The sequence below is a fragment of the Amycolatopsis nalaikhensis genome (assembly GCF_030264295.1).
GTDB lineage: Bacteria > Actinomycetota > Actinomycetes > Mycobacteriales > Pseudonocardiaceae > Amycolatopsis > Amycolatopsis nalaikhensis.
In genome coordinates this window covers 5,552,550-6,475,295 of record NZ_CP127173.1, presented here as the reverse complement: position 1 = coordinate 6,475,295, position 922,746 = coordinate 5,552,550, and the positions used below count along the sequence as shown (strand labels likewise).

816 protein-coding genes, 8 tRNA genes, 3 rRNA genes, 44 pseudogenes and 2 riboswitches (2 of these 873 running past the window's edge) are annotated in these 922,746 nt (G+C 70.7%); of the genes and pseudogenes, 363 read left to right on the top strand and 508 right to left on the bottom strand.

Annotation, left to right across the window (positions count from 1 at the left end):
• Together QP939_RS31715 and QP939_RS31710 are read left to right on the top strand one after the other, a co-directional pair.
• Positions 1-93, top strand: the end of a protein-coding gene (locus QP939_RS31715) for a hypothetical protein (protein WP_285449874.1). The gene continues 180 nt to the left of window position 1, outside the view; 93 of the gene's 273 nt are visible here — the last part of the coding sequence; its start codon lies off the left edge, out of view; it ends in the stop codon at positions 91-93.
• Between the two features lie 81 nt (positions 94-174).
• Entirely contained in the window at positions 175-1,185 is a 1,011-nt protein-coding gene (locus QP939_RS31710) for a pirin family protein (protein WP_285449872.1), read from the top strand.
• Here QP939_RS31710 and QP939_RS31705 read toward each other — a convergent pair.
• On the bottom strand, positions 1,159-1,908 hold the full coding sequence (locus QP939_RS31705) for an alpha/beta fold hydrolase (protein WP_285449871.1): 750 nt from the start codon (positions 1,906-1,908) through the stop codon (positions 1,159-1,161). The genes QP939_RS31710 and QP939_RS31705 overlap by 27 nt on opposite strands.
• A 418-nt stretch (positions 1,909-2,326) precedes the next feature.
• Positions 2,327-3,001 (bottom strand): GntR family transcriptional regulator, encoded by a 675-nt coding sequence (locus QP939_RS31700; protein ID WP_285449870.1) that lies wholly within the window; start codon positions 2,999-3,001, stop codon positions 2,327-2,329.
• A gap of 2 nt (positions 3,002-3,003) precedes the next feature.
• On the opposite strand from QP939_RS31700, the gene QP939_RS31695 reads away from it, so the two are divergent.
• A complete protein-coding gene (locus QP939_RS31695) occupies positions 3,004-4,665 on the top strand; it encodes a thiamine pyrophosphate-dependent enzyme (protein WP_285449869.1) in 1,662 nt (553 codons plus the stop codon).
• On the opposite strand, the gene QP939_RS31690 is transcribed toward QP939_RS31695, so the two are convergent.
• Together QP939_RS31690 and QP939_RS31685 are read right to left on the bottom strand one after the other, a co-directional pair.
• On the bottom strand, positions 4,662-6,041 hold the full coding sequence (locus tag QP939_RS31690) for a pyridoxal phosphate-dependent decarboxylase family protein (RefSeq protein WP_285449868.1): 1,380 nt from the start codon (positions 6,039-6,041) through the stop codon (positions 4,662-4,664). The two genes, QP939_RS31695 and QP939_RS31690, sit on opposite strands and share 4 nt — an antisense overlap.
• A 66-nt stretch (positions 6,042-6,107) precedes the next feature.
• Positions 6,108-7,004 carry a phosphatase PAP2 family protein gene (locus tag QP939_RS31685; protein WP_285449867.1) on the bottom strand — a complete coding sequence of 299 codons (897 nt, stop codon included), beginning with the start codon at positions 7,002-7,004 and terminating at the stop codon, positions 6,108-6,110.
• Positions 7,005-7,114: 110 nt separating this feature from the next.
• Here QP939_RS31685 and QP939_RS31680 point away from each other — a divergent pair, with 110 nt between their 5' ends.
• The 3 genes from QP939_RS31680 (at position 7,115) to QP939_RS31670 (ending at position 9,689) form a co-directional block, all read left to right on the top strand.
• Positions 7,115-7,804: a response regulator transcription factor gene (locus tag QP939_RS31680; protein ID WP_285449866.1), complete on the top strand. Its 690-nt coding sequence runs from the start codon at positions 7,115-7,117 to the stop codon at positions 7,802-7,804.
• Positions 7,805-7,866: 62 nt separating this feature from the next.
• Entirely contained in the window at positions 7,867-9,204 is a 1,338-nt protein-coding gene (locus QP939_RS31675) for a sensor histidine kinase (RefSeq protein ID WP_285459894.1), read from the top strand.
• Positions 9,201-9,689, top strand: a complete 489-nt coding sequence (locus QP939_RS31670; protein WP_285449863.1) for a hypothetical protein — start codon at positions 9,201-9,203, stop codon at positions 9,687-9,689. The genes QP939_RS31675 and QP939_RS31670 overlap by 4 nt, the downstream gene beginning before the upstream one ends.
• 24 nt (positions 9,690-9,713) lie before the next feature.
• On the opposite strand, the gene QP939_RS31665 is transcribed toward QP939_RS31670, so the two are convergent.
• On the bottom strand, positions 9,714-10,304 hold the full coding sequence (locus tag QP939_RS31665; protein WP_285449862.1) for an NADPH-dependent FMN reductase: 591 nt from the start codon (positions 10,302-10,304) through the stop codon (positions 9,714-9,716).
• A gap of 98 nt (positions 10,305-10,402) precedes the next feature.
• Between QP939_RS31665 and soxR the strand changes: the two genes are divergently transcribed.
• Entirely contained in the window at positions 10,403-10,882 is a 480-nt protein-coding gene (soxR, locus tag QP939_RS31660) for a redox-sensitive transcriptional activator SoxR (protein ID WP_285449861.1), read from the top strand.
• Here soxR and QP939_RS31655 read toward each other — a convergent pair.
• From QP939_RS31655 to QP939_RS31645, 3 genes are all read right to left on the bottom strand, one after another.
• Positions 10,870-11,385: a mycothiol transferase gene (locus tag QP939_RS31655; protein ID WP_285449860.1), complete on the bottom strand. Its 516-nt coding sequence runs from the start codon at positions 11,383-11,385 to the stop codon at positions 10,870-10,872. The two genes, soxR and QP939_RS31655, sit on opposite strands and share 13 nt — an antisense overlap.
• Positions 11,386-11,456: 71 nt before the next feature.
• Complete coding sequence (locus QP939_RS31650) at positions 11,457-11,981, bottom strand: hypothetical protein (protein ID WP_285449858.1); 525 nt, start codon at positions 11,979-11,981, stop codon at positions 11,457-11,459.
• 2 nt (positions 11,982-11,983) lie between these two features.
• Positions 11,984-12,682, bottom strand: a complete 699-nt coding sequence (locus tag QP939_RS31645; RefSeq protein ID WP_285449856.1) for a hypothetical protein — start codon at positions 12,680-12,682, stop codon at positions 11,984-11,986.
• Between the two features lie 254 nt (positions 12,683-12,936).
• Between QP939_RS31645 and QP939_RS31640 the strand changes: the two genes are divergently transcribed.
• Positions 12,937-13,677 (top strand): SDR family oxidoreductase, encoded by a 741-nt coding sequence (locus tag QP939_RS31640; protein ID WP_285449855.1) that lies wholly within the window; start codon positions 12,937-12,939, stop codon positions 13,675-13,677.
• 29 nt (positions 13,678-13,706) lie between these two features.
• Complete coding sequence (locus QP939_RS31635) at positions 13,707-14,600, top strand: SDR family oxidoreductase (RefSeq protein WP_285449854.1); 894 nt, start codon at positions 13,707-13,709, stop codon at positions 14,598-14,600.
• Between the two features lie 47 nt (positions 14,601-14,647).
• On the opposite strand, the gene QP939_RS31630 is transcribed toward QP939_RS31635, so the two are convergent.
• On the bottom strand, positions 14,648-15,085 hold the full coding sequence (locus tag QP939_RS31630; protein WP_285449853.1) for a DUF6314 family protein: 438 nt from the start codon (positions 15,083-15,085) through the stop codon (positions 14,648-14,650).
• Between the two features lie 66 nt (positions 15,086-15,151).
• Here QP939_RS31630 and recQ point away from each other — a divergent pair, with 66 nt between their 5' ends.
• Positions 15,152-16,987: a DNA helicase RecQ gene (recQ, locus tag QP939_RS31625; RefSeq protein ID WP_285449851.1), complete on the top strand. Its 1,836-nt coding sequence runs from the start codon at positions 15,152-15,154 to the stop codon at positions 16,985-16,987.
• 1 nt (position 16,988) lies between these two features.
• Here the strand turns inward: recQ and QP939_RS31620 are convergent, their stop codons facing one another.
• Positions 16,989-17,198 (bottom strand): antitoxin, encoded by a 210-nt coding sequence (locus tag QP939_RS31620; protein WP_414641901.1) that lies wholly within the window; start codon positions 17,196-17,198, stop codon positions 16,989-16,991.
• A gap of 173 nt (positions 17,199-17,371) precedes the next feature.
• Here QP939_RS31620 and add point away from each other — a divergent pair, with 173 nt between their 5' ends.
• Positions 17,372-18,346: an adenosine deaminase gene (add, locus tag QP939_RS31615; RefSeq protein ID WP_285449849.1), complete on the top strand. Its 975-nt coding sequence runs from the start codon at positions 17,372-17,374 to the stop codon at positions 18,344-18,346.
• Here add and QP939_RS31610 read toward each other — a convergent pair.
• Positions 18,324-19,691: a vWA domain-containing protein gene (locus tag QP939_RS31610; RefSeq protein ID WP_285449848.1), complete on the bottom strand. Its 1,368-nt coding sequence runs from the start codon at positions 19,689-19,691 to the stop codon at positions 18,324-18,326. The genes add and QP939_RS31610 overlap by 23 nt on opposite strands.
• Positions 19,688-20,569, bottom strand: coding sequence for an AAA family ATPase (locus QP939_RS31605; RefSeq protein ID WP_285449847.1), 882 nt, complete (start codon positions 20,567-20,569; stop codon positions 19,688-19,690). The genes QP939_RS31610 and QP939_RS31605 overlap by 4 nt, the downstream gene beginning before the upstream one ends.
• Before the next feature lie 63 nt (positions 20,570-20,632).
• Here QP939_RS31605 and mgrA point away from each other — a divergent pair, with 63 nt between their 5' ends.
• Complete coding sequence (mgrA, locus tag QP939_RS31600) at positions 20,633-21,661, top strand: L-glyceraldehyde 3-phosphate reductase (RefSeq protein WP_285449845.1); 1,029 nt, start codon at positions 20,633-20,635, stop codon at positions 21,659-21,661.
• Between the two features lie 71 nt (positions 21,662-21,732).
• Here mgrA and QP939_RS31595 read toward each other — a convergent pair whose 3' ends face one another.
• The 4 genes from QP939_RS31595 to sigC form a co-directional block, all read right to left on the bottom strand.
• Entirely contained in the window at positions 21,733-22,962 is a 1,230-nt protein-coding gene (locus QP939_RS31595) for an RsbRD N-terminal domain-containing protein (protein ID WP_285449844.1), read from the bottom strand.
• A gap of 138 nt (positions 22,963-23,100) precedes the next feature.
• Positions 23,101-23,556: a (2Fe-2S)-binding protein gene (locus QP939_RS31590; protein WP_285449843.1), complete on the bottom strand. Its 456-nt coding sequence runs from the start codon at positions 23,554-23,556 to the stop codon at positions 23,101-23,103.
• 11 nt (positions 23,557-23,567) lie between these two features.
• Positions 23,568-25,811: a xanthine dehydrogenase family protein molybdopterin-binding subunit gene (locus QP939_RS31585; protein ID WP_285449842.1), complete on the bottom strand. Its 2,244-nt coding sequence runs from the start codon at positions 25,809-25,811 to the stop codon at positions 23,568-23,570.
• 166 nt (positions 25,812-25,977) lie between these two features.
• Complete coding sequence (sigC, locus tag QP939_RS31580) at positions 25,978-26,523, bottom strand: RNA polymerase sigma factor SigC (RefSeq protein ID WP_285449841.1); 546 nt, start codon at positions 26,521-26,523, stop codon at positions 25,978-25,980.
• 16 nt (positions 26,524-26,539) lie between these two features.
• On the opposite strand from sigC, the gene QP939_RS31575 reads away from it, so the two are divergent.
• Positions 26,540-27,265, top strand: a complete 726-nt coding sequence (locus tag QP939_RS31575) for a zf-HC2 domain-containing protein (RefSeq protein ID WP_285449840.1) — start codon at positions 26,540-26,542, stop codon at positions 27,263-27,265.
• Positions 27,266-27,389: 124 nt separating this feature from the next.
• Here QP939_RS31575 and QP939_RS31570 read toward each other — a convergent pair whose 3' ends face one another.
• A complete protein-coding gene (locus QP939_RS31570) occupies positions 27,390-28,130 on the bottom strand; it encodes a DUF427 domain-containing protein (RefSeq protein WP_285449839.1) in 741 nt (246 codons plus the stop codon).
• A gap of 100 nt (positions 28,131-28,230) precedes the next feature.
• Between QP939_RS31570 and QP939_RS31565 the strand changes: the two genes are divergently transcribed.
• Entirely contained in the window at positions 28,231-29,430 is a 1,200-nt protein-coding gene (locus QP939_RS31565; protein WP_285449837.1) for an ROK family protein, read from the top strand.
• Here QP939_RS31565 and QP939_RS31560 read toward each other — a convergent pair.
• Positions 29,427-29,888: a pyridoxamine 5'-phosphate oxidase family protein gene (locus QP939_RS31560; RefSeq protein WP_285449835.1), complete on the bottom strand. Its 462-nt coding sequence runs from the start codon at positions 29,886-29,888 to the stop codon at positions 29,427-29,429. The genes QP939_RS31565 and QP939_RS31560 overlap by 4 nt on opposite strands.
• On the opposite strand from QP939_RS31560, the gene QP939_RS31555 reads away from it, so the two are divergent.
• Entirely contained in the window at positions 29,887-30,369 is a 483-nt protein-coding gene (locus QP939_RS31555; RefSeq protein WP_285449834.1) for a MarR family winged helix-turn-helix transcriptional regulator, read from the top strand. The two genes, QP939_RS31560 and QP939_RS31555, sit on opposite strands and share 2 nt — an antisense overlap.
• Here QP939_RS31555 and QP939_RS31550 read toward each other — a convergent pair.
• Positions 30,366-30,872, bottom strand: a complete 507-nt coding sequence (locus QP939_RS31550) for a PaaI family thioesterase (RefSeq protein WP_285449833.1) — start codon at positions 30,870-30,872, stop codon at positions 30,366-30,368. The genes QP939_RS31555 and QP939_RS31550 overlap by 4 nt on opposite strands.
• Before the next feature lie 131 nt (positions 30,873-31,003).
• Here QP939_RS31550 and QP939_RS31545 point away from each other — a divergent pair, with 131 nt between their 5' ends.
• The 3 genes from QP939_RS31545 to QP939_RS31535 are packed head-to-tail and all read left to right on the top strand — an operon-like array spanning position 31,004 to position 34,512.
• Complete coding sequence (locus QP939_RS31545) at positions 31,004-31,372, top strand: ArsR/SmtB family transcription factor (protein WP_285459893.1); 369 nt, start codon at positions 31,004-31,006, stop codon at positions 31,370-31,372.
• A 9-nt stretch (positions 31,373-31,381) separates the two neighbouring features.
• Complete coding sequence (locus QP939_RS31540; protein ID WP_285449832.1) at positions 31,382-32,113, top strand: HAD family hydrolase; 732 nt, start codon at positions 31,382-31,384, stop codon at positions 32,111-32,113.
• Positions 32,110-34,512: a glycoside hydrolase family 65 protein gene (locus QP939_RS31535; RefSeq protein ID WP_285449831.1), complete on the top strand. Its 2,403-nt coding sequence runs from the start codon at positions 32,110-32,112 to the stop codon at positions 34,510-34,512. Before QP939_RS31540 ends, QP939_RS31535 begins: the two co-directional genes overlap by 4 nt.
• Here QP939_RS31535 and QP939_RS31530 read toward each other — a convergent pair.
• Together QP939_RS31530 and QP939_RS31525 are read right to left on the bottom strand one after the other, a co-directional pair.
• A complete protein-coding gene (locus QP939_RS31530) occupies positions 34,493-34,681 on the bottom strand; it encodes a hypothetical protein (protein WP_285449830.1) in 189 nt (62 codons plus the stop codon). The two genes, QP939_RS31535 and QP939_RS31530, sit on opposite strands and share 20 nt — an antisense overlap.
• A 40-nt stretch (positions 34,682-34,721) precedes the next feature.
• A pseudogene (locus tag QP939_RS31525) lies at positions 34,722-35,661 on the bottom strand (Ppx/GppA phosphatase family protein).
• Positions 35,662-35,913: 252 nt separating this feature from the next.
• Between QP939_RS31525 and QP939_RS31520 the strand changes: the two are divergent.
• Positions 35,914-36,504 carry a class F sortase gene (locus QP939_RS31520; RefSeq protein ID WP_285449829.1) on the top strand — a complete coding sequence of 197 codons (591 nt, stop codon included), beginning with the start codon at positions 35,914-35,916 and terminating at the stop codon, positions 36,502-36,504.
• 205 nt (positions 36,505-36,709) lie between these two features.
• On the opposite strand, the gene QP939_RS31515 is transcribed toward QP939_RS31520, so the two are convergent.
• The 4 genes from QP939_RS31515 to QP939_RS31500 form a co-directional block, all read right to left on the bottom strand.
• The gene (locus tag QP939_RS31515) at positions 36,710-37,750 is read right to left on the bottom strand and encodes an LLM class F420-dependent oxidoreductase (RefSeq protein ID WP_285449827.1); all 1,041 of its coding nucleotides are present in this window, start codon (positions 37,748-37,750) and stop codon (positions 36,710-36,712) included.
• 87 nt (positions 37,751-37,837) lie between these two features.
• A complete protein-coding gene (locus QP939_RS31510; protein ID WP_285449825.1) occupies positions 37,838-38,764 on the bottom strand; it encodes a YihY/virulence factor BrkB family protein in 927 nt (308 codons plus the stop codon).
• A gap of 49 nt (positions 38,765-38,813) precedes the next feature.
• Entirely contained in the window at positions 38,814-40,025 is a 1,212-nt protein-coding gene (gene fahA, locus QP939_RS31505) for a fumarylacetoacetase (RefSeq protein WP_285449823.1), read from the bottom strand.
• Positions 40,026-40,104: 79 nt separating this feature from the next.
• Positions 40,105-45,069: a DUF885 domain-containing protein gene (locus tag QP939_RS31500; RefSeq protein ID WP_285449822.1), complete on the bottom strand. Its 4,965-nt coding sequence runs from the start codon at positions 45,067-45,069 to the stop codon at positions 40,105-40,107.
• Between the two features lie 134 nt (positions 45,070-45,203).
• Here QP939_RS31500 and QP939_RS31495 point away from each other — a divergent pair, with 134 nt between their 5' ends.
• Complete coding sequence (locus QP939_RS31495) at positions 45,204-46,265, top strand: AsnC family protein (RefSeq protein ID WP_285449821.1); 1,062 nt, start codon at positions 45,204-45,206, stop codon at positions 46,263-46,265.
• Here QP939_RS31495 and QP939_RS31490 read toward each other — a convergent pair.
• The 9 genes from QP939_RS31490 to ileS form a co-directional block, all read right to left on the bottom strand.
• The gene (locus tag QP939_RS31490) at positions 46,262-47,191 is read right to left on the bottom strand and encodes an RluA family pseudouridine synthase (protein WP_285449820.1); all 930 of its coding nucleotides are present in this window, start codon (positions 47,189-47,191) and stop codon (positions 46,262-46,264) included. The genes QP939_RS31495 and QP939_RS31490 overlap by 4 nt on opposite strands.
• Positions 47,188-47,835, bottom strand: a complete 648-nt coding sequence (gene lspA, locus QP939_RS31485) for a signal peptidase II (RefSeq protein ID WP_434219589.1) — start codon at positions 47,833-47,835, stop codon at positions 47,188-47,190. Before lspA ends, QP939_RS31490 begins: the two co-directional genes overlap by 4 nt.
• A 23-nt stretch (positions 47,836-47,858) precedes the next feature.
• Positions 47,859-48,446 carry a hypothetical protein gene (locus QP939_RS31480; RefSeq protein WP_285449819.1) on the bottom strand — a complete coding sequence of 196 codons (588 nt, stop codon included), beginning with the start codon at positions 48,444-48,446 and terminating at the stop codon, positions 47,859-47,861.
• 16 nt (positions 48,447-48,462) lie between these two features.
• Complete coding sequence (locus QP939_RS31475) at positions 48,463-49,851, bottom strand: aminotransferase class V-fold PLP-dependent enzyme (protein WP_285449818.1); 1,389 nt, start codon at positions 49,849-49,851, stop codon at positions 48,463-48,465.
• A gap of 39 nt (positions 49,852-49,890) precedes the next feature.
• Positions 49,891-50,005: riboswitch (SAM riboswitch) on the bottom strand.
• A 195-nt stretch (positions 50,006-50,200) separates the two neighbouring features.
• Positions 50,201-50,857, bottom strand: a complete 657-nt coding sequence (locus tag QP939_RS31470) for a M23 family metallopeptidase (RefSeq protein ID WP_285449817.1) — start codon at positions 50,855-50,857, stop codon at positions 50,201-50,203.
• Between the two features lie 110 nt (positions 50,858-50,967).
• Complete coding sequence (locus QP939_RS31465) at positions 50,968-52,446, bottom strand: potassium/proton antiporter (RefSeq protein WP_285449816.1); 1,479 nt, start codon at positions 52,444-52,446, stop codon at positions 50,968-50,970.
• 95 nt (positions 52,447-52,541) lie between these two features.
• The gene (locus QP939_RS31460) at positions 52,542-53,234 is read right to left on the bottom strand and encodes an ArsR/SmtB family transcription factor (RefSeq protein ID WP_285449815.1); all 693 of its coding nucleotides are present in this window, start codon (positions 53,232-53,234) and stop codon (positions 52,542-52,544) included.
• A 118-nt stretch (positions 53,235-53,352) separates the two neighbouring features.
• Positions 53,353-54,978, bottom strand: a complete 1,626-nt coding sequence (locus tag QP939_RS31455; protein ID WP_285449814.1) for a penicillin-binding transpeptidase domain-containing protein — start codon at positions 54,976-54,978, stop codon at positions 53,353-53,355.
• 82 nt (positions 54,979-55,060) lie between these two features.
• Positions 55,061-58,228, bottom strand: coding sequence for an isoleucine--tRNA ligase (gene ileS, locus QP939_RS31450; RefSeq protein WP_285449813.1), 3,168 nt, complete (start codon positions 58,226-58,228; stop codon positions 55,061-55,063).
• 373 nt (positions 58,229-58,601) lie between these two features.
• Between ileS and QP939_RS31445 the strand changes: the two genes are divergently transcribed.
• Together QP939_RS31445 and QP939_RS31440 are read left to right on the top strand one after the other, a co-directional pair.
• Complete coding sequence (locus tag QP939_RS31445; RefSeq protein ID WP_285449812.1) at positions 58,602-60,371, top strand: HSP90 family protein; 1,770 nt, start codon at positions 58,602-58,604, stop codon at positions 60,369-60,371.
• On the top strand, positions 60,368-63,073 hold the full coding sequence (locus QP939_RS31440) for a hypothetical protein (protein ID WP_285449811.1): 2,706 nt from the start codon (positions 60,368-60,370) through the stop codon (positions 63,071-63,073). Before QP939_RS31445 ends, QP939_RS31440 begins: the two co-directional genes overlap by 4 nt.
• Before the next feature lie 49 nt (positions 63,074-63,122).
• On the opposite strand, the gene QP939_RS31435 is transcribed toward QP939_RS31440, so the two are convergent.
• The gene (locus QP939_RS31435; protein WP_285449810.1) at positions 63,123-64,427 is read right to left on the bottom strand and encodes an MFS transporter; all 1,305 of its coding nucleotides are present in this window, start codon (positions 64,425-64,427) and stop codon (positions 63,123-63,125) included.
• 64 nt (positions 64,428-64,491) lie between these two features.
• Here QP939_RS31435 and QP939_RS31430 point away from each other — a divergent pair, with 64 nt between their 5' ends.
• Positions 64,492-65,238: an ArsR/SmtB family transcription factor gene (locus QP939_RS31430; protein WP_285449809.1), complete on the top strand. Its 747-nt coding sequence runs from the start codon at positions 64,492-64,494 to the stop codon at positions 65,236-65,238.
• On the opposite strand, the gene QP939_RS31425 is transcribed toward QP939_RS31430, so the two are convergent.
• The 11 genes from QP939_RS31425 to QP939_RS31375 form a co-directional block, all read right to left on the bottom strand.
• Positions 65,235-65,786, bottom strand: a complete 552-nt coding sequence (locus tag QP939_RS31425) for a hypothetical protein (protein ID WP_285449808.1) — start codon at positions 65,784-65,786, stop codon at positions 65,235-65,237. The genes QP939_RS31430 and QP939_RS31425 overlap by 4 nt on opposite strands.
• Positions 65,787-65,898: 112 nt before the next feature.
• Positions 65,899-66,747, bottom strand: a complete 849-nt coding sequence (gene wag31, locus QP939_RS31420) for a DivIVA-like cell division protein Wag31 (RefSeq protein WP_285449807.1) — start codon at positions 66,745-66,747, stop codon at positions 65,899-65,901.
• A 52-nt stretch (positions 66,748-66,799) separates the two neighbouring features.
• Complete coding sequence (locus QP939_RS31415; RefSeq protein ID WP_072477845.1) at positions 66,800-67,075, bottom strand: YggT family protein; 276 nt, start codon at positions 67,073-67,075, stop codon at positions 66,800-66,802.
• A gap of 115 nt (positions 67,076-67,190) precedes the next feature.
• On the bottom strand, positions 67,191-67,787 hold the full coding sequence (locus tag QP939_RS31410) for a cell division protein SepF (RefSeq protein ID WP_285449806.1): 597 nt from the start codon (positions 67,785-67,787) through the stop codon (positions 67,191-67,193).
• A 97-nt stretch (positions 67,788-67,884) separates the two neighbouring features.
• Positions 67,885-68,598, bottom strand: coding sequence for a YggS family pyridoxal phosphate-dependent enzyme (locus tag QP939_RS31405; protein ID WP_285449805.1), 714 nt, complete (start codon positions 68,596-68,598; stop codon positions 67,885-67,887).
• The gene (gene pgeF, locus QP939_RS31400; RefSeq protein WP_285449804.1) at positions 68,595-69,299 is read right to left on the bottom strand and encodes a peptidoglycan editing factor PgeF; all 705 of its coding nucleotides are present in this window, start codon (positions 69,297-69,299) and stop codon (positions 68,595-68,597) included. Before pgeF ends, QP939_RS31405 begins: the two co-directional genes overlap by 4 nt.
• A 273-nt stretch (positions 69,300-69,572) precedes the next feature.
• Entirely contained in the window at positions 69,573-70,880 is a 1,308-nt protein-coding gene (gene ftsZ / locus QP939_RS31395) for a cell division protein FtsZ (protein ID WP_285449803.1), read from the bottom strand.
• Between the two features lie 243 nt (positions 70,881-71,123).
• Complete coding sequence (locus QP939_RS31390; RefSeq protein WP_285459891.1) at positions 71,124-71,879, bottom strand: anti-sigma factor; 756 nt, start codon at positions 71,877-71,879, stop codon at positions 71,124-71,126.
• An 11-nt stretch (positions 71,880-71,890) separates the two neighbouring features.
• Positions 71,891-72,496: an ECF RNA polymerase sigma factor SigK gene (gene sigK / locus QP939_RS31385; protein WP_285449802.1), complete on the bottom strand. Its 606-nt coding sequence runs from the start codon at positions 72,494-72,496 to the stop codon at positions 71,891-71,893.
• Positions 72,489-73,223: a DUF1365 domain-containing protein gene (locus tag QP939_RS31380; protein WP_285449801.1), complete on the bottom strand. Its 735-nt coding sequence runs from the start codon at positions 73,221-73,223 to the stop codon at positions 72,489-72,491. Before QP939_RS31380 ends, sigK begins: the two co-directional genes overlap by 8 nt.
• Positions 73,217-74,485, bottom strand: coding sequence for an NAD(P)/FAD-dependent oxidoreductase (locus QP939_RS31375; protein ID WP_285449800.1), 1,269 nt, complete (start codon positions 74,483-74,485; stop codon positions 73,217-73,219). The genes QP939_RS31380 and QP939_RS31375 overlap by 7 nt, the downstream gene beginning before the upstream one ends.
• A gap of 82 nt (positions 74,486-74,567) precedes the next feature.
• Here QP939_RS31375 and QP939_RS31370 point away from each other — a divergent pair, with 82 nt between their 5' ends.
• Together QP939_RS31370 and QP939_RS31365 are read left to right on the top strand one after the other, a co-directional pair.
• Positions 74,568-75,833, top strand: a complete 1,266-nt coding sequence (locus QP939_RS31370) for an SAM-dependent methyltransferase (RefSeq protein ID WP_285449799.1) — start codon at positions 74,568-74,570, stop codon at positions 75,831-75,833.
• Positions 75,833-76,594 carry a DUF1295 domain-containing protein gene (locus QP939_RS31365; protein WP_285449798.1) on the top strand — a complete coding sequence of 254 codons (762 nt, stop codon included), beginning with the start codon at positions 75,833-75,835 and terminating at the stop codon, positions 76,592-76,594. The genes QP939_RS31370 and QP939_RS31365 overlap by 1 nt, the downstream gene beginning before the upstream one ends.
• On the opposite strand, the gene QP939_RS31360 is transcribed toward QP939_RS31365, so the two are convergent.
• Positions 76,581-77,081 (bottom strand): DinB family protein, encoded by a 501-nt coding sequence (locus tag QP939_RS31360; protein WP_285449797.1) that lies wholly within the window; start codon positions 77,079-77,081, stop codon positions 76,581-76,583. The genes QP939_RS31365 and QP939_RS31360 overlap by 14 nt on opposite strands.
• A 76-nt stretch (positions 77,082-77,157) precedes the next feature.
• Here QP939_RS31360 and QP939_RS31355 point away from each other — a divergent pair, with 76 nt between their 5' ends.
• Together QP939_RS31355 and QP939_RS31350 are read left to right on the top strand one after the other, a co-directional pair.
• Positions 77,158-77,616, top strand: a complete 459-nt coding sequence (locus tag QP939_RS31355; RefSeq protein WP_285449796.1) for a MarR family winged helix-turn-helix transcriptional regulator — start codon at positions 77,158-77,160, stop codon at positions 77,614-77,616.
• The gene (locus QP939_RS31350; protein WP_285449794.1) at positions 77,603-78,037 is read left to right on the top strand and encodes an OsmC family peroxiredoxin; all 435 of its coding nucleotides are present in this window, start codon (positions 77,603-77,605) and stop codon (positions 78,035-78,037) included. The genes QP939_RS31355 and QP939_RS31350 overlap by 14 nt, the downstream gene beginning before the upstream one ends.
• A gap of 53 nt (positions 78,038-78,090) precedes the next feature.
• Here QP939_RS31350 and QP939_RS31345 read toward each other — a convergent pair whose 3' ends face one another.
• The 5 genes from QP939_RS31345 to QP939_RS31325 form a co-directional block, all read right to left on the bottom strand.
• On the bottom strand, positions 78,091-78,279 hold the full coding sequence (locus tag QP939_RS31345; protein ID WP_285449793.1) for a hypothetical protein: 189 nt from the start codon (positions 78,277-78,279) through the stop codon (positions 78,091-78,093).
• Positions 78,280-78,587: 308 nt separating this feature from the next.
• The gene (locus tag QP939_RS31340) at positions 78,588-79,451 is read right to left on the bottom strand and encodes a helix-turn-helix domain-containing protein (protein WP_285449792.1); all 864 of its coding nucleotides are present in this window, start codon (positions 79,449-79,451) and stop codon (positions 78,588-78,590) included.
• Positions 79,414-79,938, bottom strand: a complete 525-nt coding sequence (locus QP939_RS31335; RefSeq protein WP_285449791.1) for a DUF6879 family protein — start codon at positions 79,936-79,938, stop codon at positions 79,414-79,416. The genes QP939_RS31340 and QP939_RS31335 overlap by 38 nt, the downstream gene beginning before the upstream one ends.
• Positions 79,922-80,116, bottom strand: coding sequence for a hypothetical protein (locus QP939_RS31330; protein ID WP_285449790.1), 195 nt, complete (start codon positions 80,114-80,116; stop codon positions 79,922-79,924). The genes QP939_RS31335 and QP939_RS31330 overlap by 17 nt, the downstream gene beginning before the upstream one ends.
• Before the next feature lie 76 nt (positions 80,117-80,192).
• Entirely contained in the window at positions 80,193-80,729 is a 537-nt protein-coding gene (locus tag QP939_RS31325; RefSeq protein ID WP_285449789.1) for a CGNR zinc finger domain-containing protein, read from the bottom strand.
• 73 nt (positions 80,730-80,802) lie between these two features.
• Between QP939_RS31325 and QP939_RS31320 the strand changes: the two genes are divergently transcribed.
• Positions 80,803-81,972 (top strand): MFS transporter, encoded by a 1,170-nt coding sequence (locus tag QP939_RS31320; RefSeq protein WP_285449788.1) that lies wholly within the window; start codon positions 80,803-80,805, stop codon positions 81,970-81,972.
• On the opposite strand, the gene QP939_RS31315 is transcribed toward QP939_RS31320, so the two are convergent.
• From QP939_RS31315 to mraZ, 13 genes are all read right to left on the bottom strand, one after another.
• Positions 81,969-82,793: an NAD(P)H-binding protein gene (locus tag QP939_RS31315; RefSeq protein WP_285449787.1), complete on the bottom strand. Its 825-nt coding sequence runs from the start codon at positions 82,791-82,793 to the stop codon at positions 81,969-81,971. The genes QP939_RS31320 and QP939_RS31315 overlap by 4 nt on opposite strands.
• 78 nt (positions 82,794-82,871) lie before the next feature.
• Positions 82,872-83,699, bottom strand: coding sequence for a cell division protein FtsQ/DivIB (locus tag QP939_RS31310; RefSeq protein ID WP_285449786.1), 828 nt, complete (start codon positions 83,697-83,699; stop codon positions 82,872-82,874).
• Positions 83,700-83,703: 4 nt separating this feature from the next.
• Positions 83,704-85,092, bottom strand: coding sequence for a UDP-N-acetylmuramate--L-alanine ligase (gene murC, locus QP939_RS31305; protein WP_285449784.1), 1,389 nt, complete (start codon positions 85,090-85,092; stop codon positions 83,704-83,706).
• A complete protein-coding gene (gene murG / locus QP939_RS31300) occupies positions 85,085-86,209 on the bottom strand; it encodes an undecaprenyldiphospho-muramoylpentapeptide beta-N-acetylglucosaminyltransferase (protein WP_285449782.1) in 1,125 nt (374 codons plus the stop codon). Before murG ends, murC begins: the two co-directional genes overlap by 8 nt.
• Positions 86,206-87,705, bottom strand: coding sequence for a putative lipid II flippase FtsW (gene ftsW / locus QP939_RS31295; protein ID WP_285449781.1), 1,500 nt, complete (start codon positions 87,703-87,705; stop codon positions 86,206-86,208). The genes murG and ftsW overlap by 4 nt, the downstream gene beginning before the upstream one ends.
• Entirely contained in the window at positions 87,692-89,098 is a 1,407-nt protein-coding gene (gene murD / locus QP939_RS31290; RefSeq protein WP_285449779.1) for a UDP-N-acetylmuramoyl-L-alanine--D-glutamate ligase, read from the bottom strand. The genes ftsW and murD overlap by 14 nt, the downstream gene beginning before the upstream one ends.
• A 2-nt stretch (positions 89,099-89,100) precedes the next feature.
• Complete coding sequence (gene mraY / locus QP939_RS31285) at positions 89,101-90,183, bottom strand: phospho-N-acetylmuramoyl-pentapeptide-transferase (RefSeq protein ID WP_285449778.1); 1,083 nt, start codon at positions 90,181-90,183, stop codon at positions 89,101-89,103.
• Positions 90,180-91,682 (bottom strand): UDP-N-acetylmuramoyl-tripeptide--D-alanyl-D-alanine ligase, encoded by a 1,503-nt coding sequence (locus tag QP939_RS31280; protein WP_285449776.1) that lies wholly within the window; start codon positions 91,680-91,682, stop codon positions 90,180-90,182. The genes mraY and QP939_RS31280 overlap by 4 nt, the downstream gene beginning before the upstream one ends.
• Positions 91,679-93,223, bottom strand: coding sequence for a UDP-N-acetylmuramoyl-L-alanyl-D-glutamate--2,6-diaminopimelate ligase (locus QP939_RS31275; RefSeq protein ID WP_285459890.1), 1,545 nt, complete (start codon positions 93,221-93,223; stop codon positions 91,679-91,681). The genes QP939_RS31280 and QP939_RS31275 overlap by 4 nt, the downstream gene beginning before the upstream one ends.
• Before the next feature lie 258 nt (positions 93,224-93,481).
• Positions 93,482-95,404 carry a peptidoglycan D,D-transpeptidase FtsI family protein gene (locus QP939_RS31270; protein WP_285449775.1) on the bottom strand — a complete coding sequence of 641 codons (1,923 nt, stop codon included), beginning with the start codon at positions 95,402-95,404 and terminating at the stop codon, positions 93,482-93,484.
• Positions 95,404-96,111, bottom strand: a complete 708-nt coding sequence (ftsL, locus tag QP939_RS31265; RefSeq protein ID WP_285449774.1) for a cell division protein FtsL — start codon at positions 96,109-96,111, stop codon at positions 95,404-95,406. Before ftsL ends, QP939_RS31270 begins: the two co-directional genes overlap by 1 nt.
• A complete protein-coding gene (gene rsmH, locus QP939_RS31260; protein ID WP_285449772.1) occupies positions 96,108-97,061 on the bottom strand; it encodes a 16S rRNA (cytosine(1402)-N(4))-methyltransferase RsmH in 954 nt (317 codons plus the stop codon). Before rsmH ends, ftsL begins: the two co-directional genes overlap by 4 nt.
• A 208-nt stretch (positions 97,062-97,269) precedes the next feature.
• Positions 97,270-97,701 (bottom strand): division/cell wall cluster transcriptional repressor MraZ, encoded by a 432-nt coding sequence (gene mraZ, locus QP939_RS31255; RefSeq protein WP_072482074.1) that lies wholly within the window; start codon positions 97,699-97,701, stop codon positions 97,270-97,272.
• A 512-nt stretch (positions 97,702-98,213) separates the two neighbouring features.
• Here mraZ and QP939_RS31250 point away from each other — a divergent pair.
• Positions 98,214-99,170 (top strand): hypothetical protein, encoded by a 957-nt coding sequence (locus QP939_RS31250; RefSeq protein ID WP_285449770.1) that lies wholly within the window; start codon positions 98,214-98,216, stop codon positions 99,168-99,170.
• Positions 99,171-99,233: 63 nt separating this feature from the next.
• Here QP939_RS31250 and QP939_RS31245 read toward each other — a convergent pair whose 3' ends face one another.
• The 4 genes and pseudogenes from QP939_RS31245 to QP939_RS31230 form a co-directional block, all read right to left on the bottom strand.
• Positions 99,234-99,989 carry an ESX secretion-associated protein EspG gene (locus QP939_RS31245; RefSeq protein ID WP_285449768.1) on the bottom strand — a complete coding sequence of 252 codons (756 nt, stop codon included), beginning with the start codon at positions 99,987-99,989 and terminating at the stop codon, positions 99,234-99,236.
• Entirely contained in the window at positions 99,986-100,543 is a 558-nt protein-coding gene (locus QP939_RS31240) for a PPE domain-containing protein (RefSeq protein ID WP_285449767.1), read from the bottom strand. Before QP939_RS31240 ends, QP939_RS31245 begins: the two co-directional genes overlap by 4 nt.
• Positions 100,544-100,558: 15 nt before the next feature.
• On the bottom strand, positions 100,559-101,110 hold the full coding sequence (locus QP939_RS31235) for a DUF3558 domain-containing protein (RefSeq protein ID WP_285449766.1): 552 nt from the start codon (positions 101,108-101,110) through the stop codon (positions 100,559-100,561).
• Positions 101,103-101,452: pseudogene (locus QP939_RS31230) on the bottom strand (hypothetical protein). Before QP939_RS31230 ends, QP939_RS31235 begins: the two are co-directional and overlap by 8 nt.
• Positions 101,453-101,758: 306 nt before the next feature.
• Here QP939_RS31230 and QP939_RS31225 point away from each other — a divergent pair.
• Genes QP939_RS31225 through QP939_RS31215 form a run of 3 tightly spaced genes read left to right on the top strand, consistent with a single transcriptional unit; the run spans position 101,759 to position 106,696 of the window.
• Positions 101,759-102,826, top strand: coding sequence for an AAA family ATPase (locus QP939_RS31225; protein ID WP_285449765.1), 1,068 nt, complete (start codon positions 101,759-101,761; stop codon positions 102,824-102,826).
• A 28-nt stretch (positions 102,827-102,854) separates the two neighbouring features.
• Positions 102,855-104,129: a DUF58 domain-containing protein gene (locus QP939_RS31220; protein ID WP_285449764.1), complete on the top strand. Its 1,275-nt coding sequence runs from the start codon at positions 102,855-102,857 to the stop codon at positions 104,127-104,129.
• Complete coding sequence (locus QP939_RS31215) at positions 104,126-106,696, top strand: transglutaminase TgpA family protein (protein WP_285449763.1); 2,571 nt, start codon at positions 104,126-104,128, stop codon at positions 106,694-106,696. Before QP939_RS31220 ends, QP939_RS31215 begins: the two co-directional genes overlap by 4 nt.
• 415 nt (positions 106,697-107,111) lie before the next feature.
• On the opposite strand, the gene QP939_RS31210 is transcribed toward QP939_RS31215, so the two are convergent.
• The 3 genes from QP939_RS31210 to QP939_RS31200 all read right to left on the bottom strand — a co-directional run bounded on the left by QP939_RS31210 (position 107,112) and on the right by QP939_RS31200 (position 109,798).
• Positions 107,112-107,516, bottom strand: a complete 405-nt coding sequence (locus QP939_RS31210; RefSeq protein ID WP_285449762.1) for an SCO2097 family morphological protein — start codon at positions 107,514-107,516, stop codon at positions 107,112-107,114.
• Between the two features lie 195 nt (positions 107,517-107,711).
• The gene (locus tag QP939_RS31205) at positions 107,712-108,926 is read right to left on the bottom strand and encodes a DNA polymerase IV (protein ID WP_285459889.1); all 1,215 of its coding nucleotides are present in this window, start codon (positions 108,924-108,926) and stop codon (positions 107,712-107,714) included.
• A 143-nt stretch (positions 108,927-109,069) separates the two neighbouring features.
• A complete protein-coding gene (locus QP939_RS31200) occupies positions 109,070-109,798 on the bottom strand; it encodes a methyltransferase domain-containing protein (protein WP_285449761.1) in 729 nt (242 codons plus the stop codon).
• 106 nt (positions 109,799-109,904) lie between these two features.
• Here QP939_RS31200 and QP939_RS31195 point away from each other — a divergent pair, with 106 nt between their 5' ends.
• The 4 genes and pseudogenes from QP939_RS31195 (at position 109,905) to QP939_RS31180 (ending at position 113,784) form a co-directional block, all read left to right on the top strand.
• Positions 109,905-110,798: a ParA family protein gene (locus QP939_RS31195; protein ID WP_285449760.1), complete on the top strand. Its 894-nt coding sequence runs from the start codon at positions 109,905-109,907 to the stop codon at positions 110,796-110,798.
• Positions 110,799-110,801: 3 nt separating this feature from the next.
• Positions 110,802-111,611, top strand: coding sequence for a DNA-formamidopyrimidine glycosylase family protein (locus tag QP939_RS31190; RefSeq protein WP_285449759.1), 810 nt, complete (start codon positions 110,802-110,804; stop codon positions 111,609-111,611).
• Positions 111,612-112,121: 510 nt separating this feature from the next.
• Entirely contained in the window at positions 112,122-112,682 is a 561-nt protein-coding gene (locus tag QP939_RS31185; RefSeq protein WP_285449758.1) for a GNAT family N-acetyltransferase, read from the top strand.
• Between the two features lie 65 nt (positions 112,683-112,747).
• Positions 112,748-113,784 (top strand): annotated as a pseudogene (locus QP939_RS31180) (quinone-dependent dihydroorotate dehydrogenase).
• Here the strand turns inward: QP939_RS31180 and QP939_RS31175 are convergent.
• The 8 genes and pseudogenes from QP939_RS31175 to QP939_RS31140 form a co-directional block, all read right to left on the bottom strand.
• Complete coding sequence (locus QP939_RS31175) at positions 113,756-115,162, bottom strand: allophanate hydrolase-related protein (protein ID WP_285449757.1); 1,407 nt, start codon at positions 115,160-115,162, stop codon at positions 113,756-113,758. The pseudogene QP939_RS31180 and the gene QP939_RS31175 sit on opposite strands and share 29 nt — an antisense overlap.
• A gap of 447 nt (positions 115,163-115,609) precedes the next feature.
• Positions 115,610-116,596, bottom strand: a complete 987-nt coding sequence (gene pspM, locus QP939_RS31170; protein WP_285449756.1) for a phage shock envelope stress response protein PspM — start codon at positions 116,594-116,596, stop codon at positions 115,610-115,612.
• A 31-nt stretch (positions 116,597-116,627) separates the two neighbouring features.
• Complete coding sequence (locus QP939_RS31165) at positions 116,628-117,470, bottom strand: PspA/IM30 family protein (protein WP_285449755.1); 843 nt, start codon at positions 117,468-117,470, stop codon at positions 116,628-116,630.
• Positions 117,471-117,703: 233 nt separating this feature from the next.
• Positions 117,704-118,162 (bottom strand): helix-turn-helix domain-containing protein, encoded by a 459-nt coding sequence (locus QP939_RS31160; protein WP_003066272.1) that lies wholly within the window; start codon positions 118,160-118,162, stop codon positions 117,704-117,706.
• Positions 118,163-118,261: 99 nt separating this feature from the next.
• Positions 118,262-118,813, bottom strand: coding sequence for a CinA family protein (locus QP939_RS31155; protein WP_285449754.1), 552 nt, complete (start codon positions 118,811-118,813; stop codon positions 118,262-118,264).
• Between the two features lie 67 nt (positions 118,814-118,880).
• Positions 118,881-119,522, bottom strand: coding sequence for a CDP-diacylglycerol--glycerol-3-phosphate 3-phosphatidyltransferase (pgsA, locus tag QP939_RS31150; RefSeq protein WP_285449752.1), 642 nt, complete (start codon positions 119,520-119,522; stop codon positions 118,881-118,883).
• A pseudogene (gene rimO / locus QP939_RS31145) lies at positions 119,519-120,957 on the bottom strand (30S ribosomal protein S12 methylthiotransferase RimO). Before rimO ends, pgsA begins: the two are co-directional and overlap by 4 nt.
• Positions 120,958-121,021: 64 nt before the next feature.
• Complete coding sequence (locus QP939_RS31140) at positions 121,022-123,721, bottom strand: AAA family ATPase (protein ID WP_285449751.1); 2,700 nt, start codon at positions 123,719-123,721, stop codon at positions 121,022-121,024.
• Between the two features lie 627 nt (positions 123,722-124,348).
• On the opposite strand from QP939_RS31140, the gene QP939_RS31135 reads away from it, so the two are divergent.
• A complete protein-coding gene (locus QP939_RS31135) occupies positions 124,349-124,870 on the top strand; it encodes an amino-acid N-acetyltransferase (RefSeq protein ID WP_285449750.1) in 522 nt (173 codons plus the stop codon).
• A gap of 32 nt (positions 124,871-124,902) precedes the next feature.
• Complete coding sequence (locus tag QP939_RS31130) at positions 124,903-125,403, top strand: phospholipase (protein ID WP_285449748.1); 501 nt, start codon at positions 124,903-124,905, stop codon at positions 125,401-125,403.
• Positions 125,404-125,553: 150 nt separating this feature from the next.
• On the opposite strand, the gene QP939_RS31125 is transcribed toward QP939_RS31130, so the two are convergent.
• Positions 125,554-125,745: a hypothetical protein gene (locus QP939_RS31125; RefSeq protein ID WP_285449747.1), complete on the bottom strand. Its 192-nt coding sequence runs from the start codon at positions 125,743-125,745 to the stop codon at positions 125,554-125,556.
• 91 nt (positions 125,746-125,836) lie between these two features.
• On the opposite strand from QP939_RS31125, the gene QP939_RS31120 reads away from it, so the two are divergent.
• The gene (locus QP939_RS31120) at positions 125,837-125,968 is read left to right on the top strand and encodes a hypothetical protein (RefSeq protein WP_285449746.1); all 132 of its coding nucleotides are present in this window, start codon (positions 125,837-125,839) and stop codon (positions 125,966-125,968) included.
• 51 nt (positions 125,969-126,019) lie between these two features.
• Here QP939_RS31120 and QP939_RS31115 read toward each other — a convergent pair.
• Positions 126,020-128,501: pseudogene (locus tag QP939_RS31115) on the bottom strand (DNA translocase FtsK).
• A 240-nt stretch (positions 128,502-128,741) separates the two neighbouring features.
• Here QP939_RS31115 and QP939_RS31110 point away from each other — a divergent pair.
• The 4 genes from QP939_RS31110 to QP939_RS31095 all read left to right on the top strand — a co-directional run bounded on the left by QP939_RS31110 (position 128,742) and on the right by QP939_RS31095 (position 132,653).
• Complete coding sequence (locus tag QP939_RS31110; protein ID WP_285449745.1) at positions 128,742-129,557, top strand: lysophospholipid acyltransferase family protein; 816 nt, start codon at positions 128,742-128,744, stop codon at positions 129,555-129,557.
• Positions 129,558-129,590: 33 nt separating this feature from the next.
• Entirely contained in the window at positions 129,591-130,205 is a 615-nt protein-coding gene (gene wrbA / locus QP939_RS31105) for an NAD(P)H:quinone oxidoreductase (protein ID WP_285449744.1), read from the top strand.
• A 49-nt stretch (positions 130,206-130,254) separates the two neighbouring features.
• The gene (locus QP939_RS31100) at positions 130,255-131,202 is read left to right on the top strand and encodes an EamA family transporter (RefSeq protein WP_285449743.1); all 948 of its coding nucleotides are present in this window, start codon (positions 130,255-130,257) and stop codon (positions 131,200-131,202) included.
• Between the two features lie 77 nt (positions 131,203-131,279).
• Positions 131,280-132,653, top strand: coding sequence for an amino acid permease (locus QP939_RS31095; RefSeq protein ID WP_285449742.1), 1,374 nt, complete (start codon positions 131,280-131,282; stop codon positions 132,651-132,653).
• Here QP939_RS31095 and QP939_RS31090 read toward each other — a convergent pair.
• The 8 genes and pseudogenes from QP939_RS31090 to thyX form a co-directional block, all read right to left on the bottom strand.
• Positions 132,607-134,235, bottom strand: coding sequence for a VWA domain-containing protein (locus QP939_RS31090; RefSeq protein WP_285449741.1), 1,629 nt, complete (start codon positions 134,233-134,235; stop codon positions 132,607-132,609). The two genes, QP939_RS31095 and QP939_RS31090, sit on opposite strands and share 47 nt — an antisense overlap.
• A gap of 154 nt (positions 134,236-134,389) precedes the next feature.
• Complete coding sequence (locus QP939_RS31085) at positions 134,390-136,087, bottom strand: ribonuclease J (protein WP_285449740.1); 1,698 nt, start codon at positions 136,085-136,087, stop codon at positions 134,390-134,392.
• Positions 136,084-137,118, bottom strand: coding sequence for a 4-hydroxy-tetrahydrodipicolinate synthase (gene dapA, locus QP939_RS31080; RefSeq protein WP_285459888.1), 1,035 nt, complete (start codon positions 137,116-137,118; stop codon positions 136,084-136,086). Before dapA ends, QP939_RS31085 begins: the two co-directional genes overlap by 4 nt.
• A 140-nt stretch (positions 137,119-137,258) precedes the next feature.
• Positions 137,259-138,735, bottom strand: a pseudogene (locus QP939_RS31075) (serine/threonine-protein kinase).
• A 78-nt stretch (positions 138,736-138,813) separates the two neighbouring features.
• Complete coding sequence (locus QP939_RS31070) at positions 138,814-139,248, bottom strand: hypothetical protein (RefSeq protein ID WP_285449739.1); 435 nt, start codon at positions 139,246-139,248, stop codon at positions 138,814-138,816.
• 4 nt (positions 139,249-139,252) lie between these two features.
• Entirely contained in the window at positions 139,253-140,494 is a 1,242-nt protein-coding gene (locus QP939_RS31065; RefSeq protein ID WP_285449737.1) for an Nramp family divalent metal transporter, read from the bottom strand.
• Between the two features lie 118 nt (positions 140,495-140,612).
• A complete protein-coding gene (locus tag QP939_RS31060) occupies positions 140,613-141,008 on the bottom strand; it encodes an ACT domain-containing protein (RefSeq protein ID WP_285449736.1) in 396 nt (131 codons plus the stop codon).
• Positions 141,008-141,760, bottom strand: coding sequence for an FAD-dependent thymidylate synthase (gene thyX, locus QP939_RS31055; protein ID WP_285449733.1), 753 nt, complete (start codon positions 141,758-141,760; stop codon positions 141,008-141,010). The genes QP939_RS31060 and thyX overlap by 1 nt, the downstream gene beginning before the upstream one ends.
• Before the next feature lie 122 nt (positions 141,761-141,882).
• Here thyX and QP939_RS31050 point away from each other — a divergent pair, with 122 nt between their 5' ends.
• Both QP939_RS31050 and QP939_RS31045 read left to right on the top strand, forming a co-directional pair.
• Positions 141,883-142,392 carry a toxin-antitoxin system HicB family antitoxin gene (locus QP939_RS31050; RefSeq protein WP_285449731.1) on the top strand — a complete coding sequence of 170 codons (510 nt, stop codon included), beginning with the start codon at positions 141,883-141,885 and terminating at the stop codon, positions 142,390-142,392.
• Between the two features lie 10 nt (positions 142,393-142,402).
• Positions 142,403-143,326: a DUF4097 family beta strand repeat-containing protein gene (locus QP939_RS31045; RefSeq protein ID WP_285449728.1), complete on the top strand. Its 924-nt coding sequence runs from the start codon at positions 142,403-142,405 to the stop codon at positions 143,324-143,326.
• 122 nt (positions 143,327-143,448) lie between these two features.
• Here the strand turns inward: QP939_RS31045 and QP939_RS31040 are convergent, their stop codons facing one another.
• The gene (locus QP939_RS31040) at positions 143,449-144,567 is read right to left on the bottom strand and encodes an FAD-dependent oxidoreductase (RefSeq protein ID WP_285449726.1); all 1,119 of its coding nucleotides are present in this window, start codon (positions 144,565-144,567) and stop codon (positions 143,449-143,451) included.
• A gap of 75 nt (positions 144,568-144,642) precedes the next feature.
• Between QP939_RS31040 and QP939_RS31035 the strand changes: the two genes are divergently transcribed.
• The gene (locus tag QP939_RS31035; RefSeq protein WP_285449724.1) at positions 144,643-145,296 is read left to right on the top strand and encodes a TetR/AcrR family transcriptional regulator; all 654 of its coding nucleotides are present in this window, start codon (positions 144,643-144,645) and stop codon (positions 145,294-145,296) included.
• On the opposite strand, the gene QP939_RS31030 is transcribed toward QP939_RS31035, so the two are convergent.
• On the bottom strand, positions 145,293-146,507 hold the full coding sequence (locus QP939_RS31030; protein ID WP_285449722.1) for a winged helix-turn-helix domain-containing protein: 1,215 nt from the start codon (positions 146,505-146,507) through the stop codon (positions 145,293-145,295). The genes QP939_RS31035 and QP939_RS31030 overlap by 4 nt on opposite strands.
• Positions 146,508-146,566: 59 nt before the next feature.
• Between QP939_RS31030 and QP939_RS31025 the strand changes: the two genes are divergently transcribed.
• Positions 146,567-147,124: a GNAT family N-acetyltransferase gene (locus tag QP939_RS31025; RefSeq protein WP_285449721.1), complete on the top strand. Its 558-nt coding sequence runs from the start codon at positions 146,567-146,569 to the stop codon at positions 147,122-147,124.
• A gap of 66 nt (positions 147,125-147,190) precedes the next feature.
• On the opposite strand, the pseudogene QP939_RS31020 reads toward QP939_RS31025, so the two are convergent.
• A pseudogene (locus QP939_RS31020) lies at positions 147,191-147,442 on the bottom strand (GtrA family protein); the annotation flags it as partial.
• Positions 147,443-147,738: 296 nt separating this feature from the next.
• Here QP939_RS31020 and QP939_RS31015 point away from each other — a divergent pair.
• Positions 147,739-148,257 (top strand): YqaA family protein, encoded by a 519-nt coding sequence (locus QP939_RS31015; protein ID WP_285449720.1) that lies wholly within the window; start codon positions 147,739-147,741, stop codon positions 148,255-148,257.
• Here QP939_RS31015 and QP939_RS31010 read toward each other — a convergent pair.
• The 14 genes from QP939_RS31010 to QP939_RS30945 form a co-directional block, all read right to left on the bottom strand.
• Positions 148,222-148,401 carry a DUF397 domain-containing protein gene (locus QP939_RS31010; protein ID WP_285449719.1) on the bottom strand — a complete coding sequence of 60 codons (180 nt, stop codon included), beginning with the start codon at positions 148,399-148,401 and terminating at the stop codon, positions 148,222-148,224. The genes QP939_RS31015 and QP939_RS31010 overlap by 36 nt on opposite strands.
• Positions 148,402-148,409: 8 nt before the next feature.
• Positions 148,410-149,243, bottom strand: coding sequence for a helix-turn-helix domain-containing protein (locus tag QP939_RS31005; RefSeq protein WP_285449717.1), 834 nt, complete (start codon positions 149,241-149,243; stop codon positions 148,410-148,412).
• A gap of 73 nt (positions 149,244-149,316) precedes the next feature.
• On the bottom strand, positions 149,317-149,763 hold the full coding sequence (locus QP939_RS31000) for a tetratricopeptide repeat protein (RefSeq protein WP_285449716.1): 447 nt from the start codon (positions 149,761-149,763) through the stop codon (positions 149,317-149,319).
• The gene (dapB, locus tag QP939_RS30995) at positions 149,760-150,500 is read right to left on the bottom strand and encodes a 4-hydroxy-tetrahydrodipicolinate reductase (protein ID WP_285449715.1); all 741 of its coding nucleotides are present in this window, start codon (positions 150,498-150,500) and stop codon (positions 149,760-149,762) included. Before dapB ends, QP939_RS31000 begins: the two co-directional genes overlap by 4 nt.
• Positions 150,497-151,861, bottom strand: coding sequence for a M16 family metallopeptidase (locus tag QP939_RS30990; protein ID WP_285449713.1), 1,365 nt, complete (start codon positions 151,859-151,861; stop codon positions 150,497-150,499). Before QP939_RS30990 ends, dapB begins: the two co-directional genes overlap by 4 nt.
• 134 nt (positions 151,862-151,995) lie before the next feature.
• Entirely contained in the window at positions 151,996-154,272 is a 2,277-nt protein-coding gene (locus QP939_RS30985) for a polyribonucleotide nucleotidyltransferase (RefSeq protein ID WP_285449712.1), read from the bottom strand.
• A 220-nt stretch (positions 154,273-154,492) separates the two neighbouring features.
• On the bottom strand, positions 154,493-154,762 hold the full coding sequence (rpsO, locus tag QP939_RS30980) for a 30S ribosomal protein S15 (protein ID WP_003084034.1): 270 nt from the start codon (positions 154,760-154,762) through the stop codon (positions 154,493-154,495).
• A gap of 130 nt (positions 154,763-154,892) precedes the next feature.
• Positions 154,893-155,396 carry an RNA 2',3'-cyclic phosphodiesterase gene (gene thpR, locus QP939_RS30975; RefSeq protein ID WP_285449711.1) on the bottom strand — a complete coding sequence of 168 codons (504 nt, stop codon included), beginning with the start codon at positions 155,394-155,396 and terminating at the stop codon, positions 154,893-154,895.
• Positions 155,396-155,869: a helix-turn-helix domain-containing protein gene (locus QP939_RS30970; protein WP_285449710.1), complete on the bottom strand. Its 474-nt coding sequence runs from the start codon at positions 155,867-155,869 to the stop codon at positions 155,396-155,398. Before QP939_RS30970 ends, thpR begins: the two co-directional genes overlap by 1 nt.
• 85 nt (positions 155,870-155,954) lie before the next feature.
• A complete protein-coding gene (locus QP939_RS30965) occupies positions 155,955-156,929 on the bottom strand; it encodes a bifunctional riboflavin kinase/FAD synthetase (RefSeq protein ID WP_285449709.1) in 975 nt (324 codons plus the stop codon).
• Between the two features lie 30 nt (positions 156,930-156,959).
• Positions 156,960-157,865: a tRNA pseudouridine(55) synthase TruB gene (gene truB / locus QP939_RS30960; protein ID WP_285449708.1), complete on the bottom strand. Its 906-nt coding sequence runs from the start codon at positions 157,863-157,865 to the stop codon at positions 156,960-156,962.
• A 148-nt stretch (positions 157,866-158,013) separates the two neighbouring features.
• Positions 158,014-159,339: an MFS transporter gene (locus QP939_RS30955; protein WP_285449707.1), complete on the bottom strand. Its 1,326-nt coding sequence runs from the start codon at positions 159,337-159,339 to the stop codon at positions 158,014-158,016.
• 258 nt (positions 159,340-159,597) lie between these two features.
• A complete protein-coding gene (locus tag QP939_RS30950) occupies positions 159,598-160,917 on the bottom strand; it encodes an MATE family efflux transporter (RefSeq protein WP_285459887.1) in 1,320 nt (439 codons plus the stop codon).
• Positions 160,918-160,999: 82 nt separating this feature from the next.
• Positions 161,000-161,989, bottom strand: coding sequence for a DHH family phosphoesterase (locus QP939_RS30945; protein WP_285449706.1), 990 nt, complete (start codon positions 161,987-161,989; stop codon positions 161,000-161,002).
• A gap of 25 nt (positions 161,990-162,014) precedes the next feature.
• Here QP939_RS30945 and QP939_RS30940 point away from each other — a divergent pair, with 25 nt between their 5' ends.
• The 3 genes from QP939_RS30940 to QP939_RS30930 are packed head-to-tail and all read left to right on the top strand — an operon-like array spanning position 162,015 to position 164,228.
• A complete protein-coding gene (locus QP939_RS30940; protein ID WP_285449705.1) occupies positions 162,015-163,046 on the top strand; it encodes a TRM11 family SAM-dependent methyltransferase in 1,032 nt (343 codons plus the stop codon).
• Positions 163,047-163,062: 16 nt separating this feature from the next.
• Positions 163,063-163,608 carry a TetR/AcrR family transcriptional regulator gene (locus QP939_RS30935; RefSeq protein WP_285449704.1) on the top strand — a complete coding sequence of 182 codons (546 nt, stop codon included), beginning with the start codon at positions 163,063-163,065 and terminating at the stop codon, positions 163,606-163,608.
• A complete protein-coding gene (locus QP939_RS30930; RefSeq protein WP_285449703.1) occupies positions 163,605-164,228 on the top strand; it encodes a class I SAM-dependent methyltransferase in 624 nt (207 codons plus the stop codon). The genes QP939_RS30935 and QP939_RS30930 overlap by 4 nt, the downstream gene beginning before the upstream one ends.
• Before the next feature lie 10 nt (positions 164,229-164,238).
• On the opposite strand, the gene QP939_RS30925 is transcribed toward QP939_RS30930, so the two are convergent.
• The 7 genes and pseudogenes from QP939_RS30925 to rimP form a co-directional block, all read right to left on the bottom strand.
• A complete protein-coding gene (locus QP939_RS30925; RefSeq protein WP_285449702.1) occupies positions 164,239-165,057 on the bottom strand; it encodes an alpha/beta hydrolase in 819 nt (272 codons plus the stop codon).
• A gap of 3 nt (positions 165,058-165,060) precedes the next feature.
• Positions 165,061-165,537 (bottom strand): 30S ribosome-binding factor RbfA, encoded by a 477-nt coding sequence (gene rbfA, locus QP939_RS30920; RefSeq protein ID WP_285449701.1) that lies wholly within the window; start codon positions 165,535-165,537, stop codon positions 165,061-165,063.
• Positions 165,538-165,555: 18 nt separating this feature from the next.
• Positions 165,556-165,848 (bottom strand): annotated as a pseudogene (locus QP939_RS30915) (DUF503 domain-containing protein).
• Between the two features lie 73 nt (positions 165,849-165,921).
• The gene (gene infB, locus QP939_RS30910) at positions 165,922-168,888 is read right to left on the bottom strand and encodes a translation initiation factor IF-2 (RefSeq protein WP_285449700.1); all 2,967 of its coding nucleotides are present in this window, start codon (positions 168,886-168,888) and stop codon (positions 165,922-165,924) included.
• Positions 168,889-168,966: 78 nt separating this feature from the next.
• A complete protein-coding gene (locus QP939_RS30905; RefSeq protein WP_285449699.1) occupies positions 168,967-169,284 on the bottom strand; it encodes a YlxR family protein in 318 nt (105 codons plus the stop codon).
• 77 nt (positions 169,285-169,361) lie between these two features.
• A complete protein-coding gene (gene nusA / locus QP939_RS30900; protein WP_285449698.1) occupies positions 169,362-170,408 on the bottom strand; it encodes a transcription termination factor NusA in 1,047 nt (348 codons plus the stop codon).
• Complete coding sequence (gene rimP, locus QP939_RS30895; protein ID WP_285449697.1) at positions 170,405-170,938, bottom strand: ribosome maturation factor RimP; 534 nt, start codon at positions 170,936-170,938, stop codon at positions 170,405-170,407. The genes nusA and rimP overlap by 4 nt, the downstream gene beginning before the upstream one ends.
• 109 nt (positions 170,939-171,047) lie before the next feature.
• Between rimP and QP939_RS30890 the strand changes: the two genes are divergently transcribed.
• Positions 171,048-171,983 (top strand): ferritin-like domain-containing protein, encoded by a 936-nt coding sequence (locus QP939_RS30890; RefSeq protein WP_285449696.1) that lies wholly within the window; start codon positions 171,048-171,050, stop codon positions 171,981-171,983.
• A 102-nt stretch (positions 171,984-172,085) separates the two neighbouring features.
• Here QP939_RS30890 and QP939_RS30885 read toward each other — a convergent pair whose 3' ends face one another.
• The 5 genes from QP939_RS30885 to QP939_RS30865 all read right to left on the bottom strand — a co-directional run bounded on the left by QP939_RS30885 (position 172,086) and on the right by QP939_RS30865 (position 176,795).
• The gene (locus tag QP939_RS30885) at positions 172,086-172,682 is read right to left on the bottom strand and encodes a hypothetical protein (protein WP_285459886.1); all 597 of its coding nucleotides are present in this window, start codon (positions 172,680-172,682) and stop codon (positions 172,086-172,088) included.
• 112 nt (positions 172,683-172,794) lie between these two features.
• Positions 172,795-173,808 carry an aminotransferase class V-fold PLP-dependent enzyme gene (locus tag QP939_RS30880; RefSeq protein ID WP_285449695.1) on the bottom strand — a complete coding sequence of 338 codons (1,014 nt, stop codon included), beginning with the start codon at positions 173,806-173,808 and terminating at the stop codon, positions 172,795-172,797.
• Between the two features lie 27 nt (positions 173,809-173,835).
• Positions 173,836-174,600, bottom strand: a complete 765-nt coding sequence (locus tag QP939_RS30875; RefSeq protein WP_285449694.1) for an isocitrate lyase/PEP mutase family protein — start codon at positions 174,598-174,600, stop codon at positions 173,836-173,838.
• 103 nt (positions 174,601-174,703) lie between these two features.
• Positions 174,704-175,363, bottom strand: coding sequence for a GOLPH3/VPS74 family protein (locus QP939_RS30870; protein WP_285449693.1), 660 nt, complete (start codon positions 175,361-175,363; stop codon positions 174,704-174,706).
• 1 nt (position 175,364) lies between these two features.
• Positions 175,365-176,795, bottom strand: a complete 1,431-nt coding sequence (locus QP939_RS30865) for an ArnT family glycosyltransferase (protein ID WP_434219588.1) — start codon at positions 176,793-176,795, stop codon at positions 175,365-175,367.
• A gap of 136 nt (positions 176,796-176,931) precedes the next feature.
• Here QP939_RS30865 and QP939_RS30860 point away from each other — a divergent pair.
• Together QP939_RS30860 and QP939_RS30855 are read left to right on the top strand one after the other, a co-directional pair.
• Positions 176,932-178,162: pseudogene (locus tag QP939_RS30860) on the top strand (sensor histidine kinase); the annotation flags it as partial.
• A 10-nt stretch (positions 178,163-178,172) separates the two neighbouring features.
• A complete protein-coding gene (locus QP939_RS30855; protein ID WP_414641775.1) occupies positions 178,173-178,790 on the top strand; it encodes a response regulator in 618 nt (205 codons plus the stop codon).
• Between the two features lie 150 nt (positions 178,791-178,940).
• Here the strand turns inward: QP939_RS30855 and QP939_RS30850 are convergent, their stop codons facing one another.
• From QP939_RS30850 to QP939_RS30840, 3 genes are read right to left on the bottom strand one after another with little or no spacing between them, the layout of a single operon-like run.
• A complete protein-coding gene (locus QP939_RS30850) occupies positions 178,941-179,312 on the bottom strand; it encodes a winged helix-turn-helix transcriptional regulator (protein ID WP_285449690.1) in 372 nt (123 codons plus the stop codon).
• Positions 179,313-179,352: 40 nt separating this feature from the next.
• Positions 179,353-179,928: a TetR/AcrR family transcriptional regulator gene (locus QP939_RS30845; RefSeq protein ID WP_352252766.1), complete on the bottom strand. Its 576-nt coding sequence runs from the start codon at positions 179,926-179,928 to the stop codon at positions 179,353-179,355.
• 57 nt (positions 179,929-179,985) lie between these two features.
• A complete protein-coding gene (locus QP939_RS30840) occupies positions 179,986-180,426 on the bottom strand; it encodes an SRPBCC family protein (protein ID WP_285449688.1) in 441 nt (146 codons plus the stop codon).
• Positions 180,427-180,449: 23 nt separating this feature from the next.
• On the opposite strand from QP939_RS30840, the gene QP939_RS30835 reads away from it, so the two are divergent.
• The 5 genes from QP939_RS30835 (at position 180,450) to QP939_RS30815 (ending at position 183,775) form a co-directional block, all read left to right on the top strand.
• Positions 180,450-180,995, top strand: a complete 546-nt coding sequence (locus tag QP939_RS30835; RefSeq protein WP_285449687.1) for a TetR/AcrR family transcriptional regulator — start codon at positions 180,450-180,452, stop codon at positions 180,993-180,995.
• 67 nt (positions 180,996-181,062) lie between these two features.
• Positions 181,063-181,467: a hypothetical protein gene (locus QP939_RS30830; protein ID WP_285449686.1), complete on the top strand. Its 405-nt coding sequence runs from the start codon at positions 181,063-181,065 to the stop codon at positions 181,465-181,467.
• Positions 181,464-181,646, top strand: coding sequence for a hypothetical protein (locus tag QP939_RS30825; protein ID WP_285449685.1), 183 nt, complete (start codon positions 181,464-181,466; stop codon positions 181,644-181,646). Before QP939_RS30830 ends, QP939_RS30825 begins: the two co-directional genes overlap by 4 nt.
• A gap of 45 nt (positions 181,647-181,691) precedes the next feature.
• Positions 181,692-182,378 (top strand): response regulator transcription factor, encoded by a 687-nt coding sequence (locus tag QP939_RS30820; protein ID WP_285449684.1) that lies wholly within the window; start codon positions 181,692-181,694, stop codon positions 182,376-182,378.
• Positions 182,375-183,775, top strand: a complete 1,401-nt coding sequence (locus QP939_RS30815; RefSeq protein WP_285449683.1) for a sensor histidine kinase — start codon at positions 182,375-182,377, stop codon at positions 183,773-183,775. The genes QP939_RS30820 and QP939_RS30815 overlap by 4 nt, the downstream gene beginning before the upstream one ends.
• Positions 183,776-183,829: 54 nt before the next feature.
• Here the strand turns inward: QP939_RS30815 and QP939_RS30810 are convergent, their stop codons facing one another.
• Complete coding sequence (locus QP939_RS30810; protein WP_285449682.1) at positions 183,830-184,786, bottom strand: hypothetical protein; 957 nt, start codon at positions 184,784-184,786, stop codon at positions 183,830-183,832.
• Positions 184,787-184,980: 194 nt separating this feature from the next.
• Between QP939_RS30810 and QP939_RS30805 the strand changes: the two genes are divergently transcribed.
• The 6 genes from QP939_RS30805 to QP939_RS30780 all read left to right on the top strand — a co-directional run bounded on the left by QP939_RS30805 (position 184,981) and on the right by QP939_RS30780 (position 190,773).
• Positions 184,981-185,886 (top strand): LysR family transcriptional regulator, encoded by a 906-nt coding sequence (locus QP939_RS30805; protein ID WP_285449681.1) that lies wholly within the window; start codon positions 184,981-184,983, stop codon positions 185,884-185,886.
• A gap of 110 nt (positions 185,887-185,996) precedes the next feature.
• Positions 185,997-187,145 (top strand): CaiB/BaiF CoA transferase family protein, encoded by a 1,149-nt coding sequence (locus QP939_RS30800; RefSeq protein WP_434219587.1) that lies wholly within the window; start codon positions 185,997-185,999, stop codon positions 187,143-187,145.
• A 47-nt stretch (positions 187,146-187,192) separates the two neighbouring features.
• On the top strand, positions 187,193-187,936 hold the full coding sequence (locus QP939_RS30795) for a crotonase/enoyl-CoA hydratase family protein (RefSeq protein WP_285449679.1): 744 nt from the start codon (positions 187,193-187,195) through the stop codon (positions 187,934-187,936).
• Positions 187,933-188,679: an acetoacetate decarboxylase gene (locus QP939_RS30790; protein ID WP_285449678.1), complete on the top strand. Its 747-nt coding sequence runs from the start codon at positions 187,933-187,935 to the stop codon at positions 188,677-188,679. Before QP939_RS30795 ends, QP939_RS30790 begins: the two co-directional genes overlap by 4 nt.
• Positions 188,676-189,581: a 3-hydroxyacyl-CoA dehydrogenase NAD-binding domain-containing protein gene (locus QP939_RS30785; protein WP_285449677.1), complete on the top strand. Its 906-nt coding sequence runs from the start codon at positions 188,676-188,678 to the stop codon at positions 189,579-189,581. Before QP939_RS30790 ends, QP939_RS30785 begins: the two co-directional genes overlap by 4 nt.
• 1 nt (position 189,582) lies before the next feature.
• On the top strand, positions 189,583-190,773 hold the full coding sequence (locus QP939_RS30780) for an acyl-CoA dehydrogenase family protein (protein ID WP_285449676.1): 1,191 nt from the start codon (positions 189,583-189,585) through the stop codon (positions 190,771-190,773).
• A gap of 5 nt (positions 190,774-190,778) precedes the next feature.
• Here QP939_RS30780 and QP939_RS30775 read toward each other — a convergent pair whose 3' ends face one another.
• Positions 190,779-191,975, bottom strand: a complete 1,197-nt coding sequence (locus QP939_RS30775) for an LCP family protein (RefSeq protein WP_285449675.1) — start codon at positions 191,973-191,975, stop codon at positions 190,779-190,781.
• Positions 191,976-192,180: 205 nt separating this feature from the next.
• On the bottom strand, positions 192,181-192,924 hold the full coding sequence (gene dprE2, locus QP939_RS30770) for a decaprenylphospho-beta-D-erythro-pentofuranosid-2-ulose 2-reductase (protein WP_285449674.1): 744 nt from the start codon (positions 192,922-192,924) through the stop codon (positions 192,181-192,183).
• Between the two features lie 40 nt (positions 192,925-192,964).
• Between dprE2 and QP939_RS30765 the strand changes: the two genes are divergently transcribed.
• A complete protein-coding gene (locus QP939_RS30765; protein ID WP_285449673.1) occupies positions 192,965-193,954 on the top strand; it encodes an RNA polymerase subunit sigma-70 in 990 nt (329 codons plus the stop codon).
• A 208-nt stretch (positions 193,955-194,162) separates the two neighbouring features.
• Here the strand turns inward: QP939_RS30765 and QP939_RS30760 are convergent, their stop codons facing one another.
• Entirely contained in the window at positions 194,163-194,426 is a 264-nt protein-coding gene (locus tag QP939_RS30760) for a WhiB family transcriptional regulator (RefSeq protein WP_285449672.1), read from the bottom strand.
• Positions 194,427-194,617: 191 nt separating this feature from the next.
• Positions 194,618-195,250, bottom strand: a complete 633-nt coding sequence (locus QP939_RS30755) for an endonuclease (protein WP_285449671.1) — start codon at positions 195,248-195,250, stop codon at positions 194,618-194,620.
• Between the two features lie 159 nt (positions 195,251-195,409).
• On the opposite strand from QP939_RS30755, the gene QP939_RS30750 reads away from it, so the two are divergent.
• The gene (locus QP939_RS30750; RefSeq protein WP_285449670.1) at positions 195,410-195,889 is read left to right on the top strand and encodes an RNA polymerase sigma factor; all 480 of its coding nucleotides are present in this window, start codon (positions 195,410-195,412) and stop codon (positions 195,887-195,889) included.
• A 5-nt stretch (positions 195,890-195,894) separates the two neighbouring features.
• Positions 195,895-196,632, top strand: coding sequence for a sigma-70 family RNA polymerase sigma factor (locus QP939_RS30745; RefSeq protein ID WP_285449669.1), 738 nt, complete (start codon positions 195,895-195,897; stop codon positions 196,630-196,632).
• Here QP939_RS30745 and QP939_RS30740 read toward each other — a convergent pair.
• A pseudogene (locus QP939_RS30740) lies at positions 196,633-197,467 on the bottom strand (LysR substrate-binding domain-containing protein). It abuts the gene before it with no gap.
• A gap of 96 nt (positions 197,468-197,563) precedes the next feature.
• Between QP939_RS30740 and QP939_RS30735 the strand changes: the two are divergent.
• Positions 197,564-198,541: a bile acid:sodium symporter family protein gene (locus QP939_RS30735; RefSeq protein ID WP_285449668.1), complete on the top strand. Its 978-nt coding sequence runs from the start codon at positions 197,564-197,566 to the stop codon at positions 198,539-198,541.
• 65 nt (positions 198,542-198,606) lie between these two features.
• Positions 198,607-199,128, top strand: a complete 522-nt coding sequence (locus QP939_RS30730) for a dihydrofolate reductase family protein (protein WP_285449667.1) — start codon at positions 198,607-198,609, stop codon at positions 199,126-199,128.
• Between the two features lies 1 nt (position 199,129).
• Here QP939_RS30730 and QP939_RS30725 read toward each other — a convergent pair whose 3' ends face one another.
• From QP939_RS30725 to QP939_RS30715, 3 genes are all read right to left on the bottom strand, one after another.
• On the bottom strand, positions 199,130-199,963 hold the full coding sequence (locus QP939_RS30725) for a hypothetical protein (protein ID WP_285449666.1): 834 nt from the start codon (positions 199,961-199,963) through the stop codon (positions 199,130-199,132).
• Between the two features lie 2 nt (positions 199,964-199,965).
• Entirely contained in the window at positions 199,966-200,106 is a 141-nt protein-coding gene (locus tag QP939_RS30720) for a hypothetical protein (RefSeq protein WP_285449665.1), read from the bottom strand.
• A gap of 132 nt (positions 200,107-200,238) precedes the next feature.
• Positions 200,239-200,511, bottom strand: coding sequence for a hypothetical protein (locus QP939_RS30715; RefSeq protein WP_285449664.1), 273 nt, complete (start codon positions 200,509-200,511; stop codon positions 200,239-200,241).
• 188 nt (positions 200,512-200,699) lie between these two features.
• On the opposite strand from QP939_RS30715, the gene QP939_RS30710 reads away from it, so the two are divergent.
• A tRNA-Ile gene (locus QP939_RS30710) sits at positions 200,700-200,773 on the top strand.
• Positions 200,774-200,871: 98 nt separating this feature from the next.
• Here the strand turns inward: QP939_RS30710 and QP939_RS30705 are convergent.
• The 3 genes from QP939_RS30705 to QP939_RS30695 are packed head-to-tail and all read right to left on the bottom strand — an operon-like array spanning position 200,872 to position 203,147.
• On the bottom strand, positions 200,872-201,453 hold the full coding sequence (locus tag QP939_RS30705) for a dihydrofolate reductase family protein (protein ID WP_285449663.1): 582 nt from the start codon (positions 201,451-201,453) through the stop codon (positions 200,872-200,874).
• A complete protein-coding gene (locus tag QP939_RS30700) occupies positions 201,450-202,241 on the bottom strand; it encodes a metalloregulator ArsR/SmtB family transcription factor (protein ID WP_285449662.1) in 792 nt (263 codons plus the stop codon). The genes QP939_RS30705 and QP939_RS30700 overlap by 4 nt, the downstream gene beginning before the upstream one ends.
• Positions 202,242-202,274: 33 nt before the next feature.
• Positions 202,275-203,147: a hypothetical protein gene (locus QP939_RS30695; RefSeq protein WP_285449661.1), complete on the bottom strand. Its 873-nt coding sequence runs from the start codon at positions 203,145-203,147 to the stop codon at positions 202,275-202,277.
• A gap of 271 nt (positions 203,148-203,418) precedes the next feature.
• On the opposite strand from QP939_RS30695, the gene QP939_RS30690 reads away from it, so the two are divergent.
• Entirely contained in the window at positions 203,419-204,555 is a 1,137-nt protein-coding gene (locus QP939_RS30690; protein WP_285449660.1) for a hypothetical protein, read from the top strand.
• Positions 204,556-204,713: 158 nt separating this feature from the next.
• Here QP939_RS30690 and QP939_RS30685 read toward each other — a convergent pair whose 3' ends face one another.
• Complete coding sequence (locus QP939_RS30685; RefSeq protein WP_285449659.1) at positions 204,714-205,229, bottom strand: hypothetical protein; 516 nt, start codon at positions 205,227-205,229, stop codon at positions 204,714-204,716.
• Between the two features lie 208 nt (positions 205,230-205,437).
• On the opposite strand from QP939_RS30685, the gene QP939_RS30680 reads away from it, so the two are divergent.
• Positions 205,438-205,728, top strand: a complete 291-nt coding sequence (locus QP939_RS30680; RefSeq protein ID WP_285449658.1) for an early set domain-containing protein — start codon at positions 205,438-205,440, stop codon at positions 205,726-205,728.
• Here QP939_RS30680 and QP939_RS30675 read toward each other — a convergent pair.
• Positions 205,725-206,402, bottom strand: coding sequence for a LysR substrate-binding domain-containing protein (locus QP939_RS30675; RefSeq protein ID WP_285449657.1), 678 nt, complete (start codon positions 206,400-206,402; stop codon positions 205,725-205,727). The two genes, QP939_RS30680 and QP939_RS30675, sit on opposite strands and share 4 nt — an antisense overlap.
• A 42-nt stretch (positions 206,403-206,444) precedes the next feature.
• Between QP939_RS30675 and QP939_RS30670 the strand changes: the two genes are divergently transcribed.
• Both QP939_RS30670 and kynU read left to right on the top strand, forming a co-directional pair.
• Entirely contained in the window at positions 206,445-206,816 is a 372-nt protein-coding gene (locus QP939_RS30670; protein WP_285459884.1) for a DUF5997 family protein, read from the top strand.
• The gene (kynU, locus tag QP939_RS30665) at positions 206,813-208,018 is read left to right on the top strand and encodes a kynureninase (protein WP_285459883.1); all 1,206 of its coding nucleotides are present in this window, start codon (positions 206,813-206,815) and stop codon (positions 208,016-208,018) included. The genes QP939_RS30670 and kynU overlap by 4 nt, the downstream gene beginning before the upstream one ends.
• Here the strand turns inward: kynU and QP939_RS30660 are convergent, their stop codons facing one another.
• A complete protein-coding gene (locus QP939_RS30660) occupies positions 208,019-209,041 on the bottom strand; it encodes an aldo/keto reductase (RefSeq protein ID WP_285449656.1) in 1,023 nt (340 codons plus the stop codon).
• Positions 209,042-209,147: 106 nt separating this feature from the next.
• Here QP939_RS30660 and QP939_RS30655 point away from each other — a divergent pair, with 106 nt between their 5' ends.
• The 4 genes and pseudogenes from QP939_RS30655 to QP939_RS30640 all read left to right on the top strand — a co-directional run bounded on the left by QP939_RS30655 (position 209,148) and on the right by QP939_RS30640 (position 211,024).
• Positions 209,148-209,711, top strand: coding sequence for a TetR/AcrR family transcriptional regulator (locus QP939_RS30655; RefSeq protein WP_285449655.1), 564 nt, complete (start codon positions 209,148-209,150; stop codon positions 209,709-209,711).
• 36 nt (positions 209,712-209,747) lie between these two features.
• A complete protein-coding gene (locus tag QP939_RS30650; RefSeq protein ID WP_285449654.1) occupies positions 209,748-210,188 on the top strand; it encodes a MarR family winged helix-turn-helix transcriptional regulator in 441 nt (146 codons plus the stop codon).
• Position 210,189: 1 nt separating this feature from the next.
• Positions 210,190-210,807 (top strand): annotated as a pseudogene (locus tag QP939_RS30645) (haloalkane dehalogenase); the annotation flags it as partial.
• A gap of 76 nt (positions 210,808-210,883) precedes the next feature.
• Positions 210,884-211,024 (top strand): hypothetical protein, encoded by a 141-nt coding sequence (locus tag QP939_RS30640; RefSeq protein WP_285449653.1) that lies wholly within the window; start codon positions 210,884-210,886, stop codon positions 211,022-211,024.
• Between the two features lie 2 nt (positions 211,025-211,026).
• Here QP939_RS30640 and QP939_RS30635 read toward each other — a convergent pair whose 3' ends face one another.
• Genes QP939_RS30635 through QP939_RS30620 form a run of 4 tightly spaced genes read right to left on the bottom strand, consistent with a single transcriptional unit; the run spans position 211,027 to position 214,397 of the window.
• Positions 211,027-211,653, bottom strand: coding sequence for a TetR/AcrR family transcriptional regulator (locus QP939_RS30635; RefSeq protein WP_285449652.1), 627 nt, complete (start codon positions 211,651-211,653; stop codon positions 211,027-211,029).
• A gap of 1 nt (position 211,654) precedes the next feature.
• Entirely contained in the window at positions 211,655-212,809 is a 1,155-nt protein-coding gene (locus tag QP939_RS30630; RefSeq protein ID WP_285449651.1) for an NAD(P)/FAD-dependent oxidoreductase, read from the bottom strand.
• Positions 212,806-212,994 (bottom strand): ferredoxin, encoded by a 189-nt coding sequence (locus QP939_RS30625; protein WP_285449650.1) that lies wholly within the window; start codon positions 212,992-212,994, stop codon positions 212,806-212,808. Before QP939_RS30625 ends, QP939_RS30630 begins: the two co-directional genes overlap by 4 nt.
• The gene (locus QP939_RS30620) at positions 212,994-214,397 is read right to left on the bottom strand and encodes a fatty acid desaturase (protein WP_285449649.1); all 1,404 of its coding nucleotides are present in this window, start codon (positions 214,395-214,397) and stop codon (positions 212,994-212,996) included. Before QP939_RS30620 ends, QP939_RS30625 begins: the two co-directional genes overlap by 1 nt.
• A gap of 674 nt (positions 214,398-215,071) precedes the next feature.
• Here QP939_RS30620 and QP939_RS30615 point away from each other — a divergent pair.
• From QP939_RS30615 to QP939_RS30585, 7 genes are all read left to right on the top strand, one after another.
• A complete protein-coding gene (locus tag QP939_RS30615) occupies positions 215,072-217,471 on the top strand; it encodes a sensor histidine kinase (protein WP_285449648.1) in 2,400 nt (799 codons plus the stop codon).
• A 54-nt stretch (positions 217,472-217,525) separates the two neighbouring features.
• The gene (locus QP939_RS30610; RefSeq protein ID WP_285449647.1) at positions 217,526-217,951 is read left to right on the top strand and encodes a roadblock/LC7 domain-containing protein; all 426 of its coding nucleotides are present in this window, start codon (positions 217,526-217,528) and stop codon (positions 217,949-217,951) included.
• Positions 217,948-218,319, top strand: a complete 372-nt coding sequence (locus tag QP939_RS30605; RefSeq protein WP_285449646.1) for a DUF742 domain-containing protein — start codon at positions 217,948-217,950, stop codon at positions 218,317-218,319. The genes QP939_RS30610 and QP939_RS30605 overlap by 4 nt, the downstream gene beginning before the upstream one ends.
• Complete coding sequence (locus tag QP939_RS30600; RefSeq protein WP_285449645.1) at positions 218,300-218,890, top strand: GTP-binding protein; 591 nt, start codon at positions 218,300-218,302, stop codon at positions 218,888-218,890. Before QP939_RS30605 ends, QP939_RS30600 begins: the two co-directional genes overlap by 20 nt.
• A gap of 296 nt (positions 218,891-219,186) precedes the next feature.
• Positions 219,187-220,146 carry a hypothetical protein gene (locus QP939_RS30595; protein WP_285449644.1) on the top strand — a complete coding sequence of 320 codons (960 nt, stop codon included), beginning with the start codon at positions 219,187-219,189 and terminating at the stop codon, positions 220,144-220,146.
• Positions 220,147-220,194: 48 nt separating this feature from the next.
• Positions 220,195-220,824, top strand: a complete 630-nt coding sequence (locus tag QP939_RS30590) for a hypothetical protein (RefSeq protein ID WP_285449643.1) — start codon at positions 220,195-220,197, stop codon at positions 220,822-220,824.
• Complete coding sequence (locus QP939_RS30585) at positions 220,821-221,618, top strand: hypothetical protein (protein WP_285449642.1); 798 nt, start codon at positions 220,821-220,823, stop codon at positions 221,616-221,618. The genes QP939_RS30590 and QP939_RS30585 overlap by 4 nt, the downstream gene beginning before the upstream one ends.
• Before the next feature lie 127 nt (positions 221,619-221,745).
• Here the strand turns inward: QP939_RS30585 and QP939_RS30580 are convergent, their stop codons facing one another.
• Entirely contained in the window at positions 221,746-222,060 is a 315-nt protein-coding gene (locus QP939_RS30580) for a hypothetical protein (RefSeq protein WP_285449641.1), read from the bottom strand.
• 41 nt (positions 222,061-222,101) lie between these two features.
• On the opposite strand from QP939_RS30580, the gene QP939_RS30575 reads away from it, so the two are divergent.
• Positions 222,102-223,261 (top strand): IS3 family transposase gene (locus QP939_RS30575; RefSeq protein ID WP_434219586.1). Its coding sequence is split into 2 segments (ribosomal slippage): positions 222,102-222,380 and positions 222,383-223,261, totalling 1,158 coding nucleotides; the frame shifts between segments, so codons are not numbered across the junction.
• Here the strand turns inward: QP939_RS30575 and QP939_RS30570 are convergent.
• The 3 genes from QP939_RS30570 to QP939_RS30560 form a co-directional block, all read right to left on the bottom strand.
• On the bottom strand, positions 223,237-224,169 hold the full coding sequence (locus tag QP939_RS30570; RefSeq protein WP_285449639.1) for a DDE-type integrase/transposase/recombinase: 933 nt from the start codon (positions 224,167-224,169) through the stop codon (positions 223,237-223,239). The genes QP939_RS30575 and QP939_RS30570 overlap by 25 nt on opposite strands.
• A 190-nt stretch (positions 224,170-224,359) precedes the next feature.
• A complete protein-coding gene (locus QP939_RS30565) occupies positions 224,360-226,693 on the bottom strand; it encodes an ATP-binding protein (protein WP_285449638.1) in 2,334 nt (777 codons plus the stop codon).
• A gap of 56 nt (positions 226,694-226,749) precedes the next feature.
• Positions 226,750-227,202: a hypothetical protein gene (locus QP939_RS30560; RefSeq protein WP_285449637.1), complete on the bottom strand. Its 453-nt coding sequence runs from the start codon at positions 227,200-227,202 to the stop codon at positions 226,750-226,752.
• 209 nt (positions 227,203-227,411) lie between these two features.
• On the opposite strand from QP939_RS30560, the gene QP939_RS30555 reads away from it, so the two are divergent.
• Entirely contained in the window at positions 227,412-228,383 is a 972-nt protein-coding gene (locus tag QP939_RS30555; RefSeq protein ID WP_285449636.1) for a tetratricopeptide repeat protein, read from the top strand.
• 451 nt (positions 228,384-228,834) lie between these two features.
• Here QP939_RS30555 and QP939_RS30550 read toward each other — a convergent pair whose 3' ends face one another.
• The 7 genes from QP939_RS30550 to QP939_RS30520 all read right to left on the bottom strand — a co-directional run bounded on the left by QP939_RS30550 (position 228,835) and on the right by QP939_RS30520 (position 238,857).
• The gene (locus QP939_RS30550) at positions 228,835-229,719 is read right to left on the bottom strand and encodes an RNA polymerase sigma-70 factor (RefSeq protein ID WP_285449635.1); all 885 of its coding nucleotides are present in this window, start codon (positions 229,717-229,719) and stop codon (positions 228,835-228,837) included.
• 13 nt (positions 229,720-229,732) lie between these two features.
• Entirely contained in the window at positions 229,733-230,116 is a 384-nt protein-coding gene (locus QP939_RS30545) for a DoxX family protein (RefSeq protein ID WP_285449634.1), read from the bottom strand.
• Positions 230,117-230,189: 73 nt separating this feature from the next.
• Positions 230,190-233,540, bottom strand: a complete 3,351-nt coding sequence (locus QP939_RS30540) for a TM0106 family RecB-like putative nuclease (protein WP_285449633.1) — start codon at positions 233,538-233,540, stop codon at positions 230,190-230,192.
• A 113-nt stretch (positions 233,541-233,653) separates the two neighbouring features.
• Positions 233,654-235,903, bottom strand: coding sequence for a glycoside hydrolase family 3 N-terminal domain-containing protein (locus tag QP939_RS30535; protein WP_285449632.1), 2,250 nt, complete (start codon positions 235,901-235,903; stop codon positions 233,654-233,656).
• Between the two features lie 80 nt (positions 235,904-235,983).
• Entirely contained in the window at positions 235,984-236,994 is a 1,011-nt protein-coding gene (locus tag QP939_RS30530) for a YdcF family protein (RefSeq protein WP_285449631.1), read from the bottom strand.
• A gap of 79 nt (positions 236,995-237,073) precedes the next feature.
• On the bottom strand, positions 237,074-237,718 hold the full coding sequence (locus QP939_RS30525; protein ID WP_285449630.1) for a response regulator: 645 nt from the start codon (positions 237,716-237,718) through the stop codon (positions 237,074-237,076).
• On the bottom strand, positions 237,709-238,857 hold the full coding sequence (locus tag QP939_RS30520) for a sensor histidine kinase (protein ID WP_285449629.1): 1,149 nt from the start codon (positions 238,855-238,857) through the stop codon (positions 237,709-237,711). Before QP939_RS30520 ends, QP939_RS30525 begins: the two co-directional genes overlap by 10 nt.
• Before the next feature lie 136 nt (positions 238,858-238,993).
• Here QP939_RS30520 and QP939_RS30515 point away from each other — a divergent pair, with 136 nt between their 5' ends.
• On the top strand, positions 238,994-239,653 hold the full coding sequence (locus QP939_RS30515) for a DedA family protein (RefSeq protein WP_285449628.1): 660 nt from the start codon (positions 238,994-238,996) through the stop codon (positions 239,651-239,653).
• Between the two features lie 77 nt (positions 239,654-239,730).
• Complete coding sequence (eno, locus tag QP939_RS30510; protein WP_285449627.1) at positions 239,731-241,023, top strand: phosphopyruvate hydratase; 1,293 nt, start codon at positions 239,731-239,733, stop codon at positions 241,021-241,023.
• Here the strand turns inward: eno and QP939_RS30505 are convergent.
• The gene (locus QP939_RS30505) at positions 240,998-241,657 is read right to left on the bottom strand and encodes a DNA alkylation repair protein (RefSeq protein WP_285449626.1); all 660 of its coding nucleotides are present in this window, start codon (positions 241,655-241,657) and stop codon (positions 240,998-241,000) included. The genes eno and QP939_RS30505 overlap by 26 nt on opposite strands.
• A 308-nt stretch (positions 241,658-241,965) precedes the next feature.
• On the opposite strand from QP939_RS30505, the gene QP939_RS30500 reads away from it, so the two are divergent.
• A complete protein-coding gene (locus QP939_RS30500; RefSeq protein ID WP_285449625.1) occupies positions 241,966-242,859 on the top strand; it encodes a TIGR03619 family F420-dependent LLM class oxidoreductase in 894 nt (297 codons plus the stop codon).
• 37 nt (positions 242,860-242,896) lie between these two features.
• Here QP939_RS30500 and QP939_RS30495 read toward each other — a convergent pair whose 3' ends face one another.
• From QP939_RS30495 to QP939_RS30455, 9 genes are all read right to left on the bottom strand, one after another.
• The gene (locus QP939_RS30495) at positions 242,897-245,701 is read right to left on the bottom strand and encodes an AbfB domain-containing protein (RefSeq protein ID WP_285449624.1); all 2,805 of its coding nucleotides are present in this window, start codon (positions 245,699-245,701) and stop codon (positions 242,897-242,899) included.
• A gap of 206 nt (positions 245,702-245,907) precedes the next feature.
• Entirely contained in the window at positions 245,908-246,243 is a 336-nt protein-coding gene (locus QP939_RS30490) for a cupin domain-containing protein (protein WP_285449623.1), read from the bottom strand.
• 74 nt (positions 246,244-246,317) lie between these two features.
• Entirely contained in the window at positions 246,318-247,526 is a 1,209-nt protein-coding gene (locus QP939_RS30485) for an MFS transporter (RefSeq protein ID WP_285449622.1), read from the bottom strand.
• Positions 247,527-247,651: 125 nt separating this feature from the next.
• Positions 247,652-248,404, bottom strand: coding sequence for a YwiC-like family protein (locus tag QP939_RS30480; RefSeq protein ID WP_285449621.1), 753 nt, complete (start codon positions 248,402-248,404; stop codon positions 247,652-247,654).
• Positions 248,401-248,799: a CBS domain-containing protein gene (locus QP939_RS30475; RefSeq protein WP_285449620.1), complete on the bottom strand. Its 399-nt coding sequence runs from the start codon at positions 248,797-248,799 to the stop codon at positions 248,401-248,403. Before QP939_RS30475 ends, QP939_RS30480 begins: the two co-directional genes overlap by 4 nt.
• Positions 248,792-249,538: a respiratory nitrate reductase subunit gamma gene (gene narI / locus QP939_RS30470; RefSeq protein ID WP_285449619.1), complete on the bottom strand. Its 747-nt coding sequence runs from the start codon at positions 249,536-249,538 to the stop codon at positions 248,792-248,794. The genes QP939_RS30475 and narI overlap by 8 nt, the downstream gene beginning before the upstream one ends.
• Entirely contained in the window at positions 249,535-250,161 is a 627-nt protein-coding gene (narJ, locus tag QP939_RS30465) for a nitrate reductase molybdenum cofactor assembly chaperone (RefSeq protein ID WP_285449618.1), read from the bottom strand. Before narJ ends, narI begins: the two co-directional genes overlap by 4 nt.
• Positions 250,158-251,720 (bottom strand): nitrate reductase subunit beta, encoded by a 1,563-nt coding sequence (gene narH, locus QP939_RS30460; protein WP_285449617.1) that lies wholly within the window; start codon positions 251,718-251,720, stop codon positions 250,158-250,160. The genes narJ and narH overlap by 4 nt, the downstream gene beginning before the upstream one ends.
• Before the next feature lies 1 nt (position 251,721).
• Positions 251,722-255,411 carry a nitrate reductase subunit alpha gene (locus QP939_RS30455; protein WP_285449616.1) on the bottom strand — a complete coding sequence of 1,230 codons (3,690 nt, stop codon included), beginning with the start codon at positions 255,409-255,411 and terminating at the stop codon, positions 251,722-251,724.
• 212 nt (positions 255,412-255,623) lie between these two features.
• On the opposite strand from QP939_RS30455, the gene QP939_RS30450 reads away from it, so the two are divergent.
• Positions 255,624-256,457 (top strand): hypothetical protein, encoded by an 834-nt coding sequence (locus QP939_RS30450; protein ID WP_285449615.1) that lies wholly within the window; start codon positions 255,624-255,626, stop codon positions 256,455-256,457.
• 1 nt (position 256,458) lies between these two features.
• Here QP939_RS30450 and QP939_RS30445 read toward each other — a convergent pair.
• Positions 256,459-256,533 (bottom strand) — tRNA-OTHER (locus QP939_RS30445).
• 24 nt (positions 256,534-256,557) lie between these two features.
• Here QP939_RS30445 and QP939_RS30440 point away from each other — a divergent pair.
• The 4 genes from QP939_RS30440 to QP939_RS30425 are packed head-to-tail and all read left to right on the top strand — an operon-like array spanning position 256,558 to position 259,691.
• On the top strand, positions 256,558-257,943 hold the full coding sequence (locus QP939_RS30440; protein ID WP_285449614.1) for a vWA domain-containing protein: 1,386 nt from the start codon (positions 256,558-256,560) through the stop codon (positions 257,941-257,943).
• Positions 257,940-258,860 (top strand): hypothetical protein, encoded by a 921-nt coding sequence (locus tag QP939_RS30435; RefSeq protein ID WP_285449613.1) that lies wholly within the window; start codon positions 257,940-257,942, stop codon positions 258,858-258,860. Before QP939_RS30440 ends, QP939_RS30435 begins: the two co-directional genes overlap by 4 nt.
• Positions 258,857-259,507, top strand: coding sequence for a hypothetical protein (locus QP939_RS30430; RefSeq protein WP_285449612.1), 651 nt, complete (start codon positions 258,857-258,859; stop codon positions 259,505-259,507). The genes QP939_RS30435 and QP939_RS30430 overlap by 4 nt, the downstream gene beginning before the upstream one ends.
• The gene (locus QP939_RS30425; RefSeq protein WP_285449611.1) at positions 259,464-259,691 is read left to right on the top strand and encodes a hypothetical protein; all 228 of its coding nucleotides are present in this window, start codon (positions 259,464-259,466) and stop codon (positions 259,689-259,691) included. The genes QP939_RS30430 and QP939_RS30425 overlap by 44 nt, the downstream gene beginning before the upstream one ends.
• Before the next feature lie 108 nt (positions 259,692-259,799).
• On the opposite strand, the gene QP939_RS30420 is transcribed toward QP939_RS30425, so the two are convergent.
• The 7 genes from QP939_RS30420 to QP939_RS30390 form a co-directional block, all read right to left on the bottom strand.
• Complete coding sequence (locus QP939_RS30420) at positions 259,800-260,909, bottom strand: leucine-rich repeat domain-containing protein (protein ID WP_285449610.1); 1,110 nt, start codon at positions 260,907-260,909, stop codon at positions 259,800-259,802.
• On the bottom strand, positions 260,906-262,231 hold the full coding sequence (locus QP939_RS30415) for an SDR family NAD(P)-dependent oxidoreductase (RefSeq protein WP_285449609.1): 1,326 nt from the start codon (positions 262,229-262,231) through the stop codon (positions 260,906-260,908). Before QP939_RS30415 ends, QP939_RS30420 begins: the two co-directional genes overlap by 4 nt.
• A gap of 51 nt (positions 262,232-262,282) precedes the next feature.
• Positions 262,283-262,356, bottom strand: a tRNA-Ser gene (locus QP939_RS30410).
• Positions 262,357-262,395: 39 nt separating this feature from the next.
• Complete coding sequence (locus tag QP939_RS30405) at positions 262,396-262,527, bottom strand: hypothetical protein (RefSeq protein WP_285449608.1); 132 nt, start codon at positions 262,525-262,527, stop codon at positions 262,396-262,398.
• Positions 262,517-262,978: a hypothetical protein gene (locus QP939_RS30400; RefSeq protein ID WP_285449607.1), complete on the bottom strand. Its 462-nt coding sequence runs from the start codon at positions 262,976-262,978 to the stop codon at positions 262,517-262,519. Before QP939_RS30400 ends, QP939_RS30405 begins: the two co-directional genes overlap by 11 nt.
• Positions 262,979-263,060: 82 nt before the next feature.
• Positions 263,061-263,138, bottom strand: a tRNA-Trp gene (locus QP939_RS30395).
• Entirely contained in the window at positions 263,126-264,394 is a 1,269-nt protein-coding gene (locus tag QP939_RS30390; protein ID WP_285449606.1) for a PHB depolymerase family esterase, read from the bottom strand. Before QP939_RS30390 ends, QP939_RS30395 begins: the two co-directional genes overlap by 13 nt.
• A 200-nt stretch (positions 264,395-264,594) precedes the next feature.
• On the opposite strand from QP939_RS30390, the gene QP939_RS30385 reads away from it, so the two are divergent.
• Positions 264,595-265,497, top strand: a complete 903-nt coding sequence (locus QP939_RS30385; protein ID WP_285449605.1) for an AraC family transcriptional regulator — start codon at positions 264,595-264,597, stop codon at positions 265,495-265,497.
• Positions 265,498-265,511: 14 nt separating this feature from the next.
• On the opposite strand, the gene QP939_RS30380 is transcribed toward QP939_RS30385, so the two are convergent.
• On the bottom strand, positions 265,512-266,540 hold the full coding sequence (locus QP939_RS30380) for an aldo/keto reductase (protein ID WP_285459882.1): 1,029 nt from the start codon (positions 266,538-266,540) through the stop codon (positions 265,512-265,514).
• Positions 266,541-266,772: 232 nt separating this feature from the next.
• On the opposite strand from QP939_RS30380, the gene QP939_RS30375 reads away from it, so the two are divergent.
• On the top strand, positions 266,773-268,188 hold the full coding sequence (locus QP939_RS30375) for an aldehyde dehydrogenase family protein (protein WP_285449604.1): 1,416 nt from the start codon (positions 266,773-266,775) through the stop codon (positions 268,186-268,188).
• 6 nt (positions 268,189-268,194) lie between these two features.
• On the opposite strand, the gene QP939_RS30365 is transcribed toward QP939_RS30375, so the two are convergent.
• Complete coding sequence (locus QP939_RS30365) at positions 268,195-271,122, bottom strand: type II toxin-antitoxin system Rv0910 family toxin (protein ID WP_352247734.1); 2,928 nt, start codon at positions 271,120-271,122, stop codon at positions 268,195-268,197.
• Between the two features lie 89 nt (positions 271,123-271,211).
• Between QP939_RS30365 and QP939_RS30360 the strand changes: the two genes are divergently transcribed.
• Positions 271,212-271,823, top strand: coding sequence for a TetR/AcrR family transcriptional regulator (locus tag QP939_RS30360; protein WP_285449603.1), 612 nt, complete (start codon positions 271,212-271,214; stop codon positions 271,821-271,823).
• Positions 271,824-271,829: 6 nt separating this feature from the next.
• On the opposite strand, the gene QP939_RS30355 is transcribed toward QP939_RS30360, so the two are convergent.
• From QP939_RS30355 to QP939_RS30335, 5 genes are read right to left on the bottom strand one after another with little or no spacing between them, the layout of a single operon-like run.
• A complete protein-coding gene (locus QP939_RS30355) occupies positions 271,830-272,723 on the bottom strand; it encodes a hydroxymethylglutaryl-CoA lyase (RefSeq protein WP_285449602.1) in 894 nt (297 codons plus the stop codon).
• On the bottom strand, positions 272,720-273,331 hold the full coding sequence (locus QP939_RS30350) for an isochorismatase family protein (protein WP_285449601.1): 612 nt from the start codon (positions 273,329-273,331) through the stop codon (positions 272,720-272,722). Before QP939_RS30350 ends, QP939_RS30355 begins: the two co-directional genes overlap by 4 nt.
• Positions 273,328-275,199 (bottom strand): hydantoinase B/oxoprolinase family protein, encoded by a 1,872-nt coding sequence (locus QP939_RS30345; RefSeq protein WP_285449600.1) that lies wholly within the window; start codon positions 275,197-275,199, stop codon positions 273,328-273,330. Before QP939_RS30345 ends, QP939_RS30350 begins: the two co-directional genes overlap by 4 nt.
• Position 275,200: 1 nt before the next feature.
• Positions 275,201-277,288, bottom strand: coding sequence for a hydantoinase/oxoprolinase family protein (locus tag QP939_RS30340; protein WP_285449599.1), 2,088 nt, complete (start codon positions 277,286-277,288; stop codon positions 275,201-275,203).
• Between the two features lie 10 nt (positions 277,289-277,298).
• Complete coding sequence (locus QP939_RS30335; protein WP_285449598.1) at positions 277,299-278,498, bottom strand: CaiB/BaiF CoA transferase family protein; 1,200 nt, start codon at positions 278,496-278,498, stop codon at positions 277,299-277,301.
• Positions 278,499-278,645: 147 nt separating this feature from the next.
• Between QP939_RS30335 and QP939_RS30330 the strand changes: the two genes are divergently transcribed.
• On the top strand, positions 278,646-279,314 hold the full coding sequence (locus QP939_RS30330) for a GntR family transcriptional regulator (protein ID WP_285449597.1): 669 nt from the start codon (positions 278,646-278,648) through the stop codon (positions 279,312-279,314).
• Between the two features lie 117 nt (positions 279,315-279,431).
• Here the strand turns inward: QP939_RS30330 and QP939_RS30325 are convergent.
• Positions 279,432-279,504: transfer RNA gene (locus QP939_RS30325), tRNA-Asn, on the bottom strand.
• A gap of 169 nt (positions 279,505-279,673) precedes the next feature.
• Between QP939_RS30325 and QP939_RS30320 the strand changes: the two genes are divergently transcribed.
• Positions 279,674-279,844 carry a hypothetical protein gene (locus QP939_RS30320; protein ID WP_166641722.1) on the top strand — a complete coding sequence of 57 codons (171 nt, stop codon included), beginning with the start codon at positions 279,674-279,676 and terminating at the stop codon, positions 279,842-279,844.
• Here the strand turns inward: QP939_RS30320 and QP939_RS30315 are convergent.
• From QP939_RS30315 to dnaG, 3 genes are read right to left on the bottom strand one after another with little or no spacing between them, the layout of a single operon-like run.
• Complete coding sequence (locus QP939_RS30315) at positions 279,841-280,602, bottom strand: trans-aconitate 2-methyltransferase (RefSeq protein ID WP_285449596.1); 762 nt, start codon at positions 280,600-280,602, stop codon at positions 279,841-279,843. The two genes, QP939_RS30320 and QP939_RS30315, sit on opposite strands and share 4 nt — an antisense overlap.
• A gap of 45 nt (positions 280,603-280,647) precedes the next feature.
• Positions 280,648-281,169 (bottom strand): hypothetical protein, encoded by a 522-nt coding sequence (locus QP939_RS30310; protein WP_285449595.1) that lies wholly within the window; start codon positions 281,167-281,169, stop codon positions 280,648-280,650.
• Between the two features lies 1 nt (position 281,170).
• Positions 281,171-283,096 carry a DNA primase gene (gene dnaG / locus QP939_RS30305; protein ID WP_285449594.1) on the bottom strand — a complete coding sequence of 642 codons (1,926 nt, stop codon included), beginning with the start codon at positions 283,094-283,096 and terminating at the stop codon, positions 281,171-281,173.
• Positions 283,097-283,128: 32 nt separating this feature from the next.
• On the opposite strand from dnaG, the gene QP939_RS30300 reads away from it, so the two are divergent.
• Positions 283,129-284,082, top strand: coding sequence for a sigma-70 family RNA polymerase sigma factor (locus QP939_RS30300; protein ID WP_285449593.1), 954 nt, complete (start codon positions 283,129-283,131; stop codon positions 284,080-284,082).
• Here QP939_RS30300 and QP939_RS30295 read toward each other — a convergent pair.
• The 3 genes from QP939_RS30295 to QP939_RS30285 form a co-directional block, all read right to left on the bottom strand.
• Positions 284,054-284,824 carry a hypothetical protein gene (locus tag QP939_RS30295; protein WP_285449592.1) on the bottom strand — a complete coding sequence of 257 codons (771 nt, stop codon included), beginning with the start codon at positions 284,822-284,824 and terminating at the stop codon, positions 284,054-284,056. The genes QP939_RS30300 and QP939_RS30295 overlap by 29 nt on opposite strands.
• Before the next feature lie 63 nt (positions 284,825-284,887).
• Entirely contained in the window at positions 284,888-285,454 is a 567-nt protein-coding gene (locus QP939_RS30290) for a carboxymuconolactone decarboxylase family protein (protein ID WP_285449591.1), read from the bottom strand.
• Between the two features lie 22 nt (positions 285,455-285,476).
• Positions 285,477-286,835, bottom strand: a complete 1,359-nt coding sequence (locus QP939_RS30285; protein WP_285449590.1) for an MFS transporter — start codon at positions 286,833-286,835, stop codon at positions 285,477-285,479.
• 24 nt (positions 286,836-286,859) lie between these two features.
• Between QP939_RS30285 and QP939_RS30280 the strand changes: the two genes are divergently transcribed.
• Positions 286,860-287,309, top strand: coding sequence for a MarR family winged helix-turn-helix transcriptional regulator (locus tag QP939_RS30280; protein ID WP_285449589.1), 450 nt, complete (start codon positions 286,860-286,862; stop codon positions 287,307-287,309).
• On the opposite strand, the gene QP939_RS30275 is transcribed toward QP939_RS30280, so the two are convergent.
• Positions 287,306-287,980 (bottom strand): carboxymuconolactone decarboxylase family protein, encoded by a 675-nt coding sequence (locus QP939_RS30275; protein WP_285449588.1) that lies wholly within the window; start codon positions 287,978-287,980, stop codon positions 287,306-287,308. The two genes, QP939_RS30280 and QP939_RS30275, sit on opposite strands and share 4 nt — an antisense overlap.
• Positions 287,981-288,080: 100 nt before the next feature.
• On the opposite strand from QP939_RS30275, the gene QP939_RS30270 reads away from it, so the two are divergent.
• The gene (locus tag QP939_RS30270; RefSeq protein ID WP_285449587.1) at positions 288,081-288,689 is read left to right on the top strand and encodes a TetR/AcrR family transcriptional regulator; all 609 of its coding nucleotides are present in this window, start codon (positions 288,081-288,083) and stop codon (positions 288,687-288,689) included.
• Here QP939_RS30270 and QP939_RS30265 read toward each other — a convergent pair.
• Entirely contained in the window at positions 288,679-289,323 is a 645-nt protein-coding gene (locus tag QP939_RS30265; protein WP_285449586.1) for a DUF6193 family natural product biosynthesis protein, read from the bottom strand. The genes QP939_RS30270 and QP939_RS30265 overlap by 11 nt on opposite strands.
• Positions 289,324-289,326: 3 nt before the next feature.
• The gene (locus QP939_RS30260) at positions 289,327-289,866 is read right to left on the bottom strand and encodes a DinB family protein (RefSeq protein WP_285449585.1); all 540 of its coding nucleotides are present in this window, start codon (positions 289,864-289,866) and stop codon (positions 289,327-289,329) included.
• Positions 289,867-289,915: 49 nt separating this feature from the next.
• Between QP939_RS30260 and QP939_RS30255 the strand changes: the two genes are divergently transcribed.
• On the top strand, positions 289,916-290,593 hold the full coding sequence (locus QP939_RS30255; protein ID WP_285449584.1) for an alpha/beta fold hydrolase: 678 nt from the start codon (positions 289,916-289,918) through the stop codon (positions 290,591-290,593).
• Between the two features lie 84 nt (positions 290,594-290,677).
• On the opposite strand, the gene QP939_RS30250 is transcribed toward QP939_RS30255, so the two are convergent.
• From QP939_RS30250 to QP939_RS30195, 12 genes and pseudogenes are all read right to left on the bottom strand, one after another.
• Positions 290,678-292,489: a glycosyl transferase gene (locus tag QP939_RS30250; RefSeq protein ID WP_434219585.1), complete on the bottom strand. Its 1,812-nt coding sequence runs from the start codon at positions 292,487-292,489 to the stop codon at positions 290,678-290,680.
• Positions 292,486-293,577: a serpin family protein gene (locus tag QP939_RS30245; protein WP_285449583.1), complete on the bottom strand. Its 1,092-nt coding sequence runs from the start codon at positions 293,575-293,577 to the stop codon at positions 292,486-292,488. Before QP939_RS30245 ends, QP939_RS30250 begins: the two co-directional genes overlap by 4 nt.
• Before the next feature lie 500 nt (positions 293,578-294,077).
• Positions 294,078-295,349, bottom strand: coding sequence for a deoxyguanosinetriphosphate triphosphohydrolase (locus tag QP939_RS30240; protein WP_285449582.1), 1,272 nt, complete (start codon positions 295,347-295,349; stop codon positions 294,078-294,080).
• 33 nt (positions 295,350-295,382) lie between these two features.
• On the bottom strand, positions 295,383-296,036 hold the full coding sequence (locus QP939_RS30235) for a YdcF family protein (RefSeq protein WP_285449581.1): 654 nt from the start codon (positions 296,034-296,036) through the stop codon (positions 295,383-295,385).
• 32 nt (positions 296,037-296,068) lie between these two features.
• Positions 296,069-296,674, bottom strand: coding sequence for a response regulator transcription factor (locus QP939_RS30230; protein WP_285449580.1), 606 nt, complete (start codon positions 296,672-296,674; stop codon positions 296,069-296,071).
• Positions 296,671-297,867, bottom strand: coding sequence for a sensor histidine kinase (locus tag QP939_RS30225; protein WP_285449579.1), 1,197 nt, complete (start codon positions 297,865-297,867; stop codon positions 296,671-296,673). Before QP939_RS30225 ends, QP939_RS30230 begins: the two co-directional genes overlap by 4 nt.
• 21 nt (positions 297,868-297,888) lie before the next feature.
• Positions 297,889-298,626 (bottom strand): ABC transporter permease, encoded by a 738-nt coding sequence (locus QP939_RS30220; RefSeq protein WP_285449578.1) that lies wholly within the window; start codon positions 298,624-298,626, stop codon positions 297,889-297,891.
• Positions 298,623-299,546 (bottom strand): ABC transporter ATP-binding protein, encoded by a 924-nt coding sequence (locus QP939_RS30215; RefSeq protein WP_285449577.1) that lies wholly within the window; start codon positions 299,544-299,546, stop codon positions 298,623-298,625. The genes QP939_RS30220 and QP939_RS30215 overlap by 4 nt, the downstream gene beginning before the upstream one ends.
• Before the next feature lie 94 nt (positions 299,547-299,640).
• Positions 299,641-301,029, bottom strand: coding sequence for a glycine--tRNA ligase (locus tag QP939_RS30210; protein ID WP_285449576.1), 1,389 nt, complete (start codon positions 301,027-301,029; stop codon positions 299,641-299,643).
• An 83-nt stretch (positions 301,030-301,112) separates the two neighbouring features.
• Positions 301,113-301,764, bottom strand: a pseudogene (locus QP939_RS30205) (class F sortase).
• A gap of 79 nt (positions 301,765-301,843) precedes the next feature.
• Positions 301,844-302,483 (bottom strand): annotated as a pseudogene (locus tag QP939_RS30200) (class F sortase).
• Complete coding sequence (locus tag QP939_RS30195) at positions 302,484-303,563, bottom strand: hypothetical protein (RefSeq protein WP_285449575.1); 1,080 nt, start codon at positions 303,561-303,563, stop codon at positions 302,484-302,486. It lies immediately after the preceding pseudogene.
• 266 nt (positions 303,564-303,829) lie between these two features.
• Here QP939_RS30195 and QP939_RS30190 point away from each other — a divergent pair, with 266 nt between their 5' ends.
• Entirely contained in the window at positions 303,830-304,198 is a 369-nt protein-coding gene (locus tag QP939_RS30190; RefSeq protein ID WP_285449574.1) for an ArsR/SmtB family transcription factor, read from the top strand.
• Positions 304,198-304,611 carry a Fur family transcriptional regulator gene (locus QP939_RS30185; RefSeq protein ID WP_285449573.1) on the top strand — a complete coding sequence of 138 codons (414 nt, stop codon included), beginning with the start codon at positions 304,198-304,200 and terminating at the stop codon, positions 304,609-304,611. Before QP939_RS30190 ends, QP939_RS30185 begins: the two co-directional genes overlap by 1 nt.
• Positions 304,612-304,787: 176 nt before the next feature.
• Here QP939_RS30185 and QP939_RS30180 read toward each other — a convergent pair whose 3' ends face one another.
• The 20 genes from QP939_RS30180 to QP939_RS30085 form a co-directional block, all read right to left on the bottom strand.
• A complete protein-coding gene (locus tag QP939_RS30180) occupies positions 304,788-305,513 on the bottom strand; it encodes a TIGR03943 family putative permease subunit (protein ID WP_285449572.1) in 726 nt (241 codons plus the stop codon).
• Entirely contained in the window at positions 305,510-306,505 is a 996-nt protein-coding gene (locus QP939_RS30175) for a permease (RefSeq protein WP_285449571.1), read from the bottom strand. The genes QP939_RS30180 and QP939_RS30175 overlap by 4 nt, the downstream gene beginning before the upstream one ends.
• A gap of 111 nt (positions 306,506-306,616) precedes the next feature.
• Positions 306,617-307,033 (bottom strand): YbjN domain-containing protein, encoded by a 417-nt coding sequence (locus QP939_RS30170; protein WP_285449570.1) that lies wholly within the window; start codon positions 307,031-307,033, stop codon positions 306,617-306,619.
• Positions 307,030-307,845 carry an isoprenyl transferase gene (locus QP939_RS30165; protein ID WP_285449569.1) on the bottom strand — a complete coding sequence of 272 codons (816 nt, stop codon included), beginning with the start codon at positions 307,843-307,845 and terminating at the stop codon, positions 307,030-307,032. Before QP939_RS30165 ends, QP939_RS30170 begins: the two co-directional genes overlap by 4 nt.
• Positions 307,846-307,885: 40 nt before the next feature.
• The gene (gene recO, locus QP939_RS30160) at positions 307,886-308,647 is read right to left on the bottom strand and encodes a DNA repair protein RecO (RefSeq protein ID WP_285449568.1); all 762 of its coding nucleotides are present in this window, start codon (positions 308,645-308,647) and stop codon (positions 307,886-307,888) included.
• Between the two features lie 49 nt (positions 308,648-308,696).
• Entirely contained in the window at positions 308,697-309,155 is a 459-nt protein-coding gene (locus tag QP939_RS30155; protein ID WP_285449567.1) for a CD225/dispanin family protein, read from the bottom strand.
• Positions 309,156-309,225: 70 nt separating this feature from the next.
• Complete coding sequence (locus QP939_RS30150; RefSeq protein WP_285449566.1) at positions 309,226-310,323, bottom strand: RDD family protein; 1,098 nt, start codon at positions 310,321-310,323, stop codon at positions 309,226-309,228.
• Between the two features lie 190 nt (positions 310,324-310,513).
• Complete coding sequence (locus QP939_RS30145) at positions 310,514-310,969, bottom strand: DUF2752 domain-containing protein (RefSeq protein ID WP_285449565.1); 456 nt, start codon at positions 310,967-310,969, stop codon at positions 310,514-310,516.
• On the bottom strand, positions 310,966-311,322 hold the full coding sequence (locus QP939_RS30140) for a CD225/dispanin family protein (protein WP_285449564.1): 357 nt from the start codon (positions 311,320-311,322) through the stop codon (positions 310,966-310,968). The genes QP939_RS30145 and QP939_RS30140 overlap by 4 nt, the downstream gene beginning before the upstream one ends.
• Positions 311,323-311,348: 26 nt before the next feature.
• The gene (locus QP939_RS30135) at positions 311,349-311,717 is read right to left on the bottom strand and encodes a CD225/dispanin family protein (RefSeq protein WP_285449563.1); all 369 of its coding nucleotides are present in this window, start codon (positions 311,715-311,717) and stop codon (positions 311,349-311,351) included.
• A gap of 178 nt (positions 311,718-311,895) precedes the next feature.
• Positions 311,896-312,792, bottom strand: coding sequence for a GTPase Era (gene era / locus QP939_RS30130; protein ID WP_285449562.1), 897 nt, complete (start codon positions 312,790-312,792; stop codon positions 311,896-311,898).
• On the bottom strand, positions 312,789-313,127 hold the full coding sequence (locus tag QP939_RS30125; protein ID WP_285449561.1) for a cytidine deaminase: 339 nt from the start codon (positions 313,125-313,127) through the stop codon (positions 312,789-312,791). Before QP939_RS30125 ends, era begins: the two co-directional genes overlap by 4 nt.
• Positions 313,120-314,466 (bottom strand): hemolysin family protein, encoded by a 1,347-nt coding sequence (locus tag QP939_RS30120; protein WP_285449560.1) that lies wholly within the window; start codon positions 314,464-314,466, stop codon positions 313,120-313,122. The genes QP939_RS30125 and QP939_RS30120 overlap by 8 nt, the downstream gene beginning before the upstream one ends.
• Positions 314,467-314,475: 9 nt before the next feature.
• Entirely contained in the window at positions 314,476-315,036 is a 561-nt protein-coding gene (gene ybeY, locus QP939_RS30115) for an rRNA maturation RNase YbeY (RefSeq protein ID WP_285449559.1), read from the bottom strand.
• Positions 315,033-316,100 (bottom strand): PhoH family protein, encoded by a 1,068-nt coding sequence (locus QP939_RS30110; protein ID WP_285449558.1) that lies wholly within the window; start codon positions 316,098-316,100, stop codon positions 315,033-315,035. Before QP939_RS30110 ends, ybeY begins: the two co-directional genes overlap by 4 nt.
• 81 nt (positions 316,101-316,181) lie before the next feature.
• Positions 316,182-316,544, bottom strand: coding sequence for a histidine triad nucleotide-binding protein (locus QP939_RS30105; RefSeq protein ID WP_285449557.1), 363 nt, complete (start codon positions 316,542-316,544; stop codon positions 316,182-316,184).
• A 358-nt stretch (positions 316,545-316,902) separates the two neighbouring features.
• Positions 316,903-317,655, bottom strand: coding sequence for a 16S rRNA (uracil(1498)-N(3))-methyltransferase (locus tag QP939_RS30100; protein ID WP_285449556.1), 753 nt, complete (start codon positions 317,653-317,655; stop codon positions 316,903-316,905).
• A 3-nt stretch (positions 317,656-317,658) separates the two neighbouring features.
• Positions 317,659-318,822: a molecular chaperone DnaJ gene (dnaJ, locus tag QP939_RS30095; protein WP_285449555.1), complete on the bottom strand. Its 1,164-nt coding sequence runs from the start codon at positions 318,820-318,822 to the stop codon at positions 317,659-317,661.
• Between the two features lie 31 nt (positions 318,823-318,853).
• A complete protein-coding gene (hrcA, locus tag QP939_RS30090; protein WP_285449554.1) occupies positions 318,854-319,879 on the bottom strand; it encodes a heat-inducible transcriptional repressor HrcA in 1,026 nt (341 codons plus the stop codon).
• Between the two features lie 164 nt (positions 319,880-320,043).
• A complete protein-coding gene (locus tag QP939_RS30085) occupies positions 320,044-321,564 on the bottom strand; it encodes a CoA-acylating methylmalonate-semialdehyde dehydrogenase (RefSeq protein ID WP_285449553.1) in 1,521 nt (506 codons plus the stop codon).
• A 139-nt stretch (positions 321,565-321,703) separates the two neighbouring features.
• Here QP939_RS30085 and QP939_RS30080 point away from each other — a divergent pair, with 139 nt between their 5' ends.
• Together QP939_RS30080 and QP939_RS30075 are read left to right on the top strand one after the other, a co-directional pair.
• Positions 321,704-323,338 carry a PucR family transcriptional regulator gene (locus tag QP939_RS30080; protein ID WP_285449552.1) on the top strand — a complete coding sequence of 545 codons (1,635 nt, stop codon included), beginning with the start codon at positions 321,704-321,706 and terminating at the stop codon, positions 323,336-323,338.
• Positions 323,339-323,396: 58 nt separating this feature from the next.
• Complete coding sequence (locus tag QP939_RS30075) at positions 323,397-323,729, top strand: SSI family serine proteinase inhibitor (RefSeq protein ID WP_285449551.1); 333 nt, start codon at positions 323,397-323,399, stop codon at positions 323,727-323,729.
• A 195-nt stretch (positions 323,730-323,924) separates the two neighbouring features.
• On the opposite strand, the gene QP939_RS30070 is transcribed toward QP939_RS30075, so the two are convergent.
• From QP939_RS30070 to QP939_RS30060, 3 genes are all read right to left on the bottom strand, one after another.
• A complete protein-coding gene (locus QP939_RS30070) occupies positions 323,925-325,352 on the bottom strand; it encodes a DUF4153 domain-containing protein (RefSeq protein ID WP_331659895.1) in 1,428 nt (475 codons plus the stop codon).
• A 375-nt stretch (positions 325,353-325,727) separates the two neighbouring features.
• Positions 325,728-326,714, bottom strand: a complete 987-nt coding sequence (locus tag QP939_RS30065) for a HAMP domain-containing sensor histidine kinase (RefSeq protein WP_285449549.1) — start codon at positions 326,712-326,714, stop codon at positions 325,728-325,730.
• A complete protein-coding gene (locus tag QP939_RS30060; RefSeq protein WP_414641745.1) occupies positions 326,711-327,385 on the bottom strand; it encodes a response regulator transcription factor in 675 nt (224 codons plus the stop codon). The genes QP939_RS30065 and QP939_RS30060 overlap by 4 nt, the downstream gene beginning before the upstream one ends.
• A gap of 241 nt (positions 327,386-327,626) precedes the next feature.
• Between QP939_RS30060 and QP939_RS30055 the strand changes: the two genes are divergently transcribed.
• The 6 genes from QP939_RS30055 (at position 327,627) to QP939_RS30030 (ending at position 334,954) form a co-directional block, all read left to right on the top strand.
• Positions 327,627-329,183 (top strand): NCS1 family nucleobase:cation symporter-1, encoded by a 1,557-nt coding sequence (locus QP939_RS30055; RefSeq protein ID WP_285449547.1) that lies wholly within the window; start codon positions 327,627-327,629, stop codon positions 329,181-329,183.
• A gap of 10 nt (positions 329,184-329,193) precedes the next feature.
• Positions 329,194-329,976 carry a nitrilase-related carbon-nitrogen hydrolase gene (locus QP939_RS30050; protein WP_285459879.1) on the top strand — a complete coding sequence of 261 codons (783 nt, stop codon included), beginning with the start codon at positions 329,194-329,196 and terminating at the stop codon, positions 329,974-329,976.
• The gene (gene hydA, locus QP939_RS30045) at positions 329,976-331,358 is read left to right on the top strand and encodes a dihydropyrimidinase (protein ID WP_285449546.1); all 1,383 of its coding nucleotides are present in this window, start codon (positions 329,976-329,978) and stop codon (positions 331,356-331,358) included. Before QP939_RS30050 ends, hydA begins: the two co-directional genes overlap by 1 nt.
• A 7-nt stretch (positions 331,359-331,365) precedes the next feature.
• Positions 331,366-332,364, top strand: a complete 999-nt coding sequence (locus QP939_RS30040; protein ID WP_285449545.1) for a TIGR03842 family LLM class F420-dependent oxidoreductase — start codon at positions 331,366-331,368, stop codon at positions 332,362-332,364.
• 177 nt (positions 332,365-332,541) lie between these two features.
• Positions 332,542-333,972: an alpha/beta hydrolase gene (locus QP939_RS30035; RefSeq protein ID WP_285449544.1), complete on the top strand. Its 1,431-nt coding sequence runs from the start codon at positions 332,542-332,544 to the stop codon at positions 333,970-333,972.
• A 43-nt stretch (positions 333,973-334,015) separates the two neighbouring features.
• Positions 334,016-334,954: a GNAT family N-acetyltransferase gene (locus tag QP939_RS30030; protein ID WP_285449543.1), complete on the top strand. Its 939-nt coding sequence runs from the start codon at positions 334,016-334,018 to the stop codon at positions 334,952-334,954.
• Positions 334,955-334,958: 4 nt separating this feature from the next.
• On the opposite strand, the gene QP939_RS30025 is transcribed toward QP939_RS30030, so the two are convergent.
• Positions 334,959-335,354, bottom strand: a complete 396-nt coding sequence (locus tag QP939_RS30025; RefSeq protein ID WP_285459878.1) for a RidA family protein — start codon at positions 335,352-335,354, stop codon at positions 334,959-334,961.
• Between the two features lie 90 nt (positions 335,355-335,444).
• Between QP939_RS30025 and QP939_RS30020 the strand changes: the two genes are divergently transcribed.
• Positions 335,445-336,422, top strand: a complete 978-nt coding sequence (locus QP939_RS30020) for a helix-turn-helix transcriptional regulator (RefSeq protein ID WP_285449542.1) — start codon at positions 335,445-335,447, stop codon at positions 336,420-336,422.
• Here QP939_RS30020 and QP939_RS30015 read toward each other — a convergent pair.
• Complete coding sequence (locus QP939_RS30015) at positions 336,386-337,615, bottom strand: styrene monooxygenase/indole monooxygenase family protein (RefSeq protein ID WP_285449541.1); 1,230 nt, start codon at positions 337,613-337,615, stop codon at positions 336,386-336,388. The genes QP939_RS30020 and QP939_RS30015 overlap by 37 nt on opposite strands.
• Before the next feature lie 93 nt (positions 337,616-337,708).
• Here QP939_RS30015 and QP939_RS30010 point away from each other — a divergent pair, with 93 nt between their 5' ends.
• Positions 337,709-338,245: a GNAT family N-acetyltransferase gene (locus QP939_RS30010; protein ID WP_285449540.1), complete on the top strand. Its 537-nt coding sequence runs from the start codon at positions 337,709-337,711 to the stop codon at positions 338,243-338,245.
• Positions 338,246-338,387: 142 nt separating this feature from the next.
• Positions 338,388-339,551, top strand: coding sequence for a type I restriction endonuclease (locus tag QP939_RS30005; RefSeq protein ID WP_285449539.1), 1,164 nt, complete (start codon positions 338,388-338,390; stop codon positions 339,549-339,551).
• On the opposite strand, the gene QP939_RS30000 is transcribed toward QP939_RS30005, so the two are convergent.
• Genes QP939_RS30000 through QP939_RS29985 form a run of 4 tightly spaced genes read right to left on the bottom strand, consistent with a single transcriptional unit; the run spans position 339,530 to position 342,381 of the window.
• On the bottom strand, positions 339,530-340,759 hold the full coding sequence (locus QP939_RS30000; RefSeq protein ID WP_285449538.1) for a serine hydrolase domain-containing protein: 1,230 nt from the start codon (positions 340,757-340,759) through the stop codon (positions 339,530-339,532). The genes QP939_RS30005 and QP939_RS30000 overlap by 22 nt on opposite strands.
• Positions 340,760-340,768: 9 nt before the next feature.
• Entirely contained in the window at positions 340,769-341,581 is an 813-nt protein-coding gene (locus tag QP939_RS29995) for a siderophore-interacting protein (protein ID WP_285449537.1), read from the bottom strand.
• Positions 341,582-341,605: 24 nt separating this feature from the next.
• A complete protein-coding gene (locus tag QP939_RS29990) occupies positions 341,606-342,025 on the bottom strand; it encodes a hypothetical protein (RefSeq protein ID WP_285449536.1) in 420 nt (139 codons plus the stop codon).
• Entirely contained in the window at positions 341,974-342,381 is a 408-nt protein-coding gene (locus tag QP939_RS29985; RefSeq protein WP_285449535.1) for an SgcJ/EcaC family oxidoreductase, read from the bottom strand. The genes QP939_RS29990 and QP939_RS29985 overlap by 52 nt, the downstream gene beginning before the upstream one ends.
• A gap of 171 nt (positions 342,382-342,552) precedes the next feature.
• On the opposite strand from QP939_RS29985, the gene QP939_RS29980 reads away from it, so the two are divergent.
• Positions 342,553-343,167, top strand: a complete 615-nt coding sequence (locus tag QP939_RS29980) for a TetR/AcrR family transcriptional regulator (protein ID WP_285459877.1) — start codon at positions 342,553-342,555, stop codon at positions 343,165-343,167.
• On the opposite strand, the gene QP939_RS29975 is transcribed toward QP939_RS29980, so the two are convergent.
• The 3 genes from QP939_RS29975 to QP939_RS29965 form a co-directional block, all read right to left on the bottom strand.
• The gene (locus QP939_RS29975) at positions 343,164-344,084 is read right to left on the bottom strand and encodes an NADP-dependent oxidoreductase (RefSeq protein ID WP_285449534.1); all 921 of its coding nucleotides are present in this window, start codon (positions 344,082-344,084) and stop codon (positions 343,164-343,166) included. The two genes, QP939_RS29980 and QP939_RS29975, sit on opposite strands and share 4 nt — an antisense overlap.
• A 61-nt stretch (positions 344,085-344,145) precedes the next feature.
• The gene (gene hemW / locus QP939_RS29970; RefSeq protein WP_285449533.1) at positions 344,146-345,345 is read right to left on the bottom strand and encodes a radical SAM family heme chaperone HemW; all 1,200 of its coding nucleotides are present in this window, start codon (positions 345,343-345,345) and stop codon (positions 344,146-344,148) included.
• A 14-nt stretch (positions 345,346-345,359) separates the two neighbouring features.
• On the bottom strand, positions 345,360-345,776 hold the full coding sequence (locus tag QP939_RS29965) for a VOC family protein (protein ID WP_285449532.1): 417 nt from the start codon (positions 345,774-345,776) through the stop codon (positions 345,360-345,362).
• Between the two features lie 76 nt (positions 345,777-345,852).
• Here QP939_RS29965 and QP939_RS29960 point away from each other — a divergent pair, with 76 nt between their 5' ends.
• From QP939_RS29960 to QP939_RS29915, 11 genes are all read left to right on the top strand, one after another.
• Positions 345,853-346,428: a TetR/AcrR family transcriptional regulator gene (locus tag QP939_RS29960; RefSeq protein WP_285449531.1), complete on the top strand. Its 576-nt coding sequence runs from the start codon at positions 345,853-345,855 to the stop codon at positions 346,426-346,428.
• A 37-nt stretch (positions 346,429-346,465) separates the two neighbouring features.
• A complete protein-coding gene (locus QP939_RS51945) occupies positions 346,466-346,576 on the top strand; it encodes a putative leader peptide (RefSeq protein WP_352252756.1) in 111 nt (36 codons plus the stop codon).
• A gap of 111 nt (positions 346,577-346,687) precedes the next feature.
• Entirely contained in the window at positions 346,688-348,382 is a 1,695-nt protein-coding gene (locus QP939_RS29955) for a nitrite/sulfite reductase (protein ID WP_285449530.1), read from the top strand.
• Positions 348,379-348,528 carry an Insertion element protein gene (locus QP939_RS29950; RefSeq protein ID WP_103348823.1) on the top strand — a complete coding sequence of 50 codons (150 nt, stop codon included), beginning with the start codon at positions 348,379-348,381 and terminating at the stop codon, positions 348,526-348,528. The genes QP939_RS29955 and QP939_RS29950 overlap by 4 nt, the downstream gene beginning before the upstream one ends.
• Positions 348,525-349,220 carry a phosphoadenylyl-sulfate reductase gene (locus tag QP939_RS29945; protein ID WP_285449529.1) on the top strand — a complete coding sequence of 232 codons (696 nt, stop codon included), beginning with the start codon at positions 348,525-348,527 and terminating at the stop codon, positions 349,218-349,220. The genes QP939_RS29950 and QP939_RS29945 overlap by 4 nt, the downstream gene beginning before the upstream one ends.
• Positions 349,221-349,231: 11 nt before the next feature.
• Positions 349,232-350,152, top strand: coding sequence for a sulfate adenylyltransferase subunit CysD (gene cysD, locus QP939_RS29940; protein ID WP_285449528.1), 921 nt, complete (start codon positions 349,232-349,234; stop codon positions 350,150-350,152).
• Positions 350,152-351,414 (top strand): sulfate adenylyltransferase subunit 1, encoded by a 1,263-nt coding sequence (locus QP939_RS29935; RefSeq protein ID WP_285449527.1) that lies wholly within the window; start codon positions 350,152-350,154, stop codon positions 351,412-351,414. Before cysD ends, QP939_RS29935 begins: the two co-directional genes overlap by 1 nt.
• A complete protein-coding gene (locus QP939_RS29930) occupies positions 351,411-352,148 on the top strand; it encodes a sirohydrochlorin chelatase (protein WP_285449526.1) in 738 nt (245 codons plus the stop codon). The genes QP939_RS29935 and QP939_RS29930 overlap by 4 nt, the downstream gene beginning before the upstream one ends.
• Before the next feature lie 670 nt (positions 352,149-352,818).
• A complete protein-coding gene (locus QP939_RS29925) occupies positions 352,819-353,448 on the top strand; it encodes a cyclase (protein WP_285449525.1) in 630 nt (209 codons plus the stop codon).
• Positions 353,449-353,494: 46 nt separating this feature from the next.
• The gene (locus QP939_RS29920) at positions 353,495-354,004 is read left to right on the top strand and encodes a DUF3291 domain-containing protein (RefSeq protein ID WP_285449524.1); all 510 of its coding nucleotides are present in this window, start codon (positions 353,495-353,497) and stop codon (positions 354,002-354,004) included.
• Positions 354,005-354,042: 38 nt separating this feature from the next.
• Positions 354,043-354,816, top strand: a complete 774-nt coding sequence (locus tag QP939_RS29915) for an enoyl-CoA hydratase family protein (RefSeq protein WP_285449523.1) — start codon at positions 354,043-354,045, stop codon at positions 354,814-354,816.
• A 91-nt stretch (positions 354,817-354,907) separates the two neighbouring features.
• Here the strand turns inward: QP939_RS29915 and QP939_RS29910 are convergent, their stop codons facing one another.
• Positions 354,908-356,176, bottom strand: a complete 1,269-nt coding sequence (locus QP939_RS29910; RefSeq protein WP_285449522.1) for an MFS transporter — start codon at positions 356,174-356,176, stop codon at positions 354,908-354,910.
• A gap of 102 nt (positions 356,177-356,278) precedes the next feature.
• Between QP939_RS29910 and QP939_RS29905 the strand changes: the two genes are divergently transcribed.
• Positions 356,279-357,256 (top strand): Lrp/AsnC family transcriptional regulator, encoded by a 978-nt coding sequence (locus QP939_RS29905; RefSeq protein ID WP_285449521.1) that lies wholly within the window; start codon positions 356,279-356,281, stop codon positions 357,254-357,256.
• Here the strand turns inward: QP939_RS29905 and QP939_RS29900 are convergent.
• From QP939_RS29900 to QP939_RS29890, 3 genes are read right to left on the bottom strand one after another with little or no spacing between them, the layout of a single operon-like run.
• Positions 357,231-357,599 (bottom strand): barstar family protein, encoded by a 369-nt coding sequence (locus QP939_RS29900; protein WP_285449520.1) that lies wholly within the window; start codon positions 357,597-357,599, stop codon positions 357,231-357,233. The genes QP939_RS29905 and QP939_RS29900 overlap by 26 nt on opposite strands.
• Positions 357,596-358,054: a guanyl-specific ribonuclease gene (locus tag QP939_RS29895; RefSeq protein WP_285449519.1), complete on the bottom strand. Its 459-nt coding sequence runs from the start codon at positions 358,052-358,054 to the stop codon at positions 357,596-357,598. The genes QP939_RS29900 and QP939_RS29895 overlap by 4 nt, the downstream gene beginning before the upstream one ends.
• A gap of 11 nt (positions 358,055-358,065) precedes the next feature.
• Positions 358,066-358,266, bottom strand: a complete 201-nt coding sequence (locus QP939_RS29890) for a hypothetical protein (RefSeq protein WP_086843106.1) — start codon at positions 358,264-358,266, stop codon at positions 358,066-358,068.
• Between the two features lie 58 nt (positions 358,267-358,324).
• Between QP939_RS29890 and QP939_RS29885 the strand changes: the two genes are divergently transcribed.
• From QP939_RS29885 to QP939_RS29875, 3 genes are all read left to right on the top strand, one after another.
• Positions 358,325-359,290 (top strand): quinone oxidoreductase family protein, encoded by a 966-nt coding sequence (locus tag QP939_RS29885; protein WP_285449518.1) that lies wholly within the window; start codon positions 358,325-358,327, stop codon positions 359,288-359,290.
• Between the two features lie 137 nt (positions 359,291-359,427).
• Positions 359,428-360,471 (top strand): alpha/beta hydrolase, encoded by a 1,044-nt coding sequence (locus QP939_RS29880; protein WP_285449517.1) that lies wholly within the window; start codon positions 359,428-359,430, stop codon positions 360,469-360,471.
• A gap of 93 nt (positions 360,472-360,564) precedes the next feature.
• On the top strand, positions 360,565-362,001 hold the full coding sequence (locus QP939_RS29875; protein WP_285449516.1) for an amino acid permease: 1,437 nt from the start codon (positions 360,565-360,567) through the stop codon (positions 361,999-362,001).
• Here QP939_RS29875 and QP939_RS29870 read toward each other — a convergent pair.
• The 3 genes from QP939_RS29870 to QP939_RS29860 are packed head-to-tail and all read right to left on the bottom strand — an operon-like array spanning position 361,998 to position 363,980.
• The gene (locus tag QP939_RS29870; protein WP_285449515.1) at positions 361,998-363,047 is read right to left on the bottom strand and encodes an NAD(P)H-dependent flavin oxidoreductase; all 1,050 of its coding nucleotides are present in this window, start codon (positions 363,045-363,047) and stop codon (positions 361,998-362,000) included. The two genes, QP939_RS29875 and QP939_RS29870, sit on opposite strands and share 4 nt — an antisense overlap.
• A gap of 16 nt (positions 363,048-363,063) precedes the next feature.
• Entirely contained in the window at positions 363,064-363,420 is a 357-nt protein-coding gene (locus QP939_RS29865) for a nuclear transport factor 2 family protein (protein WP_285449514.1), read from the bottom strand.
• A gap of 50 nt (positions 363,421-363,470) precedes the next feature.
• Positions 363,471-363,980: a MarR family winged helix-turn-helix transcriptional regulator gene (locus tag QP939_RS29860; RefSeq protein ID WP_285449513.1), complete on the bottom strand. Its 510-nt coding sequence runs from the start codon at positions 363,978-363,980 to the stop codon at positions 363,471-363,473.
• Between the two features lie 107 nt (positions 363,981-364,087).
• Here QP939_RS29860 and QP939_RS29855 point away from each other — a divergent pair, with 107 nt between their 5' ends.
• The 4 genes from QP939_RS29855 (at position 364,088) to QP939_RS29840 (ending at position 367,413) form a co-directional block, all read left to right on the top strand.
• On the top strand, positions 364,088-365,860 hold the full coding sequence (locus QP939_RS29855) for a beta-N-acetylhexosaminidase (RefSeq protein ID WP_285449512.1): 1,773 nt from the start codon (positions 364,088-364,090) through the stop codon (positions 365,858-365,860).
• A 299-nt stretch (positions 365,861-366,159) separates the two neighbouring features.
• A complete protein-coding gene (locus tag QP939_RS29850; RefSeq protein WP_285449511.1) occupies positions 366,160-366,330 on the top strand; it encodes a hypothetical protein in 171 nt (56 codons plus the stop codon).
• A gap of 40 nt (positions 366,331-366,370) precedes the next feature.
• The gene (locus tag QP939_RS29845; RefSeq protein WP_285449510.1) at positions 366,371-366,817 is read left to right on the top strand and encodes a pyridoxamine 5'-phosphate oxidase family protein; all 447 of its coding nucleotides are present in this window, start codon (positions 366,371-366,373) and stop codon (positions 366,815-366,817) included.
• 20 nt (positions 366,818-366,837) lie between these two features.
• Entirely contained in the window at positions 366,838-367,413 is a 576-nt protein-coding gene (locus QP939_RS29840) for a PH domain-containing protein (RefSeq protein ID WP_285449509.1), read from the top strand.
• 7 nt (positions 367,414-367,420) lie between these two features.
• Here QP939_RS29840 and QP939_RS29835 read toward each other — a convergent pair whose 3' ends face one another.
• Both QP939_RS29835 and lepA read right to left on the bottom strand, forming a co-directional pair.
• The gene (locus QP939_RS29835; RefSeq protein WP_285449508.1) at positions 367,421-367,990 is read right to left on the bottom strand and encodes a Uma2 family endonuclease; all 570 of its coding nucleotides are present in this window, start codon (positions 367,988-367,990) and stop codon (positions 367,421-367,423) included.
• A gap of 132 nt (positions 367,991-368,122) precedes the next feature.
• Positions 368,123-369,962: pseudogene (gene lepA / locus QP939_RS29830) on the bottom strand (translation elongation factor 4).
• Positions 369,963-370,077: 115 nt separating this feature from the next.
• Here lepA and QP939_RS29825 point away from each other — a divergent pair.
• Positions 370,078-370,698, top strand: a complete 621-nt coding sequence (locus QP939_RS29825) for a class I SAM-dependent methyltransferase (RefSeq protein WP_285449507.1) — start codon at positions 370,078-370,080, stop codon at positions 370,696-370,698.
• On the opposite strand, the gene QP939_RS29820 is transcribed toward QP939_RS29825, so the two are convergent.
• Together QP939_RS29820 and QP939_RS29815 are read right to left on the bottom strand one after the other, a co-directional pair.
• On the bottom strand, positions 370,695-371,069 hold the full coding sequence (locus QP939_RS29820) for a VOC family protein (protein WP_285449506.1): 375 nt from the start codon (positions 371,067-371,069) through the stop codon (positions 370,695-370,697). The genes QP939_RS29825 and QP939_RS29820 overlap by 4 nt on opposite strands.
• A gap of 23 nt (positions 371,070-371,092) precedes the next feature.
• On the bottom strand, positions 371,093-371,956 hold the full coding sequence (locus tag QP939_RS29815) for a DMT family transporter (protein WP_285449505.1): 864 nt from the start codon (positions 371,954-371,956) through the stop codon (positions 371,093-371,095).
• Positions 371,957-372,288: 332 nt separating this feature from the next.
• Here QP939_RS29815 and rpsT point away from each other — a divergent pair, with 332 nt between their 5' ends.
• Positions 372,289-372,549, top strand: a complete 261-nt coding sequence (gene rpsT / locus QP939_RS29810) for a 30S ribosomal protein S20 (protein ID WP_013228460.1) — start codon at positions 372,289-372,291, stop codon at positions 372,547-372,549.
• Positions 372,550-372,804: 255 nt separating this feature from the next.
• On the opposite strand, the gene holA is transcribed toward rpsT, so the two are convergent.
• Positions 372,805-373,785: a DNA polymerase III subunit delta gene (holA, locus tag QP939_RS29805; RefSeq protein WP_285449504.1), complete on the bottom strand. Its 981-nt coding sequence runs from the start codon at positions 373,783-373,785 to the stop codon at positions 372,805-372,807.
• Between the two features lie 146 nt (positions 373,786-373,931).
• A riboswitch (SAM riboswitch) is annotated at positions 373,932-374,065 on the top strand.
• A 13-nt stretch (positions 374,066-374,078) separates the two neighbouring features.
• Here holA and thrC point away from each other — a divergent pair.
• Positions 374,079-375,344, top strand: a complete 1,266-nt coding sequence (gene thrC / locus QP939_RS29800; protein ID WP_285449503.1) for a threonine synthase — start codon at positions 374,079-374,081, stop codon at positions 375,342-375,344.
• Positions 375,345-375,587: 243 nt separating this feature from the next.
• Here thrC and QP939_RS29795 read toward each other — a convergent pair whose 3' ends face one another.
• The 7 genes from QP939_RS29795 to nadD form a co-directional block, all read right to left on the bottom strand.
• Positions 375,588-377,969: a ComEC/Rec2 family competence protein gene (locus QP939_RS29795; protein WP_285449502.1), complete on the bottom strand. Its 2,382-nt coding sequence runs from the start codon at positions 377,967-377,969 to the stop codon at positions 375,588-375,590.
• A gap of 626 nt (positions 377,970-378,595) precedes the next feature.
• Positions 378,596-379,318 (bottom strand): ComEA family DNA-binding protein, encoded by a 723-nt coding sequence (locus QP939_RS29790; protein ID WP_285449501.1) that lies wholly within the window; start codon positions 379,316-379,318, stop codon positions 378,596-378,598.
• Between the two features lie 148 nt (positions 379,319-379,466).
• Positions 379,467-380,324 (bottom strand): DegV family protein, encoded by an 858-nt coding sequence (locus tag QP939_RS29785; protein ID WP_285449500.1) that lies wholly within the window; start codon positions 380,322-380,324, stop codon positions 379,467-379,469.
• A gap of 4 nt (positions 380,325-380,328) precedes the next feature.
• Positions 380,329-381,057, bottom strand: a complete 729-nt coding sequence (gene octT / locus QP939_RS29780) for a diglucosylglycerate octanoyltransferase (RefSeq protein WP_285449499.1) — start codon at positions 381,055-381,057, stop codon at positions 380,329-380,331.
• 3 nt (positions 381,058-381,060) lie between these two features.
• Positions 381,061-381,672, bottom strand: coding sequence for a histidine phosphatase family protein (locus QP939_RS29775; RefSeq protein ID WP_285449498.1), 612 nt, complete (start codon positions 381,670-381,672; stop codon positions 381,061-381,063).
• Entirely contained in the window at positions 381,669-382,064 is a 396-nt protein-coding gene (gene rsfS, locus QP939_RS29770; protein ID WP_125314748.1) for a ribosome silencing factor, read from the bottom strand. The genes QP939_RS29775 and rsfS overlap by 4 nt, the downstream gene beginning before the upstream one ends.
• 59 nt (positions 382,065-382,123) lie before the next feature.
• Positions 382,124-382,693: a nicotinate-nucleotide adenylyltransferase gene (gene nadD / locus QP939_RS29765; protein WP_239071095.1), complete on the bottom strand. Its 570-nt coding sequence runs from the start codon at positions 382,691-382,693 to the stop codon at positions 382,124-382,126.
• Between the two features lie 197 nt (positions 382,694-382,890).
• On the opposite strand from nadD, the gene QP939_RS29760 reads away from it, so the two are divergent.
• The 5 genes from QP939_RS29760 (at position 382,891) to QP939_RS29740 (ending at position 388,860) form a co-directional block, all read left to right on the top strand.
• Positions 382,891-385,002, top strand: a complete 2,112-nt coding sequence (locus tag QP939_RS29760) for a RecQ family ATP-dependent DNA helicase (protein WP_285449497.1) — start codon at positions 382,891-382,893, stop codon at positions 385,000-385,002.
• A 98-nt stretch (positions 385,003-385,100) separates the two neighbouring features.
• Positions 385,101-386,387, top strand: a complete 1,287-nt coding sequence (locus QP939_RS29755; protein WP_285449496.1) for an MFS transporter — start codon at positions 385,101-385,103, stop codon at positions 386,385-386,387.
• 69 nt (positions 386,388-386,456) lie between these two features.
• Positions 386,457-388,181 (top strand): arginine--tRNA ligase, encoded by a 1,725-nt coding sequence (argS, locus tag QP939_RS29750; RefSeq protein ID WP_285449495.1) that lies wholly within the window; start codon positions 386,457-386,459, stop codon positions 388,179-388,181.
• Positions 388,182-388,192: 11 nt separating this feature from the next.
• A complete protein-coding gene (locus QP939_RS29745; protein WP_285449494.1) occupies positions 388,193-388,579 on the top strand; it encodes a PPOX class F420-dependent oxidoreductase in 387 nt (128 codons plus the stop codon).
• Entirely contained in the window at positions 388,576-388,860 is a 285-nt protein-coding gene (locus QP939_RS29740; RefSeq protein ID WP_285449493.1) for a putative quinol monooxygenase, read from the top strand. Before QP939_RS29745 ends, QP939_RS29740 begins: the two co-directional genes overlap by 4 nt.
• A 13-nt stretch (positions 388,861-388,873) precedes the next feature.
• Here the strand turns inward: QP939_RS29740 and proB are convergent, their stop codons facing one another.
• The 5 genes and pseudogenes from proB to QP939_RS29715 all read right to left on the bottom strand — a co-directional run bounded on the left by proB (position 388,874) and on the right by QP939_RS29715 (position 395,260).
• Positions 388,874-389,983, bottom strand: a complete 1,110-nt coding sequence (proB, locus tag QP939_RS29735; protein WP_285449492.1) for a glutamate 5-kinase — start codon at positions 389,981-389,983, stop codon at positions 388,874-388,876.
• Positions 389,980-391,437 carry a GTPase ObgE gene (gene obgE, locus QP939_RS29730; protein ID WP_285449491.1) on the bottom strand — a complete coding sequence of 486 codons (1,458 nt, stop codon included), beginning with the start codon at positions 391,435-391,437 and terminating at the stop codon, positions 389,980-389,982. The genes proB and obgE overlap by 4 nt, the downstream gene beginning before the upstream one ends.
• 108 nt (positions 391,438-391,545) lie before the next feature.
• Positions 391,546-391,803 (bottom strand): 50S ribosomal protein L27, encoded by a 258-nt coding sequence (rpmA, locus tag QP939_RS29725; RefSeq protein WP_086846674.1) that lies wholly within the window; start codon positions 391,801-391,803, stop codon positions 391,546-391,548.
• Between the two features lie 40 nt (positions 391,804-391,843).
• Positions 391,844-392,158: a 50S ribosomal protein L21 gene (rplU, locus tag QP939_RS29720; RefSeq protein ID WP_125315034.1), complete on the bottom strand. Its 315-nt coding sequence runs from the start codon at positions 392,156-392,158 to the stop codon at positions 391,844-391,846.
• Between the two features lie 164 nt (positions 392,159-392,322).
• Positions 392,323-395,260 (bottom strand): annotated as a pseudogene (locus QP939_RS29715) (translation initiation factor IF-2 N-terminal domain-containing protein).
• A gap of 657 nt (positions 395,261-395,917) precedes the next feature.
• On the opposite strand from QP939_RS29715, the gene QP939_RS29710 reads away from it, so the two are divergent.
• Positions 395,918-397,345: a S8 family peptidase gene (locus QP939_RS29710; RefSeq protein ID WP_285449490.1), complete on the top strand. Its 1,428-nt coding sequence runs from the start codon at positions 395,918-395,920 to the stop codon at positions 397,343-397,345.
• On the opposite strand, the gene QP939_RS29705 is transcribed toward QP939_RS29710, so the two are convergent.
• The 7 genes and pseudogenes from QP939_RS29705 to QP939_RS29675 form a co-directional block, all read right to left on the bottom strand.
• Positions 397,342-398,163, bottom strand: a complete 822-nt coding sequence (locus tag QP939_RS29705; RefSeq protein WP_285449489.1) for an ABC transporter permease — start codon at positions 398,161-398,163, stop codon at positions 397,342-397,344. The two genes, QP939_RS29710 and QP939_RS29705, sit on opposite strands and share 4 nt — an antisense overlap.
• On the bottom strand, positions 398,163-398,963 hold the full coding sequence (locus QP939_RS29700) for an ABC transporter permease (RefSeq protein WP_285449488.1): 801 nt from the start codon (positions 398,961-398,963) through the stop codon (positions 398,163-398,165). The genes QP939_RS29705 and QP939_RS29700 overlap by 1 nt, the downstream gene beginning before the upstream one ends.
• A gap of 421 nt (positions 398,964-399,384) precedes the next feature.
• Complete coding sequence (locus tag QP939_RS29695; protein ID WP_285449487.1) at positions 399,385-400,329, bottom strand: ABC transporter ATP-binding protein; 945 nt, start codon at positions 400,327-400,329, stop codon at positions 399,385-399,387.
• Positions 400,330-400,370: 41 nt separating this feature from the next.
• Positions 400,371-403,670 carry a phosphodiester glycosidase family protein gene (locus QP939_RS29690; RefSeq protein ID WP_434219584.1) on the bottom strand — a complete coding sequence of 1,100 codons (3,300 nt, stop codon included), beginning with the start codon at positions 403,668-403,670 and terminating at the stop codon, positions 400,371-400,373.
• A gap of 105 nt (positions 403,671-403,775) precedes the next feature.
• Entirely contained in the window at positions 403,776-404,492 is a 717-nt protein-coding gene (locus QP939_RS29685) for a maleylpyruvate isomerase family mycothiol-dependent enzyme (RefSeq protein WP_285449486.1), read from the bottom strand.
• 52 nt (positions 404,493-404,544) lie between these two features.
• On the bottom strand, positions 404,545-404,955 hold the full coding sequence (gene ndk / locus QP939_RS29680; RefSeq protein ID WP_285449485.1) for a nucleoside-diphosphate kinase: 411 nt from the start codon (positions 404,953-404,955) through the stop codon (positions 404,545-404,547).
• A 264-nt stretch (positions 404,956-405,219) separates the two neighbouring features.
• Positions 405,220-406,017: pseudogene (locus QP939_RS29675) on the bottom strand (alkaline phosphatase D family protein); the annotation flags it as partial.
• Positions 406,018-406,428: 411 nt separating this feature from the next.
• Between QP939_RS29675 and QP939_RS29670 the strand changes: the two are divergent.
• Genes QP939_RS29670 through QP939_RS29660 form a run of 3 tightly spaced genes read left to right on the top strand, consistent with a single transcriptional unit; the run spans position 406,429 to position 407,535 of the window.
• Positions 406,429-406,728 carry a hypothetical protein gene (locus QP939_RS29670; RefSeq protein WP_285449484.1) on the top strand — a complete coding sequence of 100 codons (300 nt, stop codon included), beginning with the start codon at positions 406,429-406,431 and terminating at the stop codon, positions 406,726-406,728.
• A 45-nt stretch (positions 406,729-406,773) separates the two neighbouring features.
• Positions 406,774-407,052, top strand: a complete 279-nt coding sequence (locus tag QP939_RS29665; RefSeq protein ID WP_285449483.1) for a hypothetical protein — start codon at positions 406,774-406,776, stop codon at positions 407,050-407,052.
• A 36-nt stretch (positions 407,053-407,088) separates the two neighbouring features.
• A complete protein-coding gene (locus QP939_RS29660) occupies positions 407,089-407,535 on the top strand; it encodes a hypothetical protein (RefSeq protein WP_285449482.1) in 447 nt (148 codons plus the stop codon).
• A 142-nt stretch (positions 407,536-407,677) separates the two neighbouring features.
• Here QP939_RS29660 and QP939_RS29655 read toward each other — a convergent pair.
• Positions 407,678-408,454, bottom strand: a pseudogene (locus QP939_RS29655) (alkaline phosphatase D family protein); the annotation flags it as partial.
• A 124-nt stretch (positions 408,455-408,578) separates the two neighbouring features.
• Here QP939_RS29655 and QP939_RS29650 point away from each other — a divergent pair.
• The gene (locus QP939_RS29650; protein WP_285449480.1) at positions 408,579-410,936 is read left to right on the top strand and encodes a penicillin acylase family protein; all 2,358 of its coding nucleotides are present in this window, start codon (positions 408,579-408,581) and stop codon (positions 410,934-410,936) included.
• A gap of 21 nt (positions 410,937-410,957) precedes the next feature.
• On the opposite strand, the gene QP939_RS29645 is transcribed toward QP939_RS29650, so the two are convergent.
• Positions 410,958-411,527: a TetR family transcriptional regulator gene (locus QP939_RS29645; protein ID WP_285449479.1), complete on the bottom strand. Its 570-nt coding sequence runs from the start codon at positions 411,525-411,527 to the stop codon at positions 410,958-410,960.
• Between the two features lie 90 nt (positions 411,528-411,617).
• On the opposite strand from QP939_RS29645, the gene QP939_RS29640 reads away from it, so the two are divergent.
• A complete protein-coding gene (locus QP939_RS29640) occupies positions 411,618-412,511 on the top strand; it encodes an SDR family oxidoreductase (RefSeq protein ID WP_285449478.1) in 894 nt (297 codons plus the stop codon).
• Positions 412,512-412,514: 3 nt separating this feature from the next.
• On the opposite strand, the gene QP939_RS29635 is transcribed toward QP939_RS29640, so the two are convergent.
• Complete coding sequence (locus QP939_RS29635) at positions 412,515-412,874, bottom strand: DUF4233 domain-containing protein (RefSeq protein ID WP_285459875.1); 360 nt, start codon at positions 412,872-412,874, stop codon at positions 412,515-412,517.
• Between the two features lie 32 nt (positions 412,875-412,906).
• The gene (gene folC / locus QP939_RS29630; RefSeq protein ID WP_285449477.1) at positions 412,907-414,562 is read right to left on the bottom strand and encodes a bifunctional tetrahydrofolate synthase/dihydrofolate synthase; all 1,656 of its coding nucleotides are present in this window, start codon (positions 414,560-414,562) and stop codon (positions 412,907-412,909) included.
• Between the two features lie 73 nt (positions 414,563-414,635).
• Here folC and QP939_RS29625 point away from each other — a divergent pair, with 73 nt between their 5' ends.
• Both QP939_RS29625 and QP939_RS29620 read left to right on the top strand, forming a co-directional pair.
• Positions 414,636-415,271 carry a class I SAM-dependent methyltransferase gene (locus QP939_RS29625; protein WP_285449476.1) on the top strand — a complete coding sequence of 212 codons (636 nt, stop codon included), beginning with the start codon at positions 414,636-414,638 and terminating at the stop codon, positions 415,269-415,271.
• A gap of 69 nt (positions 415,272-415,340) precedes the next feature.
• Positions 415,341-416,204, top strand: coding sequence for an SGNH/GDSL hydrolase family protein (locus tag QP939_RS29620; protein WP_285449475.1), 864 nt, complete (start codon positions 415,341-415,343; stop codon positions 416,202-416,204).
• Between the two features lie 54 nt (positions 416,205-416,258).
• On the opposite strand, the gene QP939_RS29615 is transcribed toward QP939_RS29620, so the two are convergent.
• Entirely contained in the window at positions 416,259-417,050 is a 792-nt protein-coding gene (locus tag QP939_RS29615) for an alpha/beta fold hydrolase (RefSeq protein ID WP_285449474.1), read from the bottom strand.
• Entirely contained in the window at positions 417,047-417,808 is a 762-nt protein-coding gene (locus QP939_RS29610; RefSeq protein ID WP_285449473.1) for an alpha/beta fold hydrolase, read from the bottom strand. The genes QP939_RS29615 and QP939_RS29610 overlap by 4 nt, the downstream gene beginning before the upstream one ends.
• Positions 417,809-417,900: 92 nt before the next feature.
• Here QP939_RS29610 and QP939_RS29605 point away from each other — a divergent pair, with 92 nt between their 5' ends.
• On the top strand, positions 417,901-418,803 hold the full coding sequence (locus QP939_RS29605) for a LysR family transcriptional regulator (protein WP_285449472.1): 903 nt from the start codon (positions 417,901-417,903) through the stop codon (positions 418,801-418,803).
• A 38-nt stretch (positions 418,804-418,841) separates the two neighbouring features.
• On the opposite strand, the gene QP939_RS29600 is transcribed toward QP939_RS29605, so the two are convergent.
• Positions 418,842-421,463: a valine--tRNA ligase gene (locus tag QP939_RS29600; protein ID WP_285449471.1), complete on the bottom strand. Its 2,622-nt coding sequence runs from the start codon at positions 421,461-421,463 to the stop codon at positions 418,842-418,844.
• A 50-nt stretch (positions 421,464-421,513) separates the two neighbouring features.
• Here QP939_RS29600 and QP939_RS29595 point away from each other — a divergent pair, with 50 nt between their 5' ends.
• The 5 genes from QP939_RS29595 (at position 421,514) to QP939_RS29575 (ending at position 427,096) form a co-directional block, all read left to right on the top strand.
• Complete coding sequence (locus QP939_RS29595) at positions 421,514-421,813, top strand: hypothetical protein (RefSeq protein ID WP_285449470.1); 300 nt, start codon at positions 421,514-421,516, stop codon at positions 421,811-421,813.
• A gap of 52 nt (positions 421,814-421,865) precedes the next feature.
• The gene (locus tag QP939_RS29590; RefSeq protein ID WP_285449469.1) at positions 421,866-422,888 is read left to right on the top strand and encodes a hypothetical protein; all 1,023 of its coding nucleotides are present in this window, start codon (positions 421,866-421,868) and stop codon (positions 422,886-422,888) included.
• A gap of 47 nt (positions 422,889-422,935) precedes the next feature.
• Positions 422,936-423,373: a MarR family winged helix-turn-helix transcriptional regulator gene (locus QP939_RS29585; RefSeq protein ID WP_285449468.1), complete on the top strand. Its 438-nt coding sequence runs from the start codon at positions 422,936-422,938 to the stop codon at positions 423,371-423,373.
• Between the two features lie 64 nt (positions 423,374-423,437).
• Positions 423,438-424,739, top strand: a complete 1,302-nt coding sequence (locus QP939_RS29580) for an MFS transporter (RefSeq protein WP_285449467.1) — start codon at positions 423,438-423,440, stop codon at positions 424,737-424,739.
• A gap of 47 nt (positions 424,740-424,786) precedes the next feature.
• Positions 424,787-427,096 (top strand): FdhF/YdeP family oxidoreductase, encoded by a 2,310-nt coding sequence (locus tag QP939_RS29575; RefSeq protein ID WP_285449466.1) that lies wholly within the window; start codon positions 424,787-424,789, stop codon positions 427,094-427,096.
• Between the two features lie 69 nt (positions 427,097-427,165).
• Here QP939_RS29575 and QP939_RS29570 read toward each other — a convergent pair whose 3' ends face one another.
• The 4 genes from QP939_RS29570 to QP939_RS29555 all read right to left on the bottom strand — a co-directional run bounded on the left by QP939_RS29570 (position 427,166) and on the right by QP939_RS29555 (position 430,842).
• A complete protein-coding gene (locus QP939_RS29570) occupies positions 427,166-427,777 on the bottom strand; it encodes a hypothetical protein (RefSeq protein WP_285449465.1) in 612 nt (203 codons plus the stop codon).
• 242 nt (positions 427,778-428,019) lie between these two features.
• The gene (locus QP939_RS29565) at positions 428,020-429,423 is read right to left on the bottom strand and encodes an LCP family protein (RefSeq protein ID WP_285449464.1); all 1,404 of its coding nucleotides are present in this window, start codon (positions 429,421-429,423) and stop codon (positions 428,020-428,022) included.
• Between the two features lie 49 nt (positions 429,424-429,472).
• Positions 429,473-430,225 carry an SDR family NAD(P)-dependent oxidoreductase gene (locus QP939_RS29560; protein WP_285449463.1) on the bottom strand — a complete coding sequence of 251 codons (753 nt, stop codon included), beginning with the start codon at positions 430,223-430,225 and terminating at the stop codon, positions 429,473-429,475.
• A gap of 110 nt (positions 430,226-430,335) precedes the next feature.
• The gene (locus QP939_RS29555; RefSeq protein ID WP_285449462.1) at positions 430,336-430,842 is read right to left on the bottom strand and encodes an integrase core domain-containing protein; all 507 of its coding nucleotides are present in this window, start codon (positions 430,840-430,842) and stop codon (positions 430,336-430,338) included.
• A 215-nt stretch (positions 430,843-431,057) separates the two neighbouring features.
• Between QP939_RS29555 and QP939_RS29550 the strand changes: the two genes are divergently transcribed.
• A protein-coding gene (locus tag QP939_RS29550) for an IS3 family transposase (protein ID WP_434219583.1) occupies positions 431,058-432,277 on the top strand; the annotation gives its coding sequence in 2 pieces (ribosomal slippage) (positions 431,058-431,340 and positions 431,340-432,277; 1,221 coding nt in all).
• A gap of 24 nt (positions 432,278-432,301) precedes the next feature.
• Here the strand turns inward: QP939_RS29550 and QP939_RS29545 are convergent.
• The 3 genes from QP939_RS29545 to QP939_RS29535 all read right to left on the bottom strand — a co-directional run bounded on the left by QP939_RS29545 (position 432,302) and on the right by QP939_RS29535 (position 434,460).
• Entirely contained in the window at positions 432,302-432,802 is a 501-nt protein-coding gene (locus tag QP939_RS29545) for a helix-turn-helix domain-containing protein (RefSeq protein ID WP_285449460.1), read from the bottom strand.
• Positions 432,803-432,979: 177 nt separating this feature from the next.
• Positions 432,980-433,105, bottom strand: a complete 126-nt coding sequence (locus QP939_RS29540) for an MFS transporter small subunit (protein ID WP_285449459.1) — start codon at positions 433,103-433,105, stop codon at positions 432,980-432,982.
• The gene (locus QP939_RS29535; protein ID WP_285449458.1) at positions 433,105-434,460 is read right to left on the bottom strand and encodes an L-lactate MFS transporter; all 1,356 of its coding nucleotides are present in this window, start codon (positions 434,458-434,460) and stop codon (positions 433,105-433,107) included. Before QP939_RS29535 ends, QP939_RS29540 begins: the two co-directional genes overlap by 1 nt.
• Before the next feature lie 102 nt (positions 434,461-434,562).
• Here QP939_RS29535 and fdhD point away from each other — a divergent pair.
• A pseudogene (gene fdhD, locus QP939_RS29530) lies at positions 434,563-435,388 on the top strand (formate dehydrogenase accessory sulfurtransferase FdhD).
• On the opposite strand, the gene QP939_RS29525 reads toward fdhD, so the two are convergent.
• Positions 435,385-436,824, bottom strand: a complete 1,440-nt coding sequence (locus QP939_RS29525; RefSeq protein WP_285449457.1) for a carotenoid oxygenase family protein — start codon at positions 436,822-436,824, stop codon at positions 435,385-435,387. The pseudogene fdhD and the gene QP939_RS29525 sit on opposite strands and share 4 nt — an antisense overlap.
• A gap of 72 nt (positions 436,825-436,896) precedes the next feature.
• Here QP939_RS29525 and QP939_RS29520 point away from each other — a divergent pair, with 72 nt between their 5' ends.
• Complete coding sequence (locus QP939_RS29520) at positions 436,897-437,604, top strand: TetR/AcrR family transcriptional regulator (protein ID WP_285449456.1); 708 nt, start codon at positions 436,897-436,899, stop codon at positions 437,602-437,604.
• A 78-nt stretch (positions 437,605-437,682) separates the two neighbouring features.
• A complete protein-coding gene (locus tag QP939_RS29515; RefSeq protein ID WP_285449455.1) occupies positions 437,683-438,636 on the top strand; it encodes an alpha/beta hydrolase in 954 nt (317 codons plus the stop codon).
• Positions 438,637-438,700: 64 nt separating this feature from the next.
• Here QP939_RS29515 and QP939_RS29510 read toward each other — a convergent pair whose 3' ends face one another.
• The 7 genes from QP939_RS29510 to QP939_RS29480 all read right to left on the bottom strand — a co-directional run bounded on the left by QP939_RS29510 (position 438,701) and on the right by QP939_RS29480 (position 445,313).
• Positions 438,701-439,621 carry an anti-sigma factor RsbA family regulatory protein gene (locus tag QP939_RS29510; RefSeq protein ID WP_285449454.1) on the bottom strand — a complete coding sequence of 307 codons (921 nt, stop codon included), beginning with the start codon at positions 439,619-439,621 and terminating at the stop codon, positions 438,701-438,703.
• A gap of 53 nt (positions 439,622-439,674) precedes the next feature.
• Entirely contained in the window at positions 439,675-440,088 is a 414-nt protein-coding gene (locus QP939_RS29505) for a hypothetical protein (RefSeq protein WP_285449453.1), read from the bottom strand.
• Between the two features lie 50 nt (positions 440,089-440,138).
• On the bottom strand, positions 440,139-441,434 hold the full coding sequence (gene clpX, locus QP939_RS29500; protein ID WP_285449452.1) for an ATP-dependent Clp protease ATP-binding subunit ClpX: 1,296 nt from the start codon (positions 441,432-441,434) through the stop codon (positions 440,139-440,141).
• Between the two features lie 230 nt (positions 441,435-441,664).
• A complete protein-coding gene (locus QP939_RS29495) occupies positions 441,665-442,318 on the bottom strand; it encodes an ATP-dependent Clp protease proteolytic subunit (RefSeq protein WP_285449451.1) in 654 nt (217 codons plus the stop codon).
• A 25-nt stretch (positions 442,319-442,343) separates the two neighbouring features.
• Complete coding sequence (locus QP939_RS29490) at positions 442,344-442,949, bottom strand: ClpP family protease (protein ID WP_285449450.1); 606 nt, start codon at positions 442,947-442,949, stop codon at positions 442,344-442,346.
• Positions 442,950-443,087: 138 nt separating this feature from the next.
• Entirely contained in the window at positions 443,088-444,479 is a 1,392-nt protein-coding gene (gene tig / locus QP939_RS29485; protein WP_285449449.1) for a trigger factor, read from the bottom strand.
• 243 nt (positions 444,480-444,722) lie between these two features.
• Positions 444,723-445,313 (bottom strand): TetR/AcrR family transcriptional regulator, encoded by a 591-nt coding sequence (locus QP939_RS29480; RefSeq protein WP_285449448.1) that lies wholly within the window; start codon positions 445,311-445,313, stop codon positions 444,723-444,725.
• Positions 445,314-445,451: 138 nt separating this feature from the next.
• On the opposite strand from QP939_RS29480, the gene QP939_RS29475 reads away from it, so the two are divergent.
• The 3 genes from QP939_RS29475 (at position 445,452) to QP939_RS29465 (ending at position 449,718) form a co-directional block, all read left to right on the top strand.
• Complete coding sequence (locus tag QP939_RS29475) at positions 445,452-447,533, top strand: fatty acid desaturase (protein ID WP_285449447.1); 2,082 nt, start codon at positions 445,452-445,454, stop codon at positions 447,531-447,533.
• Positions 447,534-447,688: 155 nt separating this feature from the next.
• Entirely contained in the window at positions 447,689-448,579 is an 891-nt protein-coding gene (locus QP939_RS29470) for a transposase family protein (protein ID WP_285448834.1), read from the top strand.
• Between the two features lie 260 nt (positions 448,580-448,839).
• On the top strand, positions 448,840-449,718 hold the full coding sequence (locus QP939_RS29465; RefSeq protein ID WP_285449446.1) for a transposase family protein: 879 nt from the start codon (positions 448,840-448,842) through the stop codon (positions 449,716-449,718).
• Between the two features lie 82 nt (positions 449,719-449,800).
• Here the strand turns inward: QP939_RS29465 and QP939_RS52255 are convergent.
• Positions 449,801-450,320 (bottom strand): annotated as a pseudogene (locus tag QP939_RS52255) (hypothetical protein).
• Positions 450,321-450,497: 177 nt separating this feature from the next.
• Between QP939_RS52255 and QP939_RS29450 the strand changes: the two are divergent.
• From QP939_RS29450 to QP939_RS29440, 3 genes are all read left to right on the top strand, one after another.
• Positions 450,498-452,042, top strand: a complete 1,545-nt coding sequence (locus QP939_RS29450; RefSeq protein WP_285449443.1) for a sensor histidine kinase — start codon at positions 450,498-450,500, stop codon at positions 452,040-452,042.
• A gap of 4 nt (positions 452,043-452,046) precedes the next feature.
• A complete protein-coding gene (locus QP939_RS29445; RefSeq protein WP_285449442.1) occupies positions 452,047-453,909 on the top strand; it encodes a glycosyltransferase family 39 protein in 1,863 nt (620 codons plus the stop codon).
• 100 nt (positions 453,910-454,009) lie between these two features.
• Positions 454,010-454,570 carry a GNAT family N-acetyltransferase gene (locus tag QP939_RS29440; RefSeq protein WP_285449441.1) on the top strand — a complete coding sequence of 187 codons (561 nt, stop codon included), beginning with the start codon at positions 454,010-454,012 and terminating at the stop codon, positions 454,568-454,570.
• Between the two features lie 86 nt (positions 454,571-454,656).
• Here QP939_RS29440 and QP939_RS29435 read toward each other — a convergent pair whose 3' ends face one another.
• Both QP939_RS29435 and QP939_RS29430 read right to left on the bottom strand, forming a co-directional pair.
• Positions 454,657-455,697 (bottom strand): hypothetical protein, encoded by a 1,041-nt coding sequence (locus tag QP939_RS29435; protein ID WP_285449440.1) that lies wholly within the window; start codon positions 455,695-455,697, stop codon positions 454,657-454,659.
• Positions 455,694-456,764: a helix-turn-helix domain-containing protein gene (locus QP939_RS29430; RefSeq protein ID WP_285449439.1), complete on the bottom strand. Its 1,071-nt coding sequence runs from the start codon at positions 456,762-456,764 to the stop codon at positions 455,694-455,696. Before QP939_RS29430 ends, QP939_RS29435 begins: the two co-directional genes overlap by 4 nt.
• A 354-nt stretch (positions 456,765-457,118) precedes the next feature.
• Between QP939_RS29430 and QP939_RS29425 the strand changes: the two genes are divergently transcribed.
• Positions 457,119-457,388: a hypothetical protein gene (locus QP939_RS29425; RefSeq protein ID WP_285449438.1), complete on the top strand. Its 270-nt coding sequence runs from the start codon at positions 457,119-457,121 to the stop codon at positions 457,386-457,388.
• Complete coding sequence (locus QP939_RS29420; RefSeq protein WP_285449437.1) at positions 457,385-458,026, top strand: hypothetical protein; 642 nt, start codon at positions 457,385-457,387, stop codon at positions 458,024-458,026. The genes QP939_RS29425 and QP939_RS29420 overlap by 4 nt, the downstream gene beginning before the upstream one ends.
• Here QP939_RS29420 and QP939_RS29415 read toward each other — a convergent pair.
• Genes QP939_RS29415 through QP939_RS29405 form a run of 3 tightly spaced genes read right to left on the bottom strand, consistent with a single transcriptional unit; the run spans position 458,023 to position 460,356 of the window.
• Positions 458,023-459,075 carry a thiamine-phosphate kinase gene (locus QP939_RS29415; RefSeq protein WP_285449436.1) on the bottom strand — a complete coding sequence of 351 codons (1,053 nt, stop codon included), beginning with the start codon at positions 459,073-459,075 and terminating at the stop codon, positions 458,023-458,025. The two genes, QP939_RS29420 and QP939_RS29415, sit on opposite strands and share 4 nt — an antisense overlap.
• Positions 459,059-459,670 carry a dCTP deaminase gene (gene dcd / locus QP939_RS29410; RefSeq protein ID WP_285449435.1) on the bottom strand — a complete coding sequence of 204 codons (612 nt, stop codon included), beginning with the start codon at positions 459,668-459,670 and terminating at the stop codon, positions 459,059-459,061. The genes QP939_RS29415 and dcd overlap by 17 nt, the downstream gene beginning before the upstream one ends.
• Positions 459,652-460,356, bottom strand: coding sequence for a hypothetical protein (locus tag QP939_RS29405; RefSeq protein WP_285449434.1), 705 nt, complete (start codon positions 460,354-460,356; stop codon positions 459,652-459,654). The genes dcd and QP939_RS29405 overlap by 19 nt, the downstream gene beginning before the upstream one ends.
• Before the next feature lie 337 nt (positions 460,357-460,693).
• Between QP939_RS29405 and QP939_RS29400 the strand changes: the two genes are divergently transcribed.
• The 3 genes from QP939_RS29400 (at position 460,694) to QP939_RS29390 (ending at position 464,920) form a co-directional block, all read left to right on the top strand.
• Positions 460,694-461,737 carry a hypothetical protein gene (locus QP939_RS29400; RefSeq protein WP_285449433.1) on the top strand — a complete coding sequence of 348 codons (1,044 nt, stop codon included), beginning with the start codon at positions 460,694-460,696 and terminating at the stop codon, positions 461,735-461,737.
• 76 nt (positions 461,738-461,813) lie between these two features.
• Positions 461,814-463,070: a bifunctional glycosyltransferase family 2/GtrA family protein gene (locus QP939_RS29395; RefSeq protein ID WP_285449432.1), complete on the top strand. Its 1,257-nt coding sequence runs from the start codon at positions 461,814-461,816 to the stop codon at positions 463,068-463,070.
• Positions 463,070-464,920, top strand: coding sequence for an ArnT family glycosyltransferase (locus tag QP939_RS29390; protein ID WP_285449431.1), 1,851 nt, complete (start codon positions 463,070-463,072; stop codon positions 464,918-464,920). Before QP939_RS29395 ends, QP939_RS29390 begins: the two co-directional genes overlap by 1 nt.
• Before the next feature lie 36 nt (positions 464,921-464,956).
• On the opposite strand, the gene QP939_RS29385 is transcribed toward QP939_RS29390, so the two are convergent.
• The gene (locus QP939_RS29385; RefSeq protein ID WP_285449430.1) at positions 464,957-465,385 is read right to left on the bottom strand and encodes a nuclear transport factor 2 family protein; all 429 of its coding nucleotides are present in this window, start codon (positions 465,383-465,385) and stop codon (positions 464,957-464,959) included.
• A gap of 10 nt (positions 465,386-465,395) precedes the next feature.
• Positions 465,396-466,670: an IS701 family transposase gene (locus QP939_RS29380; protein WP_285459667.1), complete on the bottom strand. Its 1,275-nt coding sequence runs from the start codon at positions 466,668-466,670 to the stop codon at positions 465,396-465,398.
• A 230-nt stretch (positions 466,671-466,900) separates the two neighbouring features.
• On the opposite strand from QP939_RS29380, the gene QP939_RS29375 reads away from it, so the two are divergent.
• The 3 genes from QP939_RS29375 (at position 466,901) to QP939_RS29365 (ending at position 471,255) form a co-directional block, all read left to right on the top strand.
• The gene (locus QP939_RS29375; protein WP_285449429.1) at positions 466,901-467,605 is read left to right on the top strand and encodes a PP2C family protein-serine/threonine phosphatase; all 705 of its coding nucleotides are present in this window, start codon (positions 466,901-466,903) and stop codon (positions 467,603-467,605) included.
• A 118-nt stretch (positions 467,606-467,723) separates the two neighbouring features.
• Positions 467,724-469,697: a hypothetical protein gene (locus QP939_RS29370; RefSeq protein ID WP_285449428.1), complete on the top strand. Its 1,974-nt coding sequence runs from the start codon at positions 467,724-467,726 to the stop codon at positions 469,695-469,697.
• Between the two features lie 19 nt (positions 469,698-469,716).
• Positions 469,717-471,255, top strand: a complete 1,539-nt coding sequence (locus tag QP939_RS29365) for an ABC transporter substrate-binding protein (protein ID WP_285449427.1) — start codon at positions 469,717-469,719, stop codon at positions 471,253-471,255.
• Here the strand turns inward: QP939_RS29365 and QP939_RS29360 are convergent.
• The 9 genes from QP939_RS29360 to QP939_RS29320 form a co-directional block, all read right to left on the bottom strand.
• Positions 471,241-471,723: a DUF2127 domain-containing protein gene (locus QP939_RS29360; RefSeq protein WP_285449426.1), complete on the bottom strand. Its 483-nt coding sequence runs from the start codon at positions 471,721-471,723 to the stop codon at positions 471,241-471,243. The two genes, QP939_RS29365 and QP939_RS29360, sit on opposite strands and share 15 nt — an antisense overlap.
• Before the next feature lie 26 nt (positions 471,724-471,749).
• Positions 471,750-472,199: a hypothetical protein gene (locus QP939_RS29355; protein WP_285449425.1), complete on the bottom strand. Its 450-nt coding sequence runs from the start codon at positions 472,197-472,199 to the stop codon at positions 471,750-471,752.
• Positions 472,160-472,354, bottom strand: coding sequence for an HC3 family zinc finger protein (locus QP939_RS29350; protein WP_285449424.1), 195 nt, complete (start codon positions 472,352-472,354; stop codon positions 472,160-472,162). The genes QP939_RS29355 and QP939_RS29350 overlap by 40 nt, the downstream gene beginning before the upstream one ends.
• Before the next feature lie 95 nt (positions 472,355-472,449).
• Positions 472,450-474,798, bottom strand: coding sequence for a GH92 family glycosyl hydrolase (locus QP939_RS29345; RefSeq protein WP_285449423.1), 2,349 nt, complete (start codon positions 474,796-474,798; stop codon positions 472,450-472,452).
• Positions 474,799-474,977: 179 nt separating this feature from the next.
• A complete protein-coding gene (locus QP939_RS29340) occupies positions 474,978-475,931 on the bottom strand; it encodes a hypothetical protein (RefSeq protein WP_434219582.1) in 954 nt (317 codons plus the stop codon).
• Between the two features lie 204 nt (positions 475,932-476,135).
• Entirely contained in the window at positions 476,136-477,593 is a 1,458-nt protein-coding gene (locus tag QP939_RS29335) for an amidohydrolase (RefSeq protein WP_285449422.1), read from the bottom strand.
• 253 nt (positions 477,594-477,846) lie between these two features.
• Positions 477,847-479,409 carry an ABC transporter permease gene (locus QP939_RS29330; RefSeq protein ID WP_285449421.1) on the bottom strand — a complete coding sequence of 521 codons (1,563 nt, stop codon included), beginning with the start codon at positions 479,407-479,409 and terminating at the stop codon, positions 477,847-477,849.
• Positions 479,406-480,314, bottom strand: coding sequence for an ABC transporter ATP-binding protein (locus QP939_RS29325; protein WP_285449420.1), 909 nt, complete (start codon positions 480,312-480,314; stop codon positions 479,406-479,408). Before QP939_RS29325 ends, QP939_RS29330 begins: the two co-directional genes overlap by 4 nt.
• Positions 480,315-480,316: 2 nt before the next feature.
• A complete protein-coding gene (locus QP939_RS29320; protein ID WP_285449419.1) occupies positions 480,317-480,934 on the bottom strand; it encodes a TetR/AcrR family transcriptional regulator in 618 nt (205 codons plus the stop codon).
• A 330-nt stretch (positions 480,935-481,264) separates the two neighbouring features.
• Here QP939_RS29320 and QP939_RS29315 point away from each other — a divergent pair, with 330 nt between their 5' ends.
• Both QP939_RS29315 and QP939_RS29310 read left to right on the top strand, forming a co-directional pair.
• A complete protein-coding gene (locus tag QP939_RS29315) occupies positions 481,265-484,498 on the top strand; it encodes a S8 family serine peptidase (RefSeq protein WP_285449418.1) in 3,234 nt (1,077 codons plus the stop codon).
• 168 nt (positions 484,499-484,666) lie between these two features.
• On the top strand, positions 484,667-485,719 hold the full coding sequence (locus QP939_RS29310) for a glycoside hydrolase family 99 protein (protein WP_285449417.1): 1,053 nt from the start codon (positions 484,667-484,669) through the stop codon (positions 485,717-485,719).
• Between the two features lie 135 nt (positions 485,720-485,854).
• Here QP939_RS29310 and QP939_RS29305 read toward each other — a convergent pair whose 3' ends face one another.
• Positions 485,855-487,018 (bottom strand): ROK family transcriptional regulator, encoded by a 1,164-nt coding sequence (locus tag QP939_RS29305; protein WP_285449416.1) that lies wholly within the window; start codon positions 487,016-487,018, stop codon positions 485,855-485,857.
• A 96-nt stretch (positions 487,019-487,114) separates the two neighbouring features.
• On the opposite strand from QP939_RS29305, the gene xylA reads away from it, so the two are divergent.
• Together xylA and QP939_RS29295 are read left to right on the top strand one after the other, a co-directional pair.
• Complete coding sequence (gene xylA, locus QP939_RS29300) at positions 487,115-488,263, top strand: xylose isomerase (RefSeq protein WP_285449415.1); 1,149 nt, start codon at positions 487,115-487,117, stop codon at positions 488,261-488,263.
• Between the two features lie 99 nt (positions 488,264-488,362).
• Positions 488,363-488,668 carry a VOC family protein gene (locus QP939_RS29295; protein ID WP_352252752.1) on the top strand — a complete coding sequence of 102 codons (306 nt, stop codon included), beginning with the start codon at positions 488,363-488,365 and terminating at the stop codon, positions 488,666-488,668.
• Positions 488,669-488,717: 49 nt separating this feature from the next.
• Here the strand turns inward: QP939_RS29295 and QP939_RS29285 are convergent, their stop codons facing one another.
• The 10 genes and pseudogenes from QP939_RS29285 to QP939_RS29245 all read right to left on the bottom strand — a co-directional run bounded on the left by QP939_RS29285 (position 488,718) and on the right by QP939_RS29245 (position 501,573).
• The gene (locus QP939_RS29285) at positions 488,718-492,596 is read right to left on the bottom strand and encodes a carbohydrate-binding protein (RefSeq protein ID WP_352247684.1); all 3,879 of its coding nucleotides are present in this window, start codon (positions 492,594-492,596) and stop codon (positions 488,718-488,720) included.
• A gap of 174 nt (positions 492,597-492,770) precedes the next feature.
• Positions 492,771-494,141 carry an alkaline phosphatase family protein gene (locus QP939_RS29280; RefSeq protein ID WP_285449413.1) on the bottom strand — a complete coding sequence of 457 codons (1,371 nt, stop codon included), beginning with the start codon at positions 494,139-494,141 and terminating at the stop codon, positions 492,771-492,773.
• Positions 494,138-495,265, bottom strand: coding sequence for a metabolite traffic protein EboE (gene eboE / locus QP939_RS29275; protein ID WP_285449412.1), 1,128 nt, complete (start codon positions 495,263-495,265; stop codon positions 494,138-494,140). Before eboE ends, QP939_RS29280 begins: the two co-directional genes overlap by 4 nt.
• Complete coding sequence (locus tag QP939_RS29270; RefSeq protein WP_285449411.1) at positions 495,262-496,113, bottom strand: TatD family hydrolase; 852 nt, start codon at positions 496,111-496,113, stop codon at positions 495,262-495,264. The genes eboE and QP939_RS29270 overlap by 4 nt, the downstream gene beginning before the upstream one ends.
• The gene (locus tag QP939_RS51940) at positions 496,113-496,658 is read right to left on the bottom strand and encodes an EboA domain-containing protein (protein WP_352247681.1); all 546 of its coding nucleotides are present in this window, start codon (positions 496,656-496,658) and stop codon (positions 496,113-496,115) included. Before QP939_RS51940 ends, QP939_RS29270 begins: the two co-directional genes overlap by 1 nt.
• Positions 496,655-497,476, bottom strand: a complete 822-nt coding sequence (locus QP939_RS51935; RefSeq protein ID WP_352247679.1) for a sugar phosphate isomerase/epimerase family protein — start codon at positions 497,474-497,476, stop codon at positions 496,655-496,657. Before QP939_RS51935 ends, QP939_RS51940 begins: the two co-directional genes overlap by 4 nt.
• On the bottom strand, positions 497,473-498,312 hold the full coding sequence (locus QP939_RS29260; protein ID WP_414641675.1) for an SCO3242 family prenyltransferase: 840 nt from the start codon (positions 498,310-498,312) through the stop codon (positions 497,473-497,475). The genes QP939_RS51935 and QP939_RS29260 overlap by 4 nt, the downstream gene beginning before the upstream one ends.
• Complete coding sequence (locus tag QP939_RS29255; protein WP_285449410.1) at positions 498,297-499,406, bottom strand: inositol-3-phosphate synthase; 1,110 nt, start codon at positions 499,404-499,406, stop codon at positions 498,297-498,299. Before QP939_RS29255 ends, QP939_RS29260 begins: the two co-directional genes overlap by 16 nt.
• Positions 499,407-499,548: 142 nt before the next feature.
• Positions 499,549-500,741: pseudogene (locus tag QP939_RS29250) on the bottom strand (ROK family protein).
• A 373-nt stretch (positions 500,742-501,114) separates the two neighbouring features.
• Positions 501,115-501,573 carry a MarR family winged helix-turn-helix transcriptional regulator gene (locus QP939_RS29245; RefSeq protein WP_285449409.1) on the bottom strand — a complete coding sequence of 153 codons (459 nt, stop codon included), beginning with the start codon at positions 501,571-501,573 and terminating at the stop codon, positions 501,115-501,117.
• Between the two features lie 140 nt (positions 501,574-501,713).
• Here QP939_RS29245 and QP939_RS29240 point away from each other — a divergent pair, with 140 nt between their 5' ends.
• Together QP939_RS29240 and QP939_RS29235 are read left to right on the top strand one after the other, a co-directional pair.
• Complete coding sequence (locus QP939_RS29240; protein WP_285449408.1) at positions 501,714-502,898, top strand: MFS transporter; 1,185 nt, start codon at positions 501,714-501,716, stop codon at positions 502,896-502,898.
• A gap of 23 nt (positions 502,899-502,921) precedes the next feature.
• Positions 502,922-503,755, top strand: a complete 834-nt coding sequence (locus QP939_RS29235; protein ID WP_285449407.1) for an aldo/keto reductase — start codon at positions 502,922-502,924, stop codon at positions 503,753-503,755.
• A 53-nt stretch (positions 503,756-503,808) separates the two neighbouring features.
• On the opposite strand, the gene QP939_RS29230 is transcribed toward QP939_RS29235, so the two are convergent.
• The 4 genes from QP939_RS29230 to QP939_RS29215 all read right to left on the bottom strand — a co-directional run bounded on the left by QP939_RS29230 (position 503,809) and on the right by QP939_RS29215 (position 507,552).
• Positions 503,809-504,648 carry an SAM-dependent methyltransferase gene (locus QP939_RS29230; protein WP_285449406.1) on the bottom strand — a complete coding sequence of 280 codons (840 nt, stop codon included), beginning with the start codon at positions 504,646-504,648 and terminating at the stop codon, positions 503,809-503,811.
• 43 nt (positions 504,649-504,691) lie between these two features.
• On the bottom strand, positions 504,692-505,852 hold the full coding sequence (locus tag QP939_RS29225; protein ID WP_285449405.1) for a sialidase family protein: 1,161 nt from the start codon (positions 505,850-505,852) through the stop codon (positions 504,692-504,694).
• Between the two features lie 63 nt (positions 505,853-505,915).
• A complete protein-coding gene (locus QP939_RS29220) occupies positions 505,916-507,130 on the bottom strand; it encodes an alpha/beta fold hydrolase (protein ID WP_285449404.1) in 1,215 nt (404 codons plus the stop codon).
• Positions 507,127-507,552, bottom strand: coding sequence for a helix-turn-helix domain-containing protein (locus QP939_RS29215; RefSeq protein WP_285449403.1), 426 nt, complete (start codon positions 507,550-507,552; stop codon positions 507,127-507,129). Before QP939_RS29215 ends, QP939_RS29220 begins: the two co-directional genes overlap by 4 nt.
• A 158-nt stretch (positions 507,553-507,710) precedes the next feature.
• Between QP939_RS29215 and QP939_RS29210 the strand changes: the two genes are divergently transcribed.
• Positions 507,711-508,124: a hypothetical protein gene (locus QP939_RS29210; protein ID WP_285449402.1), complete on the top strand. Its 414-nt coding sequence runs from the start codon at positions 507,711-507,713 to the stop codon at positions 508,122-508,124.
• Positions 508,125-508,176: 52 nt separating this feature from the next.
• On the opposite strand, the gene QP939_RS29205 is transcribed toward QP939_RS29210, so the two are convergent.
• From QP939_RS29205 to QP939_RS29195, 3 genes are all read right to left on the bottom strand, one after another.
• Positions 508,177-508,344: a hypothetical protein gene (locus QP939_RS29205; protein WP_285449401.1), complete on the bottom strand. Its 168-nt coding sequence runs from the start codon at positions 508,342-508,344 to the stop codon at positions 508,177-508,179.
• 128 nt (positions 508,345-508,472) lie between these two features.
• On the bottom strand, positions 508,473-509,015 hold the full coding sequence (locus QP939_RS29200) for a type 1 glutamine amidotransferase domain-containing protein (protein WP_285449400.1): 543 nt from the start codon (positions 509,013-509,015) through the stop codon (positions 508,473-508,475).
• 49 nt (positions 509,016-509,064) lie between these two features.
• Entirely contained in the window at positions 509,065-510,618 is a 1,554-nt protein-coding gene (locus tag QP939_RS29195; protein WP_285449399.1) for a SpoIIE family protein phosphatase, read from the bottom strand.
• Between the two features lie 139 nt (positions 510,619-510,757).
• Between QP939_RS29195 and QP939_RS29190 the strand changes: the two genes are divergently transcribed.
• The gene (locus QP939_RS29190) at positions 510,758-515,440 is read left to right on the top strand and encodes a HAMP domain-containing protein (RefSeq protein WP_285459872.1); all 4,683 of its coding nucleotides are present in this window, start codon (positions 510,758-510,760) and stop codon (positions 515,438-515,440) included.
• Here the strand turns inward: QP939_RS29190 and QP939_RS29185 are convergent.
• Positions 515,392-515,465, bottom strand: a tRNA-Gly gene (locus QP939_RS29185). The genes QP939_RS29190 and QP939_RS29185 overlap by 49 nt on opposite strands.
• A gap of 79 nt (positions 515,466-515,544) precedes the next feature.
• Here QP939_RS29185 and QP939_RS29180 point away from each other — a divergent pair.
• The 8 genes from QP939_RS29180 (at position 515,545) to QP939_RS29145 (ending at position 520,487) form a co-directional block, all read left to right on the top strand.
• Positions 515,545-515,621, top strand: a tRNA-Pro gene (locus tag QP939_RS29180).
• Positions 515,622-515,720: 99 nt separating this feature from the next.
• The gene (locus QP939_RS29175; RefSeq protein ID WP_285449398.1) at positions 515,721-516,722 is read left to right on the top strand and encodes a tyrosine-type recombinase/integrase; all 1,002 of its coding nucleotides are present in this window, start codon (positions 515,721-515,723) and stop codon (positions 516,720-516,722) included.
• A gap of 180 nt (positions 516,723-516,902) precedes the next feature.
• A complete protein-coding gene (locus tag QP939_RS29170; RefSeq protein ID WP_285449397.1) occupies positions 516,903-517,256 on the top strand; it encodes a hypothetical protein in 354 nt (117 codons plus the stop codon).
• 262 nt (positions 517,257-517,518) lie between these two features.
• A complete protein-coding gene (locus tag QP939_RS51930; RefSeq protein WP_352247673.1) occupies positions 517,519-517,887 on the top strand; it encodes a NucA/NucB deoxyribonuclease domain-containing protein in 369 nt (122 codons plus the stop codon).
• Entirely contained in the window at positions 517,805-518,233 is a 429-nt protein-coding gene (locus tag QP939_RS29160; RefSeq protein WP_285449395.1) for a hypothetical protein, read from the top strand. The genes QP939_RS51930 and QP939_RS29160 overlap by 83 nt, the downstream gene beginning before the upstream one ends.
• 630 nt (positions 518,234-518,863) lie before the next feature.
• Entirely contained in the window at positions 518,864-519,985 is a 1,122-nt protein-coding gene (locus QP939_RS29155) for a competence protein CoiA family protein (protein ID WP_285449394.1), read from the top strand.
• Entirely contained in the window at positions 519,982-520,191 is a 210-nt protein-coding gene (locus QP939_RS29150) for a hypothetical protein (protein WP_285449393.1), read from the top strand. The genes QP939_RS29155 and QP939_RS29150 overlap by 4 nt, the downstream gene beginning before the upstream one ends.
• Positions 520,192-520,199: 8 nt before the next feature.
• Positions 520,200-520,487 (top strand): hypothetical protein, encoded by a 288-nt coding sequence (locus QP939_RS29145; protein ID WP_285449392.1) that lies wholly within the window; start codon positions 520,200-520,202, stop codon positions 520,485-520,487.
• A gap of 192 nt (positions 520,488-520,679) precedes the next feature.
• Here the strand turns inward: QP939_RS29145 and QP939_RS29140 are convergent, their stop codons facing one another.
• Positions 520,680-521,990, bottom strand: coding sequence for a TetR/AcrR family transcriptional regulator (locus QP939_RS29140; protein WP_285449391.1), 1,311 nt, complete (start codon positions 521,988-521,990; stop codon positions 520,680-520,682).
• Here QP939_RS29140 and QP939_RS29135 point away from each other — a divergent pair.
• From QP939_RS29135 to QP939_RS29095, 9 genes are all read left to right on the top strand, one after another.
• Positions 521,962-523,509 carry a Rieske 2Fe-2S domain-containing protein gene (locus QP939_RS29135; RefSeq protein ID WP_285449390.1) on the top strand — a complete coding sequence of 516 codons (1,548 nt, stop codon included), beginning with the start codon at positions 521,962-521,964 and terminating at the stop codon, positions 523,507-523,509. The two genes, QP939_RS29140 and QP939_RS29135, sit on opposite strands and share 29 nt — an antisense overlap.
• Positions 523,502-523,780, top strand: coding sequence for a hypothetical protein (locus tag QP939_RS29130; protein ID WP_285449389.1), 279 nt, complete (start codon positions 523,502-523,504; stop codon positions 523,778-523,780). Before QP939_RS29135 ends, QP939_RS29130 begins: the two co-directional genes overlap by 8 nt.
• Positions 523,781-524,167: 387 nt before the next feature.
• Positions 524,168-525,499 carry an MFS transporter gene (locus QP939_RS29125; RefSeq protein ID WP_285449388.1) on the top strand — a complete coding sequence of 444 codons (1,332 nt, stop codon included), beginning with the start codon at positions 524,168-524,170 and terminating at the stop codon, positions 525,497-525,499.
• 97 nt (positions 525,500-525,596) lie between these two features.
• A complete protein-coding gene (locus QP939_RS29120; RefSeq protein WP_285449387.1) occupies positions 525,597-526,583 on the top strand; it encodes a PDR/VanB family oxidoreductase in 987 nt (328 codons plus the stop codon).
• Positions 526,584-526,648: 65 nt separating this feature from the next.
• Positions 526,649-527,755 (top strand): NADH:flavin oxidoreductase/NADH oxidase, encoded by a 1,107-nt coding sequence (locus QP939_RS29115; RefSeq protein ID WP_285449386.1) that lies wholly within the window; start codon positions 526,649-526,651, stop codon positions 527,753-527,755.
• 210 nt (positions 527,756-527,965) lie between these two features.
• Positions 527,966-528,616: a GPR1/FUN34/YaaH family transporter gene (locus QP939_RS29110; RefSeq protein ID WP_285449385.1), complete on the top strand. Its 651-nt coding sequence runs from the start codon at positions 527,966-527,968 to the stop codon at positions 528,614-528,616.
• Positions 528,617-529,181: 565 nt separating this feature from the next.
• Positions 529,182-529,487: a hypothetical protein gene (locus QP939_RS29105; protein ID WP_285460046.1), complete on the top strand. Its 306-nt coding sequence runs from the start codon at positions 529,182-529,184 to the stop codon at positions 529,485-529,487.
• Between the two features lie 63 nt (positions 529,488-529,550).
• Positions 529,551-530,270, top strand: a complete 720-nt coding sequence (locus QP939_RS29100) for a 5-methylcytosine restriction system specificity protein McrC (RefSeq protein WP_285459871.1) — start codon at positions 529,551-529,553, stop codon at positions 530,268-530,270.
• A gap of 7 nt (positions 530,271-530,277) precedes the next feature.
• Entirely contained in the window at positions 530,278-530,460 is a 183-nt protein-coding gene (locus tag QP939_RS29095) for a hypothetical protein (RefSeq protein ID WP_285460045.1), read from the top strand.
• Here QP939_RS29095 and QP939_RS29090 read toward each other — a convergent pair.
• The 4 genes and pseudogenes from QP939_RS29090 to QP939_RS29075 form a co-directional block, all read right to left on the bottom strand.
• Positions 530,432-530,891 (bottom strand): annotated as a pseudogene (locus QP939_RS29090) (transposase); the annotation flags it as partial. The gene QP939_RS29095 and the pseudogene QP939_RS29090 sit on opposite strands and share 29 nt — an antisense overlap.
• A gap of 737 nt (positions 530,892-531,628) precedes the next feature.
• Positions 531,629-531,838, bottom strand: coding sequence for a hypothetical protein (locus tag QP939_RS29085; RefSeq protein ID WP_285449384.1), 210 nt, complete (start codon positions 531,836-531,838; stop codon positions 531,629-531,631).
• Positions 531,839-533,474: 1,636 nt separating this feature from the next.
• Complete coding sequence (locus tag QP939_RS29080; RefSeq protein ID WP_285449383.1) at positions 533,475-534,233, bottom strand: hypothetical protein; 759 nt, start codon at positions 534,231-534,233, stop codon at positions 533,475-533,477.
• A 486-nt stretch (positions 534,234-534,719) separates the two neighbouring features.
• Entirely contained in the window at positions 534,720-536,042 is a 1,323-nt protein-coding gene (locus QP939_RS29075) for a GH1 family beta-glucosidase (protein WP_285449382.1), read from the bottom strand.
• Between the two features lie 199 nt (positions 536,043-536,241).
• On the opposite strand from QP939_RS29075, the gene QP939_RS29070 reads away from it, so the two are divergent.
• On the top strand, positions 536,242-537,546 hold the full coding sequence (locus tag QP939_RS29070) for a D-arabinono-1,4-lactone oxidase (protein ID WP_285449381.1): 1,305 nt from the start codon (positions 536,242-536,244) through the stop codon (positions 537,544-537,546).
• A gap of 463 nt (positions 537,547-538,009) precedes the next feature.
• Here the strand turns inward: QP939_RS29070 and QP939_RS29065 are convergent, their stop codons facing one another.
• The 3 genes from QP939_RS29065 to QP939_RS29055 all read right to left on the bottom strand — a co-directional run bounded on the left by QP939_RS29065 (position 538,010) and on the right by QP939_RS29055 (position 542,437).
• Positions 538,010-538,171: a hypothetical protein gene (locus tag QP939_RS29065; protein ID WP_285449380.1), complete on the bottom strand. Its 162-nt coding sequence runs from the start codon at positions 538,169-538,171 to the stop codon at positions 538,010-538,012.
• A gap of 186 nt (positions 538,172-538,357) precedes the next feature.
• Entirely contained in the window at positions 538,358-540,760 is a 2,403-nt protein-coding gene (locus tag QP939_RS29060; protein WP_285449379.1) for a hypothetical protein, read from the bottom strand.
• A gap of 36 nt (positions 540,761-540,796) precedes the next feature.
• Entirely contained in the window at positions 540,797-542,437 is a 1,641-nt protein-coding gene (locus tag QP939_RS29055; protein WP_285449378.1) for a hypothetical protein, read from the bottom strand.
• Positions 542,438-543,108: 671 nt separating this feature from the next.
• Here QP939_RS29055 and QP939_RS29050 point away from each other — a divergent pair.
• Positions 543,109-543,309 carry a hypothetical protein gene (locus tag QP939_RS29050; RefSeq protein WP_285449377.1) on the top strand — a complete coding sequence of 67 codons (201 nt, stop codon included), beginning with the start codon at positions 543,109-543,111 and terminating at the stop codon, positions 543,307-543,309.
• A 252-nt stretch (positions 543,310-543,561) separates the two neighbouring features.
• On the opposite strand, the gene QP939_RS29045 is transcribed toward QP939_RS29050, so the two are convergent.
• The gene (locus QP939_RS29045; RefSeq protein WP_285449376.1) at positions 543,562-546,327 is read right to left on the bottom strand and encodes a penicillin acylase family protein; all 2,766 of its coding nucleotides are present in this window, start codon (positions 546,325-546,327) and stop codon (positions 543,562-543,564) included.
• A 1,095-nt stretch (positions 546,328-547,422) separates the two neighbouring features.
• Here QP939_RS29045 and QP939_RS29040 point away from each other — a divergent pair.
• Positions 547,423-548,106 carry an MgtC/SapB family protein gene (locus QP939_RS29040; RefSeq protein ID WP_434219581.1) on the top strand — a complete coding sequence of 228 codons (684 nt, stop codon included), beginning with the start codon at positions 547,423-547,425 and terminating at the stop codon, positions 548,104-548,106.
• A 235-nt stretch (positions 548,107-548,341) separates the two neighbouring features.
• Here QP939_RS29040 and QP939_RS29035 read toward each other — a convergent pair.
• The 8 genes and pseudogenes from QP939_RS29035 to QP939_RS29005 all read right to left on the bottom strand — a co-directional run.
• Positions 548,342-548,540, bottom strand: a pseudogene (locus QP939_RS29035) (IS701 family transposase); the annotation flags it as partial.
• Between the two features lie 441 nt (positions 548,541-548,981).
• A pseudogene (locus QP939_RS51925) lies at positions 548,982-549,200 on the bottom strand (transposase); the annotation flags it as partial.
• Positions 549,201-549,247: 47 nt separating this feature from the next.
• Positions 549,248-549,508, bottom strand: coding sequence for a hypothetical protein (locus tag QP939_RS29030; RefSeq protein ID WP_285449374.1), 261 nt, complete (start codon positions 549,506-549,508; stop codon positions 549,248-549,250).
• A gap of 611 nt (positions 549,509-550,119) precedes the next feature.
• Positions 550,120-551,379 carry an MFS transporter gene (locus QP939_RS29025; RefSeq protein ID WP_285449373.1) on the bottom strand — a complete coding sequence of 420 codons (1,260 nt, stop codon included), beginning with the start codon at positions 551,377-551,379 and terminating at the stop codon, positions 550,120-550,122.
• Positions 551,376-552,275, bottom strand: coding sequence for an endonuclease/exonuclease/phosphatase family protein (locus tag QP939_RS29020; RefSeq protein ID WP_285449372.1), 900 nt, complete (start codon positions 552,273-552,275; stop codon positions 551,376-551,378). Before QP939_RS29020 ends, QP939_RS29025 begins: the two co-directional genes overlap by 4 nt.
• 169 nt (positions 552,276-552,444) lie before the next feature.
• Positions 552,445-553,653, bottom strand: coding sequence for a sensor histidine kinase (locus tag QP939_RS29015; protein WP_285449371.1), 1,209 nt, complete (start codon positions 553,651-553,653; stop codon positions 552,445-552,447).
• 128 nt (positions 553,654-553,781) lie between these two features.
• Complete coding sequence (locus QP939_RS29010) at positions 553,782-555,119, bottom strand: glycoside hydrolase family 36 N-terminal domain-containing protein (protein ID WP_285449370.1); 1,338 nt, start codon at positions 555,117-555,119, stop codon at positions 553,782-553,784.
• 326 nt (positions 555,120-555,445) lie between these two features.
• A complete protein-coding gene (locus tag QP939_RS29005; RefSeq protein WP_285449369.1) occupies positions 555,446-557,161 on the bottom strand; it encodes an alpha/beta fold hydrolase in 1,716 nt (571 codons plus the stop codon).
• 431 nt (positions 557,162-557,592) lie between these two features.
• On the opposite strand from QP939_RS29005, the gene QP939_RS29000 reads away from it, so the two are divergent.
• From QP939_RS29000 to QP939_RS28970, 7 genes and pseudogenes are all read left to right on the top strand, one after another.
• Positions 557,593-558,729, top strand: coding sequence for a M48 family metalloprotease (locus QP939_RS29000; RefSeq protein WP_285449368.1), 1,137 nt, complete (start codon positions 557,593-557,595; stop codon positions 558,727-558,729).
• A 243-nt stretch (positions 558,730-558,972) separates the two neighbouring features.
• Positions 558,973-560,418: pseudogene (locus QP939_RS28995) on the top strand (M1 family metallopeptidase); the annotation flags it as partial.
• A gap of 6 nt (positions 560,419-560,424) precedes the next feature.
• Positions 560,425-561,102: an Ig-like domain-containing protein gene (locus tag QP939_RS28990; RefSeq protein ID WP_285459870.1), complete on the top strand. Its 678-nt coding sequence runs from the start codon at positions 560,425-560,427 to the stop codon at positions 561,100-561,102.
• 365 nt (positions 561,103-561,467) lie between these two features.
• A pseudogene (locus QP939_RS28985) lies at positions 561,468-562,254 on the top strand (IS5 family transposase).
• A 912-nt stretch (positions 562,255-563,166) separates the two neighbouring features.
• Complete coding sequence (locus QP939_RS28980; RefSeq protein WP_285449367.1) at positions 563,167-563,964, top strand: response regulator transcription factor; 798 nt, start codon at positions 563,167-563,169, stop codon at positions 563,962-563,964.
• Between the two features lie 43 nt (positions 563,965-564,007).
• Positions 564,008-564,379, top strand: a complete 372-nt coding sequence (locus QP939_RS28975; RefSeq protein WP_285449366.1) for a response regulator transcription factor — start codon at positions 564,008-564,010, stop codon at positions 564,377-564,379.
• Between the two features lie 309 nt (positions 564,380-564,688).
• Entirely contained in the window at positions 564,689-565,369 is a 681-nt protein-coding gene (locus QP939_RS28970; protein WP_285449365.1) for an HAD family hydrolase, read from the top strand.
• 84 nt (positions 565,370-565,453) lie between these two features.
• Here QP939_RS28970 and QP939_RS28965 read toward each other — a convergent pair whose 3' ends face one another.
• From QP939_RS28965 to QP939_RS28935, 7 genes are all read right to left on the bottom strand, one after another.
• Entirely contained in the window at positions 565,454-565,576 is a 123-nt protein-coding gene (locus tag QP939_RS28965; protein WP_285449364.1) for a hypothetical protein, read from the bottom strand.
• Between the two features lie 64 nt (positions 565,577-565,640).
• Positions 565,641-565,796 (bottom strand): hypothetical protein, encoded by a 156-nt coding sequence (locus QP939_RS28960; protein WP_285449363.1) that lies wholly within the window; start codon positions 565,794-565,796, stop codon positions 565,641-565,643.
• The gene (locus QP939_RS28955) at positions 565,793-566,515 is read right to left on the bottom strand and encodes a class E sortase (protein WP_285449362.1); all 723 of its coding nucleotides are present in this window, start codon (positions 566,513-566,515) and stop codon (positions 565,793-565,795) included. The genes QP939_RS28960 and QP939_RS28955 overlap by 4 nt, the downstream gene beginning before the upstream one ends.
• Positions 566,512-567,660, bottom strand: coding sequence for a non-hydrolyzing UDP-N-acetylglucosamine 2-epimerase (gene wecB, locus QP939_RS28950; RefSeq protein ID WP_285449361.1), 1,149 nt, complete (start codon positions 567,658-567,660; stop codon positions 566,512-566,514). The genes QP939_RS28955 and wecB overlap by 4 nt, the downstream gene beginning before the upstream one ends.
• A gap of 64 nt (positions 567,661-567,724) precedes the next feature.
• Positions 567,725-567,892, bottom strand: coding sequence for an LAVTG motif-containing sortase-dependent surface protein (locus QP939_RS28945; protein WP_285449360.1), 168 nt, complete (start codon positions 567,890-567,892; stop codon positions 567,725-567,727).
• 52 nt (positions 567,893-567,944) lie between these two features.
• Positions 567,945-569,309 (bottom strand): XrtP-associated glycosyltransferase, encoded by a 1,365-nt coding sequence (locus QP939_RS28940; RefSeq protein ID WP_285449359.1) that lies wholly within the window; start codon positions 569,307-569,309, stop codon positions 567,945-567,947.
• Between the two features lie 476 nt (positions 569,310-569,785).
• On the bottom strand, positions 569,786-570,985 hold the full coding sequence (locus tag QP939_RS28935) for an iron-containing alcohol dehydrogenase (protein WP_285449358.1): 1,200 nt from the start codon (positions 570,983-570,985) through the stop codon (positions 569,786-569,788).
• 947 nt (positions 570,986-571,932) lie between these two features.
• Here QP939_RS28935 and QP939_RS52250 point away from each other — a divergent pair.
• Positions 571,933-573,621 carry a response regulator gene (locus QP939_RS52250; RefSeq protein WP_434219580.1) on the top strand — a complete coding sequence of 563 codons (1,689 nt, stop codon included), beginning with the start codon at positions 571,933-571,935 and terminating at the stop codon, positions 573,619-573,621.
• A gap of 1,214 nt (positions 573,622-574,835) precedes the next feature.
• A complete protein-coding gene (locus QP939_RS28920) occupies positions 574,836-575,342 on the top strand; it encodes a Tn3 family transposase (RefSeq protein ID WP_285449357.1) in 507 nt (168 codons plus the stop codon).
• Positions 575,343-575,536: 194 nt separating this feature from the next.
• On the opposite strand, the gene QP939_RS28915 is transcribed toward QP939_RS28920, so the two are convergent.
• On the bottom strand, positions 575,537-575,860 hold the full coding sequence (locus tag QP939_RS28915) for a MoaF-related domain-containing protein (protein WP_285449356.1): 324 nt from the start codon (positions 575,858-575,860) through the stop codon (positions 575,537-575,539).
• A 30-nt stretch (positions 575,861-575,890) separates the two neighbouring features.
• On the bottom strand, positions 575,891-576,646 hold the full coding sequence (locus QP939_RS28910; protein WP_285449355.1) for a nuclear transport factor 2 family protein: 756 nt from the start codon (positions 576,644-576,646) through the stop codon (positions 575,891-575,893).
• A 226-nt stretch (positions 576,647-576,872) separates the two neighbouring features.
• Between QP939_RS28910 and QP939_RS28905 the strand changes: the two genes are divergently transcribed.
• From QP939_RS28905 to QP939_RS28895, 3 genes are all read left to right on the top strand, one after another.
• Positions 576,873-577,682 carry an AraC family transcriptional regulator gene (locus QP939_RS28905; protein ID WP_285449354.1) on the top strand — a complete coding sequence of 270 codons (810 nt, stop codon included), beginning with the start codon at positions 576,873-576,875 and terminating at the stop codon, positions 577,680-577,682.
• A gap of 629 nt (positions 577,683-578,311) precedes the next feature.
• Positions 578,312-578,617 (top strand): hypothetical protein, encoded by a 306-nt coding sequence (locus tag QP939_RS28900; protein ID WP_285449353.1) that lies wholly within the window; start codon positions 578,312-578,314, stop codon positions 578,615-578,617.
• Positions 578,611-579,015, top strand: a complete 405-nt coding sequence (locus tag QP939_RS28895; protein WP_285449352.1) for a class II glutamine amidotransferase domain-containing protein — start codon at positions 578,611-578,613, stop codon at positions 579,013-579,015. Before QP939_RS28900 ends, QP939_RS28895 begins: the two co-directional genes overlap by 7 nt.
• Before the next feature lie 165 nt (positions 579,016-579,180).
• Here the strand turns inward: QP939_RS28895 and QP939_RS28890 are convergent, their stop codons facing one another.
• Together QP939_RS28890 and QP939_RS28885 are read right to left on the bottom strand one after the other, a co-directional pair.
• Entirely contained in the window at positions 579,181-579,648 is a 468-nt protein-coding gene (locus tag QP939_RS28890) for a nitroreductase family deazaflavin-dependent oxidoreductase (protein ID WP_285459868.1), read from the bottom strand.
• A 90-nt stretch (positions 579,649-579,738) separates the two neighbouring features.
• Positions 579,739-581,013 (bottom strand): glycosyl hydrolase family 28-related protein, encoded by a 1,275-nt coding sequence (locus QP939_RS28885; protein WP_285449351.1) that lies wholly within the window; start codon positions 581,011-581,013, stop codon positions 579,739-579,741.
• Positions 581,014-581,502: 489 nt separating this feature from the next.
• Between QP939_RS28885 and QP939_RS28880 the strand changes: the two genes are divergently transcribed.
• Positions 581,503-582,006: a single-stranded DNA-binding protein gene (locus QP939_RS28880; RefSeq protein ID WP_285449265.1), complete on the top strand. Its 504-nt coding sequence runs from the start codon at positions 581,503-581,505 to the stop codon at positions 582,004-582,006.
• A 251-nt stretch (positions 582,007-582,257) separates the two neighbouring features.
• Positions 582,258-582,716, top strand: coding sequence for a hypothetical protein (locus QP939_RS28875; protein WP_285449350.1), 459 nt, complete (start codon positions 582,258-582,260; stop codon positions 582,714-582,716).
• A gap of 248 nt (positions 582,717-582,964) precedes the next feature.
• Here the strand turns inward: QP939_RS28875 and QP939_RS28870 are convergent, their stop codons facing one another.
• The 4 genes and pseudogenes from QP939_RS28870 to kdpF form a co-directional block, all read right to left on the bottom strand.
• Positions 582,965-583,387, bottom strand: coding sequence for a hypothetical protein (locus QP939_RS28870; protein WP_285449349.1), 423 nt, complete (start codon positions 583,385-583,387; stop codon positions 582,965-582,967).
• 345 nt (positions 583,388-583,732) lie between these two features.
• Positions 583,733-584,164, bottom strand: a complete 432-nt coding sequence (locus QP939_RS28865) for a hypothetical protein (RefSeq protein ID WP_285449348.1) — start codon at positions 584,162-584,164, stop codon at positions 583,733-583,735.
• A gap of 149 nt (positions 584,165-584,313) precedes the next feature.
• Positions 584,314-585,292: pseudogene (locus QP939_RS28860) on the bottom strand (potassium-transporting ATPase subunit KdpA); the annotation flags it as partial.
• Positions 585,292-585,393 (bottom strand): K(+)-transporting ATPase subunit F, encoded by a 102-nt coding sequence (kdpF, locus tag QP939_RS28855; protein ID WP_206794294.1) that lies wholly within the window; start codon positions 585,391-585,393, stop codon positions 585,292-585,294. The gene kdpF and the pseudogene QP939_RS28860, both read right to left, overlap by 1 nt.
• Before the next feature lie 492 nt (positions 585,394-585,885).
• Between kdpF and QP939_RS28850 the strand changes: the two genes are divergently transcribed.
• The 3 genes and pseudogenes from QP939_RS28850 to QP939_RS28840 all read left to right on the top strand — a co-directional run bounded on the left by QP939_RS28850 (position 585,886) and on the right by QP939_RS28840 (position 588,984).
• Positions 585,886-586,071: a hypothetical protein gene (locus tag QP939_RS28850; RefSeq protein WP_285449347.1), complete on the top strand. Its 186-nt coding sequence runs from the start codon at positions 585,886-585,888 to the stop codon at positions 586,069-586,071.
• A 466-nt stretch (positions 586,072-586,537) separates the two neighbouring features.
• A pseudogene (locus QP939_RS28845) lies at positions 586,538-588,546 on the top strand (APC family permease).
• Positions 588,547-588,729: 183 nt separating this feature from the next.
• Positions 588,730-588,984, top strand: a complete 255-nt coding sequence (locus QP939_RS28840; RefSeq protein WP_285449346.1) for a hypothetical protein — start codon at positions 588,730-588,732, stop codon at positions 588,982-588,984.
• 114 nt (positions 588,985-589,098) lie between these two features.
• On the opposite strand, the gene QP939_RS28835 is transcribed toward QP939_RS28840, so the two are convergent.
• The 7 genes and pseudogenes from QP939_RS28835 to QP939_RS28805 form a co-directional block, all read right to left on the bottom strand.
• On the bottom strand, positions 589,099-591,840 hold the full coding sequence (locus QP939_RS28835; protein ID WP_285449345.1) for a bifunctional YncE family protein/alkaline phosphatase family protein: 2,742 nt from the start codon (positions 591,838-591,840) through the stop codon (positions 589,099-589,101).
• A 7-nt stretch (positions 591,841-591,847) separates the two neighbouring features.
• A complete protein-coding gene (locus QP939_RS28830; RefSeq protein ID WP_285449344.1) occupies positions 591,848-593,197 on the bottom strand; it encodes an ABC transporter permease in 1,350 nt (449 codons plus the stop codon).
• Entirely contained in the window at positions 593,194-594,135 is a 942-nt protein-coding gene (locus tag QP939_RS28825) for an ABC transporter ATP-binding protein (RefSeq protein WP_285449343.1), read from the bottom strand. Before QP939_RS28825 ends, QP939_RS28830 begins: the two co-directional genes overlap by 4 nt.
• Positions 594,136-594,301: 166 nt before the next feature.
• Complete coding sequence (locus QP939_RS28820) at positions 594,302-595,369, bottom strand: ParB/Srx family N-terminal domain-containing protein (RefSeq protein WP_285449342.1); 1,068 nt, start codon at positions 595,367-595,369, stop codon at positions 594,302-594,304.
• Positions 595,370-595,614: 245 nt separating this feature from the next.
• Positions 595,615-595,953 (bottom strand): annotated as a pseudogene (locus QP939_RS28815) (arsenate reductase/protein-tyrosine-phosphatase family protein); the annotation flags it as partial.
• Positions 595,954-597,604: 1,651 nt separating this feature from the next.
• Entirely contained in the window at positions 597,605-599,713 is a 2,109-nt protein-coding gene (locus QP939_RS28810) for a hypothetical protein (RefSeq protein ID WP_285449341.1), read from the bottom strand.
• Between the two features lie 818 nt (positions 599,714-600,531).
• Positions 600,532-600,678 carry a hypothetical protein gene (locus QP939_RS28805; protein ID WP_285449340.1) on the bottom strand — a complete coding sequence of 49 codons (147 nt, stop codon included), beginning with the start codon at positions 600,676-600,678 and terminating at the stop codon, positions 600,532-600,534.
• A gap of 646 nt (positions 600,679-601,324) precedes the next feature.
• On the opposite strand from QP939_RS28805, the gene guaB reads away from it, so the two are divergent.
• On the top strand, positions 601,325-602,836 hold the full coding sequence (guaB, locus tag QP939_RS28800; protein ID WP_285449339.1) for an IMP dehydrogenase: 1,512 nt from the start codon (positions 601,325-601,327) through the stop codon (positions 602,834-602,836).
• Positions 602,837-603,030: 194 nt separating this feature from the next.
• Here the strand turns inward: guaB and QP939_RS28795 are convergent, their stop codons facing one another.
• The 4 genes from QP939_RS28795 to QP939_RS28775 all read right to left on the bottom strand — a co-directional run bounded on the left by QP939_RS28795 (position 603,031) and on the right by QP939_RS28775 (position 606,774).
• The gene (locus tag QP939_RS28795) at positions 603,031-603,459 is read right to left on the bottom strand and encodes a transposase (protein ID WP_285449338.1); all 429 of its coding nucleotides are present in this window, start codon (positions 603,457-603,459) and stop codon (positions 603,031-603,033) included.
• A 254-nt stretch (positions 603,460-603,713) separates the two neighbouring features.
• On the bottom strand, positions 603,714-604,202 hold the full coding sequence (locus tag QP939_RS28790; protein ID WP_285449337.1) for a Uma2 family endonuclease: 489 nt from the start codon (positions 604,200-604,202) through the stop codon (positions 603,714-603,716).
• 89 nt (positions 604,203-604,291) lie between these two features.
• Positions 604,292-605,302, bottom strand: coding sequence for a pentapeptide repeat-containing protein (locus QP939_RS28785; protein ID WP_285449336.1), 1,011 nt, complete (start codon positions 605,300-605,302; stop codon positions 604,292-604,294).
• Positions 605,303-606,099: 797 nt separating this feature from the next.
• Entirely contained in the window at positions 606,100-606,774 is a 675-nt protein-coding gene (locus tag QP939_RS28775) for a hypothetical protein (protein WP_285449335.1), read from the bottom strand.
• Between the two features lie 357 nt (positions 606,775-607,131).
• Here QP939_RS28775 and QP939_RS28770 point away from each other — a divergent pair, with 357 nt between their 5' ends.
• The 8 genes from QP939_RS28770 to QP939_RS51915 all read left to right on the top strand — a co-directional run bounded on the left by QP939_RS28770 (position 607,132) and on the right by QP939_RS51915 (position 615,660).
• Positions 607,132-607,776 (top strand): hypothetical protein, encoded by a 645-nt coding sequence (locus QP939_RS28770; protein WP_285449334.1) that lies wholly within the window; start codon positions 607,132-607,134, stop codon positions 607,774-607,776.
• Between the two features lie 176 nt (positions 607,777-607,952).
• The gene (locus tag QP939_RS28765; RefSeq protein WP_285449333.1) at positions 607,953-608,243 is read left to right on the top strand and encodes a hypothetical protein; all 291 of its coding nucleotides are present in this window, start codon (positions 607,953-607,955) and stop codon (positions 608,241-608,243) included.
• A gap of 650 nt (positions 608,244-608,893) precedes the next feature.
• Positions 608,894-609,199, top strand: coding sequence for a helix-turn-helix domain-containing protein (locus QP939_RS28760; RefSeq protein WP_285449332.1), 306 nt, complete (start codon positions 608,894-608,896; stop codon positions 609,197-609,199).
• A gap of 352 nt (positions 609,200-609,551) precedes the next feature.
• Positions 609,552-610,088 (top strand): hypothetical protein, encoded by a 537-nt coding sequence (locus tag QP939_RS28755; protein WP_285449331.1) that lies wholly within the window; start codon positions 609,552-609,554, stop codon positions 610,086-610,088.
• A gap of 1,040 nt (positions 610,089-611,128) precedes the next feature.
• Positions 611,129-612,247, top strand: a complete 1,119-nt coding sequence (locus QP939_RS28750; RefSeq protein ID WP_285449330.1) for an FG-GAP repeat domain-containing protein — start codon at positions 611,129-611,131, stop codon at positions 612,245-612,247.
• A gap of 78 nt (positions 612,248-612,325) precedes the next feature.
• A complete protein-coding gene (locus QP939_RS28745; RefSeq protein WP_285449329.1) occupies positions 612,326-613,669 on the top strand; it encodes a NucA/NucB deoxyribonuclease domain-containing protein in 1,344 nt (447 codons plus the stop codon).
• Positions 613,670-613,749: 80 nt separating this feature from the next.
• The gene (locus tag QP939_RS28740) at positions 613,750-614,199 is read left to right on the top strand and encodes a hypothetical protein (protein ID WP_285449328.1); all 450 of its coding nucleotides are present in this window, start codon (positions 613,750-613,752) and stop codon (positions 614,197-614,199) included.
• A gap of 951 nt (positions 614,200-615,150) precedes the next feature.
• Positions 615,151-615,660, top strand: a complete 510-nt coding sequence (locus QP939_RS51915) for a bifunctional DNA primase/polymerase (protein ID WP_352247649.1) — start codon at positions 615,151-615,153, stop codon at positions 615,658-615,660.
• A gap of 6 nt (positions 615,661-615,666) precedes the next feature.
• On the opposite strand, the gene QP939_RS28735 is transcribed toward QP939_RS51915, so the two are convergent.
• The 4 genes from QP939_RS28735 to QP939_RS28720 all read right to left on the bottom strand — a co-directional run bounded on the left by QP939_RS28735 (position 615,667) and on the right by QP939_RS28720 (position 619,668).
• Complete coding sequence (locus QP939_RS28735) at positions 615,667-616,044, bottom strand: hypothetical protein (protein WP_285448856.1); 378 nt, start codon at positions 616,042-616,044, stop codon at positions 615,667-615,669.
• Entirely contained in the window at positions 616,034-616,822 is a 789-nt protein-coding gene (gene istB, locus QP939_RS28730) for an IS21-like element helper ATPase IstB (RefSeq protein WP_285448855.1), read from the bottom strand. Before istB ends, QP939_RS28735 begins: the two co-directional genes overlap by 11 nt.
• A gap of 31 nt (positions 616,823-616,853) precedes the next feature.
• Positions 616,854-618,218 (bottom strand): Mu transposase domain-containing protein, encoded by a 1,365-nt coding sequence (locus QP939_RS28725; RefSeq protein ID WP_285449327.1) that lies wholly within the window; start codon positions 618,216-618,218, stop codon positions 616,854-616,856.
• A gap of 241 nt (positions 618,219-618,459) precedes the next feature.
• Positions 618,460-619,668, bottom strand: a complete 1,209-nt coding sequence (locus QP939_RS28720) for an IS110 family RNA-guided transposase (RefSeq protein ID WP_285449326.1) — start codon at positions 619,666-619,668, stop codon at positions 618,460-618,462.
• A gap of 224 nt (positions 619,669-619,892) precedes the next feature.
• Between QP939_RS28720 and QP939_RS28715 the strand changes: the two genes are divergently transcribed.
• Positions 619,893-620,111: a hypothetical protein gene (locus QP939_RS28715; protein WP_285449325.1), complete on the top strand. Its 219-nt coding sequence runs from the start codon at positions 619,893-619,895 to the stop codon at positions 620,109-620,111.
• Between the two features lie 133 nt (positions 620,112-620,244).
• Positions 620,245-620,502, top strand: coding sequence for a hypothetical protein (locus tag QP939_RS28710; RefSeq protein ID WP_285449324.1), 258 nt, complete (start codon positions 620,245-620,247; stop codon positions 620,500-620,502).
• Positions 620,503-620,850: 348 nt separating this feature from the next.
• Here QP939_RS28710 and QP939_RS28705 read toward each other — a convergent pair whose 3' ends face one another.
• The 13 genes and pseudogenes from QP939_RS28705 to QP939_RS28650 form a co-directional block, all read right to left on the bottom strand.
• Positions 620,851-622,047: a hypothetical protein gene (locus tag QP939_RS28705; protein WP_285449323.1), complete on the bottom strand. Its 1,197-nt coding sequence runs from the start codon at positions 622,045-622,047 to the stop codon at positions 620,851-620,853.
• Between the two features lie 34 nt (positions 622,048-622,081).
• Positions 622,082-623,323: a hypothetical protein gene (locus QP939_RS28700; protein WP_285449322.1), complete on the bottom strand. Its 1,242-nt coding sequence runs from the start codon at positions 623,321-623,323 to the stop codon at positions 622,082-622,084.
• Between the two features lie 4 nt (positions 623,324-623,327).
• Positions 623,328-623,942, bottom strand: a complete 615-nt coding sequence (locus QP939_RS28695) for a 3-hydroxyacyl-CoA dehydrogenase NAD-binding domain-containing protein (protein WP_285449321.1) — start codon at positions 623,940-623,942, stop codon at positions 623,328-623,330.
• Positions 623,903-624,040, bottom strand: coding sequence for a 3-hydroxyacyl-CoA dehydrogenase NAD-binding domain-containing protein (locus QP939_RS28690; protein ID WP_285459867.1), 138 nt, complete (start codon positions 624,038-624,040; stop codon positions 623,903-623,905). Before QP939_RS28690 ends, QP939_RS28695 begins: the two co-directional genes overlap by 40 nt.
• 25 nt (positions 624,041-624,065) lie before the next feature.
• Positions 624,066-625,201: pseudogene (locus QP939_RS28685) on the bottom strand (CaiB/BaiF CoA transferase family protein).
• Positions 625,198-626,634 carry an aldehyde dehydrogenase family protein gene (locus QP939_RS28680; protein WP_285449320.1) on the bottom strand — a complete coding sequence of 479 codons (1,437 nt, stop codon included), beginning with the start codon at positions 626,632-626,634 and terminating at the stop codon, positions 625,198-625,200. Before QP939_RS28680 ends, QP939_RS28685 begins: the two are co-directional and overlap by 4 nt.
• Entirely contained in the window at positions 626,631-627,725 is a 1,095-nt protein-coding gene (locus QP939_RS28675; RefSeq protein WP_285449319.1) for an alcohol dehydrogenase catalytic domain-containing protein, read from the bottom strand. The genes QP939_RS28680 and QP939_RS28675 overlap by 4 nt, the downstream gene beginning before the upstream one ends.
• A gap of 28 nt (positions 627,726-627,753) precedes the next feature.
• Positions 627,754-628,935, bottom strand: coding sequence for an acyl-CoA dehydrogenase family protein (locus tag QP939_RS28670; protein WP_285449318.1), 1,182 nt, complete (start codon positions 628,933-628,935; stop codon positions 627,754-627,756).
• A gap of 52 nt (positions 628,936-628,987) precedes the next feature.
• The gene (locus QP939_RS28665) at positions 628,988-630,778 is read right to left on the bottom strand and encodes a sigma-54-dependent Fis family transcriptional regulator (RefSeq protein ID WP_285449317.1); all 1,791 of its coding nucleotides are present in this window, start codon (positions 630,776-630,778) and stop codon (positions 628,988-628,990) included.
• Between the two features lie 194 nt (positions 630,779-630,972).
• Positions 630,973-631,236, bottom strand: coding sequence for an SRPBCC family protein (locus QP939_RS51910; RefSeq protein ID WP_352247645.1), 264 nt, complete (start codon positions 631,234-631,236; stop codon positions 630,973-630,975).
• Positions 631,230-631,508 carry an SRPBCC domain-containing protein gene (locus QP939_RS51905; RefSeq protein WP_352247643.1) on the bottom strand — a complete coding sequence of 93 codons (279 nt, stop codon included), beginning with the start codon at positions 631,506-631,508 and terminating at the stop codon, positions 631,230-631,232. Before QP939_RS51905 ends, QP939_RS51910 begins: the two co-directional genes overlap by 7 nt.
• Positions 631,505-632,560, bottom strand: coding sequence for an alcohol dehydrogenase catalytic domain-containing protein (locus tag QP939_RS28655; protein ID WP_285449316.1), 1,056 nt, complete (start codon positions 632,558-632,560; stop codon positions 631,505-631,507). Before QP939_RS28655 ends, QP939_RS51905 begins: the two co-directional genes overlap by 4 nt.
• Before the next feature lie 27 nt (positions 632,561-632,587).
• On the bottom strand, positions 632,588-632,878 hold the full coding sequence (locus tag QP939_RS28650) for a Rossmann-fold NAD(P)-binding domain-containing protein (RefSeq protein WP_285449315.1): 291 nt from the start codon (positions 632,876-632,878) through the stop codon (positions 632,588-632,590).
• Between QP939_RS28650 and QP939_RS51900 the strand changes: the two are divergent.
• The 6 genes and pseudogenes from QP939_RS51900 to QP939_RS28625 form a co-directional block, all read left to right on the top strand.
• Positions 632,768-633,769 (top strand): annotated as a pseudogene (locus QP939_RS51900) (xanthine dehydrogenase family protein molybdopterin-binding subunit); the annotation flags it as partial. The gene QP939_RS28650 and the pseudogene QP939_RS51900 sit on opposite strands and share 111 nt — an antisense overlap.
• Positions 633,708-634,298 carry a molybdopterin cofactor-binding domain-containing protein gene (locus QP939_RS51895; protein ID WP_352252745.1) on the top strand — a complete coding sequence of 197 codons (591 nt, stop codon included), beginning with the start codon at positions 633,708-633,710 and terminating at the stop codon, positions 634,296-634,298. The pseudogene QP939_RS51900 and the gene QP939_RS51895, both read left to right, overlap by 62 nt.
• A gap of 75 nt (positions 634,299-634,373) precedes the next feature.
• Positions 634,374-635,309 (top strand): annotated as a pseudogene (locus tag QP939_RS52245) (AAA family ATPase).
• Positions 635,306-636,466 (top strand): annotated as a pseudogene (locus QP939_RS52395) (vWA domain-containing protein). Before QP939_RS52245 ends, QP939_RS52395 begins: the two co-directional pseudogenes overlap by 4 nt.
• A 2-nt stretch (positions 636,467-636,468) precedes the next feature.
• A complete protein-coding gene (locus QP939_RS28630; protein WP_285449313.1) occupies positions 636,469-637,287 on the top strand; it encodes a DUF3500 domain-containing protein in 819 nt (272 codons plus the stop codon).
• The gene (locus QP939_RS28625; RefSeq protein ID WP_285459866.1) at positions 637,284-637,592 is read left to right on the top strand and encodes a DUF3500 domain-containing protein; all 309 of its coding nucleotides are present in this window, start codon (positions 637,284-637,286) and stop codon (positions 637,590-637,592) included. The genes QP939_RS28630 and QP939_RS28625 overlap by 4 nt, the downstream gene beginning before the upstream one ends.
• Before the next feature lie 51 nt (positions 637,593-637,643).
• Here the strand turns inward: QP939_RS28625 and QP939_RS28620 are convergent, their stop codons facing one another.
• The 3 genes from QP939_RS28620 to QP939_RS28610 all read right to left on the bottom strand — a co-directional run bounded on the left by QP939_RS28620 (position 637,644) and on the right by QP939_RS28610 (position 641,155).
• A complete protein-coding gene (locus QP939_RS28620; protein WP_285449312.1) occupies positions 637,644-639,287 on the bottom strand; it encodes a flavin-containing monooxygenase in 1,644 nt (547 codons plus the stop codon).
• Positions 639,288-639,377: 90 nt separating this feature from the next.
• The gene (locus tag QP939_RS28615) at positions 639,378-640,250 is read right to left on the bottom strand and encodes a crotonase/enoyl-CoA hydratase family protein (RefSeq protein WP_285449311.1); all 873 of its coding nucleotides are present in this window, start codon (positions 640,248-640,250) and stop codon (positions 639,378-639,380) included.
• Between the two features lie 5 nt (positions 640,251-640,255).
• The gene (locus tag QP939_RS28610; RefSeq protein WP_285449310.1) at positions 640,256-641,155 is read right to left on the bottom strand and encodes an SMP-30/gluconolactonase/LRE family protein; all 900 of its coding nucleotides are present in this window, start codon (positions 641,153-641,155) and stop codon (positions 640,256-640,258) included.
• 172 nt (positions 641,156-641,327) lie between these two features.
• On the opposite strand from QP939_RS28610, the gene QP939_RS28605 reads away from it, so the two are divergent.
• Positions 641,328-642,890 carry a long-chain fatty acid--CoA ligase gene (locus QP939_RS28605; RefSeq protein ID WP_285449309.1) on the top strand — a complete coding sequence of 521 codons (1,563 nt, stop codon included), beginning with the start codon at positions 641,328-641,330 and terminating at the stop codon, positions 642,888-642,890.
• On the opposite strand, the pseudogene QP939_RS28600 reads toward QP939_RS28605, so the two are convergent.
• The 7 genes and pseudogenes from QP939_RS28600 to QP939_RS28570 all read right to left on the bottom strand — a co-directional run bounded on the left by QP939_RS28600 (position 642,887) and on the right by QP939_RS28570 (position 649,779).
• Positions 642,887-643,845 (bottom strand): annotated as a pseudogene (locus QP939_RS28600) (IS481 family transposase). The gene QP939_RS28605 and the pseudogene QP939_RS28600 sit on opposite strands and share 4 nt — an antisense overlap.
• Before the next feature lie 533 nt (positions 643,846-644,378).
• Positions 644,379-645,554 (bottom strand): methyltransferase domain-containing protein, encoded by a 1,176-nt coding sequence (locus QP939_RS28595; RefSeq protein WP_285449308.1) that lies wholly within the window; start codon positions 645,552-645,554, stop codon positions 644,379-644,381.
• Positions 645,551-646,306 (bottom strand): MvdC/MvdD family ATP grasp protein, encoded by a 756-nt coding sequence (locus QP939_RS28590; RefSeq protein WP_285449307.1) that lies wholly within the window; start codon positions 646,304-646,306, stop codon positions 645,551-645,553. The genes QP939_RS28595 and QP939_RS28590 overlap by 4 nt, the downstream gene beginning before the upstream one ends.
• Before the next feature lie 41 nt (positions 646,307-646,347).
• Positions 646,348-646,809, bottom strand: coding sequence for an NUDIX hydrolase (locus QP939_RS28585; protein ID WP_285449306.1), 462 nt, complete (start codon positions 646,807-646,809; stop codon positions 646,348-646,350).
• A gap of 72 nt (positions 646,810-646,881) precedes the next feature.
• Complete coding sequence (gene tmk / locus QP939_RS28580; RefSeq protein WP_285449305.1) at positions 646,882-647,523, bottom strand: dTMP kinase; 642 nt, start codon at positions 647,521-647,523, stop codon at positions 646,882-646,884.
• The gene (locus QP939_RS28575) at positions 647,520-648,983 is read right to left on the bottom strand and encodes a B12-binding domain-containing radical SAM protein (RefSeq protein WP_285449304.1); all 1,464 of its coding nucleotides are present in this window, start codon (positions 648,981-648,983) and stop codon (positions 647,520-647,522) included. The genes tmk and QP939_RS28575 overlap by 4 nt, the downstream gene beginning before the upstream one ends.
• The gene (locus tag QP939_RS28570) at positions 648,961-649,779 is read right to left on the bottom strand and encodes a DNA glycosylase family protein (RefSeq protein WP_285449303.1); all 819 of its coding nucleotides are present in this window, start codon (positions 649,777-649,779) and stop codon (positions 648,961-648,963) included. The genes QP939_RS28575 and QP939_RS28570 overlap by 23 nt, the downstream gene beginning before the upstream one ends.
• 821 nt (positions 649,780-650,600) lie before the next feature.
• On the opposite strand from QP939_RS28570, the gene QP939_RS28565 reads away from it, so the two are divergent.
• Positions 650,601-652,079, top strand: a complete 1,479-nt coding sequence (locus QP939_RS28565; protein ID WP_285449302.1) for an NsdA family TPR-like regulatory protein — start codon at positions 650,601-650,603, stop codon at positions 652,077-652,079.
• Between the two features lie 13 nt (positions 652,080-652,092).
• Complete coding sequence (locus QP939_RS28560) at positions 652,093-652,464, top strand: hypothetical protein (RefSeq protein ID WP_285449301.1); 372 nt, start codon at positions 652,093-652,095, stop codon at positions 652,462-652,464.
• Positions 652,465-652,554: 90 nt separating this feature from the next.
• Here the strand turns inward: QP939_RS28560 and QP939_RS28555 are convergent, their stop codons facing one another.
• Both QP939_RS28555 and QP939_RS28550 read right to left on the bottom strand, forming a co-directional pair.
• On the bottom strand, positions 652,555-653,439 hold the full coding sequence (locus tag QP939_RS28555) for a phosphotransferase family protein (RefSeq protein WP_285449300.1): 885 nt from the start codon (positions 653,437-653,439) through the stop codon (positions 652,555-652,557).
• A gap of 13 nt (positions 653,440-653,452) precedes the next feature.
• The gene (locus tag QP939_RS28550; RefSeq protein ID WP_285449299.1) at positions 653,453-654,769 is read right to left on the bottom strand and encodes an NsdA family TPR-like regulatory protein; all 1,317 of its coding nucleotides are present in this window, start codon (positions 654,767-654,769) and stop codon (positions 653,453-653,455) included.
• 137 nt (positions 654,770-654,906) lie between these two features.
• Between QP939_RS28550 and QP939_RS28545 the strand changes: the two genes are divergently transcribed.
• From QP939_RS28545 to QP939_RS28510, 8 genes are all read left to right on the top strand, one after another.
• Positions 654,907-655,170, top strand: coding sequence for a hypothetical protein (locus QP939_RS28545; protein ID WP_285449298.1), 264 nt, complete (start codon positions 654,907-654,909; stop codon positions 655,168-655,170).
• The gene (locus QP939_RS28540; RefSeq protein ID WP_285449297.1) at positions 655,167-655,421 is read left to right on the top strand and encodes a hypothetical protein; all 255 of its coding nucleotides are present in this window, start codon (positions 655,167-655,169) and stop codon (positions 655,419-655,421) included. The genes QP939_RS28545 and QP939_RS28540 overlap by 4 nt, the downstream gene beginning before the upstream one ends.
• Before the next feature lie 73 nt (positions 655,422-655,494).
• Positions 655,495-656,382 (top strand): SAM-dependent methyltransferase, encoded by an 888-nt coding sequence (locus tag QP939_RS28535; RefSeq protein ID WP_285449296.1) that lies wholly within the window; start codon positions 655,495-655,497, stop codon positions 656,380-656,382.
• 273 nt (positions 656,383-656,655) lie between these two features.
• A complete protein-coding gene (locus QP939_RS28530; protein WP_285449295.1) occupies positions 656,656-657,423 on the top strand; it encodes a Scr1 family TA system antitoxin-like transcriptional regulator in 768 nt (255 codons plus the stop codon).
• Between the two features lie 1,006 nt (positions 657,424-658,429).
• Complete coding sequence (locus QP939_RS28525) at positions 658,430-658,825, top strand: helix-turn-helix domain-containing protein (protein ID WP_285449294.1); 396 nt, start codon at positions 658,430-658,432, stop codon at positions 658,823-658,825.
• A gap of 776 nt (positions 658,826-659,601) precedes the next feature.
• Positions 659,602-659,895, top strand: coding sequence for a hypothetical protein (locus tag QP939_RS28520; protein ID WP_285449293.1), 294 nt, complete (start codon positions 659,602-659,604; stop codon positions 659,893-659,895).
• A 38-nt stretch (positions 659,896-659,933) separates the two neighbouring features.
• On the top strand, positions 659,934-660,671 hold the full coding sequence (locus QP939_RS28515) for a hypothetical protein (protein ID WP_285449292.1): 738 nt from the start codon (positions 659,934-659,936) through the stop codon (positions 660,669-660,671).
• A gap of 103 nt (positions 660,672-660,774) precedes the next feature.
• Positions 660,775-660,993, top strand: coding sequence for a hypothetical protein (locus tag QP939_RS28510; RefSeq protein WP_285449291.1), 219 nt, complete (start codon positions 660,775-660,777; stop codon positions 660,991-660,993).
• 96 nt (positions 660,994-661,089) lie between these two features.
• On the opposite strand, the gene QP939_RS28505 is transcribed toward QP939_RS28510, so the two are convergent.
• Complete coding sequence (locus tag QP939_RS28505) at positions 661,090-664,143, bottom strand: AfsR/SARP family transcriptional regulator (RefSeq protein WP_285449290.1); 3,054 nt, start codon at positions 664,141-664,143, stop codon at positions 661,090-661,092.
• A 220-nt stretch (positions 664,144-664,363) separates the two neighbouring features.
• On the opposite strand from QP939_RS28505, the gene QP939_RS28500 reads away from it, so the two are divergent.
• Positions 664,364-665,593, top strand: a complete 1,230-nt coding sequence (locus QP939_RS28500; RefSeq protein ID WP_285449289.1) for a hypothetical protein — start codon at positions 664,364-664,366, stop codon at positions 665,591-665,593.
• Between the two features lie 215 nt (positions 665,594-665,808).
• Here QP939_RS28500 and QP939_RS28495 read toward each other — a convergent pair whose 3' ends face one another.
• Positions 665,809-668,097 (bottom strand): ATP-binding protein, encoded by a 2,289-nt coding sequence (locus tag QP939_RS28495; protein ID WP_285449288.1) that lies wholly within the window; start codon positions 668,095-668,097, stop codon positions 665,809-665,811.
• 2,145 nt (positions 668,098-670,242) lie between these two features.
• On the opposite strand from QP939_RS28495, the gene QP939_RS28490 reads away from it, so the two are divergent.
• From QP939_RS28490 to QP939_RS28480, 3 genes are all read left to right on the top strand, one after another.
• Complete coding sequence (locus tag QP939_RS28490; RefSeq protein ID WP_285449287.1) at positions 670,243-670,641, top strand: DUF7715 family protein; 399 nt, start codon at positions 670,243-670,245, stop codon at positions 670,639-670,641.
• Between the two features lie 41 nt (positions 670,642-670,682).
• Complete coding sequence (gene dprA, locus QP939_RS28485) at positions 670,683-671,657, top strand: DNA-processing protein DprA (RefSeq protein WP_285449286.1); 975 nt, start codon at positions 670,683-670,685, stop codon at positions 671,655-671,657.
• Between the two features lie 169 nt (positions 671,658-671,826).
• Positions 671,827-672,825: a DUF4192 family protein gene (locus QP939_RS28480; protein ID WP_285449285.1), complete on the top strand. Its 999-nt coding sequence runs from the start codon at positions 671,827-671,829 to the stop codon at positions 672,823-672,825.
• Between the two features lie 162 nt (positions 672,826-672,987).
• On the opposite strand, the gene QP939_RS28475 is transcribed toward QP939_RS28480, so the two are convergent.
• Positions 672,988-673,560: a hypothetical protein gene (locus tag QP939_RS28475; protein ID WP_285449284.1), complete on the bottom strand. Its 573-nt coding sequence runs from the start codon at positions 673,558-673,560 to the stop codon at positions 672,988-672,990.
• Positions 673,561-673,866: 306 nt separating this feature from the next.
• Here QP939_RS28475 and QP939_RS28470 point away from each other — a divergent pair, with 306 nt between their 5' ends.
• The 20 genes from QP939_RS28470 (at position 673,867) to QP939_RS28375 (ending at position 693,495) form a co-directional block, all read left to right on the top strand.
• Positions 673,867-674,055: a BTAD domain-containing putative transcriptional regulator gene (locus tag QP939_RS28470; protein WP_285449283.1), complete on the top strand. Its 189-nt coding sequence runs from the start codon at positions 673,867-673,869 to the stop codon at positions 674,053-674,055.
• A gap of 1,286 nt (positions 674,056-675,341) precedes the next feature.
• Positions 675,342-676,346, top strand: coding sequence for a DUF932 domain-containing protein (locus QP939_RS28465; RefSeq protein ID WP_285449282.1), 1,005 nt, complete (start codon positions 675,342-675,344; stop codon positions 676,344-676,346).
• A 400-nt stretch (positions 676,347-676,746) separates the two neighbouring features.
• On the top strand, positions 676,747-677,088 hold the full coding sequence (locus QP939_RS28460; protein WP_285449281.1) for a response regulator transcription factor: 342 nt from the start codon (positions 676,747-676,749) through the stop codon (positions 677,086-677,088).
• 22 nt (positions 677,089-677,110) lie between these two features.
• Entirely contained in the window at positions 677,111-677,851 is a 741-nt protein-coding gene (locus QP939_RS28455) for a PP2C family serine/threonine-protein phosphatase (RefSeq protein WP_285449280.1), read from the top strand.
• Between the two features lie 108 nt (positions 677,852-677,959).
• The gene (locus QP939_RS28450) at positions 677,960-678,721 is read left to right on the top strand and encodes a GP88 family protein (protein ID WP_285449279.1); all 762 of its coding nucleotides are present in this window, start codon (positions 677,960-677,962) and stop codon (positions 678,719-678,721) included.
• Between the two features lie 180 nt (positions 678,722-678,901).
• Positions 678,902-679,516, top strand: a complete 615-nt coding sequence (locus tag QP939_RS28445) for a hypothetical protein (RefSeq protein WP_285449278.1) — start codon at positions 678,902-678,904, stop codon at positions 679,514-679,516.
• Between the two features lie 86 nt (positions 679,517-679,602).
• On the top strand, positions 679,603-681,102 hold the full coding sequence (locus QP939_RS28440) for an ATP-binding protein (protein ID WP_285449277.1): 1,500 nt from the start codon (positions 679,603-679,605) through the stop codon (positions 681,100-681,102).
• A 377-nt stretch (positions 681,103-681,479) separates the two neighbouring features.
• On the top strand, positions 681,480-683,516 hold the full coding sequence (locus QP939_RS28435) for a ParB/RepB/Spo0J family partition protein (RefSeq protein WP_285449276.1): 2,037 nt from the start codon (positions 681,480-681,482) through the stop codon (positions 683,514-683,516).
• Between the two features lie 146 nt (positions 683,517-683,662).
• Positions 683,663-684,619: a PP2C family protein-serine/threonine phosphatase gene (locus QP939_RS28430; RefSeq protein ID WP_285449275.1), complete on the top strand. Its 957-nt coding sequence runs from the start codon at positions 683,663-683,665 to the stop codon at positions 684,617-684,619.
• Positions 684,616-685,596 carry a bifunctional DNA primase/polymerase gene (locus QP939_RS28425; protein ID WP_285449274.1) on the top strand — a complete coding sequence of 327 codons (981 nt, stop codon included), beginning with the start codon at positions 684,616-684,618 and terminating at the stop codon, positions 685,594-685,596. Before QP939_RS28430 ends, QP939_RS28425 begins: the two co-directional genes overlap by 4 nt.
• Before the next feature lie 16 nt (positions 685,597-685,612).
• A complete protein-coding gene (locus QP939_RS28420) occupies positions 685,613-686,323 on the top strand; it encodes a hypothetical protein (RefSeq protein ID WP_285449273.1) in 711 nt (236 codons plus the stop codon).
• 190 nt (positions 686,324-686,513) lie between these two features.
• Complete coding sequence (locus QP939_RS28415) at positions 686,514-687,116, top strand: hypothetical protein (RefSeq protein WP_285449272.1); 603 nt, start codon at positions 686,514-686,516, stop codon at positions 687,114-687,116.
• A gap of 11 nt (positions 687,117-687,127) precedes the next feature.
• A complete protein-coding gene (locus QP939_RS28410) occupies positions 687,128-688,141 on the top strand; it encodes a hypothetical protein (protein ID WP_285449271.1) in 1,014 nt (337 codons plus the stop codon).
• Entirely contained in the window at positions 688,134-688,379 is a 246-nt protein-coding gene (locus QP939_RS28405; RefSeq protein WP_285449270.1) for a hypothetical protein, read from the top strand. The genes QP939_RS28410 and QP939_RS28405 overlap by 8 nt, the downstream gene beginning before the upstream one ends.
• 170 nt (positions 688,380-688,549) lie before the next feature.
• Positions 688,550-688,966 (top strand): hypothetical protein, encoded by a 417-nt coding sequence (locus QP939_RS28400; RefSeq protein ID WP_285449269.1) that lies wholly within the window; start codon positions 688,550-688,552, stop codon positions 688,964-688,966.
• Positions 688,959-689,396, top strand: coding sequence for a hypothetical protein (locus QP939_RS28395; RefSeq protein WP_285449268.1), 438 nt, complete (start codon positions 688,959-688,961; stop codon positions 689,394-689,396). Before QP939_RS28400 ends, QP939_RS28395 begins: the two co-directional genes overlap by 8 nt.
• Before the next feature lie 112 nt (positions 689,397-689,508).
• Complete coding sequence (locus QP939_RS28390) at positions 689,509-690,540, top strand: DUF4192 domain-containing protein (protein WP_285449267.1); 1,032 nt, start codon at positions 689,509-689,511, stop codon at positions 690,538-690,540.
• 289 nt (positions 690,541-690,829) lie between these two features.
• Complete coding sequence (locus tag QP939_RS28385) at positions 690,830-691,873, top strand: DUF4192 domain-containing protein (RefSeq protein WP_285449266.1); 1,044 nt, start codon at positions 690,830-690,832, stop codon at positions 691,871-691,873.
• A 399-nt stretch (positions 691,874-692,272) separates the two neighbouring features.
• Positions 692,273-692,776: a single-stranded DNA-binding protein gene (locus QP939_RS28380; protein WP_285449265.1), complete on the top strand. Its 504-nt coding sequence runs from the start codon at positions 692,273-692,275 to the stop codon at positions 692,774-692,776.
• A 254-nt stretch (positions 692,777-693,030) separates the two neighbouring features.
• A complete protein-coding gene (locus QP939_RS28375; protein ID WP_285449264.1) occupies positions 693,031-693,495 on the top strand; it encodes a hypothetical protein in 465 nt (154 codons plus the stop codon).
• Between the two features lie 40 nt (positions 693,496-693,535).
• On the opposite strand, the gene QP939_RS28370 is transcribed toward QP939_RS28375, so the two are convergent.
• The gene (locus QP939_RS28370; protein ID WP_285449263.1) at positions 693,536-694,156 is read right to left on the bottom strand and encodes a hypothetical protein; all 621 of its coding nucleotides are present in this window, start codon (positions 694,154-694,156) and stop codon (positions 693,536-693,538) included.
• Between the two features lie 157 nt (positions 694,157-694,313).
• Between QP939_RS28370 and QP939_RS28365 the strand changes: the two genes are divergently transcribed.
• From QP939_RS28365 to mobF, 5 genes are all read left to right on the top strand, one after another.
• The gene (locus QP939_RS28365) at positions 694,314-694,769 is read left to right on the top strand and encodes a DUF6283 family protein (RefSeq protein WP_285449262.1); all 456 of its coding nucleotides are present in this window, start codon (positions 694,314-694,316) and stop codon (positions 694,767-694,769) included.
• A gap of 2 nt (positions 694,770-694,771) precedes the next feature.
• On the top strand, positions 694,772-695,593 hold the full coding sequence (locus tag QP939_RS28360; protein WP_285449261.1) for a DUF6283 family protein: 822 nt from the start codon (positions 694,772-694,774) through the stop codon (positions 695,591-695,593).
• Positions 695,594-696,382: 789 nt separating this feature from the next.
• Positions 696,383-697,576: a hypothetical protein gene (locus QP939_RS28355; protein WP_285449260.1), complete on the top strand. Its 1,194-nt coding sequence runs from the start codon at positions 696,383-696,385 to the stop codon at positions 697,574-697,576.
• Between the two features lie 71 nt (positions 697,577-697,647).
• Entirely contained in the window at positions 697,648-697,869 is a 222-nt protein-coding gene (locus tag QP939_RS28350; protein ID WP_285449259.1) for a hypothetical protein, read from the top strand.
• 1,224 nt (positions 697,870-699,093) lie between these two features.
• Positions 699,094-704,208: a MobF family relaxase gene (mobF, locus tag QP939_RS28345; RefSeq protein WP_285449258.1), complete on the top strand. Its 5,115-nt coding sequence runs from the start codon at positions 699,094-699,096 to the stop codon at positions 704,206-704,208.
• A 114-nt stretch (positions 704,209-704,322) separates the two neighbouring features.
• On the opposite strand, the gene QP939_RS28340 is transcribed toward mobF, so the two are convergent.
• Together QP939_RS28340 and QP939_RS52240 are read right to left on the bottom strand one after the other, a co-directional pair.
• Positions 704,323-704,757: a histone-like nucleoid-structuring protein Lsr2 gene (locus tag QP939_RS28340; protein ID WP_285449257.1), complete on the bottom strand. Its 435-nt coding sequence runs from the start codon at positions 704,755-704,757 to the stop codon at positions 704,323-704,325.
• Positions 704,758-704,845: 88 nt separating this feature from the next.
• Positions 704,846-705,007 carry a deazapurine DNA modification protein DpdA family protein gene (locus tag QP939_RS52240; RefSeq protein ID WP_434219682.1) on the bottom strand — a complete coding sequence of 54 codons (162 nt, stop codon included), beginning with the start codon at positions 705,005-705,007 and terminating at the stop codon, positions 704,846-704,848.
• Positions 705,008-705,238: 231 nt separating this feature from the next.
• Here QP939_RS52240 and QP939_RS28335 point away from each other — a divergent pair, with 231 nt between their 5' ends.
• From QP939_RS28335 to QP939_RS28325, 3 genes are all read left to right on the top strand, one after another.
• Positions 705,239-705,985, top strand: coding sequence for a site-specific integrase (locus QP939_RS28335; protein ID WP_285449256.1), 747 nt, complete (start codon positions 705,239-705,241; stop codon positions 705,983-705,985).
• Complete coding sequence (locus QP939_RS28330; RefSeq protein ID WP_285449255.1) at positions 705,982-706,449, top strand: tyrosine-type recombinase/integrase; 468 nt, start codon at positions 705,982-705,984, stop codon at positions 706,447-706,449. The genes QP939_RS28335 and QP939_RS28330 overlap by 4 nt, the downstream gene beginning before the upstream one ends.
• A 523-nt stretch (positions 706,450-706,972) precedes the next feature.
• Positions 706,973-707,653, top strand: a complete 681-nt coding sequence (locus QP939_RS28325) for a HEPN domain-containing protein (protein ID WP_285449254.1) — start codon at positions 706,973-706,975, stop codon at positions 707,651-707,653.
• Positions 707,654-707,872: 219 nt separating this feature from the next.
• Here QP939_RS28325 and QP939_RS52235 read toward each other — a convergent pair.
• Positions 707,873-708,094: pseudogene (locus QP939_RS52235) on the bottom strand (deazapurine DNA modification protein DpdA family protein); the annotation flags it as partial.
• A 14-nt stretch (positions 708,095-708,108) separates the two neighbouring features.
• Here QP939_RS52235 and QP939_RS28320 point away from each other — a divergent pair.
• Positions 708,109-708,576, top strand: a complete 468-nt coding sequence (locus QP939_RS28320) for a hypothetical protein (RefSeq protein WP_285449253.1) — start codon at positions 708,109-708,111, stop codon at positions 708,574-708,576.
• Positions 708,577-708,944: 368 nt separating this feature from the next.
• On the opposite strand, the gene QP939_RS28315 is transcribed toward QP939_RS28320, so the two are convergent.
• The 10 genes from QP939_RS28315 to QP939_RS28270 all read right to left on the bottom strand — a co-directional run bounded on the left by QP939_RS28315 (position 708,945) and on the right by QP939_RS28270 (position 720,229).
• The gene (locus QP939_RS28315) at positions 708,945-709,616 is read right to left on the bottom strand and encodes a hypothetical protein (RefSeq protein WP_285449252.1); all 672 of its coding nucleotides are present in this window, start codon (positions 709,614-709,616) and stop codon (positions 708,945-708,947) included.
• A gap of 27 nt (positions 709,617-709,643) precedes the next feature.
• Entirely contained in the window at positions 709,644-710,546 is a 903-nt protein-coding gene (locus tag QP939_RS28310; protein WP_285449251.1) for an IS5 family transposase, read from the bottom strand.
• Positions 710,547-710,603: 57 nt separating this feature from the next.
• Positions 710,604-712,514, bottom strand: a complete 1,911-nt coding sequence (locus tag QP939_RS28305; protein ID WP_285449250.1) for a type IV secretory system conjugative DNA transfer family protein — start codon at positions 712,512-712,514, stop codon at positions 710,604-710,606.
• 43 nt (positions 712,515-712,557) lie between these two features.
• A complete protein-coding gene (locus QP939_RS28300; protein ID WP_285449249.1) occupies positions 712,558-713,685 on the bottom strand; it encodes a C40 family peptidase in 1,128 nt (375 codons plus the stop codon).
• Positions 713,682-715,223, bottom strand: coding sequence for an ATP-binding protein (locus tag QP939_RS28295; RefSeq protein ID WP_285449248.1), 1,542 nt, complete (start codon positions 715,221-715,223; stop codon positions 713,682-713,684). The genes QP939_RS28300 and QP939_RS28295 overlap by 4 nt, the downstream gene beginning before the upstream one ends.
• A complete protein-coding gene (locus tag QP939_RS28290) occupies positions 715,220-716,728 on the bottom strand; it encodes an SCO6880 family protein (protein ID WP_285449247.1) in 1,509 nt (502 codons plus the stop codon). Before QP939_RS28290 ends, QP939_RS28295 begins: the two co-directional genes overlap by 4 nt.
• Positions 716,725-718,131 carry an ICP22 family protein gene (locus QP939_RS28285; RefSeq protein WP_285449246.1) on the bottom strand — a complete coding sequence of 469 codons (1,407 nt, stop codon included), beginning with the start codon at positions 718,129-718,131 and terminating at the stop codon, positions 716,725-716,727. The genes QP939_RS28290 and QP939_RS28285 overlap by 4 nt, the downstream gene beginning before the upstream one ends.
• The gene (locus QP939_RS28280) at positions 718,128-718,877 is read right to left on the bottom strand and encodes a hypothetical protein (protein ID WP_285449245.1); all 750 of its coding nucleotides are present in this window, start codon (positions 718,875-718,877) and stop codon (positions 718,128-718,130) included. The genes QP939_RS28285 and QP939_RS28280 overlap by 4 nt, the downstream gene beginning before the upstream one ends.
• A gap of 69 nt (positions 718,878-718,946) precedes the next feature.
• On the bottom strand, positions 718,947-719,237 hold the full coding sequence (locus QP939_RS28275) for a hypothetical protein (protein ID WP_285449244.1): 291 nt from the start codon (positions 719,235-719,237) through the stop codon (positions 718,947-718,949).
• A gap of 89 nt (positions 719,238-719,326) precedes the next feature.
• Positions 719,327-720,229, bottom strand: coding sequence for a P-loop NTPase family protein (locus QP939_RS28270; RefSeq protein ID WP_285449243.1), 903 nt, complete (start codon positions 720,227-720,229; stop codon positions 719,327-719,329).
• Positions 720,230-720,547: 318 nt separating this feature from the next.
• Here QP939_RS28270 and QP939_RS28265 point away from each other — a divergent pair, with 318 nt between their 5' ends.
• Positions 720,548-721,105: a hypothetical protein gene (locus QP939_RS28265; RefSeq protein ID WP_285449242.1), complete on the top strand. Its 558-nt coding sequence runs from the start codon at positions 720,548-720,550 to the stop codon at positions 721,103-721,105.
• A gap of 10 nt (positions 721,106-721,115) precedes the next feature.
• Here QP939_RS28265 and QP939_RS28260 read toward each other — a convergent pair whose 3' ends face one another.
• The gene (locus QP939_RS28260; RefSeq protein WP_285449241.1) at positions 721,116-722,327 is read right to left on the bottom strand and encodes a hypothetical protein; all 1,212 of its coding nucleotides are present in this window, start codon (positions 722,325-722,327) and stop codon (positions 721,116-721,118) included.
• A 200-nt stretch (positions 722,328-722,527) separates the two neighbouring features.
• Here QP939_RS28260 and QP939_RS28255 point away from each other — a divergent pair, with 200 nt between their 5' ends.
• Positions 722,528-722,962, top strand: coding sequence for a hypothetical protein (locus QP939_RS28255; RefSeq protein ID WP_285449240.1), 435 nt, complete (start codon positions 722,528-722,530; stop codon positions 722,960-722,962).
• 118 nt (positions 722,963-723,080) lie between these two features.
• Positions 723,081-724,316, top strand: coding sequence for a cytochrome P450 (locus QP939_RS28250; RefSeq protein WP_285449239.1), 1,236 nt, complete (start codon positions 723,081-723,083; stop codon positions 724,314-724,316).
• Here the strand turns inward: QP939_RS28250 and QP939_RS28245 are convergent.
• Together QP939_RS28245 and QP939_RS28240 are read right to left on the bottom strand one after the other, a co-directional pair.
• A complete protein-coding gene (locus QP939_RS28245) occupies positions 724,270-725,799 on the bottom strand; it encodes a LuxR family transcriptional regulator (protein WP_285459865.1) in 1,530 nt (509 codons plus the stop codon). The genes QP939_RS28250 and QP939_RS28245 overlap by 47 nt on opposite strands.
• A gap of 107 nt (positions 725,800-725,906) precedes the next feature.
• Positions 725,907-726,611 (bottom strand): NB-ARC domain-containing protein, encoded by a 705-nt coding sequence (locus QP939_RS28240; protein ID WP_285449238.1) that lies wholly within the window; start codon positions 726,609-726,611, stop codon positions 725,907-725,909.
• A gap of 709 nt (positions 726,612-727,320) precedes the next feature.
• Between QP939_RS28240 and QP939_RS28235 the strand changes: the two genes are divergently transcribed.
• The 9 genes from QP939_RS28235 (at position 727,321) to QP939_RS51880 (ending at position 736,370) form a co-directional block, all read left to right on the top strand.
• Entirely contained in the window at positions 727,321-729,318 is a 1,998-nt protein-coding gene (locus QP939_RS28235; protein WP_285449237.1) for a S53 family peptidase, read from the top strand.
• Positions 729,319-729,451: 133 nt separating this feature from the next.
• Positions 729,452-730,267 (top strand): L,D-transpeptidase family protein, encoded by an 816-nt coding sequence (locus QP939_RS28230; RefSeq protein WP_285449236.1) that lies wholly within the window; start codon positions 729,452-729,454, stop codon positions 730,265-730,267.
• Positions 730,268-730,300: 33 nt separating this feature from the next.
• Positions 730,301-731,053: a hypothetical protein gene (locus tag QP939_RS28225; RefSeq protein ID WP_285449235.1), complete on the top strand. Its 753-nt coding sequence runs from the start codon at positions 730,301-730,303 to the stop codon at positions 731,051-731,053.
• A gap of 145 nt (positions 731,054-731,198) precedes the next feature.
• Positions 731,199-732,305 carry a hypothetical protein gene (locus tag QP939_RS28220; protein ID WP_285449234.1) on the top strand — a complete coding sequence of 369 codons (1,107 nt, stop codon included), beginning with the start codon at positions 731,199-731,201 and terminating at the stop codon, positions 732,303-732,305.
• Positions 732,306-732,334: 29 nt separating this feature from the next.
• On the top strand, positions 732,335-732,808 hold the full coding sequence (locus tag QP939_RS28215) for a cupin domain-containing protein (RefSeq protein WP_285449233.1): 474 nt from the start codon (positions 732,335-732,337) through the stop codon (positions 732,806-732,808).
• Positions 732,809-732,908: 100 nt separating this feature from the next.
• A complete protein-coding gene (locus QP939_RS28210) occupies positions 732,909-733,112 on the top strand; it encodes a helix-turn-helix domain-containing protein (RefSeq protein ID WP_285449232.1) in 204 nt (67 codons plus the stop codon).
• Positions 733,106-734,215, top strand: coding sequence for a 3-oxoacyl-[acyl-carrier-protein] synthase III C-terminal domain-containing protein (locus QP939_RS28205; protein WP_285449231.1), 1,110 nt, complete (start codon positions 733,106-733,108; stop codon positions 734,213-734,215). The genes QP939_RS28210 and QP939_RS28205 overlap by 7 nt, the downstream gene beginning before the upstream one ends.
• A gap of 30 nt (positions 734,216-734,245) precedes the next feature.
• A complete protein-coding gene (locus tag QP939_RS28200; RefSeq protein ID WP_285449230.1) occupies positions 734,246-736,042 on the top strand; it encodes a hypothetical protein in 1,797 nt (598 codons plus the stop codon).
• Positions 736,026-736,370 (top strand): WhiB family transcriptional regulator, encoded by a 345-nt coding sequence (locus QP939_RS51880; protein ID WP_352247618.1) that lies wholly within the window; start codon positions 736,026-736,028, stop codon positions 736,368-736,370. The genes QP939_RS28200 and QP939_RS51880 overlap by 17 nt, the downstream gene beginning before the upstream one ends.
• Before the next feature lie 237 nt (positions 736,371-736,607).
• Here the strand turns inward: QP939_RS51880 and QP939_RS28195 are convergent, their stop codons facing one another.
• The 6 genes from QP939_RS28195 to QP939_RS28170 all read right to left on the bottom strand — a co-directional run bounded on the left by QP939_RS28195 (position 736,608) and on the right by QP939_RS28170 (position 741,406).
• A complete protein-coding gene (locus tag QP939_RS28195) occupies positions 736,608-736,859 on the bottom strand; it encodes a hypothetical protein (RefSeq protein WP_285449229.1) in 252 nt (83 codons plus the stop codon).
• A 175-nt stretch (positions 736,860-737,034) separates the two neighbouring features.
• Positions 737,035-738,624 (bottom strand): sialidase family protein, encoded by a 1,590-nt coding sequence (locus QP939_RS28190; protein WP_285449228.1) that lies wholly within the window; start codon positions 738,622-738,624, stop codon positions 737,035-737,037.
• A 244-nt stretch (positions 738,625-738,868) separates the two neighbouring features.
• Positions 738,869-739,003 carry a hypothetical protein gene (locus tag QP939_RS28185; protein ID WP_285449227.1) on the bottom strand — a complete coding sequence of 45 codons (135 nt, stop codon included), beginning with the start codon at positions 739,001-739,003 and terminating at the stop codon, positions 738,869-738,871.
• Positions 739,004-739,114: 111 nt separating this feature from the next.
• A complete protein-coding gene (locus tag QP939_RS28180) occupies positions 739,115-739,756 on the bottom strand; it encodes a maleylpyruvate isomerase family mycothiol-dependent enzyme (RefSeq protein WP_285449226.1) in 642 nt (213 codons plus the stop codon).
• Between the two features lie 52 nt (positions 739,757-739,808).
• Complete coding sequence (locus QP939_RS28175) at positions 739,809-740,612, bottom strand: alpha/beta fold hydrolase (protein ID WP_285449225.1); 804 nt, start codon at positions 740,610-740,612, stop codon at positions 739,809-739,811.
• Entirely contained in the window at positions 740,609-741,406 is a 798-nt protein-coding gene (locus tag QP939_RS28170; RefSeq protein ID WP_285449224.1) for an NAD(P)H-binding protein, read from the bottom strand. The genes QP939_RS28175 and QP939_RS28170 overlap by 4 nt, the downstream gene beginning before the upstream one ends.
• A gap of 67 nt (positions 741,407-741,473) precedes the next feature.
• On the opposite strand from QP939_RS28170, the gene QP939_RS28165 reads away from it, so the two are divergent.
• Entirely contained in the window at positions 741,474-741,845 is a 372-nt protein-coding gene (locus QP939_RS28165) for a winged helix-turn-helix transcriptional regulator (RefSeq protein ID WP_285449223.1), read from the top strand.
• 15 nt (positions 741,846-741,860) lie between these two features.
• On the opposite strand, the gene QP939_RS28160 is transcribed toward QP939_RS28165, so the two are convergent.
• The 3 genes and pseudogenes from QP939_RS28160 to QP939_RS28150 form a co-directional block, all read right to left on the bottom strand.
• Positions 741,861-743,423 carry a carbohydrate-binding protein gene (locus QP939_RS28160; RefSeq protein WP_285449222.1) on the bottom strand — a complete coding sequence of 521 codons (1,563 nt, stop codon included), beginning with the start codon at positions 743,421-743,423 and terminating at the stop codon, positions 741,861-741,863.
• 115 nt (positions 743,424-743,538) lie between these two features.
• Positions 743,539-743,984 (bottom strand): annotated as a pseudogene (locus tag QP939_RS28155) (nuclear transport factor 2 family protein).
• Between the two features lie 5 nt (positions 743,985-743,989).
• The gene (locus QP939_RS28150; RefSeq protein ID WP_285449221.1) at positions 743,990-744,865 is read right to left on the bottom strand and encodes a TIGR03619 family F420-dependent LLM class oxidoreductase; all 876 of its coding nucleotides are present in this window, start codon (positions 744,863-744,865) and stop codon (positions 743,990-743,992) included.
• 147 nt (positions 744,866-745,012) lie between these two features.
• On the opposite strand from QP939_RS28150, the gene QP939_RS28145 reads away from it, so the two are divergent.
• Positions 745,013-745,831 (top strand): hypothetical protein, encoded by an 819-nt coding sequence (locus tag QP939_RS28145; RefSeq protein WP_285449220.1) that lies wholly within the window; start codon positions 745,013-745,015, stop codon positions 745,829-745,831.
• A gap of 105 nt (positions 745,832-745,936) precedes the next feature.
• Here QP939_RS28145 and QP939_RS28140 read toward each other — a convergent pair whose 3' ends face one another.
• Positions 745,937-746,746: an Fpg/Nei family DNA glycosylase gene (locus QP939_RS28140; protein ID WP_285449219.1), complete on the bottom strand. Its 810-nt coding sequence runs from the start codon at positions 746,744-746,746 to the stop codon at positions 745,937-745,939.
• Entirely contained in the window at positions 746,746-747,219 is a 474-nt protein-coding gene (locus QP939_RS28135; RefSeq protein ID WP_125314872.1) for a ribose-5-phosphate isomerase, read from the bottom strand. Before QP939_RS28135 ends, QP939_RS28140 begins: the two co-directional genes overlap by 1 nt.
• 45 nt (positions 747,220-747,264) lie before the next feature.
• Here QP939_RS28135 and QP939_RS28130 point away from each other — a divergent pair, with 45 nt between their 5' ends.
• Together QP939_RS28130 and QP939_RS28125 are read left to right on the top strand one after the other, a co-directional pair.
• Entirely contained in the window at positions 747,265-747,987 is a 723-nt protein-coding gene (locus QP939_RS28130) for a 2-phosphosulfolactate phosphatase (protein WP_434219579.1), read from the top strand.
• A complete protein-coding gene (locus tag QP939_RS28125; protein ID WP_285449218.1) occupies positions 747,984-748,793 on the top strand; it encodes an MBL fold metallo-hydrolase in 810 nt (269 codons plus the stop codon). Before QP939_RS28130 ends, QP939_RS28125 begins: the two co-directional genes overlap by 4 nt.
• Here the strand turns inward: QP939_RS28125 and QP939_RS28120 are convergent.
• Positions 748,790-749,410: a mycothiol-dependent nitroreductase Rv2466c family protein gene (locus QP939_RS28120; RefSeq protein ID WP_285449217.1), complete on the bottom strand. Its 621-nt coding sequence runs from the start codon at positions 749,408-749,410 to the stop codon at positions 748,790-748,792. The two genes, QP939_RS28125 and QP939_RS28120, sit on opposite strands and share 4 nt — an antisense overlap.
• A 160-nt stretch (positions 749,411-749,570) precedes the next feature.
• On the opposite strand from QP939_RS28120, the pseudogene pepN reads away from it, so the two are divergent.
• A pseudogene (gene pepN / locus QP939_RS28115) lies at positions 749,571-752,139 on the top strand (aminopeptidase N).
• 114 nt (positions 752,140-752,253) lie between these two features.
• Here the strand turns inward: pepN and QP939_RS28110 are convergent.
• On the bottom strand, positions 752,254-752,742 hold the full coding sequence (locus tag QP939_RS28110; protein ID WP_285449216.1) for a DUF5130 family protein: 489 nt from the start codon (positions 752,740-752,742) through the stop codon (positions 752,254-752,256).
• Complete coding sequence (gene ctaJ / locus QP939_RS28105) at positions 752,729-752,983, bottom strand: aa3-type cytochrome oxidase subunit CtaJ (RefSeq protein ID WP_285449215.1); 255 nt, start codon at positions 752,981-752,983, stop codon at positions 752,729-752,731. Before ctaJ ends, QP939_RS28110 begins: the two co-directional genes overlap by 14 nt.
• A 278-nt stretch (positions 752,984-753,261) precedes the next feature.
• Between ctaJ and QP939_RS28100 the strand changes: the two genes are divergently transcribed.
• Positions 753,262-753,633 carry a hypothetical protein gene (locus QP939_RS28100; protein ID WP_285449214.1) on the top strand — a complete coding sequence of 124 codons (372 nt, stop codon included), beginning with the start codon at positions 753,262-753,264 and terminating at the stop codon, positions 753,631-753,633.
• Positions 753,634-753,964: 331 nt separating this feature from the next.
• Here QP939_RS28100 and QP939_RS28095 read toward each other — a convergent pair whose 3' ends face one another.
• A complete protein-coding gene (locus QP939_RS28095) occupies positions 753,965-754,462 on the bottom strand; it encodes an HNH endonuclease (protein ID WP_331663664.1) in 498 nt (165 codons plus the stop codon).
• Between the two features lie 357 nt (positions 754,463-754,819).
• On the opposite strand from QP939_RS28095, the gene QP939_RS28090 reads away from it, so the two are divergent.
• From QP939_RS28090 to QP939_RS28080, 3 genes are all read left to right on the top strand, one after another.
• Positions 754,820-755,806, top strand: coding sequence for a mechanosensitive ion channel family protein (locus QP939_RS28090; RefSeq protein ID WP_414641959.1), 987 nt, complete (start codon positions 754,820-754,822; stop codon positions 755,804-755,806).
• Between the two features lie 100 nt (positions 755,807-755,906).
• Positions 755,907-756,290, top strand: a complete 384-nt coding sequence (locus QP939_RS28085) for a globin (RefSeq protein WP_285459862.1) — start codon at positions 755,907-755,909, stop codon at positions 756,288-756,290.
• On the top strand, positions 756,287-757,837 hold the full coding sequence (locus QP939_RS28080) for a glycoside hydrolase family 13 protein (RefSeq protein ID WP_285449212.1): 1,551 nt from the start codon (positions 756,287-756,289) through the stop codon (positions 757,835-757,837). Before QP939_RS28085 ends, QP939_RS28080 begins: the two co-directional genes overlap by 4 nt.
• Here QP939_RS28080 and QP939_RS28075 read toward each other — a convergent pair.
• The 7 genes and pseudogenes from QP939_RS28075 to QP939_RS28045 all read right to left on the bottom strand — a co-directional run bounded on the left by QP939_RS28075 (position 757,834) and on the right by QP939_RS28045 (position 770,849).
• Positions 757,834-758,082 (bottom strand): hypothetical protein, encoded by a 249-nt coding sequence (locus tag QP939_RS28075; protein WP_285449211.1) that lies wholly within the window; start codon positions 758,080-758,082, stop codon positions 757,834-757,836. The genes QP939_RS28080 and QP939_RS28075 overlap by 4 nt on opposite strands.
• A 52-nt stretch (positions 758,083-758,134) precedes the next feature.
• Positions 758,135-758,771: pseudogene (locus tag QP939_RS28070) on the bottom strand (DUF8010 domain-containing protein).
• Positions 758,764-759,183 (bottom strand): acyl-CoA thioesterase, encoded by a 420-nt coding sequence (locus QP939_RS28065; protein WP_285449210.1) that lies wholly within the window; start codon positions 759,181-759,183, stop codon positions 758,764-758,766. The pseudogene QP939_RS28070 and the gene QP939_RS28065 overlap by 8 nt, the downstream one beginning before the upstream one ends.
• The gene (locus tag QP939_RS28060) at positions 759,180-764,168 is read right to left on the bottom strand and encodes an NAD-glutamate dehydrogenase (protein WP_285449209.1); all 4,989 of its coding nucleotides are present in this window, start codon (positions 764,166-764,168) and stop codon (positions 759,180-759,182) included. Before QP939_RS28060 ends, QP939_RS28065 begins: the two co-directional genes overlap by 4 nt.
• A 334-nt stretch (positions 764,169-764,502) precedes the next feature.
• Positions 764,503-767,004: a hypothetical protein gene (locus tag QP939_RS28055; RefSeq protein ID WP_285449208.1), complete on the bottom strand. Its 2,502-nt coding sequence runs from the start codon at positions 767,002-767,004 to the stop codon at positions 764,503-764,505.
• Positions 767,005-767,020: 16 nt separating this feature from the next.
• Complete coding sequence (gene ettA, locus QP939_RS28050) at positions 767,021-768,697, bottom strand: energy-dependent translational throttle protein EttA (protein ID WP_285449207.1); 1,677 nt, start codon at positions 768,695-768,697, stop codon at positions 767,021-767,023.
• Between the two features lie 130 nt (positions 768,698-768,827).
• A complete protein-coding gene (locus QP939_RS28045; RefSeq protein ID WP_285449206.1) occupies positions 768,828-770,849 on the bottom strand; it encodes a bifunctional copper resistance protein CopD/cytochrome c oxidase assembly protein in 2,022 nt (673 codons plus the stop codon).
• A gap of 56 nt (positions 770,850-770,905) precedes the next feature.
• On the opposite strand from QP939_RS28045, the gene QP939_RS28040 reads away from it, so the two are divergent.
• Positions 770,906-771,544 carry a histidine phosphatase family protein gene (locus QP939_RS28040; RefSeq protein ID WP_285449205.1) on the top strand — a complete coding sequence of 213 codons (639 nt, stop codon included), beginning with the start codon at positions 770,906-770,908 and terminating at the stop codon, positions 771,542-771,544.
• On the opposite strand, the gene QP939_RS28035 is transcribed toward QP939_RS28040, so the two are convergent.
• Both QP939_RS28035 and QP939_RS28030 read right to left on the bottom strand, forming a co-directional pair.
• Entirely contained in the window at positions 771,518-772,678 is a 1,161-nt protein-coding gene (locus QP939_RS28035; RefSeq protein WP_434219681.1) for a sensor histidine kinase, read from the bottom strand. The two genes, QP939_RS28040 and QP939_RS28035, sit on opposite strands and share 27 nt — an antisense overlap.
• A 123-nt stretch (positions 772,679-772,801) precedes the next feature.
• Complete coding sequence (locus QP939_RS28030; RefSeq protein ID WP_285449203.1) at positions 772,802-773,989, bottom strand: MFS transporter; 1,188 nt, start codon at positions 773,987-773,989, stop codon at positions 772,802-772,804.
• A gap of 75 nt (positions 773,990-774,064) precedes the next feature.
• Between QP939_RS28030 and QP939_RS28025 the strand changes: the two genes are divergently transcribed.
• The 4 genes from QP939_RS28025 (at position 774,065) to QP939_RS28010 (ending at position 778,186) form a co-directional block, all read left to right on the top strand.
• Positions 774,065-775,120: a LacI family DNA-binding transcriptional regulator gene (locus QP939_RS28025; protein ID WP_285449202.1), complete on the top strand. Its 1,056-nt coding sequence runs from the start codon at positions 774,065-774,067 to the stop codon at positions 775,118-775,120.
• A gap of 179 nt (positions 775,121-775,299) precedes the next feature.
• A complete protein-coding gene (locus QP939_RS28020) occupies positions 775,300-775,683 on the top strand; it encodes a peptidase inhibitor family I36 protein (protein ID WP_285449201.1) in 384 nt (127 codons plus the stop codon).
• A gap of 1,362 nt (positions 775,684-777,045) precedes the next feature.
• Positions 777,046-777,122: transfer RNA gene (locus QP939_RS28015), tRNA-Arg, on the top strand.
• A gap of 860 nt (positions 777,123-777,982) precedes the next feature.
• Positions 777,983-778,186: a hypothetical protein gene (locus tag QP939_RS28010; protein ID WP_285449200.1), complete on the top strand. Its 204-nt coding sequence runs from the start codon at positions 777,983-777,985 to the stop codon at positions 778,184-778,186.
• Between the two features lie 492 nt (positions 778,187-778,678).
• Here QP939_RS28010 and QP939_RS28005 read toward each other — a convergent pair whose 3' ends face one another.
• The 5 genes from QP939_RS28005 to QP939_RS27985 all read right to left on the bottom strand — a co-directional run bounded on the left by QP939_RS28005 (position 778,679) and on the right by QP939_RS27985 (position 785,258).
• On the bottom strand, positions 778,679-779,827 hold the full coding sequence (locus QP939_RS28005; RefSeq protein ID WP_285449199.1) for a nucleotide disphospho-sugar-binding domain-containing protein: 1,149 nt from the start codon (positions 779,825-779,827) through the stop codon (positions 778,679-778,681).
• Between the two features lie 19 nt (positions 779,828-779,846).
• A complete protein-coding gene (locus tag QP939_RS28000) occupies positions 779,847-780,863 on the bottom strand; it encodes an alcohol dehydrogenase catalytic domain-containing protein (RefSeq protein ID WP_285449198.1) in 1,017 nt (338 codons plus the stop codon).
• 87 nt (positions 780,864-780,950) lie between these two features.
• Positions 780,951-782,114, bottom strand: coding sequence for a DegT/DnrJ/EryC1/StrS family aminotransferase (locus QP939_RS27995; protein ID WP_285449197.1), 1,164 nt, complete (start codon positions 782,112-782,114; stop codon positions 780,951-780,953).
• A gap of 85 nt (positions 782,115-782,199) precedes the next feature.
• Complete coding sequence (locus QP939_RS27990; RefSeq protein ID WP_285449196.1) at positions 782,200-783,798, bottom strand: MFS transporter; 1,599 nt, start codon at positions 783,796-783,798, stop codon at positions 782,200-782,202.
• Positions 783,799-784,073: 275 nt separating this feature from the next.
• On the bottom strand, positions 784,074-785,258 hold the full coding sequence (locus QP939_RS27985; RefSeq protein ID WP_285449195.1) for an acyl-CoA dehydrogenase family protein: 1,185 nt from the start codon (positions 785,256-785,258) through the stop codon (positions 784,074-784,076).
• 582 nt (positions 785,259-785,840) lie between these two features.
• Between QP939_RS27985 and QP939_RS27980 the strand changes: the two genes are divergently transcribed.
• Positions 785,841-786,323 (top strand): hypothetical protein, encoded by a 483-nt coding sequence (locus tag QP939_RS27980; protein ID WP_285449194.1) that lies wholly within the window; start codon positions 785,841-785,843, stop codon positions 786,321-786,323.
• Positions 786,324-786,466: 143 nt separating this feature from the next.
• Here QP939_RS27980 and QP939_RS27975 read toward each other — a convergent pair whose 3' ends face one another.
• Complete coding sequence (locus QP939_RS27975) at positions 786,467-787,048, bottom strand: NUDIX domain-containing protein (RefSeq protein ID WP_285449193.1); 582 nt, start codon at positions 787,046-787,048, stop codon at positions 786,467-786,469.
• A gap of 205 nt (positions 787,049-787,253) precedes the next feature.
• On the opposite strand from QP939_RS27975, the gene QP939_RS27970 reads away from it, so the two are divergent.
• The 3 genes from QP939_RS27970 to QP939_RS27960 are packed head-to-tail and all read left to right on the top strand — an operon-like array spanning position 787,254 to position 790,880.
• A complete protein-coding gene (locus tag QP939_RS27970) occupies positions 787,254-788,648 on the top strand; it encodes a nucleotide sugar dehydrogenase (protein ID WP_285449192.1) in 1,395 nt (464 codons plus the stop codon).
• Positions 788,645-789,625, top strand: a complete 981-nt coding sequence (locus QP939_RS27965; protein WP_285449191.1) for an NAD-dependent epimerase/dehydratase family protein — start codon at positions 788,645-788,647, stop codon at positions 789,623-789,625. Before QP939_RS27970 ends, QP939_RS27965 begins: the two co-directional genes overlap by 4 nt.
• A gap of 7 nt (positions 789,626-789,632) precedes the next feature.
• Positions 789,633-790,880 (top strand): class I SAM-dependent methyltransferase, encoded by a 1,248-nt coding sequence (locus QP939_RS27960; protein WP_285449190.1) that lies wholly within the window; start codon positions 789,633-789,635, stop codon positions 790,878-790,880.
• Positions 790,881-791,082: 202 nt separating this feature from the next.
• Here the strand turns inward: QP939_RS27960 and QP939_RS27955 are convergent, their stop codons facing one another.
• Positions 791,083-792,537, bottom strand: coding sequence for a nucleotide disphospho-sugar-binding domain-containing protein (locus QP939_RS27955; protein ID WP_285449189.1), 1,455 nt, complete (start codon positions 792,535-792,537; stop codon positions 791,083-791,085).
• A gap of 198 nt (positions 792,538-792,735) precedes the next feature.
• Here QP939_RS27955 and QP939_RS27950 point away from each other — a divergent pair, with 198 nt between their 5' ends.
• The 3 genes from QP939_RS27950 to QP939_RS27940 all read left to right on the top strand — a co-directional run bounded on the left by QP939_RS27950 (position 792,736) and on the right by QP939_RS27940 (position 796,307).
• On the top strand, positions 792,736-793,404 hold the full coding sequence (locus QP939_RS27950; RefSeq protein ID WP_285449188.1) for an O-methyltransferase: 669 nt from the start codon (positions 792,736-792,738) through the stop codon (positions 793,402-793,404).
• 20 nt (positions 793,405-793,424) lie between these two features.
• The gene (locus QP939_RS27945; RefSeq protein WP_285449187.1) at positions 793,425-794,933 is read left to right on the top strand and encodes a 4-hydroxyphenylacetate 3-hydroxylase family protein; all 1,509 of its coding nucleotides are present in this window, start codon (positions 793,425-793,427) and stop codon (positions 794,931-794,933) included.
• Between the two features lie 144 nt (positions 794,934-795,077).
• Positions 795,078-796,307, top strand: coding sequence for a cytochrome P450 family protein (locus QP939_RS27940; RefSeq protein ID WP_285449186.1), 1,230 nt, complete (start codon positions 795,078-795,080; stop codon positions 796,305-796,307).
• A gap of 133 nt (positions 796,308-796,440) precedes the next feature.
• On the opposite strand, the gene QP939_RS27935 is transcribed toward QP939_RS27940, so the two are convergent.
• The 11 genes from QP939_RS27935 to QP939_RS27885 all read right to left on the bottom strand — a co-directional run bounded on the left by QP939_RS27935 (position 796,441) and on the right by QP939_RS27885 (position 809,671).
• Positions 796,441-797,169 carry a class I SAM-dependent methyltransferase gene (locus QP939_RS27935; RefSeq protein WP_285449185.1) on the bottom strand — a complete coding sequence of 243 codons (729 nt, stop codon included), beginning with the start codon at positions 797,167-797,169 and terminating at the stop codon, positions 796,441-796,443.
• A gap of 105 nt (positions 797,170-797,274) precedes the next feature.
• Positions 797,275-798,384 (bottom strand): hypothetical protein, encoded by a 1,110-nt coding sequence (locus QP939_RS27930; protein WP_285449184.1) that lies wholly within the window; start codon positions 798,382-798,384, stop codon positions 797,275-797,277.
• A gap of 21 nt (positions 798,385-798,405) precedes the next feature.
• Positions 798,406-799,635: an NAD(P)/FAD-dependent oxidoreductase gene (locus QP939_RS27925; RefSeq protein ID WP_285449183.1), complete on the bottom strand. Its 1,230-nt coding sequence runs from the start codon at positions 799,633-799,635 to the stop codon at positions 798,406-798,408.
• Between the two features lie 37 nt (positions 799,636-799,672).
• Positions 799,673-801,010 (bottom strand): condensation domain-containing protein, encoded by a 1,338-nt coding sequence (locus QP939_RS27920; RefSeq protein ID WP_285449182.1) that lies wholly within the window; start codon positions 801,008-801,010, stop codon positions 799,673-799,675.
• A gap of 31 nt (positions 801,011-801,041) precedes the next feature.
• Positions 801,042-802,094 carry a 4-hydroxyphenylpyruvate dioxygenase gene (gene hppD, locus QP939_RS27915; protein WP_285449181.1) on the bottom strand — a complete coding sequence of 351 codons (1,053 nt, stop codon included), beginning with the start codon at positions 802,092-802,094 and terminating at the stop codon, positions 801,042-801,044.
• Between the two features lie 55 nt (positions 802,095-802,149).
• The gene (locus QP939_RS27910) at positions 802,150-802,356 is read right to left on the bottom strand and encodes an MbtH family protein (protein WP_285449180.1); all 207 of its coding nucleotides are present in this window, start codon (positions 802,354-802,356) and stop codon (positions 802,150-802,152) included.
• A gap of 12 nt (positions 802,357-802,368) precedes the next feature.
• Entirely contained in the window at positions 802,369-803,952 is a 1,584-nt protein-coding gene (locus QP939_RS27905) for a non-ribosomal peptide synthetase (RefSeq protein ID WP_285459861.1), read from the bottom strand.
• Between the two features lie 255 nt (positions 803,953-804,207).
• Entirely contained in the window at positions 804,208-805,548 is a 1,341-nt protein-coding gene (locus tag QP939_RS27900; RefSeq protein ID WP_285449179.1) for an FAD-dependent oxidoreductase, read from the bottom strand.
• A 762-nt stretch (positions 805,549-806,310) separates the two neighbouring features.
• Positions 806,311-807,099, bottom strand: a complete 789-nt coding sequence (locus QP939_RS27895; RefSeq protein WP_285449178.1) for an SDR family NAD(P)-dependent oxidoreductase — start codon at positions 807,097-807,099, stop codon at positions 806,311-806,313.
• Positions 807,100-807,330: 231 nt separating this feature from the next.
• Positions 807,331-808,119, bottom strand: coding sequence for an SDR family NAD(P)-dependent oxidoreductase (locus QP939_RS27890; RefSeq protein ID WP_285449177.1), 789 nt, complete (start codon positions 808,117-808,119; stop codon positions 807,331-807,333).
• A gap of 94 nt (positions 808,120-808,213) precedes the next feature.
• Complete coding sequence (locus QP939_RS27885) at positions 808,214-809,671, bottom strand: sigma-70 family RNA polymerase sigma factor (RefSeq protein WP_352247601.1); 1,458 nt, start codon at positions 809,669-809,671, stop codon at positions 808,214-808,216.
• 400 nt (positions 809,672-810,071) lie between these two features.
• Between QP939_RS27885 and QP939_RS27880 the strand changes: the two genes are divergently transcribed.
• The 4 genes and pseudogenes from QP939_RS27880 to QP939_RS27865 all read left to right on the top strand — a co-directional run bounded on the left by QP939_RS27880 (position 810,072) and on the right by QP939_RS27865 (position 818,061).
• Positions 810,072-811,112, top strand: coding sequence for a methyltransferase (locus tag QP939_RS27880; protein ID WP_285449176.1), 1,041 nt, complete (start codon positions 810,072-810,074; stop codon positions 811,110-811,112).
• A gap of 97 nt (positions 811,113-811,209) precedes the next feature.
• Positions 811,210-812,580, top strand: a pseudogene (locus QP939_RS27875) (type I polyketide synthase); the annotation flags it as partial.
• A 118-nt stretch (positions 812,581-812,698) separates the two neighbouring features.
• Positions 812,699-816,406, top strand: a complete 3,708-nt coding sequence (locus tag QP939_RS27870) for an acyltransferase domain-containing protein (RefSeq protein ID WP_285449175.1) — start codon at positions 812,699-812,701, stop codon at positions 816,404-816,406.
• Entirely contained in the window at positions 816,403-818,061 is a 1,659-nt protein-coding gene (locus tag QP939_RS27865; protein WP_285449174.1) for a (2,3-dihydroxybenzoyl)adenylate synthase, read from the top strand. Before QP939_RS27870 ends, QP939_RS27865 begins: the two co-directional genes overlap by 4 nt.
• 587 nt (positions 818,062-818,648) lie before the next feature.
• Here the strand turns inward: QP939_RS27865 and tpx are convergent.
• Together tpx and QP939_RS27855 are read right to left on the bottom strand one after the other, a co-directional pair.
• The gene (gene tpx / locus QP939_RS27860; RefSeq protein WP_285449173.1) at positions 818,649-819,188 is read right to left on the bottom strand and encodes a thiol peroxidase; all 540 of its coding nucleotides are present in this window, start codon (positions 819,186-819,188) and stop codon (positions 818,649-818,651) included.
• A 10-nt stretch (positions 819,189-819,198) separates the two neighbouring features.
• Complete coding sequence (locus QP939_RS27855; RefSeq protein WP_285449172.1) at positions 819,199-819,654, bottom strand: SgcJ/EcaC family oxidoreductase; 456 nt, start codon at positions 819,652-819,654, stop codon at positions 819,199-819,201.
• A 204-nt stretch (positions 819,655-819,858) separates the two neighbouring features.
• Between QP939_RS27855 and QP939_RS27850 the strand changes: the two genes are divergently transcribed.
• From QP939_RS27850 to ligA, 3 genes are all read left to right on the top strand, one after another.
• Complete coding sequence (locus QP939_RS27850) at positions 819,859-820,326, top strand: SgcJ/EcaC family oxidoreductase (RefSeq protein WP_285449171.1); 468 nt, start codon at positions 819,859-819,861, stop codon at positions 820,324-820,326.
• 23 nt (positions 820,327-820,349) lie between these two features.
• Positions 820,350-820,826, top strand: coding sequence for an SgcJ/EcaC family oxidoreductase (locus QP939_RS27845; RefSeq protein WP_285449170.1), 477 nt, complete (start codon positions 820,350-820,352; stop codon positions 820,824-820,826).
• Positions 820,827-820,971: 145 nt separating this feature from the next.
• Positions 820,972-823,077, top strand: a complete 2,106-nt coding sequence (gene ligA / locus QP939_RS27840; protein ID WP_285449169.1) for an NAD-dependent DNA ligase LigA — start codon at positions 820,972-820,974, stop codon at positions 823,075-823,077.
• A gap of 71 nt (positions 823,078-823,148) precedes the next feature.
• On the opposite strand, the gene QP939_RS27835 is transcribed toward ligA, so the two are convergent.
• Positions 823,149-823,571 carry a neocarzinostatin apoprotein domain-containing protein gene (locus QP939_RS27835; protein WP_285449168.1) on the bottom strand — a complete coding sequence of 141 codons (423 nt, stop codon included), beginning with the start codon at positions 823,569-823,571 and terminating at the stop codon, positions 823,149-823,151.
• Positions 823,572-823,762: 191 nt separating this feature from the next.
• On the opposite strand from QP939_RS27835, the gene QP939_RS27830 reads away from it, so the two are divergent.
• Positions 823,763-825,139, top strand: coding sequence for a cation:proton antiporter (locus QP939_RS27830; protein ID WP_285449167.1), 1,377 nt, complete (start codon positions 823,763-823,765; stop codon positions 825,137-825,139).
• A gap of 45 nt (positions 825,140-825,184) precedes the next feature.
• Here the strand turns inward: QP939_RS27830 and QP939_RS27825 are convergent, their stop codons facing one another.
• From QP939_RS27825 to QP939_RS27800, 6 genes are all read right to left on the bottom strand, one after another.
• Complete coding sequence (locus tag QP939_RS27825) at positions 825,185-825,730, bottom strand: carboxymuconolactone decarboxylase family protein (RefSeq protein ID WP_285449166.1); 546 nt, start codon at positions 825,728-825,730, stop codon at positions 825,185-825,187.
• The gene (locus QP939_RS27820) at positions 825,702-826,160 is read right to left on the bottom strand and encodes a DUF6187 family protein (RefSeq protein WP_285449165.1); all 459 of its coding nucleotides are present in this window, start codon (positions 826,158-826,160) and stop codon (positions 825,702-825,704) included. Before QP939_RS27820 ends, QP939_RS27825 begins: the two co-directional genes overlap by 29 nt.
• Complete coding sequence (locus QP939_RS27815) at positions 826,153-827,493, bottom strand: FAD-dependent oxidoreductase (protein ID WP_285449164.1); 1,341 nt, start codon at positions 827,491-827,493, stop codon at positions 826,153-826,155. The genes QP939_RS27820 and QP939_RS27815 overlap by 8 nt, the downstream gene beginning before the upstream one ends.
• A 30-nt stretch (positions 827,494-827,523) precedes the next feature.
• Complete coding sequence (locus tag QP939_RS27810; protein ID WP_352252739.1) at positions 827,524-828,009, bottom strand: DUF6423 family protein; 486 nt, start codon at positions 828,007-828,009, stop codon at positions 827,524-827,526.
• A 254-nt stretch (positions 828,010-828,263) separates the two neighbouring features.
• Positions 828,264-828,602, bottom strand: a complete 339-nt coding sequence (locus tag QP939_RS27805; RefSeq protein WP_352247595.1) for a DUF6235 family protein — start codon at positions 828,600-828,602, stop codon at positions 828,264-828,266.
• 110 nt (positions 828,603-828,712) lie between these two features.
• Positions 828,713-828,871: a hypothetical protein gene (locus QP939_RS27800; RefSeq protein WP_285449161.1), complete on the bottom strand. Its 159-nt coding sequence runs from the start codon at positions 828,869-828,871 to the stop codon at positions 828,713-828,715.
• Positions 828,872-829,040: 169 nt separating this feature from the next.
• On the opposite strand from QP939_RS27800, the gene QP939_RS27795 reads away from it, so the two are divergent.
• Positions 829,041-829,232 (top strand): hypothetical protein, encoded by a 192-nt coding sequence (locus QP939_RS27795; RefSeq protein WP_285449160.1) that lies wholly within the window; start codon positions 829,041-829,043, stop codon positions 829,230-829,232.
• Between the two features lie 441 nt (positions 829,233-829,673).
• On the opposite strand, the gene QP939_RS27790 is transcribed toward QP939_RS27795, so the two are convergent.
• The 17 genes and pseudogenes from QP939_RS27790 to QP939_RS27710 form a co-directional block, all read right to left on the bottom strand.
• Positions 829,674-829,892 (bottom strand): acyl-CoA carboxylase epsilon subunit, encoded by a 219-nt coding sequence (locus QP939_RS27790; protein ID WP_285449159.1) that lies wholly within the window; start codon positions 829,890-829,892, stop codon positions 829,674-829,676.
• Positions 829,893-829,908: 16 nt separating this feature from the next.
• Complete coding sequence (locus QP939_RS27785) at positions 829,909-831,450, bottom strand: acyl-CoA carboxylase subunit beta (RefSeq protein WP_414641954.1); 1,542 nt, start codon at positions 831,448-831,450, stop codon at positions 829,909-829,911.
• 158 nt (positions 831,451-831,608) lie between these two features.
• Positions 831,609-831,812: a DUF6222 family protein gene (locus QP939_RS27780; RefSeq protein ID WP_285449157.1), complete on the bottom strand. Its 204-nt coding sequence runs from the start codon at positions 831,810-831,812 to the stop codon at positions 831,609-831,611.
• On the bottom strand, positions 831,809-832,867 hold the full coding sequence (locus QP939_RS27775) for an SDR family NAD(P)-dependent oxidoreductase (RefSeq protein ID WP_285449156.1): 1,059 nt from the start codon (positions 832,865-832,867) through the stop codon (positions 831,809-831,811). The genes QP939_RS27780 and QP939_RS27775 overlap by 4 nt, the downstream gene beginning before the upstream one ends.
• Before the next feature lie 26 nt (positions 832,868-832,893).
• Positions 832,894-833,466: a flavin reductase family protein gene (locus tag QP939_RS27770; protein WP_285449155.1), complete on the bottom strand. Its 573-nt coding sequence runs from the start codon at positions 833,464-833,466 to the stop codon at positions 832,894-832,896.
• Between the two features lies 1 nt (position 833,467).
• Positions 833,468-833,917, bottom strand: a complete 450-nt coding sequence (locus QP939_RS27765) for an acyl-CoA thioesterase (RefSeq protein ID WP_176171962.1) — start codon at positions 833,915-833,917, stop codon at positions 833,468-833,470.
• A 2-nt stretch (positions 833,918-833,919) separates the two neighbouring features.
• Positions 833,920-839,741, bottom strand: a pseudogene (locus QP939_RS27760) (type I polyketide synthase).
• 255 nt (positions 839,742-839,996) lie between these two features.
• Positions 839,997-840,791, bottom strand: coding sequence for a TIGR03084 family metal-binding protein (locus tag QP939_RS27755; RefSeq protein ID WP_285449154.1), 795 nt, complete (start codon positions 840,789-840,791; stop codon positions 839,997-839,999).
• 216 nt (positions 840,792-841,007) lie between these two features.
• Positions 841,008-842,078, bottom strand: a complete 1,071-nt coding sequence (locus QP939_RS27750) for a carboxymuconolactone decarboxylase family protein (protein WP_285449153.1) — start codon at positions 842,076-842,078, stop codon at positions 841,008-841,010.
• Between the two features lie 71 nt (positions 842,079-842,149).
• Positions 842,150-843,802, bottom strand: coding sequence for a GMC family oxidoreductase N-terminal domain-containing protein (locus QP939_RS27745; RefSeq protein WP_285449152.1), 1,653 nt, complete (start codon positions 843,800-843,802; stop codon positions 842,150-842,152).
• Positions 843,799-844,369 (bottom strand): annotated as a pseudogene (locus QP939_RS27740) (DUF5987 family protein). Before QP939_RS27740 ends, QP939_RS27745 begins: the two are co-directional and overlap by 4 nt.
• Positions 844,370-844,404: 35 nt before the next feature.
• Positions 844,405-845,790: a cytochrome P450 gene (locus QP939_RS27735; RefSeq protein ID WP_285449151.1), complete on the bottom strand. Its 1,386-nt coding sequence runs from the start codon at positions 845,788-845,790 to the stop codon at positions 844,405-844,407.
• Entirely contained in the window at positions 845,787-846,803 is a 1,017-nt protein-coding gene (locus QP939_RS27730; RefSeq protein WP_285449150.1) for an enediyne biosynthesis protein, read from the bottom strand. The genes QP939_RS27735 and QP939_RS27730 overlap by 4 nt, the downstream gene beginning before the upstream one ends.
• Before the next feature lie 4 nt (positions 846,804-846,807).
• On the bottom strand, positions 846,808-848,781 hold the full coding sequence (locus QP939_RS27725; RefSeq protein ID WP_285449149.1) for a CRTAC1 family protein: 1,974 nt from the start codon (positions 848,779-848,781) through the stop codon (positions 846,808-846,810).
• Entirely contained in the window at positions 848,778-849,761 is a 984-nt protein-coding gene (locus QP939_RS27720; RefSeq protein ID WP_285449148.1) for a DUF1702 family protein, read from the bottom strand. Before QP939_RS27720 ends, QP939_RS27725 begins: the two co-directional genes overlap by 4 nt.
• Positions 849,762-849,872: 111 nt before the next feature.
• On the bottom strand, positions 849,873-850,868 hold the full coding sequence (locus tag QP939_RS27715) for a DUF1702 family protein (RefSeq protein ID WP_285449147.1): 996 nt from the start codon (positions 850,866-850,868) through the stop codon (positions 849,873-849,875).
• Positions 850,869-850,896: 28 nt separating this feature from the next.
• A complete protein-coding gene (locus QP939_RS27710; RefSeq protein ID WP_285449146.1) occupies positions 850,897-851,817 on the bottom strand; it encodes a helix-turn-helix domain-containing protein in 921 nt (306 codons plus the stop codon).
• Between the two features lie 505 nt (positions 851,818-852,322).
• On the opposite strand from QP939_RS27710, the gene QP939_RS27705 reads away from it, so the two are divergent.
• From QP939_RS27705 to QP939_RS27695, 3 genes are all read left to right on the top strand, one after another.
• Positions 852,323-853,159 (top strand): AfsR/SARP family transcriptional regulator, encoded by an 837-nt coding sequence (locus QP939_RS27705; protein ID WP_285449145.1) that lies wholly within the window; start codon positions 852,323-852,325, stop codon positions 853,157-853,159.
• A 45-nt stretch (positions 853,160-853,204) separates the two neighbouring features.
• Positions 853,205-853,900, top strand: coding sequence for a winged helix-turn-helix transcriptional regulator (locus tag QP939_RS27700; protein ID WP_285449144.1), 696 nt, complete (start codon positions 853,205-853,207; stop codon positions 853,898-853,900).
• Between the two features lie 311 nt (positions 853,901-854,211).
• Positions 854,212-855,486, top strand: a complete 1,275-nt coding sequence (locus tag QP939_RS27695; protein WP_285459667.1) for an IS701 family transposase — start codon at positions 854,212-854,214, stop codon at positions 855,484-855,486.
• Positions 855,487-855,523: 37 nt separating this feature from the next.
• Here QP939_RS27695 and QP939_RS27690 read toward each other — a convergent pair whose 3' ends face one another.
• Both QP939_RS27690 and QP939_RS27685 read right to left on the bottom strand, forming a co-directional pair.
• Positions 855,524-856,717: an RNA polymerase sigma factor gene (locus QP939_RS27690; protein WP_285449143.1), complete on the bottom strand. Its 1,194-nt coding sequence runs from the start codon at positions 856,715-856,717 to the stop codon at positions 855,524-855,526.
• Positions 856,714-857,103 (bottom strand): YciI family protein, encoded by a 390-nt coding sequence (locus QP939_RS27685; RefSeq protein WP_285449142.1) that lies wholly within the window; start codon positions 857,101-857,103, stop codon positions 856,714-856,716. The genes QP939_RS27690 and QP939_RS27685 overlap by 4 nt, the downstream gene beginning before the upstream one ends.
• A gap of 128 nt (positions 857,104-857,231) precedes the next feature.
• On the opposite strand from QP939_RS27685, the gene QP939_RS27680 reads away from it, so the two are divergent.
• Entirely contained in the window at positions 857,232-857,933 is a 702-nt protein-coding gene (locus tag QP939_RS27680; RefSeq protein ID WP_285449141.1) for a maleylpyruvate isomerase family mycothiol-dependent enzyme, read from the top strand.
• A 3-nt stretch (positions 857,934-857,936) separates the two neighbouring features.
• Here QP939_RS27680 and QP939_RS27675 read toward each other — a convergent pair.
• Positions 857,937-858,558, bottom strand: a pseudogene (locus QP939_RS27675) (L-threonylcarbamoyladenylate synthase).
• A gap of 142 nt (positions 858,559-858,700) precedes the next feature.
• On the opposite strand from QP939_RS27675, the gene QP939_RS27670 reads away from it, so the two are divergent.
• The 3 genes and pseudogenes from QP939_RS27670 to QP939_RS27660 all read left to right on the top strand — a co-directional run bounded on the left by QP939_RS27670 (position 858,701) and on the right by QP939_RS27660 (position 861,756).
• Positions 858,701-859,216 carry a DUF899 family protein gene (locus QP939_RS27670; protein ID WP_285449140.1) on the top strand — a complete coding sequence of 172 codons (516 nt, stop codon included), beginning with the start codon at positions 858,701-858,703 and terminating at the stop codon, positions 859,214-859,216.
• Between the two features lie 103 nt (positions 859,217-859,319).
• Positions 859,320-860,135 (top strand): annotated as a pseudogene (locus tag QP939_RS51875) (histidine kinase); the annotation flags it as partial.
• Between the two features lie 442 nt (positions 860,136-860,577).
• Positions 860,578-861,756, top strand: coding sequence for a sensor histidine kinase (locus QP939_RS27660; RefSeq protein WP_285449139.1), 1,179 nt, complete (start codon positions 860,578-860,580; stop codon positions 861,754-861,756).
• Positions 861,757-861,901: 145 nt separating this feature from the next.
• On the opposite strand, the gene QP939_RS27655 is transcribed toward QP939_RS27660, so the two are convergent.
• Positions 861,902-862,507 (bottom strand): response regulator transcription factor, encoded by a 606-nt coding sequence (locus QP939_RS27655; protein WP_285449138.1) that lies wholly within the window; start codon positions 862,505-862,507, stop codon positions 861,902-861,904.
• A 324-nt stretch (positions 862,508-862,831) separates the two neighbouring features.
• Positions 862,832-863,023 (bottom strand): hypothetical protein, encoded by a 192-nt coding sequence (locus tag QP939_RS27650; RefSeq protein WP_285449137.1) that lies wholly within the window; start codon positions 863,021-863,023, stop codon positions 862,832-862,834.
• 479 nt (positions 863,024-863,502) lie between these two features.
• On the opposite strand from QP939_RS27650, the gene QP939_RS27645 reads away from it, so the two are divergent.
• Together QP939_RS27645 and QP939_RS27640 are read left to right on the top strand one after the other, a co-directional pair.
• Positions 863,503-864,255 (top strand): helix-turn-helix domain-containing protein, encoded by a 753-nt coding sequence (locus tag QP939_RS27645; protein WP_285449136.1) that lies wholly within the window; start codon positions 863,503-863,505, stop codon positions 864,253-864,255.
• 192 nt (positions 864,256-864,447) lie between these two features.
• Positions 864,448-865,053: a response regulator transcription factor gene (locus tag QP939_RS27640; protein ID WP_285449135.1), complete on the top strand. Its 606-nt coding sequence runs from the start codon at positions 864,448-864,450 to the stop codon at positions 865,051-865,053.
• On the opposite strand, the gene QP939_RS27635 is transcribed toward QP939_RS27640, so the two are convergent.
• The 3 genes from QP939_RS27635 to QP939_RS27625 all read right to left on the bottom strand — a co-directional run bounded on the left by QP939_RS27635 (position 865,022) and on the right by QP939_RS27625 (position 870,239).
• Entirely contained in the window at positions 865,022-866,287 is a 1,266-nt protein-coding gene (locus QP939_RS27635; RefSeq protein WP_285449134.1) for a sensor histidine kinase, read from the bottom strand. The genes QP939_RS27640 and QP939_RS27635 overlap by 32 nt on opposite strands.
• A 146-nt stretch (positions 866,288-866,433) precedes the next feature.
• Positions 866,434-867,870, bottom strand: a complete 1,437-nt coding sequence (locus QP939_RS27630; protein WP_285449133.1) for a SagB/ThcOx family dehydrogenase — start codon at positions 867,868-867,870, stop codon at positions 866,434-866,436.
• Positions 867,871-867,920: 50 nt separating this feature from the next.
• Positions 867,921-870,239: a TOMM precursor leader peptide-binding protein gene (locus QP939_RS27625; protein ID WP_285449132.1), complete on the bottom strand. Its 2,319-nt coding sequence runs from the start codon at positions 870,237-870,239 to the stop codon at positions 867,921-867,923.
• Between the two features lie 250 nt (positions 870,240-870,489).
• On the opposite strand from QP939_RS27625, the gene QP939_RS27620 reads away from it, so the two are divergent.
• The 3 genes from QP939_RS27620 (at position 870,490) to QP939_RS27610 (ending at position 873,245) form a co-directional block, all read left to right on the top strand.
• A complete protein-coding gene (locus tag QP939_RS27620; protein WP_285449131.1) occupies positions 870,490-871,179 on the top strand; it encodes a winged helix-turn-helix transcriptional regulator in 690 nt (229 codons plus the stop codon).
• 162 nt (positions 871,180-871,341) lie between these two features.
• Complete coding sequence (locus QP939_RS27615) at positions 871,342-871,914, top strand: hypothetical protein (protein ID WP_285449130.1); 573 nt, start codon at positions 871,342-871,344, stop codon at positions 871,912-871,914.
• Entirely contained in the window at positions 871,911-873,245 is a 1,335-nt protein-coding gene (locus tag QP939_RS27610) for a copper resistance CopC/CopD family protein (protein WP_285449129.1), read from the top strand. The genes QP939_RS27615 and QP939_RS27610 overlap by 4 nt, the downstream gene beginning before the upstream one ends.
• Before the next feature lie 51 nt (positions 873,246-873,296).
• On the opposite strand, the gene QP939_RS27605 is transcribed toward QP939_RS27610, so the two are convergent.
• Positions 873,297-873,956, bottom strand: coding sequence for a maleylpyruvate isomerase family mycothiol-dependent enzyme (locus tag QP939_RS27605; RefSeq protein ID WP_285449128.1), 660 nt, complete (start codon positions 873,954-873,956; stop codon positions 873,297-873,299).
• Between the two features lie 104 nt (positions 873,957-874,060).
• Between QP939_RS27605 and QP939_RS27600 the strand changes: the two genes are divergently transcribed.
• From QP939_RS27600 to QP939_RS27585, 4 genes are all read left to right on the top strand, one after another.
• Positions 874,061-874,780: an MgtC/SapB family protein gene (locus tag QP939_RS27600; RefSeq protein WP_285449127.1), complete on the top strand. Its 720-nt coding sequence runs from the start codon at positions 874,061-874,063 to the stop codon at positions 874,778-874,780.
• Between the two features lie 120 nt (positions 874,781-874,900).
• A complete protein-coding gene (locus QP939_RS27595; protein WP_285449126.1) occupies positions 874,901-875,956 on the top strand; it encodes a coiled-coil domain-containing protein in 1,056 nt (351 codons plus the stop codon).
• Between the two features lie 67 nt (positions 875,957-876,023).
• Positions 876,024-877,289: an ABC transporter substrate-binding protein gene (locus QP939_RS27590; RefSeq protein WP_285449125.1), complete on the top strand. Its 1,266-nt coding sequence runs from the start codon at positions 876,024-876,026 to the stop codon at positions 877,287-877,289.
• Positions 877,286-877,981: a CPBP family intramembrane glutamic endopeptidase gene (locus tag QP939_RS27585; protein WP_285449124.1), complete on the top strand. Its 696-nt coding sequence runs from the start codon at positions 877,286-877,288 to the stop codon at positions 877,979-877,981. Before QP939_RS27590 ends, QP939_RS27585 begins: the two co-directional genes overlap by 4 nt.
• 40 nt (positions 877,982-878,021) lie before the next feature.
• Here QP939_RS27585 and QP939_RS27580 read toward each other — a convergent pair whose 3' ends face one another.
• From QP939_RS27580 to QP939_RS27570, 3 genes and pseudogenes are all read right to left on the bottom strand, one after another.
• Positions 878,022-878,303: a metal-sensitive transcriptional regulator gene (locus tag QP939_RS27580; RefSeq protein WP_072477203.1), complete on the bottom strand. Its 282-nt coding sequence runs from the start codon at positions 878,301-878,303 to the stop codon at positions 878,022-878,024.
• A gap of 55 nt (positions 878,304-878,358) precedes the next feature.
• A pseudogene (locus QP939_RS27575) lies at positions 878,359-878,565 on the bottom strand (hypothetical protein); the annotation flags it as partial.
• A 162-nt stretch (positions 878,566-878,727) separates the two neighbouring features.
• Entirely contained in the window at positions 878,728-878,934 is a 207-nt protein-coding gene (locus QP939_RS27570; RefSeq protein WP_091316511.1) for a heavy-metal-associated domain-containing protein, read from the bottom strand.
• Positions 878,935-879,012: 78 nt separating this feature from the next.
• On the opposite strand from QP939_RS27570, the gene cobF reads away from it, so the two are divergent.
• Positions 879,013-879,777, top strand: a complete 765-nt coding sequence (gene cobF / locus QP939_RS27565) for a precorrin-6A synthase (deacetylating) (protein ID WP_285449121.1) — start codon at positions 879,013-879,015, stop codon at positions 879,775-879,777.
• A gap of 74 nt (positions 879,778-879,851) precedes the next feature.
• Here the strand turns inward: cobF and rrf are convergent.
• From rrf to QP939_RS27550, 3 genes are all read right to left on the bottom strand, one after another.
• Positions 879,852-879,968 (bottom strand): 5S ribosomal RNA (rrf, locus tag QP939_RS27560).
• Positions 879,969-880,033: 65 nt separating this feature from the next.
• Positions 880,034-883,154 (bottom strand): 23S ribosomal RNA (locus QP939_RS27555).
• A 310-nt stretch (positions 883,155-883,464) separates the two neighbouring features.
• Positions 883,465-884,982, bottom strand: a 16S ribosomal RNA gene (locus QP939_RS27550).
• Together the 16S, 23S and 5S rRNA genes form the textbook arrangement of a ribosomal RNA operon.
• Before the next feature lie 450 nt (positions 884,983-885,432).
• Between QP939_RS27550 and QP939_RS27545 the strand changes: the two genes are divergently transcribed.
• Together QP939_RS27545 and QP939_RS27540 are read left to right on the top strand one after the other, a co-directional pair.
• Positions 885,433-886,221, top strand: coding sequence for an alpha/beta fold hydrolase (locus tag QP939_RS27545; protein WP_285449120.1), 789 nt, complete (start codon positions 885,433-885,435; stop codon positions 886,219-886,221).
• On the top strand, positions 886,218-886,976 hold the full coding sequence (locus QP939_RS27540) for an SDR family oxidoreductase (RefSeq protein ID WP_285449119.1): 759 nt from the start codon (positions 886,218-886,220) through the stop codon (positions 886,974-886,976). Before QP939_RS27545 ends, QP939_RS27540 begins: the two co-directional genes overlap by 4 nt.
• Here the strand turns inward: QP939_RS27540 and QP939_RS27535 are convergent.
• Positions 886,961-888,508, bottom strand: coding sequence for an IS1634 family transposase (locus QP939_RS27535; protein ID WP_285459859.1), 1,548 nt, complete (start codon positions 888,506-888,508; stop codon positions 886,961-886,963). The genes QP939_RS27540 and QP939_RS27535 overlap by 16 nt on opposite strands.
• A gap of 153 nt (positions 888,509-888,661) precedes the next feature.
• Here QP939_RS27535 and QP939_RS27530 point away from each other — a divergent pair, with 153 nt between their 5' ends.
• From QP939_RS27530 to QP939_RS27510, 5 genes are all read left to right on the top strand, one after another.
• A complete protein-coding gene (locus tag QP939_RS27530; protein ID WP_285449117.1) occupies positions 888,662-891,259 on the top strand; it encodes a bifunctional FO biosynthesis protein CofGH in 2,598 nt (865 codons plus the stop codon).
• Between the two features lie 45 nt (positions 891,260-891,304).
• Positions 891,305-891,838 (top strand): DUF4232 domain-containing protein, encoded by a 534-nt coding sequence (locus tag QP939_RS27525; RefSeq protein ID WP_285449116.1) that lies wholly within the window; start codon positions 891,305-891,307, stop codon positions 891,836-891,838.
• Between the two features lie 87 nt (positions 891,839-891,925).
• The gene (locus QP939_RS27520; RefSeq protein WP_285449115.1) at positions 891,926-892,783 is read left to right on the top strand and encodes a HalD/BesD family halogenase; all 858 of its coding nucleotides are present in this window, start codon (positions 891,926-891,928) and stop codon (positions 892,781-892,783) included.
• Positions 892,784-892,850: 67 nt separating this feature from the next.
• Positions 892,851-893,675: a class I SAM-dependent methyltransferase gene (locus QP939_RS27515; RefSeq protein ID WP_285449114.1), complete on the top strand. Its 825-nt coding sequence runs from the start codon at positions 892,851-892,853 to the stop codon at positions 893,673-893,675.
• The gene (locus QP939_RS27510; protein WP_285449112.1) at positions 893,672-895,408 is read left to right on the top strand and encodes a choline/carnitine O-acyltransferase; all 1,737 of its coding nucleotides are present in this window, start codon (positions 893,672-893,674) and stop codon (positions 895,406-895,408) included. The genes QP939_RS27515 and QP939_RS27510 overlap by 4 nt, the downstream gene beginning before the upstream one ends.
• Positions 895,409-895,477: 69 nt before the next feature.
• Here the strand turns inward: QP939_RS27510 and QP939_RS27505 are convergent, their stop codons facing one another.
• Together QP939_RS27505 and QP939_RS27500 are read right to left on the bottom strand one after the other, a co-directional pair.
• The gene (locus tag QP939_RS27505) at positions 895,478-896,398 is read right to left on the bottom strand and encodes an alpha/beta hydrolase fold domain-containing protein (protein WP_285449111.1); all 921 of its coding nucleotides are present in this window, start codon (positions 896,396-896,398) and stop codon (positions 895,478-895,480) included.
• The gene (locus QP939_RS27500; protein WP_285449109.1) at positions 896,395-897,177 is read right to left on the bottom strand and encodes a class I SAM-dependent methyltransferase; all 783 of its coding nucleotides are present in this window, start codon (positions 897,175-897,177) and stop codon (positions 896,395-896,397) included. The genes QP939_RS27505 and QP939_RS27500 overlap by 4 nt, the downstream gene beginning before the upstream one ends.
• Before the next feature lie 207 nt (positions 897,178-897,384).
• Here QP939_RS27500 and QP939_RS27495 point away from each other — a divergent pair, with 207 nt between their 5' ends.
• The 6 genes from QP939_RS27495 to QP939_RS27470 all read left to right on the top strand — a co-directional run bounded on the left by QP939_RS27495 (position 897,385) and on the right by QP939_RS27470 (position 905,882).
• Positions 897,385-899,583 (top strand): discoidin domain-containing protein, encoded by a 2,199-nt coding sequence (locus QP939_RS27495; protein WP_285449108.1) that lies wholly within the window; start codon positions 897,385-897,387, stop codon positions 899,581-899,583.
• A gap of 85 nt (positions 899,584-899,668) precedes the next feature.
• Positions 899,669-900,676 carry a LacI family DNA-binding transcriptional regulator gene (locus tag QP939_RS27490; RefSeq protein WP_285449107.1) on the top strand — a complete coding sequence of 336 codons (1,008 nt, stop codon included), beginning with the start codon at positions 899,669-899,671 and terminating at the stop codon, positions 900,674-900,676.
• Positions 900,677-901,081: 405 nt separating this feature from the next.
• Positions 901,082-902,458 (top strand): ABC transporter substrate-binding protein, encoded by a 1,377-nt coding sequence (locus QP939_RS27485; RefSeq protein ID WP_285449106.1) that lies wholly within the window; start codon positions 901,082-901,084, stop codon positions 902,456-902,458.
• Positions 902,436-903,410, top strand: coding sequence for a carbohydrate ABC transporter permease (locus QP939_RS27480; RefSeq protein WP_285449104.1), 975 nt, complete (start codon positions 902,436-902,438; stop codon positions 903,408-903,410). The genes QP939_RS27485 and QP939_RS27480 overlap by 23 nt, the downstream gene beginning before the upstream one ends.
• Positions 903,407-904,276 (top strand): carbohydrate ABC transporter permease, encoded by an 870-nt coding sequence (locus tag QP939_RS27475; RefSeq protein ID WP_285449102.1) that lies wholly within the window; start codon positions 903,407-903,409, stop codon positions 904,274-904,276. The genes QP939_RS27480 and QP939_RS27475 overlap by 4 nt, the downstream gene beginning before the upstream one ends.
• A gap of 31 nt (positions 904,277-904,307) precedes the next feature.
• The gene (locus QP939_RS27470) at positions 904,308-905,882 is read left to right on the top strand and encodes a glycoside hydrolase family 13 protein (RefSeq protein WP_285449100.1); all 1,575 of its coding nucleotides are present in this window, start codon (positions 904,308-904,310) and stop codon (positions 905,880-905,882) included.
• Here QP939_RS27470 and QP939_RS27465 read toward each other — a convergent pair.
• Positions 905,879-907,213: an LVIVD repeat-containing protein gene (locus tag QP939_RS27465; protein WP_285449099.1), complete on the bottom strand. Its 1,335-nt coding sequence runs from the start codon at positions 907,211-907,213 to the stop codon at positions 905,879-905,881. The two genes, QP939_RS27470 and QP939_RS27465, sit on opposite strands and share 4 nt — an antisense overlap.
• Positions 907,214-907,316: 103 nt before the next feature.
• Between QP939_RS27465 and QP939_RS27460 the strand changes: the two genes are divergently transcribed.
• Entirely contained in the window at positions 907,317-908,756 is a 1,440-nt protein-coding gene (locus QP939_RS27460) for an ABC transporter substrate-binding protein (RefSeq protein WP_285449097.1), read from the top strand.
• Positions 908,757-908,769: 13 nt separating this feature from the next.
• Here QP939_RS27460 and QP939_RS27455 read toward each other — a convergent pair whose 3' ends face one another.
• Positions 908,770-909,648, bottom strand: a complete 879-nt coding sequence (locus tag QP939_RS27455) for a LysR family transcriptional regulator (RefSeq protein ID WP_285449096.1) — start codon at positions 909,646-909,648, stop codon at positions 908,770-908,772.
• A 71-nt stretch (positions 909,649-909,719) separates the two neighbouring features.
• Here QP939_RS27455 and QP939_RS27450 point away from each other — a divergent pair, with 71 nt between their 5' ends.
• Positions 909,720-910,727: an SDR family oxidoreductase gene (locus tag QP939_RS27450; protein WP_285449095.1), complete on the top strand. Its 1,008-nt coding sequence runs from the start codon at positions 909,720-909,722 to the stop codon at positions 910,725-910,727.
• Here the strand turns inward: QP939_RS27450 and QP939_RS27445 are convergent.
• Positions 910,724-911,458 (bottom strand): SDR family oxidoreductase, encoded by a 735-nt coding sequence (locus QP939_RS27445; protein ID WP_285449094.1) that lies wholly within the window; start codon positions 911,456-911,458, stop codon positions 910,724-910,726. The two genes, QP939_RS27450 and QP939_RS27445, sit on opposite strands and share 4 nt — an antisense overlap.
• Positions 911,459-911,479: 21 nt before the next feature.
• Between QP939_RS27445 and QP939_RS27440 the strand changes: the two genes are divergently transcribed.
• Complete coding sequence (locus QP939_RS27440) at positions 911,480-912,109, top strand: class I SAM-dependent methyltransferase (RefSeq protein WP_285449093.1); 630 nt, start codon at positions 911,480-911,482, stop codon at positions 912,107-912,109.
• Between the two features lie 43 nt (positions 912,110-912,152).
• Here QP939_RS27440 and QP939_RS27435 read toward each other — a convergent pair.
• The 3 genes and pseudogenes from QP939_RS27435 to QP939_RS27425 all read right to left on the bottom strand — a co-directional run bounded on the left by QP939_RS27435 (position 912,153) and on the right by QP939_RS27425 (position 915,706).
• Positions 912,153-914,058, bottom strand: a pseudogene (locus QP939_RS27435) (S8 family serine peptidase).
• Positions 914,059-914,194: 136 nt separating this feature from the next.
• Positions 914,195-915,091 carry an NADP-dependent oxidoreductase gene (locus QP939_RS27430; protein WP_285449092.1) on the bottom strand — a complete coding sequence of 299 codons (897 nt, stop codon included), beginning with the start codon at positions 915,089-915,091 and terminating at the stop codon, positions 914,195-914,197.
• Between the two features lie 42 nt (positions 915,092-915,133).
• Positions 915,134-915,706, bottom strand: a complete 573-nt coding sequence (locus QP939_RS27425) for a nucleotidyltransferase family protein (protein ID WP_285449091.1) — start codon at positions 915,704-915,706, stop codon at positions 915,134-915,136.
• 22 nt (positions 915,707-915,728) lie between these two features.
• Between QP939_RS27425 and QP939_RS27420 the strand changes: the two genes are divergently transcribed.
• Positions 915,729-916,169, top strand: a complete 441-nt coding sequence (locus QP939_RS27420; RefSeq protein ID WP_285449090.1) for a GNAT family N-acetyltransferase — start codon at positions 915,729-915,731, stop codon at positions 916,167-916,169.
• Here QP939_RS27420 and lpdA read toward each other — a convergent pair.
• From lpdA to QP939_RS27400, 4 genes are all read right to left on the bottom strand, one after another.
• A complete protein-coding gene (gene lpdA / locus QP939_RS27415; protein WP_285449089.1) occupies positions 916,159-917,550 on the bottom strand; it encodes a dihydrolipoyl dehydrogenase in 1,392 nt (463 codons plus the stop codon). The genes QP939_RS27420 and lpdA overlap by 11 nt on opposite strands.
• 48 nt (positions 917,551-917,598) lie before the next feature.
• Positions 917,599-918,462, bottom strand: a complete 864-nt coding sequence (locus tag QP939_RS27410) for an alpha/beta fold hydrolase (protein ID WP_285449088.1) — start codon at positions 918,460-918,462, stop codon at positions 917,599-917,601.
• Between the two features lie 31 nt (positions 918,463-918,493).
• Entirely contained in the window at positions 918,494-919,258 is a 765-nt protein-coding gene (locus QP939_RS27405) for a lysophospholipid acyltransferase family protein (RefSeq protein WP_285449086.1), read from the bottom strand.
• A gap of 78 nt (positions 919,259-919,336) precedes the next feature.
• A complete protein-coding gene (locus QP939_RS27400; RefSeq protein ID WP_285449085.1) occupies positions 919,337-919,741 on the bottom strand; it encodes a nitroreductase family deazaflavin-dependent oxidoreductase in 405 nt (134 codons plus the stop codon).
• Between the two features lie 217 nt (positions 919,742-919,958).
• Here QP939_RS27400 and QP939_RS27395 point away from each other — a divergent pair, with 217 nt between their 5' ends.
• The 3 genes from QP939_RS27395 to QP939_RS27385 all read left to right on the top strand — a co-directional run.
• Positions 919,959-920,999, top strand: a complete 1,041-nt coding sequence (locus QP939_RS27395; RefSeq protein WP_285449084.1) for a LacI family DNA-binding transcriptional regulator — start codon at positions 919,959-919,961, stop codon at positions 920,997-920,999.
• 80 nt (positions 921,000-921,079) lie between these two features.
• The gene (locus QP939_RS27390; protein ID WP_285449082.1) at positions 921,080-922,213 is read left to right on the top strand and encodes a DUF993 family protein; all 1,134 of its coding nucleotides are present in this window, start codon (positions 921,080-921,082) and stop codon (positions 922,211-922,213) included.
• 127 nt (positions 922,214-922,340) lie between these two features.
• A protein-coding gene (locus tag QP939_RS27385) for a sugar phosphate isomerase/epimerase family protein (protein WP_285449080.1) crosses the window boundary here: on the top strand, positions 922,341-922,746 show its 5' portion. The gene runs 407 nt beyond the window's last position; 406 of the gene's 813 nt are visible here — the first part of the coding sequence; its start codon is at positions 922,341-922,343; its stop codon lies off the right edge, out of view.

Here is a 922,746-nt window from a genome sequence, read left to right as displayed (position 1 = left end):
GCCCGCCCGGGACTGCCCGGCGAGCTGGTCCCGGCGGTCCTGACCGCCGAGGGCGAGGCGATCGTCACGGCGCGGCAGCAGGCAGCCGCCTGACCAGGCGGTGCGGTGTTTGACAACTCCAGACGAGAACGACCGCGGCGGGTCCCGGCCCGGACCACGACTACCGTGGCGGGTATGAGCAACACCGAGGCCGCCCCCGCCGAGCTCGCCTGCGGCGACCGGCCCACGGCCGCCGACCCCGAGCACCCGGCCGTCGAGGTCCTCACCCCGCGCGAGGTGCCGCTGGGCGGCCCGCGGGCGATGCGGGTCCGGCGGACCCTCCCCCAGCGGTCCCGGTCGCTGATCGGCGCCTGGTGCTTCGCCGACCACTACGGCCCGGACGAGGTCACCGGACCCGGCGCGATGGACGTCGCCCCGCACCCGCACACCGGCCTGCAGACGGTCAGCTGGCTGTTCGCCGGCGAGATCGAGCACCGCGACAGCCTGGGCACGCACGCGATGGTCCGCCCCGGCGAGCTGAACCTGATGACCGGCGGCCACGGCATCTGCCACTCCGAGGTCTCGACGGCGGCCACGAAGACGTTGCACGGCGTCCAGCTGTGGGTCGCGCTGCCGGAGCGCCACCGGCACACGGCCCGCGCGTTCGACCACTACGTACCTTCGGTGAACCGGATCGAAGGCGCCGAGATCCGCGTGTTCCTCGGCTCGCTGGCCGGGCGCACTTCCCCGATCCCGACGTACACCCCGCTGCTCGGCGCGGAGCTCGTGCTGGGCCCGGACGCCCACATGTCCCTCGGCGTCGACCCGCGCTTCGAGCACGGCGTGCTGGTCGACACCGGCGTCGTCGATGTCGCGGGCACCCGCGTCCGCGCGGCGGAGCTGGGCTACGTCGGCACGGGCGTGCGCTCGTTGACCTTGAGCAACCGCGGTTCGGCACCGGCCCGGTTCCTGCTGCTCGGCGGGACGCCGTTCGACGAAGAGATCCTGATGTGGTGGAACTTCGTCGGCCGGACGCACGAGGAGATCGCGGCGTTCCGCGAGGCGTGGCAGGCGGAGTCCGACCAGTTCGGCAGCGTCACGGGCTACGAGGGCACCCCGCAGCGGCTGCCCGCGCCGGCGCTGCCCGCGGTCCGCATCAAGCCGCGGCACAACCCGGGCTCAAGCCAGGAAGCCCGCCACGGCTGAGACGAACGCGGGCGCGTCGTCGAGCCAGGGGTAGTGCGCGGCCTCGGGCAGCACGACGGCGCGCCCGTCCGGGAAGAGCGCGGCGAACTCGGTCGCCACGACCGGGCTCGCGATCCAGTCCAGTTCGCCGGTCAGCACGAGCACCGGAACCGTGACCTCGGCGAGCGCGGCCAGGCTCGCCTCGGGTTCGAAGGCGCCCTCGGAGTTGTAGACGCGCGCGGCGGCGCCATTGCGCTGAGCGGACTCGGTGGCGTGGTGGTGCCGGGCGGCGGCGTCCCAGCGGCCGTAGTACATCGGCGCGACGGCGGCCCAGTCGGCACTGGTGGCTTTCTTGGCGACGATCGCGTCGTAGGCGGCGGCCGCGGACTCGAACCAGGGGGCACCGGCGCGCCGGGCCATGATCCGCCGCCGTTCCCCGACGGGCAGCGGAAACCCGACGGCCCGCGGGCTGGGCGTGACGAGCACGAGCCGCCGAAGCCGCCCGGGATACCGAGCGGCGTAGAGGACGGCCAGGCTCGCCCCGGCGGAGTGGCCGAGCAGGTCGAGCTGCTCGAGGCCGAGGTGCTTGCGCAGCGCCTCGACGTCCTCCACCTGCCGGTCGCACCGGTAGGTGGCGGGATCGCCGGGCGCCTCGGAGTCCCCGGTCCCGCGCAGGTCGAGCACGGCGAGCCGCCGCCGGGCGGCGAGGCCACCGAGGTCGCCGAGATAGGCGGAAGCCCGCATGGGCCCACCGGGAAGGCAGACAACGGGCGGTTCACCACCGGAGCCGGAGAGGTGCCAGGCGAGCGCGGTCCCGTCCGGCGCGGAGAAGATCGGCATCCCCGACCCTGACACTTCGCCGACGCACCAAGCAACCCTCACGCACCCAACCCGGGCCAAGCGCATCCCGCCGACGCGCACGGCCATCGCCCACCCGCACCGCCCCGGCCCGCGGCCATCACCCCCACCCGCACCGCGTCGCCCCCAGCCCGCGGTCATCACCCCCGCCCACACCGCCGCCGCCCCCAGCGCGCGGCCGTCGCCCCGCCCACACCGCCGTCGCCCCCGCCCGCACCGCCCGGCCCCCGGCCGTCGCCCCCCTCGCCCGCACCGCCGTCGTGAGTGTTTAGGGCGGTTCTAACCGCCCTGAACACTCACGACGTCACCGCTGCCGGGCGAGGTAAGCCTCCAGCGTCGCGAGCCGGTGTCCCCTCGCGAACCGCTCCACCTCGGCCGGATCACCCCCGCCCTCGATCAGGACCAGCAACCGCTCGTGTTCCTCCACCGACGCCGGGGCCCGCCCCGGCACGGACGAGAATGTGCTGTCGCGGACCGCGGCCAACCGGGTCCAGCAGCGCCGCACCAGGTCGACCAGGTTCGGGTTGGGGCAGGCGCTGAACAGCACCTCGTGGAACTCGGCGTTCAGCGCGGTGAACGTCAGCGGGTCGAACTCGGCGAGGCTACGGCGCATCCGGTCGTTGAGCGCGCGGGCCCGCGCCACCGCCTCCGGCGTCAGCAGCGGCGCGGCCAGCCCGGTGGCCGCGCCCTCGACGATCGCCACCGTCTCCATCGCGTGCCGGTACGCCGTAGGGTCGATCGCGACGACCCTGGCCCCGACGTTCCGCTCGAACTGGATCAGCTCCTCGGCCTCGAGCCGGCGCAGGGCCTCGCGGACCGGCACCGCGCTGACGTCGAGCTCGCGGCCGATCTGGTCGAGCACCAGCCGGTAGCCCGGCCCGTAGCTGCCGTCGAGGATCCTGGCCTTGATGGTCTCGTACGCCAGCTGGGACTTCGTGACCGGTCTTCCCGACGACGCGCTGATCATGTAGGAAACCATATATGGTCCAGCCGACGGACGACGCCCAGGAGGCCGTGCCGATGCCGATTCCCCCGCCCACCGCGGCCGACCTGATCGTCGACGGGCTGCGGGCCCACGGCGTCGACACCGTCTTCGGCCTGCCCGGCGTGCAGACCTACGACCTGTTCGACAGCCTCGCCCGGGCCGGCGACATCCGGGTGATCGGCGCCCGGCACGAGCAGACCGTGGCCTACATGGCCTTCGGCTACGCGCAGGCGACCGGACGGCCCGGCGTCTACACCGTGGTGCCGGGACCCGGCGTGCTCAACGCGTCGGCCGCGCTGCTCTCGGCGCACGGCGCGAGCGCCCCCGTGCTGTGCCTGACCAGCGAGATCCCGCGCGCTTACCTCGGCCGCGGGCTCGGGCACCTGCACGAGATGCCCGACCAGCTGGCCACCCTGCGCACCATCACGAAGTGGTCGGCGCTGGTCGAGCACCCGGCCGAAGTCCCGGACGCCTTGGCGACGGCGTTCCGGGAGGCGACCGGCGGCCGTCCGCGGCCGGTTTCGCTGGCGGTGCCGTGGGACGTGCTGGGCCTGCGCGCTCCCGCCGAGGTCGCCGGACCGCGGCCGCTCCCCCGCCCGGCCGTCGATCCCGGCGCCGTCGAGGAAGCCGCGAAGCTCCTGGACGGCGCGAAGCACCCGATGATCATGGTCGGCGGCGGCGCGCGGCACGCGGCCGCCGAGGTGCGGGCGCTGGCCGAACGGCTGCAGGCGCCGGTGGTGCCGTTCCGCGGCGGGCGCGGCATCGTGGGCGACGACCACCCGCTCGGCTTCACGTGCGTCGCCGGCTTCGAACGCTGGCCCGAGACGGACGTCGTCGTCGGCATCGGGTCGCGGATGGAACTGTCCTGGTTCCGCTGGCCCGACAAGCCGGCGGGCCTCAAGACGATCCTGCTCGACATCGACCCGCGGCAGGCGACGCGGCTCGAGGCGGACGTCGCGATCGTCGCCGACTCCGCCGACGCCACGGCGGCCCTGACCGCGGCCGTCGGTCCACAACGGACAGACCGGACGGCGGAGTTCACCGCGCTGAAGGCCGCCGTGGCCGAGCGGTTCGCCGACGTCGGGCCGGAACTGGAGTACCTGCGGGCGATCCGCGACGTGCTGCCCCGTGACGGCTTCTTCGTCGAGGAGATCTGCCAGGTCGGGTTCGCGTCCTACTTCGGGTTCGAGGTCTACTCGCCCCGCACCTTCGTCACCTGCGGCCACCAGGGCACGCTCGGCTTCGGCTACCCGACGGCGCTGGGCGTGCAGGCGGCCTTCCCCGGCCGTCCGGTGGTTTCGGTGACCGGCGACGGCGGCTTCATGTTCGCCGCGCAGGAGCTCGCCACGGCTGTCCAATACGGACTGAACGTGGTCGCGGTCGTGTTCGACAACGGCCACTACGGCAACGTCCACCTCGACCAGGAGCGGCTGTTCGAGGGCCGCGCGCTGGGCGGGCGGCTGCGGAACCCGGACTTCGCCCGCCTCGCCGAGACCTTCGGCGCGCTCGGCCTGACCGCGCGCACGCCGGACGACCTGCGCGGCGCGCTGGACAAGGCGTTCGCCTCCGGGCGCCCGGCGCTGGTGCACGTGCCGTGCGAGCTCGGTGTCGGCGCGTCGCCGTGGAAGTACCTGATGCCGAAGTCGGACCGGAGCTAGCCGAGGCGTTCCAGAGCGGCGAACACCCGCTCGACGTCGGCGGCGGTCGTCCGCCAGTTGCTGAACGCGGCACGCAGCGCGGGCCGTCCGTCGTACACCGTCGGCGTCAGGAACGTCGTGCCGTCCTCGGCGATCGCGCGGACGAGCGCGTCGATCCGCTCCTGGGTGGCGTCGGACGCCGGACTGAAGCAGACGACGTTGAGCCGCACCGGCGCGAGCAGCCGCCAGCGGGGCGAGGCGTCGAGCCGCGCGCCGAGGTCGCGGGCGAGCGCGACGCAGCGTTCGACGATCTCGCGGTGCCCGTCCCGGCCGTAGGCCACGAGGGAGAACCACGCCGGGAGCGCGCGCAGCCGTCGGGAGTTCTCCGGCGTCAGGTGCAGGAAGTCCGGGGTGTCGCCGATTTCGCCGAGGTAGGCGGCGTTGTTGCTGAACACGCGCAGCTGCAGGTCGCGGCGGCGGGTGAACTGGACGGCCGAGTCGTAGGGCACGTTGAGCCACTTGTGCAGGTCGACGACCACCGAGTCGGCCTGGTCGAGGTCCGCGGTCAGGGCGGCGTGTTCCGGTGCCAGCGCGGCGAACCCGCCGAACGCGGCGTCGACGTGCAGCCAGAAGTCGTAGCGCCGCTTGAGGGCGGCGATCGCGCGCAGGTCGTCGAAGTCGACGGTGTTCACCGTGCCCGCGTTCGCGACGACGATCGCCGGGCCGTCGAGGGCGGCCAGCGCCTCCTCGAGTTTCGCGACGTCGACCGCCTCACGGCCGGGCAGCACCGGCACCGTCCGCAGCGCGGAACGGCCCATCCCGAGGAACGACAACGCTTTCGAGACGCTCGAGTGCGGCGAGCCGGACAGCACGGTGACCGGTCCGAGCGCGGCGGCGCCGTCTCGCGAGACGGTCACCCCGGCCCGCTCGCCGAGCCACTCGCGGGCGATCGCGAGGCCGGTGACGGTGGACATCGTCGCGCCGGTGACGAACGCGCCGGAGAACTCCGCGCCGAGCCCGAACAGCTCGGCCAGCCAGCCGACGGTCTCGCGTTCCAGGTCCTGGGCCGAGGAGTCCATGCCGCTGGCGGGGTTCTGGTCGTGGGTGGCGGTGAGCCAGTCCCCGGCCAGCGCGGCGGGGGTCGCGCCCCCGGTGACGAACCCGAGGTAGCGGGGGCCCGCGCTGCCCGCGAAGGTGGGTTCCCACCGCTGCGCGAACTCCTCCAGCGCACCCCGGGCGCCGCTGCCTTCGAGCGGCAGCGGAGCCGGCACCCGGCCGGCGGGCGGAACGGCGGCCGCCCGTTCGGGCAGCCCGGCCAGCGTCTCACCGGCGTGTTTCCGGGCGGCGTCGAGCAGATCGGGCAGGGAGTTCAGGTCTTCGGCGAGCCTCGGGTGCATTCGCCCGACGCTAGGCGCCGTGAACCGCGCTGTCGCGGGCCAATCCCCCGAAACTGGCCCGCCGGCTCAGCGGCGCCGGAGCCGCCGGACGCGGCCCTCGGCCGGGTCGAACGTCACGCGGCGCAGGGGGCCGGTGAGCAGCAGCACCACCGTCATCGCCGAGAGGGCCGCCAGGACCATCGCCGCCACGAACTGGGCCGCGGCGGACGTCGCCGTCGCGAGCACCGCGAAGCCCGTCAGCACCAGGGCCGAAGGCGCCAGCAGGCCGCCCAGCACCGGCAGCGTCGGCACCCGGTCACCGTCGGGGCGGCGGGCGGACACCACCGCCGCCCCGGCGCAGGTGACCGCGGCGACCAGCAAGCAGCCGCCCACGGTGTCGCTCAACCGGTGCCAGCCCAGTGCCACGGCCGCGGCCGAGACCCAGGCGACGCCGATGCCGCCGGCCACCAGGACCTGCGGGCGGAACCGGCGGGGCAGGACGATCGCGAGCGCCACCAGCACGGCCATCGCCGCGCTGACGTGCCCGCTCGGGAAGCTGTTGTGGCTCGCGACACCGAAGCGGTCGCCGGTGCTCGGCCGATCCAGGACGTACAGCTTGAGCAGCTGCGCCACCACCAAAGGCGCGGTGAGCAGCAGCAGGGCCGTCACGCCCAGCGCGAACCGGCGCCGCACCAGGGAGATCACCACCAGGAGCACCGCGACCCCGCCGAGCAGGGCGACCAGGTCGACCTCCCGCAGCGGTGCCGCCCAGCCCACCACGTGCCCGGCGGACTGGGCACTGCGGACGACGCCGTTCTCGACGCCGCGGCCGGCCTCGGTGCGGACGAACAGCAAATAGGCCGCGACGAACGCCAGGGCGAACCCGGCCGCGCTCGCGGCGAGCACCGCGGTGCGGGACGAAGCCCGGGTCACGAGCGCGGGGCGGGCGGGCACGGGTCGCGGTTCGGAGGTGATCACTGCCATGTCCCCCAGCCTGGAGACGGCATTTCGAGATCCCGTCAGCGCGATGTCATGGTTTTGCTACAAGATCGGCCCGGGTCGCCATGACGTGCGCTTTTCCGAATAATGGCGCCGTGGCCGAGGTACTGGTGGTGGAAGACGACGCGGCGGTGCGGGAGGGACTGGAACTGGCCCTGCGCCGCCAGGGACACGTGGTGCACACGGCCGGATCGGGCGAGGCGGGCATCGAGGTGCTCGTGCGGCACCGGCCCGACCTCGTGGTGCTGGACCTGATGCTGCCGGGGATGGACGGCTTCGAAACCTGCCGCCGGATGCGGGCGTCGGGCCCGGTCCCGATCATCATGCTGACCGCGCGCAGCGACGACTTCGACGTCGTCGCCGGGCTCGAGGCGGGCGCGGACGACTACGTGGCCAAGCCGGTCGAACCGCGGGTCCTGGACGCGCGGATCCGGGCCGTGCTGCGCCGGGCGGTCGGCGAGCCGCCGTCCGGGCCGTCGGCTCCCGAGGAACGGCACGGTGACCTGGTGATCGACCGGGCCGGGCTCGAGGTGACCAAGCGCGGCGCCCCGGTGTCGCTGACCCCGACCGAGCTGAAGCTGCTGCTGGAGCTTTCGCGCACCCCCGGCCAGGTCTACAGCCGCCAGCAGATCCTCTCCGCGGTCTGGGACCACGACTACCTCGGCGACTCGCGGCTCGTCGACGCGTGCGTGCAGCGCCTGCGGGCGAAGATCGAGGACGTGCCGGCGAGGCCGGAGTACGTGCAGACCGTGCGGGGGTTCGGCTACCGGTTCGGCCGGTCGTGAAGAAGATCCCGTCGTGGCTGGCCGGGCTGCGCCCCCGGCTGGTCGCGGCTTTCGCGGTGATCATGATCCTCGGTGCCACCTCGGCGGCCGGCGCGAGCTACGTCTACGCGCGCAACGCCATCCTCAAGGGCATCCAGGACCAGACGATGCTGAAGCTGCGCGACCAGGTCGTCGCGTACCTGCCGACCGTGTCGCTGCCGCCGTCCCAGTCCACGATCGACGCGTTCGCGCTCGCGCTCAAGTCCAGCGAGGCCCTCGTCGTCTACCACGACCTGCACTCGACTTCGGGCATGCCGCTGGACGTCGTGCCCGCGGAGCTGCGCCACGCGGTGGCCACCAGCACGAACATCCAGTTCCAGCGGGTCGACGCGCAGGGGTACCCGATCTTTTTCGTCGGGATCCCGGTGCAGACCTCGTCGGGCCGGACCAGCGGCCTCGAGGTGTACGCGTCGGTGCCGCTGGACCAGCAGCAGGCGGCGATCGACGAGCTGGCCCGCACGGCCTGGCAGACGGCCGCGCTCACCCTGCCGTTCGCGGTGGCGCTGGGGCTGCTCGCGGCGCGGCAGGTGCTGCGCCCGGTGCGCGCGCTGAACACCGCGGCGAACCAGCTCGGCCGCGGCCGGCTCGACGTGCGGCTGCGGGCCAAGGGATCCGACGAGCTCGCCCAGCTGGTCACGACGTTCAACAACACGGCGGCGGAGCTGGAGCGCACGGTCGGCACGCTGCGCGCGATGGAGGCGGACGCGCGCCGGTTCGTCGCCGACGTCTCGCATGAGCTGCGGACGCCGCTGGCGGCGATGAACGCGGTCACCGACGTGCTCGACGAGGACGCCGAGCAGCTGCCGCCGGACACGGCCGTCGCGGCGCGGCTCGTGTCGGCCGAGACGCGGCGGCTGACCCGGCTGGTGCAGGACCTCATCGAGATCTCGCGCTTCGACGCGGGGCGGGCCGAGCTGCGCCGGGAGCGGCTGGACGTCGCCGCCGCGGTCACCGACAGCCTCGCGGCGCGGGGCTGGGAGGCCGGGGACGACCTGGTGACGGACCTGCCGCCGGGGATCACCGCGGCCCTCGACCGGCGGCGGCTGGACATCGTCGTGGCGAACCTGGTCGGCAACGCGGTGCGCCACGGCGCACCCCCGGTCGAGGTGGTCCTGCGGGCGGAGCGCGGCGATGTCGTGCTGACCGTCACCGACCACGGGCCGGGGATCCCCGAAGAGGTGCTGCCGCGGGTCTTCGACCGCTTCGCCAAGGCCGACACGGCACGCGCGCGGTCGGAAGGCAGCGGGCTCGGGCTGTCCATCGCGCGGGAGAACGCGCGGCTGCACGGCGGGGACATCGTCGCGGCCAACACCGGGACCGGCGCCCGGTTCGAGCTGCGCCTGCCGCGGGAGGTGTGGTGAAGAAACTGCTGGTCCTGGCCGTGCTGCTGGTGGTGAGCGCGTGCGGGGTCAAACCGACCGGCGTGGTGTCGGCCGGTCCGGCGCCGACGTTGCGGAGCCCGGGCGGCAGCGGCCGCGGCACCGATTTGATCCTCTACTTCGTCATCGACGGCCGGGTCGCCCCGGTGACGCGGCCGACCGGCACGGCCGTCGGCGTCAGCGCGGCGCTGTCGATCCTGCTGAGCGGGCCGTCGTCCGACGAGGCGGCCGAGGGGTACGCGACCATGCTGCCGCCGGAGCGCGGGCCGGTCGCCCTGAGCCCCGGCCCGCCCGCGATGATCAACGTCCCGTTCCCGCTGAAGCCGCTCCCGCCGCTCGCGGTGAACCAGCTGGTCTGCACCGCGTTCGCGGCATTGGCCGCCGAGGGCAGCTACGTCGTGGAAGGCGTCATCACGCTCTCCGGGACCGACACGCAGCTGCCCTCCCTGACCTGCCAGGCTTTCTGAGCGGGTCCGTCCACAACGGACGGATCAGCCGGGGTAGGGCCGGACCGCCTTGGCGTCGGCGAGCGCGCGGGCCCACCAGCCCAGCTGGTCGAGCATCGCCTTCGCCGCGACGCCGGCGCCGTCGTCCTTCGGGAGCCCGTCGGGGTCGAAGCGCGTGTGGGCGCCGTGGAAGCTGACCGTCTCGCGGATGGTCACCGCGTGCAGCTCGGCGAAGACCGCGCGCAGGTGCTCGACCGCGCGCAGGCCGCCGGAAATCCCGCCGTAGGAGACGAACCCGACCGGCTTGGCCGCCCACTCGGCGCGATGCCAGTCGATGGCGTTCTTGAGCGAGGCCGGGTAGCTGTGGTTGTACTCCGGGGTGACCACGACGAACGCGTCCGCGGCGGCGAGCTTCGACGTCACCTTCGCGACCTCGGCCACGACCGCGGCCGCCGGGGTGGCCCCGAACGCCGGCATCGCCAGCGGCAGGTCGGGTTCGGCCAGGTCGAGGACGTCGACCTCGAACCCGCCGTGCTCGCCCGCGACGCCGGCGAGCCAGTCCGCCACCACCGGGCCGAACCGTCCTTCCCGGACACTTCCCACGATCACCGCGACCCGCACGGGAGCTTCGGACACTCTTCCTCCTTGGCACAGCGGCGTTGTTGCCGTCCGGGCCAGGATGAGACTTCAAGCTCGCTTGAAGTCAAGCACGCGGCTGTGGTTGGCTGGACGGCATGGTGAACGCCACGGCACGGACGTTGCCCGAACTCACGGTGGGCGAGCTCTCCCGGCGCAGCGGGGTGCCCGCGTCGGCCCTGCGCTTCTACGAGGACGAAGGCCTCATCCGCAGCCGCCGCACGGCGGGCAACCAGCGCCGCTACTGCCGCGACGCGCTGCGGCGGGTGACGTTCATCCGGATGTCGCAGCGGGTGGGCATGCCGCTGTCGGCGATCAAAGAGGTGCTCGCGCTGCTGCCCGAAGACCGCACGCCGACCCGGGCCGACTGGGCCCGGATCTCGAAGTGCTGGAAGGACGACCTCAACGCGCGGATCCGCCGGATGGAACAGCTGCGCGACCAGCTCAGCGACTGCATCGGCTGCGGCTGCATGTCACTGGCCAAGTGCCGGCTGGCCAACCCGGCCGACCGGCTGGGCGCCGACGGGCCCGGCCCGCGCCGCCTGCCCGACCACCGCGGCGACGGCTACGAGGACTGACGTTCCAGCAGGCCGCGGACGTACATCGCCTGCCCGGCGTGCTGGATGTCGTCGTCGAGGACGCTGATCAGGCGCACCCCCAGCGAAACCGGCGGGTCCCACGCCTCGTCGACGATCCGGTCGAGCGACTGGCCGTCGAGGCCTTCGACGAACCGCAGGGTCTGTTCGTGCACGGCGTCGTAGTAGCCCGTGAGCAGATCGGGCTTGTCGACGCGGACCGCCGCGACGTCCTCCGGGCGGTGGCCGTACCCGGTGTCCCCCGCCGGGAACGGGAGGCCGAGGCGCGCCAGCCAGTCCTGGCCGGTCCACACCTGTTCGGTCCCGGCCACGTCGGCGACGTGGTCGTCCTGGACCCGGGTCAGGTGCCACACCAGCCAGGCGATCGAGTTGGCTTCCTCGTCCGGCCGGGCCCGGAGCTGCTCGGCGGTGAGTCCTTCCACCGCCGAGTGCACGGTTCCCCGGACCCGGCCGAAGCCGTCGGCGAGCAGATCGGCCACGTTCATCGGCTGCCTCCCGTTGCTGTCCCCGTTCACCGGCGAGCTACCCGATCATGCCCGTCGGCAAACGGGTCCCGCTAGCGCGGCAGCAGCTGGTCGAAGAACGAGCGGTAGCGCCGCAGCGCGATCCGCAGCTCCTCGGTGGCCGGTTCGCCCTGCTGCCACTGGGCTTCCAGTTCGCTCTTGTGCTCGGCGAACGTGGTGGCCAGTGCGCTGATGACGCCCGCGACGAGCTCGTCGGCCTGCTGGACGGCCCGCTTCGGGTCGTCGACGAAGCCGGTCTGGACGTTCTGCCAGCGGTCGCGGAAGCCGGTGACCTTCTCCTCGTCGATCAGCGGCGGCGTTTCGTCGCTGTCGTCCGGCCCGCGGCGAGCGGTGTCCTCCCGGCTGTCCGGGGAGGCCGAAGCGGAGGCCAGGTCGGCGGTGCTGAGGTTCCGGTCGCTGTCGTCGGCTTCGGCGCCCGGCTCGCCGAAGGTGGCCCGGTCCTGGCCGGGCACCTCGGCGGTCCCGCCGTCACGCAGGTCGTTCGCCTCACGCACGTCTTCGCGGCTCGTGACGTCCTCGTCGTGCTCGGCGCCGTGCCTCGTCAGGTGGTCGGTCATGGTCAGCGTCCTCCGTTCCACTCGGTGCGCGGCTGGGCGGCCGCCTGGTGCTCGGGCTGGTCGGCGGCACGCCGGTCGGCGCGGTCGGTGTGGTCGCGCGCGTCGCGGTCGTGGCCGTCGTGCCCGTTGCGGCGCTCGTGGTGGTCGTGGTCCCGGTCGTGGCGCTGCTCGTCGGCGCCGTCGGTCAGCAGGTCCTCGAACACGGTGCGGTAGCGCACCATCGCGTCGCGGAGGTCCTCAGTGGACGCTCCGTCGCGCTTCTTCTGCGTGTCGTGCGCGGTGCGGTAGTGCTCGAGGGTCTTGGCGTGGCGCACCGACAGGTCGGAGAGCTGCTGCTCGTACCCCTCGGTCGGGTAGCCGCGCTCGGCCATCAGGGCGACCAGGACCTGGTCGGCTTCGGAGACCGCGGCGGCCGGGTGGTCGACGAACTTTTCCTGCACCATGGCCCACTTCTGGGCGTACCGCTCGCGCGCCGACGGCGACAGCGGGCGGATGTCGAGCTCCTTGTGCCGGCGTTCGCGCTCGGCGAGCTCCCGCTGCGCGGCACGCGGGCTGTCCTTCTCTTCGACCATGCGGTCGTACTCCGGACCGAACCGCTGCCGCAGCCGTTTCCGTTGCATCTCCTGCGTCGCGAGCCAGATCACGGTGCCGAGCACCGCGACGGCCACGACGACGATCACGACGATCAGCCATGTGGGCATCGCACAAACTCCTTCAAGGATGTCGAGCCCCCCGATGCGTCCGGTGTTCCCGCGTCCGGGCCGCCGAAACCCGGCACACTGCCCTTGACCTCGCGATTCGGCCGACCGGCGGCGTCGGTGCGTCCGGATGCCGCCACCGGTGTAACGACGATAACAACTATCGACTAGCGCTGTTACCAGCGTAGTGCTATCGTTGGTAACAGCAAGACGGAAGCGGCGATACCACCGCCGCCCGACCAGGAAGAAGGATCCCGATGAGCAGCACCGACACCCGCGTCGCGATCGTCACCGGCGGCTCCCGCGGCATCGGCCGCCAGGTCGCCGAGCGCCTCGCCGCCGACGGCATGGCGGTCGTGGTCAACTACGCCGGCAACGAAAAGGAGGCCCAGGCCGCCGTCGACGCGATCACCGAGCGCGGGGGCCGCGCGATCGCCGTCCGCGCCGACGTGGCCGACCCCGCCGCCGTCGCGGAACTGTTCGACACCGCGGAGCGCACGTACGGCGGCGTGGACGTCGTCGCCCACCTCGCCGGCGTGATGAACGCGCCGACGCCGATCGCGGACACCGACTTCGAAGTTCTCGACCGCGTGCACCGCACCAACATCCGCGGCACGTTCGCGGTGGCCCAGCAGGCCGCGCGGCGGGTGCGCGAGGGCGGCGCGATCATCACCACCTCGACGTCGGTGCTCGGGCTGAACCTGCCCGGCTACGGCGTGTACAACGCGACCAAGGGCGCGGTCGAGGCGATCACCATGATCCTGGCGCGCGAGCTGCGCGGCCGCGACATCACGGTGAACACCGTGGCCCCCGGCCCGACGGCGACGGCCCTGTTCCTCGACGGCAAGGACGAGGAGACGATCGCCCGGATGGCCAAGCAGCCGCCGCTCGAGCGGCTCGGCAAGCCCGAGGACATCGCCGAGGTCGTCGCGTTCCTGGCCGGTCCGGCCCGCTGGGTCAACGGCCAGGTGCTGCGCGCCAACGGCGGCATCGTCTGACCCCCCACCACCGGCTCAGGAGCACTCCCATGTCGAAGATCATCGTCGTCACCGGCGCGTCCAGCGGGATCGGCGCCCTGTCCGCCCGGGCGCTGGCCCGCGCCGGGCACACCGTCTACGCGGGCATGCGCGACACCGGCGGGCGCAACGCACCGCAGGTCGAAGCCGCCGCCGCGTACGCCCGCGAACACGGCGCCGACCTCCGCTCGGTCGAGCTCGATGTGTCCAGCCAGGACTCGGTCGACGCGGCCATCGCGTCGATCGTCGCCGAGCACGGCCGGCTGGACGTCGTGGTGCACAACGCCGGGCACATGGCGCTGGGCCCGGCCGAGGCGTTCACGCCCGAGCAGCTCGCGCAGCTGTACGACACGAACGCGATCGGCACCCAGCGAGTCAACCGCGCCGCGCTGCCGCACTTGCGCGCCCAGCGCGACGGGCTGCTGGTGTGGGTGTCGAGCAGCAGCGTCCGCGGCGGCACCCCGCCGTACCTGGCACCGTACTTCGCGGCGAAGGCGGCGATGGACAGCCTCGCGGTGAGCTACGCGGCCGAGCTGGCCCGCTTCGGCATCGACACGACGATCATCGTGCCGGGCGCGTTCACCGCGGGCACGAACCACTTCCCGCACTCGGGTCACCCGGCCGACACGGCGGTCGAGGCGGCGTACGAGGAGCGGTACGCGGGCCTCAGCGACCAGGTCGGGCGCAAGCTGGCGGAGATCACGCCGCCGGACGCGGACGTCGCGAAGGTGGCCGAGGAGCTGGCGCGCGTGGTGGACCTGCCGAAGGGCGAGAGGCCGTTCCGGGTGCACATCGACCCGGCCGACGACGGCGGCTGGCTGGTCGCGGAGGTGGGTGACCGGATCCGCGCGGAGTTCCTGCGCCGGATCGACCTGGCCGACCTGCTCACCCCAGCGCGCGGCTGAGCGGACGACACCCGGGCACCTCAGCCCGGGCACGCGCCGCGCTCGGCTCAGCCCGATGCGCGGCTGAAGCGCGTCACGATCAGGTGATCCTTCGCCGGGCCGCGGACCGCCCACTCCTGCCGCCACCTCTGCGCGTCGAGCACGCGATAACTCCCGTGATAGAGATCAGCCCGACAGGGGTGGTCCGTCTCCCAGCACCCGGCGCGCAGGTCGAGCTCGTGGAAGAACCCGCCGTGGTCGAAGTGCACGTCAGCGCGCCCCGGCTCGGCCAGCCGGTAGTGCAGCGTGCGCATGACGGGACCCGTGTACCCGCCCAACCGCATCTCGCCCACCTCGCGGTACACGAGCACACCACCCTCTTCGGTGAAGGTGGCCGTCCCGGTCACCTCACCGACGGGCTCCCCCGCGGCGGTGAGGATTTCGCGGTCGAGCCGCCACTCACCGGCGAAATGCGCGGCGAGATCCAATACCGGGTAGCAGTCCATCGCCTCCAGTGTCGCACCCGCGAGGGCGGCCGGAAGTTGTCGGACCCCCGCTCTACACTCGGCCGCGTGGCAGACACCGACTTCGCGACCGTCTCCGACGCGCTGGAAACCCTCCGGCGCGTGTTCGGCTACGACAGCTTCCGCGGCGACCAGGCGGCGATCGTCGAGCACGTCATCGCCGGCGGCGACGCGCTCGTGCTGATGCCCACCGGCGGCGGGAAGTCCTTGTGCTACCAGATTCCCGCGCTGGTGCGGCCGGGTGTCGGCGTCGTCGTCTCGCCACTCATCGCGTTGATGCAAGACCAGGTCGACGCGCTGCGCAACGCCGGTGTCCGCGCCGGTTTCCTCAACTCCACGCAGGACTACGCCGCCCGCCAAGAGGTCGAGTCGGCCTTCCTGGCCGGCGAGCTCGACCTGCTCTACCTGGCGCCGGAACGGCTTTCGGTCGAATCCACCGTGCGGCTGCTCGACCGCGGCAAGATTTCGCTGTTCGCGATCGACGAAGCGCACTGCGTCGCCCAGTGGGGCCACGACTTCCGGCCCGACTACCTCCAGCTCTCCGCGCTGCACGAGCGCTGGCCGGACGTGCCGCGGATCGCGCTCACGGCCACCGCGACCGAAGCCACCCACAAGGAAATCTCCGCGCGCCTGCGGCTCGACGAAGCCCGCCACTTCGTCGCGAGCTTCGACCGGCCGAACATCCAGTACCGGATCGTCGGCAAGAACTCGCCGCAGCGGCAGCTGCTCGAACTGCTGCGCACCGAACACCAGGGTGACGCCGGGATCGTCTACTGCCTGTCCCGCAATTCGGTCGAGAAGACCGCGGAGTTCCTGGTGCAGAACGGAATTCCGGCGGTGCCGTACCACGCGGGCCTCGACGCGCGCACCCGCGCCAAGCACCAGTCGCGGTTCCTGCGGGAGGACGGCCTGATCGTCGTCGCGACGATCGCGTTCGGCATGGGCATCGACAAACCGGACGTCCGGTTCGTCGCGCACCTCGACCTGCCGAAGTCGGTCGAGGGCTACTACCAGGAGACCGGCCGCGCGGGGCGCGACGGCCTGCCGTCGACCGCCTGGCTCGCGTACGGGCTGCAGGACGTCGTGCAGCAGCGCAAGATGATCGACACCTCGGAAGGCGACGAGGCGCACCGGCGGCGGCAGGCCACCCACCTGAACGCCATGCTGGCCCTGTGCGAGACGGTGGAATGCCGCCGCGTGCAGATCCTCAACTACTTCGGGCAGAAGGCCGAGCCCTGCGGCAACTGCGACACGTGCCTGAACCCGCCGGAGACGTGGGACGGCACCATCCCGGCGCAGAAACTGCTCTCCACGGTGGTGCGGCTGCGCAACGAGCGGCGCCAGAAGTTCGGCGCCGGGCAGATCATCGACATCCTGCTCGGCAAGTCCACGCCGAAGGTCACGCAGTTCCAGCACGACACGCTCAAGACCTTCGGCATCGGCACCGAGCTGCGTGAGCCGGAGTGGCGGGCGGTGGTGCGGCAGCTGCTCGCCCAGGGCCTGCTCGCGGTCGAAGGCGACTACGGCTCGCTGGTGCTCACCGAGGCGAGCGCCGAGGTGCTCGGCGGCGGGCGTCAGGTGCTGCTGCGGCGCGAGCCCGAGCGGGCCGCCGCCGCGAAGGCCCGCGGCACGCGCAAGGCCGCCCCCACGGCGGACATGCCCGCGGAGGCGGCCCCGCTGTTCGAACGTCTGCGTGCCTGGCGGGCCGGCGTGGCGAAGGAACAGGGCGTGCCCGCGTACGTGATCTTCCACGACGCGACCCTGCGCCAGATCGCCACGCAACGGCCTTCTTCGCTGGCCGCGCTGGGCACGGTCAGCGGCGTCGGCGAGAACAAGCTCGCCAAGTACGGCGAGGGGGTCCTCGAAGTCCTGACGGCCGAATGACCTACCGGGCGGTACCCGGCCCCGGCTGCTGCCCCGTCACCGAGTTGACCTTGCGGACCGCGCCGGCGATCTGCTGGTGGTACTTGCCCTTGGTCTTGTCGTCGACGAACTTGGCCGCCTTGCCGACGGCCTGGTTCACCTTTTCGGGGTTCTTCTTCGCGTAGGCGCGGGCCGCGCCAGCGGCCCCGGCCAACATGGTCAGCTTGCGCATCAACGGCACGGTGGTCCTCCCTCATCGGGTTGCGGTCATCCTGACAACGCGGACGAACCACCCGGAGGTTCCCCGTGTGACGACGGCCAAACCTCGCTGCGCAGCGTGACGGGCCGTCACCGGGCCGGGAAAATGCCGCGCGAGCGCCCGTCGGCCGCCTTTAGGCTCGCCCCATGCGCGACCTGGCCGCCCTGCCGAAGGCCCACCTGCACGTCCACCTGGAGAGCACGATCCGGCCGGACACGCTACGGGAACTGGGCGAAGCCAACGGCGTCGACGTCCCCGGCGAGCCTCCGGTGTTCGACGGCTTCCGCGCGTTCGCGGACTACAACGCGCTCATCCGTTCGTGTCTGCGGCGGCCCGAAGACTTCGAGCGCATCGCGCGCGAATACTGCGAAGACGAAGCCGCCCAAGGGACGCGCTACGCCGAAGTCACGTTCACGGCGGCGTCGCACGGGGAACGCCTGGGCGACCTCGAAATGCCGCTCGAGTCCGTCCTCAAGGGACTGTCCGAAAGCGGCGGCCTGGAGTGGCGGCTGCTGCTCGACCACTCGCGACGTCGTTCGGTCGAACGCGCCGAGCGCACCCTCGACCTCGCCCTGAAGTACGACGAAGTCTTCGCGATCGGCATGGCGGGCGAAGAAAACCACTCGCTGCGACCGTTCGCGACGGTCTTCGAGAAGGCCCGCGCCGCCGGGATCCGCCTGCTGCACCACACAGGCGAGGACGCGGGGCCGGACAGCATCCGCGAAGCCCTGGAAGTTGGCCGCACCGAGCGGCTCGGGCACGGCATCCGCGTCCTCGAAGACCCCGTCCTGGTCCGGGAGGTCCGCGACCGCGGGCTCGCTCTGGAGGTGTGCCCGTCCTCGAACGTGACGCTGGGCCTGGTGCCGTCCTGGCCCGAGCACCCGCTCCCCCGGCTGGTCGAGGCGGGTCTGACGGTCACGATCAACACCGACGTCCCGTCGGTGACGGGCGCGGCTTTGGCCGAGGAGTACGCCCGCGTCCAGCGGACGTTCGGCTACGACGACGCGGCGATGGCGGACTTCGCGCGGGCGAGTGTGAAGGCGTCCTTCGCGCCCGAAGCGACGAAGGCGCGGCTGCTTCGCGAGATCGACGAGTGGCTCACACCGGCAGCAGGCGCGTGACCAACGTGGACAGCTGCTGCACCGTCCGGCACTCGTGCATCTCCACGACGTCGGCGTACTCCAGCGCCGCCGAGTCGCCGGTCGACCACAACGACCGCCGTTCCGGGTTCAGCCAGTAGACGTGCCGGGCGCGGGACTTGATCTCGCGGACCGCGTCGAGGTTGGGGTCGCCGCCGTTGGTGCGGGCGTCGCCGAGGATCAGGACCGACGTCCGCGGTCCGACCGCTTCCAGCCAGTTCTCGGTGAACTGGCGCAGCGAACCGCCGTAGTCGCTGTGGCCGTCCCAGCGCACCAGCGCCGCCTCCGCCAGCATGCGCGCGCCCAGGTGCTCCGGGTCGGCCGCGCCCGTGGTGACCAGGTGGGTGACCTCGTCCGCGCTGTCCACGAACGCGAACACGCGGATCTTGCTGAACTGGTCGCGCAGCGCCTGCACCAGCAGCATGGTGAAGTTCGCGAACCCCGCCACCGACCCGGAAAGGTCGCACAGCAGCACGATTTCCGGCCGCCCGGGCCGCCGGTGGCGGTAGGCCGGGCGCAGCGGCACCCCGCCGGTCGACAGCGAGCGGCGCAACGTGCGGCGCAGGTCGATCTGGCCGCGCGTCGTGCGCTTGCGACGGGCCGCCAGGCGCGTCGCAAGCTTGCGGGACAGCGGCTGGATGGTCCGCCGCAGCTCGGCCAGCTGGGTGCGGCTGGCGATCAGGAAGTCGACGCGGTCGGGCGAGGGCGCGATGGCGTGCTTGGCGACGCGCTCGCGGCCGCGGACCTCGGCCGCCCGGCGGCGCGCCTCGGTGCGGACCTGCCCGCGGAACCCTTCGACGCGGCGGCGGATCTCGTCGCGGTCGAGGCGGTCGGTGAACTCGCCGCGGGCGCCGCCGCCGCGGACCGCGGCCAGCACCCGCGCGATGAGCGTCTGCGGCTGGAGCCGCTCGAGCGTCTGGTGGGCCGAGAAGCCGCCGCCGGGGCCGGACGCCGAGCCGTACTGCCCCAGCATCTCCACCGCCAGCCCGGCCAGCTGCGCCATCGCCTGCTGGTCGCCGTCGGCCAGCGCGGCGGCCAGCTCCTCGCGCAGCTCCTCCAGCGTCGACGGCTGGTCTTCGCGGGCCCGCTCGGGCGCGCCGATCCCGGCCGGGAAGTACAGGTCGAAGGCGGCGTCGAACACCGCGCGTTGGCCACCGCGCCGGACGAGAGCCGCGGCGAGGCCTTCGCGGACGAGAGCACGGTCGTCGAGGCCGAGGACCTCCAGCGCCGCCGCGGCGTCGACCGTCTCGGCGGGGCCCGCCGGGATGCCCTGGGCCCGCAGTGCCTTGACGAACGACGCGAGCCGTTCCGGCACGCCGCCGGTCACGACGCGTCCAGGACCTGTTCGAGCTGGAGCCCGGCGCCCGCCTTGGCGATGTCGTCCTGGTGCTTGAGCACGACGCCGAGGCTCTCCCGCACGACGCGCTCGTCCAGCGTGGACGCGCCGAGGGCGAGCAGGGTGCGCGCCCAGTCGATGGTCTCCGCGACCGACGGCAGCTTGCGCAGGTCCATCGCGCGCAGCGCGGCGACGACCCGGACGACGGAGTCGGCGAGCGCGGCGTCGATGCCGGGGACCTTGAGCCGGACGATGTCGCGTTCGAGGTCTTCGTCCGGGAAGTCGATGTGCAGGAACAGGCACCGGCGGCGCAGCGCCTCGGACAGCTCGCGCGTGGCGTTGGAGGTGAGCACGGCGAACGGCGCCCGCGCGGCGGTGATCGTGCCCAGCTCCGGCACGGTGACCTGGAAGTCGCCGAGGACCTCCAGCAGCAGGCCCTCGACCTCCATGTCGGCCTTGTCGGTCTCGTCGATGAGCAGCACGGTCGGCTCGTCGGAGGAGATCGCGGTGAGCAGCGGGCGGCGGAGCAGGAACTCCTCGCCGAAGATGTCGGTGCGGGCCTGCTCCCACGTCTCGTCGCGGCCGGCGGTGATCCGCAGCAGCTGCTTCGCGTGGTTCCACTCGTACAGCGCGCGGGCCTCGTCGATGCCCTCGTAGCACTGCAGGCGCACCAGCCGCGAGCCGCTGACCTGGGCGACGGCCTTGGCGAGCTCGGTCTTGCCGACGCCGGCGGGGCCTTCGACCAGCACCGGCTTGCCGAGCCGGTCGGCGAGGAAGACGGTGGTCGCGACCGCCGTCGACGCCAGGTAGCCGGCGTCGGCCAGCTTCGCCGACACGTCGTCGACCGAGGTGAAGAATCCGGTGCCCACCACTGACCTCCTAAGCGGTCGCTCACCCGGAGCGTACCCGACGGGCGGGCTAGCATCGGCCGCGTGACCTACGTTGCGGCATCCGGCCGATACGACTCGATCCCCTACCGGCGCTGCGGGCGGTCCGGGCTGAAGCTGCCCGCGATCTCGCTCGGGCTGTGGCACAACTTCGGCCACGACCGGCCGCTGGAGACCCAGCGCGCCATCACGCGCCGCGCCTTCGACCTCGGCATCACGCACTTCGACCTGGCCAACAACTACGGCCCGCCGTACGGCTCGGCGGAGGAGAACTTCGGGCGCCTGCTGGCGACGGACTTCAAGCCGTACCGCGACGAGCTGGTGATCTCCACGAAGGCGGGCTACGACATGTGGCCGGGCCCGTACGGCGAGTGGGGTTCGCGCAAGTACCTGCTGTCCTCACTGGACCAGTCGCTCGGGCGGATGGGCCTGGACTACGTCGACATCTTCTACTCCCACCGGTTCGACCCCGAGACGCCGCTGGAGGAGACGGTCGGCGCGCTCGATTCGGCGGTCCGCGCCGGGAAAGCGCTGTACGTCGGGATTTCGTCCTACAGCTCGGAGCGCACGGCCGAAGCGGCGCGGCTGCTGCGTGAACTCGGCACGCCCTTGCTGATCCACCAGCCGTCGTACTCGATGCTGAACCGCTGGATCGAAGAGGACGGCCTGCTCGACACGCTCGAGCAGGCGGGCGCGGGCTGCATCGCGTTCTCCCCGCTGGCGCAGGGGCTGCTGACGGACAAGTACCTGAAGGGCGTCCCGGCGGACTCCCGCGCGGCGCAGGGCAAGTCCCTGGACCCGGACACGCTCGACGAGAACCGCCTGGGCCGGGTCCGGGCCCTCAACGACATCGCAGCCCGGCGCGGGCAGTCACTGGCGCAGCTGGCGTTGGCGTGGGCGTTGCGCGACAGCCGCGTGACGTCGGTGCTGATCGGCGCGAGCAGCGTCGGGCAGCTGGAGGACAACGTGGGCGCGCTGGGCAACCTGGAGTTCTCGTCGGAGGAGCTGACCGAGATCGACGGGCACGCGACGGACGCGGACATCAACCTCTGGAAGCGTTCCTCGGACGCCTGAGGTCCCGTACCGGTCGTGAGTGTTTAGGGCGGTTAGAACCGCCCTAAACACTCACGACGGGCCGAGGCGAGTCAGCGCGGGGCGGGGAGGTGGGCCGCCTCGGGGAACAAGTTCAGCGCCCTCAAAGCCGCGCCCAGCTCGGCGATGTCCGCCGGGTTCGTCAACGACCGGCCCAGTTCCTCCGTGATGCGCTTCAAGCGGTGGCGGATCGTGTTCGGGTGGCAGAACATCCGCTCCGACGTCAGCTTCGTCGACCCCTGGCAGTCGAACCACGCCCGCAGCGTCAGCAGGAGCACGTTCCGGTCGTCGCCAGGGAGGTCGAGGATCGGCTGGAGCACGTGGTGGGCCAGCTGGACCGATGCCTCCGGCGAGCTCGCCACCAGCCCGGCCAACGGCGACTCCGTGAACTGGACCAGCCCCGGCGTGCCCGGCGTCAGGCTGGACAGCGCCACCCGGGCCAGGTGCAGCGCACGGGCCGTGTTGCCCAGCCCCGTGAACACCGGGCTCATCCCGACGCGGCCTACGGGGTGTTCGCGGACCAGCTCGACGATCGCCGACGCCGCCGCCGGGTCGCGCAGGGATACCACGCCCACCTGGAGGTCCGGGGTCAGCCGCCAGGCCGACGCGTGGTGCAGCGCCCGCAGCCGCGCCTCGATCTGTGGCAGCGGCTCCAGGCCCAGCCGCGGGGTCTCCGCCGCGACCACCACGAACGTGCCGTCCAGGGACAGGTCGAGCACGCGGGCGATGTCCCACAGCGTGCCTTCGGTCGCGGACCCGCCCGCGAACAGCGCTTCGACCAGCGCCGAGCGGCGGTTCTGGTGCGCCACCATGACTTCCGCCGTCGTGTCGCGGTAGGACGTCGTCAGGGCCTCGGCCAGGTCGTCGATCAGCGCCCAGATCGCCGACGTCGCCGCGACGAGCCCGGCGAGGTCCTGCGACGACCCGCGCGCCGTCAGCTCGACGAACCGGTGCCACACCTCGGTGAGCCCGATCCGGTACGCGCGCAGCAGCTCCGGCAGGGGCGCGCCCTGCAAAGCCCGCGCCCGGCCGGTCGCGCTGGCCTGGGACAGATCGGGGACGTCCGAACCGCGCAGCGTGCGCATCACGTGCTCGAGGTTCACCCGCACCGAGTTGCGCAGCTCGGCGTGCGTGACGAACCGGGCGTCGGCGTAGACCGGCATCTCGGCGCGGATCTGCCGCACCGTGCTCTCGATGAGCTCGGGCAGCTTCCGCTCGACCTCGGCGGCCAGTGCCGCGACCGTCGGCGCGCGCCCGTCGGCCAAAAGCGCCTGGTAGTGCATGGTGCCCTCCGGTCCGGGCCTCTTCGTCGAAGCCCGAGACCGACATCTAACCCGAACGTGCCATCCACGTCCGGGTGAACTTTCTACAGGCGCCGCGGATGCGGAGGTTCTTTTGTAGAACCTCCGCATCCGCGTCGATCACATCTTGGCGGCCGCGCTCTTGATCGCCTCACGGATCCGGAAGTACGTGCCGCAGCGGCAGACGTTCTGGATGGCGTCGATCTCGGCGTCCGTCGGGTTCTTCGTCTTCTTCAGCAGGGCGACCGCCGCCATGATCTGGCCCGGCTGGCAGTAGCCGCACTGGGCGACGTCCTGCTCCAGCCAGGCCTCCTGGACCGGGTGCAGCTCGTCGCCGTCGGCCAGCCCTTCGATCGTGGTGACCTCGCGCCCGGCGCACTCCGAAACCGGCGTGACGCAGGGGTTGAACGCCTCGCCGTCGAGGTGGCTGGTGCAGGCCTTGCAGACGTTGATGCCGCAGCCGTACTTCGGCCCGCGGACCTTGAGCTTGTCGCGCAGCGCCCACAGCATGGGCAGGTCGGCCGGCGCGTCGACGGTGACGGTCTTCCCGTTCACCACGAAGGTGTAGTTCGGCATGGGGACTCTCCTCAGCGCGGGAACGGGTCGAAGTCGACCGGGAAGGTGATGGGGAAGCTGCGGGGTTTGATCCCGGTCGCCCTGGCGTAGGCGTTGGCGATCGCGCCGACCGGGGCGGGCACGCCGAGCTCGCCGGCTCCGCCGATGTCGGCGCCGTTGGCCGGCATGACGTGCACGGTGACGTCGGTCGGCGAGTTCTTCTGCCGCGCGTAGTGGAACTGCGAGTAGCTGCCCTCCAGCGGCAGGCCCTTGTCGATGTGCAGGCCGGCGGTGAGCGTCGTGGAGATCGCGTCGGTCAGGCCGCCGAGCATCTGCGCCTGGATGCCGCGCGGGTTCACCGGCTTGCCGACGTCGACCGCGATCGTCGCCTTGGTGACGCGCGGGTGCTTCGGGTCGCGCGCGTCCATCTCGACCAGGCAGGCCGTGTAGGACTTGTACTCGCCGTGCACGGCGATGCCCTGCGCGAACCCGGTGGGCATCTTCTTGCCCCACTCGCCGAGCTCCGCGACCTTGTCGAGCACCGCGCGCTGGCGTTCTTCCTTGATGAACTCGCGCCGGAACTGGTACGGGTCCTTGCCGAGCTTCTTCGCGATCTCGTCGACCATGATCTCCTCGGCGCCGCGGGTGTTCGCCGAGTAGACCGAGCGCCACGCGGAAGTGTGGAACTTCAGCGGCACCTCGTTGAGCAGCTGCGTGGTGACGCCGAAGTTGTACGGCGACTTCACGGTCAACAGGAAAACCGTCTGCGCGAAGCTCAGGTTGCCGCCGACAGGCAGCTTCGCCGCATACGCGGTGAGGATCTCGCCGAGGCCGTGGCTCCAGTCGGTTTCGACGCTGGCGACGCGGTGCTCGAACGTCAGCACCTGCCCGAGCGCCATGGTGGCGCGGATCCGGTGGAAGCTCGCCGCGCGGCCGCGGCCGTGGCGCATGTCGTCGATCCGGCTCCACATGAGACGGACCGGCTTCTTCATCGCCTTCGAGATGTGCGCGGCTTCGAGGGCGGCGTCGAAGAACAGGCGCCGCCCGAAGGACCCGCCGCCCTGCTGGACGTGCACGGTGACCTTGTTCTCCGGCAGCCCCAGCTCCTGGGCGATGGTCTGCTTGGCCACGATCGGCGACTTCAGCCCGGCCCAGATGGTCGCGCTGTCCTCCCGGACGTCGGCGACCGCGGAGTTCGACTCCATCGGCGCGTGGCTGGCGAAGGCGAAGTCGAACTCGCCGTCGACGTACTGCGTCAGCAGCGGCGGCACCACGAACGGCAGCGTGGCCGCGCGCAGCTTCTTCTTGATGGTCTCGTTGTCCTCGCCGTCGACCGTGCCGGGGCCCCAGGTGACGTCGAGGGCGTTCTTGCCGTCGAGGGCCTGGCCGAACGTCTCGGCCATCACCGCGACACCGGTCTTCACGACGGCGATGTCGATGATCCCGGGCATCGCGCGGACCGCGGCTTCGTTGTTGACCTTTTGCACCGTGCCGTTGATGGTCGGCGGGCTCCGCACCATGACCGGGTTCGCGCCGGGGATGTCGAGGTCGAGGGTGTAGACCTGCTTGCCGGTGACCATCGCGCGGGCGTCCTTGCGCGAGGTCGGCGTGCCGACCAGGGTCTGCGCGGACTCGGCTTTCGGCGCGATGGTCCCGGTGGTCAGGTCGGTCCGCGACGCCGGACCGGCGAGGTCGCCGTAGCCGGCGCTGCGGCCGTCGGGCGCCCACACCGCACCGTCGCGAGTGGACAGTCGCGACGCGTCGGTCCCCCACTGCGCCCCGGCCGCGGCGACCATCCGGGCGCGGGCGGTCGCGGCGGTGGCGCGGACCGGGTCGTACAGCGAGCGCATCGTGTTCGAGCCGCCGGTGAGCTGGTTGAACAGCAGCTCGGTGCGGGCGTCGGAGAGCACGACGTCGACGCGGTCGAGCGGCAGGTCCAGCTCTTCGGCGACGAGCATCGCGGTCGCCGTCGTGATGCCCTGGCCGACTTCGGCGCGCGGCAGCTGCAGCCGGGCCCGCCCGTCGGAAGTCATCTCGAGGACGAGCATCCCGGCGGTCGGCGCGCACGACAGCGTCAGCACGTCGCCGAGGTCGAGGATCTCCGCGGGCTGCGGCAGCGTCGGGACGACGGCCTCGGCGGTCGCCGGGGCCACCGCGTCGGCGGTGAGCTTCGTGGCGACGGTGAGCGTGGGCGCGGCGACGAGGAAGGTCAGGAAGCGGCGGCGGCCGACTTGCCCGGTTCCGGGGTCGGCGGGTTCGGTGGTGGGACTGGCCATCGGGAATCCCTTTGCAGGCGTGAGAGCGGGGTGCGCGTCACGCTAAGCAGGTGTTGTCAGGCCGTCAACGCGGCGTAGTCGTGTTCACCCATCTCTGTGACGAGGTGACAGTGGAAGCCGCCGAATGTGTGTGCCGCCACAGTGCCGGACGGCGTAACGGCTTGGTTCAGCCGGCGTCGGACCCGCGCTCGCGGCGGGCTTCGAGGAGGTCTTCGCGGGCTCGCGCGACCCGGGAGCGGACGGTGCCGACCGGGACACCGCAGACGTCGGCGGCCTCGGCGTAGGACAGGCCGAGCACCTGGGTCAGCACGAGCACCTCGCGCCGGTCCGGGTCGAGGCCGTCGAGGAGCACGCCGAGTTCGACGAGGTCTTCGAACCCGGTGGTGGCGCGGCCCTGGTCGACCGGGGCGTCCCAGTCGATCTTCGGCCGGGCCCCGGCGGCGCGGATCTGGTCGACGACCACCCGGCGCGCGATGGACAGCAGCCAGGTGCGCGACGACGAACGCCCGGCGAAGCGGCGAAGGCTGCCGAAGGCGCGAAGGTAGGTCTCCTGTGTCAGGTCGTCGGCCGACGCCGTGTCGGTGAGGTGGGCGAGGAAGCGCCAGACGTCGGCTTGCGTCGCGCGGACCCAGTCCTCCAGCGCGCGCCGGTCGCCGCGACCCGCTTCGAAGGCCAGCTTGGTGACGCGCTCGTCGTCCTCACCGCGAGTCATGGTCCGGAACTTAGCAGTGACCGGGAACCCCGGGGACCCGCCGTCCGACTGGTACGACATGAGGTGCGAGGAATGCCGCGAAGCGTTGTCAGCGCGCTTGGACGGCGAAGCCGAACCGGTTTCGCCCGACGAGCACCTGGCGTCGTGTGCGGCCTGCCGGGAGTGGTTCGCGGAGGCGGACCGGCTGCGGCGCGCGATGCTGCTGCGCCCGGCCCCGCCGGTCCCGGACCTCACGGCGTCGATCCTCGAGCGCACGCCCGCCCCCTCCGGTGAGGGGTGGGGACTGCGGATCGCGCTGGCGTTGGTGGCGATCGGCCAGCTGGGACTGGCGTTCGCGCAGCTGCTGGCCCCGGGACACGCGCTGCACCTCGACCACGAGAGCGGCGCGTGGAACCTGGCGGTGGGGATCGGGCTGCTCACGGCGGTTCTGCGCCCGAAGACGGCGGCCGGTCAGCTGCCGCTGCTGACCGGGTTCGTCGGGGTGCTGCTGGTGCTGTCGGCGGGTGACCTGGCGGCGGGGCAGGTGACGGTGTCCCGCCTGGCGACGCACGTGCTGGTGGTGCTGGGGCTGGCGTTGCTGTACGCGGTGCACCGCCGTCACCGCGACCGCGGCGCTCCCCGCCCGGCGGCCACGGCCGACGACGGCTCGGTCACCGCAGGATCCACTGTGGACGCCCCAGCACCGGAACGGCCGCGCCCGCGCGGCTTCCGCCGTCAAGCGAACGGCCACCACGCGGCTTGACCCCGCCGGTCCCAAGCGCCCCAATGTGGCCTTCGGTGCGTCAGACGCACCCAAGGCGGCCTTCGGTGCGTTGGACGCAACCAAGGCCGCCTTGGGGCGCTTGGTATAGGGCGTTATACGCGGCTCAGGCGAACTTCGTCTTCGGGCGCTCCTGGCGCACGCCGTCCACGTAGACGTCCACCTTCTCGTCGAGGAACGCCACCAGCCCCGCCGCGCGGGTGCTCTCCGGCAGCGGCGTCGGGTAGCTCCACGCCAGGTCCTCGTGCCCGTTCACGTCGAAGTGCTCGGCCGCGCCCTTGTACGGGCAGTGCGTCACCGTGTCGATCTTCTCGAGCAGGTCCATCCGGACGTCCACGCGGGGCAGGTAGTAGCGCGTCGGCAGGCCGGTCTCGAACAGCAGGTGCGGGCGGACCGAATCGGCCACCGTGACGCCGTCGACCTCGATCCGCACGTGCCGGGAGCTCGGCAGGATGTCGACGCGGACGCCGGGGTCGCGCGGGTGCGTGAAGATCTGCTCGTCCTCTTCGAACCAGTCGAAGGCGCCGAACTCGAAGCGGATGTGCCCGCGCAGCTCCTCGATCGGCGAATCCGGGTATTCCAGCGCGGCGTCCACCGCCTCCGCTCCGCCACCCTTTATCGTCGACAGAACACCTTCTCCGCGGCTCGGCGAGTGCGCCGTGCGGCCGGAGGGGGTGAGGAGGCCGCTCGTCACGTCCGCGCGCGGGATGTAGTACGTCGGGTAGTAGGGAACTTCCCAGACCAGGAGGGGGTGCACCGTGTCCGCGACGACCTGCCCGCCGAGGAACACCCGTACCCGCTTCGCGCCTTGTGCCACGCGGACCCGGCCGCGTACCGGAGTGCTCATGCCCCGGTCAACGGGTCCCGGAAGCGGCGTATTCCGGCGGAACCCGGGTGCGGGCGGCTAGCGTGGCAGGGAGCACGAACACGACAGGAGGCAGGCACGGGTGGCCGGCGTAGAAGCTCCCGCGGTCGGTACCCCCGCCGGGATGCGCAAGATCAACCAGCGGGCGGTCCTCGACCTGTTGCGCCGCAGCGGGCCGGCGACGCGGCCGCAGGTGGCGAAGGACACCGGGCTGTCGAAGCCGACGGTCAGCCAGGCGCTGCTGGCCCTCGAAGCCGCCGGGCTTGCGCGGCCGACCGGGCAGACGTCCACCGGCACCGGCCGCTCGGCCGTGCTGTACGAGGCCGACCCCACCGCGGGGTACGTGCTGGGCGTCGACATCGGCCGCGAGCACATCCGCGTCGCCGTGGCGGACCTCGGCGGCGCGATCGTGGCGCGCCGCGACGAGCGCAACACGGCGCGTTCCGGCGCGGCACTGGTGGCGGCGGTCGGCAAGATCGCGGCTTCGGCCGTCGCGGAGGCGCGGTTGACGGCGGACGACATCGTTGTCCGCGTCGTCGGCTCCCCCGGCGTCGCCGATCCCGCGAAGCGCTGCTTCCGGCACGCGCCGAACCTCCCGGGCTGGGGCCGCGCGGGCCTGATCGACGACCTCGAAGCGGCGCTCGGCCCGGACCTGATGGTGGAGAACGACGCGAACCTCACGGCGGTCGGCGAAGGCGAAAGCGGCGCCGCGCGCGAGGCGTCGGTGTTCGGCTGCATCACGATCGGCACGGGCGTCGGCATGGGCATGATGGTCGACGGCCGCGTCTTCCGCGGCGCGACCGGCGCCGCGGGCGAGATCGGCTACCTGCCCTACGGCCGCACGCGCGCGGCCGAGGAACCGACGACCCCACCGGCCCGCGGTCACCTCGAAGAGGCGACGGCGGCGCAGTCGGTGGTCCGCGGCGCGCGCGAACTCGGCTTGGGCACGGCGAAATCGGCCCGCGAGGTGTTCCGCTTGGCCCGCGAAGGCGACGAGCTGGCCCAGCAGGCGCTGGCGGCGGAGGCCGACCGGCTGGCGTACACGGTCGCCTCGGTGGCGGCGGTGATCGACCCGGAGCTGATCGTCCTCGGCGGTGGCATGGGGGCGGCCGCGGACCTGCTGCTGGAACCGATCGACCGCGCGCTGCGGGCGTTCACGCCGTTGGTGCCGAAGGTGGTCCAAGGCGAGCTCGGCGAGGACGCCGTGCTGACCGGGGCGATCAGCGTCGGGCTGCGGGCCGCGGAAGGCATGGTCTTCGAACGCCGGGTGGGTGCCGCCTAGGCCGCGCGCCAGGCTTCGCCGCCCGTCGACAGGCGCCACGGGGTCAGCCGCAACACCGTGATCTTCGGGTCGCGGTGGTCCTCGCCGCCCAGGATCTTCGGGTTGTAGCCCAACGGATCCGGCGTCGACGAGAACAGGTCCCACAGGTACCGGCGGCTCTCCTCGTCGTCCGCGAACTCCGCCCGGCACTCCGCCACGGCCACCTCGTGCCGCGGGTCCCAGTACGAACACGACACGTACGGCGACGCCGCCAGGTGCGCCACCTTCAGCGGCGTCGGCCGGGTGAACAGCCACCCGGTCAGGCCGTCCGGCCCCCGCTCCCAGATGGGGTGGACGACGCGCGACCGCGGCCGCCCGCGGCGGTCGACGGTCACCAGGCTGCACCAGACGATCCGGTGCGCCACGCGGACGAACGCTTCGGCCAGCTCCGCCGGAACTCTGCTAGATTCCACAACCATGGTTGTGCATCCTACGCCGGAGGGCCTCGACCTGTCACTCACCGCCCTCTTCGCGGGCTGGGCGACGACCGACGAGGTGCAGCGCCGCCTGGCCGGTCAGGGCTTCGGGGATCTCCGGTTCAACGACGGCGTCGTGATCCAGCACGTCCTCGCCGCCCCGCTGTCGATCACCGCGCTGGCCGAGCGCATGGGCGTCACGCAGCAGGCCGCGTCGAAAGCCGTCGCCGATCTCGAACGGCGGGGCCTGCTCAGGCGCGAACCCGACCCGGACGACGCCCGCACGAAGCTCCTGCACCTCACCGAGCACGCGAAGCACGCCGTCGAGGCCACTCGGCGACTGCGACGGGAACTGCAGGACGAACTGGAGACGGAATTCGGTGCCGACCGCGTCGACGACGCTCGCGCGCTGCTCGCGGCGATCATCGGCCGCTTCGGCGGGGGCGACGCGATCCGGGCCCGCCGCGTGCGGCCACCCCGCTAACGGACCGGCGTCAGCACGCACGTCCCCGACGCGGTCGCGAGCAGCTTGCCGTCGACGTCGCGGATCTCCCCTTCGGCGAACGCGATCCGCGAACCCTCCTTCACCACCCGGCCGGTGGCGCGGATCTCGCCGCGGCCCGCGTGGATCGCGCGCAGGTAGTTCACCTTCAGTTCCACCGACGAATACCCGACGCCCGCGGGCAGCGTCGTGTGCACCGCGCAACCGACCACGGAGTCCAGCATCGTCGCCGCGACGCCGCCGTGGACCATGCCGATCGGGTTGTACAGCGACTCGTCCGGCTCGCAGACCGCTTCGACCTCGCCGTGCTCGATGCGGACCCAGCGCATCCCGAAGTGCGCGGCGATCGGCGGGGCGGGGACGCGGCCCTCGGCGATCGCCGTCATGTACTCGATGCCGGGCATCGTGGCGCCGAGCCGGGCGGTCGGCAGCGGGTCCTCCCACGTGATGGTCTTCGAACGGACCTGGGCTGCGACGTCGGTCATCTCGGCTCCTCGGACTATGACAACTGTCTTAACGCCCAGGCTCGTCGGCGGCCGCGCGCGAGTCAAGCCGCGCGTGACCCAGGCCACCGGTGGTCCGCCGGCGACCGGGGTGGAATCATCCGGGGGTGGACATCGACCCCGGCCGCAAGCTCATCGACCCGGACCGGGTGGCCGCGGCGATCGACGGGCTGGGCGACCGCGCCGTCATCGACGAGTGGGCCCAGCGGTTCTCCGTAGTCGCCGACCCTTCGCGGCTCGCCTTGCTCGTCTCGATCCACTACGCGCGGGAGATCAGCGTCACCGACCTCGCGGCGGTCACCGGCATGACCGACACCGCCGTGTCGCAGGCCTTGCGGCTGCTGCGGGCGCACGGCCTGGTCACGACCCGGCGCGACGGGCGGGTCGTGCGCTACCGGCTCGCGGACGCGACCGTGCACGAACTCATCCATCGGGTGCGGCCGCACGCGGAACAGCCCGCGAAGGACGAGCAGGACCGGTAGCGTGCGGGCATGACGGGATTGCCCGAGACCATCACCGCCTGCCTGTTCGACCTCGACGGAGTGCTGACCGGGACAGCCGTCCTCCACCGCGAGGCCTGGAAGCGGACGTTCGACGAGTTCCTGCGCGCCCGCGACGGCGCCGCGTTCCGCGAGTTCACCGACCAGGACTACGCGACCTTCGTGGACGGCCGCCCGCGCGCCGACGGGGTCCGTGAATTCCTGCGCTCACGCGGGATCGAGCTGCCGGAAGGCACCCCCGACGACCCGCCGGACGCCGCCACCGTCAACGGCGTCGGCAACCGCAAGAACGACCTGGTCCTGAAGATCATCGACGAACGCGGCGTGAGCCCGTACCCCGGCTCGGTCCGCTACCTCGACGCGGTCAAGGCGGCCGGCCTGCGCGTCGCCGTCGTGACGTCGTCCGCGAACGGCGCCAAGGTGCTCGACGCCGGCGACCTGAGCAAGTACATCGAAGCCCGCGTCGACGGCATCGTGATCCGCGAACAGCACCTCAAAGGCAAGCCCGCGCCCGACTCCTTCCTGGCCGGCGCCGCCGCCCTCGGCGTCGAGCCCGCGCACGCGGCCGTGTTCGAGGACGCCCTCTCCGGCGTCCAGGCCGGGAAAGCGGGCGGCTTCGGGTACGTCGTGGGCGTGAACCGCGCCGACCAGGCCGCCGCGCTGAAGGCGCACGGGGCCGACATCGTCGTCGACGACCTCGCCGACCTCCTGGAGGACCGATGACCGGAGAACCGCACGGCTACGAGTGCGCGCCGTGGGAGCTGCGGTGGCGCGGCATGGACGTCGACGCACTGCAGCGCACCGAATCGGCGTTCGCCGTGTCCAACGGCCACATCGGCCTGCGCGGCACGCTCGAGGAGGCCGAGCCGCGCGGGCTGCCCGGCACCTACCTCAACGGCTTCTACGAGCAGCACGAACTGCCCTACGCCGAAGCCGGGTACGGCTACCCCGAAGAGGGCCAGACCGTCGTCAACGTGACCGACGGCAAGATCATCCGGCTGCTGGTCGAGGACGAGCCGCTGGACATGCGCTACGGCGCGGCCACCGCGCACGACCGCGTGCTCGACTTCCGCAAGGGCACGCTGAGCCGGACCACCGAGTGGTCGTCGCCGACCGGGCGGCGCGTCCGGGTGCGCACCGAGCGGCTGGTTTCCTTCACCCAGCGCGCGATCGCCGCGATCCGCTACGAGGTCGAGCCGCTCGACGAGGACCTGCAGCTGGTCGTGCAGTCCGACCTGCTGGCCAACGAACCGATCGAGTCCGACACCAGCGACCCGCGGGTGGCCGCCGCGCTGGAGGCGCCGCTGGTGGGCCAGTTCCACCGCGCGTCGGAGTACAACGCCGTGCTGGTGCACCAAACCCGCCGCTCCGGGCTGCGGATGGCCGCGGCGATGGACCACAAGATCGAGGTGGACGACGGGATCCGCGCCCGCATCCACGCCGAGGAGGACCTCGCGCGGCTCACCGTCGCCGTCGACGTGCCGAAGGGCGGGCGGCTGCGGATCACCAAGTTCCTCGCCTACGGCTGGTCGGCGCAGCGTTCGGTGCCCGCGCTGCGCTCGCAGGTCGAGGCCGCGCTCGCGGGCGCGCGCCAGACCGGCTGGAAGGGCCTGGTCACCGAGCAGCGCGAGTTCCTCGACGCCTTCTGGGCCACATCGGACATCGAGATCGACGGCGATCCCGAGCTGCAGCAAGCGGTTCGCTTCGCGCTCTTCCACCTCCTGCAGGCCGGGGCCCGCGGCGAAAGCCGGGCGATCGCGGGCAAGGGCCTGACCGGCCCCGGCTACGACGGGCACGCCTTCTGGGACACCGAGTCGTTCGTCCTGCCAGTGCTCACCTACACCATGCCGGACGCCGCGCGCGACGCCCTGCGCTGGCGGCACTCCACAATGGACAAAGCGCGGGAACGCGCGCACCAGCTGGGGTTGCGCGGCGCGGCGTTCCCGTGGCGCTCGATCAACGGCGCCGAGTGCTCGGCGTACTGGCCGGCGGGCACGGCGGCGTTCCACGTCAGCGCGGACATCGCCGACGCCGTCCTGCGCTACCTCAACGCGACCGGCGACGAGGAGTTCGAGCGCGACTACGGCGCCGAGCTGCTGCTGGAAACCGCGCGGCTGTGGGCGTCTTTGGGCCACCACGACCGGCACGGCGCGTTCCGCATCGACGGCGTCACCGGGCCCGACGAGTACTCGGCGGTGGCGGACAACAACGTCTACACGAACCTGATGGCGCGGCGGAACCTGCAGGCGGCGGCGGCATCGTGCGAGCGGCACCCGGACGTGGCGGCGCGGTTCGGCGTCGACGCGGTCGAGCTGGACTCGTGGCGCGCGGCCGCCGCGGCGATGTTCGTGCCCTACGACGCCGAGCTCGGCGTGCACCCGCAGTCGGAGGGCTTCCTCGACCACGACGAGTGGGACTACGCGGGCACCGACCTCGCGCACTACCCGCTGCTGCTGCACTTCCCGTACTTCGACCTGTACCGCAAGCAGGTCGTGAAGCAGGCGGACCTGGTGCTGGCGCTGCACCTGTGCGGCGACGCGTTCAGCCAGGAGGAGAAGGCGCGCGACTTCGCCTACTACGAAGCCAGGACCGTGCGGGACTCTTCGCTGTCGGCGGGGACGCAGTCGGTGATCGCGGCCGAGGTGGGCCACCTCGAGCTCGCCTACGACTACCTCGCCGAAGCCGCCCTGACCGACCTGCACGACGTGCACAACAACGTCCGCAACGGGCTGCACATGGCGTCGCTGGCCGGGGCGTGGCTGGGCACGGTGGCCGGGTTCGGCGGCCTGCGCGACCACGGCGGCGAGCTGTCGTTCACGCCGAGGCTGCCGCCGCAGCTGGAGCGGATCACCTTCCGCCTGATGTTCCGCGGCACCCGGTTCCAGGTCGAGATCGACCGCGACCAGGCGACCTACCACGTGCTGGACGGCGAGCCGCTGGAGCTGCTGAACCACGGCGAGCGCGTCACGATCACCACCGAGCCGCGGCGGTTCGAGATCCCGAAGATCGACGCGGGCGAGCCGCCGAAGCAGCCGCCGGGCCGCGCGCCGATGCGCCGGGACTCGGAGAAGGTGCGTCAGTACGCCGAATCGACCAACCCGCTCACTTCGGAAGGTCGCTGACGGCGTCCGCTTCGCGCCCGGGTGGGGCCGGTACCTCTTCGGTCCCGCCCGGGCTCACGTCCGGGTCCGGCGCGGTGGGCACGTCGTGGGTCAGCTTGCCGGGGGTCGGCAGCTTGGGGAGCTCTTCTTCGTCTTCGTCACGGCCGTGGATGCGCTGCTGCTCGCTCATGTCTTCCGGGATACCCGGTTTTCCCGGCCACGACCAGGGGTCAGGCCGCTTTCGAGGCGCGACGGACCGCCTTGTCCTGCAGCGTCAGGATCAGGCCGTCGCGGGTCGACCACGGGCAGATCGACACCTTGCCGCCCGCGACCGTCAGCAGCGCCTCCGCCACGATCGCGCCGGCGAGCGCCTGGTGGGCGCGGCTGCGGGAGATGCCGGGCAGCTCGGCCCGCTTCGACGGCGGCAGCGCGGCCAGCCGCGGGATCCACGCCCGCAGGTCGTCGAGCCGCAGCTCACGGCACTTCCCCGGACGGGCGCCGGCGAGCCGCGCGAGCTGCTGCAGCACCTTCGAGCAGCCGACGACGTGCGGGTCCTCGACGTCCGCGGCGCCCAGCGTGGTCGTGACGACGTCGAGCGCGTGCGCGCGCAGCGCCCTGACCTGCTTGTTCGAGACGCGCTCGGACGGCATCCAGTCCCGCGTCATCGAGCGGGCGCCCAGGGGCAGCGAGCGTGCGAAGGAGGCCTGCTCGCCGCAGCCCGCGGCGGAGCTCGACCGTCCCGCCGCCGATGTCGAGCACCAGCAGCGGGCCGGTGGCCGCGCCGTACCAGCGGCGGGCGGCGAGGTAGGCCAGCTCGGCTTCCTGGCGGCCGGAGAGGAACCGCAGCTCGACCCCGGTTTCGCCGGCGACGTACCGGACGACGTCGGCGGCGTTGGCCGCGTCGCGGATCGAGGACGTCGCCAAGGGGTAGACGCCGCTCACGCCGTGGCGGTAGGCCGTGGTCATCCCGGCGGCGACGGCGGCCGTGACGGCGGCGACGCCCCGGTCGGTCAGCCGGCCCTGGGTGTCGAGCTCGCGGTCGAGCCGCAGCCGCGTCTGGTGGTTCAGCACCGGCTCCCGCGGGGAACCCGCGACCGGGACGACGACCAGCCGGGCGCTGAACGACCCGACGTCCAGTACGCCCACCGCGGGCTCTTCGATCTTTCGCACTGCTCGGCGCACCTCATTTCCGCCTGGTGAATATCCCCAGTCCGACGGCCCGAAACCCGTAATCATGGCCGATCTCACGTCGCCGCGCCGGGCATTGACGGTATTGCGGCCCTCCGGGCGTGCCGTTCTGACGCGGAGGTCACAGTGCGATAACCCGATCGAGTGAACGAGGCGAGTATCGGACACGATTCGGTAACGCCCGCGGCCACGGCGCGATTAATCGGGCAAAGAAACCGGCGTGGAGCAGGGGAAATGATCGGACGCACCGAGCTCGCCCGGCCGGCCGCGGCGGTCCTCGCGGTCGTGGCCGGGCTCGGCTGCGTGCTGCTCGGGGTGACGTCGGTGGTCGCCCCGTCGGCATCGGTGACGCCCGGCGCGGAGGCCGCGGACCGGCCCGCCGCGGTCGGCAGCCCACCCGCCGCGCTGCTGGTCCCCGACCTGGGTCTGGCGGTGCGCCCGGTGGTCGAGCTCGGCCACATCGGCGGCCGCCGCGAGCAGCCCGGCACGGCGCTGGGCGTCGGCTGGTTCGCCGACGGTCCGGCACCCGGCGCACCGGGGGTGGCGGTGCTGTCGGGCCACGCGGGGTTCGGCTACGCGAGCGGGGCGTTCGCGCGGCTCAGCGCGCTGGAGCCGGGAGCCGCGGTGGTGGTGCGCACCGAGGACGGGCGCGAGGTCCGGTTCGTCGTCCGCCGGACGGCGTTCTTCCCGGCCGGCGAGCCGGACAGCACGCTGGTGGCACCGGAGGGCCCGGGGCCGCAGCTGAGGCTGATCACCAGCGACGGCACGTACGACGCCGCCGGGCTCAGCGGAACCCGGGTCGCGGTGTACGCGGTCCCCGCCTGACCCGCGCCCGCCAAGCGCCCCAAGGCCACATTGGTTGCGTCTGACGCACCGAAGGCCGCCTTGGGTGCGTCTCACGCACCGAAGGCCGCCTTCGTTGCGTCTCACGCACCGAAGGCCACATTGGGTGCGGCCCGCGCACCGAAGGCCGCCTTCGTTGCGTCCCACGCACCGAAGGCCACATTGGGGCGCTTGGGGCCCCGCCTGGTCAGCCGAGCAGTTCGCGCAGCTTCGACACCGCCGCCACCCTTGCCTCGCGGCCCGGGAGCAGCGGGTTGACCACCAGCGTCGTCGCGCCCGCCTCCTTGAACGCCGCCAGGCGCTCCTTCACGTACCCCGCCGGGCCGACCAAGGAAATCGCGCGCAGCAGGTCCAGCGGGACCGCGGCCGCCGCCTCCTCCTTCTTGCCGTCCAGGTAGAGGTCCTGGATCAGCTTCGCCTCCGCCTCGTAGCCGTAGCGGCGGGCGAGGTCGTTGTAGAAGTTCTTGCCCCGCGCGCCCATCCCGCCGATGTACAGCGCCAGGATCGGCCGCAGGTGGTCGAGCAGCGGCTCGACGTCGTCGCCGATCGCCAGTGCCGCCGACACGTACGTGTCCAGCTCGCCCAGCGACGCGTCCCGCTTCGCCTTGCCCTCCGCCAGGGACTCGCCCCACACGTCGGCGGCCTTCTCCGGGTGGAAGAAGATCGGCTGCCAGCCCTCCGCGATCTCCGCCGTGAGCGCCACGTTCTTCGGGCCGATCGCCGCCAGCAGCACCGGGATCCGCTCGCGCACCGGGTGGTTGATCAGCTTCAGCGGCTTGCCCAGCCCGGTGCCCTGCTCGGGTGGCAGCGGGATCGTGTAGTGCTTGCCCTCGTGCACCACGCGCTCGCGGCGCCACACCTGGCGGCACACCTCGACGATCTCGCGGGTGCGGCCCAGCGGCGCGTCGTACTTCACGCCGTGGAAGCCCTCGATCACCTGCGGGCCCGACGCACCGAGCCCGAGGATGAACCGCCCGTCCGAGACGAAGTCGAGGCCGGCCGCGGTCATCGCGGTGAGCGTCGGCGTGCGCGTGTAGATCTGGAAGATGCCGGACGCGAGCTGGACACGCTCGGTCTTCGCGGCGAGGTAGCCGAGCTGGCTCACGGCGTCGAACGAGTAGGCCTCGGGAACGAACGCGACGTCGAGCCCCACCTTCTCGAGTTCGACGATGTCCGCGACGCTGTCGGCGAAGCCTCCGGCGTAGTTGATCGCGGTCCCGATCCGCATGGCCACCTCCGTTGCTGAGCAAGCGCTTAGTCCCGGAATCCTAACGGGACCCGGCCGCCGTCACCGGGGTGATGTGTGACCCGCCACTCAACGGCCGGTCAGCGTCCGGACCACCAGTTCCGCCGACGCGCCGGCCCCGAGCGTCGTCCCGGCGTAGCGGACGTCGGCGCCGAGCGTGCCCGCCGGCGGCTCGTCCCGGACCGTGATCCACACCGCGACCATGAGCAGCCAGCGCACGATCAGGTACCCGAACAGCAGGACGCCGACCAGCGTGCCGAACGTCGCGACGGCCGGGGACCGCCCCACCAGGTGCAGGTAGAGGCCACCGGCCTGCTGGATCGCGCCGAGCCCGACGGCGGCGGCCCCGGCCGGGCGCAGCGTCGAGCGCAACGGCAGCGGCCGTCGCGGCAGCCGGGCCAGGCACCAGGCGATGACCAGCCAGTTCGCCGCGAGCCCGAGCAGCAGCGAGCCCGCGACGAGCAACACCTGCGCGAACCCGCCGTCGAGACCGGTCAGGTGCAGGAGCCAGGTGCCGACCGCGCCGGTGAGCGCCGCCAGTCCGAAGGAGACGGTCATCGCCAGCCCCACACCGACGAGCGCGAGGACGTCGGCGACGATGCCGCGGACGAGCGGGCGCGGGGTCCGTTCCTGGCCGAGCATGGCGGTGACGGCGTCGCGGACGTTGCTGATCCAGCTCCAGCCCGAGTAGGCGGCGACGGCCAGCGCGAGCAGCCCGATCCGGCCGCGTTCCCCGACGACGGTGTGCACGATGTCCGTGACCTGCCCGGCGACCTCGGGCGGCAGGGAGCCGTCGATGACGCGGTCGAGCTCGGCGGCGAGCAGCCGGTCACCGGCCAGCACGAACCCGGCGACCGAGACCGCGACCATGATCAGCGGGACGAGCGCGAGCAAGCTGAAGAACGTCACGGCGGCGGCGTAGTGGTCACCGTCGCGTTCCCGGTACGTCGTCAGGGTCGCGCCGACCCGCCGCCACGGTTTTCGCTGCGCCGTCATCGGCCCGACCCTCTCATCCGTCCGAGCCCCGCGCAGCCCGGGCGGGAAGTCACCCCGGGCTGGGCAGGACCTTCCCCCGCACTTCGCCGAAGCCGATCCGCGCGCCGCCCGGCCCGGGGGCGGTCCCGCTGATCACGACCTCGTCGCCGTCCTCCAGGAACGTGCGGGTCTGACCGTCCGGCAGCTCGAACGGTTCCCGGCCGCCCCAGGACAGTTCCAGCAGGGACCCCCGCTGGTCGCGTTCCGGCCCGGTGACGGTGCCCGAGGCATAGAGGTCGCCGGTGCGCAGGCTCGCGCCGTTGATGGTCAGGTGCGCGAGTTGCTGCGGCGCCGTCCAGTACTGCGTGGCAAAGGGCGGGCTGGAGACGAGGTGGCCGTTGAGCCGGATCTCCAGAGCGAGGTCCAAGCCCCAGTTTTCGGTGGTGCGCAGGTAGTCGAAGGGTTCGGGATCCTGCTTCGGGCCCTCGACGCGGGCGTGGTCGAGCGCGGCGAGCGGCACGATCCACGGCGACACGGACGTGGCGAACGACTTGGCGAGGAACGGCCCCAGCGGCTGCGACTCCCAGGCTTGGAGGTCGCGCGCCGACCAGTCGTTGACCAGGCAGACGCCGAAGACGTGGTCGGCGAAGTCCTCAGTGGACACCGGAGTGCCCACAGTGGACGGAGCACCGACGACGAACCCGACCTCCGCCTCGATGTCCAGCAGTCGCGAGGGACCGAACGAGGGAGCGTCGGCGCTGCGGGGTTTGCGTTGCCCGCGCGGGCGGACGACGGGGGTGCCGGACGCGAAGACGGTGCCCGCCCGGCCGTGGTAGCCGATGGGCAGGTGCTTCCAGTTCGGCGGCAGCTCGGCAGCGTCGGGCCGGAAGATCTCGCTGGCGTTGAGGGCGTGGTGCTCGCTGGAGTAGAAGTCGACGTAGTCGGCGACTTCGAAGGCGAGGTGGGTGGTCACCTCGCCTTGGGGCACCAGGTGTTTGCGGAGCTGGTCGGCGTAACGCGGCTCGGTCAGCCAGTCGCGGAGGCGCTCGCGGACTTCGCGCCAGGTACCCGGACTGGCGGCCAGGAGGGGGTTGAGCACGCCGGAGGTGAGCAGGGGCGCGAAGGCCGCGGCGGTTTCGGCCGCGGCGGCGGTCAGGTCGAGGACGTGCTCGCCGACCGGGACGCCGATCCGCCGCTCGGGCACCCCGCCGACGGAGAACGCGCCGTAGGGCAGGTTGTCCAGGCCGAACGGGGTGTCGTCGGCGAGTTCGAGCCAGGTCACGCTTGCTCCCTTTCCTGGTTGGATCGCGCCGCGACGCCGCCCGACGCCGCAGCACGGGCGAGGTCGAGCCGAGCCACCGTCACTCCCCCGCCAGCCGGGACTCCACCCACGCCGACACCACGTCCGCCAGTACCGGGAGCGGCAACGTTCCGCTGCCCAGCACCGTGTCGTGGAACTCGCGGATGTCGAACCGGTCGCCCAGCGCCCTCTCCGCCTCCGAGCGCAGCCGCTCGATCTCCAGCCTGCCCACCATGTAACTCAGCGCCTGGGCCGGGTGGCCCGCGTAGCGGTCGATCTCCGCCTCGATCTCGATCTGGGCCATCGGCGTGTTGTCGCGCAGGAACTCCACCGCGCGGCTTCGGCTCCAGCCCAGCGCGTGCATGCCCGTGTCCACCACCAGGCGGGCCGCGCGCATCGAGTCCTGGGTCAGCAACCCGAACCGGGACACGTCGTCCGAGTACAGCCCCATCTCGTCCGCGAGGCGCTCCGCGTACAGGCCCCAGCCCTCCGCGTACGCGGTGAACATGCCGATCCGGCGCAGCAGCGGAACACCGGTCAGCTGCTGTGCCAACGTCAGCTGGAAGTGGTGACCCGGCACCGCTTCGTGGAACGCCACCGCTTCGCCGAGCGTCCGCTGGCGCTGGTCGGCCTCGTGCGTGTTCGCGTAGTACGTGCCCGGCCGTGAGCCGTCGAGGGACGCGTCGATGTAGTACGCGATCGAGCCGCTCTCCGCCTCCGCCGCGGGGACCGGGGCCACCTCGCACCGCTGCTCCGGTACCCGGGAGAACCATTGCGGCGCAACGGCTTCCGCGCGGGCGATCGTCGTGCGGGCGGCCTCCAGCAGCTCCTCGCCGTCGCGCCAGCGCAACGCCGGGTCCGTGCGGATCCGCTCGAAGATCTCCGCGAGATCGGTCGTGCCGAACACCTTCGCGCCCAGCTCGCGGTACTCCCCCGCCAGCCGCTCGATGATCGCCAGCCCCGTGTCGTGCAGGTCCTGCGCCGTGCGCTCGGTCGTCGTCTCGGCGCGGATCAACGCCGCGTACCGCTCCGGCCCGCCCGGCAGGTCGCCGATGCCCGGCGACGTCTCCGGCCGCGACACCGGGACCACCTCCGAAGCCAGGAAGTCGCGGTACCGCGCGTACGCCGGGTACACGACCTCCGCCAGCAGCCGGTCGCGCTCCTCCTCGAGCCCGTGCAACGGCACCTTCAGCGGGTCGTTCTCCGGGTCGGCCAGGTACCGCTCGACGTACCCGACGCCGATGCGCGCCAGGAACTCCGGCGGCGTGAGGCCCTGGGCCAGCGCCGCCCGCTGCCGCTCGATCAGCTGGTCGAGGTACGTTCCGACGGCGGCGAGCCTGCTCAGGTAGCCGCGGGCCTTGGCCTCGTCGTCGATGATCGTCTGCGGCAGCAGCATCAGCAGTTCCAGGGCCGGCGCCGCCAGCCCGTCGCTCACCGCGATGTCGGCCCGGCCGGAGTCGAGCACGTCGATCAGCGTGCGCGCCTGCCAGATCACGACGTCGCGCGTGACGCGCTCGGCCGCCGTCAACGCCGACGCGTCGAGCGCCTCCGCGCGGCCGATGATCGCGGCCAGCCCCGCGCGGTGCCGGGCGATGGCCTCGGCGCTCTGGTCGGCGAGCCGGTCGTGCTCACCCGGCAGCCCGTACAGCGACCGGTACAGCGGCTGGGCCTCGAACATCAGCTCCAGGCACTCGTCGGCGAGGCGGTCGGGCGTGTCGGCCTGGCCCGCCACCCAGTCGTCGACGACCTTCGCCAGCGCGGACAGCGGCAGCATGCCGTGGCCCAGCACGACTTCGTGGAATCCGCGGATGTCGAACCGGTCGCCGAGCGCCCGCTCGGCCTCGGCCCGCAGCCGCTGGATCTCCAGCCGCCCGACCATGTAGCCCAGCGCCTGCCCCGGCCAGCCGACGTAGCGGTCGATCTCCGCTTCGATCTCCAGCCGCGCCATCGGCGTGTGCTCGACGAGGAAGTCGATCGCCCGCTGACGGCTCCACCCCAGCGCGTGCAGGCCGGTGTCGACGACCAGCCGCCCGGCCCGCATCGAGTCCTGCGTCAGCATGCCCAGGCGCGCGAGGTCGTCGGAGTACAGCCCCATCTCGTCGGCGAGCCGCTCGGCGTACAGCCCCCAGCCCTCGGCGTAGGCGTTGAACATGCCGATCCGCCGCAGCAGCGGGAGATCACGCAGCTCCTGCGCCAGGCTGAGCTGGAAGTGGTGCCCCGGCACGGCTTCGTGGAACGCGATCGCCTCGCTGGTGAACCGCGGCCGCTTGTCCGCCTCGTACGTGTTCGCGTAGTACGTGCCCGGCCGCGAACCGTCGAGCGACGGCTGGAGGTAGTACGCGATCGTGCCGCTCGCGGCGTCGGCCTCCGGCACCGGGGCCACCTGGCACTTCTCCGCCGGGATGCGCGAGAACCACTGCGGGGCAACGGCTTCCGCCCGCGCGACGACGTCGCGGGCCGCCGACAGCAGCTCCTCGCCGTCCCGCCAGCGCAGCGCCGGGTCGGTGCGCAGCCGCTCGAAGATCTCCGCGAGATCGGTGGTGCCGAACACCTTCTGCCCCAGCTCGCGGTACTCCGCCGCCAGGTTTTCGATGATCGCGAGGCCGGTTTCGTGCAGTTCCTGCGCCGTGCGCTCGGTCGTCGTCTCCGCGCGGATCAGCGCCGCGTACCGCTCGGCGCCGCCCGGCACGTGGCTGATCCCGGGCGCGGTGTCGGGCCGGCCGACCGGTTCCACCTCGGTGCGCAGGAATTCGCGGTAGCGCGCATAAGCCGGGTGGACGACGTCGGCGAGCAGGCGGTCCCGTTCGGCTTCGAACCCCTCGACGTCCACCGTGGCCGCGACCTTCAGCGGGTCTTCCGGGGCGGCCAGGTAGCGGTCGATGTACTCGACGCCGACGCGGGCGAGGTAGGCGGGCGGCACCAGGCCGTCGGCCAGGCTTTCCCGCTGGCGCACGGTCAGCGTCTCGAGGTACGGCTCGATCGCGGTGAGCCGGGCGAGGTAGCCGCGGGCCTTCTTCTCGTCGTCCAGCTGGTAGTACGGCAGGGCCAGGAGCAGCATCAGCGCGGGCGAAGTGAGCCCGTCGCTGACCGCGATGTCGGCCGACCGCGCGGCCAGCCGATCGGCCTCCACCTCGGCGGAGGCGATGACGACCTCGCGGGTCACCGTCTCCTCGGGGGTCAGGTCGTCCGTGGGCAACGCACGGGCGCGGGCGGCCAGCCCGCGGTAGGCGGCGAGGAACCGCTCCTGCGCTTCCCGCGACTGGTCGGCGAGCCGGTCGTGGTCCCCGGGCAGGCCCAGCAGCGACGGCCCCAGCGGGTCCTGCTCGAACGTCAGCTCGACGAGCTCGTCCGCCAGGCCGCCGACCGTGTCGCCGTGCCCGGCCACCCACTCGTCGACGACGGAGGCGAGCACCGACAGCGGCAGCGCGCCGCCGGCCAGCACGACGTCGTGGAACGCGCGCAGGTCGAACCGGGAGCCGAGGCGCTGCTCGGCGCGGGTGCGGATCCGCTGGATCTCCAGCCGCCCCACCATGTACGCCAGCGCCTGGCCCGGCCACGCGATGTAGCGGTCGATCTCGGACTCGACCTCGACGCGCGCCTCCGGCGTGTGCTCGAGCAGGTAGTCGACGGCCTGCTGGCGGCTCCAGCCGAACGCGTGCAGCCCGGTGTCGACGACCAGCCGGGCGGCCCGCATCGAGTCGCCGGTGAGCATCCCGAGCCGCGCGACGTCGTCGGAGTAGAGGCCCATCTCGTCGGCGAGGCGCTCGCTGTAGAGCCCCCAGCCCTCGGTGTAGGCGGTGAAGTTGCCGATGCGGCGCAGCAGCGGCAGGTCGGTGAGGCCCTGCGCGGTGCTCAGCTGGAAGTGGTGCCCCGGCACGGCTTCATGGAACGCGGTCGACTCGGCCGTGTGCCGGAACCGCTCGGTGGCCTCGTGGGTGTTCGCGAAGTAGATGCCCGGGCGGGAGCCGTCGGCGGCGGGCCGCAGGTAGTACGCCGCGGGCGCGCCGGGCGCGACCTCGGCCGGCACCGCCTCGACCGCGCACTCCTGCGGCGGGATGCGGTGGAACCACTTCGGGGCTTCGGCGGTGGCCCTGGCGACGGCCGTGCGCGCAGTGTCCAGCAGCTCGTCGCCGGTGGTCCAGCGCAGGGCCGGGTCGGTGCGCAGGCGCTCGAAGATCTCCGCGAGGTCGTCGGTGCCGAACACCTTCTGCCCCAGCTCGCGGTACTCGGCGGCGAGCGACTCGATGACGTCGAGGCCGGTCTGGTGCAGTTCGGCGGGGGTGAACTCCGTGGTCGTGTGGACGCGCGCGAGCCGCGCGTACGCCTCTTCGCCGCCGGGCAGCCACGACAGGCCCGGCCGGTCGGCGGGCCGCCCGTGCGGCTTCACCTCGGTGGCGAGGAACTCGCGGTACTCGGCGAAGGCCGGGCGGACGACGTCGGCCAGCAGCTCGTCGCGCCGTCGTTCGAACTCCTCGCTCGGCGCCGGCTGGCGGCGCAGCGGGTCGGCGGCCGGCTCGGCCAGGTAGCGGTCGAGGTGCGCGACCGCGGCGTCGACCAGGTGCGCCACCGGGACGAGCCCGGCCGCGATGCCCTCGGCGTGCCGCCGCGCGGCCTGCCGCAGGTACTCCGGGATCGCGGCCAGCCGCCCGAGCTGCGCCTCCGCGGTCTCCTCGTCGGCCACCGTCGTCATCGGCAGCGCCATGAGCAGCGACGCCGCGGGCGCGACCATGATGTCGGTGACCGTGAACTCGGTCATCCGCGAGTCGATCGACGCGATGCGGACCTCGGCCGAGGTGATCAGGACTTCGCGGGTGACGCGGTCTTCGGCGGACAGGTCACCGGTGTCCAGCGCGCGGGCCCGCTCGAGCAGCTCGACGAGCCGGGCGCGGAACGCCTGCTCGGCTTCGGCCGATTGGTCGGGCAGGCCGGGCTCCGCCGGGCGGACGCCCAGCAGGGCGGGCGTCAGCGGATCGGCGGCGAACAGCGCTTCGACGAACTCGCCGGCGAGTTCGGTGACCGCGGTCATGGGCAGGACCCCCAGCTTCGATGGTGTGCTCCCGGCCGACCCTAACGGAGACCACCGACAAGACCGGCGCGCATTTCGCCGGGGGCGGACGGCCTTCGGCACGACCGCGGCGGCGAACCGGTAGCGTGCTGCGGGTGGCCGTGACCGATCCCGTGGATGCCCGCCTGCTCGCCGCGCTCGCCGACCTCGGCAAGGCCGCGGTGCACGAGCTCGCGGCCAAGGTCGGCATGGACCCCCGCGAGGTCGCCTACCGGCTGGTCGCGCTCTCCGGCAGCGGGCTGCCGCTGCTCGTCGGCGTCGAGAGCGACCCGCAGGGGCTGCGGGCGGCGATCGCCGGCGTGCCGCCGTCGTGGGCGAACCGGCCGCCGCAGGCCCCGCCGTCGCAACCGGTCCCGCAGCAGCAGCCGATGCCGCCGGGCCCGCCGTCGGCTCCCCAGGGCGTGCCGTCCGGGCCGTACAACGTCCAGGGCGCCCCTTCCGGCCCGTACAACGTCCAGGGCGCGCCCTCGGGGCCGTACAACGTCCAAGGCGCGCCGTCCGGCCCGTACGCCGTGCAAGGCGCGCCTTCGGGGCCGTACAACGTGCAGGGCACGCCGTCCGGGCGGTACCCGGGCCCGCCGCCCCGCCCGCCGCAGCCGCCGCGCCCGCCCCAGCAGCAGTTCACGCCGCCGCCGGTGCCGCTCGACCCGGCGGTGAGCACGTGGGGCGTGCCGCAGACGGCGTCGTGGGCCCGCGGCGACGAACCCGCCCGGCCCGCCGCCGGGACCACCCCGGGCAAGCAGGGCAAGCTCGGCGAGGTCATGGAGACCCAGGGCCTGGAGGGCGAGCAGCTGACCGTGCAGCTCCTGGAGGTCCAGGACCCGGCGGACTACCTGTTCAGCGCGGCCGGATACCGGCTCGAAGACGGCGAGCGCGCGGTCGTCGTGCACACCGAGATCACCAACCGCGGGGCGATCCCGTTCGCGTCGCTGCCGGACAACTACCTCGAGCTGATCGGCGCCGACGGCACGGCGATCGGCAAGGCCCCGGTGTCGCTGACGTCGCGGCCGCCGCACAAGATCGGCGTCAAGCCGGGCGAGACGCTCGGCGGCCACACGGTGTACGTCCTGCCGGACGCGACCCGCGTGGTGTCGGTGCGCTGGAGCCCGCGGCCGGAGCCGGACGAGCGCACGCTGACCTGGTCGATCGAGGACTAGTAGCTCTCGTCGCGGAGGATTTCCAAGGCCTTCGCGAGGTCGTCCGGGTACTCCGACTCGAACTCGACCCACCGGCCGTCGGCCGGGTGCGCGAAGGCCAGCGTCTTCGCGTGCAGCCACTGGCGGCTCAGCCCGAGGTGGCGGGCCAGCACCGGGTCCGCGCCGTAGGTCAGGTCGCCGACGCAGGGGTGCCGCAGGGCCGAGAAGTGGACGCGGATCTGGTGCGTGCGCCCGGTTTCGAGCTTGATGTGCGCCAGCGACGCCGCGCGGAAGGCCTCGACGACCTCGTAGTGCGTGACGCTCGGCCGCCCGCCCTGGACCACCGCGAACTTGTAGTCGTGGCGCGGGTGGCGGTCGATCGGCGCGTCGATGGTGCCGCGCGTCGGGTCCGGGTGGCCCTGGACGATCGCGTGGTAGCCCTTGTCGACCGTGCGTTCCTTGAACGCGCGCTTGAGCACCGTGTACGCGTGCTCGCTCTTGGCCACCACCATCACGCCGGTGGTGCCCGCGTCGAGCCGGTGCACGACGCCCTGGCGCTCGGCCGCGCCCGACGTCGCGATGCGCAGGCCCGCCGCGGCGAGGCCGCCGACCACGGTCGGGCCGGTCCAGCCCGGGCTCGGGTGCACGGCGACGCCGACCGGCTTGGAGATCACGACGATGTCGTCGTCGTCGTGCAGGATCTGCATGCCTTCGACCGGCTGCGCGACGACCTCGACCGGGTTCGCCGGTTCCGGAAGCGTGATTTCCAGCAGACCACCGCCGGAGAGCCGGTCGGACTTGCCCGCGGGGCGGCCGTCGAGCAGCACGTCGCCGGACTCGGCGAGCTCGGCGACGACCGTGCGGGACAGCCCGAGCAACTTGGCGAGGCCGGCGTCGACCCGCATCCCGTCCAGCCCGTCGGGCACCGGGAGCATCCGCGAGCTCACGCCTGTTCCTCCTGCTCGACGGCCTTCTTCTTGTCCTTGGTCGACGTGCCGTCGTAGTCCTTGCCGAGCAGCGAGAGCAGCACGATGAGCGCGCCGCCGACGCAGATCGCCGAGTCGGCGATGTTGAAGATCGCGAAGCCCTTGCCGTTGGGGGCGAAAGCCGAGATGAAGTCGACGACGTGGCCCTGCAGGCCGCCGGGCGCGCGGAAGATGCGGTCGGTGAGGTTGCCGGTGGCGCCGGCGAGCACCAGGCCGAGGCCGATGGCCCAGCCGATCGAGCGCAGCCGCCGCGACAGCCAGATGATCGCGATGACGACGGCCAGCGCGACCAGCGCGAGCACCCACGTCATGCCGGTGGCCATCGAGAACGCGGCACCCGGGTTGCGGATCACCTGCAGGTAGATCAGCCCGCCGAGGATCTTGACCGGCTCCTTGCCCTCCAGGTTGGCGGTGACCAGGTTCTTCGTCACCAGGTCGATTGCCCAGAACACGATCGCGACGGCGAACACCCAGCCGACCCGCCGCTTCGGCAGCAGCGGCTTCGCCGGGACCTCCGGGCTTTCCGGCGCGTCCGCGGCGGGGTCGGGCGCCCTCTCTTCGGGGGCGGCGGCGTCGGGTTCGGAGTGGCTGGGCTCGGTGCTCACCGGTCCATTGTCCACGGCGCTGGTCAGTGCGTGTCGGCGGCGGTGTCCGGGCGGTGCCGCAGCAGGGCGGCGAAGGCCGCGGCGAGCAGCACGGCCGCCGACAGCAGCACGCCCACGAGGTCGGCCGAGAGCACGACGGCGACCACGGCGAACGCGACCGCGGTCAGCAGGACGAACACGCTGCGTTCGTACGCGGCGAGCGCCACCAGGCCGATCGTGGCCAGCAGCGGACCGCGCAAGCCGTCGCCGATGCGGAACTGCCAGGACCCGACGAGGTCGAGCAGCGGGACGGCGAGCAGCGCGCCGACCGTGCCGAGGACGTACCAGCCGATCCGGGCGGGCCGCCGGGTCACGCCGTACCAGACGGCCGTGCCCAGGATCGCGACGCCGAGCGCGACGAGCCACATGAGCTCGGAGGGCAGCGCCGGGTCGAAGACGTGGAAGTCGTCCGAGGCGCGGAATTCCAGCCTGGCGTAGTTCGGGCTGTAGTCCCCGAAGTCCCAGAGCCGCCGAGCCGGGCCGCGGGTCGACATCAGCCGCACCGACGCCGTGCCGAGCTGCGCGAACCCCAGCAGTGCCAGCGGAAACCAGAAACGCGGCCCTCTCCCCATCGGCCCAGGCTAGCGCTCAGCAGAAGGGCGGCAGCTCCCGCGGGTCCGCGACCGGCGCCCACCGGCCGTCGGCCTTCGCGTACTCCCAGCGGGCCCCGCGGGCGACGATCTGGCGCAGGGCCAGCACGACGCGGTCGACGTGCTCTTCGGTGCTGCCGAGGCCGAGGCTGACCCGGACGGCCTGCTGTCCCTCGCCGCCGGCGACGCCGATGAGCCGCTTGGCCGCGACGTGGGCGCAGAAGGCGCCGTCGCGCACGCCGATGCCGTATTCGGCGGAGAGCACGGCGGCGAGCCAGCCGGGGTCGAAGCCGTCGACGACGAAGCTGACCGTGCCGACGCGGTCGACCGGCGCGTCGAACAGCCGCAGCTCCGCGCAGCCCGGGATGCCTTCGAGGCCCTTGCGCAGCCGGGTGAGCAGGGCCTGTTCGTGCGCTTCGACCGCGTCCCAGCCGGCGGCGAGGGTCTCGCACGCGACGCCGAGGGCGTAGACGCCGACGGTGTTGGGCGAACCGGCTTCGTGGCGCTCGGGCCCCGTGTTCCAGACGACGGCGTCTTCGGTGACGAGCTTGGTCGCGCCACCGCCGGCGAGGTACGGCCGGGCGGCGCGCAGCCAGTCGGCGCGGCCGATCAGGGCCCCGGCGCCGAAGGGCGCGTAGAGCTTGTGCCCGGACAGGGCGACGTAGTCGACGTCGAGGTCCTTGATCGAGATCCGGCGGTGCGGGGCGAGCTGGGCCGCGTCGAGCGCGACGCGGGCGCCGTGCTTCCGCGCCACCGCGGCGATTTCGGCGACGGGGAGGAGTTCACCGGTCACATTGGACGCTCCGGTGACGACGACGAGCCGCGGCCCCTGCGGGCATCCGGCGAGCGCTTCGTCCACAGCGGACACCGCGGCGAGGCGGGTGCGCGGGGTCGGGATCCGCCGGACGTTCGGGCCCTGCCACGGAAGCAGGGCGGCGTGATGCTCAGTGTCGAACACCACGACGGAGGTGTGCCGCGGCAGGCTGCGGGCGAGCAGGTTGAAGGAATCGGTGGTGTTGCGGGTGAAGACGACGGTGTCGGTCCGCCGCGCGCCGACGAAGCGGCGGAGGGTGTCGCGGGTGCGTTCGTAGAGGCGGGTGGAGACCTGCGACGCGAAGCCCGCGCCGCGGTGCACGCTGGCGTACCAGGGAAGGAACTCGTCGACGGCGGTGCGGACGGCTTCCAGGCAGGGGGCGCTGGCGGCGTGGTCGAGATTGGCGTAGCCGATGGTGCCGCCGGTGACGAGGGGAACGCGGAGGGCGGCTCCGGCGACGGCGGGGATGGCTTGCGGGGCAACGGTTGCAGCGAGATGCGCGGCGGCGGGAATGCCTTGCGCGGCAACGGTTTCACCAGCAACAGCCACGGTACGATCGATGGCGAGAGTCATCGGGGTGCCTCCTCGGCAATCCGGGGGACCCCGGCGAGGGGCCCGCGCTTGCCCGTCGCACGGCGCGACCGGCCCGGTCTTCACCCGGGGCACCCCACCGCGGTAGGAGGGTTGCCGGCCAGCAAGCCGGGGCTTCGCGCTGGCACTCATGACCTGGCACCGAAGGTAACCGAGAACGTCTCCGGCGGCCAACCCCCGGCTCACATTCTGAGACACCGCTCACAGGCCGCCCACCGGCCGACGTGGGCTGAAGGGCCCTTTCCTGGCATGCGGTGCGAGGAATGGGCCCTTCACCGCATCAGACGAGACGAACGTCCCCTTCAGCCCACCGGGCCGCGCCCCGCCCGGCTCAGAGCTTCGCGCGGAAGTGGCCCGGCAGCTGCGTCACCGCGTTGTCGGTCACGTGCGTCGCCGTGCCCGTGTACTGCTCGGCTCCCGCCGCGAACCGCCAGCCGCCCAACGTCTTTCCGTCCACCGGCTCGCCCAGCGCCGCCGCCACCGTGGTCGAGACCTGGCCGATCGCCATGCCGTCCCAGTCGCCCGCCGTCGCGTCCGGGAGGGTCCAGAGCGTGAAGTGCACGTGGGCTCCCGTGCTGCTGCCGCCGCACGGGAGCGCGTTGCCCGTCGAACCGAGGACCGCGCCCGCCTCGACCTGCTCACCGTCGGTGACCTTGATGCCCTCCAGGTGGTAGTACCCCGTGCGCCAGCCGCCCGCGTGGTCGATCGTCACCCAGTCGCCGCCCGCGCAGTGCTGCAGGTGCACCGTGCCCGCCAGCGGCGCCCGCACCGTGCGGTCGGCCGGGCTGAAGTCGATCGCGTTCCGCACGCCGGTGCTGCCGTCGTCGGAGTGGATGCCCGCCGAGTAGACCTGCTGACCCGCCTCGAACGGCAGCGCCAGCGCCGGGAGCGGAGCCGCTTCGGCCGTCGCGGCCGGGGCGGTGAGCAGCCCGACGGCCGACGTGATCGCGGCGGTCAGACCCGCTCCGCGGACAAGCAGTTTCGTCACCGTGCGTACTCTTTTCACCCATTCGAACTAACCTGATCGAGCGCACGTTAGGCCAAAGGGTGGATCACAGGGAAGATCACCACCGAAATTCGTGCCGGAGATTCGCGTCGCTAGCGGCCGGACTCGCCCTTCCAGCGGGCCAGGCGCCCGGCCCGGTCCACCGCGCGGAGACGGCGCTCGACGGCGTCGCGGACGGCGGCCGTCGTGACCACCAGCAGCTGGTCGTGCTCCTGCAGCCGGCTCGTCTTCTGCGGCGTGAAGCCCGCGCCTTCGCGCACGACCAGGCTGACCGTCGCGCCCACCGGCAGCCGCAGCTCCGACAGGTACACGCCGTGCAGCTTCGACCCGGGCTGGATGCGGACCTGCAGCAGCTCGGCCCCCAGCTCGTCCAGCGGGGCGGCGTCGACCTCGATCTCGTGCGCCTCGGACTTCCGGGCCAGCCCGAGCCACCGGCCGAGCGGCCCGAGCGTCGCGCCCTGCAGCAGCGTCAGCACGATGACCAGCACGAACACCGCGTCGACCAGCCGTTGCGCGCCCGGCAGGCCCTGCGACAGCGGGATCATCGCGAGCACGATCGGCACCGCACCGCGCAGTCCGGCCCACGACAGGAACGCCTGTTCCCGCCACGGCAGCCGGAACGGCAGCATCGCCAGCACCACCGAGATCGGCCGGGCCAGCAGCAGCACGACGGCGCCCGCGACCAGCCCCGGCACCACCGCTTCGAGCAGCCTGCCCGGTGAGGCGAACAGGCCGAGCAGCACGAACAGCCCGATCTGCGCCAGCCAGCCCAGCCCCTCGGCGAACGAGAGCGTGTCCGACCGGTGCGGCAGCCGCGAGTTGCCGAGCACGAGCGCGGCGACGTACGTCGCGAGCAGCCCGGACGCGTGCAGCAGCTGCCCCGACGAGTAGGCCACGACGCACACCGCGACCGTGGCCAGCGGGTAGAGCCCGGTCGCCGGCAGCGCGGCCCGGCGCAGCGCGAGCCCGCCGAGCCAGCCGAAGCCCAGGCCGATCGCCAGGCCCGTCGCGAGCTCGTAGACGACCAGCAGTGGCAGTGTCCAGTCCACAGTGGCGCCTTCGGCGAGCACCACGACGGCGATGTACGCCGGCGCGTCGTTGATTCCCGACTCGAGTTCGAGCGCGCCCGTGAGCCGTTTACCGATGCCCGCCGAGCGCAGCACCGAGAACACCGCGGCCGCGTCGGTCGACGCGAGCACCGCGCCCCACAGCAACGCGAACCGCCAGTCGAGGCCCAGCAGCCAGTGCAGGGCCGCGCCGGTGACCGCGACACTCACCACGACGGCCACTGTGGACAGTGCGATTCCGGCGCCCAGCGCGGGTTTCACCGACGACCACCGCGTCGTCAGGCCACCTTCGGCGAGGATCATCACGAGCGCGGCGAGGCCGAGCGACTGCGTCAGCTCGGGGCTGTCGAAGCGGATACCGAAGCCGGCTTCGCCCAGCAGCACGCCGATCGCGAGGTAGAGCAGCAGCGACGGCAGGCCGAGCCGGATCGACACGCGCACGGCGAGCACGGAGGCGAGCAGCACGACGCCGCCGATGCCGAGCAGCACGGGGAGCTGGTCCATGCCGCCTCCCTCCGAGTGCCGTGGGCACTCAGAATAATGAGGCAGGGGGATTAACTCGTTCGTGTACCGCTGCGCCGAACCGGATACCGGATGTGTTAAGACGCGGAACCGACACCCAGCGCGTCGAGATCGACACCGAGCGCTGCGAACGGCTTCGCCGCCGTCGGACGGACCTTGACCGCGCGGTGCCCGTCGCGATCGACCCACCCCGCCTCGACGGCGCGCTCCAGCAGCGCCGCGGGCACGGCGCCGGCGAGGTGGTCGCGGCGCTCCGTCCAATCCAGACAGTCGCGCAGCAGCGGCCGCCGCCCGGCCGCGACCGGCACGCCGAGCTCGGCCAGCACCGCGCGGCCGCGGCCGGTGAGCGCCAGTCCGTCGGCGGTGTCGAGCAGGCCGGTCGCGAGCATGCCGTCCCGGACGGCGACACCGAGCACGCCGGCGAGGTGGTCGTAGCAGGTCCGCGCGAACCCGAGCCGCCGCACCCGCAGCGACGACTTCAGCCCCGTGACCGGCCGGTGCTCGGCGTGCTGGGCCAGGTGCTCGATCAGCTCGGCGACGCGCGGGTCGGCGATCCGGACGTAGCTGGCGCGGCCCTGCTTGACGCGGGCGACGAACCCGGCGTCGGTAAGCCGGGTGACGTGCTCGCTCGCGGTGGAGAGCGCGATCCCGGCCGCTTTCGCGAGCTCACCGACGGTCCAGGCCCGCCCGTCCAGCAGGGCGAGGCACATGGTGGCGCGGCTCGGGTCCGCGAGCACCGCGGCCACCTCGGCCAGCGCGATCGTCTCCATGCCCCCACGCTACGGCCCGGAGACTTCGCCCGCGGCCGAAGCGACGCGGAGCTTTCACGTGAAAGCTCCGACCTGGGGGCCGAGCTTTCACGTGAAAGCTCGGGCCGCGGCCGCGGCGTCAGAGGCTTTGGAGGAACTTCGCCGCCAGCTGGACCGCCGGGCCCGAGTCGTTCGAGTCCTCCAGGACCACGGAGAACGCCACGTTCCCCCGGTACCCGACGAACCAGCCGGTCGCGTCGGAGCCGTCGCCGAACTGGGCCGTACCCGTCTTGCCGAACACCGTGCCCGCGCCCGCCGCCGCGCGGCCCGTGCCGCTGGTCACCACCGCGCGCATCATCTTCCGCACCTCGGCGAGCACCGCTCCCGGCGGCGGTGAGTAGCCCTTGACCACCTGCGTCTCCAGGTCGTGCCACAACCGCGGCGTGACGGCCTTGCCGGACGCCACCGTCGCGGCCATCACCGCGCCGCCGAGGCAGCTCGCCTGGATCCGGCCCTGGCCGAACCCGTCCTCGACCTGCTCGTCCTTGCTCGCGGCGGGCTCGACCTTGCCCAGCTCGGTGTTGATGCCCGGGATCTCGTAGTCGGCATTGAGGCCCAGCTCGTCGGCGGCCTTCTTCAGCCCGTCCGCGGGCAGGCCGAGCGCGAGCTGCCCGAACGTCGTGTTGCAGGACCGCGCGAACGCCGTCTGCAAGGTGGTCGCGCCCAGCTCGAAGCCCTCGTTGCGGACGGTCCTGGTCCCGATCGTCGCGACGCCGGGGCAGTCGACCGGCGAACCCGCGTTCAGCCCGCTCTGCTGGACCGCGGCCACCGACGTCGCGATCTTGAACGACGAACCCGGCTCGTACAGCCCGTTGAGGGCCTTCGGCGTGTTCCCCGCGGCCGCGTTCTGGGCGACGGCCAGCAGGTCGCCCGACCCCGTGTCGACCGCGACGAGCATCGCCGACCCCCGGTAGCCGTCGACCGCGGCCTGCGCGGCGTTCTGCGCGGCCAGGCTCAGGCTCGACACCAGCGGCTTCGCCCCTTCGGCCGACGCCTTCCCGAACAGCGTCTCGACGCTCTTGCCGCTCGAGTCGACGCGGTCGACCGCGAACCCGCCGCCCGTCGCGGCCGTGACCTGGCCGGTGAGCGCCGAGCGCAGCAGCGGTGCCGGGTCGCCGTCGACCGGGCGCACACCGGAGGCTCCGCTGATGAGTAGCGGCTTGCCGTCGCGGTCGGCCACCGCCGTGCTGTCCTGGACCGCCGTGCTGACCACCAGCCGCTGCCCGGCCTCCAGCTTCGGGTGCAGCAGCGACGGCGCCCAGTGCACCAGCCACCGGTTCCCGCTCAGCGCCAGCTGGAAGGGCACGTCGTAGGTCCAGACCTTGCCCGGCTTCAGCGTCCAGGAGAGGCTGAACGTCCCGCCCGTCTGCTTCGCCCCGGCCGCGGTCGGCTGCAGCACCGTGAGCTTCGCGGTCACCGCCGACGGGTTCAGCGTGTTCCGGGCGTCCCGCAACGTCACCGCGGCGGCCGCGTTGTCGTCGGTCAGCTTGCCCGCCGCGTCGGGGTTGTTCTCCGAAAAGTCCTGCAGGTACTCGGTGATCGCCGAATGCGGGTCGAGGGCACCCGGGCTTTCGACGCTCGTGGCCCCGGCCTCCGCCGTCGGTGCCGCTCCCCCGCCGTTCAGCACGAAGAACGCCGCCACCACGACCACGACGACCAGCAGCGCGCCGCCGATCAGGATGCCCCGTCTCTTGGCAGGACTCATTTCCGCGTACCCCTCCCCCATGCACGCCACCGTCGTGAGTGGCGATTCGGGTTAGAACCCTAATCGCCACTCACGACGGTTGTCAGGCCTTCTCGACCGAGACCGTCACCTTGGTGCCGTCGCCGACCGTGCCGGCGAAGCCCTCGCCCGCCGACTCGTAGGACACCGACGTCGCCAGCGTCTCCGAGGCCAGGAACTCCTGGTGCCGCCGCGCCGCCTCGACGACGTCGGCGGGCGCGTCGACGGTCAGCGCGATCCGGTCGGCGACGTCCAGCCCGGCCTCGCGGCGGGCCTGCTGCACCACCCGGACCAGGTCGCGGACCAGGCCCTCGGCCGCCAGCTCCGGCGTCACCTCGGTGTCGATCAGCACCAGGCCGGACCCGCCGGGCAGCTCGGCCGCCGCGCCGCCGCCCTTGGCGACCAGCCGCCGCTCGAACTCGCCGTCCCGCAGCGTGATCCCGGCCGCGACGACGACGCCGCCCTGGAACGACCAGTCGCCCGCCTTGACCGCCTTGATCACCGTCTGGACGTCCTTGCCCAGCCGCGGCCCGGCGGCGCGGGCGTTGACCGCGACCTCGAACCCGCCGTGCGCGGCGACGTCGGTGGTCAGCTCGACCGCCTTGACGTTCACCTCGTCACGCAGGATGTCGGCGAACGGCGCCAGCGAAGAAGCGTCCTCGGCCGCGACGACCAGCGACGACAGCGGCAGCCGCACGCGCAGCTTGTTCGCCTTCCGCAGCGACAGCGCCGACGACGCCACCTGCCGGACCCGGTCCATCGCGGTGACCAGCGCCGCGTCCGCGGGCAGGTCGTTCGCGTTCGGCCAGTCGGTCAGGTGCACCGAGCGGCCGCCGGTGAGGCCGCGCCAGACCACCTCGGTGGTCAGCGGCAACAGCGGCGCCGCGACCCGCGACGTCACCTCGAGCACCGTGTGCAGCGTGTCGATCGCGTCCTGGTCGCCCGCCCAGAAGCGGTCGCGCGAGCGGCGGACGTACCAGTTCGTCAGGACCTCGAGGAAGTCCCGCACGGTCTGGCACGCGCCCGCGACGTCGTAGCTGTCCATCGCGTACTCGACGTCGGTGACCAGCTCGTGCGTCTTGGCCAGGACGTAGCGGTCGAGCACGTTCGGGGAATCCGTGCGCCACTTGCCCTCGACGCCTTCGGCGTTCGCGTACAGCGCGAGGAAGTAGTACGAGTTCCACAGCGGCAGCACGGCCTGGCGGACGGCGTCGCGGATGCCCTTGTCGGTGACGACCAGGTTGCCGCCGCGCAGGATCGGGCTCGCCATCAGGTACCAGCGCATGGCGTCGGAGCCGTCGCGCTCGAAGACCTCGTTGACGTCCGGGTAGTTGCGCAGCGACTTGGACATCTTCTGGCCGTCCGAGCCCAGCACGATGCCGTGCGAGACGCAGGTGCGGAACGCCGGCCGGTCGAACAGCGCCGTCGCGAGCACGTGCAGCAGGTAGAACCAGCCGCGGGTCTGCCCGATGTACTCGACGATGAAGTCGCTCGGGTAGTGGTGCTCGAACCAGTCAGCGTTCTCGAACGGGTAGTGCACCTGGGCGTAGGGCATCGAGCCGGAGTCGAACCAGACGTCGAGGACGTCCGGGACGCGGCGCATGGTCGACTTGCCGGTCGGGTCGTCCGGGTTCGGCCGGGTCAGCTCGTCGATGTAGGGCCGGTGCAGGTTGTCCAGCCGCACGCCGAAGTCCGCCTCCAGCTCGTCGAGCGAGCCGTAGACGTCGGTGCGCGGGTAGGCCGGGTCGTCCGACTGCCACACCGGGATCGGCGTGCCCCAGTAGCGGTTGCGCGAGACCGACCAGTCGCGCGCGTTCTCCAGCCACTTGCCGAACTGGCCGTCCTTGACGTTCTCCGGGTACCAGGTGATCTGCTGGTTCAGCTCGACCATCCGGTCCTTGAACTGCGTCACCGCGACGAACCACGACGACACCGCGCGGTAGATCAGCGGGTTGCGGCAACGCCAGCAGTGCGGGTACGGGTGGTCGTAGGTCTCGTGCCGCAGCAGCAAAGCGCCCTGCTGGGCCGCGGATCCCGTGCCGTTCTTGAGGTCGCGGATGATGTTCGGGTTGGCGTCGAACACCTGCTGGCCCGCGTAGTCCGGCACGGTCGCGTCGAACTTGCCCTGCGCGTCGACCGGCGTCACCGGGGCGATCCCGGCGGCGTCGGTGACGACCTTGTCCTCTTCACCGTAGGCGGGCGCGATGTGCACGACGCCGGTGCCGTCTTCGGTGGTGACGTAGTCGGCGGCCAGCACGCGGTGCGCGTTGTCGGCGCCCAGGAAGTACGGGAACGGCGGCGCGTAGCGGGTTCCGAGCAGCTCCGCACCCGTGTAGTGCGCGACGACCGTCGGCTCTTCGCCGAGCTCACGCGCGTACGCGGCGACGCGCGCTTCGGCGAGCAGGAACCGCTTGCCGGGGAAGTTCTCGCTCTCGACCACGACGTAGGCGACCTCGGGGTGCACCGCGGTCGCCATGTTGGACGGCAGCGTCCACGGCGTCGTCGTCCAGATCAGCAGGTAGGTGCCGTCGAGGTCGGAGCCGTTGCCCTTGAGCCGGAACCCGACCGTGACGGCCGGGTCCTGGCGGGTGGCGTAGACGTCGTCGTCCATCCGCAGCTCGTGGTTGGACAGCGGCGTCTCGTCGCGCCAGCAGTAGGGCAGGACGCGGTAGCCCTCGTAGACGAGTCCCTTGTCCCACAGGCGCTTGAACGCCCAGAGCACGGACTCCATGTACGTGACGTCGAGGGTCTTGTAGTCGTTGTCGAAGTCGACCCAGCGGGCCTGGCGGGTGACGTAGTCGCGCCACTCGTTCGTGTAGCGCAGCACGGACTCGCGCGAAGCCTCGTTGAACTTCGCGATGCCCATCTCTTCGATCTCGGCCTTCTCGGTGATCCCGAGCTGGCGCATGGCCTCGAGTTCGGCGGGCAGGCCGTGGGTGTCCCAGCCGAAGCGGCGCTCGACCTTGCGGCCCTTCATCGTCTGGTAGCGCGGCACCAGGTCCTTGACGTACCCGGTGAGCAGGTGGCCGTAGTGCGGCAGGCCGTTGGCGAACGGCGGTCCGTCGTAGAAGACGTACTCGTTGTCGCCGTGTTCGCCGGCCGGGCGCGCGTCGATGGTGGCCTGGAACGTCCGGTCCGTCTCCCAGTAGGCGAGGACCTGCTTCTCCAGCGCGGGGAAGGACGGCTGCGAAGGGACTCCTGCGCCGTCGTCAAGCTGGGCCTGGGGGTACATCCGGGTGCTCCTCGGTTCGTCGCTCGCGTACGGACGACCGGCTCCCGCACCGGTCACCCACACGGGGACGAGACACCTTCCGGCGTTCCGCGGTACCACCCCGCTTGCCCGTTCGCACGGGCCACTTCGTTCGACGGCTGTCACGGGCCGCACCCGTCCGGTTCTACTGAGAGCGGTGACGCTCGGTTCTTCCGGAGGCTCCCCGGTGATGCCGGATCGACGCCGTGTTGCCCTCCAGATTAACGGGCCCGCGCAACCGGGTTGTCACGAGGGCGGGCGGAAACGAAGGAGACCGCCGCGGCGATCACCCATTAGCATGCCTCAGCGCCGTAGAAGTCCTTCGCGGCCGGGAAACCACGGGGGAACATTCACGGTGAGCCGCACTTTCCAGGTGGATCTTCGCGGGGTCGTCGACCTGCTCAGCCGCCACCTCTATTCGAGCCCGCGCGTGTACGTGCGGGAGCTGATGCAGAACGCCGTCGACGCGGTGACCGCACGCCGCGCCGGCGACCCCGGCGCGCCCGCGGAGATCGCGCTCGAGGTGGGCGACGGGGTCCTGCGCGTGACCGACACCGGGATCGGCCTCACCGAGGCCCAGGTGCACGAGCTGCTCGCGACGATCGGCCGGAGCTCCAAGCGGGACGAACTGGGCTTCCAGCGGCACGAGTTCCTCGGCCAGTTCGGGATCGGGCTGCTGTCGGCGTTCCTCGTCGCCGACGAGGTGCGCGTCGTGACGCGCTCCGCGGGCGGCGGCCCGGCCGTCGCGTGGACGGGCCGCTCCGACGGCACCTACGCCATCGAACCCGGCGAACGGGACACCGCGGGCACGACGGTCACCCTCCACGCGCGGCCCGGCGCCGAGGAGTGGTTCGCGCCCGCCACCGTCGCCGAGCTGGCGACGCTCTACGGCTCGATGCTGCCGTTCGGGATCACCGTCGACGGCCGCCCGGTCACCACCCCGGTGCCGTGGGCGCGCGACGACCGCGCGCCGGGGCAGCGGCAGGCCGACCTCGTCGGCTACGCCCAGGACACCCTCGGCTTCACGCCGTTCGACGTCGTCGAGCTGGACGTGCCCGCCGCCGGGCTGACCGGCGTGGCCTACGTGCTGCCGTTCCCGGCCAGCCCGGCCGAGCACGGCGGCCACCGCGTCTACCTCAAGCGGATGCTGCTCGCGGAGAACGCGCCGGGGCTGCTGCCGGACTGGGCGTTCTTCGCCCGCTGCGTCGTCGACGCGGGCGAGCTGCGGCCGACGGCGGGCCGGGAAGCGCTTTACGACGACGGCCAGCTGGACGCCACGCGCGAGGCGCTCGGCGATCAGCTGCGCGGCTGGCTCACCGGGCTGGCGCGGACCGCGCCCGACCGGCTGAACCGCTTCCTCGGCATCCACCACCTCGGCGTCAAGGCCCTCGCCCTGCACGACGACGAGATGCTGCGGCTGGTCGATCAGTGGTGGCCGGTGGAGACCAACGTCGGCCGGATGACCATGGCCGAGTTCCGCGGCCGCTACGGGCTGCTGCGCTACTGCGCCACCACCGACGAGTTCCAGCAGCTGGCCGGGGTGGCGGCCGCGCAGGACATCGCCGTGATCAACGGCGGCTACACCTACGACAGCGAGCTGGCCGAGCGGATGCGGGCGCTCGAACCGGACCTGACCGTGACCCGGCTCGACCCGAGCGACCTCACCACGGCGTTCGCCGAGCTCGACAGCGCCACCGCGCTGGCCACCCGGCCGTTCGTCGCGGCCGCGCAACGCCACCTCGACCGGCTGGGCTGCGAGGTGGTGCTGCGGGAGTTCCAGCCGTCGAGCCTGCCGGTGCTGTACCTGCTGGACCGGGCCGCCGCGTTCGCCGGCGAGCTGAAGGCCACCAAGGACCAGGTCGACGAGCTGTGGGCGGGCGTGCTCTCGGCGTTCGAAAAGCCGGCCGACGACCGGCCGCAGCTGGTGCTCAACCACCGCAACCCGCTGGTGCGGCGGATCAGCCGGCTCGAGGACGACACGCTGCTCGGGCTGGCCGTCGAGTCGCTCTACGGCCAGGCGCTGCTGTTCGGCAGGCACCCGATCCGGCCGGCCGACGCCGCACTGCTGAACCGTTCGTTCCTCGGCCTGCTGGAGCAGGCCGTCCCCGAAGAGGAGACCCGATGACCGCGCCGGCCGCCGAAGCGCAGGAGCTGTGGGACCGGCTGTGGGCCACCGAGCGGCTGCCGCACGGCCGCGCCCGGATCGCCGCACTGGAGACCGTGCTCCGGGACGTCGACGCCCTCGGCGCGCCCGAGCTGCGGTACGCCGCCCGGATCTTCCTCACCCGCGCCTACCAGCAGGGCGGCGAGCCCGCGAAGGCGTTCGTGCCGTTCGCCTGGTGCCTCGCGGTGCACGACCGCGGCGAGGCCGACCCGCACTGGAACCACAACCTGCACTGGTTCTTCAAGTTCATGGTCTCGTCGATGACCTGCTTCCCGGAGATGCCGCTCGAGCGGACCCGGGCGGTGCTCGACGACATGGAACGCCGCTACCGCGCGGCGGGGTATTCGATGAACCCGGTGCACCAGTACCGCGCGATGCTCGCCCGGCACGTCGGTGACCGCGAAACCGCCGCCGAGCAGTACCGGCTGTGGTCGGCCGCGCCCCGCGGCGAGATGTCCGACTGCGTCGGCTGCGAGCCGGGCGACAAGGTCGCGCACCTGAGCTGGCTGGGCCGGCACGCCGACGCGGTCCAGGTCGCCGAGCCCGTGCTGGGCGGCGAATTCACCTGCGTCGAGCAGCCGCAGCACATCCTGACCGACCTGCTCCTCCCGTACGTCCACATCGGACGGTACGAGGACGCCGCCAAGGCGCACCGCCGCGCGTACCGGGCGATGCGGCACGACCCGGCGCAGCTGCAGGCCGTCGCCACCCACGTCGCGTTCTGCGCGCTGACCGGGAACCACGCCCGCGGCCTCGACCTCGTCGAGCGGCACCTCGGCTGGCTGGAGGCGCCGCCGACGCCGTACGCGGAGCAGGAGTTCGCCGCCGCGGCCGCGTTGACCTTGCGGCTGGTGGCCGAGAGCGGGCACGGCGCCGCCCCGGTCGGCGCGACCACGGTGGCCGCGCTGCGGGACGAGCTGAGCGAGCGCGCGCTGGCCGTGGCCGCCCGGTTCGACGCGCGCAACGGCACGGCCGAGCAGGGTGCCCGGATCCGCGCGCTGCTGGCCGCCGAACCGCTGGTCGAGCACCTGCCGCTGGCCGGGACCCCGGCGCCCGTCCCGGTGCCGGCGCCCGCCGTGTCCCTCCCGGAGTCCCCGGCGGAGCTGGCCGACCTGGCCGAGCGCGAGTCCCGGCTGGGCCGGTCGGCGGACGGGGTCTGGGCCCGGTTCGACGAGCTGTGCCCCGAGCCGTCGGGCGCGCTGCTGGCCCGGCGGGAGGCCGCGCGGGTGGACGCCGTGGTGAACACCGATCTGGAAGCGGCGAGCCGCGGGTTCGCGCGGGTGGCCGAGCTGTTCGCCGAAGCCGGGGACGCCGTCGAGGCGGAAGCCGCGCGGGGCAAGGAGATCCTGTTCTCGGCGCTGGGTTCGGACCGCCCGGACGCGATCGAGGAGCTCGAAGCGTCGGCGGCGCGGCTCGCGGCGATCGGCACCCCCGCCGACCACGCCCGCGCCCTGCTGCGGCTGGCGGTCCTCCACTTCGCCCGCCAGGACCTCGACGCCACCGCCGAGGTCTTGGCGCGGGCCGGTGACCCCGCACGGGCCACCCCCGAGCTGACGGGCATGTGGCTGCAACGCCGGGCGCTGGTGCTGGCGAACCAGCACGACCTGCCCGGGGCGATCGAGCTGACGGCGGAAGCGGCGGCGCGGTACGCGGAGGCCGGGTCGCCGGAGCGGGCGGCGAGCGCGCGGGTGCTGGGCGTCCGGTTCCGCGCCGGGCTCGGTGACCAGGAAGGCGCGCTCGCCGAGGCGGCCACGATCGACCCGGCCACCGATCTGGACGGCTGGGCCGGGCTGCACCAGCTGCGCGCGCACCTGGCCGCGAGCCTGGGCCGGCTCGAGGACGCCGCGGCCGCGTTCCGCGCCGCGGTCGACGGGTTCGACGCACTCGGCTCCGCCGCCGACGCCGCGCTGACCCGAGTCGACCTCGCGGCCGCGTACCTGGACCTGGACCGCCCGGAAGAGGCGGCCGAAGCCGTCGAGGACGCGGAAGCCGTGCTGGAGCGGATCGGGGCCACGCACAAGCTGGCGCGCGGGCGGTACCTGCTGGCGCAGGCGTACCGCGCGCTGGACCGGCCGGAGCAGGCGGTGGAGCTGCTCGCGGCGGTGACGGAGCTGTTCGCGGAAGCGGGCAACGAAGCCGCGGCGGGCCAGGCGGCCCAGACCCGCGCGGAGGCCCTCGACGGCCTCGACCGCGACGCCGAGGCGGCGGCCGGGTTCTCTTCGGCGGCGGACCGGTTCCACGCGGTCGGGCTGCCCGCGGATGAGCTGCGCAACCGGCGGCGGGCGGCGTTGTCGTGGCTGTGGGCGGCTTCGCCCGAGCGGGCCGAGGAGGCCATGGCGACGGCCGACGCGGTCACCGGCGAGGGGCCGGAGTTCGCCTGGGAGAAGGCGTTGACGGACTACGACGGTGCGCGGCTGCTGGCGAACCTGGAGCGTCCGGCGGAGGCGTTGCCGCGCGCGAAGGCGGCGGCCGAGGCGTTGCGGGAGATGGGGGCCGACGGCCCGGCCGTCGCCGCGGATGTCCTTTGTGGACGCCTGTTGCGCGACCTGGGCAAGGACGCGGACGCGCGGGAAGTGTTGACGGCGGCCCTGTCCCGGCTGCCCGACGAGGCCGAGGGCCAGCGCGCGGACATCGAGGCGTTGCTCGGGGAGCTAGCGGGCTGACGCGTCTCGAATGACTCATTCAGGACCTCCCAAGCCCTGAATGAGTCATTCAAGACGTTCGCACCGCCATCAGGGTCACGCCGAGCGCCACCAGCCACAACGCGCCCGCCACCCAGCCCACTTCGTGCAGGCCCGCCAAGAACCCGCCGCCCGGCTCGCCCACGAGCGCACCCAGCACCGCCACGCCCAGCGCTCCCCCGGCCTGGCGCGCCGTGTTGTTGATCCCGCTCGCCACGCCCGCCCGCTCCGGCGGGATCCCGCCCACGGCCGCCGTCACCACGGCCGTCGTCAGCAGGCCCATCCCGACGCCGAGTCCCAGCAACGTCGGCAGCAACGCCGCGTACCCGCTGTTTCCGTTGAGCAGCACCAGGTTCAGCATCCCTAGGGCGCCGAGCGCGAGCCCGGCCGCCATCAGCGGCCGCGGCCCGAAGCGGCCGGTCAACCGGCCCGCCACCGGTGCCAGTACCGACAGCGGCCCGAACAACGGCAGCACGGCGAGTCCCGCCGCCAGCGCCGACGCGTGCCGCACGCCCTGCAAGTACAGCGTCAGCACCAGGATCGCGCCGATCCCGACGAAGTTCATCGACGCCGCCACGAAGTTCGGGCTCGCCGTCCGCCGGGCGACGTCCAGCGGCAGCATCGGGTCCGGCGACCGCCGCTCCACCACCAGAAACGCCGCCAGCAACGCGATCGCGACCACCCCGGCCACGACGCTGCCGCCGATGACCGCGTAGACGCCGGCGCCGAGGGCGGGCACGGCCGTGGCGACCCCGGCGACGTCGACCCGCCGCCCGCGGACCCGGTCACCGCCGGGCACGAGCCACCGGGTCGCGACGGCGGCCGCCACGACCACCGGGACGTTCAGCCAAAACACTGGCCGCCAGCCCGCCGCCGAGACCACCGCGCCGCCCAGGACCGGGCCCGCCGACAGCGCCAGTGCCGACACCCCGGCCCAGATCCCGAGGGCCCGGGCCCGTTCGGCGGGCCGCGGGTAGGCGTTCGTGATCACCGCGAGCGTGCCCGGCAGCAGCAACGCCGCGCCCAGCCCCTGTCCGGCGCGGGCGGCGACCAGCCATGGTGCGGACGAGGCCAGCCCGCACACCGCCGACGCCGCGCCGAAGAGCCCGAAGCCCGCGAGGACGACCCGGCGGTGCCCGAAGACGTCGCCGAGTGCGCCGCCGGTGAGCAGGAACGCCGCCAGGACCACGGAATAGCCGTCGACCACCCACTGCTGCGCGGCGAGCCCGGCGTGCAGGCCCGCGCCGATCGCGGGCAGGGCCACGTTCACGACCGTGACGTCCAGCTGCACCAGGAACATGCCGGCGCACATGGTGACCAGGAGTGCGGATCGCATGTCCCCAGTGGACCGCGCGAACACTTCCGTTTGGCTGGAAGTGTGCCCGGGGCATCCTGAGAAGGTGAAAGGTGACGCCGACATCGCCCGCACGGCCGCGCTGTTCGCCGACCCGGCGCGGGTCCGCGTGCTGCTCGCGCTCGGCGACGGCCGCGCGCTGGCGGCGTCCGTGCTGGCCGCCGAGGCCCGGCTGTCCGCCCAGGGCGTCAGCGCGCACCTGGCGAAGCTGCGGGACGCCGGTCTGGTCGTGGCGGAGAAGTCGGGGCGGCACCGGTTCTACCGCCTGGCCGGGCCGGACACCGCCGAGCTGCTGGAGACGCTCGCGCGGTTCTCCCCGGCCCAGCCGGTGACGTCCCTGCGCGAGGGGACGCGCGCGGAGGCCTTGCGCACGGCCCGGACGTGCTACGACCACCTGGCCGGGCGGCTCGGGGTGGCCGTCACGGCGGCACTGCTGGCGCGAGGCGCGCTGGCCGGGGCGGCCGACACGCGAAGGCGCCCGGGCGACCGGATTTCGGCTCCGTTGAGCGAACATCCGTACACGCTCGGTGCCAACGCCGGTCCGGTCTTCGCCGCGCTGGGCGTGGACCTCGACGCGGCCGCGGCGGGGCGCCGTCCCCTGCTGAAGTTCTGCCTGGACTGGAGCGAGCAGCGCCACCACCTGGCGGGCGCGCTGGGGGCGGCGATGGCGACTCGGTTCATCGACGCCGGATGGGTCGAGCGGCGTGTCAAGGCCCACCGCGCGCTACGGCTCACCCCGGAAGGCGAACAGGCCCTGCGGACGCGGCTCGGGATCGGCGAACTCGCCGCCTAGCTGTGCGCGGCCACCAAGGTCGCGTCGGGGGCGCAGCGGGCACACGGGGTGAAGCCCAGCTGACGGGCTTCGCCGACGCCGATCGGGATGCGCTCGCGGCTGCCGAGCCAGGGGCACGTCGTCAGGTGGTAGCGCGGGTGCTCGTCGACGACCACGACTTCGTCCTCGAGGTCGGCCAGGACGGCGACGTCGGCCTCCGGCGTCTCTTCGACGCCGGGCTCGGGCTCGTCCGCCGGGGACGCGGCGGGCTCGGGCTCGGCTTCGGGCTCCGGTGTGTCGGCCGGGTCGCCCAGGTCACCCGCCGCCGGGATCAGGACGGTCTGTTCCGCGGGCTCGGGCTCTTCTTCGGCAGGGGTCTCGGACGGCTCCGGAGCGGCGACGGGAGCCGCGGCCCGGCGTCGGCGGCGCAGCCAGTCGAGCACCAGGAGCACCCCGGCGAGCACCGACAGGCCGATGGAAACCCACGCCCACAGCGAAGAAGCCGTGATCAACGCGGTGACGAGCAACCCCAGAGCCGCCAGTACCAGTACCAGCACGATGTAGAGCACGCTGAATTACAGCACGAACGGGTCGGGTTCGGAGACCGACCCGCCCACGTGCGGTACCGGATCGACTCCGAACCGTGGCACACCCCACGAGCGGGGTGTGCCACGGGCGAAATCAGCCTGCTTCGGCCCGCGGGCCGAACGAGTAGCCCTGGCCACCGCTGGACGAGCCGGAGGACGAACCCGAGCCGGACGAGGCCGACGCGGGGGCGGCGGAGCCGCGGTCGTCGAGCTCGCGCAGCTGGGACTCGAGGAACCCGCGCAGCCTCGTGCGGTACTCCCGCTCGATCGTGCGCAGCTCTTCGATCTTCTTGCCCAGCCCGCCCTTCTCGGCGTTGAGGCTGTTCATCGTCTCGGTGTACTTCCGCTGCGACTCGCGCTCCAGCGTCGTCGCCTTGTCGCGCGCCTGGCGCTCCAGCGTCTCGGCCCGGGTCCGCGCGTCGTTGAGCATCGTGTCGACGCGCGTGCGCGCCTCGTTCACCATCGAGTCGGACTTCGCCCGGGCGTCCGAGAGCAGCTGCTCGGACTTGGTGCGGGCCTCGGCCAGCATCCCGTCGGACTCGGTCTTCGCCTCGGCGGTGAGCCGGTCGGCCATCTCCTGGGCCAGGCCCAGGACCTTGGCCGCCTGCACGTTCGGCTCCGTGCTGTCGCCGACCATCGAGTGCGCCTGGGTCTGCTCCATGGCGGACTGGGGCGGCGGCACCGGCGCCAGCCGGCGCGACGGCTCTTCGCGCATCGGGGGCTGCGCGTTCTTGACACTGTCGAGCTCGCTACGAGTCGACTCGAGCTCGGCGTCGAGCTGCTCCATCTGCTGGCGCAGCTCGTTGTTGTCCTCGATCAAGCGGGCCAGCTCGGTCTCCACCAGGTCGAGGAACGCGTCCACCTCGTCCTCGTTGTAGCCCCTCTTGCCGATGGGCGGCTTGCTGAACGCGACGTTATGCACGTCAGCGGGGGTCAACGACATCAGATCACCTCACGCACTCCATGGCCTGCAGGGTCCACCCAAGTCTCCCCGATCAACTTGGAGTCGCCAGTTGCATCGCGAAGAACACAACCAACAGCAGCACCATAATCGACAAGTCCAGTCCGACGCCGCCGATCCGAACCATCGGAATGATTCGCCTGAACAGCCGAACCGGCGGGTCCGTCACTGTGTAGATGGTCTCGAGCGTCACCGCAACCCCTCCGGCCGGATGCCACTCACGCGCGAAGGTCCGGACGAGTTCGATCACGATCCGCGCCGTCAGCAGCAGCCAGAAGGCGAACAGCACGTACCAGACGACCAGCCACACAGCTTCCACGCACCTACTCTAACCGTGCGCCTCCTCGGAAGACGCAGTTGAGGGGGTCGACGCGGCATCGGGTCGACAAAATCACGTCTGCTTGCGCTCAGCGGTAAGCGCGACTTCAGCCGCGCAGGAACAATCCGCCCTCGGCAATCCGCCGACGGTCTTCCGCCGTCACGTCCACATCGGGCGGTGAGAGAAGGAACACCTTGTTGGTGACCTTGTCCATCGACCCGCGGAGCGCGAACGCCAGCCCGGCGGCGAAGTCGACGAGCCGCTTCGCGTCCGCGTTCTCCATCTCGGTGAGGTTGATGATCACCGGGATGCCTTCGCGGTAGTGCTCGCCGATGGCGCGCGCCTCCACGTAGCTCGTCGGGTGCAGCGTGGTGATCCGGCTGAGCGGGTCACGCAGCGGCGGCCGGGCGGGCTCGGTGACCGGGCGCAGGCGCGCCACGGGCTCCGGCTGCCGGTCGACGGCGAGCGCGCCGTGGACCGCGGGCTCCGCGCTGGCCACGGAGCGTGACCGGCTGCGGCTGACGGGCTCGTCGTACGTGTCGTCGACGTCGCGGTACCGTGAACGGGACGACCGCGGAGCCGGCTCCTCGTAGGAGTCGTAGTCGTCGTCGTAACCGCGCCGGTAGTCGTCCTCGGCGTCGTAGCCGTCGTCGTCTGCGGGCACCATCCCGAAGTAGGCCTTCAGCTTCTGCAGCGCGCTCATGCCTCTCCCTAGCCCTAGCCGCTCCCGCACTGACACCAGTCCACGCCGTCAGTGCCCCGCGCGGGCGACCACTAAACGTGACGGCCGCGCGAGCTCCCTACGGCGAGGCTAAACCGCGTCCACCGAGCAACGCGGTTCCGACACGCACACAGGTCGAGCCGTGCGTGATCGCCTGCTCGAGATCATGGCTCATCCCGGCGGAGACTTCTGCGGCATTCGGGTGATCTTTGCGGAGGGCCTCACCCGCGCGAGCGAGCCGTTCGAAGGCGGCCGCGGGGTCGGCGCCGAGCGGGGCGACGGCCATCAGGCCGCGAAGCCGCAGTTCACCCGTGTGAGTGACACGCTCGGCGAGGGCGCCCAGCTCGTCGAGGGGGCAGCCGCCGCGCTCGGGGTCGTCGTCGAGGCTCGCCTGGATCAGCACGTCGAGGGGTTCGTCACGTATCTGGGCGTCCCTCGCCGCACGGACCGCCTTCGCGAGCGCGTCGACGAGCCGGGCCGAATCCAGGGACTGCACCTCGTGTGCCCACCCGACCACGGACCGTGCCTTGTTGCGCTGCAACCGGCCGACCATGTGCCAGCGCAGCCCCGGGACCTCGGCGGCTTTCGGCCCGGCTTCCTGGTCGCGGTTCTCCCCCACGTCGGTGACGCCCAGCTCGGCCAGCAGCGCGACATCGGACGCGGGGAACGTCTTGGTGATCGCGATCAGCTTGACCTCGTCCCGCGCGCGCCCGGCGGCCCGGCACGCGGCGGCGATCCGCGCCTCGACCTCGGCGAGGTTCGCGGCCAGCTCGGCCTTGCGGTCCGTGCTCATGCCTCGATCCAGGTGATGCCGGCGATCCGCCCGGTGGTCCCGTCGCGGCGGTAGCTGAAGAGGGTCTTGTCCTCGTTCGTGCACCGCGGGTCGACGCCGATCTTGCCGACGCCGAGGTCGGCGAGCTGCCGCCAGAGCCCGGCGCGCAGGTCGAGGCCGGGCGTGCCCTTGCGGGTCTTGCAGGCGCTGCCCGGGACGTGCTTCTCGACGTCGGCGGCCATGTCGGCCGGGACCTCGTAGCAGTCACCGCAGATGGCCGGGCCCAGCAGCGCTTCGATGCGGCCGACCTCGGCACCCGCCTCCCGCATGGCCCGGATCGCGGCCGGGACGACGCCGACGCGCGCGCCGACCCGCCCGGCGTGCACGGCCGAGACCACCCCGGCCTCGGCGTCGGCCAGCAGGATCGGCACGCAGTCGGCGACGAGCACGACCAAAGCGACCCCTGGGGTCGCGGTCACCAGCGCGTCGGTCGCCTCCGCCGCCTTCGTCTCCGAACCGTCCACGATGGTCGCGGTCCGGCCGTGGACCTGCTCCATCCAGGCCAGCTTGTCCTCGGCCAGCCCCAGCTCGGACGCGAGGCGCTTGCGGTTGGCGAAGACGTTCCCCTCGTCGTCGCCGACGTGGTCGGCCAGGTTGAAGGTGTCGAAGGGCGGCCGCGACGCGCCACCCGCCCTGGTCGTGACGACCCGCCTCACTCGCATGCCTTCATCCTCCCAAACGCCGTGCAGGCCCCGCCCCGAGCGCCCCAATGTGGCCTTCGGTGCGTTGAATGGACACTGCGGCGCGCAGCGCCTCCGTTGAGGGTGGCGGTGGGGGCATGGGTGGAGCACCGAAGGCCGCCTTCGGTGCGTCAGACGCAACCAAGGCCGCCTTGGGGTGCTGGCCACTGGCCAACAAAACCCTCACCTGAACGCCGTGAAGGCCTCCTTCCCGGCCTGGGGAGCCGGTAAGGAGGCCTTCACGGACCGACTGCGCTAGCGCCGCATGAACGGCGGGACGTCGACCTCGTCGTCGGACGGGTCGTCGTGCACCGGCATCGCGCGGCCCGGCAGGCTGCCCTGGGTCGCGTTGGAACCGATCGGCGAGTAGCCGCGCGAACCGCCGCCCGGCTGCGGGAGCCCGCCCGACGGCTGGTTCCCGGAGGCCGAGGGCATCGGCGTGTGGGACCGCGGCGGCGCGACCGGGTAGCCGGAGCTGCCCGCCGGCGGCACCGGGGTGGCGCCCGACGGCGGCGTCGGCGGGTTCGCGACCTGCCCGGCCGAGGCCGACGCCGTGGTGGACCCCGACCGCGAGCCGGACCCGAACGTCGACGGGTCGAGCTTCTTGTGGGTCGGCGCGCCCGCGTCGAACCCGGCGGCGATCACCGTGACGCGGACCTCGTCGCCGAGGGAGTCGTCGATGATCGTGCCGAAGATGATGTTCGCGTCCGGGTGCGCGGACTCCTGGACCAGCGACGCGGCCTCGTTGATCTCGAACAGGCCCAGGTCGGAGCCACCGGCGATGGACAGCAGCGCGCCGTGGGCGCCGTCCATCGACGCCTCCAGCAGCGGCGAGTTGATCGCCTTCTCCGCGGCCTGGATGGCCCGGCCCTCTCCCCTGGCCGAGCCGATGCCCATCAGCGCGGAGCCCGCGCCGGACATGACGCTCTTGACGTCGGCGAAGTCGAGGTTGATCAGGCCCGGCGTGGTGATCAGGTCGGTGATGCCCTGGACACCGGACAGCAGCACCTCGTCCGCGGAGCGGAACGCGTCCATCAGCGACACGCCGATGTCGCCGAGCTGCAGCAGCCGGTCGTTCGGGATCACGATGAGCGTGTCGCACTCGTTGCGCAGCGCCTGAATGCCCTCTTCGGCCTGCTTGCCGCGGCGCTTGCCCTCGAAGGTGAACGGCCGGGTCACGACGCCGATGGTCAGCGCGCCCAGCTTGCGGGCGATCTGCGCCACGACGGGCGCGCCACCGGTCCCCGTGCCGCCGCCTTCACCGGCGGTCACGAACACCATGTCGGCGCCCTTGATGACCTCTTCGATCTCTTCGCGGTGGTCTTCGGCGGCCTTCTGGCCGACCTCGGGGGCGGCGCCCGCGCCGAGGCCGCGGGTCAGTTCGCGGCCGATGTCCAGCTTGACGTCGGCGTCGGACATGAGCAGTGCCTGCGCGTCGGTGTTCACCGCGATGAACTCGACACCCTTGAGGCCGACCTCGATCATGCGGTTCACGGCGTTCACGCCGCCACCGCCGATGCCGACCACCTTGATCACCGCAAGGTAGTTGTGCGGGGGCGTCATCGAAGTCCGCCTTCCTGATCGTTGTGCCCGTACAGCCCGCCGGCCGGTGATCGACTCTCAACCTCAACCCCAGATTGAGAGTTATGTCAACTGCCGACGTTAGGCAGGACGGTAGGCACCAGGCAGGCACTAATCCAGTAGGCACGCCGTGTGTCGCAAAGGTGTTTTGCCACAACACGTTCGGGCGCGCAAGAGCGGGGAGCCGAGATCGCCGCCTCGGCCCCGTCTGCTATGGCGCACCGCTCAGGCGGGCACGGGCATGCTCATGAGGACGTCCGAGGGTGCCCCGGTGGGCGAACCACCGGCCGGTTCGACGCTCACGGCGACGTGGTCGGCGGTCCCGACGCCGTCCGCGATGACCAGGGCGCCGTTGCCGGTCCCGGCGATCACGCCCGCCGAGCGCGGCGCGGCCGAGCCGGTGACCAGCCAGGCTTCGTACACCTTCCCGCCCGGCTGCGCCGGCAGGCCCGCGTCCATCACCATCACGCGGTTCAGCGTCCGCGAGAGGACCACGGTCACGCCGCCGCCGGTCGGTGCCTCGCCGTGCGCGGCCTTCGCGTCCGGGGCCGCCAGCAGCGCCGCCACCGGCTCGTACCGCTGGCGCGCCTGGTCGAGACGGCTCTGGGCGGCGTTCAGCTCCTGCTGCTGGGTCAGCGCGATCCCGCCGAACACGCCGCCCGCGGCGAGCCCGACGACGGCGGCCGCGGCGGACACTATCACCGCCCAGCGCGGCGCCCGGGCGGTGCGCCGGTGCCGCTCGGGCGAGCCCGGCCGCGTCCGCGGCGGCAGCTGGCGGGTGGCGTGCATGGCGGCCAGGACGCGGTCCTTGAACTCCGGCGGCGGCTCCTCGGCCATCGCGGCGCCCAGCCGGGCCGCGGTCGCGCGCAGTTCGGCGACCTCCTGGGCGCACGACTCGCACTGTTCGAGGTGGCGGGCGAACTCCGCGCGCTCGACGTCGTTGACCGCGTCGAGGGCGAAGGCGCCGGCCAGGGTGTGCATCTCGGGCGTGCTCAAGCGGTCACCCCCAGGCAGTCCCGCAGGCGGATCAGCCCGTCCCGCAGCCGCGTCTTGATGGTTCCCTGCGGCGTCGACAGCACTTCGGCCACCTCGCGATACGTATAGCCCTGGTAGTAGGCGAGCAGCACGGACTCGCGCTGCAGTTCGGTCAGGGAGGACAGGCACCGGCGCACCTGGGAGCGTTCGAGCCGCGCGGTGACGGACTCGGCGACCTCGTCGAACGGGCGGCCGCGGGCGGCCTCGAAGGTCGCCTTCTGCTCGCGCTCGGTGCTGGCGCGCGCCGAGCGGACGCGGTCGACCGCGCGGCGGTGCGCCAGGGTCATCGCCCAGTTGAGCGCCGAGCCCTTGTCCGGCGCGTACCGCGTCGCGGTGCGCCACAGCTCGACGAGCACCTCTTGGGCGACCTCTTCGGACTGGGCCGCGTCGCGCACGATCCGCCGGACGAGCCCGAAGATCGGCCCGGCGAACCGGTCGTAGAGCAGCTCGAAGGCGCGCTCGTCGCCTTTCGCGACGCGCACCATGAGCTCTTCGGCCGTCGGACCCGCCGGGGCTTCGGCGGGCACCGGTGCGAGGGGGCGCTGGCGGGCCTGCTCATCCATGCAGCTGTCCTCCGGCGTTCTGCGGGGTGCGCGGGGTGAGCGCGGCCTTCCGCAGCCACAACGCGACGCCGTGGCGGCGGATGAGCGCGGACACCCGCTGCGGGAGCAGGGGCCTGCCCAGCACGAGCCGGGCCAGCCACCGCGGGTTCACCGGGCGGCGAACTCCCCGCAGCGTAGCGACCAGCGGCGTCGTGCCGTCCTGGTGCAACGCCACGGTGAGGGCGAGCAGCGCCTCCGGCCGCGGCAGGTGCATCCGGTACTCGCCGTCCATGCGCTGGAACGGCGACACGTAGAACTCCTTGTCCGCGCGGGCGCGGCCGTCCTCGCCGGGGTGCAGCAGGTAGGCGTGGCGCCCGCCGTAGGTGTTGTGCACCTCGGCGACGACGCAGGCGAGCCGCCCGTCCGGGTCGTGGCACCAGTAGACGCTGATCGGGTTGAACACGTACCCGAGCACGCGCGCGGCGGCCAGCATGACGACCCGCCCGCCGCGCAGGTCGACGCCGCGCTCGGCGAGCCACGCGTCCAGCTTCTCCCGGATGCCGCGCGGGTCGCCCGCCGCGAAGTGGTCGCGGCTGTCGAACCGCGCGAACGGCCGCAGCCACCCCGGCAGCTCCGGGGGCGCGTCGAGGTCGACCAGCCACAGGTACACGCGGTGGGCGAAAGAACGCGGCGGGTCGATCCGGCGCACGTGCGCGACGGTGGCGTCGTAGAGCGCGTTCGTCACCACGTCACCCCCAGGCTTTCCGCGGCGCGGGCGCCCGAGGAACAGCCGTCCTCGTGGAAGCCCCAGCCGTGGTAGGCGCCCGCGTAGGCGAGGACGCCGTCGTTGAGCTCGGGCAAACGTCGTTGCGCCGCAACGGATTCCGGCGTGTAGACCGGATGCTCGTACTCCATCCGCGCGACGAGGTGTTCCTTCGCGGGACCGTCGCCCGGGTTGAGCGTGACGACGTAACCGGTCGGCTCGTCGAGCCGCATCAGGCGGTTCATGTCGTAGCTGACCTGGACCGCGCCGGTCGGCGCGCCGCAGACCGGCGCCCGGTAGTTCCACCCGGCGCGCGCGTCGGCCAGCGACGGCAGCACGCTCGTGTCGGTGTGCAGCCAGGCTTCGTTGGCGGAGTAGCGGAACGCGCCGAGCACCGCGCGCTCGGCTCGGGTGGGGTTGGCCAGCAGGGACAGGGCCTGGTCGGCGTGCGTCGCGACGACGACCTTGTCGACCCGGTACCGGGTGTCGGCGTCGTCGCGGACCTCGGCACCGCCCGCGGTCCGCAGCACCGACCGCACCGGCGTCGACAGGTGCACCGCCGTCAGCTGCTTCGCCGCGCGCTCGACGTACTCGCGGGAGCCGCCGGCGACGGTCCGCCAGGTCGGCGAGTCCTTCACCGAGAGCATGCCGTGGTTGCGGAGGAACTCGAACAGGTACCGCGCCGGGTACTTGAGGGTGTCGACGCGGTCGGCCGACCAGACCGTCGACACCAGCGGCAGCATGAAGTGGTCGACGAAGTAGCGGGGGTAGCCGCCGATGGCGAGGAACGCGCCGAGCGTGACGTCGCCGGCGTCGGTCGCCGCCAGCAGCCGTTTCGCGTGCCGGTGGAACCGCTTCACCTCGGCCAGCATCCGCAGGTAGCGCGGCCGCGCGAGGTTGCCGCGCTGGGCGAACAGCCCGGCCAGCCCCTTCGCGCCGGCGTACTGCAGGCCGCAGCCGTCGCAGCGGATGCTCATCGACATCTCGGTCTCGCGGGTGCGGACCCCGAGCTCGGCGAAGAGCTTCAGCAGGGTCGGGTAGGTGCGCTCGTTGTGGACGATGAAGCCGGAGTCGACACCGATGGTGCCGCCGTGCGAGCTCGGCACGTCGTGGGTGTGCGCGTGCCCGCCCAGGCGGTCGTCGGCTTCGAACAACAGCACCTCGTACTTGCGTTGCAGCAGATATGCCGCCGTCAGCCCGGCCACCCCGCTGCCGATGACGGCGATGCGTTCTCCCGTGATCTCCACACCGGTACTTCGCCGCCGCCCCGGGTCCGGATTGGCGGGGGGTCGCACCAATCCGCCGCGGGGGGCGGAGCGAATCCCGGACATGCCGAACAGCACCGCGCACCGCCTCGCCTCGTTCGCCGGAAACCTCCTCGGCGGGCAGCTCCCCGTCGGCCTCCGCACCTGGGACGGGACCCGCGCCGGGCCGGTGGACGCGCCCACCGTGGTCCTCCGCAACCGCCGCGCCCTGCGCCGCCTCCTCTACGCGCCCGGCGAGCTGGGGCTCGCCCGCGCCTACGTCACCGGTGACCTCGATGTCGAAGGAGACCTGGCGGACGGCTTCCGCCGGATCTGGTCCCTCACCCGCGCGGGTGAGCTCAGGCGGAGGAAGCTCGGCCCGCGCGAGTGGGCCGAAGCCGTCCGGCTGGCCGCCCGCCTCGGCGTCGTCGGCCTCCCGCCGAAGCCGCCCGCCGAAGAGGCCAGGCTGTCCGGGAAGCTGCACAGCCTGCGCCGTGACAAGTCCGCCATCGCCCACCACTACGACTCCGGCAACGCGCTGTTCCAGCTGCTGCTGGACGACTCGATGGCCTACTCCAGCGCGTACTTCACCGCGGAGTCGCAGAGCCTCGAACAAGCGCAGCACGACAAGCTCGAGCTGATCTGCCGCAAGCTCGGGCTGCGGCCGGGGATGCGGCTGCTCGACATCGGCTGCGGCTGGGGCTCGCTGCTGGTCCACGCGGCCAAGCACCACGGCGTCGAGGCCGTCGGCATCACGCTGTCGGCCGAGCAACTGCAGCACGTCCGCGGCCGCCTCGCCCAGCACGACCTCGAAGACCGCGTCGAGGTGCGGCGCCAGGACTACCGCGAGCTGCCGGACGCGCCGTTCGACGCGGTGGCGTCGATCGAGATGGGCGAGCACGTCGGCGAAGTCAACTACCCGGCGTACGCGGCGACGGTGCACCGCATGGTGAAACCGGGTGGGCGGGTGCTGCTCCAGCAGATGTCGCGCGGCGCGGTCGCCCCGGGCGGCGGCGCGTTCATCGAGCGGTACATCGCGCCGGACATGACGATGCGGCCGGTCGGCCGGACGCTGGACCACCTGGAGTCGGCCGGGCTGGAGGTCCGGGACGTGCACGCGATGCGCGAGCACTACGTGTGGACGGTCCGGGCCTGGGCGGCGACCCTGGAGCGGAACTGGGCCGAAGTCGTGGCGCTGATCGGTGAGACCGGCGCCCGCGTCTGGCGGCTGTACCTGGTGGGCGGGGCGCTGGCGTTCGAGGAGAACCGGATGGGCGTGGACCAGATCCTGGCGGTGCGGCCGGACGAGCACGGGGTCAGCGGCATGCCCGCGACGCGGGAGTGGTGCTGATGCCGCAGCTGCTCGTCACCGCGGCCGTCACGCTCGTGGCGATCGTCGTGACCTTCGGGATCGCGTTGGCCCGCAAGCGGTACGACACGATCGACACGTTCTGGGGGCTCGGGTTCGCGATCGTCGCGCTGGTCGCCTTCCCGTTCGGCGACGGCCCGCTGTCGCTGCGGCTCGTCGTGGTCCTGCTGACCGTCGTCTGGGGCGTGCGCCTGTCGCTGCACCTGCACCTGCGCAACCACAGGCTGCCCGAAGACCCGCGGTACGCGCGGATGGGGCACGGGCGGCTGAAGATGTTCCTGCGCGTGTACCTGTTCCAGGCCGTGGTGCTGTACTTCGTGTCGCTGCCGGTGCAGTTCGCGGTGGACGGCACGGGAATCGGCGTCCTGGGCTGGCTGGGCGTCGCGGTGTGGGTGGTCGGCTTCGCGTTCGAGGCGATCGGAGACGAGCAGCTGCGCCGGTTCAAGGCGGACCCCGCCAACCGCGGCCGGGTCCTCGACACGGGATTGTGGCGCTACACGCGGCACCCGAACTACTTCGGCGACGCGTGCGTGTGGTGGGGCCTGTACCTGCTGGCGTGCTCGACGTGGCCGGGCGCGGCGACGATCCTCTCCCCCGTGGCGATGACGTTCACCCTGGCCCGCGGGACGGGTAAACCCATGCTGGAGAAGGGAATGGCCCGCACGCGCCCGGCGTACGCGAACTACGTCGAGCGGACGAGCGGATTCTTCCCGTTGCCGCCGCGGCGCGTCATTCCCCGGTGAGGCCGTCGGTCAGCTCGCGCAGCAGATCGAGGTGACCGGTGTGCCGCGCGGTCTCCTCGATCATGTGCGTGAGGACCCAGCGGACGCTGAAGGTCTCGCCGTTGTGGGTGACCTGGTCGTCGAGATCCCGGTTCGCCACGATGTCCCGGCTGCGCTCGCACTGCCGCGCGTAGTCCTCGAGCAGCCGGGACAGCGGCGCGTCCGTGCGGAACTCGGCGTCCGGGTCTTCCTCGAGGCGCTCTTTCCAGGTGTCCTCCTCGCCGTCGACGACGACGGCGAACCAGAACCATTCGTTGAGCGTCAGGTGACCCACCAACCCGGCGACGGTGGTCAGCTCGCTCGGGAGGTGGACGCGCCGGGCTTGGTCGTCGGTGAGGCCGTGGGCCTTCCACGTGACGGTGGCGCGCAGGTAGTCGAGCTGGCTGGTGAGGATCTCGCGCTCGCCGCCGGTCAGCGGGACCTTCGGGCGCTCGGGTCGTCCGGTCATGGGCGGGACTCTGCCAGAGGGGTACGACACTTCCGATACCTTGCGCACGATGTAATCGTGGGCTAGGTTAGCGGTCGTGCCGGACGAGTTCCTCTTGGAAGAGCAAGCCTGCTTCGCGCTCTACGCGGCGTCGCGCGCGGTGACGGACACGTACCGTCCCCTGCTCGGCGAGCTGGGTCTCACGTACCCGCAGTACCTGGTGCTGCTGGTGCTGTGGGAGTCCGACGACCGGCCGGTCAAGGAGATCGGCGAGGCGCTGCACCTGGACTACGGCACGCTTTCCCCGCTGCTCAAACGACTCGAGGCCAACGGGCTGGTGACGCGGGCGAGGCTGCCCGCGGACGAACGCACGGTGGTGGTCAGCCTGACCGAGGAGGGCCGGGCGGTGCGCGAGCGCGCCGCGGGTGTCCCGTCGGCGATCGGCTGCGCGCTGGGCCTCGACGACACCGGGCGGCGCGAACTGATAGCGACCCTGCGGCGGCTGACGGCGTCGGCCACCGCCTACACACATGGAGGCCCTGATGCCCAGCCGTGACGCGACCACCCACTGGGTCGGCGGACTGCAGAACGGGAAGGGCGAGGTCACGCTGGACTCGTCCAACGCGGGTTCGTTCGCGGTGTCGTTCCCGACCCGCGCGGGCAACCCGGACGGCCAGACGAGCCCGGAGGAACTCATCGCGGCGGCGCATTCGTCGTGCCTGGCGATGAACCTGTCGGGCGTCCTGGAGGCGGCGAAGATCACGGCGGATTCGATCGACGTGAGCGCGGAGGTAACGCTCGGCCCGGCCGCGGGCGGCGGCTTCGAGATCAGCGGCATCGCGATCACGCTGCGCGCCACGGTGCCGGGCGTGACGGCCGAGCAGTTCGCGGAGTACGCGGAGACGGCAGAGAAGACGTGCCCGGTGTCGAAGGCCCTGGCGGGCACGACGATCACCCTGGACGCGGCGCTCAACTGACGCTCGCATTCAGGTGCGGCCCCCTCGGAGCAGCCGAGGGGGCCGTTCGCCGTTCACCCGGAGAACTTCGCCAGGTGTTCCGTCACCCAGGCGCGGCCGAACTCCGCGAGCACTGTGCCGGACCAGCGCCCGGCGATCCGGACGTCGGTCCACAGGGTCATCTTCGGGCCTTCGAGCGTCCCGTGGCCGACGTGGACGTTCGAGGCTCCTTCAGGCCAGCTGAAGACGAAGTGCGCATACATGTACATCCACACCCGGCGTCCAGACACGTCCCTGGCTTCGGTCGGCCCTTCGGCCGGGTATGGCGCACGGTAGAACATCTGTGTTCTACCGCCGAAGTGAAATTCCTCAGGCACGAATCCGGGGCACAGCAGCGGGTCAGTCTTCGACAATGGTGATCGTGCCGGTGCCATCGCAGCTTCCGCAGCCCTTTCCCTTGCAGTCGCCACAAGTGCGAGTGATGTTCTCCATTCTCCGACACTAGGACGACGCGATCAGCGCACGCCAGACCTACTCGCGAATGCGCATTGTTTCGCCAATGCCCGCCTGATCACAGCTCACGACGGAAGTCGTCTGCTGCCGATCGGAGAAATTCGACCGCTTCTTCACCCCGCAACGCCTTCGACCGGAAGAAATCGAACAATTCGAGGTGGTAGTCGATATCACGGGGATCCCTCATGGCGACACCGCCGGAGAAGAGCTCGACCGTGACCAACCGTTCGTCGTAGACGACGAAGATGTTCAAAGGCGCAGCGAAAACCTGCGCCGTCCGAGGGAGGATCGCCAAGTCGACCGCGTCGAGCGCAGCCGTCTCCGCCAGGTGCTCGAGCTGGCCGACCATCACTTCGAGCGGCGCTCGCCGCCACGTCACCGCCTGCTCGGTGAGGACGAAGAGAAAAGTCCGGCCGGAACCGGTCAGCGACGATTTCCAGCCCATGCGTACGTCGAGCATCTTCTCGACATCACGATCGGGTGCGCCTTTCACACTCGAGGCCAGTGCGTGCCGAGCGTAGTCGCGGGTTTGCAGGATCCCACTGGGAATGGCCGGAAGGAACTGGCGGACCACAGTCGACGCCTCTTGCAGCGCCTTGATCTCACGCTGGTGGTGCCAGCTCCCGGCACGCGCCGACGAACGCCAGGACGTGTACCCGACGTTCGCCACCCGCGCCAGGGACAACAGGCGTTCGGCGTCGTCGACCGGCACGCCCAAAGCTTGCACGATCTGCTCGACGTCGACCACGGACGGCAGGGTCTTGCCGGTTTCGATACGGCTGATCTTGGCCTGGCTCATCGCACACCGGACGGCCAGCCGTTCGCCGGACAAGCCCGCGGCGCGGCGCAGCTCCCTCAGCAACTCGGCGAGCGTCGCACGCTGTTCAGCCTGCAGCTCCGGTTCCAGCGGTCCAGTCGTCAAAAGGCACTCCGTGGCTCAAAGCGTTGTCCCGCCACGCACGGTATCGCCCGAGGTCCGCCTCCGCGGCCAGGTCACGACCGAGGAAGCTGCCGTCGGCCGCGAACCGCAGCCGGACTACGTGTTCGTCGTCGAAGAGCCAGAAGTCGTGGTCAGGGAGGTCGAGACAGCGGTCCGTGTCGTCGACGATCCAGTAGCGTTCACCCGCCTCGATGTTGTCCGGGATCCCCCAGGTCAGCAGGAAACGGGTGTAATCGGTCAACGGCCGCCTGACGATCTTCGCGCGAACCATCGAAGCGCCGGCCCCGGTCTTCATTCGGACCATGCGGCGCCACGGGGCGTCGACCACGGGCTTGGGTTCACCCGCCAGGAACTTCGAAAGCCGTTCCTGCTCCTCGGGGATCCGATACGTCTGCCGGAGTTCGAGGCGAAACGCGGACGCGGTGAAGTCCCGGAAGAGAGCGGCGATCCGCTCAGCGTCCGAGCTCACTCACGGCCTCCTCCAACAGAGCAAGCGGCAGCTCCACGGCCTGCTCCCCCGGCCCCACCCGAAGGCCCGCCTGGTCATCGACGGCCGTCCCGATGACGATGACACTCCCACGGTCGGTCAAGTGCACGGCCGGGCAGTTGTCGTATTCGCACCCGCCGGCGAGCTTCTTCAGTTCCATGCGAGGACGGTATCGACAGCGGAGGGTGCCATCAAGGACACGGAGAGTTCTAGTCGCGTGTTCGCATAACCGCGCGTCAGGACGCGCCCGCCTTGGCTCGATATGTCGACTTCTTCGCCTGGTTGCCGCAGATCTCCATCGAGCACCACCGCCGCGTGCCCGGCCTCGACGTGTCCAGGAACAGCGCGCCGCATTCAGGACCCGCGCACCGCCGGACCCGCGCGAACTCCGGCGACGTCACCAGATCCAGCGCGTCCCGAGCCAGCAACGACAACATCGCCGACGCAGGATCCGAAGCCTGCCAACGCAATTCGCCCGACGGTGTCAACGAAGGAGCAGGTACCGGCAGAGCCGCGAACTGGTTCAACCGCCGCCGCGTCGAGGGGCGGGCCGATGTCGTGAGCAGCTCGTGCACCGCCTCTCGCACCGCCCGGGCGTCGTCCGCCGATGCCGGGTGGACCGGCGTCGAGAACGGGCCCAGCTGGTCGATCCACGCTCCCCACGCCGCCGCGTCCGGGAGTTCCTCCAGCTCCGACGGCGTGCCTCGGTAGCGCAGCGTCCGGATGAAGTCGAGGCACAGCCTGCCCGCTCCCGCGCGGAATCTCTCCGTCATGCGGGTCACAGTACGCCGGAACCGGTTTGACTGGTACCGTCGGGAACCGATCAAACCGGTTCCAGGGGGCACGATGACCGACACGAGGCAACAGGCGCCACCCGGCTGGCTGGTGCTGCTGCTTGCCGTCTCTTGTGGACTGACCGTCGCCAACCTCTACTACGCCCAGCCGCTGCTCGCCGAGCTGCGCGGCACCTACGGCGTCGGCGAGGCCGCCGCCGGTGGGGTCGTCACCGCCACCCAGATCGGCTACGCCACCGGGATGTTGCTGCTCGTCCCGCTCGGTGACCGCCGGGAGAACCGCGGGCTCGTCGCCGCCCTGCTCGCGCTCGCCTGCGCCGGGCTGGTCGTCACCGGCGTCGCGCCCGGGTTCGTCGTGCTGCTCGTCGCGTCACTCGTCGTCGGGGCGGCGTCGGTCGTCGTGCAGATCCTCATCCCCTTCGCCGCCGACATCTCGCCCGACGCCATCCGCGGCCGGATCGTCGGACGCGTCGTCAGCGGCCTGCTCTTCGGCATCCTGCTTTCCCGCGTCGTCGCCAGCCTGCTGGCCGAGGTGACCAGCTGGCGTGTCGTCTTCCTCATCTCGGCCGCGGCGATGGCCGCGCTCGCCGTCGTGCTGCGCTTCATCCTGCCGCGCCGGGCGCCCAAAACGGACGTCCACTATGGACAGCTGTTGCGATCCACTTTGGCCATGTGGAAGAAACACCCCGCGTTGCGCCACCGTGCGCTTTACCAGTCGGCGATGTTCGGGGCGTTCAGCGCGTTCTGGACGACGATCGCGTTCGTGCTGACGGCGCCGCCGTTCAACTACACCCAGCTCGGCGTCGGCTTGTTCGCGCTGGCGGGCGCGGCCGGCGCCGCAGTGGCACCGCTGGCCGGGCGGTGGTCGGACCACGGCCACGGCCGGCGGCTCACCGCGGGCGCGTTCGCCCTGTGCGCGGCGGCGTTCGCGCTCGCCGGGTTCGGCGCGCACAGCGTCATCCTGCTGGCGATCGCGGCGATCGCGATCGACACGGCGGTGCAGGCGACGCTGGTGACCGGCCAGCACGTGATCTACCAGCTCGACCCGTCGGCGCGCGCCCGCGTCAACAGCGTGTACCTGGGCACGTTCTTCATCGGCGGCGCGATCGGCTCCCAGGCGGGGTCGATCGCCTACCACCTGGGCGGCTGGACGGCGGTCGTCGTCTTCGCGGGCGCGCTCCCGCTCATCGGACTGGCCGGGATGACGCGCACCGAGGTCTAAGCGAACACCTCGCGCCGCGCCGCGACCCACTCGGCGTACGTGGTTCCCGGGCGGCCGAGCAGCTCTTCGACGACCCCGGTCGGCACCTGCGGGTGCCGCAACGTTTCCTCGAAGCCGTCGAGCAGCCAGTCGACGGCCAGCTCGGGAACGCCGAAGCCGACCCACTGCGCGCGTTGCTCCGCGCGGGTCAGTTCGCGGAACCGGATTTCCTTGCCCAGCACCGTTTCCAAGGTTGCGACCTGCCCGCGGAGGCTGATCGCCTCCGGTCCACTGAGGACATACGTGGCGCCGACGTGCCCTTCGGTCGTGAGCAAGCGGGCCGCCACGGCGGCGATGTCGCCGAGGTCGATCGGGGTCTGGGTCGCGTCGCCGTAGGCCATCGCGACCTCGCCCGCGCGGACCATGTCCGCCCAGTCGAGGGTGTTGTTCATGAAGACGCCGGGGCGCAGGAAGGTCCAGGCAAAACCCGCCTCGCGGACGGCGGCCTCCACCGCGCCGTACTCGTTGCCGCTGGAGCCTTCGTGGCCGTCACCGACGCTGCTGCCCGACAGCGCCACGACCCGCTTGATGCCCGCGTCGATGGCCAGTTCGCAGAACCGCCGGACGGTCCGAGCCATCGGCGCGAGGTAGACCGCGTCGACGCCGTCGAGCGGCAGAGTGGACGGCCGCGCCAGCGACCCGACGACCACCTCGGCCTCCGGCGGCAGCTTCGCGCGTCCGGGATCAATCGTGAGGGCCCGCACCGAGGCCCCCGCCGCGAGCAGCTCGTCGACCACCAGCCGCCCGACGCTGCCGGTCGCCCCCGTCACCAGAACTGTCATCGAACACCCTCCTTGTTCTCGTATGCCGTACGAGACCGTACGGCATACGAGAACCCGAAGGCACTCGAATTGAAGACTTCAGGAGGTGATGGTCGGCAGCTCGGGCGCCGCGACGTCGTAGATCTTGCCCTCCTGGGTCAGCAGCGCCGCCAGGACCTTGGCCTTGCGGTCCGTCTGCTCCGCCGTCCCCCAGCGGACGATCTTGCCGCTCGACAACGTGAACTCGACACTCGCCGGGGTCTTCGCCGTCGCCGTCGTGACCTGCTTGAGCAGCTGCTCCGGGATCACCCCGAGCACCGCCGTCACCGCGCGCGTCACCGGGTCGTCCGCCGACACCTTCGGCAGCTTCAGCTCCGGCAGCCCCGCCGGCCGCGACGGGACCGTCTTGAACACCACGCCGCCGCCGTCGACCAGGTGGACTCCGTCACCTCCCGGGCCGCTGTCGAAGAACGCGATCGCCGTCCGCTCGGTCACCGTGATCTCGACCGTGTTCGGCCAGGACCTCGACACCTCGACCGTCGCGATGCCCGGCATCGCCGCCACCCGGTCGCGGATCTCGTCGGTGCTCAGCCGGATCATCGGTTTGTCGACCGGGACCGCCGCCACCGCGCGAATCTGGTCGGCCGGCACCGTGCGCGCGCCCGCGACCGAGACCTCCTTCGCGCCCAGCATCGAGCTGAAGAACAGCAGGTAGACCACCGCGACGACGGTCAGCACCGTGAGCAGCGCGACCCAGCGGCGGCGGATCTCCACCTGGCGGTTCGGCCGGTTGCGCGTCGCGGGGCGCGCGGCGCGGGTGCGGCGGCGCTCCTCTTCGGACCGCCGTCCTCGCCGTTCCCGCGCCAGGGCGGCGCGATCCCGTTCGTCCTCTTCGGACGGACGGCGGCGTTCCCGGGTCGGACTCATCGGCTCAGCGCTTGTCCAGCTCGGCGAGGATCTCCGGACCCAGCTGCGTCACGTCCCCGGCGCCCATCGTGACGACCAGGTCGCCGCCGCGCACCAGCCCGGCGACCAGCCCGGGGGCGACGTCGAACGCGGGCTCGTAGTGCACCGGCACCGTCACGCCGTCGGCGATCAACGCGCCGGTCACGCCCGGCTCCGGCTCTTCGCGAGCGCCGTAGACGTCCAGCACGACGACCTCGTCGGCCAAGGACAGCGCCGACGCGAACTCCGCCGAGAACATCTTCGTCCGCGAGTAAAGGTGCGGCTGGAACACGACGACGACCCGGCCGGACCCGGCCGCGGTCCGCACCGCGCGCAGCTGCGCCGCCACCTCGGTCGGGTGGTGGGCGTAGTCGTCGTAGACGCGGACGTCCGCCGCGCGGCCCTTGAACTCGAACCGGCGACGCACACCGCCGAACGCCGCGAGCCCCTCGGCCAGCTCAGCTGCCGGCGCGCCCAATTCGATCCCGGCCAGCAGCGCCGCGACCGCGTTCAACGCCATGTGCTCGCCCGGCACCGCGACCCGCACCGATAGCTCGGAGCCGTCCAGCAGGAGCCGCACGACGCCGCCGTCCGGCGCCGGGGCGTAGTCCAACACCCGGGCGTCCGTCGCCGTGCGGCCGTACCGGCGCACGCGCACACCCATCTCCTCGGCCTGCGACCCCAGTTCGTCGGCCGCCGCGTCGTCGGCGCAGACGATCAGCAGCCCGCCCGGCACGATCCGGCCGACGAAGTCGGTGAAGACCTTCGTGTAGGCCTCGGCCGTGCCGTGGTGGTCCAGGTGGTCCGGCTCGACGTTCGTCACGACCGCGACCGACGGCGAATACGTCAGGAACGAGCCGTCGCTCTCGTCGGCCTCGGCGACGAAGATGCCGCCCTCGCCGTGGTGGGCGTTGGCGCCGGATTCGTTGAGGTCGCCGCCGATCGCGAACGACGGGTCGAGGCGGCAGTGCTGCAGCGCGACCGTGAGCATCGACGTCGTCGACGTCTTGCCGTGCGTCCCGGCGATGCAGGCGACGCGGTGGCCTTCCATGAGCCCGGCCAGCGCCTGGGCCCGGTGCAGCACCGGGATGCCCGCCTCGCGCGCCGCGGCCAGCTCCGGGTTGGTCTCCTTGATCGCCGTCGAGACGACCACGGCCGACGGCGGCTCTGCCAACGCGGAAATGTTCGCCGCGCTCTGACCGACGAACAGCTCGGCGCCCTGGGCGCGCAGCGACAGCAGCGCGCGCGACTCCTTGGCGTCCGAGCCCGACACGAAAGCGCCGCGCGCCAGCAGAATCCGCGCGATGCCGGACATCCCGGCACCGCCGATCCCGATCAAGTGCGCCCGGCGCAGCTCTTCAGACAGTTCAGGCACCGGCGGCCTCCAAAACGATGCGGGCGAGGGTCTCGTCGGCTTCGCGGTGGCCCATGCCGACCGCGGCCGCGCCCATCTTCGCGACGCGGTCGGCGTCGGTGACCAGCGGGACGACCAGCTCGGCGACCTTGCCCGGGCTGAGGTCGCCGTCGGAGACCATCAGCGCGGCTCCGGCGTCGACCGCGGGCCGCGCGTTGGTGGCCTGCTCGCCGTTGCCGATCGGCAGCGGGACGAACACCGCGGGCAGCCCGACCGAGGTCACCTCGGCGACGGTCATCGCGCCCGAGCGGCAGATCGCGACGTCGGCCGCGGCGTAGGCCAGGTCCATCCGCTCCAGGTACGGCACCGGCACGTACGGCGGCTTGCCCGGGAACTCCTGCACGACCAGCGTGTTCTTCGGGCCGTGCGCGTGCAGGACGCCGACGCCGGCGTCCGCGAGGTCCTTCGCCGCGCCGGACACGGCCGCGTTGATCGACTGCGCGCCCTGCGATCCGCCGAACACCAGCAGCGTCGGCGCGTCCGGGTCCAGGCCGAAGAACTCGCGCGCCTCGGCCCGCAGCGCGGCCCGGTCGAGGGCCGTGATCGACCGCCGCAGCGGGATCCCGACGACCTCGGCCTTCGGCAGCGGCGTGCCGGGGACGGCGACCGCGACGCGTGCGGCGAACCGCGCACCCACCTTGTTCGCCAGGCCCGCCGACTTGTTGGCCTCGTGCACGACGATCGGGACGCGCCCGCGCGCGGCCAGGTAGGCGGGCAGGGCGACGTAGCCGCCGAAGCCGACGACGACGTCCGCGCCGACGCGCTCCAGCACTTCGCGGGTCTTGCGGACCGAGTCGCGGACCTTCAGCGGCAGCTTGACCAGTTCGGGTGTCGGCTTGCGGGGCAGCGGCACCGGCGGGATCAGCTCGAGGGGGTAGCCGCGGGCCGGGACGAGCTTGTTCTCCAGGCCGCGCTCGGTGCCCAGCGCGACGACCTTCGCGTCCGGGCGCAGCCGCATGACGGCGTCGGCCAGGGCGAGGGCGGGTTCGATGTGTCCTGCGGTGCCACCTCCGGCGACCACGACCACGGGCGCCTTGCCCGCAGCGGCTCGCTCGGTTCCCTTGACGGGCTTACTCACCAATGACCTCTCCGGTTCGCGGTACTCCGGGTACCACGGCTCGCTGTTGTCCGCGCGGCCCCGCCGCGAGACGTGGCCGTGCTCCGTGCCGCGCTGCGGCGCACCGGCTCGCGGACCGACCTGCGTCGTTCCTGCGCCGGGGCGGGCCGCGCCGCACGGGGCGCGGGCCTGGCCGCCTTCGCCCCGGCGCGCGCCGCTCCCTTGCGGGTGGCGGGCGGGCGGTACGGATCGGGCGCGGGCAGCCGCAGCAGGCGTCCGAATTTACCCGGCCCCTGTGTGCGCAGTGCGGCCACCGCCTCCGGTTCGTGCCGGGCGGCGTTCGCGAGCACCCCCATGATGAGCATGGTGATCACCAGCGACGTCCCGCCGTAGGAGATCAGCGGCAGCGTGACGCCGGTGACCGGCAGCAGGCCGACGACGTAGCCGATGTTGATGCCGGCCTGGGCGACCAGGAACACCGTCAGCGTGCCGGAGACGATCCGGATCCACGGGTCGATGTTGCGGGTGGCGATCCGCAGGCCGACGATGGCGACCCCGGCGAAGAGGGCGAGCACGACCACGCAGCCGATCAGCCCGAGCTCCTCGCCGATCAGGGCGAAGATGAAGTCGTTCTGCACGTTCGGCAGGTAGCCCCAGTTCGACGTGCCCTGGCCGAGGCCCTTGCCGAGGAACCCGCCGTCGGCCAGCGCCAGCTTGGCCTGGTTGGCCTGGAAGCCCTCGGCGCTCGTGTCGGCGTCCGGCGAGAGGAACGACATGACGCGGGCGAGCCGGTAGGGCGCGATGACGGCGAGCACCAGCACCCCGGCCAGGCCACCGGCGAGGATCACGCCGAAGAGCCGTTTCGGGGCGCCGGCGAACCACAGCAGGGCCAGCAGCACCACGGCGAGGGTGATCGTGCCGCCGAGGTCGGGCTGCAGCATGACCAGGGCGAACATCAGCAGCGCGATCGGTACCACCGGCACCAGCAGGTGCCGCCACTGGTGGATGACGTTGTACTTGATCACCAGGATGTGTGCGCCCCAGAAGGCCAGCGCCACCTTGGCCGCCTCGACCGGCTGGAAGGTGAAGTCGCCGAGCTTGAACCAGCCCTGCGAGCCGTTGACCGTCGAGCCGAGCGGGGTGAGCACGAGGACCAGCAGGCCGAGGCAGATCACCGTCGCGGTGGCCGACATCCGGCGGATCCGCTCCAGGTTGACCCGCAGGCCCAGCCAGAACACGACCGACCCGATCGCGACGAACACCAGGTGCTTGGTGAACAGCGAGTAGACCCCGCTGCCGGTCTTCGGGTTGTAGGAACCGACCGAGGACGCCGAAAGCACCATGACGATGCCGATGACGGTCAGCACGCCGGTCAGGGCGAGCACGAGGTGGAACGACGCCAGCGGACGCGAGAGCCACGCGGTCAGCGCGGTCCGGAAGGCGACGAAGCCGCTCTCCTTGCGCTCGCGGCGCGGCCGCTTGGGCGGCTTGTCGGTCTTGGGCTCAGTTACCGTCACTCGGCTCCCCCGCTGCGTCGTCGCGAAGGACGTGCACCGCCGCGGCGAACGCGTCGCCGCGCTCGCCGTAGTTGCGGAACATGTCCAACGACGCCGCGGCGGGTGCCAGCAGCACCACGTCACCAGGCCGGGCCATCGCGCTGGCCGCACTCACCGCCGCAGTCATGGGTTCATCGTCACCCGGACGGAGGCTGTTCACCGGGACATCCGGCGCGTGTCGCGCGACCGCGGCGGCGATCACGGGTGAATCGACCCCGAGTAGCACAACCCCGCGCAGGCGGCCAGCGATGCTGCTCACGAGTTCGTCGACCGAGGCGCCCTTGAGCTGGCCCCCGGCGATCCACACGATGCTCTCGTGCGCCCGCAGCGACCCGGCGGCCGCGTGCGGGTTGGTCGCCTTCGAGTCGTTGACGTACCGGACGCCGCGGATCTCGGCGACCTCGACCGCCCGGTGCGGGGCGGGCTGGTACTCGCGCAGGCCCTTCAGCACGGCCTCCGGCGAGACGCCGTGGGCACGGGCCAGCGCGGCCGCGGCCAGGGCGTTCGAGACGTTGTGCGGGCCCGCCGGGCGGACGTCGGCGAGGGTGGCCAGTTCTTCGGCGCTGGTCGCCGGGTCGGCGACGAAGGCGCGGTCGACCAGCAGGTCTTCGACCAGGCCGAGTTCCCCGGCGCGCGGGGTGTCGAGCTGGAAGCCGACGCGGCGGGCGCTCTCCGGCGCGTGCTCTTCGGCGATGCGCGTCGACCACTCGTCGTCGGCGTTGTGCACCGCCACCTTGGCCCGGGCGTAGACGCGGCCCTTCGCAGCGGCGTACTCGTCCATCGAGCCGTGCCAGTCGATGTGGTCTTCGGCGAGGTTGAGCACCACGGCCGCGTCCGGGGCCAGCGTCGAGGACCAGTGCAGTTGGAAGCTCGACAGCTCCACGGCCAGCACGTCGTAACCCGCACGGACCGCGTCGAGGGCCGCGTAGCCGATGTTCCCGCAGGCCACGGCGTTCGCCCCGGCCGACTTGAGGATCGATTCGAGCATGCCGACGGTGGTCGTCTTGCCGTTGGTGCCGGTGACCACCAGCCACGCGGGCGGGTGGTCGCGCAGCTGCCCGACGCGCCAGGCCAGCTCGACGTCGCCGATCACCTCGACACCCGCCTCGGCCGCGGCCACCAGCAACGGCGACGTCGGCCGCCAGCCGGGGCTGGTGACGACGAGAACTGTTCCTTCGGGCGGCTCGGTCAGCCCGGGCACCAGCTCGGCGCCCAGGCCGTCCAGCTCGGCCAGGCGCTCGGCGTTGCCGTCGGTGACGGTGACGCGTGCGCCGAGGTCGGTGAGCACGGGCACGATCGACTTCCCGGTGACCCCCGCACCGGCGACGAGAACGTGACGACCGGCGATGTCCAACGTCAGCCTCCGAAGCCCAGCTGCTCGCTGTAGAACAGGCCGAGACCGAACATGCAGCAGATCGCGGACAGCAGCCAGAACCGGATGATGACCGTGGTTTCCGCCCACCCGGCGAGTTCGAAGTGGTGGTGGAAGGGCGCCATCCGGAACAGCCTTCGCCGGGTCGTCCGGAAGACCGCGATTTGCGCGACCACCGAGATCATCTCGACCATGAACAGGCCGCCGATGACGATGGCGAGCAGCTCGGTGCGGGTCGTCATGGACAGCCCGGCGACCAGGCCGCCGAGGGCCAGCGAGCCGGTGTCGCCCATGAAGATCTTCGCCGGGGCCGCGTTCCACCAGAGGAACCCGACGCAGGCGCCGGTGGCCGCGGCGGCGACCACCGCCAGGTCGAGCGGGTCGCGGACGTCGTAGCAGGCGGGCGCCGGGCCGTTGGCGCAGTTGAGCCGCTCCTGCCAGAACGAGATGACGACGTAGGTCGCCAGCACCATCGCCGCCGAGCCGCCGGCCAGGCCGTCGAGGCCGTCGGTGAAGTTCACCGCGTTCGACCAGCCCGAGATGACGATGTAGCAGAAGATCACGAAGAACACCGCGGGGAAGGTGATCAGCGCGAGGTCGCGGACGTAGGAGAGGCTCTGCGACGCGGGCGTGATGCCCCGCGAGTCCGCGAAGTTCAGCGCGAGGACCGCGAACGCGACCGTGACGACCAGCTGGCCGACCAGCTTCGCGGTCTTGTTCAGCCCCAGGTTGCGCTGCTTGCGGATCTTGATGAAGTCGTCGAGGAACCCGACGATCCCCAGGCCCACCGCGAGCATCAGGACGAGCAGCCCGGAGGCCGTCGGCGCGCCGCTGCGGGAGTTGAACATCCAGTTGATCAGGTGTGCGGCGAAGTACCCGACGACCATCGCGACGATGATCGCCACGCCGCCCATGGTCGGGGTACCGCGCTTGGACTTGTGTCCCTGCGGGCCTTCCTCACGGATCTCCTGGCCGAAGCCCTGCCGGGAGAAGACCCGGATCAGGTAGGGCGTGAGCAGGATGGAGATCAGCAGGCCCGCCGCGGCCGCGATCAGGATGCTGATCACGCGTCACCACCGTTCGAGCGATTCTCGGAGTTGCCGGATTCCCGGGGTTCGAGCAGTGCTTCGGCGACCCGCCAGAGGCCGGCCGCCTTGGAGGCCTTGACCAGCACCACGTCCCCGGGACGGAGCTGATCATGCAGCAGGGCGACGGCGGCCTCGACGTCGGGTACCAGAGTCGACTCCTCGCCCCAGGAACCCTCCTGGTGCGCCCCCTGGTGCATGGCCGCCGCCTCGGGCCCGATCACGACGAGCTTGGCGATGTTGAGCCGCACGACGAGCCTGCCGATCTCGTCGTGCGCGGTGACCGCGTCCGCGCCGAGCTCGCCCATCACGCCGAGCACGGCCCACGACCGGCGGCCGGTCTCCCGCGTCATCGCGGCGAGGGCCTTGAGCCCGGCCCGCATCGACTCGGGGTTGGCGTTGAAGGAGTCGTTGAGGATGGTCACGCCGTCTTCGCGGGTGACGACCTCCATGCGCCGCGCGGACCGCCGTTCGAGCCCGGAGAGGCGCTGGGCGATCTCCTCGGTCGTCGCGCCCAGCTCGAGAGCGACCGCGGCCGCGGACAACGCGTTGCCGACGTGGTGCTCGCCGTGCAGCGGGAGCTTGACGTCGGCCTCCCCCGCCGGGGTGACCAGCCGGAAGGACGCGCGGGCCTGGTCGTCGACGGTGATGTTCTCCGCGCGGATCTGCGCGGACGGGCTTTCGCCGACGAACACCACGCGGGCCTTCGTGCGGCTCGCCATCGCGCTGACCAGCGGGTCGTCGGCGTTCAGGATCGCGACGCCGTCCTCGGGCAGGGCCTCGACCAGCTCGCCCTTGGTCTTCGCGATGCCTTCGCGCGAGCCGAACTCGCCGACGTGCGCGCTGCCGACGTTGAGCACCACGCCGATCCGCGGCGGGGCGATCTCGGCGAGGTGGGCGATGTGGCCGGGCCCGCGCGCGGACAACTCCAGCACCAGGTGCCGGGTTTCCGCCTCGGCGCGCAGGGCGGTCCAGGGGTGGCCCAGTTCGTTGTTGAACGACCCGGGCGGCGCGACCGTCGGGCCGAGCGGCTCGAGCAGCTGGGCGATGATGTCCTTCGTCGACGTCTTGCCGGAGGACCCGGTGACGCCGACGACGGTCAGGTTCCCCTCGGAGAGCCGCTGGACGACGTACCGGGCGAGCTTGGCCAGCGCGGCCAGCACGGCGGCGCCGGAGCCGTCCTTGTCGCCGGTCAGCGCGACCGACCGCTCGTGGGCCTCGCCCGCGGCCAGCGGCGGGACGACGATCGCGGGCGCGTCGACCTCGCGGGCGGCCAGCACGGCCACGGCGCCCGCCTCGACAGCCTGCGCGGCGAAGTCGTGGCCGTCGACCTTCTCCCCCGGCAGCGCGACGAACAGGCCGCCGGGCGTGAGCTTCCGGGTGTCGAACTCCACGGTGCCGGTCACCCGCGCGCCCGGGTCGGCGTGGTGCAGCCGGCCGCCGACGACGTCGGCGATCTCGGCCAGGCTGAGCACGATCACACACTCACCTCGAGTTTGTTGCGGATGGCCGCGGCCAGCTCGTCGCGGTCGGAGAACGGGTGCACGACGCCGCCTGCCTCCTGGCCGGACTCGTGTCCCTTGCCGGCGACGAAGACGATGTCGCCCGGCTCGGCGAGCGCGACGGCGTGCGCGATGGCTTCGCGGCGGTCGCCGATTTCGACGACCTCGCCGCCTTCGGCCGGGCCGACCGCGCGGGCGCCGGCCAGCATCGCGGCGCGGATCGCGGCCGGGTCTTCGGAGCGCGGGTTGTCGTCGGTGACGATCAGGACCTCGCTGCGCCGGGCCGCCGCCTCGCCCATCATCGGGCGCTTGGCGGTGTCGCGGTCTCCGCCGCAGCCGAGCACGGTGATGATCCGGCCCTCGGCGCGGGCCCGCAGCGCGTCCAGGCCCTGCGCGACCGCGGCCGGCTTGTGCGCGTAGTCGACGACGGCGGTGAACTCCTGGCCGACGTAGATCCGCTCCATCCGGCCCGGCACCTGCACCTGGGCGAGGCCGGTGACGATGTGTTCCAGCGACACGCCCGCGGTGCTCAGGATCGCGGCGGCCAGCACGGCGTTGGCGACGTTGAACTCGCCGGGCAGCGGGATCCGGGCGGGCGCGCTGAGGCCGTCCGGGCCGTGCAGCGTGAACGTCTGCTCGCCGTCCGGGGTGGCTTCGAGGTCCGTGGCCTTCCACGCGGCCTCGGTGCCGGGATCGGTGGTCACGGTGATCGTCTGCGGCGTGAGCAGCGCCTGGCCCCACGCGCTGTCGACCACGACGACCTCGGTGGTCGAGCGGCCGTCGAACAGCAGGGACTTCGCGGCGAAGTACTCCTGCATGTCCTTGTGGAAGTCCAGGTGGTCCTGGGAGAGGTTGGTGAATGCGCCGACCGCGAACCGGGTGCCGTTGACCCGGCCCAGCGCGAGCGCGTGGCTGGAGACCTCCATCGGCACGTGCGTGACACCGCGCTCGAGCATCACCGCGAGCAGCGCCTGCAGGTCGGGCGCCTCCGGCGTGGTGAAGCCGCTGACCAGGCGTTCGCCCGCGATGCGGGTCTCGACCGTGCCGATCAGGCCGGTGGTCAGGCCGGCGGCCTGCAACCCGGCGTCGACCAGGTAGGACGTCGTGGTCTTGCCGGACGTGCCGGTGACGCCGAGGACGGCCAACCGCAGGGATGGCTCGCCGTAGATCCAGGCGGCGATCTCGCCGAGGGCGGCGCGCGGGTCGGCGTGGACCAGGATCGGGACCCCGGCGTCGCGCAGGGCGGGCCGCTCGGCGCCTTCGGCGTCGGTCAGCACCGCGACGGCCCCGGCCGCGACCGCCTGGTCGCTGAAGTCGGCGCCGTGCGCGCGGGCGCCGGGCAGCGCCGCGAAGAGGTCGCCGGGCAGCACGTGCTGGGCCCGCAGGGTGGTGCCGGTGACGGTGAGGTCGGCGGCGTCGGGCGAGTCGGCGATCAGGCGCGCGTCCGCCCTGGCGAGCAGCGTCGCCAGCGGGACCGGGTCGATGCGCGCCGGGCGGGGCGGCGCGGGGACCGCTTTCACCGGGCTTTTCGGCACCTGGGAACTGGACGAGGACACGGACACGGCCAAGAGGCTACCGGCGGGCGGTTCCACCCCCCGCACGCGGTACGGCGATTGCGCGCGGTTCCGGCACATGTGCTAAGCCACCTCGCGCACTCCGTTGCCCCGCAAGGCTTTCCCGGGCACGACCAGCCGAAGTGGACGCTCCCTGGCAGAAAAGCCGGGAAGGCCTCCTTCCCGGCTTCCCGCGCCGGTAAGGAGGCCTTCACGGACTGTGGCCTACTGGACGACGAGCTGGACCTGCGGCGAAGGGCCGTCAGACAGCGGAATCTGGTACCGCTGCGTGAGGTACGAGGCGATGCTGTGGAACAGCGGGCCCGCGGAGTGCCCGACCGGCAGCGTCGTGTCCGGCGCGTCCAGCCGGATCCCCACCACGAACCGCGGGTGGTCGGCGGGCAGGATGCCGGCGAAGGTGATGTTGTACAAGTGGTCGCTGTAGGCCTTCGTCCGCGGGTCGACCTGCTGGCCGGTGCCGGTCTTGCCGGAGATCTGGTAGCCCTCGACGGCCGCCGTCGGGGCGGTGCCGCTCTGCTGGCCCTTCCCCTTCTGCGCGACCGCGCGCATCATGTCGCGCACCGTCTTGGCCGTCTGCGGGCTGACCACCTGGACGGACTTCGGCGCGGGCTCCGGCACGGTCGTCCCGTCCGGGTTGACCTTCGCCTTGACGATCCGGGGTTCGACGCGCAGGCCGTCGTTCGCGATCGCCTGGTACATCCCGGTCATCTGCAGGATGGTCATCGACAGGCCCTGCCCGATCGGCAGGTTGCCGAACGTGGTCGCCGACCACTGGCTGCGCGCGGGCACCACGCCCGCGCTCTCGCCGGGCAGGCCGACGCCGGTGCGCTGGCCGAGGCCGAACTTCTTGAGCAGCTCGGAGTAGTGCTCCTCGCCGATCTTCTGGGCCAGCAGCAGCGTGCCGATGTTGGACGACTTCGCGAAGACCCCGGTGGTGGTGAACGTCTGCGTGCCGTGGGTCCAGGCGTCGTGCACGGTCTTGTCCGCGATCTGCAGCGAGCCGGGCACCTGCAGCGTCGACTCCGGCGTCGCGATGCCCTCGTCGATCGCGCCGGTGGCGGTGACGATCTTGTTGACCGAGCCGGGTTCGAACGGCGTGGTGACCGCCGGGTTGGCGAGGTCCTCGTTGGTCCAGGTCGACTGATCGTTGGGGTCGAACGTCTTGTCGTTGGCCAGCGCGTAGACCTCGCCGGTCTTGGCGTCCATGACCACGGCCTGCCCGCCCTTGGCATGCGACTGCTGGACGTAGTCGGTCAGCTGGCGCTGCACCTCGTACTGCAGGTCGGAGTCGATGGTCAGCTCGAGGTCCGAACCGGGGACGGCGGCCTGCAGGTCGCGCTCGGTGCCCGGGATGACGACGTTGTCGCTGCCGTTCTTGGTGTTGACCAGCATCCGGCCCGGCGTGCCGGCCAGGTCGTTGTCGCGCAGCAGCTCCAGCCCGACCAGGCCGTGCAGGTTGTGCTTGGACACGTCCGGGTCGTCGGAGCGCCAGTTCGCGGCGCCGACGATGTTCGAGGCCAGGCTGCCGCCCGGGTACTCGCGCAGCGCGCGCTTCTCGACGCCGATCCAGGCGAAGTGCTTGACGATGTCGGCGGCGATCGACGGCTCGACGTTGTTCACCAGGTAGGTGAAGGACGCCTGCTTGTGGAACAGGTCGAGCAGCTGCTGCTCGGAGATCACGTTCGGCAGCTTGCCGGCGATGTACTTGGCGGCTTCGGCGGTCTCGCTGTCGAACGTCTTCTTCGTGCCGGGGTTCTTCGCGGCGAAGTCGTCCATGCTCTTGTGCAGCGCCTTGAGGTTCACCGATAGCGTGCGCACCTCGACGCTGAACGCCAGCTTGGCGCCGTTGCGGTCCACAATGGACCCGCGCTGGGCGGGGATGTCGATGGTCTGGGTGCGCTGCCGCTCGGCCGCGGCGGACAGCGCCCCGGCCTCGAACCACTGCACCTGCACCAGTTTCGCGCCCGCGACGAGCAGCACCGCGACCAGCAGCAGGCGCACGGCGGAGAACCGGCTGCGGTGCCCGCCGTTGCCCCGGCGCGCGGCCGCGCTGCGCGTGCCGGCGGCGTAGGTCCGCCGCGCGCTGCCCGCGGCGCGCGAACGGACCTGCCCCCGGCTCGAAGCCATCACTGCCCGGCCGCCGGCTGCTCGTCGGCGGGCACGGCGGGCTGGTCGCCCTCGATCGGCGCGCCCTGCTGGGACTGCGTGCCCGCGGCCGGCGCGGCCGGCGGCGCGACCGGCACCGCCGGCGTGTCCGGCTTGGCCTTCTTGGGCTCGCCGACGAGCGACGTCTTCCCGTCCGGGCCGACGACGATCCGCGCGGGGTCGCCACCGGGCACCATGCCCAGCTGCTGGGCCGCGGGGGCCAGCGAAGCGGGCGACTCGGCCTTGGCGACGTCGCGCTGCAGCTGTTCCTTCGTCTCGGCCAGGCTCGCGTTGGTGGTGCGCAGCTGCTCGAGCCGGTAGGAGTCGGCGATGGCCTGCGTGGTCAGCCAGAGCGTGGTCGCCACGCCGGCGGCCAGCAGCGCCATCATCATCAGCACGAACGACGCGCGCGACTTCGGCAGCCGCAGCTTCAGCTTCGGCTTGGGCTCGCCCGGCTCGGCCTTGGGCTGCGGACGCGGCTCGCGCTCCTTGAGCAGGTCGGCGCGCTGGGCGCGGCGCGCGTAGGCGCGTTCGGCCGCGGACGTGCGGCCCCGCGACGCCCGGCGCGGCGCGGCCTTGCCCGGCTGCGCCTGCGGTTCCGGCTCGACGGTGGTCGGGGTGCGGGCGGCCTCGCTGCGGGCCCGCGTCGCCGGCGCGGCCCGGCGGCGGGACTTCGCGGGAGCGGTCATCGCGGCTCTCCGATCCTCTCTGCGGCCCGCAGCCGCACCGAGGCGGCGCGCGGGTTCCGTTCGATCTCCTCTTCGCCGGCCTTCTCGGCGCCCCGGGTCAGGAGCTTCAGCTCCGGACCGTGCCCCGGCAGTTCCACCGGCAGCCCCTCCGGCGTGCGGGACTTCGCGAGCTCGGCCAGCGCCTGCTTGACCAACCGGTCTTCCAGCGACTGGTAGGACTCGACGACGATCCGGCCGTGCATGGCGAGCGCCCCCAGCGCGGCGGGCATGGCCCGGCGGAGCACCTCCAGCTCGCCGTTGACCTCGATCCGCAGCGCCTGGAAGGTCCGCTTGGCCGGGTGCCCGCCGGTGCGGCGGGTGGCGGCCGGGACGGCGTCGTAGAGCAGCTCGACCAGCCGCCCGCTGTTCGTGAAGGGTTCTTTTTCCCGGGCGGCCACGATCGCTTTGACGATCCGCTGCGCGAACCGTTCCTCGCCGTAGTCCCGCAGGATCCGGACGAGTTCGCCGGGCGCGTAGGTGTTGAGCACGTCGGCGGCGGTGAACCCGGTGGTCGGGTCCATCCGCATGTCCAGCGGCGAGTCCTTCGAGTAGGCGAAGCCGCGCTCGGCGCGGTCCAGCTGCATCGACGAGACGCCGAGGTCGAAGAGGATGCCGTCGGCGTGGCTCAGGCCGAGGCTTTCGAGCGCCTCCGGGAGTCCGTCGTAGACGGTGTGCACGAGGTCGACGCGGTCGCCGTGGCGGGCGAGGCGTTCTCGCGACTTCTCGAGCGCGGCGGGATCGCGGTCCAGCGCGACGAGGCGCAGCCGCGGGAACGCTTCGAGGAGGGCGTCGGAATGCCCGCCGAGCCCGACGGTGGCGTCCACGAGGACGCCGTCGCGGTCGGCGAACACGGGAGTGAACAGCTCGACGATGCGGTCGAGCAGCACCGGGACGTGCTCGGGTGCCGTCATGTTCCTCTCCCCCTTTCTCACTGGCCCGGGGGAAATATGGCGGATGCCGTCAGGTCCCTGTCCGCCCGCTGCCGACCTGGTACCGGGGAAGGTGCACCAGGGCTGTTGAGCGGACAGAGGCCTCACGGCATCCGGGTGGGCGCGCTCCCCGGGTGCGGGCGGCGAACCTCTTCGTCCCCCGACGACGAAGGTGCACCGCGCCACACGCCTAGAAGACGCCCGGCAGTACTTCCTCTCGAGCCTTCGCGTAGCTGTCTTCGTGCTCCTCCAGGTAGCCCTGCCACGCTTGGGCGTCCCAGATCTCCAGCCTGGTGATCGCCCCGATCACCACGCACTCCTTGCTGAGCCCCGCGTAGCGGCGGAGCTCGGGCGCGATGGTGATGCGCCCCTGGCCGTCCGGCCGTTGCTCGTCCGTGCCCGCGAACAGGTAGCGCTGGTAGGCCCGAACCGCCTCGTTGGTGAACGGGGCCTCGGCGACCTTGCGCGCCATCTGCTCGAACTCGGCGCGGGGGAAGACGAAGAGGCAGTGGTCCTGCCCCTTGGTGACCATCAGCCCACCCGCCAAGGCGTCACGGAACTTCGCGGGCAGCGCGAGCCGCCCTTTGTCGTCCAGCTTCGGGGTGTGGGTGCCGAGGAACACGGCCTCCACCTCCCTACCGTCTTGGGCGGCGAACCACTTCGGACGGCCACGGGGCTTCCCTTCCGCCCCACTGGCCACCACCGTACCCCACTTTTCACCACAGTCAACGCGACAAACGCCCGCCTCACTCCGTCGTGTTCGTTGTTTGCGCAGGTCAGCAGAGTGGGGGCCGGTGGGGGGTGCGGTGGGGCACCGTGGCCAAGATCCCCCGCGCCGGGGGCCGGAGCAACCTCAGCTGTTCCCCATGCGTCCGCATAACGGCCGCGAAGGAACCGGCCGGGGCTGCGGTGGGGCCGGGTGGGGGCCGTCGGTGGGGCCCGGTGGGGAGCCGAGTGGAGCCAAGTGGGGAGGTCTTGAATGAGTCATTCAGGACCTCCGAAGACCTGAATGACTCATTCAAGACCTTTGCCGGGGCGCGGGAGTTATCCACAGGGGTCGGCTTATGACCGTGAGTAGTCCACAGATCACCTAAAGCCCTGTTGGTGCGCCCGCTTCGACGCGACGATCGACGCGTGAGCAGACAAACGTGGGCACGCGACGCCGAGGCCCTGTTCGCCGCGAGCAGGCTGGGCGTGATCACCGTGGCGCGCCTGGAATCCCTCGGCGTACCGCAGCGGACGAGTTACCGGCGCTGCCGTCCCGGCCAGCCTTGGCAACGTCTACTCCCCGGTGTGGTTCTGCTGCGCACCGGCGAGCCGACACGTCGGCAGCTGGTCGAGGGCGCACTCCAGTACTGCGGTGACCAGGCGGTGGTCACGGGACTGGAGTCCTGCCGCCGCCAGGGGCTTCGACAGCCTGCGCAGCCCGGCGAACCGATCCACCTGCTCCTGCCCGCCCACCTCAAGACCGTGAGCAGCGGGTACGTCCTCGTCGAACGGACGACCCGCGTGCCCGCCGCGGTCCGGGTCGACGGCTTGCCGCTGGCCCCGGCGGTCCGATCGGTGCTCGACGAGTGCCGCCGGTCGACCGACCTCGGCAACGTCCGGGCGCTGCTGGCCCAAGCCGTGCAGCAACTGGCGATCGACCCGGCCGACCTGTCGACCGAGCTGGAGAACGGAAGCAGACGGGGCAGTGCGGTGCCGCGAGCAGCGCTGAGGGAAATCACCAGGGGCGCCCGGTCGGCCGCCGAAGCCGCGGCCATGAGGTTGTCGCGCCGTACGGGGCTGCCCGCGCCGGTGTGGAACTTCGAACTCCGCGACGAGCGAGGCCGGTACATCGCCACGCCGGATGCCTGGTGGGACGACGTGGCCCTGGCCTGGGAGATCGACTCCTACGAGTTCCACTTCGGGCAACCCGGCTACGCCGCGACCCTGGCCCGCAACAACCGGTACGCCGCCGCGGGTGTCGCCGTGGTGCAGACGGTGCCCAGCCAGGTCCGCTCGAACCCGGACGCGGTCGTCGCCGAGTTGGTCGCCGCCTACCGGGCCGCCGCGGTCCGCCCCCGTCCCCCGGTCCGGCTGGCGTCTTGAATGACTCATTCAGGTCTTGGGAGGTCTTGAATGACTCATTCAAGACGCGGGAGGCGGGTGCGGTCAGTCCTCCGGGGTCACCAACGAGGCGATGCGCGAAGCGAGACGCGCACTATCCACCGGAGTCACGTTCACCCAGTCCTCACCACCACGCCCCGGAGTCTTCGTCGCGCAGTAAGCCCCCACATCCGTGTCGAACCAAGTCAGCCCACCGACCCGCGAAACCCGCCCCGCCCCCACCCGGCGGCTCACGCTGAACTGCCCCGCGGCATAAACCGGCCGAGCCTGGATCGCCAGCACCTCCCGAAGCTGAGCGGAAGAAGCCGCCGAAGCAGCCCCACGCGACGAAAACACCGGATCCTCAACCGCACCTGCCAGAGCCGAAGCCGCGAGGCTCACCCCATAACCGGGCCCGGCCGTCAGCTCAGGCAGGACGTCGACCAGAGCGGTACACAGCTCTCCCGAGCGGATGGCGTCCAGGCCGATCGTCTGCTCCGGCTGCGTCGCCAGCACCCCGCCCCGCCCGCGCACCGCCGTCACCGCGCGGAACGGCGTCGACGCCGTCATGTCGGCCAGCGCCTCGCACGCCACGTACACCTCGGCCCCGGCGAGCAAATCCAGCCGCGAAGCCAATGCGGGTTCGAGCGCGGACCCGTCGTAAAGGCCGCGCGCGGCCAGGTTTTCGTACACCGCCTTGCGGACCTCGGCGCGCTCCTCCTCCGTGCCGCCGACGCTGCGCACGCTCAGGGGCTCCGGTGGCCGGTCGTGTCCGAAGTCCGTCCAGAGGATGTCGAACGCCGACGCCGAAACGCGGATCAAGCCCGCCCCAGCGTCGGCGGGTTCGGGAACGACTCGGCCGGCACGTGGCCGCGCAACGCCGCGTCGCGGGTCCGGAGCACATCGATCGCCTTCTGCCGCGCCGCTTCCGCCTCCGCGCGGCGGGCCGCCATCTCCTCGGCCAGTCCGGCGAGCACCAGCACGTTGCCCGACGAAGCCGCGTCGCGGATCATCGCCGCCGGGTCGTATTCCACCGGTGGGGGCATGTCCGCCCTCGCCCGCGCCGCCGCCTCCGCCTGCGCGCCCACCGACCGGCCCACCGACGCCGAGACGGCCGCCGAATGGGAAAGCCACTGCGCGGCCCGGCCGAGCGTCGCGCGGGCCGCGTCGCCCGCGTTGCCGCTCCAGTTCTCTCCGGACGACGCGATCAGCCCGGCCAGGTCGGCGGTCGACTCGTGCAGCTTCTTCGCCAGCTCGTCCCAGCGCGCGCCCGCCTCGCCCGCGGCGACCGGGTCGTTGTCCCGCTCGACCTCCGCGGCCATCGCCTCGTGGCTGTACGACTCGTACCGCGCGGTGGGCTCGGGGGGCTGGGACACGGGGCACCTCTCCGGTCAGGGCAGCTTGGGTTCGACCAGCCCGGCCACCGTGCCCGCGCGCAGGCACGCGAGCGGGGTGTCCGAGAAGCCGGAGTTGCTGACGTCGATCTGGACGCTGGCCGCGTCGCCCACCCCGAGCAGCACCGCGCAGGTGCCGTCGGCGGCCTTCTTGTCCGCGACCTTCAGCGCCGGGTGGGCGCCGACGGTGGTCTTCGTGGCCGTCTTCTTCGCGACTTCGAGGTCGGCCAGCCCGTCGGTCTCGCTGATGGTCACCGTGACGCCGAAGCTGCCGGGCACGGTCCAGTCGCACGCGCGGGCGCCGGCGATCTGCTTGGGCTTGCCGAGCACGCTCACCCCGGCGGCCGACCGGTCCTGCGGGCCGAGCAGCGTGCAGGGGTCGAGCGCCGCGAGGCCGGTCCAGGCGACGGGCGGCGGCGCGGCCGGGACAGTGGCCGTGGCATCAGCCGAGCCGTGGCCGGCCGCAGCCGGTTGCGCGGGCTGCTGCCCGCACCCGGCGACCAGGACGACGAGGGCGGGCGCCCAGAGGTACCGCACTCCCTCAGCCACCCGTGCAGTCGACGCCGTCCGCCGCCGTCTCGTCGGCGTGCTGGTACTTCGCCAGCGCCTCGCCGATGCGGTCCTTCAGCGTCTCGAGTCCTTGCCGAACGCCGTCAGCTGCTGCACGGCCGAACCGCGCCCGCCGATGCCGTACTCGGCCATGAACTTCCCGATCTCCCCCGCGTACCCGCCGCCGAGCGGCACGGTCCGGCCGAGCACCTTCGCTTCGCGGACCATCTCGCCGACGACGTCCTGCAGCGCGCCGAGCTTCGCGTACGCGTCCGTGGCCAGCTCGGGCGCGACCGCGAAGCCGCGGACGTCGAACGGCGGCTGCGTTCGCACCTCACTCATGAGCGGTTACGCCTCTCCGTAGCCGGGCGACCTCGAACCGCAGCATACGACAGAGCGGGGCGTCAGCGGGAGCACCCAGAATCGGGTGACAACACACCCGTTCGGGGTATCGTCCCTGCTTGCGCAGTGTCATCGACCGTCGTGCCGGGCGTGAGTTCACGGGCTTCGCGGGGTTCCGCCCCCAGGTTCGCCCGGGTTTGACACACTGGATGGAAGGCTGGTCGCTGCGCGCGGACAGCAGCGATGGGGGCCGTTCGGCCCGGCGGTGCGCACAGTGCGCGCGGCCATGCGCCACCAGGAGGTCGAGTGACGTCGAGAATCCAGTCTGCGGCGCCCGGATCGGGCGAGCAGGCATCCGGACGGCCGCCTTACCCGGCGGAGTCCTCGGGCAACGGCCGGGCGCACGGCCGGCCCGGCAGAGTGTCGCTGGACGAACTGCACGAGACCGCGCGGCGGATCGCCGCCAACGTCGAGCGGGTGCTGGTCGGCAAGCCCGACGTCATCCGGATCGCGCTGGTCACGCTGCTCGCCGAAGGCCACCTCCTGGTCGAGGACGTGCCCGGCGTCGGGAAGACGTCGCTGGCCAAGGCGCTCGCCCGGTCCATCGACTGCACGGTCAGCCGCATCCAGTTCACCCCGGACCTGCTGCCGAGCGACGTCACCGGCGTCTCGATCTACAACCGCCAGTCCGGCGAGTTCGACTTCCGCCCCGGCCCGGTGTTCGCGAACATCGTGGTGGGCGACGAGATCAACCGCGCTTCGCCCAAGACGCAGTCGGCGCTGCTGGAGTGCATGGAAGAGCACCAGGTCACCGTCGACACCGCCACCTACCGCCTCGACGCGCCGTTCATGGTGATCGCCACCCAGAACCCGATCGAGATGGAGGGCACCTACGCCCTGCCGGAGGCCCAGCGCGACCGATTCACCGCGCGGGTTTCCATCGGCTACCCGGACCAGCAGGCCGAGTTGGCGATGGTCGACGAGCACGCCGGCCACAACCCGCTCGAGGAGCTGCAGCCGGTGTCCGACGGGCAGACCGTGCACCGCCTGATCGAGACGGTCCGCCACGTGCACATCGCGCCGGAGGTCCGCCGGTACGCCGTCGACCTCGTCGCGGCGACCCGGCAGGTGCCGGAGATCCGGCTCGGCGCGTCCCCGCGGGCGACGCTGCACCTGGTCCGCGCGGCGCGGGCGCAGGCGGCGCTGTCCGGCCGCGACTACGTCGTGCCCGACGACCTGCACACGGTCGCGGTCCCGGTGCTGGCCCACCGCCTGGTGCTGACGACCGAGGCCCACGCGGCGCGCCGGTCGGCGACCGACGTCGTGCGCGCGGTGCTGCACCGGGTCCCGGTGCCGCAGGGCTCCCGGCCGTAGCCCGGCCGCCGAAGGGGAAGAGAACGGCATGCTGCGTGCCCTGTCCGGCTTGACCACCCGCGGCCGTTGCCTCCTGGCCGCGGGGCTCGCGGCCGCGGTGTGCTCGTTCGTGCTCAACGAACGCGACCTGCTGCGGGTCGCGGTGTTCGTGGTGGCGCTGCCGCTGCTGGTCGCCGTGTTCATCTCGGCGACGCGGCTGCGCATCGGCGCCACCCGCGCGCTGCACCCCCAGCGGGTGGCGGTCGGGGGCAACGGCGAAGTGCAGCTGGAGCTGTGGCGCAGCGGCCGGCTCCCGGCCGGCGAGATCCTGCTGGAGGACGGCGTCCCGTACGCGCTGGGTTCGCGGCCGCGGTTCGTCGTCGAGCGGCTCCCGCACGACCGGCGCGTCGCCCTGCGCTACCCGCTGCAGCCGGTGCTGCGCGGGATCCAGCAGGTGGGGCCGTTGCGCGCGACGATCACCGACCCGTTCGGGCTGTGCGAGTTCGAGCGCGAGCTGATCGCGCACTCGCGGCTGGTGGTGGTGCCCCGGGTGGTCCCGCTGTGGGGCCTGCCGAGCGGCGCGGGCATCGGCGTCGGCGACGACGGCACGGTCCGGCTGCACGCGGGCCAGGGCGAGCCGGACGTGATCGTCCGCCAGTACCGCCAGGGCGACGACCTGCGGAAGGTCCACTGGCGTTCGACGGCCCGCCGCGACGAGATCATGGTGCGCGTCGAGGAGCGGCCGTGGCGCGGCGGCACGACGGTGCTGCTCGACCACCGCGCGGCGGCCCACCACGGCAGCGGACCGGCGGCGAGCCTGGAGTGGGCGGTGTCGTTCGCGGCGTCGGCCGCGGTGCACCTGCGCCGGTCCGGGCACCGGGTCCGGCTGGTCAGCGAGCACGGCCTGACGCTCGCCGACACCCCCGGCGAGGGCGGCGACCACTACGACAACGTCGTGCTGGACGCGCTGGCCGCGCTGCAGCCGGCGCACCAGCGCGACATCACGCTGGCCGGCGACCCGGCCGAGGGCCAGGAGCTGATCGCGGTGCTGGGCACGGTGAGCACGGAGGCGGTGCACGAGCTGACCCAGTTCCGCCCGCGCGGAATCCGGAGTTTGGCGGTCCTGCTGGACACACCGACCTGGTCGGCCGGGGTGAGCGCCCCGGAGCAACGGGCGGCGGCGACGGAGGACTCGGCGGAGCTGCTGCGCGCGGCGGGCTGGGGAGTGGTGGTCGCGGGACCGGGATCGCCGATGCCGCAGGTGTGGGGCGAGCTGTGCCGCAGCGGCGCCCGGCGCGGCACGTTGATCGGCGGTCCGCGATGAGCACCACCGCCCCGCCGCGGCCGTCCGGTACCCCCGCGAAACGGCCGCCCTCCCAGCATCCCCTCTCCGCTTGGCGCGCCAGCCTGCTCGCCCCCGCCGCCGCCGGGGTCGCCACTCTCTGTGCCGCCACCTCCGTCACCAGCGTCGTCTCCGGGCTCGCCTGGTTCGGCTACCTCTTCGTCGCCGTTCTGCTGATCGCCGCCACCGGGCTCGCGCTGCGCTCGCTGCAGGTGCCGACCGTGCTCGTCGGGCTCGGGCAGCTGCTCGTGCTGCTCTTCCTCGTCACCGGCGCGTTCACCACGCACGGCATCCTGCTGGTCATCCCCGGCCCCGAGGCGTTCGGCGAGATCGGGAACACACTCTCGGCCGCCGCCGAGCAGATCCGGACCGGGTTGCCGCCCGTCGAAGGCAGCCAGCCGATCCTGTGCCTCGTCACCATCCTGATCGGCCTCGTCGCCGTCCTGGTCGACACGCTCACCGTCGCCGCCGCGGCGCCCGCCGCGACCGGGCTCGTGCTGCTCTGCGTCTACGCCGTGCCCGCCGCCTTGAGCGAGGAAATGCTGCCCTGGTGGACGTTCCTGCTCGGCGGGGCCGCGTTCGCCGGCCTGCTCGCCGTCGACGGCAACCACCGGCACCGCCGCTGGCGGACCCGGGAAGCGCCCGGGCGCAGCGGTAAGCCGGGCGTGCTGTCCGCACCGGTCGCCGTGGTGGCCGCGGCCATCGTGCTCGGCCTGTTCGGCGGAGCGATCACCTGGGTCGGCACCGTCGGGCGGATCCCGTTCGGCAGCGGCGGCGACGGCCCCGGCGCGGGGGCCGGCGGCTTCGGCATCCAGCCGTTCACCGAGCTGCGCGGCATGCTCGACCAGGGCTCGAACCGCGAGCTGTTCAAGGTCCGCGGCCTCGGCACCGACCGCCGGCTGATGCGCGCGATGACGCTGGACACCTACTACCCCAACAAGGGCTGGGGTCTGCACGACGAAGGCCGTTCGCAGCAGGGCGTCCCGGTCGGGCCGCAGCTGCCGCCCGCGCCGGGCGACGACGGCAGCGGCTCGGCCCGCCGGATCGACGTCGAGCCGACGAGCTGGCGCGACAACTGGCTGCCGGTGTACGGCGCGCCGCGGGTCATCGACGGCGCCGCCAACGGCTACCTCTACGACCAGGTCAGCGGCACCGTCTTCACCACCCGCAGCGAAGCCCCGCCGGCGTACACGGAATACGCGTCGCTGAAGGAGCCGACGGCCGCCGAGCTGCGCGTGACGCCGCGGGTCGACGACCTGCCGCCGCGCTACACGCAGATCGACCGGGTCGACGAGCGCGTCCGCGCGAAGACCGAGCAGCTCGTCTCGGGCGCGTCGAACGACTTCGACCGGGCCTCGGCGATCTGGCGGTACTTCACGGCGCAGAACGGGTTCGTCTACGACACGAAGACCGCGCCCGCCAACGACTCCGACGCCCTCGCCGACTTCATCCTCAACGGCAAGCGCGGCTTCTGCGAGCAGTTCGCGTCGGCGATGGCCGTGATGCTGCGGGTGGCGGGCATCCCGTCGCGGGTGGCGATCGGCTTCACGCCGGGCGTGCAGGTCAACGACTACCTGTCGATCAGCACCCAGGACGCGCACGCGTGGGTCGAGGCGTACTTCGGCGGCAAGGGCTGGGTGACGTTCGACCCGACGCCGCTGTCCGACGGCCGCGGCATCACCCCGTCGTACCTGCAGGCCGGCACCGAAAGCGGCAACCAGCCGGACGACACCCAGGTGGCGCCGAGCACGGTCCAGTCCAGCGCCCCGGCGACGGGCACGCCCCGCGACCCCGGGCAGAACCAGCCGCAGCAGGAAACGAAGGACGCGACCGGCGACGACGACTGGCTCGTCGACGCCATGGGCATCTTCGCGGCGCTGGGCGCGGTCGCGCTGATCGCCGGGATCGTGCTGCGCGACCGGCTCCGCCGCAGACGGCTCACCCCGCCGGTCCCGCCGAAGGACGAGCCGGGGCCGGGCGACCGCGGCGAGGGTGACCTGCTGGTGCGCGCGCCGGCCCCGACGGCGCTGCCCGCGTCCCGCCTCCAGACGCTGGCCAACTGGCTGCCACTGGTAGCGCTGGGACTCTGGATCGCGGCGGTCGGGTTCCTGGCGGCGAGCGTGGCGTGGTGGTTCGGGCTGATCGTGGTGATCGTGCTGGCCGGGCTGTCGGCCCCCGCGGCGGGCCGCGAGTTCGTCCGCCGGCGGCGGCTGCAGCGGATCGACCGGCACCAGCCCGGCGCGGCCGACGCGGCGTGGGCGGAGCTGCGCGCCGAGTGCGCCGACCGCGGGCTGCCGATCCCGACCAGCGACACGGTCCGGGTCGCGGGCCAGAAGCTGGCGGCGAAGCACCACCTGGACGACGAAGGACGCGAAGGCCTGCGAACGGTCATCGGCGTGCTCGAGCGCTCCTGGTACGGCGAAGAGGAAGCGGCTCAGCCGGAGCTGCCGCCCGCCTTCGAGGGGTTGCGACGCAGCCTGCGCCGCAACGCGCCGCTCTCCTGGCGGGGGAAGCTGTTCCCGAAGTCGGTGTTCCGCAACCGCGACTGAGCGAGGGGCCGGCGAGGGTCGGTACCCGGTTGGCACGGGCGGCCCAAGCCGGGCTCCCGCACCGCCGCCGAACCGGGCCCGGCACCCCGGCCTGCGTGGGCCGCCCAGCGGGCTCGCGCGCTGCGACCGGACCAGGCCCGGCACCGAGCCGACGCAGTCCGCCCAGCCAGGCTCGCCCAAACCGCCGCCGAACCAGGCCCAGCGCCCCGGCCGACGCGGTCCACCGAAATCAGCGCCGTCGCAAGTGCCAGCACCCCGCCTGATCACCGCGAACCCGGTTCCGCCCCGCCTCACCCGGGTGGGGGTCACCCACTGTCACCACCGGCGTCCAGGCCCTCACGACCTTCCCGAGCACACAAGAAGATCCGCGTCCCGCCCGAAGTGGGCAGGACGCGGATCTTGTGGTCTCGCGGCGCTACTGCTCCTCGAAGCGCTGGCGGAAGCGCTCCTCCATCCGCTGGGTGAAGGAACTCCGGCGACCCGCCTGCTTGCCTCCGCGCGAGCCCGGTCCACCGCCCTTGCCGTCCGCCTCGGCGCCGTGCCGAATCGATGTGACGGCCATCATGACCCCGAAGAACATCACGAGGAACCCGAGCACGCTGATCAGCGGGATGTCGGCCACCCGGAACTGCGGCACCACCACGCCCAGCACCAGCAGGGCCACGCCCACTACGAACAGGGCGATGCCCTGGATACGCCGTCGGCGAGCGGGGCGACGCAACCGGGTGCCACGCACCGTGGATGCGAACTTGGGGTCCTCGGCATAGAGCTCGCGCTCGATCTGATCGAGCAGCCGCTGCTCATGCTCGGAGAGTGGCATCTTTCCTCCTCCGGCACAGCTGTCGCGGGCGCCGGGCCGCGCAACGTCCTGGACCCAACAGCCAACCCCAGGCGGGGTGGCACTGTCCAGGATACGAGGCCCGCGCCCGCACGACTACCCGATCCCGCATCCAGAAGGAATCGAATTGGGCTAAATCCCGCACGACGAGGGTTGCGGACGGTCACCACCGCCCCCTCACGGCTCCCGCGGCGCCAGCAACGACGCCGGCCGCACCGCCGCGGACCCGAACTTCGACCGCGCGACATCGGCCGCGACCTCGGCATCTCGCCAGCGCGGCGCCGGTGAGTCGAACAGCAGCTGCTCCCCCGCCTCCCCCGTGTCCAGCCCCTCGACGCGCACGCCGATCAGCCGGACCGCGCCGGTCGGCGCGTGCTCCGTGAGCAACGCGACAGCGACCGCGTGGATCTCGCGGGCGACGTCGGTGGCCGAAACCAGCGTGCGGGCCCGGGTGATCGTGTGGAAGTCCGCGAACCGCACCTTGATCGAGACCGTGCGGCCGCGCACGCCTCGCGCCCGCAGCGTCCCGCCGACGCGCTCGGCCAGCCGCAGCAGCTCCCGGCCCAGCTCGGCGCGGTCGTGGCGGTCGACGTCGAAGGTGTGCTCGGCGCCGATCGACTTCTCCGGCGCGTCGGTGACCACCTGACGCTCGTCGACGCCGTGCGCGAGCCGGTACAGGTGCTCGCCGATGGCCGTGCCCAGCGACTTCTTCAGCCGTTCCGGCGGGAACGCGGCGACGTCGGCGATCGTGTCGAGGCCGAGCCGGCGCAGGTGCTCCTCCGTCCGCGCGCCGACGCCCCACAGCGCCGAGACCGGCAGCGGGTGCAGGAAGTCCAGCGTCTCCGCCGCGGGGACGACGACCATGCCGTCCGGTTTCGCCATGCCGGAGGCGAGCTTCGCGACGAACTTGACCTTCGCGACGCCGACCGAGCAGGTGATCCCGTGTTCGGCCGCGACGCGCTCGCGCAGCCGGGCGCCGAGCTCCGCCGGGGTGGCGTCCAGCCGCCGCAGCGCCCCGCTGACGTCCAGGAACGCCTCGTCGAGGCTCAGTGGTTCGACCAGCGGGGTGAGCTCGCGGAAGATGCCCATCACGCCGCGGGAGACCTCGCCGTAGAGCCCCGACGTCGGCGGGATGTTGATCAGGTGCGGGCAGAGCCGCTTGGCCGTGGCGAACGGCATCGCCGAGCGCACGCCGAACTTCCGCGCCGGGTAGTTGGCGGCGGCCACGACGGCGCGCGGCCCGCCGCCGGACACGACGACGGGTTTGTCGGCCAGTTCGGGCCGGGTCCGCAGCTCGACCGACACGAAGAACGCGTCCATGTCGACGTGCAGCAACCCGCACCCGGTGTCGTCCGGCAGCGGTTCCCCCGGCTGGACCTTGAACCGGCCCATCCCGCCCGGCAGCTCAGCGTTTCGCCCCACGCCGGGGACGCTACCGGCAGGGTCCGACAGTTCCGGCGCGCAGCGTCTTGAATGACTCATTCAGGTCTTCGGAGGTCCTGAATGACTCATTCAAGACCCGCGGAGACCAGCGCTCAGGCGGGCGGCCGGGCCACCGCGTGCAGGCGGCCCGCGATGTCGCGCAGGGCCGGCGACCCCGCCGCGGCGCGCTCGAACTCGGCCAGCTCGTCCTCGCGGACGTCGCCGGTGACCAGGTCGGCGATCACGCGGTCGCCCTGCAGCAGCGTCACGTCCAGGCCCGCGGCGACCAGCTGGGCGCGCAGGCCTTCGGCGTCGAAGCGGCGCAGCACGGTGTCGCCCGGCACGATGCCCTCGACGCTCTCGAGCAGCCGCCGGGCCTCGTCGACCCGGCCGGCCAGCGCGCGGTGCAGTACCGCCGCGTGCCGGTTCGCCACCAGCACCGACACCGCGCCGCCCGGGGCGACCGCCGTCGCCAGCGCGGTGAGCACGGCGGCGGGGTCGTCGACGATCTCCAGGAGACCGTGCGCCAGCACCAGGTCGGCCGAGCCGGCCTCGACGTACCGGCCGAGGGCGTCGGAGTCGTCCGCGACCACGGTGATCAGCTCGGAGACGCCCTCTTCCTCGGCGCGGCGCTGCAGCGTGGCCAAGGCGTTCGGGCTCGGCTCGACGACCGTCACCCGGCAGCCGGCCGCCGCGAACGGCACCGCCCAGCCGCCGCTGCCGCCGCCCACGTCGACGACGCGCGGGTGCTCGGTGCCCCGGGCGCGGGCGGCCTTCAGCTCGGCCTCGAGCACCCGGCGGACGGCACCCGAACCCCGGGCGGCCACGGTCTCCGTCTTCATGCCGGACAGGGTAGTGCCCGGCCCCGCAAGCCTCCCCGGCTCCTCCCTTCGAGTGAACGGCCCTTGCCCGGCGGCACCTCTCGCGCGCACCCGTAGGCTGGTCGTCGTGCACACGGTCGCCGTACTCAGCCTCAAGGGAGGCGTCGGCAAGACGACGGTCGCCCTCGGTATCGCGTCCGCCGCCCTGCGTAGGGGCACCCGGACGCTGGTCGTGGACCTCGACCCGCAGGGCAACGCCACGACCTCGCTCGACCCGCCGTACACCGACGCGACCCTCGCCGACGTGCTCGAAACGCCCACCCGGGCGATGCTGGAACGCGCCATCGCGCCGAGCGTCTGGAGCGAGGACGTCGACGTCCTCGTCGGCGCCGAAGAGCTGGAACTGCTCAACGACCCGGACGCCGACCCGGAACGGCTGGCGAACTTCTCGCGCGCGCTGGACGAGCTGCACCGCGAGCCGCTGCGCGAGACGCCGTACGAGCTGGTGATCCTGGACTGCCCGCCGTCGCTGGGCCGGCTGACGAAGTCGGCGCTGGTCGGCGCGGACAGCGCGCTGATCGTCACCGAGCCCACGATGTACGCCGTCGCCGGCGCGCACCGGGCGCTGGAAGCCATCGAGAAGATCCGCAAGGAGCTCAACCCGGACCTGCGCGCGATCGGCGTGCTGGTGAACAAGCTGCGCGTGCGGTCCTACGAGCACCAGTTCCGGATCGCCGAGCTGCGCGAGAACTTCGGCTCGCTGGTGATGCCGACGGCGATCACCGACCGGCTGGCGGTGCAGCAGGCCCAGGGCGCGTGCAGCCCGATCCACGAGTGGCACTCGCCCGGCGCGCAGGAGATCGCGCTGACGTTCAACATGGTGCTGGCGAAGATCCTGCGTTCCAACCGGGCCGGGCGGCACCGCATCGCGGGCGAGGAGCCCGAAGGCCCCGACTGGCCGGAGGGCCCGGCGCCGGAGACCCCCGAAGCCCCGGCCGAGGTGTCCGAATCGACGGGGTGAACCGTGCCCGAAGGTGACACCGTCTACCTCGTCGGCAAGCGCTTCGACCGGGCACTGGCGGGAAAGACGTTGCTGCGCGGCGAGTTCCGGGTGCCCCAACTGGCCACTGTGGACCTCGCCGGACGCGCCGTGCTCGGCGTCGGGACGGTGGGCAAGCACCTGTTCACCCGCTTCTCGGGCGACCTGACGCTGCATTCGCACCTGATGATGGACGGCATGTGGGACGTCTACCCGGCCGGGGCGAAGTGGCGCCGGCCCGGCCACCACGCCCGCGTGATCTTCACCGCGGCCGACGTCCAGGTGATCGGGTTCCGCGTGCACGACCTCAAACTCGTGGCCACCTCGAAGGAAACCGACCTGGTCGCCCACCTCGGCCCGGACCTGCTGGATCCACAGTGGACGGACGAGCACGCGGCCCGCGCGGCCGCCGCGCTGGCCGCCGATCCCGCACGGGAGCTGGGTCTCGCGCTGCTCGACCAGCGCGTGATGGCCGGGGTCGGGAACCTCTACAAGTGCGAGATCGCCTTCCTGCTCGGGGTGACGCCGTGGACCCCGGTGTCCGAAGTGGACGCCGGACGCACGGTCGCGCTCGCCCGGAAGCTGCTGCTGGCCAACGCGACGGCCGGGCGGTTCGAGCAGAGCACCACCGGTCACCTCGACCGCAACCGCAAGAACTGGGTGTACGAGCGCACCCGCCAGGGCTGCTTCCGCTGCGGTGGAAAGGTCCAGGTCCGCACGCAGGGCCACGACGTCCAGCGGCGCCCGACGTGGTTCTGCCCGACCGACCAGACCGGCCCGTACCCGCCGCGGTAGGCGGGGCGTTCGCGCTGCGCGAACACCCGGGCCGGACCGCCGGACAGCTTGCGGCACGCCGGATCCGCCCGCGGGGCGAGATCACACAAATGACGTTGCACGACACCGGGAACTTCACATAGCGTGGCGGTACACGAGAAAGGAGGTGGTCCTAAGTTGTATTCCAACAGGACTCGTGAGGTGGCTGTCCGCTAGCGGATGGCACGTGGAGGACTTTGAGCAGCGATACAACCGAGCCACCTTCGGCTCATCGCCTGCTTCACGTGGTGCCTGATAGCGAATACCAGGCAGTCACCGTGCCTCCGGGGTTCCCGAGCACCAGTCCGGCTCGGGCTCAGGCGTTTGACGGCGCCCGAGAGCCACCCCGGGGGCTCCCTTATTTCCGCGCGTTCGCGCAGGTCACGCCGCCCGCCGTCGCCGGACGACCGTCCGGCGATCCGACGCACGGGTTCGGCGATCGCGTTCCCCCGTTCCGTGTCCCGGACGGCTGAGAAAAGCTAGCCTGGCAGCATGCTCAGGCCCGACTACCCGATCACCACGGCTCGGCTGCTCCTGCGCCCGTTCACGCCCGACGACCTCGACGCGCTGAACTCCTTCCAGTCCCGTGCCGACGTCGCCCGCTACCTCTACTGGGGCCCGCGAAGCCGCGCCGAGTCGGCCGCCGCGCTGGCGAAACGGGTGCACAGCTCGACGTTGACGAAGGAAGGGCAGTTCCTGGCCGTGGCGGTCGAGCTGGCCGCGACCGGGCAGCTGATCGGCGACCTGAACCTGGAGTGGCTCAGCAGCGAGCATCGCCAAGGCGAGATCGGGTTCGTCTTCCACCCGGACCACCACGGCAAGGGCCTGGCCGCGGAGGCGACGACGGAGCTGCTGCGGCTGGGCTTCGAAGACCTGGGGCTGCACCGCATCATCGGCCGCTGCGACGGCCGCAACACCGCGTCCGCCGCGCTGATGGAACGCCTCGGGATGCGCCGGGAAGCGCACCTGAAGGAGAACGAGATCGTCAAGGGCGAGTGGACCGACGAGCTCATCTACGCGATGCTCGAAGACGAGTGGAAGGACCGCGCGTAGTGGTCACTTTCACGTGAAAGTGACGCTCCGGTAGCGCGTTCCGGGCGGTTTGGCAGCATGGGGACGTGCTCTTCGACAAGATCGTCCGCCCGACGCTGTACCGGCTGTCCTACCACGACCCCGAACTGGTGCACGAGCGCACGATCGCCGTCCTGGCCCGGCTGAGCAAGCTCGCGCCCGCGCTCGGCGGCGCGCTGCGGGTCGACGACCCGGTGACCGTGCTGGGCCTGCGGTTCCCCAACCGCGTCGGCCTGGCCGCCGGGATGGACAAGAACGGCCGCGCGCTGCCCGCGTGGGCCGCGCTGGGCTTCGGGTTCGTCGAGGTCGGCACGGTGACGCGGCTGGCGCAGCCGGGCAACCCGAAGCCGCGGCTGTTCAGCCTCCCCGCCAGCGACGCGGTGATCAACCGCATGGGCTTCAACAACGACGGCGCCGAAGCGCTCGCGGCCAAGCTCGCCCGCGACGGCAAACCCGGCGTCCCGCTGGGCATCAGCATCGGCAAGTCGAAAGTGACGCCGCTCGAAGAGGCCGTCGAGGACTACCGGTTCTCGCTGCGCGCACTGCACCCGTACGCCGACTACTTCGCGATCAACGTCAGTTCGCCGAACACGCCGGGGCTGCGGCAGCTGCAGGACCGCGCCGCGCTGGCCGAGCTGCTCGGCGAGCTGCGTTCGACGTCGCTGGAGCTGGCCGGGGACGGCGCGCCGACGCCGGTGCTGGTGAAGGTGGCGCCCGACCTGACCGACGACGCGCTCGCCGAGCTCCTGGAGGTCGCGCTGGAGCACGGCGTCGCCGGGATCATCGCCACGAACACGACGCTGTCGCGCGAGGGCATCGTGCCCGCGGAGAGCGGCCTGGCCGGACAGGGGGAGGACTGTCCGGCAGGCCGCTGACCACCCGCGCGGCGGAGGTCGTGCGGTTCGTGCACGACCACACCGGCGGGAGCATGCCGATCATCGGCGTCGGTGGGATCATGGGCCCGGACGACGCGCTCCGGCTGGTCGACGCGGGCGCGTCGCTCGTGCAGCTCTACACCGGGTTCGCGCTGCACGGGCCGGGCCTGGTGCGGCGGGTCAGCCGGGGCCTCGCAGCCCGGCGGTAGAGGTGAAGCGCACGTAGCCGCGCCAGGATTCGTAGCGGTCCAGACCGGGGCCCGCGGCCGCCGGGTCGCAGCGCACGGCCGTCGCGGTGGTGCCGTCGTCCAGCTCGACGCGGTCGAGGACGAACGGCGTCCCGAGCGTCTCGGCGAACCGCTCGAACGCCGCCGGCGACAGGCGCCAGCGTTCGCCGTCGAGGACGGTACCGCCGTCCAGGACGCCCGGCTGCGGCGGTTCGGTGTCCAGCAGCACCATCCGGTACCGCTCGGTGGTCCGGACCGGTCCGCCGAAGCGGGCACCGAGCTCGGTGAGGCGCGCGTTGAGCGGCTGGCCGCGCAGGTGCGCGCCGAACACGACGACGTCTTCGCCCGGTTCCGGGTAGGGCGTGATCGGCTCGTCCGTGCAGACGGCCGCGAGGTCGAGGGCGATCTGGTCCTCGAACGCCCGCGTCACGAAGGTGACACCGAAGGGGCGGCGGTCGCCCGGTAGCACCGGGACGGTGACCGCGGCGACGTCGAGCAGGTTCGCCAACGCCGTGCCGGCGGCCAGGCGGTGGCCCACGCCGGCGGGGTCGGCGAGGGCGTCGGCGATGTCCGGGTGGTCGGGCACGGTGGGCAGGAGGAGTGCGTCGAAGCCATCGAAGCCGTCTTCCGGGACGGAAACCGGGGTGAGGATGGCCCCCGCGGCCGTCAGCCGGGCGACGACACCGCGGAACGCGAGGGCGGCGGCTTCGCCGAGTTCCGGGTCGGCCGGGTAGGCGATCCGCGGGTGCTCGCCCGCGCCGAGGCGGACGTCGGCGGGCCAGGTCCGGTCGCCGCCGGTCATCACGCGGAGAGCGCGCTGCGCGGGGACGAGGCCGTTCGAGTACACGGAAACGTCGGTCGTCGGCAGGAGGCCGCGCGTCGGCCGCACCGCGGCGACGGCGTTCAGGGCCGCGGGGACGGCACCGCCGGTGCTGAGGGCCAGGTCGACGACACCGAGCGCGACGGCGACCGCGGCGCCGTCACCACCGACTTTGGTGCGGTCCCAGGCGGCGGAGATGGCGGCGGCGCCGGTCTTGCCGAGCACGACGGCGCCGGCCGAGGTCAGCCGGGCGACGACGGTGGCGGAGGTTTCGGGGACGCCGCGGCCGGAGGGCTGGCCGGCGACGTCGAGGACGTCCCGCACGGCGACGACCGTGCCGGCCAGCGGCAGGTTCTCCCCGGCTTTGACGCGCTCGTCGACGGCTTTCGCGTCGACGAGGACGTCTTCGACGGCGCGCAGGGTGGTCCAGAGTTCGGGACGGGCGGCCTCGGTGATGCGCTCGAAGGCCGAGATGACGCGCCCGGAGGCGGTGGGCTGGGTGGCCGGAACGGGGTCCGGGTCCGGCGGGAGCGTGTTCACGGGGCGTCCTTTCCTCGGCGGTCGAGAAAGTCCACTGTGTACGGTCGGCGCCGGCGAACCCTTCAGTGCACGGCGGGCGATACCACTGCATGCATGCCAAAAACGTTAGGTGGCGGACGTTTCCGTCGCCATCAGTTTCCGATTACGCGCGTGTTTCGGCACCGGGAGGTGAACAGGGGGCGTCGCCGGGGTGAAACGCACGATCACGCACGCCGCGTGACGAAGCGGTGGTGAGCTCGGTTCGCGGCACTCGAACGGCCGAGTTTGGACGGACCGGTGGCGGGGTAGTCACGCGGATTCGGGTGATGGGCGGCGAAATCGCGAGTTCCGGCGGCCGCGGGGTCGAGAAAGATCGCGCGGGCCATCGCCGACTTAGCCGCACGGCCCACACCGCGCGGGGCGAGCCCCGTCAACCGACCTCGCGCGACACCACCGCGGCCGCGCGGGTCAGGAAAGCTCGCGCAACGCCATCGCCAGCCCGGCGAGGCGGTCCGTGGCATCCGTCAGCGCCTGCTTGGACGTCACCAAGCCGTCGCCCGCCGCGGCCACCGTGTGGCCCGCCGCCGCCACCAGGCCTCGATATCCCTCGAGGCCGTCTTCGAGCTGCTCGCGCAGCTTGCCCACCGCCGCGTCCAGGGCTGCCTGCTCGCGGGCCGGGGCTGAATTGCGGCCGCGCTCGATCGCCTGGATGCGGGCCGCCAAGCCGCGCAACGCCGCGGCCGCTTCGTCCGCCGTCTGGCGGGCGTCCGCCACCGAGACCTCCGAAACCGGCGTCGTGCCCACCGAAGACGGCACCGAAAGCTGGCGCAGCAACTCCGTCAGCGATGCTTCGCACTCCGCGAGCCGTTCCATCGGCGCGCGGGCCGCCGATCCGGCGGGCGGCAGCGGCGGCGGACCCGCCGGTGCGGCCGGGATCGGGGTGCGCTTGAGCTCGTGCAGCTTCAGCCCGGTCCGGACGCTGAACGTGCCGAACACGACGGCCCCGGCGAACGCCATGATCGCCTGCGGCATCATCGGTGCGCCGGTGGCGCTCATCCAGCCGAGCCCGGCGGCCACCGTGAGCACGCCGCACAGGATCGTCAGCAGGATCCACAGCGTCAGCGCGCGCGACGTCCGGCGCTTGCGCCGCTCCAGCTTCGCCGCCGGGTGGTTCCAGCGGTCCCACTTGGCCCGCGCCTCGGCGAACGCCGGGACCTGACTGGCCATCGACGACAACGTGGCCGTCACGTCGGGACGCCGCACCGGCGGGCGTTGCAACGGGTTCGGGCGGGGCGGTGCGGGCTTCCCGCCGGCCTGGTCGGCCGGCGGGAAGTACTTCTGCACCTTCTGGAGCTTCTCCTGGGCGCGCACGGCGTAGTCGGGCAGCTTCTCGATGTGCTTCTCCAGCTTCGCACTGAACTCGCTGAAGTCGCGGCGCCTGCCCTGCTGCCCCATGCTCGCCCCCTCTTCGCCCGGGTTGCCCGCGTCAGGCCGGGTTCTTGCCCTGCTCGGCCTGCACGCGCGCCTGGATCTCGCGCTGGATGTCGGCCGAGCTGCTCGCCGGCTGCTGGGCCGCCTTGCCGCCGTCGGTCACCTGGGCGACCGAGTCGCCGCGCATGGACGCGCGGATCTGCTCGAGCCGCGAGTGGCCGGCCAGCTGCGTGGTGGACGCCTGGACCTCCATCATGCGCCCCTGGACCGAGTTCTGGGCGAGCTCCGCCTGCCCCAGCGCCGTGGTGTAGCGCTTCTCGATCTTGTCGCGGACCTCTTCCAGCGACGGCGTGTTGCCCGGCGCGGCCAGCTGGCTCATCTGGTTCAGCGAAGCGGAGACCTGCTCCTGCATCTTCGCCTGCTCCAGCTGCGAGAGCAGCTTCGTGCGCTCGGCCAGCTTCTGCTGCAGCATCTGCGAGTTGCGCTCGACGGCCTGCTTCGCCTGCGCCGCGGCCTGCAGCGACTGGTCGTGCAGCGTCTTCAGGTCCTCGATGTTCTGCTCGGCCGTGACGAGCTGCGTCGCGAAGCTCTCCGCGGCGTTCTCGAACTCGACGGCCTTCTGCTCGTCACCCTTCGAGCGCGCTTCGTCCGCGAGGACGAGCGCCTGCCGGGTCGAGGCCTGCAGCTTCTCGACGTCGCCGAGCTGCCGGTTGAGCTTCATCTCCAGCTGCCGCTGGTTGCCGATCACGGAGGCGGCCTGCTGCGTCAGCGCCTGGTGGTTGCGCTGCGCCTCCTCGATGGCCTGCTGGATCTGTACCTTCGGGTCGGCGTGCTCGTCGATCTTCGACGAGAACGCCGCCATCATGTACTTCCAGAACTTCACGAACGGGTTGGCCATCTCCTCCGCCTGCCTTCTTGCGTCCCACGGGCCTTGAGTAGTCCTCGGGGTGGGGCGTCGCTCCCCTGCTCATGCAACGCACCGACCCCGGCGTCGGGTTCCATCGTGTCAGGTCGGCCACATCCGTTCCAGGCGACCCGGCCGAATTCAGGGATCACCCCGATCACTACCCGTAGACAACGCCGACGGCCCCGGGCAGGTTGCCCGGGGCCGTGCAGTCGTGTGCGCTGGGTCTACGCGGCGATCGTCGAGGCCAGCTTGGGCTGGCCGATGGTCGTCCGCAATGTCGTGTTCATCCTCGGCGCCGGGGAAACCCGCAGGTCGGCGAGGTCGTTGCCGATCAGCTCGGACATCAGGCGACCGCCTTCGATGCCGGCCGCCGAGGCCTCCGCGCCCCGCTTCTCCCGGGGCGTGCCTTCCACGATCCGCTCGTCGACCGGTGCGACCTCGACGTTGTCGAGGGCCGAAACGTCCGCCGCCACGTTGTGCAGCAGTTCGCCGAGCGGAAGGTCCAGGGCCTGGCAGATGGACGCGAGCAGCTCGCTCGACGCCTCCTTCTGGCCCCGCTCCACCTCCGAGAGGTAGCCGAGGCTGACCCTGGCGGCGCGGGAGATGTCGCGCAGCGTACGACGCTGGTTGGTGCGGGCATGACGGAGCCGATCACCGATCGCCTCACGCAACAGCACGGTCATCACGCGCCTCCCTTCCGAACAAGTACCCCCTACGTTACCCAGAGCGGCGCCCCGGGCGCAGGAGTTGGTGAGTCCGTACGCCAAGGGCGAACGCCCGTTTCACGTCAGATGTTCCCCGAGCAGGGCAAACGCGGCGCGGACCGACTCGGTCCTGATCAAGTCGCGATCGCCGCTCAAGGCCAGCGTACGGACGGTGACAAACGAAGCTTCGCCTCGGGTCGGGGGCTCCGCCACCCGAGCCCCCGAAAGACGCGGTGTGCGTGTTCCCGGCCCGGCGAGCCCGACGTGCACGGTGCCCGGCTCGACGCCGTCCTGCGCCGACGGCCCGGCCACGCCGGTCAGGCCGAGGCCCCAGGTGGCACCGCACCGGTCGCGGGCACCCTCGGCGAGCTGGGCGGCGACCTCGGGGTGGACGGCGCCGTGCTCGGCCAGGAGGGCGGGGTCGACCCCGGCGAGGACGGTCTTCAGCTCGGTGGCGTACACCACGAGGCCGCCGCGCAGGACGGCGCTGGCCCCGGGGACGCGGGCGAGGGTGGCGCAGACGAGCCCGGCGGTGAGCGACTCGGCGGCGGCGACGGTCTCGCCGCGCGCGGTCAGGGCGGCGATGAGGGCGGCGGCCTGCTCGTCGCCCGGGGGTCGCGAATGACTCATCGCGGACGCCGGAGGTCCCGAATGAGTCATTCGCGACGCCTCGGCGAAGCAGAGGTATCCGTCACCGTCAGCTCCCGGTGACCCGGCGCCCGGCCGCGCGCAGCCGGATCGCCCGGATCAGGTAGTCCACGCCCGTCACCACGGTCAGCACCAGGGCCAGCCCCATCAGGGCCCACCGCACCGGGTCCGCGCCCACCGGGAGCGGCAGCAGGTACGCCACGATCGCCGCGATCTGGGCCATCGTCTTCGCCTTGCCGCCACGGCTCGCCGGGATCACGCCGTGGCGGATCACCCAGAAGCGCAGCAGCGTCACGCCGATCTCGCGGACCGCGATGACGATCGTCACCCACCAGCCCAGCTCGCCGAGCACGCTCAGCCCGACCAGCGCGGCACCCGTCAGCGCCTTGTCCGCGATCGGGTCGGCGATCTTGCCGAAGTCGGTGATCAGGCCGTACTTGCGGGCCACCCAGCCGTCGAGCTGGTCGGTCGCCGAGGCGATCGCGAACAGGCCCGTCGCGAGCGCGCGCCACGTCGTGTCGTGGCCGCCGTCGACGAACAGCGCCACCACGAACAGCGGCACCAGGACCAGGCGGGACAGCGTCAGGAGGTTCGCCAGGTTGAGCGTCGGGACCGGCGTGGCGACCGGGACCTGGGCCGGGCCTTCGCGGCTGGTGCCCTCGTCGGCGGCGTCGCTGGGGACCGCACTCACCGGTCGGCGTCCGGTGCCGCGCGGACGATCAGGTCCACGCCCGCCGAGTCGACGACCTCGCAGCGCAGGAAGTCGCCGACCTGCGTTTTTTCCGGCGCGTCGAGGATGACGCACTCTCCGTCGACCTCGGGCGCCTGGTGTGCGGCGCGGCCGGTGAGCTCCGCCGTCGTCGTCCAGCTCCACCAGCACGTCGACGAACGTGCCGATCCGGTCCTCGGCGCGCTGCGCGGTCAGCTCCTCGACCAGCGCCGAGATGCGCGTGACGCGCTTGGCCACCTCTTCGGGGTCGAGCTTGCCGTCGAAGGTCTCGGCTTCGGTGCCGTCCTCGTCGGAGTAGCCGAACACGCCGACCGCGTCGAGGCGCGCGCCCGTGAGGAACCGCTCGAGCTCGGCCAGGTCGTGCTCGGTCTCGCCGGGGAACCCGACGATCACGTTGGTCCGGATGCCCGCCTCGGGCGCGTACTCGCGGATCTGCTCGCACAGCGCCAGGAACGAATCCGTGGAGCCGAACCGGCGCATCCGGCGCAGCACCTGCTCGCTGGAGTGCTGGAACGACAGGTCGAAGTACTCGGCGACGCCCGGCGTGGTCGCGATCGCCTTGACCAGCTGCGGGCGCGTCTCGGCCGGCTGCAGGTAGGAGACGCGGACGCGCTCGATGCCGTCGATCTCGGCCAGCCGCGGCAGGAGCCGCTCCAGCGCGGTGGCGCCGTCGCGGCCGAAGTCCTTGCCGTAGGACGTCGAGTTCTCGCTGACCAGGAACAGCTCCTTGACGCCGTTCTCCGCCAGCCACATCGCCTCGGCGACGACCTCGTCGGGCTGCCGCGAGACGAACGAGCCGCGGAACGACGGGATCGCGCAGAACGAGCAGCGCCGGTCGCAGCCGGAGGCGATCTTCAGCGCGGCCACCGGCGAGTCGTCGAGGCGCGTGCGCAGCACCCGCGGGCCCCAGCCGTGCTGCGCGTGCCCCGGCACCTCCACGCTCTCCGCGGCGGCGGGCCGCTGCACCGGGCTGATCGGCAGCAGCTTGCGCCGGTCGCCGGGGGTGTGCGAGGCGATCTTGCGGCCCGCGACGACGTCGTCGAGCCGGTCGGAGAAGCTCGGCGTAGTGGTCGAAGCCCAGCACGGCGTCGGCCTCGGGCAGGCTGTCGGCGAGCTCGTGGCCGTAGCGCTCGGCCATGCAGCCGACCGCGACGACCTTCTTGCCCGTGTCCGACGCGGCGAGCAGCGTGTCGACGGAGTCCTTTTTGGCCGACTCGACGAAGCCGCAGGTGTTGACCACCACGACGTCGGAGTCCTCCGGATCGGCCGCCAGCTCCCAGCCGCCGGCCGCCAGCCGGCCCGCCAGCTCCTCCGAGTCGACCTCGTTGCGGGCGCAGCCCAGGGTCAGCAGGGAGACGCGTCGGGTGGCGGCAGGGTCCGTGGCAGGAGAAGGCACGACGTTCAGGGTAGCCGCCGGGCCCGGACGAGCCGACGACGGCGTCACCCATCCCGGGGTTCCGTCAGGACGGGGCGGGCAGGTCCGCGCGGGTCAGCAGGACCAGCTCGGCGTCGGCCAGCCGTTCGAGATCGACGTCCGGTCCGGCCAGCCGCATCGCCTGCGCGCTGATCGCCCGCTCCAGCAGCCCGCGCGCGGTGCGGCCGTTGGCGAACCCGGCACCGCGGTCGAGCCCCGCCATCACCCCGGGCAGGGCGGCCGCCAGGTCCGGCGCCAGCCGGTAACCCTGCTTGACGGCCATGGCGGTGAAGATCGCGGCCAGCTCGTCGCCGGTGTAGTCGGCGAACTCGACGGTGCCGCCGAACCGCGACCGCAGCCCCGCGTTGCTGTCGAGGAACCGGTCCATGTCGGCCGGGTAGCCCGCCGCGACGACGACCAGGTCCGCGCGATGGTTCTCCATCTGCACCAGCAGTTCCGCCACGGCCTCCGCACCGAAGTCGGCACCGTTCGCGTGGTCCTGCACGAGGGTGTAGGCCTCGTCGATGAAGAGCACCCCGCCGATCGCGCGCTCGCAGGCGTCGCGGGTCTTCGGCGCGGTCTGGCCGATGTACTCCGCGACCAGGTCCGGGCGCGCGACCTCGACCAGGTGCCCGGACGGCAGCACGCCGAGGGCGCGGTAGAGCTGCCCCATCAGCCGGGCGACGGTCGTCTTGGCCGTGCCGGGGTTGCCGGTGAACACGAGGTGCCTGCTGCGGGTGGCCACGGGGAGCCCGGCCTTGCGGCGGCGCGCGTCCAGCCGGGTCTCGGCGACCAGCGCGTGCACCCGCTGCTTGACGTCGTCCAGGCCGATCATGGCGTCCAGCTCGGCGAGCAGCTCCTCGAGCCCGCGCCGCGGCCCGGCGTCGTCGGTGACGGCCACCCCGGCCTCCCCGGATTCGGGCAGGTCCGCCGCCACCAGGGTGGCCAGCTCGTCGGCCGACGTCCGCGGCCGCGCCGCGAGCCGGCTCGACTGCTTGCCGATGGCCGCCTCGAGCAGGCCGCGCGCGGAGCGGCCGTTCGCGAACCCGCGCCCGCGCGGGATCCGGCGCATCGCCTCCGGCAGCGCCGCCAGCAGGTCGTCGGCGAGCCGGTAGCCCTGGCTGCCCGCCATCGACCGGAAGATCCCGGCGAGCTCCTCGGCCGAGTAGTCCGGGAACTCGACGCGCCCGGCGAAGCGCGACCGCAGGCCCGGGTTGGACTCGAGGAACTCGTCCATCTCCTTCGGGTAGCCCGCGGCGAACACCACGAAGCCGTCCCGGTGGTTCTCCATCTGCAGCAGCAGTTCGGTGACCGCCTCGCGGCCGAAGTCGTCGTCGTCCCCGGAGACGAGGTTGTAGGCCTCGTCGAGGAAGAGGACGCCGCCCATCGCGCGTTGGCAGACGCTGCGGGTCTTCAACGACGTTTCGCCGACGTACTCGCCGACGAGATCGGGGCGCGCGACCTCGACGACGTGCCCCTTCGGCAGCACACCCAGCGCCTGGTAGATCCGGCCGACCAAGCGGGCGACGGTCGTCTTCGCGGTGCCGGGGTTCCCGGTGAAGACGAGGTGCCGGCTCCGCGCCGCGACGGGCAGCCCGGCCTCGCGGCGGCGGGCGTCCACGGCCAGCTCGTCCACCAGGCCGCGCACCCGCTGCTTCACCGACGCGAGCCCGATCATGGCGTCGAGCTCGGCCACCAGCTCCTCGACCGACTTCCCGGCCCGCTGCGCGGCGTGCCCGGCGACCGCCTCGACGTCGGCGGGCAGCAGGTGGACCCGGCCGTCGGGCGCCGCGCCCCGCGCCACCGCGGTGCGGCTCGCGGCGGTCAGCAACGCCTCGACGGATCGGGCGTCGGCCGGGCCCCGCCCGGCGAGCGCGGCGAGGCCGTCGCGGACCGGTGGCGGCAGCGCGAGGGACCGCTCGGCGGCGAGGACGTCGAGCAGCGCGGCGATCCGGGCCGTGGTGGTGAACTCCGGCATCCGGTGGACCAGCACGCTCGAGGCCAGCTCGGGCGCCTCGGCGCGGAGGACGTCCAGCACCTTGTCCGTCCCGGCGAGGACCAGCAGGCGACCGCTTTCCTGGTCGTGCGCGACCTCACGGAGATAGCGGAGCACCCCGGCGGGGTTGCCGTCGAAGAGGGCGTCGACCTCGTCCACGAGGATGCAACTCGGGTTGTCGGCTTCGTCGGCTTCCCGGACGAAGTCGCGCAACCCGGCTTCGGCGGGCACCGGGTCGCCTTGCCCGTCCCGCAGCAGCTCCGGGCCCGCGATGAAGCTGCCGCCCGTGAACCCGGCTCCGGCCTCCCTGAGCACGCTGTAGAGGGCTCGGTAGAGACGTCGCTGGCCGGTGTGCGGCGGGCCGACGAACAGGATCAGCGGGTTGGCCTGCTTCTGCCCGGTCTGCCGCTGTTCCCACTCGCGCAGGTCCTGCTGCCACTTGGCGCGCGCCCGCTCGTAGTCCTCCTGCTCGCGGCGCGCGTTGCTTCGCCGTCGGGCCCGATCGCCCGCGGCGAGCAGGTCCACCGCGACCGAGCGGGTGTAGCGCGCCATGTCGTCGAGGAAGCCACCGTCCTCGTCCTGGTCCGGCGGCTGGGGCTCGGGCGGCGGCGGTTCCCCGGGACCGCCCCGCTGGGGATGGCGGGTGGCCTCGGCCCAGCCGACCACCTGGGCCGTCCGCCGCAGGAAGGCGACCGCCGACTCGGAACCGGCGACGAACCGGACCCGCTCGCGCAGCTGCTCGACCACCACGGCGGGATTCGGGCGGGGGCTGGCCGGTCCTGCTGGCATCGGTGGCGGACCGGCCGTGCCCGGCGCGGGAAAGGGGCCGCTCTGCGGCGCCGGGAATGCCCCGTTTGGCCCGGGGAACGGCCCGTTCGGAGGCACTGGCCCACCGTGGACCGGACTCGGCGGTGCTGGAAACCCCGCCTCCGGCGTGGGAAAACGTCCGCCCGGCGGCACCTGCGCACCCGGCGGCATCGGGCCACCCGGCGGTGCCGGAGCGAATCCGCCCGGCGCCGGAACCGGCCCGCTCGGCGGCATCGGCCCGCCCGGCGGCGGAGGCACCACGCGGGTGGCCGCGCGGTAGCCGGGATCGGCGGGTGCGGGGCCGTACTGCCACGGCGTTCCCGGTCGCCGCCACTGCCACGCCCGGCCCGGGACGAGCAGCCACGCCACCCCGTCCGGACCTTCCAGCGCGGCCGCGCGGCCCGCCGCCGCCTGTGCTTCGGCGGCCTGGAACGCGTCCCATCCGGCGCGCGTCATCGTCTCCCCCACTCGGCCGGTCACCTCTCGCAGGCAGCATACGACGCTGTGCGACGGCGACGTCCCGGACCGCGTACCTCGGTCGTGTCGGCGCCCGCCGCGGGCGGTGTGGCAATGTTGAGGATCGTGCCGTCCGACTCGCCCCGCCCGGGCATCCGCCGCGCGCGGATCGCCGATGTCCGCAAGATCAAGGCCCTCGTCGACTCGGACGCGGGACGCGTTCTGCTGGAAAAAGACCTGGTCACGCTGTACGAGGCGGTCCAGGAGTTCTGGGTCGCCGAGGTCGGCGGGGAGGTCGTCGGCGCGGCCGCGCTGCACGTGCTCTGGGAGGACATCGCCGAGCTGCGGACCGTCGTGGTCGACAAGGCCGTCCGCGGCCAGGGCGTCGGACGGGTGCTGGTCGCCCGGCTCGTCGACGAGGCGCGCGAGCTGGGCCTTAAGAGGCTCTTCGTGCTGACGTTCGAGACGAGTTTCTTCGCCGGGCACGGCTTCGTCGAGATCGACGGCACGCCCGTGACGCAGGAGGTCTACGAGGAGATGCGGCGCTCGCACGACACCGGCGTCGCCGAGTTCCTGGACCTGCCGTACGTCAAGCCCAACACCCTGGGCAATTCACGCATGTTGCTCGAACTCTGAGGGAAACTTTCCGAACAACCTCCTTTCGGGCGGTGACGTGCGCCACTCGAAGCCCGAAGCTGATCAGGCACTCGTCCATTGATCGGCAAGGAAGCAACGATGCGCACGACACTGCGGAACCTGGGGGCCACCGTGGCGGTGGCCGTGACTGTCGGCGGGGGCGCCCTCCTGGCGCCGGCACCGCGGCGGCCGTCGACATCCCGACGGTCACCGACCAGTACCTCTTCCACACCACCCTGTCCGGGTTCGAGTCGATCCGGAACCAGGCGCCGTACTCCGGCCAGCTGGACTGGTCGTCGGACGGCTGTTCGTGGTCGCCGGACACACCGTTCGGCTGGCAGTTCCTCCCGGGCTGCCACCGCCACGACTTCGGCTACCGCAACTACAAGAAGCAGGGCCGCTTCACGGAGGCGAACCGGCTGAAGATCGACGACAACCTGTACACGGACTTGAAGAGCGTCTGCGGGTCCAATGTGGCGTGCAAGGGCGCGGCCTGGACGTACTACGAGGCGGTCCGCAAGTTCGGCGGCTGAGCCCCGTCCCCTGGCCCGGGTCAGGACGGCGGCTTGCCGGATCTTCGCCACGGCAACCGGCGTCCGGCCCGGGCCGCCGGTCAAGACCAGCCGCTTGGATCTCTCTGGCCGCGGTCGCTTCCACAGCGGGCGTCGCCAACCTGTCCGGTCCTAGCTGACCCGGATCGTGGCCTCTTGGCCGTCTTCGCTCACCGACACCAGCTCGACCCGGCTGGCGGCGAACGAGGTCGCCTGGGGTCCGGTCCGGGGGCCGCTGTGCAGCTCCGCCGTCCTGCTCTCGCCGCGGCCCGGCTCCTTCAGCAGGAACGCCAGCGTCGCCTCGCCCTGCCAGATGCACATCATGTTCGGGCGGCACCGCGAATCGGCGACGACGCGCAGGTAGCGGACCGCCAGGTCCTTCCCCTGGATCGCGGCCTCCTCGCCGACGCGCAGGGTGACGTCGCCCTGCGGGGCGGCGCTGACCGTCGACGGCGCCGACGGCCGGGCCGGGACCGGCTGCCCGGAGGCGACCGAGCTTCCCGGCGCCCACCGCGACGACGGCGAAGGCGAACAGTCCGGCTGCTAATCGCTGTAGGTCCACGTGCTCAGGACGGACCGGACGCCGTCGCCGGTTGCATCACTCCTCGTCCGGGTCCGACGGCACCGGGTCGCCGCCGCGGATCATGAACAGGACCGACTCCAGCTCCTCCGGCTTGATCAGCACGTCGCGGGCCTTCGAGCCCTCCGACGGGCCGACCACGCCGCGGCTCTCCAGCAGGTCCATCAGCCGCCCGGCCTTGGCGAACCCGACCCGGAGCTTGCGCTGCAGCATCGACGTCGACCCGAACTGGGACGTCACGATCAGCTCCGCCGCCTGCAGCAGGACGTCGAGGTCGTCGCCGATGTCCGGGTCGATCTCCTTCTTCTCGCCCGCCTTCTGGGCCGTGACGCCGTCCTGGTACTCCGGCTGCGCCTGCTCCTTGGCGTAGTTGACGACCGCGGCGATCTCTTCGTCGCCGACGAACGCGCCCTGGATGCGGACCGGTTTCCCGGCGCCCATCGGCAGGTAGAGCGCGTCGCCCATGCCGATCAGCTTCTCCGCGCCCGGCTGATCCAGGATGACCCGCGAGTCGGTCAGCGACGACGTCGCGAAGGCCAGCCGCGAAGGCACGTTGGTCTTGATCAGGCCGGTCACGACGTCCACCGACGGCCGCTGCGTGGCCAGGACCAGGTGGATCCCCGCCGCGCGGGCCTTCTGGGTGATCCGGACGATCGCGTCCTCGACGTCGCGCGGGGCGGTCATCATCAGGTCGGCGAGCTTGTCGACGATCGCCATGATGTACGGGTACGGCCGGTACTCGCGCTCGGACCCCGGCGGCGCCGTGATCTCGCCCGACTTGACCTTCTTGTTGTAGTCGTCGATGTGCCGGACCTTGTTGACCTGCATGTCCTGGTAGCGCTGCTCCATCTCCTCCACCAGCCAGGCCAGCGCGGCGGCGGCCTTCTTCGGCTGGGTGATGATGGGCGTGATCAGGTGCGGGATGCCCTCGTACGGCGTCAGCTCGACCATCTTCGGGTCGATCAGGATCATCCGGCATTCGTCCGGCGTCGAGCGCGCGAGCAGCGACACCAGCATCGAGTTGACGAAGCTCGACTTACCGGAACCGGTGGACCCGGCGACCAGCAGGTGCGGCATCTTCGTCAGGTTCGCGGTGACGAAGTGGCCCTCGATGTCCTTGCCGAGGCCGATCACCATCGGGTGGTTGTCCTTGACCGTCGACGGCGCGCGCAGGACGTCGCCCAGGCGCACCATCTCGCGGTCGGAGTTCGGCACCTCGATGCCGACCGCGGACTTGCCGGGGATCGGCGCCAGCAGCCGGACGTTGTCGGTGGCGACCGCGTACGCGATGTTCTTGGTCAGCGCGGTGATCTTCTCGACCTTCACGCCCGGGCCGAGCTTCGACCTCGTAGCGGGTGACCGTCGGGCCGCGGGTGAAGCCGGTGACCTGCGCGTCGACGTTGAACTGCTCCAGCACGCCGGTGATCGCCTCGATCATGGCGTCGTTGGCCTTGCTGCGGGACTTCGGCGCGTCGCCGAGCTTCAGCAGGTCGGGCGGCGGGAGCTGGTAGTCGCCTTCGACGGTCCTGGTCACCGCGAGCGGCGGCTCGGCGGGCTTCTTCGGCTTCTTCTCCGGCACCTCGACGGGCTTCGGCTTGGGCGGTTTGACCGGAGTCGGCGCCTCGGCGAGCATCGCGTCGATGTCCAGCTGCTCGGGCTCGGATTCGCTGGCCTGGCGGCGCCGCGACGGCTTGCGCAGCCGCGCGGACTTCGGGTCGGCCTCGGTGACCTTCTCCTCGTCGGTGGCGAACCCGGAGCGCTGGGCCTCGGCCTCGGCGATCTCCTCCTCGTCGAGGCCCCAGTGCCGTAGCCGGTGCGGGATCTCGCGGACCGGCGTGCCGGTGAACACGAGGACGCCGAAGACCAGCGCGAGGATCAGCAGCGGCACCGCGACCCAGGTGGTGACGCCCATGGTCAGCAGGCCGCCGGAGAAGGCGCCGATGATGCCGCCGGCGTACATCCGGCCGTCGTTGGTCGCCGGGAGCGCGGTGAAGATGTGCAGCATCCCGAGCACGGACAGGACGACCATGATCGTGCCGATCACCATCCGCGGCCGCGTCTCGGGGTGCGGCTCGGACCGCATCAGCGCGACGGCGACGACGACCAGCACGAGCGGCAGGGTGACGGCCCCGGCGCCGAGGACGGTCCGGGCGGCGATCTCGACCCCGGCCCCGATCGGGCCCGCGGCCCGCCACCAGACGCCGACGGCCGCGACGATGGCCAGCGCGATCAGGCCGAGCGCGAGGCCGTCGCGGCGGTGCTCCGGCTCGAGCTCGCGGGTGCGGCCGACCGTGCGCGCCAGCGTGCCGATGCCCTTGGCCAGCAGGTTCCAGGTCCCGCGGACGCTCTTGCCGAAGATCCCGGGTGTCTTGCGCCGCGCGCGAGGGGCGGGCTTGCGGGCAGCGGAGGTACGTGGCTTCGCGGGTGTACGCGGCTTACGCGCCGCTGCCCCCTTCGCGCCGCTTCCCGTGCTTCGCTTCCTCGTCGCCGACCCAGCCATGCCTCAACGGTAACCGGCGACGACGTTTCGTCACATGCGCCACTCGCAGCGCAGGGTGAACTTCTGTCTCACACCGGGAGCATGAGGGGCCATCCGGGTGAAAGCGCCCCAATGTGGCCTTCGGTGCGTCAGACGCAACGAAGGCCGCCTTGGGTGCGTCAGACGCAACCAAGGCCGCCTTGGGGCGCTTGGGCCGCCGGTGCGCAAACGGGTGAAATCGGCGTCTGCCATGCTCTGCCCATGGTCGCGCTGCACTCCGACAACACCTCCCGCCGGGCCCCCGCCATCTGGCGGACCATGCTGAACATCGACCGCGGGCTGGTGAACCTGGTCGGGCGGCTCACCGTCACCGGCCGGATCCCGGCGCAGCTGCGCGGCAAGCCGCTGCTGATGGCGGCCAACCACATCGGCGTGTTCGACGCGTTCGTGCTGATGGCGGCGTGCAAGCGGATCGGCATCAACCCGCGGTTCATGCTGGCCGGGGGCATCCTCGACGCGCCCGTGATCGGGCCCGCCCTGCGGGTCAGCGGCCACCTGCGGGTCGACCGGAAGCACGCCGGGACCGCCGTCGGGCAGTTCGCCGAGGCCGTCGAGGCGATGAAGACCACGCGCGAGCCGATCATCGTCTACCCCGAGGGCCGGATCAGCCACGACCCGGGCCTGTGGCCGGAGCGCGGCAAGACCGGCGCGGCGCGGCTGGCGCTCGCCTCGGGGGTGCCGGTGATCCCGATCAGCCAGTGGGGCGCGCACGAGGCCGTCTACTGGGGCACCGAGACCGTCAACGGCCCGGCCGACCTGGTCCCGCTCGCCCGTTCCGGGCTCAGCGCTCCCCTGCGCCGCCCGAAGTTCCGGGTGCACTTCGGCGAGCCCGTCGACCTGTCGGACGTCGAGCCGGAGCGGCCCGGCGCCGGCGTGCGCGCGCACGCGAAGATCATGCAGGCGATCACCGACGGCCTGGTCCCGCTGCGGCGCGACGAGCTCGACCGGCCCCGCTTCCACGACCCGACGCGGCCGACCGACACGGTCAGCCCGTGGAAGCCGAAGTCCGGATCCTGAGACACGACTTCCGGCGCCCCTAGAGTCGCGGGGGTGAGCACACGGATACTCGTCGTCTACTACAGCGCGACCGGGAACACCGCCGCCCTCGCCGAGTCCCTCGCCGCGGGGGCCCGCGAAACCGGCGCCGACGTGCGCGTGCGGACCGTGCCGGAGACCGCGCCCGCCGACGCCGTCGCGAAGAACCCGCGCTGGCAGGCCTGGGTGGACGCCGGACCGCACCACGACCTGGCCACCCTCGCCGACCTCGAGTGGGCCGACGGCCTCGCGGTCGGCAGCCCGACCCGGTTCGGCGGCCCGGCCGCCCAGCTCAAGTCCTATTTGGACAGCACGGGTGGGTTGTGGGCGCAGGGAAAGCTGGCCGACAAGGTCGCGAGGTCGTTCACCACGGCGTCGACGAGGCACGGCGGCCTCGAGTCGACGCTGCTGGCGATCAACAACGTCTTCTACCACTGGGGTGCGATCGTCGTCCCGCTCGGTTACGCCGACCCGCACCTGATGGAGTCGGGCAACCCGTACGGCGGCTCGTTCGTCTCGCGCAAGTCGGCGGCGCCGGACGAGCTGGCGCTCGGCGCGCTGCGGGTCCAGGGCAAGCGGCTGGCCACCATCACAACGCACGTCGCCACCGGGCTGAAGCAGGCGGAGTAACCGGAAAAACCGTTTCGGCAGTCACGCGGCGAGCCCTAGAGTCGCGACGGTGACCACCGAGCTGCCCGTCCTCGCGCCTCCCCGCGTCGCCCACCGCGGCCGCGGGACCACGCTTGTCCTGCTCGCCGCGTTGTTCTTCAGCACGTCGGGCACGCTGGGCAAGTCCGCGATGTCCGCCGGGTTCAGCCCGGAGCAGGTGGCCGCGATGCGGATCGGGCTCGCCGGGGCCGTGCTGCTCGTCGGCGTGGCGCTGGTGGCGCCGCGCAAGCTGCGGGTGCGCCGGGCCGAGCTGCCGGTGCTGGCCGGGTACGGCCTGCTGGGGGTGGCCGGCGTGCAGCTGCTCTACTTCGTCGCCGCGGGCCGGATCCCGGTCGGCATCGCGATCCTGCTGGAGTTCGTCTCGCCGGTGCTCATCGCGCTGTGGGTGCGGTTCGTGCGGCGGCACCGGCTGCCGCGGTCGGTGTGGGGCGGGATCGCGCTGGCGATGGTCGGGTTGTCGCTGGTCGCGCAGGTCTGGCAGGGCGTCACGCTGAACGGCGTCGGGCTGCTCGCGGGCTTCGGCGCGGCCCTGTGCTCGGCCGGGTACTTCCTGCTCGGCGAGCGCGCGGTGGCCGACATCGATCCGCTCGGGCTGGTCACCTGGGGCATGGTGATCGGCGCGGTGCTGATCAGCCTGGTCGCGCCGCCGTGGACGTGGCCGGTCGGGCTGCTCGGCGTGGACGTCGAGTTCGGTGCGTGGCACCCGCCGGTGTGGCTGCTGCTGGTCCTGCTGGTGCTGGTCGCGACGGTGCTGGCGTACGTCTGCGGGATTTCGGCGCTGCGGCACCTGCCCGCGTCGGTGGCGAGCGTGCTGGGGCTGGTCGAGCCGGTCATCACGACCGTGGCGGCCTGGGCGTTGATCGGCGAGGAGCTGGCGTGGGTCCAGCTGCTCGGCGCGGCCATCCTGCTGGCCGGGGCGTACCTGGTGCAGCGCAAGTCGGAGATCCTCACGCACTGACGTTGCGCAAATTCTTCACCGGACGGCTTTCGGGTGCGAGAATCCCGCGATCCGCGCTCACCCGGGGAGGAAGCACCTTGACGACGAAGTCCGGGCTGCGGCCCGAGTTGCGCCAGCGGCACGTCCGGATGATCGCCCTCGGCGGCATCATCGGCGCGAGCCTGTTCATCGGCAGCGGCGCGGTGATCCACACCGTCGGCCCGGCCGCGGTCTTGTCGTATGCACTCGGCGGGCTGCTGGTCGTGCTCGTGATGCGGATGCTCGGCGAGATGGCGACGGCGGCGCCGGCACTGGGCTCGTTCATGGAGTACGCGCGCGACTCGCTGGGCGGCTGGGCCGGCTTCACGATCGGCTGGCTGTACTGGTACTTCTGGGTCGGCGTGGTCGCGTTCGAGGCGGTGGCGGGCGCGAAGATCCTGCAGGGCTGGATTCCCGGCGTGCCGCAGTGGGTGTTCTCGCTGGGGTTGATGCTGCTGCTGACGGCGACGAACCTGGCGTCGGCGCGGTCGTTCGGCGAGACGGAGTTCTGGCTGGCGTCGATCAAGGTCGCGACGATCGTGGTGTTCCTGGTGCTGGGGGCACTGTTCGTGCTGGGGCTCTGGCCGGGCGCGCACTTCTCGGTGGGCAACATCAGCCTGGACGGCTTCGTCGCGCAGGGCCCGTTTTCGGTGGTGCACGGCGTGGTGATCGTGATCTTCTCGTACTTCGGAGCGGAGATCGTGACGATCGCGGCGGCGGAGTCCGACCAGCCGGAGACGGCGGTCCGCAAGGCGACGTCGACGATCGTCTGGCGGGTGATCGTGTTCTACGTGGGCTCGGTGGCGCTGCTGGTGATGATCACACCGTGGCGCGAGATCCCGAGCGAGACGAGCCCGTTCGCGGCGGCGTTCAGCCGGTTCGGCATCCCGGCGGCGTCCACATTGGTCAGTGCGGTGGTCCTGACGGCGGCGTTGTCGGTGCTGAATTCGGGGCTGTACACGGCATCCCGGATGTTGTTCGCGTTGCGCAGGCACGGGTGGGCACCGTCGTGGATCGCGGACACGAACGCGCGCGGAGTGCCGTGGAAGGCGATCCTGGCGTCCACTTCGGTCGGGTACGTCGCGGTGGTGATGAGTTACGTGTCACCGGACAAGATCTTCTACTTCATCATCAACTCGGCGGGCGCGGTGGCGTTGTTCGTGTACGCGATCATCTGCGGATCGCAACTGCGGATGCGGCGGTCGCTGGAGGCTTCGGCGCCGGATCGGTTGAAGCTGCGGATGTGGGGTTATCCGTGGCTGAGCTGGCTGACGCTGGGGTTGACCCTGGTCGTGGTGGCGTCGATGTTGTTCGTGGACGCGGACACGCGGGCGCAGCTGTACCTGAGCCTGATCAGCCTCGCGGTGATCCTGGGCGTTTACGCCCTCATCCGCCGGCGATCCGGCTCAGAGCCCCGAAAAACACGTCCGTGATCTTCGCCGGGTCCGGCGCTACGAACGCCTGACCGCCCGTCGCCGCGGTCAGCTGGTCCAGCTCCCCTTTGTCGGCGTCCGGGCCCACGCCCACGCCGATCAGCGGGATCGGGCGCCTGGGGTCCTGGAGCTTCGCCAGCTCCGTCAGCAAATCCGCGCGGGAGATCGAGCGCGGGTCCTCGTTGCGGCCGTCCGTCATCACGATCACCAGGTTCAGCCTGCCCGGCTCCCACTCTCGGCGGGCCGTGCGGTACGCGTCCAGGATCGTGTCGTACAGCCCCGTTCCGCCGTCCGGTGTTGCCTTCAGCTGGGCCAGCTTGTCCTGCGCGCCGCTCGCCAGGTGCGCGGCCACCGAAGCCATCGGGAGGATTTCGCGGTAGTCCTTGTCGCCGTCGAGCTTGGTCGAGAATGCCAGCATTCTCAGCTGCGTCGCCGGTTTGAACAGGTGCAACGCCTTCTGCGTCGCCTCGGCCGTCAGCTGCATCCGGTTCAGCGACGTGCCCGGCACCTGTGCGTTCATCGACCCCGACACGTCGATCAGCACCTGCACCCGCGCGCTCAGGTTGACCCCCGCCCACTGGTTGAGCAGCTCGTCGACCACCGCCGACGGCGGGAGGTTCGCCGCCCGGAAGCCGGCCGGGTTCACGCGCGGGTCGTCCGTGTGCGTCCTCAGCGCCTGCCCGCCCGCCGCGCGCAGCCCGGTCTCCGCGATCGCGACCGCGCCCGCGTCGCCGAGCACTGCGGCCCGCAGCGCGTCGACGATCGGCCGTTGCCGCGGCGAAACCCCGCCCAGCTCGGCGAACGGGTAGTCCAAAGTGGGCACCGCCGTCGAGTAGACGGCGACCAGCGGCGATGTCGCGTCCTCGATGTTGTGGCGCAGCACCGAGTTCTCCGACGCCGGGAACGCCGTCACCGCCGCCGTGCCGCCGCCGTCGCTCGAGCCCGGCAGGCGGGCGATCAAATCCGTCTCCGCGCCGAGGGTGTTCGCCGAGAACCGCCGCAGCAACGCGACGTACGCCCCCGACGGCTCGGCGGCCGTCTTCACGCTGTCGCGCAGGCCGAGCAACGCCAGTGCGCCCACCGCGTCGCGTGACGGGTCGGGCATCCCCGGGACGGCGCCCGGCGCGGCGAGCACCTCGTCCCACGTCGGCGTGCGCCCCTTGACGACGTCCTCGGCGACCGCGAGCACCACCGGTGAGCTGGCCACCGAGGACCCCGATTCCGGGACGTCGGCGGCGCCGAGCTGGCGGGCGCGGCGCAACGCGAGCGTCGAGTCCGGCACCCAGACCTGCGGCCGCGGGCTGCCGTCGGACATCGCCAACCGCTCGGCGACCTGCGTCGCCTCCCTGGTCTGGACCTCGACGCTGCCGCACTCGAGGTCGAGCCCCCGCGCGACGAGCGAGAGCGCCGGGGCGATGTCCGCCGACGCGGTGACCAGGACCTGGGCCGGCTGCTCGCACGTCGGCCGCGCACGCACGACCGAGACGGTCACCCAAGCCGCGGCCCCGAGCACGAGCACGAGGCCCGTCGCGAGGGCGGGCACGAGCAGCCGGCGTCGTCTGCCGTCCGAGTGACGTCCCATCGGCGCGGCCTCTCTGCGTGAGGCGGGGTGGGGACCAAGGTTAGCCCGCGGCAAAGCGGCGGCTCGTGGTCCAGACGGCCTAACAGCCTCAGGCGCGCCGGAAAGCCGTGAAGGCCACCTCGAGAAACCTCGAGGTGGCCTTCACGAAGCTTGGTCAGACCGGGATGACCGTCGGGACGATCATCGGGCGGCGGCGGTAGGTGTCCGCCACCCAGCGGCCCACCACCCGGCGGACCGCCTGGGCGATCCGGTGCGTGTCCGTGATGCCCTCGGCCTCGGTGCGCGCCAGCTCCATCTCCACCAGCGGCACCACGGCGTCGAGCGCCTTCGGGTCGTCGGAGAAGCCGCGGCCCGCCACCGTCGGGCTGCTGACCGCGCGGCCGGTGTTCGAGTCCACCGCGACGTTGATCGCGATGAACCCGCCCTCGCCCAGGACCAGCCGGTCCGACAACGTCGACTCGCCGACGTCGCCGACCGAGAGGCCGTCGACGTACACGTGCCCGACCTCGACGCGGCCGGTGCGGGACGCCTTGCCGTCGACCAGGTCGACGACCACGCCGTCCTCGGCGATGACCACGTTCTCCGGGGCGACACCCGTGCGGATCGCCAGCTCGCCGTTCGCGCGCAGGTGCTTCCACTCGCCGTGCACCGGCATGACGTTGCTCGGGCGCACCGCGTTGTACAGGTACAGCAGCTCCCCCGCCGACGCGTGGCCGGACACGTGGACCTTCGCGTTGCCCTGGTGGACGACGTTCGCGCCGAGCCGGGTCAGGCCGTTGACCACGCCGAACACCGCGGTCTCGTTGCCCGGGATCATCGAGCTGGCCAGGACGACCGTGTCGCCCGCGCGGATCGAGATCTGCCGGTGCTCGCCGCGCGCCATCCGCGACAGCGCCGAGAGCGGCTCGCCCTGCGAACCCGTCGAGACGAACAGGACCTTGCTTTCGGGCAGATTGCTCGCCTGGTCGAGGTCGACCAGCAGGCCCTCCGGCACGTTGAGCAGGCCGAGGTCGGCCGCGATCCCCATGTTGCGGACCATCGACCGGCCGACGAACGCGATCCGGCGGCCGTGTCGCTGCGCGGCGTCGAGCACCTGCTGGACGCGGTGCACGTGGCTGGCGAAGCAGGCCACGATCACGCGCTGGTCGACCTTGCGGACGACGTCGTCGAGCACCGGGCCGATGTCGCGCTCGGGCATGACGAACCCGGGCACCTCGGCGTTGGTCGAGTCGACGCAGAACAGGTCGACGCCCTCGTCGCCCAGCCGGGAGAACCCGGCCAGGTCGGTGAGGCGCCCGTCGAGCGGGAGCTGGTCGAGCTTGATGTCGCCGGTGTGCAGGACCACGCCCGCCGGGGTGCGGATCGCGACCGCGAGCGCGTCCGGGATGGAGTGGTTGACCGCGAAGAACTCGAGGTTGAACACGCCGACGTCGCGGCGCTCGCCCTCGCGGACCTGGATCAGGTTCGGTCGCTGCCGGTGCTCCTTGGCCTTCGCCGCGAGCAGGGCGTTGGTGAACTTGGAGCCGTAGATCGGCAGGTCCGGCCGCAGGCGCAGGAGGAACGGGACGGCACCGATGTGGTCCTCGTGCCCGTGGGTGAGCACCAGGCCGTCGATGTCGTCGAGGCGGTCCTCGATCGCGCGGAAGTCGGGCAGGATCAGGTCGACGCCGGGCTGGTCGTCCTCGGGGAAGAGCACCCCGCAGTCGACGATGAGCAGCCGTCCGCCGAACTCGAAGACGGTCATGTTGCGCCCGACTTCGCCGATGCCGCCCAGCGCGACGACGCGCAGGGCTCCCTCGGGCAGTGCGGGCGGGGCGTTGGTGGGGCCTGGACCTGGGGGAAGTGAGCTCACCGAGGCAGGGTCCCAACGCTGGTGTGCGAGGTCGGCGCGACGTAGGCCGCTCGCGAGTCTGCTTGTGCCACCCGCTCACCATGCCAGTCCTGGGCCGCCGTGTCGCCCAACGGCACGCCGCCCTGGGTGAGATCGGCGGCGATCAAGGCCGTCTGCTCGGCCGTCGGCGCGACGATCGGCAGCCGCGGGTCGCCGATGTCGAAGCCGCGCAGGCGCAGCGCCGCCTTGCTGAACGCGACCCCGCCGACCCGCGACATCGCGCGCAGAACGGGCAGCATCGCGCGGTGGTTGGTGCGCGCGGTGGACGTGTCGCCGTTCTCGTAGGCGTCGATCATCGCGCGGATCCGGCCCGCGACGACGTGACCGATCACACTCACCACGCCGACGCCGCCGACGGAGATCCACGGCAGGTTCAGGCCGTCGTCGCCGGAGTAATAGGCGAGGTGGGTGTTGGCGATGACCTCGGAGCCGGCGATCAGGTCGCCCTTGGCGTCCTTGACCGCGACGATCCGCGGGTGCTCGGCCAGCCGCCGCAGCGTGTCGACCTCGATCGGGACGATCGAGCGCGGCGGGATGTCGTAGAGCAGCACGGGCAGCCCGGTGCTGTCGGCGACCGCCGTGAAGTGCGCGTACAGCCCGGCCTGGCTGGGGCGCGAGTAGTACGGGGTGACGACGAGCAGGCCGTGCGCGCCCGCCGCTTCGGCCTGCTTCGCCTGCTCGATGCTGTGCGCGGTGTTGTTGGTGCCCGCGCCGGCCACGACGGTCGCGCGGTCGCCGACGGCCTCGACCACGGCGCGGACGAGCTCCTGCTTCTCCGCGTCGCTCGTGGTCGGGCTCTCGCCGGTGGTGCCGTTGATGACGAGGCCGTCGTTCCCCAGCTCCACGAGGTGCTCGGCGAGCTCCTGCGCCCGCTTCAGGTCCAGCGCGCCGTCGGCGTCGAAGGGGGTCGCCATCGCGGTGAGCACGCGCCCGAACGGCCGTCCGGGCGCTGTGACAGCCGAAGCTTCGCTCCGGGCCGGGGGCTCCGCCACCCGGTCCCCCGAAATGCCTGTGGTAGGTGGGTTGGACATGCTGAGACGGTACCTCGTCACCCCGACAAAAACCGCGCCGACCTGGTCACCCCGGTGAAGTGCGGAGGATTTCCCGGGCCGGGCCGCTCGTCGCGGAACTTCTACTTGACCTTGGTCACGATCGGCGCCGAGATGGGGCCGCCGTCGGCCTTGGCCAGCACGCAGTAGAACTCGCGCGTCGGGTAGTCGCCGGACTTGTCGGGCACGCTCTGCCACTCGCCCTGCGTCGGGACGAGCGCCCGGTACTTGAGGCCGTCGCGCTTGGTCTCGGGGACGATCGACGAGCGGAAGGAGGCGGCGCAGCGGGCTTCGGCGACCGCGGTGACGGCGGCCTGGCCCGGGTAGGCGGCGACTTCCGCGTCGCTGTCGGACCAGCTCGCGGTGCCGATGGCGTCGCCGGTGTCGAAGATCTCGAGCGTGTGGCTCTCCGTGCACTCGCCGTCGTTGTCCTTGCTGATCACGCCGCCGTCCTGGACGGTCGCGTTGTAGCAGATGTAGCTCGAGCTGGTGTCCACCCGCATCTGCCCGCCGAGGCCGTAGGTCATCGTCGGCAGCTTCTGCTCGTCGGGGGCCGGGGCCTCGAAGGCCTTGCCCGCGAAGAAACCGCCGACGAGGGCGGCGACGACGAGCACCGCGGCGCCCGAGAGCCACAGGGTGCGGCGGGACCGCTTCGGCGGCTCTGCGGGCGGCTGGTGCAGCATCGCGGTGCCGTTCGGCGGGGTCGGCCGCACGCCCTGCGCCGTGGTCAGCAGGTGCTGGGCCTGTGCCGCGGACAGCCGGGCGTCGGGGTTGGCGACGAGCAGGCCGAGGATGGCCGCGGCGATCGGGCCCTGCGCCCGGGTGAGGTACGGGATCTCGGTCATGATCGCGTGCAGCGTCGCGGCGGTGGTCGCGCGCTCGAACGGGATGGTGCCTTCGACGGCGTAGAAGAGCGTCGCGCCGAGGGACCAGAGGTCGGACGCGGGCAGGGCTTCGCGGCCTTCGACGCGTTCGGGCGCCATGAAGGCGGGCGAGCCGACGATCATGCCGCTGGTGGTCAGGCGGGGGTCGTCGACGGCGTGGGCGATGCCGAAGTCGGTGAGCTTCACGCGGCCGTCGGGCGCGACGAGGATGTTGGCGGGCTTGACGTCCCGGTGCACGATCCCGGCGGCGTGCGCGGCCTGCAGCGCGGCGAGCACCCGCTCCCCCAGTTGCGCGGCCTGCGCGGCCGGCATCGGCCCGCGCTGCCGCACGAGGTCGGCGAGGCTGGGCGCCTCGACGAGCCTCCATGACGATGAAGGTGGTGCCGCCGTCGGTGACGACGTCGTAGACGGTGACGACGGCCGGATCGTTGAGCCGCCCGCCGGTGCGCACCTCGCGCAGGGCGCGTTCGGAGAAGACGGCGGCGGACTCGGCGTCGGGCAGCCGCAGCTCCTTGACGGCGACCGGGCGGCCGATGACCTGGTCCTGCGCCCGCCAGACGACGCCCATGCCGCCCCGGCCCAGTTCACCCAGCAGGAGGTAGCGGCCCGCGACAACCCGCTGACCAGGCGTGACGGGCGCCTGCGGTGGGTACGGCCGGGTCTGTTCGTCGGTCACGGTGCTCCTTCTAGCGGCGGTCGCGCAGATGCTAGTCGGAGTGCCGGAGCGCGCTGTCGGTTCCGCGGAATTCGTGACTCAACGCCGGGTTTCGCCGCCGTACGGGATCCACCGGTACCCCGGGGCGAAGTCGCTGAACTCGGCGCGCTCCCCCGCCGCGGCCCAGAGGTCCTCGCGGAGGACCAGTCCGGGGAAGATCGTGAGGTCCCGCTCCGCCATCAACTCGTCGTAGCCGCGGAACAGGTCGGTCTCGATCCCGGCGAGGGCGTAGCGGTAGACCGGCGGTGCCGTCCGGAGCAGCCAGTAGAGGCGGCGTCCGGCCGCGGTCATGGCCCTCGCCTCCTCGTCGGACCGCTCGCCGGTGCGGCTGAGGCCTTCCGGGACGACACCGCACCACCAGGCGGCTTCGCCCTCGAACACGCGCGTCGGCCAGCCGGCGAAGTGCCGCGCGAGGTCGCGGGCGTGGGTCTCGCGTTCCCCGCATTCGGCGTTGAGGGCGTAGATCCAGGCCACCGGGTCAGCCCGCGAAGGTCAGGTAGATCAGGACCAGGTTCAGGGCGATGATGATCGCCGCGATCACCGACGCCGCCACCGTCGTCAGGCGGCGGTTCGCGTCCTCGCCCATCAGCGACCGGTCCGCGGTCAGCCGGATCAGCGGCACCAGCGCGAACGGGATCCCGAACGACAGCACCACCTGCGACACGACCAGCGCCGCGCTCGGGTCGGCGCCCAGGGCCAGCACCAGGATCGCCGGGGTCAGCGTCACCAGCCGGCGCAGGACCAGCGGGATCCGCTTGTGCAGCAACCCCTGCATGATCATCGCACCCGCGTACGCGCCCACCGACGTCGACGCCAGGCCCGAAGCCAGCAGGCCGATCGCGAACATCAACGCCACGCCGGGGCCGAGCGCCTGCGCGACCGCCGTGTGCGCGCCCTCGATGCTGTCCACGCCGTCCTGGCCCTGCAGGTTCGTCGCCGCCAGGAGGAGCATGCCCAGGTTCACCGCGCCCGCCAGCAGCATCGCCAGGCCGACGTCCGCGCGGGTCGCGCGCAGCAGGCGGCCGCGGCGCTCGGCGTCCGGGCGGCCGTGGCGGTCGCGGACCAGGCCGGAGTGCAGGTACACCGCGTGCGGCATCACCGTCGCGCCGAGCATCGCCGCCGCGATCAGGACGCTGCCCGCGCCGTCGAACCGCGGCACCAGGCCGCCGAGCGTCTCCGTCGCCGACGGCGGCTCGACGAACAGGCTCGCCAGGAACCCGACGGCGATGACCAGCAGCAGCCCGGTGACCACGCGCTCGAACGTCCGCTGGCCGCCGCGGTCCTGGACCGCCAGCAGCGTCAGCGAAACCGCGCCCGTGATCAAGCCGCCGACGATCAGCGGCAGGTCGAACAGCAGGTTGAGCGCGATCGCGCCGCCGACCACCTCGGCCAGGTCGGTGGCGATCGCGACCACCTCGGCCTGCAGCCAGTACGCCAGCCGCGCGGGCTTGGACAGGCGGGCGCGCAGGGCCTCCGGCAGCGACGTCCCGGTGACCAGGCCGAGCTTCGCCGACAGGTACTGCACGAGCACGGCCATCAGGTTCGCCGCGACGATCACCCACACCAGCAGGTAGCCGTAGCGGGCGCCGGCGCTGATGTTGGACGCGACGTTCCCCGGGTCGACGTACGCGATCGCCGCCACGAACGCCGGCCCGAGCAGGGCGGAACCGGTGCGCAGGCGGGTCGTCAGTTTCGGCCGGACTGCCTCGGTCACAGCCATGACGCCCACCTTTCGAGGACCGGATGTCGGGGATCCTAAACCGAAGTTTAGGCATGCCGAACTTTGTCGGGCAAGGGTGACCGCTCCCACCCTCGGGCCCCGGGTACCCCGAACCGGTTCAGATGTGCGCGACCTCGTGGCCGGATTCGCGCAACGCCTTCACGGCGTGGTCGAGGTCCGTCGCGCGGACCAGGATGTGGTCGGTGTCGAACGTCGACATCGAGAACAGCGCCACGCCCGCCGCGGCCAGCTCGGACGCCAGCGCGGCGATGATGCCGGTGAGCGTGAACTCCAGGGGTCCGCGGACCGACAGCAGCCGCCAGCCGTCCTCGGCCGCCGTGCTGCCCGCCGGTTCGCGGCCGGCCGGGCAGATCACCGAAAGCTCCTCGGGCGTGCGGGTCACCGAGACGAACTCGCTGCCGGGCGCGAAGAGCTCCGCGGGCACCGGGGCGTCCGCGGGCAGCCGGACGACGGCGTACTCGCCGGGCCGGACGTCGATCGCCAGTCGCTTCATCAGCCTTCGAACACCTTCGGGCTCGTCGCGATCTCGGTGCCGTCCGGCAGCGTCGAGATGGTGAAGTCCGCGAACACGTTCGCCGCGGCTTTTTGCAGCTGCCGCAGGCATTCCACGGCCAGCTCGCGGATCTCGACGTCGGCGTGCTCGGTGGCGCGCATCCCGACGAAGTGGCGCCACGCGCGGTAGTTGCCGGTCACGACGATCCGCGTCTCGGTCGCGTTCGGCAGCACCGACCGCGCGGCCTGGCGGGCCTGCTTGCGGCGGAGGGTCGCGGTCGGGACGTCGGCGAACTTCTCCTCGAGCCCGGCCAGCAACTCGGTGTAGGCGTCGACGCTCGCCCGCGTCGCGGCGAGGAACTTCTCGTGCAGCACGGGATCGTTCGCGATGACCTCGGGTTCGACGAACTCGGCGTCGCGCTCCGGGACGTACCGCTGGGAAAGCTGCGAGTAGGAGAAGTGGCGGTGGCGGATCAGCTCGTGGGTCAGCGACCGCGAGATCCCGGTGATGTAGAAGGTCACGGAACCGTGCTCCAGCACGGAAAGGTGGCCGACGTCGATGATGTGCTCGAGGTAGCCGGCGTTCGTGGCGGTGGCCGGGTTCGGCTTCTTCCACGACTGGTAGCAGGCGCGGCCGGCGAACTCGGCGAGCGCTTCACCGCCTTCGGCGTCGGTCGACCACGGCACGTCCTCGGGTGGGAAGAACTCGGTTTTCGCGATCAGCTGCACCCTGGGTGACACGGTTCCGGCCACGTCCGCACTCCTTGTCCACGACTCCCCGCGCAGCCTAACCGCGAACGGGCCCCGCACCGCCGGGGGACACGTGACATCACTGCCGCCTTGACTGACGTCGCTGGTGACGTCATAGTGGTGTCATGGACCTGACGCCGTACATCGCCAACCTTCGCGAGGACCTCGCGAACACGGCTGCCGCCGGGGACGAGCAGACCCGGCGGGCGGCCGCGCTGTTGTCCTCCGCGCTCGAACCCGCCGTCCGCCTGACGCTCATGAACGCCCTCGCCGACCTCGCGGCCGAGGTCACGGCCGCGTTGCCGGGCCAGGTGGTGGACGTGCGCCTCGACGGACGCGACGTCCGCGTGGTCGTCACCGGCGCCGCCGAGGAGGCACCGCCGCGCGCGACACCACGTGACACCACGCCGCCACCACCCATCGACGGCGGTGACATCAGCCGCATCACGCTGCGGCTGGTCGAGCAGATCAAGGGGCAGGCCGAGCGGGCCGCGGCGGCGCAGGGTGTCTCGCTGAACACGTTCGTTTCCCAGGCCGTGCAGGGGGCGCTGGGACACGGCTCGCCGGGCGCGGGCCACAAGCACCAGGGCAAGGGCGGCTCGGGGTCGCGCCTGCACGGCTGGGTCGAAGGCTGAGGGGATCGAAATGAGCGAAGAGCAGACGACACCGGCCGAAGAGCCGAACGACGAGCTGGTGCGGATCGACGAGTTCGAGGCGGAGGGCCCGCTGGAGCTCGACGTCAGCGTCACGATCGGCCGCGTCGAGCTGGTGCTGGAGGGGGATTCCGGCGCGCGCGTCGAGCTGCGGCACGACCAGGGCGAGCAGCAGCCGTGGGTGGCGGGGGTCAACAGCCTGCTGTCGTGGGTCGGCGAGCGGTTCGGCGACCAGCTGGGCGTCGACCCGGCGGCGTCGCCGACGGAAGCTGTGCGGCAGAGCCGGATCGAGAAGATCGGCAACCGCCTGGTGGTCCAGGCACCGAAGGCGTGGCAATTGCGGAACGTCGCGCTCGCGGTGGTCGTGCGCGCGCCGGCGGGTTCGCACGTGGACGTCCGGGCGGGCGCCGCGAACGTGACGGTGACGGGCTCGGCGGGGCGCGTCGACGTGACGACGGGTTCCGGCGAGGTGAAGCTCGACCGGGCCGACGGCGCGGCGACGGTCCGCTCCGGCAGCGGCGGCATCAAGCTCGGCCCGACCTTGGGCGGGCTGCAGCTGCGCAGCGGCAGCGGCAACGTCGAGGTGACGTCGCTGGCGGGATCGGCGACGCTGGCGACGGGCACGGCGGACGTGTGGCTGGGCGCGGTCTCGGGCGAGGTGATGGCCCGCACGGGCAGCGGCGACCTGTCGGTGGCCGACGCGGCCTCGGGCTCGCTCGACCTGATCACGGGCTCGGGCGAGGTCCGCGTCGGAATCCGTGGCGGGACGACCGCCGAGGTCGACCTGACGTCGAGCAACGGGCGGGTGTCGAGCGAGCTGGACGTCTCCGATGTCGCGCCCGAGGGCGGCGTGAAGCTGAGGGTCCGCGCCCGCACCGGCTCCGGCAACGCCGTGGTGACCCGGGCGGCCGGTTAGACCGGTTAGCAAGGGGGAGACGGGTCGTTCCCGGTGGGGGCCGGGAACGACCCGTCGCGCGCGCCGCGACTCGCGCCGCGGCCGGGCTGGTCGGCGACTTTCTCCGCCGCCGCCCGCGGTCGTCAGGCCGGGGCCTTGCCCGTCATCAGGTCGACCAGGCTCTGCGGCGTCTTCTCGCCGAAGCACAGCTCGAAATCACGCGCAGCCTCGATCGCCTCCTCCGCACTCCGCGTGAACAACTCCTCCTCGTACTCCCCCAGCGCCGCTTCGACGTCGCCCGGATGCGCGGCGAGCGCCTTGCCCAGCTCCGCCGCGTCGAACATCGCCAAATTCGCGCCTTCACCGTTCGGCACCGACACGTGAGCCGCGTCGCCGAGGAGCGTCACCCCCGGCACCCTCTCCCACCGGTGCCCGGCCGGGAGCGCGTGGATCGGGCGCAGCACCGGGGCCGTCTCGCCGTCGGTGATCAACGCCCGCAGCTCCGGGGCCCAGCCCTCGAACTCCGCCGCCACCCGGGCCGGGTTCGTGACGTCGACCTCGGCGAACCAGTCCAGCGGCTTCGACAACACCACGTAGGTGTGCAGGTTCCCGCCGCTCTCGCGGTGCGCCTGGATCCCCCTCCCCGGCTCCATCGAGAACATCCCGCCGCCGCCGACGGTCTTCGCCGCCTCCGGGTGGCGGTTGTCCGCGTCGAACAGGTACGTCTCGATGAACGACGTCCCGACGTACTCGGGCACCACCTCGGACAGCAGCGGCCGGACTCGGGACCACGTCCCGTCCGCGCCGACCAGGACCTCCGCCACCACCTTGCCGCCGCTGGCGAACGTCACCTCGTGGCCGCCGTCCGCCAGCGTGCGGACGCCCGTGACCTTGTGGCCCCAGCGGACCGTGCCCTCCGGCAGCGAATCCAGCAGCAGGCGGCGCAGGTCGCCGCGCTGGACTTCGGGACGGCCGCCCGTTCCGTCGTCGGGTTCGTCGAGCAGGACCGTCCCGTCGCGCGACAGGATCCTCGTCGCTTCGCGCCCCTCCAGGACCAGGTCGCGGAACCCGGCCGTCAGACCGGCGGCCTCGAGCGCCGCCTGGCCGTTGTGTTCGTGGATGTCGAGCATCCCGCCCTGCGTGCGCGCCGCCGGGGACGCCTCCGCCTCGTACACCGTGGCCGCGATGCCGTGGACGTGCAGGACGCGAGCGAGCGTGAGGCCGCCGAGCCCGGCACCGATGATCGTCACCGAAGTCTTCATGGTCGTCTCCTCCGAGTCGTACTGGAATGACGTTCCAATCTTGGAACGCCGTTCCAGATATGTCAAGATGACGGCATGACCACCCGGCGCACCGAGGCCCTCTCCCGCGCGCGCATCGTCGAGGCCGCCGTCGAACTCCTCGACGCCGACGGCGAATCCGGCCTGACGTTCCGCGCCCTCACCCAGCGCCTCGCCACCGGCCCCGGCGCGATCTACTGGCACGTGGCGAACAAGGGCGAGCTGCTCGACGCCGCGACCGAGACCGTCATCGCCCAGGCCGTCGACCACCCGCAGAGCGGCCCGCGCGACGGGATCCGCACCGTCGCGCTCGGCCTGTTCGAGGCCATCGACCGGCACCCGTGGCTCGCCACCCAGCTCGCCCTGCAGCTTTCGCGCAGCCCGTGGGGCACCGTGACGCCGCGGATCTTCGAAAGCATCGGCCGCCAGGTGCGCGAGCTGGGCGTGCCCGAGGCCGAGTGGTTCACGGCCACGTCAGCGCTCGTGCACTACATCCTCGGCGCCGCCGGCCAGAACGCCGCCAACGCCCGCAGCGCCGCGCCCGGCGCCGACCGCGCCGAGTTCCTCGACGCCGTGTCGAAGGTCTGGGAAGCGCTCGACCCCGACGAATACCCGTTCATGCGGGCCGTCGCCGCCCAGATGCGCGAGCACGACGACCGCGCGCAGTTCCTCGCCGGGATCGACCTCATCCTCGGCAGGATCACGCGCTAGCGCACCAGCTTCGCCAGCGGTTTCGCCAAGTCGCCGCGGGTGCCCACCTCCACTCCGGACAGGCCCAGCCACTCCGCCATGTGCCGCAGCTCGGCCGCCAGCTCCGGTAGGACCCTGGCCACGTCGACGTCCTCCTCGGCGAACGCGCCCTGGACCCGCAGGACTCCGGCCGCCCGGTCGGACTTCAGGTCGACTCGCGCCACCAGCGAGCCGTCCAGCAGGAACGGGAACACGTAGTAGCCGTACACCCGTTTCGGCTCCGGAACGTAGATCTCGATCCGGTAGTGGAAGCCGAACAGCCGCTCGGTGCGGGCGCGTTCCCAGATCAGCGGGTCGAACGGGCACAGCAGCGCCCGCCCGGTGACCGCACGCGGGGTGCGCGCGTCCGCGTGCCGGTACGCCACCGGTTTCCAGCCACGCACCCGCACCGGCTCCAGGACGCCCGCCTCCACCAGCTCCGCCACCGCCTGGCGCGCCGGGGCCGGGCCGAGGCGGTAGTAGTCGCGCAGGTCCGTCTCCGTCGCGACGCCTAGGGCCCGCGCCGACCGTTCGATCAGCCCGCGCGCCCCTTCCTCCGCCGAGACCGAGCGGGCCAGGATCTCCGGCGGGACCACCCGTTCGGTCAGGTCGTACAGCCGCTCGAACGACTTGCGCGTGCCCGTGGTCAGCTGGCCGACGCCGAACAGGTACTCGCAGACGCGCTTGACCTCCGAGCGCTCCCACCACGAGCCGGGGCCGCGGCGCTGGGCGTCCGCCGCCACCTCGCGCTCGATGCCGCCCGCGCCGATCGGGCCGAGTTCCTTGACCACCGACAGGATCTCGTCGACCAGGCCCGGCGACTTCTCGATCAGCGGCCCGTAGTGCCGCCACCAGCCGTCGCGCTTCGCGCCCGAGCGGATCAACGGCCAGTCTTCGATCGGGAGCAGGCTCGCCTCGTGCGCCCACGTCTCGACCATCAGCCGGGGCTGCCGCGCCGAATGCGACCACGCCGCCGCGTCGAGCAACTCGGGCTCGTACGCGCCGAGGCGGGAGAACACCGGCATGTAGTGCGCGCGGACGGCCACGTTCACCGAGTCCAGCTGGAGCAGCTGCACCCGCGACAGCACCCGTTTCAGGTGCCGCCGGGAGACCGGACCGGACGGACGTGGGTCGGCGAAGCCCTGTGCAGCCAGGAAGGTCTTCCGGGCCGTCGTGACGCTGATCGTTTGCATGGTGCCGTCATGGTGCCACCCACCACCGACAAAAAAGCGCACCAGTATCTTCAGCACCTATGAGCGACGCCGCCGTCCGCCCCGCCGACCTGTCCGACGCCGCGGAGATCGCCCGCATCCAGCGCGACACCTGGCACGCCGCCTACGAGGACCTCCTCGGCAAGCAGGCGCTCGCCGAACTCGACGGCGCCGACCTCGTCGGCACCTGGACCGAGACCATCGACTACCCCGGCAGCCTCGTCTACGTCGCCACCGAAGGCGAGTTCACCGTCGGCTTCTGCGTCGCCGGCCGGGCCCCGGAAGGCGAAGTCGCCGCCGCCGACGGCAGCCTGCCCGACGACGCCGACGCCACCGGCCTGATCGCCACCCTGCTCGTCGAGCCGCGGTGGGGCCGCCGCGGCCACGCGGGCCGGCTACTCGCGACGGCCGCCGCCGGCCTCCGGGCCGACGGCGCCGCCCGCGGCATCGCCTGGGTCGCCCAGGGCGACCACGCGTCGCTCGGCTTCTACCGCCGGGCCGGCTGGAACCCCGACGGCACGGTCCGCACCCTCGACACCGGCGAGCGCATGCTCCGCGAAGTCCGGCTCACCGGCACCCTCGACCTCGCGCTCACCTGAGTCGCGGAAGATCACCCACCGCAGCACGGAGTACATGAAAACGCCCTCGCAGGCGCCCGCGAGCAGCCGCGCGAGGTGGTATTCGACGCCCAGCGCCGTCAGTCCCGCGCCCACACCCAGCAAAAACGCGGCGTAATTGACAGCAATCGCCACGATGTAAAGGACGAGCTGGATTCCGACGGCGGCGTGGGAATGGAAGTTGAACGTCCGGTTCAGCACGAAGCTCAACCCGAACGCGCAGACGTACGCGAGCGTGATCGCCAGCCACACCGGCCAGCCGAGCAGTCCGTGGAACGCCGTCAGCAACCCGAGGTCCACCCCGAACGTCAAACCGTTGATGAGGCAGAAGCCGAGAAACGTCGGGGGCACGAACCGCGACAGTCCCAGCGGAAGTACGCGTACGACGGCCCGGCAGAAGGCGCCGAAGCGGTCAGCGGGCGTTCGGGGTTGCTCGGCGGCCACGTCGCCAGGGTTCCAGCGGGAGGTGACCGGAAGCCGTCGCGCAGGTGATCTTCTGGTGCCCGCCACCGGCCGAAGACGGGGGCTAACCCCCGTGTGCGGAGATTTCGAACTGATAACGTGGAGAACCTGAGCGATTTTCGGGAGGTGACACGATGAGCTGGATCCTGCTGACGCTGGGCGTCGCGTTCGGGTCCGCCATCGTGCCGCTGATCAACGCCGAAGTGTTCCTGATCGGGCTGTGCGCGAGCCAGCCCGGGTTGCACTGGCTGTGGCTCGGGGCGGCGGTGGCCGTCGGGCAGATCGCCGGGAAGACGCTCTACTACCTCGCCGCGCGCGGGACGATCAAGCTCCCGAAACCGTTGCACGACCGGCTCCACCGCGAGCGGCCGATGACGCCCCGGCGCGTGCGCTGGCAGTTGCGCACGAAACGCGTGCGCGCCTGGCTGGATCGGCTGCGCGAGCGCTGCCACCGGCACCCGCACTGGATGGCCGGGACGTACGGGGTCAGTTCCCTGGTGGGCCTGCCGCCCTTCATGGCGACGAGCGTGCTGGCGGGGATCGTGCGGATGCGGCTCGCGACGTTCCTGACGGCCGGGCTCGCCGGACGCTGGATCCGCTTCAGCCTGATCGCCGCTTCACCCGCGGTCTTCGCGGGGTGGCTGCACCACTGAGCACAGCGCGGCCCAGGCGGCGCGGGAGACCGTCAGCTGGCCGAGGTGACGAGCTTTCGTGTCCCGCACCCCGACGGAATCCGCGAGGAGAACCTCGACGCACTCGTCCTTCGCGGTGTAGCTCGAAGTGCGCCAAGTGACCACGGTGCCCCCTATCGCGCCAGCTCCCGAAGCAGACCGCGGGAAGCGTCTTCGGCCAATGCCTTGCCCAGTAAGACTTTTACCAGCTTCCGGTAGCTGGCGATAGCGTCCAACTCGTTGATGAAGGCGCTGGCGTGGTGGTGCTCCAGCAACACGACAGCAGGATCGGCCGGGAACTCGTAGAGGGCGAACATCCCACTCTTGCCCGGGTGATAGCCCACCTCCGCAGGCACGATTCGCACTGAAATGTTAGAGGTAAGAGCTAACCTCAGCAGGTGGTCGATCTGATCGGACATGATGTCCTCGTCGCCGACCACCTCGCGGACCGCCAGCTCCGACATGATGGCGTTGAGCCGGATCGGCTTGGGGCCGGAGAGAATGCGCTGGCGCGCCAAGCGAACCACCAATCGCGCATCGGCATCCTCGATGCTGATGCCGGAGGCGGCGAGCAGGACTCGGGCGTAGTCGGGAGTCTGCAGCAACCCCGGGATGATGAGCGGGGACCAGTTGGTGATGAGGCTCGCCGTGCGCTCGCACTGGATGACCGCCGTGAGGGCGGCGGGCAGGTCCGCGGGATGGGAGTCGAGCCAGTTCGACTCTTTCGTGTGCTGGGCCAGGTAAAGCAGCCGTCTGGTCGTCGGCTGCTCCACGCGGAGGTAGCCGAGGATGCGCGCCACCTCCTCCACCGGCGGCACCCGGATCCCCAGCTCCCACTGGGACAGCAACCTCGGGTCGATCTCCAGCGCCCGCGCCAGCTCACGCAACCCTAATTTCCGCGCTTCGCGCACTTCGCGCAGCGAAGCGGACAACGCGCGCAACCCCGGGGAAGACAACGTCGATTTCATGCGACGGATAATACGAACGCCGCCCATTTCCCGAATGAACGACAACTGTCAGCGAAATGCCACACCGCCCCATTCAGCGGTCGGCGGCCTCCAGCTCGACGGCTTTCTTCATCGTTTCGCGGGCGCGTCGCCGGTCGCCCGCGATGTCGTACGCGTACGCCAGCTTGTACCAGACCCGCCAGTTGTCCTGGTCCGCCTCGACCTCCGCGCGGCGCTCCTCGAACCACGCGTCGGCCGCCGCGCGGTCGACGCGGCCCGACGGGCGCCTCGGCAGGCCGGAGACGTCCGGGAGCTGGCCCTCTTCGTCCAGGCGACGGGACAGGCGCTGGATCTGCAGCCCGTTGCGCCAGGTCACGACCACGATCCAGATGCCGAGGATCGGCAGCAGGAGGACACCCACGCCCAGCGCGATCCCGGCGCCCGTCCCGGACTTGAACAGCGCGAACGCCCGGTCCGCCAGCAGGACCAGGTACACCACCAGCGCCGCCGTCAGCAGCAGCGCCACATTGCGCGCCCTCACAGGTCGAGGACGTTTTCCAGGCCGACCGTCAGGCCGGGACGCTTGAGCACCTCACGCACGCCCAGCAGCACGCCCGGCATGAACGACGTCCGGTCGAGGGAGTCGTGGCGGATGGTCAGGGTCTCCCCCTCGCCGCCGAACAGGATCTCCTCGTGCGCCACCAGGCCGGGCAGCCGGACCGAGTGGACGTGGACGTCCTCGACCGTGGCGCCGCGGGCGCCGTCCAGCTCCGACGTCGTCGCGTCCGGACCCGGCGCCACGCCCGCCTCGGCCCGCGCGGCGGCGATCATCCGGGCGGTGTGCGCGGCGGTGCCCGAAGGCGCGTCGGCCTTGCGGTTGTGGTGCAGCTCGATGATCTCGGCCGACGCGTAGAACTTCGCCGCCTGGGCCGCGAACCGCATCGCCAGAACCGCGCCGAGCGCGAAGTTCGGCGCGATCAGCACACCCAGCGACGGCTTCGGCTCCAGCAACGCGCGCAGCGAGGCCAGCCGCTCTTCGCTGAAGCCCGTCGTGCCGACGACCGCGTGGATGTCGTGCTCGACCAGGTATTCCAGGTTGCCCATGACGGCGTCGGGATGGGTGAAGTCGACGACGACCTGGGCGTCGCCCAGGGCCGCGAAGTCGTCGCCCGCGTCCAGCGCGGCCACGAGCTTCATGTCCGAAGCGCCTTCGACGGCGTTCACCACCGTCGCGCCCATCCGGCCGCGCGCACCGAGCACACCGACGTTGATGGTCATGAAGCGATCACCTCGTGCAGGTCGTCAGGAAGGTCGTCGGCGTGAGCGTACGGCCCGACGACCGCCGCCGCCGAGACCCCGCCGGGCCGGGCGAACAAAGTGCGAGCGAGCGCACACACGTCCTCGGTCGTGACGGCGTCGATGCGGGCGATCGTGTCGTCGACGCCCAGGTAGTGGCCGTAGTTGAGCTCGTTCTTGCCGATCCGCGACATCCGCGACGACGTGTCCTCCAGGCCCAGCACGAGCCCGCCGCGCAGCTGGCCCTTCGCGCGGGCCACCTCGGCGTCGGTGAGGCCGTCGACGCCGACCTTGTCGAGCACCTCGCGGATGACGCCGGCGACGTCGCCGAGCTTCTCCGGCTGGCAGCCCGCGTACACGGCCATGTGCCCGGTGTCGGCGTAGCTCGCGACCGACGAGTAGACCTGGTAGGCCAGCCCGCGCTGCTCACGGATCTCCTGGAACAGGCGCGACGACATCCCGCCGCCGAGCGCCGCGTTGAGGACCGACAGCGCGAAGCGGCGGTCGTCGTGGCGCGACAGGGACCGCAGGCCGAGCATCACGTGCGCCTGCTCGGTGTCGTCGGTGTGCAGGGCCAGCTTCGGGACCGTCTTGATCCTGGCCCGGCCCTCGCGCGGCGCGACCGGCGTCGCGGACCCGGCCAGCTTCTCGCGAAGAGCCTTGCGGACCAGCCGCAGCACCTGGCCGTGGTCGATGTTCCCGGCGACGGACAGGACCATCCGCGGCAGCGTGTAGCGGCGCTTGTAGAAGTTCCGCAGCGCCGACGGCGACATCTCGATGATCGACTTCTCGGTGCCGAGCACCGGGCGGCCGAGCGGGTGGTCGCCGAGGATCGCGGTCACGAACGTCTCGTGCAGCAGGTCCTCGGGATCGTCGTCGCGCATCGAAATCTCTTCGAGGACGACGCTGCGTTCCATGTCCATGTCGCGGTCGGTGCAGAGCGCCTCGAACACGACGTCGGTGACCAGGTCCATGGCCAGCGGCAGGTCGGCGTCGAGGACCTGCGCGTAGTAGCAGGTGTGCTCCTTCGCCGTGAAGGCGTTGAACTCGCCGCCGACGGCGTCGATCTCCTCGGCGATCTGCGTGGCGTCACGGTGCTTCGTGCCCTTGAACAGCAGGTGCTCGAGGTAGTGCGCGGCACCGGCGACGGCGGCCGGCTCGTCGCGGGAGCCGATGCCGACCCACAGCCCGACCGTGGCCGAGCGGGACGCCGGGACGTGCTCGGTGATCACGCGCAGGCCGCCGGGGAGGACACTGCGCTTGACGACCGCACCGTCCGGAGTGGACTCGAGCGTGCGGGTGGTGCCGACGGGCTGCTCGTGCCCGGAAACCTGCCGTGCCATGGGTTCCTTACTCACGATGCCGCGAAGGCCCCCTGCCGCCGGGGTCGTGAGTGTTTAGGGCGGTTCTAACCGCCCTAAACACTCACGACGACTTGCACCGTGCGGATCAGGAGGCCTTCGGCGGAACTTGCGTCTTACTTGGCGTCGGCCTTCTCGGCGTCGGCCTTCTTCTCGTCACCCTCGGCGGCGGGCTTGGCGGCCTCGTCCTCCTTGACGACGATCAGGCTGATCTTGCCGCGGTTGTCGATGTCGGCGATCTCGACGCGGAGCTTGTCGCCCACGTTGACCACGTCCTCGACCTTGGCGATCCGCTTGCCGTTGCCCAGCTTCGAGATGTGCACCAGGCCGTCCTTGCCCGGCAGCAGCGAGACGAACGCGCCGAACGCGGCCGTCTTCACCACGGTGCCGAGGAAGCGCTCGCCGACCTTGGGCAGCTGCGGGTTGGCGATGGCGTTGATCTTGTCGATCGCCGCCTCCGCCGACGGGCCGTCGGCCGCGCCCACGTAGATCGTGCCGTCGTCCTCGATGGAGATGTCGGCGCCGGTCTCCTCGGTGATCGAGTTGATCATCTTGCCCTTCGGGCCGATGACCTCGCCGATCTTGTCCACCGGGATCTTCACGCTGGTGACGCGCGGGGCGAACGGGCTCATCTCGTCCGGGCCGTCGATCGCCTCGGCGATGACCTCCAGGATGGTGAGCCGGGCGTCCTTCGCCTGCTTCAGCGCGGCGGCGAGCACCTCCGACGGGATGCCGTCGAGCTTCGTGTCCAGCTGCAGCGCGGTGATGATGTCCTTGGTGCCCGCGACCTTGAAGTCCATGTCGCCCAGGGCGTCCTCGGCACCGAGGATGTCGGTCAGCGCGACGTAGCGGGTCTCGCCGTCGACCTCGTCGGAGACCAGGCCCATCGCGATGCCCGCGACCGGCGCCTTCAGCGGCACGCCGGCGTTGTACAGCGCCATGGTGGACGCGCAGACCGAGCCCATCGACGTCGAGCCGTTGGAGCCCAGCGCCTCGGAGACCTGGCGGATCGCGTACGGGAACTCGTCCCGCTTCGGCAGCACCGGCACCAGGGCGCGCTCGGCGAGCATGCCGTGGCCGATTTCGCGGCGCTTCGGCGAACCGACGCGGCCGGTCTCACCGGTGGAGAAGGGCGGGAAGTTGTAGTGGTGCAGGTAGCGCTTCGTCGTCTCCGGGGAAAGGGAGTCGATCTGCTGCTCCATGCGCAGCATGTTCAGCGTGGTGACACCCAGGATCTGGGTTTCGCCGCGCTCGAACAGCGCCGAGCCGTGCGCCCGCGGGATCACGGCGACCTCGGCCGAAAGCGACCGGATGTCGGTGAGGCCACGGCCGTCCATGCGGATCTTCTCCGTCAGGACGCGCTGGCGCATGATCTTCTTCGTCAGGGCCTTGAACGCCCCGCCGATCTCCTTGTCGCGGCCCTCGAAGGCCTCGCCCTCGCCCAGGCCGACCTTCTCCAGCACGGCGGCCTTGACCTCGTCGGTCGCGGCGTCGCGGTCCTGCTTGCCCGGGATCTGCAGCGCGCGGGCCAGGTCGTCGGTGGCGATCGCCGCGACGGCCTCGTAGACGTCCTGCTGGTAGGCCGGGTAGACCGGGAACTCGCCGGTCGGCTTGGCGGCGACGTCGGCCAGCTTCTGCTGCGCCTCGCACAGGACCTTGATGAACGGCTTCGCGGCCTCGAGGCCCTCGGCGACCGAGGCCTCGTCCGGCGCCTTGCCGCCGGCGGCGATCAGGTCGAGCGTGTGCTCGGTGCCCTCGGCCTCGACCATCATGATCGCAATATCATTAGGACTGTCGTCCCCCTGTGAGACGATACGACCCGCGACGACCATGTTGAAGGTCGCCTTCTCCAGCTGGGACCAGGTCGGGAACGCGACCCACTGGCCCTCGATCAGCGCGACGCGCACGCCGCCGACCGGGCCGGAGAACGGCAGGCCGGCGATCTGGGTCGACGCCGACGCGGCGTTGATCGCCAGCACGTCGTACGGGTCGTCCGGGTTGAGGCTCTGGACGGTGATGACGACCTGGATCTCGTTGCGCAGACCGTCGGTGAACGACGGGCGCAGCGGCCGGTCGATCAGGCGGGCGGTGAGGATCGCGTCGGTCGACGGGCGGCCCTCGCGGCGGAAGAACGCGCCGGGGATGCGGCCCGCGGCGTACATGCGCTCTTCGACGTCCACGGTGAGCGGGAAGAAGTCGAAGTGCTCCTTCGGGTGCTTCGACGCGGTCGTCGCCGAGAGCAGCATGGTCTCTTCGTCGAGGTACGCGACGACGGCGCCGGCGGCCTGCTTGGCCAGGCGGCCCGTCTCGAAGCGGACGGTGCGAGTACCGAACTTGCCGTTGTCGATGACGGCTTCGGTCTCGTGCACGGTGACTCCGGTGGAGTCGGTCATAGACAGTTCTCCTCTTTGGTTCCTTCTACTGGCGCGAGTCTCCCACCCTGGGACCCGTTTCGCCTGAGGACGCTCGAGGAATGAGGCCGGTCTTCGATCGAAGCCCCCGGGTCGTTACCCGGGAACCACTACCGAGGACCGGCGGACGGACCCTCGTGCGCGCTCGCGCCGTGTTGTGGCGAGGGGGAGCGACCGCGTGGTCACTCCCCCTCGGGTAAAGCTATCGGCGCAGGCCGAGGCGCTGGATCAGCGCACGGTAACGCTCGATGTCCACCTTCATCACGTAGTTCAGCAGCCGGCGGCGACGGCCGACCAGCAGCAGGAGCCCGCGACGCGAGTGGTGGTCGTGCTTGTGAGCCTTGAGGTGCTCGGTGAGGCCGACGATGCGCTTGGTCAGCAGCGCGACCTGGGCCTCGGGGGATCCGGTGTCCGAGTCGTGCACGCCGTACTCGGCCAGGATCGACTTCTTCTCTTCGGTGGACAGCGCCACTTGTGTTGCTCCTCGAAATAATCAGTGCCGTGCGGCCCCGGACGTGGATGCACGCCGGGAAGACGGTCACGGCCGCCACGGACTGCAGCCGGACCCGATCGTGAGGTTACCAGCCCGCTGAACAGGGCGTTCAGGCGCGGTCCAGCTCGAAGGCGCGGGCCACCCGGTAGCGGGGCCCGCCCGGCTCGCGCTCGCTGGTCATCAGCACCACCTCGGTGGCCGTCCACCCGCGGCTGGCGAAGTGCGCAAGCCTTTTGGTGTAACGCCCGGCGCGCCCCGGTTCTTCCCGGGGGAACCGCGCGAGCGTCAGGTGGCCCACGTAGGGCCTCGCCTCGGCGTCGGCGCCCGCGGCGTGCGCGAGCGGCGTCAGCTCCGATCCGGCGACAGTCAACCACAGCACCCCGGGGAACGTCGCGGCCTTTTCCAGCCGGACGTCGACGGCCGCGCGCCCGGCCAGCCGCGCGGCCAGCCAGTCGCCGCGGGTCTCGACGTCGTCGTGCCCGTAGTAGGCGAGGGTGACGTGCCAGCGCTCCGGCGGCTCCCAGCGCAGCCCGTCCGCCTGCTCGCCGACGGCCTCGGCGACCGCTTCGACGACGTCGTCCGGCGGCAGCAGCGCGCTGAACAGGACCGGCATCAGGCGCCGTTGCCCGCCCGGCGGAGCAGGTCGGCGATGGCCGGGAAGTCGTCGTCGAGCCGCTTGGCGGCCTCGCCGAGGTCCTCGTCTTCGGCCAGGTCACGCAGGTAGGCGAGCACTTTCTGGTCCTGGGAGACGACCGGGATGTTGTCGCGGCCGACGGTGGGCCGCGAGTCGCGGACGTCCTCCAGCGCGGCGAGCATCGCGTCGCGGTTGCCCGCGGCGACCTCGGGCACGAGGATCTTGCGCTCCAGCATGATCATCCTGGCGAGCACGACCGGGTTGCCGATCTTCGCCCGCCGCCCGCTCATCACCTGGCTCAGCATCGGCGCGCTGATCCCGAGGACCTCGGCCAGGAACGCCTGCGAAACGTCGAACGCGACCACCAGCCGGCGCACCCGGTCGCCGAGCGGCTCGCCGTACCATTCCCGCTGCAACGCGATGTTCCGCTGGACGATCTTGTGGTCCTCCACCAGTTCCGCTCCCCTAAGCCCCGCTCGCGCACACCGTCCGTGAGCATCTTGCCATCGCGGCCACCCCCGTGGCCGCGAAATCCCCCTATTCGCCCCCGGTCGGGGCGTCCTGGAGCGCCTTGCGCGTCTCGACGACGTCTTCGTCGATCTGCGCGACCAGCCCGGCCGAGTCCGCGAACCGCACCTGGTCGCGCAGCCGGGTCACGAAGTCGATCGCCACGTGCTGGCCGTAGAAGTCCTCGTCGACGTCGAGGACGAACGCCTCGACGGTCCGCTCGCGGCCGGAGAACGTCGGGTTCGTGCCCACCGAGACCGCGGCGCGCAGCCGGCGCGACGGGTCCGCCGAGCGGGTGAACCAGGCGCTGTACACGCCGTCGGCCGGGACGGCGGCGAACCGCGGCGTCGACAGGTTCGCCGTCGGGTAGCCGAGGTCGTGGCCGCGGCCGACGCCGCGCACGACGATGCCCTCCAGCCGGTGCGGGCGGCCGAGCGCCTCGGCCGCGGCGACGACGTCGCCCGCGTCGATGCACGACCGCACGTACGTGCTCGAGAACGTGATCGCCGATTGGTCCTCTTCGGACAGTTCCTTGCCCTGCAGTTCGGTGCCGGACGCGGCGAACCCGAAGCGGCGGCCGAGGGTGCGCAGCATCTCGACGTCACCGGCGGCCTTGGCGCCGAACGTGAAGTTGTCGCCGACGATCACCGCGGCCGCGTGCAGCCGGTCGACGAGCACCTCGTGCACGAACTCCTCCGGCAGCAGCCGGGACAGCTCCAAGGTGAACGGCAGCACGCAGAAGACGTCGACGCCGAGGCCTTCGACGAGCTCCGCCTTGCGCCGCAACGTGGTCAGCTGCGCCGGGTGGCTGCCGGGGCGCAGCACCTCGGACGGGTGCGGGTCGAACGTCAGCACGACGCTCGGCAGCCCGCGTTCGGCCGCCGCGGCCACGGTCCGGCCGATCAGCTCCTGGTGCCCGCGGTGCACACCGTCGAACACGCCGATGGTGACCACGCACCGGCCCCAGCCGCCGGGGAGGTCCCCCAGCCCACGCCACCGCAGCACGTCAGACTCCCGTTCTCTGTAGAGCCCACCCTAGGCGGGCAGCAACACGACCACCGCGCGGGACACGCCTTGTTCGTCGACCGCCAGCGCGAGCACCCGGCCGTCCGGCCCGAACAGCCCGTAGGTGCCCTCGAGCCCGGCCGCGGGGATGCGCTGGCCGTGGCGGACCGCCTTCGCCGTCGCCGCGTCGACGTCGCGGCGCGGGAAGGCCGCGGCGACGGCGGCGTCGAGGTCCAGGCTCAGTTCGGGGGTTTCTTCGAGCTGGTCGAGGGTGCGCGCCTTGGCCAGCGTGAACGGCCCGACCGTGGTGCGGCGCAGCGCCTTGAGGTGACCGCCGACGCCGAGGTCGGCGCCGAGGTCGCGGGCCAGCGCGCGGACGTAGGTGCCGGACGAGCACTCGACGACGGCGTCGACCTCGACGTGGTCCTCTTCGTGGCGCACGGCCAGCACGTCGAAGCGGTGCACGGTGACCGGGCGGGCCGGGATGACCACGTCCTCGCCCGCGCGGACGCGGGCGTAGGCGCGCTTGCCGTCGATCTTGACCGCGCTGACCGCGCTGGGCACCTGCTGGATGTCGCCGGTCAGCTTCTCGACGCCGTTCGCGATGTCGTCGTCGGTGACGTTCTTCGTCTCGGCCCGGCTCAGGACCTCGCCCTCGGCGTCGTCGGTCGTGGTGCTGCTGCCGAGGCTGAGGGTGGCCAGGTACGTCTTGCGGTCCAGCGCCAGGTGGCCGAGGAGCTTGGTGGCGCGCTCGATGCCGAGCACCAGCACGCCGGTCGCCATCGGGTCGAGCGTGCCGGCGTGCCCGACCTTGCGGGTGCCCATGATGCGGCGGGCACGCGCGACGACGTCGTGGGACGTCATGCCGGCGGGCTTGTCGACGATCAGCAGACCGGGCGGCGGGGCGGGACGGCGGGGCGGTTTGGGGCTCGACACGCGGCAAACCCTAGCGGCCGCCGATCGCGGTTGGATCAGGCGCTCGGCTCACGCGTAAGCGCCCCAATGTGGCCTTGGTTGCGTCAGACGCACCGAAGGCCGCCTTGGGTGCGTCAGACGCACCGAAGGCCACATTGGGGCGCTTGGGTCAGGCGGCCACGATCGGGGTCTCCGGCAGGGCGGCGTCCCACCGGCGGCGGGTGATCCGGACCGGCAGCTCCTCGCCGCGGGCCTCGGCGAGGAACAGGTGCGCGCGGGTCCGGCGCCACCACACGAGCATCCGGACCGTGCCCAGCGCCAGGATCGCCACGATCGCCAGCAGCGACACCCGGAAGTTCCCGCCGGTCCACTGCAGGAAGACGCCGACGCCGAGCGCGGCGATCGTCGTCGCGACGAAGCCGCCGACGTTGACCACACCGGTCGCCGTGCCGACGCGGCTGAGCGGGTTGTAGTCGCGGGCGAGGGCGAAGCCGATCATCGACGCCGGTCCGCCGAGGGCGAGGAAGGCGAACGCGGGCACCAGCACGGCCACCGGCACCTGGCCCGGCCAGCTCAGCAGCACGGCCCAGAGCAGCGCGGCCCCGCCGATGTACCCGCCGACCAGCGGCATCCGCAGCGACGGGCGCCTGCCGATCAGGCCACCCAGCAGCGGACCGCCCGCCATCGAGCCGAAGACGAACACGGTGAGCAGCGCGCTCGCCGTCGCCTTCGACTGGCCCTGACCCTGCACCAGCCACGGCACGCCCCACAGGAGCGTCAAGGCGTTCGGCGCGAACATCGTGCTGAAGTGCACCCAGAAGCCCAGGCGCGTGCCCGGCGTCCGCCAGGCCTCGGCGACCTGGTGCGCGAGCTGGCGCGGCCGGACGGCGTCGCGGACCGGCGGCTGTTCCCCGGCGGGGACGTCCCGCACCCGCAGCGCGACGACGAGGGTGTAGAGGACGGTGACGGCGCCGACGGCGAGGAAGGTGGGCGTCCAGCCGGCGGCGTCGAGCAGCAGCGACAGCGGGACGGTGGCGGCGAGGTTGCCGATGTAGCCGACGGCCGCGGTGAACGACGTCAAGAGGGCGTACTGGCGGCCCGGGAAGTGGGCCGCGACCAGGCGCAGGACGCTGACGAAGGTGAGCGCGTCGCCGAAGCCGAGCACGCCGCGGGCGAGCAGGCCGAGGCCGTAGGAGTGGGCGAGGCCGAGCAGCAGCTGCCCGGCACCGAGGACGAGCACGGCGACGGTGAGGACGCGGCGAGGGCCGTAGCGGTCGACCAGGACGCCGGTCGGGATCTGCATCGCGGCGTAGACGCCCACCTGCAGCACGGTGAACGTGCCGAGCGCGGCGGCGCCGACGCCGAAGCGTTCGGCCGCCTGCAGCCCGGCGACGCCGAAGGAGGTGCGGTGGAAGACGGCGAGGAGGTAGACGGTGACGGCGGACAGCCAGATGAGCCAGGACCGGGCGGTGGCGCGGCCGGTGGCGGGCGGCACGATTTCCTCCAGTGTTTCGGCGTTCGGGTGGTACGGACGCCTGCGCTGCCGTCCCTACAACTTGTATCGCCTAAGCAACGACGAAACATAGCCGTTATCCCGGTGGTGTTCACCACATGGCCGGTCAGCGGCCGGGCGGGCACCGCTCGAATGGGTGGCACGATGGCCGCCGAAGCCGCCTCCGGCGAACCGCGCCGTACGCAAGCCCCGGCGGGCGGCCGCGCCAGCCGACCACGCGGTCCTCGCGCGCGACCCCGCTCAAGCCGGGCGGACCGCCCCCGTCACCGCCCACGTTCCCGCGCGCCAGCGGGCCACCACGAACGCCAGCCGCAGGACCATGAACAGCGACAGGCCCGTCCAGATGCCCGTCAGGCCCCAGCCGAACCCCAGCGATGCCCAGATCAGCGGCAGAAACCCCAGCGCCGCGCTCCCCAGCGTCGCGTTGCGGAGGAACGCCGCGTCGCCCGCGCCCAGGAGCACTCCGTCCAGGGCGAACACCACCCCCGCTATCGGCTGCAGCGCCACGAAGAACCACCACGCGTGCGGGATCTCGCCCAGCACGCCCGGGTCGGACGTGAACGCGTGCGGCAGCACCCACGACAGCGCCGCGAACAGCACGCACAGGAAGCACCCCAGCAGCAGCCCGTACCCCGTGATCTGCGTCGCCACCCCGCGCGCCTGCCGGGCCGACCCCGCGCCGAGGGCGGCCCCGACCAGGGACTGCGCCGCGATCGCCACCGAGTCCAGCACCAGCGCCAGGAACGTCCACAGCTGCAGCACCACCTGGTGCGCGCCCACCGCCTCCGTCGACGTCCGGGCCGCGACCGCCGCCGCCGAGACGAAGCACGCCTGGAACGCCAAGCTCCGCAGCACCAGGTCGCGGCCCAGGCCGAGCTGCGCGCGCATCACCTTGAAGTCCGGCCGCAGCCCGACCTTCTCGCGCACCAGCGCGGCGAAGAACAGCGCCGCCGAGATCACCTGCGCCACGACGTTCGCGATCGCCGAGCCCTCCAGCCCGAGCCCGGCCCAGTACACGAGCACCGGGCACAGCACGGCCGAAATCCCGTTGCCCGCCAAGACGTAGCGCAACGGCCTCGCGGCGTCCTGCACCCCGCGCATCCAGCCGTTGCCCGCCATCGTGACGAGGATCAGCGGCGCCCCGAACAACGCGATCCGCAGCCACGACACCGCCGCCGAAGCGATCTCGTCACTGCCCGACAACGCTCGCGCGATCGGCCACGCCAACGCCTGCCCGGCGGCCAGCACGAAGAGCCCGACCAGCAGCGCCAGCCACGTCGCCTGCACGCCCTCGCGGACGGCGTCGGCCCGGCGGCCCGCCCCGTGGAGCCGGGCCGTGCGCGACGTCGTGCCGTACGACAGGAACGTCAGCTGGCTCGACACCTGGGCCAGCACGACCCCGCCGAGCGCGAGCCCGGCCAGCGACAGCGCGTCCAGGTGCCCGACCACGGCCGTGTCGACCAGCACGTACAACGGCTCGGCGGCCAGCACCCCCAGCGCCGGCACGGCCAAGCCCAGCACGCGCTTCGCCGGGACCCGCTCGGTCTCCTCCACATTCACCACGAACCGGACTCTAACCGGCGGCACCGACAGTTCTCGCGCGGCGGGAACCCGGGAACTTTCCCGGCCCGCCAGCCGACGGCTAAAGCAGCGGCGCCCGCTCCAGCGCGTCCCGCAGGCCCGCCAGGACCTCGTCGGCGGTGCCCGCGATCGTGCAGCCCGCGGCCCGCCGGTGCCCGCCGCCGCCGAACTCGGCCGCCACCGCCGACACGTCGATCCCCGTGGAGCGCAACGAGATCTGCCACTGCTCCGGGCGCGCCGGGTCCTGCTTGAGCACCGCCGCGACGGCCGCCTCGCGCACCGAACGGACCACGTCGATCACGGACTCGACCTCTTCGCCACGCACCGTGCGCGCCGCGTCGAGGTCGACCACCGCGTGCACGAAACCCTTGCCCCGCGCGGCTTCCGGCTCCAGCTCGGCCCCGCTCAGCACGGACGAGAGCATCGGCAGCCACGCGAACGGGCGCTCGTCGACGATCCGGCGCACCACCGCTTCGGGGTCGACGCCCGCTTCCAGGAGCCGCGCGGCCATCCGGTGCGTCTCCGGGCTCGCCCGGCGGAACCCGCTGGTGTCGGTGACGATCCCGGCGTAGAGGCCGCGAGCGATCGGCTCGTCCGGCTCGACGCCCATCGCGTCCAGCACGCGGAACACGAGGATCGCGCTGGCCTCGGCGGACTCGTCGACGACGTTGCAGCCGCCGTAATACGTATTGGTGGCGTGGTGGTCGATCACCAGCACCTCACCGGCGAGCTCGACGCGCCCGGCGAGGCGGCCCAGCCGCTTCGGTACCGGCGTGTCGACGCAGACCAGCAGTGCCTCGGTGTCCGGCAGGTCGTCGGGGTGGGTGAGCAGGCCGTCCTCGTCGAGCCAGCGCAGCGTCTCCGGGGCCTCGTCGGGCTCGCCGAAGGAGACGCGCACCTTCGCGCCGCGCTGGTGCAGCGCCCGGCCGAGGGCGAGCGCGCTGCCGAGGGCGTCCGCGTCGGGCCGCACGTGGCCGAGCACGGTCACGTCGGTGGCCGACGCGAGCAGCGCGGCCGCGTCCCGGATGTCCTGCGCCAAAGTAGGGGTCACGGTGCGTCACGCTACGCTCTGCGGGATGCCTGAGTACGTGATCCTGGTCCACCCGTCAGCCAACCGGGTCTACGCCGCCTCCTCCCCCGCGCTGCTGCGCGCCGAGCTGGCGGTGTTCGGCACGGCGTTGTCGGCCGAGCTGTCCGCGATCGAGGAGATCGAGCTCGGCGGCGTCGGGTACGTGCGCTTCACCAGCTCGGCGCCCCTCGGCGAGCGCGACCTGGCGCTGCTGTCGAACCTGTCGTCGCTGTATGCCCTGTTCGAGCTGGGCGACGGCGTGCTGCGGCCGGTCACGGTGACGCCGCTGGCGAAGGCCGACTCCGACCTGCTGACCATCCAGAAGTACGCGGGCAAGACGAACGAGTCGTTCACGAAGCTGCTGCTGAACGTGACGCTGCTGGCGACGGCGGACCCGTTCTCCGAGCGGCCGAAGTACCTGCTCGACCCGCTGTGCGGCCGGGGCACGACGCTCAACCAGGCGATGATGTACGGCCTGCACGCCACCGGCCTGGACGTCGACGCGAAGGACTTCGAGGCGTACGAGGCGTTCATCAAGACGTGGCTGCGGAACAAGCGCGTCAAGCACACGGCCGAGTCGGGTCAGCTGCGCCGCAACAAGGTCCGGCTCGGGCGGCGGCTCGACATCGAGTACGCGTTCAGCAAGGAAGACTTCAAGGCCGGCGAGACCCGCAAGCTGACGTACTTCAACGCCGACACGCTGACCACGGACGAGGTGCTGCGGGCGAACTCCTGCGACGTGATCGTGACGGACGCGCCGTACGGCGTGCAGCACGGGAGCCATCGCGAGGCCGGTCTGCAGCGAAGCCCGCGCGACCTGCTGGCGGCGGCCGTGCCGGTGTGGACGCGGGTACTGCGGCCGGGCGGGGCGCTCGGGATTTCGTGGAACACCACGGTGCTGCCGCGGGCGGAGCTGGTCGAGGTGCTGCGGAAGGCCGGGCTCGATGTTCGGGAGGGTGGGCCCTGGGAGGAGTTCACCCACCGGGTCGATCAGGCCATCCTGCGCGACCTCGTCGTGGCCGCGAAACCGGCGTCCTGATCGCTATACTCCGGCCGTGACCGTCGAGCCCCGACCCCTGCGCGCGGATGCCCGGCGCAACCGGGAAGCGTTGGTGGCCGCCGCGCGGGAAGTGTTCGGGGTCAAGGGGATCGATGCTCCGCTCGATGAGATCGCGCGGCGGGCCGAGGTCGCCATCGGGACCCTCTACAACCGGTTCCCCACGCGTGCGGACCTCGTCGAGGCCGCCTTCCTGCCCGTCCTCGAGGAAGCCGAAGCCATCGCCGAGGAAGCCCTCGCCTGCGAGGACCCCTGGGCCGGCTTCGTGCTCTTCCTCGAACGCTCGGTCCTCATGCAGGTCACCGACCGCGGCTTCATGCAGGTCTGCACCCGCGCCTTCGATCGCGGCTCCGGGCTGGAAAAGGTCAAGCAGGCCAACGCTTCCCGGATCGCCCGGATCATCGCCCGCGCCCAGGACGCCGGGGCGCTGCAGGCGGGCTTCCGCGGCGAGGACCTGGCGATCGTGTTCGCCGCCGCGACCGCCACGCCGGATTGGCGGCGCGGCCTCGCCCTCGTGCTCGACGGGCTACGCTCGCGCCCATGACCTGGCTCGCGGACACCCGCACGTCGTATGACACGGTCGCCGAAAGCTACGCCGCGTGGGCCGCCGACGCTCTCGATACCCGGCCGTACGTGCGGGCGACGATGGCCGTGTTCGCCGCGCAGGCCGACGGGCCGGTCCTGGACGCGGGCTGCGGGCCCGGGCACTTCACCGCGCACCTGGCCTCGCTCGGCCTCGACGCGTCCGGCATCGACCTGTCCCCCGCGATGATCGACCTGGCCCGGCGGTCGTACCCGGAGCTGCGGTTCGACGTGGGGTCGATGACCGACCTGCCCGTGGCGGACGCGTCCGTCGCGGGCGTGCTGGCGTTCTTTTCGCTGATCCACGTGCCGGACGCCGAGGTCCCGGTGGTGCTCGGCCACTTCCGGCGGGTGCTGCGGCCCGGGGGCCGGGTGGTGATCGGGTACCACGTCGGCGAGGGCACCCGGCTGAAGACCGAAGGGTACGGCGGGCACCCGATGCGGGTGAACGTCCACTTGCGACAGCCCGCGCACCTGGCGCGGTGGCTGCGGAACGCGGGCTTCCAGGTCGACGCCGACTGGCGGCTCAACCCGGAAGCCGAAGTGCCGCAAGGAATCCTGTTCGCGTCGCGGCCCGCCTAGCCGAACCAGCTCAAGCCAGCCGCTGCCCGACGAACTTCAGGACCTCCGGCAGGATTCCGCGCCAGTACTCGTCCTTGTGCCCGCCCGGCGTGAACCGGGCGACCGCCGGGGAAACCGCCTTCGCCAGCTTCCGGTCCGCGCTCAGGAACGGGTCCGATTCCCCGCACCAGACGCCCAGCCCGGCCGGGTGCAGCTCCCCCGTGTGCAGCAGCGGTTCGGCGGCGCGCCAGTTGGCTTCGTCGGCGAACACCTTGCGGCCACGGGCGTCCGGCCAGCTGAGGAACAGCGCCGCGCTCGCCGTGGCCACCGCCTTCAGGTCCGGGTGAGCACGGGCGAACCGCAACGCGCCGAACCCGCCCATCGAGATGCCGAACACGGCCGAGGGCGGACGCAGGTCGCGGGCCGCCAGCCAGCCCGGGACCTCCTCCGCGAGCATCCGCTGCGGGTCGTCGCCGCCGCCGACGTCCACCCAGTAGTGGTCGCCGTCGACGGCCGCGATAGCGAACGGCGGCACGCCCGCCTGCACGGCCGCGGTCAAGAGCGCCGGGACGCCCAGCGTCAGGAACGTGCGGGCCTGCGCACCTCGGCCGTGCAGGGCCAGGCACACCGGCAAGCCCGCGGCCGGAACCCCGGACGGGGTGATCAGCACCAGGTCGACGTCCCGTCCGGGGGCCGCCGAGGGCATGCGCTGCACCGTCACCGGGTCACGCGGCGCCGTCGGCCGGGCCGGGACCGGCACCGGCGCCGGACCCGGCGCGGGTGGCGCCGACGAGCAGCCCGCCAACAGCGTCAACGCGCTGCCGGCGAGCAGGGTGCGGCGGGAGAGCACGGGTCAGCCCCGGCTCTCCTCCTCCGCGAACTCGTCGTCTTCGGTCTCTTCGCGAGGCGCCTTGTACGGGTCGGCGTCGCCCGCGTGCTGGGCGCCGGTGGCGCGCCGCGCGACCTCCGCGTCGGCCTCGCGGGCCTTCGCGAGGAGGTCCTCGATGCGCTTCGACTCCTCCGGGATGGTGTCCGCGACGAACGTCAGGGTCGGCGTGTACCGGACACCGGTGCCCTGCCCGACCTTCGTGCGCAGCACCCCGCGCGCCGATTCGAGCGCGGCCGCGGCCCCGGCGAAGTCCGGGACGGAGTCCAGCTTCTCGCCGAGCACCGTGTAGTACACCGTGGCGTCGTGCAGGTCGCCGGTGACCTTCGTGTCCGTGATGGTCACGTAGTTCAGCCGCGGGTCCTTGACCTCGTGCTCGATCGCGGACGCGACGATCTGCGAGATCCGCTTGGCGAGCTTGCGAGCCCGAGCAGGATCGGCCATGTCTTCTCCTAGAAAGATCTAATCCTCTGGACCGAGCAGCCGTCGGCGAGCGGAGAGCAGTTCGAACTCCGGCCGGCTCGCCACGTACCGCTCACACGAGTCGAGCACGTCACGGACGTGCTCGCCACCTTCGGCGACCACGGCCACCCCGATGAGGGCCCGCCGGTGCAGGTCGGTGTGCCCGGCTTCGGCCGCCGACACGGCGAAGCGCTTGCGCACCTCCGCCAGCACCGGCCGCACCACGGATCGCTTCTGCTTCAGCGAATGGACGTCGCCGAGCAGGATGTCGAGCTTGAAGCTCCGACGAACATAGGCAGGTGAGTTTTGTGTAGTAGGACGAGCCGGGTGCGCACGGGAACTCCCGCACGCACCCGGCCCCGAACATCAGGCGCGAGGCTTCTCGCGCTGCTCGTAGGTCTCGATCACGTCGTCGACCTTGATGTCGCTGTACGAGCCCAGCGTCAGACCGCACTCGTACCCTTCGCGGACCTCGACCACGTCGTCCTTGAACCGCCGCAGCGAGCTGATCGGCAGGTTCTCCGCGACGACGGTGCCGTCGCGGAGCAGACGGGCCCGGGCGTTGCGCCGGATCTCGCCGGACATGACCAGGCAACCCGCGATCGTGCCGATCTTGGAGGACTTGAAGACCTCGCGGACCTCCGCGCGGCCCAGCTCGACCTCTTCGTACTCCGGCTTGAGCATGCCCTTGAGGGCCTGCTCGATCTCGTCGATCGCCTGGTAGATGACCGTGTAGTACCGGACGTCGACGCCCTCGCGGGTGGCCCGCTCGGTCGCCTTGCCCTGGGCGCGGACGTTGAACCCGAGGACGATCGCGTCGGACGCGGTCGCCAGGTCGATGTCCGACTCGGTCACGCCACCGACGCCGCGGTGGACCACGTTCAGCTCGACCTCGTCGCCGACGTCCAGCTGGAGCAGCGAGGCTTCGAGGGCCTCGACCGTACCCGAGTTGTCACCCTTGATGATCAGGTTGAGGCTGTTCGTCTCCTTCAAGGCGGAGTCGAGGTCCTCGAGGCTGACCCGCTTGCGGCGCGACGCGTTGAGCGCGTTCCGCGTGCGAGCCGACCGGCGCTCGGCGATCTGCCGGGCGACGCGGTCCTCGTCGACCACCAGGAAGGTGTCACCCGCGCCGGGCACCGACGTGAAGCCGATGACCTGGACGGGCCGCGACGGCAGCGCCTCGGTGACGTCGACGTTGTGCTCGTCGACCATCCGGCGGACGCGGCCGTAGGCGTCACCCGCCACGACCGAGTCACCGACGCGCAGCGTGCCGCGCTGGACCAGGACGGTGGCCACCGGGCCGCGGCCGCGGTCGAGGTGCGCCTCGATCGCGACACCCTGGGCCTCCATGTCCGGGTTGGCCCGGAGGTCCAGAGCGGCGTCGGCGGTCAGCAGGATCGCCTCGAGCAGGCCGTCGATGTTGATGTTCTGCCGCGCGGAGATCTCGACGAACATCGTGTCGCCGCCGTACTCCTCGGCGACCAGGCCGTACTCGGTCAGCTGCTGCCGGATCTTGTCCGGGTTCGCGCCTTCCTTGTCGATCTTGTTGATCGCGACCACGATCGGGGCCTTGGCGGCCTGCGCGTGGTTGATCGCCTCGACCGTCTGCGGCATCACACCGTCGTCGGCCGCCACCACGATCACCGCGATGTCGGTCGAGTTCGCACCACGGGCACGCATGGCGGTGAACGCCTCGTGACCCGGGGTGTCGATGAAGGTGATCAGCCGCGGGTTGCCCTCGAGCTCGGTCTCGATCTGGTACGCACCGATGTGCTGCGTGATGCCGCCGGCCTCGCTCTCGCGGACCTTCGTCTTCCGGATCGTGTCGAGCAGGCGGGTCTTACCGTGGTCGACGTGACCCATGATGGTCACGACGGGCGGCCTGACCTGCAGGTCTTCCTCGCCACCTTCGTCCTCACCGTAGGTGATGTCGAAGGTCTCCAGCAGCTCGCGGTCCTCCTCCTCGGGGCTGACGACCTGAACGTTGTAGTTCATTTCGCCGCCGAGCAGCTCGAGGATGTCGTCCGACACGGACTGCGTCGCGGTGACCATCTCGCCGAGGTGGAAGAGCACCTGCACCAGCGAAGCCGGGTTGGCGTCGATCTTCTCGGCGAAGTCGGTCAGCGAGGCACCGCGCGGCAGCCGGATCGTCTCGCCCTGGCCCTTGGGCAGGCGGACGCCGCCGACGCTGGGCGCCTGCATGTTGTCCATGTACTCCTGGCGCTTCTGCCGCTTCGACTTGCGGCCCTTGCGCGAGGGACCACCGGGACGCCCGAAGGCACCCGCGGTACCGCCACGGCCACCGGGGCCGCCACGACCGCCGCCGCCACCGCGGAAGCCGCCGCCACCGGCCGGGGCGCCGCCCCCACCGGGACCGCCGCCACCCGGGCGGAAGCCGCCGCCACCGCCACCGGGACCGCCGCGGAAGCCACCGCCGCCGCCACCGCCACCGGGGCCACCACGGAAACCGCCGCCGCCACCGGGACGACCGCCGCCACCGGGGCCACCACGGGCGCCGCCGCCGGGTCCGCCGCGACCGCCGCCACCCGGACCGGCCGGGCGCTGCGTGCGGCCCGGCATCATGCCGGGGTTCGGCCGCGGGGGCATGTTGCCCGGGCTCGGCCGGTTGCCACCGGCGCCACCACCGGGCCGCGGGGCCGGACGGTCACCGGCACCCTGGCCGCCACCGGGCCGCGGCGGGCGGTTGTCGCCGCCCTGGCCGGGGCCGGGGCGCGGAGCCGGGGGCCGCGGGGCCGGGGCGCCGGAGCCGACGCCGAACGGGTTGTTGCCGACCCGCGGCGCGCGCGGACCGGGCTTGGGACCGCCGGGCTTGGGGCCCTGCGGCTTCGGCGGGACGACCGAGCCGGTGCCCTGGGCGGGCGCGGCCGGGGTGTCCTGCTTGGGCGCGGCGGGAGCCTCGGCACTGGCGGCCGGGACCTGCTGCTGGGGTGCGGGCGTGGCCGGACGCGGGCCGGGCCGGGGGCCGGGACGGGCGCCCGGTGCGGCCGGCTTCGAGGCCGGGACCTGCTGCTGCGGGGCCGCCGGGGCGGCCTTCGCCGCGGGCGCCTGCTGCTGCGGGGCCGGTGCGGCGGGCTTGGGCGCCGGAGCGCCCGGCTTGGCGGCCGGGGGCGCGGGGCGCGCCGACGGGCCGGGGGTGGGCTTCTTGGCGCCCTTGGGGGCGTACGCGTCGCGGAGACGGCGGGCGACGGGCGCCTCGACCGTGGACGACGCGGACTTGACGAACTCGCCCTGTTCCTTCAACTTCGCGAGAACGTCCTTGCTGGTGATGCCGAGCTCCTTGGCGAGCTCGTGTACGCGGGCCTTGCCTGGCACAACTCTCCTCATCTAGGGGAGGCCAGGCGGGGAACCCGCTGACCTCGTCCTTATTGTCTGACGCTCATGGCTTCAGCTTCACGGCTGACTCATGACGGGTCGACCTGCTTCCTTGATTCCTCGCGGGCCCGGGGACGTCCCGGGCTCGTGGTGCGGGGCGGTGCGCTCGACGTGCTCGCGGACCTCGCGGGCGTCGAGCGCCCCCGGAGCCCGCAGGGCTCTGGGGAAGGCCCGCCGCCGTTCGGCCTTGGCCAGGCAGTCCGGGTCGGGGTGCAGCCAAGCCCCCCGGCCCGGCAGCCGCCGACGTTCGTCGACGACCACCCGCCCGGCCACCGCGACCACGCGCAGCAGCTCACCGATCAATGCCCGCCGCTTGCAGCCGACACAAGTCCGCACCGGGGAATTCCGGTGGGGCTGGTGCTCGGCTACCCGCCGCGGGCTTTGAACCATTCCTGAGTCTAGCGCTTCGACCTTCACTCAGCCGAACCGGTTGTCGCGGCGGGCCGCGACGGACTGGCGTGGTCTTGATCACCCTCGTCGTCCGCCGGCGCGGCGTCGCTGCGGATGTCGATCCGCCAGCCGGTCAGGCGGGCGGCGAGGCGGGCGTTCTGGCCCTCCTTGCCGATCGCCAGCGACAGCTGGAAGTCCGGCACCACGACGCGGGCGGTCTTCGCCCGCTCGTCCACGACTCGTACCGAAACAACCTTCGCGGGCGACAGCGCATTCCCGACGAAGCGGGCCGGGTCCTCGGAGTAGTCGATGATGTCGATCTTCTCGCCGGCCAGCTCGCTCATCACGTTGCGCACGCGCGCGCCCACCGGGCCGATGCAGGCGCCCTTGGCGTTGACGCCCGGCACGGTGGACCGGACCGCGATCTTCGTCCGGTGCCCCGGCTCGCGCGCGATCGCGGCGATCTCGACCGTGCCGTCCGCGATTTCGGGTACTTCGAGCGCGAACAGCTTCTTCACCAGGTTGGGGTGCGAGCGCGAGAGCGTGATCTGCGGGCCGCGGTTGGTGCGCGACACGGTGACCACGTACGCCTTGATCCGGCTGCCGTGCTCGTAGGACTCGCCGGCGACCTGCTCGCCGGAGGGCAGCACGCCCTCGGTGTCACCCACCTGGACCACGACCATGCCGCGCGCGTTGGCGCGGGCGTCGCGCTGGATGACGCCGGCGACGATCTCGCCCTCCTTGGTGGAGAACTCGCCGAAGGTCTTCTCGTGCTCGGCGTCGCGCAGCCGCTGCAGGATGACCTGGCGCGCGGTGGTGGCGGCGATCCGGCCGAAGCCCTCGGGGGTGTCGTCCCACTCCTCGTCGACCTGGCCGTCGTGGGTCAGCGTGTGCGCGAGCACGCGCACCAGGCCCGTCTTGCGGTCGATGTCGATGCGGGCGTGCGGCTGGTGGCCCTCGGTGTGCTTGTACGCGGTGAGCAAGGCCGTCTCGATGGCCTCGATCACCGTTTCGAAGGGGATGTCCTTGTCCCGTTCGATCGCCCGCAGCGCGGCGATGTCGACGTTCACTTCGACCCCTTCTCCGTCTCGGCCGCGATCATGCCGGACGCGTCGTCTTCGAGCAGTTTCAGGTCCTCGACAGGCGGCTGCTTGAACTCGATCTCCACGACCGCCTTCGCCACATCGGCGTAGCGGACGTCGCGGATCTTGCCGCCCTCGAGGACGCGGGCGGAGTCGTCGCCCGCGTGACCGACCCGGCAGACGAAGGCGGCGCCTTCGACCGGGGTGATCTTGACCAGGCGGAACCGCGCGCGCCGCCAGTGCCGCGCCTGGGTCAGCGGCCGGTCGAGGCCCGGCGAGGTGACCTCCAGGGTGTACGCGCTGGCGAGCACGTGTTCGTTCTCGTCGAGCGCCGCGGAGACCTTGCGGCTGATCTCGGCGACCTCGTCCAGCCCGACCCCGTCGTCGGAGTCGACGACGACCTTGACCAGCTGCCGCCGGCCGGCCTGCTGCACCTCGAACGAGTCGAGGTCGAAACCCGCGGCGGTGACGGCTTCGGCCACTATCGGCTGAAGCCGGCTGGCGAGTTCTCCTGGCACGTGGGGCTCTCCTCGGTTGCGCGGGTCGGTGGTGGACCAGCTTATCCGGTACCCCGCTCACCCCGCGCGAGCGGCGGGGCCGCCCCGGGGCCTGGCAGGATGGGCCGACGTGACCGGAAGACCGACCGACCTGACCCGTCGTGCCGCCCTCCGCGCGGGGGCGCTGGCCGCGCTGGCCGTTCCCCTGGCCGCGTGCGGGCCCGGCTACGACGAAAGCCCCGACCCGTTGCAGCCGCTGCTGGCCGCCGCCGAGGCGGACGCCGCCGCCGCGCGGGCGCTGGCCAAGGGCAAGGACGCCGACGCCGCCGGCCAGCTCGCCGACGCGCGCGCGGCGCACGCGGCCGCGTTGAAGTCCGAAGTGGACCGGCTGAACCGGCCGAAGCCCTCGTCGTCGCCGACCCCGCCGTCGCCCGCCTCGCTGGGCGAGCTGAAGGAGCGGCTGGCGACCGCGCGCAAGCAGGCCGAAGACCTCGTGGGCGGGCTGCCGCGCTACCGCGCCGGGCTGGTCGCGGCGGTCGCGGCGGGCTGCGCGGCCCTGCAGCGGATCGCCCCGGCGCTCGGGCCGGGCGAGGACGCGCCGAAGCCGCCGGTGGCCGCGGCGGGTGCGGTGCCCGCGGAGGCCGTCGACCCGCTGCAGGTCGCGCTCGCCGCCGAGCACGCCGCGGTCTGGGTGTACGGCCTGGTCAGCGCGTTCCTCCCGGCCGACTTCGGCGACGCGGAGAAGAGCGGCGCCGCCGAGCACGCGGTCCGCCGCGACCTGCTGCAGACGATGCTCTCGGCGTCCGGGGCGACGCCGGTCGCGCCGGAACCGGCGTACGTGCCGAAGAAGCCGGTGACGGACGCGAAGTCGGCGGCGCTGGTGGTCGCGACGGCCGAGGCCGACTGCGCGTCGGCGTGGCTGGCGGTGGTGAACCACACCGACGACGCGAACCTGCGCACGACGGCGCTGCACGCGCTGGTGGCGGCCTCCCGCCGCGGCACGCCGTGGCGCTCCGAGGCGGGCGAGAAGCCGACGGCGATCGCCATGCCCGGTCAGACCGCCTGACCCTCAAGCGCCCCAATGTGGCCTTCGGTGCGTCAGACGCAACCAAGGCGGCCTTCGGTGCGTGAGACGCAACCAAGGCCGCCTTGGGGCGCTTGGGGCCGGTCAGGAGTGCAGGTCGGCGGACAGGCGGAGCGCGTCGTCCGCGATCTTCTCGATCAGGTCCTTGTCCTTGTGCTTGGCGTAGAAGTCGGCCAGCACGATCGTCACGTTCGTGCCCTCCACCCGGGAGGCGTACGCCGCGTCGCTGCCGCTCACGCTCGGGGTGCCGGTGCCGGCGAACGTCTTGTCACGGACCAGGTCGGTGACGTTGCCGGTGCCGTCCTTCTCGGTCAGCGTCTTGAGCTGCTTCGCCTTCGCCGAGTCCGGCATCCCCACCAGCACCACCGACACCAGCGCCTTCGCCCCGCCCGTCTCAGTCGTGTAGAGCGCGCGGACCAGCGACTGGCACGGGTTGTCGGTGAAGAAGTCCTTCGTCTTCCCGTACGACTTCGCGGCGCAGTCGTCGCTCCGCTCCGGCCCGGCGACCTTGGTGAACTGGAACTGCCCGGTGTTCTGCGCCGGCGGCTGCGCGACCGGCTCCGCCGGCGTCGAGTCGTGCCGGATCAGGAACCAGAGCAGGCCGGACACGACGGCGATCGCGACCAGCCCGGCGCCCCTGAGCAGCAGGGACCGGGTGTCGCGCGCCGGTGGGCCCGGCACCGGCGGGCGGGGCTGCGGGGGTACCGCGCCCAGCGGGGCCGTGTCGGACGGGCCAGGGGTGAAATGCGCACCAACCACGAGGACATACGGTAGGGCACCGCCTCCGCCGCGTTCACTCGAACGCACGTAAGACGCGTTCGACGTCGTCAGCGGTGTTGTAGAGGTGGAACCCGACCCGCAGCCGCCCGCCGCGGACGCTCGAGACGATCCCGGCCGCGGCGGCCCGTTCCGGGTCGGCGTCGAGGGACACGATGGCGCTCCCCCGCGGCGGCAGCCCGAGCTTCTCCAGCAGCAGGTCGGCCAGGCCGACGTTGTGCGCCTTGACCTGCGCCAGGTCGAGGCCGGCGAAGTACTCCAGGGCGGCCGCGGAGCCGACCTGGGCGAGCCAGACCGGCGAGAGGTCGAACGCGCGCGCGTCGCCCGCCAGGCGCAGCGGGAGGCCGTAGACCGTGGCCCAGGGGTCCTCGCCCGCGTACCAGTTGGCGGCGACCGGCCGGGTGCGCTCGCGGGCGTCGGGCCGCACGGCGAGCCACGCGCCGCCGCGGGGCGAGCAGAGCCACTTGTAGCCCGCCCCGGCCACCCAGTCGGCCCAGGCGACGTCGAGCGGCAGCCAGCCCACGGCCTGGGTGGCGTCGAGCAGCACGGCCGCCCCGGCGGCCTCGGCCGCGGCCCGCAGCGCGGGGAGGTCGACGATCCGGCCGTCGGCGGACTGGACGACGCTCACCGCGACGACGTCGTGGCCCTCGACCCGCTCGGGCAGCAGCTCCAGGGGCACTTCGGTCACGGTGACACCGGGGTTCGCGGCGAACGGGAAGGTCACGCTGGTGAAGTCGCCTTCGGCGGCGAGCACGCGGGTGCCGCTGGGCAGCGCGGCGGCGACGTTGGCGACGAGCTGGGAGACGGACGCGCCGATCGCGACGTCGCCCGCCTCGACGCCGACGAGCCGGGCGAACCCGGCCCGCGCCCGCTCGACGTACTGGTCGAACTCCCCCGGCCGGGTCGCGCCGACGCGCCACCGTTCGACGGACTCCGCCACGGCCGCGGCCACCGGCGCGGGCGGGATGCCCACGCTGGGCGTGTTGAGGTATCCGGGCGGGACGGCGAAGTCGGTTCCGAAGGCACGCATGAGCCGAGCCAAGCAGAAAGGGCCGGTTTACGGCAGCAGGGCGGTGACATCGGCGTAGCTCGGCGGACGCAGCGGCAGGTCACGGCCGTCGCGGACGGCCAGCGCCGTCGCCGCGGCCGCGGCGAGCGCCATCCGGTAGGGCAGGGAGCCCAGGCTGACCCGCGCGACGCCCAGCTCCGCCAGTCCGGCGACGGTGACCTTCCCCGGCAGGAACAGCAGGTTGAGCGGGAGGCCGATGGCGACTATCCGCTCGACGTCCGCCGGGGCGGCGAGGCCGGGGACGAAGACTCCGTCCGCGCCTGCCGCCGCGTATGCCCTCGCTCGTGTCTCGGCTTCGTTGATCGAGTGGTCGCCTGCCCAGTGGGTGTCGGTTCGGGCGTTGACGAACAGCTCCGGCGCCCGCTCTTTTACCGCTGTGACCAGGGCAGACTGGACGTCGACCGGGGCGAGGGAGCCGTCGGGGCGGCCGTCCTCGAGGTTGACGCCGACTGCTCCGGCTTCGGCCAGTTCCGCGGCCAGGTCGGCTACTTCGGCCGGGTCTGCGCTGAAGCCGTCGGCTATGTCGACGGTGACGAGGACGTCTAGGCGAGTCAGGCGGGTTGCCAGGGCGACGGTCGCGTCTCGGGTCGTCGGTGCGCCGTCGGGTTCTCCTGCCGCCGCGGAGACGCCGAGGCTCGTGGTGCCCACGGCGCGGAACCCTTGTGCGGCGAGGAACGCGCCGATGCCGAACTCCCACGCGTTGGGCAGGAGCAGCGGGTTGCCGGGGATGTGGAGGGCGCGGAATTCGTTCATGTCGCTGAAGTTAGGTCCGCGACGCTTCGGTGGGCGCCGAAGCTCGGGACACCGGTCGATGCCAGGGAGCCCCCTCGACCCCCTGGCACCGACCGGCGCGCGCTCAGCCCCCTCCCCCGCCACCACCGGAAGCCGCCGCGATCGAGGCCGTGCGGGCCGCATTCACCTCGCGGATCACCTTGCGCAGCGCCGGGACCGCCGCGCCCGCCTGCTCCTCCAGCCGCGCGATCCGGGCCTTGGCCCGCCGTCGCTCGGCGCGTGGCAGCACCGCCTTCAACTCCACCGCCGCGGCCAATGCCGTCAACGCCGCCACCTCCGGCGACACCGCTGCTTCACTCCGCAGCGCCGAAGCCACTTCCTCGTGCAGCCCGGCCGCCACCGCGCGATCCCGCACCACCGGGTGGCGCCGCGGGAACACCCCCAGCACCCGCGACGTCCGCAGCGAAACCACGCCCGCCGCGGCCAACTGGGCCTCCAGCGACTGCAGCGTCCCGCGCGCCCCTCGGCGCACCCACGCCCGCCACTTCCGGTGCGGGTCCGCCGCCACCTCGGCCAGCAAGTCGTCGAGCACCAGATGACCCGTGCCGCCGGTGCCGTTCGCCGCCGGGCGGCCGTCGGCGTCGGTGATCAAGCCGCGCAGCACCAAGTCCGTCAACGCCGCCGCGCGGACCAGCAGCGCCACGCGCTCCCGGTCCGGCAGCCGGTCGCGCCGCGTGTCGCACGCCAGCAAATACGCCCGCGCCGGCAAGGAAAGCTCGGTCATCTCACTCCCGTCTCAAGTCCGGCCAGATCCGCGCCCACGGCGCCGTCCGGCCGTCGAACACCCACAGCAGCCCCTCGGCCACCTGCGTCTCGTGCGCGAAATAGGGCCGCAGCGACCCGGGATCGAACCCGGCGAACAACACCGCGTCGGCCGACTCCGGTGGCGGGCCGAAGTACCAGTACCCGCGGTGTCCACTGTAGACACGTTGACCACCGTAGAACTCCGTCACCGCCGCGAACGGGTAGATCTCCGCGTACACGACGGTCCGCGCGCGAGTCTCCGGGGGAAGCGCGGCGTAGGCCTGTCCGATCGCCTTCGCCAGCTCCTGCTGCGGCAGCTCGCCCTGCGCGAACGTGCTGCCGAGCGTGAACGGCCCGTACGACGTCCGTGCCGACGCGGGCCACACCGGCAACGCGACCAGCGTCACCACCGCCGACAGCGCGAAAGCCGGCCACGCCACGGCTTTCCACCAGCCCACCAGGTTCCGCCGGGTCAGCTCGGTCGCCGCGGCCGCGAACGGCACCGCGTACAAGCCCATGACGTAGTACGCCCGGCCCTGCGTCGCCAGCACCGCGACGCCGACCAGCAGCACCGCGACGCCCAGGTACCGGTACGGCCGCAGCTCGGGCGACCGCAGCAGCCGCCACATGCCGTACCCCAGGGCGAGGACGCCGACACCGACCCCCGCGCTGAGGAGCGCGTCGCGCACCCAGCCGCCGTAGCCGGGGAACTCCGCCGCGACGACGTCGCCCATGTGGGTGTACGGCCAGCCGTGCGTGGCCTGCCAGAGCAGCGTCGGCACCGTGACGGCCGCCGCGATCGCCGCGCCCAGCCAGAGCTTCGGCCGCGAGAGCAGCTCCCGCGGACCGAGCCACAGCGCGGCGAGCAGCACCGCCGCCCACAACGCCGGGATCAGGAACTTCGTCTCCAGCGACACCGCCGTGACCACGCCCGCCCACACCAGCAGGCCGTCGCGGCGGGTGCGCGTCCAGCGGACGAGCAGCCACGTCAGGACCGTCCAGAGGAACGGGTCGAGCGCGTATGTCGCGAGCCAGTGGCTGACGATGACGATCCCCGACGTCGCGTAGCAGGCCGCCGCCATCACCTGGGCGCCGCGGCCGCCGCCGAGCTCGCGGGCGATCAGGGCCGTGACGACCACGCCGCCCGCCGCGGCGAGTGTCACCGGCAGGCGCAGCGCGACCAGCGACCCCGGGGCGACGGCGTCCATCGCCGCCGCCAGCGCGGGCACGAGCGGTGGCTGGTCGAAATACCCCCAGCTCAGGTGATCTCGACCGGCCACCAGGAAGTAGAGCTCGTCGAACCCGCCCGCGTAGCGCCCGCTGGTCAGCAGCAGCGCGAGCCCGGCGAGGCCCGCGACCACGAGCACCGGGCCCGCGGCGAACGCCGTCTTCGGTCGCGTCAGGACTGTCACGTCCCCAGCACACCGCGTCCGGGGTGCGCGGCGAAACCGGCCGAGGGTGCCGATCGCGGCGACGAACGGTGGCCGTCGCGCGCAACTTTCGTTGCATCCCGGGGCGTCGGCCCGGCTCAGCGGTTACCGTGGCCGCGTGACCACCGCCCGGCGGCCGCTGTGGCCGAGCCGCTCCGACGCCCGCTGGCTGATCTTCGCCGCGCTCGCGTTCGCCGGGATGAACACGCTCTTCTTCGCCCTCGACGACCGGACGACCGGCGCGCTGGGCCCGGCGGCCGGTCTGGTCCTCCAGGTCGCCTGCGACTGCACGCTGGTGCTGCTGTTCCGGTTCCCCGGTCAGGTCTGCGCGGTCGTCACCGCGGCGGCGTTCGCGATGCTCGCGTCGGACACGTTCGCGCCGGGGCTGCTCGTGCCGGTCCACCCGCTCGCGCTGACGACAGTGCCGACGATCACCCCGGTGATCCTGTCGCAGGCGGCGCGGGTGCTGGACCGGCGGACGGTGCTGTGGGTGGCCGGGATCCTGGCCGTGGTGGCCGCGCGGCCGTGGACGCCGAGCTGGGCTACGACGCCGTTCGGGCTGCTCAGCACGGCGTTGCCCGCGCTGGCGTCGCTGTACTTCGAAGCCCGCAAGCAGCTGCTGCAGTCGCTGCGCGACCGCGCGGAGCGCGCCGAACGCGAACAGCACCTGCTCGCCGAGCGCGCCCGGGCGGAGGAACGGCGGCGGCTCGCGGGCGAGATGCACGACGTCGTCACGCACCGGCTCAGCCTGATGGTGCTGCACGCGGGCGCGCTCGGCGTGACGTCGGCGGACCCGGCGGCCCGCGCGGCGGCCGAGGACATCCGCCGCGAAGGCGCGCTGGCCCTGGACGAGCTGCGCGACCTGGTCGGCGTCCTGCGCGACGGCGCGGAGGCCGGCGCGCGGACGCTCAGCCCGGAGGAGCCCGGCGACCCGGCGCGGCTGGTCGAGGAGTCGCGCTCGGTGGGGGTGGCGACGGAGCTGGTGGTGGACGGCGACCCGGCGCAGGTGTCGCCGACGGTCGCGCGCACGGCGTACCGGCTGGTGCAGGAGGCGCTGACGAACGTGCGCAAGCACGCGCCGGGCGCGTCGGCGACGGTCTCGCTGCGCTACCACCCGGGTGGTCTGGACGTCTCGGTGGGCAACACGGCGGCAGCCCGCCCACCCGACCCGGCACTGGCCGGTCGCGGTAGCGGAGTGGGCCTGGCGGGGCTGCGGCAACGCGTCGAGCTGGTCGGCGGGCGGTTCGACGCGGGCCCGGCACCGGGCGGCGGGTTCCGGGTCGGTGCGATACTGCCCGCCTACGTCCCGACGGCGGAAGGCGCGCAGTGATCCCGGTGCTCGTGGTCGACGACGAGCCGATGGTGTGCGCGCACCTGCGCACGATCCTGGGTTCGGCGCCCGACATCGAGGTGGTGGCCCAGGCGGCCGACGGCGCGGAGGCGGTCGAAGCGGTGGTCCGGCACCGGCCGCGCGTGGTGCTGATGGACCTGCGGATGCCGGGCGTGGACGGGCTGACGGCGATCCCGCGGATCACGGCGTTGCCCGACCCACCGGCGGTGGTGGCCCTGACGACGTTCGACGCGGACACGTACGTGATCCGGGCGTTGCGTGCGGGAGCGGCGGGCTTCCTGGTGAAGTCGACGCCGCCGGAGGACTTGATCGGCCTGGTCCGGGTGGCGGCGGACGGGCACACGGTGCTGTCACCGTCGGCGGCGCGCCGGCTGGTGGCGTTGTCCGCGGACGGACGCGAGCGCGGCGACGACGCGCGGCGGCGGATCGCCGGGTTGACCGAGCGGGAGCGGGATGTGCTGGCGTGCCTGGGCGAGGGACTGTCCAATGCGGACATCGGGGCTCGGTTGCACCTCGCCGAGGCGACGGTGAAGAGCTATGTCTCGCGGATGCTCGTGAAGCTGGATTGCGCGAACCGGACGCAGGCCGGGTTGCTGGCCCACGAGGCGGGCTTGGTGGCCCGCTGACTCAAGCGCCCCAATGTGGCCTTGGTTGCGTTGAATCGGCACTGCGGCGCGAAGCGCCTCCGTTGAGGGCGGCGGCGGGGCATGGATGGAGCACCGAAGGCGGCCTTGGTTGCGTCAGACGCACCGAAGGTCGCCTTGGGGCGCTTGGGGCTAGGCGGAAGCCGGAGTGTGCTCCGCGTCGTAGGCGTCCCGGGCTTCCTGAACGGCCGCCATGTGCCGCCGCGCCCACTGGTCCAACATGTCCAGCGGCTCGGACAAGTTCCGCCCCAACGCCGTCAGCTCGTACTCGACCTTCGGCGGGATGGTCGCGTAAGCCGTGCGCGTGAGGATCCCGTCCCGCACCAGACTCCGCAGCGTCTGCGTGAGCACCTTCTGCGAAATCCCGTCCACCCGCCGCGCGATCTCGGTGAACCGCAGCGGCCCGTCCTTCACCGCCCCGACGATCAGCACCGTCCACTGATCGCCGATGCGGTCGAGGAGCTGGCGGGTGGGGCAGTTGCGGTCGTACGGATCGGCCAGCACAGGGCACCCCCTCACTTTCCCGGAGAGAGTAACACGCGATTCAGGCCGTGGGCGCCAGCAGCGCGTCGAACAGGATCCGCAGGTGACGACGCCCTCGCTCCCAGCGCGCCTCCAGCTCCTCCTGGTCCCGCGTTGCCCACGAGGCGATCAAGATCCCGCGCACCACGTCCATCGCCGTGTACACCGCGTGCAGGAACTCGTGGTGCCCCGCGTGCTCCGGCAGCAACGCCCGGCCGAACTCGACCAAACTGGACGTCGCGATCGGCTCGACCGCCGCCATCTGGCGGCGCAGCTCCGGGTCCGGTCGGGCCGCCACCCACAGCTCCACCGTCGCCGAGAACACCGGTCCCTGGTGCATCTCCCACATCAGCTGCAGCGCGTCGCCCACCGGGTCCGTCGACGCCCGGAGCCGGTCCAGCTCGGCCATCGCCACTTCCGTGCGCTTCGCCGCCAGGTGCCGGATCGCCGACGTCACCAGGTCCGCCTTCGTCGGGAAGTGGTGCACCTGCGCGCCGCGCGTGACGCCCGCCCGCTCGGCCACCCGGGTGGTCGTCGTGCCCGCGTAGCCGTACTCGACCAGGCAGTCGACCGTCGCGTCGAGCAGCCTCACCCGCATCGCCGCGCTGCGTTCCTCCTGCGTGCGGCCGGTCGATCCCCGTGGCATGCGCCCACTTTATGGGGCCACGCGCGCCTCGGTCGCGGCGACCAGCCCGGCCACCACCCGCTTGATGAACACACCCAGCACCCGCCGGTAGAACCAGCCGGTGCCGGGGATCTTCGCGGTGAACGTCGAGTGCCAGTGGATCTCGGTGCCGCCGTCGCGCGGCGAAAGGTCCACATACGCGACGTAGTCCCGCAGCGGCAGGCCGTGCTCCAGCGCGTAGCCGAACCGGCGACCCGGCTCGAGCGCGACGATCTTCTCGTACGAACGGGTCCGCCCGGTCCGGAACAGGCGGATCGCGCCCAGGCCCTCCGGCTCGTCGTCACCCGGGCGGACCAGCTCGAACGACCCCAGCGGCGACCACGTCGGCCAGCTCGCGCCGTCGCGGAGGAGCTCGTACACGGTGTCAGCCGGTGCGGATGTCCGGCCGCGGACCGAAATTCTCTGTACCATTTGGTACGTGTACCATTTGGTACATGATCGACGCAAGCCCGCGCGCGAAGCTCCTCGACGCGGCGATCGAGCACATCGCCCACCACGGCGGCGCGGGCAAGAGCCTGCGGGCGCTGGCCGCCGACCTCGGCACCAGCCACCGCATGCTCATCTACCACTTCGGCTCCAAGGAAGGCCTGCTCACGGCGGTGGCGCGCGAGGTCGAGGCGCGGCAGCGGGCGGCCCTGGCGGACCTCGACCCGGCGAACGCGGGCCGGGAGTTCTGGCGGCGCCTCACCGACGAAAGCCTGCGCGCCAACGAAAAGCTCTTCTTCCAGCTCTACGGCCAGGCCCTCGGCGGCACGCCGGGCACGACCGAGCTGCTCGACGGCGTCGTCGACGACTGGCTCGGCCCGGTCGAAGCCCTGCTCGCCGCGGCCGGGGTCCCCGAAGCCGACCGGAAGGCCCACGCGCGGCTCGGCCTGGCCGTGGCCCGCGGGCTGCTGCTCGACCTCGTCACGACCGGCGACCGCGAAGCCGTCGACGCCGCCATGGAGCGGTTCATCGCCCTTACAGAGCCCGAACACTAGGCGGACACCGTCCGAACACCGCCGCGCGAAGGTTCTCCCGTACCCCGAACGGAGACGAGGAGACACGATGCGAGGAACCACCTGGACGCGGCTGGCGCTGGCGGGCTGCGGAAGCGCGGCTTGCCTGCTGGTGGCGGCGCCGCTGGCCTCGGCCCAGACCACGTCGCCGGCGCCCGTCGCGCCGATCACGCTCAGCCCGGAGGAGTCGCAGCAGGTGTGCGGCGACTGGGTGCCGAAGCTGCAGAAGCGGGCCGACAACCTGAAGCAGCGGATCACCGGCGGCGCCGAGATCAGCGGTTCGGTCGCCAACCTCAAGGCGCGGGCCGCCGACCAGCGCGCGAAGGGCCACACCCAGCGCGCCGACCAGCTCGACCAGCGCGCCACCAAGCGCCAGGGCCGGATCGGCGAGCTGGACGCGGCCAAGCAGAAGCTCGACGCCTTCGCGTCCGCGCACTGCAAGCCGGCCAAGTGAGGCGCGCGCGGGTCGCGGCGGCGGTCGGCGCCGCCGCGCTGATCGCGCTCGGCTGCTCGGCCTGCCGCGACAACCTGATGGACTCGCCCGGCCAGTCGAGCGTGCCGAGCGAGCTGAGCGGGATCGACTCGACGCTCAACAGCATCGAGACCGACATGAACAGCGATGGCACGCCCTGACGGCGTAGCGTCTCCGCGGGACTGACGGCGGAGACGGGAGCTGGCATGGGGTCACCGGGACGCGGCCTCGTCCTCGTGGTCGAGGACGAGGCCGCGATCGCCGAGCTGGCGACGCTCTACCTCAAGCGCGACGGCTTCGGCGTGCACGTCGAGCCCGACGGCGGGAAGGCGCTGGACGCGGTCCGGCGCCTCAAGCCGGTGGCGATCGTGCTCGACATCGGACTGTCCGGAATGGACGGTATCGAGATCTGCAAAGCCATGCGCGCGGCCGGGGACTGGACGCCGGTCCTGTTCGTCACCGCCCGCGACGACGAGCTGGACCGCCTGCTGGGCCTGGAGATCGGCGCCGACGACTACCTGACGAAGCCGTTCAGCCCGCGCGAGCTGGCGGCCCGGGTCCGGACGGTGCTGCGCCGCGCGTCGGGGGCGACGCCCGCGGCGGAGACGTTCACCGTCGGCGGCGCGCGCGTCGACGTCACCAGCCGCCGGGCGTGGGCGCGCGACGTCGAGATTTCCCTGACGTCGACGGAGTTCGACCTCCTCACGCACCTGCTGCGGCACCCGGGGCAGGTGCTTTCGCGCGACCAGCTGCTCAGCGCGGTGTGGGGCTACGCCGCGGCGGCGGGTACCCGGACGGTGGACGTCCACGTGGCGCAGCTGCGGGCGAAGCTCGGCGACGCGAGTCCGATCAGGACGGTCCGCGGCATCGGCTACGCGGCGGACCCGGCGTGAGGGGCACCCTCGCCGGGCGGATCACGCTGGTGTGCCTGGCGGTCGCGGGGGTGGCGGTGATCGTCGCCGGGCTGGTGGCGGCGCGGCTGATCCGGACCACGGCGGACAACGTGCTGCAGTCGTCGCTGGCCGCGCAGGCCGACGTCGTCGCGTCGCAGCTCGACGAGACGGGCATCGGCAACCGGCTCGGCGTGGGCAAGGTGGCCGACGTCGTGCGCGGGCAGGGCATCTCGGTGGTGGTCCGGCGCGCGGGCGGGCAGGCGACCGGCGAAGGGGTCGCCGTGCAGGCCGCGGGCAAGCTCGGGCTCGGCGCGGACCACTCCGGGCGGGTGACGGTCGCGGGGGCGCAGTACCTGGTCGAGACGCGGGTGGTCGGCCCGCGCGGCGCGGCGTTCGCGCTGGTCCTGCCGGCGCGCAACGCCGAAGCGACGCAGCGGGCACTGGTGCGCAACATCGCACTGGCGCTCGGCATCGGCCTCCTGGTGGCGGCGCTGGCCGGGTTCGTGTCGGGGCGCCTGCTGGGCCGTCCCCTGCGGCGAGCGGCGGCGGCCGCGGGCTCCCTGCGCGCGGGACGGCGCGACGTGCGGGTGCCGGTGGAGGGGCCGCGCGAGGTGGCGGAGGTGGCCGGATCACTGAACTCGCTGGCCGACGCGCTGGCGTCGAGCGAGGCGCGACAACGCGAGTTCCTGCTGTCGGTGTCGCACGAGCTGCGGACGCCGTTGACAGCGGTGACGGGCTTCGCCGAGGCGATCGCGGACGGCGTCGCATCGGGGCCCGACGCGCAGCGGGCCGGGCAGACGATCCAGCGCGAGGCGCAGAGGCTGGAGCGGCTGGTCACGGACCTGCTGGAGCTGGCTCGGCTGGGCGCGGACGAGTTCCGCCTCGACGTCGCGGAGCTGGACCTGGCGGCCCTGGTCCGCGACTGCGCGGAGGTGTGGCAGCTGAGGTGCGCACGCGAGGAGGTCCAGCTGACGGTCTCGGCCCCGGCGGCGGCGGTGCCGGTCCACGCCGACGCCCGGCGGCTGCGCCAGGTGGTCGACGGCCTGGCGGAGAACGCGTTGCGCGTGACGCCTGCCGGTGCCCCGATGGTGTTCGCTTTGGAGGTGTCGGAGGGGGCGGCGCGGTTGTCGGTCCGTGATGGCGGGCCCGGCCTGGCCCCGGAGGACTACCCGGTGGCGTTCGAGCGCGGAGTGCTGAACGCTCGGTATCGCGACCGCCGCCCGGTGGGGTCGGGGATCGGGCTGGCGCTGGTCCACGGCCTGGTGACGCGGATGGGCGGAACTCTCACGGCGGGCCCGGCGCCGGAGGGCGGGGCGGCGTTCACGATCGAGTTCCGTTGGCCGCGTCGACGGCCACCGTCCCCCTGCGCCGCGCTGAAGGGGACGTTCATGGCATGAGGTGAGCTGAAGGGGACTTTCCTCTCATCAGATGCGATGAACGTCCCCTTCAGCTCACGCCACGGAACGGACGGCTGGCGCCGGGAGGGCCGCAGCTGCCGCATATGCGCCCTTGAGTTCTGCGATCACTTCTTCGGGGTCGGTGCGCAGACGGGCGGGCAGCGTCGGCAGCACCAGGACTCCCGCGGCCGCGTAGCGCGCGTTTCTGGACAGAGTCCGCGCGAACCCTTCCGCACCGGCGTGGAAGGCCAGCGAGTCGATTTCCCACGCGAGCCCGACCTGCTCGAACCACGCGTCCGGCTTGCCCAGGTAGGCACCGGAGCGCGAGAAGAGCGGCTTGTTCCACTGTGGCTCCGGTAGCCCGCTTCGCTTCCAGAGACGGACGGCGTCGAGCTCAGCCACCGATTCCGCGCCGCCGGCCATTTCGGCGAGGACCAGACGAGGGACCGCGCTGCCTCGCCGGCTGCCGACCTCCAATTCTTGAATGAGCCGCTCGTACGTCGTGAAGGAACGCTGCACGGCCTCGGTCAAGAGAGCACGAACGGGCCGCAGCTCAGTCATCCGCCGACACCCGTCGAGTACCGCACGGGTCGGTTCGGACACCGGCAAGCCACGTCGGTTGAGCACCTTCGGCATGCGGTGAGTGCGCTCGACGTGCACGTAGTCGTAGTTGTGCAGCCGACGGCCGTGCGGAACGAGCAAATGGACGAGGGTGCACTTCTCCGGCACGTTCCGCAAGCCAAGCGTGCGGCAAGCCTCCGCGCCGGTGAGGATCGCCTCCGGTCCGCCGTAGAGGAGTGCGGCCGCGACCTGCTGCGGACGCGTCGGAGGCGCGTTGGACAGGAGGACGATGCCGGGCAGAAGCCGCGTCCACGGTCCTCCCGGCCCGCATCTCCGGTAAGCCGTTGTCGCGGGCACACCCAGCTCCTCGAGCCGCCGGACCCGGATCACACCGTTGTCGCTGCTGTCCCTGAGCACTTCGGGGTCGTCGCCCCAATGACCGGCCTTCACACCACCATCGTCATCACGACCATGGGCGTGCCCGCCAGACCCGGATCGAAGACCTGTGGATAACCGGGGTGATGTGGACAGAGCTGAAGGGGACGTTCATGGCATGAGATGAGCTGAAGGGGACTTTCCTCTCATCAGATGCGATGAACGTCCCCTTCAGCCCGCCCGTCCGTGACCGGCCGTAGGGTCGGGGCATGGAGATGCTGCACCTGCGCTACTTCGTCGCCGTCGCTGAGGAGCTCAACTTCTCCGCCGCCGCTCGGAAGCTGCATATGGCCGCCTCTCCGCTCAGTCAGCGGATCAAGGATCTCGAACACGAACTCGGGCAGCAGCTCTTCGACCGCAGCACCCACCACGTGCGGCTCACGCCCGCCGGGGCCGCCCTGCTCCCCCTCGCGCGTGACGTGCTCGACCAGGTCAGCGCCATCCCGTGGAAGCTCGAAGAAGCCGTTCGGCCGCAGCGGCGGACCGTTTTCCTCGGCATGCCCGCCGGGGTGCACCCCGATCTCCGGGACCGCGTCAACGCCCTCGCCGAACGGGTCAAGGCGCGCTACGAACTGAAACGCTGGCCCGGCACCACCGCCGATCTCGTGCAGGGCGTGCACGACGGGAAGCTCGCCCTCACCCTGGCCCGGCTGCCCGTCACCGATCCCGCGCTCGACCAGGTGCCCGTCATGTCCGAACGACTCGGGGCCGTCGTGCCCGCCGACCTCTTCGCCGGGCGGGAGTCCGTCTCGCTCGGGAAGCTCGCCCAATTCCCCTACGTCGCCTCGCCCGGTGAAATCACGCCCGCCTATTTCGACCAGCTCGACCACCAGTTGAGCGAACTTGGCGTCAAGAAACGCATCCGGCTGACGAACACCGGTTACGGCGGCACGTCCGAAATCATTTCCAGCGGCGAGGCCTTTTCCATTTCCATGCTCGACGCCAAGTCGCCGATGCACGGCTACCGGCTCGACAACGTCATCGTGCTGCCCTTCACCGACTTCCGGCCCCAGCTCGACACCGGCCTGCTCTGGCGCCGCGACCGCACCGACGGTGACCTGCACGACCTCGTCGAAGCCGCGAAAGAGATCTTCGCCGAACCCATCAGCACCTGACAACAATGGTGTGACCGCTGCGGTCGTACCATTGTTCGTATCATGATCATTCCCTTTCCGCACCACCGCGACTAACTTCGGAAGCGAAGGAACAAGGTGCGAAAGGACGAATGATGACGGACATCACCGGCCCCCTCGACGGCGTGCGCGTGATCGACCTCTCGACCGTGGTCATGGGCCCGTACGCGGCCCAGATCCTCGGCGACCTCGGCGCCGACGTGATCAAGATCGAGTCCCCCGCCGACACCGTGCGGGTGGGCAGCTACCGCACCACGCCGGGCATGACCCCGCTGAACCTCAACGTCAACCGCAACAAGCGCAGCGTCGTCCTCAACCTCAAGGACGAGACCGAGCGCGAGCAGGCCCTCAAGCTCATCGACACCGCCGACGTGCTGATCACCAACATGCGCCCCGGCGCCCTGAGCCGCCTCGGCCTGAACTACGCCGACGTCGCCGAGCGCAACTCGCGGCTCGTCTACGCCCACGCGCAGGGCTTCCGCGGCGACTCCCCGCAGGCCGGCAACGCCGCCTACGACGAGACCGTGCAGGCCTCCTCCGGCCTGGTCGACGTCGCCCACCGCGCGCTCGGCGAGCCGGTCTACCTGCCGACGATCATCGGCGACAAGGTGTCGTCGCTGACCATCGCCTACAGCGTGCTCGCCGCGCTGGTGCACCGGGACCGGACCGGGCAGGGCCAGCAGATCGAGATCCCGATGACCGACACGCTCCTCGCGTTCAACCTGGTCGAACACCTCGCGGGCCACACCTACGAGCCCGCCGAGGGCCCGACCGGGTTCGGGCTGTCGATGACGAAGGGCCACGCCACGGTCCGCACCAAGGACGGCCTCGCCTGCGTCATCCCCTACAACCCGAAGAACTTCCGCGACTTCTTCGCCGCCGCCGGGCGGCCGGACCTCGCCGCGGACCCGCGCGTCAACGGCGAGGCCATCGACCGCACCGACAACGAGTGGCTGACCGAGCAGATCGCCGCCTGCGCCCCGGCGCTGACCACCGACGAGTGGGCCGAGGTCTGCGCGAAGCACAGCATCCCGATGGCCCCGGTGCTGGAGCTGGACAAGGCACACGAGGACCCGTACGTCCGCGACGGCCACCTGCTCGACACCGTCGAGCACCCGACCGAGGGCACCATCCGCACGGTCGGCATCCCGGTGAAGTTCTCCGCGACGCCCGGCTCGATCCGCCGCCTGGCCCCGCTGGCCGGGCAGGACACCGCCGAAGTCCTCGCCGAGTTGGTCTGAACCAGTGTCACTTTCCCTACGAAAGTGGCGCCCTGGGAAGGGGAGTCATGAGTGAAGTACGCACTGAACCGGTCGGCAGCACCCTGCTGATCACCATTGACCGGCCCCGAGCCCGGAACGCCGTCAACGCCGCCGTCGCCTCGCAGCTGGCCGCCGCGCTGGACGAGTTGGAAGGCGATTCCGCGTTGCGGGCGGGCGTTCTCACCGGTGCCGATGGCACCTTCAGCGCCGGGATGGATCTCAAGGCCGCGCTCAAGGGCGAATCCCCGGAGATCCCGGGACGCGGGTTCGGCGGCCTGACCGAAGCCGAACTGAGCAAGCCGCTGATCGCCGCCGTCGAAGGGTTCGCCATGGGCGGCGGGTTCGAACTCGCGCTGGGTTGTGACCTGATCGTCGCCGCCGAGAACGCGAAGTTCGGCCTCCCCGAGGTCAAGCGTGGGCTGATCGCCGCCGGGGGCGGGGTGCTCCGGCTGCCGAAGCGGATCCCGCACCACCTGGCGATGGAGGTCCTGCTCACCGGCGAGCCGATGACCGGCCGCCGGGCCAGGGACCTGGGCCTGGCGAACCGCGTGACACCCGAGGGTGACGCCGCCGCCGTCGCGCTCCAGCTGGCCGAGCAGCTCGCCGCGAACGCGCCGCTCGCGCTGGCCGCCGTCAAGAAGATCGTGCGCGCCGCGGATCCCGAGGCCGCGCAACGCGAAGAGATCGAGAAGCTGATGCAGTCCGCCGACGTCCGCGAGGGCATGACCGCCTTCGCCGAGCGCCGCGCTCCGAAGTGGACAGGCGAATGAAGATCGAAGAAGTCCGACAGCACGTGACCACTCCCCTGACCGCCCCGGCGTTCGCGCCGGTGGTGCCGAGGTTCACCGACCGCGAGTACCTGAACATCGTCTACCGCACCGACGCCGACGCCCTCCGCGCCGTCGTCCCGGAGCCGCTGAAGGTCGAAGAACCGTTGGTGCGCTTCGAAGTCATGAAGATGGGCGACGTCTCCGGCTACGGCCCGTACACCGAGTCCGGCCAGGCGATCGAAGTCAGCTTCGACGGCGAGCGCGGCGAGTACCTGCACGCGATGTACCTCGACAACTTCCCGGCGACCGCGTCCGGGCGCGAGGTCAGCGCCTACCCCAAGACCGTGGGCAGCCCGAAGCTCTATGTCGACAACGGCGTCCTCGTGGGCACGCTGGACTACGGGACGCTCCGGGTCGCCACCGCGACCATGGGCTACAAGCACCACGAGCTGGACGCCCGCGAGGCCGAGCGCCAGATCACCGTCCCGACGTTCATGCTCAAGACGATCCCGGGCTACGACGGCGCCCCGCGCGTACAGGAACTGGTCCGCACCGAGATCACCGACGTCGTGGTCAAGGAGGCCTACACCGGCCCCGCGCGGCTGCAGCTGTTCCAGCACGTCCTGGCCCCGCTGGCGGACCTGCCGGTGCTCGAGGTCGTCTCCGCGAGCCACATCCGCACCGACCTGACGCTCGCCCCGGTCAAGCCGGTCTTCGACTACCTGAAGGGAGCGCGGTCATGAAGAACGCAGCGGTCATCGGCGCCGGAACCATCGGCCTGTCCTGGACGGCGCTGTTCGCGAGCCACGGCTTGACCGTCCGGGTCACCGACCCCCGCCCCGACCTCGCCGAGGCCGTCGAAAGCGCGCTGAAGACGTTCGCCCCGCACCTCGGCACCACCGCCGAGGACCTGACGAGCCGCGTCCACCTCGCCCAAGACGTCACTGAATCAGTGAAAGAAGCGGATGTGGTGCAGGAGAACGGGCCGGAGAACGTCGAGTTCAAAAAGGACCTGTTCGCGAAGCTCGTCGAGGAAGTGCCGGAGGACGCCCTGCTGCTGAGTTCGTCCAGCGCCATCCCGTCCACGGCCTTCACCGAGGGGATCGACGGCCGCCGTGTCCTCATCGGACACCCGTTCAACCCGCCGCACCTCATCCCCCTGGTCGAGGTCGTCCCGGGCGAGCAGACCAGCGAGGAGGCCGTGACCAGGGCCGTCGAGTTCTACGCCGCCCTCGGCCGGACGCCGGTCGTGGAACGCAAGGAGATGCCCGGCTTCGTGGGCAACCGGCTGCAGAACGCGCTCAGCCGCGAGGCCATCTACCTCGTCGAACAAGGGGTCGTGACGCCGGAAGAACTCGACAAGGTCATCACGAACTCGCTCGGGATCCGCTGGGCGACCGTCGGGCCGTTCCTCGGCTCGCACCTCGGTGGCGGCCCCGGCGGCTACCGGCACATGGCCGAGCACATCGGCAAGTCCATGAAGAAGATGTGGGCCGGCCTGGGCACCCCCAGCCAGAGCCCCGAAGAGCAGGAACGGCTCATCGAAGCCGTCGAACAGGCTTACGGCTCCTCCACGTACTCGGACCTGGCCGAGACGCGCGACCGCAAGCAGCTCGCCGTTCTGCACGCAGTGGAGGAGAACTGAGATGGAACCCCTGACCGACAAGCTGACCGCCGACTTCTACGACTTCGAGGCGCTGCTGCCCGACGACGAGCGCAAGCTGCTCGTCAAGGCGTGCGAGTTCATGACCCACGACGTCAAGCCGCTGGTCAACGAGAACTGGGAAGCCGGGACCTTCCCGAAGGAACTGATCGGGATGTTCCGCGGCTCCGGGCTCGCGGGCCTGCCCTACGAGGGCTACGGCGAGCATCAGCCCGCCGTCAGCCACCTGCTCACCGGCATGATGGCGATGGAGATGAGCCGCACCGACGCGTCGGTGGCGACGTTCTTCGGTGTCCACAACGGACTCGCGATGTACTCCATCTACAGTGGCGGGAGCCAGGAACAGCGCGACCGCTGGCTGCCCGAGATGGCGGCGATGGACAAGATCGGCGCGTTCGCGATGACCGAGCCGCTCGGCGGGTCCGATGTGGCCGGTGGGATGCGCACGACCGCCAAGCGGGACGGCGACACCTGGGTCCTCGACGGCGCCAAGAAGTGGATCGGCAACGCGACCTTCGCCGACTACGTCGTGGTGTGGGCGCGGGACGTCGACGACAACCACGTCAAGGGATTCGTCGTCGAGAAGGGCACGCCGGGCTTCGTGCCGGAGAAGATCCAGGGCAAGACTGCGTTCCGGATCGTCGAGAACGCCGAGATCACCCTGACCGGCGTCCGCGTGCCGGAGGCGAACCGGCTGCAGGGCATCAACGGCTTCCGCGACGTCGCCGAGATCCTGCGCGCCACTCGCGGCGGCGTCGCGTGGCAGGCGCTCGGCGTGATGATCGGCGCCTACGAGGCCGCGCTCGCCTACGCCAAGGAGCGGCAGCAGTTCGGCCGCCCGATCGCGCGGTTCCAGCTGGTGCAGGACCTGCTCGTGAAGAGCCTCGGCAACATCACCGCGTCGTGGGGCATGCTGGTGCAGCTCGCCCGGCTGCAGGACGCGGGGATCTTCAAGGACGAGCACTCGTCGCTGGCCAAGGCGTTCGTGACGGCGCGGATGCGTGAGGTCGTCGCCTGGAGCCGGGAGATCTTCGGCGGCAACGGGATCGTGCTCGGCTACGACGTCGCGCGGTTCTTCGCCGACGCCGAAGCGATCTACTCCTTCGAGGGCACGCGCGAGATGAACACCCTGATCGTCGGCAAGGCGATCACCGGGCAGTCCGCGTTCGTGTAAAGAAATCAGTTCACGCAGCCGGCGGCCGAGGTGGCCGTCGGCTGCTTGGCGTCGGCGGTCTTGGTGGCCGTCGCCGCGACCGGCTTCACGCCGCCGATCGAGTCGTCGCCCGACGCCTGGACCGCGGGCGTGCTGATCGCGGTGCGCACGAACTGCTGGACCTGCGCCGGGTCGACCTTCACCGCGTCGCCGTCGGACGGCGTCTGCAGCGACAGGCTCTGCACCGGGATCGTGACGAACGCGATCGCGCCCGACGTCATCCCGCGCAGCTGCTGCGCGAAGCTCAGGACGTCCCAGCCCTTGTCGAGCACGACCGCGCCCTGCACCGCGCTGACCAGCGAGTTCAGCTTGGAGACGTCGGTGAACGTGCCCGCGTTGAGGACCTTCTTCGCCATCCCGGACAGGAACGCCTGCTGCCGCGCGATCCGGTCGAGGTCGCCGTTGGCCAGGCCGTGGCGCTGCCGGACGAACGCGAGCGCCTGCGCGCCGGACAGCGTCTGCGGCCCGGCCGGGAAGTCCGCGCCGGAGTAGCTGTCGTGCACCGGCTCCTTGAGGCACACCTCGACGCCGCCGACGGCCTGCGACAGCGCGTCGAACCCGGCGAGGTTGATCGCCGCGTAGTGGTTGATCGTCAGCCCGGTGAACTTCTCGACGGTCTGGATCGCCGTCTTCGCGCCCGCCGCGTTGGCCGCGACCTCCAGCTGCGGGCCGCTCAGGCCCTGGGCGCGCAACCCGGACATCGCGGCGTTCTTGCCGCGGCTGTACGCCGAGTTGATCTTGTGCTTGCCGTACCCGCCCGCGATGTCCACATAGGAGTCGCGCGGGATCGAGATGGCGGTGGCCGCCGCCCCGCCCGCCGGGATGTGCACGACGATCATCGTGTCGGTGGTGTCGCCGCCGTCGTCGCCGCTTCCGGCGTGCAACGCGTCGAGCACGTTCTGCGGCAACGGGTTCCCGTACGCGTCGGTCCGGGCGTCGATCCCGACGAGCAGGATGTTCTGGGCGACCTTCAGCGGTTCGCCGGGAACGGTGTCTTCCTCGTCGACCTGCGCGGAAGGCGGGATGACGTCGGCGGTGACGATGCCGGCGTCCAGTTTGCTCAGCTGCGACCAGGCGTACCCGGTGGCGGCGAGCACCAGCGTCGACACGACGCCGAGCGCGACGCGCCCGCCGATGCGGCGCCCCCGGGACGACAGCAGCACGACTCTTCCCCTTGCTTCCCTCTGGTGAACCTCCGACCCCGTATTCGAGGATCACCGCCGTAGCTGGGAATCAGCTGAGAAAGTTGTCGAAAACCTGTGACGCTGCCCGATCGGCCGATCCGGAACGAGCCCTTCGGCCGATTTCCGCGACGGACCGTACCGGCGCGGGCACGCGGAAGTGCTGTGGCCGTGGCCACAGCGGCCGCTAGCGCGGCATCCGCCGCCAGAGGGCGCGTGGCAGCAGGCGCATCGCGAAGAAGACCGGCCGGAGCACCCCGGGCACCCAGACGACCCCGCGGCCGCGGCGCAACGCGGCGACCGTCGCGTCGGCGACCTGGTCCGGCGTGCTGGAGAACGGTGCGGGCGACATCCCTTCGGTCATCCGGCCGATCACGAAACCCGGCCGGACGAGCAGCAAGTGGACACCGGTGCCGTGCAGCGCGTCGGCGAGCCCGCACGCGAAGCCGTCCAGCCCGGCCTTCGCCGAGCCGTAGACGTAGTTCGCGCGGCGCACGCGCACCCCCGCGACCGACGAGAACACGACCAGGCTGCCGTGGCCCTGCTCGCGCAGCAGGTTCGCCGCGTGGGTCAGAACTCCGACCTGGGCGACGTAGTCCGTGTGCACGATCGCCGCCGCGTGGGCCGCGTCCCGCTCCGCTCGCGCCTGGTCGCCGAGGATGCCGAACGCCAGCACGACCACCTCGAGCGGGCCGTGGGCCGCCGCCACCTCCGCCAGGAACGGGCCGTGCGCGGCAAGGTCGTCGGCGTCGAACTCGGCCGTTTCCACGGTCTCGGCGCCGGCTTCGCGCAGCGCGGCCACCTCCGCGGTCAGGTCCGCGCCCGGCCGTGCCGCCAGCACGAACCGCCGCGTGTCGCCGTTGACCAGCCGTTTTGCCACGGCCAGCCCGATCTCACTGCGTCCGCCGAGCACCAGCACCGTTCCGCTCATGGCGGCAGTCTCCCAGCCCCGGGTGCGCTAGCGTGCCCGGGTGGGTCCGGACTTCGAGACGCTCGTCGCGCGGCACCGCCGGGAAATCCAAGTGCACTGCTACCGGATGCTCGGCTCGCTGAGCGACGCCGAAGACCTCGCGCAGGAGACGTTCCTCCGCGCGTGGAAGGCCCGTGACGGCTTCGAAGGCCGGGCGAGCGCGCGCACCTGGCTGTACCGGATCGCGACGAACGCGTGCCTCGACGTCCTCGCCCGGCGGCCGCGGCGGGTCCTGCCCGACCAGCTCGGGCCGTCCGGGGAACCGGACGGGCCGATCGCCGCCGTCGACCTCCCGTGGCTCGAGCCGTACCCGGACCGGCTGCTCGACGTCGTCGCGCCGGACGACCCGGGTGCCGCCGCGGTCGAGCGCGAAACCATCGAGCTCGCCTACCTCGCCGCCCTCCAGCACCTGCCGCCGCGGCAGCGGGCGACGCTGGTCCTGCGCGACGTGCTCGGGTGGTCGGCCAAGGAAACGGCGGCCCAGCTGGAAACGAGCGTCGCGTCGGCGAACAGCGCGCTGCAGCGGGCCCGCGCGACCCTGCGTGAGCGGCTGCCCGCCCACCGTGCCGAGTGGACGGCCGCCGACCCGACGGCCACGGAAACCGCGCTGCTCAAGCGGTTCATCGCCGCCTACGAACAAGGCGACCCCGGCGCCGTGGCCCGGCTGCTGCACGAAGACGCCCAGGCGGTCATGCCGCCCTACGCGCTGTGGTTCGGCAGCCGCGACGCGATCGTCAAGGCGCTTTCGCTGTCCATGGACCCGGCCTCACCGCACTGCGTCGGACGGTTCCGGATGCTGCCGACCCGGGCCAACCGCCAGCCCGCGGTCGCGACGTACCTTCGGCGGCCTGGGGAAACCCGGTTCCGCTGGTTCGGCGTCACCCTGCTCACGGTCGAGCACGGCTTGGTGTCGGCGATGGCGGCGTTCGAGTCCGCCACCGCGAAAGCCTGGGACCTGCCCGAAACCTGGCCGGGCGACTCGGCACGATGACCACGGGAGCGTGACGGCTGCCCGACCGCCCGTGACCGGCGCGGGGCGGCGACCGTGCGCCGCGCACGAAGGAATGGCAGCAAAAAACCCGGGTGGGTGATTCACGCGGGAATCACCCACCCGGGCACGCGTTGGCCCGGAACCGTATTTCTCCGGAATCGCGTTTGTTTTCGCTCGAGACCGCCGGGAGGAAGTCACCGGCAGGCGTTCAGGCGGCTCGGTGCCGCTGCGGTGCGGTGCGCACCAGCCGGCGCCGTTCGACCGCCGTGGTGCCGCCGAAGACGCCGTGGTCGAGGCCGTTGTCGAGCGCGTAGCCGAGGCATTCGGCGCGCACCGGGCAGCGCGCGCACACGGCCTTCGCCTGCGCCGTCTGCCGGGCGCCGGGGCCGACCTCGGAGATCGGGAAGAACAGTTCCGGGTCCTCGTCCTTGCAGGCCGCGAGTTCCGCCCAGCCCGTCATCGTGGCTTCCATTTCCTTCGTTCACCTCCCTATGCGTTCTGTTTCCCATTGTCATGGCGCGTCAACCGACTTGACCGCGGCGGGCGCGCGAGCGCATCCGCGTGGGTCAAGGAGGTTTTGGCTTCGGTCCCCGGCTCACCCTCCGGGCAACCAAGACTGCAACACACGAGAGTACGCCCTTCTTCCCGGTATCTCGATGTCGATCACGTCACTCGATCGGCCAGTCCGCGCTCCAGCGAGACCCGGACCAGCGCCGCGGCGAGCAGCGCCAGGTCGTCGTCCCGCACCAGCTTCGCGAGCTTGCCCGGCTGCGTCGGCAGGCCGAGCTTTTCCGCACCCCGCAAGGCTTTCCCGTCGAGGTGCGGGCGAAACTCCGGCCACACCAACTGGACCTCCCTGGTGAAGATCTCGGCACCGGTCGGCCCCAGCCGGGGCACCTTCCGCAGGAGCCCCGCCAGTGTCCGGAATTCGCCGTTCGCGGCCTCGCGCACCCGTCTCAGGTCGCCGCCGTACTCGTCGAGGACGTACTTCGCGCCTTCGCCGAGCGCAGTCGCCGTCTGTTCGTCGTAACGCTTGTAGTGCGCGCGGCCGAGGGCGTCGACCCGCTGCTGCCATGTCGCGTCCGCCATGCCCTTGGCCGTGCCCATCCCCGCGGCCTGCAGCTCACGGGCGGCGTCGACGGCGATGCCCGCCTTGATCCGGGTCGAGAGCAGCACCGACAGCACCAGCAGCCGGTACAGCGGCGCCGGCTTGTCGGCGAGCTTGATCCCGGCCTCCGCGGCGTACGTCGGGCCGGCCTCCCGCAGGAGGCGCTGGATCGTGTCTCGCTGGGTCATCGAGATCGGGTACCCGAGATCTCCGCCCCCATACGTCACCGCGCGTCACCGAAGGGACGCGGACCATTACTCCTACCGGGCAGTCTTGATCGGATCGTTACACGTGGCGGTCACCTCGCCGCTCCTGTTCCAGTGGAGGCGAGGGGTGGTGAGGGGCCCGTGTGCGGTCGGGACGAGTTCGACGCGTTCTTCCGCGCCGACTTCGCGCCGCTGGTGGCGTTCCTGTGCAAGGCCGGGTTCGAGGTGGAGACCGCCCGCGACGTCGCCGCCGAGGCGATGCTGCACCTGCTGGAGGCCTGGCCGACCGCCGAAGACCCGCGGGCCTGGGTCCGCCGCGTCGCCGGGCGGCTGCTCGCCGCGCCGGCCGACGCCCGCACGGACTGGTCACTGGCCGGCGACCCGCGGGACGACGAAAAGCTCGCCGCGCTGGCCGACCAGCACGCGGACCTGCTCGGCCTGCTCGCGGCCCTGCCCGGCCAGCAGCGGATGGTGCTGGCCTGGTCCCTCGACGGCTTCACCCCGGCCGAGATCGCGAAGGCGCTGCGGATCGCACCCGCGACCGTCCGCTCCAACCTCCGCCACGTGCGCGAACGCCTCCGGCGGCACCGCACCGGCGACCAGCCCGACAGGGAAAGGTGAGCACCATGCCGGCAACCGAGTACGGGGATCGGGCGACCACCGAGCTGCTGCGCGAGGCCAACACGGCGTTGCACGACTCGCTGCGCGTCGGCCTCGACGTCGAGGGCACCCTGCTGCGGGTGCGCAGCCGCGCCCTCGTGCGGGAGATCGCCGCGAGCCAGCTGCCCACGGCGTTCCCGGCCCACTGGCGACGCCACGACGAGCCGGTCGCCGACGCGATCGCCGGCGACGAAGCCGCGACGGCCCGCCTGCTCGCCACCATCCGCCCGCTGGTCGTCCGCTACTGCCGGGCCCGCGTCGGCCGCCACGACCGCTCGTTCACCTCGGCCGACGACGTCGCGCAGGAGGTCTGCCTCGCCGTGCTCACCGCGCTGCCGTCCTACCGCGACCAGGGCCGCCCGTTCCTCGCGTTCGTCTACGGCATCGCCCAGCACAAGGTCGCCGACGCGCACCGCGCCGCGGCCCGCAACCGCACCGACCCGGTCCCCGAGATCCCGGACAGCGTCTCCGAAGCCGACGGGCCGGAGCAGCGGGTCCTGCGGTTCGAGCTCAACGAGCGGCTGGTCCGGCTGCTGGACGTCCTGCCCGCGAAACAACGCGAGATCGTCGTGCTGCGGGTGGTCGTCGGGCTGTCCGCGGAGGAGACGGCCGCGGCGGTCGGCTCGACGCAGGGCGCGGTCCGCGTCGCCCAGCACCGCGCGCTCGCCCGGCTCCGAAGACTCCTGACCGGCGAAGAGGACTGATCAGCGCCGCACGCGGTCGAGGACGAACCGCTCCAAGGCCGCGGCCGGTCCCTCCGTCGATTCACGCGCCAGCAGCATGAACTCGATGTCGCCCGGCTCGGGCAGGCCGTCGAGCTCGACGAGGTCCGCCGGGACGAGGCTGCGCGCGTGCAGCGTGACGCCCAGCCCGGCCGCCGCCGCGGCCCGTAGCCCGGTGAGGCTCGACGTCTGGCACGCGGCCCGCCACTCCAGGCCCGCGCGTTCGAGGCACTCCACCGCGAGCTGCCGCGTGATCGAGGGCATCGGGTACTGCACGAGCGGCACCGGCTCCCCCGGCTCGAGCACCGTGGCCGCCGAGCCGATCCAGACCAGCGGCTCCCGCCAGAGCAACCGTCCGTGGTGCGCACCCGGACGGCGCTTGCCCAGCACCAGGTCCAGCTGCCCGGCGCGCAGCCGCTGCGCCAGGACGTCCGAGAAGCTCGACGGTCAGTTCGACGTCGACCAGCGGATGACTGCGGCGCAGCCGGTGCAGGATCTCCGGCAGTTCGCCGAGCGCGAAGTCTTCGGAGACGCCGAACCGCACGCGGCCGCGCAGCTCGGCGCCGCGGAAGTGCCGCTCCGCGCGCTCTTCGGTGTCCACAATGGTCTGTGCGAAGCCCAGCATCGCCTGCCCGCGCGCGGTGAGTTCGACGGTGTGGGTGTCCCGGGCGAAGAGCAGCCCGCCGGCGTCGCGCTCGAGGCGCCGGACGTGCTGGCTGACGGTGGGCTGGCCGACGCCGAGGCGCCGCGCGGCCGCGGTGAAGCTGCGCGTCTCGGCAACAGCGAGGAACGAACGGCACAGGCGCGGGTCCAGCACGGACGCAGCTTATCGCGATTCGCGATGACAGTCAGTCCGGTCATCGGGGTTCACAATGAGCGTGGTTTCGCCGAGAATTCCTGTGGAAGGAGATCCATGTCCCGGTTCCGGCTAGACCCGTTCGTCCTCGCGATCCTCGCCACCGTCGGCGTCGCCACCCTCCTGCCCGCGTCCGGCGTGGTCGCCGACGGGTTCGGCACGGCCACGACGGTCGCGGTGGGGCTGCTGTTCTTCCTGTACGGCGCGCGGCTGTCCACCCAGGAAGCCCTCGAGGGGTTGCGGCACTGGCGGTTGCACGCAGTGGTGCTCGCGGCGACGTTCGTCCTGTTCCCGCTGCTCGGCCTGGCGCTGTTCCTGCTGCCGCCGTCCGTGCTGCCCGCCCAGCTCGCCGCCGGGGTGCTGTTCCTGGCGGTGCTGCCCTCGACGGTGCAGTCGTCGATCGCGTTCACCTCGATCGCCCGCGGCAACGTCGCGGCCGCGATCTGCAGCGCGTCGCTGTCCAACCTGGCCGGGATCGTGCTGACGCCACTGCTGGTGGCGCTGCTGCTGGCGGGCGACGGCGCCGGGGTCGACGGCTCGGCCGTGCTCGGGATCGTGCTGCAGCTGCTGGCCCCGTTCGTGGCCGGCCAGCTCGCGCGGCGCTGGATCGGCGCGTGGATCACCCGCAACTCCGCGCCGCTCAAGCTGTTCGACCGCGGGTCGATCCTCCTGGTCGTCTACACGGCGTTCAGCGCGGGCATGACCGAAGGAATCTGGCACCGCCTCGACGTCGGCCACCTGCTGGTGCTCCTGGTGGTGTGCGGCGTGCTCCTCGCGGCGGTGCTGGCCGCGACCGGCTGGGGCGCGCGCCTGCTCGGCTTCGCCCGCGCCGACCGGATCACCATCGTGTTCTGCGGGTCGAAGAAGAGCCTGGCCAGCGGGCTGCCGATGGCGACGGTGCTGTTCGGGCACGCCCAGGTCGGGCTGATCGTGCTGCCGCTGATGCTGTTCCACCAGATTCAGCTGATCGTCTGCGCGACCATGGCGCGCCGGTACGCCGCTTCCGCGCCGGTCGAGGAGCTCGTCCCGGCCTGACCGATGAGTTTTCCGGGCGCGGGCCGTCGGTACGGGGTGACGAGTCCCTCCCGAAAGGCGGCGCCATGGCCAAGCTGCTCTACCACATCACGATGTCCCTCGACGGCTTCGTCGCCGGCCCCGCCGACGACATGACCTGGCTCGGCGGCCTGCACGCCGGGCCGAACCCGGTCGTCGAGCGGGTGCTCGGCGAGATCGGTGCGGTGCTCATGGGGCATCGCACGTACGCCCCGGCGACGACGGCGGAGGGTGAGGTCTACGGCGGTCGCTGGCGGGGCCCGATCTTCGTCGTGACGCGCGACGCGAAGCCGTCACCGGGCTTCACGCTCATCGAAGATCTCGATGAAGCGGTGGCCCGCGCGTCGGCGGCGGCGGGCGACGGGTACGTCGCGGTGCTCGGCCCCGCGACGGCCCGCCGCTGCCTCGAGGCCGGGCACCTCGACGAAGTGCTGGTGCACGTGGCGCCGATCCTGCTCGGCGACGGCGTCCGGTTGTTCGACCACCCGGGCGGCACCCGCGTCCGGCTGGACCCGGTGGAGCTGAGCAGCGCCGGGCCGATCGGCAACTGCTGGTACCGCGTCGCGTGATTCAGGAACAGCGCCCGGCGAGCCACTTCTTGTAGTCGGGCGTCCAGCTGGTCGCGACGCGCTTCGGCGCGGTCGCGAGGTTGGCCTGCCAGCTCGCCGAGTTCCCGCTCCACGACGGCGGCGGCTCTTCCCACTTCACGGTGTCCGGCCACGACGGGCCGCCGCCGAGAACGGCCGGGAAGGTGCCCGCCGCCACGCGGGACTTCAGGGCCGCGGCGATGTCCGGGTCGTGCGAGTACACCGTGATGGCTTGGCTCTGGTAGCGCTCGCGGACCGGGTCGGTGATCTCGCTCCACGCCTTGGCCTTCACCGCGGCGGAACCGTTGACCAGGAACACTTTCGTCTCGGACTTGATCTCCAGCTCGGCGTACGCGCCCTTCGCGGCGACGTGGTCCAGCCACTGGCGCAGCGAGTAAATGCCTTCGCCCTTGTACGGCCCCCATTGCAGGGTCCGGCCCTGGAGTTTGTCGCTGCCCGAGGACCAGTAGATGTCGGTGATGTTCTTCTTGACCCCGTCGAGGCCGTGCGTCGAAGTGTTGTGCCACATGACGGCCTTGCCACTGACGGTCCCGTCACTGCCGACGGCGACCTTGGTCAGCTGGACGTCGGCCTCGAAGCCGCCGGAGCCCTGGCCGATCAGGGTGTCGACGGCCTTGAAGTTGTTGGGGGCGCGCAGTTGGTCGCGGTCCCAGGGGTTCGCGCCCGTCGGGTAGCCGCCGTGGCTGACGATCACGGGGCAGACCGGGAGGGCGGCTTGCGCTGCTTGTGCTGTGGCTACCCCGGTGAAGGAGGCCGCGGCCACCGCGGCGGCCAGGAGTGTGGATGCGAGTTTCACTTTTATCCCACCAAGACGTTCTTGTAGAAGAGGTTGACGTTGTCGGAGGTGAAGCCCTGCATGACGTGGTGGGACTCGTGGATCATCTTGCCGCGGAACAACGTCCGCCGGGACTGGGCCCGGGCGGTCAGGATGCGGTTCATGGCGCCGAGCCTCCAACGGCCGCGTACATACGCCGTACAAACCGGAATACATCGCGAGTAACGATGACTTCCGGGGCTCACCGACGCGGAACGGAATCCGCCGTCACTACCTTGCCCGCCAACGGTTTCCGCTCACCGAGGCCGCGGCGACGGCTTGCCCAGCTCGTCCGCGAAAATCGCGTCCACCCGCGACCCCGCCCGCGAGAGCGTGCGCGCCGCCGCGCGGATCACCCACCCCAGGGCGCACGCGAACAGCAGCGCCAGGCCGATGGCCGCGGAGTTCGCCACGAGCGCCTCCCGGTACTGGTGCGCGAGGTAGCCCAAGCCCGCCCCCGCGGTGACTGCGTCCAGCAACGCCAGCCGGAACGCCCGGCCGGACCGGGTGGCTTGTGGTGCCGAGGCCATCGCTCACCCTCCCGCCGTTCCGTTCAGCGGTGACGCCCTTGCAACCTAGACGAGCCTGCGCCACCCGGACGCCACTTCAACCTGATTGGCCTACCGGATCTCCCCGGATGGCCGCTGTGATAACTTGGAGCGAACTGGGACTTCTTTGCACACGCAAAATCCTCGTGCCGCCTGCGCGCCGAGGCCAGGGGGCGGTAGCTCAGTTGGTTAGAGCAGGGGACTCATAATCCCTTGGCCGCGGGTTCGAGCCCCGCCCGCCCCACCCGCCCGTCGCTTGCCTTCGGCGACGCTCCCGGCTCCTTCATGTCGCCCGGGGGACAACCCCCGGACCCCCGGCGCCCGTGTGGTTCCGTTGGTCTGTCAGCGTGCGCGGTCGTACGTCATCGCCATTTCGCCTTGACCGCCCACCTCGTGGTCGGTCAACGTCCACTTCGATCTCGGCAAGCCCTCTTCGAACAGGCGTTGGCCGCCGCCCGTGATCTCGGGGCACACGATCACGTACAGGCGGTCTACGAGGTCTGCCTTCAGGAGTGGCTTGAGCACGCTTGGGCTGCTGTTGATCAACACCGTGCCCGTCAGGTTCTTGACGATCTCCGCCGCCGGGCCGTTCACCATGCGGGTTCGGTCCCACGGGGACTTCGTCACCGTTGTCGAGAAGACCACCTTTTGGGCGTCCAGGAGCCACTTCGCGTACGTTCGGTCTCGAGGATCCGCCGTCGGGTCGTCGGCCATTCGTGGCCAGAAGTCCATGAAGTGCTCCGCGTTGGCGCGGCTCAGTACCGCCGTTGTCGCCTCCTCGCACATCCGGGCCATGTGGTCGCGGGACACGTCCGTCGTCACGTACGGGATGAACGCCTCGAAGTCGTCGGGGCCCGCCGGGCCGTGGTAGCGGCCGTCGAGTGTCAGGCTCAGGTTCGCTGTTATGCGGCGGCCCCTCGTCATCGGCTTCCTTCCGTCAGTGCTTCCGTGAGGTTGTCGAGGACCTCGTTCCAGCCCGTTTCTATGGCCGCGATCGCCGGGACCGCCGCCACCGTTGTCGCCTCCAGGCGCATGTCCAGGTGCAGGTGCGTGCCCTTCGCCGACTCCGTCAGCTTCAAGTCGTAGTGGGCCGTGAACGACGCCGGCCACGTCACCGACATGTCGAACGTCAGGCGCTCCGGCTCCTCGGCCGCCAGGACCTGACCCTCCGAGCGGTATTCGCCGTCCGCGTCGCGGTAGTCCAGCAGTGCCCGGCCGCCCGGCCGGGGCTCCAGCACGCACGCCGTCACCGTCAGCGGCCTCGGGACCCACCACGACGCCAGCAGCACCGGGTCCACCCAGTAGCGCCAGACCTCCTCGCGCGACGCCTTCAGCGCGCGCTCGAACGTGAAGCCTCGGCCGTCCGCCCAGTGGTCCCCCTCCGCCGCTGCCGACTCCGCCTCTATCGCCGCTCGGTACCGCGCCAGGACCTGCCGCTCCTCCGCGTGGCCCTCCGTGGTTTCCGCCAGCTTTCGCAGGCGGTCCGCCAACGCCGTCAGCGGTTGTGGCTCGAGGGCGTAGACGCGTCTTTGACCGAGGGGGAACACCGTGACCAGGCCCGCTCGGGCGAGCGTCTGGAGGTGCTTGGTGGTTTGGGGTTGGCGCAGGCCCGTCAGCTGGGCCAGCTCACCCACTGAACGCGGGCGCTCCGCCAGCAGCTCCACCAGGCGCCAGCGGGACGCGTCGCCCAACGCTGCCGCCGTGTCGTCCATTCGGCCGAGTATTCACTTGAGGGAATATTCATGTCAAGGAATATCTTGGGGCAGCCAGCGCAGGCCGTATGCGTAGCCGAGCTGCGGGGCCGCGAAGTCCTGCGCCACTTCGCCCGCGCCGTCCAGCGGTAGCGACTCCCCTGGCTGGGGTGGGTCGGCGAGCACCGAGACCGGTACGCGGTCCAGGCGCCACACCGATCGCGGAGGGCGCGCCGGGTCGAAGCGGACGCGCACCGCGAACGACTCGCACGTCACCAGCGGCACGAACGCGTACGACGGGCGGATCGGCAGGCCGTCGCGCACCCGGATCACCAGCGAAAACGTGTGCGTTTCGCCGCGGGCCAGCGGGCGCGGCAGGTCGAGCAGCCAGCGGAAGTGGCGCTGCCCCTCGCGTTCCGCCGCGGCGATGCGGACGCCGTGCTGGGCGTCGGCCGCCACTTCGCGCTCGCCGTCGAGGCCGTCCTCCGTGCGGGGCACCGTGAACTGCGCCGAGATCCGGGTCAGCCCCTCGCGGGTCGCGACGATCAGGCGTTCCTCGATCAGCTCCGGCTCGGGCGTGTCCAGCCGCACCAGGGCCTTGAGCCGCTTGACGAACCAGCCCTGGTCCGGGTCCGGCACGTCGTCGCGGGGCCGCGTGCCCGCCTCGATCTCGGCGGCGAGCCGCGAGAACGAGCGGTCGATTCGGCGGCGCGCCGTGCGCTCGGAGACGCTCAGCCGTTCGGCGAGGACCCCGACCCGGTCGCTCAGCAGGGCGTGCTGCGCGCCGGGCGCGATGCCGAGCGCGACGTTCACCGCCAGCCTGTCGTCGGCCGGGAACTCCGCGATGGCCGCGGAAATCGCCTCGCGCAGCACGCGGCGCGCGTCGCGGTCGCTCGTCGTCCGGTGGATTTCGCACCAGCCGGACACGAGCGGCCCAGCCGGCTTCGCAGCCGTTCGGTTTCGAGCCCCCACCCCCGGCGCAGGGTGGTGAGTTCCCGGAGCAGACCGTCCTCGTGTGCCATGGGAATTCGATTGTGGCACGCGGACTTCCGGGCGATCGGGCGTATCGGCTGAGCTGATCAGGTGATTCCGGGGTGGCCAGTCGCTGGCCAGTCCGGCCGCGAATCGGCCTGCCGACGGCCGTTGCCGCTCGCCGGGCTGATCGACCATTTCCCCGTTGACGACTTCGGGAGGAAGGGTGCCCGGCAGCACGCATGCGGCGATCGGACCGGCCGACGTCGACGGGGTCCGGCGGCTGGCCCGCGACGGCAGGCTCGCCGGCTCGGCGTCGGCGGCCCCGCCGCACGACCTCGCCCGGCTGCGCGGGGCGGTCTACACCGTCGCGTGGCCACTGGTCTTCACGCGCGTCACCAAACCGCTGGAACGGCAGCGGCGGCACCCGGACTGCGCCCGCGGCCTCGAGTGGCTGCGGCCCGACTGCCTCGACCGCTTCCACGACGACGTCGAAGCGGTCGTGGAGCACGCCCTGCGGCGCGCGACGGACCCGATCGAGAACCTCGAGGGCTGGCTGTCGACCCGGCTCAACCCGGCGACGGTCGACGCGCACCGGCGGCGGCGCGGCGAAATCGGGGCCCTGCAACGGCCGCGGCTCCCGGCCTGGCTCGGCGAAGCCCTCGGCGGCGACCCGTGGTTGTGCGACCTGGCCGTGCAGATCCTGGTGTGGGTGGGTGTACCGGCGACGGCGGGCGCCGAGCTCTGGCCGCTCGACGGCTGGGCGGCGCGCCGCGCGCAGGTGACCGGCGAGCCGGTGGCGGGCCGCGACACGCTCGACCGCGAGGTGCGGCGGGTGCTGGCGGCGATGCGGACCCGGCCGAAGTGGCACGCCGAGCACGTCGAACGCCCGCTCGGGCACAAGCAGGCGCCGGTCGCGCCGATGCCGTCGGACACCGCGGCCGAACTGCCCGCGCTGGCGCTGGTCGGCCCGCACGAAGCCGAGGACGTCCGGCTGGCGGGGCTCGCCGAGCAGGCGTTGCGCGCGATCGAAGCCCGGCTCGACCGCGGCGTCGACCCGGCCGCGGCGGTGACGGCGGTGGTCCGCCTGCTGTTCGGCCGGGACCCGTCGCCGCACCGGGGTTCGCCGCGCGACGACTGGCTAGCCACGGCACTCACCGAACCGGCGAGGTTGGACCGGATCGTGACGACGGCGTTGGCCATCCTCGGCCGCCAGCCGCAGCCGCTCGGTGAAAAGCTCGACCACCTGGCCGGGCGGCCACCCGGCGGCGCGCGCCCGCACCCCGGCGGCGGTGAGTTCGGCGAGCAGCAGAGCGCGGACGGCGACGCGGGTCGCGTCGGGGAGTCTCGCGGGCGGGGCTGAGTCGCTCACCCCGGCCTCCTCTCGCCCGCCGGATCCACGCCCGGCCCAGCCATCCCTGACGGACACGCCCGAGGGCCCGCCGGTCGTGAGTGTTTAGGGCGGTTCTAACCGCCCTAAACACTCACGACCGCGCAAGCCGAGCGGAAGGCCGGTCGCGGTCAGCGCCACCAGGTTGGTGGGGGTACCGGCAGGCTCAGGGGGCAGCCGGTGTGCTTGCCCGTCCAGGAGTCCGCCAGCCAGCGGGTCAGCGCCACCGGGCCGAGGAGGCTGTCCTCCCACACCGGGGTCAGCTCGCCCGCCCGCCTCAGCGTTCCCTCCGCCGCGCCGCAGAACGCGATGATCGCGGCCACCGCGGCGTCGGCCCGGGACACCGGCCAGGCGACCGCGGCTCCCCGCAGCCGGGCCGGGATGGCCAGGCCGGTGCCCACCGTGCACCGGCGGGCCAGCACCAGTGCCAGGTCGAACTCGACCGCTTCGGCGTGGCGCTGCCGGGCCCGCCAGCGGGGCGAAGCCGCGGCGGCGTGGAGTCCGGCCAGCCGGGCGGCGACCAGCCCGTCCCACACCGTCAAGAGCACGGCTCGCGTCTCGGCCGGATGCACGTCGGCGAGCTCGTGGGTGACGGCGCTGAGCCAGGCACACGGGTCCTTGACTTGACGATCAGCGGCGACGGTCACGGCTGCCAGTTTCGCACTTCAAAGCACGTCCGGCAGCAAGATGATCATGGATCGCGGCAGGACCACCCGGTCGGTGGCGAACCGTTGAGCGGCGTCGTCCCCCCTTCGGGCACTCCGGGTGACCGAACCGTCACACCTGTGCCATCATGTCCGCGCTCAGTGCCGAGCACGCCCCGCACGAACCGTCTCCGCGAAAGGCCGTCAGCGAGTGATCAAGATCAGCAAGAGCCGGGCCGGCACCCAGCGCGTCACCTTCAGCCTGCCGATCGGAGCGCCACCCGGACGGGTGAGCGTCGTCGGTTCCTTCAACGACTGGACGCCCGGCCGCCACCACCTCACCCCGCGCTCCAACGGCCGTCGCTCGGCTTCGGTCGACGTCGCGCCCGGCACCGTCATCCAGTTCCGGTACCTCGGCGAGAACGGCTTCTGGTTCGACGACCCCGACCTGCCCGACCGCGCCGACGGCAACTGCGTCTGCGCGGCGAACCGGACGAACTAGCGGCGACGCGGCTTCCGCGCGGCCCCGCGCCGCCGCTCCGGCGCGGGCTTCGGGCGCTTGCGCTCCGCGGGGGCCTGCTGCGGCTTCCCGCGCGTGCTGTTGACCGTGCGGCCGCGGACGATCCCGATGAACTGCTCCATCAGGTCCGTCGTCTCGTCCTCCAGCCACGACAACGCGACGCTCGACTGCGGCGCGTCGGTGACCGTCCGGTACGTCAGGTCGCGGCGGTGGTGCAACCGGGCCAGTGACTGCGGGACAACCAGCACGCCGACGCCCGCCGCCACCAGCTCGATCGCGTCCGCCGTCGTCTCCGGCCGCGCGACCGCCGGACGGCCCGGGAGCGCCGCCCACTCGAGCGTGTCGTCCAGCGGGTGCAGCACGACGTCGTCCGCCAAGTCCGCTGTGGACACTTCGTCGGCCGCCGCGACCAGGTGGTCCTTCGGCACCACGACCACCGTCGTCTCGGTGTAGAGCGGGATCGCGTGCAGGCCGTCGCGGTCGATCGGGGACCGCAGCAACGCCGCGTCGGCTTCGCGCGCGCGGAGCAGGCCCGTCGCGTCGGCCGCGGCGACCGGCACCAGCTCGAGCGGCACCTCCGGCACCCGCTCGCCCCAGGTCCGCACCCACTTGGCCGGAGTCGCGCCCGGGACGTACGCGAGCTTGAAAGAGGTCACCGGGTCAGGTTACCGGGAGTGACGCTGGCTACCCTGGACGGCATGACGTCGCACAAGACCGCCCAGACGATGAAACCCGCGACGGCGGCGAAGAAGCTGGGTGTGTACCTCGAGGCCACCCCCGCGGAGTTCCGGGAGGGCGTCGTCTCGCGCGACGAGCTGAACGCGCTGCAGGCCGACCCGCCCGAGTGGCTGCGCGAGCTGCGCCGCCTCGGCCCGCACCCGCGGCAGGTCGTCGCGGCCAAGCTGGGAGTCTCCATCGGCGGCCTCACCCGCGGCGGGATCACCGAGGCGCTCACCACCGAGCAGATCGACGCGCTCAAGGCGGAAAGCCCCGACTGGCTGGTGCGCGAGCGCGCCACCCAGGCCGAGGTGCGCAAGGAAGCCGTGCGGCTCAAGGAGAAGGACCGCTGACCACGCCGGAGGACGCCGAGCGCCTCGACGCCGCGGACGAGCTGGCCGGCTTCCGCGACCGCTTCCTGCCGATCACCGACCCCGGCGTCGTCGCCTACCTCGACGGCAACTCGCTGGGCCGCCCGCTGCGCGCCACCGCCGCCCGGCTCCAGGAAGTCGTCGCCGACCAGTGGGGCGCGCGGCTCATCCGGTCGTGGGAAGAGCGGTGGCTCACGCTGCCCGAAGAGATCGGCGACGAGCTCGGCCGCGTCGCGCTCGGTGCCGCGCCCGGGCAGACCATCGTCGCCGACTCGACGTCCGTGTGCCTGTACAAGGTGCTGCGGGCGGCGGTCGCGCTGCGGCCGGGCCGCGACGAGATCGTCATCGACACCGGCAATTTCCCCACCGACCGGTTCCTCGCCGAGAGCGTCGCCGCCGAACGCGGCCACACGGTCCGGTGGATCGACGCCGACGACGTCCGGGCCGAGGACGTCGCGGCCGTCACCGGGCCGCGCACGGCGGCGGTCGTCCTGTCCCATGTGGACTACCGCTCCGCCGCGATCGCCGACCTGGCCGGGATCACGCGGCTGGTGCACGACCGCGGCGGGCTCGTGGTCTGGGACCTCTGTCACAGCGTCGGCTCGGTCCCGGTCGCGCTCGACGCGGCCGACGCCGACTTCGCCGTCGGCTGCACGTACAAGTTCCTCAACGCCGGGCCCGGCGCGCCTGCGTTCCTCTACGTCAACGCTCGCCACCACGAGGCGTTCGGCCAGCCCATCACCGGCTGGATGGGCGCGGCCGACACCTTCGGCATGGCCGAGCACTACGTGCCCGCGCCCGGCATCCGGCGGGCGTTGTCCGGCACGCCGCCGGTGCTCGGGATGGTGGGCGTCCAGGAGGGCGTCGCGCTGCTGGCCGAGGCCGGGATCGAGCGGGTGCGGGCGAAGGCCGTGGCGCTGGGCCGGTGGGTCATCGACCTGGCCGACGAGTGGCTCGTCCCGCTGGGGTTCACGGTCGCCTCGCCCCGCGACGACGCCCGCCGCGGCGGCCACGTGACGCTCCGGCACCCCGACGCCGAGCGGCTTTCGCGGGTGCTCATCGAGAACGGCGTGCTGATCGACTTCCGCCGCCCCGACGGCATCCGCGTCGGCCTCAGCCCGCTCACCACGGGGTTCGCCGAGGTCCGGGCGGCCATGGCCCGCATCCGCGAGCTCGCCGCCTGATCAGGCCGCCGCGCGATCGGCGAGCGGACGGCGGCGCAGGTTCGGGTCCGCGACCGCGGGTGGCTGGTAGTTCTGGTCGAGGGCACCGACGTTCGTGCCGGGCGGGACGATTTCGTCGATCCGGTCCAGGATGTCGTCGGTGAGCCTGACCTCGACGCCGGTGAGCAGGTCGTCGAGCTGGGGCATCGTCCGCGGGCCGAGGAGTGCGCTCGTGACGCCGGGGTGCGCGATGACGAACGCCATCGCCAGGTGCGTCATCGGCAGACCCGCTTCGGCGGCCAGGGGCACCAGCTCCTCCACGACGTCGAGCCGGCGTTCGTCGGTGAGGTGCCTCAGCAGCGGGGCGCGGCGCAGGTCGTTTTCCCCGCCCTTGCGGACGCGGCCGGTGAGCAGGCCCTGGCCGAGCGGGCCCCAGATCAGCGTGCCCATGCCGAAGCGCTGGGCGAGCGGGAGCACCTCGCGCTCGACCCCGCGGTTGAGGATCGAGTAGGCCGACTGCTCGGTGCGGAACCGCGCCAGGCCGCGCCGCTCGGCGACCCACTGCGCCTCGACGATGTCGGACGCGAGACTTTGCGAGGTGCCGATCGCGCGGACCTTGCCGCTGCGGAGCAGGTCGGTCAGCGCGGAAAGCGTTTCCTCGATGTCCGTGCCGGGGTCGGTGCGGTGCACCTGGTAGAGGTCGATGTGGTCGGTTCGCAAGCGCCGCAACGAGTTCTCGACGGCGGTGACGATCCAGCGCCGCGACGCGCCTTGGTGGTGCGGGTTCGCGTCGACCGGGCGCCCGAACTTGGTGGCGAGCACGACGTCGTCACGGCGGCCCTCGAGGGCCTTGCCGACCACGTCTTCGGAATCTCCGTAGGCGTCGGCGGTGTCGATGAAGTTGATGCCCGCGTCCAGCGCCTTGTGGAGCATGCGGGCGGAGTCGTCGGCGTCGGGGTTGCCGAAGGACGTCGCGAACATCATCGTGCCCAGCGCGTAGGGGCTGACCTTGATCCCGGTCCGGCCGAGCGTGCGGTACTGCATGGCTTCACTCCCGTGGGGTGCGTATGCTCGCCGTAAGTGGAAAGCTATTCCGGAACTATACGGAAAGACTTTCCGGTTATGCAACCGACGACAGGAGAGGTGCGGAGTGACCCAGGAAGCGCGCCGTCTGCGCGCCGACGCGCGACGCAACGTCGAGGCGCTGATCGACGCCGCCCGAGCCGTCTTCGACACCTCCGGCGTGGACGCGCCGGCGAAAGAGATCACCGATCGCGCCGGGGTGGGCGTCGGCACCCTGTACCGGCATTTCCCGCAGCGCTCCGACCTGGTCAAAGCCGTGGTGCGGACCGGGATCGACGCCCTCGCCGACGCCGGACCCGAGTTGGGTTCGGCACACCCGCCCGCCGAGGCACTCTCGCGCTGGATCGACCGGTACGTCGACCTGCTGGGCGCCAAACGCGGCCTGGCGTCCGCGCTGCACTCGGGCGATCCGGCGTTCGAAAGCCTGCCCGGCTACTTCATGGAACGGCTCGGTCCGGTGCTCGCGGAGCTTCTCGACGCCGCGTCGGCCGACGGTGCGATCCGCGGCGACATCGGCGCCCAGGAACTCCTGGAAGCGATCGCCCTGCTGTGCCGCCCCCTGCCCGGTCGTGCCCCGGAGCAGGGGCGGCGCATGGTCGCCGTCCTTGTCGACGGCCTCCGCCGGAAATAGTAGCCATGTACTTAGTAGCCATGTACTGTATTTGGCATGAGCACTCCCGGGCACCTCGTCTGGCGCCTCTCCCTGAAATGGCGGGTGGCCGTTGACCGCGCTTTGGCGCCGCTCGACCTGACGCACGCGCAGTACGTCTTCCTGTCCTCGCTCGCCGGGCTGGAACGCGCCGGGACCACCCCGAGCCAGCGGGAACTGGCCGACCACACCGGCCTCGAGCCGCTGTACGTCTCCAAGCTCGCCCGCACCCTCGACGCCGACGGCCTGGTCGAACGCGCCCGCGACACCACCGACACCCGGACCGTCCGGCTGCGCCTCACCGCCCGCGGGCACGAAGTCGTCGAACCGGCGATCGCCACCGTCGCGGAGCTGCTCGACCGCCTGCTCGCCCCGCTCGGCGGCCGCCGCGGCGAACGCACCGCGGCGCTCACCCGCGACCTCACCCTCCTCCTCGACACCCCGCTCGAAGGGACCTGACATGACCCTCCACCACGAAGAATCCGGCAGCGGCACCCCGATCGTGTTCCTGCACGGCAACCCCAGCTCGTCCTACGGCTGGCGCGACGTCCTGCCGCACGTCGGCGGCGGGCGGCTGCTGGCCCCCGACCTCATCGGCATGGGCCGCTCCGCCAAGCCGGACATCGGCTACACCTTCGCCGACCACGCGCGGTACCTCGACGCCTGGTTCGACGCCCTCGGCCTCGACGACGTCGTCCTGGTCGGGCACGACTGGGGTGGCGCGCTCGCCTTCGACCACGCCGCCCGGCACCCCGGCCGCGTCCGCGGGGTGGCGTTCTTCGAGACGTTCGTCAAGCCGATGGCGTGGACCGACCTGTCGCCGCAGGCGGCCGAGCGGTCGCGGAAGATCCGCACGCCCGGCGTCGGCGAGGAAATGGTGCTGGCCCAGGACTCGTTCATCCGGCAGGCGTTCACCGGCGGCGTGCGCACCCCGCTCGGCGCCGGCGAGCTGGCCGTCCACCTCGCGCCGTTCCCGACGCCCGAGAGCCGCCGCCCCGTGCTGGCCTGGGCCCGGCAGCTGCCGCTCGGCGGCGAGCCGGCCGCAGCTCGTCGCGCGCATCGAGGCCTACGGCGAATGGCTGGCGGCGAGCACGGACACGCCGAAGCTGCTCCTGACCTTCGAAGGCTCCCCCACCCTGCTCATCGACGACCGGATGCGGCGCTGGTGCGAGCAAAACATCGCCGCGCTGGACGTCGTCGCGGGCGGGGAAGCCGGGCACCACGCCCAGGAGGACCGGCCCAAGGAGATCGGCACCGAGATCGCCGCGTGGCTGGACCGGCACGGGCTCCGCTGAGCTCAGGTGTGCCGCAGCGGCGGGCTCGCGTCCACGCCGAGGACGCGGGCCGCCAGCCAGGCGAGTGCGTCCGCGGTGCGAGCCGGGGTGTCCGACGGCTGCATGACGTGGCTGAGCACGGTGCGGACGACGAGGTCGATCACGACCGCGATCCGCTCGTCGGCGAGCGGCGGCCGGTAGGACCGCACCCGCTCGGCCAGCATGGTCTTCGCCTGGGTGAGCAGCGTGCCCGCCCGGGTGGTGAGCAACGGGAGCAGCTCGTTGGCCGTGCCGTGCGTCGCCGAGGCGATCGCACGCAGCAGGACGTTGTCGTCGGCCAGCTCGAGGACCGCGCGGACGGCGTCGTAGATCGCCTCGACCAGGTCGTCCGGGTGGCGGTCGAACGCCGCGTCGACGACCGAGAGGAACCGGTCGAGCTCGTGCGCCACCATCGCCTCGGCCAGCGCGGTCTTGGAGCCGATCTCGTTGTACACGGTCTGGCGGCTGACGCCGACGACCTCGGCCAGCCGGGCCATCGTGACCGCCGGCCAGCCGGACCGCGCGGTCAGCTCGATCGCCGCGGTGATGATCGGCCGCCGGTACTGGCCGCCCGCGGCCGGTGCCGGAAGTGCCCCGCTCATGATCGGCATTCTAGGCCGTCCCCGCGAAGGCCAGCGCTTCTCCCCACGCGGCGCGCGCGGCGATCCGCCTGCGGTACTTCATGATCTCGCGCGGGCGGTCGACGGTGAGCGCGCCGGTGATGCGGTCACCGCGGCGGTACAGCGTCACGCCGTCCGCCGAGACGACCTCGTCGGCGTGCGGCGTGCCGACGAACTGGATGCGGTGGCCGTACCAGTCGGACCAGAAGTACGGCACCGCTGCCAGGGCGCGAGCCGACGCGGGATCGAGCGCGTGACGGACGGCGGCCGCACCCTGCTCGGCCGCGTTCGTCCAGTGCTCGAGCCGCATCGGCTCGCCGTCGAAGAGCGGGTTCGCCACGTGGGCGACGTCGCCCGCCGCGTAGACGCCCGGCGGTCCGGCCGCCAGGGTCGCGTCGCAGACGACTCCGCCGTCGCGCTCGTGCAGGGTGAGCCCGCTGCCCTCGAGCCAGCCGGTGGCCGGGACCGCGCCGATGCCCGCGACCACGAGGTCCGCCGCCAGGACTTCGCCGGTGGACAGCCGGACGCCGTCGTCGCCGATCCCGGCGACCTCGGTGCCGAGCCGCAGCTCGGTCCCGGCCTCGTGGTGCAGCGCGGCCAGCTCGGCCCCGGCCGTCGCACCGACCGCGCGGACGAGCGGGACGGGCGCGGCCTCCACGATCGTCACCGGCAGACCGCGGTTGCGCGCCGCCGACGCGACTTCCGAGCCGATGAACCCGGCCCCGATCACGACAGTGCGCGCACCCCGGTCCAGCGCGGCGCGCACCGCGACGGCGTCTTCGGCGGTCCGCAGCGACCGTGCGCCGGGGAAGGTCCGCGCGGTCGCGCCGGTGGCGATGACCAACGCGGTGTAGGGGACGGTGGTGCCGGCGACTTCCACCGCACGCGCGTCGGTGTCGAGGCTTTCCGCCGGGGCACCCAGCCGCAGTTCGACGCCGAGTTCGTCCCGCAGCACGGTTTCCGGGTGGAACGGCGTCACCTCGCCGGGGTGGCCGGGGTCGAGGAACGCCTTGGACAGCGGCGGCCGGTCGTAGGGCAGGTGCTCTTCGGCGCCGACGAGCACGATCCGGCCGCGGTACCCGGTGCGGCGCGCGGACTCCACCGCGCGCAGCCCGGCCAGCGAAGCGCCGACGACGACGAGCGTCACAGCAGCTTCAAGGCCAGTACGGGACAGGCGTCGACCGCCGCGGCGACGTCCTGCCGGTGGTCTTCGCCGGGCCGCTCGTCGAGGACCACGACGGTGCCGTCCTCCCCGACCTCGAAGAAGTCGGGCGCCATCGCCTCGCACATGCCCAGGCCGTCGCACTTGCCGCGGTCCGCTTCGATCCGCATCACGCACCCACCCGTCCCGGCGCGACGAAGTCGACCTTCTCGCGCACGCCGCAGTCCGGGCAGCACCAGGAGTCCGGGATCGCCGACCACGGCGTACCGGCCGGGAAGCCTTCGCGCGGGTCGCCGAGCTTCTCGTCGTAGACGTAGCCGCAGCCCGGGCACATGCCGCCTTCGGTCGCGTCGCCGTGCGTGTCGGCGCGCTCCTCGACGGCCGCGGCCGTGACGCGGGTTCCATACCGCGCGAGGACTTTCGCGCGCTTGGCGGGGTGGATGTTGGCGCGCGAGATGTCGCCGTCGAAGTGGGCGAGCACGCGCGGGTCCATCACCCGGCGCCACAGCGGCGGGACCAACGCCAGCACGATCATCCCCGCGTAGCCGGTGGGCAGCACCGGGGACTCGGCGAAGTCGCGCAGGGTCTGGTAGCGGCGGGTCGGGTTGGCGTGGTGGTCGCTGTGCCGCTGCAGGTGGTAGAGCAGCACGTTCGTGGCGATGTTGTTGGAGTTCCAGGAATGGCTGGGGTCCACGCGCTCGTAGCGGCGGCGGTCCGGCGTGCCCACCTGCTGCCGCAGCATGCCGTAGTGCTCCATGTAGTTGACGACCTCCAGCAGCGAAAAGCCGATCACGGCCTGGATCACCAGGTAGGGCAGGATGCCGACGCCGAGCCACGCGATCATCGCGGCCCACAGCACGGCCGACATCAGCCAGGCGTTGAGGACGTCGTTGCCGAGGCGGAAGGGGTGGCGGTCCCGCCGGGCGTAGCGCTTGCGCTCCAGCCGCCACGCGGACTTCAGCGAACCGAAGACGGTCCGCGGCCAGAAGCGGTAGAAGCTCTCGCCGACGCGGCTGCTCGCGGGGTCCTCCGGCGTCGCGACGCGGACGTGGTGGCCGCGGTTGTGCTCGATGTAGAAGTGGCCGTAGAAGCTCTGCGCCAGCGCGATCTTCGACAGCCAGCGCTCGTGGCTCTCCTTCTTGTGCCCCAGCTCGTGCGCGGTGTTGATGCCGATACCGCCGATGCACCCGATGGAGATGGCCAGCCCGACCTTGTCCACAACGGACAGATCACCCCGCGCGATCAGCCAGAACGCGGCGACGAAGCCGACGTACTGCACGGGCAGGAAGGCGAAGGTGATCCAGCGGTAGTAGCGGTCTTTCTCCAGCCGTTCGATCACGTCGTCGGGCGGGTTGCTGCGGTCGAGCCCGGCGACGAGGTCGATGACGGGAACGATCACGAGGATCACGACGGGCCCGATCCAGAACCACCCACCCCAGCCGGTGGCCGCGCGCAGCCCGATGGCGAGGAACGCCAGTGACGGCACCACCAGTCCGATCAGCCACAGGTACCGCTTGCGGTCGCGCCACAGCTCGGTCGAACCGGCGGGCACCACCGGGGTCGCTTCGCTCATCACACCCTCCTCCGTTGGCTGGGTTTACAGAACGATAGTTGATGTACAGCGTGATTGACAAGAGCCGGTCTGTTGTAAAGCGCCCCAAGGTGGCCTTGGTTGCGTCTGATGCACCCAAGGCGGCCTTCGGTGCGTCTGACGCACCGAAGGCCACATTGGGGCGCTTGGGAGTGGGCGGTGGCGGGTTGGCGGGCCACGCCCTGCTGACGCGGAAGTCGGCGCGGCGGCGGGTGCGCGGACTACGGCACGCCGGGTTGGAAGCGGGCGCCGCGGCGGGTTCGCGAGGCGCCACGCGGCGGGGCGGAAGCGGGGCGCGGCAGCAGGTTCGCGGGCTACGGCGCGTCGGGTCGGGCGAATTCACTTTCACCCGTTCGGCCCAGTGTGCAAGAACGGAAAATGCCGCCCGGCGCCGTTACCAGAGGAAATACCGGTAGTCGCCCGGACGCACTCGGTAAACGGTGTTCGGCGCCCGGCGGACACCCGTCCGCGGGGCGGGTCAGCACCACCGCGCCCCCAGGGTTCGTGGTAAAAAACGGCCCTGATCGATTCCGCGGCAACACGGAGGGTGAGGCGAAGACGGGTGACGGCGGCCCCTGTGTCCCATCGTCGTGTCCGCTTCCCCGTCCGGGTCCCCATTCTTCGCCGACCGTCACTCTGGAGTTCGTGATACCGCCGTGCTGAACAAAGACGACAAGGACGAGTCGGACAAGCCGTACGACAAGTCGATCCGCAAAAGGCTGACCAGGACCGTTCTCATTCCCAGCGTGACGCTGCTGGTGCTGTGGATCGCGGTCTCCTCCTACTTCCTCTTCAACGGCGTCTACGTCCGGCTGGTCGCCGCGTCCGTGCGCGAGGTGTCGATCCCCGCCGCCACCGCGCTCGCCGAGTTCCAGAAGGAACGCCAGACCGCCCTGCAGTACCTGGACGACCCCGCGCTCGGCCCGGGACGGCTCCAGCAGCAGCAGAAAGCGACCGACGAAAAGCTCGGCACGCTGAAGGACGCCTTCGACGCGACGATCTCCAACGCGCCGGACGAGATCGCCTCCAAGGTCAACGCCCTGAAGTCGCAGTTCGACCAGCTGCCCGTGCTGCGCTCGCAGATCAGCTTCCGCAGCATCGACCGCGCGCAGGTCAACAGCTACTACAACGGCGTGATGGACACCGCGTCCAACCTCTTCGACACCCAGGCCCGCATCGTGCCCGACGCCGAGGCGGCCACCGGTGGCATCACCGCGACCTCGGTGTTCCGCGCCGGGGACGCGATGTCGCGCGAGACGTCGCTCGTGTCGACGGCCTTCTCCGCCGGCACCTTCGCGCCCGACGACTTCGCCCAGTTCGCGCAGCTTTCCGGGTCCTACCGGACGCAGCTGACGAACATCGAGCCGTTCCTCGACGCGAGCGTCCGCGACAAGTACCAGGCGCTGACCAAGAGCACCGCCTGGCAGCAGCTGGCCACCGCCGAACAGGCCATCGTCAAGCACGGGCCGTGGTCGCCGAGCGAGCAGAACAGCGTGCCGGTGTCCGAAACGGACTGGCTCAACGCGACGACCCAGGTCGCCCAGGGCCTCAACGACCTCGCGATCACCCAGGCGGACAAGGTTTCCGCCGCCGCGATCGACTCCGGTGACGCCCAGCTGCGCAACGTCATCATCGGCAGCATCCTGGCGCTCCTCGCGTCGCTGGCGGCGATCATCGTCGCGGTCCGGGTGTCCCGCTCGCTCGTCGACCGCGCCCTGATGACGCGCCTCGCTCGGCTGCGCAACGACTCGCTCGACCTCGCCCGCAACCGGCTGCCGAACATCGTGGAGCGGCTGAAGAACGGCGAACCCGTCGACCTGAAGGAAGAGCTCCCGCAGCTCGACCACGGCCGCGACGAGATCGGGCAGGTGGCCGAGGCCTTCAACACCGCCCAGCTGACCGCCGTCAACGCCGCGGCGAGCGAGGCCAAGGCCCGCAGCGGTGTGCACAACGTGTTCCTCGGCATCGCGCACCGCAACCAGGTGCTGGTCCACCAGCAGCTGCAGATCCTCGACGAGATGGAAAGCCGCGAGGACGACTCGACGCAGCTGGCCGCGCTGTTCCAGCTCGACCACCTCGCCGCCCGCGCGCGCCGCACCACCGAGAACCTCATCATCCTCGGCGGGAAGCAGCCGGGCCGCCGCTGGCGCAAGCCGGTCGCCCTGATGGAGGTCCTGCGGGCCGCCGTCTCGGAAACCGAGCAGTACGCGCGGGTCCAGGTCGAGCAGGTCGCCGACGTCGCCATCGTCGGCTCCGCCGTGGCCGACACGATCCACCTCGTCGCCGAGCTCGTCGACAACGCGACGTCGTTCTCGCCGCCCGGCTCGCCCGTCGAGGTCACCAGCCGCCTGGTGGCGCGCGGGGTCGTCGTCGACGTGTCGGACCAGGGGCTCGGCATGAAGGACGGCGTCCGCGAGTGGGCCAACGCGATGATGGCCGAGGCGCCCGAGTTCGACGCGATGGCCCTGCGGGCCGACTCCAGCCTCGGCCTGTTCGTGGTCGCGCGGCTGGCGGCGAAGCTCGGCATGACCGTCACCTTCGACCCGTCGCGCTACGGCGGCCTGCGGGCCACCGTGCTGATCCCGTCCCAGCACCTGGCCGGGCAGCAGGGCACCCCGGCCGAGGAGCCGGAGTCCTCCCCGGCGGAGACCACGGCGGTCCTCGCCCCGGTGGGCGCGCCCGCGCCGAAGGCAGCAGAAAGCTCGAACGGTTCCATGGACACGCCCAGCTCGTTCACCGGCCAGATCCCGATGAAGCGAGACGCGAAGCCGAGGCCGTACCCGGCACGCGCGCTCACCCCGCCCGACGCCGCACCCGCCGCGCCGCCGGCGGTCACCGAACCGGTGCCGGCCGCCGAGCCGCCCGCGGCCGAGCGGCCCACCGACGACCGGCCGCGGCTGCCGCGGCGCGAACCGCAGCAGAACCTCGTCGCCCAGCTCGAGAACGAACCCGACGACAGCGACGACGTCGTCGCGCCGGGGGAAGGCACCGCGCGCACGCTCGCGGCCTTCCACAAGGGCACCCGCCGGGGGCGCGGCGGGCCGGACGACGCGTAGTCCGCGGCAGCACTCAGGAAAGTCCACACAGGAAAGTCAAGGTCTGACGTCGAAATGAACGAGTACGGGAACCCCAAACCCGATCTCAACTGGCTCCTCGACGACGTGGTGAACCGCGTGGTCGGGGCGCAGAACGCCGTCGTGCTGTCCGCCGACGGCCTGCTGATCGGCAAATCAGCGGGCATGAGCAAGGACGACTCCGACCAGCTGTCGGCCATCGCCTCCAGCTTGCAGAGCCTCGCCAAGGGGGTGAGCAAGCAGTTCAACCGCGGCCCGGTGCTCCAGAACATGATCGAGATGGAGCGCGGCTACCTGTTCGTCTCCGCGGCGGGCCAGGGCGCCTGCCTCGCCGTGCTGGCCGCCGACGACGTCGATGTCGAGATGATCGCCTACGAGATGAGCCGCCTGGTCAAGCGGGTCGGCGACTACATGGTGTCGGCACCGCGCGAGGCGGCGCAGATCCTGCGGGAGGCCACGTGAGCGGGGACGACGGCTGGTATGACGAAGCCGCCGGGCCGCTGGTCCGGCCGTACACGATCACCAGTGGCCGCACGCCGGCCGACACCGCGCGGCTCGACCTGTCCACGCAGGTGATGACCCTGCGCTCGGAACAGGAGCCGGCCGGGCTGGGCCCGGAGCACCAGGCGATCGTGCAGCTGTGCCGCCGCCCGGTGTCCGTCGCCGAGATCGCGGTCTACGTGAAGATCCCGCTGGGCGTCGTGCGCGTGCTCGTCGGCGACCTGATCGAACGCGGGCTCGTCATCACGCGCTCCCCTGCCCACCACCCGGCGGCGTCGCCGGACCTCGAAACACTCCAGGCGGTTCTCGATGGCCTCATCAAGTACTGACGGGACGGGGACCGACCTGGTCCCCACGCCGGTCAAGATCATCGTCGCCGGCGGGTTCGGCGCCGGCAAGACCACCATGGTCGGTTCGGTGAGCGAGATCCCGCCGCTGACCACCGAAGAGGTGCTCACCGAGGCGAGCGCCGGGATCGACGACCTGTCCGGGGTGGAGCGCAAGACCACGACGACGGTCGCGCTCGACTTCGGCCGGATCACGATCTCGCCGCGGCACGTGCTGTACCTGTTCGGGACGCCGGGCCAGGCGCGCTTCTGGTTCATGTGGGATGACCTGGCGCGCGGGGCGATCGGGACGATCGTGCTGGTCGACACCCGGCGCCTGGAGACGAGCTTCGCGGCGATCGACTTCTTCGAGCGGCGGAAGATCCCGTTCGTCGTCGCGGTGAACTGCTTCGACAACGCGCCGCGCTACACCGCCGACGAGATCCGGGAGGCCCTCGTCGTCCCGGACCGGGTCCCGATCGTCATGTGTGACGCGCGTGACAGGGACTCGAGCAAGCTCGCGCTGATCCGGCTCGTCAAGCACGCGATGACGGTGGTGCCCGCACACGTCTGACGTCGGCGTTGTCCGGTCGATGTCCGGTCTGGACACGGAAACCGTCCGATGTGTCCCTCCGTGTCCACCCTGGACGGCGGCGAACCCACATGGCGCAATTGGTTGGACCACCCGGGTGCAGACTTTTAGTTGAGCAAGCATCAAACTGATAGCATCCGCTCGTGACCAGTCGCGCGCCGGACTTTCCTGAATATATAAGGGAAAACTATCCGGCCACCGGGCGTCTGCTCGGTGACTTCCTGTGTGGGTTGTGGTCCACCGCCTGTGAGTCCCTCGACGTTCCGGTGGAGCAGTCGGTGCGGACGACCAGGGCACTCCGGGCGTTGCTGCCACCGTGGGCGCACGAGCGGATCGGCCCCTCCCCCGCCGAGCCGTCCTATGTGGCGGGGGACGGGTTCCCGGCCGAGATGTCGGTGAACTGGTCCGGACGGCACCCGGAGCTGCGGGTGCTGTTCGACAGCCTCGGCCACGACGTCATCCCGCCTGGTGACAGCGGTTTCGGCACGCGCAGGCTGGAACGCGTGCACGAGACGTTCACCCCGCGGACGGGCCGGCCGTCCCCGGCGCCGCTGTGGCATTCGATGGCGTGGCGGCCGCCGTCGGACGTCGTCCACAAGAGCTACTTCGGGCTTTATCCCTGGCCACACGCCCAACGCGAGCAAGCCGTCGCCGAGGCGATGGCCCGGCTCGGCATGTCCACGGCGTGGGACGACGCCCGCCGTCGCGTCGAAACCGTCGACGGCGAACGGGAAATCGAGTTCTTCGCGGTGGACCTCGCCGACGAGGCGGCGGCCCGCGTCAAGGTCTACTACCGCAACCACGGCGCCGACCTGACCTCGGTGAACCGCGTCGCCGCTGTCGCGTCGCGACACGACCCCGACCGGGCGGCAGCGGCGTACCGGACGTTGGCCGGCACCCGCACCGACGCCGGCGAAGCGGCCTTGACCTGCCTGGCGTTCCGGTCCGGACTGGACCGCGCCGCCGAGTCCACGACGTACCTGCGGCTGCCCGATTTGGCCGGTGACGACCGGGAAGCCGTCGAACGCACCGCCACGCTGCTGCTGCGCGAAGGCGTCGATCCGGGCCGTTTCCGCACGTTGGCCGCCTCGCTGGCGCCCGGGCCGCTGAGCGAAAGCCGGGGCCTGCTGGAGCTGGTGAGCTACCGCGCGGCCGGCCGGGCCGGCGACGTCACCACCTACTTCCGGTTCCCCGTCTACCCTCCGCCACCGCCGCTTTCGCCTGTTGATCTTGCGTAGCTTTTCCGGGAAAGATGATCTCGTGCAGCACACTGTGAGGAGCCGACCGTGACCCAGCAGGACGTCGAGCGCATCGCCCGCCACAACGAGCGGCGGCAGCGGGAGTACGAGTCGTCGGAGCTGATCCGGCTGCTGACCGACGAAAGCACGTCGGCCGAAACGAAGAAAGCCGTGCTCACGTACCTGCAGCCGTGGTCGAACGCGTTCCAGCGGATGATCAGCGCCCGCGTCGTCTCCGAGAGCGACCCCGAACTGCGCGCGCTCGCCCTGGAGCACCAGCAGGAGGAGATCGGGCACGACAAGATCCTCGCCCGCAGCCGCGCGGACGACCGGGAACTGGTGTGGGACCCGGTGATCGAAGCGGGCGCGGCGTGGTTCGTCGACCAGTTCTCGACCCTGCCCGGCGTGCAGCGCGCGGTGCTGGCGCACCTGGCCCTCGAGGCGGGCAGCCTGGTCTTCAGCCAGGCCGGCACCCGCGCGTTCCCCGACGACGAGTACTTCGGGCTGCACGACGAAGCCGACGTCGAGCACCTCGAGATGGGCTACGAACTGCTGCGGCGGCGCGAAGACTGGACGGTCGACGGCGTGGTCACGGTGCTGGACCGCGCGTGGCAGGTGATCGGCGTGGTTTCCGACCGCATCGCCGAGTGCGCCCGCCGCGATACGGTGGCCGCATGACCACCACCGAACCGGCCACCGCGGCCCGCGCGATCGCGGCCGAAGCCGCCGAGTCCTACCGGGAAGCGTTGGGAGAGCGCCTGATCGGCGCGTACCTGCTGGGCAGCCTGTCCTACGGCGGCTACTCCCCGGCGGCGAGCGACATCGACCTGGCCCTGGTGCTGACCGACGTCCGGGAGCCGGACCGGGCCGCGGTGGCGAAGACGACGGAGGAGCTCCAGGAGCGGAGTCCGTTGCACCGCAAGCTTTCGGTGTTCTGGGCGTCGTTGCCGGCGTTGCGCGAAGGCCGCGACGACGGCCGCTTCCCGGCGCAGGACCGCCTGCAGCTGGCCGACCACGGCCGCGTCCTGCTCGGCGAGGACGTGCTGGCGGAGATCGCCCGCCCGGCCGCGGCGGAGATGCTGCTGGAGAGCGCCCGGTTCGCGATCGCGGTGCTGGCGGCCGAGGAGGTGACGGCCGAGTTCCACGAGCCGCGCCGCCTCCTGGCCGACAAGGTGTGGTTCACGAAAGCGGTGCTGTTCCCGGTCCGCTTCCTGTACTCGGGAACGACGGAATCGGGCCGCGCGGCGAACAACGACGAGGCGATCGAGTGGTACCTGGCCCAGCCGGAGCTTCCCGGCGGGGTCACTGGTCCGGTTGGCGGAACGGGTCCGGGCGGGTCACCCGCTGGACCCGGACGAGGCACGGCCCGAGCTGGCGGCCGGGTTGATTCCGTTGTACCGCCACTACATCGCGGTCGAGACGCGGCGGTTGCGGGAGAGCGGGGCGCCGGAGGATCTGGTGGCGGCGTTTGAGGACTGGGACAAGCGGCTGGGCTGAGCGCCGAAGACCGGTGGACTAGGTGGGTGGTCACCTTGTCGTGAGTGTTTAGGGCGGTTCTAACCGCCTGTCATGTTTCAGGACTTCGTGAACAGATGTGTTTCAGGACTTCGCGGACAGTTTGGGGTTGGTGAGGCGTTGGTAGCGTACCGATCGGTCTAGGGTGAGCTGGCGGGCGACCGTGTCGTTGATCATGACTGTGACGCGGTCGCCTTGCCAGTAGATGGTGGCGGTGTGACCGGCCCAGGTGCGTCCCAGGACGATGGAGCAGCCGGAGAAGGCGATCACGCCGGTGGCTGAGACAGGTCGGGTGGTGACGCCGCTGGGCCGGCGAGGGCCGGTGGCGGGGGTGGCTTTCGGTCGGGCGTCGTAGCGCTGCTGTGGGGTGAGGGGGTCTGCCCAGGGTTCGGTTAACACCTCACCTGTGAGGCTCCGGCCTCGCCTGGAAGGATGTCACCGTGCCCAAGCCCTACCCCCGCGAGTTCCGCGACGACGTGATCGCCGTCGCCCGCCGCGGCGAAGCCCCGTTGAAGCAGGTCGCGAAGGACTTCGGAATCTCCGAGTCGTGCCTGGCCAACTGGCTGCGCGCCGCCGACGTCGAGGACGGCACCCGGCCCGGCGTGACTCGCGATGAGTCCACCGAGCTACGGGAACTGCGCAAACGCAACCGCCTGCTGGAGCAGGAGAACGAGGTCCTGCGCAAAGCGGCGGCCTACCTGGCCCAAGGCAATCTGCCGGGAAAATAGTCTTCCCGCTCGTCCGTGAACTGGCCGCGGCCGGCGCCCCGATCAGGGTGTCGGTCGCGGTGACGTGCAGGGTGCTGGGCATCTCCCGGCAGGCCTACTACCAATGGTGTGCAGCGCCGGTCTCGCAGCGGGACTACGACGACGCGCACCTGATCAACGCCGCGCTCGAGATCCACGCCGACGATCCGGCCGACGGGTACCGGTTCATCGCCGACGAACTCGCCCGCCGGGGCTTCACCGCCTCGGAGAACCGGGTGTGGCGGATTTGCTCCATGCAGCAGATCTTCTCTTCGCACGCCAAGAAGAAAGGCCGTTCCCACAAGGCGGGGCCACCGGTGCACGACGACCTGGTCCGCCGGGACTTCACCGCCACCGCACCGAATACCAAGTGGCTCACCGACATCACCGAACATTCCACCGGTGAGGGCAAGCTGTATTTGTGTGCGGTCAAAGACTGCTACTCCAACAAGATCGTCGGATACTCCATCGACTCGCACATGCGGGCCTCACTCGCCGTCAGCGCGCTGCGCAACGCGATCGCCCTGCGTGACCCGGCCGGAACCGTCGTCCACTCCGACCGCGGCGCCCAATTCCGGTCGGCAGCCTACCGGCGTCTGCTGCGCAGCCACAGGCTGACCGGGTCGATGGGGCGGGTCGGGGCCTGTGGTGACAACGCCGCGATGGAATCATTCTTCTCGTTGCTGCAAAAGAACGTTCTCGATACCCGGCGATGGCGGACCCGGGAAGAACTCCGGTTGGCGATCGTGTCCTGGATCGAGACGAAGTACCACCGCAAACGCCGCCAACGCGCCCTGGGCAAGCTCACCCCGGTCGAGTTTGAGACCATCTACACGACCGCAGCAGCGGCCTGAGAAGTAGTCAGCTCCGGTGTCAACCGAACCCTGGGCAGACCCAGGCCGTTGAGGCTTTGGTGGCGGCGGTTGTTGTAGATCGTGCGGTATTCGTCGAGAAGCCGTTGCAGGGTTGCGAGGTTGTCGGCGGGTGGTCGGGCGGCGAGCCATTTCTGCAGGGTCTGGTGGCTGCGTTCGTCCTTGCCGCAGGTTTGCGGGTGGTGCGGGGTGGAGGCGATGGTGGTGACGCCGAGCTGGGCGAGGTGGCGTTCGAGTTCGACCATCCGGCCGCGGTGTTTGCCGGAGAAGGCCAGCCCGTTGTCGGAGAGGAGTTTGACGGGCAGGCCGTAGCCGGCGAAGGCGTGTTGCAGCGCGGCCCAGGCGTTGGTGGTGTTCTCGCTGTCCGCGGCGTAGGTGCCGACGTCGAGGCGGGAGTGGTCGTCGAGGAGCTGGATGATGCAGACCTTGGTGCCGTCGGCGAGGTAGTGTTCCATGCCGTCGATCTGCCAGCAGCCGTTGGGGTCGGCGTATTCGAACCGGCGCCGGGTGCGGGGTTTCTTGCGGGGTTGCGGGACGATCTGGCCGTGTTCGCGCAGGATCCGGTAGACCGCCGACTGCGATGGCACCCGGTCGTGGCCCTGGGCTTCCAGCCGCCAGCGGATCGAGATCGGCCCGTTGTCGAGCCCTTCGTCGGCGAGTTCTTTGCGGGCCCGCAGCACCGCCTCCGCCACCGTCGGCCCGAGCGCGGCCGGGTGGTGGTGCGGGGCGGTGCTGCGGCGGGTGAACCCTTCGGCGCCTTCGGCGCGGAACCGGTTCAGGTACTTGTGGAACACCGTGCGGGACACGCCGTGCTCGCGGCAGAACCGTGCGATGTTGATTTTCTCACCCGACGCGGCCTGCGCGACCGCGGCGACGAACTCAGGATCCATCGAAAACCCTGCTCTGCCCATCGCCGCATGATCACCACACAACTACTGGTCACCACACTGACAGGCCGGTCAGTGTCCACGATGTCCTGAAACATCACCTGTTCACGATGTCCTGAACTGGGACAGGCGGTTCTAACCGCCCTAAACACTCACGACAAGCCGCGGCAGACCACCTTTGCCTCGCTGCTGCTCAGTGGGGCGTGGGCGCCTGTGAGTTCCGGGCCGCCCACGCCGCGACCTGCGCTCGCGAGTCGAAGCCCAGCTTGCGCAGGATGCGGTTCACGTGGCCCTCGGCCGTCCGGCGGGAAATGACGAGGCGGTCGGCGATCTCCTGGTTCGAACGGCCGTCCGCGATCAGCACCGCCACCTCCTGTTCGCGGTCCGTCAACGGGGTCGCGCGCTCCGGCTCGGCCGTCGGGGACGGGGGTGCGTCGCCCAGTGCGTACGTGATCGCCTCCTCCAACGCGAACTCGCCGCCGCGGCGGAAGGCCGTTTCGAACGCTCCCTCGCCCAGTGCTCGGCGGGCGCGGGCTTCGCAAGCTCCGTGCGGGGCACCGAAATGGCGTGACCCGAACATCGGGAACCCGACCGCCTGCCAGATCCGCTGGGCCGACCCGAGCATCGTCGCCGCCGGTTCCCACCGCTCGCGGGCCGCCTCGTTCCACGCCAGGACCTCGATCGCCAGCACGATGCCGAGCAGGTCGTGGAACGTGCTCTTCACGCGCAGGCAGTGCCGTCCGTGCTCGGCCGCCCGGTCGTGGTCGCCGCGGCCCAACGCCACCAGGGCCTTCACGTAGATCGCGTACGCGCGGGCCCACTGCTCGCCGTGGACGCCGCCGGTCGCGCAGGCCTCTTCGCACAGCTCGCCCGCGCGGTCGAGGTCGCCGAGGAAGATCGACGCGACGGCCAGCTCCACCCCCGCCAGCATCACGTTGCTGTTCAGCTCGCCGAGCTGCCGGTACCGGTCCTGCGCCTCTTCGAAGAGCGTCTTCGCGTCGCCCACGTCGTCGCCGACCAGGAGGTTGCAGCCCAGCCGGTGCGTCGCGTACGCCAGCGCGACCTCGTCGCCGCTCCCGACCGCGTACGAGCGGCACTCTTCGAGCATCTCGACCGCGGCCGCGGTGTCGCCCTGCAGCGTCGCGATGTAGCCGTTCACCCACAACGCCTTCGCCCGTTCGCCGCTCGGCTCCGGCGCCAGCGCGAGCGCGCGGTCGAGCCAGTACCGGCCTTCGCCGAACACGCCGCAGCCCGCCCAGTAGTACCAAAGCGTCGACGCCAGCCGCAGGCCCGTCGCCAGCTCGCCCGGCACCGTCAGGCTGTGCTCCAGCGCCGCCCGCAGGTTCGCGTGCTCCAACCGGGTACGCCGGAAGATCTCCGCCTGCTCCGGGCCGAACCACGCCCGCTCGCTGCGCTCGGCCAGCTCCAGGTAGTGGTCCCGCATCCGGTGCAGCACCTCCGGCGCCTCCCCGGATTCGTCCAGCTTGCCGCGGCCGAACTGCCGCAGCGGCTCCAGCAACCGGAACCGCTGGCGGTCGCCGTCGGTCTCGCGGATCAGCACCGACTTCTCCACCAGTCCGGCGAGGCGGTCGCGCAGCTCGGCGGCGGGCAGCCCGTCGCCGGTGCAGACGCGCTCGGCCGCGCGGAGGTCGAACGCGCCGGCGAACACCGACGCCCGGACCCACAGGTGCCGTTCGGCCGGGCCGCACAGGGCGAAGCTCCAGTCGACGGCGGCCAGCAGCGTCTGGTGCCGGGGCTCACCACCCCGCTTCACCGTGCCGGGCAGCCGGAAGCAGTCGCCCAGCCCGGCCTCCAGCTCCGGCAGCGTCAGCACCCGCAGCCGCACGGCCGCGAGCTCGATCGCCAGCGGGATCCCGGCCAGCAGGCGGCACACCTCGGCGACGCGGTCCTGGTTTTCCGCGGTGACGGCGAACCCGGGGTCGACCGCGGCGGCGCGTTCGGCGAACAACGTCAACGCCGGGTACCGCAGCCAGGCACCACCCGACAACGGCTGGCCCGACTCCGGCAGCGGCAACGGCGACACCGGCCAGAGGTGCTCGCCGGCCAGCGCGAGCCGCTCCCGGCTGGTCGCGAGCAGCCGGAGGCCGGGCGCCGCGCGCAGCAGGTCGTGCACCAGCGTCGCGCAGGCGTCGAGCAGGTGCTCGCAGTTGTCCAGCACCACCAGCAGCCGCCGGTCGCGGAGGTGGTCGGCGAGCACGGCCGCCGGGTTTCGGCCGGTTTCGTCGTGCACGCCCAGTGCCTCGAGCACTGTGTGCGCCACGAGCGCCGGGTCCTGGAGCCCGGCGAGTTCGACCAGCCAGACGCCGTCGGGGAACGCACGGACCAGCCCGGCGGCCGTCTGCACGGCCAGGCGGGTCTTGCCGACCCCGCCCACGCCGGTGAGGGTCACCAGCCGCGCCCGCGTCAGCAGGTGCTTCACCTCGGCCACATCGGGCTTGCGGCCCACGAAGCTCGTGCTGTCCGCGGGCAGGTTGCCTCTCCCGCACACCGTGCCGGCCTTGCTCACCCGGAAACCCTAGGGACGTTCCCGCGAAACGGTCAAAGGGCGTCCCTCGGATGGCGTCACGCGTCGGGCAGGCGGTAGAGCGTCGGCGCGTCACCGCCGTGCATCGCGGCCAGGCTCGTCCGGCAGGCCTGCCGCACTTCGCGGTTCGCCGCCGACGACGCCTGACCGCAGCGCGGGCAGAACAGGTGCACGGCGCCGGGCGGCGTTTCGTCCACGGCGACCTGCACGGGAAGCTCGCAGCGGCGGCACCACCGGTGCCCGGTGACGACGATGACGTGCAGCGGGTCGCCGACGCACTGGTGCACCCAGCATCGGTGGACGTAGCAGGTGCTGCGGGTGTGCGGGCTGAGGCCGTGTTCCACGGCGGTGTCCTCGGCGGCGAGGATGGCGGCCAGCCGCCGGTCGTCGAGGTCGGAGTACCGGTCGCGACCGCGGGAGGGGGCCGGCCGCGGCTCCGGGACGTCCTCGGGAGAGACGGCTCGGAGGAGGGGACGCGACCGGCCTTGCATGGGATTACCGACCTCCTGCGGTCGTCGACGGCCGCCTCAGACTGCCTCGGGCGGCGCGTCACCACACCCGTACAAGTACCCGACTCGCTACCTGTTCTTGATCACACACCGCGCTGGTGTCACTACCGTACGCACTTTGCCCCCTCGCCGGGGGCCCTCGCGGCGAGTAAACTTCGTAGCCCCCCACGGTGGTGCCAGGAGTCGAGGTCATGACCAACCCCGAGTTCGACCTTCGCCAGGCTCTCCCCGAACGTCCCGAGCTGCTGGACGTCGAGCAGCTCGAGGCGCAGACCAGAGCGCTGCGAGCGGTCGACTACCGAAGCGGCGGCGGAATGTGCCGCGACGCGGTGCTGGTCCGCATCCACCGAGGCCACGAGCTCCTCGCGGCGGCGGTCGCCGAGCCGGTCCGGACCCGCCTGTGTTCGGCGGTGGCGGACCTGCACAACTTGGCGGCGTGGACGAGCTTCGACAGCGGCCACGTAGGAGCAGCGCACCACCACCTGGACTTAGCACTGGCATTGGCCGAGTACGGCGGCAACGACGAGCTGGCGGCGAACATCCGCTACCGCCGAGGCCGGATCTACTTGCACCACGGAGCCCCGGACGAGGCACTGGCCCAGTTCCAGCACGGCAGACTGGCGGCCCGCAGGTGCGGCTCGGACCTGGCAGCGAGCATCTTGAGCGCGAACCAGGCATGGGCCTACGCGAAGAAAGGCAACGAGCAACTGGCCTTGGACCTGCTGGGCCGGGCAACGGAGGAGTTCGAGGCGGCGGCACCGGCGGACCCACCGGACTGGGCGAGGTTCTTCACGGAGACGGACGTGTCGGCAATGGTGGGAACGGTGCACACGGAGCTGGCACTGCACCGAAGGCCCCGAAGGGCACAGGTGGCGATAGCGGCATTGACGGACGCGGTGGCGAGGTACGGCCCGGAGATGGCCCGCAGCAGATCGTTCTGCCAGGCAATGCTCGCGGCGGACCACCTCCTGGAGGGCAACCTGGAGCAGGGAGCACGGATAGGAACGGAAGCGGTGGACGCGGCAGAGACACTGAAGTCGGTCCGCACGAAGGACCGCCTCAGACCACTGGGCCTGGAGGCGGAGAAACGCCGAGACCACCCAGCGGTAAGAGCATTGTCAGAGCACATAACGGCATTCGTGGTGAGCTCAACGCACGTGTAAGCAAAAACAAAGGAGCGGGGTGGTCATCCCGTCGCCTGAGGCCGTCAAAATCACTTTGAGCCAGGCCCGCAACTACCTCGTCTACTGCAGCCGAACTACGAAAGCTTGCGGGCCTGGCTCAAAGTGATAGGCCTCAATCAGGCGACGGGATGACCACCTCGCGGCCCACCTCGAGAACGCAACAAGACTACGAAGCCCCGGCCATCCCAGAGCCTGCCCGTCCGGCGAGGACATTCTTTTGATCTTTGAACGTCCGAAAAGGGAGAACGGGCCCGACATCCCCCACCCCTCCTCGCGGAGTGTTCAGCCGCCGGTAGACCTTGTCAAGGCGGGAAAGCGTGCCTTGACAAGCTCAACCGTCGACTGAAGAGCGGCGAGGACGAGGGGCGGGGGAGGTCTGGTGATCTCGTGCCTGGCTTGCGTTGCCGGCCGCCGCCCCCATAGCACGAATTCACCGCAACGTCAGCGACGTTTCCTCGCCCACCCTCGTCAGCTTCTCCGGGTTCCGCACGTAATACAGACCCGTGATCCGCCCACCCTCGACTCGCAGCGCCATGACCCCGTCGATCTCACCATCGAGGGACATAACCAGCCCAGGACTGCCGTTCACCACAGTCGGCGCCGTCGTCAGCACCGAATCCGTCCGCCCGATCCCCCCGAGCATGAAGCGAACCAGCTTCTCCGCTCCCGCCACCGGCCTGAGCGCCGCCTGCTTTACCCCGCCGCCGTCACTCAGCAGCACGACGTCCGGGGCCAGCACGTCTAGCAATCCCTGCAAGTCCCGTCCGTCGAGTGCGCGCTGGAACGACTCGAGCACTGCCCGGGTCTGACTCGCGGACACCGCCGCCCGGGGACGGCGCGCGTCCACGTGCTGGCGTGCCCGGTGGGCGATCTGCCTTACCGCCGCCGGTGTCTTGCCCACCGCCTCCGCGATCTCCTCGTACCCGACGTCGAACACCTCGCGCAGCACGAACACCGCTCGCTCCGTCGGCGACAGCGTCTCCAGCACCAGCATGAGCGCCATCGACACGCTCTCGGCGAGCTCGACGTCCTCCGCCACATCAGGCGTCGTGAGCAGTGGCTCGGGAAGCCACGGGCCGACGTACGCCTCCTTGCGGCGCTTCATCGACCGCAGCCGGTTCAGTGCCTGGCGGGTGGTGATCCGCACCAGGTACGCCCGCTCGTCGCGCACCTCCTCCTGATCGACCTTCACCCACCTCAGCCAGGTCTCCTGCAGCACGTCCTCGGCGTCGGCGGCCGATCCGAGCATCTCGTACGCGACCGTGAACAGCAGGTTGCGGTGCACGACGAAGGCGTCGGTGGCGTGGTCAGTCATCGGTTTCTCCCTCTCAAGCCGTGAACGACGCCGGGCCGAGCCTGCCCCAGGCGATGAAGACGGCCACCGCCAGGTAGGCCAGGTTCAGCGCCACGAACTTGTACCCGCCGTCGCGGGCGTGGGTGATCATCGCACCGATCATCAGCGCCACCCAGCAGATCGCCGTGACCGGGACCAACGCCGGCACGATCCCGGTCACCGCCGGCAGCACCAGCCCGAGCGCCGCCAGCAGCTCGAGCACGCCGAGCGCCTTCACGAACCCGGCGCTCGCCCGGCCGGTCCACTCGCCGCCCGGCGCCGCCGCCAGCTTCTGCTTCGGCATGAACGCCTTGCTGATCCCGCCGGTCAACGCGACCGCCGCGAGCAGTCCGGCCGCGATCCACAGTGCGACGTCCATGAGCCTCTCCTCTTCTCGAAGTTCGGCCTCAAGACACCGGTTGCCCGGTCCGTGTGACAGGGCGTGAGCCAGGTCACTCCCAGGGCTTCGCCTCCGCCAGCAGGCCCAGCATCCCGGCCACCAGCCGCAGCTCCTCGACCGTGCGGATGTCGGCCTCGACCAGGCGGGGCGAGCACACCACGATCGCCAGCGCCTGTGCCCGCGAGAGCGCGACGTTGAGCCGGTTGCGGGACAGCAGGAAGTCCAGCCCCCGCGGCAGGTCGACCGCCGACGACGACGTCATCGTCGTGATCACCACCGGGGCCTCCTGGCCCTGGAACCGGTCGACCGTGCCCACCCTGATCCCCGGGTACCCGGCTTCGTCCAGTGCCCTGGTCACCGTCCTGGCCTGCAGGTTGTACGGCGCGACCACGAGGATGTCGCCGTCGCCGAGGGGCCGGGGCGGCGCGTGGTCCGTCCACATGCGACCGTGCAGCGACGCCACGATGCCGACCACCTCGGCCGCTTCCTCCACCGAGCGGGTCGTGTTGCCCTCGTGGTCGACTTCGGCCACGTACAGCCCCGCCGCGACGCCTTCCAGGCTCCGCTCGGCCGCGCTCGGGTGGGCGTGCAGCTGCCCCGCGTACGACAACTGGGACACCGGCTCGCACACCGCCGGGTGCATCCGCCGGGTCTCGTCGAGGAAGTAGCCGAGCGACGCGGGCATGATGTCGGTGTCGCCGATCAGGTGCCCCAGGGCCGACGCCTCCGCGCCCGCCGGGTGCGTGCCCTGCACCACCTGCGGCAGCTGCTGCGGGTCGCCCAGCAGCAGCACGTTCTTCGCGCACATCGACACCGCCAGCGCGTCGGCCAGGGCGAACTGGCCCGCCTCGTCGATGATCAGCAGGTCGAACGGCTCTTCGCGGATCGCCGCGTTGGCGAACGTCCACGCCGTGCCACCGACCAGGTGCCCCGTGTCGTGCTCTTCGCGCCACTTCACCAGCGCCGGGTTGCTCTTCGGCTGCTCCCACGGCGCCGCCGGGTCCGGGGTCTTCTTGGCCCGCTTGGCGCACGGCAGCTCCGGCGCGCTCTTCTTCGCCGCGCTCAGCACGTTCTCCACCGCCTTGTGGCTGGTGGACGTCACCGCGACGGTCCGGCCGGCCCGCACCAGGTGGGCGATCAGCTTCCCGGCGAGGTAGGTCTTCCCCGCGCCCGGCGGCCCCTGCACGGCGAGCGCCGAGCCGTCGAGCGCGTCGACCGCCTCGATCACCGTCGCGACCAGGTCGTCCCCCGGCTCCGGCAGCGGGACGCCCCCGCGCAGCCGCGGCGGGGTCCGGCGGAGCAGGTCGACGCCGGGGTGGCGGGGCAGCTCCGGGAGCGCGTCGACGACCAGGCGGGCGAGGTCGGCGACGGCGTCGTCCTTCGGCGACGGCCGCACCGGGCTGCCGGGCAGCACCGCCGTGGGCCGGTCGGTCGTGGTGGCGTCCGGCGGGCTGCTCTCCTCCAGCGTGAGTTCGATGGCCGACGCGGCGACGACCTTCGCGTCGCGGGCGGTGTCGCCGTAGCGCAGCCGCACGTCGTCGCCCGGGGCGAACGGGTGCGGCCGGTCCGGGTCGCACGCGACGACCAGCGTCCGCTTCGCCGTGCGCTGCCGCCCGGCCGGGGGCACCCACTCCCCCGCGTCCAGCGCGACCGGCACGGCGCACGCGGTGTCGACCTCGAGGTCGCCGAGCGGCGCGGCCAGGCGCCGGAAGTACTCCCACCACGCGGGGTTCGTCTCGCGGCGGTGGTAGCCGACCGACGCGGCCAGCAGCGCGCGGGCCCGCTCGTCGGCGGTGAACTCGGCCGGGTCGTCCGGCAGCCCGTCGAGCAGCGGGTCGACCAGCGCGGCCAGCTGCGCGGCGCGTTCGGCCCGGCGCTCGGCGGCGACGTCCTCCTCGGCCGCGCGCAGCAACGCGTCCTCGGGCGACTCCTCGACGGGCTCCGGCAGGTCGATCCCGGCGTCGGCGCGGACCTGGTGCAGGAACTCGAACAGCCGCAGTGCGGAAACGCAGTCGTACTCGGTGTTCTCGCCGATGCCGCGCAGGGCTTCTTCGGCGCGTTCGGGCTCGCCGGACCGCGCGAGCGCCAGGTACTCCTCGTACGCCTCGACGTCCGAGGCCAGCGGTTTCGCGTCGCCTTCGCGGGTGCCGGGCTGGTAGAGGGGCTCGAGGTGCCGGATCGAGTAGGACCGCTGCGAGACCCGCATCGCCTTGCGCACCACGGCGTGCAGGTCCACGACCGCGCCGCTGCGCAGCAGGTGGTCGACGGTCTCCTCGCGGGTCCCGTGCACCGCCGCGAGCCGCTTGATCGCGGCGACGGCGTTCGGCGCGTAGTGGTAGACGTGCGAGCCGGGGTGCTCGGCGACGCGGGCGGCGGCGAAGTCGGCGAACTCCTCGAAGGCCCGCTTCTCCTGGGTGCGGCTGTGCGCCCAGAAGGGCGTGAACCGCCGGTCGGCGGTCACCGCGCCGAAGAGGAACTCCAGCCCTTCGCCGGCGAGCGCGTGCGGGTCGCTCGCCAAGTCGAAGAAGACGTCGCCGGGCGCGGGCGGGGGCAGCTCGGCCAGCGCACCGGGGTCGGCGATCTCGAAGGAGACCTCGCCGGTCGCGTCCTGCCGGACCTGCAGCGCGGCCTGCGCACGCAGGGCGGAGAACGACGTGACCGACAGGTCGCGCGGCCGGTCGCCGGGTTCGGCCGCGGCCAGCGCGTCGATCGAGCCGAGGCCTGCGGCGGTCAGCTTCCGGCGCTGGTCGGAGCGCATCCCGGCGACGAGCGAGAGGTCACGGTCAGCCTCCCGGGCTGACGCGCAGTGCCGGGCGAAGCCGCAGCCGGCGCAGGCGGGGCGTTCGTCGGCCCACAGCCGGGCGGGCAGCCGCGGCGGCCGGTCGCGCAGCCGGGACCGCAGGCGCTCGACCAGCGGGCGGAAGTCCTCGACGCGCAGGGTCCGGGTGCTGCCGTCGCCGAGCCGCAGGTGCGCCGACGGGCCGACGGGCCACCCGGCCCGGCGCAGCGCGTCGGCGTGGGCGATCAGCCGCACGACGGCGGCGGGTTTCGCCTGCCGGGCCGGGGTGACGTCGTGGACCTCGTAGCGGCCTTCGGGGTCCTTGATCAGGAAGTCGGCGCACTCGCCGTCCTGCAGCACGGCCCGGTGGACCACGGGCGCACCCGTCCACAAGGCGGCGGCGGTTTCTTCGGCCGCGCCGTCGGGGTCCCGGATCTCGGTGACGTCGTGGCCGTCCCGGCGGAGGCGGGCGAGCACGGCCGCCGCCGCGGCCCGCTTGCGCCGGTCGTCACCGAGGTCGGAAGCGGGCCGGGGCGCACCGGGCAGCCCGGCGGCGAACGCCTGGGTCAAGACGCTGCGGTGCTCACATTCGAGCAGGTCGGCGAGCTGATCGGCGGTGTCCATCGCCGCGAAGTCTGACACGGCCGGGTGCGGCGGTCGCGGATGCCGCGCGCGGGAGGGGCGGATCGGGGTACGGCGAGACACGCTCGCCGCACCCCGGCCTGCGGATCCGAGCTTCAGACCACCGTGAAGCTCGCCGAAAGTGTCGCCGCCGAGCTCGTGCCCACGTAGACCTCGATCTTCCCCGGCTCGACCCGGAACCGGGCGCTGTTGTCGTAGAAGCCCACATCCTCGGGCGTCAACGTGAACGACACCGTGGTCGACGCGCCCGCTTCCAACGTCACCCGCTGGAAGCCCCGCAGCCGCCGGACCGGCTGGACGATCGTCGCCACCGGATCCCGCACGTACAGCTGGACCACCTCGTCGCCCGCCCGGCCGCCCGTGTTCGTCACCCGGGCACTCACCTGGATCCGGCCTCCGCGGGCGGGCAGCCGTGTGTCCGAAAGCCGCAGGTTCTCGACGCTGAACGTCGTGTACGACAGGCCGTGGCCGAACTCGTACAGCGGGCCCGACTCCAGGTCCAGGTACTTCGACGTGTACTTGTTCGCCGGGTCCGCGGGCCGTCCGGTGTTCTCGTGGTTGTAGTAGATCGGGATCTGGCCCACCGCGCGCGGGAAGCTCACCGGCAGCTTGCCGCCCGGGTTCACCGCGCCGAACAGGACGTCCGCCACCGCGTGCCCGCCCTGCACCCCCGGTGCCCACGCCTCCAGGATCGCGGGCGCGTTGTCGTGCAGGTACGGGATCGTCAGCGGCCTGCCGTTGACCAGCACCACCACGAACGGCTTGCCCGTCTCCTTGATCGCCGCCACCAGCCCCTGCTGGACGCCGGGCAGGTCGATGGTGCTGCGCGCCGCCGCTTCGCCGCTCATCGCGGCCGTTTCGCCGACCACGACGACCGTCACGTCGGCGGCGCGGGCGGCGTCCCGCGCGGCCGCGAACCCGCTCGTGTCCGGACCGTCCACAGTGCACCCCGGCGTGTACGTCACGCGCGCGCCGGGCGCCGCGGCCTTGATCCCGTCGACCACCGTCACCGGCGGGGTCGTCGACGCACCCGTGCCGAGGCCCGACCACGTGCCGTTGAGGTCGTAGGTCGCCGCGCCGAGCGGGCCGACGACGGCCACCGCGCCGACCGTCTTCGCCAGCGGCAGCACCGGCCCGTCGTTCTTCAGCAGCACCATGCACCGCGCGGCCGCCTGGCGCGACGCGGCCAGCGCGGCCGGAGAAGGCGCTTTCACCTCGCCGGACTCGTCCACGTACGGGCGCTCGAAAAGGCCCAGCCGGACCTTGACCAGCAGGATCCGGCGGACGGCGTCGTCGAGCTGGTCGCGGGTGATCCGCCGCTCGGCCAGCAGCCGCTGCCCGAACCGCACGTAGTTCGTGCTCACCATCTCCATGTCGACACCGGCGGGCAGCGCCGCCGCCGCCGCGTCGGCGCCGTCCCCGGCCAAGCCGTGCAGGATCAGCTCTTCGATCCCCGTGTAGTCGCTGACCACGAACCCGCGGAAGCCGTAGGTGCCCTTGAGGACGTCGTGCAGGACGTACCCGTTGCCGTGCGCGGGAACGCCGCTGATCGTGTTGAAGCTGGCCATCACGGTCGCGACCCCGGCTTCGACGCTCGCCTTGAACGGCGGCAGGTACAGATTGTGCAGCCGCTGCAGGGAGACGTCGACGGTGTTGTAGTCGCGGCCGCCTTCCGCGCCGCCGTAGGCGACGAAGTGCTTGGCGCACGCGGCGAGCCGGTCCGGCGACGAGTAGTCGTCGCCCTGGTAGCCGCGCACCTTCGCCACCGCGAACTTCGTGGCCAGGTAGGGGTCTTCGCCGTAGCCCTCGGCGATGCGGCCCCAGCGCGGCTCGTGGGTGACGTCCATCATCGGCGCGTAGGTCCAGTGGATGCCGCTGCGCCGGGCCTCCTTCGCCGAGACCGTCGCGTCGGTGGCCGCGACGGCCGGGTCGAAGCTCGCGCCCTGGGCCAGCGGGATCGGGAAGTTCGTGGTGTAGCCGTGGATGACGTCGAGGCCGAAGATCAGCGGGATGCGCAGCCGCGTCTGCTCGACCGCGATGCGCTGCAACGCGTTGAGCTTCGCCGCGCCCACCACGGAGAACACGCCGCCGAGCTGCCCGTTGGCCAGCGCCGTCCGCGCGGTGGCTTCGTCGCCGACGAGCTGCAGCTGGCCGAGCTTCTCGGCGAGCGTCATCTTCGCCAGCAGCGCTTCGACGCGCGGATCGTGTTCGGGCCGGGCGACGGGATCCGCGGCGGCGACGGCCGGGGCGAGCAGGCCGCCGGCGGTGAGCAGGCCGCCGACTCCGGCGAGCAGGCTGCGCCGGTTGACGCCGTCGGGGCTCGGGTGACTCTCGGGCTCGTGCATGGCGGGGACCTTTCGAGAGAGAGATCGACCGCCCACGATAGGCACAGGGGGCACCCCCGCGCGCGACGGCAAAACCGCCGTCAGAGCACGCGAAGCACGTTCGCCAGGACGATCAGCCCGCCCACGACGCCGTTCGCCACCCGGTGGTCCACGACCACCGCGACAAACTCGCGGATCGTCGCGCTCGGCCAGAAGTACCACGCCGTCGGCGCCCCGATCACCTGGCCGTCGACCTTCGCCTTGCGGGCGAGCACCGCCGCGCGCAGGACGTGGAAGTTGTTGGTGACGACGACGCAGCGGTAGCCGGGCCGCCGCTCCCGCATGAGCTCCGCGCTGAACGTGAGGTTCTCGAACGTCGTCCGCGACCGCTCCTCCCGCACGATCCGGTCCGCGGGCACGCCGCGCTCGAGCAGGTAGTCCGCCATCGCCCGCGACTCCGGCACGTCCTCGCCCGGTCCCTGCCCGCCGGAGGTGACCAGCAGCGTGTCGCGGCCCTTCGCGCGCTGGGCGTCGAGCACCCGCCGCCCGCGGTCGAGCCGCCCGGCCAGCAGCGGCGGCACCTTCGTGCCCCCGAGGAGGCCGGAACCGAGGACCACCACGAAGTCGACGTCCTTGCGGCCGCGAATGCGCCCGTAGACCACCGAATACAGCAGGAAGCAGACGAACAGGAACGAGACGTACGCGAGGATCCCGTTGACGCAGCTCCGGACGACGTCCAGCGGCGTCCACCCGATCCGCGTCACGAGCGCGTTGAACGCGATGAGGGCCACGATCCCGGCCCCGGCGAGCAGGGACAGCAGGTTCGCCAGGCGGCGGCCTTCGCGGCGGAGCATGGTGATGCCGTTGCAGATCAGGAAGACCGCCAGCACCGCGACGGTGAGCGGGACCAGCGCGAGCAGCGCCAGCCCGGCGAGGGCCGCCGCGGTCGGGGAGAACGTCGCCAGCAGCACCAGCAGAGCGAAGACCAGGGACGCCAGCGCGAAGAACAGGTACAGGCCGTTGCGGAGCTTGCGGCGGTCGAGCAGGAAGCTGACCAGGAACACCGCGAAGCAGAACGCGCTCACCGCGAACGCGAGCACCACCGGGTTCACGCGACCTCCAGCCGGGCGGCGCACGGGGAGGCGGCCGCGGTGGCGTTACTCTATCCGGAGTAGTCCCGCCCGGCCCGGTTCACGAGCCGAGGTAGCGCAGGATCGCCAGCACGCGGCGGCTGTAGCCGGCCGAGTGCGCCAGCCCGAGCTTGTCGAAGATGGCGTTGATGTGCTTTTCGACCGCGCTCGCCGAGACGAACAGCTGCCCCGCGATTCCCGCGTTCGTGTGACCCTCGGCCATCTTCTCCAGCACTTCCCGCTCGCGGGCGGTGAGCGTCGCCAGCGGGTCGGCGTGGGTGGTCCTGGCCAGCAGCCGCCGGACCACCTCGGGGTCGAACGCCGCCCCGCCCGCGCCGACCCGCTCGAGCGCGTCGAGGAACTCGCCGACCTGCACCACGCGGTCCTTCAGCAGGTAGCCGACGCGCTCGCCGTCGCCGGTGATCAGCTCGGCCGCGTACCGCTTCTCGACGTACTGCGACAGCACGAGCACACCCGTTTCCGGCCAGCGGCGCCGGATCTCGAGCGCCGCGCGCAGGCCCTCGTCGCTGTGCGTCGGCGGCATCCGGACGTCGGTGACGACGACATCGGGCCGGTACGCCGCGGTCGCCGAGACCAGCGCGTCGCCGTCGCCGACCGCCGCGACGACGTCGTGGCCCTCCTCGGCGAGCAGCCGCACGAGGCCTTCCCGCAGCAGGGTCGAGTCCTCGGCCAGGATCACGCGCACGGCAGCACCGCCGTCACCACGGTCGGGCCGCCGGGCGGACTGTCCACAGTGAACTCACCGTCGACGGCCGCGACCCGGCGGCGCAGCCCCGAAAGCCCGCCGCCCGCGGCGACCGCGCCACCCGTCCCGTCGTCGGTGATCGTCACGCGCACCCCGCGTGCCGCCGCGCCGACGTCGATCCCGATCCGCGTCGCGGCCGCGTGCTTGACCGTGTTGGTGACCGCTTCCGAGGCCACGAAGTAGGCGACCGTCTCGATCGCGGCCGGCGGACGGGCGGCCAGGCCGTAGCGCAGGTCGACGGGCAGGCCGGTGCGCTCGGCGAGGGCTTCGAGCGCGGTGGCCAGCCCGCCTTCGTCGAGCGCGATCGGGTACACCCGCCAGGTGACTTCGCGAAGGTCGTGCAAGGCCCGCTGCGTCTCCTCGTGCGCCTGGCGCAACAACTCCGACGCGTGCTCGGGCTCCTTCGCGCGGCGCGCGCGGCCGAGGAGCATGCCCAGCGCGACGAGCCGCTGCTGGACGCCGTCGTGCAGGTCCCGCTCGATCCGGCGGCGCTCACCGTCGACCGCCTCGACTACTTCGGCGCGGCTGGTGGCCAGCTCGGACACCCGGCGCCGCAACAGGTCCTGCGCGCTCGGCCCCAGGAACCGGTGCGCGAGCCCGCGATCCAGCTTCGCGACCCCCGCGAGCCCTTGGCCGCACAGGAAGACGAAGAGCACCCCAGCCAGCAGCACGACGACGTAGTCCGACCAGTCCGCGGGTGCTTCACCGCCCGGGGACAGCCCGGCGGCGAGCTGGGCGAGGATCACCACGCCGCCGAGCGCACCGGCCAGGACCAGCCCGAAGATCCCGGTGCCGAGCAGCCCGGCCACGCAGCGCGGCAGCAGGTACTCGAACGCGCGCCGTCCTGTGTAGTCGGTGGCGTTTTCGCTGCGCAGCAGGGTTTCCAGGCGACGGCGTTCCACCTCGGCGAACCACCGCGCGGCCCGGAACACCGGCGGCCGGGCGCGCGGGACGGCGAGGGCGAGTCCGCCGGACAGGACGAAGACGAGCTCGGCGGGCGCGGTCACGGCGCCGTACGCGAGCCCGGCGGTCGTCCGGAGGGCGCGCGCGAGCTGGTCGCGGACTGCGGGAGCGGGCACGCGACCCAGGCTAGCCGGGACGTCGTCGCCGGGAACTGGGGTTTTCCGCAGTGATCCCGGGTACTCCACCCCATGGTCCGGAACCCGCGCCGTTCCTAGGTTCGTTGGCACCACAAGACGACCTCGAAAGGCCGCCATGACCCCGCTCCTCACCGCCGCGACCGCCACCGAACCGATGGGAGGCCTGGCCGGCTGGGCCGTCGGGCTGATGGAGTCCCTCGGCGGGCCCGGTGCCGCCCTGATCGTCGGGCTGGACAACCTCTTCCCGCCGATCCCCAGCGAGCTGGTGCTGCCGCTGGCCGGGTTCTCCGCCGGCCGCGGCACGTTCGGGCTGCCGGAGGCACTGGCCTGGACCACCGCGGGCTCGGTGGCCGGCGCGCTCATCGTGTACTGGCTCGGGCTGCTGCTCGGCCGCGAGCGCACCCGCGCGCTGCTGACGAAGATCCCGCTGGTCAAGGCGTCGGACTTCGACCGGACCGAAGCCTGGTTCGCCAAGCACGGCGCGAAGGCGGTGTTCCTCGGCCGGATGGTGCCGATCTTCCGCAGCCTGATCTCGCTGCCCGCCGGGATCGAGCGGATGCCGTTCTGGCGGTTCCTCGCCCTCACCACGCTGGGCAGCCTGCTGTGGAACACGCTGTTCGTCGGCGCGGGCTACCTGCTGGGCGAGAACTGGCACCTGGTGGACGACTACGCGGGGATCTTCCAGTACGTCGTCGTCGCGGCCGTCGTGGTGGCCATCGGGCTGTTCGTCGCCGTGCGGCTGCGCGACCGCAGGAGTTCGGGATCGATTCAGTGATTTTCTGCTAGCCTCGCCCCTGTCTCGCGGCTCACCGTGGCGCCGCCTCCGCTACTGCGAACTCACCGAGGAGCGCAATGACTGCCATCGTCCGGGTCAAGGGCCGCGAAGTTCTCGACAGCCGGGGCAACCCGACCGTCGAGGTGGACGTCGAGCTGGCGGACGGCTCGCTCGGCCGGGCCGCGGTGCCCTCGGGCGCCTCCACCGGCACCAGGGAAGCCGTCGAGCTGCGGGACGGGGACAAGGCGCGGTTCCACGGCAAGGGCGTGCGCAAGGCCGTCGACGCCGTCAACACCGAGATCGCCGAGGCGATCGTGGGCCTGGACGCCGAGGCGCAGGCGGAGGTCGACCGCGCGCTGATCGAGCTGGACGGGACCGCGAACAAGGCCCGCCTGGGCGCGAACGCGACGCTGGGTGTGTCGCTCGCGGTGGTCAAGGCGGCCGCGAACGCCAGCTCGCTGCCGCTCTACCGGTACGTCGGCGGCGTGTTCGCGCACCTGCTGCCGATGCCGATGATGAACATCGTCAACGGCGGCGCGCACGCGGACAACCCGATCGACTTCCAGGAGTTCATGATCGGCCCGGTCGGCGCGACGACGTTCGCCGAAGCGGTGCGGATGGGCTCGGAGGTGTTCCACACGCTCCGCAAGGCGCTGCACGACGCCGGGCACAGCACCAACGTCGGCGACGAAGGCGGGTTCGCGCCCAACCTCAGCTCCGCCGACGAAGCGCTGGAGTTCGTGCTGCGCGCGATCGAGCAGTCCGGCTACACCCCGGGCGAGGACATCGCCCTGCTGCTCGACCCGGCGGCGTCGGAGTTCTACACCGGCGAGGTCTACGACTACACCGGAGAAGGTCGCAAGCGCAGCGTAGAGGAGCACGTCGCCTACCTCACCGACCTCACGACCCGCTACCCGATCGTGTCCATCGAGGACGGTCTGGCCCAGGACGACTACGCCGGCTGGAAGCAGCTGACCGACGGCATCGGCGACCGCGTCCAGCTCGTCGGCGACGACGTGTTCTGCACCAACGTGAACCTCCTCAACGACGGCATCGAACGCGGCATCGGCAACTCGATCCTGGTGAAGGTCAACCAGATCGGCACGCTCACCGAGACGCTGACGACGGTCGAGACGGCGCACAAGGCGGGCTACTCGGTGGTGATGTCCCACCGCTCCGGCGAAACCGAGGACACGACGATCGCCGACCTCGCGGTGGCCACCAACTGCGGCCAGATCAAGACGGGTTCGCTGTCGCGCGCGGACCGCACGGCCAAGTACAACCAGCTGATCCGGATCGAGGAGGAGCTGGGCGCCGAGGCGCGCTACGCGGGCGCGTCGACGCTCAGCGGCGCCCGGCCAGCGCGGTGATCCAGATCGGCGCGTAGGGCGACGTGCACCCCGGCGGCGTCGGGTAGTCCTTCAGCACCTCGAGCCGTTCGCCGATCGCGATCGCGCGGTCGCGGTGCCCGGGGTGGTGGATGCCGATGGTGGCGAGGCATTCGTTCATCGCCCACTGCAGGCCGTCGGGCGCGTCCTTCATGTCCGCCTCGATGAGGTCGAGCAGGCCGGGCAGGTCGAGTCCCTCGGGGGACTTGGCCACCCGGTGGCTGGTCAACGCCCACCCCGCCCCGGCGACGGCCGGGTCGGGGTCGGCGAACCAGGCCTGCCGCAGCTCTTCGACGTGCCCGTTCTTCTTGACGACGTAGCTCACGAGCCAGTCGCGCACCTTGGGGACGCGCGCGTCGCGGAGCATCGCGTCCAGCTCGGCGGCGGTGTAGGCCTTGGGGCGGCTGATGAGGATCGCGACGAGCCGGGCCGCGGAGTCGCCCGTCGCCCACAGCTCACCCGCCAGCTCGTGCTGGGTCTTGAGGCGTTTGGCGACCGCGCGCAGCTTCGTGAGGTTGACGCCGTGGTCGTCGCCGTGGCGTTCGTTGACCGCGCGGATCTTCGGGTCCTCCAACGCCGCCAGCTCGGCCAGCACCTCGCGGACTCCGGTGGTCACGACGCTCTCCTCCCGCCGCCGGACGGAACGGCTTCAGGGCACTGTAACCGGCGAGACCATGCGCGGGCCGCGCTCCGCTGGGCGCTCGTGCCCGGCTCGGGGTGCCGGACCTCGGCGCCGGAACCGGCAAGCTCGGCGCGCACCTGCCCACGACCGGCGGGGTCGCCCGGATTCGGTTCGCCGGACCAGGCCGAGTTCCAGCGCGGGCAGCGCCGGGGTCCGTGCGCAGTACTTGAACGAGCAACCAGTTGCGAGTAGTAGTGGATCAGGACCGGTACCCGGTCCGTTCACTCTCCAGGGGAGTTTTCATGCAGTTGGGGTTCAGCCTGCCGGTGTTCGGCAAGGCCGCGGGCACGCCGGGCGGGGTCGCGCGGTACGCGCGCGAGGCCGAACAGGCCGGGGCGACGAGTCTCTGGGTCGGTGACCGGCTGCTGTCACCGGTCGCCCCCGTCGTCTCCTACCCGGGCTACGACACCATGCCCGAGGAGTTCCACACCGCCCAGGACCCGTTCACCGCGCTGGCCGTCGCCGCGGCGGTGACCGAGACCGCGATCCTCGGGTCCAGCACGATCAACGCGACCCAGTACCAGCCCGCGAACTTCGCGCGCCTGCTGACCAGCATCGACGTCGCCAGCAACGGCAGGCTGCTGCCCGGCCTCGGCATCGGCTGGTCCCCCGACGAGTACGCGGCGGTCGGCATCCCGATGTCCGAGCGCGGCAAGCGGCTCGACGACCTGCTCGACCTGCTCGACACCTGGTGGACGAAGGAAACCGTGGCGCACGAAGGTGTCGGCTACACCATCGCGGAGTCCCACGTCGACCTGAAGCCGGCGCGCAAGCCGCCGATCCACCTGGCCGGGTTCGGCGAGAAAAGCCTGCGCCGGGTCGCCGAGCGCGCGGACGGCTGGCTGCCGGTCTGGTCGGTGCCCGAGCAGTACCCGGCGGACGTCCTCACCGGCACGCTCGCCAAGCTCCGCGCCGACGCGGAGAAGGCGGGCCGCGACCCCGGCGCGCTCGGGGTGGCGCTGCGGGTGAACGTCAACCCGGGCACCGAACCGGAACTCATCGCCGACTCGCTGGCGAAGATCGTCCCGGCACTGCAGCCGGACCACACGTTCGTGGACATCACGTACCTGACCGGCAGCGTGGACGAGCACCTCGACCTCTCGGTCCGCCTGCTCGAGCTGACCGCCGACCGCTGACGCGTGTGGAACCCCTCCGGCCGGAGGGGTTCCACGCTCACGGAGCCCAGGGCGGCGAGACGGCCCAGCTGCTGTCCGCCGTCAGCGTCTGGGGCCGGTCGGCACCCGTGCCCCCGCCCGAGGCGATGTAGACCGCCGCGTCGAAGTGGCGCAGGAAAGCGCCCGGGATGTTGAGCGACTCGAACGTCACTCCCGTGCCGCCCAGACCCGGCCGCGTGCAGAACGTCGCGTCCGCGCGCATCAGCGCCGTGCCGTCGTCCGGTGAGTTGCGGACGCGGCCGTCCTGGTGGCGCAGGAACTGGCCCGGGTAGTTCACCGACTCGAACGAGTAGCACGACGACTCGCCGAGCCCGCGCCGCACGGTGTACGTCGCGTCCTGCTTGAGCAGGGTGCTGCTGCCGCTGGTGACGACCTCGGTGTAGGCGAGGCCGCCGGCGTGGCGCAGGTAGCGGCCGGTGTAGCCCCACGTCGTCACCCGCAACGACTGGCGTGCGTTCACCGCGAGCGGAACCGAGCTGCGCCACAACGCGGGCGCCGAGACGTTCCACGTCGCGTCGGCCGCGAAGCTCGTCGCCGTGTCCCACGGGTTCGCGCCGCCGTTCACCGCCAGGTACACGGTTTCGTTGTAGTGGCGCAGATAGCGGCCCGGGAAGGTCAGCGACTCGAACGACGTCCCGCCCGCGGCGAGGCCGGGCCGGGAGCACCAGGTGGCGTCGGCGGCGAACGAGCCGCCGGTGTCGCTGTCGATGCGGACGCGGCTGTCGGCGTGGCGCAGGAACTCGCCGGGGAAGTTGACCGACTCGAAGGAGAAGCAGCGCGGGTCGGCCAGCCCGGCGACGGTCCGGAACGACGCGTCCTGGCGCGGCCCGTCGGCGTTGCCCGTGGTCAGCACGTCGGTGCGGGCGAAGGAATCCGCGTGCCGCAGGTACCGGTCGGTGAACCCGGGCGTGGTCACCCGGAACGACCGGAGGTGCCCGAGCGTCAGCGGGACGGCGGCGTTCAGGTTCTTCGACGCGGCGATCAGGTCGGCGTGTGCTGCGCGGACGCGCGCGGTGTCGACCTTCTGCACCCGCCGGTCGTAGGTGAACAGGCCGTTGTACTCGCCTTCGACGTCGGTGATTTCCGTGTAGACCGACGCCGAAAGCCCCTTGGTGTACATCAGCTGCCGCACGTCGCGGACCATGCCGGTGTAGCGGTCGTTCAGCTGCGCCGCGCTCGCCATCTGTTCGTAGGCGAAGAAGTTCCCGGTCGGGCTGTACTCGTGGCCGGGGTTGCGCAGGCCGAGCCCGCCGAACTCGCCGAGGACCGCCACCCGCGTGCCGGACGGGCGCGGCGCGTCCGGGCCGGTGTAGACGTGCCAGTCGATGATGTCGCCGGTGCCCGGGTCACCCTTGGCCGCGCAGCAGTTGATGCCGCTGTGCGGGTTCATCAGCCGGGTCGGGTCGTAGCTTTCCAGGCTGCTGGTGACGCGCTTGGTGTCGTCGAAGTTCCATTCGCCCCAGCCTTCGTTGAAGGGCACGTACGTCACGACGGCGGGCGAGAAGCGGTGCTCGTCGACGATCTCCCGCGCCTCGCTCTCGAACTCGGCGATCTGCGCGGGCGTGCGGGTGGCGTCGGCGACCGGGGTCGACGGGATGTCCTGCCACACCAGCAACCCGAGCCGGTCGGCCCAGTAGTACCAGCGCGCGGGCTCGACCTTGATGTGCTTGCGGACCATGTTGAAGCCGAGGTCCTTGTGCTTCTGCAGGTCCGAAGCGAGTGCGGCGTCGGTCGGCGCGGTGTACAGGCCGTCGGGCCAGAACCCCTGGTCGAGGGTGCCGATCTGGAACACGAACTCGCCGTTGAGCGTCGGGCGGAGCACGCCGTTGACGTTCTTCGTGCCGACTTCGCGCATGCCGAAGTAGCTGACGACCTGGTCGACGGTCGCACCCGCGGCGTCGCGCAGGGAGACGCGCAGGTCGTAGAGGAACGGGTCGTCGGGCGACCACCGCCGCGCGTTCGGCACCGGCACGGAGAACTCGGTGAAGCCGCCGGTCGCGCTGCCGACGACGGCCCCGCCGGTCATCGCCTCGGCGAGCACGGAGTAGCCGCTGACGTCCCCGCGGCCGGACACCCGCACGCGCGCGGTGTTGTCGGCGAGGTTCGGGCGGATGTCGACGTTCAGGACGGAGGTCGGGGCCGTCGGCTCGAGCCAGACGGTCTGCCAGATGCCGGAAGTGGGTGTGTAGAAGATGTTCGAGGGGCTGTTGGACTGCTTCCCGACGGGCTGCTTCTCGCCGCGGCCGTCGGTGGGGTCGTAGACGCGGACGACGAGCTCGTTCGCGCCGCCGTTGAGCCGCGCGGTGATGTCGGTTTCGAAACGGTCGTAACCGCCCTTGTGGGTGACGACCTGGACGCCGTTGACCCACACGGTGGCTTCGTAGTCGACGGCGCCGAAGTGCAGCTGCACGCGCCGCCCCGCCCAAGCCGCGGGCACGGTGAAGGTGCGGCGGTAGAACATGAGGTCGCGGTTGTCGTTGCGCATGACGCCCGAAAGGGCGGACTCGACGGGATAGGGCACGAGGATGCGTTCGGGCAGGGTCTGCCCGAGCGGGGGCGCGGCGTAGCGGTCGACACTGCCGTTGGCACCGGTGGCGGGGTTGAGGAACTCCCATTCACCGTTGAGGGACTGCCAGTCGGGCCGGGTCAGCTGCGGCCGCGGGTAGTCGGGCAGCGGATCGGTGGAGCTGACCTGCGAGGTCCACGGAGTGGAGAGTGGCGGCGGCTTGGGGGTGACGGCGGCGTGCGCGACGGGAACGAGCGCGAGGAAGAGGGCGGCAACCAGGACGACGAGACGGCGCATCGGAACTCCTCCGGGAACGCGCGCGGAACGACGGACCGGCCTGGCGGGGCTCGTCAACCGAACGTAACACGGAACATGGGCGACCGGCAGGTCGCGAATGACTCATTCGGGACCTCGGAGGTCCCGAATGAGTCATTCGCGGCAGCTGCCGGAAAGCCCTCGCCACAACGGCATCGGGCGAGCACGCGCCGCCACCCGGCCCGACTTCAGTGCAACGCGACCGTCAACAACACAGCGCTGTCGGCGAGCGCGGTCAGCCCATGCCGCTGCGGCGGGATCCGAACAAGCTGACCACCTTCCAGCGTCCAGCTCTGGTCATGGGTGTGCAGCCGCACCCGGCCCATCACCACGTACAACGTCGCCGCCGGTGGCGAGTCGTGTTCCGCCAGCTCCGCCCCGTCCGCGAGGGCGATCAACGTCGCCCGCTGGGCCGTTCCGGTGACCAGCGTCCGCGCGGCGCGGCGGGCGTCGTGGGTGCGGGCCTCCCCCAGCAGCTCGGCGGCGACGGCGTCGACCTGGGTGACATCCGGGTGCACGGTCATGGCCTTCCCTCCGCTGCGTCGGGGCGCCCCGTCGACGGTAGCGGCGCTCTCCCCGCCCCGCAGTCCGGCGGGGTTCACACCTGCGGCCGGTGCGACGAGCGCCGCGCCGCCGTGGCCGTGAACGTCAACGCCGCCGCGGCCACCAGTGCCAGTGCCGCCAGGCCCAGCGCGTACGAACCCAGCTCTCCGTAGAGCGCGCCCATCACCAGCGGTGGGACGAACCCGCCGAGACCTCCGGCCGCGCCGACCACGCCGGTCACCGAGCCGACCTTGTTCGCCGGGGCCAGCAGCGCGACCAGGGCGAACACCGCGCCGCTCCCGGCGCCCAGTGCCGCCGCCATCGCCAGGAACGCCGCCGTGCCCAGCGGCACCAGGCCCGGCGTGAACGCCTGGACCGCCGCCGCCGCCGTCACCACCGCGAACACGCCGCCCAGCACCCGCACCGGGCCGAAGCGGTCCGACAGCCAGCCGCCGACCGGGCGCATCACCACCGCGAACAGCACGAACCCGGCCATCCGGTTGGACGCGTCCGCCTGCGCCAGCCCGTAGCCGGTCTTGAGGTACGCCGGCAGGTACACCGAAAACGCCACGTAACCGCCGAACGCGATCGCGTACAGCGCCGACGCCTGCCACGTCACCGCCAGCCGCAGGGTTTCCCGCATCCGGCGCGCCAGCGGCTCGGTCGGGACCACGCGGCCCGGCGCGTCCCGCAGCAGCACGGCCGCCAGGATCGCGTACCCGGCCAGCACCGCGGCCGTGATGACGAACGGCACCGCGACCGAGCCCGCCTTCACCAGCGGCACCGTCGTCAACGCGCTGATCGCCGTGCCACCCATCCCCGCGCCGAACACGCCGATCGCGAACCCGCGCCGCTCGGGCGGGAACCAGGCGTTGACGAACGGGACACCGACCGCGAACGACGTCCCGCCGAGCCCGAGGAAGAACCCGCCGATCAGCAACGCGGTCAGGGACGAATGCCCGGCCAGCCCCAGGAACAGCACCGGCACGATCGTCAGCGCCGAGATCACCGGGAACATCACGCGCCCGCCGAACCGGTCGGTCAGCGCGCCCACCGGGATCCGGCCCAGCGACCCGACCACCACCGGCACGGCGACCAGCAGCGCCTGCTGGAACGCCGACAGCTTCAGGGACTCCTTGAACAGCGGACCGAGCGGGCTCAGCAGCGCCCACGCCCAGAAGTTGAGCGCGAACCCGGCGGTGGCCAGGCCCAGCATCAGGACCCGCCGCCGGGTTTCGACCGGCTGGGTGTGCGTCGAGGTCATCGGCGTTCTCATTCGTGTCGCATGTGGACGCCCACCGGGTGGCGGGCCCGTCCAGCTTCCGCGCCCGGACGGTCTCGCCGACAGAGCCGAAGTCCTCCGTGTGGAGGACCAAGGTCCATCGCGGACTAGAACGCGAGAAACCCCGTGGCCGCAACGGAAACCAGCCCCGCCAGCTCCACCACGCCGATCCGCGACGGCCGCCACGACGGGTCGTGCCACCACACCGCGCGGGCGGCCAGCAGGGCGAACGGCACCACCAGCCACCGCAACGCGGGCACGACGACGGCCACCACCAGCGCCGCCAGCGCGAAAACCCTTGCCGCGTGGGTGTAAGCGGGATTGGCGCGTTCGCGGATCAGGGACTTCACGTGCAGCGTGGACCCGACGAGGGCGAGCGCCGTGACCACCGCGGCGGCGAGCACCGGTGCCGCGGTCATCGCCGCCCACGGTGCCACTCCCCCGGCGACCACCCCGGCCACGACCGGCACCAGCAGCACGCACTCGGCGATGAGCACCAGGTCGTTGGCCAAGGACCGTTCGCGACGCAGGCGCGCCTGCCACAGGTTGACGCCGAACAGGCCGAGGAAGCCGAGCAGGACCCAAAAAAGCCACAGGTGCGTGACGAGCACCGGCGCCCCGGCGAGGACCGTGACCGGGGTCCACACGAGCGCCGCCGTGCGGAACCGTCCGGGCCGCCGGGCGGTCAACAATCCCGTCAGCGCCCAGCTGCACGGGTAGGCAGCCACCCAGGCGACGGCCAGCGGCACCAGCCAGCTCGACCAGCCCGCGGCCGCGATGCCCAGCAGGAGCGGCAGCGCCAGGAAGCCCCACGCGCCGTGCTGCGGCGGGACCACGGGCGCCCGGCGACGCGTCTTCACGTGCCACGCTCGGCGGCACGGGCGGCGACGTCGGCGTCGCCGCAGAACCCGGTCAGGCGCCGCTTGAGGCACAGCAGGCCGACGAGGACGCCGTCGCCGTCGACCACCGCGAGCCGCCGCTGTCCCCGGCTCACCAGCAGGCGGCGAGCGGCTTCGGCGGGCAGGTCCGCCGAAACAGTCCGGCCCGCCACGTGCGAGTACGCCAAGGCCGGGCCGTCGGCTGCCTCGTCGAGGTCCTCGCGTAGCAAGGTGCCCAGCAGGCGCCCGGCTTCGGTGAGCAGGAGCATGTGGACGTGGTCGTCGGCGAAACAGGCCCGTGCCTGCGCGACCGAGGTGTCGACGGGCAGGGTCTTGGGCAGCCGGACGACGACGTCGCCGACCGTCGGCTCACGCACCGCGCTTGCCTTCCGCGAGCACCCGGTCGCGCACGACGGCGGGGGCCGGGACGGGCGCGGGCGGCGCGCCGCGGCGGGCGCGGTAGACGACGTACGGGCGCCACAGGTAGGCCAGCGGCGCCGACCACACGTGCACCAGCCGCGTGAACGGCCACAGCGCCAGGAAGAGGAACCCGCCGATCGCGTGCAGCTGGTAGACCAGCGGCGCCTCGATCATCAGGTGGCTCTGCGGCGAGAACCAGAAGACACCGCGGAACCAGACGGCGATCGTCTCGCGGTAGTCGTAGCCGTCGCCTAGCAGGTTGGTGCCGACGGTGGCCGTCATCCCGAGCACCACCATCGCCGCCAGTGCCGCGTAGAGCACCTTGTCCATGGTCGTCGTGGCGCGGCGGACCCGGCCCTTGACGAACCGGCGGGCGATGAGCAGGACGAGCCCGGCGGCCAGCATCACCCCGGTGAGCGTCCCGCCCCACACCGCCGTGGCGTGGTAGAGGCTTTCGGGGACGCCGAGCTTCGCCGTCAGCCAAGCCGGGACGAGCAGCCCCATCGCGTGCCCGCCGATGACGCCGAACGCGCCGAGGTGGAACAGCGGCGAACCCCAGCGCAGGATGCGGCTCTCCAGCAGCTGGCTGGTGTGGGTGGTCCAGCCGAACTGGTCGCGGCGCCAGCGCCACACGTGCCCGAGCACGAACACCGCGAGGCAGGCGTAAGGGACGACGATCCAGACGAACGTGCTCACGGGGCACTCTCCAGGGTAGGGCAGGAACCGAAGGGCGCCAGGCCGACGGACTCGACGGGCGGGCCGTCCTCGGCGAGCGCGCGGACCGCTTCCCGGTCCGCCGTGGACAGTGGCGGCAGTGCGGCGACGACGGCGTCGAGCAGGTGCGCGTACGGGGATCCGTTCTCCCGCAACGCCGAGCGCAGCAGCTCCAGGCCGCGGCGGTGCTGGCGCAGCGGGGCCTCGCCGTCGCCGGGACCCGCGACGGCGGCGAACTCCAGCACCACCGGCAGCAGGTCGGGCAGCTCGCCGTCGGCCAGGCGCAGGCCGTGGGCGCGGTAGCGCTGCTTCAGGGTGAGCAGGGCGATGCCGCGCTTGCGAGTGTCGCCGTGCAGGTAGTAGGTCAGGTACAGACCGCACCGGCGGCGCAGGTCGAACGTCCGCACGTAGTGGGCTTCGACGTCGATCGGGTCGGTGGCTAGGAACCAGCCGAGGAACGCCGTGAGCGGCTCCCGCACGGCCGGGTCGGTGAGTTCGCCGACGGCGGCGCGCAGTTCGCCCGCCGCACCGGACAACCGGCTGTCGGGATAGGTGAGCAGCAGCGAGACGAGGTCGAACAGGCGCGGCCGGTCTTCCGGGGTCATGACGCACCCGCCGGGTCGATGGACAGCCCGATCCGGCCGTCGGAGCGGCGCGAGACGAGGGCGGCGGGCTCGGTCATCCCCGGGCCGCCCGCGCAGTCGAGCGAGCAGTCCGAAGTGGACGCCGCCTGGGCCTCCAGCTCGGCGGCGGCCTTGGTGTACGCGGCAGGGATGACGTACCGCTCGTCGTACTTGGCGATCGCGAGCAGCCGGTACATCGCCTCGATCCGCTCCCCCGGCATGCCCACGGCGTCGCAGATCTCCTCGGCGACGGTGCCGTCGAGGGTGCGGGCCCGCATGTAGGAGCGCATCGCCGCCAGCTTCATCAGCACGCCGGCCACCGCGTCGGCGTCGCCCGCGGTGAACAGCTCGGCCAGGTACTCCACCGGGATCCGCAGGTCGCGGATGGTGTGGAAGACGTCGTCGGCGTCGGTGTCGTCGCGCCCGGCCGCGCCGACGGCGTCCAGCACCGGCGACAGCGGCGGGACGTACCAGACCATCGGCAGCGTGCGGTACTCCGGGTGCAGCGGCAGCGCGATCCGGTACTCGCTGATCAGCCGCCACACCGGCGACGCCTGCGCGGCGAGGATCCACTCTTCGGGCAGCCCCGCTTCGGTGGCCAGGCGGACGGTCTCCGGGTCGTGCGGGTCGAGGAAGACGTCCCGCTGCGCGGCGAGCAGTTCGCGCTCGTCCTCGACGGACGCGGCGGCGAGCACGGCGTCCTCGTCGTAGAAGACCAGGCCGAGGTAGCGCAACCGGCCGACGCAGGTCTCCGAGCAGATGGTCGGCTGCCCGGCCTCGATGCGCGGGAAGCAGAAGGTGCACTTCTCGGCCTTGCCGGTGGCGTGGTTGACGTAGACCTTCTTGTACGGGCACGCGCTCACGCACATCCGCCAGCCGCGGCAGCGGTCCTGGTCGACCAGGACGATGCCGTCCTCTTCCCGCTTGTACATCGCGCCCGACGGGCACGCCGAGACGCACGCGGGGTTGAGGCAGTGCTCGCAGATCCGGGGCAGGTGGAACATGAAGGTCTTCTCGAACTCGAACTTCACCCGGGCGGCCGCTTCCGGGTCCATCGCGGTGAGGTTCGGGTCGGTGCCGGCGCGCTCGTGGGCGCCACCGAGGCCGTCTTCCCAGTTGGCGCCCCACTCCAGGCTCATCGGCTCGCCGGTGAGCGCCGACCGCGGCCGCTTGACCGGCGTGTCGGTCAGCCCCGCGGGAGCGTCGACGAGGACGTCCTTGTCGAAGGTCGCGGGCTCGTAGTAGTCCTCGAGCGTCGGCAGGTCCGGGTTGGCGAAGATCCGCGACAGCCGCTTCACGCGACCGCCGGAGCGCAGGACCAGGCGGCCCTTGGCGTCCAGCTTCCAGCCGCCCTTCCAGCGTTCTTGGTCTTCGTAGTGCTTCGGGTAGCCGATGCCGGGTTTCGTCTCGACGTTGTTGAACCAGACGTACTCGGTGCCTTCGCGGTTCGTCCACGTCTGCTTGCAGGTGACCGAACACGTGTGGCAGCCGATGCACTTGTCGAGGTTCATCACCATCGCCACTTGAGCGCGGATGCGCATGTCAGTACTCCACTTCCTGGCTGCGCCGCCGGATCACGGTGATCTCGTCACGCTGGCTGCCGATGGGGCCGTAGTAGTTGAAGGCGTAGGTCAGCTGGGCGTGCCCGCCCGCGAGGTGCGTCGGCTTGACCAGCAGCCGGGTCATCGAGTTGTGGTAGCCGCCGCGCTTTCCGGTTTTTTCCGTCTTCGGGACGTTCACCGTGCGCTCGGGCGAGTGGTACTGGAACACCGTGCCCTCGGGCATCCGGTGGCTGACCACCGCGCGCGCGACGACGACGCCGTTGCGGTTGACCGCCTCGACCCAGTCGTTGTCGGCGACGCCGATCTTGGCGGCGTCCTCGACGCTCATCCAGATCACCGGCCCGCCGCGGGAAAGCGCGAGCATCAGCTCGTTGTCGTGGTACATCGAGTGCACCGACCACTTCGCGTGCGGGGTGAGGAACCGGACGGTTACGCCGCCGTCGGCGAGCTCGCCGGGCTTGCCGAAGTGGCGGGCCATGTTCAGCGGCGGCCGGTAGCCGGGCAGGTGCTCGCCGAGCTCGGCGACCCAGTCGTGCTCGACGAAGAAGTGCTGCCGCCCGGTGAGCGTGTGCCAGGGCTTGCGCCGCTCGACGTTGATGGTGAACGGCGAGTACCGGCGGCCGCCCTTCTCCGAGCCGGACCACTCCGGGCTCGTGATCACCGGCTGCGGCGCCTCCTGCGTGGCCGCGTAGGTGACGTGGTGCTCCTCGTGGCCTTCGACGAGGTCGGTGAACGGCTGCCCGGTCCGCTTTTCCAGCTGCAGGAAGCCTTCGTGCGCGACCCGGCCGTTGGTGGTGCCGGACAGGGCGAGGATCGCCTCGCACATCCGGTCCGCTGTGGACAGTGACGGCCGACCCGCGAACGGGCCTTCGGTCACGACGCCGTTCTGGCGGCGCAGGTACTCCAGCTCCGGCGTGACGTCCACGGTGATGCCCTTGGTCGTGGTGCCGAGCTTGTCCAGCAGCGGGCCGACCGCGCGCATCTTGGCGCCGATGAGCGTGTAGTCGCGCTCGACCTCGACCAGCTTCGGCATGGTCACGCCCGGGATCGGCTCGCACTCACCGTGGCGCCAGTCGCGCACCCGGCCCGACGGCGTCGCCAGCTCGTCGGGAGTGTCGTGCTGCAGCGGCGCGGCCAGGACGTCGCGGCGGGTGCCGAGGTGGGTGACCGCGAGCTCGCCGACCTTGTCCGCGAGCGACAGGAAGGCGTCGTAGTCGGTGCGGACCTCGCCGGGCGGGGCGACCGCCGGCGAGAAGGCGTGCACGAACGGGTGCATGTCGGTCGTGGAGATGTCGTGCTTCTCGTACCAGGTCGCGGCGGGCAGCACGACGTCGGCGTGCAGGCCGGTGTTGGTCATCCGGAAGTCGATCGCGGTGAGCAGGTCGAGCTTGCCGGTGGGCGCCTCGTCCCGCCACGCGACGTCGCGGGGCCGCTCGTCCGGGCCGCACTCGTCGGCCGAGGCCAGCGATTCGACGCCGAGCAGGTGCTTCATGAAGAACTCGTTGCCCTTGCCGGACGAGCCGAGCAGGTTGGCCCGCCACAGCGTCAGGCAGCGGGGGAAGTTCGCCGGGTCGTCGGGGTCGTCGGCGACCGCGTGCAGCCGTCCTGCCCGCAGCTCGTTGACGATGTGCTCGGCCGTGCTCACCCCGGCGGCCGCGGCCTCGTCGGTCAGGTCGAGCGGGTTGCGGTCGAACGCCGGGTGCCCCGGCGACCAGCCCATCCGCTGGGCGGCCGCGACGGTGTCGGCGAACGTCATCCCGGCGAGCCTGCCCTGCCCGAGCGGGGACGCGAGCTCGTCGGCGGGCACCTTCTCGTAGCGCCACTGGTCGGTGTGCAGGTACCAGAACGGCGTGCTCGCCTGGTGGCGCATCGGCCGCTGCCAGTCGAAGGCGAAGCTCAGGTGCTGCTGCCCGGTGACCGGGCGGGCCTTCTCCTGGCCGACGTAGTGCGCCCAGCCGCCGCCGTTGACGCCCTGGCAGCCGGTGAGGGTGACCAGCGCGATGAACGCGCGGTAGGTCATGTCGGAGTGGAACCACTGGTTCGCGCCCGCGCCGAGCGCGATCAGCGACCGGCCGCGGCTGCGCTCGGCGTTGCGGGCGAACTCGCGCCCCATCTTCGCCGCCAGCGCCGCGGGGACGCCGGTGATCCGCTCCTGCCACGCCGGGGTGTGCGGGGCTTCGGCGTCGTCGTAGCCGGACGGCCACTCGCCGGGCAGGTCGCCGCGGCGCACGCCGTACTGGGCCATGACCAGGTCGAACACGCCGGTGACCAGGTGCTCGCCGACGCGCACGACCGGGACGCCGCGGCGCATGGTGGCCCCGCCCTCGGTCTCGCCGACGTCGAAGCGGGCGAGGTCGACGGCGACCTGCCCGGTGGCGTGGCCGAGCACGCCGAGCGCGGGCACGACGTCGCCGAGGTCGAGGTTCCAGCGGCCTTCGCCCTCGGCGCCGTACCGGAACCCGAGCGAGCCGTTGGGCACGGCGGGTTCGCCGGTGGCGTCGTCGAGCAGGACGGTCTTGTGCTGCGCGCTTTCGGTGGTGTCACCCAGGTCGGCGGCGGTGAGGAACCGGTCGGTGGCGTACACGCCCGGCTCGCGTTCCCGCAGCGTCACCAGGAACGGCAGGTCGGTGTAGGACCGCACGTAGTCGGTGAAGTACGGGACCTCGCGCTCGCGGAAGAACTCGGTGAGCACGACGTGACCCATGGCCATCGCGAGCGCGCCGTCGGTGCCGGGGTGCGGGGCCAGCCAGTCGTCGGCGAACTTGACGTTGTCGGCGTAGTCGGGGCTGACCGCGACGACCTTGGTGCCGCGGTAGCGGGCCTCGGCGAGGAAGTGCGCGTCCGGCGTGCGCGTCACCGGGATGTTGGAGCCCCACATGACCAGGTAGGTGGCGTTCCACCAGTCACCGGCCTCGGGGACGTCGGTCTGGTCGCCCCACACCTGCGGGGAGGCGACGGGCAGGTCGGCGTACCAGTCGTAGAACGACAGGAGCGTGCCGCCGAGCAGCGCGTGGTAGCGGGTGCCCGCGGCGAAGGACGCCATCGACATCGCCGGGATCGGCGAGAACCCGACGACGCGGTCGGGCCCGAAGGTCTTGGTCGTGTAGACGTGCGCGGCGGCCACCATCGTGGTGGCCTCGTCGAAGGTGGCCCGCAGGAACCCGCCGCGGCCGCGCTGCCCCTTGTAGGCCTCGGCCTTTCGCGGGTCCTCGACGATGTCCGCCCACGCCAGCACCGGGTCGCCGAACCGCTTCAGGCCGGCGCGGAACATGGTGAGCAGCGAGCCGCGCACGTACGGGTACCGCACCCGCGACGGCGAGTACTCGTACCAGGAGAAGGACGCGCCGCGGGGACAGCCGCGCGGCTCGTAGTCCGGGCTGTCCGGGCCGGTCGTCGGGTAGTCGGTGGCCTGGTGCTCCCAGGTGATCAGGTCGTCCTTGACGAAGACGTTCCACGAGCACGACCCGGTGCAGTTGACGCCGTGGGTGGAGCGCACGACGCGGTCGTAGCTCCACCGGTCGCGGTAGAAGGACTCCCAGGCGTTCGGGTCGATCTGGTGCAGGGTCCGCCCGTGGTCCCCGACGGTCTCCTTGGTCAGGAACCGGCGGACGCCGAGCAGCGGACCGTGACCGGGAACCTGGTCGTTCGCGGGAACTGGCCGAGTGGACAACGTGACTCCTCCGGGCGGTCCGGCCCGGCGGGTTCGCCGCGCCGCGACACCACCCTGGTGTCCGCCGCACGCTGTCCAGCTTCGGCGAACGAGCCGAGGCGATCACCGGGACAATGTCACGCTCCGAAGTGACTTTCGTCCTCGCGGCGGGCCAGTTGCCCGCGCGGTAAACCCGGCGCGAGCCCGCCACCCGTTCTGCGATACTCGCCGTCGTGACCAGTCGCGGTGCCGAGCCAGGAGTGCGTTTCCTGCTCACGCTCATCGATCCCGGCGACGCGGCCGACGTGACGCGGCGGCTCGGGATCGGCGAGCCGGTCCCGGTCGGCGACGAGGACGCCGTCTGGCGGCTCGGCCGCGTGGACGCACCGCGGTCCGTTCTGCTGTGGATGCTCGAACAGGACGATCCCGACACGAACCGGCGGATCTTCCACCAGCCCCACGTCGGCGACGCCGTCAAGCGCGACATCCTGCGCGGCCTGCCGTTCGGTGCCGGGGACGGGCCGTTGCCCGTGCGGGTCGACTGCGGGCACCGGTACTGCTCGCACGCGGAACCGGACATTCCGGTCCACCCGCGGGGGCTGATCGGCGGGTTGCGCGAAGCCCGGACGATGGGCTCGGCCCGGGTGGCGGCGCGAGCCGTCAGCAAGCCCGACTGGTCCGACGTCGCCGAAGCGGACGAGGTGGAGCCGCTGCCCGGCTACGCGCGCTGGGCCCTGGGCGAGCGGATCGACTGCCCGACGGCGCTGCGGGCGCGGTTCTGCCCGCACCCCAAGTTCGTGACGAGGTTCCGCAAGTCGGGCATCGTCGAACCGCGGGAGTACGTCGAGCGCGGCCGGCCGCCGCGGACCGTGCTGGAGGTGTTCCACCTCGGCGCCCAGCTGTTCCCGCGGCGGGTGGGCGAGGCCGCCGCCACGCTGGCGCCGCTGGTGCGCGCCGAACTCGCGGCGAACGCGGACGCGTGGGCGGTGCTCGCGCAGCTGCTGCCGACGTTCGCCGGAACCGTGCCTGAACTGGTGGTCACAAGCGGCGCCGTCGCGCGGGTGTGAGCGACGGGCGGCTGGATTCGAACCAGCGTGTCCCTCCTTGCAGGGAGGTGCGACTGCCTCTGCGCTACGACCCGTCGGCCCGGATGCTACAGGGGGAACCATGGAGGACCGGAAACGACCGCCGGTCGTCGACCTCACCGACCGGCGGGCGCTGGCGGAGTGGCGGCCCGCCCCGGCCGCGGTGATCGCCGAGGCGGAACGCCTCAAGGAGGCCGCGCTGCTCGACTTCGGGCTCGCCGAGTCCGTGGTCGGCTCGTGGCTGTACGCCAAGTGCCGTCACCAGATCGCCACGACGGCGATCGACACCGCGGCCGTCGTCGCGTCCGGCGACGGCACGTGCCTCCTGCTCTTCAACCCGGGATTCTTCGTCGGCATCGGGCTGGACGGCGTCAAGTTCGTGCTGTTCCACGAGGCCCGGCACCTGGTGCACCGGCACCTGTTCGCCGAGCCGGAGCTGCGCGACGACCCGGTGTTCACCCTCGCGGCCGAGGTCGTGATCAACCACGTCGCGATCGTCCGGTTGGGCCGGGAGCTTCCCATGCTGGCCGGGAAACCGGTCGGCGTCGACCCCGCGGACGTCCACGCGCGGTACGTCGAAGACCTCACCAACCAAGGCCTGGAACCGTTGGCCTACAACGACTTCATCGAGACTGACTTGACCGTCTACACCGAACTCAAGCGCATGAAGCACCCGCCGGTGCCTTCGCCGTCGTGCGTCCACCTGACCCACCGGGTCCCGGCGGACCGGGAGACGGCCGACGCGGTCGTGTCGTCGGCGTTGCTGAACGCGCTGCTGGCGGCCCGCCGCGGTCACGTCGGCGCCGAGTCGGAGCTGCTCGACCTGATGGGCCGCACCGAGGAGACGGCGAGCCGAATCTGGGGCAACCTCGGCGCGGGGGTGCTGCGGGGCGTGACGGCCCGGACCGGCCGGGTCGACTGGTGGCAGCGATGGCTGGTCGACGTGCTCGGCTCGAAGCTGCGCGAGGGCGAGCGGCTGGTGTACCCGAAGAAACGCGGCGCCGTGCTGGCCGCGCTCGGCCACGAGCCGATGCTGTCGCGACGCGGGCCGGTGCGGGACAAGGTGCTGGTCATCGCCTACGACACGTCCGGGTCGATGCCCTCGAGCGTGGTGGACTGGATGACCGAGCTGGTCGGCGGGATCGACGGCGTGCAGGCGCACTGGCTGTCCTTCGACGGCGTGGTGATGCCGTTCCGGCCCGGCGAACCGGTGCGTGGCGGGGGCGGCACCAGCTTCCAGGCCGTGGTGGACCACGTCGAGGGACGGTCCACAGTGGAGGGAAAGCACTTCGAGGACCGCCCGGACGCCGTCGTCGTGCTCACCGACGGGTACGCCCCGCCCGTGACGCCGGCCGAGCCGGACAAGTGGATCTGGCTGATCACCGAGGGCGGCGACGACTGGCCCGACGCGCACACCCCACCCATGGCCTGCCACCGCGTGCGGCCCGTGACCGGAAGACACCGATGACCGCATCCCCCTCCCGGCTGGCCGGCTTCATCGACGCGATGATCGACATCGGCCAGACCGGGCAGATCTTCGGCACCCACGGCATCGGCAAGACCGCGACGTTCTTCTCGCACATCGCCGAAGCGCACCCCGGCACCGAACTGGTGTACGTGCCCGCCGCCAACCTGACGCCGGACGACCTGCTGGTCAACGCCCCGGTGCGCGAGGACGGCGAGTTCGTGCTGCGACAGCTGGTGATGAGCCAGCTGCGGCCGGGCAAGCCGTTCGTGCTGCTGATCGACGACTCGCAGCAGGCGGCGGAGACGATCCAGTCGCAGCTCATGCAGGTCGCGTGCAACTGGACGCTCGGCGAGTACGACCTGCGCGCGCTCGGCTGCGTCGGCGTCTTCCTGACGGACAACGAATCGCTCGCCGAGACGTCGGCGCGGCGCAGCGACCTCGCGATCCTGGACCGGATGGTGACCGTGCGGGTGACGGCCAACGACACGGCGTGGCGCGAGACGCTCGCGGCGCGTCACCGCGACTGGGACCTGACGGCGTTCTTCGCGGTGTGGAGCTCGCTCGGGCCGGAGCTGCGCGAGCTGTTGTCGCCGCGCACGATGGACCACGTCTTGGCGCTCGCCCGCGAGGAGTTCCCGCTGCGCTGGGCGCTTCCGCTGGTCAACGGCGAGCGCCTGCGGCTGGCGGACAAGCGCGTGGACCGCACCGCCGAGATCCTCGGCCGCCTCGCCGACGCGCTGGGCGTCCGAAACCCCGCCACCGTCCCGGATCCGGTCCGGCGCGTGCTGCGGGCGGCGCTGCGCAACCGCTGGAGCGTGCTGCTGCAGGGGCCGCCGGGCTGCGGCAAGACGGAGGTGGTGCGCGAGACGATCCGGGCGGGCTCGGCCGCGACCCGTTGTACTTTTCGTTGCCGGTGACGAACGTCGAGGACCTGTGCGCGCCGATCCCGACGTCGGACGGCACGCTGGAGAACCTGATGGCGCGGCCGTTCACCGGCCGGGAGCCGAAGGCGATCGTCTGGGACGAGTACAACCGCCCCAAGGACAAGGCGGCGTTCGCGCGGCTGATGGAGATCACGCAGGAGTGGTCGCTCGCCGGGCGGCCGATCGAGAACCTGCGCGCCCAGGTGGCGATCCAGAACCCACCCTACCACCTGGGGCGCAAGCTCCTGGTGTCCCGCAACAACATCGCACAGGCGACCCGGTTCACGGCGTCGCTGGTGGTCGAGCCGGGCGACATCCCGGCGAACGAGTGGCTGATCCGCAAGTACGGCGGCGTCGCCGAAACGGTGCTGGAGTGGTGGAAGCACGACATCGACGACGAGGGCCGCGAGTGGATCACGAAGAGGACCATCGAGCGGCTGGTCAAGCTGCACGAGCGCGGGCTGCCGCTGGAGCAGGCGACGATCTACCTCGGCGACGGCGAGTACGCACCGGTGCCGCTGACCGCGCTGATCGACCGGCTGGCGGACCGCAAGGTGACCGGTCTGGCCGAGCTTCGCCAGGCAGGCGGGCCGCTGGGTGGAGCGGCTGCGGTCGGAGTCGGCGTCGCCGGAAGGAGGTGACGGCAGCGACGTCGTGCACCGGGTGCTCGCCAACGCGGAGCTGTCCCAGTTGCGCAGGCACCGGAAGGTCGTCGCGCGGCTGGTGGCGTTGCTGCCGCCCAAGCTGCGGGCCACGTATTTGGTCGGGGTGAGTGACGACCGGCAGCGGTTCTGGGTGGAGGTTTTCACGAAGCTGCCACGCTGAGCTGGCGGTGCACGGCGGCGCCGGATGCTGCCGCGCTGCCCTGGAGGCGCGGCAGACACCGGCAGCCGCTCGGCAACCGCCGCGCGCTCACCGGGCCGAGCCGCCGCGCTAACCCGGAGGCGGCTGGCGGTGCACACTTTGCACCGCCGCCACATCCGCAGGCACCGGCGGCCGCTCGGGAACCATCGCGCTCGCCAGGTCCAACCGCCGCCGGATGCTCGTCGCCACGCCCTTCCCCAGCACGAACCGGGTGGGCGTGGCCGCTCGCCCTGCGCCGTCCAGCAACCGGTGAGCCGCGCGGCTGTCGAGCCCGGTGTTGCTCAAAACCAGGTGCCGCAGCCCGTGCGGCCGCTCCGCGAGCGCGTCGGCGATGGCCGTCGTCGCGGCCTCGTCCAGCCGGTTGTCCCCAGCGTCGAGGACCTTCGCGGCCTTCACCCGCCCGAGATCGCACACCTCCACCCCGGCCCAGGCAGCCGAAGCCACCAGCCTGGCCGCCGCGTGCGGGCCGATCCCGTTGCTGGCCAACGAGATCCGGCGCAAGCTCCCCGGCACCAGCGCGTCGGCGATCGTGCAAGCACCCTCGTCACCCAGCTGGGCGGCGGACACGTACAGCTCGCTCACGGCGTCGGCGGCCAGCAAAGCCGCGAGGGGTGCCGCCCCGGCCGGGCCGAGCGGGTTGCCGCCGACGTACAGCCGCTCGATGCGCCGTCCCGACTCGGCCGCCGCGAGAACCGCCGCCGCCACCCTCGCCACGCCCGTGGCGTCCAGTCCGGTTTGGACGAGGTCCACCGTGCGCAGCGACCGCGCGGCCTCGATGATCGCGGCCGCCGCGTCGCCGTCGCCGATCGGGTTGCGCTTGAGCCAGACCCCCGTCACCTTGCCCGCCTGCGGTGACATGCGCAGGTTGTCCGCGATCCGGCACACGCCGCCCGCGGTGATGCCGTTGCAGCCGAGGTAGAGGGTCTCGACCTCGCGCTCGACGGCCTGCCCGGCCACCTCCGCCGCGCCGTCGCCGAGTCCGTCCGTGCCCAGCAGGAGGTGCTTGACCACGCCGGGCCGGAGGGCCGCCGCCACCTGGGCCGCGCCGTCCGGGCCGAGCCCCGACTTGCACAGGTCGAGCCGTCCGTCGGGCAGCGCCGTGCCGGTCGGGAAGTCCCGCCGTTCGGTGGTGACCGTTCCGGTGCGCAGCCACGCGAGGAGGGGTTCGAGCGGGCTCACCACGCCGCCTCCCGGTAGTCCTTCAGGAACACGCCCGCGAGCGGCGCACCCCGCTCGCCGCGCACGATCGGGTCGTAGACGCGCGCGGCCCCGTCCACGACGTCCAGCGGCGTGCGGAAGCCGTCCCCGGCGAGCCGGGCCTTCTTCGGCAGCGGGTTCTCGTCGGTGATCCACCCGGTGTCGACCGAGCACATGTAGACGCCCCGCTCGGCGAGTTCGGGCCCGCTGGTGCGCGTCAGCATGTTGAGCGCCGCCTTGGCCATGTTGGTGTGCGGGTGGCCGGAGGTCTTGTTCCGCACGGCGAACCGGCCCTCGACGGCGGTCACGTTGACGACGTACCGGCGCGGGTGCGGCGAAGCCAGCAACAGCGGCAGCAACCGGTCGCACAGCAGGGTCGGCGCGAGCGCGTTGACCAACTGGGTTTCCAGCACTTCCGCGGCGTCGAGCTCGCCGACGCGAGCCGACCACGAGTTGGCGGGCGCCGTGTCCGGCAGCAGCCCCGCTTCGTCGACGTCGGCGAGAGCGAGAGCGAGGGCGCCGCGGCTCTGCCCCAGCGCGAGCATCGGGCTGAACCCGGGCGCGAGCCGGACGTTCGAGGGCAGCTTCCCGGTCTCGCCGTCGATCAGCGCGGCGTAGGACTCGGGCGGCCGCCGCACGGTCTGGGCGGCGTTGTTGACGAGGATGTCGAGCGGCTTGCCGTCGGCCCGCAGCGACTCGGCGAGGCCGAGCACCTGACGGGGATCCCGCAGGTCGACGCCGAGCACGGTGAGCCGGTCCAGCCACCGTTCGCTGCCGTCGGCCGCCTCGAAGCGGCGCTGGGCGTCACGCGGGAACCGGGTCGTGACGAGCAGTTCGGCCCCGTCCCGCAGCAGCATCAGGGCGAGCTGGAAGCCGATCTTCACCCGGCCTCCGGTGAGCAGCGCGCGGCGGCCGGTCAGGTCGGCGCGCGCGTTCCGGCGGTCGGCGTTTTCCTGGGCGCAGGAAGGGCAGAGCCGGTGGTAGAAGGCGTGCGCGAGCCGGTAGGGCTCCTTGCAGACGTAACAGTGCCGCGGCCGGAAGAGCGGCCGGGACACCGCATCGGGGGCGACGCGCAATGGGGCGTCCTCACGCCGGTCGAGTGCCCCGGTAGCGGTGGCGGCATCCACCGCGGCGTCGGCCTGGACGCGCTCCGCGGCGCGCTCCTTTTTGCGGAGCTGGCGGCCTTCACGGGCGAAGGACTCGGCGACGCGTTCGGCCTTCAACCGCACGGGGTCATCGACGGGCAGGGCCCGCAGCCGCGCGACGGTCTCGTGGAACGCGGCCAGCTCGGCGTCGGTGATCATGGCGCTCCTCCCGCGTTCCACCTCGGCGCCCACGCGAGAGGACCCAGCCTGCCAGGGCGGCCGGATTCGAACCGGCGTGCTCCGGACGAGCAGTCCGGCGCGCCTGCCTCTGCGCTACGACCCCGGCATTGCCGAGATCGTAACCCCGCGCCAACCGCGAACGTTCACGCCGGGAGGCCGAGCGGCGGCCGGACCGCCTCGGCGGCGGAGGCCACGAGCGTGAGCGGCCAGCGAACCTCCATGGGCTCGTCCAGCGCCCGGCGGCGCGAAACGAGGTCCAGCTGCTCATCCGTCAACCGCCCGCCGGTGGCGACGCAGCCGCGCACGAGCACTCGCACCTCGTGGTCCGCGGAGCCCGGCTGGAGCTTCCCACAACTTCAACGCGTGCAGAGCCGCGCGGCGCGACACGTCCGGGGTGGACGCGTACCAGTGCCCGCCCATCCGGCTCGGCGGCGGACCACCGGGCGAAGGCACCCGCCGGCCGAGCCGCTTCTGCCGCACGCGCGCGCTGACGTGCGCCGTGTACTCCGCACGCCACACCGCGCGACTGGCCTCCAACGCCACCAGCGCCCGCAACAGAGCCGATTCGTGCTGCTGGTAGGGCCCGGCCAGCTCACCGAGAAAGCTCAACGTCGCCCGGTGGCCGATCGGGTGGTACAGGCGCACGCACGAACTCAACGCCGCGACCCGGCGGCCGTGCGCCAGCCGCCGGTTCCGCACCCGGCGCGCCCGCTCGGTGAACCCCATCGGCCGACCGTACCGGAACCCGCGCGGCCGAGGTCCCGCATTACGACGGGCTTCCGCGATCCTCACGCGGGAGGACCAAGCCTGCCAGGGCGGCCGGATTCGAACCGGCGTGCTCCGGATGTGGAGTCCGGCGCGCCTGCCTCTGCGCTACGACCCTGGCATTGCCGAGATCGTATCCCCCGCGCGCTGTTTCTCCGCCATCCACTGCCAGACGTGGGTGCCGCGGGTGCTCGGGTCGTTGCGGGCGACGTAGATCCACGACCAGTGGCCGGGGAACTGATGGCCGTTCCACACGACGTGGTCGTAGAGGGTCAGTTCGGAACCCGCGATCAACTCGTGCGCGTGGACGGTGTTGGCCTGCGGGTCGACGGTGTCGTCGTCGCGGGAGGCGACCAGCCAGGTGGGGGTGCTGATCGCGGCCAGCGCGGCGTCGGGGATCAGCGGCGGATCGCCGTCCTTGCGGCCCTCGACGACTCCGCAGATCGGGACGGACGCGGCGAAGGTGACCGGGTAGAGCCTGGTCATCTCGAGGCTCATGTAGCCGCCGTTGCTGCAGCCGGCGACGTAGACGCGGGCGGGGTCGACGGCCCGCGTGCGGAGCAGGTCGCGGATGATCTCGTGGATGAGCGGAGCGAAGCGGGGGCCGTCGTCCATCCAGGCGGCCGTGCACTGCGGGGCCACCACGTAGGCGCCGCCGAAGATCTTTTGCGCCTCCGGGGTCGCGAAGCCGAGGGCGCCGCGGTTGGCGCGCAACGTGGTTTCGTTGTCGTAGTAGCCGTCGGGCAAGGAAGCGCCTTCGCCGCCGCCGTGGAGCCAGACGATCAGGGGCCGTCGGCCGTGTCGGGGCGTCGGGGAATACAGCCGGTACTTCATCCCGGAGCGCGAGGTGTGGTAGCCGAAGGCGTCGACCTCGGGGTTGACCAACCTGCCTTGCCTGAACCGGGTGAAGGTGACCGGACGGTCGTGCCGCAGGCGGACGGGGGCGTTCTGCGTGAGGGTGTAGCGGAGGTCGAGCCGGACGTTGCGGCTCTTGCTGGTGATGTACCCAAGGGTCCCGGGTTGGCCTTCGCCGTGGGCGAGGTCGAGCACGATGTTCCCGCGGCGGTCCAGCCGCGCGGCCGTCACGGGCCGGTCGAGGTCGTAGCCGACGTCCTGGCCGCCGGTGTCGATCGGGCTGGCGGCCTTGACGTGCACGCTGAAGGTGCCGGCGGTCAGGCTCGCCGGGTCGATCGGCCCGAACCGGGCGGTGTCGAGGGTGAGCGACGTGACCTGCTCTCCGCCGTCGAGTGTTTCCGCGTCGAGGACGAAGCCGACACTGCCGGTCTCACCGGCGCGGGCGACGCCCGGCAACGCCAGTCCGGCGGTGAGGCCCGCGCCGCTGACCAGGACGGCGCGGCGGCTGAACACCTTGTCCATGCGAACTCCTCGTCGAGGGTCTCCGTGCGGAAGCCCGAGCGCGGCGCGCCGGAGGGGGATGGTGGTGGTATGAACCATCTTCGACGGTGGCCCCGCTCGTTGTCCACGTCCGTGCGGCGCACTTTCACGGAACTCGCGAGTCGTTGCACGATCCTCTCGCCGAGAGGCGGATCCCGCAGGTCCTGTGCTGCAATCGGGGCATGTCCCTGGACGAGTTCCGCGACCTGCTGGAACGGCACGTACGCCCCGACTTGACCACCGCCATCGACGGGGTCCGGATCTGCCAGGCCGACCGCACCGCCTCGCCGGGCACGTCGATGTCCGGAACGGTGCTCGCGGTCGTCGCGCGGGGCAGCAAGCGGCTGGCCGTCGGCGACCACGTCCACGAGTACGGCCCCGGTCAGTACCTGGTCGCTTCGGTCGACCTCCCGGTGACGGGGTACTTCGTCGACGCCGCTCCCGACCGCCCGGCGCTCGGTTTCGGCATGACGCTGGAACCCGCCGTCATCGCGGAGCTGCTGGTGCAGGCGGGGCCGGGAGAGCTGCCGCCCTCGCCCGGCACCGCGCGGCCGGGGATCGCGGTGAGCGGTGCGCCGGACGAGCTGATGGACGCCATCGTGCGGTTGCTGCGCCTGCTCGATCGTCCACGGGACCGGAGAGTGCTGGCTCCGCTGGTCAAGCGCGAGATCCTGTGGCAGCTGATGACCGGGGAGCAAGGTGAGGCGGTGCGCCAGCTCGGTCTCGCGGACAGCAGCCTGGGCCACATCACGCGCGCGGTCCGCTGGATCCGCGAGAACTACACGCGGCCGTTCCGGGTCGAGGAGCTCGCGCGGCTGTCGGGGCTGAGCGTTTCCGCCTTCCACAAGAACTTCCAGGCCGTGACGGCGATGACGCCCATCCAGTTCCAGAAGCACATCCGGCTGCAGGCGGCGCGGTTGCTCCTGGCGAACCACCCGAACGACGTCACGGGTGTCGGCCACCGCGTCGGGTACGACAGCCCGTCCCAGTTCAGCCGGGAATACCGGCGGTTGTTCGGCGAGCCGCCCAGCAGGGACGCGGCGCGCATGCGCGGCGAAACCACGCATGCCGCCGCCCTGCCGTGAAGGCCGCGCCGTGGTCAGGCCGCCGAGCGCTCGGAGACCGGTCGCCGGCGCAGCGCCGGCTCGGTCAGGGCCGGCAGGTTCAAGGCGATCTCGTTGGGCCCGGTCTCGGTGCCCGGCGGAGCGATCTGGTCGATCCGGTCGAGGATGTCGTCGTCCAGCGTGACGTCGACGCCGGCGAGCAGGTCGTCGAGGTGGTCCATGGTCCGCGGTCCGATGATGGCGGAGGTGACGCCGGGGTGCGCGAGGACGAAGGCCAGTGCCAGGTGGGTCATCGGCAAGCCGGCTTCCCCGGCCAGTGACGCGAGTTCCTCCACCAGGTTCAGCTTGGCCTCGTGGTCGAAGTGCACCGGCATCGTCGCTGAGCGGTGGGTGGTGTTGTCCTGGCCCTTGCGGATCCGCCCGGTGAGCAGGCCACCCGCGAGCGGGCTCCAGACGAGGGTGCCCATCCCGTACTGCTGACACGTGGGCAGCACCTCGCGCTCGGCGATCCGGTTGGCGATGGAATAGGGCGGCTGCTCGGTGCGGAAGCGTTCGAGGCCCCGCCGTTCGGCGGCCCACTGCGCTTCGACGATCTGCGAAGCGGGGAAGGTCGACGTGCCGATTGCCCGGACCTTGCCGCTCCGGATCAGGTCGGTCAGCGCGGACAGGGTCTCTTCCACGTCGACCGTCGGGTCGGGGCGGTGGATCTGGTACAGGTCCAGGTGGTCGGTCTGGAGGCGGCGCAGCGAGTCTTCGACGGCGCGCATGATCCACCGGCGTGAGTTCCCGCGGTGGTTGGGGTCATCGCCCATCGGGTAGTGCACCTTGCTGGCGAGGACGACGTCGTCACGACGGCCCTTGAGCGCCTTGCCGACGATCACCTCCGACTCGCCACGGGAGTAGAGGTCAGCGGTGTCGACGAAGTTGATGCCGGCGTCCAGCGCCCGGTGGATGATCCGGATCGACTCGTCGTGGTCGGTGTTGCCCATGGCACCGAACATCATGGCGCCCAGTGCGTAGGGGCTGACCTTGATCCCGGTCCGGCCCAGCGTGCGGTACTTCATCATTCCCCTTGGTGTGTTTCGAGGTTCTGCGTCTTCCAGGAAACCAGCCGGGCGCGCTTTCGGTTAGCAAGATCGTCTCGCGTTCTTGCCCGATTCTCTTCGAGCGATTCGGCGCAGGATCGGGCAAGCCCGGGAGAGGATCCTGCTGGCTCAGCACTCGCGGCGGTGTTTTCCTGAAATAAGCGGCAAGGGAAGAGGTTCGCCCACCGCCCGAATAAGTTCAGGAGATTTCATGCACGACACCGTGATCGACAAGGTCTACATCGACGGCGAGTTCGTCACCCCGCACGGCACGGAACTGTTCGACCTCCACAACCCCGCCACGGGGAAAGTGATCGGGCAGGTCCGGCTCGCCGACGAAGTCGACGTGGAGACGGCTGTCGCGGCGGCCCAACGCGCGCTCCCGGCCTGGTCGGCAACGTCCAAAGAGGACCGGATCGACGCGCTGCGCCGCCTTCAGGCCGCCGTTGAGGCGCACCGGGACGAGCTCCTGGAAGCGATCACCGTCGAGTACGGCGCGCCCGTGCGCAACACCTACATGGTCGACACGCCCGCCGGCGCCTTCGCCGACATGATCAAGACGCTGGAGGAGTTCGACTTCACGCGCACGATCGGGCGGGCCACCGTGGAGCTGGCGCCGGTCGGGGTCGCCGGCCTGATCACGCCGTGGAACTCCGACGCGTTCCTCATCAGCGACAAGTTCGCCACGGCGCTGGCCGCGGGCTGCACCGTCGTCGTCAAGCCCAGCGAGCTGAGCGCGACGCAGACGAACGTGATCACCCAGGCGCTGCACGAAGCCGGTCTGCCCAAGGGCGTGCTCAACATCGTCACCGGGCGCGGCGACGTCGTCGGGTCCGCCATCACCCGCCATCCCGACGTCGCCAAGATCTCCTTCACCGGCTCCACGGCGACGGGCAAGGTCATCGCGCGCGAAGCAGTCGACACCCTGAAGCGCTTGACCCTGGAGCTGGGCGGCAAGTCCCCGTCGATCATCCTCGACGACGCCGATCTCGAGGAAGCGGTCACCGGCGCGCTCATGGCCGGGTTCGTCAACAGCGGCCAGGCCTGCGTGGCGGGCACCCGCATCCTCGTCCCCGAGAGCCGGCAGGACGAGGTTCTTTCCCTGATCAAGAAGAAGGTCGAGGAGGAGTTCCGCCCCGGTGATCCGCGGGACCCGGCCACCGCCATCGGCCCGATGGTCAGCGAGCAGCAGTGGGAGCGCGTGCAGGGGTACATCCACCGCGGTGTCGCCGACGGCGCCCGGGTGATCGCCGGCGGCCCCGGCCACCCGGACGGTCTCGAGGGGTACTTCGTGCGGCCCACCGTGTTCGCCGACGTCACCAACGACATGACCATCGCCCGCGAGGAGATCTTCGGGCCGGTCCTGTCGGTCATCACCTACCGCGACGACGACCACGCCGTCGAGATCGCCAACGACACCACCTACGGCCTGCACGCGTACGTGTTCTCGGCCGACCCCGAGCGGGCGCGCCGCATCGCGTCGCGGCTCGAGGCCGGCCGGGTGTCGATCAATGGTGGTTACGAGCCGCTGTCGCCCTTCGGTGGGTTCAAGCAGTCCGGCATCGGGCGGGAATACGGCGTCTTCGGCCTCGAAGGCTTCCTCGAGCCGAGGTCCGTGATGGTCTGACGCCGGTCACCGGCCCGACCAGCGCGGCGCTCGTTTCTCGGCGAAGGCGGCGACGCCTTCCCGGGCGTCGTCGGATAGGAGGACCGGGCTCGCCAGTTCGCTTTGCCGCGCGAAGCCCTCCTCCGCGCTCCACCCCGGTGCCGCGTCGACGATCCGCTTGCCGACGCTCACCGACAGCGGCGCGTTGGCCGCGATCCGGTGGGCCAGCCCGATTGCCGCCTCGAGCGCCGTCCCTGCCGGGACGATCGCGTTCACCAGCCCGAGCCCGGCCAGCCGCGTGGCCGGGACCGGGTCGGCGACCAGCGCGAGTTCGAGGGCGACCGCCCGCGGCAGCCGGGTGGCCACCCGCCACAGCCCGCCCGCCGCGGCGAGCAGACCGCGCTTGGCTTCCGGCAGCCCGAACACCGCGTCCTCGGCCGCGACGACCAGGTCCGCGCACAGCGCGAGTTCGAACCCGCCCGCGAGCGCCGCGCCCTCCACCGCCGCGACCGTGGGCTTGACCGGCGGTTCGCCCGTCAGGCCGAGCGGCCCGCGGCGGTCGGTCACCGGGAACTCGCCGCGGTGGGCGCCCGCCAGGTCCATCCCCGCGCAGAACGTCCCGCCCGCGCCGGTGAGCACCAGGACGCGGACGCCCGGGTCGGCCTCGGCGTCGTCGACCGCGCGCTCCAGTTCCCGCGCCGTGCGGAGGTCCACGGCGTTGCGGACCGCCGGGCGGTCGAGGGTGACCACGAAGACGCCGTCGTCGAGTCGCGTGTGGACGGACGCGGGCGGTGGTGGTGGCAGCTCTACACGCTCGTCGCCCAGCACCAGGCGGTCGCCCTCCCGCCGGATGCGGCGGCGCAGCGGATCCGTGCCGGTCAGCGTGGCGACGTCGGCGGGGTTTTCGCTGCGCAGCAGCACCCGCTCGCCGGACGGCGTGATCGCGGAGAGGACGACGGCTTCGGCCGCGCCGCGGCGGCTGTAGGGGACGGTGACCGCCTCGACGACCGCGGTGTCCGTCAGCTCGGTCGTCACCGGACGCGCCGGCGGCCGGGGGAAGGCCGGTTTGAGGTGCCGGTACCGCCGGGCGGGCGGCGAACTCGAGTAGACGCCGAGTGCGTGCTTGGTCGCGTACCAGCCCAGCGAGCTGGTCAGGCCGTAGGCGTCCGGGTCCGCCCGCAGGATCGGCGCCAGGCTCGCCACCGCGTGCAGGCCGTAGTTGTTGCCGGGGCCACCGGCCGAGGTGAGCCCGCCGGTGACGCTCAGCGGCCGCGCCGGGTCGTCCCACGGGACGCCCAGGGCGCGCGCCCCGAGCTGGACCGCCGCCGGGAAGCAGGAGTAGAGGTCGATCGGCCCCAGGTCCGCCGCGGTGATCCCGGCGTGCCCGAGCACCGCGCCGGCGGCCGCGGCGATGGCGGGCGAGGACGTGAGGTCGGCCCGCTCGGAGACGAACCACTCGTCGGTGGCGGACGCGCCGGCGTGCAGGAACACCCAGCGGTCCTGCGGGACGCCGGCGGCCCGCGCCGCCGCGGCGCTGGTGACGATGACCGCGGCGGCCAGGTCCACCTGCAGGTTCGCGCACATCAGCTTCGTGTAGGGGTCGCTCACCCGGCGGTTGTCGGCGCTCGCCGTGGCGATCTCCGCCGCGGTCCGCTCGGTGGGGTCCCACGCATAGGGATTCTTCGCCGCCACGGCGCTGTGCCGGGCCCACAGTTCGGCGATGCGCTGCCGGTGTTCGTCCACTGAGGACCCCGCTTCGCCGCGCAGGGCCGACTCGAGGAGCGCGTAGACGTAGATCGGGGCGCCCAGGCCGACACTCGTCTCGGCTTCGTTGTTGGCCGGGCGGTCGATGCCGATCACGCGGTCCGGCGCGGCGCCGTCCGGCTGGCGCGCCCAGTCCGGCGCCCGGCCCGCGCGGTCGAGCGCGGCGATTGTCGCGCCCGCTTCCGCGCCGCTGACCAGGACGACGTGCGCCTCTCCGTCGGCGATCCGCTGGGCGGCGTCGTTCACCGCGAGCTGCGCGCCGTCGCCGCCGTACGGGGAGGTCTGGACCGTCCCCGCGCCGGACGCGCCGACGAGACCGGCGACCGCGCCCGCCTGGTTCCCGTAGGTCCAGGACGCGCTCGGCACGGCGTAGACGAGATCGGCGGCCGGCAGCAGCTCCGCACCGGCGTCGGCGGCCGCGGCCCGCAGTGCTTCGGCCGCCAGTTCAGCCGGCTCGCGCGGCCGGCCGAGGTCCGGACGGCGCTGCACCACCTGCCCCACCCCGACGAGCACCGGCGTGCTGGGGTCGAGCAGGTCGCCCGTGCGCTCGTGGACGACCGGCTCGTCCGTGACGTGCAGCCGGGCGCCGCCGCCGGTGCCGAGCACCGCGGCGAGCGCGTCGAGCGACTCCCCGAGCGCGACTTCGACGCTGCGGACGGCGGTCATCCCGACCGGCCCGCGCACCGGCGAGCCGTCGAGCGCGCCGTCCAGGCGGACGGCCGTGCCGCCCGGGGTCGCGCGGAGGGTGCACCACAGGCCGACGGTGATGCCCATCGGACCGGTCCCGCGCAGCGCGAAGCCGTCCGGGCCCGCCTCGGCGACGCGCCAACGAGCCTGGGCCGGGATGTCCATGAGCTTGATCTGCTGCACGAACTCCGCGCCCGGCTCGATCCGGGCAGGCCGCTCGCCACGCCACGCGACGTGCAGGGCCAGCCACTCGGGGGTCCGGTCGAGGTCGGTGACCAGGTCCACGACCGCCTCGGGCGACGCGTCGACCAGCCGCTGGGCGTGCACCTGACGCGCGTAGTCCGTGGTGCCGGGCGGAGCGGGCAGCTCGTCGACCGGCGAGCCGCCGGAGGTGGCAGCGGGCGGCCGGACGCGACGCACGGCCGTGCGCGCCAGCTGCGTGACGACCGGGGCGAGCACGCGCGCACCCTGCTTGAGCTGCGAGAACCGGGACCGGGGAGACATCGTGCGGCAACTTTCCGTCTGATCGGACTGTTTTCGCATCATGGGCCATCCTCGCGGCGGGCGCAACCTCGTCGCCGTACAGTGACGCCATGCCCGGCCCCCGACGCACCCAGCAGGAGCGCTCGGCCACGACGCGGACCCGCCTGCTGGAAGCGGCGTACGAGTGCTTGCTCGACGGCGGGTACGCCGCCACCACCGTCGGCGCCGTCCAGCAGCGCGCCGGCGTCGCCCGCGGCACCCTCCTGCACCACTTCCCCACCCGGAGCGCCCTGATGGCCGGCGTCGTCGAGGACGTCGTCGAACGGCGGCTCGAAGTCCTCACCACCCTCGGCCCGACCGAGGCCGCCCCGCCGTCGAGCTGGGACGACGTCGTGGACCTCGTCTGGCGCGAGCTGCAGAGCCCCGCCTTCGCCGCCGCGCTGGAACTCTGGGTCGCGGCTCGCACGGACCCCGAACTGCGCGACGCGCTGCTTCCCCTGCAGGAGCGCATCTTCACGACCGTCCACCGCCGGGTGACCAGGCTCGCCGACGCGGAGGACCCGCGCGCGCCGATGCTGGTGCAGTTCACGATCGACCTGCTGACCGGCGCGCACCTCGCGGGCATCCTGCGGCCGCGCGCCGGTACGTCCGCCGTCGTCGAGGCGTGGAAGCTGACCCTGCGCCAGCTGAGCGACACCTCCGTCCACAGTGGAACGAACTAGCACCACTCAAGCAGGGAAGGCACCCGCGCGCGCCAGGGCGCTCGGCAGCCGCTGGCCCAGCCGTTCTTCGAGCCACACCGCCGCCGCGATCGTCTCGGCCAGGTCGATCCCCGTAGCGTGCCCCATCCGGGCGAACAGGTACGCGAGGTCCTCCGTGGCCACGTTGCCGGTCGCCGCCGGGGCGAACGGGCAGCCGCCCGCTCCCCCGATGCTCGCGTCCAGCACGGTGACTCCACTGTGGACAGCCGCGACCGCGTTGGCGACCGCCGTGTTGCGGGTGTCGTGCAGGTGCAGCCGCAGCGGGGTCTCCTCCCCGACGATCTCCCGAGCCAGCGCCAACCGCGAGGTGACGTCGGTCGGCACCGCGACGCCGATCGTGTCCGCCAGCGCGATCTCGTCCGCGCCGGTGGCGTGCACCCGCCGGATCACCTCGCCGAGCCGGGCCGGGGAGACCTCGCCCTCGAACGGGCAGCCGAACGACGCGCCGACGGTGACCGTCGTGAACTTCCCCGCCTGCCGTGCCGCGGCGACGAGCGCGGCGGCCGTCTCGCACGCCTGTTCCGTGGTCATGCCCTGGTTGCGGCCGCAGAAGGTGTCCGTCGCGACCACGACGATGTCGACCTCGTCCACCTCGCCCTCGAGCGCCCGGTCGAGGCCGCGCCGGTTCATCACCAGGCCCGCGTAGCGAACTCCGTCGTGCCGGGGCAGGGCGGCCATCAGCGCGTCGGCGTCCGCCATCTGCGGCACCTTGGCGGGGTTGACGAAGCTGGTCACCTCGATGCGCTTCGCGCCCGCGCGCACGGCTCGTTCGACCAGCTCCACCTTGTCTTCGGTGCTCAGGACGGCCTTTTCGTTCTGCAGGCCGTCCCGCGGGGACACCTCGACGATCTCGACGTTCATCGTTCCTCCGCCAGGTAGCGCAGCGCGGCCGCCTCGCCGACGACCTCGCCGCACTTCGCCTGGATGTCGAACAGGTTCGCTTCCTGGGTCTCCGGTGTGCGGTCGCCGACCGCCTCCCGCACCACGAGCGGCACGAACCCGTGCTGGAGCGCGTCGAGCGTGCTCGCCCGGACGCAGCCGCTCGTGCTGACCCCGGCGAGCACGACGGTGTCGACGCCGCGGGCCCGCAACGAGGACGCGAGCGGCGTCGCGAAGAACGCGCTGGGGTACTGCTTCACCACGACCTGCTCGCCGTCCGCGGGTGCGACCTCCGGCATGAGCTCGCCGAGCGGGCCGCCGCCGTCCAGCAGCATCCGCAGGGCCGGGACCTTGCGGAGGAACAGGCCGCCGTCCGCCCCGTCCGGCCCGTAGGCGACCCGGGTGTGCACGACCGGGACGCCGTGCCGCCGCGCGGCCGCCAGCACCCGGGCCGCCGAGTCGAGGCAGTCGCGCGACGGCAGCAGCAGCGGGCTGCCCTCGGTGAAGTACGCCCGCATCAGGTCGATGAGCACCAGCGCGGGACGGCGCCCCCCGGCCAGCGTCCCGTCGAACGGGTCCGAAGTGCTCACGAGACGACGGGCCGCAGCGGCGCGGGCAGGCCGGTCTCCTGCAGGGCCCGCTCCAGGATCGTCTCCAGCTCGGGACCGCGGTCGAACGTCGGCAGGGGCTCCGGACGCGCGGCGCCCAGCTCGGCCCGCAGCGCCTCGGTCGCCTTCGCGTCCACCTGGCCGCCGTCGTCGCAGACGACGCCGTAGCGACGCGCTCCCTGGGCGGTCACGAGGCCGCGGCGGACCTCCAGGCCGACGAGCTCGGGGTCGCGGGCCAGCGGGTCGCCCCAGCCGCCGCCACCCCAGGTGACGAAGTGCAGGAGGTCGCCGCGCCGCACGGGGACGTCGTGCACCTTGCTGCCGAGCACCTCGGTGCTGCCGTCGGCGCGCTCGAGCCACTTGCGGCTGCGGGCGCCGGGCTCGCCGCCGTTGACGCCCCACGGGTAGGTGAGCCAGCGGTCGTCGTGGATCGCGATCGTGCCCGGCTCGAGGAACCGGTAGGCGACGTCGACCGCGTTGCCGCCGCGGTGCAGGCCGGCACCGCCGGTGTCGGCGACCGTCTCCCAGCGCTCGATGCGCAGCGGGTAGTACGACTCCAGGTACTCGCACGGGATGTTCACGAACGACGGCCACAGTGAGTGCCCGTCCGGCCCGTCGCCGAGCGGGCGGCCGGGGATGCCGCCGAACCCGATGGAGTAGAGCTGGAACCACTCGCCCTTGCGGTCGCCGTCGCTGTAGGTGCCCGAATACATGAAGTGCGGCGACGACGAGAATCCCGCCGCGTTGAGCAGGTCGGGGTTCGTCTGGCCGAGCAGCCCGCCGAAGAGGTCGAACACGCGGCCGATGCCGTGGTTGCGGGCGTTGAGCGCGGCCGGGTACTTCGGCTTCCAGAACGATTCCTCGGGGATGACGACGTCCACCAGCGGGTAGAAGCCGTCGTTCCACAGGATCTGCGGGTCCGCGACCGTGATCATGTAGATGCCGAAGAACATCCGCATGAGGTTCTCGTTGATGAAGTAGTTGATCGGCCCCTGCGCCTGCGGGCTGCTGCCGCTGAAGTCGAGGGTGACCTTCTCCCCGTGCCGGGTCAGGCTGAGCTTCAGCTCGTACGGGCCGTAGCCCAAGCCGTCGTCGCAGATGTAGTCGGTGAACGAGATCGTCTCGCCGTCCTTGAAGACGGCCTGCAGCAACACCTTCATCGCGCGGTAGTTGCGGTCGAGCAGCTGCTCGAGCGCCGAGTCGTAGGTGTCGACGCCGAACCGCGCGCACATCTCCTGCACCCGGCGCGCGGCCGTGCGGCACGCCGCGACGATGCCGTTGAGGTCGGCGCGGTTCCAGTCGGGCTTGCGCACCTGGTTGAGGATGATGCGCAGGGCGTCTTCGGCCAGCTCGCCCTTGCGGTAGAGCTTGAAAGGCGGGATGACCACGCCCTCCTCGAAGATCGTGCGGGCGTCGGTCGGCATCGACGCCGGGGTCTTGCCGCCGACGTCGGACATGTGGCCGAACATCGCCGACCAGCCGACGATGTGCCCCTCGAAGAAGATCGGGATGACCACGAGCCAGTCGTTCGCGTGGCTGATCGCGGCGCCGCACGAGTACGGGTCGGACGTCAGCAGGACGTCGCCTTCCTCGATGTCGCCGTCGAAGTTGTCCAGGAAGTCCGGAATGGACAGTCCGAACTGGCCGACCACCATCTTGCCGTCGCGGTTGGCGATCAGCGGGAATTCGTCGTGCTGCTCGCGGATGCCCGGCGAGAGCGCCGTGCGGAACAACACCTCGTCCATTTCGTAGCGGGCGTTGCGCAGCCCGTTCTCGACCAGGTCGAGGGTGACCACGTCGACGTCCACGCGCCGCAGCGGTCCGGTCGCGGTTTCGACAAGCCGTGCCATGTCAGTTCTCCGTGGTGAGCTCGGCGGTCTCAGCGACCGGGCGGATGAGCAGGCTGCCGCTGGGGTGCACGGTGGCCGCGTGGCCCGGCAGCACCAGCGTGGTGGAGTCCATCTCGGTGACGATCGCCGGACCGGTCACCACGTTGCCCGCGAGCAGCTTCGCCCGCTCGTAGACACCGGCCTCGACCTCGCCGCCCTCGACCCAGATGGTGGTGCGGTCGCGCAGCGCGGCCGAGGCGTCGGGGCCGCCGTCCGCCAGTTTCGGGGAGGCGACCCGCGGACGCGGTCCGTGCGCGGTGGCCCGGATCGTCACGACTTCGTGCTCGTTGTCGAGCACGAAGGAGAACAGCCGCTGGTGTTCGGCGTCGAACGCGCCGCGCAGGCTGTCCAGGCCGGCGCCGTCGCCGGTGAACCGGGTGATGTCGACCTCGACCGGGATCTCGAAGCCCTGGCCGTGGTAGCGCAGGTCGGCCGAGTAGACGACGCGGATGTCGGACTCGGCGACGTCCTGGCCGACGAGCGTGCCCCGGGCCTTGTCGCCCAGCTCGGTGAGCAGCTCGCGAAGGCTCGCGTCGGTGAACTCGCCGAACCGGCGCACGAGCGTGCGGACGGCTTCGTCGCGCAGGTTCGTGGTCGCGTCGCCGTAGGCGCACAGCACCCCGGGCGACGGCGGGATGATCACCGGCCAGGCACCGGTGAGCTTGCCCAATGCGTTGGCGTGCAGCGGTCCGGCGCCGCCGAACGCGACCAGCGCGAAGTCACGCGGGTCGAACCCCTGCTGCACCGAAACCAGGCGCAGGGCCCCGAACATGTTCTCGTTGACGATGTCGATGATCCCGGCGGCGGCCGCCTCCACCGACCCGAGACCGGTGGCGTCCGCGATGGACTTGACGGCCGACCGGGCGGCTTCGCGGTCGAGGGTGATCTCGCCGCCCGCGAGTTCCGCCGGCAGGTAGCCGAGCACGACGTTGGCGTCGGTCACCGTGGGCTCGGTGCCCCCGGCTCCGTAGGCGGCCGGTCCCGGCGACGCGCCCGCGGACTGCGGGCCGACCCGCAGCGCCTGGGTGAGCGGCGGGACGTGCCCGATGGAGCCGCCACCGGCACCGACCGTGCGCACGTCGACCGAGGTGGCCCGCACCTTCAGGTCGCCGACGTTGGTCTCCCGGCCGATCCGCGGCGTCAGGTTCTGCACCAGGGCGACGTCGGTGGAGGTGCCGCCCATGTCGAAGGTGAGGAAGTCGGCGAAGCCCGCCTGCTCGGCCACCCAGGTCGCACCGGTGACGCCACCGGCGGGGCCGGACAGCAACAGGCTCACCGGGTTGTCGGCCGCGGCGCCGGCGGAGACCAGACCGCCGTCGCTGCGCAGGATGCTGAGCTGGCCGCGGATGCCGTTCTCCTCGAGCTGGCCCGCGAGGTTGGCGGTGTAGAGCTTCACCTGCGGCTGCACGGCGGCGTTGGCGACCGTCGTGATGGTGCGCTCGTATTCGCGCAGCTCCGGCAGCACCGACGAGGACAGCGAAACCGGGACGCCGGGCAGTTCCTCCGCGGCGATCTCCCCGACGCGGCGCTCGTGCCCGGCGTTGGCGTAGGAGTTGATCAGGCTGATGCTCAGCGCCTCGATCCCGGCGGACCGCAGCTTCGCGAGCTGGGCCCGCACGTCGTCCTCGGCCAGGTCCTCGACGACCGAGCCGTCGGCGGCGATGCGGCCGCGGACCTCGACGGTGTTTTCCAGCGCCGCCAAGGGTTCCGGCTTGGGCCAGATGATCCAGCCGGCGAGGCCGCCGGGCACGAAGGAGCGGGCGATCTGCAGCACCTGGCGGAAACCGTGGGTGGTCACCAGGCCGACCTTGGCGCCCTTGCCTTCCAGGATCGCGTTCGTCGCGACGGTGGTCCCGTGGTAGACGGCGGCGATCTCCGCCGGGTCCGCGACGGCCACCGCGCACACGCGCTCGATGCCGCGCAGCACGCCAATCGACTGGTCGCGCGGGGTGGAGGACGTCTTGGCCCGGTAGGTCTGGCCGGAGTCCTCGTCGATGAGCAGGATGTCGGTGAACGTGCCGCCCACGTCCACGCCGAGCCGGTAGGTCATGGTGGTCTCCTCAGATGACACCGGCCGAGCGCAACGACACGAGCTCGTCGTCGGCGAGGCCGAGCAGATCGCGGTAGATGACTTCGTTGTGCTCGCCGAGCTCGGGTCCGACGTGCCGGACCTTCCCCGGCGTGTCCGAGAGCTTCGGCACCACGTTGTGCATGGCGAACTCGCCGATCTCCGGGTGGACGAGCCGGACGATCGCCTCCCGCGCGGCGAAGTGCGGATCGGTGAGCATGTCCTTGGCGCGGTAGATGCGCCCGGCGGGCACGCCCTTGTCGTTCATCAGCTCCAGCAGGTCGTCGGCCTTCATGGTCGACGTCCACTCGGCGATGAGGCCGTCGAGCTCTTCCATGTACTTGCCCCGGGCGCCGTGCGTGGCGTAGCGCTCGTCGGTGGCCAGCTCGGGCCGCCCCATGGCGTCGGCCAGGCGGCGGAACACGGTGTCCTGGTTGGCGGCGAGGAGGACCATCTCGTCGTCGGCGGTCGGGTAGACGTTGCTCGGCGCGACGTTCGGCAGGGTCGTGCCGGTGCGCTCCCGCTGGTAGCCCGCCACCTGGTACTCGGGGATGAGGGACTCCATCAGCGCGAGCACGGCCTCGTAGATGGCGGAGTCGACGACCTGTCCCTGGCCGGTGCGTTCGCGGTGGTGCAGCGCGACGAGCGTGCCGATGCAGGCGAACGTCGCGGCGAGGGCGTCGCCGAGCGAGATGCCGGTGCGGGACGGCGCGCGGTCCGGGTCACCGGTGATGTACCGGATGCCGCCCATGGCTTCCCCGATGGAGCCGTAACCGGCGCGCTTGGCGTACGGCCCGGTCTGGCCGTAGCCGCTCACCCTGGTGATGATCAGGCGCGGGTTGGCCTCCCGGAGCACGTCCGGGCTCAGCCCCCACCGTTCGAGCGTGCCGGGACGGAAGTTCTCGATCAGGACGTCGGCCTCGCCGATGAGCCGGGCGACGAGCCGCTGCCCTTCCTCGGTCCGCAGGTCGGCGGTCACCGACTGCTTGTTGCGCGCGACGACCGGCCACCAGAGCGAACGTCCGTAGGGGCGTTCCCGCCCCCACTGGCGCATGGGGTCACCGGTGCGCGGGTCCTCGACCTTGATCACCTGGGCGCCGAAGTCGCCGAGGAGCTGCCCGCAGAACGGCCCGGCGAGCAACTGCCCGAGCTCCACCACCCGCAGTCCGGCCAAGGGCATCTCGTCACGCATCCAGCACTCCTCGTTGTATGCAACTTTTCGTATCGGGTGATCTGCGTCGCCGTTCGACCAGGCAGAATCTAAGGACATCGCGGTGGCGTGTCAACGGGCTCAGCGGAAGTTGCATACAACTCTCCGCGTCCCTTATGGTCGTCCTCGATGAGCGACACGGCGTACGAGCAGGACGGCAGGCACGCGGCCGACCACGCCTACCGGCTGATCCGCGACGAGATCCTGTCCGGCAGACGGGCGGGCGGGGAGTGGCTGCGCGAGGGCGAGCTCGCCGACTCGATCGGGGTGAGCCGCACCCCGGTCCGGGAGGCCCTGCGCCGCCTCACGGCCGAGGGATTGTTGATCTACGAACGCCACCGCGGCGTGCAGGTGAAGAGCTGGGACATCGCGGACCTGGACGAGATCTTCAGCTTGCGCATGGTGCTGGAGCCGTGGGGCTGCAGCCTGGCGGCCGAGCGCGCGACGGTCGACGTCGAACTGCTGGAGGACCTGGCGTGCCGGATGGACGCCTTGGTGGTGAACGGCCAGCCGACGGACCTCGACGAGCTGACCGACCTCAACAACCGTTTCCACCGCGCGATCCTGGAGGGGTCGGGCAACAACCGCCTGGCGTCAGTGCTCGCGTCGGTGGTGCAGTTGCCGATCGTGTGGCGGACGTTCGCGCACTACCGGCCGGAAGCGCTGAAGCGCAGTCTCGCCCACCACCACGAGTTGATCGCGGCCCTGCGAGCGGGCGACGCGGACTGGGCGCAGTCGGTGATGTGCAGCCACATCAAGTCGGCTTGGCATTCGATCCGGGAGCAGTCGCGACCCTGACGGCGGCCGTGCTCGACGAATCCGGGACGAGGCTTGTGAATCTGGACAGTTTCCGGACAGTTCGGGGGTTTCAGCCCCGGAACGCAAAGAAGCCCAGGCCGCTGGCCTGGGCTTTTGCTCCCCCGCTTGGACTCGAACCAAGAACCCTCCGGTTAACAGCCGAATGCTCTGCCAGTTGAGCTACAGGGGAATGTCGCTCACTTCCGGGGCCGGTCTCTCCGACCGACGAGAAGAACTTTAGCCCATGCCCGCAACCGCCTTCACACCACCCCCCACTTGGCCCAGCCCGCCCCCCTTCGCCGGGTTTTCCTGGACAATGGACAGTCGGACGACCTAGCGAACGGAAGGCGTGGACGCGGATGAAGAAGTTCCTGCTGGGGGCAGGCCTGGGGTACGTACTGGGCGCCAAGGCAGGCCGGGGGCGGTACGAGCAGCTCGTGCGCACCTACCGCCGGGTCGTCGACCACCCCATGGTGCAAGGGGCCGCCGGGGTGGCCCGGGCCAAGATCAGCGAGAAGGTGCGCCGCTAGACCCTCGCCACGACGAACACGCGGCGGAACTCGAACCACGTCGTCCCGTCGGGGCGGGGTGGGTACGCCTTGTCCAGCAACGGCGTCAGCTCCGCGCGGAACCGCTCCCACTCCGCGTCGGACAACGCCGCGCGGACCGGGCGCAACGCCGTCCCCGTGATCCACTCCAGCACCGGGGACGGCCCGCGCAATGGCTGCACGTACGTCGTCTCCCAGGCGTCAACGCCGCAGCCCGCGTCGGCCAGCAGGTTCGCGTAGCCCAGCGGGCTCAACACCGCGTCGTCCTCGCGCAGGACCACCTCCGCCAAGCGCGACGCCCACGCCGGGGACGCCGCCAGTTCCCGCGTCAACGCGTGCGATGGCGCGTTGAAGTTCCCCGGCACCTGGATCGCGAGATAAGCACCCGAGGGCAACGAAGCAGCCCAGCGGCGCAACAGCTCCTCGTGGTCCGGCACCCACTGCAGGACCGCGTTCGACACCACGACGTCGGTGTCCGGCGCGGGCGTCCAGTCGCGGACGTCGAGCAGGGCCGCGTCGAGGCCGCGCGCTCGGGCCGCCGCCACCATTTCGGGTGAACTGTCGCCGCACTCCAGGGCCGCCGACGGCCAGCGTTCGCGCAGGGACACCGTCAGGTTGCCGGGGCCGCAGCCGAGGTCGACGACGCGCCGCGGCGACGTCACTCCGATGCGGGAGATCAAGTCGTGGAACGGCCGGGCCCGCAGGTCGGCGTAGTCGAGGTACTTCTCCGGATCCCACACGGCCGCCTCCAATACAGTACGCCTGTACTGAGTACGAGCGTACTGCTACTCCGCGGGGTTGACCAGCTTCGCGGCGACCTGCTCGGCGATGGCCGCCACCAGCTCGGTGTCGGTGCCCGGATCCGGCCGGACCTGCAGGACGCTGCCGTCGCGGCCGGGCACCTTGCGCTGCACGAACCACGCTCCGCCGGACCCGATCTCCTGCCGGTGCCGCGAGCGGATCGAGCCCTCGACGCGCTGGTAGGCCTCGCGCGGCACCTTGCCCGGCGACGGCAGCCGGTACGGCACCGGCGGCCGGTCGGCCAGCACGACCGCCGAACCCGCCTCGCCCACCTCGGCCGACTCCGTCAGCGTGAAGACGCCGTCCTTCCAGGCCGCCTTGCCGATCAGGTGCCAGCCGACGCGACGCGCGCCGTCGTCGGCCGGGACCCACAGGCCCAGCGTCGTGACCACCAGGTAGCCGCCGCCCTCGACCGGTGCGCTGTCCACGACTTCTTCGCCGGGCGAAAGGGAACCCGCGAAGTCCGGGGGCGTGCGGTCGCCGAGCAACCGGCGCAGCCAGCTCATGTCAGCTCCACGCGCTGGCGGCCGCCTGCTCGCCCAGCGACTTCTTGTACTGCTCCAGCGCGACGAGGTCGCCGAACAGCGCGCGGTAGTCGTCCGGCGCCTCGACCGGCGACAGCCGCTGCAGCTTGCCCTTGATCTCGGCGATCTGGCGCCCGACGAGGTTCTCCTGCAGCCGGGCGAGGATCGACGAGATGTACCGGGAGTCGACCTCGTCCTTGGCCTGCAACGGTTCCACGGCCAGCTCCGAGAGCACCCGCCGGACCGTCCCTTCCGGACAGTGCGGCGCCGCCGCGTCCAGCAGCGCCGGCCCGGTCAGCCCCGAACCCGCGCCACCGGCCTTGAGCACGGCCTCGTGCACCGCGACGTACACCGGGTGGGTGAACGCCTCCAGCGGCAGCGCGTCGTACTCCGGCCCGGCGATCGCGGGCTGCTGCAGCGCGGCCTTCAGCGCCTCGCGCTGCACGGCGAACCGCGGGTCCTTCGGCGCCGGGCGCGCCACGTCCGGCGTCGCGGAAGCCGAAGCCGCCGGGGCTTGGGCGCCGACGCGCGCCGGTTGCTTGAGGGGCGCTCCCCCGCGCCGGTCGGTCGCGCCCGCGCTGCCGCGGACCCGGTTGACCACCTGCGCGACGTCCTGCCAGCCCACCCACCAGGCGAGCTTCGACGCGTAGCCGTCGCGGGCCGCGCGGTCCTTGATCGACGCCACCATCGGCACGGTCTTCTGCAGCGCCGCGACCTGGCCGTCGACCGAGTCGAGGTCGTAGTTCTTGAGCGTGCTGCGGATGACGAACTCGAACAGCGGGGTCCGCCGCGCGACCAGGTCCTTCACCGCGCTGTCGCCCTTGGCCAGGCGCAGCTCGCACGGGTCCATGCCGTCCGGCGCGACCGCGATGTACGTCTGCCCGGCGAACGTCTGGTCGCCCTCGAAGGCCTTCAGCGCGGCCTTCTGTCCCGCTTCGTCGCCGTCGAAGGTGAAGATCACTTCGCCGCGGAAGGCGTCGTCGTCCATCATCAGCCGGCGAAGCACCTTCATGTGGTCCTCGCCGAACGCCGTACCCGACGACGCGACCGCCGTCGGCACGCCCGCCGCGTGCATCGCCATCACGTCGGTGTAGCCCTCGACCACGACCACCTGGTGCCGCTTCGCGATCTCGCGCTTGGCCAGGTCGAGGCCGAACATGACCTGGGACTTCTTGTAGATCGGCGACTCGGCGGTGTTGAGGTACTTCGCCGAGATCCGGTCGTCGTCGAACAGCCGCCGCGCGCCGAAGCCGACGACGTCGTTGCCGACGTCGCGGATCGGCCAGACCAGGCGCCGGTGGAAGCGGTCCATCGGGCCGCGCTGGCCCTCCTTGGACAGCCCGGCCGTGAGCAGCTCCTTGACCTCGAAGCCCCGGTTGAGCAGGAACTTCGTCAGCTTGTCCCAGCCGCCGGGTGCGTACCCGCAGCCGAACGTCTTCGCCGCGGCCGCGTCGAACCCGCGCTCGGACAGGAAGTCCCGCGCCGGGCGCGCCTCGTCGGTGAGCAGCTGCTCGGCGTAGAACTCCTGCGCGAGGCGGTGCGCCTCGACCAGGCGGGTGCGGCTGCCGCGGTCGCGCTGGATCGTCGCGCCGCCGCCTTCGTAGGTGAGCCGGATGCCGACCCGGTCGGCCAGCCGCTCGACCGCCTCCACGAAGGAGATCAGGTCGATCTTCTGGATGAACTTGATGACGTCGCCGCCTTCGCCACAGCCGAAGCAGTGGAAGGTGCCGTGCGTCGGGCGGACGTTGAACGACGGGGTCTTCTCGTTGTGGAACGGGCAGAGGCCCTTCAGGCTGCCCCCGCCGGCGCGGCGCAGCGCCACGTACTCCCCGACGACCTCGTCGATCCGGTTCCGCTCGCGCACCTCCGCGATGTCGCTCTCCCGAATCCGTCCTGCCACGTCACCCACTCTAGCTTTGCCGGTTGCGGCACACTCGGGGCATGGCCTCCACGCCCACCGCCCAGGACACGCTCGCCGCGGAGTTCGCCGCGCACCGGAGCCACCTCATCGGGGTGGCCTACCGGCTGACCGGGACGCGCGCCGACGCCGAAGACGCCGTCCAGGAGTCCTGGCTGCGGCTGGCCGGGCTGGACGACGCCGGCCGCGCGGCCATCCGCGACCTGCGGGCCTGGCTGACCACGGTCGTCGGCCGGATCTGCCTCGACCGGCTCAAGTCGGCCGCGGCGCAGCGGGAGAAGTACGTCGGCAACTGGCTGCCCGAGCCGGTCGTGACGCCGTTCGGGCAGCCCGTGAGCGAGGACCCCCTCGAAGTCGCGGTCCGCGACGACGGGCTGCGGATGGCCGCGCTGGTCGTCCTCGACAAGCTGACCCCGGAGCAGCGGGTGGCGTTCGTCCTGCACGACGCCTTCTCGGTGCCGTTCTCGGAGATCGCCGACGCGCTCGGCGTCTCGGTCGAGGCCGCCCGCCAGCACGCCTCCCGCGGCCGCAAGGCGCTCGCCGAGGCCGACCCGCCGCCGCGCGTGCCGCTGGAGGACCAGGCGAAGATCCTCGAGAAGTTCGTCGCCGCGCTGCAGCAGGGCGACGTCCAGGCGATGACCGAGCTGCTGGCCCCGGACGTCGTGCTCATCGGCGACTCGAACGGCAAGGGCCGCACCGCCCGCCAGCTCATCCTGGGCCCGGACAAGATCGCCCGGTTCTTCGTCGGCCTCACCCGCAAGTACGCGCCCGGGATGGTCGAGCGCGGCGCGCCGGTGCTCGTCAACGGCGACCTGGGCATGTACCTGGCGCCGATGCCGGGCCGCGACGGCTTCCTCGCCCTCGACGAGCACGTGCAGTCGGTCAGCATCCGCGACGGGAAGATCGTGGCGATCTACGACCTGGTGAACCCGGACAAGCTGACCCGGATCACGCGTCCCGGCGCCGGACCGTCGTGATCCCGACGGCCAGCACCAGCACGGCGAAGAGCGCGAAGTAGGCGAGCGCCCAGCCGGTGGCCAGCGGCGAGTCCGAAAGGACGGTCGCGGTGCCGCCGTCCCGGCCCGCGTTCGCCTCCCCGCGGCCGGTGAGGAACTTCGTGGCGGCGTTCAGCGGCAGCCAGCGGTGGATCGCCGGGCCGGCGTCCGGGATCAGCTGCACGCTGTTCTCGAACGCCAGCGGGTAGACCACGAGCAGGGCGACGGTCCCCGCGGTGTGCCGCGCGAGCAGGCCGACGCCGACCCCGGCGACGGCGGCGAGGGCGAACACCGGGCCGGTGCCGGCGACGATCGTCCAGTCGGCGGCGCTGTCGAGGGCCAGGTCGGCGTCCGGGGCGAGGATCCGCGCCACCAGCCAGGCGGTGAACGCGGCGGCTTCGCCGAGCAGGAAGGCGTACCCGGCGGCGACCGCGGCCTTCGCGACCAGCGCGGGCGTCCGGCGTGGCACGGCCTGGAAGGTGCCGTGGATCGTGCCGGAGTGGTAGTCGCTGGTCACCGCCAGCCCGGCGAGCACCAGCACGGCGACCAGGCCGATCTGGTAGCCGAACTGGGTGCTCGCGACGGTCGGCGGCAGGTGGGACTCGGTGGCCGACAGCGCGGTGAGCGCGGCCGGGACGGCGAGCGCGACCAGCGCGAAGCCACCGCACACCCAGGGCGTGGCGATGCTGAAGAGCTTGATCCGTTCACTGGCGACGAGGTGCATGCCCGGAACGGTCCCGCGAAGACCCCCGGTGGCGCGTCCCACCGGGGTCGGGTTCGCGGGGTCCTACGGCAGCGGGACGCGGCAGGCGTCGCCGGAGGTGAAGCCCTGGTCGACGATGCCGAGCGCGCTGTTCATCCGGGCGCGGGAGTTCTCCAGCGCGATCTGGTAGGTCAGCTCGACGACGCCGGCGCGGCCGAACTCGCGCTCCAGCTCGGCGACCTGCTCGTCGGTCACGGTCACCTGGTCGCCGGACATCGCGTCGGCGTAGGCGATCGCGAGCCGCTCCTGGCGGCTGAACGCGGGCGAGGTCGCGTAGTCGTCGATCTGCTTCAGCCGCTCGATGTCGAGGCCCTCGTGCTTCTGCAGCATCGTGCCGAAGTCGACGCACCACGAGCAGCCGATCCGGGTCGCGACGCGGTAGACGGCGAGCTCCCGCACGTTCGCCGGGACCTTCTTCGACGCCCGCTCGGCCAGCAGCTCGTGCACCATGTAGGTCCGCAGCAGGCCGGGGTGGTGCGCGGCGACGGCCATCGGCTCGGGCACCGCGCCGTAGCGGCGGCCGGCGACGCGGTAGACCAGCTTGAGGAACAGGCCGGCTTCGGACGTCTTCTTCGCGGGGATGCGCGGCATTTCGGTCTCCTTCGTCTCGGTCCTACGGGCTGGACGAGACGGCGTCCGAGGACGTGACACCGGGCGCTGTGACCCAGGCCACCAGCAGCACGGCGGCCGCGGCGGCGAACACGACGGTGAGGCCCGGCGCGGCCAGCCCGCCGGTCGCGGCCAGCGCGAGCCAGCCGAACACCGCGGCCCCGGCCAGCCCGCCCGCCTGCCGCGCGAAGGTCAACGAGCCCAAGGTGACGCCCATCAGGTCGCGCTTCGCCCGCGTCTGGCCCAGGACGGTGTACGCGGACGTGCAGACCGCGAACGCGGCACCGATCGCGAACAACCCCGGCGCGAGCAGCCAGGGCGGCCCGCCGAGCGCGGCCGCGACGGCGATCGCGGCGAGCCCCGCGGTGCCGAGCGCGCAGCCGAGCCGTCCCCACGCCGTCATGTCCGGGTGGCGGCGGGCGAGCGCGGCGAAGGACGCGGACAGCGCGAGCTGACCGGCGGTCATGGCGACGAGCAGCAGGCCCGTCCCGGCCGCGTCCGTGCTCGCCGCGGCCACCAGGGCGACGTAGGTGAACGTGCCGTAGAGCGCGGCGCCCGCCAGGCCGTTGACCACCACCGCGCGGGCCAGCACGGCGTCGGCGAACACCTTCGGCGAGATCAGCGGGCTCGGCGTGCGACGCTGGCGCCGGACGAACAGGAACCCGGCCACGGCGGCCGTTCCGGCCAGCAACGGCGTCCACAGTGGACTGCGGGCGAGCGCGTCGACGGTCCCGAGCGCGACGACGGCGGAGCCCGCGACGGCGAGCAGCGCGCTGCCCGGCACGTCGAACTTTTCCTTGGCACCACGCGGTTTCGCGGGCAAGCCGCGCAGGCCGAGCAGCAGCGCGGGCACGCACAGGGGCAGGTTGACGAGGAAGATCCACCGCCAGCCGGGGCCCGCGGCGAGCAGTCCACCCAGCGGCGGCCCGCCGAGGGTGGCGGCCGCGAAGACGGCCGTCTGCCAGCCTTGGCGGCGCAGCAGCTCGTCTCGCTCGAACAGCTCGCCAAGTGCGCTCATGGCCGTGACGATCAGTCCGCTCCCGCCGAGCCCCTGCAGCGCGCGGGCGGCGACGAGCGAACCGATATCGGGAGCGGCCGCGCACCACGCCGAGGCGGCGGCGAACACCAGCACCGAGCAGGCGAACGTCAGCCGACGGCCGTAGAGGTCGCCGAGGCGGCCGTGCAGCGGCGTCGCGACGGTGAGGGTGAGCAGACCGGCCGCGGTGACCGCGACGAGCCCGGTCCGGGCGTGCAGGTCGGCGCCGATCGAGGGCAGGGCCGCGGTGACGACCAGGCCGTCGAGCTGGGCCATGGCCATGCCGAGCAGGAGTCCGGCGTAAACCAGGTTCCGAGATGCGTGCATAAAGCACACGTTATAACGTGCCTTATGCACGCATCAAGCCCCGGTGGCCCCGCCCTCTTCCGCCTGGTCCGCCACTGGGCGCGCCAGTGGGCCCCGGACGTCGTCGAGCGCTTCGCCGCCGACGCCCCACCGGCGTGGACGGTGCCGAACCTCTTCGTCATCCAGGCGATCGACGGGGCATCGAGGGAGGAAGTGACCGTCGCCGACGTGGCCCACCAGCTCGGCATCGACCGCTCGGTGGCGAGCCGGATGGTCGGCGAAGCGGTGCGAGACGGCTTCGTGGTGCGCTCGACGTCGACCCGCGACGCGCGGCGCGCCGCGCTCACGCTCACCGAAGCGGCGAAGGAGTTTCTCGCGACTTCGCAGGCCCACCAGCGTCAAGCGTTCGACGCACTGGTGGGCCACTGGGCACCGGAAGACCGCGAGCGGTTCGCCGCCTACCTGAACCGGCTCGCCGACGAGGTCCTCGGCTAGCTGTCCGCGAGGATCGGGTTCAGCGCTTCCCAGGCGTGCCAAGCCCGCGTGACGCCGAACTGGGCGTTGAACCGCAGCGCGGCGCGCACGTCCTCCGGCGACGCGCCGCCGCGCAGCGCGCGCCCGACGTGGGTGCGGAACGTGTCGGCCAGTGTTTGGTAGTGGACGTCGACGCTGAGGCTGACCAGGCCGCGCTCGCGTTCGCTGAGCGTGCCCGGCCCGTGCCCGGCGCGCATCCGCGACTGCAGGTCGAAGAAGCCGGTGAAGTGCGCGTCCAGCTCGTCGAGCCGGGCCCGGACGGCGTCCGGCAGCGGGCTGGGCCCCGGCGTCAGCAGCTCCGGGTCCAGTGGTTCGGCGTCCGGCCGCGCGATGCCCAGCTCGGCTTCGACGTCGGCGAGCCGTTCGAGGCCCGCGGCGGCCGCGTGGTAGCCGCAGTCGTAGGAGACGAACCGCAGCAGCGCGCGGACGTCCGCGGTGGACACGCCGGCGGCGAGCCCGGTCCGGACGTGCGCGGTGAACGGCAGGCCGAAGGTGCCCTGGCAGACGTCGGCGGTGACGCGCAGGAACGTCTTCTCGCGGTCGGTCAGCTCAAGAATCGCCCCGACGTAGTCCTCGGTCGCCCCGGCCAGCTGGGCGAACACGGTGTCGAGTGAGGTTTCGGTGGTGGTCAAGATCGCGCTCCTCAGGTGGTGGACATTCGTAGCGCTACAGCTGTAGTGCAAGTGACGCTACACCTGTAGCGCAATGGGTGTCCAGCTACACTGGGCGGCGATGGAAGAGACCACCCGCCGCCGTCCCAACGCCCGCGGCCAGGGCGAACTGCTGCGCGAAGAGATCGTCACGGCCGCCGTCGGCATGCTCGACGAGCTGGCCGACGACGAGGCGCTGTCCCTGCGCGCGGTCGCGCGAGCGGTGTCGATCGCGGCGACGTCGGTGTACCTGCACTTCCCGGACCGCGACGCGCTGGTGCTGGCGGCGATGCGGCGGTGCCACGAGGAACTGGTGGCGACGGGCGACGAGGCCGCGGCGGCCGCCCCGGACCCGGCGGCCGCGTTGCGCGCCCGGATCCTGGCTCAGGCGGACTGGGCGCGGGCACACCCGGGGCTGTACAAGGTCCTGCACGAGAGCAAGGTCCACCGGCGCCACGGGATGCCGTTCAAGGAGATCATGGTCGCGCGGACGACCGAAGCGGTACGGGCATGCATGGCGGCGGGCTTGGCACCGGAAGACGATCCGGCGACGGTCGCCATCGACCTGCGGACCGCGGTGAACGGGATGCTGGCGCAGCGCATCAACGAGCCCGACCTGCCGTGGCCGCCGGCGGTCGAACAGATCGACCGGTTCCTGGTCAAGCTCGTCGGCCTGCGGGTCAGCCGATGAGGGAAACCACCCGCGCGACGGCCGCTTCGGCGTCCGGCACCCGGACCTCCTCGCGATCGGGGCCCCGCACCCGGAAACCGCCGTCCCGCCCGGGAGTCACCCAGACGCCCAGCGACGGCGACGGTTCGGCGGCGGGCCGGAGCCCGAGCGTGCCGTGGCTGGTGAACGGGTACCGCGACCGCAGCCGCGGTTCGGCCATCGCCAGTTCGATGAACCGGCGCAACGGCACCAGCTGCGGCGCCCGGTCGCGGTAGGCGAAGTACTGCTGCCACATGTATTCGACGCCTTCGCCGCGTTCGCAGGCGTCGGCCCAATCACCGAACCGGGCGAACGGCCAGGCCGCCCGCATCGCGTCCGGCGTGGCCCCGGCGACCCAGTCGCGGGCGGCACCCGCCGCCGCGGCGAGATCGGCGGTCTGACCGCTCGCGTAGTGGATTCTCCTGGCCCAGAACTGCAGGAGGAAAACCCGTTTCTCGCTGCCGAGCACGGTGTCCACCGACCGGTCGCGGCCCCGGGCGACCACGTTCCGGCCCGGCCACGCCGGCATTTCCTCGAGGTGGACGTCCGGCCCGAGCACGTCGCGGAAGGCCGCGAGGAGCGTCCCGGCGGCTTCGACTTCGGGGTACAGCACCACCCGCTACTCCCCCGTGCTGCCGTCCACCGACTCGCGGAGGAAGTCGGCGTGGCCGTTGTGCCGGGAGTACTCCTCGACCATGTGGACGAGGATCCAGCGCAGGCTCGGCGCGCGGCCGTCGGGCCAGGGGCGCTTGGCGGGCTGGGACAGGTCGCCGTCCTCGAGCACCTGCGCCACGGCGGCGCGGGACCGGGCGACAGTCTCTTCCCAGAGCCCGAAGAGCTGCTCCGGGGTGTCGTCCGCGGCGGATTCCCAGTCCCAGTCCGGAGTTTCGGCCCAGTCGACGGTGTCGAACGGCGCCGACCGCTCGCGGTCGAACAGGACCCGCGAGAACCAGTGGTCCTCGACGTAGGCTAGGTGCTTCAGGAGTCCGCCGAGGGTGAGGGTGGACGGCGCGACGGTCGCGCGCAGGCCGTCCGCGTCCAGCCCGGCGCACTTCCAGGCGAGGGTCGCGCGGTGGAAGTCGAGGAAACCGAGGAGGGTCGCGGCTTCGTCGCCGTCGACGGGCGGTTCGGGCCGCCCCTGCTCGTCCACTGAGGTCACGGGCGCCGACTCTACCGAAATTGTCGGTGCCCTCCGCTAGGTTCCGATCATGGCTGAATTCGTACTGGTGGCCGGGGCTTGGCTCGGCGCATGGGCGTGGGACGACGTGGTGCCGGCTCTGCGGGAAGCGGGCCACGGCGCCCACCCCGTGACGCTGTCCGGCCTGGCCGAGCGGAGCGGGATCCCGGCCGGGCAGCAGACGCACGTGCAGGACATCGTGGACGTCGTCGAGCGCGCGGACCTGCGGAACGTCGTGATGGTGGGACACAGCTACTCGGGCATCCCGGTCGGCCAGGCGGCGCAGCGCATCGGCGACCGGCTGCACCACGCCGTGTTCGTGGATTCGAACGTGCCGACCGACGGCGAGTCGTTCACGTCGGTCTGGAGCGCGGCGCAGGTCGCGGAGCTGACCGAGCGGGGTTTCTGGCCCCCGCTGCCGGCGGAAGACTATGCGGGGCAAGGACTTTCGGACGAGCAGATCGCCCGCATCGTCGGATCGACCCCGCACCCGGCGGCCTCGCTGACGGAACCGGCGAAGCTGAACGGTCCGCTGGAAGAACTCCCGGCGACGTACCTCAAGTGCCTCCTCGACGGCGACACCCCGAGCCCGGACGTGGTGAAGCTGCTGGAAAGCGACCGGTGGCGGCTGGTGGAGATGGAGACCGGGCACTGGCCGATGTTCTCGCAACCGGCGGAGCTGGCCCGACTCCTGCTGGAGGTGGCATGACCGGTGTGCCGTCAGCGGCCCGCTGAAACGCACAGCACGGCACGACCGCGGCCAGCACCGCTCGCCCGGCCGCGGCGTGAGCGACTACGGCGTCAGCGGCCGCACGTCCCAGACCCACACCCCACCGACGAACTCCGCCGGTTTCCGCAGCAGCAGCTCCACAGTGGACTTCAGCGCTTCCTGGTTCTGCCGCGGCCCGACCACCAGCACGTCGGCCTTCCAGTACCGCAGGTCCTCCAGCGCCTGCGTGCGGTCGGACTCCGTCACGTCCGCCGCGCGGCCCGTCTTCTCGACCTCGGCGAACAGGTCCGACGTCGGGCGCGGGACGGCGCCGTAGCGGCCGCGGCGGTCGTCCGGGGAGGTCGGGCCCACGAAGTAGCCCTCCGGCATCGGGTAGCCCAGGCCCGCGTCCACCTGCCAGTGCAGCGGCTCGGCTTCACCCGTGCTCGGCAGCGGGACCGGCACCAGCGAGCCGCCCGGGGCGACGTACTGGCGCCAGATCCCGTCCGCGAAGAACGGCGGGGACAGCGGGCGCTGGTGCGTCACCAGCTCCGTCGGCGCGATCGGGAGCAGCACTGCCACCAGCGCGCCGACCCAGATCATGCGCAGCGGGAACCTCGGTTTGCCGTCGAGGGGCTCAGGCAGCTCCGCCGCCGCCGTCCAGACGCGGTGCGTCGCGATCGCCAGGAGCCCGCCCACCACCGGGATGCAGCCCATCGCCAGGCGGGATTCGAGCAGCGAGTCCAGCAGTGGCAGCTGCCCCAGCCACTTCCACGGCCCGGGGATGCCGGTGTCCTCGTGCGCCACCGTGATTTCGATGCCCAGCGAGAGGAGCGCCATCACGTACATCGTGATCGCCAGCGCGCGCGAGACGACGTCGCGCCACAGCCAGATCGTGAGCACCACCATCAGCACGATCAGCGGCCAGCCGAAGAACGCGTTCTCCTCGGTCCGGTTCATCGAAACGTCCGCGGCCGCTTCCGGCGCGCCCGCGATCGACTGCGTCGCGAAGCGCGTGAAGGCCGCCGTGTCGTTGCCCGCCGGGCCGTGCAGCAGCGAATGGAAGCTCTGCGGGCCGAAGAACTGCCAGTACAGCGGGAACCCGGCGATCAGCACCGCGACCACCGCGCCGATGCCGATCCCCTTGCCCAGCGGCGCCAGCATGCCGCGGATCTCCGTGCGGCGCGGGACCAAGTACGCGACGGCGAACACGATGAACGTCAGCGCGAAGATCGCCAGCGGTTCTTCGCCGAGCAGGATCTGCCACGCGACGAGCACCCCGAGCCAGATGCCGTTGCGCACCGGGCGTTCGCCGCGCGCGATCTGGATCGTCTTCAGCGCGATGAACGGCAGCACGAACAGCACCACGAAGTTCGGGTGCGCGTTGCCGTGCGAGATCATCGGCGGCGCGAACCCGCAGAACGCGCCGCCGATCGCGGCCGCCGTGCGGTTGGGCACCAGGTGCCGGGAAAACACCCAGTACCAGCCGATCGCGGTGCCGGCGAGCCCGGCGGTGAGCACGATCGCCCAGGTGAGCGTCGCGCCGAAGGTCAGCGTGATCGGGGCGAGCGGGATGTTCAGGCCGAACATCGCCGCGTTCGCCGCCATGTTGACGCCGAGCGGGTAGTTCTGCAGGTCCGTGGTGAACGGGTTCTGGAAGTGCAGGACGGACTTCGCGACGACCGTCGAGTACCACTCCCACTGGCTCTGGTCGGAGGCGCCGTTCCAGAGGTAGCCGCGCTTGAGGTCGAACCACAGGCCGTTGTAGAGCAGGATCGTGAACAGCAGGTACCCGCCGGCGATGGCGGAGTCCTGCCACGCCCAGCGCTTCGGCCCGGCGGGTGGTTCGGGAGCGGGTGGCACGAGTTCGGGGACGGCTTCGGACTTCAAGCTCACGGTTCGACCACCCTGGCGAAGAAGTAGAGGGCCCCGGTGCCGGCGTGCCGGACCAGCAGCAGGAACGGCCGGTCCACCGTGACGGTGACCGGTTCGTCGATGATCATCGAGGTCAGCCGCATGGTGAGCGCGGTCGCCGCGGCGCCCTCGAAGCCTTGTTCGTCCACCCGCAGCACGGCCTGGTGCAGCACCTCGGCCACGGCGAGCCGCGGGTCCGGGGAGAGCCCGCCGAGGTCGGCCTCGTCGGTGAACATCGTGCGGACGCCGAGACCCTGCAGCACGCGGGTCAGCGCGCTGGGCACGTCCAGCGAGATCTTGGGGAGCGCGAGCTCGACGGGCTTGGTCCGGATCCCGTCGAGCAGGTTCGCCAACGCGGCTTCGTCGAGGGTCGCCTCGGTCTCGGCGAGGTCGCCGTCGGGCAGCAGCACCACGGCCTGCAGGCCGCCCGCCGCGACGACCTGCACGGCCTGCCAGCCGCCGGCGTGCGCGTAGCCGACGCTCTCGCTGAGCCACATGGTGGGCACGTCACGCGTGCCGGACGGTGCGTGGAAAGGCGCGTCCGAGGTGTTCGCCTCCCGGAACGGGTGAACCCAGGCGGCCTTCAGGTACAGAGCGTTGACGAGCACGGCGGCTATGTCGCGATCGATCGACCCGGGCGGCAGCAGCTCGGGGATGAGCCCCCGCGTGGTGCGGCCGACGTCGTCGTTGATCAGCGCACGGGCGGCTTCGGGTTCCTTCTCGAAGGGCGCGCTCGCGACGGCGGCGCCGGGCCACCCGGCCAGCTCGGTCTTGAAGGAGTCTTCGAGCGGGAGGCGGTCGTCCGCCCACAGCGTGTTCGCGACGGCCAGCTCGGGTTGCTCACCGCGCGGCACTTCGAGCAGCTGCGCGGCTTCCCGGAGCAAGGTGGCCTGCCCGCCGGGATCCCCGACGAGGGCGACGAGCTCCTCCCGGGTCCGGCCCCGCGCCCCGAGGGCGGCGAGGGTCAGCGCGCTGGCCACCGAATAAGGCGAGAAACAGCTGTTCCCGCCCTCGGCACCGAGGGCCCGGTGGACGGCGAGGGCGAACCGGAGGTGGCTGTCCGTGGCCATGCGGGCGAGAGTACCGGAACGGTTCACCCTGCCGGGCGGCCACGCGGAACTCCGCCCATCGGTGACAAATCCCCCACCGGATGGCCCACCGCCGGATGCTAGACACGGCGGAACGGAACCCGCCCTACGGCGGTTGCCGGGCGCAGCGGATCCGGGCGACGTGGGGCGGCCGCGGGCGCATGGCCGCGCGAGGAACGCGGCTTGCCGGGCAGGTCTGCAGCGCACGCCGACCGCCCCACCGCACGGGTTCGGCCGAAGTGCCGCGCCAAGCAAACAACGCGGCTCGCCAGCCAGGCCGCCATCGCACGCCGACCACCACCTCCCCGCGCGGTTTCGGCCGAGCGGCCGAGACGCCGCGTCGAGCAAACAACGCGGCTCGCCAACCAAGCCCGCATCGCACGCCGACCACCACCTCCCCGCGCGGTGCGGCTTCGCCAGGCCGCCCCGCCCGCAGGCGCTTCCAGGCCGCACCCGTCCGCTTCCGCCCCCTCGACCACCCCCTAATGCAGCCGGGTGACGTGCCACGAGTACCAGACATGCGCCTGCGCGTCCGTGAGCGATGCGACCTGGTCGACCACCACCCGCAGCAGCCCCGCATCGTCTTTGGCCGCGTTCCACGCCGGGACGAACAGCGGGTCCAGGGACTCCGGCGCCCGCCGCGCCAGCGCGTGCACCAGCTCCGCCAGCAGCTCGCGCTGGCCTTCCTGCATCGCCAGCCGACGCCGGTCGCTCATCACGTACCGCAACGCCAGCGCCTTCAACAGCGCCACCTCCGCCGCGACCTGCTCCGGGACGCACAACCGCGCCTCGTACCGGCGCAACGGCCCCTCGCCGAACTTCTCCCGAGTGCCGGAGACCGCCGCGGTCGTGAACCGGCCGACCAGCTCGCTCGTCAGCCTCTTCAACGCCACCTGCGCGCCCGGTGAACCGTCCGGGGCCGCCGATGCCAGCGCCGCCACCACCGGCAACGACAGCAGCTCCGTCGCCGCTCCCTCCAATGTGGACACCGATTGGTGCGAGAAGTGCTTCGCGGCCGCCTCGGCGACGGCCGCGCGCTCGTCCGGGTACGCCAGCACCCGGAGCCTGATCCGGCCCGCCAGCACGCCGTCCTCGACGTCGTGCACCGAATACGCCACGTCGTCCGCCCAGTCCATGATCTGGGCCTCCAAGCACGTCCGCTCCGCCGGGGCGCCTTCGCGGAACCACTCGAACACCTCGGTGTCGTCGGCGTACACCCCGTACTTCGCCTGGCCGGGCTTGCGCGGCCACGGGTACTTCGTCGTCGCGTCGAGGCACGCCCTGGTCAGGTTGAGCCCGGCCGTGACGCCGTCCTCGCCGACCAGTTTCGGCTCCAGCCTCGTCAGGATCCGGATCGTCTGCGCGTTGCCCTCGAACCCGCCGCACGCCTCCGCCACCGAATCGAGCGCGCGCTCGCCGTTGTGCCCGAACGGCGGGTGCCCGATGTCGTGCGCCAGCCCCGCCGTGTCGACCAGGTCCGGGTCCGCGCCCAGCTCCTCGGCGATGCCGCGGCCGATCTGGGCGACCTCCAGCGAGTGCGTCAGCCGGGTGCGCGGGACGCCGGTGACCTCCGCGCCCTCCCCCGGCCCGACCACCTGGGTCTTGCCCGCCAGACGACGCAGGGCAGCCGAGTGCAGCACGCGCGCGCGGTCGCGGGAGAACGCGCTGCGCCCGTCCGCGCGCGTGCCGGGCAGCGCCGCGCCCTTCGGCGGCTCCGGCAGGAGGCGGGCGGTGTCGTGCTCCGTGTAGTCCACCCGACCAGCGTAAACGGCCGCACCGACAAAAACTCAGCCCAGGAAAGTGGCGAACAGGTCGTCGGCCGGGGTCTTCGTCAGCCGGTAGTACAGCAGCGCGCCCGTCTCGCGGACGATGTAGCGCACCTGCGTGACGCGCTCCTGCACGATCGGCCCGCTGTGCGTCGGCGCGGTCCACGCGTCGAGGCCGAGGTCGTCGGCCATCGTCCGGGCCCGGAACGAGTGCCACGGGTCGCTGACCAGCACCGCCGTGTGCCAGTCGCGCGCCTCGACCTGGACGGCGACCGCGCGCAGGCTGCGCAGCGTGTCGCTGCCCTCGCCGACGGCCAGCGTCGCCGACGCCGGCACGCCGTGGCGGGTCAGCCACAGCTGGCCCGCGCGCGCCTCGGTGAAGTTGTCCTCGGCCTTCTTGCCGCCCGCGGTGACGATCGTCTTCGCGACGCCCGCGTCGTAGAGCTGCTTGGCCTTGACCAGCCGCGCGGCGTAGATGTCCGACGGCTTGCCGTTGTACTGGGCCGCGCCCAGTACAACGATCACGTCGGCCGGGGTCCGGTCGTTCTCGCGCGCGACCTGCCACACCCGGAACGCGGTGCCGCCGATGAGCGCGAGCAGCATGAGGACCGTGCCGAAGGCGATCCGGCGCGCCCAGCTCGCGCGCGTCGGTTTCGTGCGTTCAGCGGTACCCACCCGGCCCATCTTGTCAGAAGGCCACCGGCCGCTCAGAGCCAGCCGCGCTCCTCGGCGAGCCGCACCGCTTCGGCCCGGGTGCGCGCCCCGGTCTTGCCGATCGCCGCCGACAGGTGGTTGCGGACCGTCCCTTCCGACAGGTGCAGCGCCCGCGCGATGTCGGCCACCGTGCTGCCGTCCTCGGCCGCCCGCAGCACATCCCGCTCCCGCGCGGTCAGCGGGCTGGCGCCGGTCGCGAGTGATTCCGCGGCCAGCGCGGGGTCGACCACCCGGAGTCCACTGTGGACCCGGCGGACGGCTTCGACGAGCTGCTCCGGCGGCGCGTCCTTGACGACGAACCCGGCCGCGCCCGCCGCCATCGCGCGGGCCAGGTAGCCGGGACGGCCGAACGTCGTGCAGATGATCACCCGGCACGACGGGAGCGCGGCCCGCAGATCGGCCGCCGCCTCGAGCCCGTCCTTGCCCGGCATCTGCACGTCGAGCAGGGCGACGTCGGGCTTCGCCTCGCGCGCGGCGGCCACCACCTCGTCGCCGGAGCCGACCTGCCCGACCACCTCGATGTCGTTTTCGAGGCCGAGCACGGTGGCCAGTGCCCCGCGCACCATGGCCTGGTCGTCGGCCAGCAACACCCGGATCAAGCGAGTCCTCCCGCGGCTTCGGCGCGCACGGCCGGGGCGGCCCCGCGCGGTTCCGGCAGCGGGATCTCCGCCCGCACCAGCAATCCTCCCCCGGGGCGGGCCGACGCCGCCACGGTGCCCCCGACCGCGGCCAGCCGCTCGGTGAGCCCGCGCAGGCCGTTGCCGGGGACGACGTCGGTGGCCGTGCCGTCGTCCTCGACCTCCAGCCAGTTCACGCCCAGCTTCACCTTGACCTGCTTGGCCCCGGAGTGCCGCAGCACGTTCGTGACGGCCTCGCGCAGCACGTAACCGAACGTGGTCTGGAACTCCGGCCGGACGTTGTCGACGGCGTGCGGCAGGTCGGCGTCGATCTCCGCGGCCCGCAGCGCCGCCCTGGCGCCCACGAGCTCCGCGGACAGCGACACCTCGCGGTACTCCGAGACCGTCGCGCGGACGTCGGAAAGCGCGCTGCGCGTGAGGCTTTCCACCTCGCGGATCTCCTCGACCGCGCGCGGGATGTCGCCCGCGCTCTCCAGCACCCGCCGGGCCAGCCCCGCCTTGACGGTGATCGTGGTCAGGCTGTGCCCGAGCAGGTCGTGCAGGTCGCGGGCGACGCGCTGGCGTTCGTTGGTCACGGCCAGCGTCGCGATCTCCTCGTTGGCCTGCTCCAGCCGCCGGACCGCGCGGACCAGGCTGGACATGAAGAACATCGCCAGCGTCACCGAGGTGACGGTGATCAGGTCGCCGTAGTCCTCACCGAACCGGCCGGCCACCAGCATGATCCCGGCGGCCAGCAGCACCGCGCCGCCGTCGAGGAACACCACCCAGGCCGGCGGCACCAGGAACACCGCCGCCGCGGTGCCGTAGAGCAGCGTGAAGGGGCTGGCGCCGACCGCGGCGACCACCGCGAGGCCCATCGCCAGCATGCCCGCGCAGTAGGCGAACCGGACCGGACGGTCGCGGTCGAACACCACCGGGAAGAAGGCGTACGAAGCCGCGTACGCGTAGACCAGCACCAGCAGCGCCACGACGGCCGGTGTCGGACGGCCGTGGCCCAGCACCGACTTCGTCACCGGGATCAGGAACGGCAGGGTGAACGCGATCGACAGGACCGGCCACCGCAGCTTGTCCGGCCCGCCGCCGTGCCGCCCGCGCGGCGGGTCCTCCCACCACGCCTCCCGGGTGTTCAGCCCGAACCTCGGCGACCTCGCCATGCTCTTCGTCCCCTCCGGCCCTCAGACGCGGGCGCTGTCCCTACGGTAACGCCTGATCACCAGCGCCCCGAGCACGACCGTCCACCCCGCGAGCACGGCCACGGCGGTGGGCAGGGCGACCACCATGTCGCTGGTCACGGCGGGTCGCGCCACCTGCAGCACCCAGTAGGTCGGCATGATCTGGGCGACGTCGTGCATCCAGTTCGGCATGCCCTCCAGCGGGATCCACAGCCCGCCGAGGAAGCCCATGCCGAGGGTGACGATCATGCTGATCGGCTGCATCGTCTCGGGCGTGCCGAACTGCCCGATCAGCAGCCCGAGCAGGACCAGCGGGATGGTGCCCAGCCAGACGCCGGCGAAGATGCGGACCCAGCCCGCGGCGTCGAGGTGCACGCCCTCGACCGTGACGGCCAGCAGCGGCACGAGGATCAGCGCGGGCAGCCCGACCAGCATCCCGGAAAGCCCTTTGCCCGCCAGGTACCCGGTGCCGGTCAGCGGGGTCAGCCGCAGCTGCCGCTGCCAGCCGAGAGCCCGTTCGAGTGCGAGCCGGGCGCCGCTGGTGTTGGCCGCGGCGAATGTCCCGAACGTCATCATGTTGATCATGATGATGGCGGCGATCTGCGCGTGCTGCGGATCGCTCGTCTTGGTGAAGACGTTGGCCTGCAACAGGAACATCAGCACCGGGAACGCGACGACGAAGATCAGGAACCGGGGCGCGCGGAAGTTGCGGCGGATCTCGGTGAGCAGGTAGGTGGTCATCGCACGGACTCCGGGGTCTCGTCGGCGGTCAGGGAGAGGAAGGCGCCTTCGAGGCCGACGGCGCCGATCTCGACGTCGTGCACGGCCGGGACGGCGGCCTTGAGCGCCCACAGCGTCGCGTCGGAGTCGCCGCTGGAGATCGCGACGCGGTCGCCGCGCAGCTCGAACTCCTTGACGCCGGGCAGGGCCGCGATGAGCGCGTCGGTCGCACCGGGGACGGCGGCCCGCAGGGTGCGGCCCCCGGCGAGCGCGCGGACCTCGGCGACGCTCCCGTCGGCCACCACCCGGCCGCGGCGCATCAGCACCACCCGGTCGGCGAACTCTTCGGCTTCTTCGAGGTAGTGCGTGGCGAACAGGACCGTGCGGCCGGACTCGGTGAACGAGTACATCGACTGCCAGAACTCGCGCCGCGTGCCGACGTCCATCGCCGCGGTCGGCTCGTCGAGGATCAGCAGGTCGGGGTCGCTGACCAGGGCGACGGCGAACCGCACGCGCTGCTTCTGCCCGCCGGAGAGCTTGTTCGCGCGGCGGTCGGCCAGTTCTTCGATCCCGGCGGCGCGCAGCGCCTCGGCGACCGGCATCGGCTCGCGGTGCAGCGCCGCGACCATCCCGACGGTCTCGGCGACGGTCAGGTCGTCCATCAGGGCGCCGCCCTGCAGCATCGCGCCGATCAGCCCGGCGCGGACGGCGTCGAGCGGCGTGCGCCCGAAGACGCGGACGCCACCGGCGTCGGGGCTGGTCAGGCCCAGGATCATGTCGACGGTGGTGGACTTGCCGGCCCCGTTCGGGCCGAGCAGGGCGACCACCTCGCCCGGGGCGATCGTCAGGTCGACGCCGTCGACCGCGTGGACGTCGCCGTAGTGCTTGCGCAGGCCGGTCAGGTGGACCGCGGCCCCCGCCTGGACTTCTGTTTCTCCCATGCCTCCAGGCTGCCGCCCGGGCGGCCCGGGACCCCAGACCGTGCGTCACGACCTGACCGTGACAGGTGTCAGGGGTACCCGGGCCCCGGGTGCGTCAGCAGCCGATGAGGCGGGCCGCCAGGTAGGACTCGAGCTTGTCGATGGCGATGCGCTCCTGCGACATCGTGTCGCGCTCGCGCACCGTCACGGCCTGGTCCTCGAGCGAGTCGAAGTCGACCGTGACGCAGTACGGCGTGCCGATCTCGTCCTGGCGGCGGTAGCGGCGGCCGATCGCCTGGGCGTCGTCGAAGTCGACGTTCCAGTGCTTACGCAGCGTCGCGGCGACGTCCTTCGCCTTCGGGGTCAGGTCGGCGTTGCGCGACAGCGGCAGCACCGCGACCTTGAACGGCGAAAGCCGCGGGTCGAGCTTCAGCACCACGCGGGTCTCGACGCCGCCCTTCGCGGTCGGCGCCTCCTCCTCGTGGTAGGCGTCGACGAGGAAGGCCATCATCGACCGGCCGACACCCGCCGCGGGCTCGATGACGAACGGGCGGTAGCGCTGCCCGGCCGCCTGGTCGAAGAACGACAGGTCCACGCCCGAGTGGTTCGAGTGCGTGGTGAGGTCGAAGTCGGTGCGGTTGGCGATGCCTTCCAGCTCGCCCCACTCCTGGCCCGCGTTGAACGCGAACCGGTACTCGATGTCGACGGTGCGCTTCGAGTAGTGGGAGAGCTTTTCCTTCGGGTGCTCGTAGTGGCGCAGGTTCTCGGGCTTGATGCCGAGGTCGGTGTACCAGTCCGTGCGCTGGTCGATCCAGTACTGGTGCCAGCGCTCGTCCTCGCCCGGCTCGACGAAGAACTCCATCTCCATCTGCTCGAACTCGCGGGTCCGGAAGATGAAGTTGCCGGGCGTGATCTCGTTGCGGAAGGACTTGCCGATCTGGCCGATGCCGAACGGCGGCTTCTTCCGCGACGTCGTCTGGACGTTGAGGAAGTTCACGAAGATGCCCTGCGCGGTCTCCGGGCGGAGGTAGTGCAGGCCCTCCTCGGACTCGACCGGGCCGAGGTAGGTCTTCAGCATCATGTTGAAGTCCCGCGGCTCGGTGTACTTGCCGCGGGTGCCGCAGTTGGGGCACGGGACGTCGGACAGGTCGTCCTCGGAGGTCGCCTTGCCGCTGCGCGCTTCGTACTCCTCGGCCAGCTGGTCGGCGCGGAAGCGCTTGTGGCACGAGAGGCACTCGATCAGCGGGTCGGTGAAGACGTTGACGTGGCCGGAGGCGACCCACACCTGCCGCGGCAGGATGACCGACGAGTCGAGGCCGACGACGTCGTCCCGGCCCTGGACCACGGTCTTCCACCACTGGCGCTTGATGTTGTCCTTCAGCTCGACCCCGAGCGGTCCGTAGTCCCAGGCCGAGCGGGTACCGCCGTAGATCTCCCCGCTGGGGAAGACGAAACCACGGCGCTTGCACAGGCTGACTACGGTATCGATGGTGTTCGTGGGCACTCCACGCTCCGGAAGCATGCGGGGACGGTCATCGGACTAGAACGTCAAGGGTATCCGCCGGGGCCCACGGCTTTTCGCGCAGGCTAGGGCCGGGACACCAGCGACGCCGTGACGACCCGGTTGTCCTCGTAGCCCTCGGTGCCCCCGACGTACTCGCCACCGCAGGTGACGAGCAGCAGCTTGTGCGGGCCATCGGGGTCGAAGAGCTGCTCGGAGCGGCCGGCGAGCTTCCGACTTGTGGATGGTTTCGGTGGCGTCGACCCGGTAGACCCAGGCGCCGCCCGCGGCGTCGGTGAGCTTGACCTCCTGGCCCTGTTTGACCTGCCAAAGCTCGGTGAAGGGCCCTTTCTTGCCCTTCCAGTTCACGTGCCCGGAGAGCAGGGCGACGCCGTGGTCGGCGCCCAGCTTGGCGCCCCACCAGGCGGCTTCGTCGAGGCCTTCGGGGATCTTGAGGGCACCGTTGGCGTCGAGGTCTTCCTGGACGAGCTTCGCGGTGCCGCCGCCGGGGAGGGCGAGGGTCGCGGGGGCCTGACCGGTGTCCACCGGGGTGCCCTGTGCGGCCGATTCGCTCGCCGGGACGGGCGCGCCGGTCCCGTTCGCGACCGCGGGTTCATCCTTTCCAGTGAAGATGAGCAGGGTCGCCACGAGGGCGGCGACCACGAACGCCCCGGCGACCCCGACGATCCACCAGCGGCCGGTGCCCTTCTTCGGCTCCGCGGGGTTCTGGTCCTGCATGTGCGCGTGCTCCTTCGGTCCGTGGCTGGTGCACAGGCACTCATGCCGCGGCGCGGGAAGGAGGTTGCACCGAAGTCGATCAGCCCGTGGGGCGCGTCACCAGTTCGGCCGTGACCAGGCGGTTCTCGTCGTAGCCCTCGGTGCCACCCACGTAATCGCCGCCGCAGGTGACCAGGACCAGGCGGTGCGGGCCGTTCTGCGCGAACCACTTCGGGGCCTGCTCCGGCAAGCTCTCCTTCGGGAGCGTCACCACCTCGTCCACCCGGTACAGCCAGCGGCCGCCGTTCGCGTCGACCACGCTCACCACGTCACCCGCTCGCATGCGCCACAGCTCGTCGAACGGCCCGCGCCGCCCCTCCCAGTTCACGTGGCCGGACAGCAGTGCCGTGCCCTGGGCCGCGCCCAGCTTGGCGCCCCACCACGCCGCGTCGCCGAGGCCGCGCGGGATCGGGAGCACGCCCGTGTCCGTGAGCTTCCGTGCGGACCAAGCGCGCCGTCGCGCCGCTGGGCAGGCGGACCGTGCCCGGGCGCTGCTGCTCGGCCGACTCGCTGTCCGCGGGCAGCACCGCCGGGGCCGCGTTCTCCCCCGGCAACGCCCCCGGTGGCGGCGCCGCGGCCTGCGTTGCCGTCGGCGGCAGCCAGGTCAGCAGCACGATCCCGGCCGCGAACGCGGCCACGGCCAGCGCCGCCGAGACGGCGGCCAGCCCGGTGCGCAGCACCTAGTCCGTCCCGGACTTGCGGCGCCTGCCGAGCAGCACCGCGACCGCCGCGAAGAACACCCCGCCGAACAGCAAGCCGATGCCGAGCGGGACGCGGGCGCCGTCGCCGTCGGTCGACGGGGCCGCCGCGCCGAGGTACCCGGCCGGGACCTGCGTCGGCACCGGTGCCTGGGACGCGGTCGCGCCGCCCGCGTTGTTGCCCGCCTTCGCGACGAAGCCCTTCGGCACCGAGCAGCTCACGCCACCCAGCACGATGGAGGTCTTGACGTCCTGCAGCGCGGCACCACTCGCGTCCTTGAGGTGCGTGGTGATCTCGACGCGCCAGCCGGCGACGGCCGTGTAGTCACCACCGCGCCAGCCGTCCTGGCGGATGAGCTGGTCGAACGCCGCGACGCGGGTCAGCTTCACGTCCGACACCGTGGTGTCCTTGCTGGCGTTGTCGAAGTCGCCGGGCGGGCCGAGGCGCAGGTTCTTCAGCTCTATACCGGCATTGCCGCCGGGCATCGGGACGATGCCGAGCGAGCCGCCCTGCCGCACCCACAGCTTCGCCAGCGTGGACGTGCCGGTCAGCTTCCCCGGGCCGGTGCAGTCGACGGCCGTCTTGGCGCCTTCGAGCACGAGCACCGTGTTGTCGACGGGCCGGGCGCCACCCTGCCAGGTGTCACGCAACGCGTAGTTGGTCTCGGCGACGGCGGTGGGCACGGTGGTCGCCTGCAGCGCGGCGACGACGTTGTGGTCCCGGCTCGCGACGCCCGGCGGGTACGGGTTGCCGTTGGTGTAGCGGCCGAGATCGATCTGGTAGTGCCCGCCGAAGGTGGTGCGTTCGCCGTTGTCCTTCGGCACCGACACGCGGTCGGCGCCGAGCTTCGACTGGCCGGGCAGCAACGGGGAGCGCTGGGTCTCGGTGATCAAGGCGCCGCCCTGCTGGCCGTCGCCGATCCGGACCGACGCGATGTTCGCGAAGGAGACCGGGCCGGTCTTCTCGTCGACCGCCTGGCTCTGCGCCCCGGCGACACCGGCGCCGACCAGCGGAAACAGGACAGCCGTCAGCACCGCGGCTTTGGTAGCGAAACGGGTCATGTCTCCCCACTGCTCTGCTCGGGCGGGTCGCCAGCGTACGAGAAGCGACGAAACGCTCCGCGACCACCTTGCACCGTCGGCCACGACAAGCGAAGCCGAAGAGCGAATATCCCACGAACTCACCCGAATGGAGCAATACGACCGGCCGTAGTCCGCAGGGCGCGGTGACGGGGGCGGGGCCCGGCGCGAGGGAACACTAGGATGGGTGGTGCCGTTATCGGCAATGACTACGGAATTCATGTCGCGGCGACGAGGGTGGAGGCGGTATGGCGACGGTCACCGGGAGTGGCGCCCAGCCGGACCTCGCGGAATGCGCCCCGCCGGCGGCCGCGGCGGCACCGGCCCACCCGCCGGCGGCGGTGCTGTCCGACGCCGGCGACCTGCTGCGCGCGCTCGCGGCGCCGGTGCGGATCGCGATCGTGCTGCAGCTGCGCGCGGCCGACCGGTGCGTGCACGAGCTGGTGGACGCCCTCGACGTCGCGCAGCCGCTGATCAGCCAGCACCTGCGGGTGCTGAAGACGGCCGGGGTGGTCCAGGGCGAGCGCCGGGGCCGCGAGGTCGTCTACCGCCTCGCCGACGACCACCTGGCGCACATCGTCGTCGACGCGGTCGCCCACGTGCAGGAAGGAAAGTGATGACCCCCGCCGCGCAGCGCAGCCAGGCCCCGGTGCCCGGACGCCGATCGACCCGCCAGCGGGCCGCGGTCGTCGAGCTGCTGAGCAAGATCGACGACTTCCGCTCGGCCCAGGAACTGCACGACGAGCTGCGCAAACGCGGCGACGGCATCGGGTTGACGACGGTGTACCGCACCCTGCAGTCCCTGTCGGAGGCCGGCGAGATCGACGTGCTGCGCACGGACTCGGGCGAGGCGATCTACCGGCGGTGCTCCGCGCACCACCACCATCACCTGGTGTGCCGGTTGTGCGGGCGCACGGTCGAGGTGGAGGGCCCGGCGGTGGAGCGGTGGGCCGAGAAGATCGCGGCCGAGCACGGCTTTTCGGAGATCTCCCACACGGTGGAGATCACCGGCACCTGCGGCGACCACTGAGGTTTCGCGGCCGGGGAGGGCGCCCTGCGAGGGTGGGTCGCCAGCCCCGCGGCCCCTGGGGGCGGAGCCGGGTGAGCGCAGGACCGCGGGTGACCGCGCCGCTGGCGACGTCGCCAATGACCCATACGGGACCACAGATGTCGCGAATGAGTCATTCGCGACCCGCCGGGGCGTGGTCAGTACTCGTACGGGTCCTTCGGCGCCGGGACCGAGGTGACCGAAGCCGGGGTGAAGTCGGGCGTGTAGCTGTTCGCCTGCGTCGCCGTTCCCGGGACCACCTGGCCCGTCACCTGGATCCACGAGTCGCTCGGCAGGTGGTCGGCCGAGCCGTCGCGGAGGCGGACCGTCACCGGGAACGCGTCCGCCGCGCAGCAGCTGATCACCAAGCGGGCCAGCAACGTGCTCCCCTCCGTGTGCACCACGAACCCCGTCAGCGACACCGTACGGCCGTTCAGCGTGCCCGCCTTGTCCCAGCCCGCGCGCGTCATGAACTCGTTCACCGCCAACGGCACCACGTTCTCCGCCGGCAGGGGCGGGAACGCCGCCGCGTTGGCCGTCGCCGCGCTCGACGGGGCCCGGGCCTCCGTGCGGATCACCGAGTCCGCTCCCAGCGCCGGGGGTGCCACCAGGAACACCGCCAGCACCGGCACCAGCAGCAGCCACGCCGGCCGGGTCGAATGGCCGTGTGCGTCGTGGTCGTGTGCGTCGTGGCCCGCCGTCCGCGCCGCCAGCAGGTCGCGGACGATCGCGACCGCGCCCAGCACCACCATCACCGCGCCGCCCGCGATGACCCACGGCTGCTGCGCCGGTTTCACGTACCTCAAGTAGTCGCCGTTCAGGGCGATCTTGACCAGCGCGCCGCCGAGCAGGATCAGCAGGATGTTCTGGGTTTCCCGCCTCACGCGACCCCCACCACGACTCCGGCGACGACCGCGCAGGCCACCGCCACCACGAACGTCACCGGTGCGAACCGCACCGCGAACGACCGGCCGAACGTGCCCGCCTGCAACGCGAACAGCTTCACGTCCACCGCCGGCCCCACGACCAGGAACACCAGCTTCGGCAGCAGCGGCAACGCCGTCAGCGACGCCGCGACGAACGCGTCCGCCTCGCTGCACAGCGCCAGCACCACCGCGAGCACCGCCATCACCAGCACGCCCAGCACGATCTGCTCGCCCAGCACGCCGAACCACTTGGCCGGCACCAGCACGTTCAACGCCGACGAGATCAACGCGCCCAGCACCAGGAACCCGCCCGCCTCGACCAGGTCCGTGCGCGCGGTCTCGGCGAACACCCGCCACCGCTGCCCGGGCGCCACCTCCGGCAAGCGGCGCAACGCCCGCGCGGTGATCCACTCGAGCTTGCCCCAGCGAGCCCACAGCCAGCCCATCACCATCGCCGTGACCAGCGACCCGGCGAACCGCGCCAGCACCATCTCCGGCTTGCCGGGGAACGCGACCGCGGTGGCCACCAGCACCACGGGGTTCACCGCCGGCGCCGCGAGCAGGAACGTCAACGCCGCCGCCGGCGCCACCCCCTGCCCCATCAGCCGCCGCGCCACCGGCACCGACGCGCACTCGCAGCCGGGCAGCGCCACCCCCGCCAGCCCGGCGACGCCGACGGCCGCACCGGCTCGCCGCGGCAGCACCTTCTCCAGCACCCGCGCGGGCACGAACGCCGCGATCGCCCCGCTGATCAGCACCCCCAGCACGAGGAACGGCAGCGCCTGCACGCAGACGGCGACGAACACGGTCGAGCCGGTGCGCAGCGCGGGCACGTCGAACAGCTGCTGCAGCCAGCCCTGGCCGAGGATCGCGACCAGCAGGATCGCGCACAGCACCTCGACCGAGCTGATCCGGAACCGGCGGGTGCGCCGGGCGGTATCGGAAACCATGTTCACGACGGCGATGATGCCACCCAGGTCCGACAGGAAGTCACCCGCACAGCCGCGAACGGTCGAAAAGTGCCCGATACCGACCGGAATCCGCCGTTCGCGGCGGAATGCCTACGCGATTCCCGGGAGATCCGTCCGCAGTTGCGACGCCGTCGAGACCACCAGCATCAGCAACGTCCCCAGCGCCGCCGGGTCGAGGCCCGCCGCCGGGAACGCGTACCGCAGCGTCACGTCGACGCCGTTGTCCGAGTGCCCGACCCCGAGCGTCCCGAACAGTCCCTGCCCGGCGCGCTCGGCGACGGCGATCGACAGCTCCGGCCCGTCCGCCAGGTCCCAGCCGACGACGCAGGTCAGCGTCAGCACCGTGAGGCCCTCGCCGAGCCGGGTCGCCTGGATGACGCACGGGACGTCGCCGTGGGAGAAGGTCAGCGCGCCGTCGTCGTCCACGTGGACCTCGAGGTAGCGCTCCAAGGCTTCACGGGCCCGCGTCAGCAGCTCGGCGGTCTCGACCGCTTCCGTGGCGCTCACGAAGAAGCCGCCTGGTCGACCGCGCCGCCGAAGCGGCGATCCCGCTTCGCGAACTCCAAGCAGGCGCGCCACAAGTGGGTGCGGTCGAAGTCCGGGAACAGGGTGTCCTGGTAGACCATCTCGGCGTAGGCCGACTGCCACAGCAGGAAGTTCGACGTCCGCTGCTCGCCCGAGGGCCGCAGGAACAGGTCGACGTCCGGCATTTCCGGCTGGTACAGGTACTTGCCGATGGTCTTCTCGTTGATCTTGGCCGGGTCGAGCCTGCCGTCGGCGACGTCCTGGCCGATCCGCCGCATCGCGTCGCCCAGCTCGGCGCGGCCGCCGTAGTTGACGCACATCGTCATGTTCAGCGCGGTGTTGTGCTTGGTCTTCTCTTCGGCCGCCTGCAGCTCCTTGATCACCGACGTCCACAGCTTCGGCCGGCGGCCCGCCCACCGGATGCGGACGCCGATCGAGCCGAGGTAGTCGACCTGGCGGCGGATGGTGTCGCGGTTGAAGCCCATCAGGAACCGCACCTCTTCGGGGCTGCGCTTCCAGTTCTCGGTCGAGAACGCGTACACCGAAAGCCACTTGATGCCGAGCTCGACCGCGCCGCTGGCGACGTCGATCATCACCGCTTCGCCGCGCTTGTGGCCCTCGATCCGCGGCAGGCCGCGCTGGTTGGCCCAGCGGCCGTTGCCGTCCATGACGAGCGCGACGTGCTTCGGCACCAGCTCGCGCGGGATCTCCGGCGGCTTCGCGCCCGACGGGTGCGGGTCCGGCGGCCGCAGCTCGAATCGCGACGCCTTGTTCTCGCGTCCCCTGCGCAGCACTGGGAGCCTCCCTGGATGGGCGAAACCGATCAGCCCGACCCTACTGCCCGGGCGCGGCGGTCTCCCGGGCGCGTCGCTCGACCAGGGGCAGGGACCGGAGCTGGCGCTCCAGATGCCACTGCAGGTGCGCCGCGACCAGGCCGCTCGCGTCGCGGCGGGTGCCGGGCAGGGTCGACTCGGCCATCGTCCACTCGCCGTGCAGCAACGCCGTGAGCAGGTCGAGGACCTCGGGCGCCGGGTGCACGGAACCCGGGACACGGCAGTCCTGGCACATCGAGCCACCGGCCGGGACGCTGAACGCGACGTGCGGGCCGGGCAAGCCGCAGCGGGCACACTCGGTGAGCGCGGGCGCCCAGCCGGCGTAGGACATCGCGCGGAGAAAGAACGCGTCGAGCACCAGAGACGGGTCGCGCTCCCCGGCGGCGAGGGACCGCAGCGCGCCGCAGACGAGGAGGTACAGCTTGAGCACCGGCTCGCCCTCTTCGGCCGAGAGCCGGTCCGCGGTTTCGGCGATCGCGCTGGCCGCGGTGTAGCGCTGGTAGTCGGCGACCAGCGGCAGCTGGAACGCGTCGACGGTCTCGACCTGGGTGATGACGTCGAGCGTGCGCCCGGTGTAGAACTGCACGTCCACGTGGCCGAACGGCTCCAGCCGGGCCCCGAAGCGGGACGAGGTGCGCCGCACGCCCTTCGCGACGGCGCGGACCTTGCCGTGCCGGCGGGTCAGCAGGGTGACGATCCGGTCGGCCTCACCCAGCTTGTGCGTGCGCAACACCACCCCGGTGTCGCGGTAGAGGTTCACCACCCCGACATCGTCCCACTTCGGGGTGATGCCGGGGTGGACCGACCCGGGTTCAGCAGTACGAGCCGTAGCAGTACGTGCTGACGGTCGAAGCGGCGGCGACCGCGATGATGATCCAGATGATCGCGAAGACGCACCCGAGGCCGCCGATGATGGAGGCGATGAGGCAGAGCGTCTTGGTCGTCTTCGACGCCTGCTCCGCCATCATGTAGTTGCCCTGCATCTTGTACGTCTGGACCTCGTTGGACTTCATGATCGCGAAGATCGCGAGGATCCAGCAGAGGAAGATGCAGCCGATCGCCCAGCCCTTGTAGTCCTTGATGGCGTTGATGTCGCCACCGCCGCCGGGCATGCCGTAGCCGGGGGCACCGAAGCCGCCGGTCGGCGGCTGGCCGTACGGCGCGGGCTGGCCGTAGGGCGCGGGCATGCCACCGGACGGCGGGCCGTAGCCCGGCTGCGGCGGCTGCTGCGGCTGCTGGCCGTAGGGCTGCTGGCCGTAGGGATTGGTCATGAACTTCTACCCCAACTACTCGTGAACTTCCCCCCGGGCGGCCCCGGCGGTGATGCGGAAAAGACGGTGGTTACTGCTGGTCCTTCGGCGGCTGGCCGAACTGGCCGGGGTCGATCTTCCGGGTCTCCCCGGCGTCGTCCTGGCCTTCGGGGCGCAGCATCTGGGTGCGCTCGGCCTGCTCGTCGAAGGCGGAGCCGCCCCCGGCGTCCGGGCGCAGCATCTGGGTGCGCTCGCCTTCCTCGAAGGCGGAGCCGCCGGGCGGCGGTGCGAGCGGCTGCCCCGGCTGCTGGCCGAACCCGCCCGGCTGGGGCGGCTGCCCGAACCCGCCGGACTGCGGCTGCTGCGGGAAACCACCGGAAGACGGCTGCTGGCCGAACCCGCCGGGCTGCGGCTGGCCGAAGCCACCGGGCGCGGGCGGCTGCTGCTCGAAGCCGCCGGACTGCGGCGGCTGCGGCTGGCCGAAGCCGCCCGGCGCGGGCGGCTGCTGCTGCGGGAAACCACCCGAGGACGGCTGGCCGAACTGCTGCCCCGGCGGCGGGTAGCCCCCGGCGAACGGCTGCTGCTGCGCGCCAGCCTGGCCGAACGGCGCGGCCGCGGCGTCGTCGGCTTGGACGACGACCGTGCCGACGATCTTGTCCGACAGCGTCTGGGACTTGTCGTCCCACAGCGGCCACAGCCAGCCGACGTAGCAGAGGACGTTGTCGACGAAGTGGGCGAGGTCGCGCAGGAACGCCATGCCCGCGCCGACCGGCTGGCCGTTGTCCTCGCGGATCAGCTTGATCTTGGCGACGCGCTTGCCCATCGACTGGCCGGTGTTGCCCTGCTGGATCCAGCGGTTGAAGACGCACCACACGATCCAGCCGACGAGCGCGACGAACGACAGCAGCGAGAAGATGGCGTTCCAGTGCGTGGCGACGCCGACGATCGCGAGCACCAGGTAGATCAGCACGGCGGGACCGAAGTCGACGAGCCAGCCCAGCGCGCGCTGGCCCCAGTTCGCGTAGTTGCGCGGCGCGCCGAAGGGGGTGCCCTGCTGGCCGAACGGCGCGGGCTGCCCGTACGGCGCCTGCTGCCCGAACGGCGGCGCCTGGCCCGGCTGCGGCTGTCCGAACGGCTGCTGGCCACCGGGCTGCTGCCCGAAGGACTGCTGACCGTAGGGATCGGTCATTGGGTCTCTCCCCCTCGCTGGTCTGTCACCCGCACGTGGCCTCGTGCGGGATCGGCCCGATGCGCACGGGCCGGTCCGCGGGAGCGTACTCGCTCCGGTGACGGGCGCGCCTCCCAGGCATCAGCAGTCCGGGTGACGCGCTTGGCCCTCCGACGGGCCGGGTCCGCATCCGGTTCCCGTCCGTGGGTGTTCAGACACGCAAACCGGTGAACGGCGCGAACGGCAGGTTGCGGATGACGAACCAGACCACGAAGACCACCGAAAACGTCAGCGGCGTCCAGCGCCAGTGCAGCCAGCTGTTCACGGCGCGGCCGCGCAGCCGTCCGAGGGTCCACGCGGCGATGCTCCACACGAACAGCAGCACCACGACGAACGAAACGGCGTTGTAGTGCAGTGCCGCCGGGATGTCGCCGTGCATCAGGCTGTACGCCATCCGCATGCCGCCGCAGCCGGGGCAGTCGATGCCGAGCAACGCCTTGGTCGGGCAGACCGGCAGGAAGCCGCCGGGGGTGGTCGGGTCGCCCGCCCAGACCACCGCGCAGCACACGCCGAGCCCGGCGACGACGGCGGCGGGCGGCCCGAGCGCGCGGAGCTTGGCCCGCGCGCCCTGTGCCGGGAATCCCGTGTAGACGGTCGGCGCGGTCACGGCGTGTACCGATCGGCGTTGGCCCCGACGAACACGATCATCACCACGATGAAGATGACGTAGAGCAGCAGGAGGATCCCGGTCGTGATGGCCGACCACATCGCCCACTTGCGGGCGTCGTCGGCGGCCTTGCGCGCCTCGGCGTGGAAACCCTGGAACCACAGCGAGCTCACCTGGCTGGACTTCACGATCGAGACCACGCCCAGCGGCAGGCAGCAGAGCACGGTGCTCAGGATCGCCCACACCATGTTGTTGTCCGGCGGCGGACCGTAGTTCGGCGGGTAGCCGTAGCCGTAGCCGGGTGGCGGCGGCCCGCCCGGTGGCGGGTACGGCGGCGGGTACTGGTCGGTCACCGGGTTCCTCCTGCTGCTCGGCTACGTCAGTATGACGACGTGCTGACGCCGAAGGTCATGACCCCGGCGATCATCAGGATGACGTACAGCACGGCGAGCACGACGCCGACGATCGCGGAGATGATCGCCCACTTCTTGGCGGCTTCCGAGGCCTCCTGCGCGGCGGCGGTCTGACCCTGCGCCCACAGGCTGTTGACCTGCGTCGACTTCACGATCGACACGATGCCGAACGGGAGGCAGCAGAAGATCGTGGTCAGGATGGCCCAGACGAGGTAGTTGCTGGGCGGCGGCCCGGGCTGGTAGCCGCCCGGCTGGCCGCCGGGGTAGTTGGGCTGCCCGCCGGGCTGGTTCGGCTGGTCGCCGGGGTAGTTGGGCATGCCCTGGCTGTCGGTCATGGTCGGTTGTTCCCCTTCGTCGTGCTCCACGGACGACCACCGGGTCCACTGCCGCCCCGACCGGCCGCGGTGTGGTCGAAGCCGCGACTGTAGGGGTCGGGGCGCCCGCGCGTGCGGTGATTCCTCCCGCCGCGACCGAATCGAGACCAGGAATTCCCCGCGGGGCCAAACGAGCAGGTCAGAACCCGAGCCGACGCAGCTGGCGCGGGTCGCGCTGCCAGTCCTTGGCCACCTTGACGTGCAGATCGAGGTACACCTTCGACCCCAGCAGCCGCTCGATGTGCTTGCGGGCGGTCGCCCCGACCTCGCGCAGCCGCTCCCCCTTGTGCCCGAGGATGATGCCCTTCTGGCTGGGTCGCTCCACGTACAGGAACGCGTGCACGTCGATGAGGTCGTCGCGGCCTTCGCGCGGCAGCATCTCCTCGACCGTGACGGCGATCGAGTGCGGCAGCTCGTCGCGGACGCCTTCCAGCGCCGACTCGCGGATCAGCTCGGCGACCAGGGTCTGCTCGGGCTCGTCGGTCAGCTCGCCGCCCGGATAGAGCTGCGGGCCTTCCGGCAGCCGCGCGACCAGCAGGTCGGCCAGGGTGCCGACCTGGAAGCCGTCCACCGCGGACACCGGGACCAGCTCGGCGAAGTCCATCACCCGCTCCAGGGCGAGCAACTGCTCGGCGACCTGCTGCGGCTGGACGAGGTCGGTCTTGGTGACGATCCCGATGACCGGCGTCCGCTTGGCGATCTTCTGCAGCTCGGCGGCGATGAACTTGTCGCCGGGGCCGATCTTTTCGTTGGCGGGCACGCAGAAGCCGACGACGTCCACTTCGGACCACGTCGTGTGCACGATGTCGTTGAGCCGCTCGCCCAGCAGGGTGCGCGGGCGGTGCAGGCCGGGCGTGTCGATGAGGACGAGCTGGGCGTCCTCGCGGTGCACGATGCCGCGGATCGCGTGCCGCGTCGTCTGCGGCTTGCTGGAGGTGATCGCGACCTTCGTGCCGACGAGGGCGTTGGTCAGCGTCGACTTGCCCGCGTTGGGGCGCCCGACGAAGCAGGCGAAGCCGGAACGGTGTTCGGTCATCGGGTGAGCACCTGCAGGATCTCGCCGCGCGGGTCGGCGAGGATGATCGGCGCGGTCTTCGCGATATCGCGGACGGCGTGCACGGACGCCTCCTTGAGCAGGCCTTCGCCGGTGACGACGGCGGCGGCCTCGATGCCCTCGGCGCCGCTGGAGAGCGCGGCGGCGACCGCGGCCTGCAGCGCGGTGAGCTTGAACGACGGCTGGTCGACCGTGCCGGCGGCGTAGGTGCGGCCGTCGGTGTCGCGGACCGCGGCGCCCTCGGGCGCCTGGATGCGGGCGCGCGAGGACCGGGCCAGCGTGACGAGTTTCTGGTCCTCGGCCTCGAGGTCAGGCATGTTCGACGCTCCTGTCGCGTTCGTCGGGGTGGGGCAGGCGGGTGCGGCGCCGGGCGCCGCGGTCGGCCGGGTCGGTCATCGCCTCGGCGTCGGCCGGGTGCACGACCACGGACGTGATCCGCATGCGGCCGCGGCGGTCCTTGCCCCCTTCGGCGAACAGCCGAAGGCCGGCGACCTCGGCTTCGGCCCCCGGCAGCGGGACCCTACCCAGTCGTTCCGCGAGCAGCCCGCCCACGGTCTCCACGTCGTGGTCTTCGAGGTCGATCCCGAAGAGCTCGCCGAGGTCGTCGACGCTCATCCGGGAGGACACGCGGACCGCGCCGCCGTCGAGCTCCTCGACCTCGGGCCGCTCGTCGGCGTCGGACTCGTCGGTGATCTCGCCGACGATCTCCTCGAGGACGTCCTCGATGGTGAGCAGGCCGGCGGTGCCGCCGTACTCGTCGACCGCGATCGCCATGTGGTTGTGCGAGCGCTGCATCTCCTTGAGCAGCTCGTCGAGCCGCTTCGAGTCGGGGACGAAGGACGCCTCGTTCATCAGCGTGCTGACGACGGTGCTCGCGCCGTCCGGGTCCATGTACCCGGCCATGAGGTCCTTGATGTTGACGACGCCGACGATGTCGTCGACGGACTCGTCGACCACCGGGAGCCGGGTGAAGCCGGTGCGCAGCGCGAGGGCGAGCGCCTGGCGGACGGTCTTGGTGCGCTCGATCCAGACGATCTCGGTGCGCGGCACCATGACCTCGCGCGCGACGGTGTCGCCGAGCTCGAACACCGAGTGGATCATCTCGCGCTCGGAGTCCTCGACGACGCCGCGTTCCTGGGCGAGGTCGACCAGCTCGCGCAGCTCGACCTCGGAGGTGAACGGGCCTTCGCGGAAGCCCTGACCGGGCGTGATGGCGTTACCAATGAGGATGAGCAGCCGCGACAGCGGGCCCAGCACCGAGCCGAGGACGCGCACGGGCCCGGCGACGTAGCGGCCGATGCGGTACGGGTGCTGGCGGCCGAGGGTGCGCGGGCCGACGCCGATCAGGACGTAGCTGACCACGACCATGACGACCGCGGCCACGAGCACGGCCACGCCGAGCGGCGCCAGCCGGGTGCCGACGAACACCGTGACGAGCACGGTGGCGGTGAGCTCGCAGCCGAGGCGCAGCAGGAGCAGCAGGTTGATGTGCCGCCGCCGTTCGGCGACGACCGCGGCGAGCTGCCGGGCCCCGGGCAGCCCGAGCCGGGCGAGGCCTTCGGCCCTCGCTTGCGACACGGTGCTGATGGCGGCGTCGGCCGCCGCGAACACGCCCGCGAGGAGCACGAGCGCGATCGCGAACAGGAGCTGGACCATGGCTGGCGCCTAGGGCGTTTCCCCGGCGGCTGGGTCGGGGGTGGTGTCGAGCCCGGCGATGCCGAGGACGCGGTCGTCGGTGTTGCGCTGGGCGTTGCGCTTCTCCAGCGCGGCGACGGCGTCCTGGTACTCGCCGAGGATCCGCTTCTGCAGCGCGAACATCTCGCGCTCCTCGGCGGGTTCGGCGTGGTCGTAGCCGAGCAGGTGCAGGCAGCCGTGCACGGTGAGCAGGTGCAGCTCGTCCATGAGCGAGTGGCCCGCGGTCTTGGCCTGGTCCTTGGCGAACGCCGGGCACAGCACGATGTCCCCGAGCAGCGCCGGCGACGCGTCGGGCGCGTCGGGGCGGCGGGAGGAGTCGAGCTCGTCCATCGGGAAGGCCATCACGTCGGTGGGACCGGGCAGGTCCATCCAGCGTTCGTGGAGGTCTTCCATGACGTCGAGGGTGACCAGCAGGATGGACAGCTCGGCGAGCGGGCTGACCTCCATCTTGTCGAGGGCGTACCGGGCGGCCGAGACGATCGACGTCTCGTCGACGTTGACGCCGGACTCGTTGGCGATCTCGATGCTCACCGCCGGTTGCCCTTCCAGCCGTCGCCCTGCCGGGCGTCCTGCACGGCCTGCCACTTCTCGTAGGCGTCGACGATGTCCCCGACCAGCTTGTGCCGGACGACGTCCTGGCTGGTCAGCTCGGCGAAGTGCAGGTCTTCGACGCCGGTGAGGATGTCGCGGACGACGCGGAGGCCGCTGCGCTGCCCGCTGGGCAGGTCGACCTGGGTGATGTCGCCGGTGACGACGATCTTGGAGCCGAAGCCGAGCCGGGTGAGGAACATCTTCATCTGCTCGGGCGTGGTGTTCTGGGCCTCGTCGAGGATGATGAAGGCGTCGTTCAGCGTCCGGCCGCGCATGTAGGCCAGCGGCGCGATCTCGATCGTGCCCGCCTGCATGAGCCGCGGGATCGACTCGGGCTCGACCATGTCGTGCAGCGCGTCGTAGAGCGGCCGCAGGTACGGGTCGATCTTCTCGTTGAGCGTGCCGGGCAGGTAGCCGAGCCGCTCACCGGCCTCGACGGCGGGCCGGGTCAGCACGATCCGGGTGACCTGCTTGGCCTGCAGGGCCTGCACGGCCTTCGCCATGGCGAGGTAGGTCTTGCCGGTACCGGCCGGGCCGATGCCGAAGACGACGGTGTGCTTGTCGATGGCGTCGACGTAGCGCTTCTGGTTGAGCGTCTTGGGCCGGATGGTCTTCCCGCGCCGCGAGACGATGTTGAGGCTGAGCACCTCGGCGGGCGACGCGTCCCCGGTCGACAGCATGCCGACGGTGCGGCGCACGGTGTCGGGCCCGACCTGCTGGCCGCCGGTGGCGAGCTGCACGAGCTCGGCGAAGACGCGTTCGGCGAAGGCGACGTCGGCCGGCGTGCCGGTCAGGGTGACTTCGTTGCCCCGGACGTGCACGTCGGCGGCGAGGAGCTCCTCGGCGACCCGCAGGTTCTCGTCGCGGGACCCGAGCAGGCTGAGGGCGGCGGCATCGGGAATGGGGAACCGGGACTGCGCGGCCTGGACGGCGGCATCCTCGGTCTTCGGGACGTCCCCGGGGACGTCGGGTCGGGCGGCTCCACCCGGTACGGTTCCGGCCACGTGGCCTCGGCCCTGCTTTCTCGGTGAGGGACTACGGACCCTTCGATGCTACTGGCACCGCCCGGCTCGACGCAGGCCGGTTTACCCAGCGGTCCCGAACAACCCGAGCGGCTCCCCGCCGAGGACGTGGGCGTGGACGTGGAAGACGGTCTGCCCGGCGTCGGAGTCGGTGTTGAAGACCACCCGGTACCCGCTCTCGACGATGCCTTCGAGCTCGGCGACCTTCCGCGCGGTGGCGACGACGTCGGCGAGCAGCCGCGGATCACCGGCGGCGAGCTCGGCGACGTTCCGGTACCGCTTCTTGGGCACGACGAGGACGTGCACCCGCGCCTGCGGCCGGATGTCCCGGAAGGCGAAGGTGGTGTCGTCCTGGTAGACGACGTCGGCGGGGATCTCCCCGGCGATGATCCGTTCGAAGAGGGTGTCGGCGTCGGTTTCGCTCATGGCGAGCACACTAGCGGCGCAAAGCAACCCGCCCTTTGAACAGGGCCCGGGACAAAGTCGCGGGGGGCCCGGGGGCGTGCCCCCGGCTGGGGGTCTGGGGGTTTGACCCCCAGAGGACACAACGAACGCGAAGCGGCATCCGAGCGAGCGAAGCGAGGGTCGGGATGCCGCGGCGCGGTAGACCCTGGGGGTCGATCTACCGCTGCCGCGGCGGCCGCCGGACCGAGGGGGGGAGGTGCCCGGCGGGGTCTGTGTCTTCCCAGTGCGCGCCCGAAACCATGACTGGCGCGTTAATAAACGAGGGTAACCGGTCGGAGTGTGATCGCGCCATAACTGGGCGCAAATTTTTCAGTGCTGATCAGTGCCAGCGGCTGGTGAGCGCACCCAGCGCGCCGAGCGCCACCGCGGCCGCCGTCGACGTGCGCAGGACGGTCGTGCCGAGCCGCACGGCCCGCGCACCCGCCTCCCGCAACGTCTCCAGCTCTTCGTCGGTGATCCCGCCCTCAGGCCCGACGACCAGCAGCAGATCACCCGTGTCGGGGAGCTTCAAGTCCGTCAGCCGATCGGGGACGTCGGACTCGAGCACGACGACCAGCGACATCGTGGCGGCCAGCCCGGCCAGCTCCCGCGTGCCGACCGGCTCGCCGACCTCGGGCACGTGCGCGCGGCGGGCCTGCTTGGCGGCCGCGCGGGCCGTCGCGCGCCACTTCGCCAGGGCCTTCTCGCCGCGCGGGCCGTCTTCCCACTTGGCGACGCTGCGGGCGGCGCGCCACGGCACGATCGCGTCGACGCCCGCCTCGGTGGCCAGCTCGACCGCCAGCTCACCGCGGTCGCCCTTGGCCAACGCCTGGGCGAGGAGCACGCGCAGCGCGGGCGGTTCCTCTTCCCAGTGCTCCTCGACGGCCAGCGTCAACGCCGCGTCGCGACCGGCTTGGACCGCCTCGACGACGCAGCGGGCCATCGCGCCCGCGCCGTCGGAAAGCACCAGCCGCTCGCCGACGCGGAGGCGGCGGACCGTGGCCGCGTGCCGGGCTTCCTCGCCGTCGAGGACCACGCGGCCGCTCGCGGGCACCGCGGGCGCGAGGAAGACCGGCAGGGTCGTGTCGGGCACGGGTCAGCGGTGGTTCTTGGCGCGCAGCTTGGAGAACAGGCCGCCGTGCTTGCTGCCGTTGGACGCCAGCGTCGGGACCTCTTCGCCGCGCTGCTGGGCCAGCTCGACCAGGAGGTCGCGCTGCGCCTCGTCCAGCTTCGTGGGCACCACGACGTCGATGTGGACGTGCAGGTCGCCGCGGCCGTCGACGCGGCCGGAGGACCGCAGCCGCGGCATGCCCTTGCCCGTCAGCACGAGCTCGGCGTTCGGCTGGGTGCCGGGTTCGATGTCCAGCTCGTAGTCGCCGTCGACGAGCGTCGCGATCGGCACCGTCGCGCCGAGCGCGGCCGTCGTCATCGGGATGCGGAAGTTGCAGTGCAGGTCGTGGCCCTGCCGGACGAAGACCTCGTGCGGGGTCTCGTCGATCTCGACGTAGAGGTCACCCGCCGGCCCGCCGCCCGGGCCGACCTCGCCCTGGCCGGAGAGCCGGATGCGCATGCCGTCGCCGACGCCCGGCGGGATCTTCGCCGTGACGTTCCGGCGGGCGCGGATCCGGCCGTCGCCGCCGCACTGGCGGCAGGGGTCCGGGATGACCTCGCCGAAGCCGCGGCAGACCGGGCACGGACGCGACGTGACGACCTGGCCGAGGAACGACCGCTGGACGGACTGGACCTCGCCGGCGCCACCGCAGGTGTCGCACGTCTTGACCGTGGTGCCCTCGGCGGTGCCGGCGCCGCGGCACAGGTCGCAGACGATCGCCGTGTCGACGGCGATCTCCTTGTCGACACCGGTGGCGCACTCCTCGAGCGTGAGACCGAGCCGGATCAAGGCGTCCGAGCCGGGCTGGACGCGGCTGCGCGGGCCACGCCCGCGGCCACCGCCGCCCCCGGCCGCGCCGAAGAAGGCGTCCATGATGTCGCCGAGGCCGCCGAAGCCGGCGAACGGGTCGCCGCCCCCGCCGCGCGCGCCGTTGTCCATCGGGTCGCCGCCGAGGTCGACGATCTTGCGCTTCTGCGGGTCCGACAGCACCTCGTAGGCCGTGGTGACCTCGGCGAACTTGTGCTGGGCGTCGTCCGACGGGTTGACGTCGGGGTGCAGCTCCCTGGCCAGCTTCCGGTACGCGCGCTTGATCTCCTGATCGCTCGCGTTCTTCGCCACCCCGAGGATGCCGTAGTAGTCCCTCGCCACCGTCTTCGCTTCTCCTTCTGCTCTGCCCGGCTCAGCGGCCGGCCAGGATCTGCCCCACGTAGTTGGCGACCGCGCGCACCGCGGCGATCGTGCCGGGGTAGTCCATCCGGGTCGGGCCGACCACCCCCATGCCGCCGAGCACCACGTCGTCGCGGCCGTAGCCGATCGAGACGACCGAGGTGCTGCGCATCTGCTCGTCTTCATTTTCCTCACCGATGCGCACCGTGATCGCACCGGGGTTGCGCGCGGCGGCCAGCAGCTTGAGCACGACGACCTGTTCCTCGAGCGCTTCGAGGACCTGGCGCAGCGAACCCGGGAAGTCGGCGACGTTGCGGGTGAGGTTCGCGGTGCCGCCGAGCACCAGGCGTTCTTCGGGGTGCTCGGCCAGCGACTCGACCAGCACGGTGGTGACGCGGATGAGCGCGTCCCGCAGCTCGCCGGGCGACTTGTCGGGCAGCTCCGCGACGTGCGCGGCGGCGTCGTTGAGCCGCCGCCCGGCCATGGCGGTGTTGAGGACGGTGCGCAGCCGCGAGACGTCCTCCTCGGTGATGATGTCGCCGAGGTCGACGGTGCGCTGGTCGACGCGGCCGTTGTCGGTGATCAGCACGAGCATCAGCCGCGCCGGGGTGAGCGGCACCACTTCGAGGTGGCGCACCTTGGCGTTGGTCAGCATCGGGTACTGCACGACGGCGACCTGCCGGGTCAGCTGCGCGAGCAGCCGCACCGAGCGGCGGAGGACGTCGTCGAGGTCGGTGCCGCTGTCGAGGAACGTGGTGATGGCGCGCCGCTCGGCCGCGCTCAGCGGCTTGATCTCGGAGAGCCGGTCGACGAAGAGGCGGTAGCCCTTGTCGGTCGGGACGCGCCCGGCGCTGGTGTGCGGCTGGGTGATGTAGCCCTCTTCCTCGAGGGTGGCCATGTCGTTGCGCACGGTGGCGCTGGACACGCCGAGGTTGTGCCGTTCGACGATCGCCTTGGACCCGACGGGCTCCTGGTTGGACACGTAGTCGGCGACGATCGCGCGCAGCACTTCGAAGCGGCGCTCATCCGCGTTGGCCACCGGTTCCTCACCTACCTCGCTCGCTGCTCACCCCGAGTTTACGGAAGCATGAGCCGGTCGTGCTCAACCCGGGGACGCAAGGCCGTGCGCGCTGAAGGGGACGTTCAGCTCATCTGGTGCGGTGAAGGGCCCTTTCCTCCCATGTGACGAGAGGAAAGGACCCTTCACGACGGCTCGCGGCCGCCCGGCCTAGGAGTTGCGGGGAAGCCCAGGTTGACCCCCGCGTGCGAGCGGTCCGGCCACCGCGACGTGACGACCTTCGTCCTGGTGAAGAAGTGGAAGCCCTCCGGCCCGTAGGCGTGGCTGTCGCCGAACAGCGAGTCCTTCCAGCCGCCGAAGGAGTAGTAGCCGACCGGGACCGGGATCGGGACGTTGACCCCGACCATGCCGACCTCGACCTCGTTCTGGAACCGCCGGGCGGCCGCGCCGTCGCCGGTGAAGATCGCCGTGCCGTTGCCGTACGGGTTCGCGTTGATCAGGGCCAGCGCGTCGTCGTACGAGCCCGCGCGCGCCACCGAGAGCACCGGGCCGAAGATCTCGTCGGTGTAGATCGACATCTCCGGGCGGACGTGGTCGAACAGCGTCGGGCCGAGCCAGAACCCGTCCGAAGAGCCCGGCACCTCGATGCCCCGGCCGTCCACCACGAGCGACGCGCCCGCCGCCACCCCGGCGTCCACATAGGACTCGACGCGGGCGTGGTGGGCCGCGGTGACCAGCGGGCCCATCTCGGACTCCGGGTCGCGGCCGTCGCCGACGCGCAGCCGTCCCATCCGCTCGGTGATCTTCGCGACCAGTTCGTCGCCGACCGGGTCGACGGCGACCACGACCGACACGGCCATGCAGCGCTCCCCCGCCGAGCCGAACCCGGCCGACACCGCGGCGTCGGCGGCCAGGTCGAGGTCGGCGTCCGGCAGCACGACCATGTGGTTTTTCGCCCCGCCGAGCGCCTGGACGCGCTTGCCGTGCCGGGTGCCGGTCTCGTAGACGTAGCGCGCGATCGGCGTCGACCCGACGAACGAGATCGCCTTGACGTCGGCGTGTTCGAGGAGCCCGTCCACCGCGGCCTTGTCGCCGTGCAGCACGTTGAGCGCGCCCGCCGGCAGCCCGGCCTCGGCGAACAGCTCGGCGATGAACACCGCCGCCGACGGGTCCTTCTCGCTCGGCTTGAGCACGACGGTGTTCCCGCAGGCCAGCGCGTTCGGCACGAACCAGAGCGGCACCATGGCCGGGAAGTTGAAGGGCGAGATCACGCCGACGACGCCGAGCGGCTGCGCGATCGAGTAGACGTCGACGCCGGTGGAGGCGTTCTCGCTGAACCCGCCCTTCAGCAGCTGAGCGGCGCCGCACGCGTACTCGACGTTCTCGATCGCGCGGGCGATCTCCCCGGCCGCGTCGGACTCGACCTTGCCGTGCTCGCTCGTGATGATCTTCGCCAGCTCGTGCTTGCGCGCCGACAGCAGCTCGCGGAAGGCGAACAGCACCCGCGTCCGGCCGGCCAGCGACGTCCCGCGCCAGCCCGGCAGCGCCGCCTTCGCCGCCGCGACGGCCTGGTCCACCTCGGCCTGCCCGGCGAAGTCGACCTGCGCCCGCACCCGCCCGGTGGCCGGGTCGAACACGTCGCCGCTGCGCGCGGGGGTTCCGGTGAACGGCTTGCCGTCGATCCAGTGGCTGATGCGGTCGGTCACGGCGGGCACTCCTCGGGTCGGGGACGTCCTTGACGAGTCTCCGGGCGGGCGCCACGCCCACGCCATCGGCAACGTGTACGCCAGTTGGTTCCCGGCCGTACAGTCTGTCCCTGCCGATCGCCGATCACCGCGAGGTGCCATGTACCCGACCGTCGCCGAGGTGCTCGCGCTGCCGGTGCTGCGCCAGGGCCGCCCGCACGTCGTCGCGGGCTCGGCCGGGCTGGACGCGCCGGTCCGCTGGGCGCACGTCGCCGAGGTCGCCGACATCGCGCACCTGCTGCGCGGCGGCGAGCTGGTGCTGACGACCGGCGTCGCGCTCCCCGACGACGGCCCGGCGCTGGCCCGCTACGTCGCCGACCTCGCCGGGGTCGGCGCGGCCGGCCTGGTGATCGAGCTGGTCCGGCACTGGAGCGACAAGCTGCCGGCGGCGCTGGTCGAGGCGGCCGAGGAACACGGGCTGCCGCTGGTCACGCTCTCGCGCGAGACGCGGTACGTCAGCGTCACCGAGGCGGTCAACGGCCAGATCGTCGACGCCCAGGTCGCCGAGCTGCGCGCCGCCGAGCGCGTGCACGAGACGTTCACCGCGCTGACGGTCGCGGGTGCCGAGCCCGGCGTCGTCCTGGGCGAGGTCGCGCGGCTGACCGAGCAGCCGGTGGTGCTGGAGACGCTGTCGCACGAGGTGCTCGCCTACGACGCGGCCGGCACCGACCCGGCCGAGCTGCTCACCGGCTGGCCGTCCCGCTCGCGGGTGGTCCAGCTCGGCGAGCGGACCGGCTACCACCCGGGTTCGGGCTGGCTGGTCACGGTGGTCGGCGCGCGCGGGCACGACTGGGGACGGCTGGTCGTCGTCTGCGCCGACCAGCCGCCGCACCGGCACCGGGTGGTGGCCGAGCGGGCGGCGTCGGCGCTGGCCGTGCACCGGCTGGTCGCGAAGGACACCGACGGTCTCGAGCGGCAGGCCCACCGCGCGGTGCTCGCCGAGCTGCTGGCGTCGCCGGCGCCGTCGGCCGAGCTGCTGGCGCGGGCGTCCGCGCTGGCGGTGCCGTTGCCGGGGCGGCAGCTGGTCGGGCTGGCGGTCCGGCCTCGGTTGACCGGCACCCGGCCCGCGCTGTCCACGCCGCCGGTGCTGCGCGAGCTGGCCGAGGCGACGGTGCTGGCGGCGCGCCGCGCGAAGGTGTCGGCGCTGGTGGCGACCGACGAGCTGGGCGTGCGCGCGCTGATCGCGCTCTCGCCGGAGGCCAACGCCGACGCCGTACTGCACCGGCTCGCCACCGACGTCCACGAGGCCAGGGGCAGCGCGCCGGGCGTGCTCGCGGTGGGCACGACGGTGTCGTCGCCCGCCGAGGCGGGCCGCACACTGCTGGAGGCGGGCCAGGTCGCGGCGGCCGCGCTGGGGACGGGTTCCGAGCGAGTCCTGCACCGGCTGTCCGACGTCCGGTTGCGCGGGTTGCTGCACTTGCTGGCGGGCGACGAGCGCGTGACGGCGTTCGCGCAGCGCGAGCTGGGCCCGCTCCGCCAGCGCGACGCGACGTCCGGCAGCAGGCTGGTCCAGGCGTTGCGGCACTACTGCGAGCAGGGCGGCAACAAGTCGGCGGCGGCCGCGGCAGCCCACACCTCGAGGACGGCGTACTACCAGCAGCTGGCCCGGATCGAGCAGGTCCTCGGCGTCCGGCTGGAGGACCCGGAGTCGATGCTCTCGCTGTACGTCGCGTTGCTGGTGGACGACCTCACCCGGACGAGCGAAGAAGACTCACCCGGACGTGCACCACAGTGATCGGCCCCCGGCTGCCGATGGAACCGATATGGCCCTACTCCCCATTGCCGCCTGTTTGATGACCTTGAACTGCCTCGCGCCGGCGCAACCCCCGGCGTCGACGCTGCAGCTGACCACCCACGACACGGCCGGCCGGATCGGCTCGGTGGCCCTGACGTGCGACCCGAACGGCGGCACGCACCCGAAGCGCGACAAGGCGTGCGCGGTACTGGCGAGCGTCGGCGGCGACCTGTCGAAGGTGACGCCGCGGCACCAGGCGTGCACGCTGATCTACGCCCCGGTGGACGCGACAGCGGTCGGCACCTGGCGCGGAAAGCCGGTGACGTTCAAGACGACGTACCCCAACCGCTGCATCGCCGACCGCGACTCGGACGGCGTTTTCGCGTTCTGAGTTTCCGGGCCTGACGCCGTTTCGCGACAGGGAACGCCCATCGCCCGATGGGGCACGGCCGGTCCTTGGGCAGGCTGTGCCCCATGCCAGCGGCCCTGGTGGCCGCGCTCGGCACACGGAAGCCGCCGGGCCGCCCCCACGACGGCCCGGTGGCTTCCGCGTAACCGGTAATCACGCGTCGCCCGGGCGCGGGGTTCAGCCGCAGGGTGCGAGAGGTACGTCACGTGCGCTCGCGCGGCTGAGGTTCCAGGCGGGCCAGCCGTCCGGGGTGTCGTCCGCCAGCACCTCGCGCAGCACGCACGAACGCAGCGGCTCCGGCAGGCGGGCCGACACCACGGGGACCACGTCCGTCGAAAAGCCCGCCAGGTAGCGGTGGTCGAGGGGTCGGCCGTCGATCGCGCGGTCGACGTTGGCGTCGGCGATGAGGCGTTCCGGGTCGAGGACCGCGAGCACCAGCAGCGCCGCGGCGGCCGTGCCGATCGCCGCGCGGGGCAGCCACGTCGAGCGCAGCCTGACCAGCGACGCGCACACCAGCACGAACACCGCGCCGAACCACAGTTCGCAGACCTCGACCAGCAGTCGCAGGACGGTGAAGCCGTACGCCTCCTGGTAGGTCCACATGCGACTCAACGCCGACCCGACGAGCACCAGGCTCAGCGCGCTCAACGCGCCGAGCAGGACGCGCTGGCGGAGCCGGTCGGCTTGGGTCGCGTTCGGGGCCCAGCGCAGGGCCGCGGACACGATCGCGAGCGTCAGGACGGTGACGGCGCACAGCTGCCAGAAGCCGCCGCGGGCGTACTGCGCCGACGTCAGGCCGCTGGTGCGCAGGACGTACTCCGTGCCACCGAACAGCACCACGAGCCGGACGCCGACGAACACGCTGAACAGCGCGACGAGGACGGTCAGCGGGACCGTCCATTCCAGACCGTATCCGGTCCGGCGTGGACGGTTCGCCGACGCGCGGTGCGGTGGTGCGGCAAGGAAGTAGCAAGCCCCGGCGACGACCGACGCGACAACGGCGAACACGCAGCACCACCGCACGAGAACGGGAACGCTGAGATCGGGAACAACGGCGTTGACGACGGCGGCGAAGGCGGCATCGGCACTGGCGAGCAGCGGCACGAAAACGGCGACGAGCACGGCGGCGGCCAGCACGGCGAGCGCGATCCGCCGGGCGACCCCGTCGCGGCGGGAGGCGAAGCGGCCGACTCCGCGCCCGGCCCACGGAATGGCCCGGAAGGCTTCGAGGGGCACGGCCAGCATGTCGTAGAAGACGGAGTTGACGGTCCGCTTCCCGACGACGGCGAGCGACCCGGTGACGACGGCGGCGAGCACGCAGAGGACGAAGAGCCACCCGGACGCCCGCACGGCGCCCACCCCGAGCAGGGCGAGTGAGAGAAGGGCCCACCCGGCACTGACCAGGGTGAAGGGGCCGCGGTCGCCATCGGCCCGAGAACGACGATCGGCAAGGAAGACGGCCCCGGCGACGGCGAGACCGCTGAGCAGCCACCCGACACCGGGCCGATCGACGGGCAGAACGAGGGCCCCGGCAACCCCGGCAACGACGGCGGCGGGCAGCACGGCAGGCGGAAGCGGGACAACGGCGGACTTGGGCGGAGGAATAGGCCGCAGAAGAAAAGGCGGAGCGGCAACGGCGACGCCACCCGCTGGCCCACCCCCGGCGGCCGCAGCCCCGGCGGCAGCCCCCGACCTGCCGCCGCCTGCACTCCCACCCGCAGCGCCGCCCCGCGCGGCACCACCGCTGGCATCCTCCACATCCACCGAAGCCACCTCCGGCCCGGCCACCCGCGAGCGCTTTCCCCGTGGCACACCGGCGCCATCAAACCTGTTCTTGGGCATCTTCCCCACCTTCACATTCGCAAATACCAGTGCTCGCGAGCCGCCCCGGCCCCGGCGAGCACGTCACCCGGCAGGTCGCGAATGACTCATTCGAGACCTCTGGCGTCCCGAATGAGTCATTCGCGACACCGAAAACCCTCAGCCCGTCGGCAGACTCACCCGAATCCGGCACCCAGGCGAGGAATCAACCACAGCGATGGTCCCGCCGTGCAAGTCGACAGCCCACCGAGCGATCGCCAGTCCCAGCCCGGTCCCACCCCCGGACGGCCGCTCCCCCCGGGTGAACCGCTCGAAGACCCGCTCCCGATCGGCCGGAGCGATCCCCGGACCTTCGTCGCACACCTCGACGCGCACCTCCCCCGGCCGCACCTCGGCGAGCACCCGCACCTCACCACCGGCCGGGCCGTGGCGGGCCGCGTTCTCCAGCAAATTGGCCACCACCTGGAACAACCGTCCCCGGTCCGCCGTCACGATCGCGTCCGGCGGCGAGACCGACACCGAGAAAGTCACCCCGCGCACCAAAGCCGCCTCCGAAACCGCCTCGGTCAACAAAGCAGCCAGCGGGAACGACGTCTTGTGCAGTGGAATGGCCCCGGCGTCGAGCCGGGAAAGGTCGAGCAGCTCGTCGACCAGCGTCGCCAGGCGCTCCGTCTGCTGCAACGCCGTCTTCAACGTCGCCGGGTCCGGGTCCTCGACGCCGTCGACCAGGTTCTCCAGCACCCCGTTCAACGCCGTGATCGGCGTGCGCAGCTCGTGGGACACGTTCGCGATCAGCTCGCGGCGCTGCCGGTCCGCGTCGCCGAGGTCGCCCGCCATCTGGTTGAACGCCCGCGCCAGCGACCCCACCTCGTCGCGCGTGGTCGCGCGGATCCGGCGCGTGTAGTCGCCCTTCGCCATCGCCCGTGCGGCCGCCGTCATCTCGCGCAGCGGCCGCGTCATGCCGTGCGCCAGCACCTGGGACAACACCAGCGCCAGCACCATCGCGGTGATCGTCGTGCGCGGGGGCAGCCAGCCGATCTGCCAGTTGAAGAACGCGAACGCGATCCCACCCGACGCGACCATCAGGATCGCCAGCTTCAGCTTGATCGAGCGGATCCGGTCCAGTGGCCGGGGCAGCAGCTTCACGATCCCGCCTCCAGCGCGTACCCGACGCCGTGCACCGTGCGGATCAGGTCCGCCCCCAGCTTCCGGCGCAACGCCTTGATGTGGCTGTCCACCGCCCGCGTGCCCGCCGACGTGCCGTGGACGTCCCAGTCCCACACCTCCGACAGCAGCCGTTCGCGCGGCTGGACCACCCGCGGCCGCCGCGCGAAGTGGACCAGCAGGTCGAACTCGATCGGCGTCAGCTGAGCCGCGACCCCCGCCCTCGCGACGCGCCGCTGGTCGACGTCGATCTCGAGGTCGCCCAGCACGATCCGGGCCCCCGAAGCCCCCGACGACGACCGCTCGACCCGCCGCAGCAGGGCGTGCACCCGGGCCGTCAGCACCCGCATCGAGAACGGCTTCGTCAGGTAGTCGTCGGCGCCGACCCCCAGCCCGACCAGCATGTCCGTCTCGTCGGCGCGCGCGGTCAGCATCAGCACCGGCACCGGCCGCCGTCCCTGGATCCGGCGGCAGACCTCCAAGCCGTCGAACCCCGGCAGCATCACGTCCAGCACGACCAGGTCCGGCTCCCCCGACGCCTCGGCCGAGACGGCGGACGGCCCGTCGTGCGCGACGTCCACCGTGAACCCCTCGGCCCGCAGCCGGGCCGCGATCGACGCGGCGATCGTGACGTCGTCCTCGACGACCAGCACCCGCCGCCCACCCAGTTCCATGGCCACGACCTTAAGCACCCCCGGTGGAGACGGTTCGCGTGAAGTGTGGAGATCCTGTGGAGACGTTTCACCCTCTTTGCCGGTTCATGACGGCCTGATGTGTGACGCAGGTCATGCACTCCGACGCCCGATCGCGCAATCGACAGACTGCACTCCTGATCGGGGAAGAGTGAACAGTCTGCCGTTGCCCCGGCCGCGACCGGGCGCGCAGGATTCCGCAATGGCGCCGACACCCGCAGCCCAGCGCGTGCACGACGACGGCCGGGTCGAGCTCGACCCCGCCGACGTCCGGTCTCTCGAAGGCAGCCGGTTCTTCAACGAGGAACTGGCCCCCGTCCCCGTCGAAAAGCGGACCTGGACCACCTACAACTACTTCGCGCTCTGGATGGGGATGGCCCACAACATCCCCAGCTACGCACTGGCCGCGTCGCTGATCGCGCTCGGCATGAACTGGGTGCAGGCGCTGATCACGATCACCATCGGCAACATCGTCGTGCTCGCGCCGATGCTGCTCAACAGCCACGCCGGCACCAAGTACGGCATCCCGTTCCCGGTGTTCGCCCGCGCGTTCTACGGCCTGCGCGGCGCCAACCTGGCCGCACTGCTGCGCGCGTTCATCGCGTGCGGCTGGTTCGGCATCCAGACCTGGGTCGGCGGCGAGGCCATCTACGTCATCCTCGGCCGCCTGCTCGGCTCGTGGTGGCGCGACTCCGCCGTCGTCGCCGGGCAGCACTGGACGCTCTGGCTGTCCTTCGTGGTCTTCTGGATCGGCCAGATGCTCATCATCTGGCGCGGCATGGAGGCGGTCCGCCGGTTCGAGAACTGGACGGCGCCGCTGGTGTCCGTCGGCTTCCTGATCATGCTCGGGTACGTGCTGGTCAAGGCGGGCGGGCTCGGCCCGATCCTGTCCGACGGCGGCAAGCTCGGCTGGGGCCCGGACTTCTGGAAGGTCTTCGCGCCGGCGTTGATGGCGATGATCGCGTTCTGGTCGACGCTGTCGCTGAACATGCCGGACTTCACCCGCTTCGGCGGCAGCCAGCGCAAGCAGGTCCGCGGCCAGATCCTCGGCCTGCCGACGACGATGACGTTCATCGCGATCGTGGCCATCCTGACGACGTCGGGCGGGCACGTGCTCTACGGCGAGGACATCTGGGACCCGGCGCAGCTGGCCGACAAGTTCTCCAGCCCGGTCGTGGTGGTCGTCGCCCTGGTCGCGCTGGTGCTGGCGACGATCTCGGCGAACCTGGCGGCCAACGTCGTGAGCCCGTCCTACGACTTCTCGAACGCCTTCCCGAAGAAGATCACCTTCGCGGTCGGCGGCGGGATCACCGGCGTCATCGGCATCCTCATCCAGCCGTGGCGGCTGTACTCCGACCCGAACATCTACATCTTCGCCTGGCTCGGCTTCTACGGCGGCCTGCTCGGCGCGGTCGCCGGCGTGCTCGTCGCCGGGTACTGGGTGGTCAGCCGCACCAAGCTGCGGCTGAAGGACCTCTACACACCCGATGGGGTGTATTGGTTCAGCGGCGGCTGGAACTGGCGCGCGCTGATCGCGACGCTGGTGGGAGCCGTGTTGGCGGTCGGTGGCGCGTACGGCGGACCGTTCCCCGCCGACGGGATCATCCCGTTCCTCAAGCCGCTTTACGACTACAACTGGGTGGTCGGCCTGGTCGGCGCGTTCGTCGTCTTCGCCGCCTTGTCCCTTCCGTCACCGAACAAGGAGGAGATCAGTGAGCGTGGTTCGAGCCGGATTGATCCAGCAGCGGTGGACGGGTGACAAGGAGTCCATGATCAAGGCGGCGGTCGACCACATCGCCACCGCCGCCTCGCAGGGCGCCCAGGTCGTCTGCCTGCAGGAGCTGTTCTACGGGCCGTACTTCTGCCAGGTGCAGGACACCGACTACTACTCCTACACCGAGGCCATCCCCGACGGCCCGACGACGCAGCTCATGCGGGAGGTGGCCCAGCGCCACGGCGTCGTGCTGATCGTGCCGATGTACGAGGTCGAGCAGCCCGGCGTCTACTACAACACCGCCGCGGTGATCGACGCCGACGGCACCTACCTCGGCAAGTACCGCAAGAACCACATCCCGCAGGTGAAGGGGTTCTGGGAGAAGTTCTACTTCCGCCCCGGCAACCTCGGCTACCCGGTGTTCGACACGGCGGTGGGCCGCATCGGCGTCTACATCTGCTACGAGCGGCACTTCCCCGAGGGCTGGCGCGCGCTCGGGCTGGCCGGGGCGAAGATCGTCTTCAACCCGTCCGCGACCAGCCGCAGCCTGTCGCAGTACCTGTGGAAGCTGGAGCAGCCCGCGGCCGCGGTGGCCAACGAGTACTTCGTCGGCGCGATCAACCGGGTCGGCGTGGAACCGCTGGGCGACAACGACTTCTACGGCCAGACGTACTTCGTCGACCCACGCGGGCAGCTCGTCGGGGACGCCGCGTCCGACACCGACGACGAGGTCGTCGTGCGCGACCTCGACCTCTCGCTGCTCGAAGAGGTCCGGAACACGTGGGCGTTCTACCGAGACCGCCGCCCGGACACCTACGGCCCGCTCGCGGAGGCCTGATGACCACGCTCATCCAGGGCGGACAAGTCGTTTCGCCGTCCGGCGCGCTCCTGGCGGACGTCCTCGTCGACGGCGAGACCATCGCCGCCGTCGGGGCGCCCGGGACGCTGTCCGGCGACGAGACGATCGACGCCACCGGCAAGTACGTGCTGCCCGGCGGCATCGACGCCCACACGCACATGGAGATGCCGTTCGGCGGCACGCACTCGGTCGACACGTTCTCGACCGGGACGACGGCGGCCGCGTGGGGCGGCACCACGACGATCATCGACTTCGCCGTGCAGGCCAAGGGCACATCGCTGCTGTCCACACTGGACAAGTGGCACAGCAAGGCCGACGGCAACTGCGCGATCGACTACGGCTTCCACATGATCGTCTCCGACGTCAACGACCAGTCGTTGAAGGAGATGGAAGCCTGCGTCGACGGCGGCGTCGGCAGCTTCAAGATGTTCATGGCGTACCCGGGGGTGTTCTACTCCACGGACGGGGAAATCCTGCTGGCGATGCAGAAAGCGCGCGAAATCGGCGCTACGATCATGATGCACGCGGAAAACGGCATCGCGATCGACCAGCTGGCGGCGCAGGCGTTCGCCGCGGGCAACATCGACCCCGTGCAGCACGGCCTCACCCGGCCGCCGGAACTGGAGGGAGAAGCGACGTCGCGGGCGATCCAGCTCGCGAAGGTGACCGGTTCGCCGTTGTACATCGTGCATCTGTCCGCGTCGCAGGCGCTCGCGGCGGTGGCGGAAGCGCGCAATGACGGCCAGAACGTCTTCGCCGAGACGTGCCCGCAGTACCTGTATCTGTCCATTGAGGACCTCGCCAAACCGGACTTCGAGGGGGCCAAGTACGTCGCTTCGCCACCGCTGCGGGAAAAGTCGCACCAGGCGGACCTGTGGCGCGGGCTGCGGACCAACGACCTGTCCGTCGTGTCGACCGACCACTGCCCCTTCTGCTTCAAGGACCAGAAAGAGCTGGGGCGCGGGGACTTCCGGGCCATCCCGAACGGGATGCCGGGTGTCGAGCACCGGATGGACCTGCTGCACCAGGGTGTCGTCGCCGGTGAACTGACGCTGGGGCGCTGGGTCGAGACGTGCTCGGCCACCCCCGCGCGGATGTTCGGGCTGTACCCGCGCAAGGGTGTCATCGCGGCGGGATCGGACGCCGACATCGTGATCTACGACCCCACGGCGACGCAGACGTTGTCCGCCGAGACGCACCACATGAACGTCGACTACTCCGCGTACGAGGGGTTCGAGATCACCGGGCGCGTGCACACGGTGCTGTCGCGTGGGCGGGTCGTCGTGTCGCCCGACGGGTTCTCGGGCTCGACGTCGCACGGCAAGTTCCTGTCCCGGTCGCTGAACCAGTACCTGAACTGAGGTTGCGATGGATTTCGGGATCGTGCTGCAGACCGACCCGCCCGCGCGGGACGTCGTGCGGCTGATGAAGGACGCCGAGGACGCCGGGTTCCGCTACGGCTGGACGTTCGACTCCTGCGTGCTCTGGCAGGAACCGTTCGTCATCTACTCGGCCGTGCTGGCCGCGACGTCGTCGCTCGTGGTGGGCCCGATGGTGACCAGCCCCGGGACGCGGGACTGGTCGGTGATGGCGTCGACCTTCGCCACGCTCAACGACATGTACGGCAACCGGACCGTCTGCGGCATCGGCCGCGGCGACTCGGCGCACCGGGTCGTCGGCAAACCACCGTCCACTTTGGCCACCGTGCGCGACTGCATGCGCGTGGTCAAGGACCTCGCCGAGGGCCGCGCGGTCACGATGAACGACACGACCGTGCAGATCCCGTGGGTCCGCAACGGGCGGCTCGAGATGTGGATGGCCGGCTACGGGCCCAAGGCGCTGAAGACGGTCGGCGAGCACGCCGACGGCTTCATCCTGCAGTGCGCGGACCCGGCGATCGCGCGCTGGACGATCGGCGCGGTCCGCGACGCGGCGCGAGCGGCCGGGCGGGACCCGGGCGGCATCACGATCTGCGTCGCGGCCCCGGCGTACGTCGGCGACGACCTGCCGCACCAGCGCGAACAGCTGCGGTGGTTCGGCGGGATGGTCGGCAACCACGTCGCGGACCTCGTGGCGCGCTACGGCTCGTCGGGCGCGGTGCCCCGCGAGCTGACCGACTACATCCGCGAACGCGAGGGCTACGACTACAGCCACCACGGCAAGGCGGGCAACCCGTCGACGGAGTTCGTGCCGGACGAGATCGTCGACCGGTTCTGCCTGCTGGGGCCGTCCTCCGCGCACGTCGAGAGGTTGCAGGAACTGGCGGAGCTGGGCGTGGACCAGTTTTCGCTGTACCTGATGCACGACGACCGCGAGGCGACCCTGGCCTCGTACGGCAGCCAGATCATCCCGAAGCTCACGGCCTAACCCAAGCGCCCCAAGGCGGCCTTGGTTGCGTCTGACGCACCGAAGGCCGCCTTGGGTGCGTCACACGCACCGAAGGCCACATTGGGGCGCTTGGCCCCGCGGTGAGGCCTCCCCTACCCCGGATCCGGCGGCTCGCACCAGGGTGCCGCCCCGGGCGCGGGCGGGACGATCGGGCGCATGAACCCTCGGAAACTCCGTGTCGCGCTGGCTCTGGGGGCCGCTGCGAGCGCGGTCGCCTTGAGCGCGCCCGTAGCCGCGGCGAGCCCCGCCGGAATCGTCTGGGAAGACTCGTGCCAGGCCGGGTACCAGTGCGGCCACCTCGACGTCCCACTGTCCTATCAGGACCCTTCGGCGGGCGCCGTCCGGATCGCGGTGAGCCGCCTGCCCGCCACCGACCAGGCCCGCAAGCTGGGCACCATCTTCTCCAACCCCGGCGGCCCCGGCTCGTCCGGCCGGTTCGCCCCGGTCCTGACGCCCGAGCTGCACCGGCGCTTCGACATCGTCGGGTTCGACCCGCGCGGCGTCGGCGCCAGCTCGAAGATCCACTGCTTCACCGACCCGTCGCAGCTGGAAGTCCTGCGACGCGCGCTCGGCACGTTCCCGCTCACCCGCGACGCCGAGCGGCAGCAGATCGCCGACACGAAGACCGTCACCGACCTCTGCGAACGGAACGCGGGCCCGCTCGCGAACCACCTCTCCACCGGCACGATCGCCCGCGACCTCGACCGCCTGCGCGCCGCGTTCGGCCAGTCGAAACTCCGGTACTACGGGAAGTCCTACGGCACCTTCCTCGGCGAGACCTACGCCAACCTCTTCCCGGGCCGCGCCGGATCGCTCGCCCTCGACGCCGTCGACGATCCCGAGCGCTGGACGACCGGCTCCGCGCCGATGAGCTACCGCCTCCGCGGCTTCGAGGACGGTCCACGCTCTCTCCAGTCCTTTTTGGACGTCTGCGGCGAGGACTGTCCCTTCGACTACGACGAGATCCTCGACCGGCTCGAACGCGGCCCGATCACGGTGACCGACACGACCGGACGCCAGGTCGTCGTCACCTACCAGAGCGCCATCAGCCGGATCCACGACTACCTGACCGACGCCCGGTCCGCCCCGGAACTGGCCGCCTTCCTGCGGGCGCTGACGGACCCGGCCACCCACGCCCCGGCGGCCGGCGGCGCACTTCCAGACGTCGACTCCCTGCTGGGCGGCGGGGCGACGTTGTGCTCCGACGCGGACAACCCGCGCGATCCCGCCGTCTGGTGGGACTACGCCCGCAAGGCCGACCGGGTCGGGCGCGGCTTCGGCCCGTACGACGTCTACAAGACGCTGCCGTGCGCCACGTGGGACGTCGCCGACACCGGTCGTTACGCCGGGCCGTGGAACCGGCCCACGGCACCGATCCTGTTGCTGGCGAACCGCCAGGGCGACCTGGAAACCCCGTACGCCGGGGCGCGGCGGACGGAACGGCTGCTCGGCAACGCCCGCCTGCTCAGCCTCGACACCTACGGCCACGGCTCGCGCGGCAAGAGCGCGTGCGTGGACGCCTGGCTGGACCGCTACTTCACCACCGGTGCCGTTCCCGCGCCGGGCACCGTCTGCGCTCCGGCGTAAATCGGTTCGACGGCGGTGCGGCGTCCTGACACAGTGGCGGACTGTGACCGACCTTCTCACCGCCGAGGACGTGCAGCTCATGCAGGGCCTGGCCCAGCGCGTCACCGCCACGCGCCCGGACTTGGTGAACGCCGACGCGTCGTTCGGCGAGCTGGCCTGGAACTGGGGCAAGGGCCACGCCGCCGACGGCGCGAGCTGGCGGCGCCGGCTGTGGTTCGACGGCGGTGACCTGGTGGCGTGGGGCTGGGCGCAGCTCCCGCGCCGGGTGCGGCGCGACGACGGTTCGGTCAAGGACGTCACCGGCGCGTACCTGGCGCACCAGGTCCACCCGGACCACGCGGAGCTGGTCGACGAGGTGATCGACTGGTACGACACCACCGCGGCGGGCCTGGTACGCACGGTGCTGCCGGGCGCCGCCGACGAGTTCGCCCTGCGACGCTGGACGGCACACGGCTACGAGACCGACCCGGCCGCGCTCGGCGACACGGGCTCGTGGACCCAGCTCAACGAGCGCGACCTCACCGACGTCGAAGAGCCCGCCCTGCCGGACGGCTTCCGGTTCCGGACCGCCGACGAGGCCGGACCGGAAGCCGCGGTGAGGGCCCACGTCGACGCCTGGAGTCCTTCGACGTACACCGCCGAGAGCTACGAAGGTGTCCGGAAAACCTCGGCGTACCGCGGTGACCTGCACATCCTGGTGGAGGCCCCGGACGGCACGATGGCGTGCTCGGCGATCCTGTGGCTCGACCAGGTGAACCGGACGGCCGAATTCGAACCGGTCGGGACGCACCCGGCCTACCGGCGCCGGGGCCTGGCCCGGGCGATGCTCCTGCACGGGCTGCACCGGGCGCGCGCGGCCGGAGCCACGCACGCCACGGTCGCCTGCCTGGGCGCCCCGGGCCACCCCGCAGCGCGCGGGCTGTACTACAGCGTCGGGTTCCGGAAAGCGTCCCGGGACGCGCCCCTCATCAAGGTTTCGTAGCCCGTCACGCCACGGCCGTGCCTTCGAGTTCGACCAGCTGGCCGGGGATCGCCAGCCGGGTCACCCCGAGCATCGTCGTCGCCGGGGCGGCCCCCGCGGCCCCGAGCCGGGACGCCAGCACGCCATAGTGCGCGAACAGCAGGTCGACGTCGGTCGTGTAGACGTTCAGCCGGACCAGGTTCGCCAGGGCCATCCCGGCCTCGCCGAGCACGGCTTCGAGGTTGTCCAGGCTCAGCGCCAGCTGCGCGGCCAGGTCGCCGTCGTGCTGGGGTTTGCCGTCGCCGTCCATCGCGGTCTGCCCCGAGCAGTACAGCGTGCGGGTGTGCCCGGAGACCAGCTCGCCCTGGTTGAACCCCAGCTCCACGGACCACGGCACCGGGTTGACGGCCGTTCGTTCCACTGCCACTTCAGCTCCATTCCGTCGTTTCGCGGGGCAGCCTCGCACCGGAATCACGACATCCTGTGTCGGGTATTCCGGTAGGTTTTCCGCATGCGCGCCGACCGGCTGGTCTCGCTGGTCCTCCTGCTGCGGCGGCACGGCCGGTTGTCCGCGGCCAGGCTCGCCCGTGAGCTGGAGGTGTCCACCCGCACCGTGTTGCGGGACATCGACGCGCTGTCCGCGGCCGGGGTCCCGGTCTACGCCGAACGCGGCCGTCACGGCGGTTTCGCGTTGCTGCCCGGGTTCCGGACCGAGCTCACCGGACTGAACCACGACGAGGCGCTGGCCCTGCTGGTCGCCGGATCACAGCGGGGCGCGCAGGTGTTCGGCCTCGGGTCGGCGCTCGCTTCGGCGATGCTCAAGGTGGTCGACGCGCTCCCCGAAAGTCAGCGGGAGACGGCGGCCGGGGCGGCGCGGCGGCTGCTCGTCGACCCGGACTCGGACCTGCTCGAGCGGCGCGTGGAGGCCGAGGAGGTGCCCGACGCCGTGGTGAGCGAAGTCCGGCGCGCGGTGTTCGCCGGGCACCGGCTGCGCATCCGCTACGCGGCGGTGGACCAGGCACCGCGGTGGCGCACGGTGGACCCGATCGGCCTGGTCACCGTGCGCGGCCAGGGTTACCTGCTGGCGACGCGGTCGGGCGCGGACCGCACCTACCGGCTGGCGCGGGTGCTGGCGGCCGAGGAGCTCGACGAACCCGCGACGCGCCCGGACGGCGTCGACCTGGACCGAGCGTGGCGGGACCGCGGCACGCGCTTCCGGACCGGCGGCGACCAGGTCACGGTGCTGGTCCGGGTGGCACCGGCGCGGCGCGACGAGCTGGTGGCCACCGCACTCGCCGTCCACCGCGGAGAACCGGATCTCCTGGAGGTGTCCTTTCAGGACGCGAGGCACGCCGAATGGGCGCTGTGGCAACTCGCCGCGGACGCGGAAGTCCTTTCACCACAATGGTTGCGCACCGCCCTGCACGATCGGGCCGCCGCGATCGCGGACCGTTACGTGACGGGCCGGGCCGCCCCCTCTTCGAGGTAGGCGTACGCGGCCTGGGGGTCGGCCAGCCAGCCCTCGTAGCCGGCCGGGTTCTCGAAGAGGTGCGCGAACCGGTGCGCCACTTCGGGAACGCGCTGCGCGGTGTCCAAAGTGGCCAGTACGTGCTCCGGCGGCGGGGCCAGGAGGTCGTTGGTGAAGCGCGTCGCGTGCCGGGCGTGCCGCCAGTAGCGGGCGAAGGCGTCGTGCATGAACTCCTGGTCGAACGGCCGGTCGGCGCGCTCGACGATGGCCTCCTGGTAGGCGCGCGCCGCGCGGGCGGCCATGTTGGCGCCCTGGCCGCCGACCGGGTCGTTGGTCACGGCGGTGTCGCCCATGGCGAGCACCTTCGCCCCGGACGGCAGCGTGCCGACCGGGTGGCGCACGATCGGCGTGATCCGGCCGTGCAGCAGCTCGGTCGGGGCGACGGGGTGAGCGTGGTCGAGCAGCCCGGCCTGCCACGGGTAGTGCGCGCGCAGCAGTTTCCGCGCGGTCTCGTAGTGCTGGTCGACGTCGGCCACGTCGTCCCAGACGTCCATCGGGCCGCCGGGCAGGCCGAAGAAGCCGATGCCGTGCACGGGTCCGTGCACCGAGAGCACGGGCAGCAGGAAGAACTCGCCCACGGGGGCCATGCCGAAGGTGAGGCCGGGAACGGCGTCGAGCGTCCCGGCGACGTAGAGGATGCCGATCGCGCGTTGCGGCTCGCGGTAGGGCGACCGCTCGTCGTCGCGCGGGAAGAGGGCGTCGAACTGCGGCCCCCGCCCGGCGGCGACGATGAGGAGCTCGAACTCGCGGGCGCATTCTTCGAGGTCGTCCGGGGTGACGCGGCGGAGGCGCAGGTCGCCGCCGAGGCGTTCGAACTCGGCCATCCAGTCGGAGACCTTGACGCGCTGGTCGACGGACTGAGCCGGCCGATCGAGCGCGACGCGCCAGGACATCGAGGGTTCGACGCCCTCCCCGGCGGCGGCGAAGGCGACTTCGCCCACGGGCGGGGCTTGGCCGTCCCAGAAGTTGATGCCGAGTTCGCGTTCCCGTTCGAGGGCGGGGTGGAACAGGCACTGGTTCGAGACGAGCCCTCCGGCTCGCACGTCGGCGGCGGAGCGTTCGGCGAACACGGTGACGTCGTAGCCCAGTCGGCGCAATCCGATGGCGAGGACCAACCCCGCTTGCCCCGCTCCGACGATCCCGATCCGCCGCATGGCCGCCCCTCCCCCGGAAACCCTTTGCTGCCAACGTACTCGACGGGGCAAGCCCGATCGGGCGGCCGATCGGGCGTCGCTAGGCTGGGCCCGGTGACGGAACCACCGCGGGGATTCGACCGCACACTCCGCCTGAGGAACGGCCGCCGGGCGCGGGTCCGGCCGTTGACCCGCGAGGACGCGCCGGAGCTGGGCGAGGCGATCCGGACCGCCGACGCGGTGACGTTGCGCCGCCGGTTCTGCGGCACGGCGCCCCGGGTGACCCAGCGCCTCCTGGACCGCCTGACGGACCTCGACTACCGGCAGAGGTTCGCGCTGGTCGCCCGAGACGGCGAAGGCAAGGGAGTGGCGATCGCCCGCTACGAAGCCACGAGGACACCGGGGGTGGCGGAGATCGCGGCGGCGGTGACCCCGGCCTGGCGCCGGGTGGGGCTGGCATCGGCGTTGGTGCACATGCTGGGCGAAGCGGCCCTGGACCGCGGGTTCGACCGCTTCACGGCGGTGTATTTCGCGGACAACCGCCCGGTGCAGGAGCTGCTCGACGACGCCGGTGGCCGTCAGGTGATCGCGGAAGGCCTGGCGGAGGCGGAAGTGCTGCTGCACGAAGCTCAATCGCTGCGTGCCCGGTAGCGGAAGAGCGTCGAGGATTTGCCACCCGGTTGCCGAGGCTGTGGATTCATCACTGATTTTCTTTTGCCTCCGCCGGTAACAGACGGGACCGGGTCACCGATCCAGGCAGGGCACCCACGTTCCCGCACAGAACGGCACCGGAATGGACATCGCGGAGCGCGCTCAAGCACTCGCCCTGAAGATCCGCAAGCACAAAGAGGGCATCGAGACCGAAGAAGCGACCAAGAACGCCTTCGTGATGCCGTTCATCAGCACCGTGCTCGGTTACGACGTGTTCAACCCGGCCGAAGTCATTCCCGAGTTCACCGCCGACGTGGGGACCAAGCGAGGCGAAAAGATCGACTACGCGATCGTGCACGACGGCCAGGTGCAGGTTCTCGTCGAGGCCAAGAAGATCAACGATCCGCTCCGCATCGAACACGCTTCCCAGCTCTTCCGCTACTTCGCGGTCACGAACGCCAGGATCGCCGTCCTGACGAACGGACAGGTGTACGAGTTCTACACCGATCTCGACGCCCCGAATCGGATGGACGCCAAGCCGTTTCTCGTGCTGGACTTCGCCGACATCGACGAGACGCTGCTGCCCGAACTGGCCAAGCTCACCAAGGAGTCCTTCGACCTCGACTCGGTCATCAGCGCCGCGGGCGAGCTGAAGTACATCGGCCAGCTCAAGCGCATCCTCGCGGCGCAGTTCAAGGAGCCGGAGGACGACTGGGTGAAGTTCTTGACGACAAGGGTCTACGAAGGTCCCTTCACCCAGCGGGTCCGTGATCAGTTCGGGCCGCTGGTGAGCAAGGCGGCCCGGCAGTTCCTGAACGAGCAGGTCAACGACCGGCTGAAGAACGCGTTGGGCGGGCCCGACTCCTACGTGAGCGTGTCGAGCGGCACCACCGCCCGACCCGAGCAGTCGCAGCCGGAAGCCGTTGACGGCAGCGGTCCCGCCGAAGAAGGGGAACGCGTCGTCACGACGGAGGAGGAGCTCGAGGGTTACCGGATCGTCCGCGCCATCGTCTGCGCCGAGGTGCCCGCCGCCCGGGTCGCGGCGCGCGACACCCAGACGTACTTCGGGGTTCTACTGGACGACAACAACCGCAAGCCCATCGCCCGGCTGTGGTTCAACCGGTCGAAGAAGTACCTCGGCGTGTTCGACGAAAACAAGGTCGAAACCCGCCTGCCGATCACGACCGTCGAAGACATCTACCAGCACGCCGACCACCTGCGGAGCACGGTGGCGAGGTACCTCGCCGCCGCGCGTCCCCAGGTCGCCGAACCGGTCGCGCCCGCTCAGTCCACCAGCGCTTGGTAGACCAGCTGCCGCAACTGCGGCCGCAGCCGGTAGGTGCTCGACGGCAACAGCTGCGTATAAAACCCGACGGTCAGGTCCTCATCCGGATCCACCCAAAACGCCGTAGAAGCGGCTCCACCCCAAGCGAACTCCCCCTCCGACGACAACGTCCGCGCCTTCACCGGGTCCTCCAGCACCGAGAACCCCAACCCGAACCCGTGCCCGTCGAACGGCATCTCCGCGAACAACGGCCGCCCGAACGCTTCCAGGTCCACGTGCCCCGGCAAGTGGTTCGAAGCCATCAGCGACACCGTTCGCGGGGACAACAGCCGCTCGCCGTCGAGTTCGCCGCCGCGCAGCAGCATCTCCGTGAAGCGCCAGTAGTCCGCCGCCGAGGACACCAACCCGCCGCCGCCCGAGAGGCACGTCGGCTGGGACGTGCCCAAGCGGCCGAACGCGTCGTTGCGCACCGCCCGGCCCGAACCCGGGTCCGGCACATACAGCGCCGCCAGGCGCGAAGGTGACGATGCCACGAAACCCGTGTCCGTCATCCCCAACGGCGCGAAGATCCGCGACGCGAAGAACTCGTCCAGCGGCTGCCCGGACACCACCTCGACGACGCGCCCCAGCACGTCCGTCGCCACCGAGTAGTTCCACTCCGCGCCCGGCTGGAACACCAATGGCAACGCCGCCCACCGCTCACAACACGCCGCCAAGTCGAGGCCCGGCGGCGTGCCCCACTCGAAGCCCGCCGCTCGGTACATCGCGTCCACCGGGTGCCCGTGGTGGAAGCCGTACGTCAGGCCCGCCGTGTGCGTCAGCAGGTGCCACACGCGGATCGGGGACGTCGCCGGTTCGGTCAGCGGCTTCAGCGCCGACCCCTTGACGAACACCCGCGGCGCCGCGAACTCCGGCAGCCAGCGCGAAATCGGGTCGTCCAGCTCCAGCAGGCCCTCTTCGGCCAGCATCATCGCCGCCACCGACGTGATCGGCTTCGTCATCGAGAAGATGCGCCACAGCGTGTCCGTCTCCACCGGCAGCCCGGCTTCGACGTCCCGCGCGCCGCCTCGGCCGACGTGCACGATGCGGCCGTGCCTGCTCACCACCGCGAGCCAGCCCGGCAACCGTCCATTTTCGACATACCGGTCGAAGTGCGCGTCGATCCGGGAAAGCCGCGCCGCGTCGAAGCCGGCTTCGGCCGGGTCGACGTCCACCTTGAGATCCGCCATGCGGCGAGGTTACTTCTCGCGCGCCCGCTCGGCCGCCTTCTCTTCGCGCCACGCCTCGTCGTTCTTCCCCAGGCGCCAGTACCCCGAGATCGACAGCAGCTCGCGCCGCACCCCGCGCTCGTCGAGCAGGTACCGCCGCAGGTCCCGCACGAACCCGGCCTCCCCGTGCACGAACGCCTGCACGACGCCCTCGCGCCACGGCAGCGCCCGCACCGCCGCGGCGACGTCGCCGCCGGACGACCGGTGCAGCCAGGTGATCTGCGCGTCCGCCTTCGTCGACAGCGGCTGCTCTTCACCCGCGTTCTCGACCAGGATCACGGCGTGCGCGGGCACACCGGCCGGGAGCGCTTCGAGCGAAGCCGCGATCGCGGGCAACGCGCTTTCGTCACCGGCCAGCAGGTGCCAATCGGCTTCGGCACCGGGCGCGTAGGCCCCACCGGGACCCGACAGCAGCAACTCGTCGCCCGGCTGGGCCGAAGCCGCCCACGGGCCCGCGATGCCCTCGTCGCCGTGGTGCACGAAGTCGAGGACCAGCTCGCCGGCCTCCGGGTCGAACGACCGGACCGTGTAGGACCGCATGCGCGGCCAGTGCTCGCGCGGCATCGTCGCGCGGCACTCCTGGACGTCGAACGGCTCCGGGTACTCGACGCCCGGCACCTTGAACAGCACCTTCACGTACGCGTCGGTGAACGCGTTGGGCGTGAAACCGGCGATGCCCTCGCCGCCCGCGACGATCCGGATCATGTGCGGGGTGAGCCGCTCGGTGCGCAGTACCCGCAACCGCACCGCGGGACGCCCGGACCGCCGGGGTGCTTCAGCCATCGGCAAACTCCCAACCACTAAGGCTTACCTAACGACCGTACGCCCGGAATCCGGCGCGCGACCACCCGGCCCGCCCAGTTCTTCCAGCAACCGGACGAACGCGGCGGCGGTCCTCGCCCGGAACCCGACGAAGAACCGGTTGGCCAGCGGGACTCCCCAGCGTCCCCGCGTCGCCGCGTTGACCACCCGGTGCTCGACGCGGGCGCCCGCCGGATCCGCTGTGACGCGGTATTCGCCGCGGTACCACCAGCCGCCCTGCACCGCGAGAAACCCCCGCTCGCGGTCGACCTCCGTCTTCATCGGGTAGCCGCCCCCGGTCACCCGGATCCGCAACGCCTCGAACACCTCGCCGGGCGGACGCGAGACGACCCCCGACGCCTCCGCAAGCGCTTTCACGAGCGCGGATCCGACACGCGCGTGTTCTGGAACGCCGTGATCAGCCACTCGCCGTCCTCCCGGACGAGGACGAAGCTGACGGTCGACTCGCGCCCCTCGTCGCTCGTGTCCGAACCGGTCAGCGACGACCCACCGCCCACGACCGCGACGGCGACGTCCGGCCGTACGAACCGCACCTTCGCCTCGGCTCCCGGCCGCCCGGTCAGCTTCACGCCCTTGAGCGGCCCCTCGAACAAAGCGCGGTGCGAGCTTTCGATCACCTCGCGGCCCGGGAGGTTCATCCCGAAGAAGGTCACGTAGTCCGCGTCCTCGGTGAAGAGCCGCCCGTAGGCGGTCGCGTCCCCGTCGTTCCAGGCCGCGGTGAGCCGCTCCAGCACGGCCCTGACCTCGGTGTCGGCAGTCATGGTTCCCCTTCCACGAACGTCGTTCGTTCAACGAACACCGTTCTACTCACGAACGTTGTTCGCGTCAAGTACAGTGTTCGCGTGACCGTTCCCCCGCCGCCCTGGCGCCGCGCCCCGCGCCGTCGCGCCGCGAAACCCGCGCTTTCCCAGGACCTCGTCGTGAAGACGGCGCTGGAGGTCCTGGCGAAGGAAGGCATCGACGCAGTCACCATGCGACGGGTCGCCCAGGAGCTGGAGACGGGACCGGCGTCGCTCTACGCGCACGTGTCCAACAAGGACGAACTGGCCGAACTGATGCTCGACGCCGTCCTGGCCGAGGTCGAGCCGCCCGAGCCGGACCCCGCGCGCTGGGACGAGCAGGTCAAGGACCTCGTCCGCGCCCAGATCGGCGCGCTGGTCGCGCACCCGGGGATCGCGCGTGTGGCGTGGCACATCGCCGTGCCGGTCACCCCCAGCTCACTCCACCAGGGCGAAGCGATGCTCGCCCTGCTGCGAGCCGGGGGGCTGAACCTCAAGCAGGCGACGTACGCGAGCGACGCGTTGTCGCTCTACGCCAAGGCGTACGCCTACGAGGCGAGCGGCTGGACGTGGGGCGAGATCGACGCGGCCGAGGTTTCGGAACGCGGCGAGCAGATGCTGGCCTACATGCGGTCGCTGCCGCCCGAGTCGTTCCCCAACCTTCTGCGGATCGGCGAGTTCTTCTCCGCCGAAACCGCCGCCGAACGCCTCGACTTCGCCCTCGACGTCTACCTCGCGGGCCTGAAAGTGGTCGCGGCCAAGAACTAGGGCCGCAGCACGATCTTGCCGCGCGTGTGCCGCCGCTCCAGGTCCCGGTAGGCGTCGCGCACCTCGTCGAGGGAGTAGACGCGGGCGATCGGCACCTCCAGCAAGCCCTTGCCCACCAGCAGGCTCAGCTCGCGCAGCACCTCGGCCGACGCAGCCGCCGCGTTGCCGTCGGTCTTCACGTTGTACTTCTCCGCCGCGGCGAAGTCGATCACCGTGTCGATCCGGCCGGGGTGGATGCCCAGGTGCAGGGCCAGGTCCACGTAACCGGAGCCGAACGTGTCGACGAACGCGTGCACGCCGCCCGGGGCCGCCGCCTCGATCCGCTCGCGAACGCCGTCGCCGTAGCTCACCGGGATGACGTCCAGCTCGCGCAGCCACGCGTGGTTCGCCTCGCTCGCGAGGCCGATCACGGTGGCGCCCGACAGCTTGGCCAGCTGCACGGCCAGCGAGCCGACCCCGCCCGCGGCACCGGAGACGACGACGGTCTCCCCTTCGCGCGGGCACACCGCGCGCACCGCGGCGTACGCGGTGGTCCCGGCGACGAACAGCGCGCCCGCCGCCTCCCACGAGACGCCGTCCGGGCGCGGCGTGAGGTTCGAAGCCTCGGCGACGACGAACTCGGCGTGGCTCGATCGCGTGTCGACGAAGCCGATCACCTCGTCGCCGACGCGGATCTCCTCGACGCCCTCGCCCAGCTCGGCGACCACGCCGGCGAAGTCACTGCCCTGTCCGGACGGGAAGGTCGCCGGGAAGCGCTCGTGCAGGAACCCGCGCCGGATGGCGGCCTCACCGGGGTTGATCCCGGCGGCGCGCACCTCGACGAGCACCTGGCCCGGCCCCGGGGCGGGCAGCTGGACGTCTTCCACCCGGAGGACGTCCACGTCGCCGTACTCGTCGAACCTGATCGCGCGCGCCATGGGGCCTCCTAAAGTCGTTGCTCGATACAAGCAACGACCGGGTGCCCGCATTTAATTCCCGTCAGCCCGCGAGCCTACGGACGACGCCGTCGGCCAGCAGCCGTCCGCGGTCGGTGAGCACCGCGCGACCACGAGTGTCCAAAGCGGACGGATCGAGCAGGCCCTCGGCCGCGGCGGCCCGGGCTTCGGCGAGGCCCGGCTCGTCGAGCACGTCCAGCGGAAGCCCTTCGGCGACGCGCAGTTCGAGCATGATCCGCTCGAGGTGCTGGTCGTCGTCGGTGAGCACTTCGCGCCCGCCCGCGGGCGAGTCACCGGCGGCGAGCAGGGCGGCGTAGCGCGCCGGGTGCTTGACGTTCCACCAGCGCACGCCGCCGACGTGGCTGTGCGCGCCCGGTCCGGCGCCCCACCAGTCGTCGCCGCGCCAGTAGCCGAGGTTGTGGCGGCAGCGCGCCGCGTCGGAGGCGGCCCAGTTCGACACCTCGTACCAGCGCAACCCGGCCGCCGACAAAGCGGCGTCGATCATCTCGTAGTCCGCGGCCAGCACGTCGTCGTCCGGCGCCGGCAGCTCGCCGCGGCGCACCCGGCGAGCCAGGGCGGTGCCCTCCTCGACGATCAGCGCGTACGCCGAGACGTGGTCGACCCCGGCCGCCAGCACGGCGTCGAGCGTCGCGAGGAGGTCGTCGGGACGCTCCCCCGGCGTGCCGTAGATCACGTCGAGGTTCACGTGCTCGAACCCGGCCGCCCGCGCCTCGGCGGCGGCCTTGCCCGGCCGACCCGGGGTGTGCACGCGGTCGAGGATCTTCAGCACGTGCGGCGCCGCGGACTGCATGCCGAGCGAGACGCGGGTGTACCCGGCCTCGCGGATCCCCGCGAAGAACTCCGGCGACGTCGACTCCGGGTTCGACTCCGTCGTCACCTCGGCGCCCGGGGCGAGGCCGAAGACGTCGCGGACGGCGTCGAGCACCGAGGCGAGGCCGTCGGCGCCGAGCAGCGACGGCGTGCCGCCGCCGACGAACACCGTTTCGGCGGCGGGCGGCACGACCAGCACGCGCGCGGCCAGCTCCAGCTCGCGCCGCAGCCCTTCGAGCCAGGACTGCGGCGACGAGCCGGAGTCGAGCTCGCCCGCGGTGTAGGTGTTGAAGTCGCAGTAGCCGCAGCGCGTCGCGCAGAACGGGACGTGCACGTAGACCCCGAACGGCCGGCTGCCGACGCCCTTCAGGGCGCTCTCGGGCAGCGTGAGATCGGTCGAGGAATCGGGCATACCCCGATTGTCCCCTACGAAGCCGGGGTGTTCGCCGCCGCCCACTCCGGGTCGACGGGGATCATCTCGATGACGTCCAGCAGCACGCCGTTCGGATCGGCGACGTAGAAGTGCCGCTGTCCGTACACCTCGTCGACGACCGGCGTGACCAGTTCCACACCCGCCGCTTCCAGCCGCTTCGCTTCCGCCGCGGCGTCTTCGACGACGAGCCCGAACATGACCCCGGCCGTTTCCGCCGCCCGGTAGCCCGCGGGCACCGATTCGTGCCCGCGCTGCACGAAGCTGATCTCGTAGCCGGGTGCCCCGGCGTTGAAGCTGGCGAACCAGTCCAGCTCGACGGTGACCGCCAAGCCGATCACGTCCGCGTAGAAGCGGGTGGTCGCGGCGACGTCGTCGACCAGGTACCCCGCCCCGAAACCCTTGACCTGCATCCCCAGTTCCTCTCCTTCAAACCACTGTGCTTGTAGTACTCTAACCGTAGTGGTTTGAATCGGGCAAGGAGGATTCGTGCGGCAGAACACCGAACGGCGGACGGCCCTGACCGACGCGGCCATCGAGGTGCTGGCCCGCGACGGCGCGCGCGGGCTCACCTACCGGGCGGTCGACACCGAAGCCGGGGTGCCGCCGGGGACGACGTCGAACTACTTCCGCAGCCGCGACCAGCTGCTGGCCGAGGCCGGTGCCCGCGTGCACGTCCGGCTGTCCGCACCGGAGGAGGTCATGGCCGATCCGCGCGCGGAAGAGCCGTCGACCGGCCGGGTCACCGCGCTGCTCGGCGACCTGATGACGCGGCTGACCACCCGCCGCAGCTCCTACCTCGCCCTGCTCGAGCTGCGGCTGGAGGCGAACCGGCGGCCGGAGCTGGCGGCGGCGCTGACCGCGACCGTGAAGGAGAGCTTCGACATCAGCGTGGGGTTCCACGAAGCCGCCGGGCTGCCCGGCGGGCGGGACGAGGTGCTGCTGCTCTATCTGGCCCTGACCGGCTTGACCGTCGAGCGGTTGACATTGCCCGAAGCCTTCTCCGAGTACTCGGACGCGCAGGTCGTGGGCCTGCTGGTCGACCGCATTCTCCCAGGCGAGTGAGCCTGCTCCCAGTATTCGGGCAAGCTTGGATCACATCGTGGACGCGTGGCACGCTGACGCCGTGACTCATGCCGGTGTTCTCCTCGTGGCCCGCCGCCACGTCGACCTCCTGCGGGTCGCCAGCGCCCTCTGCGTACCCGTTCGCTGACTCCCCGATCGCCACCACCTGCCACGAAACTCGGACAGCCGGCGCCGGAGGAAAACCCCCGCGAGCCGGTGGTCCTCCGGTGCCACGAAAAGCCTCTCGGAGGACGCCGCCATGGCCACGCCCACGCGCCAGACCCCCGCTCGCCCCGCGCGCGCCAAGCAGAAGCGCGGTGAAGGGCAGTGGGCGCTCGGTTACCGGGAGCCGCTGAACCCCAACGAGCGGTCCAAGAAGGACGACCACCCGCTCAACGTGCGGGCGCGCATCGAGAACATCTACGCCCACCGCGGGTTCGACGCGATCGACCCGGGCGACCTGCGCGGCCGGTTCCGCTGGTTCGGCCTCTACACCCAGCGCAAGCCGGGCATCGACGGCGGCCGCACCGCCACGCTGGAGCCGGAAGAGCTCGACGACCGCTACTTCATGCTGCGGGTCCGGATCGACGGCGGCGCCCTGACCACCGACCAGCTCACGGTGCTCGGCGAGATCTCGCAGCAGTACGCGCGCGACACCGCCGACATCACCGACCGGCAGAACATCCAGTACCACTGGATCCGCATCGAGGACGTCCCGACGATCTGGGCGAAGCTCGAGAACGCCGGCATGACCACGATGGAGGCGTGCGGCGACAGCCCGCGCGTCATCCTCGGCTCGCCGGTCGCGGGCATCGCCGCCGACGAGGTGATCGACGGCACCCCGGCGATCGACGAGATCAAGCGCCGCTACATCGGCAAGCCGGAATTCGCGAACCTGCCGCGCAAGTTCAAGACCGCCGTCTCGGGCCAGCCCGACGTGGCGCACGAGATCCACGACGTCGCCTTCGTCGGGGTGAACCACCCGGAACACGGCCCCGGCTTCGACGTCTGGGTCGGCGGTGGGCTCTCGACCAACCCGATGCTCGGCCAGCGGCTCGGCGCCTGGGTCCCGCTCGACGAGGTGCCGGACGTCTGGGAAGGCGTCATCTCGATCTTCCGCGACTACGGCTACCGGCGGCTGCGCTCCCGTGCCCGGATCAAGTTCCTGGTCAAGGACTGGGGCGCGGAGAAGTTCCGCCAGGTGCTGCAGGACGAGTACCTCAAGCGCGAGCTGATCGACGGCCCGCCGCCGGTCGACCCGGCCGTCCCGATCGACCACGTCGGCGTGCACCCGCAGGTCGACGGCAAGTTCTACGTCGGCGCGGCGCCGATCGCCGGCCGCTCGTCCGGCGGCACGCTCGTCGCCGTCGCCAAGGCCGCCGAGCGCGCGGGCTCGAGCCGGGTGCGGCTCACCCCGCAGCAGAAGGTCGTCGTGCTCGACGTCCCCGAGGCCCAGGTCGACGCGCTTGCGGCGGAGCTGGCCGAGCTGGGGCTGGAGACGAAGCCCTCGCCGTGGCGGCGCGGGGTGATGGCCTGCACCGGCCTGGAGTTCTGCAAGCTCGCCATCGTCGAGACGAAGGCCCGCGCGCAGCAACTCGTCGCGGACCTCGAGAAGTCCCTCGCCGACATCCAGGACGGTCTCGACACGCCGGTGAGCGTGCACCTCAACGGCTGCCCCAACTCCTGCGCGCGCATCCAGACCGCGGACATCGGGCTCAAGGGCCAGATCGTCACCGACGCCGACGGCAACCAGGTCGAGGGCTTCCAGGTGCACCTCGGCGGCGGCCTCGGCCTCGACGCCGGGTTCGGCCGGAAGCTGCGCGGCCACAAGGTGACTTCGGGCGAGCTGACCGGGTACGTCGAGCGGGTCGTGCGCAATTACGTCGCCGGGCGCGAGCCGGGCGAGCGGTTCGCGCAGTGGGCCGCGCGTGCCGAGGAAAGCGCGCTGCAATGACCGAGCGTGCGACGCCGTTCTACTGCCCTTATTGCGGCGACGAGGATCTGCGGCCGGAAGAGAACGGCGGCTGGCTGTGTTCGGCCTGTCGCCGGGTCTTCTCGGTCAAGTTCCTCGGACTGTCCCTTCCGGAGGTTTCCCGATGACCGCCACCGCCGACTACAAGACCCTCGCCGAGCGCGCCTCGAAGGAGCTCGCCGAGGCCACCGCGGACGAAGCGCTGCGCTGGACCGCCGAGACGTTCGGCGACGACTTCATCGTCGCGTCCAACATGCAGGACGCCGTGCTGATCGACCTCGCGACCAAGGTGAAGTCCGATGTGGACGTTCTCTTCCTGGAGACCGGCTACCACTTCCCGGAGACCATCGGCACGCGCGACGCCGTGCAGGCGGTCTACCCGGGCGTGACGATCGTCAACGCCCAGGCCGAGCAGAGCGTCGCCGAGCAGGACGCGGAGTACGGCCCGAAGCTGCACGAGCGTGACCCGAACCAGTGCTGCTTCCTGCGCAAGGTCGTCCCGCTCCGGAACACGCTGTCGAAGTACTCGGCGTGGGTCACCGGCGTCCGCCGGGTCGACGCGCCGACGCGCGCCAACACCCCGATCGTCACCTGGGACGACCGCAACGGCCTGGTGAAGATCAACCCGATCGCGGCGTGGACCGACGACGAGTTCAACGGCTACATCCGCGAGCACGGGATCCTGGAGAACCCGCTGGTGTCGATCGGGTACCTGTCGATCGGCTGCGCGCCCTGCACGGCCCGCGTCGAGCCGGGTCAGGACCCGCGCAGCGGCCGGTGGGCCGGGCAGAGCAAGACCGAGTGCGGACTGCACGGCTGAGGAAGGGACGCATGACGACCTTGGAGCCCGCCACCGACGCGGCACAAGACAACCTGGCTGCCCTCGAATCCGAGGCGATCCACATCTTCCGGGAAGTGGCGGGCGAGTTCGACCGCCCGGTGATCCTCTTCTCCGGCGGCAAGGACTCGACCCTGCTGCTGCACCTGGCGATCAAGGCGTTCTGGCCGGCGCCGGTGCCGTTCCCGCTGCTGCACGTGGACACCGGGCACAACTTCGACGAGGTCATCGAGTTCCGCGACCGCGTCGTCGAGCGGCACGGGCTGCGCCTGGTCGTCGCGAAGGTCCAGGACTGGATCGACGACGGGCGCCTGGAAGAGCGCGCCGACGGGATGCGCAACCCGCTGCAGACCACGCCGCTGCTCGACACGATCGCGGAGAACAAGTTCGACGCCGTGTTCGGCGGCGGCCGCCGCGACGAGGAGCGGGCCCGGGCGAAGGAGCGGATCTTCAGCCTCCGCAACGCCTTCGGGCAGTGGGAGCCGCGGCGCCAGCGGCCCGAGCTGTGGAACCTCTACAACGGCAGGCACCGCCCGGGCGAGCAGGTCCGCGTCTTCCCGCTGTCCAACTGGACCGAGGCCGACGTCTGGAACTACATCGCCCGCGAGAAGGTCGAGCTGCCGTCGATCTACTACGCGCACAAGCGCGAGGTGTACCAGCGCGACGGGATGCTGCTGGCCGAAGGCCCGTGGGGCGGGCCGCGGCCCGGCGAAGAGGTCCGGGAGCTGATGGTGCGGTACCGGACCGTCGGCGACGGCTCGTGCACCGGCGCGATCGAATCCACCGCGGCCACCGTCGAAGAGGTCATCGCCGAGGTGTCCGCGTCGCGGCTCACCGAGCGCGGCGCCACCCGCGCCGACGACCGGATGTCCGAGGCGGCCATGGAAGACCGCAAGCGTGAGGGGTACTTCTGATGAGCTCGCTTCTCCGGCTGGCCACGGCCGGCAGCGTCGACGACGGCAAGTCGACTTTGGTCGGCCGCCTGCTCTACGACACGAAGTCGGTGCTCGCCGACCAGCTCGACGCCGTCACCCGCGCGTCCGTCGACAAGGGACTGTCCACACCGGACCTGTCGCTGCTGGTCGACGGCCTGCGCTCGGAGCGTGAGCAGGGCATCACCATCGACGTCGCCTACCGCTATTTCGCGACGCCCAAGCGGTCGTTCGTGCTGGCGGACACGCCGGGGCACGTGCAGTACACGCGCAACACGGTGACCGGCGCTTCCACCGCGCAGCTGGCCGTGCTGCTGGTCGACGCGCGCAAGGGCGTCATCGAGCAGACCCGGCGGCACGCGGCCGTGCTGGCGCTGCTGGGCGTGCCGCGGCTGGTGCTGGCGGTGAACAAGATCGACCTGGTCGCCTACGACGAGGCGACGTTCACGGTGATCGCGGAAGAGTTCGCCGAGCACGCCGAGTCGCTGGGCTACTCCCGGGGCTCCGTCCTCGCCATCCCGGTCTCGGCCCTCGAGGGTGACAACGTCGCGTCGCGGTCGGAGCGGACGCCGTGGTACAGCGGCCCGAGCCTCTTGGAGCACCTCGAGGAGGTGCCGGTCGCGCCCGACCCGCACGACTCGGCGCTGCGGTTCCCGGTGCAGTACGTCATCCGCCCGCGCACGCCGGAGTACCTGGACTACCGCGGCTACGCGGGCCAGATCGCGGCGGGCACGGTCCGGCCCGGCGACGAGATCGTCGTGCTGCCGCAGGGCATCCGCAGCCGCGTCGAGCGGATCGACACCGCCGACGGGCCGCTGGCCGAGGCTGGTGCCGGAACGTCGGTGACGCTGCTGCTCGCCGACGACATCGACATCTCCCGCGGCGACCTGATCGCGGCCGCGGACGCGCCGCCGCGGATCACCGACGAGATCACCGGCACGCTGTGCTGGCTGTCGTCGAAGCCGTTGAAGGAAGGGGCGCGCGTGCTGGTCAAGCACGGCACCCGCACGGTGCAGGCGCTGGTCGGCGAGCTGCACGCGCGGTTCGACGAGCAGACACTGTCCAGTGTGGACTCGCCCGCGTCGCTGGAGCTCAACGACATCGGCCGCGTGACGCTGCGCCTGGCCGAGGAGCTGGGCGTCGACGACTACGGCGTCAGCCCGCGCACCGGCGCGTTCCTGGTGATCGACCCGAAGGACGGCGACACCCTCGCCGCGGGCCTGGTGGGTGAGCGCTTCTCGTGACGCCACCCCTGGTCGCCGTCGCGCACGGCAGTCGCGATCCCCGCTCGGCGGCGACCGTGCGGGCACTCGTCGACGTCGTGCGCGCCCAGGCGCCCGGGCTTTCGGTGTACGAGTCCTTTTTGGACCTTTCGGCGCCGCTGGTGACGGACGTGTTGCGCGGGCTGTACGAATCCGGGCACCGGGCGGCGGTCGTGGTGCCGCTGCTGCTGGGCAGCGCGTTCCACGCGCGGGTCGACCTGCCCGCGCTGATCTCCGACGTGACGGCGTCCTGCCCGGGCTTCCGGATCGAGGTGTCGGACGTGCTCGGCGCCGACCCGGCACTGGAAGCCGTCGCCCTCGACCGGCTGACCGCCGCGCCGCGTCGTCGCGGCACGGGCGTGCTGGTCAGCGCGGTCGGCTCGTCGAACGCGGAGGCGAACGCGGTCGTCGCTGCGTTGGCGACGCGGTGGGAAGAGCGGCTCGGGCTCCCGGTGAGCGAGACGTTCGCTTCGGCGGCGCAGCCGGACATCCCGGCCGCGGCGGCGCGGTTGCGGGCCCGCGGGGTGCGGCACCTGGTCGTGGCATCGTGGTTCCTGGCGCCGGGGTTGCTGCCGGACCGGATCGCGCGACTGGCCCGCGAAGCCGACCCGGGCGCGTTCATCGCGGAACCGCTGGCGGACGACCCGCGCGTCGCGGACGTCGTCGTCGCCCGGTATGCCACGGCGATGAGTGGATTGCTCCGCCAGTACGCCTAGCACAGGAAGTGGTGCGGCGGCTTTCGAACCTGCGACCTGGAGAATAGGAGGTTCCTGCGCGTCGTCGGTGCGTGAGGCCCTGGGGCATCTGACTACGGATCAGCAGGTCAGGAGCTTCGAACCCCGTCCACCGCTGACTGACCGACCAGTCGGGGATGGAGGCGAGGGCGGACTTGGCAGCGAGCTCTTCCTCGAGACGGATGCCCAACTCGCTTGTTCTTGCGTTGATGCCCGTAGCACCGCTCATGTCGCACTGGCCAGGTCGCCGACCGGCACGATCGCCTCCACGGCGTGGCGGTAGCTGACGCTGATCGTTTCAGCGCTACGGCTGACCGCTGGCAATCCCGGGGTGCCAGCCCGCAACGGCACGGATTGTGGCCACCAGAGCCGCCGCACAGGCGTCTCCACCCAGCCGACACCGCGAACGGAAACAGATCAGACGGTTCGCACCAGTACGCTTCGACACGGACACCCAGCCACTGTCCGCACTCCAGAAGAGCAGGTCAGCGGCCACCACACCGCCAAAAGGCGAGTCTCATTCACATTTGCGGTTACTCCGCGTGTATGGGAACGGTAAATCCTTGACGCGCTACTTAACTTGCCGGTAACTCTCTAAGCGCTGCGCGGCTTTCTTTCCTCCCTCCCCAAAATCGCAGGTAGGTGGATACAGATGAAAGCACTTCACCTTTCCCGGCTGGCCGCGTTGACCGCGGCCGCGGCTCTCCCGCTCGCGCTCGCCACCCCGGCCTCGGCGGCCACCACGGTGACGTTCGACTGCCAGGCCGACGCCCCGATCGTCGGGCCGCAGCAGGTGTCGCTGGACCAGGACACCGACGTCACGGCTCCGGCGACGGTCGCCCCCGGCGGCGCGTTCGACGTCGTCATCGACCCGGCGCCGAACACCGTGCCGAGCGACGTGAGCGGCAACAAGGTCAAGAACATCAACACGTTCGCGCTCAAGTTCCCGGTGCCGGCGAACTCGACGTACGTCGGCGCGGACCTCGCGGGCGGCTCGAACCTCGGCTCGACGCCACCGACGATCTCGGCGGCGAACGGCGTCGCGACGCTGAGCTTCCCCGGCCCGATCGCCGGCGGCTCGACGTTCGAGCTGCCGACCATCACCGTCCACCTGACGGCGGGCCAGTCGGGCACGATCGAGACGAAGCTGTCGGGCACCAGCTACAGCGACCCGGGCCTGACGTTCAAGGCGGTGGCGAGCAGCATCATCGGCGACGTCACCGCGCCGACGTCGTGCTTCCCCAACCCCAGCCCGGTCTTCACCACGACGACCATCGGCTGAGCTTTCGGCCACCCTGCGGGCGGGGTTTCGCCCGTAGGGTGGCCGCATGGGGAACTTCGAACTCGCTCAGGTCAACATCAGCCGGATGAAGGCACCGCTCGACGACCCGTCCTTCCGCGGCTTCGTCGACGCGCTGGAGCCCGTCAACGCCATCGCCGACCACGCGCCCGGCTTCGTGTGGCGCCTGCAGACCGAAGACGGCGACGCGACGTCGATCCGCGCCTTCGAGTGGGACGTGCGCGGGACGTCCGGCGTCCTGGTCAACATGTCCGTGTGGACGTCGGTGGAAGCGCTGGCGGACTTCGTGTTCTCGGGCGAGCACCTGGCGATCCTCAAGCGCCGCCGGGAGTGGTTCCACCGCGTGCAGGACGTCATGACGGCGTTGTGGTGGGTGCCCGCCGGCTACCGGCCGACGACCGCGGACGCCGAGGAGAAGATCAAGCACCTGCGCGTCTACGGCCCGACGCCGGAGGCGTTCACGCTGAAGCAGCACTTCCCGTCCCCGACGGCGACGGAAGCCCGTGCGGGTGACCCCGATTGGCTGTGCCCCGCGTAACAGCGGCCGCGCGCGGGGAGTGTGCAAGGGTGTCGGACATGGCTGACGAACTGGTGCACTACGACGTGGTGGGCGGCACCGCCACGATCACCCTGGACTCCCCGCACAACCGCAACGCGCTGTCGGCGCAGCTGCGCGGCGAACTGTCGTCCGCGCTGACGAAGGCGGCCGCCGACGACGCGGTGCGCGTGATCGTGCTCACCCACACGGGGCCGGTGTTCTGCGCGGGGATGGACCTGAAGGAGGCCCGCGGCGCGGGCGCGGGCGACCAGGGCGTGAACGAGTTCCCTCGCATCCTCGAGCAGCTGTGGACGAGCCCGAAGCCGGTGGTGGCGCGCTTGGCGGGCCCGGCCCGCGCGGGCGGCATCGGCATGGTGGCGGCGTGCGACATCGCGGTGGCGGTCCCGGAGGCGACGTTCGCGTTCTCCGAGGTCCGCATCGGCGTGGTCCCGGCGATCATTTCCCTGACGGTCCTGCCCCGCCTCAACCCCCGCGCGGCCCACGAGCTGTTCCTGACGGGCGACACGTTCGACGCCCGCCGCGCGGTGGAGATCGGCCTGCTGAACTCGTCGGTCCCGGCGGAGGAGCTGGACGCCGAGGTGACGAGGTACGTCTCGGCATTGGCGGCGGGCGGGCCGAAGGCGCTGGCCGAGACGAAGGCGCTGCTGAGCCGCCCCCGCCCGGCCACCCCGTCGGACGGCTTCGAGGAGATGCTGGGTCTGTCGGCGAAGTTCTTCGCGAGCGAGGAAGGCCAGGAGGGAATCCTGGCCTTCGCCCAGAAGCGCAAGCCGAACTGGGTCCCGCAGGCCTGAAGCGCCCCAAGGCGGCCTTGGCTGCGTCAGACGCACCGAAGGCCGCCTTGGGTGCGTCACACGCACCGAAGGCCACATTGGGGCGCTCGGGTCAAGCCGGGACCGGAACCTTGCGCGGCAGCAGGGCGAGCAGGCCCGTCACCCCGCCGCACACCGCGGCCACCACGTACACCGGTGCCAATCCGCCTGCCTCGTAAGCGATCCCGAGCACCGCCACCCCGAGCGTCTGGCCGAACTGCCGGGTCGTCGTCAGGATCCCGGCCGCCATCCCCGCCTGCCCCGGCGGGGCCGCCGCCGCGATCGCCGCTCCCGTTGCCGGACCCGCGATACCCACGCCGATCCCCGTCACCGCCAGCCCGATCGGAATCGGCAAGACCAGCAGCGACAGGCAGCCGACCTCGCCCACCAGCACCCCGGCGCCGAGCAGGACCCGCGGCGGGAACCGGTGCAGCACCTCGCCCAGCGACGTCGACATCAGGAACGACGCCGCCGCGAGCGGCGCCAGCGCGAACCCGGCCGCGACCGGCGACCGCGAAAGCCCCAGCCACAACGACACGTACACCAACGCCGCGAACGTCAGCGTCGAAGCCGCCGCGCAGGCGATGAGCGTCGTGAACCCGCCGTCCCGGAACAGCCCCAGGTTCACCATCGGCTCCGCCCGGCGTCGTTCCACCACGACGAACCCGGCGCACGCGATCGCCGAAACCGCCAGCGCCCACCGGTCCGAAGTCAGCCCGTGCACCAAGCTCGCCGCGAACACCGCGAACCACCCCGCCCCCGCGAAGTCGAACCGGCCACGACGAGCCGGGGTGTCCCGCGCCAGCGCGAAAGCCGCGAACAACCCCGTCGCCAGCGCGCACGGCACGTTGACGAAGAAGATCGCGGCCCACCCGAAGTACTCGGTCAGCACGCCGCCCACGATCGGGCCCGCCACCGCGCCGAGCCCGTTCACCGCGAAGAACACGCTGATCGCCGTTCCGCGCGAACGCCCGTCGTAGGACGCGGCCAGGATCGCGAACCCCGTCACCGCCAGCGCCGCGCCGCCGACCGCCTGCACTCCCCGGGCCGCGATCAGCGTCCCGATGTCCGGCGCCAGCCCGCACGCCAGCGACGCCAGCCCGAACACCGCCAGCCCGGCGAGGAACGTCCGCCACAAGCCCCAGCGGTCGGCCAGCGACCCCGCCGCCAGCATCAGCACCGCCAAGACCAGCGTGTAGACGTTCGGCACCCACCGCAGCTGCCCGACCGACGCCGTCAGGTCGGCGCCGATCCGGGGCAACGCCACCGTGACGACGGTCGTGTCCAGGAGGAACAGGAACGACCCCGCACAGACCGCGATCAACGGCCACCACTTGCGCATCGAAACTCCCTTCGTGTGCCTCGAAGGGTGTGGCCTCGGAGCCGATCGTCACCAGAAATTAAGGCAAACCCGCCGGATACCGTCATCGAATACGCTGGACACATGGAAACCGTCACCCTGGACGACGTCGACCGCGGCCTGATCCACGCCCTGCAGCTCGACGGCCGCGTGCCGATGCGCACGCTCGGCCAGGTACTCGGCGTCTCCGAAAACACCGTCGCCCGCCGCTACCAGCGGCTGCGGACCGCCGGGGTGCTCAAGATCACGGGCGCCGTCAGCGGCGGCGAAATCGGCTACACGACCTGGACCCTGCGGCTGCGCACCACCCCGGACGCGGGGGCCGCCGTCGCCGACGCGCTCGCCGACCGGCCCGATGTCTCCTGGGTGCACCTGCTCTCCGGCGGCACCGAGATCTCCTGCACCGTGCACGCCCCCGACACGGCGGGCCGCGACGACCTGCTGCTGCACAAGCTGCCGCGCGCGAGCCGGGTGACCGCCGTTTCCGCCCACGAACTGCTGCACACGTTCGCGCTCCCGGACGGGTGGGGCGGTCTGCACTGCCTGTCCCCCGAGCAGGTCGAGCGGCTGCGCCCGCCCGCGCCCGAGGGCGACGGCGTCCCGCCGGAACCGGGTGACCAGGCCCTCTTCGACGCGCTGGCCCAGGACGGCCGGGCGAGCTACACGGCTCTGGCCAAGGCGACCGGCTGGGCCGACTCGACCGTGCGGCGCCGGATGGACGTGCTGCGGCGGCACGGCACGCTGACCTACCACCTCGACGTCTCCCCGGCCCGGCTCGGCTTCCGGTCCGAGACGCGGCTGTGGCTGACCGTCGCCCCCGCGCACCTGGCCGAGGCGGGCGAGACGCTGGCGAGCCACCCGGAGACGTCGTTCGCCGTCGCCACCACCGGCGCGACGAACCTCACGGCGATGGTCAACTGCCGCGACGGCCGCGACCTCTACCGCTACCTCACCGACCGCGTCGCCGGGATCCGCGGCGTGCGGACGCTGGAGAGCGCCCCGGTGATCCGGACGGTCAAACGCGCGGGGACGCCGCTCAGGCGTCCGGCAGCACGACCGTGAGGCGCCACGAACCGGCGCCGCGTCCGCTCGGCCCGAGCGCGCGCTGCGCGTCCGAGAGCACGCTGCGGATCGCCAGGTACGTCTTCGGTTCCGCCTTGCGCAACGCTTCCGAGCCCGGCCAGATCAGCACGTGCTCCCCCGGCGGCAGCCATGAGAGGTCCGTCAGGCAGTCGTAGAGCGCGTCGAGGTTGTGCCCGAAGTAGTCCGGAAAGGACAGTGCCTCGGCGAACGCGGTGAGCGTGCTGGCCTTGTCGACGGTCGGGTGCGAGTTGACCAGGTGCGGGTACGCCCCGCGGGCGAACGCCGCCTCCGCCGCGGCCTTCGCCGGCTCGCCCGCGCTCATCGGGCGGGGTCCACGACGACGAAGGACGCGTAGTGGTCACCGGTGTAGTACAGCTCGTGCGCCTGGCCGGTGATCAGCCGGCGCGCGCCGCGGTCGGGGCTGCCCGGCGTCTTCACGGTGTACTCGTGGTAGTAGCCGGACTTCTTGCCGGGCAAGCGTTTCTCGCGGTTCTCGAACACGACGTCGTCGTTGCGCGGGTACGGGTACGGCCCGCCCTTTTCGATGAGCTTCCACGTGTCCGTCGCCTGCGGGGGCAACGCGGAAAGCGCCTTCACGGGCAGCCCGGACTCCGCGCCCGGCACGGCCGCGCCGCCCTTCGCGGGGGCGCTCGCCGAGGTGCTCGGCGCGGGTGAGGTGGGCGTGCCGCCGCTGAGGACGTCCTTGACCAGCCAGCCCCCCAGCACCAGCACGAGGAGCCCGATCAGCGCGGCGGTGATCCGCCTTCGGTTGACCATGGTGCGCGAGCCTATGCCGACCCGTCGGAGTCGTCGTCACGCCCCGGAGCCAGCCGGCGGGCGAACAGCCCGACCACCTTGTCGAGCACCCACGCGGCGGCCAGGCACAGCGGCACGACGACCACCATGACCAGCACGAACTGGACCGGGAACCACGCCTGGGCGAGCCACAGCTCGACCCCGTCCCACCAGTCGGCAAGCCCGTTGAACACGGTGTGAGCCTACGCGCGCTCTGCTGCTCCCGCGCCCCAGGGGCGGTACCTTGCTGGCATGTTCGCCGTGTACGCGCAGGAACCCAACGCCGAAAGCCCGCTGGACTCGCTCGTCGTGGGCGAGCGACCCGAACCCGACGTGCCGGACGGCTGGGTCCGCGTGCACGTCAAGGCGGCCAGCCTCAACATGCACGACATCTGGACGCTGCGCGGGGTCGGGATCAAGCCGGAGCAGTTCCCGATGATCCTGGGCTGCGACGGCGCCGGCACCCTCGACGACGGCTCCGAGGTGGTGATCCACTCCGTGGTCAACGCGCCGGGCTGGCAGGGTGACGACACCCTCGACCCGAAGCGCACGCTGCTGACCGAGAAGCACCAGGGCACGTTCGCCGACCAGGTCGTCGTGCCGGCCCGCAACGTCGTCCCGAAGCCCGCCGCGCTCAGCTTCGCCGAGGCCGCCACCATGGGCACGGCCTGGCTGACCGCCTACCGGATGCTCTTCGTGAAGTCCGGGCTGCGGCCGGGCCAGACGATGCTCGTCCAGGGCGCCTCGGGCGGCGTCTCGACGGCGCTGGTGCAGCTCGGCCGCGCGGCCGGGTTCCGGGTCTGGGTGACCGGCCGGACCGAGGAGAAGCGCGCGCTCGCCGAGAGCCTCGGCGCGCACCAGGCGTTCGAGTCGGGCGCGCGGCTGCCCGAGCGCGTCGACGCGGTGTTCGAGACGGTCGGGAAGGCGACCTGGTCACATTCGGTCAAATCGCTCAAGCCGGGCGGGATCATCGTGGTCTCCGGCTCGACCAGCGGCCCCGACGCGCACGCGGAGCTGCAGCGCGTCTTCTTCCTGCAGCTGCGGATCGCCGGCTCGACCATGGGCACCCGCGACGAGCTCGCGGACCTGCTCGCCTACCTCGACCTGACCGGCGTCCGGCCGCAGATCGGCGCCGAGCTGCCGTTCTCCGAGGCTGCCAAGGGCTTCCAGGCGATGCTCGAGGGCGACACGGCCGGCAAGATCGTCTTCACCCGCTAGACCCCCGCTGAGCTGGGCGGATCGCGTGGTTCGCCCAGCTCCGGTATTCGGTGAATCTTTGACGTACTCAGTTCGAGACCGGGTCGTTAGCACCGAAGTTCGACCAAAACCCAATGCTGGCAAGCTAATCTGTAGTCATGACCGCGACGAAGCGGCCCGCACCGGCTGGACCGGGCGGCCGGCCCAGCCCCGATCCGGAGCCGATCCGGGTCTCCTTCCGGCGCTACGCCGGCGTCCGCACCCGCGTCCTCGAGGTCGGCGACCCCGCCCCCGAGCCGGAGGTGCCGCGTCGCTCCCTGCGACGGCGGGCCGCCGCACCGCACGTCCGGCCCAGCGCCCCGCGCCTTGTGCTCCTGCACGGCTACTGCGACAGCGCCGACACCTGGCGCCCCGCCCTGGAGCAGCTCGCGGCCGCCGGGATCCCGGCGGTCGCGGTCGATCTGCCCGGGTTCGGTGACGCCCAGCCGCTGCGGCCCGGCCCGATGCTGCCCCAGCTCGACGCGTTCACCACCGCCGTCGTCCGTGAACAGGCCGTGCTCGGCTCGGTCGTGCTGGCCGGCAACTCCCTCGGCGGCACCATGAGCCTGCGCGCGGCGCAGAACGACAAGCTGCCGATCTCGGGGGTCGTGTCGATCGCCGCGCCCGGGTTCGTCGACTCGTGGCTGATCCGCACGGTCGCGCGCTACCCGCTGCCGCTGCGGCTGTACTCGTCCCTGCCGGTCCCGGTGCCGGGTTTCCTGGTGCGCAAGGTCGCCGAACAGGTCGTGCCGCGGCTGCTCTACGCCGACTCGGGTGCCGCCGACGCGACGCAGGTGCAGCGCTTCACCGCGCTCTTCCCCGACTACCGCGCGACCAAGAGCCGGCTGGAGCAGGCCCGGCAGCTCGTCGCCGAGCTCGCCGACGCCTACCGGCTCGACTCAGTGAAGCTGCCGCTGCTGGTCGTCGCGTGCGGCAAGGACAAGCTCGTCACGGCGGCGTCCGGGCGGCAGCTGCACACGCTGGTGCCGCACAGCAGGCTGCTGGTCCGCGAGGACTGGGGGCACTGCCCGCAGCTGGACGACCCGGTCGAGATCGCCGAGCTGCTCGGCTACTTCGCGGCGAGCGCGGTCCGGACCACCCAGGCCAAGCGCGCCGTCGCGACGGCGGCCGAGGCCGTGGGCGAGGACACCGCGGCGGGCTGACGCGCTCACGCTGTAGCCGCGCGGAGTTGGCGGTAGGTTCCCCCGTTGGGTCCGCGATCCGGACCCGTCCACCGCGACGTTCGGGAGACGATGATGTCCGCTCCAGTGGGTGCCGGCTCCGGCATCTTCCGGCGCAAGCCGATCGACCAGATCCAGGACGCAGGCGAAACCGGGGGCCTGAAACGCACGCTCGGCCTGTGGCAGCTGACCGCCATCGGCATCGGCGGCATCATCGGCGCCGGGATCTTCGCCCTCGCCGGCAGTGTCGCCCACGGCGACGACGCGGCGGGCATCCCCGGCGTCGGCCCGGCCGTGCTGATCTCGTTCCTCATCGCCGGCGTCGCGAGCGCCGCTGCCGCGTTCTCCTACGCCGAGTTCGCGGGCCTGATCCCGAAGGCCGGTTCGGCCTACACCTACGGCTACGCGGTGCTCGGCGAGGTCGTCGGCTGGTTCATCGGCTGGGACCTGCTGCTGGAGTACACCGCGATCGTGTCGGTGGTCGCGATCGGCATCTCCGGCTACTTCAACTTCCTGCTCGGGCAGATCGGCCTCGACCTGCCCGCGTGGATGCTCGGCGCGCCCGGCACCGGGCCCGGCCACAAGGTCGACCTCTTCGCCGCACTGCTGTGCCTGCTGATCGCGTTCCTGCTCAACCGCGGCATCCGCAGCGCCGCCCGGTTCGAGACGGCGATGGTCGGGATCAAGGTCCTGATCGTGCTGGTCGTCATCCTGGTCGGCTTCTTCTACGTCAAGACCGGCAACTACACGCCGTTCGCGCCCGCGGGCTTCGGCGGCGCGGTGACCGGCGCCGCGACGGTGTTCTTCGCCGTCTTCGGCTACGACGCGATGTCGACAGCGGCGGAGGAGTCGAAGGACGCGCAACGGCACATGCCGAAGGCGATCCTCTACTCGCTGGCGATTTCGATGGTGCTGTACGTGCTGGCCTGCCTGGTGCTGACCGGCATGCAGAAGTACACCGAGATCGACCCGAAGAGCGGCTTCTCGACGGCGTTCAAGTCGGTCGGCCTCGACGGGCTGGCCACGGTGATCGCGATCGGCGCGATCGTCGGCATCCTCACCGTGCTGTTCACGTTCCTGATGGGTGCCACCCGCGTCGGCTACTCGATGAGCCGCGACGGGCTGCTGCCGCCGTGGCTGGGCAAGACGAACCCGAAGCGGCAGGTGCCGAGCCGGATGACGTGGATCCTCGGCGGCGCGTCCGCGGTCATCGCCGGGCTGCTGCCGATCGGCGAGGCGGCGGAGCTGACGAACATCGGCATCCTGCTGGCGTTCGTCGTCGTCTGCGTCGCGGTGATCGTGCTGCGCTACAAGCAGCCCGACCTGCCGCGCACGTTCAAGACGCCGGGTATGCCGGTGGTGCCCGCGATCGGCGTCGTGTTCTCGATCTGGCTGATCACGTTCCTGCAGCCGGCGACCTGGCTGCGGTTCGCCGTCTGGTTCGTGCTCGGCCTGATCATCTACTTCCTGTACAGCAAGCGGCACTCGGTGCTGAACCGCACCGACGCCTAGCGGATCCGGTCGAGGCGTGCGGCCGCGTCGCGCGCCTCGACCTTCAGCCGCTCGAGGATCACGGCGGCCGACGCGTCGTAGGCGAGCGGGTAGGTCTGGCCCGCCCACAGCGAGATCGCCTCCGGGTCACCTGCCTTCGCCGACGCCTTGCGGATCGGCCCCGCCAGGTGGTTCAGCTGCGGGTAGGCCGCGGGCGCGCCGTCGGACAGCGCCTCCATGAACTTGTTGACCAGGCCACGCGCCGGACGTCCGCTGAAGGCGCGGGTGAACGCCGTCTCGCGTTCGGCGAGAGCCAGGGCCTTGCGATGCGCCTCGGACGTCCCGGCTTCGTCGGCGCGCAGGAAGACCGTGCCCAGCTGGGCCGCGGTCGCCCCGGCGGCGAGCACGGCGGCGACGTCCGCGCCGTGGACCAGGCCACCGGCGGCGATGAGCGGCAGGTCGACGCGTGCGGCGACGAGCCGCAGCAGCGCGAGCACGCCGTACTCCGGGCCGCCACCGGGAAGGCCGGCGTCGTCGGTGAACAGGCTCCGGTGCCCGCCGGCCTCGAAACCCTGCACCACGAGCGCGTCGGCGCCGAGCTCGGCGGCCCGCTGCGCGGCCTCCGGCGTCGTCACGGTGACGACGACCTGGGTGCCCGCCTCCTTCAGCCGCAGCACGTCCGACGGCGACGGCGGGCCGAAGGTGAACGACGCCACCGGGACCCGCTGATCGAGCACGACGTCCAGCTTCGCCGGGTACGCGTCGTCGTCCCACTTCGGCTCGCCGGGCTCGACGTCGTACTCGCGCGCGAAGGCCGCGAGCCGCTCGCGGTGCGCGGTGATGTCGGCGCCGGTGTCCGGCTGCGGGACGAAGAGGTTGACGCCGAAGGGGTGCCCGGTCAGCTCGCGGGTGCGCTCGATCTGCGCGGTCAGCGCCGCAGGGGTGAGCATGCCCGCCGAGAGGAAGCCGAAGCCGCCGGCTTCGGTCACCGCGGCGACCAGCTCCGGGGTGGTCGGGCCGCCCGCCATGGGCGCGGCGATGACCGGGAACGTCAGCTCGTCGAACATGCCCTGAGCGTAGTACTCAGGCGGGCAGCAACATCGTGTAGAGCTTCGTGATGAGCCCGTCCTTGACGAGGGCTACGTCGATCCCCCGGACGACCGGCGGCGCGCCTTCCGGGCCGAGTCGCCAGGCGAGGTGCCCCAGGTCGTGGTTGACCAGCACCGGGCCGTCCGGCGCGAACACGAATCCCGGGGACTGGTTCAGGAGCCCCTTCGCCTTGGCGTTCAGCTCGTCGTGCCCGGTCGCGACGCCTTCGGGATCGGCGAACTCGACGTCGGCCGCGTACGTCGCCGCTATCGCCTTCGCGCGCCGCTCGTCGTCACGTTCGTTGAAGACCTCGAGCAGGTTCGCCCGCATCAGTTCGGCCACCGTCGCCATGTCGCACCTCCTGGGTTCGACCCCACATTACGTGACATGTCACCTAAATGTCAGGGGTGGTCGTCCGGCCGCGGCAGGCTGCCGTGCTCGACGAGCGCGTCGTAGACCCGCTCCAGCAGGTCCGCCAGCTGGGCTTTCTCGCCGGACCCGAGCGCGTCCAGGAACGCCTTGCGCACGAATTCGACGTGGTCCGGCGCGGCTCGGCGCAACGCCGCCCAGCCGGCCTCGGACAACACCACGTCGGTGGCGCGCCGATCTTCGGGACTCACGCCGGTCACGACCAAGCCGCGTTCGCGCATCCGCTTGAGGTGGTGCGAGAGCCGGCTGCGCTCCCAGCCGATGCGGATCGCCAGATCCGTGACCCGCAGCCGGCCACCCGGCGCGCTCGTCAGCGCGACCAGCACGTGGTAGTCGGCGAGCGAAAGGCCGCTGTCGGCGCGCAGCTGCCGGTTCAGCTCGTACTCCAGGCGGAGGTGCACTTTCATGTACGCGTACCAGGCGGCCGTTTCGGCGGGCGAAAGCAGCGCGAACGGCGAGCCCGGTGCGAACTCCTGCGGCATCGCGCGAGCTTAACCACCCAGTTTGGTCTAGACCATCGTCGGCGGAGGTGCGACGATCCGGGCAGGTGCGACGCCGGAGTCGCGCCCTTCCCGCCAGGAGGTCCCCGGTGAAGACATCCCGAGCGCGGCGCCTCGGCCGCGCGCTCGCCGTGCTGGCCCTGGTCGGCGCCAGTACCACGACCGCCCAGCTGAGCCCGGCCGCGGCGGCCACGCCGGCGTTGCAGTCGATCGTGCCGGTCCCGGTGTCGGTGACGCCGTCGGCCGGGGTCGCGTTCCCGCTGGCGTCTACGACGAAGATCGTCACCGAAGCCGGTTCGGCGCCGGCCCGGCAGGTCGGCGACTACCTCGCCGGGGTGCTGCGCCCCTCGACCGGCTACGCGCTGCCGGTGTCCGACGCGCCGGCGTCGGTGCCGTCCGACAGCATCGCGCTGTTGCTCAGCGGTGCGCCCGCCTCGGTGGGCGCGCAGGGCTACCAGCTGGAGTCGACGGCGTCGTCGGTCACGCTGCGGGCCACCACCGCCGACGGGCTCTTCGCCGGCGTCCAGACGTTGCGGCAGCTGCTGCCGGGCAAGGTCGAGAGCCTGACGGCGCAGGCCGGGCCGTGGAGCGTGCCGGGCGCGACGATCCTCGACTACCCCCGGTTCGGCTACCGCGGTGCGATGCTCGACGTCGCCCGGCACTTCCACCCGGTGTCGACGGTCAAGCGGTACCTCGACCAGCTCGCCCAGTACAAGATCAACCACCTGCACCTGCACCTGGCCGACGACCAGGGCTGGCGGATTCAGATCGACAGCTGGCCCCGCCTGGCGACCTACGGCGGCAGCACCCAGGTCGGCGGCGGCGCGGGCGGCTACTACACGAAGGCGCAGTACACCGACATCGTGAACTACGCGGCCTCGCGGCACATCACGATCATCCCGGAGATCGACATGCCGGGGCACGTGAACGCGGCTCTGGCGTCCTACGCGGAGCTGAACTGCAACGGCGTCGCGCCCGCGCTGCGCACGGACACGGCGGTCGGCTACAGCTCGCTGTGCATCTCGAAGGACATCACGTACACGTTCGTCGCGGACGTCCTGCGCGAGCTGGCGGCCCTGACGCCCGGCCCGTACCTGCACATCGGCGGCGACGAGGCCTCGGCGACGTCCCAGGCCGACTACCTGACGTTCATGAACAAGGTCCTGCCCCTGGTGGCGGCGACGGGCAAGTCGGTGGTGGGCTGGCACGACATCGCGAAGGCAACGCTGCCCGCGTCGGCGAGTCCGCAGTTCTGGGGCACGACGACGTCGGACTCGGGCGTGTCGACGGCGGTTTCCCGCGGCAGCAAGGTGATCCTGTCGCCGGCGAACAAGGCGTACCTCGACATGAAGTACAACAGCTCGACGCCGATCGGCCTGTCGTGGGCGGGCTACATCGAGGTCCAGGACGCGTACAACTGGAACCCGGGCGCGTACCTGTCGGGCGTCGGCGAGTCCGCGGTCCGCGGCGTGGAGTCCCCGCTGTGGACGGAAACGGTGGTCACCCCGGCCGACATCGACTACCTCGCGTTCCCTCGCCTCGCCGCACACGCGGAGCTGGGCTGGTCCCCGTGGTCGACGCACGACTGGACGGCGTTCCGCACCCGCCTGGGCGCGCAGGCCCCGCGCTGGGTGGCGCAGTCGATCAACTTCTACCGGTCTTCGCAGGTCGCGTGGGACACGGGCGGCACGACGAACCCGGGCACGTGCGCGGACCCGGCGTGGAGCGCGTCGCAGGTGTACACGGGCGGGAACGTGGTGTCGCACAACGGCCACAAGTGGACGGCGAAGTGGTGGACGCAGGGCGAGGAGCCGGGCACGACGGGCCAGTGGGGAGTGTGGACCGACAACGGCGCCTGCTGAGGCCCTCGGCAGGAAGCCCGAGGCCGCCATCCCGGGCGCTAGGGTGCGGGCATGCCGGACGCGTGCCCGATCTGCGCCAAGCACCCGGGGTGGCGGCCCGCTCGCGAGCCCGCCGGTCTGGTCCGGTGAGCTCGTCGTCGTCACGCACCGGCCCGGCCCCTTCCCCGGCTACCTCTTCGTCGAGACCCGGCGGCACGTCGCGAGCCTCGACGAGCTCACCGAGCCCGAGGTCGCGGCCGTCGCGCGGGCAGCGTGGGTCGCGGCCCGGGCCCTGCGGGCCGAGCTTCGATCCGGAGTCCGTGCACTCCGCCGTGGCCGGGCGGTCGGTCGCGCACTTCCACCAGCACGTCTTCGTCCGGCACCGGGGCACGCCCGGCGAGCTCGGCTGGCTGGACGTCGACTGGCCCGGTGCCCCGCGGCACGACGTCACCGCCCTGTGCGGACGGTTGGCCCGGCACTTCACCCGGTGAAACCGGAACACCGGGCTCGCCGCGCGGGTTAGGTTGGGGCATGACCGTTGATCTGGAGCAGGTTCGCACGCTGTCGCTGCAGGAGCACGGCCTCGCCACGGTCGCCACGACGCGCGCCGACGGCACCGTGCACTCCTCCGTCGTCAACGCCGGCGTCCTCGAAGACCCGGTGACCGGCGCCCCCGGCGTCGCGTACGTCGCCGTCGGGAAGGCGCACAAGCTCGCGCTGCTGCGGCGGGCCGGGCACGCCACCGTGACCTTCCGCCGCGGCTGGAACTGGGTCTCCGTCACCGGCTCCACCCACCTCATCGGACCGGACGACCCCGACCCCGCTTTCGATCCCGCGGGCCTGCCGAAGCTGCTGCGCGACGTCTTCATCGCCGCCACCGGCACGCACGACGACTGGGCCGAGTACGACCGCGTCATGGCCGAAGAGCGCCGGGTCGCGGTGTTCGTGACGGCGGACCGCATAATCGGGAACCCCTGACCCCGCGAGGAGCCGTCCCGTTGTCCCAGACCCCGATCCCCGTCACCACGCCGGTCAAGGTCCTGATCGGCGTGCTGCTCGCCGTCGACGCCGCGTTCGGCGCGGCACTGGCCCTCGGGCTGGTACGCGGCCTGTCGCCGTGGCTGATCGGCGGCGCCTACGCGGCGACCATCCTCGTCGCCATCGTCGGCTACCGCGCGTCCCGCGCGCGCATGCTCAAACGCGGCTTCGCGAGCCTCCAGGACCTCACCATCGGCGACGAAGGCATCCGCCTGCCCGCGGGCACCCTCAGCACCCGCGTCGTGCCGTGGTCCCAGATCGCCGATGTGAACGCGCGCCGGTCCGCCCGCTTCGGCGACGGCTACCTGCGCGACGCCATCTGGCTCGACCTGGTCACCGGCGGTGGCGTCGAAAGCTCCGTGCAGTGCTACGCCCCGCGAGGCCGCCTCACCCCGGCACCGCCGCAACGACGGCAGTTCGAGCAGACCGCGATCCTCGAACCGGCCCTCTTCAACGCCGTGATCGAGCGGCTCCGCAAGGAGCTGCGCCACCGGCAGCTGCACGCCCAGCTCCGCGACACGCCCCGCATCCGCTGAGCGGCCCTCAGCCCAGGCGGCCCAGCAGCTCTCGTGGCACGAGCCGCACCGGGAACGGCCGCTCGACCGCGAGGACCTCGTCACCCGCCGCCTTGGCCACCTGCTGGTAGGTCCCGTCCTCGTCCAGCTCGAACACGGTCACCGCGGGATCCTCCGGATCGACCACCCAGTAGCTGCCGGTGCACAGCCGCTCGTAGACCGCCTTCTTGAGGTTCAGGTCGTAGATCGCGGTGCTCGGCGACAGCACTTCGACGGCCAGGACCGGCGGGGCCGGGAGGTCCTTCTCCGTGAAATCTTCGTCGCGGCCGACCAAGACGTCCGGCTGCAGCTCCGTATCTTCGCCCGAGTGCACCGCGAACGGCGCGACGAGTACGTGGTACTCAAGCGGGCACACGTCGTCGAGGACTCGCCAGAGTCTGACCACGATCTCCTGATGTCTTCGTCCCGGCGCAGGGCTCACGATGAGCACCCCGTCGACGAGTTCGCGGCGTCGGCCATCGTCCGGCATCCCCTCGAGGTCGTGCACCGACAGGGGGCCCGAATCGGCGGGATGCTCGATGTCTGCCATGACCGTCATGGTGCTCTCCTTTCGCTCTTCGCACCAGAGCGAAGCAGACACCACCGACAGAAACCGCATCGAACGCGGGTTCGGCGCCCATATTCACCAGGTGGCGTGAATATGGGCGCCGGTGTCACATCAGGAGAACAGTTACTTCTTCTTCCCGGAGTCCTCAGTGGACAGTGCGGCGACGAAGGCCTCCTGCGGAACCTCGACCCGGCCCACGGTCTTCATCCGCTTCTTGCCTTCCTTCTGCTTCTCCAGCAGCTTCCGCTTCCGCGAGATGTCACCGCCGTAGCACTTGGCGAGCACGTCCTTGCGGATCGCGCGGATCGTTTCGCGGGCGATGATCCGCGACCCGACCGCCGCCTGGATCGGCACCTCGAACTGCTGCCGCGGGATCAGCTCGCGCAGCCGCGTCGCCATCCGGTTGCCGTAGCCGTACGCCGCGTCCTTGTGCACGATCGCCGAAAACGCGTCGACGGTTTCGCCCTGCAGCAGGATGTCCACCTTGACGAGGTCCGCGATCTGCTCGCCCGCCTCTTCGTAATCGAGAGACGCGTAACCGCGCGTACGCGACTTCAGCGTGTCGAAGAAATCGAAGATGATTTCGGCCAGCGGGATGTTGTAGCGGAGTTCGACGCGGTCCTCGGACAGGTAGTCCATGCCGAGCAGGGTGCCGCGCTTGGTCTGGCACAGCTCCATGATCGTGCCGACGAACTCCGACGGCGCGAGGATGCTCACCTTCGACACCGGCTCGTGCACCTCGGCGATCTTCAGCCCGGTCGGCCAGTCCGACGGGTTGGTCACGACGACCTCGCTGCGGTCCTCGAGCACCACCCGGTAGATGACGTTCGGCGCCGTCGAGATCAGGTCGAGGCCGAACTCGCGCTCGAGCCGGTCGCGCGTGATCTCCAGGTGCAGCAGGCCGAGGAAGCCGCAGCGGAAGCCGAAGCCCAGCGCCACCGACGTCTCCGGCTCGTAGTCGAGCGCGGCGTCGTTGAGCTGGAGCTTGTCCAGCGCCTCGCGCAGCTCGGGGTAGTCGGAACCGTCCACCGGGTACAGGCCCGAGTAGACCATCGGCTTCGGTTCGCGGTAGCCCGCCAGCGCTTCCTTGGCGCCGTGGCGCTCCGACGTCACGGTGTCGCCGACCTTGGACTGCCGGACGTCCTTCACTCCGGTGATCAGGTAGCCGACCTCGCCGACGCCGAGGCCCTTGCTGGGCTTGGGTTCCGGCGAGATGATCCCGACCTCGAGGAGCTCGTGCGTCGCCCCGGTGGACATCATCTTGATCTTTTCGCGCGGCGTGATCTTGCCGTCGACGACCCGGATGTAGGTGACGACGCCGCGGTAGGTGTCGTAGACCGAGTCGAAGATCATCGCGCGGGCCGGCGCGTCGGCGTCGCCCTGCGGGGCCGGGACCTGCTTCACGACGGCGTCGAGCAGGTCGCCGACGCCCATGCCGGTCTTGGCCGAGACCCGCAGGACCTCCTCGGGCTCGCAGCCGATGATGTGGGCCAGCTCACCCGCGTACTTGTCCGGGTCGGCCGAGGGCAGGTCGATCTTGTTGAGCACCGGGATGATCTGGAGGTTGTTCTCCAGCGCCAGGTACAGGTTGGCCAGCGTCTGGGCCTCGATCCCCTGCGCGGCGTCGACCAGCAGGATCGCGCCTTCGCACGCCTCCAGGGCCCGCGAGACCTCGTAGGTGAAGTCGACGTGGCCGGGCGTGTCGATCATGTGCAGGACGTGGTCCTGGCCGTCCACCTGCCAGGGCAGCCGGACGTTCTGCGCCTTGATCGTGATGCCGCGCTCGCGCTCGATGTCCATCCGGTCGAGGTACTGAGCGCGCATGGCCCGCTCTTCCACGACGCCGGTGAGCTGCAGCATGCGGTCGGCCAGGGTGGACTTGCCGTGGTCGATGTGCGCGATGATGCAGAAGTTCCGGATGAGCTTCCGGAGGCGTGAAGGTGGTGTCGGCGAACGTCGTCACTCGAATGAGTCCTCGGAAAGTCGGGGATGGCCACCTCTATGTTCCCATGGCCCTCCGGGTGCGGGTGGGGGTCATCCCCGATGCGGGGTTTCGCGATCCGTGGTGCCCTCGAAGTATGAGCACTCCGCACCAGCCGGCACCCCCTCCCCAGCCGGAGACCAGCGGCTTCGCCCGCGTTCTCGACCGTGCGTTCGGTCACCCCTCCGGCCCGCTCGGCCGCCTCGGCGGCTGGGTGATGGCGCGGGGCAACGCCGCCACCGAACACCGCGTCGTCGACCTGGCGAAGATCGAGCCCGACGAGACCGTCCTGGTCGTCGGACCGGGCCCCGGCGTGGGCCTGGACGCCGCCGCCCGCCTGGCCGGGCGCGCCATCGGCGTCGACCCGTCCCCCGAGATGCTCGCGCTGTGCCACGAGCGCTGCGGCGACCGCGCCGAGCTGCGCGAAGGGTCGGCGGCGAGCACCGGCCAGCCGGACGAGTCGGTGGACGCCGTCCTGACCGTGAACAACGTCATGCTCTGGGACGACCGCGCGGCCGGGTTCGCCGAGCTGTTCCGGGTGCTGCGCCCGGGCGGGCGGCTGCTGCTGTCCGCGCACGAGAAGTGGCTGCCCGTGAGCAGGCACGTCCTGGCCGACGAAGCCGCGGCGGCCGGCTTCGCCGACCTGCAGACCTGGACCTGGGAGCCGCCGGGGTTCGCCGCGCTCGCCGCGCAGCTGCGCGCCGTCAAGCCCGCCTAGCGGGTGTCCGTCCGGATCGGGTGGCCCTCGGGCACCTCGACCAGCACGATCCGCGTGCCGTCCGGGTCGGCGATCCAGGCCTCGTCGAGGCCCCACGGCATCCGCTGGGCGTCCCGGACCGGTGCCAGGCCCTTGGCCTTCAGCTCCGCGAGAGTGCCGGCCAGGTCCCGGACCTGCAGCCAGAGCACCAGATCGGGTGACGAGGGGGCGTCTCCCTGCCCGGAGACCTCCAGGGAGCCGTGCCCGAGGAAGAACACGGTGCCGCCGGGAAACTCGCGCTCGACGGCCAGGCCGAGCGTGTCGCGGTAGAACGCGGTGGCCGCGTCGAGGTCGCGCGGGCGGATCAGCAGCCTGCTCTTCAGGACTTCCATCCGACCATCCCTACCCGACGCGCTCAGGCGGCCGCAATCGCGGCGATCCCGGACAGCACGATCACGGAGCCGGCCAGCCGCCGGACGGCGTCGCTCTCGCCGAGCACGAGCCACGCGGCGAGGCCGCCGAGGACGATACTCAGCTCCCGCGCGGGCGCGACCAGGCTGACCGGCGCCATGGTGAGGGCGTACAGCACGAGGATGTAGGCGATCGGCGACAGCACGGCGACGAGCAGCACTTCGCGGCGCTGTTCCCGCCAGAGCCGCTTGACCTCGCCGCGGTCGGCCAAGGCGCCGGGCACGAGCATCAGGCTCTGCAGGATCGACCCGAGGCCGAAGTAGACGAGCGGCGGCACGCCGATGCCGGTGACGGAGTGCGCGTCCCAGAGCGTGTACCCGGCGATGACGGCCCCGGTCAGCAGGCCGTAGACGATCCCGGCTTTCACCGCGTGGGGGTCGGCCGCCGTGCGGCCGGTGCTGATCACCAGCACCCCGGCGACGACGAGGAACGCCCCGACCAGGCCGAGCGGGCCGGGCCGTTCGCCGAGCACGAGGACGGCGGCCAGCACGGACAGCAGCGGCCCGGTGCCGCGGGCGACGGGGTAGACGACGGACAGGTCCCCGACGCGGTACCCGCGCTGCAGCACGACGCCGTAGGCGATGTGCAGGATCGAGGTGACCACGGCGGCCAGCAACCAGCTCCACTGTGGACGGACAGGCTCGATCAGGAGCAGCACGACCGTGACCGGCAGGAGGAGGACGGCGGAGGCGGTGTAGTAGAGCCAGACGAACTGGGTGCCCCCGGAGGAGACCCGCTTGGCGGCGAGGTTCCAGGCGGCGTGCACGACGGCGGCGACGAGGACGAGGGAGAGTGCGGTGGCGTTCACGGGACCCCTTCGGGTTTTCGCGCGCGCGAAAACCGGGTCCTCCAGGCTTTTGCCCCGTCAGATGAACGACAGGTCGTCCGGACCCGCCGACGGTGCCGCTCGGACCAGGCCCACCGGTCCTGGTTGTGTGGAGCGGGCCGCGCGGACCGGCGACGGAACCCTAGGCACTACCGACGTCCACGGTACTCCCGGTGCCGGTCGCCGTCGGCCTGGCTGTTAAAGTGGTCGCTCGCTGCCCGTGCGGCATTCCGTCATGGAGGAAAACTGCTCGTCAAGAGCGGTGCCACTTCAGCGCGGCGGCGAATCTCACCGAGTGAAACAGGAGTTGCCTCATGGCCAACATCAAGTCGCAGATCAAGCGCATCACGACGAACGAGAAGGCGCGTCAGCGCAACCAGGCGATCCGGTCCTCGGTGAAGACCGCGATCCGCAAGGTCCGCGAAGCCGCCGAGGCCGGCGACAAGGCCAAGGCCGTCGAGCTGCAGCGCGACGCCGCCCAGAAGCTGGACAAGGCCGTCTCGAAGGGCGTCATCCACGCCAACCAGGCCGCCAACAAGAAGTCGGCGCTGGCGAAGCGGGTCAACGCGCTCTGAGGTTGAGCTTTGGGAAGGCCCCGGCTTCGGCCGGGGCTTTCTTCGTGTCCGGGGTCGGCGGGCTGTGTGAGGTCGCCACGGCGCCCGCCGGATCAGCTTGAGCCCTCGACCGCCGCAGGTCGGCGGTCGCCGCCACTCGCGAGCCACCATCGCGCCGGGCCCGCGACCGCCTGCCGCCGCCAGCTCGCTCGGCCGCGGCTTCTGGTCAGCGGTCGCCCTTGGCCGCCGCCAGCTCGCTCGGCCGTGGTCTTCCGGTCAGCGGTCGCCCTTGGCGGCGGCCACCTCCAGGACCGCGCGCTCCAGCGCGTAGCCCGGGTCCGCCGCCACGCCCTTGACCTCCGCGTTCAGGCGGGCGACCACCCGCATCGCCGTGGCGAGGCCGTCCGGGTTCCAGCCGCGGGACTGGCCCTGGGCCTTGCGGACCTTCCACGGCGGCATCCCCAGCTCGCCCGCCATCTGGTTCGGGTTGCCGCGGCCCGCGCCGGACACCCGCGCGATCGTGCGGACCGCGTCCGCCAGCGCGTCGGCCACCAGCACGTGCGGGACCCCCAGCTGCATCGCCCAGCGCAACGACTCCAGCGCCGCCGCGCGGTCGCCGCTCACCGCCTTCTCCGCCACCGCGAAGCCGGTCACGTCCGCTCGGCCGCGGTGGTAGCGGCGGACCGCGTCGGCGTCGACCGTGCCGCCCGTGTCGGCCACCAGCTGGCTCGCCGCGGACGAGAGTTCCCGCAGGTCGGACCCCACGGCGTCGATCAGCGCCGCGACGCCCGCCGGGTCGATCTTGCCACCCGCGCGGCGCACCTCGTGGCGCACGAACTGCTCGCGCTCGGCCGGCTTGGTCAGCTTCGGGCACTCCGTCACCTCGGCGCCGGCCTTCTTCAGCGCCGCCGGGAGCGACTTGCCCGCCTTGCTGCGGCCGCCGCCGGTGTGCACGACGACCAGCACCACCCCGTCCGCCGGGTCCTTCAGGTACGCCGCGACGGCGTCGGCCAGCTCCTGTGAGATGTCCTGCGCCGACTCGAGGACGATCACGCGGCCCTCGCTGAACAGCGACGGGCTCACCAGCTCGGCCAGCTCAGGCGCTGTGAGATCCGACACCCGGACGCGGGTCAGCTCGGCCGTGGCGTCCATCGCGCGGGCGGCGGCGAGCGTCTCGCGGACGGCCCGCTCGATCAGCAGTTCTTCCTCGCCGAGCACCAGGTGCAGGGGGGCCGGGGCGGTGGCTTGCGCGGTCACGGGGGAATCTTCTCACTTGCTCGCCCGTGCGCCCGCTCCGGTGATGTCGGCCGGGCACCATGGCACGGCGTGAGCGCCATGTCGTACGGTGTAGCCGAGGCAGCCGCCCCGGATCATCCGGCGTGCGCGCGCCGACAACCGAATACCGCTCATCCAGAGGGGCAGAGGGAACGGCCCGACGAAGCCCCGGCAACCGGCGTACAGCCCGTCATCCCGCGATCGCGGGGTAGCTGACGACCACGGTGCCAATTCCGGCCCGCTTCGGCGGGGCAGATGAGGAAAGGAACCTCGCGATGACCGCAACCCTCGGCACGACCTCCACCACGAAGACCCCGGACCTGGGTCCCGCCGTCGAACTGGTGTCGAAGGAAGAGGGTCACCGGCAGCCGCTCGCCCCCGAGTTCGTCTCCGCCGAAGACTTTTCGCCGCTCGAGGTCGCCTACGACTTCGGTCGCGTCCGCCGCGAAGACATCGAGGCCGGCCCGAAGAACATCTGGCGCTACAAGAAGCTCCTCCCGGTTCCGTCCAACGTGGAGGAAATCCCGAACACCGAGCCGGGCGCGACCCGCCTGGTGCGCGCCGACCGCCTCGCCAAGGAGCTCGGCCTCAAGCGCGTCTGGGTCAAGGACGACACGGGCAACCCGACGCACTCCTTCAAGGACCGCGTCGTCGCCGTCGCGCTGGCCGCGGCGCGCGAGTTCGGGTTCGAGGTGCTCGCATGTCCGTCGACCGGCAACCTGGCCAACGCGACGGCCGCCGCAGCGGCCCGCGCGGGCTGGCGGTCGGTCGTGCTGATCCCGAAGACCCTCGAGCGCGCCAAGATCCTCACCACCGCGGTGTACGACGGCGACCTCATCGCCGTCGACGGCAACTACGACGACGTCAACCGCCTCGCCACCGAGCTTGCGGGCGAGCACCCGAAGTGGGCGTTCGTGAACGTGAACGTCCGGCCGTACTACTCGGAAGGCTCGAAGACGCTCGCCTTCGAGGTCGCCGAGCAGTTGGGCTGGCGCATCCCGCCGCAGATCGTCGTGCCGATCGCCTCCGGTTCGCAGTTGACGAAGGTGGACAAGGGTTTCCGCGAGCTGGGCCAGCTCGGGCTCGTGGAAGCCAGCCCGTACAAGGTGTTCGGCGCGCAGGCCACCGGTTGCTCGCCGGTGTCGGCCGCGTTCCGCGCGGGCCAGGACGTGGTCCAGCCGGTGAAGCCGGACACGATCGCCCGCTCGCTGGCGATCGGCAACCCGGCCGACGGCCCGTACGTGCTCGACATCGTCAACCGCACCGGCGGCGCGATCGAGGACGTCACCGACGAAGAGGTCGTCGAAGGCATCCGCCTGCTGGCCCGCACCGAAGGCATCTTCACCGAGACGGCTGGCGGGGTCACCGTGGCCACGGCGAAGAAGCTGGTGGAGACGGGCAAGCTCGACCCGGACGCCGAGACGGTCCTCCTGATCACCGGCGACGGCCTCAAGACCCTCGACGCGGTCGAGAACCACATCGGCCCGAAGGCGACCGTGCCGCCCTCGGCCGCCGCGGTGAACGAGGCGCTGGGCTACTGACGCCCTCCTGGGGCGGGCGAGCTGCCCGCCCCAGGCTTGCCGGGCGCCAGTGCCGGGACGACCGACTCGGTTAGCGCAGCTCGACGACAGACGCACCTCAGCGACGGGCGGGCGTGCTGCCGCCCCAGGCCGCCGGACGTCCGGTCAGGCATCGCGCGCGGGGCGACAAGACCCGCCCGGCTCAGCGCCGGGGCCCTCCGCAGTGGCCGCCAACGGCTCGCGCAGCTCGACGACACGCGCTCCTCAGCGGCGGGGCGGGCCGCGTGGCTCGCCTCGGCGGGCGACGGCCGGGCCCGACGGGTCGCCCACCACCGCGGTGTCACCGTCCACATCGGTCCGGGCCACCAGCGCACCCAAAGCCGCCAATGCGTCCATTGTGGACTTACTGGGATGGCCGTAAGTGTTGCCCGCGCCCACGCTCACCAATGCCACCCGCGGGGCGACCGCGCCGAGGAACGACGGCAGCGAGTAGCGCGAACCGTGGTGGGGCACCTTCAACACCTCCGCTCTCAGATCACCGACGTCGGCCAAGAGGTCGGCCTGCGCCGCCAGTTCGACGTCGCCCGTCAGCAACACCCGTCCCGCCGGGGTTTCCGCCCGCAGCACCACCGAACTGTTGTTGATCGTGGTGCCGTCCTGCTGCCCGATCGCGCGCGCCGGGACGTAGCGCGGGCCGAGCACGTCGAGGGCCAAGCCGGGCCAGTCCAGCCGCTCCCCCGGGCTCAGCTCCACCAGCGGCACCGCTTGCCGGGCGGCCTCCGCCGCGACCTGACGCCACGCCCACTCCGGCGCCCGTCCGGGACCGACGGCGATCCCGCCGACCGCGCGACCCTCGAAGACCGACGCGAGCCCGCCGATGTGGTCGGCGTGCAGGTGGCTCAGCACCAGCAACGGAATCCGGTCGACACCCAGCCGATGCAGGCACTCGTCGACCGGGCCCGGCTCGGGTCCGGCGTCCACGACGACGGCCCGTCCCGGCTCGGCTGTCGCCAGCACGAGCGCGTCGCCCTGGCCGACGTCGCACTCGACGACCGCCCAGTTCCGCGGCGGCCATGCCGGGGCGATCACCCGCACGGGCACGAACACCAGCAGCGCGCCGACGACCAGAATCGCCATGAGCAGCCGGACCCGCCGGTGCCGGGCGGCGAGCACCAGCACCACGAGCACCACGGCGGCCAGCAGTCCACCGGCCCATCCGCCGGGCCAGGCGACGACCGCGCCCGGGGCCCGCGCGCCGTGCCGCGCCACCGTGATCAGCCACCGCGCTTCCGGGTCGGCCAGGTGCACGAGGACCGTCCCGGCGCCGGGCCACCACGGGCCGACGACCGTCGCCAGCACGCCGAGCACAGTCGCCGGGGCAACGACGGGAGCGGCCAGGACGTTGGTCAGCACCGAAACCAGGCTGACCGAGCCCGCCATGCCCGCGAGGACCGGCGCCGTGACCAGGAAGGCCGCCAGCGGGATCGCCAGCCCTTCGGCGAACCCCGGTGGGAAGCCCCGGCGGACCAGCGCATCGGCCCAGCGGGGTGCGAGCAGGACCAGGCCCGCGGTCGCGAACACCGAGAGGGCGAAACCGAAGTCCGTCGCCATCGCCGGGTCCGCCACCACCAGCACGCACACCGCGAAGGCCAAGGCGGGCAACGCCGAACCGCGCCGTCCCAAAGCCAGGGCCAGCAACGCGACCGCCGCCATGACGCCCGCGCGGAGGACGCTCGGCTCCGGACCGACCAGGACGAGGAACCCCACCAGGCACGCTCCCGCCGCCACTGCCGAGAGCCGAGGCCCCAGGCGCAGCAAGCGAAGCAGGAGCAGGACCGCGCCACAGGCCACGGCGAGGTTTCCGCCGCTGACGGCCGTGAGGTGGGCCAGGCCCGCGGTGACGAACTCCTGCTCGACGCGCGGGGACAGCGCGCTCGTGTCGCCCAGGACCAGGCCCGGCAGGAGGCCCGCGGGTTCGTCCGGCAGGGACTGGCACAGGTCGTGGAGGCCCGCCCGCAGGTCGGCCGCGGCTTGCTGCCACCACGGCGCCGGGCTCGGCTCGCCCGGCGGGCCGCGGACGGACAGGACCGCGACGGTCAGGTCCGCGCCGCGAGGTGGCATCAGGCGGCCTGTCGCGGTTATCTCTTGGCCGGGCAGGAGGGAGGCCCACTGCGCGACCGGCGCGAGGAGGAGTACGCGGCCGGACGACGGGACGAGGCGGCCGTCGACCGACGCTGTGCGCACCTCGGTGGCCAGGACCACCGATCGGGCTCCGGCCTGCTGGTCGGCGTAGCCCGCGCTTCGCACGGGCTTCGGTCGCTCGGCGACGACTACCCGCAGCGTCGCCGGAAGTCCTTCGGCCGCGGCTGCGCGGAGTTCGTCGTGCTGGGCCTCGCGGATGCGCCAGGCGACCGGCCCGGCGGTGACGAGACCCAGGACCAGGAGCGCCGCCGCCGCGCTGACCGCTCTGGGCCGGGTGCGGGCTCGCCACAGCACCAGCCCGGCGACCGCTGCCGAGGCCAGGCCGATCGCGACGGCCGTCCACCAGCCGAGGAGGAGCCCGGCCAGTGCGGCCAGCCAGCAAATCAGCGCGGCCGGGACCAGCCGCATGTCCTGGCGGGTGTCCGGGGTGGGGATGGTGCTCATTCGGCTTCTCCGGGACGGTCGGCGATCGAGTGAGGGGGTGTCTCCGCGGGATCGGCTCGATGGCACTCATCGGGCCCCCCGTCGCGACCGCGGGCAGTGGTCGCCGGTGGCCAGGGCTCGGGGCTCGGGGCTCGCGGCTCGGAGGCCGGGCCTCACGGCTCGTGCTCGGGGCTCGGGGCTCGGGGCTCACGGCTCGGAGGCCCGGGGCTCACGGCTCGTGCTCGGGGCTCGGGGCTCGGGGCTCGGGGCTCGGGGCTCGGGGCTCGGGGCTCACGGCTCGGAGGCCCGGGGCTCACGGCTCGTGCTCGGGGCTCGGGGCTCGGGGCTCGCGGCTCGGAGGCCCGGGGCTCACGGCTCGTGCTCGGGGCTCGGGGCTCGGGGCTCGGGGCTCGGGGCTCGGGGCTCGGGGCTCGGGGCTCGGGGCTCGGGGCTCGGGGCTCGGGGCTCGGGGCTCGGGGCTCGGGGCTCGGGGCTCGGGGCTCGGGGCTCGGGGCTCGGGGCTCGGGGCTCGGACGAGCGTGGTCCCCGGCGGGACGACCGGCGAGACCGCGATCGATCGGCCGGGCGCCACCGAAACCGCATGGTCGCCCACCCGCTGGAAACCCACGAGACCAGCTCGATCGCGCTCATCCGACCGTCACCTGCTCGCGGAGTCGCTCGAACTTGCTCTCCCCGATGCCTTCGACGTCGCGCAGCTGCTCGATCTTGGCGAAGCCGCCGTGGTCGGTGCGCCACTGGATGATTCGCTTGGCCGTCACCTCGCCGACCCCCGGCAGCGCGTCCAGCTGGTCGGTGGTCGCCGCGTTGAGGTCGACCTTCCCGCCGCCCGCCGGGTCGCCGGGTGCGGCGGCGGGCGCCGGGATGCCGACCGCCAGCTGCTCCCCGTCCGCCACCCGGCGGGCGAGGTTCAGCGTCGACAGGTCGGTGCCCGGCTCCGCGCCGCCCGCCGCTCGCAGGACGTCCGCCACCCTCGATCCCTGGGGCACCGTCACCAAGCCCGGTGACCGGACGCGGCCGATCACGCTGATGACGAGACCCGCCTGGGGCGCGGCGCGGGCCGGCGCCGCGCCGGCCGCCGGTTTCGCGGTGGGAAGCGCGGGTGCGGGCTCGGGTGCCGGACGGCCGCCGAGGAGGGCCACCGAACCGAGGATGAGCACCACGACCGCCGCGCACACTCCGGCGAACGCCCACCGGCGGCGGCCCGCTCCGGCCGTTCCACCCGGCAGCCAGCGCCGGACCAGGCGACCTCCGGGGCCGACCGTGCTCGCGTCGGGCGAGAGCTGGTCGGCCAGCCAGGAGAGCCGGTCGTTGACGGGGAGGCCCGGATCCCGGGCGGTCTGCTCGAACACACGATCGACGTTAGGGCCCGCGGGGAGGCGTCCGACAGGGGTGCCGTCGCGGCCTGTGGACAACCGGGGTGTTGTGGACGGATCCGGCCGGCCCGGCCCGGGGACGGCCGGTTCCGTCGTACCCGGGTGGCATGCTGGTGGGTTCGGGCTAGCTACGGGGCGGCACGGTGCGCTGGACGACCACCCCGAGCACGCCGGGCCCGGTGTGCGCCCCGATCACCGCGCCCAGCTCGGAGACCACGCAGCCCGCCGAGCGGGGCACCGCCTCCTCCAGCCGGTTGGCCAGCTCGACCGCCCGCTCGGGCGACGCCAGGTGGTGCACCGCCAGCTCGACGTCGTCGTCGGCCGCGGCCTTGGCGGCCAGCTCGACCAGCCGTGCGATCGCGCGGTTCATCGTGCGGACCTTCTCCAGCGGGAGGATCCGGCCCTCGGACATGTGCAGCACCGGCTTCACCGCCAGCGCCGTGCCCAGCAATGCCGCCGCCGGGCCGATGCGGCCGCCGCGGCGCAGGTGGTCCAGGGTCTCCACCACGAACAACGTCGACGAGCACCCGGCGGCGGTCACCGCGGCGGCTTCGACCTCGGCCGCGTCGGCCCCGGCGGAAGCGGCCGAAGCGGCGTGCAGGGCGGCGAAGCCGAGCCCCATCGCGGTGGTGCGCGAGTCGACCACGCGGACCCGGTCCGGCCCGACCTCCTGCGCGGCCAGGACCGCCGCTTCCCAGGTGCCCGAAAGCTCACGGGAGAGGTGGACCGACACGATCGCGTCCGCGCCGTCGGCCAGCGCCGCCCGGTACTCGTTCACGAACTCGGTGGGGGTCGGCCGCGACGTCGTGACGATCTTGCGCTGGCTCATCGCCTCCGCGACGGCCGCCGGACCGGTCTCGACCCCGTCGAGGGAGACCACGCCGTCGACCAGGACGTGCAGCGGCACCACCCGGACCGCGTGCCGTTCGGCGAAGCCCTCCGGCAGGTGGGCGGTGGAATCCGTGACTACGGCGACCGACACGCCGTCAGCCTACGTGCCGGGGGGCCAGCACCGGCGCCATCAACACGGACATCGCGTCGCCGACCGCGGCGTGTCCTTTCCAGCCCCAGTGCATGCCGTCCGGGTTTCCCTCGCCGCCGAGCACGTGCTCCCCCACGACGGCTTCGAGGTCCAGCAACGGGATTCCGGCCCGCGCGCCCCACGCCGCCATCGCGGCCGCCGCGGCGGGACGTGCCGTGTGGACGTTGCCGTAGGCGGCCGCGCGGTGCACCGACGGCAGCCAGCCGAAGATCGGCAGCTCCGGCCGCAGGACGCGCAGCGCGCCGACGGCCGTGTCGAGGTACTGCACGGTGAGCTTGGCGGGCAGCACCGCGGGACGCCCGCGGAACGCGACGGACAGCCGTGGCTGGGCCGCGAGATAGGCCTTGCGCACCACGCGCCGCACCGGGTCCGGACGCAGGTACCGCAGTCCCGTGCGCAAGTAGGTCGGCAACGGCGAGGGCAGCGTGTCCATGCTGCCGACCGCCAGCACGACCGCGTCGACGTGGTGGAGGTCGGCCCAGACGCGGGGATCGCCGGTCAGCGACCACCAGGCGTCGCGCGCGGTCCAGCCGATCCCGGCGACCAGGTCGGCGGTGCCGCCCAGCGCGGCGGCCGCGACGTTCGGCCACAGCCGCGGCTCGTCCGCGGCGCAGGGTCCTTCCGGACCGTGAAAGCTCAGCGAATCGCCGAACACCAGCAGGCGCGGCCCCATCGGCTAGCCGTGCATCCCCGCGTTGTAGGCGTGCAACCGCCACTTGCCGTCGCGCCAGCCCAGTTCGACCCAGTGGCAGTTCTGGATCCCGCCCAGCGACGGCCAGATCTCCACCGGCAGCTTCAGCAGCCGTGCGGTGAGCGCGATGATCAGCCCGCCGTGCGCGGCCAGCAGCACCGTGTCGCCCACCTCGGCGTTGGCCTGCAGGTCGGCGACCACTTCACCGGCGCGGTCGGCGACGTCGACGCGGTTCTCGCCGCCCGGCGGCGCCCACGTCGCGTCGGTGCGCCAGCGGGCGCGCTCGCCGGGGTAGGCCTCGTCGACCTCCGCGCCGGTCAGCCCCTGCCATTCGCCGAGGTGCGTCTCGCGCAGCCGCTTGTCGATCCGCAGCGGGACGCCGATCGCGTCGGTGAGCACGGTGGCCGTGTCGGTGGCGCGGCGCAGGTCGGACGCGATGACGAGGTCCGGGGAGAACCGGGCCAGCGCGGGGACCGCGAACCGGGCCTGGTTCCAGCCGACCGGGGTCAGCGCCGAGTCCAGGTGCCCCTGCATCCGCCCGGCGGCGTTGTAGTCCGTCTCGCCGTGGCGCCAGAGCACGAGCCGCCGCGGGCTCACGGGACGTCCGGGTCCTCGTCGGCGGGCGGCTCCTCGAGGCCGTCCACCTCGATGCGCGGGCAGTCCTTCCACAGCCGCTCGAGGCCGTAGAACGTGCGCTCTTCGACGTGCTGGACGTGCACGACGACGTCGACGTAGTCGAGCAGCACCCAGCGCCCCTCGCGGGCGCCTTCGCGGCGGACCGGCTTGTGCCCGCTCTCGCGCAGCTTCTCCTCGACGTTGTCGACGATCGCGCCGACCAGGCGCTCGTTGGACGCGGAGGCGATGACGAAGGCGTCGGTGATGACGAGCTGCTCGGACACGTCCAGCACGACTACGTCGCTGGCCTTCTTGTCCGCCGCCGCGTGTGCGGCCGCTACGGCCAGCTCTCGTGCCTCGGACGTGGCTGCCACGGTGCTCCTTCTCAGATCGGGTTCGCCCGAGAAGGGTACCCGCCGGGACCAGGGGCGCTTCAGTCGCTCTTCCGGTACAGATCCTTCTTGGCGATGTAGCGGACGACGCCGTCGGGAACGAGGTACCAGACCGGCTCCCCGCGCTCGACGCGGTCGCGGCAGCCCGTGGACGAAATGGCCATCGCGGTGACCTCGACGAGGCTCACCTTGCCGCTGGGCAGGTGGTGCGAGTTGAGCCGGTAGCCGGGCCGCGTGACGCCGATGAAGTGCGCGAAGTCGAACAGCTCGTCGGCTTTGTGCCAGGTCAGGATCTGCTCGAGCGCGTCGGCGCCGGTGATGAAGAAGAGCTCGTCGTCGGGGTACTCCGCGTGCAGGTCGCGCAGGGTGTCGACGGTGTAGGTCTGGCCGCCGCGGTCGATGTCGACGCGGCTGACCGAGAACACCGGGTTGGACGCGGTCGCGATGACCGTCATCAGGTAGCGGTCCTCGGCCTTGGTCACCTGGCGGCCGGTCTTCTGCCACGGCTGGCCGGTGGGGACGAAGATCACCTCGTCGAGCCCGAACCGGGACTGGACCTCGCTGGCCGCGACGAGGTGGCCGTGGTGCACGGGGTCGAACGTGCCGCCCATGACCCCGATCCGCCGTGGTGACATGACTGAGGAGCCTATACAGCGGAAGCGCGGATCGTCGGGTGCTGTTCACCACCTCGCCCGACCGGGCAAATCCTGTGATTCAGATCACATTACGGCCCGTATCGGTCGCGAACCTTCCGTTCGCGGCGCCGCCGATTCCCGGTCTGTCGGTCCCATGGGGTAGACGTGGGGACGTGGACACCACCAGCACCGCCTCAGCACTCCGGGACCGCGCCGAAACCCTCCTCCGGGCATTGGCCGGCGACTCGGCGAAGCTGCGCGAAGACCAGTGGACGGCCATCGAGGCACTGGTCGCGCAGCGCCGCCGCGCGCTGGTCGTGCAGCGCACCGGCTGGGGCAAGTCGGCGGTGTACTTCCTGGCCACGGCGCTGCTGCGGGAACAGGGCAGCGGGCCGACGGTGATCGTCTCGCCGCTGCTCGCGCTGATGCGCAACCAGATCTCGGCGGCGGCGCGGGCCGGGATCCACGCGGCGACCATGAACTCGGCGAACGCCCAGGAGTGGGACCAGGTCCAGGCGGCGGTCGCGGCGGGCGAGGTGGACGTCCTGCTGGTCAGCCCCGAACGGCTGAACAACCCGGACTTCCGCGACAACGTGCTGCCGAAGCTGACCGCGAGCACCGGCCTGCTGGTGGTCGACGAGGCGCACTGCATCTCCGACTGGGGCCACGACTTCCGGCCCGACTACCGGCGCCTGCGGACGTTGCTGGGCGACCTGCCCGACGGCGTGCCGGTGCTGGCGACCACGGCGACGGCGAACGACCGCGTCGTCACCGACGTCGCCGAGCAGCTCGGCCTCGGCACCGGCGCCGACACGCTGGTGCTGCGCGGCAGCCTCGACCGGGAAAGCCTGCGGCTGTCGGTGTGCCGGCTGCCGACGTCGCAGGCGCGGCTGGCGTGGCTCGCCGAGCACCTGGCCGAGCTGCCCGGCTCCGGGATCATCTACACGCTGACCGTGGCGGCGGCGCACGACGTCGCGTCGCTGCTGAAGGACCGCGGCTACCCGGTGGCGGCCTACACCGGCAAGACCGACCCGGCCGACCGTCAGGCGGCCGAGGACGACCTGCTCGGCAACCGCGTCAAAGCCCTGGTCGCGACGTCCGCACTGGGCATGGGGTTCGACAAGCCGGACCTCGGGTTCGTCGTGCACCTCGGTGCTCCGTCGTCGCCGATCGCGTACTACCAGCAGGTCGGCCGCGCCGGGCGTGGCGTCGAGCGCGCCGAGGTCGTGCTGCTGCCCGGCGAGGAGGACAAGGCGATCTGGGCGTACTTCGGCTCGCTCGCGTTCCCGGACGAGCTGCGGGTGACCCAGGTGCTGAACACGCTGGCGTACGCCGACCGTCCATTGTCGACGGCCGCGCTCGAGCCGTCGGTGGAGCTTTCCCGCTCCCGCCTGGAGATGGTGCTCAAGGTGCTGGACGTCGACGGCGCGGTGCGGCGCGTGAAGGGCGGCTGGACGAGCACGGGTGAGGAGTGGCAGTACGACCGCGGGCGGTACCAGCGCGTCGCCGAGGCCCGTGACCGCGAGCAGGAGGCGATGCTCGGCTACCTCGCGACCGAGGGTTGCCGGATGGAGTACCTGCGGCGCCAGCTCGACGACCCCGAGGCGGCGCCGTGCGGGCGGTGCGACAACTGCACCGGCGACCACTGGGACACCACGGTGGCCGACGACGTCGCCGAGGCGACCCGCGAACGGCTGCAGCGCCCGGGGGTCGAGGTCGCGCCCCGGAAGCAGTGGCCCACCGGAATGTCCTCTTTGGACATCCCGGTCTCCGGCCGGATCTCGGCCGACGACCAGGCCGAGCCGGGCCAGGTGCTCGGGCGGCTCACCGACGTCGGCTGGGGCAACCGGCTGCGGGAGCTCGTCGGGCCGCAGGCGAAGGACGCCGAGGTGCCGGACTCGGTGTTCAAGGCGTGCGTCCAGGTGCTCGCCGGGTGGCAGTGGACGGAACGGCCGGTGGCGGTGGTCGCGGTGCCTTCCTCGACGCGGCCGCAGCTCGTGTACAGCCTCGCCACGCGGCTGGCCGAGATCGGCAGGCTGGACTTCCTCGGCGCGCTCGACGCCGAGGGCCCGCCGCCGAGGCAGGCGAACAGCGCGCAACGGCTGGCCGACCTGTGGCGGCGGATGAGCATGCCCGCCGACCTCGCGGCGACGTTGCCCGCCGGGCCGATCCTGCTGGTGGACGACGTCATCGACACGGGCTGGACGATGACGCTGGCCGCCCGGTTGCTGCGGCGGGCCGGGTCCCCGGCGGTGTTGCCCTTCGCCTTGGCCAGTACGGCATAGCGGAAAGGAGAACACGAACTTCGGACAGACAGAACCTTTCGCACCGCGAACGAATGTGGCAAAGTCCCGTTCCACCTTCGGGTGACGTGGAGGCCGCCATGACCGAGTCCACCGTGCAGGTATCCCAGCGGCACCGGCTGCCGGTGCGCAAACTGTTCGCGGCCAGCGCGGGCAACGCGCTGGAGTGGTTCGACTGGACCATCTACGCGACGTTCAGCATCTACTTCGCCGGCGCGTTCTTCCCCTCCGGCAACGAGACCCTGGCCCTGATCAACACGTTCGCGACCTACGCGCTCGCGTTCTTCTTCCGGCCGCTCGGCGGCGTCCTGCTCGGGCGCTTCGCCGACACCCGGGGACGCAAGCCGGCCATGATCCTCACCATCCTGCTGATGGCGGGCGGCTCGGTCGCGATCGGGCTGCTGCCGACGTTCTCCCAGGTCGGGTGGCTCGCGCCGATCCTGCTGCTGCTCGCCCGCGTCGCGCAGGGGCTGTCGCTCGGCGGCGAGGTGTCGAACGCGTCGGCCTACCTGGGCGAGATCGCGCCGCCGGAGCGGCGGGGCCGGTACTCGGCGTTCTTCTACATCTCGACCGGGTCGGCGGTCCTGGTCGCGACCGTGCTCGGCTTCGTACTGGCCCGGGCGCTGGACAAGGCGGAGCTCGCGTCCTGGGGCTGGCGGCTGCCGTTCCTGCTGGGCGGCGTATTCGGCCTGGTCGGGCTGTGGCTGCGCCGGAGTCTCGCCGAGACCGAGCTGTTCGAGCAGAAGAAGACCAAGGCTCGGAAGCTCGAGCGCCCGCTGCTGACGACGTTGACGCACCACCCCAAAGCCGTCGGCAGGCTCGTCGGTTTCACGATGCTCTCGACGCTCTGCTACTACACGTTCTTCAGCGCGCTGACGTCGTTCGCGGTGAAGAACCGGCACGCGGACGCCGACGCGGTCTTCCTCGCGCTTTCGGTCGGCACGGCGTTGTTCATCGCGCTGCAGTACCCGATGGGCGCGCTCGCCGACCGGGCCGGGCGGAAGCCGCAGCTGCTCGTCTGGTCGGGGGTGACGGCGGTCGTCGTCGTGCCACTGTCCACTTTGATCGGGCCGAACATCGGCGGGCTGCTCGTGGTGTTCTGCGTCGGGCTCGGGCTGTACACGGCGATGACGTCGATCGCGCCGGCCATCATGAGCGAGCTGTTCCCGACCGAACTGCGCGGGCTGGGCATCGGTGCCTGGTACAACCTGACCGTCGCGGTCTTCGGCGGCACCGCTCCCCTGCTCATCACGCTCTTCGGCACGGTCTCGCAGACGCTCTACTTCTGGTATGTGGCCGTGGGCGCGGCGATCGCGTTCGCCGTCATCCTCACGCTGCCCGAGACGAAGGGCAGCGAGCTGCGCTAATCCCTTCGTCACCGCTCGGTGACGCTCGCTAGGCTTCGGACTCCGTCACTGAGCCGAAGGAGGGACACCGTGCAGCAGACCGCCGACGTTACCGAGGAGCTGGCGCGCCGCGTGGTGTCCGCCGCCCGCCGGGCACTGGATGTCGAGCTGACGCCCGAGCAGGCGCTGATCCAGGCGTCGCCCCGCGACGGCGTCGACTACCAGGGCAACCTCGCCATGAGCCTCGGCAAGCGGCTCGGCCGCCCGCCGCGTGAGGTCGCCGGGCTGATCGCCGGGGCACTGGAGCTCGACGGGATCGCGGACCCGCCCGAAGTGGCCGGCCCCGGGTTCCTCAACTTCGTGCTGCGGCGGGACTGGCTCGAAACGCGCACCGCCGCGCTGCTCGGCGATCCGCGTCTCGGCGTGCCGGAAACGGCGTCGCCGCGGCGGATCGCGCTCGACTACAGCAGCCCGAACGTCGCCAAGGAGATGCACGTCGGGCACCTGCGCACGTCGGTGATCGGCGACGCGCTGGCCCGGCTCCTGCGCTTCGCCGGGCACGAAGTGCTGCCGCACAACCACCTCGGTGACTGGGGCACGCCGTTCGGCATGCTCATCGAGCACCTCCTCGACGTCTCGTCGGAGCACCGCGCGATCGCCGACCTCGACGCTTTCTACCGCGAGGCACGCCGGAAGTTCGACGGTGACGAAGCGTTCGCGACGCGGTCGCGCGAGCGAGTCGTGCTGCTGCAGAGCGGCGACGAAGAGACGCTCGGAATCTGGCGTGAGCTCATCGCGGAGTCGACGCGGCACTTCAACGAGGTCTACGCGCTGCTCGGGATTTCTCTCACCGACAAGGACATCTACGGCGAGAGCTTCTACAACCCGTATCTCGCCGCCGTGGTCGAAGACCTCGAAAAGGCCGGGCTGACCGAACTCAGCGACGGCGCGGTCTGCGTGTTCCCGGAAGGCTTCCGCAACCGCGAGGGCGACCGGCTGCCGCTGATCGTCCGCAAGCGCGACGGCGGCTACGGGTACGCCGCGACCGACCTCGCGACCGTTCGCTACTGGACGGCCGAACGCGGCGCGACCGACCTGCTCTACGTCGTCGGGGCGCCGCAAGCGCAGCACTTCGCGATGGTGTTCGCCGTCTGCCGCGCGGCGGGTTGGCTGACGGGCAACGCCGAGCACATCGGCTTCGGCACGGTGCTGGGCGCGGACGGCAAGACGATGCGGACCCGCGCAGGCGACACGGTGAAACTGGCCGACCTGCTGACCGAAGCCGTGGCGCACGCGGCGGCCGTCGTCGCCGAACGCAGTGAGCTCGACGCCGCGGAGCAGGCCGAGGTCGCGAGGGCGGTGGGCATCGGCGCGGTCAAGTACGCCGACTTGTCCGGCGACCGCGAACGCGACTACGTCTTCGCCTGGGACCGGATGCTCGCCACCGAGGGCAACACCTCGGTGTACCTGCAGTACGCGCACGCGCGGACGGAGTCGATCCTCCGCAAGGCGGGCGGCGTGCCCGACGGCACGGAGATCATGCTCGAAGCGGCGGCGGAGCGTGCGTTGGCACTGAAGCTGCTCAGGTTCGGCGAAGCGCTGAAGGCTGCGACGAGCGCGTACGCGCCGCATAAGCTCTGTACGTACCTGTACGAGACGGCGGTCGCCTTTTCCCAGTTCTACACCGAATGTCCGGTGCTCAAGGCGCCGTCGCCGGAGTTGCGCGCGTCGCGGCTGCGGTTGACTACGCTGACGTCGCACACGCTCGCGCTCGGGCTCTCCTTGCTCGGGATCGAGGCGCCCGAACGGCTTTAGCGGAGGCCACTGTGGAACTGCCCGGCGACCTGGTCGCGCTGCTGCGCGAACCCAGCCTCTGCTTCCTCGCGACGTCGATGCCCGACGGCTCGCCGCAGCTCACCCAGACCTGGGTGGACACCGACGGCACGCACGTCCTCGTCAACACCGTGCTGGGGCACCAGAAGCAGCGGAACATCGAGCGTGACCCGCGGGTGGCGCTGAACGTCGCCGACCGTGAGCGGCCGTCGCGCTACTACGCGATCCGCGGGCAGGTCATCGACACGACCGAGGACGGCGCGGTCGAGCACATCGAAAAGCTGGCGCAGCGGTACCTCGGTGGCCCGTACCCGTGGTGGGGCGGGCGCGACCAGACGCGGCTGCTCCTGACCATAAAAGCGGATCGGATCACGTCATGATCATCGTCGCCGGGTGGCTCGCCGTCGCTCCCGAAGAGAGTGACACCTACCTCGAAAGCTGCGTCGAAGCCGTCCGGCTCGCGCGGGCGGCGCCCGGCTGCCTCGAGTACGCGCTGGGTGCCGACCTGCTCGATCCCGGCCGGGTCACCGTGTACGAGCGCTGGGAATCCGATGAGGACCTCGAGCGCTTCCGCGGGTCCGGGCCGTCCGACGAGCAGGCCGCCCGGATCCTCGACGCGTCCGTGGCGCGCTACCGGATTTCGGCCGTCGAAGCGCCGTGACGCGCCGGTGGGGCTAGCGGCGCAGGGGGACCAAGTCGTCCGCGTGGACCACCTCGCGGCGCTGCTCCGCCGGGAGCTCGTGCGTCGAGCGGCCGATCAGGTCCGGCAGCTCCGTCGCGTCGAACGCCACCACGCCGCGGGCCACCGGGCGGTCCTTCGCGTCCACCAGGTCCACCACGTCGCCCGCCTGGAACTCGCCCGCCACGCCCGTGATTCCCGCCGCCAGCAATGACCTCCGGCGGCCGACCACCGCCTTCACCGCGCCGTCGTCGAGGCGGAGCCTGCCCGTGGTGTCCGCCGCGTAGCCCAGCCAGAACCTGCGCGCCGACAGCCGCGTGTCCGCCGGGGCGAACGCCGTTCCCGGCGATGCCGCTGTCAACGCCGCCGAGGCTTCCGAGGCCGCCGCCAGGAGGACCGGGATGCCCGCTCCCGCCGCCGTCCGGGCGGCCGCCAGCTTCGAGACCATTCCGCCCGTTCCCAGGCCGGAGCTGGACATGCCGACCGATATTCCGTCCACATCGGACTCCGAGAGGACCTCGGTCAGCTTGCGGGTGGCCCCTTCACGCGGGTCGCCGTCGTACAGGCCGTCCACATCGGACAACAGGATCAGTGCGTCCGCGCCGATCAGGTGCGCCACCAAGGCCGCCAGGCGGTCGTTGTCGCCGAAGCGGATTTCCTCCGTCGCCACCGTGTCGTTCTCGTTCACCACCGGGACCGCGCCCAGGGCCAGCAGCCGGGAGAACGTGCGCTGCGCGTTGCGGTAGTGCGAACGGCGGACGACGTCGTCGGACGTCAGCAGCACCTGCCCGACCGTCAGCGCGTACCGCCCGAACGACTCCGCGTACGCGTGCGCCAGCGCCAGCTGGCCGACGCTCGCCGCCGCCTGCTGGGTCGCCAGGTCTCGCGGCCGCTTGCCCAGGGACAGCGGAGCCAGGCCCGCGCCGATCGCGCCCGAGGACACCAGGACGATCTGCGTGTCGCGGGCGACGCGCTCGGCGATCGCGTCGACCAGGGCGTCCAGGCGGGCGGCGTCGAGGCCGCTGCCCGCCGTCGTCAGCGCCGACGAACCGACCTTGACCACCAGCCGCCGGGCGGCGGCGATGGCCTCACGCGTGCCGCTCACTCTTCGACGTCCACGTCTTCGTCGAACTCGCCCGTGCCTTCGCGGCGGATCCGGCGGGCCTCCTTGCGCTCGGCCGCGCCGACGCGGTCGCTGCGCTCCAGCCGGACGTCCGTGCCGCGCCCGGACAGGTGGACCGCCACCGACGGCGTCGACGGCTCCCACTCGAACTGGACGTCGCCGATCGTGACCGGGCTGCCCGGCTTCGCGCCGAGCTTCGCCAGCTCGTCCTCGACGCCCAGGCGGTTGAGCCGGTCGGCCAGGTAGCCGACGGCCTCGTCGTTGGCGAAGTTCGTCTGGCGGATCCACCGCTCCGGGCGGGCGCCGCGCACGATGAACGCGCCCTCTTCCTCCGGGTCGATCTCGACGGTGAACCCGGAGTCGTCGACGGCGAGCGGCCGCAGCACGATCTTCTCCGGCTCCAGCACCGGCTGCGCCTCGCGGTACTCCTCGACGATCGCGGCCAGCGCGAACGTCAGCTCCCGCAGGCCCTTGCGCGACGCCGTGGAAACCTCGAACACGCGGAGGCCGCGGGCTTCGAACTCCGGCCGGACGAACTCGGCGAGCTCGGCCGCCTCCGGGATGTCGATCTTGTTGAGGACGACGACACGCGGCCGCTCCTCGAGCTTCCCGCCGAGGCTCGGCGTGTACTTCGCCAGCTCGGCCTCCAGCGCGTCCACATCGGACACCGGGTCGCGGCCGGGCTCCAGCGTGGCGCAGTCGACGACGTGCACCAGCACCGCGCAGCGCTCGATGTGGCGCAGGAAGTCGAGGCCGAGGCCCTTGCCCTCGGACGCGCCGGGGATCAGGCCGGGCACGTCGGCCATCGTGAACACCGTGTCGCCGCCGGTGATGACGCCGAGGTTCGGCACCAGCGTGGTGAACGGGTAGTCGGCGATCTTCGGCTTGGCCGCGGACAGCACCGAGATCAGCGACGACTTGCCGGCCGACGGGAACCCGAGCAGGCCGACGTCGGCGACCGAGCGCAGCTCCAGCGTCAGGCTGCGGGCCTCGCCCGGCTCGCCCAGCAGGGCGAACCCGGGGGCCTTGCGGGCCTTCGACGCGAGCGCCGCGTTGCCGAGACCGCCGCGGCCGCCCTGGGCGGCGACGAACGTGGTGCCGGGGCCAATCAGGTCGGCGACCATCTCGCCGTCTTCGGTGAACACGACGGTGCCGGACGGCACCTTCATCACCAGCGTCTCCCCCGCCGCGCCCGCGCGGTTGCCGCCCTGGCCCATCTTGCCGCTGCCCGCCTTCGCGTGCGGGCGGAAGTGGAAGTCCAGCAGGGTGTGCACGTTCGGGTCGACGACCAGCAGGACGTCGCCGCCGTTGCCGCCGTTGCCGCCGTCGGGGCCGCCGAGGGGCTTGAACTTCTCGCGGTGCACCGAGGCGCAGCCGTTGCCCCCGTCACCGGCGGTCAGGTGGATGACCGCGCGGTCCACGAACCGGGACGCCATGACTCTGCCTCACTTCACTCAACGACAAGGTACGAACAAAACAAACGAGGGGTGGCACCGGATATTCCGGCCCCACCCCTCGTCAGAGGTCTAGACAGAAGCCGAGACTCAGGCTTCCGACGGTACGATGTTGACCGTCTTGCGGCCACGCTTCTCGCCGAACTGGACCGCGCCGGCGGCCAGGGCGAACAGCGTGTCGTCGCCGCCACGGCCGACGTTCACGCCGGGGTGGAACTTGGTGCCGCGCTGGCGGATCAGGATCTCGCCCGCGTTGACTTCCTGGCCGCCGAAGCGCTTGACGCCGAGGCGCTGCGCGTTCGAGTCACGACCGTTGCGGGAGCTGGACGCACCCTTCTTGTGAGCCATAGCTCAATCCTCTTTCTGAAAACGAAGATCCGGAGAAGAACTACTTGGAGATGGCGGTGACCTCGACGCGGGTCAGCTTCTGCCGGTGACCCTGGCGCTTGTGGTAGCCCGTCTTGTTCTTGAACTTGTGGATCCGGATCTTCGGACCCTTGGTCTGCTCGACGACCTTGCCGGTGACCGAGACCTTCGCCAACGCGTCGGCGTCCGTGGTGACCTCGCCACCGTCCACGAACAGCACGGCGGGGAAGGTGTGCTCGGTGCCCGGCTCGCCCTCGAGCTTCTCGACCTCGACGACGTCGCCGACGGCCACCTTGTACTGCTTGCCGCCGGTCTTGACGATCGCGTACGCCGACACGGAAGTCTCCTGCATTACTCGACAATGGGTGGGGGCTTGCGCGACCGGCCCACCTGGTGGAAACGGCGGTCCTGGACTCGCGCAGGCGGCCTGCTCTGGTGGCAGGCCGTACTACAGGTTACGTGGGGTGCCCCGGTGCGTTACCACCGGGGTCCCCTAGTCGTTCAGTTGCTCTGGTCCGAGGCGTGCACCGGCGGGCCCGCCGGTCGCGACGCGGCCCGGCGCGGACGGCGCCGGGTCGGGCGCGCGGCCGGTTCGGGCACGCTGACCTCGGGTTCGGCGACCGGCTCAGCGGCCTCCGAAGACTCGTTCACCGGCTCTTCGGCCGGCTCGGGCGCCGACGACGACTCGACGGCGGGCTCCTCGTCCAGCGGCACCGGCGTCTCGTCCGCCTCGGTGGTCACCGGGACGTCCGCGACCTCCTGGGCGGGCTCCGCGGGCGGCTCGGCCGTCACGGGCGTCTCGTCCGCCTCCGTGGTCGCGGCGGTGTCCGCGACCTCCTTGGCGGGCTCCGGGACGGGCCCGGTGCCGTTGACCGCGCCGTGGTCGTGCTCCTTGGCGGCCTTCGACGCGTTCGCCATCGCCGCCACCGCCGACGCGATCGACTCGCGCTGCTCCGGCGTCGGGACGGCGTGGACCTCGGCCTTGGCGGCTTCGGCCGGCTCCTTCGCGGCCTCCTCGCCCTTGCCGCGGCCCCGCGACCGGCGGAGCTCTCTCCCCGCCGCCGCCGTTGCCACCGCCGTTGCCGTTGCCACCGCCGTGGGAGTGCGTGCGCGGCTGCTCGGTCGAGACGATCACGCCCCGGCCCTTGCAGTGCTCGCAGGGCGTCGAGAACGCCTCCAGCAGGCCGGTGCCGATCTTCTTGCGGGTCATCTGCACCAGGCCGAGCGAGGTCACCTCGGCGACCTGGTGGCGCGTGCGGTCGCGCCCGAGGCACTCGGTGAGGCGGCGCAGCACCAGCTCGCGGTTGGACTCGAGCACCATGTCGATGAAGTCGATCACGATGATGCCGCCGATGTCCCGCAGCCGGAGCTGGCGGACGATCTCCTCCGCCGACTCCAGGTTGTTGCGGGTCACCGTCTCCTCGAGGTTGCCACCCGAACCGGTGAACTTGCCGGTGTTGACGTCGATGACCGTCATCGCCTCGGTGCGGTCGATGACCAGGTAACCGCCGCTGGGCAGCCAGACCTTGCGGTCGAGGGCCTTCGTGATCTGCTCGTCGATCCGGTGGTCGGCGAACGCGTCGCCGGTGCCGGTGTAGCGCTTGAGCCGGTCGGTCAGGTCCGGCGCGACGTGCTGGACGTAGCCGTGGATGGTCTCCCACGACCGGTTGCCCTGGATCTCCAGCTTCGCGAAGTCCTCGGTGAAGAGGTCACGCACGACCTTGACCAGCAGGTCCGGCTCTTCGTAGAGCATGGTCGGCGCGCCGCCCTTCTTGCCGGAACCGGCGGCGGCCTTCTCCTTGATGACGTCCCACTGCGCCTTCAGGCGGTCGACGTCGCGAGCCAGCTCCTCCTCGCTGATGCCCTCGGAGGCGGTGCGGATGATGACGCCCGCGTCCTCCGGGACGATCCGCTTGAGGATGTCCTTCAGGCGGCGGCGCTCGTTCTCCGGCAGCTTGCGGGAGATGCCGGTGGCGCCGCCCGCGGGGACGTACACCAGGAAGCGGCCGGGCAGCGAGATCTGCGTGGTCAGCCGGGCGCCCTTGTGCCCGACCGGGTCCTTGGTGACCTGGACCAGCACGGAGTCGCCGGTCGACAGCGCCTGCTCGATCTTGCGGGCCTTGCCCTCGAGACCGGCGGCGTCCCAGTCGACCTCACCGGCGTACAGCACGGCGTTGCGGCCGCGGCCGATGTCGATGAACGCGGCCTCCATGGAGGGCAGCACGTTCTGGACGCGGCCGAGGTAGACGTTGCCGACGATCGAGCCGGAGCCCGACTGCGTCACGAAGTGCTCGACCAGCACGCCGTCCTCGAGCACGCCGATCTGCGTCGAGTCGCCCTTCTCGGCGACGACCATCGTGCGCTCGACCGACTCGCGCCGGGCGAGGAACTCGGCCTCGGACAGGATCGGGGCGCGGCGGCGGCCGGCCTCGCGGCCGTCGCGGCGGCGCTGGCGCTTGGCCTCCAGCCGCGTCGAGCCGCGGACGCTGCGGACCTCGTCGCGCGCCGGGCGCTCGGCCTGCTCGGCCTTGGCCTGGCGGACGTGCGTGACGGTGTTGGGCGGGTCGTCCGTGGTCTCGGCCTCGTCGCCGTCCGAGCCCTTGCGGCGACGGCGGCGACGACGGCGCTTGCTGCCGCCTTCACCCTCGTCGGAGTCGCTTTCGGAGTCCGAAGCCGACTCAGCGGTCTCCTCGGCCTCTTCGCTGTCCGCTTCGGGCTTTTCGTCCCCGTTGCGGCTCTTGCGGCGCGGCTGCTGCTCTTCGGACTGGTCCTCGTTCTCGGCGGACTCGTCGCCACCCTCGGCGCCCTTGCCGCGGCCGCGGCCGCGACGGCCCCGGCGGCGACGGCGGCGGCTGCCCCCGTCCTCGCCGTCTTCGTCGAGGCCCGTGTCGGCGCCCGACGTGTCTTCGGTCTCGTCCTCGGCGACCTCGGGCTCGGGCTCGGGCCGGAGCTCCGGCTCCGCGAACGGGTCGGCGGGCTTGCGGGCCGGCTTGGCCGCGGGCTCGGCGGGCTCCGGCGGCAGGAAGACCGGCGACGGCGCGGCGAAGACCGGCAGGTGGGCGCGGGTCTTCTGACGCGGGCGCGGCTTCTCGGCCTCCGCGACCGGCACCTCGGGCACCGGCGGCGGCCCGGCCGGAGCTTCGGGCTGCGCGGCGGGAACCGGCTGGTCCGCCGCTTCGGGCGCGGCCTCGGCGGCCGCGTCGCCGGGCGTGAAGGCCTCGGCGACCTTGAGCGCCACATCCCTGGTCACGCTCGACTGTGCGCTGCGCACGGTCTCGCCCAGTTCGGCGAGCTTCGCGAGGACGTCCCGGCTGTGCGACTCGAGCAGCTTGGCCAGCGCGTGCACCCGGATCCGGGCGGGCAGGTCGGCCAGCGGCCCGGTCGTGGGTGTGGCGGGATTCCCGCCGCTGTGCTCGGCGGGTGTTTCCGCGTTCGACATGTGTCTCCTCCGCCCCCGGGCGCGTCTGCCGGTTCGCACCGGCAGGGACGCGGCCGCGCAGGGGCCCCTTTCTGCTCGTTCCGCCGTGGTGGTCACCAGCGACGGGAATCCTTGCCCGACGACCGGGCGCCGCACCACCGCACTCGGTGACGCGCAACCCGGTCAAAGGTCTGCTCGGCGCTGTGCGTGGCCAGGCATTCGCGGCCCCCGGGCCGCCCGCCACGTCGTCCAGCCGCCCGCCAACGGGCGGCGACGCGCGTCGTGCTGTACATGCACCTCACCGGGCCACAACGCCGCAGGCAGCACCTCTCACGTGCGCCCCGCGGCCCAGCGGCCACCCCGAGTATCCCACACCGGGTGACTGCTCCGGTGTACTCGGTACCTCCGCCCACGCCGCCGGGCGCGCCGCGAGCCCACCGGCCGGGGCGGGCTGAAGGGTCCGTTCGTCTCATCACATGCGAGGAAAGGACCCTTCAGCGCGTCGGACGAGACGAACGTCCCCTTCAGCACGCTTCGGGCCACGTCGCCGGGCCCACCGGCCGGGGGAACTTGGCCGTACCGCTTGTCCGCCGGGCACGGGGTGGCTACCGTGCGGCTCGGGGTGACCGGGATCTCGCGCGCCGGCACCCGCGGTTCCTGCATCCGGTGGGAGGTCCGGTGTCCCTGCTGGCGCGGCCGCTGCGAGCGGTCGTGTGCACCGTCCTGGTGCTTTCGGGATGCGTCACCGCCGGTCCGGCGGCGGCCGACGAGCCCGCCTGCGGCCACGGCCGGGCCCTGCGCTACGTCGTCACCTTCGACCGCGGCACTCCTGAGGCCACCGCGCGGTCGCAGATCACCGGGGCCTGCGGCGCGACCACCGTCTACTACCCGCAGATCGCCGTCGCGGTCGCCACGTCCGGCGACTCCGGTTTCGGCGAGCGGATCGGGCTGGACCGGGCGTTCTCCGCCCAGGCGTCGCGGCTGGCCGCGCAGCGCGCCACCGACACGGTGAAGCCCCAGCCCGCGCGGGCCGTCCTGCCCGCCACCGATCCCGCGAAGGTGCCCGACGCCGACCTGAGCGCGCGCCAGTGGGACATGCGGATGATCAACGCCGGGAAGGCGCACGCGTTCACCGACGGCAGCCGCGACGTCGTCGTCGGCGTGCTCGACTCCGGGATCGACCCGGACCACCCGGACCTCGCGCAGGCACTGGACCGCGACGACTCGGCGGGCTGCCTGACCGGCGCCCCCGACCGGTCGACGGCGGCGTGGGCCCCGACGACGTCGGTGCACGGCACGCACGTCGCGGGCATCATCGCGGCGGCCGACGACGGCCACGGCGTGACGGGCGTGGCGCCCGGGGTGCGTGTGGCGTCGGTGAAGGTGATCGACGACCGCGGCTACGCCGACCCCGAAGCGGCGGTGTGCGGGCTGATGTGGGCGGCGTCGCGGCACCTGCGGCTGACGAACAGCAGCTACTTCGTCAACCCGTGGACGCTGTCGTGCATCCGCGGCAACGACCGCGGCGTGGTGCACGAAGCCCTGGCCCGCGCGGTGGAGTACAGCACGGCGGCCGGGACGCTGAACGTCGCGGCGGCGACCAACGAGGCGGTCGACCTGACGCCGTCGGCGCGCTCGGGTTCGCCCGGCGCAGGCAGCGGCTGCGAAGCCCTGCCCGCCGGGCTGCGGGACGTCGTCGCGGTGTCGGCCGTGGGCTCGGACCGCGTGAAGGCGGGCTACAGCTCGTACGGACTGGGCGTGATCGACGTCACGGCTCCTGGTGGGGAGACCGGCGAGTGCGTGCTCTCGACGGTGCCGGGCGGGTACGCGCCGCTGTGCGGGACGTCGATGGCCGCCCCGCACGTGACCGGGGTGCTCGCGCTGCTGGCGTCGAAGGACCGGGAGGCCCGGCCACGGCAGCTGCGCCGCACGCTCGACCGCGGCGCGATGCCGATGCCGTGCCCGGCCGACTACGACCTCACCGGGGACGGGACGCAGGACGCGTACTGCGCGGGGTACGAGGAGTTCAACGGCTTCTACGGGCACGGGATGGTCGACGCGCTGGCGGCCGTCGCCCCGCGGGGACGGCCCGACCCCGCCCGTTAGGTCAGCAAGAGCTTGGCGATCCGCCGCGTCGACGCCCACAGGCCCACCGCGCCCAGGACCAGCAGGTACGCCAGGTTGACCAGCATGCCGCCGGAGAGGAGGCCCGTTGCCAGGCCGCGCATCAGCTCGATCGCGTGGTACAGCGGCAGGCAGCGGACCACCCACTGCAGCGGCTCCGGGTACACCGACAGCGGGAAGAACGTCGTCGCGAACAGGAACATCGGGGTCAGGCCCAGCTGGATGTAGTCGAACTGGGCGGTTGACCGCAGGAACGTCACCAGTGCCATGCCGATCGCCGAGAACGCCAGGCCCACCAGCAGCGCCGCCGGCACCATCAGCACGGCCCACCACGACGCCAGCAGGCCCATCGCCGCCGCGATGCCGAGGAACGCCACCGCGTAGAGGCCGCCGCGAGTGATCGCCCAGCCTATTTCGCCGAGGGCGACGTCCAGCGGGCCGATCGGCGTCGCCAGCATCGCGTCGTACAGCTTCGCGTAGCGCAGCTTGAAGAACAGGTTGTACGTCGACTCGAAGACGGCGCCGTTCATCGCCGACGTCGCCAGCAAAGCCGGGGCGACGAACGCGACGTAGCTCATCGGGTGACCGTCCGGGCCCGCCACCTCCGTGACCAGCCTGCCGAAGCCCAGCTGGAACGCGAGCAGGTAGAGGAACGGCTCGACCGCGCCGGACAGGAAGATCAGCCAGCTGCCGCGGTACACCATGACCGAGCGTTCGACGAGCATGCGCGCCCGGCCCGCGTACAGGCCGGGCGGGAGGATCCGCAGCAGCAGACCGGCTCGGGCTTCGACGGACACCATCAGACCACCAGCCTCCGGTAAAAGGCCCGGTGCGCGACCGCCCACCCGGCCGCGAACAGCGCCGCGAGAACGGCGAAGTGGCCGAGCATCGCCCAGGCGCCGACCCCGCCGACGCTCACGCCGCGAGCCAGCTGCGTGCCGTGCCACAACGGCGAGATCCAGGCGAGCCAGCGGATCGCGCCCGGCAGCTGCGAGATCGGGAAGAACGTGCCGGAGAACAACGTCATCGGCATCACGACGAAGCGGAAGATCAGGCCGAACCGCTGACCCTCGTCAAAGGTGTGCGCGGCCAGCGCCGCCATCGGGGTGGTGCAGGCGAGACCGGTGACCGTGCCCGCGACGATCACCAGCAGGACGCCCGGGCCGGTCCAGGCGCCGAAGAACAGGGCGACCAGCGCGTAGATCGCGCCCGCCAAGGTCAGCCGGAGGGCCGACCAGATCAGGTGGCCGCCGACCACCTGGCCCGGCGACACCGGGGTGGCCGTGACGGCCAGGTACTCCTTCTGCCACTTGAAACCGGACAGCACCGGGTAGCTCGACTCGCCGACCGCCTGCTGCGCGGCCCCCGCGGCGAGGAGGGCCGGGGCGATGTACTGGAGGTAGGACAGGCCGCCGGTGACCGCGCCCGGCTGGACCTGCGAGCCGAAGCCGAGGCCCATCGCGGCCAGGAAGAGGACGGGCTGGAGGCCGGTCGAGTACAAAGTGGACACCCAGTGGCGGCGGTACCAGGTCCAGCGGCCCTCGACCTGGAGCCAGGCTCCCTGCCACTTGCCGACCACGCGGCCGGTGGAGACCGTCATCGCGGCTCCCGGAGGGGGTGCGCGCGGTGTGGGGTCGGGGGCACGGCTGGGGTGCGGTGGTGGGCGGCCGAGTGGGTTGGGAGGGTGCGGCCGCGCTGCCGGGCGGCGGTTTGGGCTGGGACGCCGCCGCGAACGAGGCCACGCCGCTGAGCGGCGGGATGGGCTGGGACGCCGCCGCTTCCGCGACCGCAATGCTCGCCACCCGCGCGGGCTGGGAGGAGCCCACCGCGCTGCCAGGCAGCAGCATCGGCTGGGAAGGTGTGGCCGCGCCGCGGGGCACCGGCGCGGGATCGCGCGCCGCGGGCGAGGTCGGATCCGCGCACCGGGCCGCGCTGCCAGGCGGCAGCATCGGCTGGGAAGGCGCCGCCATGCGGGGCACCGGCGCGGGCTGTTCCAGGCGTCGCCGATTGGAGTTTCGCCATCAGTCCACCAACGTCCGGCCGGTCAGCCTCAAGAACACGTCCTCCAGCGAACTCCGCCGCACCAGGCTCGACAGCGGGCGCACCCCACGCGAATGCGCTCGCTCCAGCGTGTCCTCGCCGTCGTCGCTGTACAGCAGCACCCGGTCCGGCAGCACCTCCACCCGCTCCGCCAGTCCCTCGACCTGCTGGGCCGCCGACACCTGCTCGCCCGAGGCGAACCTCAGCTCGACCACCTCGCGCGTCGAATACCGCCTGATCAGCTCCGACGGCGACCCCTCCGCCGCGATGCGGCCGTGGTCCATCACGACGAGCCGGTCGCACAGCTGCTCCGCCTCGTCCATGTAATGCGTCGTGACGATCAGCGTCGTCCCCTGGGCCTTCAGCCGGAACAACCGGTCCCACAGCAGGTGGCGGGCCTGCGGGTCCAGGCCCGTCGTCGGCTCGTCGAGCAGCAGCAGCTCCGGGTCGTTCACCAGCGACCGGGCGATCGTCAGCCGCCGCTTCATGCCGCCCGACAGCGGGTCCACCTTGTCTTCCGCCCGGTCCGTCAGCTGGGCGAACTCCAGCAGCTCCGCCGCCTTGCTGCGGGCCGCCGCGCGGGACAGCCCGAAGTAGCGGCCGTAGATCAGCAGGTTCTCCCTGACCGTCAGCTCCACGTCCAGGTTGTCCTGTTGCGGCACCACGCCCAGGCGCGCGCGGATGCGCGGCCCCGCCACCTCGGGGTCGAGGCCGAGCACCCGCAGATCACCGTCCGTGCGAGGTGACACGCACGCGATCATCCGCATCGTCGACGACTTGCCCGCGCCGTTGGGCCCCAGGAAGCCGAACGCCTCCCCGCGCCGCACCTCGACGTCGATCCCGCGCACGGCCTCGAACTCGCCGAAGCGCTTCACCAGTGCCTTCGCCTGCACCAGTGCCGGTTCCCGCTCCTCCACTTGGTCCACGTCTCGAAGATAGGACCCACCACCGACAAAAACCGAACGGTTTAGCCCCGCACGGTCACCACCAGCGCGCGCGTCACCCCGTTGACCGTCACCGACAGCCGCGCGACCCCGGGCCGCAACGCCGTCAGCACGCCCGAAGCCGGGTCGAACGCGACGACTCCCCAGCCCACCGTCCAGTCCGCGCTCACCGGGTACGACACCGGCACGTCCCGAGTGCCCTGCCGCACGGACGCGTGGACGACCGCGCGTTCGCCTCGGGCCATTTCCGACGGTCCGGACAGCGTCAGCGAGTCGACGTTCGGCCGCGTTTCGAACCGGACCGGCTGGGCGCGGTCGGCCGGGTCGACGCGCAGCAGCGTCCAGCCGACGAAGCCGCCGTCGCCGGGGGCGGCCGCCGGTGCCTTGCCCGAGTTGCCGTTCACCAGGTACGGCACGCCGTCCACGCGCGACAGCGAGAACACCCCCGCGTGCGAAGCCACCGAGGCGGCGGGCTTGCCCGACTTCTGCTCGAACCCGGTCAGCCACTGGGTCAGCAGCGTGGCTTCCTTCCGGTCGCCGAGCTGGGAGTTGCCTGTTGGGCTCGGGTCCTTCACCGGGTGGTGCATCGCCACGACCACCCCGCGGATCGAGCGGTCCGACGCCGCCGAGTCGAGCGCCGAACGCAGCATCCGCACCTGGTCGAACCCGCCCGCCCGCAGCGAACCACGCGAGGAGTCCATCAAGACCAGCCGGATGCCGTGGACGTCGACGACCTGGTGCGTCACGCCGAACGCGGCCTGGAAGTTGGCCACCCCGTTGCCGCCCTCGGCCTCGTGGTTGCCCGGCACGTAGTACCAGGGCACCTTGCCGTCCAGCTCCTCGGTGATCACCTGGCGGGCCAGGACGAAGTCGGGCGCCGTGCCGCGGTCGACGAAGTCGCCGTTGATCAGCACCAGGTCCGGTTTCGCCGCGACGGCTTCGCGCAGCGCGCGCCGGGCTTGGGCGACCAGCGGGCCCGCCGGGTCGTCGGCGGTGAACTGCGCGTCGCTGACGACCGCGACGCGCAGGCCGCCTGCCAAAACGCCGTCGGTGACCAGCGCCGGGTCGCGCGGGGCCGGGTCGGCGGGCACCGTCGTCGTGGGTGCCACCTCGAACGTCAGGTCGTCGAACACCAGCCGTCCCTCGTACTGCTGGTCCGGCACGTTCTCGACGGCGTAGAAGCGCGCCAGCCGCTGGCCGTCGGGCAACCCCGCCGGGATCGTGGCCGTGACATACCGCCAGCCCGTCCAGTCGACGCTCAGCGAAAGGTCCACAATGGACGCGACGTTCGCGGCGTCCCGCAGCTCGGCCCGCAGCCAGGCGCCCTTGCCGTCGCCGTTCACCCACAACCCGATCTTCTGCGTGCCCGCCGGGACCGCGAGCGGCGCGGACGGCGTCACGTAGGCCGCGCGCGTGGCCGTCGTGCCGGTGAGCCGGTAGTCCAGGGCCAGTCCTTGGCCGCCGTCCCGGCCGGGCGCGGCCGACAGCGCCGCGCCGACCACCGCCGGGAACACCGTCGCGCTCCAGCCCGCCGGGCCGTCCAGCGGCGCCGCGACCTGCGGCACCGTGCCCACCGAGGTGGCCAGGTGCGTGGTCAGGCCCGCCGCCGTCGCGGTGATCGCCGTCGCGCCGGACGCCGTCAACGCGGTCACCGCGTACCCGTCCCCGGACGGCTCGATCCGCACGACCGAGTGGTCGTAGTCGAGCTTGACGTCGTCGGGCTCCAGCCAGGTGCCGTAGCCGTCGGCGTCGTAGCCGTAGACCTTGAACGTGCTCTTCGCACCCGCGCCCGACAGCGCGACCTGCTCGGTGCTCGTACCGAGCCGGACCGGCTTGCCCAGCACCGACAGCGACGTCTTGCCCGTCGCCCGGCCGGACTTCGCGACGACGTCGACGCCGCCCGCGCTGTGCCCCGTGACGACGCCGCGGGTGACCGTGGCCCGCCGCGGGTCCGACGAGATCCAGTGCGGGTCGGCCGCCACCGCCGCGCCCGTTTCGTCGTGGCCGTCGGCGACCAGGTGCCGCGACAGGCCGGACAGCACGCGCGTCGCGTCGTCCGTCGCGACCGCCGGGGCCGGGGCGAAGCCGGTGAGCTTGCCGCTGCCCGGCACGGTCGCGAAGCCGATGCCGTTGGGCACCAGGCGTTCCCCGCCGTCGGACGGCGAGTTCCGGACGGCGGGCCCGGCTTCGCCCTCGTTGCGCGCCAACAGGGTCGACGAGCCGCCGCCGTCGAGGTTGATCGCGTCGTCGGCGCCCAGGCTCTTCATGTGCCGCGCCAGCTCCAGCTCGGTCATCCCGCGGCTGTCGGCCTGCCGTCCGTCCACAGTGGCCAGCCACATCCGCTTGCCGTCGGCGGAGAATCCGACCGCGGTCCGCGGGTGCATGGCGACGTCGTCGACCGGCTGGACGACGCCGTCGCGGAGCAGGACTTCGTTGCCGCCCACCGCGACCGCGATCTTCCCCGCGTCGGTGCGCGGCGCGTACGTGACGCCGACCGCGTCGCCCGGCTTGAGCGCGGCGAGGGCGTCGCCCCCGGCTTCGCGGGCCAGCAGCACCGTCGTGCCCGCCGCGATCGGGCCGTCGGCGGGCTGCTCGCGCACCGCGGTCACCACCCCGTCGCGCAGCTCGACCTCGACCACGCGCGACGCACCGGCCACCGAGGTGCGACGGCCGGAAGAGCCCCACAACGGCGTGTAGACGCCGATCGCGTCCGGGCCGAGGACCGGGCTGTTGAAGTTGGTCGCCCGCACCGCGCCGCTTGGCAGGGTCACGGTCGCTTCGAGGAAGATCGACGCCAGCCGCGCCTTCCCGTCCTCGGTGATCGACGCCGTGTAGTTGTGCCCGGCGGCGGGCGCGGTCTGCAGCTGCCCGCGGTCGATGCCGACGCCGATCGGCGCGCCGGTCGCGTTGATGTCGAAGAAGTCGCCGTTCACCCCGGCGACCGCGCCCGTCCGCGCGATCTGCTGCGAAAGCGGCGTGCGCGCGGAAACCGTGCCGGGACTGAGGTAGGTCGGCTTGAGGACGCGGCTGCCCAGGTCGACCGTCAAGGTGTCGCCGCGGATCCAGCCCGCCGGGTCGAACCGGTCGAACTGGGTCAGGTCGAGCCCGGGCGCGACCTCGGTCGTCGCGCTGCCGGTGACGAGCCCGTCGTCGGGGTCGGCGACGGCGAAGGCACTCGGGCCTTCGTGCGCCGACGACGCGGGGGGCGCGGCCTCGACCGGTGGAGTGCCGAGTGGCGCGGCCAGCGGATCGGCGTGGGCGGGAACGACGAACGCCGTCGCGAACAACGCGGCGAACGGCAGCACGATGTGGGACTTCTTCACCAGGTACCCCAGTATCGAGTGAGAGTGAGCCGGACCAGCACAGCGCAGCCGCACGGCCGACGGAAGGCTTCCCGGTGAACGCCGCCTGAATGGTCTAGAACACCATCAAGGCGTGAGGGGCGCTTCGAGCAGCGCGGCCGCGGCGTCGCCGGTGCTGCGCGGGGCCGGGCCGGTGCGCTTCCACAGCCGCAGCAACAGATCGCGCGCGGGCGCTTCGACGGTCGCGCCGTCGGCGGCCGGGCCCATTGCGGGCGGCTCGCCGGGGTGGACGGTCCAGACGTCGCCGGTGTCGGTCGCGTGCAGCGAAACCGGGCCGGGCAGCTGGGGTACGGGGTGCCAGCGCGTGACGCGCGGCAAGAGGGTGCCGAGGACCTCGTCGACGCCGTCGGCGGCGACCGCCGGGTCGACGGTGAACTCGCGGCCCGTGGCGAGGTGCGCGTCGGCGAGGTGCACGACCGTCTCGTGCACCTGGCGGCGGTACCAGAACGCCTTGGTCTTCTCGGTGCCGCCGAAGTGCCAGCACCGGTCTTCCGGGGTCGCCTTCTCGAGCGCGTCGACGAGCAGCTGAGCGCTCTCGGCGTACCAGCCGGCGTCACCGGGGCCGTCTTCGAAGTTCTGGGGCTGGACTTCCCCGGCGGTGACGACGGAGGCGGCCCAGCGGTGCACGTTCCCGAGGTGCGTGCCGAGGTCGGCGAGCGTCCAGGTCCCGCAGTCCGGCACCCGGGCGGCCGGGTCGGCGGTGCGCAGGAGCGTGGCGAACCCGTCGGTCAGCTCCCGCAGCACGGGGAGGTAGTCGCGGGCCGGGAACGGCATCGTGGTCATGGTGCCTCCGAGCGGGGACCGGGGCCACGCGCGGGCGTGGCCCCGGTGACGATCACAGGTCGGGGAACCAGAGCTTCAGCTCGCGCTCGGCCGACTCCGGCGAGTCCGAGCCGTGGACCAGGTTGTACTGGGTCTCCAGCGCGAAGTCGCCGCGGAGGGTGCCCGGGGTGGCCTTCTCGACCGGGTCGGTGCCGCCGGCGAGCTGGCGGAACGCCGCGATCGCGCGGGGGCCCTCGACGGCGAGCGCGACCAGCGGGCCCGACGTGATGAACTCCAGCAGCTCGCCGAAGAACGAACGCTCCTTGTGCTCGGCGTAGTGCTCCTCGGCCAGCGCCTGCGGGACGGTGCGCAGCTCGAGGGCGACGAGCTTGAGGCCCTTGCGCTCGATCCGCGAGATGACCTCGCCGACGAGGCCGCGCGCGACGCCATCGGGCTTGACCAGGACCAGCGTGCGTTCAGTCACGACGGTGTTTCTCCTTCTACTGCTTTTCGGGGGTCCGGGTGGCGGAGCCCCCGGCTCGGGGCGAAGCCCCGGATGTCACTGTTGCGGTTGCGTATCGGTGCGCGTGAGCGTAGCCGACCCTGTTCAGCGGCCGGATTCGCCGGTCGGAATGGAGCTGAAGGGGACGTTCGTCGCATCTGACGCGCTGAAGGGTCCTTTCCTCGCATCTGATGCGAGGAAAGGACCCTTCAGCCCGCATCGGCCGGGTGGGTCGGATCCTGGTCGTCAGCGACCCTGCGGGTGCAGCTTCTTCGACCACAGCGACGTCCCGGTGGCGTCGCGCAGGTCGACCGTGAGGTCGCCGCTCGCGCCGTCGATGTTCAGCTCGCCGAAGTGCTGGAAGCCGTCGATCGGGGCGGTGTTCGCGGCCGGTGGGGCGTGCACGAACACCGCTTCCGGGCCGAACGTCGGGTCCAGGGAGTTGGGCCCGAACGCGCCCGCGTTCAGCGGCCCGGACACGAACTCCCAGAACGGGTCGAAGTCCTGGAAGGCCGCCCGGTCGGGCGAATAGTGGTGTGCGGCCGTGTAGTGGACGTCGGCGGTCAGCCAGACGACGTTGCGGACGCGGCGGCGCTGGATCTCCCGCAGCACCCAGGCCAGCTCGGTCTCGCGGCCGCCGGGCGCGCCCGGCAGGTTGTTCGCGACGGCTTCGATGTCGGCGCCGTCCGGCACGACCAGCCCCAGCGGCATGTCCGCCTGGACGATCTTCCACGTCGCCGTGCTGCGGCCGAGCGCGTCGGCCAGCCAGCGGGCCTGCCGGTCGCCGAGGATGTAGCCCGGCTTGGTCTGGTCCGCGGTGTTCGCGTTGCGGTAGGTCCGCATGTCCAGCACGAAGATCTCGGCGCGCGTGCCGTAGCGGAAGCTGCGGTAGACGCGGCCGTCGACGGCCTGGCGCGAGTCGATCGGGTGCCACTCGTGGAACGCCTGGTACGCGCGCGGCGCGAGGACGTCGACGCGCTTCTCGGTGTAGGCCGGGTTGTCGAGGATCTTGCCCGGGTACCAATTGTTCAAGACCTCGTGGTCAAGCTATCGAGTAAAGGCCGGAACGCGCAGAGTTGAGCCCCTCCCGAATTCTTCGTGCGGTGATCCGGCTGACTGCCGGCCCCGCGATCCGACCCGCCGGTCGCACCCCCCGGAGTCGCCGACCAGCAAGCCCAGCGAGCAGCTCACATCAGCAGTTGCCAAGCGCCCACATCGACCAACGGGTGGTTCTTCACCAGCCAACTCGCATCTCGGTGATTCACCCTCCCGGCGGCACCGACTCACCCTGCCGATCCACCAGAGTCAATGATCGTCATCAACTGTTTGGGAGGGCATTGATGCGCAGGGGGATTCTGATTTGGGGTGTCACAGAAGTAGCCTCTGACATCTCCACTTCTTCTTGCTTGATGCACCGTTCCCAAGCGGCATCCAAGCAAGGAGGGATGAGCTGTCATGCGCAAATCCATCGCCCTTTTGGGCGGCGTAGCGGCACGGTCGTTCTTGACCATCGGAGCAGCATCCGCCGAAACACTGCCGTCGCAGGCGAGCAGCATCACGATCGCGTCGCCCGCAGGGCATGTGACGCCGGTTTCCGTCGAGGACTGGTATCCATGGGGAACTTACTCCACTGAAGCGGCCTGCATCGACGCTGGCAACAAGCTCCAGAACGACGAGCCATGGGCGTTCTCCGGCGTTTGGTGCCAGTATCAGGCTCCCGTCTGGAAGCTGTACATGAACGAAACCGGCCGCTAGACGCTATCGCAATACCGAATCAAATCATTTCGAGGGGATACTTTTATGCTTTCGCGGATCACGAAGATTGCGGCAACCGGAGCGGTTACCGGCGCGCTGGCATGCGTCGGCGCGACGTCGGCATTCGCTGCGGACGTCAGCCCTTCACCCACATCAACGAACAGCGTCGAATCGTACGTCTGGTATGGGTGGTACCCGACGGCCGATGAGTGCTCCGTCTACGGGGTCGCGTGGCACAACGCCCACCCCGACCGGACCGGCTGGTTCTGTATCGCCGAGAACGGCGGGAGCGCCCTCTACGTCGATGACGGCACCACCGACTGAGTACCACACTCCATAGTGGCATCGAGTTTGCGCGCCATGCTCGACAACGGTATGTTGTCGAGCATGGCACCCTCGACGAACCGCCTCAGCCTGCAGGACGAGCAGAACATCCTCCGCCAACTGGATCGCTACCTACCGGCCGACATGAAGGGGACCCACCCCGGTCTCCACGTTTTCCCGCAGATCGTCAGCGTCTGCGCCAACAACGACCCCAAGTTCGACGATGAGCAACGTGCGCGCGGTCTTCCCGCGTCGACCGAGGTCGGCGTCGAGGACATCAGCGCGGCCCTGAACCTCGTTCCTCAGGTACGACGTGACCTTGACGCGACGGAAATCAGCCTCATCGAAGCCGCGCTCGATCGCGGCGAGACCTTCGAATCACTCGGCGCGGCCTGCGGCCTTACTCGTCAAGGCATGCGGCAGCGCTACCAGCGGCTAGGTGGTACGCGGCGCTGGCCGAACGCCACCGAGGATGAAGACTGAGTCACGTACACCTACAAGTATTGCCATAACGCTGGAGTGCTTCACATCGCACGAAGGCGGCGGCAGCTACTACGACGCGTCAACGGAAGCAGCGGCGTTCGACCGGCTTTCGACATGGTGCAGCACTGGTAGCGTGTTGTTGGTTGACGTCATGGTGGTCGTCCCACTGGACGTAGCTGGGCATCTGCGCGGCGAAGCGCTTGAAGTTGTCGTCCAGGCGGTTGTACGCGTGCTGGCCGCGGAACTCGTCGAGCGTCTCGGCCACCTTCGCCTTCTCCGCCGTGACGACGTTGCGCCACGTGCGGCCGCCGGGGAGGGTGACGGTTTCGGTCAGCGGCCCGTCGGAGTACACCGTGTCGCCGCTGTGCAGGAACAGGTCCGGGGTGCGGGCGGCCATCGCGGAGAAGATCGTCATGCCGCCGAGGTCCGGGTTGATGCCCCAGTTCTGGCCGACGACGTCGCCGGACCACACGATCCGCGTGTCGCGGCGGCCCACCGGCGCGGTGGCGAACCGGCCGGTCAGCGGCTCGCTCGTGGCGCGCCCGTCGAGCGACTCCGCCGTGACGCGGTAGTGGTACTCGGTGCCCGGCTGCAGCGCCGCGACGCGCACGCTGCCGGTGCCGCCGCTGCTCGGGCCCACCAGTGGGCCGGGCACCCGGCGCGCGTGCCGGAACGAGGGGTCGCGCGCGATCTCCACGACCAGCCGCGACGGGCGGTCCGCGCGGGACCAGACGATCGCCGAGCCGGGCGTGACGTCGCCGGACTGGACGCCGTGGGTCAGCACCGGCCGGTCCGCGCGCACGAGCGGGACGGCCGCGAAGGCGGTGGACGGCAGCGCGAGGCCCGCGGCGACGGCGGACGCGCCGGTCAGCCCGGCCTTGAGCAGGGCGCGGCGGGAGCGGGGGGTCGGTTCGGTCATGCGCCGTTCCTATCCCGCCGCGGCCAACGCCGGTTTGCGCGCGGGTGAACGAACATCGGGGGTTTCCCCCATGCCCGGCGGTGCTCGCCGTGGGTAGCGTGGCGATCACGACAAGGGGGTACGAATGACACTCTTCAGGAAGACCCTGGCGGTGCTGACGGCGGCGCTGTCGGTGACCGCCCTCGGCACGGGGGTCGCGTCGGCCGGGGAAGAAGGCCGCGCGAAAGCCGTGCTCCGGTACACCGAGCACGGCATCCCGCACATCGTCGCGAAGGACTTCGCCGGGCTCGGCTACGGGTACGGCTTCGCGGCGGCGACGGACAACGTCTGCGAGCTCGCGAACATCTACCTCACGGTGAGCGCGCAGCGGTCGAAGTACCTGGGCCCGGACGGCGGCGGCTACCCGTCGCTGTCCGAAGCCGAGTCCAACCTCCACAGCGACCTGTTCTTCCAGCGCATCAAAGACTCCGGCGTCGTCGACCGGCTGGTCGCCCAGCCCGCGCCGCTGGGGCCGCGGCGCGAGGTCCGCGAGATCGTCTCCGGGTACGTCCAGGGGTTCAACGCCTACCTCGCGCGCACCGGCCGGACCGGGATCACCGACCCCGCGTGCCGGGGCGCCGAGTGGGTCCGGCCGATCACCGAACAGGACTTCTACCGGCACTACTACGCGATCGCGGTCACCGGCGGCCAAGGCGTGGTCACCGAAAGCCTGTTCGCCGCGCCGCCGTCGGGTCCGACGCCGGCGCCGGGCACGGCCGACCAGCTGTCGGCGAAGGTGGCGCAGGCGCTCGGCGGCAGCGGGCTCGGCAGCAACGGCATCGCCGTCGGCGCGGATTCGACGGCGACGGGCCGGGGCAGCGTCCTGCTCGGCAACCCGCACTACCCGTGGCAGGCCGGACGCCGGTTCTGGCAGAGCCAGCTGACCATCCCCGGCCGGTTCGACGTCGCCGGGGCGAGCCTGCTCGGGATGCCGTTCGTCCAGATCGGGCACACCGCCGACGCGGCCTGGACGCACACGGTGTCGACGCCGGTCACGTTCGGCCTCTTCGAGGTGCCGCTGCGGGCGGGCGACCCGACGACCTACCTCGTCGACGGCAAGCCCGAAAAGATGACTTCCCAGGACGTGACCGTCCAGGTGCGGCAGGCCGACGGCTCGGTGCGGCCGGTCCGGCAGACGTTCTGGTCGACCCGGTACGGGCCGGTGATGGACGACTTCCAGGGCATCCCGCTGCCGTGGACGGCGAAGTCGGCGTACGCGCTGCGCGACGCCAACGCGACGAACATGCGTGGCCTCAACACGTGGTTCGAGCTGGACCAGGCCCGCAGCACGGCCGACGTCGTCGGCGCGCTGAGCCGCACCCAGGGCGTCCCGTGGGTCAACACGATCGCCACCGACCGGGCGGGCAACGCGCTCTACGCCGACATCCAGGTCGTCCCGCACGTCACCGACGAGCACGCGAAGGCGTGCAGCACACCGTTGGGGCAAGGGACGTTCGCGGCGGTCGGACTGGCCATTTTGGACGGTTCGAAGTCGTCGTGCGGGTGGGGGTCCGACGCGGGCGCGCTCGAGCCCGGAATCTTCGCGCCGTCGCGGTTGCCGCAGCAGCAACGCCGTGACTACGAGCTGAACGCCAACGACAGCGCCTGGCTGGCCAACGCGAAGGCGCCGATCACGGGGTACCCGCACATCGTCGGCGACATCGGCACCGAACGCTCGCCGCGCACGCGGGAAGCCCTGCTCACGGCGGAAAAGGGCGGGTTCACGACGGACTCGATGAAGAAGATGCTCTTCGCCGACCACAGCCTGCTCGCCGACCTGACAGCAGCGGACTTGGCGAAACTGTGCGCGTCCTTCCCGGACGGGCAGGCGCCGTCGTCGTCGGGTCCGGTGCCGGTCGGCCCGGCGTGTGACGCGCTGGCGAGCTGGGATCACACGTACACGCTCGACACGCGTGGCTCCCTGCTGTTCCAACGGTTCGCCGCGCGCCTCGGCGGCGTCGACCGCTTCTCGGTGCCGTTCGACCCCCAGGCACCGCTGACGACGCCGAACACGCTGAACGTCGGCGGCGCCGGGGTCCGGCAGGCGTTCGGCGACGCGCTGGTGGAGTTGCGCACGGCCGGGCTCGCTCCGGACGCGAAGCTGCGGGACGGCCAGGCCGTGACGCGCAACGGCGAGCGCATCCCGATCCACGGCGCGCAGGGCTTCCTCGGCGTGCTCAACGTGATGACGCCGGTGTGGGACCCGGCGCGCGGCAACGTCGAGGTCGAGCACGGGTCGAGCTACATCCAGGTGGTCGGGTTCAGCGGCCACGGGTGCCCGGACTCGTCGACGTTGCTCACGTACTCGCAGTCGTCGAACCCGAAGTCGCCGTACTTCAGCGACCAGACGAAGCTCTACAGCCGCGGTGAATGGGTGAAGGAACGCTTCTGCGAAGCGGACATCGTGCGCTCCCCCGCGTTGCGAGTTGTCGTGCTGCGCTGAGTTTCCGCGGCGGAGGCGGGTTCAGCGGCCCGCCTCCGCCGACAGCGCGCGCAGGTCCGCGAACGCCTCGGAAAGGTGCGTGTCGAGGCTCCGCGAAGGGTCCTCGATCCAGGCCTCGGCGGCGTGCTGGAAAGTGGCCCAGCCGGTCTGGGCGGCCAGGTCGGCCCGCCGGGCGTCGACACCCCGCTGCCGCAACGCCTCGCCGAGCGCGGCGGTCAGTGACGCGTGCTTGGCCAGTTCCCGCTCGCGCAATGCGGGGGTCGCGGCGATGACCGCCAGCCGCGGTTCGGAGAACGGGCGGTTGTCCTCCAGGATCCGCGCGGCGCCGCGGAAGGCGCGGAGCAGGACGTCGAGGGGCGGCAGGCCGTCGGGGGCGTCGGCCACCGCCTGGGTCAGGGCCGCGCGCAGGTCGGCTTCGCCGCCGAACAGCACTTCGCGCTTGTCCGGGAAGTGGCGGAAGAACGTGCGCTCGGTGACCCCGGCGCGCGCGGCGATCTCGGCCGTCGTCGTCCGGTCGAACCCGCGTTCCCGGTACAGGTCCAGTGCCGCCTGCTGGAGGCGGCGGCGGGCTTCTTCTCCACTTCGGGGCACCTCGTCAGCTTAACCGTAGTGACAGCGACTGACATTACGCGGTACCGTTCGTAGCGTCAGTCACTGTCACTACCTCGGCGAGAGGGTCCCATGCACGTCTTCGTCACCGGCGGATCCGGCCTGACCGGGCCCGCCGTGGTCACCGAGCTGCTCTCGGCCGGCCACACCGTCACCGGCCTGGCCCGTTCGGACGCGGCCGCCGCCCGGCTGGAGGCGCTGGGCGCCACCGCGCACCACGGCTCCCTGGAAGACCTCGACAGCCTGCGCCGCGGCGCCGAAGCCGCCGACGGCGTCCTGCACATGGCCTTCGGCGGCGACTTCGCCGACCCGGACGACATGATGCGCCGCGACCGCACGGCGATCGAGGCGCTCGGTGCGGCGCTTCGGCACACGGGCAAGCCGTTCGTCAGCACGTCCGGCACGCTGGTCATGCCCGCGGGCCGGGAAAGCACCGAACACGACGCCCCCGACGACACCGGGATCGCCGCGTTCCGGATCGCGGGTGAACGGGCCTGCCTCGCCTTCGCCGACCAGGGCGTGCGCGCGAGCGTCGTCCGGCTCGCGCCCACCGTCCACGGCCCCGCGGACCACGGGTTCATCGGCATGCTGGTCGGCACCGCGCGCAAGACCGGCCGATCGGCTTACGTCGGCGACGGCGCGAACCGGTGGCCCGCCGTGCACCGGTGCGACGCAGCCGTCCTCTTCCGCCTGGCGCTGGAGAAGGCCCCGGCGGGCAGCGTGCTGCACGGCGCGGCCGAGAACGTCCCGTTCCGGCGCATCGCCGAGACGATCGCCGACGGACTCGGGCTGCCCACGGTCTCGCTGAGCCCCAAAGCGGCCGCCGGGCACTTCGCCAGCCCGTTCATGGCGGTGGTCTACGGCTTCGACGCGCCGGTTTCGAGCGCGGCCACCCGCGAGCTGCTCGGCTGGTCCCCCACCCAGCCGGGACTGCTCGACGACGTCGCGCGGGGCGACTACCTCTGACTGTCAGGGCTGGGGTTGCTGCTGGCTCGCCAGCGTGCCCGCGGCCATGCGGCGGGCGACGTCGCGGCGCAGCCACAGCAGCCACAGCCAGACCGCCAGGAAGATCACGCCCAGCACGGCGATCGCGGGCAGCCAGAACACCAGCGCGATCAGCACGACCTGCAGGCCGAGGATCAGCGGCACCGCCCACGGGCGCTTGACGAACCCGCACGTCACGACCAGCAGGACGGCCACCGCGATGACCGTCCAGCCGGTGCCCGTGCTGATCCCGCCGCCGAGCTTGTTCACCACCGGGATCGCCAGGGCGACCGTGATCGCCTCCATGATCAGCGTTCCCGACATCACGCCGCGGAAGCCCTTCATCGGGTCCTTCGGCTTGGGCGTCTCCCGCTCGCTCACGCCGGCTCCTTCCCGAACAGCGTGCGCGCCTCGCCCGCGGTGACCACGGACCCGGTGACGAGCACGCCACCGCCCGACAGCGGCTCTTCGGGGTCGTCGTTGGTCTCCACGAGCGCGATCGCCGTCTCGATCGCCGTCTCCAGGTCCGTCTCGGCGACCACGCGGTCCTCGCCGAACACCGAGATCGCCAGCTGGTTGAGCTCCTCCAGCGGCATCGACCGCGGCGACGAGTTACGCGTCACGACGATGTCGGACACCACCGGCTCCAGCGCGTCGAGGATGCCGTGCGCGTCCTTCTCCGCCATCACGCCGACCACCGCGACCAGGCGGCGGAAGGCGAACTCCTCGGCCACCGTCGCCGCGAGCGCGCGGGCGCCGTGCGGGTTGTGGGCCGCGTCGAGCAGCACGGTCGGTGCCGCGCGGACGCGCTCGAGCCGTCCCGGCGTCTCGACCTCGGCGAACGCCTCGCGCACCGCCTCGACGACCAGCTGCTTGTCCTTGCCCGCGCCGAAGAACGCCTCGACCGCGGCCAGCGCGAGCGCGGCGTTCGCGGCCTGGTGGGCGCCGTGCAGCGGCAGGAAGATCTCGTCGTACACGCCGCCGAGGCCCTGCAGCTTCAGCAGCTGCCCGCCGACGGCGACCTCGCGCTCCAGCACGCCGAACTCGCTGCCCGCGCGCGCGACCGCGGCGTCGACCTCGACCGCGCGTTCCAGCAGCACCTTCAGCACTTCGGAGTCCTGCTCGCCGATGACCGCGACCGAGCCGGGCTTGATGATCCCGGCCTTTTCCCGGGCCGCGCTCACCGCGTCCGGCCCCAGGTACTCGACATGGTCGAGGCCGATCGGGGTGAGGACCGCGACGTCGGCGTCGGCGACGTTCGTGGCGTCCCAGAGCCCGCCGAGGCCCGCCTCCAGCACGGCGGCCTCGACCGGCGCGTCGGCGAACGCGGCGAAGGCCATGCCGGTGAGGATTTCGAACTTGCTCATCGCGACGCCGTCCGCGGCCGCGCCGTCCACCATCGCCACGTACGGCGCGATGTCGTGCCACAGCTCGGCGTAGCGCGCGGCGGAGATCGGGCGGCCGTCGAGCGCGATCCGCTCGGTGACCAGCTGCAGGTGCGGGCTGGTGTAGCGGCCGACGCGCAGGCCCATCCGGGTCAGCAGCGCGTCGATCATCCGGGCCGTGGAGCCCTTGCCGTTCGTGCCGGCCACGTGCAGCACCGGGTAGCCGCGGTTCGGCTCGCCCAGCAGCTGCGTCAGCGCCGAGATCCGGGTGAGCGACGGCTCGATCTTCGTCTCCGGCCAGCGCTGGTTCAGCTCGGCCTCGACGGCCAGCAGCTCGCGCCGCGCTTCGGGGCCGTCCGGGTCGCCGTACTCCGCCTGCTCGCCCTGGTCGTCGAGCTCGTGGAGCTCGGCGTCCTCGGGCACGGTCAGGTCGGGCACCGGGCCGGTGGCGAGGTTGTCGCCCAGCTGGCCGACGCCGCCGATCCCGCCGCGCGCGCCGCCGCCCGCCTCGAACGCGGTGTCGCGGACGTCCAGCTCCGGGTCGTGGTCGTCGGAGTCCTCGTAGCCCGACGTGCCCAGCTCGTCGACGCCCGCGAAGCTGTCCAGATCCGACAGGTCCGGCTTGCGACCTGTCTCATCCTGCGGCACTGAATCTCCTCCGGCCTGGGGTTTCGCACTTGCGTTCCGAGTCTACGTGCGTGCTTGGTGGCACTCTCGACGCATGCCGTTCAACCACAACGACCACTACCACCCGCTGCTGCTGGACCTGCTGCCGCCGGGGCCGGGGATCGCGCTGGACGTCGGGTGCGGCACCGGCCGGTTCGCGCGGCGGCTGGCCGCGACGGGCATGGCGGTGGAGGCGGTCGACGTCTCGGCGGCGATGGTCGAGGCGGCGGCCGGGCTGGGCTCGCCGGGCCCGGGCGAGATCGTCTACCGGCAGGCCGACGTCACCGCCGACGCCCTGCCCGTCGAGCACTACGACTTCATCTCGTGCGTCTCGTCGCTGCACCACATGCCGTTCGAGACGGTGGCGAAGCTGCGCCGCGCGCTGGTGCCGGGCGGGGTGCTCGTGGTGCTGACCCCGGCCCGGCCGAGCAGCCCGGTGGACTGGGCGCGCGAGCTGGTGGCCGTGCCGGCGAACGCGCTGGCCCGGCTGGTCGTGTACGCGGGCGAGCGGCTCAACGGCGGCGTCGACGACGGTCCCCAGGCGCCGACGCTGTTCCGCTTCCCGACGATCGCCGAGCTGCGGCGCGAGTCGGCCCGCCTGCTGCCCGGCAGCACGGTCCGGCCGTTGCTGTTCTGGCGCACCCTGATCACTTACCGTGAGCACGGCGAAGGTGACCCGACAGGCGGGTGAAGTCCGGCCCCTCGCCGTCCGGTGCTCGCTAGATGTGGAAGGAGCGTTTCCGGAACAAGAGGGGTCTCCATGCGCATCGCCCGGCTGCTCACCGCCGTCGTCTCGGCAGCCACCCTGCTCACCACCACCGCGGCCGCCGCTTCGGCGGAAGCCCGGTTCCACCACTACGTCGCCCTCGGCGACTCGTACACGTCGGGGCCGTTCATCCCGACGCAGCGGCTCGACCCGCTGGGCTGCGGCCGCTCGACGGCGAACTACCCGTCGGTGCTGGCGGACAAGCTGGACGTCGCGAAGTTCACCGACGTCAGCTGCGCCGGCGCGGACACGACGAACATGACGCGCCCGCAGGGAGTGCCGTTCAACGGCACGAACCCACCGCAGCTGGGTGCGCTGCGGGTGGACACGGACCTGGTGACGCTCGGCATCGGCGGCAACGACTACGGGGTGTTCGGCAGCCTCACCTCGACGTGCCCCGGCCTGCGCGCGAGCGACCCGACGGGCAGCCCGTGCGAAGAACACTTCGGCGACGCGATCACGAAGGCGATCGACAACACCGGGCCGCGGGTGGAGGCGGTGCTCGCGGCGATCCACGAGCGTTCCCCGAAGGCGCGGGTCCTGGTGATCGGCTACCCGCGGATCGCCCCGGACCGGGGTTACTGCCCGGACGTGCTGCCCTTCGCCGATGGTGATTACGCGTGGCTGAACGGCGTCGAGGAGAAGCTGAACCAGACGTTGTCCGATGCCGCGGACGCGGATGGGGACGCCGAGTACGTGGATACCTTCGGGCCCTCGCGGGGGCATGACGCTTGTGCTCGTGGTGGGTCGGCTTGGATCAACGGGAAGGATCAGAACGTTTTCGAAGCCGCTGCTTATCACCCGCTGAAGGCCGGGATGGCCGGGGTTGCCGCCGTGGTGCTCAGCCGGTTGCGCTGAGCTGCTCTGCACGGGTCGAGGGTGGCGCAGTCGGCCGCGCCACCCTCGCCCCGGTCAGGCGTGCTCGGCGACGAAGTCCAGCACCAGCCGGGCGAACTCGTCCGGGAAGCTGGCCGGGGCCCCGTGCCCGGCGTCGATCGTCGCCGGGCGCGCGTGCGGAATCGCCGCCACCAGCTCGCGCTGCTGCTCGGCCGTGACCACCCGGTCGTGCGCGCTGCCGAGCACCAGCACCGGTGCCGTGATCGATCCCAGCACCGGCCGCAGGTCCACACCGCGGTCGGCCTCGATCTGGCGGGCCGCGCCCGGCTGGATCATCTCCGTCAGGGCCTTGACCACCTGTTCGTTGCTTTCGGCCGTCGCCTGCTCCCAGTAGCGCGGGCCGAACGCCATCAGCGGGAGCATGCGGGCGAACGTCCCCGTCTCGAGGAGCTCCAGCCAGTAGCGGAACTCCGCGTCCTGGCGGACGTCGGTCACCGGCCACGCCGCGTGCAGCACCGCCGAGCGCACCCGGTCCGGGTGGGTGCCGGCCAGGTGCGCCGCCACCACTCCGCCCAGCGAGTGGCCGACCACGTGGGCGGCCGCGACACCGGCGTCGTCCAGCACCGCGAGGGCTTCGGCCGCCAGGTCGGCGACGTCGATCGGGCCGCCGTGGTCGGTCGTGCGGCCCGAACCGGAGAAGTCCGGGGTCAGCACCGTGAACCGCCCGGCCGCCCGCTCGGTCAAGGGCGCCCACTGCTCGCGGGACGCCGCCGTGCCGTGCAGGAGCAGCAACGCGGGCCCGCCGCCGTCGACGTCGTAGTGCACGGCGGCCTCTCCCCCGGCCAGCGTCACGGGCGCGGCCTTCACGCGACACTCCGCAGTGCCGCCGTGAACGTCCGCGGGTTCTCCTGGTGCGGAACGTGCCCGCAGCCCGCGAGGACGTGCACCCGGGCACCGGGCGTGGCCGCGGCGCAGCTGCGCGCCACTTCGAGCGGGATCTGAGCGTCCTGTTCGCCGTGCAGGTAGACGATCGGCACGCTCAGCTCCGGCAGGCGCGGCCGCGGGTCGTAGGTGGTGACCTCGGTGAACAGCTCGTCGATGTAGACGCCGGAGTCGAGCAGCTGGCGGACCGTCCAGTCGACCAGTCCGGGCGCGGCGCCCGGCGCGAACCAGTCCGGCACCCAGCCCGCGAGGGTTCCGACGCGGTCGTCGACGAGCCGTTCGCGCAGGTCGTGCACGGTCTCGCGCATGCCGGTGCCCGGCCAGTACCCCGGGCTGTCGACCGCGACGACCCGATCGACCAGCCCGGGGCGGGCCAGCGCCAGCTCGGTGGCGAAGACGCCGCCGATCGAGGAGCCGACGACGGTCGGGTGGATCTCCAGCTCTTCGATCACCGCCGCGAGGTCCGCGGTGATGCCGTCGATGGTGTTGCCGTCGGCCGGGTGGTCCGAGCGGCCGCACCCGCGCCAGTCGAGGGTGACGACGCGGTGGTCGCGCACGAGGTCCGGCAGGCACGACTGCCACACGCGGCCGCTGGTCCCCCAGCCGTGCAGGAACAGCAGCGCCGGGCCGGTGCCGGCGTCCTCGTAGTGCAGCCGGGTGCCGCGAACGTGCAGGTAGGGCATGGTCTTTCCTCTCTCGGGGTCGTCACCGAGCCAACCGCGCGCGGCGCCGGCGGCCAATGAGCGGTCCGCTCCTACACTCATCACGAACGCTGATGAATGAGGTGGACGTGGAGCTGCGGCAGCTGCGGTACTTCCTCGCCGTCGCCGAGGAGCTGCACTTCGGGCGGGCGGCCGAGCGGCTGCACATCGTCCAGCCCGCGGTGAGCCAGCAGGTCCGGCGGCTGGAACGGGAGCTGGGCGTCGAGCTGTTCGGCCGGACCACGCGGAGCGTGTCACTCACCGAAGCCGGGCAACGGTTCCTGCCGCACGCCCGCGCGGTGCTCGCCGCGGCGGACCGCGCGGCCGATTCGGTGACGGAGTTCTGCACGTCCCGGTCCCTGCTGCGGCTGGGGACGAGCGAGGGCATGGGCGACCGGCTGGACGGGCTGCTGGCGGCGTTCGCACGCCTCGCACCGGAGGCTCAGCTGGAACTGGTCCACGCACCGACGGCGCAGCGCCTCCAACGCGTCCGCGACGGGTCCCTGGACGCGACCATCGTCCGCGGCGACCAGCCCGCCTCGGGGCTCGACTTCACTCCCTTGTGGACGGACGAGGTCTGGGTGGCCTTGCCCGCCTCGCACCCGCTCGCCGAGGCCGAAGTCGTCGCGTTCGCGGACCTGGCCGGGCTACCGGCGCGGTTGAGCCCGCCGGAACGCAACCGGCCGCTGTACGAGCTGGTGGTTTCGTCGTGCCGGGAGGCGGGGTTCGAACCCGTGCTGGGCAAGGACTTCACCACGGCTCAGGACACGCTGGGGACACTGGGGTTCGGCCGTCCGCACTGGACGGTGTTCTACCGCGCGCACGCCAATCTGCTGCCGGTACCGGGGGTGGTGTTCCGGCCGTTGCGGGATCCGTCACCGAGGATGCCGACGTTCCTGGCGACGCCCGCGGAGCGCCGGGTGACTCCGGAGGTGGCGGCGCTGATCGAGGCCGCCCGCGCGATCGAGGCGGGCTGAGGCGGCACTTTCGTAGGGAAAGTGCCGCCTCGGCGACCTCAGGAAGCGGGCAGCGCCGCCAGCCGGGCGGTGATGCGGTCGATGTCCGCCACCGCCGTTTCCTTGCGGGTCTTGATCTTCGCGACCACGTGCTCCGGGGCCTTCGCGATGAACGCCTCGTTGCCCAGTTTCGCCTCCGTCTGCGACAGCTCCTTCTCCGCGGCCGTGAGGTCCTTCTGGAGGCGCTTGCGCTCGGCCGCCACGTCGACCGTTCCGGAGAGGTCCAGCTCCACCGTCACCACGCCGTCGGCCAGGGCCACCTCCAGGGACGCGCTCGCCGCGAACTCCGGGGTGGGCGCGGTCAGGCGCACCAGCGACCGGACCGCCTCTTCGTGCCCGCCCACGTAGCCCGCCAGGCGCGCCGCCACCTTCTGGCCCGGCTTCAGGCCCTGGTCGGCGCGGAAGCGGCGGATCTCCGTCACCAGTTTCTGGACGTCCGCGATGCGGGCGTCCGCCGAAGAATCCGCGTAGCCCTCGAAAGGCGCCGGCCAGGCAGCGACCACCAGCGACTCGCCGCCCGTCAGCGCCGTCCAGAGCTTCTCCGTGATGAACGGGATGAACGGGTGCAGCAGCCTCAGCACCGTGTCCAGCACGTGCCCCAGGACAGCGCGCGTCGACGAAACCCGCGAGGAGTCCCCTTGGTACAGCTGGACCTTCGCCAGCTCCAGGTACCAGTCGCACAGCTCGTTCCACGTGAACTGGTAGAGCGCCCCGGCGACCTTGGCGAACTGGAAGTCCTCGAACAGGCCGTCCACTTCGGACACCAGCGCACTCAGGCGGCCCAGGATCCAGCGGTCCGCTTCGGTCAGCGAAGCGGCGTCAGGCAGCGGGTCCGCGACCGAAGCGCCGTTCATCATCGCGAACTTCGTCGCGTTCCACAGCTTCGTGCAGAAGTTGCGGGAGCCCGCCGCCCACTCGTCGGCCAGCGCCATGTCCGCGCCCGGGTTCGCGCCGCGCGCCAGCGTGAAGCGCGTGGCGTCCGCGCCGTACGCGTCCATCCACTCCAGCGGGTCGATCACGTTGCCGCGCGACTTCGACATCTTCTTGCCGTTCGCGTCGCGGATCAGGCCGTGCAGGTACACGTGGTCGAAGGGCTGCTTGCCCCGCATCTGGTGCACGCCGAACATCATCATCCGGACGACCCAGAAGAACAGGATGTCGTAGCCCGTCGACAAAACGCTCGTCGGGTAGAACTTCGCAAGGTCTTCCGTGGCGGACGGCCAGCCCAGCGTCGACATCGGCCACAGGCCCGAAGAGAACCACGTGTCCAGCACGTCCGGGTCCTGCGTCCAGCCCTCGCCGGACGGCGGCTGCTCGTCCGGGCCGACGCACACGACCTCGCCGTCCGGGCCGTACCAGACCGGGATGCGGTGACCCCACCACAGCTGGCGCGAGATCGTCCAGTCGTGCATGTTGTCGACCCAGTCGAAGTACCGCTTGCCCAGCTCCGGCGGGTGGATCTTGGTCCGGCCGTCGCGCACGGCGTCGCCCGCCAGCTTGGCCAGCTCCTCGACCTTGACCCACCACTGCAGCGACAGCCGCGGCTCGACGACCGTGTCGCAGCGCGAGCAGTGCCCGACCGCGTGCACGTACGGCCGCTTCTCGGCGACGATCCGGCCGGCCTCGCGCAGGGCGGCGACGACCGCCGGGCGCGCCTCGAACCGGTCCAGCCCCTCGAACGGGCCCGCCGCGGTGATCTCCGCGCGCTCGTTCATGATCGTCAGCATCGGCAGGTCGTGGCGGCGGCCGATCTCGAAGTCGTTCGGGTCGTGCGCCGGGGTGACCTTGACCGCGCCGGTGCCGAACTCCGGGTCGACGTGCTTGTCGGCCACGATCGGGATGCGGCGGCCGGTCAGCGGCAGCTCGACCTCGGTGCCGACCAGGTGCGCGTACCGCTCGTCGTCCGGGTGGACGGCGACCGCGGTGTCACCCAGCATCGTCTCCGCGCGGGTGGTCGCCACCACGATGGCGTTGTCACCGTCGCCGTAGCGGATCGAGACGAGCTCGCCGTCGTCGTCGTTGTGGTCGACCTCGATGTCCGACAGCGCCGTCTGGCAGCGCGGGCACCAGTTGATGATCCGCTCGGCGCGGTAGATCAGGCCCTCGTCGTAGAAGTTCTTGAACACCGTCTGGACGGCCTTCGAGAGGTTCTCGTCCATGGTGAAGCGCTCGCGCGACCAGTCGACGCCGTCGCCGAGGCGCTTCATCTGGCCGAGGATCTTGCCGCCGTACTCGGCCTTCCACTCCCAGACGCGCTCGACGAACTTCTCCCGGCCCAGGTCGTGGCGCGAAAGGCCCTCACCGGCCAGCTGCCGCTCGACGACGTTCTGCGTCGCGATGCCCGCGTGGTCCATGCCCGGCAGCCACAGCACCTCGTAGCCCTGCATGCGACGGCGGCGGCTCATCGCGTCCATCAGGGTGTGGTTGAGGGCGTGGCCCATGTGCAGGCTGCCGGTGACGTTCGGCGGCGGCAGTACGATCGAGAACGGCGGCTTCCCCGACGAGGCGTCAGCCGTGAAGTACCCGGCCGCTACCCAGCGGTCGTACATCGGTGCTTCCTCGGCGGCCGGGTCCCAGGCACCCGGAAGGTCGGTGGTCTGCTGCGGAGCGTTCTCGGTCACAATGGACAAGTCTACGAACCCGTCACGGCGGGTCACCCAGGGGGAAGGCAATGGCACAGCCTCAGCAGCCGCAGGATCCGGACGACCGGCGCCTGGAGACCCACCCGGACCTGATGAACCCGGAGTGGCAGAAGTACGCCGAGCGGGACGCCTGGCTGGGCGCGAAGAAGGAACTGAAGAAGCGCCGCAAGCGTGAGCGCCGCACCGGCGGCTACCAGCAGCCGGGGCAGAGCCGCTGGCCGGGCGTGCTGGCCCTGCTGATCGTGGCCGGTCTCGTCGCGGCGGCGATCATCGTGCACCAGATCCAGGGCGTCGGCGTCAACGAGGACCCCTTCGTGTACTTCGGCTAGTAACGCTCGTCCCCCGCCGCCGATGAGGTGGTGTCGACCTTGGGGGACGCACGTGGACGAGGAAAACCTGCTCGACTCGCACCCGGATCTGATGGACCCGGAGTGGCGCAGGCACGCCCAGACCGATGCCTGGCTGGGCGCGAAGAAGGACCGCAAGAAGTTCCGGAAGCAGCAGCGCCCGAGGCGCGGCAGGCAGTGGGGGCTCGTCGCGTTCGTGCTCGTCCTGGCAGTCACCACCGCCGTGGTCATCGCGCTCGGGCAGCGGTCTTCGGACGAAGGCGGCGGATCGGGCACGCCCGTGCCCACCACCGTGAACCCCACTTCGGTCGCCCAGTACGCGCCGGTCGACCTCAAGCACGCCTACGCGCGGACACCGGCGGACGTCTGGACGAAGGGCATCGACGGGATCACCGCGCCCGCCCCGGCCGCCATCGGCTCCTTCACCGCCGCCCAGGTCGCGGACGCCTACGCCAAGGTCAAACAGGTCATCACCGCCGCCCGGCTCGATCCGGCCGTGCTCGAGCGGCACGACACCTCGGCCTTCCTCGCCCTCTTCGCGAAGGACGCCCAGACCGACATCGCCCCCGTGCTGGCCGCGAAACCGGCCGGGGACGGCAAGGCGCCGAATTTCTCGTCCTTCGTCACCGAGCTCGCCGACGGCTACCACCTGCTCGACCAGGGCCCGCGCACGTTCGGCACGATCACCGCGCACCCCGGTAAGGAGCCCGGGGAGCTGGCCGTCGACGTCAAGTACGTCGTCGCCTACGCCTTCGACCACCCGCACCCCGAAGGCCTGCGCGGGCCGTCGGAGATCGTGAGCTTCGTGCGCTCGGACGAGAGCTACCTCGTGCGCCAAGGCAAGAGCTTCGCGGCGAGCAGCCGCGGCCTGTGGGCCGACGGCGGCGGGGGCAGCTTCTACGACTCCATCGGCTGCGCCGCGCTCGACCAGGGCTTCCTCGCCCCGTCCTACAGCAACCCGGACGCCACCGGCGTGCCCGGCGACGGCGGCGACGTCGCCGGGGCCTACGACCCGAACCGGCCGATGCCGACGGAAGACACCTGCACCGCGAAGTGAGTCACAACCAGATGCACAGTCTGGGCTGTACAGTTTAACCTGTGTGCATGGGTGAAGTACCTGCACACGTCGCCGAGAGCGCCGGCTGGATCCGCGGGGTCGTCGCGCAGCTGCACCGCCGGCTGCGCCAGGTCGACAACGCGGGGATCCTGACGCCGTCGCAGTCGGCCGTGCTCAACCGGCTCCACCGCGAAGGCCCCGCCACCCAGGGCGAGCTGGCCGCGGCCGAACACGTCCGGCAGCAGTCGATGGCCGCCACCCTCGGCGTCCTCGACGAGCTCGGCTACCTCGCCCGCACCCCCGACCCGGCCGACCGGCGCCGCGTGGTGCTCAGCCTGTCCCCCGCCGGCACGGACACCGTGCGCGGCATCCAGCAGCACCGCGACGAATGGCTCGCGCAGGCGCTGGTGGACGAGCTGACCCCCGCCGAGCTGGAGACCGTCACCCGCGCGCTGCCGCTGCTGCAGCGCGTCGCCCAGCACTGAAGGAGTTCTCACGACCACCATCACCGCACCCGCCAAGTTCGGCGCCCGCCTGGTCACCCCGCTGGTGGCCGGCGCGGTGCTCAACCCGATCAACTCCACGCTCATCGCCGTCGCGCTGGTGCCGATCGGGCACAGCTTCGGCGCCGGACCCGGCCAGACCGCGTGGCTGATCTCGGCGCTCTACCTGGCCACCGCGGTCGGGCAGCCGGTGGTCGGGTTGCTGGTGGACCGCTACGGCGCCCGGCGCGTCCTGCTGGGCGGCGCGGTGCTGGTGATCATCGCCGGGATCGCGGGCATGATCCCGCTGTCGGTCGAGTGGCTCACCGGCGTGCGGGTCGTGCTCGGGCTCGGCACCTGTGCGGGGTTCCCGGCCGCGATGGCCGTGCTGCGCCACCACGCCGAAGCGAGCGGCCAGGGCGTGCCCGCCCGCGTGCTGTCGCTGCTGTCGATGTCCGCGCAGACGGTGATGGTGATCGGCCCGACGCTGGGCGGCCTGCTGATCGGCCTGTTCGGCTGGCCCGCGATCTTCGCGGTGAACATCCCGCTCGCCGGGCTGTCGCTGGTGCTGGCGCTGCTGTGGGTGCCGAAGGACGACCGCGGCTCCCGCGAGGCGAAGCCGATCGACGTGCTCGGCATCGCGCTGTTCTCCGCGACGCTGCTCGCGCTGCTGTTCTTCCTGATGAACCCGGGCGCCGAGAGCTGGCTGCTCGCCGTCGTCGCCGTCCTCGGGGCCGCGTTCACGATGGTCGAACTGCGCCGCACGACGCCGTTCCTCGACCTGCGGATGCTTGCGGCCAACAGCGCGATCCTGCGCACCTACCTGCGGCAGGCCCTGAGCTTCATGGCCATCTACGCGATCATGTTCGGTTACGTCCAGTGGCTCGAGACCACGCGGCGGCTGTCGGAAGAGGCCGCCGGGCTGATGCTGCTGCCGATGTCGGGCACGGCGGTCTGCGCGGCCGCCTTCTCCGGGCGCGCGTCGGGCATCCGGGGCCGGCTGATCACCGTGGCGGTGGCCCTCGTCGGCGGCTCGGCCCTGCTGCTGTTCGTCCACGACGGCACCGGAATCCTCGCGCTGCTCGCCCTGGCCGCGTTGTTCGGCCTCGCCCAGGGCCTGACCAGCGTCGCGAACCAGACGACGCTCTACCGCGAGGCCCCCGCCGACCAGATGGGCACGGCGAGCGGCCTGTTCCGCACCGCCCAGTACCTCGGCGCGATCGTCGCCTCGACGCTCATCGCGATTTGTTATGGCCCCCATGCGGATTCCGCAGGACTGCACCGGCTCGCCGTCGCCTTGGTCGTGGTCAGCGGCGTGCTGCTCGCCGTCACCCTCCTCGACCGGGGGCTGCGCGCCGCCGAAGTGTGACCCACCCCCTGTTCGCGCGCGCGGTCATCGAGGCGCACGATGAACACATGACCCGTGAAGCGCCGGCGCAGGACGTGGACGAGACCCGCCTCGAGGTGGGCAAGCCGAAGGGCTGGGCCGCCGGGATACCCGGCGTGGCCGTGTCGCTCGCGCGCAGCGTCGAGCAGATGGGCACCGGACGGACGATCAAGGCACTGCGGCTGCTGAACCAGCGCGAGGGCTTCGACTGCCCCGGCTGCGCGTGGCCGGAACCGCGCGAAATCGACGGCGAGAAGCGCAAGCTCGCCGAGTTCTGCGAGAACGGCGCCAAGGCCGTCGCCGAGGAGGCCACGAAACGGCGCGTGGACCGCGAGTTCTTCGCGAACCACCCGATCGAGGACCTCCGCGGGAAGACCGACTACTGGCTGGGCCAGCAGGGCCGGATCACCGAGCCGTTCGTGCTGCGCGAAGGCGCGACGCACTACGAACCGATCTCCTGGGACGACGCGTTCGAGCTCGTCGCCGGCGAGCTGAAGGCGCTGACCGACCCGAACGAGGCGATCTTCTACACCTCGGGCCGCACCAGCAACGAGGCCGCGTTCCTCTACCAGCTGCTGGTGCGCTCCTTCGGCACCAACAACCTGCCGGACTGCTCGAACATGTGCCACGAGTCCTCCGGCGCGGCCCTGTCCGCGACGACCGGCGTCGGCAAGGGCTCGGTCAGCCTGGCCGACATCCACAAGGCGGACCTGATCGTCGTCGTCGGGCAGAACCCCGGCACCAACCACCCGCGGATGCTCTCGGCGCTGGAAGAGGCCAAGGGCAACGGCGCGAAGATCATCGCCGTCAACCCGCTGCCCGAGGCCGGGCTGATGCGGTTCAAGAACCCGCAGAACGTCCGCGGCGTCGTCGGCAAGGGCACCCCGCTGGCCGACGAGTTCGCCCAGATCCGCCTCGGCGGCGACCTCGCGCTCTTCCAAGCCGTCGGGCACCTGCTGCTGGCCTGGGACGAAGAGGCGCCCGGCGTGATCGTCGACCGCGAGTTCGTCACGCGGTCCACCGAGGGCTTCGAGGACTACGCGAAGCACCTGCGGGAGATCGACTGGCCCGCGGTCGAGACCGCGACCGGCCTGCCGCGCGAGCAGATCGAGCGCGTCGCGCGGATGATCGCGACGTCGGAGCGCACGATCTACTGCTGGGCGATGGGCCTCACGCAGCACAAGCACGCGGTGCCGACGATCTCCGAGATCGCGAACCTGGCCCTGATGCGCGGCATGATCGGCAAGCCCGGCGCCGGCCTGTGCCCGGTGCGCGGGCACTCGAACGTCCAGGGCGACCGGACCATGGGCATCTGGGAGAAGATGCCGCAGTCCTTCATGGACGCCCTCGCCGCCGAGTTCGGCATCGACGTCCCGCGCGAGCACGGCCTCGACACCGTCGACTCGATCCGCGCGATGCGCGACGGCCGCGGCAAGGTGTTCTTCGCCGTCGGCGGCAACTTCGCGTCCGCGACGCCGGACACCGAGGCGACCGAGAAGGCGCTGGAGTCGTGTTCGCTGACCGTGCACGTCTCGACGAAGCTGAACCGGTCGCACGTCGTCCACGGCCGCACCGCGCTGGTCCTGCCGACCCTCGGCCGCACCGAGCGCGACGTCCAGGCGAGCGGCGAGCAGTTCGTCTCGGTCGAGGACTCGATGTCGCAGGTGCACACCTCCCGCGGCCGCCTGAAGCCGGCGAGCGAGCACCTGCTGTCGGAGGTCGCCATCATCTGCCGCCTGGCCGAGAAGCTGTTCGGCGCGGGCCACGCCGTGCCGTGGCGGACATTCGAGACCGACTACGACCTGATCCGCGACCGCATCTCCCGGGTCGTGCCCGGCTGCCAGGACTACAACCGCCGCGTCCGCGAGCCCGACGGGTTCGTGCTGCCGCACGCGCCGCGCGACTCCCGCGAGTTCACCGGCACCGCCAACGGCAAGGGCAACTTCACGGTGTCGGAGCTGGAGTACCCGGAGGCGCCCGAGGGCCGGTTGCTGCTGCAGACGATGCGCAGCCACGACCAGTACAACACCACCATCTACGGGCTCTCGGACCGTTACCGCGGGATCGAGAACGCCCGCCGGGTGGTCCTGGTCAACCCGGACGACCTGGCCGCGCTCGGCCTGGCCGACGGCGCGATGGTCGACCTCGTCTCGGAGTGGCGCGACGGCGACCGCCGGGCACCGTCGTTCCGGGTGGTCGCCTACCCCACCGCGCGCGGCTGCGCGGCGGCGTACTTCCCGGAGGCCAACGCCCTGGTGCCGCTGGACTCGGTGGCGGAGAAGTCGAACACGCCGGTGTCGAAGGCGATCGTGGTCCGGCTCGAGCCCACGGCGGGCTGAAGGGGACGTTCAGTGCATCTGGTGCGCTGAAGGGGACTTTCCTCGCGTCAGATGCGAGCAAAGTCCCCTTCAGCCCTGGTAGTCGCGCTGCAGCGTGGTGGTCATGTCCGTGACCATCGCCTGGATGTTGTCCAGGGTCGCGGGCGGGATCAGCGCGGCCTCGGTGCCGCCGTCGGCGATGGCCAGCACGAGCACCACGTTCCCGGTGCGCACGGCCGCCCACTGCTCGGAGAACCCGGCCTCGTCCCCGACCCCGGTGGCGAGCCGGACCCCCGAGTGGTCGCCCAGCGCGTCGGTCATCAGCTGGCTGGCCTTGGTGGCGGCCTCGTCGGCGTCGGACGTGGTGAACCGCACGACGGCGATCGTGACGAGCCGGTAGTCCTGCAGGTTCGGCTTCCCGCCGCCGAGGTCGCGGGCGAAGAGCCGCTTGCAGGTGGTGAGCTCGTTGTCGTCGCTGGAGCGGTCCTGGGGCACGATCTTTGCTTCGGCGGTCTTCACCGAGTCGGCCGGGATCTCCACGGTCCCGGGCGCGAGCTGGGTCCGCGCGTTCGGCCCCGGCAGCTTGCAGGCGTCGATCGCGCCGGGGTAGTGCGCCGAGGCGGACGCCGACGAGCAGCCGGCGCAGAGAACGGCCGAAATGAGGGCGGCGAGCACCCACCCGATGGCGACGCGGCTGCGCATAGGTTCCGGACTTTCCGTATTTCTCGAAATTGACTTTCCGGAACAACACCGATCGGGTGATCATTTCCGGGCCGCCGGACGGTGCTGCCGCCGACGGTCACCGCACCCTGCCTCACCAGTGGGGCAGCGTCAAGACCAGTGACCCGGGTGGTCCACCGTGGTCCGGTGGGCCGGAAAGAGCCGTCGCGCCGCTTGCGGAAATCAAGGGCGCATTTCGTGAAATCGGACGGAAAGCGGAACGCTCAATTCACGCAAACGACCCCGGCGGAGGTGATCGGTTCGTCGCCACCGGCGGGCGCGCCCCCGCCGTCCGCGACGCCGGGACCGGAGTAGACGGTCCCGAGGACCACCTCGACGTGTCCCGCCGGGACGGCCGCGGACTGCTGCGTCGCCAGCCCGCCGAGCAGCTTCGCCACCTCGGCGCCCCGCTCCGCGAGGTCGGGGCCGAAGCGGACCAGCGACGTCCGCCGGGAGCTGACGGTCTCCTTCTTGCCCGGCGTGAACCCCTTGTCCTTCAGGAAACCCGCGACGCGGGACGCCAAGCCGTCGCGCGGACTCGCGTTGGAAACGTCGACGGTGACCGGGGACGCCGGCGCCGTGGGGGCGGGCGCCCCGATCAGGCTCGCCGCGAACGCCTTCACCGCCGCCGGGTCGACCTGCACCGCCGTCGCACGGGGACTGTCCGGGTCGTAGCGGTAGTCGACGTTGACGACCGGGATCGTGGCGAACTGGATACCGCCCCCGCTGACCCCGCGCATCTGCCCGACGAAGTCGAGCAGGTTCCAGGAATCGTCCAGCACGACCGAGCGCTTCACCGCCTCGATCAGGTCGGACACCTTCCCCGGGTCGGCGAGCGTGCCCGCCGAGAGCACCTGCCGCGCCAGCCCGGCGAGGAAGACCTGCTGGCGCCGGACGCGGTCGAAGTCGGTGCCGGGGAGGTTGTCGCGCTGGCGGACGAAGGCCAGCGCGTCGGCGCCCTGGATGCGTTGCGGCCCGGCGGGGAAGTCCGCGCCGGAGTTCCGGTCCTGGGTGGCCTTCTTGAGGCAGACGTCGACGCCGCCGACGGCCTTGCTGATCTCGTAGAAGCTGAGCAGGTTGACCTCGGCGAAGTGGTCGATCTTGACGCCGGTGAGGTCCTCGACCGCCTGCCGTGTCGCCCGGCGCCCGGCGGTGAGGGCGGCCTGCTGGATCTTGGCCTTGTCGGTCTCCCCCGCTTCGCGCTGCCGCCGCGCTTCCGCGGCCTTCGCCCGCCCGAAGGCGGCGTTGATCTTCCCCTTCCCGCCGGGCATCGAGACGTAGCTGTCCCGCGGGATGGAGAACGCTTTCACCTCCCGGGTGCCGTTCGGGACGCGCAGCACGATCAGCGTGTCGGTGAGGTCGTCGCCGTTGGCCCCGACCCGCAGTTCCCGGAGCAGTTCCGGCGGCAGCGGCTTGCCCTGCTGGTCGTCGCGGGAATCCCGGCCGACGAGCAGGATGTCGAGGGAGCCGTCGGCGGGCTGCTCGCCCGGCTTCGTCCCGCCGTCCCCGTCGATCACGCTGTCGCGCGTCACGTCGTCGAGGGCCCGCAGGTTCACGTACCCGTACGCGGTGCCGCAGAAGACGACGAGGGCCAGCGCGGCGACGACGATCTTCCCCAGAGGATGCACGCCCCTACCGACGCATCCCGGCCCGGGCCTGCTGCACGGGTGAGGCAGGTCACATCCGCAGGTGCGAGGCGCCGTTGAGGTCGAGGATCGCGCCGGCGGCCCAGGTCGCCTCGGCGGAGGCCAGGTAGACGACGGCCGCGGCGACCTCTTCGGGCGTGCCGACCCGGCCGAACGGGCTCTGCGCGCGCAGGGCGTCGTCGATCCGGTCGGCGACCCGCTCGGTGGCGGTGAAGCCGGGCGCGACGGAGGTCACGGAGATCCCGTGCGGCGCGAGTGAAACGGCAAGCGACTGGCCGAGCGCGTGCAGGGCGGCCTTGCTGGCCCCGTAGGCGGGGTGGTCGGGCTCGCCCCGGAAGGCCCCGCGCGACCCGATGTTGACGATCCGGCCGGGCGCACCGCGGGCGATGAGGTGCCGGGCGACGCAGTAGCTGACGTTCGCGGCGCCGACGAGGTTGACGTCGAGCGTGCGGCGCCAGATCCGTTGCCAGTCCGCATAGGACACTTCGGCGACGGGGTGCGCGGTCTCGGGCGAGGTCGCGACGGCGGCGTTGTTGACCAGCACGTCGACGCCGTCCAGCGCGGTCTCGGCGGTGTCGGCGATGCGTTGCGCCGCTTCGGGATCGGCGAGGTCACCGCCGACGAGGACGTGTCCTTCGCCGGGGAGGGCGGCGAGGGTTACCTCGGCGTCGGCGGCGCGGTGTCCGTAGTGGACGGCCACGCGATCGCCTTGCGCGGCGAACGCCTCGGCCACGGCGCGCCCGATGCCCCGGGACGCGCCGGTGACGAGCACACCACGAGACACGGCACACCTCCGAAGTCGGTTACGCGCACCATGATCCCAGGCCCGGTCGTGAGTGTTTAGGGCGGTTAGAACCGCCTGTCATGTTTCAGGACTTCGTGAACAGATGTGTTTCAGGACTTCGCAGACAGTTTGGGGTTGGTGAGGCGTTGGTAGCGTACCGATCGGTCTAGGGTGAGCTGGCGGGCGACCGTGTCGTTGATCATGACTGTGACGCGGTCGCCTTGCCAGTAGATGGTGGCGGTGTGACCGGCCCAGGTGCGTCCCAGGACGATGGAGCAGCCGGAGAAGGCGATCACGCCGGTGGCTGAGACAGGTCGGGTGGTGACGCCGCTGGGCCGGCGAGGGCCGGTGGCGGGGGTGGCTTTCGGTCGGGCGTCGTAGCGCTGCTGTGGGGTGAGGCCGTTGAGGCTTTGGTGGCGGCGGTTGTTGTAGATCGTGCGGTATTCGTCGAGAAGCCGTTGCAGGGTTGCGAGGTTGTCGGCGGGTGGTCGGGCGGCGAGCCATTTCTGCAGGGTCTGGTGGCTGCGTTCGTCCTTGCCGCAGGTTTGCGGGTGGTGCGGGGTGGAGGCGATGGTGGTGACGCCGAGCTGGGCGAGGTGGCGTTCGAGTTCGACCATCCGGCCGCGGTGTTTGCCGGAGAAGGCCAGCCCGTTGTCGGAGAGGAGTTTGACGGGCAGGCCGTAGCCGGCGAAGGCGTGTTGCAGCGCGGCCCAGGCGTTGGTGGTGTTCTCGCTGTCCGCGGCGTAGGTGCCGACGTCGAGGCGGGAGTGGTCGTCGAGGTGGACCGCCCCGGGTTGGTTGGAGGCTCTGATACCTGGAAAGGTGAGGAGCTATGGCACCACCGAGGAAATACTCGTCTGAGCTGCGGGAACGTGCGGTCCGGATGGTCTTTGAGCTACGTGAGCAGGGCGAGCGGACGGGTGTGATCGCTCGGGTCGCTGACCAGCTTGGTGTGCATCGGGAGGCGTTGCGGACCTGGGTGCGGCAGGCCGAGGTCGATGGTGGGAAGCGGCCCGGTACGTCGACAAGTGATATCCAGCGGATCGCTGAGCTGGAGCGGGAGAATCGTGAACTGCGACGGGCGAACGAGATCCTGAAGGCCGCGTCGGCGTTTTTCGCCCGGGAACTCGACCCGAAACCGCCGCGCTAGTCGAGTTCATCGATACCCACCGGGATCAGTTCGGTGTCGAGCCGATCTGTGCCGTGCTGGAGGTGTCGCCGTCGACGTATTGGGCGGCGAAGAAACGGGAGTCGGCCCCGTCTGCTCGCGCGGTCCGGGACGAATGGCTGAAGAAGGAGATTCTGCGGGTGTGGCATGGGCCGGGGCGTGGCCTGTACGGGGCACGGAAGGTATGGCGCCAGCTCGGTCGGGACGGTGTCGAGGTGGCGCGGTGCACGGTCGAGCGGCTGATGCGCGAGCTGGGTATCAGCGGGGTGACTGCGCCCCGTAAGCGGCCACGGACCACCATCCCGGCTGCGGACAGGCCAGGTGACCTGCTTGAACGTGACTTCACCGCGGACGCGCCGGACCAGCGGTGGGTCGCCGACATCACCTACGTCGCCACCGCGGCCGGCTGGGCGTACACCGCGTTCGTCCAGGACCTGTACTCCCGGCGGATCCTCGGCTGGCAGGTCGCCGATCACCTGGGTGCCGACCTCGCGCTCGACGCTCTGGAGATGGCAATCTGGGCACGTGGAGGCAGTTCCGGAGGCGGTATTGACGGTCTTGTTCACCATTCCGATAGAGGCGTTCAATATACCTCCATTCGCTACGCCGAGCGGCTTGATCAGATCGGCGCGGCGCGTTCGGTGGGCAGCACAGGAGATTCCTATGACAATGCCGCAGCCGAATCGCTCAACAGTCTCTACAAGAAGGAGCTCATCGACTACCGAGGCGACTGGGAGAACACCACGGACGTGACGCTGGCCACCATGGAATGGGTTGCCTGGTACAACAGGGAACGGCTACATTCTTTCTGCGGGAACACCCCTCCGGCTGAGTACGAGGAGACGTTCCGCGCCACGGCCACTGAGTCTGGCGCAGTGGTCTAGAACCAACTCAACCGGCCTCCAACATCACCGGGGCGGTCCAAGGAGCTGGATGATGCAGACCTTGGTGCCGTCGGCGAGGTAGTGTTCCATGCCGTCGATCTGCCAGCAGCCGTTGGGGTCGGCGTATTCGAACCGGCGCCGGGTGCGGGGTTTCTTGCGGGGTTGCGGGACGATCTGGCCGTGTTCGCGCAGGATCCGGTAGACCGCCGACTGCGATGGCACCCGGTCGTGGCCCTGGGCTTCCAGCCGCCAGCGGATCGAGATCGGCCCGTTGTCGAGCCCTTCGTCGGCGAGTTCTTTGCGGGCCCGCAGCACCGCCTCCGCCACCGTCGGCCCGAGCGCGGCCGGGTGGTGGTGCGGGGCGGTGCTGCGGCGGGTGAACCCTTCGGCGCCTTCGGCGCGGAACCGGTTCAGGTACTTGTGGAACACCGTGCGGGACACGCCGTGCTCGCGGCAGAACCGTGCGATGTTGATTTTCTCACCCGACGCAGCCTGCGCGACCGCGGCGACGAACTCAGGATCCATCGAAAACCCTGCTCTGCCCATCGCCGCATGATCACCACACAACTACTGGTCACCACACTGACAGGCCGGTCAGTGTCCACGATGTCCTGAAACATCACCTGTTCACGATGTCCTGAACTGGGACAGGCGGTTAGAACCGCCCTAAACACTCACGACCGGCGGGGCGACTGGCGGACGTCAGCCGAAGAGCTGCACCAGCTTGAGGAACAGCTGGTACACGCCGTAGCCGAACGGGAGCACCACCCACGCCCAGGCCAGCACCATCAGCGGCACGCGGTTCGGCTCGGTCGACGGCTCGCTCATCACGCCTCACTCCTCGCGGCCGTGCCCGCCACCGCGGGCTCGTGGTACTTCTCCTTGACCGGGCGCACCAGCTCGTTGGCCACGAAGCCGACCACCAGCAGGCCGATCATGATGTAGAACGACAGCTCGTACAGCGCCGGGCCGGACTTGCCCGCCGCCTTCTGGCTGTCCGCGATGCGGTTGACGATCAGCGGGCCGAGCACGCCCGCCACCGACCACGCCGTCAGCAGCCTGCCGTGGATCGCGCCCACCTGGTAGGTGCCGAAGAGGTCCTTCAGGTACGCCGGGACCGTCGCGAACCCGCCGCCGTAGAACGACAGGATCACCATCGCGCACAGGATGAACACGAGCTTCGACGAGTTCTCCGTCAGCGCGATCACCAGGTACAGCACCGCGCCGACGCCGAGGTAGGTGCGGTAGATGTTCTTGCGCCCCACCAGGTCCGAAGTGGACGACCAGACGAACCGGCCGAGCATGTTGCACAGCGACAGCAGCGCGACGAAGCCCGCCGCCGCGGCCGTGCCGACCGGAGTGGACGTGCTCTTGAAGAAGTCCACGATCATCGGGGACGCCTTCTCCAGGATCCCGATGCCCGCGGTGACGTTGAAGCACAGCACCACCCACAGGCACCAGAACTGCGGCGTCTTGATCGCGTTGGCGGCCGAGACGTTCGCCGTGCTGATCATCGCCTTGCCGTGGTCGGTCTTCGGCACCCAGCCCGCCGGCTTCCAGTCGTCGGCCGGCACCCGGACGAGCAGCCAGCCCATCGACATGAACACCGCGTAGACGACGCCGTGGACCAGGAACGCCGTCGCGATGGTGCCCGTGGTCGGCGAGCTGCCGAGCATCGACGACGACCACGGCGAGGCGATCAGCGCGCCGCCGCCGAAGCCCATGATCGCGATGCCGGTGGCCATGCCCGGCCGGTCCGGGAACCACTTGATCAGCGTCGACACCGGCGAGATGTAGCCGATGCCGAGGCCGACGCCGCCGAGCCCGCCGTAGCCCACCACGACCAGCCAGAACTGCCCGGTCGCGACGCCCAGCGCGGAGATCAGGAACCCGCCGCTGAAGCAGCACATCGACACGAACATCGCCCAGCGCGGGCCGTTGCGCTCGACGAGCGTGCCGCCGAAGGCCGCGGACAGCCCGAGCATGACGATGCCGAGCTGGAACGGCAGCGAGCTCTGCGTGCCGTTCAGGTCCATCGTCTTCTCGAGCGGGGTCTTGAACACGCTCCACGCGTAGGCCTGCCCGATCGACAGGTGTACCGAAAGGGCCGCCGGCGGCACCAGCCAGCGCGTCCAGCCTGGTGGTGCCACGATCCGGGATCGGTCCAGGAAGCCGAGAGCCATCGGATCCCTCCGTACTCTGGGGATGATGGAGGGAATGTATTACTAAATACCCGACGTTGCACCATCCGGGTGTCAAACTTGAGGGCTGAGAAAGGTGTCCCGATGGGCAGGGTGACCGTGCGCAGGCCGGTCCGGCGGATCTCCGCGACCGGCGACCGGCGCCGTCCCGACGCGCTGGCGGCCGAAGAACCCCTCGAGCTGCGGGTGGGCGGCAAGGCACTGGCCGTCACCATGCGCACGCCGGGGCACGACGTCGAGCTTCGCCCACGGCTTCCTGCTGTCCGAAGGAGTGATCGGCGGCCGCGAGGACATCGCCGTCGCCCGCTACTGCGACGGCGTCGACGACCAGGGCCGCAACACCTACAACGTGCTGGACATCGCGCTGGCCGAGGGCGTCGCCCCGCCGGACACCGGCGTCGAGCGCAACTTCTACACGACTTCGTCGTGCGGGGTCTGCGGCAAGGCCGCGCTGGACGCGGTCAAGCTCCGCACCCGCTTCTCCCCCGCCGAAGCCGCGTTCGCGGTGAAGAGCGAGACGCTGGCCGGGCTGCCCGACGCCCTGCGCGCCCGGCAGAAGGTGTTCGCCAGCACCGGCGGCCTGCACGCGGCGGCGCTGTTCACCCCGGACGGCGAACTCGACGTCGTCCGCGAAGACGTCGGGCGGCACAACGCGGTCGACAAGGTCCTCGGCTGGGCCGTCCTCGAAGGCCGGGTGCCCGCGCCCGGCCACGGACTGCTGGTGTCCGGGCGCGCGTCGTTCGAGCTGGTGCAGAAGGCCGCGATGGCCGGGATCGGGCTGCTGGCCGCGGTGTCCGCGCCGTCGTCGCTGGCGGTCGAGCTGGCCGAGGAGAACGGCATGACGCTCGTCGGCTTCCTGCGCGGCGACTCGATGAACCTCTACACCGGCGACCACCGCATCCTGACCTAGCCCGCGGCGACCCAGTTGCCGTGGAAGCCGTTCGGCACGCGGTCCGGCAGGTGGATCGCGGCCACGGTCTCCAGCGTCCCGGCGTCCAGGATCGTCAGGTCGCTGCGCTGGGTCGCCGGGTCGAAGACGAAGCCCATCAGGACGCCGTCATCCTCGGCCGCGTCTTCGTGGCACGGGACGAAGACGAACTCGCCGGGCTGGCGGCCCGCGCCGAACGCGCGCTCTTCGCGTGAGCCCGTCTGGAAGTCGTGCTTGAGCAGGGAGCCGCCGGGGTTCGCGCCGCCGTCGGCCGACATCGCGTAGCCGTAGCGGTGGTGGCGGCCGACGAGCCGCTCGTCGACGCGCGGGAACTCCTGGCCGCGGTCGTCGAGGCGCTCCTCCAGCACCTTGCCCGCCGTCAGGTCGACGGTCCAGCGGTCCAGCGTCGGGCCACCCTCGTCCGGGCCGTGCAGCTCGCGGTCGAACATCTTCGGGTGGCGGACGACGTCGAGCACCACGCTGTCGCCGTCGTCGTAGGCGTTGAGCGGGTGGAAGACGTAGCACGGCTCGACCTCGAACCACCGGACGTCACCGCTGCCGCCCTCGCGCGGCATGACCCCGATCCGCGCCGGGTACTTCGGGTCCCAGCGGTAGGGCAGGCCGCCGTTGGCGCCGATCTTGCGGGCCATCATCGCCGTCACCGGGTCCGGCACGCGCACCTTGCCGACCATCGCCGAGACGACCAGTTTCGCGGGCGTCCGCAGCGCGCTCGGCACGCTCGCGGCGACCGCCATCTCGGCGTTGAACGTCACCGGCAGGTCGTAGAACACGACGTGCCGCTCGGTCAGGGAGAAGTCGTGCATCATCGGCGAACCGGTGACCTCGACGTCGACCGTGCGGCGGGCGTGGCCCTCGACGTCGATCACCGAGTACTGGACCTTGTTGCCCATGCCGAAGAAGTACGAGACGGCGTGCAGCTCGCCGGTGCGCGGGTCGCGCTTGGGGTGGGCGGTGTAGCCGCCGGGGAGCGTGCCGTCGAAGTCGCAGCGGCCGACGGTGTCGAGCTCGTCGGTCAGCTCGTAGATCGGCGCGCCCGCCTCGACCAGGGCGAGGGTCTTGCCGGCGTGACCGATGACGTTGGTGTTGGCGCCGAGCGCGTCCAGCCCGCAGAAGCGGCTCGCGTCCTCGCCATTCAGCATCGCCGCGACGGCCGGGTTGCGCACCCAGCGGTTGCGGTACCACTCGGCCTTGCCGTCGCGCAGGCGCACGCCGTGGACCATGCCGTCGCCCATGAACCAGTGGTAGGCGGCCGGGTCCACTTCGGACAGCGGGTTGGGACCGTTGCGCAGGTAGCGCCCGTCCAGGAAGTCCGGGATGCGGCCGGTGACCGCCAGGTCGGTGATCGTGTGCTCCCGGCTCACCGGGGCGAAGTTTCCTTCGAGGAACTTGTTGCCCATGCCGACCCCTTCGATCTTGCCATAACGCGGTTATGAAACTAGTTATAACAGGGTTATGGGATACTGGCAAGCATGAGCCCGAAGCCCCGCGCGACCGACGTCAAGGAGCGCCTCGTCGAAGCCGCCATCCGGCTGCTCGACGACGGCGGCCCCGAAGCCCTGCAGGCCCGCAAGCTGGCCGCCGAGGTCGGCGTCTCGACGATGGCCGTGTACACGCACTTCGGCGGCATGGCCGCGCTGGTCGACGAGGTGGCGCGCGCGGGGTTCCTGCGGCTCTCGGAGTGGCTGGCCGGGGTCGCGGAGACCGACGACCCGGTGGCCGACATCTTCAGCCTGGCCCGCACCTACCGGCAGGCCGTCGCCGAGCAGCCGCAGCTGTTCGCCGTCGCGTTCGGCCAGTCCGCGCCCGGCGGCAAGCGGGCGACCCTCTCGGACCTCACCACCGAGGAAGGCCGCGAAGCCGCGAGAGAGGGCCTGGAGGCGTTCGAATACATCGTCCGGGCGACCGAGCGCGCCATCGACGCCGGCCGGTTCCGGCCCGCCGACAAGTACCAGGCCGCCGCCCAGCTGTGGAGCGCGCTGCACGGGTTCGTCACGCTCGAGGCGTCCGGTCACTTCGGGCCCGGTGAGCAGGGCGTCGACCACATCTTGATACCCCTCGGCATCACCCTCGCGGTGGGTCTCGGGGACACTGTGGACAAGGCCCGCAGCTCGACGGAGGCCGCGAAAGCGGCTTGGCGAGCGCGGACCGGAAACGCCGGGCAAGGTGGGAACGACTAACCCGGCGTAACGGGGCGCGAGGGGAACGCGGAGCGGGTGCGCGGCGTCCTAGGAGCAGCAGGCGGGGGACGGAGACAGGTGAACGAGGAAAACGGGGACGCGGAGCCGTCCGGGGCGGTCGTGGAGGCCGTCCACGGCGCCCGGCGGTGGCTGAGCCGCCGTTCGGTGCTGATCGCGGGCGCGTCCGGGCTGGCCGTGACGGGCCTGGCCGTCGGCACCGCGACCGGCAAGCTGCCCTTCAGCCAGGCGCTGCAGCGCACGCTCGGCGTCACGTCGTCCAACCCGACGACCCAGCTGGGCAGCACCCGCGTCGAGCGCGTCTACTCCGCCGCCCGCGGCCGCATGGTCGACCTGGTGTTCATCCTGCCGTCGAAGACCCCGACGAAGGGGCTCCCGATGTCGCTGATGCTGCACGGCTTGCACGGCAACGCCCGCAGCGCGGCCCCGACCGGCACGCTCAAGCAGCTGGCCAGCGACGTCGCCCGCAAGGCCGTCCCGGCGTTCGGCTTCGTGGCGGTCGACGGCGGCGACAACTACTGGCACGAGGTCCACCCGGGCGACGACCCGATGGCGATGCTGCTGGAGGAGGTCCCGCAGTGGCTGCGGGCCCGCGGCTTCGCCGGCGACACGGGATTGCCGTTCGCCTGCACGGGGGTGTCGATGGGCGGGTTCGGCGCGCTGGTGTACACGCGCCGCCGGGTGGAGCGGCGCCAGCCGCCGTCGGCGGTCGCGACGCTGGCCCCGGCGCTGATCACGTCGTGGCCGGAGATGGCCAAGCGGCACATCTTCACCGGCATCCAGGACTGGACGGCCCTGGACCCGCTGCGCCACATCGACGAGACGAAGAGCGTGGCGAACGGCATCTGGTGCGGCACGGAGGACTCGTTCATCACGGGCGTCCGCCGCTACATCGACGCGGCCCACCCGGCGGTGGCGCACACGGCGCACGGCAAGCACGGCGACCCGTTCAACCGGACGGTGGTGCCGAGCGTGATCAGCTTCCTCGGCAAGCACGTACCCCGCAAGGACTGACCGCGCCTGCTCGCTCGTGAGTGTTCAGGGCGGTTCTAACCGCCCTGAACACTCACGAGCCGGGTCAGCGGGTGAAGTGCACCCGGGTCGTCGTGCGGCCCGGGACCCAGTACGTCCGGACCAGGTCGGCCAGGCGGTTCACCAGCAGCAGCCCGCGGCCGCCCAGCGTCGTCGCCGACGGGGGGACCCGGCCCGCCAGGGGCTCCGCGATCGTGCCCGCGTCCGTCACCTCGGCGACCACCTGCGTCGCCTCCGCCCACAGCCGCAGGACGCCCGTTCCGCCGCCGTAGAGGACGCTGTTCGTCGTCAGCTCGGCGATCGCCAGCGCGAAGTCGTCCCGGCGGGGGCGGCGCAGGCCGTGACGGGCCGCCCAGATCTCCGCGAAGCCACGCAACGACGCCAGCTGCCCGATGTCGTACGTGCGCTCCACCGCCCCGGCCGGCGGGTCGAGCGGCCGCTGGAAGTCCGCGCGGACGCCGTCCGGGTCGAAGCGCGGGCTGATGAACGGGCCCGCCAGGCCCCACAGCTCGGGGTGCGTGCGCTCGGCGTCGGCCAGCACCGACGGCGGCAGCGCCCCCACGTCGTATGGGCAGAGCACCGCCAGGTCGCGGCCCGCGAACGCGTTGTTGATCAGGGCTTCGTGCTCCACGCACGCCGGGTATTCGACGTCGGAGCGGCCGGCCCAGATCGGCTCCCCCACGATCCGCACCGGGCCGGGGTGCTCGCCGGCGAAGGCGAGCAGGACCGACGGCAGGATGGCGCCGGGGTTGCGGCCCGCGCGGGTCATGTCGATCAGCCGGACCTCGGTCGCCCGGTCCTCCAGTGCCTTCTCGATGAGCAGCAGGTTCCGCCCGGGAACGGCCACCGCCGCGGGCTCACCGCGGTCGAGACCTTCGAGCAGGAACGGAATGACACCATCGAGGTACTCAGTGTCACCGCGATAGAAAAGGGCCGGATGCCGGAAGGGTCTGAGGGCATCTACCACGGCACAGTCATACCCAGCCCGCGACGACCGCAAACCCTACGGACGGCGGTACTTCACTCCACCCAACGGCCGACCACGGAGATCAGCCAGAACCCGACCGTGGTCGCCAGTGCGAACAGCAGCACCCAGTTGAACAGCTGACGCCGGTCCGACACCCCGCGGGCCTGCCACAACCCGTACCCGCCGAGGAGGAACAACGGGATCGGGAGCAGCGGGAGCGGCGAGAGCCGGGCCACCACGGCGACGACGCACGTGCCGGTAAACACGGCCAGCACGCCCATCAGCGCGCGGTTCAGCCACGGATAGCGGTCGAACACGGACGCGATCACGCGTTCGCTCAGCTCGCGGAACCCGAGGACCGGCCCCGCCGGCGCGTCCTCGACGGGCGCCGGGGCCGGTGGCGGCGGCGCCTGCACGCCACCACCGGGAGCCACGCCCCCGGAACCCGGGAAAGAGTCAGCAGTCATTCAGCTTTCCTGTCGGGTCTCCGGGCCGGCCGGCCCGGAGACGCCCGGCCTCAGGCCGACTTCTCGCCGCGCTCGCTGCGCGCGCGCCGCGTCGGCTGCCGGGCGACGATCGTCGGGTTCACGTTCTCCCGGACGGTCTGCTCGGTGATCACGACCTTCGCCACGTCGTCGCGGCTCGGGATGTCGTACATGACCGGCTGCAGCACCTCTTCCATGATGGCGCGCAGCCCGCGGGCGCCCGTGCCCCGCAGGACCGCCTGGTCGGCGATGGCCTCGAGCGCGGTCTTGGTGAACTCGAGCTCGACGTTGTCCATCTCGAAGAGCTTCTTGTACTGCTTCACCAGGGCGTTGCGCGGCTGCGTGAGGATGCTGACCAGCGATTCCTTGTCCAGGTGGCTGACCGTCGCCACGACCGGGAGCCGGCCGATGAACTCCGGGATCAGCCCGAACTTGATCAGGTCCTCGGGCATGGTGTCGGAGAAGACGTCGCTCTCCTCGATCTCGGACTTCGTGCGGATCTCCGCACCGAAGCCGAGGCCGCGCTTGCCGACCCGCTCGTTGATGATCTTCTCCAGCCCGGCGAAGGCGCCGGCCACGATGAACAGCACGTTCGTCGTGTCGATCTGGATGAACTCCTGGTGCGGGTGCTTGCGGCCGCCCTGCGGCGGGACCGACGCGGTGGTGCCCTCGAGGATCTTCAGCAGCGCCTGCTGCACGCCTTCGCCCGAGACGTCCCGGGTGATCGACGGGTTTTCGCTCTTCCGGGCGATCTTGTCGACCTCGTCGATGTAGATGATCCCGGTCTCGGCCCGCTTGACGTCGTAGTCCGCCGCCTGGATGAGCTTGAGCAGGATGTTCTCGACGTCCTCGCCGACGTACCCGGCCTCGGTCAGCGCCGTGGCGTCCGCGATCGCGAACGGCACGTTCAGCAGCTTCGCCAGCGTCTGCGCGAGGTAGGTCTTGCCGCACCCGGTGGGGCCGAGCATCAGGATGTTCGACTTGGCGAGCTCGACCGACTCCTCCTTGGAGTCCTTCGGCCCGGCCTTGTCGTCCGCCTGGATCCGCTTGTAGTGGTTGTAGACCGCTACCGCGAGAGTCCGCTTGGCGTCCTCCTGGCCGATGATGTACTGCTCGAGGAACTCGTGGATGTCGGCGGGCTTGGGCAGCTCGTCGAGCTTGACGTCGCCGGCCTCGGCCAGCTCCTCCTCGATGATCTCATTGCAGAGGTCGATGCACTCATCGCAGATGTAGACCCCGGGGCCGGCAATGAGCTTCTTCACCTGCTTCTGGCTCTTCCCGCAGAAAGAACACTTCAGCAGGTCTCCGCCGTCACCGATCCGTGCCATGGCCGTTGACCTCGTCCCCTCCGGCGCGGTTGTCCACGCCTGACGTGTGTTGCGACGGTGCGACCCGGCGGTCACGGACGACCGAGCGGAGCCTCACGCATTGCCACTGACGGTACCCGTCCGATGCCGTGAGCGGGAACACCCACAGGCGCCGGGAGCACGTCAGAGGACGACCCTAAACCAGGATGCCGGTGTGTGTCGTCTTCTCGACACACACCGGCCTGGCGGATCTACAGAGCCGACGCCTTCCGGTACGGCAGCACCTCGTCGATGATGCCGTACTGCTTGGCCTCCTCGGCGGTCAGGATCTTGTCCCGCTCGATGTCGGCCTTGATCTGGTCGGGGTCCTTGTTCGTGTGCTTGGCCAGGATGACCTCCATCTGGCGCCGCACCCGCTGGATCTCGTTCGCCTGGATCTCCAGGTCGGAGACCTGGCCGTAGGTGCCCTCGGTGGCCGGCTGGTGGATCAGCACGCGCGAGTTGGGCAGCGCGTAGCGCTTGCCCGGCGTGCCGGCCGACAGCAGCACGGCGGCGGCCGAGGCGGCCTGGCCGAGGCAGTACGTCTGGATGTCCGGGCGGACGAACTGCATGGTGTCGTAGATCGCCATCAGCGAGGTGAACGAGCCACCCGGCGAGTTGATGTAGACCAGGATGTCGCGGTCCGGGTCCTCGTGCTCGAGGTGCAGCAGCTGGGCCATCACGTCGTTGGCCGACGCGTCGTCCACCTGCACGCCGAGGAAGATGACCCGCTCTTCGTAGAGCTTGTTGTACGGGTTCGACTCCTTGACGCCGTAGCTGGTCCGCTCCACGTACGACGGCAGGATGTACCGCGACTGGGGGATGCTCGGGGCCTGGAAGTCACCCGGGAGCCTGAAGTTGCTCATCGAAAGTCTCCTTGGTGCTTCGCGCTCAGCGGGAGCCCGCGCGGGCGATGTCGGCGGTGAGGACGTGGTCCACGAACCCGTAGTCCTTCGCCTCCTGCGCGGTGAACCAGCGGTCGCGGTCGCCGTCCTTGATGATCTGCTCGACCGTCTGGCCGGTCTGGTCCGCGGTGATCCGCGCCAGCTCCTGCTTCCACTTGTTGAACAGGTCGGCCTGGATCGCGATGTCCGACGCGGTACCGCCGACGCCGGCCGACGGCTGGTGCATCAGGATCCGCGCGTGGGGCAGCGCGTAGCGCTTGCCCGGCGTGCCCGAGGAGAGCAGGAACTGCCCCATCGAGGCCGCCATGCCCATCGCGTAGGTCGCGACGTCCGGGCGGATCAGCTGCATCGTGTCGTAGATGGCGAACCCGGCGGTGACCGAACCGCCCGGCGAGTTGATGTAGAAGCGGATGTCGGACTCGGCGTCGTCCGCGTCGAGCAGCAACAGCTGCGCGGTGATCCGGTTGGCGACCTCGTCGTTGACCTCGGAACCGAGGACGACGATGCGCTCCTGGAGCAACCGCTCGAACACCGAGTCGGTGAGGTTGAGCCCTGCGGTGCCGGTCCGCGCCTCGGGCGTGTGCTGCGTCACGTCTGCCTGCCTTTTCGCCGGCGGCGGCCCGGTGCTGACGGCCGCCGCTGTCGTTTCAGATACTTGAGATCTTGTAACCGACCCTAACGAACTTGGGCGGCGCAGAATGCCTGACACCGCCCAAGTTCGCTCACAGCTTCACTCCGCCGGAGTCTTCGCCGTTTCGTCGGTGACCTGCGTCTCCTGGGTTGCGTCGTCCGCGGCCGGCTCGTCGCCGCCGAACAGCTCCGTCAGGTCGACCTCGGCGCCCGAGCCGTCGGTCACGGTGGCCTTCCGGACCACGGAGGCCAGCGCCTTGCCGCGCCGGACGTCGGCGTAGATCGCGGTCAGCTGACCCGACTGCTGGGCGCGCTGGACGTACTCGTCCGGGCTGATCCCGAAGCGCTGGGCCTGGTAGATGATCCGCTCGGTGAGCTCGCCGTCGTTGACCGAGACCTCTTCCTTGTCGGCGATGGTGTCCAGCAGCAGCTGCGTGCGGACGGCCTTCTCCGACTCGGTGCGGGTCTCCGCGTCGAACTCTTCGAGGGTGCGGCCTTCGGCCTCGAGGGCCTTGGCGAACTGTGCCTCGTCGTGGTCGAACGGGTGGATCGCGTCGTGCTTGCGGTTCTCGATCTCGGCGTCGAGGACCTTCTCCGGGATCGGCACCTCGGTGCGCTCGAGCAGCTCGTCGAGCACCTTGTCGCGGGCCTGGACGCCCTGCTGCATCTTCTTGACGCGGCCGAGGCGCTCGCGGAGGTCGTTCTTGAGCTCTTCGATCGTGTCGAACTCGCTGGCCATCTGGGCGAACTCGTCGTCGGCCTCGGGCAGCTCGCGCTTCTTGACCGACTGGACGGTCACCGTGACCTCGGCGTCCTTGCCGGCGTGCTCACCGGCGACGAGCTGGGTGGTGAACGTCTTGGTCTCGCCGGCGTTCGCGCCGATGATCGCCTCGTCGATGCCGTCGACGAGCTGGCCGGAGCCGATCTCGTAGGACAGCCCGCTGGTGGCGGCCTCCTCGACGGCCTCGCCGTCGACGGTCGCGGCCAGGTCGATCGAGACGAAGTCGCCGTTCTCGGCCGGCCGGTCGACGCCGGTCAGCGTGCCGAAGCGGGCGCGCAGCTCGTCGAGCTGCTCGTCGACCTCCGCGTCGGTCAGCTCGACGTCGTCGACGGTGACCGCGAAGCCCTCGAGGTCGGGCAGCTCGATCTCCGGGCGCACGTCGACCTCGGCGGTGAACTCGAGCACGTCGCGGTCCTCGAGCTTGGTCACGTCGAACTCGGGGTTCCCGAGCGTGCGGACCTCGTTCTCGCGGACGGCCTCGATGTACTTCGCCGGGATGGCCTCGTTGACGACCTCGTCGAGCACCGGGCCGCGCCCGATCCGGCTTTCCAGGACGCGAGCGGGCGCCTTGCCGGGCCGGAAGCCCGGGATGCGCACCTGCTGGGCGATCTTGCGGTAGGCGCGGTCGAAGTTCGGCTTGAGCTCGTCGAACGGCACCTCGACATTGATCTTGACTCGCGTCGGGCTGAGCTGCTCGACGGTGCTCTTCAAGGTCTTCTCCTCGAGCGGTAACGATGTGGTTGGACAATCCGGCTGGAATGACCCCTGGTCACCTGCAGACCGGGACGTCCGAGTCTAGGCCAGTGGCCTTCGCGGCCCGGTCGGGGGCCACCGAGTCCCCGGGCCCGAGCGCCCCAATGTGGCCTTCGGTGCGTCTGACGCACCCAAGGCGGCCTTCGGTGCGTCAGACGCAACCAAGGCCGCCTTGGGGCGCTTGGGTCGGGCGGTGCAGGGTCAGGCGCCGAGCATCCGGCCGATCACCCAGCGCATCTGGCCGCTGGCGTGCTCGGCCGACCCGCTGGGCTGCACCAGGTGGGAGAGCAGGAGCCGGACGAAGGCCTCGACCGCGACCGCCCACTCCGACGGCGTCAGCCGCACCTCCGGGTAGCAGTGCGCGAACAGCGCGGCGACCGTTTCGACCGACCGCCCGAGCACCGCCTCGGGCCGCGACGTGAGCAGCGGGAGGAAGTCGTCGCGGCCGCCCGGGGCGCCGCCCAGCGCGAGCTCGAGCAGCGGGTTGACCCTGGCGGCTTCGAGCGTGTGCCGGAACGCCGCGGTGACCCCGTCGACCGGGCGGCCGGGGTGGGCGGCGACGACCTCGGTCACGCGCTCGGCGAAGCGGTCGGTCTCGCGGAGCATGAGCGCTTCGGCGAGCTCGGTCTTGGAGCCGAGTTCGTTGTAGACGGTCTGCCGGCTGACGCCGACCCGCGCGGCCAGCTTCCCCATCGTCACCGCGGCCCAGCCGTCCGCGGCGATGACGGCGGCCGCCGCGTCCAGCAGCCGGTCGCGGGTGCTGGCCGGTGCGGGGTGGGTGACGGCCTTCACACGCCGAGCTTACCGACCCCTTGCGTTTCGCTGGCCGGGACCTTTTTTCAGACCTTGCCCATACGTTTACAAACCCCGAGGAGTTGTCTACGGTGACTCCCGCCTCGCCAGGAGCTTCTCGACCGAGGAGACCGCTCGATGCCCGTCGTCGATACCCCGCCGCGTGGCTCCGGGACGTCCTCGGCCGTCCTGCCGCGCGCGGTGCCGTCGCCCCGCATCCCGCTGCCGCGCCTGTCGGTGCCGACGCTCCTGCTGTTCACCGGCGGCGTCGCGCTGTGGGGCACCGCCACCTGGCTCCTGCTCGCCGGGATCGCGCCACCGCTGTACACCGTGCCGCTGCACGCGATCGTCACCTTCACCATGTTCACCGTGGTGCACGAGTCGGCCCACCACGCCGCCGGGAAGCTGACCTGGGTCAACGAGGTGCTCGGCAGGCTGGCGATGCCGTTCGTCGCGGCCTACGCGTCCTTCCCGCTGCTGCGGTTCATCCACAGCGAGCACCACCGGAACACGAACGCGGACTCGCACACCGACCCGGACGCCTGGACGTCGCAGGGTGTGTGGTGGTCGCTGCCGTTCCGCTGGCTGACCATCGACTTCTGGTACGCGCGCTTCTACACCGTGCGCGTGCGCAGCCGCCCGCCGCAGGAGCGGGCCGAGACGATCGTGACGCTGTCGGTGGCGTTCGCCGCGGCCGCCACGCTCGTCGCCACCGGCCACGGCTGGGAGCTGCTGCTCGGGTACGTCGTGCCGCAGCGGCTCGGGCTGGCCGTGCTGGCCTGGTGGTTCGACTGGCTGCCGCACCACGGCTTGCCCGCCGCGAAGCCGCGCGACAAGTTCGGCACCACGCGGGTGCGGGTGGGGCTGGAGTGGCTGATGACGCCGATGATGCTGTACCAGAACTACCACCTGGTCCACCACCTCCACCCCGCCGTGCCGTTCTACCGCTACCTGCGGGCGTGGAAGGACAACCGCGAGGCGTACCTGGCCCGCGACGTCCCGATCATCACGGCGTGGGGCCGCGAGCTGACGCCGGCGGAGTACCGCGCGTGGCGGCGGCTGACCTGCGACCTCGCCGACGAGCCCGCCCCGGAGCCGCCGCCGCACGGGCCGAGCCGGTTCCACCGGCTGCGGGTGCGGGAGGTCCGGCCGCTGACCGCCGACGCCGTCGCGATCACCTTCGACGTCCCGCCGCACCTGGCGGCGGAGTTCCGGTTCACGCCGGGCCAGCACGTGGCGGTCCGCGCGGTGCTCGACGGGCAGCCGGTGCGGCGGACGTACTCGATCTGCGCGCCCGCCGACCCGGGTGAGCTGCGGATCGCCGTGAAGCGGCGCCCGGGCGGCGCGTTCTCCGGCTTCGCGACCACGGCGCTGGCCGCGGGCGACTTCCTCGACGTCCTCCCGCCCACTGGCGCGTTCACGCTCACACCGGACCCGTCGCGGACCGCGCACTACGTCGCGCTGGCCGCGGGCAGCGGGATCACGCCGGTGCTGTCCATCCTGGTCAGCGCGCTCTCGGCGGAACCGCACAGCCGCGCGACGTTGTTGTACGTGAACACTTCGGGCGCGACGACGTTGTTCGCGCGGGAGCTGAGCACGCTCGCCGAAGGCTTCGGCGGACGGCTGCACGTCGTCCACTACCGCACCGACGAGCGCGACCCGGACCTGCACGCGCACCGGCCCCGGCACTTCGACACGCTCGGCGAGGCGCTCGCCATCTCCCACGTGCGGTACCAGCGCGGCCGGCTCGACGGGACGCGGCTGCGCGCGCTGCTGCAGAACCGGCTCCACCCGGCGAAGGTCGACGAGTGGTTCCTGTGCGGGCCGCGCGGCCTGATGGACCTGGCGCGGCGGACGCTGGCGGACGCGGACGTCCCGGAGGAGAACGTCCACTTCGAACTGTTCCGCGGCGCGGCTCCCCCACGCGACCCGGCGGGCACGGCGGCCCGGGTGGCGGTGACACTGGGCGGCACGACGACGCACGTGGCGGCGGCGGCCGGGGAGACGGTGCTGGACGCGGCGTTGCGGGCCGGGTTCGAGGTGCCGTACTCGTGCACCGGCGGCGCGTGCGGCACGTGCCGGGCGACGCTGCTGCACGGCCAGGTCGACATGGACGTCCGCTACGCGCTCACGGAGGACGACGTGGCGTCGTGCCGCATCCTGACGTGCCGCTCGCGGGCAACGACCCCGGAGATCGCGGTCGACTACGACCGCCGCTGAGCCCGGCCCCAAGCGCCCCAATGGGGTTGTTTCATCCTGGTTGTGGCTGGTCGGGGCGCTGGGTGGTGGGTGGTTGTCTGTGGTGGCAAGGGAGTGGGGTCGGGACCCGGCGTGGCGGCCCTGGAGACGGGTGAAGCCCTCGGCAAGATCGAGATGTGAGTCAACAACCCGCCGAGGGCTTCGAGCCCATTTCCTACCAGGTTGTCCTTCCGCTCTCGCAGTCGACCCTGCAGATGCTGGCCGGGCTGATCCGCACCCATCGGCGTCGGCTGCGTTCGCGCTGGCGCAAAGCCGGTCCCGCCGACCAGGCACTCGTGGTGCTCGCCGTGCTGCGTGACGACCAGCGCTTGGCTCACCTCGGCGGCGGTATGGGCGTATCGGCGTCCACGGTGCGGCGATGGGTGCTGGAAGCGATCACCCTGCTCGCCGCCCGCGCCACCCGCCTGAACCGGGTCTTGCGTCGCCAGGCCGCCCGGGGTGCGGAGGTGGTGCTGGTGGACGGCACCCTGATCCGGACCCGCCGCCGCACCGGAAAAGCGAACCGGGCCAACTACAACGGCAAACACAAACACCACGGGCTGGTCGTGCTCGCCTTGACCGACGAAAACGGCCGGTTGCTGTGGGTGTCGGCGGCGTTGCCGGGCAAGACCGCCGACATCACCGCCGCTCGCCGGTTACGGATCCGGGAACGCCTGCACACCTATGGCTTGTCCCCGGCCGGGGACAAGGGCTTCCACGGCTGGCACAAAGACGTCCGCGACAGCTCAGCCTGCGACACCTGCGGCGGAGCATGTGAACACGTCGTGCTCACTCCCTACAAGGCCGAGACCCGGCGGCCGTTGAGCAAGGCCCAGAAGCAGGCGAACGCCGTGTTCGCGGCGATGCGGTGCGCGGTGGAGGGCGGCTTCGCCGCCCTCAAGGCCTGGCGGATCCTGGGCAAGCTCCGCCTCGACACCCGCCACGCCACCACATTGCTGCGGGCTCTGCTCGTGCTGACCCAGCACGAGCAGAGCATCCGCGACGCCGCCCGGCCAGACCCGGCCTGAGCATTACCACACACCACCAACCCGACCTGACCAGCACAAACCACGATGAAACAACCCCAATGTGGCCTTGGTTGCGTCACACGCACCGAAGGCCGCCTTGGTTGCGTCTGACGCACCGAAGGCCACATTGGGGTTGTTTCATCGTGAACGTGGCTGGTCAGGCCGTCGAGCTCCTGGTGTTTGCCTGTGACGGTAAGAAGTGGTGCCCGGACCAGCGCGGCGAGCCTGGACATAGGTGAAGCCCTCGGCAAGATCGAGATGTGAGTCAATCACCCGCCGAGGGCTTCGGTCCTCTTTCCTACCAGGTCACCCTTCCGCTCTCGCGGCAAACCCTGCAACTGGTCGCCGGGCTCATCCGCACCCGCCGATCCCGGCTGCGGTCACGATGGCGCAAAGCCACCCCCGCTGAGCAGGCACTAGCGGTACTGGCGGTGCTGCGCCACGACCCGCGCCTGGCCCACATCGGCGGCGGCCTGAGCGTATCCGCGTCCACGGTGCGCCGCTGGGTGCTGGAAGTCATCGGCCTGCTCGCCGCCCGCGCCACGCGACTGGACCGCGTCCTGCGGCGGCTGGTCGCGCGAGGCGGGTCGGTAGTGCTGGTGGACGGCACCCTGATCCGGACCCGGCGCCGCACCGGACGCGCCAACCGGGCCAACTACAGCGGCAAACACAAACAGCACGGCCTGGTCACGCTCGGGCTGACCGACGAGCAGGGCCGGCTGCTATGGGTCTCGGCAGCGCTGCCGGGCAGGACCGCCGACATCACCGCCGCCCGCCGGCTTCGCATCCGCCAGCACCTGCACGCCCACGGCCTGACCCCGGCCGGGGACAAAGGGTTCCACGGCTGGCACAAAGACGTCCGCGCCACCCGCGACTGCCCGGTCTGCGCAGGTCCCTGCGAGCAGGTCGTGCTCACCCCTTACAAAGCCGAAGCCCGCCGACCGCTGACCAAGGCCCAGAAACAGGCCAACGCCGCGTTCGCGGCGATGCGGTGCGCGGTGGAAGGCGGATTCGCCGCCCTCAAACACTGGCACATCCTCGACAAACTCCGTCTCGACACCCGCCACGCCACCACCCTGCTACGCGCTCTGCTCGTGCTCACCCAGCACGAGCAGAGCGTCCGAGACCCGCAGCCCTGAGCTGATACCACACCCGGTCCCCCCGCCGTGACCAGCCCAAACCACGATGAAACAACCCCATTGGGGCGCTTGGGACCCTGGGTCAGCCGGGCTGGGCGGGTGGGGCGCCCGTCTCCCCTTCGGTCACCGACGTCGCCGTCGCCGACGAGCCCGACTCCGTCGCCACCACCGTGACCGTGTCGCCCGTCGCCAGGCCCGTCGCCTGCTCCGACGTGATCGTGTACGTCTTCGAGAAGCCGTCGTCGCTCTTCGCCGTCAAGGACGTCGCGCTCAGCTCCGTCACCTCGCCCGTCTGCATGATCTTCGTGACGTAGCCGCCGTTTCCGTCCGAGGCCACGTACTCGCCGTGCAACGCCGAGCCGAGGCCGCCGCCGGGGGCCGCCGCCCGCCATGCCGCCCGGTCCGGCGGCGGTGGTGGTGTCGGTGGCCGCGGACGACGAGGCCGCCCAGACCGCCGCGCCGCCGCCGGCCACGATCACGGCCGCGACGGCGCCCGCCGCGATCTTCTTGCCGGGCGACCAGCTCGCCCGCGGCGGGGTGCCCGGTGCGGGCGCCGCGCCCCACGTCTGGTCCGAAGTGGACGGTGCTTGCGGTGTGGTCATGGTGGTGCTCCTTAACGAGATCCTTCGGTGCGATCAACGGTGGAGCCCCTCGCTGTGCGCGGACTGTGCCTCCCGTCAGCCATTCCTGTGACCGGAGAAAACGGGCGCCCGGCACCGCACAGCCGCCTCACAGGCAGCACACAACCCGCACACACGGCGCCGACGGACGCTGGACCCATGGCCGCGCGAACCACCTCGTCCCGTCCCCGCCGGGGACGGCTTTCGCTGCGCGCGAGGCTGACCGGCTCGATGGTCGTGCTGCTCACCGTGGTGTGCCTGATCGTCGGCGTGGTCAGCGAGTTCGCGCTCGACCTGTTCCTCACCCGCCAGATCGACCAGCAGCTCTCGGCCGCGGCGACCCGTTCGCTGATCTTCGCGAGCAACGCCGCGCGCCAGGACGGCGGCCCCCAGCCGCAACCGGACGACCAGACCGGCGAGCACCCGCTCGGCCAGAACGTCGGCACGGTCAGCGGCACCTTCGACGGGCGGCGGCTCGTCCACGACGACAGCATTTCCGAGCACGGCGAACGCCTGCAGCTCACCGCCGCGCAGCAGGCCGTGATGCTCTCCGTACCCACCGACGGCAAGCCGCACACAGTCTCCTTCGACGACCTCGGCGAGTACCGGCTGATGGCGCTGCCGGTCGTCGGCACGACCGACGTCGTCGTCACCGGCCTGCCGATGCAACCGGTCGACGAAACGCTGCTCACCGTCGGGCTGATCCTGTTCGGCGTCGCCGCCGCGGGCGTCGTCGGCGCCGCTTTCCTCGGCGCGTTCGCGGTCCGCCGCACGCTGCGCCCGCTCGACCGCGTGGCGGCCACCGCCGGCCGCGTCACCGAGCTGCCGCTCGACCGCGGCCAGGTGGCGCTGTCCATCCGCGTCCCCGAAGCCGACACCGACCCGCGGACCGAGGTCGGGCAGGTCGGCTCGGCGCTCAACCTCATGCTCGGCCACGTCGCACAGGCCCTCGAAGCGCGCCACGACAGCGAGCTGCGCGTCCGGCAGTTCGTCGCGGACGCCAGCCACGAGCTGCGGACGCCGCTGGCCGCCATCCGCGGGTACGCCGAGCTGGCCGCCCGCGGCAGCGCGCTGGTGCCCCCGGACGTCGCGCATTCGATGAGCCGGATCCAGTCCGAGGCGGTCCGGATGAGCGCGCTGGTCGAGGACCTGCTGCTGCTCGCCCGGCTCGACGCGGGCCGCCCGCTCGACGTCCGCGACGTCGACCTCACCCGGCTGATCGCCGACGCCGTCGGCGACGCCCGGGTCGCCGGGCGCGGCCACCGGTGGCTCCTGGAGCTGCCGCCGGACCCGGTGCTCGTGCTCGGCGACGTCCAGCGCCTGCACCAGGTCCTGGCGAACCTGCTGGCCAACGCCCGCACGCACACCCCGCCGGGCACCACGGTGGTGACCACGCTCGCCCGCTCGGCTGACGGCAGCGCCGTGCTCACGGTGACCGACGACGGCCCCGGCATCGACCCGGCCCTGCTGCCGGAGGTCTTCGAGCGGTTCGCGCGCGGCGACTCGTCGCGCTCCCGCACCGCGGGCAGCACCGGGCTCGGGATGGCGATCGCGTCCGCCGTCGTCGTCGCCCACCACGGCACGATCGAGGTGCACAGCCGCCCCGGCTGCACCGAGTTCACCGTGCGCGTGCCCGTGGCCGTGCCCGCACAGCGAGTGCACAGCATCGGCACAACCCGGCCCCAGCTGGAGACCGGAAGCTGACGTCATGACCGCTCTCGCGTCGCGCGAAACACCTGTCGTGACCCCCTCCCCGCCCGCCGGACGCACCTGGCACCGGCCCGCGCTGGGCGTCCTGCTGCTGGCGACGGCCGCGCTCTACCTGTGGGACCTCGGCGCTTCGGGGTGGGCCAACGCGTTCTACTCGGCGGCCGCGCAGGCGGGCTCGCAGACCTGGAAGGCGCTGTTCTTCGGCTCCAGCGACGCGGCGAACGCGATCACGGTCGACAAGACCCCGGCGGCGCTCTGGGTGATGAGCCTGTCGGCGCGGCTGTTCGGCGTCAACGCGTGGAGCGTCCTGGTGCCGCAGGCGCTGATGGGCGTCGGCTCGGTCTGGCTGCTGTACGCGGCGGTCCGGCGCGTTTCGGGCCCCGCCGCCGGTCTGGTCGCCGGGCTCGTGCTGGCCCTGACGCCCGCCGCCGCGCTGATGTTCCGCTTCAACAACCCGGACGCGCTGCTCGTGCTCCTGCTCGTCGCCGCCGCGTACTGCGTCGTGCGAGCGATCGAGAAGGCGAGCCCGCGGTGGCTCGCACTGGCCGGGGTAGCCGTCGGGTTCGGGTTCCTGGCGAAGATGCTGCAGGCGTTCCTCGTGCTGCCCGCGTTCGCGCTCGCGTACCTGGTGGCCGCGCCCGTTTCGCTCGGCAAGCGGCTGCTGCACCTCTTGGGTGCGCTGGCGGCGACGCTGGTTTCGGCGGGCTGGTACCTGCTGGTCGTCGCGCTGTGGCCGGTCGCGGACCGGCCGTACATCGGCGGGTCGCAGACGAACTCGTTGTGGGAACTGGTCTTCGGCTACAACGGCTTCGGCCGGATCACCGGCGACGAGGTCGGCAGCGTCGGCGGCGGTGGCGGGGGCGGCTGGGGCTCGACCGGCCTGACCCGGCTGTTCGGCAGCGAGATGGCGGGCGGGATCGCCTGGCTGCTCCCCCCGGCGGTGCTCGCGCTGGGTGCCGGGCTGTGGTTCACGCGCCGGGCGCCGCGCACGGACCGGTCACGGGCGGCCTTGCTGCTGTGGGGCGGCTGGCTGCTGGTGACGGCGCTGGTGTTCAGCTACATGGGCGGGATCATCCACCCGTACTACACGGTGGCGCTGGCCCCGGCGATCGCGGCGCTGGTGGGCACGGCGGCGGTCCAGCTGTGGCGGCTGCGGGACCAGCCCGCGGCATCCGGCCTGCTCACTGGCGGAGTGGCGTTGACAGCGCTGACAACGTACCTGCTGCTCTCGGACTCCTCGTGGCAGCCGTGGCTGGCGCCGACGGTGCTGGTGGGCGGTCTGCTGGCGGCGGTGGCGCTGTTCTTCGCGGCGCACTTGACGCGCCGGGCGGCTTCGGCGGTCGCGGCGTTGGCCGTGGTGGTGCTGCTGGCGGGCAGCGGCGCGTACACCCTGGCGACGGCCGCGACGACGCACAGCGGAGCGATCCCGTCGGCGGGACCGTCATCGGGTTTCGGCTTCCGCGGCGGCGCCCCCGGCGGCGGTCGCGGCGGCCCGGGTTCGCTGCTGAGCACGACAACACCGGGCGCGTCGCTGACGGCGTTGCTGCAGAAGGACGCTGAGAAGTACACCTGGACGGCGGCCACGGTCCTGTCCAACGCGGCGGCGGGCTACCAGCTGGCGAGCGGCGCACCGGTGATGGCGGTGGGCGGGTTCAACGGAACGGATCCGTACCCGACGCTGGAGCAGTTCCAGCAGTACGTCGAGAGTGGCCGCATCCACTACTTCCTCGGCGAGGGCATGACGATGCGCGGCACCAGCGGCTCCGACACGGCCCAGGAGATCGCCGACTGGGTCGCCTCGCACTATGCGTCGTCCACTGTGGACGGTGTAACGGTCTACGACCTCACCGCGACCGCCTGAGGCACGACCGACGAAAGCAGGGTGTGGGCCTTTCGACCTGGTCAAGGCCCCGCCGCCTCCGGCACACTGGTGGGGCCCAGGAGGACAGGAGTTTCTGCTGATGACCGAGCCCTACGTACGGCCGGCCCGCTCCGCAGACCTCAAACCGTTCGTCCAGGCCCTCGGCGACCACGGATTCCTCAGAGATCGCCTCGATCGCCAGCGGAACGGTCTGGGCGTGCTGTTCCTCGCCTGGCTGGGGTCCCGCCCCGCGGGCACCGTCTACCTGTGGCTCGAGCGGGCCGAGGAGCCGCCGATCCGCTGGCACCTGCCCGGCGTCCCGCTGATCACGCACCTGGAGGTCGCCCCCGAGCTGCGCAACCGCGGCATCGGCCAGGCCCTCGTCGGCGCGGTGGAGCGGCACCTCGTCGAGGAGGGCCACGAGCGGGTCGCGCTCGCGGTCCGGACGGACAACGCGGACGCGGCCCGGCTGTACGCGCGGCTGGGCTATCAGGACTGGGGCCACGGCGACGTCACTTGCTACGCGCTGCGACCCCTACGCGGTGGCGGGGTGCTTGAGGAACCCGAGCGGTGTCACGTGTTGACCAAGGATCTGGCGGGGCCGACACCGCCGGCCCCTCGGCACGAATCCTGGCCGATTGGCGCCTCGCGGCGGGCGTGATCCGCCCGTCGACGCCCGGCTGGGCGAACTGGCCGATCCCCAGCATGGTCAGCGCACGCTTGATCCCGGCGGGCCGTCGCCCGTAGTCACGGCGAAGCGCGCTGACGTGGGAGCGCCACCGCACCCGATCCGCCTGCCAGGCACGCAGGTACTTCACGCACAGGTCGGGCGTGATCAGGTAGTTGCGGCCGATCGCCGCCTTGAGCGAGGCGACCATCCTGGCCTTCTGCGCCGGTTCGATGGCGGAGTCCCGGACCCGGTCGATGGTGGAGCTGATGACCCGCCGCCGGTCGGGCAGGAACTCCCGCCAGTACCCCTCGTGGGCGTCGGCCAGGTCGAAGCCGTTGTCCAGCAAGCCGTAGACACCCTCGGCCAGGGTGTCGCCGAGCTTCCTCGCCACGGGCTCGCCGGGGATCGCGGTACGGATCGTAGGGACGTTGCATCGCCGTTCCGGTGACCGCGGTCGGCCGCAGCCGCCGTCCGTCCAGCAGGAAGAACCAGTCTTCGTTGTAGATGTTGGGGAAGAACGACCCGAAAGCGGCCTCCCCGACCGCGAGCGCGCCACCGCCGATGAACGTGTCCTGCGGGGCTCCGGCGTCGCGAAGCGCGTGGCAGACGACGGAGTTGTCCGGCATCCCGGCGTTCCGGAGGCCGACGACCGGGTGCTCGCCCAGCAGTCCCGCCGCGGCGGTGAGATCCCCGGGGTCGGGCAGCACGATGTCGTCGTCGAGGAAGAGAATCCGCTCCCAGCCGGCGAGCAGCGCGATGAGCAGGCCGAGGTTCCGCTTGAGACTGGTGTCGACCCGCCGGTGGAAGTCGCCGCCGCGAAGCAGCTTGTCGGTGGCGAACGTCGGCACGAGCCAGCCGGGCAGCAGGTCCGTGTCGACCGCCGTCACCCGGACCCCGGCCCGTTTCGCCTCTAGGGCCGCGCTCGAGGCGTCGGCGCGAATGCTGCACAGCAACAGCAGGTGGGCGTTGTTCCGGCCGGCCGCGCCGATGGCCTCCTTCAGGTAGGCCGCCGGGCGCCCGTTGGGCACGATGATCGCGTCCAGCCCCGCCTGCGGCGCCTCGCCGGCCTCGACGCTGGTCAGCAGGTTCTTGTGGGAGTGGTGGTGCCGCGCGTTCACCCGGCTTCGGGCCACTCGTGCAGCCGGTTCTCCGCCAGCGTCCAATCCGGGGTCAGCCCCTGGCCCGCCACCACCGGCACCCGGCTGATGATGCTGAACGATTCGATCCCGCCGAACCGCTCCTGCAGGTAGGCGCGGTTGCGGTCGCGGAACTTCTTGTCCGTCAGTGCGCGCACCGCGCCGAGCGTGCCGCGACCGTACATGCCATTGCACACCGTCACGGTGCGCTTCTGGTTGAACGGGCTGACATCCCGGTAGAAATGTGCCACGTCTTCCAACAGGTGACCTTTGCTGTCGAGCACCGGCGAGAAGAGCTTCTTCTCGCCCGCAACACGGACCCGGAAGCCGCCGGGTTCAGTCACCGGCTCCTCGTCGTCGCGGACGACCTGCTCCACCGGGAGGTCCACGCGCTCGATGACGTCGCGGGTCACGGTGTTCCAGTCGACGCCACCGAGGAGTACGAGGTGGGTCGTGTAGAGGTCGGGTGTCAGCTCTTCCGTCGTGTGGAAGCTGACTTGGTTCTCGGGGTTGACAGACCTTATGTGACCGAACAACTCGATCAGCGCATCGGGGTCGGCGTAGGTGTAGAGCGACGTGAAGTCCGCGCTCTCGGGATCGGCGTACGTCAGGTTCCGCCGCAGCTCAGGTGGCAGCGGGGCGCAGACGATCGTGACGTCCTCGTCCACCGGGAAGCGCCAGACGTCGGTCTCGGGCTCGGTGGCGCGCTCGTGCCCGTCGCGGAGCCACAGCAGTTCCTCGAGCAGTTCGGCACGCCGGTGGCGTTCCTCGTCCGTCAGCTGGTCGAGTGGGAGGACCCGCACGGTGCCGTCGCTCAGGGATCGCCGCGTGGCGAACAGCGTCGCGTAGGCGGTCAGCCGCCGGGGCGGCGGCGCGACCGGCCGGTCGGCGTTCTCCCACGAGGAGATGAGCGAGACGCTCAGCGGCTTGCTCCCGCCGAGCGCGTGGGCGAGCTGCGCCTGGGTGATCCCCGCCTCGGGCCACCGCTCCTCCCGCAGCGCGCGCAGACGTCTGGCGAGCGCGGGCCGACGCGACTCGGCTGGGGACACGACTCCGCCGCCCTTCAGTAAATTTCAGTGGCGTGAGCAGGGGCACAATTCTACACACGAACGGACGAGTTTAGGTCGCCGGCTCGCCGCGGCCGTGACCGACCGCTGGTCAGCCGAGACTTTTCCGGCGGCGAACGGGTAACAGGCCCCTCTCCTCCGTTGCTCCAGCCTAGTCCAGGACCTACAGTCAAATCACTGAATTTAAGTGAACTGGGCCGAAGGGCTGCAGGTGACTGCACCACCCGCGTGAACTTCGGCGTTTCGCGACCTGAAATCCCGCGTTGTGTGTCAGCTGGCACACCGGCGGGGACGACCCGGAGGTTTCCTGGATCCACAGCAGAGGGAGGCGCACTCATGGACCCCGAAACTCCCGTCCCGCGCAGCCGCTGGCGCAGGGGCGTCTACGCGGCCTGGCTCGTCATCCCGTTCACCGCTTCGCAGATTTGGGCGTTGCTGGTGCTGCTGCGGCTCGCACCCCTCGAAGGACTGGTCGGCCAGGCCTTCGTCCTGATCCTGCTGGGGTCGGTCGTCGCGATCTGGGCGGGGTGGCGCTGGACCTGGCGGCTCGGCCGGGACCGCGACCGCCGACCCGAGCCCGCCCCGAAGCCCCGGATTCCGACATGACTTCCGGGCCGGCGATCGTCGCGGCCCTCGTGCTGGGCGTCGCCGTCGGACGTCTCTCGCGCCACCTCGGCGGCCTCCTGCGCCGCCGGTTGACCGGAAGGAGCACCGAAATGACCAGCAGGCAAGCTCCCGCGGCGGCTCCGCGGGCATCGTTCCCCGCCCGGCTCTACCACTGGCGGTGGGAGATCCTGGCCGTGACCCTGCTCCCCTACGGCGTGGTGACGTTCGCGCTGTGGGCGGGTCCACTGTGGACAACGGCGGTCTTCGCCGCGGTGGCGGTCGTGGCGGTGCTGCGGCGCCGCCGGGTCCGCGACCGCCTCCACGCGATCGCGGTGCAGCACCGCCTGCGCGCGGCGTTCCCCCACCTGCGCCTCCCGGGCGGCCGCCACCCAGCGATCCTGTGGAGCCGCCCCCGCAGCGGCGACATCGTGGTGTCGCTGTACGGCCGCGAGGCATTCAACCACCTGCACCGCAACCGTTCGGTCCTCGCCGCGGCGTGCGGGGTGCCGGAGGTGTACGTCGACCGCCATCCTCGGTACGCGAGCCTCGTCACGCTGACGATCAGCCCGACCGAGGCGCGGCGGGAGCCGCGGGCGGTACTGCCGAGCAACGTGGTGCCGCTGCGGGTGCACAGCTAGAACTTCGAAACGCCGAGCACGTCGTCGACCAATTTCGCCAGTTCACCACCGTGCCACGAATCGTCCGAGAACCGCTCCTGAGCGATCCCCTGCCAAGGAGCGGCTCCCTCGGTGATTTCCTGATCGGCCGTCAGCGTCCCGATCTCCTGCGCTGCGATGCCGTCCTCGCGCAGGGTTTTCGTGGCCAGCTTGACATCTTCGGACCGGACCGCGACGACGAGACCCCAGTCACCCCAGGTCTGGGCGAGGTCGAACGGCCGCACACCGGACTGTTTCGCGACCTCTGCCACTGCTTCGTCCAGGATGAAATCTCCACTGACCGTCGCGCCGAGACCGTTCGCTTCACACAGGGTGCGGACCGTGGCGAACAGGCCGTCGGAGACATCCATCGCGGCCCGGGCGAGCCCCTGTGCGGCCAGCACCCGCCCCGCCGTCAGTTGAGCCATGGGACGGCACGCACGCCGCCAAATCTCGTCACGGGCCTGTTCCGGAAGGCTTGCCTTGCCGGTCGCCAGCAAGACCGCAGCCCACAGATAGCTCGGTGAGCCGACCAGGAGCAAACTGTCCCCGGCTCGTGCACCGGACCGCCGCAGCCTGCTACCCGGACCACACCGGCCGATGGCTGTCGCCGAGAGCTGGACGACGGTGCCGTCCCGGATATCCCCTCCCGCGACCTTGGTGCCGTGGGCGGCACAGCATTCGTCGACACCGTCGAGCAGCCGCTCGAATTCCCGTGTCGTGGTCGCCTTGGGCAGCGTGTAGTTGACCACGAGCCCGAGCGGTTCGGCCCCGGCAGCGGCCAGATCGGACAGGTTGATCGTGGCCAGGAGCCACCCGGCGTGGTAGAAGTCGGGCTCTGCCATGAGGTTGACCACGGGAGTCGGGCAGCTGTCGGTCGTCGCGACCAACTCGCTCGGCGCGGTGACCAAGCCGACCAGGGCACAGTCGTCGCCGAAGCCTTCGGTACCACCGTAGCGCGCTCGCAGAATGCGGTCCTGGATGCCCCGCTCACCCAGATCACCCAGGGAGATGTCAGATTCGCCGAACATGATCCGCCAATCGAGACGCGACGACCGCGCGGTCGCTCGAGTAGTTGTGCGGCATGGCACCGTAGGGCACCGCGCTCCCGCTCGACGCGAAGAGCATGAGGTTGCAGATTCGCGTTCCGGGGTACAGCAAGACGGGATGACGCAGGTGATTGACGATCTCCAGGGTAAGTACCGCGCCACCGTTGTGGCCGAAGCCGGGACTGACCTGGCCGCAAAGCACGACGCCGATGCCGAGTCGCGCGTAATCGCTCGTGCCGTCCACCAATCCGGCGAGTTTTCCGGACAGCCCGATCCGCTCCCAGGTCGGGGCGAGCACCAACTCGCCCGGCTCGACGATGAACCGTCCTTCGGCGTCGGGATTCTTGGTCACCAGGGTTGGATAGGTAGCACGATCGGCGGTGTCCACGGGACCCGTGGTGGCCAGGCCGAAAGCCTCAGCACCGAGTCGCAGGCTGATCGCCGCAGGGCGGATGAGCGTGGGATCGAAGGGCTCGACGAACAGATGACCGTCGGCAAGGGCACCCCGGATCGCGCGATCGGTCAGCACGCCCCACCGCTTGACGCGGGCGCGCCGCGTCACCGATGAGAAGAGCATTCGCCCACCTCGGCCAAGACCGCCTGCACGAGAAGGTGGAAATCCGCCACTGAAAGTGAGCCGTTGGGCTGATCATCGCTCTGCCCGGGCACGCAGAAGACTGCCGTGGTCGAGGTGCGGTGCGGACCTTGGATGACCAGTGTCGCGGTCAAGCCGCGCCCCAGCGGCTCGGCGGTGTGGATGACCTGGGTGTCGCAGGAGTAGACGCCGCCACGGGACAGCAGTCTCGTCTTCCTCGCTACCAACCGAACGGGTCCGTCGCCGACGAGCACGGCTGGGCGTACGGGATCCACACCGTAGCGATAGCGAGTGAAGAGTTCCCCTCCCCTGGTGACTTCGCGGTACTCGGGCAGCGCCAAGCCCTGGCCCACGAGCAGGGTGGAGGCAAATTCCCAGCGGTGGCTGTGCGGGTTCGTCTCGCCCCTGGATGTCCGCCCCGAAGCGGGCCAGACGTGCATCCGGATCTTGAACTCGGGCTCAGCCGAGGCGTACAGGACCAGTTTCGCGAAGCCATTGGGATGCCAGTACGAACGCGCCACGATCGCCCGGACGGACTCCGGGTCACGAGCCAGGTCCACCAGCCAGCGGGCGAACCCGGTGCGGTCGCCGCACACCAGCTCAGCTGCCGCGACCAACGCCGGAACGCCCGGGGCACCCCGAGCCAGCGTTGCCCCGAGTTCGAGCACGAACCGGGAGGCCGCAGTGCCGGACGCCCTCAGGGGCTCACGCCCAGGAGGCCCTCCCGAGGCAACCGATCCACGGGCGGCCCGCGTCGACACGGCAGGAGGACGTGACATCGGCACCCACTACCCGAACCGACTGTCACAGCAGGCGTCGTACGACATCGCCATGACCACTCTTTCAACGCGACGACATCCGGATACTTCGCTCATGATAGCCCTCACCGGTGGACACGAACCGCATTCTGCGCACCACCACATGCACCATCGTTTCGTCAAGTAGCCATCAGGGTGGAAATCGGGCGACGGATACAAAAGTCACCGAACGACAACGAGAGGCCCCATGATGACCAGCTCGGAGAACTCCGGTTCGGCCCCAGGACCACACCTCGACAGAACGGCACGACTACGCCGCGCACTGCGCCGGGATCCCGAACAGCTGGTCATCCTGTTCGTGGCCGCGACCGTCGCGATACTCGGCGCGACCGACACGGTCAACGACATCAAGACGCTTCTCGCGGCGACTTTGGCAACGCTGGCGTTATTGGGCTTCTCCCTGTTCAAGCAAGCCATGCGCCAAGAGGCGAACGATCAGCGCGTTGTCGAGCTCACGCGATCGATGACGGCGGTGAGGAGGGGGATCGATGAAGTCGAACACGCACTGACGATCACCCCTTCCATTGGTGAACTGACCTCGCTCGCGTCGAGGCAGAACGCCTTCGAAGCAGCCATGAGCACGGCAGACATGTGGCAATTCAGAGGCGGGACGGGCTCGTTCACCCGAGCCTGGACGCTGCCGAGACTGGCCGCGCGAGCCCGGCAAAACAGCACCGGCACCCACTGGCGGGTCCAGCTGCTGATCCTGGACCCGCAGGATGCGACCCGATGCCAGGAATACGCGGAGTACCGCACGAAGCTGTCCAGGCGGCCGGACAAGACGATGCGCAACCAATGGACCGCGGAGTATGTGCAGTCAAGTTGTCTCGCCACCATATTCGCCGCCCAATGGTACGAGCAGCACGAATTCTTGCTGACAGAAATCCGGTTGAGATCGGAATTCTCGACGCTTCGACACGACATCTCTCCCGACTCGGTCATCATCACGAATGAAGACAGTCAGTTCCCCGCGTTGCACATCCGTCGGAGTGGCGACGCATCAGCCCTGTACCACGCGTACCGCGCGGACTTCGACCTCAGCTTCACCTCGCACAAGCCCACGCTGAAGACCAAAAGCGACGTGCGGGTGCCTGCCGAAAGGAGCCGGGTCAGTGAAGAGGACGTCTACGAGGTGCTCCGAGACCTGGGCATAGCCGCGCAGACCCTCGACGGTCTGTCCATGGCCTCGATCCGCGAGCTCGCGACGAACCCGCAGAACCCGTACTTCTGATTCCCCGACCCCGTACACAGGAAGCGCACAGGGCGATCACACCGTCGCCAAAGCGGGGCCCGCGACCGTAGTACGCATGACAGCCACCGCCTCCGCAGCACGGCCCGGGACCGTCCCGGTCGACCTCGCCGGCCCGCGGCCCGTCCTCGACGTCGTCATCCCCGTCTACAACGAAGAGGCCGATCTCGAACCGTGCATCCGCCGGCTGCACGCCCACCTGGCCGCCCACGTCTCCTACCCGTACCGGATCACCGTCGCCGACAACGCCAGCACCGACTCGACGCTGCGGGTGGCCGAACGGCTCGCCCGTGAATTCCCCGAGGTCGCCGTCCGCCACCTCGACGAGAAAGGCCGCGGCCGTGCGCTCAACGCCGTCTGGCTCGCCTCCGACGCCGCCGTCCTCGCCTACATGGACGTCGACCTCTCCACCGATCTCGCCGCGCTCGGGCCGCTCGTCGCTCCGCTTCTCTCCGGGCACTCCGATCTCGCCATCGGCAGCAGGCTCGCCCGGGGGGCGCGAGTCGTGCGGGGCCCCAAGCGCGAGTTCATCTCCCGGTGCTACAACCTGATCCTCCGCTCGACCCTCGCCGCGAAGTTCAGCGACGCCCAGTGCGGCTTCAAGGCCATCCGCGCCGACGTCGCCCGGGAACTGCTGCCGCACGTCGAGGACACCGGCTGGTTCTTCGACACCGAGCTGCTCGTGCTCGCCCAGCGCGCCGGGCTGCGGATCCACGAGGTGCCCGTCGACTGGGTCGACGACCCCGACTCGTCGGTCAACATCGTCAAGACCGCCACCGAAGACCTCAAGGGCATCGCCCGCGTCACGAAGGCCACCTTCACCGGCGAAATCCCGGTCAGCAGGCTGCGCGAGCAGCTCGGCCGCCAGCCGATCGGGGTCGACGCGCCGGGCGTGCCGCCGCGGCTCGTCACGCAGCTCGTGCGCTTCGCCGCCATCGGGGTCAGCAGCACCCTCGCCTACCTCGTGCTCTTCCTCTTGCTGCGGACCGTCGTCGGTGCGCAGGCGGCGAACTTCACCGCGCTGCTGGTGACCGCCGTCGGGAACACCGCGCTGAACCGGCGGCTCACCTTCGGCATCCGCGGGCGCACCGGCGCCGGGCGCCACCAGTTCGAAGGGCTGATCGTGTTCGGCCTCGGCCTGGCCCTGACCAGCGGCTCGCTGGCCCTGCTCAACGGATCCACCACCCCCGGCCTCGTCCTGGAGATCACCGTGCTCGTGCTGGCGAACCTCGCCGCCACGGTGCTCCGGTTCCTGCTGCTGCGCGGCTGGGTGTTCAACCCGCGCCGCCAGGCCGCCACCCAGAAGGAGTACTGATGACCGCCGTCCTGTCCGACCCGGTGACGCGGGAACCGCGCCACCGCAAGGAATCCGCGCCGCACGCGCCGCCGCGCTGGGTGCGCCCGGCCGTGTTCGGGCTGCTGGCCGCGACCGCCGTGCTCTACTTCTGGAACCTCACCGCCTCCGGCTACGGCAACTCGTTCTACGCCGCCGCCGTGCAGTCCGGGACGCAGGACTGGAAAGCGTGGCTGTTCGGGTCGCTCGACTCCGGCAACGTGCTCACCGTCGACAAGCCGCCCGCCGCGCTGTGGGTCGCGACGGCGTTCGCGCGGATCTTCGGCTTCTCCAGCTTCACCGTGCTCGCCCCGCAGGCGCTGATGGGCGTCGCGTCCGTCGGAATCCTCTACCTGACGGTGAAACGGACGTCCGGCCCGGTCGCCGGGCTCATGGCGGGCGCACTGCTGGCCGTGACGCCGGTCGCCGCGCTGATGTTCCGGTTCAACAACCCGGACGCGCTGCTCGTCGTCCTCATGGTCGCCGGCGCCTACTTCGTGGTGCGCGCAACGGAAAAAGCCAGCCCCAAGTGGCTCGCGCTGGCCGGTGTGGCGATCGGGTTCGGCTTCCTGACGAAGATGATGCAGTCCTTCCTGGTGCTGCCCGCGTTCGGCCTGGCGTACCTGCTCGCGGCGCCGACGTCGCCGGGCAAACGGCTGCTGCACCTCGGCGGCGCGGTCGTGGCACTGGTCGTCTCGGCGGGCTGGTACATCGCGCTGGTCGACCTGTGGCCGACGGCGTCGCGGCCCTACATCGGCGGGTCCGAAGGGGACAGTCTGCTCGAACTCGCCTTGGGCTACAACGGGTTGTCGCGGATCTTCGGCGGCGGTGAGGGCGGCGGCCCCGGCGGGGGCATGGGCGGCGGCAACACCGGCTTCGGCGGCTCGTCCGGCCTGTTCCGGATGTTCGGCTCGAGCTTCGGCACGGAGATCTCGTGGCTGCTGCCCGCCGCGCTGATCGGGCTGGTCGCCGGGCTGTGGTTCACCCGCCACGCGCCGCGCACCGACCGGACGCGCCTGGCGCTGGTCCTGTGGGGTGGCTGGCTGGTCGTGACGGCGCTGGTGTTCAGCTACATGAGCGGCATCGTCCACCCGTACTACTCGGTGGCGCTGGCCCCGGCCATCGCCGCGCTGGTCGCGATTTCGGGCCGCGCGCTGTGGCAGGGCCGGGCGAACCTCGGCCCGCGGGCGACGCTGGCCGGGATGGTCGTGGCGACGGCGGTGTGGTCGTTCATCCTGCTCGACCGCACGCCGGACTGGTTCCCGGCGCTGCGCTGGATCGTCGCGGTGCTCGGCGTCCTCGTCGGCACGGTGCTGGTGATGGGCGTGCCCACGGCGCGCAAGGCGGTCGCGGTCGTCGCGACGGCGGTGGTCCTGACCATCGGGGTGTCGTCCGCGGCCTACGGCGTCGAGACGGCGTCGGTCGCCCACAGCGGCTCGATCCCGACCTCGGGACCGACGTCGAGCGCGATGGGCGGCGGCATGGGCGGCGGTCCCGGCGGCGAGGAGTCGTCGTCGAGTGCGATCGGCGAGCTGCTGGCGAAGACGACGACGAAGTGGGCCGCGGCGACGACGGGCTCGCAGAACGCGGCCTCACTGGAGCTGGCCAGCGGCAAGGCCGTGATCGGCATCGGCGGCTGGAGCGGCTCCGACCCGGCCCCCACGCTGGACGAGTTCAAGGCGTACGTCGCGGCGGGCGAGATCCAGTACTACATCGACGGCGGCCGCGGCGGCGGTCCCGCCGGCGGCTCGTCGGAGATCACCGCGTGGGTGACGGCGAACTTCACCGCCACCACCGTCGACGGCCAGACCGTCTACGACTTGCGGACCTGACCGGCACCGCGAACGGGCCGTGGGCGGGAATCCCGCTCACGGCCTTTTCGCGCGCAGGTGGTGGCTGACGTCGCCGACGAGGTCGACCGTCGCGCGGCGTTCCGTGAAGCGCCACCGCCCGTCCCGCTTGGCGAACCGGTCCGCGTACCGGCCCGCCGCGATCGTCTGCAGCGGGAGCCCCGGCACGGCCTGCAGCACCGTGAAATACGCCCGCGAAGTGGCCGTGTCCCCGGTCACGTCGAGCGCGACGTTCGTCGTCACGTGCTTGGTGCGCGGGGTGCCGTCCGCGTAGACGATCACCGTGTCGCGCAGCATCCCCGAGACGCCCGAAGCGCCGCTCACCACGCCGCCGCTGCCCACGAACTCGCCCTCGGCGAACAGTTCGCCGACGCCGTCGAAATCGCCCGCGTCCACCAGCGCGGCGTAGGAGAAGATGAGGTTTTCGATCGCCCGGTAGTCGTCCACGAGGTCGATCCTAGTACTCCAGCTGTAGTTCGTGATCGGGTGCTGGGTTTTCGTGTCGTCGCTGGTAGTGGCTTTGCCGGGCGTGATGTTGGTGTCGTCGGCGCCAGGTGGACCAGGCCAGGATGTCGGCGACGCGGCGGGCTGGCTTGAGGATGAGCTGGGCGTAGAGGTGCCTGATCTCGTTGCGTGTCAACGGGATCAGGCCCTCATGCGGTTTTGTGTGGCGGGCATGGGCGGCGGCGATGGCGAGGAAGGCGTGGGCCAGCATGACCAGCGTGGTCCAGCGATACCAGGAGGTCCAGGTGCGGACCTGGTGCTCGTCCAGGCCGGTGAGTTCTTTGCCGGTCTGGAAGGTTTCCTCGATCGTCCAGCGACGCCCGGCAACGCGGGCGAGCTTGGCCAGCGAGACGCGGCGGGGGCTGTAACAGCGGTAGAACGCAGTCTCCCCGGTGCGCCGGTTGCGGCGCATCAGGATCCAGTGATAACCGGTGGTGCCCGCGGGGTGCAGCCGGATGCGGGCCCACAGGTAGTAGCGCCGGCCTTTCGCGCCCGCTCCGGCGGAGAGCTTCTGCCAGGCCCGTTTCGGCAGCGCGGCCGCCCGCTCATCAGCTCGCACGCTCTGCCTGCCGGGCCCGGGAATGCGATGGTCGCAGGCCACGGCCAGCACATAGGCCTGTCCGCGTTGTTCGAGCGGATCACGCAGGCCGGCAGCGTCTTTGCCGTAAGCCTCGTCCCCGGTCACCCACCCCACCCGCACGCCCGCGTCCAGCGCCCGGGTGATCATGGCCAACGCGAGCCGGGATTTCGTGGTGAACCGGGTCCCGGCGGGCACTCCGGCCCGGTCCCGGCGCCGGGGGTCCTCGGCCCAGCTTTCAGGCAGGTAGAGCTCACGGTCGATGAACGTATGCCCGGCCGGGGTGGAATACGTCAGGAACACCGACATCTGCGAGTTCTCGATCCGGCCCGCCGTGCCCGTGTACTGCCGCTGGACTCCGACCGACTCGGTGCCCTTCTTCAGGTCGCCGGTCTCGTCGATGACCAGCATCGCATCCTGATCACCCAGCTGCTCGACCACGACCTCGCGCAGGTCGTCACGAACCCCGTCCACGTCCCAGCTCGCGCGCGAGAGCAGGTTCTGCATCCCATGCGGGGTCGTGTCCCCGACAGCCTCGGCGATGGTCCAGCAGTTCACCCGAACCAGCCCGGCCAGCAGCCCCTGCACGAACCGCCCCGCGCGGCGACGCGACTCCACCCGCGCGAACCGGTGCCCCACCCGCACGAACATCTCACCCAGCAGCGACTGCCACCCCGCAGGGTCTACGCTGGCAGCCGCGGCCACCACATGATCTTGAGTTGTCTTCACAAACACCATGATCACGTGGTGGCCGCACCCATCTCACCGGCCCCCTCCAGCAAGATCACGAACTACAGCTGGAGTACTAGGCACGGGAAAATCTCAGACGGCCCACAGGTTCGGCGCGGATCATGGAGGTCAGAGGGGACGAGGAGGCCGCGATGATCACGACACGTCCGGGTTACCCGCGCTGGCACACCGCGAGCGCCCAGGGGCCGCGCTCGCTCAACGCCGACGCCGTCGGCGCCTACGCCGCGGCCGGTGGTCCCGGCATCGCGTTCGCCCTCGCCGACGGCGTCGGCGACGATCCCGCCGCCGCCCGTGCCGCGCGCACCGCCGCCGCGGCCGCCGCTCGCACGCCCGTCCACAAAGGACCGGTCGAGGCGGTGCTCGCCGCGCGGCAAGCGGTTCGCGAGCTGGGCGCCGGGGACGCCGTGCTCGTCGTCGCGATGCCCGCCGAGACCGGCGGTTACCGCATCGCCTGGGTCGGCGACGCCCGCGCGTACGCCTGGGACGGCACCACCCTGACCCGCCTGACGACCGACCACACGCTCGCCGAGTACTTCCGCGCCCGCCACCAGCCGGTGACCCCGCGGATGGAGCACGTCGTCACCACCAGCGTCCGCACCACCGAGCCGCACGAGATCGGCACGGCCGAGACCACCAGCGCGGGCCTGCTCCTGACCAGCGACGGCGTCCACAAGCCGCTGACCGGCAGCGGGATCCGCGCCGTGCTGGCCCGGGGCGGCGCCGCCGAGCTCGTCGAAGCCGCGCTCGCCCGCGGCGGATCGGACAACGCGACCGCCATCTACGTCGAACCCCTGGAGGCCGACGTCACGACGGTGCGATTTCCCGTCGCCGCGTGAGCCGGGGCCGGGGTGACAAATCCCGGTCAACCGGACGCTCTTCGTAGCCCGATCCATCACCGTGTGTTTAGCCTGGTGACCCGACGTGTTCGCGGTTCACCTGGGGGAATGCACACCGATGGTCGAAACGGATCACTCCGGGTCCGTCCTGCTGACCCGGCGCCTGCTCTGGAACGGCGTCGCCGGCAAGCCGCCGCGCCGCCAGCCCGTGGTGCTCCTGCTCGGGCCCGTCGGCTCCGGCAAGTCGCACGCGCTCGGGGAGATCGCCGACGACCTCGGCTGGGGTGTGGTGCACGCCGCCTTCGCCTTCGCCGGTGACGAACCGAGCCCGGTCGACGTCCTGATCAGGCTGGCCTACAGCCTCTCCCGCAAGTGGCGGCACCGGGCGCGGCCCCGGTTCCTGCGCTTCACCGTCGCATTGATCGCCGTCGGCGCCGAGCTCAGCACCACCGACCGCGAACGGGACAAGGACACCCTGCGCCGCCTGCTCGTCGAGTTCAAGCGCAGCCGCTGGTCCGGCCGGCTCGACCCGCTGGTGCGCGTGCTCGTCAAGACCGCCGTGCCCGCCCCGTTCGGGGACGCGTTCGCCGCCGAGGTCCCGGCGCTGATCCAGGCCGTCCGGCCGCGCCTGGGCCAGGTCCTGCGCTCGCTGACGGAGTTCGACCGGTTCCGCGGCGGCGACGCGCTCGACGCGCTGGTCGACCTCAACTGGCTGGCCCGCGGGCGCGAGCCGGACCCCGACGGCGTCACCGCGTGGCTGACCGAGGCGTTCCTCGCCGACGTCCGGGAGAACCACCGCCGGATGTCCGCGCCGGAGCGACACAGCCCGTGCGACTGCGAGAACCCCGGGAAGAGGCCTCACGTGCACAACTGGGTGGTGCTCCTCGACGACGTCGACCACCCGGGCGGGCTCGCGTTCCTCAAGGCGCTGACGGCCGCCCGGCAGTCCTACCGGCGGCGGCACGGCGACCGCGGCACCGGCGACCCGCTGCTGGTGGTGGCGACCAGCGGGAAGTGGGACGGCGAGTGGGAACGCGAGCTCCGCCGCGCGTGGCGGCCGCCGTGGCAGCCGGGCGGGACGGCGGCCCAGGTCGTCCCCACCTGCCGGGACGCCTCCTACGACGACTGGGCCGCGCACCCGGAACACCCCGGCCACTACCCCGTCCTGCTCGAACCCCTGGAGGTCGAGCAGGTCGCCGGCATCCTCGGGCGCGACGTCCCCCGCGCGACGGCCGCGTTCGTCCACCGCGCCACCGGCGGCCTGCCGCGCGCCGTGCGGGAACTGGCCCGGACGCTCGGCGACGCCCCGGTCCGCGCCGGGGCCAGGGACGAACTCGGCACGACCGGCCCCGATCCGTGGCGCACCTGGCTCACCGGGCTCAACCTGTCCACTGTGGACACCGACGCGCTCGTGACGGCCGCGCCGTTCGCCACCGCGCCGTGGCTGGTGCCGCTGCCCGAACACGGGCTCGTCGGCCAGCCGCACGTCGGCCCGATCCTGACCGAGCTGCGGGCGTCCCTGTGGGTGAACGCGTCCGGCAGCGGCGGCACCCCCGACCAGGTCACGCTGCACCCCTGGCTCGCGGGCAACCTCGTGTCGGCGCTGGCCCGGCGGGACGACCTGGACGGCCCGACCTACGCCGCGCAGTTCAAGGCGCTGCTCGACGCGCCCGGCGCCGACGACGTCCGCCGCGCGTACTGCCGGCTCGCCCTCGGTGACTTCCCCGCCGTGGTGGACCTGTTCGAACGGGACTTCCCGCGGCTGCCGCACCGCGAATGGATCGACCGGCTCACCGTCGTCGTGCACGCCCCCGACGACCAGCCGCTCGACGAGGACTACGAACGGCTCTACGGCAAGCTCGTCGACGCCGACGTCGCGCGGAAACCCGACGGGCGCACGGAGATCCGCAACAACCTCGCCCGGCTGGTCGCGGCGAGCTGGCTCAGCGCGAACCCGTTCGCGGTGCGCGGCCCGGACCAGAACCACGACATCGGCACCGCGCTGACCGCCCTGTCCTCGAAGTCGCAGCGTTCGGACACCAAGGCCCTCGACGACACCGCCCACCTCGCCCACCGCGGCCTCTGGCCCTGACGCGCCGGAACGGAAACCGATGCCCCGCACCGCGTTGCTCGACCGCTTCCCCTCGCGAACCCGGCCCGCCGGGCCGCCCGTCCGGCCGCGGAACCTGCTTCACCGCCACTGGGTCGCCGTGACGCTCGTCGTCCTGCTCGTGCTCGCGGGCGTGCTCTGGCTGACCCGGCCGTGGCAGAGCTGCGGCGACGGCCTGACCTCGGCGGGCGATGTCTGCGTCGGGCTGAACCTCGAGTCCGGCACCCTGCGCGCCGACGATCCCCTGGCGGACCTCGAGCAGCTCATCGCCGACCGCAACGCACGCGCCGGCGACACCTTCAAGACCATCGTGGTGCTCGACAACCTGACGCCGGACCCGGACGTCGACAGCACGCCGATCGACTTCACCCGGCACGTCGTCCAGGGCGCCATCGCCGCGGCCTGGCCGCACCCGGACACCACCGGCGTCAAGCTGCTGCTGGCGAACTTCGGCACCAACGCCGAACACTGGCGGGACGCGGTCGAGCGGATCGTCGAATCCGCCGAAAGCCTGCACATCGCCGCCGTGACCGGCCTCGGCACCAGCCTGGAGAACGTCCGCCGCGCGATCGCCGAGCTGGGGAGCCACGGCATCGTCACGATCGGCTCGACGGTGACCGCCGACGACCTGAACCTCGGCCCCGACGGCAAGCCGGTCAAAACCTTCTTCCGGGTCGGGCCGACGAACAGCGACGAGGCCCAGGCCGCGGTCAACTACATCGCCAAGCTGCCGAAGCGGCGCACGATGCTCGTCGCCGACGTCAACGAGGCCGACACCTACGCCGGCACCCTCGCGAAGGCGTTCACCGAGCAGCAGCTGGTGCCGATCCAGTTCACGAAGAAGTACGACTCGCTGGAAGGCCAGCTGACCGGCACCAGCCGCGACGCCTACCTCCAGAAGCTGTTCCGCGGCATGCACTCCGACATCTGCACCGCCCAGCCGGACGTCATCTACTTCGCCGGCCGCGGCGTCGACCTCGGTTCGTTCGTCCACGCGCTTTCGAACGACGGCGCGTGCCAAGGGCTCCGGTCGGTCACGGTGCTCTCCGGCGACGACGCGGCGACGCTCGTCGGCTCGAAGCTGCCGCTGGACGGCGACATCGCCGTCACGCCGCTCTACACCGCGCTCGCCTACCCGGACCAGTGGAAGATGTTCACCGGCCACGACGCGGCGCTGACCTACCAGCAGAACTACACGGACTTCCTCAACGCGTTCACCGGCACGCACGAGTTCGCGGCGGCCGACCTGTCCGACGGGGCGGCGATGATCGAGCACGACGCCGTCGCCACCGCGGTGAAGGCCGCCGAGGAGGACCCGGCGGGCAGCCCGAGGTCGGTGACGAACTTCGTCGCGAGCATCGACTGCAACTCCGCGGTCGGCGGCGCCACCGGCTTCATCGCGTTCGGCCAGGACAGCGGCAACCAGATCGACAAGGTGCTGCCGATCCTGCGGATCCAGGCCGACGGGACGACCGGCCCGGTCGACCTCGTGTGGTCGCGCGGGCGGCCGCTCGACACGTCGCCCTCATGCGCTTCGTGACCGCTTCAGCTGCCGGTACTCCCGCAGCACGAGGACGATGATCACGACGTCGAGCGCGGCGAAGAACGGCAACGCGATCGAGTGGGTGTGCACCGCGCGGAAGATCTCGTAGACGACGAACGCGGCGAGGATGACAGCCGCCACCGGGTAGGCGCGGACGATCTTGCGGGCCAACGCCCAGACGAGACCCAGCTTGATCAGCCCGTGGGCGAGCAGGTACGCGACGGCGAAGGTCTTCGTGTCGCCGTGGAGGAAGTTCTCCGTCGCCGACTCGAGGTGGCGCGCCAGCGTGCCCGACGGGTCGCCGAGGAAGTCGCGGGTGATCACCGCGTGGGTGAACCCGCTGACGGCCGCCGCCGGCACGAACGCGAGGACGAGCGCCCCGACGACCTGCAGGGCGCCGTCGAGGCCCTTGAGCGCGATCGCGACCCGGAAGAACTTCTCGGTCGCCGTGGTGGTTTCCGCCATGCCCCCAGCTCAGCACGAACGGGGGATCAGCGCACGTGGAGGCACTTTTCGCACCGTTCGTGCCGCGCTGTCCGGCCGCCGGGGTCGGTCCCGTAGAACGGGAAGCACGCGGCCCCGCAGACGGCCAGGAAGATCGGCCCGCACCGGAGGGGGTGCGGGCCGACCTGGTGGGCGACGGCGAGCGCGCGCCGCCGTGCGCCCGCTTCGGGGAGCCAGCCGTGGCTCGGCAGGGTGGCGCGGACCCGCGCGTCCAGTTCGTCGGCGCGCATGACGAGGTCCGCGCCGAGGTCGGTGAGCCGCTCCCCCAGGTCACGCAGGACGTCGGGCCGCGGCGCATCCTCGTCGACGGTCCGCGCGAGCCAGGCCAGGTCCTGGGCGAGCGAGCCGTGCAGGTCGCGGATGCGGTCGAGCAGCCGCTGGTCCCGCCCGGCCCCGGTCAGCACCGCGCCAGCCACGCCGTCGCGCAGTCGGCGCACGTGGGATCGAACCAGTGCCCGCCGAGCTGCGGAACATCCCGCACGGCGACGGTCACCTCTTCGCCGCACAGGGTCACGAACCGTTCTTCCGGACGCGGCGGGAAGGGCCCGTCGAGCGCGTGGCGCTTCCCCTCCGCCTGCTGCCACCTCAACATGACACCAGTGAATCCGTCCCACGCGGCTGACACCAAGACGGTGGCCGGGTGACGGTCTCCCCCGCCTTCGCCGGGCCGGGGAGACCGTCACAGGGTCACATCGCGGGCGGCGCCGCCTTGGTGCCCCACGCTGTCGGCGCGTCACTCAGCGAGAACCGGATCTTGCCCGCGCGCAGCAGGTCCGCGTGCGAGATCCAGCTGCGGTCGTAGACACGCTGTCCGATTCGGACGTCCTTCGTGTACTGCAGCTTCGACGCGCTCGCGCCGGGCGCCTCGATCTCGATCTCGCGGCCGCCGGCGGGCCGGATCTCGACCTTCTCGAACATCGGCGTGCTGAGCAGGTACGTCCCCGAGCCGGGCTGGGCTTCGAAGACCCCCGTCATGCCGAAGACCAGCCACGACGAGATCGTGCCGAGGTCGTCGTTGCCCGGCATGCCGTAGGGCGTGTCGGTGAACAGCGTCCGCGCCGCGCGCAGCACGGCCGACGTCTTCCACGGCGCGCCCGTCCAGCTGTACATCCAGGGCGCGTGCAGGTCGGGTTCGTTGTTCGGGTTGAAGGCGAAGTTGTTGTGGTAGTCGTACGCGCCGTGGACCCACGAGTCCTTGGCCGCCTTCGCCGGGTCGGCGAGCAGCAGCGGCGTGTCGAAGAAGGTGTCGAGCCGCTGCTCCGCCCGCGCGGGGCCGCCCATCAGGCCGAACAGCTTCGCGGTGTCCTGCTGGGCGAGCCACTGGTACTGCCACGGCGTGCCCTCGTGGAACCCGGTCGACTGCGCGGGGTCGGGGTTGCCGACGCCGGTGCCGTCCGCGGCCTTCGTGCGCGGGAACCCGGTGAAGCCGTGCGATTCCACGCTCGTGTCCCACAGCTTGGCGAAGTTGCCGCAGCGGTCCTCGAGCGTCTTCGCCTTGTCGCCGTAGCCGAGCCCTTGCGCCATTGTGGACAGTGCACAGTCGGCGAGGGCGTATTCGAGGGTCGCCGAGCCCGCCTGGCGGGTGTCGCCGTAGGTGTAGCCCGGCAGGTCCTGGTAGCCGATCCAGCCGTTCTTCACGTACGTCGGGTTGCCGTCGCGGCCGCGGAAGATCGACTGGTCCGCCGGCACCTCGTTGGCGTTGCGCCACAAGGCGTCGAAGAGCTGCCGGGCGGTCTGGTCGTCGAGGAGGCCGCGGCGGTAGTTGTCGACCACCCACGGCGTGACGGGGTCACCGCTCATCACGTTCGTCTCGCCGCCCGCGAGCGCCCAGCGCGGGACCCAGCCGCCGTCCTGGTAGATCTTGAGGATCGACTTGGTCATGTCCGCGGCCTTGTCCGGGTGCAGGAGCGCGACGAGCTGGTTCTGCGACCGGTAGGTGTCCCACAGCGAGAACATCTGATAATACATATCGCGGCTGCGGTGCACCTGGTCGTCGAAGCCGCGGTACGAGCCGTCCACATCGGACCCGACGGACGGGTGCAGCAGCGACCGGTAGAGCGCGCTGTAGTAGGTCCGCTGGTCGGCAGTGGTCCCGCCGGCGACGCGCATACGGTTCAGCTCGTCTTCCCAGGTGTCGTGAGCGGCTTTGCGCGCCTTGTCGAAGGACTTGGGCTGCTCGGCGGTCCGGTTCAGCCGGGCGCCGTCGATGGAGGTGTACGAGAGGCCGACGGAGGCGCCGACCTGGTTCCGGCTCGTGTCGAAGGTGAGCCAGGCGCCGGTGCGCTGGGTGCCGAGCTTGGCGTCGCGCTGGTTGGCGGTCAGCTTGCTGTCGGTCCAGGTGCCAAAGCTGCTGAACTTGCGATCGAACTTCGCGCTGAAGAAGACCTTGTAGCGCTCCTTCTGCGTTTCCCAGCAGAAGTTCCCGCCCTGCAGCCAGCCTTCGACGGTGTCGTCGCCGACGACGTGGACGTCCCCGGCGTAGGTGTAGCCGTTGCTCTCGCCAACCTCGATGAGGACGTTCTCGCTGGTGGCGCCGTCCGGGAAGGTGTAGCGGTGCTGGCCGGTGCGCTGGGTGGCGGTCAGCTCGGCGTCGATGCCGTTGTCGAGCTTGACGCCGTAGTAGCCGGGCTGCCGGGTTTCGTTGGCGTGGCTGAACTTGGCACCGTACTGGGCGGGATCACTGCTGGTGACGGCGCCGGTGGTGGGCATGAACCGGAAGTTGCCCATCGTCTGGCAGCCGACGCCGGAGAGATGGGTGTGGCTGAAGCCGAGGGTGGTGTCCTGCGCGTAGTCGTAGGACGCGTACTTCTTGAGCTGGGTGTCCGGGCTGAGCTGGACCATCCCGAAGGGGGTGGTGGCGCCCGGGAAGGTGGTGCCGTCCCCGTTGTTGCCGATCGAGGTGTCGACGAGGGTGGTGGGGTCTTTGGCGAACCCGGCCTCAGTTCCGGCTTGGCTTCCGGCTTCTGCGGGGGTGGCCAGTGCCATGGCGGTGGCACCGGCGAGCAGGGTGGCAAGGACGCGCGTCCGCGTTCTCATCCGTTTCCTCCTGACAACGTTGTCAAATGCACGGTGGGATCTTTTCCGTTGTCCACCGGACAAATCAACCCCCGCCGCAGGACAAAGGCGCCCCAATGTGGCCTTCGGTGCGTCTGACGCACCCAAGGCGGCCTTCGGTGCGTCAGACGCAACCAAGGCCGCCTTGGGGCGCTCGGGGCTCAGGGGCGACACGTCACCGGAGGTCTCGGACGAGCGCACGCCGTCGCGTACGTGTCGCGAAGCTCGGTGATCACCTTGCCCGGTTCGGTCCGGAGCCTCATCGGAAGCGTCTGCAGGCAGATGATCCCGGCAGCCGAGTATCGCGCGTTGCGGGCCAACGTCGCCGCGAAGTGGTCACCGTCCTCGTGGTAACTGCGCGAGTCGATCTCCCACGCGAACGCGACGTCTTCACACCAGGCGTCAGGCTTCGAGATGTAGCCGCCCTCCCGATCGAAGACGCTGACGTTCCACTCGGCCGCGGGCAGGCCCGAAAGCTTCCAGATCTCCCATGCGTCCGCTTCGGCGACCGACTCGGCACCGCCCAACAACGCTTGGAGCGCTCGCCGGGGAAGGGCGGATCCGCGCTGGCTACCCCGACTCAGCTCACGATCCAGCTGCTCGGGCGTGCACCTCTTCCGTTGCACTGCTTCCGCGAGCATCGCTTGCACAGCGTCGAAGTCGCGGATGCGCCGCGCACCGTCGAGCACCGCGCGGTGCACGGGCGCGACCGGCAGGCCGTCCCGCGTCAGGGCGGTCGGCAGCCGGGTCGTGCGCTCGACGAGGGCGAACCCCGAGCTCGTGACCTCTCGTTCGTGCGGCACGAGCAGGTGGACATCGTCCGGCTCGGGCAGTTGTCGCAAGCCGTGGCGACGCAGTGCCCAAAGGCCCGTGATCATGGAACGCTCGCCGCCGCGCAAGAGCCCGGCTCTCAGCCGTTGTTCGTCGGTCGGGTCCGCGGGTCGCAAGAGGATGACGCCCGGCAGCAGCCGACGCCATGGGCCGCCGGGCAGGCACCGGCGGTAGATGCTGCTGCGGGGCATGCCGATCTCTTCGAGTTCGGACACGCGCACGACGTCCGGGTTGTCGGGGTGGCCGGTGACGAGTGGGTGCTTGGCCCAGGTTGCTCGGTACATGCGCCGATGATGATCACCAGGTCCGACAGAAATACGACGCGGCAAGCCGCGAACGGTCGATTCCGGTCACTTCCGGCCGAAATCCCCCGTTCGCGTGACCGCAGCCCGAGCGCCCCAAGGCGGCCTTGGTTGCGTGAGACGCACCCAAGGCGGCCTTCGGTGCGTCAGACGCAACCAAGGCCACATTGGGGCGTTCGGGGCCGGTCAGATCTGGTGAGTCACGTGGCCGCCGAGGATCGTCGCCGTTACCGGGAGCGTCCTCAGGTCCGACGGCGACAACACCGATGGGTCCGCCGCCGTCACCATCAAGTCCGCCACGTCCCCCACCGCCACCCCGCGACGTCCGCCCGACGCCGCGGCCAACGCGTCCTCAAGCGGGATCGCCTGCTCCGGGTGCCATGGCGGCCGGTCGTCGTCCGTGCGGGACACCGCCGATGCGATCCCGTCCCACGGGTCCAGCGGGGCCACCGGTGCGTCCGAGCCGAACTCCAAGCGGGCGCCCGACTCCAGCAGCGACCGGTACGGGAACGCCCGGCCGGTGCGGCCGTGCCAGTGGCGGTCCGCGACGTCGCGGTCGTCCGGCTGGTGGGCCGGCTGGACCGCCGCGATCACGCCCAGCGCCGCGAACCGGGGGATGTCCGACGGCGCCAGCAGCTGCGCGTGCTCGATCCGGCCCGGGCAGCCGACCTCCTCGAACGCGTCCAGCGCGATCGTGTTCGCGTGGTCGCCGATCGCGTGGACCGCCGGGACCAGCCCGTGGTCGAAAGCCCGGCGCATCAACGGAACCAGCTCCGACGGCGGCAGCTCCAGCAACCCCGGCGAATCGCCACCCGGGTACGGGTCGTGGCAGTACGCCGTGCGCGTGTTCAGCGACCCGTCCACGAACAGCTTGAACGGGCCGACCGTCAGGAGCCCGCCCGAGTCCGGCAGGACGTCGCCCGTGCGGTGGCCGCGCTCGATCGTCTGGTCCAGCAGGTAGCGGGCGATCACGCACGAAACGCGGGTCTTGGGGGTGCCGTGAGCGAGACGCCGCGTCCAGTCCGCCACCGTGTCCGCGTACTCGTAGTCGACGATCTCCGTCACGCCCCGCGCGGCCGCCGCGGAAACCGCTTCCGCCACCCACTGGTCCTGGACGTCGACCGCCGCCGTCGGGAGCTGGGCCGTCGCGCTCATGCAGTCGTTTTCCAGCAGGACGCCCGTCGGGTGGTCGCGGCCGATCAGCTTCAGCGCCGCCGGGCTCAGCCACAGCGTGTGCAGGTCCGCGCTGAACAACGCCACCGCCCGGCCCGGCAGCGCCCGCTGCAGCAGCTCCTTGTGCGGCCGGTCCGGCCACAGCCCGTCGCGGAAACCCGCGCCCACGACCAGTTCCGTCTGCGGCGCCGGCGTCGCCAGCAGGTGCGCCAGGAGCAGCTCGACCGCCTGCCCCGCCGACCGCGCCGCCTCCAGCGGGATCCGGCGGCGGAACGTCGCCCACTGCACGACGTGGACGTGCGCGTCGACCAGCCCCGGCAGCAGCGTGCCCCCGTGCCCGTCCACGACCCGCGCCGCGAAGCCCGCCGAACCCGGCTCGGTGATCGCCGTGACGCGGCCGTCGTTCACCCGGACGTCCGCGAGCTCGCCGCCGAGCCCCGGCCGCACGCGGCGCAGCAGTAGATCGTCCATGCGGACACCTTGCCAGCATCGCCCCGTCCGGGTGAAGCACGGCTTGAGATGCGGAATATCGGGGTACTTCCGTAGCGTTGTCACCATTGGCAGCCGTCGCCCGCCGAAGGGTCAGGGCCGGTCCATGGGCGCCGCCTTCACAAGCCGCGCAGGGTTCGACTCCCTCGGTTGCCGCTCGAGCTGAAGGGGACTTTGCTCGCATGAGATGCGAGGAAAGTCCCCTTCAGCGCATGAGACGAGAGCAACGTCCCCTTCAGCCCACCGGCAGGTCACGGCGTCGCAGCGCCGCCAGGCCGCCCGCTCCGGCGACCACCGCGATCAGCGCCAGCCACAGGACCGGCGCCACCGTGAACGTCCCGCCCGGCAGCCGCGCGAGGTGCTGGAACGGTGAGATCCCCAGTACCACGTCGTTCCAGCGCAACGCCGTCCCCACGAGCGACAGCAGCAGGAACCCGCCGAGCAGCCCCCACGCCGCCGCCGCGAACCGCGGGAAGAACCCGATCAACGCCGCCGCCAGCCCGGCCAGCACCCACACCGCCGGGAGCTGCGCCAGCGCCGCCGGGACGAGCGAAGCGCCGCTCCCGTACGCCGCGCCCGTCGCCAGTCCCGTGACCGCCAGCAGGAACGCCGACCCCAGCACCGCGAACGCCAGGTGCCCGGCCGCCCAGCCGACGCGGCCCACCGCCGTCGCCAGCACCGGTTCCGCCCGGCCACCCGCTTCTTCCGCGCGCAGCTTCAGCGTCGCCTGCACCGCGTAGCCCGCCGCCGCGAGGCCGAACAACGTCATCGTCCCGGCCAGGTACGCGTCCGTCACCGCGCCCCCGCCACCCATCCGGGAGAAGATCTCCCCGACGGCCTGGTTGTCCCGCATCATCTCCGCGACGTTCTGCGCGACCCCGCCCATCAGCAGGCCGACGAGCGCCAGGCAGACGGTCCAGACCACCAGCGTCCCCCGCTGCAGCCGCCAGGCCAGCGCCAACGGCGAGCGCAGCGACGCCTTCGCCGTCGCCCGGCCCAGTCGCGCCGGGAGCAGGGCCGCGCCGAGGTCCCGGCGAGCCGACAACGCGACCGCCAAGGCCACCAGCAAGCCGGTCGCGACGACGCCCACGGCGAGCACCCACCACTGTTCCCCGGCGAACGGCCGCATCCGGTGCGCCCAGCCGATCGGCGACAGCCACGCGAGCCAGCCCGCCGAGCCGCTGCTGTCCCCGGCCGCGCGCAGCAGGAACGCCAGCACCAGCGCGCCGATCCCGACACCCCGCGCGCCGCTCGCTCCCCATGTGAGCTGCGCGGCGACCGCGCCGACCCCGGCGAAGACCCAGCCCGTCAAGGCGAACCCGCCGCCCAGCGCGAACGCTCCCGCCGCGGGGACACCTTGCGCGGCAACGCCGAGCCCGACGACCAACCCGTACATCAGGCACGCGCCGCAGGTGGCGAGCACCGCGGCCGCCAGCCCGGCGTGCCGCCCGACGACGGTCGCGCCGGTCAGCTCGCGGCGGCCCGCTTCCTCCTCGGTCCGCGTGTGCCGCACGACGGTCAGCAGCGCGATCAGCCCGACGACCACCGGCACGAACCCGCACTGCCACGCGAGGAGGTTCCCGAGCGACGAGCCGTACAGCGGCCCGTTGCGGACGACGAACGTCGCGCTCGACGCATTGAGGTCGTAGAAGTGCTGCCGGGCCGCGGCATCCGGGTACGCCGCCTTGATCGACGACAGGTACCCGACCGGGGCGAGCGCGAGGCAGACGATCCACAACGGCATGAGCAGCCGGTCGCGGCGCAGCACCAGCCGCAGCAGCGAGCCCGTCCCGGTCATCGCGCCGCTCCGACCGGCTCGTCGCGCTGGTAGTGGCGCAGGAACAGCTCCTCGAGCGTCGGCGGCCGGCTCACCAGGCTCCGCAGCCCGGCCCCGGCGAGGTGGCGCATGACATCGTCCAAAGCGGACTGGTCGACGGACAGGTGGACGTGCGAGCCGTACGAGCTGACGTCGTGCACGCCCGGCAGCGAGGCCAGATCATCGGGCATGCGCGCGAGCGAGGCGTCGATGGTGATCCGGCCGAGGTGACGCAGCTCGTCCAAGGTGCCCGACTCGACGGTGCGCCCGGCCCGGATGATCGTGACGCGGTCGCACAGCGCCTCGACCTCGGACAGGATGTGCGAGGACAGCAGCACGGTCCGGTCGCCGCGCTCCCGCTCCTCCGCGACGACCTGCCGGAAGACCTCCTCCATCAGCGGGTCGAGCCCGGACGTCGGCTCGTCGAGGATCAGCAGCTCCACATCGGACGCGAGCGCGGCGACCAGCGCGACCTTCTGCCGGTTGCCCTTAGAGTACGTCCGGCCCTTCTTGCGCGGGTCGAGGTCGAACCGCTCGACCAGTTCGGCGCGCCGGGCGGTGTCCAGCCCGCCGCGCAGGCGCCCGAGCAGGTCGATGACCTCGCCGCCGGTCAGGTTGGGCCACAGCGTGACGTCGCCGGGGACGTACGCGAGCCGCTTGTGCAGCTCGGTGGCGTCGGTCCAGGGGTCGCCACCGAGCAGGGTGGCGCGGCCGCCGTCGGCGCGCATCAGCCCGAGCAGGACGCGGATCGTGGTGGTCTTGCCGGCGCCGTTCGGTCCGAGGAAGCCGTGCACCTCGCCGGTGTGGACGGTCAGGTCGAGCCCGTCGAGGGCTTTCGTCCGGCCGAACGCCTTGGTGAGGCCGTCCGCGGTGATCGCTTCGGCCATCGTCATCCCTTCCGTTCGTAGGCGGCCAGCGCTTCGCGGGCCTTGTCGAGCTGTTCGGAGTCGCCGAGCGGGTTCAGGAACAGGTGCCCGGCGGCCAGGGTCATGCGCAGCATCGCCTCGTGCGTGCCCGGCTCCTCGCCGAGCGCGCGGGCGACGTGGTCCTGCAGGATCATCAGCCCGCCGGTCATCGCGGCGAGCGCGGCGGCGACGCCCCGCGGGTCGGGCATCTCCATGCCTTGCTCCCGGAAGTAGCGTTCGGTGCCGTCGACGATTTCGACGAACTGAGCCGCGGCGGCTTCGGAGCCGTCGACCATCGCGCGGCCCAGGTACCGGCGGAACAGCAGCTGGCGGGCGTCGAAGGTCGGGAGGAACCCCGGATCGGCGACGCCCTTGGCCAGCACTTCTTCTTTGAACTTCAGGAGTTCGTCGAAGACGTAGGTGTCGCAGGCCTCGCGGAGGCCGTCCTTGGAACCGAAGTGGTGGCGGATCAGGCCGCCGGAGACGCCGGCCGCCTTGGCGATGTCGAGGATCGACGTCTTCTCCATGCCGCGCTCGGTGAAGAGGCGGATGGCGGCGTCCCGGATCCGGGCCCGCGCGGTGAGGTCTGCTTCGCTACTCATGACGTCCTATACGTGCGTGTAGTCGACTACACGTAAATGTAGCCCGCTACACGCGCGTATAGCAAGGACTGAGGGGCGGCGGACCCGGGCGTCTTGAATGACTCATTCAAGTCTTGGGAGGTCCTGAATGAGTCATTCAAGACAGGCAGCCGGCAGCCGAGGCGGCACTTTCACGTGAAAGTGCCGCTTCCCGTTGCCGCCTAACCGCCGAGCCGGTTAGGCCATTCGGCTCGCAACCAATTGCGGTCGATGGGCTAACTGTCTGATTGCTGACGAAGATCTCACCATGTGTACTTCTGGGCACGCATCACCTCAGGAAGGGTCCTTTCAGTGACACAGCACAGATCGCGCTGGAGACGGCGGGCCGGGATCACCGTCCTCGCCACCGCTCTCGGCGCCTCCGTCCTCGGCGTGGCCGTCCCCGTGGCGTCCGCCCAGCAAGCCCCGCCGACCACCGGCGCGGCCGACGGCAAGACCCTCGACGAGCACGACCGCGCCCTCGTCGCCGAGGCCGAAAAAGCCGGGAAACCGGACGTCACGCTGCTGATCGCGGCCGAGAAGGGCCAGACCGGCGCCGCCGTGAACGAGCTCAAGGCGCTCGGCGGGGTCGTCCAGTCCACCGACGCCAAGCTCGACTACGTCAAGGTCAGCGTCCCGACGGACAAGGCCGAAAAGGCCGCGAAGCTCAAGTCGGTGAACGCCGTCGACGTCGACGGTCTCGTCGTGCGCGACGACCCCAAGCCCGAGGGCGCCACCACCCCGCTGCCGCAGCCGGCCCCGGGCAAGGACACCCCGCGCGTCAACCCGTACCTGCCGACCGGCGACACCTACGCCGCGCAGTTCGGCCAGGTCCTGCCCAACTGGGACGGCAAGGACACGACCGTCGCGGTGCTCGACTCCGGCGTCGACCTCGACTCCCCCGCGCTGGCCACCACCAGCCACGGCGAACGCAAGATCGTCGACTGGTACAACGCCAACGCCACCAACTCCGGCGACGGCACCTGGGTCAAGCAGTCGACCCAGACCTACACCGGCGCCTTCAGCGCCAACGGCAAGAGCTGGACGGCCCCGGCCACCGGCGGCCCGTACACCTTCGGCGTCTTCGGCGAGACCGCGGGCGACCTCGGTGCCGCGGACAGCGAGACCGGCGGTGACGTCAACCGCGACGGCGACCGCGCCGACTCCTGGGGCGTGCTGCTCGACACCGCGACCAAGGAGGTCCGGGTCGACCTCAACGGCAACGGCGACTTCACCGACGAGAAGCCGATGACCGACTACGCCAAGAAGTACGACGTCGGCTTCTTCGGCACCGACAACCCCGCGACCGATATCGCCGAGCGGATGGCCTTCGTGGTCCAGACCGACAAGGCGGGCTACGTCGGCATCGGCATCGCCGGCGCCGAGCACGGTTCGCACGTCGCGGGCATCGCCACCGGCAACGACCTGTTCGGCGGCAAGATGGACGGCGCGGCGCCCGGCGCGAAGGTCCTGGCGGTCAAGGTCTGCCTCACCAGCAGCTCCTGCACCTCCTCCGGCCTGATCGACGGGGTCGTCTACGCCGCCAGCCACGGCGCCGACGTCATCAACATCTCGATCGGCGGCCTGCCGGCGCTCAACGACGGCAACAACGCCCGCGCGGAGCTCTACAACCGCACGATCGCCGAGTACAACGTCCAGATCTTCATCTCGGCCGGCAACAGCGGCGCCGGGGCGAACACCGTCGGCGACCCGTCGGTGGCCACGGACGCGATCTCGGTCGGCTCGTACATCACGAAGGAGACCTGGCTGTCGAACTACGGTTCGGTGACCCGGAACCCCGAGTCGATGCACCCGTTCTCTTCGCGCGGCCCGCGTGAGGACGGCGGCTTCAAGCCGGACATCATCGCCCCGGGCGCGGCCATCGCCACCGTCCCGCGCTGGGAGGCGCCCGGCCCCGTGCCCGGCACCTACGCCCTGCCCGCCGGTTACGCGATGCTGCAGGGCACGTCGATGGCGGCGCCGCAGGCGACCGGCGCGGCGGCGCTGCTGGTGAGCGCGTACAAGGCGACGCACAACGGGCAGCGGCCGCCGGTGGCGCAGCTGCGGGCGGCGATCAAGTCGACCGCGCGGTTCGTGCCGGGCATCGGCGCGTACGCCCAGGGCGCGGGCCTGTTCAACGTGCCCGCCGCGTTCGTCGCCCTGTCGCTCAACCCGAAGCCGGACGCCGTCTCGACGGCGGTCGAGGTGCACACCGTCCAATCCGGACAGCTGGCGACGCCGAACACCGGCGTCGGCATCCACGACCGCGAGGGCGTGACCACGGGCAAGGCCTACACCCGGACCTACACGATCACCCGCACCACGGGTTCGGCGCACCCGGTGCCGTACTTCGTGCGGTGGACCGGCAACGACGGCACCTTCGCGTCGGCGTCCACAGTGGTCCTGCCGCTGAACACGCCGGTGAAGTTCGACGTCAAGGTCAACCCGAAGAGCGCGGGCGTCCACTCGGCACTGCTGTACCTGGACAACCCGCTCACCGTCGGCATCGACGTGCAGACCCTGAACACGGTCTTCGCGCCGCAGGAGTTCACCGCCGACAAGGGCTTCAAGGTCGACGTGGCCGGCCAGGCCGCCCGCAACCAGGCGACCAGCTACTTCGTGCGGGTGCCGCAGGGCGCCAGCGCGCTGAAGGTGGACCTGGACGCCGGCGGCGGCGCCCCGGGCAAGGGCCAGGTGCGGTTCCTGCGCTACGACCCGACCGGGGTGCCGGCCGAGGCCAGCACGTCGACGACGTACTGCTACCTCCCCGACGCGGGCGCGGGCTGCCCCGGCGGCACGCCGACCAGCCGGACCATCGCCAACCCGCTGCCGGGCGTGTGGGAGATCGTCGTCGAGGCGCGCCGGACGTCCGATGTGGACAACGCGCCGTTCAAGCTGTCGGCTTCGGTGCTGGGCACGGCGATCTCGCCGAACCCGGACACCATCGCCTCGGCCACGCTGAACACGCCGATCGCGCGGTCCTACACCGTGCAGAACTCCCTCGGCGCGTTCACCGGCAAGCTGACCGGCGCTGCGCTCGGCAGCGCGAAGACGCAGCGGCCGTCGATCGCGGAAGGCGCGCAGCAGCAGTACCAGATCCCGGTGACGGCGGGCTCGACCTCGCTGACCGTCACGATCGGCAAGCCGTCCGACGGCGGCGCCGACCTGGACCTGGTGCTGTACAACTGCTCGACCGGGTCCTGCGTGCAGGCGGCGGTCAGCGCGGACGGTGACTCGGAAGAGTCGGTGACCGTGGCCAACCCGGCCGCGGGCACGTGGGTCGCGCTGGTCGACGGGTACGCGGTGCCCAGCGGCACCACCGAATACGACTACCTCGACGTGTTCACCAACCCGGGTCTCGGTTCGGTCGCGGTGACCGACACCGACGCGGTGCGGGCGTCGGGCAGCTCGTGGACGGTGCCGGGCACGGTGACGGTCACGACCGCGCCGTCGGCGGGCCGGACCCTGCGCGGTCAGCTGACCGTGCGGACCGACACCGGGGTCACGGTCGGTTCCTCGCTGGTGCTGATCAACGCGGTGAGCTAGTCCCGCTCAACGGAAACCGCCCCGGGTGCGCCCGGGGCGGTTTTCGCTTTCCCGGCGGGTTTCCTGGTGGGTTTCCGACGCAAGTTTGCGCATGTCCGGTGAAGTGTTGCCCTTCTTCGGTTCCCGTCCGTATGGTCTGGAACACTCCGAATCCAGTGAGGGGTTCCGATGCGCCGGATGTCGACGTTCTTCGCCGCGCTTCTGCTGCTGGCGGCCACTTTTCCGGGAATCGCGCACGCGGCCGCGCTGTCGAGCCGCACCCACTTGTTCTACTACCCGTGGTACGGCGGCGCCGCCACCGGCTACCGGCACTGGCAGCAGGGCGGGCACACGCCGCCGGACGACATCGGCGCGAACTTCTATCCGGTGCTGGGCGCGTACGACTCCGGCGACTTCGCCGGTGCCGTCGAGCAGCACATGCGGTGGATCGAGCAGTCCGGAGCCGGGGTGATCGTCTACAGCTGGTGGGGCCAGGGGTCCTATGAGGACGGTCTGGCGGCCGGGGTGCTCGAAGCCGCCGCGCGGCACGGGATCAAGGTCGCCTGGCACCTCGAGCCCTACAGCGGGCGCACCGCGGCTTCCACGGTGGCCGACGTCGGCTACATCACCAACCGGTACGGGTCGAGTCCCGCTTTCTACCGCGAGGGCGGCCGCGGTGCCTTCTACGTCTTCGAAAGCCTGCGCATCACCGACTGGACGGCGCTGGACCAGGTGCGCTCGTCGGCGATCGTGCTGGCGCAGACGACCGACACGAGCAAGGTCGCGCACTTCGGCGGGATGTACACCTACGACGCGATCGCCGGGGCCACGGCGCCCGGCTGGCGCGAAGCGGGCGCGTACTGCGAAGCGAACGGCCTGGTCTGGGCGCCTTCGGTGGGTCCGGGCTACAACGACGACCGCGCCGTGCCGGGCAACACGACCCCGACCCTGGGCCGCGACAACGGCGCGACTTACGACCGGGAATGGCAGAACGCGCTTTCCTCGGGCGCCGACTGGGTTTCGGTCACGTCGTTCAACGAGTGGCACGAAGGCTCGATCATCGAACCGGCCCGCTCCAACCCGCCTTCGGGTGCGTACGAGACGTTCTCCGGCGCGTACGGGACTTCGGGCGCGGCTTCGGAAACCACCTACCTGGACCGGACGCGGTACTGGGCGGCGCAGCTCGGCGGCCCGCCGCCCGCCTCGGTCAACCTGGCGCAGAGGGGGTCCCAGGTTCGTTGAGGGCGCTGGCCGCAAGCGCCCCAATGTGGCCTTCGGTGCGTCAGACGCACCCAAGGCGGCCTTCGGTGCGTCAGACGCAACCAAGGCCGCCTTGGGGCGCTTGGGCCGGACGTGAGACGTGTCCGAAGTGGAGGCCTACGCCTCCTGAGCCCGGCTCACGAACGACGCCGGGTCGGCGAGCACGCGGTGCACGACCCGGCCCGCCGCCCCGAGCGTCGCGGCGTCGCCGCCGAGACGTGAGGCCGTGAGCACGGGCGGCGCGCCGCGGAGGCCGCCGAGGCGCGTGGTCAGCACGTCCGCCACCGGTCCGGACAGCCACGGGTAGAGCTGGGTGAACACCCCGCCGAGGACGATGCGGTCGAGGTCGAGGAGGTTCACCGCCGACGTCAGGGCGATGCCGAGGGCGCGTCCGGCCGCCGCACAGGCCTCCAGGGCTCGGGCGTCGCCGCGTTCGAGGGCGGTCAGCAGCGCGGGGAGCGTCGGCGCGTCGCCCGCCGTCAGCAAGGCCTCCTGACCCGCGAACGTCTCGAGGCAGCCGTTGCCCCCGCACCGGCACGCGGGCCCTTGCGGTGCGACGACGACGTGGCCGAGCTCACCCGCCAGGCCGCGGGCGCCGGAGAACAACGTGCCGTTCACGACCAGGCCCGCGCCGATGCCGATTTCGCCCGAGACGTAGAGGAAGTCGCGCGCGCCGTCGCCGTACCAGAGCTCGCCGAGCGCGGCGAGGTTCGCCTCGTTGTCCAGCTCGACCGGGACGGGCAGCCGGAGCAGGTCGGCCGGGCGGACGTCCTGCCAGCCGAGGTTGGGGGCGCTGAACAGGACGCCGTCGCCGACCGGGCCGGACACCGCGAGCACGGCGCCCGCCACCTCGAGCCCGAGCCGGTGGGCTTCGGTGAGCGCCTCGCTGGCGAGGGCCTGCAGCTCCCCGAGGACCTTCTTCGGCCGCGACCCGCGGTTGTCCCGCTCGCGGCGGGCGGCGAACCGGACGCCGCCGGTGAGGTCGAGCACCCGCACCGCGAGGTAGTCGACGTTGATCTCGAGGCCCAGCGACGCCACGCGCGCGCCGCTGAGCACGACCGCCACGCCCGGGCGGCCGCGTTCACCCGCGCGGGCGGGGCCGGTCTCGGCGAGCAGGCCCGCGTCGACCAGGTCGCCGACGAGCTTGGAGACGGTGGACTTGGTCAGGCCGGTGACCTCGGCGAGCGCGGCGCGGGTCAGCGGGCCGCCGCGGCTGACCGCGCCCAGCACGACCTCGAGGTTGCGGGCGCGCATCTCTTCGTGCCGCACGGCCTGGGTCATCTGTCCCTCCCGCGGCAACTCTAACCGGCCTCTTGACGCCCGGGACCACCGCGGCGCATATTTAGTCTACAACGTGAACTAAATGAAGGGACAGTCATGAGCGACTACGCTCCCCAGCCGGCCGACAAGTTCACCTTCGGCCTGTGGACCGTGGGCTGGCCCGCGAACGACCCGTTCGGGGTGGCGACGCGCCCGCCGCTCGACCCGGTGGAAAGCGTGCACCGGCTGGCGGAGCTGGGCGCCTACGGCGTGACGTTCCACGACGACGACCTGCTGGCCACCGAGCCGGACCGCGACAAGGCGATCGAGCGCTTCAAGAAGGCGCTCGCCGAGACGGGCCTTCGCGTCCCCATGGCGACGACCAACCTGTTCACCCACCCGGTGTTCAAGGACGGCGGCCTGACGAGCAACGACCGTGACGTCCGGCGTTACGCGCTGCGCAAGGTCCGCCGCAACATCGACCTGGCGGCCGAGCTGGGCGCGGAGACGTACGTGGTGTGGGGCGGCCGCGAAGGCGCGGAGTCGGACGGCGCGAAGGACGTCCGCGCGGCGCTGGCCCGCTACAAGGAGGGCCTGGACCTGCTCGCGGACTACGTCGTCGAGAAGGGGTACTCGCTGCGGTTCGCGCTGGAGCCGAAGCCGAACGAGCCGCGCGGCGACATCCTGCTGCCGACGATCGGCCACGCGCTGGGCTTCATCTCCCAGCTGGCGCGGCCGGAGATGTTCGGGCTGAACCCGGAGGTCGGCCACGAGCAGATGGCCGGGCTCAACTTCGTGCACGGGATCGCGCAGGCGCTGTGGCAGGGCAAGCTGTTCCACATCGACCTGAACGGCCAGCACGGCCCGAAGTACGACCAGGACCTGATCTTCGGCCACGGCGACGTGAAGAGCGCGTTCTTCCTGGTGGACCTGCTGGAGAACGGCGGCTACGAGGGACCGCGCCACTTCGACTACAAGCCGATGCGGACGGAGGACCCGTCGGACGTGTGGGTCTCGGCGGCGGCGAACATGCGGACTTACCTGATCCTGAAGGAGAAGTCGGCCAAGTTCCGTTCGGACCCCGAAGTCGCCGAAGCCCTCGCGGCTTCCCGGGTGCCCGACCTCTCGACGCCGACGCTGGCACCGGGCGAGACGTTCGACGACGTGCTGAAGGACGACTTCGACCTGGACGCGGCGGCCGCGCGCGGCTACCACTTCACCCGGCTGAACCAGCTGGCCTTGGAGCACCTCCTCGGCGTCCGCTGACGATTAGCATCGGGTGATGCTGAGCAACGCGCGGTTCGAAGCCCGCATCCCCACGCAGGACCTGGCCGAGCTCGCCGGTGGTACTCGGAGAAGCTCGGGCTGGAACCGGCCGAAGAACGCGAAGGCGGGCTGCGGTACGAAGGCGCCTCGGGCGTCTTCTGCCTGTTCGCCTCCGCGGGCGCGTCCGACGGTTCGTTCACGCAGATGGGTTTCTACGTGGACGACATCGAAGCGGCGGTCGCCGAGTTGCGGGCGCGCGGCGTGGTGTTCGAGGAGTACGAAGGCTGCGTGAACGGGATCATGGACATCCGCGGCAACTACCCGAGCAAGGGCCGCGGTGAGCGCGCCGCGTGGTTCCGCGACTGCGAGGGCAACATGCTCGGCATCGCCGAAGTGGTCCGCTGACGTGCCATGAGGGGCACCTTCAGGTCCGTGAAGGTGCCCCTCATGCCCGCTACGACACGGTCAGCGTGTCGATGTCGAACAGGGAACCCGCGCCGCCCCGGAACACCAGGTGGAGCGAGCCCGAGCCCGGCGTGACGGACGTCGAGACCGTCTGGAACGTCTCCCAGCCGCCCGTCACCGGGACCGTCACCGTGCCCAGCAGGGCTCCGGTGGCCGAGCCGTCGCGGATCTCGATCGTGCCGCCCGCTCCCGCCGACGACACCACCGCGCTGAATCGCGAAATCCCCGCCGTGCTGACCTGGGAGAAACCGGCCCAGTCGCCGTTCTCGATGTAGCCGAGGGTGTTGCCGCCGCTCGCCGCGGCGTGCGGTGCCACCTGCACCCCCGACCCCGACGTGAACGACTCACCCTCCACTGTGGACGACGACGGAACACCGCACGAAGCCGGAGCCACCCCCGCCGCGTACCGGACAGCGCCCAGCAACGAGGCCCGGAACACCGGGTCCGCGTACGACTCGATCGTGTGGCCGAGCCCCGTGTAGAACGCGCGGCCATTGCCCTGCGGGTGGCACCACGTGATCGGGTGGTCCGCGCCCATCTCACCACCCGTGTAGCTGGACTCGTCCAGCGTCTGCAGCACGTGCACGCTGCCGCGCGGGTTGGTGCGGTAGTTGTACAGCTCGTCCGTGCGCGTCCACACCGCCGGGAGGTGCGCGGTGGCGGGATGCGTCGAGTCCTCAGTCACGAACCGGGCCTGCTGGATCGCCGGGTGGCTCTTGAACCACGCCCCGACCAGCTTGCCGTACCACGGCCAGTCGTACTCCGTGTCCGCCGCCGCGTGGATGCCGAGGTAGCCGCCGCCTCCCTCCACATAGGACTCGAACGCCGTCTGCTGCGTCGCGTCCAGGACGTCACCTGTCGTGGAAAGGAAGATCACCGCCTCGTACGAGGACAGTGAGGCCGTCGTGAACACCGAGGCGTCCTCGGTGGCCGTGACGCTGAAGCCCTCGGCCGCGCCCAGTTCGCGCAGCGCCTGGATGCCCGCCGGGATCGAGTCGTGGCGGAAGCCCGCCGTCTTGGAGAACACCAGCACGTCGTACGTCGGGTCCACCTGGGTCGGCATACCGCTCAGCGTAAAGGAATCGACGTCGAACAGGGAACCGGAACCGCCGCGGAACACCAGGAACAACGGCCCGGACCCGCTCGACACCGACGTCGTCACGTTCTGGAACGTCTCCCAGCCGCCGGTCGACGGCACCGCCACCGAGCCGAGCAACGTCCCGGTCGCCGAACCCGAGCGGATCTCGATCGTCCCGCCCGCGCCCGCCGACGACACCCGCGCCGTGAACGACCGCGCGCCCGCCGTGCTCACCGACGCGTACCCGGCCCAGTCGCCGTTCTCGATGTAGCCGAGGGTGTTGCCGCCGCTCGCCGCGGCGTGCGGGGCGACCTGCACCCCGGAACCCGACGTGAACGACTCGCCCTCGACCGCCGACGACGTGGTGGTCGTGAACGTGAACGCGTCGAGGTCGAACAGGTTGCCCTGCCCGGTGACGCCCTTGAACACCAGGTACAGCGACGTCGTCCCGGACGGCCGGTTCGCCAGGTTCGCCGTCACGTCCGCGAACGTGTCCCAGTTCCCGGTGTTGGCCACGGCCGCCGAGCCCAGCAGGGTGCCGGTCGGCGAGCCCGCTCGCACCTCCAGGGTCCCGCCCGGGCCACCCGAGGAGACGCGCGCGGTGATCGACGTCGCGTTGCCCAGCGCATACGGCGTGAAGGAGATCCAGTCGCCGTCATCGGTGTAGCCGACGGTCCGGCCGCCTTCCGCCGCGCCGTGGTCGGCCAGCTGGATGCCGGACTGCGCCGCGAAGTGCTCCGCCTGCCGGTGCCGCGGCTGCAGCTTCCGGACGCTGTGCGAGGTCAGCCCGCCCTTGTCGGTGTACTGCGCGTCGAAGACGCCGTAGATGTTCGCCGCGGCGTCGTGCTCGCCGTCGACCGGGACCGCGATCGAGCCGGAACACCCCGTCTGCTGGGTGATCTGGTGCTCGTGGCTGTCGTGGCCCAGGAAGTACGTGACCTTGACCTTCGAGCAGTCCAGCGCGCCGTCTTCCGGATCGCTGCCCGTCACCTGGAAGGGCACGGTGTCACCGAAGGAGAACAGCTGTCCGTCGATCGGTGCACTCAGCGACACCGTGGGCGCGGTGTTCCCCACCGTCACCACGAGGCTCGCCGTGCCGGTCAGGCCCTCCGGATCCGAGACCGTCAGCGTCGGCGAGTAAGTCCCGTTGGTGGTGTAGGTGTGGGCCGGGTTCGCCGCCGTCGACGAGGAGCCGTCACCGAAGTCCCAGCGGTAGGTCAGCGCCCCACCCTCGGGATCGGCGCTCCCGGCCGAAGAAAAGGTGACGGTCAGCGGATTCGGCCCGGATGTCTTGTCGGCCGCGGCCTTCGCGACCGGGTTGCGGTTCGTGCCCGCCAGGTACTCGATCCGGTACAGCGCCTGGTTGTCGCTGCCGGTGCCGTAGTCGAGGACGTACAGGGCGCCGTCCGGGCCGAACGCCATGTCCATCACCTGCGTGCCGGTCCACGGGAAGTCCTCGATCGGGCCGCGGCTGCCGTCGGCGTTGACGGTCACCGCCTTGATCCACTTTCGCCCGTACTCGCCCGCGAAGTACTTGCCGTCCAAGGACTGCGGGAACTTGACCGGGGACGTCGACGCCGCGTCGTACCGGTACACCGGCCCGCCCATCGGCGACTCCGAGCCGCTGCCGAACTCCGGCGGCGAGCCTTCGTCACCCGCGTACTTGATCCACGCGGGCTTCGGCACCGGCAGCTTGGCCAACCCCGTGTTGCGGAACGACGTGTTCGTCGGGCCGCCCGCGCAGTCGTACTTCGCTCCGGAGGGACCACTCGGGAAGGTGTAGTGGTTGTACGTCTCAGTGGTCGTGTTCGACCCGGTGCAGTACGGCCAGCCGAAGTTGCCGGGCCCGGTGATCCGGTCGAACTCGACCTGCCCCTGCGGCCCGCGGTTCGGGTCGGTGACGCCGGCGTCCGGGCCGTAGTCGCCGAGGTAGACGACGCCGGTCGGTTTGTCGACACTCATCCGGAACGGGTTGCGGAAGCCCATCGCGTAGATCTCCGGCCGGGTGCTCGCGGTGCCCGGCGCGAAGAGGTTCCCCGACGGGATCGTGTACGTCCCGTCGGCCTGCGGGTGGATCCGCAGCAGCTTGCCGCGCAGGTCGTTCGTGTTGGCCGACGAGCGTTGCGCGTCGAACTGCGGGTTGCGCGTGGTCCGCTCGTCGATCGGGGAGTAGCTGTCGGAGGAGAACGGGTTCGTGTCGTCGCCGGTGGTCAGGTACAGGTTGCCGGCCGCGTCGAAGTCGATGTCGCCGCCGACGTGGCAGCACTGCCCGCGGTCGTTGGCGACCTTCAGCACGACCTTCTCGCTGGCCAGGTCGAGCGTGTTGTCGGTCTTCAGCACGAACCGCGACAGGTGCAGCTCGCCCTTGAACGGCGCGAAGTCCGCCTCGGTGCCGTCGGTCGGCGCGTCACCGTCCGGTGTGGACAGCCGCGGCGAGTAGTACAGCCAGACGAACCGGTTCGTCGCGAACCCGGGGTCGGCGGCGACGCCCTGGAGGCCCTCCTCGTCGTGGGTGTAGACGTTCAGCTTGCCCGCGATCGACGTCGCACCGGCCGCGGTGGTGACGCGGACGGTGCCGTCGCGGGAGGTGTGCACGACCGAGCGGTCCGGCAGCACGGCGAGCGACATCGCCTCGCCGCCCAGCTCGGCCGCGCCGGTCGCGAGCGCGACCTGCTGGTAGTCCGCGGGCGGGATGTCCGCGCGGGCCGGCGTGTCGACGGTGAGCAGGAGGCCGGCGCCCAGGAGCGCGGTGCCGAACAGCCTCGCCCACTTCGGTGGGGACGGAGACATGCTGGTTCCTTCCTGAATTTGAGCGTGCTTCGCCCCGGTGTGGCGCGAAGCCGGTTTCGATCACCTTCCGACGGGGCTGGCGGTCACCCGTTGAACAAACCTCGTGAGTGTTTAGGGCGGTTCTAACCGCCCTAAACACTCACGAGGGGCCTGACTGACCTCCCTCAGTGCGGGTCACTCGGTGCGGACAGCCGCCGCGAGCAGCAGCTCCTTGACTTCCGTGGCGTGGAACTTCTCCCGGGCGAGCGCCGGGTCCGAGCAGAGCAGCACCGGTCCGTCCTCGGCCGCGTCGGGCAGCCGGCCGTGGCTGCCGCGCACCGGGGCCGGGTCCAGCGGGACCACCTGCATCGAATACCGCAGGCCGAGCTTCTTGCGGGCCAGCGCGGACGCCGCCTTCAGCTTGACCATCGGGTCGTCCGGGTCGAAGAACAGCTCGGCCGGGTCGTAGCCGGGCTTGCGGTGGATCTCGACGGTCTTGGCGAAGTCCGGCGCGCGATCGTCGCTGAGCCAGTAGTAGTACGTGAACCACGCGTCCGGCTCGGCGACGGCGACCAGCTCGCCCGCCCGCTCGTGGTCGATCCCGAACCCGGCCTGCGCGGCCCGGTCGAGCACGACGTCCACTCCGGACAGTCCGGCGACGATGTCCCGCACCCGCGGCAGGTCCGCCGGGTCGGCGACGTAGACGTGCGCGACCTGGTGGTCGGCGACGGCGAACGCCCGCGACGTCCACGGGTCGAGGTACTCCATGCCCGCCTGGACGTACACGTTGAGCAGGCCTTCGCGGCGCAGCGCCCGGTTGATGTCCACCGGACGGCTCGCGTTGGTGATGCCGTACTCCGAGAGCGCGACGACGGTGTGCCCACCCGCGGCCGCCTGGTCGAGCAGCGGCTTCAGTGCGGCGTCGATCTCGCGCGCGGCGGCCGCGGCCTGTGGCGCGTCGGGCCCGAAGCGCTGGAGGTCGTAGTCGAGGTGCGGGATATAGACGAGCGTGGTGTCCGGCTTGTCCTCGGCCATGATCTTCTGCGCCGCAGCGATGATCCACTTCGACGACGTGATCGCCGCCGTCGGGCCCCAATAGGTGAACAGCGGGAACTCGCCGAGCGCGCCGACGAGCCGGTCGTGCAGCTGCGGCGGGTAGGTGTAGGCGTCCGGGGACTTCTTGCCGTCGGCGTGGTAGATCGGCCGCGGCGTCACGGTCAGGTCGGTGTCCGCGCCCATCGCGTACCACCAGCAGACATTCGCCACGCGGTGCCCGGCCTGCGCGCGACGGGCGGCGTCCCAGAACTTGTCGCCCTGGACCAGCTTGTTGTGCTGGCGCCAGAGGAAGATCTCGCCGAGGTCGCGGAAGTACCAGCCGTTGCCGACGATGCCGTGTTCCGCGGGCTGCAACCCCGTGAGGAACGTCGACTGCACCGAGCAGGTGACCGCCGGGAACACGGTGTCGAGCTGCGCGGTGAAGCCGGGCTCGGCCATCTTGCGCAGGTTCGGCATGTGCGGCAGCAGCCGCGGGGTCAGCCCGACGACGTCGAGGACGAGCAAGCTCATGCGGAAACCTCTTCCAAGCCTAGTGCGATCAAGGAACGCCGGGTCCAGTCGAGTTCGGCCGCGATGCCCGCGACCAGCCCGGCGTCGTCGGCGGGTGCGTCCGGGAGCACCTGCCAGGTGTAGGTCTCGACCTCGACGTGGTCGGTGCGCGCGGCCGACCCGCCGAACAGCTCGGCCAGCGTCGCGGCCAGCACCGGCCGGGTCGAGGCCAGCGGCGGTGCCGGGTCGGCGTGCAGCGGCACGTGGAAGTGCACGCGCCACGGGGCTTCTCCGGGCAGTCCCCCGGCCAGTGCCAGGTCGAGGTCGTCGGCCCCGGGCGGCGCACCTTCGTTGCTCTGGTGCAGGAACCGGGGTTCCACAAAGGACTCCAGCGCCCGGCGGGTCGCCGGGTCGTTCGGAGCGGCGGCTTCCAGCGCGGCCGACGCCTGGACCTTGACGACGTCGAGCCCGGCGGCTTCGAGGCGGCCGAGCGCGGCCGCCGGGTCCTCGAAGCCGACCGCGAGGTGGCAGGTGTCCAGGCAGACGCCGAGCCACTCCTTGTCCACTTCGGACAGCAGCGACGCCGCCTGCGCGGTGGTTTCGATGACGCAGCCAGGCTCGGGTTCGAACGCCACCCGCACCGGGCGGTCCTGCGCCGCCAGCCCCTTGGCGAGCAGCTCCAGCTGCCCGCGGTCGTCACGCCACTCCGTGCGCCAGCCGAGCGGGAGCGTCGAGACGCTGCCGCGCACGGCGTCGTCCGGCAGCAGCTCGGCCAGCAGCCGGGCCAGGTCCAGGGTGTACCGCGTGCGCTCGGGCGTGCCCCAGTCCGGCCGGTACACCTTGTGCTTCACCACCGGGTCGTGGAACCCCTGGTACGGGAACCCGTTGAAGGTGACGACCTCGAGGCCGCGCGTGGCCAGTTCGCCGCGCAGCCGGGCGACCGCGGCCGGGTCGGCGACCAGCTCCGACGCCACCGGCCGCGCCAGCCACAGGCCGAGCCCGAGCCGGGCCACGCCCAGGCGTTCCCGCACCGGTTCGCCGAAGCGGGCCAGCTGGGCGAGCACGCCGTCGAGGTCCTCGGCCTGGTGCACGTTGGTGCAGTAGGCGAGGTGCACGAGCGTGCCGTCGCCGTGCCGGAACCTCACTTGCGCGCACCCCGCAGGATCGAGTTGCCCACGAACTCGGCGTCCGGTGCCGCCTCGTCGAGCGACAACCGCCCGCTCTGGCCGTAGAACTCGACCGGGTTGCGCCACAGCACCTGGTCGACGTCGTCCTCGCTGAACCCGGCGGCCAGCATCGCGTCGCCGGTCTTGCGGGTCTTGAGCGGGTCGCTCTTGCCCCAGTCCGCGGCCGAGTTCACCAGCACCTTTTCGGTGCCGTATTCGCGCAGGATCGCGACCATCCGCTCTTCGTCCATCTTGGTGTCCGGGTAGATCGAGAAGCCCATCCAGCAGCCGGACTCCTTGACCATGCCGACGGTCACCTCGTTGAGGTGGTCGAGCACCACGCGCCCGGGCGCGATGCCGGACTCGCGGACGACGGCGATGCTGCGTTCGGTGCCGACGGCCTTGTCGCGGTGCGGGGTGTGCACCATCGCCGGGAGGTCGTGGTCGATCGCCAGCGCGAGCTGCGCGGCGAACGCCTTGTCCTCCTCGGTGGTCATCGAGTCGTAGCCGATCTCGCCGACCGCGACGACGCCGTCCTTCTCCAGGTAGCGCGGGAGGAGGTCGAGCACCGGCGTGCAGCGCGGGTCGTTGGCTTCCTTGGGGTTGAGCGCGATCGTGCAGTGGTGGGCGATGCCGAACTGGCTCGCGCGGAACGGCTCCCAGCCGACGAGCGCGTCGAAGTAGTCGGTGAAGCTGCCGACGTTCGTGCGGGGCTGGCCGAGCCAGAACGCCGGTTCGACGAGCGCGCGGACCCCGGCGGCGTGCATGGCCGCGTAGTCGTCGGTGGTGCGGGAGCTCATGTGGATGTGCGGGTCGAAGATGCGCATCAGGCGTCCTGTTCGGTGAGCAGCGGGAGGAGGTCGGCGGGGACGTCGCGGCCCGCGGCGGTGCGCTCGGCGGCGAAGGACCGCATCATGCGCAGCAGTTCTTCGTCGGTCCGGCGGTCGAGCCCGGCGACTTCGGCCAGGGGGATGCCCATGAAGACGCACTTGAGGACGCCGTGGCGGTAGGCGGCGTCGTCGAGGTGCGTGGCGGCGTATTGCCCCATCGCGGCGGTGACGAGCCGGGTGTCATTGGTGCGCAAGGCGTCCGCGACCAGGTCGAGCCCGGCGTCCCCAATGTCTACAACGGACAGTCCACGCAGGACAGCCCGCTTCTCGGCGGCGTCGCCGTAGCGGTAGAGGTCGGGCATCTCCGCCGCGGCCCCGGGAGCCGCCTTGAGCAGCGCCACGCGGGCGACGTCGTCGACCGTCCACCCCGGGGTGTCCGACGGGCCCCGGCCGACCCGGCGGCCGACGGCGGGGAACACCGTGCGCAACGCCGTCACGTCGGCGGCGACCTTCTTCAGAGCTTCGTCGAGCCAGGCGTTCACGCCGTCACCGCCTTCCGGAGGAATTCAAGAGATTCGCGGGCGATCCGCGGGGCCGCGTGACTGTCCCGCGGCAGCTCGACGGCGACCAGCCCGGGGTAGGGCGCCAGCGCGGCCAGCACCGGCGGGAAGTCGATCTCGCCCCGCCCGAACTCCAGGTGCTCGTGCGTGCCGCGGCGCATGTCGTCGATCTGCACGTTGACCAGCCGCGGCAACGCGCGCCGGACGCAGTCGGGCACGGACGCGGACTCGTTGCACCGGCAGTGCCCGACGTCCAGCGTCAGCCCGAACCGCTCCGGATCACCCAGGCGCCGGGCCAGCTCGAAGTACCCGTCGAGGCCCTCGACGAGCATCCCCGGCTCGGGCTCGAACCCGAGCTTGACGTCGTGTTCGTCGGCAGCCTTGAGCACCTCCGCGCAGCCGTCGACCAGGTGCGCCCACGCGTCCTCAGTGGACAGTTCAGCCGGTTTGTTGCCACTCCAGAACGACACGGCCTCCGCGCCCAGGTCCGCGGCGATCTCGACGGCCCGGGTCAGGAACTCGATCCGGCGCGCGCGGTCGGGGTCGAGGAACGTCGGCGAGTGCTTGCGCCACGGGTCCAGCAGGAACCGGGCCCCCGTCTCGATCACGACGGCCAGCCCGAGCCGGTCCAGCTCCGCGCCCACCGAGGCGACCCGGCGGGCGAGGTCCGGCCCGAACGGGTCGAGGTGCTGGTGGTCGAGCGTCAGCGCGACGCCGTCGTAGCCGAGGTCGGCCAGGACGCGCAGGGCGTCGCCGAGGCGGTGGTTGGCGAAGCCGTTGGTGCCGTACCCGAACCTCATGTCGGCGACACCTTCCGGCTCAGCGCCCGCGCGATCGGGAACGCGGCGGCGACGGCCAGCGCCGAGCGCCACGCCCCGGTCCGCGCGATCAGCCCGGCCTGCAGCGGGATCATGCCGTGGATCCCGGCGCCGACCGCGCGGCGGATCTTCGGCGCGGCCGGGTCGCGGACGGCGTCGTACTGCGCCCGCCCGGTGGTCAGCGCGTACGTCCCGAGCAGCGCCGAGGCCAGCGGCCCGACGCGGCCGGCGGCGATGCGCACTCCCGCCGTCGCGGCCAGGGTGGCGGCGGGCAGCGCGGGCTTCGCACCGTCCACTTCGGACCGCGACAGCTGGGTGACCGCGTAGGTGTGCGCCCCGACGGTCAGCGCCGCCGGCACGGCCGCCCGTGCCCCGCCCCCGCCGAGGAGGACGTCGAGGGTGCGGGCCGCGGCCATCGCGGCCGGGCCGAGCGGGGTCTCCTTGAGCACGAAGTCGTACGCCCACACGGTCGCGGCCAGCGGCAGGGCGACGCGCAGCGCCCGCTTGCCCCCGGCGGCGGCCGCGATGCCCAGGCCACCGGCGGTCAGGCCGGTGGCGACGCCGAGCGCGGTGCCCGGCTTGATCCGCCCCGACGGGATCGGCCGCTCGGGCCGTTCCATGGCGTCGAGGTGGCGGTCGGCGTAGTCGTTGAGCGCCATGCCAGCCCAGTAGATGCAGACGGACGCACCGGTCAGGGCCAGCGTGCGGCGGCCGAAGGGCCAGCCCGAGGCGGCGGCCCCGGCGACGGCGTCGCCGGGCACGGTCAGCGCCGCGGGCGCGCGGACGAGTTCGACGAAGGCCTTCACCGGTGCGCCCACTCACGCAGCACCGCGTACTGCGACGCGAGGTCGTGCGGGCCGTCGCCGACGGGATCCTTGAAGAAGAACCCGAACTCGGCGACCGGCCCGGCGACGCCGTCGCGGCACGCCTTGGCGGTCAGCCGGGCGAGGTCGAGCACCAGCGGCGCGGCGAGCGCCGAGTCGCAGCCCTGCCAGGTGAGCTGCAGCGTCATGCGGGCGCCGAGGAAGCCCTCGAACAGCACGTGGTCCCAGGCGGTCTTCCAGTCGCCGAGCGCCGGGACGTAGTCGATGTGCACCTCGCCGTCGACCTCGCGGCCGAGGTTCTGCGAGAGCACCTGCTGCTTGGACGCGTTCTTGCTCGACGCGGCACCCGGGTCGGCCAGCGTGGCGCCGTCGCCGCCGCCGAGCAGGTTCGTGCCCGACCAGGCGAGCACGTTCAGCGCGCGCTGGGCGAACATCGGCGCGAGCACCGACCGCAGCAGCGTCTCGCCGGTCTTGCCGTCGCGGCCCGCGTACGGCAGCCCGGCGGTGCGGGCCAGCTCGTCGAGCGCGGGCAGCCGAGCCCCGGTCGACGGCGTGAAGTCGACAAAGCCACAACCCGCGCGGAAGGCGGCGTAGGCGTACAGCGCGCTCGGCGGCAACGTGTCCAGCGCGTCTTCCAACGCGGCGAGGGACGCGTGCGCCGGGTGCGGCTCGCACGGGGGTTCGGTCGAGGAGACGTTGAGGACGACGACGTGGTCCAGACCCGCACGGAACTCGGTGAGGTCCGCGATGATCTGGTCGGCCGCCGCGCGGCCGCTCCCGGACGGCGCGGGGCGCAGCCGGGCCTCCGCCGCCTCCAGCTCCGCGCTCACCGCGCCCGGCAGCGCCGCGGGCAGCACCCCGGCCGCCGCGAGTTGCTCGGCCCGCTTCACCAGCGGCGTGTCGACGACGTCGTGGCCCCCGAAGACCAGGTCCCCCAGACCGGGCAGCGCGGCCCCGGCGAAGTCCGGCAGCTCGGTCACGCAGCCCGTGCGCGGGACCAGTCCCGCACGCAGGGCCGCGGCCCCGGCGACGGCCGTCGTGGCCACCGATCCCCGGGCGCCGACCAGCCAGACACCGATCTTGCTCATGACTTCCTCCACCTGTTCTCGGGTCAGCCGACGCGCGCCGCCCCCGGCGCGCCCCGGCTCCGGACCCCGCTCGCCGCGCGCGGGTCCACCTGGACTACATCGCGGTACCCGATCGGGTGTTTCCATTCGGTCGACGGGAGCGTCATCCGCTGTCCCTTTCCGCTCGCACCGGCACCAGCGCCGGGTCGTCGAACACCGCCTGGAGCGCGACGTGCGCACCGCCGCGCGCCGCCGCGGAGAAGCCGAGCCACGACAGCTCGACGCGGCAGCCGCCGATGCCGGGGGCGACCACGCGGGCCTCCAGCTCGGTCAGCATCGGGCCGAGCAGGTACGGGCCGAGCTGGGCGAAGTAGCCGCCGAGCAGCACGACTCGCGGGTTGAAGACGTTGACCAGCACGGCGGCGCCGACCCCGAGGCCGGTACCGACCCGGGCGAGCGCGTCGAGCGTCCGCCGGTCCTTCCGCTCGGCGCGGCGGCGGATCAGGTCGAGCCGCTGTTCGAGGTCGAGCGACGGGTCGTGCACGGGATCGGCGGGCGAGGCGGCCAGGCGCAGCATCCCGGCCAGCCCGACGAGCGTCTCCCAGCAGCCGCGCCGCCCGCAGCCGCAGAGCTGGCCCGCCGGGTCGAGCTGGATGTGCCCGATCTCCCCGGCGAACCCCGCGGTGCCGCCGAGCAGCCTGCCCCGGAGATCACCCCGCCGCCGACGCCGATCTCGCCGGTCAGGTAGACCAGGTCGGCGGTGCCGGCGACGCTGCCCATCGCGTATTCGCCGAGCGCGCCGAGGTTGGCGTCGTTGGCCGTGCGGATCGGGAACGACGGCGGCCCGAGCCGCCGGGTCAGCCGCTCGGTGATGCCGTGCACGACCGGGACGTCGGTCCAGTGCAGGTTCGGCGCGACGGCGACGACGCCCGCGACGTCGACCAGCCCCGGAACGCCGACGGTGACCCCGGCGGGCATGACCCCGAGGCGGCGGCACTCCCGCAGCGCCCGCGCGGTCAGCTCCGCACCGGCGTCGAGCACCTTCGGCACCGGGAGGGCCTGGACGTCGAGCGCCACGCGTTGCTCGAACAGGACGGTGCCGGTGAGGTCGAGCACGAGCGCGGTCAGGTAGTCGACGTTGATCTCGACGCCGATCCCGCCGACGCCCCGCCCGTCCAGCTCGACGATCGTCCCCGGCCGCCCGACCGCGCCGGCGCGTTCCCGCTCGCCTTCGCGGACCAGCCCGCGTTCGACGAGCTCGGAAACCAGGCTCGACACGGTCCCCTTGTTCAGGCCGGTGTCCGCGGCGATCCCCGCCCGCGAACGGGACCCGGCGTCACGCAGGTGCCGCAGCACCAAAGCGAGGTTGCTCCGGCGGACAGCGGCCTGGTCGGCCGGGCGCACCGGTCTGAGCGAAAAGGAGGAGTCCACGCCGACACCGCCCCGGTTCGTCTGGTGGGACAACAAATTAGGGCTGGTGAAACTCCGCGGTCAACGAGGCCGAACGTGCACGAAAGTCACACAAAACGACCTGACCAGCGAAACTATCGAACGCGGTGAGCGAAAGTGTCCCACGGATGGAGCACGGGTTAGGGCGCGGCGACGCCGTAACCGCACCGCCGAACGGGGCCAGACCCAAGCGCCCCAAGGCGGCCTTGGTTGCGTCTGACGCACCGAAGGCCGCCTTGGGTGCGTCTGACGCACCGAAGGCCACATTGGGGCGCTTGGGTCAGGCTGACGGGACCGGGAAGGAAAGCGTGCCCAGCGCGGCGACCAGGGGCGAAAGTTCCGGCAACGCTTCGGCTTCGGCGAGGGCCTCCGCCAGCGCCGTGTCGTGCGTCGGACGCGCCGCCGTCAGGAGGGCCTGACCCGCCGGCGTCACCTCCGTGTAGATGCCGCGGCGGTCGGTCGGGCAGAGGTAGCGGGCCAGCAGCCCACGGCCTTCGAGCCGGGTCACCAGCCGGGTCGTCGCCGACTGGCTGAGCACCACGGCGTTGGCGAGCTGGTTCATCCGCAGGTGGAAGCCGTCCTGGCGGGCGAGCACGTCGAGCACCGTGTACTCGCTCACCGACAGCTCGTGGTCGCGCTCGAGCGCGCGCTGCAGCCTGTCCTCGATCCGCGCGTGGAGCGCGGCCAGCGTGCGCCAGCCCTGCGCGCGCGCTTCGACGGCGTCGTCGTCCAGTGACACGGTTCACCTCTCCTCGGCTTGCGCGCACTCCCTTGCACGCTGCACTATCAAGCGTGTGCAATATACGGCGTCTGCAACTATCTCGGACGCTCGTAATTGTCCACGCCACTGACTACTCTACTCGTGGAAGAAGGAAGTCCATGCCCGCCGCTCTGCTCGCACTGGCGATCAGCGCTTTCGGGATCGGCACCACCGAGTTCGTGATCATGGGCCTGCTGCCCGAGGTCGCGGCCGACTTCGGCGTCTCGATCCCGTCCGCAGGCCTGCTCATCTCGGGCTACGCGCTCGGCGTCGTCGTCGGTGCTCCCCTGCTCACCGCGCTCGCCTCCCGGGTGCCGCGCAAGACCGTGCTGGTCGCCCTGATGGGCCTGTTCATCGCGGGCAACCTGCTCTCGGCGCTGGCCCCGAGCTACGGCCTGCTGATGACCGGCCGCGTCGTCGCGGCGTTGAGCCACGGCGCGTTCTTCGGCGTCGGCTCGGTCGTCGCCGCGTCGCTGGTCGCCCCGGCCAAGCAGGCCAGCGCGATCGCGCTGATGTTCACCGGGCTGACCGTGGCCAACGTGCTCGGCGTGCCCGCCGGCACCGCGCTCGGCCAGGCCTTCGGCTGGCGCTCGACGTTCTGGGTGGTCAGCGCGCTCGGCGTCGTCGGCGCCATCGGCATCCTCGCGCTGGTGCCCCACCAGGAACCCGACCCCAACGCGGGCCTGCGCGGCGAGCTCGCCGTGTTCCGCCGCCCGCAGGTGTGGCTCGCGCTGGTCATGACCGCGCTCGGCTTCGCCGGGGTGTTCGCCTCGTTCACCTACATCGCGCCGATGATGACCGAGGTCGCGGGCTTCTCCAGTGGCGCCGTGACCTGGCTGCTCGTGCTCTTCGGCGGCGGCCTGTTCGTCGGCAACCTACTGGGCGGCAAGGCCGCGGACCGCAAGCTCATGCCCAGCCTGTACGTCATCCTCGCCGCGTTGGCGGTCGTGCTCGCGGCGTTCGTCTTCACGGCGCACGCGAAGGTGCCGGCCGCGATCACCATCGCGCTGTTCGGCGCGGCGGGCTTCGCGACCGTGCCGCCGCTGCAGGCCCGCGTGATGGCCAAGGCCGAGGGCGCCCCGGCGCTGGCCTCGGCGGCGAACATCGCCGCGTTCAACCTCGGCAACGCCGGGGGCGCGTGGCTCGGCGGCCAGGCCATCGGCGCCGGCCTCGGCTACACCGCCCCGAACTGGATCGGTGCCGTCCTCGCCGCGGCGGGCCTCGCCGTGGCCCTCGTCTCCGGCCTGCTCGACCGCCGGACCCGGACTAGTTTCGACACCGGGGAGCGGGTACTCGCCCGATGAACCACCCACCGAAAGGAACCCTTGTGACCAGCGTGCCCGTGATCGAACTCAACAACGGCGTGCGGATGCCGCAGCTCGGCTACGGCGTCTTCCAGGTCCCCGACGAGGAGACCACGGCCGCCGTCAAGGCCGCGCTCGAAGCGGGCTACCGCAGCATCGACACCGCGGCCATCTACGGCAACGAAAAGGGCGTCGGCCAGGCGATCGCCGAGTCCGGCATCCCGCGCGACGAGCTGTTCATCACCACCAAGCTGTGGAACTCCGCGCAGGGCTACGACTCGACGCTCAAGGCGTTCGACGAGAGCATGGCCAAGCTCGGCTTGGAGCAGCTGGACCTCTACCTGATCCACTGGCCGACGCCCGAGCGCGGCAAGTACGTCGACACGTGGAAGGCGTTCGAAAAGCTCTACGCCGACGGCCGCGTCCGCGCGATCGGCGTGTCGAACTTCCAGCCCGCGCACCTCGAGCGGCTGATGGACGCCGGTTCGGTCGTCCCCGCGCTCAACCAGATCGAGCTGCACCCGTACCTGCAGCAGAACGAGGTCCGCGAGTTCGACGAGAAGAACGGCATCGCGACCGAGGCGTGGAGCCCGCTCGCCAAGGGCGGCAGCCTGCTCGGCGACCCGGTGGTCGCCGACCTCGCGGTCAAGCACAGCCGCACGCCCGCGCAGATCGTGCTGCGCTGGCACCTGCAGCTGGGCAACGTGGTGATCCCGAAGTCGGTGACGCCGTCGCGGATCGCGGAGAACTTCGACCTGTTCGGGTTCACCCTGTCGGAGGAAGAGATGGACTCGCTGTCGCCGCTGGACCGCGGCGAGCGCACGGGCCCCGACCCCGACACGTTCAACGCCGCCTGACCGCTCGCGAGTGTTTAGGGCGGTTCTAACCGCCCTAAACACTCACGACGGGGTTACGGCTTGCGGCCTACGCCGCCCAGGGTCAGGAAGTTCAGCTCGCTCAGCGGGTGCAGGCGGGGCCCGTCCGGCCACCATTCGTGCAGGTAGACCAGCCCCGGCCGGAGCAGCTCGGTGCCGTCGAAGAACCCCGCGATCTGCTCGCGCGTGCGGTAGACGCTGCCGAGCCCGGTGCCCTGGAAGCTCGTCTCCAGCAGCCGCGCCAGCTCCTGGCGCGGCGAGTCCTCTTCCGGGTCGAAGTTGTGCGTGAGCAGCAGGTACGACCCCGGCGCGAGGGCCTCGACGTACTCCCCGACGATCGCCTTCGCGCGCTCGTAGTCGTCGACGTGGTGGATGATCGACGTCAGGATCAGCGCCACCGGCCGCGAGAAGTCGAGGTACTCCTTGACGACGTCGTCGGCGAGGGTGTCCGCCGGCCGGGTGAGGTCGGCGCCCGTGACGTGGGTCAGGTAGTTCTCCTCGAGCAGCGCCCGGCCGTGCACCTGCACCACCGGGTCGTTGTCGACGTACACGACCTGCGCGTCCGGGTTGTACCGCTGCGCCACCTGGTGGGTGTTCTCCGCGGTCGGCATGCCCGAGCCCAGGTCGAGGAACTGGTCGATGCCGCGCTTGCCGGCCAGGAACCGCACCGCGCGGACCAGCCAGTCGCGGTGCTCCTTCGCCATCGTGCGCGCGCCCGGCGCGATGGCCAGCAGCCGCCGCATCGCTTCGCGGTCGACCTCGTAGTGGTCGTGGCCGCCGAGGAGCGCGTCGGACAACCGGGCCAGGCTCGCCTTGCTGAAATCGAGTGCGGCGGCGCCGCCCTCGGTTCCCGACCGCAGGTCGCCTGGCGTCATCGGCAGCTCTCCCACTCTTCGCGTGTCCGGCAACGGACAGTGCTCAGACTACGACATGGGGTTCACCAAGTGAACCGGGCCGAAGGGCCTCATCTGCCAGGGCGTTCTCCCCGATCGCCACTTCACGCCAATGGATTCCGCCGTCCGTGGTCCGGTACACCGCGGACCCGCCGTCAGCGTCCGGCTGACCGTCGACGACGACGCCGGTGCCGCCGCCGGGGAAGTCGAGGTCGGCCAGGCCGAGCCCGCGCTCGGACAGCACGGTCGTCGTCCAGGTCCGGCCGCCGTCGGTGGTGCTGTGCAGGAACCCGGTGCCGCCGCCCACGGCCGCCACCGTCGCGGACGTCGGCGAGGCCGCGCCGAACGCCTGCGTGATCCCGGTGAAGGGGGCCGCGTCACCGCCGCTGAACGTCCCGCCGAGCCTCGGCGCGTGCCGCAGCCGCCGTTCGGTCGAGCCGGGCTGCGGGGAACCGGGGCTGCCGCTGCACAAGGCGACGACCTGCCGGTCCCGCACCCCGGCGAGCGCGGCCACCGACCCGGCCGGGCACGGCGGGTCGGCGGGCGTGAAGCGGACGCCGTCGCGGGACGTCCAGTACTTCTCCGTCCCGTAGTCCGCGCCGAGCGCGACCTGCAGGCCACCGCCGACGGCCAGGTCGCCGTAGGTGAGGCTGCCGGTGACCGCGAAGCCCGGCACCGGGACGAGCACGGGCGAACCGGCGGCCGCCGAGTACAACCGCGTCGAACCGCGGCCCTCGCCGTAGGTGGTGAGCACGGCGAAGACCCGGCCGCCGGTTTCGGCGATCTTCGAGAGGTAGTACGGCTCCCGCGCGCCCACGAGCCCGACCGGGTGCCAGCTCGCGCCGCCGTCCCGGGAAGTGCGCAGGTGGACACCGTCGCTGACGTACGCGACGCGGTCGCCGACGAAGGTCAGTGAGACGTGGTTGTGGTTGTCCGGCAACGGCATCGGCGGCGTGCCCAGCCGCCGCCAGTGCCGCCCGCCGTCGGTGGTGCCGACCAGCGCCGGGCACCACGACCCGGCGCAGGGTGAGTACCCGAGGACGTACCCGGTGTCACGGCCGGTCCAGCTGGTCGAGGCGGGCCGGAACCCTTGCGGGACGGCGGTTCCCGCGTTCGCGGGCGGGGCGAAGACGGCCAGGAGGGCGAGGAGGGACACCAGCAGCGCCGTGCGCCGGGGAGTGCTCATGATCACCTGGACGTCCCGCGCGGGGCGGGGTTGCCCACCCCGCGCGAGGTTCCGCCGCGCGGCTCAGCCCGCCGCCGCCAGCCGCGCGTCCAGCTCCGCCGAGTCGGTGACGAACCAGACGTCCTGGCCGCGGTTCGACTCCCGCACGACGTCGCGGAAGACCGTGCTCGCCTCGACGTGGTGCCGGACGTCGCCGAGGACCACCAGCCGGTAGCCGTACTGGACGACCTTCGAGAAGAAGTGGCCGATGAGCTTCGCGTGCATGTCGAAGAACCGCGCGGCGAACCGCTCGACCGGCACGACGAGCACGTCGGCGCCGAGCCCGTAGGTCGCCCCGATGAGGTCGACGGCGTCCTGCTCGGTGGCCAGCTCCGGCCCTTCGGCCGGCGCGTACCAGATGCCGACGCCGTGGCGTTGTTCGATCACGACCGGCCTCCGTTCAGGAATTCCGTGACGGCCGCGGCCCAGCCGGGCAGGAAGTGCCCGGCGTCCTCGGCCAGCCGGACGTCCGCGTCCGGCCGGGCTCGCCGCAGCTTCGCGGCCGCGTCGCGCTGGTCGAGGAGGACGTCGTGCGCGCCGAAGTGCGCCTGCACCGGCATCACCAGCTCGCGCAGCCGCTCGACGGGGACCACGGGGACCGCCTCCAGCCGCGGTTTGAAGTGCTCGAACGTCGCCAGGGTGAATTCGCCGAGCTGCACGCCGCTCCGGGTCGGCCGGGCTTCCCTGCGCGACCATCGCCAAGGAGCGACGGCGTCCCCAGTCGCCGAAGAGGCTGTAGGCGGCGAACTTCAGCAGCGGCGCGACCCGGCGGCGGCCGATCCCGGCCGGGTTGACCAGGGCCAGCGCCGCGACCCGCTCGGGGCGCCGCAGCGCGAAGTCCAGCGCCCACCAGCCACCCAGCGACGTGCCGAGGAACGCCGCGCGGGGCAGTTCGAGCGCGTCGAGGACGTCGTCGAGCCACTCGGCGTACGCCGGGGACCCCAGCGGCGGCCGGGCTTCGACGGTCCGGCCCGGCTCCCCGGGCGCGTCGACGGCGTGCACCCGCAGCCGCCCGGCGAGCGTGGCGATGTCCGGCAGCCAGTGCGCGGCCGTGCCGCCGGAGCCCTGCAACGCGACGACCGGCGGGGCGTCCACCGGGCCGGACACCACGGCGAAGGTGTCCCCCAGCCGGGTGGCCAGCGTGCGCGGTTCGGCGGGCACGGGCCAGCGGTCCAGCAGGACGTCGTAGCGCCGCCGGACGGCTTCCGCGCCCGCGGCCGAGCGGTAGACGGTGGTCATGCGAGGCCTTCGGTGAAGCTCGCGACGAGCCGCAGCAGGTCGGCGCCGGCGGCGAGGTCGCCGAACACGACGATCTTCATGGTGGAGCGCTCCTTGTCGTGGATGGTTTCGACGCGCAAGGGCCGCTCACCCCCGTCCCGCGGTCCGTTCACCGACGCGACGACCAGCGTCGCGATCCGGTCGGCCGTCGCGCGGTCGACGTCGCCGATCTCGACGACGCCCGACAGTTCGGCGGCCCGCGCCGGCCGCGGGTCCGCCACCGGCAGCCCGGTGAAGGCCTCGAGGTCGTCGGCGGCGATCCGGTACTGCTTGCCGATCCGGACCGCCTTCAGCCGCCCGTCCCGCACGTAGTTCCGGACCGTCCGGACGTGCAGGCCGAGCTTCGCGGCGACCTGTTCGACGGAGAAGACCTCCTGCGCCATGTTCCTCCTTGCATGTTCCCTAAACTACCCTATCACGTCAAGCGATAAGGAACTTTGCGGAACGTCTGGTTTGCCGTCCCTGGTCGCGGGTACCTCACAGGGGCACCGCACGCCCCAGATTCCGTCCACATCGGACAGTCGAAAGGACGGCGACGACGATGCCGTACCCCCCGCCCCCGGAGCCGTACGACCCGCGGTACGTGCCCGAAGAAGCCGAGGAGATCGAAGAGCGCACGGCGCCGCGGATCCGGTTCGTGCGCACGGTCAACGCCCTCATCCACCTCGTGTGCGTGCTGTTCGCGTTCGTCCTCGCCGTGCACATCGTGCTGGTCCTCGGCGAGGCGAACGCGTCGAACGGCTTCGCGCACCTCGTCTCCGAGTGGTCGGCCAACGTCTCGCTCGGCCTGCGCAACCTCTTCACGCCGGACTCCGAGAAGCTGCGGACCTTCCTCAACGACGGCCTCGCGGCGATCATCTGGCTCGCCATCGGCGGCATCCTGACCGACGTCGTCACGCGCATCGGCGTGCCCGGCCCCAAGCGGGTCTGGTACCGCCGCCGCAGCTACCGCTGAGCACGCGAAAGGCCTCCCCGGCTCGCGGCCGGGGAGGCCTTCGCACGCGCGTTCAGTGCCGTTGCGGCTGTTCGGTACCCGGTTGGACGGGCTCCGGTTCGGGCTCGGGCCGAGCCTGGTCGGCGGGTTCGCCACCCCGGGGAGCCGGGACGCCCTCGGCGGCGATCGCGTCGAAGTGTTCACGGCACCAGCGGCCGTAGCGCCTTGCGTGCACAGTCATCGCGTCCACCTCCTCTCCACGGGCGATCCAGGTCACACCCTCAGCGTGCTCCGCCACGGTGCCGATTGCCAACAAATTTAAGCCGGACTTAAGACACGAACGGGGGAAACGTCCACAGAGGACGGTATTCAGCCCGCGAACTCCTTGACGACCGTCCGGCAGAAGACCGGCAGGTCGTCCGGGTTGCGGCTCGAGATCAAGCCGTTGTCGACGACAACCTCTTCGTCGACGACCGTGGCCCCGGCGTTACGCAGGTCGGTCCGGATGCTCGGGTACGAGGTCAACCTCCGGTCACGGACGACATCGGCTTCGACGAGCGTCCACGGACCGTGGCAGATCACCCCGACCGGCTTGCCCGCCCGCACGAAGTCGCCGGCGAACTTGACCGCGGCGGGGTCCGTGCGCAGGTTGTCCGGGTTCATCGTGCCGCCGGGCAGCAGCAGCGCGTCGAAGTCGCCGACCTCGACGTCGGCCACCTTCCGGTCGACCGGGAACCGGTCACCCTTGTCGATGTCGCCGTGCATCGCCTGGATCTCGCCGGTGTCCAGCGACACCAGCTCGACCGTCGCGCCCTCGTCGAGGACGGCTTGGCGCGGCTTTTCCAGCTCGACCTGTTCGACGCCGTCCGCGGCCAGGATCGCGACCCGGCGTCCTTGAAGTGAGTTCGCCATGGGACCGAATTACCCCGTGAAGAGGCGGTCAAACCCAGTCCAAAAAGGACTATTCGGCACATTCGATCGCCAGCACAGCGATGTCGTCGTGCGCCGAGCTGCCGAGCCAGTCACGCACGGCCTGACGCAGCCGCCGCACCACTTCGCGCGCCGGTTCCCCCGCCGCGGCCGTCAGGACCGCGCGCAGCCGGTCGTCGCCGAACAGCTCGGCCTGGTCGTGCCGGTTGCGGGCCTCGGTGATGCCGTCGGTGTAGAGCAGGCAGATGTCGCCGCGCTCCAGCCGCACCCGCGCTTCGGCGAACCGGGCCTGCGGCGAGATGCCGACGAGCGTGCCCGGCACGGTGACCTCTTCGACCCCGCCCGCGTGGCGCACGACCAGCGGCGCCGGGTGCCCGCCGGAGGCCAGCGTGAGGTCGACGCCCTCGGCCGACGGCTGCGCGGTTCCCAGCACCAGGGTGGCGAACCGGCTGCTGCCGCCGGCGATGAGCAGCTCGTTGAGCAGCCGCAGCAGCGTCCGGCCGTCGCGCTCGACCATCGCGAGCGCGGTCAGCGCGTGCCGGACCCGCCCGGTCAGGGCCGCGGCCTCGGCGCCCTTGCCGCAGATGTCGCCGAGCACGAGGAACGCGCTGCCGTCGTCGTGCGGGAGGACGTCGAAGAAGTCGCCGCCGACGGTGAGCACCCCGGCCGCCGGCTCGTACCAGGTCTCGAACCGGGCGCCGTCGAGCTCGGGCGGGTCCACCGGGCGCAGCGTCGTCTCGAGGCCGCGCGTGGCCTCCTCTTGGCGGGCGTAGCGCTGCGCGTTGGCCAACGCCGTCCCCGCCGCCTTGGCGAACTCGACGACCGCGCGGACCTGCTCGGAGCCGAACTCCGGGTCGGCGCGGCGGCCCAGCAGCAGCGCGCCGGTGACGCCGGCGCTCGCGCTCGGGCCGAGGGAGACGACCGTCACGTCGGCGTGCCCGGCGAAGTGATCGGCGACGACCGAAGGCAGCGTCGCGACCTCGGCCGCGGGCACCGGGGCGAGCTGCGGACGCCCGACGGTGCCGAACGTCGCCGCGAGGACCGGTGCGACCTGCGCCGGGACCCGCCGGATCCGGCCGTGGCCCTGCGCCGACGGCCGCTCGCAGCTCCACCACTCCCACCGGCCGCGGGTGGTCGGGAGCAGCACGAACACGGTCTCGGCCAGCGCGGACGCGGCCAGCTCGGCGATCACCCGCGCCGTGCCGTGGCGCCCGCGCGCGCCGGCGAGGCGCGGACCGGCCTCGGCGAGGAAGTCGCCGACGTGCCGCTGCGGGACGTCCTCGGCGGGCACCGTCCAGGAGTGCCAGCCACCGGGCAGAGCGCGGATCCGGGCGGGATGGCGGTTTCCGGCCACTTCGACGTGACCGGAGGTTTCGGCGAGGGGGTGCAGCTGCGGCTCGGCACTGCCGGTGAGCGTCCGCCCGGCCGGGTTCGCCCAGCGCAGCACCCCTTCGGCGTCCTGGAGGAACACCGCGTCGCGCACGTCTTCGAGGACGGCCCGCCCGAAGGCGTCGAAGCCCGGCGGCGCGTCCTCACCGGTCATCGGCGGCAGGGCCGCCGACGCCGGGGCCGGACGTGACACCATGCACGGACCTCCTGCCTCCGGACTGCTATCGCACGGCTACCGCGTGAGCGGGCGGACTGGCTCGAAGTGTAGGGCGAATCATGGCACGCTGGGTCGACGACCATGGCTGGCGCATGCGTGGTGGAGAGGGTCGGCACACATGACAACGGAATCCCAGAGCGAAGCGGCCGCGCTGGAACGGCTGCTCGTCGCGGTGCGGGATCTCGGGGACGGCAACTTCCGCCGGCGGCTCGTGCCGCACGGCGACGGCATCTCGGCCCAGCTCGCGGTCGCGTTCAACGACATCGCCGAACGCAACCAGCGGCTGGTCAGCGAGCTGCTGCGGGTGCGCGGGGCGGTCGGCCAGGAAGGCAGGCTGAGCGAGCGGCTCGAAGGCGAGGTCGGCCCCGGCGGCTGGAGCACCGCCGTCGACGCCGTCAACGGCCTGGTCGAGGACCTCACGCGCCCGGCGATCGAGCTGGAGCGCGTGCTCGGCGCGGTCGCCGACGGCGACCTGTCGCAGCCGATGACCCTGGCCCTCGACGGGCGCCCGCTGCAGGGCGCGTACGCGACGCTGGCGAAGACGGTCAACGGCCTCATCGCGCACCTGTCCCGGTTCGCCGCCGAAGTGACGAGGCTCTCCCGCGAGATCGCGGGTGAGGGACGTCTCGGCGGCCAGGCGGTCGTCCCGGGCGTGTCCGGCACCTGGCGCGACCTGACCGACTCGGTCAACTTCATGGCCGACAACCTCACCGAGCAGGTCCGCAACATCGCGCAGGTCACCACGGCCGTCGCGCGCGGCGACCTGACCCAGAAGATCAACGTCGACGCCCGCGGCGAGATCCTCGAGCTGAAGAACACCATCAACACGATGGTCGACCAGCTCTCCGCCTTCGCCGACGAAGTCACCCGCGTCTCCCGCGAGGTCGGTTCGGACGGCAAGCTGGGCGGCCAGGCCCAAGTGCCGGGCGTCGCCGGGACGTGGCGCGACCTCACCGACTCGGTCAACCTGATGGCCGACAACCTCACCGACCAGGTCCGCGGGATCTCCCAGGTGGCGACCGCGGTGGCCAGCGGCGACCTGACGAAGAAGATCGACGTCGACGCCCGCGGCGAGATCCTCCAGCTGAAGAACACGCTGAACACGATGGTCGACCAGCTCTCGGCGTTCGCCGGCGAAGTCACCCGCGTGGCCCGCGAGGTCGGCAGCGAGGGCAAGCTGGGCGGGCAGGCCGAGGTGCCCGGCGCGGCCGGGACGTGGCGCAGCCTCACCGACTCGGTCAACCAGATGGCCGACAACCTCACCGACCAGGTCCGCAACATCTCGCACGTGACCACGGCCGTGGCGAAGGGCGACCTGACGCAGAAGATCACCGTCGACGCGCGCGGCGAGTTCTTCGAGCTCAAGACGACCATGAACACCATGGTGGACCAGCTGTCCGCGTTCGCCGACGAAGTCACCCGGGTGGCGCGGGAGGTCGGCACCGAGGGTCAGCTGGGCGGCCAGGCGCAGGTCCCCGGCGTCGCCGGGACGTGGCGCGACCTCACCGGCTCGGTCAACTTCATGGCCAACAACCTGACCACCCAGGTGCGCAACATCGCCCAGGTCGCGACCGCCGTCGCGCGGGGCGACCTGACGCAGAAGATCGCGGTCGACGCCCGGGGCGAGATCCTCGAGCTCAAGAACACGCTGAACACGATGGTGGATCAGCTGTCCGCGTTCGCCGACGAAGTCACCCGAGTGGCGCGCGAGGTCGGCACCGAGGGCAAGCTCGGCGGCCAGGCCACCGTGCCCGGCGTCGCCGGGACCTGGAAGGACCTGACCGACAACGTCAACTCCATGGCGAACAACCTGACCGAGCAGGTCCGGAACATCGCCCAGGTGACGTCGGCGGTCGCGAAGGGCGACCTGACGCAGAAGATCTCGGTCGACGCGCGCGGCGAGATCCTGGAACTCAAGACGACGCTGAACACGATGGTGGATCAGCTGTCCGCGTTCGCCGACGAAGTCACCCGAGTGGCGCGCGAAGTCGGCACCGAAGGCATCCTCGGCGGCCAGGCCCGCGTCCGCGGCGTCGCGGGCACGTGGAAGGACCTGACCGACAACGTCAACGTCATGGCCGACAACCTGACCGACCAGGTCCGCAACATCGCCACGGTGGCGAGCGCGGTGGCCAACGGCGACCTGTCGAAGAAGATCCGGATCGAGGCCCAGGGCGAGGTCGCGGCGCTGGCCGAGACGCTGAACGGGATGGTCGAGACGCTGCGCGCGTTCGCCGACGAGGTCACCCGCGTCGCCCGCGAGGTCGGTACGGAAGGCATCCTCGGCGGCCAGGCCCGCGTCCCCGGCGTCGCCGGGACCTGGAAGGACCTCACCGAGAACGTCAACTTCATGGCGCACAACCTGACCAGCCAGGTGCGGAACATCTCGCAGGTCACCACGGCCGTCGCGAAGGGCGACCTGACCAAGAAGATCGACGTCGACGCCCGCGGCGAGATCCTCGAGCTCAAGACCACGATGAACACGATGGTCGACCAGCTCTCGGCGTTCGCCTCCGAGGTCACGCGCGTGGCGCGCGAGGTCGGCACGGAAGGCAAGCTGGGCGGCCAGGCCGAGGTCGACGGCGTGTCGGGCACCTGGCAGCGGCTCACCGAGAGCGTGAACCAGCTGGCCGGGAACCTGACCACGCAGGTCCGCGCGATCGCGCAGGTGGCGACGGCGGTGACGGCGGGCGACCTGACCCGGCACATCACCGTCGACGCGTCCGGCGAGGTCGCGGACCTCAAGGACAACATCAACCAGATGATCGCGAACCTCAAGGAGACGACGAGGACCAACCGCGAGCAGGACTGGCTGAAGACGAACCTCGCGCAGCTGTCTGGCCGGATGCAGGGCCACCGCGACCTCGCGTCGGTCGCGTCGCTGATCCTGTCCGAGCTGGCCCCGCTGGTCCGCGCGCAGCAGGGCGCGTTCTTCCTGGCCCGCGACGACGACCGCGACGGCACGGTGCTCGAGTGCATCGCGGCGTACGGGCTCGCGCAGTCCCGCGCCGGGCTGCGGTTCGCGCTCGGCGAGTCGCTGATCGGGCAGGCCGCCGTCGACCACCGCACGATCCTGGTCCAGGACGCGCCGCCGGAGTACGCGCTGGTGTCGTCCGGGCTGGGTTCGGCCGCGCCGGTGAACCTGATCGTGCTGCCGGTGCTGTTCCAGGGCGACGTGCTCGGCGTGCTGGAACTGGCCTCGGTCAACGAGTTCAGCACGGTCCACCAGGACCTGCTCGAGCAGCTGCGGCACACGATCGGCGTCAACGTGAACACGATCCTGTCGAACTCGCGGACCGAAGCACTGCTGACGGAGTCGCAGCGCCTGGCGCAGGAGCTGCGGGCGCGGTCCGAGCAGTTGCAGGCCCAGCAGGGCGAGTTGCGGCGGTCCAACACCGAGCTGGCCGAGAAGGCGGCGCTGCTGGCCCAGCAGAACCGCGACATCGAGGTCAAGAACAGCGAGATCGAGCAGGCCCGCCAGGAACTGGAAGAGCGCGCCGGGCAGCTGACGGTGGCGTCGCAGTACAAGACGGAGTTCATGGCGAACATGTCGCACGAGCTGCGGACGCCGTTGAACAGCGCGTTGATCCTGGCGAAGCTGCTGTCGGAGAACCCGGAAGGGAACCTGACGGAGAAGCAGATCCAGTTCGCGAAGACGATCTACGCGGCCGGGTCGGACCTGCAGCAGCTGATCAACGACATCCTCGACCTGGCGAAGGTCGAAGCGGGCCGGCTGGACATGCAGATGTCCGACATCACGCTGCCCGAGCTGGTGGACTACGTCGAGTCGCTGTGCCGTCCGCTGACCGCGGACAAGGGCCTCGAGTTCGCCGTCCACATCGACCCGCCGGTGCCGGGCAGCGTCCACACCGACGAGCACCGGCTGCAGCAGATCCTGCGCAACCTGCTTTCGAACGCGGCGAAGTTCACCGACGAGGGCAGCGTCCGCCTGCACATCCGGGCGGCGGACCCGGCGGAGGTGGAGCAGGAGTCGCTGCGCAACGCACCGGGGATCATCGCTTTCGCGGTCGAGGACACCGGGATAGGGATTCCGGAGGAGAAGCTGGCGGTGATCTTCGAGGCGTTCCGCCAGGCGGACGGCACGACGAGCCGCAAGTACGGCGGAACGGGCCTGGGGCTGAACATCAGCCAGCAGCTGACGGAACTGCTGGGCGGCGAGCTGCGAGTGGTGAGCGAGCCGGGCGTCGGCTCGACGTTCACGCTGTACCTCCCGGTGGCGGCGGCCAACCTCGTGGACCCGGCGGTCACGGCCCCGGCGTCCCCGAAGGTCCCGGCATTGCCGAGCACGGTCCTGGTGGCGGCGCCGGACATCGCCCCGAAGCGTTTCCACGGCGAGAAGGTCCTGATCGTCGACGACGACCTCCGCAACGTGTTCGCCCTGGCGGCGGTCCTGGAGCAGGCGGGCCTGGAGGTGGTCTACGCGGAGACGGGCGTGGACGGAATCCGGGCCTTGGAACGCCACGAGGACACGGCGTTGGTGCTGATGGACGTGATGATGCCGGAGCTGGACGGCAACGCGACGATCGCGGCGATCCGCGCCGAGGCGACCAACGCCGACCTGCCGGTGATCGCGGTCACGGCGAAGGCAACGCCGGAGGACCGGGCGAGGACGTTGGCGAGCGGAGCGGACGAGTACATCACGAAGCCGGTCGACACGGACAAGCTGCTGGACGTGATAGCGGCCAAGCTGGAGGCCGACGCCGCGTCGGCGCGCGACGTCGGCTCCGCTGCTGGAGCGGGTGACGGGAATCGAACCCGCGTAGCTAGTTTGGAAGACTAGGGCTCTACCATTGAGCTACACCCGCGTGCCCCCGGAGGTACCCGGGTGCGTGGCCAGGATAGCGTGACCCGCTAGGCTGATCACACACCCCCCTGGGGGTGTCACGGGATGTGGCGCAGCTTGGTAGCGCATTCGCTTTGGGAGCGGAGGGTCGCAGGTTCGAATCCTGTCATCCCGACCACAGGGGCTGGACCTGCGGGTTCAGCCCTTTTTCGTGCCGTCGGACGCGGCCCGGGAGCTAGCACAGCGCTCAGTGACACTTCGCTTTGAGAGTGAGCACATGAGGACGCAGCCAGCCAGCACACCTGTCCCAGCCTGGGCAAACGCCCTCATCGACGAGTGGTCGATGACGCTGGAGTCCGAGAACAAGAGCCCCAAGACCATCCGGTGCTACACCGACGTCGCCCGGAAGTTCCACACCTGGCTGGCCGAGCCCATCGCGCCGCTCGAGGTCCCCGATCCTCGCGCGTGGCTCGACCGCCTGCCCGCCCCGCCGCAGGCCCCCGAGGACTACCGCGACGGGCACGTGAAGGCCTGGATCGCCTACCGCCTGGCCACGACCAGCCCCGGCAACGCCAACAACAACTACCGAGCGTTACAAACCTACTTCAACTGGCTCCTCGACGAGGACGAGATCGAAACACACCCGATGGCGAGGATGAAGCCGCCGCACGTCCCTGAACAGCCGGCGCCGATCACATCGGTCGACTTCATCAAGAAGGTACTCGCGGGGTGCGCGGGCAAAGACTTCGTCAACAGGCGCGACGAGGCGATCATCCGACTGATCTGGGACACCGGCGGCCGCCTCTCCGAGATCGCGAACATCGACATGGAACGCGACCTTGACCTACAACGGCGGGTCGTGAACGTTCTGGGAAAGGGCGGGAAGTGGCGAGCGCTGCCGTTCACTCCGGCCACCGGCAAGGCCCTCGCCCGCTATATCCGGGCTCGATCCCGGCACCCCCATGCCGATGGGACCACCCGGCTGTGGCTCGGCGAGCATCGACGCCGCACTCCATTATCTGACAATGGCATCAAAATCATGCTGAGGCGCCGAGGCCGCGCCGCCGGCGCGCAGGAAGAACTTGGCCGCGATCTGCACGCGCACCTTGGTCGACACTTCCAGTCCCATCACTTCCTGAAAGCCGGCGGCAGCGAGGGCGATCTCATGCTGCTGAACGGTTGGACGACCCCGCAGATGGCGCGCCGATACGGAAAGAGCGCCGCGGCCAGCCGGGCACACGAGGCCGCGGATCGTATTCGTGTCGGCGAACTTCTGTAAAGCCCGCAGTAGTCCCCATACCATCGAGACGGGGAGGTACGCGCATGCTGGGCGTGCCGAAACATTTCTTCCTTCCTGGCCAAAGGCCCTGCCGAGAAAGTTTCGGCTATGGGGTTACAAGAGCTCGGGGTCGCTCGCCAAGAAGCCGAGGCCCCGCAACGGGGCCACGGAAGGGCGGCGATGAACGCCGAAGAGCAGGTTGTCGAAGTCGACGTGGACCTCGTCAAGTCCGACGAGATCGCGATGAGCGAGCGAGCGGAGCGACGCAAGAAGGCCTACGTCGTCGAGGTGCGGACGCGGGCTGGGTTCGAAGCCCGGTTCCGAGTCCACCAAGAGAAGGTCGAGAAGCTCGCCCGGCAGGCCGAACGCCAGTTCATCCGTCGCGGCGAGCTGGCCGAGGGTGACTGCCGGCTCGAGAAGCTGGCGGGCGGGACGTCGGTGCCGCTGGTCCCTTCGGCGACGCTAAAGGAGGCGGGCGTGGTGGCCGGCACAGTGTGTGTCCTGGTCGTCGCGGACCCACAGGTCGACGGATGACGACGCATCCCGCGCCGCTCGCGCAGTTGCTCGACGACGAGGTCGAGGTTGTCCGGTCCCGGCTCGGGGACCGGACAACCCGGGATCGAACGCGTAGGTTCGACGATCCGAATGCCGCTGTCCGCGCCCGACGTCAACCATCCCATACTGACGTTCCCAGCGGCGCGAAAAACGTGCCAGGCGTGGCTACACTCTACACCGCACGCTCAATGAAGACATCCAAACCGCTAACAACGACGCGGCCCGCCGGACGTGCGACGACGTGTGGGGCCCTTACGACGGCAACCTTCTCAACTGCGACGAATATCCGTTCAAATCTACGCGAGAGGGAGCAGCTAAAGGCGACGGCAACTACTCCGCACGCCTCATCGACGCCCGCGACAACCAAGCAGCCGGCAACTGGCTCAACAGCAACTACACCCCTCAACCGGATCATCGACGGCGACGCCTTCCACATCGCCATCACCCCGTAGCCGACGTCCAGCACGATGACCAGGACTGCCGTGGGTGTGGCGCGTCGCGCCCACACCCACGGCACAATTGCCCCCATGGAACCACTGCCGCCATCCATCGACGTTCACCCCGACCACGGAATGATCGGCATCCACGGCGGCCAAGTCGATACCTTTGATCACACCCTCTTCACCGACCCCCATGCCGTCCTCGTCGCCAACGACTACGAGGCCTACCTGCGCACTGGCGACCACCCCACCTCGATCACCCTGCACTTCACCGACACCGCACCCTTGGATGCCGAACAGCTCGGCCGTACCACAATCGAACTACCGACCGACGACCTAATCATCAGCGAAATCACCCTGGGAGCCCACGGCCCCTTTGTCCTCCCCGCAGGCGCGGGAATCTACAACTTGACCGTGTCGGCCGTCGTCGGCTCCGAGAGCACCACACGCCAGGCCTACTGGCTCGCTCTCGAGCGCACTGGTGACCCCACTCCCGACGACGGAGACGACGCGTAGCCACAGCCATCTCCCGTCGGCATCACACGCGCCGCAGCGATGCAGCCCAGAGAACACCAGGCCGATAAGCTTCGCTGTCACCTTCAGGTTCGGGCGCAGCCCGATCGCGAACCGGTCTCAGCGGCGGCACCTCTACCACGAGTCATCACATCCACAACAGGGCACGCGCGCTGAGGCGCGAATCTAGGCCCGTCGCCGAGCCGGCACTGATTGCGATCATCCGGCTGTAGCGTCCGGTTCAGCCGCAGTCCGCGACGCAACGCTGTTCCGACCGACGGGATGCTCTTACCCGGCCACCACGCCAGGCGCCGAACATGAGGCGGTCATCCCGGGCCCCTGGTCGACGACGTGCAGCTCGACTTCGCCCGTCGGGCCGGCGCGGTGGTGAGGGTGCTCGTGGTGCCGGGCGGGGCGGCACGCAGGGCATTGGCAAGCAGGCTGTCGATCACAGTCGAGGCGTGCCAGCGCGAGCAGGCCGGTGACCAGGTTGCCCAGCCGGGGACAAGCCCCCTGCGGCCTCCGCTTCCGGCTCGGGCTGCTGGCCTACCTCGCGCTCGGCCGCCCGTCGACGTGCGCGGAATGTCAGTGCCCGCTCTTACACTGAGAGGGCCTATCGCAGGGAGTTCGCGGATGTCGACCTTGGTGCGCTACACCCCTCGTCCCGGACAGGATCGTCTGCTCGACCTGGCCGAACTCAGTACCGCTGATTTCGCCGTGATCAGTGCGCTGCACGGCCAGATCCACCGCGGCGACAAAGTCTTGCTGTGCCAGCAGGCCAGCATCCACGAGCCCGACGGCACAAGCCGGGCGGCCGGACCAGACGACGACGGCGCAGAGATGTACGTCAAACGCATCGGTGACCGCTACTGGGCAGTGCACTTCCCCGGCAGCGGCTGCGCCGAAAAGCACGCGATCGCTCGGGAGTCTGACGAACACAGGATTCAGAAGGACTACTGGCAACGCGCCGCCGAGGACGCCGGCTACCTGACCACCCAGGAGAAGCGCACCGGCGCCGGCACCATCCTGGACGTCGCGATCTCCGGCCCGCGGCCGACCGGCGTCGAGGTCCAGCACTCCCAGGTGCAGACCCGGTCGGTGAAAGCCCGCACCACTCGCTCGTTCCAAGCCGGATGGCTGGCGGTGTGGTTCCTCGACTCCGACCGGCCCTCGGCCTGGTTTTTCGACGTCCCCACCGTCGGCAGCAACCCCCGCCCCTGGAGCTCGCTGCCGCCGCGCCGGGCCGCGACCGCGATCGGCCCGCGCCGACTGGTCGCGACACGCTGCACCGTCACCACCCTCGGCAACTGCCCGAATGGCACCCGCAAGCGGCCCAAACGGCCCTGTGGCGGATTCCATCCGATCGCCGAGCGGTGGCCGGGGCTGACCGTCGACGATGTCGCCGAGCAGGTGCCGGCCCGCCGGATCGTGCCGATCATCGACCTGCGCGGCAGCGTCCGCCTCATCCCCCATGAGGACCTCGACCTGCTGCGCGACCTCACCGACGACCCCAGTCGATACGTCTACCAGCCAGGCACCCGCAGCCGGCCCGGCCACCGGGCCAGCCGGAGCACGCTGTGCGAAAACCCGCACAACGCGCTGCGGCCGGCGACCGCTCCACTGACCTGCACGAAATGCCACCAGGCCCCGCGCGGCCCCGGCGGCGTCCTCTGCCCCCGCTGCTTCCAGATGATCACCAGCCGACCCGCGCACAGCTTCTACAACCTGGCCGCGCCGCAACCGCCCTCGGCATGAGCAACGACGACGGGCCTGCGGTCCGCGTCGTCGGCCGGCAGGTGCAGACCGATCCCGGAGTGCCGCGGGTGTGGCGTCTGCGGAATGGACAGGTCATCGCGAAGATCCGCGCCTGTAAAGGCTACCGCCGGTGGCTGCGCGAGACCGTCCGCATCGGTCCCCTCAACTCGACGGGGACCGATGGACGTTGCCACGCAACTGCCTGACGCGGCTGGTGATCGCAGCGATCGACCGCTACGGCTACGTCGTGGTCTGCCGAGACATGTCGACGCTGTCTCGGTGCACCCGGGCGTGCCTCGAGGCGACCGGCGTCGACTGCGACTGCTCGTGCCTGGGTATCCACCACGGCGCCGACTCCCACGGCTGGTTCGAGCGCGTCGGCGAGGCGATGGTCGCCGATCTCGGCGAGTTCAAGCGCGCCGTCGTCGTGTACGGCGCGCAGGGCGACAGTTGTTCTCGAGCACGTCTTCGAGCCACTGCCAGGATTCCGACAGTTGCCTGAGGTGAGCTCGCTCAGTTTGGCGTAGGGGTGGTAGAGATCATCCGGCGAGATGGACCAGACGTAGTCGGCCTCAAGCGCGACGGTCTCGCCCTCCGCTTTAGCGATCCGTCGCATGAGCAGCTCGAAGACTGCTCGCAGTGGTGCAGCGGGATGCGCAGCGGCTCGCTCACGATCCGTGTCCTCCTGAAGATCTCAGTTCTCACGCTCGCGAAGACGGTGCACGAAGTCGATGCCTTGCTCTTCGATCTCGCCGATTACGTACGGGTGCCCGTCCGGATCCAGCGTGAAAGCCAGGTCCCACAGGGCGCCCGTCACTTCGATGTGCAGGTTGTAAGCGAACAGGTCCCCGGGGTGGCGAGCGTGGCGGGACATCGCCTCGTGGTTGCGTTCGGCGAGCAGCCGGCGGTAGTGGGCGTGAATTTCCTGCACCTTCTCGGACGCGTGCCGATCGAACCAGAGTTCCCGCAGGCCGCGGCGCCGCGCGAAGAATTCGCGGTACGCGGACATCGTGCGCTTGTTCAGCGAGGCGTAGTCCAGTCCTTCGGAGCTGGCCTCCACCTCGTCGAGGACTGCCAGGAGGTCGTGCATGTACTCGGCGGCGACCGCCCCGACCAGTGAATCGAGGTCGTCGAAGTAGCGGTACATCGACGCGGGTGACGTCCCTGCTGCCTCGGTGATCGCGCGGGCGCTCACATCAGGGCCGTGCGGGCCTTCGGAATCGATGATCTCCGTTGCGGCCGAAAGGATCCGGGCACGGTTCTTCCGCCCCCGCGCCTGCGGTGGCAGCCGCGACTCCCAGGCTGGCGGCGCCGAACCTGTCACAGGTGCAGAGCCGGTCGAGGCGTCGGACTCAATCACGCGGCCGGATGGCGGAAGGGCGACGCCCAGTCGCCTCCGCAGGAAACGATCAGACAATTCGTGAATTTCGTCGACGACGCGGGGATCGCCTTCTGAATCGGACTGGAACGCCAGTTCCCACAGGATACCGGTGATTTCGATCCAGACCTGATAAGCCAGGATGTCGTGCGGCTTGGTCGCGTATTCGAGCATTCTCGCGTGCAGCATCTTCGCCAGGTTTGCCCGGAAGTCGCGATGGATGCGGACGACCTTCTCCGACGCCTTCCGGTCGAACCACAGTTCGCGCAATCCGGGCCGCGCCGCGAAGAACTCGCGGTAGATGGAGAAGATGGTGTCCAGCAGATTTCTCAGCGATTCGGTCGGACGAGAAACCCCTGCTTCGACAGCAGCGAGCAGCTCATTGCCGTACTGCGCGGCCACCGCGGCGACGATGGAGTCCACGTCGGGGAAGTAGTGGTAGATCGATGCCACGGGCGTGTCGGCGGCCTCGGCGATCCCCCGGAGCGTCAGGGGACGGCGGCCGGAGGAGGGCGCCGAGTCGATGAGGAGCGCCGCGGCGCGCACGATCTGCGCGTGCCGCGTTCGACCTCGCTCTTGCGGTGGCAGAGCGACGTCCGTGGAACTGACCTGGGAGTTCTCGGGCACTGACGACACGTTGCTCATGCTACAGCCGGCGCTTCGATCGGCCGATCTTCTCGGCCGGATGGTCGCCAAGACGTGCTTGACAGGCGTCGAGTCTCATGTCTCAATAGAAAACGTAAACGATGTTCGAGTTCCTGTCCTGGGTCTGTCCAGGGTTCCGTTGGCGCGTCCCGTGTACTGCGGCACGCCTCGAAGTCGAGGAGAAGCGATGCTCAGCTCGAGTGACAACGAGCTACTCACCAAGGTCGGACCTGGGACTCCGATGGGGTCGATGATGCGCGAATACTGGATGCCCGCGATGGTGTCCACGGAGTTGCCCGCGCCTGATTGCGACCCGGTGCGAGTTCTTCTTCTGGGCGAACGTTTCATCGCCTTCCGGGACAGCTCCGGAAAGGTGGGCATGCTGGCCGCGCAGTGTCCCCACCGGGGCGCTTCGCTGTTCTTCGGCCGCAACGAAGAAGGCGGCCTGCGGTGCGTCTACCACGGGTGGAAGTTCGATGTCTCGGGTCGCTGCCTCGACATGCCGAACGAGCCGCCCGAGAGCAATTTCAAGGACAAGGTCCGAGCGAGGTCCGTGCCGGTCGTCGAACGGGGCGGGCTCGTGTGGGCCTACCTCGGCTCGCAGTCCGAGCCGCCGCCGTTGCCCGCGTTGGAGTTCTTCGACGAGGAACTGAGCGAGACGCGGTTCATCAACGTCTTCCAGATCAACTGCAACTGGCTTCAAGCTCTCGAGGGTGACATCGACACGAGCCACTTCGGGTTCCTGCACGTCGGTCACCTGAGCAACGACGCCGCGCCGGAGGGCACCTTCCTGCGCCACATGCTGGAGGACCGGGCTCCGCGGTACAAGGTGGTCGACACCGAGTTCGGCTCGTCCTACGGCGCTTATCGACCCGCGGGCAACGACCAGGAGACCTACTGGCGCATCGCCCACTACCTGTTCCCGTTCTACACCATGATCCCCACCGGGCTGCTCGGCAGCTCCAAGACCGTCACCGCACGGGTTCCCCTCGACGACGAACACACCATGGTCTACCTGGCCACAGCCGACGAGGTGCCGAGCGATCTCGCGATCGGTGCCGAGACCTACCAGAACCTCAAGCTCCTGCCGAACACGACCGACTGGCACGGCCGGTTCCGCTCCGCTCGTACGATCGAGAACGACTTCGAAGTCGACCGTGAAGCCCAGCGCAGCGGGCGCAGCTTCACCGGTCTGGACAGCGTTCCCCTCGAAGACCGGGCCATGACCGAGAGCATGGGACCCGTGCTGGATCGCAGCGGCGAACACCTCGGCAGCTCCGACGTCATGGTCATCCGCGTGCGGCGCCGGATCCTGCGAGCTCTGCGCCACTTCACCGACAGCGGCGAACTTCCCCCAGGCGCCAACGAGCCCGATCTCTACCGGCAGCGCTCTGGCGGGGTGGTGCTGCCGACGGGCGCCGACTGGCTCACCGCCACACAAGGGCTGCGTGACGGCTCCGAGAAGCCGACGACCGATCCCGCGCTGGCCGCCGGTGTCTGAGATCAGCCAAGCCGCCGGACGCACCTCTGGCGACGGCGCCCTCGAACACGCGTTGTCCATTCCGTACATGATGGACGTGTCCACTCGCGAAAACGAAGGCGGCGAGTGGGTCTGCCGCCTCGAATATCCGGAACTGGCCGGCTGCGTGGCCGAAAGCCGAGACGCGCTCGACGCCTACGAACAGCTCGAAGCGCTGCGCGAGCAGTGGTTGCGACGCCGGGTCGAGACTCACCAGGAAGTCCCGGCACCGCGCCCGTCGCTGCGGTCCTGAACACCTCCATCGCTCCGGCAAGATCGCGCGTTCGTCGAAGAGCGGCGATCTGCCACCCGTGATCCGCCGAGCCGCCCTCGGCAGGTGACGCCCCTGCCACGCATGGTCTGTACCCGAACACCGGCCGGCCCGCTCGCGAAATCCGAAAGCGGGCCCGCCGCCCCGCCCCCCGAGTACCGGCACGCCGTGTCGCTGAGAGCAGCGGCGCTCTCCGTCAGCTCACAAGGCTGAGCGAGCAACGAAGTGATGCCTCGGGTGCGAACCACCAGGAACTCCCGGAACCGCGTCCGTCGCCGTCGTCCTGAACAGGTCGACGTCTTCCCGCGCGGAGAAGCAAAAAACGCTTTCACACTCGAGCCAGCCCACCGCACCAACGGAGGTACGGTAATGATCGAAGCGTCGACGGAGTCGAAAGACCCGACGTTGCCCCAGAAGAAGGTGAGCAGCGCGCGAGTACTCGTGGCCGCGATGCTCGGCACGACGATTGAGTGGTACGACTTCTTCATTTACGGCACGGCTGCTGCGCTGATCTTCTCGCAAGTCTTCTTCCCGAGCAGCGAGCCAGCGACGGGTACGCTCACCGCGTTCGCCGCCTTCGGCGCCGGATTCATTATGCGTCCCCTCGGCGGGGTGATCATCGGGCACCTCGGCGACAAGTACGGGCGGCGTCCGATGCTGCAGGCGACGGTCCTGCTCATGGGCGGCGCAACCGTGGCGATCGGCATCTTGCCGTCCTACGCGGCGATCGGGATCTGGGCGCCCGCACTGCTCGTGCTGCTCCGGCTGCTCCAGGGCTTCGCCGCCGGGGGCGAGTGGGGCGGCGCGACGCTGATCGCCATCGAACATGCCCCGCCCAACCGCCGAACATTCTACGGCGCTTTCACCCAGGCGGCTGTCCCCATCGCGTATCTCCTGTCGGCGGCGATGTTCTTCGTGCTCCAGGGCGCGCTCGACAAGCACGCGCTTCTCGCGTGGGGCTGGCGAATCCCGTTCGTGCTCAGCATCGTGGTCGTGGTCATCGCCGTTCTCGTGCGCTCGGGTGTGGCAGAGAGCCCGGAGTTCAGGGCCAAGACCAAAAAGTCCGAAAAACTGCCACTGCTCCAGGTGCTGACCAAGTACCCGCGCACCGTCGCGCTGACCATCGGTTTGACGATCGTGACGAGCACGGACTTCTACCTCGGCCAGGTGTTCCTGCTGTCCTACGCCACCGCCCACGCCGGGGTGGCGGCATCGTCGATGCTGCTCGTCACCATCATCGGTTCGGCGGTCAACGCCGGCATGACGTTCGTCGCGGCCCGGATGGCCGACCGGATCGGCAACCGAACGGTCTTCTACATCGGCATCATCGGGCTGGCCGTTCTCGCCTTCCCCACCTACCTGATTGTCAATACCGGATCCGTCGGGGCGATCCTCGCCGTGCGCATGATCGGCAATGCGTTCAACGCCGCGGCGTACGCCCCGATCGCTTCGATCCTCGCCGGTGCCTTCAGCGTCAAGGTCCGTTACACCGGGGTGTCGCTTTGCTATCAGGCCGCGGCGGTGCTCGGCGGCGGATTCGCGCCGTTCATCGCCCAGGCTCTGCTGACCGGGACGGGCTCCTGGATGGCCGTCGCCGGATACTCGGTGACCCTGTGCTTGATCAGCTTCGTCTCCATGACACTGCTCGGTAAGGCGGCGAAGGAGAGCCGCGAGCAGACCGTGCTGCCCGCCGTGGCCTGAGCCGATCGTTCCGACGTCCAGCTGCCGTACCCCGTAACCACCGGACCGGGGCGGGCGGTGTTCCCGCCCGCCCCGGTCCCCTCCTCACAGTGAAAGGATGCTCGTGCCGTTCACCTCGTCCAGCAGTGAAACAGTCATTGATGGCACCGGCGCCTTCCCGCTCGACTTCAGCGTCGTTCGCCGCCGACGCGTCGCTGATGCGGTCATGACGCTCGATCTCGCGCCACCAGCGGGGACGCCGCTTCCGCCGTGGTCTGCGGGTGCACACATCGACGTGGTCATTCCCCAGGTCGGACTGACTCGCCAATACTCGCTGTGCGGGCCGCCGCACGCGGACTTCCTGCGCATCGCCGTCCTGCAGGAGCCGGACTCGAGGGGCGGGTCGTCCTGGTTGCACAGTCACGTCGCCGAGGGCACGACGCTTCGGATCAGCGGACTGCGGAACTACTTTTCGTTGACCGGCGACGGGCCGGTCGTCTTCGTCGCAGGGGGAATCGGGATCACGCCGATCCGGGCCATGATCGCCGAGGCGGATTCGCGCGGCGTGCCGTGGGAACTGCACTACACGGGGCGCTGCGTCGAGAGCATGGCGTTCGTCGCCGAACTCGCCGACCTCTACGGCGACCGCGTCAGCACGTATTCCTCGGCAACCCGTCGGCTCGACGTCCCGAAGCTGCTCCGGCAGCTGGCCCCGGGCACCTCCGTCTACGCCTGCGGCCCCTCCCGCCTGCTGTCGGCCATCGAGGACGCCGCACCCGCACACGTGGCGGTGCGGACCGAACGATTCGCCGCTGACGAGATCGACACCTCGCAGAACAGGACGTTTGAGGTCACGTGTGCGAGATCGGGAATCCGATGCACCGTCCGTGCCGATCAAAGCATCCTCGCCACCCTCCGCGACGCCGGTGTCCAGCACATGTCGCAATGCGAAGAGGGGGTCTGCGGCTCCTGCGAGACCGCCGTCCTGGACGGCATCCCCGAACACCGGGACATGCTCCTGACCGACGAGGAACGCGCCGAGAACGCCACGATGATGATCTGCGTTTCCCGGGCGCGAACAGCACATCTCACGCTGGATCTCTAACCCGACGTCCGGCCGGTGCCCCCGCGGGACGGCCACTGAGACCGATGTCCACAAAGGAGTCGAGGTTGACCACGCTCTTCACGCCGTACCCGCTCAGGTCACTGACGATCCCCAACCGGATCTGGATGGCGGCGATGTGCCAGTACAGTGCTTTGCCCGACGGCGAGCGGGCCGGTGTGCCGACAGACTGGCACTTCGCGCACCTCGCCGCGCGCGCCACGGGCGGTACCGGGTTGATCATCACCGAGGGCACGGCGGTCAGCCCGCAGGGCCGGATCAGCCCCTACGACCTCGGCATCTGGAACCGCACCCAGGTCGACGCCTTCCGGCGGATCACGGGATTCCTGAAATCCCAAGGCACGGTCGCCGGGATCCAGCTGACGCACGCCGGCCGCAAGGCCTGCACGGAGCGCCCCTGGGTCGACGGCGGCCGCTGGCTCACGCCGGACGAGCCGCACTGCTGGACGCCAGTCGGGCCCAGCGCGCTGCCGTTCAGCGCGGCCTCGGCGGTCCCGGAGGAATTGAGCCGGGAACGGATCGGGGGGATCGTCCAGGAGTTCGCGGCGGCTGCGGAACGTGCGCTGGAAGCCGGGTTCGACGTCGCCGAGATACAGGGCGCGCACGGCTACCTGATCCACCAGTTCCTTTCGCCTTACAGCAACCACCGCACCGATGAGTACGGCGGTTCGTTCAAGGGCCGGACCCGGTTCGCGCTGGCGGTCGTCGACGCGGTTCGCCGGGTGTGGCCGGACGACCTGCCGGTGTTCTTCCGCATCTCCGCCACCGACTGGCTCGCCGAGAACCCCGAGGACCACCGCGAGGGCTGGACCGCGGACGACACCGTTCGCCTCGCCGAGGAACTGCAGACGCGCGGTATCGACCTGATGGACGTGTCCACCGGAGCCAACGTCCCGGACGCGAAGATCGTCCCGAGTCCCGGATACCAGGTGCCGTTCGCCGAGCGGATCCGCACCGAGGCCGGGATGCCGGTTGCCGCCGTCGGGTTGATCACCGAACCCGCGCAGGCGCAGGAGATCATCACCTCGGGCAAGGCCGATGCGGTGCTCCTGGCCCGTGAGATGCTGCGCGACCCGTACTGGGCGCGCCGGGCCGCGACCGAACTCGGCGCCGCGGTCGCGACGCCGGTGCAGTACAACCGCGCACGACGGTGACGCCGGTTCGGCGTTCTGCTTCGGTCGGGTGTCCCGCAGCTCCAACTTGGCGCCGCTCCGTCCCCGATCGCCCTGTCCTCGCACCTCGTCGCCGACCCGATCTCCGCCACCACGGCGAGCACAGCCTGGAGACACGCCCGCCGTGGCGTTGCCACCGCACCTGATCGACGCCGCGCACCGATCCGATCCGCACTACGAAGGAGCACCACGATGACTGTCATCTCCGATGACGCCCCAGACCTCGGCACCGCCACTGCTGGGAAAGCAGCGCTGACCGCCAATCCGTTGGCGGGCAACCCGGGAGTCATCGGCGTGCCCACTGTCATCGCGGGTGCCCTCGGCCTCGGCCTGGGCAACGTCGGCGTGCTGCCGGGCGGTGCCACCAGCGCTACGCTCGCCATCCTCAGCACTTGCACCGCCGTGGGGCTGCTGATCACCACGGTCTGGGCCGCGACGCTCGGACAGAGCGTGTCGGCGAGCCTGTTCGGCGTGTTCTTCGGATTCTACGCCAGCTACGTCGTCCTCACGCTGGATCTGTCCCACGGCTGGTTCGGCACGTCCGCGGGGTCTGCCACCGACGCACAGGTCGCTTGGTTGTGGTGCTGGTTGATCACCATCGTCGTGGTCACCCTCGTGACCCTGCGCCTGCCGTTCAGCTTCACCCTCATGCTGGGCCTCGTCGACGTCGCTCTCGCCCTGCTCCTCGCCGGCGCGGCGACCGGCGCCACCAGCCTGATCCGCGCCGGCGGCGTTGTGGTCCTCGCCTTCGTCGCCGTCCAGGCCTACCTCTACGCCGATCTCATGCTCACCGAAACCGGCGGTCGGGGCCTTCCGCTAGGCCGCCCGTTGCTCACCCGCTGACCCCAGCTCGGGCCCACAGTCCCGGGCCCGATCACACTCGAAGATCTCGGACTCTCACCGGTCTCCGCCCCGACGGTGAGGTCAGACTCGGACTTCACGCTACGCAGGACGCGGCCAGCCCAACGCGGACGCCGCCCTCGGCGAGGGATCGGACGCCTGGGTGCGAGAATGAGCCATGTCGAACAAGCAGGACGGGCTGCTCGCCGACATCCAGGCGGGCGTGGTCGACGAGGCGGTCTCCCTGGCGTCGCTGCTCCACAAGTGCATCGTCGTCGGTGGGTAAGCCGTCTCAGCGAAGATGCGTGACTGGGCCCGCCGCGAGGTCAGCGGCTACGCTGGCGCCGACGACCTTACGGACTACCGCGAGCTCCCGGCGCCGCTCATCGCGCAGATCACCAACGATGCGGGTTACAACCCGATGCGTCAGCGCCTACTCCGATGTGACCGCAGTTGCTCGTGGTTGGTGACCGCACCCTGCGTGGTCGCCATGTCTGTATCCGTGAGTTTTGATCGCACTTGGGGGTTGCGGTGAGAGGATACCTGTGCTTCAGACCAGGGAGCACGGATGCCTCCACAGTCGGAGGTAGAGCCCTACGCCGCGATCCGCCGGGACGCCCGGTCGGGGATGTCGGGGCGGGCACTGGAACGCAAGTACAACGTCGGCCGCCGCACGGTGGTGAAGGCGATCGCGTCGGCCTGGCCGCAGCCGCGGAAGAAGCCACCGCCACGACCGTCGAAGCTGGACCCGTTCAAGCCGGTGATCGACGAAATCCTCCGCAAGGACCTCGATGCGCCGAGGAAACAACGGAACACCGTGAAGCGGATATTTGCTCGGTTGATCGACGAGCACAGCATGAGCGACGTATCCTAGCAGGTCGTCCGCGCCTATGTCGCTACCACGGCACCCGAGATCCGGGCCGAGGCCGGCCGCGTCGTGTTCGACGGCCGCACCGAGGTCGCCCGGCACGAGCGTATTGATCATGAGTTTAGGCGCAGTGCGGTCACAACAGGCGAGCATCCGCGGCTCGGTCATGCAGACACAGCCATCCGCGGCCGCATCGACTTCACACAGCAGCTACACCGCTCCCCCGGCCGATACTTGCCACTCGCTGTGTCATACCAGTCGCACGACGAGGACATCCTCGAAAACCAGCTTCTGGCCGCAGCCGTCAAGAAGCTGACCGATGTCCAGACGTACAGCACCAGAACTCAGCGCTCCCTGGCGCGTTTGCGACGCCCCTTCGAAGGCATCACCGCTCCGCCGCTGCGCCAGGCCATCTACCCGAGGTGGGTTGGACCCGGCTCAACGAGCACTACCGGCCAGCAGTCGAGCTCGCCCAACTCATCCTCACCGAAACAGAGGCCGACCTCGGCGCCGGCCAAGTCGCGGCGCCACGAACGGGTCCCTGCGGATGCGCCGGCCGATGGACGCCGGGTCCTGGTGAGGTTGCGGATACACCGGATGCGGTGCCCTGTCACCGAGTGCGCGCGCCAGACCTTCCGGGAGCAGGTACCGGGCCTGGTCGAGCGATACCAGCGACGCACCGTCCGGCTCGGTGAACAGATCCGTGCAGTCGTGCGCGAACTGGAAGACAGGGCCTCCGCCCGGCTGCTGCCCAAAGTCGGGATCGCACTCGGGGCGCGACACCGCTGAACGGGTCTTGCTGGCCATCCCCTTGCCGGATCAGGTCGTGCCGCGGGTACTGGGGATCGGCGACTTCGGCTTGCGCAGGTCCCATGACTACGCCACCGTGATGATCGACGCCGACACCGGCGCCCGGATCGACGTGCTGCCCGGGCGCGGCGCTGAAGTGGTGGCCGGTTGGCTGACCCGGCGTCGGTGATCGTAGAGATCGTCTGCCGGGACACCTCGGCGCCATAGACCTCGGCCAGATGCGCGGATCTCCCCGATCGTGAGGCCCTACGCGGCCAAGGAGATCACCATCTCATCCACCCCGCCCAGGCGTTTCTGCTGCTTGGCCACGATCTTCGGTTCGAAGTTGGCGTCCCGGTCGCGGGGCACGTCGATCTGGACTGGTCCGACGTCGGTGAGCACGGTCTTGGCGCGGGTGCCGTTGCGGGAGTTGCCGGTCCCGCGGCCGGCCGGGTCGTCGTTGTCGTAGCCGAGGTAGTCGGTGATCTCGCCCTCGAGCGCCGACTCCAGCAGCCGTTTGGTCAGCTGCGCCAGCACCCCGCCCTCGCCGGTCAGCGCCAGCCCACCGGCCTTCGCGCGGTTCACCAGCTGCGCCACGAGCTGTTCGTCCAGACCGTCCATCCCGGTCTCGGGACTCGAGTCCTCAGCGTTGTCCACGCCGGACATCATGTCGGTCATCAGGTGCACTTCCATGATCGGGAGTTACACCGCTCGTTTTACAGTCCCCACGACACGATGACAACGTCAACATTTCTTGATCAGGCACTAGGGCGGCGACGTGCACGGGGTGACGACTGTCTTACCGGTCCCGCAGGTCTTGGCCAGTTTGCCTCGTCCGCCAACCTGCCAGTGGCGCTCGACCGCCTCGCCCGAATACGGACAACGCGACGGCATCAACGGCTCTGCGCGGTCTGGTCCAGGCGAAGCAAAGATTCGTTCCTTGATCTCTGTCCCTGCCGGGGAATAATGCGACGTTTGCCAACCTTGAAGCGACGCCCTGACGGGCTAAACTGTAACGAGAGCTGATTGGCAGACAATGAAGCACACCCGACCGCCCCGTGGGCGCGTGCCCGCTCCCGTCCCACTCAACCCCTGTTCGCGCAGGGGAGCTGGCACCCGGCCGATGCACGGCAGGAGGGGCTCCACGCATCGGCCGGGCTGCTCTGGCACCGTAGAATAGCCGCTCCGAAGCCCAGCTCCTGGCGGGGAGGGAAGACTTTTCTGGCAGCGGGTGCACTGGCAATTCTGACTGAACCGGCGAACCACGTCATCAGTGGAAGTAAGGATGGTGAATTTTTCCTTATCGCCAGGAACGATAATTCATCTGCTCGCCCCAACCGGACCGGTCACCGGTGTGGTCAGGACACCCTCCTAATCGGCAACACACAAACCGCGGCCGCGATGCCAGTAACGGCGGAGGCCAGGAAAAACGCGGGGAACCCGCCCAGCGACGTGATGAGGAGGAGGCTGATTCCCGCGGCGGCGATCGCCGGCAGTGCGCTCGAGAGTGTCAGGACGGCGAGAACCTTGCCGCGGTCTTCGGCATGCGGCAGCACAACCTCGACCACGGCTTGGTCGACGAAGAATCAGGCACCGCTTCCGAATCTGAGAAGCGACGAGCCGACGATCGCTTGCGCTTTCCGCACGGTCCGACTGGCAGCCGACAGGGATAGCGAGGACGACTATCCACGTCGCGTAGCATTTCGTCAGGTTGAACGTGCCGACGTCAGGGTCGACGTGCACCGACGGCGCCCACTCCGCTTGACAGCATCGCGAGGCGTTGCAACCCGCCCGGCTCCGCAGGCGGGGAGATCGATACCACCGGGTGGCTGGGGAACAGCACGCCAGGCACCTCTGGGGTTCCAGAAGTCGATCACCGACGCTGAACAACAGATTTACGCGGCCCGCTCGTACTCGTTGATCCAGGCCTCCGAGAAGGCGTTGTCGCTTGACCCGCTGGGAGCCTAGGTCTGCCGGAGGGTGGGTCGGCCGTGGTGGGCGAAGCTCGCGGGAACCCTGCGGCCGTCGACCGTTATAGTACAGGCCGTACTCGGCGAGCACGGCCTGCAAATGGCGCTCGTTGAGGACCTACATACGGTCGGTGAGCTCGGTTCTGGCTCTCAACACGAACCCTTCGGCGTAGCAGTTCGCTCGTGGGCAATGTGAGGAACCCGACTCGTCTCGATGCCCACGTCGGCCAGAACGCATCGAAGGAGGCCGCGAACTGGCCAGCCCGGTCGCGGATGACAAATCTGAACTCATCGACTCGATTACCGAGATCCAGAACGAGGTTACGGATGTGCTGAGTGGTCGATCTACCATCCGGATGCGTGGTCGTGCAGAGGAGCCGGACGTAGCGGCCGCCGACCTCCAGCACGAAGAACACGTAGATCCATTTGGGGGTGAGCGCACAGTCGACGGGGGAAGAAGTCGCACGCCAGCTTCATCGAGACTTGCGTGCGCAAGAACTGCCACCAGGTCGTGTCGGTGTGCCGGGCCGGCGCTGGAGGTACGCACGCCCGCTTCAGAATCCGCCGGATCGTCGAGGCTCCGACCCGGTGTCCAAGCTTGAAGAACTTACCCTGAATCCTCTTGTTGCGAGCTGCGGTTCTCTGTGGCCATCCGTTCGATCAACCCGGGGATCACCTCGTCGACCGGTGGACGTCCGACCCGATGTGAATGGGTCCACTTCGCACCTACCAGTCAACGGTGCCAGCGAAAGATCGTGTCCAGGGGGACCAACTGGTCTGCCCGCATCGCCTTGGGCAGAAGGCAGACCAGCGCGGCCGACGGCTCGGGCAGCCCAGTCCGGGCGATGTTTCGGGGTTCCTCTGCGCAGCACGGTGACATCGTGGCACAGGACCAGCAACTCAATATCTTTGGACGCCGACGAGCGACCGGGTAGCACGAGCAGGCCCACAAGCCGAAGGAAGACCAAGTAGAGCAGTCGCAGCGCCATGCCTGGCGATCATGCCCTGCCCGCCGAGCGTGTCGTTGCACCAGGTCAAATACATGAGACGACTTCTGGAACCCAACAGGTGCCATCTTCCTCGCGCGAGCGACGATGGCCCTCACCCTATCAACATGTCGTTCCTGCTCGGCTCGTCTTCCCCGCGCGAGCGGGGAGACACTAGAAGACACCGTGGGTGAGACGCGACAGAGTCGCGCCTCACCCACGAATGACCGATCAAGTGTCCTATGAGGTCACTGACCGTCTGCGGCAACGCCCGGGTGACACTCGACGTGCCCCAGGTTGAAGGTCTTCCCGGCCACCCTGAGCGACACCGCGTCGACGGAGACACCGCCATCCGGCAGGCTGTCCACCACATTCGTTGCGGCGGTTATTTGCCCGAACAAGAGATCGAGGAACCGGTTGCCCTTCAAGATCGATTCGAACGAAATGTCGACCGGAGTCCAGCCGGGCACAGCGATCCGGAGGCCGCCGTTCGTCAACGACGCGCCGCCGGTCGCCGGCGAGCCAACCGGACCGGCCTGGCAGCTCGACTCGAGTCCGGTGAACGACAACGTAGCTTCGGCGCTCGCATCAGGGAAGCCGGCCCTCAGCATTCGCAGGACGGTCTTGACGCTGTCGCTCGACACACTGCCGTAGATCGAATCGACGAGCTTCTCAACCGTCAGCCTCGCCCCGATTCGCGCGGTCACACCGGAGACCTTCGCAGCCGACACACCCGTGGTCAGGTTTGCGTTCGTGTCGACGGCCAGTACGCCCGCGCCGCCGCCCGCCTCAATCCCGATGGGAAGCCCGTCGATCGTGAACGCCGGAATCGACGTCGCCGAGTTGCTCGAAATCCTTGCGCCCGGGTCGGACTCCGGCGCCGTCGGCGCCGCGGCCGACAGCAGGTTCGCCCCGCTTGGGAACTTCCCAAAGATGCTCCCGCTCGTCCCCGCGACATACCCGTAGGCACTGGGTGTGGCCTGCTCCGCGAGCGCGGTCCCGGCCATGCCTGCCGTCCCCGCGACTCCCATCAAACCCGCTGTCGCCGACAGCGCTACGATCCGCCTCAATCGCATGTGAATCAGCCCTAACCTCACTCGGTTGACAATCGACGAACCGCGGCGCATGGAGCCGCCTCATTGCGGTCGGAAGGCAGACTGGCAAACCTGCGACGGACTCCGCAAGTTTCTTCGACGAAATCAACTAGTAAAAGATGAAATAGATCATCTTGCGAATGTGAAATAGTCACAACACGACTCCTGAACTCAGCGAACACGCACATGGATCGCCGGGTTCACGTTCTCGGCTGCGGTACGGGCGGGCGCAAGCTACTTACCCGCAATCGGCAACCCCACAACGCAGACACCGGCAAGACCGTGCCCCGTCAGCAATTGCACCAGCCACCTGACCTGCCGCGCTGCCCTGGCCCGGCGCGCAGCTCGTCCTGGACGCCCACGTCTTCCGCGTCGCCAACTTCGGGAACGACGGCCGTGTCACTCAGGACGGATCAGCTTCCGGTACCAGGCGAACGAATCCTTGGGCGTACGGCGCTGCGTCTCGTAGTCCACATGCACGAGCCCGAACCGCGGCGCGTACCCCCCGGACCATTCGAAGTTGTCCAGCAGCGACCGGACGAAGTATCCACGCACGTCCACGCCGGCATCCATCGCCTCGCGCACGGCCAGCAGGTGACCGGTGAGGAAATCGATCCGTTCGAGGTCGGGCACGGTGCCATCGGGGCCCGGTTCGTCGGCGAAGCTGCATCCGTTCTCGGTGATCTGGATCGGCGGCAGATTCTCGCGGTAGCGCTCGTGGAGGAACACCAGCAGATCGCACAACGCCTCCGGTATGATCGGCGAATCGTTGGTGGTCATGAGATAACGCTCGATAGGGCGCAGTTCGAACGGCAGCGGGTTGCCCTCGCCAGGCGCCGTCACACCTTGGGGTTCGTAGTAGTTGACGCCGTAGAAGTCGAGCGGCTGCGCGATCGCGGCCAAGTCGTCGGCGAAGTTCTCCGGCAGGTGCGGGTGGACCTGCTCGGGGTAGCTGCCGAGCAGCATCGGGTCGGCGAAGGTGCGGTTGATCAGCGCGTCGAGCCATTCGGCGGCTTCGCGGTCGGCGGGCGTGTCGTGGTCGGGCCAGATCGGCGAATGGTTGTTCGCGGTGCCGATGCCGGTCGCGCCCGCCGTGCGAAGGGCCTGCACCGACAGGCCGTGCGCGAGATTCTGGTGATGCGCCGTCGGGAGCGCGTCAAGCAAGAGGAACTGGCCGGGCGCGTATTCGCCGATGCCGTAGCCGTAGATCGTCATGGCCACCGGCTCGTTGAGCGGGATCCAGAGTTTCGCCCGATCGGCGAAATGCTCCCCTACAATCGTAGCGTAATCGGCGAAGCGGAAGGCGGTGTCGCGGGACAGCCAGCCGCCGGCGTCCTCGATCGCCTGCGGCGTGTCCCAGTGGTACAGCGTGATCGCTGGGGCGATCCCGGCCGCGCAAACCTCGTCGATCAGCTTGTTGTAGAAGGCGAGTCCCTCCGCGTTGGGCTTGCCGGAGCCGTCCGGCTGGATCCGCGGCCACGCGATCGACATCCGGTACGCGCCGACGCCGAGTTCCGCCATCAATGCGACGTCGCCGGAGTAACGGTGGTAGTGGTCGGCCGATACCTTGGCGTCCTCGCCCCGGGCGATCTTGCCTTCGGTCGCGGTGAACGTGTCCCAGATAGACGGTCCGCGGCCACCTTCGGCCGTCGCCCCCTCGATCTGGAATGCCGAGGTCGAGACACCCCACAGGAAGTCGGGCGGGAAGGTCGGACTGTCCACGCTGAGCACCCCTTGCTGGTCGAGCCCCCGGACGAGGAGTGAATTTCTCACCTCAGGGACAGGAAATTCTCCTTGTTTCGCCCGCTAAACGCGGACTGGCTATCCACGCTACCGCGCCGACACTTGAAACGCGAATACTCTTCCCTTACGGTTCCCGGCATCTATCGTGGATACCTTCCAGCGAAAAACAGGTGCCGAAATGACGTGGAGCAACTGGGCCGGAACGGCCAAGGTCACCCCGCAACGGGTGCACCGGCCGCGCAGCGCGGCCGAGATCGCCGACGTCGTGCGCGGGGTCGCCGAGGCAGGCCGCCGAGTCCGCGCGTGGGGCAGCGGGCACTCGTTCACCACGATCGCCGCCGCAGATTCCGACGCGTTCGACCTCACCGAGTGGACCGGCATCGAGCGCGCCGACTTCGAAACCCAGCAGGTCACGGTCCGTTCCGGCACCACGCTTCGCACCCTCAACGCCGCGCTCGACGCCCTCGGGCTCGCGATGACGAACCTCGGCGACATCGACGCACAGACCATCGCCGGCGCGATTTCCACCGGCACCCACGGCACCGGTGCGCGCTTCGGCGGAATCTCGACCCAGATCGTCTCGCTGGAGCAGGTGCTCGCCGACGGTTCGGTGGTCCGGTGTGCGGCCGACGAACGTCCGGAATTGTTCCAAGCCGCACGCGTCGGCCTTGGCGCGCTTGGCGTCATCAGCACCGTGACCCTCCAATGTGAACCGTCCTTTCTGCTATCCGCGCAAGAGCGCCCGGAGCCGTTGGAACAGGTCCTCGAAGGCTTCGACGACAACGTTGCGAACAACGACCACTTCGAGTTTTACTGGTTTCCCCACGGCAGCAAGGCATTGGTGAAGCGCAATAACCGGCTGCCGCTGCACGCTGAGCGGAAACCGTTGTCCCGCATGCGTCAGTTCGTGGACTACGAACTAATCGAGAACGTCGCGTTTGGTGGACTCTGCCGACTCGGCCGGGCTGCGCCGAAGCTGGTGCGGCCGCTCGGCGCGTTCGCCGCGCAGGTGTCCTCGTCGCGCGAGTACAGCGACCTCTCGCACCGTGTTTTCGTGACCCATCGCGGGGTCCGGTTCGTGGAATCGGAGTACGCGATCCCGCGCGAATCGCTGCACGACGTGCTGGCCGAACTGCGCGCACTGGTGCCGCGACTGCGGGATCCGGTGGCGTTTCCAGTCGAGGTAAGGGTGGCCGCTGCCGACGACATCTGGCTGTCCACCGCGAACGGCCGAGATTCCGCGTACATCGCGATCCACCAGTTCCTCGGTATGCGCTACCGCGAATACTTCGACGCGTTCGAGGCCATCGCGGGCCAGGTCGGCGGGCGGCCGCACTGGGGAAAAATGCACAACCTCGACGCGTCGGTGCTGCGAGACCGCTATCCGCACTTCGACGATTTCCTGCGCGTCCGCAAGGAGTGTGACCCGGCCGGAACGTTCTCGAACAACTACCTCGACCGGGTCCTCGGCCCGGCGGCATGACAGTTTCCCGAGTAAGCGATGCAATTCAGCGTCGAAAGCCCACCAGGCCCCGGCTAGCCTGGACGAAGCAAGGTGAACCTTGATGACCCCGTGCACCGGACGCTGTTGCTTCTCCTCGGGTCCCAGTCGCGTCGTGAGGTGCTACGGGCCCGGCACCGAGTACAGCCTGCGATCGGCGTCCAGGACCGTGTTCAAGGCAAGTTCCTCGGCGGCCGGCCTACGGTTACCGCTTGGCCGATGTCGATCCGCGCCCGAATCGGGCCGACGCGAGCCTCGGTCGCCGCCTGCACTGCCCGGAACCTGATCCGGCCACCGCACCGTGGGTGCGGTGGATATTCCAGCAACGAGCGACCGGGCGTAGTGTGGGATCGCAGCACGCCGAACAGGGCCACCACGTAGTCCACCGACCGGTCCAGCACCAGTGCGGCCAGGGGCTGCGCATCGGGAGCTTCAGGCAGGGCGCTCAGCACCGACGACGTCGCGCCGCCCACTCGCTCGCGCAGCTGCGCGTAGGCGCGTAGGTGATCGGGGTGCCATCGCCGCACTCGGCCGCGACTCGGTCCGCGAACCGCTCGAACGAAGCGGAGGCCGCGGCGGACAGCGTCGGGAAGTCCAGGTGAGTCATCGATTTCCGTCCTCCGGTGCGGCGTCGCGCAGGCTTTCGAGACGGCGGTCCAGCCGGGCGCGGGCCGGCGAGTGCCACTCACCTGGGGTGCGGCAGAAACCATGAGCCGTTCGTGGATGATTACCCGTGCCGCAGTTGCTCCGCGACTACGGCTCGCGCAACAGGCGTTGCGCGAGCCGTCGTCGTTCACCTCGTCAGGAACGAGAAGTTCCACAGGTTGTCCGTGAACAGTTTGGCGTCGGGCTTGTCGTTCTGCGCCATCGTGCGCATGAAGACCGTGCCGAGCCGGTCGGACAGAACGGTTTTCTGCCACTCCGGGCCGATCCAGTAGTTCAGATAGTACCCGGGCCCCGCCATCGCACCGTTCGCCGACCAGAAGCCGTTGCGTGGGTCGCGCACATAGTCGAGGACTGAGGTCGCCGCCCCGCCGCTCCACACCGACCCGGCATCATCCGAACCGGACAGCATGACCGCGAGCTGCAGGTTCTGGCTCCGCAGCCACTCCGGGTCGAGGCTACCGCCGGAGGACTCCCGCGTCGCCAGGCCGCCGATGTCGATCGTTGTCCGGTCGGCCTCGTAGGGCAGCACACCGGAGTCGCCGATGGCGATCGCGCCGGCGGGGAGCTTGGTGTCGTGGATCGCTTTGCCGAGTTCTTGGTGCGCCATCACCCGGTACCGGTAGGCTAGCAGGTTCGTCGTCTCGGCGGCATTTCCGAAGCCGATCGCAGCACCGAGGCCGATCGCCCCGAGCAGGGCGGCCCCGGCGATTTTGCGAACACCGCCCGCGTACAGGGCGATCACCACGATCACGGTGCCCACCGTGATGCCGGTGGTCAGGTTTTGCGGATCCCATAGCACCACGGCGGCGGTCGCGATGGCGAGCGCGATCAGGGCGAGCAGGCTCTGCGGATCCCGCTCGCGCGGCCCGCTAAGGAGGATCGGCCTGCTCAGCACGAGCAGTACCACCGGGAACAGCAACTGCCAGTAGAAGCGGTGGCCGGGGTCCATCACCAACGTGGCCTGCAGGTACAGGCCGAGCACGACGGCGGCCGAGACCAGTGCGAGCAGCACCGGTGTCGCGTCGCGCAGGAGGTCCGGGCGTGCCAGGAGCGAGGTCTTGGCGCTGCGCCGGTACAGCGCGATCCCCATCGCGAGGCCGAGCACCACGGGCAGCAGGATCGGCCCCGCCACCGGGAGCGCATCCAGGATCCTCGTCGGGAGAGAGGCGTCGCCGGCGACCTTCTTGTAGTACGGGTTCGGGAAGAACGACCCGAAGTACCACCAGCGGGCGCACCAGTAGACCGCCCAGCCGGCGAGCACCACGATCGCGCCGCGCCGGTTCTCCTGGCTCCGGTCGATCAGCAGCGACCAGCCGATCGCCGCAGCGGCCAGCACGATGCCCTCCGGCCGGCTCAGCGCGACGGCGGCGGCAGCGATGAATCCGGTGCGCCCCAGCGCTCCCCGGCGGTAGACGATCGCGTACAGCCAGCCGATCAGCAGCGCGAAGGAGGCCGTTTCCAGCCCGGTGAACAGCTGGAGGAAGAAGACCGGGCTGGCCAGCGCGACCGCCAGCAGCACGAATTCCTGAACCCGCGGCAACTGCGCCCGGCGTACGACGACGACGTAACCCACTGCGATGGCGATCGACACGATTTTGAAGAACAGCTCAGCGGAAATGCCCAGCAACGCCGGAATGATCGACAGGAACGCGTAGAGCGGGTTGCTGTACCCCTCGACCGGCGAGCCCTCGGCGTTCCAGCCCCAGACCCCGTGCTCGACGAAGGTCTTGCCGTACCGCCAGGTGATGAACGAATCGTCGATCGTCACGCGGAAGAACAGGAACCCCAGTACAAGCGCCACCAAGCCGAGCGCCGCGTAACCCAGCCGCCACAAGCCCAATCCCCGAGAGCCACCATCCTCGGCCGGAGCTTCCGGTCCGGGGCTTGACTCTTCCTCGGCCGGAGCGGCCTGTTCCCCCGCGTCGTCCGACGACGGAGACTGCGGCGACGGTATGGCCGGCGGCTTACCGCACCATGCGCGCAACGCCTCCGGAGCGCCGACCCCGGTCACCGATTCCTGGTCGACCGGAGCGAATTCGATGGCACCGTCCAGCCGCACGACGGCGATCTTCCGGTTCAGCCCATCGCCGACCGAGAGCAGCCTGGACCCGGGTCCGCCCTCGCGAAACGCCGTCCAAGCCGCTGCCGGTTGACTGAACACCTGCGGGGTGTCGGCATTCTTGCCGTACACGGCGAAAGCGGCCGCCGGATTGCCGGGCGCGAGCGCGAAGTGCTCGGCCAGCCGAGCGGAATCGCCCACACTGGCCCAGCCATCGACCAGCTCGACCATGAGATCGCCGCTGACGACCGCCGTGCCCGCCGAAGCGGACGATGCGGGGCCGGAGGACTGAGACTGTTCCGGGGCGCCGGATTCGCCGGGCGCCGGGTTGCCCGTTGCGGACATGGTCAACTCCAGGGACTTTTCCAAACGGATGCCGGCCGGGAAGTGTCCGGCCAGAACTGAAGCGATGTGGCCGTGACCGTGGGCGGACTTCCGGCCACGGTCACGGCCACATCGGTTGAACTTCATGCGAGGGGAGGGATCTCTCCCACTGCGCCGGGATCCTTACTGGCCCACAGTCGCCTTCAGCGGACTGGTGTACCCGGCGAGCGCCGCGGTGCCGTTGGCCTTCTCGCCCGGGGTCGCGCCCGCGGCCGTCTTGACCACGACCGTGACCTTGAAGATGGTCGCGTTGGCGGTCTTCAGGTCGCCGGCGGCCGGGATGGTCACCGTCAGGGTCTTGCCGCCGTCGCCGATCGCGGCGTCGGGGAGCCAAATACCTCCGCCATTGAGAGCCCTCTTGTCCTTATCGAAGGTCTGGTACGACGCGTCCCCAGTGAAGAGCACGCCCTCCGGCGCCGTCAGCACCAGGGCCTTGCCCGCGATCTTGGCGAAGTTGCCGTCCTTCGGCTCGAAGCTGACGTCCAGCGGGCTGACCGTGCCCGGTTTCACGTTCGGCGCGAAACTCTGGAAGAACTCCGGCCGCTCGACGGCGGCCTGAACGGTCTTCTCCTCTGAGTACTTCGCCGGAACGTCGGGGTTGTTCGGCAACAGCGCCTGGATCTTGACCTTGGTCCCGTCGGCCAGCGGGCTGTTCAGCTTGATCACGGCCTTGCCGTCCTTGATCTTCGCCGAACCGCCGATGACCTTGCCGTTCTGGTCGACCGCGGTCACCTGGCTGCCCTCGGTGCCGGTGACGGTCAGCTCCTCGCCCGGCTTCACCGTGTCGCCTGCCGGCGAGCTGATCACCGGCTGCGTCAGCGTGTTCACGGAGTCGTCGAGGGTGACCTTCACGCCCCGCGACTCCGCGGAGTCCGGATTGCCGTTCTGCCCCAGCGCCCTGGCGGTCAGCCAGAGGTCACCCTGAGCGGTCCCCCCGGGAATCGGAGCGGTCCAGAAGCCGTCCTTGTCGACCTTCACCGGGTCACCGAACGGCTGGCCGTAGTTGTACAGCTGCACCAGCCCGTTGTACCCGGCACCGGTCGGGACACGGCCCTTGACCACGCCCTTCGAGGTGATCTTGGTGTTGGACATCGGCAAGACGATCTCCGGGACACCCGGCGCCCGAGGAACATCGATCGGCAGGTTGGCGTAAACGTTCGTGTCGTGCTTGAGCAGCCCGAAGAAGTTGGACTGCTTCAAGTCGTACTCAATCGGAAGCACGCTCGGCGCATCCTGGGATACGACGAAATCGCACTTGGTCTGGATGCTGATCAGGTCACCTGCTCCGAACAGGCTCCCGAGTCCGTTGATGACCGACTTGAGCGAGTTCCCCACGTCGATCGGGAACCAACCGGTGCTCTTGCCGTTGTTCCCCGACGCCTGGACAGCCACGCTGCCGCCGAGGTCGGCACACGCGTTGCCGCCGACCTTGATCGCGCCTTCCCAGCTGTAGAAGAGCTTGAACCAGTCCTGGCTGGGTTCGATGTGCTTCGCGTTGCCGTTGTTGAAGATCTTCAGGTCGAAGATGTTGACGTTGTCGTAGGACGCGGTGATGGATACCGGCTGCCCGGGCTTCGGCTTCTCCACGCTGGTGATAATGTGCGCACGACCTTCGTCGCCCTTCGTGGGCAGGGCATAACCGTCGTCGGCGGCCATCGCCGGCGCGGCGAGCCCGGCGACCAGCCCCATCGTCAGTGCGCTGACCGCACCAGCCTTCGCCAGCCCGGCCGCCCGGAACTTGCGTTCCTGCTTCAGCTTAGTCATGAAATCTCCGAAGTAATTTCCTCCCCCCGACCGGGGGCTCACGAGCAATGATGTCTCCCGCACTCCCCGCGGACAAGGAAACTCGAACGGCGCCACCCGACCGGAGTGTACCAAAATTGACAGTCGAACAGTGAGAAAATGAACTCCCACCCTACTGAAGCCCTCTTTCCCACCCCGAGGTCGACGCCCCGCCGAGCATCGCGGCACCACGCTGCCACATGTCCAGATCCGAGCACAACAGACCGCAACCGGCCATTGGAGACTGTCGTCGAGCGCTCCGTATATCGAGCCAGCCCCCACGGAGACGACCGGAAATCCGGTCTGCCACAAGCAGCTCAGAGCCCAACAACCCCCGCCACGCACCCTGCCCCCCCACCCGCAACCTGGACCGCGAATCACAGTCAACTGCCGTCGCACGGAACCGACACGGGCCCGCCGTCATCGAGAGCACACTTCGCGAACAAACTTCACTCGACATCAGTGGAAATACTCACGAAATCATAGTGAACATTTTCATTGGTCGCCGACATTGACGCCGGCCGAGCACGTGTCACTTGACAGCGGCAGGACCCGAGCACGTTTCCAAAAGTAAAGGCAAAGCATTTTTGGCTACGAACTTTTCCTCACGGGCAACCTGCACTTAGGACAACTGCCTGAGCGAGATCGCGCAGTTGGCCCGGGTGCACCAAGGCGCTCGTCGAGGCGGTCTCCCCTGCCGAAACCGACACGATCGTGCCCCACCGGGTCACCGGTTCCACAGCAGCCATCTGGACGTCGTCCTGCGCGCGGCCGGGATCGACATCGCCGCGTTCGTCGGCCTGGCCGAGGTCGTCACCACCGACGAGTTCCTCACCGCGCTCGCTGACGGCTGAGCGCCCGGCCGGTCCCGTTCCGTCCGCTGCCGGGCAGGCGGCCCGACCGCGGTTCCGGCAATCAGCGACGCAGCCGCTCGCCAGGTGATCAGCCGCGCCAGCTCCGGCGAGGAACTCGGCACAGAACAGATCGCCGCGGCGGTGAGGCCCGTTCACCACACACCGCTGCGGCGACCATTTCCACCGCCAGCCACCGATGCCCGACCGTCCCGCCGGATTTCGTCCGGCGGGACGGCTGCGGTCCCAGAGGGCTTAGCGGTGCTTCGGGAACTCCACCACCTGCTGATACGTCGGGCGGTTCTGCCATCCGATGTCCGGGACCTTCACCACGCCCAAGGGCGTGAACCGAATCGAATCGGCACACGCCGCGTCACCGGCGGCGCAGTTCCCGTCCGCCGGATAGACCTCCGCGGCCGGTTTGCCGATCGCTTCCTTGAGCGTCGTCAGCAGCGTGCTCTGACACTTCTCCAGCGTCCCGCAGAACCCGGTCGGCAGCGGACCATTCACCTGCTGCCCCAAAGTGGACCGCAGATCCTTGTCCACATAGGACCACCAACCGAGTTGAAAGGCCGATCCTCGGTGCGGAGCCGTCGACGTTCCCGGCAATGGAGCGGAGGGCGCCTCGTCGATCTGCAGGTTCTGCACCGCGGCGTCGTACAGCTCGTCGCCCATGACCGGTTGGAAGATCGCCTTCACCAGCAACGGCCACCACGCGTCCATGATCTTCACCGCGTTGGCGTCGAGGTAGGTCGACGACTCGGGCCCGGTGGTCCGCTTCGTCCCCCGATCCAGCCACCTCCGCAGGTCCGACAGCCCCTGCCGGAGCACGGGGTCGATCCGATCCGGAGCGCTGTCGATCACCTTCAACAAGTTCGGGAGGATCTTCTCGCCGCGAAGATCCGTGATCGCCGCGTCCGCCATCGCCTTCACCAGCGCGGCTCGGTCGATCTTGTTCCCGTTCGAGATCAGGTCCTTGACCCTCTTGTCGAGCAGGTCCGCGCGGTGCACGGAGCCGTCGCCGAAGTCTCCGTTGACCTGGTCTTCGGCTGATTTGTTGTTCCAGTTGACGTAATAGTCCTGGTCGATGGACCCGGGATGGTGCTCGGCCGGCACGCCTTCGCCGAGGTTGGTCGCCGGGTCCCAGTTCCGCCAGGAGGTCTCCGGCCCCGCCCACATCGGGAGGTTCGGGTCGACGTCGGCCGCCCGGACCGGCTCGAGACCGGAGTTGTAGTACGCGGTGTGCTTCGAGTCGACGTAGAACCAGTTGAAGGTGAACCCGATCGTCGACGCCGCCGTCTGGAAGTCCTCCGGGCCTTTGATCGCTTCCGGGTCGTTGAACCGCTTGAACCCGACCGCCGACTGCAATTCGTTGACGTAGGTCGACCGTAGTTCGGTATACGCGACCGGCTCCCCGCCCACGGTAGCGCGCTGCTTCACAATGCCGTACTTCGTCCGCCACACGTGCAGGTTGTCCGGGCTCGTCAGCGGCTCCATCGGCGCGCACTGGCCGTTGTCAAGATAACTGTTGGATTCCTTGCCTGCCGGGCTGCCGTCAGCGTTGCAGAGCTTCACGGCGTAGGTGTCGATGATGCTTTGATGCGCTGATGTGGCGCTCCAGGCGTAGTCCGGTCCGCGGCCGATCAGCACGTAGGGACCGGTGCCGGGGAACATGGCGCCCCGTGCGCTCAGGCCGGGGCCTTGAATCTCCTGGAGCATCAGGATTTCCGGTGCGAAGTACGCGGTCTGCGGCCCGAACACGGCGATCGGGTTGCCGCTCTTCGTGTGCACCCCGGACACCACGAGCGCGTTGGACATTCCCTTGTCCCGGCCGAGGAAGTTGCTTGGCCGGGTCGCCGCCTCAGCCTGCGAGCCGGCGTTCGAGGCACTGCTCGCACCCGGCTTGAAGGGTTCGCTCGTCATCGAGCCCGGATCGGGCATCGCCACGTGCTTCGGGTTCTTCGGGCTGATCCCGTACGGGGGTTTCGCGGCGCCGCGCTGCGTCACGGTCGTCTCCGGGTCGTTCGCTGCCCGGAGGGAATCCCATACCTGGTCGCCCAGCTGTGGGCCGTATTTCCGTTCCGCGGCGACCTTCGTCGCTGCGGCGAGCGCCTGTTCTCCGCCCGCCGCCCCGAACTGCCCACCCAGCAGCGTGATGAGCGCGACGACGTCGGTCGTCGTGAAGGGCGTCACCGACGGCATAACCGCGTTGAGCAAGCTGCTCGGATCCAGCTTTCCCTGAAGCACGTCCTTTCCCGAATATTCGACCGGAACGTCTTGCCGGAGCGGACTGTGCAGGACCTCATCGATGTATTTGTTGATCCCGGCCACGAAGGAATCAAGGTCGCCCACGACCTGCTTGCCCTCGTCCCCACTCGCCGCCAGCCGGTCCAACTGGGCACGCCGGTCCGCCTCGGTTTCCGCGATCACCGGCCACAGCTCGTCCTGGAAGCTCTCCACGGCCGTCCCGGCGAACTGCACCGCCGACCCCTTGGCCACGTGGCGCAGCAGGTCCATCGCGAAGAGCCGGTCCTGCGCGGCCGCGTACCCCGAGCCGAACGTGGCGCCCTCCCGCGTCGTGCTCTTGATATGCGGGATGCCGAAGGAGTCCCGGGAGATGGTGACGTCCGGCCGACCGCCAACCCCGATCCCGGCCGTGCGGTTCACATCGAATGCCGCCGAGTTCAGGAACTCGCCGAGTTTCTCGTCGGTCAGTCCGGGATAGCTCTTCCGCAACGAATCGTAACGCGCGGCCTGGTCGCTTCCGTGTGGGATTTCGTAAGGGGGCGGCGCGAGCTTGCTCAGCGCAATGTCTATTGCCTGCTTCCTCGACAAATTACCGGCTTGGCCGCCGGGCAGAATGTCATGGCATTGATCGCCACAGTAGTCGGCGTGGTCGGCCGCATCCGCTGTACCCGGTGACGCGGCCGCGACGACAGGCACAACCGTCATCGTCGCCAGGACGACGACGGTGGCCCGGCGGGCAAAACTTGTCTTGCGAGCGACTCTGCTCCTCGACATACCACACTCCTTGGTGCACGTCCCGTGGCGCGTACGGACGCTCCGACCCGAACTCGACGCCCGGCCAACGGTCTGGCGAATATAGCCGCTGTTGTGACCGATGCAATCCTCAAGTGAATAGACCACGGGCGATTGATGATAAGTTCACGCGCTGGGACCGCCGCGTCTCCCCGAAAAGCGCGGCCAGGCCACCGAATTGACCGAATGAAGGGACCAGCTTTAGTGAGCCCGACAGAGCGTCCTGCGCTGACGTCCCGAGACCGCCGCGCCGGCCGCGTGACAGTGCTCACCTCTCGCATGCCGCCGCTCCGACGTCCGAAATGAACTCTTCACGACTGCCGACCCTCAACGAGCTGAAGCGAAACCGTTCGAGTATCCTCCGCTCGCCGTTTCGGCAGCGGTAGCTCCTTCGCCGCGGACGCCGACCTTCTTGCTGCACGTGCCGAAATCACGGGTACGCTGTCAGTGGCTCGCCGAGCACAGTTGCCCTCCCGGCATGATTCCCGGCGAGGCCCGCGATTCCCCTTCGGCAGGCGTCCCAGGGACTACGTCTGCCGAAGGGGTTTCCGTCGGGGACGGGCCGATCGTTCCGCGCGGCCGGATGCGAGGCGGAAACGCTTCCGAAAGCCGTGCTGGACCTGGTGGTGTCGGGTCGCGCGGATCACCGAGCACGGCGGCCTCACGTGGGCGAACGGGACACCGTGGCCTACGAGGGCGCCATCACCGCCCGCCCCAACTGGGCCCAAGCATCGCAGCGAGGCGACGACCCGCTGGCCGGGGTTGACCCATCCAGCCGCTCGCGCGCCGATCGGTGCTCGTGATCATCCGATGCCATTGTTGAATAATTCATTGAAAGCCAATGACTAGTTGCAGTAGCCCGGACTACGCTTCCGCGCTTATTGTGGCAAATCCATGCGGTTGTGCAAGTGTTCGATTTCACCTGGTCGTCGTGTTGGACTTTCGGTGAATCGGGTAATCGTGCACCCGCGGTGTTCGATGGTGATGTTGTGGACGGACCTGCCGTGCTGTGGGCGTCGCTCAGCGTCCGCGGGAGGTTTCGTGGGTCCCTTGTGGTCTACCGATCGGCAGTGGGCGTTGCTGGCCCCGGTGCTGGTTGCGCTCGTGCTGAGTACCTTGATCGGGTTGGAGCGGGAAATTGGCAAGAAGTCCGCAGGTCTGCGGACGCACGCGTTGGTCGGCGTCGGATCAGCGGTCTTCATGCTGGTGTCGAAGTATGGTTTCGACGACTTCCTGGACAATCCGCACGTCTCCCTCGATCCCTCGCGAGTCGCCGCGCAGATCGTCTCGGGCATCGGTTTCCTGGGCGGCGGCTTGATCTTCATCCGGAGCGACGCAGTGCGCGGGTTGACCACGGCAGCGACGATCTGGGTTACCGCGGCGATCGGGATGGCGTGCGGAGCGGGGTTGCCGATTCTCGCCGCTGCGGGGACCGTTGGCTTCTTCCTGGCAACCCGGGGGCTGTCCCGCCTCGCGGTATTCGTCGCGACACATCGACGAGAGCCGCCGATGCTGCGGTTGAGCTATGACGACGGCCAAGGTGTTCTGCGGGCGGTTCTAGTGGCGTGCACCAGCCGGGGCTGGGCAGTAGAGGAAATCGTCGTCGAGCAGGAGACATTTTCCGACGACGGGCACAGGTCCACGGCAGTCACGCTGTATCTTGACGGGCGAGGCGACCTGGCCGACCTGACGGCGGAACTCTCCGAAGTGGCCGGCGTCCGCAGCGCGGTGGCTGGGCGGGCCGGCCAGGTCGACAGCTGAGGTACGACCACCAGTTGCTCATGGTCGGTTGCGTGGACTGATACTGCAATGGCAGTCAGGTGAGTGGGTAGCCAGGTCGTTTGCACTGGCAGAGGCGGGCATGGCGCTGTCGCCGGCAGCGGAGGCGTGACCAGACATGGTTGGCGTCGACGGCGGCACGCAGGACGAGTTGGTGAGCAGGCGCCGAATTTCCGGTGTCGCAGATCCGACTACGCCCGGCGCGCCGACACTGATTGCCCTTTACGGTGAGGGATCTGGTGGTTGCGAGCCAAGCATGAGCGAGCATCGACAACGTGATGCGGGCATACCACGCCTGCCACGGCCGGACCACGTAGTGGTCAAGCACAGTCTCGTTCTTGGCCCTGCCGGAAACGCTCCCCGATCCGCCATCGAGTCCCGGCGATCCAGCCCGGATCCAGTAGCGTCGAGCGACGGGTCCGCACGGACTGACGAAGGTGATCCGGCGTTCTTTCATTGCGCGGCGGGTCGAGGGGTGCGAGTGCGCCTTGTCCGCGACCACCGTCTACGGGCGGCACCGAGGACGCCCCGGCCCGATCCGGGCGACGCTGATGCCATCCAGCAGCGGAACCAGCTGCGGGTTGTCGCCCGCCTGCCCGGCGTGAGCAGGAACCGCATCGGCAGGCCACGCCTGTCGACGGCCAGGTGCATTCTTGGTGCTCAGCCCGACGCGGGACCGGCTGACTCCTTCGCCGTCGAGGGCGAGGGGTTCGACCTGCTCGCTGCGTCCACCTCTTCCGGGCACAAGCGGCATGCTGGTGGGTCCGGACCACGCTCGAGTCCACCGAGTTGATCCATTCGAGGTCGCTGACGGCGTCGTCTTTGACGATCACCCAGTCGAGGTTCCGACCCCAGGAGCCGTCCTTGGTCCACAACCGCAGCCGCTCATGCGCGGTCTTCCAGGGCCCATATCGTTCGAGCAGGTCCCGCCACGGAGCGGCGGTGCGCAGTTTCCACAGGATCGCGTGGATCACCTGACGGTGATCACGCCGCCGCCAGCCACCAACCTGCACCGGCGGCAGCAACGGCTCGATCTCCGCCCACGCCTCATCCGTCAATTCACCGCGACCAACCACCGAGCACAAATACCAGGGGCCCAGCTCACCCGCTTGCAGGACATGCCTTAGTCGTCTTCGCGCGGGCCGTGCGCGCCGTGGCCGACCGACAGTCGCCGCCACACCCGGGCAGGCAGGCCCGCGATCCGCTCGTCCGCCCGAGTCCCGCCGCCGGCGGTGGTGATCAGCAGGTCGTTGACCTTGGTCGCCGACACATACCCGGTGTGGCACTGCTCTGACCGCACCTTCAGGTACTTGGCCTGCCCATACGCCTTGTCGTCGGTGATCCACGCGACCGGCACCCGTGCCTCGAGCGCCCGCGCCAGCACGCCGCCGCGTAACGCGGCTTCGTGTCGAACTCGATCTCATCCAGGATCCCGGCCCGGCCGGCGATCCACAGCTCCGGCAGATACGACTCCTGATCGATCAACGCCCAGCGATGTCTCCCCCTCTTCCGTTCATTTCACGCAAAGGACGAGAATGCTGCCGCGCGACCAATAGCTGAACGAATCGTCGTCCGCGAGCCCCGCGGTCGACCAGCGGACCTCCGGAAGCCGCCGAACAATTTGGAAATTTTCCGTCAGCCGAGCAGGAGGAACTCTCGGCCGGACCGGCGCGGTCGCGCGGAAAGGCTTCAGAACCGACGATGGGCACCCGCCTATCCCAAGGCAGGCGCCCATCGCGTTCAGCCCCCTGTCCGCGAGGGAGACGACACCCGGCCGGCCTACGGACGGGGTTCCGTGGGCCGGCCGGGCTGCTCTGACACCGCGAAGAACTGACGCCCCGGAATCCCGGCTCCCTGGCCGGAAGGAGGACCTGCCAGCGGTGCTCTCGCCAATATTCTGCCCGAATCGGCACTCCGCGCCACCGTCCAGCGAAAGCTGGTGAGGTATTTCCCGGGCGCCGGAACAATTCTTCACCCGGCCGCTAGACGGCGAGGTCAGGACACGCTTCTGATCGGCAAGACACAGAACGCGGCGGCGAGTCCGGCGATGGCGGACGCGAGGAACAACGCCGGGAAACCGCCCAGCGACGTGATGAGGACCCCGCCGATCGCGGCGGCGACGATCACCGGCAGCGCGCTCGAGAGCTGAAGGACGCCGAGGTCTTTGCCGCGGTCTTCGGCGTGCGGCAGCACCTGCGTGACCACCGCCTGATCGACGGAAAGGTAAGCGCCATAGCCGAATCCGAGCAGCGAAGCGCCCGCGATCGCGGCCGGGAAGGTCGGAACGAAAGCGAGGATCAGCGCGGCTGCCCCCTGCGCCGCCGAGGACCACACGACAATCCGCTTCCGCTTTCCGGTGCGATCCGAGTAGCGGCCGACCGGGATCGCGACGACGACGATGCCCGCCGTATAGCACACCAGGAGAACCAAGGTGCCAAGGTCGGGGTCGAAGCGCACCGCGTCTTTCAGGTACTGGTACAGGAAAATCTGCGCGAGCGCGTTCGACAGGTTGATTAGCGCCCGCTGCCCGCACGCCCAGGCGAAGTCCGCACTGCGCAGCGGCATGAAGACGCCGAGGGTGATAGCGCGGAGGGCCAGCGGAGGGCGTTCCGTCCGCCGCAACGGTATCCCGCGAGTGAGGAACCCGAACGGAAGCACGCACAGGAGGAGCAGCAGGGCCAATCCGACGTAGGCGTCGAGGATGCCGGTGAGCAGGAACGTGACCGCCGCGACGCCGATCAGCGGCCCGCACGCGGTGCCCACCGCGAAGTAGCTCGAGACCCTGGCCCGTTGGTTGACCGGTACGTCGTCGGGGACCGCTGCGGACAGCGCGACGAAGACGACGGCGAAACCCGCCGTGAAGGCGGTCCACCCGACGACAACGCCCGCAATGCTGTGCTGCGAGCCTTGAAACACGAACGCGACCGCGCAGAGCACGACGCCGCAGAGGACCCAGACCTGCCTGCGGCCAGTGCGATGCAGAGTGCGGTCGGACAGCGCGCCGGCCAGAATCGAGACGATCACGGTTGCCACGGAGGCACACGCGTTGGCCCAGCTCTGCACGACCACCGCGGCGTCCTGGTCGCTGGCGATCGCGTTCGCCTGACGCGGTAGCACGATCTGCTGCGCGCCGTAGTTGGCGAGGAACAAGCCGAGGTTCGCCATCGCCCAGGAGAACGTCCACTGGCGACCGACCGGACGCAGCGGTTCGTCCAACGCGGACCGGCCGCCCGCAGCGGCCACGCCCGCGGTCATGGCTGCCCCAAGGTCACGGTCGCGAACACCGGATTGTGGTCGCTCGCCGGCCCGCCCGGTCCGAACGCGACTGTGGAGGTGGTGATCCGCGGGACCGGCCGCCGTCCGTTTTCGTTGATCGAGCCCACATAGTCCAGCACATTGCGATAGCCCGGCTGAGACCGGGCCACGAGCAGGTTTCGCTTGCTGTCGAACGTGTACCCGTGCATGCCGCCGTCCGGTTCGAGGCGGCCGCCGACCGCCTCGGCCGCTTCGGTCGGATCCGGGCCGGGCTCGCCGGGGACACCGCGTGCGTCCGATTTGTAGTACTCGACGTTCAGATCTCCGGCCAGCAAGACGAGTGCCTCCGGCGGCGCCGTCCTCGTGACGAATTCACGCAGCTCCCTGAGCTGTTCCAGGCGCACTTCGCGGGTCTCCGACACCGGCATCGGCGGCTCGTCGGCCTGCAAATGTGTCGCGGCCAGCCAGATCCGGCCCATCGGCGTGTCCAGCTCCACCAGCGCGACCCCTTTGTGGCACAACGCGTCTTGGGTTTTCGGATGGAACGCACGGTACAGGTGCTGCCCACGCCACCCGAACGGGTACCGGCTCAGCACCCGCACTCCGCCGCCCACCAGCCCCCGCAGCGGCGAGAGCGCAGGCACCGGGCTGTCCCACTTCCGGCGCCCCCGAAACGCGCCGATCTGTGGCGAAGCACGATAGCCGTGCCGAGTCAGCCGGGAAACCAGCCGCCCGGCAGGCGACAACCCGAACGCTTCATTCAGGACCACAATGTCCGGATCGGCGAAGCGCACGACCTCCACGGCCCAATCCGCCCGGCGGCGGCCGCGAAAGGAGGCCGAGACGAGCGGGAGCTGCAGCACGTTGAATGTCAGTAGACGAAGCATCGGGTGCATGCCTCCCGCCCTGTTCGGTGTGAAGACCCATGCGGGGACCGGACCAACACCGTAAACGAAACATGAAAGCGGTTCAAGTTTCCCCGATCGCGTCCCCCCTTTTCGGGTGAGGCCTCCGCATTCTCCGACGGCCGGATGAACGGCTCAGGCTCGCTGCGGTCGGCCGGAGTCAGGCGGGAGTCCCGGTTTCCTGTCGCGGAGCGGTCGCGGGCAGCGTCACGCGAAGCTCGAACCGGTCGCCGTCGGCGTCGGTGTCAGCGTCGTACGTCCCGCCGACACGCTCGACCCGTTCGGCGATGCCCGCCAGCCCGTGCCGGGGTGCCGCCGAATCTGCCGCGAGCAATCCGTCGTTGGCGATCACGAACTCGAAGCGGTCTCCGACGCGGATCAGCTCCAGCTCGCAGTTCACCGGCTGGCTGTGTTTCAGGATGTTCGTCACCGCTTCCCGGACCACCCAGGCCAGCGTTTCGGCGAGCGCTCCCTCGGGTTGTTCGCCGATCCGGATCCGGCAGGCGGCGCCGCGCGACTCCAGCAGGTCGATCGCCGCGGCGAGTTCGGCGTCCAGGTCGGCGACCAGTGTGCCGTGCGCGATGCCGCGCATATCCTGCAAGGCTTGTTGTGCCAGCACATGCGCGGCTTTGCTTTCCCGGCTGGCCTGCGCGGTGTCGACCGCCGCGAGCCGCTCCGCCAGTTCGGTGCGCAGCATGATCGACACGAGATTGTGCCCGAGCCGGTCATGCAGATCCCGGGAAATACGGGTGCGTTCCTTCTGCACGGTCAGCCGCGAGATCTCGGCGTTCGCCGCGGCCAGCTCGACCGTGCGGGCGGCCAGCCACGCCGTGGCCCGCACGGCGATCGCGCCGACGACGCCGACGACGATGGACTGCACGACCGCAAGGGTGTTCGGGCTGGACGAATCGGGCATCGGCCACCACAAGAACAGCGCGAGCGAGACCATTCCGATGCCGGCGCAGACCACCCATACCCACTCACTACGCGCAAGGACGAGCAAGAGCACGCAGATCATCGCGATGGAGCCGGCGGGGCCTGGCGCGTCGTGGAAGACGATCGCGACGAAGGACGCGATCAGCGTGGTCACCGCGATCAGCGGCCACGTTTGCCGGAAGGGCACGCCGGCCGCGCGAAACACCAGCCCGTGCATGCAGATCAGCGTCTGCAGCAAGATCAGCCCGGCGTACCAGACTGACAGCGAAAAGCTGCCGGACGCCTCCAGGACCTTCGTCGCGCCCGGCGTGACGACCCCGCCCACGACGATCCCCGCGATGCCGATGGCGGCGAGGGCGAACGCCCGGCCGCCGACGCGAACGGTCCGCCAGTAGAGCGCCTTGCCCAGCACCGGCCACAGCAAGTGTTTCACCTGATGCCCCGTCCCCTCCTCGTCCGCCGGACGTGCCGCGTCGGCGCGCGATGCTAACCCCGTCGCTCGGGCCGTACCGAGTCACGTCATTCGTCCGAGTGACGGAGACCGGGCAAGCGGGCACCGGATCACCCGGGACTGCCCTGCCCAGGCGCAGCAGCGCGCGCAGGTAGCCGAGGTGAAAGAACATCATGGACAACCCGCGCGCCAGGACCACGGCTTCGTGGTGGACCTGGCCGGCGTCCTCCTCGCGGTAAGTCGCCGACGGGTCGAGGCCGACCAGTCGCAGCGGCTCGTTCGACCGGGTCGCCCAGCTGGGTTGCCAGGCGATCGCCGCCACTTGGCCGCAAACCGAGTACTGCACTCCGCGTTCGCCGAGCCGGTGCAGCTCGCTGCAGCCGTGCTGGATCCCGATCCAGTCGGGCGCCTCGCTGTTGCCGGGGGTCGATGAGCGCGTAGACGCCGCGCACGTGGTCGATCCACAGCCGGTCCGGGTCATCGTCCCCCGGCCATCCGGCGCCGGCGAACGGCCGCTTGAAGTCCCCCTTCGAGAAAGGAAGGTCGCTGTCGGGGTCGACCATCTCCGGTTCGACCCGGATTCCGAACTCCACGCTCGGCTGCCAGTCGCCGAGTCCGGGCCGCTCGCCGGTGCGGGCGCCGAACCAGCCGTCGGCCTCCCACGAGTTGAACAGCCTCAGCGGGGTCCGCTCCGGCGCGGGCAGCACGTGCCCCCGGATGTGCTGATGCCGGCGGCGGCTGGCCCCGCCGAACCCGTCCGGCGCGTACATCCCGGCGAACACTCGCGTCTCCAGCTCGGCACCCGGATCGAGCCGCCAAGTAGGCCCGCCGGTGAACCCGGCTCGACCGGCAGGGTCGCGGCTGAGCGTGATCCGCCGGCTCCCGCTCCATGCGAGCACGCCGCTCCACACCTCGCCGTGCTCCTCGGCCGCGGTACCGTCGTCGATCATCGACCACGGGTCGACGCGGTGCCCGGTGTGCCCGAGCCGGCTGGTGAACGCCATCTCGCCGATGGCCAGTTCGGTGCGCCGCAGCTTGAACTCGCTGCCCTGGGCACCGCTCACCTGGTGGACCCGGTACCCGCCGAGCACCGGCAACGACCACGCCGCCGAATGCGAGACCCCCCAGCCGCCGTCCTCATACCGCAGTTGCAGCGAGGGAGCGTCGCTCCGTGTGCCGCCCTCGACCGCGTATTCCTGCGCGCCGGGATCGGGCCCGGGGTCCCCGCTGTCAGGCCTCCGCTCGGGCACCGCGATGCCGCGCGCCTGCTCCAGCGTCAGCGGGACTCCCCCATGGACTGCGCGCGGGACGTCAGTGGAGTCCAGCATCAGCACGTACCCGCTCAGTGGGGTGCGCAGCAGCCACAGCCGCGCCGCCGGATCGTCGACGACCGACTGGTCAGGCCGGACCGCGTCTCGCGAAGGCCGGTCCGCAGGTCGGTCCGCCATGGCCACTCCTCGGTCGCAGGTGGACGGCCATCAGACATGAATCTTTGTCACATTTAGGCCTGACGCGAGCATACCTGACGTAGTCGGCGCCAGCTGGATACAGCGATGCAAGCAGACCCGGACATCCCCGGCAGCGACGGCCCGGGGGTCACGCAGCGTCGCTCGATGACGCGGCCGCGGATCAGGCCGCCAACGCAACGCTGCCCCAGGAAAGGCCCGTGAATTCCTGGCCGGGCCTCTCCTGGGGCAGCTCGATTGCCGCATCGGTCATCGCGCTCGACACCGCAACGGCACCGGCCGGGCCGCCCGCGCGGTCAGCTATCGAATCAGACAAAACTCCAGGATCGGGTAGCGAGGGCCGTCAACAAGCTGTTGATCTGCTGCACCAAGCTGGGCGCCCTGCTGTCATCAGTAGCCGGAAGGGCACCGGGCAGCTGTGGTCCTGCTTCGTACACGCGCGGCTCTGCGGCCATCGGTGCAGCCAGGGAGGGCACGTCCGCCATCGGCACACCCTGGCAGACCACGTCGTTCCCCGGCAGCACCCCTTGCTGCAGGTATCGGTTCACCACGACGTCAGCACACGAGTTGTGTCCGGCCACCCCGTGGTCTCCCGCGTTGATCACAGTCACCATGCGAGTGGCGGGGTTGCTCCGATGAGCCGCGAGCGCTCCCTCGTAGGCGGTCGCCGGGTCGAGGGTGTCCTGCAACATCAGTGCGCCCAGCGCGGTCTGGCCGGTCACCGGCGTCAGCCCGACCGGCTGGTAGGGCCAGTAGTTGCAGGGAGAAACGGCGAGCCCAGGGGCGAGCAGCGGATTGTCCTTGGCCTGCTTCCTGGCGAACTCAACCCAGTAGTCCTCTCCGCGCCAGGCGGTGTCATTGCACGTGATCGCAGTGAACACCGTGTCGGATTCGGTGGGCGGATTGGTGTCGGGGAAGACCCTTTTAACCACGCCTAGGATCTGGGAGAGCAGGTCACTGCTGTCATCCACCGGCTTGTCGCTCTGGACCGCTTTATTCAACGTTTGAAGCACACTCCCCACCCCCGGAAAGTTCGTCGAGCTGTAGAGCGAACGCGTCACGGCGTTGTCGAGGTCGTTCGGCGTCCGCTTGCCCAGTTTGCCTTGGCCGGCGGCCACACGGATCGCCTCGTAGGTCTCCTTGACCTTGTCCGGGGTATCGCCGAGGCCGTAATTGGCGTCGTGCCGGGACAGCCACGGGAGGAACTGCTCGTCGAACCGCCGCTGAAACGCCATGGGCTGCATCTCGAACGTGGTTTGCCAGGACTCGGAGAACTGCGCGTTGGAATCGAGGACGAACCTGCCGGCTCGGTCCGGGAAGACTTTCTGATACTGGGCGCCGAGCCATGTTCCGGCGGAAGTGCCCTGGTAATCGATCTTCTGCGCACCCAGCAGCACCCTACCCAGGTCCATGTCGCGAACGGTCTGCTCCGTGGTGATATAGGGCAGAATGTCGCCGTGCTTCGCGGCACAGTCGGCAACCCACCTCTTCGCGTCCGCACGCGCCTTGGTGATCGCAGCATCGGACAGATCTCGCGAGTCGGCCGCCGCCTGCACGTCGTCGCAGTCCACCCGCGTTCCCAGCCCGGTCCCGCGCGGGTCCACCGCTACGAAGTCATGGTCGACCAGCAATTGCGGTTGCCCGATTGCCGTACTCGCCGGGAAGGGGAACCCGGCGCCGCCCGGTCCCCCTGGGTTGATGAACAGCTGGCGCTTCGGCCCGAACTGGTCGTCCTTGCTGACCCGAGTGATGCCGACCTTGATGTCCCCCAGATCCTGGTGATGGTAGTCCTTGGGTGCGACGAACGTCCCACATTTCTGCCGGAGCGGCACCGGCGACGCCGCCGCGAGGGTTTTGCTGATACCAGGACAATCACCCCACGCGATCTGCTGGTCGAGGTACCTCGCCGCCACCGGAGGAGCACCCTCGGCCGCACTGGCCGGAGCATTCGCGACAAGGACCAAAGAGCCCGACAACACGGCGGCGGCCAGGGCGGCCAGGAATGCTTTCTTCGGTACTTTCATCCACACTCCTCAAGTAGCGAACCAGACATCGGGACAACCCCCTGCTTCAGGACCTCCCCGAGATAACGAGAAGCTCGCCTGCCGGTCCGCGCGCTTCTCGCCGTTTAGCCGCGGGTTCACGAACCCTACTCGGACTGGTTGCCAGCTGTCAGGTGAAGCATACAACGAGTAGACGATGATTTATTCACGCCGCGTGTCCCGAATCGGACACCGCGATTATCCCAGACGGAAAGTGTGTAAAAATCATCATACAGACGTTATTTATTTCACGACAAACTCGGCAGACGTTGACCCAAAGCTGTCTCCTGTGCCCGAACGCCATACCAAAGTTCCCCCCCGACATAGTGGTTTCTTTCTCTTCGCCATCGGTTTACTGACGGACCGTTTTACGGTGATTGCTTCGTGCAGGTGAATCAGAGGAGAGGTTTCTCGTGCCCAAACAGACCCGAATTCTCGGACGGGCGTTCGTCGCCGTCGGCGCTCTCGCGGCGCTCGTGACGGCCACGGCCGTTCCTGCGGCCGCGGCCGAGCCGTCCGCGGCGAATGTCTCGTCTGTGGAGCAGGACGTCGACCGGCTGTACCAGGAGGTCGCCGATCTGCTTCAGACACCGCGGCCAGCCAAGGTGCTGAGCAACAGCAAGCCGCTGCTCGCTTCCCCGATCCCGGAGCCCGGCAAGAAGTCCAGCCCCGCAGTGGCTGGGAGTCCGGACTGCACCCAGGGGTCACTACTCACCGAGGTAGACAAACTCGCAGAGCACCTCACTGAGACGGAGCTCGACGCGGCCGGGGCGCTCAGCAGGCTTGTCGAACTTTACGCGAGCACAGTCGCCACAGACAAAAGCCCGCAGGTCTTCGGCACCGATGGTCAGTACACACCCCGCGCCACCGCGGCGATCGACAAGCTCCGCGGGTTCTGGAACATCGAGAGCTGGAACATCCAACTGGTCGCGATGAAGGGCACCGACGCGGGCAGTCCGGAGAAGATGACGCAGACGTTCGCGCTCGGCTTCGACCCGGCACGCGCGGCGGAGGCCGGTGAATTGGCGACCAAGGTGACCAACGAGATCCCTGTATTGCAGGGTGGCCGGAACCCACTGTTGTCCCTTAACGCGTACTCGTATGACGCCGACAACCCCGGCGGAAAGCGCATCACGCTCGGCGACGGCCTGCTCAACGTGAACAACCGCTCCGGCTTCGACGACGTCTCGGTAGAAGCAGTCCTCGGGCACGAGTACGGCCACCAGGTCGACTTCGCCAACGGCAACTTTCCGGGCGACGAGTCCGGCGAAATGGGCCCGGACGCATACGCCGGCTACTTCCTCGCCCACGCCAAGGGCGAGGCCTGGGACGCCCGCGCCCAGCAGGAAGTCACCTATCTCAACGCGTCGATCGGCGACTGCGAGCACAGCCACGGCACCCCTGAACAGCGCAAGGCCGCCGGAGCGTGGGGTGAGCAGCAAGCCCTCAAGCAATTCAACCCGAACCAGATCGTCCCTTCCGCCAAGATCATCGAGCGGTTTCAGCAGCAATACCCGAAGCTGATGCGCACGCAGAACGCCGCGCACTGACCCCGCCGTCCGCCCGCGGAACAGTCCGCCGAGCGGTCTGCCCTCGGCTGGACCACACGGGTTTACTGCAAGTCTCGCCACCCGGCGAGGCACATGCCGACGGCGGTCCGATTGTCGGGACAGCCTGAAATCAGTCGGACAAGCGTCGCCGGGGACTGGGCGGTTCCAGTCTCCGGCGACGTTACGGGCGCGGGCCCGTTTCGCACCGGAGGAACAATTCATTCACCACGATCAGGAGTGTTCATGACTGCACCACCTCGCTGGCGCCGTCCGGTAGCGGCCGTGGCGGCCGCCGTCACCGCGCTGACGCTCGGTGCGGGCGTCGCCTCCGCCGGACAGATCGGCGGAGACCAGCCCGCCCCCGGCGCGGACGGCGCCGGAGACAGCTACTACCCCCAAGATGGCAACGGCGGATACGACGTGTCCGACTACGACCTCAAAGTCACCTACGCACCGAACAGCCGCGAGCTGACCGGCCTGCAAACGGTCAAGGCGACCGCGACCCAGTCGCTCAGCTCGTTCAACCTCGACCTCAAGGGCCTGACCGTCGACTCGGTGAAGGTCAACGGACTACCGGCGCAGTTCTCCCGCACCGGCGACCACGAACTCGTGATCACCCCGGCCAACCCCCTCGTGCGCGGCCTGCGCTTCACCGCCGAGGTCGCTTACCACGGTGTCCCGCAAGCGATCGACGCCCCGGGCCTCGGCCCGAACGGCTGGCAGTACACCAAGTCCGGCGGCGTGTTCGTGGCGGGCGAGCCGAAATCGGCCACCACCTGGTATCCGGTCAACGACACCCCACGTGACAAGGCACAGTTCCGGCTGTCGGTCACGGTCCCGGACGGGTGGGGCGTGATCGGCAACGGCCGCGAGGCAGGCACCTTCAAAACCGCCGCGGGCACGACACATGTCTGGTCTGAGAGCACGCCGGCCGTGCCGTACCTGACCACGATCGCGATCGACAAGTTCGAGTTCAGCAAGCGCCAGCGCGCCGACGGCACCCCGATCATCAGCGCGTTCGCCCCCGGCACGCCGGAGCCGACCAAACAGGCCGACGCGAAACTGCCTGAAGTCCTCGACTTCCTCGAATCGAAGTTCGGCAAATACCCGGTGGACGCCGCCGGCGGCATCTACCCCGACGCGCAGATCGACTTCTCACTCGAAACGCTGAGCCGCCCAACCTACTCTAGCAGGATGGGCGACGTCGACACGATCGTGCACGAGAACGCCCACCAGTGGTGGGGCGACTCGGTGTCCGTCGACCGATGGAAGGACATCTGCCTCAACGAATGCTTCGCTTCCTACGCTACGTGGCTGTGGGATCAAGCCAAGAACGGCAAAGACCTCGACGCCGAGTACCTCAAGGAGGTCTCCGCGCCCGGCGACTGGTTCTGGGCGCCCAAGCTGTATGACATGGGCCCGGGCAACGAGTTCTACTACCCGGGCGTGTACCGCAAGGGCCCGGTCATGGTGCACGCGCTGCGCAAGTACATCGGGCAGACCGCGTTCGACCAGGTGCTCAAGACCTGGCCCGCCCTGCATCGCGACGGAAACGCCAGCATGCAGCAGTTCCAGCGCTACGTCGAAACGGTGTCGCACAAGAATCTGCAGGGCTTCTTCGACGCCTGGATCTACGGCAACGACAAGCCCGCACCGGAATACCTCTACCCGGGCGACCTGAAACCAGCGCCAGTCGTGTCGACGCCGGCGGACGGGGCGACCGTGCAACCCGGCACCGAAGTCAGCGGCACCGCCGGGAAAGGCGATCGGGTAAGAGTGGCCGTCGACGGCCACGCAGTGGCCGAAGCTACGACGTCACCGGAAGGCACCTGGCGCACGACACTGCCAGTCGACCTTGGTGTCGGCCCGCACAAACTGACGGCCACAGCCGCCGGCTCCGCCGGTCAGCGGTCCCGGTCGTCCAAACCTGTCGCCTTCACCCTGATCCCGGCAGGCGCGTCCGCACTCAAGGCGGAGCAGACGTTCACCCCGGACGCACAGGCCGGCACGACCACCGTGATGACCGTGTCGTTCACCGCACCCAAGGGCATGCCGGTCTCTGCCGACGTCGAACAGCGCTTCGTCGCGCCCACCGGATTCCGGTTCACCGGCTTCGCCACCGCCCTGCTCGAACCCAGCGGCGACGCCCGTCAGCTCAACGTCCGGGTTGAGGACGAAGGCCGAGTGCTGGTGGTGCTCAACGCGATCAGGCTCAACCTCCCCGGCATCGCACCCGCCGGCATCGACCACCGGACGATCCAGGTCGCAGTCTCCGCGGACACGGCAACGTTCGGCTCGCACTCCGACGGCACGGTCACAGTCGGCTCCGGAACACCCGTCACGCTGTCCGGGAAGATCCACCCCGCCAGCTGACCTCGCGGCGGCGGGCGGGCCACACCGGCGCGGCCCGCCCGCGGCCGCCGAGCTCCCTGGCGAAGCACACCTTTCCCGGAAGTCGAATTTCGCTCGGTCTGCGCCGAGGCAGTCGGCAAATCCCGGCGTGATTTGTTCGGCGAACGCGTGGCCTAATTGCTTGCGTTGGGGAACAAGGGTTTCATGTCGAAGCCAACGCATGATGCACTTGCTGAGCTGATCGCGCGCCCGGCGGCGGGTAACTCCGAGAGAGATGCGTTGATCAGCGAGCTTCGGGCTAAGGGGTCAGTTCAGAATGAGTCGGCGTGTCGCCTTTGCTGGGGCTGCAGGGCTTCCCAGAATCTTGGTATGCGCGAGGGGGTTTTCTGACCGACCAGTTGCGGGAGCGGCTCGAGCCCCTGCTTCCGGCGCATCCGCGGCGGTTCCGCTACCCGGGCCGCAAGCGTGCCGATGACCGCGCCGCGCTGGAAGGCATCCTGTACGTGATCCGCACAGGTATCGGCTGGAACCGCCTGCCGACGGCGTTGTTCGGCGCGTCCGGGGCCACCTGCTGGCGGCGGCTGACCGAATGGCACGAGGCCGACGTCTGGCAGCAGCCGCACGAACGTCTGCTCGCCGAGCCGCGTGCCGCCGGACTGCTGGTCCTGTCGGCCGTGCTGGTCGACTCGACCCACCTGCGTGCCCTCAAAGGGGGGACCACACCGGCCCCAGCCCGGTCGACCGGCGCAAACTTGGCTCCAAGCACCACCTGATCACCGACGCACATGGCACCCCGCTCGCGGTCACGCTCACTGGTGGCCATCGCAACGACGTCACCCGGCTGATCCCGCTGCTCGACGCCATCCCGCCGATCCGTGGCACGGTCGGCAAGCCGCGGCGCCGACCACGTCAGCTCTACGCCGATCGCGGCTACGACCACGACAAGTACCGCCGCCTGGTCCGCGCCCGCGGCATTACTCCGCTCATCGCCCGCCGCGGCGTCGAGCACGGCTCCGGCCTGGGCAAAGTCCGGTGGCCCGTCGAACGCAGCTTCGCCTGGCTCAAGAACTTCCGCCGCCTGCGCATCCGCACGAACGACGAGCCGACGTCCACCAAGCCATCCTCAACCTGGCCTGCTCGATCCTCTGCCTCCGCAAACTCATTCTGAACTGACCCCTAAGGCCGCCGAACTGGAGCCCGCAGTTGGGGATGAATTCGAGGAAGTCCTCGAAGACGCCTTCCTCGGATAGGTTACGACGCGGGTAGGTATTCGATTCTTCGGGCTGATCACCTGCGGACCCTGCAAGCCCGCGACCAGCGAAAGCGCCATGCCGACGATCAACACCGCCGCTAGAGCACAATCCATCTTCTCCGTTTCCCTGGATCAGAGACTTTTCGCCGGACGGCCGGCAGGGTTCACCACCCTCGGCTCCGCAACCGACCCCGCTCCCGCTCGCGAAGACCACTGACCTGATCTGGACGTTCACGTGAGAACACTCACAGCACCTGCCTGAAGTCCCCAATTCGGCGTGAATTATTCATAACTCCAGGCCGCCGACGGGCCACAACTGAGTCACTCACGTAAAATTGATGCGCATTTTCTCCGACACGGACACCCCCAGCCAAGACCTCTATCTTTATGTCGCGCCAACCAACATTCAGCGTTAGACTGTCGACGCTTTGCCGCGGCCGGTTTCTTCCCCGCACGGGCCGCGGAGAGTTCGGATTCCCCTTTGGTAGGTGGTTCGAGGGCCACGTTGGCCAATAGGGGTCTCCGCCAGGCTATGGCATTCATGCAGTCGCCTGGCAGGGCGCTGGTTCACCCGACACCGGGGGGGCGACGGGTGAACCAGCGCCAACCCCGACGCACTCGGCTCGACCAGGAAGAGGACTCGTCGCGACATCAATTATTCACCTACGAATTGGGAATTTCGCGCACCTTGCACGTCCGGCGACTTGTCAACCGGCAGTCGCAGTGCGTTGTCGACTAGCATTTTCACGCACTCGCCAGAATTTTCGGGAGACCCAGAGCGCAGCTCGCCACAAGCAGATCTCGCCTCGCGAGTCGGTAACCAGAACTGGCGGGTGCCGCGCCAACGCTGCCGCGCCCCCGAGCCTGCGCCTGAGTCACATTGGAAGGACAACCTGATGGCTACGGTTCCCCTGTTCCCGCGGAAGACCCAGGACAACCGGTCACGCCGGCCTGAGGCGACGGCGTTCACCGTCGCCTCGGCCGATCAGGACGTCCTGTTCCAGCTCGGTGTCAAGACGGTGGTCGACCGATCGAGTCGGCTCGACTGGATCGGCGCGACCAACGACGGAAACCGGACGCTCCCGCTGTGCAGCCGAATGCGTCCTGACATCCTGCTGCTCGACGCGCGCCTCGACGTTGGAGGAAACCTCATCCGCGCCGTGACCGCGAGCCCCGCCGCGAACACGGTCATCGTCCTGGTCGGCGCCTCGGAACTCACCCCCGACCGGGTCGGCAAATTCGCCGAATACGGCGCCGTCTGCCTGCTCGACCGGTCGACCGGACCGGCCAAGCTCGCCGAGCGGATCGTCCAGTTTCACCTCTGGGGGCGTTCCACCGAATCCCTCCCAACACCGCGCGCGCAGCGCGTGCCGAGGGACCGCCGCCGGGCAAACGAGGAACTCACCCTCCGCGAGACCCAGATCCTCGGCTTGATCAGCATCGGCTTGACGAACGGCGAGATCGCCGAAGCGCAGACCGTCTCTTCCGAGACCATCCGCAGCCACATCAAGAACGTGTACCGAAAGCTGGGCGCTCGCAACCGTGCGCACGCGGTCGCGCTGGGCCACCTCGGCAACCTGATCGGCCCGCACGCATCGGAGCCCGCTCCGGCCCGAGCGGCCAACCAGTGACCGATGCCGGCCAAGACCGTCGTCCAGACAGGAGAAGCGAACTATGACCCGACTAGCCAAACGGCAAGGCCCGGTTTTCGTCGCCGCGAACCCGGCGACGGTCGAGCTCGCCCGCGACTATCTGAAATCCATCGGAGTCGGACTGACCTCCATCAGCATATCGACGACGGCTCTACAGATTTTCGTCCGGACCGCCGCGATCGACGAAGCTCGGACACGGACGGGCCACATCACCGAATCCTCGCTCCTTCAGCTGCGCATGATCGCCGCGGGGATGACCAACGCCGAGATCGGCCGCCAGCTCGGCATGTCCGAAAACACGATCAAGGCGAGCCTGAAAGCGCTGTTCAGAACAATCGGAGCGCGGGACCGCGCCCATGCGGTGCTGATCGGATGTCGCGCGGGACTCATCTGACCTGCATCCGCGAGCAGCCGGGCAATGGAACCTTCACCGGATATCGAGACTTGACTGATTTTCCTCGGACAGCCCCGTCCCCGGTCAGGGATCCGAGCATTCAAGGTGGCAGCACTTCCCATCTCGCGGCGGCCCGGTCGGCGTGTGCCGGTGCCCTCCCGTGCGCCGGCCGGGTGTCGACTCCCTCGCGAGATCGGGGCGTCGCGCGATGGGAGTGGGCACCTGCCATGAGGCCGGTGGGTGCTCTTTCGGCGCACCAACCCGAGATACCGGTGCAAACGCACTCGACCACGAAGTGATGGTGCCCGCATGACCCTGCCCCGAGCAGTCCTCCTCGACCTCGACGGAACGCTGATCGACACGGAAGAACTCTATCTCGAGGTCGCCGGCGAACTGCTGCGCGCGCACGGCTTGGCCTTGAGCGAGGAGGCTCGGATCGCGGCCATCGGATCGTCGATGCAGACGTTGGCCGCGCTCGTCCGGGCGGCCGGCCTGGACGAGCCCTCGGCGGCCATCATCGATGACATCGTGGCTGGGGTCGTGACGAGGCTCCAGGAATCGGTGCCGTGGCGCGATGGCGCTCGCGACCTCCTGTCGGCACTGCCCGGAACCGGAATCCGGATCGGTCTCGTGACGATGTCCTACCGCGTGGTGGTCGATCGGGTCCTGCGGGACGTGGGATCCGGCTTCTTCGCGACCATCGTGAGCGGAGACGATGTGGCGGAAGGAAAGCCCGCACCGGAAGCGTACGTCCGCGCGGCCGGCCTGCTGGGCCTCGATCCGAGCGACTGCGTCGCCGTTGAGGACAGCCTGACCGGTGCGGCAGCAGCGCGAAGTGCCGGGATGCGGGTCATCGGGGTCCCGTTCTACCGTCCGCTGCCCGAGGACGCGGTCGATGAGCTATGGGATTCGCTTGTCGGCCGGCGAGCCGACGACCTGATCAAGACACCGCGCCGCGATGTGTCCGCACGCACGGGTCTTGCCCCATGACACTCGCCGGTGACCCGACCACTCCGGGCTGCTCGCACGAGAGCATTGCGCGGGCGTCCTCGACGGTGAGATCCACGTCCGTCACTAAGTGCGATCAGGCTTGCGCCAACCTGCCGGGTCACGAGCCCGGAGCCGGGCGCTCATGATGGCGTCGGCGGCACCGGCCAGCCCGGCGGCGAAGTCCCACGTCGCCAGGTGATCGGTCATGCTGGCCAACCTCGCCGGTGTCGCCCGGCCAAGCCCACCGGGTTCGGGATCGGTGCAGGCGGAGTCAGTTCAAGACCGGGCTCGTCGACAGGAACCAGTCATCCAGCAAGGGATACAAGCCGAACCACAGACCGATGCAGATCCCGACGAGCAGCACTGCCATCAGCACCGCCCGCAACCAGACCGGGCCGGGCAGGATCCGCCACAGACTCGCGATCACCGCGTTCCCTCCCCAGCTGATTTCGACGCGCTGCTGACCAGGTGCGCGCCGATGATCAACCGTTGATAGTTGTCCCACTTGGGATTGCAGGTGGTCAGCGTCAGGCGGGCCGACGTCGGGGCCTGTCCCGGCTGCCCGGGAGCGGGCAGGAGCACCCCGACGTCGTCCGGGCGGACGATCCGGTTCTCGTCGACCTCGTAGACGTAGCGCCGAGTCCGGTCCTCCACGGTGATCTGGTCCCCCGGCGTGATCGTGTCGAGGTCCCAGAACATACCGTGTACCCGATGTCCGGCCACGGCGAAGTTTCCGATCTGTCCAGGCGTCGCTGTCCCGGCGTAGTGCCCCGGCGCGTGCCGCAGGTCTTTCGACGTGGTCCCCTCGACGACCGTCCACTCAAGACCCAGCCGCGGTATCGAGAGGACCGCGGCGGGATCACCGTCGGCCGGCGGTTCGTCCACCGCCGGCTGCCCACCGCCGACCGCAGGCTCGTTGCCCCACAAGGTCCGGCGCTCCTGGTCGAGCTGGCTCTGCGCAGCGTTCAGCTCGCCCACGGTGCCCCACGTCTCGTAGCCGACGAAACCCAGCATCACCAGCCCGAGGATGAGGACCGCTTCTCCGCAGATCCCGAAAATCCGCCACCGCAGACTGCCGCGCGGCCTCGGAGCGCGGGTATCCGCCGGTCGTCGTTCCGCCACCTCGGCGAGGCGCTGCGTCGTCATGCCGCGTCTGGGCTGGCACCGGAGGTCCGCGCCCGGCCAGGATCGGCGATCTGACCGCGGATCGCTTCCATCGTCAGCCGGGCCGCGTCGCCGGAACCGAACGGATTCCCCGTTCCAGGGCCCTTCTCGTTTCCGGTCAGCACAGCGCGCGCGGCAGCGACGACCCGCGCGAACTCCGTCCCGACCAATTGCGCCCAGCCCGCGTCGACCGCTTCGCGGCGCTCCGTCGTGTCGCGCGCCACCAGCACCGGAACCCGGAACGTCGGAGCCTCTTCCTGGATGCCACCGGAATCGGTGATCACCAAAGTGGACCGCGACAGCGCCCAGATCAGGTCGGGGTAGTCCAATGGCTCGGTCAGTGTCACCGCGTCGCAAGTCCCGAGGATCCGATGAACGATTTGGCGCACCTTCGGATTCGGATGCGATGGAAGAAGGAAGCGCGTGTCCGGGAACTCCAGGGCAATCTGCTTCACCGCGCCCAGCACTTCCCCGATGCCGCTTCGCCACGACTCCCGCCGGTGCATCGTCACCAGAACCCGCGGTCCGTGCCCGGAGAACGCGGCCGCGACCGCCTCGTTCCTCGGCGCCAGATTCAGCCCGGCGATGTGCTGTGCCGCGTCGACGACGGTGTTCCCGGTCACGACGATCTTTTCCTCCGGCACGCCCTCCGCCCGCAGCGCGCCGGCGGCCGCCGGCGTGGGAGCGAGGTGCAGCGCCGCGATCCGGGAGACCAGCTGGCGATTGGCTTCCTCGGGAAACGGCGACTCGAGATCACCGGTGCGCAAGCCCGCCTCCACGTGCACGACCGGGATGTGCCGCCAGAACGCGGCCAGCGCACAAGCCAAAGTGGTGGCCGTGTCGCCTTGGACGACGACCGCGGCCGGGCGGCGTTCGGCCAGAATCTGGTCGACCTGGGGCACCAGCTGAGTGAACAACTCGCTCAGCGTACCGGTCGGCCGCGACAGGCGGATCCGGTCGTCCGGCCGCACTCCGAACGGCGCCAGGCCCTGGCCAACCATGTCCGGGTGCTGCCCGGTCGCCACCATCCGGGTCGGGAACCCGAATTTCCCGGCCGCGAGTGCGATGGGCGCGAGTTTGATTGCCTCCGGCCTCGTGCCGGCGAATAGGATCAGTTCTTGATTCATCGTCGTTCTTCCCCGCTATGAGTGACGGGTGCCCGTACTGGCGACAGGCACCCGTCACCTTTGATCAGCTGTCGGCTTCCTCTGCCGTCCTGCGACGCCGCCGGGCGAACAGGACGAACATCATTCCCAGCGCCACGAGGGCGACGGCAAGGGCGATCCACCAGCTCAGACTGGCTCCGGTGACCGCGAGGCCGCCTGCCGTGCCCGTGCCGACGGGTCCAGGCTTGTACATCTGAATCCTCTCAGTGCTTGACTATTGGCTGTCCACGGGCGAACCCGGTTGCTCATGCTTCGACGGCAACCCCCTCTTGATTGAACGATTCGGCGTTTCGCCGCGTTTTGGCCCAGCCGTGCCGGCCCCGCATCATTCGATACACCGCACGCAGCGAAGTCACGTAGAACAGCCCGACGTACACCGTGAACGCCAGTCCGTAGCCGATACCGGCCAGCAGATTCGGCTTTCCGACGCAGCGGAACTGGTAAATCACGCCCCACACCACGAACGGCCCGGTGGACATGGCGACGAAGAGCAGGAGCAGCAACACCGTCCGCGTCGACGCCGCGTCCGCCAGCATCGCCGGGTCGCGGATCACCGCGGCGACCAGCAGCACGAGCGGGACCGGATAGACGACGGCTCCGATCAGCTGGAGCCAGGGCTGGATGAGGTAGTAGCTCGCCTCGACCACTCCCAGTTCGGTGAAATGCGAAGACCGCCAGATCGAAGGCAGATACCGGGCGCACTGCATCGTGCCCTGGCCCCACCGGGTCCGCTGCGTGACGAATCGCCGCAGGCTGTAGAGCCCTTCCTGGGACACATAGGAGTCCGAGGTCGCCGCGGTCCGCCACCCGGCCATCAGCAGGTGCAGCCCGAGCTCGTAGTCCTCCAGCAGCAGCCCACGCCATGGCTGTCCGGTTCCCCGGTCGATGGTCCGCAGCGCCGACATCCGGGTGAACTGGCCGTTGCCGCCCATCGCCACCGTGCCCGCGTAGGCCCGCGAGTGCTGCACGGCCGAAATCGCCGTGCGAAACTCCATGTCCTGCAACTGCACCAGCTTCAGCGCCGCCCAGCGCTTCCAGCGGCTGCCCTCGGCGGGCGGGGTGTGCCGGTTCAGCATCCGCACTTCCAGCTGGACGGCCCCCACCGACCGGTCCCCGAACAGGTGGCCCGCGGCGCACACGTCCAGACAGCCCGGGGCAAGGACGCCGTCCGCATCCACCACTCCGACGATGACCTTCTCCCAGTGCTCGTGCTTGCCCAGCCAAGCCGCGAGCTGCTGGTAGGCGGAGTTGAGCGCGTCGCCCTTCCCGGTGCGCGCGTCCGGCGGGCGCCTGCTGACCAGGTGGACGAACGGGTCTGGGTTCCCCTCGGCGGAGGCGATCGACTGGACGATCGCCGCGGTGTCGTCGTGCGAATCATCGTCGATGACCCACACATGTGCGTCAGGGAAGGTCCGGCGCAGCCGCCGGACGGTATTGCCGATCACCGCTTCCTCGTCCCGGCACGGAACGAAGAAATGCCAGGAGAAATCGGCTTGGGATCCCGCAGGCGTGCTCTTGCGACCGAGGAACGGAACGACGATCGCGCACACATAAGCGATGAAGACGCCGCTGCTCACGAAGGTGAATACACCAATAATTGTCGCCAACATGCCCGGGAGAACCTTTCCTCAGTGGACCGCGTAGCGCGGATTTACATACGCCGCAACCAGCGGACCACACTCGGGATTTCGGCGAACACGCCACCGAAACCCACTCGCCCAGTCCCGAACATGACATTCTCCACAGTCACTCGCGATCGCATCCGGGATTAAAGGATTATGCGATTAATCAATCCTCGCCTCCGCGAAACCGATCGACGAGCACCGGCGCGGCGGAATTACCTGTTCAACCGCCCGCGACCGGCCAGTTCCACCAAGCCGAGGAAAACCCGAAATCTCTGCCCGAAGTATGACTGTCTCCGCTCACCCGAAGCAAGACGGACGACGTTTTACCCCCCTTCGGGTTATGGCTATGTTCACAATGGTCGTGTGAGATATTCATTCGGTCGCCGCCGACCTGGCGAACGCTTTGAATACGCATCGCGCCCGCACGTCCGCGCGATGCGTGCGAGGGCGCCAAGCGCGGCTCAGTTGCGCACCTCGGCCAGAACAGCGTCTCTGACCCACCGGGCCACCTCCGGCGCCGACCTTCCGGCGAGCGCGGGGACGTCGGCCTCCCAGAAGCGGAGCGCGCGCACGCCCGCCGCGGACACGGCCGCGGCGTCGCACTCCAAACCGGACCCGAGCTTCCACGACCGGAACATCGCGGCCACGCCCGGCCCTGGCTCCTCGGGCCACCCCGGCGACCCGGCCGCCCGGATCCAGTCCCACACACGACGCAGCCTCACCCTGCTGCCCAGCCTGCCGTCCCCGTCGTCGACGGCTTGCCACATGGTCGGCAGCAACGCGGCCAGCACGCCGCCGGGATGCGCCCCCGTCTCGAACGCCACTTCGGCGGCGACCGCCTCCGAGGCCGTGACGACCGGTTGATGCCCGGCGAAAGGCAAGCCGAACTGTGCCATGTCCGCGTAGCTGGCGAGGAGGCGATCACGCGCGGGCAGTCCGTCTTTCCCCGCCCGCATGCCAAGTGGCACGAGCAAGCCCACCACTGTCTGGGTTTCCGCCTCAGTCAATGCGTTGGCGTTCTCATCCGCGACATACCAGTCCGCCGCCCGCATGACCGACGCGGATATCCCCTCGACGATGGACTGCGGCGGCAGCGAGCCGGTGAACGTGCTGTCGACGACAGCGATATCCGGCACCAGCCCCGGTCCGTCCACCAGCCGTCGATGCCCTCGGAGCACGATTGACGCGAACGGCCGCACCGCGGCGGCCGTGCCGATAGTCGTCGGGACGAAGGTCCGGTGCAGCTGCACCGATGACTCGGCAGGCAGCTTGATCATTCCCCGGCGGGCACCGCGAGCGCGCACCGCCGGCAGGATCCGCTCGTCAGCGAGATGGCGGCAAGCAAGTTTCGTCAGGTCCAGCACCGAGGAACCGCCGACCGCCACCACACCCTCCGCCCCAACCCGGTCCAGCGAGCGGGCCAGTTCTTCGGCCTTTTCGACCGTGCCGGGCGCCTGCACGAGCCACACCCAGTCGGCGTCGATGCCCAGATGAATCCGCAGCGTCTCCACCAATTGGAAGTTCGCCGCGGCGAACCCCGCGCTCACCACCAGCATGGTGCGCGATCTCGGCGCTGCCCCGGACATGGCTCGCCACACGTCTTCGCCCGCGTAGACCCGGGTCCCGCATTCCCACAGCACCACTTCGTTGGCCCGTCTCATAACCCTCTGCCTGGCTCCCCTCGAGGACTGTGGCGCATCCCAATCGCACACCAAATAGCGGTCGGACGGGCTGTCTCTCCGGCCGCTGCCACTGAATTATGCCCAGAAGAGCGCAGCGACCTGTACACAATGGGGCACGGTTTGTGACCGGTTCGCAAGCCAACAACGACGTAATTCACACTGAACCGATTAACGTCGTGATATTTTCACGGCCAGAACGGGATGAACTGCACGGGATGCCGGTGCGTACCCGCCGAACTCGTGTCAGACGTTTTCGGCTTTCCGGCGGTGCCGCGCGGGTGCCGAATGCCGGATGCCTGAAAGTAACCGCAAGCGCGGTCTGGACCACGCCTGCCCGGACAGTGCGGCGATGCAGTGAGCGACGCGATCTCACCGGCAGCTCCGGAAGGGGTCGCCGCTCCGATCCGGCGGCGCCGCTCCCGCGAGCAGGATCTCTCGGGGGCCGCCCAGCGGCACTACCGCCAGTAGCACGACCCATCGGTCTCAGCCCGCATACACCTGCGCAAATCACCCGAACGAGTAGGTTTAACTGGCCAAGATGAGCTGATCCCGCATCTAGTATGAAATTACCCGCACAGGCCAGGCTGCGGAATCACGGCTCGCCGAGTTGGCCGTCGAGACAGAGGGGAACGCATGAACGTGGAAACCTCATCGCGGATACCTCGACGACGAGCCGGTCGGCCGTCGACCGGCCGACCGGATTCCCCCCGTGGCCTCCGGCACAGCCAGCGGTCCGGCGCGACCGGGCTCGCCGAGCGCCGTCGCTCAACCGCTCGGAGGTCCTTGCCGTCACACAGAACGCGAGGACACCGCGAACATGCATAGAAGACTGTCCGGTCCAGTGGCCGGCCTGGTCAAGACTGTCTGGGCGAACGGGCCGGGAGTCCGGTTGGCGGCGTTGGGCATTTGCACGTTCTTCGTGGTCCGTGGTACTGAGCGAGTACGAACAGGCGAAGCCGAAGCACGGGGAGTTCGGAGCCGCCCTGCTCGCGGCGACTTATCTCTCGGTGCTGGCGGTCTGCGTGGTCGGCCTCGCCCTTCGGATCCGATCGACCACTTCGGCGAGGGCAGTCGCCACGCTCGTTCTTGTTCATTTTCTCATGGTCTGCGCCAGAGCATTCGGCGTTCCGGGGAACTGGGTGCCCTCCGCCGTGATCCTGGGCTGGCTGTGCCTCATCGTGGTCCGCAAGCCGCAGCTGCGGTGGTCGGCCTACAGCCTGCTCCTGGTAATCGGCATGATCGGCTTCGTAGCGGGCCTCCCGCTCAGCCTCGGCGACAGGATATATTACGCGATCAATCTCATCGTTCAGTTCCTCGCAGTGGGGATCAGCATCCGCGCAGTGACGAATATTGCCGTGCTGACCATCGAGCGGAGAAAGGCGAATTTGGAGATAAGCCGCTTGAGCGTGGCCCAGGAACGCGCCCGGATGTCGCAAGAGCTGCACGACCGGCTAGGCCACAGCCCGGTCGTGATCATGTTGCGCAGCGAACTCGCCGGGCGGTTGGCCGGTACCGACACGACTCAGGCAAGGTCCGAGATCACCGCGGTGCACCACATCGCCAAAGACTCGCTGGACGACATGCGCGGCATCGTGCACGGTGGACTCAATACCAGTTTCGACCGGGAACTCGCCGGTGCCGTCGAGCTTCTCGAGGCGGCCGGGGTCCACTGTGAACTCCGCGTCGCCGGACGGGGTCATGGCCGATGCGCTGGGGTGGATCGTACGGGAAGGAACCACCAACATCCTCAAACACGCTTCGGCCGCCGAATGCACGATCACGCTGGTAGAGGAGGATCGCGGGTACGTCTTCCTGATCGAGAACGACGGCGTGGTTCCAGGCGAAGGCTCGGCGCCGCGGAGCATCACCAAATGCGCCGAACAGCTCGGTGGCTCGGTCAAGGCCGTGCGTTCGAGCGGGCAGTTCACCCTCGAGGTCCGACCGCCCGCGCTGTCATTCAGTTCGGGCTACGCCGAAGAACCCTCGTCCCGACAGGAGGCAAACACGTGGTAATCCGGTTAGTGCTGGCCGAGGACCAGCGAGTCCTCCGCGAAGCTCTAGTCGCCTTGCTCGAGCTGGAGCGCGACCTCAAGGTGGTCGGGGTGGCCGAACGAGGCCAGGAGGCCGCCCAGCTGGCCGTCAGCATGTCGCCGGACGTGCTGATTCTCGACATCGGGCTGCCTGACGTCAACGGCCTCACGGTTGCCGCCCGGGTCCGAGCCCAGCTCCCGGCGATCCGGATATTGATGCTGACCTCGCTCGACAGGCCTGGAGTCGTCCGGGAGGCACTCACCCTCGGCGTCAACGGCTTCCTGCCCAAGGGCGTCGCCGCCGCCGATCTCGTCACGGCCATTCGCGACGTCCACGCAGGCAAGCGGGTCGTTTCGCCCGACCTGGTCTCCGCCGCGCTGGCGGCGGGGGAAAATCCGCTGACCCCGCGCGAACGCAGCATCCTCCAGCTGGCCGCGACCGGGACCCCTCCCCCGGAAATCGCCACGCAACTGCACCTGGCCGAAGGAACGGTGCGCAACTACATCACGCGGATCATCGCGAAACTCTCCGCGCGCAACTCGACCGACGCCATCCGCATCGCCAAGCACTACGGCTGGCTTTGACCGCGACCGCTGCATTGCCCGCCAAGCTCACTGCCTGACAGGCGACCACGAGCAGTCGCAACGTGCCCGCGGCGCGGCCGGTTCCTCAACATGACCAACTCATGCTGCTCGGCCGCACCGCGCTTCAGCGCCACTGTCGGGTCGAGCACCGGCCGGGGCGAGGCGGAGGAGCCTCGATACCCGTGGCTGCGCGGCGACCAAGGGGCAAGTATTCGCGTCGTTCACACATGTCGGCTTACCAGCACCTGCTTAAAGGAATGACGACGCAGCCTACCGAACCCCTTCGGGTTCAACGGCCGCCTAGTCGGGTGGCGAACGGTTCCGCGCCGTCCATGCACGTCGACTGCTCATCTCACACCGCTACAGCTACATCTTCGGCTGCGTACAGGAACACCTCGATTGAGCACCGGCACTCCAGGTCACTGCCCACCGGCTCCGCCCGCCTCGAACCCGGCCGTCCCGGCTCCGGAATCCACAGCGTTGACCAGGTCTGACGGATCGAGGCTGCTGGCACCGGTTGTTCACGCTGGTTGTCACCACGACCCCGGGGCCGGCGCGCGGCAGGGTCTTGACGCTCCCCAGCCAAGACACGTCGCCCGCCGAGTCAAGAAGTCCCGCGTGCTTCCCCCCATCTCATCGGCCGGACCGGGTTTCGCTTTGCCGCACAACTGCAGGACCGGGATATCGTTCAGGCGCAGTACACCGACGGCCTAGCTGCCGACGTGGGCACCGTCCGCGACAGAATGGAGGGTCCCGTCGTCGTTTCGGTCAGCACCCCTTCGTGCATGTTTTGGCCTGGTGCCACTGTGCCGTGGTCCTCCTGTCCGCTGATCGACAGACGGGAGGACCACGGCACAGAACAATTGAGGGTAATGGAATTTTGTTACTTGAATCCTGAACACACTGCTCGTGCGAACGCCGATTTCAGCCGTATTTTAGATCCAGATGTTCCGAGCCGAGTTCTGGCAGTCATCCCCAATATAAGGCGGATCGTGTCGCGAGGGTTGAGCCCTATCGAAAGCCTCTTCAGCGACCCCTGGTCCCAGGTGAACGTAGGAAACTCTTTATGTCATTGAATCTGTCCACACGATGGTCGATCGTCATGTACACAGCCCTTTCGGGGTCATCGATAGCTCAGGGGATTTCCCTTCGGTGTCGATCTGCACAAAGGTCTCTTTCCACACTTTCTTGAAGCCCAGATTTTCCAAATCAGCTTGGCCAGGCTGGCCGAGCGGCCGATCCTCGCGATCTTCGGCTACGGCACGAACATCGGGATCCGTGCCATCGCCGCCGGAGACCACAGGCACACAGAAGAAGAGCTGCGTTACGCGCGCCGCCGTTATCTCTCGACCGAGGGCGCGCAGTCGTTCACCGCGGCGATCGCGAACGCGACGTTCGCGGCCCGCCAGGAGACGATCTGGGGCGCCGGGACAGGCGCGGTCGCGTCGGACTCGACGCACATCGGCGCATTCGACCAGAACCTGTTCACCCAGCACCACGTTCGCTACGGCGGCCGCGGCGTCCTGATCTCCTGGCACGTCGACAATAGATCCATGGCGATCAGCTCCCAGCTGCTGTCGTGTACCGCCTCGGAGGTCGCGGCGATGGTCGAGGGCGCGATGCACCATCGCACCGAGCTGGAGGTCGAGGCCAACCACGTCGATTCCCACGGCCAGTCCGAAATCGGGTTCGGGGTGACGAAGCTGCTGGGTTCGAGCTGAAGCCTCTGTTGAAGCGGATCAACGTCACCGAGTATTTCCGTCCGCGACAAGGTATGATTGTGGTTGCGCTGCACCGAAGGTGTTGGGCGTCACGGTGGTCGTCCTCGTCGCGCTGGTGGTGCGGGTGCCGTGGTGCGGACCGCCGCGGGCCCGGTGGGTCCAGGCCTGCGGCGGCGGGATGGCGCACCAGGGGCTCAGGCGGGTTCGATGGTTCCGGTGTGGAGTTCGCCGACACGGCCGCTTGCCGTCTCGTAGGTCCAGAAGGCGTGGATCGTGTCGGTGTTGAGGTTCATCACGTGGGTGATGGTCATTCCGGACTGTTCGACCCAGCCGAGGACGAAGATGCCCGGCGCGCTTTCCGCGGCGTGCAGGGTCACCGTCTCCCGCGCGCCCGCCGTCGGCCCGGCGAGCGTCTCGTAGTGCAGGCTCGTGCCGTCGGCGCTGTAGGTGTTGCGGAAGACGACGCCGTTGTCCACCCGGAACAGGTAGGTCCGGCCAGCGTAGGTGAGGGTGCTCACTGCAGTGTGCTCCTGACTGTGTCGGACGGATCAGAACAGGCCGTTGTCGTGCGGCAGTTCGGCCGGGACGGGCGCGATCGCGTCCCAGTGTTCGACGATCTTCCCGTCGGCGACGCGGAACAGGTCCCAGTAGGCGACCGGCACCCCGAACTCGCCTTCGGACTGCACCAGGACGAAGTCGCCCTCGGCCACGACCCGGTGGATGGTCTTGTAGACGAGGTTCTTGCCCTGCTCGGCCCACTTCCCAGCCGCGGCGCCGAACCCGTCCAGGCCGTCGCCCGCCTCGGGGTTGTGCTGGTCGTAGGTCCGGGTGGAGATGTAGTCGGTCAGGACCGAGTAGTCGCCGCCCCGGAGGACCTTCTCGGCGAACTCCGCCACCAGGGCGCGGTTGGCTTCGGTCTTATCGAGGTCGGCGATCCGGGTCGGTCCGTCGGTCTGGCTGCGCCCGCTGACCGTCTGCGGGACGAGAGGGACCAGCGCGTCCCAGTGCTCGGCGAGCTTGCCATCCTGCACGCGGAACAGATCGAAGGCGACCAGCGGCGTCGGCCCGAACCCGTGGTAGGTGCCGTGCAGCGCCACCAGATCCCCGTCGGCGACCACCCGCGCCCCCTCATAGCGGAAGCCGTCGGGCAGCGAGGCCACCAGGGCGCGCAGCGCCTCGGGGCCATCGCCTGCCAGGGAACTGTGCTGCGTGTAGTCGGCGGCCACCCAGCGGTCCACCGCCGACGGGTCCTTCTTCCCGAACAACTCTCCGGCGGCCTGCAGAACCAGGTCCTTGTTGTTCATGACACGCTCCATTCTGTGTGTTCCGGCGGGCCCACGGATGAGTCCCAGCCGATGCCCTTTCTTGCTGTCCATCCTCGCTGCAAGTCGAACCACGAGCGAGGTAGCATCAGGACGCATCATGGTAGAAAGTGGACAACCACCTCGGGGCGCCGAACTCCCGACCGTCGGGTTCGAGAACCCCGACACACCCCGCCTGGGCGTCGAGACGGTCCGATACTCCCAGCTGATGAGTCGCTTGTCCCCGAATTCGCAGGTGCGGCTGCACCGGCCAGACTTTCATCACCTGATCCTGATCACCCACGGCACGGGGACGGCCGTGGTCGATTTCGTCGACCACGGCTGTGAGCCGGGAACTCTGCTGCACGTCCGGCCGGGGCAGGTGCAGCGCCTGCCCCGGCCCCTCCCGGACAGCCCCGCAGCACTCGACGCGGAGATCATCCTGTTCACGGCAGCGTTCCCGCCGGACCTGGAACGGCTCGCCGGACTGCTCGACCAGTCCACCGGTCCGACGGTCTATCACCTGACCGAGGACCAGCGCGCGGACATCGCACGTGCGATGGACGAACTCTTCATCGAATACCACCGCGCCACCAGAGAGCAGCAGAAAGCCGATCCCACGCTCGACGTGCTGCGGCTGCTCCTGGGCGTTGTGCTGCTGCGCGTGGCCAGGCTGCCCGGTCCTGGGGGCGGCGACGGTGCCGTCGACGACGCGTTCCGCCGGTTCCAACACGAGCTGGAGCGCTCGTACGCCATCACCCGCAGCGCCGCCGACTACGCTGACCGCATCGGCTACTCACCGCGCACGCTCAACCGGGTCTGCCAGGCAGCGACCGGACGGTCCGCCAAGGCGCTGATCGACGCCCGCGTCGCCCTGGAGGCCAAACGGCTGCTGGCGCACACCGCGCTGCCCGTCGCAGCCATCAGCCGCCGCCTGGGCTTCAGCGAACCCACCAACTTCGTCAAGTTCTTCGCCCGGGAAGCCGAAACCACACCGGGTGCCTTCCGCGACCAGGAGCAAGGCAAAACTGCCGGCTGATCCGTCTACGCCCCACCCGCGGCGACGGCGGCGAAGTCGCGTCGAGGTTAGCGGCGACATGGTCTCGACCTTTCAGCGGGCAACCGCTCCAGCTGTGGCTGCTTGGTCTCCACGCCGTAGGCGGCCTGCACCGTCACACCCACCACCAGCACGATTGCGAACAACCCGAACACCGCGCCGATCCCCAGGCCGGTCTGCAGGATCGTCCGGGCGACACTGGTCGGCGGTGCCGCCGAGGGCGAAGCACACTTCGGCCTGCGGCCACGGGCCGCGGGCAGCGAAATCGAGAGCTTCTTGCCAGGTGAAATGGCGGGATCCTCGGTAGCCGATACCGAACAGTGCTTCGTAACGTTCGTCGGACAGGTCATGACCGAGCGCGGACGACTCCATCGGCTACGGGTTCGAGCTCGTCACCCACCCGATGGCCTACCGCTGGGCGCTGGACTCCTTCTCCTGGCATCTGCTCGACCGCGCCGGCTGCACCGGCGACGGCAACGGGCTGCACGTCCACATCAGCCGCGCCGCCTTCACCGACCCCTGCCACGTGTTCCGGTGGATGAAGTTCGTCTACCGCAACGCCCCCGACGTCCAGACCCTCGCCCGCCGCTCCAGCGGCTACGCCGCGTTCCGTGGCTCGAACGCGACAACATCAAACACTCCTGCAAGGGCACCTACTGGGGCGCAGTTCCGCCATCAACACCCAGCCCGAGGACACTTTCGAACTGCGGGTCTTCGCCTCCAGCCTCGACATCCGGCACGTGCAAGCCGCACTCGCCTTCGCCGACGCCTCCGTCGCCTACACCCGCGACCTCACCATCCCCGACACCACCACCCGCGGCGTCTGGACCTGGGGCGCCTTCACCCAGTGGCTGCGCACCCGCCCGCAGTACGCGCCGCTGACCGCCGAACTGGAGGACCTGGCATGTGCATGCTGACCTACCTGCCCGCCGGCACCCAACTCGACACCACCACCCTGGCCAACGGCACCGTGCACAACAACGACGGCCACGGCTACGCCATCGTCGACGGCGACCGCATCATCACCGGCCGAGGCATGAACGCCGCCGCCGTCATCGACGAGTTCACCGCCCCGCGCGGCCTGCACCCCGACCAGCCCGCGCTGTTCCACAGCCGCTTCGCCACCCACGGCCCCGTCACCGACGACAACATCCACCCGTTCCCCATCGGCGGCGACCCCCGCACCCTGCTGGCCCACAACGGCGTCCTACCGCAGGAGGCTCACCCGTCCCGACAGGATCCACGCTCGGACACCCGTATCGCCGCCGTGAACATCCTCTCCGCAGACCGGTTCATCGCTCTCGCCCCCCGCTGATCGAGTGGGCATTCACCCAGGACACCGAGGAGCTCTTCGCCGTCGCGCGGCCGAACAACACGCGGGCCATCGCGGTCGCCAAGCGGCTCGGCATGCAGTGGGTCGGCGAGACCGACAAGTACTACAACCTGCGGCTGCAGGTGTACCGGATCCGGCACACCGACCTCATCGACTGACCGGCTCCAGCAGGAAGACGCGGATCTCGCGGTGCTCGGCCCGCACGGCGTAACGGTCGTACGCGGGCCAGTACTCCGCGACCGCGTCCCACATCTCCCGGCGCTCGTCCCCGGTCAGGAGCCGCCCGGTGACCTCGACCGTCCGGCCGCCGATGGCGACCGTCGCGGCCGGGTGGGCCAGGAGGTTCACCGACCACGCCGGGTGCGCTTCGCCGCCCCAGTTCGAGCCGATCACGACGTACCCGCCGCCGCGCTCGACGTAGAGCAGCGGCACCTGGCGGGGTTCGCCGCTGCGACGGCCGATCGTCGTCAGCAGCAGCGTCCGCAGCCCGACGGCCGCGCCGACGCCGACGCGGCCGCCGCTGATCCGCAGCAGCACCCGGTCGGCGGGCACGAGCGCCCGCCCGAGCACCGCGAACGCCCTGCTCTTGCCGAACCCCGCGAAGACACCCCGCAAACCCGTCACGGGCGAGACCCTAGCGGTCCGGTCCGGCGCCGCCTCGATGACATGAACGACTCATTCAAGTCGTCAGGCGACATGAATGAGTCATTCACATCGTTTGGCATTCCGGTCACCACCCCGTACGCGCCGGGGGTGGCACGACCGGCGGCCGGTCGTCGCAGGTGATCGTGTTCGGCAGCAGCCACGGCGCTGGCCCGTCGGCGGGAAGTTGAACGACCCGCAGTTGTTGACCCCGACCGCCCCGACGCCCCGCGCGGCCACGTTCCGGAACGACGCCGAGCCCACCGACCGCGCGCTGAGCACCGACGTCCCGGTGCCGTCGACGCGCAGGTCCGCGAACCGCAGCCCGCCGATGGAGTACTTGTCCTTCACGGGGAAGTCGCTGACCAGCATGATCGCGTTGTAGGTGTTGTCGAGGAAGTGGTCGCCGGTCACCGCGATGTCGGCGGCAATGTCCTTCTCCCGCGCGTAGAACCAGATCGCGCCGAGCCTGATCTTCCAGTTCAGCTCGAACGTCCCGGCCCGCACGGTCGTGTTGTCCGCGATCCGCAAGCCGCCCCCGAACGGCTCCGCGCCGAACCGCGAGCCGACCTGGATGGCGCTGCCCTCGCGGATCGGGTCGGCGACCAGGTTCGCCGAGACGACGTTGTCCACACCGCCGCAGAGCGCGATCCCGTTGGCCAGCACCGGCGTCTGGACCGTGTTGTGGTCGAACGTGTTCCGCGCGTCCTGGGCCTTCTCCGACCACATGGCCAGGCAGTCGTCGCCGGTGTTGCGCAGGAAGTTGTTCGCCACCACCGAATCCGTCACTTCCGTGTGGAAGTTCAGGCCGTCGGCGATCTGGTCGGCGATGACATTGTTCGTGATCCGCGTGCGGGACATCGGCCCGTCGAACCACAGGCCGACCTTAGTGTGGTGCAGGTACAGCGAGTCCACAGTGGAATCGCTGAACGCGCCGCCGACCGCGTTCACCTGGTCGGTGTCGACGCGCTCCCGGACGTCACCTTCGATCGCGAGGCGGGCGAGGTGGACGTCGTGGCTGCCCTCGGCCTTGCCGTAGACGCCGTGGCCCTTAACGATCGTGTACCAGCTGCCAGCACCTTCGATCGTGACGTCGTCGACGAGGACGTCCCGGTTGACCTGGTACGTCCCCGGTGGCAGGTACACCTTGAGGTGAGCGCGCCGCGCGAAGTCGATGGCGCGGTCCAGGGCGTCGGCCGAGTCGCGGCGGCCGGCCGGGTCGGCGCCGAACAGCACTGCGTTGGCCGCGAAGGGAAGCACGCGCGGCGGCGCGACGAGCTCGGAGTCGAGGAGGTCGACGACTGTCCACGCGGCGCCCGCCGACGCGGTGAGGCGCACCTAGTCCCCCGCCCGATACGACCGGCCGAGCAGAAGCTGCTGCTCGTCGTAGAAGTGGCTGGGGCGGAACGGTCAAGCAACCATGACGCTTACCCCGCCACGCAGCGGGTGCGGTGCCGGGCACAGGGCTGTAGCGCGCCAACGTGGTAATCCCGCGGTCGAACCGTCCAGCGCACGCGCGGACCAGTCTCAGTGGCGCGCGACGGCGCGCGGGTGTCACCGGCGGCGGCCTCGCCCGGCTCGCCGGGCCGTGGATCGCCCGAAGGTAAGCACACCCCGGCCGGGGGCAGTGCGTCCCCGAAGACCGGCCCGATCCGCCCGGGTGAACCAGCCCCTCCACCTGCCGAGCCCCGACGCCAGTCGAGCAGCGGGCTGGTTCACACCGGGCGGATGAGCCGGGCCGGGGACGTCGCCTCACGGCGACCCCCGGCCGCCGCGTGCTCAGGCTGTGCCGCGTTCCACACCCCGACGAGCACCAGGGAGGCCACCATGGCCGGCGACACCACCATCACCATCATCGGCAACCTCACCGCCGACCCCGAACTGCGCTACACCCAGACCGGCGCGGCGGTCGCGAACTTCACCGTCGCCTCCACCCCGCGCACCCTCAACCGCGCCACCGGCGAATGGGAGGACGGCGAAGCGCTGTTCATGCGCTGCACCATCTGGAAGCAGGCCGCCGAGAACGTCGCCGAGTCCCTGACCCGCGGCGCCCGCGTCGTCGTCCAGGGCCGCCTCCAGCAGCGCTCATTCCAGACCAAGGAAGGCGAGAAGCGCACCGTGATCGAGCTGACCGTCGACGAGATCGGCCCGTCGCTGCGCTACGCCACCGCCACCATCACCAAGAACGGGAAGACCGCGCCCACGACGGTGAACCCGGACCTGGCCACCAGCACGCCCGCCACCCCGGCCGGCGATCTGTGGGGCCCGGCCACCGAACAGGAGCTGGTCGGCGCCAACGCCGGCGGGCACAGCGACACCCCGCCGTTCTGATGAAACCCGGTGTCCGGCCGGACCTTCCCCTCCGGCCGGACACCACCCCGAAGGCCGGGGCCAGCCTCACGGCTGGCCCCGGCCTCTTCCATGCCACACGCCCGTCGGAGGCCACGATGCCCGCCGCCCACAACCGTTCCGCGACCAAGTCCGATGCGGCGACAGCGAGCCGTCTCGCGCGCGAGCCACGACTACGCGTCCTGGCCCGAAGATCACCCTTTGGGGTAGGAGAATCGCTTGACGCTCAGGGGATGAGCATTCGCTACGGCGTCACCATCCCCGGGCTCGTCCTCGCCGGAGGCACCGGCGTCTACCTCGGCATCCAGCCCTTCGGCTACATCGGACTCTTCGTCACGCCCTTCACCGACCCCACCGGCCTGCTCGCCCTGCCCAGCGCAGTGTTGTTCGGTGCGCTCCTCGGGTGCGTGGTCGCCTACCTCAGCCGCAACCGCATCAAGCCGAAACTCGACCATCGCTACCGCCGCGGTGCCATCCTCGGCGCGATCACCCTGCCCGGCTACCTGTTCATCGCGCACTTCCCCGGCTCAGCCGACGGCGGCACCGCCAGCCAGTGGGCATTCGGGATCGCGTTCTGCTGCGGCATCGCCGCGATGATCGTCCATTACCAGCGATGCAAGCGCCTCACTCTCGCCCGCCGCGCCCGGCGCCTCGCCGGGCAGCAGGTTAACCAGCCGACCGCGGCGCGCTGAACCGCCGACAACAACGAAGAGGGGTGGCGGCGCCTAGCGGTGCCACCACCCCTCTTTTCATGCCTCCGCGGCCTCGCGGCTACTCCGCCGGATCTCTCGCCTCGCCCATCGGCTCCGATACCGGCACCGGCTCATGCAGCGGGCCCTCCGCAGGATGATCGTCCGATCCCGCCGTCGAGTCCGCTTCTACTACACCCGAGCCAACAGGCGCCCTCTCCTGCCCGCGAGCCTCCGCCGCCGCTGCGGCATCACGCGACAGCGCGGTCACCGCCCCCCAGCAACGCCGCCGTCTCCGCCGCAGCGACCTCCGCCGCGCGGATCTCGGCCACCGACGTCGCCATCACCGCGCGCCTCTCCCCGATCTCCATCGCCGCATCCGCCCGGACCTGCTCGACCGACCGCTCGAACTCCGCGACCTTCGACGCGCGCTGCCGCTCCAGCTCCGCCAGCTTCCGATCCAGCTGCGCCCCCAGCGCGTCGACCCGGCCCTCGCGCCGGCGCTCGATCGCCTCGATCGCCGTCACCGCCTCCGCGAACGGCCCCAGCGCCGCGTCAACGCGTCGCTCGTTCTCCCGCTGCTCCACGCGGCGGCGCCGCGCCGCCTCCAGCCGCTCCAGCGTCGCCGAGGACCGGCGCTTCCGCCCTGAACCTGTTGTTCGATGTTCAACCATGACGCACCTCCCGCGCAGGGAGGGCAGCGGTAACACCTGCCAGCCTACCCGCCGGCCGCACGTCGACCCCGCGCATCAGCGGCGCAGCACTCGCACTGCCGAGCAGCCCTCGAACACGCCAGCCCCGTTCGCGCGCCCTGCAAGCCGCTCAGGTGGAAGTGGCGCGGTCCGCCGCAGCAGCCCCGAAGGGCTACGCCACCGAAGTGGCAAGCCGCAAAACTTGCGGCGGCCCGCTAACGCTCCGACTCAGGAACACGTAGGCCCGCGGAGCGCTACCACGAGCATACCCGCAGGCCGCCACACCTGTGCCGACCACAGGGAACACCGTTTCCGCTGATCAGGCACCTAGCAGGCGTTGTCGAGGTCTGCGTCGTCGGATACGAGCAGGGTGATGCGGCCGGTCCATTCGGGGACGGCGTTGAGGTACTCGTCGGCGCGTTTGGCTTCGGCGCAGCTGCCGACCGGCAGCAGGATTCTGCTGCGGTCGGGGTCGTCGATGTCGGCGAATTCTTGCTCGAGCATGCTGGTCGAGTCGGCGAGGCTGCGGTCGGGGACCGCGAGTTGGTGGAGCAGTTGCGTCAGCACTTGCGGGCGGGTGTCGCTGTCGGAACCGTACCGCCGCAGAGGGGTGGCATGTCCGGCCAGTAGAGAAAATCTTTGCGGAATGTGGATTCGAGGACGAGCCGCACCTCGTCGTCGTGCGGGCCGGAGGACGATGCCGACGTCGGTGTTGACGTGATAGCGGCTGGAGGTGCCTGCCCAGCTGGTCGCTGACATCAGCAGGACGTTAGGGCCGGGCCAGTTGTCGATCGCGGGCAGCTGGGGGAGTTGAAGAAGCAGTTCACCCCCGACGCCGCTGCAGCGGATGAACCACAGTTCACCGCGCCGGTCGAGGTGCCGGTCGTCGAGTCGGCGAACAACGCCTACGCCGCGAGCCCGAACCGGGTTTCCTTGCCTTCCATGGCCGAGCCGGCCAGCCGCGCGGCGGCGCCGTTCGCGTGCGTCTCGCCCCACCAGATCACCGCGAGCATGCCCGCCCACAGCACGCCCATGACGCTCAGCAGGACGTAGCCCTGCTTGGTGTTGCCCACGAGCTTGCCGAAGGTGCGGGTCAGGCTGACCGGGATCACCAGGATCAGGAAGATCTCGACGAGGTTGGACCAGGAGTTCGGGTTCTCGAACGGGTGCGCGGAGTTGGCGTTGTAGATGCCGCCGCCGTTCGTGCCCAGTTCCTTGATCACCTCCTGGCTCGCCGCCGGGGCCAGTGCGATGGTGCTGCCGGAGCCGTCCGGGTTGAGCACGGAGACGCCGGACTTGAGGCTCTGCACGACGCCGAGCGCGACCAGCACGATCGCGAAGACGAACGAGATCGGCAGCAGCACGCGGATCGTGCCGCGGGTCAGGTCGACCCAGAAGTTGCCCAGCCGGTCGCTCTTCGAACGGACGAACGCGCGAGTGAGCGCGATGGCGACCGCGAGCCCGACACCGGCGGAGACGAAGTTCTGCACGGTCAACCCGGCCATCTGGACCACGTGGCCCATGACGCCCTCGGGCACGTAGGACTGCCAGTTCGTGTTGGTCACGAAGCTGACCGCCGTGTTGAACGCGACCGCGGGGTCGACTGTGCGGCCGAAGTTCAGCGGCAGCAACGGCTGCAAGCGCTGCAGCAGGTACAGGAACAGGACCGAGACGAACGAGAATCCCAGCACACCCGAAGCGTAGGTTTTCCAGTGCTGTTCGCTCTCGGGATCCGGCACGCACGATCTTGTAGACGGCCTTCTCCAGCCGCCAGTGCTTCGTGCTCGTGAACACCCGGTGCATGTAGTCGCCCAAGGGCCGGTACACCAGCGCCAGCGCGAGCAGCAGGAGGCCGACCTGCCCGAGGCCGGCCCACGTCGAGGACATCAGAACTTCTCCGGTTTGATCAACGCGATGAACAGGTAGACGATCAGAGCCAGCGCCAGGACGCCGCCGAGGACGTTGGCGAACACGCCGGTGCCGCTCACAACCGCTCCAATCCACGCAAGGTCAAGGCCAGCACGGCGAACACGACGATCGCCAGCAGCACATAGGCCAGATCGGCCACGCGACTGCTCCTTTCTCACGCACGACAAGCCGAGGTCGACCGAATGGTGACCGGACTGGCCGAAGCGTGCCTGCCGGAACTCCTGTTCGGATGTCACCTGACAGAGTCTTGATGCGCCCTCGCGGCGCGTTGACGCGTCCTTGACGGCGACGGCTACGCAGCGGATCGACAGCCACCCGATCGATGCAGTTCGCGCGACCGAAACCGATCAGCACCCGGACGCACAGCGTCCAATCCGGACTTGGTCACAACTCGGCCTCGGCGGGGTGAACGGCTGGCCTCGGCGGGAATTCGGGGCCACCCTTGGACGATCACGCCTTCGCCCACTCCGATCCGGATCTCGTCCCGGGAGTTCTCCTTGGCAGCCGACCCCGAACTTCGCACGTCCGTTCCCCGCCGCACCACCGTCCAAGTGAGCCACAGCAGCCACAACGGTGCCATCGCCGTGGTGGTGACCCTCGACGGCCAGGTGCGCGACCTCCAGCTGGCCGACACCGTGACCACTCGCACCGCGGCTCAGCTGGCCCGCGACATCCTCGAGTGCATCCGTTCCGCGCAGGCGCTGTTCGACACCGGCCCGGCTACCCGTTTGAGGTAGTCGTCGTACACCGCGACCCAGACGTCCAAATCGGACAATTCACCAGCAATCCGGCGTCCGGTGGCGCTGAGGGACACCAACACCTCACCACCCGGTCGTCCGTCCCAAGTTCCCGTCGACGAGCGCCGGATGGCACCTTCGGCCGCGAGGGCTCGCAACGCCGTTTCGAGCACCCGCCGCGGGACAACCCGGCGCAGAGTGGCCACGGGGCAAGCTCCTGACACGAGCTCGTCGAGCAGCTCCACCGCACCGGGGCAGCGAATCAGGCGCGTAAGACCGGCTTCGGTCATGGCAGCTCCCCGGAGACGACGTAGCGGCACGGTAGGCAACCACCCGGCGCGGACCACGGTCGTTGACGAGAACCTGACGATCACCCGGACGACACTTACGATTTCCCTACGCCCAGGCCGGGATCTTGACGTTTTCTCTACGCCGGATCCCCGCGCCGGGAGGCACGCTGCGGTGTGTGCCAGCACCCACGTCATGGCTCAAACGGCTGGTACTCGGACGGCCGTTCCGGAGCGACACGCTCGGCGAGACGCTTCTGCCGAAGTGGCTCGCCCTGCCGATCTTCGCCAGCGACCCGCTTTCGTCAGTGGCGTACGCGACCCAGGAAATCCTGCTGATCCTCTCGATCGGTGGCCTGGCTTACCTCACTTTGGCGCCGTGGGTCGGCTTGGGCGTGGCCGTGCTCCTGACCGTCGTCGTGATCTCCTACCGGCAGGTGGTGCGCGCCTATCCCAGCGGCGGCGGCTCCTACGAAGTCGCCTCCCGCAATCTCGGGAGCCGCGCGGGCCTGGTCGTCGCCGGCGCCTTGATGGTCGACTACATCATGACGGTGGCGGTCTCCGTCGCGTCCGGTGTGGACAACATCATCTCGGCCCTGCCGGAAGCTCAACGACCACCGGATCGCGCTCAACCTCGGCTTCATCGTCCTGCTGATGGCCATGAACCTCCGGGGAATCCGCGAGTCCGGTCGCGCTTTCGCCGCGCCGACGTACCTGTTCATCGCCTCGGTGATGCTGCTGGTCGTCGTCGGCCTGGGCCGCGCCCTCACCGGGCACGCTCCGGTGGCCGAGAGCGCCGGTTACGACGTTCGTCCCGAACAGGTCGGGTTGACCGGTTTCGCCCTGGTTTTCCTGCTGCTGCGGTCTTTCGCGTCCGGCTGCACCGCCTTGACCGGTGTCGAGGCGATCTCCAACGGCGTCCCGGCGTTCCGGAAGCCGAAGGCCCTGAACGCGGCGCGCACGATGACGGCCATGGGCACGATCGCCGTCGCGATGTTCGGCGGCATCACTGCACTGGCCCTGATCACCAAGGTGCACATCGCCGAGAACACGTGCGACCTGACCGGCTTCGCCGGCAACTGCGAAACCGACCCGCAACGCACGGTGATCAGCCAGATCGGTGCGGCGGTGTTCGGCGGCGACCACACGGTGCTGTTCTTCGTCCTGCAGGCCGCCACCGCGCTGATCCTCATCCTGGCCGCAAACACCGCGTTCAACGGCTTCCCGCTGCTGGCCTCGATCCTCGCACAGGACCGCTACCTCCCCCGCCAGCTGCACACCCGCGGCGACCGGCTCGCGTTCTCCAACGGCATCATCGCCCTCTCCCTGGTCGCCGGCATCCTGATCTTCGCCTTCGACGGCTCCACCACCCGGCTCATCCAGCTCTACATCCTCGGCGTCTTCACCTCGTTCACGCTCTGCCAGGCCGGCATGGTCAAGCACTGGAACCAGGCCCTCGCCGAGACGACCAGTGCCCGGGAACGGCGGGCGATCCACCGGTCCCGGCTGATCAACGCACTGGGCGCGACGCTCACGGCCATCGTCCTCGCCGTCGTCCTGATCACCAAGTTCACCCACGGCGCCTACCTCGTCGTCATCGCCATCCCGCTGCTCTACGGGCTGATGCGCGCGGTCCACCGCCACTACACCCACGTCCGCGAAGAACTGCAGCCCGACGACGAGTTCGAGCTGCTGCCCAGCCGAGTCCACGCGATCGTCCTGGTGTCCACATTGCACAAGCCGAGCCAGCGCGCCGTGGCGTTCGCCCGCGCCACCCGGCCCGACACCCTCACCGCGATCACCGTCAACGTCGACGACACCGACACACGCGACCTGCAGCGGCAATGGGAGCAACGCAAGATGAAGGTGCCGCTCAAGGTCCTCGAGTCGCCGTACCGCGAGATCACCCGGCCGGTCGTGCAGTACGTGAAGAACCTCCGCCGGTCCAGCCCCCGCGACGTCGTCTCCATCTACATCCCCGAGTACGTCGTCGGCCGCTGGTGGGAGAACATCCTGCACAACCAGAGCTCCCCTGCGGCTGAAGGGCCGTCTGCTGTTCGAGCCGGGGGTGATGGTGACGAGCGTGCCGTGGCAGCTGACCTCCACGAACCGCCGTGATCTCCAGCGCGTCCGGCCACTACCCGGCGACATCCGCCGCGGAGTCACCACCCAGCGACGCCCGAGCTGAGCGGCCTGTCCAGCTTTCTGTCGGCGACGCCTGAGAGGACAGGCGGAACAACCACCTGGAGTTGCAGGGAAGACCCGCGCCTGCCGAAGAGCCGGCCGACGGTCAAGTCTGCATCGCGGCCAACCGGTTCTACGTCCACGAGTCGGTCGCCGAGGAGTTCACCGCGAACTTCGCCGCCGCGATGTGGCTCTGGCGACGCCACTCGGGTTCGCGCATCTGGCCGCGACCACGCCGCCGGAGCGGCTCGGCCAGACCATGGGTGCCGCCGAGGTCGGCCGCGAACTCGGCGACGCCAGTGGGCCGCTGCTGGTCGGTGCGATCGCCGCCACGGCCACCCTGGGAGCCGGTTTCCTCGGCTTGGCCGCGGCCCTCGTCGTCGCCGCCGCGGCCGTGCTCGGCGCCCGCGCGGCGAGCACGACCGGCGATCCTGCAGACTGAACTCAAAGCTTGGAGAAATCGGTGTAGTGGTTCGGAACGAATGCCCGGCGGGCAGTTCGCGCTCACGGGAATGCCCCCGGCCGGCGGCCGGGGGCATTCCGGTCAACTGCGAGCTCAGCCGTCGTTGTCGGCTCCGGGGATGAGGGCGCCGGGGACGTCGTTCGGGGCGAAGATCTTGTCCTCTCCCGGGTACGGCTTCTCCCACCCGTGCGTCTCGTACCAGTTGAGGTGGTTCAACTGCGACGGGTTGGTCGAGTCGGCCTTGGCGCTGGGCCCGGTCAGGTGCTGCTGGGACTTCCAAGCGTCCCACTGGTCGGCGACCTGCTGCTTGTCCGCGGGCACGGCGGCCGAAGGCACCGGTGCCGCTGCCGGGTTCGCCGCGGCCGGCACGTCCGCGCCGCACGGGGGCAGCGTCTTGATGCCGGCGGTCAGCGAGGTGCGGTTGGGCAGCGCGGTGAACGGCGTGAAGTCGGCGCTCTGGGTGAACGCCTGCCGCATCGGCGACGCCGCGGTGTCCTTCTGGTTCATCGGCTGCATCCCCAGGATCTGCTCGATCGTGCGGATCATGGTGATCTGGGTGTAGTAGTGGCTGTCCACCACGCCGTGGTTCGCCCAGGGGCTGATGATCTGGACCGGGCCGCGGTGCCCGTCGACGTGGTCGGAGCCGGCCTGGGTGTCGTCCTCGACCACGAAGATCGCGGACTCCTTCCAGTACGGGCTGTGCGAGATCGTGTCGACGATCTGGCCGGTGGCGAGGTCGTTGTCGGCGACCTGGGCCGCACCACCCGGGGCGCCGCCGGTGTGGTCGCTGGAGAGCCAGAACATGTTCAGGTTCGCCGGGCCGTTCTTCTGGAAGTCACGCTTCCAGATTTCGGAGCGGTAGATGTCCGGAACGTTGGTGTCGAACTGCGGGTACCCCGGCGCCGAAACGGCGTTCAGCGACGGGATCGCCGAACCGACCTGCATCGGGTACTGGGTGTCCGCCCCGGTCGCGACCATGTTCTTGGTGTCGCAGTAAAGGTTCTGCCACGTGGCACCGGCCGGCTTGCGCAGGCTCGACTGGAACTCGCCGAAGTCGCGGACCGTCTTGCCCGCGGCCTGCGCTCCGGTCCACAGGAACCCGCTGCGCTGGTGGCCCAGCGCGTCGTTCTCCGTGTCGTAGCTGCGCGTGTACTCCCCCGCGCTGGACTCCGTGTACTCGGGGTTGTCGGCCTGCATCAGCCAGTTGTGGCCTTCCGCGGAGTTGGTGCCGACGTCGTAGGTGTTGTCGTACAACCCGAACTGGCGGGCCAGCGCGTGCTGGTTCGGCGTCACGTTCTCGCCGTACTGGGTCAGCGACGGGTCGCCGTTGCCCTCGGGCATGTCGCCGAACTGCTGGTCGTAGGTGCGGTTCTCCTTGACGAGCAGGAAGACGTACTTGATCGTCGACGGGTCACCGAGCTTGACCGGCACCGGCACGGGCTGCGCGGTGCCCGTGCCCTTGGCGAGCGAGTTGCCGTGCCAGCCGTTCTGGGTGAACACCTTGCCGGTCTCGCCCTTGATCACGTCATCGCCGGGCAGCGTGAAGTGCGTCAGGCTGGACGTGGTGTCGTGCGTGCCGTGCTTGGTGGTCGTCGAGCGGCGGGCGTCGATGCCGCGGGTGTTGGACACGACCACCTGGTTGCCGACGGTGGTGATCTCCGCCGGGAAGTAGTCGGTGGGCAGCAGGCCCACGTAGCTGACCGGCTCGAGCGGGTTGACGTACTTGTACACCGCGACCGCGTTGGCCCGGCCCAGCGTCACCAGCAGGTGACCGTCGTCGGTCAGGGTCACCGCGTCGGGCTCGTAGCCGACCGAGGCTTCCGGCCACGGCTGCGTCGCGATGGTCTGCACGACCTGGTCCTTGGTGGTGTCGATGACCGACACGTCGTTTGACGCGGTGTTGGTGACGAACAGCGCGCCCTTCTTGGCGTACAGCGACGTCGGGTGCAACCCCACGTCGATGCTCTTGACAGCCGCCGCGGCGTCGGCCGTGTCGATCACGCTGACCGTGCCGCTGAGGGTCGAGGCGGTCGTCTGGTCCGCCAGCACCGGCGTTCCGTACGAGTTGATCGTCGGCTCGCCCGGCTGCGCCGGCCGCCCACCCTCGTTGCTGACGTACAGCTTGCCGCCGACCAGTGCCAGGTCGCGCGGGGCGTTGCCGACGGTCCAGCTCTGCTGGATCGTCCCGGTCGCCGCGTTGATCGCGACGACCCGGTTCTGGCCGTTGACGGCCGAATACACCGTGGCGCCGTCGGCCGAGAACACGGCCTCGCCCACCAGCGCGCGCTTGCTGCCGTCCGCCGGGACGGTCACGAACGTGGGGTTCGCGAGCGAGCCGTCGGAATCGACCGTGAACTTGCGGTACCCGTCGGACTGGCCCAGCCACAGCGACTTGCCGTCCGGCGAGTACGTCGGGCCTTCCTGGCCGACGTCGTTGCCCGGGATGCGCAGGTTCGCCGCGGCGTTGTTGCCGACGAGCTGCTGTACCTTCCACGTCCTGAGGTCCACGATGGACAGTGCCATGCCGCCGTCGGTGATCGAGGCGGCCAGGTGGGTGCCGTCCGGGCTGACCGAGGACGACATGATCTTGCCCTGGTTGACGACCAGCCGGTCACCGTAGGGGGCGAGGTACTGGTCGGACGACGCGACGAGGCCGTTGTCGGTGGTCTGACCGACCTGGTCGGTGCCGAACATGTGCGTCTGGGCGACACCGATGCCGGTGCCCGTGACGACGAGCGCGAGCGCCGACACACCGATCGTGACCAGTCTGACTCGCCGACGCCTGCCGGAAAGCGGCTGCTTCCCGGCGCTCCTTCGGAGGCGTGTTACCTGCATTGTGCAGTCATCCCTTCGTGGTGGGAAGCAGGTCGACGTTCCCGTCGACCTGCCAGAGCGGGTTCGGCGCGTCCCCGTGCGGGGTATGCACCAGGAAGTAGCCGTTCACTTCCTTCGGTCCGTCGCCGTCGGCGACGTACCGCCCGTCCGCGGTGACGTTGAGCTGGTAGATGGCCGTGCCGGCCGCGTCAACGCCGGGGAGGTGCCAGGTGACGACGCAGCGCCAGTCGTTCCCGGGGCCTTCCTGCGGGCCCGCGCCGCCGGTCTTGGTGCACGCCGCGGTCGTCCGCAGCTGCTCCTCGGTGACAGCCGGGCGGTTGAGCTGCTGGGTCTGCATCCGGTAGAGGTGGGTGAACGCCGTGGCGACCGAGTGCTGCACCTTGTCCTGCGTGATGCCCGAACCCGACGCCGGCGTCACGACGGCGATGACACCGATCGACACGGCGAGCAGCCCGGCCAAGGGAAGCACCCCGGCGATGAGCGCGCGGCGCCCGGAGCCGTCGTGGCTCAAGTTGGTGAAATCGCGGCGCACGAACAGGAAGTAGGCCAGTGCCGTCGCGGCCGCCGCCCACGCGAGGCTGACCGCGATGCCGATCAGTACTGGGCCCGTCTGGGCCGGGCTGGTGAACAAACCCGCCCACGAGAGGAAGCCGTACCCCGGCAGCGCCAGCCGCACGGCGACGGGCACCGGCAGCAGCTGCGCCAACTGCATCACCAGGGCGAACACCGCCGGCAGCACCAGCCCCATCGGCGACCGGCCGAGCGCGACCGAGCCGAGCAGCCCGACCGCGGCCAGCGACAGCGTCGGCGCGAGCACCGACACCCAGGCCAGCAGCACCTGCGCGGCCGCGTCCCCCGGCGACAGCAGGTGGCCGTCCAGGCCGACCAGCGGGTCGTTGCCGACCGCCAGCAGCCCGCCCGCGACACCGGACACGGCGAGCCCTGCGAGCAGCACGAGGATCACGGTGAGACCGGCCAGCGCCTTCGCCGCGAAGATCCGGCGTGGCGACCGGACCGCCACCAGCAGGTGGCGCCACGTGCCGAGCCGGTCCTCGGCCGCGAAGACGTCACCGGCCACGACCGACGTGAGCAACGGCAACGCATACGTGCCCGCGAACCCGAGCAGCACCAGCGACCCCGCCCAGCCGGACGCGTTCATCCAGCGGCCGAACAACGTGTCGACCGGCAGCGAATCCTGCTGACTCACCGCGGCGACAAACACGGCAGGCGCGATCCAGCAAACCAGCACGAGGACGCGAATCCGCCACTGCGCGGCCAGCTTGACGAGTTCGAAGCGGAAGCAGCGCGCGATCGACCCGCGCGGGGTGGCCGGAGCCTCGACAACGGTCTCGGTCATCTGGTGGGCTCCTGCTTTTCGGTCAGGGCGAGGAAAGCGGCTTCGAGCGGAGACACGACCGGTGCCAGCTCGCGCACGGCGACACCGGCCCGCACGAGCCGCGACACCAGGTCGTCCAGCGCGGGTTCGACCGCACGCACGACGAGCAGTTCGGTGTCGCCACGCTCGTCGGCACCTTCGACGAGGTGGATCCCGGACGACTCGGCGGCCAGCCGCCGCGCGGCCTCGGCGTCGGAGGTCCGGAGGCGGTAGTCGAGTTCGGTGGTCCCGGCCGAGAGCTTTCCGAGCGGACCGGTGAAGACGACCCGTCCGGTCGCGACGATCGTCACGTCCGAACACAGCGCCTCGACGTCGTCCATGCGGTGGCTCGAGAGCACGACGGTCACGCCGTCGGCGGCCAGCCGGTCGAGAACCCGGCGGACGTGCTTCGCGCCGGCCGGATCGAGCCCGTTCGACGGCTCGTCGAGCACCAGCAGCCGCGGCTTGGTCAGCAGCGCGGCGGCCAGGCCGAGCCGCTGCCGCATGCCGAGCGAGAAGCCCCGGACCCGCTCGTCGGCGACGTCGGTGAGCCCGACTTGCCCGAGCACGTCATCGATCGCCGACGCCTTGACCTCTCCGCCGTGGAGACCGGCCAGCGCGGCCAGGTTCCGCTTCGCGCTCAGCGACGGGTAGAGGCCCGGCCCGTCGACGAATCCCGTCACGCCCTCGGGCGTGGCGAGCGACTTGCCGACGGGCGTACCGAGGATTTCGAGGCTGCCTTGGTCCGCGACGGCCAGCCCGAGCAGCAGGCCCAGCAACGTCGTCTTCCCGGCGCCGTTCGGGCCGACCAGACCGTGGATCCGCCCCTGCGCGACCTCGAAGTCGATATCGTCGAGCGCGACGACGTCACCGAAGTACTTGGTGATACCGCGGGCGCGGACCGCGAGTGTTGAGTCCATGGTTCCCTTCCGTCACAACCGGAAGGAACTTAGGTATCCCAACTAACTTTCGGCCGGGGTAAAGACGAACGCGCGGAGAACCCGTGATGTCCGAAAGGTGCGTTATCCGACGCCTGGGACTCCGTTGGGTGTCCGCTTGCCTTCGAGGCCCGCGGCCGAGGAGAAATCAGCCCAGGCCGTGGACCTTCTTGTACTCCAAGGCATAGGCGAGCTTTCCGGGTTTGGCGTCGGTGTAGGGCTTGCTCAGCTTGCCGAACTCGCCCTTGGCCGGTACCGCGCCGTCGTTCCACGTGTCCAGTGCGTAAAGGTCCGCGGCGGTGAAGCCGCTGTCCACCATGGTGTCCTTCGGCAGCGCGACCATCGCCTGAGTGAACGACTTGACGGTCGCGAGATAGCTGGCCAGGTCGCCGGGGTTCCAGGTGCTCAGGTCGACCGGCTTGGCGTCGCGCAGCCAGGCGCCCCAGTAGAACTCCTGGAACGGCAGGTCGTTCTGCGCGTAGCCGATGTCACGGCCGAAGTAGAGCAGGCCACGGAACCGGTCGTCGCCGAAGTTGGCCAGCCCCACCGACCCGGGAAGCTGGTTCACCGTGATCGCGTTGCCGTCCGCGTCACGCAGCCAGACCCATTTGTGTTCCTGCATCCGAGCCCAGAAGTCCTGGCGGGTCAGAGTGCTGTAGTTCGCAAGCACCCGCAGGCGGACGTGCATGCCCAGCCCGCCATCGGGAGTTTCGGCGAAGGAGGTCAGCGTGTGATGCCCGTCGGTCAGGAACGGCTCACCACCGGGCCCGATCACGACCGTCTTCATCGCCGCGACACTGTCCGCGGTCTCAGCACCGACAGCCAGCTCGCAGGTGAACGACGACGGGTCGGCCAGCCGCGCCCCGGGCGACACCGACGCCGCCGCGCCCCGGCCGTCGGCCTCGCACCAGTCGTCGAACTTCTTGTTGATCGCGTCCTTGCCGAGCGTGTACCGGCCCAGCTTGTAGTAGACCTCGTCGTAGCCCAGCGACGGCTGCGTGGGATGCACGTCGCCGATCCGCACGTCGAGCAGGTCACCGGCCTCGGCGCACAGATACCCGGCGAACGGCGTCGACCGGTTGTCGTGACCGCAGAACGACGGCCGGGTGCCCGGCGAACCCGGAGCGGCCGCCGCACCCGAGCCCAGCAGTCCGACACCGGCAGTCGCCACGACGACGGCCGTGAAGAACCGACCGAACTTGACGCGAGTACGCATGTTCACCCCAGGGTCTGCGAAGGACGTTGGCGAGATCCTGCGTTGCCGCACGGAACACCCGTCAACGGCCAGGTAACCATCGAGCGGCCAGAACGTGAACGGGCACACGGGTAGCAGCGACGGATCACCTCGCGACGCTCGCCGTGCCGGTCATCCGGCGACCTCAGTCAGCGAGGACGAGCTGCCGCGACTGGGCGCGACGACGTCACAGACCGCTGGTTCGTCACGCGCGGCTCGCAGGCGAGTCAGCTTGGCACGCGGACCAGTTCGGCGAGCAGGTCACGGACGCGGCGGTCGATCTCGTCCCGGATCGGCCGGACGTGCTCGACGGATCGGCCGGCGGGGTCCTCGAGCTGCCAGTCGAGGTAGCGCTTGCCGGGGAAGATCGGGCAGGCGTCCCCGCAACCCATCGTGATCACCACGTCGGCGGCCTCGACCGCGTCGGAGGTCAGGCGCTTGGGGAACTCTCGGGAGACGTCGATCCCGATCTCGGCCATGACCGCGACCACGGCTGGGTTGACCTCGCTCGCCGGGGCCGATCCGGCGGAGCGGACGGTGACGCGGCCGGCGGCGTGGTGGTCCAGCCAAACCTACCCTGCATCCCGCGACGAAGCCAGCACGCGGTCGGTGATGCCGGGTCAAGACACGCTTCACCGTCTTGACCCAGTGCTACCGGCCGTTGTCACAATCCGGCGTCGGGATGGAGGTCTCTTGCGACGGTGCGTAACGGAGATCGAGCCATAAGCGACCCGAACTGGATCAGTTCGGACTGACTCGGCAGAGTTCATTTTCTGTCGCCGGGAGCTTCGGCCGCATGCGGCCGGACCAGTCGTTGGCGGCCGCGTTTCCGGAAGATCGCAGCGCCTGGCATCCGGATCTCAATGATGCGCACACACCGGAGAACACGTCGCCAAAGAACAGCTTGCGGGCCTGCCGAGGGTGAGTGTACGGCGCAAGCTCACGTTGAACTTGAACTCCGCCGCGCATCGCCACGCGGAGTTCGTCCGGGATGCCGCGATGCATCTGTGACGCGGCGGGCGGGGGTGCTGCTAACGACATCACCCCCGCCCCCGCGACTAGTGTATCTTGGTGATGCGGTAGTTGACCGTATACGTGAACACTAGGCTCGTCGTGTCCGCAGAGCACTCCCAGATATTTCGGGTCGAGTTGACGCACTTCCCATTTCTGAAGTCTGCATGGTCGCCCGCGTTAGACGCCCCCGAAAGTTTGACCAAAAGCGCCTGGTCAAACATGAAATGATTAAAAATCTTGTGATAGAGAACATGCACCCCAGAGCCTTTTACGTGGGTGTTTTCAGTTATATCTCCAGCTCCAGACGCGCTTGTTGTCGGAGAATCGCTTTCAGTGGTTATATAGAACACATTCCGATTTGGTTTGAGTGTTGCATTCGATTGCCCGGAGCCCAGGTAGATTGTTTGCTTGGCGAACTTGACGGAATTTTCGCCCGAGCTTCCTTTCGTCTTGAGGTCGATATCAACCTCGGTAAACACCTCGTGATCGCCTGGGATGGAACTTCCGTTCGTGGTTTTTTGCTCGAATGGCATGTCCGGGCCAAAGTCGACCCTGTAGACGCCAGCCTGTTTGCCGGGCTGGCCGGGGTAGGCGGCTTCGAGGAGGGCCTGGCCGGGATGCATTCCTTGTCGTCCTTCACAGAAGGAGGCTCTGAAATGTCCGCCGCCGGCCGGATTCCAGGCGAAGGCGCGCAAAGTAGCGGCAAGGCAGGTTTGGGCGGCTTGCTGGCCATAGAAGCTCGGGTGGAGGGACTCCCACTGCTTCGACGCGTTCTCGTCCTTGTTCTCGGCGGGATTGTAGTAGACGTTGCGGGCCCACTCGTTGAGTGCGGGGGACCTACTGCCCGCCTCGTCGGCGTCTTTGTCGCGCACGACGCCGGTGGTGGTCTTGGAGCAGGGTTCGTGGCCGTCGAGAAGCCGGTTGCCGTCCTGGTAGACGACGCCTTCCTCCTGTGCGACATCGTGGATCATCGCGTTGATGTTCGTCGCGGCGAGGCTCATCTCGTCGGCGGCGGCGTTGCTGATCGGCAGGTCGCAGTGGTGGCCCCGCGACCAGAATATGTCCTTCTCCCGAATGTCGGCCGAGTAGGGGATCGGGTTCTCGTATCCTTTCAGGACGATGATCGAGTTCTGATGTGCGGCGGATTTCTGCTTGACGACGTTTTTGATAGCTTCGACGGTCTTTGCCACCTGGACCTTGACGTCAGGAATTTTCGCGATGATGGCGGCGAGGTTTCCGTTGCCGGTTTCGGTGCAGTCTTTGATGAACCACGAGAACATCCACGATTTCACGCAACTCTGCGCCGTGCCGGAGATGTCGAGGTCGTTGCCGCCGATGGACAAAACCACGGCCTTGAGGCGATGGTCGGTGGTCTTGGTCAGCAGCGCGTCGAGATCCTTGATCTGAGGCGGCTGTCCTTTGAACGTGTCGGTGAGGACGTCTTTGGTTCGAAGCTCCAGAGCAGGCGAGGTTGATCACATTGTCGGACAGGAGGGCTTTCTCGCGCAGGTCCGAGCCGAACTCGCGGTGCAAGACTCCTCCGGGACGGGCGGCGGTGCCCTCGTCGGTCGTCAGCTGGCTTTTCGCGCCGAAGACCGGTGCGCTGTCGGACCGGTGGCACCCGTTAGGCCCCCCGGTGCTCCCGTCCGGATGGAAGGAGTCGTGAACGTTGTAGACGTCGGTGTTCTCCTGCAGATTTCGGTCGGTGAACTTGTCATAGTTCGTTTCACCGACAAGAGTGTCGTTACCCTTCCAGCGTCCAGCTTCCCCGGAGATATAGGAGTCGCCCATCGACACGGTCAAGCCGTTACCGCTGCCCGCGAGAACCTTATTGAACGCGTCGACGGCCGCTTTCGGCGCCGGCTCGAATATGCCGGCTTTCGGTCGGGCCGCGTTGTCAACCCTGCGGATCAGATGCAGCACGCTCGGGTCCTTATTGCTGCGCAGGTACAGGCGCAACTCGTCGCGGAGGTCGCCTGCGGCCGCGTCAGGCGACTTGAGCCACAGCACCCGAAAGTAGACCAAGTCGACATAGCCCAGCCGTAATTGCTGGACGTCTCCTTCGTATGTGTTGCCGGCCAGCAGAGACGCGATGTAGTTGCTCCGGTCCCACGCGGCGACCTCGGCGGAGCCCGGCGCGGTTCCGGCAGTCCGGTCCCGCAGGTCGCTCAGCCGCGCGACCTGCTGCGCCTCGCGCTCGCCCAGCCCGTCGAACTGGTACAACTCCGGCGTCGCGCTGATCGCCCATTCATCCAATATCCGGTCCGGCTTCGTCGACACCACCAGATCGCCCTCGTCCAACGACTGCTTGGCTATCGCCTTGCGCGCCGCCGCGAACGTTGCGGCGGAATGGACAGTCCCGCGGGCCTCGATTCTCATCCCGACGGCGGCCCTCGCCGCGTGCAAAAGCTCGTGATAAAGTATGCTGTCAGGCGTGAACACCGCGAGCTCGCGGTCCTGCGTCCCTTGCGCCGGGTTCGCTTCCTGCGTGATAGCCACCTCCGGATTCCATTCGATCCGGGAGACCGATCCCATGCCAATATACGCGTCCGGGGCTGGCAACGGAGAATCTGCCCACTGCGGGCAGTCGGGATCCGGAATCGGCGGATTCGGTTTGTTGTCCTTGTAATCAGCCGAGCTCAAGGAAGGATCGTCGTACGTGCACGGGCGGCTGGAATGTCTGTCAAGATCTATCACCACGTTGGCCGGAAACACCCGGCATGTCGAGTCATTGTCGCTGGGATTGCCCGAGACGAGTTCGACGTTCGCCGCACCGAAGAGGACCGCGCCATTGAGGGACCCGCCGCCGGCAATAGTGTCGTGCCAGCAGGTAGTCGTGCCGACCGCGCGGTACTTCTGGCTTGACACGGTCTCGGTCTTTCCTAGGATCTGCAGAAGCTTTCTCGCCGTGCCTCCGCGCGCGTCGATCCGCCGGAAGGCGTCGCCGGTGAGGCTAAGGGCGTGCAGGGTGGCGATGGACTTATTCCCGTCGGGGCGCGCTGTGACGACCACTCCCGGAATGATCTGGTACGCCCACTCCCAGACGGTCGGCTCGCCACCACGTTTATCGAGCTGGACGATTCGAGGGGGAACGTCCGGCCCGGGGCCGGTAGCCTTGACGATGACACCGCCGGACCCGCGTTTGTAGGTCGTGACTTCTACCGGCTTGTCGTTGAGCCCCAGCGTCGGCAAGACAGCCGGGAGCCCGTCCCGCGGCACCGGCCCGGCGTGCGCCGCCGACACAGCGGGCGCGAGCGCCCCGGCGACGACGCACGCCGTCGCCGCTGCCACGAACACGCGAAAACGCACCACGGCACCTCTCCTCTCGCGAAGGGCGGCGCTCGTGCGCCAGCCCCGAGAACCGGCAAGAACCCCTCGCGGCACCTCACCCGCGCAGGTATCGGCTCACCACACGCGGTACTCATCGCCCGAGCCACCGATCCCATATGTTAGATAAATAACACACCCCCTGAACTTCACCTCAGCTTTACACCTCAACTTCATCAGATCAGGTACTTGACCTCGACACCGCGATCCGGCCCTGCGATCCTTTCCTTGAGGAGCCCGTGGTGCGGGGCTGGGTGGCGGCCGATACTGCCGGGTAAGCGCGGCTGCGGTCAGCAGCTCGGCGGGCGGGGAGATCGCTTCCACCGGCTGGCCGGGGAACAGGGCGCAGAGCACCGGCGAGGTTCCAGATGTCGCTCACCGGCACTGAACATCGGATTTGCGCGGCCCCGTTCGTACTCGTTTATCAGCCCTCCAGGAAGCCGTTGTCGCTTCACCCGCTGGGAGTCGACGTCTGCCGGAGGGGCGGCCGGGGCGGGCGAAGCTCGCGGAGAAGGCGCGGCCGTCGTCCGTTGCAGTGCCGGACGTACTCGGCCAGCTGTGCTGCTGCTTCTGGTCGTTGACATCCTGGGATGGGGGTTGGGTCTTCTGTAGCAGCCTCTCATACGGGGTCTGGCCAGCCAGACCGCCGTGCGGGCGGTCGTCTTCAGCGGACCGAAGTGGTAGTGCTGCCGCAGGTGGATGATCTTCTCGACCACTTCGAGCGGAGTGATGGTCGGGTAGTGCAGCGGCGCGCTCGAGCGGTCCTTCAACCCGTCCATGCCTTCGTCCTCGTAGCGGCGTTTTCACCGGTAGAGCACGGTGCGACTGATGCCGTAGTACCGGCACGTCGCCGCGACGTTGCCACTGACTTCTTCGGCGTGACGCAGGACGGCCAGGCGCCGGTTCGAGCGCCTGACCAGGTCCTTCTCACTCCACACTCGCTCAGCCATGGGCCTCCCTTGATTAGGAACCCAGGCTGTCAACAACCTCTGTCGGTTTCAGAACCTTGCGGGGCCGGGTGGGGTCGCGTTGGACCAAGCTGTTGCGTCCGCCGGCGGCCCGTCCGTGGATCTTGTAGCTGCCACCGTCGGGGTGCCGCGGTCCTCGAGCAGGTCACGCTCTCCGCGGTACAGGTGTGGCCAACGATCGACGCTCGCGACGAGTTCGCGGGCCGGGATGAATTCGAAGCTCAAGCCGAACTTTCCGCTGCAGCAAGTAGAGGTCGAGAAGTTTTCGCTCTTTGCCGTGCAGCCAAGTGTCCGGGAAATCATCAGGATGGTGGACGAATGAAACCGTTCGACGCACCTTTCCGTGCAGCACGAAATTTCCCCCAGATTCCATCAGGCTGCGCCAACGGCGGCACGAACCCCCAGCGACCCTCCCGTCGCCGCGTCGAAGTGAATCAAGGAAGGCCCGGCCCGACAAGGTGACCATGATCTCACCGGCGTCGGCCTGCAGCCCGCACCCCAGGCGGGTGCGGCCGAACGAGTGAACCGGCCGCTGGGTCGGGCTCGATACGGCACGTCGACCCAGGTCGCTGGCCTTCTACTACATTGGGGCGGATCCACGTCGACAGCGAAAGGCGCCTGCGAGCACATGGTCAGCGAAGAACCCCTTCCGGCGAAGTTCACCACCCTCGGCCTCACCTTCGACGATGTGCTTCTGCTGCCCGCGGAATCCGACGTGATCCCCAGCCAGGTCGACACCGCTGCGCGGCTGTCCAAGAACGTCTCGCTCAAGCTGCCGCTCGCCTCCGCCGCGATGGACACGGTCACCGAGGCCAAAATGGCGATCGCCATGGCTAGGCAGGGTGGGATCGGTGTTCTGCACCGCAATCTCCCCCAGGACGCGCAAGCGCGTCAGGTGGAAACCGTCAAGCGTTCCGAGGCGGGAATGGTTACCGATCCCGTCACCTGCCGCCCTGAGCAGACACTGGCCGAAGTCGACGCGCTGTGCGCGCGCTACCGTATTTCCGGCGTGCCGGTGGTGGACGACAACGGCAAGCTTGTGGGGATCATCTCCAACCGCGACATGCGGTTCGAGGTGGATCTCCAGCGTCCGGTCGCCGAGGTGATGACGAAGGCTCCTCTCGTCACCGCCCCGGTTGGCGTGACGTCGGACGACGCCTTGCGGCTGCTCCGGCAGAACAAGGTGGAAAAGCTGCCGATCGTCGAGGACGACGGCCGGCTCGTCGGGTTGATCACCGTCAAGGACTTCGCGAAGAACGAGCAGTTCCCCGACGCCGCCCGTGACAACGCGGGGCGCCTGCTGGTCGGAGCGGCGGTCGGCGTCGGCGAGGACGGCCTCAACCGAGCAAAGCTGCTGATGGACGCCGGCGTCGACGTCCTCATGATTGACACTGCCCACGGCCATCAGGACGACGTCCTGGCGGCCGTCGCCGCGGCAAAGCGTCTTTTCGCCGACCGGGTCGACGTGGTCGGGGGCAACGTCGCGACGCGTGCCGGGGCACAGGCACTGATCGACGCCGGCGCCGACGGCGTCAAGGTCGGCGTGGGCCCCGGGTCGATCTGCACGACCCGCGTGGTCGCCGGGGTCGGCGTGCCGCAAATCAGCGCCATCTACGAGGCCGCCCTCGCGTGTGCCGCCGCCGGAGTACCGGTGATCGGGGACGGCGGAATCCAGTACTCCGGTGACATCGCCAAGGCGATCGCCTCCGGAGCGGACACCGTGATGCTCGGCAGCCTCCTCGCCGGCACCGCGGAAGCGCCGGGAGAACTCGTGTACATCGACGGCGAGCAGTACAAGACCTACCGAGGCATGGGCTCACTCGGCGCCATGCAGACCCGCAAGGGCAAGAAGTCGTTCTCGAAGGACCGCTACTTCCAAGGCGACGTCCTGGCGGAGGAGAATCTCGTTCCCCAGGGCATCGAGGGCCGGACGTCGTTCCGCGGCCCGGTGGCCGACGTCGTGTACCAACTCAATGGCGGCCTCCGAGCCGGCATGGGATTCGTCGGCGCCCGCACCATCAAGGAACTGCAGCAGGCTCAGCTGGTACGAATCACCGCGGCAGGCCTGCGAGAAAGCCACCCCCACGACATCACCATCACCACGAACGCACCCAACTACAACACCGCAGGCCGTCGCTGATCGACGCCCGACGCCGGGATTCCAATCACTCACAGCGCCGCAGCGGAGCCCGTGGGCCCGCTCGGCAGAACGGTGCCGCCCCCTCACAACCTGCTGTCTGCGAATAGCCCTGTCAGCCGCCACCCATGAGGGTGGCGTTGATTCTGTACCTTTCCACCGAGGGCGGGAGCTACGCCTAGGAGCAGTCCTGTAAGTCATCGGAGCCAGAGCACGATCGCGGCGATGGTGAGTCCGGCCTGGTAATAAGCGGCACATTTGGCGTAGCGAGTGGCCACGTCACGGAACTGTTTGAGCCGGTTGAAACACCCCTCGACCACATTGCGCTGCTTGTAGATCTTCGTATCGCAGGCCGGTGGTCGCCGGCCGCGGGAGCCTTTGGTGGCGCGGCGCGCGATCCGATCTTCGCGTTCCTGGCTGACGAAGGTGACCTGCCGATCTCGCATCGCCTGCCGGGTCCGTCGCCGTCGAAGGCGAGGGACCCGATGCCGTCGCTGCCTCCCCCTTTTTTTGCGGGCGCCAGCCGAGTGCTGGTGCGCCCGGACCACACTGGATTCGACGGAAACGATCCATTTGAGGTCGCCAACGGCGTCGTCTTTGACGATCACACCAGCCTGCCCGTCCACCTCCAGCCTTGCACCTCGCTGACACCTGAACCATGAATCCGGACGCCTGACGGTTTTCCGGTCGAAGACAACGGAAATCCGCTGTTCTGCAGGAAATACTGGCTGTTGTTACGTCGACTCTCGCCATGGGCCGGGCCCCGAATTTTCCGAGACGCGGGCGCGGCATGTGACCGCCGTCAGCGCCAGGGCGCGCAGATCGACGGTGAGGGCGAACGGCGAGGTCACGCTCAGCACCCCTTCGTCGACACCGTCGACTACGTAGCGCTGCGCCCGCCGGTCCAGCACATGGCGAACGACGCAGAACTGTCACCGACTTCGATTCGCCAGTAGTGCCCAATGCTGGTCGCGGCATACTCGGCTGGCTTGCCCAGCCGATCCGCGGTCGCTGAGCCCGAGGACATGACCTCAACCACGACCTGGCAATCCGCAGGCCGCAACACCTGCTCATCCGGTACCCGCGCGTCGTAGACGGCGATGTCCGGGCGCCGTTTCACCAACGGCGCCTCCTGGATCCGCAAATCCGCACCGGTCACGACCGCCAGCTCCAGCCCGCTGTTCGCTTCGAGCACGTCGGCGAGGCGCCGGGCCAGCAGCTGATGCGACCGCAACGGCGCGGGCAGGACAACGACGGCGCCATCGACGATCTCAACCCGCCGGCACACGTCCTCCGGCAGCGCCGCATAGTCCGCCGCCGTGACGCCCTCGGGCGAGAGCTGCAACCACTCCGGCAACACCGTCTCCACCACACGCCACCCGTCTGCACGCCACCGTCACCTGCTGTCATCGGATCGTACTGCAGGCCGCAGCGACAACCGCACACGAACCGATGGCCCTAAGACAATGACGCCTTAGCTGGGACGGGTGTGAACGGTGCGCCGTCGCTCGTCGCGCCGTCGAATGAAACGATGCCATCGAAGGTCACGTCGCCGAACTCGGCGATACTGGAAAAAGTCGCATAGTCGAACCAGGCGGTATCAGAGAAGGTCGCACGGCGGAACGAGGCGGCGGAGAAGGTCGCGCGAGTGAACCGGGCTTTCCCTGTTCGTGCGTTGTCCAAGGTGAAGTCGATCAGATGGGCGTTGGAGAGGTCGAGATCGATGTCCGCCCAGAAGACATGGGGACGGTTTGGGTTGAGGTGGTCGGTAAGGATGCGCTGGGCGGCGAGACGGACTTCGCGCTCTTGGGTCCGTTCCCGGTGTTCGGCGAGGAGCACACGAGCTTCGTCGGTGTCAGCCTCGGGTGGCTGATCGTCGGGCAAGGTGTAGGGCATCCGCAGATAGGCCCAGATGACGTTGACGATGCTCTGGCGCTGTCCGGGGTTGCTGTGGGCGAGGCGTTCCAGCGCGTACAGCCCGGCCATGCGGACCGGGGCCTGATCGGAGCCGAGCTGGTCGGCAGCCTTGGTGTAGAGCTCGGTGACGTTCTTCTCGGTCGCGTCGACTTCGCTGTGCCACTGCCGCCGCACCGCCAGCAACAACGCGAAGATGCCCGTGGTGCCCGCGCCGATCCCGAGCCCGGTCTTGATCGCATCCACCCGGACAGCCCCGACATCCGTCGCCGCCGAGGCCTCGCCCAGCAGCCAACTCATCGCACCCCACGCCACCATGATGACGACGACGGCCGCGCCGGCCACGAACCACCAGCTCATCACGGGCGTCCGCGCCGATGGTGCCCGGCCGCCCCGCAACAGCCAGATCCCCGCGACAACGCACACCGCCGTGACCGCCAGCAGCACCAGCGCTATCGCGTGCGGCCGGCCCCATCGCCCCACCGCCGCCCAATCGGGCCATCCCAGCAGCACCGACACCGCCACCAACAGCGACAGGCCACCCAACGCCAGCACCCTACCGGCCTGCCGCGGCACCGCGCGACCGTTCTCCCACCTCGTCATACGAGAACAATCACGCGGCCAGGCTCCGCCGCTACGAGCACATGTCCCCGTCGCCGCTCCCTGAGACAGTCCCGTCACAGAACGCCGACAGAGCGCTCACCGAAATCGGCCTGCCGCGCCCCGGCCCTGCACAGTTCACCCGATCGAACGAAACCGTCCGGCTGGCCGAACGCGACGAAGTCCAGCATCCTCCACAGGGACAGTTCGCGATGTTCGTTTTACCAGTACCATGCTTGAGGTTGCCGGTGCCCTGCTCGGCCCGGCTTCGGCCTGCCACCGCTCGTTTCCGGCGGCCTCACCTACCGCCTCCTTGGCCTTGCCTTTCAGCTCGTCGGCCTTGTTCTCCGCCTTGTCATCAAGCTCATGGCTGCTCCTTCGTCAACGCCTGGGTCGATCTGGCCGCCGTGGAGTTGCCCCCGGCAGTACCCGGGCGAACCTGGTCGCGGGCCGGGAACCAGCATGGCCGATGTGACGGCCACGGAGCCTCGTCGAGGTGGTAGACCTCCACGCGCCGGTGCGGCGTCTCCTCGCCGTGGCACAACGTCACCCGCCGCGGCACGGTTTTTCCACGGCATCGCGCCGGTAGCCGACGGCGCCCGGATTCAGGTCGTCTTCACGATCCCGACTCTTCCGCCTTTCCGCCGGAACTGCCGACTTCCTTCGAGCGTGGGGCGCGAACGGGTTGCAGAGGTGCTTGCCTGACCCATCGCGCTCCACAACGTCGCATGGTCAAGCCGCCACCTTGTACCTCAGTCGCTGCTGCTGACTCGTGGATCGGCCGTGGATGCTGTTGCTTCGGCATCGCCCGAGTCGGGATCACCGTTCGTGAATTTTGCGGCTAATCTCTTCTGATGCTGGGCCAACTTGCGTAGGCGTTCCACGAATCGGATTGGCCGCGCGGGCGAGAGCACCAACGCACTATAGGCACCCGCAACGCACTCGTAGACGGTGTCGACCATCATGTGAATATGGTCAGCGGTGCCGACTTTCTGGACCTGTTTGTCGCGGATTAGCTGGCCGATGATGCCGGTCTCCTTGTACAGGAAGACGTTGTACTGTAACGCGATCAAAGTCGAAGACAGCTGCAGCAGGTACCCGCCGACGACGTCGCGCTGTCGCTTGGGTAGCCCATCGCTGAACTTTCCGAACTCGACATAGAGTTGGCCGCACTCCTCGCTCATGTCGTCGAGATTCTGCGCTCCCATGAACCAGACGATATTTGCCAACTCCAGCCCGTAGAGGTACTTGAGGTCGTGAGGAAGCGAGAGCAGCCGGGCTTCCATCTGCCGACGAAACCGCATGCGTTCGACTACACGGTCTTTTCTGGCCTCGAGTCGAGGTTTCGCCGCATACTCGACCAGCATCGTGACCGCTGCCGCCGTCCCGGCACTGATCAGTGCCGACTGAACCAGGGATATGGACACGAGCAATTACTATCATCTGAGCGTTTTCCTGCGAAACACTCGATCGGCCGTATTGCCACGTCATCTCAGGTGGTCATTTCTGCCGCTGGGCTCGGCGCCACGCACGACGGAGACTGGCCTCGCGACGACCGGCCAGGGGCACAGCGCCTCTCCGTTTGTTCGTCGTTCCCGCCCTTCGCCGCCCGGCATGGATGAACCGGTTAATCTGCTTACAGCGCAGAGCTGCTCGTCGATCGTATGGGTGAAGGAGCACGGGAGCCGATCGTGATGGAGGCTTGCGGTCAGCATTGCTGTCCTTGCCCGGCTGCGGCCGATGCGGGCGAGGGGCGATGGCCTCGACCACGAACGCAGTGCACCGTGGACCTCGACCGGGCTGGGCAACCTCGCCCGGATCGACCGCGGGAACGCCCGCAACCATGGCTCGCCGCAGCCACCACCGGTGATTGCACGCCGCGAACTAAGTGGGATCCGTGGAAGTTCGACAGCCACCGCGCCGACCGCATGCGGCGTGAAGACCTCTGCCAGGTTTGCGGCGTACCACGGTCGGACATCGTCTACGTCCTAGCCCCGGCAACCCAGGTCGGCACGCTGGTCGAAATGTACGGCGGTGCCGTCTGCTCCCTCAGGTGCGCACGACTGACCGCCGCCGTGTGCCCGCACTACACCACAGCCGGCTCGCCCACCCTGATCTACGCCGTAGCCCGCCACGAGCGCGTCGACCTGGTCGGCTGCGACCTCGCCAACGACGACGAGTACGACATCTGCGGTCTCACACCTGCTGCCTCGATCTCGACGAGCCCTTCGACGGGCGACATCACCAATGACCCCGGGGCGGCAAAGCCGGGAACGAACGGTTCCGCCGTCGTGACGCGGCCACGTTCGCCGGTGGTATTCCGATGCCAGGACTGCCACGGTGGACTCACGCGGGACTCCGAACGGGGAGACCTGCTCGTCTGCAGGAACCCGCAGTGTGCCGCTGCTGGCCTGGATGTGACGCAGTAGTGAGTGCAGCTGGATCGGGTTCGCCGCGGCGAAGACCGGCCTGCTCCCGGCGCCGGCTGGCCGCGTCCGCTTCTCGATGGCCGCCCGCACCCGTGGGTGACGCCGGTATCGAACGGGAAGCCGTGGTGGCGGCTCCTGGACGGCGCCCGCCAAGTCCTCGCCCAAGACGCCTGGCTGTGCCAGATCTGCGGCGAACCGCTGCCCTCGTCGTGCTCCACGGCGACAAGGTGCTCTCCGACACCGCCTTGCACCCACGCTGCCTCGCGCTCGCCGAGGCGGTATGCCCGCACCTGGCGCAATCGCCCACCCGCTACACCTACGCCGAAGTGACCCGCCTCGACCTGCTCGCCGACGGCCGCCCACTGCGCCCGCCGCGCCCGGATGTGACCGAAGACGACACGGTCCTCTGGGTTCCCACCTGGACCGTGCCTGTCAACCCCGCCGCCAAAGTCACGCTGCGGAACTGACACTCCAATGCAAGCGCCTCGTCGCCGGGCGGTTCGCGTGCCGCGCAAGAGCAGAATCAGCTCTCGTCGCCGCCGAGGGCGATCCGCGGTCTCGTTATCGGCTGCAAGCCCAGCACTCGCCTGTTCGCGGAGCCCCGAAGGCTTCACTCGGGGGTCCTGGTCAGCTTGCGGACGGGCGATCACCGTGGTGGCTGCCCCTCGACATCGAACGCCCGACCTGCCCAAAGCCGACAGGGTGCCGGTCGCAGCCGTGGTCGCGGCACCCGTAGCGGTATCGGCGATGCCTGCCTGAAGCGTGCCACGATACCGGAAACCCTTGCATACCCGACAAAGGGCGGGCCCCATCGACGAGGGGAGAGTACAACCGGACCCGCGAGTGACACGCTACCCGCTCGCGGTCACAAGTCGCGTTCGAGCGACGTCATGACACACCTGTGGTCAGGCCACGATGATGGTGCTACCACCCGTGAGAATTCGTCACTCTACGCCTCGACATAGCACCCGTGCTATAACTCGGGTATGCTCGAGTTTGAGCCAGCGGTCCGCTATCGACCAAAGACCTCAGCGGAACGCGATCGACCACGTTGCGTTCTGCCTCAACCTGCCCGCCGAGGGCAGCTTGGTCGACACGTACCAGACGAGGAGTCGACATGACCGATCGCGCCACCTGGACTGAACTGTGCGAGGAGGTCGGCGTTGACCGTGCCCACCACGCCTACGACGCGGCTCGGCTAGCCTTCGAACTGGGAGCCGAGGTTCGGACGTTACGCGAGGCGCAAGGCTGGACACAGACTCAAGTTGCCGAGCGGGCGGGAATGACACAGTCTGCGATGGCAAGGTTCGAAGCTGGCGGCAGGATCCCGACACTGCCAGTGCTCGCGCGCATCGCGGCGGCACTGCAGGTGCAATTGTCGATCGCCCTGATCCCCCAGCCGCAGCAGGCTCCTGAAAGGTGATTCAGTCGTCCGGTCCGGCAGATGCAGTCTCGAAGGTTGGCGAGCGGGCCGGTCGTGCACGTTGATGACTTCCAGGTATCCACACCGCTTGACCCTCTGCAGTAGCTGAGCACCCGGTGGTGTCGACGACGTACTCGAACTCGTCGCGGTCAGTGTTGCGGTCAAGCAGCCGCTCCGGCTCGACCAGCGCCGTCCATACCGCTCTGGGCAGCCGGTCGCCGAAGCTGTGCTGCCTTCGGCTGAGCCCCGGCGCCGCAGCGATCTGCGGGACCGCAGCGGCGGGCCGGCCTCGCCTGCGACGGCGGTGAACCGGTCGCACCGTCTCGGGTCTGGTTCGGGCATGATGCATCAGGTGCCCGGGGAGAACACGCGCGCGCCGGTGCTGCGGCGGCAAGCAGAACTGACGGAGCTGCTGCGCAACAACGCTCGGCTGTGGCCGGACCTGCCCGACCGACGTTACTCCAGCATCGAGGCTCTGCTCCTCGACCGCGGCCGCTGGTTCACCCCGGCCGACCTCCCGCCCGGCCGGCCCCGTGGTCCGGAGCAGCGCTGTTACGCCAATGCCACCCTGCACAGCGAGACCTACGGGCTGACCTACACCGAGGGGTTCGCGCTCGCCGGGTCCGGCCTGTATGCCGCGCACGCCTGGTGCGTCCGCCCCGACGGCGCCGTGGAAGACCCGACCTGGGGCGGCGACGGCCTCGCGTACCTGGGCCTGCCGTTCAGCGCCGGCTACCTGCGGGAGCACGAGGCCCGCGCGGGCGACCATCCCGTCCTGTTCGACCAGCACCGCACCGGATGGCATCTTCTGCTGCACGGCCTGCCCGACAACGCGCTGCTCCCCCTGGGCCGGCCCGCATCGAGCGACTCCTCGACCATGCCTGGATGACCCCTCGCGCACCCGGCTCGTGGTGAGGCACGGCCAGACCGCCGTGACAGACGTCCCGACGGCCGCGTTCAGTTCGTGCCAGAGCACCTGCGACTCAAGCCGGTACCAATTGCGCCCGTACTCCCCGAAACGCTGGATCGCGTTGCCGAGCTGGGTCGGCGCGACCTGCCGGTCGTCATGCCATGCACGCCGCCGCGGGGAAGCCGGCCACGGCCGACGGGTTCGTCCCGGCTGCCGCTGCTACCGATGACGCGGGAGTCCCTCGATCGGGTACACATGCGGGAAAGTGCTAACGAATTGACTGCTGCAGTTGGCCGTATCGAATTGACCGCTTGCGGCGCTACTCCAAGGTAGGGATGAGCTGCCGAGTCGTGGGGGCACCGTGTAGGCAGGACTGACCGCCGCGGGCGTCACGATCTTCGACCAGAGCCTGCCCGACAACCACGGGGACGCACGCTCGCTGGACCGGCTGCGCCCCAGCCTAGCCGGAGAACCCGTGGATCTGCTCGAAGGTCCGCTGGGCGAGCTAGTCAGTAACGTCGTCACCGCGGGGTGCGCCTTCCTCGCGTTCAGTCCGTCGAACTGTCGGGCTGTCGCCGCTTTCCGGTGTCGTGTTGCGCCGCGGTCGCCTGGGTTGCTCCACGGACCGAGGGCCGGGTGGCGCGCCACCGGACCGACAATCCCTTGAGCACGTTGCACGACCCGACCGCCTTCATGGCCAACACCGCCCATCGGAAAGATGGTGGCTCGACAGCTGCCCAACTCGTCCGTTCCGCGGAGTCCGCGTCGGTACCGAGCCGTCGTCGCACGTATGCCCTAGTCACAATGGCAGTGATCCACTCTCTGTGCCCGTGGTAGCTAGCTCGATACTCAATGCGGTTGTCTGACCTGCTACATGGTTGCTTGCCGACCAGCACGATCGATAGCGTGCAGGACACCAACGAATAGTTGGTGCAGCGCCGGGGAGGGGCGCCGAGGGGGCATCATCGTGCACTGCCGACGTCGTGCGCGACGAATTCTCATGACTGACAAGTCATCCCGTGTGCCACTTCCTGCTGTCGTCAGGTCCGACACGGAACGGGATGTTGCATGCCAAAGTCAGCGCATCACAGCAAGCACAGACATACCGCCGCAGCAACGCAGTCGACCATCGGAAGGGCGTGATGCCCATGCGCGGGCCTTCATGGCGGCTCGGAGTCGTCGTAGCAGTATTTGCCGCTGTGGCCATTCAGCCCGGCGCAGTCGTGTCCGCATCTCCCGCACCCACAGCGCCAGGAACTACCGTCGCGGCGGACTACACACAGCGTTCCTCAGCGCGGTCCCGCGACCTCACCGGTGATGGGCTGCCGGACATCCTGACCCGTCAGCCCGGCGTGGACAACGGCGCACTGTGGGTCTACCCGAACTCCGGCGCCCTGAACGGGACGAAAACACTGGCACCTCGGGTCGAGATCGGGCGAGGCTGGAACATCTACAACTGGCTTGGTGTCGCCGAGATCACCGGCGACACCCAGGACCCGGAAACAGTGCCCGAGATGCCCGCGGACGTGCTCGCCCGCCGCACCTCCGACGGCGCGCTGCTGGTCTATCCGCACAGCGGCACACTCAACGGGTTCAACACTGTCCAGCCACCCGTAGTGATCGGCACCGGCTGGAACAGCATGTACGAAATCGTGCTGGCCGATGTCAACGGGGACGGCTTCGACGACATCCTCGCCTACGACCTCAACGACAACCTCTGGCTCTACCCCCACACGCACGTCTTCAACGGCACCAGCACCTTCGGTGCCCGCATCCTGGTCCGGCAAGGCCGACTGGGCTGGCTGCTGGCCACCGAGTGGAGCAACGACTTCCCCAACCTCACCACCAACTACATCGCCACCGGCGACATGCAAACCACCGCCCACACACGAACAGTCGCCAGTACCAGCACCTGGCTTCCGACGAGCACCCAAATTTCTTCCGGGCAGTTCACCGGCGACCTCGTCGACATCATGTCCCTCTGCGACTTCAGCGGCGACGGCCGCGACGACGTCGTCGTCCGCGGCCGCGACGGAGCCCTGGTCGTGTTCCCCTTCACCGGAATCCGCGGGCTGGCCACGTTCGGCACCCCGGTCGTGATCGGCGCCGGCTGGGGTGTCATGGACCTCATCACCTAGTCACGCCGGGCAGCGAACAAGTCCTGGACATTCATCCTCCCCGCTTGGAGTCGAAACCTCATGCACAGACCCAGAACAGTGCTGTTCGCAGCAGTGCTGGCCCTGACGACCATCGCCACTGACGCGACTGCTGTCGCCGTCGCGGACACCCCGCCCGGGCGGTTCGCCCTCCAACCCGGGATCACGCTGGGCACGGGAGGCGTCGGCGACAGCCTGCTCCCACCCGCCGAGCAGACCCGCCGCGCCGTGGCCCGCCTACACGACCACCCCCGTGGGGATGCCCTCAACCACCTCGCCGACGCCGGCAAACACCCGGTGATCACCGATGCGCGATCTCCTCGCTTCGCCGACGCCTCCGTTCAGGCCTACACCCCGGTGACGTGGGAAGAATGCGCAGGCCATACCTACGACAACGAGGAAAACTCCTACTGGTACCGGGACAAGTTCAACTTCTGCCGCTTCGAAGCCTTCAAGGTCACCTACCGCGAACTGCAGAACGGCACTCTCGTCGAGGTCGGGCACACCAACTTCGTACTCGGGCTCAAAGCCACTGCCGTCGACCGCCAGAACGCGGTCAGCTTCGACATGCGAATGGGCAACTTCGCCGACGACGGCAAGACCTACAAGGAATGGCCGCTGTCAATCCAGCTCAGCTGCGACAACGCCGATCCCAGCCGAACCAGCACCTGCACCGAGCCGAACGGCCCGACCGTCTACCGCAACAGCGTCGCGTTTTGGCAGGCCGCAGCCGGGACCGACTTCAGCTTCACCAAGACCATGACCACCACCGCGACCTCCGACACCACTTACAAGGCTGAGATGCGCGGGTTCCTCGCAGCAGGCCTGTTCATCGTCCTGGAATCCCCCATCGAAGGCCCCGAGACCACAAGTTCACCCAGCGTGCTGATGCGCTGCGACAGCGCCGCCTACGTCACCGGCAGCAAATGTGTCGCTCCCGACGCCACCTCGGTACTGCGGTTCAGCGCCTCCGACCCGACCCTCTCAGAGTCCGCACAGCTCATCCGCGACGCGCAGACCGACATCACCCTCACCAAGCCCGGCATCGCCGGCAAACGCGTGCCCGGCGTCCTCAACGGCGCCCCGCTCCACCGCCTGTACTCCGCCTACGACTTCAACAACGACATCAAGGCCTCCCGCCGCAGGGTACCGAAGACCTGCCGCCTCTACTGGGGACCGAAGTACACCGTCGACTCGAACGGAAATGCCCGCCAATGTGACGAATACCCCTTCGCCACCACCTACGAGAACGCCGCACGCGTGAAGACCAGCACGGTGTTCGACTACGCCGTCCGCGCGATCAAGAAGGAACACAACGAAACCGCCGGACGCATCTACGGCACGTGGCTCGGCTACGACCACATCCTCGACGGCGACCCGTTCTACGTAGAGATCGTCCCCTAACCACCACCCGCCAGCGGAGCCCGCCGAGACCCGGTGGGCCCCGCTACGATCTGCCAGACGCCACATAAGAGGAGACCGGGATGTCACGACTGATCGCCGCCATCGACGACACCGTCGAGGTGGAGTACGGCCAGTTCGTGCTCCAGGAAGTCTCCATGAACCGCAACTCGTTGGCCCTGCCCGTCCCCACCGGCTCCTGGACCGCTGTCGGTGGCGCGGGCGGCCTGCTGCTGCACAGCGCCGCCACCGACCATTACCCCACGGTCCGCGTCGAACTCTGGGACTACTCACCACCCAACGACCAGCACTCCGGCTGGGACCAGGTCCTCGACCTGACCTGCGACCTCACTTCCGAGATCCGGCTACAGTCGGTCACCGCCACCTTCGGCGAGCACACCCTGCAACTCCTGGCGCCAGGCGTCCATCACGCTCGGGTCGCAGTGGGCAACCAGCGCGACACCGTCGAACTCGGCGAGGGAAGCTTCGAGGCCGGAGTCGAACGCTGGCTCATCCAGCTCTGGCCCGCCTAAGCCGAGAGCCGACGCCGCCGCAGCGCGCCGATCACGACCACGCTCAACAACGCGGCGAGTCCCAGCGCGGACAGCACGACCACCACTGTCACCGTGCCACTCGACAGAGCGGGCGGATCACACGTCACCTGCCCCGGCCGCACCACCGGGCACGAGGACAACCCTCCACGCGGCGATGAACGCACCTCCGGAGCCGGCCCCAGCGCCCGCTCAGCCGACCACCACACCAACGCCGACGTCGCCACCAACAGCAGCCCGAACACGGCCAGCGCAACTCGCAACCATCGCCACACAAACACGACCTCCTCCCCGGACTCACCCCGCACACTACCCAATACACAGCGTTAGATAACTCGACCCCTCCAGCTGCCACGAGCGCCGACCAGCGTCGACCCGGATGCCACATCGCCGGGCAAATGGCGGAACGAGGATCTCGCCGTATCTGCCGTATCGGCCTTGGGCTTCGCCGTGAGAATCCCGGCTCGAGTGCTCGTACGGACGCGGTTACGCAGCCCGGTGGGTCTCGGACCAGCATGTTCCTGAATCAACCCCATCGTGCGGTTATCGAGGCAACTCTGCCCGACCCCAGGTTGACACCGAGCCCATCGAAATTCGACGAGGTCAATGACCAGGCCAGACGGCGAGCTCGAGCGCGTCGACGCCGCGGGGCCGGTTGATCGAGGACATCGCGGACAAGCTTGAACCTGACCACCACGCCTCTCGATCGGCTACCTCGTCGTGATCGATCTCATGGCCTGGCTGATGCCGGTCATCGACGAGGTCCGGCGGAGCTTCCCGGCGTCAACACTGTGGACCTTCCGGGCGCCTTGGGTGATCCCCGCGTAGAGCTCTACCTTCGACTGTGGAGGCATTCCGGCATCCTCGTCTGGAGTACAGGCATCCTCCAACCGCAACCCTCGGGAGCGGTCAAAACTCACGGATGCAGAACCGGTGCCCACGCAGGGGCCGGTCACCAACCATGGGCAAACGCGGTCACATCAGACCAACAGAACCAGCATCGTCTGTGGCCCGTCCAACCTGTACGTGCTCGACCTCGTCCCTGGCGAACAACCTCCGCCGGAGTGGGCCGACGCCCGACACGACCGCGACGTCCTGGCCTGGCGAGCCGGCCAGCCCTACCCCAACGACACCTACTCAGTCCGCAGACCCTCGCCCAGCGAGCACCTGTATTTCCGGGTCGGCGAGGACAACACCCTGCGCAATACACGCCGGCCGGCCCGGATGGCGGATCGCCCGCCGCGGCCGCGGCGGTTCATCGTCGCGCCCGCCTCGATCCCCCGCGACGCTGTCGCGGCTCGGCGGGATCGCCGACCGGCTGCTGCTGCGCCAAGGCGGCTGCACCGGCTGCAGCCTGCAGGGCAGCTGCGGCACGTTGATGGCGCTCTCCGAGATGGGCCAGCCATGCTCTCCGAAATGGGCCAGCTGAGGAGTGCAGCGTAACCGGTGTCAGCGGCGGAGCGGGATCACTCCGTCGGGTGCCGCGACGGGCATCTGCGGCCGGGCCGCTTCGGGCGTGGTGAGCAGCGCGACGATGGTGACCGGGCCGCCGCAGTGCGGGCAGTCCCGCTGGGCCGCAATGTGCGGCAGCGGCGCCGCAGGTGCCGGCGGGGTCGCCGCCGGAGGCGGTGTCCCGAAGGGCCTGGCGGTGCTGGAGGCAGGAGTGGTGCGCTCGACCTCCCGGCGGGCGGCCGCGGTGCGTTTGCACTGGCGCGAGCAGTAGAGCCGGGTCTTGGCTTGTCGGCCGGTCGCGACGAACGCTTCCCAGCAGATCGGGCAGGTCTTGCGGGTCGCGTTGTAGTCCGGGTCGTGCGGGTCAGGAGACATGTGCGTTCACCGCCTTGCGCAGCTTGTCCGATGTGGACTGATGCGAGCGGAGCCGATAGGACGGGCCGTCGATGCCGACCACGGTCGCGCGGTGCAGCAACCGGTCCAGCATCGCCGCCGCGACGGTCGCGTCCCCGAAAGCCGTTGCCCAGTCAGCAATCCCGACGTTCGTCGTCAAAATCGTGGACGACTTCAGGTAACGCTGGTTGATCACCTGAAACAACGCCGAGGCCCCGTCGCCGGGCAACGGGAGATAGCCGAGCTCGTCGATCACGAGCAGCTTCGGGCCGGCGAAGAACCGCATGCAGGTCTGCCAGCGCCCTTCGACCGCGGCCTTGTGGCAGCGGGCGGCGAGGTCGGCCGCGGTGGTGAAGTAGACCCGGTTCCCGGCCTCGGCCGTCCCGCGGGCGAGCGCGGTGGCCAGCATCGTCTTGCCGACCCCGGGCGGCCCGACGAACAACACGTTGGACGCGTCGTCGAGGAACCGCAACGTCGCCAGGTCGCGGATCAGCTTCTCGTCGACCCCAGGCTGGGCGGCGAAGTCGAAGTCCGCCAGGGTCCAGGGATCCGGGAGGCAGGCGAACCGCAACCGGCCGGCCAGGCGGCGTTCTTCGGTGGCGTTGACCTCGATCTCCAGCAGCCGCTCCAGCGCCGCGGTCATCGACAGGTTCTCCGCGCGAGCTTGGTCGAGGATTCGGGGCAGGGCTTCGGCGGCGTTGTCCAGCTTCAGGTAGGAGAAGTGTGAACGGAGTTGCTGATAGCGGCGGGCCTCGCTCATCTGTGGCCCTGAACGGTTTCCGGACAAGTGATCAGTCCTCCTCGGACTCATAGGTCTCATGGGTGGGTGCGCTGGCCAGCTTCGCCGCGGTGGCGGCGTAGGTGGCCAGGTCGATCACGACGTGGGCCGCGGGCCCCGTCGCGGGCAGACCGCGCAGCTTCGCTGCCTCGGCCAACGCCGCCGCCGACGGCGGCCGGCGCGTCTTGTGGGTGCAGGGCCGGTCGGTGCTGAACGCGCCCATCGCGGCGTGTTCGAGCGCGATCACGTGCCCGTCGTCGCGGACGACCCGCCCGGCCCCGTCCGAGGCCCGGTGGTGAACCGCGACGGTCGCGCCGCGGTCGGTGACGATCCGCAGCACGTCCGCGCCGAGCCGGTGGCGGACCTGAACCTGCGCGCCGCCCAGCCCGGGTGGGACGGAGTAGGAGTTGCCGCGGAAGGACACCAGCGCCTGCGGCGTGACGATCCGGGGCAGGTCGAACTCGGCCGGGAACGCGACCAGCGGCGGCGCGTGCAGCCGCTCGGCCGCGGCCAGACCAGCGACAGTGGTGCGCTCGCCATCGAGGACCCGGCGACGGCTGTCAAGCTTGGCCGCGAGCCGGTCCAGCCCGGCCTGGGCCTCGGCGATCGTGACGTCGTCGCCAAGGGTGCGCCACCAGCGTTGCGCGGCCGAGTGGTTGGCCTTCTCGACCACGCCCTTGCGGTTCCCGCGCCGCGGCGGACACGTCACCGACCGGACCCCATAATGCTTCGCGACCTGCGCGAACGCCGGGGTGATCCGGCCGGAGGCGGGGTAGCAGACCGTGGCCATCCGGTCGAAGCGCCAGACCTGGGTCACCCCGCCGAGCCGGCGGACCACCGCGTCGAGGGCCTCGACCAGGTGTGGGAAGTCCTCGGCATCGGCCAGGATGCCGCGCCACTTGCTCGAGTGCGCCAGCGCCCCGACCAGCAGATGTGCCTGCTTCCCGGCGCCCCAGCTCGCCGGTGGGTCCGGCAGCTCGAGCCAGTCCCACTGGGTTTCCTCGCCCGACGGGTGGGTGATGATCGCGACGTCTCGGCCGCGGGAAACCTGACACGGCTCGCAGTGCGGGCGCAGCTGATAGCGGCGCAGCGCCCTGGTGAACGTCGAGTAGCCGCCCTCGTAGCCGAGCTCGGCGACCTCGTCCAGCAGCGTCGCCGCCCACAGATGCGGGTCGTCGGCCAGTCGGGCGCGGCAGTAGCCGACGAACGGTTCGAACGGGTCAGCCACAGCCGACCGGCGCTTGCCCGGCACCACCTCGCCGGCCAGGTAGCGGCGGATGGTCTTGCGGTCACGCCCGAGATGTCGCGCGATCGCCGAGACCGACCAGCCTTGAGCACGCAGCGCCTGCGCCTCCACGTCTTCCTCCAGAGTGAGCATCCACGCCTCCGGCCACGGTCACGGTGATCAACACCGAAACCGTCACCCGGAGGCCGCTGACCAGCGCAAACGACGCGCCGACAGGACACCCCAACTGGGGAATTTCAGAGAGCAGGACTGGCCCTATTCAGAGAGCACCATCAACGTGCATGCCGCTGGTGACGCTCTATCGGAAAGCCCAAGCCCCGCTGAGCACCTACTGCCAGCACCGATGAAACCGAAAGGAGTCTCAATGACCGTGTCAAGCAGCGGCGGCGGCTGGTGGTGAGGGATGGAACTCGCGGCGGTCGCGCAGGAGCGCCCAGATGACGTCGACCAGGCGGCGGGCCAGGGCGATCAGGGCCTGGGTGTGCCGTTTCCCTTCGCTGCGTTTGCGCAGGTAGAAGGTTCGGGATGGGCTGTCGGGGCGTTTGATGGCCGAGAGGGCGGCCAGGTAGAAGACCCGGCGCAGGCCGCGGTGGTAGCGCTGGGGGCGGTGCAGGTTGCCGCGTATCCGCCCCGAGTCGCGGGGCACCGGGGCGAGACCGGCGTAGGCGGCCAGATGCCCGGGGCTGCGGAACGCCGTTTGCAGGTCGCCGCCGGTCCCGGCGAGCAGCTGGGCCCCGAGGATCGGGCCGAACCCGTCGAGGCTGGTGATGGGCCCGGCGTCGGGGTGTCCGGCGAACCGGTCGGCGAGCTGCTTGTCCAGGTCTTTGATCTCCCGGTCGGAGTCCAGCAGCTGCCGGGCCAGCCTCGCGATCAACGGTGCGGTCACCGCTTCCCCCGGCAAGGCCACGGTTTGCTCCGCCGCGGCCGCCAGGGCCTTGTCCACCATGGACGGAATACCTGGGGCCCAGGCACCATGCTCTGCCAGATGGGCCGACAGGCCGGCCGCATCCGCCTCGCGGATGCCGTCCGGGGTCTGGAACCCGGTCAGCAGCACCAGCGCCGAGCGGGTCGAGTAGTCGAACGCCCGCTCCAGCGCGGGAAAAATCGATGCGAGCAGCTCACGGATCCGGTTGACTCCGCGCACCCAGTCGGCCATCAGGTCCTCGCGGCGCGCGGTGAGCACCTGCAGATCGGTCACGACTTCGTCCGGGTCGGGCACTGGGGTCAGATCACCGCGCAGCCGGGCGGTTTCGGCGATCGTGCGGGAGTCCTTGGCGTCGGTTTTGCCTTCACCGGCGAACGCGCCGGCCATCCGGTTGACCAGCCGGCCCGGCACATACAGCACCGGCTGCCCGGTCGCGCGCAGCAACGCGATCAACAAGCCCGCGGGGCCGGAGGTCATGTCCACCGCCCACACCACCTCCGCGGCTTTCGCGGTGGTCCGGGCGATCAACTGCTCGATCGCGGCCTGACCGTTGGCCACCTTCCGCGAGAACACGGTCTTGCCGGACTGATCCACCGCACAGGCGTGATGGAACCTCTTGCCGACATCGATACCGACCCACACCTTGCCTGCGGCCACCCAGCCTGCCTCCTGTCTTCGCAGCTCAACCCCGTGGACGAACCCGCCGGCATCTCCATAAACAGCGACCAAACGCAGATCTCAATCAGCGGCCAGGACGTCCAGAACGACAGGGCAGCCACTCCTCGCAAGCCACCCACGGCAAGAAACCATCAGCCACACCCCATCGCCCCGGGCATCCAGAACATCCCGTCCTGAACACCAACAATCTTATGGAGGAAACCATGACCGCAGTCCTCGTCCCACTCGAGCGGCGCGCCCCGAACGGCACCACCATTCCCGTGCCGCTCGCCGTCCCGCAGCAGGGACCGGCCGAGATCGAATCCATCGAGAACCTGGACGAACTGGTCGAGTCGTCGAAGTGCAGCTGCAACGCCGGTGACGACAACCCCGGCGACACGCCTTCACGCACTGTCGCAGCCTGCCGCAGTTCCCGTATCTGAAGATCCACGTGACCCCCTCGCCGGGCACCCGTCGGAGGTGTCCGTCTCAGAGTGAGACAGTTGCTGACCCGATCCGGTGCTGTGCTTGGGGTGCAGTCCCTCGAAAGCCCTCGTGGAGGGGAGGAGATCCACCATGGAACACCGGATCGCAACCACCTACCGGGCGCGGGCGATGCTGCGCGCGGTCGCCGCGGGCCGCGCGCAGATCACCTGCAGCCGCGAACCGGACATGTTCGTCGACGGCCTGCCCTGCTGCGACCAGGCGGCCGCCCGGGCCCTGATCCACGCGGGCCTGGTCCGCGCCGCCCGCCTAGGCGTGGCCGGCGAGCGCGTCCCAGCGGCGCTGTCGGCGGAAGGCCGCTCGGCGCTGAACCCTCCGGAAGCCGCCTGACGTCCCCGGCCTGCCCTTGGATTTATGCCCACCGTGCCGCGGGCCGCCGCCGGAGCCAAGCGCCCCATTGGGGTTTCATCGTGGTTGTGGCTGGTCGGGGTCAACGCCGAAGCACGCGGAGAAGCCCGCACAAGGATTGAGGGCGGCGCTTCTCCCGCTTGAGGACGGCTGGCTCGGCAAGCTGCTCGCCCCGTCTCGTGGCCGGCTCATCACCACCGACGACGTGGGTGCCAGGTTTCCGTCAACGTGATCGAGCCGCTGCCCTGGCTGAGAGCAACAGTTGTCCTGGTCGGCCACGGATCGGATCATCACCGCCCGCTGCAAGCCGCGAGCGACACCCCTGGCCAGCTACGGGATCGGTGGTGCGTAGGTTCCGACTCTGCGGTTGTTCCAGCCATTGAGGGCTTGTGTGAGCTGGTCGTAGATGTGCTGGTTGAACATGACGCGGTCGTTCGGCGTGTGGGAGTAGTGGCCGTAGGCGGCGAGTTCGTCGTCGGTGGCGTGACTGACGCAGTGCACGAACTTGTCATAGAGCGGCGCGTCGTTGAACAGGAACCACAAATATCCGTACCTGGTCGGCACGTCGGCGGTAAGATTCCGCAGATCCTCGGTTCCTGGTTCGGCGATGAATTTCTGCGGGGCGTTCTCATGCAGATGCGCGATCTCGTCCAGGAGGCCCGCAACGAGATGGCATACGTACAGTGCTGCTAGCAGATGCGCCGCCGGCGTGTAGTGCGTGGCCATACCGATGGCGGGTTTGCCGTGGTGGTAGTTGCTGGATTCGTGCAGGTTGCGGGCAGCATCGTTGGTGGGGTGCAGGAACTGGCCCAGGAACGTGTAGTGCGCTTCGATACGGGCGATGACGGCGCGGTCTGCCAGTTCGTTGAGTTCCAGGCAGGTCAGTAGCGCATCGTAAGACAGGTAGTGCTTGTAGACGACGGTGGCGTCCCGTTGGTGCTCCCGCAGTACCTGTTGAGTGTCGGGCTCGTAGGCGACGTACTCGAAATAGTCGCCCTGCCACAGCCGCATTACCTCGGGACGGAAGTTGCTGAAGTAGAAGTAGTGCACCGGGATCACGAACTCGGCGTCATCTTCGTCTTTGAGCCCCTCGAAGATGTGCATGAGGTGCCGCTTCGCGCGTGGATACGTGTCGACGGCGAGACGCGCGGTGGTGCCGGCCCGGTGCTGTGAGGCCAGTTGTTCCTTCTGCTCAGCGACGTAGGCTTTGAACTGGCCATCGGTGAGATCAGTGCGGTCCTCTAGCCGGAAGTACTTGCGGCCCCGGCACATGAGCATGAACAGCAGATAGTTCTCCAGCAGCGACCGGCACAGCCCCAGTGCGTCGGCTACTTTGCCCCGGTCGACCAGCTGCAGGCAGGTGTCGGCGGTCTCCATCCGGAAGTTTACGAAATCGATCAGCTCGTTGTACATCCACTGCTGCACCTGGCCAACCCGGATCTTGTGGCCCCACGCGAGGTATGTAGCCAGCATCGCTCGCGTGTGCTCGTTGACCCGCTGAACTTCGGCCATGATGCGGTCATTCATCGACACTGGGTCTCTCACTGTCATTCCGGGTGTTTCAGTCGTGGATAGCGACAGTGACGAGCGCAAGGGTGATTTCGCGGTCGGGGTCGCCGTCTTTGTGCAGCACGAACACCGGCGTGCAGTTGAGCGGCGCGGCGTCACGCAGATAGCGGTGATGGGCGCGGACAATGTTTTCGGCGTCGGCGATGACGGCAGTGGCGTTCTTGTTGCGGATGAACAGCACCATCGCGGCGTGCGTGTCACGCCAAGTGATGTAGCGGTCCAACAGCTGCGGCAGGTCGTGCTCGGCGAAGTTCTTCGGCCCCGACCACCACTTGCACTCGGCGAGGAACACCGCCCCGCCGTCCCAGGGCAGGTAGATGTCGGTCCTGCCGCGTTTGCTGAACGTCTCCCCGGTCGCGGCGCCGTAGATGCTGTGCAACGCCGTCAGGATCTGATCCCGGAGTCTCTCTTCCCGCTGGTCGGCATAGGTGACCGCGAGCCGCTCGAACATGCGCGTGGTGGCGACGATGTCGCCGATGATGTACGCGAAGTCCTCTGCGGTGACGGCCGGCTCCGGAGCGAACGGCTGATGCGGGCGAGCCTGCCGCGTCGGCTTTACCTGCCGCCGGGACACGGGCTGGACCCGATAGGTCTTCACCGCCTCCTGGTCGCGGTGCAACGGAACCCCGAGGATAGCCTCGGTGTCCCGGTCGGCCAGCACCTTCGCGCGGCGGGCTTGCGCGGCCCGGGCCACGCCGGCGCGCAGCTGCTCGTTCGCTGCGGCGATGTCGCTGCGGCCGTAGTCGAGGTGCGTGTCGATTTTCGTGATCTCGGCCTTCAACGCGGCAATGATGCTGTTGCGATCGCGTTCCAGGACGTCGGCCGGGACGTCACGGGACACGCTGATGTACCCGTCGGTGACACTGGCGTGCGGCGGGGCGAACGAGTACGTGCTGGCCTGCATGTAGAGCACGTCCGTCGGGCCGGTGTAGGGCACCTTGAACATAATCCGGCTACCCGGAACGTGGAACGGCCGGGACCGGTTAGACACGACCCGCATCGGGTCGCCGGAGATGTCGACCTGCTGGTCGCCGACCTCACCAGTCATCGCACCCAGATCCAGGCGGGGTTCGGGCACCAGGTAGCGGTCGATGATCTCCTCGGCCACCTGCTCGTGCGGCCGCGCCAAGATCTCATCGGCGCTGACTCGCTGCACCTCGGCGATCGCGTCGCGCTGCCTCTTCTCCAGCCATGTCTGCAGGTAATTGCGCGAGAACAACTGCTGATCTGTCACCCATTCACATCCCTCCGGCGGGTTGTCGCAAACACGCAACGACCTGCGCGTTCACGCCCAGCCGGTATTCACCATAACGTTTGCCACCGACAGTCCGCGGCGGCGACACCGGCGGTAGACCACTCAGCCGGGGGATACGCGTCGCGAGATGCAGTGGGCGGTCAGCCATGGCTTGGAGGTAGTCGCCGACCAACCCGGCACGATCCTTCGCGTGGATCACCTGCTTGCCCAGCGTCCCGACCGTGAACTCGGCCGCGCGGTCGAGGGTCCGAGGGCTGGTCAGCAGCGACGGAACGATCTCGACCAAAGGCAGTACCGGGACCGGGTTGAAGAAGTGGATGCCAACCACCTGAGCCGGGCGGTGGTCGCCATCCCCAGCTTCATGATCCCGGATGGACGAGGTGTTGCTGGCCAGGATCGCGTCCGGCCGGCGGACCACCTTTTCGACCGCGGTGAAGACCTCGACTTTGGCCTGCTCGTCTTCCGCGACGGCCTCCACCACGAGGTCCGCCTCGGCCAAGGCGTCGAGGTCGGTGGTGAACGTCAAACGATCGACGGTCTCGTCGCGAACCTGTGCGGTCAGCCGGTTCTTCGCCACCGCGCGGTCGAGGGCGCCCAAGACCGGGTCCGGCCTGATTCGAGCGCCGCCTCGGTGACCTCGATGACGACGACGCGCAGGCCAGCGCGAGCGCAGACCTCGGCGATACCCGCACCCATCAGACCGGCGCCGACCACTCCAACGTCACGGATGTCCGGCACCAGCGGCTCCTTCCAGCCATTCTTCGATTTCCGCAGTGTGCTCCCCCAGCCGCGGTGGACGCCGGTCGTGGGACGGTGGCGTCCGGGACAGCCCGATCGGGTTGGCTATCAGCTCGAGTTCGTCGACGGGCACCGTCGGTCGCAGCCCGAGGTCTTCCGCGAGTGCCACGGCGGCGGGCAGGTCGTTGACCGCTCCACACGGGACACCTCGGGCCGCCAGTGACTCGAACCACTCCGTCGCCGGCCGCTGCCGCAGGCGGGCGGCCAGCACGCTATACAGCTCGTCGACGTTCGCGACGCGGTCGCTGTTCGTGGCAAATCGGACGTCGTCGGCCAGGTCAAGAGCCTCGCACAGACGTCGAAACTGTCGGTCGTTGCCGACGGCGATCACGATCGGCCGGTCCGCCGCCGGGAACACCTCGTAGGGCGCGATGGACGGGTGCCGGTTGCCGAGGATCCCGGGCACGTGACGGCCAGCGTGCAGCCCGCGCTCTGGTTCACCATGCTCGACAGCAGCATCGTCAGCAGGTTGACCTCGACCTGCTGCCCCAGGCCGGTGCGGTCGCGGTCCCGCAGCGCGGGGAGGATGCCAACCGCGGCGTGCAGTCCGGTGAGGACGTCGACCAACGCGACGCCCGCCTTGACCGGGCTCCCGGGTGCTGGGCCGGTCACGCTCATCAGCCCGCCGACCGCCTGCACCAGGAGGTCGTAGCCGGGCAGTTGCGAGCCCCGGCCGGAGCCGAACCCGGTCAGCGAGCAGTAGACCAGCCGCGGGTTGTCCGGCTGGAGGTCCTCGTAGGACAGGCCGAACTTGGTCATCGTGCCGGGCCTGAAGTTCTCGACGAGCACGTCGGCCCGGCACGCGAGTTCACGGGCTTGCTCGCGACCTCGCTCGGTGCTCAGGTCCAGAGCGATGGACCGCTTGTTCCGGTTGACCGACAGGTAGTCGGTCGCTTCCCCACCGGCGAACGGCGGGCCCCAAGCGCGAGTGTCGTCGCCGGTTTCGGGGTGTTCGACCTTGATGACGTCGGCGCCGAGGTCGCCGAGCAGCATCGTGGCGTACGGCGCGGCGAGCACCCGGCCGAAGTCGGCGACCACCAGCCCACTGAGGGGCTTCACCGCTGAACCGCTTGGGTGGTCAGGAAGTCGTCGATCCCCCAGCCGCCGAACTCGCGCCCGTAGCCGGAATCGCCGAAGCCACCGAACGGGGCCGCCGGGTTGAAGCCCGCGCCGTTGACCTCGACCTGCCCGGCGCGGATCCGCCACGCGACGGCTTCCGCGTCCGCACCGAAGACACCGGCGGCCAAGCCGTACTCGGTGTCGTTGGCGACCGCGACGGCGTCGTCAGTGCCCCGGTGGGTCTGCAAGACCAGCACCGGGCCGAAGACCTCCTCGCGGACGATCGCGCTGTCCCGCTCGACTCGCGAGAACACCGTGGGACGCACGAAGTAGCCCGTGTCCAGGCCGTCCGGCGCGTCGGGGCCGCCGGTGACGACGTGCGCTCCCTCGGCGATCGCGCGCTCGATGTGGCCGCGGACGCTGGTGCGCTGGGCCGCGGACACGACAGGGCCGAGCCGGACGTCGGGGTCGAAGGGGTCGCCGACACGGAAGCGTCCGGCCGCGGCAGCGAGGATCTGCTCGGCGGCGTCCAGGCGGTGTTCGGGGACGATGATCCGGGTGAGGGCGCTGCACATCTGGCCGGAGTTGAGCAGGGACCCGGCCATCACGCGCCTCAGGGCCTTCTCGAAGGCGGTGTCGTCGAGGTCGTCGAGCAGCACGGCGGGCGACTTTCCGCCGAGTTCGAGGGCCGTCGGGCGGACGCGGCCGGCGGCGAGCGTGGCGACGCGGGAGCCGGCGCCAGTTGAGCCGGTGAACGACACGAAGTCGACGGCCGGGTGCCGCACCAGTGCCTCGCCGACCGCGGCTCCGGCGCCGGAGACCAGGTTGAACACCCCGGGCGGGAGGTCGAGCCCGGCGATGACGTCGGCCAGCACGAACACGCCGAGCGGGGTGACCTGGCTGGGCTTGAGCACGACCGGCGCGCCCGCGGCGAGCGCTCCCCCGACCTTGGCCGCGACCTGGTGCAGCGGGAAGTTCCACGGCGTGATCGCGCCGACGACACCCACCGGCACCTCGCGCACGATCGAGTTGCCGGCTTCCCTTTCGTAGACGTGCTGATCGGCCGCGTCGGCCAGGTTCGCGAAGTCGGTGACGGCCAGGCCGACCTGGACGCTGCGGGAGAAGGCCCTCGGCATGCCGAGGTCCGCGGTGATGAGGTCGGCGAGGTCTTCCGCGCGCGCTTCGAGCCCGGCGGAGATCGCGCGGCAGGCGGCGGCGCGTTCGGCGGGCGGGACCGCGGACCAGACGGGCAGGGCGTCGGCGGCGGCGCGGCAGGCGGCGTCGACGTCGTCCGGGGTTCCGGCCGGGACGTCGGCGATCACCTGCTCGGTGGCGGGGTTGCGGACGGCGATCCGCTCGGCGCCTGCGGCGGGGCACCACTTCCCGCCGATGAACAAGGCGGAGGTGTCGGGCAGGGTGAACGTGGTGGTCACTGCGGGGTCCCGTCCAGCCGGACGACCGTGCGGACGCCGTGGCCACGCCGCAGGTCGTCGAAGGCTTGGTTGATGCCGGTCAGGTCGGTGGTGGCGGTGCGCAGCGCGGCGAGGTCGAGCGCGCCGGAATCCGCGAGGTCGAGCAGGTCGGGGACGTCGGTGTCGGGGTCGCTGGAGCCGTAGACGCAGCCGTGCAGGGTCCGGCCGAACCAGAACAGCTCCAGCGAGGAGAACTCGACGGTGTCGCGGAGCGAGCCGACCCCGACCACGGTGACGTGCCCGCCGCGCCGGGCCGCCGACCAGGCCGCCCGGGTGGTGGCCGAGCCGCCCACGCAGTCGAAGGCGTGGTCCGCGCCGCGGCCGCCGGTCAGCGCCCGGACTTTCTTCGCCGCGTCGTCGCCGGCCGGGACGAAGTCGGTGACCCCGTGGGCCTGCGCCAGCAGGCCCTTCTCCGCCGAGGTGTCGATGCCGATGATCGGGTGCGCTCCCCGCACGCGAGCGGCCTGCGCGACCGACAGGCCGATGCCGCCGAGGCCGAGCACCACGACCGCCTGGCCAGCGCGGACGTCGGCGGTGTGGAAGACGGCGCCCGCGCCCGTCAGCACGGCGCAGCCCAGCACGGCGACCAGATCGAGGTCGACCGACTCCGGTAATCGCACCACCGCGCGCTCACCCACGACGGTCTCTTCGGCGAACGTGCCGGTGCCGAGCCCGGCGTAGACCGGGGTGCCGTCGTCGAGCGTCGCGTAGGGCTCGCGCGCGGCGTCGTCGCCGTGCTCGCACAAGTACGGCTCGTCGTGGGCGCAGAACCAGCACAGCCCGCACGACGGCGACCAGTTCAGCACAACCTTGTCACCCACGGCGACGCGCGTGACGCCGATGCCGGTCGCGATCACCGTCCCGGCGCCTTCGTGGCCGAGCACGGCCGGGACGGGCTGCTTGAGCTTGCCGGTGGCCAGGGACAGGTCGGAGTGGCAAACACCAGCGGCCTGGAGCCGCACGCGGACCTGCCCGGGTCCGGGGTCGGGCAGGACGATCTCGCACAGCTCCAGGGGCTCGTCCGGGGCACGCAGGACGGCGGCCTTCACCATGGGGAGTTCTCCTTGTCGGGCAGCGGGATCAGCGGAAGGCCGGGATGCCGGTGACGGCCTGGCCAAGGGACAGCGCGTGCATCTCCTCGGTGCCTTCGTAGGTCAGGACCGTTTCGAGGTTCGCCATGTGTCGCATGACCGGGTACTCCAGCGAAATCCCGTTGGCGCCCAACAGAGTCCGCGCGGTGCGGGCGACGTCGAGGGCGGCGCGGACGTTCGCGAGCTTGCCGAAGCTGACGTGGTTGTGGTGCAGCTCGCCGGCGTCCTTGAGCCGGCTGATCCGCAGCGCGACCAGGGCCGCGCGGTTGACATCGACGATCATGTCGGCGAGCTTGCGCTGGGTCAGCTGGAACCCCGCCAGGGGCCTGCCGAACTGCTCGCGGGTCAGGGTGTACTCGCGGGCGGCCAGGTAGCAGGACCGGGCGGCACCGACAACACCGGCGAGGATCCCGAAGCGAGCCTCGTTCAAACAGGTCAGCGGGCCGCGCAGACCTCGGACCTCGGGGAACGCGGCGGACTCCGGCAGCCGGACGCCTTCGAGCACCAGCTCCGAGGTCACCGAGGCGCGCAGTGACAGCTTGTGGTGGATCTCCGGCGCGCTGAACCCGGCGGTGTCGGTCGGCACGACGAAGCCGCAGACGCCTTCGTCGGTCTGGGCCCAGACGACCGCGACGTCGGCGACGGTGCCATTGGTGATCCACATCTTGGCGCCGTCGAGGATCCAGTCGGAACCGTCGCGGCGGGCGCGGGTGCGCATCGAGCCCGGGTCGCTGCCCGCGTCGGGCTCGGTCAGGCCGAAGCAGCCGATCGCCTCCCCGGCGGCCATCGCCGGGAGCCAGCTCGTGCGGTGTTCCTCGGAACCCCAGCGGTGGATGGCCTTCATGGCCAGCGATCCCTGCACGGACACGAAGCTGCGCAGTCCGGAGTCGACGGCTTCCAGCTCGCGGCAGGCGATGCCGTAGGCGGTCGCGCTGGTTCCCGCGCAGCCGTAGCCGTCGAGGTGCATCCCGAACACGCCGAGCTTGCCGAACTCCGCAGCCAGCTCCCGCACCGGCAGTCCGCCGCGCTCGAACCAGTCGCCGACGTGCGGGGCAAGGCGGTTCTGCGCGAAGTCGCGGACGGCGTCGCGGATGTCGCGTTCGTCGTCGGTCAGCTGGGCGTCGATGTCGAGGAAGTCGCCGGGATCGGGCGGCGGGATAATCGGGGCCATGGAACGAAGTTAGGCCGATCCATCCACCCGGAACTGTCCGGTTTCGCGACAACTACGGTGTCGGGAGGTGCTTTTCGTCGATGCCGAGGGCGCGCATCTTCCGGTACAAAGTGGACCGGGCGATGCCGAGCCGTTCGGCGGCGGCGAGCTTGTTGCCCCGGGCCTCGATGAGCGCTTCCAGGAGGATGTCCCGCTCGGCGCGCTGCAGCGGCGATCCGCTCGACTTGGTGGTCGCGGAGCGGTACTCGGGCGGCAGGTGCTCCTGGGCGATGTCGGATCCCATCGCGCGCACCGTGGCCGTCGCCAGGACGGATTCCAACTCGCGGATGTTGCCCGGCCAATCGAGGGCCGCCAGCGTCCGGATGGTGCCCGGCAGCAGCCGGGGCACGGGCCGCCGCGGGGTGTGCGCGGCCAGCAGCGCGGGCGCGAGGTCGGCGATGTCCTCGGCGCGGAATCGCAGCGCCGGCACGGTGATGGAGAACGGGAAGTGGTCGAGCAGCCGGCTTTCGCCGCGGATGCGGGCGGTGGCCATCACCCGGCCGGGCGCGGCGGCGTCGACCATCGCCTCCACTCGTTCGATGAGTCCCGGTTCGAGCCGGTCGAGGTGCCGGAGGACGACGGCGCCGTCGGCGAGCACCTTCGTCAGCCGGGCCATCCAGCCGCCCGGGTCGTCCTGGGCGACGACGGCGTCGAGAACGGTGAGGGGTTCCTGCCCGGCGCGGCGCTGGTGCAGGTGGCGGGCGAGGTGCAGCTTTCCGGTCCCGGCCTCGCCGCACAGCAGGACCGGCCGGTCGGTGGTCAGGGCCGCGGTGACGTCGTCCTGCAGCCGGCGCGCGGCCATGCTGCGGCCAGGCAGGGTGTCGTCCTTGCGAGGTTCGTGACGGCTGGTCGCGGACCGCCTCGCGCCGAGGGCGCGTCCGTCGCCACGGGTGTGCGGGCGCATCTCGACGACGACCCCGGCCAGGGCGCCGCGTTCCCCCACGCGGGTGGCGCGGGCCTGCACGACGACGTCGCCGGCCAGGTGGACCTCTCCGGTGCACTCGTCGCCGGTGCCGAGCAGGCGGCACGCCCAGTCCCACAGCATCGCCTGGTCGGAGAGGTCGAGTAGGGCCGAGGCGGCCGTGTTCGCCATGACGACGTCCTCGTTGAGGGAGACGACGGCCGAGGTCGCGCGCCGGTTGGCGCGCAGGAAGTGCTCCAGCAGCAGCTGCTCGCGCCGGGACGCGTCGGCGTACATCCGCGACTCGATCTCGCGGACGGCGGCCAGGACGAGCGGCTTCATCACGCCGTGGGTGTCCCCGACCCGGCAGGTGACGTCGAGGACGCCTTCAACGTTGCCGGTGATGGGGTGCTTGACCGGCGAGCCGATGCAGGTGAACTCCTGCAGGTTCTCGCGGAAGTGTTCCGCGCCCGAGACCACGAACGGGGTCGCGGCCTCGAGCGCGGTGCCGATGCCGTTGGTGCCGGTGAACTCCTCCGCGTAGTAGAAGCCCGGCGAAACCAGCGCCCGGTCCAGGGCGTCGGTCAGCTCACGGCGTCCGGTGCGGCGGTCGATGATCTGGGCTTCGGAGTCGGCCAGCAGAATCGAGACAGGACCGTCTTCGATCTGCTCGGCGAGCCGGTCGATGACCGGACCGGCCGCCCGGGCCAGCCGGCCGGGACGCTCGAACTCGGGCCGGAAGGGCACTTCGTCCCCGGACGGGCGAACGCCGACGAGCTGGCACCGCTGCCAGGACGTCATGATCTCCTGGCGAAACGCGGACGCCGCCTCGAACGGGACTTCGCCGTCGAGAACGCGTTCGCGCACGCTCCGCAGCGACGCGACTGTCTTGTGCCTGTCCATGGACGCCTCCTTCACCGTTGACGAAGGCCAGGTCAATCGTAGTTGACCGAGTCAATCAGAGCACCGCTCGCAGCTACTGTCCCAAAACGAACCAGTCCCGCCAGTCACCCAACGTCACACTTCACGGCGTCGCTTCACCACCACCAGAACGGCGAGCAGCGCGACGAGAACGCCCGCGGCCGGAGCCAGTCGCTTCACCACCGGAGCCCCGGCCGTGTCGAGCAGGTCGATCGCGGTCGCCTGCGCTGATGGTGCTGCAGCTGGCGCTTCGGACGAGTTGTCCTCGCTTCGGCCGAGCCGGTCGGAGAGGCAGCCGGCGAACGGCCGACGATCTTGTCGGCGACGTCCGCGATCACTCCGCGGCCGAACTGCGTCGGCTTGCCGGTGATGGTCAGGTCGGTGGCCATCGTGACCTCGGTCTTGTCCGGCCCGTCGGCCACCATCGTGCCCGTCACCACGGCCTTGGCTGTGCCGTTGCCACGCGAGTCGCGGCCGGAGGCGTGATGACGACACGGTGGGCGGCCTCATCGCGCTCGACGTAGGTGCCGGTGCCCTTATAGCTCAGCGCGATCGGGCCGAGCTTCACCCGTACGGTGCCGGAGAACGAATCTCCGGTGTACTCGGTGAGCGCGGCACCGGGAAAGCACGGCGCGACCGCCTCCGGGTCGTTCATCGCCGCCCATGCCTCGTCGATGGGCGCCGCGATGGTGAATGAGTTCGTCAGCTTCATGGCGTTCTCCCGGAACTCACGCGTTCGTCAGGACGACCTTCAGGGCCCCGGTTTCCGCGGAGCGCAGGAAGGTGTCGTACCCGGCCTCGGTCTCGTCGAGGGGCATCCGGTGGGTGATCATCTGGGTGGCGTCCAGCGCGCCCGTGGCGATGGAGTTCATCAGCTGCGAGATGGTCAACCCGGACGGGATGCCGGTGGTGATGGTGACCTGCTTGGCCCACAGCTTCTCCAGGTGCAGGGTCGCTGGTCCCCTCGTGGACGCCGATGTTGGCGATGCGTCCACCGGAGCGGACGAGGTCCGCGGTCAACTCGGAGGCGTCCAGGAAGCCGACGGCCTCGATCGTGACGTCGGCGCCGAGCCTGTCGGTAAGCTGGTCGACGACGGCGTGCACCTCGTGCTCGTCCACGGCGTGGGTTGCGCCGAGCTTGAGCGCGGTCTCGCGGCGCCCGGCGACGCGGTCGACCACGACGATGTTGCGCGGCGAGAACAGCTGCACAGTGAGGGTCGCCGAGAGGCCGACGGGGCCGGCGCCGACGATCACGACGGTGTCGCCGGGCTGGACGCGTCCGTTGAGGACGCCGACCTCGTAGCCGGTGGCGAGGATGTCGGTCAGGAACAGCACCTGCTCGTCGGTCAGGTTGTCGGGGATCTTGTAGACGCTGTTGCGGGCGAACGGGATCCGCGCGTATTCGGCCTGGACGCCGTCGAGGGTGTTGCCCAGGGCCCAGCCACCGTTCAGGCACTGCCCGTAGAGTCCGGAGGTGCAGAAGCGGCAGTAGCCGCACGCGCTGACGCAGACGGCGAGGATGCGGTCGCCGGGCTTGACGTTCTTCACCGAGCCGCCGACCTCGGTGACGATGCCGGTGGCTTCGTGCCCGAGCACGGTGCCGGGCTGCACCGTGGGAACGCCGCACTTGATGATGTGCGCGTCGGTGCCGCAGATCGTGGACTGCGCGATGCGCATGACGATGTCGGTGTCGTCATGCAAGGTGGGCATCGGGTGCTCGCGGTACTCGATGTTGCCGGGTCCGTCGTAGACGAGGGCCTTCATGGTCAAACTCCTTTGTCTGAGCGGTGATTACTTACCCGGCGCGTAAAGGCCGAAACGGAGATCCGGGTCCCCGGGGACCCAGGTGTTGCTGAACTGCGAGCGCGCGCCCATCGCGGCGACCCGGTCGATCAGCTGGTTGCCGAGCTCGAGCTGGCCGGGCTCCCAGCGCTTGAGGGTGTCGGCGATGCCACCACCGCCGGCACCGAGGTGCTCGTAGAGCTGCCAGACGTCGTCCGCGGCCTTCGCGGTCCCCGCGGCGGCGTGCGGGCAGGCCGCGAACGCGGCGTCACCGATGATCGCGACCCGGCCTTCGGCCATGCCGGGGATTCGGGTGTCGCAAACGACCTGGACGTAGGGCTGCTCGGTGCGGGTGATGACCTCGGCGACGGCCGGTGCAAGATCGGCTGCCGCCGCTCGCATTTCCTGCGCTACAAACTGCGCGCCGCGCTGACCAACAGGTGCCAGCAAGGCGCCTACCGCGGGTTCGACTCCGAAGTGCACAACTGGGTCCTGGAACGCCTCGTCGAGCAAGGCGCCGAGAAGCTCGGGCTCGCACCGAAAGAGATCCGGCGGCGCAACTTCATCCTGCCCGAGGAGTTCCCGTACAAGATCCCCGGCGGCAACGGCTACGACAGCGGCAACTACCCCGCCGTCCTCGACAAGGCGCTGTCAATGATCGACATCGGGCATTGGCGGAAGGACAAGGCGCGGCTGCGGGAGGAAGGCCGTTACCTCGGCATCGGGATCGCCACCACACAAGAGCGGTCGGCGTTCTCCTCCACCGAATTATGGTTCTGGTTCGACGAACCCGCCTTCCCGATCACCTGCAGCCCCGAGAGCGCCACCATCACCATCGACCCGACGGGGTCGTTCCAGCTGCTGCTGCACTGCCAGGCCATGTGGGGCAACAGCCCCGAAACCGTGGCGACCACGGTGATGGCCGAAGAGACCGGCATCGAACCGGAATCGGTCAACGTCTCCTACGCCGACACCTCCCGGGCCCTGCCCGGCACCGGCCCGGGTGGCAGCCGGTTCACCGTCATGGTCGCCGGCGCTGTCCGCGGAGTCTCGCGCAAGCTCAAGAAGAAGCTGATCGACCTCGCCGCGCACACCCTCGAAGTGGCACCGGAGGATCTCGAACTAGTCGATGCCTGCGTCCAGGTCGTCGGCGCGCCGGAGCGGTCGCTCGGCATCGCCGACCTCGCAGCCTCGGCGCACTTCTTCGCGCTCAACCCGCCCCCCGGGCATGCAGAGCGGTCTGGAGGAGAGCCACACCTACGACCACCCGTACACGACCTTGCCCTCACCCGACCGGTCCGACCTTGGAGTCTTCTACCCGATCATGGGCCACGCCTGCCACATCGCGGTCGTGGAGGTCGACCCGGACACCGGGCAGACGTCCTTCCTCGACTACGTCGCGGTCCACGACGCCGGAACCGTGGTCAACCCGAAGAGCCTCGGCGGGCACGTCACCGGCGGCTCGGCCCAGGGCCTCGGCTCGACGCTGTACGAGGAGCTCGCCTACGACGAGGACGGCCAGTTCAGTTCGCGACGGTCCTGGACTACCTCGTGCCGACCGCGAACGAGGTTCCGCCGTTCCGGATCAGGCACGTCGAGACGCCCTCGTCCTACACCGAATACGGCATCAAGGGCGGTGGCGAGGGCGGCCGGACGGTCACCCCGTCGGTGGTGTCGGCCGCGATCGACGATGCGCTGCGCGAGTACGGGATGCGCGTGACGCAGCTGCCCGTGCGGCCCTCGGACATCGTCGACCTCGTCCGGAACACGCGATCGCGGACGTCGTGATCGCACCATGACCCGGCCCGGCCCCGGCAGCCCGGGCGGGGTCAAGGGCCGGGCCGCATCAACTTTCCGTGGAGGAATCGTGCCGCACTCGTATCGCTCGCCCGCCGAGCTCGCCGAGGGCCTGGGCCGGGTCGGCTATCTCGCCGACAAGCCACTGGTCATGGCGGCCTTCCTCGCCCTCGGGCTGAACCGCCCGCTGCTGCTGGAAGGTGCCAAAGGCGTGGGCAAGACCGAGGTCGCCAAAGCACTCGCCGAACTGCTGGACCGCGACCTCGTGCGGCTGCAGTGCTACGAGGGCATCGAGGCCTCCCAGGCCCTTTACGACTGGCACTACGCCCGCCAGCTGCTCGACATGCGGGCCGGCGACCGAATGTCCTCGGCGGACGGGTTCACCCGCGACTAACTGCTGGCCCGCCCGCTGCTCACCGCGCTCGAAGCCGGCGACCGCGCGGTGCTGCTCATCGACGAGATCGACCGAGCCGACGACAAATTCGAAGCTTTCCTCCTGGAGCTGCTCAGCGACTTCGCGGTCACCATCCCCGAAGTCGGCCGGATCGCCGCTCCGGCGCCGCCGTTGGTCGTGCTCACCTCCAGTCGCACCCGCGACCTGCACACCGCGCTGCGGCGCCGCTGCCTGTTCCACTGGGTCGGCCACCCGGACGCCGAGCGCGAGTTCGCGATCCTGCGCGTGCGCACACCGCACGTCCCGCCTGCACTCGCCAAGCAGGTCGTCGACACCGTCCAACGCATCCGCGCCCTCGCACTCGGCAATGCGCCCGGTGTCGGCGAGACGATCGACTGGGCGGGTGCCCTGACCATGCTCGGTTCCGCGACCTTGTCGCGTGCCGACGCCGAGGCCACGCTCAGTGCGCTGGTCAAGGACATCGGCGACCAGCAGCTCGTCGCTGAGCACCTCGACGACCTGGCGCCGACGCTGCCGTGACCGGCCCGCTGGAGATCACCGGGGGTACCTGCGTCGGGTTCGACGAAGCGCTCCGCCGCCGCGGAGTACCGACCAGCCCCGAGCAGACGACTGCCTTCTACACCGCCCTGCACCAGCTCGGACGAGTCGGGCTGCGCGACCTCTACTGGGCCGGCCGCGTGGTCCTCGCCGGAGAACGCCGGCACTTCGCCTGCTACGACGCGGCCTTCCGGGCGTACTCCCTTCCCGCCGGCGACGACACCAGAGTCGCGGTGCCGGTGCCGAGCGCGCCACCACCGTCGGAGCTGGACACCGAGCAGCCAAGCGCGGGAACACCGAGCGCACGTCCTTCGGAGCCCGAAGACCGCGCTGATGACGCCCGCCTCACCCCGAGCGACGCCCAGGTGCTCAAGTCCAAGTCCTTCGCCGCGATGGACCCCGCCGACCGCCGCCGCGCCGCAGCTCTCATCCGCGGGCTGGACGCCGACCTGCCCCGCCGGCGCAGCCGCAGCACCGAGCCCTCGGGCCACGGACACCGCCTGGACGCCCGCGGCTCGCTGCGAGCTGCCCTGCGCACCGACGGCGAGCCGATCCGCATCGCCCGTCGCCGAAGCCCCGACCGCGAGCGGACACTGACGCTGGTGATCGACGTTTCCGGCTCGATGGCCCGCACGCGCTAGCGTTGCTGCGATTCGCGCACGCATTGCACCACGCAGGACACCGGGTGGAGATCTTCACGACGGGTGTCGGGCTCACCCGTGTCACCGACGCGCTACGGCGCCCTTCCCCGGATGCCGTCCTCCAGCACGACGCGCGCGGTCGGCGACTGGGTCGGCGGAACCCGGCTGGGAACGTCCTTCGGCTCGCTCGTCAGCCATTACGGCGGGCACCGGGCCCTCCGGGGCGCGGTGGTGATCGTGTGCTCGGACGGGCTGGACCGCGACGAGCCGGAGCTGCTCGGCGAAGCCATGCAGACCGTGCAGGGCATCGCCCACCAGGTGCTGTGGCTCAACCCGCTCAAAGGCGACAGCCGCTATCGCCCGGTGCAACGCGCCATGGCCGCCACGCTCCCGCACGTAGACGTGTTCCTGCCGGGGCACAACCTCGCCAGCCTCGACGACCTCTGCGCCGCCCTGGGCGGGCTCACCGGCCGGCGCACCAAACCGATCAGGAGATGACCATGACCCACACCGATCCGGCCCGGCGAATGGTCGACGCCGCCAACGCCTGGCTCGACTCCCTCGACGACACCCAGCGCGCCGCGGCCCTGCGGCCGTGGCCGTCGGACGAAGAACGCCACCGCTGGTTCTACACCCCCACCGACCACGGCGGCCTGCCGCTTCTGGCGATGCGCCCAGCCCAGCAGAGCCGGGCCATGCAGTTCGTGGCCACCGGCCTGTCCCGAGCCGGGTACGTGACGGCCTCGACGATCATGGGCCTGGAGAACATCCTGGACCAGGTGAAAATCTGGCAGGTCGACTGGGGCCGTGAACGCGGCCGCGACCCCCAGCTGTACTGGCTGAGGGTCTTCGGCGAGCCGACGCTCGGCGGCCCGTGGTCCTGGCTCTTCGGCGGGCACCACGTCTCCGTCCAGCACCTCGTCCTCGACGGCCGGGTCCAGGCCAGCTCCCCCGCGTTCCTCGGCGCCGACCCTGCGGAGTCCCCGCTCCTCGGCGGCCACCTCCTGCGCCCGCTCGGCGCGAACGAGGACCTGGCCCGTGAAGTCGTCCGTTCGCTGGACGACGGGCAGTCCGACCGCGGCGTGATCTCTCCGGTCGCACCGGTCGACATCGTCGGCGGCAACCGGCCCCGCATCGGCGACGGCGACCTCGTCATGCCGCTCTCGGAGGTCTGGCGAGCGCGGTTCACCGAGCCGCGGCTGCGCGACCGCGTCGAAGCGATGCACTCCGGCGCCGAAGAGAAGGCCGGTGTACGGCCGGAACACCGCGAGCACGTCCGGCTGACGACGGCACCAAAGGTGTATCGGGCGCCGAGCTGACCACGGACCAGCAAGAACTGCTGCGCGCCGTGCTGCACGTGTTCCTCGACCGCATCCCGGAGAAACTCGCCGAACAGGAAGCCGAAAAGTTCGCCGGTGACAAGCTGAACGACGTCCATTTCGCGTGGGCAGGCGGCGTGGAACGCGGCCAGCCGCACTACTATCGGCTTCTGGGACCTCGGCTGCCAGCCGAGTACGACAACACCCAGCGCGACGTCAACCACATCCACACCGTCCGGTGTGACCCCGAAGGCGACTTCGGTGACGATGTTCTCGCCCGGCACCTCGACGATTTTCACTCCTGACACGACAAAGCGGGCCGGACACCTCGCGTCCGGCCCGCTTTGCGGTCATCGTCAACTGAGGTCGAACTCGGCGTAACCGCCCGCCTTGACCTCGTCCCACTTGCCGAAGTAGGCCGGGACGCCGCCGGAGTAGTTCAGCATCTGCGCCGGCTTGCCCGGGACGTTCGCGCCCCAGTACCAGGAGCGCGCCTTGGTGAACAGCGAGCCCTCGAACAGCTCGTCGACGTGCGCGGTCCACTCCTTCTCGGCGGGGCTTGCCGACTCGAACCGGGTGTGGCCGCCGGCGCGGACGTGTTCGAGGAACTCGACCACCATGTCGCCCTGGTACTCCGCCGACGTCGGGCCGTTGCAGAAGCCGGACGGGCTCTGCGGGCCGTAGAGGAACAGCATGTTCGGGAAGCCGCTCGTCGACAGGCCCATGAACGTGTCGACGCGGTTCGCCCACTTGTCCTGCAGCCGCTCGCCGTCGACGCCCTGGATGTCGATGGCGAGGATGCCGCCGCGGTTGTTGTCGAACCCGGTCGCCAGCACGATGACGTCGCACTCGATCAGGCCGTTCTTCGTCACCACCCCGCTCGGAGTGATCTCGAGGACCGGTTCGTCGTTCTGGTCGATCAGGTGCACGTTGTCCTGGTTGAACACGTCGAAGTAGTTCTGCTCCAGGGCGGGCCGCTTGACGCCGAAGGGGTGCGGCGGCAGCGTGGGCGCCAGTAGCTCGGCGGTCGCCGGGTCCTGCACGCGCTCGTGGACCTTCTCGCGCCAGAAGTCGTAGAAAGTGCGGTTCGCCTCCTCGTCGGCGAGCAGGTCTTGGTACATGCCCAGCCAGAGCGGGAACCCGCCGTCGGCCCAGAACCGCTCGTAGGTCGCGCGGCGCTCGGCGTCAGTCGCGTCGGCGGCGTTCTCGGGCATGAAGTCGAAGTCGAAGCCCGCGAAGGCCTTGTATCGCGCGTCGAACCGCCCCGGCAGGTCGGTGCGCACCATGTCGTTCTCGGCGCCGTCGAGCTTGCGCTGCCGCATCGGCAACGCGAGGTTCGGCGTGCGCTGGAAGACGGTGACCTGCGCGGCGTCGCGGGCGGCTTCCTGCACGACCTGCACTCCGCTGGCGCCCGTCCCGATGATCACCACGCGCTTGCCGGTCATGTCGAGCCCGCCCTGCGGCCACCGCGCCGTGTGGTGGCATTCGCCGGCGAAGGTATCGATTCCGGGGATGTTCGGGTAGAGCGGCTTGGCGCCGAACCCGGTCGCGACCAGGACGGTCCGCGCCTTCTGCGCCTTGCCGTCCGAGGAGAACACCGTCCACTCACGACGGTCCTCGTCCCACTGTGCCTGCGCGGCGGTGGTGTTGAATTCGACGTCCTTGGTGAGGTTCAGCTTCCGGTCGACGTACTCGAAGTAGTCGCGGACGCCGGCGAAGTCGGGATAGCGCTCCCCGAAGTCGTAGTCCTTCCACAAGCCCTTGTGGGAGAACTGGTAGATGTGCCCGACGGTGTCCGTCCGGGCGCCCGGGTAGCAGTTCCACCACCAGATCCCGCCCAGACCGCCGGCGGCGTCCCAGACCTTGACGTCGAAGCCAAGGTCCCGCAGGCGGTCGAGCTGGTAAAGGCCGGAGAACCCGCCACCCACCACGAGCACGTCGAGAACGTCACTCTGCTTGTCCCCGCTCCGGGCGTCGGCGGAAGACTCCATTGTCGTCATTGCACACTCCTCGTTCCGTGGATCGCCTTCGCCAGGCGAGAACGAACGTAAGACTGTCGGCCAGGTCACAACTGTCCGAAAACGAGTCGGTCAGATCCACTGTTCGTAGAACGGCGGCATGTCTTTCGCCGCGCTCGCGCGAAAATCAGGGTCTCGTTTCTCGCGGAACGCCGCGACACCCTCCGCGCCGTCGCCGATGCTGGTGTAAAACATCGCGAGCGAGTCGACACGGTGCGCGTCGGCGGGGTGCGGCCGCGCGGCGTTGCGGTACATCATCTGCCGGGTGAGCGCCGTGCTCACAGCCGACCGCCCCTTCGTCCACCGATCTGCCAGTTCCCGCGCCGCGGCAAGCAAGTCGGCCGGCTCGTGCACCGACCGCACCAAGCCGCAAGCAGCCGCCTCGTCGGCGTTGACGACGTCGGCGGAATACACGAGATCCAGCGCGGTGGGGATGCCGACGATCCGCGGCAGGAACCACGTCGACGCTGCCTCGGGCGTGATGCCCAGACGCCCGAAGAGCAGGCCAATGCGAGCTGTAGTCGATGCGAGCCGCGCGTCCATCGCCAGGGTCATGGTCGCGCCGATCCCCACGGCGGCGCCGTTGATCGCCGCGATCACCGGCTTGCGGCACGCGTAGATCGCGAGCGTGACGCGGCCGCCGGTGTCCCGGATCCGGCGCAGCTCCGGGTCGGTCAAGTCGGCCAGATCCGCCAGCGTCGGGCGGCAGGTTTCGTCGAGGCCGAACACGTTCCCGGGCCGGTTCAGGTCCATCCCGGCGCAGAACGCCCGGCCGGCGCCGGCGACGATGACCGCGCGGACGTCGTCCTGGTCGTTCACCTCGTCGAACGTCGCTTCGAGTTCGTCGGCCATCTCGACGGTGAAGGCGTTGAGGTGGTCGGGCCGGTCGAGGGTGACCGTCAGGACGCCGTCGTCGAGTTCGTGCGTCAGCGTGGTGAACCGCATCGTCCTCACGGAGTTCCGGCGTGCGGCACCTCGACGCGGACGGCGTGCAACTCGCCCTCGCGCGCCGCCGTGCGGGCCGCCTCGTCGAAGTCCGGTGCGACGCACAGGAACAGCGTCTTCCCGTCGTCGCCGCCGAGCCCGACCGCGAAGACGCCGTTGGGTGCGGTGCTGACCTCGTCGAGGATCTCGCCGCCGTCGGCGATCCGGACGGCGCGCTGGCGGGCGCAATCGGCGACCCAGACAGCGCCTTCGGCGTCGATGGCCAGCCCGTCCGGGACGATCGTCGAGGCCTCGACTCGCTTCTGCCAGCTGGGCTCGTCGCCGAGGTCGCCGTAGGCCGCGAAGTCGCGCCGCGGTCCCAGGGTGCCGTCGGCCTTGATGTCGAAGGCCGACACCCGGTTGCCGAACAGCTCGTTCACGATCAGCGTCTTGTCGTCCGGGGTAATCACCATGCCGTTGGGGAACGACAGGCCCTCGGCGACCGCCTGCGAAGTCCCGTCGGGGTTGACCAGGACGACGCTCGCGAACTCGTGGTCCGCGCCGCCCATGAGGTCGAAGCCGAAGTGGCCGACGTAGGCCTGGCCGTTGCGGGCGACCACCATGTCGTTGGCGTGGCCGCTGCAGAGCGCCGAGATGTCAGCGTGCTCGACCAGCGTTCCGTCCGGCTCCTGCCGTAGGATCCTGCGGTCCTTCATGGACACGACCAGCAGCCGCCCGTCGGGCAGCCACCCGAGGCCGGACGGCTGCTGCTCGACCACCGCGATCTGCTCGATCGAACCGTCGGCGTTCAGCGCGTTCACCGTGTGCGTGTAGAAGTCGACGAAGTACAGCCGGCCGTTGTGCCAGCGCGGCCCTTCCAGGTAGGTGAACCCCTTGGCCACCACCTTGACGTCCCGGTTCGTCATCAGCACTCACCCTTCGACTCGGGTTCCCATTGGCTGACCACGGTGGCGCACGACACAGGCCGGGAACTGTCCGAAATGGCTACAGCCGTGGCGGGGTGTCGCGAAGCGGGACAGTTCGCCCCGCGTGCCGACGAGCAAGCTCACCGGCGATCGACGACGGAAGGAACGCGCGGTGCTCGGAACGATGATGGATCGCCCCCTGCTCATCAGCTCGCTGCTGCACCGGGCCGAGCGAGTGTTCGGCGACCGCGTGAACGTCAGCTGCGGCGGCGGTGAGGTCCGCCGCGAGTTCACCTACCGCCAGCTCGCGTCGGACGCTCGTCGCCTGGCGTCCGCGCTGCTGGAGCTCGGCGTGCGGCCGGGCACCAAGGTCGGCTCGCTGGCTTGGAACAGCGACTGCCACCTGGCCGCCTACTTCGGCGTCCCCGGCATCGGCGCGGTGCTGCACACCATCAACCAGCGCATGCCGGCCGAGCACATCGTCTACTCGGTGAACCTGGCCGAAGACGAAGTCCTGCTGGTCGACGCGGACCTCTTGCCGGTCGTCCAGGAGATCCTGCCCGCGACGCCAGCGGTCAAGCACGTCGTCGTCCTCGGCGGCGACGCCGAGCTCCCCGGGGTGAAGACCTGGTCGTTCGACACTCTCCTCGAGGAAGCCACCGAACTGGCCGAGTTCCCGGAGTTCGACGAGCGCACCGCGTCGTCGATCTGCTTCACCTCCGGCACGACCGGCCTGCCGAAAGGCGTCGTCTACACCCACCGCAGCACGGTCCTGCACGCCCTGGCGATCTCCGCCGCCGACGGCGTCGCGATGTCCGGCCACCGCGGCTACCTCGTCGCCTGCCAGATGTCGCACGTCAACAGCTGGGGCGCACCGCACGCCGGCACCCTCCAGGGCGCCCGCCTGATCCTCCCCGGCCCGCACCCCACCCCGGCCGACTTCCTCCGCATCATCACCACCCAGTCCCCCGACGTCCTCGTCGGCGCCCCCGCGGTGGCCGCGCTCATCCGCGACGAATACCGCAAGAACCCGGCCGCCCACGACTTGTCGTCCCTGAAGACGGTCTGGATGGGCGGCCAGACTCCCCCAGCAGCGCTCGCCGAATGGTGGGCCTCCCACGGCGCGTCGACGGCGAACGGCTGGGGCATGACCGAGACATCCCCCATGGGCACGTTCCTCAACGGCCGCGAGAACCAAGGCCCACCGTTGCCGCTGTTCGAGATCCGGATCGTCGACGACACAGGCCGCGAACTGCCCTGGGACGGCCACACCACCGGCGAACTGGACGCCCGCGGCCCGTGGGTGACCGGCGCCTACCTCGGCGCGACCGGCCCATCCGAGTCCTTCCACGACGGCTGGCTGCGCACCGGCGACGTCGCGGTCATCTCCCCCACCGGCCAGCTCCAGATCAAGGACCGTTCGAAGGACCTCATCAAGAGCGGCGGCGAGTGGATCTCCTCGATCGAGCTGGAAAACCACCTGATGCTGCACCCCGCTGTCGAGGAAGCAGCGGTGATCGGTGTTCCGCACGAGAAGTGGCAGGAACGCCCGCTGGCCTGGATCGTGACCTCCGCCGACGTCTCCGACGACGAGCTGAAGGACTACGTCAGCGCGAAGTTTCCGCGCTACTGGGTGCCGGACGCGTTCGTCCGCGTCGAGGCCATCCCGAAGACCTCGGTGGGCAAACTCGACAAGATGACCATCCGGAAACGCCAGACAGCGGCCGCGCCCTAGGTGTACTGACTCGTGAGGTTGGGGACGCGGCTGGCGGGTGGGTGACCTGCGAGTGCGGTGTGTCCGCGGTGATGGTTGTAGGTGTGCAGCCAGTCTGGCAAGGCGCGGCGTCGTTCGGTCTCGTTGCGGTAGGGCTGGGCGTAGGCCCACTCCTCCAGCAGGGTGCGGTTGAACCGCTCGACCTTCCCGTTCGTTTGCGGCCGGTAGGGCCGGGTGCGTTTCGGGGTGACGCCCGCCTCGCGCAGCGTGTCGCGCCACAGGTGTGAGCGGTAGCAGGATCCGTTGTCGGTCAGCACCCGGCGGATGGCGATGCCGTAACCGGCGAAGAATGCCTGAGCGCGGGTCCAGAACGCGACTGCGGTTTCCCGGGTTTCGTCGGCGTGGATTTCGGTGTAGGCCAGGCGGGAGTGATCGTCCACGGCATTGTGCAAGTAGGCGTAGCCATGGCCGCGCTGACCGCTGTTGCGGCGGCCGGCGGCCCGCCCGAGGACTTTGTGTCCGCCGCCATCGGGGATGTTGCCCAATTTCTTGATGTCCACGTGCACCAGGTCACCGGGCGCGGGGTGTTCGTAGCGGCGGACTGGGGTGGCAGTGGCCCGGTCCAGGTGAGTCAGCCGGGCCAGCCGGTAACGGGACAGGATCCGGTGCACCGTGGAGGGGTTCAGGCCGAACGGGTAAGCGATCCGCGCGGGTCCCCACCTGCGGGTCACCCGGACCTTGATGACTCTCCACTCGGTCCGCGTCGGTGTCCGGGCCGGGCTGGTGCGCGGGCGGCTGGACCGATCAGCCATGGCGGCTTCGCCGAGGTCGCGGTAGCGGCCTGCCCATCGGGCGGCGGTGGAGACCGACACCTGGAACCGTTCCGCGGCCCGTCGTAGCGGCCAGCCGTCCTCGACGACACAGCGGGCCAGGCGGAGTCTGCCAGTCGGGGTCAGGGTGCGTTAGCGTGGGTCACGAGGGCCTCCGTTGGTCGGTGTAGACGTCGCAATCCACACCAAACCCGGAGGCCCTCCCTCACGCCAAGATCATCCGATCACGTGTCACCACGATCGCAACCTCCCCGGGCAGTACACCTAGGCATCCAGCCGGGTCAGCAGCTCGCCCACCGGTGGCGTCGACCGGTACCGCGTCAGCTGACGGGCCACGGCCTGGATACGGACCGCAGGGCGTACCGAGCTGACTCCCTCGGCCAGGTTGTAGGCGCGCGTCAGAGTCGCAGCGGCCTGCTCGACGTCGTTGGCGTGCAGGTAGCTCGTGGGCGTGCAGGTAGGACGTGGCGAGCCACGTCAGGTACAGCGCCTTATCCCGCGCGTGTGTCGTCAATCTCGGACGGCACTGGCACCGACCCGAACTCACACCGCCCCTGCGGTAGCTGCCGGGGCGGTGTCGTCTCTGTCCTTAGCGGTCCCGCCAGGCCAGCGGAGACAGCGTCACAGCAGCTTCGGCGACGCGTCGGGCCGTCTCTGTCGCGACGGGGAACCATGCCAGCTACAGCGGCAGTAGCCACCGCTTGTCTGTCGCCGGATGGGTTACGACCTGCTCAGCGTCCGGTGTGATCAGGATGGTGAAGTCTTCCGGACGCGGCTGCTGCAGCTGGAGCCACCGCTCGTGTGCGGCTTCCAGTTCGTCCCACAGACGCCGGTGGCCGCCTTGCCAGACCTGGCGGTCGGCCGCGGGATCGCCGGGAGTGACCTCGACCCGCGCCCATGCGCCGGTGTGGGGGTCGAGAAGGCAGAAATACATCGGACCGTCCGTGACCTTGATGTACCCGGAATCCGTGCCGGGCATCGCCAGTTGAGCGAAGAACGCGAACACGCGTCCGCGCTCACGCAGCACGCCGGGGGCCAGGCGGGTGGTGCGGGATTCGCCGCCTTCGCTGACAGCCCGGCGCGACAGCTCGGGCTGGATGAGGAAGGGCTGCTCGGGGCTTCGTAAGGGCATGAAGTTCAACCTGGCGGGGATGAACTGGCCGTGCGCGGACTGGTCGTCCTCGACGGTCAGGCGGGCCAGGTTGCCGGCGAACGCCCCACGGATGTCGGTGAGGATCGTCCCGCCGGGCCGGACCTGCGCGAGCCAAGCCGGCGGCACCTGCCGCAGCGACGCGGTAGCGATGATCCGGTCGTACGGGGCGCGCCGCGGGTAGCCGAGGTAGCCGTCCGCCACCGCGAGGGTCGGGGCCAAGCCGAGAGCGTCCAGCCGCTGACGGGCCTGGTCCACATACGTCGGGTTGACGTCGACGGACGTCACCGACCCGGCCCCCAGCCGGTGCGACAGCAGGGCGGCAGTCCACCCGGTGCCGGTGCCGATCTCCAGTACGGAGTTGCCTTCGGTAGCGCCGCTGTGCTCCAGCATGGTGGCTACCACGGTCGGGGCAGAGCACGAGCTGACGAGGATGCCCTGCTCGTCGAAGTCGGTCAGCAGCGCGTCATCGTGGTACACCGCGCGCAGCCAGTCCTCGCGCCGCACACTGTCGGCGGCGTCGTGGGACTGGCCGCCCAGGTTGTCCGGCAAGGTGAATTTCGGTGCGAACAGGTGTCGGGGCAGTGCCTCGAATGCCGCGCGCCATTGCGGAGTGGTCAGCGCGCCCTTGTCGACCAGGTGCTCGACCAAGGCGTGGTTGAGGTCGTCGGCCAGGCGCTGCAGGTGGCTGTCGAGGTCGATCACGGGGCTTCTCCTGTCAAGTAAGCGGCGAGGGCGGCGGCGATGGGAAGCCCGGTCGCTTCCTGAATCCAACCCCATTGCCCGCTCGGGTTCAGGTCGACGAAGTGGTGCTGGCCGTCTGCCGTCACGACGAAGTCGGCGGCCGCGAAGGCGAGGCCGAGCCGGTCCAGCAGGCTGAGCAAGGCGGCTTCGACCGTGTTCGGCAAGGTCACCGGCTCGTAGTGCAACGCGGCATAGTTCGCGCGCCAGTCGATCGTGCCATCCTCGGGCGGGAGAATGGTGGCCGCGAACACGCGGTTGCCGACGACGGTGGCCCGCACGTCACGGACTTTCGGCACGCGTGCTTGGAACTGGTGCGCGGTCAACGCCACCCGCCCATCGGCCATCTCCGCGGTTGTCACCTCGGTCGTGGGGATGAAAGCCACCCGGTTGCCATCGGCAACTGTCGCCGACGCGAGGGCCTTGTACACGGCCGACGGGCCTAGGTAGGTGCTGTGTTCGGCCGCGTGCTCCGGGGCGTTGGTGATCACGGTCCGCGGCACCGTCAGCCCGGACGCGGCCTGTGGACAGGCGCCCAGGGCCAGGTCCGGCGCCATGTGTTCGCCGCCGGCCAGTTCGCCAAAGCAGCGCTGCTGGAGCAAGACGTGGAGCAGTGCGCTCACTATGGCACCATGGCGGCCGAAGCCGCTGCGCCTGCCGGGTCTAAGTGCTCGCACCGCATTGTCCGTGACCTGCTCGGCCAACTCGACGGCCACCGGCAGCTCCCACCGGGATGTTTCGCTTGCCAGGTAAGCCGTCAGACCCGCATCGAGTGCGGTTGCTCGGCCCAGCCGAGTAGTCCGAACGGGACGCCGTCGAGGTAAGCGCGGATGCCGGCGAGCGGGTACGGGATCACGTCGTCGGGCAGGTTGTCGAGTGGGAACCATTCGACCGCTGAGCACTTGTCGGGCTCGCGGTTGCAGGGCTCCCCGGACCATCGGCAAGCCTCGAAGAACAGACCGAGCCGCGGCGTCGGCCCGGACCCGGCGACGTGCAGGGTGTGCACGTGCCGCAGGTCGGCCGGATCGATGAGCACGCCGATCTCTTCGGCAGCCTCGCGCGCCGCGCCGGCCGGCAAGGATTCGCCGGGGTCGAGTTTGCCGGAGGGAAGGTGCCACATTCCCCCGCCGTAGGTGCCTCGCCGCTGCGTGAGAAGCAGCTCGGCGCCGCGAACGAGCAGAACGTGCACGTCAATGATCGTGTGCTGGCCTTCGGGCATCCGGTGACGTTCCTCAGGGGTGGCGGGCGGTGAACCTGCGAGCCCGCCGTCTCCGGCGGGCTCGCAGGCAGGCTACGCCGTGGCCACCTCTGCGTCGGGACCCTCCGCTAACTCGGCGATTCGGTCCGTGAGGTAGCTCGCGACCGTCGGCGGTGAGGCACCGGCGGTGTCCACGGCGAGCACGGGATACCGCCACCGCGCGAGCCGTTCCGCGGCCTGCTCGTACAGCTCGCTTTCCCGTCGGCTGCTCTCCTCGCCGGTGTGGAACCGGTCGTGCGCGCCCCGGGTGGCGACTCGGGCCGCCGTCACGTCCGGCGGTGCCTGCAAGATGACGGCGAGGTCGGGCACGTCGGCCGCGGCGTTGATCGCCTCGACGAAGGCCAGCGGTACGCCGTCCATGCATTGCAGCACGTAGGACGAGGTGACGTAGCGGTCGCAGACGACGATCGACCCCGCGGCGAGTTGTGGCCGCACCTCGACTTCGAGGTGGTGGTACCGGTCGGCGGCGACCAGGCAGGCGAGCGTGTGCCCGCGATAGGTGTCGGTGTTGTGCCGGGCGGTGTCGCCGAGCATGCCGCGCGAGGGCTGGGTTGTGGCGTGCACCTGGTATCCGCGCTGGGCGAGGTGCTCGCGCAGCAGCCGGGTTGTCGTGGTCTTGCCGACTCCGGCCGGGCCGTCGATGGTGACGAACAGCCCGCGGGGCCGTTGCCTCATGCGGCCGCCTTCCGGTCGAACTGCGCGCGGGTGATCGTGACCAGGTTGCGCCGGATGTAGTCGATCGGTGCCTCGCTCAGCTGGATGTTGACGGAGAAGTTGAACTCGTCGCGTTCGCGCATCGATTCGTCGACGCCGCCGGCGGTGAGGTCCACGGCGCTGTAGTTGAGCAGCTGCTCGGCGGTGTACTTCCCGGACGTCATCAGGGTGCTCCAGTCGGGCGTACCGGGGTAGGGGCGGTACTCGAAGGCCGAGGCACGGAATCGGCCGGGTAGGCGGTCTGTGATGTCCCACAGGTCGTGCACGAGCCGTACGGTGTCGTCGATCTCGGCGCACGTCTCGGTCGGAAACCCGAGGATGAAGTAGCCCTTGACGTTGATCCCGCGCTCGGCGAGGCGGCGCACCACCGACCGCGCCATGTCCGGGGTGATGCGCTTGTCGATCCGTTTGAGCATCCGCGCGTTGCCGGACTCGATACCGAGCGCGACCTCGCGCAGGCCGTTCGCGGCGAGGGTGTCGAGCATGGTGTCGCTCGTGCGGTTCAGCACGTTGATTCGCCCGGTGGCGTCCCACTGTGCCCAGTCGCCGACGTGGTCGGCGGTGAACGCGGTCATCATCGTCGTGATCACGCGTGGGACGCCGAGGAACAGGTCGTCGACGAACCGGAAGGCGCTCACGCCCGCGCCGCGGAGCTGGTCCATCTCGTCGAGGATGTTGTGCGGTGAACGCATGCGGATGGTGATGTCGGGGTTCGCCGACACCGCGGCGCCGCAGAACGAGCAGTCGTAGGGGCAGCCGCGGGCGCCGACCAGGTTCGCCTCGAGCCGGCCGCCGTCGTAGTGCGGGTCTTGCGCCAGGTAGCCACGGTCGACAAACGGCAACCCGTTGATGTCCGGTGCGAGGTAGTGCCTGTTGTCGGCACCTGTCTCGCCCGTGACCGGGGTGTGCGTGACTGGGTCGAGCCACATCACGCCGGGCAGCTCGGTCCGCCTTTGGTGGTCGTCGAGCAGGGCGGCGACCCGCGTTTCGCCCTCACCGATCACCAGCGCTTCACACCGGCTCATCCGCTGGTCGCGCAGGATCTCGGCGGGCATCGCTTTCGCCTGGTGCCCGCCGAGCATGAGCATGATGCCGCGGTCGAGACGTTCGGCGATTCGGGCACTGATCTCGTAGGTCGGGGCCAGCAGGTTGAATCCGGCCCACCGCGGCGCGGCCGCGTTCACCAGGCGGGCGGTCTGTTCGACGCCGAGCCCATGCGCCTCGGCGTCGAACACGCCGACGTTGAAGCCCTGCGCCGCCGCGTAGGTGGCGATGTAGGCCATGCCCAGCACCGGCAACGTGAAGTCGTTCACCCGCGGGCGCTCGTCGTAGTCGCGCAACGGCGCGTTGACGAACAGGGCATCGATTCCGCGCGTCAGGTCGGCGCCGGCGATCAGGTCAGAGGGCAACTCCGATTGCATGTCGAACTCCCCAAGCGAGGGTGAGCAGTGTCCACTCGGACAGCTGCGTGCCGGCCATCGCCTGCCAGGTCCGGCCGAACTCGGGTTCGGTCTCGGGCCAGTGCACGGAGGGGGCGAGCTTGCGCGCCCAGGTGCGTACGGCGAGGTCGGCGAACGGATAGAGGCTGTAGTCGTTGGTGACGTCGGCGACCGTGGCGCCGGCCGTCCACGGGCCGATCCGGCGTACGCTCTGCACCGCGTCGACCAGCTGCTCGCCGGTCATCTCGGCCCAGCCGTCGGCCGCTGTAAGAGCTGCTTCGGCCGCGGCGCGGAGACCGCCCCGGAAGAACCTCATGCGCAGCGCATCGAACGACTGGTCAGGCAGCTCGAGGATCACGTCGGGAGTGGGAAACAACCACGCCGGACCGGCCGCGGTGTCGTAGCGCTGGCCGTGTGCCTCGCAGAACCGGCGGTAGTTGTCCCGCGCCGTCGCGGCCTTGATCACCTGCCGGGTGATCGCGGTGCCGAGCGCTTCCCACACGTCCGAGGTCCGGACGCGCGCGATCGGGCCATCGGCTCGCAGCGGACCGCACACGGTCGCATCGCCGATCAGGATCTTCGGGTCGACGGTGTCGACGATGGGTGCGCCGTTGTCGTCGCCGGCCAGGCGGACCATGTCGACCGCGTGACCGCCCTCGGGCGCCGGCGAGCAGATCACCGACCAGACCGCGTTGGCCGAACGCAGGACGCGTCGTGTCCGGCCGTCGCGTCCGTGGAGCCATCCGGGGTGGTCGAACATCATGATCGGATATGCCACGTTCGGCCTTTCTCAGGGAGTCCTGACATTCTCGCGGGAGGTGATCGCGCCTTCTCGCCCCAGGTACGTCGGTGTGCCCGCACGACGTGTGCGAGCAGCGTGACGACCATCAAGACCACCATCGTGGCGGCGAAGGCTCCCGCGTAGACGATCACTAACTCGGTCACGGCGACCACCGGTACACGCCATCCGCGGCTTCGTAGAGAGCAGGCATTGGCGGGCTCCGAAACGCTTCAGAGCCTCGCTGGTTCTGAGCGTGAGCGCCGTCCGGGTACGTCCGCGGGTGCATCAGAAACCCTCGCGCAGCCGGTACGCCTGAATCGCCGGGGAACACGGCCACGCGCGGCCGCACTCGTCGCAGCCGCGGGCGCCGGGACCATGCGACCGCAGGGTCCGGGTGATCAGCGAGTACAGCTGGACAGGCTCCGGCGCCCGCGCGTCGGTCGCGCCCTCGAGCGGCTGCCCTCGGCGCCGGCACCGGGCCACCAGGGCCGGTGGCCGTCGCCGGGCGTGGTGGGGAACGCGAGCCGTCATGTCATCCCCGTTTCCTCGTGGGTTCTGGGGGCACCCCGGCGGCCGGGACCGCGTCGACACGGGCGAAGCGGGACCGTGCCGCGAGGAGACGTCCGGCGTCGCCTGGTGGAGCGGTGCGACCGGCCGCCGGGGTACCTGCAATCCAGCCTGATCCACGGCGCGGAAGAAGATCATGACGAGACCCGACTGACGGGTATGCATCCAATGCATAGCCTGCATGCGGCGGAGCGCATACAGTGATCGCAGTCATACCGACAGTCAGCCGACCCACGCCGAGGCCTCGCGAGATGAGCGTTTCCCGCACCGCCCGCTACTGCCGTTGTGGTGCGCGCCTGGCCCAGGACAACCCCGCATCCCTGTGCGGCCCGTGCCGCCGGAGGTCACTGAACACCCTGGTCAGCGCACCAGAGGTGCCGCCGAGCTTCTGGGACACCGACGAACTGCAGGACGCGTTCGCCGCCCGGCACATGGGCCGCGTCATCCACGCCTACCGGCGGAATCCTTGGCACGGGCACCTGCTGCCGCAGACGGTCGTGGCTGGCTGGGTTGGCCTCAACCAGACGCAGCTCAGCCGCATCGAGACCGGCGCGCCGCCCCAAGATCTCGCGAAGCTCATACAGTGGGCGCGTGTTCTCCGAATTCCCGCCGCTCTGCTGTGGTTCACCATTCCAGGTGCACCCCGGAACGGCCGCAGTGCCGAGGCTCCGCCGACTGCGACCGCGCAACCGGCACGGCCGGTGGACGCCATGAACCGCCGTGAGCTCCTGCGGCTGATCTCCATGACAGGGGCACTTCTGGCCGTCCCCGGTCTCGACGAGCAGATCGATCTGGAGCGCCTCGAGCACGCAGCCGCAACCGGACGGACCGATCTGGTCGCCGCCGCCGAGCACGAACGGTTGAACGCTCAACTATGGCAGGCGTTCTCCCGCGCCCAGTCCAAACAGGCGGCCCTGCCCGCCGTGCGCACGCAGCTCGGCATCCTCAAGGCCGCACTCCAACATCCGCAGACCTCTGCCGTGCGGCAAAAGCTATGCACGGCGACAGCCGACCTCTTCCAGCTCAGCGGCGAAATCTTCTTCGACGGCGACCAGTACACCGACGCCGCCCAGTGCTACGCCCTCGCCGCCAGCGCCGCCAAGGAAGCCAACGCCTACGACTTGTGGGCCTGCGCGATGACACGGCACGCCTTCATCGGCGTCTACGAGCGCCAGTTCGAACAAGCAGCACCGCTCCTCGCAGGGGCCGCCACGGTGGCCCGCCGCGGGAACTCGCGACTCTCGACGCGGCACTGGGTAGCCGCCGTCCAGGCACAAACCCACGCCGGTCTCGGCGACCTGACCGCCTGCGAGCGCGCGCTCGCCGAGGCCGAGGAAGTCATGAAGCTCGACGGGCCGGTGCACACCAGCGGCTGGCTGCGCTTCGAAGGTTCCCGCCTGGCCGAAGAGCGAGGCGCCTGTTACGTCGAGCTCGGACGCCCGGACCTAGCCGAGGCCACCTTGACGCGCGCCCTCGATCAAGACCTCTCTCCGAGGCGGAGGGGCAGCGTCCTGACCGACCTGGCCACGATCGGCGTCCAGCGACGCGACACCCACCAACTCATCACCTACGGCAACGCCGCCCTCGATGTCGCGCGGCAGACCGGATCAGCCGGGTACGTAGGCCGCAAACTCGCCGCGCTCCGCCCGCAACTGGCTCCATTCCGCACCGACACGCATGTCCACCACCTGGAGCAGGAAATCAGCCGCCTCAAACCCGTCCCCGCCTGAGAGGGAGTCCTCGTTGTCCGAAGAGCACGGCCGCATCTTCCGCGAAGCCTGGATCGCCGGCGTCACCAAGCACTACCCCGGCGAACCAAAGCCCAGCTACATCGCCCCCTGGGAGGAGACCCCCGACTGGGAACGCCAAAGCGCCGCCGCGGTCTACGACCAAGTGGCGGCCTTCATCCAGGTAACAGCTGGCGCAGCAGCCAAGCTGACCCGTGAACAGAAGGGTCGATTCGTCAGCCTGTGCTGGACCGGCCAGATCTACAAGCACATACCCGACCCAAAACCTGCCTACGTCGCCGACTGGGACGACCTGCCGGATTGGCAGAAGAACACGGATACGGACATTTTCGAGCAAATCGAGCGGTCAAGTAGGAATCCGATGTAAAGGTCCCGAGACAATTCCTCTGGACCACGCCGCCGAAACCGACCGCGCCCGCAGAGCACCCGACCCGCACTGTTGCGGACATAATCTGGCTTACATCGCTGCCCAGGACCAGGGACGAGGCACCTCTCCGCGTATACAGGCGATCCTGTGCCGCGCCTGCTCCTCGGCGTCGGGACGAGCGCTCGCCTTGCTGAGCGCGAAGCAGACCCACCGAAGCTCTTGTATGTCGGCGAACGTGCGGTAGCCATCCGCTGCAGTTACGTCGTATCCGCCGTATGCGTTGACGAACGACTCATACTCCTCAGACGTGATTCGAGCAAAGTCGGTATAGTCCACGGCAAGTTGGATCAAGTCCCACTCGCGACGGCCAAGCGACACCATCTCGAGGTCAAGCACGATCGGCGGGCCTGAGTCGGGCACAGCAACGTTGCCTTGCCACGCGTCGCCATGGATCACAAATCGTCGTCCACAGCTTAAGTCGCTGTAGCGTCGCCGCAAGTTCGCGACGTGGCTAAGCAGCCAATCACGGTCGTCGCCACCCACGCTGCGAGCTTCGACGATGCGCTGGTCTAGGTGGGCGAACGGGTCATACATCGGCAACTTGGGCTCGGTTGGAGCCGGCAACTCATGGAAGACACGGAGGATCGCACCCAACTCGGCAGGTGAGGCCGCCCGGTGGGCAGGCAGCAATCTCCACCAGGTGACCGGCCGGTCTCCCACGACGACGCCCTGCGATAGATCGTCCACAGCCTGCACTACCGACAGCCCGGACTGGCTGAGCCATCGGGACACGAGAACCTCGCGTTCGGCTACCTCCTGCGTCCCAGGCCGACCGATTCGCGCAACCACCCCACTGCGGAGTCGGTACATGACGTTGGAGCCGTCTCGGATCAACTCAGCCCCACCGGGGTCGACGCCGGCAGTACGGGCAGCTTCCACGAGGACGTCTTCGGCGGCTATTCGATTCGTCGTCACGGTAGTGATCGTCTCAGGTGCCGGACGGCGCCAGCAACGCGATGTCCTGCCGTAACTCGGCGACATCTCCGATGCGTAGGTGCTTCTCCAAGGCAGCCCCCAGGCCATTGAGTTCCGTAGCGATTCGTTGAGAGCGCAAGGTAACTGCATCAGCGACCGCCTGCCGCCCGATTGATACGGCTTCACGCGGATCGCCAGCAGACATTATAAGTGCGGCGAGCCGTATCCGCGAGAACGTGCGGGATCGCGGGTACTCCGCGCCCTGTAAGCGGATGGCGCTTTCCAAGCGAGCGGCGGCTAACTGGATGTTCTTCTGGGCGCGAGCAACCGGTGCAAGTGCCTTTCCGGTGCTCCCCAGGTGTTCAGCTTCGTCGTAGTAGCACAACCAGGGCGGCTCGGACGATGGATCACGGTCGGCGAAATGTGTATCAGCGCGCTGCACCTCGGAGATGGCCTCGTTGTGACGACCACTCACGGCGAGCAGACGAGCGCGGATCGCGCACAACATGGCGCGGGCAGTGCTCGACACGCGATCGGACCTGACCTGCGCTAATTCGATGAGCGATAAGGCTTCGTCGAAGTTGCCAAGGTACGCCGACTTGCGTGACATTTCCGCAAGAGTGTTGGCGCGCAAGGCCCAGGATTTCCCTTGATCAGCACACCAGAGTGCAAAGTTAAAACAGCGGTCGGCCGCCTCATAATTTGCAATATCGAATGCCGAATACGCAACAACGCTGCTGAGGTTTCCCACCGACTCGAACATGGCGCACCGCACTTCTTCGGCGGCTTGCGCGCCGATCAATCGACCTGCCCACCGAAGTTGTGCTATCGCGGCCTCGCACGACAATCCGCCGCCGAAGCGGTTTTCCGACATCGCCATAGCGCGAGTCGTAGCTCGCACGTGATTGACGTCAGTCCAACCGATCTGCCTCGGCACCGGAGTCTCGACTAACGTATGTGCCAGGTAGTCAGCAGGGCTTCCTCCCAAGTCCACCATGCCAGGAAGACCCTGAGGGGCGCTCGGTGAGGTCATCGTCTGTACCGCGGGGGTTCTCCCCCGGCGGGTAGGGTGGAAACCTAGTTCTGCGTCGGTCGCTGCATCAAGTACTGCACGCAACCCCTCCCGGTACGCGTCGCCCGGCCAACCCACCTTGCCGCTTTCGTACCGCTTGATCGCGTCGGCGTCTAAGCTGTACCGCTGCTTCCTGGCTCGCCAGAGGTACAGGTTAACGGCTTCGGCAAGCTCGGATCGAGACATGCTTTCACCGGATTTCGCACGCGACGGTGTCGCTTCACGCTTGGCGCGCAGCTTCGCGTTCGGTATGCCCACTCCTGCCTCCTCCCTGGCGCACGAGGTTGAGTGTACTTCGATGACCAGCAGGAACGCGGCCAGAATGCCCCTGGGTGTCGCCAAACGCCCCCCAGAATGCCCTCTTGCCACAGCGCCGTTTGATCGACGCTTAGGTCATGGCGACGACCGCGACCCTGCAGCCACCGTCAACTTGGGCAGTTTCAGCTCTGCTCACCTTGATGGCTTCATTAAGGCGCAATCACGATGCCGCTGTGATCGACCATGACGCCGGCGTCGTAGACGGCGGCACCCAACGCCTTACCCACGGCAATCCCGCGCATGTTGCCGTGCAGGCTGCCTGCGTGTGCAGCCAGCTCGGCGACGCCCTCACGGTCGCCCTGCGCGACGCACAGACCACTCGCGAGCTCGACCTGTCATGAGCGCGCTGATCTACCTCGACCCGGCCCTGCTCCGCCCCGTGGTCAACGGCCACTGGCACCGCACGCGGCTCACCTGCATCCCCGCGCCCGGGCAGATCATCACCATGCTCTGCGGAGAGGAAGCACCGGCCGAGTTCCAGCCCCTGGTCGACCGCCGCGCCCGCGGCGTACCGCACATGTGTCCACGGTGCGACTCGACCTACCGCCGCGAACAGGGCATTCCACTCGAGCAAGACCGACTCCGGCGTTGATCACCGCCGTCGTTCAGTCGTCCTAGCCGAACTCGGCACAACACCCCACGCACCACCGCAGAAAGCGTGCATCATGCCCACTCGCGCACCCGCCACGGTGCCGACCTGGCGTCGACCCGTCGGAGCCGACCCGACCAGGGCAAGCCTGCCCTACCTCTACGACGCCTTCCTCTTCAGCCAGGACGCCCACGACATCGAGCTGGACACCCGCCGCCACCTCGAGGCCGCCATACCCGAGATCGGCTACGTCTACACCTCCGAACACGCCGCCCACCTGCGCATGGCGCGCTACCTCGCCGGCCACGTCCAGCAACTCATCGTCGCCGGCGCACCACTCCCCGGCCCCCGCAACGACGACCTCCACCGCGTCATCCGCCGTGCGAACACCACCGCAGCCGTCACCTACGTCGAGCACGATCCCCTCGTCGCAGCCGTCCTGCGCGCCGTCGCCGAGCACCGCGCCGACAGCATCCACGTCACCCAAACCGACCCGCTCAGCCCGGATGAAATGTGGTCCGACCTGCGTGAAGACCGCACCGTCAACCACAACCGCCCGATCGGGATGCTCCTCGGCGGGATCCTGTCCTACCACGGAGGAACCCGCGCCGACGTCGCGAACGTCGTGCAAGCCCACATCGCGCAGCTGCCAACCGGCTCGTTCCTGGCCTTGACCCACCTGTTCGACCCCGAAACCCCCGAGCAAACGCCCCTGGCACTCGCCTTCGAGGACCGCCTGCGCAGCAGCGCCCTCGGCCGCGGCGCCGTCGCCACCCGCGACAACATCGAAACCATGATCAAGGGCACCGAGCTCCTGCCGCCCGGCATCGTCCAGGCGGACGCCTGGTGGCCAGACGGTCCCACCACTCCCGTCGGCACCGCGTCCCTCGTGGTCGCAGCCATCAGCCGGATCTCGCCTCCCGATGACTCGCCCACCGAAGGACCTCGTCGCTCACCTCCCTGAGCGGCGAGAACCCGGACGCGCACGGCCGGTCAGCCAACCACCGTTGCTGTCTGGCCGGGCGCGTCCGGGGAGCTGGTCGTGGCGACGCGGCTGGCTCGGCCGGCCGGGCCCGCACAAACTGGCCAGCCACAAGCCGGGGCTTTCGGGCCGCAGCAGCGGCCCCGAAAGCCCCGGCGAACGACCTCAGCGTCACCGCGCAGCTCCGGCGGCGACAAGAACAAACGACACAAGAACGGAACGGCCCACACCGTGCAGCCCGAAGCAACACGACCGGTGACCATCGCGATCGCCCATGCACTCCGCACACTCCGCGAAGACAGCGGCATCAGCCTCCGCCGCGTAGCCAAGAAAGCGGGTATCTCCGCCGCGAAACTGTCAGGGCTCGAAACTGGGGACCGCCGACACGATGTCACGATACTGGCCTTTCTACTGGGAACTATCGGAGTCACGGCAGAAACCATGAACCGCCTCGTCAACCTTGCGAAGTGCGCCGACAAACCGGACTTCTTCGATCCCGCCGGAAGCTATGAGCACATCCTGCGTTCAGGGTTCGAAAGGTTGTCCAAGGAGGTCTTTGAGTGGTCTCCGACGTTGTTCCCCCGAGGGCTGCGGTCCTCCAACTACTCTCGCGCCATCCAAGAAACTAGCCTGCCCCATCCTGACACCGCTACGGCCGCACTCGTCCCAGCTCCGGCCCGGATCTGGACCGACAAGTCCGAACCACTGTTTACGTTCCTCATCGGCGAAACAGCGACATCAACCGCCAACTGGCCAATGGACGTGATCTGCGAGCAGATCGAGGAGCTGGCGACAGTGTCCAAGCTGATACGCATTTCCGTTGCCCTCGTTCCGACGTCCTTCTGCCCGCCTGGCCTGGTCGAACCTTTCACCCTCTACAAGAACCACCGCGACACCGCCTTCGCCGTCGCAGTAAAACATGGTCAGGGCACAGCGTTTCTCACCAACGAAGAATCGGTCAAGGACTACGCGAAGATCGCCGACTGGCTCCGAAGCGGAATCAGGGAAGAGCCTTGGCCCTGACCTGGCCTGGTCAGGCGATCAAGAGGCGGCACAACACCCCTCAGGCCGGCGACCGACCAAGAAGAACCCAACACGAGAGGGACGATGTGCGCACCAGAGCCTATTCCGCCGACTCCCGGCCGGCCCGTCCGACGTGACCGTGTCCACTACGGTCGTGCTCACCACGATGGCAGCCCCGGTCGCGATCGCGACCGGGCTCCAGATCGTCGACCACCACCGCAGGCGAACTTCGCCATCCACGTCGCCGCCGCAGTCCCCCGTGGGACAATCCGATGCTGGACTACCGTCGGCCAGGAGCGACCTGGACCCCCCACCACAAGAACTGATACAGCGAGTTCTCGACGGACTTCGCGCTCTGCGCTGACCACCCACGTCCGCTCGAGAATCCACCCAGGCGCGCGGACAAACCCGGCCTTCATCGCAGCCCTGAGCCTCCCCGCCAAGAGTGCTATCGATGTTCTCGCCCGCATCGCACGAGCGGCCCAGCACAGGCCCGGCAAGACAGTTCTCGCCGTTGCGATGCCGCACCGGCACGCCACGGCCCCCGTTGCCAGCCGCGACACCCTCGCAAGCTGCGCCGACTTCAGCCTGAGCCGAGCCGGCCGTGCCGGCCGTGCTGCAGGAGCACCGCAGAAATCGGCCGCACGGCGCTGCCCGATGACAACCCTCGTCGCACGGCGATCACGACAGACACAACATCAGCAACGCCGACTCACCCATATGGCGTCGTCACCACCACAAGCCACCGTCGTCGCCTTGAAGAAGCAACCGCGCCGACAACAGCGACTCCCTGCACGTAATCAACAACACATGACACTGACCGGGACCAAAACGCCATGACCAGGACAAACGCATACCTCGGCCACACCCGCGAACCAGTACACCTACCTGGCGGTATGCACATCGGCAATCCATCCACTTGCCTGAACGTGCACCTCACGAACGACGCCGAGCGCAAGCTCTGCGCCGTAGTACCAGATCAGCTGTTCGGGGCGGCGATGATCTCGTGAATGAGGCCGGGGGCCACCGTCTGCCCCGCAGACGAACGCGGCGCACCCAGGACGTACCGGCCGCGGAAGCCGCGGAACTCAAACGCCGCTATGAGGCTGGCGAGACCTTGCTCTCCATCCTGGAGGACTTCGACGGCAGCTACCGGATCCTGCGCAATGTTCTCAAAGCCCAAGGCGTGACGTTTCGCGCCGCCCGAACGGTCGAGCCATCCGCCCCGCCCGGCATGGCCGAAATGTACACCAGTGGCAAATCACTTACCGAAACCGGAAGGAAATTCGGATTCAGCCGCGCCGTCACCAGACGCATGCTGACCGAGGACGGCATCCCGATCCGCCCGCGCGGACGGCCCGCCAAAGAGGCCGAGGACGATACCAGAAGCACCGACCCGTGAACCGGAACACGGGCAACCGAGGTCGAGGGCGGGGTGCCCGACGATGCCGGACACCCCGGACCGCTCAGTAGTAGCGCCAGTGAGCCGGCAGGGCCATCGCAAGCGCTTGCGCGTTCGTCAAGACAGTCACGATCACAGCCGTCAGCAAGATCACCAGCAACCGGAAACGCTTCACTCATCACCTCGGGTGGGGGGACAGCGGGGCGTACAAGGCCTCGCATTTTTCGAGCGAGGCAGACGGTAGCGGCACCCCGAACCCGTCCCGCAGGCGGGGTTGGTCTACCGATTACGGGGCATAGCCCACCCGTCAGAACACCCCGGTCGTTACCGAGCCGAACGATCATCACGCCATCGTGGTAGGCGTTCACTCTGAAGTGTGTGTTTCTGTGTGACTAGCTGGCGGTACCGCCACTCTATGAGACTTCCCTTGCACACCAACAGCCGTAGTAGGTCCCCGCATGGCGCAACCGGCAATTCCGTTCATTGCGCTTTGCTGTTCGTGATCGCGCGCCATCCGGGCGGCACGCCGCACCAGTGGCCCGACACGGGACGCTGCTCCACCAACCCCCGGCAGAAACTCGCACGGCATACCGGACCCCACGCCCACATCGCTACGTGACCGACGAAGGTTCGAACGCAGGACACCCACGGCCGCAGCACCGAAGAAACGGTGCCACCCCGGTAGAAATCGCAATGTGGCCGCGGATCCACTCGTTAGATGGCTGACACGGCCCTGCCCATGCGTTGAGGTGGTGTCATGGGGAGGAGCACATTCGATGGATGCCGATGAAGCGATCAGGAAGCTGTTCGAGCTGGCCGATGTGGCCATCGAGTCGAGCGACCACCTCGTGGGCAAGGTCCAGCGCAAGGCGTTGAAGCTTGCTGACGACCGGCGTGAGAACGACCAGGAAGTCGACCAGATCAAGCCTCGGCTGGTTCCTGTGCCGAGAAGCGAGCACGGCGGCAACATGCGCATCATGCCGTGGGAGCTGCTGCATCTGCTCGGGCGCGCAACTGTGCTGTCCGGGCACGGGTCCTCACGAGCGTTGGCGCAGCACTGGGCTGCCTGAAGTACATCACGTCACTTCAGCGAAACAGTGACGGTCGAATGGAACTCTCGGACAGCGGCAAGGACCCGCGCTACCACCGACGGTCCGTGCAAGCCGAAGACCTGGGCATCGCCTTCGCACTAGCCGCCGCGCTCCGGATCGCACAGCAACGTCACCCGGACTACCGGTTCGAGATCGTGGACGCCGATGTCGCGCTCGAGGCAGGCTGGGCGCTACGCGGCAATGAGGTGAAGACCAAACCGAACACCAGACTTCGCCCCGACTACTTCCTGTTTGGCTTCCGGGACGGCTCACCGGCACGCGTGATCACTGTGGAGTGCAAAGGGTCCCACGGATCCGCTGACGCCCAGCACAAGCAGCTGGCCAAGGCGGCCGCGCAAGTCAACGCTGTCGTGTTCGGAAACCGCGACCAAGGAGACGAGACGCCGCCCGGCTTAATGATGTCCACCTCTCTCAACGACACCGGCGGCGTCCAGATGAGGATCCTCGACCCTCCCGGCGATGGCACCCTCGCCCTCACCGGCGATGAAGACGACCACGAGCCAGATCTCAACGGGCCTGTCCAGCAGTACCACGAGTTTCCCGGAATCCCTGTGCCTAGCGACGAAGCGGAGCGCGACAGCCGTCCGGGGTTCTACATCACTGCCGAACGGTCGGAGTGGTTCGCCCGGGGTGCTTGCCCGGACCGCGAGCGCCGGGCTGTTGGCGTTTGCCGGGGATCGGGACACCGCTGGCAGTCTCCTGACCCCACGCCAGCGATTCAGGCTCGGGAGTGAACACGAGACCGGGCCCAATCACGTCGACTTCGACACTGGAGTAGAACTGGCCGGCATGCGCCTAGTCGGCACCGACCACGTGTTCCGACTGCAGTCGCAACGGATGGAGGTCTTCTCCGGAATTCCTCATGTGCTCCACGAACTCCTCAGCGGCGAGCCTGACCTCAAGGGCCGTCACCACATGCTGCCCGACCTGAGCGCACAGTGGCACGAACGCCACGAAGACGTCGTTGAGGAGTGGGGCGGAGTGATCTTCATGGATACGAACGGTGCCGTCATGGGGCTGCGGAAGATGGGCGACGGACGATCTCCACTCGTTTAGCGGCGCGGCGATCAGCCGACCGTGTAGCACGCGCCCAGCAAAGACAGCCACGCTCCCGAGGCACCGCACACCACACCCGTCCGCCACCGCCCGCGGCTAAACGTCTCCCAAACCACCCACACGCGGCGACGGAATCGCTACCGTGTCTCGCTCCCCCTCCCGCGCCAGCGGAACCCACCCAGCATCTAGTTCCGACAACACCGCCTCGATCCGCGCCGCCTGCCCCAACCGTTCCCGATCCCGGAATAGCTGCGCCGCCCGCTCCCACAACACCCGCGCATCATCGATGTTGCCCGTCCCGAGCAGGATTTCGGCGAGGGTGTCCAGCGCACGGCCACGACCTGTTGCATGCGCCGTCCGATCCGCCAACTCCACCGCGCGATGCGCGTGCTGCAACGCCAACCGATCGTCACCTTGCGCATGCCGCAACCGAGCCAGCACCGTGTTCAGCTTCATCACCGCAGGCAGATGTTGACTGCGATCGGCCAACGCCGCAGCCCTGCGGCACTGTTCTTCGGCATCGTCGAACCGCTCCAGCCGCCGCAACAGGTCCCCCAGCGCGATATGGGTCAGGATGCGCCCGGGGACGTCATTGATCCGTTCCCGCACCGCCAGCGCCTCCCGATACAGATCCAGCGCTTCCAGCTGGTGCCCACCCTGCTCGAGCAGTGCATCGGCATGCCGATGCAACGCCGCTGCGCATCGTTCCGGCTCCCCCAACGACCGCGCCGCCCGCAGCGCCTCCCCCGACATCTCCACGGCCTGCTCCGTGCGCCCGGCATGCAGATGGCGGCGAGCCAAATTCATCAGCACAGTCACCCGGCCGATCCCGATGTCATGCTCGTCCACCAGCCGCAGCGCCATAGTGAGGTACTGCTCCGCCTGAGTATCCTGCCCCATCAAAAGCAGCACCTGGCCCAGGTCGTTCAAAGCGGACGCCTCGGCATAGCCGTTGCCGACCTCCGCCGCCGTCGACGCCGCGATCCCGAACCCCGAGATGATGTCGTGGTAATGGCCGTACTGGTCGAACACATCCGCGGTCAACGACGGCAGCACGAACACCAGGTCGTTCAACCCCGCCCGCGCCGCCACGGCCACAACAGCGGTCAGCGTCGCGCGTTCCCGCAAAAACCACTGCCGCGCCGCAGCCGCCGTCGCGAACACCGTCGGCGCGATACCGTCGCTGATCGCAGGCAGAGCCGGCCGATCACGTCCAGGGAACACCAGCTCATGCCCCCGGAACGCGGACAGCAGGTAAAACTCCAGCATCCGGCGCCGCACCACCACAAAGTCCGGCAGCTGCGCGGCCAGCGACCGCGCATACATCTGCAGCAGGTCAAGCATCCGGTACCGGTCCATGTCGCCGGGGTGCTCGATCAGGTGCGCAGCCACAAGCACATCCAGGGAACGCCGCACCGCCGACAGGCCGCGCCCGTCCGCCGCCGCGATCGCCTCGCTCGACATCTCGATCCCCGGATGCAATCCCAGCAACGCGAACACCCGCTGTTCCGCGGCACCGAGACTCTGATACGACAGGGTGAACGCCGAGCGCAAGCTCCGGCCCGGCCAGTCACCATCGTCGCCGAGGTCCAGCAGCATGTCCGCGTCCCGCAGCGCCTCGGCCAAGGTGACCAACCGCATCCCGGCCCGCGCTGCCGCACGGTTGGCCACCAACGTCAAGGCCAGCGCGTGGCCCTGGCACAGCCGCATCAGCCTCGCCGCGCCCTCACGGTCCTGCTGCGCCCGCAACCCCACCCGCCGCTGCAGCAGCGCCTGCGCCGCCTCCTGCGACAACGGTCCCACCGTCACCACCGGGATCGTGTGCGCCGCCAGCAACGTCGACAGCCGCTGCCGGGTCACCAACACGACAGTGCACCCCACCAGCACCGGCAACAGCGGCGCCACCTGTTCCGTGCGGGCCACATTGTCCAACACGACCAGCAGCCGCCGCCCCCGCAGCAGCCGCGTCAGCCGAGCCGCCCGCGCCACCGGAGACACGATCTGATCGACCGCCACATCCAGCAGCTCCAGCAACGTCTCCACGACATCGGCAGCCGTCATCCCCGCCGTCTGGCCATCACCACGCAAGTCCAGCAGTACCACTCCCTGCGGGTACCGCCCAGCCGCCCGATGCGCCCACCGCACCACCACCGTCGACTTCCCAGCCCCAGGCGCACCGGTCACCATCACCACCACCGGCCGCGACTGCCCGGCCGAGTCCGTGGTGAACGCATCCAACTCGGCAACAGTTCCCTCACGGCCAACGACGGTCTCGGCATCCGGCGGCAGGTGCCGCACCGGCCCCATCTCACCCGGCCCCCGCCCGCTCACCTCCGTGCTCACATCCGGCGCCACCGTAGCCCCCGCGCGAGCGGGCGCCGGAAACGCCGAGCGCGAGCCCGGTTTGATCGCCTCGTTGTACACCGCAAGCAACTCATCAGCGGCACCGAAATCACCGCACCGCTGGAATTCTGCGCGCATCCGCCGGAAATATTCGGTCGCGTCCAAGCCGCGGCCGGCCGCCAGCAGCGCACGCACCCGCAAGGTCGCCAGGCTCAGCTCCATCGGATGCGCACCATCGACCTCCTCCAGCCGCGCCACAGCCAGCTCCGCCTGACCCAGCAGCAGCTGCTGCGCCGCCACGAACGCGTTCGCCGGAACCCAGTCATTGCGAGCCCACCGCGTCCGCCACTGATCGGCCCGCGCCGTCCGCAGATCCACCAACGGCTCATCCCGGCACAGCCGCAGCGCCGCCAATGCCTCCACGTGCGCGCGATCGTGATCACCGCGGTCGGCGTAGGTCCGTGCCCGCGCCATCATCGCCTGTAACTGCCGGTAGTCGATCGACGCCGGATCCACCTGAAGCATGCAGCCGGCCTTGCTGACACCCACGCCCGCCGGGATGCCCTTCTCCGCGAACAGCTGCCGCAGCCGCAGCCCGTACTGGTGCAACGTCGCCAGCGGATCCAGCGGCGCCTTCTCCTGCTCCGACCACACCCACTCGACCATCCCCGACACCGGAATACGTCTGCCCGGCGCGGTCAGCAGAGCCGCCAGGACCTGAAGCAGCCGGGGACTGGCCGCATTCACGACCACATTCCCGTGCATAAGCAAGGCCGTCTGCCCGAGAATTCCGAACCCGATTTCCACACGAGCCCCCTCCCCGCGACGCACCTCAGTGCGCACACCCTCTCCAGTTCCCCCATTTTCACATTTCCGACGATAAACAACCAGCTCACGAGCCCGAAGACGCCACCTTGACAACCTATGTTGATCAATTGTCAAGGAGCAAATCAGCAGGCCGAAAGCATTTTCTCAATCCCTCACCTGACGCTCTGGACAGATACAGGACACCAGGGAGGACCACGAGATGGCCGACGCCAGCTGGATACGCAGCCCGATCGACCCCGCCGATCAGCACTTCACCACCCGCCGCGGCACGAAATCCGTACTCGTGCTCGTACCCCACATCGTCGCCGGCACACGCCTGCTGGACCTGCTGCCCCTGCTGGAGGCCGACCATCGGATCCAGGTCGTGTTCACCAACCCCCTCGGCGACGACACCTGGCAAGCCACCCAGGACTTCCTCCACGCCCGCGGCGCGACCGTGCTCCCCTGGGCCCAAGCCCGCCGCAGCGACATCGACCTGGTCCTCGCCGGCAGCGTCACCGGGCTCGACCAGCTCGCCGCACCGACGCTGCTCGTCCCCCACGGCGGGGGATTCGGCCAATACCGCAACGGCAGCCCGCCCGGCACCACCTTCGACCAGCCGCCCCAGCTGCGCACCAACCTCGGACCCGATCAGCTCATCCGCGAAGGTCGCCTACGCGCCGACGCGATCGTGCTGGTCCACGACCGCGAATACACCCTGCTCGCCGACGTGTGCCCGCCCGCGCTGCCTGCCGCGGTCGTGGCCGGCGACATCGTCCTCGACCGCCTCACCGCCAGCCTCCCCTACCGCGACCACTACCGGCGCGCCCTCGGCGCCACCGGCGACCAGCAGGTCGTGTTGGCCACCTCCACCTGGTCCCCGCGGTCGGCCTTCGGCCGTCACCAGGACATGTTCGACCAGATCGTCACCGAACTTCCTCGCGACCGCTACCGTGTCGTCGCCGCGCTGCACCCGCAGATCTGGTCCCACCACAGTCCCTGGCAGCTGCGGTCCTGGCTCGCTGACGCTCTGCGCGCCGGCCTCATCCTCATCCCGCCCGACGAGGGATGGCGAGCCGCCCTGGTCGCCGCCGACTACGTCGTCGGTGACTACGGCTCCGTCACCGGCTACGGCGCCGCCACCGGCGCGTCGATCCTGCTCGCCGAGACCCCCGACCGGCCGTTGCTGCCGGGCAGTCCGACCGCGGTGCTGGCCGAGCACGCACCCCGCTGGCGGCTTGATCAGCCTCTCGAGCCGCAGCTGCGCACCGCCGTCAACGCTCGCGACACGATCGGCCTGACCGCTCTCATCCGCGGACTGCTGACCTCCCGGCCCGGCCGTGCCGGACACATCCTGCGCCGCAGCATGTACCGGATGCTCGGCATCCCCGAGCCCGCTCGCGCCGTGCCGGCTTCCCCGGTGCCTCTGCCCGAGCCGGTAACGCCATGATCACCGACGCCCGGATCGCCGCCTGCGCCACCACCGGCGCGCCCCGTCCGGCTCTGACCCGCTGGTGCTATAGCCGCGGCCGTCACCACGGCACACTGCTCACTGGCCATGACGGCAGCCCCTACACGAGCCGGGTACTCGCCGACGTCCTCATCGCTCAGCCGTCGCCAAGCCGGGCCGACGGCCGGTCGACCGTGGCCGCCAGGTTCGACCAGCTACCCGGCCTCACCCTCGCCGCCGCGCCCATCACCACACAGCTTCTGCTCGGCGATCACACCGGCGACATCACCGTTCTCCCCGGCGGTCACGTCGAGCTCGCCGCGGTCGGCGCCTACCTGTGGCTGATCACCGGACGACGGCTGCGGACCCTCGCCGCTATCAGCCGCATCGAATGCATCCAGCGCCACCCGTGCCCGCTCGAACGCGGCACCACCGACCTCCCTCAGCAGCTGGACTGCCTCGGCGAGGTAGCCGCGGGCCGTCTCGCGTTCACGGTCACCTTCGGCGACCTCAGCCAGCGCCATCAGCACGTCCGCCTCATACACCGCCGACCCTGACCCACCCAGCACCCGGCGAGCCTGGTTCAGTCGCCGCAACGCTACCTCGGGACGCCCGGATCGCGCGTCGATCCGGGCCAGGCCCAGCGCCACCTGCGCCTCACTCTTCTCGTCGCCGATATCCGTGAACAGCTGTGCGGCCGCTTCCAGATGCCGAGCGGCGTCGATGTCACGACCGGCCTGCAGCAAAGCCAGCCCGATCCGGCGGTGCCGCAACGCCACCCCCCGATCGATACCGAGCTCTTGCTCCAGCCGCAAACTCGCGGCGAACAGCGCCACCGCCGCGTCGATGTCACCGCGGGCCTGGGACACCATCCCCAATTGCTGCAGTGCCGCGGATTCATTGCGCACATCGTTGGCTTCCCGGGCCAGCTCCACTGCCCGCCGTGTCTGCTCCTGGGCCGGCTCGAGCTGTCCAAGGTCCAGGTGAGCGCGCCCCAGCTGGTGGCGCAGCCGCGACTCGGCCACCCGATTGCCGCAGCGCTGCGCCGCCACGATGCCCAGTTCGTGCGATCGCAGCCACTCGGGGTAGAGCTTGCGGTAAAGCATCAGCTCCCACAGCGCTTCACACAGCTGCCAAGCCAGCTCATCATGGTGGTCCGCGACCGCGTCCTCCAGTACCGCCAACACGTTCGGCAACTCCCCTGCCAGCCACTGCAGGGCCGCAGCACCGGAGGCGAATCGCGCCGGCTTGCCCTGCAGCTGCTCGGCGACCGGGCTGACCCGCCACCGAAGCGGGATCACCACCATGTTCGCGCGCGTCATCTCTCGTAGGAACCACTGCCCGATCCGCGGCAAGACCTCATACCGCTCCTGATCCGGTTGCGCCCGTCCGTGCAGCCGAACCAGATCATGGAAGCGATACCGATCGAGCTCGAGCTCCTCCAGCAGGCTTGCATCCACCAACACCTGCACAGCCTCGACCGCTTGATCGAGAGTCGACTGGCCGACAGCAGCAACTGCCTCCGTCCCGAAATCCGGCCCCGGACACACGCTCATCAGCCGATACAGCCGCGCCACATGCTCTGGCAAAGCCTGATAGGACCAATCGAAGGTTGTGGCCACCAACGTGTCACCGTCAGCGGAAAGGCGCTTCAACCGGGAACGTTCATCACTCAGCTCGGCGACGACCCGCGCCACCGACCATCGTGGCCGCGACGCCAATCGCGCGCCCGCAACACGCAACGCGATCGGTAGCCGCCCGCACAACCGCACCAGCTCGACCACGTCCTGCCGCTGGTCCGCCACCCGCGGCTGCCCCACTGCCCGCGTCAGCAGCTCCACCGCATGCGCGTGCGGCAATGGATCCAACTCCACGAACCGCGCGCCTTCGGAAAACAACCCATCCAGACGTAGCCGGCTCGTCACCACCACCATGCATCCCGAGGACGCCGGCACCAGCGGCCGCACCTGCGCAGCCGACGCCGCGTTGTCCGCCACGACCAGAAGCCGCCGCCCCGCCGTCACCGTCCGAAACAGAGTCACCTGTTCGGCCAGCTCGACCGGCACACGCTCAGGGGCCACGCCCAATGCCCGCAGAAACGCCGCCAGCGCCTCCTGCGGCGCCGCAGCTGACTCCGGCGAAAACCCGCGCATGTCCGCATACAGCTGCCCATCCGGAAACCGTCGCGCATTGCGCACTGACCACGTGACAGCCAACGCCGTTTTTCCCACGCCCCCAGGGCCAACCACCACCGCTACCTGCGCCGCCGCCCCGGACTCCTCATCCCCCGCATCCGCGATCCCGTCCAGTGCCTCCAGCTCACCCGCACGGCTGGTGAAGTGCGCCGGCGTCGGCGGAAGCTGGCGGGGGACCGACATGGCAGAACCGGCGCCCCCGCCAGCCAGCCCACGTTGAGCGCCAAGCTCGGCCATCGACGAGATCCGGCTGCCATACGCAACGCCCCAGTGCACATCACGCGCGCCGTCAAGCCCGTCAACGGGCATGATCCACCCCCTACACCGCGAAGCAAGTGGTACGCCCGCCCACCATCAGCGCAGCCCGCGCCCACCAGCTCCGTAGCGATCACGTTCACCCGCAGACTGATCACAGCACTCGACGCCATGACCAGCCATCCGAGAACCCCGCAATCCTCGAACTTCCCTGTCTACCCTGCCGACCTCCACAGCGACACCGCCACGACGAGGCTTTCACCGAAAGCAGCAGCAACACACGGCACTTTCCACCACACGTGCCCCACCCTGACATGCGAAAAGCCCGGACCGGGGCACGCACCAGAACCGAAACCTTCAACGGCGACATTCGTCACAAACCACGGGCCTAGCTGCGAACCCAACCCCATGGCCACTCACACCGGCGAGGGGCCACGAAGAGGTACCGCCGCTCAGCGCCGGCAGCCGCCCAGATGACCCGTCGTCTCTCGTCCGTCACCGCATGAATCGCGGCCCACGGCGACCATCAACGGCACGAGCCGGGACGACGACCAGGTCCGCGTGCGCCGCCGTGGCGGACGCACAACTCGGCGCAACCCAACACGACACAAATCACCCGATGAGGCGATCAAGGTGGTCAAAACGGCCGCGTGACTCACTCAACCTCTGCATCTCGGAAACTTCCATGCACACGTCGCACACCGAAGAAATCGCCTCCGCAGGCATTGCGGCAATCACTGCCACCCGACGCACGTCTTCGCCCTTGACGCAGTCAGAGGATCTTCCTCGGGTACCTCCACGACATAGCCTTCCACCACGCCTGCCACCGTTCGCTGCTCACGCGCCCACGCCTGGCACACCCGGCACCCGGACCTCAACATCCTTCCCGTCCACAGTCGACGCCAGCAGATCGGCCGACAACGCCGACAAAGAACGGATCCCACATTGCCAGCACGCCGCACAATCAGCAGGAGCGCAGGCCCGGCCGAGGATGCACACCGGCCGAGCCCAACTCGCGCCCGTGCGCTAACTCAATGAGGTCGATGCGTCAGGAACCTCATGGACACCGCGGAACCCGCGGTGTCCCGCCCCCACCAGGCCCAGTGTGCTGCTCAACCTCCCACAGGTCACCGCGCACCCAGCCGTACGTGCCGCCACGGTAGGACCAGCCCCACGCGTGCCCGTCGGACGCCCCGCGCGTGCACGACACCCAGAACCCGGCGCCGTAGCCGATCGTGCCGAGCACCGGACCGTCCACCGGCCGGGACCGGATGCGTGCCCCATCCGCAATAGCGATGACCGCAATCCAGCCCTGCGCCGTCGCGGCCGACATTGGCCGAGCGTGCGACGACGTAGGCGTCGACCAGACGAGGGTTCCATCGGGCCCGACCGCTGGCGTGCCCGCGTTGGCCTCGCCCTCGCCGACCGCGCCGACGTCCAGTGGGCCGGATACCGCGTCGGCAGCGTATGAGAGTTCCGCTGCCCCGACCGGCGCCGCGGTAGCCATCGTCGCACTCGCGAGCGCCCCGAACGTCAGCAGCGACGCCGCGATCCGCTTCGCGCACAGAAGATTCGCTGTCATGTCTAGACTCCCGTCATGGATGGCGCGCTCACGGCCGCCTGAACAGGAGGCTCATTCGAGCGTGAGGGCAACGGCTCATCAGCGCGCGCAAGGAAACCCGACCGGCGTCCAGGCCGTCTGAGCACATCAGCCTGAGGCGTGGCCGCGATCGAATCCGGCCAGGCGTCGGTCATGAGTATTTCGGCTCGGGAGAGGTGCCCTCCCCAGTGCCCCCTCCCGAGCCGGGAACCCTTCTACCGCCGGGGGCTGAGAGCGGATCGGATCCCCAGAAGGGTCCACTGTGGTCGCTCCCTGTGGACCACCGCGGATCACCTTCTGACACCAGAGTGTCCCAGAAACCAATAATTCGCCACAAGTGTGGCGGATTTTCTGGCAATAACTTTGAGTGTCATCGTGTGCGCGAAACGCAGCACTCGACAACGCCGTCCTCCCCACTGCGGCGCCACGGCTGGGCGTGGCTGCAGCGCAGTGCAGCAAACCCGCGGTCCGGGGCAAGCCCACAGTCCACGAGGGACACGGCCGTCGCCCTCCGGCCGGCTTGCCCCGAACCCACGGGGCCCGCTGGCCAAGGCCGCGTCCACCGCCCACCCGGGGCAACGGCCACCGAGGAGGAACCCGTGTTGAAATATTTCGTCTCCACCCATCGCACCCAAGGCGAACGGGACAACGACTCCAACACCATTCCCGGTACAGAACTGGTCGATCTTCCCGGCGAATGCCACGCCGACCCGGACTCGCCCATCTGCGGCTGCGCCCGCAGCTTCGTCGGCATCACCAGCCGGCAGACCTCGACCACAGCCGAGGTCGTCGAAACCGACATGACCGCCGCGGAATACATCGGCCGTTTCCACGCCGGACTCCTCGCCCTCGGCTGGAAGGACAACGCCGAGACGCGCAACGGTGTCATCGACGCCGCTGTGGACCTGCTGGTGCTGGCCGCCATGTGGCCGGTGGGCACCGTCGTCGAACGCCGCGGCCGCGAGATCCGCGTGCGGAGCTTCCCCGACCAATCGTGACCGCCCACCGCCTGCCCAGCAGCGCGCACGAAGGAGTCTTCATGTCCGGTTCCACCGACGCGCGGCGCGCCCGCGCGTTCCTCCAGCACGCCGCCGAACCCACCAACCCGATCCTCGCCCGCTACGTCGCCCAGGTCGGGCCCGTCGACGCCGCCCACCGCATCGCCGAGTGCTCCGCACCGTCCGACGTGCTCACCGAGTCCCGTCGCCACGTGCGCTGGCAGCTCGCCGACACCAGCCTGCGCACCGCCGCGCAGCTCGGCGCCCGCTTCGTCATCCCCGAAGATGACGAGTGGCCGACCGGTGTCTTCGGCGGCTTGAGCACCCTGGCCGCCGCCGACGACACCCTCGGCGGGCCACCGCTGGGCCTGTGGATCCACGGCGAGCCACGGCTGGACGAGCTGGCAACCGCGCGCTCGGTCGCCATCCTGGGAGCACGCGCCGCGACCGGCTACGGCGAACACCACGCCGCCGAATTCGCCTACGCCCTGGCGTCCCGGGAAGTCGCGGTGTTCAGCGGCGCCGCCTACGGCATCGACGGCGCCGCCCACCGCGGCGCGCTGGCGACCGATCGCCCGGCCGCCACCGTCGCCGTCCTGCCGTGCGGAATCGACGGCGGCTACCCGGCCGGACACGTGGGCCTGCTCCAACGGATCGCCACTTCCGGCGCCGTCGTGTCTGAGTACCCGCCCGGCGTCCCACCCGCGCGTCACCGGTTTCTTCAACGCCACCGACTTCTCGCCGCGATCTCCCGTACAACGGTCGTGATAGAGGCCGGACTGCGCAGCGGCGCCCGCCACGCCGCGCGCCTCGCTGCCGAGCTGGGCCGGCCCGTCCTCGCCATCCCAGGTCCGGTGTCCTCCGCCGCGTCCGCCGGGTGCCACCGGTTGATCCAAGACGGCACCGCCCGCCTGGTCACCTCGGCCGACGACGTCATCGCGGTGATCGACGAGCCGGAAGAGGCGAACACGGAACCGGAGGCGGCCGTCCCGGCGGATGTGGCCAGCCGAAGCTAGCGCGCGCACGACGGCGGCCCGCACCTCGCGCAGGCCCTGTGACCTCGCGCGACGTCACAGGCCGCCGTCGGACGCGCGCTCAGGGCGGTGGCGGCTCACACCTTTCGTGGGCCGCCACCGCCTCCCCCGGCCCACACACCGGGGAGGCCGAGCCGAGGAGCGCCGATACGTGACCACGTACCTGACCCCGGGGGAACTGATCGGATCCCTGCCCGACACCTGCGCCGACGCCCTGCACGTCATCGCACTGCCCTCCCACACCCACAGCACATCTGCGTGGCGGCAAACCACGCCGTCCGGAGCTGCTTTCCCGATTACCCTCGTGCGGGGCAAGACCACCACCGAGATCGCCGGGCACGTGCGAGCAGCACTGCCCGCCAACCGCGACACCGACCTGGCCGTCGTCGTGCTCGCCGAGAACCGCACCCGGAGTGAGCTACCGCTGCGGGCCGCGATCGCCGCGCTCGAGGCCGACCTGGGCCCCGCCGGGCACACCATCGTCGGCCGCTACTGGGCCCCGCACACCCGGCCCGGCGCCCCCTGGCGCGATTACCGCCGCCCCACCCACCTCGGCACCGTCATCGCCCCACACACCGACCTCGACTTCGCCGCACCGCTGCACCTCGACGGGGACGCCCCGACCCCGACCTGGAGCCTGCCCTTCACCGAACCCGGCGAAACCTTGCCGGCCAACCTCGGCCGCTTTGCCCGCCGGATGGTGCCGTTCCTTGTCGGTCGCGGGGACGAAGCCAGCCGAATCGTCGCCCACGCCACTATCCAAGCCAGCCGCGGCGAATTCGTCGACGACGCCGCGGCCTTCGCCATCACGACCGCGCTGGCCGACAACGCCGTCTACGGGCCGATGCTCCTGCCGCCGAACGACCTCGACCCGCAGCGAGTCGAGCAGCTGTGGATGGCCCTCTACCGCGGCAGCACCGACCCTGCGGCTCGTGCTCGGCTGGCCACCTTGATCGCGGCCAGCGCCATCCGCCGGGACGACCGCCACCTCACCGCCTGCTCCCTCGCCCACGCCCACCGAGCGCCGGGCGCCGCGACCGTCGGATTGCTGTTCCAGCACCACGCCAGCGCCGAAGTCATCGAGCAGCAGCTGGACCAGACCGCCGGACGGGTCGGCGCTATGCCCTGGGCCAGCGCGAAGCGCTGGTAGCCCACTCCCCCAGCAAGCCAGTCGGCCGCGGAGTTCCCGGGTGTCGTTGCACGCTCCGCGGCTCGCAAGATAGCCACCTCGTACACCACGGAATTCACCAGCGGCGGCAGCCGGACGTGACTGGGCGGTGCGCCGTCCCGGTCACGTCCGACTGTCAGTCCGTCAGGCCGGGTACGCGATGCCCGTCACGGTCACTCCCCCGAGTTGGGTGATGGTGCTCCCGAAGCAGACCGACCACGAGTTCGCCGCGACACCCGACCGGCCGCAGGTCCAAGTTCTGTCCAGATCGCTGGCCTGCAACCGCACCGTCGCCGCCATCGAGGTGGACGTGGATCGGTTGTTGCGCACGATCACGGCGCCTTGCACGCCGGTCCCGGACACCGTCCGTACCGCGCAGACCTGCCACTTGATCCCCGACGGCGACTCCACAGTCGGGGTACAGTTCCAGTGGCTCGCGCTGGAGAGGATCGGGTTGGTGTTGCCGTAGGGACGCCAGGTGCCCGTCGAGGCAGCGGAGGCGGCGGCAGTCCCCGCGGTTGCCAGGGTCACCCCCAGAAAGACGGACAGCCCCAAGGCCCCCAGCCCGGCCGACGACAGATTTTTGCGCATTTTCTCCCCATTTCCCACTACTTCGACATGGCCGAATGCGCCGGAGGACATCGCCCCGGCCGCACCCCTCCATCGGACACCCAGGCGCTTTCCGTTCACTTTCAGTCCGGTGTCCGGCCAGGTCACCGGACTTGCGGTGGGCTCGCCAGGCGGCGACGCCGGGCAGCTTTCGAAATTTCACGCGGTAATGCACACTATGGGGATGGGGTTTCGGCTGCTGGGGCCGGTGCAAGCAAGCGTGGACGGGGTTCTTCTCACCCCTGATGGCGAAAGACCGCTCGTGGCGCTCGCCGGGCTGCTGACCCACTCCCACCAGCACGTCAGCGTCGCCCAGCTGACCCGATGGCTCTGGGATGCCGACGGCCCACGCAACGCCCGCGCCGCCGTCCAGACCCACGTCTCCCGCTTCGCCGGGCGCTCGGCTCCGCCGAGGTGTTGCGGACCGAACAGGGCGGCTACCGACTCCTCGTTCCCGACGACGCCCTCGACCTGACCCGGTTCCGCTCGGCCGCCGCCCGGGGCTGGGCTACGGCCAGTCGCGGCGCCCACGCCGACGCCGTCGCCGCCTTCGATGCGGCGCTCGCCGAATGGTCGGGCGAGCCGCTGTCCAACGTTGCGTAGGGGGTGCTCCAGCGCGATGTCGTGGCCGCGCTGCGCGATGAGCGATGCCATGTCGGAGCCGGAGACCGAACAACCGCAGCGCGCGGCCCATCACCCCGCCGGTACCGAACGTCGCTGTACGTCGGCGTCCTCGCCGCTGCTCTTGGCATCGCCGCCGGGCGTCATCCTGCTCGTCAAGGGTCCCAGGGGCCGCCGCCAGTCGACTACTCTGTCGCGGTCACGGGCAACATCGGCGCGTCCGGGGAATCCGACGACAGCGACGGCGCGAGCAACCTCACCAACTTCGGCAACACCGCCGGATCCGCGCCAGCTCACTGACACTCACGGTCCACTCGACTATGCCGAGTGGCGCCAGCGGCAGCATCGTCGACCCCGACGCCAATCTCGTCGACGCTCAGCCTGCGTTCCCCGCGAGCGGCGCCCACGGCGAAGACGTTACGACCACAGTCAACTGCAGCACCAAAAGCACTAACGACAGCCACGCCCTCCAAGCCATTCTCCTCGTATGGGGCAACTACGGGCTACCAGTCGTCGTTTGTCACCATTAACGCGTCGACGCAACCACCATGCCGCGATCGATTACCTGCGCGACACCGGCCTCGCAATAGAGAACCTGCTGGCATAAATACCGGGACGCCGAACTGGAGTCGCCACGACTGTGTCGCATAGCATTGAGCCAGACCAGCCGTGCAGGTCTGTGCGTGCGCGGCGGCCGGGCCCACTGACGCCGCCCACGCGACGTTCTCCCCGACCGGTTCACCTGGTGCGCCCAGCTCGAACAAGACTTCCGGGACACCCACGGCAATGCGGCAATCCTCAAACGCCGCCACCACGGCCGTACTGATTCGCTGCCCTCGCGCAACCTGCACACCGGCTTGCTTCCGCCCGCGGCATTCATCGACCTGGCCTCGACCGCGGTCTTGGCCTGCTCGCCTCGGCGAACGCCCACAGGATCGCCGACTCCACCTCGAGGTGGGCGGTCCCGCACCGTCGCGACGTCGAGCCGGGTGACGTCCCCGGCATTGGTCAACGCAACCCGCCGGAAGCAGCGGAGCCGATCGGGCGATCGGTTCCCGGTATGCCGGGCCTTCGGCGGCTGCGGAGTGACCGGACGCAGTGGACCAGGCCCGCGCCGGCGGTGCACCACCACCCGCCCAGGCATCCGCGGCACGCGGTGCCCGGCCCGTGCACCGCCGGCGCATGGCCTGGTGAGCGGCAGCCCGTTCACCCGCGAGCCCGCCACCCCGGCAGGCCCGCACCGCACCACACCGAAAAGGGGCGACCTCGTGTCGAAGGAAACCAGCAAATGGCTCAACACCAACGTCCTCGTCGGATTCACCGACAAACGCGGCCACGCCTGGCACTACCGCGCCGAAGACCAAGGCATCGAACCGAACCACTATCCCGGCCCGATCCCCGTCACCGAAGTCAAGCGGCGCCTGTTCGACTGGACCGCCGAACCGGCGCGGGTCTTCGTCGAAGACCGCTTCGGGCTCCGCCCCGCCGGGCACCACCTCGGCGTCACCGCGTCCGACAACGGCGACATCCTCGCCATCCACACCGACGAATACGGCATCCACCAGTACAGCACCTGGCTGTTGGACAACGTCGCCGCCCTGCTCGACGACGGCCTCGCCATCGGCTCGGCCGGGCTGCTGCGCAACCGCAAGCAGGCCTGGGTCAGCGTCGAAGTCCCCGACAACATCACCACCCCCGAAGGCGTCGAGTTCCGACCCAACCTGCTCGCCTGCTCCAGCCACGACGCCAGCCTCAAAACCCGCTACAAGCGCGTGGTCACCAACGTCGTCTGCGACAACACCATGAACATCGGACTGCGCGAAGACGGCCAAGACCACGCCATCACTCATCGACGCAACAGCAATCTACAACTCCTCAGCGCCCGCGACGCCCTGCAGATCGTGCACACCATCGCCGACGAATTCGCGGCCGAAGTCAAGAAGCTGTGCCAGACCACCGTCACCGACCGCGCCTGGCGCGCATTCCTCGACGCCCACACCCCGATCCCCGACGAGCCCGGCCGCGCACGCACCAACGCCGCCAACCAACGCTCCGCCCTCACCCGGCTGTGGACCAGCGACAACCGCGTCAGCCCGTGGAAGAACACCGGCTGGGGCGTGATTCAAGCCGTCAACACCCACCTGCACCACGAGGCCGCCATCCGCGGTGCCACCCGCGCCGAACGCAACATGACCCGCGTCTTGAAAGGCGAGCTGGCCAAGCACGACCGCTCCGCCACCGCGACCCTGCACCGAGTCCTCGCCGCCGTCTGAGCCGCTGCCGGCCGCCGCCGACGCCTTGGTCGCCTCGACCGCCGATCGCGAGACCGCGACTGACGGCGTCAGGCCCGAGCACGCATGACCGCGCGGGCCGGATGCGCGGCCGCGATCACGCGACCAAGCCCCTGCGACACCGGTCAAGGCCCACCCGGGCACGTCGACCCATCGGCCGTAGAACGCGGCCTTGACCGGTGCCCCGCGGGACCTGGATGTCCCTCGGCGTCCGCACACCCATCCTGCGCGAGGCCACCTGAATGAACCGGGAATCCCCGAGTTCGGCGCGCCTTCCCTCGGGCACGCCGAGCCCCGGTTCTGGGCTGGTCGGGCTACGCACGCGCCGCGCTGCCCGACCAGCCCCACTGTCGCCTCCGCAATGAACCCTGGAGGCCCGATCGTGCCCCGTTCATCCACTCTCACCACCATCGAGCGAGGAATCCTCAACGACGTCGCGTCGGGACTGAACACCATCCAGATCGGGTTCAAGCAGCACCGCTCACCCGAGACGATCCGCACCCACATGAAGAACATCCTCGTCAAACTGAAGGCCCGCAACCGCGCTCACGCCGTCGCCAACGCCTACAACACCGGCATCCTCACTTGCCCGCTCCCACACCTGCCCCGCACGCAACCCGTGCCGGCAACGTCCCTGCCGCCGCGGCGCGGACCCGCTCCGACGCGCCCGCGCCGCACGGACGTCTCTGCGGCACAGGCGGGTTCCCCCTTGTCACGGCGCTAATCCGCGCTCCTAGGACTCTTCGTTGATCACTCCGACGCCCTCTGGTCACAGCAGTATTTGGCATCGTCAGAAAGGAAACCCGACCGTGCATTCCGGTTCGTTCAGCGTGTCATCCCAGCGTTTCAACACCGACGGGCTCGCGGTGTCCACACGCGATCACGACGGTCGATTCGGCTGGGCAGTCACAGACGGCGTGATCGACTCGCACATCTCCCAGTGCATCGCCTACGTCACCGCCCACGCCGCGGCCGAGACCGCAGCCCACGACAGCGTGCTGAAAGGGGTGCAGGCCGCACGCGAAGAGAACATCGCCCACGAGGCAGGAGATGCCTGCCTGATCGTCGGGCGCTTCGACAGCAGTCACGGCGGCTGGTCGATCGCGTGGGTCGGTCACTGCCGCGCCTACGGCGTCATCGACGATCAACTCGTCCAGCTCACCAACGACCATGCGCTCCCGCGCGCCACATACCCCAGCAACGATCTTCGCGCCGAGTTTCCCGCGCACGACCTCAAGGGGCTGAAGCTGATGCCCACCGCGTCTATCCTCCGGCATCACCGACCCGCCACAGCCCACATCAGCCTGCAATGCCGCCTGATCATCCTCACCGACGGAATCCACACAACCCTGACCTACCACCAGATCGCCGACACCGTCCTGACCACTCCCGATCCCGACGACTGCGCCCGACTCCTCGTCACCCGTGCGGCACAGGCGTGGCAGCGCCCCGACAGCGGCACTGCACTGGTCATCAACCCCACCTGACCGACAACGCCGGTCACGGCTTCCAGCGAAGAGCCGGTGTACGGTGGAGGCAACCGGATCTTGGTGTGGCCTCCCCATGCATCGAGTGGCATGAGGACGGTGGTCACAATGACGCTGCTGCGACAGAACCGCGAACTGAAAAAACTGGGAATCTGGAACTGGTCCCTGCCCGCCTTCGCCGGGAAATTACCAGACGGCCGCAACTACAACGCGTGCCCTTCAGCCGGAGTATGCGCGCAGGCCTGCTACGCCCGCAACGGCACCTACCTCTTCCCCCAGGTGAAAGCACGCCACCAGGACAACCTGCGCTGGACCATGGACGACCTGCCCGGCTGGCAGCACGCGATGCTGGCTGAGCTGTCGCGCAAGCGGTTCATCGACGCGTGGGTACGGATCCACGACAGCGGCGACTTCTACTCGCGCGCCTACCTCACGGCGTGGCTGGAGATCATGCGTGCCCGTCAGCGCACACGGTTCTACGCCTACACCAAGGAAGTCGCGGCGTTCCGGGAACTGGTCGAGCCGAACCCGCCACGGAACTTCTGGTGGGTCTACTCCTACGGCGGCACTCAAGACTCCACATTGGACCCGACCGTGGACCGGGTCGCCGACGTCTTTCCCGACGATCAGTCGATCGCCGCTGCGGGCTGGCACTCGCAAGAGGACTCCGACTTGCTGGCCGTGCTCGGACCGGCACCGGTCGGGATCTCGGCGAACAACATCGCGCGCTTCAAGGCCCGTCAAGCCGGGCGCCGGTGGAGCCGCTGGCAGGCCGGCGTCGATGCCGCCCGCGCCGCCCGCGGCACCAGCACCCGGTCGGCCGCAGCCACCGGCGATACCCGGCCGGGCGCGTCCGGAGACCCACGGTAGCGCGGACCGGGACCACGGCGGCCGCCTGCTGCTCAGCAGTGCGGGTCAGCTGCGACGCCGCCGTGGCCCCGGTCCGCGCTGTCACCGGCTCCACGACGTGCCCATCCGGGATGCCGAACCGCCGGGACCACGGCCCCGGCAACCGGATCGGCGCACCTTGCGATCGGAAGGACTCTGGAGATGTCGGACGAGTTGATGCAGTATCTGCGTGCGGTCGCGGAGGTTCTCGGCGAGCCGTGGCGCGCCGTCACGTCCCGCCGTGTCGGTGAGGACGCCGCGCTCATCGGCCCCGACGGCGGGTGGATCAGCGTGACCGTCTCCTACCGCGCGGAACGGACTCGCCTGGTGCTGGAAGCCTGGCTGGACTCCGAGCTCAGGCCTCATCAGCCCACCGGAATGGTCCGGCCGTCGGTGACCGTGGCGCGGGCCCGGCCCGCCGCCGCGGTCGGCAAGGACCTGGCCCGGCGGCTGATCCCGGACGTGGTCGAGCTGATCGCTGCAGCCCGGGATCTGGCGCATCGGCGGGCGTGCGACGCTGCCGACCTTTCCAGTGTTCTCGCCGCGGTCGGGGCGGGGTTCGGCACCACCCCGGTGGCCGGGGCGAACACCGTGTCGGTCGGGGCCTACGGTCAGCCGCTGTTCGCGACCGCGCAGGTGCTGCAGCCGTTCTGGCGTAGCCGTCAGCGGCGGGTGCGGTTCAGCATCGACGCCACCGTCGAGAACGCGCTCGCCGTGGCCGCGCTCGTCGGTGAACGCGCCGCCGCCGACCACGCCACGCCCGACAGCTGCCGCTGACCTTCGGCGCCGCAGCCCGCCGCACGCACCCGACTCCGGCGCCCTACTGGCGCCGGAGTCCCTTTTCTCGCTGGAAGGACGATGCCATGGAAGCCCTTACCCGTGTGGTCACCCTTGACGACTCCCGCGCCCGGATCGTCGACATCCGCGCCGACCTCGGCGTCGGCGACGCCGCGCTACGGGTGCACGGCCTCAGCCCGACGGTCTCGCGCGAGACCCGCGACCGGGTGCGCGCGGCCATCCGCAACAGTGGCCTGTCGTGGCCCGAGGGCGTCGTGCACCTGACCGCCTCCAGCGCGCACCCGCGCTCCGACGTCGATCTCGCCGCCGCGGCCGCGGCGGTGCTGGTCACCGAGGCCGTGCCGGCGCGGCGGCTGACCGCGACGGCGCTGATCGGCGAGCTCGGTCTCGACGGCACCGTCCGGCCGGTCCCCGACGTGCGGACGCGCGCGATCGCGGCCGCCGCGGCCGGGTTCACCCACCTGGTCGTGCCCGCCACCAACGCTGCCGAAGCCTGCGACGTCCCCGGCCTCACCACCGTCCCCGTCTCCTGCCTGAACGACCTGGTCAACTGGCTGCGCGGCGGACTCACCCCGGCCCAGCGGCCCGAGTCGCGCGAAGGAGCATCGCCTACCGCGTCGTGGACGCCTGAAGCCTGGGCCCGGCTGTCGCCCACGGCGGTCCGGGCCGCCGCGATCGCGGCGGCCGGCGGTCACCACACCCTGCACGTCGCGGCTCCCGGCACCCCGACCCTCCTGCTGCCACGGTTGATCCGGGCACTGATGGCCGACCTCACCGACACCGAAGCACTCGAGGTCAGCACGTGGCACTTCCTGGCCGGCGAACCTGCTCCTGACCGCAGCGAGCACCTCCGGCCACCCGGAGTTCCCCTGCTGCCCGACGACACGATCGCCACGGTAGCCGGATCACTCAGTCGCCCGGGACTGCCGACGCTTGCCCACCGCGGTGTCCTGACCGTCGAGGACCTCCCCGAGCTTTCCGCGCGCATCGTCGAAGTGCTGCGTCCGGCGCTGGAGAACGGCACGATCGGCATCACCTCCGCGGCAGGTGCCCAATCCCGCCCGGCCGGGGCACGCATGGTGTTCACCGCACGCGACTGCATCTGCGGCAGCGTCCGGGCCGAGAAGTGCCGCTGCAGCCTGGCGCAGCGGGCGCGTTACCTCGCCCGGATCCCGCAGTGGCTGCTCGACCGTGTCGACCTGTTCGTGCGGGAGGTCACCGTCGCCGAGCCCGATCCGTCGCTGCCGTCCCTGGAGTCAATGCGGGAGGACGTCGCCCGAGCCCGGGAACGCGCGCACAGCAGGTGGGGTGCCGCACCGGAACCCGGAGCCGAGATCGACTACACGAAAGCCATCGCCGGCCTTCCCGCCAACGCGGTACGAGAGCTGGAAGACGCGATCCGACACGGCCGGATCACCCCCCGAACCGCTGCGCGGTGCCTGCGGCTGGCCTGGACACGTGCCGACCTGGACGGTCGCGCGCACCCGGACATCGCCGACATCCGGCTGACCCTCTCCCACCGCAGCGGAATGCTTCGCCTGCTGCGGAATCCGGCTCCACGGTGAGCTGAAACAAGGAATGAGGGGCTAGCGAACCGGGGCATGATCCGAAGCTAAGAGCTAGCAAAGAGATGAGGAAAGTGTTGCTGCGCTGAGAAAAGCGGGTGCGGGTGGTCCGGTCGGGCCGACGCACTCTAGCGGAGCCTGGCGTCGGCGGCAGGCCCGCCCCCGTTCGCGGTCTCGGCGGCGGATGTGCAGGAAAGGGGCGGGCTTGCCGCCGACGCGGGCGGCCCCGCTCCGGCGAGTGCGTCCCGACCGGGACACCCGCACTCCACTCGTTCTCCACCGCACCATGGTGATGAAGAACTGGTGGAGTGCGGGGTTCGTGGCTGGTCACCGGATTCGTTTCCGGTGACCAGCCGGCCCGTGTGAAGGAGCCCTTCGTGACCAGCACGATGGATCTGCCGACCCAGCGCGACACCGACACCCCCACGACACCGGACACCGAGTCCACCACATCCGCTCTCGACAGCGCCGCCACCGACAGCGCCGCCACCGACCACACCACTGCCGCCGACACGTCACCCACCGACGTCGAGGACACCCCGCTCGAGGAGCTGTCCGACGAGGACCGCGCGGCGCTGCACGCGAAGTGGGACACCGAGGTCGACACCATCAAGCACGTCGACCCGCACAAGGTGCTGCTCGCCGACAACGTGCGCACCGCCAACGCCGAGGCCGACGAAGAGACGACAGCGAACTTCAAGACCCACGGCGTCAATACCGCGGCCAACGGCTACCGCGACTACGACACCGGCGCCATCGTGGTCACAGAAGGCCAGCGCCGCGTCCTCAACGCCCGCGAAGCCGGCTGCACGGTGCCGGTCTGGATGAAGACCCCGCCGCCGGCCGACCAGCGCAAGGCCACCATCGAGCGGATCGTCAACCAGTTCATCGAGAACGACCCCGCCCTGCGCAGGTCCCTGACCCTGGCCGACACCGCGCGCGCCCTGCAGCAGCTCGCCGCGTTCGACCTCAAACCCGCCGGGATCGCCCGCAAGCTCGCGCTGGGCAAGAAGGGCAAAGCCTACGTCGAGAACGTCCTGCAGGCCGGGCAGAGCGAACTGGCGCTCAAGGCCACCGAACGCTACGACCTGGATCTGCTGCAGGCCGCGGTCATCGCCGAGTTCGACGAAGCCGGCGACACCGACACGGCCAAGGAACTCATCCTCACCGCGCGTACGGCACCGAACAACTTCGCCCAGCTCGCCGAGCGCAAGCGCACCGAACGCGCGGACAAGCAGCGGCTCGCGGCCCTGACCGAGGACCTCACCGAGGAACTGACCGCCGCGGGCGTCACGTTCTTCGACGCGAGCCTGCCCGACAACCACGGGGACGCTCGCTCGCTGGACCGGCTGCGCCCCACCCCCGGCCACGAGCCCCACACCGCGCTGACCGCCGAAGACCACGCGTCCTGCCCGGGACACGGCGCCTGGATCGAGACCGACCACCACGACGAGCAGGGCAACCAGATCCCGGTGGCCGTCTACGGGTGCGCCGACTTCCTCGCCCACGGTCACGCCCTCAGTCACGCCCCGGCCGGCCGCGCGGACTTCACCCCCGCGGCCACCGGCACCACCGGCACCGGCACGTCCGGCGACCACGAGTCGTCCGACGACGAGGACGCAGCCGAGCAGACCGATGTGATCGCGGCCGCGCGCGCTGCCCAGGCCGCCGCCGAACTCGAGCGTCAGAAGGCGCGAATTATCCGCAAGTGGGTGATCCAGAACAACAAGGACTGGGACGCCGCCCAGACCCCGCGCCGGGAATGGCTGGCCGGGCTGCTGCAGCGCAAGACCGCGCCGCAGGGCGCGCAGCTGTTCCTCGCGCTGCAGAAGGCCGAAGGCGGCTACGCGCTGCGGCGCGCGTTCGAGCGCAACCACCCGCTGGCCATGACGCTGTTCGGCCTGCCGGACAGGGCCACGCTCGCCGACCTCACCGCCAAGATCGCCAAGGCCCCCACCGCGGGGAAAGCCACCCTCTACGACCTGGTCCTCACCCTCTGCGCGATCGAAGACGACCTGTCCCGCAACACCTGGCGCAGCCCGTGGGACTCGGCGCGGGCGTACATGGCCGCGATCATCGGCTGGGGCTACCCCGCCTCCGACGTCGAGCGCAAGGTGGTCGACCCGGAAACCGAGCAGGACGTCATCGCCGCACAGCTCGGTGACCTCGACAGGGACGCCATGAGCGACGGCGGCGCGAGCGCCGAGGGTACCGAGGGCCCGGACGGCGGCGGCGCCGAGGTCGAGGATCCCGCTGATGACCTCACCGCCGGGGTCGACGATGCCGACCCCGCGGGCACGGACGACCAGAGCGACACGGCGACCGACGGTACCGACGACGACGCCGGGACCGGTCAGGAGCCGGTCGAGCAGGACACCGAAGCCGAGGCGGAGCTGACCGGCGCCGCGATCTAGCCGCTCGGATCACCGCCGCACCCGGTTCCTCGCCAGGGGCGGGCCCGCGCACACAGCCGGGCCCGCCCCAGCTTCCTTCCCCGTCCTGTCGTCCTTGCCTCCCGCCGGGCTCACCGCCGGCCCCGCGGGTGAACGGAGTCCCTTCGATGCATCCGCACCTGCCTCCGGCCTTCGACAACATCCACCGCACCAGCACCTACGCCGCCGGGCACCACCCCATCTGGCCCCACGCCCCGCTCCCACCCGGCCCGGCGTGGACCCACGTCACCTGCCGCTGCGGCTGGGCCGAGATCGCCGAATCCCACCGCGACGCCCGCGTCCTGGCCCGCCACCACCGCCGCTACGCCGCCGACCACCCCGCCTACCTGCCCGGCACTGCGCTGCGCATCGGCGGCCGCACCCACCAGGCCGACGCCACCGGCACCCACGTCTGCACCACCGGCACCCGCCACGGCTGGGCCGTAGCCGACGGCATCGGCGACTACCCGCTCGCCGCCCACGCCGCCGGCAGCGCCGCTGCGACCGCCGCCTACGTCGCCGCCGGCCGCGGCGCCGCCGCCGGGCTGCTCGCCGCCACCGGCACCCTCGCCACCGTCCACACTGGCGACACCGTCATGGTCGTCGCCACCCCACTCCCGCCCGAACAGGGTGGCGGGTGGGACATCGCATGGGTCGGGGACTGCCGCGCCTACGAGTACAACCCCGACACCGGCGTCCTCACCCAGCTCACCGTCGACCACACCGAAGGTCAGCAACTCCGCGACAGCCTCGCCGAGCACTACCGGGACCGGCCGCAGAAACTCGAGGACCTGGCCGCCCGGCGGGACAACGTCGTCACCAGCTCCGTGGCCACCGCCGACCACGACTCCCTCGGCCACGTCACCACGACCGGGCCGCGCCGCCGGTTGCTGCTGACCAGCGACGGCGTCCACAAACCCGTGCCCCACGCCTCCCTCCTCCGCGCGGTCCGCACCTTCAGCGGCCCGGGCGCGTGCGCGAACCGGCTGACGCTCGCCGCGCGGTACTTCGGCGGCACCGACAACGCCGCCGCCATGGTCATCGACCCGATCCCGGCCCCGGTCGCGACCGAGCTGGTGCCATGACTGCGTCGGCACCGTCGCTGGTCACCACCACCGGCGCCCTGCTGAGAGCTGCGTTGGACGCAGCCGGGCGCGGGTGGCCGGTGTTCCCGCTCGCCCCGCGCAGCAAGCGCCCCGTCATTGCCGACTGGCAGCAGCGCGCCACCTGCGATCCCGACCGCATCCGCCGCTGGTGGCACCGCCACCCGATGCACAACGTCGGCATCGCCTGCGGGCCCGCGGCGCTGCTGGTGCTCGACCTCGACGCCGCCCACGGACCGATCCCCATCCCGTGGGCGCGCCGGGGTATCACCCACGGCCGGGACGTCCTGGCCCTGCTCGCCCAGCAGGCTGGCGAGCCCGACCCGGTGGATACGTTCACTGTCGCGACCCCGCGCGGCGGCGAGCACCGCTACTTCGCCCGGCCGCCCGGGTCGCGGCTGCGCAGCACCGTCGGCGCCCGCGGCCGCGGGCTCGGCTGGCACGTCGACACCCGCGGCCCCGGCACGCTCATCACCGCCCCGGGCTCCCTCGCCCTCGTCCACGGCGCCCTAGTGCCCTACGCCATCACGTGGGACCTTCCCGTCGCCGTCCTGCCCGGCTGGCTCGTCACCGCCCTCACCCCGCCACCGGCACCGCCACCGGCTGCACACCCGCCACCACCACTGCCGGTGACCAGCCGTCGGGTCACCGCCTACGTCCAGGCCGCCGTCGCCGCCGAGTGCCGCAACGTCGCCACCGCCACCGAAGGCCACCGCCACATCACCGTCTACGCCGCCGCAGCAGCCCTCGGCGAACTACTGGGCAACGGCTGGATCAGTGCCGCCGCGATCACCCAGCACCTCACCGCCGCCGCCCGACACCACCTCGGCGTCGCCGACTTCGACTCCCGCGAACTGGCCCGCACCATCCGCGACGGCATCGCCGCCGGCCGCGAAAACCCCCGCCTCCTCACCGACCGCCCCGCGCCCCGACACCGGCCGCAACCCGGTGCACGCTGACCGAAGGGATCCCGTCATGTCCGACACCGCACCGTCCGATCCCGACACCGCATCGCGCCTCACCTGGCTCTGGCAACGGAAACCGGACAGCACCGACCTGGAAAAGGCCCTCATTCCCGCCCACCTGATCCCCGCGGGCTGGCTGCCCATGCTCCAGCACCGCTACACCGAAGGCGACCGCATCGAATTCACCTGGGACGGAAAGCAACAACCGGGCACGGTCGTGCAAGACCAGGGCATGTGCCTGGCCATCACCGGTGAACGCCCCGGCTCGGGCTTCACCATCCACAAAACCGACGTCCGCCCGCACAACGGCGAACCCGCCGCACCGGCCGACCCGGTCATCGACACCGCGATCGACCCGCATCCCGACCCCATTGTCCGCCGGGAAGGCCACACCGCAACCGCGTACTGGAACCTCGGCCGCCCGAACGTCGAGGGCTGGCTGCCCCGGGCGCGCCTGCACATCGCCTTCCAGCCCGACATCGGTTTCGTCGCCACGCTCTCCAGCGTCGAAGAACACCATCAGGCCGGCGAACACCGCGAACGCCAGCGGCCGCTCGACCCGGTCGTGGTCCATCACCACCCCGCGCGCCGCCCCAGCCACCACGCCGTCCGCACCTGCCTGCGCGACGCCATCGACATCGTGATCTCCGAGGCCAGGCAACGCCAACCGGTGGTCTGCACCCACTTCGTGCCGATCCTCGGTGCCCAGCAAGAGAAGTAGCCAGCAGTCGAGTTCGCCAGGGCGCCGCGCGGTCTGCCCCGGTCACCAGAAAAGCACAGCGCGGCCCGGAACCCGCCACGGTGCCAAACCACCGTCACGCAGTCGCAGGCCCGGGCCGCGCTGTGCTCGCGAGGCCCCGTCCAGCCCGGCGGCCTCCTGCCGCCGGCGACCAACCGTCCCAGGAGGGCGCATGACGGAGCCGACGATCGCAATTCCGGCGGGATACCGCACGACCCACCTGCGCGGGCTGTGGGCCCACGCGGACTGCCGCGAATGCGGCGGAACCGGCGAGTTCCTGGTCAGCGACCGCGACGACCCCATCGAGCCGTGGGACCCCGACGAGCCCGCAACGTGGTACCCGCAGCCCTGCGACTGCCTGTGGTCACCGCCGCCGGAGATCTTGCGCGCGCTCGACGCGGCGCAGACCCGCCTGTGGCGACACCGGACGCGGATGCGTGAGGTGCTCGATGCGATCGGCCCACGGCAGGCCGGGGGCGCCTACTGGGACGCCTACTGGCATCGCCGGTACGTCGTCGAGTCCGTCGCCATCCGGTTCCGCGACGGTGACCTGACCGAACCGGGCTGGTCGATCACGATCCTCTGGGACAACGGTCAACGCTGCACCCACCGCACACCGTGGGATCCGCGCCACGACAGCACATCGTCCCCGGCACTCTCGCCCGGTCCAGCGCCGGCGCCGCCGGAACTGCGCTACCCCGGCACCGTCTGCAGGTGGCGCCGCTCCCGGTTCAGGCTCGTCCGCGCCGTTCACCGTCCGTTCTGTCGCTGCTGAAGGGAAACCCGATGTCCGATGCTTCTCTGCTCGAGGTCTCTGACCGCGCGGCCAGGTCTGCCACCCGTCACGCACCCGCGGCTGCAACAGCCGACCGCGCGCTCGGCGTCCTGCGCCACCGTGACGAACCGGTCCGCTGGCACGGACGCGACGAGACGACCCGCGAATACGTCCACCCGGGGCGCACCGTGATCGAGGTGCCGAACCGGCCCTGGCCGATCGAGCGCCCGGAGGACTGTGACGAGATGAGCAGACCTCCACCGGGCTCTGGTTCGACGCCACCGGCACACCGCAGCCCGACCTGGCCGGCCGCAGCGCGCTCGACGGCGTCGCACTGCTGTGCCGCCGATGCGGCCTGGACTGCACCTGAGACCCGCGAAAAGACACGATCACGTCCACTTGAGACACAAGCAGGTGAACCGATGCCCCACAACAGTCAGCCGCACGACCTCCCCGCCGACGTTCTCCGCGTCGACGAAGGACTGGTGTGCGGCGATGACCAGCCCTACTTCCCGGCCCAGCTCAGCGTGCCACAGGTCGCGGCCACCGACGAAACCGGCCGCCGCTTCTACGCCGTGACGCCGCGGTTTCGTCGTCTCGTCACCGAATGGGTCGCCATCACCGTCGAAGCCACCTCCGACCACCTGCGCTTCCGCTGGGACGGCGACGACCTGATCGTCATCGACGAAGATGCACGCGACGACGACTCCGATCCGACGAGCGGCCCCGCCGTCGAACGCATCCGGCCCGACGCCGACGGCCGATACACCTTCGCAACGTGGGTGTGGCACGTGCACGACCCCGCCACCGAACATCTCGACGACACCACGCACGCCGCATTGACCCTCCTGGCCACCGACGATCCGCAGCCGGCCGACCTCCTGATCCGCTACGTGGCCGGAAACACTTATCCCGCGACCGATCCGCAGACGCTACGGACCATCTGCCACCGACACCGGACCTCGGCGAATCCGCCCGAGGCACCGGCCCAAGACACAGACGTCAAGGAGGCGCACGATGAGTAACAACTACGCCGGGATCCCGGCGAGATGTGACGTCACACTGGCGCGCCCGGGCGACGAGGCGGGCCTCGAACTGCTCGCCGACGACGACTTCGCCCTCGTCCTGACCGATGCCCACAACGACACGGTGATCACCGTCGAAGGCACCCTCGCCGAACTGATCGCCTTCATGCACCGGGCTCAACAAGCACTGAGACAACAGGAGGAGCTTGGCGACGGCGGCCATCCGACGGGTCCCTGACCGCAGCCGCGAGCAGGCACTCCGGTCGGCGCGGACGACCGCCGCCAGCACAGCACACCCGGGTCCTCGGGCGCCGGCTTCTCCCGCCACGTCGCGTGAGTAGGTAGGCGCCCGAGGACCGCGGGCGTGCTCGGAAGGAGGGTTCACCCGCACCCGACCCGGAGGTACCCGTGACCACACCGACCGTCCACACCACACCGTCCGACGACCCCGACGCGGTATTCGCGCAGGCATGCCGGCTGATCGAAACCGAACTCGGCGGCCGCCGGCTCCCCACGGAAGCCCGAACCTGGCTCAGCGACCTCGCTCGCACCCGGCGGCACAAGACCGCGTTCATCACCGCGGTCTGGAACACCTGCTTCCCCTCCGGCGTCGTGGAAGCCTGCCGTGTCGTCGAAGCCGTCTACCCCCACCTCGACGCCGCCGGGCTCTGCACCGACGCCGCGCTCACCGCCGCCTGGAACATCCTCGAACCCGACGCGCACACCTGGCCCGAGCAACTGCGGCACGAGGCGCGCCGCATCACCGGCAAGTGCCTCAACCGCGCGCTCGCCGAGGCGAACACGGCGGTGGCCGACCATGCCTGAGCGTCGGTTGTGGTTCACCCCCTACGACTGGAGCCGCTCCTACGCGCTGCCCGAGTCGGTCGCCTGCAACATCCCCCACCGCGGCAGCCTCGACGGCTACGGCGCCTGGAACGTCGCACGCGGTGTCCTCGTCGAGCTGTGCCGCGCCCTGCCCGCGACACCAGTCTCGCTGCTCTACGACGAACCCGTGCAGCGCCGCAACCGGATGCGGGTAGCGATCCGGATCACCGCGCACGCCCGGCGCTGCGACGGGCAGGACGTGCGCGTGATCTACCGCAGCGAACGCACCGACGCCGAACCCTGGACGGAGTTCTGGAGCATCGCGGTCAACGGATTGATCCCGGCCTCCGGCCACGATGGCGTGCGGCCCTCGCCGCCATGGATCGCTCACATCGCCGCACAGACGCTGCACGCCGAACTCGGCCGCTGATCCGCAGCTCTTGCCGATCGCTGGTGTTCACGCCCGTGTACCCGGCCGGAAACGACACCCACCGTCGCTCCCACCCGCACCATTCGTCCACTGGTCACAGCGAGGTTTCCTGATGCCCGAACAGATCTACCTGACCGACGAGAATCTCTTGGCCGCCATCCCCGCCCTGCTCGGGTTCACCCCCACCAACTCCCTCGTGATCGTCGCCGCAGTCGAGCACACCGACGGCTCTGTCCGCCTCGGCCGCACCACCCGATTCGACCTCGACCTGGCCGTGCGACTGCCCCGCGTGGTCGTCGCGGACCTCAGCCGCGCGCTGGGCGACCAGCCGGTCCAGCGCCTCATCGGCGCCGTCGTCCACGACACCAGCGCCACCGATGACCTGCCCTACCGGTCTCAGCTTCACCAACTCGTTCACCAGCTGCACGAGTCCGGTTTCACCAGCATCGAGTTCCTGCATGTCCCCAGCTTCACCGCCGGTGCCACCTGGTCCTGCTACGACGCCGCTGATCACACCGGCACCCTGCCCGACCCGGCCGCCTCCCCGATCACCGCCGACCGCGTGATCAACGGCGACCGGATCTACAGCAACCGCGACGCCTTCCTGGCCCAGTTCGTTCCCGCGCCTGCCGACATCCGCACCTGCATCGCAGCCCTGGCCGACCCGATCGCCGAGGACGTCCAGGCCGAGGAACTCGCCGGTGACCTTCCGCGGCTGCGCCGCCGCCTGCAGCTGATCGACGATGCTGTCACCGCCGCCACCCACGGCCGGCTCCCCACCGACCATCACGAGATCGCCGAACTGATCGCCGCCCTGTCCAGCTTTCTCCTCCGCGACATCCACCTCATCCAGGACACCGAGCAACGATGCGGAGCGGCCCAGTCACTGTGGCTGCACCTGTGGCGACACGCGCCAGCCCGCTACGCGCCCACAATGACCGCTCTGACCGCCGTCACGGCCTACCTGCGCAAGGACGGCAGCGTCGCCGGCCTCATCATCCAGCGCGATCCGCGCCCCACCAAGCTCAGCCAGCTGGTACGCCGATGGATACGCGAAGGCGCCGAATTCACGGCCCCGCACACAAGCATCGCCGACGTCGCACAGCAACTGCGAACAGCACTGACCGAATCCACCGAGCGCTGATACCAGCAGAACACGAAGGGATCGGCCTGGGGCCTCGTGGCGCCCTGGGAGATAGCGGCAACGAGCAGTCGCGAAGTTCGTCCGCGGGCTCGTTGCCGCGATCTTCCCGTCGCGCAGGGCGTCGAGAGCACAGCACCCACACGCGCGCGGTGCCTGCCCGCCGATCGTCACCGGACGCTGCGCTCGACCACCCGCGTGCACACGCTGCGCACCAAACGCGGCCGCAAATCCGCGATCCGGTCCCCACCCAACAACCCGTGCTTCCCCCTTATCGAAAGGACGTTCGTCGATGCCGCTCACTCCCGCCGACACCACCACCATCGTCGCCAGCATCCCGGCGCTGATCGGGTTCATTCCCGAGAACTCCCTGGTGCTGATCACCACACTCACCAACGACGACGGCACGGTCACCACCGGCCCGCTGGCTCGAATCGAGCTTCCCCACCTCACCGACCATGCCGACGACTGCGCGCGGCAGTTCAGCCGGCAATGCGGCGACGTGCCAGTCTTCTGCGTCGCCGGGATCGTCGTCTGCGCCGTCGACGGCGGGACCACCGGCCACGACTCGCTGCCGCTGCGCACCGACGTCGACACCCTGGTCGCTCGACTGGCCGAGCACGGATTCACCAACGTCGACATCGTCCACGTACCGGCGATCGCCAAGGGCGCGCGGTGGCGCTCCTACCTCGACGCCGACCACACCGGTGTCCTACCCGACCCCGCGGCGACCGCGGCCGCGGTCGCCGCCGTCGCTGCCGGACACACCATCGCCGCCCGCCGCGAAGACCTCGCCGCCCGGTTCACGCCCGCGCCCGGGCCCCTGTGCGCACGTCTGCAGCCCCGCATCGCCGACGCCGTCGAATCCGCCGTCATCGACAAACACTGGCATCTGGCCGCACGTGTCCGTCTGGATCGCGCCGACGCCGCGATCCGCGCCGCCGGCGAAGGCCAACTGCCCACCGATGACACCGCCATCGTCGATCTCGCCGCGACCTTCGCCGTGCCCGCGTTCCGCGACGCCTTGCTCGCCGTTCCCGACGACACGGCGCGCCTGGCCGCCGAGAACCTGGTCCTGCACCTGTGGCGCCACAGCTGCGATCCCATCGCCAGCCAGCTGGCCACCGTCATCGCGGTGCATGCCTACCTGCGTGGCGACGGAACCCTCGCGCGGATCGCACTCGAGCACGCCGACCCCGAAGAGCCCCTGGCGGTAGTGCTCTCCACCATGCTCGGCCATGCTGTCGCTCCGTCGAAGATCCACGAGCTGATCCAGAACGCCAGCGCCGCCGCACGGCGCACGCTGCTGCGCGAGCCCGCGCTCGGCCAACCATGACGCCCACCACCCTCACTGTTCGCGCCGGGCGCCCGGGCGGTGCGGCGCCAGGGCAGCTGCCCGCTGCCCGGTTGTCTGCCACACGCACGGGATCGTCGCAGATGGTGACGCGATGGGGAGAGGGTGTCACCGGCGGCGGCCTCGCCCGGCTCGCCGGGCCGTGGATCGCCCGAAGGTAAGCACACCCCGGCCGGGGGCAGTGCGTCCCCGAAGACCGGCCCGATCCGCCCGGGTGAACCAGCCCCTCCACCTGCCGAGCCCCGACGCCAGTCGAGCAGCGGGCTGGTTCACACCGGGCGGATGAGCCGGGCCGGGGACGTCGCCTCACGGCGACCCCCGGCCGCCGCGTGCTCAGGCTGTGCCGCGTTCCACACCCCGACGAGCACCAGGGAGGCCACCATGGCCGGCGACACCACCATCACCATCATCGGCAACCTCACCGCCGACCCCGAACTGCGCTACACCCAGACCGGCGCGGCGGTCGCGAACTTCACCGTCGCCTCCACCCCGCGCACCCTCAACCGCGCCACCGGCGAATGGGAGGACGGCGAAGCGCTGTTCATGCGCTGCACCATCTGGAAGCAGGCCGCCGAGAACGTCGCCGAGTCCCTGACCCGCGGCGCCCGCGTCGTCGTCCAGGGCCGCCTCCAGCAGCGCTCATTCCAGACCAAGGAAGGCGAGAAGCGCACCGTGATCGAGCTGACCGTCGACGAGATCGGCCCGTCGCTGCGCTACGCCACCGCCACCATCACCAAGAACGGGAAGACCGCGCCCACGACGGTGAACCCGGACCTGGCCACCAGCACGCCCGCCACCCCGGCCGGCGATCTGTGGGGCCCGGCCACCGAACAGGAGCTGGTCGGCGCCAACGCCGGCGGGCACAGCGACACCCCGCCGTTCTGATGAAACCCGGTGTCCGGCCGGACCTTCCCCTCCGGCCGGACACCACCCCGAAGGCCGGGGCCAGCCTCACGGCTGGCCCCGGCCTTTCTCCAGCCCCACCACGCCCGGAGCCCACCATGCCCACCACCGACAACACGCGTGCATCCACGACAGCCACCGATCCGACGCCAACCTGCCTCGCACACGCACAGCGAATGCTCGCCCTGGCCAGGAAATCACCCTCTGGGGTGGTCGAATCTCCTTACGCTCGAAGCATGAGCATTCGTTACGGCGTCACGATCCCCCGCCTCGTCCTCGCCGGAGGGACCGGCGTCTACCTCGGCATCCAGCCCTTCGGCTACATCGGACTCATCACCACGGTCTTCACCGACCCCGCCAGCCTGCTCGCTGTACCCGGCGCGCTCCTGTCCGGTGCGCTCATCGGATGCCTCGTCGCCTATCTCAGCCGCCACCGGATCAAGCCCAAGCTCGACCGCACCCAGCGGTACCGGATCGCCGCCATCCTCGGCGCCCTCACGCTGCCCGGCTACCTCTTCGTCGCGCACTTCCCCGGCGCCCATGGCGACGGCGCCGGGAACCGCTGGGTCATCGGCTTCGCGCTCTGCTGCGGCGTCGCCGCCATGGTCGTGTACTACCAGCGGCGCAAACGCCAGACGCTGGCCCGCCACGCCCGGCGCCTCGCCCAACAGCAGGCCACCCAACAGCCTGCGACACCCTGAACCACAAGTGCACGGCTCACGACGCCGTCGTGGCAGACCATCACCCAGCCTCACCAGGCGAATCCAGTGCCGCGCCATCGGCCATCGCTGCCGCTCCGTCAGCCACCGTCGCCTCGAAATCCGCGGCAGCGGTTGCCTCCCCCGGCATAGCCGCATTCTCGTGGTCAACCATGGCTGTCCCCGCCGCGGCGTCGGCGGGCACGGCGCGCGCTGCTTCCCGCGCCAGCGCCGTCACCATCTTCGCCGAGATCCCGAGCAACGCCGCCGTGTCGGCCACGCCGACATCCGAGCTGCGGATCTGCGCGACCGACGTCGCCATCACCGACCGCCACTCGGCGATCTCCATCTCCGCGTCCGCGCGCACCTGCTCCACCAGCCGCTCGCACTCCGCGACCTTCATCGCCCGCTGCCGGTCCAGCTCCGCAAGCTTCCGCGCCAACTGCGCCTCGACAGCGGCAATGCGATCCTCGCGCCGCCGCTCCGCTACCTCGACGGCGGTCACCGCCTCCGCGAACGGACCCAGCGCCGCGTCCACCCGGCGCTCCTTCTCCCGCTCACGTTCCAGCTGCGCCACCCGGCGCTGCCGCGCCGTCTCCAGCCGCTCCAGCGTCGCCGATGACCGGCGCTTCCGCCGCGAACGAGTGATCCTGCGTTCAACCATCACGAACCTCCCGCGTGGGGAGGGCGCCACCTCAGGCTACCGGCGACACGACCAGCGCATCGCCACCCCGGCACACCGCAGCAGCTATCGTCGAATCCCGTCGCGCCGCCAAACCCTCCCGGTCGGGCCAGCGGCACGACAGACCCAGGGAGCCGCCATGACCGCCGAGCCGCACCGGACGCACCCGTGCCGCCAGTGCCCCCGGCGCCGCGACGCCGACCTCACCGCCTTCAGCGACGCCGACATGGCCAAGCTCACCAACGCCAACGGCACCACCGGCTCCGAAGCCGACACCGGTGCTCCCGCCATGTCCTGTCACATCGACCAACCCGACACCGCACACCCCATGCGGCTGTGCGCCGGCTGGCTCGCCGTCGTCGGCCGCAACCACCTCGCAATCCGGATCGCCATGCTCGCCGGGACGCTCCCACCCGACGCCGTCACCGCCGCACCCGACTGGCCAGCCCTGCACCCCAGCCTCGAAGCGCTGCTCACCGAACGAGCCCGCCAGCAGGCCGAGCAGCCCCAGCCAACAGCCGCGGAACAACCGGCCCCGCCGACGCCGCCCACGCACCACTACCCTGTCCTCCGAACACCTGCAAGGGAGCGCTGAGCGTGCCGAACCCGACCGACGACGACGCCACACCCACCGGTGCCGACATCCTCGCCGTCCAGGACGGAGCCGACGGCTGGGGCGTCATCACCGTCGCCGCATCCGCCGACGCCTACCGAGCCAGCCCCTGCGCACGCTGCCCCTGGCTACGCGACTCACCGGTCGGGGCATTCCCACCCGACGTGTTCCGCCACGCCGCACGCACCACCTACGACCTCGCCACTCACAAGTTCGGCTGCCACTCCAGCACCCCCGAGCAGCCCAAAACCTGTGCCGGGTTCCTGCTGCGCGGCGCCGCCCACAACCTGTCGGTCCGCCTCTACGGCCCCGACGTCACCACCGCCGTCACCAGCGACCGCCCGCTCTACGACAACTACCGCGAGATGGCCATCGCCAACGGCGTCGACCCCGAAGATCCCAGCATCGCCCCGTGCCGCGACAGCCGCTCCTACCTCGACGAGACCGCCGCGCCCTCCACCCCCGAGCCCAGCCCGCCAGCCCAGCTGACCCTTGCGCGTGCCACCCGCATCATCCGCGACTTCATCGTCGCCAGCGTCGGCGCCGACCACGGCGACGAGATGACCAGCCAAGCCCGGTTCCTCGCCGGCCGCCTCGCCGCTCACGGCCTCCTCGCACACGCCACCACCGCGCCCTACGCCGCGGTGGAGACACCACGTGCTGTCATCCGCGCGTTCATCGTCGACTCCGTCGGCGAAGACACCGGCGACGACATGACAGAGCAGGCCGAGCAACTGCGCCACCAGCTCGCCGCCGCCGGACTCCTCACCAGCGCCGCCGACGAGCCCAGCCCGATCACACCGTAGAACTTCGCGCGCCTCGCGGGCCTAGAGTCTTGCCTGCCCGCGCAGGGGCACAGCCGTCATAGCCGCGCACGGGGCTAGTCGGACGAAACTGGCGCGGTGCCGCCGCAGCAGCCCCGAAGGGCCACGCCACCAAGGTGGCGAGCGGCAAAACTCGCGGCGGCCCGCTGACGCTCCGCCACAGGGACACATGGCCCACGGAGCGCTGCCAGCAGCATACCCGCAGGTCACTGCCGTGATCACAGCGGCACCGGAGCCGACGTTTGCACTGGCCGAGCGGTCACTTCCAGGTCATTCCGGCCGTGGGACACCCGCCATTGTCATGGTGCGTCCGCGGGTGGTGGGTGGCCCCGAAATTGTATCGGTCGCTCCCCCAAATACAAGGGCACCCCAAACTATTTTTGACCGAAAAGCGTGGCCAAAAATAGTTCGAGGCCCCACCCTTGCATTTGGGGCCCCTACTCCCTTGGTCAGGCGTTAAGGGCAGGCCGGGGGCCTGCCCTGGTTGCTTCGGGGCCACCCACCACCCACTCAGCACACACTCACCTCAACCGCACCGACCAGCGGGTTCGCGCCAGAAAGGCCGCCAATCGGGCCGACGGCGCACGCAACGGCGGTCGCTCATCACATCAGGCAATCGGCGATTTCAACGCCTGAAATCGCTTGAAATTGTTCGTCGAATACGCCGTCTTCGAATGGAGTAACTGCAATTGATTCGCTATCATGAAGAAGTAAGGCGATCGGGACGGCAAACCCGAGAGCCACACTCCCAACACATGAAAGTTGACAATCATGGCATCGACCATTCACCGCAAGCACCGCGCCAGCATCGACCGCGTGGTACAGGCGTTGCAAGCGCAGCCGCCGCGCATCCGGCCCGCGCTACAGGAACTCAAGCGGATGTTCACCCGCAGCGGAGAGAACCCGCCCGCGATCCTCGCCGCATGCGCAACCCTGCTCAACACCGACGCCGCGATCAGCGGTGACGTCCTCGCCGCCGTCCGCAACGTTCACGCCGAATGGGACAGCTACGGCGACGCCGAGCGCGAGCTGTTCAACCAGTGCGTTTACAGCAGCGAAACCCGCCGCGCCGTCGCCGTGACCGACGTCAACGACGTGACGGTGATGCTGCGCGAGACCCCGCCGCGCGTCGCGGACGCGCTCAACGGCCTGCGGTGGCTCAACGCCCAGACCCAGTACGCGCACCAGGCCGTATTCACCGTGTGCGGAACGCTGCTGAAGAACCCCAGCGCCGACCACCCCGCCATCGTCGAAGCCATCCAGACCGCACACCAGTTGTGGCCAGGTCTCGCCGACGACCTGCGCACCCTGGTCATGACGTGCGTGTACGCCAGCAAGGCCCGCGCCGCCCACGCCCGCGCCCGCACCGCCGCCCGGCAGCAAGCCACCGACGCCGAATCCGACGACGTGCACCGGTGCCGCAACTGTGACGGCAACCTCGCCGGGCTCCCGGAAATGCGGTACTGCTCCGACGCCTGCCGCAAGGACGCCGAGAACGCCGAGCGCCCGGCCGAAGGCGACCACACCACCACGACCGTGCGCGCCGCCGGGCATGAGCCGATCGAGCAGCAGGCCACGCGCCGCTACCTGGTCGGTGACATCGAAGCCGAGTACGACGAACACTGGCGCCAGATAGAGCAGGCCATCCCGTCCGCCGGGCTGGTCCGCAAGAACGAAAGCGCCGTCGACGCCTACGAAGCCGAACGCGAGCGGCACCGCGACACCGACAACAGCCGCGAAGCCGTGACCGACCTGACCGGCCGCACAGTCACCGAAGACGACTACGACAAGTTGGCCTTGCGCGGCATCGACCCGGATGCGTTGTGCGTGGCGTGCAACCTCGAACGCACCCCCAGCGAGCAGTGCTCCCCGAGCACGGATGACCGGTGCGAGATGTGCCGGGAGCGCAACATGCCGCCGCTGTCCACGTTCGCGCCGTCGCGCGAACTCGCCGCCGTCGCCTGACCACCCACCACACGTGCGGGGGCACCCGAACCCGGGTGCCCCCGCCTCACCCCCAACCAGGAGCCGCCACCGTGCGCACCTTCCACGACATCCTCGCCGACATCAACCGCGAACTAGCCGCCGCCGACATGATCCCGACCGACACGCCCGCCACCGTCGCCGCCTACCTGCGCGAGCTACTCACCCGCCACGTCCAGACACTGCCCGCCCCGAACGGCGGCACGATCGAAATCCTGCCAGCCGCCGCCATCCGCCTGGAGCTGCACTACCTCACGGACTACGCCCAGCCCTAACACCCGACCCGCGCACGACAGCGGCCGCCGATCTTGCGATCGGCGGCCGCTTTGCTGTGTCAGCACAGCTTCGGAACCGCGCCGGCGCCGGCAGACGGCGCCAGGGAGGCGCCTTAGTGCAGGCGCCCGCGCTCGACCGCCAATTTCGCGCACCACCACCACGCCGCACCAACCCCACCCGCCTACCCCACACGGCCACCACCACACCCCAGCCCAAACCTTCCCTGCCGCCCACTCACCCCGCCGACCACGCCACCCACCCCCATCTCACCCCAGCCTGCCCCTACCCCGCACACAGCACGTCTTGCAGACGTTCTGAACCTGGGACCGACGCCATGCCGCGGAACCTGCGCGCACCACCCCAATCGCGATTTGGAGGCGTTCGACACGCCCCCGACCACGCACGACAGGGCCTCGCCCACCGAACTTGATCGTTTCAGAGTGACGTCCAATCTTGCACGCGCACACGCGATATGAGGGCACGCAGGTCAATTGCCAGTTGCGACGCTACTGCAGGCGACTAGGTGGAAGACGAATGCGCGAGCCTGGATAAACCGTTTCACATCCCCAGGCGTGGACATGCCGCGGTCCACCGGGACCGCGCATGGAGATCGGAGAGCGACACCTGATGTCACGCACTGTCACAAGCGTTGCATTGGCCGTGGCCATTGGGCTTGGCGGGTCCTTGGCGGCGGCCGTACCCGCTAGTGCCGCCACCTACCCAGCTACACCGTTCAGTCCCATCTACATCCGAGGTGGTGCAACTGGAGGCGGCGTCATCTGGTACGCCCGTTCCGTCGGCATCCAAGGCTGGCTAGAGGACTATGCGTCCGAGGCCGGATCATCGACGGTTTATTACAATTTCTACCAGGGCAACACGTGGCTGAGCCGACAGACAAGGACAACCACCAGCGCGAAGATCCCTGTCAACTTCACTGAGGAAGGCCCCGTGGGCGGCATCACCATCGTCGACGTCTCCCTGTGCACCCCAGTGGAATGCTCGCCGATAACGACGGTCTCTCGACCCCCGACGTCGTAACCCCCGGGCCACGGAGGCTGAGGTCCGCGACGAGCCTCGCGTACATAGCGGACCTCAGCCCACGACAACCAGTACCTCTCGACCTCCGCCCGCCGAACCGGCTGTCACGAGGGGGCTAGAGGACAGCAGGCGCACCAGTTCACCGCCAAACCGTGTTTCCCCCATCAGCGTAGTCTGGTGTGGACATGATGGGCTTGCGGAAGCTGAGCCCTGGTGGTCATGAGTACCTCACGAACACGGTGGCGTGCGCCGATCGCACCCGTGAGCTCGCACCCGGCGAGCTGTTAAGTGACTACTACCTCTCCCGTGGTTACCCGGCAGGCCAATGGTTCGGCGCCGGAGCAGACCAGTTAGGACTCTCCGGCGCAGTCACCCCTGCCCAGATGAACGCCCTCTTCGGCGAAGGACGCCACCCGCACGCCGACGCCATCGAAGCAGAGATGATCACCGGCGGCGCCACCGCCGCCGAGGCCCTGAAGGCGACCCGGCTGGGCCGCCGATTCCCGCAGTACTCGGCGCTGGACCACCTGCGCTCCCAGGTAGCGCAGGCATACAAGGACTACAACCGCCTGCACGGCCGCCCGGTCGGTGCGCCGATCTCCGCGGCCAAGCGCGCCGAGCTGCGCCGCGGCGTCCAGCTGCAGGCCTACCGCAAAGCCCACGACGGCGACGGTCCCGCCAGCGACACCGAGCTGAACAAGTGGCTGGCAGAGCAGAAACGCAACCTGAAGTCCGCAGTATCGGGCTTCGAGATGGTGTTCGCACCCGACAAGTCGGTGTCGATCGCGTGGGCCCTGGCCCAACCGGCGGAGCGGAAACTGATCGCCGGGATGGTCCGCCAAGCCGCCCGCGACACGCTGTCCTGGGTGGAAAGCAACGTCGCGTACACCCGCCGCGGGAACATGGGCGAGGCGCAAGTCGACGTGAACGGCATCGTCGCGGCGCTGTTCGAGCACTGGGACTCCCGCGCCTCCGACCCGCACCTGCACATCCACGCGTTGATCTCGTCGAAGGTGCAACGCAGCGACGACGGCGAATGGACCGCGCTGGACGGCCGCACCGTCCTGGCCGCGACGGTCACCGCGTCCGAATACTTCGATAACCGCCTGCGCGACCTGTTCCGCGAACAGGGCGCCTCCTGGGTGCAGCGCGGCGTTGAAAGCGTGGACGTGAAGCGTCCGGTGTGGCAGCTGGAAGGGGTTCCCGTTGAGCTGGTGAAGCTGTTCTCGCAGCGTCATCGCCAGTTCGAAGCCGCCCGGGCGAAGCGCATCGTCGAGTTCACGGCCCAGCACGGGAAGGAACCGACCCCGAAGGACATCTTCGCGATCGACCGAGCCGCGCAGTACGACAACCGGCCCGGCAAACAGCCACCGAAGACACTGCTGGAGCACCTGCGCACGTGGCGCGAGCACGCCCTCACAGTCCTCCCCGCAAGTGTTCTGGACACGCTGAGCGGGAAGGTGTTCCTCACCGGCGGACGCGAACCGGATGCGTTCGACATCGCCAAACTCGCCGCGGCGACACGGGAAGTGGTGTCGGACAACTACGCGCACTTCTCCTGGTGGAACCTCGCCGCCGAAGCCCACCGCCAGTCCGCGCACCTGCGGATGCCCGTCGAAAAGCGCGGACCGCTGATCGTCGACGTGGTCGACACGATCCTGGCTCAGCCCGACACCCTCGCCCTGGTCGGCCCGACCGCGGTCAATGAGCCCGCCTCGTTGCGCCGCCGGGACGGCGAATCGGTGTTCGTGGAACACCACTCGACCCGCTACACCACCACCGCCACCCTCGCGGCCGAAGGCGACCTGGTCGCCTGGGCTCGCCGCGGCGGCGGGCACCGGCTCCGCGCCGACACCGTGGAGAAGGCTCTCGCCGGCCAGCGGTTGAACGCCGGGCAGGCAGAGATGGTGCGCCAGTTCGCCCGCTCCGGACGGCGCCTGCAGCTCGCGCTCGCGCCGGCCGGAGCGGGGAAGACCTCGGCGATGAAGGTGCTGGCCACGGCGTGGCGGCGCACCGGGCACCGCGTCTACGCCTTCGGCCCCTCCGCCCGGGCGGCTCAGGAGCTCGGCGCGTCGATCGGGGCGAAGCCGCACACGCTGCACCAGCTGACCACCGCGCTGTGGTTCGGGTCCGCCCATCGCGCGTTCCCGATGGCGGCCGGGGACCTGGTGATCGTCGACGAGGCGGCGATGGCCGGTACTCACACCCTGCACAAGGTCGTGAAATATGCGTTGACCAACGGCGCCGATGTGCGGCTGATCGGGGACGACGCGCAGCTGGCCGCGGTCGAGGCCGGCGGGGCGATCCGGCTGATCGCCCACGATGTCGGCGCGGTGCGGTTCCGGGAGATCGTGCGCTTTCGTGGCGAGGACCGGGAAGAGCAAGCCGCGGCGTCGTTGCAGATCCGGGCGGCGAATCCGAAGGGGCTCGAGTACTACTTCGAGCACGGCCGGGTCAGTGACGGGTCGCTGGAGACAATGCGCGACGCCGCCCGCTCGCACTGGCAGGCCGATCTCGACGCCGGTGCGCAATCGCTGCTGATTGTCCCGACCAACGAAGACACCGTCGCGCTGAACATCGAAGCCCGCGAACGGCGCCTCGCTCATGGTGCGGTCGATCGTGGCCGAGCGGTGGACCTCCACGACGCCACCACCGCGAGCGTCGGGGATTGGGTCGTTACCCGGCACAATCAGCGGCTGCTGTCACTGTTCGGGGGGAAGGATTTCGTCAAGAACGGCGACATCTGGACGGTCACCGCGGTGCACGCCAGCGGCAAGATGACCGTGCAGCACCGGGTGCACAAGGCCGCGATCACGTTGCCGGCCGGGTACGTCCGGGCGCACGTCGAGCTCGCCTACGCCGCCACCATCAACCGGGTCCAGGGCATGACCAGCACCGGCAACGCTCACCTGTTGGTGCCGCCGACGATGACCCGCGAGCAGTTCTACCCCGGGATCACCCGTGCCATGCTCCGCAACTTCATCTACGTGATCACTCATCACCACGTCATCGACCAGCACCGCGAAACCCCAGAACCGGTGTCGCCGGAGTCGGTGCTGACCGGCGTCCTGAGCCATTCCGGTGCCGAGGTGTCGGCGACCGAGACGTTGCGGGCCGCACAGGACGACGCGGTGTCGATGGGCACGCTCGTGTTGCGCTACAACTACACGGCCACCTACCGCGACGAGGACCGCTACCGCGCCGTCCTCGCCCACCACGCTCCTTCTACCGTCGATCTCGGCAGCGAGCCTGCGCTGATCCAGACGCTGCGCAACGCTCACGACCTCGGCTGGGAACCCGACCCGCTCGTCGCCACGGTCATGCGCTGGCGCCAGCCCCTCGACGAGGCCGACAACCCCGGCGCGGCGCTGCAAGCCCGGATCACCACCCACCTTGAGCGTCGCCAGCCGCCCTCACCGACCGGACCGCCGCAACTGGCCGACGTCACCCGCTGGCGGGGCATCGTGGACACGATCGCCCCGCACGCGGCCGTCGAAGACCCGGACTGGGACAAGATCTGGAACCGCGCCGCCGGTGCGCTGGCGGTCGGATTCGATGTCGACGCCGCCTTGACCGTCGTTGCCCACCAGCTCGCCGCGCGTCCGGCCGGGCCGGATCCGATGCCGGATGCCCGCTATGCCGACGCGGCTCTGGCCGCCGAGCTGCAGCGCCGGGACGAGCGCGGCGAAGCCCACGTGCGTGCCGTACCGTGGCTGGCCCGCCCCGACTTCGCCCATGTCCGCCACTATCCCGGACACGCTCAGTACCTGCACGAGATGAACCAGGCGATCAGTGACCGCGTCGATCAGCTACGCGCCGCGGTCATCCGCGACCACCCGGAATGGGTATCCAAGCTCGCGCCGCGGCCGGGCAACCCGATCGCCGCCGAGGACTGGGATGAGCTTGTCGGCCTGGTTGCCGCCTATCGCGAGACCTACCGCATCGATGGCCGGGCCCCACTGGGCGCCAAGCCCCACAGCCACGGCGCACGAGCGCATGCGTGGCGGACGCTGACGCAGCGCTGGGACACCTTCGGCCAAGGGTCAGCTCCTGCCGCCCCCGAACCTGCGGAGCCACGCACGGCCGCGCGGGCGGCCGCCGTGGACGATGTGTTCGCGGAGTTCGATCACGTCGAGGAACGGGTTGTTCTCGAGCCGTTGAACGTGCTGCTGCGCCGCTACGAGCTGCTGGCCCGTGACGGGGATGAGGACCGCTACCTCGACGTACTCGCCCGCTACGTCCCCGGCGCGGTCAACGCCGGTGCCGAGCCCGCGGCACTGGCGGCGCTCGCACGCGCCCAGGACCGCGGCTGGCAAGCCGACCGACTCGTCCGTGATCTGGTCGACGACCGAGGATTCGGCTGGGCCCAAGACCCGGCCGCGGTGCTCGCCAAGCGGATCAACGACCACGTGGCAACCCACGAGGCGCCCGCACGGATCGCGACCGCGACCGATGAACAAGTCAGCCGCTGGCAACAGATCGTGGCCACGCACCTGCCCGATGCCGCAGTCACCGATGAACGGTGGGGCATCGTGTGGCGACACGCCGCCGGAGGCGCCACCCGCGGACTCGACCCCGACACCGCGCTGACCGACGCTGCCCGCAAGGTCGCCGCGACGACGACCGGTGCCGAGCCCACCGATCCCCGGCTGACCGGCGTCGCCCTCGTCAGCGCACTTGCCCGCCAGCACGACGCCGGCACCGGGCACCACTCCGTCCTGCCATGGCAGGCCCAGCCCGATCTTGCGAACGCAGCGAATTACCACGGTTCGCTGGAGCGGATGGCGACCATGAACGCGGAGATCGCCGCACGAACCGACCAGCTTCGGGACCAAGCTGTACGGGAACAGCCCGCGTGGCTCGCGCGATTCGGTGCCCGGCCCGTGGACGCCGCACTCGCGCGGCATTGGGATCAGGTCGTCGGGCTCGCTGCGGCGTATCGTGAAACCTACGGCATCGCGACCGCGGATGCTTCCTCCCCGCTCGGCAATCAACCCACCGGCAACGACCTTCGCGCCGACGCCTGGCGGGCCATCACCCGGCAATGGAGGCACCTGATGACCACACCTGACCGCGAAGACACCGCATCGGACGTCATGCTGACCCGCGAATCGCTACGCGACGCCGCCGACGCCTATGTCGCGCGTTTCGACGCCGGACTTGCCGACGAGAGGGCTCGGGAAGAGGACGCCGCGACGGAGACGGCCGCAGCCGCACGGCGAGCCGAGCTGGAAGACGAACTCGTTGATGGCCAAGACCACGGTTACGGCGAAAGCGCCCACCGTGGACTCACCTATTAAGCGGCCCACCAAAGCGTCCGGCGAGGACAGCCACGTGACCGTCCTTGCCGGACCATCGGAGTTCTCGAAACCCTTGTCTGCAACTCAACAGTTCAGGGAGCCGTCTGCCGACTTCTACTTCTTCGTGGCCGCGACCTTCTTGCGAGGAGCACGTTTCCGCGCTGCCGGAGCGGGCTCGTCGACGACGATGGGTCGACCGTCGTTCGCGTCGAATGCCTCGATGATTTCGGTGGAGAGACGGCCACGGTCGGACACCTCGAAGCCGTTAGCACTGGCCCACTCGCGGATCTGGCGTGAGCGTTCGCGGTCCGTGGCCGTAACGCCGGGCTTCTTCACCTGGGTGGATTCCCCGGCCGCCAGTCGCACCTTACGACCGCCGATCCGACGCCCGGCCGCGACGTAGCGGGCGAGTTCGTCGCGCAGCGCGGTCGCGTTGGCGTCGGACAGGTCGATCTCGTAGCTCACCCCGTCGAGACCGAACGGCACTGTCTGCGTGGCAACACCGCCGTCGAGGTCGTCGACCATCTCCACGAGAACCTTTTGCGCCATAGCGGCAGACCTCCAGTTGCTCCGGCTGCGAAGGAAATATGCCGGGTGGGTGTCACTATAACGCAGCACCGCTAAGCGATGCCGCGTGTCAGCTTTTGTCTTCTGACGTCTCGATCGTGTCGAGGACTTTGCGTCGCCAGTTGAGGGCGAACTTGACACAGTTGTTGCAGCGACGATGACTGTGGCATTCGGGCAGCGGTGGCTGCCAACGCGCGGCGAACGACCACGCGAGAGAGTCGCCGCTGGCGATGACGTCTGCTTAACGCGCCAGACCTGGTAGTTTCGCGCCGAACGCGTGCAACCGGTAGGCCCGCTGCGGTGACGCGCGGATCGACTTCTCGGCGCTGTCGCCGCAGCTGAAGCTCGGACTGCAGTATGCCGTGCAGTGCCGCGTCGATGAACGACGAGGCCGCGCCAAGCCCTACGACATCCAGTTAATCGTCCGCTTCGCTGTCCACAGTGGAGCACGTACGCTGCTGCAATGGCCGCAAGCCGAGGGGACGCCAAGTTCGCCGATTTCACCCCGCGCGCCCACGGCAACGCCAACGCGACTCCGCTGGGGTTCCTGCGCGCCGCGCGACGGAAGGTCGACGACCTGTCCCACGGTCTGGGCTGGGACTCCGAATACGACCGCGACGTTTTTGATCTGCGGCGGGTCGGCATCCATTCCCGCGCCCGCCGGGTCCGGTTCGACGGCCTGCCACAGCCCTGGCTGCGGATGCTGGTGAAACGCTGGGCGCGGTGGAAACAGTCCAAGGAAGTCAGTCCCGTCCACATCGCCTGGTCGGTGACGCACCTGACCCGGTTCGCGGTGTTCCTGGCCGAGTCCACGGCGCCCAGTTCGCTGGCTGGGCTGGACCGAGACGCGATCGAGCGGTTCAATGCCCACATCGCCGCTGACGGGTCCTCGATCCGTTCCCGGCGCCTGTCGCTGGGCGCGCTGGCTCGGTTCCTGCTCGCAATCCGCCACCACCGATGGGAATCGACCTTGCCAGCCGGCGCGGTGGTGCACCCCGAGGACTACCCGCGCCTGGCGCCCGCGCCGCCGCGGGCGCTGTCGGAGGCAGTGATGCGGCAGCAACTGGAGAACGAGGATAACCTCGCCCGGTTCACCGACCCGATGGAGCGGCTGTTCACCATGATCCTCATGCGCAACGCTGGCCGAACCCGCAGGTACTGCTGCCGCGCCGCAAGGCCAACCCGGACGGGCGCTTGCCGCTGCCGGTGAGCACATACCGCGTCCACCTCGCGCAGTGGCTGGCCGACTGCGACGTCCGCGACGAAGACGGCCGCGCCGTCTGGGTCAAGCCGCACAAATGGCGGCACACCTTCGCGACCCGGCTGATCAACCTTGACGTCCCTCAAGACGTCGTCCGGCACCTGCTGGACCACTCCTCGCACGCGATGACCGCGCACTACGCCCGCCTGCACGAGTCCACCGTCCGACGGCACTGGGAGCAGGCCCGCAAGGTCGGAATCAGCGGCCAGACCGTCCACCTCGACACCGACGGCCAGCTGGGCGACGCGGTCTGGCTCAAGGACCGGCTCGCACGGACGAAACAGTCCCTGCCCAACGGCTACTGCGGGCTGCCACTGAAACAGACCTGCCCGCACGCCAACGATTGTCTGACCTGCCCGGTTTCATCACGACCACGGAGTTCCTGTCCGAGCACCACAAGCACCGGCGCCTGACCCTGACCCTGATCGAGACCGCGAAGACTGTCAGGCAGACCCGAGTGGCCGAGATGAACGAGCAGGTGCTGGGCAACCTGGACCGGATCATCACCTCGCTGGAAACCGGCGAGGACCCCGCCGCACAACGAGGAGCCACCAGTGCGGGCTGACAACTCCCGCTACCTCGTCGCCGCAGCCCGCCAACGCAGCGCGGCCACCCGCGAGCGCGCCGTCCGCGCGCTGCGCCACCTCGACATTACCGGGCGACCGGTCACCGTCGACGCCGTCGCCCGCCACGCCGGGTCACCCGGTCCTGGCTATACCGGCAACCTGACCTCGCCGACATCGACCGGCTCCGCGTCCGGGCTGGTTCGGCTAAGGGCATTCCGGTTAGGCAGCGGGCTTCCGACGCGTCAGTCCGGCAGCGCCTGCGGACCGCGCACGAACGTATCCGGATCCTCACTGCCGAGAATCGACAACTAAGTGACCAGCTTGCTGCCGTGCTTGGCGAGCTTCGATCGAGCAGATCGTCCGGAGGCGCGTGAGTAACAACATCCAGGCGCACGACGACCTTATGATCATCAGTCGACAGCGCAGCCGTCCAGGGGGCCACATGGCAAAGACCGTCAAGACCGCATCGCACAAGGTCTTCGAGGCAAACCTGGAACGGTCGAGGGCATTCCTGCGCATCTTCAACAAGGACCGAGGCCGGGGGCAGCCCAGTAACGACGAGAAGGAACTTCTCCGCGGATGTCTGGTGTTCGCGGTCGGTGCTCTGGACGCGTATCTCAGCGACTTGATCTTGGAGATCGTCCCTGAGCACGCTCCGAAGTCGAAGAGTCTGAATGACGCCCTCGCTCAGATCGCCAAAGCTGATCCTGGGCTCGTCCTTCGGGTCAGCTTGGCTGCCACCACCGAAGACCGACACGAAGAGTTCCGAGCAGCACTGTCGGAATGGCTGGAGACCAAGTCCTTCCAGGGCCCGGAGAAAGTCGCCAGCGCGCTTGGCTATCTGGGATGCGCCATCAGCTGGACAGACTTCGACTTCACCACCGGAGTCACGAGCGCGACAGAACTCCGGCGAGTCACTGATGAGCGTCACAAGATCGTCCACCGTGGGCAGAAGCCGTACATCACACGCGAGCTCGCCGAGAAGACGGTGACGCTGATCGCCAGCATGGCCACCCTCATCGACACCCGGGTCTGCGCCCTCTACCACTGACTGTCCATACAGGCCCCTGCCAGCTGCCGGAGCGACGTAGCCTCTCGCCGTTCCAAGGGCGAATACGGCCAGAGTCGATGCCCAGCTCGCCACAGATAACGATCTTGCATCAGTAGAGTTCGCCGTAACACGCCTTCTGACGCCGACGTTCGCTGCCTTGAGCACAACGTCCCCGACCTGAAGTCGCAGGTCAGAGCACCATGATCGACACCGACTCCAGATAATCGCGTTCTCGCACATGTGGCCTTGCGGTGCGGCCCAGAGCAGGCGGCCGATCTCGTCGCGGTAGCGACGAATCCTGGCGACGTACCGACGCGGACTGGGACCACATGCCCATGTTCCACACAGCGAAAGCTGGCTGAATCCGCCCTTCCCCAGAATCTGGTGTGTCACGAGACGCCTCTGCGGCAGTGCCGGGCTGCAGGCTCGGCCAGGGGGCATGCTTGGATGCTGCGATGGACATCGCCTCGTTCGCGATTTCGTGCTTGGCAGCCGTCGCCGCAGCTGCGGCGGTGTGGTATGGCCGCGGCCAGAAGCGTGCGGCTGATCGGTCGGCGGCGGAGGCTAAGCGTTCTGCTGACGCCGCGGCTGAAATGACTGAGATCGAGCGGGCTCGGCGTGCCGACGAGGTCAGCGACGCTGACCGCCGCCGCGTGCGGTTCGAGCTGATGCATGAGGGCGGCCATGCATATCTGCTGCGGAACGCGGGATCCGACGCGGCGTATGGAGTGCGTGTGGACACGGGCGGGCTCGGAACCGTCGGAGAGGTCGAGGAGTTCGATGAGTTCGAATCCGGACGTGAGCACAGGTATCTGCTTTCGAGGACCATCGATCCCGACGAGGCCGAGCATGTCGTGGTCACCTGGCATCACCGTCCGGACCGGTCTGACGAGCGTCGGACCGTGAAACTGCTCGGCCCGTAGTCCTACTGCGTGTACTTATTGGGCCTAACGAGCCACGACGAACCTGGCATCTGGGTGAAGCAATGAGACAGACCCAGACAGGCTGGAGAACCTCCAAAGTCGCAGACCCAATCGCACGACGCGACTGGCAATGTCTTGAACCGGCACATCGTCTGATCGGACACGTACAGTGGCACATCGAGCAATGCAAGCCAGTGCGGCCGGTGCGTCCGACCAGGAACCTCATGCCCGGCGACGGACGCAGGCGGCGTGCTCGGCCAGCCAGTTCGCGCCGACGACGCACACGATGTACAGCCCGATCACCGACGCACAAGCGCCCCTGGGACCCGATTCGCCCGCCGGTTCCCGATGAGACGACGCATGCACGATCACGGTTGGCCTCGCCCGATCAGCGGGTCGACGCCGTTTTCGGCATCTGCCCGTGCTGCTTCTTCGCGATGTTCGAGCGTGTACCGGTCGGGACGAGCCGGCGCACCGGCGGTCTTGTGGCCGTCGGAGCGGCAGCGCTGGTGGACCCACTCGGTGGCCATGCGCTCGGCGAAGCCGGGGCGCCAGTGATCATGCCAGTACTGCGCATCACGAGCGGTGGCCTTCTTGCCCAGATGGGCTTCGCGCCAGGTGTAGGCGAGGGTGGCAATCTCGGCGACCAGGCCGGGATGGTTCAACCAGCAGTCGGGGATGGCGACCGCGCAGGTGCCGGAGTTACCGACGTAGGTGTCGTTGTAGTACTGGACAAAGTGCGCGATCGTGTACAGCGGTGTTTCCCCGCGACGCCCCATGTCCTCAGCGGCCTCCGGTGGCAGGAACGTCAGCCACGGCGGCATCCGCGGATCTCTGTCCGGCTCGTCGGTCAGTTTCGCGAGCTTCTCCGACAACTTCTGAATCTTGCGGCCCAGGGCCTTGGCGACCGCCTCGAGCCCGGCGACTACCTCGTCGAGCTCGCCCAGCGACCGCGGTTCCGGTCCGTCCTCGGCGCCCGCCGACCGCTCGGTGTGGTCGGCGGCGTCGTCCGGGTGTGCCGCGATGTCGTCGTCGCTCATCGCGGATCACCAGGGCTAGAGCCTGTTTCAATGTCGTAGCCACTCGTTGATCGCCGCGATGTGGACGGTTGCCTCGTAGCGGACTGCGAGTTTGTCGAACCGTGTGGCCACCGCCCGGTTGCGTTTGAGCCGGTTGATGCCGCACTCGACCGCATGCCGTTGCTTGTAGATCTCTGGGTCAAATGCTGGTGGTCGCCCACCGGCCCGGCCGCGGTTGCGGCGATGCCGGACCTGATCAGAAGGCTGGGGAATCGTGCACGCGATCCCGCGCCGCCGCAGATAGGCCCGGTTGGCGCGGGAACTGTAGGCCTTGTCCGCCAGGACACGATCCGGCCGGGTCCGGGCTCGCCCACCACCAATCCGGGCGACCCGGACCCTTGCCAGCACCGCCTCGAACTGCGGCGAGTCACCGCGTTGACCGGCGGTCACCAGCAACGACAGTGGTTTCTGGCCTTGCTCGGTGGCCAGGTGCAGCTTGGTCGTCCAGCCTCCCCGCGACCGGCCCAGCGCGTGGTCGGCTGGTTCGGGCTCGCCGATACCGCCTGGCGGTTCTTTCTGCAGGTCACACTCGATGCGGGCACCTGCTGCGTGCTGGTGCGCCCGGTTGATCGTGGAATCCACGCTCACGTCCCAGGTGATCAGCCCGGCGGCGTCGGCCCGGGTCTGCAACCCGGCCAGGATCAGCGCCCACACACCGGCGCGCTGCCAGCGCCGGAACAAGCCATAGACGGTTTGCCAGCAGCCATACTCGGGTGGGACGTCACGCCACGGCGAGCCGACACGGACCCGCCAGCGGATGCCGTCCAGGAGCTGGCGTTTACTCCACAGTGGCGGGCGGCCGGGCTTCTTACCGACGGGCAGCAGCGGTTCCAGGATCGCCCACTGCGCGTCAGTCAGATCGGCTCGCCCCGCCGCCGCTACGCTGGGCACGAGGTCTCCGGTGTTCTTGATCAGCTTGGTCGTTGATCGGTCTACCGGAGACCTCGTCTATTTGATCCAAGACACGCCGCACCCACAACGCCGGCCAGAAACTCCGCTGGTCAGCACATCAAAACAGGCTCTAGGCCGCGACAGCGGGTAGCCGTCGGGCGTGATCGCGACCCGGCCGGACCGGATCACCGCGACGTCGGCCTGCAGCTGGGGCCAGTCAGGGCGTTGCTCGACGTCGACGGTTCGGCCGAGGATCGGGCGAAGGTTGCCGTGCAGGATCAGCACCCGGCCGCGGTCGAGGGTGCGGATGTCGCCGGCGCGCAACGTCGGGACGGTCTCCTCGCCGCTGGCGCCGCGGCCGACACTGAACAGTCCGTCGCTGTGGTGCTGGTGGGTGCGGCGGCGGTGCTGCCCGGACAGAGTGGACAGCCACTCCAGGGTCTTGTCGTCTTTCAGCCCTGGGAAGGCGGTCAGGGTGAGCGTGTTGTCGATCAGTTGCAGCCGGCCCGGTTCGCCGTAGAGCTCGTCCAGCTGGGAACGCGACTGCGCCGACCAGTGGATCACCACGCCGCGTCCGGCGGAGTCGGCGATGATCGCCGGCAACCGCGGCACCGGTGTCCCAGCGAACAGCTCATCCAGGATCGCGGTGGCCGGTGGTTCCAGCCGTCGGCGTTCTCGGCGCAGCGCGGTGTCCTGGGCGGTGGTGAGGATCTGTTCGACCAGCGCGGTGAGGACGGGCCGGGCCTGCGGGGCTTGGTGTTCCCCGGCGATGACGAACAGGGCGCCGTGGCTGCGCAGGAACTCGTCGATGTTCAGTTCCTCGGCCGGGCTGGGGGTGGCGAAGTGGCGGATGGCGGGGTTCATGAACGGCTCGATCGCACGGCGGACCGACATCCAGACCGCGTCGGAGGTCTCGGCGACCATCCCGATCTCCGCTTCGAGGTTCTCCGCCAACCGTGGATACTGCTGCTCTAGCAGCTCCACGGGCTCGCGGTCGGCAGGTTTGGCGATCGACCACCGCACGAGGTGGTCGACATTGCGGTGGTGGCTGGCGGCGGCGAGCAGATACGCCTGCATGACGATCATCGCCCGGCCGCGGAACACGGCGTCGTTCCCGCCGACGTTCTCCAAGCCCAGCGAGGATGCTTCGATCAGGGTTTCGGCGCGACGGAGCGCGACGGCGGGGTCGGCGCAGCCGGTGATCGGGGACCAGCGGGCGTGCGCGGGCCAGGACAGCGTGCCGGTAGCGTCGATGACCAGCACTGGCCCCGCGACCGGGCGGCGGGTGCGGGCCATCAGGCACCACTCGGCAAGGTCGGTCTTCGTTGTCGAGGCGACCAACGCTCCAGGAGCGGCGAGGACCTTGTGCACCAGATCGGTACGCGACTTGCCCGAGCGCGTCGGTGCGATCGTCCCGGTCGGAGTTTCCAGCGACGTCACCAGCTGCTCGCGGCGGGGACCGCGATGCAACGGCACCGCGATCTGCTCCACCGGCGCAGTGCGGCGCTGTTCGTCGGTGAGGTCGGCGCGGGTCCACGCGGCGGTCTTCCGCGCGGCCGCGACGGACAGGGTTCTGGCGATGTCGCGGCGGGTGGCGTGCCCGGCGTCCGCTGGTGCCACTCGTCTCCAGACCGGCACCGCGGTGCCGATGGTCAGGCTGGCGGCGAGCATGGTGATCGTGGTGAACCAGATGTAGAACGCGAGCTGGTGATCGCTCACGGCGCCGGTCCACGGGACCGGCAAGCGCGTCCCGGGATCGGCGGCGTGGAAGGCGACGGTGAGGGCGAAGCGAGGCCAGGCGGTGATCGGAGGCCAGGCCCAGGCGCCGGTGTGGAAGCCGGTGACCAGGACTGCCGCGGTGACGACGATGATGCCGAGGACGCAGACGATCGCCAGCGCGGCGACCGCGAGGCCGATCAGGGCGACATCGCGGTCCAGGGTGAGTCTGTCGGTGCGTGTGTGTGGCATGAGCCGCTCCCTCCCGGACAGCGGGAGGGCGGCAGCACGAGGTTCATCGCAGTGGGCTCCCTCCCGGCGGCGGGGAGGGCGAATCGGGATCGGCGATCCGGCGGATCGCGACGATCTTCGAGGTCCAAGTGGACAGGGGTTCGAGGATGACGCCGGTGCCAGTGTCGTAGGCATCGACGATCAGGCCGTGTCCGGCGTACATCCCGACGTGGCGCGGGACTCGTGCGGTGCCGAGCGCTCCGGGGATGAACAGCAGATCTCCGGGCTGTACGTGCTGGATCGCGGCGACGGCGTGGCCGGCGTGGACTTGGCTGAGTGTGCCGGCTGGGATCCCGATCCCGGCGGCGGCCCAGGAGGCGAGCATCAGCCCGGAGCAGTCGTAGGCGTTCGGGCCTTTCGCGCCCCAGACGTAAGGTTTACCGAGCTGGCCCAGGGCGAAGCCGACCGCGGCCCGTTGGCGGACATCGGTGGGCAGCGTGAACCCCGGTGGCAGCGTCGTCGGGTCGACCGGGCCCGGCTCGCGGGGAACGTCGGATCCGTCTTGGTCGGGACACAACGTCTGCGCCTGAACGGCTTCGGTGCCGCCGCCAGGTGGCGTGGGTGGGCTCGGGTTGTCGGGGCCATTCCAGAACCGATCGACGATCGCTGCGGCAGCGGATTCGCGTGGGGCGTAGCGGTCGGGGAAGCCGCTGCGCTGGACCGCCTGTTCCGCCCGTCCCGGCGCCATGGTGTCCCAGCCAGGCAGTGCGAGGAGGGCGTCGAGGAACTTATCGGTGGCGTAGACAGGGTTGAGGATTTGCTCACGGGTGCCCCACCCCTGGCTCGGACGTTGCTGAAAGACCCCGACCGAGTCGCGGTCTCCGTAGTCGAGGTTGCGCAGCCGCGACTCGACCATCCCGGTGGTGACCGCGAGGACCGCGGCCCACCGGGGCAGGCGGCGTTGCTGGACGACGTCGACGATGGTGCGGGCGATGTCCATCTCGCTGGCGCCCAGCTGCTGGCGATCTACGACGACGGAGCCACCACCGGGGCCGCCCTGGTCGCAGCCGGTCAGCTGCACGATCGTCGCGGTCGCGACAGGCCCGACGGTGAGCGTGAGTGCGAGGATCGGCAGCAACACCAGCCCGACCAGTGCACCGGTCACGGCTACGACAACGTTGTTGCGCCTCATGGCGTCGTCACCGTCATCTCGTTGGGAGATAACGGGTTCTGTCTCCGGGTGAGTTGAGAGTTGGTGTCAAAGACTTGCCGCTCGACCCGGCTGAGCACCGTCTGAATCTTGAGCCCGCTCCGATTTTCGATCTTCCACAGGGCGCGGCCTTGACGGTCGTTGGCCCAGCTGGTCGTGGCTTCTTGCTCTTTCTCCGATAGTGCAAGGACGTCAGCCAGTTCGCTGGCCACGCGCGTCGACTGTCCGAGCAGGACTCGGATCGAGCACAGGGCGAGCAGGTCGCGGGCGATGGCGACTTCCTGGGAACCGGTGGTGCCGACGGAGAGGAAGTCGCCGGGTTTGTGGCTGACCAGTATTTGGATTTTGCGTTCCGCGCGCGACAGCCGCAGTTCGCTGTCGACGGCCTGGATGGCCCGCAGGCCCAGTCGCAGTTGCCGCCAGATCTCGTCGCGGACGACGATCCGCAGCTCCCCGTCCTCCTGCAGGTCGGTGGCCAGCGACGACCATGAGCCGAGGCAGGTCAGGGCGACGGCGAGGGCCTGGTCGCCGCGGGTGCGCAGCCGGGATAGGTCCAGGCTCTGGATCGGGGCGTCCCAGTCGACGGTGAAGTTCGTCTGCGCGTCGAACAGCCCGGCTAGCGGGCCGCTGATCAAGTTGGCCAGGGCGTCGGTGATGGAGCGTAGGTGGTCGAGGAACTGGCGGCGGCTGGCGAAGCGAAGGTTCTGCCACAGCTGCTCATCCGGATCTGAAAGCATCCGGTGGACGTCGGGGATGGTGATCGGTGCGAGGCGGCTGTAGCCGTCGCTGACGCCGAGCAGCTGCCGCAGCGCCGCCGAGAGGGCGGCCTCGTCAGTGACGGTGGGTCGGTAGCCTTGGGCTTCGGCGAGCGCGACCAGGAGCTGCACCCAGCGGCCCAGGACCCCGTCGACCTCGTCGCGTTGCCGCTCGGTCGACCAGGTGTCCCAGCGCGCGGCCAAGGGGCCGAGGTCGAGGGCGTTGAGGCGGGCGTTGCTGCCCCGGCCGAGCATGATTGGCGTGACGCCCAGCGCGTGCAGCAAGGGGGTGTATTCGCCTTTGACGTCGCCGGAGATCAGGGTGCGGACGCCGGTGAGCATCATCCGCAGCAGGAACGCCACCACGGTGGAGCTCTTGCCGCGGCCGGGTTCTCCGAACAGGACCATGTTCGGGTTGGTGCAGATCGCGCGGAGGACGAACTCGACAGGGTGCAGGTAGAACGCGCCGCCACTGTGGACGTCGTAGCCCATCCTGGCTCCGACCGCGGGCAGCGGACTCGCCGCGAGCAGCGGAAACAGACCGCCGATCTCGTGGGTTGCGGCTTGATACACCTGCAGCGGCGCTGCCACCGGGGACCAGCCGTACCCCGGCCGGGCGAATCCCCGCTGCGGCGCGGCCCGCTGGTTTAGCCCCGCGCGGCGGCTATCAGCACCTCGGCGGTGTCCCGGCGGGCGGGTACTGACCGCGGGCCCGAACGTCGAGAGCAGCTCAGCGGCGGTCCGTTCGTTCTGTGGGCCGCTCACGACGCACCTCCGCGGAGCCGAGGCAACCCCAGGCCGACCGGCAGTACGGCGGCGACGAACCCGGCGTCTTGGGCCAGTTCCATCCGCAGGAGCTGGAAGCGGCCAGCGATGTCGTTCTCCAACTTGGCCGCGTGGTCCTCGACGTTCCAAGTCCCGGGGACTGTGACCGCCGCGGCGACGGCGAAACGGACGATCCCGTGTCCGGCCGCGACCGCATGCTCCTGCGCCCGGGCACCTCCCGCCTCACGCGCTTCGGCCGCCCCGGAGTTGAAGCCCTTCGACGACTTCCAGTCCCGCACGACGCCGGTGCGGAACCGAAGGCGACGCACGGCCTTGCGGGACCGGTGTTGCGACAAGGTCTCGTAGTGGATGGCGAGGCTGCGGCGCTCGCCCGCGGTCTTGACCGCCAGCAGCCCACCCAGCGACCCGAACACCGTCCCGGCCTCGGGCATCAACACCGAATAGGACACGGTCGCGAAGCCGTCGTGCTGATACGCCCGTGCGGAGGGTTCCGGGGCGTGGACGGGACCGGCGGTCGCCCACCGGACCCCGGAGTCGCCGCCGGCCTGGTGGCGGCGTGCGGCCAGCCCGGCCGCAGTGGCCGGGTTGAAGCCGGTACGGATCGCCACCGCCAGCTCCGGACCCGAGAGCCACTTCACGCCGGTGGCGCCGAGGGACTTCAGCTTGTCCTCGAGCCCGTCCAGCACGCGGTAGAGCACGGCCGCGCGGCCGGTGACGCCGCCACCGGCCGCCGCGGCTGGGCGTCGCAGGGCGTCTTCGGTGCCGGAGAGGGTGACGAAGACCTCGTGCCGGACCGACACCGCCCCGACCAGCCGGTCCAGCTCCGCGGTGGCCCGCCGCGCGAGCGCGGGGGCGTCGGCGACCTCGTGTTCGGCACGCCAGGCCTGGTAGTCGGCGCCATCGTCGGGGACAGTGCGCACCAGCAGGCTCATCCGGTCGATGACCTCCCGGTGCCCGATCGACAGCAACAGGTTGCCGAGCCGGTTGGCCAGCCGCTCGCACTGGGCATCCGACAACATCCCGACCCCGGCGTGGGTCAGCCGAGCGGTAGCGCCCCACCGGCCTTCGCCGGTGTCGTGGATCAGGCACACTCTGCCCACATCACGCAGCGGCGGCCCGTCGGGGAACCGCAGCCGGGCCAACACCCCGGGCAGGTCCGGCTCGTCCAGGTCCCGGGCTTGGCCGGTGACCGCACGCGACTGCCACCGCGACCACCTCAACGTGACGCCCGTGCGGTAGAGCAGCAGATGCCACAGCCACCGCAGCGCCGGGCGGCCCCGCACCGGCACCACCACGAGCATCGCTACCGTGCCGCAGAGCCCAACCAAACCCAGTGCCTGCCCGAAGCGTCCGGCCGCGAGGGCGAGAATCACCGGCACGGCCAGCCCCACACACACCAACGCCTGCACCGGCGTCAGCCCGACGATCCAGCCAGCGCGCTCCCTGCGGGACAGTCCTTTGTAGATCCTGGTCGCCGCGCTCATAGCAGCACCGCCGCGCCCTCGGCTTCCCCGGCCGCGGCGCCGCCCCCGTCGTCATCCGGCGGCGAACCGCCTGGAGGTTTCAGCGTCGGCGGAGACGGCGGACCGGCATCGCCGGGCGGGTCCAGGGCCGGCGACTCCCCGTCGTCATCACCGTCAGTGGCGGCCCCGGCCACCGGTTCGCCGCCGCTACTGTCGGCCGCTGCCACGGCGGGATCCCCCGTCTCGGCCGGCGGGTCGGCTCCGGCGTCCCCTGCGCCACCGGGCTTCTCGGCGTCGGACCCGCCGGACGCTGTTCCCGCGCCCTCTTTCGCGGATGCGTGCTCGTCCTCGGTCACGTCGATTGGCCCGGTGGTCGTGTCATCGTCTGCGGCGGCCTGGTCGAAGCGATCGACGTTCGCCTGCTCCTGACTATCGCCACCGTCTTCCCCGTCACCACCGTTTCCTTTGTCGCCGAACTCTTTGCGTGCCTTGTTCCAGAACGCTCCGGCCATCCGCCCGGCGACGCTGTTCGCGCCGTGTGAGTCCAGCCCGGCATCCGCGAGCTTGTCCCGGAACGCGCCCTGCGGGTCGGAGTCCGGGTCGACGAACGCGAACAGCTTGAACAGCACCAGCGGCACCAACAGCGCGACGAACAGCACCCCGATGCCGGCCAGCAGCCCGGACAGGCCCTGGGCGCCGCCGACGATCGCCACGGCCAGCACCAGCACGAACGCCAGCGCCGGCTTCATCACGATCGCGACCACGCCCCAGCGGACGACCTTCCAGTACCAGCGCGCGGTCGCATCCGCCACCAAGCCGGCGGCGGCGATGGCGATCGTGGCGACCAGCACGTAGATCGCGGCCTCGCGGAACACTGCCTCGAACGCGAAGCCCAACGCGGCCGGGATCACCCCGAAGGCTCCGGTCAGGCCGAGCACGACGTTCTTCACCTCGTCCGACAGTGCGTCGGTGAAGCCGGTCATGTTCAGCGCGTCCCGGAAGTTCTCCACACGCAGCCCGGTGGACAGGATCGCCTGGGTCAGGCCGTCGGCCGCGGCAAGGAACGCCGCGACCACGCTCACGGTGACCGCGAGGGCGATCCCGTATTGGATCGGCCCGGTGATCAGACGGACGAATCCGCGGCCGCCGCGGGCGACGGTGGTGATGATCTGCCAGAAGAACATGCCCAACGCGATCACTCCGGAGATCCACAGCGTCATCGGCCACAGAATCGAGACCGGCCCGTCCGTGGTGGACACGGTCAGCACGGAGAACTGGTCGACAAGCTGGAAGGCAGTGCGCAGCAGGAACAGCGCCGCGGCCCAGGTGGCCGCCATCAGCGGCTCGAGGATCCCATCGGCGACAACACCGACCGCTCCGCCGGCTACCTGTCCCAGTTTGTCCAGCAGATCCAGCGGGTTCACCGGGCACCGTCCCGGATCAGGGGCCGGTACCCGGCTTTGACCGACTCGATACTGCCTGGCCACGCGCAGGGGGCATAGGCGGCGCGGGCACCGGGGGCGATGCGCCAGGCGGTGCCGGTCCAGCGCAGAGCTTGGCAGTCGCCGATGCCCATGCTCGTGGTCTGGCCCTGATAGTCGAAGCTCGCCTGACCGAGCGTGCACACGACCGCGAACCGGCCCTCTTCGGCGGTGCCCTTGATCAGGCCCTGGGTAACGTCGTAGGTCACGGTCAAGCCGGGCTTGATCTCGCCCGGCCGGATGCCGGCGCGGTCGCGGAAAGAGGTCAGCAGCGCGTACAGGCCGCTGCCCTGCGCAGCAGGAGCGTGCGGCAGCGCCGACTCCGCGTAAGCCCGCAGGTACGTCGCCGGGTCGCCGCCGCGCAGCGCGGTTTCGTTCAGGTCGGTCAGCCAGCCGAGCGCGCCTTCGGCGGTGGCCGGGAACCCGTCAGTGATCCAGCGGGTCGCGATCGGCGCCGGGCGCGGCACGGTGATCGGCGGCCCCGCCGTCGCGGTGGTGAGTTCGTGTGGCAATGCCGCGTCAAGCGGCAGCGTCAGCATCGGACGGGTGGCCAACGCGGTTGCTTCATCGACCGGCGCCGTGGGTGGAGCCGGCGATGGGATGGCGGGCGGACTCGCGCCTGCGGGCAGCGAAGGTGGTGCCGTCGCTTGCCGGGCAACGACCACGACCGCGACGGCGGCGACGAGCACGACGGTGACGGTGATCAGGCGGCCTGCTCGCCTACGCGAGCGCGGCGCTGGCGTGGAGGTGAACACGGCTCAACCGCCCGCGAAGCTGTTGATGAGCGACCAGCCGATGCCGTAGAGGATTGCGCCAGCGACGGCGCAGAGCATCATGACGACGCCGACTTTCCCGGCGCGGTGGTGATCGACCCAGCGGCCGCCGACCCAGACGATCAACCCGATGAAAAATCCTGCGATGAGCGCGACTCCCGCGCCCCACTTGACGTTGTTGAGCAGCCCGAGGATCTTGTCGCCGCCGACCTCGGGCTGCACAGGATGAGGGTTGGGAATCTGGGCGAGCCAGTCGGTGACAATGTGCGCGAGCATGTGGCCCTCCGCATCGCACCGCCCGACGTCACGTCGGGCGGGTCAAGTGGGAGGGCGTCGAAGTTCTGCCGAGGTGGCGGCCAGTGGGCTCAGCCGGGCCCGCGGCCGGAGGCGTGGTTGTCGCGTTCGCGAGCGCGTCGTTGCCATGGCCACGACAAGCGGCGTTTCCGCTGCGGCAGCACCCGCCACGCACGCAGCAGCTGTTCGGCCGGCGAGCGCAGGGACGGCGGTGTCACGTCGGCGGTGACGCCGTGCACGGCGATGTCACGGTCGTACGGAAAGAACACGGCATCGGGTAACAGGACGCTGGTGCGACGTCCCGCAGTACCAGCGACACCGGACGGCCAGCGGCGGGCGCCGACGACGAGCAGCTGCATCGGCGGGGTCACCGCACCGGCACGCACCCACGGCTCCAAGCGGGCCAGGACCTGCTCCGTGTGCACCAGGCCAGGCACCGTTGGCCGCACCACCAAGGCAGGAATCGGCGAGGGACTGCCGACGCGTAGCCACTGTCCCGGCCCGAGCGCAGGGTCCGTCGCCAAGCGCCAGGGATCGTGGCCGATATCGACCACGGTCACGTCAACGCCGCGGCCGCCGGGATGCCAGTACAAGGGGGGCGGAAACATCACGGGCTCGGCGGCCGCCTCCGCGACGTCCAGGCGTGCCAGAACCGCACGAGCACGCCGAGAAAACTGGATTCCGGCCGCGGGACCGGGCCCGTCCCGGCACGGCCCGTCTACGCGCGCGGCGCACCCGAGTCCTGATCGAACAGGATCGCCAGCGTCGACCAGGAGAACCGACCGGCCTGCCAGCTGAAGTACGTCGGCGATCGCGACAGCGGTGCTCGTGGCGCCCGCTCCGGGAGAGGCGGCCAGGATCGGCAGCACGCGGCCGAACGGCGCCCAGTCGACCAAGGCGACCGCGCGTGTGGACTGCGGCTGAGTTGCTGTCATGTCCACATGGGAGCGAACGTGGTCCTCGGACGTGGTCAAGACGGCCTCCCTCAACGGTGGTGCGCCGTGAAGGGTGCGGCGGTCACACCGGGACCGTGCTCCAACCCCCTGTTCGGGGTGGCGTGGGTTGCGTTCTTCCGGGAACCCGAAGATACTCGCAACGATCGTGGATCTTTGCTTCGATGGTAGACGCTCCCTGCGCCGTGTCAAATAGCGTCGATCTCGGCGAGGCGGGAACCAGGCACGACGGACGATATGGGGGCAAGGTGGCACGAAGGTATGGCGACGAGCCGGATTTCGAGGAGTGGGAAACTACCTCCCCGGCATACCTGACCTCGCCGATGCCGCGCCGCACCTATGCCGCGCAACAGCAGCTCACCCTCGAACTGCTCGAGCTTCGACACGTTCGCCGAGCGGCTCAGCTATCTGCTCGAGCACGTCTCGACCTACTACATGTTCGACGGTGCCCCGGTGATCGTCCCGGAGGAGATCGCCCAGCTCACCACCGAAGGCGCCGTGGGATTTCGGCGCTTCACCGCTCGCGTCCCATTGGTCGCCCGGTGGGTGCAGGCCCGAACCGGGCTGCCCTTGACGAAGCAGGCCCTGGCCAACTTCAAAACCGGTTACCGGGAGAACAGCCGCCCGGCGATCACCCGCGCGCTGGCCGAATTCTGGCGCATCCATCCGAACCTGCTCGATCCCAGCGTTCCGGCCGAGGAGTTCGAGCTGCCCTACGACGAGGCCGACCGCAGAACCCATGAACTGATGACCGAACTCGGAGGACTCGGCGTCAACGCCCGTGCCATCACCAGTTCGCTCGGCGCCGCTCGCGAGGCGGACAAGCAGCAGCTGCTGAAGGTCCTCGAACGCATCGCCCAGACCATCCGCAGCACCGGCCGCGATCAACCCGGCTGACCGCCTGAAGTCACGCCGGGCTGTCACTAGTCAGCCTGGGCCCCAATCTCTTCGCGAGCCGCTGTACCCGGCGCTCCCCCAGCGCTTGCCCGACGGCCGCCAGCCAAACCAGCCGTGCGCCGTCGTCGACGGGTAGGCGCTCGGTTTCAGGCCACCATGCCTCGGCGTCGTCGGCATCATCGGTGCAGCCCGGCGTCGGTGTCGCCGGCCGGTGTGACAGCTGTGCGACGATGGTGGCGATCGCGATCTCGATCTCGGCGGCGGTCGCCAGGTGGCCAGTGTCGACGCCGTAGAGCAGCGCGAGGTCGCGCAGGTCATCCCGAATCGCGCGCCCCGTGGCGGAGTCGATCAACTGGTCCACGATCAGGAGAGCATCTTCGATCTCGACCACCTGCTCGCGCAGCCGCAGCGGCGGTCGGCGACGATAGGCCAGCAGAACACGCACTCGCCGCCACAGACGCTCGATCGCGGCTTCCTGACGCTGCCTGCGCCGGCGATCGCGCATATCGAACAAAGTACGTGTCGCGGCGGCGAACAGCGATCCCAGGACGAACAGAGCCAAGCCCACAGCGTCGGTGAACACCGCGAAATGGGTTCCCCGCGGCAGATGCTCGGAGTCGGCCAGCAGGCGGATGACGACGCCGAGCCGCCAGGACAGTCCGACCAGGGACACGGCCACACCCAGCTGTGCCAGGGCGACGCCGCCGCGGACCCCGGCCACCTCGCCCACGGCGACCACGGTCAACCCGAGCAGCAGCAGCGCGAGCCATCCGACCATGTAGCCCAGGTAGATGGCGCTGTAGAGCTGGGAGGGCAGCGCCGGGTTGCGGGGCGAGCCGAACCAGGACGTGTGGGCACCGGCCTGCGCGTACAGGGTGACCATCGCCGCCGCACAGGTCAGGAAGACCGTGACGACGGCCGGCATGGGCAGACGCAACTGACCGAGTGTGTGCAGGAACCCGGCGGTGAAAACCATCGCCAGCATGGCCAGCAGGTTGTGGACCACGATCGCGACGTTGTGCAGCCCGGTCAGGTGGTCGGCCCAGTCCAGCGTCAGCGGGTCTCCGGCGGCCAGCGACAACGCCATGCAGGCGATGCCAGCGGTCAGGAAGTGGCGGCTGACGGTATACCCGACACCCCTGTTGACCAGCGCCTTCCGCACCGATTCAGCCGCACCGGTGGCTGCGGCGCCGTACCAGAGGAGCGCGACCGCGTCAGGCATCGGCGCACAGGTGCCGACGCGAACCGAATGCCGCCCGCAGCGCGGTCCGGCCAGGCGGAAGCCGGTCGCGGTAACGTGCCGACCCGGCCCGGACGTGATCCCGCAGCAGATAGGCGAACTGCTCGGCCTCGAGCTTCCCACCGGCCGTCCGGGTGCGTGCGCCGGCTGCACGTGTGGTTGTCCGGATGGCGGAGCAGCCAGTGCCCGATCTCGTGGAACGCGATGTGGGCGGCGTGCGCCGGCACGGCGGCGGCCGCGACCACGAGCCAGCACTGCTCCCGGGCACGCACCAGCAAGCCGCTGGCTCCGCCACGCCGGGTCGCCATCCGCCCCAGAATTACGGTCATTCCCCGCTGCTTCCCGACGGCGCTGAGGAAGGCGCGCAACTCGAACGGATGTCGGATGGGCAAGGCAGCGATGATGCTTTCGCAGCGTCGGACGAACTCCCGATTCTCGTTGGCTGTGGTGTTCACGTTCTCCCCTGGACGTTGGTCGATCCAGCCGGTCCCCACCGGCCCCGGCAGTCACTGCTGACGATCTTCATCGCAGCAGGTCAGCGCGTTGCAGCCATACTGACGGACTCGATGCACGGCACGTGCCCGCAGCTGCCCGCTGGATCCCGCATTGTTCGTTGACGGGGGTCCGTGCGGCCTTTTGCGGGGGTCGGTGCGGGGCCGCATATTTCCGGGAAAACCACATTCCTGCCTGGCGACCGCTTGATCCCGCGGTCTCTGGCCGACTAGTCAGGAAGTCATGGTGCTGGATTCGGGGGGCGCGCCGAGGCGCGAGGCAGAAATCGGACCGGGCGAACTGGCGTGGTCGTTCAACCATCTCGATCCCGCGGTCGCCGAGACGGCCTACGAGACGATGGGGAGGATCCGCCGGGGCTGCCCAGTCGCCCGCAGCGGTGAGCTGGATGGGTTCGTGCTGGTCACCGGGTACGACGAGATCCGCGAAGCGGCGCAAGCATCGGACCGGTTCAGCGCCTACGTCGACGGACTGGGCGCGGCGGCCGTGGTCACGGAGATGCGCGAGGCCGTGGCGCCGATGTTCGAGACCGACGACGACCATCACCATCAATGGCGGCGCACACTCATGGACTTCTTCACACCGGCGGCAGCGGCGGCCCAGGACCAGTACGTTCGGGCGATCTGCCGGGAAACGCTGCAGGAAATGATCCCGCGCGGGGCGGCGGATCTGGTCAGCGGCTACACCCGGCAGGTGCCGCCGCTGGTGATTGGACGGATGCTCGGGCTGGCCGAGCTGGAACGGGCGTGGCTGTCGGAGCACGTGCGCGCGCTGTACAGTGCCGAAACCTTGCTCGAGGCCCAGCAGATCGGCCGCGTGTACGCGGATTTCCTCCTCGGGCAGATCCGCGAACGCCGTGCGCGCCCGGGCCGTGACCTTCTCTCGTGCATGGTCGCCGCCGAGGTCGACGGGCGCATCGCCAACGAGGAGGAGCTGGTCAAGATGACCATGCTGATGGTCGCGGCCGGGCACCTGACCACTGCCGACGCCTGTGCCACCGCCGTCCTGCAGCTCCTGGAAAATCCCGCCCTGCGCGAGCGCGTGACGGCCCTCCCAGTGCTGTTGGAGCCCTTCGTCGAGGAGCTGGTCCGCCACGAGCCGGCCGTCGCGGCCACCGGCCGCACCGTGACCACCCACACCCACCTCGGCGGCCTGACGCTGGAGCCTGGTGACCGCCTCCTTCTGGCGTGGGGCAGCGCCAACCGCGACGAGCGCCGCTTCGACGACGGCGACGTCTTCCGTCTCGACCGTGACCGCAGCCGGACACCACACCTGGGCTGGGGTTCAGGCGAGCACCGCTGCCTCGGCCGGCATTTGGCCCGGGTGGAGCTGCGGGTGATGCTGGACGAGCTGCTGCGGGCGATTCCCGACTTCCAGCTTCAACCGCACGCTACCGTGCGCCGCACGTTCGGCGTCATCCGCGGCGTGGCGACGCTGCCGGTGCAGTGGAGCCGCCGATAGCGGTTACCTGCGTCTGGTACCAGTCGGCCAGTTCCTTGCGGTCTCGCAGGTTCAGCCGCCGGTAGATCCTCGTCAGTTCCCCCTCGACGGTCCTGGGCGCGTGATGCAGGACTGCTCCGATCTCGGCATTGGTCATGCCCTCGCTGACCATCCGCACGATCTCCCGCTGCCGCTCGGTCAACTGCGGTGAGGCGGAGTCGGCGTCGCCGAGAGCGAACGCCACAATCCGCTCGTCGTCCCAGCGGCTACCGGTCAGCCGCGCGGCTTCGAACGCCTCTTTCCCGATTGCGTCGACGATCGCGGCAATCGCGAGGTCCCGGTGATGGCGCCAGCCCGGTAGGCCGTTGAACCGGACGCCGTGGCGGGCCTGCAGGCTGTCGGAGCCGCCATACAAATGCGCCGCGCCGAGGAAGTCCCGGGCCAGCACGCGTTTGCGGGCCTCTTCCTCCACACCCCACGCCGGCCCCCAGAGGTCGCCGAGTTTCACCTGCTTACGCAGTGCCGGGCGAGCGCTGGCCTGTGGCTGCGAACCCTCCGGCAGCCCGCGCGTCCACTCGGCCCACGTGATCGCCCATTCCGCACCGCGAGCGTGCGCCTCATCGAGGCACCACCGCGACATGCGGTCGGCCTCCTCAGCCGGGCCGTGCAGGCCCGCGGTGAAGGCGTGGAACAGGCCAGCCATGTACGCCGAAACGTCGTCGCCGGCCGCGTGAAAGCCTTCCCGGGCCGTTTCGAGTTTGGCGTATCCGCTGCGTTGTCCGAGGGCCAGCGCGTCGTAGGTGCCGTCGATGAACTGCACCGCCGGCGCGGTTTCCATGCAGATCCGGCGGGCGAGATCGAGGCACTCGTCGCGATGAACTTTGCCGCGATCACGGGCGCCCAGCGCCAGCCAGATCCAGCCGACCATCGCCAGCGCCGAGATCCGCACCGGCGACGGCTCCGCAGGCCCGGCACGCAGGAGGTTTTCGACTTGGCGGCAGACGGGGATCTCGGTGGCGAAGAAGTACGGCGCGCGAGTACGCAAGAAGTCGACCATGATCGTCAGCCCCCGCCCGACCTGACCGCGGTCTGCGCACCAGCTCACGGCCGCGGTGATGTTGCCGGACTCGGCGTTGACCCGGGCGAGCCAGGTCATCTCGTCGGGTCCGAAACACCGCTCCGCCGCGTCCCGGACCAGCTGCGCATTCCACGCGCAGTGGCTCTCCGCCATCGCGTCCTGATCGCCGAACTGTGCTAGGCGTCGGCGGCCGTATTCGCGCAGGTAGTTGTGCTGCCGGTACCGGCCGTCCGCGGACGCGCCCTCGATGATCGAGTGGCGGACCAGGTAGTCCAACGTCGGCAGGATCTCGGCGCGATCGACGACGGCGTCGGCGCAGACTTGCTCGGCCGCCTCGAGGGTGAAGCCGCCGGTGAACACCGTCAGTCGGGCCCACACCCGCTGCTGCACGTCGGTGCACAGTTTCCAGGACTCGCCGATCGCCACGTCCAAGGCCAGGTGATGCGCCTGGACCCCGCGGGTGCCCGGGGCGTACCGCAGTGACGCTCCGCCTTCCAGGCGGCCGAACACGACCGCCGGCGTGCGTCCAGTGCTCAGCTGGGCTGCGACGACTCCAGGATGAGCGGAATCCCGTCGGACCAGCGGACCAGGCGCACGATGGTCGCCCAATCGTCCTCGGCGGTCAACGGCCTGCCGGCCAGGGCGGCGCGGTCTTGGAGCAGCTGGACCGACGCGCAGTCCTCGGCCTCGATGCGGTCCGCGTTCTTCCCGGGCACCGGAAGCGGGTTGACGTGCACGACGCGCTCGCCGTGGACCTGCAGCCAGGCGCGGCTGGTCGCGATGATCTGCAGCTGCGGCGCGGCGTTGATCAGCAGGTCGATGAGTTCTTGGACCGGGTTGAGCACCTGTTCGCAGTTGTCGAGAACGAGCAGAACCCGTTGGTCGCGCAGGTAGCGGATCAGCACGTCCAGCGGCTGGGCATCGGGCTGGTGATTGGCGACGCGCAAATCCGCGAGAAGCGCGTTGCAGATTCGCTCGACCGTCTCGTCGTCTCCGGCCTCGCAGCTCATTTCCGCGAGACGGACGAATGCGGTCGCATCGTATGCGTCGCGCAGCTGCCGGAACGCCTCTACGGCCAGCCGCGTTTTTCCGACACCGCCGCTGCCGGTGGCGGTCACCAGGCGGGCGCCCTCGTCGATATGCTCCTCGATCTCGGTTACCTTGTGTGATCGACCGATGTGTGAGGTCGGGTAGGCGGCGCCCGGTACGCCGGCGCTCGACGACGGCCTACGCACCATGCCGCCACGGCATCGGAGCGTCGTCGGCCCCATGGCGCCCCGCCGTGAATCGTGACCCCAGCATTACCCCTCCCCCGTGCTGTTCCCGCTCGCCGGCCAGCGCGGGCATCACCCCTGACGTGCCGCACGCCGTGTCAGGTTTCGTACCACGGGTAGCACCATCGCCATCAAACACTAACCAGGGGAACACTCGATCGGGTTAATCGTCAACGACCACTGACAGTAGCACTGGTGCCCACGGTAACTGCGAAGCGTGATCGCCGGAGGTGTCGTCTCCCCGCCCTTTCGGTCGATCAGCCGAAATGCCGGTCGCCACGACCAGCAGGGGGCCCCATGGCCGCGCGTATCGCAACAACTGGCAGGAACATCCTGTCTTTCGTCGCCGAGCACGAAGACCGGGCGTACACGATCGTTGACTTTTGTCGAGATCGAGTTATTGTCTGTCTCAGTACGGCGGATCGTGTACCGCGCCGGGGGAGGCGCGGTTGACGCACGGTTGGCCACCACGTTGGGACTTACACGTGCTCACACCATTGGCAGCAATCCACGTCAGTCCGGCGCGCGGACCTCCGCGCGAAGTCCATCCGACGCACTGATCCACACCCGTCGCGCAGCGACCTCCACACGACCAGGCCCTCGCGGGCCGGTCCATACCATCCGAAGTCTCCGCTCAGCCCACTTCGCGTATCCCTTGGCTGCGGCACGAGGCATGCCCCTTCAGCGCGCTCGTCACTCAACTGACACGACGCTGAATGGCTTTCCCCTAGTATTCAAGGAGAAAACCTCGATGCACAGCCGTCTTTGGCATGCCCTCGCCGCGACCGCAGCGCTGCTGGCCTCCACCGCGGCCACCGCCGTCGCGACACCCACCACCCCCGCCGCTGAGAGCGGCGACCGCACGGCGATCCCCGGGAACACACCATCCTGGGCCGTCCCGCACGCGGAAGCAGCCCCCTCCAAGGGAAACACCATCCGCCACATCAAGGTCGCGCTTGCGCTGCGCGACCAGGCCGGTGCCGAACGCCTCGCCGCCCAGCTGGCCAACCCGGGCAACGCCGACTACGGGAAGTTCCTGTCCTCACAACAGTTCCTCGACCGGTTCGCCCCCACTCAGGACACAGTCACGCAGGTGTCGCGGTGGCTGGCCACGCAGGGCCTGCACGTGACCGGCGTCAGCGGCAACCGTCACTTCGTCGACGCCGAAGACCCGACCGCCGCGTTGGAAACCGCCTTCGGCACCCGGATCGCCGCATACCGAACCCGCATCGACGGCACCACCCGGACTCTCACAGCTCCAGCGTCGCCGGTCACCGTGCCGGCCTCACTGCGAGCCTCGATCACGGCGGTGCTCGGTCTGGACGACAGCGCCGCCCTGCTCAGGCCCCAGCACACCCGCCCGGCCGCTGCGGCGGCCGAGCAGCACTGCGCGCGCTGGTGGGGCGAGCAGAACAACACCGACGTCCCGCAGAAGTACCCCGCCGGATTCCAGTCCAACTCGCTCTGCGGCTACACCGGCACCCAGGTCCGCGCGATGTACAAGCTGGACAAGGGAAACACCGGTTCCGGTACGACGATCGGTGTCGTCGGCGCCTACAACTCCGCCACCATCGTCACCGACACCAACCAGGCCGCCGCCCAGCTCGGCGTCCCGCCGCTCGCGTCCGGCCAGTACAGCGCGGTCCTGCCGCAAGGCGGGTTCACCGACACACAGGAATGCGGCGCCGAAGGCTGGAACGCCGAGCAAACCCTGGACGTGCAAGCCTCACACACCATCGCCCCGGACGCGAAGATCCGCTACTACGCCGGGAAAACCTGCAAAGGCACCGGCATCTACGACGCGTTCAACCAGGCCGTCACCGACAACTCCGTGGACGTGATCAGCAACAGCTACGGCAATGCCGACGGCGAACGCTCCCTGCCCCAGGCGGCACGCGACCAGTTCAACTCGATGGCGCTGCAGGCGGCGATCCAGGGCCAGACCATCACCGTCTCCACCGGCGACGCCGGCAACAACTCCGGCCCCGCCGGCCGCGCGACTGCCAGTTTCCCGTCCTCGAGCCCCTGGGTCCTGGCGGTCGGCGGCACCAGCGTCGGCCTGGACCAGAACAACCAGCCGAAGGTGCTGACCGGGTGGGAGAACAGCGGCAACACCCAGTCCGGCACCAGCTGGACGCCGCAGCGCGACGCCGACGGTCCGTTTGCTTCCGGCGCCGGCGGAGGCACCTCCGCGCTCTACGATGCGCCGGACTGGCAGTCCGGCATCGGCTCCGGTAATGGTGGAAAGCGCGCGGTCCCGGACATCTCGGCGCTGGCCGACTCCTACACCGGGATGCTGGTCGGGCAGACCATCAAGGGCCAGTTCGGGATCGGGTCCTACGGCGGCACCTCGCTGGCCTCCCCACTGATCGCCGGGCTCGTCGCCGACGCCCAGCAGGCCCGCTCCGGCAACGCCCGGGCCGGACTGCTCACCCCCATCCTCTACAGCCTGCGCGGGTCCAGCGCGATCGCCGACGTCGTCCCGCAGAAGGCCGGGGTCTGGACGCCGATGATGCACGCCTTTGGCGGCGTCGCCGTCCCCGGCGGGCAGGGCAGCTACCTGATCGACTTCGACGCCCGCCCGCAGAACCTGCAAAGCGGGCCCGGCTGGGATCCGGTCACCGGGCTCGGCACGCCCGCCGGTGGCTTCATCCGAGCGCTCTCCCAGTAGCCAACACCCATTCGCGGTGGGTCCGCCCGTCGGCGGGCGGGCCCACCGCGGCCTCCACCACCTCAGGAAGGTCTATGCCATGTCCGAGGCAACACGGCCGGCACCGAACCGCTGGCTTGTCCTCGCAGCCTGGTTGACCGGAATCGCCCTGGTCGGCGCCGCAGGTGTCCTGCTCGCCCAGTCCGGTCCGGCACCCGAACGCGGTCCCATGGGTGATCCGGTCGAGTTGGGTGTCGAACTGCACGCCCCGATCGTCGCGGCCCGCGCGGTCCCGAACCTGGCCGAGCTGCCGGAAGCCAGCACCTTCGGCACCGTACCGGCCGCTCCGCAGGACGCGACGCCCGACGAGGACCCGGACGGGCAGCTCGTGCACCCGATCCGACCGGTGCCGGTCTTCGATCAGCCCGGCGGGGCAGCCATCGGCGCCCTGCCGACGACGCAGCTCGGTTCCGACACCTGGGTGCCGGTCATCGCCGACGAACCCGGCTGGGTGCACGTCCTGCTGCCGTCCCGACCCAACGGCTCGACCGGGTGGCTGTCCACCCAGGACATCGCGCTCGATACCGCGTCGACGACCTATCGGATCGTCATCGACCGGGCCGCGTTCCGGCTCACCCTCTACCGGGACCACCAGCAGATCGGCGTCTGGAGCGTCGGCGTCGGCACGGCAGCCGCGCCGACTCCGGCCGGTCGGACGTTCGTGCTGGCCTCGATCGCTGACCCGAAGCAGACGTTCAGCCCGGTGATCCTGCCGCTCGGCATCCACTCGACCACGTTCACCACCTACGGTGGCGGTCCCGGCACCACCGGCATCCACGGCTGGCCCACCAGCGACGTGTTCGGCCGCCCGTCCAGCGACGGCTGCATCCGCGTTCCCGCCGACGCGCTCGCCACTCTCACCGGCGCCACCGATCCGGTGCCCATCGGCACCCCGGTCCTCATCCGCTAACGCAAGCCCATCAACACTTTCTGGAGATCCATCATGAACACCACACGCACCGCACTCGCCGCCGCCGGAGCTGGAGCGCTCCTGGTCGGCACCCTCAGCACCGTCGTCTCCAGCTGCACCCCCGCCACCGCAGCCCCGCCCGCCCTCGCGGCGGCCGCGGCGACATCGACGGCGACCGGGATCTCCGTCTCCGGCGGCGAACAGCTCTCCGCGCGGCCGAGTGTGTCCAGCAGCGGCGCGATCAAGTCCGCCGGCGGGTCGGTGTCCAGTCCGAGCGGCGCCGTAGTGGCCAGCGGCATCAGCCTGCAGGCCGGTGCCGGGTTCGCCGAGGCACGGGTCGCCTCGGTGCGGGTCGGCGGCACCACGGTCGGGCCGTTCACGGCGACCTGCCGCAACGGAGCCATCACCACCAGCGCCCCCAAAGGCGGCCGCGGGAACCTCACGGTCTCACCCGCCGGCCACGGCACCGCCGGGGTCATCACCGTCACCACCAGCATCGCTCCCACCCGCACGGGCGGTTCCGGCGGGCCGACGTCGAGCAAGCCGACGGCAGGCACGGCGATCACGGTGACCGTGGCGACGGTCAGCTGCGGTGCCGGAACGCCGCCGCCGACGGGCAACCCGCCCAGCGGCACCCGCCCCGCTCCGGCGCACAAGCCCGGTGCCCCCGGGACGTCCCGTCCGGTCAAGCCGGGTGAACGGCACCAGCAGCAGGGCGACAATCCGGGCGACCGGACCGCGCCCAAACCGCAGCCCAAACCCGGCCACGTCGTCGTCACCGGCTGACGACACCAGACCGCGCGGGCCCGCGTCCTCAACCCCCTCCATCGCGGGCCCGCGCACCCCTCCCGCTCCCCATGCCCCCGCCGGGTGACCTCCCCACGCCCGCACAACCACACCCATTCAAGGAATCGAACCCGGGGAGAAACCCATGTCCACACTTGTTTTCAGCCACGCCAGCCACGACCGCGCCAACACCGCGTCACCCGAGGACCTGCGGGCCGTGCACTTCGTCGGCTCGCTGCCCCCGGTCCTGACCGACGACCACCGCGCGACGATGCAGTGGTTCCTCGACCACACCCCCGACACGACGTTGACCGGGCTGCCGTGCGACCCGGACCCACGATGGATCATCGACTGGCTCGACGGCCTCGCCACCGTCGACGCGCTCGAACCCGTCCGCACCGGCGCCTCCGCCGACTACGACGACATGCCGACATACCGCCTCAAGCGCGGGCACTGGCTGGAACCCGAGGACCTCTCGCTCGGTCGCGCCGCACACACCGACGCCGTGATGGCCGCGCGGAACCAGCTGCACGATGATCGCGACTTCCCGCCGCATCAGGTGTCGATCCCGAACCCGTACGACTTGTCGTTGTTCACCTTCGGCAGCCCGGGCGCCGCGGTCACCCATCTCCCAGTGTTCCGCCAGGCCGTCCTAGACGACGTCCACGCCATCCACCGTCGACACGGCAGCCAGGTCGTTTTCCAACTCGAGACCCCCGCAGTGCTGGCCACGCTCGACCGCACTCCGCGGCCCTTGTGGCCCGCCGCCGTGCGCGCGCTGGCCAAGCAGGTCGCGCGCGTCTTCGACGACGGTCCGCGCGAGGCGACATGGCGGATCCATCTCTGCCACGGCGACCTCGGCCACCAGCCGCTGTTCGCTCTGACCGACCTCGTCCCTGCGGTGCAGTTCCTCAACGCGCTGCACAAACAGCTGCAGCGGCTGCGGATCCCGATGCCGGCCGCGCACATCCCGATGTGCACCGGCACCCAAGCTCCGCCGAACGACGCGCGGTTCTACCGGGCGCTACGGCACCTGCGCCGCGACATCGACGTCATCGCCGGGCTCGTCGACGAGACCCACCCCAGGGACTCCCGCGCCGCGCTCGGGCTGGTCGAGACCGAACTGGACCGGCCCGTGCTCGCCGTCGCCGCGGCGTGCGGCCACGGCCGCCGCCTCGTCCCCGCCGCCGTCGCCAACACAGCGCTGGCCTGCGAACTCGCCCACCACACCACCGACACCCCGGCCCGCTGACCGCCCCCGTCTGGAAAGGAACTGCCGAGATGGACACCACGACGACGCCGATACCGTCCGCGGCCGGGGATCTGGCCGGTGAAGAGGAGACGCTCACCCCGATTCTGCGCACCGGGATCGTGCCCACCCGGGCGCTCTCGGGCGGACGGATGCACCTGCCCGGCGCCACCACCCTCGCCCCGCAACGGCACGACACCACCGAGACCGCGATCGCGATCATCAGCGGCCACGCCGCCATCCTCTCCGGCAACGCCATGCAGCCGTTCCACCCACAGGCTGGCGACATGATCTACATACCGGCGACGCTGCCGTACGCGGTGGTCAACCTCAGCCACAACGCCTCCGTCCTCGCCCTGGTCTTCCGCACCGACCCAGGCTTCGACACCGACGTGCACCGCATGCCGGAACTCGACCATGCCGCCCGCAACCAGATCCCCGACCTGCGCCGCGCCCACCACAAGGCCCTCCTCACGCGGCGCAGCGGCCGCGCCCGCCGGAGCTGACACGCTCGGCCGCCCCTCCCAACATCCACGCCGCGTGCCGACCCGGTCGGCGCCTCCCCGTACCCGGCGTACCCACCACCCATTCAATCGGGGAGACCTCATGCGGACCTGGATCACCGACACTGCCCGCGCCCTACTCGACAACCCGCCGCCCGGCGGGCCGGTGACGCTCGACGAAATCGCCGCCTGCTCCGGCATCACGCGCCACCACCTGCGGGCCTACTACAGCTCGGTCGACGCCATCACCGCCGACCACGCCGACGTCTCGGCGCGGCCTAGTACCCACCCAGGAAGGAGGTGCTGACGTTGCGCTGGAACAACCTGCACCTCCGCGGCATCGGCGCCGCACTCGGCGAGATCGTCGCCGTCGAGCAGCTCGGATCCGCCGGAAGCCAGCTCAGAATGACGACAAGCCAGCGCGCCGTCTCGATCGCGCGCAACACCACCGGAATGGACCTGGCAGTCCGCGCGGGCCGCAACGCCCTCGCCAGCATGGCCATGACCACCACCGGCCCGTTGCAAGCTCCCGATCTGCACTTTCACGCCGCGATCTGGCGCGGCAGCCGCGGCATCGACTTCTGGTCCCGTGCGGCCTACGTCCGCACCCGCCTCGGCCTCCCCGCTGGCCGCGGAATCGCCACGGAGCTCAACGCCATGAGCAACAGCCTCGTCGGCGGCATCGACATCTCCGCCCGCGTCCTCGCTGGCAGCCCCGACCTCGACACCGTCTTGCTCACAGGCGGCGAAACCTTCGGACAACCCGCCTTCGACCACCTCACCGCCGATCACGGCATCGCCTACGGCGACGGCGGCTCCGCCCTCATCCTCGGGCGCCTCCCCGGCCTCGCCCGCGTCATCGCCACCAGCTCCTACACCGATCCGACACTCGAACAACTTCACCGCGGGAACCACCGTTTCGCGCCCGCCGGTACCACCGAACTCGGTATCGAGCGCATCGGCGAACGTAAACGCCAGTACACCGACCTCGTCGGCGCAGCCTCGGTCACTCGCCGCAACCACGAGGGCGTCCACGCCGTCGCCAACGAAGCGCTCCGTGACGCCGAACTCGATCGCGATCAGCTGCTCTGGGTGCTCCTGCCGCATTACGGACGGCACCTGCTTGACACTCAGTGCCTGAAACCGCTCGGCATCACCGCTGACCGCACCCTCTGCCACGCCGGCGACCAGTGGGGCCACATCGGGCCCAACGACCAGATCATCGGCCTCACCCACCTGCTCGCCCGCGGCGCCGTCGCCCCCGGAGACCACGTCGCCCTCCTCGGCATCGGCATCGGCATGACCTGGACTGCCGCGATCCTCCGCATCGACACGGTGCCACCCGGCTTGGGCGTCCTCGCCCCGCCGCTGCGCTGGCCCTGGCGCGCACTCAGCGACGCGTCGAGCTGACCCGCAGGCCGAACCTCCGAGGACTCCCCCATGTCTGACACGTACATCCCATCGCGCCTCGACCAGGCACTCTTCGCCGCGCCGTTCATTGTCATCAACGCCGACAACGCCGCCCACACGATCACCCACAACCTCGACGACGCCGTGACCATCCTCAACACCGACGGTGCGGCACGAGCGATCGTCGGCACGCTCCGCCAACCACTCCTCGCCATCGACATCGACCCCGAGGACACCGACGCAGGGGAGGTCGTCGCCGAGCAACTGCTCCTCTGGGCCGACCACTACGGCCTGCCGTGCCTGCGCCGCGACTCCGGTCGCCCCGGCCACACCCACCTCGTCATCAAGACACCACCCTGCCTGCGCGAGGAGCTGCGGCTCGTCGTCCGCACCGTCGCCACCCGACAGAACGTCTCCGCCACGGTCCGCTCACCCCTCCGGCTCACCTCCTCGCCGCACCGGCACGGACTGCCCAGCCCGATCCTGAGCTGCACGCTGACGACGGCCGACGTTCCTCAAGACACCGAGTCCGGACCACGGCCCGCCGCGCGATGCCCCCGCCGACGAGGCAATTCCGGCGCCAGCCGATCCGAAGGCGAATACGGCCATGCTCTCGCCCTTGCCCGCGCTGGCCACAGCACCGCGCACGCCTGGGCCTTCGCCAACATGGCCGGCACCAAAGCCCGGGAGATCGGCCAAAAAGCCTGGCGACGATGGTTCTGGGCACCCGCCACCACAATCGCCGCGGCCGAACGCGGCCTCACCGAGCAGCAAGCTTGGGACCTGTTCCGCCAGGCATCTCCCACCCAAGCTGCCCACGTCGGCAAGGACGAATGGCGCCGCAGCCGCTGGTTACCCGCCCTCTGGGAAGCAGAAGATTGCAGGCCGCGCCGTCGTCGCCTTGGACCACGGCAGGCAACCGACCGCCAGTGCGAACCCGCGCCCCGCCGACTGCGACGGGTTCGGGCAGTGCTTCAAGCCGCCGTCGACAGACATCTGGAGGGCGAATTCGGCACCGCGAGCCGCACTGGCACGATTGCTGGCGTGCGAGTCGCAAGCTTGCGCGCAGCCCTTGACGCATTCGCGCACGCCGTCCTCGCCACACGAGGCTCTATCTCGATACGTCACTGGGCCGAGCGTGCAGGCCTCGATCCCAAGACCGTCCGACGAGCCCGAGACGCAGCTATCGCCCTGGGCATCCTCAAACGGGTGCATCGCTACGCCGGAGGAGACTCCGACTGCGACGCCTTCGCACCGGTCGAACATCGGAAGCCTAGAGCCAGCAGCGAATTAACTTCCCCCACTCTGTACACCCCCGTTCTAGGCAGCGCTGATGTATCCAGGCTTCAATGGCAACATCGCCTTGACCGAATCCAACGAAGCCGAATGCTCAGCGGAAGTCAGCAGCTTTCCCAGAAAAAGCCGATCCCGCCGGACGCTGACACCGAACCGTCGAGTTCGCCACATCAACACCAGCATGCCCTCCCCGCGGGATATGCTGAATTACGGGAGCGCAAATGGAAACCACACCGCGACAGAACGAAGGACTTACACCGTCACAACGATCGATCCGCGCACGCATTGCAGCACACGCATCGTGGGCACGAACAGCAAGTCGGACGGAACGAACTGCTTCGGCACGTAAGGCAGCGCTTGACCGGTTCGAACGACTCGTCGACCCTGACGGCAAGCTTGATGAAGCGACACGAAAGCAACGTGCAGATTCAGCTAAACGAGCCCACTTTCAACGACTTGCCCTGCTCAGCTCCCGAGCACGCCGCCGAGGCTCAGCCGACAACAGGTAGCCCACGTGGTCACCCACGCTGATCGTTGGCACAGGCGCGCACGATGCCGCCAATACCCGGGTCTGAACTGGTATTCCATTGAACCTGGCGAGGTCGCGGCGTGCCGTCGAATCTGCGCTTCATGCAGCGTACGAGCGCCGTGCCTCGCCGAAGCCTTCACTGAACGTGATCCCTGGGGCGTCTGGGGCGGCCTCACCCCAGACGAACGTGAGCAACTTGCCGGCCCAGACCACGTCCGGATTCTTCCCGCACACGGCACTAATCCACGCTACGCAAAGCACCGGTGCAGGTGCACCCTATGCCGGGCGGCTCACACAGCATACGAGCGAAACCGACGACATCGGAGGTGATCGCCGACGCGAGGCGACACGAACTCGCCGACACAATCGAGACCACGCATCCTTGAAGACATGCCACCTCCGATCACGCAGCTACGAGACACTTGGTGAAACGCCGCCTGTTCATGATCAACCTGCGACCCTCCTATTTGCCAACTTTCGCTCAGCTCCCACCAGCAGCTATACTGGTGTAGCACTGCGCTACGCCGTTCCCGCTTTGGGAGCGAAGGGTCGCAGGTTCAAATCCTGTCATCCCGACCGATGGGGCTGAGCCTGCGGGTTCAGCCCCTTGTATTCCAGGCGCACACCGAGGTCGGCGAGCACGTTGTGACTGCCTTCGAGGCGGGCCCGCCATCGTTCTTCGGGGGCGTCGGCCCAGTCCGCGAGGGACGCGTCGGGCGCGTCGCGCAACGCGGCGAGGCGAAGGGTGCGCCACTCGCGCCAGTCGTCGGGGGTGGCGACCCGGATCACCGCGCCCGGTCGGGCAGGCGGGGGCCTCACGACCGGGCGGAGTTTTCCCGCGCGCCGCCGAGGCGATCGTTCGTGCCACGAACCCGCCCCACGTCAGCCACCGCGGCCTCCCCCGCACTCCGCCTCTACCGACTGTACTTCTCGCGGCGGACCCGCCGACCGGTCATGTCCGGCCGGTCGGCGGGTCCGCCCACGAGGAGCGCTGTCATCCGGCGTTCGCGCTGAAGATGTCCGACGCGCCGCTCACCGCGACCGGACCGGCCATGCCGAAGTACGCGGTCAGCGTCGGCCCGGCGGCCGTCAGACCCGAGTAGTCGCCGAGGAAGTAGCCACCGGCGTCGGGTGCGGTCGTGTAGTCGAACGACGTCGTCGTCAGCCGCGTCTGGCCGTTCGCCGCCCAGCTCGCCGGGTTCGCGCAGTCACTCGTCAGGGAGTGGCAGTGCGCGATGTAGGCGTCGGTCAGGCCCGGCTGGGCGCCCGTGGCGTTCTGCAGGTCGTAGTAGGTCAGCCCGATCGTGCCGTCCGGGGTGACGTGGATCTGCGGGACGAACGCCGGGGTGCTGCCCGGCGACTGGTCGATCCGCACGGTCGGGCCCCAGGTGAGGCCGCCGTCGGTCGACTGGGCGAACGCGATCTTCGACGTCCCGGTGAACCGGGCGTCCTGCCACACCGCGTAGATCGCGCCGGTCACCGGGTTCACCGCGAACTCCGGCAGCTCGTCGCTGGAGCGCACGGGGTGCCCGGCGATGGACACCGACGCCACCTGCTGCGTGTCGATGCCGATCGCGCCCGACCAGTGCGCGCCACCGTCGGTGGAGCGGATGATCGCCGCGGTGTAGGTCGTGCCGCCCTTGCAGTGCTGGCCGCCGTGGGTGTACGGGCAGATGCCGCCCTTGTTGGTGATCAGGCTGAACCCGTCGATCAGCACGCCGGCGGCCGGCCCGGCGGTCGGCACGACGATCTCGTTGCCGATCGTCTGGTCCTGCGTGCCGGGGTCGAACACGACCCGGCCCGTGCTCCAGGTGGCGCCGGCGTCGCTCGTGCTGGAGAACAGCGTCGGCCCGCGGTAGGAGATGCTGTGGTTGAACGCGCTGGGGTTGGCGTGCGACTGCGGCGACACCAGCTGGTCCCACACCGCGTAGGCGCGGTTGGGCGCCACCGGGTCGGCGGTCACCGACTCCTTGTCGTTGAGCACCTGCGTCGAGGTGTCCAGCCGCGCGACGACCGGCGTCTGCCAGTGGTCGCCGCCGTCGAGGGACCGGCTGATCAGGATCGCGCTGGCGCCGCCGAACGCCGGCCCGTTCGCGTTGAACGAGTCGCTGATCGAGTAGACGACGGAGCCGTCGGCGGAGAACGACGTCCACGGGTCGGTGGCGCGCTGGAAGTAGCCGGGCGAACCGGGCGCGGCGCCCTCGCAGATGCTGAAGGCCGGCTGCTGGGCGGCCGGGGTCCAGGTGACGCCGCCGTCGCGCGAGACGACGTTCGTCAGGCCGTTGGACCCGCCGTCGTTCCACCGGTCCTGCTGAGCCGAGCCGACGAGGTGCCGCGGGTTCCGCGGGTTGGCGGCGACGTACGGCTCGACCTCCGACGCCGGGTAGTTGACACTGCCCTGCGCTTCCTGCTGGGCCACCAGCGCGGCGCAGTTAGCGCCCAGCGGGTGGTCGGGCACGAGGACCGGCGGCCCGGCGGCGAAGGTGGTGGCCATCGCGATCCCGGTCCCGGCCAGGACGGCGAAGAGCGCGGCTCCGGGCGGGAGCGCCCGGCGGGCCATGCGATGGGTGATCGAGGGCTTCATTGGCGACCTCATTTCCGGACGCGCGCAAGCCGCGAAAAGCCCGCGGCTCTTTTCGGCGCGGTGGTAGGTCGCGGCAGCCGTCCGGGTTGTTACAGCGGTTGTAGAAGAATCTCCGGACGCGGGTTTTCCTTGTGTGCCATGCACTTTCGCGAGACGGACGGGACTGGCCAAAAGGGACGTTGCGGGCATGCGCGTTACCGCAAGTACGGCACACGATCCTTTTCGGACCCGAGCAAGACCTGTCTCACTCCGCCACGAGCACCCAGTCGACGACCAGAACAGCCGAGTAGACCGCCAGCCCGGTGGCCAGGCCCAGCCAACGCAGCTGGGAACGTCGACCGAGGCGCGCGGCGATCGCCCACGCGAGAAGAACCGACACGGCCCAGCCCGCGAGCGGCAGCCACCACGCGGCGCTACATTCTACTTCCAGTAGTCACGCTGTCACCCACGACAGCGATCAACGCCAGGCCTTCCCGAGACGCTGTTGGTGCTAGGCCGCTTGCTTCTTCCGGGCCAGCTCCAACCCCGGCCCCTTCAACTGCTCATAAGCCGCCGGGCGATTCGTCAGCAGGAGCAAGAACGCCGATGCCGGGCCGCTGATCTCCGGGCCCTCTCCCACCGCCCAGTCCGCGTCCTCCGCCACCATGCGGACGCCCGCCAGTTGCTTGCGCGGGTTGAACGGGAACCTCAGCTTCCACAGGCTCCCCAACCCCGCCACCGCGTCCTCCGGGGGGATCTCCGCCTTGTGCCCGAAGACCAGCGCGATGTCCTGCGTGTGCGTCAGGACGTCCATGATCGTCGAGTCCGGGCCCGCTCCCGGGGCCGGGGGCACCTGGCGGGATGCCGCGTGCTCGCGCAGGCTCGCCACGATCTCCGCCGGCGGCTCGGCTCCCAGGCGCTTGCCCGACTCCAGGACCATGCGGTTGAAGTTTCCCCTGGCCCGCACGGCCTCGCGCAGCCAGTCCTTCACCCCGAACCGGGCGTTGCCCGCCAGGTGCGCCGCCACGTCGCGGACTCGCCACCCCTCGCACAGGGACTCGCGCTCCCAGTCCTCCGGCCGCAAGCCGTCCAGGAAGTCCGCCAGTCTCAGGCGGCCCTGCTCCACTCCGGACCACATCCGTGCCTTGTCCATGCGGGGTCCTTGCCTCGGAGGGAACGGCCGCGTTCGAGGATACGAGCGACGCTCACCTCGCGGTTGTTGCGGATTGCTCGCTCTGCAGCCACGCCCTCAGCGACTCGGCGATCAGGTGCGGCTGGTCCTCCGGGGTGTGGTGGCCCGCCGTCACCGGGTGGTGCGCCACCTTCAACGCCGCGAAGTTCGCCGCGCACCAGTCCACCATCGCTGGGGTCAGCATCGTGTCCGCCCCCGGGTCGAACGTGATCAGGAGCTTCGGAATCTCCGGTGTCGACGCCAGCCACGCGTCGAACGCCTCGATCCGCGACACCACCGCGGCCGGTTCGCCGCCCAACGGCATCGAACGCGCCCACCGCAGCAACGGCTTGCGCGACTCCTCAGTCGGATACATACCCTCGTATTCTGGCGGGACGAAACCGCCGATCATCGACTCGCCCACTCCCGGCGTCTTGATCGCGCGGAACACCTTCGCGCCCTCGGGCGGGAACTCCTCCCACGTCATCGGCTTCAGCACCGCCTCCGTGAACGCCAAGCCCCGCACTCGCGACGGGTGCCGTGACGCCCAGTCCGCCGCCAGTGCTCCTCCCCAGTCGTGGCCGATCAGCGTCACGTCGTCCAGCGCCAGCGCGTCGAACCACGCGTCCAGGTAGCGCACGTGGTCCTCGAACGAGTACTCGATGTCCGGCTTGCCGGACGCGCCCATGCCGATCAGGTCCGGCGCCAGCCTGCGACCCGGCATAGACGGCACTACGTTGCGCCACAAGTGGGACGACGTCGGGTTGCCGTGCAGGAACACCAGCGGGCGGCCCTCGCCCTCGTCCACATAGGACATCGTCGAATCCAGGACCTTCACTTGAACACCACCGCGTTGCGCTCCGCCCACTCCGCGAACCGGCGCGGCGGACGGCCCAGCACCCGCTCGACGTCCGGGCTCACCCTCCGCTCCTCCGCCGTCGGCGCGCCCAGGATGTCCAATGTCGACTCGGCGATTTCCGGCGGCATGAACCCCGTGAGCACCGCGCGTGCTTCCTCACGCGTCTGCTCGACGAACCGCACCGGCTCCCCCAGCGCCTCGCCGATCGCCGCCGCCTGTTCGCGGGGGCCGATCGGGGCCGGGCCCGTCAGGACGTACGTCTGCCCCACGTGCGCCGCGTCGACCAAGGCCCTGGCCGCCACCGCCGCGATGTCCGCCGGGTCGATCACCGGCAACGCCACCTCCGCGAACGGCGCCGCGATCGTCCGGCCGGTGCGGACGCTTTCCGCCCACTGGAACGCGTTCGACGCGAATCCGCCCGGGCGCAGGACCGTCCACTGCAGACCCGAGCCGCGCACCGCCCGCTCGTGACCGTCCGGATGACGGCCCGTGCCGACACCCTGCGACGACAGCAGCACGACCCGCTCGACACCCGCGTCGCGCGCTCGCTCCAGCACCGGTTCCAGCGCGCCGCGGAAGTCCGGCGGCACCATCAGGAACAGCGCCGTGACCCCGTCGAACGCCAAGTCGGCCAGATCTCCTTGCCGCGCCTGGACTCCCGGCGGCGCCTCCGCGATCCGGCGGGACACCGCCGTCACCTTCTCCCCGGCCGCCGCCAAGATCTGCACCAGCGGCGCTCCGACGTTTCCTGTCGCTCCCACAACCATGATCATGGGAAGGACGCTACCTTCCTGGGTATAGTAGGTACCTAGAGGAAAGTAATGGCTGGAGGCGCCGAAAGTGACCAGGACCACACCCGCACCCGAGCTGGCCTGCCCGATCGCCCCGGTGGTCGACATCGTCTTCAGCCGCTGGACGACGCCGATCCTGTGGACGCTCAACGAATACGGGCGGCAGCGGTTCGTCGAACTGGAACGCCGCATCACGACGATCACGCCGAAGGTGCTCACCCAGCGGCTGCGGCAGCTGGAGCGCGACGGTCTCGTCACCCGGACCTACCACGCCGAAGTGCCGCCGCGCGTCGAGTACGAGATCAGCGAGCTCGGCCGCAGCCTGGGTCCGCTGTTCGCCAGCCTCGCCGAGTGGTCACCCAACCTCGCGCAGGTCGAAGCCGCGCGAGCGGCTTACGACGCCCGCGGCTCCGCCAAGTAGTCCTCCGCGACGCCGTCAGGGCGAAACGTCCAGGTAGTCCAGGTTCGCCGGGCCGTCGGCGGTCGTCGCCGTCAGGCGGACCGTGTGCGGCCCCGCGGTCAAGCTCAGTGGCTTGGGCACCGTGCTCCACGCCGTCCACGCACCCGTCGGCGGGAACGCCACGCCGGTGGCGACCACCGCGCCGTCGATCGCGACGTCCACCGGGCGCGCCGCCGACGTGCCGTTCGCGTAGCCGAACGTGAGCGCCGACGCCGGTCCCGTCACCTGCCACTCGACGTAGCTGCCGACCGCGTTGGCGCCGTTCGCGAAGCCCGTCCCCGAGAAGCCCGCGTGGTTCGAGTCCACCGTGCCGCCCGCCGACAGCGAAGCCGACTCGGCCTCGTAGCGCACTCCGCCGGAGGACACGCGGTAAAGCACCGTCGCGTGCTCCGGCACCGACGCGCTGATCGTGCCCGACGTCGTCCGGATCGCCTTGCTCCACAAGTCTTTCAGCGTGTACGACGGCGCCGCGCCGATCCCGGTCGCCGCCGCGGTGGTGGTGATCGTCGCCGTCGTCGTGGTTTCGTTGGACAGCGCCACCGCGCGGTCGCCGTTCGCCAGCACCTTGCTGTAGACGACCAGCCCGCCTTCCGCGCGCAGCACGGTCGCCTGCTTGCCCAGCGGGTCCTGGTCGAGCGCGATCACATCGGTGTTCTTCAGGATCGCGAAGCTGTCGTCGGACGCCTTCCGCAGGTCACTGCCGATCAGCAGCGGCGCCGCCATCATCGCCCACAGGCTGAAGTGCGTGCGGTACTCCGTCGCCGTCATGCCGCCGTTGCCGACCTCCAGCATGTCCGGGTCGTTCCAGTGCCCCGGACCCGCGTACTTCGCGAGCCCGCGGTTGGCCTGTGCCTTGCCGATCATGCTCGACCACTTGTCGGAGATGTCACCGGTGGTGCGCCACAGGTTCCCGACCGGCGCCGCCCACGTCCACGGCTGGTTCTGGCCCCATTCGCAGATCGAGTACGCGATCGGGCGGCCCGACTTCGCGAGCGCGTCCCGCATCGCCTTGTACCGCTGCTGCGCGTCGACGCCCTGGTTGTTGCAGTTGTCGTACTTCAGGTAGTCGACGCCCCAGGACGCGAACCGGTTCGCGTCCTGCTGCTCGTGGCCCAGTGCGCCGGGGAAACCCGCTTTGTTGCAGGTCTTGGTGCCCGCGCTGGTGTAGATCCCGAACTTCAGGCCCTTCGAGTGCACGTAATCGGCGAGAGCCTTGATGCCGTGGGGAAAGCGCGCCGGATCCGGGACCAGGTCGCCCGCCGAGTCTCGGCTCGGCAGCGCCCAGCAGTCGTCGATGTTGACGTAGGTGTAGCCCGCCTCCTTCAGGCCCTTGCTCACGAAGATGTCGGCGATGCCCTTGATCATCGCCTCGTCGAACTCGGCGCGGCAGTGCGTCGAGTTCCAGTTGTTGAAGCCCATCGGCGGTGTGCGCAGCAGCCCGTTCTCGAGGGCCTGCGCTTCGGGCTGGGACAGAACGAGGCCACTGGCCGCCAAGACGATCACGGCCAGCGCACCCTTGGTCCGGCGCAAGACAGACATGCGTACTCCCGGTGGAGACGTCGGAGGTCTACACCGGTTAGTAAAGAGTCCTGCCTAACCTGCGGTCAAGGGATCGTGTATCAGATATGAAATTCGGTTTCCGCTGGCCGGGACGCTACTCGGTCACCTGCCGAGCCGTCGCCATCGCGCGTTCGGTCTCCCAGAACGCCCGCATCGAGCGGATCAGCCCGTCCTCGCCGACGCGGTAGACGAACACGCCGTCGGTGTCGACGCGGTAGCCGCCCGGCAGGTACGTCGTGATCGTGCCGACGTTGGCGCATTCGTCGCCCGCCGCGTGCGAATCGCGGATCGTGAACTCGAAGCGCTCGACGTTGGCGATCGTCTTGTCCCAGAACGCGCTGATCCCCTCGGGGCCGTGGTGCCCCTTGCCCTCCTCGTCGAAGAACGACGGCCCGACCGGGTCTTCCACGACAGCATCACTGGCGAACAGCGCCAGCCAGGCCTGTTTGTCCCCGCCGTCACGGCGGTCATCGAAGCCAGCGCCGCGCGCCGCGCCGGCGGCTGCTCCTTTTCGGTGTCCCAGCTGACCTGCACGCCCATGCCCGTCACTCCTCGAACTTCGCGATGATCTCGGCCCCGAACTTGCGGATCGCTTCGAGCTTCGGCTCGACCGGCGCGTCGAACCCGACGCCGTCGAACACCCACGGCATCGTGATGATGTCGGTGACGCCCACCTCGGCCTGCTCGCGGTAGCCGTCGAGGCCGAACCGGTCGATGCAGACCGCCTGGTACTCGAACGGGTCGTCGGCGCGGCCGCGCTCGGCCAGCAGCTCCTTGAGCCGGGCGATCGTGTCGCGCAGCTCCTCGAGCTTCATCATCGCCGAGGACCAGCCGTCGGCGACGCGGGCCGCGCGCTTCAGCGCCACCTCGGTGTGACCGCCGATGTAGAACGGCACCCGCGACGGCGGCGCCGGGCTCATCTGGATCTTGTCGAAGTCGTAGAACTCGCCGTGGTACTCGACCATGCCGCCGTCGAGGATCAACCGGAGCACGTCGATGGCCTCGTCGACGCGCTTGCCGCGCCGCTCGAACGGCACGCCGCAGTACTCGAACTCCTGCGGCAGCCAGCCAACGCCGAGCCCGAGGCCGAACCGGCCGCCGGTGAGCACGCTCGCCGAGCCGACCTGGCGCGCCAGCAGCACCGGGTTGCGCGAGCCGAGCTTCAGCACCGACGTGTAGAAGTGGATCCGGCTGGTGACCGCCCCCATCGACGCGGTCGCGACGAGCGGGTCCACCCACGGGGTGTCCGCGGTCCAGAACCGGCTGCCGTCGGGGGTGTACGGGTAGTCCGTGTCCACCGTTTCGGCGTAGAAGAGCGAGTCCGGCAGGGCGATGGAGGCGAAGCCGGCCTCTTCGGCGGCCCGGGCGAGCTCGCCCAGCTGATCGAGGGGGTTCATCGCGATCGACAGGGTGAACTTCATGCGTCGAACTATAACGTGTTCTAGTTTCTTCGGCCAGGTCTGACGGTGTGCCGGATCACCTGCCGGGAACCCACCGCGTAGCGTCCGCGTTGTCCGAATCAGAAGGTGACTTCCGGTCACCCGGCCCCGAACTTCTGGGAGTGGTCCATGGGCACCGCGATCTTCCTGATCGTGCTCGTCGTCGTGATCGTCGGTGGCGGCCTGTATTTCTCGCGGCAGCGCGCCGCGGCCCGGCAGCGGGAGCTGGACGACGCCAAGGCCGACGCCCGGCGCCTCGTCGAGCGGCTCGGCGGTCAGGTGCTGAACCTGAACGGCAACGACACCGCGTCGATGCAGGCGATGGCCGACGCGAGCGAGCGCTACAACGCGGCGGGCTCCCAGCTGGAGCAGGCCCGCACCATCGAGCAGGCCCGGCTGGTCAAGGAGACCGCCGTCGAGGGCCTCTACTACGTCCGCGCCGCGCGCGTGGCGATGGGCATGGACCCCGGCCCGCAGCTGCCGGAGGAGGCCGAGCGCGAGCGGGCGGGCAAGGTCACCGAGCGCCGCGACGTCGACGTCGAGGGCCAGCACTACTCCGCGTCGCCCGAGCCGGGCCAGGACACGCCGTACTACTACCCCGGCGGCCGCGTCGCCGGGCGTCCGGTGCCGCAGGGCTGGTACAGCGAGCCGTGGTGGAAGCCCGCGCTCGTCGCCGGTGCCTGGGGTCTCGGGTCGATGTTCCTGTTCAGTGCGATGTTCTCCGGCATGAGCGGCATCGCGAGCGCCTCGGCCTGGGAGTCGGGCTACGACGCGGGCCAGCAGGACGCGCTGGAGTCGGGCGACATGGGCGGCGACGGCGGCGGTGACGCCGGAGGCGACTTCGGTGGCGACGGCGGCGACATGGGCGGCGGCGACTGGGGCGGCGGCGACTGGGGCGGCGGCGGATTCGACGGCGGAGGTTTCGACGGCGGCGGCTTCGACTTCTGACCGCCCAGCTTCAAGCGCCCCAAGGCGGCCTTGGTTGCGTCTCACGCACCGAAGGCCGCCTTGGTTGCGTCTGACGCACCGAAGGCCACATTGGGGCGCTTGGGGTCAGGCGGGCTGGCAGGTGGGGCACCAGTAGAGCTTGCGGCCCACCAGCTCCGCCGTCGCCACCGGCGTTCCGCACACCAGGCACGGCTCTCCCGCCCGGCGGTAGACGTACACCTCGCCGCCGTGGCGGTCGACGCGGGCCGCGCGGCCCATCGCTTCCGGCAGGTGCTCCGGCCGGACCGTGTCGATCCGGCCCACGCGGACCCCGGCGCGCATCAACGTCACCAGGTCCGCCCACATGGCGTCCCACAGCTCCCGGTCCAGCGCCCGCCCCGGCGTGCGGGGTGCGACGCCGTGGCGGAACAGCACTTCGGCCCGGTACACGTTGCCGACCCCGGCCAGCACCGCCTGGTCCATCAGCAACGCCGCGATCGACGTCTTCGAGCGCGAGATGCGGTCCCACGCCCGCTCGGGTTTCGCGTCGCGGCGCAACGGGTCCGGCCCGAGACGCGCCTTGATCGCGTCGACCTGGGACACGTCCAGCAGCTCGCACTTCGTCGGCCCGCGCAGGTCCGTCCAGTGCGTCCGGCCCGCCAGCCGCAGCCGGACCTGGCCCACCGGCTCCGGCGCGGGCAGCGGCGACTCGCCGAAGATCCCGTACAGCCCGAGGTGGATGTGGACGATCCCGTGTGGACCGTAGTCGTGGAAGAGGTGCTTCCCGTACGCCTCCGCGCCGACGAACACGCGGCCGTCCAAACGGGACGCTTCGGCGGCGAAGCGGCCCTGCGGGCTGCTCACCTCGACCGGGGCGCCGGCGAACCGGCGCTTGTGCAGCCGCGCGAGCCGGTGGAGCGTGTGCCCCTCGGGCATCAGGCCTCCGGCAACGCCGGCGGGGTCCCGGTGCGCTCGTAGTCGAGCAGCTGCTGCACGCGACGCGCGTGGCGCTCCTCCGGCGAAACCTCCGTCGCGAGGAAGGCCTCGACGATCTCGGTCGCTTCCTCGGCGGTGTGCATCCGGGCGCCGACGCCGATCAGCTGGGCGTGGTTGTGCTCGCGGCACAGCTTGGCGGTCTCGACGCTCCAGGCCAGGCCCGCCCGCGCGCCCGGCACCTTGTTCGCGGCGATCTGCTCGCCGTTGCCGGAGCCGCCGACGACGATGCCGCGGCTGCCTTCGTCGGCCACCACGCGCAGCGCCGTCTCGACGCAGAACGCCGGGTAGTCGTCGGCCGCGTCGTAGACGTGCGGACCGATGTCGGTGACCTCGTGGCCCTGCTTCTCCAGGTGAGCCACCAGGTGGTTCTTCAGCTCGAAACCGGCATGGTCGGATCCCAAGTAGACACGCACGGCTGGGAGTCTGCCACCACGGCCGGTTTCGGGCATGCTCCGGGGGTGGGCATCTGGGAGCAATCGGGGCACGACGTGCGGCTCGACTGGGGCGGCGAAGGCGTCGCCGCGCTCGGCCGCGAATGCGCCGTGCTGGTCGTCGTCGACGTGCTTTCCTTCAGCACCACCACGGATCTCGTGGTCGGGCGCGGCGGGCGCGTGCTGCCGGTGCGGTGGCGCGACGAACGCGGGATCGCCCTCGCACGGGCGGCGGGCGCGACCATCGCGGGCGAGGGCGCGTTCACCCTCAGGCCGTCTTCTGTGACGGAAATCCCTCCGGCGACGCTGCTCGCGCTCCCCTCGCCCAACGGCGCCACCCTCTGCGACGCCGCCGCGGCCACCGGCGCCCACGTGCTCGCGGGCTGCCTGCGCAACGCCTCCGCCGTCGCCGCGAAAGCGCACGGGTTCGGCGGGCCCGTCGGCCTGGTCGCGGCCGGGGAACGCTGGGGCGTGAACATCTTCGGCGACGGCGAGACGTTCGGGCCGCTGCGCCCGTGCGTCGAGGACCAGGTGGGCGCGGGCGCGATCGCCGCCGCGCTGGCCCGGCTGGGCCGGTCGCTTTCGCCGGAAGCCGCGCTCGCCGCGCGGTCCGTCGACGTCACGGCGCTGGCGGAGTGCGTGTCCGGGCGCGAACTGACCGAATCGGGCCACGGCCGCGACGTCGCCCTGGCCGCGCGGCTCGACGTGAGCGACGCTGTTCCCGTCCTGAACGAAGGAGTACTGGCATGACCGGCCGCTGGATCGACGTCGCCGAAGGCGTGCACGCACGCCGCTACGAGGAGCTGGACCTGACCGTCGGGCTGGTCGTCGGGGCCGAGCGCTGCCTGGTCGTCGACACCCGCGGCGACCTGGAGCAGGGCGCCGAACTGGCGGCGGCGATCCGCGAGAAGACGCCGCTGCCGTGGACCGTCGTCTACACGCACGCCCACTTCGACCACGCCTGGGGCACCGAGGCGTTCCTGCCGTGCGAGGTCTGGGCGCACGAACGCTGCGCCGCCGAGCTGGCCGAGCACGCCGAGGCCGACCGCGCCAAGTGGGTCGCCCACTACCGCGGCGAGGGCAAGCCCGAGATCGCCGAGGCCATCGCGCGCACCACCGTCGCCGCGCCGGACCACACGTTCACCGGGCGCGTCGAGGTCGACCTCGGCGGCCGCGCCGCGGTGCTGCTGCACCCCGGCCCGGCGCACACCGGCCACGACGTCGTCGTGCACGTCCCCGACGCGGGCGTCGTGTTCGCCGGTGACGTCGTCGAGCACGCCGAAGCCGGGTTCAGCGCGTTCTCGTTCAGCGACGAGACCGACCTGACCGCCTGGCCGGACGCGCTCGACGCGATCCTCGCTCTCGACCCACGCGTCGTCGTCCCCGGCCACGGCGACCCGGTCGACGCGGCCTTCGTCCGTTACCACCGCGACGGCCTGCACGAGCTGATCTCGCTCAAGGCGGGCCTCGGCCGCGGCGAAACGACCGAAGTCGCCGCCGTGGCCGCGTCCCGCTACCCCAGTGACGTCACCCTGGCCGCCCTGGCGACGCCTTAGTCGAAGTTCAGCTCGCCCGTCCGGGTGCGCTTCAGCTCGAAGAAGTCCGGGTAGCTCGCCAGCGCGACCGCGCCGTCGAACACCTTGAGCGCGTCCTCGCCGCGCGGGATGGAGCTCAGCACCGGGCCGAAGAACGCCACGCCGTCGATGTGGATCGTCGGCGTGCCCACGTCCTGGCCGACCGGGTCCATGCCCTCGTGGTGGCTCTTCTTCAGCGCCTCGTCGTACTCGGTCGAGTTCGCCGCGTCGTAGAGCTCCGGCGGCGCGCCGATCGCCTCGAGGGCCTGCTTGATGACCTCGTCGCGGTCCTTGTTGCCCTGGTTGTGGTAGCGGGTGCCGAACTCGGTGTAGTAGTCCCGCAGCATCTCTTCGCCCTTGAGCTGCGACAGCGCGACGGCCACGCGCACCGGGCCCCAGCCCTTCGACAGCAGCTCCTTGTACTGCTCCGGCAGCTCGTCGCGGCCCTCGTTCAGCACCGACAGGCTCATGATCCGGAAGCGCAGGTCCAGGTTGCGGTGCTTCTCCACCTCGAGGATCCAGCGCGAGGTGATCCACGCGAACGGGCAGATCGGGTCGAAGTAGAAGTCGACCTTCGTGGGCTGCTCGGCAGCGGTCATCAGGGCACTCCTGTGCGAAGTCGGGTCACGTCGTGCGGGGGATTCCCCCACACAGCGGCCAACACCGCCGGACGCGGGCTTGTTCCCTTATCGCCCGCCACCCCGTCCCCATGATTGGATGCGGGGAGTTGAAAACCGATACCAACGACCAGAGGTGCCTGTGCCCGCCCCCAACCTGACCCGCGACCAAGCCAAGCTGCGCGCGGACCTGCTCGACGTCACCGGCTACGACATCGAGCTCGACCTGACCGACGGCCACGGCGGTCCCGGGGAGAAGACCTTCGCGTCGACGACGACCGTCCGCTTCTCCAGCGCCAAGGCCGGCGAGCGGACGTGGGTCGACATCGTCGCCGACCGCGTGCACTCGGCCACCCTGAACGGCGAAGACGTCGACGTCAGCGCGTACGTCGAGGACAAGGGCATCACGCTGGACGGCCTCGCCGAGACCGACGAGGCTCACGGTGACCGCCGACTGCCGCTACATGAACACCGGCGAGGGCCTGCACCGGTTCGTCGACCCGGTCGACGACGGCGTCTACCTGTACACCCAGTTCGAGACGGCGGACGCCAAGCGCATGTTCGCCTGCTTCGACCAGCCGGACCTGAAGTCGGTCTACCGGCTCTCGGTGGTCGCGCCGAAGGACTGGAAAGTCGTCTCGAACACGATGGTGGAATCCACCGAGGAGACGCCGGAAGGCGCCGTCCGGACGGTGTTCAAGGAGTCCGAGCGGCTCTCGACGTACCTGGTCGCGCTGATCGCGGGCCCGTACGCCGAATGGCGCGACGAGTACGCCGACGAGCACAAGACCATCCCGCTCGGCGTCTACTGCCGCGCGTCGCTGGCCGAGCACATGGACGCCGAGCGCCTGTTCACCGAGACCAAGCAGGGCTTCGGCTTCTACCACGAGAAGTTCGGCACGCCCTACCCGTTCTCCAAGTACGACCAGCTGTTCGTGCCGGAGTTCAACGCGGGCGCGATGGAGAACGCCGGCGCGGTGACGTTCCTGGAGGACTACGTCTTCCGCAGCCGCGTCACCCGCTACGCCTACGAGCGGCGCGCCGAGACGCTGCTGCACGAGATGGCGCACATGTGGTTCGGCGACCTGGTGACCATGCGCTGGTGGGACGACCTGTGGCTGAACGAGTCGTTCGCGACCTTCGCCAGCGTCCTGGCCCAGGCCGAGGCCACCGAGTACAAGAACGCGTGGACCAGCTTCGCGAACATCGAGAAGTCGTGGGCCTACCGCCAGGACCAGCTGCCCTCGACGCACCCGATCGCCGCGGACATCGTCGACCTGCACGCGGTCGAGGTGAACTTCGACGGCATCACTTACGCCAAGGGCGCGAGCGTGCTCAAGCAGCTCGTCGCCTACGTCGGGCTGAACCACTTCCTCGACGGGCTGAAGGTCTACTTCGGCAAGCACGCCTGGGGCAACGCGACGCTGGCCGACCTGCTGGGCGCGCTGGAGGAGGCGTCCGGGCGCGACCTGTCATGGTGGAGCGCGCAGTGGCTGGAGACGACCGGGCTGAACTCGCTCAGCCCGCGTTACGAGGTCGGCTCCGACGGCAAGTTCACGTCGTTCGCGGTCGTGCAGTCCGGCGCGAAGCCGGGTGCCGGCGAGCTGCGCACGCACCGCGTCGCCGTGGGCGTGTACGACGAGGACGCGTCCGGGAAGATCGTCCGGAAGCACCGGGTCGAGCTGGACGTCGACGGCGAGCGCACCGAGGTCCCCGCCCTGGTCGGGCAGCCCGCCGGGAAGCTCGTGCTGGTCAACGACGACGACCTGACGTACTGCACGATGCGGCTCGACCCGGCGTCGCTGACGACGCTGATCGACCGCATCGCGGACATCACCGAGCCGCTGCCCCGGACGCTCTGCTGGTCGGCGGCGTGGGAGATGACGCGCGAGGCCGAGCTGAAGGCCCGCGACTTCGTCACGCTGGTGCAGCGCGGCATCCACACGGAGAGCGAGGTCGGCGTCGTCCAGCGGCTGCTGCTGCAGGCGCAGACGGCGCTGAACTCGTACGCGGAGCAGGAATGGGCGGCCTCGACCGGCTGGCCGGCATTCACGGCGCGGCTGCTGGAGCTGGTCCGCGGCGCCGAGCCGGGCTCGGACCACCAGCTGGCGTTCGTCAACTCGCTCGCGGGCTCGGTGCTGGACGCGTCGACGTTGTCCGTGCTGTCCGGCTGGCTGGACGGGTCCGCGCCCCTCGAGGGCCTGACAGTGGACACGGACCTGCGCTGGCGCCTGCTGCACGCGCTGGTGGCGCACGGCAAGGCGGACACGGCGGAGATCGACGCGGAGCTGGCCCGCGACAACACGGCGACGGGCCGCCGCCAGGCCGAGCGCGCGCGGGCGTTGCGCCCGACGGCGGAGGCCAAGGCGGACGCGTGGCAGCGCGCGGTGTTCGACGACGAGCTGCCGAACGCGGTCAGCGACTCGTTGATCTCGGGCTTCTCCCACCCGGGCCAGAAGGCGCTGCTGGGCTCGTACGTGGCGAAGTACTTCGAGGTGATCGACGACGTCTGGCAGCGGCGGTCGAGCGAGCGGGCGCAGCCGATCGCGATCGGGCTGTACCCGTCGTGGGCCGTGGCCCCGGAGACGGTGACGGCGTCGGACGAGTGGCTGGCGGGCGACCATTCCCAGGCCCTGCGGCGGCTGGTTTCCGAGGGACGGGCGGGGATCGTCCGCGCGCTGGCGGCCCGCGACTTCGACGCCCAGTCCTGACCCGGTCGTGAGTGTTCAGGGCGGTTAGAACCGCCCTAAACACTCACGAGGGCCGCGGTGGACATGCGAAAAGGCCCCGCACCGAGCTGGTGCGGGGCCCTTCGTCAATACCGGTCAGCGGGGCGCGGGGCCCGCCTGGTCGGACAGCATGCGCAGCGCGTTCACCAGGCCGTTGACCAGTCCGCGGACCAGGTCACCCTCCTTGAACGACGCCACCATGCTCGCGACGGCCAGCTTGGCGCCGCGGTCGGGCAGGCGGACGTGCGCCGTCTTGCCCGTGACGATCTCGATCTTGCGCTCGCCGGGGGACACCGCGATCAGGACCGAGTTGGCCGGGTCCGTCGTCGACGAGTGCAGCTTCTCCGCCGACGAACGGCTGTCTTCGCCGAGCTCGCCGAGGTACAGGCTGAAGTCCAGGCCCGTCTCGCGGCTGGCGAAGGTCAGCGCCTCGTCCAGGCGCGCCAGCTGGCGCGTGGTGAACGGCCCCGCCGGCGCCGCCGGCTCGTACATCTTCGCGGCCGACACGCGGCCGCTGGCCATGAGCGCCTCGCCGTAGCCCAGCTCGGACTCGTCGACGCGCTTCGTCAGCTCACCAGTTGCCACGAGCGCCTCCAGCCGCGGTCTGAGCGCCCTGGGGCGCGCTGTTCTCGGCGCCGGCGTGCCGGTGCCCCGCGCCGACCCCTTCGGGGTTGGCGCTCCACCACATGGCCGGGTACTCCCAGGCCTGGCCGGACCGGTGCCGCGGGGCGGCGCCCGACCTGCGCCGGAGCGTCAGCAGCCCGGCGAGACCGTAGATGGCCAGCGGGATCACGGCGAAGACCACGATCGTCTCGACAACGTTCACGGCGCTGAGCGTATCGGATGCCCTCCGCGCCCACCGCGCGCGGCGCACTCGACCGTTCGTCGTAAGCCGAGTGCCGTCCGCCGCTTGGCTCGCGGCCACTGGAACGTTGGGGCGAAGACCGTCGGGCCGAAAGGTTGCAACTCAACGTACAGGCGGCCGCACCCGCCGCTGTCGTCTTGTCGCAGCCTTGAAATCCTCGTAGCTTTTTCACCTGTACGGGCCTTGCGCCCCGCTCCCCAGCCCCAGCAGGTAACGCACCGGTCCCAGGAGGCCTTGCCATGAACAGCGTCCAGACCCCCGCACAGGCGATCACCGAGACCTTCTCGTCACCGAGCGACATCGAATTCGTCCCCGGAACGCGTGTGACGGCGGGCACAAGGGTTACCCGCGGTACACGCGTCACTCGGGGTACACGTGTGACGTCGGGCACGCGCGTCACGATGGGCACCCGGGTGACGGCGGGCACCCGCGTCACCCGCGGTACGCGAGTCACTCGCGACACCCGCGTCACGATGGGCACGCGAGTGACGGCGGGCACGCGCGTCACCTGCGGCACCCGCGTCACGCGAGGCACCCGCGTCACCCGTGGCACGCGCGTCACCATGGGCACCCGCGTCACCTGCCAGAGCGACTACGCGCTGGCCGCCTGACCCCGCACTCCAGGGCCGCACGCACTACCTGAGCACCACGCGCAAGCACCCGGCTCGCCCCGGCCGCCATTCGGCGCCGGGGCGCCGGCTTGTCCGGGGTCGGGTGATCGGAGCCGAAGGCCGCTCAGCCGGGCTGGCGCCGCGCCAAAACCCGCGCCGACCGACGTCAGAAGGCTCCGGCCGACCACACCTCGGGAGACAAGGCCGTTCTGCCGCGCAGAACCTCCCCGTTCGGCCAAGGCCGTCTGAGCCCACGCCGAAGTCACGGCCGCCCGAAAGGCGCCGCACGCCGCTCAACCACCCCAGGCTCCGCCGCCCGGAACCGAACGCTCTAAGCCGCGGAGCCGAGATACGGCCGCCAGAGCGGATCGGCCTCCTTGGAGTGCGCCAGCAGCCGCCAATGCGGTCCGTGCGGTGCACGCGGGACCACCCGGAGCTTCCAGCCGATCTCCGAGAGCATCCGGTCCGCCTTGCGGTGGTTGCACTTGGCGCAGCAGGCGACGCAGTTCGTCCAGCTGTGGGGTCCGCCCCGGCTGCGCGGGACGACGTGGTCGATCGTCTCGGCCCGCCCTCCGCAGTACGCGCAGCGATACCGGTCGCGGTGCATCAGCCCGGCTCGGGTGAGCGGCACCTGCGCCCGGTACGGCACCCGCACGTACGTGCTGAGCCGGATCACCGAAGGCACGGGCAGCGACACCTTCGCCGAATGCAGCTCGATGCCGCCCGGGTCGCCGTGCACCACTTCGGCCTTGCCGCACATCACCAGCACGACCGCGCGCCGCAGCGGCAACGCCGTCAGCGGCTCGAAAGTGGCGTTGAGCAGGAGCACCCGGCGCCGACCCCAGGCCGGGGCTGCCGGATCCCGGCCTCTACTACGCTGTCCGGGCGGGCGGGTCACTCCCCCTGGGCGGTTCCCCGGCCCGGCCGGGACGGCTCCGCCGGATGCGGAACCCCCCGGATAGGCGCGCAGAACCACCTCTGGCGTCTCGTCGGCCATGGCTTGGCCGGAGACGCCGCGGGGGCTGGGTTGTCGGTCTGGCACTCGACCACCTCCAGAGGCGTAGGCATAGTCGACCACAGAACAGGCCCCCAGCGCACGTGTGTTACAAGACGTGTCACATCCGCGCGACCCGACATCCACCTGGAGTTGGGCTCACCGACGTGATCGGAAGGATGATCGAACTCCGTGTTCCCCTTGCTCCCCACCGAACCTCCGGCGTGCGTGAAGGAAGCCGGCACCTTCTGCTACGAGGTGTACCGGGTCACGAACAACGAGTGGCTGGCAGGCTCGGCGAACTGGCTGCTGACCAAGCCGCTGAAGATCCTGATGATCGTGGTCATCGCGTTCGTCGTGCGGCTGCTGGTGCGGCGGCTGATCAACCGGATCACGACGTTCCCGCGCTCGGGCGGCAAGCTGCCCGCCCTGTTGAGACCGCTGCGTGAGCGCGCCCCCGAGGTGCTCGGCTCCGCCGTGCTCGAACGGCGCCGCCAGCGCGCGCAGACCATCGGCTCAGTGCTCAAGTCGATGGCGACGTTCCTGATCTACGGCCTCGCGTTCATCCTCGTGCTGGGCGAGCTCGGGCTGAACCTCGGCCCGATCATCGCGTCCGCCGGCATCATCGGCGTCGCCATCGGGTTCGGCGCGCAGAACCTGGTCAAGGACTTCCTGTCCGGGATCTTCATGATGGTCGAGGACCAGTACGGCGTCGGCGACGTCGTCGACATCGGCGAAGCGACCGGCACCGTCGAGGCCGTCGGCCTGCGGATCACCACGCTGCGCGACCTCAAGGGCACGGTCTGGTACGTCCGCAACGGCGAGGTGCTGCGCGTCGGCAACTCGAGCCAGGGCTTCGCGGTCGCGGTCGTCGACGTCCCGCTCAGCTACACCGCCGACGTCGAGCGCGCGACGACGGTGCTCGGCAAGGCCGCTTCGGCCGCCACCGAGAGCGACGCGCTCAAGGACAACGTCCTCGAGCCGCCGGAGATGCTGGGTGTGGAAAGCGTCACACCGGAAGGCCTCCAGCTGCGGCTGACCGTGAAGGTCCGGCCCGGCAAGCAGTGGGCGGTCCAGCGGGCCCTGCGGGCCCAGCTGCTCGCGGCGCTGGAAGAAGCCGGGTTCGAACCGCCCCTCGGCCGGTTGTTCCCCAACTCCGCCCCGGCCATCGAAAAGTAGCCGCGGTTACGCTGGGAACCGGGTTCGCGACCTTCCGGAAGGAGCGGGACCGGGCGTCGGGAACCCGCACCGGAAGGGCAAAATGGAAGGCGTGTCAGCAGTGAGCGAACCGGCCAACCTCTACGAAGCGGTCGGCGGCGAACCGACGTTCCGCCGGATCGTCGGACGGTTCTACGAGGAGGTCGCGCGCGACGAGATCCTCCGCCCGCTCTACCCGGAGGAGGACCTCGGCCCGGCCGAGGAGCGCTTCCGCCTGTTCCTCATGCAGTACTGGGGCGGCCCGCACACGTACTCCGACCAGCGCGGGCACCCCCGGCTGCGGATGCGGCACGCGCCGTTCAAGATCGGCCCGATCGAGCGCGACGCCTGGCTGCGCTGCATCCGGATCGCCGTCGACGAAGAGAACCTCGAAGAGCCGTACCGGCAGCAGCTGTGGGCGTACCTGGAGATGGCCGCGCACAGCATGATGAACAGCTTCGTATGAGACGGGAAGCCTGGTGGCAGGACGCCGTCTTCTACCAGGTCTACGTACGTTCGTTCGCCGACTCGGACGGTGACGGCGTCGGAGACCTGGAGGGCATCCACTCCCGGCTCGGTTACTTGGAGCTGCTGGGCGTCGACGCGCTGTGGCTGACGCCGTTCTACCGCTCCCCGATGGCCGACCACGGCTACGACATCGCCGACCCGCGCGACGTCGACCCGATGTTCGGCACCCTCGGCGACTTCGACGTCCTGCTGACCGAGGCGCACAAGCGCGGCATCAAGGTCACCGTGGACGTGGTGCCGAACCACACCAGCAACCAGCACGCCTGGTTCAAGTCCGCGATGGCGGCCAAGCCCGGCAGCCCGGAGCGCGACCGCTACATCTTCCGCGACGGCGTCGGCCCGACGGGCGAGGACCCGCCGAACAACTGGGTCAGCGCGTTCGGCGGCCCGGCGTGGACGCGCGTGCCGGACGGCCAGTGGTACCTGCACCTGTTCGCGCCGCAGCAACCGGACCTGAACTGGGCCAACCCGGAGGTCGCCGCGGACCTGGAGCGGACGCTGCGGTTCTGGCTCGAGCGCGGCGTCGACGGCTTCCGCATCGACGTCGCGCACGGCATGGCCAAGCCGCCCGGCTTGCCGGACATGGACCCGCGCGCGGACCCGCTGGGCCCGAGCCACTACTACGACCCGCGCTGGGACCACGACGGCGTCCACGAGATCCACCAGATGATCCGCAAGGTGCTCGACGAGTTCCCGGACGCGATGGCGGTCGGCGAGATCTGGGTGACCGACGAGGAGCGCCTGTCACGCTACCTGCGGCCCGACGAGCTGCACCTGGCGTTCAACTTCCGCCTGGTGCTGACCCACTTCGACGCGGACGCGATGCGCACGGCCATCGAGCGGTCCCTGACGGTCCCGGCGCGCACGGGCGCCCCGGCGACGTGGACCCTGAGCAACCACGACGTGTGGCGCCAGGTCAGCCGCTACGGCGGCGGCGCGGTGGGCGTCCGGCGCGCGCGGGCGATGGCGCTGGTCGAGCTGGCGCTGCCGGGCGCGGTGTACCTGTACAACGGCGAAGAGCTGGGCCTGGCCAACGTGGACCTGCCGCTCGCGGACATGGCCGACCCGCGCGCGAAGACGAGCGGCGCCGAGTACGGGCGGGACGTGGCGCGGGTACCGCTGCCGTGGGAGGGCGACCTGCCGCCGTTCGGGTTTTCGCGAAACCCGCGGACGTGGCTGCCGATGCCCGCGGACTGGGCCGGGCTGACGGTGGAGAAGCAGATCGAGGACGCGGACTCGACGCTTTCGCTGTACCGGGCCGCGATCGAGCTGCGGAAGACGCATCCGGCGTTTTCCGGGGACGAGCTGGAGTGGTACGGGGCCCCGGCGGGCTGTTTCGCCTTCCGGCGCAAGGGGGGTGGGCTGGTGTGCGCGCTCAACACCTCCGCCAGCCCGATCGCCTTGCCGCCCGGTGAGGTGCTGTTGTCGAGCAGTCCGCTGGTCGAGGGGAAGCTTCCGGCGGATTCGGCCGCCTGGCTGGTCTAGGCGTCCCCCGAGCCCGAGCCGTCGTCGAAGGCGCCGCTCGCCAGCCATGCCACCAACGCCGCGGCCTGGAGGTAGGGCGCCGCTTGGGCGGCCGCCCGGCCCGCCGCTCGCGTGCGGCCCCACCTCTCAGGTCTTTCGGCGCGCTCCGGCGCCCGCTCTCCCGCCGGACGGTCCCGACGCCACGGCGTCTCGGCCGCCCGGACCGAATCCAGGAAGTCCGCCGTCGGGTCGTCGTCCGGGGTCATGCCTCCAGCCTGCCACCGCTCGGCCGGACCGGGCGCCGCCGTAAGGGTTTCGTCAGAACAGCAGCGGCAGCAGCGCGTGGCGCCGCCGGACGATCGCCCCGTAACGCGCGTCCAGGCGCATCCACGAGTCCGTCGCCGTCACGCGGACGACGTCGCCCTCCACCGCCGAGTCCACGAAACCCATGCCCGACAACGCGAACAGGCAGCGCATCTGGACCTTGACCTCGACCGAGCCGCCCGTCACCGTCAGCACCGCCTGGTCCATCAGCGACGCCGGCGGCGTGCCGTGCGGGCCCACGTTGTCCCTGGCCAGGGTCACGCCGCGGTCCGCCAGCTCCGACACCACCTGCGCCGGGAAGCTCGTCGACCAGCTGCCAGCGGCCGGGCGGCGGCAACTCGCCGTGCCACAGCAGGTCGCGGGCCGGGCCCGGGTCCATCTTCGGCCCGCCCGCCACCGTCAGCGCCGCCAGCAGCTCGTTGCCGGACACCGTGACGTCGCCGGGCGTGACGTCGCCGGCCACGGCACGCGTGGCCAGGCACTCGAACGGCGTCGCCGTCCACGCCTCGACCACGCCGTCACCGCGCTGGCGCAGCCGGACCGCCGTCTGGCCGTCCAGCCGGACCGCGCGGGCGACGAACGCGCCGAGGGTCTCCCGGTCGGCCGCGTCCGGCACGAACAACTCAGGCATCCGCGAACCCCTGCTTCAGAAACTCCGACTCGGCCGGACTGAGCCTACGCGGCCGCAACGCGACCGTGTCGTACGGCGCCAGCACCGTCTCCGCCGTCACCGCCACCGGGTCCGCCTCGCCCGGGCCGCCGTGCACGCGGTACGCCAGCGTGAACGTCGACGCCTTCAGCTCGGTCAGGTCGATCGCGACGCGCAGCTCCTGCCCGGACACCACGATCGGCAGCTTGTACGCCACCTCCAGCCGGACGACGACGATGCCCTTCGGCAGCTGCTCCAGCCCGGCCTCGACGGCCTTGTCGAACAGCAGCGGGATCCGCGCCTCTTCGAGCAGCGTCACCATCTTCGCGTGGTTGATGTGGCCGTAGACGTCCATGTCCGTCCAGCGCGGACGGACGCGCGATACGTAGGTCACCGCACCGTGCTCCGGATCTGGCGCGCCGCCACCGACAGCGTCGCCAGGTCGAGCCGCCCGGACTTGGTGATCTCGTCCAGCGCGACGCGCGCCCGCTGCAGCCGGGACGCGTTCGTCTTCTCCCACTGGGCGATCTTCGCGTCCGCGGACGACCCGGGATCGCTGTGCCGCAACGCGTCCAGCGTGATCGCGCGCAGCGAGCCGTAGACGTCGTCGCGCAGCGAAAGCCGGGCGAGCGCGTGCCAGCGGTTGCCGCGTTCGAGCTTGCTGATCTCGGTGAGCATCTGGTCGATGTCCAGGTGCGCGGACAGCGCGTAGTACAGATCCGCGGTCTCCGCCGGGCTGTGCGTGGCGTCGATGCCGACCTGCTGCTCGGCGAGCTCGGCGACCTCGGTGACGTCCAGCAGCCCGAACGTGTGCAGCAGCAGCGAGACGCGGCGGGCCAGCTCCGCGGGCACGTTCGCCGCCATCAGCTCGTCGATGTGCTTCTGGACCGACTCCGCCTCGCGGCCGCGCAGCAGGTCGCCGATCTTCGGGACGAGCTCGCCGAGCACTCGGCCGAAGCGGTTGATCTCCGCCAGCGGGGCCAGCGGCTGCGGCCGGTTGGTGAGGAACCAGCGCGCGGCCCGGTCGAGCAGGCGCCGCGTCTCCAGGACCATCGCGTCGGCGACGTCGGTGTGCACGACGTTGTCGAGCGCGTCGATCTCGCGCCACAGCGCCGGCAGGTCGAACACGCGCGTCACCACCGCGTACGCGCGCACCGCGTCGGTCGCGGTCGCGTTCATCTCCTCCATCAGGCGGTAGACGAACGAGATGCCGCCGCCGTCGACCACCTCGTTGGCGATCATCGTGGTGATGATCTGGCGGCGCAGCGGGTGCTCGCCGATCGCGGGGGCGAACCGCTCGCGCAGCGGCTTCGGGAAGTACTCCGACAGCCGGCCGGCGAACACCTGCGAGTCGGGCAGGTCGCTGGCGAGCAGCTCGTCCTTGAGCTCCAGCTTCACGTGCGCCAGCAACGTCGCCAGCTCCGGCGAGGTGAGCCCCTTGCCCGCCTTCTCCAGCTCGCGGAACTCCGAGTTGCTCGGCAGCGCCTCGAGCTTGCGGTCGAAGGCACCCGCGGACACGAGCGCCTGGACCTGCCGCGCGTGCACCGAAACCATCGGCGCGGCGTGCGCCCGGCTGACGCCGAGCACGGCGTTCTGCCGGTAGTTGTCGGCCAGCACCAGCGCGCCGACCTCGTCGGTCATCTCCGCGAGCAGCTCGTTGCGCTGGGCCTCCTCGAGCTTCCCGGTCTGCACCAGGTGGTCGAGCAGGATCTTGATGTTGACCTCGTGGTCGGAGCAGTCGACGCCGGCCGAGTTGTCGAGCGCGTCGGTGTTGATCTTGCCGCCGTTGCGGGCGAACTCGATGCGGCCGAGCTGGGTCAGGCCGAGGTTGCCGCCCTCGCCGAACACCTTGACGCGCAGCTGGTTGCCGTCGACGCGGATGGCGTCGTTGGCCTTGTCGCCCGCCGCGGCGTGCGACTCGGTCTCGGCCTTGACGTACGTGCCGATGCCGCCGTTCCACAGCAGCTCGACCGGCGCCAGCAGGATCGCCTGGATCAGGTCCATCGGCGCCAGCGCGGTGACGCTCTCCTCGAGGCCGAGGGCTTCGCGGACCTGCGGGCTGATCGGGATCGACTTCGCCGTGCGCGGGTAGATCCCGCCGCCCTCGCTGATCAGCGAGCGGTCGTAGTCGTCCCACGAGCTGCGCGGCAGGTCGAAGAGGCGGCGGCGCTCGGCGTACGACGTCGCCGCGTCCGGGTTGGGGTCCAGGAACACGTGCATGTGGTTGAACGCGGCGACCAGCCGGATGTGCTCGGACAGCAGCATGCCGTTGCCGAAGACGTCGCCCATCATGTCGCCGATGCCGACGACGGTGAAGTCCTCGGTCTGGGTGTCCTTGCCCAGCTCGCGGAAGTGCCGCTTGACGCTCTCCCAGGCACCCTTCGCGGTGATGCCCATGGCCTTGTGGTCGTAGCCGACCGAGCCACCGGAGGCGAAGGCGTCACCGAGCCAGAAGCCGTACTGCGCCGAGACCTCGTTCGCGATGTCGGAGAACTTCGCGGTGCCCTTGTCGGCCGCGACGACCAGGTAGGAGTCGTCGGCGTCGTGGCGGACGACGTTCGGCGCCGGCTCGGTCTTGCCCTCGACGCGGTTGTCGGTCAGGTCGAGCAGGCCGGAGATGAACATGCGGTAGCAGGCGATGCCCTCGTTGAGCTGGGCGTCGCGGTCGATGCTGGCGTCGCCGCTCGGGGCAGGCGGGCGCTTCACCACGAAGCCGCCCTTCGCGCCGACCGGCACGATCACCGCGTTCTTCACCGCCTGCGCCTTGACCAGGCCGAGGATCTCGGTGCGGAAGTCCTCGCGCCGGTCCGACCAGCGCAGGCCACCGCGCGCGACCTCGCCGAAGCGCAGGTGCACGCCCTCGACGCGCGGCGAGTACACGAAGATCTCGAACCGCGGGCGCGGCTCGGGCAGGTCGGGCACGCCGCTCGGGTCGAGCTTGATCGCCAGGTACGGCCGCGGGGTGCCGTCTTCGGCGCGGACGTGGTAGTTCGTCCGCAGGGTGGCCCGGATGACGGCCATCAGCCGGCGCAGGATGCGGTCCTCGTCGAGGCTGGTGACCTCGTCGATCATCGCGCTGAGCTCGGCCGCCAGCGCCTCCGTCGCGTGCTCGCGCTCCGCGTCCGGCAGCTTCGGGTCGAAGCGGGCCTCGAACAGCCGCAGCAGCTTCGTGGCGACCTGGGTGTGGTTCAGCAGCGTGTTCTGGATGTAGTCCTGCGAAAACGCGCTGCCGGCCTGGCGCAGGTATCGCGAGTACGCGCGCAGCACGGCGACCTGGCGCCAGGTGAGCCCAGCGCGCAGCACGAGGCCGTTGAGCCCATCCACCTCGGCGTCGCCCCGCCAGGCGGCCTCGAAGGCGTCCTGGAACCGGTCGCGCAGCTCGCCGACGGCGTCCTCGTCCGACTCGTCGAGCATCTTCTGGTCGACGCGGAGGCCGAAGTCGTAGATCCAGCAGGCGCCGCCGTCCTCGCGGTGCAGCTCGTACGGGCGCTCGTCGACCACCTCGACGCCCATCGCCTGCAGCACCGGCAGCACCTTCGACAGCGTCACGCCTTCGCCGCGCAGGTAGAGCTTGAAGCGCCGCTCCCCCGCCCCGGCCTCGGCGGGCCGGTAGAACGACAGCGCGAGGTCGCCTTCGTCGGTGAGCGAGTCGAGCGCGCGCAGGTCCGCCAGCGCCTCTTCGGCGGAGAAGTCCTCCTTGTAGCCCTCCGGGAACACCATCGCGAAGCGCTGGCCCTGCTCGGTGGCCGACTCCTCGCCGATGATGCCGACCGCGACCCCGCCGTCGGCGCGCTCACGGCGTTCGTCGAGGACCGCCTCGACCATCCGGTCGTCCCACGTGCGGACGGCGTCGTTCAGCCGGTCCTGGATCTTCAGCGTGTCCGGCTCGAGGCGGCGCGCCGGGTCGGTGTGCACGACGAAGTGCACCTGCGCCAGCACGGTTTCGCCGATCCGCGCGCTGTACTCGAGCTGGGTGCCTTCGAGCTCTTCCAGCAGCACTTCCTGCATCGCCAGCCGCGACCGCGTCGTGTAGCGGTCACGCGGGAGGTAGACGAGGCAGGAGTAGAAGCGGCCGTACGGGTCGCGGCGCAGGAACAGCCGCAGCCGGCGGCGGTCCGACAGCGTGATCGCGCCGGTCGTCGTCGAGTACAGCGAGTCGGTGTCGGCGGAGAACAGGTCGGCGCGCGGCCAGTTCTGCAGCACCTCGAGCATCCGCTGGCCGGAGAAGGACTCCATCGGGAAGCCGGCGCGGTGGATGACCTCGCGGACCCGCTTGCACACCACCGGGATGTCGAGCACGTTCTCGTGCAGCGCGGTGGTGGTGAACATGCCGAGGAAGCGGTGTTCGCCGGTGACCTTGCCCTCGGCGTCGAACGTCTTCACGCCGACGTAGTACGGGTAGACCGGCCGGTGCACGGTCGAGGGCGCGCTCGCCTGGGTCAGCACCAGCAGCGTCGGCGCGAGCGCGGTCGCGGCGGTGTCCGGGCCGGCGGTGAGGCCGCGGGCGGCGAGGCTGTCCTGGCGCAGCACGCCGAGGCCGGAGGCCAGGACCGCGCGCAACGCCGGGTCGTCGGCGTCCGGGTGCGGGTTGTCGATCAGCTCGTAGCGGCGGTAGCCGAGGAAGGTGAAGTGGCCGTCGGCCAGCCAGCGCAGCAGCCGGGCGCCCTCGGCCACCTCCGCCTGCGGCAGCTTCGGCGGGTCCGTCTCCAGCTCTTCGGCGAGCTGGCGGGCGGTCTGGGCCATCTTGTCGGCGTCCTCGACGACCTCGCGGACGTCGCCCAGCACGCTGGAGAGCCGGTTGTCGAGCTCGCGGGCGCGGTTCGGGTCGGTGACGAAGTCGATCTCGATGTACATCCACGACTCGGCGGCCGAGTTCGCCGGCGGCTCGGCCGGGTCCGCCTCGGGGTGCACCTCGAGCAGCTCGCCGGTGAGGTCGCGGCTGACCACGACGATCGGGTGGACGATCCGCTGCACCTGCACGCCGTCGCGGGCGAACTCGGCGGCGATCGAGTCGACGAGGTAGGGCATGTCGTCGGTGACGACCTGCACGACGGTGGCCTCGCGGGCCCAGCCGTCTTCGGCGACGGTCGGGTTCAGCAGCCGCACGGCGGGGCGGCCGGGCATCCGGTGCTTGGCCAGCCGCAGGTGCGAGCGGACGGCACCGACCAGGTTGACGGGCTCGTCGCCGACGATCTCCTCGGCCGGGATGTGCCGGTAGTAGAGCCGGATGAGCTCACCGATCTCCGGCGCGAGCCCGGCGGCCGCGTCGATCAGGTCGTCCCTGATCTGCTCCGGGCTGGCGGTGGAGCGCGGGCCACCGAACTCGGGTTCGGTGGCGGCTCCGGTTCCGGACAGGGACGAGACTCCGGTCGAGCTCATTCGAGGCAACTCTCCAGTTTGCGTGAGGTGGCACCGCGCCGGTTCGGCTCTGAACCGGACCACCCCACACTAATGCGCGGCGGTCGGGGTTCACATGAAGACCCGGAGGTTCGCCGGGGCGCGGAAACCCTTTCCGGACAGCGGATTCCCGTGATCGGTAAAGCTACTCACGGGTTGCGTTCCGGACCTCTCCGCGGCGCTGACCAGCCGCGCTCGGCGGGCGGACCGCGGCGCGGGGCCAACGTGATCGGTTCAGCTCACGGGGTCGGCCACCGCTCGGCGAAGGTTGTCGGCCGGTCGGCGACCGATGCCGGTTCGGCGACGCCGCGCCGGGTCAGTCGCCCGAGCCGTGCCGCCGGGAGTCCGAGACCTCGGCGCCGTGCCCGTTGCGGCCGTGGCCGTTGCGGCGGCCCGAGTCCTGCGACCCGAGCTGCTTGACCAACGCGGCCGCGCTCGCGGTCCCGGCCTGGTGCTCGGCGAGGGCCCGGGCGAGCAGGTCGGCGAGCCCGGCGTCCGGCGGCGGCTCGTCTTCGGCGATGGCGCGCGCGTAGCTCTCCGGGAAGGGCGCGGTCGCCGGCGTCCAGTGGCCGAAGTCCTCCATCGGCTCCAGTGACGGCGGCATCCGCAGCCGCGGCAGCCACGGCTCGGCCTCGTCGCGGTAGTCCGGCGCCGACGGCGGTTCGTCCTCCGGTCGCGGCGGCGGGGCGAGCTGTTCCTCGGCGCGCGGGCTTTCGGCGTCTTCCGCCCGGCGGCGGCCCCCGCCCGAGCCGCCCGACGAGGAGATCCCCAGGCGGTCCAGCACCGACCGCGCGGCCACCGAACCGTGCTCGGCGTCGTGCCGGGTGGACGGCTGCGGCCGTTCGTCCCAGGGTTCCCGCTCGGCGGCGGGCTCGGGGGCGAGCGGCAGCGAGGGGGCGACGCGCTTGGGCGCCGACTCGCGTTCGGCGGCGGTCTCCTTCAGCCGCTCTTCGGCGAGCGCGGCCCAGGAGAACTTGGTCTTCCCGCTGTCGCCGGGCACGGGGGCGCTGGCCACGGGCGTTTCCGCATCCGTATCCGGGAAGGAGGTGGATTCCGACCGCACTTCGATCGGCTCGCCCCGGCGCTCCACGGGCGCGGACCGGACTTCGATCGGCTCCGGCCGGTACTCCGGCTCGGCGCGCACCTCGATCGGCTCAGGCCGCGACTCACGCTCGGCACGTCGCTCAGACGACCGGACCTCAACCGGCGCCGACCGAGACTCACGCTCGGCCCGCCGTCCGGTCGACCGGGTCTCGATCGGCTCGGGCCGGGACTCGCGCTCGGCCGACCGAACCTCGCGGGACTTCGGCTCCGAGGAGCGCACCTCGATGGGCGGCTCAGCACGCCGTCGCGAGGGCCGCCCCTCAACCGGCTCCGGCTCCGCGCGCCGCTCCACCACGACCGGTTCCCGGCGCACCCGCGGCTCGGGCCGCTTGGCCGGAGGCGGGGCGGGCTCGTCGCGCACCACCGGCATCACGGCGGTCTCGGCGATATCGGCGGTCACCCGCGGCCGCTCGAACGACCACGCGGGCGCGGACGGCTCCGGCTTCGCCTCCTCCCGGCCGAACGACCAAGCCGGAGTCGGCGACGAAGGCGCAGGCTGGGGTGCCACCGGGGCCACCGGCGCGACCGGCTCGGCCGCGACGACCGGCACCGGCCGCGAAGGCACCGCCTTCAGCACCTCGTCCAAGTCGATCGAAGCCGGTTCACCCGTGCCGAACTCCCCGGCGAGCACGCTGCACGCCTGCCGCCGGGCCCGCGCGTGGAGCTGCTCGGCCGCCCGCGACCGGTACAGGCACGCGATGGCTTCCTCGGCCTGCCCGAACCGCTCCTGCAGCTGGGCCAGTTCGAGCCACAGCCTGGCCGTCACCGCGGACAGCCCGTGCCGGTCCGTGCTCGCGACGGCTTCGCGCACCAGCTCGATCGCCGCCTCGCCCGCGCCGGACGGCAGGTGGATCCGCGTCGCGACGGCCAGCCGCAGCCAGCCCATCGGCGCGACGCCCGCCGCGCGCACCGGCTCGGCCAGCACCGGCTCGGCGATCTCGTACGCCATCTCCGTGTCGCCGCGGTCGAGCAGCGTGCTGACCAGCAGCAGCACCAGCCGGATCCGGACGAGGCCGCCGTCGTCGGCCGGGTTGTCGAGCTTCTCCAGAAAGCCGAGACCCGTGCGGGCCGCGTCGGCCGCCGCCGTCAGGTCTCCGTGGCGGCGCCGGTGCGCGGCCGTGCCGACGCGCAGCAGCGCGCGGACCAGCAGCTGGGTGTCGGCACTCAGCGACTCGTCGCCGAGGACGAGCTTGTCCGCCTCGACGAGCACGCGGTCCAGCTCCGCCTTGCGCCCGATCTGGCCGAGGCAGCCGACCAGGTGGCAGAGCGCGGCGGCGCGGTGCACCGGCGAGACGACGGGATCGGTGAGCACCGGCCGCAGCGCGGCGAGCCCGGTCAGCGGCACGCCCAGGCTGCGGGCGCACACGGCGAGGTCGACGCGCAGCGACGCGGCGATGTCGCCGTACCCGGCGTGCTCGGCCGCGCGCAGGGCCGCGACCGCCCGGCCGACCGTGCCCGGCCGTTCGCCGAGCCGGACGCGCGCGGACACGACCAGGCTTTCCGCCCGGATCCACTGCTCGTCGGCGCCCGCCGCCTCCGCCAGCGCGGCCGCGCGCTCGCCGAGGACCAGTGCGAGCTCGGGCGCCCGCAGGTGCAGGGCGTCCGCTCGCTCGATGAGCCGCCCGACGGCGGAGAGGGTTCCCCCGGCATTGACGGAGCGCCCGCCCTCCGATCGGGAGGACGGGCCGGTCCGGTGCTGCTTGCTGGCTTCCACGGGGAAACCCGCCCCCTCAGTCGCGGGTCAGCTTGCGATGGGTGACACGGTGCGGCCGGGCCGCCTCGGCGCCGAGGCGCTCGACCTTGTTCTTCTCGTACCCTTCGAAGTTGCCCTCGAACCAGAACCACTGCGCCGGGTTCTCGTCGGTGCCCTCCCAGGCCAGGATGTGCGTCGCGACCCGGTCGAGGAACCACCGGTCGTGCGAAATGACCACGGCGCAGCCGGGGAACTGCTCCAGCGCGTTCTCCAGCGAGCCCAGTGTCTCGACGTCCAGGTCGTTCGTCGGCTCGTCGAGCAGGATCAGGTTCCCGCCCTGCTTGAGCGTCAGCGCCAGGTTGAGCCGGTTGCGCTCACCACCGGAGAGCACACCCGCCGGCTTCTGCTGGTCCGGGCCCTTGAAGCCGAACGCGCTGACGTACGCGCGCGACGGCATTTCGGTCTGCCCGACGTGGATGTAGTCGAGCTCGTCGGAAACGACCTGCCAGACGGTCTTCTGGGGGTCGATGCCACCGCGGTTCTGGTCCACATAGGACAGCTTGACCGTCTCGCCGATCTTGACGTCGCCGCCGTCCGGCTCCTCGAGCCCGACGATGGTCTTGAACAGCGTGGTCTTGCCGACGCCGTTCGGGCCGATCACGCCGACGATGCCGTTGCGCGGCAGGTTGAACGACAGGCCGTCGATGAGGACGCGGTCGTCGAAGCCCTTGCGCAGCTTCTCGACCTCGACCACGACGTTGCCCAGCCGCGGACCCGGCGGGATCTGGATCTCCTCGAAGTCGAGTTTGCGGTGCTTGTCCGCCTCCGCCGCCATCTCCTCGTAGCGGTCGAGACGCGAACGCGACTTCGTCTGACGCGCCTTGGCGTTGGACCGCACCCACTCGAGCTCGGACTTCAGCCGCTTGGCGAGCTTCGCGTCCTTCTTGCCCTGGACCTCGAGGCGCTCGCGCTTCTTCTCCAGGTACGTCGAGTAGTTGCCCTCGTAGCCGACGACGCGGCCGCGGTCCAGCTCCATGATCCACTGGGCCACGTTGTCGAGGAAGTACCGGTCGTGGGTGACGGCCAGGACGGCACCGGCGTACCGGGCCAGGAACTGCTCCAGCCACAGCACGCTTTCGGCGTCCAGGTGGTTGGTGGGCTCGTCGAGCAGCAGCAGGTCGGGCGCGGAGAGCAGCAGCTTGCACAACGCGACGCGGCGGCGCTCACCACCGGAGAGGTGGGAGACGCCTTCGTCCGGCGGCGGGCAGCGCAGCGCGTCCATGGCCTGCTCGACGGTCGAGTCGAGCTCCCAGGCGTCGGCGTGGTCCAGGTCCTCCTGGAGCTTGCCCATCTCTTCCATGAGCTCGTCGCTGTAGTCGGTCGCCATCAGCTCGGCGATCTCGTTGTAGCGGTCGAGCTTGGTCTTGATGTCGCCGAGGCCCTCCTCGACGTTCTGCCGGACCGTCTTCTCCTCGTTGAGCTCCGGCTCCTGCATGAGGATGCCCACGGAAGCACCGGGCTGGAGGAACGCCTCGCCGTTGCTGGCCTGCTCGATCCCCGCCATGATCTTGAGAACGGTGGACTTACCGGCACCGTTCGGCCCGACCACGCCGATCTTGGCGCCGGGGTAGAACGCGGTGCTGACGTCGTCGAGGATGACCTTGTCCCCGACGGTCTTGCGCACCTTCTTCATGGTGTAGATGAACTCGGCCATACCCACGATCGTAGAGCGCGCTTGATCGCGCCTCGACGCCGGTCACCGTCGGACTACCGAAAGTCAGCCCGAGATCACCGCGGGAGCACCGAAACCGCGGTTTTCCGCGCGTTCGGACGCGGCCTCAACCTCAACTGGAACCCGAGGGTCGCTTGCCCTCGGCGAGGTTCTTGAGCATAGCGTTGTAGGCGTTCAGCTCCTCGTCCCCGGTCGCCGCTTCGCGCCGGTCACGCCGCTTCGCCTCGCGCTCGTCCTGGCGCGCCCACTGCACCAGCAGCGCGATCAGGACCAGCAGCACCGGCACCTCGCCGGAGGCCCAGGCGATGCCGCCGCCGAGCCGCTGGTCGGTGAGCAGGTCGGTCACCCACGGCAGGTGCAGCTGGCTGTAGAACGCCTGCCCGATGACCGTCTGCTTGCTCATCAGGATGACGCCGAAGAACGCGTGGAACGGCATCGCGGCGAACATCATGCCGAGCCGCCCGAGGTACGGGATCCGCCGCGGCGACGGGTCGACGCCGATCACCGGCCAGTAGAAGACGTACCCGGAGAGCAGGAAGTGCGCGTTCATCGCCAGGTGCGCCCAGTGGTAGTTGAGCGCGTTGTCGAACAGCCCGGAGAAGTACAGCGCGTAGAACGAGCCGACGAACAGCAGCAGCGCGACCACCGGGTGGGTGAGGAACCGCGACACCGGGGAGTGCACGAAGGCGACGAGCCACTCGCGCGGCCCCGGCGCGGCGTCCTTGCCGGCGGTGGGCAGGGCGCGCAACGCGAGCGTCACCGGGCCCCCGAGCACGAACAGCACCGGCGCCACCATCGACAGCAGCATGTGGTTGCCCATGTGCACGCTGAACATCGCGGGCGCGTAGCGGCCGATGCCCGACGACGTCGCGATGAGCAGCGCGACGCAGCCGGCGATCCACGCGACCGTGCGGCCGACCGGCCAGGTGTCGCCGCGGCGCAGCAGCCGCCGGACCCCGGCGAGGTACAGGCCGCCGAGCACGAGCGCGAGCGTGCCGTAGACGAGGTCGAAGCGGGTGTCGAAGAGCAGCCGCCACACCGTCGGCGGGCCGTCGAGGTTGTAGCCGATCAGCAGCTCGGTGGTGGACGGCTGGGTGATCGCGTCCGCCGGCGGTGGCGTCCTGGCCAGCCCGGAGGCGATCCCGATGGTGACGAACATGATCAGGATCTCGACCGAGGCCAGGCGCAGCAGCTGCCCGCCGCCCTTCCCGTCGACGAGGTCCGCCACGCCCTTCTGCCGCTGCTGGTGGCCGAAGACCCCGAGCAGCAGCAGCGCGACCGTCTTGGCGACGACCAGCAGGCCGTAGTCGGTGGTGAAGAGGTCGTTCAGGCCGATCCGGACCAGCGCGTTGACCACGCCGGAGATCGCCATCACGATCCAGCAGACCAGCGCCAGTTTCGAGAACCGCCGCGCGGCCAGGCTCAGGTGGTTCCCGCGGCGGTAGCCGAGCGCGAGCAACGCGACCAGCCCGCCGACCCACAGCGCCGCGGCGACCAGGTGGAACAGCAGGCTGTTGGTGGCGACGTCGTGGGAGCCGCCGCTGGCCGAGTGCCCGGTGACCGCGACCGGCACCAGCCCGCCGACGGCCAGGAAGAACAGCACCGCCGTCCAGCCCCAGGACAGCGCGAGCCGGCAGCCGAGCGCGACGAGGATCGCGATCAGCGCGGTCCACAGCCAGGCCTTCGGCTGTTCGATGGCGCCGACGAGGTCGAGCAGCGTCTGCGGGTCCAGGACGTCGCCGAACGGCTTCCCGGCGGTGTCGGCGGCGGTGAAGGCGACCGAGAGCAGGGCCGCGGCGAACCACACCCACGCGGCGATCCCGGCCGCGCGGAGGGCGCCGTAGCCTTCCGGGCCGAGCGTGCCGGACTTCTGCGGCGGCACCAGGAACGCCGCCAGCAGCAGCGACCCGACGCAGATCACCGACGCGGCTTCGGACAGGACGCGCATGACCGTGATGCCGTACTTGGTGACCAGGCCGGGATCGGGCAGGCCGGCGATGGCGTAGCCCGCGCCCCCGGTGAGCGCGATCAGCCCGATCGCGACGACCGCGGCCAGCAGGACGCCGACCGCGAGCAGGGGCAGCACACTCGCCCGGCGCCGCTGCGTCGGAACGTCGGATTTCGTCGCGGACACGCCACTGAGGGTATGCCCAGCCCCGGTCGGGCCCGTGTGACGGGCAGGATGGGAGCGTGAAGATGATCCTGCTGCGGCACGCCGAGGCGCTCGGCAACGTCGACGAGCTCGCCTACACGCGGATCCCGGACCACGCGCTCCCGCTGACCGAAAAGGGCAGGCGCGAGGCACTCGCGGTGGCGCCGGAGATCCGCCGGCTGCTGGGCGGCGCGCGCCCCGCCGTCTACGTCAGCCCGTACCTGCGCACCCGGGAAACGTTGCGGCTGCTGGACATCGAGGCTTCCTGCGAGCGGCTGGTGCAGGAGCCGCGGCTGCGCGAGCAGGACTGGGGCAACCTGCAGGACCCGGCCGACCAGGAGATCCAGAAAGCGCGCCGCAACGAGTTCGGGCACTTCTTCTACCGGCTGCCGTTCGGCGAGTCGGGCGCCGACGTCGACGACCGCGTCGCGGCGTTCCTGTCGGACCTGAAGCGGCGCGACGAAAATCACCCCGAGACGGTCCTCCTCGTCTCGCACGGCCTCACGCTGCGGCTGCTGTGCCGACGGCTCTTCGGCTGGAGCATCGAGCTGTTCGAGTCGCTGTCCAACCCGGCGACCTGCGAACACCGCGTCCTCGAAGAGCAGGACGGCAAGTGGACGCTGGACCGCCCGTTCGCCCAGTGGCGGGACTCACCCGACGGGGAAACCCAGCTCTAGCGGCGAGGTCAGCACCACGCGGGTGCCCTGGCCCGGCGCCGAGTCGATGCGGGCGGTGCCGCCGATCTCGGCCAGCCGCCCCTGGATCGAGTGCTCGATGCCGAACCCGGTGTGGTGCGCGCCGACGTCGAAACCCGTTCCGTGGTCGCGCACGGAGACCGTGACGACGCCTTCGCGTTCTTCGAGGCACATCACCGCTCTCGCCGTTTTCGCGTGCTTCAGGGTGTTTCGCAACGCTTCGCGTGCTGCGTCGTGAAGGGCGTTGACGACGCTTTCGGGAACGTCGACCGCTTTCGCGAGCACGACGAGGTCGACGCGCAGGCCCTCGGCCGTCATCTCGACCGCCAGCGCGCCGAGGCGGTGTTCGAGGCCGCCCGGTTCGGCGGGCGCGTCGCCGTCGAGGCTCAGCCGCAGGCGCAGGGCGTGCGCGCGGGCGATGCGGCGAACCTGGTCGAGGCTGCCGACCGGGTCGAGCGCGTCGCGGGGCGCGGGCAGCGCGAGGGATTCCATCACCTGCAGGACGGTGTCGTGGACGTCCCGGCGGTGCCGCTCGCGTTCGGCGGCGCGGCCGCGTTGCTCGCCCAGCCGGTGCGCGAACCGCATCGCGCCGGCGACCAGCAGCACGATCGCCAACGCCGTCGCGGCCGCCGCGACCAGGGCGAGCACGATCCACGTCGCGGGCGCCGTCGTGCCCGAGACGGCGGCCATGGCGTAGCGCAGGAGCACCGCGCCGACGACCGCCACGGCCCCGGCGGGCGCGCCGCGCAGCAGCGTCCAGACCATGACCGTGCCCATGATGGTGGGCCAGGTCAGGGTGAGCAGTTCCGGCGACCGCACGGCGAAGACCGCGACGGCGAAGCTCGTGACGAGCGTGTACGCGGTGTCGGCGGCCAGCACGGTCCGGATGCCGGCGGGCCGCTGGAAGACCCAGGCCACCTCGAGCAGGTTCGGCAGCAGGTAGAAGAGGACAGCGAGCCAGAGCACCGGCGCGCCCAGCGGCCCGCCGGCCCAGACCACCTGCAGGAACAGCGCGAGCCGGAACACGACCGGCACCAGCACCAGCCGCGGCACGGCGGCCTGCACCAGCGAAAACCCCGGCGTGCCGGCGAGCGCCCCCGCGCCGCCGAGCAGCACAACCCTCACGACGTCCTCCCCGGACCAAGGCCCCTACCTTGATCAGCCGATCTGAAATAGAAGCGTCAGCGCATTCATTTCAGTTTACGACGCGATCAGCTTGCCCCGCCCGGATCCGCACTGTCAACGGGTGCGGCCGAGCTCCCCGGTTCGCTCTTCGACGCGGCGCGACCGCCGGGCGGCGACCGCGGCCGGGAGGATCAACGCGGCGACGACGGCGACGAACACGAACGCGACGCTGTAGTCCGTCACCTGCGCGATGCCGCCGATGATCGGCGGGCCGCCGAGGAAGCCGGTGTAGGCGATGGCCGTGACGAAGCCGATTTCGCGCTCGCCACCGGTGCCGTCACCGCGTTTGCCCGCGTCCCCGGCGAGGCTGAGGGCGAGCGGGAAGGACGCGGCCAGCCCCGCACCGGCGAGGGCGAACCCGGCGAACCCGACGGCGGCGACCGGAACCGCGGCCGCGGCGAGCAGCCCGGCCGCGGCCAGCGCCGACCCGGCGGCCAGGCAGCGGGTGGGGCCGAACCGGCGTTGCGCCCACGAGCCAGCGAGCCGGGCCAGCGCCATGACCAGCTGGAACCCGGCGAACGCCAAGGCCGCGGCACCCTGGCCGACGCCGCGTTCAGCCGTCATCAGCAGCGCGGACCAGTCCGACGACGCGCCTTCCGCGATGGCCGAGCACAATGCGACGGCGGCGAGCAGCCAGAGCACGGGACGCCGGATCGGCGCGCGGCTGGGCGCGAGGACGGGTGTTTCGGCGTGTTCGGGGTGGATGCCGGGGACCGCGCGGACCACGAGCAGCAGCACAGCGACGGCGACGACCGCGGCCACGGAGAGGTGGCGCGCGGGCGACCAGCCGTGCCCGGCGGCCAGGCCCGCGGCGAGCGAACCGGCGAGCGCGCCGAAGCTGAAACCGGCGTGGAAGACGGCCATGATCGGCTTGCGCGCCCGGCGTTCGACGGCCACCGCGGCGACGTTCATCGCGACGTCGAGCATGCCGACGCTCGCGCCGATCACCAGCAGCGCCCCGGCCAGCAGCGGCACGTTCGGCGCGAGCCCGATCAGCACGAGGGAAACGGCGGCGAGCGCGGTGCTCCCGGCGACGACGGCGCGGGCCCCGGCCCGTTCGATGAGCCGCCCGGAAACCGAAGCGGCGGCGAGCATCCCGACGCTGGCGCCGAGCAGGGCGAGCCCGAAAACGCCTGGTGAGGCGTGCACCTGAGCGGCCAGCGCCGGAGTGCGTGAGGCCCACGAGCCCAGCGCGAGCCCGTTGAGCGCGAACACGGTGAACACCGCCGTCCGGTCCCGCATCCCGTCCCCCTTCCGTTGCCCCAGCTTGACTTAAGCGCTTCAGAAAGTCCACGGGATTACGGCTAGACTGCGCGGATGACCCGGCGCCGCCGTCCCACGCTCGACGATGTCGCCGAAGCCGTCGGCGTCTCGCGGGCGACGGTGTCGAACGCGTACAACCGGCCCGACCAACTGTCCGGCGAGCTGCGGGAACGCGTGCTGCGTGCAGCTACGGAACTGGGTTACCCGGGCCCGGACCCGACCGCGCGGAGCCTCGCGACGAGCCGGACCGGGGCGATCGCGGTGCTGCTGGACACGTCGCTGTCGGCGGCGTTCTCCGACCCGGCGCTGTCGGTCACGCTGGACGCGTTGACGCGGGTGGTGGACCCGCACGGGCACGCGTTGCTGCTGTTGCCGGGCGGCTCGGAGGGCGGTCCACCGGCGTCGCGCGTGCTGACGGCACAGGCGGACGTCGCGGTCGCGTATTCCCTGGCCGATGAGGCACCGGCGCTGGAGGCGGTGCGCGCGCGGGGGTGGCCGCTGGTAGTGGTCGACCAGCCGCTCCTCCCGGACGCGGCGCGCGTCGGCTGCCAGGACCGCGCGGGGGCGGCGCTGGCCGCACGGCACCTGCTGGAGCTGGGACACCGGCGGTTCGGGATCTTCGCGGCGTGCAGCCGGATCACGCCTGGCGGGGGCGCGTTGACTGTCGCGTCGGCCGCGCGAGCCGCGTTCCACGACACGCGGGAGCGGCTCGCCGGGTACCTGGCCGCGCTGGGTTCGGCGCCGGTGGTGGTCGAGGAGGCGGCCGGGCTGAGCGCGGAGAGCGCGATGGCGGGGGCGTCCGCGCTGCTCGCGCGGACCCCGCGGCCGACGGCGGTGCTGTGCATGTCCGACCAGCTCGCGCTGGCGGTGCTCGCGGTGGCGGCGCAGCTCGGGATCGGCGTGCCGGAGGAGCTTTCAGTGGTCGGCTTCGACGACAGCCCGCCCGCGGGGTGGTCGTCACCGCCGCTGACGACCGTCCGCCAGGACCTCGCGGCGAAGGGCCGGATCGCGGGCGAGCTGGTGCTGGAACTGCTGGCGGGCGGGCAAGTCCCGCCGCCGTCCGAGGTGCCGGTCTCGCTGGTGGTGCGGGGCAGCACAGGCCCCGTCTAACACCATTCCTCCCCACCCGCAAGGCCCATTCCCGCAGTTGTGGACAACCATTCCCGCCGCGCCAACCTGTCCACAGATTCGAAACAGCGGGCTGACAAATCCCCCACCGCCCGCCAATCTGGAATCACCAGTTCACCGCGGCCCTCCGAGAGCCGCGACTTCCAGAGGGGAAATCCACCATGTCCGAACGCCGTCTCCGCGCCCGCCTGCCGCACCTGCTAGTCCTGGCGGTGATCGGGCTCCTGACCAGCGCCGGAGCGGCCCAGGCGGCCCCGGTTCAGGCGGATCCGCCGTGCCAGAAGGGTGAATTCTGCCTGTGGCCATCGGACGAGTACGGCGGCGAGGCCCAGCGGTTCGACTTGCGGACGGCGAATCCGGGGGAATGCATTCCCCTGCCCGAGGGATTCGACGGGTCCTCGTTCGTGAACCGCATGACGCGCGATGTGACGGTTTATCAGAGTGAGGAATGCTCGACCGAGGGAGATTTCGTCACCTATCCGGGTGGCGGCACGTACGTACCGGACGCTCCGTTCCTGGTTCGCGGGATCCAGATCTGGGAGTGAGGGAAGAGCCGGGCCAGGTCAGCCGCCAGCTCCCATGGGGAAGAGCCGGCTCGCGGCGGCGGCCGGGCCCAGAGGGGCCGCTACCCCGAAAGCGGCCCCACCCGTGGGCGCGCCTCAGCGGCGGGGCGCGCCCACGGGCCACCACCGGGCACCGGACCGCAGGTCTGGGCCTGGGGCCCAGGCGCCTGGTGGTCTCCGGGCCAGTCGAGCGCCGGGCTCTGGGGGCCACCCTGCCCTCGAGAGCGCCGGCGGGACGCCAGCCCCTGAGGCCGGCCCCTAGTCTCCGGCTCTGGGATGCCACGCCACCCATCCGACTCTGGGGCCACCACGCCGCAGGCCGGGGCTCCAAGGCTCCGGGCCTCGGGTTCGGCGCAGCCGAGCCCGAGGCCGGGCGCCGCGGGCCAGCCCGGCCAGGCGGCACCGGTTCTCACCAGACGCCGAGCGTCCGACGCCTAGCCCCCAGCACCAGGAGCCCTGGGGGTCGCCGGGCCAGGCGAGCGCCGTGCCCCTGTGAGCACCTGCCTCGAAAACGCCGGTGGGGCGCCAGTCCCGGAGGACGGTCCTTGGTCTCCGGGCCAGGCGAGGGCCGGGCTCCGGTAAGGCGCCGCGCCCTCAGGGGCACGGGTGGAGCGTCAGCGCCAACCCCGTCCGTCCCTGGGCCACCGCACCTCACACCGGGCTCCAAGGCTCCGGGCCTCGGGTTCGGCGCAGCCGACTCCGAGGCCGGGCGGGTTCGGCGCGGCCGAGCCCGAGGCCGGGCGTCGCGGGCCGGTCCGGCCGGGTCTCTCGAGGGGCGAGTCCCGGCCGGGCACCCGGTTCTCGCGGTCCGAGCCACGGCCGAGGCTTCCGTGGGCCAGGTCTGGAGCTAGAGCCTCCTAGTCTCTAGGTCGCAGGTCCGAGTCCCCGGCGCTGGGTCCCGACTCGCCAACCCACCGCGGCCGCCCGTGAGCGGGTTCGCGACGGTTCCTACCCCGTCGATCCGCTGCTGCGCAGGTCCAAACCCTGCCCAGCGGGCGGCCAGGCCACTCCCGGGCCGCCTCATCGGTAAGCGCACTCCGCGGCGAGGCATCCCCAACGACGACCTCGTCCGTCCACCGCGGAGCCATCGGGCCAAGCGAGATCAGGCCCGCGATCACCTCCAGGTGGACAGCGGAAGAGGTCCACACCACCCTCCCCCGCCGGGGTTACCGGTGCCGGGCGATGCGGCCCGTCACCGGTCCGGGCGTCGGCAGCACCTCGTCGTCGAATTCCGTCTAACGAGACCTGAAACGATTCGCCGGTGTCGAACGATCGAGAGGTTGGCGACGACTAAGCTGCCCGTGCCGGGCGACCGGCACGACCGGCAGCAGGCCGTCGGCGCGGGCCCTCGTAGCTCAGCTGGATAGAGCAAGAGCCTTCTAATCTCTAGGTCGCAGGTTCGAGTCCTGCCGGGGGCGCCACCAGGGAAGACGCCGTGCGCAGCTGCGCACGGCTCACCCTGGCCACGTGACGGGCCCCACATCCGACGCCCTCCCGCCAAGCCGCCGTGCCCCCAAAGTGGACGGTGCCATCGCGCGACTCCCCTGCGTCACCGGAGTCCGGAAGTCGCACCGCGCAAGCGGCCGAGTGGCGCAACCGGTCCTCGCCGAACCCTTCTTGAGACAACCTTGTTACCTGGACGGCCAAATCCGTCGATTGTGCTCCCCCGCAACCGAGCCGTCACACCCAGCAATGATCCCGTCAACCCGACACGCCGACCCGCTCGGCGTACCCCGTGGAGGACCGCACCGTGCCGGAGCCCGAACCCGCATCCCGACACCGCCGTCGGCGCACGAACAACGCCGCCCGCGCGATCTTCGCCGAAGCCCGCCGAGCCGGGCTCGTCCAGCGGCACCTCAGGAAGCTCCGCCACCTGGCAACCCACGCCCGCCCCGGTCCGCCCGCACCCGACCCGGCGCCGTCCGGCTGCCCACCGTCCACATCGGAGTCAACGCCACCCTCGGCAGGAACGCCGGACGGCGGTTCGCGACCGTCCACACCGGAGGCCGCCTGATCCCAGGAATCCTCTTTGGATGGTGCACGCGTCTTACCTCACTCGTCGCGCGTGCGCATCTCCCATCTTGCTGTCTTCCAGCAGGCGGTCTGGCTTATACCTCACGTGCAACGAACGCGCTTCTTCCATCTTGCTGTCTTCGGCCGCCGGGGCCGGAAACCCTGCTCGGACCACCCCAAGGTGGTATTCCCCGGCCGGAAACAGCATCATGGAAGAACAGGGCCCGCCCGGGCCGGACCAAGCGGAGGGCTTCCGGTGTCAGATTCGATGGGGAGAAAGCTGCTGAACGCCGTCGAGCGGACGGCGGGCTACAGCCACAGCGGCTACCTGCTGAACGGCCTCACGGGACCCGGCCCGTTCGCGGCGCCGCAGTTCCTCGCGCCGGTCTGGCACCCCGACCTCCGGCTTTCCCCGCCGCTCAGCCGCGCCGAGCGTGAGGCCTTCGACCGCATCGCCGCCTGGCTGCGCTGACCTGCGCCTCAGCAACTGAGTCGCGCCGCCCAGCGGCTTCTTCGCGCGGCTTCGGGCTCCAGGATGGCGCTTCTACGCTTCCGAGCACGCCTCCTGGACCCGCTGGACGCCGCCTCCGCTGCTCCGGGGGTGCCTCGGCGGGCCCGTCACGCCGCCACCGCAGCACTCTGATGTCACCCTCGCGGCTCTCGTGGGCCTCTCGCAACGCTCGCGACCCGCAGACAGCCTCCGCGGCGCCCGCACTCCTGCCGCACCCCGCAGGCCGCTCAGGTCACCTAACCGGCCCTCGCGCACAGGCGCCGGGCCACCACCTCGGTGGACCATCCCGCCCCGCCGCGGCCATCCATACCACCTCGGCGGGCCCTCGCACGCCGCCGCAGGCCACCCACGCCACTCGGCGAGCCCTCGTGCGCCGCGGGCGACCCATGCCACCTTGGCGGCCCCTCGCGCCGCGCGACCCGCAGCAACCGGCCCCACGCGCCTCCGCGACCCTCACGCCGCCTCGGCGGCGCCCTCCGCCGCCAACTCGGCCAGCCCCTCCGCCACCTCAGCGGGGGTCGGCTGGGCCGACAGCTCGGCCGCCAAAACCTCCGCCGCCCGGCGGTACCCCGGCCGGCCCAAGATCTCCGCGCACTGCCGCGCGATCGCCGCCGGGGCGATCTCGTCCGGCAACATCCGGACCCCCGCTCCCGCTCGAGCCACCGACTCGCCGTTGTCGAACTGGTCGTCGAACACCGGGAGCACCAGCTGCGGCAACGCCGCCTCGATCGCCGTCAGTGCCGTTCCCTGCCCGCCGTGGTGGATCACCGCGTCGCACGTTGCGAACACCGGGGACAGCGGCATCCGCCCCACGTGGCGGACCGATTCCGGCAGTCGCGGCCAGCCAGCCGCGATGCGGTCGTCCACCGCCACCACCAGCTCCACGTCCAGCTCCGCCAGCGCTCCGACGATGTCCGCCACGCTCTCCGCCACCTGGCTGCGGCCCGTTCGCGGCACCACCGTCCCCAACGTCAGGCACACCCGGGGCCTACGCCGCTGGCGCAGCACCCAGTCCGGCACCCTCGCCTCGCCGTTGTACGCCAGCGGCCGGATGCCCGTGTGGCCCGCCGCGTGCGGGAGCCGCAACGATGGGGGCCACGGGTTCAGCACCGCCGACGGGCGTGGGAGGATCTCCAGGCCGCGGGCCGCCAGCTGGACCGACAACTCCGTTGCCGCTCCCCAGCGGTACTCCGGGAGCGCCGCCACCCCCCAGTGCAGCTCCACCTGCGGGATTCCGAGCCCCCACGCCGCTATCGGGCCCGCGAACTCCGCTCGCTCGCTGACCACCACGTCCGGGCGCCACGCGCGCATCGCCACCGATGTCCCCGGCAACGCCCGGGCCGCCATGCGGCCGAACACCCGGCCGTGGGCCGTGCGCTGCTCCGCCAAGCCCTCACTCGGGCGGTCGTCGGCCACCAGGTCGGCGAACTTCTCCGCCGGGCCCGATGACGTTCCCGGCAACCCAGACCCCAGCACCGTCGGGACGAAGTGCTCGGCGCTCAGCACCAGCACCTCGTGCCCCGCCGCCCGGCAGGCCCACGCCAGCGGGACCAGCGGGAAGAAGTGGCCCGGCAGGGCCACCGTCGTGAACAAGATCCGCACAACAGCCCCCGGGCGCGGTTCAGTACGTGACGACGGCGCGGAACCGCACCTCGCCCTTGCCGACCTTCCGGACCGCCTCCGCGACGTCCTCCGCCGCGAACGTCTCCACCAGCGGCTTCACCTTGCCCGCCGCCACCAGGTCCAGCGCCTCGCGCAGGTACTCCGTGCCGTTGTGGGTCGCGCCGAGGATCCGCTGGCCCAGCCCGAAGAACGGCAGCATCGGCGGCAGCGTGAACGGCTCCGTGACGTCGATGCCGGCCAGCACCAGACGGCCGTTGACGTTCAACCCCGTCATCGCGTCCGCCGCCGCGCGGTACGACGTGCCCGTCACGAGCACCACGTCCGCGCCGCCCGCTGCGCGCAGCTCTTCGCCGTTCGAGACCACCGTGCTCGCGCCCAGCTCGCGCGCCAAGTCGTGCTTCTCCGGCGAGCTCGTCACCGCGATCGTGTCGAAGCCGCACGCGCGGGCGTACTGCACCGCGAGGTGCCCCAGGCCGCCGATGCCGACCACCGCGACGCGCTCTCCCGGCTTCGGGTCCGCCGTCCGCAGCGCGCTCCAGCTCGTGTACCCCGCGCACAGCACCGGGACCGCCAGCTCCGGGGCCAGGTGGTCGGGGATCAGCACCGTCTGGTCGGCCGCGACCACGATGTACTCCGCCTGTCCACCTTGGACAGTGAATCCCGTGGAAACCGGGGCCGCGCAAGCGAACGTCGCACGGGCCGACAGCGGGAGGCCGAGTCGGCAGTAGTCGCAGCTGCCGCAGGTACCGCGGATCCACGTCGTGCCCACCACGTCGCCGACCTGGCGGCTGGTGACCGCGTCGCCGACCGCCACGACCTCGCCGACCGGCTCGTGCCCGGGGATCGCCGGGTCGAACGCCGGGAACGGCAGCATCCCCTTCGTCACCAGGACGTCGTTCGAGCAGATGCCGGACGCGCGGACCCGGATCAGCACGTCGGCCGGGCCGGGCTCGGGGGTCGGCACCTCCCGCAGTTCCCACTCCTGGTTGACCCCGGGGATCACCGCAGCCTTCATGACCATCATCCTCACTCCGACGCCGGGACGCTTACCGACAACGGTGCCAGAGCGGCGCCGCGGCGCCGTCTTCCCGGCTGCGGGGTTTCAGGCCGCGCGCGCGACGCGGATGCGACGTCCCGTGCACTCGCGCACGGCCGAGATCACGCGGTCGACGTCCGAATCGGACAGCGACTGGTGCATCGGCAGCAGCAACGTCTTGGCCGCGGCCGCCTCCGCGTTCGGGAGCACCGCGGACGAGCCGTACGCCGGAACCTGGTGCAGCAGCGGGTACCGGAAAGTCGTGTAGACACCCAGCTCGTACAGGTCGCGCGCGACCTGGTCGCGGATGCCGCCTTCGAACTGGAGCCAGTACATGTAGTACGACGACGTGTGGCCCGCCGGGAGGGGCGGGGGCACGCGCAGGCCGGCGACGTCCGACAAGCCCGCGTCGTAGGCCTCCGCGACTTCGCGGCGGCGGGCGATGAAGTCGCCGAGGCGGCTCAGCTGGACGTTGCCGATCGCGGCGAGCACGTCGTTCGTCGTGGAGCGGCGGGAAAACGACGTCACGTCGAAGTCCCACCAGCGGGTCTGGGCGCGCATCGCCTGGTCGTACCCGCTGCGCTGCTCCATGCCGAGGTAGGCGATCTTGGGGGCGCGAGCGGCCAGTTCCGGGTCGCGCACGCACAGCATGCCGCCGTCCACCGTGACCACGATCTTGCCGTGGTCGAAGCTCCACACGCCGATGTCGCCGAAGGTGCCGCAGCTCTGTCCGTCCACAGTGGAGGCGATAGCGACGGCGGCGTCCTCGATCAGGTGGATGCCGCGGTCCCGGCACAGCTGCGCGATCTGCTTCACCTCACCGGGATACCCGCCGTAGTGCAGGATCAGCACGGCCTTTGTGCGCTCGGTCAGCACCGCCTCGATGTCCGACACGCGGGGGTTCAGCGTCGCCTCGTCGACGTCGCAGAACACCGGGACGGCGCCGCGGGACGCGATCGCGTTGCCCGCGCCCACGAAGCTCGGCGTCGGCAGCACGACCTCGTCCCCCGGGCCGATCTCGAGGAGCTCCATCGCGATGAACGTCGCCTCGGTGCACGAGTTCGTCGTCGTCACGTGGTCGGCGTCGACGCCGATGTGCCGCGCGAAAGCCGACTCGAACTGCTGCGTGCGGGCGCCGCGGCCGATCCAGTTGCTCTCGAACACCTCCCGGACCGCCGCGAGCTCTTGCTCGCCCAGCGCCGGCTGCATGACGTTGATCATCGGCTCCATCGGGACTCCTCCGCATGGCTGGTTCACGGGACGGTCCGGCCGGACCGCTCGCGCGATCCGGCCGGACCAAGGGTTTTCCAGACCGTCAGGCCTGGGCCGCCTCCGCGGAGGTCTCCCCTTCCGGGGCACCTTCCGGCGCGGCCTCCGGCGGCGGGCCCGTGGGCGGCGCCGGCGGGACCGGGATGTGCCGGAGGGTGGCGAAGGCCAGCGCGGCCAGCGCCACGAACACGACCGCGCAGATGCCGGCGGTGGTGTTCAGGGCGCTGGTGAACGCGTTGCCCGCCGCGGAAAGCAGGTCCTGCGCGACGTTCGGCGGCTGGGAACCCGCCGCCTGGACCGCGCTGGTGATGCTCTCGCGGGTGGCGTCCGCGGCCGGGCCGGTGACGCTGGCGGGCACGGTCAGGTGGCTGTGGTAGGCCGCCGTCGCGATGCTGCCCAGCGCGGCGATGCCGAGCGCGACGCCCAGCTCACCACCGGTCGACTGCAGCGAAGCCGCCGACCCCATCTTCTCCGGCGGGGCCGAGCCCATGACGACCTTGTTGACCAGGACGCCGATCGGGCTGCCGCCGAGGAAGATGATGCTCGAGCCGACGATCAGCACGGCCACGCCCGAAGTCGTGTCGTACAGGCTCAGCACCAGCATGCCGACCGCGGCGATGAGCATGCCGACGATCAGGATGACGCCGGGCTTGACCTTCAGCGACAGCGGGTTGGTGGCCTGGATGCCGACCACCATGATCACGGCCGGGATCAGCAGCAGGAGCGCGGACTTCAGGGCCGAGAAGCCCTCCACCTCCTGCAGGTGCTGGGTCACCAGCAGGCCCGTGCCGCCCTGGATCGCGGCGAACAGCAGACCGAGGATCAGACCGCCGGAGACGGCCTTGATCGCGAACAGGCGGACGTCGAGCAGCGGGTTCGCCAGCTTGCGCTGCCGGACCACGAACACCACGCCGAAGATGATGCCCGCGACGGCCACCAGGACCGGGGCGACCGCCCAGCCGGAGCGGACGACCTCCTTGAGGCCCCAGATGAACGGCAGGATCGCCAGCAGCGACAGTGCCACGCTCACCAGGTCGAGCTTGCCCGCCTGCGGGTTCTTGAACTCGGGCAGCAGGATCGGCCCGAACACCAGCACCAGCACCATGATCGGCACCGCGAGCAGGAACACCGAGCCCCACCAGAACGAGGCCAGCAGCAGGCCGCCGACCACCGGGCCGAGGGCGATACCGGCCATCATCGAGGTGGCCCAGACACCGATCGCGGCACCCATCTGCTTCGGGTGCTGGAACATGCCCATGATCAACGCGAGCGTGGACGGCATGATCGTCGCACCCGCGATACCGAGCAGGGCCCGGATCACGATCAGCATCTCGGGGTTGGTCGAGAAGGCCGCGACCGCGGAAAGGATGCCGAAGGCCGTGGCGCCGGTCACCAGGACCTTCCGCCTGCCGATCCGGTCACCGAGCGTACCCATGGTCACCAGGAACCCGGCGATCAGGAAGCCGTAGATGTCGGTGATCCACAGCTGCTCGGTGCTGCTCGCGCCCAGGTCAGCGCTCAGGTGCGGGAGCGCGAGGAACAGGACGTTGATGTCCATCATCGTCAACATCGTGGGGAGGGCGAGCACCGCCAGCCCCCACCACTCCCGCCGCCCGGCCAAGGGCGGCGCGCCGTTACCGGTCACTTTTCATCATCCTCTCTCCATCAAAGCCGCCGGCCAACCGAGGGATCACAAAGGCCAGACGCACAGGGCGTTGTGACTTCGAGGTCGGTTCGTACGGTGAGTAACTGTCCCAGAGGCCGCTCGTCACGAGCATCTTCCGGAATGCGGTGCGAACCCCGCCGGGAACCGGTGGCCGGGACCGTGCGTTCTCACTGTTTTTCCCCGGGCGTTCCACGCCCTGACCTGCGACAGCGAATTCCTGCGGCAGGCCGGGACGGGACGGCGAAATCGTCGGCTCAGATGTATGCGGTGTCCGGTTCCAAACCGCACAGAATACGACCGTACAATTCCGCGGCCGTCGTCGGGTTGATCAGCGCGTGCAGGCTCGCGGCCTGCAGGTCGTGCAGGATGCCCTGGATCGGCACGTGCTGGTAGATCGACGCGCCGCCCGCGCCGGCGGCGAGGATGTCGACGGCTTCCTTGGCCAGCTTGCAGACCTCACCGACGTCGGCGCGGTTGCGGGCGCGCTCCTCGAGCGTCCACGGGACACCCTCGATCGCCTTGGTGTCCACAGTGGACGTGATCCGGCGGGCGTGGAACTCGGCCTGGTCGATCTTCTGCGCCGCCTCCGCGACCTGCAGGTGGGTGACCGCCGCGTCCGACTGCTTCGTGTACGCGGTGTAGGCGATGCGACGCCCGGGCAGCCACTCGAGGAAGTTCTCCATCGCCGCGCGCGCCAGGCCCAGCAGGGTGCCGACGCTGCTCGCGCCGGCCACCGGCACCAGCGGCGCGCGGTAGATCGGGATCCGCGAGTTGCGCTCGGACACGGTGTTGCCCTGCACGACCGTCGGCATCGGCAGCGCCCGCTCGGCCGGGACGAACACGTCCTGCGCGATGGTGGTGAGGCTGCCGGAGCCCTTGAGGCCGACGGCGTACCAGTCGTCGACGACCTGCAGGTCCGACATCGGGACCAGCGCCATCAGCGGGTACGGCTCGCTGCCGTCGCCCGGGTCGAGGATGGCGATGATCTCCTGCCAGTGGGCGTGCGGCGCGCCGCTGATGAAGCTCCACTTGCCGTTGACGATGAAGCCGCCGGAGACGGTCTTGGCGAACGCGGTGGGGCTGAGCGTCCCGCACACCCGGACGTCCGGGGTCGAGAACACCTCCTCCTGCACCTGCTCGGGGAACATGCAGACCATCCAGCCCGGGATGGAGTAGACCGAGGCGACCCACGACGCGGAGCCGTCGCCGCGGCCGAGCTGGGTCGCGACCTCCATCAGGGTGGTCGTGTCCGCCTCGTAGCCGCCGAAGCGGGCGGGGACGCGGAGCTTGAAGACGCCGGCGTCGGCGAGCGCGTCGATCGTCTCCTCGGTGAGCCGGCGGTCCTGCGCCGCCTTGCCCGCGTTGGCGCGCAGCATCGGGACGAGCCCGGCGGCGCGCTCGACGAGCTGGGCCCGGGTCGGAAGTGGGGTGCTCGGCACCTGGACCTCCACGGTGTGACGGGACTACGGAGGCCCGGCGGGGCGGCTCCGGGCGCAACAGGACGCCGCGCGCGCTCCCGACGGTGGCACCCGCCCGCGGCGGTGCGCACCTCGCGGAATGCGCGTGGCCGCGGCCGCGCAATCCGGAAGAGCCGCCGGACGCCAAGCGGAGAGACGCGCGGGCGGCCGCGCCCGGCCGACACTGGCGGCAAACCGTCCGTGACCGGAGGATGCGCATGCGAGTCACCATCGACCGGCTGGCCGTGCCCGGCGCGAGCCTGTACTACGAGGTCCGCGGGGCCGGGCCGGCGCTGCTGATCATCCCCAGCGGCAACGGCGACGCCGCCCCGTTCGTGCCGCTCGCCGAGACGCTGGCCGACGAGTACACGGTGATCACCTACGACCGTCGCGGGTTCTCGCGCAGCCCGCTCGACGGCCCGGTCGGCGACGACCGGCTGACCGACGACGCCCACGACATCGGCGCCCTGCTCCGGCACCTCGCCCCGGGGCCCGCGGCGGTGTTCGGGTCGAAGCTCGGGCGCGATCGTCGCGCTCGCCACTCTCGAACGGCACCCGGACCTGGTGCACACGGTCGTCGCGCACGAGCCGCCGCTGGCGTCGGTGCTGCCGGACGCCGAACACTGGCTCGGGTTCTACTCCGAGCTGTACGAGGTCTACCAGCGCGAGGGCGTCGACGCGGCGCGCAAGGCGTTCCGCTCCGGGATGGGCATGGAGACCACGACCAAGCCGCCGCGGCGCACCGAGCTGCCGCCGGACGAGCTGGCCGAGATGCTCGGGCGCATCCGGCGCAACCATGTGTTCTGGTTCGAGCACGAGCTTAAGCCGTACCCGGCGTACCGCCCGAACCTGCGGCTGCTGAAGTCCTTTTCGGACAAACTGGTCCTGGCGGGCGGCGACGCGCGTGACACCTTCCCGTACCGGCCCAACACGGTCCTGGCCGAGCACACGGGGAACGCGATCGTGCACCTGCCGGGCGGGCACGTCGGGTACGTGACCCACCCCGAGGAGTTCGCCGCGGCCCTGCGAGAGATCGTCCGGCCGTAGCCGAGTTCCGGAGGTCGCGAATGACTCATTCGGGACACCAGAGGTCCCCAATGCCCCATTCGCGACACCCGAGCGGGCGGGCGGGGAGCCGTGGCGGGCGTGTCTTGAATGAGTCATTCAGGACCTCGGAGGTCCTGAATGACTCATTCAAGACACCGCGTACCACCGCCCTCCTCCTCGTGCAGGCGCAGGAGCATGTACGCGGACACCGTCGTGTTGTCGCGGATTCCGCCGCTGCGGATCAACGCCTCGAACTCCGCGCGCGAGCACCAGCGGTGGCGCATGTCCTGCTCTTCGTGCTCGCGCTCCGGCTCGCCCTGCACCAGGTCCGTCGCCAGGAACACCGTGCACATCTGGCCGCTCGCGCCGTGCCACGCCGCCAGCCGTCCGAGCGGGACCATCGAGCCCGCGCGCAGCCCGGTCTCCTCCGCCAGCTCGCGGTGGGCCAGCTCGAGCGCGTCGCCGTCGCGGCGGCCCGGGAAGCACCCCTGCGGGAACTCCCAGTACCGGCCCAACAGCGGGTAGCGGTACTGGTCCACGAGGTGGAAGCCGCCGCGCTCGGCCGCGATCACCACCGCGAAGTCGGGGCGGTCGATCACCCCGTAGATCCCGTGGGAACCGTCGGGGCGCTCGATGCCGTCTTCGCGCACGCTCAGCCACGCGTTCTCGTACACCAGCCGGGAGGAGATCTGCCGGATCACCGGGAGATCGGCGGCTTCAGCCATGCCCACCACGATAAGCGCGCCCACCGGCCGAGGCTTCTCTGGCGGTGCGGCGCAAGCAACAGAGGAGACGCGACCGGCCGCGGACCGCGCGGACCATGGTCGGCGGGGAGCTCCGCGGTCGGCGCGCGTGCGCCCCCGACGAGTTCGTGCAGGACCCGGCCCGCGTGCCGGTCCCGGAGGCAGTATCACCCGATTGGAGACGCGGATGCGTTTTCTGCCCGACCAAGACCGGTTCCGAGTGGCGGTGATCGGTTTCGGCTACGTCGGCTCGTGCATCGCCGCGACGCTGGCCGACCGCGGGTTCGACGTCGTCGGCGTCGACACCGACCCACGCCTGGTCGACGAGCTGGCGCGCGGCCACTGCCGGTTCGCCGAAGAAGGGCTCGCCGAGCTGATCTTCCAAGGTCTCGCCGCCGGGAACCTGCGCGTCACCACGGACATCGCCGAGGCGGGCGAAGCCGACGTCATCCTGATCGCCGTCGGCACCCCGGTGCGCGAGGACGGTTCCCTCGCCGAAGAGCAGCTGCGCGGCGCCTGCCGGGCCCTCGGTGAGCACCTGCGCCCCGGCCAGCTCGTCGTGCTCAAGAGCACCGTGCCGCCGGGCACCACGCGCGGCATCGTGCTGTCGCTGCTGGAGGAGGAGAGCGGCCTGCTCGGCGGCGTCGACTTCGGCCTGGCCTTCACCCCGGAGCGGCTCGCCGAGGGCACCGCCCTGCGCGAGCTGCGGACCTTCCCGATCGTGGCCGGCGGCCTCGGCGACGAGAGCGAGGCCGCGGCGGAAGCCTTCTGGCGACGCGCCCTCGGCGTCGAGGTGATCCCCCGCGACTCGCTGGAGGCGGCCGAGATCGTCAAGCTGGCCAGCAACTGGTGGATCGACCTGAACATCGCGCTGGCCAACGAGCTCGCGATGTTCTGCGCGCTCTACGGCGTCGACGTGCTCGACGTGATCACCGCGGCGAACACCATCCCCAAGGGCGCGGGCAACGTCAACATCCTGCTGCCCAGCGTCGGCGTCGGCGGCTCGTGCCTGACCAAGGACCCGTGGATGGTGTGGCGCTCGGCCGAGCGCCACGGCCTGCCGATCCGGACCGCGCCCGCCGGCCGCGAGGTCAACGCCGGGATGCCGGAGTACACCGCGCAGCTGGCGATCGACGAGCTGGTGCGCCAGGGCAAGAACCCTACCGGCAGCAAGGTGGCCGTGCTCGGGCTGGCGTTCAAGAACGACACCGGCGACCTGCGGGCCACCCCGACCGTCGGCGCGGTGAAGACGCTCGCCAAGGCGGGCCTCACCGTCGCCGTCTACGACCCGCTGGTCGACCCGGACGCCGCCGAGGAGCTGTTCGGCATCCGGCCCGCCGCGAGCCTCGAAGAGGCCGTGCGCGACGCGGACTGCCTCGCGATCCTGGCGCTGCACCGCGACTTCCACGACATCGACTTCGCCGCGCTGCCCGTCGCCCAGGACTGCCTGGTCCTCGACGGCCGCGCGTACTACCCGAAGGAAAAGATCGCGCAGCTGCGCGCCGCCGGCTACGTCTACCGCGGCATCGGCCGTGGCGACGCCATCCCCGGCACGCCGACCGAGACGGAGACCGGCCGATGAGCACTCCCCAGCACGCCGTCGTCACCGGTGGGTCCGGCTTCGTCGGGTCGCACCTGGTCGAGCGCCTCGTCGACCGCGGTGACCAGGTGACCGTCCTGGACGTCGCGCCGCCGCGCTTTCCGGTCGAGGGCGTCCGGTACGTCACCGGCGACCTGCGCGACACCGCGAAGCTCGCCGAGGCGATCCGGCCCGGTGTCGACGTCGTCTACCATCTGGCCGCGGTCGTCGGCGTCGACCAGTACCTGGCGCGCCCGCTCGACGTCATCGACATCAACTACGCCGCGACGCGGTCCGTGCTCGACCTCGCGCTCGAGGCCGGCGCGAAGGTCGTGCTGGCCAGCACCAGCGAGGTGTTCGGCAAGAACCCGGCGGTGCCGTGGGACGAGGACGGCGACCGCGTGCTCGGCGGCACGTCGCACGACCGCTGGTCCTACTCCTCCAGCAAGGCGCTGGCCGAGCATCTGACGTTCGCCTTCGCCCGCCAGCACGGGCTCGACGCGACCATCGTGCGCTACTTCAACGTCTACGGCCCGCGGCAGCGGCCCGCCTACATCGTCAGCCGCTCGATCCACCGCGCGCTGAACCGCCGCTCGCTGGTCGTCTACGACAAGGGCACCATGACCCGCTGCTTCACCTTCGTCGACGACGCCATCGAGGGCACGCTGCGCGCCGCGGACCACCCGGGCGCGGTCGGGCAGGCGTTCAACATCGGCAGCATGGTCGAGACCACCGTCGGCGAGGTCGTCCGGCTGGTCGGCGAGCTCACCGGCGCGACCGACGTCGTCGACGTCGACACCGGCGAGAAGCTCGGCGCGTCCTATGAGGACCTTCCGCGGCGCGTGCCGAACAACGCCAAGGCGGCCGAGATCCTCGGCTGGCGCCCGGAAACCTCGCTGCGCGACGGGCTGATCAAGACCGTCGAGTGGGCGCGGGGCGCGGACTGGTGGCTGGCGCAGGACGACAAGGGCGCGGAGTGAGGATTCGATGACCACCAACAGTGAGGGCCAGTCCATGGGTACGAAGTGTCGGGTGTGCGGCGGCCGCGTCGCCGAGTTCGTCGACCTCGGCGACCAGCCGACGGCGAACGGCTTCCTGCTCCCCCACGAGGTCGAGGGCGAGTTCCGCTTCCGGCTCGCGGTGGGGGCGTGCGAGGACTGCACGATGGTGCAGCTGATGGAGGAGGTGCCGCAGGAGCTGCGCTACCACGCGGGCTACCGGTACCAGGCCTCCGGCTCGGCCGGGCACCGCAAGCACTTCCGGACCGACGCCGAGTGGTTCCTGGCGAACGAGCTGACCGGGCCGGACCCGTTCATCGTCGAGATCGGCTGCAACGACGGCGTCATGCTGTCGACGATCGCCGAGGCCGGTGTCCGCCACCTCGGTGTCGAGCCGTCGGGCAACGTCGCGGACCTGGCGCGTGCCAAGGGGGTCCAGGTGCTCTCGGCGTTCTTCGACGCCGACACCGCGGCCGCCGTCCGCGGCGCGCACGGCGCCGCCGACGTCATCTTCGGCGCCAACACGATCTGCCACATCGCGCACGTCGAGTCGCTGTTCCGCGGCATCGACGCGCTGCTGTCGGACAACGGCATCTTCGTGTTCGAGGAGCCGTACCTCGCCACGATCATCGAGGGCATGGCCTTCGACCAGATCTACGACGAGCACGTGTTCTACTTCAGCGCCGGTTCGGTGCGCGCGATGGCCGAGCGCTTCGGCTTCGAGCTGGTGCACGCCGAGCACATCGCCATGCACGGCGGCGAGGTCCGGTACACGATCGCCCGCCCGGGCGCGCGCACGCCGTCGGCCTCGCTCGACGCGCTGCTCGCCGAGGAGGAGGCGGGCAAGCTCTCGGAGCCGCTGACGTTCGCGCGGTTCGGCCGCAACGTCGAGCGGATCCGCGACGACCTCGTCGGGCTGCTGACGCACCTGCGCGAGCAGGGCAAGACCGTCGTCGGCTACGGCGCGCCGGGCAAGAGCTCGACGGTGACGACGTACTGCGGCATCACGACGGACCTCATCCCGTTCGTCGTGGACTCGACGCCGGGCAAGCAGGGCCACCTGCTGCCGGGCTCGCACCTGCCGGTGAAGCCGCCGTCGGCGTTCTCGGACGCCTACCCGGACTACGCCGTGCTGTTCGCGTGGAACCACGCCGAGGAGATCATGGCCAAGGAACAGGCGTTCCGCGCCGCGGGCGGCAAGTGGATCCGGTTCGTCCCCGAGGTCGAAGTGCTCTGAGTCCTCTTCGGACCGAAGGCCCCGCCGAGTTCGCTCGGCGGGGCCTTTCGACGCGGGCTGAAGGGGACGTTGCTGGCGTCTGGTGAGCTGAAGGGGACTTTCCTCGCATCACATGCACTGAAAGTCCCCTTCAGCCCGCCCGGCCGGACACACGAAAAACCGCCGCCCCGCGGAGTGCGGGACGGCGGCTTCGAGGGGAGGCTCAGCGACGGCGGTGCTGGACGACCAGCTTCTCCAGGTCCGGGATGATGTCGCTCGGGCTCGGCATCGCCAGCCAGTCGTCGTGCAGGGACTGGGCGGCGTGGTGGTAGCGCTGGTCCGTGGCCACCGCCCAGACCAGGTCGCGGATCTCCTCGACCGTGCTGGCGCGGTGGTCGAGGCGGACACCCGCGCCGGTCGAGATGACGAAGTCGGAGACCACAGTGGACTCGACCTTCTTCGCCGGCAGCTCCCAGTGCGACGTCGCCGCGTCGGGCTCGCCCTCTTCGCGCTCGTCGAACTCCCAGCCGAGGCGGTAGGTGCCCGTCTTGTTGATGTCGCCGCCGTCCTCGACCAGGCGCATCAGCAGCGAGATGCCCTCGACGTCGCAGACCAGCTGCGGGACCTTGTTCGCCACCGCCGAGGAGTAGGTGCCGATGCCGCCGTGGTGGATCAGCGCCGAGCAGGTCGGCAGCAGGTGCGGCAGGTTGACCCAGTCGATCACCTTGACGTTCGGCGGGATCTCCTCGACGTCGGCCAGCTGCGCCTTGTCGAGCGTCGCCACGATCTCGAGGTCGTCGAGCTGGCCGAGGGCCTTGAGGATCTTCGGCGCGCGGTCCCAGTCGCCCTTGATGAACCGGCGGGTGGACTCGCCCAGCGACAGCGCGACGCGGCGGCGGTTCTTGCGGCCACAGCACTCACAGCGGGTCAGCTCGGGACGCTGGTACAGCCACTTCGGCAGGACGTCGGGGTCGACGTAGGGCACGTGCCGCATCGGCAGCTTCTTCGTGCTCGTGGGCAGGCGCAGGCCCTCCAGCATGGTCTCGATGCTGAAGTTGCCGACCAGCAGCTCGTCGTCGACCTCGTAGCCGTACTTCTGCGCCAGCGGGCGGATCAGCGTGGCGAGCGGGTTCGGGTCGAGGCCGGCCGCCACGAGGGCGTCCTTGTTCTCCGCCAGCCGGTCCAGCGACCAGCCGAACATGTCGTGCCCGATCAGCAGCCGCGTGTGCGCCGCACCGCAGACCTTCGCCGCGACGGCGCCGGCCGGGATGGTGGCGTCCCACGAGATCAGGTCCGGCTGCCACACCTTGGCGAAGTCGATCAGGTCCTCGGCCTCGCGGCGGTCCAGGCGCACGTAGTCCGAGGTCGGCTGCATCAGCCACTGGTAGAACACGATCCAGTGCTCGCGGCCCTCCGGCGACAGGCCCATCACGTCGGCGTAGCGGTTCACGATGTCCTGGTGGTGCGGCGGGGCGCAGTCGTCGGTGAGGCGCACCGGCGGCTGGTCGGGGTCACCGAGCTGGACCGGCGTGAGGCCCGTCTTGATGATCATCTCCGCGGCGCTGTGGTGCGCGGCCACGCGGACCTCGTGCCCCGCGCTCTGCAGCGCCCACGCCAGCGGCACCACCGGATAGAGGTGCGCCAGTGAGTTCGGGTAGACGGTGAACAGGACTCGCATCGAATCTCCTCGACTCCGGAGGTGGTGTCGTCGTCGGCAAAGGCCAGAATCGTCGCTGGCGCCGAACCGGCGCATCTCCCGCAGTGCTGAAGGGCTCTGTGCAGTGCAAACGAGGAGACGCAAGGCTTTCGCGGCGCTGGCGATACTGGCCTTTGCCCACCGGACCCCGGCCGGATCGCGCGCCGTCGTGGAGGACGCATGAGTACGTTCAGTTTCCTGGACGAGAAGACGATCGCCTACGTGGTCAGTTCGTGCACGCCACCCGACGCGGTGGTGAGCAGCCTGATCGAGGACACCGCGAAGGTCGGCGAACTCGCCGAGATGCTGACGCCGATCGAGCAGGCGGGTTTCCTGCACCTGATCGCGAAGCTCGTCGCGCCGAAGACGGTGATCGACGTCGGGACGTTCACCGGACTGTCCTCTTTGGCCTTCGCGCGCGGTCTCGCGCCCGGCGGCCGGGTGATCACCTGTGACGTCACCGAGGACTGGGTCGGCATCGCCCGCAAGCACTGGGAGCTGGCCGGTGTCGCCGACAAGATCGAGTTCAAGCTCGGTCCCGGCCGCAAGACGCTGCCCGGTCTCGTCGGCGAAGGCGAGGCGGACCTGGTGTTCATCGACGCCGACAAGACGTCCTACCCGTACTACATCGACGCCGTGACGCCGATGCTGCGCTCGGGCGGCCTGCTGATCCTCGACAACGTGCTGCTGCACGGCACCGTCGCGGCCCCCGAGGACGTGGAAGAGGACCTCCCCCGCTACGCCGCCGAAGTCGTCGCCGGCGTCAACGCGAAGCTCGCCGTCGACGAGCGCTTCGAGACCGTGATGCTGCCGATCGCGGACGGCGTCACGCTCGCCCGCAAGAAGTGAACGGACAAGGGGAGGTGGCCATGAGCGAGAGCCGTCCGGCCCGGCCGCTGACCGGCGCCGAGTACATCGAAAGCCTGCGCGACGACCGCGAGGTCTACATCAACGGCGAGCGCGTCAAGGACGTCACCGAGCACTCGGCGTTCCGCAACCCGATCCGGATGACCGCGCGGCTGTACGACGCCCTGCACGACCCGAAGTACAAGGACGTGCTCACCGCGCCCACCGACACCGGCAGCGGCGGCTACACGCACCGGTTCTTCCGCACGCCGCACAGCGTCGAGGACATGGTCGCCGACCAGCAGGCGATCGCCACCTGGGCGCGGATGAGCTACGGCTGGATGGGCCGCAGCCCCGACTACAAGGCGTCGTTCCTCGGCACGCTCGGCGCGAACTCCGAGTTCTACGCGCCGTTCGAGGAGAACGCCAAGCGCTGGTACCGGGAGTCGCAGGAGAAGGTGCTCTACTGGAACCACGCGCTGGTCCACCCGCCGGTCGACCGCAAGCGGCCGCCGGACGAGGTCCGCGACGTGTTCGTCCACGTGGAGAAGGAGACCGACGCGGGCCTGGTGGTCAGCGGCGCGAAGGTCGTCGCGACCGGCTCCGCGCTGACGCACTACAACTTCATCGCGCACTACGGGCTGCCGATCAAGAAGCGCGAGTTCGCGCTCGTGGCGACCATCCCCATGGACGCCAAGGGGATGAAGCTGATCTGCCGTCCGTCGTACACGTCGATGGCCAACGCGGTCGGTTCGCCGTTCGACTACCCCCTCTCCTCGCGGCTGGACGAGAACGACACGATCCTGGTGCTGGACAAGGTCCTGATCCCCTGGGAGAACGTCTTCATCTACGGCGACCTCGGCAAGGTCCAGACGTTCACCGGGCAGTCCGGCTTCATCGAGCGCTCGACGTTCCAGGGCTGCACGCGGCTGGCGGTGAAGCTGGAGTTCATCGCGGGCCTGATCGCGAAGGCGCTGGAGATCACCGGCACCGAGGACTTCCGCGGCGTGCAGACCCGCCTCGGCGAGGTCCTGGCGTGGCGCAACCTGTTCTGGGGGCTCTCGGACGCCGCGGCGCGCAACCCGGTGCCGTGGCGCGACGGCGCGCTGCTGCCGAACCCGGCCTACGGCCAGGCCTACCGCTGGTTCACGCAGGTCGGCTACGCCCGCATCCGCGAGATCGTGCTGCAGGACGTCGCGAGCGCGTTGATCTACATCAACTCCAGCGCCGAGGACTTCAAGAACCCGGAGATCCGGTCCTACCTGGACACCTACGTCCGCGGTTCGAACGGCATCGACGCCGAGACGCGCGTCAAGGTGATGAAGCTGCTCTGGGACGCCGTGGGCACCGAGTTCGGCGGGCGGCACGAGCTGTATGAGCGCAACTACGCCGGCAGCCACGAGAACACCCGCATCGAGCTGCTCTTCGGGCAGGTCGCTTCGGGTGACGTCGACGACTACAAGCGGTTCGTCGACACGTGCCTCAACGAGTACGACCTCGACGGCTGGACCGTGCCCGACATGACCCGGTGAAGGATTTTCGCCGCGGCACTGGGCAAGACGCGAGGTGAGCGCGGCCGGGGCCGCGGCGAAGATGAACCCGGGGAACGAGCAACGGCGACCGCGGCCGTCCTGGGGTGCCGCGGGGTTCGGCCGAAGACCTTTGAGGAGTGACTGATGTCCGCAGAAGACGCCCCGCGCGTGCCGCTCGAGGCCACGGAGCTGACCAACCCGCCGCAGCTGCTGGCCAAGCTCGGCACCGACAGCCCGATCCACAAGGTGTCGATGCCCGACGGCATGCCCGCCTGGCTGGTCACGGGCTACCGCGAGGCGCGCCGCGCGCTGTCCGACCCGCGCCTGGCCCGCAGCGACAAGGTCGCCGACCCGACCCTGAAGCCGTACCTGGCGCTCTACAACGACGACTTCTTCCGCCACTCCATGGTGTTCAACGACCGGCCGGACCACACCCGGATGAAGAAGCTCGTCTCGCAGGCGTTCACCCCGCGCTACATGGAGAACCTGCGCCCGCGGGTGCAGGAGATCACCGACCGGCTGCTGGCCGCGGTGGCCGCCACCGGCACCGCGGAGGTCGTCGAGGACCTCGCCATCCCGCTGCCCAACGAGGTCATCTGCGAGTGGTTCGGCGTCCCGATGTCCGACCGCGCGGAGTTCCGCGAGTACTGCGGGATCGTCACCGGCCTCGGCGAGGTGACCGACCAGAACGACATCTTCCAGGCCGGCCGCTGGTTCGACGACTACCTGACGAAGCTGATCGCGCAGCGCAAGGAGACCTCGGGCGAGGACATGATCTCCGCGATCCTGTCCGGCCAGGAGGGCAACTCGACGCTGTCGGACATCGAGCTGCGGTCCAACATCTTCCTGATGCTGATCGGCTCGGTCGAGACGGCGGTCAACATGATCGCCAACGGCATCCTCGCGCTGCTGCGCAACCCGGAGCAGCTCGCGAAGCTGCGCGCGAACCCGGACCTGGTGCCCAAGGCGATCGAGGAGATCCTGCGCGTCGACCCGCCGGTGGTCACGGTGACCTACCACTTCGCCAAGGCGGAGGTCACGATCGGCGACGTCACGGTCCAGCCGGGCGAGCACGTGGCGATCTCCCTGACCGCGACGAACTACGACGCCCGCGACTTCCCGGAGCCGGGCAAGTTCGACCTCGAGCGCCAGACCCCGCACCTGGCCTTCAGCCACGGCATCCACTTCTGCCTGGGCGCCCCGCTGGCCCGGCTCGAGGGCGAGATCTTCTTCAAGAGCCTGCTGGCGAAGTTCTCCGACATCCAGCTGGCGATCCCGGAGGCCGACCTGGGCTGGAAGCCGAGCTACTTCGTGCACCGGCTGAACGAGCTGCCCATCCGCCTGACGGAGTCGTCGGCCGCCGCGGCTGCTTGAGTTCAGTCCACTGTGGAGCCCCGGACTTCGGTCCGGGGCTCCGTTGTTTCGCCGGGTGCCGCTCCCGTACCTGCCGGTCGTGAGTGTTTAGGGCGGTTCTAACCGCCCTAAACACTCACGACCACCTACGCGGTTACGTCAGGCGGTACACGGAGACGTGCGTCGTCGACTCCGCGGTGAACTCCGCTCCGGCCCAGTCCGCGTGCCTGCTCTCCAGCTCGAACCCCGCCAGCTGCGCCATCAGGTCCAACTCGGCGGGCCACACGTACCGGAACCGGCCACGCCCGAGCCGCGTCCGGTTCTCACCGTCGAACGTGAAGTGGTGCGACACCAGGTGCTGGTTCAGCACGTCGTACACGTCGACACCCAGGTACCCGGGCTCGTTCGCGAACACCAGCGCGTCCTGCCCCGGCGGCAGCAGCCGCAGCCCGGGCACCCCCAGCTCGATCACGAACCGCCCGCCGGGCACCAGGTGGCGAGCGGCGTTGCGGAAGCACTCGACCTGCTCGGCCTGCGTCTGCAGGTTCGAGATCGTGTTGTAGACCAGGTAGACGAGCGAGAACGACCCCGGCGCGCGGGCGTTCGCCATGTCCCCGAGGACGACCGGAAGCAGCTGCTCGTCAGCCTTCGAACGAAGCTGCGAGAGCATCGCCGGGGACAGCTCGATGCCCGTCACCGGCACGCCGCGGCCGGCGAGCGGGATCGCGGCCCGGCCCGTCCCCACCGCGAACTCGAGCGCGGCCCCGCCGCCCGCGAGCGCCGCCAGCCGGTCGACCGCCGGGTCCAGCACCTCCGGTGCGAACATCCCCGTGCCGGGCGTGTCGTAACGCCGGGCCGTGTCGGCGCTCCAGACCTCGCTCATGCCTCCACGATCACGAGCCGCCCGCGAATTGTCCACCGGTTTTCCCGGCAACGGGAAAAGCCGCCTCGCACCCGTCGGTGCGAGGCGGCTCGTGATGCCCCCAGGTCAGGCCGCGGCGCGGCGTTCCCGCTCGGTGACCGCCTCGTAGTAGCGGGCGATCGCCTTGTACGACTCCTTCGGCTCGATCCGGTAGGTCGAGAAGTGGTCGAAGTAGTCGTCGCGGATCGTCTTCGTGATCGTCATGCTCGCGGTGTCGAGGTCCCACTGCGGGTCCTCGGAGTGCGGGTGCGTCGGGTGGACGAACTCCGTCACCGCGACGCTGTAGATCCCGAACTCGTCGTACAGGCGCAGCCGGTCGAGGTGGAAGTCGGCCTGGGCCTGCTCGTCGCGGACGAAGCCGTCGAACACCCGCGGCGGCTCGACCGTGCGGTCCACGATGTCGAAGCCCAGCAGACCCTTCTCCGACGCGCCCGCGTAGGTGAACGTGCCGTACTCGGCGATCATGATCGGCTTGCCCCACTTGCGGTACGAGTCCAGCTCGGCGATGTACGCCTCGCGGCTCGGCTTCGCGTGGAAGTAGTCCGTGATGCCGATGTAGTCGAACGGCGTCCAGTCGACCCGCTCGAACGAGCCCGCCGAGTAGGTGATGCCGCCGCTGAAGTTCGCCCGCGCGACCTTGACCGCCTGGCCCAGGAACGCGTTGAGCTTCACCTCGACGTCGTCGTGGTCGATCGGGCCGACCGGGCGCAGGAAGTGGTGGTCGGAGTCCGGGAACGCGTTGCCCATCCGGTTGTGGTAGAACTCGCCCGGCATGATCCCCATGGTCTGGATCGCGTGCGTGCACCCGACGCTGACGTGGATGTCCGCGCCCTGCTTGCGGAACTTCTCCCCCAGCCGCGCGGTCTCGGCGATGTGCTCCAGCACGTCCGGCTGCTCGCCGTCCATCAGCCGCGGCTGCAGCCACACGTGCAGGCCGCGCTCGACCGCGTGCGCCGTCGTGGCTTCGAGGCGGTCGAACAGGGTGCCGTAGATCGTCACCGAGTTCGCCTTGAGGCCGTCGGCGATCGAGTCGATCTCCGTGCGCATGATGTCGTCGCTCCACACCATGCGGGAGTTGTGGCCCTGGCCGGTCTCGTGGTTGGACCCGCAGTCGTAGGCGACCCCGCGGTAGGTGAGACCTCTCCCCTGCGGCGCGAGGATCTCGTGTTCGCTCATGTCGTGCTCTCCTAAAAGACGCTAGGCCGCGCGCCGGCGCTGCTGGAAGATGTCGTTGATCCCGGTCAGGCCCGAGAGCATGGTCGCGAAGTCCATCTCGCGCGGCCGCAGCTTGTTCGGGTCGATCTGCTCCTGGGCCTTGTCCCAGTAGTCCTCCTTGTTCTTCGTGCGGTCGTAGAAGAACCGCACGAAGTCCAGCACGGAGTCGAGGAAGGTCCGGTAGCTCTCCTCGTACAGGCCGAGCAGCTCGTCCTCGGCCGACGGGTCCTGCAGCACGCCGTCGATCGCGTCGGCCAGCGCCCGCGCCCCGCGCAGCGCCAGCGTGACGCCGGTGGACAGCAGCGGGTCGACGAACGCGGCGGCGTCGCCGACCAGCGCCCAGCCCGGGCCGTGGAAGCGCTCGGCGGTGTAGGACCAGTCCTTGATGTTGCGGAACCCGCTCGCCCGCGTCGCGCCCTTGACCAGGGTGCTGACCTCTTCGGTCTTGGCGAGCTCCTCGAAGTACAGCTCCTCCAGCGACTTGCCGGACTTCTGGTACTCCTCCAGCGGCGTCACGTACCCGACGCTGACCGTGCCGTCGTGCAGCGGGATGAACCAGAACCAGCCGGCGGGGCGGTTCTCCGAGATGATGTCGCCCGCCTTGGTGCCGCTGTAGCGGTTGCAGCCCTGCCAGTACGTCCAGGTCGCGATGTTGCGCAGGTCGTCGTGCCAGACGACCGAGTCGAAGTGCTTGGCCAGCATGTGGGTCTGGCCCGAGGCGTCGATGACGAACGTCGCGTGCGCTTCCTTCGTCTCCTTGCTGCCCTTCTCCGCGTAGGTGACGCCGACCATGCGCTCGCCGTCGAAGATCGGCTCGCGGACGGTCACCTCTTCGAGCACCTTCGCGCCCAGCTCGCGGGCCCGGCCCAGCACCAGCGCGTCGAAGTCGGCGCGGCGCACCTGGTAGGCGTAGTCGTAGAGCGCCGACTCGGTGAACCGGAAGCCCCAGGTGCCCTGGTTCTTGCCCCACAGCAGGGTGCCGCCGTACTTCTTGGTGAAGCCCATGGCGTCCAGGCGCTTGATCAGGCCCAGGTCGTCCAGAGTGGGCAGGGCGCCGGTGATCAGGGACTCGCCGATGTGGTAGCGCGGGAACTTCTCGCGTTCGAGCACGAGCACCTTGTGGCCCATGCCGGCCAGCAGCCCGGCCGTCGCCGCGCCACCGGGTCCCCCGCCGATGACCACGACGTCGTAACTCTCCTCGCTTGCGCTCATGTGCGCCTTCCTCCTCGATCGCCGCTGCTGCTGGTGGTCAGAGTGCCCACAGTGGACGGTTGGGGTCGGCCAGGCCGGAGGCCAGGATCCCCCGGTAGTCCTCGACCATCCGGACCATCGTCTCCCGGTCGAACTGCTCGGTGTTGTAGCGCGCGGTGCCGGCGATCTCGCCGTCACCGAGGATGTCCAGTGCCCACAGCACGCCGTTCGGGATGTCCGAGGTGTCCTGGCACGACTGGGTGCGCTTGCGGACCTCGGCGTACTCGACGTCGCCGACGGTTTCGGCCTCGGTCATGCCGGGGAACTGCAGCACCTGGATGGCGCAGACGGCGTTGTCGTCCCGCTCGTAGGTCTTGTTGATCTCCGGCGCCTGCGCGACGACCTCGCTGAAGGGCAGCTCGTGCGCGTAGGCCTCCAGGCAGGTGGCCCGGATCCGCAGCACCAGCTCGGAGAAGGTGCGGCAGCCGTCGATGTCGGTGCGCAGCGGGACCAGGTTGAAGAACGGGCCGATGGTCTCGTAGTGCGACTGGTCGGCGCGGCCGGAGGTGATGATCGGCACCACCAGGTCGGTGGCGCCCGACATCCGCGCCAGCAGCGCGTTGTAGGCGGCCAGCAGCACCATGAACGGCGAGCAGTGCATCACCCGCGCGAGCTCGGTCGTGCCGCGGGTGAGCTCGGCGTCGAGCAGGAACCGCTCCACCGCGTAGACGGCGGGGGTGTCCGGGGCGAGCGTGCGGTCGGCCTTGATGTCGAGCATTCGCCCGCCGCGCAGCTTGCCGCCCCAGTACTCCCGCGACGCCTGCGACTGGTCGCTGGCCAGGTCGCCGATCTGCCAGACGGAGAACTCGCCGTACTGGCGCGGTTCCGGCAGCGCGGGCACGTCGAGCCCGCGGCGCCGCGCGTAGCTGACGGCCAGCTCGTGGATCAGCACGTGCAGCGACCAGCCGTCGCCGGCGGTGTGGTGCACGATGAGCACCAGCACGCCGTCGCGGTCGTCGAAGCGGCCCAGTTCGGCGCGCAGGTGCGGCAGCTCGTCGGCGCCGAGGCGGCCCGCCTCGACGGAGTTGACGAACTCGTCGACCTGCAGGTCGCGCGGGCGGCCGTCGTCGGTCAGGTCGTGCAGGACGAGCTCCGGCGAGCACGGCGGGTGCACGAGCTGGTACTGCTCGCCGCCTTCGCGGACGATCTCCGTGCGGAGGATCTCGTGCCGCTCGACGACGTCGTCCAGCGCGCCGCGCAGCGCGTCCAGGTCCAGCTCGCCGCGCACCCGCCAGCCGTGGATCACCAGGTGCCGGGGCCCGAACGCGCCGTCCGTCTCGCCCTTGTCGAAGATGCACAGCAGACCGAGGTTGGCCGACAGCGGGTAGCGGCTCATCGGGGTTCCCTTTCCCTGCACGGCTTTCAATTCAGTGGTGGTCGCGCTGGCGCTCGGCGGCCTGGTACAGCGCGGTGATGTTGCCGCTGCCGAAGCCCCGCGCCCCGAGCCGTTCGATCAGCTCCAGGAAGATCGTGTTCCGCGGGTGCACCGAGCGGGCGAAGATCTGGTACAGCTGGCCGTCGTGGTCCTCGTCGACCAGCACCTGCTGCTCGCGCAGGTTCACCACCGAGTACTGCTCCGGCACCACGCGCTGCAGCAGGTCCGCGTAGTAGGAGGCGGGGGTGCCCATGAACTCGACGCCCCGGTCGCGCAGCACGTCGACCGCCTCGATGATCCCGTTGGTGGTGAAGGCGATGTGCTGCACGCCCGCGCCGCCGTGGTCCTTGAGGAAGTCGTCGATGTGGCCCGGCTCCTTCGAGGTGTCCGGCTCGATCAGCGTGAAGGTGACGCTGCCGGACTTGCTCTGCACGACCTTCGTGGTCATCGCCTGCGCGCCGACCGCGATCGTCTCGGCGAAGATCAGCTCGAAGCCCAGCACGTCCCGGTAGAAGTCGACCGTGGCGTCGAGGTGGCCGTGCTCCACGCACACCGCGAAGTGGTCGATCTCCAGCAGCGCACCGGGTTCCTCGGCGTTGACCGCGATCGGCGCGGGCACGCCGCCGGGGTACTCGACGAAGGTGTGCAGCGTGTCGCCGAAGCCCATGATGCTGGCCGTGACGACGTTGCCGGCGCGGGACGGCCCGGCGACCGGGCGCGCCCCGCGGGCGACGGCCGCCTCGAACGCCGCCTTCGCGTCGCTGACGCGCAGGGCGATGTCCGAGACGCCGTCACCGTGGTGGTCGACGTAGGCGGTGCCGGGGTGGTCCTCGACGAGCGGCTCGCTGAAGATGAACCGGACGTCGTTGGCCCCGATCTCGATCGAGCGCACCGTGGCCCAGTCCGGGCCGGAGTCACCCAGCGGCCGCTCGCCGAGGCCGTACCCGCGCACCAGCCAGTCCCGTGCCGTGTCGAGGCTGCCGACGTAGAAACGGACGTAGTCCAGCTCGAGACCGTCGAGGGCCGACGGGTTCGGGGTGGCCATGGGAAACCTTCTTTCCTCTGTTCCGGGATGAGCGCGGTGGGCGGGCGTCCGGGAGTCAGGCGGCGCGGCGGGCGGCCGGGTTCGGCCGCAGGTCGCGCCAGTTCTCGGCGATGTGGTCCAGGCACGCCTGGCGACCGCGCGGGCCGTAGGAGACCTCCCAGCCGGCGGGCACCGGGATACCGGACACCCACAGGGAGTGCTCGCCCGCGGCGTTCACCAGGACGGTGTAGTTCTTGTCCGGGTCGTCGAAGGGGTTCGTCATCTCGGGTCTCCCTCAGAGCACCTGGGCCAGGCCGGCCACGGTCGGAGTGTCGAAGAGCGTGTTGATCTTCAGTTCCACGCCCAGCTCGGCGCGGATCCGGTTGAGCAGGCGCATCGCCAGCAGCGAGTGGCCGCCCAGGTCGAAGAAGCTGTCGTCGACGCCGACCTCTTCGATGCCGAGCACCTCGGAGAACGCGCGGCAGAGCGCCTCCTCCTTCGGGCCGCTCGGCGCGCGGGAGGCACCCGCGGTCTCGAACTCCGGCTGCGGCAGCGCGGCCCGGTCGAGCTTGCCGTTCGCGGTCAGCGGCAGCCGCTCGACCACGACGAACGCGGCGGGCAGCATGTACTCCGGCAGCCGGGAGCGGACGCGCTCGCGGATGGCGCCGGTGTCCGGCTCGCCGGACTCGGCGACCAGGTACGCGACCAGGCGGACGTCACCGGCCTTGACCTCGCGGGCGACGACGGCGACGTCGGCGAGGCCGGGGTGCCCGGCGATGGCGGCCTCGATCTCGGCGAGCTCGACGCGGAAGCCGAGGATCTTCACCTGGTCGGTGGCGCGGCCGACGAACTCGATCTCGCCGGCCGGGGTGCGGCGCACGAGGTCGCCGGTGCGGTACATCCGGGAACCCGGCTCGCCGAAGGGGTTGGCGACGAAGCGCTCGCCGGTCAGGTCCGGTCGGCCGGCGTAGCCGAGGGCCACGCCGACGCCGCCGAAGTACAGCTCGCCGACGGTGCCGTCGGGCACCGGGTCCAGCCGCTCGTCCAGGACGTGCAGCTCGACGCCGTCCATCGCGCGCCCGACCGGGACCACCGGGCCCGGGGTGTAGGGCGCGCGGATCGCGGAGTTGGTGCTGAAGACCGTGCCCTCGGTCGCGCCGTACATCGCGCGGACGGTCAGGTTCGGGTTGACCTCGAGCACGCGGGCGACCGCGTTCGGCGCGATCACGTCGCCGCCGGTGAGGACCTCGCGGACCCCGGCCAGGCTCTCCGGCGCCTCCTCGGCGACGACGCGGAACAGGCCCGCGGTCAGGTGCACGCCGGTGATCTCGTTCTCGGCCAGCAGCGAGCCGAGGGTCGGGATGTCGAGCTTGCCCTCGGGCGCGACGACCACGGTGCCGCCGTGCAGCAGCGGAACCCAGATCTCGTAGGTGGAGACGTTGAAGGCGTGCGGCGCGATGAGCAGGACCCGCTCGTGGTTGCCGGTGTCCCAAGTGGAGTCCAGGGCCAGCGCGAGGGCGTCGGTGTGGCGCACGGCCACGCCCTTCGGCTCGCCCGTGGAACCCGAGGTGTACATGACGTACGCCGGGGAGTTCTCGTCCAGCGTGACCGCGGGCGCCGTCACCGGCTGGTCGGAGAGGTCTTCGGACGCCAGCACGACGTCGGCGACCGACGGGATGCCCAGGCCCTTCGAGGCCTCGTCGGTGACCAGGATGGTCGCCTTCGAGTGGTCGACGATCCACTGCCGCCGGTCGGCCGGGTAGGCCGAGTGGATCGGCTGGTAGAAGGAGCCCGCCTTGAGCGCGGCCAGGAACGTGACGACGACGTCGGTGCTGCGCTCCAGCAGCACGGCGACCGGGACGTCCGGGCCCGCGCCCAGCCCGGTGAGCCGGTGGGCGAGCCGGTTGGCGCGCTCGTCGAGCTTCCCGGTACGTCAGCGTCCGGTCCGTGCCGGAGACCGCCACCGCGTCGGGGGTTCGGGCGGCCTGCGCGGAGAACGCCTCATGAACGGACCGGGACATGATCACACTCCAATTCCTCGAATCCTGCAGCGCCGGTTCCGACGCTAACCACGGGCGCGGGTGACCCACGTCTCCGCGTTTGCGGGGTTGTTCTGCTTGCCGGGCCAGGAGAATCAGGCGGCTTGACCGTCCGCGCCTTCGGCGGGCTGGTGCGAAAGGACGCGCTGGACGAGCGTCTCGTCCATCAGCGCGGTCGGCGGGTCGATGAGCCCGGCCACGCGCATGAACGCCTTGACGATCTCCTGGTCCTTCGACGCGGCGTACTGCAGCATGCCCATGAAGGCGTTGCCCTGCTCGATTTCCGGGGTGCGCTCGCCCTCGACGCCGGGGAAGGCGAGGTCGCCACTGGCGGAAACGGCCCACGGCGCGTCGACGACCTGGCCGATGTCGCGGAAGTAGGCGTACTGGTCGACTTCGCCGTTGCGCAGGTGCTCGCGGAGGGTGAAGGCCTCCCAGGCGGCGACGCTCATGCCCTGGCCGTAGACGGGGTTGAAGCTGCAGATGGCGTCACCGAGCACGAGCAGGCCGGCCGGGAAGCGGTCGAGGTGCTCGTAGCGGCGGCGGACACTGGCCGGGAAGCCGAAGGAGGTCGGGTCGTCGAGCGGCTCGGCGTCCTTGATGCCGTCGTAGACGTCCGGCACCGGCAGCGACTTCGCGAACTCGACGAAGCCCTCGGGGTCGGTCGGCGGGTGGTCGCCGAGGATCCCGGTCAGGGAGACGATGCAAGTGTCCTCATCGGACAGTCCGAAGAAGGCCCCGCGCGGGTGGGCGGGCGAGGCGACCGGGTTGATCGACCAGGTGTCGGTGAACGAGCCGGCCGGGCGGCGGTAGAACCGGGTGGTGTAGGCCAGCCCGATCTTGACGCGGTCCTCGGTGGGCCGCGCGTAGCCGAGCTGCTCCAGCCAGGCGGGCGTCCGCGAGCCACGGCCGGTGGCGTCGAGCACGAGGTCGGCGCTGAGCACCTTCTCGACCCCGGCGTCGTCGCGGACGCGGACGCCGATGACGCGCTGGTTGTCCGAAGTGGACACCAGGCCCAGGATGTCGTGCTGCTCCAGGTAAGTGACGTTCGGCAGCGCGTTGACGCGCGTGCGGACGTGGTTCTCCAGCACCGGGCGCGTGGGCGTCACGGAGACGAGGCCCGTGTGGGTGTAGGGCAGGCGCAGGCCGTTGAAGTACCAGCGCATCTCGCCGAGGTCACCGACGGGGGCACCGGCGGCGCGCAGGTCGTCGGTGAAGCCGGGGAAGAAGTCTTCGAGGATCCGCTGGCCCCGGGCGTGCAGCCCGTGCGCGTGGCGGGTGTGCGGCGTGCCCTTGCGCGGCTTCGTCACCCCGAGGACGGTGTCGCGGTCGAGGACCAGGACGTTCTCGTAGGACTCGGACAGCACCCGGGCCGCCAGGCTACCGGCCATGCTGCCACCGAGGACGACGGCGACGCTTCCGACCTGTCCGGCCATGTGCCGGCCTCCTTGGCGTGAGAGGTTCAGGGAGGGCCGTCACGTGCTCCGGTGCGGCCTGCTGCCAGCCTCACACCCGGGTCGGGCGGTGGACGTCTCATGGTTTGCCCCGCGGGGGCGTGGAGGAACGTTGGAAGAAATCCGCCGGGGCACGGCCGTGCTGAAGGGGACTTTCCTGGCGTCTGGTGTGCTGAAGGGGACTTTCCTGGCATGTGATGAGAGGAAGGGGCCCTTCAGCCGGCTCGGGCCGGGGAGGATCGGCGGGCTCGGCGGCACCCGGCGCTTGGTCACGCTCGGCGCATGCCGCCACCCGGCGAACGCCCGGCCGCGCCGGGCAATCGCTCGCCCGGAGCCAGCGCTTGGCCGCCACCGGCACGCTCGGCGCCCCGGTCGCCGTGCACTCGGCCCCGCCCCCGGGCGGGCCCGGCCGCCACCCGGCGAGTGCTCGGCCGCGCCCAGCGCGGGACCGCCCCGGGCGCGGTCGGCCGCGCCCAGGCCGCTCGGTCGCCATCCGCCCCCCGGCCCGCACCCGGCCACGCCCGGCGGGCTCGGCCACGCCCGGCCCGCCCGCCCCAGCGCGCTCGTCCGCCCCGGCGCTTGGCCGCCCCGCGCTCGCCACCACCCGACCCGCGCGTCGGCTCGCGGCGTCTTGAATGACTCATTCAAGTCCCCGGAAGTCCTGAACGACTCATTCAAGACACCCGAATACGCCGAAGGGGACCCCCGCGCCCGCGAGGGTCCCCTTCCGCCCGAAGCCCGGACTCAGCTCGGGAACGTGCCGCTCGTGACGTTCACGAACGTGCCCGTGATCGCGCCCGCCCGGTCCGATGCCAGGAACGCCGCCGTCGCCGCCACCTGGGCCAGCGTCGGGGACTTCTTCGTCATGCGCATCCCGTCCAGGTGCTGCAGCAGACCCTGGAACGCCGCGTCGTCCATCGGGGGCGCGCCGCTGAACGCCGCCAGCTTCTCCGGCGACAGCGTCTCCGGCAGGCCCGCCGTCCAGATGCCCAGCACGCGCACGCCCGCCGGGCCGATCTCGTTCGCCAGGTTGCGGAACAGCGTGTCCAGCGCCGCGTCGGCCGGGCCCGTGCCGCCCATCATCGGGCTGCCGTTGGCCGACCCGCTGTTCAGGCCGAGGATCACCCCCGACCCCTGCTCCACCATGTGCCGCGCGGCCGCCCGCGCCGTCAGGAAGTTCGTGGTCAGCCCGGTGAGCACCGGCCCGGTCACGTCGTCGGCGATCATGTCCACCAGCGGCGTGCCCTGCACGTCGCCGCGGGTGATCAGGTTGATCGAGATGTCCAGGCTTCCGCTCTCGGCCACCACCGCCTTGGCGTGCCGCTCCACCGCGGCCTCGTTCAGGGCGTTCACCACGTTGGCCTTCGCCCAGCCGCCGGCGTTCGTGATCTCCTTGACCACCGGCGTGAGGTTCTTGCGGGTCCGCCCCGCGCAGTAGACGCGAGCCCCCGCCGCGGCGAACGCCTTGGCCACTTCGCGGCCGATGGAACCACCGGCCCCGTAGACGATGGCGTTCTTGTTCTCCAGGGACATCAGCTTTCCTTTCCTCTTTCGACGTGTGCCCGGTGCACACCGACGTGGCCTGGCCCCCCAGCCATCGCATCGACCCGGCCGCCGCCGAACGGCGGAACGGGACGAGGAATCCGAGCACATCGTTGTGCCTTCGCGCGGCGGGCCGCATCTTCCGAATTGCGCTCACCGACTGCGTTCGGCCGTACCGGGGTTCCCCCACAAGCGGGAATCAGGAGGGCCGAAAAGGCGCAATCAGCTGGGGAAGATGCCGCTGGTGACGTTCACGAAGGTGCCCGTGATGGCACCGGCCTCGGGGGAGGCGAGGAACGCCGCGGTCTGCGCCACCTGGGCGAGCGTGGGCGACTTCTTGGTCATGCGCATGCCGTCCAGGTGCTGCAGCAGACCCTGGAACGCGGCGTCGTCCATCTTCGGCGCGCCGCTGAACGCCGCCAGCTTCTCCGGCGACAGCGTCTCCGGCAGGCCCGCGGTCCAGATGCCGGCGACGCGCACGCCCGCCGGGCCGATCTCGGCCGCCAGGTTGCGGACGAGGGTGTCGATCGCGCCGTCGGCGGAACCGGTCCCGCCCATCATCGGGCTGCCGTGCGCGGACCCGCTGTCGAGCGCGAGGATGACGCCGGAACCCTGCTCCACCATGTGCCGGGCGGCGGCGCGCATGGTGATGAAGTTCGTGGTGACGCCGGTGATGATCGGGCTGGTGAAGTCCGCCGTCTTCATGTCGACCAGCGGGATGCCCTGCACGTCGCCGCGGGTGATCAGGTTGATCGAGACGTCCAGGCTGCCGCCCTCGACCACCACGGTCTTGGCGTGCTCCTCGACGGCCGACTCGTCGAGCGCGTCGAGGACGTCCACCGAAGCCGAACCGCCGGCGGCCTCGATCTCGTCGGCCACGGCCTGCAGGGACTCGAGGGTGCGGCCCACGAGGAACACGTGCGCGCCGTCGGCGGCGAACGCCTTGGCCACCGCCGCGCCGATCGAGCCGCCGGCACCGTAGACGATCGCGTTCTTCTTCTCGAGCGACATCGCTCTCTCCTTCGCGTCTCTTCGCGTGCTGTGTTGCCCGCGTTGTCGGACATTGAGACGCACGCCCGCCGGAAAACTCATCGCCCGATCGGGGCTAAAGCGTGAGCGGCAGGCCGAAGGCCGGGAAGAGGTGCGGTTCGAAGGAGGTGATCTCGACGATCCGGCCGCCTTCGATGCGCAGGACGTCGAGCACCTGCGCCCGGTAGACGGTGGTGCCCGGCCGCCGCAGGTAGCCGGCCGCGGCGGGCATGCGGTTCGCGAAGGTCGGCAGGTGCTTCCAGGTGCCCTGGAAGTGCGGCGACGCCGGGTCGATCGAGGGCTTGATGAACGCCATCATCGCGTCGCGGCCGACGAACCAGAACGGGTTCGGCGGCATGGTCAGCACGACGTCCTCGCTGAGCAGCTCGGCGACGACGGCGGCGTCGGCCTGGTCGGCGGCGTCCATGTAGCGCTGCAGGATCTCGCGCTCTTCGCTGGTCGGGCGGGCCGGCATGGTCCAGTCGCCGCGCCGTTCGGGCAGGTGGCGGCGCAGCGCGGGCCGGGCCCGCTGCAGGGCGCTGTTGACCGAGGCGACGGTCATGTCCAGCTGCTCGGCGGTGTCGGCGGCGGGCCAGCCGAGCACGTCACGCAGGATCAGCACGGCCCGCTGCCGCGGCGGCAGGTGCTGGATCGCGGCCAGGAAGACCAGCTCCATGGTCTCCCGGGACACCGCGGCGCGCTCCGGCTCGACGTCCGTCGAGGCGACGTCCTCGAGCAGCGCGTCCGGGTAGGGCTGCAGCCACGTCACCCGTGCGGGTGGTTCCGCGGTGCCGCTGTCCATGCCGGGCACCGGCTCGTACCGCTGCGGACGGCGCTGGTTGCGGCGCAGGAAGTCCAGGCAGGAGTTGGTCGCGATGCGGTACAGCCAGGCCCGGAAGGTCGACCGGCCCTCGAAGGCGTCACGGCGGTTCCAGGCGCGGAGGAAGGTCTCCTGGACCATGTCCTCGGCGTCGTCGTAGGAGCCGACCATCCGGTAGCAGTGCACCTGCAGCTCGTGCCGGAACGGCTCGACGAGCCCGGCGAAGTCCCATTCGTCACCGGCCCGCACGGCGGCGGTGACCTCGTCGTTCTCGCCCTCGCGGGTTTCCGTCACGGCGTCGTCCGTGACGTTTTCTTCCGTCACGGCGGCAGGCGTGACGTTTTCCGGGTGGTCTTCCGTCACGCGGGCGGGCGTGACGCTTTCCGGCCGCTTGTTCGTCACGCGGGCGAGCGTGACGTTTTCGGTGACGGCGGCGTCGCGGGCGAGCTGGGCGATGCGCCGGAGCTTGCCGACGGTCGAGGCCAGGTCGGTGACGTCGGTGTAGAAGGCCTCGGGCAGCTGCGGCGCCAGCCGGCGGACGCGCTGCTCGATGTCGGCGATGAGGTCGGGCACGGCGGCACCGGCGGCGGGCTGCTGCCGCTCGCGGTAGGCCTTCTGACGGCAGGCGGGCGAGCAGTACTTGGACACGCGCCCGCGGCCACCCGCCCGCGCGGGGAGGGTCTTGCCGCAGCTGGGGCACCGGCCGTCCGTCACGCCCCGAATCTACGCAGAGTGAGCCCCGCCCGCCACGGCACCCTCGGCCCGGTCCCCCGGCGCGCCCCGGAGGTCGCGAATGACTCATTCGGGACCTCCAGCGTCCCGAATGAGTCATTCGCGACACCGGGCACCGCGCGCCAGACCCGAGCGCCCCAAGGCGGCCTTGGTTGCGTCTCACGCACCGAAGGCCGCCTTGGGTGCGTCAGACGCACCGAAGGCCACATTGGGGCGCTTGGGGCGGCCGCTCCGCGTCTCCCGTCGTGCGCTTCCGGCGGCCGACCGCAGGCGAGCGAGCCCGCACCGCAGAAATGGAGGCGCCGCCGGGTTTTCGCCCCGATCATCCTCGTATGCGGGCGAGCCGGGCGGCCGACCCATCCCTTGCGAAGGAGCACAAGCCATGGCGACGAGCGTCCCGATCTCGGATGCGGACTACCTCCGGATCCTCATCCACGGCCACACCGCGTTCGAACTGCTGCGCACGGGTCTCGAGTTCGACCTGTTCCAGAAGCTCGAGGACAGCGGCGGCCTGGACGTCACCGAGACGGCGGCGGCGCTCGGCGTCGAGGAGTACCCCGCGCGCGTCCTGCTGCTCGGCCTGGCGTCCCTGCTGCTCATCGAGAAGAAGGACGGCAAGTTCGTCAACGCCCCGATCGTGCGCCGGAAGCTGCTCAAGGACGGCGAGCGGTTCCTCGGCCCGCTGATCGACATCCAGGACAAGATCATCAACAAGACCCTGGTCGACTTCGCCGAGTCGATGCGGCAGAGCACCAACGTCGGCCTGCGCCACCTCGAGGGGCCCGGCGACACGCTCTACTCGAAGCTCACCGCCACCCCGGACCTGCAGAAGGTCTTCTACGACAACATGGGTGACGCCTCGAACCGCGCGTTCGAGCAGTTCCTGGAGTACTACGACTTCAGCGGCATCAAGCACGCGATCGACATCGGCGGCGGCGACGGCACCAACTCGGTCAAGCTGGCCGAGCGCTACCCCGAGCTCGAGATGACCGTGTTCGACCAGGAGAGCGTCACGCGCCTGGCCGCCGACAAGATCGAGGACCCGTCGGTCCGCAAGCGCGTCCACTTCCACCCGGGCGACATGCTCACCGACCGGCTGCCCGAGGGCGCGGACGCGATCCTCTACTTCCACATCTACGAGATCTGGTCGCTGGAGCGGAACACCGAGATGCTCCGCAAGTGCTACGACGCGCTCCCCGAGGGCGGCACGGTGCTGGTCTACAACTTCGTCTCCAACGACGAGGGCACCGGTTCGCTGTCCGGCGGGCTCGTGTCGCCGTACTTCCTGGCGCTCGCGTCCGGCGAGGGCATGACCTGGTCGGCCGCGGACATGGAGAAGTCCGTGCGCGACGCCGGTTTCTCGCGGGTCGAGCGGTTCGCCGACCTCGGCTTCAGCCACGCCCTGGTGGTGGGCCACAAGTAGCCCGGAGCCCGATCCGGGCGGGCCGGAACCGGCTCGCCCGGATCTTCGGTGTCCTTGCCCGGCGCCCGCCGCTCGCGGGACGAACGAAAGAAGGCCGATGAACTTCCCCGAACCCGTCGCCATCATCGGGATGGCTTGCCGTTTCGCCGCGGGAATCGAGTCACCGGAGGCGTTCTGGGCCCTCCTGCGCGACGGTGGCGACACCGTCGGCGAGCTGCCAGCGGACCGCTGGGAGTGGCACGCGGGCCAGAGCCGCGAGCACGCCGCGGTGGTGCGGGACGTGACCAAGCGCGGTGCGTTCCTCGACAACGTCAAGGAGTTCGACGCCGACTTCTTCGACGTCACCCCGCGCGAAGCGGCGCTGATGGACCCGCAGCAGCGGATCACGCTGGAGCTGGCGTGGGAGGCGCTGGAGCACGCCGGCATCCCGCCGCGCTCGCTCGGCGGCACGGACGCCGGGGTGTTCATGGGCGTCGGCGCCGACGACTACGGCCGCCGCCTGCTGGAGGACCTGCCGCGGATCGAGGCGTGGACCGGGATCGGCAGCTCGTTCTGCGCCGTCGCGAACCGGGTGTCCTACGCGCTGGACCTGCGCGGGCCGAGCATGGTGGTCGACACCGCGTGCTCGTCTTCGCTGGTCTCGATCCACCTGGCGGCCCAAGCGCTGCGCTCGGGCGAGTGCCCGGTCGCGCTCGCCGGCGGCATCCTGGTGATGGCCGGTCCGGGTCTGTCGGTCGTGCTCGACGCCGCCGGCGCCACTTCGCGCGACGGGCGCAGCAAGTCCTTCGACGCCTCGGCCGACGGTTACGGCCGCGGCGAGGGCGGCGGCATCGTCGTGCTCAAGCTGCTCAAGGACGCCCGTCGCGACGGCGACCGCGTGCTCGCCGTGATCCGCGGCAGCGCCGTGCAGCAGGACGGCAAGACCAACGGCATCATGGCGCCCAACGGCGAAGCGCAGGCCCACCTGATGCGCCGCGCCTACCAGGCGTCCGGCATCGACCCGGCGACCGTCGGCTACGTCGAGGCGCACGGCACCGGCACCAGCGTCGGCGACCCGCTCGAGGCGGGCGCGATGACGGCGGTGTTCGGGGCCGGACGTCCCGCCGACGCTCCGTGCCTGATCGGCTCGGTGAAGCCGAACGTCGGGCACCTCGAGGCGGGCGCCGGGGTCGCCGGGGTGATCAAGACCGTGCTGGCGCTGCAGCACGGCGAGATCCCGGCCAGCCTGAACTTCACCACGCCGAACCCCAAGATCCCGTGGGCCACTTCGGGTTTGCGCGTGGTCACCGAGAACACGCCGTGGCCGCAGAGCAGCGCGCCGCGTCGCGCCGGGGTCTCCGGTTACGGCTACGGCGGCACCATCGCGCACGTCATCCTCGAAGCCGCGCCCGAAGCCGACTCCGCGACGGCCAAGGCGAACGGCGCCAGGCAGAACGTCCTGCCGCTGTCCGGCGCGACCGAGGCGGCCGTGTCGAAGTACGCCGGGCGGCTGGCGAACTGGCTGGCGCGCCACCCCGACACCGAGCTTCGCCGACATCGGCCACACGCTCGCGCGGCGTCGCCAGCACCTGCCGCACCGGGCCGCGGTGACCGCCGACAGCACCGAAACGCTGCGCGCGAAGCTGGCCGAGTTCGCCGCTTCGGGCACCGGCGGTGTCACGGGGCGCGCGCTGCCGGAGACCTCGCGCCAGGACCTCGTCTGGGTCTTCTCCGGGCACGGCTCGCAGTGGACCGGCATGGCCCGCGAGCTGCTGGCCACCGAACCCGCCTTCGAGGCCGTGATCGACGCGATCGAGCCGGTCTTCCAGGCGGAGCTGGGGATCTCCCCGCGCGCGACGATCGGCTCGGACGAGCCGCAGCCCGTCGACGTCATCCAGCCGATGATCTTCGCCGTCCAGGTGGCACTCGCGGCGCTGTGGCGCGACCGCGGGGTGCACCCCGACGCCGTCATCGGGCACTCGGTCGGCGAGATCGCCGCCGCCGTCACGTCCGGGATGCTCACCCTGGAGCAGGGCGCGCGGCTGGTCTGCCGCCGGTCCGTGCTGCTGCGGCAGGTGGCGGGCCAGGGCGCGATGGCCATGGTCAACCTGCCGCCGGAGGAGGCGCGGCGACGGCTCGCCGGCCGCACGGACATCGCCGTCGCGGTCGCCGCCGCCACCGGCTCGACCGTGTTCTCCGGCGACATCGACGCCGTGCGGGAGACGAGTGAGGAGTTCGCCGCCGAAGGACTCGCGGTGCGCCGCGTCGACTCCGACGTCGCCTTCCACAGCCCGCACATGGACCCGCTGCTGGAGTCGCTGGCCGCGGCCGCCGCGGACCTGCCGCCCGCCCCGGCCGACATCCCGGTGTACAGCACCGCGCTGGCCGACCCGCGCTCGGAAGCCCCGCGCGACGGCGCCTACTGGGCCACGAACCTGCGTGGCACCGTGCGGTTCGCCGAGGCCGTCGCGGCCGCGGCGGCCGACGGCTACCGCCTGTTCGTCGAGGTCTCGCCGCACCCCGTGGTCGAGCACTCGATCAACGAGACCCTCGACGAGCTGGGCATCACCGACGCCGTCGTCACGCACTCGCTGCGGCGCAACCGGCCCGAGCGCGAGACGCTGCTGGCGAACCTCGGCGTGCTGTACTGCGGCGGCGCCGACGTCGACTGGGCCGCGCACTGGCCGGAGGGTTCGCTGGCGGACCTGCCGACCACGGCGTGGCAGCGCAAGGAGCACTGGGTCGACGACTCGGTCGGCCGCTCGTTCCTCACCGAGCAGCACGACCTCGACAGCCACACGCTGCTCGGCGGCCGGATCAACGTGCACGGCGCGAACCCGGCCCAGGCCTGGCTGACCTACCTGGACCGCGACTCGCGGCCATACCCCGGCGACCACCCGGTGCGGAAGGTCGAGATCATCCCGGCCGCGGTGCTGCTCAACAGCTTCCTCACCGCCGCGGCCTCGGCGAAGGGTGCCTGGCACGAGCTCTCCGACGTCGCGCTGCGCGTCCCGGTGAGCGTCACGCGGCCGCGGCACCTCCAGATCGTGTTGCAGGACGGCGCTTTCCGGCTGTCCTCGCGGATCATCGAGGACGTCAACGCCGGCGACCCCGACGACAAGGGCTGGGTCACCCACACCACGGCGGCGGTCACCGCGTTCGGCGGCACGATCCGCGGCCAGCGTTCGGAAGCGCGGACCACCGAGGACCTGCCGACCGGGTACGTCATCGACCGGCTCGCCACGCTCGGCGTCGCCGCGATGGGCTTCCCGTGGGCGGTCGAGGAGATCCGGCGCGGCGAGGGCACCCTCGTCGTCACGGTCACCACCGACCCCGGCTCGGACGAGCTGCCCGCCACCTGGGCGCCGCTGCTCGACGGCGCGCTGTCGGCGGCGTCGGTCGCCTTCGGCGGGCCGCCGATCCTGCGGATGCCGGCGCACATCCACCGCGTCACGCTCGCCGAGCAGTCGCCGTCGCGGGCCAAGGTGACCGTGCGCGTGGTCGCCGACGACACCGTCGACGTCGAGATCGCCGACCTCGACGGCACCGTCGTCGGCCGGCTGACCCGGCTCAAGTACGGCGTGCTGGACAGCGAAGCCGGCGCGGTGACGAGCCCGCGGCAGGTCGTGCACCAGCTGGCCTGGCGCCCCGCCGAGGGCGTCGCGGGCGGACCGGCCGGGAACCTCGTGCTGGTCGGACCGGACTCGCCGGTGCTGCGGCGGGTCACGACCGGGCTCGACGCGCTGAGCGTCGCGCACCTGGTCGCCGCCACGCCGGAGGGCCTGCCCGAAGGGGTGCTCGGCGCGGACCACACGCTGCTCGTGGTGCCCGCCGCCGGCGCGACCGGCGACGCCGCCGCGGAAGCCTCGTGGCTGCTCGCCCGCACGGCGCAGCGCGTCGCCGCGACCGGGCAGGCCAAGACCGCCAAGGTCTGGTGCCTCACCGAAGGCGTCCGCGAAAGCGCCGAAGCCGACGCGCTCGGCCACGGCCCGCTCTGGGGTGTCGGCCGCGTGATCGGTGGCGAGCACCCGGACCTGTGGGGCGGCACCGTCGACATCGGACAGTCCGAAACGGACATCGCGGGCCTGGTCGAGGTGCTGCGGACGATCCGCGGCGAAGACGTCGTCGTCGTCCGCGACGGCGAGGCCTCGGTCGGGCGCCTGCACCGCCTCGAGGGCGACCCGACACAGCCTCGCCTGGCCGCCCGGCCGCACGCGACGTACCTGGTCACCGGCGGCCTCGGTGTGCTGGGGCTGGAGGTCGCGCACTGGCTGGCCGACCGCGGGGCCCGGCGGATCGTGCTCGCCGGCCGCCGCGGGCTGCCGCCGCGCGCCGAGTGGGGCGAGCTGACGGACGAAGCCCAGATCGACGCCGTCGAGTCGGTCGTCGCGCTGGAACGCCTCGGTGTCACGGTGTTCCCGGTCGCGGTGGACGTCGCGGATCCCGAGGACGTCGCGGCCAAGCTGTCGCCGGACGCCCTCGGGCTGCCGCCGTTCCGCGGCGTCGTGCACGCCGCCGGTGTGCTCGACGACCGCACGCTCGGCAAGCTCGACGAAGCCTCGCTGCGCCGCGTCATGCGGCCGAAGGTCGAGGGCGCGCTGAACCTGCACCACCTGTTCCCGCCGGGCTCGCTGGACTTCTTCGTGCTGTTCTCCTCGTGCGGGCAGCTGCTCGGGCTGCCCGGGCAGACCAGCTACGCGGCGGGCAACGCGTTCCTCGACGCACTGGCCGCCCACCGGCGTGCGGCGGGCGACCCCGGTGCCGCCAGCTACGCGTGGACGTCGTGGCGCGGGCTGGGCATGTCGACCTCCACCGCCGTGATCGACGCCGAGCTCGCCGCTCGCGGTACGGCCGACATCAGCGTCACGGAGGCCTTCGGAGCTTGGGATCTCGCCGCCCGGCACGATCTCGGGTACGCCGTGATGCTGCGGACGCTGCCCGCCGAGCCCGGCGTGCGGAAGCTGGCCCTGCTCTCGGAACTGCCCGAGGAGGCCGCCGCCGGTGCCACCGCCGCGGACCTGGTCGACGTTCCGTGGGCCGGGCTCACCGGGGCCGAGCTGTCGGCCGCGGTGATCGAGGAGATCCGCAAGCACGTCGCCGCCGAGACCGGGCTCGCCGCGTCCGAAGTGGACTCCCGGCGGCCGTTGATCGAGATGGGCCTGGACTCCGTGATGACCGTGCGGATCCGGCGTGGGCTCGAGCGGCGGTTCCGGTTCCCATTGCCCGCCACGTTGTTCTGGGACCGGCCGACCATCGAGGCCGTCGCCGCGCTGCTCACCGAGCGGATGGCCGAGGAGACGGGGGAGCCTGAATGAGTTTCGAAGGTTTCGTGCCCTGGCCCGCGGATCTGGCCCACGCCTACCGCGCGGCCGGGGTCTGGCCGGGGCGGACCATGGGTTCGTACCTGTGGGAGTGGGCCGAGGCTCGCGGGGACCGGGTCGCCGTTGTCGACGGTGTTGTTCGGCTGTCTTACCGCGACCTCGCCGTTCGGGCGGATGCGCTGGCTGCTCGGCTGAGTGAGCGCGGTCTGTCGCGGGGCGACACCGTGCTGGTTCAGCTTCCCAACACCTGGGAGTTCGTGGTCGTCACCACCGCCTTGCTGCGGCTCGGTGTCGTTCCGACCATGATGCTGCCTCCCCATCGGGATCACGAGCTGACCGCCATCGGTGCTCACGTGCGGGCTCGGGGTCTTGTCGTTCCGGATACCTGGCGGGGCTTCGATCATCAGGAGCTTGCTTTCCGAGTTGCCGGGGCTCTTCCTTCTTCGGCTTCCGTGCTGGTTGTTGGGGACTCCGTTGCTCCTGGGGCCGTCGATGTTCGTGCGTTGATGGATCCTTCCGGGGATGTTGCCGGGCGACAGGCTTGGCTTGACGCTCATTCCCCTGCGCCGTCGGACATCGCCGTGTTTCTGCTTTCCGGTGGGACCACTGGGGTGCCCAAGGTCATCAGCCGGACCCATGATGACTACCTCTTCAACATCACCCACTCCGCTCGGGCCTGTGCCTTCGACTCCGAGACCGTTTATCTCGCTGTTCTTCCCGCTGGGCACAACTTTCCCTTGGCCAGTCCGGGGATCTTCGGTGCCTTGCATGCCGGGGGGCGGGTTGTTTTCTCCTCGTCTCCGCGGCCTGAGCCTGTCTTTGCGGCCATTGAGGCTGAGCGGGTTACTGCTACGTCGGCTGTTCCCGCCGTTGTGCTCAAGTGGGTTGATGCCGCTGCTTCCCTGAAGCCGGATCTCTCCAGCCTGCGTTATGTGCACGTTGGTGGGTCCATGCTCGCTCCCGATATCGCCGAGCGGATGGCTCGGGCTCTCGGGTGCCGTCTGCAGCAGGTCTACGGCATGGCTGAAGGGCTCATCTGCTACACGCCGCCTGATGCTCCTGATTCGCTGGCTTTCGGTACTCAGGGGCCTCCTGTGAGTCCCTTCGATGAGCTGCTGATCGTCGATGAGGATGGGTTGCCCGTTCCTCCTGGTGGTGAGGGTGAGCTGCTTACCCGTGGCCCTGGGACTCCTCGTGGGTACTACGGGGTTCCTGAGCAGAACAAGCTCTCTTTCACTCCTGACGGGTGGTTCCGGACTGGTGATCTTGTTCGGCTTACCCCTGAGGGTTATGCCGTTGTCTGCGGGCGCGTCAAGGATCTCATCAACCGGGGTGGGGAGAAGATCTCCGCTGGTGAGGTTGAGACTCTCATCCAGGAGCTTCCTGAAGTTGCCGAGGTTGCTGCTGTTCCCTCTCCTGATCCTGTCTATGGTGAGCGGGTTTGTGTCTTCGTTCGGTTCCACGGTGGGTGCTCGTTGTCCTTGGCCGAGATCTCTCGGTTCCTGACCGAGCGGGGGTTGGCCGCCTTCAAGATTCCTGAACGACTTGAGGTGCTGGATGCCTTTCCTCATACCGCTGTCGGTAAGGCTGACAAGAAGGCTTTGAAGGTTCTTTTGGCTGAGATTGATTCTCAGCCTCGGGCTGCTTGAGTTCGCATCCCGACGCCTGATTGTGACTACGGCCGGCGGCGTCTTGTCAAGACGGAAAAGCGTGTCTTGACAAGAGGCCGTCGGCCGTGTTTTGGCTTCGTATCGGGATGCTGGGTGGGGGCTGGATGTCCTCACTTCGGTCAGCTCGGTGCGCGTTCTCCTCGGGCGGCGGCGCTGTGGGCTGAAGGGGACTTTGCTGGCATCTGATGCGACGAACGTCCCCTTCAGCTCACCACATGCGACCAACGTCCCCTTCAGCCCATCCCGACCCAGCGCGCCCGCGCGGCCGACTGGCCTCCCCACGCACAAAAGCGAAGGCCGCCGCCTCGCCCGCCCCCGAGCGGCCTCGCCCTCGGTGCGCCACCGCGTCTCCCGCCCCCGGCCCGCCTCGCCCTCGGTGCGCCGGCGTCGTGAGCTGAAGGGGACTTTGCTGGCATCTGATGCGATGAACGTCCCCTTCAGCTCACCACATGCGATGAACGTCCCCTTCAGCCCATCCCTCCGCACGCAAAAAAGCGAAGGCCGCCGCCGGGTGCAGGGGGACCCGGACGGCGGCCTTCGCGGATATGACCGTCCCTATCGGACAGTCAGGCTGCGCGGCCCTCTTCTCGGCGCGCGGACTCGGCTCCTTGGGCGGCCACTATCGCCGCGCCGAAGTTCGGCTCCTGGCCTACCTCCGGTACGTACTCCGCGTGGACCACCGTTCCCGTTTCGTCCACCACGAACACCGCTCGGGACAGCAGGCGGAACTCCTTGATCACCACTCCGTACGCCAGCCCGAACGACAGGTCCCGGTGGTCCGACAGCGTCCGGACGCCCGAAACGCCCGCCGCTCCGCACCAGCGGGCCTGGGCGAACGGGAGGTCCACCGATACCGTCAGCACCGATGCCTCGCCCAGCTGCGTCACGCTCTCGTTGAAACGGCGCGTCTGCAGGTCGCACACCGGCGTCTCCAGCGACGGGACCACCGAGATCACCCTCGTCCCGCCCAGCTCCGAAAAGCGGACCGGGGACATGTCGTTGGCCAGCGCCGTGAAGTCCGGGGCCTGGTCGCCGACCGCTACCTCCGGGCCCAGCAACGTCACCGGGTTCCCGCGGAACGTCACCACGCCCGTTCGCTCCGTCATCCCGGCCCCCTCAGCCCTTGACCGGGCTCGTCTGCTGGGACACCAGGCGCCACTCGCCGTCGAGCTGGGCGACCACCCACGTGCCGCGGACCGTGCGCTCGGCCGGGACCGTCGTCTCCCCTTCGTACAGCACGCCGCCGTCGGTGATCACCACCGCCACCCCCGGCTCGAGGACCTTCACCTCGATCGGCTCGGTCACCAGCTTGGTGCCCGACAGCCTTGCCCCGAACGCGTCAGCGAACCACGTCCGGATCGCGTCGCGGCCGTTGATCTGCTCGTCGTCGACGAGGATGCTGCCGTTCTCGGCGAACGACTCCGCGAACGCGCCGGCGTCGTTCGCGTCCCACGCCGCGCGGGCGCGCAGCTGCGCCGTCACCGCGGCGCTCTCCTCGCCCTGGGTGAACTTCCCGTAGTAGGTGGCCCACTGTTTGGCCCCCGCGACGAGGGACGAAGCCTTCTCGGACATCCGGCTCTCCTTGGCTGACGGTTGTGGCTCGAATCTCCGTGGCCAGGATTCCGGGAACCGGGGCACTTCGGCATCTCCTCCACTGCGGGAAAGACCGGCAACTCAGGAGAGGTTTCCGCGCCGGGAGCCGTGTGACCATGAACCCCGTATGGGCCGATCGTAACCCCGCCGTTGGTTGGCCGACCGATCGAAGGAGAAGCAACAGTGTCCGCACCCACTTCTGACGAGCAGGCCAGGCTGGACGACTACTACGGGCCCTTCACCTCCGAAAAGGAAAAGGAAGCCCTCGACGTCCCGCTGCGCCTGATCGCCGCCTGGAGCAAGAACGACGGCTACGGTGTCGCCAAGGCCTTCACCGAGGACGGCATCCTCATCCTCCCCGGTGACGTGCTGAAGAAGGGCCGCGACGAGATCGGCGCCTTCATGGCCGCCGCCTACGCCGGTCCGTTCAAGGGTACCGGCGTCACGGGCAAGCCGGTCAACCTCCGGTTCGTTTCGGACACCGTCGCGCTGATCCGCACCCACGGCGGCATCCTCGCCCCGGGCGAGACCGAAATCGACGAAGAGCTCGCCGTCCGGTCGACCTGGGTCGTCGTCAAGCGCGACAACGAATGGCAGCTGGCCGTCTACCAGAACAGCCCGCGCGGCGCCGGCGCCACGCTCCGCTGGTAACCGAAACCACCCAGGAGATCATTGTGCCGACCAATTCGTGGGGCGACGCCACCGCGATCCTCGCCGCGCACGGCGTCGAGGAGGACACCTCTTTCTACCGCGAGTTCACCAGCGCGGACGAAAAGGCCGTCCTCACCGTGCCGCAGCGCATCCAGGACGCCTGGCAGCTGAACGACCCCGACAAGTTCGCGGACGTCTTCACCGCCAACGGCAGCCTGCTGCTGCAGGACAACCAGCTCACCAGCCAGGACGAGATCCGCGACTACATGCGCGCCGGGTTCTCCGGTCCCCTGAAGGGCGCGCACGTGTCCGGCTGGCCGCTGGAGGTCAAGTTCCTCGAGCCGGACATCGCGATCGCCATCACCGAAGGCGGCATCATCCGCCCCGGTGAGTCCGAGATCGCGCCGGAGAACCAGATCCGGGCCGTCTGGGTCGTCGTCCGCAACGGCGAAGGCGACCTGAGCCTGTTCTCGCACCAGAGCAGCCCCGTCAAGGGCTGAGCGACGGGTTCGAGTTCGTGAAGGCCACCTTGGGGACCAAGGTGGCCTTCACGGCATTTTGGGAGATGGCGACGGGCGGTCGCGGGACTAGCGTCCCCGGTGGGGCCGTCCGGCCCGTCCGTCGGCCGAGGAGCGAGGGATCCCGATGACCACGGCACTTCCCCCCGGCGCCGGGGACCCCGTCGACCCGGCGAAGGCGAAGCCGTTCCCGTCCGCCGCGCGTTACGAGAAGGCGCTCGCCGAGATCCGCGCCGCCGCGACCGCGTACTACGCCGGCTCGGACGTCCTGATGGACGACGACACCTACGACGCCCTGCTGGCCCGCGCGCTCGCGACCGAGGCCGCGCACCCGGCGTGGAAGCCCGCCGACACCCCGACCGAAGCCGTCGGCGCGGGCGTCGCGCCGGGCACCGAGATCCCGCACAGCACGCCGATGCTGGGCCTGGACAACGTCTTCGACACCGAGTCACTGCACAAGTGGGCCGCGCGCCTCGAGCGCGTCCTCGACCACCCGGTCGCGGCCTACACCGTCGAGCCCAAGCTGGACGGCCTCGCGGTCGCCGCCCGCTACTCCCGTGGGCGCCTCACCCTCGTCCTCACGCGTGGCACCGGCACGATGGGCGAGGACGTCACGACTCGCGCGATCCTCGCCAAAGGCTTGCCCGCCAAGCTTTCCTCGCCCCGGACGATCGAGGTCCGCGGCGAGGTCTTCATGACCGACGAGGACTTCCGCACCGCCAACGAGCTCCGCACCGGGCACGGCGAGCCCGCGTTCGCGCACCCGCGCAGCGCGGCGGCCGGGACGCTGCGCGCGGTCGACCGCGCCTACTCCGCGCCGCTGTCGTTCGTCGCCTACGCCGTGCAGGGCCTCGCCGACGACGGCACGCACTCGGAAGCCATGGCCCAGCTGGAAAAGCTCGGCGTCGCGACGACGTCGGGCTGCAAGCCAGCGCTGAAGGTCTGCCACAGCGCCGAAGAGATCGAAGCCGCGGTCGCCGAGATCCGGGACCTGCGCGGTTCCCTCGGCTTCGGCGTGGACGGCGCGGTCATCAAGGCCGACCGGCCCGAGGACCGCGCCGCCGCCGGCGCGTCGACCAAGGCGCCGCGCTGGGGCGTGGCCGTGAAGTTCCCCGCCGACACGCGCAGCACCAAGCTGCTGGCCATCGACGTCCAGGTCGGCCGGACCGGCGTGATCACCCCGGTCGCCACGCTCGAACCCGTCTTCATCGACGGCGTGAAGGTCGTTTCCGCCACCCTGCACAACTTCGACGACCTCGAGCGGCGCAACGTCCGCGTCGGCGACACGGTGTTCGTCCGCCGCGCGGGTGACGTCATCCCCGAGATCACCGGCGCGAAGCTCGACGAGCGGCCGAAGAACGCCAAGCCGTTCACGCCACCCGAGGTCTGCCCGGACTGCGGTTCCGAGATCGACCGCTCGCAGACGCGCTGGCGCTGCACCGGCGGCCGGGCCTGCGGCGCGCGGAAGATCCTGGCCCACTACGCCACGCGCGAGGCGATGGACATCGAGGGCCTCGGCGGCAAGATCATCGACCTGCTGGTCGCCGAGGGGCTCGTCGCCGACCCGGCCGACCTGTACGACCTCGACGTGCCGCGGCTCGCGGCGCTCGACGGCCTCGGCGAGATCTCCGGCGGCAAGCTCGTCGCGGCGATCGCGTTGACGAAGAAGCGCCCGTTGTCGAGCCTGCTCACCGGGCTCGGCATCCGGATGGCCGGGCGCGCGGTGTCGCGACGGCTGGCCCGGCACTTCGGCTCGATGGACGCGCTGCTCGCGGCCACGCCCGAGCAGCTGCAGGAGGTCGAAGGCGTCGGCCTGGAACGCGCCGAGACCATCGCGGCCGAGCTCGCCGAGCTGGCCGGGGTCATCGCGAAGCTGGCGGCCCGCGGGCTCACCATGACCGAGCCGGACGCCGCCCCGGCCCCGGCCGCGGCCACCGTGCTCCCGCTGCGCAAGCCCGACGGCTCGCCGATGCGGGTCGTGGTCACCGGTGCTGTCCCCGGGCTGAAGAACCGCGACGAAGGCAACCAGGCCGTCGAACGCCTCGGCGGGACGGCGTCCGGGTCGGTGTCGGCGAAGACGGACCTGGTCGTCGTCGGCGACGGTTCCGGCAGCAAGGCGGACAAGGCGGCCGAGCTGGGCGTCCGGATCCTGCCCGCGGAGAGGTTCGCCGACCTGCTGGCCGCCCACGACGGCGGCGACGACAGCCGCGCGGCGGAGATCCTCGCCTCCTGACCCCCGCGCCCACCCGCCCGTCGTGAGTGGAAAACAGTGTTCTAACACTGTTTTCCACTCACGAGCCGGGGTCAGCGGAAATGGATGTCGACGCGGTCGAGCGCCGTCACGGAAACGTCGTAGACCCCGAGCGTGCATTGCACGGCGGCGCAGTCGACCGTCACGTCGACGCCGTCGCCGATATTGCCGACGTACACTTTCTGCGCCACGATCGTGGTGAACGCGGTGCCCTTGGCGTCGCTGTGGATTTCCACGACGGTCGCCGGGTTGCCGGCGCAGCCGGTCGGCACCCAGCCGCATTCGCCGACCCAGAACGTGCCGTTCGCGGGCAGGCCGGTGACGACGGCCGCGACGGTGGCGTTGGCGGACAAGGCGAACGTCGGCGCCGCGAACAGGCGGACCGGCGCCGCGGCGGAAGCCGACGGCGCGACCGCGGCGACCAGTCCGGCGGCCGCCGCCACCACGGTCGCGAGTCTGCGGGTTTTCGTACCCATGGAGAAACTCCCCTCATTCCGGTGCGTTTCGGGAAAAGGCGGACCCCTGCCCGGATCCTACGGCGAGGCCGCCACCGAACGGAGAATCCGGCGAACTGCAGCGGGAATTCGTGAGATCCGCATGGATCGAGACGCCGGCACCGCCGGCCTGCCGGAAGAATTCGACCGACGAGTACTCGTGGAGGTCGACCATGCACCTTGCCGCTCCCGTGGCGCCGATCGCGCCGCACCCGTTGTTGTTGTTCCTGCTGGGCATGCTGGTCCTGCTGACCACGGCCAAGCTGCTGGGCAGGCTCGGCGAGCGCTTCGGGCTGCCGTCCGTGGTCGGCGAGCTCGTCACCGGCATGCTGCTCGGCCCGTCGCTGCTCGGGCACCTCGCGCCCGCCGTCTCGAACTGGCTGCTGCCCACGCAGCCCGCCGAGCAGATCCACCTGCTCGACGCCGTCGGCCAGCTCGCCGTGCTGCTGCTCGTCGGCGTCACCGGCACGCACCTCGACACGCGCATCCTGCGCCGCCAGGGCCGGACCGCGGCCACCGTCAGCCTCTTCGGGCTGCTGCTGCCGCTGGGCCTGGGCATCGCGCTCGGGTTCGTGCTGCCCGGTTCCCTGCTCGGCAGCGGCAACTCGAGCCGCTGGGTGTTCGCGTTGTTCATCGGCGTCGCGATGTGCGTCACCGCGATCCCGGTGATCGCCAAGACGCTCACCGACATGCGCCTGCTGCACCGCAACATCGGCCAGCTGACCCTGGCGGCCGGCATGGTCGACGACGCCGTCGGCTGGCTGCTGCTCTCGGTCGTCTCCGCGGCCGCGACGGTCGGCGTCACCGCCGGGATCGTCTCGCTGTCGGTCGGCTACCTGATCGGCTTCGTGGCGCTGGCCGGCACCGTGGGCCGCGTGGCCGTGCGGAAGCTGATGGACCTCGCCGCGCGCCGGCCGGAGCCCGGTCCGGCGGTCGGCATGGCCGTCATCATCCTGCTGGCCTTCGGCGCCGCGACGCAGAGCCTCGGCATGGAGCCGGTGTTCGGCGCGTTCGTCGGCGGCATCCTGATCGCCCAGTCCCGGAGCGCGCAGCCCAAGCTCGCGCCACTGCGGACGGTCGTGCTTTCCGTGCTGGCGCCGCTGTTCCTGGCCACGGCCGGGCTGCGGATGGACCTCACCGCGCTGTGGCACCCGACCACGGCGTGGGCCGCGCTCGCCCTGCTGGCGCTGGCCATCGTCGGCAAGTTCGTCGGCGCGTACACCGGCGCACGGGTCAGCAAACTCAGCCGCTGGGAAGGGCTCGCGCTCGGCGCGGGGATGAACTCCCGCGGCGTGATCGAGGTGATCGTGGCCTTGACCGGCCTGCGGCTCGGCGTGCTCAACACGGCCACGTACACGATGGTGGTCCTGGTCGCGATCGTGACGTCGGTGATGGCACCGCCGTTGCTGCGGCTGTCGATGCGGCGGGTGGCGCGCACCGAGGACGAACGGCTGCGGCTGCTCGACCATGAGGACTGGCTGGGCCACCGACTGTCCACAGAGGACACCCCACGGTCCACTCCGGACATCGTCCGGCGCGAAGCGGCCTGAGCGCGCGAAAAGGCCGTCACCACCGCGGTGGTGACGGCCTTTTCGTCAACCGGCCAGCAGTCCGGCCAGCCCGGCGTAGCCGCCTTCGGCCAGCCGCTCCCCGGACGTCGCCGTGTACGCCGCGTCGGCCTCGATGCCGAGGCCCTCGACCATCCGGTTCATGAAGTTGAACAACGCGCAGACGAGCACGGCGTCGTGCAGCGCCCGCTCGTCCCAGCCCGCCGCGAACACGGCGTCGGCGTCGGCCTGCGACATCCGCGACGGCGTGCGCGTCAGCTTGCCGACGTAGGCGAGCACGGGCTTCAGCTTGTCGTCCACCGGCGCCGTTTCCAGGTCCGCCACCGCCGCCGCCAGCACGCCTTCCGGCACGCCGAACGCCTCGGCCGTCACGGTGTGGATGCCGTGGCAGTAGCCGCAGCTGTTCACGCCCGAAACGTAGGCCGCGATCATTTCCCGCTCCCCCGGGGTGAACGGCGATTCGCCGCGCAACAGCGTTTCGTGGAACGCGAGCAGGTGGCGCGCCGGTTCGGGGTAGGCCTGGAACACCTGGAGCAGCGTCGTTTCAGCCGGGAGCGACTTCAGGTAGGACATCGGGTTCCTTTCGGTCGGCGAGCCGGTCGATTTCGTCCCGGCGGATCCAGCAGGCCGTCAGGTACGCCAGCGCGGCGGGCCCGACGCCCGGCACCGCGACCGCGACCAGGTCGGCCGAGTTCGCCCACTCCTGCCGCAGCGCGCCCGCGGCCGGGCGTCCCGGCACGGCGGCGAGCAGCGGCCGCAGCGTCCGCCACCGGGCCAGGCCCGCCTCGGCCAGCCCGGCCTGGCCCGCGGCGAAGACGCCGTGCCGCGCCTGGTCGACCGCCTGGGTGACCAGGGCCGGGTCGTCCGCGAGCGAGGCGAACCCGAGGCCGGCGACCAGCCGGTCGGGCTCGAGGCCCAGCAGGATCACCCCGACCTCGGTCTCCGGCCACGCGTCGACGTCGGGGAGGGTGAAGCGCGAGTCGTACGGTTCCCGTTCAGACACCGGCACCCACCTCGGCCCGCACCGGCGACGCGGCCGGCGCCCCGCCGCGCACGCTCCGCGCGATCGCGTCGGCCGCGCGGGCCGTGGCGACGCGGTGGCCGTCGATGTTGCGGGCCGCCGGGCCGAGCACCATGCCCGCGGCCGCGCCGACCGCCGACACCCGCGGCGCGTACGTGTAGGCCAGCGTCCGCTCGTCGAGCGCGGGCCAGCCGTCGCGTTCGCCGACGACCTCCTCGGGCAGCAGCCCGCGGCCGGTCTCCGGCGTCGTGCCCAGCGCGAGCACCACGCAGTCGCCGCCCACCCGCTGCCCGCCGGCCAGGCGCACCAGCGCCGTGCCGCCGGTCGCGGCCGCCACCCCGGTGACCGCCTCGCCGCGGTGCACCACCAGGCGTCCCTCGGCTTCGGCCCGCTCCAGCAGCGGACGGAACTCGAACATGATCGACGCCCGCCGGAACTGCGCCAGCAGCCCCAGCCGGTCGTCCCAGCCGACGTTGCCGATCCGGGCGCGGCCCTCGGGCCGGAAGAACTTCGAGTTGACGTCCGCGCACTGGTAGCGCTCGCCCGGCTCCCGGATCACCCAGTGCACCTCGCGGCCGGCCGCCAGCGCGTTCGAGATCAGGTGCGCCGAGGTCAGCCCGGCACCCACGACCACCTGGCGCTCCCCCGCCGACGGCAGCCGCTCGTCCCAGTAGGCCACCCCGGGCGGGGCGGCGCCGCCACCCCACCACTCGTGCGGCGCCTCGCGGCGCTCCTCGCCGGGGCAGAGGACGACGTGCTGGGCGGTGACGGTGCCCCGGTCGGTCCGCACGGTGACGTCGGACCGGCCCGGCAGGACCTCGCGGACGGTGGCCCGCCACGTCCGTGCACCGACGTCGTGGGTGGCGGTGACGTGGTCGCAGTAGGCCTCGAAGACGTCCACCGGCACCACCGAGCGGTGCCCGGCCTGCGCCATCCGGACCTCCCGGCGCTCGACCGGCGTCAGCCGCGCCCAGTGCAGCCGCGCGAAGTCCAGCAGCTCGCAGTCGCGGTAGCCCTCCACCCCGGGGTGGTGCTCGTACGGCGAGCGCAGCACGCGCTGGCCGAGCAGGTCGATCCGGTCGAAGAACCGGCGGCACGGCCGGCCGCCGCGGTCGAGCACGACGACGTCGCGCACGCCGTGGTGCCACAGCGCCGACACCATGGCCAGCCCGGCCGGACCCGCCCCCACGACGACGACGTCGGCCCGCGACGGCGGCACCGGTTCGCGCGCGGGCGCGGGGGCGGCGGGCAGCCGCGGCCAGTCCCGGCCCCGGGGCGACTCCAGCAGGTGCGGCCCGGGGATGAACGTGCTCACCGGGTCCCCCGGCGTCCGATCGGCACCGGGTCAGCCGATCACGGTGACCGGGACGATGAGCTCGACCATCGGCCGCCGCGCCATCCCGTTCTGGACGAGCTCCTCCAGCGTCTGCTGGGACTGCTCCATGCTGTCGGTCGCGATCGGGCTGTACCGCGAGTAGGAGTACGCCGGCTTGCGCGCGCTCGTCTCCATCTCGTACACCTTGAGCACGGCCTCGCCCGGCCGGACCTCGCCGCCGTAGAAGGTCAGCCGCCGCTGGTCGGGCGTCATGAACGACTTCGAGAACTGCCGGGACATGACGAGCGTCTCCGGGTCGTTGACAAAGGTCGACTCGTCGTCCATCACGACCTGCATCGCGACCCACGTCTGGTCGGTCAGGTTCGTCTCGGACTTGATGATCTGCCAGCGCCCCGGCTCCGGCAGGTTGACCGTGACCGAGACGTCGTGGTCGGACGTGTCGATCGCACCCGAGATCATCAGCACCCGGCGGCGGACGTCGGCGACGCCGGCCATCTGGATGTCCCGTGCCCGCACCCGACCGGAAACGTCCAATCCCGCGAATTCCGGTGAAGACATTGCGCAGCCTCCTTATTTGCCCCCGAGAGCCCCCATGAACTGCGAACACGCCCGAGAATTCCACACGGCCGGAGAGACTGTCAAGGTGACGAATGCACGTCTTGGAGGGCCGAACGTAGATGCGGGAACGGCCGCTCGCGCGTGGCGAACGCGGCCGTTCGGGGCAAGGAGGACTGCGCGAAGTGGCGGAGTCAGACGTCTTCGACGTCGGCTTCGACCACGGCATCGGCGGCGAGTTCGGCCGCTATCTCGGCGGCGTTGGCCGTCGCGTCGTCGTCGAGGGTGCCGACGTAGAGGACGTCGAACGACGATTCGGCGCGCTGGACGTTGATCTTCACCATCAAATCCGCTTTGACCATCACGATGAAATTGGAAATGTCATCGGGGTCGCCGAAAACGTCGTAAATGAGAAATACGGAACCGTCGCCGATGGCGAACAAGGCTTCGTAGAGAACGTTCCGCTCGGCTTGGGTAGCGGATTCCGCCCATTCGTCGAGCAGCTCGACACCCGCCGTGAGCCGGAGGTGCATAGCCATCCGCTGGCCTCCCTACCGAGCGCGACGAACAAGCGAAACAGCTTCCAGTGTGGCCGTTCCCGCCCGTCGGTGGCATCTCGGATCTTGCGGCCTCGCAGCCGGAATCAGTTGTAGCCCAGGACGATCGTGTCGGTGAGGTACTCGCGCTGAGCCGGCGGTTCCGGCGGCGCGGGCACGACCTCGGGGGCGGTGCGCGGCGCGGGGACGACGCCCAGCGCCTCTTCGATCAGCTCGCGGTCATTCCGGGTGGTGGGAACGGTCATCGCGCTACCTCCGTCTCGCTCCTGCCCGGTGTCCATGGTGCGCCATCCGGGTCGAGGTCTCGTCGCGCCGGACTCGAAGGACGGGTCCGCAGCGGGCGAGACGCACGCGAGCGACCCACCGCGGTGCACTGGACGGGCCGGGAGCCCGCCACGACCACCGAGGTGCACGATGACCGAGCGTCCTCAGGAGATCTTCACCGAAGCCACCGCCGGATTCGACGGCCGGGAGCCGATCCGGACCGATCGGGTGAGCGAGGGGACCCGTCCGGTGGACGGCTTGCGTCGGCTGCGTCGGCTGCCGGTCTGGGACAGCGATGAGTTCGACGCGTACGACGCGTTCGAGCTGGACGAGGCGGCCTGAGCGGGCTCGTGCGGCTCGCCGGACGGTCGCGAATGACTCATTGGGGACGTCTGGGGTCCCGAATGAGTCATTCGCGACGCTTTACCTGGCCACGCTGGGGTTCGTCGGCGCGGCAGTGACTTGCGCGGGCCCGCGGTGCCCAGCGGCACGCGACGGCGGCGCAAGCCCTGGCCACGGCCCGCCGCCGCGGGCCGCAGCGGCGGCGCGGCGCACGCCCAGCGCACGGCCTGCAGCGGCGCAAGCCCAACCCCTGCCCACCTCCGCAGGCCGCAGCAGCGGCCCGGCGCACGCCAGCACGCAGCCCGCGGTGACAGCCCGCTGCCCGCCTCCCTGCTCCACGCCCGCCTGCCGCGCGAGCAGGCACGCCCCGCCGGTCCCGAGCGTCGCGAATGACTCATTCGGGACCTCTGGTGTCCCGAATGAGTCATTCGCGGCAGAGCCTCAGAGCGGCAGGCCCGACAGCCGCCAGGCGTCCGGGCCCGCCGTCCGGGGTGCGTCCCTGCGGGCCGCCGGGGCGGCCCATGCCGACCGCGTCGGCTCCGCCTGACTCGGCGGTGCCGACGCGACCAGCAACGCCGCGATCACCGCCGCCAGCTCGGCGTCGTCCGGCAGGCCTCGGACCACCGTCAGCTGCGGGCGGGCGGGTTCGGGTGCGGCCATCGGATTCCTCGAAAACTCAGACGGGGTGGTTGCCGTGCTTGCGCTGGGGTCCTGGCTTGCGCTTGTCCTGCAGCATCGCCAGGCCCCTGGCGATCGCCGCGCGGGTGTCGGCCGGGTCGATCACGTCGTCGACCAGGCCGCGCTCCGCCGCGTACTGCGGGTTCAGGTACTCCGCCACGTACTCCGCGACCAGCCGGGCGCGCAACGCCGCCGGGTCGGGGGCCGCCGCCAGCTCGCGGCGGAACAGCACGTTCACCGCCCCCTCGGCGCCCATCACCGCGATCTGGTTCGTCGGCCACGCCAGCGACAGGTCGCAGCCGATCGACCGGGAGTCCATCACGATGTACGCGCCGCCGTAGGCCTTGCGCAGGATCACCTGGATCCGCGGCACCGTCGCTTCGCAGTACGCGTGCAGCAGCTGCGCGCCCTGGCGGATGATGCCGCTGCGCTCCTCGTCCACGCCGGGCAGGAACCCGGGCACGTCGACGAGCGTCACCAGCGGGATGCCGAACGCGTCGCAGAACCGGACGAACCGGGCCGCCTTCTGGGACGCCGGCCCGTCCAGCACGCCGGCCAGCACGCACGGCTGGTTGCCGACCAGCCCGACGACCCGGCCGTCGATGCGGGCCAGCGCGCAGAGCACGTTCGGCGCCCAAGCCTCGTGCAGCGCGAAGAACTCGCCGTCGTCGGCGATCTCCGTGAACACGTCGCGCATGTCGTACGGCCGGTTCGGCTCCGCCGGGACGAGCTCGGCCAGCCGGGGCCGCCAGTCCGCCGTCGCGCCCGTCTCGCGCGTGGCCGGTGGCTGCTCGAGGTAGTTGCGCGGCAGCAGCGACACCAGGTAGCGGACGTCGGCGAGGCAGCTCTCCTCGTCGTCGTGCACCACCGTCGCGACGCCGGAGTGGCGGCCGTGGGTGTCCGCGCCGCCGAGCTCGTCGTGGCTGACGCGCCGCCCGGTCACCGCCTCGACGACGTCCGGGCCGGTCAGGAACATCCAGCCGGTGTCGCGCACCATGAACGTGAAGTCGGCCAGCGCCGGCGAATACGCCGCACCGCCCGCGCACGGGCCGAGGATGACGCTGATCTGCGGGATCACCCCGGACGCCTCGACCTGGCGGCGGAAGATGCCGCCGTAGCCGTTGAGCGCCATCACGCCTTCCTGGATGCGCGCGCCGCCGCTGTCGTTGAGCGCGATCACCGGGGAGCCGGTGGCCACGGCCAGGTCCAGCACCTTGTGGATCTTCGCCGCGTGCGCCTCGCCCAGCGACCCGCCGAACACGGTGAAGTCCTGGGCGTAGACGAACACGCGGCGCCCGTCGATCGTGCCGGAGCCCGCCACGACGCCGTCGGTGTACGGGCGGTTGTCCTCGAGCCCGAGCCCGCGGGCCTGGTGGCGCCGGTAGGGCTCGATCTCGGTGAAGGAGTCGTCGTCGAGCAGCAGGGCGAGCCGCTCGCGCGCGGTGAACTTGCCGAGTGAGTGCTGGCGGCGCACGGCGTCCATCCGGCCCTCGGCGACGTGCGCGGCCAGCTCGTCGCGCCGCTTGCGCAGCAACGGCATCCCCGGCTCCGGCTCGGTGGCCGGGTGCAGGGAGATGACCTGGGCGTCACCGGTGGGGACGGAGCGGCGGTGGTGCCCCGTCCCGCGGCGTTCGCCGTCGGTCAGGGGCACCACGTCGGCGTCGTCGAGCGGCTGGGCACTGGCGTCGGACGGACCGCTCACGCGGCGTCCCTCAGCCGGCCGAGACGCTCCAGGTTCTCCTGCTCGATCTCGGCGACGATGGTGCTCCACACGATGCCCCGGCCCAGCCGCGGCATCGGCCGGGTGATGGCGGGCACCTCGGCGACCACGGGCTCGGCGATCGGGTCCGGGACGGCCCGGACCGGGCGCGTGGTGTCGTCGGTCTCCTCGTGCGCGGTCATGGCAGTGCCTTTCCGGTCGCGCCGGACCCGGCGGGCCCGGCTGGTGGAGCTGAAGCGAGAGCTGTCTGGTGGTCGGCGGGCAACCCGGCTCGCCGCGCGGTCAGGGCGCCGGTCTCGACGAGCCAGCGCACGGTGTCCGTCAAGGTCTCCGCCAGCGGCCGCGCGGTCACCCCGGCAGCCGGAGCCCCCGCCTCGACCGGCACCGCGACCGCGCACACGTGAATGGCGCCGTACTGCACCGGGATCCGCCCCGGCCAGCACCGCTGCAACGCGTCAGCGGCGCGCCCGGCGAAAGTCAACGCACCCGCCGGGAAGAACGCCGCCGGAAGCCGACGGCCGGTGGCCGCGCGCACCGCCGCCAGGTACTCGCGCGTCGAAACGAACGTCCCGGGACCGAAGAACTCGGCACCGGACACCCCGTCGAACAACCGCGCGTGCAGTTCGGCGTTGTCGCGAACATCGCCGAGCGGCAGGCCACCGGTGGGCCACAACGGCATCAGCCCGCGCAGCAGGTCCCGCAGCCGGGCGTTCTGATCACCCAGGTGCGGGTCGTGCGGCCCGAGCAGGGCCGGGGGCCGGGTGACGACCGCGCCGTACCGGCGGGCGATCCGCTCGGCCGCCGTCTTCGAAGCCAGGTAAGGCTCGCGCGACGCGCCGAGCGGCGAACCCGGCCCGATCGCCGGTGCCGCAGTGGGGTACAACGTCCCCACCGTCGACACGTGCACGATCCGGTCGACGCCCTCGGCGCGGGCCGCCGCCAGCACGACCTCCGTGCCGGATTCGTTCACCCGCCACAACTCGGCGCGGCGGCGGGGGTCGAACGTGTACACACCCGCCGCGTGCAGTAGACCGTCCACACCGGACACCAGCCGGGCGGCCGCCGCCCGGTCGGTGACGTCGCCCGCGACGACGTCGACGTCCGCCGGGGCCACCCCGAGCGGGCCCAGCGCGGCCGCCACCCGGTCCGGCCGCCTCGCGAGCAGCCGGACCCGGTGACCGTGCCGCAGCAACGCCTGCACGGTGTGCGCACCGAGGAACCCGGTGCCCCCCGTCACCGCGACGAACATCGCACTCCCCTTGCTCAGGCCGCGCGGGCGCGGCCGTCGACCTCGTGGTACCCGCCGCCGTAGAACACGAGCGAGTTGTCCCCCGTACCGCGGCTGGAGGTGACCACGCGGCCGAGGAAGATCGAGTGGTCACCGCCTTCGTACGCCTCCGCGAGCTCGCACTCGAGCCACGCCAGCGCGCCCGTCAGCAACGGCGCCCCCGTCTTCGCCCCCGGCGTCCAGCCCACCGAGTCGAACTGGGCCATCCCCGCGGGACGGCGCCAGTCGGCGAAGTACTTGGACAGGTCCTGCTGGTCGGCCGCGAGGATGTTCACGGCGTACGAACCGGCTTCGGTGATCGCCGCGTGCATCCGGGCGGCCCGGGACACGCAGCACAGCACCATCGGCGGCTCCAGCGAGACCGACGAGAACGCGTTGGCCGTCATGCCGTGGCCCGCCTCGCCGCCCGCGGTGAGGACCGTGACCCCGGTCGCGAACTGGGCCATCACCTCGCGCAGCCCGGTCTGGGCGGACAGGTGCCGTCGCCCCGGCGGGGTGGGCAGCCGCTTCAGGACCGCCCGTTCGATGGTTTCCCCGGCGTCGGCCACGTCACGCTCCCCTGCCGTTCACCGCGGAGGTGGCGTACGGCGCCAGCGCCTCGCGCAGCTGCTCGGGCACCCGCGACGGCACGGTGGCCGTGTTCGGGCCGCGCATGCAGGCGATCCGCTGCCGGCCGCGGGCGACCAGCCGCTCGCCGTCCGGGTGCAGGTGCACGTAGTCGAAGGCGAACTGGACCTGGGTCGAGGTCAGCTCCTCCAGCCGCAGCCGGATGGACAGCTCGTCGAACGCGGTGATCTCGGCGAAGAACTCGCACTCCACCTTGAGGGTGAAGAGCTTGAGGTCGTCGCGGACCTCCTCGAGCACCGCCGGGGCCTTCTCCTTCAGGAACATCTCGCGGCACCGGCCCTGCCAGCGCACGTAGTTCACGTAGTAGACGTTGCCCACCAGGTTCGTCTCTTCGAAGCCGACCGTGTGGCGGATCTCGTAGTAGTCGGACATGCTCAGTTCTCCTCTGCCTGCAGCACCGCGAAGACCACCGGCTCGGTCCGGTCGTTGACGGTCGTGGCCCAGGTCGCGATCCGCGCCGGCCCGCAGGCCAGCAGGGCCCAGCCGTCGGCTTCCACGCGGCGCACGGTCAGGGACTCGGTCATCGCGCCCGTCTTGCGGACGCATTCCAGGGCGCTCCACACCCGGGTGTTCGCCACGGCGACCGGCTCGCCCGCGTCGGCGGCCAGCAGCCTGCCGACCGAGAGCAGCTCTTCGCCGAGCAGCCCGGCCCAGTCCTCCTCGGTCCGCTCCAGCACCGTCTCGACGTCGCAGGTCACCTGTCCGGTGCCGGCCACGACGAGGGTCAGCCGGGAGCTGTGCGACGCGGTGATCGCGCCGCCGTCGACCTCCGGCTTGCCGTCCGGCCGGTAGCGGATCTCGACCGGCCGGTCGAACGCGCGGCTCGCGGCCAGCGCGGTCTGGGCGCGGCGTTCGGCGATGCCGCCCACCTCGACGCCCGCGGGGTCGGGCTCCAGGACCACCGACCGGGTGCCGCCGAGCATCCGCTCGCACGCCCGCTCCAGGTAGGAGCTGAGCATCGAGGGCACCCACGGCCCGGCCCCGTCGGTCTTGCGGACCGCCCGCAGCATCAGGCCTTCCCAGCGTTCCACCAGCTCGCCGTCCGGGTTGCGGACGTCGAGGTCGTAGACGTAGCTGTCGCCGTCCTGCAGCCGTTCCTTCGCGTCCAGCAGCACGTACTCCGGGTGCTGGGCGCCGGGCTGGGCCAGGTGCAGCTTCTCGATGCCCTGCGGCAGCAGCGTCGCGTCGGGGACGCAGCACTGGATCGCGTGCATCATCGCGTCCCGCGTGCCCGGGTCGGCCAGCAGCCGCTGCTGGGGCAGGAACGGCGCGAACCAGTCGTGGTCGGCCGTGGTCGCGATCTCGGCGACCGCGTGCCGGGCGCTCGCCCGCCGGTAGCCGACGACCCGCTGGAACCGCTTGCCCTGGAACAGAACCGTGCCGTAGAGCTCCGACAGCGGTTCCACCGGCACCGACGGGACGTCGGTGTCGCGGGCCTGCTTCGGCCCGATCTCCGCGGGCCGCGCGAAGTTCAGCGTGGCCTTGAAGTGGTCGGCGCTGAACCCGGTCTCGTCGCTGCGCAGGACGACGTCGACGGTGTCGGCGTCGCGGGCGACAGCGGCCAGCCGGATCGTGGTGGACCCGCCCGGCGAGACGATGATCGGGCGCAGGAACTCCACATCGGACAGCACCGGCGCGCCGGTCCGGTCGAGGGTGGCGGCGGCGACCTGGGTCATCGCCTCCATCCCGAGCACCGCCGGGAACAGCAGCTGCCCGTCGAGCAGGTGGTCGGCCAGGTACGGGTCCGAGCCGGCGGACAGGTCCGCCTCGGTGATCAGCTCGACGCCCGGGTAGTGCACGACCGCGCGGTCGACGAACCGGGTCAGCGGCAGCTCCTTGCGCTGGATCGGCAACGTCGCCAGCCCGCCGGTGCGCCCGCAGACGACCAGCACCGGCGGCACCGCCGGGTCGGCCAGCGCCTGCTTGAGGATGGCGATGCCGTCCTCGGTCGGGATCGGCGTGATGCCGTCGCGCTTGAGGGCGCTGACCACGCCGAGCTTCTCGCCCATGCCGGTGCCGGACCAGACCGACCACTCCAGCGCGACCGCCCGCGCCTGCGGGTATTCGCGGCCGAAGCGCAGGGTCAGCTCGGTCATCCAGTCGTTGGCCGTGGCGTAGTGCGCCTCGCCGCGCAGGCCGGCCCGGCCGATGATGCTGCCGAAGGTGACCAGCAGCTTGATCTTGCTCTTGTCGACCGCGTCGAGGACCGCGTTGAGGCCGCCGATCTTCGGGGCGAGCGTCTTGCGGAAGGTGTCCTCGGTGAGGCTGAACAACGCGGCGGGCTCGTTGCGCCCGGCGCCGTGCAGCACCGCGGTGACCGGGCCGAGCTCGGCCTGCATCCGGGCGATCGCGTCGGCCACCTGCGTGCTCGAGGTGACGTCGGCGCGCTCGTAGCGGTAGTCGATGCCCGCGGCCTTCATCCGGCCCAGGTTCTCGGCCAGCTCGCTGTCGTCGGCCGGGTCGCTGCGGCCGAGCAGCGCGAGCTTCGCACCGGAGTCCTTGGCCAGCGCCAGCGCGCTTTCCGCGGTGATGCCCTTGCCGCCACCGGTGACGAGCAGGACGTCGCCCGCCTCCAGCGACTCGGGGATCGGGCCGGTGGGCGCCGGGGCGATCGCGGCCAGGCGCGGCACCGTCCGGCCGCCGTCGGCGCCGTAGCGGACCTCGGCGAAGTCCGTGGTCGCGGCGACCTCGGCGACGACGACCTTGACCGCGTCGGCGATCGCGGCCGGGTCGGCCGGGGCCGGGTCGGCCAGGTCGACGATCGTGGTGCGGGCCGACGGGTCCTCGAGCCGCAGGGTCTTCGCGAGCCCGGAGGCGCCCAGCCCGTGCTGGACGACGACGAAGCGCGTGCCGTTGGGCGCGGCCATGACGGCGCGGCCGGCGTCGAGGAACAACCCGGCGTGGCTCGCGTCGCAGTCGGCGGGCAGGCAGAGCAGCACGCCGTCGCCGGCACCCGCGCGGGCCAGTGCCGCGCGCAGCGGCTCGGCCAGCGGGTGACCCGGGGTCGAGAAGACCTCCCAGCGCGCCTGGCCGAGGCCCGGCGTCAGGTCGGCCACCGGCCGCGGCGCGGGGACGTACTCGACCGCGAACGGCCGGACCCACGGCCGGCGCCGGGACCTCGCCGCCACCGGCGTCGGCCGGCTTCGCGGTCTGCGCCAGCTCGTCGATCATCTCGGCGAGCTCGCCGAGGCAGACCGTCGCGAAGTTCGGCATGCCCTCCAGCGCGGGCCGGCCCAGCGCCCGGGTGACGTCGTTGACCAGCTGGCCGACCGTGATGGACGACAGGTGCAGGTCGTCGAGCGGGTGGGTGTCCGCGGTGACGGTCTCCAGCGGCAGCTCGACGCGCTCGGCGGCGAGCTTGCGCAGCAGGTCGAGCGTCGCGTTGGCGCCGCCGCCGACCTCGACCGCGGCTTCGGAAGCGGCCTGCTCCTTCTCGGCCGCCAGTTCCGCGGCCAGCTCGCTGTCGATCTCGGGCGCGGCTTCGCAGGGGCTGGCGAGGAAGTTGAACACGCCGTCCTCGGGCAGCGAGCGGACCGCCCGGCCCTCGAACAGCGGGTCGGTCGTCAGCTGGGCCCCGGCCGCGAACGCGGCACCGGCCACCCGCAGCACCGCGCTCAGCGTGGTGCTGTCGGTGTCGACGGCCAGCACCGGCGTGCCCGGCGCGATCTCCTCGAACAGGCCCGAGAGCACGCGGCCCGGCCCGACCTCGATCACCAGGTCGCTGCGCTCGGCCACCTTGGCGGCGGCCTCGCGGAAGCGGACCGGGAGCACGATCTGGTCGCGCAGCAGCTCGGGCAGGTTCTCCGCCGCGTGCAGGACGTCACCGGTGACGGTGGAGACGACGGCGTGCTCGAGGCGGTTGAACGGGATCTCCGCCAGCGGCGCGGTCATCGCCGTCGCGGCCGGCTCGACCAGCGGCGAGTGGAACGCGTGCGACACCTTGAGCCGGGTCGCGGTGACGCCTTCGGCGTGGGCGCGGGCGATCACCCGGTCGACGGCCGCGGCCGGGCCGGAGATCACCGTCTGCTCGGGGGCGTTGTAGCCCGCGATGACGACGTCGGAGCCCAGGCCGAGCTCCTCCGCGCGGCTCGGCGACGCGCCGATGCCCGCCATCGCACCCTCGGCGGCGGTGGTCTCGGCCATCACCTTGCCGCGGATCTTGGCCAGCTGCAGCACCGCGCGCTCGTCCAGCGCACCGCCCCAGTGCAGGGCGGTCAGCTCGCCGAGGCTGTGCCCGGCGGCCGTCTGCGCCTCGATGCCGAGCGAACGCAGCACCCGCAGCGCGGCCAGCGAACCGGCGACGATCTTCGGCTGGGCGACCTCGGTGGCGACGTGGTCGGCGCCGGTGGGCAGGCCCGCGGCGCGGAAGACGTCGTCGGCGACGGTGAACCGGCGGCGCAGCACGCCGTCGGCGGCCCGCCCGGAACCCTGGCCGGGGAACAGGAACCCGATCCGCGGCTCGGTGACGCGGTGCCCGGCGAAGATGCCGTCGGTGGCCGCGAACACGGATCCGTCGGTGCCCAGCAGCTCGAGCAGGCGGGTCAGCTTGCGCTCGGCCTCCTCCGGGCCGGTCGCGACGACCGCGGCGCGGGCGGGCCGGTTGGCGAGCTCGCCCGCCAGCTGCCCGGCGAGGTCGGTGAGCTCGGCCATCGACAGCTTCGGCACGATCTCCAGCAGGGAGCTGACGCAGGCCCGCAGCGCCTCGACGTCGTCGGCGTCGAGCAGCAGCAGCTCGGCGTCCTGACGGCCGGAGACCAGCGCCTTGGTGCGCTCGTCCAGCTCGGTCTTGCGGGCCGCGCCCGGCGCCTCGGTGACCGTGACGTGCGAGTTGATCCCGCCGAAGCCCATCGCCGAGACACCGGCGCGGACCGGGGCGTCGGCCGGCCACAGCTGCGCTTCGCGCGGCACGTACATCCGGGCGGAGTCGCCGGTGAGCTTCTCGTGCGGGTCGAAGTGGCCGGTCGCGGGCGGGATCACCTGGTGGTACACGGCGAGCGTCGCCTTGATCAGCCCGGCGACGCCCGCCGCGGCCTTGGTGTGCCCGATGTTGCCCTTGATGGTCGACAGCGCGGCCGGGGCGGCCAGCGGGTCGGCGTCGTGGCGGGCGGTGGACAGCGCCTCGATCTCGGTGGCGTCGCCGAGCGCGGTGCCGGTGCCGTGGCCCTCGAAGTAGGACACGGTCTCGACGCCGTAGCCGGCGCGGTCGTAGGCGCGCTTGAGGGCCAGCCGGTGCCCGGCCGCCTCGGGCCGGGTGATGCCGCCCTTGCCGTCGGAGGACACGCCCCAGCCGCCGATCGAGGCGTAGATGCGCTTGCCCTGCTCGATCGCGTCGCTTTCGCGCATCAGGACGAGCATGCCGGAGCCTTCGCCCGGCCAGAAGCCGTTCGAGTCGGCGTCGTAGACCTTCATCTCGCGCTTGGCGAGCGCGCCGGTCTTGGCGAAGCCGATCACCTCGAACGGGTCGATCGAGAGGTCGACGCCGCCGGCGATGGCTACGTCGAGGTCGCCCTGCGCCAGCGAGTTCGCCGCGCTCACCACGGAAAGCAGCGAGGACGAGCACGCGCCGTCGACGGTGTAGCCGCCGCCGGCGAAGTCGAAGTAGTTGCAGACGCGGCCGGCAATGGTGTTCGCCAGCCCGCCGGCCAGGGTGTCCTCGTTGATCTCCGGGAACGGCTCCTTGTACTGGACCTCGAGCTTCCCGCAGGAACGACGCCGTCTCGTCGTCGCCCCAGCCGCGCTCGGACAGCGCCGCGGCGACGGTCCGGCGCACGTACGGCCAGCGCAGCCGCATGATGTTCGCCCGCGAGAACTCGCCGGTCAGGCTGTTGCCGATGACGACACCGGTCGCCTCGCGCGGCACGCCGTCGCCCTCGGGGAACCCGGCGTCGGCCAGCGCCTGCGCGGCGACGTCGAGCGCCAGCCAGTGCGTGGTGTCCGTGGCCCGGAAAGTGCTGCCGGCGACCTTGTACGCGACCCGGTCGAACTCGAAGTCGCGGAGCACCGCGGCCTTCTGCGCGTAGAACCGGTCCGGTGCCGCCGGGTCCGGGGAGTAGTAGTCCGCCCGGTTCATCCGTTCGTCGGGCAGCCGTCGGAACGCGCGGCGGCCAGCCAGCACGTTCTCCCAGAGCTCGTCCAGCGAACGGGCGTCCGGATACCGCAGTCCGATCCCGACGATCGCTATCCGCTCACCGCTCATGCCACCGCACTCCCAAATAGCTCTCGAGCCCGTCCGTCGCGAGGGCGACGGCTCCCGGTTCTGTCCGGCGCACGGGTCCGCACCCGCCGCCGAGGTCGTTCGTCGTGTACCGCCGGGGTCTGCCCCGCGGTGCCCCAGCCCGCTTCAGCATGGGCTCCCGCACGCCCGGCTTCTTCTTTCTCCCTGCCCCGGCCGCGGGAAGCGCAACGGCGAACAAATCCGCCGCGCTCCCCTCGACCGTCCACACCGGACTGATCAGGCGGGGAACTGCCCGGGACGGCGGCCGTCGCCCGCCGGGCCCCGGTAGGCCTGGGCCAGTTCCAGCCACTGCCGGGCCAGCCCGCCTTCGGCGCGCACGTCGAGGTCGTCGGGGTGGCGACGGCGGGTGACCAGCAGGCAGAAGTCCTCGGCGCCGCCCGTGACGCGCTCCGGCGAGTCCTCCGGCCCGAAGGTCAGCAGGCGCCCGGACGGCGTGGTGATCTCGAAGCGGAACTCTTCTTCCGGCGGGGTCAGCCCGCGCGCCTGGTACCCGAAGTCGCGCACGCGCACGGCGAACCCGACGAGGTGGGCCAGGCGGTCGGTGCGCACCGGGCGGACGCCGAGCGCGTCGGCGATGTCCTGGCCGTGTGCGAAGACCTCCATCATGCCCGCGCAGGCGAGCACGTACGGCGGCAGCGGGTTGACCAGCCACGGCACCAGGTCCGTGCCGGGGACCGCGGCGAGCGCCTTGATGCCCTGGTCGCGCTCGGCGCGCCAGCGGTTCAGCAGGACCTCCGCCGGCCCGCCGAGGTACTCCTGGAGCGCGCCGTTGACGGCGGCGTCGAGGTCGCCGCCGATCGACTTCGTCATCGCGACGAAGGCGTCCGGCTGCGCCGCGGCGAGGCCCGCGATGCGGAAGATGAAGGCGAGGTGCCCGACCTGGTGGCGCACGGTCCAGCCGGGCGCCGGGGTCGGGGTGTCCCACTCGGTTTCGGAAAGGCCGGCGACGAGCGCGTCCACGCCCTCGGCCTCGGTCGTCAGGTCGGCGATCACGGCCGTCGTGTCAGTCACCGGCTGTCCTCTCGCTACTCGGTCCTCGTGGGCGGTCAGGGGACGTGGTCCGGCGGCCGCCGGGCTCGTGGCGGGGGTGAGCGGGCCACGGTGCGGCGGCCGCCGGGGAGAGATCGAGGGGATCCGGCCTGGCCTGCCGCGGAGTCCCCGGGCGCGGGTCGGCTGTGTCCCGGTGCTGCGCTCGGCCGGCCGGTCGATCTGCTCCTTTTCGAATCATCACCCGCGCTCGCGGGATGCGTCTTCTCCTCGTGGGCGCAGGGAAAGGCGGCTGCCGAGCTCCTCGGCGGCGGCGTGAGCGGCCCACGAGACGAGTTCGATCAGTCCCCGGTCGTCGGCGCGGTCGCGGCGGACGGCGACGACGAGGTCGTCGTCGACCTGGTAGGCGGCCTTCGCCACCAGGAGGGCCAGGCGCGCGGCCGGGCGTTCCGCGGGCGGCAGCTCGGCCACCGGCCCGTCGGTCCAGGACCGGCCCAGGCCCGGCGGGAGCCCGTCCCACGCCTTCAGCTCGCGCCGGACGAGGTCGCGCACCCGCGGCGGCAGCACCCGCTCTCCGGCGGCTTCGACGGCCACGCGCGCCCGGGCGAAGGCGTCGGCCAGCGTGCTACCCGGCACGGCCCAGTCCGGGCCATCGACGCTCGTGGCGGGTAGCAGCTCGAGTGCCTGCCCGGCCGGTGGCGCCTGGCCGGGCCGGAGGAAGTGGCCGAGCACCGCCTTCGCCGTCCCGCGCGCGGACGCGGGCACCTGGTCGGGCAGCGGCGAATCGCCGAGGAAGACGGCGACCATCCGGTTGAGGTAGTGGAAGGTCGTGGCCACCGCCGTGAACTCCGCCGCGGCCTCGGCCGGGACGCCCGGCGGGAGCGGGCCCGCGCCCCGCGCCCACTCGGCGAGTTCGCGGGCGTCGGGGTCGGCGATCTCGCCCGGCGTACCCGCCTCCAGCGCGGCCGCGGTGGCGGGGTCCCCCAGCGCGCCGACGGCCATCGCGTGCACCTCGACGCAGTAGGGGCAAGCGTTGGCGGCCGACACGGCGGCCGCGACGACTTCCCGGTCCGCGCGGCTCGACACCCCCGCCGCGACCAGCGATTCGCGCAGCACGAGCCACGCGGCCGCCAGCACCGGCGGCGACGGCGAGTGCAGCGCGATCGGCGGGGCCAGCATCCCGAAGTCCCGTTCGAGCTGCCGGTACACCTCCCGCACCAGGCCGCTCGCCCGCCGCGGCCGGACGGCCTCGACGTGCTTGACGTCCTTCACAGTCCGCCGCAACGCGAACCGCACCAGTCCCGCCGCCATCGTTCCTCCTCGAGAACCGGCGAACTCGCGCTCCCAGGTGCCCAGGAGCGCGAGTTCGAAGTGGCCGTGCATCAGTTCCCGGCGACCAGGTCCAGTTTGGACACCGCGCGGCGGCCGGTGATCGAGCCGTCGGGGGCCGGGGCGCCGTACTTGACGTCGACCCCGCGCGCCTGCGCGGCCCGCACGATGCTCGGCACCGACCGCTCGGCGAGCGCGGCGATGGTCATCGCCGGGTTCACCGTGAGCGCCCCCGGCACCGACGCGCTGTCGGTGACGAAGATGCCGGGGTGGTTGCGCAGCTCGTGGTTCGGGTGCAGCGCGGACGTCGCCGGGTCGTCCCCGATCCGGCACGACGCCAGCGGGTGCACCGTGTAGGCCCCGACGACGTCGTTGGTCCACGGCGCGACCTTGCCGATGCCGTCCTTCTCGATGATCTCCTTGCAGTCGGCGTCCGCGAGCGCCCACCCGCGCCGGGTGTTCGGCGTCGGGTCGTAGCGCAGCGGCCCGCGGCCGAGCATCTGCTGGGAGATCCGGTAGGCGTTGCCGGTGGGCGGCGGGGTGCCGAAGACGCCTTCGTTGTCGTCCTCGGTCATCAGGAAGATCGTGAGCCAGTTGGCCCACTGCTTGAGGATCTCCTTCTTCTCCGCCCCGAACCAGCGCGGCTCCTGGCCGCCGGGCACCTGGGCGAGGATGGTGCCCAGGCCTGGCGGGAAGTACAGCTGCTCCAGGGAGTACCGCTCGTACTCCGGCAGCGACCCGTCGAGCTTGTCCCAGTTCGCGACGGTCGGGCCCTTGCCGATGTGGTTCGCGGAGTACACCGGACCGTCCTCACGGGACAGCCCGAGCACCTCGCGGACGCGGTCCTCGTCGATGATCGCGGTGTTGAGCCGCTCGCCGTTGCCGGAGAAGTAGCGGCCGACGCCGTGCGGCATGGTGCCGAGCGCGGCCTCCGAGCGCTGCAGGATCACCGGGGTCGCGCCCGCGCCGGCGGCGATGATGACGATCTTCGCCTCGATCACGCCGCTGCCGGTGTGGATCCGGTAGTCCTCTTCGTCGATCAGGTCGAAGTGGACGCGGTAGCCGCCGTCCTCGGTGCGTTCCAGGCGCTGGACCTCGTGCAGCGGGCGGATCTCCGCACCGTGCGAAAGGGCCGCGGGCAGGTAGTTCGTCAGCATCGAGCGCTTGGCGTCGAACTTGCAGCCCGCCATCATGAAGTTGCAGTTGACGCAGGTGTCGTTGTCGACCGCGACCGGCGCCGGGTTGGCCGTGCGGCCCGAGTGGTTGCAGGCCGCCGCCCAGAGCCCACCGGCGTAGGAGACGTCGCTCCAGTCCTGTTTGGACACCGGGATCGACTCGTCGACGCGGTCATACCACGGCTCGAGCGAGTCGCGCGTGATGACGGAGGGCCACATCCGCCGCCCGATGCTGCCGTGGCGTTCGAAGACGAACTTCGGCGCCCGCGGCATCGCGGCGAAGTACACGACGCTGCCGCCGCCGACGCAGTTGCCGCCGAGCACGCTCATCCCGTCGCCGACGACGAAGTCGAACGCGCGGGTGTAGGACGAGCCGAGCAGGTAGTCGTGCTCGAAGTCGGCCGCGGCCAGCCACGGGCCGCGCTCCAGCACGGTGACCTTGGCCCCGCCGGCGGCGAGGTGGTAGGCCGGGATGGACCCGCCGAAACCGCTGCCGACGATGACGACGTCGGTCTTGTCGATCGCGTTCATGCGGGGCTCCCGGAAGGCGTGGTGTCGGGGTGGAGTTCGGCCAGCTTGCGGCCGTAGCCGTACTTCGGGAACCGCCAGAACCCGTCGGCGTCCGGGGCTTTGTACCCGAGCGCCAGCAGGCCGGGGTGCCCTTCGCGGATGGCGTCGGCGGTGTGCTTGTGCGCGGCGCTGTCGAAGGCCATGTTGCAGAACAGCGCCAGGCTGACCCAGCCGTCCTTCTCCGGGTGGCCGGGCGCGGTCAGCCGCCGCACCAGTTCGCGGCGGTGCTCGTACGGCAGCGCGACGAACGGCGGGACGTCGTGGTCGAAGCTCCAGCTCCACCTCGCCCGCGTAGGTCTTCGCGTGGTCGTTGAGCGACTGCGCGAGGTAGGGCAGGCCGACGGTGACGCCGGTCGCGTCGAAGTGCAGCAGCTCGAGCGCGCCCGCCGCCACCGAGCCCGGCCCGGGCGCGGCCCCGGCGATCGCGCGGTCGTCCTCGTGCCGCTTCTCCCCCGGCACGATCGTGTCCGCGTAGGCCTCGAGGGTCATGTTCTTGACGCGTTCTTCTTCGGTGGCCTCGGGTTGCACCGGCCTACCTCCTCGTCGATTGTCCACAGTAGACGTCAGGCGGCTTCGGCCCGCCGCGTCCGTTCCCGGCGGTGCACGGTCATCGGCAGCCCGCCGCGCACCCGCAGCGAGAGCATCGCTTCGGGGTCGACGACCTTGCCGGGCACCTTCCGCAGCTCCAGGTCCCGCGCGGCCATGGCCAGCACGAACACGGCCTCCATCACGCCGAGGCTGTTGCCGATGCAGAACCTCGGCCCGGCGCCGAACGGGATGTAGGCGTACCGCGGCGGCCGCCCGGCCGGGTTCTCCGGGTCGAACCGGCCCGGGTCGAAGCGCTCCGGGTCGGTCCAGAACTCCGGGTGCCGGTGCAGCGTGTAGGGCACCACGACGACGTCGGAGCCGGCCGGCACGTGGTACCCGCCGATCTCGTCGTCGGCCTGGGCGATCCGCGGCAGCAGCCACACCGGCGGGTACAGCCGCATGACCTCTTCGACGACGGCCACCGTGTAGGTGAGCCGCCGCAGGTCCTCGTGCTCGGGCAGCCGGTCGCCGAGCACGTCGACGGCTTCGGCGTGCAGGCGCTCGCCGACCTCGGGGTGCTCGTCGATCAGGTGGAACGCCCAGCCGAGCGTACTCGCCGTCGTCTCGTGCCCGGCCAGCAGCAGGGTGATCAGCTCGTCGCGCATGCGCTCGCGCGACGCGCCGTCCTCGGACCCCGACGCGATCAGCCGGGACAGCACGTCCTCGCCGTTCTCCACCGGGTTCGCCAGCCGCTGCTCGACGAGCTCGTCGGCGATCCGGCGCAGGTCGTCGCGCGCGGTCCGGAACTCCAGCTGCTTCTTCAGCGGCACCCACTGCGGGACCATGCTCAGCGTGACCGCCTCGAACATGGCCTGGTCCTGCACGGCCTCGAACGAGTGGCCCAGCGTCTCGTAGCCGCCGAGCTCGGCGTCCAGCAGCGTCTTGCCGAGCACGCCGAGGGTCAGCCCGGTCATCTCGTGCAGGATCTCGACCGGCCCGTCGTGCGCGGCCAGCCGCTGGATCAGCGCGTCCACTTCGGCCGCCACGACCGCGGCCTGCCGCGAGATCCGCTTGGGCTGGAACACCGGCTGGATGGTCCGGCGCTGCTTCTTCCAGGTCTCGCCGTCGCTGGTGAGCAGGCCGTCGCCGAGGGCCCGCCGGGCCTCCTGCAGGCCGATGCCCTTGTGGTAGTTCGCCGCGTTGTCCGCGAGGACGTGCTTGGCCAGGTCCGGGTGGTTCACCAGGTACATCGCCTTCGGCCCGATGGCGATGCGGACGACGTCGCCGTAGGCCTCGGCGTTGTCGCCCATGAGCGCGAGCCGGTCGGTGAAGAGCTGCTTCAGCAACCGGAGGGTCGCCCGGCGCGGCGGCCCGGGCGGCGCGGTGCGCGCCGCCCGGGCTTCCTGCTGCGAGCCGGTCATGCCGCGACGGCTCCCGGCTTCTCGCCTTCCACCTCGGATGCCGCCTCGGGGGCGGGCGCGAGCTCGAGCTTCGCCTTCTGCGCGGCCTGGTCGGCCTCGAACTTGATCCGCGCCTTGTTCGAGAAGTGCAAGCCCCACAGGAACAACCCGCGGATCAGGCAGATCGTCGCGGTGGCCAGGAACAGGCCGTAGGCCACGTGCACGGCGGTGAAGAAGCCGTACGCGAGCGCCACCCCGGAGCCGAAGAGGAACTGCGAGGCCGGCTTCGACGGCGACGTCCCCGGGTCGGTCACCATGTAGTTGGTGTAGAGCACGAACGCGACGCCGGTGCCCATCGCCAGCGCACCGGGGATCGACGTGCCGAAGATCCAGCCGCGGACGAAGGCCTGGATGACGAAGAAGCTCAGCCAGCCCGCGATCAGCCACATCCGGTTGGTCAGCTTCGCGTTGAGCAGCGTGCCCGACGCGAGGATGATGCCGACGATCAGCCAGCCGACCCACGTGTCGACCTGCTCGGTGAAGTGGTACGGCGGGGCGATGCTCGCCCACGGGAACACCAGCAGGATGATCGTGATGCCGAAGTTCGACGGGTTCATGTAGTGCCGCATCCGGCCGTGGACCGGGGCCTGCAGCACCCACTTCGCGCCGACCGCGACGACGACGCCGAAGATCATCACGAAGATCTGGTCGTTGACGTAGGTCAGCATGTTCAGGGCCAGACCGGTGATGTGCGCCGGCAGCAGGAACTCCGCGAGCCCCTTGAACCCGGCGCCCTTGAACCGCACCTCGCGCTTGGTCACCCGCGCGTTGATGATCTCGAGCACGATTTCCGTGGTGTACGCGGTCGCCAGCGCGATGAACGGGTACAGCCACGGCTGCTCGAAGCCGAGCACGGTGTAGCCGAGGATGTTGAAGATCGTGATCGAGATCGCGAACCGGCGCAGGGCGGTGATGACCTTGTTGGTCCGCTTCGGTGGCGCTGTGTCCACTTTGGTCAGAGTCGGGGTGGCCATGCCGTCACATCTCTTCCTTCGCCGTGGAGCCGAGCTGGTACATGTGGCAACCGGGTTCGAGCTTCAGGTCCTGCGTCCGCAGCTGCCCGGTCCGGTCCCGCCACTGCAGGTGCACGGCGAGCGGGCCCTGTACGTCGTGCCCGAGGCCGATCTGGACGTCGAAACTGCGCCGGCCCGCCTCACCGCTGCTGCCGTCGACCCGGCCGAGGTACTTCTTGCCGTCCGCGGTCGTCACGGTGACCTGGGCGCCGATCGCGGGCGATCCGGCCGCGGGCAGCGGCCCGGCCGCCACCGGGGCGTCCGTGGTCAGCTTCAGCTGCAGGTACTTGCCGGGGTTCGGGCTGTCGTTGTGGTAGAAGATCGGCGCTTCCCACTGCCGCGCCACCGCGAACTCGGGCAGGCCGTCGCCGTCGGTGTCGCCGACGCCGATGCCGCGGGTGGGCACCGGGACCGCCAGGCCCAGCTGCGGCGCGAGGTCGGTGTACCGGCCGTCGGCGCTCTTCACGAAGAAGTGCAGCGTCTGGTCGCCACCGATGTCGTCACCGGCCTTGGCGTTCGGCCACCAGTAGGGGTTGGACAGCAGGCCGTCGTGGGCCGTGGCGATCTCCTGCAGGTTCGGCCACCGGTTGACCTGGCCCTTGACGAACCCGGTCGCCTGGGCGATCTGGTTCTCGCCGCTGTTGTTGAAGTCCTGGATCTTGACGTCCCAGCCCCAGCCGGACCACGCCGTGCCGTGCTCGGCGCTGTCGTCGTGGAACGGCGCGACCCCGTTCTTGAGCTGCTTGGTGAGGTCCGCGTTGTCCTTGGCCTCGTTCATGAACTGGAAGTTCGACTCTTCGATGCCCCACGACGTGGTGATGTTGCTGACGAACAGGTCGTAGAGGCCGTCGTGGTTCAGGTCGCCGAAGTCGACGCCCATGCCCTTGAAGGAGTCGTGGCCGAGCACCTTCGACTTCGGGTCGTCGATCCCGCGGACCCCGGTGACCTCGGCCAGCTCGATCTTGCCCGGCTTGGACTTGTTGTACAGCAGGTGGTCGTGGCCGAAGTCGTTGGCGATGTAGAGCTCCGGCAGGTTGTCGCCGTCGATGTCGGTGGCGCTGGAGGCCAGCGTCCAGCCGAGGCGGGCGCTCTCCGGGATGCCCTGGGAAGCGTCGACGTAGTGCGCGGCCGGGTTCGCCCCGGCGGTCGCGCCGGTCCAGCGGTAGATGTACTTCTCGCCGGAGTTCACCGCGTGCGACATCGACTGGTTCAGGGTGATCCCGCCGTCGGCGTTCGGGTCGAGGACCCGGCTGTCCGGGAAGTAGTTCCCGACGAAGATGTCGACGTGCCCGTCGCCGTCGAAGTCACCGATGGTCACCGAGTCGGTGTTCCACAGCGGGCCGTTGTACTTGCCGTCCGCGCCGCGGTGGTCGCCCGGCACCAGCTCGACCGGCTGGAACGCCGAGGCGTCGAACTTGGTCGCGGTGGCCTTCTGCAGGAACAGCACCGGCGTGCGGCCCCAGTAGTAGGCCAGGATGTCGGTGCGGCCGTCCTCGTTGTAGTCACCGGGGACGCAGCCCATCGGCGCCATGTAGTCCCACGTCGGCAGGGTCGGGGCAGGGTCGAGCACGAACGGCGCGTACCGCGGGCCCGAGTCCGGCGTCGGCGTGATCACGACCTGGTCGCTGCGCGGGTCGACCAGACAGATGTCGTTGGCTTTGCCGCTGCCGCTGATGTCGTTGATCGCGATCGCGGCGCCGACCGAGGAGATCCAGGCCGCGATCTTCTCGTACTCCTTGTTCACCGTCCGGATCGACTGCGACTTCGTCGCCGCGGGCAGCGCGATCGTCATCGGGGTGAAGTGGAACTGGTCCGCCATCGTGTCCTTTTCGGCGGCCGAGACGCTGGGCAGCCGCGCGACCAGGAACAGGCCGAGGATCAGCGCCAGCGCCACGATGCCCGCCAGCTGCTTGCGCAGCCAGCCCAAGGTCGCGGTCATTTGTTCTTCCCTCCGTGGGTCAGCACTTCTTCGGCGATCCGCTGCCGCCAGGTTTCGAAGGCCGGGACGTCGTCACCGTCGACGACGACGGCCGGGCGCACCTCCTGGGTGATGGCCGCCGCGCGTTCGGCGGACATCCCGCAGATCGCGCGGGCCGCCATCTGGGTCTCCGGGATCATCAGGCCCGAGCGCACCCGGCACTCGGCGGCGAAGGCGCTCCCCTGCGCCAGCGGCCCGTGGTGGATCCCGGCCCGGTCGACCAGTTCCGCCAGCTCGTCGGCGGTGACGCCGCACGCGTAGGTCGAGGCGAGGCCGATCCCCGCGTACAGGTCACCGTGCCGGGACTCGGGGAACTCCTCGATCGTCTTGGCCACCAGCTCGACGTCGGTGCCGCAGATGAACCACAGCGCCCGGCCGATGCCCTGGTCGATGGCCCGCAGCGCGTAGCCGTCGTAGCGCTTGTCCGGCCAGGAGAACCCCCGCTCCTGGTACTGGTTCCGGATGTACTTGTCGGTCTTGAAGTACGCCTGGTGGAAGCCGTAGCCGTCGAGCACGAGCCAGCGCAGCAGCGGGTCGAACGCCGAAGCCTTCGGCCACGCGAACCGCGGGAGCCGGCACATCGCCCAGCCGACCCCGACGTAGATGATGTAGTCGTGCTTCTCGCCGGGGCCGGCCAGGAACTCGGCGATGTTCGAGCTCTTGCCGAACGGCAGCCCGTCGAGCACGCCGTACCCCATTCCGGCGCCCTCGTAGGCGAAGCCGCGGAACTGCGTGGGGATTTCCTCGAGCCATTCCTCGGCCTGCTCGACCGAGCGCGCCTCGACCGCGTGCGCGTACCCGAGGAGGAACTTCTCGCCGATCGTCTCGAGCCGTTCTTGAGCGGCCGGGCTCTTCCGGTGGAAGCCCCGCTTCTCCAGCGAAGTCTCCGAAACATCGGGTGTCAGGATTCGACGCCTGAGCGTGCGCCAACCATTGCCCAACGCACTCTCCCCCTTACGGGTAAGTCGGAATGTGGTAAAGCTCGTTCCGTTCCACGGTCACAGATTCGCTGGTCAGCGGTCTACTCCACGGTTGCCCGCGAGATCCGCGCGTCAGGCCGCGCGTTCTTGCGAACCCGCGCGGAACTCCGCCCGGATGCGCTCCCGCCACAGCTCGTACGGCGGCTCCGGGCCCTCGTCCACGAAGGGCACTTCGGTGCGGTCGGCGATCTCTTCGGCGGCCTCGACCGTGAGGTCCGCGAGCACCTGCGCGGCGAGCGCGCTGTGCTCCGGCACGTACGTCGAGTACGTGCGCGCCTTGATCGCGAACACCACGCCCAGCGCCAGTTCCGCGTGGTGCGGGCCGGCCAGGCGGCGGAGGATCTCCAGCCCGGTCCGGTCCGCGCCACCGGCGAACGTGGCCGCCAGCCCGACCCCGCTCCAGAGGTCGGGGCGGCGCTGCTCGGCGAAGGCGTTCACCGCGGCGGCGACCGCCTCGGGCACGCCGCCGTGGATGAACCACAGGGCCCGGCCGACACCCTGGTCGAAAGCACGGGAGAAGTAGTCCGGGCGCCCCGCCCACGGGTACGGTGCCGGCTCGGCCTGTTCGTCGACCCACCGGCGGGTGTCGAAGTAAGCCCGGTCGAAGCCGTAGCCGTCCACCGCCAGCCAGCTCATGATCGGGTGGTGGTGCACCCCGTCGAGCTCCGGCAGGATGTTCTTCCACAGTGGACGCGGCAGCCGGGCCATCGCGAACCCGATCCCGATGTAGGTGAGGAAGATGTGCGGCTCCCCCGGCCCTTCGAGCAGTGCTTTCGTGCGGTCGCGGCCGCCGCCGGGCATCGCGTCGAGGATCGTGCACCCCATCGTCGCGCCCTCGTACGCGAAGCCGCGCTGCTCCGGTTCGACGAGCGCGAGCCGCCGTTCCAGCTCCCACAGCGAAGCGCCCTCGATCGCCCACTCGAACCCGCACACCACGGCCTGCGGCACCGCCTCCAGCCGGGCCGTCGCCGCGGTGGGCGTGACCGGGAAGCCGCGCTCCTCGAACCCCACCGATGCCAGGGAAGGCGCCAGCGCGCGCTTGCGCAGGACACCGAAGAATGTCGCCATCACTCGTTCCTTTTCGTCCGGAGCCGGCTCAGGCCACCGCGCGCAGGTGCGAGCGCGTCGCGGCGAGCATCTGCTGGCTGCCCGGCGTCTGCCGCGACGCCAGGGTGATCGCGATCGGCGGGTCGGTCAGGGCGGGCGGCCGCAACCGGATCGCCACCTCCGACGGCTCGAACGGGGTGACCGTCGCCGTCGCCGTGCCGATGGTGAACGCCGGTCCGCCCGCGGGCTGCCGTCCCGCGCCGTGGTCGGCGACCGCGATCACCGTCCAGGTGCCCTCGGGCACCCCGTGGATCGTCAGGTCGCCCGCCTCGGAGTCGGCCAGCCCGCCGAAGGCCACCGGGCCGCTTTGCGGCACCGAGTCGGCGAACACCCCGACGAGCACGGTGGCCGGCGCCGCCCCGGCCGGGAAGCGCAGCCGCACCGCCAGCCGCTCGTTGCCGCCCTGCAGCGACGCGCAGGTGCTGCCCGCCTCCCGCAGCGACCGCAGCGCGGGCAGCCGCTGGAAGTACGCCGAGTGCGCGACGAGCAGCTCGCCCACCTCCGGCTCGCGGTACTCGGTCGGCGTCATCCCGACCGCGCGGGCGAACCGGCTGGTGAACGTGCCGACGCTGCTGTACCCGACGCTGCAGACGATGTCCGACACCGTCAGCGAAGTGGTCAGCAGCAGCCGCTTCGCCTCGAACAGCCGCACCGCGGTGAGGAAGCGGCCCGGCGTCACCCCGGTCGCCTTGGCGAAGATGCGTGAGAAGTGGAACGGGCTCACGAACACCTCGGACGCCAGCGCCGACAACGTGATCGGCTCGAAGTACCGCTCCAGGATCATTTCGATCGCGCGCAGAACGGCGGGCTGGACGGCCTGTTCCGGCGCTTGGACTTGCCTGTACCGCTCCGCACCCGCCGACGGGTCTTCGCCGTCGGCGCCCCCGGACGCCACCGATCGCAAGATCATCTGTCCAACCTCGAATTCCTTACCGACGTCAAGTTCCCTCTTCGCCAGGTAAGACGCCGCCCCTCGCGGGCCGGTGGACCCCCGATCGAAGGCCGGGCGAGCTCGGCGCAGCATCGGAGCGACGAGCGTGCGCGCGGCACGGTTCCGTTGTGACGAACGCACATCCGCGACGTGCGCGGCGCACCGGGCCCGGCTGGCAGAACCGCCGGTCCGAGGAGTACCGGCGGGCGCGTTTCCCCATTTCCCGCCCCGCCACGCCCACCGGTACCTGCGGTTTGCCCGCCGCGCACCGCTCGCCGCGGGTGGGCGGCGCCCGCGTCAGACGTGCGGAACACCCGGGCCCGCCGGGGAAAACACATCTTGACTCTGGTGGACCGCTCACTGGCTGGGGTGGCCCGGCTCTGTCACATTCGACGATGGACAGCCCGCGGTCGGTTATGCCCGGCTTGGCGCGGCGTTACTGGGGAGCTAGAGACATCGCGGCAGAACACTGGAGGCGCGCGACATGTACTCCGAGAAGAGGCTATCGGACGGGCTGGTCGACGTGTCCCAACGGCCCGCCCAACCACCCGAAAGTGTCGTCCAGTTCACGGTTCTCGGCACGCTCGGTGTGCTGCGCGACGGCGTCGACTACACCCCGACCGCTCCGAAGCTCCTGCAACTGCTCGCCCTGCTCGTGATGCGCCCCGGCAAGATGGTGCACGTCGACTCGATCACGCAGGAGCTGTGGCCGAGCGGTCCACCCCGGACGGTGCGGACCACGCTGCACACCTACGTCTACCACCTGCGCCGGTGCTTCGAGCAGCACAGCCTCGGCGTCGGCGCCGACGAAATGCTCGTCACCAAGGCGCCCGGCTACGTCTTCCGGATCGACCCGAGCCAGGTCGACGTCCACCGGTTCGGGCAGCTGCAGCAGGAGGCGCAGGACCTGCTGCGCCAGGACCAGCACGCGGCCGCGGCCGTGCGGTTCCGCGCCGCGCTCGACCTGTGGTCCGGCCCGCCGCTGGCCAACGTCCACTGTGGACCGATTCTGCTCCCGTACACGATGGAGCTGCTCGAACAGCGGCGCAACGCGCTGCACATGCTCATCGAGGCCGAGATCACCAGCGGCAACCACCGCGAGCTGATCGGGGAGCTGCGCTCGCTGACCGCGGGCAACCCGCTCGACGAGGCGCTGCACGGGCAGCTGATGCGGGCGCTGGGCCGCAGCGGCCGCCGGTCGGACGCGATGGCCGTCTACCGCAACCTGCGCAAGCGGCTCAGCGAAGAGCTCGGCGTCGAGCCGTGCGACGAGCTGCAGCTGCTGCACCACGACCTGATCTCGGAGGGCGACCACTTCTGACCCACCGCTCCACCGACCCACCCCGCACGAACGAAGTGAGGATCGATGACCGCACGCACCCGCACCTACGGACAGTACTGCGGACTGGCCCGCGCCATGGAACTCGTCGGTGAACGCTGGGCCCTGCTCATCGTGCGCGACCTGGTGCTCGGCCCGAAGCGCTACAACGAGCTCCGGACCGGTCTGCCCAAGATTCCGCCGAGCATCCTTTCGGCGCGCCTCAACGAGATGGAGGAGTCCGGCGTGATCCGCCGCCGGGTCCGCCCCGACCTCGACGCCGGCCTGGTCTACGAGCTCACCCAGTACGGCAGCGAGCTGGACCAGATCCTGCTGGACCTCGGCCTGTGGGGCGCGCGGTCGCTGAGCCACCCCGGCCCGGACGACATCTTCACCCTGGACGCGGCGATCCTGTCGCTGTTCACGACGTTCCAGGCCGAGGCGGCGGCGGGCGTCCAGATCACGTTCGAGATCCAGTACCACAACACGATGATCCTGCACGCGATGATCGACGACGGCGACCTGAAGGTGTCGGAGGGCCGCTACCCGGACGCGGACCTGATCATCCGCTCGAGCCAGGGCTCGGCGCTGCTGGACGTGATCGGCGGTCACCTGACCCCGGCGCAGGCACTGGCGGACGGCTCGGTCTCCATCGAGGGCGACGTCCGCGACCTGGAGCTCTTCACGCGGCTGTTCCGCTTGACCTCGGCCCCGGAGCCGAAGAGTGGCGTGTCCCTCCACTGAGGACGGTCACCTCGCGCGGGCTGAAGGGCCCTTTCCTCCCATCAGATCGGAGGAAAGGGCCCTTCACCGCGTCAGATGAGACCAACGTCCCCTTCAGCCCACCCGGCCCCGCTCGTGCCGAGGTCGCCGGGCTCGTGAGTGTTTAGGGCGGTTCTAATACTCCAGCTGTAGTTCGTGATCTTGCTGGAGGGGGCCGGTGAGATGGGTGCGGCCACCACGTGATCATGGTGTTTGTGAAGACAACTCAAGATCATGTGGTGGCCGCGGCTGCCAGCGTAGACCCTGCGGGGTGGCAGTCGCTGCTGGGTGAGATGTTCGTGCGGGTGGGGCACCGGTTCGCGCGGGTGGAGTCGCGTCGCCGCGCGGGGCGGTTCGTGCAGGGGCTGCTGGCCGGGCTGGTTCGGGTGAACTGCTGGACCATCGCCGAGGCTGTCGGGGACACGACCCCGCATGGGATGCAGAACCTGCTCTCGCGCGCGAGCTGGGACGTGGACGGGGTTCGTGACGACCTGCGCGAGGTCGTGGTCGAGCAGCTGGGTGATCAGGATGCGATGCTGGTCATCGACGAGACCGGCGACCTGAAGAAGGGCACCGAGTCGGTCGGAGTCCAGCGGCAGTACACGGGCACGGCGGGCCGGATCGAGAACTCGCAGATGTCGGTGTTCCTGACGTATTCCACCCCGGCCGGGCATACGTTCATCGACCGTGAGCTCTACCTGCCTGAAAGCTGGGCCGAGGACCCCCGGCGCCGGGACCGGGCCGGAGTGCCCGCCGGGACCCGGTTCACCACGAAATCCCGGCTCGCGTTGGCCATGATCACCCGGGCGCTGGACGCGGGCGTGCGGGTGGGGTGGGTGACCGGGGACGAGGCTTACGGCAAAGACGCTGCCGGCCTGCGTGATCCGCTCGAACAACGCGGACAGGCCTATGTGCTGGCCGTGGCCTGCGACCATCGCATTCCCGGGCCCGGCAGGCAGAGCGTGCGAGCTGATGAGCGGGCGGCCGCGCTGCCGAAACGGGCCTGGCAGAAGCTCTCCGCCGGAGCGGGCGCGAAAGGCCGGCGCTACTACCTGTGGGCCCGCATCCGGCTGCACCCCGCGGGCACCACCGGTTATCACTGGATCCTGATGCGCCGCAACCGGCGCACCGGGGAGACTGCGTTCTACCGCTGTTACAGCCCCCGCCGCGTCTCGCTGGCCAAGCTCGCCCGCGTTGCCGGGCGTCGCTGGACGATCGAGGAAACCTTCCAGACCGGCAAAGAACTCACCGGCCTGGACGAGCACCAGGTCCGCACCTGGACCTCCTGGTATCGCTGGACCACGCTGGTCATGCTGGCCCACGCCTTCCTCGCCATCGCCGCCGCCCATGCCCGCCACACAAAACCGCATGAGGGCCTGATCCCGTTGACACGCAACGAGATCAGGCACCTCTACGCCCAGCTCATCCTCAAGCCAGCCCGCCGCGTCGCCGACATCCTGGCCTGGTCCACCTGGCGCCGACGACACCAACATCACGCCCGGCAAAGCCACTACCAGCGACGACACGAAAACCCAGCACCCGATCACGAACTACAGCTGGAGTACTAACCGCCCTAAACACTCACGACTACCTGCGCCCGCGCGGTCAGGTCAGGCGGTCGGCCTGCTCCTCCAGGTACCGCCTCTCCGGCTCGCTCTCCGTCCGCAGGGCCGCGCGGCGGTAGTGCTCCCGCGCGCCCTCGAGATCTCCCGCGCGCTCCAGCAGGTGCGCGCGCACCGCGTCAAGCCGATGGCTCTGCTTCATCCGGCTGTCCTCCGCGATGGTGTCCAGCAGCTCGAGCCCGCGGGCCGGGCCGTCGACCATCGCCACCGCGATCGCCCGGTTGAGCGTCACCACCGGGCTCGGGGCCAGCTCCGCCAGCACCTCGTACAGCTGCGCGATCTGCACCCAGTCCGTGGTCTCCGCGCTGGGCGCCTCGTCGTGCAGGACCGCGATCGCCGCCTGGACCTGGTACGCCCCGATCGGGCCGCGGCCCAGCACCGCGCTCACCAGTGCCCGGCCCTCCGCGATCATCGCGCGGTCCCAGCGGTCGCGGTCCTGCTCGGCCAACGGCACCAGCGCCCCGTCCTCGCCGGTGCGTGCCGGGCGGCGGGCGTCCGTCAGCAGCATCAACGCCAGCAGCCCCGCGACCTCACCGTCGTCCGGCCGCAGCGCGCGCACCGCTCGGGTCAGCCGGATCGCCTCCCGCGCCAGCTCCGGCACGTGCAGGTCCGTCCCCGACGTCGCCGTGTAGCCCTCGTTGAAGATCAGGTACAGCACCTGGAGCACCACGCTCAGCTGCCCGGGCTCGCCGAACGCCGAGCCAGCCGCCGCGATGCTCTCCTTGGCGCGGGTGATGCGGCGGGTCATCGTCGCTTCCGGGACCAGGAACGCCTTCGCGATCTGCGCCGTCGTCAGCCCGCCCACCGCGCGCAGCGTCAGCGCCACCTGCGACGGCGGGGACACCGCCGGGTGGCAGCACAGGAACAGCAGCTTCAGCGTGTCGTCCTCGTCCGGCACGGCGACCGGCTCGGCCGGCTCCCGCGCCGCGACGGACTCCTCCCGGCGACGGCGCGCGCTCTCGCTGCGCCAGTGGTCGGTGAGCCGCCGGGTGGCCACCGTGACCAGCCAGTTCAGCGGCTGGTCCGGCACGCCCTGGACGGGCCACTGCTCCGACGCGGCGAGCAGCGCCTCCTGCACGGCGTCCTCGCACGCGTCGAACTGCCCGTACCGGCGCACGAGCGCGCCCAGCACCCGCGGCACCAGCGGGCGGAGCAGCTCGCCGACGTCCGCGGTCACCCGCCGGTGTACTCGGATTCGGCCGTCGCGTCGGCGAAGAACACCACCGGGCGGACCTCGATGCCGAGCCCCTCGATCTTCGCGTCCGGGATCATCGCCGCGATCTCGTACGCGCGCTCCTGGCTCTCGCACTCGATGAGGTAGAAGCCCGCCAGGAACTCCTTCGACTCCACGAACGGCCCGTCGGTGACCGCCGGCATGCCGTCCTTGACCCGCACCACCGCGCTCTTCGCGGGCGCGTCGAGGGCCTGCGTGCTCACCATCTCGCCGGACTCCCGGATCCGGCGGATGAACTCGCCGTGGCCGGTCATCACCTCGTCCTTGGCCGCCTCGGACAGCCCGTCCCAGACGTCCGGGTTCATGTGCATCGCCAGCAGGTACTTCATCGCGCCTCCCCGCGTTGGGTCCCCGCGAAACATAGCCGATCCGGCTCCGCAACCTGTGAGTGGTCGCCGACGTCGCCGCAGGAGCAGCATCGAACCCTTCACCACTTCACCACCCGAAGGAAAACCCCATGCAAGACGTGCACGCCGACCTCGCCGCCGACGCGGAGACCCTCGCGGCCCTGATCCGCGACCACGAGGGCTCGGTGATGCTGCCCGCCGGCCGCGCGATCACCGGGTACCTGGCCGAACTGACGGTCGTCGCCCGCCGGGTCGTGCTGGGCGTCGAAGGCGAAGAAAGCGCTTCCGCCCCGCGGATCACGAACTCCGGGATGCTCGGCGACGCCGTGCTCGCGTGGCTTTCGGAGCACCGCAAGGCCACCGAGCTGCTGGCCACCGCGGAGGCGGACGTCCCGTGGCCGGGCGGCGCGATGCGCCCGTCGGCGGTCGCGGCCGCCGTGCTGACCGCCCTGTTCGCCCGCGGCCAGGACATCGCCGACGTGCTCGGGGTCCGCCTGCCCCGCACCGACAGCGTCGGGCACGTGGCCTACTACGGCGTCCGCACCCGCGACGAGGTCTACGCCGGCCACGGCGAACCGCCCGCCGCCCGGTTCCGGTACGAGCTCGTCGCGCCGTCGGGCGAGCGGTGGGAGTTCGGCCCGGCCGACGCGCCGGACCGGATCAGCGGCCCCGCCGTGGACTTCTGCCTGTTGTTCACCGGCCGCCGCGCGGCGGCCGACCTGGCCGTCACAGCCGCCGGGGACGAGGCCGTCCGCTGGGTTGAGCTGGTGCCGTCGCGGCGCAACCCGCTGTGGACGTCCGAAGTGGACTGACGGCTACTCGAACCGCTCCGGGTCCCCGGCGCCGCGGCGGACCACCTCTGCCTCGCCCGAGGAGAAGTCGACGACCGTGGTCGGCTCGACGCCGCATTCGCCGGAGTCGACGACCGCGTCGAGAACGTGGTCGAAGCTCTTCCTTGATCTCCCAGCCTTGGGTGAGCGGCTCGGCCACGTCCGGCAGCAGCAGCGTGCTCGACACCAGCGGCTCGCCCAGCTCCGCCACCAGGGCCTGGGTGACGACGTGGTCGGGGATGCGCACGCCGACGGTCTTCTTTTTCTCGTGCATCAGCCGCCGCGGCACCTCCTTGGTGGCGGGCAGGATGAACGTGTAGCTGCCCGGCGTGGCGGCCTTGATCGCGCGGAACACGGCGTTGTCCACGTGCACGAACTGGCCGAGCTGGGCGAAGTCCTGGCAGACCAGGGTGAAGTGGTGGCGCCGGTCGAGGCGCCGGATCGAGCGGATCCGGTCGAGCCCGTCGGGGTTGTCCAGCCGGCACCCGAGCGCGTAGCACGAGTCCGTCGGGTAGGCGATCAGGCCGTCCTGCCGCACGAGGTCGGCGATCTGGCCGATGGCCCGCCGCTGGGGGTTGTCCGGGTGGACGTCGAAGTACCTCGCCATGGCGCGAGCCTAGGCCCCGGGCGGGCGGCGCGCCCGGTGGCGTCTCCTACCTTGCCGTGATCGCGGTGCAACCGGTGACCGCGCACCCTCGCCTGGCGGAGAATCCGCCAGTACGACAGGCGCTGTCACCCAGGAGGCGATCATGACCCGGCTGGTGCTGCCCGACCCCATCCTCACCGGACCGAAGCCACCCCGGCCCCGAGCCGTGCCCGCTTCGGCGTACGAGTTCGTCGGCCCGGCCGGCCGCGTCACGCTGGCCGGGTTGTTCGGCGGCCACCGGCGGCTGGCCGTGCACCACCGGATGCCGGACCTGAGCCGGCCCGGCGCCGCCGCGCCCGCCGAGGAGATCGCCGCCTTCTTGCACGCCGCGGACACCCGGCTCGTGGTCGTTTCTCACACACCGTACGCGAAATTCGCGCAGTACGGCCGTCACTTCGGCCGCGACCTGCCGGGGTACTCCGCCGTGGACAACGGGTTCGGCGCCGACTTCCCGGCCACCCGCTACCTGGAGGGCACCGCCCGCGGCGACGCCGACACCCCCGGCCTGAGCTTTTTCCGCCTGGACGGGCGGTTCGTGCGTCACCTGGGGTCGATCGCCGTGCCGTACCTGGATTTCTTCGACCTCGTCGGCGTCCACGGTGCCCGGCACCTGGACTGAACCAGTATTGGACCAGTAGGCCGCGCGGGGGCGGAAACCCCGCGTCACGGCCAGCTTTCGCCGTAACGACGGGGGGCCGTCTTGAGATAGGATCCAGCGGAGCATGCAGACAGAGTTCCGCCCGGACCAAGCCGCAGGCTCCGGGCACCGCCGACCCGCCGGAGGACCGCAGCCGATGTCTCCGGGAGCCGTGCCGAGCCGATCAGGCGCCTTGAACCCCGTCACCGAACCCCGCGGCACGAGCGTCATCGACCGGCGCCCGAAACTGGCGGCGTACCTGGCGGCGGCGATGATCACCGTGGTCGTCGCGAGCTTCGGTTTCACCTTGCTCGCGAACCTCCTGCCACGGCCGATCAGCCCCCTGGAAGCCGCCTACGCGGTCGCCGCGGTCGCGGTGCTGCTGGGCATCCAGCTCCTCCACTACAGCAGGCCATCGGTCCGGCTCGACTCCACGACGAGCCGGCTGCTGCTGGTCGTCCTGGTCGTCCTCGGTTACGTGCCCGTCCTGACGTTCGAGGCCACGTGGGCCGCGATGCCGGTGTTCTTCGGCGGCGCCGTGCTGCTCGTGCTGCCGCCCCGGTTCGCCTGGCCGCTGTTCGTGCTCAACATCGGCGGGCTGCTCTGGATCGAACTGCTCTACGACCCGCCACTCGTCGCGGTCTACACGGTCGGTGGCGCGATCTTCTACAGCCTGGCGTTCGCCCTGCTCACCCAGCTCGCCCGGATGATCCGCGAACTGCACCAGGCCCGGACCGTGCTGGCTCAGCGCGCGGTCGCCGAGCAGCGGCTGGCGTTCGCCAGGGACCTGCACGACCTGCTCGGCATCAGCCTGTCCGCCATCGCCCTCAAGGGTGAGCTGGTGCACCGCCTGCTGCGGAAGTCGAGCGAGCAGGCGAAAGCCGAGCTCGCCGAGATGACCGCCATCGCGCAGCGCACGCTGGCCGACGTCCGCGCGGTGTCCCACGGCTACCGCGAGCTGTCCCTGGAGAAGGAGTTCCGCACCGCCCAGTCCCTGCTCACGGCGTCCGACATCGCCGTGCGCGTGCACCTCGACCAGGCCGAGCTGCCGGTCCAGGCCCGCACCCTGCTGGCGAAGGTGCTCCGGGAGGGCGTCACCAACGTCCTGCGGTACAGCGACGTCGAGCACTGCGAGATCGAGGTCCGCCAGGACCGCGGCCGGGTCAGCATGGCCATCGTCAACGACGGCGTCGACCCCGAAGGCCTGCCCGACGGGTCCGACCTGCTCGCCCGGCTGCCCGCCGAGGTGGCCGCGCTGGGCGGCGAGGTGACCACCGGGCTCGGGGACGACGGCCGGTTCCGCCTCTCGGTCGAGCTTCCCGCTGCCGGACCAGGCCGAGCCGGTGGCGGTCGCCGACGACGGAGACCTGAAGGCCCGCGCCGAGTCGCGGCGGATCCGGGTGCTCCTGCCGGTCGCCTTCGGGCTGCTCGGCTTGGCCGCGGTGCTGCACGAGCTGCTGCTGACGACGAACCCGTGGCACATCGCGCTCGTCGCCGGGTCCGCCGTGGCGCTGCTGACGCTGCAGTTCGCCTACTTCAACCGGCCCACCACGCGGCTGCGCTCGGGGCAGAGCATCGCGATGCTGTTCGTGCAGGCCTGCCTGATCTACCTCCCGCTGCTGCCCCTGCAGCACGACTGGGTGAGCATGCCGTCCCTGCTCATGGGCTGCTGCCTGCTGGTCCTGCCGCCGGCCGCCGGCTGGCTGCTGTTCGCCGCGAACACCGGCGTCTACCTGTGGCTGCAGTACATCGCCGGGCAGGCGGGGCAGGGCACGCTCTACGCGATCAAGTTCTCCACCGGCACGGTCGTGATCGGGCTGATCGTGTTCGGCATGCTGTGGCTGGTCCGGTTGGCCGCCGAACTGGACCACAGCAGGCGGCGGCTCGCCGAAATGGCCGTCGCGGAGGAACGCCTGCGGTTCGCCAGGGACCTGCACGACCTGCTCGGGATGAGCCTGTCCGCCATCGCCTTGAAGAGCGAGCTGACCTCCCGGGTGCTGCCGCTGGACCGCGACCGGGCCACCGAAGAGCTGATCGAGATCCTGGGCCTGACCAGGCAGGCGCTGACCGACGTCCGCTCGGTGGCCAGCGGGTACCGCGAGCTGTCGCTGGACAGCGAGTCCCGCTCGGCCCGCTCGGTGCTGGCCGCGGCCGACGTGCGGGTCCGGATGGAGATGCTGCAGGACGAGCTGCCCGCTCCGGTGCGCACGGTGCTGGCCGTGGTCCTGCGCGAGGGGGTCACGAACGTGCTCCGGCACAGCGCGGTCGAGACCTGCGAGATCGCGGTGCGCCGCACCGAGGACGGCGTGACGCTCGAGATCCTCAACGACGGCGTCGACAAGGCGGCCCGACCCGCCGCGAAACCCTCCGACAACGGCAACGGGTCCTGCCCGCCGGGCGGGGGCAACTCCGGCAGCGGGATCGGCAACCTCGCGCACCGGGTGTCGGACCTGGGCGGCGAGCTGACGGCGGAGGTCGTGGACGACGGCCGGTTCCGGCTCCGCGCGGTGGTCCCGGTCTGAGCACCCGCCTGCCCGGCTGGTGGTCCCGGCGCGCTGAAGGGGACGTCCGTCTCGTCTGCCGCGGTGAAGGGCCCTTTCCCGCGATGTGGTGCGAGGAAAAGGGCCCTTCAGCCCACCACGGCCGGGCGGGGCACGAGCCCGGCCGTCACAGCCAGCCGGACTCCTTGGCGATCCGGATCGCGTCCACCCGGTTGCGGGCGCTCAGCTTGGCCACCACCGTCGTGAGGTAGTTCCGCACCGTGCCCGCGGACAGGAACAGCCGGGCGGCCACCTCGACCGTCCCGTACCCGTGCGAGGTCATCCTCAGCACGTCGAGCTCGCGGACCGTCAGCGGGCAGTCCACGCTGTCCCACGCCGCCAGCGCGAGGTCGCCGTCGACCATCCGGCGGCCGGCCACCACACCGCGGACCGCGTTCGCGAGCTTGTCCGGCGGCGCGTCCTTCAGCAGGAACCCGCTCACCTTGGCGTCCAGCGCCCGCCTGAGCGTCCCCGGACGGCCCAGGCTGGTCAGGATGAGGGTGCGGCACCCCGGCAGCTGCTCGTGCAGCTCACCGGCCGCGGTGAGGCCGTCCTTGCCCGGCAGGTCGATGTCGATGATCGCGACCTCGGCGGCCGCGGACCGGGCCGCGGGGAGGATCTCCGGCCCGGACGCGACCTCGGCGACCACCTCGATGTCGGGTTCCAGCCGCAGGAGCGCCACCAGCGCCCCGCGGACGATGTGCATGTCCTCGGCAACGAGCACTCTGATCACGAGGCGCCTCCGCCTTTACGAACTCCCCAGTTCTCCCCAGACGCACAGTTAAACATTTCCACAGAGGTCCCGGTTGGGCCATTCGGGGCTTACCGAGAAACCGGCTCACGCAAACAACGGCAGGTGAACACAGAACAACGCCATACGCGTCCGGACGACTACCGCACGTAAGGCAAAGCGGTGTTTGCAATCCCGGTGGGAAAATTTCGGATCAGTGTCTCCAGTGGACCGCGGGACACGCGAAAGCCGGCCACCACGGTGCGGAGCGCACCTTGATGACCGGCTCGCGAGGGCCGGACCAGCGAGAATACTGGTCCATACCAGTCAGGCCGCCAGTTCGACCTCGAGCGGCACGTCCATGCGGGTCCAGACGATCGAGTCGCGGACGGCGGCGGATCCGCCGTGCCGGTCGAACCTGTCGATCACGAGCTCGGACTTGACCGAACCGACCTTTTCGACATCGACACCCAGGTCGGCGAAAAGGACGCGGACATCGGCAGAGAACTGTGCAGACATTTGATGCTCCCCAGTGGTGAAGATTGGTGACTCACGTGCCATAAATAGTCCGCCGACGGCCAGTCGGGAGCCAGTGCCCGCATCATCGAGGCACCGTGCTTTATGACTGCTCCGAGTAGTCTCACCCGGGGCGCCGGACGGAGCATCAAGGCCCGGATACTCCACCGATCAGGTGCACATTCGTCACGGTACGAGGTCACACCGGTGCGGTGAGCGATAGGATCTTCACGGGTTCACACCGATGCATGCCCGCTCCCGGCCCGCTTCACACGCCTTCCGGGCCGGCCTGCGAAACACCCGTGACCGCATATGCAAAACGCATGTCCGGGCCCGGTGAAATCCATTCGGAACGGTGCACAGAGCACTTAAGAAGTAGACGGGTTCCGACCTACAGTTCTGCCATACCAATTTTCCGGCACCGAACGCGTCCGCAGGGGGACGCGGATCGGTGGGTACCGGCGACGGGAGGGACGGCCACCATGGACGAAATCGTGCGGCAGGCCGTGGCACGCGCCATCATGACCATGCGGGACAACCTGGGTGAGCGCCTCACCATCGACGACCTGGCCCAGGCCGCCATGTTCAGCAAGTTCCACTTCACCCGGGTCTTCCTCCGGGCGACCGGGCTGTCCCCCGGACGGTTCCTGTCGGCCCTGCGGCTGGCCGAGGCGAAGCGGCTGCTCGCGACGACCACGATCTCGGTGGCCGACATCAGCCACCAGGTCGGCTACAACAGCGTCGGCACGTTCAGCGCGCGCTTCAGCGGCAGTGTCGGTTTCTCGCCCACCGGGTACCGGCAGCTGCGCGGCACCACGCCGCCGATCGCCGAACGCACCGGTCAGCCGGGCTCCGAGGCGGCCGTGCGCGGGCACGTCTGGCGGCCGCCGGGCGCGGAGACCGGCCCGGTGTTCGTCGGGCTGTTCCCGGCGAAGATCGCCGAGGGCGCGCCCGCGCGCCACGTGATCCTGCCGGGCGCCGGCCCGTACACGCTGACCGACGTGCCGCTGGGGTCGTGGTACGTCATCACGCACGCGTTCGGCGTCTGCCCGAACGACGACCGCGGGCTGCGGCCGATGACCGGGCTGTCCGGCCCGGTGACCGTGCACCGGGGGGTGGCCGCCAGCCTGGCCGACGTCCGGCTGCGGCCGCGGCACGGCTTCGACCCGCCGGTCCTGCTGGCGCTGCCCGACCTGCGCCACGCCGCCCCCGCGCGGCACCCGGTCGCGGTCTGACCGTCCCCGCGCGGGCCGGGGAATGGGGATTCCCCGGCCCGCGCGGGTTGGTCGCGGTGGCACCGCGACCCGGCAATTCGGCTGCCGATTCACGCCGCCGGCCGCGAGGGAGCGACCGGCGAATCCTCCGGCGGGATCGCCCAATGGCGTACAATTCCGCACGGGGAATGACTGGGGGAAGCGAGGAACGACGTGATCAAGGTTCTGCTTGCCGAAGACATGGACATGGTCCGCGGTGCCCTCGTCGCTCTGCTGAGCCTCGAATCCGACATCGAGGTCGTCGCCGAAGTGGACTCCGGCGACGAGATCCTGCCCGCCGCCAAATCCACCCGGCCCGACGTCGCCGTCATCGACATCGACCTGCCGGGCAAGGACGGGCTGACCGCGGCCACCGAGATCCACGAGCACCTGCCCGAATGCCACACGCTGATCCTGACCAGCCTCGGCCGGCCGGGCACGGTCCGCCGCGCGCTGGACGCCAAGGTCAACGGCTTCCTGCTCAAGGACGCGCCGTCGGACAAGCTGGCCAACGCGGTGCGCTCGGTCGCGATCGGACGGCGCGTGATCGACAGCGAGCTCGCGCTGTCCGCGTGGGAGGCCGACGACTGCCCGCTCACGCCGCGGGAGCTGGAGATCCTCGCCCTCGCCGCGCGCGGGCGCAACGTCGCCGACATCGCCGCGGACCTCTTCCTGTCCCCCGGCACGGTCCGCAACTACCTCGCCGCGTCGGTCACCAAGCTCAACGCCCGCAACCGGGTGCACGCCATCAGGATCGCCACCGACGCCGAATGGCTCTGAGCGGACCGAATCCGCTCCGCACACCGGCGCCGAACGGCTCGAGCGGGACGCTCGCGCGCAGCAGGTGCGTCCCGCCGGGCCGGACCCCGGCGGTGAGCTCCCCGCCGAGCAGGCTGACGCGGTGCGCGAGGTTCCGCAGCCCCCAGCCGTGCTCCTCGTCGCTGTCTTCGGACGCGTCCGGCAGGACACCGTCGTTCGCCACCCGCAGCCACGCTTCGCCGCAGCCGGTACCCACGGCGAACTCGCACCACGACGCCTTGCTGTGCCGCACCACGTTGGTGACGCTCTCCCGCAGCACGGTGGCGAACGTCGTGGCCACCGCCGCGGGCAGCTGATCGGGCAGCACCGGGTCGAACCGCACGGTCACCCCGGCCGAGGCGAGCACGGCGGCCGCCGCCGCGCACTCGTCCGCCAAGGACAGTTCCCGCTGCCCGGCCGCCACCGAGCGCACGTCCGCGAGTGCCTTGCGGGACATGGTCACCAGCTCGGTGAGCTCCTGCTGCGCCTGCGCCGGCTGGGTGTCGACCAGCCGCCGGATCAGCTCGACCTTGAGGGTGATCGCCGAGAGGCTCAGCCCGAGCAGGTCGTGGGTGTCGCGGCAGAACCGCATCCGCTCCTCGGCGACCACCCGAGCGGTCAGCTCGCGCCTGCCGTCCTCGCGTTCGGCGGCCAGCCGGACGAACCAGGCCAGCCCGAACACGGCCACCGCGGCGACGGCGGTGAGCGCCGCGCCGTGCAGACCGTCCGCAATGGACGTCCCGGGCGCGGCCACCTCGGCCGACAGCACCCCGACGCCGCTCGAGACGAACACGAGCACCGGGAGCGACACCAGCGGCTTGGCCACCAGCAGCACACTGCCGACGAAGAAACTGCTGAGCACGCTCCAGGCGACGCCCAGCTGCAGCACCGGCACCAGGCCCAGCACGGCCTGCAGCACCAGCGCGGGCCCGCGGAACCGGATGCGCCCGTAGCCGAACCCGACCAGGTGCACGGCGATGAGGACCACCGCGTAGCCGGCCGCGGCGAGCGAAACGGGCCAGGACCGGACGTCCCGCAACGGTCCCAGCAGACCGAGCACGCCGATGCCGAAGCAGACCCCGGCGTGGACGGTGTAGACGAGCCGGGCCGGAAAGGCCTTTCCCGGCAGCCGGTCCGCGGCGTCCGAACGCGACCTCGGCCGCGTTGCTCCTTTTGCCCACCGCGAATACGTCGTTCGGACTCTTGTGTCAGGCATTCTCGCAGTAGCTACCACCGCGGCGCCTCCCCAGAAACGCAGCTATTTCCCCAGGACTGCAATCTAACAGCCGTTCCCGAGGATCCGGGCTCGCCACCACGGGGGATTTTCACGCGGTTCGCGTTGCGGCGGCCGGGTGCCGCCGGTTACTCCGGAAAGTCCAGCACGCACTCGCCGACGCTCACCTCGGCCGGCCACTCCAGCTTGAGCGCCCGGTCGACGCGGTCGCCGGAGTCGACCGGCACCGCGTGCGCCGCCAGCCCCATCGCCCGCGCCGCCAGCGAAAACACCTGCTGCAACGCACCGAGGTGCAGCAACGTCGTGGCGTACGCCGCACCGCCGAGCACCCACGCGATGCGGGCCATCCGCGCCGTCATGGTCAGCAGCGCCGAGGGGCGGCGGTGGCTGCCCGCCGCGATCATCGCCATGTCCAGCAGGCTGTCCAGCACCGCCGCGTCGTCGTTGATCAGCGTCAGCGTGTGCCACAGCGGGTCGTAGTGGTAGATCCCGCGCGCGAGGTCCGTGCAGCGGTTGATGCCGACGTAGATCTCCAGCTCGTACAGGCAGGCCACGCTGAAGTACGGCCGCTGGGACGCCTCGTGCGACGGCCCGCCGGGCAGGTGGGCCGGGCCGACCGACCGGACCCGCGCGGCGCGGAACAGGAACTCGCCGATCTGGCGCGCCGACAACGGCCGTTCGCTGAACTCCGGGCAGGAGTGGTCGGTCTCCAGCAACGCCGCCAGCGACACGTCACCGGCCGGCACCGGCCGTTCCGGGCGGGGCAACGGGAACGTCGGCCCGGCGGTGACCTGCTTGACCACCGGCGGCTCGGCACCGGCCCGGCCGGCGTCGGGATCCGGCGGCGAGCCCTTCTGCCAGGTCCGGCTGCGCGCGTGGAACATCAGGTCGTCGTGCGACCAGATCGCCGTGTCGGGGTCGCCGTGCTCGCTGAACCGGCCCTCCGCGTCGCCCAGCAGCACGACCCCGGCGGCGACGAGGAACTCGACGACGTCGGCGACGACCGCCGGCGCCACGCCGGTGTTCTCGGCCAGCTGCTCGACCGTCGCCGGGGTGGCCAGCGCGGAGGCGATCACCACCGCGGGCGGCCGGAACAGCGCGACTTTGTACCGCGCGCCCGGCGATTCGGCCAGCAGCGCGCCGTCGTCGGCCCGCAGCGCGGTGAACCGGGACAGCCGGACCTGCCGCCCGGCGGGCAGCGGCCCGTCGGGGAAGACCGGGAACTGCGTCACCGGGATCGCCGAGAGCACCGGCCCGCGGCCGTCGTTGAGCGCGAGGGAGCGCACCACCGAACCCGACAGCCGGGTGAGGATCTTGCGCAGGGAAAGCCGCCAGTCGTCGCCGGCGGCCTGGCCGGAAACCGCGAGGTTCGCCATCGACACCGGCCCGAGCGCGAGCCTGCCGAGCGATTCGCGGACGCTGTCCGCGGTGCCGGGGAAGTCGTACTCGCCCCACCAGGTGATCGCGACGAGCGACCCGTCGTCACCCGCTTCGATCAGCGTGTCTTCGGTCAACGACCACAGCCGGACCGTTTCGGCGTGCCCTTCCGGGCTCTCGGCAGTCAACGCAAACTCCTATACCCACGACGAAAACGCCGTTCGATGCACGCAGTGTGCTACAGGAACATGGGGAACGGATTGAGCCGCTCGTAGGGCGTCGGCTCGGCGAGCCTGCCCAGGCGCACCGGGACGTCGAACAACCGGCCGGGAGCGTACCGGGCCCAGAACGGCCGGAGCCCGGGAGCCAGCACCTTGACCACCGGCAGGCCGACGTCGGGCCGGGTCTGGTCGAGCACGAGCAGCTCGCTGCCCGCGGCCGCCAGCGTCCTGGCCAGCGCCTCGACGTCGTCGCGCACGTCCGGGCGGTGCACGAAGCCGAAGTCGGCCATCGTCCGCGTCGGCTCGCCCGCGGCGGGCCGCAGGTAGGGCTGGTTGGCGACGGTCGCGTACTCCAGCCAGCGCGCCGCGTCCGGGTCGTCCACGTCGTGTCCCCGCTCGAGCAGCTCCGGCATCATCTGGTTGAGCTCGGTCACCGCGCGCCGCAGGGCGATCCGCGGGTCGAGGTGGGCGCCGAAGCCGAACATGATGTGCTCGTGCGGGCCGTCCGTGCGCCGCGACACCGCGACGAACACCGGGACGCCGAGGTCGGACGTCACGTCGAGGGCCCACAGCTCCCGGCCGAGGCCGGCGTAGTTGCCGACCATCTCGTCGAGCCAGCCGTCGCCGAAGGAGCCGAGGTCGACCCCGGGGACCGGCGTGCGGTTGTACCACCAGAGGGCGACGGCGTCCCGCTCGACGAGTTCCAGGGTGCCCTGGAGGACGGCGTCCTCGAGGCTGCTCCCGGCCGCCGTGCCGTTGGAGTCCGCGTGCAGCCCGCGGACGCCGCATTCGGCGGGCACCCCGTAGTACAGGTACGCCGTCGGCAGCAGCCGCCGCCGTCCGGACAGTGACCAGACGGGGGTCCAGTCGATCGGGGTCGTGGTGTCGAACCGCGGGCCGACGTGCTGGAAGAGGCCGTGCGAGGCGTTCCACTCGGCCCGCTCGCGGTACTGCCGCTCGGCGAAGAGCATGCAGTCGTTGGGGTGCACGGCCTCCGCGCCGAGCTCTTCGAACGACGCCCGGATGCGCAGCTCGTCGCCCTGGTAGTTGCCGGAGAAGCGTTCCACGGCCTCGCAGAGCGCGCCGACCTCGGCGTCGATCGGGCTGACGCCCTTGCCGCCGTTCTCGCTGCGCAGCCCGGCCTGCATCCCGGCCACCCCGGTCATCCCGCGGGCCACGTTGAACCCGGACCGGTAGGCGTTGACGAACGCCGGCGCGCCCGGGTCGGGCCGGACGTCCCGGATGATCCCGGTGACCGGGCTGACCAGGTGCCGGTAGCGCTCGAGCGTCTGCGCCGGGGTCGCGGTGCGGTGCCCGCCGCCGGTCGAGGTGGTCTTGCGGGCGGCCTCGAGCCGGATCGGCCGCGCGGCCCGCGCGGCCACCAGCGTGGCGTCCCCGCACTCGGGGCACTGCGGACGGCGGCGCAGCTCGTGCAGCTTGCCCTGCAGGTCCAGCGTGTCGAGCACCCAGACGCTCTCCTGGCCGCCGTGCCGGTAGCCGGCCAGCCACTTGCTGGCCTCGAGCGCGATCAGGTGCGCCGCGGCGGCGGTCAGCGAGGGCAGCGCGGCGGCGGGGCGGTGCGCGGGGCCTTCGTGGCCGAGCAGCTCCTGGGCGCAGGCCTCCGCGTGCCGGTGCCCCCAGAGCCGGTTGGTCAGGCAGTGCCAGCACGCCGACTCGCCCGGCCGCAGGACCGGCCCGATCCACACCTGCGCGGCGAACGGGCGGGCCAGCAGCCACGGCCGGCCGGTCCGCCGGTGCTCGGCGTCGAGCTCGCCGAGGCGCGGGTCGAGGTAGTCGGTGCACAGCACGATGCTCAGGTCCGCGTCGTCGGCCGCCGAGCCGGACGGCGCGACCGCGAGGCCGGCGTCGGCCAGCGCGCGCTCGACCGGCCGGGTGTCGACGTCGCCGCCGACGGCCCGCAGCCGGACCGCGCGGCGGCTGTCCCGCGACGCGGCCGAGGGCGCGTCGACCCCGCACGCGTCCCAGTAGGCGAGCTCCCGCTCGTCGGCGGCGGGGCCGGGGGCCGGGCGCACCGAGACCAAGCCCGCGTCGACCAGCTGGGCGACGATCGCGGCGACCTCCTCGGGGGTCATCCCGTCCGGCCGGGCCCGCAGCACCTCGCCGAGCTCGCGGGTGCCGTCCAGCAGCGGCGCGAGCGACTCGATGTGCGCCCCGCGCATCGCGATGACCCCTTGTTCGGAGAAGAGGTAGGCGCCCTTGCCCGCCCGGACTTCGGCACGCAGGTGCCGCTTGAACGCGAGCACGGGGGTGCCGGCGGGCGGCGGCGGGGCGGAGCGCGTCCGGTGGGGGGCGGGTTGCACGGCCGATCCGCTCATCTGGCACTCCTCATCCCGTGCGCGCGATCCGAGAACCCGAATTCTTCTCCGGCGCGCCGACCTGCGACCAGTGCGCCGCGCACCGAACCGGACGTGCAAAACGCATGTCGATTCGCGCGTAACGCACGGGCGAGGGGTGCACGGCGCACTGGTCGGCGCCGCCCGTGGGGCGTCAACCTGGATCGCGAGCCACGGCCCCCGGCCGTCCGACCGAGACCACGAGCACTGAGACCACAAGTGAGGACCGAGTATGACGACCACTCGCACCTATGGACAGTTCTGCGGCCTCGCACGTGCTCTCGAGATCGTCGGGGAGCGCTGGTCCATGCTGGTCATCCGCGACCTCGTGCTCGGCCCGAAGCGGTTCACCGAGCTGCAGCTGGGCCTGCCGCGGATCCCCGCCAGCATCCTCTCCGCCCGGCTCAACGAGCTGGAGCAGGCCGGGGTGATCCGCCGCCGCGTGCTGCCGCAGCTGGACGCGAGCCTGGTCTACGAGCTCACCGAGTACGGCAGCGAGCTCGACCACATCCTGCTCGACCTCGGGCTCTGGGGCGCGCGGTCGCTCGGGCACCCGAAGGACGACGACGTGTTCACCAACGACGCCGCCATCCTCTCGCTCTACACGACGTTCCAGCAGGAGGCCGCGGCCGGCGTGCACGTCACCTACGTGCTGCGCCACCACGACTCGCTGATCATCCACGCGATGATCGACGACGGCACCCTGAAGGTCGGCTCCGGCGAGCACCCGGCCGCCGACCTGGTCATCGAGCCCCAGGGCCCGGAGCTGATCGACCTGGTCAACGGCCAGCTCACCGCGTCCGAAGCGCTGGCTTCGGGCCGGGTGCGGATCGAGGGCGACTTCGCCCACCTCGAGCTGTTCACCAAGCTGTTCCGCATCCCGCCGAAGCCGGAGCTGCCGGAAGGCATCGCCTTCCACTGACGGTCACGGCGACGAGGCCGGCCGGGCGCGCAGGGGGCGCACCGGCCGGCCTTCGTCGTCCGGTCGCCCGAAGATGGGCAATCCGGAGTAACGGAAACCGCCGATCCGGACCTTAAGGTCTTCTGCAGCCGATCTTTCGGCCTTGTCGAGAAGGGGCAGCACATGTCGACCTCCGAGTTCGTTCGGCCGGCCGGCTTCCTGGGGACGTTGAACGGGAAGTACCACAACCGGGCCCTCGCCGCGTTCATGGTCATCGTGGTGGCGCACTGGGCCGAGCACATCGTGCAGGCGGTGCAGATCTACGGCTTCGGCTGGCCGACGTCCCGCGCGCGCGGCGTGCTCGGGATGCCGTTCCCGTGGCTGATCAGCCAGGAATGGCTCCACTACGGCTACGCGCTCGTGATGCTGGTGTTCCTGTGGGTCCTGCGGCACGGCTTCGCGGGCCGGTCGCGGCAGTGGTGGAACCTCGCGCTGGGCATCCAGTTCTGGCACCACATCGAGCACCTGCTGCTGTTCATCCAGGCGCAGAGCGGGTGGCGGCTGGCCGGGGCGAAGGTGCCCACCAGCATCATCCAGCTGCTCGTGCCGCGGGTGGAGCTGCACCTGTTCTACAACACGATCGTCACCATCCCGATGATCGTCGCGGTCGTCCTGCACCGGCGCGCCTCCGCCGCCGAACGCGAGCTGACCGGCTGCTCCTGCGGCGCGCCGAAGCAGCCCGCGCTCGCCGCGTGAAGCGCGCGCTGGCCCTGCTGGCCTTCCTCCTCGGCTGGCTGGTGCTCGGCGCCACCCCGGCTTCGGCGCACGTCGAGGTCCTCTCGTCGACCCCCGGGGACGGCGCCCGCCTGAGCGCGGCGCCGTCCCTGGTGTCGGTCACGCTGTCGGAGAACATCGGCATCCAGCCGGGCTCGATCAAGGTCGTCGACCTCGAAGGCCACCAGGTGGACTCCGGGCCGGTGTTCCAGCCCGGCGATGTCGCCGAGCAGGTCGGAGTCCGGCTGAAGCCGGGTCTCCCGGACGGCAGCTACCTGGTCGAATACGCCTTCGTCTCGGCGGACTCGCACCCGGTGCGCGGCACGTTCGCGTTCGTGGTCGGCACCGGCCCGCTGGTGACGTCGGCGGGCGCGGTGTCGGCGGCGACCGGCACGGACGCGGCCGTCGACGCGGTGTCGACGGCGGTGCGCTGGCTGGCCTACGTCGGCGTGGTGCTGCTCGGCGGGCTGGCGTTCCTGGTGCTGTGCCGTCCGGCGGGCCGGACGGACCGCCGCGCCCGCCGCCTGCTGCGCTGGGGCGCGGGCCTGGTCGCGGCGACGACGGTCGCGACGTTCGTGCTGCAGGGCCCGTACGCGGCCGGGCGGAACCTCGAAGCGGTGTTCGACACGGGCCTGCTGGCCGACACGCTGCGCGTCGCGTACGGGAAGTTGCTGCTGCTCAGGCTGGCCGCGGTCGCCGCGTTCGCGCTGCTGTTGCCGCGGCTCTTGCGGAGGGACCTGCCGGACCGGCTGCGGTCCCGCTACGAGAACCTCGCCATGGTGACGGGCTTCCTCGTGCTGCTGACGTTCTCGGCCACGGGTCACCCGGTCACGGACCCGATCATGTTCGTCTCGGTGACGGCGGACCTGGTGCACTTCGGCGCGATCGCGGTCTGGACGGGTGGGCTGGCCCAGCTGGCCCTGTGCCTGCACCGCCCGGCCGACGGCGAGGACCTGCCCGCGGTGGCGACCCGGTTTTCCCGCCTCGCGGCCGGCTGCGTGACGGCGATCGCGCTCAGCGGCGCGGTACTGGCGTTGCGCATCATGCCGTCCCTGGAGACGCTCTGGACCACGAAGTTCGGCCCGCTGGTGCTGCTGAAGATCGCCGGGCTGGCGGTGCTGCTGGCGGTGGCGAGCCGGTCGCGCCGCGCGGTGCGCCGAGGTCTCGCCGGGTCGTCGTCCGCTTCGGGGGACACGGCGGTGGTGACGGCCGACGTCCGCAAGCTGCGGCTCGCGGTCGGGGCGGAGGTGCTGCTCAGTGCGGTGGTGCTGGCGCTGGCGGCGCTGCTGACGGTCACCCCGCCCGGCGGCTGAGCACGTCTTGAATGACTCATTCAGGTCCTCGGAGGTCCTGAATGAGTCATTTCAGACGCCCGGGTGCGGCGGCGGGCTGAACGGCCCCCAGCTGAACGCGGGCAGCCAGGGCTCCGGCGCCGCGCTCCAGTCCAAGGCCGTGAGCTGGGCGAGCGAGCGCCGCCCGGCCAGTGCGCGGTAGAGGTCGTGCGCCGGAGCCGTCACGGTCGCGACCGGGTCGCCGTCGCCCGCCACCCACTCCTCGCCGTCCGTCGTGCGCAGCCGCAGCGCCGGGAGCCCGCGGCGGCCGATCGACCCGGACAGGCCGCGGACCAGCACGTCGAAGCTCGCCGCCAGGGCCGCGTGCTCGGCCGGCGGCGGCACGCCGAGCGCCGCGCACAGGTCCAGCTCGTGCGTGTAGGCGTCCATCACCATGATCTCGCCGCTGCGCCCGCCCGCGCCGGCGAGCAGCGGGTCGAGCAGCTCGCCGACGGCGTCCCAGCGGTCGAGCAGGTCGGCGGCGGGCGCGGGCGGGGTGCCGCCGTGGCGGACGAGCACGCGCTCGGCGATCTCGACCAGGTGACCGAGCAGGTCGGCGACCGTCCACTCCGGACACGCCGGGACCGGCCGCGCGTGCGCGCCGGGGCGCGGGGCCAGCACCGCGCGAATGCCGCGCCGCACCGCGGGGTAGCCCACGAAGTCCGGCGCCGGGACCGTCCGGCTCGTTGTCACGGGTCCCCCCTCACCTGGCACCATCGGGTGGTCCGGCCCAGTATGCCCAGGTGGCGGCCACCGCGGTTCTCCCCGCGTGCCGTCACGGAGAGGAGGTCTCGGCCTTGCCAACGCTCTGGTCGACGTCGGCGCAGTGGGACTTGCTGCCGCCGGTGCTGCTCGCGCTCGTGCTGAGCGTCGCCATCGGTCTCGAACGGGAAGCCGGCATGAAGGCCGCCGGGCTGCGCACGCACAGCCTGGTCGGCGTCGGGGCGGCGGTGTTCATGCTGGTGTCGAAGTACGGCTTCGCGGACCTGCTGAGCACCGACCACATCGCGCTGGACCCGTCGCGGATCGCCGCGCAGATCGTGTCCGGCATCGGCTTCATCGGCGGCGGCCTGATCTTCGTCCGCCGCGACGCGGTGCGCGGCCTGACGACGGCGGCGACGATCTGGCTCACCGCCGCGGTCGGCACCGCGTGCGGCGCGGGACTGCCAGTGCTCGCGGCCGGCACGACGGTGGGGCACTTCGTGGTGACGCGCGGCTTCCCGCCGTTGCAGCGGTTCGTCGCGCGGCACCGCCGCGAGCCACCGGTGGTGCGGCTGAGCTACGTCGACGGCCACGGCGTGCTGCGCGCGGCCCTGGCGGCGTGCACCGGACGCGGCTGGGCGGTGCACCACTTCGACGTCGACCACGAGTCCGTTTCCGAGGAAGGGCAACGGATCGCGGTCGTGACGCTGCGCCTCGACGGCCGCGGCGATCTTTACGAATTCGCCGCCGAGCTCGCCGAACTGCCGGGCGTCCGGAGCACGTCCACCGGCCCGGGGGAACCGCTCGACGAATGATCGCCCGCCCGGGCAGCGCGCGGGGGCGGGTTTGCGGCACACTGGAGCGGGCACGGAAATTCCCGGTACCGCAAGGAAAACGTGCGGCCGAGGAGAAACCATCCAATTCGGAGGTGAGGCATGGCCCCCGGCGGTGGCGAAGACGTGGTGCGCACGCAGCCCGGATTCGACCTGGCGTGGCGCGGTTTCCACCGCGCGCAGGTGACCGAGTACGTCGCTTGGGCCGAAGCCGAAATCCGCAGACTCACCGCCGAACGCGACGCGGCGCGCCACCGCGTGGCGTCGTTCGCCGAGGACAACCGCGAGCTCCGGGCGAAGATCGACCGGATCAGCCGCACGCCGATCGCGCCCGACGCGCTGCAGGAGCGTTCGCGCCGGATGATCGAGCTGACCCGCGAGGAAGCGGCCGAAATCACCGCGCGGGCAACGGAAGCGGCCGAGCGCACCCGCCGCGAGGCGGAGGCGGAGGCGGTGCGGCTCACGGAGAAGGAAAGGGCGCTGGTCGCCGAGGCGGAGGCCGAGCGGGAGCGGCAGCGGGCCGAGCACGAGCAGTTCGTGCGCGCGGCCGAGCAGCGCCGCCGCGAGCTCGACGAAGAGGCGGCGCACCGCCGAGCCCAGCTGGAGGAGGACCACACGCGCGCGATGACGGTGCGGCGCAAGGAAGCGATGCGCGAGCTGGCCGAGCAGGAGGTGGCGGCGAGGGCGAAGGCGGACCAGCTGGTGGCCGACGGCGAACGCAAGCTCGCGGCCGCCGAAGCCGAGGCCCAAGCGCTGGTGGCTGACGCGAAACGGCGCCGCGAAGACCTGGTCGCCACCGGCGAACGCAAGCTCGCGGCCGCCGAAGCCAAGGCCCAAGCGCTGGTGGCTGACGCGAAACGGCGCGAGGAAGAGCTGGTCACGGCGGCCGAAGTCAAGGCCGAGCAAGTCGTCGCCGACGCCACCCGGCACGGGGAATCGCTGGTCAGCGCCGCCGAGCGCGAAGTCGCCGCCCTCACCGAGGTCCGCGACAATCTGCACGCGAGCCTGACCGGCTGCCGCACCCTGCTGGCCCAAGCCGCGGGCGCCCTCGACGACCGGCCCGCGCCCTTCGATCCCGAAGCCACGCTGCCGATGTCGAAACGCGTGCCCGTCCAGCGGCGGTCACCGGCGGACAAGCTGCCGGACGCCGTCGGCTGACCCTTGTCCCCCGGCCGGGGACCCACCATGATCAGCAGATCGCCCGGCCGAGGTGAGGGGGTCACCCATGCGAACGTCGATCGCGCTGGTCACAGCCTTGGCCGCGAGCGCGCTCACCGCCTGCGGCGGAAGCTCCGGCGTGACGATCAACCTGTACGTCTCGCCGGAGAACAACCTCCAGCACGTCGTCGACACCTGCACGGCGGCCGCGAACGGCCGCTACCGGATCGTCTACCACAAGCTGCCGCGCGCCGCGGACGGCCAGCGCGAGCAGATGGTCCGGCGGCTGGCCGCGGAAGACCCGTCGCTGGACGTCCTCGGCCTCGACGTCACCTGGGTGCCGGAGTTCGCCGAAGCGGGCTGGGTGGTGCCGTGGACCGGCGCCGCCGAGGCCGAGGCGACGCGGGACGTGCTGCCCGGCCCGCTGTCGACCGCGCGCTGGAACGGGAAGCTGTACGCGGCGACGAAGCACACGAACGTCCAGCTGCTCTGGTACGACGACCGGCTCACGCCGTCGCCGCCCAAGACGTTCGACGACATGATCGCCCAGGCCAAGGCCCTCAAGGCGGCGGGCAAGCCGGGGAACGTCCTGTTCACCGGCGCCCAGTACGAGGGCCTGGTGGTCTTCTACAACACGCTGGTCGCGTCGGCGGGTGGGCATATCCTGTCGGACGACGGCAAGTCCGTGCTGATGGACGAGGGCGCGGTCCGCGCGCTGGAGCTGCTGAAGACGCTCACGACGGCCGGGGTCACGGACCCGTCGCTGGGCAACGCGAAGGAGGACGAGGTCCGGCAGGCGTTCCAGCGCGGGCAGGGCGCGCTGGAGCTGAACTGGCCGTACGTCTACGCCTCGTACGCGAAGGAGAAGCCGCAGGACCTGGCGCACGTGCATTGGGCGCGGTACCCGTCGGTGGTGCCCGGACGGCCGAGCCGCGTCACGATCGGCGGCTTCAACCTGGCGGTGAGCACGTACTCGCCGCACAAGGCGGAGGCGTTCGAGGCGGCGTTGTGCCTGCGCGACCCGGCGAGCCAGAAGTACCAGGCGATCGAGGACGGCCTGGCCCCGACGACCCGCGCGGTCTACGACGACCCGGCGCCGCTCGACCCGGCCGACCCCGGCTCGACGATGGCGGCGAAGTTCCCGATGAAGCCGGACATCCTCGCCGCGCTGACCGACGCGGCGATCCGCCCGCTGACCCCGGCGTACCAGAACCTGTCGACGGTGATCTCGAAGGTGCTGTCCCCACCGTCGGCGATCGACCCGGAGGCCACGGCGGCGGAGCTGCGCGAGCGGTTGACCGACGCGCTGAACTCACGGGACATCATCCCGTGAGCTGGTCGGCCCGCCGGGTGTCCGCGCTGGTCGCGGCGGTCGTCACGCTGGCGGCGTCGACGACGCTGGCCAACCGCGTGCTGCCGGGGTGGGCGTACCCGGTGTGCGGCGTGGTGGCGGCGCTGGTGCTGGTGGCGTTGGGCCGGGTGGCGGGGTGCTCGTGGGCTGACCTGGGGTTGAGCTCGGTGCGGCGCCCGGCGCTCGTCGGCCTGGCCGGTGCGGCGCTGGTGGCGGTGGTGTTCGGGATCGCGCTGGCGGTGCCGGGCCTGCGCACGGTGTACCAGGACGGCCGCGTCGGCGACCCGGACTTCGCGCAGCTGCTGTGGCTGACGTGCGGCCGGATCCTGTTCGGGACGGTGCTGATCGAGGAGATCGCGTTCCGCGGCGTGCTGCCGGGGCTGCTCGGCGCGACGGACGAGCGCTGGAGCTGGCCGCCGATCCTGTGGTCGGCGGCGTTGTTCGGGCTGTGGCACGCGCTGCCGGCACTGGCGATCGGCCGCAACGCGGCGGTGCACGCGGTGTTCGGCGCGACACCGGTGGTGGTGCTGCAGGTGCTGGCGATGGCCGCGGCGGGGGTCGCCGGGATCTTCCTGCACTGGTGGAGACACCTCGGCCGCGGCGTGCTGGCATCGGTGCTGGTGCACTTCACGACCAACGCGGGTGGCTTGACCCTGGCGGTGGCCATGCGGTGAACGACGCGCGCTGCCGGTGCCGGCCGCACGTGGCCCGGAACTACGAGCGCACCAGCCGCGCGATCGCGTCCGAGGCCTCGCGCACCTTCAAGTCAGCTTCCTCGCCACCCGCCGCCGCGGCTTGGACCACGCACGTTGCCAGGTGCTCGTCGAGCAGCTCCAGCGAGAACGACTGCAGCGCCTTCGTCGCCGCCGAGACCTGGGTCAGGATGTCGATGCAGTACTTGTCCTGCTCGACCATCCGCTGCAGCCCGCGGATCTGTCCCTCGATCCGGCGCAGGCGCTTGAGGTACGCCTCCCGCTCGCTGCCGTAACCCGTCATGGCCCCACCCGTCCCGTCGTCGGCTTCCCTTCCGCCAACTATACCCTCCGGGGGTTCACGGGAAGCGGCGCAGCCGGAGGCTGCTGGTCACCACGAACGCCGACGAGCACGCCATCGCCGCCCCCGCGATCATCGGGTCGAGCAGGCTCAGCGCCGCGACGTTGTACGCGAACGCCCAGAACAGGTTCCCCTTGATCGTGGCGAGCGTGCGCCGCGCCAGGCGGATCGCGTCGGGCGCCGCCCGGAGGTCGCCGCGGACCAGCCGCGACCGCCGCCGTGAACGCCCGGTCGACGGGGCCGCCCGTGGCGAGCCAGACGACCAGCGTCGCCAATGCCGGGCTCAGGGAGCCGAGAGCCGGCTCGGGTAGGTGACCTGCACCTTTTCGGTCGCGTAGTTGACCGTCGCGGTGCGCGGTGGTCATGCCTACGCGACCAGGCGGTATCCGGCTTCGGTGACGGCCGCGGCGACGGCGTCGGTGGTCAGCGGCGTGTCGCTGGTCACGGTGACGCGCCCGCTCTCGACGTCGACGTCCACCTGCCGGACGCCGTCGAGCTCGGACACCTCCTCGCGGACCGACGTCGCGCAGTGTCCGCAGGTCATGCCCTCGACGGTGTAGGTCGCTTCGGTCATTTCCCCGTCCTTTCGTCCTCCATCCTTTATACCCATCGGGGGTAGGGGTTCCGAGACGGGGCCCGTCAGACTCGCGGGATGCGCAAGCTCTACGCGATCGGGATCGGTGCCGGCGACCCGGAGCACCTGACGGTGCAGGCGATCGACCGCCTCAACCGCGTCGACGTCTTCTTCGTGCTCGACAAGGGCGAGGAGAAGGCCGACCTGGTCCGGCTGCGCCAGGAGATCCTCGACCGGTTCGTGACCCGAGCCGGGTACCGGGTGGTGCTGGCGCAGGACCCGCCGCGCGACCGCACGCCGGCGGACTACCGGGCGGCGGTCGCCGACTGGCACGCCGCGCGGGCCGCGGTGTACGAGGAGCTGATCCGCACGGAGCTGGGGCCGTCGGACACCGGGGCGTTCCTGGTGTGGGGTGACCCCTCGCTCTACGACAGCACGATCGCGCTGATCGAGGCGGTGCTCGCCCGCGGGAACGTCGAGTTCGACTACGAGGTGATCCCCGGCATCAGCAGCATCTCGGCGCTGGTGGCCCGCCACCGGACGACGATGAACCAGATCGGCCGGGCGGTCCAGCTGACGACCGGCCGCCGCCTGGCCGAAGGCTGGCCCGAGGGGGCCGACGACGTGTTCGTGCTGCTCGACGCGCACACGACGTTCGCCAAGTACGCCGACGAGGGCCTGACGATCTATTGGGGCGCGTATGTCGGCACGCCGGACGAGGTGCTGGTGTCTGGCCCGCTGACCTCGGCGCTCGCCGACCGGATCCGCGCGACGCGGGCGGAGGCTCGGGAGCGGCACGGCTGGATCATGGACACGTACCTGCTGCGGCGCCCGGCGGGCTGACCCGTTTTCCGGGCATGAAGAAAGGCCCCGGGAGAACCATTTCTGGTCCTCAACCGGGGCCTTCCCCAAGGTAAGTTCGGCGGTGTCCTACTCTCCCACAACCCTTCGGTTGCAGTACCATCGGCGCTGTCAGGCTTAGCTTCCGGGTTCGGAATGGGACCGGGCGTTTCCCTGACGCTATAACCACCGAAACACTACGAAACAACACACCCCGGCGTGGTGTTTCAGAGCTGTAGAGTGGATGCGTAACATCTTCGTGGGCAAGTCCTCGGCCTATTAGTACCAGTCAACTCGACAACACATTACTGTGCTTCCATTTCTGGCCTATCAACCCAATGGTCTGTTGGGGGCCTTAACCCACATGGGGTGGGATACCTCATCTTGGAACAGGCTTCCCGCTTAGATGCCTTCAGCGGTTATCCCTTCCGAACGTGGCCAACCAGCCATGCTCCTGGCGGAACAACTGGCACACCAGAGGTTCGTCCGTCCCGGTCCTCTCGTACTAGGGACAGCCTTCCTCAAGTATCCTACGCGCGCGGCGGATAGGGACCGAACTGTCTCACGACGTTCTAAACCCAGCTCGCGTGCCGCTTTAATGGGCGAACAGCCCAACCCTTGGGACCTACTCCGGCCCCAGGATGCGACGAGCCGACATCGAGGTGCCAAACCATGCCGTCGATATGGACTCTTGGGCAAGATCAGCCTGTTATCCCCGGGGTACCTTTTATCCGTTGAGCGACACCCCTTCCACCAGGAGGTGCCGGATCACTAGTCCCGACTTTCGTCCCTGCTCGACATGTCTGTCTCACAGTCAAGCTCCCTTGTGCACTTGCACTCAACACCTGATTGCCAACCAGGCTGAGGGAACCTTTGGGCGCCTCCGTTACTCTTTAGGAGGCAACCGCCCCAGTTAAACTACCCATCAGGCACTGTCCCTGAACCAGATCATGGCCCGAGGTTCAGATTCCCAATTCGACCAGAGTGGTATTTCAACAACGACTCCACCACAACTAGCGTTGCAGCTTCACAGTCTCCCACCTATCCTACACAAGCCGAACCGAAAACCAATACCAAACTATAGTAAAGGTCCCGGGGTCTTTCCGTCCTGCCGCGCGTAACGAGCATCTTTACTCGTAGTGCAATTTCGCCGGGCCTGTGGTTGAGACAGCCGGAAAGTCGTTACGCCATTCGTGCAGGTCGGAACTTACCCGACAAGGAATTTCGCTACCTTAGGATGGTTATAGTTACCACCGCCGTTTACTGGCGCTTAAATTCTCAGCTTCGCCCCGAAAGGCTAACCGGTCCTCTTAACGTTCCAGCACCGGGCAGGCGTCAGTCCATATACATCGTCTTGCGACTTCGCATGGACCTGTGTTTTTAGTAAACAGTCGCTTTCCGCTGGTCTCTGCGGCCACCCACCCCTAGCCTGCAAGAAGCTTCAGGATGTTTGGCCCCCCTTCTCCCGAAGTTACGGGGGCATTTTGCCGAGTTCCTTAACCACAGTTCACCCGATCGCCTTGGTATTCTCTACCTGACCACCTGTGTTGGTTTGGGGTACGGGCCGTGCATGCACTCACTAGAGGCTTTTCTCGGCAGCATAGGATCACTCTACTTCGCCTCAAACGGCTACGCATCACGTCTCAGCCTATTGCCATGCGGATTTGCCTACATGACGGCCTACACGCTTACACCAGGACAACCATCGCCTGGCGGAGCTACCTTCCTGCGTCACCCCATCGCTTGACTACTACGAAATCAGGTCCCACGCTCCACACACCATCCTCCGTCCGAAGACATTGGACGATGGCTTTGGGTGGTTAGTATCAAACGCCTCGTCATGGGCGCACATGCTCGGGTACGGGAATATCAACCCGTTGTCCATCGACTACGCCTGTCGGCCTCGCCTTAGGTCCCGACTTACCCTGGGCGGATTAGCCTGGCCCAGGAACCCTTGGTCATCCGGCGGCAGAGTTTCTCACTCTGCATTCGCTACTCATGCCTGCATTCTCACTCCCACACCCTCCACGACTCGGTTACCCGGCCGCTTCCCTGGATGCAGGACGCTCCCCTACCCATCCGTACCACTAGACAAGGACTTCAAGAGTCCAAGCCGATGTATTGCACGAATGACACAGCTTCGGCGGTGTGCTTAAGCCCCGCTACATTGTCGGCGCAGGACCACTTGACCAGTGAGCTATTACGCACTCTTTCAAGGGTGGCTGCTTCTAAGCCAACCTCCTGGTTGTCTGGGCAATCCCACATCCTTTCCCACTGAGCACACACTTAGGGGCCTTAGCTGGTGTTCTGGGCTGTTTCCCTCTCGACGACGAAGCTTATCCCCCGCCGTCTCACTGCCACGCTCTCACACTACGGTATTCGGAGTTTGGTTGATTTCGGTAACCCGGTAAGGCCCCTAGACCATCCAGTAGCTCTACCCCCGCAGAGAAACACGTGACGCTGCACCTAAATGCATTTCGGGGAGAACCAGCTATCACGGAGTTTGATTGGCCTTTCACCCCTACCCACAGCTCATCCCCTCAGTTTTCAACCTAAGTGGGTTCGGGCCTCCACGACGTCTTACCGTCGCTTCACCCTGGCCATGGGTAGATCACTCCGCTTCGGGTCTAGACCACGCGACTATAGTTCGCCCTATTCAGACTCGCTTTCGCTACGGCTACCCCACACGGGTTAACCTCGCCACGCAGCACTAACTCGCAGGCTCATTCTTCAAAAGGCACGCCATCACCGGTAAAGGCTCTGACGGCTTGTAGGCACACGGTTTCAGGTACTCTTTCACTCCCCTCCCGGGGTACTTTTCATCTTTCCCTCACGGTACTCGTCCGCTATCGGTCTTCAGGAAGTATTTAGGCTTACCGGGTGGTCCCGGCAGATTCACAGCAAATTCCACGAGCTCGCTGCTACTCGGGAACACCAAACAAACAATCAACAATGTGTTTTCGCGTACGGGGCTCTCACCCACTCCGGCCGCCCATCCCAAGGCGTTCCACTAACACACGCGATCGTTCCGAGGACTGTCAGATCCTCGACGCTGGGTCCCACAACACCGCCTGCACAACGCCTGACAGCTTGACATGCAAACGGTTTAGCCTCTTCCGCTTTCGCTCGCCACTACTCACGGAATCACGGTTGTTTTCTCTTCCTACGGGTACTGAGATGTTTCACTTCCCCGCGTTCCCTCCACACACCCTATATATTCAGGTGCGGGTAACACCACATCACTGGTGCTGGGTTTCCCCATTCGGAAATCCTCGGATCACAGCTCGGTTGACAGCTCCCCGAGGCTTATCGCAGCCTCCTACGTCCTTCATCGGCTCCTGAAGCCAAGACATCCACCATGTGCCCTTAACAACTTGACCACAAAGATGCTCGCATCCACTCTACAGTTCTCAAACACCACACCAGAAACAAACGTCCCTCGGGGGTTTAGCCCCAGGCGTGTTGCCTCAGGACCCAACAGTGTGCTGAGTGAACATGCCCGCGCCCGACTCGGCAGGCCAACTTTCCACGATCGCAAGCGATCAGTACTAGCCGGCGACCTCGTCACCACACAAACACCTAGACCAGTAGTTCCACAATTCCTTGAGCAACCATCACAGCGATACATTCGATCACTGAGCGATGGCCACTCCAGTGAGCTGGGCTCACTGGATGTGTTGTGCTCCTTAGAAAGGAGGTGATCCAGCCGCACCTTCCGGTACGGCTACCTTGTTACGACTTCGTCCCAATCGCCAGTCCCACCTTCGACCACTCCCTCCCTTACGGGTTGGGCCATGGGCTTCGGGTGTTACCGACTTTCATGACGTGACGGGCGGTGTGTACAAGGCCCGGGAACGTATTCACCGCAGCGTTGCTGATCTGCGATTACTAGCGACTCCGACTTCACGCAGTCGAGTTGCAGACTGCGATCCGAACTGAGACCGGCTTTAAGGGATTCGCTCCACCTCGCGGTATCGCAGCCCTCTGTACCAGCCATTGTAGCATGTGTGAAGCCCTGGACATAAGGGGCATGATGACTTGACGTCATCCCCACCTTCCTCCGAGTTGACCCCGGCAGTCTCCCACGAGTCCCCGCCATAACGCGCTGGCAACGTAGGATAAGGGTTGCGCTCGTTGCGGGACTTAACCCAACATCTCACGACACGAGCTGACGACAGCCATGCACCACCTGTACACCAACCACAAGGGAAGCCCCATCTCTGGGGATGTCTGGCGCATGTCAAGCCCAGGTAAGGTTCTTCGCGTTGCATCGAATTAATCCACATGCTCCGCCGCTTGTGCGGGCCCCCGTCAATTCCTTTGAGTTTTAGCCTTGCGGCCGTACTCCCCAGGCGGGGCGCTTAATGCGTTAGCTACGGCACGGACAACGTGGATGTCGCCCACACCTAGCGCCCAACGTTTACAGCGTGGACTACCAGGGTATCTAATCCTGTTCGCTCCCCACGCTTTCGCTCCTCAGCGTCAGTATCGGCCCAGAGACCCGCCTTCGCCACCGGTGTTCCTCCTGATATCTGCGCATTTCACCGCTACACCAGGAATTCCAGTCTCCCCTACCGAACTCAAGTCTGCCCGTATCGACCGCACGCTCCACGTTAAGCGTGGAGATTTCACGGCCGACGCGACAAACCGCCTACGGCTCTTTACGCCCAATAAATCCGGACAACGCTCGCACCCTACGTATTACCGCGGCTGCTGGCACGTAGTTAGCCGGTGCTTCTTATCCAGGTACCGTCACTTGCGCTTCGTCCCTGGCGAAAGAGGTTTACAACCCGAAGGCCGTCATCCCTCACGCGGCGTCGCTGCATCAGGCTTTCGCCCATTGTGCAATATTCCCCACTGCTGCCTCCCGTAGGAGTCTGGGCCGTGTCTCAGTCCCAGTGTGGCCGGTCACCCTCTCAGGCCGGCTACCCGTCGTCGCCTTGGTAGGCCACTACCCCACCAACAAGCTGATAGGCCGCGGGTTCATCCTGCACCGCCAGAACTTTCAACCCCTCTAGATGCCTAGAAAGGTGATATCCGGTATTAGACCTCGTTTCCAAGGCTTATCCCAGAGTGCAGGGCAGATTACCCACGTGTTACTCACCCGTTCGCCACTCATCCACACCCGAAGGTGCTTCAGCGTTCGACTTGCATGTGTTAAGCACGCCGCCAGCGTTCGTCCTGAGCCAGGATCAAACTCTCCAACAATGAACAGTTCAATCGAGGCAATTTCTTGCTTCTCAAAGGAAACCCCGACGAGGGGGTTTCAAATATAAGCTCTACTGGCTTAGTTCACTAGCACACTGTTGAGTTCTCAAGCAACACACCACGAACCAACCGCAACTCAAGCGGCCCGCTCGAAGCGAGTCATTCCTAGCAGTTTTTGGTGGGACACCCACTCAATCGCGATCCGCGAGAGCTTGGTTCGTGTCCCGGCGGCCGCCCGGTCTCCCTGGCGACGAAGAGAAGATTACACGCTCGGAAACACCCCGAAACAGGGGGGTCCCTTAACAAGATCAGCGCAGGTCAGACCCCGTGACGAAGCCCGTCCGCGGCCCAGTCTGCCCCGAACCGCCCGCGAGCGCCAGAGCAAGAACATTGCTCCGAGTACATTGCACCGTATTGCTCCGCGCCAAAGCTCCGCTTAGCGTCGGGAGCATGAACCTCGCCTACGACGACCTCGGCCCGCGCGGCGGCAGCGCCGTCCTCCTCGTGCACGGCCACCCCTTCGACCGCTCGATGTGGCGGCCCCAGGCCGAGCGCCTGGCCGCGGACGGCTTCCGCGTCGTCACGCCCGATCTGCGCGGCTACGGCGAGTCGAAGAGCGAAGACACGAAGACCGGCCTCGACGTCTTCGCGAACGACCTCATACAGCTGGCCGACCACCTGGAGCTGGCGAGCTTCGTGCTCGGCGGCCTCTCCATGGGCGGCCAGATCGTCATGCAGCTCGCGAAGGACCACCTGAAAAGGGTGAAAGCCCTCCTCCTGGCCGACACCTTCCCCGGCCTCGACACCCCGGCGGCCAAACAGGCACGCATCGACACGGCCGCGAGGATCACCGAGGAAGGCATGGCGCGCTACGCCGACGAGCTGCTCCCCAAGATGATCTCGAAGCGGACCCGCGCCACCAGACCCGACGTCGAGGCCCACGTCCGGCGCATGATGCGCGACGCGCCGGAAGAAGGAGCCGCGGCCGCGCTGCGGGGACGGGCCGAGCGCCCCGACTACACGCCGACCCTCAAGCACATCGACGTCCCCACCCTGGTGGTCGTCGGCAGTGAGGACGAGTTCACGCCGGTCGCCGACGCGCAGCTCATCCACCGGGAGGTGGCGGGTTCGACCCTGGTGGTGATCGAGGGCGCGGGCCACCTGCCTAACCTGGAGTGCGAGACCGAGTTCGACGAGGCACTCAGCACCTTCCTGAAGAACAGCGGAGCTACCCCATGACCCAGCAGACCGTGTTCGTGACCGGCGCCAGCGCCGGCTTCGGCGACGCCATCGCGCGCCGGTTCGTCGCCGAGGGCGCCCGCGTGATCGCCGTCGCCCGCAGCGAGGACAAGCTCGAGAAGCTGGCCGGTGAGCTGGGCGAGGCCGTCCTGCCGATCAAGCTCGACGTCAGCGACCCCGAAGCCGTCAAGCAGGCCGTGAACGACCTCCCGGACGGCTGGAAAAGCGTCGACGTCCTGGTCAACAACGCCGGCCTGGCCAAGGGCCTCGAGCCCGCGCACAAGGCCGAGCTCGACGACTGGGACCAGATGATCGCGACCAACGTCCGCGGCCTCGCGCACGTCACGCGCGCGCTGCTGCCCGGCATGGTCGAGCGCGGCCGCGGCCACGTCATCAACATCGGCTCGATCGCCGGCACCTATCCCTACCCCGGCGGCAACGTCTACGGCGCGACCAAGGCGTTCGTCCACCAGTTCAGCCTCAACCTGCGCAGCGACCTGCACGGCACCGGCGTCCGGGTGACGAACGTCGAGCCCGGCATGGTCGGCGGCACGGACTTCTCGAAGGTCCGCTTCGACGGCGACCAGGACAAGGCCGACAAGGTCTACCAGGGCACGACCCCGCTGACCGCGGACGACGTCGCCGAGTCCGTGTACTGGGCGGCGAGCCAGCCGAAGCACGTGAACATCAACGTCATCGAGCTGATGCCGGTGGTGCAGAGCTTCTCGGCGCTGCAGATCTACCGGGAGAGCTGAAAGAGGTCGGCCAGCGCCTGCTGCTCCGGGTCCAGCTCGGTCAGCAGGCGCTTCGCCCGCGGCCGCCCGCCCGTGGACGGGTACCGCAGCACCAGCTCGCCGATGCCCGCGAGCCGGTCGAGCAGCTCCCGCACGGACAGGTTCATCCCGGCCCGGTCGGCGTCGCGGCGCATCAGGTGGGTCACCGTCGCCGCCAGCACCGAGACCAGGCCGTGCGCGGCGATCCGCCGCCGCGTCCACTCCCAGCGCGGGGTCGGCCCGGTGACGGCGGGCCCGGTGAGCCAGCGGAACGTCGATTCGAGGTGGGTGCGCGCCCGGTAGGCGGTGACGACGTCGCCGACCGGCCAGTCCCGGTCGGTGACCAGCACCTGCTTGCCGAAGAACTCCTCGTCCAGCCGGGCCAAGGCGGCGGAGTCGATCCGCCGTTCCAGCCGGATTTCGCCGGGCCGGTTCCCGCTCAACACAGCTGTGAGCACGCGCTCGATGCGCCGCCCCCGGGTGACGCGGCCGATCTCGGCGTGCACCTGGGCACGGTCACCGCGGTGCGTGCCCGCGGCCAGCGCCCCGGCCAGGCCGTCCAGTTCCCGCGTGGCGGTGGCCAGCTCGTCGGCGAACGCGCGGGACTGCGCCGCGTGCAGCGTCGCCGAGTGGGTCAGGATCACCCGGCGCCGGACGCCGTCGACCACCGCGTGCGTGTCCAGGGCCGTGAGGCCGGCGAACCGCTCGGGGTCGACGCGCTTGCGCGCGGACGCGGGCTGGGTCAGCAGCTCCGGGTGGTCGGTCAGCGGCAGCGAGCCGACGAACCCGCTGCGGGAGCCCAGGTCCAGCTGGGCGGCCTGGCCGGCGTGGAAGACGAGCGTCGCCGCGCCCAGCTCCGCGGTCACCGCGGCGAACGTCGGGGCGGTGCCGTCGTCGCGGCGGTACAGCCGCGAGGCCAGCGGGATCGCGCCGTCCCGCGTCACGCGCAGGCCGACGCCGGCGAGCACGCCCTGGCAGGCCGACGGGAGCGTGCAGTCCGCGGGCGCGAACGCGGCGAACTGCGGGACGTCGACGGCGAGCGCCGCGTGGTCGTCGAGCACGTCGAGGACCGCGGCGGCGACGGACTCTTCGATGCGCGTGATGCGGTCCGGGGTCAGCCGTTCCAGGGCCCGCCACAGGCCGTCCACAGTGGACAAGCGGGGCCGCACCAGGTCGGCGGCCGCACTCGCGGCCCACCACTCGCCGATCGGCGTCTCCGGCGCGGTCGCCCGGTGCAGCACCGCGACCGCGAGGGTCAGCCCCAGCGACGGCTTCGACCGCACGACGTCGTCGACGCGCCCGACGAAGCCGAGCCGCGAGAGCGTCGCCCACACCGCGGCGACGTCGCCGTAGGAGCGGTACGAAGCCGACGCGGGCTCGCCGCCCGGGACGGCGCGGGCGATCTCGTCGGCGGTGCCGAGATAACGCTGGGTCACCACCCGCGGCTTGCCGTCGACCCGGGCGGATTCCGCCAGGTAGTAGTACGTCCGTCCGCCGATCTTCTTGCCGACCACCGATGCCACCCTTTAGGTAATACACGCCGGACAGCTGATCGACAACCACGGCACCGCGGTGACCTGCGACGACGATCACGTCCGGGTAGAACCGCAGCCGGGTGCGCAACACACACTGGCTGGTCGCGCGAGGACAGTCCTAGCGTGGGCGGAATGGGACCCGAACCCGACGCCACCGCCCCGACCGCCTCCGCGATGCGCCGCGCGCTCGCCCGGGCGCGTGACGGGAAGACACTGGACGTCACCGAAGCGGCCGTCCTGCTGCACGCCCGCGGCGACGACCTCACCACGCTCTCCGAGTACGCCTCGCGCATCCGCGACGCGGGCCTGGCCGAGGCCGGGCGCGCCGGGATCATCACCTACAGCCGCAAGGTGTTCATCCCCTTGACCCGGCTGTGCCGCGACCGCTGCGGCTACTGCACCTTCGTCACCGTGCCGGGACGGCTCGACTCGCCGTTCCTCTCCCCGGACGAGGTCCTCGACATCGCCCGCAAGGGCGCCGAGATGGGCTGCAAGGAAGCCCTCTTCACGCTCGGCGACCGGCCCGAAGACCGCTGGAAGGCGGCCCGCGAGTGGCTGGACGCGCACGGCTACGACGACACGCTCTCCTACGTCCGCGCGATGGCGATCCGCGTGCTCGAGGAGACCGGCCTGCTGCCGCACCTCAACCCGGGCGTGCTGACCTGGCAGGACTTCCAGCGGCTCAAGCCGGTCGCGCCGTCGATGGGCATGATGCTGGAGACCACCGCGACCCGGCTGTGGAGCGAGAAGGGCGGCCCGCACTACGGCTCGCCGGACAAAGATCCCGCGGTAAGGCTCCGGGTCCTCGAAGACGCCGGGCGCAGCAGCGTCCCGTTCACCACCGGTGTCCTGATCGGCATCGGCGAGACGCACGAGGAGCGCGCGGACGCGTTGTTCGAGATCCGCAAGGTCGCCAAGACCTACGGCGGCATCCAGGAAGTCATCGTGCAGAACTTCCGGGCCAAGCCGGACACGAAGATGCGCGCGACGCCGGACGCCGACCTCGAAGAGCTGGCCGCGAACATCGCCGTCGCGCGGCTGGTACTCGGCCCGAAGATGCGCATCCAGGCGCCGCCGAACCTGATCGGCAACCAGTACGACCTGATGATCCGCGCCGGCATCGACGACTGGGGCGGCGTCTCGCCGCTGACCCCGGACCACGTCAACCCCGAACGCGCGTGGCCGCAGATCGACGAGCTCGCCCGCCGCACCGAGAAGGCCGGGTTCGAGCTGAAGGAACGGCTCACCATCTACCCGGAGTACGTCAAGGCGGGTGAGCCGTGGCTGGACCCGCGGATCACCCGGCACGTCGCCGCGCTCGTCGACGCCAAGACCGGGATGGCCCGCGAAGGCGCGATGCCGGTCGGGATCCCGTGGCAGGAGCCGGACGGCGGCTGGCAGGAGTCCGGCCGCACCGACCTGCACACCGAGATCGACACGAGCGGCCGCACCGAAGACCGCCGCAGCGACTTCGACTCCGTGTACGGGGACTGGAAGGAGATCGGCGACCGGATCAAGACCGGGCCGCAGAAGTTCGACACGGACATCCTGGAAGCGTTGCGCAGCGCGGAAAAGGACCCGGCCGGGCTCTCCGACGACGCCGCGCTCGCGCTGCTGCACGCCGACGGCAAGGAGCTGGACGCGTTCACGCGGCTCGCCGATGATTTGCGTCGCGAGACGGTCGGGGACGACATCACGTTCGTCGTCACGCGGAACATCAACTTCACCAACGTCTGCTACACGGGTTGCCGCTTCTGTGCCTTCGCCCAGCGTCGCACCGACGCCGACGCGTACACGCTCTCGCTGGAGCAGGTCGGCGACCGCGTCGACGAGGCATGGGCCGCGGGCGCGACCGAGATCTGCATGCAGGGCGGCATCCACCCGGACCTGCCGGGCACCGCGTACTTCGACCTCGCGGCCGAGGTCAAGCGCCGCCAGCCGGAGATCCACCTGCACTCCTACAGCCCGATGGAGGTCGTGAACGGCGCTTCGCGGACCAACCTCTCACTGAAGGATTGGCTGATCAAGGCGAAGGAAGCCGGGGTGGACTCGCTGCCGGGCACGGCTGCGGAAATCCTCGACGACGACGTCCGCTGGGTGCTGACCAAGGGCAAGCTGCCGACGTCGGAGTGGATCAAGGTCGTCACTACGGCGCACGAGGTCGGGCTGCCGACGACGTCCACGATGATGTACGGCCACGTCGACACGCCCGCGCACTGGGTCGCGCACCTGAAGCTCCTCGCGCGGCTGCAGCGCGAAGGCCTCGAGAAGCACGGGCGACGCGGGTTCACCGAGTTCGTGCTCCTGCCGTTCATCCACCAGAGCGCGCCGATCTACTTGGCCGGGCTCGCCCGGCCGGGCACGACGCTGCGCGAGAACCGCGCGGTGCACGCGCTGGCCCGGCTCCTGCTGCACGGCATGATCGACAACATCCAGAGCTCCTGGGTGAAGCTCGGTGAAGAGGGCAGCCGCGCGGTGCTGCAGGGCGGCGTCAACGACATCGGCGGCACGCTGATGGAGGAGACGATCAGCCGGATGGCGGGCGCGTCCAACGGCTCGTACAAGACGATCAGCGACATGCGCGCGATGGTCGAGCCGCTCGGGCGTCCGCTGGTGCAGCGGACGACTGGCTACGGCAGGCCGACCGCCGAGCGGATCGCCGCCGCGGAGGCTTCGGACGGCGTCGCGACGCAGGTGCGCAAGCCGTTGCTGCCGCTGCTGACTCCGTGAGGTCGTAGCGGGCGCCTTCCCGGGCGCCCGCTACCCTTCCGCCGCATGGGGGTTTCTCGCTTCACACCACTTCTTTTCGTCGCGCTTCTCGCGGGTTGCGGCCCCAAGCCGCCGCTACCGCCTGCGCCGACGCCGACCACCACGCCGAGCCCGACGTACGGACCACCGCCGCCGACCGGGCTGTCCCTTTCGGTCGGCCAGGTCGAGGCCGGGCTCGGCCACCGCGCGAGCGTGCTGACCCTGACCAACCGGGACAGCGCGCCACGGAAAGTCACGGGCTACCCCGACCTGAAGATCCTCGCGGGCGACGGCTCTCCGCTCGACGTCCGCGTCGAGCACGGCACGTCGTACTTCGCGCGGGACCTCGGCCCGCAGGACCTGACCGTCCGGCCGGGCGACAAGGTCGTGGCCGTGCTCGCCTGGTCCGCCACTGTCACGAGCGGCGACACGCGCACCGGCGCGGCAATCTCGGTAGTGCCCGTTCCGGGCGAACCTGCGCAAAAGCAGCCCCTCGACACCGATCTGGGCACCACCGACTCCGTCACGGTCAGCTCGTGGGCCACGGAGATCGGAAATTGACAACCCTGTGTCACCGCTCACAAACCGCCGGTTGACCCGCCGCGACCTGTGCTACCTCTGGTCCCCCACCCGCCGGAAGGGACCTCGATGAGCACCTCCGTAGCGCCACTGGAAATGGTCGACACCGACCGCTATCCGCTCACCGAGCCGGACAGCGCCGCGTGGCGGGAGACCGTCGGCCGGACGCGCGCGGAGCTCGCCGACGTCGGCTGCAGCGTGCTCGCCGACTTCATCCGGCCCGAGCTGCACGACGTCCTCCGCGCGGAATGCGCCGCGCTCGAGCCGCAGGCCTACACGAAGATCGAGAAGGTCAACGCCTACAACACGGCGATCGACGCGCCGCTGCCCGACGACCACCCGGGCCGGACGATCATGGAACGCGGCAACGCCTTCGTCGCCCGCGATCGCATCCCGGCGTCGTCGATCATCAGCCGCCTCTACACCAGCCCGCTGTTCCAGCGGTTCGTCGCCGACTGCTTCGGCCTGCCGGAGCTGCACGAGCTCGCCGACCCGCTGTCCGGGCTGACGCTCAACGTCATCGCGCCCGGCCGGGCGCACCCGTGGCACTTCGACACGAACTCCTACACCGTCAGCATGCTGACGCAGGCCGCCGAAAAGGGCGGCACCTTCGAATACTGCCCGGGCATCCGGTCCGCCGCGGACGAGAACTTCCCGGCCGTCCGCGCGGTGCTCGCCGAGGACGGCACCCATCCGGTGCAGCGGCTCAGCCTCCGTCCGGGGGATCTTCAGCTCTTTCAAGGACGCTTCGCCTTGCACCGGGTCAGTACGGTGGAGGGCGCGATCGCGCGGCACTCCGCGATCTTCGCCTACAGCGAGCGCCCGGGGGTCATCGGCAGCGCGGAGCGGACCAGGCAGCTCTTCGGCCGGGTCCTGCCTGCCCACCTGGCCGGACGTACCGACCGAGGCGACGAGTTGCTCGACTAGTCCATCCATGCCCCCGCCACCGCCCTCAACGGACAGCGGAGCTGCGATTAGATTGGGAGCCTGGCCAGTGCCTTTCGACTCGACCGGCAAGATCTCGTTCGACCACATCTACACCGCACCCGACCCGCGCCCGTTCTTCGGCACGCTTCGGCGCGTGGACTACCACATCCCCCAGCTGGCGAAGCCGTACTTCGCGAAGCTGATCGCCGAGCACCCCGCCGAGCGCCCGACCGTGCTCGACGTCGGCTGCTCGTACGGCGTCAACGCCGCGCTCCGCCGCTGCGACGCGACGATGGACGACCTCTACGCCCACTACACGGACCCGGGCGTCCAAGCGCTGAACCACGCGCAGCTCGTCGAAGCCGATCGGACCCGCGTCGTCGACGTCGGCGGTGCGCGGTTCTTCGGCCTCGACAGCTCGGCGCCCGCGCTCGAGTACGCGCTTTCCGCCGGCTTCCTCGACGAGGCGATCCACGCCGACCTCGAGCGCGACGACCCGGACAGCACCCAGCGGAAGCTCCTCGACGACGTCGACCTCGTGATCTCCACCGGCTGCGTCGGGTACGTCACCGAGAAGACGCTGACCCGGGTCGCGCGCGGTGCGCGGCCGTGGATGCTGCACTTCGTGCTGCGGATGTTCTCCTACGAACCGGTCGCCGACAGCCTGGCCGAGCTGGGGTACGACACCGCGCCCGTCGAGGGCGTCTTCCGGCAGCGGCGGTTCGCCTCCGAAGCGGAACAGACGCAGATCCTCGACACCCTCGACGCCGTCGGGGTCGACCCCACCGGCCTCGAGGCCGACGGCTGGCTCTACGCGCAGCTGTATGTTTCCCGTCCTGAAGGCGCGGCCGAACTCGCGGCCGCGCTGGCCACTTCCGAGCAAGAAGGATGACCGTGAGCAGTCCGGACTGGTCCACCCGCACCTTCGGCAACGAGGACCGGCTCCCCCGGGTCCCCGTCCCCACGCTGGCGGACAGCGGCCGTCGCTTCCTCGAGTGGTGCGCCCCGCTGCTGACGCCGGACGAGCTGGCCGAGACCGAAGCCGCGCTCGCGGAGTTCCTGGCCGGTCCCGGACCGGAACTGCAGGCCGCGCTCGAGGAGTACGACCGCTCGCCGGGCGTGCGCAGCTGGCTCGACACGTTCTGGCCGTACCGCTACCTCGGCCGCCGCGACCGGATCGCGCTCAACGCCAACTTCTTCTTCCTGTTCCGCGAGTCGGAGCTGGGCCAGGTGGAGCGGGCGGCCGAGCTGACCGCGTCCGCCGTGGACTACAAGCTGAAGCTCGACGCCGAGCTGGTGCCGCCGGTGCTGCTGCGCGGCGCGCCGCAGTCGATGGTGCAGCACAAGTTCCTGTTCTCGGCCACGCGGATCCCGGGCGAGCTGCTCGACACCGCGCGCACGTCGTTCCCTTCGCCGGAGCGGCACATCGTCGTGTTCCGGCGGGGCACGCCGTTCCGGATGGACGTCCTCGCCGAAGACGGCCGCCCGTACTCGCCGGAGCAGCTCGCCGACGGGCTGCGCGCGATCCTCAAGGACGACCACGACACCGACGTCCCGGCCGGGCACCTCACGACGAAGGCGCGGGCGGAGTGGGCGGCTTCGCGGGCGGCGTTGCTCGAGGCGGGCAACGCCGCCGCGTTGGAGACCATCGAGACCGCGTTGTTCTGCCTGTGCCTGGACGACTTCAGCCCGTCGAACGCGCTGGAAGCGGGTGATCAGCTGCTGTACGGCGACAACCGCTGGTACGACAAGGCCGTCTCGCTGATCGTGTTCGAGGACGGCACCGCGGGCATCAACGTCGAGCACTGCGAGCTCGACGGCACGACGATCCTCGGCTTCACCGACGCGCTGCTGAGCGGTACGCGCGAGCCGCGTGAAGCGGCTTCGGGCGTGCCCGGCTACGAAGTCGTCGAGTTCACGCTGACCGACGCGCTCCGCGAAGACGCGCGCGCCGCCGGAGAAGCCTTCAAGGCCTACGCGGACGCGACGGCGACGCAGACCGTGTCGTTCGACTTCGGCGCCAACCGCGCGAAGGAGCTGAAGATGTCTCCGGACGCCTTCGCGCAGATGGCGTACCAGCTCGCGCACCGCCGTGCGAAGGGCCTCACCGGCGCGACGTACGAGTCGATCGCGACGCGGCAGTTCCAGAACGGCCGCACCGAGGCGATGCGCGTCGTCACGCCGGAGGTCGTGCGCTTCGCCGACGTGATGACGTCCTCGAGCGCTTCGGTGGAGGAGAAGCGCGAAGCGTTCCGCACGGCCGCCGCGAAGCACGTCGCCCGGGCCAAGGAGTGCCAGGCCGGGGACGCGCCCGAGCAGCACCTGTGGGAGCTGCAGCTGATCGGGAAACGCCGTGGCGACACCGAAACCCCGGCGCTGTACTCCTCGCCGGGCTGGCTGAAGATGCGCGACGACTACCTGAGCACCAGCTCGGCGCCGTCGGTCAACATCCAGTACTTCGGCTTCGGCTCGACGAGCCCGCAGTGCATCGGCATCGCGTACGTGCTGCTGCCGGACCGCTGGAACATCTACCTCAGCACGCCGAAGCACGTCGCGGCCGAGATGTACCGCTTCGCCGACGAACTGGCGAAGGCGGTCACCGAGCTGCAGGAGCTACTGGGCTGAAGGGGACGTTCATCTCATGTGACGCGCTGAAGGGGACTTTCCTCGCATCAGATGCCAGGAAAGTCCCCTTCAGCCCACCTGGCCGAGTAGGCGGCGCAACCAGGTCAGCCGGGCGGCCCGCGCCGCCCGGCTGATCGCCGCTTCCGGCGCCAGCGAGTCGAAGCCGTGGAACCCGCCCGGCCACACGTGCAGTTCGGCGTCACCACCCGCCTGCCAGATGCGGCTCGCGTAGGCGACGACCTCGTCGCGGAACGTCTCCGCCGTGCCGACGTCCAGGAACGCGGGCGGCAGCCCGCACAGGTCCTCGGCGCGCGCCGGAGCCGCGTACGGCGGGACTTCGTCGAGGTCGCCGAGGTAGGCCGTCCAGCCGACGTGGTTGGCCGTGCGGTCCCACAGGCCGCGGCCGTCGAGGTCGATCGCCGACGGCGTGTCGTTGCGGTCGTCCAGCATCGGGCAGACGAGCAGCTGGCCCGCCAGCGACGGCCCGCCGCGGTCGCGCGCCAGCAGCGTCGTCGCCGCGGCCAGGCCGCCGCCCGCGCTGACCCCGCCGGCCACCAGCGGCCCGGCGAACCGCTCGGCCGTCCACAGCAGACCGGTGTAGCAGTCCTCGACCGGCACCGGGTACGGGTGCTCGGGCGCGAGGCGGTAGCCGGGCGAGACGATCGTCAGGTTCAGCTCGCCCGCCCAGGCCAGCAGGTTCGGCACGTCGGAGCCGAGGTGGCTGCCGACGATCGTGCCGCCGCCGTGCACGTAGTAGAGGACGCCCGCGCTCTCGGCCGGGGTCATGACCAGCAGCGGGACCTCGCCCGCGTACTCCTCGGCGACCTTGTACGCCGGGAACCCGTCGGCCAGCTCCTCGACGGTCCGGTGCTCGGCGGCGTTCAGCTCCCGGCGGCCCGGGATGTCGGCGAGCGACGCCAGCGGCGGGCGCAGGGCACGGAGGGTTTCGACGACCGGCGCGAGCTCGGGGTCGAACGGCGGCGGCGTCACGACGTCGGGTCCGAGACGACGAGGACCAGCGAGCCTTCGAACGTCGGCTGCTCGCGGAGCTTGCCGTACCGGCGGTCCCACGTGCCGTCGTCGAGGTCGTGCTGCAGCTCGGCGGCGAAGCGGTGGTGCACGCGGTCGTCGACGAAGCTCCACGCCGAGCACGACAGCCGCGCGCCCGGGTCGAGCAGGCGTTCCGGGCGCGCGTAGTAGGCCTCGTTGAAGCCGTCCGTGCAGTCGGCCGGGATGGGCACGCCGATCACCTCCGTGTGGCCGCCGAGCCCGTCGGCGATGTCGTCGACCGAGGGGTAGCGCCGGGCTTCGGTCTCGATCACCTCGGGCGCGTAGTCCAGCAGCCAGAACCGCCGCAGCAGCGCGGGGTCGCAGGTCAGGATGGCGATCGGGCCGCGGGTGACCCGGCGCATCTCCTTGAGCCCGGCCCACAGGTCGTTCCACTGGTGGACGCTGAACGTGCTCATCGCGCCCTCGAACGCGCGGTCCGGGAACGGCAGCTTCTCGGCGACGGCGTCGACCGCGGGCGGCAGGCCGGCGGGCCGCTGCGCGCGCATCGACGCGGACGGCTCCACCGCGGTCACCTCGCGGTCGGCGGGCTCGTAGGCGCCGGCGCCCGCGCCGACGTTGAGCACGGTCCGCGCGTCACCCAGGGCGTCGAGGATGTACTGGCCGATGCGCGGGTCCGGCTTGCGGTAGTCGGTGTACACCCCGCCGATCGCGCCGTAGTCCGCGTCCCCGGCGCTCCCGTCCGCACGTCGCTGGCTCATGCCCAGAAAACTAGCAGCGCGCCGGGACTCCGCGGGTGTTGCTCCGGCCGTCGGAAGGCGACGTCGGGCATCCGGCCCAGTCGTCAAGATCTGTCGCAAATTTGCGTAAGTTGGTTCATCTATTGCGGATTCTTGTTCACTATTCGTATGATCCCGGTCACGTCGACGCCCTGCTTCCTCCCGATCCCCGCGAGAAAGGTGACGACGATGTCCCCCTCCCCCCGGCGCCGCGCGGCTTTGCTGGCCGCGGCGCTCGCCGCGTCCGGACTGACGGTCCTGGCCACCGGCTCGGCGACCCCGGCCGCGGCCGCGACCTGCCCGACGACGGCGTCCGGCGGCGCGACCGTGCCGTTCCGGACGGTCGAAGCCGAGTGCTCGGCGACGAACGGCTCGGCCGTGGGCCCCGACTACACGCAGGCCAGCATCGCTTCGGAAGCCTCCGGGCGGCAGGCCGTGCGGATCACGACGGGCCAGTACGTCGAGTTCACCCTGCCCGCGGCGGCCAACTCGATCAACGTCCACTACAACCTGCCGGACGGCTCGTCCGGGCGGCTTTCGGTGTACGTCAACGGGACCAAGCTCGGCAGCGGGCTCTCGGTGACGTCGCGTTATTCCTATGTGGACACCGGGTGGATCCCCGGCGCGAAGACGCACCACTTCTTCGACGACGCCCGCCTGCTGTTCGGGCAGAACGCGGCGGCCGGGGCGAAGGTCCGGGTGGCCGCCGACAGCGGCGACGTCGGCCAGGCGACCATCGACCTCGCCGACTTCGAGCAGGTCGGCGGCGCGGGTACCCAGCCGGCCGGCTCCCTTTCGGTGACCGACTACGGCGCCACCGCGAACGACTCCTCGGACGACTCGCAGGCGTTCCGGAACGCGCTGTCGGCCGCGCGCTCGCAGGGCCGCGAGGTCTGGGTGCCGTCCGGGCGGTTCGAAATCGGGTCGGCGCTGCAAATCGACCAGACGACCGTGCGCGGCGCGGGCCAGTGGTACACCGTGCTGCACGGCAACAACATCTTCAACAACGGCAGCGCGTCCGGGAACATCAAGCTCTACGACTTCGCCGTGTTCGGCGACGTGACCGAGCGGAACGACGGCAGCCCCGACAACGCGTTCCACGGCGTGCTCGGCACCGGCTCGGTCGTGTCCGGTCTCTGGATCCAGGACACGAAGTGCGGGCTGTGGCTGATGAACGGCGCGTCGTCGAACGTCACCATCGAGAACAACCGCATCCTCGACACCCAGGCCGACGGCGTGAACTTCGACGGCGCGGTGACGAACTCGACGTTGCGCAACAATTACCTGCGCAACAACGGCGACGACGGACTCGCGCTGTGGTCCAACGGCCAGGCCGACTCGGGCAACTCGCTCGTCAACAACACGATCGTGCAGCCGAACCTGGCCAACGGCATCGCGCTGTACGGCGGCTCGAACAACACGGTGAGCGGCAACCTCGTCCAGGACACCAACGCCCTCGGCGGCGGTTACCTGGTGGCGAACCGGTTCAACTCGGTGCCGCTTTCGGGCACGGTGACGCTGTCGAACAACACGGCGTTGCGGGCCGGGGCGCTCGACCCGAACTGGCAGTTCGGCGTCGGCGCCCTGTGGTTCGACGCGCGTGACCAGGCGATCACCGGCGTGACCATCCGGGTCACCGGGTTCACCGCCATCCAGAGCCCGTACGAGGCGATCCAGTTCATCGACGGCAACGGCGCGGGCAAGCAGATCCAGGGCATCACGATCGACGGCGTCTCGGTGCAGGGCGTCGGCACGTTCGTGGCGCAGTCGCAGACGCAGGGGTCGGTGTCGATCAGCAACCTGACGGCGTCCGGCGTCGGCGTGACCGGGACGTACAACTGCCCGTACCCGACGTCGATCCCGAAGATGACGTTCAGCGGGTCGGGGAACAGCGGCTGGACCGGGACCTGGAGCGACTGCTCGACGTGGCCCGCGCCGAACTCGGGACCGCCACAGCCGCCGCAGTCGGGCACGAACCTCGCGCGCGGCAAGGCGATCACGGCGTCGGCGTCCGTCGGTGGGTTCCCGCCGTCGAACGCGGTGGACGGGGACGCGAACACGTACTGGGAGAGCGCGAACAACGCGTTCCCGCAGACGTTGACGGTGGACCTCGGCGCGGCGGCGTCGATCAACAAGGTGACGCTCCGCCTGCCGCCGTCGTCGGCGTGGGGCGCGCGCACCCAGACGGTGACGATCTCCGGCAGCACGGACGGCGGTTCGTACGCGACGCTGGTCGGTTCGCGCGGGTACGCGTTCGACCCGGCTTCCGGCAACACGGCGTCGGCTTCTTTCACGGCGACGTCGCAGCGCTTCGTGCGGCTGACGTTCACCGGCAACACCGGCTGGCCCGCCGGGCAGGTGTCCGAGCTCGAAGTGGCGGCTTCGTAGCATCGGATGTCGCAAGCCCGTACCGGTCGAGACACCGGTACGGGCTTGTCTTACTTTTGCGCCCGGTTGCTGTAAAGTTTCACCCATGACGCGTCGTCTTGCCGAAGTCGCCCGCCAGGTCGGGGTCAGTGAAGCCACGGTCAGCCGGGTGCTCAACGGCCGGTCCGGGGTGTCCGCGAGCACCCGCGCCGCCGTGCTCACCGCGCTGGACGTGATGGGGTACGAGCGGCCGACCCAGCTGCGCGGCGAGCGGGCCCGGCTGGTCGGGCTGGTGCTGCCCGAGCTGCAGAACCCGATCTTCCCGGCGCTGGCCGAGATCATGGGCAACGCGCTCGCGCAGCAGGGGTTCACGCCGGTGCTCTGCACGCGGACCGCGGGCGGGGTGTCGGAGGCGGAGTACGTCGAGCTGCTGCTGCAGCAGCAGGTGTCGGGGGTGGTGTTCGCGGGCGGGCTGTACGCGCAGGCGGACGCGGTCCACTCGCACTACCACCACCTCGTCGAGCGGCGGCTGCCGACGGTGCTGATCAACGCGGCGGTCGACCACCTCGGCCTGCCGCAGGTCTCGTGCGACGACGCGGTGGCGGTCGAGCAGGTCGTCGGGCACCTGAGCTCGCTCGGGCACGAGAAGATCGGGCTGGTGCTCGGGCCGGCGGACCACATCCCGTCCCGCCGGAAGCTCGAGGCGTTCCAGGCGTACGCGGCGAAGCTGGGGCTGCCGGTCCTGGACGAGCTGGTCGAGCACGGGATGTTCTCGATCGAGGGAGGCCACGCGGCGGCGGCGCGGTTGTACCCCCGAGGAGCGACGGCGGTGCTGTGCGCGAGTGACTTGCTGGCGTTGGGAGCGGTGCGTGCGGCCCGCCGGCAGGGGTTGTCGGTGCCGGAGGACGTTTCGGTGGTCGGGTACGACGATTCGGCGTTGATGAACTGCACGGACCCGCCGCTGACGACGACCCGCCAGCCGATCGAGGCGATGGGCCGGGCGGTGGTGGAGCTGCTGGTGAAGCGCATCAACGGCGGCGAGGTGGCGGCGGAGGAACTGCTGTTCGCCCCGGAGCTGGTGGTCCGCGGCTCAACAGCCCGCCACACGGCCTGACCAAAGCGCCCCAAGCTGAGCGGCGGGTTTCGAACCCGTCGCTCACTTCCGCGCGCCCGGACTCAAGCGCCCCAAGGCGGCCTTGGTTGCGTCCAACGCACCGAAGGCCGCCTTGGTTGCGTCTCACGCACCGAAGGCCACATTGGGGCGCTCGGGCCACGCCCTCGAGCCGAGGCAAGCACTCCAACCCGCGAACTCGCCCGAGTTGCCACCGCGCCCGTTGTCCCGCTCCGCGGCATACCCATGCCCCCTGCTTGCGCCGCACTTTGCCCTCCCGACCACCAGCCGAACGCAGCCTGTTCGTAACTTGCAGATTCTCGTCGGGTTATTGCGTCGATCTGGTCTCACACTTTAAGGTGACCGCAATCACGTGACAGCCGTCGCGACCCCGAGAAGAGGCTTGAGATGAGCAGTCCCCGGTCCCGAACCTTGCCCCGCCGAGCGTTGTGCCTGCTGGCCGCGGGTGGGCTCGCCCTCACCCTCGCCGCCTGCGGTGACGGCGACACCGCCGCCCAGACCGGCGGCAAGGTGAAGATCACGGTCACCGGCCAGCCGCCGACCAGCCAGCCGTTCGAGCGCAGCGTCTTCGACGCCGACGTCAAGGAGTTCGAGGCTTCGCACCCGAACATCGACATCGATCCGCACGAAGGCTTCATGGACCCGAAGACCTTCTCCGCGAAGCTCGCCGGCGGGCAACTGGAGGACGTCTACTACGTCTACTTCACCGATCCCGCGCAGATCATCGCGCGGCACCAGGCCGCGGACATCACGGAAGCCGCGAAGAGCGTTCCGCACATCAACGACATCAAGCCGGAACTGCTCGACAACTTCCGCGACGCCAACGGCAAGCTCTACGGCCTGCCCACCATGAACTACACGATGGGCCTGCTCTACAGCCGCCCGCTGTTCCAGAAGGCCGGGCTCGACCCCGACAAGCCGCCGCAGACCTGGGATGAGGTGCGCGAAGCCGCGAAGAAGATTTCCGCGCTGGGCAACGGGATCGTCGGGTACGCCGACTACAGCAAGAACAACCAGGGCGGCTGGCACATGACGGGCTGGCTGTACTCGATGGGCGGCGACATCGCCCGCAAGGACGGCGACAAGTGGGTCGCCGACTTCAACAACGACAAGGGCAAGAAGGCCCTCCAGTACCTGCACGACATGCGCTGGACCGACAACTCCATGGGCGCCAAGCAGCTCCTCGAAGCCCAGGACGTCCAGCGGATGATGGGCGCGGGCCAGCTCGGCATGTACATGGCCGCCCCGGACAACGTTCCCGTGCTGGTCAAGCAGTTCAACGGCAAGTACGAGGACTACGGCATCGCCGGCATGCCCGGCGGCCAGGGCACGCTGCTCGGCGGCGAGGGCTACATGATCAACCCGAAGGCGTCGCCGGAAAAGGTCAAGGCCGGTCTCGAGTGGATCCAGTGGAAGTACCTCAACCCGGACCGCTTCGAGAAGCACATCCAGCAGTACGTCGACGGCAAGCAGCCGGTCGGCCTGCCCGCCGAGCCCACCCCCGACGTCTGGACCGGCGGTGTCCGTGAGCAGCAGCTCGCGCTGAAGGCCAAGTACGCCAACGTCCCCGCGCAGAACTTCCAGTCCTACGTGGACACCACGAGCAAGATCAAGGGCAGCATCGAGCCGCCGAACGCGCAGCAGATCTACGCCGCGCTCGACAGCGTCATGCAGGCCGTCCTCACCGACCAGAACGCCAACATCGACCAGCAGCTCTCGTCGGCCGAGTCGAAGGTCAACAGTGTCCTCGCCCAGGTCAAGTAGCCTCCTCGCCTGGCCCGCGACATCGCCGTCGCGGGCCAGGCGCCCGGCTGCGACACCCGAAGAACGCCGTCGCACCAGGCTCAAGCGCGCGATCAGGGAGAACCTCACCGCGTACGGCCTGCTCTGCGCCGCGCTCGTGGTGTTCGCCCTGTTCTCCTGGTACCCGATCGTGCGCGGCGTGCTGCTGAGCTTCCAGCAGGTCGACTTCGTCAACGCGCCGACCTGGGTCGGGTTCGACAACTTCGCGAAGCTGTTCGACGATCCGCTGTTCGGCGTCGCCTGGCGCAACACGCTGCTGTTCACCGGGCTCGCGCTGGTCTTCGGCTTCGCCGTCCCGTTCCTCACCGCGGTGCTGCTGAACGAGCTGCGCCACGCGAAGGCGTTCTTCCGGCTCGCCGTCTACCTGCCGGTGATGCTGCCGCCGGTGGTGACGGCGCTGATGTGGAAGTGGTTCTACGACCCGGGTCCCGGCCTGTTCAACTCCGCGCTCGGCGCGGTCGGCCTGCCCGGCGGCCAGTGGCTCGACTCGTCCGGCACGGCGATGCTGTCGCTCGTCTTCGTTTCGACGTGGGCCAACATGGGCAGCACGACGCTGATCTACCTGGCCGCGCTCGGCACGATCCCGGGCGAGCTGTACGAAGCCGCCGAACTCGACGGCGCCGGGCTGTGGAAGCGCTTGCGGCACGTGACGTTCCCGCAGACGCGGTTCGTCCTGCTGGTGCTCCTGCTGCTGCAGATCGTCGCGACGATGCAGGTGTTCACCGAGCCGTACGTGATGACCGGCGGCGGGCCGGACGACTCGACGGTCACCGTGCTCCTGCTGCTCTACCGCTACGCCTTCGTCTACAACGACTTCGGCGCGGCGAGCGCGATGAGCCTGCTGCTGTTCGTGGCGCTGGGCGTGTTCTCGGCGTGGTACGTCCGGCTGACGCGGAAGGCGGACCAGTCATGAGGACCCTCGTCTCCCCGAGCGCGTTGCGCAGCCCGCGCGGCAAGGCCGTCTACGGCGTCGTCTTCGCCTGCACGCTCGTCGTCTTCGTCCTCGCGTTCATGTTCCCGCTCTACTGGGCGGTGACCGGTGCGATGAAGTCGCCGCAGGAACTGGCCGCGACGCCGGCGACGCTCGTCCCGCACGAGTGGCACCCGGAAACCTTCGCCGACGCGTGGAGCCAGCTGAGCCTGGGCAAGTACTTCCTCAACACGCTCGTCGTCGCGGGCGGTGCGTGGCTGGCGCAGCTGGCCATCGACGTCCCGGCCGCGTTCGCGTTGTCGAAGCTGCGGCCGAAGTTCGGCAACGTCGTGCTGGGCCTGATGCTGGCGACGCTGATGCTGCCCGCGACGGCCCTGCTGGTCCCGACGTACGTGACGGTGACGGACCTGCCGCTGCTGCACCTCAACCTGATCAACTCGCCGACCGCGGTCTGGCTGCCCGCGGCGGCGAACGCGTTCAACATCTACCTGCTGAAGCGGTTCTTCGACCAGATCCCGGACGAGCTGATCGAAGCCGCGCGCATCGACGGCGCCGGGCCGGTGCGCACGCTCTGGCGGATCATCCTGCCGATCTCGCGGCCGATCCTGGCCGTGGTGTCGATCCTCGCGGTGGTCACCGCGTGGAAGGACTTCATCTGGCCGCTGCTGGTGTTCCCGGACACCGAAAAGCAGACGCTCTCGGTGATGCTGCAGCGGGTGGCGATCGACATGCCGCTCAACGTGCTCGTCGCCGGGATGGTGCTGGCCAGCCTGCCGATGGTGGCACTGTTCCTGGCGTTCCAGCGCCAGATCCTCGCCGGGCTGACCGCCGGCAGCATCAAGGGCTGACCTTTCCACAACAAACAGGAGGGGCACTTTCGTGACCGACAAGACCGGCTGGTGGCGGAGCGCGGCGATCTACCAGGTGTACATCCGCAGCTTCGCGGACGGCAACGGCGACGGCATCGGCGACCTCGCCGGCGTGCGCGCCCGGCTGGACCACCTGGCCGACCTGGGGATCGACGCGATCTGGTTCACCCCGTGGTATCCGTCCCCGATGGACGACGGCGGCTACGACGTCGCCGACTTCCGCGACATCGAGCCGCTGTTCGGCACGCTCGCCGAGGCGGAGGAGCTCATCGCCGAGGCGCACGCCCGGAACATCCGCGTGATCATCGACATCGTGCCCAACCACTGCTCCGACGAGCACCGGTGGTTCCAGGCCGCCCTTGCCGCGGGGCCGGGATCGCCGGAGCGGCAACGGTTCTGGTTCCGCCCGGGCCGGGGGCCGGACGGCGCCGAGCCACCCAACAACTGGAAGTCCCGCTTCGGCGGCTCCGCGTGGACGCGCGTCCCCGACGGCGAGTGGTACCTGCACCTCTACAGCTCGCGCCAGCCCGACTTCAACTGGGACAACCCGGAGATCCGCTCGGAGTTCGAGGACGTGCTGCGGTTCTGGTTCGACCGCGGCGTCGACGGGTTCCGCATCGACGTCGCCGACGGGCTGGTCAAGGACCCGCGGCTGCCCGACGTCGACGACGGCGACGAGACGCCGTTCTCCGACCAGGAGGGCCTGCACGAGATCTACCGGTCGTGGCGCAAGATCGCGGACAGTTACGCGGGCGAGCGGGTGCTGGTCGGCGAGATGTGGCTGCCGGACATGTCGCGGGCGGCGCGGTACCTGCGCCGCGACGAGCTGCACTCGGCGTTCAACTTCGACTTCCTGGTCTGCCCGTGGGACAGCAAGCGCTTCCGCGACGTCATCACGCGCACCCTGCGCGCCCACGACGACGTCGGCGCGCCGGCGGCGTGGGTGCTGTCGAACCACGACGTCACGCGGCACGTCACCCGCTACGGGCGCCAGGGCGACACGGGCTTCAGCTTCGCGAACCGGCTGCACGAGCTGCCGGTCGACCGCGAGCTGGGCACCCGCCGGGCCCGCGCGGCGGCGCTGCTGACGCTGGCCCTGCCCGGCGGCCTGTACGTCTACCAGGGCGAAGAGCTGGGGCTGTGGGAGGTCCTGGACATCCCCGACGAGCTGCGGCAGGACCCGGTCTTCGCGCGGACCGGCGGCGCCGACCCGGGCCGCGACGGCTGCCGCGTCCCGATCCCGTGGTCGGGCACCGAGCCGCCGTTCGGGTTCGGCTCCGGTGGGACGTGGCTGCCGCAGCCCGCGGAGTGGAAGGACTACACGGCGGAGGCCGAGGCGGAGGACCCGTCGTCGATGCTCTCGCTGTACCGCGCGGGCCTGCGGCTGCGCCGGAACCTCACGTCGGCCGAATTCGACTGGCTCGACCTGGGCGAGGGCGTGCTGGCGTTCCGCCGCGGGTTCACGTTCGCGCTGAACTTCTCGGATTCGCCGGTGCCCCTGCCGGACGGCGAGGTCCTGCTGGCCAGCGGGCCGGTCGGCAGCGGAGAGCTGCCGACCGACACCGCTGTCTGGCTGAAGTCCTAGGCGGTCAGCTGCAGGATGTCTACGCCGCGGGCGTTGTCCGCGACGTAGACATACTTGCCGTGCCAGTACGGCGCCCACGCGCTCGCGTCGCCCGGGCGGTAGTAGGCGATCTGGCGCGGGTTCGTCGGGTCGCTGACGTCGAGGAACCGCGTGCCCTGCGCGTAGAACGACTGCACGAGGACCTTGCCGCGGACGTCGAAGTAGTGCGCGGAGCAGTCGTCGGAGGCCGGGTCGCTGCCCTCCTGGCCGTTGACGCTCCAGGTGCCGACGCTCTGCAGGCGGAACGGCTGTTCGGGCGTCGAACGCCAGCCTTCGCCGTGGTACGAACCCGCCAGCGACGAGATCGTCAGGACGCCGTCGCCCGCGCAGCCGTCGACGAAGTTCTCCTCCGTCGCGTAGATCAGGTCCTGACCGCGCCAGGCGCCGTCGCCGACGCGGTGGCCCGCCGGGTGGAAGCTGTTGTGCATGAAGCGCGACGGCGCGGCCGTCTCGGCGATGCCGCCGCCGGCGTACGGGATCGGGTCGTGCGCGGTCGCGCGGCGGACCTTGTTCGTCAGCGGGTCGCGGTGCACGCCGTTGGTCCAGTAGCCGCGCACGCCGCCGCGGCCGGACACCCAGGCCACGCCGTTGTCGTCGACCTGGACGTCGTGCACGTAGTCGGTCTTGCCGTCGTTTCGGGCCAGCTCGATCGGCTCCGGGTTCACCTTCGGGTGCTTCGGGTCGCGGATGTCGGTGACCCAGATCGGCCGCCCGCCCCAGTCGGCGGGCTGGTCGTCGGCCTTCGCCGGGCCGCCCGTCCACAGGTAGCGGCAGCCGTCGACGCAGCTGGTCGTGTGGCCGGCGGGCACCTTGACGTAGCTGAGGATCGCCGGGGCCTCGGGCTTCGAGACGTCGACGACGTAGATGCCCGACTCGCCGGTGTGCGTGTTGCCCGAGAACGCGCGCGGGTCGCGGGACAGGAAGACCAGCTTGCGGTCCTGGTCGACCTCGGTGTCCTCGGTCTCCCACAGGCCCGGCATGCTGACCTGGCCGACCAGCTTGGGCGCGGCCGGGTCCTTCGTCAGGTCGTAGACCTTCAGGCCGAACTCGCCGGACACGACCATGACGTCGCGGCGGCCGTAGTCGAGGAAGTTGATCGAGATGGCGCCGGCGGCGTCGGGCACGTTGCCGACCGACCGGACGTTCTTGACCGCGCCCGGGTCGCCCAGGGTGCGGGCGGCCGGGGCCGCGGGTTTGTCGTCTTCGCCGCAGGCGGCGGCCGGGAGCCCGGTCGCGACCAGCGTGGCGCTGACGGTGACGGCGGCGAAGCACGACCGCAACCAGGTGCGCACGCGAAACCTCCCAGAACGCTTCGAGCGTGACCCACGAACGGTACGTCGGAGATCAACCGGGCACAACCGTCTTTGGTTGCCATCCGACTGGTAGGACTGGTCCATGCGCCTGCTCGCCCTCTTCGCCGTCCTCGCCCTGGCCGTCACGGGCTGTACCTCCGCTGACCCGGCCCGCCCCGGCGTCCTCACCGTCGGTGTCCGGGAGCCCGCGACGCTGCTGCCCGCCGACGTCGCCGACCAGGCGGGCCGCCTGGTGACCGGCGCGCTCTGGACGCCGCTCGCCGACTACGACGCGGCGTCCGGCAAGCTCACCCCGCGCGCGGCCGAGTCGATCGAGAGCACCGACCGGGTGCACTGGACGGTCAAGCTGCGGCCGGGCACGTTCCACGACGGCACCCCGGTGACCGCTCAGTCCTACGTGGACACGTGGAAGGCGGTCGCGGAGTCGACGTGGTTCTCCGCGCCGGTGTTCACGAAGTTGTTGCGGGCGAAGGAAATCACGGCCGCCGACGCGAACACGATCACGCTGACCCTGGACCGGCCGTCGGGCCAGGTGCCCGCGCTGCTCTCGGCGCCGGGGCTGGTGCCGCTGCCCGCGTCGGTGCTCGCGTCCCGCGACTGGGCCGGGTTCGCGAAGGCCCCGGTCGGCAACGGCCCGTACCGGCTGGACGGCGGCTGGCACCCGGGTTCGGGCGGCACGCTCAAGCGCGTCGGCTCCGGTGCGACCGCGGAGGTCGAACTGCGCGTCGGCGACCCGGCGGCCCAGTACGACGCGGTGAAGGCGGGCACGCTCGACCTCGCGACCGAGGTGCCCGGCGAGAAGCACGAAGCCATGCACGGCGACTTCGGCGACCACCACGCGACCTGGGACCTGCCGCGGGCGGGCTACCTGGCGTTCCCGGTGACGAACCCCCGGTTCGCCGACGCGACGGTCCGCCACGGCTTCGCGCTCGGCGTCGACCGGGCGGCACTCGAAGCGGGACCGCTGGCGCACCAGGTGGATCCGGCGAAGTCCCTGCTGCCGCCGTCGGACACCCCGGGCGAGCGATCGGGAACGTGCCGCCCGTGCAGCTTCGACGCGGCGGCGGGCAAGGCTTTGCTCAAGCAGGCGGCGTTCCCCGGCGGCGCGACCGTCTACTTCGGACCGTCCGAAGAGGCCTGGACCCGGACGCTGGTGGTCGGGTTGCACAAGGCACTGGACATCTCGGTGACGGCACAGGCGGCGACCGGACAGCCGGACGGACCCTCTGCTTTGGACGTCAAACTGGCCACGGCGAGCCCGTACGAGCTGCTGTCGGAGCTGGCCGCGAAGTCGGGCTACGCGGACGAAACCTTCCGCCAGAACCTGGCATTGGCCGACGCGGCGGCGACCCCGCAGGAGGCGGGCGAGCTGTACCGGCTGGCGGAGAACCAGCTGCTGCGCGACCTGCCGGTGGCACCGCTGTGGTCCGGCCACGGTCACGCGGTGTGGGCGTCGCGCGTCCGTGACGTCGTGACGACGCCGTTCACCGGCCCGGTGCTCGCCCGGATCGGGGTTTCGTGAGCCGGGACCGCCGCTAGACGGTCGCGTGCGCCACGAGCGTCTCGATGAACGCCGAGGTCAGCGGGTCCGGGTCCGCGCGCGTGTACGCGACGAGCGTCCGCCGCACCGGCACGCTCGGCCGCAAAACCCGTCCCTCGAACCGGGCCGGGAGGACGTTCGCCGGGACCAGCGCCGGGCCGAGGCCCGCCGCTGCGAGGATCGGGGCCGCCGCCGTCTGCTCGGTCCGGACCGCCGGGCGCGGGCGGAACCCCGCCGCCGCGCACGCCGCGTCGACCAGCTCGGCGAGGCCGTTGCCCGGGGCGTAGTGGACCCACGCGCAATCCGCGAGCGTCGCCAGGTCGACCTCGCCGGTCGCGTCGTCCTCGGTCGCGCCGTCCGCCGGGAGCACCACGACGAACTCCTCGACGCCCAGCGGCCGCACCGGGCCCGGCCAGCCGTCGGGCCGCGGGCCGAGCGCGACGTCGGCCTCCCCCGCGGCCATCGCGTCCCGCAGCTCGTCGGCGTGCCGGAACTCGACGAGCCGGACGTCGACCCCGGGCCGGTCGCGCCGCCACACGCGCAACGCGGGCGGCAGCACCCCGAGGCTCACCGAGTAGACCGTCGCGACCTGCAGCTCGCCCGCCGTCGTGCCGGACGCGAGGCGGGCGGCGCACCGGGCGCGTTCGGCGTCGGCGAGCGCGGCCCGCGCGTGCGGCAGCATCGCCCGGCCCATCGGGGTGAGCCGCACCGCGCGCGGCAGCCGTTCGAGTAGCGGCCCGCCGACGCTCTGCTCCAAGGCCCGCATCTGGTGTGACAACGCGGGCTGCGTGACGTGCAGCTGCTCCGCCGCGCGCGTGAACGAGCCGGTGTCCACCACCGTGACCAGGTATTCGAGCTGCCGCAGACTTGCCATGACTTCAGCTTATCGCCGAGGTGAGGACTAAGCCTTGGACTTATCCGGCGGCCGCGACGAGCATCGGTGGCATGAGCACGAACAAAGCCTTGGTGGCCGGGGCGAACGGGATCATCGGCCGCACCCTGGTCGAGCACCTGCGGACGACCGGCTGGGACGTGGTCGGGCTGTCCCGCCGCGGCGACCTCGCCGTCGACCTCCTCGACCCGGCCGACACGCGCGCGAAGATCGGCGGGCTGACCGGCGTCACACACCTCTTCTACGCGGCGTACCAGGACCGGCCGACGTGGGCCGAGCTGGTCGCGCCGAACGTGGCGATGCTGACGAACCTGGTCGAGGCCCTCGAACCCGCGGCACCGGAGCTGCGGCACATCAGCCTGATGCAGGGCTACAAGGTCTACGGCGCGCACCTCGGGCCATTCAAGACCCCGGCGCGCGAGACCGACGCCGGGCACATGCCGCCGGAGTTCAACGTGGACCAGCAACGGTTCCTCGAGCAGCGCCGGGGGTCGTGGACGTGGTCGGCGATCCGACCGTCGGTGGTCGGCGGCACGGCGCTGGGCAATCCGATGAACCTGGCGCTGGTGATCGCGGTGTACGCGTCGATCTCGAAGGAACTGGGACTGCCGCTGCGGTTCCCGGGCAAGCCGGGGGCCTACGACAGCCTGCTGGAGATGACGGACGCGAGCCTGCTGGCCGAGGCGACGGTCTGGGCGACAGGTCAGCAAGGCGCCTTCAACATCGCGAACGGCGACCTGTTCCGCTGGCGCGAGCTGTGGCCGAAGCTGGCGGCGTACTTCGACCTCGACGTCGCCCCGCCCCTGCGGATGTCACTGGCCGACGTCATGGCGGACAAGGGTCCCCTGTGGACGTCCATGGTGGACCGGTACGGGCTTTCAGCTTCCTACGAAGAGGTTTCTTCCTCGTGGGCGTTCGGCGACTTCGTGTTCGGCTGGGACTACGACATGTTCGCGGACACGTCGAAGTCGCGGCGGGCCGGGTTCCACACGTACGTCGAGACGGAGCAGATGTTCTACCGGCTCTTCGACGAGTTCCGGAAGGCGCGGGTGATCCCCTAGCCGCGGCCGATGAAGGGCATGGTCGTCGCGGTGATGGTGAGGAACTGGACGTTCGCGTCGAGCGGCAGGCCCGCCATGTAGAGCACCGCGTCGGCCACGTGCCGCACGTCGAACGTCGGCTCGGCGAGGATCCGCCCGTCGGCCTGGGGGATCCCGGCCGCCATCCGCTCGGTCATCTCGGTGGCGGCGTTGCCGATGTCGATCTGGCCGCACGCGACGTTCCAGGCGCGGCCGTCGAGGGAAATCGAGCGGGTCAGCCCGGTGACGGCGTGCTTGGTCGCGGTGTAGGCGACGCTCGCCGGCCGCGGCGCGTGGGCGGAGATCGAGCCGTTGTTCACGATCCGGCCCCCGCGCGGTTCCTGGTCCCGCATCAGCCGGACGGCTTCGCGCGCGCAGAGGAACATCCCCGTGAGGTTGACGTCGACGGTCCGCTTCCAGTCCTCGACGGAGAGGTCGGCGACCGTGCCACCGGCCGAGATGCCCGCGTTGTTGACCAGGAGGTCGAGCCGTCCCCACCGCTCGCGGACGGTGCCGAAGAGCGCCGCGACGGAGTCCTCGTCGGACACATCGGTGGGGCCGACGAGGGCGTCCGGGGAGCCGTCGGCCGTTTCCTCGAGCGCGTCGGCGCGGCGTCCGGCGAGCGCGACCCGGTAGCCGTCGCGGAGGAGGGCTTGAGCGACCGCGCGCCCGATCCCCGACCCGGCCCCGGTGACCACCGCCGTTTTCGCCATCGTGCCTCCTAGACTGTGCGCATGGGACTTCGCGACCGCTTCCAGGCCGGGCTCGCCCGGCAACTCGGCCACCCTAGCGGCCTGCGGGGCCGGGTCGTCGGCACGATGCTCAACCGCGGCAACCGCCGTCCGGTCACCGCGGCGGTCGCGGCGCTCGGCCTGACGGGCGGGGAAACGGCCCTCGACATCGGGTTCGGTGGCGGCGTTGGACTCGCGCTGCTGGTGCGGGACGCGGGCACGGTGCACGGCGTCGAAATCTCGACGACGATGCTCGCGCGTGCCCGTCGCACGTTCCGCCGCGAGATCGCCGCGAACCGGATCCGGCTGCACGAAGGGTCGATCACGGCGTTGCCGCTCGAAGACGGCTCGATCGACGCGGCGATGACCACGAACACCGTGTACTTCGTGGACGATCTCGACGGCGCGTTCGCCGAGGTGGCGCGGGTCCTGAAGCCGGGCGGCACGTTCGTGCTCGGTATCGGCGACCCGGAGACGATGAACCGCTCACCGTTGTTCACCGAGCACGGCTTCCGCATCCGGCCGGTCGCCGACGTCGAGGCCGCGCTCGGGCGGGCCGGGCTGGAACTGCGGCGCCACGAAAAGCTCGGCGCGGGCCAGATCGGCTTCCACCTCCTGGTCACCGCGAAATGAAAACGGGGGTCCGGCGCGCGCCGGACCCCCGTTTCGCTCGGAACTACTTCGGCTGCACACCCAGCGCGGCGAGCGCCGGGCCCGCCATGATCACGCCGTTGCCGGTCACCGTGTCGAACCCGGCCGCGCCGAGGTCGATCGCCGACGACACGAGCGCCGTGCGGATCTGGGCCGGGGTCGCCGTCGGCTTGCCCGACAGCAGCAGCGCCGCGATCGCCGCCGCGTGCGGGGCCGCCGCCGACGTCCCGAAGAACGGCTGGAAGCCCGCCACCGACGTCGCCACGCCGTCGGCCGCCGTGATGTCCGGCTTGTTGCGGGTCGCGCCGCCCGTCGAGGACACGTTGCCCGGCGTGATCGCCGTGCCGTCCGCGTTGTAGAACAGGTGCCGCTTGCCGTCGGAGGAGAACCGCTCCCACTTGCTCGACGCCGTGAACAGGCCCGGGTACGGACCCGCCGGGTTGGCCGGGTCACCGGCCTCCAGCGGGCGGCCGAACGCGGCCGCCGCCGGGGCCGCCGCCACGCTGAACGCGTTCGCCGCCGCCGAGTGGCCGTTCGTGACGCCGTTGGTGCTGAACGCCTTCAGCGAACCCGAAGCGACAAACCGGCCGCGGATCACGTTGAGCGCGATGAACCGGTCGGCGCCGCTGTACTTGACGACCGCGACCTTGTAGCCGGAGCCGCTGCTCGGCACCTGCGCGATCTCGTACGGGTTCTGCGAGCCGGACTGGCCGTTCTCGCTGGAGGCCACGACGCTGCCGGAGGAGTTCAGGATGAACAGGTCGTAGTCGTTGGCCGACTTGCCCCACGGGTCCGACCAGAACAACGTCACCGGGCGGCCGAGCGAGCCCGCCGAAAGCGCGTCGAAGTTCTGCGTCGTGCTGGTCGGGTCGAAGTCGTGCGGGGTGCCGGTGACGCCGCTGATCTTCGTCGAAGAAGCGCGGAAGTCGCCCTCGTAGTAGCCGCTCGTGCCGTCGGTCGCGTTGCCCGAGTTGCCCGCCGAGGAGAAGTACAGCGCGCCGGCCGCGGTGACGTCGTTGACCGCCTGCGCGACCTGCGTGTCCTGGAACGGCGACTCGTCGAAGTAGGAGACGTCGTCGACGATGATCTGGCACTTGCCGGTGGTGCGCAGCGCGCGGATGTTCGCGGCGAAGCTGGCTTCGCTGGTGAACGCGGTGGCGAAACCGAGGGTGGCGTTCGGGGCGAGGTCGTGGATGATCTCCAGCATCGCGGTGCCCTCGTCGCCGCTGCCCTTCTGGCCGGCCAGGACGTCCACCGCGGGCAGCTCGCCGGCGCTCTGCGACTTCGCGAGCGAGTCGACGCCGTCGGAGAGCACGCAGACCTTGATGCCGGAACCGCTGACCCCGTAGGTCGTGCGCGCGGTGTCGGCGCCGTGTGCCTTGTCGCCTTCGGACACCTGGGTCGCGGCGACGGCCTTCACAGCCGTGGCGACGCGGGCGTCGCGGTTGCCGGGCTCGTTCCAGGTCATGGCCTGCGCGGCAGGCTTGACCTCGGCGACGTCGGCGCGGCCGGCGATCGCGTCCACGGCGGACAGCGGCAGGTCGGCGCGCAGGGCACCGTCCGGCGCGGCGTAGCGGACGGTGCCGCCCGCGGCCTTGACGGCGTTCGCGACGGCCTTGCCGTGCGCGGCGATGTCGACCGCGACGGTGCCGGCGTCGCTCACGCCGACGCCCGAGCGGTAGTCGGGCAGCTTCGCGGCCAGTGAGCGGTCGGCGCGCAACCGCTTCTCGACGACCAGCTGGCTCGATTGCTCTGCGCTCCGCGGGGGTCAGGCTCTTCTTGATGCTCTGCAGTGCGCTGATGCCCGCCTCGGTGCGCGCGGTCGCGGCGTCCACCATGGACGGCTGTGCCACCGAAACACCGGTCGTCAGCAGCAGCGCGCCGACCGTCAGCGGAACCGCTTGCGCGGCGACCCGGCTGAATCTCACCATCGATTTCTCCCTGTGGTACTCGGCCGCTCGACCGAATGACACCCAACTGGGTGTAATGGGGAGAATCTAAGTAGTGACCGAGCGGTGGTCCACCGACCAAAGTCGGGAACGTCCGCACGTCCACATGCTGGAACGATCAGGGGAATGTGAGAACGATTTTTCCGCGGCCGTGCCCGGTCTCGATCTCCCGGTGCGCGGCCACGGCCTCGGTGTACGGATAGGCGCGGCGCACGTGGAAGCGGAGGTCACCCTTGGCGTAGAGCGCGGCCAATTCGGCGAGCCGAGCGGCGGAGCGTCCGGACTTCGAGACGAGCACGCCGAGTTCCGCGGCCCGCCCGTGGTCGACGAGCGTGAGGATCCGTTTCCGGTCCTTCACCAGTTCGAGTGAGAGGTCGAGGGCGGCGCCACCGGCCCCGTCGAGCACGACGTCGATCCCCCGGGGTGCGGCGGCCTCGACGCGGGCCTTCAGTCCCTCGCCGTAGACGACGGGAGTGGCGCCCAGCTCGCGCACGTAGTCCTGGTTGGCCTCGCTCGCGGTGCCGACCACGGTGGCACCCTCGAGTTTCGCGAGCTGCACGGCGGCGGTGCCGACCGAACCGGCGGCGGCGTGGACGAGCAGCGTCTCCCCTTCCCGCAGCTCCAGCACTTCGAGCGCGATCGACGCGGTCTGCGCACCGGCGGTGAACCCACCGGCGACTTCCCACGGCATTTCCGGCGGTTTCGGCGTGACGTTCTCGACGGGAACGACGACGTATTCGGCGGCGGCCTGCACGGCGGTGAAGCCGAGGACTTCGGTACCGGGCGCGAGATCGCCTTCGTCGACCACCCCGGCGAATTCGTTCCCGGGCACGCGCGGCCAGGTGAGCGAGAGCCCGGGCGGCTCCCACCCGGCCCGAACGGCGGCATCGTACGGCTGCACCCCGGCGGCCTTGACCCGCACGCGGACTTGCCCCGGCCCGGCGTGCGGCTCCGGCAGGTCGAGGACGCGGAGCACTTCGGGCCCGCCGAACTCGGTGAACGCTACGGCTTTCACGGCTTCCCTCCAGTTTGTCGGAGTTCAGCATGAAACTTCGAGTTACCTTGAAGTCAAGACCGTCAGCTCCGGCCACCGGCGCCGCCAGCGGGCCGCTTTCCGTTCGTAGACCTCGCGCGGGGCGAGCACCGGGTTGGGCCGCACGACCAGGGCGAAGAGGTCGTCGAGGCCGCGTGGTGCGTAGAAGTGCCACGTTCCGTCGCGTTCGAGCCGGACGCCGACGCACGAGCAGACGGCGGGGAACGCGTCGATCGCGGCCTCGGTGCTCGCGAAGGGCGGGCACGGGGTGCCGAATTTGGCTTCGTACCAGAGGTGCACGCGGGCCTCGTTGCGCACTTCGACCTCGACCGGAAGGTCTTCGCAGGCGCGGGCGACGGCCTGGATGACCCGGTCTTCCGCGGCCCAGCTCAGGTCCGCCGGGTCGTGGTAGAAGAGGTCGTAGTCCTCGATGCCGGCCGCGGCGGGGCGGCCGGTGAGGGTGTTCCAGACGGTCTGCACGACGCACCCGGCGGTCAGGTACCAGCCCGGCGGCCCGACCTCGCGGGCCCGGTGCAGCACCTCGACGAGCATTTCGTTGCGCACCAGCGCATTCCGGAGCCGCTCGAAGTCCGCCATGCCGCCATCGTAGGCTGCACCCATGGTCGAGATCCGCCGCGCGACGCCTGCCCACGCCGAATCCCTGACGACGTTGATGCACGCGTCTTCGGCGTACCAAGGCGAGTACGCGTCCATTCTGGACGGCTACGCGGTCACGCCGGAATACGTCGAGGCGAACCCGACCTTCATCGCCACGACCGGCGACGAAATCCTGGGCTTCTACGCGCTCCTGGAAGCGGAACTCGACCTGCTCTTCGTGGCCGACGCCGCCCAGGGCCTGGGTCTCGGCGCCCGCCTCGTCACGCACATGCTCGGCGAGGCTCGCGAACGCGGCTGGCGAACCGTCCGCGTCGTCGCGCACCCGCCCGCGCTGGCCTTCTATCTCCGCGTGGGTGCGCGGCGCACCGGCACGATCCCGGCGAACCCGCCGAAGGTCCGCTGGGAACGGCCGGAGCTCCGCTTCGACGTCCCTACATGTTGATCATGTGACCCGCGAGGCCGTGGATCGCCTCCTTGACCGCCTCGCCCAGCGTCGGGTGCGCGTGGACGTTGCGCGCCACCTCGTGCACCGTCAGGTCCCACTGCTGGGCCAGCGTCAGCTCCGGCAGCAGCTCCGTCACGTCCGGGCCGATCAGGTGCCCGCCGATCAGCTCGCCGTGCTCGGCGTCGCTGATCAGCTTGACGAAACCGCCCGCGTCGCCGAGACCCTGCGCCTTTCCGTTGGCCGTGAACGGGAACTTCGCCACCTTGACGTCGAAGCCCTTCTCGCGGGCCTGCTCCTCCGTCCAGCCGAAGCTCGCGATCTGCGGCTGGCAGTACGTCGCGCGCGGGATCATCGGGAAGTCGAGCTCCATCGTCTCCGCGCCCGCGATCGTCTCCGCCGCCACCACGCCCATCGACTCCGACGCGTGCGCCAGCATCAGCTTCGCCGTCACGTCGCCGATCGCGAAGATGTGGTCCACGTTCGTGCGGCCCCGGCCGTCGATCGCGATCGCGCCGCGGTCGGTCAGCCGCACGCCCGTCTTGTCCAGGCCGTAGCCCTCGACGCGCGGCTGGAAGCCGATCGCCTGCAGGACCTTGTCCGCTTCGAGGACCTGCTGCCCGTTCTTCTCCGAGGACACCGTCACCCGCACCGAGGAGCCCGAGTCGTCGATCGACTCGACGCGGGTCGACGTCAGCACTTTGATGCCGAGCTTGCGGTAGCGGCGCGCCAGCTCCGCCGACACCTCGGCGTCCTCCAGCGGCACCATCCGGTCCAGGAACTCGACGATCGTCACGTCGACGCCGTAGTTGTGCAGCACGTAGGCGAACTCGACGCCGATCGCGCCCGCGCCCGCGATCACGATGCTCGACGGCAGCTCGCTCGACAGGATCTGCTCTTCGTACGTCACCACGCGCTCACTGCGCGAGGTCCCCGGCAGCAGCCGGGTCGTCGCGCCCGTGGCGATGATGCAGTGACCGAAGGTGATCTGCTCGCCGTTGACCTCGAGGGTGTGGTCGTCGAGGAACGTGCCGTGCCCGTCGAACTCGGTGATCTTGTTCTTCTTCATGAGGAAGTGCACGCCCTTGACGCGCCCGTCGGCGACCTTCCGGCTCCGCTCGTAGGCGGCCGTGTAGTCGACCTTGATCGGGCTGTCCGACGAGATGCCGAACGCCTTCGCCTCCTGCGTCACCACGTGCGCCAGCTCGGCGTTGCGCAGCAGCGCCTTCGACGGGATGCACCCGACGTTCAGGCAGACACCGCCCCAGTACTTCTCCTCGACCACCGCGGCGCTCAGCCCCAGCTGGGACGCGCGGATCGCCGCGACGTAGCCGCCCACCCCGGCCCCCAGCACGACGACATCAAAGTGTTGTGCACTCATGACCCGAAACTACCCTTTCCGGGACCGCGCGGCGGCGTGACGGCGAACTCAGCTCGCGAGCAGCTCGCGCAGCGCCGTGACCACCTCCTCCGGCCGCTCTTCGGGCAGGAAATGACCGCAGTCCAGCACGTGCGTCCGCAGGTCGGGCGCCCACGCACCCCACACCGCCGCGGGGTCGAACGGCAGCTCGCCGACCGGCCGCTGCCACAGCGCGGCGACGGGCATCGCCAGCCGCCTGCCCGCGGCACGGTCCGCCTCGTCGTGCTCGACGTCGACCGTCGCCGACGCGCGGTAGTCCGCGCACACCGCGGCGATAGCCTCCGGCTTCGAGGCCGCCGCGAGGTACTCCGCCCGGACCGGCGGCGGGATCGCGTCCGCCACCCGGACCCAGGCGTCCAGGAAGTGCCCGAAGAACTCGGCGGGTGCCGCGCCGAGCAGCCGCTCCGGCAGCGGGGGCGGGTGGGCGAGCAGGAAGAGGTGGAAGGCGAACACCCCGGCCGTGCCGGTGAGCGACGCCCAGAGGTCGACGGCCGGGACGACGTCGAGCACCGCCAGGTGGCTGACGGCCTCCGGGTGGTCCAGCGCCGCGCGGAACGCCACCAGCGCCCCGCGGTCGTGGCCCGCGAGCGCGAACCGATCGTGGCCCAGCGCGCGCAGCACCGCGACGACGTCCGCCGCCAGCCGCCGCTTCGAGTAGTCACCCGGCGGTTTGTCGCTGCCGCCGTAGCCGCGCAGGTCCGGGCAGATCACCCGGTGGTCGCGGGCGAGCGCGGTCGCCACGTGCCGCCACGCGAGGTGCGTCTGCGGGAACCCGTGCAGCAGCACCACGGGCGGCCCGGCGCCGCCCAGCGCGACGCCGAGGCGCACGTCCCCGGCGGAAATCCGCTGGTGGTCGAACCCGGGAATGGTCATGCGGTGAGCGTCTCACCCACCACCGACAGTTTCAGGCGGCCACCGACGGCGTCTCGCCGCGGATCTCCGCCAGCAGCTCGGTGATCGCGGCCATGATCCGGGCCGTGGCCTCGTCCAGCACCGGGCGGGTCAGCTCGCGGCCGACGAGGTCCGACAGGTCGACCGGCGGCCCCGCGACCAGCTCGACGGTCTTGCGCGGCACCGCGCGCGGCCACCACGCCGTCGACGGCAGCAGGTGGTGGGTTCCCCAGTTGGCCACCGGGATCACCGGGGCGCCGGTCTCCAGCGCCGCCCGCACCACGCCGGACTTGCCGCGCATCGGCCAGCCGTCCGGGTCGTTCGAGAACGTGCCTTCCGGGAAGACCGCGACGCACTCGCCCGCGCGCACGGAGGCGACCAGGTCGCGGTAGGCCTCCGCCGCCGTCGCCGCCCCGCGGTAGACCGGGATGTGGCGGCCCGAGCGCATCACCGCGCCGACCACCGGCAGCTTCCACAGCGACGCCTTCGCCAGGTAGCGCGGCACGCGGCCGGCGGCGAGGCAGAACGCGGTGAGCGTCGTCGGGTCGGCGAACGACAGGTGGTTGGACGCCACCAGCACGCCGCCGGTCTTCGGGATGTGGTGCGAGCCGCGCACCCGGAACCGGGTCGACTGGACGAGGAACTGCCAGACGACCTCGATGGCGAAGCTGTACCAGGCGCCCCGGCCGGCGCGGGCGAAGCGCCGGCCGTAGGCGATCATCTGGCGTCGGGTGAGCAGCTCACCTTCGGTGTCCAGGGCGGTCCAGCGGTCGGTCATGACTCTCATTCGTAGCCCACGACCGGCCGGATCGGCCCCGGCGCGCGCCGAACGCGGCGCAGATCACAGCGGAAATCTTCAGACGCGCTCGAGCACCACGACCGGGATCTCGCGGTCGGTCTTCTTGGCGTACTCGTTGTAGTCCGGCCAGACGGCGGCGAGCTTCTCCCACAGCTTCGCGCGCTCCTCGCCCGACGTCGTGCGCGCGCGTGCCTTGAACTTGTCCGCCTTGACCTGCACGCCGACCTCGGGGTGCTCGACGAGGTTGAAGTACCAGCCGGGGTGGTTCGGCGCGCCGCCCTTGGACGCCACGATCACCGGGTTGCCGTCGACCTCCTGGTAGATGAGGGCGAACTTGCGCTCCTGGCCGGTCTTGCGGCCCTTCGTGGTCAGCACCAGCGTCGGGACGCCTTCCTTCCACTCGTGGCCGACCTCGCCGTCGGTCTCCTCGTAGCGGCGGACGTGCTCGTCACCGAACAGCATGCGGGTTCCTTTCGCGATCTTCGGGGGTGGCGGGCTCACCACCCACGGGTTTCCCCGGAAAAGAACGCACGCACCACGCAAGATCTTCCCCGGGCGCATTTCACTCGTTCGGGGTAGGTCCCCCGGCCAGCGGCTTCTCCCCGACCACCCTCCTGCCAGTAGATTGCACCGACCGAGCACGCGGAGACACTCGAGACCGACCTTGGAGGAGCCAGCCATGAAGGCCCGGCCGCACGTGACACTGGAAGACGTGGCACGCAGCGCGAACGTCTCGCTCGCGACGGCGTCGCGGGTGCTCAACGGCACCGCGTCCGTCCGCGCCGACCTGCGGGAGCGGGTCTCCGCCGCCGCGGCCGAGCTGGCCTACGCCCCCAACGCGCACGCGCAGGCCTTGGCCGGCGGCACCCACCGGACGGTCGGGGTGATCTGCCACGACGTCAGCGACCCGTACTTCGCCGCCATCGCCGGCGGGGTGATGCGGGTGGCGACCGACAACGGGCTGCTCGTGATGCTGGCCGGCACGTTCCGCGACCCGGACCGCGAAGTCGCCTACGTCTCGACGCTGCGCGCGCAGCGGGCCGCGGCCATCCTGCTGATCGGTTCGGCGTTCGAAGACCGGGCGTGGGAACGCGCGATGGCCGCCGAGCTGGAGCCCTACCGCCGCGGCGGCGGGCAGGTCGCGGCGGTCAGCCGCCACCGCGGGCTCAAGATCGACACCGTGCAGCCGGACAACAAGGGCGGCGCCGCGGCGCTGGCGAAGGCGCTGGTCGGGCTCGGACACAAGCGGTTCGCCGTGCTCGCCGGGCCGCGGAAGCTCAGCACGGTGATCGACCGGCTGGCCGGGTTCACCGACGCGCTCGCCGAGCACGGCATCACCTTGCGCGAGGACGACGTCATCGAGGGCGCCTTCACCCGCGACGGCGGCTACGAGGCGACGAAGCGGCTGCTCGCCGGCCGCAAGCGCAAGCTGCCGACCTGCGTCTTCGCCGTCACCGACGTGATGGCGATCGGCGCGATGACGGCGTTGCGCGAGGAGGGCCTGTCCGTGCCCGGCGACGTCTCGGTGGCCGGGTTCGACGACATCCCGGTGGTCCGCGACCTCGCCCCCGCGCTGACCACGGTCCGGCTGCCGCTCGAAGAGCTCGGCGAGCGGGCGATGGACCTGGCGATCAAGGGCGCCGCGGGCACCCGGCCGCGGACGGTCCGCCTGTCGGGCGAAGTCGTGCTGCGGGACAGCACCGCGCGCCCCAAGCGCTGACCCGGGCGGGCCTTGTCGCGCTCCCGCGCAGGCCCTACCGTGGGTCGAGAAAGCGCTTTCCGACGTCGCGGAGGTCCCCGATGCTCGTGCTCCCCGTTCCCGGCGGCGGGCTCACGAACTGGTCACCGTCCGGACCGCCGCTCCCCGCCCCGCCGAAGACCCCGCCGACGGCGCGGATCGCCTACGCCGCCGCGCACGTGGTGGCGGACGCGCTGGCCGACGAGCCCGGCGCCGTCGACTGGGACACGACGCTGGCCTTCCGCGAGCACCTCTGGACGTGCGGGCTCGGCGTCGCGGAGGCGATGGACACGGCGCAACGCGGCATGGGCCTCGACTGGGCGACCACGAAGGAGCTCGTGTCCCGCACCGGCGCGGTCGCGGCCGGGCGCCGCTGGTGCGCCGGGGTCGGCACCGACCAGCTGCCACCGGGCCCGGCGACCGTAGCGTCCATTGTGGACGCGTGGCGCGAGCAGCTGGACCTGGTGGGCGGCGCGGGCGCGGTCCCGGTGGTGATGGCGAGCCGGGCACTGGCCGCGGCGGCGGACGGTCCGGCCGACTACCACTCGGCGTACGGGAAACTGCTGTCCGAGGCGGGCGGGCCGGTGCTGCTGCACTGGCTGGGCGAGCAGTTCGACCCGGCACTGGCCGGGTACTGGGGCCACGACGACGTCCGCGCGGCGGCCCGCGAGCTGGCCGCGCTCTGCGCCGAGCACGCCGGGACGGTCGCCGGGGTGAAGGTGTCGGTGCTGGACGAGGCGGTCGAGACGGAGTTCCGGCGCGCGCTCCCCGACGGCGTCGCGTGCTACACGGGCGACGACTTCCACTACCCGGAGCTGATCGCGGGCGACGAGCGGGGGCACAGTGAGGCGTTGCTGGGCATCTTCGACCCGATCGCCCCGGTAGCGGCGGCGGCACTGGCCCGGCTCGGCGAGGGTGACCGGGCGGGGTACGACGCGCTGCTCGGGCCCACGGTGCCACTGGCCCGGGAGGTTTTCCGGGCGCCTACGCGGCATTACAAGACGGGCGTGGTGTTTCTCGCGTACCTCAACGGGCATCAGGGACATTTCCGGATGCTCGCCGGGAGCGAGTCGGCGCGGACGATCACGCAGTTGGCCACGTTGTTGCGGCTCGCCGACGAGGCGGGGGTGCTCGCGGACCCGGAACTCGCCGTCGCCCGGATGCGGCCGTTGCTGCTCGCCGCGGGAGTGGCGTGATGGAAGGGTTCATCGCTACGCAGGCCAGGCCGCTGCCGAGGTCGATCGCCGGGCGCGGCGGAACGCGCGCCGCCGCAGCCGCACCGGCCTGGCCGCTGCCACCGCGACCCACCGCCGGGGTGGCGTGATGGACGATCGGTTCAGCCTCAACCAGATCACCACCAAGTCCTGGTCCCTCCCCGAAGCCGTCGCCGGGTGCGCCGCCGCCGGGGTCGGGTGGATCGGGCTCTGGCGGGACAAGGTCGCCGAGACCGGGGTCGACGAAGCCGCGCGGTTGCTCAAAGAACACGGCGTGCGGGTTTCGTCGTTGTGCCGCGGCGGGTTCTTCACCGGGGTCACGCCCGAAGGGTCCCCTGTGGACGGTGTGGCCCAGACCCGCGAAGCCGTCGACGAAGCCGCCGCGCTCGGTGCCGATGTCCTCGTGCTGGTCGTCGGCGGGGTCGCGGGCCGGGACCTCGCCGCGTCCCGGCAGCGGGTCGCCGACGCCGTGGGCGAGCTCGCGCCCTACGCCGGGGAGCGCGGGGTGCGGCTCG

Excerpts from the sequence above, each read along its gene's own strand:
- QP939_RS31710 (WP_285449872.1), top strand. The coding sequence starts at position 175 with ATGAGCAACACCGAGGCCGCCCCCGCCGAGCTCGCCTGCGGCGACCGG.
- QP939_RS31705 (WP_285449871.1), bottom strand. The coding sequence starts at position 1,908 with ATGCGGGCTTCCGCCTATCTCGGCGACCTCGGTGGCCTCGCCGCCCGG.
- QP939_RS31700 (WP_285449870.1), bottom strand. The coding sequence starts at position 3,001 with ATGGTTTCCTACATGATCAGCGCGTCGTCGGGAAGACCGGTCACGAAG.
- QP939_RS31695 (WP_285449869.1), top strand. The coding sequence starts at position 3,004 with ATGGTCCAGCCGACGGACGACGCCCAGGAGGCCGTGCCGATGCCGATT.
- QP939_RS31690 (WP_285449868.1), bottom strand. The coding sequence starts at position 6,041 with ATGCACCCGAGGCTCGCCGAAGACCTGAACTCCCTGCCCGATCTGCTC.
- QP939_RS31685 (WP_285449867.1), bottom strand. The coding sequence starts at position 7,004 with ATGGCAGTGATCACCTCCGAACCGCGACCCGTGCCCGCCCGCCCCGCG.
- QP939_RS31675 (WP_285459894.1), top strand. The coding sequence starts at position 7,867 with ATGATCCTCGGTGCCACCTCGGCGGCCGGCGCGAGCTACGTCTACGCG.
- soxR (WP_285449861.1), top strand. The coding sequence starts at position 10,403 with ATGGTGAACGCCACGGCACGGACGTTGCCCGAACTCACGGTGGGCGAG.
- QP939_RS31655 (WP_285449860.1), bottom strand. The coding sequence starts at position 11,385 with ATGAACGTGGCCGATCTGCTCGCCGACGGCTTCGGCCGGGTCCGGGGA.
- QP939_RS31650 (WP_285449858.1), bottom strand. The coding sequence starts at position 11,981 with ATGACCGACCACCTGACGAGGCACGGCGCCGAGCACGACGAGGACGTC.
- QP939_RS31645 (WP_285449856.1), bottom strand. The coding sequence starts at position 12,682 with ATGCCCACATGGCTGATCGTCGTGATCGTCGTCGTGGCCGTCGCGGTG.
- QP939_RS31640 (WP_285449855.1), top strand. The coding sequence starts at position 12,937 with ATGAGCAGCACCGACACCCGCGTCGCGATCGTCACCGGCGGCTCCCGC.
- QP939_RS31635 (WP_285449854.1), top strand. The coding sequence starts at position 13,707 with ATGTCGAAGATCATCGTCGTCACCGGCGCGTCCAGCGGGATCGGCGCC.
- QP939_RS31630 (WP_285449853.1), bottom strand. The coding sequence starts at position 15,085 with ATGGACTGCTACCCGGTATTGGATCTCGCCGCGCATTTCGCCGGTGAG.
- QP939_RS31620 (WP_414641901.1), bottom strand. The coding sequence starts at position 17,198 with ATGCGCAAGCTGACCATGTTGGCCGGGGCCGCTGGCGCGGCCCGCGCC.
- add (WP_285449849.1), top strand. The coding sequence starts at position 17,372 with ATGCGCGACCTGGCCGCCCTGCCGAAGGCCCACCTGCACGTCCACCTG.
- QP939_RS31595 (WP_285449844.1), bottom strand. The coding sequence starts at position 22,962 with ATGCACTACCAGGCGCTTTTGGCCGACGGGCGCGCGCCGACGGTCGCG.
- QP939_RS31590 (WP_285449843.1), bottom strand. The coding sequence starts at position 23,556 with ATGCCGAACTACACCTTCGTGGTGAACGGGAAGACCGTCACCGTCGAC.
- QP939_RS31585 (WP_285449842.1), bottom strand. The coding sequence starts at position 25,811 with ATGGCCAGTCCCACCACCGAACCCGCCGACCCCGGAACCGGGCAAGTC.
- sigC (WP_285449841.1), bottom strand. The coding sequence starts at position 26,523 with ATGACTCGCGGTGAGGACGACGAGCGCGTCACCAAGCTGGCCTTCGAA.
- QP939_RS31570 (WP_285449839.1), bottom strand. The coding sequence starts at position 28,130 with ATGAGCACTCCGGTACGCGGCCGGGTCCGCGTGGCACAAGGCGCGAAG.
- QP939_RS31555 (WP_285449834.1), top strand. The coding sequence starts at position 29,887 with ATGGTTGTGCATCCTACGCCGGAGGGCCTCGACCTGTCACTCACCGCC.
- QP939_RS31560 (WP_285449835.1), bottom strand. The coding sequence starts at position 29,888 with ATGGTTGTGGAATCTAGCAGAGTTCCGGCGGAGCTGGCCGAAGCGTTC.
- QP939_RS31550 (WP_285449833.1), bottom strand. The coding sequence starts at position 30,872 with ATGACCGACGTCGCAGCCCAGGTCCGTTCGAAGACCATCACGTGGGAG.
- QP939_RS31540 (WP_285449832.1), top strand. The coding sequence starts at position 31,382 with ATGACGGGATTGCCCGAGACCATCACCGCCTGCCTGTTCGACCTCGAC.
- QP939_RS31535 (WP_285449831.1), top strand. The coding sequence starts at position 32,110 with ATGACCGGAGAACCGCACGGCTACGAGTGCGCGCCGTGGGAGCTGCGG.
- QP939_RS31530 (WP_285449830.1), bottom strand. The coding sequence starts at position 34,681 with ATGAGCGAGCAGCAGCGCATCCACGGCCGTGACGAAGACGAAGAAGAG.
- QP939_RS31520 (WP_285449829.1), top strand. The coding sequence starts at position 35,914 with ATGATCGGACGCACCGAGCTCGCCCGGCCGGCCGCGGCGGTCCTCGCG.
- QP939_RS31515 (WP_285449827.1), bottom strand. The coding sequence starts at position 37,750 with ATGCGGATCGGGACCGCGATCAACTACGCCGGAGGCTTCGCCGACAGC.
- QP939_RS31510 (WP_285449825.1), bottom strand. The coding sequence starts at position 38,764 with ATGACGGCGCAGCGAAAACCGTGGCGGCGGGTCGGCGCGACCCTGACG.
- QP939_RS31500 (WP_285449822.1), bottom strand. The coding sequence starts at position 45,069 with ATGACCGCGGTCACCGAACTCGCCGGCGAGTTCGTCGAAGCGCTGTTC.
- QP939_RS31480 (WP_285449819.1), bottom strand. The coding sequence starts at position 48,446 with ATGGGGAGAGGGCCGCGTTTCTGGTTTCCGCTGGCACTGCTGGGGTTC.
- QP939_RS31475 (WP_285449818.1), bottom strand. The coding sequence starts at position 49,851 with ATGACTCTCGCCATCGATCGTACCGTGGCTGTTGCTGGTGAAACCGTT.
- QP939_RS31465 (WP_285449816.1), bottom strand. The coding sequence starts at position 52,446 with ATGGACCAGCTCCCCGTGCTGCTCGGCATCGGCGGCGTCGTGCTGCTC.
- QP939_RS31460 (WP_285449815.1), bottom strand. The coding sequence starts at position 53,234 with ATGGAGACGATCGCGCTGGCCGAGGTGGCCGCGGTGCTCGCGGACCCG.
- QP939_RS31455 (WP_285449814.1), bottom strand. The coding sequence starts at position 54,978 with ATGAGTCCTGCCAAGAGACGGGGCATCCTGATCGGCGGCGCGCTGCTG.
- ileS (WP_285449813.1), bottom strand. The coding sequence starts at position 58,228 with ATGTACCCCCAGGCCCAGCTTGACGACGGCGCAGGAGTCCCTTCGCAG.
- QP939_RS31440 (WP_285449811.1), top strand. The coding sequence starts at position 60,368 with ATGACCGCGCCGGCCGCCGAAGCGCAGGAGCTGTGGGACCGGCTGTGG.
- QP939_RS31435 (WP_285449810.1), bottom strand. The coding sequence starts at position 64,427 with ATGCGATCCGCACTCCTGGTCACCATGTGCGCCGGCATGTTCCTGGTG.
- wag31 (WP_285449807.1), bottom strand. The coding sequence starts at position 66,747 with ATGTCGTTGACCCCCGCTGACGTGCATAACGTCGCGTTCAGCAAGCCG.
- QP939_RS31410 (WP_285449806.1), bottom strand. The coding sequence starts at position 67,787 with ATGAGCGCGCTGCAGAAGCTGAAGGCCTACTTCGGGATGGTGCCCGCA.
- QP939_RS31405 (WP_285449805.1), bottom strand. The coding sequence starts at position 68,598 with ATGAGCACGGACCGCAAGGCCGAGCTGGCCGCGAACCTCGCCGAGGTC.
- pgeF (WP_285449804.1), bottom strand. The coding sequence starts at position 69,299 with ATGCGAGTGAGGCGGGTCGTCACGACCAGGGCGGGTGGCGCGTCGCGG.
- ftsZ (WP_285449803.1), bottom strand. The coding sequence starts at position 70,880 with ATGACGCCCCCGCACAACTACCTTGCGGTGATCAAGGTGGTCGGCATC.
- QP939_RS31390 (WP_285459891.1), bottom strand. The coding sequence starts at position 71,879 with ATGCACACCCTGGCCGGCGCCTTCGCCCTCGACGCGGTCAACGACGTC.
- sigK (WP_285449802.1), bottom strand. The coding sequence starts at position 72,496 with ATGGATGAGCAGGCCCGCCAGCGCCCCCTCGCACCGGTGCCCGCCGAA.
- QP939_RS31370 (WP_285449799.1), top strand. The coding sequence starts at position 74,568 with ATGCCGAACAGCACCGCGCACCGCCTCGCCTCGTTCGCCGGAAACCTC.
- QP939_RS31365 (WP_285449798.1), top strand. The coding sequence starts at position 75,833 with ATGCCGCAGCTGCTCGTCACCGCGGCCGTCACGCTCGTGGCGATCGTC.
- QP939_RS31360 (WP_285449797.1), bottom strand. The coding sequence starts at position 77,081 with ATGACCGGACGACCCGAGCGCCCGAAGGTCCCGCTGACCGGCGGCGAG.
- QP939_RS31350 (WP_285449794.1), top strand. The coding sequence starts at position 77,603 with ATGCCCAGCCGTGACGCGACCACCCACTGGGTCGGCGGACTGCAGAAC.
- QP939_RS31345 (WP_285449793.1), bottom strand. The coding sequence starts at position 78,279 with ATGTATGCGCACTTCGTCTTCAGCTGGCCTGAAGGAGCCTCGAACGTC.
- QP939_RS31330 (WP_285449790.1), bottom strand. The coding sequence starts at position 80,116 with ATGGAACTGAAGAAGCTCGCCGGCGGGTGCGAATACGACAACTGCCCG.
- QP939_RS31325 (WP_285449789.1), bottom strand. The coding sequence starts at position 80,729 with ATGACGGAGAGATTCCGCGCGGGAGCGGGCAGGCTGTGCCTCGACTTC.
- QP939_RS31320 (WP_285449788.1), top strand. The coding sequence starts at position 80,803 with ATGACCGACACGAGGCAACAGGCGCCACCCGGCTGGCTGGTGCTGCTG.
- QP939_RS31315 (WP_285449787.1), bottom strand. The coding sequence starts at position 82,793 with ATGACAGTTCTGGTGACGGGGGCGACCGGCAGCGTCGGGCGGCTGGTG.
- QP939_RS31310 (WP_285449786.1), bottom strand. The coding sequence starts at position 83,699 with ATGAGTCCGACCCGGGAACGCCGCCGTCCGTCCGAAGAGGACGAACGG.
- QP939_RS31270 (WP_285449775.1), bottom strand. The coding sequence starts at position 95,404 with ATGGCTTCGAGCCGGGGGCAGGTCCGTTCGCGCGCCGCGGGCAGCGCG.
- ftsL (WP_285449774.1), bottom strand. The coding sequence starts at position 96,111 with ATGACCGCTCCCGCGAAGTCCCGCCGCCGGGCCGCGCCGGCGACGCGG.
- rsmH (WP_285449772.1), bottom strand. The coding sequence starts at position 97,061 with ATGACGGCACCCGAGCACGTCCCGGTGCTGCTCGACCGCATCGTCGAG.
- QP939_RS31220 (WP_285449764.1), top strand. The coding sequence starts at position 102,855 with ATGCTGCGTGCCCTGTCCGGCTTGACCACCCGCGGCCGTTGCCTCCTG.
- QP939_RS31215 (WP_285449763.1), top strand. The coding sequence starts at position 104,126 with ATGAGCACCACCGCCCCGCCGCGGCCGTCCGGTACCCCCGCGAAACGG.
- QP939_RS31210 (WP_285449762.1), bottom strand. The coding sequence starts at position 107,516 with ATGCCACTCTCCGAGCATGAGCAGCGGCTGCTCGATCAGATCGAGCGC.
- QP939_RS31205 (WP_285459889.1), bottom strand. The coding sequence starts at position 108,926 with ATGGGCCGGTTCAAGGTCCAGCCGGGGGAACCGCTGCCGGACGACACC.
- QP939_RS31200 (WP_285449761.1), bottom strand. The coding sequence starts at position 109,798 with ATGAAGACGGAGACCGTGGCCGCCCGGGGTTCGGGTGCCGTCCGCCGG.
- QP939_RS31185 (WP_285449758.1), top strand. The coding sequence starts at position 112,122 with ATGCTCAGGCCCGACTACCCGATCACCACGGCTCGGCTGCTCCTGCGC.
- pspM (WP_285449756.1), bottom strand. The coding sequence starts at position 116,596 with ATGGGGCAGCAGGGCAGGCGCCGCGACTTCAGCGAGTTCAGTGCGAAG.
- QP939_RS31165 (WP_285449755.1), bottom strand. The coding sequence starts at position 117,470 with ATGGCCAACCCGTTCGTGAAGTTCTGGAAGTACATGATGGCGGCGTTC.
- QP939_RS31160 (WP_003066272.1), bottom strand. The coding sequence starts at position 118,162 with ATGACCGTGCTGTTGCGTGAGGCGATCGGTGATCGGCTCCGTCATGCC.
- QP939_RS31155 (WP_285449754.1), bottom strand. The coding sequence starts at position 118,813 with ATGAGTCATTCGCGACCCCCGGGCGACGAGCAGGCCGCCGCCCTCATC.
- QP939_RS31135 (WP_285449750.1), top strand. The coding sequence starts at position 124,349 with ATGTTGAGGATCGTGCCGTCCGACTCGCCCCGCCCGGGCATCCGCCGC.
- QP939_RS31125 (WP_285449747.1), bottom strand. The coding sequence starts at position 125,745 with ATGATGTGCATCTGGCAGGGCGAGGCGACGCTGGCGTTCCTGCTGAAG.
- QP939_RS31110 (WP_285449745.1), top strand. The coding sequence starts at position 128,742 with ATGGTCGCGCTGCACTCCGACAACACCTCCCGCCGGGCCCCCGCCATC.
- QP939_RS31090 (WP_285449741.1), bottom strand. The coding sequence starts at position 134,235 with ATGGGACGTCACTCGGACGGCAGACGACGCCGGCTGCTCGTGCCCGCC.
- QP939_RS31065 (WP_285449737.1), bottom strand. The coding sequence starts at position 140,494 with ATGGCTGTGACCGAGGCAGTCCGGCCGAAACTGACGACCCGCCTGCGC.
- QP939_RS31060 (WP_285449736.1), bottom strand. The coding sequence starts at position 141,008 with ATGAAGCGACTGGCGATCGACGTCCGGCCCGGCGAGTACGCCGTCGTC.
- QP939_RS31050 (WP_285449731.1), top strand. The coding sequence starts at position 141,883 with ATGGACCTGACGCCGTACATCGCCAACCTTCGCGAGGACCTCGCGAAC.
- QP939_RS31045 (WP_285449728.1), top strand. The coding sequence starts at position 142,403 with ATGAGCGAAGAGCAGACGACACCGGCCGAAGAGCCGAACGACGAGCTG.
- QP939_RS31040 (WP_285449726.1), bottom strand. The coding sequence starts at position 144,567 with ATGAAGACTTCGGTGACGATCATCGGTGCCGGGCTCGGCGGCCTCACG.
- QP939_RS31035 (WP_285449724.1), top strand. The coding sequence starts at position 144,643 with ATGACCACCCGGCGCACCGAGGCCCTCTCCCGCGCGCGCATCGTCGAG.
- QP939_RS31030 (WP_285449722.1), bottom strand. The coding sequence starts at position 146,507 with ATGCAAACGATCAGCGTCACGACGGCCCGGAAGACCTTCCTGGCTGCA.
- QP939_RS31025 (WP_285449721.1), top strand. The coding sequence starts at position 146,567 with ATGAGCGACGCCGCCGTCCGCCCCGCCGACCTGTCCGACGCCGCGGAG.
- QP939_RS31015 (WP_285449720.1), top strand. The coding sequence starts at position 147,739 with ATGAGCTGGATCCTGCTGACGCTGGGCGTCGCGTTCGGGTCCGCCATC.
- QP939_RS31005 (WP_285449717.1), bottom strand. The coding sequence starts at position 149,243 with ATGAAATCGACGTTGTCTTCCCCGGGGTTGCGCGCGTTGTCCGCTTCG.
- dapB (WP_285449715.1), bottom strand. The coding sequence starts at position 150,500 with ATGACCATCAACGTCGGTGTGCTCGGTGCGCGCGGCCGGATGGGCGCG.
- QP939_RS30990 (WP_285449713.1), bottom strand. The coding sequence starts at position 151,861 with ATGGCACGGCAGGTTTCCGGGCACGAGCAGCCCGTCGGCACCACCCGC.
- QP939_RS30985 (WP_285449712.1), bottom strand. The coding sequence starts at position 154,272 with ATGACCGACTCCACCGGAGTCACCGTGCACGAGACCGAAGCCGTCATC.
- thpR (WP_285449711.1), bottom strand. The coding sequence starts at position 155,396 with ATGCCGGTCCTGTTCAGCGCGCTGCTGCCGCCGGACGACGTCGTCGAA.
- QP939_RS30940 (WP_285449705.1), top strand. The coding sequence starts at position 162,015 with ATGCCTGAGTACGTGATCCTGGTCCACCCGTCAGCCAACCGGGTCTAC.
- QP939_RS30930 (WP_285449703.1), top strand. The coding sequence starts at position 163,605 with ATGACCTGGCTCGCGGACACCCGCACGTCGTATGACACGGTCGCCGAA.
- rbfA (WP_285449701.1), bottom strand. The coding sequence starts at position 165,537 with ATGGCCGATCCTGCTCGGGCTCGCAAGCTCGCCAAGCGGATCTCGCAG.
- QP939_RS30880 (WP_285449695.1), bottom strand. The coding sequence starts at position 173,808 with ATGCGTGCCTTCGGAACCGACTTCGCCGTCCCGCCCGGATACCTCAAC.
- QP939_RS30875 (WP_285449694.1), bottom strand. The coding sequence starts at position 174,600 with ATGAACGAATTCCGCGCCCTCCACATCCCCGGCAACCCGCTGCTCCTG.
- QP939_RS30870 (WP_285449693.1), bottom strand. The coding sequence starts at position 175,363 with ATGACCGAGCTTTCCTTGCCGGCGCGGGCGTATTTGCTGGCGTGCGAC.
- QP939_RS30855 (WP_414641775.1), top strand. The coding sequence starts at position 178,173 with ATGGTGTGCGCGCACCTGCGCACGATCCTGGGTTCGGCGCCCGACATC.
- QP939_RS30845 (WP_352252766.1), bottom strand. The coding sequence starts at position 179,928 with ATGCGGGTGAGGCTGCTCGACGCGACGGTCGACTGCCTGGTCGAGTAC.
- QP939_RS30840 (WP_285449688.1), bottom strand. The coding sequence starts at position 180,426 with ATGGTACAGAGAATTTCGGTCCGCGGCCGGACATCCGCACCGGCTGAC.
- QP939_RS30835 (WP_285449687.1), top strand. The coding sequence starts at position 180,450 with ATGATCGACGCAAGCCCGCGCGCGAAGCTCCTCGACGCGGCGATCGAG.
- QP939_RS30830 (WP_285449686.1), top strand. The coding sequence starts at position 181,063 with ATGCGAGGAACCACCTGGACGCGGCTGGCGCTGGCGGGCTGCGGAAGC.
- QP939_RS30820 (WP_285449684.1), top strand. The coding sequence starts at position 181,692 with ATGGGGTCACCGGGACGCGGCCTCGTCCTCGTGGTCGAGGACGAGGCC.
- QP939_RS30805 (WP_285449681.1), top strand. The coding sequence starts at position 184,981 with ATGGAGATGCTGCACCTGCGCTACTTCGTCGCCGTCGCTGAGGAGCTC.
- QP939_RS30800 (WP_434219587.1), top strand. The coding sequence starts at position 185,997 with ATGATGACGGACATCACCGGCCCCCTCGACGGCGTGCGCGTGATCGAC.
- QP939_RS30795 (WP_285449679.1), top strand. The coding sequence starts at position 187,193 with ATGAGTGAAGTACGCACTGAACCGGTCGGCAGCACCCTGCTGATCACC.
- QP939_RS30790 (WP_285449678.1), top strand. The coding sequence starts at position 187,933 with ATGAAGATCGAAGAAGTCCGACAGCACGTGACCACTCCCCTGACCGCC.
- QP939_RS30785 (WP_285449677.1), top strand. The coding sequence starts at position 188,676 with ATGAAGAACGCAGCGGTCATCGGCGCCGGAACCATCGGCCTGTCCTGG.
- QP939_RS30780 (WP_285449676.1), top strand. The coding sequence starts at position 189,583 with ATGGAACCCCTGACCGACAAGCTGACCGCCGACTTCTACGACTTCGAG.
- dprE2 (WP_285449674.1), bottom strand. The coding sequence starts at position 192,924 with ATGAGCGGAACGGTGCTGGTGCTCGGCGGACGCAGTGAGATCGGGCTG.
- QP939_RS30760 (WP_285449672.1), bottom strand. The coding sequence starts at position 194,426 with ATGGAAGCCACGATGACGGGCTGGGCGGAACTCGCGGCCTGCAAGGAC.
- QP939_RS30755 (WP_285449671.1), bottom strand. The coding sequence starts at position 195,250 with ATGACCCAGCGAGACACGATCCAGCGCCTCCTGCGGGAGGCCGGCCCG.
- QP939_RS30745 (WP_285449669.1), top strand. The coding sequence starts at position 195,895 with ATGCCGGCAACCGAGTACGGGGATCGGGCGACCACCGAGCTGCTGCGC.
- QP939_RS30735 (WP_285449668.1), top strand. The coding sequence starts at position 197,564 with ATGTCCCGGTTCCGGCTAGACCCGTTCGTCCTCGCGATCCTCGCCACC.
- QP939_RS30730 (WP_285449667.1), top strand. The coding sequence starts at position 198,607 with ATGGCCAAGCTGCTCTACCACATCACGATGTCCCTCGACGGCTTCGTC.
- QP939_RS30720 (WP_285449665.1), bottom strand. The coding sequence starts at position 200,106 with ATGAACCGCATCCTGACCGCCCGGGCCCAGTCCCGGCGGACGTTGTTC.
- QP939_RS30715 (WP_285449664.1), bottom strand. The coding sequence starts at position 200,511 with ATGGCCTCGGCACCACAAGCCACCCGGTCCGGCCGGGCGTTCCGGCTG.
- QP939_RS30705 (WP_285449663.1), bottom strand. The coding sequence starts at position 201,453 with ATGACGAGGGGCCGCCGCATAACAGCGAACCTGAGCCTGACACTCGAC.
- QP939_RS30700 (WP_285449662.1), bottom strand. The coding sequence starts at position 202,241 with ATGGACGACACGGCGGCAGCGTTGGGCGACGCGTCCCGCTGGCGCCTG.
- QP939_RS30670 (WP_285459884.1), top strand. The coding sequence starts at position 206,445 with ATGACGTCGCACAAGACCGCCCAGACGATGAAACCCGCGACGGCGGCG.
- QP939_RS30660 (WP_285449656.1), bottom strand. The coding sequence starts at position 209,041 with ATGCAGTACCGCACGCTCGGCCGGACCGGGATCAAGGTCAGCCCCTAC.
- QP939_RS30650 (WP_285449654.1), top strand. The coding sequence starts at position 209,748 with ATGAGCACTCCCGGGCACCTCGTCTGGCGCCTCTCCCTGAAATGGCGG.
- QP939_RS30640 (WP_285449653.1), top strand. The coding sequence starts at position 210,884 with ATGCGGCGCTGGTGCGAGCAAAACATCGCCGCGCTGGACGTCGTCGCG.
- QP939_RS30635 (WP_285449652.1), bottom strand. The coding sequence starts at position 211,653 with ATGCCGATCATGAGCGGGGCACTTCCGGCACCGGCCGCGGGCGGCCAG.
- QP939_RS30625 (WP_285449650.1), bottom strand. The coding sequence starts at position 212,994 with ATGCGGATCGAAGCGGACCGCGGCAAGTGCGACGGCCTGGGCATGTGC.
- QP939_RS30620 (WP_285449649.1), bottom strand. The coding sequence starts at position 214,397 with ATGAGCGAAGCGACCCCGGTGGTGCCCGCCGGTTCGACCGAGCTGTGG.
- QP939_RS30610 (WP_285449647.1), top strand. The coding sequence starts at position 217,526 with ATGAACGAGTACGGGAACCCCAAACCCGATCTCAACTGGCTCCTCGAC.
- QP939_RS30600 (WP_285449645.1), top strand. The coding sequence starts at position 218,300 with ATGGCCTCATCAAGTACTGACGGGACGGGGACCGACCTGGTCCCCACG.
- QP939_RS30585 (WP_285449642.1), top strand. The coding sequence starts at position 220,821 with ATGACCACCACCGAACCGGCCACCGCGGCCCGCGCGATCGCGGCCGAA.
- QP939_RS30570 (WP_285449639.1), bottom strand. The coding sequence starts at position 224,169 with ATGGATCCTGAGTTCGTCGCCGCGGTCGCGCAGGCCGCGTCGGGTGAG.
- QP939_RS30560 (WP_285449637.1), bottom strand. The coding sequence starts at position 227,202 with ATGCAAGGCCGGTCGCGTCCCCTCCTCCGAGCCGTCTCTCCCGAGGAC.
- QP939_RS30555 (WP_285449636.1), top strand. The coding sequence starts at position 227,412 with ATGACCAACCCCGAGTTCGACCTTCGCCAGGCTCTCCCCGAACGTCCC.
- QP939_RS30550 (WP_285449635.1), bottom strand. The coding sequence starts at position 229,719 with ATGACTGACCACGCCACCGACGCCTTCGTCGTGCACCGCAACCTGCTG.
- QP939_RS30545 (WP_285449634.1), bottom strand. The coding sequence starts at position 230,116 with ATGGACGTCGCACTGTGGATCGCGGCCGGACTGCTCGCGGCGGTCGCG.
- QP939_RS30540 (WP_285449633.1), bottom strand. The coding sequence starts at position 233,540 with ATGGACACCGCCGATCAGCTCGCCGACCTGCTCGAATGTGAGCACCGC.
- QP939_RS30535 (WP_285449632.1), bottom strand. The coding sequence starts at position 235,903 with ATGCACGAGCCCGAGAGTCACCCGAGCCCCGACGGCGTCAACCGGCGC.
- QP939_RS30515 (WP_285449628.1), top strand. The coding sequence starts at position 238,994 with ATGACCCCGCTCCTCACCGCCGCGACCGCCACCGAACCGATGGGAGGC.
- eno (WP_285449627.1), top strand. The coding sequence starts at position 239,731 with ATGACTGCCATCGTCCGGGTCAAGGGCCGCGAAGTTCTCGACAGCCGG.
- QP939_RS30500 (WP_285449625.1), top strand. The coding sequence starts at position 241,966 with ATGCAGTTGGGGTTCAGCCTGCCGGTGTTCGGCAAGGCCGCGGGCACG.
- QP939_RS30495 (WP_285449624.1), bottom strand. The coding sequence starts at position 245,701 with ATGCGCCGTCTCGTCGTCCTGGTTGCCGCCCTCTTCCTCGCGCTCGTT.
- QP939_RS30490 (WP_285449623.1), bottom strand. The coding sequence starts at position 246,243 with ATGACCGTGCACCCGGATGTCACCCAGGTCGACGCCGTCGCCGCCGAG.
- QP939_RS30485 (WP_285449622.1), bottom strand. The coding sequence starts at position 247,526 with ATGACCTCGACGCACACCCAGCCGGTCGAAACCCGGCGGCGGGTCCTG.
- narJ (WP_285449618.1), bottom strand. The coding sequence starts at position 250,161 with ATGACCCCGGAAGACCGGCCGCGCCTGTTCGACCTCGTCTCGCTGCTG.
- narH (WP_285449617.1), bottom strand. The coding sequence starts at position 251,720 with ATGCGCATCCGCGCTCAAGTGGCGATGGTGATGAACCTCGACAAGTGC.
- QP939_RS30440 (WP_285449614.1), top strand. The coding sequence starts at position 256,558 with ATGGAGGACCGGAAACGACCGCCGGTCGTCGACCTCACCGACCGGCGG.
- QP939_RS30435 (WP_285449613.1), top strand. The coding sequence starts at position 257,940 with ATGACCGCATCCCCCTCCCGGCTGGCCGGCTTCATCGACGCGATGATC.
- QP939_RS30415 (WP_285449609.1), bottom strand. The coding sequence starts at position 262,231 with ATGATCACCGACGCCGAGCTGGCCGCGTTCCACGAGACCGTCGCGCGG.
- QP939_RS30400 (WP_285449607.1), bottom strand. The coding sequence starts at position 262,978 with ATGGGGTTCACCGAGCGGGCGCGCCGGGTGCGGAACCGGCGGCTGGCG.
- QP939_RS30390 (WP_285449606.1), bottom strand. The coding sequence starts at position 264,394 with ATGGACAAGGTGTTCAGCCGCCGCGCCGTCCTGGTCAGCGGCGCGGGC.
- QP939_RS30385 (WP_285449605.1), top strand. The coding sequence starts at position 264,595 with ATGTCCCTGGACGAGTTCCGCGACCTGCTGGAACGGCACGTACGCCCC.
- QP939_RS30380 (WP_285459882.1), bottom strand. The coding sequence starts at position 266,540 with ATGAAGTACCGCACGCTGGGCCGGACCGGGATCAAGGTCAGCCCCTAC.
- QP939_RS30375 (WP_285449604.1), top strand. The coding sequence starts at position 266,773 with ATGCACGACACCGTGATCGACAAGGTCTACATCGACGGCGAGTTCGTC.
- QP939_RS30365 (WP_352247734.1), bottom strand. The coding sequence starts at position 271,122 with ATGTCTCCCCGGTCCCGGTTCTCGCAGCTCAAGCAGGGTGCGCGCGTG.
- QP939_RS30360 (WP_285449603.1), top strand. The coding sequence starts at position 271,212 with ATGCCCGGCCCCCGACGCACCCAGCAGGAGCGCTCGGCCACGACGCGG.
- QP939_RS30355 (WP_285449602.1), bottom strand. The coding sequence starts at position 272,723 with ATGAACGTCGAGATCGTCGAGGTGTCCCCGCGGGACGGCCTGCAGAAC.
- QP939_RS30345 (WP_285449600.1), bottom strand. The coding sequence starts at position 275,199 with ATGGCACGGCTTGTCGAAACCGCGACCGGACCGCTGCGGCGCGTGGAC.
- QP939_RS30340 (WP_285449599.1), bottom strand. The coding sequence starts at position 277,288 with ATGACCTACCGGCTCGGCGTGGACGTGGGCGGCACGTTCACCGACATC.
- QP939_RS30335 (WP_285449598.1), bottom strand. The coding sequence starts at position 278,498 with ATGCGTGACGAGATGCCCTTGGCCGGACTGCGGGTGGTGGAGCTCGGG.
- QP939_RS30330 (WP_285449597.1), top strand. The coding sequence starts at position 278,646 with ATGAGCGACACGGCGTACGAGCAGGACGGCAGGCACGCGGCCGACCAC.
- QP939_RS30320 (WP_166641722.1), top strand. The coding sequence starts at position 279,674 with ATGAAGAAGTTCCTGCTGGGGGCAGGCCTGGGGTACGTACTGGGCGCC.
- QP939_RS30310 (WP_285449595.1), bottom strand. The coding sequence starts at position 281,169 with ATGAGCTGGCTGCGCCGGTTGCTCGGCGACCGCACGCCCCCGGACTTC.
- QP939_RS30300 (WP_285449593.1), top strand. The coding sequence starts at position 283,129 with ATGGCCTCCACGCCCACCGCCCAGGACACGCTCGCCGCGGAGTTCGCC.
- QP939_RS30295 (WP_285449592.1), bottom strand. The coding sequence starts at position 284,824 with ATGCACCTCGTCGCCAGTGAACGGATCAAGCTCTTCAGCATCGCCACG.
- QP939_RS30290 (WP_285449591.1), bottom strand. The coding sequence starts at position 285,454 with ATGCCGCGCATCCCCGCGAAGAAGACGTCCGAAGCCGGCCTGTTCCTC.
- QP939_RS30285 (WP_285449590.1), bottom strand. The coding sequence starts at position 286,835 with ATGCACGCATCTCGGAACCTGGTTTACGCCGGACTCCTGCTCGGCATG.
- QP939_RS30280 (WP_285449589.1), top strand. The coding sequence starts at position 286,860 with ATGCACGCATCAAGCCCCGGTGGCCCCGCCCTCTTCCGCCTGGTCCGC.
- QP939_RS30270 (WP_285449587.1), top strand. The coding sequence starts at position 288,081 with ATGGAAGAGACCACCCGCCGCCGTCCCAACGCCCGCGGCCAGGGCGAA.
- QP939_RS30255 (WP_285449584.1), top strand. The coding sequence starts at position 289,916 with ATGGCTGAATTCGTACTGGTGGCCGGGGCTTGGCTCGGCGCATGGGCG.
- QP939_RS30245 (WP_285449583.1), bottom strand. The coding sequence starts at position 293,577 with ATGGCCACGGACAGCCACCTCCGGTTCGCCCTCGCCGTCCACCGGGCC.
- QP939_RS30225 (WP_285449579.1), bottom strand. The coding sequence starts at position 297,867 with ATGGCGAGGTCGCCGAGGTTCGGGCTGAACACCCGGGAGGCGTGGTGG.
- QP939_RS30220 (WP_285449578.1), bottom strand. The coding sequence starts at position 298,626 with ATGACCACCTACCTGCTCACCGAGATCCGCCGCAACTTCCGCGCGCCC.
- QP939_RS30215 (WP_285449577.1), bottom strand. The coding sequence starts at position 299,546 with ATGGGAGAAACAGAAGTCCAGGCGGGGGCCGCGGTCCACCTGACCGGC.
- QP939_RS30195 (WP_285449575.1), bottom strand. The coding sequence starts at position 303,563 with ATGACCCGTTTCGCTACCAAAGCCGCGGTGCTGACGGCTGTCCTGTTT.
- QP939_RS30190 (WP_285449574.1), top strand. The coding sequence starts at position 303,830 with ATGGCGACGGTCACCGGGAGTGGCGCCCAGCCGGACCTCGCGGAATGC.
- QP939_RS30185 (WP_285449573.1), top strand. The coding sequence starts at position 304,198 with ATGACCCCCGCCGCGCAGCGCAGCCAGGCCCCGGTGCCCGGACGCCGA.
- QP939_RS30175 (WP_285449571.1), bottom strand. The coding sequence starts at position 306,505 with ATGGTTTCCGATACCGCCCGGCGCACCCGCCGGTTCCGGATCAGCTCG.
- QP939_RS30155 (WP_285449567.1), bottom strand. The coding sequence starts at position 309,155 with ATGACCAATCCCTACGGCCAGCAGCCCTACGGCCAGCAGCCGCAGCAG.
- QP939_RS30150 (WP_285449566.1), bottom strand. The coding sequence starts at position 310,323 with ATGACCGATCCCTACGGTCAGCAGTCCTTCGGGCAGCAGCCCGGTGGC.
- QP939_RS30135 (WP_285449563.1), bottom strand. The coding sequence starts at position 311,717 with ATGACCGACAGCCAGGGCATGCCCAACTACCCCGGCGACCAGCCGAAC.
- era (WP_285449562.1), bottom strand. The coding sequence starts at position 312,792 with ATGACCGAACACCGTTCCGGCTTCGCCTGCTTCGTCGGGCGCCCCAAC.
- QP939_RS30125 (WP_285449561.1), bottom strand. The coding sequence starts at position 313,127 with ATGCCTGACCTCGAGGCCGAGGACCAGAAACTCGTCACGCTGGCCCGG.
- QP939_RS30120 (WP_285449560.1), bottom strand. The coding sequence starts at position 314,466 with ATGGTCCAGCTCCTGTTCGCGATCGCGCTCGTGCTCCTCGCGGGCGTG.
- QP939_RS30105 (WP_285449557.1), bottom strand. The coding sequence starts at position 316,544 with ATGAGCGAAACCGACGCCGACACCCTCTTCGAACGGATCATCGCCGGG.
- QP939_RS30080 (WP_285449552.1), top strand. The coding sequence starts at position 321,704 with ATGTACCCGACCGTCGCCGAGGTGCTCGCGCTGCCGGTGCTGCGCCAG.
- QP939_RS30075 (WP_285449551.1), top strand. The coding sequence starts at position 323,397 with ATGACCTTGAACTGCCTCGCGCCGGCGCAACCCCCGGCGTCGACGCTG.
- QP939_RS30055 (WP_285449547.1), top strand. The coding sequence starts at position 327,627 with ATGGCGCCGACACCCGCAGCCCAGCGCGTGCACGACGACGGCCGGGTC.
- QP939_RS30050 (WP_285459879.1), top strand. The coding sequence starts at position 329,194 with ATGATCAAGGCGGCGGTCGACCACATCGCCACCGCCGCCTCGCAGGGC.
- hydA (WP_285449546.1), top strand. The coding sequence starts at position 329,976 with ATGACCACGCTCATCCAGGGCGGACAAGTCGTTTCGCCGTCCGGCGCG.
- QP939_RS30040 (WP_285449545.1), top strand. The coding sequence starts at position 331,366 with ATGGATTTCGGGATCGTGCTGCAGACCGACCCGCCCGCGCGGGACGTC.
- QP939_RS30035 (WP_285449544.1), top strand. The coding sequence starts at position 332,542 with ATGAACCCTCGGAAACTCCGTGTCGCGCTGGCTCTGGGGGCCGCTGCG.
- QP939_RS30020 (WP_285449542.1), top strand. The coding sequence starts at position 335,445 with ATGCGCGCCGACCGGCTGGTCTCGCTGGTCCTCCTGCTGCGGCGGCAC.
- QP939_RS30015 (WP_285449541.1), bottom strand. The coding sequence starts at position 337,615 with ATGCGGCGGATCGGGATCGTCGGAGCGGGGCAAGCGGGGTTGGTCCTC.
- QP939_RS30005 (WP_285449539.1), top strand. The coding sequence starts at position 338,388 with ATGGACATCGCGGAGCGCGCTCAAGCACTCGCCCTGAAGATCCGCAAG.
- QP939_RS30000 (WP_285449538.1), bottom strand. The coding sequence starts at position 340,759 with ATGGCGGATCTCAAGGTGGACGTCGACCCGGCCGAAGCCGGCTTCGAC.
- QP939_RS29995 (WP_285449537.1), bottom strand. The coding sequence starts at position 341,581 with ATGGCTGAAGCACCCCGGCGGTCCGGGCGTCCCGCGGTGCGGTTGCGG.
- QP939_RS29985 (WP_285449535.1), bottom strand. The coding sequence starts at position 342,381 with ATGACTGCCGACACCGAGGTCAGGGCCGTGCTGGAGCGGCTCACCGCG.
- QP939_RS29975 (WP_285449534.1), bottom strand. The coding sequence starts at position 344,084 with ATGGCGCGCGCGATCAGGTTCGACGAGTACGGCGACGTGGACGTCCTC.
- hemW (WP_285449533.1), bottom strand. The coding sequence starts at position 345,345 with ATGCCCGATTCCTCGACCGATCTCACGCTGCCCGAGAGCGCCCTGAAG.
- QP939_RS29965 (WP_285449532.1), bottom strand. The coding sequence starts at position 345,776 with ATGCAGGTCAAGGGTTTCGGGGCGGGGTACCTGGTCGACGACGTCGCC.
- QP939_RS29955 (WP_285449530.1), top strand. The coding sequence starts at position 346,688 with ATGGCCACGCCCACGCGCCAGACCCCCGCTCGCCCCGCGCGCGCCAAG.
- QP939_RS29950 (WP_103348823.1), top strand. The coding sequence starts at position 348,379 with ATGACCGAGCGTGCGACGCCGTTCTACTGCCCTTATTGCGGCGACGAG.
- QP939_RS29945 (WP_285449529.1), top strand. The coding sequence starts at position 348,525 with ATGACCGCCACCGCCGACTACAAGACCCTCGCCGAGCGCGCCTCGAAG.
- cysD (WP_285449528.1), top strand. The coding sequence starts at position 349,232 with ATGACGACCTTGGAGCCCGCCACCGACGCGGCACAAGACAACCTGGCT.
- QP939_RS29935 (WP_285449527.1), top strand. The coding sequence starts at position 350,152 with ATGAGCTCGCTTCTCCGGCTGGCCACGGCCGGCAGCGTCGACGACGGC.
- QP939_RS29925 (WP_285449525.1), top strand. The coding sequence starts at position 352,819 with ATGAAAGCACTTCACCTTTCCCGGCTGGCCGCGTTGACCGCGGCCGCG.
- QP939_RS29920 (WP_285449524.1), top strand. The coding sequence starts at position 353,495 with ATGGGGAACTTCGAACTCGCTCAGGTCAACATCAGCCGGATGAAGGCA.
- QP939_RS29915 (WP_285449523.1), top strand. The coding sequence starts at position 354,043 with ATGGCTGACGAACTGGTGCACTACGACGTGGTGGGCGGCACCGCCACG.
- QP939_RS29910 (WP_285449522.1), bottom strand. The coding sequence starts at position 356,176 with ATGCGCAAGTGGTGGCCGTTGATCGCGGTCTGTGCGGGGTCGTTCCTG.
- QP939_RS29905 (WP_285449521.1), top strand. The coding sequence starts at position 356,279 with ATGGAAACCGTCACCCTGGACGACGTCGACCGCGGCCTGATCCACGCC.
- QP939_RS29900 (WP_285449520.1), bottom strand. The coding sequence starts at position 357,599 with ATGAGCGCGGGCGAGCCGGCGAAGGCCGCGGCGGAGGCGGCGTTCGCC.
- QP939_RS29895 (WP_285449519.1), bottom strand. The coding sequence starts at position 358,054 with ATGGTCAACCGAAGGCGGATCACCGCCGCGCTGATCGGGCTCCTCGTG.
- QP939_RS29885 (WP_285449518.1), top strand. The coding sequence starts at position 358,325 with ATGTTCGCCGTGTACGCGCAGGAACCCAACGCCGAAAGCCCGCTGGAC.
- QP939_RS29880 (WP_285449517.1), top strand. The coding sequence starts at position 359,428 with ATGACCGCGACGAAGCGGCCCGCACCGGCTGGACCGGGCGGCCGGCCC.
- QP939_RS29875 (WP_285449516.1), top strand. The coding sequence starts at position 360,565 with ATGTCCGCTCCAGTGGGTGCCGGCTCCGGCATCTTCCGGCGCAAGCCG.
- QP939_RS29870 (WP_285449515.1), bottom strand. The coding sequence starts at position 363,047 with ATGTTCGACGAGCTGACGTTCCCGGTCATCGCCGCGCCCATGGCGGGC.
- QP939_RS29865 (WP_285449514.1), bottom strand. The coding sequence starts at position 363,420 with ATGGCGACGGTGGCCGAACTGATGCGGGCGAACCTGCTCGAGGTCTTC.
- QP939_RS29860 (WP_285449513.1), bottom strand. The coding sequence starts at position 363,980 with ATGCCGCAGGAGTTCGCACCGGGCTCGCCGTTCGCGCTGCTTTCGCCC.
- QP939_RS29845 (WP_285449510.1), top strand. The coding sequence starts at position 366,371 with ATGACCGTTGATCTGGAGCAGGTTCGCACGCTGTCGCTGCAGGAGCAC.
- QP939_RS29835 (WP_285449508.1), bottom strand. The coding sequence starts at position 367,990 with ATGACGGTCATGGCAGACATCGAGCATCCCGCCGATTCGGGCCCCCTG.
- QP939_RS29825 (WP_285449507.1), top strand. The coding sequence starts at position 370,078 with ATGAGCACTCCGCACCAGCCGGCACCCCCTCCCCAGCCGGAGACCAGC.
- QP939_RS29820 (WP_285449506.1), bottom strand. The coding sequence starts at position 371,069 with ATGGAAGTCCTGAAGAGCAGGCTGCTGATCCGCCCGCGCGACCTCGAC.
- rpsT (WP_013228460.1), top strand. The coding sequence starts at position 372,289 with ATGGCCAACATCAAGTCGCAGATCAAGCGCATCACGACGAACGAGAAG.
- thrC (WP_285449503.1), top strand. The coding sequence starts at position 374,079 with ATGACCGCAACCCTCGGCACGACCTCCACCACGAAGACCCCGGACCTG.
- QP939_RS29795 (WP_285449502.1), bottom strand. The coding sequence starts at position 377,969 with ATGAGCACCATCCCCACCCCGGACACCCGCCAGGACATGCGGCTGGTC.
- octT (WP_285449499.1), bottom strand. The coding sequence starts at position 381,057 with ATGGGGCCGCGCCTGCTGGTGTTCGGCGATTCGCTGAGCTTTCACGGT.
- nadD (WP_239071095.1), bottom strand. The coding sequence starts at position 382,693 with ATGGGCGGCACGTTCGACCCCGTGCACCACGGCCACCTCGTCGCGGCC.
- QP939_RS29755 (WP_285449496.1), top strand. The coding sequence starts at position 385,101 with ATGACCGAGTCCACCGTGCAGGTATCCCAGCGGCACCGGCTGCCGGTG.
- QP939_RS29740 (WP_285449493.1), top strand. The coding sequence starts at position 388,576 with ATGATCATCGTCGCCGGGTGGCTCGCCGTCGCTCCCGAAGAGAGTGAC.
- obgE (WP_285449491.1), bottom strand. The coding sequence starts at position 391,437 with ATGGCGTCCCGGTTCGTGGACCGCGCGGTCATCCACCTGACCGCCGGT.
- rpmA (WP_086846674.1), bottom strand. The coding sequence starts at position 391,803 with ATGGCTCACAAGAAGGGTGCGTCCAGCTCCCGCAACGGTCGTGACTCG.
- QP939_RS29705 (WP_285449489.1), bottom strand. The coding sequence starts at position 398,163 with ATGGTGTCCGTCGAAGCCCGAGCCGGTCTGCTGCTGCGGATCCTCCCG.
- QP939_RS29700 (WP_285449488.1), bottom strand. The coding sequence starts at position 398,963 with ATGACGGTCTCCACCGGCCGCGTGGTCGGCAAGTGGCAGGGAGCCTGG.
- QP939_RS29685 (WP_285449486.1), bottom strand. The coding sequence starts at position 404,492 with ATGACCACGATGCCGTTCCCGGCCCGCGACTACCTCCCCGTGCTGCGG.
- QP939_RS29670 (WP_285449484.1), top strand. The coding sequence starts at position 406,429 with ATGCGCAAATCCATCGCCCTTTTGGGCGGCGTAGCGGCACGGTCGTTC.
- QP939_RS29665 (WP_285449483.1), top strand. The coding sequence starts at position 406,774 with ATGCTTTCGCGGATCACGAAGATTGCGGCAACCGGAGCGGTTACCGGC.
- QP939_RS29660 (WP_285449482.1), top strand. The coding sequence starts at position 407,089 with ATGCTCGACAACGGTATGTTGTCGAGCATGGCACCCTCGACGAACCGC.
- QP939_RS29650 (WP_285449480.1), top strand. The coding sequence starts at position 408,579 with ATGACACTCTTCAGGAAGACCCTGGCGGTGCTGACGGCGGCGCTGTCG.
- QP939_RS29640 (WP_285449478.1), top strand. The coding sequence starts at position 411,618 with ATGCACGTCTTCGTCACCGGCGGATCCGGCCTGACCGGGCCCGCCGTG.
- QP939_RS29635 (WP_285459875.1), bottom strand. The coding sequence starts at position 412,874 with ATGAAGGGCTTCCGCGGCGTGATGTCGGGAACGCTGATCATGGAGGCG.
- QP939_RS29625 (WP_285449476.1), top strand. The coding sequence starts at position 414,636 with ATGCCGTTCAACCACAACGACCACTACCACCCGCTGCTGCTGGACCTG.
- QP939_RS29620 (WP_285449475.1), top strand. The coding sequence starts at position 415,341 with ATGCGCATCGCCCGGCTGCTCACCGCCGTCGTCTCGGCAGCCACCCTG.
- QP939_RS29610 (WP_285449473.1), bottom strand. The coding sequence starts at position 417,808 with ATGCCCTACCTGCACGTTCGCGGCACCCGGCTGCACTACGAGGACGCC.
- QP939_RS29605 (WP_285449472.1), top strand. The coding sequence starts at position 417,901 with ATGAATGAGGTGGACGTGGAGCTGCGGCAGCTGCGGTACTTCCTCGCC.
- QP939_RS29595 (WP_285449470.1), top strand. The coding sequence starts at position 421,514 with ATGGCACAGCCTCAGCAGCCGCAGGATCCGGACGACCGGCGCCTGGAG.
- QP939_RS29585 (WP_285449468.1), top strand. The coding sequence starts at position 422,936 with ATGGGTGAAGTACCTGCACACGTCGCCGAGAGCGCCGGCTGGATCCGC.
- QP939_RS29575 (WP_285449466.1), top strand. The coding sequence starts at position 424,787 with ATGACCCGTGAAGCGCCGGCGCAGGACGTGGACGAGACCCGCCTCGAG.
- QP939_RS29570 (WP_285449465.1), bottom strand. The coding sequence starts at position 427,777 with ATGCGCAGCCGCGTCGCCATCGGGTGGGTGCTCGCCGCCCTCATTTCG.
- QP939_RS29555 (WP_285449462.1), bottom strand. The coding sequence starts at position 430,842 with ATGGTCGAACTCGAACGCCACCTCGCCCAGCTCGGCGTCACCACCATC.
- QP939_RS29545 (WP_285449460.1), bottom strand. The coding sequence starts at position 432,802 with ATGGATCCTGAGTTCGTCGCCGCGGTCGCGCAGGCTGCGTCGGGTGAG.
- QP939_RS29540 (WP_285449459.1), bottom strand. The coding sequence starts at position 433,105 with ATGAGCGAGCCGTCGACCGAGCCGAACCGCGTGCCGCTGATGGTGCTG.
- QP939_RS29535 (WP_285449458.1), bottom strand. The coding sequence starts at position 434,460 with ATGGCTCTCGGCTTCCTGGACCGATCCCGGATCGTGGCACCACCAGGC.
- QP939_RS29525 (WP_285449457.1), bottom strand. The coding sequence starts at position 436,824 with ATGGGCAACAAGTTCCTCGAAGGAAACTTCGCCCCGGTGAGCCGGGAG.
- QP939_RS29520 (WP_285449456.1), top strand. The coding sequence starts at position 436,897 with ATGAGCCCGAAGCCCCGCGCGACCGACGTCAAGGAGCGCCTCGTCGAA.
- QP939_RS29505 (WP_285449453.1), bottom strand. The coding sequence starts at position 440,088 with ATGACTGCTGACTCTTTCCCGGGTTCCGGGGGCGTGGCTCCCGGTGGT.
- clpX (WP_285449452.1), bottom strand. The coding sequence starts at position 441,434 with ATGGCACGGATCGGTGACGGCGGAGACCTGCTGAAGTGTTCTTTCTGC.
- QP939_RS29495 (WP_285449451.1), bottom strand. The coding sequence starts at position 442,318 with ATGAGCAACTTCAGGCTCCCGGGTGACTTCCAGGCCCCGAGCATCCCC.
- QP939_RS29475 (WP_285449447.1), top strand. The coding sequence starts at position 445,452 with ATGCCCGTCGTCGATACCCCGCCGCGTGGCTCCGGGACGTCCTCGGCC.
- QP939_RS29450 (WP_285449443.1), top strand. The coding sequence starts at position 450,498 with ATGGCCGCGCGAACCACCTCGTCCCGTCCCCGCCGGGGACGGCTTTCG.
- QP939_RS29445 (WP_285449442.1), top strand. The coding sequence starts at position 452,047 with ATGACCGCTCTCGCGTCGCGCGAAACACCTGTCGTGACCCCCTCCCCG.
- QP939_RS29440 (WP_285449441.1), top strand. The coding sequence starts at position 454,010 with ATGACCGAGCCCTACGTACGGCCGGCCCGCTCCGCAGACCTCAAACCG.
- QP939_RS29425 (WP_285449438.1), top strand. The coding sequence starts at position 457,119 with ATGGACCCCGAAACTCCCGTCCCGCGCAGCCGCTGGCGCAGGGGCGTC.
- QP939_RS29420 (WP_285449437.1), top strand. The coding sequence starts at position 457,385 with ATGACTTCCGGGCCGGCGATCGTCGCGGCCCTCGTGCTGGGCGTCGCC.
- QP939_RS29415 (WP_285449436.1), bottom strand. The coding sequence starts at position 459,075 with ATGTTCGGCGAATCTGACATCTCCCTGGGTGATCTGGGTGAGCGGGGC.
- dcd (WP_285449435.1), bottom strand. The coding sequence starts at position 459,670 with ATGCTCTTCTCATCGGTGACGCGGCGCGCCCGCGTCAAGCGGTGGGGC.
- QP939_RS29400 (WP_285449433.1), top strand. The coding sequence starts at position 460,694 with ATGATGACCAGCTCGGAGAACTCCGGTTCGGCCCCAGGACCACACCTC.
- QP939_RS29395 (WP_285449432.1), top strand. The coding sequence starts at position 461,814 with ATGACAGCCACCGCCTCCGCAGCACGGCCCGGGACCGTCCCGGTCGAC.
- QP939_RS29390 (WP_285449431.1), top strand. The coding sequence starts at position 463,070 with ATGACCGCCGTCCTGTCCGACCCGGTGACGCGGGAACCGCGCCACCGC.
- QP939_RS29380 (WP_285459667.1), bottom strand. The coding sequence starts at position 466,670 with ATGTTCGTGCGGGTGGGGCACCGGTTCGCGCGGGTGGAGTCGCGTCGC.
- QP939_RS29375 (WP_285449429.1), top strand. The coding sequence starts at position 466,901 with ATGATCACGACACGTCCGGGTTACCCGCGCTGGCACACCGCGAGCGCC.
- QP939_RS29370 (WP_285449428.1), top strand. The coding sequence starts at position 467,724 with ATGGTCGAAACGGATCACTCCGGGTCCGTCCTGCTGACCCGGCGCCTG.
- QP939_RS29365 (WP_285449427.1), top strand. The coding sequence starts at position 469,717 with ATGCCCCGCACCGCGTTGCTCGACCGCTTCCCCTCGCGAACCCGGCCC.
- QP939_RS29360 (WP_285449426.1), bottom strand. The coding sequence starts at position 471,723 with ATGGCGGAAACCACCACGGCGACCGAGAAGTTCTTCCGGGTCGCGATC.
- QP939_RS29350 (WP_285449424.1), bottom strand. The coding sequence starts at position 472,354 with ATGTTGAGGTGGCAGCAGGCGGAGGGGAAGCGCCACGCGCTCGACGGG.
- QP939_RS29345 (WP_285449423.1), bottom strand. The coding sequence starts at position 474,798 with ATGAGAACGCGGACGCGCGTCCTTGCCACCCTGCTCGCCGGTGCCACC.
- QP939_RS29340 (WP_434219582.1), bottom strand. The coding sequence starts at position 475,931 with ATGTACCGAGCAACCTGGGCCAAGCACCCACTCGTCACCGGCCACCCC.
- QP939_RS29335 (WP_285449422.1), bottom strand. The coding sequence starts at position 477,593 with ATGGACGATCTACTGCTGCGCCGCGTGCGGCCGGGGCTCGGCGGCGAG.
- QP939_RS29330 (WP_285449421.1), bottom strand. The coding sequence starts at position 479,409 with ATGACCGGGACGGGCTCGCTGCTGCGGCTGGTGCTGCGCCGCGACCGG.
- QP939_RS29325 (WP_285449420.1), bottom strand. The coding sequence starts at position 480,314 with ATGGCCGAAGCGATCACCGCGGACGGCCTCACCAAGGCGTTCGGCCGG.
- QP939_RS29320 (WP_285449419.1), bottom strand. The coding sequence starts at position 480,934 with ATGAGTAGCGAAGCAGACCTCACCGCGCGGGCCCGGATCCGGGACGCC.
- QP939_RS29310 (WP_285449417.1), top strand. The coding sequence starts at position 484,667 with ATGCGCCGGATGTCGACGTTCTTCGCCGCGCTTCTGCTGCTGGCGGCC.
- QP939_RS29305 (WP_285449416.1), bottom strand. The coding sequence starts at position 487,018 with ATGACCCAGGCCGTGCGGCACGAAGAGATGCGCGCCCGCAACCTCGAG.
- xylA (WP_285449415.1), top strand. The coding sequence starts at position 487,115 with ATGAGCGACTACGCTCCCCAGCCGGCCGACAAGTTCACCTTCGGCCTG.
- QP939_RS29285 (WP_352247684.1), bottom strand. The coding sequence starts at position 492,596 with ATGTCTCCGTCCCCACCGAAGTGGGCGAGGCTGTTCGGCACCGCGCTC.
- QP939_RS29280 (WP_285449413.1), bottom strand. The coding sequence starts at position 494,141 with ATGAGCTTGCTCGTCCTCGACGTCGTCGGGCTGACCCCGCGGCTGCTG.
- QP939_RS29270 (WP_285449411.1), bottom strand. The coding sequence starts at position 496,113 with ATGCGCATCTTCGACCCGCACATCCACATGAGCTCCCGCACCACCGAC.
- QP939_RS51935 (WP_352247679.1), bottom strand. The coding sequence starts at position 497,476 with ATGAGGTTCGGGTACGGCACCAACGGCTTCGCCAACCACCGCCTCGGC.
- QP939_RS29255 (WP_285449410.1), bottom strand. The coding sequence starts at position 499,406 with ATGAGCAAGATCGGTGTCTGGCTGGTCGGCGCCCGGGGATCGGTGGCC.
- QP939_RS29240 (WP_285449408.1), top strand. The coding sequence starts at position 501,714 with ATGCCCGCCGCTCTGCTCGCACTGGCGATCAGCGCTTTCGGGATCGGC.
- QP939_RS29230 (WP_285449406.1), bottom strand. The coding sequence starts at position 504,648 with ATGACGCCAGGCGACCTGCGGTCGGGAACCGAGGGCGGCGCCGCCGCA.
- QP939_RS29225 (WP_285449405.1), bottom strand. The coding sequence starts at position 505,852 with ATGAGCACTCCCCGGCGCACGGCGCTGCTGGTGTCCCTCCTCGCCCTC.
- QP939_RS29220 (WP_285449404.1), bottom strand. The coding sequence starts at position 507,130 with ATGACCACCGTCTACCGCTCGGCCGCGGGCGCGGAAGCCGTCCGGCGG.
- QP939_RS29215 (WP_285449403.1), bottom strand. The coding sequence starts at position 507,552 with ATGGCGCAGGAGGTCTTCTCCGTCGAACAGGTCGCCGCGAAGCTCGGC.
- QP939_RS29210 (WP_285449402.1), top strand. The coding sequence starts at position 507,711 with ATGCCGTACCCCCCGCCCCCGGAGCCGTACGACCCGCGGTACGTGCCC.
- QP939_RS29205 (WP_285449401.1), bottom strand. The coding sequence starts at position 508,344 with ATGACTGTGCACGCAAGGCGCTACGGCCGCTGGTGCCGTGAACACTTC.
- QP939_RS29200 (WP_285449400.1), bottom strand. The coding sequence starts at position 509,015 with ATGGCGAACTCACTTCAAGGACGCCGGGTCGCGATCCTGGCCGCGGAC.
- QP939_RS29195 (WP_285449399.1), bottom strand. The coding sequence starts at position 510,618 with ATGGTGTCACGTCCGGCCCCGGCGTCGGCGGCCCTGCCGCCGATGACC.
- QP939_RS29190 (WP_285459872.1), top strand. The coding sequence starts at position 510,758 with ATGACAACGGAATCCCAGAGCGAAGCGGCCGCGCTGGAACGGCTGCTC.
- QP939_RS29175 (WP_285449398.1), top strand. The coding sequence starts at position 515,721 with ATGAGGACGCAGCCAGCCAGCACACCTGTCCCAGCCTGGGCAAACGCC.
- QP939_RS29170 (WP_285449397.1), top strand. The coding sequence starts at position 516,903 with ATGAACGCCGAAGAGCAGGTTGTCGAAGTCGACGTGGACCTCGTCAAG.
- QP939_RS29160 (WP_285449395.1), top strand. The coding sequence starts at position 517,805 with ATGGAACCACTGCCGCCATCCATCGACGTTCACCCCGACCACGGAATG.
- QP939_RS29155 (WP_285449394.1), top strand. The coding sequence starts at position 518,864 with ATGTCGACCTTGGTGCGCTACACCCCTCGTCCCGGACAGGATCGTCTG.
- QP939_RS29150 (WP_285449393.1), top strand. The coding sequence starts at position 519,982 with ATGAGCAACGACGACGGGCCTGCGGTCCGCGTCGTCGGCCGGCAGGTG.
- QP939_RS29125 (WP_285449388.1), top strand. The coding sequence starts at position 524,168 with ATGATCGAAGCGTCGACGGAGTCGAAAGACCCGACGTTGCCCCAGAAG.
- QP939_RS29120 (WP_285449387.1), top strand. The coding sequence starts at position 525,597 with ATGCTCGTGCCGTTCACCTCGTCCAGCAGTGAAACAGTCATTGATGGC.
- QP939_RS29110 (WP_285449385.1), top strand. The coding sequence starts at position 527,966 with ATGACTGTCATCTCCGATGACGCCCCAGACCTCGGCACCGCCACTGCT.
- QP939_RS29105 (WP_285460046.1), top strand. The coding sequence starts at position 529,182 with ATGCCTCCACAGTCGGAGGTAGAGCCCTACGCCGCGATCCGCCGGGAC.
- QP939_RS29080 (WP_285449383.1), bottom strand. The coding sequence starts at position 534,233 with ATGGCCGGGACCGCGCTCGCGGAGCAGGCCACACCCAGTGCCTACGGG.
- QP939_RS29070 (WP_285449381.1), top strand. The coding sequence starts at position 536,242 with ATGACGTGGAGCAACTGGGCCGGAACGGCCAAGGTCACCCCGCAACGG.
- QP939_RS29065 (WP_285449380.1), bottom strand. The coding sequence starts at position 538,171 with ATGACTCACCTGGACTTCCCGACGCTGTCCGCCGCGGCCTCCGCTTCG.
- QP939_RS29060 (WP_285449379.1), bottom strand. The coding sequence starts at position 540,760 with ATGAAGTTCAACCGATGTGGCCGTGACCGTGGCCGGAAGTCCGCCCAC.
- QP939_RS29055 (WP_285449378.1), bottom strand. The coding sequence starts at position 542,437 with ATGACTAAGCTGAAGCAGGAACGCAAGTTCCGGGCGGCCGGGCTGGCG.
- QP939_RS29045 (WP_285449376.1), bottom strand. The coding sequence starts at position 546,327 with ATGTCGAGGAGCAGAGTCGCTCGCAAGACAAGTTTTGCCCGCCGGGCC.
- QP939_RS29025 (WP_285449373.1), bottom strand. The coding sequence starts at position 551,379 with ATGACCGCGGGCGTGGCCGCTGCGGGCGGCCGGTCCGCGTTGGACGAA.
- QP939_RS29020 (WP_285449372.1), bottom strand. The coding sequence starts at position 552,275 with ATGCACCCGATGCTTCGTCTACTGACATTCAACGTGCTGCAGCTCCCG.
- QP939_RS29010 (WP_285449370.1), bottom strand. The coding sequence starts at position 555,119 with ATGGCGGACCGACCTGCGGACCGGCCTTCGCGAGACGCGGTCCGGCCT.
- QP939_RS29005 (WP_285449369.1), bottom strand. The coding sequence starts at position 557,161 with ATGAAAGTACCGAAGAAAGCATTCCTGGCCGCCCTGGCCGCCGCCGTG.
- QP939_RS28975 (WP_285449366.1), top strand. The coding sequence starts at position 564,008 with ATGACCCGACTAGCCAAACGGCAAGGCCCGGTTTTCGTCGCCGCGAAC.
- QP939_RS28970 (WP_285449365.1), top strand. The coding sequence starts at position 564,689 with ATGACCCTGCCCCGAGCAGTCCTCCTCGACCTCGACGGAACGCTGATC.
- QP939_RS28965 (WP_285449364.1), bottom strand. The coding sequence starts at position 565,576 with ATGACCGATCACCTGGCGACGTGGGACTTCGCCGCCGGGCTGGCCGGT.
- QP939_RS28955 (WP_285449362.1), bottom strand. The coding sequence starts at position 566,515 with ATGACGACGCAGCGCCTCGCCGAGGTGGCGGAACGACGACCGGCGGAT.
- wecB (WP_285449361.1), bottom strand. The coding sequence starts at position 567,660 with ATGAATCAAGAACTGATCCTATTCGCCGGCACGAGGCCGGAGGCAATC.
- QP939_RS28945 (WP_285449360.1), bottom strand. The coding sequence starts at position 567,892 with ATGTACAAGCCTGGACCCGTCGGCACGGGCACGGCAGGCGGCCTCGCG.
- QP939_RS28940 (WP_285449359.1), bottom strand. The coding sequence starts at position 569,309 with ATGTTGGCGACAATTATTGGTGTATTCACCTTCGTGAGCAGCGGCGTC.
- QP939_RS28935 (WP_285449358.1), bottom strand. The coding sequence starts at position 570,985 with ATGAGACGGGCCAACGAAGTGGTGCTGTGGGAATGCGGGACCCGGGTC.
- QP939_RS28910 (WP_285449355.1), bottom strand. The coding sequence starts at position 576,646 with ATGAACAACAAGGACCTGGTTCTGCAGGCCGCCGGAGAGTTGTTCGGG.
- QP939_RS28905 (WP_285449354.1), top strand. The coding sequence starts at position 576,873 with ATGAGTCGCTTGTCCCCGAATTCGCAGGTGCGGCTGCACCGGCCAGAC.
- QP939_RS28895 (WP_285449352.1), top strand. The coding sequence starts at position 578,611 with ATGCTGACCTACCTGCCCGCCGGCACCCAACTCGACACCACCACCCTG.
- QP939_RS28880 (WP_285449265.1), top strand. The coding sequence starts at position 581,503 with ATGGCCGGCGACACCACCATCACCATCATCGGCAACCTCACCGCCGAC.
- QP939_RS28875 (WP_285449350.1), top strand. The coding sequence starts at position 582,258 with ATGAGCATTCGCTACGGCGTCACCATCCCCGGGCTCGTCCTCGCCGGA.
- QP939_RS28870 (WP_285449349.1), bottom strand. The coding sequence starts at position 583,387 with ATGGTTGAACATCGAACAACAGGTTCAGGGCGGAAGCGCCGGTCCTCG.
- QP939_RS28865 (WP_285449348.1), bottom strand. The coding sequence starts at position 584,164 with ATGTCAGCGACCAGCTGGGCAGGCACCTCCAGCCGCTATCACGTCAAC.
- QP939_RS28835 (WP_285449345.1), bottom strand. The coding sequence starts at position 591,840 with ATGCAGGTAACACGCCTCCGAAGGAGCGCCGGGAAGCAGCCGCTTTCC.
- QP939_RS28830 (WP_285449344.1), bottom strand. The coding sequence starts at position 593,197 with ATGACCGAGACCGTTGTCGAGGCTCCGGCCACCCCGCGCGGGTCGATC.
- QP939_RS28825 (WP_285449343.1), bottom strand. The coding sequence starts at position 594,135 with ATGGACTCAACACTCGCGGTCCGCGCCCGCGGTATCACCAAGTACTTC.
- QP939_RS28820 (WP_285449342.1), bottom strand. The coding sequence starts at position 595,369 with ATGCGTACTCGCGTCAAGTTCGGTCGGTTCTTCACGGCCGTCGTCGTG.
- QP939_RS28805 (WP_285449340.1), bottom strand. The coding sequence starts at position 600,678 with ATGGCTGAGCGAGTGTGGAGTGAGAAGGACCTGGTCAGGCGCTCGAAC.
- guaB (WP_285449339.1), top strand. The coding sequence starts at position 601,325 with ATGGTCAGCGAAGAACCCCTTCCGGCGAAGTTCACCACCCTCGGCCTC.
- QP939_RS28760 (WP_285449332.1), top strand. The coding sequence starts at position 608,894 with ATGACCGATCGCGCCACCTGGACTGAACTGTGCGAGGAGGTCGGCGTT.
- QP939_RS28740 (WP_285449328.1), top strand. The coding sequence starts at position 613,750 with ATGTCACGACTGATCGCCGCCATCGACGACACCGTCGAGGTGGAGTAC.
- QP939_RS28735 (WP_285448856.1), bottom strand. The coding sequence starts at position 616,044 with ATGTCTCCTGACCCGCACGACCCGGACTACAACGCGACCCGCAAGACC.
- istB (WP_285448855.1), bottom strand. The coding sequence starts at position 616,822 with ATGAGCGAGGCCCGCCGCTATCAGCAACTCCGTTCACACTTCTCCTAC.
- QP939_RS28725 (WP_285449327.1), bottom strand. The coding sequence starts at position 618,218 with ATGCTCACTCTGGAGGAAGACGTGGAGGCGCAGGCGCTGCGTGCTCAA.
- QP939_RS28715 (WP_285449325.1), top strand. The coding sequence starts at position 619,893 with ATGACCGCAGTCCTCGTCCCACTCGAGCGGCGCGCCCCGAACGGCACC.
- QP939_RS28710 (WP_285449324.1), top strand. The coding sequence starts at position 620,245 with ATGGAACACCGGATCGCAACCACCTACCGGGCGCGGGCGATGCTGCGC.
- QP939_RS28705 (WP_285449323.1), bottom strand. The coding sequence starts at position 622,047 with ATGAATGACCGCATCATGGCCGAAGTTCAGCGGGTCAACGAGCACACG.
- QP939_RS28690 (WP_285459867.1), bottom strand. The coding sequence starts at position 624,040 with ATGGGTGCGGGTATCGCCGAGGTCTGCGCTCGCGCTGGCCTGCGCGTC.
- QP939_RS28675 (WP_285449319.1), bottom strand. The coding sequence starts at position 627,725 with ATGGTGAAGGCCGCCGTCCTGCGTGCCCCGGACGAGCCCCTGGAGCTG.
- QP939_RS28670 (WP_285449318.1), bottom strand. The coding sequence starts at position 628,935 with ATGGCCCCGATTATCCCGCCGCCCGATCCCGGCGACTTCCTCGACATC.
- QP939_RS28665 (WP_285449317.1), bottom strand. The coding sequence starts at position 630,778 with ATGGACAGGCACAAGACAGTCGCGTCGCTGCGGAGCGTGCGCGAACGC.
- QP939_RS51905 (WP_352247643.1), bottom strand. The coding sequence starts at position 631,508 with ATGAAGCTGACGAACTCATTCACCATCGCGGCGCCCATCGACGAGGCA.
- QP939_RS28655 (WP_285449316.1), bottom strand. The coding sequence starts at position 632,560 with ATGAAGGCCCTCGTCTACGACGGACCCGGCAACATCGAGTACCGCGAG.
- QP939_RS28650 (WP_285449315.1), bottom strand. The coding sequence starts at position 632,878 with ATGGCCGAAGGCCGGGTCGCGATCATCGGTGACGCCGCGTTCGCGGCC.
- QP939_RS51895 (WP_352252745.1), top strand. The coding sequence starts at position 633,708 with ATGCCTGCGTCCAGGTCGTCGGCGCGCCGGAGCGGTCGCTCGGCATCG.
- QP939_RS28630 (WP_285449313.1), top strand. The coding sequence starts at position 636,469 with ATGACCCACACCGATCCGGCCCGGCGAATGGTCGACGCCGCCAACGCC.
- QP939_RS28620 (WP_285449312.1), bottom strand. The coding sequence starts at position 639,287 with ATGACGACAATGGAGTCTTCCGCCGACGCCCGGAGCGGGGACAAGCAG.
- QP939_RS28615 (WP_285449311.1), bottom strand. The coding sequence starts at position 640,250 with ATGCGGTTCACCACGCTGACGCACGAACTCGACGACGGCGTCCTGACG.
- QP939_RS28610 (WP_285449310.1), bottom strand. The coding sequence starts at position 641,155 with ATGACGAACCGGGACGTCAAGGTGGTGGCCAAGGGGTTCACCTACCTG.
- QP939_RS28585 (WP_285449306.1), bottom strand. The coding sequence starts at position 646,809 with ATGCCCGAAGGCCAGCACACGATCATTGACGTGCACGTTCTGCTCGTT.
- tmk (WP_285449305.1), bottom strand. The coding sequence starts at position 647,523 with ATGAGGCAACGGCCCCGCGGGCTGTTCGTCACCATCGACGGCCCGGCC.
- QP939_RS28575 (WP_285449304.1), bottom strand. The coding sequence starts at position 648,983 with ATGCAATCGGAGTTGCCCTCTGACCTGATCGCCGGCGCCGACCTGACG.
- QP939_RS28565 (WP_285449302.1), top strand. The coding sequence starts at position 650,601 with ATGAGCGTTTCCCGCACCGCCCGCTACTGCCGTTGTGGTGCGCGCCTG.
- QP939_RS28545 (WP_285449298.1), top strand. The coding sequence starts at position 654,907 with ATGGCGACGACCGCGACCCTGCAGCCACCGTCAACTTGGGCAGTTTCA.
- QP939_RS28540 (WP_285449297.1), top strand. The coding sequence starts at position 655,167 with ATGAGCGCGCTGATCTACCTCGACCCGGCCCTGCTCCGCCCCGTGGTC.
- QP939_RS28535 (WP_285449296.1), top strand. The coding sequence starts at position 655,495 with ATGCCCACTCGCGCACCCGCCACGGTGCCGACCTGGCGTCGACCCGTC.
- QP939_RS28520 (WP_285449293.1), top strand. The coding sequence starts at position 659,602 with ATGGATGCCGATGAAGCGATCAGGAAGCTGTTCGAGCTGGCCGATGTG.
- QP939_RS28515 (WP_285449292.1), top strand. The coding sequence starts at position 659,934 with ATGGAACTCTCGGACAGCGGCAAGGACCCGCGCTACCACCGACGGTCC.
- QP939_RS28510 (WP_285449291.1), top strand. The coding sequence starts at position 660,775 with ATGGAGGTCTTCTCCGGAATTCCTCATGTGCTCCACGAACTCCTCAGC.
- QP939_RS28500 (WP_285449289.1), top strand. The coding sequence starts at position 664,364 with ATGGCCGACGCCAGCTGGATACGCAGCCCGATCGACCCCGCCGATCAG.
- QP939_RS28495 (WP_285449288.1), bottom strand. The coding sequence starts at position 668,097 with ATGCCCGTTGACGGGCTTGACGGCGCGCGTGATGTGCACTGGGGCGTT.
- dprA (WP_285449286.1), top strand. The coding sequence starts at position 670,683 with ATGTCCGGTTCCACCGACGCGCGGCGCGCCCGCGCGTTCCTCCAGCAC.
- QP939_RS28450 (WP_285449279.1), top strand. The coding sequence starts at position 677,960 with ATGACGCTGCTGCGACAGAACCGCGAACTGAAAAAACTGGGAATCTGG.
- QP939_RS28445 (WP_285449278.1), top strand. The coding sequence starts at position 678,902 with ATGTCGGACGAGTTGATGCAGTATCTGCGTGCGGTCGCGGAGGTTCTC.
- QP939_RS28440 (WP_285449277.1), top strand. The coding sequence starts at position 679,603 with ATGGAAGCCCTTACCCGTGTGGTCACCCTTGACGACTCCCGCGCCCGG.
- QP939_RS28430 (WP_285449275.1), top strand. The coding sequence starts at position 683,663 with ATGCATCCGCACCTGCCTCCGGCCTTCGACAACATCCACCGCACCAGC.
- QP939_RS28425 (WP_285449274.1), top strand. The coding sequence starts at position 684,616 with ATGACTGCGTCGGCACCGTCGCTGGTCACCACCACCGGCGCCCTGCTG.
- QP939_RS28420 (WP_285449273.1), top strand. The coding sequence starts at position 685,613 with ATGTCCGACACCGCACCGTCCGATCCCGACACCGCATCGCGCCTCACC.
- QP939_RS28415 (WP_285449272.1), top strand. The coding sequence starts at position 686,514 with ATGACGGAGCCGACGATCGCAATTCCGGCGGGATACCGCACGACCCAC.
- QP939_RS28410 (WP_285449271.1), top strand. The coding sequence starts at position 687,128 with ATGTCCGATGCTTCTCTGCTCGAGGTCTCTGACCGCGCGGCCAGGTCT.
- QP939_RS28405 (WP_285449270.1), top strand. The coding sequence starts at position 688,134 with ATGAGTAACAACTACGCCGGGATCCCGGCGAGATGTGACGTCACACTG.
- QP939_RS28395 (WP_285449268.1), top strand. The coding sequence starts at position 688,959 with ATGCCTGAGCGTCGGTTGTGGTTCACCCCCTACGACTGGAGCCGCTCC.
- QP939_RS28390 (WP_285449267.1), top strand. The coding sequence starts at position 689,509 with ATGCCCGAACAGATCTACCTGACCGACGAGAATCTCTTGGCCGCCATC.
- QP939_RS28385 (WP_285449266.1), top strand. The coding sequence starts at position 690,830 with ATGCCGCTCACTCCCGCCGACACCACCACCATCGTCGCCAGCATCCCG.
- QP939_RS28380 (WP_285449265.1), top strand. The coding sequence starts at position 692,273 with ATGGCCGGCGACACCACCATCACCATCATCGGCAACCTCACCGCCGAC.
- QP939_RS28375 (WP_285449264.1), top strand. The coding sequence starts at position 693,031 with ATGAGCATTCGTTACGGCGTCACGATCCCCCGCCTCGTCCTCGCCGGA.
- QP939_RS28370 (WP_285449263.1), bottom strand. The coding sequence starts at position 694,156 with ATGGTTGAACGCAGGATCACTCGTTCGCGGCGGAAGCGCCGGTCATCG.
- QP939_RS28365 (WP_285449262.1), top strand. The coding sequence starts at position 694,314 with ATGACCGCCGAGCCGCACCGGACGCACCCGTGCCGCCAGTGCCCCCGG.
- QP939_RS28355 (WP_285449260.1), top strand. The coding sequence starts at position 696,383 with ATGGCATCGACCATTCACCGCAAGCACCGCGCCAGCATCGACCGCGTG.
- mobF (WP_285449258.1), top strand. The coding sequence starts at position 699,094 with ATGATGGGCTTGCGGAAGCTGAGCCCTGGTGGTCATGAGTACCTCACG.
- QP939_RS28340 (WP_285449257.1), bottom strand. The coding sequence starts at position 704,757 with ATGGCGCAAAAGGTTCTCGTGGAGATGGTCGACGACCTCGACGGCGGT.
- QP939_RS28335 (WP_285449256.1), top strand. The coding sequence starts at position 705,239 with ATGGCCGCAAGCCGAGGGGACGCCAAGTTCGCCGATTTCACCCCGCGC.
- QP939_RS28320 (WP_285449253.1), top strand. The coding sequence starts at position 708,109 with ATGGACATCGCCTCGTTCGCGATTTCGTGCTTGGCAGCCGTCGCCGCA.
- QP939_RS28315 (WP_285449252.1), bottom strand. The coding sequence starts at position 709,616 with ATGAGCGACGACGACATCGCGGCACACCCGGACGACGCCGCCGACCAC.
- QP939_RS28305 (WP_285449250.1), bottom strand. The coding sequence starts at position 712,514 with ATGCCACACACACGCACCGACAGACTCACCCTGGACCGCGATGTCGCC.
- QP939_RS28300 (WP_285449249.1), bottom strand. The coding sequence starts at position 713,685 with ATGAGGCGCAACAACGTTGTCGTAGCCGTGACCGGTGCACTGGTCGGG.
- QP939_RS28290 (WP_285449247.1), bottom strand. The coding sequence starts at position 716,728 with ATGAGCGCGGCGACCAGGATCTACAAAGGACTGTCCCGCAGGGAGCGC.
- QP939_RS28275 (WP_285449244.1), bottom strand. The coding sequence starts at position 719,237 with ATGCTCGCGCACATTGTCACCGACTGGCTCGCCCAGATTCCCAACCCT.
- QP939_RS28265 (WP_285449242.1), top strand. The coding sequence starts at position 720,548 with ATGCCGCGCAACAGCAGCTCACCCTCGAACTGCTCGAGCTTCGACACG.
- QP939_RS28260 (WP_285449241.1), bottom strand. The coding sequence starts at position 722,327 with ATGCCTGACGCGGTCGCGCTCCTCTGGTACGGCGCCGCAGCCACCGGT.
- QP939_RS28250 (WP_285449239.1), top strand. The coding sequence starts at position 723,081 with ATGGTGCTGGATTCGGGGGGCGCGCCGAGGCGCGAGGCAGAAATCGGA.
- QP939_RS28240 (WP_285449238.1), bottom strand. The coding sequence starts at position 726,611 with ATGGTGCGTAGGCCGTCGTCGAGCGCCGGCGTACCGGGCGCCGCCTAC.
- QP939_RS28235 (WP_285449237.1), top strand. The coding sequence starts at position 727,321 with ATGCCCCTTCAGCGCGCTCGTCACTCAACTGACACGACGCTGAATGGC.
- QP939_RS28225 (WP_285449235.1), top strand. The coding sequence starts at position 730,301 with ATGAACACCACACGCACCGCACTCGCCGCCGCCGGAGCTGGAGCGCTC.
- QP939_RS28220 (WP_285449234.1), top strand. The coding sequence starts at position 731,199 with ATGTCCACACTTGTTTTCAGCCACGCCAGCCACGACCGCGCCAACACC.
- QP939_RS28215 (WP_285449233.1), top strand. The coding sequence starts at position 732,335 with ATGGACACCACGACGACGCCGATACCGTCCGCGGCCGGGGATCTGGCC.
- QP939_RS28210 (WP_285449232.1), top strand. The coding sequence starts at position 732,909 with ATGCGGACCTGGATCACCGACACTGCCCGCGCCCTACTCGACAACCCG.
- QP939_RS28200 (WP_285449230.1), top strand. The coding sequence starts at position 734,246 with ATGTCTGACACGTACATCCCATCGCGCCTCGACCAGGCACTCTTCGCC.
- QP939_RS28190 (WP_285449228.1), bottom strand. The coding sequence starts at position 738,624 with ATGAAGCCCTCGATCACCCATCGCATGGCCCGCCGGGCGCTCCCGCCC.
- QP939_RS28180 (WP_285449226.1), bottom strand. The coding sequence starts at position 739,756 with ATGGACAAGGCACGGATGTGGTCCGGAGTGGAGCAGGGCCGCCTGAGA.
- QP939_RS28170 (WP_285449224.1), bottom strand. The coding sequence starts at position 741,406 with ATGATCATGGTTGTGGGAGCGACAGGAAACGTCGGAGCGCCGCTGGTG.
- QP939_RS28160 (WP_285449222.1), bottom strand. The coding sequence starts at position 743,423 with ATGTCTGTCTTGCGCCGGACCAAGGGTGCGCTGGCCGTGATCGTCTTG.
- QP939_RS28150 (WP_285449221.1), bottom strand. The coding sequence starts at position 744,865 with ATGAAGTTCACCCTGTCGATCGCGATGAACCCCCTCGATCAGCTGGGC.
- QP939_RS28145 (WP_285449220.1), top strand. The coding sequence starts at position 745,013 with ATGGGCACCGCGATCTTCCTGATCGTGCTCGTCGTCGTGATCGTCGGT.
- QP939_RS28140 (WP_285449219.1), bottom strand. The coding sequence starts at position 746,746 with ATGCCCGAGGGGCACACGCTCCACCGGCTCGCGCGGCTGCACAAGCGC.
- QP939_RS28125 (WP_285449218.1), top strand. The coding sequence starts at position 747,984 with ATGACCGGCCGCTGGATCGACGTCGCCGAAGGCGTGCACGCACGCCGC.
- QP939_RS28120 (WP_285449217.1), bottom strand. The coding sequence starts at position 749,410 with ATGACCGCTGCCGAGCAGCCCACGAAGGTCGACTTCTACTTCGACCCG.
- QP939_RS28100 (WP_285449214.1), top strand. The coding sequence starts at position 753,262 with ATGAACAGCGTCCAGACCCCCGCACAGGCGATCACCGAGACCTTCTCG.
- QP939_RS28080 (WP_285449212.1), top strand. The coding sequence starts at position 756,287 with ATGAGACGGGAAGCCTGGTGGCAGGACGCCGTCTTCTACCAGGTCTAC.
- QP939_RS28075 (WP_285449211.1), bottom strand. The coding sequence starts at position 758,082 with ATGACCCCGGACGACGACCCGACGGCGGACTTCCTGGATTCGGTCCGG.
- QP939_RS28060 (WP_285449209.1), bottom strand. The coding sequence starts at position 764,168 with ATGAGCTCGACCGGAGTCTCGTCCCTGTCCGGAACCGGAGCCGCCACC.
- ettA (WP_285449207.1), bottom strand. The coding sequence starts at position 768,697 with ATGGCCGAGTTCATCTACACCATGAAGAAGGTGCGCAAGACCGTCGGG.
- QP939_RS28030 (WP_285449203.1), bottom strand. The coding sequence starts at position 773,989 with ATGCGGGACCGGACGGCGGTGTTCACCGTGTTCGCGCTCAACGGGCTC.
- QP939_RS28025 (WP_285449202.1), top strand. The coding sequence starts at position 774,065 with ATGACCCGGCGCCGCCGTCCCACGCTCGACGATGTCGCCGAAGCCGTC.
- QP939_RS28020 (WP_285449201.1), top strand. The coding sequence starts at position 775,300 with ATGTCCGAACGCCGTCTCCGCGCCCGCCTGCCGCACCTGCTAGTCCTG.
- QP939_RS28010 (WP_285449200.1), top strand. The coding sequence starts at position 777,983 with ATGGGGAGAAAGCTGCTGAACGCCGTCGAGCGGACGGCGGGCTACAGC.
- QP939_RS28000 (WP_285449198.1), bottom strand. The coding sequence starts at position 780,863 with ATGAAGGCTGCGGTGATCCCCGGGGTCAACCAGGAGTGGGAACTGCGG.
- QP939_RS27995 (WP_285449197.1), bottom strand. The coding sequence starts at position 782,114 with ATGGAGCCGATGATCAACGTCATGCAGCCGGCGCTGGGCGAGCAAGAG.
- QP939_RS27975 (WP_285449193.1), bottom strand. The coding sequence starts at position 787,048 with ATGGCTGAAGCCGCCGATCTCCCGGTGATCCGGCAGATCTCCTCCCGG.
- QP939_RS27970 (WP_285449192.1), top strand. The coding sequence starts at position 787,254 with ATGCGTTTTCTGCCCGACCAAGACCGGTTCCGAGTGGCGGTGATCGGT.
- QP939_RS27965 (WP_285449191.1), top strand. The coding sequence starts at position 788,645 with ATGAGCACTCCCCAGCACGCCGTCGTCACCGGTGGGTCCGGCTTCGTC.
- QP939_RS27960 (WP_285449190.1), top strand. The coding sequence starts at position 789,633 with ATGACCACCAACAGTGAGGGCCAGTCCATGGGTACGAAGTGTCGGGTG.
- QP939_RS27955 (WP_285449189.1), bottom strand. The coding sequence starts at position 792,537 with ATGCGAGTCCTGTTCACCGTCTACCCGAACTCACTGGCGCACCTCTAT.
- QP939_RS27950 (WP_285449188.1), top strand. The coding sequence starts at position 792,736 with ATGAGTACGTTCAGTTTCCTGGACGAGAAGACGATCGCCTACGTGGTC.
- QP939_RS27945 (WP_285449187.1), top strand. The coding sequence starts at position 793,425 with ATGAGCGAGAGCCGTCCGGCCCGGCCGCTGACCGGCGCCGAGTACATC.
- QP939_RS27940 (WP_285449186.1), top strand. The coding sequence starts at position 795,078 with ATGTCCGCAGAAGACGCCCCGCGCGTGCCGCTCGAGGCCACGGAGCTG.
- QP939_RS27935 (WP_285449185.1), bottom strand. The coding sequence starts at position 797,169 with ATGAGCGAGGTCTGGAGCGCCGACACGGCCCGGCGTTACGACACGCCC.
- QP939_RS27930 (WP_285449184.1), bottom strand. The coding sequence starts at position 798,384 with ATGAGCGAACACGAGATCCTCGCGCCGCAGGGGAGAGGTCTCACCTAC.
- QP939_RS27925 (WP_285449183.1), bottom strand. The coding sequence starts at position 799,635 with ATGAGCGCAAGCGAGGAGAGTTACGACGTCGTGGTCATCGGCGGGGGA.
- QP939_RS27920 (WP_285449182.1), bottom strand. The coding sequence starts at position 801,010 with ATGAGCCGCTACCCGCTGTCGGCCAACCTCGGTCTGCTGTGCATCTTC.
- hppD (WP_285449181.1), bottom strand. The coding sequence starts at position 802,094 with ATGGCCACCCCGAACCCGTCGGCCCTCGACGGTCTCGAGCTGGACTAC.
- QP939_RS27910 (WP_285449180.1), bottom strand. The coding sequence starts at position 802,356 with ATGACGAACCCCTTCGACGACCCGGACAAGAACTACACCGTCCTGGTG.
- QP939_RS27900 (WP_285449179.1), bottom strand. The coding sequence starts at position 805,548 with ATGGCCGGACAGGTCGGAAGCGTCGCCGTCGTCCTCGGTGGCAGCATG.
- QP939_RS27895 (WP_285449178.1), bottom strand. The coding sequence starts at position 807,099 with ATGTCCCTGGAGAACAAGAACGCCATCGTCTACGGGGCCGGTGGTTCC.
- QP939_RS27890 (WP_285449177.1), bottom strand. The coding sequence starts at position 808,119 with ATGTCGCTCGAGAAGAAGAACGCGATCGTCTACGGTGCCGGCGGCTCG.
- QP939_RS27880 (WP_285449176.1), top strand. The coding sequence starts at position 810,072 with ATGGCGACGAGCGTCCCGATCTCGGATGCGGACTACCTCCGGATCCTC.
- QP939_RS27865 (WP_285449174.1), top strand. The coding sequence starts at position 816,403 with ATGAGTTTCGAAGGTTTCGTGCCCTGGCCCGCGGATCTGGCCCACGCC.
- tpx (WP_285449173.1), bottom strand. The coding sequence starts at position 819,188 with ATGACGGAGCGAACGGGCGTGGTGACGTTCCGCGGGAACCCGGTGACG.
- QP939_RS27855 (WP_285449172.1), bottom strand. The coding sequence starts at position 819,654 with ATGTCCGAGAAGGCTTCGTCCCTCGTCGCGGGGGCCAAACAGTGGGCC.
- ligA (WP_285449169.1), top strand. The coding sequence starts at position 820,972 with ATGACCACGGCACTTCCCCCCGGCGCCGGGGACCCCGTCGACCCGGCG.
- QP939_RS27835 (WP_285449168.1), bottom strand. The coding sequence starts at position 823,571 with ATGGGTACGAAAACCCGCAGACTCGCGACCGTGGTGGCGGCGGCCGCC.
- QP939_RS27830 (WP_285449167.1), top strand. The coding sequence starts at position 823,763 with ATGCACCTTGCCGCTCCCGTGGCGCCGATCGCGCCGCACCCGTTGTTG.
- QP939_RS27825 (WP_285449166.1), bottom strand. The coding sequence starts at position 825,730 with ATGTCCTACCTGAAGTCGCTCCCGGCTGAAACGACGCTGCTCCAGGTG.
- QP939_RS27810 (WP_352252739.1), bottom strand. The coding sequence starts at position 828,009 with ATGGCCGGCGTCGCCGACGTCCGCCGCCGGGTGCTGATGATCTCGGGT.
- QP939_RS27805 (WP_352247595.1), bottom strand. The coding sequence starts at position 828,602 with ATGCACCTCCGGCTCACGGCGGGTGTCGAGCTGCTCGACGAATGGGCG.
- QP939_RS27800 (WP_285449161.1), bottom strand. The coding sequence starts at position 828,871 with ATGACCGTTCCCACCACCCGGAATGACCGCGAGCTGATCGAAGAGGCG.
- QP939_RS27795 (WP_285449160.1), top strand. The coding sequence starts at position 829,041 with ATGACCGAGCGTCCTCAGGAGATCTTCACCGAAGCCACCGCCGGATTC.
- QP939_RS27790 (WP_285449159.1), bottom strand. The coding sequence starts at position 829,892 with ATGGCCGCACCCGAACCCGCCCGCCCGCAGCTGACGGTGGTCCGAGGC.
- QP939_RS27785 (WP_414641954.1), bottom strand. The coding sequence starts at position 831,450 with ATGCCGTTGCTGCGCAAGCGGCGCGACGAGCTGGCCGCGCACGTCGCC.
- QP939_RS27780 (WP_285449157.1), bottom strand. The coding sequence starts at position 831,812 with ATGACCGCGCACGAGGAGACCGACGACACCACGCGCCCGGTCCGGGCC.
- QP939_RS27765 (WP_176171962.1), bottom strand. The coding sequence starts at position 833,917 with ATGTCCGACTACTACGAGATCCGCCACACGGTCGGCTTCGAAGAGACG.
- QP939_RS27750 (WP_285449153.1), bottom strand. The coding sequence starts at position 842,078 with ATGGCGGCGGGACTGGTGCGGTTCGCGTTGCGGCGGACTGTGAAGGAC.
- QP939_RS27745 (WP_285449152.1), bottom strand. The coding sequence starts at position 843,802 with ATGAACGCGATCGACAAGACCGACGTCGTCATCGTCGGCAGCGGTTTC.
- QP939_RS27735 (WP_285449151.1), bottom strand. The coding sequence starts at position 845,790 with ATGACCGGCTCGCAGCAGGAAGCCCGGGCGGCGCGCACCGCGCCGCCC.
- QP939_RS27730 (WP_285449150.1), bottom strand. The coding sequence starts at position 846,803 with ATGGCCACCCCGACTCTGACCAAAGTGGACACAGCGCCACCGAAGCGG.
- QP939_RS27725 (WP_285449149.1), bottom strand. The coding sequence starts at position 848,781 with ATGACCGCGACCTTGGGCTGGCTGCGCAAGCAGCTGGCGGGCATCGTG.
- QP939_RS27715 (WP_285449147.1), bottom strand. The coding sequence starts at position 850,868 with ATGGCGACATTCTTCGGTGTCCTGCGCAAGCGCGCGCTGGCGCCTTCC.
- QP939_RS27710 (WP_285449146.1), bottom strand. The coding sequence starts at position 851,817 with ATGATCTTGCGATCGGTGGCGTCCGGGGGCGCCGACGGCGAAGACCCG.
- QP939_RS27705 (WP_285449145.1), top strand. The coding sequence starts at position 852,323 with ATGTACTCCGAGAAGAGGCTATCGGACGGGCTGGTCGACGTGTCCCAA.
- QP939_RS27700 (WP_285449144.1), top strand. The coding sequence starts at position 853,205 with ATGACCGCACGCACCCGCACCTACGGACAGTACTGCGGACTGGCCCGC.
- QP939_RS27695 (WP_285459667.1), top strand. The coding sequence starts at position 854,212 with ATGTTCGTGCGGGTGGGGCACCGGTTCGCGCGGGTGGAGTCGCGTCGC.
- QP939_RS27685 (WP_285449142.1), bottom strand. The coding sequence starts at position 857,103 with ATGAAGTACCTGCTGGCGATGCACATGAACCCGGACGTCTGGGACGGG.
- QP939_RS27680 (WP_285449141.1), top strand. The coding sequence starts at position 857,232 with ATGCAAGACGTGCACGCCGACCTCGCCGCCGACGCGGAGACCCTCGCG.
- QP939_RS27670 (WP_285449140.1), top strand. The coding sequence starts at position 858,701 with ATGACCCGGCTGGTGCTGCCCGACCCCATCCTCACCGGACCGAAGCCA.
- QP939_RS27650 (WP_285449137.1), bottom strand. The coding sequence starts at position 863,023 with ATGTCTGCACAGTTCTCTGCCGATGTCCGCGTCCTTTTCGCCGACCTG.
- QP939_RS27645 (WP_285449136.1), top strand. The coding sequence starts at position 863,503 with ATGGACGAAATCGTGCGGCAGGCCGTGGCACGCGCCATCATGACCATG.
- QP939_RS27635 (WP_285449134.1), bottom strand. The coding sequence starts at position 866,287 with ATGCCTGACACAAGAGTCCGAACGACGTATTCGCGGTGGGCAAAAGGA.
- QP939_RS27625 (WP_285449132.1), bottom strand. The coding sequence starts at position 870,239 with ATGAGCGGATCGGCCGTGCAACCCGCCCCCCACCGGACGCGCTCCGCC.
- QP939_RS27620 (WP_285449131.1), top strand. The coding sequence starts at position 870,490 with ATGACGACCACTCGCACCTATGGACAGTTCTGCGGCCTCGCACGTGCT.
- QP939_RS27615 (WP_285449130.1), top strand. The coding sequence starts at position 871,342 with ATGTCGACCTCCGAGTTCGTTCGGCCGGCCGGCTTCCTGGGGACGTTG.
- QP939_RS27595 (WP_285449126.1), top strand. The coding sequence starts at position 874,901 with ATGGCCCCCGGCGGTGGCGAAGACGTGGTGCGCACGCAGCCCGGATTC.
- QP939_RS27590 (WP_285449125.1), top strand. The coding sequence starts at position 876,024 with ATGCGAACGTCGATCGCGCTGGTCACAGCCTTGGCCGCGAGCGCGCTC.
- QP939_RS27580 (WP_072477203.1), bottom strand. The coding sequence starts at position 878,303 with ATGACGGGTTACGGCAGCGAGCGGGAGGCGTACCTCAAGCGCCTGCGC.
- QP939_RS27570 (WP_091316511.1), bottom strand. The coding sequence starts at position 878,934 with ATGACCGAAGCGACCTACACCGTCGAGGGCATGACCTGCGGACACTGC.
- cobF (WP_285449121.1), top strand. The coding sequence starts at position 879,013 with ATGCGCAAGCTCTACGCGATCGGGATCGGTGCCGGCGACCCGGAGCAC.
- QP939_RS27545 (WP_285449120.1), top strand. The coding sequence starts at position 885,433 with ATGAACCTCGCCTACGACGACCTCGGCCCGCGCGGCGGCAGCGCCGTC.
- QP939_RS27540 (WP_285449119.1), top strand. The coding sequence starts at position 886,218 with ATGACCCAGCAGACCGTGTTCGTGACCGGCGCCAGCGCCGGCTTCGGC.
- QP939_RS27530 (WP_285449117.1), top strand. The coding sequence starts at position 888,662 with ATGGGACCCGAACCCGACGCCACCGCCCCGACCGCCTCCGCGATGCGC.
- QP939_RS27525 (WP_285449116.1), top strand. The coding sequence starts at position 891,305 with ATGGGGGTTTCTCGCTTCACACCACTTCTTTTCGTCGCGCTTCTCGCG.
- QP939_RS27520 (WP_285449115.1), top strand. The coding sequence starts at position 891,926 with ATGAGCACCTCCGTAGCGCCACTGGAAATGGTCGACACCGACCGCTAT.
- QP939_RS27510 (WP_285449112.1), top strand. The coding sequence starts at position 893,672 with ATGACCGTGAGCAGTCCGGACTGGTCCACCCGCACCTTCGGCAACGAG.
- QP939_RS27500 (WP_285449109.1), bottom strand. The coding sequence starts at position 897,177 with ATGAGCCAGCGACGTGCGGACGGGAGCGCCGGGGACGCGGACTACGGC.
- QP939_RS27495 (WP_285449108.1), top strand. The coding sequence starts at position 897,385 with ATGTCCCCCTCCCCCCGGCGCCGCGCGGCTTTGCTGGCCGCGGCGCTC.
- QP939_RS27490 (WP_285449107.1), top strand. The coding sequence starts at position 899,669 with ATGACGCGTCGTCTTGCCGAAGTCGCCCGCCAGGTCGGGGTCAGTGAA.
- QP939_RS27485 (WP_285449106.1), top strand. The coding sequence starts at position 901,082 with ATGAGCAGTCCCCGGTCCCGAACCTTGCCCCGCCGAGCGTTGTGCCTG.
- QP939_RS27475 (WP_285449102.1), top strand. The coding sequence starts at position 903,407 with ATGAGGACCCTCGTCTCCCCGAGCGCGTTGCGCAGCCCGCGCGGCAAG.
- QP939_RS27460 (WP_285449097.1), top strand. The coding sequence starts at position 907,317 with ATGCGCCTGCTCGCCCTCTTCGCCGTCCTCGCCCTGGCCGTCACGGGC.
- QP939_RS27455 (WP_285449096.1), bottom strand. The coding sequence starts at position 909,648 with ATGGCAAGTCTGCGGCAGCTCGAATACCTGGTCACGGTGGTGGACACC.
- QP939_RS27450 (WP_285449095.1), top strand. The coding sequence starts at position 909,720 with ATGAGCACGAACAAAGCCTTGGTGGCCGGGGCGAACGGGATCATCGGC.
- QP939_RS27445 (WP_285449094.1), bottom strand. The coding sequence starts at position 911,458 with ATGGCGAAAACGGCGGTGGTCACCGGGGCCGGGTCGGGGATCGGGCGC.
- QP939_RS27440 (WP_285449093.1), top strand. The coding sequence starts at position 911,480 with ATGGGACTTCGCGACCGCTTCCAGGCCGGGCTCGCCCGGCAACTCGGC.
- QP939_RS27425 (WP_285449091.1), bottom strand. The coding sequence starts at position 915,706 with ATGGCGGACTTCGAGCGGCTCCGGAATGCGCTGGTGCGCAACGAAATG.
- QP939_RS27420 (WP_285449090.1), top strand. The coding sequence starts at position 915,729 with ATGGTCGAGATCCGCCGCGCGACGCCTGCCCACGCCGAATCCCTGACG.
- lpdA (WP_285449089.1), bottom strand. The coding sequence starts at position 917,550 with ATGAGTGCACAACACTTTGATGTCGTCGTGCTGGGGGCCGGGGTGGGC.
- QP939_RS27410 (WP_285449088.1), bottom strand. The coding sequence starts at position 918,462 with ATGACCATTCCCGGGTTCGACCACCAGCGGATTTCCGCCGGGGACGTG.
- QP939_RS27405 (WP_285449086.1), bottom strand. The coding sequence starts at position 919,258 with ATGACCGACCGCTGGACCGCCCTGGACACCGAAGGTGAGCTGCTCACC.
- QP939_RS27400 (WP_285449085.1), bottom strand. The coding sequence starts at position 919,741 with ATGCTGTTCGGTGACGAGCACGTCCGCCGCTACGAGGAGACCGACGGC.
- QP939_RS27395 (WP_285449084.1), top strand. The coding sequence starts at position 919,959 with ATGAAGGCCCGGCCGCACGTGACACTGGAAGACGTGGCACGCAGCGCG.
- QP939_RS27390 (WP_285449082.1), top strand. The coding sequence starts at position 921,080 with ATGCTCGTGCTCCCCGTTCCCGGCGGCGGGCTCACGAACTGGTCACCG.